665 protein-coding genes, 10 tRNA genes, 6 pseudogenes, 2 CRISPR repeat arrays and 1 riboswitch (2 of these 684 only partly in view) are annotated in these 922,746 nt (G+C 72.4%); of the genes and pseudogenes, 324 read left to right on the top strand and 357 right to left on the bottom strand.

Translation table 11 applies throughout. The annotated features are described in order from the left end of the window. Positions 1 to 4,954: the 3' portion of a toxin TcdB middle/N-terminal domain-containing protein gene (locus WMF33_RS05140; protein ID WP_437336084.1), read on the top strand. The gene continues 1,457 nt to the left of window position 1, outside the view; 4,954 of the gene's 6,411 nt are visible here — the last part of the coding sequence; its start codon lies beyond the left edge, outside the window; it ends in the stop codon at positions 4,952 to 4,954. Positions 4,955 to 5,040: 86 nt separating this feature from the next. On the opposite strand, the gene WMF33_RS05135 is transcribed toward WMF33_RS05140, so the two are convergent. Next, positions 5,041 to 5,940 carry a LysR family transcriptional regulator gene (locus WMF33_RS05135; RefSeq protein WP_437336083.1) on the bottom strand — a complete coding sequence of 300 codons (900 nt, stop codon included), beginning with the start codon at positions 5,938 to 5,940 and terminating at the stop codon, positions 5,041 to 5,043. 146 nt (positions 5,941 to 6,086) lie between these two features. Here WMF33_RS05135 and WMF33_RS05130 point away from each other — a divergent pair, with 146 nt between their 5' ends. Next, positions 6,087 to 6,662, top strand: a complete 576-nt coding sequence (locus tag WMF33_RS05130) for a YceI family protein (protein WP_437336082.1) — start codon at positions 6,087 to 6,089, stop codon at positions 6,660 to 6,662. Between the two features lie 160 nt (positions 6,663 to 6,822). Here the strand turns inward: WMF33_RS05130 and WMF33_RS05125 are convergent, their stop codons facing one another. The 4 genes from WMF33_RS05125 to WMF33_RS05110 form a co-directional block, all read right to left on the bottom strand. Beyond that, positions 6,823 to 7,908, bottom strand: a complete 1,086-nt coding sequence (locus tag WMF33_RS05125; RefSeq protein ID WP_437336081.1) for a transposase — start codon at positions 7,906 to 7,908, stop codon at positions 6,823 to 6,825. Positions 7,909 to 8,280: 372 nt separating this feature from the next. After that, positions 8,281 to 8,892, bottom strand: coding sequence for a type II toxin-antitoxin system PemK/MazF family toxin (locus tag WMF33_RS05120; RefSeq protein ID WP_437336080.1), 612 nt, complete (start codon positions 8,890 to 8,892; stop codon positions 8,281 to 8,283). After that, positions 8,885 to 9,709 carry a tetratricopeptide repeat protein gene (locus tag WMF33_RS05115; RefSeq protein ID WP_437336079.1) on the bottom strand — a complete coding sequence of 275 codons (825 nt, stop codon included), beginning with the start codon at positions 9,707 to 9,709 and terminating at the stop codon, positions 8,885 to 8,887. The genes WMF33_RS05120 and WMF33_RS05115 overlap by 8 nt, the downstream gene beginning before the upstream one ends. Positions 9,710 to 10,072: 363 nt before the next feature. Next, the gene (locus tag WMF33_RS05110) at positions 10,073 to 10,639 is read right to left on the bottom strand and encodes an RNA polymerase sigma factor (protein ID WP_437336078.1); all 567 of its coding nucleotides are present in this window, start codon (positions 10,637 to 10,639) and stop codon (positions 10,073 to 10,075) included. 609 nt (positions 10,640 to 11,248) lie between these two features. Here WMF33_RS05110 and WMF33_RS05105 point away from each other — a divergent pair. Further along, positions 11,249 to 12,892, top strand: a complete 1,644-nt coding sequence (locus WMF33_RS05105) for an alpha/beta hydrolase family protein (RefSeq protein ID WP_437336077.1) — start codon at positions 11,249 to 11,251, stop codon at positions 12,890 to 12,892. A gap of 130 nt (positions 12,893 to 13,022) precedes the next feature. Here the strand turns inward: WMF33_RS05105 and WMF33_RS05100 are convergent, their stop codons facing one another. Next, a complete protein-coding gene (locus WMF33_RS05100) occupies positions 13,023 to 13,910 on the bottom strand; it encodes an NmrA family NAD(P)-binding protein (protein WP_437336076.1) in 888 nt (295 codons plus the stop codon). A 145-nt stretch (positions 13,911 to 14,055) separates the two neighbouring features. Between WMF33_RS05100 and WMF33_RS05095 the strand changes: the two genes are divergently transcribed. Continuing rightward, the gene (locus tag WMF33_RS05095; protein ID WP_437336075.1) at positions 14,056 to 14,988 is read left to right on the top strand and encodes an AraC family transcriptional regulator; all 933 of its coding nucleotides are present in this window, start codon (positions 14,056 to 14,058) and stop codon (positions 14,986 to 14,988) included. A gap of 73 nt (positions 14,989 to 15,061) precedes the next feature. On the opposite strand, the gene WMF33_RS05090 is transcribed toward WMF33_RS05095, so the two are convergent. Next, complete coding sequence (locus WMF33_RS05090) at positions 15,062 to 15,673, bottom strand: hypothetical protein (protein WP_437336074.1); 612 nt, start codon at positions 15,671 to 15,673, stop codon at positions 15,062 to 15,064. 709 nt (positions 15,674 to 16,382) lie between these two features. Here WMF33_RS05090 and WMF33_RS05085 point away from each other — a divergent pair. The 3 genes from WMF33_RS05085 (at position 16,383) to WMF33_RS05075 (ending at position 19,832) form a co-directional block, all read left to right on the top strand. Next, positions 16,383 to 17,420, top strand: coding sequence for a fatty acid desaturase family protein (locus WMF33_RS05085; RefSeq protein WP_437336073.1), 1,038 nt, complete (start codon positions 16,383 to 16,385; stop codon positions 17,418 to 17,420). Positions 17,421 to 17,533: 113 nt separating this feature from the next. Next, on the top strand, positions 17,534 to 18,592 hold the full coding sequence (locus WMF33_RS05080) for an inosamine-phosphate amidinotransferase 1 (RefSeq protein WP_437336072.1): 1,059 nt from the start codon (positions 17,534 to 17,536) through the stop codon (positions 18,590 to 18,592). Positions 18,593 to 18,656: 64 nt separating this feature from the next. Then, positions 18,657 to 19,832 (top strand): trans-sulfuration enzyme family protein, encoded by a 1,176-nt coding sequence (locus tag WMF33_RS05075; RefSeq protein ID WP_437336071.1) that lies wholly within the window; start codon positions 18,657 to 18,659, stop codon positions 19,830 to 19,832. 20 nt (positions 19,833 to 19,852) lie between these two features. On the opposite strand, the gene WMF33_RS05070 is transcribed toward WMF33_RS05075, so the two are convergent. The 3 genes from WMF33_RS05070 to WMF33_RS05060 form a co-directional block, all read right to left on the bottom strand. Next, positions 19,853 to 21,172: a pyridoxal phosphate-dependent decarboxylase family protein gene (locus WMF33_RS05070; protein WP_437336070.1), complete on the bottom strand. Its 1,320-nt coding sequence runs from the start codon at positions 21,170 to 21,172 to the stop codon at positions 19,853 to 19,855. 270 nt (positions 21,173 to 21,442) lie between these two features. Continuing rightward, positions 21,443 to 21,967, bottom strand: coding sequence for an SRPBCC family protein (locus WMF33_RS05065; RefSeq protein ID WP_437336069.1), 525 nt, complete (start codon positions 21,965 to 21,967; stop codon positions 21,443 to 21,445). After that, on the bottom strand, positions 21,954 to 22,310 hold the full coding sequence (locus tag WMF33_RS05060) for an ArsR/SmtB family transcription factor (protein WP_437336068.1): 357 nt from the start codon (positions 22,308 to 22,310) through the stop codon (positions 21,954 to 21,956). Before WMF33_RS05060 ends, WMF33_RS05065 begins: the two co-directional genes overlap by 14 nt. A gap of 660 nt (positions 22,311 to 22,970) precedes the next feature. On the opposite strand from WMF33_RS05060, the gene WMF33_RS05055 reads away from it, so the two are divergent. Then, positions 22,971 to 24,314, top strand: a complete 1,344-nt coding sequence (locus WMF33_RS05055; RefSeq protein ID WP_437336067.1) for a cellulose binding domain-containing protein — start codon at positions 22,971 to 22,973, stop codon at positions 24,312 to 24,314. 92 nt (positions 24,315 to 24,406) lie between these two features. Here the strand turns inward: WMF33_RS05055 and WMF33_RS05050 are convergent. Both WMF33_RS05050 and WMF33_RS05045 read right to left on the bottom strand, forming a co-directional pair. Next, positions 24,407 to 24,640 (bottom strand): annotated as a pseudogene (locus tag WMF33_RS05050) (ATP-binding cassette domain-containing protein); the annotation flags it as partial. Positions 24,641 to 24,706: 66 nt separating this feature from the next. Beyond that, positions 24,707 to 25,798, bottom strand: coding sequence for a hypothetical protein (locus WMF33_RS05045; RefSeq protein WP_437336066.1), 1,092 nt, complete (start codon positions 25,796 to 25,798; stop codon positions 24,707 to 24,709). 384 nt (positions 25,799 to 26,182) lie between these two features. On the opposite strand from WMF33_RS05045, the gene WMF33_RS05040 reads away from it, so the two are divergent. From WMF33_RS05040 to WMF33_RS05030, 3 genes are read left to right on the top strand one after another with little or no spacing between them, the layout of a single operon-like run. Next, entirely contained in the window at positions 26,183 to 26,425 is a 243-nt protein-coding gene (locus tag WMF33_RS05040) for a hypothetical protein (RefSeq protein ID WP_437318137.1), read from the top strand. 7 nt (positions 26,426 to 26,432) lie between these two features. Further along, complete coding sequence (locus WMF33_RS05035; protein ID WP_437336065.1) at positions 26,433 to 27,482, top strand: hypothetical protein; 1,050 nt, start codon at positions 26,433 to 26,435, stop codon at positions 27,480 to 27,482. Beyond that, the gene (locus WMF33_RS05030; RefSeq protein WP_437336064.1) at positions 27,479 to 28,933 is read left to right on the top strand and encodes a hypothetical protein; all 1,455 of its coding nucleotides are present in this window, start codon (positions 27,479 to 27,481) and stop codon (positions 28,931 to 28,933) included. The genes WMF33_RS05035 and WMF33_RS05030 overlap by 4 nt, the downstream gene beginning before the upstream one ends. A 45-nt stretch (positions 28,934 to 28,978) precedes the next feature. Here the strand turns inward: WMF33_RS05030 and WMF33_RS05025 are convergent, their stop codons facing one another. Continuing rightward, positions 28,979 to 32,839: a protein kinase domain-containing protein gene (locus tag WMF33_RS05025; protein ID WP_437336063.1), complete on the bottom strand. Its 3,861-nt coding sequence runs from the start codon at positions 32,837 to 32,839 to the stop codon at positions 28,979 to 28,981. A gap of 454 nt (positions 32,840 to 33,293) precedes the next feature. Here WMF33_RS05025 and WMF33_RS05020 point away from each other — a divergent pair, with 454 nt between their 5' ends. After that, positions 33,294 to 34,937 carry a cell wall anchor protein gene (locus WMF33_RS05020; protein WP_437336062.1) on the top strand — a complete coding sequence of 548 codons (1,644 nt, stop codon included), beginning with the start codon at positions 33,294 to 33,296 and terminating at the stop codon, positions 34,935 to 34,937. 73 nt (positions 34,938 to 35,010) lie between these two features. On the opposite strand, the gene WMF33_RS05015 is transcribed toward WMF33_RS05020, so the two are convergent. Both WMF33_RS05015 and WMF33_RS05010 read right to left on the bottom strand, forming a co-directional pair. Beyond that, positions 35,011 to 35,526, bottom strand: coding sequence for a hypothetical protein (locus WMF33_RS05015; RefSeq protein ID WP_437336061.1), 516 nt, complete (start codon positions 35,524 to 35,526; stop codon positions 35,011 to 35,013). A gap of 32 nt (positions 35,527 to 35,558) precedes the next feature. Continuing rightward, complete coding sequence (locus tag WMF33_RS05010; protein ID WP_061626411.1) at positions 35,559 to 36,053, bottom strand: hypothetical protein; 495 nt, start codon at positions 36,051 to 36,053, stop codon at positions 35,559 to 35,561. A gap of 345 nt (positions 36,054 to 36,398) precedes the next feature. Here WMF33_RS05010 and WMF33_RS05005 point away from each other — a divergent pair, with 345 nt between their 5' ends. Then, the gene (locus WMF33_RS05005) at positions 36,399 to 36,740 is read left to right on the top strand and encodes a hypothetical protein (protein ID WP_437336060.1); all 342 of its coding nucleotides are present in this window, start codon (positions 36,399 to 36,401) and stop codon (positions 36,738 to 36,740) included. Then, positions 36,737 to 38,062: a hypothetical protein gene (locus tag WMF33_RS05000; protein ID WP_437336059.1), complete on the top strand. Its 1,326-nt coding sequence runs from the start codon at positions 36,737 to 36,739 to the stop codon at positions 38,060 to 38,062. Before WMF33_RS05005 ends, WMF33_RS05000 begins: the two co-directional genes overlap by 4 nt. On the opposite strand, the gene WMF33_RS04995 is transcribed toward WMF33_RS05000, so the two are convergent. Both WMF33_RS04995 and WMF33_RS04990 read right to left on the bottom strand, forming a co-directional pair. Further along, positions 38,028 to 38,735, bottom strand: a complete 708-nt coding sequence (locus WMF33_RS04995) for a flavodoxin family protein (protein ID WP_437336058.1) — start codon at positions 38,733 to 38,735, stop codon at positions 38,028 to 38,030. The two genes, WMF33_RS05000 and WMF33_RS04995, sit on opposite strands and share 35 nt — an antisense overlap. A 129-nt stretch (positions 38,736 to 38,864) precedes the next feature. Beyond that, positions 38,865 to 39,758 carry a sigma-70 family RNA polymerase sigma factor gene (locus tag WMF33_RS04990; RefSeq protein WP_437336057.1) on the bottom strand — a complete coding sequence of 298 codons (894 nt, stop codon included), beginning with the start codon at positions 39,756 to 39,758 and terminating at the stop codon, positions 38,865 to 38,867. Between the two features lie 683 nt (positions 39,759 to 40,441). Between WMF33_RS04990 and WMF33_RS04985 the strand changes: the two genes are divergently transcribed. Next, positions 40,442 to 41,860, top strand: a complete 1,419-nt coding sequence (locus WMF33_RS04985) for an endo-1,4-beta-xylanase (protein WP_437336056.1) — start codon at positions 40,442 to 40,444, stop codon at positions 41,858 to 41,860. Between the two features lie 89 nt (positions 41,861 to 41,949). On the opposite strand, the gene WMF33_RS04980 is transcribed toward WMF33_RS04985, so the two are convergent. The 6 genes from WMF33_RS04980 to WMF33_RS04955 form a co-directional block, all read right to left on the bottom strand. Further along, positions 41,950 to 42,855 carry an NAD-dependent epimerase/dehydratase family protein gene (locus WMF33_RS04980; protein ID WP_437336055.1) on the bottom strand — a complete coding sequence of 302 codons (906 nt, stop codon included), beginning with the start codon at positions 42,853 to 42,855 and terminating at the stop codon, positions 41,950 to 41,952. Then, positions 42,852 to 43,772 (bottom strand): NAD(P)/FAD-dependent oxidoreductase, encoded by a 921-nt coding sequence (locus WMF33_RS04975; protein ID WP_437336054.1) that lies wholly within the window; start codon positions 43,770 to 43,772, stop codon positions 42,852 to 42,854. Before WMF33_RS04975 ends, WMF33_RS04980 begins: the two co-directional genes overlap by 4 nt. Before the next feature lie 271 nt (positions 43,773 to 44,043). Further along, positions 44,044 to 45,219, bottom strand: coding sequence for a CmlA/FloR family chloramphenicol efflux MFS transporter (gene cml / locus WMF33_RS04970; RefSeq protein ID WP_437336053.1), 1,176 nt, complete (start codon positions 45,217 to 45,219; stop codon positions 44,044 to 44,046). A 327-nt stretch (positions 45,220 to 45,546) separates the two neighbouring features. Continuing rightward, a complete protein-coding gene (locus WMF33_RS04965; RefSeq protein ID WP_437336052.1) occupies positions 45,547 to 47,232 on the bottom strand; it encodes a right-handed parallel beta-helix repeat-containing protein in 1,686 nt (561 codons plus the stop codon). Positions 47,233 to 47,498: 266 nt separating this feature from the next. Continuing rightward, positions 47,499 to 48,728 carry a leucine-rich repeat domain-containing protein gene (locus tag WMF33_RS04960; protein ID WP_437336051.1) on the bottom strand — a complete coding sequence of 410 codons (1,230 nt, stop codon included), beginning with the start codon at positions 48,726 to 48,728 and terminating at the stop codon, positions 47,499 to 47,501. 344 nt (positions 48,729 to 49,072) lie between these two features. After that, the gene (locus tag WMF33_RS04955) at positions 49,073 to 50,011 is read right to left on the bottom strand and encodes a helix-turn-helix domain-containing protein (RefSeq protein WP_437336050.1); all 939 of its coding nucleotides are present in this window, start codon (positions 50,009 to 50,011) and stop codon (positions 49,073 to 49,075) included. A gap of 135 nt (positions 50,012 to 50,146) precedes the next feature. Between WMF33_RS04955 and WMF33_RS04950 the strand changes: the two genes are divergently transcribed. The 3 genes from WMF33_RS04950 to WMF33_RS04940 all read left to right on the top strand — a co-directional run bounded on the left by WMF33_RS04950 (position 50,147) and on the right by WMF33_RS04940 (position 52,065). After that, positions 50,147 to 50,599: a nuclear transport factor 2 family protein gene (locus WMF33_RS04950; protein ID WP_437336049.1), complete on the top strand. Its 453-nt coding sequence runs from the start codon at positions 50,147 to 50,149 to the stop codon at positions 50,597 to 50,599. Beyond that, the gene (locus tag WMF33_RS04945; protein ID WP_437336048.1) at positions 50,596 to 51,504 is read left to right on the top strand and encodes an NmrA family NAD(P)-binding protein; all 909 of its coding nucleotides are present in this window, start codon (positions 50,596 to 50,598) and stop codon (positions 51,502 to 51,504) included. Before WMF33_RS04950 ends, WMF33_RS04945 begins: the two co-directional genes overlap by 4 nt. Before the next feature lie 138 nt (positions 51,505 to 51,642). Beyond that, on the top strand, positions 51,643 to 52,065 hold the full coding sequence (locus tag WMF33_RS04940; protein WP_437336047.1) for a PAS domain-containing protein: 423 nt from the start codon (positions 51,643 to 51,645) through the stop codon (positions 52,063 to 52,065). Positions 52,066 to 52,090: 25 nt separating this feature from the next. Here WMF33_RS04940 and WMF33_RS04935 read toward each other — a convergent pair whose 3' ends face one another. The 4 genes from WMF33_RS04935 to WMF33_RS04920 all read right to left on the bottom strand — a co-directional run bounded on the left by WMF33_RS04935 (position 52,091) and on the right by WMF33_RS04920 (position 58,995). Then, complete coding sequence (locus tag WMF33_RS04935) at positions 52,091 to 52,723, bottom strand: MarC family protein (protein WP_437336046.1); 633 nt, start codon at positions 52,721 to 52,723, stop codon at positions 52,091 to 52,093. 90 nt (positions 52,724 to 52,813) lie between these two features. Continuing rightward, positions 52,814 to 55,099 carry a multiheme c-type cytochrome gene (locus WMF33_RS04930; RefSeq protein ID WP_437336045.1) on the bottom strand — a complete coding sequence of 762 codons (2,286 nt, stop codon included), beginning with the start codon at positions 55,097 to 55,099 and terminating at the stop codon, positions 52,814 to 52,816. An 80-nt stretch (positions 55,100 to 55,179) separates the two neighbouring features. Beyond that, positions 55,180 to 57,294, bottom strand: a complete 2,115-nt coding sequence (locus WMF33_RS04925; RefSeq protein ID WP_437336044.1) for an arylsulfatase — start codon at positions 57,292 to 57,294, stop codon at positions 55,180 to 55,182. A 462-nt stretch (positions 57,295 to 57,756) separates the two neighbouring features. Continuing rightward, positions 57,757 to 58,995, bottom strand: coding sequence for a YncE family protein (locus tag WMF33_RS04920; protein WP_437336043.1), 1,239 nt, complete (start codon positions 58,993 to 58,995; stop codon positions 57,757 to 57,759). 228 nt (positions 58,996 to 59,223) lie between these two features. On the opposite strand from WMF33_RS04920, the gene WMF33_RS04915 reads away from it, so the two are divergent. Then, entirely contained in the window at positions 59,224 to 60,564 is a 1,341-nt protein-coding gene (locus WMF33_RS04915; RefSeq protein ID WP_437336042.1) for an MFS transporter, read from the top strand. Between the two features lie 61 nt (positions 60,565 to 60,625). On the opposite strand, the gene WMF33_RS04910 is transcribed toward WMF33_RS04915, so the two are convergent. The 15 genes from WMF33_RS04910 to WMF33_RS04840 form a co-directional block, all read right to left on the bottom strand. Beyond that, a complete protein-coding gene (locus WMF33_RS04910) occupies positions 60,626 to 61,891 on the bottom strand; it encodes an FG-GAP repeat domain-containing protein (RefSeq protein ID WP_437336041.1) in 1,266 nt (421 codons plus the stop codon). Positions 61,892 to 62,158: 267 nt separating this feature from the next. Further along, positions 62,159 to 64,957 carry a phage head spike fiber domain-containing protein gene (locus WMF33_RS04905; protein WP_437336040.1) on the bottom strand — a complete coding sequence of 933 codons (2,799 nt, stop codon included), beginning with the start codon at positions 64,955 to 64,957 and terminating at the stop codon, positions 62,159 to 62,161. Positions 64,958 to 65,269: 312 nt separating this feature from the next. Further along, positions 65,270 to 66,142 (bottom strand): NAD(P)-dependent oxidoreductase, encoded by an 873-nt coding sequence (locus tag WMF33_RS04900; protein WP_437336039.1) that lies wholly within the window; start codon positions 66,140 to 66,142, stop codon positions 65,270 to 65,272. A 294-nt stretch (positions 66,143 to 66,436) separates the two neighbouring features. After that, complete coding sequence (locus tag WMF33_RS04895) at positions 66,437 to 68,713, bottom strand: hypothetical protein (RefSeq protein WP_437336038.1); 2,277 nt, start codon at positions 68,711 to 68,713, stop codon at positions 66,437 to 66,439. A 71-nt stretch (positions 68,714 to 68,784) separates the two neighbouring features. Beyond that, a complete protein-coding gene (locus WMF33_RS04890) occupies positions 68,785 to 69,690 on the bottom strand; it encodes a TauD/TfdA dioxygenase family protein (protein ID WP_437336037.1) in 906 nt (301 codons plus the stop codon). 56 nt (positions 69,691 to 69,746) lie between these two features. Next, positions 69,747 to 70,727: a quinone oxidoreductase family protein gene (locus WMF33_RS04885; RefSeq protein ID WP_437336036.1), complete on the bottom strand. Its 981-nt coding sequence runs from the start codon at positions 70,725 to 70,727 to the stop codon at positions 69,747 to 69,749. Positions 70,728 to 70,756: 29 nt separating this feature from the next. Next, positions 70,757 to 71,821, bottom strand: coding sequence for a 3-keto-5-aminohexanoate cleavage protein (locus tag WMF33_RS04880; RefSeq protein ID WP_437336035.1), 1,065 nt, complete (start codon positions 71,819 to 71,821; stop codon positions 70,757 to 70,759). 128 nt (positions 71,822 to 71,949) lie between these two features. Then, positions 71,950 to 72,903, bottom strand: a complete 954-nt coding sequence (locus WMF33_RS04875) for a hypothetical protein (RefSeq protein WP_437336034.1) — start codon at positions 72,901 to 72,903, stop codon at positions 71,950 to 71,952. 58 nt (positions 72,904 to 72,961) lie between these two features. Beyond that, entirely contained in the window at positions 72,962 to 73,891 is a 930-nt protein-coding gene (locus WMF33_RS04870) for a hypothetical protein (RefSeq protein WP_437336033.1), read from the bottom strand. A gap of 92 nt (positions 73,892 to 73,983) precedes the next feature. After that, positions 73,984 to 75,771, bottom strand: a complete 1,788-nt coding sequence (locus WMF33_RS04865; protein ID WP_437336032.1) for a M23 family metallopeptidase — start codon at positions 75,769 to 75,771, stop codon at positions 73,984 to 73,986. A gap of 192 nt (positions 75,772 to 75,963) precedes the next feature. Then, the gene (locus WMF33_RS04860; RefSeq protein ID WP_437336031.1) at positions 75,964 to 77,670 is read right to left on the bottom strand and encodes a TolB family protein; all 1,707 of its coding nucleotides are present in this window, start codon (positions 77,668 to 77,670) and stop codon (positions 75,964 to 75,966) included. A gap of 25 nt (positions 77,671 to 77,695) precedes the next feature. Next, positions 77,696 to 78,445 (bottom strand): hypothetical protein, encoded by a 750-nt coding sequence (locus WMF33_RS04855; RefSeq protein ID WP_437336030.1) that lies wholly within the window; start codon positions 78,443 to 78,445, stop codon positions 77,696 to 77,698. Continuing rightward, a complete protein-coding gene (locus WMF33_RS04850) occupies positions 78,442 to 79,137 on the bottom strand; it encodes a hypothetical protein (RefSeq protein ID WP_437336029.1) in 696 nt (231 codons plus the stop codon). The genes WMF33_RS04855 and WMF33_RS04850 overlap by 4 nt, the downstream gene beginning before the upstream one ends. A gap of 224 nt (positions 79,138 to 79,361) precedes the next feature. Further along, positions 79,362 to 79,928: an RNA polymerase sigma factor gene (locus tag WMF33_RS04845; protein ID WP_437336028.1), complete on the bottom strand. Its 567-nt coding sequence runs from the start codon at positions 79,926 to 79,928 to the stop codon at positions 79,362 to 79,364. A 36-nt stretch (positions 79,929 to 79,964) separates the two neighbouring features. Further along, positions 79,965 to 80,858, bottom strand: a complete 894-nt coding sequence (locus tag WMF33_RS04840) for a hypothetical protein (protein ID WP_437336027.1) — start codon at positions 80,856 to 80,858, stop codon at positions 79,965 to 79,967. 440 nt (positions 80,859 to 81,298) lie between these two features. On the opposite strand from WMF33_RS04840, the gene WMF33_RS04835 reads away from it, so the two are divergent. The 7 genes from WMF33_RS04835 to WMF33_RS04805 all read left to right on the top strand — a co-directional run bounded on the left by WMF33_RS04835 (position 81,299) and on the right by WMF33_RS04805 (position 90,462). Continuing rightward, positions 81,299 to 82,429, top strand: coding sequence for a beta-ketoacyl-ACP synthase III (locus WMF33_RS04835; RefSeq protein ID WP_437336026.1), 1,131 nt, complete (start codon positions 81,299 to 81,301; stop codon positions 82,427 to 82,429). A gap of 28 nt (positions 82,430 to 82,457) precedes the next feature. Beyond that, entirely contained in the window at positions 82,458 to 83,156 is a 699-nt protein-coding gene (locus tag WMF33_RS04830) for an iron-containing redox enzyme family protein (protein WP_437336025.1), read from the top strand. A 1-nt stretch (position 83,157) separates the two neighbouring features. Continuing rightward, entirely contained in the window at positions 83,158 to 84,063 is a 906-nt protein-coding gene (locus WMF33_RS04825) for a DUF6999 family protein (RefSeq protein WP_437336024.1), read from the top strand. A gap of 409 nt (positions 84,064 to 84,472) precedes the next feature. Continuing rightward, positions 84,473 to 87,346 carry a PAS domain-containing protein gene (locus tag WMF33_RS04820; protein ID WP_437336023.1) on the top strand — a complete coding sequence of 958 codons (2,874 nt, stop codon included), beginning with the start codon at positions 84,473 to 84,475 and terminating at the stop codon, positions 87,344 to 87,346. A gap of 561 nt (positions 87,347 to 87,907) precedes the next feature. Continuing rightward, complete coding sequence (locus WMF33_RS04815) at positions 87,908 to 88,675, top strand: hypothetical protein (protein ID WP_437336022.1); 768 nt, start codon at positions 87,908 to 87,910, stop codon at positions 88,673 to 88,675. 77 nt (positions 88,676 to 88,752) lie between these two features. Beyond that, a complete protein-coding gene (locus tag WMF33_RS04810) occupies positions 88,753 to 89,343 on the top strand; it encodes a hypothetical protein (RefSeq protein WP_437336021.1) in 591 nt (196 codons plus the stop codon). Between the two features lie 12 nt (positions 89,344 to 89,355). Then, complete coding sequence (locus WMF33_RS04805; protein WP_020732958.1) at positions 89,356 to 90,462, top strand: hypothetical protein; 1,107 nt, start codon at positions 89,356 to 89,358, stop codon at positions 90,460 to 90,462. 294 nt (positions 90,463 to 90,756) lie between these two features. Here WMF33_RS04805 and WMF33_RS04800 read toward each other — a convergent pair whose 3' ends face one another. Beyond that, the gene (locus WMF33_RS04800; protein ID WP_437336020.1) at positions 90,757 to 92,283 is read right to left on the bottom strand and encodes a dipeptidase; all 1,527 of its coding nucleotides are present in this window, start codon (positions 92,281 to 92,283) and stop codon (positions 90,757 to 90,759) included. A gap of 271 nt (positions 92,284 to 92,554) precedes the next feature. Here WMF33_RS04800 and WMF33_RS04795 point away from each other — a divergent pair, with 271 nt between their 5' ends. The 3 genes from WMF33_RS04795 (at position 92,555) to WMF33_RS04785 (ending at position 95,661) form a co-directional block, all read left to right on the top strand. Beyond that, on the top strand, positions 92,555 to 93,019 hold the full coding sequence (locus tag WMF33_RS04795; protein WP_437336019.1) for a DUF3565 domain-containing protein: 465 nt from the start codon (positions 92,555 to 92,557) through the stop codon (positions 93,017 to 93,019). A 22-nt stretch (positions 93,020 to 93,041) separates the two neighbouring features. Further along, entirely contained in the window at positions 93,042 to 93,488 is a 447-nt protein-coding gene (locus WMF33_RS04790; protein WP_061623688.1) for a hypothetical protein, read from the top strand. Positions 93,489 to 93,549: 61 nt separating this feature from the next. Beyond that, the gene (locus WMF33_RS04785; RefSeq protein WP_437336018.1) at positions 93,550 to 95,661 is read left to right on the top strand and encodes a DEAD/DEAH box helicase; all 2,112 of its coding nucleotides are present in this window, start codon (positions 93,550 to 93,552) and stop codon (positions 95,659 to 95,661) included. Positions 95,662 to 95,776: 115 nt separating this feature from the next. Here the strand turns inward: WMF33_RS04785 and WMF33_RS04780 are convergent, their stop codons facing one another. Continuing rightward, positions 95,777 to 96,613, bottom strand: a complete 837-nt coding sequence (locus tag WMF33_RS04780; RefSeq protein ID WP_437336017.1) for an acyl-CoA desaturase — start codon at positions 96,611 to 96,613, stop codon at positions 95,777 to 95,779. Continuing rightward, positions 96,610 to 98,121 carry a B12-binding domain-containing radical SAM protein gene (locus tag WMF33_RS04775; RefSeq protein WP_437336016.1) on the bottom strand — a complete coding sequence of 504 codons (1,512 nt, stop codon included), beginning with the start codon at positions 98,119 to 98,121 and terminating at the stop codon, positions 96,610 to 96,612. Before WMF33_RS04775 ends, WMF33_RS04780 begins: the two co-directional genes overlap by 4 nt. A gap of 251 nt (positions 98,122 to 98,372) precedes the next feature. Between WMF33_RS04775 and rph the strand changes: the two genes are divergently transcribed. After that, positions 98,373 to 100,991, top strand: a complete 2,619-nt coding sequence (gene rph / locus WMF33_RS04770) for a rifamycin-inactivating phosphotransferase (protein WP_437336015.1) — start codon at positions 98,373 to 98,375, stop codon at positions 100,989 to 100,991. A gap of 488 nt (positions 100,992 to 101,479) precedes the next feature. Then, on the top strand, positions 101,480 to 103,033 hold the full coding sequence (locus tag WMF33_RS04765; RefSeq protein ID WP_437336014.1) for a serine/threonine-protein kinase: 1,554 nt from the start codon (positions 101,480 to 101,482) through the stop codon (positions 103,031 to 103,033). Positions 103,034 to 103,036: 3 nt separating this feature from the next. Here the strand turns inward: WMF33_RS04765 and WMF33_RS04760 are convergent, their stop codons facing one another. Beyond that, positions 103,037 to 103,975, bottom strand: a complete 939-nt coding sequence (locus WMF33_RS04760) for a PEGA domain-containing protein (protein WP_437336013.1) — start codon at positions 103,973 to 103,975, stop codon at positions 103,037 to 103,039. 278 nt (positions 103,976 to 104,253) lie between these two features. On the opposite strand from WMF33_RS04760, the gene WMF33_RS04755 reads away from it, so the two are divergent. After that, positions 104,254 to 107,406 (top strand): hypothetical protein, encoded by a 3,153-nt coding sequence (locus tag WMF33_RS04755; protein WP_437336012.1) that lies wholly within the window; start codon positions 104,254 to 104,256, stop codon positions 107,404 to 107,406. A 103-nt stretch (positions 107,407 to 107,509) separates the two neighbouring features. Here the strand turns inward: WMF33_RS04755 and WMF33_RS04750 are convergent, their stop codons facing one another. Further along, positions 107,510 to 108,460 (bottom strand): LysR family transcriptional regulator, encoded by a 951-nt coding sequence (locus WMF33_RS04750; RefSeq protein ID WP_437336011.1) that lies wholly within the window; start codon positions 108,458 to 108,460, stop codon positions 107,510 to 107,512. Between the two features lie 123 nt (positions 108,461 to 108,583). On the opposite strand from WMF33_RS04750, the gene WMF33_RS04745 reads away from it, so the two are divergent. The 3 genes from WMF33_RS04745 to WMF33_RS04735 all read left to right on the top strand — a co-directional run bounded on the left by WMF33_RS04745 (position 108,584) and on the right by WMF33_RS04735 (position 110,697). Beyond that, the gene (locus tag WMF33_RS04745) at positions 108,584 to 109,432 is read left to right on the top strand and encodes an oxidoreductase (RefSeq protein ID WP_437336010.1); all 849 of its coding nucleotides are present in this window, start codon (positions 108,584 to 108,586) and stop codon (positions 109,430 to 109,432) included. A 126-nt stretch (positions 109,433 to 109,558) separates the two neighbouring features. Continuing rightward, a complete protein-coding gene (locus WMF33_RS04740) occupies positions 109,559 to 110,263 on the top strand; it encodes a hypothetical protein (RefSeq protein WP_437336009.1) in 705 nt (234 codons plus the stop codon). Further along, a complete protein-coding gene (locus WMF33_RS04735) occupies positions 110,260 to 110,697 on the top strand; it encodes a hypothetical protein (protein ID WP_437336008.1) in 438 nt (145 codons plus the stop codon). Before WMF33_RS04740 ends, WMF33_RS04735 begins: the two co-directional genes overlap by 4 nt. On the opposite strand, the gene WMF33_RS04730 is transcribed toward WMF33_RS04735, so the two are convergent. The 3 genes from WMF33_RS04730 to WMF33_RS04720 all read right to left on the bottom strand — a co-directional run bounded on the left by WMF33_RS04730 (position 110,694) and on the right by WMF33_RS04720 (position 113,801). Further along, positions 110,694 to 111,623, bottom strand: coding sequence for a helix-turn-helix domain-containing protein (locus tag WMF33_RS04730; protein WP_437336007.1), 930 nt, complete (start codon positions 111,621 to 111,623; stop codon positions 110,694 to 110,696). The genes WMF33_RS04735 and WMF33_RS04730 overlap by 4 nt on opposite strands. A gap of 1,406 nt (positions 111,624 to 113,029) precedes the next feature. Further along, complete coding sequence (locus tag WMF33_RS04725; RefSeq protein WP_437336006.1) at positions 113,030 to 113,206, bottom strand: hypothetical protein; 177 nt, start codon at positions 113,204 to 113,206, stop codon at positions 113,030 to 113,032. Positions 113,207 to 113,285: 79 nt separating this feature from the next. Then, positions 113,286 to 113,801, bottom strand: coding sequence for a putative immunity protein (locus WMF33_RS04720; protein ID WP_437336005.1), 516 nt, complete (start codon positions 113,799 to 113,801; stop codon positions 113,286 to 113,288). 179 nt (positions 113,802 to 113,980) lie between these two features. Between WMF33_RS04720 and WMF33_RS04715 the strand changes: the two genes are divergently transcribed. After that, positions 113,981 to 114,583 (top strand): hypothetical protein, encoded by a 603-nt coding sequence (locus WMF33_RS04715; RefSeq protein ID WP_437336004.1) that lies wholly within the window; start codon positions 113,981 to 113,983, stop codon positions 114,581 to 114,583. Beyond that, on the top strand, positions 114,562 to 115,941 hold the full coding sequence (locus tag WMF33_RS04710) for a hypothetical protein (protein WP_437336003.1): 1,380 nt from the start codon (positions 114,562 to 114,564) through the stop codon (positions 115,939 to 115,941). Before WMF33_RS04715 ends, WMF33_RS04710 begins: the two co-directional genes overlap by 22 nt. Here the strand turns inward: WMF33_RS04710 and WMF33_RS04705 are convergent. From WMF33_RS04705 to WMF33_RS04695, 3 genes are all read right to left on the bottom strand, one after another. Next, entirely contained in the window at positions 115,938 to 116,180 is a 243-nt protein-coding gene (locus WMF33_RS04705) for an anti-sigma factor family protein (RefSeq protein WP_061622586.1), read from the bottom strand. The two genes, WMF33_RS04710 and WMF33_RS04705, sit on opposite strands and share 4 nt — an antisense overlap. Positions 116,181 to 116,186: 6 nt before the next feature. After that, positions 116,187 to 116,924 carry an RNA polymerase sigma factor gene (locus WMF33_RS04700; protein WP_437336002.1) on the bottom strand — a complete coding sequence of 246 codons (738 nt, stop codon included), beginning with the start codon at positions 116,922 to 116,924 and terminating at the stop codon, positions 116,187 to 116,189. 91 nt (positions 116,925 to 117,015) lie between these two features. Further along, the gene (locus tag WMF33_RS04695) at positions 117,016 to 117,867 is read right to left on the bottom strand and encodes an alpha/beta fold hydrolase (protein WP_437336001.1); all 852 of its coding nucleotides are present in this window, start codon (positions 117,865 to 117,867) and stop codon (positions 117,016 to 117,018) included. A 426-nt stretch (positions 117,868 to 118,293) separates the two neighbouring features. Between WMF33_RS04695 and bioA the strand changes: the two genes are divergently transcribed. Then, a complete protein-coding gene (gene bioA / locus WMF33_RS04690; RefSeq protein WP_437336000.1) occupies positions 118,294 to 119,577 on the top strand; it encodes an adenosylmethionine--8-amino-7-oxononanoate transaminase in 1,284 nt (427 codons plus the stop codon). Between the two features lie 303 nt (positions 119,578 to 119,880). On the opposite strand, the gene WMF33_RS04685 is transcribed toward bioA, so the two are convergent. Beyond that, positions 119,881 to 120,549, bottom strand: a complete 669-nt coding sequence (locus WMF33_RS04685) for a hypothetical protein (RefSeq protein ID WP_437335999.1) — start codon at positions 120,547 to 120,549, stop codon at positions 119,881 to 119,883. A gap of 275 nt (positions 120,550 to 120,824) precedes the next feature. On the opposite strand from WMF33_RS04685, the gene WMF33_RS04680 reads away from it, so the two are divergent. Further along, positions 120,825 to 121,670, top strand: coding sequence for a GFA family protein (locus WMF33_RS04680; protein WP_437335998.1), 846 nt, complete (start codon positions 120,825 to 120,827; stop codon positions 121,668 to 121,670). Between the two features lie 65 nt (positions 121,671 to 121,735). Here the strand turns inward: WMF33_RS04680 and WMF33_RS04675 are convergent, their stop codons facing one another. The 3 genes from WMF33_RS04675 to WMF33_RS04665 form a co-directional block, all read right to left on the bottom strand. After that, a complete protein-coding gene (locus WMF33_RS04675; protein ID WP_437335997.1) occupies positions 121,736 to 122,170 on the bottom strand; it encodes an STAS/SEC14 domain-containing protein in 435 nt (144 codons plus the stop codon). 87 nt (positions 122,171 to 122,257) lie between these two features. Next, complete coding sequence (locus tag WMF33_RS04670) at positions 122,258 to 122,461, bottom strand: hypothetical protein (RefSeq protein WP_437335996.1); 204 nt, start codon at positions 122,459 to 122,461, stop codon at positions 122,258 to 122,260. Between the two features lie 417 nt (positions 122,462 to 122,878). After that, entirely contained in the window at positions 122,879 to 123,346 is a 468-nt protein-coding gene (locus WMF33_RS04665; RefSeq protein ID WP_437335995.1) for a hypothetical protein, read from the bottom strand. 315 nt (positions 123,347 to 123,661) lie between these two features. On the opposite strand from WMF33_RS04665, the gene WMF33_RS04660 reads away from it, so the two are divergent. The 4 genes from WMF33_RS04660 (at position 123,662) to WMF33_RS04645 (ending at position 127,802) form a co-directional block, all read left to right on the top strand. After that, entirely contained in the window at positions 123,662 to 124,579 is a 918-nt protein-coding gene (locus tag WMF33_RS04660) for an alpha/beta fold hydrolase (RefSeq protein WP_437335994.1), read from the top strand. Positions 124,580 to 125,521: 942 nt separating this feature from the next. Further along, positions 125,522 to 125,914, top strand: coding sequence for a hypothetical protein (locus tag WMF33_RS04655; RefSeq protein WP_061629487.1), 393 nt, complete (start codon positions 125,522 to 125,524; stop codon positions 125,912 to 125,914). Between the two features lie 108 nt (positions 125,915 to 126,022). Then, positions 126,023 to 126,811 (top strand): DUF5819 family protein, encoded by a 789-nt coding sequence (locus WMF33_RS04650; RefSeq protein ID WP_437335993.1) that lies wholly within the window; start codon positions 126,023 to 126,025, stop codon positions 126,809 to 126,811. A gap of 4 nt (positions 126,812 to 126,815) precedes the next feature. Beyond that, the gene (locus tag WMF33_RS04645; protein WP_061629489.1) at positions 126,816 to 127,802 is read left to right on the top strand and encodes an HTTM domain-containing protein; all 987 of its coding nucleotides are present in this window, start codon (positions 126,816 to 126,818) and stop codon (positions 127,800 to 127,802) included. A gap of 89 nt (positions 127,803 to 127,891) precedes the next feature. Here WMF33_RS04645 and WMF33_RS04640 read toward each other — a convergent pair whose 3' ends face one another. Next, positions 127,892 to 128,470: a hypothetical protein gene (locus WMF33_RS04640; protein WP_437335992.1), complete on the bottom strand. Its 579-nt coding sequence runs from the start codon at positions 128,468 to 128,470 to the stop codon at positions 127,892 to 127,894. Positions 128,471 to 128,943: 473 nt separating this feature from the next. Between WMF33_RS04640 and WMF33_RS04635 the strand changes: the two genes are divergently transcribed. Beyond that, the gene (locus WMF33_RS04635) at positions 128,944 to 131,013 is read left to right on the top strand and encodes a hypothetical protein (RefSeq protein WP_437335991.1); all 2,070 of its coding nucleotides are present in this window, start codon (positions 128,944 to 128,946) and stop codon (positions 131,011 to 131,013) included. A 46-nt stretch (positions 131,014 to 131,059) separates the two neighbouring features. On the opposite strand, the gene WMF33_RS04630 is transcribed toward WMF33_RS04635, so the two are convergent. The 3 genes from WMF33_RS04630 to WMF33_RS04620 all read right to left on the bottom strand — a co-directional run bounded on the left by WMF33_RS04630 (position 131,060) and on the right by WMF33_RS04620 (position 134,454). Beyond that, positions 131,060 to 132,583 (bottom strand): B12-binding domain-containing radical SAM protein, encoded by a 1,524-nt coding sequence (locus tag WMF33_RS04630; RefSeq protein WP_437335990.1) that lies wholly within the window; start codon positions 132,581 to 132,583, stop codon positions 131,060 to 131,062. Positions 132,584 to 132,600: 17 nt separating this feature from the next. Then, positions 132,601 to 133,272 (bottom strand): CPBP family intramembrane glutamic endopeptidase, encoded by a 672-nt coding sequence (locus tag WMF33_RS04625; protein WP_437335989.1) that lies wholly within the window; start codon positions 133,270 to 133,272, stop codon positions 132,601 to 132,603. A 351-nt stretch (positions 133,273 to 133,623) separates the two neighbouring features. Continuing rightward, positions 133,624 to 134,454 (bottom strand): class I SAM-dependent methyltransferase, encoded by an 831-nt coding sequence (locus tag WMF33_RS04620; protein ID WP_437335988.1) that lies wholly within the window; start codon positions 134,452 to 134,454, stop codon positions 133,624 to 133,626. A 688-nt stretch (positions 134,455 to 135,142) separates the two neighbouring features. Here WMF33_RS04620 and WMF33_RS04615 point away from each other — a divergent pair. Beyond that, positions 135,143 to 136,648 (top strand): sigma 54-interacting transcriptional regulator, encoded by a 1,506-nt coding sequence (locus WMF33_RS04615; protein ID WP_437335987.1) that lies wholly within the window; start codon positions 135,143 to 135,145, stop codon positions 136,646 to 136,648. 87 nt (positions 136,649 to 136,735) lie between these two features. On the opposite strand, the gene WMF33_RS04610 is transcribed toward WMF33_RS04615, so the two are convergent. Beyond that, on the bottom strand, positions 136,736 to 137,272 hold the full coding sequence (locus WMF33_RS04610) for a hypothetical protein (RefSeq protein WP_437335986.1): 537 nt from the start codon (positions 137,270 to 137,272) through the stop codon (positions 136,736 to 136,738). A gap of 205 nt (positions 137,273 to 137,477) precedes the next feature. Continuing rightward, the gene (locus WMF33_RS04605; protein WP_437335985.1) at positions 137,478 to 141,377 is read right to left on the bottom strand and encodes a serine/threonine-protein kinase; all 3,900 of its coding nucleotides are present in this window, start codon (positions 141,375 to 141,377) and stop codon (positions 137,478 to 137,480) included. A gap of 309 nt (positions 141,378 to 141,686) precedes the next feature. On the opposite strand from WMF33_RS04605, the gene WMF33_RS04600 reads away from it, so the two are divergent. Beyond that, positions 141,687 to 142,259 carry a hypothetical protein gene (locus WMF33_RS04600; RefSeq protein WP_437335984.1) on the top strand — a complete coding sequence of 191 codons (573 nt, stop codon included), beginning with the start codon at positions 141,687 to 141,689 and terminating at the stop codon, positions 142,257 to 142,259. A gap of 113 nt (positions 142,260 to 142,372) precedes the next feature. Next, positions 142,373 to 143,044 (top strand): hypothetical protein, encoded by a 672-nt coding sequence (locus tag WMF33_RS04595; RefSeq protein WP_437335983.1) that lies wholly within the window; start codon positions 142,373 to 142,375, stop codon positions 143,042 to 143,044. An 81-nt stretch (positions 143,045 to 143,125) separates the two neighbouring features. Here the strand turns inward: WMF33_RS04595 and WMF33_RS04590 are convergent, their stop codons facing one another. The 4 genes from WMF33_RS04590 to WMF33_RS04575 all read right to left on the bottom strand — a co-directional run bounded on the left by WMF33_RS04590 (position 143,126) and on the right by WMF33_RS04575 (position 149,815). Continuing rightward, positions 143,126 to 145,711, bottom strand: a complete 2,586-nt coding sequence (locus tag WMF33_RS04590) for a bifunctional serine/threonine-protein kinase/formylglycine-generating enzyme family protein (protein ID WP_437335982.1) — start codon at positions 145,709 to 145,711, stop codon at positions 143,126 to 143,128. 132 nt (positions 145,712 to 145,843) lie between these two features. After that, positions 145,844 to 146,635, bottom strand: a complete 792-nt coding sequence (locus WMF33_RS04585; RefSeq protein WP_437335981.1) for a hypothetical protein — start codon at positions 146,633 to 146,635, stop codon at positions 145,844 to 145,846. A gap of 282 nt (positions 146,636 to 146,917) precedes the next feature. Beyond that, the gene (locus WMF33_RS04580; RefSeq protein WP_437335980.1) at positions 146,918 to 148,018 is read right to left on the bottom strand and encodes a PAS domain-containing sensor histidine kinase; all 1,101 of its coding nucleotides are present in this window, start codon (positions 148,016 to 148,018) and stop codon (positions 146,918 to 146,920) included. 264 nt (positions 148,019 to 148,282) lie between these two features. Further along, on the bottom strand, positions 148,283 to 149,815 hold the full coding sequence (locus WMF33_RS04575; RefSeq protein WP_437335979.1) for a hypothetical protein: 1,533 nt from the start codon (positions 149,813 to 149,815) through the stop codon (positions 148,283 to 148,285). Positions 149,816 to 150,360: 545 nt separating this feature from the next. Here WMF33_RS04575 and astD point away from each other — a divergent pair. Next, positions 150,361 to 151,830, top strand: a complete 1,470-nt coding sequence (gene astD, locus WMF33_RS04570) for a succinylglutamate-semialdehyde dehydrogenase (protein ID WP_437335978.1) — start codon at positions 150,361 to 150,363, stop codon at positions 151,828 to 151,830. Positions 151,831 to 152,118: 288 nt separating this feature from the next. On the opposite strand, the gene WMF33_RS04565 is transcribed toward astD, so the two are convergent. Further along, positions 152,119 to 153,408, bottom strand: coding sequence for a cytochrome P450 (locus WMF33_RS04565; protein ID WP_437335977.1), 1,290 nt, complete (start codon positions 153,406 to 153,408; stop codon positions 152,119 to 152,121). A 151-nt stretch (positions 153,409 to 153,559) separates the two neighbouring features. After that, complete coding sequence (locus WMF33_RS04560; protein ID WP_437335976.1) at positions 153,560 to 154,252, bottom strand: ROK family protein; 693 nt, start codon at positions 154,250 to 154,252, stop codon at positions 153,560 to 153,562. A 1,175-nt stretch (positions 154,253 to 155,427) separates the two neighbouring features. Between WMF33_RS04560 and WMF33_RS04555 the strand changes: the two genes are divergently transcribed. Continuing rightward, positions 155,428 to 156,957: a DUF1592 domain-containing protein gene (locus WMF33_RS04555; RefSeq protein ID WP_437335975.1), complete on the top strand. Its 1,530-nt coding sequence runs from the start codon at positions 155,428 to 155,430 to the stop codon at positions 156,955 to 156,957. 35 nt (positions 156,958 to 156,992) lie between these two features. After that, positions 156,993 to 158,339, top strand: coding sequence for a DUF1552 domain-containing protein (locus WMF33_RS04550; RefSeq protein ID WP_437339444.1), 1,347 nt, complete (start codon positions 156,993 to 156,995; stop codon positions 158,337 to 158,339). A 71-nt stretch (positions 158,340 to 158,410) separates the two neighbouring features. On the opposite strand, the gene WMF33_RS04545 is transcribed toward WMF33_RS04550, so the two are convergent. The 3 genes from WMF33_RS04545 to WMF33_RS04535 form a co-directional block, all read right to left on the bottom strand. Further along, positions 158,411 to 159,508 carry a pectin acetylesterase-family hydrolase gene (locus tag WMF33_RS04545; RefSeq protein WP_437335974.1) on the bottom strand — a complete coding sequence of 366 codons (1,098 nt, stop codon included), beginning with the start codon at positions 159,506 to 159,508 and terminating at the stop codon, positions 158,411 to 158,413. 89 nt (positions 159,509 to 159,597) lie between these two features. After that, the gene (locus WMF33_RS04540; RefSeq protein WP_437335973.1) at positions 159,598 to 160,101 is read right to left on the bottom strand and encodes a hypothetical protein; all 504 of its coding nucleotides are present in this window, start codon (positions 160,099 to 160,101) and stop codon (positions 159,598 to 159,600) included. A gap of 507 nt (positions 160,102 to 160,608) precedes the next feature. Further along, the gene (locus WMF33_RS04535) at positions 160,609 to 163,662 is read right to left on the bottom strand and encodes a DNRLRE domain-containing protein (RefSeq protein ID WP_437335972.1); all 3,054 of its coding nucleotides are present in this window, start codon (positions 163,660 to 163,662) and stop codon (positions 160,609 to 160,611) included. Positions 163,663 to 164,009: 347 nt separating this feature from the next. Between WMF33_RS04535 and WMF33_RS04530 the strand changes: the two genes are divergently transcribed. The 9 genes from WMF33_RS04530 (at position 164,010) to WMF33_RS04490 (ending at position 178,329) form a co-directional block, all read left to right on the top strand. Next, positions 164,010 to 167,693: a kelch repeat-containing protein gene (locus WMF33_RS04530; RefSeq protein WP_437335971.1), complete on the top strand. Its 3,684-nt coding sequence runs from the start codon at positions 164,010 to 164,012 to the stop codon at positions 167,691 to 167,693. Further along, positions 167,690 to 168,631, top strand: coding sequence for an aldo/keto reductase (locus tag WMF33_RS04525; RefSeq protein WP_437335970.1), 942 nt, complete (start codon positions 167,690 to 167,692; stop codon positions 168,629 to 168,631). The genes WMF33_RS04530 and WMF33_RS04525 overlap by 4 nt, the downstream gene beginning before the upstream one ends. A gap of 5 nt (positions 168,632 to 168,636) precedes the next feature. Beyond that, positions 168,637 to 169,473 (top strand): 3'(2'),5'-bisphosphate nucleotidase CysQ family protein, encoded by an 837-nt coding sequence (locus WMF33_RS04520; RefSeq protein ID WP_437335969.1) that lies wholly within the window; start codon positions 168,637 to 168,639, stop codon positions 169,471 to 169,473. A gap of 6 nt (positions 169,474 to 169,479) precedes the next feature. After that, positions 169,480 to 170,628 carry an NAD(P)/FAD-dependent oxidoreductase gene (locus tag WMF33_RS04515; protein WP_061626458.1) on the top strand — a complete coding sequence of 383 codons (1,149 nt, stop codon included), beginning with the start codon at positions 169,480 to 169,482 and terminating at the stop codon, positions 170,626 to 170,628. Positions 170,629 to 171,185: 557 nt separating this feature from the next. After that, on the top strand, positions 171,186 to 172,028 hold the full coding sequence (locus WMF33_RS04510; protein WP_061626462.1) for an SDR family oxidoreductase: 843 nt from the start codon (positions 171,186 to 171,188) through the stop codon (positions 172,026 to 172,028). A 219-nt stretch (positions 172,029 to 172,247) separates the two neighbouring features. Beyond that, positions 172,248 to 174,002, top strand: a complete 1,755-nt coding sequence (locus tag WMF33_RS04505; RefSeq protein ID WP_437335968.1) for a hypothetical protein — start codon at positions 172,248 to 172,250, stop codon at positions 174,000 to 174,002. 212 nt (positions 174,003 to 174,214) lie between these two features. Continuing rightward, the gene (locus WMF33_RS04500; protein ID WP_437335967.1) at positions 174,215 to 176,155 is read left to right on the top strand and encodes a sigma 54-interacting transcriptional regulator; all 1,941 of its coding nucleotides are present in this window, start codon (positions 174,215 to 174,217) and stop codon (positions 176,153 to 176,155) included. A gap of 645 nt (positions 176,156 to 176,800) precedes the next feature. Next, positions 176,801 to 177,202 (top strand): DUF7793 family protein, encoded by a 402-nt coding sequence (locus WMF33_RS04495; RefSeq protein WP_061626465.1) that lies wholly within the window; start codon positions 176,801 to 176,803, stop codon positions 177,200 to 177,202. Positions 177,203 to 177,231: 29 nt separating this feature from the next. Further along, complete coding sequence (locus tag WMF33_RS04490) at positions 177,232 to 178,329, top strand: PAS domain S-box protein (RefSeq protein WP_437335966.1); 1,098 nt, start codon at positions 177,232 to 177,234, stop codon at positions 178,327 to 178,329. Positions 178,330 to 178,407: 78 nt separating this feature from the next. Here WMF33_RS04490 and WMF33_RS04485 read toward each other — a convergent pair whose 3' ends face one another. From WMF33_RS04485 to rsgA, 3 genes are read right to left on the bottom strand one after another with little or no spacing between them, the layout of a single operon-like run. Beyond that, the gene (locus tag WMF33_RS04485; protein ID WP_437335965.1) at positions 178,408 to 180,945 is read right to left on the bottom strand and encodes a hypothetical protein; all 2,538 of its coding nucleotides are present in this window, start codon (positions 180,943 to 180,945) and stop codon (positions 178,408 to 178,410) included. A gap of 26 nt (positions 180,946 to 180,971) precedes the next feature. Then, a complete protein-coding gene (locus WMF33_RS04480; RefSeq protein ID WP_437335964.1) occupies positions 180,972 to 184,949 on the bottom strand; it encodes an RHS repeat-associated core domain-containing protein in 3,978 nt (1,325 codons plus the stop codon). A 52-nt stretch (positions 184,950 to 185,001) separates the two neighbouring features. Beyond that, the gene (gene rsgA, locus WMF33_RS04475; protein ID WP_437335963.1) at positions 185,002 to 186,114 is read right to left on the bottom strand and encodes a ribosome small subunit-dependent GTPase A; all 1,113 of its coding nucleotides are present in this window, start codon (positions 186,112 to 186,114) and stop codon (positions 185,002 to 185,004) included. Positions 186,115 to 186,776: 662 nt separating this feature from the next. On the opposite strand from rsgA, the gene uvrB reads away from it, so the two are divergent. From uvrB to WMF33_RS04455, 4 genes are all read left to right on the top strand, one after another. Next, positions 186,777 to 188,981, top strand: coding sequence for an excinuclease ABC subunit UvrB (gene uvrB, locus WMF33_RS04470; RefSeq protein WP_437335962.1), 2,205 nt, complete (start codon positions 186,777 to 186,779; stop codon positions 188,979 to 188,981). A gap of 105 nt (positions 188,982 to 189,086) precedes the next feature. Continuing rightward, positions 189,087 to 190,268, top strand: coding sequence for a phosphoserine phosphatase SerB (gene serB / locus WMF33_RS04465; RefSeq protein ID WP_437335961.1), 1,182 nt, complete (start codon positions 189,087 to 189,089; stop codon positions 190,266 to 190,268). A gap of 338 nt (positions 190,269 to 190,606) precedes the next feature. Continuing rightward, positions 190,607 to 191,626, top strand: coding sequence for a LacI family DNA-binding transcriptional regulator (locus WMF33_RS04460; RefSeq protein WP_020732885.1), 1,020 nt, complete (start codon positions 190,607 to 190,609; stop codon positions 191,624 to 191,626). A gap of 86 nt (positions 191,627 to 191,712) precedes the next feature. Then, on the top strand, positions 191,713 to 193,641 hold the full coding sequence (locus WMF33_RS04455) for a glycoside hydrolase 5 family protein (protein ID WP_437335960.1): 1,929 nt from the start codon (positions 191,713 to 191,715) through the stop codon (positions 193,639 to 193,641). A gap of 215 nt (positions 193,642 to 193,856) precedes the next feature. Here WMF33_RS04455 and WMF33_RS04450 read toward each other — a convergent pair whose 3' ends face one another. The 3 genes from WMF33_RS04450 to WMF33_RS04440 all read right to left on the bottom strand — a co-directional run bounded on the left by WMF33_RS04450 (position 193,857) and on the right by WMF33_RS04440 (position 197,931). Beyond that, entirely contained in the window at positions 193,857 to 194,801 is a 945-nt protein-coding gene (locus WMF33_RS04450) for an extensin-like domain-containing protein (RefSeq protein ID WP_437335959.1), read from the bottom strand. A gap of 194 nt (positions 194,802 to 194,995) precedes the next feature. Next, entirely contained in the window at positions 194,996 to 197,140 is a 2,145-nt protein-coding gene (locus WMF33_RS04445) for an ABC transporter permease subunit/CPBP intramembrane protease (RefSeq protein WP_437335958.1), read from the bottom strand. Beyond that, on the bottom strand, positions 197,137 to 197,931 hold the full coding sequence (locus WMF33_RS04440; protein WP_437335957.1) for an ABC transporter ATP-binding protein: 795 nt from the start codon (positions 197,929 to 197,931) through the stop codon (positions 197,137 to 197,139). Before WMF33_RS04440 ends, WMF33_RS04445 begins: the two co-directional genes overlap by 4 nt. A 204-nt stretch (positions 197,932 to 198,135) precedes the next feature. Between WMF33_RS04440 and WMF33_RS04435 the strand changes: the two genes are divergently transcribed. The 3 genes from WMF33_RS04435 (at position 198,136) to WMF33_RS04425 (ending at position 201,272) form a co-directional block, all read left to right on the top strand. Further along, positions 198,136 to 198,360 (top strand): hypothetical protein, encoded by a 225-nt coding sequence (locus WMF33_RS04435; protein WP_020732880.1) that lies wholly within the window; start codon positions 198,136 to 198,138, stop codon positions 198,358 to 198,360. Positions 198,361 to 198,423: 63 nt separating this feature from the next. Continuing rightward, entirely contained in the window at positions 198,424 to 199,251 is an 828-nt protein-coding gene (gene thiD, locus WMF33_RS04430; protein ID WP_061621842.1) for a bifunctional hydroxymethylpyrimidine kinase/phosphomethylpyrimidine kinase, read from the top strand. 335 nt (positions 199,252 to 199,586) lie between these two features. Then, complete coding sequence (locus tag WMF33_RS04425; RefSeq protein WP_437335956.1) at positions 199,587 to 201,272, top strand: protein kinase domain-containing protein; 1,686 nt, start codon at positions 199,587 to 199,589, stop codon at positions 201,270 to 201,272. A 247-nt stretch (positions 201,273 to 201,519) separates the two neighbouring features. Here WMF33_RS04425 and WMF33_RS04420 read toward each other — a convergent pair whose 3' ends face one another. The 7 genes from WMF33_RS04420 to WMF33_RS04390 all read right to left on the bottom strand — a co-directional run bounded on the left by WMF33_RS04420 (position 201,520) and on the right by WMF33_RS04390 (position 207,617). Continuing rightward, entirely contained in the window at positions 201,520 to 201,969 is a 450-nt protein-coding gene (locus WMF33_RS04420) for a hypothetical protein (protein ID WP_437335955.1), read from the bottom strand. Positions 201,970 to 202,442: 473 nt separating this feature from the next. Beyond that, positions 202,443 to 203,027, bottom strand: coding sequence for a hypothetical protein (locus WMF33_RS04415; RefSeq protein WP_437335954.1), 585 nt, complete (start codon positions 203,025 to 203,027; stop codon positions 202,443 to 202,445). Between the two features lie 458 nt (positions 203,028 to 203,485). Next, on the bottom strand, positions 203,486 to 204,817 hold the full coding sequence (locus WMF33_RS04410; protein ID WP_061623472.1) for a PD40 domain-containing protein: 1,332 nt from the start codon (positions 204,815 to 204,817) through the stop codon (positions 203,486 to 203,488). Continuing rightward, positions 204,808 to 205,668, bottom strand: a complete 861-nt coding sequence (locus WMF33_RS04405; protein ID WP_061623473.1) for a TonB C-terminal domain-containing protein — start codon at positions 205,666 to 205,668, stop codon at positions 204,808 to 204,810. Before WMF33_RS04405 ends, WMF33_RS04410 begins: the two co-directional genes overlap by 10 nt. Then, a complete protein-coding gene (locus WMF33_RS04400) occupies positions 205,665 to 206,165 on the bottom strand; it encodes a biopolymer transporter ExbD (protein ID WP_020732874.1) in 501 nt (166 codons plus the stop codon). The genes WMF33_RS04405 and WMF33_RS04400 overlap by 4 nt, the downstream gene beginning before the upstream one ends. 15 nt (positions 206,166 to 206,180) lie before the next feature. Next, positions 206,181 to 206,921, bottom strand: a complete 741-nt coding sequence (locus WMF33_RS04395) for a MotA/TolQ/ExbB proton channel family protein (protein WP_061621835.1) — start codon at positions 206,919 to 206,921, stop codon at positions 206,181 to 206,183. A gap of 150 nt (positions 206,922 to 207,071) precedes the next feature. Then, a complete protein-coding gene (locus WMF33_RS04390; protein ID WP_437335953.1) occupies positions 207,072 to 207,617 on the bottom strand; it encodes an OmpA family protein in 546 nt (181 codons plus the stop codon). 260 nt (positions 207,618 to 207,877) lie between these two features. Here WMF33_RS04390 and WMF33_RS04385 point away from each other — a divergent pair, with 260 nt between their 5' ends. After that, positions 207,878 to 210,475, top strand: a complete 2,598-nt coding sequence (locus tag WMF33_RS04385) for a glycoside hydrolase family 15 protein (RefSeq protein WP_437335952.1) — start codon at positions 207,878 to 207,880, stop codon at positions 210,473 to 210,475. Between the two features lie 92 nt (positions 210,476 to 210,567). Here WMF33_RS04385 and WMF33_RS04380 read toward each other — a convergent pair whose 3' ends face one another. Further along, a complete protein-coding gene (locus WMF33_RS04380; protein ID WP_437335951.1) occupies positions 210,568 to 211,605 on the bottom strand; it encodes a hypothetical protein in 1,038 nt (345 codons plus the stop codon). 376 nt (positions 211,606 to 211,981) lie between these two features. Between WMF33_RS04380 and WMF33_RS04375 the strand changes: the two genes are divergently transcribed. Next, positions 211,982 to 212,416, top strand: coding sequence for a DUF6918 family protein (locus tag WMF33_RS04375; RefSeq protein ID WP_020732871.1), 435 nt, complete (start codon positions 211,982 to 211,984; stop codon positions 212,414 to 212,416). A gap of 168 nt (positions 212,417 to 212,584) precedes the next feature. On the opposite strand, the gene WMF33_RS04370 is transcribed toward WMF33_RS04375, so the two are convergent. The 3 genes from WMF33_RS04370 to WMF33_RS04360 form a co-directional block, all read right to left on the bottom strand. Further along, positions 212,585 to 213,901, bottom strand: a complete 1,317-nt coding sequence (locus WMF33_RS04370) for a hypothetical protein (RefSeq protein ID WP_437335950.1) — start codon at positions 213,899 to 213,901, stop codon at positions 212,585 to 212,587. 11 nt (positions 213,902 to 213,912) lie between these two features. Beyond that, entirely contained in the window at positions 213,913 to 216,000 is a 2,088-nt protein-coding gene (fusA, locus tag WMF33_RS04365) for an elongation factor G (RefSeq protein ID WP_437335949.1), read from the bottom strand. A gap of 176 nt (positions 216,001 to 216,176) precedes the next feature. Continuing rightward, complete coding sequence (locus WMF33_RS04360) at positions 216,177 to 216,644, bottom strand: Tudor-knot domain-containing protein (RefSeq protein WP_129573121.1); 468 nt, start codon at positions 216,642 to 216,644, stop codon at positions 216,177 to 216,179. A gap of 174 nt (positions 216,645 to 216,818) precedes the next feature. On the opposite strand from WMF33_RS04360, the gene WMF33_RS04355 reads away from it, so the two are divergent. Then, positions 216,819 to 217,319, top strand: a complete 501-nt coding sequence (locus WMF33_RS04355) for a YchJ family protein (protein WP_061626685.1) — start codon at positions 216,819 to 216,821, stop codon at positions 217,317 to 217,319. A gap of 97 nt (positions 217,320 to 217,416) precedes the next feature. Here the strand turns inward: WMF33_RS04355 and WMF33_RS04350 are convergent, their stop codons facing one another. The 15 genes and pseudogenes from WMF33_RS04350 to WMF33_RS04280 all read right to left on the bottom strand — a co-directional run bounded on the left by WMF33_RS04350 (position 217,417) and on the right by WMF33_RS04280 (position 238,578). Further along, on the bottom strand, positions 217,417 to 218,493 hold the full coding sequence (locus tag WMF33_RS04350) for a patatin-like phospholipase family protein (protein ID WP_437335948.1): 1,077 nt from the start codon (positions 218,491 to 218,493) through the stop codon (positions 217,417 to 217,419). A gap of 143 nt (positions 218,494 to 218,636) precedes the next feature. Further along, positions 218,637 to 219,509 (bottom strand): CPBP family intramembrane glutamic endopeptidase, encoded by an 873-nt coding sequence (locus WMF33_RS04345; protein WP_437335947.1) that lies wholly within the window; start codon positions 219,507 to 219,509, stop codon positions 218,637 to 218,639. A gap of 83 nt (positions 219,510 to 219,592) precedes the next feature. Beyond that, complete coding sequence (locus WMF33_RS04340) at positions 219,593 to 221,272, bottom strand: L-aspartate oxidase (RefSeq protein WP_437335946.1); 1,680 nt, start codon at positions 221,270 to 221,272, stop codon at positions 219,593 to 219,595. A 214-nt stretch (positions 221,273 to 221,486) separates the two neighbouring features. Further along, the gene (locus tag WMF33_RS04335; protein WP_437335945.1) at positions 221,487 to 221,627 is read right to left on the bottom strand and encodes a hypothetical protein; all 141 of its coding nucleotides are present in this window, start codon (positions 221,625 to 221,627) and stop codon (positions 221,487 to 221,489) included. A gap of 1,622 nt (positions 221,628 to 223,249) precedes the next feature. After that, on the bottom strand, positions 223,250 to 224,071 hold the full coding sequence (locus tag WMF33_RS04330) for a PP2C family protein-serine/threonine phosphatase (RefSeq protein ID WP_437335944.1): 822 nt from the start codon (positions 224,069 to 224,071) through the stop codon (positions 223,250 to 223,252). A gap of 172 nt (positions 224,072 to 224,243) precedes the next feature. Continuing rightward, on the bottom strand, positions 224,244 to 224,495 hold the full coding sequence (locus WMF33_RS04325; RefSeq protein ID WP_437335943.1) for a hypothetical protein: 252 nt from the start codon (positions 224,493 to 224,495) through the stop codon (positions 224,244 to 224,246). Between the two features lie 426 nt (positions 224,496 to 224,921). Beyond that, positions 224,922 to 226,484: a PGRS family protein gene (locus WMF33_RS04320; RefSeq protein WP_437335942.1), complete on the bottom strand. Its 1,563-nt coding sequence runs from the start codon at positions 226,482 to 226,484 to the stop codon at positions 224,922 to 224,924. 20 nt (positions 226,485 to 226,504) lie between these two features. Further along, entirely contained in the window at positions 226,505 to 227,416 is a 912-nt protein-coding gene (locus WMF33_RS04315) for a PEGA domain-containing protein (RefSeq protein WP_437335941.1), read from the bottom strand. Between the two features lie 607 nt (positions 227,417 to 228,023). Beyond that, entirely contained in the window at positions 228,024 to 229,631 is a 1,608-nt protein-coding gene (locus WMF33_RS04310; RefSeq protein WP_437335940.1) for a hypothetical protein, read from the bottom strand. 28 nt (positions 229,632 to 229,659) lie between these two features. Next, positions 229,660 to 230,613 carry a PEGA domain-containing protein gene (locus WMF33_RS04305; RefSeq protein WP_437335939.1) on the bottom strand — a complete coding sequence of 318 codons (954 nt, stop codon included), beginning with the start codon at positions 230,611 to 230,613 and terminating at the stop codon, positions 229,660 to 229,662. A 574-nt stretch (positions 230,614 to 231,187) separates the two neighbouring features. Further along, on the bottom strand, positions 231,188 to 232,774 hold the full coding sequence (locus WMF33_RS04300; RefSeq protein ID WP_437335938.1) for a hypothetical protein: 1,587 nt from the start codon (positions 232,772 to 232,774) through the stop codon (positions 231,188 to 231,190). Positions 232,775 to 232,806: 32 nt separating this feature from the next. Further along, entirely contained in the window at positions 232,807 to 233,799 is a 993-nt protein-coding gene (locus WMF33_RS04295; protein ID WP_437335937.1) for a PEGA domain-containing protein, read from the bottom strand. Between the two features lie 134 nt (positions 233,800 to 233,933). Next, a complete protein-coding gene (locus WMF33_RS04290; RefSeq protein ID WP_437335936.1) occupies positions 233,934 to 235,004 on the bottom strand; it encodes a hypothetical protein in 1,071 nt (356 codons plus the stop codon). Between the two features lie 24 nt (positions 235,005 to 235,028). Beyond that, the gene (locus WMF33_RS04285) at positions 235,029 to 237,401 is read right to left on the bottom strand and encodes a protein kinase domain-containing protein (protein WP_437335935.1); all 2,373 of its coding nucleotides are present in this window, start codon (positions 237,399 to 237,401) and stop codon (positions 235,029 to 235,031) included. Beyond that, positions 237,401 to 238,578: pseudogene (locus WMF33_RS04280) on the bottom strand (serine/threonine-protein kinase). The gene WMF33_RS04285 and the pseudogene WMF33_RS04280 overlap by 1 nt, the downstream one beginning before the upstream one ends. 395 nt (positions 238,579 to 238,973) lie before the next feature. Here WMF33_RS04280 and WMF33_RS04275 point away from each other — a divergent pair. The 6 genes from WMF33_RS04275 (at position 238,974) to WMF33_RS04250 (ending at position 246,782) form a co-directional block, all read left to right on the top strand. Next, entirely contained in the window at positions 238,974 to 239,294 is a 321-nt protein-coding gene (locus tag WMF33_RS04275; protein ID WP_437335934.1) for a hypothetical protein, read from the top strand. A gap of 44 nt (positions 239,295 to 239,338) precedes the next feature. Continuing rightward, positions 239,339 to 239,980: a sigma-70 family RNA polymerase sigma factor gene (locus tag WMF33_RS04270; protein WP_437335933.1), complete on the top strand. Its 642-nt coding sequence runs from the start codon at positions 239,339 to 239,341 to the stop codon at positions 239,978 to 239,980. Between the two features lie 347 nt (positions 239,981 to 240,327). Beyond that, the gene (locus WMF33_RS04265; protein ID WP_437335932.1) at positions 240,328 to 241,179 is read left to right on the top strand and encodes a hypothetical protein; all 852 of its coding nucleotides are present in this window, start codon (positions 240,328 to 240,330) and stop codon (positions 241,177 to 241,179) included. Between the two features lie 746 nt (positions 241,180 to 241,925). Beyond that, the gene (locus WMF33_RS04260; protein ID WP_061622359.1) at positions 241,926 to 242,753 is read left to right on the top strand and encodes an electron transfer flavoprotein subunit beta/FixA family protein; all 828 of its coding nucleotides are present in this window, start codon (positions 241,926 to 241,928) and stop codon (positions 242,751 to 242,753) included. Positions 242,754 to 242,825: 72 nt separating this feature from the next. Further along, positions 242,826 to 243,797, top strand: coding sequence for an electron transfer flavoprotein subunit alpha/FixB family protein (locus WMF33_RS04255; protein ID WP_437335931.1), 972 nt, complete (start codon positions 242,826 to 242,828; stop codon positions 243,795 to 243,797). Between the two features lie 237 nt (positions 243,798 to 244,034). Continuing rightward, the gene (locus tag WMF33_RS04250; protein WP_437335930.1) at positions 244,035 to 246,782 is read left to right on the top strand and encodes an ATP-binding protein; all 2,748 of its coding nucleotides are present in this window, start codon (positions 244,035 to 244,037) and stop codon (positions 246,780 to 246,782) included. 409 nt (positions 246,783 to 247,191) lie between these two features. Here the strand turns inward: WMF33_RS04250 and WMF33_RS04245 are convergent. Next, positions 247,192 to 247,268 (bottom strand) — tRNA-Pro (locus WMF33_RS04245). 525 nt (positions 247,269 to 247,793) lie between these two features. Between WMF33_RS04245 and WMF33_RS04240 the strand changes: the two genes are divergently transcribed. After that, positions 247,794 to 248,402, top strand: a complete 609-nt coding sequence (locus tag WMF33_RS04240) for a response regulator (protein ID WP_020732843.1) — start codon at positions 247,794 to 247,796, stop codon at positions 248,400 to 248,402. Between the two features lie 47 nt (positions 248,403 to 248,449). Here the strand turns inward: WMF33_RS04240 and WMF33_RS04235 are convergent, their stop codons facing one another. After that, complete coding sequence (locus tag WMF33_RS04235; RefSeq protein ID WP_437335929.1) at positions 248,450 to 249,124, bottom strand: TlpA family protein disulfide reductase; 675 nt, start codon at positions 249,122 to 249,124, stop codon at positions 248,450 to 248,452. 64 nt (positions 249,125 to 249,188) lie between these two features. Here WMF33_RS04235 and WMF33_RS04230 point away from each other — a divergent pair, with 64 nt between their 5' ends. Further along, positions 249,189 to 250,421 (top strand): chorismate-binding protein, encoded by a 1,233-nt coding sequence (locus tag WMF33_RS04230; protein ID WP_437335928.1) that lies wholly within the window; start codon positions 249,189 to 249,191, stop codon positions 250,419 to 250,421. Between the two features lie 50 nt (positions 250,422 to 250,471). On the opposite strand, the gene WMF33_RS04225 is transcribed toward WMF33_RS04230, so the two are convergent. From WMF33_RS04225 to WMF33_RS04215, 3 genes are all read right to left on the bottom strand, one after another. Further along, positions 250,472 to 251,905 carry a serine/threonine-protein kinase gene (locus WMF33_RS04225; RefSeq protein WP_437335927.1) on the bottom strand — a complete coding sequence of 478 codons (1,434 nt, stop codon included), beginning with the start codon at positions 251,903 to 251,905 and terminating at the stop codon, positions 250,472 to 250,474. A gap of 160 nt (positions 251,906 to 252,065) precedes the next feature. Continuing rightward, positions 252,066 to 253,190, bottom strand: coding sequence for an AgmX/PglI C-terminal domain-containing protein (locus WMF33_RS04220; protein ID WP_437335926.1), 1,125 nt, complete (start codon positions 253,188 to 253,190; stop codon positions 252,066 to 252,068). Positions 253,191 to 253,275: 85 nt separating this feature from the next. Beyond that, positions 253,276 to 254,238, bottom strand: a complete 963-nt coding sequence (locus tag WMF33_RS04215) for a DnaJ C-terminal domain-containing protein (RefSeq protein WP_061623533.1) — start codon at positions 254,236 to 254,238, stop codon at positions 253,276 to 253,278. A 280-nt stretch (positions 254,239 to 254,518) separates the two neighbouring features. Here WMF33_RS04215 and WMF33_RS04210 point away from each other — a divergent pair, with 280 nt between their 5' ends. The 5 genes from WMF33_RS04210 (at position 254,519) to WMF33_RS04190 (ending at position 259,082) form a co-directional block, all read left to right on the top strand. Continuing rightward, positions 254,519 to 255,301, top strand: a complete 783-nt coding sequence (locus tag WMF33_RS04210) for a rhomboid family intramembrane serine protease (protein ID WP_437335925.1) — start codon at positions 254,519 to 254,521, stop codon at positions 255,299 to 255,301. Positions 255,302 to 255,369: 68 nt separating this feature from the next. Next, entirely contained in the window at positions 255,370 to 255,930 is a 561-nt protein-coding gene (locus tag WMF33_RS04205) for a hypothetical protein (RefSeq protein ID WP_437335924.1), read from the top strand. Beyond that, on the top strand, positions 255,920 to 256,852 hold the full coding sequence (locus tag WMF33_RS04200) for an MlaE family ABC transporter permease (RefSeq protein ID WP_437335923.1): 933 nt from the start codon (positions 255,920 to 255,922) through the stop codon (positions 256,850 to 256,852). The genes WMF33_RS04205 and WMF33_RS04200 overlap by 11 nt, the downstream gene beginning before the upstream one ends. Positions 256,853 to 256,878: 26 nt before the next feature. Continuing rightward, positions 256,879 to 257,367 (top strand): hypothetical protein, encoded by a 489-nt coding sequence (locus WMF33_RS04195; RefSeq protein ID WP_437335922.1) that lies wholly within the window; start codon positions 256,879 to 256,881, stop codon positions 257,365 to 257,367. A gap of 62 nt (positions 257,368 to 257,429) precedes the next feature. Continuing rightward, positions 257,430 to 259,082 carry a phytoene desaturase family protein gene (locus tag WMF33_RS04190; protein WP_437335921.1) on the top strand — a complete coding sequence of 551 codons (1,653 nt, stop codon included), beginning with the start codon at positions 257,430 to 257,432 and terminating at the stop codon, positions 259,080 to 259,082. Between the two features lie 18 nt (positions 259,083 to 259,100). Here the strand turns inward: WMF33_RS04190 and WMF33_RS04185 are convergent, their stop codons facing one another. The 3 genes from WMF33_RS04185 to WMF33_RS04175 all read right to left on the bottom strand — a co-directional run bounded on the left by WMF33_RS04185 (position 259,101) and on the right by WMF33_RS04175 (position 270,206). After that, complete coding sequence (locus tag WMF33_RS04185; RefSeq protein ID WP_061623527.1) at positions 259,101 to 259,517, bottom strand: YkgJ family cysteine cluster protein; 417 nt, start codon at positions 259,515 to 259,517, stop codon at positions 259,101 to 259,103. 169 nt (positions 259,518 to 259,686) lie between these two features. Continuing rightward, the gene (locus tag WMF33_RS04180; protein WP_437335920.1) at positions 259,687 to 265,434 is read right to left on the bottom strand and encodes a hypothetical protein; all 5,748 of its coding nucleotides are present in this window, start codon (positions 265,432 to 265,434) and stop codon (positions 259,687 to 259,689) included. Next, positions 265,431 to 270,206 (bottom strand): hypothetical protein, encoded by a 4,776-nt coding sequence (locus WMF33_RS04175; RefSeq protein ID WP_437335919.1) that lies wholly within the window; start codon positions 270,204 to 270,206, stop codon positions 265,431 to 265,433. The genes WMF33_RS04180 and WMF33_RS04175 overlap by 4 nt, the downstream gene beginning before the upstream one ends. Positions 270,207 to 270,310: 104 nt before the next feature. On the opposite strand from WMF33_RS04175, the gene WMF33_RS04170 reads away from it, so the two are divergent. Next, a complete protein-coding gene (locus WMF33_RS04170; RefSeq protein ID WP_437335918.1) occupies positions 270,311 to 270,640 on the top strand; it encodes a hypothetical protein in 330 nt (109 codons plus the stop codon). Here WMF33_RS04170 and WMF33_RS04165 read toward each other — a convergent pair. Together WMF33_RS04165 and WMF33_RS04160 are read right to left on the bottom strand one after the other, a co-directional pair. Beyond that, on the bottom strand, positions 270,637 to 270,933 hold the full coding sequence (locus WMF33_RS04165; RefSeq protein ID WP_437335917.1) for a polyhydroxyalkanoic acid system family protein: 297 nt from the start codon (positions 270,931 to 270,933) through the stop codon (positions 270,637 to 270,639). The two genes, WMF33_RS04170 and WMF33_RS04165, sit on opposite strands and share 4 nt — an antisense overlap. A 54-nt stretch (positions 270,934 to 270,987) precedes the next feature. Beyond that, a complete protein-coding gene (locus tag WMF33_RS04160; protein WP_437335916.1) occupies positions 270,988 to 271,587 on the bottom strand; it encodes a peptidyl-prolyl cis-trans isomerase in 600 nt (199 codons plus the stop codon). Positions 271,588 to 271,873: 286 nt separating this feature from the next. On the opposite strand from WMF33_RS04160, the gene WMF33_RS04155 reads away from it, so the two are divergent. From WMF33_RS04155 to WMF33_RS04140, 4 genes are all read left to right on the top strand, one after another. Then, entirely contained in the window at positions 271,874 to 276,271 is a 4,398-nt protein-coding gene (locus WMF33_RS04155) for a tetratricopeptide repeat protein (RefSeq protein ID WP_437335915.1), read from the top strand. A 351-nt stretch (positions 276,272 to 276,622) separates the two neighbouring features. Further along, positions 276,623 to 283,138: an AAA family ATPase gene (locus tag WMF33_RS04150; RefSeq protein WP_437335914.1), complete on the top strand. Its 6,516-nt coding sequence runs from the start codon at positions 276,623 to 276,625 to the stop codon at positions 283,136 to 283,138. Beyond that, positions 283,135 to 285,258 (top strand): ATP-binding protein, encoded by a 2,124-nt coding sequence (locus WMF33_RS04145; RefSeq protein ID WP_437335913.1) that lies wholly within the window; start codon positions 283,135 to 283,137, stop codon positions 285,256 to 285,258. The genes WMF33_RS04150 and WMF33_RS04145 overlap by 4 nt, the downstream gene beginning before the upstream one ends. Continuing rightward, positions 285,255 to 285,734, top strand: coding sequence for a tetratricopeptide repeat protein (locus WMF33_RS04140; RefSeq protein ID WP_437335912.1), 480 nt, complete (start codon positions 285,255 to 285,257; stop codon positions 285,732 to 285,734). Before WMF33_RS04145 ends, WMF33_RS04140 begins: the two co-directional genes overlap by 4 nt. 130 nt (positions 285,735 to 285,864) lie before the next feature. Here the strand turns inward: WMF33_RS04140 and WMF33_RS04135 are convergent, their stop codons facing one another. Both WMF33_RS04135 and WMF33_RS04130 read right to left on the bottom strand, forming a co-directional pair. Beyond that, positions 285,865 to 287,454 carry a serine/threonine-protein kinase gene (locus WMF33_RS04135; RefSeq protein WP_437335911.1) on the bottom strand — a complete coding sequence of 530 codons (1,590 nt, stop codon included), beginning with the start codon at positions 287,452 to 287,454 and terminating at the stop codon, positions 285,865 to 285,867. A 187-nt stretch (positions 287,455 to 287,641) separates the two neighbouring features. After that, on the bottom strand, positions 287,642 to 288,823 hold the full coding sequence (locus WMF33_RS04130) for a tetratricopeptide repeat protein (protein WP_437335910.1): 1,182 nt from the start codon (positions 288,821 to 288,823) through the stop codon (positions 287,642 to 287,644). 473 nt (positions 288,824 to 289,296) lie between these two features. On the opposite strand from WMF33_RS04130, the gene WMF33_RS04125 reads away from it, so the two are divergent. Next, positions 289,297 to 289,785 (top strand): N-acetyltransferase family protein, encoded by a 489-nt coding sequence (locus WMF33_RS04125; RefSeq protein ID WP_437335909.1) that lies wholly within the window; start codon positions 289,297 to 289,299, stop codon positions 289,783 to 289,785. A 77-nt stretch (positions 289,786 to 289,862) separates the two neighbouring features. On the opposite strand, the gene WMF33_RS04120 is transcribed toward WMF33_RS04125, so the two are convergent. Beyond that, the gene (locus WMF33_RS04120) at positions 289,863 to 290,438 is read right to left on the bottom strand and encodes a GNAT family N-acetyltransferase (RefSeq protein ID WP_437335908.1); all 576 of its coding nucleotides are present in this window, start codon (positions 290,436 to 290,438) and stop codon (positions 289,863 to 289,865) included. An 873-nt stretch (positions 290,439 to 291,311) separates the two neighbouring features. On the opposite strand from WMF33_RS04120, the gene WMF33_RS04115 reads away from it, so the two are divergent. From WMF33_RS04115 to WMF33_RS04095, 5 genes are all read left to right on the top strand, one after another. Next, positions 291,312 to 292,145 (top strand): ABC transporter permease, encoded by an 834-nt coding sequence (locus WMF33_RS04115; RefSeq protein WP_437335907.1) that lies wholly within the window; start codon positions 291,312 to 291,314, stop codon positions 292,143 to 292,145. 40 nt (positions 292,146 to 292,185) lie between these two features. Beyond that, on the top strand, positions 292,186 to 293,025 hold the full coding sequence (locus WMF33_RS04110; RefSeq protein WP_437335906.1) for an ABC transporter ATP-binding protein: 840 nt from the start codon (positions 292,186 to 292,188) through the stop codon (positions 293,023 to 293,025). A gap of 10 nt (positions 293,026 to 293,035) precedes the next feature. Continuing rightward, positions 293,036 to 294,058, top strand: a complete 1,023-nt coding sequence (locus tag WMF33_RS04105; protein WP_437335905.1) for an ABC transporter substrate-binding protein — start codon at positions 293,036 to 293,038, stop codon at positions 294,056 to 294,058. Between the two features lie 65 nt (positions 294,059 to 294,123). After that, positions 294,124 to 294,798, top strand: coding sequence for a glutathione S-transferase family protein (locus tag WMF33_RS04100; RefSeq protein ID WP_437335904.1), 675 nt, complete (start codon positions 294,124 to 294,126; stop codon positions 294,796 to 294,798). 25 nt (positions 294,799 to 294,823) lie between these two features. Beyond that, a complete protein-coding gene (locus WMF33_RS04095) occupies positions 294,824 to 295,444 on the top strand; it encodes a glutathione S-transferase family protein (RefSeq protein ID WP_437335903.1) in 621 nt (206 codons plus the stop codon). 21 nt (positions 295,445 to 295,465) lie between these two features. Here the strand turns inward: WMF33_RS04095 and WMF33_RS04090 are convergent, their stop codons facing one another. The 10 genes from WMF33_RS04090 to WMF33_RS04045 all read right to left on the bottom strand — a co-directional run bounded on the left by WMF33_RS04090 (position 295,466) and on the right by WMF33_RS04045 (position 306,610). Then, a complete protein-coding gene (locus tag WMF33_RS04090) occupies positions 295,466 to 297,598 on the bottom strand; it encodes a DUF4082 domain-containing protein (protein ID WP_437335902.1) in 2,133 nt (710 codons plus the stop codon). A gap of 113 nt (positions 297,599 to 297,711) precedes the next feature. Next, positions 297,712 to 298,746 carry a glycoside hydrolase family 26 protein gene (locus tag WMF33_RS04085; RefSeq protein WP_437335901.1) on the bottom strand — a complete coding sequence of 345 codons (1,035 nt, stop codon included), beginning with the start codon at positions 298,744 to 298,746 and terminating at the stop codon, positions 297,712 to 297,714. Further along, positions 298,743 to 299,630, bottom strand: a complete 888-nt coding sequence (locus WMF33_RS04080) for a hypothetical protein (protein ID WP_437335900.1) — start codon at positions 299,628 to 299,630, stop codon at positions 298,743 to 298,745. The genes WMF33_RS04085 and WMF33_RS04080 overlap by 4 nt, the downstream gene beginning before the upstream one ends. Beyond that, complete coding sequence (locus WMF33_RS04075) at positions 299,627 to 300,217, bottom strand: RNA polymerase sigma factor (RefSeq protein ID WP_437335899.1); 591 nt, start codon at positions 300,215 to 300,217, stop codon at positions 299,627 to 299,629. Before WMF33_RS04075 ends, WMF33_RS04080 begins: the two co-directional genes overlap by 4 nt. A gap of 161 nt (positions 300,218 to 300,378) precedes the next feature. Beyond that, positions 300,379 to 301,434, bottom strand: a complete 1,056-nt coding sequence (locus tag WMF33_RS04070) for a hypothetical protein (RefSeq protein WP_437335898.1) — start codon at positions 301,432 to 301,434, stop codon at positions 300,379 to 300,381. 109 nt (positions 301,435 to 301,543) lie between these two features. Further along, positions 301,544 to 302,743, bottom strand: a complete 1,200-nt coding sequence (locus WMF33_RS04065) for an acyl-CoA dehydrogenase family protein (protein WP_437335897.1) — start codon at positions 302,741 to 302,743, stop codon at positions 301,544 to 301,546. A gap of 4 nt (positions 302,744 to 302,747) precedes the next feature. Then, a complete protein-coding gene (locus tag WMF33_RS04060; RefSeq protein ID WP_437335896.1) occupies positions 302,748 to 303,620 on the bottom strand; it encodes an isocitrate lyase/PEP mutase family protein in 873 nt (290 codons plus the stop codon). A gap of 185 nt (positions 303,621 to 303,805) precedes the next feature. Beyond that, complete coding sequence (locus tag WMF33_RS04055; protein ID WP_437335895.1) at positions 303,806 to 305,158, bottom strand: erythromycin esterase family protein; 1,353 nt, start codon at positions 305,156 to 305,158, stop codon at positions 303,806 to 303,808. Positions 305,159 to 305,458: 300 nt separating this feature from the next. Continuing rightward, complete coding sequence (locus WMF33_RS04050) at positions 305,459 to 305,698, bottom strand: DUF378 domain-containing protein (protein WP_044985492.1); 240 nt, start codon at positions 305,696 to 305,698, stop codon at positions 305,459 to 305,461. A 96-nt stretch (positions 305,699 to 305,794) separates the two neighbouring features. Then, positions 305,795 to 306,610: an SIR2 family NAD-dependent protein deacylase gene (locus WMF33_RS04045; RefSeq protein WP_437335894.1), complete on the bottom strand. Its 816-nt coding sequence runs from the start codon at positions 306,608 to 306,610 to the stop codon at positions 305,795 to 305,797. Positions 306,611 to 307,122: 512 nt separating this feature from the next. On the opposite strand from WMF33_RS04045, the gene WMF33_RS04040 reads away from it, so the two are divergent. From WMF33_RS04040 to WMF33_RS04030, 3 genes are all read left to right on the top strand, one after another. Beyond that, positions 307,123 to 308,961 carry a vWA domain-containing protein gene (locus tag WMF33_RS04040; protein WP_437335893.1) on the top strand — a complete coding sequence of 613 codons (1,839 nt, stop codon included), beginning with the start codon at positions 307,123 to 307,125 and terminating at the stop codon, positions 308,959 to 308,961. 669 nt (positions 308,962 to 309,630) lie between these two features. Beyond that, positions 309,631 to 311,334 carry a hypothetical protein gene (locus WMF33_RS04035; RefSeq protein ID WP_437335892.1) on the top strand — a complete coding sequence of 568 codons (1,704 nt, stop codon included), beginning with the start codon at positions 309,631 to 309,633 and terminating at the stop codon, positions 311,332 to 311,334. Between the two features lie 88 nt (positions 311,335 to 311,422). Next, positions 311,423 to 312,268: a ribokinase gene (locus WMF33_RS04030; protein WP_437335891.1), complete on the top strand. Its 846-nt coding sequence runs from the start codon at positions 311,423 to 311,425 to the stop codon at positions 312,266 to 312,268. A 40-nt stretch (positions 312,269 to 312,308) separates the two neighbouring features. On the opposite strand, the gene WMF33_RS04025 is transcribed toward WMF33_RS04030, so the two are convergent. Beyond that, entirely contained in the window at positions 312,309 to 312,842 is a 534-nt protein-coding gene (locus tag WMF33_RS04025; RefSeq protein WP_437335890.1) for a DUF2505 domain-containing protein, read from the bottom strand. A 394-nt stretch (positions 312,843 to 313,236) separates the two neighbouring features. Here WMF33_RS04025 and WMF33_RS04020 point away from each other — a divergent pair, with 394 nt between their 5' ends. Then, the gene (locus WMF33_RS04020; protein ID WP_437335889.1) at positions 313,237 to 314,298 is read left to right on the top strand and encodes a pepsin/retropepsin-like aspartic protease family protein; all 1,062 of its coding nucleotides are present in this window, start codon (positions 313,237 to 313,239) and stop codon (positions 314,296 to 314,298) included. A 195-nt stretch (positions 314,299 to 314,493) separates the two neighbouring features. Then, complete coding sequence (locus WMF33_RS04015) at positions 314,494 to 315,951, top strand: cyclic nucleotide-binding domain-containing protein (RefSeq protein ID WP_061621590.1); 1,458 nt, start codon at positions 314,494 to 314,496, stop codon at positions 315,949 to 315,951. 57 nt (positions 315,952 to 316,008) lie between these two features. Here the strand turns inward: WMF33_RS04015 and WMF33_RS04010 are convergent, their stop codons facing one another. The 5 genes from WMF33_RS04010 to WMF33_RS03990 form a co-directional block, all read right to left on the bottom strand. After that, the gene (locus WMF33_RS04010; RefSeq protein ID WP_148313296.1) at positions 316,009 to 316,554 is read right to left on the bottom strand and encodes a hypothetical protein; all 546 of its coding nucleotides are present in this window, start codon (positions 316,552 to 316,554) and stop codon (positions 316,009 to 316,011) included. A 190-nt stretch (positions 316,555 to 316,744) separates the two neighbouring features. Continuing rightward, positions 316,745 to 318,865 carry an ATP-binding protein gene (locus WMF33_RS04005; protein WP_437335888.1) on the bottom strand — a complete coding sequence of 707 codons (2,121 nt, stop codon included), beginning with the start codon at positions 318,863 to 318,865 and terminating at the stop codon, positions 316,745 to 316,747. A gap of 120 nt (positions 318,866 to 318,985) precedes the next feature. Then, on the bottom strand, positions 318,986 to 320,074 hold the full coding sequence (locus tag WMF33_RS04000) for a MaoC family dehydratase (RefSeq protein ID WP_437335887.1): 1,089 nt from the start codon (positions 320,072 to 320,074) through the stop codon (positions 318,986 to 318,988). A 129-nt stretch (positions 320,075 to 320,203) separates the two neighbouring features. Then, positions 320,204 to 321,970: an acyl-CoA dehydrogenase family protein gene (locus tag WMF33_RS03995; RefSeq protein ID WP_437335886.1), complete on the bottom strand. Its 1,767-nt coding sequence runs from the start codon at positions 321,968 to 321,970 to the stop codon at positions 320,204 to 320,206. Positions 321,971 to 322,282: 312 nt separating this feature from the next. After that, positions 322,283 to 323,191 carry a polyprenyl synthetase family protein gene (locus WMF33_RS03990; protein WP_437339443.1) on the bottom strand — a complete coding sequence of 303 codons (909 nt, stop codon included), beginning with the start codon at positions 323,189 to 323,191 and terminating at the stop codon, positions 322,283 to 322,285. A gap of 101 nt (positions 323,192 to 323,292) precedes the next feature. Between WMF33_RS03990 and crtD the strand changes: the two genes are divergently transcribed. Genes crtD through WMF33_RS03975 form a run of 3 tightly spaced genes read left to right on the top strand, consistent with a single transcriptional unit; the run spans position 323,293 to position 326,236 of the window. Then, positions 323,293 to 324,861: a 1-hydroxycarotenoid 3,4-desaturase CrtD gene (crtD, locus tag WMF33_RS03985; protein ID WP_437335885.1), complete on the top strand. Its 1,569-nt coding sequence runs from the start codon at positions 323,293 to 323,295 to the stop codon at positions 324,859 to 324,861. Further along, positions 324,858 to 325,742, top strand: a complete 885-nt coding sequence (locus WMF33_RS03980) for a carotenoid 1,2-hydratase (RefSeq protein WP_437335884.1) — start codon at positions 324,858 to 324,860, stop codon at positions 325,740 to 325,742. The genes crtD and WMF33_RS03980 overlap by 4 nt, the downstream gene beginning before the upstream one ends. Next, a complete protein-coding gene (locus WMF33_RS03975) occupies positions 325,739 to 326,236 on the top strand; it encodes a beta-carotene hydroxylase (protein ID WP_437335883.1) in 498 nt (165 codons plus the stop codon). Before WMF33_RS03980 ends, WMF33_RS03975 begins: the two co-directional genes overlap by 4 nt. On the opposite strand, the gene WMF33_RS03970 is transcribed toward WMF33_RS03975, so the two are convergent. Genes WMF33_RS03970 through WMF33_RS03960 form a run of 3 tightly spaced genes read right to left on the bottom strand, consistent with a single transcriptional unit; the run spans position 326,221 to position 330,210 of the window. After that, a complete protein-coding gene (locus WMF33_RS03970) occupies positions 326,221 to 327,684 on the bottom strand; it encodes a lycopene cyclase (protein ID WP_437335882.1) in 1,464 nt (487 codons plus the stop codon). The genes WMF33_RS03975 and WMF33_RS03970 overlap by 16 nt on opposite strands. Beyond that, on the bottom strand, positions 327,681 to 328,637 hold the full coding sequence (locus tag WMF33_RS03965) for a phytoene/squalene synthase family protein (RefSeq protein ID WP_437335881.1): 957 nt from the start codon (positions 328,635 to 328,637) through the stop codon (positions 327,681 to 327,683). The genes WMF33_RS03970 and WMF33_RS03965 overlap by 4 nt, the downstream gene beginning before the upstream one ends. Beyond that, positions 328,618 to 330,210 (bottom strand): phytoene desaturase, encoded by a 1,593-nt coding sequence (locus tag WMF33_RS03960; protein WP_061626664.1) that lies wholly within the window; start codon positions 330,208 to 330,210, stop codon positions 328,618 to 328,620. The genes WMF33_RS03965 and WMF33_RS03960 overlap by 20 nt, the downstream gene beginning before the upstream one ends. Positions 330,211 to 330,357: 147 nt before the next feature. On the opposite strand from WMF33_RS03960, the gene WMF33_RS03955 reads away from it, so the two are divergent. Then, entirely contained in the window at positions 330,358 to 331,272 is a 915-nt protein-coding gene (locus WMF33_RS03955; protein WP_437335880.1) for a MerR family transcriptional regulator, read from the top strand. 46 nt (positions 331,273 to 331,318) lie between these two features. Here the strand turns inward: WMF33_RS03955 and WMF33_RS03950 are convergent, their stop codons facing one another. Then, positions 331,319 to 331,900: a YtfJ family protein gene (locus tag WMF33_RS03950; protein WP_437335879.1), complete on the bottom strand. Its 582-nt coding sequence runs from the start codon at positions 331,898 to 331,900 to the stop codon at positions 331,319 to 331,321. 366 nt (positions 331,901 to 332,266) lie between these two features. Between WMF33_RS03950 and WMF33_RS03945 the strand changes: the two genes are divergently transcribed. From WMF33_RS03945 to WMF33_RS03935, 3 genes are all read left to right on the top strand, one after another. Beyond that, complete coding sequence (locus WMF33_RS03945; protein WP_061626667.1) at positions 332,267 to 332,731, top strand: Hsp20/alpha crystallin family protein; 465 nt, start codon at positions 332,267 to 332,269, stop codon at positions 332,729 to 332,731. Between the two features lie 105 nt (positions 332,732 to 332,836). Next, positions 332,837 to 333,217, top strand: coding sequence for an Hsp20/alpha crystallin family protein (locus WMF33_RS03940; RefSeq protein WP_437335878.1), 381 nt, complete (start codon positions 332,837 to 332,839; stop codon positions 333,215 to 333,217). A 191-nt stretch (positions 333,218 to 333,408) separates the two neighbouring features. After that, positions 333,409 to 335,061 (top strand): hypothetical protein, encoded by a 1,653-nt coding sequence (locus WMF33_RS03935; RefSeq protein WP_437335877.1) that lies wholly within the window; start codon positions 333,409 to 333,411, stop codon positions 335,059 to 335,061. An 85-nt stretch (positions 335,062 to 335,146) separates the two neighbouring features. Here WMF33_RS03935 and WMF33_RS03930 read toward each other — a convergent pair whose 3' ends face one another. Further along, positions 335,147 to 336,493 (bottom strand): hypothetical protein, encoded by a 1,347-nt coding sequence (locus tag WMF33_RS03930; protein ID WP_437335876.1) that lies wholly within the window; start codon positions 336,491 to 336,493, stop codon positions 335,147 to 335,149. Here WMF33_RS03930 and WMF33_RS03925 point away from each other — a divergent pair. The 3 genes from WMF33_RS03925 to WMF33_RS03915 all read left to right on the top strand — a co-directional run bounded on the left by WMF33_RS03925 (position 336,492) and on the right by WMF33_RS03915 (position 341,102). After that, the gene (locus tag WMF33_RS03925) at positions 336,492 to 338,141 is read left to right on the top strand and encodes an adenylate/guanylate cyclase domain-containing protein (protein ID WP_437335875.1); all 1,650 of its coding nucleotides are present in this window, start codon (positions 336,492 to 336,494) and stop codon (positions 338,139 to 338,141) included. The two genes, WMF33_RS03930 and WMF33_RS03925, sit on opposite strands and share 2 nt — an antisense overlap. A 161-nt stretch (positions 338,142 to 338,302) precedes the next feature. Continuing rightward, a complete protein-coding gene (locus WMF33_RS03920) occupies positions 338,303 to 340,102 on the top strand; it encodes a glutamate--tRNA ligase (RefSeq protein WP_437335874.1) in 1,800 nt (599 codons plus the stop codon). 82 nt (positions 340,103 to 340,184) lie between these two features. After that, entirely contained in the window at positions 340,185 to 341,102 is a 918-nt protein-coding gene (locus tag WMF33_RS03915) for a glutamate--tRNA ligase family protein (protein WP_437335873.1), read from the top strand. 61 nt (positions 341,103 to 341,163) lie between these two features. Here WMF33_RS03915 and WMF33_RS03910 read toward each other — a convergent pair whose 3' ends face one another. Then, positions 341,164 to 341,301, bottom strand: a complete 138-nt coding sequence (locus tag WMF33_RS03910; protein ID WP_437335872.1) for a hypothetical protein — start codon at positions 341,299 to 341,301, stop codon at positions 341,164 to 341,166. 296 nt (positions 341,302 to 341,597) lie between these two features. Here WMF33_RS03910 and WMF33_RS03905 point away from each other — a divergent pair, with 296 nt between their 5' ends. From WMF33_RS03905 to WMF33_RS03895, 3 genes are all read left to right on the top strand, one after another. After that, complete coding sequence (locus WMF33_RS03905) at positions 341,598 to 342,881, top strand: MFS transporter (RefSeq protein WP_437335871.1); 1,284 nt, start codon at positions 341,598 to 341,600, stop codon at positions 342,879 to 342,881. 363 nt (positions 342,882 to 343,244) lie between these two features. After that, the gene (locus WMF33_RS03900) at positions 343,245 to 343,880 is read left to right on the top strand and encodes a hypothetical protein (protein ID WP_437335870.1); all 636 of its coding nucleotides are present in this window, start codon (positions 343,245 to 343,247) and stop codon (positions 343,878 to 343,880) included. A gap of 152 nt (positions 343,881 to 344,032) precedes the next feature. Then, on the top strand, positions 344,033 to 344,710 hold the full coding sequence (locus tag WMF33_RS03895) for a glutathione S-transferase family protein (protein ID WP_437335869.1): 678 nt from the start codon (positions 344,033 to 344,035) through the stop codon (positions 344,708 to 344,710). Between the two features lie 75 nt (positions 344,711 to 344,785). Here the strand turns inward: WMF33_RS03895 and WMF33_RS03890 are convergent, their stop codons facing one another. The 6 genes from WMF33_RS03890 to WMF33_RS03865 all read right to left on the bottom strand — a co-directional run bounded on the left by WMF33_RS03890 (position 344,786) and on the right by WMF33_RS03865 (position 354,537). After that, a complete protein-coding gene (locus tag WMF33_RS03890) occupies positions 344,786 to 346,651 on the bottom strand; it encodes a protein kinase domain-containing protein (RefSeq protein WP_437335868.1) in 1,866 nt (621 codons plus the stop codon). Positions 346,652 to 346,760: 109 nt separating this feature from the next. Next, on the bottom strand, positions 346,761 to 348,758 hold the full coding sequence (locus tag WMF33_RS03885; protein ID WP_437335867.1) for a globin family protein: 1,998 nt from the start codon (positions 348,756 to 348,758) through the stop codon (positions 346,761 to 346,763). 981 nt (positions 348,759 to 349,739) lie between these two features. Next, positions 349,740 to 349,813, bottom strand: a tRNA-Met gene (locus tag WMF33_RS03880). A gap of 264 nt (positions 349,814 to 350,077) precedes the next feature. After that, positions 350,078 to 351,598, bottom strand: a complete 1,521-nt coding sequence (locus WMF33_RS03875; RefSeq protein WP_437335866.1) for a pectate lyase family protein — start codon at positions 351,596 to 351,598, stop codon at positions 350,078 to 350,080. Between the two features lie 408 nt (positions 351,599 to 352,006). Then, positions 352,007 to 352,083 (bottom strand) — tRNA-Met (locus WMF33_RS03870). Positions 352,084 to 352,221: 138 nt separating this feature from the next. Continuing rightward, a complete protein-coding gene (locus WMF33_RS03865) occupies positions 352,222 to 354,537 on the bottom strand; it encodes an ATP-binding domain-containing protein (protein WP_437335865.1) in 2,316 nt (771 codons plus the stop codon). A 286-nt stretch (positions 354,538 to 354,823) separates the two neighbouring features. Between WMF33_RS03865 and WMF33_RS03860 the strand changes: the two genes are divergently transcribed. Beyond that, positions 354,824 to 355,330, top strand: a complete 507-nt coding sequence (locus tag WMF33_RS03860) for a hypothetical protein (RefSeq protein ID WP_061624997.1) — start codon at positions 354,824 to 354,826, stop codon at positions 355,328 to 355,330. A gap of 291 nt (positions 355,331 to 355,621) precedes the next feature. Continuing rightward, positions 355,622 to 356,719, top strand: a complete 1,098-nt coding sequence (locus WMF33_RS03855; RefSeq protein ID WP_437335864.1) for a GHMP family kinase ATP-binding protein — start codon at positions 355,622 to 355,624, stop codon at positions 356,717 to 356,719. A 214-nt stretch (positions 356,720 to 356,933) separates the two neighbouring features. On the opposite strand, the gene WMF33_RS03850 is transcribed toward WMF33_RS03855, so the two are convergent. From WMF33_RS03850 to WMF33_RS03840, 3 genes are all read right to left on the bottom strand, one after another. Continuing rightward, positions 356,934 to 357,743, bottom strand: coding sequence for an aminoglycoside phosphotransferase family protein (locus WMF33_RS03850; RefSeq protein WP_437335863.1), 810 nt, complete (start codon positions 357,741 to 357,743; stop codon positions 356,934 to 356,936). A gap of 47 nt (positions 357,744 to 357,790) precedes the next feature. Continuing rightward, positions 357,791 to 358,939, bottom strand: coding sequence for a D-alanine--D-alanine ligase family protein (locus WMF33_RS03845; RefSeq protein WP_437335862.1), 1,149 nt, complete (start codon positions 358,937 to 358,939; stop codon positions 357,791 to 357,793). Between the two features lie 72 nt (positions 358,940 to 359,011). Further along, positions 359,012 to 359,335, bottom strand: coding sequence for a hypothetical protein (locus WMF33_RS03840; protein ID WP_437335861.1), 324 nt, complete (start codon positions 359,333 to 359,335; stop codon positions 359,012 to 359,014). Between the two features lie 282 nt (positions 359,336 to 359,617). On the opposite strand from WMF33_RS03840, the gene WMF33_RS03835 reads away from it, so the two are divergent. After that, entirely contained in the window at positions 359,618 to 359,878 is a 261-nt protein-coding gene (locus WMF33_RS03835; RefSeq protein WP_437335860.1) for a hypothetical protein, read from the top strand. Positions 359,879 to 360,033: 155 nt separating this feature from the next. Here WMF33_RS03835 and WMF33_RS03830 read toward each other — a convergent pair whose 3' ends face one another. Beyond that, positions 360,034 to 361,080, bottom strand: a complete 1,047-nt coding sequence (locus tag WMF33_RS03830; protein ID WP_437335859.1) for a hypothetical protein — start codon at positions 361,078 to 361,080, stop codon at positions 360,034 to 360,036. 208 nt (positions 361,081 to 361,288) lie between these two features. Between WMF33_RS03830 and WMF33_RS03825 the strand changes: the two genes are divergently transcribed. The 14 genes from WMF33_RS03825 to cas2e all read left to right on the top strand — a co-directional run bounded on the left by WMF33_RS03825 (position 361,289) and on the right by cas2e (position 377,375). Next, positions 361,289 to 361,834 carry an RNA polymerase sigma factor gene (locus WMF33_RS03825; RefSeq protein WP_061624147.1) on the top strand — a complete coding sequence of 182 codons (546 nt, stop codon included), beginning with the start codon at positions 361,289 to 361,291 and terminating at the stop codon, positions 361,832 to 361,834. After that, entirely contained in the window at positions 361,834 to 362,670 is an 837-nt protein-coding gene (gene bamD, locus WMF33_RS03820) for an outer membrane protein assembly factor BamD (protein ID WP_437335858.1), read from the top strand. Before WMF33_RS03825 ends, bamD begins: the two co-directional genes overlap by 1 nt. Further along, positions 362,667 to 363,374: a hypothetical protein gene (locus WMF33_RS03815; RefSeq protein ID WP_437335857.1), complete on the top strand. Its 708-nt coding sequence runs from the start codon at positions 362,667 to 362,669 to the stop codon at positions 363,372 to 363,374. The genes bamD and WMF33_RS03815 overlap by 4 nt, the downstream gene beginning before the upstream one ends. Positions 363,375 to 363,536: 162 nt before the next feature. Next, the gene (locus WMF33_RS03810; RefSeq protein WP_437335856.1) at positions 363,537 to 365,276 is read left to right on the top strand and encodes a DUF1592 domain-containing protein; all 1,740 of its coding nucleotides are present in this window, start codon (positions 363,537 to 363,539) and stop codon (positions 365,274 to 365,276) included. Beyond that, entirely contained in the window at positions 365,273 to 366,664 is a 1,392-nt protein-coding gene (locus WMF33_RS03805; protein ID WP_437335855.1) for a DUF1552 domain-containing protein, read from the top strand. The genes WMF33_RS03810 and WMF33_RS03805 overlap by 4 nt, the downstream gene beginning before the upstream one ends. Positions 366,665 to 367,237: 573 nt before the next feature. Beyond that, on the top strand, positions 367,238 to 368,284 hold the full coding sequence (locus tag WMF33_RS03800; protein WP_437335854.1) for a helix-turn-helix transcriptional regulator: 1,047 nt from the start codon (positions 367,238 to 367,240) through the stop codon (positions 368,282 to 368,284). Continuing rightward, positions 368,281 to 371,061, top strand: coding sequence for a CRISPR-associated helicase Cas3' (cas3, locus tag WMF33_RS03795; protein WP_437335853.1), 2,781 nt, complete (start codon positions 368,281 to 368,283; stop codon positions 371,059 to 371,061). Before WMF33_RS03800 ends, cas3 begins: the two co-directional genes overlap by 4 nt. A gap of 11 nt (positions 371,062 to 371,072) precedes the next feature. Continuing rightward, complete coding sequence (casA, locus tag WMF33_RS03790; RefSeq protein ID WP_437335852.1) at positions 371,073 to 372,674, top strand: type I-E CRISPR-associated protein Cse1/CasA; 1,602 nt, start codon at positions 371,073 to 371,075, stop codon at positions 372,672 to 372,674. Beyond that, complete coding sequence (gene casB, locus WMF33_RS03785) at positions 372,671 to 373,231, top strand: type I-E CRISPR-associated protein Cse2/CasB (protein ID WP_437335851.1); 561 nt, start codon at positions 372,671 to 372,673, stop codon at positions 373,229 to 373,231. Before casA ends, casB begins: the two co-directional genes overlap by 4 nt. Beyond that, entirely contained in the window at positions 373,228 to 374,478 is a 1,251-nt protein-coding gene (gene cas7e, locus WMF33_RS03780; RefSeq protein ID WP_437335850.1) for a type I-E CRISPR-associated protein Cas7/Cse4/CasC, read from the top strand. Before casB ends, cas7e begins: the two co-directional genes overlap by 4 nt. Beyond that, positions 374,475 to 375,206: a type I-E CRISPR-associated protein Cas5/CasD gene (cas5e, locus tag WMF33_RS03775; protein WP_437335849.1), complete on the top strand. Its 732-nt coding sequence runs from the start codon at positions 374,475 to 374,477 to the stop codon at positions 375,204 to 375,206. The genes cas7e and cas5e overlap by 4 nt, the downstream gene beginning before the upstream one ends. 18 nt (positions 375,207 to 375,224) lie before the next feature. After that, positions 375,225 to 375,950, top strand: coding sequence for a type I-E CRISPR-associated protein Cas6/Cse3/CasE (gene cas6e / locus WMF33_RS03770; protein ID WP_437335848.1), 726 nt, complete (start codon positions 375,225 to 375,227; stop codon positions 375,948 to 375,950). Between the two features lie 124 nt (positions 375,951 to 376,074). Beyond that, on the top strand, positions 376,075 to 377,106 hold the full coding sequence (cas1e, locus tag WMF33_RS03765; RefSeq protein WP_437335847.1) for a type I-E CRISPR-associated endonuclease Cas1e: 1,032 nt from the start codon (positions 376,075 to 376,077) through the stop codon (positions 377,104 to 377,106). Positions 377,107 to 377,108: 2 nt separating this feature from the next. After that, positions 377,109 to 377,375: a type I-E CRISPR-associated endoribonuclease Cas2e gene (gene cas2e, locus WMF33_RS03760; protein ID WP_437335846.1), complete on the top strand. Its 267-nt coding sequence runs from the start codon at positions 377,109 to 377,111 to the stop codon at positions 377,373 to 377,375. Between the two features lie 19 nt (positions 377,376 to 377,394). Further along, positions 377,395 to 378,294: a CRISPR direct-repeat array (repeat unit 29 nt; unit sequence GTCGTCCCCGCGCACGCGGGGGTGAACCG). A gap of 92 nt (positions 378,295 to 378,386) precedes the next feature. Further along, positions 378,387 to 386,094: a CRISPR direct-repeat array (repeat unit 29 nt; unit sequence GTCGTCCCCGCGCACGCGGGGGTGAACCG). Between the two features lie 100 nt (positions 386,095 to 386,194). Here the strand turns inward: cas2e and WMF33_RS03755 are convergent. After that, positions 386,195 to 386,791 carry a hypothetical protein gene (locus WMF33_RS03755; RefSeq protein ID WP_437335845.1) on the bottom strand — a complete coding sequence of 199 codons (597 nt, stop codon included), beginning with the start codon at positions 386,789 to 386,791 and terminating at the stop codon, positions 386,195 to 386,197. Positions 386,792 to 386,963: 172 nt separating this feature from the next. After that, a complete protein-coding gene (locus tag WMF33_RS03750) occupies positions 386,964 to 387,242 on the bottom strand; it encodes a hypothetical protein (protein ID WP_437335844.1) in 279 nt (92 codons plus the stop codon). 281 nt (positions 387,243 to 387,523) lie between these two features. Here WMF33_RS03750 and WMF33_RS03745 point away from each other — a divergent pair, with 281 nt between their 5' ends. The 4 genes from WMF33_RS03745 to WMF33_RS03730 all read left to right on the top strand — a co-directional run bounded on the left by WMF33_RS03745 (position 387,524) and on the right by WMF33_RS03730 (position 390,777). Continuing rightward, positions 387,524 to 387,670: a hypothetical protein gene (locus WMF33_RS03745; protein WP_437335843.1), complete on the top strand. Its 147-nt coding sequence runs from the start codon at positions 387,524 to 387,526 to the stop codon at positions 387,668 to 387,670. 162 nt (positions 387,671 to 387,832) lie between these two features. After that, on the top strand, positions 387,833 to 389,128 hold the full coding sequence (locus tag WMF33_RS03740; RefSeq protein ID WP_437335842.1) for an AAA family ATPase: 1,296 nt from the start codon (positions 387,833 to 387,835) through the stop codon (positions 389,126 to 389,128). 657 nt (positions 389,129 to 389,785) lie between these two features. Beyond that, positions 389,786 to 389,962 carry a hypothetical protein gene (locus tag WMF33_RS03735; protein ID WP_165373773.1) on the top strand — a complete coding sequence of 59 codons (177 nt, stop codon included), beginning with the start codon at positions 389,786 to 389,788 and terminating at the stop codon, positions 389,960 to 389,962. Between the two features lie 110 nt (positions 389,963 to 390,072). Next, entirely contained in the window at positions 390,073 to 390,777 is a 705-nt protein-coding gene (locus WMF33_RS03730; RefSeq protein ID WP_437335841.1) for a DUF6968 family protein, read from the top strand. A 103-nt stretch (positions 390,778 to 390,880) separates the two neighbouring features. On the opposite strand, the gene WMF33_RS03725 is transcribed toward WMF33_RS03730, so the two are convergent. Genes WMF33_RS03725 through WMF33_RS03715 form a run of 3 tightly spaced genes read right to left on the bottom strand, consistent with a single transcriptional unit; the run spans position 390,881 to position 394,163 of the window. Beyond that, complete coding sequence (locus WMF33_RS03725) at positions 390,881 to 391,966, bottom strand: hypothetical protein (RefSeq protein WP_437335840.1); 1,086 nt, start codon at positions 391,964 to 391,966, stop codon at positions 390,881 to 390,883. Continuing rightward, positions 391,948 to 393,033 (bottom strand): hypothetical protein, encoded by a 1,086-nt coding sequence (locus tag WMF33_RS03720; protein WP_437335839.1) that lies wholly within the window; start codon positions 393,031 to 393,033, stop codon positions 391,948 to 391,950. The genes WMF33_RS03725 and WMF33_RS03720 overlap by 19 nt, the downstream gene beginning before the upstream one ends. Before the next feature lie 26 nt (positions 393,034 to 393,059). Next, the gene (locus WMF33_RS03715) at positions 393,060 to 394,163 is read right to left on the bottom strand and encodes a hypothetical protein (protein WP_437335838.1); all 1,104 of its coding nucleotides are present in this window, start codon (positions 394,161 to 394,163) and stop codon (positions 393,060 to 393,062) included. Between the two features lie 267 nt (positions 394,164 to 394,430). On the opposite strand from WMF33_RS03715, the gene WMF33_RS03710 reads away from it, so the two are divergent. Together WMF33_RS03710 and WMF33_RS03705 are read left to right on the top strand one after the other, a co-directional pair. Next, positions 394,431 to 395,612 (top strand): sigma-70 family RNA polymerase sigma factor, encoded by a 1,182-nt coding sequence (locus WMF33_RS03710; RefSeq protein WP_437335837.1) that lies wholly within the window; start codon positions 394,431 to 394,433, stop codon positions 395,610 to 395,612. 221 nt (positions 395,613 to 395,833) lie between these two features. Then, positions 395,834 to 396,256 carry a hypothetical protein gene (locus WMF33_RS03705; RefSeq protein WP_437335836.1) on the top strand — a complete coding sequence of 141 codons (423 nt, stop codon included), beginning with the start codon at positions 395,834 to 395,836 and terminating at the stop codon, positions 396,254 to 396,256. Here WMF33_RS03705 and WMF33_RS03700 read toward each other — a convergent pair. The 3 genes from WMF33_RS03700 to WMF33_RS03690 all read right to left on the bottom strand — a co-directional run bounded on the left by WMF33_RS03700 (position 396,195) and on the right by WMF33_RS03690 (position 405,605). Further along, on the bottom strand, positions 396,195 to 400,772 hold the full coding sequence (locus WMF33_RS03700; protein ID WP_437335835.1) for an AAA family ATPase: 4,578 nt from the start codon (positions 400,770 to 400,772) through the stop codon (positions 396,195 to 396,197). The genes WMF33_RS03705 and WMF33_RS03700 overlap by 62 nt on opposite strands. 194 nt (positions 400,773 to 400,966) lie before the next feature. Next, complete coding sequence (locus WMF33_RS03695) at positions 400,967 to 403,774, bottom strand: YncE family protein (protein ID WP_437335834.1); 2,808 nt, start codon at positions 403,772 to 403,774, stop codon at positions 400,967 to 400,969. Between the two features lie 343 nt (positions 403,775 to 404,117). Continuing rightward, positions 404,118 to 405,605 carry a PLP-dependent aminotransferase family protein gene (locus tag WMF33_RS03690; RefSeq protein WP_437335833.1) on the bottom strand — a complete coding sequence of 496 codons (1,488 nt, stop codon included), beginning with the start codon at positions 405,603 to 405,605 and terminating at the stop codon, positions 404,118 to 404,120. A 64-nt stretch (positions 405,606 to 405,669) separates the two neighbouring features. Between WMF33_RS03690 and WMF33_RS03685 the strand changes: the two genes are divergently transcribed. The 5 genes from WMF33_RS03685 to WMF33_RS03665 all read left to right on the top strand — a co-directional run bounded on the left by WMF33_RS03685 (position 405,670) and on the right by WMF33_RS03665 (position 413,507). Next, positions 405,670 to 406,167, top strand: coding sequence for a cupin domain-containing protein (locus tag WMF33_RS03685; RefSeq protein ID WP_061628827.1), 498 nt, complete (start codon positions 405,670 to 405,672; stop codon positions 406,165 to 406,167). Further along, positions 406,164 to 407,057: a dihydrodipicolinate synthase family protein gene (locus WMF33_RS03680; protein WP_437335832.1), complete on the top strand. Its 894-nt coding sequence runs from the start codon at positions 406,164 to 406,166 to the stop codon at positions 407,055 to 407,057. The genes WMF33_RS03685 and WMF33_RS03680 overlap by 4 nt, the downstream gene beginning before the upstream one ends. Before the next feature lie 215 nt (positions 407,058 to 407,272). Continuing rightward, positions 407,273 to 409,060: a thiamine pyrophosphate-requiring protein gene (locus tag WMF33_RS03675; RefSeq protein WP_437335831.1), complete on the top strand. Its 1,788-nt coding sequence runs from the start codon at positions 407,273 to 407,275 to the stop codon at positions 409,058 to 409,060. A 2-nt stretch (positions 409,061 to 409,062) separates the two neighbouring features. Next, complete coding sequence (locus WMF33_RS03670; RefSeq protein WP_437335830.1) at positions 409,063 to 410,169, top strand: enolase C-terminal domain-like protein; 1,107 nt, start codon at positions 409,063 to 409,065, stop codon at positions 410,167 to 410,169. A gap of 11 nt (positions 410,170 to 410,180) precedes the next feature. Next, positions 410,181 to 413,507 carry an FAD-binding and (Fe-S)-binding domain-containing protein gene (locus tag WMF33_RS03665; protein ID WP_437335829.1) on the top strand — a complete coding sequence of 1,109 codons (3,327 nt, stop codon included), beginning with the start codon at positions 410,181 to 410,183 and terminating at the stop codon, positions 413,505 to 413,507. Here WMF33_RS03665 and WMF33_RS03660 read toward each other — a convergent pair. From WMF33_RS03660 to WMF33_RS03565, 20 genes are all read right to left on the bottom strand, one after another. Next, a complete protein-coding gene (locus WMF33_RS03660; RefSeq protein WP_437335828.1) occupies positions 413,473 to 415,776 on the bottom strand; it encodes a glycoside hydrolase family 15 protein in 2,304 nt (767 codons plus the stop codon). The genes WMF33_RS03665 and WMF33_RS03660 overlap by 35 nt on opposite strands. A gap of 270 nt (positions 415,777 to 416,046) precedes the next feature. Continuing rightward, the gene (locus WMF33_RS03655) at positions 416,047 to 419,448 is read right to left on the bottom strand and encodes a GAF domain-containing protein (protein ID WP_437335827.1); all 3,402 of its coding nucleotides are present in this window, start codon (positions 419,446 to 419,448) and stop codon (positions 416,047 to 416,049) included. Between the two features lie 107 nt (positions 419,449 to 419,555). Next, positions 419,556 to 420,407, bottom strand: coding sequence for a lysophospholipid acyltransferase family protein (locus tag WMF33_RS03650; RefSeq protein ID WP_437335826.1), 852 nt, complete (start codon positions 420,405 to 420,407; stop codon positions 419,556 to 419,558). Between the two features lie 207 nt (positions 420,408 to 420,614). After that, a complete protein-coding gene (gene gatB / locus WMF33_RS03645) occupies positions 420,615 to 422,072 on the bottom strand; it encodes an Asp-tRNA(Asn)/Glu-tRNA(Gln) amidotransferase subunit GatB (protein ID WP_437335825.1) in 1,458 nt (485 codons plus the stop codon). Between the two features lie 132 nt (positions 422,073 to 422,204). Beyond that, the gene (locus tag WMF33_RS03640) at positions 422,205 to 422,879 is read right to left on the bottom strand and encodes a NuoI/complex I 23 kDa subunit family protein (protein ID WP_061623964.1); all 675 of its coding nucleotides are present in this window, start codon (positions 422,877 to 422,879) and stop codon (positions 422,205 to 422,207) included. An 11-nt stretch (positions 422,880 to 422,890) separates the two neighbouring features. Further along, positions 422,891 to 424,657 carry a complex I subunit 1/NuoH family protein gene (locus WMF33_RS03635; RefSeq protein WP_437335824.1) on the bottom strand — a complete coding sequence of 589 codons (1,767 nt, stop codon included), beginning with the start codon at positions 424,655 to 424,657 and terminating at the stop codon, positions 422,891 to 422,893. Next, the gene (locus tag WMF33_RS03630) at positions 424,654 to 426,348 is read right to left on the bottom strand and encodes a 2Fe-2S iron-sulfur cluster-binding protein (RefSeq protein ID WP_437335823.1); all 1,695 of its coding nucleotides are present in this window, start codon (positions 426,346 to 426,348) and stop codon (positions 424,654 to 424,656) included. Before WMF33_RS03630 ends, WMF33_RS03635 begins: the two co-directional genes overlap by 4 nt. A 69-nt stretch (positions 426,349 to 426,417) precedes the next feature. Beyond that, the gene (locus WMF33_RS03625; RefSeq protein ID WP_061625325.1) at positions 426,418 to 427,632 is read right to left on the bottom strand and encodes an NADH-quinone oxidoreductase subunit D; all 1,215 of its coding nucleotides are present in this window, start codon (positions 427,630 to 427,632) and stop codon (positions 426,418 to 426,420) included. 3 nt (positions 427,633 to 427,635) lie between these two features. Then, on the bottom strand, positions 427,636 to 428,316 hold the full coding sequence (locus tag WMF33_RS03620; protein WP_437335822.1) for an NADH-quinone oxidoreductase subunit C: 681 nt from the start codon (positions 428,314 to 428,316) through the stop codon (positions 427,636 to 427,638). Further along, positions 428,313 to 428,897 carry an NADH-quinone oxidoreductase subunit B gene (locus WMF33_RS03615; protein ID WP_129573004.1) on the bottom strand — a complete coding sequence of 195 codons (585 nt, stop codon included), beginning with the start codon at positions 428,895 to 428,897 and terminating at the stop codon, positions 428,313 to 428,315. The genes WMF33_RS03620 and WMF33_RS03615 overlap by 4 nt, the downstream gene beginning before the upstream one ends. Beyond that, complete coding sequence (locus tag WMF33_RS03610; RefSeq protein ID WP_020732728.1) at positions 428,885 to 429,241, bottom strand: NADH-quinone oxidoreductase subunit A; 357 nt, start codon at positions 429,239 to 429,241, stop codon at positions 428,885 to 428,887. The genes WMF33_RS03615 and WMF33_RS03610 overlap by 13 nt, the downstream gene beginning before the upstream one ends. Before the next feature lie 253 nt (positions 429,242 to 429,494). Then, positions 429,495 to 430,616 (bottom strand): hypothetical protein, encoded by a 1,122-nt coding sequence (locus tag WMF33_RS03605; RefSeq protein WP_061625327.1) that lies wholly within the window; start codon positions 430,614 to 430,616, stop codon positions 429,495 to 429,497. A 96-nt stretch (positions 430,617 to 430,712) separates the two neighbouring features. Continuing rightward, positions 430,713 to 430,928, bottom strand: a complete 216-nt coding sequence (locus tag WMF33_RS03600; RefSeq protein WP_437335821.1) for a hypothetical protein — start codon at positions 430,926 to 430,928, stop codon at positions 430,713 to 430,715. 187 nt (positions 430,929 to 431,115) lie between these two features. After that, on the bottom strand, positions 431,116 to 433,797 hold the full coding sequence (locus tag WMF33_RS03595; RefSeq protein WP_437335820.1) for an MXAN_6577-like cysteine-rich protein: 2,682 nt from the start codon (positions 433,795 to 433,797) through the stop codon (positions 431,116 to 431,118). A gap of 232 nt (positions 433,798 to 434,029) precedes the next feature. Then, a complete protein-coding gene (locus WMF33_RS03590; RefSeq protein WP_437335819.1) occupies positions 434,030 to 436,981 on the bottom strand; it encodes an MXAN_6577-like cysteine-rich protein in 2,952 nt (983 codons plus the stop codon). A 236-nt stretch (positions 436,982 to 437,217) separates the two neighbouring features. Further along, the gene (locus WMF33_RS03585; RefSeq protein WP_437335818.1) at positions 437,218 to 438,417 is read right to left on the bottom strand and encodes an alpha/beta fold hydrolase; all 1,200 of its coding nucleotides are present in this window, start codon (positions 438,415 to 438,417) and stop codon (positions 437,218 to 437,220) included. 813 nt (positions 438,418 to 439,230) lie between these two features. Beyond that, a complete protein-coding gene (locus WMF33_RS03580; protein WP_437335817.1) occupies positions 439,231 to 440,061 on the bottom strand; it encodes a TIGR02757 family protein in 831 nt (276 codons plus the stop codon). A 128-nt stretch (positions 440,062 to 440,189) separates the two neighbouring features. After that, on the bottom strand, positions 440,190 to 441,881 hold the full coding sequence (locus tag WMF33_RS03575) for a sensor histidine kinase (RefSeq protein WP_437335816.1): 1,692 nt from the start codon (positions 441,879 to 441,881) through the stop codon (positions 440,190 to 440,192). 12 nt (positions 441,882 to 441,893) lie between these two features. Then, positions 441,894 to 443,939: a GAF domain-containing protein gene (locus tag WMF33_RS03570; RefSeq protein ID WP_437335815.1), complete on the bottom strand. Its 2,046-nt coding sequence runs from the start codon at positions 443,937 to 443,939 to the stop codon at positions 441,894 to 441,896. A gap of 494 nt (positions 443,940 to 444,433) precedes the next feature. After that, positions 444,434 to 444,703, bottom strand: a complete 270-nt coding sequence (locus WMF33_RS03565) for a hypothetical protein (protein WP_063823907.1) — start codon at positions 444,701 to 444,703, stop codon at positions 444,434 to 444,436. A 648-nt stretch (positions 444,704 to 445,351) separates the two neighbouring features. Here WMF33_RS03565 and WMF33_RS03560 point away from each other — a divergent pair. The 7 genes from WMF33_RS03560 to WMF33_RS03530 all read left to right on the top strand — a co-directional run bounded on the left by WMF33_RS03560 (position 445,352) and on the right by WMF33_RS03530 (position 456,542). Next, positions 445,352 to 447,646: a hypothetical protein gene (locus tag WMF33_RS03560; protein WP_437335814.1), complete on the top strand. Its 2,295-nt coding sequence runs from the start codon at positions 445,352 to 445,354 to the stop codon at positions 447,644 to 447,646. A 1-nt stretch (position 447,647) separates the two neighbouring features. After that, on the top strand, positions 447,648 to 450,155 hold the full coding sequence (locus WMF33_RS03555; RefSeq protein WP_437335813.1) for a hypothetical protein: 2,508 nt from the start codon (positions 447,648 to 447,650) through the stop codon (positions 450,153 to 450,155). Between the two features lie 135 nt (positions 450,156 to 450,290). Further along, positions 450,291 to 450,635: an HU family DNA-binding protein gene (locus WMF33_RS03550; RefSeq protein WP_437335812.1), complete on the top strand. Its 345-nt coding sequence runs from the start codon at positions 450,291 to 450,293 to the stop codon at positions 450,633 to 450,635. Between the two features lie 121 nt (positions 450,636 to 450,756). Then, complete coding sequence (gene tyrS / locus WMF33_RS03545; protein ID WP_061623275.1) at positions 450,757 to 451,986, top strand: tyrosine--tRNA ligase; 1,230 nt, start codon at positions 450,757 to 450,759, stop codon at positions 451,984 to 451,986. After that, the gene (locus WMF33_RS03540; RefSeq protein ID WP_437335811.1) at positions 451,979 to 453,019 is read left to right on the top strand and encodes a hypothetical protein; all 1,041 of its coding nucleotides are present in this window, start codon (positions 451,979 to 451,981) and stop codon (positions 453,017 to 453,019) included. The genes tyrS and WMF33_RS03540 overlap by 8 nt, the downstream gene beginning before the upstream one ends. 37 nt (positions 453,020 to 453,056) lie before the next feature. Then, the gene (locus tag WMF33_RS03535) at positions 453,057 to 455,060 is read left to right on the top strand and encodes an alpha/beta hydrolase (protein ID WP_437335810.1); all 2,004 of its coding nucleotides are present in this window, start codon (positions 453,057 to 453,059) and stop codon (positions 455,058 to 455,060) included. A gap of 120 nt (positions 455,061 to 455,180) precedes the next feature. Then, positions 455,181 to 456,542: a metallophosphoesterase gene (locus WMF33_RS03530; protein WP_437335809.1), complete on the top strand. Its 1,362-nt coding sequence runs from the start codon at positions 455,181 to 455,183 to the stop codon at positions 456,540 to 456,542. Positions 456,543 to 456,588: 46 nt separating this feature from the next. Here the strand turns inward: WMF33_RS03530 and WMF33_RS03525 are convergent, their stop codons facing one another. From WMF33_RS03525 to WMF33_RS03500, 6 genes are all read right to left on the bottom strand, one after another. Next, on the bottom strand, positions 456,589 to 457,173 hold the full coding sequence (locus WMF33_RS03525) for a DUF2914 domain-containing protein (RefSeq protein WP_437335808.1): 585 nt from the start codon (positions 457,171 to 457,173) through the stop codon (positions 456,589 to 456,591). 204 nt (positions 457,174 to 457,377) lie between these two features. Further along, positions 457,378 to 458,706 carry a multicopper oxidase family protein gene (locus tag WMF33_RS03520; RefSeq protein ID WP_437335807.1) on the bottom strand — a complete coding sequence of 443 codons (1,329 nt, stop codon included), beginning with the start codon at positions 458,704 to 458,706 and terminating at the stop codon, positions 457,378 to 457,380. 1 nt (position 458,707) lies between these two features. Continuing rightward, complete coding sequence (locus WMF33_RS03515) at positions 458,708 to 460,189, bottom strand: TolC family protein (RefSeq protein WP_437335806.1); 1,482 nt, start codon at positions 460,187 to 460,189, stop codon at positions 458,708 to 458,710. Continuing rightward, complete coding sequence (locus WMF33_RS03510; RefSeq protein WP_437335805.1) at positions 460,179 to 460,679, bottom strand: hypothetical protein; 501 nt, start codon at positions 460,677 to 460,679, stop codon at positions 460,179 to 460,181. Before WMF33_RS03510 ends, WMF33_RS03515 begins: the two co-directional genes overlap by 11 nt. A 29-nt stretch (positions 460,680 to 460,708) precedes the next feature. After that, the gene (locus tag WMF33_RS03505; RefSeq protein WP_437335804.1) at positions 460,709 to 461,089 is read right to left on the bottom strand and encodes a cupredoxin domain-containing protein; all 381 of its coding nucleotides are present in this window, start codon (positions 461,087 to 461,089) and stop codon (positions 460,709 to 460,711) included. A gap of 213 nt (positions 461,090 to 461,302) precedes the next feature. Then, positions 461,303 to 462,880 carry a L,D-transpeptidase gene (locus tag WMF33_RS03500; RefSeq protein WP_437335803.1) on the bottom strand — a complete coding sequence of 526 codons (1,578 nt, stop codon included), beginning with the start codon at positions 462,878 to 462,880 and terminating at the stop codon, positions 461,303 to 461,305. A gap of 824 nt (positions 462,881 to 463,704) precedes the next feature. On the opposite strand from WMF33_RS03500, the gene WMF33_RS03495 reads away from it, so the two are divergent. Then, positions 463,705 to 466,236, top strand: coding sequence for a glycoside hydrolase family 31 protein (locus WMF33_RS03495; RefSeq protein ID WP_437335802.1), 2,532 nt, complete (start codon positions 463,705 to 463,707; stop codon positions 466,234 to 466,236). 76 nt (positions 466,237 to 466,312) lie between these two features. Here WMF33_RS03495 and WMF33_RS03490 read toward each other — a convergent pair whose 3' ends face one another. The 3 genes from WMF33_RS03490 to WMF33_RS03480 all read right to left on the bottom strand — a co-directional run bounded on the left by WMF33_RS03490 (position 466,313) and on the right by WMF33_RS03480 (position 469,616). Then, on the bottom strand, positions 466,313 to 467,251 hold the full coding sequence (locus WMF33_RS03490) for a hypothetical protein (RefSeq protein WP_437335801.1): 939 nt from the start codon (positions 467,249 to 467,251) through the stop codon (positions 466,313 to 466,315). Between the two features lie 89 nt (positions 467,252 to 467,340). Continuing rightward, positions 467,341 to 468,960 (bottom strand): S53 family peptidase, encoded by a 1,620-nt coding sequence (locus WMF33_RS03485; protein WP_437335800.1) that lies wholly within the window; start codon positions 468,958 to 468,960, stop codon positions 467,341 to 467,343. A gap of 47 nt (positions 468,961 to 469,007) precedes the next feature. After that, positions 469,008 to 469,616, bottom strand: coding sequence for a hypothetical protein (locus WMF33_RS03480; RefSeq protein WP_437335799.1), 609 nt, complete (start codon positions 469,614 to 469,616; stop codon positions 469,008 to 469,010). 405 nt (positions 469,617 to 470,021) lie between these two features. Between WMF33_RS03480 and WMF33_RS03475 the strand changes: the two genes are divergently transcribed. The 3 genes from WMF33_RS03475 to WMF33_RS03465 all read left to right on the top strand — a co-directional run bounded on the left by WMF33_RS03475 (position 470,022) and on the right by WMF33_RS03465 (position 472,773). Beyond that, entirely contained in the window at positions 470,022 to 470,882 is an 861-nt protein-coding gene (locus WMF33_RS03475) for a homocysteine S-methyltransferase family protein (RefSeq protein WP_437335798.1), read from the top strand. Between the two features lie 149 nt (positions 470,883 to 471,031). Further along, a complete protein-coding gene (locus WMF33_RS03470) occupies positions 471,032 to 471,724 on the top strand; it encodes a glutathione S-transferase N-terminal domain-containing protein (protein ID WP_437339442.1) in 693 nt (230 codons plus the stop codon). Between the two features lie 425 nt (positions 471,725 to 472,149). After that, complete coding sequence (locus WMF33_RS03465) at positions 472,150 to 472,773, top strand: hypothetical protein (RefSeq protein WP_437335797.1); 624 nt, start codon at positions 472,150 to 472,152, stop codon at positions 472,771 to 472,773. A 224-nt stretch (positions 472,774 to 472,997) separates the two neighbouring features. Here WMF33_RS03465 and purU read toward each other — a convergent pair whose 3' ends face one another. The 3 genes from purU to WMF33_RS03450 form a co-directional block, all read right to left on the bottom strand. After that, positions 472,998 to 473,894, bottom strand: coding sequence for a formyltetrahydrofolate deformylase (gene purU / locus WMF33_RS03460; protein ID WP_061628066.1), 897 nt, complete (start codon positions 473,892 to 473,894; stop codon positions 472,998 to 473,000). A 65-nt stretch (positions 473,895 to 473,959) separates the two neighbouring features. Beyond that, complete coding sequence (locus tag WMF33_RS03455) at positions 473,960 to 474,697, bottom strand: histidine phosphatase family protein (RefSeq protein WP_437335796.1); 738 nt, start codon at positions 474,695 to 474,697, stop codon at positions 473,960 to 473,962. Between the two features lie 123 nt (positions 474,698 to 474,820). After that, positions 474,821 to 475,126: a hypothetical protein gene (locus tag WMF33_RS03450; RefSeq protein ID WP_061628064.1), complete on the bottom strand. Its 306-nt coding sequence runs from the start codon at positions 475,124 to 475,126 to the stop codon at positions 474,821 to 474,823. 323 nt (positions 475,127 to 475,449) lie between these two features. On the opposite strand from WMF33_RS03450, the gene WMF33_RS03445 reads away from it, so the two are divergent. Further along, positions 475,450 to 476,055 (top strand): hypothetical protein, encoded by a 606-nt coding sequence (locus WMF33_RS03445; RefSeq protein WP_437335795.1) that lies wholly within the window; start codon positions 475,450 to 475,452, stop codon positions 476,053 to 476,055. 27 nt (positions 476,056 to 476,082) lie between these two features. On the opposite strand, the gene mgtE is transcribed toward WMF33_RS03445, so the two are convergent. After that, positions 476,083 to 477,417, bottom strand: a complete 1,335-nt coding sequence (gene mgtE / locus WMF33_RS03440) for a magnesium transporter (RefSeq protein ID WP_437335794.1) — start codon at positions 477,415 to 477,417, stop codon at positions 476,083 to 476,085. Positions 477,418 to 477,786: 369 nt separating this feature from the next. On the opposite strand from mgtE, the gene WMF33_RS03435 reads away from it, so the two are divergent. Beyond that, positions 477,787 to 478,803, top strand: a complete 1,017-nt coding sequence (locus WMF33_RS03435) for a LacI family DNA-binding transcriptional regulator (RefSeq protein WP_437335793.1) — start codon at positions 477,787 to 477,789, stop codon at positions 478,801 to 478,803. Positions 478,804 to 478,860: 57 nt separating this feature from the next. Here WMF33_RS03435 and WMF33_RS03430 read toward each other — a convergent pair whose 3' ends face one another. Then, positions 478,861 to 479,478, bottom strand: coding sequence for a Maf family protein (locus WMF33_RS03430; protein ID WP_437335792.1), 618 nt, complete (start codon positions 479,476 to 479,478; stop codon positions 478,861 to 478,863). Positions 479,479 to 479,804: 326 nt separating this feature from the next. On the opposite strand from WMF33_RS03430, the gene WMF33_RS03425 reads away from it, so the two are divergent. After that, a complete protein-coding gene (locus tag WMF33_RS03425; protein ID WP_437335791.1) occupies positions 479,805 to 481,352 on the top strand; it encodes a right-handed parallel beta-helix repeat-containing protein in 1,548 nt (515 codons plus the stop codon). A gap of 16 nt (positions 481,353 to 481,368) precedes the next feature. Here the strand turns inward: WMF33_RS03425 and WMF33_RS03420 are convergent, their stop codons facing one another. Together WMF33_RS03420 and WMF33_RS03415 are read right to left on the bottom strand one after the other, a co-directional pair. Continuing rightward, positions 481,369 to 483,558 carry a bifunctional alpha,alpha-trehalose-phosphate synthase (UDP-forming)/trehalose-phosphatase gene (locus WMF33_RS03420; RefSeq protein WP_437335790.1) on the bottom strand — a complete coding sequence of 730 codons (2,190 nt, stop codon included), beginning with the start codon at positions 483,556 to 483,558 and terminating at the stop codon, positions 481,369 to 481,371. 99 nt (positions 483,559 to 483,657) lie between these two features. After that, positions 483,658 to 485,343, bottom strand: coding sequence for a serine/threonine protein kinase (locus tag WMF33_RS03415; RefSeq protein WP_437335789.1), 1,686 nt, complete (start codon positions 485,341 to 485,343; stop codon positions 483,658 to 483,660). A 467-nt stretch (positions 485,344 to 485,810) separates the two neighbouring features. On the opposite strand from WMF33_RS03415, the gene WMF33_RS03410 reads away from it, so the two are divergent. Beyond that, a complete protein-coding gene (locus WMF33_RS03410; protein ID WP_437335788.1) occupies positions 485,811 to 486,782 on the top strand; it encodes a tetratricopeptide repeat protein in 972 nt (323 codons plus the stop codon). 15 nt (positions 486,783 to 486,797) lie between these two features. Here WMF33_RS03410 and WMF33_RS03405 read toward each other — a convergent pair whose 3' ends face one another. After that, on the bottom strand, positions 486,798 to 488,189 hold the full coding sequence (locus tag WMF33_RS03405; protein ID WP_437335787.1) for a hypothetical protein: 1,392 nt from the start codon (positions 488,187 to 488,189) through the stop codon (positions 486,798 to 486,800). Between the two features lie 397 nt (positions 488,190 to 488,586). Between WMF33_RS03405 and WMF33_RS03400 the strand changes: the two genes are divergently transcribed. Further along, positions 488,587 to 489,543: a hypothetical protein gene (locus WMF33_RS03400; RefSeq protein ID WP_437335786.1), complete on the top strand. Its 957-nt coding sequence runs from the start codon at positions 488,587 to 488,589 to the stop codon at positions 489,541 to 489,543. Positions 489,544 to 489,586: 43 nt separating this feature from the next. Here WMF33_RS03400 and WMF33_RS03395 read toward each other — a convergent pair whose 3' ends face one another. Then, positions 489,587 to 490,378 carry a hypothetical protein gene (locus WMF33_RS03395; protein WP_437335785.1) on the bottom strand — a complete coding sequence of 264 codons (792 nt, stop codon included), beginning with the start codon at positions 490,376 to 490,378 and terminating at the stop codon, positions 489,587 to 489,589. A gap of 47 nt (positions 490,379 to 490,425) precedes the next feature. Continuing rightward, complete coding sequence (locus WMF33_RS03390; RefSeq protein ID WP_437335784.1) at positions 490,426 to 493,140, bottom strand: hypothetical protein; 2,715 nt, start codon at positions 493,138 to 493,140, stop codon at positions 490,426 to 490,428. A gap of 84 nt (positions 493,141 to 493,224) precedes the next feature. On the opposite strand from WMF33_RS03390, the gene WMF33_RS03385 reads away from it, so the two are divergent. Continuing rightward, positions 493,225 to 494,688, top strand: coding sequence for a WD40/YVTN/BNR-like repeat-containing protein (locus tag WMF33_RS03385; protein WP_437335783.1), 1,464 nt, complete (start codon positions 493,225 to 493,227; stop codon positions 494,686 to 494,688). On the opposite strand, the gene WMF33_RS03380 is transcribed toward WMF33_RS03385, so the two are convergent. The 6 genes from WMF33_RS03380 to WMF33_RS03355 all read right to left on the bottom strand — a co-directional run bounded on the left by WMF33_RS03380 (position 494,685) and on the right by WMF33_RS03355 (position 502,402). After that, complete coding sequence (locus WMF33_RS03380) at positions 494,685 to 495,383, bottom strand: DUF2382 domain-containing protein (protein ID WP_437335782.1); 699 nt, start codon at positions 495,381 to 495,383, stop codon at positions 494,685 to 494,687. The two genes, WMF33_RS03385 and WMF33_RS03380, sit on opposite strands and share 4 nt — an antisense overlap. Before the next feature lie 313 nt (positions 495,384 to 495,696). After that, positions 495,697 to 496,596 (bottom strand): hypothetical protein, encoded by a 900-nt coding sequence (locus WMF33_RS03375; protein WP_437335781.1) that lies wholly within the window; start codon positions 496,594 to 496,596, stop codon positions 495,697 to 495,699. 16 nt (positions 496,597 to 496,612) lie between these two features. Beyond that, positions 496,613 to 497,461, bottom strand: coding sequence for a hypothetical protein (locus WMF33_RS03370; protein WP_437335780.1), 849 nt, complete (start codon positions 497,459 to 497,461; stop codon positions 496,613 to 496,615). 285 nt (positions 497,462 to 497,746) lie between these two features. Then, the gene (locus tag WMF33_RS03365) at positions 497,747 to 499,324 is read right to left on the bottom strand and encodes a vWA domain-containing protein (protein WP_437335779.1); all 1,578 of its coding nucleotides are present in this window, start codon (positions 499,322 to 499,324) and stop codon (positions 497,747 to 497,749) included. 11 nt (positions 499,325 to 499,335) lie between these two features. After that, entirely contained in the window at positions 499,336 to 500,913 is a 1,578-nt protein-coding gene (locus WMF33_RS03360; RefSeq protein WP_437335778.1) for a hypothetical protein, read from the bottom strand. Between the two features lie 331 nt (positions 500,914 to 501,244). Next, a complete protein-coding gene (locus tag WMF33_RS03355; RefSeq protein WP_061625122.1) occupies positions 501,245 to 502,402 on the bottom strand; it encodes a zinc-dependent alcohol dehydrogenase in 1,158 nt (385 codons plus the stop codon). Positions 502,403 to 502,721: 319 nt separating this feature from the next. Between WMF33_RS03355 and WMF33_RS03350 the strand changes: the two genes are divergently transcribed. Beyond that, positions 502,722 to 503,642, top strand: a complete 921-nt coding sequence (locus WMF33_RS03350) for a DUF58 domain-containing protein (protein ID WP_437335777.1) — start codon at positions 502,722 to 502,724, stop codon at positions 503,640 to 503,642. A 1-nt stretch (position 503,643) separates the two neighbouring features. After that, entirely contained in the window at positions 503,644 to 505,689 is a 2,046-nt protein-coding gene (locus tag WMF33_RS03345; RefSeq protein ID WP_437335776.1) for a VWA domain-containing protein, read from the top strand. A gap of 34 nt (positions 505,690 to 505,723) precedes the next feature. Here the strand turns inward: WMF33_RS03345 and WMF33_RS03340 are convergent, their stop codons facing one another. Together WMF33_RS03340 and WMF33_RS03335 are read right to left on the bottom strand one after the other, a co-directional pair. Beyond that, positions 505,724 to 506,317, bottom strand: coding sequence for a Uma2 family endonuclease (locus WMF33_RS03340; RefSeq protein ID WP_437335775.1), 594 nt, complete (start codon positions 506,315 to 506,317; stop codon positions 505,724 to 505,726). Between the two features lie 68 nt (positions 506,318 to 506,385). Further along, positions 506,386 to 507,531, bottom strand: coding sequence for a serine/threonine-protein kinase (locus tag WMF33_RS03335; RefSeq protein WP_437335774.1), 1,146 nt, complete (start codon positions 507,529 to 507,531; stop codon positions 506,386 to 506,388). Between the two features lie 385 nt (positions 507,532 to 507,916). Between WMF33_RS03335 and WMF33_RS03330 the strand changes: the two genes are divergently transcribed. From WMF33_RS03330 to WMF33_RS03315, 4 genes are all read left to right on the top strand, one after another. Further along, positions 507,917 to 511,060 (top strand): VWA domain-containing protein, encoded by a 3,144-nt coding sequence (locus WMF33_RS03330; RefSeq protein WP_437335773.1) that lies wholly within the window; start codon positions 507,917 to 507,919, stop codon positions 511,058 to 511,060. Positions 511,061 to 511,134: 74 nt separating this feature from the next. Beyond that, on the top strand, positions 511,135 to 512,217 hold the full coding sequence (locus WMF33_RS03325; protein WP_437335772.1) for an AraC family transcriptional regulator: 1,083 nt from the start codon (positions 511,135 to 511,137) through the stop codon (positions 512,215 to 512,217). 75 nt (positions 512,218 to 512,292) lie between these two features. After that, positions 512,293 to 513,276 carry an alpha/beta fold hydrolase gene (locus tag WMF33_RS03320; RefSeq protein ID WP_437335771.1) on the top strand — a complete coding sequence of 328 codons (984 nt, stop codon included), beginning with the start codon at positions 512,293 to 512,295 and terminating at the stop codon, positions 513,274 to 513,276. Next, on the top strand, positions 513,273 to 513,986 hold the full coding sequence (locus WMF33_RS03315; RefSeq protein ID WP_437335770.1) for a hypothetical protein: 714 nt from the start codon (positions 513,273 to 513,275) through the stop codon (positions 513,984 to 513,986). The genes WMF33_RS03320 and WMF33_RS03315 overlap by 4 nt, the downstream gene beginning before the upstream one ends. Before the next feature lie 653 nt (positions 513,987 to 514,639). On the opposite strand, the gene WMF33_RS03310 is transcribed toward WMF33_RS03315, so the two are convergent. Continuing rightward, complete coding sequence (locus WMF33_RS03310; protein ID WP_061623200.1) at positions 514,640 to 516,034, bottom strand: styrene monooxygenase/indole monooxygenase family protein; 1,395 nt, start codon at positions 516,032 to 516,034, stop codon at positions 514,640 to 514,642. A gap of 636 nt (positions 516,035 to 516,670) precedes the next feature. On the opposite strand from WMF33_RS03310, the gene WMF33_RS03305 reads away from it, so the two are divergent. From WMF33_RS03305 to pyrE, 4 genes are read left to right on the top strand one after another with little or no spacing between them, the layout of a single operon-like run. Beyond that, positions 516,671 to 517,096 (top strand): bactofilin family protein, encoded by a 426-nt coding sequence (locus WMF33_RS03305; protein WP_061623199.1) that lies wholly within the window; start codon positions 516,671 to 516,673, stop codon positions 517,094 to 517,096. Between the two features lie 54 nt (positions 517,097 to 517,150). After that, entirely contained in the window at positions 517,151 to 517,465 is a 315-nt protein-coding gene (locus WMF33_RS03300) for a bactofilin family protein (protein ID WP_020732660.1), read from the top strand. 3 nt (positions 517,466 to 517,468) lie between these two features. Beyond that, complete coding sequence (locus tag WMF33_RS03295) at positions 517,469 to 518,179, top strand: bactofilin family protein (RefSeq protein ID WP_437335769.1); 711 nt, start codon at positions 517,469 to 517,471, stop codon at positions 518,177 to 518,179. Further along, complete coding sequence (pyrE, locus tag WMF33_RS03290; protein ID WP_437335768.1) at positions 518,176 to 518,754, top strand: orotate phosphoribosyltransferase; 579 nt, start codon at positions 518,176 to 518,178, stop codon at positions 518,752 to 518,754. The genes WMF33_RS03295 and pyrE overlap by 4 nt, the downstream gene beginning before the upstream one ends. Before the next feature lie 108 nt (positions 518,755 to 518,862). On the opposite strand, the gene glyQ is transcribed toward pyrE, so the two are convergent. Further along, positions 518,863 to 519,810 (bottom strand): glycine--tRNA ligase subunit alpha, encoded by a 948-nt coding sequence (glyQ, locus tag WMF33_RS03285; protein ID WP_061628501.1) that lies wholly within the window; start codon positions 519,808 to 519,810, stop codon positions 518,863 to 518,865. 303 nt (positions 519,811 to 520,113) lie between these two features. On the opposite strand from glyQ, the gene WMF33_RS03280 reads away from it, so the two are divergent. Further along, entirely contained in the window at positions 520,114 to 520,674 is a 561-nt protein-coding gene (locus tag WMF33_RS03280) for a MarR family winged helix-turn-helix transcriptional regulator (protein ID WP_437335767.1), read from the top strand. 1 nt (position 520,675) lies between these two features. Then, positions 520,676 to 522,577: a chloride channel protein gene (locus tag WMF33_RS03275; RefSeq protein WP_437335766.1), complete on the top strand. Its 1,902-nt coding sequence runs from the start codon at positions 520,676 to 520,678 to the stop codon at positions 522,575 to 522,577. A 27-nt stretch (positions 522,578 to 522,604) separates the two neighbouring features. Here the strand turns inward: WMF33_RS03275 and WMF33_RS03270 are convergent, their stop codons facing one another. Next, a complete protein-coding gene (locus WMF33_RS03270) occupies positions 522,605 to 523,819 on the bottom strand; it encodes a pyridoxal-phosphate-dependent aminotransferase family protein (protein WP_044987460.1) in 1,215 nt (404 codons plus the stop codon). Positions 523,820 to 524,403: 584 nt separating this feature from the next. Continuing rightward, the gene (locus tag WMF33_RS03265; RefSeq protein WP_020732654.1) at positions 524,404 to 524,661 is read right to left on the bottom strand and encodes a GlsB/YeaQ/YmgE family stress response membrane protein; all 258 of its coding nucleotides are present in this window, start codon (positions 524,659 to 524,661) and stop codon (positions 524,404 to 524,406) included. A gap of 411 nt (positions 524,662 to 525,072) precedes the next feature. Here WMF33_RS03265 and WMF33_RS03260 point away from each other — a divergent pair, with 411 nt between their 5' ends. After that, entirely contained in the window at positions 525,073 to 525,372 is a 300-nt protein-coding gene (locus WMF33_RS03260) for a CsbD family protein (protein WP_061629791.1), read from the top strand. A 97-nt stretch (positions 525,373 to 525,469) separates the two neighbouring features. Here the strand turns inward: WMF33_RS03260 and WMF33_RS03255 are convergent, their stop codons facing one another. Beyond that, positions 525,470 to 526,834 carry a sigma 54-interacting transcriptional regulator gene (locus tag WMF33_RS03255; protein ID WP_020732652.1) on the bottom strand — a complete coding sequence of 455 codons (1,365 nt, stop codon included), beginning with the start codon at positions 526,832 to 526,834 and terminating at the stop codon, positions 525,470 to 525,472. 128 nt (positions 526,835 to 526,962) lie between these two features. Between WMF33_RS03255 and WMF33_RS03250 the strand changes: the two genes are divergently transcribed. Further along, positions 526,963 to 528,495, top strand: coding sequence for a phytoene desaturase family protein (locus WMF33_RS03250; protein ID WP_437335765.1), 1,533 nt, complete (start codon positions 526,963 to 526,965; stop codon positions 528,493 to 528,495). A 58-nt stretch (positions 528,496 to 528,553) separates the two neighbouring features. On the opposite strand, the gene WMF33_RS03245 is transcribed toward WMF33_RS03250, so the two are convergent. After that, the gene (locus WMF33_RS03245) at positions 528,554 to 528,988 is read right to left on the bottom strand and encodes a VOC family protein (protein ID WP_437335764.1); all 435 of its coding nucleotides are present in this window, start codon (positions 528,986 to 528,988) and stop codon (positions 528,554 to 528,556) included. A 100-nt stretch (positions 528,989 to 529,088) separates the two neighbouring features. Further along, positions 529,089 to 529,718 (bottom strand): hypothetical protein, encoded by a 630-nt coding sequence (locus tag WMF33_RS03240; protein ID WP_437335763.1) that lies wholly within the window; start codon positions 529,716 to 529,718, stop codon positions 529,089 to 529,091. Positions 529,719 to 529,869: 151 nt separating this feature from the next. Here WMF33_RS03240 and WMF33_RS03235 point away from each other — a divergent pair, with 151 nt between their 5' ends. Genes WMF33_RS03235 through WMF33_RS03225 form a run of 3 tightly spaced genes read left to right on the top strand, consistent with a single transcriptional unit; the run spans position 529,870 to position 533,103 of the window. Beyond that, complete coding sequence (locus tag WMF33_RS03235) at positions 529,870 to 531,255, top strand: cystathionine beta-synthase (RefSeq protein ID WP_437335762.1); 1,386 nt, start codon at positions 529,870 to 529,872, stop codon at positions 531,253 to 531,255. A gap of 32 nt (positions 531,256 to 531,287) precedes the next feature. Beyond that, positions 531,288 to 531,557 (top strand): acyl carrier protein, encoded by a 270-nt coding sequence (locus tag WMF33_RS03230; RefSeq protein WP_437335761.1) that lies wholly within the window; start codon positions 531,288 to 531,290, stop codon positions 531,555 to 531,557. 10 nt (positions 531,558 to 531,567) lie between these two features. Continuing rightward, on the top strand, positions 531,568 to 533,103 hold the full coding sequence (locus WMF33_RS03225; RefSeq protein WP_437335760.1) for an AMP-binding protein: 1,536 nt from the start codon (positions 531,568 to 531,570) through the stop codon (positions 533,101 to 533,103). A 99-nt stretch (positions 533,104 to 533,202) separates the two neighbouring features. On the opposite strand, the gene WMF33_RS03220 is transcribed toward WMF33_RS03225, so the two are convergent. The 4 genes from WMF33_RS03220 to WMF33_RS03205 all read right to left on the bottom strand — a co-directional run bounded on the left by WMF33_RS03220 (position 533,203) and on the right by WMF33_RS03205 (position 537,535). Beyond that, positions 533,203 to 533,670: a carboxymuconolactone decarboxylase family protein gene (locus tag WMF33_RS03220; protein ID WP_061623676.1), complete on the bottom strand. Its 468-nt coding sequence runs from the start codon at positions 533,668 to 533,670 to the stop codon at positions 533,203 to 533,205. 265 nt (positions 533,671 to 533,935) lie between these two features. Beyond that, a complete protein-coding gene (locus WMF33_RS03215; protein WP_437335759.1) occupies positions 533,936 to 535,480 on the bottom strand; it encodes a PLP-dependent aminotransferase family protein in 1,545 nt (514 codons plus the stop codon). 100 nt (positions 535,481 to 535,580) lie between these two features. Further along, positions 535,581 to 536,714 carry a hypothetical protein gene (locus tag WMF33_RS03210; RefSeq protein ID WP_437335758.1) on the bottom strand — a complete coding sequence of 378 codons (1,134 nt, stop codon included), beginning with the start codon at positions 536,712 to 536,714 and terminating at the stop codon, positions 535,581 to 535,583. Positions 536,715 to 537,010: 296 nt separating this feature from the next. After that, entirely contained in the window at positions 537,011 to 537,535 is a 525-nt protein-coding gene (locus WMF33_RS03205; RefSeq protein ID WP_437335757.1) for a hypothetical protein, read from the bottom strand. A gap of 495 nt (positions 537,536 to 538,030) precedes the next feature. On the opposite strand from WMF33_RS03205, the gene WMF33_RS03200 reads away from it, so the two are divergent. Next, positions 538,031 to 541,966 (top strand): serine/threonine-protein kinase, encoded by a 3,936-nt coding sequence (locus tag WMF33_RS03200; RefSeq protein ID WP_437335756.1) that lies wholly within the window; start codon positions 538,031 to 538,033, stop codon positions 541,964 to 541,966. Between the two features lie 820 nt (positions 541,967 to 542,786). Further along, a complete protein-coding gene (locus WMF33_RS03195) occupies positions 542,787 to 543,812 on the top strand; it encodes a squalene/phytoene synthase family protein (protein WP_437335755.1) in 1,026 nt (341 codons plus the stop codon). Here the strand turns inward: WMF33_RS03195 and WMF33_RS03190 are convergent. The 3 genes from WMF33_RS03190 to WMF33_RS03180 form a co-directional block, all read right to left on the bottom strand. After that, a complete protein-coding gene (locus tag WMF33_RS03190) occupies positions 543,800 to 544,168 on the bottom strand; it encodes a response regulator (RefSeq protein WP_437335754.1) in 369 nt (122 codons plus the stop codon). The two genes, WMF33_RS03195 and WMF33_RS03190, sit on opposite strands and share 13 nt — an antisense overlap. Continuing rightward, entirely contained in the window at positions 544,165 to 546,303 is a 2,139-nt protein-coding gene (locus WMF33_RS03185; RefSeq protein ID WP_437335753.1) for a HAMP domain-containing sensor histidine kinase, read from the bottom strand. The genes WMF33_RS03190 and WMF33_RS03185 overlap by 4 nt, the downstream gene beginning before the upstream one ends. Positions 546,304 to 546,519: 216 nt before the next feature. After that, the gene (locus tag WMF33_RS03180; protein ID WP_437335752.1) at positions 546,520 to 547,299 is read right to left on the bottom strand and encodes a glycosyltransferase; all 780 of its coding nucleotides are present in this window, start codon (positions 547,297 to 547,299) and stop codon (positions 546,520 to 546,522) included. A 122-nt stretch (positions 547,300 to 547,421) separates the two neighbouring features. On the opposite strand from WMF33_RS03180, the gene WMF33_RS03175 reads away from it, so the two are divergent. Next, positions 547,422 to 547,997 (top strand): hypothetical protein, encoded by a 576-nt coding sequence (locus tag WMF33_RS03175; protein WP_437335751.1) that lies wholly within the window; start codon positions 547,422 to 547,424, stop codon positions 547,995 to 547,997. 64 nt (positions 547,998 to 548,061) lie between these two features. Here the strand turns inward: WMF33_RS03175 and WMF33_RS03170 are convergent, their stop codons facing one another. Together WMF33_RS03170 and WMF33_RS03165 are read right to left on the bottom strand one after the other, a co-directional pair. Continuing rightward, positions 548,062 to 548,499 carry a rhodanese-like domain-containing protein gene (locus tag WMF33_RS03170; protein WP_437335750.1) on the bottom strand — a complete coding sequence of 146 codons (438 nt, stop codon included), beginning with the start codon at positions 548,497 to 548,499 and terminating at the stop codon, positions 548,062 to 548,064. A 32-nt stretch (positions 548,500 to 548,531) separates the two neighbouring features. Then, positions 548,532 to 549,755 (bottom strand): DUF1015 domain-containing protein, encoded by a 1,224-nt coding sequence (locus tag WMF33_RS03165; RefSeq protein WP_437335749.1) that lies wholly within the window; start codon positions 549,753 to 549,755, stop codon positions 548,532 to 548,534. Between the two features lie 206 nt (positions 549,756 to 549,961). Between WMF33_RS03165 and WMF33_RS03160 the strand changes: the two genes are divergently transcribed. The 3 genes from WMF33_RS03160 (at position 549,962) to WMF33_RS03150 (ending at position 554,177) form a co-directional block, all read left to right on the top strand. Then, positions 549,962 to 551,620: a helix-turn-helix domain-containing protein gene (locus WMF33_RS03160; RefSeq protein ID WP_437335748.1), complete on the top strand. Its 1,659-nt coding sequence runs from the start codon at positions 549,962 to 549,964 to the stop codon at positions 551,618 to 551,620. Further along, positions 551,613 to 553,154 carry a glycosyltransferase family 39 protein gene (locus tag WMF33_RS03155; RefSeq protein WP_437335747.1) on the top strand — a complete coding sequence of 514 codons (1,542 nt, stop codon included), beginning with the start codon at positions 551,613 to 551,615 and terminating at the stop codon, positions 553,152 to 553,154. The genes WMF33_RS03160 and WMF33_RS03155 overlap by 8 nt, the downstream gene beginning before the upstream one ends. Before the next feature lie 150 nt (positions 553,155 to 553,304). After that, the gene (locus WMF33_RS03150; RefSeq protein WP_437335746.1) at positions 553,305 to 554,177 is read left to right on the top strand and encodes a hypothetical protein; all 873 of its coding nucleotides are present in this window, start codon (positions 553,305 to 553,307) and stop codon (positions 554,175 to 554,177) included. A 108-nt stretch (positions 554,178 to 554,285) separates the two neighbouring features. Here the strand turns inward: WMF33_RS03150 and WMF33_RS03145 are convergent, their stop codons facing one another. Beyond that, positions 554,286 to 555,284 carry an OmpA family protein gene (locus WMF33_RS03145; RefSeq protein ID WP_437335745.1) on the bottom strand — a complete coding sequence of 333 codons (999 nt, stop codon included), beginning with the start codon at positions 555,282 to 555,284 and terminating at the stop codon, positions 554,286 to 554,288. Positions 555,285 to 555,400: 116 nt separating this feature from the next. Between WMF33_RS03145 and WMF33_RS03140 the strand changes: the two genes are divergently transcribed. The 3 genes from WMF33_RS03140 to WMF33_RS03130 all read left to right on the top strand — a co-directional run bounded on the left by WMF33_RS03140 (position 555,401) and on the right by WMF33_RS03130 (position 559,112). Continuing rightward, positions 555,401 to 556,381: a LysM peptidoglycan-binding domain-containing protein gene (locus WMF33_RS03140; RefSeq protein ID WP_437335744.1), complete on the top strand. Its 981-nt coding sequence runs from the start codon at positions 555,401 to 555,403 to the stop codon at positions 556,379 to 556,381. Then, positions 556,378 to 557,625, top strand: coding sequence for a serine/threonine-protein kinase (locus tag WMF33_RS03135; protein ID WP_437335743.1), 1,248 nt, complete (start codon positions 556,378 to 556,380; stop codon positions 557,623 to 557,625). The genes WMF33_RS03140 and WMF33_RS03135 overlap by 4 nt, the downstream gene beginning before the upstream one ends. A gap of 62 nt (positions 557,626 to 557,687) precedes the next feature. Next, complete coding sequence (locus WMF33_RS03130) at positions 557,688 to 559,112, top strand: choice-of-anchor D domain-containing protein (RefSeq protein ID WP_437335742.1); 1,425 nt, start codon at positions 557,688 to 557,690, stop codon at positions 559,110 to 559,112. Between the two features lie 30 nt (positions 559,113 to 559,142). Here WMF33_RS03130 and ftsH read toward each other — a convergent pair whose 3' ends face one another. Next, the gene (ftsH, locus tag WMF33_RS03125; protein WP_437335741.1) at positions 559,143 to 561,002 is read right to left on the bottom strand and encodes an ATP-dependent zinc metalloprotease FtsH; all 1,860 of its coding nucleotides are present in this window, start codon (positions 561,000 to 561,002) and stop codon (positions 559,143 to 559,145) included. A gap of 265 nt (positions 561,003 to 561,267) precedes the next feature. On the opposite strand from ftsH, the gene WMF33_RS03120 reads away from it, so the two are divergent. Continuing rightward, entirely contained in the window at positions 561,268 to 562,212 is a 945-nt protein-coding gene (locus tag WMF33_RS03120; protein WP_061621654.1) for a DUF58 domain-containing protein, read from the top strand. Then, entirely contained in the window at positions 562,209 to 564,320 is a 2,112-nt protein-coding gene (locus tag WMF33_RS03115) for a VWA domain-containing protein (protein ID WP_437335740.1), read from the top strand. The genes WMF33_RS03120 and WMF33_RS03115 overlap by 4 nt, the downstream gene beginning before the upstream one ends. Before the next feature lie 79 nt (positions 564,321 to 564,399). Here WMF33_RS03115 and panB read toward each other — a convergent pair whose 3' ends face one another. The 18 genes from panB to WMF33_RS03025 all read right to left on the bottom strand — a co-directional run bounded on the left by panB (position 564,400) and on the right by WMF33_RS03025 (position 583,544). Next, on the bottom strand, positions 564,400 to 565,347 hold the full coding sequence (gene panB, locus WMF33_RS03110; protein ID WP_061621593.1) for a 3-methyl-2-oxobutanoate hydroxymethyltransferase: 948 nt from the start codon (positions 565,345 to 565,347) through the stop codon (positions 564,400 to 564,402). Between the two features lie 192 nt (positions 565,348 to 565,539). Next, positions 565,540 to 566,169, bottom strand: a complete 630-nt coding sequence (locus WMF33_RS03105) for a GNAT family N-acetyltransferase (protein WP_437335739.1) — start codon at positions 566,167 to 566,169, stop codon at positions 565,540 to 565,542. A 21-nt stretch (positions 566,170 to 566,190) separates the two neighbouring features. Continuing rightward, positions 566,191 to 568,488: an HD domain-containing phosphohydrolase gene (locus tag WMF33_RS03100; protein WP_437335738.1), complete on the bottom strand. Its 2,298-nt coding sequence runs from the start codon at positions 568,486 to 568,488 to the stop codon at positions 566,191 to 566,193. Between the two features lie 426 nt (positions 568,489 to 568,914). Beyond that, the gene (rpoC, locus tag WMF33_RS03095) at positions 568,915 to 573,204 is read right to left on the bottom strand and encodes a DNA-directed RNA polymerase subunit beta' (protein WP_437335737.1); all 4,290 of its coding nucleotides are present in this window, start codon (positions 573,202 to 573,204) and stop codon (positions 568,915 to 568,917) included. 141 nt (positions 573,205 to 573,345) lie between these two features. Then, positions 573,346 to 577,482 (bottom strand): DNA-directed RNA polymerase subunit beta, encoded by a 4,137-nt coding sequence (gene rpoB, locus WMF33_RS03090; RefSeq protein ID WP_437335736.1) that lies wholly within the window; start codon positions 577,480 to 577,482, stop codon positions 573,346 to 573,348. A gap of 366 nt (positions 577,483 to 577,848) precedes the next feature. Beyond that, positions 577,849 to 578,241: a 50S ribosomal protein L7/L12 gene (rplL, locus tag WMF33_RS03085; RefSeq protein ID WP_061628733.1), complete on the bottom strand. Its 393-nt coding sequence runs from the start codon at positions 578,239 to 578,241 to the stop codon at positions 577,849 to 577,851. A gap of 98 nt (positions 578,242 to 578,339) precedes the next feature. Further along, on the bottom strand, positions 578,340 to 578,870 hold the full coding sequence (gene rplJ, locus WMF33_RS03080) for a 50S ribosomal protein L10 (protein WP_061628734.1): 531 nt from the start codon (positions 578,868 to 578,870) through the stop codon (positions 578,340 to 578,342). Between the two features lie 3 nt (positions 578,871 to 578,873). Continuing rightward, the gene (rplA, locus tag WMF33_RS03075; RefSeq protein ID WP_020732611.1) at positions 578,874 to 579,584 is read right to left on the bottom strand and encodes a 50S ribosomal protein L1; all 711 of its coding nucleotides are present in this window, start codon (positions 579,582 to 579,584) and stop codon (positions 578,874 to 578,876) included. A 145-nt stretch (positions 579,585 to 579,729) separates the two neighbouring features. Further along, on the bottom strand, positions 579,730 to 580,173 hold the full coding sequence (gene rplK / locus WMF33_RS03070; RefSeq protein WP_061618350.1) for a 50S ribosomal protein L11: 444 nt from the start codon (positions 580,171 to 580,173) through the stop codon (positions 579,730 to 579,732). 117 nt (positions 580,174 to 580,290) lie between these two features. Next, positions 580,291 to 580,821, bottom strand: coding sequence for a transcription termination/antitermination protein NusG (gene nusG, locus WMF33_RS03065; protein ID WP_020732609.1), 531 nt, complete (start codon positions 580,819 to 580,821; stop codon positions 580,291 to 580,293). Between the two features lie 30 nt (positions 580,822 to 580,851). Next, positions 580,852 to 581,358, bottom strand: coding sequence for a preprotein translocase subunit SecE (gene secE, locus WMF33_RS03060; RefSeq protein WP_437335735.1), 507 nt, complete (start codon positions 581,356 to 581,358; stop codon positions 580,852 to 580,854). A gap of 186 nt (positions 581,359 to 581,544) precedes the next feature. Then, positions 581,545 to 581,617, bottom strand: a tRNA-Trp gene (locus tag WMF33_RS03055). A 29-nt stretch (positions 581,618 to 581,646) separates the two neighbouring features. Further along, on the bottom strand, positions 581,647 to 581,817 hold the full coding sequence (rpmG, locus tag WMF33_RS03050; protein ID WP_020732607.1) for a 50S ribosomal protein L33: 171 nt from the start codon (positions 581,815 to 581,817) through the stop codon (positions 581,647 to 581,649). Between the two features lie 9 nt (positions 581,818 to 581,826). After that, positions 581,827 to 583,017 carry an elongation factor Tu gene (gene tuf, locus WMF33_RS03045; RefSeq protein WP_020733175.1) on the bottom strand — a complete coding sequence of 397 codons (1,191 nt, stop codon included), beginning with the start codon at positions 583,015 to 583,017 and terminating at the stop codon, positions 581,827 to 581,829. 52 nt (positions 583,018 to 583,069) lie between these two features. Continuing rightward, positions 583,070 to 583,145, bottom strand: a tRNA-Thr gene (locus tag WMF33_RS03040). A gap of 16 nt (positions 583,146 to 583,161) precedes the next feature. After that, a tRNA-Gly gene (locus WMF33_RS03035) sits at positions 583,162 to 583,234 on the bottom strand. Positions 583,235 to 583,308: 74 nt separating this feature from the next. Beyond that, positions 583,309 to 583,390: transfer RNA gene (locus tag WMF33_RS03030), tRNA-Tyr, on the bottom strand. An 81-nt stretch (positions 583,391 to 583,471) separates the two neighbouring features. Beyond that, a tRNA-Thr gene (locus WMF33_RS03025) sits at positions 583,472 to 583,544 on the bottom strand. Positions 583,545 to 584,414: 870 nt separating this feature from the next. On the opposite strand from WMF33_RS03025, the gene WMF33_RS03020 reads away from it, so the two are divergent. Continuing rightward, entirely contained in the window at positions 584,415 to 586,214 is a 1,800-nt protein-coding gene (locus WMF33_RS03020; RefSeq protein WP_437335734.1) for a protein kinase domain-containing protein, read from the top strand. A 391-nt stretch (positions 586,215 to 586,605) separates the two neighbouring features. After that, positions 586,606 to 586,758: a hypothetical protein gene (locus WMF33_RS03015; RefSeq protein ID WP_187345854.1), complete on the top strand. Its 153-nt coding sequence runs from the start codon at positions 586,606 to 586,608 to the stop codon at positions 586,756 to 586,758. A 207-nt stretch (positions 586,759 to 586,965) separates the two neighbouring features. On the opposite strand, the gene WMF33_RS03010 is transcribed toward WMF33_RS03015, so the two are convergent. Together WMF33_RS03010 and WMF33_RS03005 are read right to left on the bottom strand one after the other, a co-directional pair. Then, positions 586,966 to 588,555 (bottom strand): MXAN_5187 C-terminal domain-containing protein, encoded by a 1,590-nt coding sequence (locus tag WMF33_RS03010; RefSeq protein ID WP_437335733.1) that lies wholly within the window; start codon positions 588,553 to 588,555, stop codon positions 586,966 to 586,968. A gap of 5 nt (positions 588,556 to 588,560) precedes the next feature. Next, entirely contained in the window at positions 588,561 to 589,316 is a 756-nt protein-coding gene (locus WMF33_RS03005; protein ID WP_437335732.1) for a hypothetical protein, read from the bottom strand. A 213-nt stretch (positions 589,317 to 589,529) separates the two neighbouring features. On the opposite strand from WMF33_RS03005, the gene WMF33_RS03000 reads away from it, so the two are divergent. The 8 genes from WMF33_RS03000 to WMF33_RS02965 all read left to right on the top strand — a co-directional run bounded on the left by WMF33_RS03000 (position 589,530) and on the right by WMF33_RS02965 (position 598,343). After that, positions 589,530 to 591,011, top strand: a complete 1,482-nt coding sequence (locus tag WMF33_RS03000) for a prolipoprotein diacylglyceryl transferase (protein WP_437335731.1) — start codon at positions 589,530 to 589,532, stop codon at positions 591,009 to 591,011. A gap of 3 nt (positions 591,012 to 591,014) precedes the next feature. Further along, positions 591,015 to 591,704: a bifunctional phosphoribosyl-AMP cyclohydrolase/phosphoribosyl-ATP diphosphatase HisIE gene (gene hisIE / locus WMF33_RS02995; RefSeq protein WP_437335730.1), complete on the top strand. Its 690-nt coding sequence runs from the start codon at positions 591,015 to 591,017 to the stop codon at positions 591,702 to 591,704. A 158-nt stretch (positions 591,705 to 591,862) separates the two neighbouring features. After that, positions 591,863 to 592,765 (top strand): hypothetical protein, encoded by a 903-nt coding sequence (locus WMF33_RS02990; protein ID WP_437335729.1) that lies wholly within the window; start codon positions 591,863 to 591,865, stop codon positions 592,763 to 592,765. 81 nt (positions 592,766 to 592,846) lie between these two features. Further along, positions 592,847 to 594,463, top strand: coding sequence for a BamA/TamA family outer membrane protein (locus WMF33_RS02985; protein ID WP_437335728.1), 1,617 nt, complete (start codon positions 592,847 to 592,849; stop codon positions 594,461 to 594,463). Then, positions 594,460 to 595,251, top strand: a complete 792-nt coding sequence (locus WMF33_RS02980) for a hypothetical protein (protein ID WP_437335727.1) — start codon at positions 594,460 to 594,462, stop codon at positions 595,249 to 595,251. Before WMF33_RS02985 ends, WMF33_RS02980 begins: the two co-directional genes overlap by 4 nt. Before the next feature lie 85 nt (positions 595,252 to 595,336). Beyond that, positions 595,337 to 595,945, top strand: coding sequence for a precorrin-2 dehydrogenase/sirohydrochlorin ferrochelatase family protein (locus WMF33_RS02975; protein ID WP_437335726.1), 609 nt, complete (start codon positions 595,337 to 595,339; stop codon positions 595,943 to 595,945). Positions 595,946 to 596,093: 148 nt separating this feature from the next. Next, positions 596,094 to 597,368 carry a PEGA domain-containing protein gene (locus WMF33_RS02970; RefSeq protein ID WP_437335725.1) on the top strand — a complete coding sequence of 425 codons (1,275 nt, stop codon included), beginning with the start codon at positions 596,094 to 596,096 and terminating at the stop codon, positions 597,366 to 597,368. Between the two features lie 12 nt (positions 597,369 to 597,380). Further along, on the top strand, positions 597,381 to 598,343 hold the full coding sequence (locus WMF33_RS02965) for a hypothetical protein (protein ID WP_437335724.1): 963 nt from the start codon (positions 597,381 to 597,383) through the stop codon (positions 598,341 to 598,343). A gap of 45 nt (positions 598,344 to 598,388) precedes the next feature. Here the strand turns inward: WMF33_RS02965 and hflX are convergent, their stop codons facing one another. After that, a complete protein-coding gene (gene hflX, locus WMF33_RS02960; RefSeq protein WP_437335723.1) occupies positions 598,389 to 600,254 on the bottom strand; it encodes a GTPase HflX in 1,866 nt (621 codons plus the stop codon). Positions 600,255 to 600,552: 298 nt separating this feature from the next. Here hflX and WMF33_RS02955 point away from each other — a divergent pair, with 298 nt between their 5' ends. The 6 genes from WMF33_RS02955 (at position 600,553) to thiL (ending at position 607,970) form a co-directional block, all read left to right on the top strand. After that, on the top strand, positions 600,553 to 601,590 hold the full coding sequence (locus WMF33_RS02955; RefSeq protein WP_437335722.1) for a homoserine kinase: 1,038 nt from the start codon (positions 600,553 to 600,555) through the stop codon (positions 601,588 to 601,590). A 152-nt stretch (positions 601,591 to 601,742) separates the two neighbouring features. Continuing rightward, on the top strand, positions 601,743 to 602,636 hold the full coding sequence (locus tag WMF33_RS02950; RefSeq protein ID WP_437335721.1) for a M48 family metallopeptidase: 894 nt from the start codon (positions 601,743 to 601,745) through the stop codon (positions 602,634 to 602,636). Between the two features lie 47 nt (positions 602,637 to 602,683). Further along, positions 602,684 to 604,501: a dynamin family protein gene (locus tag WMF33_RS02945; protein ID WP_437335720.1), complete on the top strand. Its 1,818-nt coding sequence runs from the start codon at positions 602,684 to 602,686 to the stop codon at positions 604,499 to 604,501. 136 nt (positions 604,502 to 604,637) lie between these two features. Beyond that, positions 604,638 to 605,366 carry a GTP-binding protein gene (locus tag WMF33_RS02940; protein ID WP_020732588.1) on the top strand — a complete coding sequence of 243 codons (729 nt, stop codon included), beginning with the start codon at positions 604,638 to 604,640 and terminating at the stop codon, positions 605,364 to 605,366. Continuing rightward, entirely contained in the window at positions 605,363 to 606,970 is a 1,608-nt protein-coding gene (locus WMF33_RS02935; protein WP_437335719.1) for an ATP-binding protein, read from the top strand. Before WMF33_RS02940 ends, WMF33_RS02935 begins: the two co-directional genes overlap by 4 nt. Before the next feature lie 10 nt (positions 606,971 to 606,980). After that, positions 606,981 to 607,970, top strand: coding sequence for a thiamine-phosphate kinase (gene thiL / locus WMF33_RS02930; RefSeq protein WP_437335718.1), 990 nt, complete (start codon positions 606,981 to 606,983; stop codon positions 607,968 to 607,970). 139 nt (positions 607,971 to 608,109) lie between these two features. Here the strand turns inward: thiL and WMF33_RS02925 are convergent, their stop codons facing one another. From WMF33_RS02925 to sppA, 3 genes are all read right to left on the bottom strand, one after another. After that, positions 608,110 to 608,613, bottom strand: coding sequence for a hypothetical protein (locus tag WMF33_RS02925; protein ID WP_437335717.1), 504 nt, complete (start codon positions 608,611 to 608,613; stop codon positions 608,110 to 608,112). A 479-nt stretch (positions 608,614 to 609,092) separates the two neighbouring features. Further along, entirely contained in the window at positions 609,093 to 612,515 is a 3,423-nt protein-coding gene (locus WMF33_RS02920) for a vitamin B12-dependent ribonucleotide reductase (RefSeq protein ID WP_437335716.1), read from the bottom strand. A 508-nt stretch (positions 612,516 to 613,023) separates the two neighbouring features. Then, positions 613,024 to 614,811, bottom strand: coding sequence for a signal peptide peptidase SppA (gene sppA, locus WMF33_RS02915; RefSeq protein ID WP_437335715.1), 1,788 nt, complete (start codon positions 614,809 to 614,811; stop codon positions 613,024 to 613,026). Between the two features lie 435 nt (positions 614,812 to 615,246). On the opposite strand from sppA, the gene WMF33_RS02910 reads away from it, so the two are divergent. The 3 genes from WMF33_RS02910 (at position 615,247) to WMF33_RS02900 (ending at position 619,200) form a co-directional block, all read left to right on the top strand. Beyond that, positions 615,247 to 616,839 carry a ribonuclease J gene (locus WMF33_RS02910; RefSeq protein WP_437335714.1) on the top strand — a complete coding sequence of 531 codons (1,593 nt, stop codon included), beginning with the start codon at positions 615,247 to 615,249 and terminating at the stop codon, positions 616,837 to 616,839. Then, a complete protein-coding gene (locus tag WMF33_RS02905; protein WP_437335713.1) occupies positions 616,836 to 617,963 on the top strand; it encodes a CHAD domain-containing protein in 1,128 nt (375 codons plus the stop codon). Before WMF33_RS02910 ends, WMF33_RS02905 begins: the two co-directional genes overlap by 4 nt. A 163-nt stretch (positions 617,964 to 618,126) precedes the next feature. Beyond that, positions 618,127 to 619,200, top strand: coding sequence for a hypothetical protein (locus WMF33_RS02900; RefSeq protein WP_437335712.1), 1,074 nt, complete (start codon positions 618,127 to 618,129; stop codon positions 619,198 to 619,200). 68 nt (positions 619,201 to 619,268) lie between these two features. Here the strand turns inward: WMF33_RS02900 and WMF33_RS02895 are convergent, their stop codons facing one another. The 4 genes from WMF33_RS02895 to WMF33_RS02880 all read right to left on the bottom strand — a co-directional run bounded on the left by WMF33_RS02895 (position 619,269) and on the right by WMF33_RS02880 (position 622,772). Beyond that, the gene (locus WMF33_RS02895; protein WP_437335711.1) at positions 619,269 to 619,838 is read right to left on the bottom strand and encodes a peptidylprolyl isomerase; all 570 of its coding nucleotides are present in this window, start codon (positions 619,836 to 619,838) and stop codon (positions 619,269 to 619,271) included. Between the two features lie 131 nt (positions 619,839 to 619,969). Then, on the bottom strand, positions 619,970 to 621,181 hold the full coding sequence (locus WMF33_RS02890) for a thiolase family protein (protein WP_061627985.1): 1,212 nt from the start codon (positions 621,179 to 621,181) through the stop codon (positions 619,970 to 619,972). 237 nt (positions 621,182 to 621,418) lie between these two features. Then, a complete protein-coding gene (locus WMF33_RS02885; RefSeq protein ID WP_437335710.1) occupies positions 621,419 to 622,207 on the bottom strand; it encodes a TPM domain-containing protein in 789 nt (262 codons plus the stop codon). Between the two features lie 13 nt (positions 622,208 to 622,220). Continuing rightward, positions 622,221 to 622,772: a LemA family protein gene (locus tag WMF33_RS02880; protein ID WP_237244973.1), complete on the bottom strand. Its 552-nt coding sequence runs from the start codon at positions 622,770 to 622,772 to the stop codon at positions 622,221 to 622,223. Between the two features lie 280 nt (positions 622,773 to 623,052). Here WMF33_RS02880 and WMF33_RS02875 point away from each other — a divergent pair, with 280 nt between their 5' ends. From WMF33_RS02875 to WMF33_RS02855, 5 genes are all read left to right on the top strand, one after another. Further along, the gene (locus WMF33_RS02875) at positions 623,053 to 623,580 is read left to right on the top strand and encodes an ureidoglycolate lyase (RefSeq protein WP_063823896.1); all 528 of its coding nucleotides are present in this window, start codon (positions 623,053 to 623,055) and stop codon (positions 623,578 to 623,580) included. A 151-nt stretch (positions 623,581 to 623,731) separates the two neighbouring features. Next, complete coding sequence (locus WMF33_RS02870; RefSeq protein WP_437335709.1) at positions 623,732 to 624,568, top strand: TrmH family RNA methyltransferase; 837 nt, start codon at positions 623,732 to 623,734, stop codon at positions 624,566 to 624,568. Between the two features lie 13 nt (positions 624,569 to 624,581). Beyond that, positions 624,582 to 625,280 (top strand): hypothetical protein, encoded by a 699-nt coding sequence (locus WMF33_RS02865; RefSeq protein WP_437335708.1) that lies wholly within the window; start codon positions 624,582 to 624,584, stop codon positions 625,278 to 625,280. A 198-nt stretch (positions 625,281 to 625,478) separates the two neighbouring features. Further along, positions 625,479 to 627,845, top strand: a complete 2,367-nt coding sequence (locus WMF33_RS02860; protein WP_437335707.1) for a (Fe-S)-binding protein — start codon at positions 625,479 to 625,481, stop codon at positions 627,843 to 627,845. A 275-nt stretch (positions 627,846 to 628,120) separates the two neighbouring features. Next, on the top strand, positions 628,121 to 628,381 hold the full coding sequence (locus tag WMF33_RS02855) for a hypothetical protein (RefSeq protein ID WP_061628108.1): 261 nt from the start codon (positions 628,121 to 628,123) through the stop codon (positions 628,379 to 628,381). 81 nt (positions 628,382 to 628,462) lie between these two features. On the opposite strand, the gene WMF33_RS02850 is transcribed toward WMF33_RS02855, so the two are convergent. Then, entirely contained in the window at positions 628,463 to 630,769 is a 2,307-nt protein-coding gene (locus tag WMF33_RS02850; protein WP_437339441.1) for an autotransporter assembly complex protein TamA, read from the bottom strand. Positions 630,770 to 631,083: 314 nt separating this feature from the next. On the opposite strand from WMF33_RS02850, the gene WMF33_RS02845 reads away from it, so the two are divergent. The 3 genes from WMF33_RS02845 to gspC all read left to right on the top strand — a co-directional run bounded on the left by WMF33_RS02845 (position 631,084) and on the right by gspC (position 634,652). Further along, complete coding sequence (locus WMF33_RS02845; protein ID WP_061628106.1) at positions 631,084 to 631,641, top strand: ubiquinol-cytochrome c reductase iron-sulfur subunit; 558 nt, start codon at positions 631,084 to 631,086, stop codon at positions 631,639 to 631,641. Further along, complete coding sequence (locus tag WMF33_RS02840; protein WP_437335706.1) at positions 631,638 to 633,425, top strand: cytochrome b N-terminal domain-containing protein; 1,788 nt, start codon at positions 631,638 to 631,640, stop codon at positions 633,423 to 633,425. The genes WMF33_RS02845 and WMF33_RS02840 overlap by 4 nt, the downstream gene beginning before the upstream one ends. 270 nt (positions 633,426 to 633,695) lie before the next feature. Further along, positions 633,696 to 634,652 carry a type II secretion system protein GspC gene (gene gspC / locus WMF33_RS02835; protein ID WP_437335705.1) on the top strand — a complete coding sequence of 319 codons (957 nt, stop codon included), beginning with the start codon at positions 633,696 to 633,698 and terminating at the stop codon, positions 634,650 to 634,652. Between the two features lie 30 nt (positions 634,653 to 634,682). On the opposite strand, the gene WMF33_RS02830 is transcribed toward gspC, so the two are convergent. Beyond that, the gene (locus WMF33_RS02830; protein WP_437335704.1) at positions 634,683 to 636,284 is read right to left on the bottom strand and encodes a protein kinase domain-containing protein; all 1,602 of its coding nucleotides are present in this window, start codon (positions 636,282 to 636,284) and stop codon (positions 634,683 to 634,685) included. 104 nt (positions 636,285 to 636,388) lie between these two features. Beyond that, on the bottom strand, positions 636,389 to 636,988 hold the full coding sequence (locus WMF33_RS02825) for a hypothetical protein (protein WP_061629390.1): 600 nt from the start codon (positions 636,986 to 636,988) through the stop codon (positions 636,389 to 636,391). 420 nt (positions 636,989 to 637,408) lie between these two features. Between WMF33_RS02825 and treS the strand changes: the two genes are divergently transcribed. From treS to WMF33_RS02805, 4 genes are all read left to right on the top strand, one after another. Further along, positions 637,409 to 640,804, top strand: a complete 3,396-nt coding sequence (gene treS, locus WMF33_RS02820; protein WP_437335703.1) for a maltose alpha-D-glucosyltransferase — start codon at positions 637,409 to 637,411, stop codon at positions 640,802 to 640,804. 578 nt (positions 640,805 to 641,382) lie between these two features. After that, complete coding sequence (locus WMF33_RS02815) at positions 641,383 to 642,261, top strand: hypothetical protein (protein ID WP_437335702.1); 879 nt, start codon at positions 641,383 to 641,385, stop codon at positions 642,259 to 642,261. Positions 642,262 to 642,337: 76 nt separating this feature from the next. Beyond that, positions 642,338 to 642,913, top strand: a complete 576-nt coding sequence (locus WMF33_RS02810; RefSeq protein WP_437335701.1) for a hypothetical protein — start codon at positions 642,338 to 642,340, stop codon at positions 642,911 to 642,913. A gap of 213 nt (positions 642,914 to 643,126) precedes the next feature. Further along, positions 643,127 to 643,795, top strand: coding sequence for a superoxide dismutase family protein (locus WMF33_RS02805; RefSeq protein WP_437335700.1), 669 nt, complete (start codon positions 643,127 to 643,129; stop codon positions 643,793 to 643,795). A gap of 210 nt (positions 643,796 to 644,005) precedes the next feature. Here WMF33_RS02805 and WMF33_RS02800 read toward each other — a convergent pair whose 3' ends face one another. The 14 genes from WMF33_RS02800 to WMF33_RS02735 form a co-directional block, all read right to left on the bottom strand. Continuing rightward, positions 644,006 to 645,640, bottom strand: coding sequence for a serine/threonine protein kinase (locus tag WMF33_RS02800; RefSeq protein ID WP_437335699.1), 1,635 nt, complete (start codon positions 645,638 to 645,640; stop codon positions 644,006 to 644,008). 548 nt (positions 645,641 to 646,188) lie between these two features. Then, on the bottom strand, positions 646,189 to 647,136 hold the full coding sequence (locus WMF33_RS02795; RefSeq protein WP_437335698.1) for an alpha/beta fold hydrolase: 948 nt from the start codon (positions 647,134 to 647,136) through the stop codon (positions 646,189 to 646,191). Further along, on the bottom strand, positions 647,136 to 647,459 hold the full coding sequence (locus WMF33_RS02790; protein ID WP_437335697.1) for a hypothetical protein: 324 nt from the start codon (positions 647,457 to 647,459) through the stop codon (positions 647,136 to 647,138). Before WMF33_RS02790 ends, WMF33_RS02795 begins: the two co-directional genes overlap by 1 nt. Positions 647,460 to 647,826: 367 nt before the next feature. Beyond that, complete coding sequence (locus tag WMF33_RS02785; protein WP_437335696.1) at positions 647,827 to 649,473, bottom strand: fumarate hydratase; 1,647 nt, start codon at positions 649,471 to 649,473, stop codon at positions 647,827 to 647,829. A gap of 90 nt (positions 649,474 to 649,563) precedes the next feature. Continuing rightward, the gene (locus tag WMF33_RS02780) at positions 649,564 to 650,334 is read right to left on the bottom strand and encodes a thioesterase II family protein (protein WP_437335695.1); all 771 of its coding nucleotides are present in this window, start codon (positions 650,332 to 650,334) and stop codon (positions 649,564 to 649,566) included. Positions 650,335 to 650,376: 42 nt separating this feature from the next. Continuing rightward, positions 650,377 to 651,336 carry a hypothetical protein gene (locus tag WMF33_RS02775; protein ID WP_437335694.1) on the bottom strand — a complete coding sequence of 320 codons (960 nt, stop codon included), beginning with the start codon at positions 651,334 to 651,336 and terminating at the stop codon, positions 650,377 to 650,379. Positions 651,337 to 651,606: 270 nt separating this feature from the next. After that, entirely contained in the window at positions 651,607 to 652,800 is a 1,194-nt protein-coding gene (locus WMF33_RS02770) for a hypothetical protein (protein ID WP_437335693.1), read from the bottom strand. A gap of 40 nt (positions 652,801 to 652,840) precedes the next feature. Next, positions 652,841 to 653,263, bottom strand: coding sequence for a hypothetical protein (locus tag WMF33_RS02765; RefSeq protein ID WP_437335692.1), 423 nt, complete (start codon positions 653,261 to 653,263; stop codon positions 652,841 to 652,843). 13 nt (positions 653,264 to 653,276) lie between these two features. Then, complete coding sequence (locus WMF33_RS02760; protein WP_437335691.1) at positions 653,277 to 654,275, bottom strand: hypothetical protein; 999 nt, start codon at positions 654,273 to 654,275, stop codon at positions 653,277 to 653,279. Then, positions 654,272 to 655,984, bottom strand: coding sequence for a serine/threonine protein kinase (locus tag WMF33_RS02755; RefSeq protein WP_437335690.1), 1,713 nt, complete (start codon positions 655,982 to 655,984; stop codon positions 654,272 to 654,274). Before WMF33_RS02755 ends, WMF33_RS02760 begins: the two co-directional genes overlap by 4 nt. A gap of 178 nt (positions 655,985 to 656,162) precedes the next feature. Continuing rightward, positions 656,163 to 658,124: a 4-alpha-glucanotransferase gene (locus tag WMF33_RS02750; protein WP_437335689.1), complete on the bottom strand. Its 1,962-nt coding sequence runs from the start codon at positions 658,122 to 658,124 to the stop codon at positions 656,163 to 656,165. Positions 658,125 to 658,234: 110 nt separating this feature from the next. Next, on the bottom strand, positions 658,235 to 660,103 hold the full coding sequence (locus WMF33_RS02745; protein ID WP_437335688.1) for a GAF domain-containing sensor histidine kinase: 1,869 nt from the start codon (positions 660,101 to 660,103) through the stop codon (positions 658,235 to 658,237). Positions 660,104 to 660,128: 25 nt separating this feature from the next. Then, the gene (locus tag WMF33_RS02740; RefSeq protein ID WP_437335687.1) at positions 660,129 to 661,331 is read right to left on the bottom strand and encodes an FIST signal transduction protein; all 1,203 of its coding nucleotides are present in this window, start codon (positions 661,329 to 661,331) and stop codon (positions 660,129 to 660,131) included. A 515-nt stretch (positions 661,332 to 661,846) separates the two neighbouring features. Continuing rightward, entirely contained in the window at positions 661,847 to 662,926 is a 1,080-nt protein-coding gene (locus tag WMF33_RS02735; RefSeq protein WP_437335686.1) for a hypothetical protein, read from the bottom strand. A 30-nt stretch (positions 662,927 to 662,956) separates the two neighbouring features. On the opposite strand from WMF33_RS02735, the gene WMF33_RS02730 reads away from it, so the two are divergent. Further along, a complete protein-coding gene (locus tag WMF33_RS02730; RefSeq protein ID WP_437335685.1) occupies positions 662,957 to 664,204 on the top strand; it encodes a class I SAM-dependent rRNA methyltransferase in 1,248 nt (415 codons plus the stop codon). Positions 664,205 to 664,387: 183 nt separating this feature from the next. Here the strand turns inward: WMF33_RS02730 and WMF33_RS02725 are convergent, their stop codons facing one another. Further along, positions 664,388 to 665,560: a M20 family metallopeptidase gene (locus tag WMF33_RS02725; RefSeq protein WP_437335684.1), complete on the bottom strand. Its 1,173-nt coding sequence runs from the start codon at positions 665,558 to 665,560 to the stop codon at positions 664,388 to 664,390. Positions 665,561 to 665,751: 191 nt separating this feature from the next. On the opposite strand from WMF33_RS02725, the gene argB reads away from it, so the two are divergent. Both argB and WMF33_RS02715 read left to right on the top strand, forming a co-directional pair. Further along, positions 665,752 to 666,579: an acetylglutamate kinase gene (argB, locus tag WMF33_RS02720; protein ID WP_061627643.1), complete on the top strand. Its 828-nt coding sequence runs from the start codon at positions 665,752 to 665,754 to the stop codon at positions 666,577 to 666,579. Between the two features lie 58 nt (positions 666,580 to 666,637). Continuing rightward, on the top strand, positions 666,638 to 667,105 hold the full coding sequence (locus tag WMF33_RS02715) for a hypothetical protein (RefSeq protein WP_437335683.1): 468 nt from the start codon (positions 666,638 to 666,640) through the stop codon (positions 667,103 to 667,105). Here the strand turns inward: WMF33_RS02715 and WMF33_RS02710 are convergent. After that, on the bottom strand, positions 667,066 to 667,410 hold the full coding sequence (locus tag WMF33_RS02710) for a hypothetical protein (protein ID WP_437335682.1): 345 nt from the start codon (positions 667,408 to 667,410) through the stop codon (positions 667,066 to 667,068). The two genes, WMF33_RS02715 and WMF33_RS02710, sit on opposite strands and share 40 nt — an antisense overlap. 227 nt (positions 667,411 to 667,637) lie before the next feature. Between WMF33_RS02710 and WMF33_RS02705 the strand changes: the two genes are divergently transcribed. Together WMF33_RS02705 and WMF33_RS02700 are read left to right on the top strand one after the other, a co-directional pair. Beyond that, a complete protein-coding gene (locus WMF33_RS02705) occupies positions 667,638 to 669,815 on the top strand; it encodes a hypothetical protein (protein WP_437335681.1) in 2,178 nt (725 codons plus the stop codon). Between the two features lie 235 nt (positions 669,816 to 670,050). After that, positions 670,051 to 670,123, top strand: a tRNA-Ala gene (locus WMF33_RS02700). A 424-nt stretch (positions 670,124 to 670,547) separates the two neighbouring features. Here WMF33_RS02700 and rd read toward each other — a convergent pair. Next, entirely contained in the window at positions 670,548 to 670,712 is a 165-nt protein-coding gene (rd, locus tag WMF33_RS02695) for a rubredoxin (RefSeq protein WP_020732538.1), read from the bottom strand. 166 nt (positions 670,713 to 670,878) lie between these two features. Next, a complete protein-coding gene (locus tag WMF33_RS02690; RefSeq protein WP_437335680.1) occupies positions 670,879 to 671,718 on the bottom strand; it encodes an SDR family NAD(P)-dependent oxidoreductase in 840 nt (279 codons plus the stop codon). A 389-nt stretch (positions 671,719 to 672,107) separates the two neighbouring features. On the opposite strand from WMF33_RS02690, the gene WMF33_RS02685 reads away from it, so the two are divergent. From WMF33_RS02685 to WMF33_RS02665, 5 genes are all read left to right on the top strand, one after another. Then, a complete protein-coding gene (locus WMF33_RS02685) occupies positions 672,108 to 673,214 on the top strand; it encodes a cytochrome-c peroxidase (protein ID WP_437335679.1) in 1,107 nt (368 codons plus the stop codon). A gap of 178 nt (positions 673,215 to 673,392) precedes the next feature. After that, complete coding sequence (locus WMF33_RS02680; RefSeq protein WP_437335678.1) at positions 673,393 to 673,719, top strand: hypothetical protein; 327 nt, start codon at positions 673,393 to 673,395, stop codon at positions 673,717 to 673,719. Positions 673,720 to 674,270: 551 nt separating this feature from the next. Continuing rightward, positions 674,271 to 675,227 carry a hypothetical protein gene (locus WMF33_RS02675; protein WP_437335677.1) on the top strand — a complete coding sequence of 319 codons (957 nt, stop codon included), beginning with the start codon at positions 674,271 to 674,273 and terminating at the stop codon, positions 675,225 to 675,227. Positions 675,228 to 675,633: 406 nt separating this feature from the next. Beyond that, on the top strand, positions 675,634 to 676,701 hold the full coding sequence (locus WMF33_RS02670) for a metalloregulator ArsR/SmtB family transcription factor (protein WP_437335676.1): 1,068 nt from the start codon (positions 675,634 to 675,636) through the stop codon (positions 676,699 to 676,701). 80 nt (positions 676,702 to 676,781) lie between these two features. Beyond that, the gene (locus WMF33_RS02665) at positions 676,782 to 677,279 is read left to right on the top strand and encodes an SRPBCC family protein (RefSeq protein ID WP_437335675.1); all 498 of its coding nucleotides are present in this window, start codon (positions 676,782 to 676,784) and stop codon (positions 677,277 to 677,279) included. A 9-nt stretch (positions 677,280 to 677,288) separates the two neighbouring features. Here the strand turns inward: WMF33_RS02665 and WMF33_RS02660 are convergent, their stop codons facing one another. The 4 genes from WMF33_RS02660 to WMF33_RS02645 all read right to left on the bottom strand — a co-directional run bounded on the left by WMF33_RS02660 (position 677,289) and on the right by WMF33_RS02645 (position 682,629). Further along, positions 677,289 to 677,753: a hypothetical protein gene (locus WMF33_RS02660; protein ID WP_437335674.1), complete on the bottom strand. Its 465-nt coding sequence runs from the start codon at positions 677,751 to 677,753 to the stop codon at positions 677,289 to 677,291. After that, positions 677,750 to 678,109 (bottom strand): c-type cytochrome, encoded by a 360-nt coding sequence (locus tag WMF33_RS02655; RefSeq protein WP_061625582.1) that lies wholly within the window; start codon positions 678,107 to 678,109, stop codon positions 677,750 to 677,752. The genes WMF33_RS02660 and WMF33_RS02655 overlap by 4 nt, the downstream gene beginning before the upstream one ends. A gap of 108 nt (positions 678,110 to 678,217) precedes the next feature. Then, entirely contained in the window at positions 678,218 to 680,836 is a 2,619-nt protein-coding gene (locus tag WMF33_RS02650; protein ID WP_437335673.1) for a penicillin-binding protein 1A, read from the bottom strand. Positions 680,837 to 680,964: 128 nt separating this feature from the next. Beyond that, positions 680,965 to 682,629, bottom strand: a complete 1,665-nt coding sequence (locus WMF33_RS02645; RefSeq protein ID WP_437335672.1) for a hypothetical protein — start codon at positions 682,627 to 682,629, stop codon at positions 680,965 to 680,967. Between the two features lie 285 nt (positions 682,630 to 682,914). On the opposite strand from WMF33_RS02645, the gene WMF33_RS02640 reads away from it, so the two are divergent. Further along, positions 682,915 to 683,325 (top strand): SET domain-containing protein, encoded by a 411-nt coding sequence (locus WMF33_RS02640; protein WP_437335671.1) that lies wholly within the window; start codon positions 682,915 to 682,917, stop codon positions 683,323 to 683,325. On the opposite strand, the gene WMF33_RS02635 is transcribed toward WMF33_RS02640, so the two are convergent. The 11 genes from WMF33_RS02635 to WMF33_RS02585 all read right to left on the bottom strand — a co-directional run bounded on the left by WMF33_RS02635 (position 683,295) and on the right by WMF33_RS02585 (position 693,503). Continuing rightward, entirely contained in the window at positions 683,295 to 683,798 is a 504-nt protein-coding gene (locus WMF33_RS02635) for an N-acetyltransferase family protein (RefSeq protein ID WP_437335670.1), read from the bottom strand. The genes WMF33_RS02640 and WMF33_RS02635 overlap by 31 nt on opposite strands. Before the next feature lie 96 nt (positions 683,799 to 683,894). Further along, positions 683,895 to 683,966: transfer RNA gene (locus WMF33_RS02630), tRNA-Cys, on the bottom strand. A 222-nt stretch (positions 683,967 to 684,188) separates the two neighbouring features. Further along, positions 684,189 to 684,926, bottom strand: coding sequence for a hypothetical protein (locus WMF33_RS02625; RefSeq protein WP_437335669.1), 738 nt, complete (start codon positions 684,924 to 684,926; stop codon positions 684,189 to 684,191). Between the two features lie 150 nt (positions 684,927 to 685,076). Further along, positions 685,077 to 685,982: a sulfate ABC transporter permease subunit CysW gene (gene cysW / locus WMF33_RS02620; RefSeq protein WP_437335668.1), complete on the bottom strand. Its 906-nt coding sequence runs from the start codon at positions 685,980 to 685,982 to the stop codon at positions 685,077 to 685,079. Continuing rightward, positions 685,982 to 686,887, bottom strand: coding sequence for a sulfate ABC transporter permease subunit CysT (gene cysT, locus WMF33_RS02615; RefSeq protein ID WP_437335667.1), 906 nt, complete (start codon positions 686,885 to 686,887; stop codon positions 685,982 to 685,984). The genes cysW and cysT overlap by 1 nt, the downstream gene beginning before the upstream one ends. A gap of 6 nt (positions 686,888 to 686,893) precedes the next feature. Beyond that, positions 686,894 to 687,922 carry a sulfate ABC transporter substrate-binding protein gene (locus tag WMF33_RS02610; RefSeq protein ID WP_437335666.1) on the bottom strand — a complete coding sequence of 343 codons (1,029 nt, stop codon included), beginning with the start codon at positions 687,920 to 687,922 and terminating at the stop codon, positions 686,894 to 686,896. 17 nt (positions 687,923 to 687,939) lie between these two features. After that, positions 687,940 to 688,263, bottom strand: a complete 324-nt coding sequence (locus WMF33_RS02605) for a DUF2325 domain-containing protein (protein ID WP_437317733.1) — start codon at positions 688,261 to 688,263, stop codon at positions 687,940 to 687,942. Positions 688,264 to 688,424: 161 nt separating this feature from the next. Beyond that, on the bottom strand, positions 688,425 to 689,117 hold the full coding sequence (locus tag WMF33_RS02600) for a helix-turn-helix domain-containing protein (protein WP_437335665.1): 693 nt from the start codon (positions 689,115 to 689,117) through the stop codon (positions 688,425 to 688,427). A 40-nt stretch (positions 689,118 to 689,157) separates the two neighbouring features. After that, positions 689,158 to 690,513 carry an NAD(P)/FAD-dependent oxidoreductase gene (locus WMF33_RS02595; RefSeq protein WP_437335664.1) on the bottom strand — a complete coding sequence of 452 codons (1,356 nt, stop codon included), beginning with the start codon at positions 690,511 to 690,513 and terminating at the stop codon, positions 689,158 to 689,160. Between the two features lie 98 nt (positions 690,514 to 690,611). Next, entirely contained in the window at positions 690,612 to 691,298 is a 687-nt protein-coding gene (locus WMF33_RS02590) for an RNA polymerase sigma factor (RefSeq protein ID WP_437335663.1), read from the bottom strand. Between the two features lie 306 nt (positions 691,299 to 691,604). Next, positions 691,605 to 693,503 carry a c-type cytochrome gene (locus WMF33_RS02585; protein ID WP_437335662.1) on the bottom strand — a complete coding sequence of 633 codons (1,899 nt, stop codon included), beginning with the start codon at positions 693,501 to 693,503 and terminating at the stop codon, positions 691,605 to 691,607. A 107-nt stretch (positions 693,504 to 693,610) separates the two neighbouring features. Here WMF33_RS02585 and WMF33_RS02580 point away from each other — a divergent pair, with 107 nt between their 5' ends. Beyond that, entirely contained in the window at positions 693,611 to 694,258 is a 648-nt protein-coding gene (locus WMF33_RS02580; RefSeq protein WP_437335661.1) for an NADPH-dependent F420 reductase, read from the top strand. A 422-nt stretch (positions 694,259 to 694,680) separates the two neighbouring features. Here the strand turns inward: WMF33_RS02580 and WMF33_RS02575 are convergent, their stop codons facing one another. The 3 genes from WMF33_RS02575 to WMF33_RS02565 are packed head-to-tail and all read right to left on the bottom strand — an operon-like array spanning position 694,681 to position 697,129. Then, on the bottom strand, positions 694,681 to 696,486 hold the full coding sequence (locus WMF33_RS02575; RefSeq protein WP_437335660.1) for an NAD(P)H-hydrate dehydratase: 1,806 nt from the start codon (positions 696,484 to 696,486) through the stop codon (positions 694,681 to 694,683). Further along, positions 696,483 to 697,010, bottom strand: coding sequence for a holo-ACP synthase (locus WMF33_RS02570; RefSeq protein WP_437335659.1), 528 nt, complete (start codon positions 697,008 to 697,010; stop codon positions 696,483 to 696,485). The genes WMF33_RS02575 and WMF33_RS02570 overlap by 4 nt, the downstream gene beginning before the upstream one ends. Further along, the gene (locus WMF33_RS02565; protein ID WP_437335658.1) at positions 697,007 to 697,129 is read right to left on the bottom strand and encodes a hypothetical protein; all 123 of its coding nucleotides are present in this window, start codon (positions 697,127 to 697,129) and stop codon (positions 697,007 to 697,009) included. Before WMF33_RS02565 ends, WMF33_RS02570 begins: the two co-directional genes overlap by 4 nt. A gap of 193 nt (positions 697,130 to 697,322) precedes the next feature. Between WMF33_RS02565 and WMF33_RS02560 the strand changes: the two genes are divergently transcribed. The 8 genes from WMF33_RS02560 to WMF33_RS02525 all read left to right on the top strand — a co-directional run bounded on the left by WMF33_RS02560 (position 697,323) and on the right by WMF33_RS02525 (position 710,217). Further along, entirely contained in the window at positions 697,323 to 699,014 is a 1,692-nt protein-coding gene (locus WMF33_RS02560) for an Eco57I restriction-modification methylase domain-containing protein (RefSeq protein ID WP_437335657.1), read from the top strand. 74 nt (positions 699,015 to 699,088) lie between these two features. Beyond that, entirely contained in the window at positions 699,089 to 701,392 is a 2,304-nt protein-coding gene (locus WMF33_RS02555; protein WP_437335656.1) for a DUF4139 domain-containing protein, read from the top strand. A 19-nt stretch (positions 701,393 to 701,411) separates the two neighbouring features. Further along, complete coding sequence (locus WMF33_RS02550) at positions 701,412 to 703,199, top strand: DUF4139 domain-containing protein (RefSeq protein WP_437335655.1); 1,788 nt, start codon at positions 701,412 to 701,414, stop codon at positions 703,197 to 703,199. A gap of 113 nt (positions 703,200 to 703,312) precedes the next feature. Beyond that, complete coding sequence (locus WMF33_RS02545) at positions 703,313 to 703,669, top strand: cupin domain-containing protein (RefSeq protein WP_437335654.1); 357 nt, start codon at positions 703,313 to 703,315, stop codon at positions 703,667 to 703,669. Positions 703,670 to 703,685: 16 nt separating this feature from the next. After that, the gene (locus WMF33_RS02540) at positions 703,686 to 704,717 is read left to right on the top strand and encodes a phosphatase PAP2 family protein (protein ID WP_437335653.1); all 1,032 of its coding nucleotides are present in this window, start codon (positions 703,686 to 703,688) and stop codon (positions 704,715 to 704,717) included. A 2-nt stretch (positions 704,718 to 704,719) separates the two neighbouring features. After that, positions 704,720 to 705,616, top strand: a complete 897-nt coding sequence (locus WMF33_RS02535; protein ID WP_437335652.1) for a hypothetical protein — start codon at positions 704,720 to 704,722, stop codon at positions 705,614 to 705,616. A gap of 38 nt (positions 705,617 to 705,654) precedes the next feature. After that, positions 705,655 to 706,353, top strand: a complete 699-nt coding sequence (locus tag WMF33_RS02530; protein ID WP_437335651.1) for a thioredoxin family protein — start codon at positions 705,655 to 705,657, stop codon at positions 706,351 to 706,353. A 543-nt stretch (positions 706,354 to 706,896) separates the two neighbouring features. Then, entirely contained in the window at positions 706,897 to 710,217 is a 3,321-nt protein-coding gene (locus tag WMF33_RS02525) for a protein kinase domain-containing protein (protein ID WP_437335650.1), read from the top strand. A gap of 164 nt (positions 710,218 to 710,381) precedes the next feature. On the opposite strand, the gene WMF33_RS02520 is transcribed toward WMF33_RS02525, so the two are convergent. The 3 genes from WMF33_RS02520 to WMF33_RS02510 all read right to left on the bottom strand — a co-directional run bounded on the left by WMF33_RS02520 (position 710,382) and on the right by WMF33_RS02510 (position 713,374). After that, a complete protein-coding gene (locus tag WMF33_RS02520; protein WP_437317717.1) occupies positions 710,382 to 710,906 on the bottom strand; it encodes a J domain-containing protein in 525 nt (174 codons plus the stop codon). 13 nt (positions 710,907 to 710,919) lie between these two features. Continuing rightward, positions 710,920 to 712,140 carry a GNAT family N-acetyltransferase gene (locus WMF33_RS02515; RefSeq protein WP_437335649.1) on the bottom strand — a complete coding sequence of 407 codons (1,221 nt, stop codon included), beginning with the start codon at positions 712,138 to 712,140 and terminating at the stop codon, positions 710,920 to 710,922. A 70-nt stretch (positions 712,141 to 712,210) separates the two neighbouring features. After that, positions 712,211 to 713,374, bottom strand: coding sequence for an alpha/beta hydrolase (locus WMF33_RS02510; protein WP_437335648.1), 1,164 nt, complete (start codon positions 713,372 to 713,374; stop codon positions 712,211 to 712,213). Between the two features lie 334 nt (positions 713,375 to 713,708). Between WMF33_RS02510 and WMF33_RS02505 the strand changes: the two genes are divergently transcribed. The 5 genes from WMF33_RS02505 (at position 713,709) to WMF33_RS02485 (ending at position 726,032) form a co-directional block, all read left to right on the top strand. Further along, entirely contained in the window at positions 713,709 to 714,662 is a 954-nt protein-coding gene (locus WMF33_RS02505) for a hypothetical protein (RefSeq protein ID WP_437335647.1), read from the top strand. 12 nt (positions 714,663 to 714,674) lie between these two features. After that, positions 714,675 to 719,405, top strand: a complete 4,731-nt coding sequence (locus WMF33_RS02500) for a sigma 54-interacting transcriptional regulator (RefSeq protein WP_437335646.1) — start codon at positions 714,675 to 714,677, stop codon at positions 719,403 to 719,405. 145 nt (positions 719,406 to 719,550) lie between these two features. Further along, entirely contained in the window at positions 719,551 to 719,901 is a 351-nt protein-coding gene (locus WMF33_RS02495; protein WP_437335645.1) for a hypothetical protein, read from the top strand. A gap of 522 nt (positions 719,902 to 720,423) precedes the next feature. Then, the gene (locus tag WMF33_RS02490) at positions 720,424 to 724,434 is read left to right on the top strand and encodes an RHS repeat-associated core domain-containing protein (protein ID WP_437335644.1); all 4,011 of its coding nucleotides are present in this window, start codon (positions 720,424 to 720,426) and stop codon (positions 724,432 to 724,434) included. A 1,094-nt stretch (positions 724,435 to 725,528) separates the two neighbouring features. Next, positions 725,529 to 726,032, top strand: a complete 504-nt coding sequence (locus WMF33_RS02485) for a hypothetical protein (RefSeq protein WP_437335643.1) — start codon at positions 725,529 to 725,531, stop codon at positions 726,030 to 726,032. 20 nt (positions 726,033 to 726,052) lie between these two features. On the opposite strand, the gene WMF33_RS02480 is transcribed toward WMF33_RS02485, so the two are convergent. The 3 genes from WMF33_RS02480 to WMF33_RS02470 form a co-directional block, all read right to left on the bottom strand. Then, positions 726,053 to 727,699 carry a tetratricopeptide repeat protein gene (locus WMF33_RS02480; protein ID WP_437335642.1) on the bottom strand — a complete coding sequence of 549 codons (1,647 nt, stop codon included), beginning with the start codon at positions 727,697 to 727,699 and terminating at the stop codon, positions 726,053 to 726,055. A gap of 316 nt (positions 727,700 to 728,015) precedes the next feature. Continuing rightward, positions 728,016 to 729,344, bottom strand: a complete 1,329-nt coding sequence (locus tag WMF33_RS02475) for a LysM peptidoglycan-binding domain-containing protein (protein ID WP_437335641.1) — start codon at positions 729,342 to 729,344, stop codon at positions 728,016 to 728,018. Beyond that, positions 729,341 to 729,748: a hypothetical protein gene (locus WMF33_RS02470; protein WP_437317709.1), complete on the bottom strand. Its 408-nt coding sequence runs from the start codon at positions 729,746 to 729,748 to the stop codon at positions 729,341 to 729,343. The genes WMF33_RS02475 and WMF33_RS02470 overlap by 4 nt, the downstream gene beginning before the upstream one ends. A gap of 215 nt (positions 729,749 to 729,963) precedes the next feature. Here WMF33_RS02470 and WMF33_RS02465 point away from each other — a divergent pair, with 215 nt between their 5' ends. The 4 genes from WMF33_RS02465 (at position 729,964) to WMF33_RS02450 (ending at position 732,897) form a co-directional block, all read left to right on the top strand. Then, the gene (locus tag WMF33_RS02465) at positions 729,964 to 730,485 is read left to right on the top strand and encodes a hypothetical protein (RefSeq protein ID WP_437335640.1); all 522 of its coding nucleotides are present in this window, start codon (positions 729,964 to 729,966) and stop codon (positions 730,483 to 730,485) included. Further along, positions 730,482 to 731,102, top strand: a complete 621-nt coding sequence (ruvA, locus tag WMF33_RS02460) for a Holliday junction branch migration protein RuvA (protein ID WP_061627722.1) — start codon at positions 730,482 to 730,484, stop codon at positions 731,100 to 731,102. Before WMF33_RS02465 ends, ruvA begins: the two co-directional genes overlap by 4 nt. A 196-nt stretch (positions 731,103 to 731,298) precedes the next feature. Further along, complete coding sequence (locus WMF33_RS02455) at positions 731,299 to 732,408, top strand: FHA domain-containing protein (RefSeq protein ID WP_437335639.1); 1,110 nt, start codon at positions 731,299 to 731,301, stop codon at positions 732,406 to 732,408. Positions 732,409 to 732,498: 90 nt separating this feature from the next. Beyond that, positions 732,499 to 732,897, top strand: a complete 399-nt coding sequence (locus tag WMF33_RS02450; RefSeq protein ID WP_437317705.1) for a (deoxy)nucleoside triphosphate pyrophosphohydrolase — start codon at positions 732,499 to 732,501, stop codon at positions 732,895 to 732,897. A 51-nt stretch (positions 732,898 to 732,948) separates the two neighbouring features. Here the strand turns inward: WMF33_RS02450 and WMF33_RS02445 are convergent, their stop codons facing one another. From WMF33_RS02445 to WMF33_RS02435, 3 genes are all read right to left on the bottom strand, one after another. Then, positions 732,949 to 734,031: a FecCD family ABC transporter permease gene (locus WMF33_RS02445; RefSeq protein ID WP_437335638.1), complete on the bottom strand. Its 1,083-nt coding sequence runs from the start codon at positions 734,029 to 734,031 to the stop codon at positions 732,949 to 732,951. Further along, the gene (locus tag WMF33_RS02440) at positions 734,028 to 734,903 is read right to left on the bottom strand and encodes a type III pantothenate kinase (RefSeq protein WP_437335637.1); all 876 of its coding nucleotides are present in this window, start codon (positions 734,901 to 734,903) and stop codon (positions 734,028 to 734,030) included. The genes WMF33_RS02445 and WMF33_RS02440 overlap by 4 nt, the downstream gene beginning before the upstream one ends. Before the next feature lie 93 nt (positions 734,904 to 734,996). Next, positions 734,997 to 735,638, bottom strand: a complete 642-nt coding sequence (locus tag WMF33_RS02435; RefSeq protein ID WP_437335636.1) for an O-methyltransferase — start codon at positions 735,636 to 735,638, stop codon at positions 734,997 to 734,999. A gap of 86 nt (positions 735,639 to 735,724) precedes the next feature. Between WMF33_RS02435 and WMF33_RS02430 the strand changes: the two genes are divergently transcribed. Both WMF33_RS02430 and WMF33_RS02425 read left to right on the top strand, forming a co-directional pair. Beyond that, positions 735,725 to 736,420, top strand: a complete 696-nt coding sequence (locus WMF33_RS02430; RefSeq protein ID WP_437335635.1) for a hypothetical protein — start codon at positions 735,725 to 735,727, stop codon at positions 736,418 to 736,420. Positions 736,421 to 736,476: 56 nt separating this feature from the next. After that, a complete protein-coding gene (locus WMF33_RS02425; protein ID WP_437335634.1) occupies positions 736,477 to 736,911 on the top strand; it encodes a hypothetical protein in 435 nt (144 codons plus the stop codon). 69 nt (positions 736,912 to 736,980) lie between these two features. Here the strand turns inward: WMF33_RS02425 and WMF33_RS02420 are convergent, their stop codons facing one another. Next, the gene (locus WMF33_RS02420; RefSeq protein ID WP_437335633.1) at positions 736,981 to 737,385 is read right to left on the bottom strand and encodes a GFA family protein; all 405 of its coding nucleotides are present in this window, start codon (positions 737,383 to 737,385) and stop codon (positions 736,981 to 736,983) included. Positions 737,386 to 737,470: 85 nt separating this feature from the next. Here WMF33_RS02420 and WMF33_RS02415 point away from each other — a divergent pair, with 85 nt between their 5' ends. From WMF33_RS02415 to WMF33_RS02395, 5 genes are all read left to right on the top strand, one after another. Continuing rightward, positions 737,471 to 737,677: a hypothetical protein gene (locus WMF33_RS02415; RefSeq protein ID WP_437335632.1), complete on the top strand. Its 207-nt coding sequence runs from the start codon at positions 737,471 to 737,473 to the stop codon at positions 737,675 to 737,677. 40 nt (positions 737,678 to 737,717) lie between these two features. Further along, positions 737,718 to 737,864 carry a hypothetical protein gene (locus WMF33_RS02410; RefSeq protein ID WP_437335631.1) on the top strand — a complete coding sequence of 49 codons (147 nt, stop codon included), beginning with the start codon at positions 737,718 to 737,720 and terminating at the stop codon, positions 737,862 to 737,864. Continuing rightward, positions 737,858 to 738,223, top strand: coding sequence for a hypothetical protein (locus WMF33_RS02405; RefSeq protein ID WP_437335630.1), 366 nt, complete (start codon positions 737,858 to 737,860; stop codon positions 738,221 to 738,223). The genes WMF33_RS02410 and WMF33_RS02405 overlap by 7 nt, the downstream gene beginning before the upstream one ends. 199 nt (positions 738,224 to 738,422) lie before the next feature. Further along, positions 738,423 to 741,218 (top strand): kelch repeat-containing protein, encoded by a 2,796-nt coding sequence (locus WMF33_RS02400; RefSeq protein ID WP_437335629.1) that lies wholly within the window; start codon positions 738,423 to 738,425, stop codon positions 741,216 to 741,218. 41 nt (positions 741,219 to 741,259) lie between these two features. Then, positions 741,260 to 741,616: a hypothetical protein gene (locus WMF33_RS02395; protein ID WP_061622189.1), complete on the top strand. Its 357-nt coding sequence runs from the start codon at positions 741,260 to 741,262 to the stop codon at positions 741,614 to 741,616. 70 nt (positions 741,617 to 741,686) lie between these two features. Here WMF33_RS02395 and WMF33_RS02390 read toward each other — a convergent pair whose 3' ends face one another. Continuing rightward, complete coding sequence (locus WMF33_RS02390) at positions 741,687 to 742,469, bottom strand: alpha/beta fold hydrolase (RefSeq protein ID WP_437335628.1); 783 nt, start codon at positions 742,467 to 742,469, stop codon at positions 741,687 to 741,689. Positions 742,470 to 742,688: 219 nt separating this feature from the next. Further along, positions 742,689 to 743,579 carry an SDR family oxidoreductase gene (locus WMF33_RS02385; protein ID WP_061622187.1) on the bottom strand — a complete coding sequence of 297 codons (891 nt, stop codon included), beginning with the start codon at positions 743,577 to 743,579 and terminating at the stop codon, positions 742,689 to 742,691. Positions 743,580 to 743,946: 367 nt separating this feature from the next. Here WMF33_RS02385 and WMF33_RS02380 point away from each other — a divergent pair, with 367 nt between their 5' ends. Both WMF33_RS02380 and WMF33_RS02375 read left to right on the top strand, forming a co-directional pair. Further along, the gene (locus WMF33_RS02380) at positions 743,947 to 744,525 is read left to right on the top strand and encodes a protoglobin family protein (protein ID WP_437335627.1); all 579 of its coding nucleotides are present in this window, start codon (positions 743,947 to 743,949) and stop codon (positions 744,523 to 744,525) included. Between the two features lie 283 nt (positions 744,526 to 744,808). Next, positions 744,809 to 746,164, top strand: coding sequence for a hypothetical protein (locus tag WMF33_RS02375; RefSeq protein ID WP_437335626.1), 1,356 nt, complete (start codon positions 744,809 to 744,811; stop codon positions 746,162 to 746,164). Between the two features lie 237 nt (positions 746,165 to 746,401). On the opposite strand, the gene WMF33_RS02370 is transcribed toward WMF33_RS02375, so the two are convergent. After that, positions 746,402 to 746,620 (bottom strand): hypothetical protein, encoded by a 219-nt coding sequence (locus WMF33_RS02370; protein ID WP_437335625.1) that lies wholly within the window; start codon positions 746,618 to 746,620, stop codon positions 746,402 to 746,404. 307 nt (positions 746,621 to 746,927) lie between these two features. Further along, positions 746,928 to 750,422: a DUF2126 domain-containing protein gene (locus WMF33_RS02365; protein WP_437335624.1), complete on the bottom strand. Its 3,495-nt coding sequence runs from the start codon at positions 750,420 to 750,422 to the stop codon at positions 746,928 to 746,930. Positions 750,423 to 750,802: 380 nt separating this feature from the next. Here WMF33_RS02365 and WMF33_RS02360 point away from each other — a divergent pair, with 380 nt between their 5' ends. Together WMF33_RS02360 and WMF33_RS02355 are read left to right on the top strand one after the other, a co-directional pair. Continuing rightward, entirely contained in the window at positions 750,803 to 752,704 is a 1,902-nt protein-coding gene (locus WMF33_RS02360; RefSeq protein WP_437335623.1) for a serine/threonine-protein kinase, read from the top strand. Between the two features lie 10 nt (positions 752,705 to 752,714). Continuing rightward, entirely contained in the window at positions 752,715 to 753,809 is a 1,095-nt protein-coding gene (locus WMF33_RS02355; protein ID WP_437335622.1) for a hypothetical protein, read from the top strand. Positions 753,810 to 753,975: 166 nt separating this feature from the next. Here the strand turns inward: WMF33_RS02355 and WMF33_RS02350 are convergent, their stop codons facing one another. Together WMF33_RS02350 and WMF33_RS02345 are read right to left on the bottom strand one after the other, a co-directional pair. Next, on the bottom strand, positions 753,976 to 755,517 hold the full coding sequence (locus WMF33_RS02350) for a hypothetical protein (protein WP_437335621.1): 1,542 nt from the start codon (positions 755,515 to 755,517) through the stop codon (positions 753,976 to 753,978). Next, positions 755,514 to 756,176 carry a fused MFS/spermidine synthase gene (locus tag WMF33_RS02345; RefSeq protein WP_437335620.1) on the bottom strand — a complete coding sequence of 221 codons (663 nt, stop codon included), beginning with the start codon at positions 756,174 to 756,176 and terminating at the stop codon, positions 755,514 to 755,516. Before WMF33_RS02345 ends, WMF33_RS02350 begins: the two co-directional genes overlap by 4 nt. A gap of 27 nt (positions 756,177 to 756,203) precedes the next feature. Between WMF33_RS02345 and WMF33_RS02340 the strand changes: the two genes are divergently transcribed. The 3 genes from WMF33_RS02340 (at position 756,204) to WMF33_RS02330 (ending at position 758,788) form a co-directional block, all read left to right on the top strand. After that, positions 756,204 to 756,374: a hypothetical protein gene (locus tag WMF33_RS02340; RefSeq protein WP_437335619.1), complete on the top strand. Its 171-nt coding sequence runs from the start codon at positions 756,204 to 756,206 to the stop codon at positions 756,372 to 756,374. Beyond that, entirely contained in the window at positions 756,371 to 756,499 is a 129-nt protein-coding gene (locus WMF33_RS02335; protein ID WP_437335618.1) for a hypothetical protein, read from the top strand. Before WMF33_RS02340 ends, WMF33_RS02335 begins: the two co-directional genes overlap by 4 nt. 222 nt (positions 756,500 to 756,721) lie before the next feature. Next, the gene (locus WMF33_RS02330; RefSeq protein ID WP_437335617.1) at positions 756,722 to 758,788 is read left to right on the top strand and encodes a hypothetical protein; all 2,067 of its coding nucleotides are present in this window, start codon (positions 756,722 to 756,724) and stop codon (positions 758,786 to 758,788) included. Here WMF33_RS02330 and WMF33_RS02325 read toward each other — a convergent pair. Then, complete coding sequence (locus WMF33_RS02325; RefSeq protein WP_437335616.1) at positions 758,749 to 759,921, bottom strand: hypothetical protein; 1,173 nt, start codon at positions 759,919 to 759,921, stop codon at positions 758,749 to 758,751. The two genes, WMF33_RS02330 and WMF33_RS02325, sit on opposite strands and share 40 nt — an antisense overlap. A gap of 641 nt (positions 759,922 to 760,562) precedes the next feature. On the opposite strand from WMF33_RS02325, the gene WMF33_RS02320 reads away from it, so the two are divergent. Beyond that, the gene (locus tag WMF33_RS02320) at positions 760,563 to 761,675 is read left to right on the top strand and encodes a M23 family metallopeptidase (protein WP_437335615.1); all 1,113 of its coding nucleotides are present in this window, start codon (positions 760,563 to 760,565) and stop codon (positions 761,673 to 761,675) included. A 148-nt stretch (positions 761,676 to 761,823) separates the two neighbouring features. Then, positions 761,824 to 762,513, top strand: a complete 690-nt coding sequence (locus tag WMF33_RS02315) for an MgtC/SapB family protein (protein ID WP_437335614.1) — start codon at positions 761,824 to 761,826, stop codon at positions 762,511 to 762,513. A gap of 106 nt (positions 762,514 to 762,619) precedes the next feature. Here WMF33_RS02315 and WMF33_RS02310 read toward each other — a convergent pair whose 3' ends face one another. Further along, positions 762,620 to 767,548: an AAA family ATPase gene (locus WMF33_RS02310; RefSeq protein WP_437335613.1), complete on the bottom strand. Its 4,929-nt coding sequence runs from the start codon at positions 767,546 to 767,548 to the stop codon at positions 762,620 to 762,622. Positions 767,549 to 767,780: 232 nt separating this feature from the next. Continuing rightward, positions 767,781 to 768,359: a 2-oxo acid dehydrogenase subunit E2 gene (locus WMF33_RS02305; protein ID WP_437335612.1), complete on the bottom strand. Its 579-nt coding sequence runs from the start codon at positions 768,357 to 768,359 to the stop codon at positions 767,781 to 767,783. A 586-nt stretch (positions 768,360 to 768,945) separates the two neighbouring features. Between WMF33_RS02305 and WMF33_RS02300 the strand changes: the two genes are divergently transcribed. From WMF33_RS02300 to WMF33_RS02290, 3 genes are all read left to right on the top strand, one after another. After that, positions 768,946 to 770,505, top strand: coding sequence for an ATP-binding protein (locus WMF33_RS02300; protein WP_437335611.1), 1,560 nt, complete (start codon positions 768,946 to 768,948; stop codon positions 770,503 to 770,505). Positions 770,506 to 770,939: 434 nt separating this feature from the next. Further along, positions 770,940 to 771,107 carry a hypothetical protein gene (locus WMF33_RS02295; RefSeq protein WP_437335610.1) on the top strand — a complete coding sequence of 56 codons (168 nt, stop codon included), beginning with the start codon at positions 770,940 to 770,942 and terminating at the stop codon, positions 771,105 to 771,107. 3 nt (positions 771,108 to 771,110) lie between these two features. Further along, the gene (locus WMF33_RS02290; protein WP_437335609.1) at positions 771,111 to 771,710 is read left to right on the top strand and encodes a DNRLRE domain-containing protein; all 600 of its coding nucleotides are present in this window, start codon (positions 771,111 to 771,113) and stop codon (positions 771,708 to 771,710) included. Positions 771,711 to 771,756: 46 nt separating this feature from the next. On the opposite strand, the gene WMF33_RS02285 is transcribed toward WMF33_RS02290, so the two are convergent. Further along, positions 771,757 to 771,990: a hypothetical protein gene (locus WMF33_RS02285; protein ID WP_437335608.1), complete on the bottom strand. Its 234-nt coding sequence runs from the start codon at positions 771,988 to 771,990 to the stop codon at positions 771,757 to 771,759. Between the two features lie 139 nt (positions 771,991 to 772,129). Between WMF33_RS02285 and WMF33_RS02280 the strand changes: the two genes are divergently transcribed. The 5 genes from WMF33_RS02280 to WMF33_RS02260 are packed head-to-tail and all read left to right on the top strand — an operon-like array spanning position 772,130 to position 776,212. Continuing rightward, complete coding sequence (locus WMF33_RS02280) at positions 772,130 to 772,876, top strand: radical SAM protein (RefSeq protein WP_437335607.1); 747 nt, start codon at positions 772,130 to 772,132, stop codon at positions 772,874 to 772,876. Further along, positions 772,873 to 773,949, top strand: coding sequence for a radical SAM protein (locus WMF33_RS02275; RefSeq protein WP_437335606.1), 1,077 nt, complete (start codon positions 772,873 to 772,875; stop codon positions 773,947 to 773,949). Before WMF33_RS02280 ends, WMF33_RS02275 begins: the two co-directional genes overlap by 4 nt. Beyond that, positions 773,946 to 774,938, top strand: a complete 993-nt coding sequence (locus WMF33_RS02270) for a class I SAM-dependent methyltransferase (RefSeq protein WP_437335605.1) — start codon at positions 773,946 to 773,948, stop codon at positions 774,936 to 774,938. Before WMF33_RS02275 ends, WMF33_RS02270 begins: the two co-directional genes overlap by 4 nt. Beyond that, positions 774,935 to 775,558 (top strand): ATP/GTP-binding protein, encoded by a 624-nt coding sequence (locus WMF33_RS02265; protein WP_437335604.1) that lies wholly within the window; start codon positions 774,935 to 774,937, stop codon positions 775,556 to 775,558. The genes WMF33_RS02270 and WMF33_RS02265 overlap by 4 nt, the downstream gene beginning before the upstream one ends. A gap of 45 nt (positions 775,559 to 775,603) precedes the next feature. Then, positions 775,604 to 776,212 (top strand): Uma2 family endonuclease, encoded by a 609-nt coding sequence (locus tag WMF33_RS02260; RefSeq protein ID WP_437335603.1) that lies wholly within the window; start codon positions 775,604 to 775,606, stop codon positions 776,210 to 776,212. 27 nt (positions 776,213 to 776,239) lie between these two features. On the opposite strand, the gene dnaX is transcribed toward WMF33_RS02260, so the two are convergent. After that, entirely contained in the window at positions 776,240 to 778,555 is a 2,316-nt protein-coding gene (gene dnaX, locus WMF33_RS02255; protein WP_437335602.1) for a DNA polymerase III subunit gamma/tau, read from the bottom strand. Between the two features lie 303 nt (positions 778,556 to 778,858). Here dnaX and WMF33_RS02250 point away from each other — a divergent pair, with 303 nt between their 5' ends. The 4 genes from WMF33_RS02250 (at position 778,859) to WMF33_RS02235 (ending at position 782,685) form a co-directional block, all read left to right on the top strand. Further along, positions 778,859 to 779,182 carry a YbaB/EbfC family nucleoid-associated protein gene (locus WMF33_RS02250; RefSeq protein ID WP_044985452.1) on the top strand — a complete coding sequence of 108 codons (324 nt, stop codon included), beginning with the start codon at positions 778,859 to 778,861 and terminating at the stop codon, positions 779,180 to 779,182. Positions 779,183 to 779,187: 5 nt separating this feature from the next. Next, the gene (gene recR / locus WMF33_RS02245) at positions 779,188 to 779,883 is read left to right on the top strand and encodes a recombination mediator RecR (RefSeq protein WP_437335601.1); all 696 of its coding nucleotides are present in this window, start codon (positions 779,188 to 779,190) and stop codon (positions 779,881 to 779,883) included. Between the two features lie 96 nt (positions 779,884 to 779,979). Next, entirely contained in the window at positions 779,980 to 780,366 is a 387-nt protein-coding gene (locus WMF33_RS02240; protein ID WP_061621620.1) for a RidA family protein, read from the top strand. 54 nt (positions 780,367 to 780,420) lie between these two features. Then, positions 780,421 to 782,685, top strand: a complete 2,265-nt coding sequence (locus WMF33_RS02235) for a hypothetical protein (protein WP_437335600.1) — start codon at positions 780,421 to 780,423, stop codon at positions 782,683 to 782,685. Between the two features lie 127 nt (positions 782,686 to 782,812). Here WMF33_RS02235 and WMF33_RS02230 read toward each other — a convergent pair whose 3' ends face one another. The 3 genes from WMF33_RS02230 to WMF33_RS02220 form a co-directional block, all read right to left on the bottom strand. Beyond that, positions 782,813 to 783,622: a hypothetical protein gene (locus tag WMF33_RS02230; protein ID WP_437335599.1), complete on the bottom strand. Its 810-nt coding sequence runs from the start codon at positions 783,620 to 783,622 to the stop codon at positions 782,813 to 782,815. Positions 783,623 to 783,774: 152 nt separating this feature from the next. After that, the gene (locus WMF33_RS02225; RefSeq protein WP_437335598.1) at positions 783,775 to 784,767 is read right to left on the bottom strand and encodes an aminotransferase class IV; all 993 of its coding nucleotides are present in this window, start codon (positions 784,765 to 784,767) and stop codon (positions 783,775 to 783,777) included. A gap of 14 nt (positions 784,768 to 784,781) precedes the next feature. Continuing rightward, positions 784,782 to 796,022 (bottom strand): tetratricopeptide repeat protein, encoded by an 11,241-nt coding sequence (locus WMF33_RS02220; protein ID WP_437335597.1) that lies wholly within the window; start codon positions 796,020 to 796,022, stop codon positions 784,782 to 784,784. 213 nt (positions 796,023 to 796,235) lie between these two features. Between WMF33_RS02220 and WMF33_RS02215 the strand changes: the two genes are divergently transcribed. Next, complete coding sequence (locus WMF33_RS02215) at positions 796,236 to 797,126, top strand: 3-hydroxyacyl-CoA dehydrogenase family protein (RefSeq protein WP_437335596.1); 891 nt, start codon at positions 796,236 to 796,238, stop codon at positions 797,124 to 797,126. Positions 797,127 to 797,399: 273 nt separating this feature from the next. Here WMF33_RS02215 and WMF33_RS02210 read toward each other — a convergent pair whose 3' ends face one another. The 4 genes from WMF33_RS02210 to WMF33_RS02195 are packed head-to-tail and all read right to left on the bottom strand — an operon-like array spanning position 797,400 to position 801,441. Continuing rightward, positions 797,400 to 798,029 (bottom strand): hypothetical protein, encoded by a 630-nt coding sequence (locus WMF33_RS02210; protein ID WP_437335595.1) that lies wholly within the window; start codon positions 798,027 to 798,029, stop codon positions 797,400 to 797,402. After that, a complete protein-coding gene (locus tag WMF33_RS02205; protein ID WP_437335594.1) occupies positions 798,029 to 799,558 on the bottom strand; it encodes a hypothetical protein in 1,530 nt (509 codons plus the stop codon). The genes WMF33_RS02210 and WMF33_RS02205 overlap by 1 nt, the downstream gene beginning before the upstream one ends. Continuing rightward, positions 799,555 to 800,823 carry a peptidoglycan-binding protein gene (locus WMF33_RS02200; RefSeq protein ID WP_437335593.1) on the bottom strand — a complete coding sequence of 423 codons (1,269 nt, stop codon included), beginning with the start codon at positions 800,821 to 800,823 and terminating at the stop codon, positions 799,555 to 799,557. Before WMF33_RS02200 ends, WMF33_RS02205 begins: the two co-directional genes overlap by 4 nt. Before the next feature lie 48 nt (positions 800,824 to 800,871). Next, the gene (locus WMF33_RS02195; RefSeq protein ID WP_437335592.1) at positions 800,872 to 801,441 is read right to left on the bottom strand and encodes a hypothetical protein; all 570 of its coding nucleotides are present in this window, start codon (positions 801,439 to 801,441) and stop codon (positions 800,872 to 800,874) included. Between the two features lie 195 nt (positions 801,442 to 801,636). Between WMF33_RS02195 and WMF33_RS02190 the strand changes: the two genes are divergently transcribed. The 6 genes from WMF33_RS02190 to WMF33_RS02165 all read left to right on the top strand — a co-directional run bounded on the left by WMF33_RS02190 (position 801,637) and on the right by WMF33_RS02165 (position 807,743). Next, on the top strand, positions 801,637 to 802,464 hold the full coding sequence (locus WMF33_RS02190) for an enoyl-CoA hydratase/isomerase family protein (protein WP_437335591.1): 828 nt from the start codon (positions 801,637 to 801,639) through the stop codon (positions 802,462 to 802,464). Positions 802,465 to 803,639: 1,175 nt separating this feature from the next. Further along, positions 803,640 to 803,843, top strand: a riboswitch (cobalamin riboswitch). A gap of 77 nt (positions 803,844 to 803,920) precedes the next feature. Beyond that, a complete protein-coding gene (locus WMF33_RS02185; protein WP_061621266.1) occupies positions 803,921 to 804,655 on the top strand; it encodes an energy-coupling factor ABC transporter permease in 735 nt (244 codons plus the stop codon). Beyond that, entirely contained in the window at positions 804,652 to 805,008 is a 357-nt protein-coding gene (locus tag WMF33_RS02180; RefSeq protein ID WP_437335590.1) for a hypothetical protein, read from the top strand. The genes WMF33_RS02185 and WMF33_RS02180 overlap by 4 nt, the downstream gene beginning before the upstream one ends. Then, complete coding sequence (locus WMF33_RS02175) at positions 804,998 to 805,747, top strand: CbiQ family ECF transporter T component (protein ID WP_437335589.1); 750 nt, start codon at positions 804,998 to 805,000, stop codon at positions 805,745 to 805,747. Before WMF33_RS02180 ends, WMF33_RS02175 begins: the two co-directional genes overlap by 11 nt. Next, entirely contained in the window at positions 805,744 to 806,580 is an 837-nt protein-coding gene (locus WMF33_RS02170) for an energy-coupling factor ABC transporter ATP-binding protein (RefSeq protein WP_061626885.1), read from the top strand. Before WMF33_RS02175 ends, WMF33_RS02170 begins: the two co-directional genes overlap by 4 nt. Then, positions 806,556 to 807,743 (top strand): CbiX/SirB N-terminal domain-containing protein, encoded by a 1,188-nt coding sequence (locus WMF33_RS02165; protein WP_437335588.1) that lies wholly within the window; start codon positions 806,556 to 806,558, stop codon positions 807,741 to 807,743. The genes WMF33_RS02170 and WMF33_RS02165 overlap by 25 nt, the downstream gene beginning before the upstream one ends. A 44-nt stretch (positions 807,744 to 807,787) precedes the next feature. Here WMF33_RS02165 and WMF33_RS02160 read toward each other — a convergent pair whose 3' ends face one another. Continuing rightward, a complete protein-coding gene (locus tag WMF33_RS02160) occupies positions 807,788 to 809,692 on the bottom strand; it encodes a CASTOR/POLLUX-related putative ion channel (RefSeq protein WP_437335587.1) in 1,905 nt (634 codons plus the stop codon). Between the two features lie 154 nt (positions 809,693 to 809,846). On the opposite strand from WMF33_RS02160, the gene WMF33_RS02155 reads away from it, so the two are divergent. From WMF33_RS02155 to cobJ, 9 genes and pseudogenes are all read left to right on the top strand, one after another. Further along, entirely contained in the window at positions 809,847 to 810,221 is a 375-nt protein-coding gene (locus tag WMF33_RS02155; protein WP_061626878.1) for a DUF3209 family protein, read from the top strand. Positions 810,222 to 810,431: 210 nt separating this feature from the next. Next, a pseudogene (locus WMF33_RS02150) lies at positions 810,432 to 810,506 on the top strand (FAD-dependent oxidoreductase); the annotation flags it as partial. Next, positions 810,507 to 810,986 (top strand): hypothetical protein, encoded by a 480-nt coding sequence (locus WMF33_RS02145; protein ID WP_437335586.1) that lies wholly within the window; start codon positions 810,507 to 810,509, stop codon positions 810,984 to 810,986. 16 nt (positions 810,987 to 811,002) lie between these two features. Then, positions 811,003 to 812,130, top strand: a complete 1,128-nt coding sequence (locus WMF33_RS02140; protein WP_437335585.1) for a cobalt-precorrin-5B (C(1))-methyltransferase — start codon at positions 811,003 to 811,005, stop codon at positions 812,128 to 812,130. After that, entirely contained in the window at positions 812,127 to 812,834 is a 708-nt protein-coding gene (locus WMF33_RS02135) for a precorrin-8X methylmutase (RefSeq protein ID WP_437317652.1), read from the top strand. The genes WMF33_RS02140 and WMF33_RS02135 overlap by 4 nt, the downstream gene beginning before the upstream one ends. After that, positions 812,831 to 814,090 carry a precorrin-6y C5,15-methyltransferase (decarboxylating) subunit CbiE gene (cbiE, locus tag WMF33_RS02130; protein ID WP_437335584.1) on the top strand — a complete coding sequence of 420 codons (1,260 nt, stop codon included), beginning with the start codon at positions 812,831 to 812,833 and terminating at the stop codon, positions 814,088 to 814,090. Before WMF33_RS02135 ends, cbiE begins: the two co-directional genes overlap by 4 nt. Further along, positions 814,087 to 814,890: a precorrin-2 C(20)-methyltransferase gene (gene cobI, locus WMF33_RS02125; protein ID WP_437335583.1), complete on the top strand. Its 804-nt coding sequence runs from the start codon at positions 814,087 to 814,089 to the stop codon at positions 814,888 to 814,890. The genes cbiE and cobI overlap by 4 nt, the downstream gene beginning before the upstream one ends. Then, positions 814,887 to 816,026 (top strand): cobalt-precorrin 5A hydrolase, encoded by a 1,140-nt coding sequence (locus tag WMF33_RS02120; protein WP_437335582.1) that lies wholly within the window; start codon positions 814,887 to 814,889, stop codon positions 816,024 to 816,026. Before cobI ends, WMF33_RS02120 begins: the two co-directional genes overlap by 4 nt. Then, positions 816,019 to 817,281, top strand: a pseudogene (cobJ, locus tag WMF33_RS02115) (precorrin-3B C(17)-methyltransferase). Before WMF33_RS02120 ends, cobJ begins: the two are co-directional and overlap by 8 nt. Positions 817,282 to 817,408: 127 nt before the next feature. Here the strand turns inward: cobJ and WMF33_RS02110 are convergent. The 9 genes from WMF33_RS02110 to WMF33_RS02070 all read right to left on the bottom strand — a co-directional run bounded on the left by WMF33_RS02110 (position 817,409) and on the right by WMF33_RS02070 (position 834,431). Then, entirely contained in the window at positions 817,409 to 817,867 is a 459-nt protein-coding gene (locus tag WMF33_RS02110; RefSeq protein ID WP_437335581.1) for a hypothetical protein, read from the bottom strand. 495 nt (positions 817,868 to 818,362) lie between these two features. Further along, the gene (locus WMF33_RS02105; protein ID WP_437335580.1) at positions 818,363 to 819,541 is read right to left on the bottom strand and encodes an amidohydrolase family protein; all 1,179 of its coding nucleotides are present in this window, start codon (positions 819,539 to 819,541) and stop codon (positions 818,363 to 818,365) included. A 26-nt stretch (positions 819,542 to 819,567) separates the two neighbouring features. Further along, complete coding sequence (locus WMF33_RS02100; protein WP_437335579.1) at positions 819,568 to 821,793, bottom strand: TOMM precursor leader peptide-binding protein; 2,226 nt, start codon at positions 821,791 to 821,793, stop codon at positions 819,568 to 819,570. 116 nt (positions 821,794 to 821,909) lie between these two features. Then, a complete protein-coding gene (locus WMF33_RS02095; RefSeq protein WP_437335578.1) occupies positions 821,910 to 822,758 on the bottom strand; it encodes a BMA_0021/BMA_0022 family TOMM bacteriocin in 849 nt (282 codons plus the stop codon). Beyond that, positions 822,755 to 826,834: a TOMM system kinase/cyclase fusion protein gene (locus WMF33_RS02090; protein WP_437335577.1), complete on the bottom strand. Its 4,080-nt coding sequence runs from the start codon at positions 826,832 to 826,834 to the stop codon at positions 822,755 to 822,757. The genes WMF33_RS02095 and WMF33_RS02090 overlap by 4 nt, the downstream gene beginning before the upstream one ends. Positions 826,835 to 826,885: 51 nt before the next feature. Beyond that, positions 826,886 to 828,643, bottom strand: coding sequence for a sigma 54-interacting transcriptional regulator (locus tag WMF33_RS02085; protein ID WP_437335576.1), 1,758 nt, complete (start codon positions 828,641 to 828,643; stop codon positions 826,886 to 826,888). Between the two features lie 116 nt (positions 828,644 to 828,759). After that, positions 828,760 to 830,478, bottom strand: coding sequence for an ATP-binding protein (locus tag WMF33_RS02080; RefSeq protein ID WP_437335575.1), 1,719 nt, complete (start codon positions 830,476 to 830,478; stop codon positions 828,760 to 828,762). Positions 830,479 to 830,486: 8 nt separating this feature from the next. After that, positions 830,487 to 832,442, bottom strand: coding sequence for a protein kinase domain-containing protein (locus WMF33_RS02075; RefSeq protein WP_437335574.1), 1,956 nt, complete (start codon positions 832,440 to 832,442; stop codon positions 830,487 to 830,489). An 87-nt stretch (positions 832,443 to 832,529) separates the two neighbouring features. Next, the gene (locus tag WMF33_RS02070; protein WP_437335573.1) at positions 832,530 to 834,431 is read right to left on the bottom strand and encodes a sigma 54-interacting transcriptional regulator; all 1,902 of its coding nucleotides are present in this window, start codon (positions 834,429 to 834,431) and stop codon (positions 832,530 to 832,532) included. A 289-nt stretch (positions 834,432 to 834,720) separates the two neighbouring features. Between WMF33_RS02070 and WMF33_RS02065 the strand changes: the two genes are divergently transcribed. Beyond that, positions 834,721 to 835,551 carry a hypothetical protein gene (locus WMF33_RS02065; RefSeq protein ID WP_437335572.1) on the top strand — a complete coding sequence of 277 codons (831 nt, stop codon included), beginning with the start codon at positions 834,721 to 834,723 and terminating at the stop codon, positions 835,549 to 835,551. A 54-nt stretch (positions 835,552 to 835,605) separates the two neighbouring features. On the opposite strand, the gene WMF33_RS02060 is transcribed toward WMF33_RS02065, so the two are convergent. The 3 genes from WMF33_RS02060 to WMF33_RS02050 all read right to left on the bottom strand — a co-directional run bounded on the left by WMF33_RS02060 (position 835,606) and on the right by WMF33_RS02050 (position 837,655). Continuing rightward, a complete protein-coding gene (locus tag WMF33_RS02060) occupies positions 835,606 to 836,439 on the bottom strand; it encodes a hypothetical protein (RefSeq protein WP_437335571.1) in 834 nt (277 codons plus the stop codon). Position 836,440: 1 nt separating this feature from the next. Further along, a complete protein-coding gene (locus WMF33_RS02055) occupies positions 836,441 to 836,905 on the bottom strand; it encodes an ABA4-like family protein (protein ID WP_437335570.1) in 465 nt (154 codons plus the stop codon). A 78-nt stretch (positions 836,906 to 836,983) separates the two neighbouring features. Further along, complete coding sequence (locus WMF33_RS02050; RefSeq protein WP_437335569.1) at positions 836,984 to 837,655, bottom strand: TetR/AcrR family transcriptional regulator; 672 nt, start codon at positions 837,653 to 837,655, stop codon at positions 836,984 to 836,986. A 276-nt stretch (positions 837,656 to 837,931) separates the two neighbouring features. On the opposite strand from WMF33_RS02050, the gene cobM reads away from it, so the two are divergent. From cobM to WMF33_RS02020, 6 genes are read left to right on the top strand one after another with little or no spacing between them, the layout of a single operon-like run. After that, positions 837,932 to 838,723: a precorrin-4 C(11)-methyltransferase gene (gene cobM / locus WMF33_RS02045; RefSeq protein ID WP_020465100.1), complete on the top strand. Its 792-nt coding sequence runs from the start codon at positions 837,932 to 837,934 to the stop codon at positions 838,721 to 838,723. Beyond that, the gene (cobO, locus tag WMF33_RS02040; RefSeq protein ID WP_437335568.1) at positions 838,720 to 839,280 is read left to right on the top strand and encodes a cob(I)yrinic acid a,c-diamide adenosyltransferase; all 561 of its coding nucleotides are present in this window, start codon (positions 838,720 to 838,722) and stop codon (positions 839,278 to 839,280) included. Before cobM ends, cobO begins: the two co-directional genes overlap by 4 nt. Further along, complete coding sequence (locus tag WMF33_RS02035; RefSeq protein ID WP_437335567.1) at positions 839,280 to 840,815, top strand: cobyrinate a,c-diamide synthase; 1,536 nt, start codon at positions 839,280 to 839,282, stop codon at positions 840,813 to 840,815. The genes cobO and WMF33_RS02035 overlap by 1 nt, the downstream gene beginning before the upstream one ends. Further along, the gene (gene cobU, locus WMF33_RS02030; RefSeq protein ID WP_437335566.1) at positions 840,812 to 841,399 is read left to right on the top strand and encodes a bifunctional adenosylcobinamide kinase/adenosylcobinamide-phosphate guanylyltransferase; all 588 of its coding nucleotides are present in this window, start codon (positions 840,812 to 840,814) and stop codon (positions 841,397 to 841,399) included. The genes WMF33_RS02035 and cobU overlap by 4 nt, the downstream gene beginning before the upstream one ends. Continuing rightward, positions 841,396 to 842,334, top strand: a complete 939-nt coding sequence (gene cbiB / locus WMF33_RS02025; protein ID WP_437335565.1) for an adenosylcobinamide-phosphate synthase CbiB — start codon at positions 841,396 to 841,398, stop codon at positions 842,332 to 842,334. The genes cobU and cbiB overlap by 4 nt, the downstream gene beginning before the upstream one ends. Then, a complete protein-coding gene (locus WMF33_RS02020; protein WP_437335564.1) occupies positions 842,331 to 843,914 on the top strand; it encodes a cobyric acid synthase in 1,584 nt (527 codons plus the stop codon). The genes cbiB and WMF33_RS02020 overlap by 4 nt, the downstream gene beginning before the upstream one ends. A 20-nt stretch (positions 843,915 to 843,934) precedes the next feature. Here the strand turns inward: WMF33_RS02020 and WMF33_RS02015 are convergent, their stop codons facing one another. Next, a complete protein-coding gene (locus WMF33_RS02015; protein WP_437335563.1) occupies positions 843,935 to 847,237 on the bottom strand; it encodes a cadherin-like beta sandwich domain-containing protein in 3,303 nt (1,100 codons plus the stop codon). A gap of 501 nt (positions 847,238 to 847,738) precedes the next feature. Here WMF33_RS02015 and WMF33_RS02010 point away from each other — a divergent pair. Further along, on the top strand, positions 847,739 to 848,683 hold the full coding sequence (locus WMF33_RS02010) for a hypothetical protein (RefSeq protein ID WP_437335562.1): 945 nt from the start codon (positions 847,739 to 847,741) through the stop codon (positions 848,681 to 848,683). Positions 848,684 to 848,730: 47 nt separating this feature from the next. Here the strand turns inward: WMF33_RS02010 and WMF33_RS02005 are convergent, their stop codons facing one another. Then, entirely contained in the window at positions 848,731 to 849,357 is a 627-nt protein-coding gene (locus tag WMF33_RS02005) for a hypothetical protein (protein WP_437335561.1), read from the bottom strand. Positions 849,358 to 849,738: 381 nt separating this feature from the next. On the opposite strand from WMF33_RS02005, the gene WMF33_RS02000 reads away from it, so the two are divergent. The 8 genes from WMF33_RS02000 (at position 849,739) to WMF33_RS01965 (ending at position 863,954) form a co-directional block, all read left to right on the top strand. After that, positions 849,739 to 851,967, top strand: coding sequence for a DUF362 domain-containing protein (locus WMF33_RS02000; RefSeq protein WP_437335560.1), 2,229 nt, complete (start codon positions 849,739 to 849,741; stop codon positions 851,965 to 851,967). Between the two features lie 142 nt (positions 851,968 to 852,109). Continuing rightward, entirely contained in the window at positions 852,110 to 852,775 is a 666-nt protein-coding gene (locus tag WMF33_RS01995; protein ID WP_437335559.1) for a regulatory protein RecX, read from the top strand. A 98-nt stretch (positions 852,776 to 852,873) separates the two neighbouring features. Then, positions 852,874 to 856,275: an ATP-binding protein gene (locus WMF33_RS01990; protein WP_437335558.1), complete on the top strand. Its 3,402-nt coding sequence runs from the start codon at positions 852,874 to 852,876 to the stop codon at positions 856,273 to 856,275. A 309-nt stretch (positions 856,276 to 856,584) separates the two neighbouring features. Beyond that, positions 856,585 to 857,001: a GAF domain-containing protein gene (locus tag WMF33_RS01985; protein ID WP_437335557.1), complete on the top strand. Its 417-nt coding sequence runs from the start codon at positions 856,585 to 856,587 to the stop codon at positions 856,999 to 857,001. Between the two features lie 222 nt (positions 857,002 to 857,223). Further along, the gene (locus WMF33_RS01980) at positions 857,224 to 858,168 is read left to right on the top strand and encodes an extracellular catalytic domain type 1 short-chain-length polyhydroxyalkanoate depolymerase (RefSeq protein WP_437335556.1); all 945 of its coding nucleotides are present in this window, start codon (positions 857,224 to 857,226) and stop codon (positions 858,166 to 858,168) included. A gap of 348 nt (positions 858,169 to 858,516) precedes the next feature. Continuing rightward, a complete protein-coding gene (locus tag WMF33_RS01975) occupies positions 858,517 to 859,773 on the top strand; it encodes a radical SAM protein (protein WP_437335555.1) in 1,257 nt (418 codons plus the stop codon). Positions 859,774 to 860,134: 361 nt separating this feature from the next. Next, positions 860,135 to 860,761: a hypothetical protein gene (locus tag WMF33_RS01970; protein WP_437335554.1), complete on the top strand. Its 627-nt coding sequence runs from the start codon at positions 860,135 to 860,137 to the stop codon at positions 860,759 to 860,761. Positions 860,762 to 861,137: 376 nt separating this feature from the next. Beyond that, positions 861,138 to 863,954 (top strand): YncE family protein, encoded by a 2,817-nt coding sequence (locus WMF33_RS01965; protein WP_437335553.1) that lies wholly within the window; start codon positions 861,138 to 861,140, stop codon positions 863,952 to 863,954. Here the strand turns inward: WMF33_RS01965 and WMF33_RS01960 are convergent, their stop codons facing one another. From WMF33_RS01960 to WMF33_RS01940, 5 genes are all read right to left on the bottom strand, one after another. Continuing rightward, entirely contained in the window at positions 863,955 to 864,908 is a 954-nt protein-coding gene (locus WMF33_RS01960; protein ID WP_437335552.1) for a S1 family peptidase, read from the bottom strand. It abuts the gene before it with no gap. Between the two features lie 394 nt (positions 864,909 to 865,302). Continuing rightward, entirely contained in the window at positions 865,303 to 865,779 is a 477-nt protein-coding gene (gene ribD, locus WMF33_RS01955) for a bifunctional diaminohydroxyphosphoribosylaminopyrimidine deaminase/5-amino-6-(5-phosphoribosylamino)uracil reductase RibD (RefSeq protein WP_437335551.1), read from the bottom strand. 678 nt (positions 865,780 to 866,457) lie between these two features. Further along, a complete protein-coding gene (locus tag WMF33_RS01950) occupies positions 866,458 to 866,691 on the bottom strand; it encodes a hypothetical protein (protein WP_437335550.1) in 234 nt (77 codons plus the stop codon). A 287-nt stretch (positions 866,692 to 866,978) separates the two neighbouring features. Then, the gene (locus WMF33_RS01945; protein ID WP_437335549.1) at positions 866,979 to 867,410 is read right to left on the bottom strand and encodes a helix-turn-helix domain-containing protein; all 432 of its coding nucleotides are present in this window, start codon (positions 867,408 to 867,410) and stop codon (positions 866,979 to 866,981) included. A gap of 10 nt (positions 867,411 to 867,420) precedes the next feature. Beyond that, positions 867,421 to 867,717: a type II toxin-antitoxin system HigB family toxin gene (locus tag WMF33_RS01940; protein ID WP_437335548.1), complete on the bottom strand. Its 297-nt coding sequence runs from the start codon at positions 867,715 to 867,717 to the stop codon at positions 867,421 to 867,423. 532 nt (positions 867,718 to 868,249) lie between these two features. Here WMF33_RS01940 and WMF33_RS01935 point away from each other — a divergent pair. Next, a complete protein-coding gene (locus WMF33_RS01935; RefSeq protein WP_437335547.1) occupies positions 868,250 to 871,786 on the top strand; it encodes a PD-(D/E)XK nuclease family protein in 3,537 nt (1,178 codons plus the stop codon). 39 nt (positions 871,787 to 871,825) lie between these two features. Here WMF33_RS01935 and WMF33_RS01930 read toward each other — a convergent pair whose 3' ends face one another. Further along, a complete protein-coding gene (locus tag WMF33_RS01930; RefSeq protein WP_437335546.1) occupies positions 871,826 to 872,299 on the bottom strand; it encodes a GFA family protein in 474 nt (157 codons plus the stop codon). A 38-nt stretch (positions 872,300 to 872,337) separates the two neighbouring features. Here WMF33_RS01930 and WMF33_RS01925 point away from each other — a divergent pair, with 38 nt between their 5' ends. Beyond that, a complete protein-coding gene (locus WMF33_RS01925) occupies positions 872,338 to 873,528 on the top strand; it encodes an ABC transporter permease (protein ID WP_437335545.1) in 1,191 nt (396 codons plus the stop codon). Between the two features lie 122 nt (positions 873,529 to 873,650). Here the strand turns inward: WMF33_RS01925 and WMF33_RS01920 are convergent, their stop codons facing one another. Further along, positions 873,651 to 877,271 carry a GAF domain-containing protein gene (locus WMF33_RS01920; protein ID WP_437335544.1) on the bottom strand — a complete coding sequence of 1,207 codons (3,621 nt, stop codon included), beginning with the start codon at positions 877,269 to 877,271 and terminating at the stop codon, positions 873,651 to 873,653. Positions 877,272 to 877,493: 222 nt separating this feature from the next. Next, positions 877,494 to 878,282: a CPBP family intramembrane glutamic endopeptidase gene (locus WMF33_RS01915; RefSeq protein ID WP_437335543.1), complete on the bottom strand. Its 789-nt coding sequence runs from the start codon at positions 878,280 to 878,282 to the stop codon at positions 877,494 to 877,496. Positions 878,283 to 878,573: 291 nt separating this feature from the next. Between WMF33_RS01915 and WMF33_RS01910 the strand changes: the two genes are divergently transcribed. The 3 genes from WMF33_RS01910 to WMF33_RS01900 all read left to right on the top strand — a co-directional run bounded on the left by WMF33_RS01910 (position 878,574) and on the right by WMF33_RS01900 (position 881,590). Then, on the top strand, positions 878,574 to 880,118 hold the full coding sequence (locus tag WMF33_RS01910) for a DUF4142 domain-containing protein (RefSeq protein ID WP_437335542.1): 1,545 nt from the start codon (positions 878,574 to 878,576) through the stop codon (positions 880,116 to 880,118). A gap of 171 nt (positions 880,119 to 880,289) precedes the next feature. Beyond that, positions 880,290 to 880,766, top strand: a complete 477-nt coding sequence (locus WMF33_RS01905) for a hypothetical protein (RefSeq protein WP_437335541.1) — start codon at positions 880,290 to 880,292, stop codon at positions 880,764 to 880,766. A gap of 107 nt (positions 880,767 to 880,873) precedes the next feature. Next, positions 880,874 to 881,590, top strand: a complete 717-nt coding sequence (locus WMF33_RS01900) for an SDR family NAD(P)-dependent oxidoreductase (RefSeq protein ID WP_437335540.1) — start codon at positions 880,874 to 880,876, stop codon at positions 881,588 to 881,590. Positions 881,591 to 881,651: 61 nt separating this feature from the next. Here the strand turns inward: WMF33_RS01900 and WMF33_RS01895 are convergent, their stop codons facing one another. Further along, on the bottom strand, positions 881,652 to 882,077 hold the full coding sequence (locus tag WMF33_RS01895) for a hypothetical protein (RefSeq protein WP_061623499.1): 426 nt from the start codon (positions 882,075 to 882,077) through the stop codon (positions 881,652 to 881,654). 159 nt (positions 882,078 to 882,236) lie between these two features. Here WMF33_RS01895 and WMF33_RS01890 point away from each other — a divergent pair, with 159 nt between their 5' ends. The 3 genes from WMF33_RS01890 to WMF33_RS01880 all read left to right on the top strand — a co-directional run bounded on the left by WMF33_RS01890 (position 882,237) and on the right by WMF33_RS01880 (position 885,910). Next, positions 882,237 to 882,905 carry a hypothetical protein gene (locus WMF33_RS01890; RefSeq protein ID WP_437335539.1) on the top strand — a complete coding sequence of 223 codons (669 nt, stop codon included), beginning with the start codon at positions 882,237 to 882,239 and terminating at the stop codon, positions 882,903 to 882,905. A gap of 891 nt (positions 882,906 to 883,796) precedes the next feature. After that, a complete protein-coding gene (locus tag WMF33_RS01885) occupies positions 883,797 to 883,949 on the top strand; it encodes a hypothetical protein (RefSeq protein WP_437335538.1) in 153 nt (50 codons plus the stop codon). Between the two features lie 320 nt (positions 883,950 to 884,269). After that, a complete protein-coding gene (locus tag WMF33_RS01880) occupies positions 884,270 to 885,910 on the top strand; it encodes a sigma 54-interacting transcriptional regulator (protein WP_437335537.1) in 1,641 nt (546 codons plus the stop codon). A 50-nt stretch (positions 885,911 to 885,960) separates the two neighbouring features. Here the strand turns inward: WMF33_RS01880 and WMF33_RS01875 are convergent, their stop codons facing one another. Together WMF33_RS01875 and WMF33_RS01870 are read right to left on the bottom strand one after the other, a co-directional pair. Continuing rightward, positions 885,961 to 886,320 carry an arsenate reductase family protein gene (locus WMF33_RS01875; RefSeq protein ID WP_437335536.1) on the bottom strand — a complete coding sequence of 120 codons (360 nt, stop codon included), beginning with the start codon at positions 886,318 to 886,320 and terminating at the stop codon, positions 885,961 to 885,963. Positions 886,321 to 886,583: 263 nt separating this feature from the next. Then, complete coding sequence (locus tag WMF33_RS01870) at positions 886,584 to 886,946, bottom strand: hypothetical protein (RefSeq protein ID WP_437335535.1); 363 nt, start codon at positions 886,944 to 886,946, stop codon at positions 886,584 to 886,586. Positions 886,947 to 888,907: 1,961 nt separating this feature from the next. Between WMF33_RS01870 and WMF33_RS01865 the strand changes: the two genes are divergently transcribed. Together WMF33_RS01865 and WMF33_RS01860 are read left to right on the top strand one after the other, a co-directional pair. Then, positions 888,908 to 890,248, top strand: a complete 1,341-nt coding sequence (locus tag WMF33_RS01865) for a sigma-70 family RNA polymerase sigma factor (RefSeq protein ID WP_437335534.1) — start codon at positions 888,908 to 888,910, stop codon at positions 890,246 to 890,248. Positions 890,249 to 890,902: 654 nt separating this feature from the next. Further along, the gene (locus WMF33_RS01860; RefSeq protein ID WP_437335533.1) at positions 890,903 to 891,388 is read left to right on the top strand and encodes an SRPBCC family protein; all 486 of its coding nucleotides are present in this window, start codon (positions 890,903 to 890,905) and stop codon (positions 891,386 to 891,388) included. A 711-nt stretch (positions 891,389 to 892,099) separates the two neighbouring features. Here WMF33_RS01860 and WMF33_RS01855 read toward each other — a convergent pair. Both WMF33_RS01855 and WMF33_RS01850 read right to left on the bottom strand, forming a co-directional pair. Then, positions 892,100 to 893,020 carry a transposase gene (locus WMF33_RS01855; RefSeq protein WP_437335532.1) on the bottom strand — a complete coding sequence of 307 codons (921 nt, stop codon included), beginning with the start codon at positions 893,018 to 893,020 and terminating at the stop codon, positions 892,100 to 892,102. 507 nt (positions 893,021 to 893,527) lie between these two features. Continuing rightward, positions 893,528 to 894,652 (bottom strand): Gfo/Idh/MocA family protein, encoded by a 1,125-nt coding sequence (locus tag WMF33_RS01850; protein ID WP_437335531.1) that lies wholly within the window; start codon positions 894,650 to 894,652, stop codon positions 893,528 to 893,530. Between the two features lie 47 nt (positions 894,653 to 894,699). Between WMF33_RS01850 and WMF33_RS01845 the strand changes: the two are divergent. From WMF33_RS01845 to WMF33_RS01830, 4 genes and pseudogenes are all read left to right on the top strand, one after another. Further along, positions 894,700 to 894,984: pseudogene (locus WMF33_RS01845) on the top strand (LysR family transcriptional regulator); the annotation flags it as partial. A gap of 104 nt (positions 894,985 to 895,088) precedes the next feature. Next, positions 895,089 to 895,493: a LysR substrate-binding domain-containing protein gene (locus WMF33_RS01840; protein WP_437335530.1), complete on the top strand. Its 405-nt coding sequence runs from the start codon at positions 895,089 to 895,091 to the stop codon at positions 895,491 to 895,493. A gap of 196 nt (positions 895,494 to 895,689) precedes the next feature. After that, positions 895,690 to 896,194 (top strand): annotated as a pseudogene (locus WMF33_RS01835) (catalase); the annotation flags it as partial. Positions 896,195 to 896,629: 435 nt separating this feature from the next. Further along, entirely contained in the window at positions 896,630 to 899,065 is a 2,436-nt protein-coding gene (locus WMF33_RS01830; protein ID WP_437335529.1) for a PAS domain-containing protein, read from the top strand. A gap of 18 nt (positions 899,066 to 899,083) precedes the next feature. Here WMF33_RS01830 and WMF33_RS01825 read toward each other — a convergent pair whose 3' ends face one another. The 3 genes from WMF33_RS01825 to WMF33_RS01815 form a co-directional block, all read right to left on the bottom strand. Then, positions 899,084 to 899,998, bottom strand: coding sequence for an MBL fold metallo-hydrolase (locus WMF33_RS01825; protein ID WP_437335528.1), 915 nt, complete (start codon positions 899,996 to 899,998; stop codon positions 899,084 to 899,086). 356 nt (positions 899,999 to 900,354) lie between these two features. Beyond that, positions 900,355 to 901,626 (bottom strand): cytochrome P450 family protein, encoded by a 1,272-nt coding sequence (locus tag WMF33_RS01820; protein WP_437335527.1) that lies wholly within the window; start codon positions 901,624 to 901,626, stop codon positions 900,355 to 900,357. Further along, positions 901,623 to 902,240, bottom strand: coding sequence for a TetR/AcrR family transcriptional regulator (locus tag WMF33_RS01815; RefSeq protein WP_437335526.1), 618 nt, complete (start codon positions 902,238 to 902,240; stop codon positions 901,623 to 901,625). The genes WMF33_RS01820 and WMF33_RS01815 overlap by 4 nt, the downstream gene beginning before the upstream one ends. Positions 902,241 to 902,407: 167 nt before the next feature. Here WMF33_RS01815 and WMF33_RS01810 point away from each other — a divergent pair, with 167 nt between their 5' ends. The 4 genes from WMF33_RS01810 (at position 902,408) to WMF33_RS01795 (ending at position 907,663) form a co-directional block, all read left to right on the top strand. Beyond that, entirely contained in the window at positions 902,408 to 903,160 is a 753-nt protein-coding gene (locus WMF33_RS01810) for an AzlC family ABC transporter permease (protein ID WP_437335525.1), read from the top strand. Continuing rightward, positions 903,157 to 903,486, top strand: coding sequence for an AzlD domain-containing protein (locus tag WMF33_RS01805; RefSeq protein WP_437335524.1), 330 nt, complete (start codon positions 903,157 to 903,159; stop codon positions 903,484 to 903,486). Before WMF33_RS01810 ends, WMF33_RS01805 begins: the two co-directional genes overlap by 4 nt. Before the next feature lie 90 nt (positions 903,487 to 903,576). After that, positions 903,577 to 906,798 carry a P-loop ATPase, Sll1717 family gene (locus WMF33_RS01800; protein WP_437335523.1) on the top strand — a complete coding sequence of 1,074 codons (3,222 nt, stop codon included), beginning with the start codon at positions 903,577 to 903,579 and terminating at the stop codon, positions 906,796 to 906,798. 100 nt (positions 906,799 to 906,898) lie between these two features. Beyond that, positions 906,899 to 907,663, top strand: coding sequence for a glutathione S-transferase (locus tag WMF33_RS01795; protein ID WP_437335522.1), 765 nt, complete (start codon positions 906,899 to 906,901; stop codon positions 907,661 to 907,663). Positions 907,664 to 907,720: 57 nt separating this feature from the next. Here the strand turns inward: WMF33_RS01795 and WMF33_RS01790 are convergent, their stop codons facing one another. The 6 genes from WMF33_RS01790 to WMF33_RS01765 all read right to left on the bottom strand — a co-directional run bounded on the left by WMF33_RS01790 (position 907,721) and on the right by WMF33_RS01765 (position 915,816). After that, positions 907,721 to 908,401: a DJ-1/PfpI family protein gene (locus WMF33_RS01790; protein ID WP_437335521.1), complete on the bottom strand. Its 681-nt coding sequence runs from the start codon at positions 908,399 to 908,401 to the stop codon at positions 907,721 to 907,723. 260 nt (positions 908,402 to 908,661) lie between these two features. Further along, positions 908,662 to 909,603 (bottom strand): hypothetical protein, encoded by a 942-nt coding sequence (locus WMF33_RS01785; RefSeq protein ID WP_437335520.1) that lies wholly within the window; start codon positions 909,601 to 909,603, stop codon positions 908,662 to 908,664. A 51-nt stretch (positions 909,604 to 909,654) separates the two neighbouring features. Next, positions 909,655 to 910,995: a hypothetical protein gene (locus tag WMF33_RS01780; protein ID WP_437335519.1), complete on the bottom strand. Its 1,341-nt coding sequence runs from the start codon at positions 910,993 to 910,995 to the stop codon at positions 909,655 to 909,657. A 2-nt stretch (positions 910,996 to 910,997) separates the two neighbouring features. Beyond that, positions 910,998 to 913,160 carry a hypothetical protein gene (locus WMF33_RS01775; protein WP_437335518.1) on the bottom strand — a complete coding sequence of 721 codons (2,163 nt, stop codon included), beginning with the start codon at positions 913,158 to 913,160 and terminating at the stop codon, positions 910,998 to 911,000. A 14-nt stretch (positions 913,161 to 913,174) separates the two neighbouring features. Further along, positions 913,175 to 914,728 carry a DUF1501 domain-containing protein gene (locus WMF33_RS01770; RefSeq protein WP_437335517.1) on the bottom strand — a complete coding sequence of 518 codons (1,554 nt, stop codon included), beginning with the start codon at positions 914,726 to 914,728 and terminating at the stop codon, positions 913,175 to 913,177. Positions 914,729 to 915,150: 422 nt separating this feature from the next. Next, the gene (locus tag WMF33_RS01765; protein WP_437335516.1) at positions 915,151 to 915,816 is read right to left on the bottom strand and encodes a TetR/AcrR family transcriptional regulator; all 666 of its coding nucleotides are present in this window, start codon (positions 915,814 to 915,816) and stop codon (positions 915,151 to 915,153) included. Between the two features lie 131 nt (positions 915,817 to 915,947). On the opposite strand from WMF33_RS01765, the gene WMF33_RS01760 reads away from it, so the two are divergent. Continuing rightward, complete coding sequence (locus tag WMF33_RS01760; RefSeq protein WP_437335515.1) at positions 915,948 to 916,556, top strand: VOC family protein; 609 nt, start codon at positions 915,948 to 915,950, stop codon at positions 916,554 to 916,556. A 157-nt stretch (positions 916,557 to 916,713) separates the two neighbouring features. Next, on the top strand, positions 916,714 to 917,139 hold the full coding sequence (locus WMF33_RS01755; protein ID WP_061624513.1) for an organic hydroperoxide resistance protein: 426 nt from the start codon (positions 916,714 to 916,716) through the stop codon (positions 917,137 to 917,139). A 58-nt stretch (positions 917,140 to 917,197) separates the two neighbouring features. On the opposite strand, the gene WMF33_RS01750 is transcribed toward WMF33_RS01755, so the two are convergent. The 3 genes from WMF33_RS01750 to WMF33_RS01740 form a co-directional block, all read right to left on the bottom strand. Beyond that, entirely contained in the window at positions 917,198 to 919,072 is a 1,875-nt protein-coding gene (locus WMF33_RS01750; protein ID WP_437335514.1) for an ABC transporter ATP-binding protein, read from the bottom strand. Beyond that, positions 919,069 to 921,018, bottom strand: coding sequence for an ABC transporter ATP-binding protein (locus tag WMF33_RS01745; RefSeq protein ID WP_437335513.1), 1,950 nt, complete (start codon positions 921,016 to 921,018; stop codon positions 919,069 to 919,071). Before WMF33_RS01745 ends, WMF33_RS01750 begins: the two co-directional genes overlap by 4 nt. A gap of 218 nt (positions 921,019 to 921,236) precedes the next feature. Continuing rightward, positions 921,237 to 922,746, bottom strand: partial view of a hypothetical protein gene (locus WMF33_RS01740; RefSeq protein WP_437335512.1) — the 3' portion only. The gene runs 56 nt beyond the window's last position; the window shows 1,510 of its 1,566 coding nt (coding positions 57–1,566); its start codon lies off the right edge, out of view — the gene reads right to left on this strand; its stop codon occupies positions 921,237 to 921,239.

Here is a 922,746-nt window from a genome sequence, read left to right as displayed (position 1 = left end):
GGGCGACTTCGACGGCGACGGTCGGACGGACCTCGTGCAGGCCACGGCGTCGGGGACGCGAACGGAGCTCGCGCACTATGCGGGCCGCGCGGACCGGACCCGACCGTTCGCGGCCGCGGCGAGCGCGACGGTGGTCGATGTCGAGTTCTCGCGGTTCGCGCGCGGCCGGACCCAGGCCGTGGACCTGAACGCCGACGGCAAGGCAGACCTGCTCACGACGGTGGCCGGGTCGACGGACAGCACGTGGACGGCCTTCGTCAACGTGACCGAGCCCGGCGCCAGCGCGCTGTCGTTCAAGCCGCTCGTGGGGCTGACCTTCCCGTTCCGGCAGGGGGCAGGGACGGAGCTCGACAACCCGGCCTATCGCTTCCTGGACGCGAACGGCGACGGACTGACCGACTTCGCGGTCATCCGGTCGAGCGGCGCCGGCGAGAAGGGCATCTGCGTCTACGAGAACCAGGGCAAGGTGGTGGCGTACCCGGCAGGCTCGTCCTCGGTGGCGAAGCTGACAGGAGGGCTGCTGTTCGGGGACTCGAGCGCGAACGACCCGGTGTGCGGGCAGGGCCGATTCGTGTCGGTGCCCGGGCTCGCGGCGAGCCAAAACATCAACGCGATGTGGCTGATCGACGTCAACGGCGACGGGGACATGGACCTGGTCAACGTGACGGCGGCGGCCAACGAGCTCGGCGTCTGGCTCGGACGAGGGGAGAAGGGCTTCGCCGCCGAGCGGCGGATGCCGCTCGACGAAGGGGTGTCCGTCGATCCGGACAACAAGTGGAACACCCGGGTCCTGGACATCGACGCCGACGGCGCGGAGGAGATCCTCGTCTACGAGTCGAACGCGGGCGGCGGCCGGATCAAGGTCATCGACTTCAACCGAGACGGGGTGAAGAACCTGATCGGCCCTGACCTCTTGTCGGAGGCGGAGGAGGGCCCGGGGCTCAGGCACGCCGTGCAGTACGCGACCAGCACGGACGAGTTGATCCGCGACGCGCGCCGCTTCGGCCGCGACGACGCGCGGGTGCGGGCGCTGCCGTATCCGGTGACGGTGGTGAAGCGACACCTGACCGCCGTGGGCGCCGAGGCGCCGCGGGTGCGGGAGTTTCAGTACCACGCGCCGTGCTTCAACGAGCGAGAGCGTGACTTCGCGGGCTTCGGGCAGAGCGAAGAGCTCGATGCGGGAGACGACAGCGCGGCGAGCATCGTTCGCCGGCGCGTCTACCAGGTGGCGTCGGCGGCTGCGCCGGTGAGGCGCTTCTTGGCCGGCAAGCTGCGCACCGAGGAGTCGTTCCACCCGAGGCTCTCGGGCGCGCAGGCCGGGCGGATCGCGGCGGGCGCGAGCCTCGGGCCGCGCGGCATCGAGGCGGTGTCGCAGACGGCGGAGACCTGGGACGAGGAGCCCTACGAGGTGGAGGCGCTGCTCGCGGTGCACGAGGAGCGGTGGGCCTTGGTGCCGGCGGCGCCCGGGCCGAAGACGCCGGCGTTCCTGCAGCAGGCGAGCATTCGGGACACGCAGTGTGGCGCGGCTGGCTGCCCGCCCGCGTGCGCTGCGGGGCCGTGCGCGGAGGCGGCGACCGTGACGCAGACCTTCTCGTACGACACGGCCTACAACCGGCTCGTCCGCCAGGAGGAGTCGGCGTCCGCGGTCGCCGGGCCGAACGGGACGGAGCTGCCGGCGCGGAGCCATGTGAGCACCTTCGCGTATGACGCGGGTTGGGAGGCGCGCGGCGTGCTCACGGCGCTCCGGGAGCGGTCGCTGCTCGCGGGGCCCTCGGGGCGGGTGCTGCACCAGACATCCTACGAATATAGCTCTGATCTTCCGCTGCCGGTCCGCGCGAGCCAGCCTCTCCTCATCGACGCGGAAGCGCTCGCCGCGTTGCCCGCCGCGGTGCGCGCGCCGCTGCTGGCGCCGCGCACCCAGGTCGTGACGGTTCGCTACGACGCCTTCGGTAATGTGGTGGAGACCTCGGACGCGCTCGGGCCCCTGGACACGAGCGTCTACGACGCGACCGGCGTCTTGCTGATCGAGACGCGAAACGCCCTCGGCCACGCCACGCAGTACTGCTACGGCACGGAGGGCTGCGCGCTGACGACGCTCGCCCCGCGGGCCGAGGGGGTCGTCCCGGCGCGGAGCCTCCTGCCCACGCACGTCCGGACGCCGCAGGGCGACGTGGCGCTCACCGAGCGCGACGCCCTCCATCGCGCTGTGCGCGTGGCGCGCTCCAGCGGTGCAGAGGTCCGGCATGCGTACCGGGATGCGCGCGACCGGGGCCCCGCGCTCGTTCGCCTCACGGAGCGGCGCGCGGCGGCGGAGGCAGACGGCGCGCTCGTCGAGCGCCTCGTCGCCTTCCGCGCCGACGGCCTCCTCCTCGGCGAGGCGGTGGCGCACGAGGCGGGGGGCGCACGCATCGCCTCGTTCGCCCGCTACGGGCGCCGCGGCGAGCGCGTCTTCGAAGCGCTCCCGTATTCCAGCGAGAAGCGCATCGACACGGCTTTTGACGAGGGGCGCTTCCCCTCGCCGCCCGACGGCGCGGCGCGCGGGACGAGCACCGTGGTCGACGGCCTCGGGCGCGTCGTGGCCAGCACAGACGCGGCGCGCCTCGTGACGCGCACCGCCCACGAGCCGTGGGGCCAGCGCGTCGAGAGGGACCTCGGCGCAGGATCGGGGGCCGCCGTCGAGACGCGCCTCACGATCGCGCGCGGCGAGGACGAGGTCTACGCGATCGTCGACGAGCTCGGACACGTGCATCGCTACGAGCGGGACGAGCGCGGGGGCCTGCGCGCGATCGAGCTCGCGGGCTCCGAGGCGCCGCGCCGCGTGGCCTACGACTCGGCTGGCGACATCGCGATGGCGTCGCTTCCGGGCGGCATCACGCGCCTGTGGATCCGCGACGCGCGCGGGCGCGTGATCGAGCAGCGCACCTGGGATCGCGCGTTCACCGCCTCGGAGAGCATCGAGGCGACCTACGACGCGCTCGACCGCACGAGCACCCTGTTCGCGTCGTCCTCCTCGCGCCCGGACGGCTGGGACGAGATCACGCTCGCCTACGATGCGCGCGACGGCGAGCCGCACGAGGCCGCGCTCGTGGGGCGCCTCGTCGGCGCGACGGTGTTCGATCGCGTGGGCGGGCACCGCCTGGACACGGCGTTCGAGTACGGTCGCGACGGCCGCGTCACGGGCCGGCGCACGTCCTTCGAGGCCGACGATGCGCGCCGCGAGTACGACGAGCGGCTCTCGTACGGCCTCGACGGCACGCTCGCCTCGTACCGCGACCCGTTCGGCAACACGCTCGAGTTCGCGCGAACGCCGGGCGGCGCCCCCTCGTCGATCGCGTGGTCGGCCGGCGGGCGCGCGGCCGTCACGCTCCTCGCGGACATCGCTCATGACGCCCGCGGCGAGCTCGCGGGCTACCGCGTCCCGCCCGCCCGCCTGCACCGTCACATCGGCCATGACCCGAGCTCGGGGCAGCTCACGCATCTCCGCGCGTGCGCGGGCGACGGCCCGGCTCCGTGCGATCGTGGGGCCCTGCAGGACGTGACCTTCGACCGCCGCGCGGACGGGCGCATCGTCGCGGCGCGGGATGCCGCCCCCGGCGCGGGCGACGTCGGCGGCCAGGCCCTCCGCGTCACCTCGTACACGTACAGCGCGCGCGGCGAGCTCCTCGGGGCGGCCGCGTCAGGCGTGGCCCACGCGTACGCGTACACACCGTCCGGCCAGGTCGACGCGTTCGGCGAGGGGACGGAGGCGCACCCCTTCGTCGGTGAGGCAGGCCGCGACGCGCTGCCGCTGCCGGACGGGGGCGATGGTGAGCTAGACGAGCTCGGCCGGCTCGTCTCCTTCGGGCCGTTCCGCCGCGCCGCGTACGACCCCTGGGGGCGGCTCAGGCGCGTCGAGGTCGACGGCGGGGCCGTCGTTTACGGGTATGACGCGTTCGGCGAGCGGATCTCCAGGCGCGCGCTCCGTCGCGAAGGGGACCGCGAGGTCCCCGTGTCGCTCGTCGTGTATCCCACGCGGACCACGCGCGACGACGGGGTGGAGCGCCAGAGCCTCGTACGCCTCGAGGATCGGCGCGTCGCGCTCCTCGTCAACGAGACACGCGTCTTCGGGCTCGTCGACGACCAGCTCGGGGTGGTGCGCCGCGTGGTCGACGAGCGGGGCGACGCGGTCCTCTCGGCCGATCCGACGCCGTTCGGCGCGCTCGCCCGGGGCATCGAGGACAGGTCGTCCGGGCTCGACAGCACCGAGATGGTGTTCGGGTTCACGGGGCAGCTGCGCGATCCCGACACGGGGCTCGTGCACATGGGGGCGCGCGAGTACGTCCCGTCGCTCGCGAGCTTCGCGACCCCGGACCCGTATGTGCTCGTGGAGCCCGAGCTCTGCGTGACGCGCTTGCTCGAGTGCCACGCGTACGCCTACGCGGCGCACGACCCCCTGAGCTTCATCGACGAGTCGGGCCTCGCGACGAGCTCGCCGGCGGGCTCCTCGGCGGTGGCGCGGCGCCAGACCTTGAGCAAGCCCAGACAAGCGCCCCGCGGGCGCAGCAAGGTCGGCTCATTCCTGAGGAGGTGGCTTCAGAACTACATCGACCACGCGGTCTTCGAGCTCAAGCACGGCACCGATCCCACGAACTGGGCGATGAACAGGCCGGAGGCTGCGATGAATCGCGCGACCGAGGCTCTCGCGTCGTCGACGCGAGCGCAGCTGCAGTTGTCGACGCAAGCGCGGCCTCCGCGGAACCCGGGTGAGGCCACGGAGAGGAGCGCCCGCGCGGCATCCGGCCCGCTGCGCTGGATCGAGCGGACCTGGCGCGTCGCGAGGAGGTTCGCGTCGCTCAGGCAGCGCAACCGAGGGGTCGACGACGAGTTGCTCGCCGCCAGCGTCGATCCGCGACCGAACGGCGGCCGGAGCTGGGCCGACATCCTCAGGGCGGCCACCAGCACGAACGGCAGATAGCGCCCCTCCGGGTCCGCTTCGACGCAGCCGGTCTCCGGGCGCCCTCGCTGCCGGACCAGTCGCTCGCGTCGCGATAGAAGCGGCGGTCACGGCGAGCGCTGGAATCGCCGCGTGAGCGATTCGACGAGGAAGTCGCGGAACACCGCGACGCGATGAGGCAGGTATCGCGCGGACGGGTACACGAGGTGCAAGGGGGCGTCCGAGGCCATGTGCGACGGCAGCACGCGCACGAGGCGGCCCCGCGCGACCTCGCGGGCGCAGAGGATCATCGGGAGGAGGCCGACGCCGACGCCCGCCAGCACCGCGCGGCGCGCGAAGCTGAGCTCGTCGACGGCGAGCGGCCCCTCGACCTCCACCGTCTCCTCCCCCGCGGGCCCCGTGAGCGTCCACGCGGCGCGGTTCCGCGTCGCGCGGAAGAGGACGCACCGGTGCGCCGCCAGGTCGGCGAGGCTGCCGGGGACCCCGGCGCGCTCGAGGTACCGCGGCGAGGCGTACAGCGCGTCCTCCACCTGCCCGATCTTCCGCGCGATGATCGAGCCGTCGCGGAGCGGCCCGGCCCGCAGCGCCAGGTCGAAGCCCTCCTCCACGAGATCCACGACGCGCCCCGTGAGGACGACGTCGACGCGGACCGCCGGGTGGCGCCGCACGAACCGGGCGACCGCCGGCTCGAGCATGGCGACGCCGACGTCGACGGGCGCGGTGATGCGGATCGGGCCGCGCACCACCGACTGGAGGTCGGCCACCATCGCGGCGGCCTCCTCGAGGCTCGCGACGCCGCGCGACGCCCGCTCGTAGAACGCCGCGCCGGCCTCCGTGAGCCGCACGCTGCGCGTCGAGCGGTGCAGGAGGCGCGCCCCGAGCGCCTCCTCGAGCAGCGCGACCGAGCGGCTGATCGACGACTTCGGCAGCCCGAGGACCCTGGCCGCCGCGGTGAAGCCCTGCTCATCGACGACGCGCACGAAGACGGCGATGCGGTTGAGGTCCATTGTTCGTCCCAGGAGAACAACCCGTTCTCGAACGCCTGTCTAGTGCATCCTCGAGCAACGACGCATGGTGGGTCCTGTGACGCACGGCGCGCGCGCCCCGGATGAGCCGGGCGCGGCGGGCCCCTCTTCACGAAGGACGACGAGCCATGGACAACACGACCATCACCAGCACCCCGAGCGCGATTTCCTCCCAGGCCGCCCGGTGGACGATCGACGCGAGCCACTCGAGCGTCTCGTTCTCCGTACGCCACATGATGATCTCGAACGTGCGCGGCGGGTTCGCGGGCGTCGCCGGGGAGGTCACCTACGATCCGCGGCGCCCCGAGGCGTCGAGGGTCTCGGCCACGATCGACGCGGCGTCGATCCACACGCGCGAGGACAAGCGCGACGAGCACCTCCGGAGCGCCGACTTCTTCGACGTCGAGGCGCACCCGACGATCACCTTCGTGTCCAGGAGCGTCCGCCGCCGCGGCGAGGGGCTCGACGTCGTCGGCGACCTGACGATCCGCGGCGTCTCGCGCGAGGTGACGCTCGCGGTGAGCGAGCTCTCGGGCGAGCACGACGATCCGTACGGCAACCGCCGGCTGGGCGCGGCCGCCACGACGAAGATCCGCCGCAGCGATTTCGGGATGAGCTTCAACGCGGTCCTCGAGACCGGCGGCGTCCTCGTGGGGGATGAGATCTCGATCACGCTCGATATCCAGCTGATCAAGCAGGCGTGAGCGCGGGAGGGCCGCCGCCCGGCCCCGCGCGGTCCTCGGCAGCCTCCGGTCTGAATTTCAATTCTACCAGGGGGTTGCTGGCAGGGTGGTGCTGCACTTTGCCCCGAAGTGCAGCACTCGCGCTCAAAGTACAGCACTCTGCGGAAGCGAAGTGCAGCACTCACGACCCCTCCGGGGGATCGAACAGGGACAGCTGGACCGGGCCGCGAGCCGGCTCGGGAGGAGGCGGAGGAACGGCCTGGACCGGGGATGCCGGCGGAGGTGGCGGTGGCTCGCTCTTGCGGCGCTGCTTCAACGCGGGCGTCGGCTCCGTCACGAGGCGCAGGAAGCCCCGGTTGTTCGGGAGCGGCCTCGCAGGCGCGGAGGGCTCGCGATGAGTGAGCGGCTTCGCCTCGGGGGCGGCACCCTCCTCTTCGGCCAGGAGCGTCTCCAGGAGCTCGTCCAGCGTCCACACGTGGTCGGTGATGCCGGCCTGCATCGCGGGCGTGACGCGCAGCGTGCGGATGACGCGGGTCAGGTTGTAGGCCACGTAGTTGAGCGCCACGGCGGCGCGGTGGTGGTCGGCCTTCTTCCAGAAGGCCAGACACAGGCGACGCATGCGGCCGTTGGTGTGGCGCGTGGAGCCGTTCAGGCGCTCCACGTAGGCCGTCGAGGCCTTGGCCGGGTCGGGCGCGCCGTAGACCACCGACTTCGTGATGAACGGGTCGCGGGGCGGCTCGTACCGGTGGTCGTCGCGCCGGCCACGGCTGCCGGAGTTGTAGTTCTTGACCGTCTGCATGTAGTCGATGCTCGTCCCGAAGGACGCGCCGACGGCGGGGATGTACGGCGCGAAGCCGTCGCTGGTCAGCTGCGGCATGACCAGCATGCGGGCCCGCAGGTCGGCGATGAAGGCGTCCGTCGTGGCCTGGTCACGCTTGCCGACACGCCAGGAGATGACCATGCGGCTGGTCGCGTCGATGGCGACGAAGGTGTACGCCTCGCCCACGTCGGGCGGGTCGGCCTCGGTCACGCGCGCCTGCTTCTTCTGGACGAAGGACCAGATCTCGTCGACCTGGACCAGGCTGCACTGCACGTCGCGCACGAGGCGGTCGTGCAGCCGCACCGCGCCGGCACCCAGCTCCAGCAGGAGGCGCGTGATGGTGCGGTGGTTGACCTCGGTCATGCGCTCGACCGCCCGGATGCTGTTGCCATCCAGCAGGGCGGCCAGAACGCGGACGCGCTTCTCCGCCGGGAGCACGTTCGCCACGGGACCCTTGCCTTTCTCCGGCGGAGGGCCCACCGATCCGGTCTGCCAGGACGTCGGGCGGGTCGCTCCGCGCGGCTTCTGCCGCCCTGCCTTCGGGTTCCAGCCGGAGGCGGGGCGTTTTCGTCTAAGGTCCTTCTGATTATAGCGTTTTTGCCCAGGAAAACCGCTCGCAAGCGCGCGGAAGAGGGGGCGCTAGGACAGCGGATGTCATAGCCGAGGTGCCGCGATGCGCGGGGCTCGATGATGCGGCAGGGCGTGGTTGCCAACGAGTTTAGCGCCAAAACAGAAACTAACGCCAAACGATGCCGACACTCACTCCGGCGTTACAAGAACGAGTCATAAGAAAGTGTGCCGCACCGGAGCGCACACTCCCTACTTCGGTGGCTCGCCATTCGGCGACCGAAAAAATGCTACACTTTCGATAGTCGCCGCCGTAGGCGTCACAGGCGTCGCAGCCGCCACGTTCGGCTGTGGGGAAGCATCGACTGCGGCATCGGCAGGCACGCCATCGCCTTCATCGCTATGTGCAGGTGGCCTGTCAGGAAGCTTAATCGGCATCCTCTGTATCGACAGAACAAGTTGCGCGCGCGCCTTGATTTCAGTCAACGTGCTCTTCGACACTTGGCCAAGATATTGATTCAGATCGGTTTTTAAAATCGGCTGAACCAGACTGGTGTAGGCAACGACACGAGGCTTATCGAAGCCGCTCTCGCCTTCAGGCAGAACAAAGTCCCACGGCGCAGCCGCACCAACGCCTGTCGATGAACACGGTACGACCATGATGGTGGCTGGACCTCTGTTCGGCCTACACAGTTCCTCATCCTGGAGCAGGATCACACGGTGGTGCTTGTGCCCCCTCGGCTTGTCGCGGCTATCCGGCCAGTTGAGGACCTCGTCCAAGATAAGATATACGGCCCCCGGCCGCGTACGTGATTGAACCGCGCTGGCCCGCTCCGCTGCGGCCTTCAGGTCGAGCTTACCCATGGTCGCCACCATGCATCACGGCTCGATTGGCACGTAGTCGCAACGGGGTCATCGAGTCAAATACCTCCTGGGCATCGCTGATTGTTTCTGGCAGCGGTTCGACATCATGCGCAAGCTTTGCCAAGATTCGATGGTAGGCAAGTAGCTCGTCCGCACCGTCCATCATTTTTTGGATGGACGCCTGAAGACTGCGTGCACCATGGTACCGAAGGCACCCTTTCAGTTCATCAGGCGCACCTATAATAAAATCAATCGCCCTGGCATCACCCAGAGGCTTGCGCATATCGATAGCTATAGCTCGAGCAAACATCTCGCAGGCTTCGACATGAAGCCCCATGTCGGCGGCGACTGTTGCTACCCGGAAGTGGTCAAACGCTGTGCTTGCCTGCTCAGCGGCATCCTCCAAGGCGTTACGAGCATCATTTATCTGCCCCATACTGGCAAAAATTCCTGACAGGCGCAGCAGAACCATGAAGTCTAAGCCGTCGTTTGCGACCTTCATCACTCGGGCAAGTGCATCGTGCGCGCGACCGAGGTCGGTCAGCGCGGATACGGCGTTCAAATAGGATATCTTGCTCGACATGATCGCATAGGCAGCATTGAAATGTCGCAGCGCCTCGTCGAAAATGCCACGCTCCGCGTAGCAGATCCCGAGAATATGATGAAGAGGCCCTTGCTCAGTCGTCGGCACCTTGGGGATTGTGGCCAGGCAGTCCTTCGCGATCTGGCGAAGCCTGAACGTAGTCGGCGGCCCTGCAAGGCTCGGAGTAAGCTCCGAATTATAGGCACTGGCCTTGGTGGCGGGGGTTGGGCCCATTTGTTCGTTAGACTAGCACGGGTCGGAGCCGAACGATCGCGGATTTTTGTCCGGACAGTACGCGGGCCAACGTGCGAAGAAACTGTTGAATTTCGATGGTTTAGGGTACGAGCTTGCGAAGGATGACAGCGAGCTGCGAACCTGTTCGGATGCGCCGTGCTTCGTGCAGTCAGCTACAGCATCGGGGGTTCTAGTAGTTCTAAATTCATGGAATGAAGGAGTCCTTGTTACTGGCTGCGCCCTAGGGTGGCACCTGATCCAAATGCGACGCAGCCCCGGACGGCATGGCAGCCTTGGCTACCTGGAATGTTCCGTAAAAGGCATGAGGCGAGGCGCGTCAGAAGCAGTTCGTCGGGTGGTCGTTCATCGTCGCCACCTGAGGAGCTTCAGCGCGAGCGCCTCCCTGGCGATCCTGAGCCGCGACGCCGCTGTGCCCGGCTTCATGCCGCGCCGCCGGGCGTACGCCGAGACGCTCTCTGGGTCGTCCACGGAGAGGAGCGCGTCGACCTGCCAGCCCGGCAGGCTCGCCATGGCGTCGAGTACCTCACGCGCCTCGATCTGGGCGTGGAGGTCGATGCCGACGGGCTCGCGGAGCCTGCCGAGAGGCTGCGCATGAAGCACTGCCCGCCGCACCCACGCGCTGCCGAGGTAGTGCCCGGTCTTGCGCCACGCGATGCCGTAGAGCCACGCGCGGAGCGCGTTGCGCGGCTCGGCCTTCGGGTCAGGTCGGTACATGCCGCGCTTCACCGAGCGCCACGCGCCGAGGAGGATGTCCTGCGCAACGTCGTCGCGGTCGCGCTGCGGCACGCCGCTGGAGATGAGCACGGCGACGATGACGCCGCGCTCGGCGAGGATCGCCTGCATCGTCGGCTTCTTCCGGGGATGTTGTGCGGCAGGCGGGCGTCCGGCCCCCTTCCGCGGGCGCCTCATCCGCTCCTCCCGCAGTGGGCGCAGCGGTCCGCCGCCACGGGTGGGCTCAGCAGGCGCTCAACGGTCGTCTCAGCGACGCGAGCGGCCAGCAGGACGAGCGCGGGCGAGCCGCGCCCGATGCCGCAGGCGACGCCGGCCAGCGTGCGCGTGTGCACGCCGCCCATCGCGGCGGAGACGGCGCGCCAGCTGCCCAGGCGAGCCTTGAGCCCGCGCAGGGCAGCGCGGAGACGTCGCGTCTCGTCGGGGGTAAGGGAGAGGGATCGGCTTCGATGGTACGGGCGACGTGTAGGTACACGTCCGCCTTGCCCACCGTCGGGTGGGATCAGGTACAACTGCATCGTCGGACCTCGTTCGTGCGGGGTTCGGCCACGCAGCCCGGAGCGCGCCAACGCTCGCGGGCTGCACTACTTCCGGCCGAACTTAGCCCGTCACGGCGAGTCCGGAGTCAAAGTGCAGCACTCAGATCCAAAGTGCAGCACTACCTCCCGGCAGCCTCCGGTCTGAATTTCAATTCTCCCGGGAGGCTCCCGAAGAGTCGTGTACCATGGCGACGGCCAGCGAGGCGCCGTCCCCGCGCTCCAGCGGGGCGCGCTCACGCTGGAATGACCCATGGAGAAGCGACGCATGCACCACCGCGGAGCGGCGCCCGATGCGGTCGGCGGGGAGCCGACGCCGCGCGCCGGGGAGAACGCGCAGAAGAGCACCCCTCCGGACCTCGCGCGGGACGAGCGCCCGAAGCGCGCCGAGAGCGCCCGCGCGAACGCCCCCGCCGCGCGCTCCCCGCGCCTCCGCTCCTGGATCGCCGCCGCAATCCTGCTGGCCGGTTGCGACCGGACGCCGGACGCGAGCCATGCCGCAGCGCCGAGACAGGGGCCTGTCTCGCGCGCCGTCCCGGGGTGCGGGGCGGCGATCGACGCTCCGGATGCATTTCGGACCGAAGCGACGGAGCGCCAGCAAGAGCACCTGCGCTTGCTCGGCCCCGACGGAGTGACACTCTCGGTCTCCTGTCTGCCCAAGCGCAGCTCGGGGCCGATGACGCTTGTCGAGCTCGCGCAGTGGGTGCTGAGCGACATCGTGAAGCTCGACCGCGCGAACGGCGCCGGGCGGACGAGGCGAACGGACGAGCCGCCGATCGACGGGCGCCCCGTCCTCGCGCTGGAGACCGATACGGACGCCGGCGGCAGGCGCTCCACGCTGCTGTTCACCGAACGGGCGCAGGTATTCTACTGGGTCGAGTACACCGCGCCCGCCTCCTCCTGGGACAAGGGCGCAGAGGGACGGACGACGCTGCTCCGGTCCTTTCGCGTCACCGATCCTGGTGCCGACCGCGGGCCGACACGCTGGTGGCACCCCGAGGTCAAGGAAGATCCCCGGACGCTGGCCGAGGCGCGGGCGGCCTTTCGCACCAAGGTCCGGAAGGGCAGGCCGGAGAAGGCGTTCGATGGGCTGCCCGCGCCCACGCCTCCGCGAGGGACGTTCGAGAAGGTGCACGTCAAGGGGCCGGTCGGGCGCCTGACGGCGTACATCACCCCGGACCCGAAGGACTCGCGGAAACACCCGGCCGTCGTCTGGGCGCACGGCGGGTTCGGCGGCATCGACCGCTGGTTCTGGGAGGCCGCTCCCCGGAGCAATGACCAGTCGGCGCGCGCGTTCCGGGAGGCGGGTATCGTGCTCGCCGTCGGCTCCTGGCGCGCCGAGAACGACAACCCCGGCGACTACGAGCTGTACTACGGCGAGGTCGACGACCTCCTCGCGCTGCGAGATCACGTGGCCAAGCGCCCGTATGTGGACCCGGATCGCATCTACCTCGCCGGCCGTAGCTCCGGGGGCACCCTCGTGCTGCTGGCCGCCGAGAGGAGCGACGGCTTTCGCGCGGCGTTCTCGATCGGCGGGAGCCCGCTCTTCCGGGATCCAGCGAGCTACGATCCATACGGCGGGGTGCCGTTCGATCCGACGGACGCCACCGAGATCCTCCTCCGCTCGGCCGCGCCGTTCGTCCGGTCCATCCGGCGTCCAACCTTCTACTTCGAGGGGAGCGGCTCAAGCCATGTAGGGCTCGCGCAGTGGATGGCCGACCGAGCGGCTCAGGCAGGCGTCCCGTTCCAGGCCTTCACCGCGATGCAGGCCGATCATTTCTCCATCCTCGCCCCGCTCACGGAGCTGCTCGCGAAGAAGATCGTCGCCGACACCGGCGCTGCGGCGAATATCGGCTTCACCCAGGAGGAGATCGATCGTCTTCGCGTGGCGGAGTGAGGGCGTGCGCGGGCAAACCGCCAGGATCCGCCGTCGTGGTGACGTATAGGGGTGCGGCGGCCCTCGGCTGGGCGAGCGCGCTGGGACGTCGGTGGGCTCGCCGCGCGGCGAGCGCCGCCGCGGGCGGCCTTCAGCGCGACGCGACGGGGATGCGCGCGGCGCCCCCTGCGTCGAGCCACGCCGCGAGCGTCTTCAGCCCCGGGTGAAGCGCGCGGAGCGAGGGGATGTCGACGTCGACGCGGAGCTTGATCGCGGCCTCGACGACGCGCTCGATCAAGGGGTTCTGGCGCAGCGCCTCGGCCGGAACGGTCGCATACGCGAGCGGCCGCCCCGTCGCGCGCCCGAGCGCGGCCGCCACCTCCTCGCCCGTGAGCACGTCGCCCGCGAGCTCGAGCGTCTGGCCCGCGAAGGCGTCCGGCGCCGCGAAGACCGCGGCCGCGATCGCGCCGATGTCGTCGGCCGCGATGAAGGGGATACGATGCCGCGGCGGGTAGAGGAACGTGAACGCGCCCGGCGTCGCGTAGAACTGCGGCTGGGTGAGCAGCTCGAAGAAGGCGCCGGGGCGCAGGAGGGTGAACGGCACGTCGAGCGAGCGGACGTACGCCTCGATCTGCCACTTGCTCTCGAAGTGGCCGACGCCCGTGCCCGGCACGAGGCCGGCCATCGAGGTGTAGACGAGGTGCCGGACCCCCGCCGCGCGCGCGGCGTCGGCGACGTTCTTGCCGAAGCGCAGCTCGTCGTCCGAGGTGACGCCGTACTGTGGCTGCCCCTCGCTCGGCTGCACGCTGAAGACGGCATCGGCCCCGCGGGCCGCGGCCTCGAGCGAGGCGCGATCGCCGAGGTCGCCGCCCACGACGTCGGCCCCGAGCCGGCGCAGCGCCGCGGCGGGCTCGCCGCTCGGGTCCCTGACGAGCGCCCGGACGCGAACGCCGCGCGAGAGCAGCGCTCGCGCGGCGCCGCCGCCCTGCTGTCCCGTGGCGCCCGTGACGAGGACGAGCCTCTCCTTGTTCGTTGTCATGACGAGCTCTCCCTTCGCAGGTGGGTCGCGGGCCCGCGGCGCCCCGGCGCCGGCCGCCCGCGCACGTCACGATAAGGGCTCGATAACGGACGGACAGCGCTGTAGCGTCCATAAAAATGGTTCGATCGTCCAGCAGAGAGGACGCATGGACATCCTGACGGAGACGCTGCGCAGCGTGCAGCTGCGGAGCCAGATCTACGGGCGGCTCGAGATGAAGGCGCCCTGGGGCATGCGGGTCGACGGGCACGACGTGACGACCTTTTACGCGCTCTCGCGGGGCGGGTGCGTGCTCGACGTGGGCGGGCGCCGGCTGACGCTGGCGCCCGGCGATGTCGTCTTCCTGCGCGCCCGGCTCGCGCACGCGCTGCGCGATCGCCCCGGCTCGCGCGCCGTCTCGGCCGAGGAGGTGTACGCCCAGCGCGGGGGCCGCTGCGGCGGCACCGTGCACTACGGCGGCGAGGGGGCGCCGACGACGATCGTCGCCGGCGGCCTCCACTTCACCGACGCGCGCCTGAACCCGCTCGTCGCGAGCCTCCCCGAGCTGATTCACGTGAAGGGCGACGGCGGCGTCGCGACTCGATGGCTGGAGTCCACGCTGCAGTTCGTCGCCGCCGAGATGGACGCGGAGCTGCCCGGCTACGAGCTGGTCGCGGGCCGCCTGGCCGACGTGCTGTTCGTGCAGGCGCTGCGCACCCACGTCGCGGGCGTCACGTGCGAGGAGGCGGGGTGGCTGCGGGCCCTCTGGGATCCGACGCTCGGCGTCGCCTTGCAGCGGATGCACGAGCGGCCCGCCGACCCGTGGACCGTCGAGGCGCTCGCGCGCGCCGCGGGCGTGTCGCGCTCGGCGTTCGCCGCCCGCTTCAAAGGGGTGCTCGGCCTCGCGCCGCTCGAGTACCTGACGCGCTGGCGCATGCACCGCGCCGCCGACATGCTCGCCGACGAGGCCGCGAGCACCGCGGCGGTGGCGACCGCGGTGGGCTACGACACCGACGGCGCGTTCGTGAAGGCGTTCAAGCGCCACATGGGCGAGACCCCGGGCGCCTACCGGCGCAAGGCGCGCGCCCGGGAGAGCCGCTAGCGCTGCCCGCCAGGCGTCCGGCCAGGGGCGTTCAAGGCGCCCGCCCGGCGGCCGCGCCGGGTGCGCCCGCGCCTCAGCTGCCGTCGAGGTGCCACGCGAGGCGAGGATCCGCCGCGCATGCGGACTGGACGAAATCCGCCATGAAGGCCGCGCTCTGAGCAGGCCAGACCGTGCCGAGCTCGTAGGGGACGCCGCCAATCTCGATCGCCAGTCCACTTCCGTGAAAGAGGCCGCTCAGCAACACGACCTTGGATGCTGCGTTCGTGATGACGGCGATTACCGGATAGCCCCGGCGGTGGGCATGGAGGACGCACGCGGCCATCAGGAGCCGGGTGAGCTGCTTGGCCCGGTGGGGCTTCTCCAGGTAGAGCCAATCGACCTCGACGAGATCCTCGCGCCGGAGGTCGGTCCGCCCCGTCAGAGCGCGCACGTCGATACGCTGCCACACGTCACGGATCACCCTCTCGAAGACGAAGGGGGCGCTGGAGGCGTGCATGATGCTCATCATCCCGACGGCGCGCCTCGAGCTCCCATCCACCGCCTCGACGAGGATGAAGTCGCTGCGGTCGTAGTCGGACTCGACGAGCTCCAGAGGATCCTCGATCTCCGCCATGAACTGTCCCTGCAAGCAACGAATGGCCGGCTTGTCGGACTGGACTGCCAGCCGGATGATGTACTGTGTCATGTTGCCCCTTGTGCGACGAGAAAATCCAAACAGCAAGTCGGTCGGACAGGTTCACAGCAAGAGCTGTGCCCGCGGGATCCGTGGCGACTTACCAGAGCGGCCGGACCGGGATCGTTGGCCTCCGGGACGGGTAGTGGACAACTTTGCCCAGAGCGAGTCCACATGAAGGCGGGAAGGCGGGAAGGCGGGAAGATCATCAAGGTTTTCTTCCCGCCTTCCCGCCTTCATGTTCGAATTCGACCACGACTCCGGGACGGGTCGCGATCGGCTGCGGGGCGGTCGCCCTCCCCGGGCGCGAGCGCGGAAATGGATGAGCGCGCAGCTACGCCTGCTCGGCGATAGCGCGCAGCCAGGGCTCCTCGCCGGGCACGTGTAACATGAGACATGGCACGCGGCGCGTGGCACGTGACCTGTGCCACGTCTCATGTTACACGTGCCCTCCCCTCGCCGCCGCGTCGAGATCGGGCCGTTGCTCGATCGGCGGCATCACGGCGCGGCACGAGGTGAGGCCGCCCTCCCTCGAACGCCTCGGCGTGCGCGCTGAGCGGCGATGTTCGCCGCGCGCTGCGGGGCGCGAGCGGTCTCTCCAGCGAAGATACGCCCCGTCCCTATCCGCATGTCCGGCCCAGCTGGGGGCGTCACGCAGGCGACGAGATGGGCCCTCCCCCAGACGGCACGGCCTGGCACATGCATTGCAAATCCTACGTCGATGACCGTCGATGACCGCCAGGAGAATGCAGCCTTGGGAACAACGGCGAGCTCGATCAAGAGACACAAGTTCTCGAAAGACATCCTCAAAGACGTCAGGGCCTGCTACACGGCGGACAACTGGCATGGCCCCCTGGAGATCGTCAGGCACTGGCTGTTCATTTCATTGTGGGTTTGGTTTTCATGCTGGTCGTGGCGGCATCTCCCTCTGGCGGCGGGCGCCGCGTCGTACCTCGTCGCGATCTTCTTCATAGGCGGGCGGCAGCGCGCGCTCGCGGGCGTGCTCCATCAGGCCTGCCACGGCACGCTCATGTCGAACACCAAGATAGGCTCCATCATCGGAGCGGCGCTCGCGGGACATCCTGTGCTTCAGAGCTACACTGGATACCGCCTTTCCCACGTGGTCAACCATCACGGTCGTTTCGGCGATCCCCGGCGAGATCCCGACTACCTCCAGTACCAGCGCGTCGGGCTGTGCGGGCCAAACCTCCAGCGAGCAAAGCTGCGCGACTATTTGATGAGCCTGGCTGGCCCACGCTCGACGTTGTCGTACATCGCGTACCTGATTCGACACAGGATCTTGCACAGGGAAGAAGCGAGCTGGGAGCGCTACGTCAGGCTCGTCGGCCTCCTGACCATCGTCGCCGCCGCCGCGGCCACGGGGTGGCTCGGGGCGCTCGCGGCGTACTGGATAGTCCCGCTCGTCACCACGCAGGTCTGGATAGGGGCTGTCGCAGAGCTGCTGGAGCATTATCCGCTGATCGAGACCGCGTCGCGCGTCGATATATGCATGACGTGGAACCGAGATTACGGACCAGCCGAGCGGCTCCTGCTCGGAGAGGAGGAGGGCGAAGGATACCATCTGGTCCATCACCTCTTCCCCAGGGTCCCCCTCTGGCGCTTGAAGGAAGCGCACACCATCTTGAGGAGGGATCCTGCGTACGCCGAGCTGAAGCGTCCGAAGGGCCTGGCCGCGCTCTCCACGGTCTTCGCGTCGCTGCCCGGGCCGGAGATGGAGAGATCCGTCGCGAGCGCCTGACCAGGCGGGCGACCGGGCGCTCGGCTCGAGCCGGCGACGCGAGGACGCGCAGGCAGCGCGGCCGGCGAGCGCTCAACAACGATGACAACCTTTACAGGATCGAGAGCAGGAACATGCTTACGAACACGAGAATCAGCGTTGAAGTGCACAACGAGTGGGATCCGCTGGAAGAGGTGATCGTCGGCAGCGCGAAGTTCGCACAGCTGCCCTATTTCGACCACGGGATGAACGCGATCGAGCCCAGCACGCGGCACATCCTCGAGTCGGCCCAGGACCGAAGGTTCCCGGCCAGGGTGATCGAGGAGACAGAAGATGATCTCGAGCGCTTCATCGAGATCCTGGACAGGCTGGGCATCGTCGTCCAGAGGCCGAAGCCGATCGACTTCCCTGGCCTCGTCCGAACGCCGTTCTGGGAATCCGAATACTACTTTCCGTACTGCCCGCGAGACGTCCTGCTCGCGATCGGCGACACGGTCATCGAGTCACCGAACCCGTTCCGATCGCGGTACTTCGAGTCCATGGCCTACCGTGACATCATCGTCGGCTACTTGAGGCACGGCTCTCGCTGGCTCTCGGCGCCGAAGCCGTCGCTGAGGGATGAGCTCTACGAGACCAGCAACCCCGCTCAGCCGACCCTGCGAGAGATAGAGCCCGCCTTCGACGCTGCCAACGTGCTCCGCCTCGGGCGCGACATCATCTACCTCGTGTCATCCACCGGCAACGAGCTGGGCGCACGGTGGCTGCAGAGCGCGCTCGGGCCGGAGTACCGCGTCCATCCCTGCCGCGATCTCTATTGCGGCTCGCATATCGACACCACCCTGGCCCCCATACGTCCTGGCCTCGTGCTGATCAATCCAGAGCGCGTCAACAAGGACAACCTCCCGGCTCCGCTCAGGGGGTGGGAGGTCATCGAAGCTCCCGAGATGGAGGTCGTTCGCTACTCGGATCTCGCGCCGAGCGCGTCGATCTGGCTGGGGATCAACCTGCTGATGCTCAGCCCGCACCTGGCCGTCGTGGACGCAGATCAGACGCGCCTGATCCGCCTGCTCGAACGGCACCGCGTGGAGGTGATCCCGCTGCGGCTGCGCCACGGCCGCACCCTCGGCGGGGGCTTCCACTGCGTCACGCTGGACGTCCGACGTCGAGGGAAGCTGGAATCGTATTGCGAATGAAGCACCTCATCTATCGACCAGGGAGCGCCGAGCGGCGATCGCCGCGGGCTCCTACGAGGTTCTGGTGAAAAGCAGCTCTAGGCTCCTCCTTACGAAGCCGGTCGCCGCGGAGAATGTGCCGGTAGTTCAGCCGATCTATCAGACCACGCTCTTCCGCATGCCGAGCTACGATGCCGCTGTCGGCGCGGAGCATGCGACGCGGCCGAGCTCTTACTACACGCGCTGGGGCAACCCGACGGTCAGCTTCCTGGAGAAGCAGCTGGCGTCGCTCGCCGAGACGGAGACCGCGATCGCCTTCCCTTCGGGCATGTCGGCGATCACGACCGCGCTGCTCGCCCTCAACGACCCTGGCGACACGCTCGCGGTGTCGACCCGCATCTACGGCGACAGCCTCAGGTTCTGCGCCGAAGAGATGCGACGCTTCGGCTACGAGGTTCGCTTCTTCGTGCCCGAGGAGACGGAGCAGCTCGAGGAGCTGCTCCGACACGGCTGCCGATCGGTGTACTTCGAGACGCTGAGCAATCCAGAGCTCATCTTGCCGGACTGCAAGCAGATTTGCCGGCTGGCCTCTCGGTACGGGGCGACGAGCATCTGCGACGCGACGTTCACCCCTCCCGGGGTCCTGGAGACCTCGACCCTGGGAGCCGATGTCGTGGTCCATAGCCTGACGAAGTACTTGAGCGGCCACTTCGCCGTCCACGGCGGCGCCGCTATGTGCTCGGACGCGCTCGCCGAGAAGATCTGGCGCAAGCAGACGCTGTATGGCTCTTGTATGGATCCGCACGCGGCCTGGCTCGTCTCCGAGGGTCTCAAGACGATTCATGTGCGCGTGGCGCAACAAAACGCGAGCGCCGCCCGCATCGCCGAGTTCCTGGAGATGCATCCCCGGGTCACGTCGGTTCGGTATCCGCGCCTGCCGTCGCATCCGCAGCACGACCGGGCGCGCGAGCTCCTCGGCGGCGGCGGGGGCGTCATCTCCTTCTCCGTGGCGGGTCCTGCGAGCAACATCGCGCGGCTCCTGGAGGCGCCCCAGCTCATCGGGCTCTCGGTGAGCCTGGGAGGGATCTATAGCGTCATCGAGCACGCCCAATCGATGTCGCACTCGATGGTCCAGGATGCCGGTGGGGAGGCCTCGGAAGGGAGCAGGCCGGCCGACGATCTCTTCCGCCTGTCGGTCGGGCTGGAAGACGCGGACGACCTGATCGCGGATCTCGCGCAAGCCCTCGCGAGGCTGAGCTGAGGCGCGGCCGTCAGGCCCGGTCAGCGAGGAGCGTCCTTCATCGCGTCGAGCACCCTCTCGATGTCGGCATGCGTCTTCCGCGGGTCGATGATGACGATCCGCACGGCCGGTTCGCCCTGGAACGTCGTGGGGACGACGAACCCCGCGCCGGAGGCGATCAGGTGGGCCGACCAGGCATCGTAGTCCGCCGCGGACCAGCCGCGGCGGCGGAACACGAGGACGCTCAGCTCGGGTTCGATGAGCAGCTCCAGGAACGGCCTCGCGCGGATCGCCTCTGCCGCCTGCTGCGTCAGCGCCAGCGTCGTCTCGATCGCCTCGGAGTACGCGTCCGTCCCGTGAACGGCGAGCGAGAACCAGAACGGCAGCCCGCGAGCGCGCCGGCTCAGCTGCAACGCGTAGTCCGCGGGATTCCAATCGGCGCCGTCGTTGATGGGATCCAGGTAGGCCGCCGATTGGTTGTGCGCCGCCCTCGCCTGGGCCGGGTCGCGGTAGATGAGCGCGCAGCAGTCGTAGGGCGCGAAGAGCCATTTGTGTGGATTGACGGTGAAGCTGTCGGCCATCTCGATCCCGGCGAAGGCCGCTCGCTTGCTCGGCGCGGCCAGCGCCGCGAGCCCGTAGGCTCCGTCGACGTGCAGCCATGCGCCCCGTTCGCGGCAGACCTGCGCGACACCGGAGAGATCATCGATCAGGCCCAGGTTCGTTCCTCCTGCCGACGCGACCACCGCGAAGAGCCCATCGTCCCCCTGCGCCTCGAGCGCTCCCCGGAGGGTCGTGCTCGTCATGCGGTGGCGGCCATCGACGGGGACCTCGATCAGATCGACGTCCATGATGCGCGCCGCCTGCTTGATCGACGAGTGGCCGTCGGTCGACGCCGCCAGCTTCCAGCGGGCCGGCCGTGCCCCATGGCGCCGCACGAGCGCTGCATGTCGCGCCGCATGGAGCGCCGAGAGGGTGCCCAGCGTCCCGCCGGGCACGAAGGTGCCCCCGGCCGCCGCGGGGAAGCCGGCGAGGTCGGCGATCCAGCGCAAGGCCTCGTTCTCGGCGTAGACGGCGCCCGCAGCTTCGAGCCAGCTGGCCGCGCAGAGCCCGGCTCCGCTCACGACGAGGTCGAAGAGCACCGACGCCTCCGTCGGCGCATGGGGGATGAACGCGAAGTACCGGGGGTGATCGGCCGCGACCGTCGCCGGCGCCAGCTCGTCGACCCAGCGCCGCAGCGCCTCCTTTCCCCCGAGGCCCGCTCTCGTGATCGTCTCCCCGGCCCGCTGCGCCAGCACCTCCGGCGCCACCGGGCCGCCGAGCGGCCAAGCGTCCCGATTGCGGCGCAATACGAGGTCGATCACTTGACGCGCCAAGTGCTCCGATTCGTCCGTCGAGCCATGCAAGGTCTTCGTCATTGCGATAGAAAGCAGGTGAACCCCAGCGGCGCTGGAGAATTCCATAGTTCTTATCCATCGGGAGATGGATGCCGTACGAGATCATCCTCGAACGGGCGCCTCGTTCCCGCTCCGAAGGTGATCTTTGCGATGCCACGAGAGGCTAGAGCGCTGCAAATCGAGACGCAAGCGCCGCGCAGGATTTATCCCTAAGCATCTCAGGACGAATGCGTGGCTTCAGGACGATCGCGCCGTCGTACCGAGCGTGACGAGGAGCTCATCGAGCTGCTCGAACGTCTCGCCCATCCCGCTGTACGCGCCCGAGGCCAGGGCGGCGTCGCGCGCTTGCTTCGATCGATAGAGCTCGTGCAGCACCTGCAGCGTCTTGCCGCCTCTCTCCTCGAGGGTCACGGTCGTGACGGCGCCATCGTCGCCCGCTTCGTCGTTCGTCCACACGATGCGCGAATGCGGTGTCACTTCGAGGTACGTGCCGAAGAACGCCATCGGCTGCGCGGCATCGTGACCAAAGACCAGGCGGTAGCTGCCGCCGGCGCGAATATCCGCTTCGTAGGAAAGTAGAGGCACGGGCATCGACTTCGGTATCCACCACCGCCTGAACAGCTCCGGCGTGGTCCACGCCTGGAACACGATGCGCGCCGGGGCATCGAAGGTCCGTGTGACGACGATCTCGCGATCGGACTTCGGTTCCACCGTCGTGCGATTGCTCGTCAATTTGGGCTCACTCTCTTTACTTGCGTCCATCGACGTTCTCCTTTCGCTTCAGCTCCTCGATGACCTTGTCCAGCTCGTCGAAGCGCGCGGCCCAGATCTGGCGGTACCTCTCGATCCACGCCGTCTCTTCGTCGAGCCCCCGCGGGCCGAGCTTGCAGGTACGCACGCGGCCGACCTTCTCGGTGGTGACGAGCCCGGCCCGCTCGAGGACGCCGACGTGCTTCTTCATGCCCGTGAGGGTCATGTGAAACGTCTCGGCGAGGTCCGTGATCGAAGCGTCGGCTCGTCCGAGCTGCTCCAGAACGCCGCGCCGGGTCGCGTCGGAAAGCGCGGCGAAGGACGCATCGAGGCGGGCACTCGAAAACTGAACCATGTGGTTCAGTATCTAACGCGCGAGTCGGCGTCGTGCAAGAGGAGATCGAGCGCGTGCTCCGTCGCGAGCCGACTTTGCTTCAGAGATTTGCGACCAGTTGCAGTGACAGCGGAATGCGGCTCGGCGCCGCCACCCCGCCCCGCCGGGCCAACGCGCCCCCCGCCGCGGGGGTACGGGGCCAGCAGGCGGTTGGACTACCTGATCCCCCCTGCATCCGACGCCACAGAGCCAGGTGCGCTACGACCTCATCATTTTCCCGCTGTAGTTTCGTAGGGCCCCTCGTTCGCGCTGCAGCCGCTTTGGCTTTGACTCCGTTCCGTGGAATAGCGGCTACCGACTGCGGGCGCGCCGGGGGCGCGCCGCCGCGGCACGTTCCGGGTCGCTCATGGCGAGATGAATCCATTGCATGGGGTCTATGATGCCATTTCATTAGAATCACGCCCTCCGGTGAGCCATGAATATGGAGCATACGAGCCGCTCGCGGCCTCACCCTTTCGCCTTGCCGCGCTACGCTTCCTCGCGCTGCGATCCGGCTCGATTTGCCTACGCGTCGAGACTCGAATGGCGCTGAGAGTCTGAAACGAAGAACCCGGGTTCGGTCGGCCTGCTCACTGCGCGTGAGCTCACCAAAAGTGTGTGTCGACCGAAGTAGGAGCGACGATGCAACGAGTCACGGTTTCGATGATGTCGGCCTTCTCTTCTTCATTGTACCTCGCGGCACCGCTGGTTCTCCTCGCGTGCGGTGCGGACGCATCCGGCGAGGCGGACGTCGTCTCGGAGGCGCATGCGCTCGCAGACGGCGGGCATTGCGCAGCCGGTTTGCTGCAGAATCCGGAGACGCAGCGGTGCGCGCCGATCGCCGATCGCCGCGCTGAAGCGCAGCGTGCCGCCGCGCGGAGGCCGGAGCGGCTGCCGCCGAATCTCAAGGCGATGCGCGGTACGGCGGACGGCGCGCCGCGCGCGGCGCGCTCGCGCGAGATCGTCCCCGACCACGTGCCGGGCGGGCTCGGCGCGGGCGTGAGTTACAAGAGCGGCGCGCTGCCCGTAACCGAATCATCGACGCTCTACACGCACATGATCGTGTATCCGGAGGGTCTCGGCTTCGACGTACCGGCGGACTTGTTCACGACGGCCACGAATCGCACGGAGAAAACCGTCGAGGTCGTCGGCTGGTACCGCGAGGCCAGCGTGCATCACATCGGCGTTTTCGACTGGTCGTGCTCGGCGACCGATCCGTGCGCGGGCGGTCAGACCGTGCCCTCCTGGATCTGGACGCGACCATTCAGCGACAACACCTGCCAGCTCACGCAAATGGCGGACGGCGCCGGCGTGAACCACGAGACGCTGTACTACGCCAATACCACCGTCTCCACCGCGAGCGGCTGGGAGAACCGCGTTTTGTTCTGGAATTATTGCACGAGTCAGTGGGATCTCGAGTACGTGCACGCGTTCACGGGTCCGCAACAAGACTGCAGCGTGACCGGTTGCGGCTGGTGGGGCCCGATCGTCGAAAACTTTTCTCCGCTCGAGGATCAGCCGTTCCCGCAGCTCGGCTTCATCGACACGAGCCTCGTTCACGACGGCGTGACGAGCCTTTTGCCGCCGAGCGAGACGGACTTCAACGGCCCGCCTTCGAATTGGGACCTGTGTTTCATCGATCCGAATACGTCCTGGACGACGAGCCAGATCCCGTGCGGCGCGAGCACGACGCCGTGGACCGCGACGCTCACCGTGACCAGCAATTGGAACACGGGCTATTGCGCGAGTGTCGCGGTTCACAACGGCGGCACGACCGCGATCTCCACTTGGTCCGTGTCGCTCGCGATGAACCAATCCACGCTAACGAGCAGCCACAGCGCGAACTTTCAGGCGGCTTCCGCCGGTCAGTATCAGGTCACTCCGCTGAGTTGGAATGCGAACCTCGCGCCCGGAGCCACGACCTCGTTCGGCTTCTGCGCGAACAAGACCGGCACAAACTACACGCCAACCGCCACCACGCCCTGAGCGCCGTGAAGCATCTCCGCTCGGCGCAGCGGAATCCTCGATGATCACTCGTCCCGGCACGGACCGGCGCAGCCTCCGGCGGCGAGTTTGCCGGCCCGGAGCCGGGACCGCGGGCCGAGCGCCAGCATGTCCCGCCCGTCGACCTGCACCTGCCCCGCGGTGGGCCGCTCGAGCAGGTTGACGCAGCGGATGAGGGTGGATTTGCCCGCGCCGCTATGCCCCAGCACCCCGAACACCTCGCCCGGGGCCACGCGCAAGGAGACGCCGTCGAGCGCGATCACCTCGCGCTCGCCCTGCCGGTACACCTTGCTGACGCCCCGCAGCAGCGCGCTCCCCCGGATTCAGCGGATTGAGGAGATGTCGAGTCGCTCGGTGCCTGATCCGGGGCGGCCCTACGGCGTGCAGTAAGCGACGGTGCGCCCGCCCTGCTCGGCCGTGGCGCAGCCGGTGTATCCCGCGGCGCGGCAGTCGAGCGCCGCGGGCTCTCCCCAGCTGCAGTACCGGAGGACGGCGCCGTCGCACGCCTCGTCGCTGCCGAGATCGCACGCGCCGCCGACCAGCCCGCAGGAGGCCGCGCCGGCGAACGGCCCGCTCTGGACGAAGCCGCAGCCCTGGCCGGCCGGCTCCAGCGCGGCGCAGTCGCGGCGGCCCAGCTTGCCGCCCGCGCAGGTCTCGAGCACCGCGCCGTCGCACCGCTGCGAGAAGAAGGAGCACGCCTCGCCCGTGCCCACGCACCCGAGCGCGCCGCGCTGCTCGTCGAAGCCGCAGGTCTCCCCCGCGATCGAGAAGACCTGCTCCCCGTCACGGCCGTTCACGTGGACCAGGTTGTACTGGCTCGGACAGTGGACCCGCGTCAGGAAGCCAGCAGGGCTGCACTCGACGAGCACGTCCCCGTCCTCGGGATCGCACGCCGCCGGCGTGGTGGCGTAATCGCACGGCTCGGCGCCGCACCCGGCGTTGAAATCGGACATGCAGGAGAGCCCGGCGGCCGCGCAGTCCATCGCGGCGAGCGGCGCGCCCAGGTCGTCGCAAATCACCCAGGTATCGCCCTCGCACAGATCGGCGCCGGCCCGCTCGCTGCACGCCGCGCCGAGCTCCTCGACGGCCGGCGTGCACGCGCGGACGCCGGCGCAGTCGGCCGCCGCGAGCTTGCAGTCCATGGCCGCGAGGCCGAGGCGCCTCGCCCCGGTGGTGGCCCAGGCCCACCGCTGATCGAGCTCGTGGCCGAGGCAGGCCTGGAGTCCCACCGGCGCGCCGCCGTCGGCGTCACATGCGTTGATCCGCAGGCACGCCTCGACGCGCGGGTCGAGCTCCGACGGGCCGCCTCCGCCGCCGCCTTCACCGCCGCTGCCCCCTCCCCCGCCGGCGCCGCTGCTCGTGCCGCCGGGGCCGCCGCCACCCTTGCCGTCGTCGTCGCCGCAGGCCAGGAGCGAGAGGCCCAGCAACATCATCATCACGCAACGTGAGGTGCAGATTACAGTCATGGCGTATCTTATCACGGCCGCGGGCGCGGGGGACGAGACACTGAGCGAGGCGCGCCGCGCGCCATCGCTCCCTTGACGACATCGAGGTCGGCTCTCTCGGACACGGCACATCGCGCGTGCGCGTGGCCCGGCGAGCCCCGATGCGCTCGCGCGCGAGCGCGTCGTCGGATTGCTGCTCTCCACGCGCCGCCTCTTGTGGTGGAGCACACTTTCACATAGAGGTGAGGACGTACGGCTCCGCTGGTCCGAGCGCGGGCCGCGCTGGGGGGAGGACAACGGATCTGCTTGAACGACTCTGGCTCTTGATGGCCGGAGCGCGCCTCCCCGACAGCCGGTCGTCGGCCCTCGCCGGCGCGGCCGTTCTGCCAACAAGAGGAGATGGATATGGTCCAAACCACGAGTTTTCCCCCGGGCGCGCTCTCTCTGCTGTATCACCTGGCGAACACCGAGGATGTCCGGGCTCGCTTCAAGGCGGATCCCTCCTCGGTGCTCCACGAGTTCGCGCTCTCACCGCAAGCGCAGCAGGCGATCAGGGCGGCTGGTGACGACCTGACGCCGGAGAACTGCGCCGCTGTCCTCGCCTTCGTCCAGAGCGAGGTCGAGCAGCGGCGCGAGCTCATGTGGTAGCAGCGCCATGACCTGGGCACCCTGCGAGACCGTGGCGCGGGTGGCTCCTCACGTACCCGGGGAGCTGGTCTCCCCGGGTGCGCTCGAGAGGATCCTCTCGCTGAGCCAGCGCCTGCCCCACGGGTGGGGCTCTTACTACATCGAGTGCCGCCTCGATCCGGGCGAGCAGCAGGTCGATTTCCTGGCCGGCGTGGGCGGGGAAGGTCGCGAAGAGCTGCACCGGAGCCTGGCCCTCCTGCTGCGTGAGGGGGAGCTCGACGCGCCGTCCTCGTGGCAGCGGTTCGCCGAGCTCTGCGCGGCCTGGCGCGAGCCCGGCTCCGAGCTGCACGCGCAGGTGCCCGCCCTCTGGCTGGAGCTCGACGGCGCGGGTCACCCGGCCCCCGCCTCCCCATCGCCCAGCTTCTGCGTGTGTGTCGCCCAGGAGTACCGCTCTCCTCGCACGCTGGCCGCGGACCCCGAACGCGCCTGGTCCGCGCTGGTCCGGTCGCTGCGCTGCCTGCTGCCTGGCGTGGAGAGCGCCACGCTGCGGCGCCTCGAGCGCACGGTCGCCGCGCTGCCGCCGGGCGGGCAGCTGATCCACCTGTCGGTGATGCTCGGGAGGTCTCCCGCCGCGGCCAAGCTGTACGTGGCCGTGCCCCGGCGCGAGCTGTCAGCGTACCTGCACGAGATCGGGTACCCCGGCGCGCTCGAGGACGTGGCGGCGCTGACGCGCGAGCCGTTCCCGGAGGTGGAGCCGCTCTATCTCGATCTGACGATCTCCGACGCGGTGAGCTCCCGGATCGGGATCGCGTTCTCCCAGCTCCACTTGCGCGGTCCGGGCCAAGCGACGCGCGACTGGGGTGGGCTCCTGGATCTCTGCGTCGAGCGGGGCGCGTGTTGTCCCGAGAAGCGCGCGGCGCTCGGCGCCTGGACAGGGAGCGAGCGCGTCTGTTTCGATGGCGAGCGCTGGCCTGTCCGGCTGCACCGCTACTTGGACGTCAAGCTCGTCGTGGCCGAGGGGAAGCCGCTCCTCGCGAAGGCTTACCTCGGGTTCCAGCCGCGGGCGGCGTTCCTGTGAGCGCTCCCCGCGCCGAGGAGGCGTGGCTCTCCGCCGCACTGCCCCACGACGTCGACGTCGATCGCCTGCGGCCGCACGTCGATCCGGCCGAGATCGACCGCATGTTCGATGCGCTGTCCTGGCAGACGTTCGTGGCGTTGATCTGGCCGGTCGACCCGCTCGAGCGGCCAGCCCCCTCCCTGGCCGACGCGCGCGGCGTCCCGCGCTGGCGGACCTTCCGCAGCGGGCGTGAGCTCGCGCCGCCGCACGGGCTGCGGCCCCTCCCCTGGTCCGCCGCCCGCGACGCGAGCGGCGTCCCGGCGCGGAACCCCGACGTCTCGGATGCGCGGTTCCGCTTCGTCCCCGGGCCGACCCAGGCCGACGGCAATGTCCTCTGGGACCAGAATGGCCACAGGGTCATGTACGAGGTCCTCGTCAACCGCGTGCTGTTCGAGTTCATCGTGAAGCACGGGCTCTACAGCGTCGAGGGACAGCGCGCCTTCGCGCCGAGCCCCGTGTACATGCCCCCGGGGCTCCACTGGAACAAGTTCCCCCAGGGCGGGCAGGTGCTCGAGCGGGACCACGAGCGGTCGGGCGCGATCGCGCTGAAGCTCGCGTGGAAGATCCTGGGAAGCGGCGACGACCCGCGCCGCTTCTACACGCAATCGATCCCTGTCGAGGGCGACGACGGGCGAGTCCGGCGCGCGGACGCCGGGCTCGTGGGCGTGCATGTGGCGCACAAGACGCAATCGAGCGCCAGCTGGGTCTGGTCGACGTTCGAGCACGTGGACGCCCTCTCGGCCGACGACGCGCTGACCGGGGCCGTGGCGCGGCCGATGTTCCGGGATCCAGGCGCGAGAAAGCCGGCCAACACCGTCCCCGAGCCTGACGCGGACGGCCGGCGCCGGACGCAGGTCGAGCGGATCGTCCCCGTCTCCGAGATGACGGAGTCGCTCAACCGGCAGTTCAGGGCGCGGCTCTCGGAGGTGGGCTCGGTGTGGCGCCATTATCGCCTGCTCGGGACGCAGCGGATGGCGCGGACCTCTTACTACCGTGAGCTCCACCCCATCCCTCGCTACCTGGCGAATCCGTTGTTCGAGACCTATGTGCCGCTCGAGCGCTCGAGCGCGCTGTGCGCCCACCGCGCCGCGACGCTCGCGGTGTCGCCCGGGGGGGCCGCTCAGGACGCCGACTTCGTATTCCTGCTCAGGCGGGCTGCGGCCGCCTGGCAGAGCCTCCTCGAGCTCTCCGCCGAGGAGTCGGAGCAGCTGCGTCGAGAGCCGGTTGCGAGCCGCGCGCTGCCGCGCTGGCTCGCGGCGCGGCTGTCGGGGCGAGGGATCGCCTTCGGCGAGCGCGCGCAGCTGCAGTGCGTGGTGCCGGAGCTGGAGTGGCTGATCGCGGACGGCGCGCGAACCCTGGTCGTCCGGTCGGACACCGGCGGCGGGACGGCGGTCTACGCGCCGCCGCCGTGAAGCCGGGCGCGCCCGACGCGCGCGAGCGCCTCGCCGCGCGGCCACCTACGCCCATGCGCTCGCCAGCCGGCGGGCGCGCGCGATCTCAGGCACACACGCCGTGTACCGCGCGCGCCAGGCGGCGTCGGGGATCGCCTCGGCCCGCGCCGCGATCCCGCGAATCGCTTCGCCGAGCGCCGCCCGCGCCTCGTCTTGCCTGCCGCCGGTCCAATACGCCTCCGCCAGCGCCACCCGCGCGTCGATCTCGACGTAGCCGCCTCCGCCCAGACACGCGAGCCCGGGCTCGATGCGGCTGGCCACGCGCGCCGCCTCATCGCGGTCACCCAGCTGGATCAGCCCGCGGACGAGCAACGCCGTCACCCAGAGCCGCCGCAGCGGGATGCGGGCGCACAGCGCATCTGCCTCGCGCGCCTGCCGCACGGCATCGTCGTACGAGCCACGCTGGAGGAGAACCTCTGCGCAGATCCCGTGGGCCCAGCCTCGGTATCCCACGCTCACCCCCGCAGCGCCGAGCAACGATCCGGCCATGTCGCTCGCTTCTCCCCACTTCGACGGATCCGAGCCGCGCGAGAGCAGCGCCGCCAGGTGCAATGCGGATTGGCGTTGCGCAAACGGGATCGCGATGCGCTGCGCCAGCGCCACCGCCCGCCGCAGCGTGGCCTCGCCCGCCGCCGGATCGCCGAGCTCGGCCTCGGCCTGGCCGAGCCGGTTCAAGGCCGTGATCTGGTTCCGGAGATCCTCGATCGCCTGGAACGCCTCCACCGCCTGTCGCGTCAGCTGGAGCTGCCGCCACGGATCCCGCTCGAAGGCGCGGACGTAATCGCTGCGCCCGATGGCGAGCGCGCCCCTGAGATCGAGATCCAGGGCGGGCAGCGCGGCCGCCAGCGCGTCAGCGCGATCGAGCAAGGCTTTGCAGAGCTCGCGGCGCCCGTAGGTCTGGAGCAGCGACGCGGCGAGCGGCGCCCAGAGCATGTACTCCCGGCCCGCTTCCGCGTCCGGTTGAAACTGGACGAAGCGGTCCGCCGTCTCCATGAAATCGTCCTCTGCGTCGAGGACGAGCGACGCCCACGCGCGGTGGAACAGCGCGATGCACGCCCACCGGCTCCCGCGCCCCGTGAGCGGCAGCGCAGCGGCGCTCGCCTGCTTCGCCGCATCGAACTCCGAGCGCCAGCAATGCGCCATCGCCCGCAGCGCCATCAGGTCGCCGAGGGTCTCGCCCTGCACGCCGCAGTCGACGCCGCGCTGCGCGCGCGCGAGGGCGCTGGCGAAGTCGCCGCGATCGCACGACTGGCGGCCCGCGCGCAGGTAATGGCACGCGGCCTGATCGAGCGCTCGCCCGCGCTGGAGATGCTCGGCCAGCACCACGGGATCCGGCTCCCCCGCCCGCTCCAGCCATTCCCCTGCCAGCCGGTGGCCGAGCACCCGATCCCCCTCGGTCAGCATGGCATACGCGCCCTCGCGCAGGAGCGCGTGCCGGAACGAGAGCTCCTCCTCCGCCGGAAAGCGGCTCTCGCGGCGGCGCACCAGGATCTCGAGCGCCACCAGCGCCTCGAGCCCGGCGGCGACCCGGCTCCGGCGCGCCTCGCCGCCGACGAGCGCCGCCACCCCTCCAGCCCAGCAGACCTCTCCGAAGACGCTCGCCGCGCGCAGGAGCCGCCGGGCCTCGTCGTCCAGCGCCCCGAGGCGCGACTCCACCATGGCGACCACCGTCCCCGGCACGTCCGGGCCTCGGCCCTCCGCGGTCCAGCGGATCAGCTCTTCCAGGTAAAACGCGTTGCCCTCCGACAGGCGCACGATCCGCGCGATTGCGTCGGCGTCCGCGCGTTCGCCCAGCACGTGCCGCGCGAGCCGCTCGCCCGCGCGCCGGCTCAGCTCGTTGAGCCGCAGCTCGTGCAGCCGCCGCCCCTCCCAGAGCTTCGGGAACAGCTCGCGCACCTCCGGCCGCGCCAGGGCGAGCACGAACAGCGGCCGATCCGAGAGGTCGCGCAGCGCCGCGTCGAGGAGCGACACCGTGGGTCGGTCGCCCCAGTGCAGATCCTCCAGCACGACGATCAGCGGGCCGCCGGCGACGATCGCGGCGAGGTAATCGAGGAAGGCGGCGCGCACCTGGTCCGCCATGCGCTGCGCGTCGCGGCGCGCGGCCCGGAGCGGCATGCTGTCCTCGTCCGGGAAGGCAGCGCCCACGATCTCGCCGAGGAACTCCTCGACGCGCCGCCGGTGGCCGGGCGGCACCCGCGCCTCGATCTCTGCCGAGAGCTTCCGGCGCCGGACCTCGACCGGCTCGCCCTCGTGAATCCCGCACGCGCTCCGCAGCGCCTGGCCCAGCATGCCGAGGGGCGAGCCGGCCCGCAGCGCGTCGCCGCGCACGGCCCACACCGACACCCCCGCGCCCTGCCCCCGGATCTCCTGCAGGAACTCCTGCGCCAGGCGCGACTTGCCCACGCCGGGCGGCGCCGTCACCAGCGCCGCCTGCGCCGTGCTCTCCTCGATGCTCTCGATCACGAGCGCCCGGAGCATGCCGAGCTCGAGCTCTCGCCCCACGCACGGCGTGACCCTGCCGAGGAGCAGGCGCGTCCCCTCCGCCAGCGGGCGCTCGCCGCGCAGCGTGATGACCCCCTCGCCCTCCCGCACCTCGAAGCGCGCGTCGAGCAGGCCTGCGACGACCTCGTCGACGATCACCGCGCCCTCCGGGGCAACGTGGCGCGCCGTGGTGCTCGCGAGCCGCGCCGCCCGGTCGATCGCCGGCCCCATCGACCGCGCCGTCCGCTCCCCCCGCCCCATGGCCAGCGCCACGCGCCGGCCCGCGGCGCACCGGCGCAGCGCGAGCGCGCACCGCGCCGCTTGCGCGCACAGATCCGTCGCCGTCTCGGTGCCCGCCAGCATCACCACGACCGACCCGTCGAGCAAACGCTCGCTCCGGCCGCCATGCGCCTCGGCCTCGCGCAGGACGGCCTCGTCGCCGGGCGAGAGGATCAGGGTCGTGTCCCCGCCGAACGCCCTCACCTCGGCGTCCGCCGCCGCGCTCACCACGATCACCGCCACGGCGCGCTGCTCGCTGCTCGTGAGCGAGGGCGAGCGGACCGAGCTCACGGCCGGCGACCGCGATGCATCCTCGAGCGCGCGCAGCGCCGCCGCCGCCGCGTGCCCGCCGAGAGGCCGCTCCTCCCGGCGCTTCGACAGCATGCTCCGGAGCAGATCGTCGAGCGCCTCGGGCACCCCGGTCCGCAGGGTTTGCAGGCGCGGCGTCTCCTCGAACAGCACCTTGGTCAGGATCGCCGCCACGTGTTGACCGCCGAACGCAGGCCTGCCCGTCAGACACTCGAACAGCACGCAGCCGAGGGAAAACACGTCCGCGCGAGCGTCGATGCCCGCCTCGCCCCGCGCCTGCTCGGGCGCCATGTACCCTGGCGTCCCGATCAGCACGCCCGGGCGCGTCATCCGCGTCGCCTGCCCGAGCCGCGCGATGCCGAAATCGAGCACCTTCACGCCGTCGAGGCGCCCCCCTGGCAAGAACAGATTGCTTGGCTTCAGGTCGCGGTGCACGACGCCGCGCTCGTGCGCAAAACCGAGGATGTCCGCGACCGTGGTCGCCAGCGCCACGCTCTCGTCGATCTCGAGCGGACCACGCGCGAGCCGCGCCGCGAGGTCCTCGCCCTCGAGCCACTCCATGACCAAGTAGGGCATACCGTCGGCGCACGCCCCGTGCGCCACGTACCGGACCACGTGGGGATGCGACATGCCCGCGAGGATCTGCGCCTCTCGCTCGAACCTCGCCGCCTCCTCTGCGTCGCGCTGGGGCGAGAGCTTCACCGCCACCGCCTCGCGCGTCTCCTGGTCGTGCGCCTTCCACACCTCGCCCATGCCCCCCGCGTCCGCGCGGTGCTCAAGGCGGTAGCGTCCGGCCAAGACCGCTCCTTGCTCCACGATGGCAATTATCCGTCGATGCGGCGAGGGATGTAAAGAGGCTCGCCTCGGCGCGCTCCGCGCGGCCGCGGCGGCGCCGGCCGGCCGCGGCTGGACGCAGGACGTCGTGGGCGCAGTCGGGGATTCGAGCCCGCGCACCGCCGCTCGTCGGCGCCGCTCGTCCGACAGATTGCGAGAGCCGGTGTCGCTCGTGCGCCCCCCCGACCGCTGCCCGGCAGTCGAGCGCTGCCGGCTCTCCAGCGCCCCGATCTCTCCGGGATCGCCGACCCGCGCAGATGCCAGTGACACCATACGAATCCAGGGTACATGCACCCTCTCGAGCTCCCCCAGCTCCCCATCAGGTCATCTGCAGCCGCCTCCGGCCGGGTTGCATCGCATGCTTTTTGTGGTTTAGTTCCGCCTCCTAAAAAACTTGCTTACCCGAAAGGAAACAACATTGATCTCGAGGAATCTCAGCGCCAGAGCTCTTCTCGTCGCCTCGATTTCGCTGCTCGGATGGGCTGGCTGCATCTCCGTCGATCACCAGGACACGGACTTCGACGGTGACGACGCCGATGAAACAGGCGCGGCCGATCAGCCGCTCTCGACGGTGACCTTCCGCTCCAGCTCGACGGCGACCGGGAAGAGCCTGACCGCGTTGACCCTCGCGAAGCCGGCGGGCGTCGCGCAAGGCGACGTCCTGCTCGCGCGCATCGCCATCCGGAACCAGGTGGGCGCGGTGATCGCTCCGCCGGCGGGATGGACGCTCCTCCGCTCGGATCAGAGCGCGTCCGCCCTCAAGTCGTGGGTCCTCTGGAAGGTGGCGAGCGGCGCGGAGCCCGCGAGCTACTCCTTCGGCTTCGACGTCTCGGCCTACCTGGCGGGCAGCATCGTGGCGTTCAGCGGCGCCGATCCCGCGAGCCCGATCGACGCGGCGAGCGGCCAGAAGAACGGCAACTCCGCGACCCTGGCCGCGCCCCCGGTCACCACCACGGCGGCGAACGGCGTCGCGGTCTGGTTCGGCACGCAGGTCTGGACGGGCTCGTCCTGCCCGGCGAGCCCGATCGTGCCGCCGTCGGGCTTCACCGAGCCGCTCGACACGTGCCTGCTCTCGTCGTCGACGGGTCTCCTGTTCGACGCGGCGTACAAGCAGCTCGGCGCTGCGGGCTCGCAGCCCGCGTGGAGCGGCGCCTCTCCCTTCGCCAACACGAACACCGCGCAGGTCGTCGCGCTGAGGCCCGCCGGCGCTCCGAGCTGCTCCGCGGGCGAACCGTTCGCGAGCAGCTACACGACGGTCGGGAGCCTGACCTCGACGGCCATCGTGGAGATCTCCGGGCTCGCCGCGAGCCGCGTCAACCCCGGCATCCTGTACGCGCACAGCGAGAACAACGCGAACTTCGTCGCCATCCAGAAGACGAACGCGGCGGTCGTGGGGAGCTACGTTGCCGGCGTGTTCCCCTGGGACTGGGAGGACATCGCGACCGGTCCGTGCCCGGCGGGGAGCTGCATCTTCATGGGGGACATCGGCCGCATCAGCGGACACCCGCTGCCCTACCCGACGACCTTCGCCGTGGTCCGCATGAAGGAGCCGAACCTCGCCGCGGGGGAGACGAGCGGCACGGTGTCCGGCGATCGGTTCCCCTTCCAGTACCCGGACACGCCGCAGAACGCCGAGGCGCTGATGGTGCACCCGACGACGGGGGACATCTACGTCGTCACGAAGGAGGGCACGACCGGGCTCAGCAAGGTGTACAAGTTCCCGAGCCCGCTGCCGGCGCCTGACACCCTGTCCACGCTGATTCACGTGGCCGACCTCCAGATGCCCCTCGGCCCGGACGAGAACTTCCGGTCGGTCACCGCCGGGACGATCCACCCGTGCGCCGACCGGTTTCTGCTGCGCACCTACCGGGCGGTCTACGAGTACCGAGCGCCGGCCGGCGCGGGCTTCGAGGCGGCCTTCGCGGCGCCGCCCGTCGCGCTCACGGACACGGTCGAGGGTCAGGGCGAGTCGATCGAGTACGAGGCGGACGGCTCTGGGTATTTCACGATGACCGAACGGGAAGCCGCGCCCTACCCGCTCAAGCGCGTGGCGCGCCAGTAGGCTCCGCGTCGAAGCGCCCGTCGACCAGCCGCGGTCGACGGGCCCGCGGACCGCGCGAAGCCGCGGGGCGGTTCTACGTTCTTTCGAACGAGTCCTCGTGGGACATCTTCACGTCGTCCACGGTCAAGGAGGACATGACGCTCTCGTAGCTCCGGAGCAGCATGCGGCACGAGACGGCGTCTGCGGGATCTCCCACCAGGAGATCCTTGCTGGCGTCGTCCCAGATGTCCGGACCGCGATCCGAGCTCACGGGGATGGGCCTGTCCCGGCGGTTGTACTTGATCCGCTCCAGCTTCGTGTTCGGCACCCGGACCCGCTCGAGATCGGCCTTCAGGTGCGATATCGCTCTGGCGAAGCGCTCCGAGAAGCACCGGCTCGCCTGACACATCGTCCTGACCACCTCGTAGGCGCCCAGCGTCCACAGCCACATGAGATCCGAGGCGCGCGCCCTCGCCTCGTGGGGAAAGGCCCCCTCGCTGGAGGCGCACGCGTCGAGGCCCTCGAGGATCTCCTTGGAGATCGACAGCAGGACCTGGTGCCGGCCGGACAGGTAGAACGAGAATGCCGCCAGCGGATGCGGGGTGGACATCTCTTCGCTTCGCGTGAGCAGGTGGGGTGCCGTCACGGCTCCGGCGGAGACGCGCGCAGCTCGTCGACGAGCTCCCGGAGCGCGCCCTCCAGCGCCGCCGGGTCGCTCGCGTCGATCTCCCAGTCCTTCCGGCTGTAGTACTTCGCCGCGCCCCGCGGGGCGCCGCTCAGATCGAGGCAGTAGTCGAAGCCCTTCGCGTCGCACGGCCGCGCGTCGAAGGCGACCTCGTGCTTCGACTTGTTCTGCGGGAAGAGCAGCTGCAGCTTGTCGCTACCGCGCAGCTCGTAACGGAACAGGGCATACGAGCCCTCGAACTGGGACGTGCGCCGGAAGATGCCGATCGGCTCGTCGGCGAGCATCACCATGAGCTCGATCTGGTCGGTGTCGTCCCTCGGGATCCGCTCGATCCAGAGGCGGCCGACCAGCGTCTTCGCGTCGGACCCGCGCGAGCTCAGGAGCCCGTAGCCGCCCGCGGCCGCCGCGAGGGCGATCGCCGCCGCCGTCATCATCTTGGAAACGCGGTTCATGGACGGCATCCTACCCCTTTCCGGCGCCGCGCGGGGCCCGGGCTCGAGGCCCCGCCGCGATCTTTCCTGCCGCGCCGCCGCGCTCCGCCTCGTTTCAGCGTCGTGGTCCGGCGGGCGGAGCCTCCTGTCGCTCGAGCTCCGCGGTGTATCGGCTGCGCCGAAGGCGCTTCGGCTTGGGCGCGCGGCTGGAGCGGTGTCCAGTTTTCTGGATATCGCGTACACCGGAATGGACACGGTCGCGAGGCGAACACGGCTGAAGCCCCGTGGCACGGATGTTGAACACGCAGGAACGGTCGTCGCCGCGAGCGCCGCCCCGGAGGGCGGCCGCGTGAAGAGGAGCGTTCCATGCCGAAGCTGCACTTCAAATTCGTCCTCGCGAAGCACATGGGGTTTCCGCCGCCGGAGGTCTTCGCCGCTGTCGATCTGAACTCGGACGGCCAGGCGCAGAACAACGAGAAGTTCGACCTGAAGCGAGACAAGCTCACATGGACCGGCGGAATCGAGTTCGCGTCGCCGCCGAAGGTGGACCGGCTCGTGGTGATGGTTGCATTCATCGCCCCGCCCGGCGTGAAGTTCTCGATGGAGGTCCGGAAAGAAGGCCCGGAGGGAGCCATCCTGGCCAAGGGGGAGGACATCGTGCAGATGTTCCCCGAGGCGCGCTTCCTCATGCTGAAGGACGAGACATGAATCTCTCGTTCCGCCTCGCCCTGGGCTTGCAGGTCCTCTGCGTCGCCGGTCTCTCGTCCGCGCAGGAGCAGCCGCCGCAGCCACAGGTCGCGCAGGCGCCGCAGCCACAGGTCGCGCAGCCGCCGCAGCCCGTGGCCGCGACGCCGCCGGCCGCCGTGCCAGATCCGCCGCCGGTGGATGCCGCAGCGGCCGCGCTCCAGAAGGCAGCGGAAAAGCTGGACGCCGCCAGCAAGAAGCTCGACGCCGCCGCGGGCAAGCTGGCGCCGGCGTCCGCGGACGCGACGGAGCTCTTCTCGGGCAGGGCCCCCTGGAACGGCTTCGCGCTCAAGCTCGCCGAGAAGGACAAGAAGGCCATCGTGGGCGCTTCGGGTCCTCTGGACGACGGGCGCTTCACGCTCACGGGAGAGCTCACCGTTCCCCTCGACGAGGAGACACGGCGTGCACCGCTGCTCGACGCCCGCGGGCGACCGTCGCCGTTCCAGCTCAAGCTGTCCCTGGAGCGCAACTTCGTCGCGGAGGAGCTCCAGGACTTCCTGAACACCAATCCGAGCGCTCAGGCGCTGCAGGAGGCCTGCAGGCTTTACTTGGGTCAACCTGGAAAGCCAGGCTCGATGTGCCCGTCCGACGACTTCTGGCGATGGATGCGCGACGAGCCGGAGCTGGCGCGCCAGCTGTTCCCGGATCTCGCGCCGCATGCGCCCGAGGGCGTCTTCTCTCGCAGGGTTCCGATGGGCATGCGGTTCTCGTTCGGCCTCGAGCTAGCCGGCTCGTTCGACCGGCAGGACGTCTACGAGAGCGACGTCGCCGCGGAGGCGGTGGCAAAGAGCAAGTGGGAGTTCACCCCGAACCTCGTCGGCCGATATTACCCCACGATGTCCGTGGCCATCCCCGTTCGCGTGGGCGCCACGGTCGGCGACGGGTACAAGGCCAAGGAGTTCGATCGCTGCAAGACTCTGACGAGCTCGGACACGGCCGTCACCGGGAAGCAATGCGCCAAGGCGCTGATGCTCGAGTCCGACGACTCCGTCGAGCTCACGGCGTTCATCGACGCTGCCGTCGTCTATGTGCCTCAGGCCTCGGACTCCTGGGATTTGCAGCCGGGCGTCGAGGCGCGCGCGCGCCTCGACGGCCTGGGCGCGACGAAGCTGGCCCATGTTTACGGCACCCTGTTCGTGGCGCCGACGGATCGACCCATCGCGCTGCGGCTGGGCGCTGGGTTCGAATACGTCTACGCCATCGACGGCGACACGGGGTCCTCGCCGAGCTTCGGTGCGGGCGACACGTGGGTCATCCCCTTCGTGCTGGCGGGCGGCAGCCTCTGACGCCGCCACCCCCGAGGACGACGCGGCCGCACACGAGCTGACGCGCGACCTCGGCGACGCGGCGGCCGAGGTGCTCGGCCGTGCGCAGATCCGCCTCCGGCGGGGCGACGTCGGGGCCCTGGTCGACGTTCGACTGCGCGCCGGCGCCGAGCCAGAAGCCGAGTCGATTCAGGTCTTCCTCCGATCCCTTCGTGGAGTTGTTCGCGGGCGGCAGGCCGAGGTTGACCCAGTGCATGCCGTGCTGGGCGGCGAAGAGGGCGATCTGGATCAGCGTCGCCAGCTTGTCGCCGGAGCGGGAGCCCGAGTTGGTGAAGCCGGCCGCGACTTTGTCTTTCCAGCCGAAGCCCCTGGCCATGACCGCGCGGGAGCTCGCCTCCTGGAAGGCCTTGAACGCCGCCGAGGCGCTCGCCATGTAGGTCGGCGCGCCGAAGACGATCGCGTCGGCGGAGGCGAGATCGCCCCAGCGCGCCTGCGCTTCCTCGACGGTCAGCAGCAGGACCTCGGCGCCCTCGACCTGCTGCACGCCGGCTCGGACGGCCTCGGCCTGCCGCCCGGTGTGGCCGTGGCCGCTGTGGTAGACGACCGCGACGCGGACCCCCGGCGAGGGCGCTTCTCCGCTCGCCGCCGGCCGCGCGCCCTGCTGCGCCCTGCGCTGCACCGTGTGCACACTCAACGTACTTCCTCCTTGGCTATCGCCGCCGGTCGCGGGCGCGTCCGGCGCGTCACCGCTCTGACGACGCGCGGCGAGGAAAGGTGACCGGCACGGGCGCGCGACCGCTAGCCGCCCCGCCTGCTCGGCCCGTCAGGGCGGCGCGGCGTCGACGACCGCGAGCCGGAGCTGGCGGAGGCGGGCCGGGTCGCCGATCGCGTCGATCGCGGCGATGCGGTCGCCCTCGATGGCGACCGCGAGGACGAGCTGCAGCCGCCCGCGCGGGGCGACGACGACGCCGACGGCGCCGTTCACGAGGGCGGGCCGGGCGAAGCGCGCCCGACCGGCGTTGGTGGCCGTCTCCTCGGCGACGCGCCGGGCGCCGCGCACCTCGGCCTCCGCGCCTCCCCGCAGCGCGGCGCGATCGGCGCGCCGGACGACGTCCGGGGCCAGCACCGCGAGCAGCGCACCCAGATCGCCGGTGCGCGAGGCGGCGAGGAACGCCTCCACGACCTCCCGCTGCCTGGCGAGCGCGGCGGCGGGCGCGGCGGCCCCGCCGCGCACGCGATGGCGGGCGCGGCTCGCCAGCTTCTTCGCGGCGGCCGGCGACCGGTCGACGATCGCGGCGATCTCGTCGAACGGCACGGCGAACAGGTCATGGAGCACGAAGGCGACGCGCTCGGCGGGCCCGAGCGTGTCGAGGACCACGAGCAGCGCGAGCCCGACGGCGTCGGCCAGCGCCGCCTCGTCCTCGGGGCCGGAGGGCCCCTCGCGGTCGACCGCCTGATCCAGCTCGCCGATCTCGGTGAGCTCCTCGCCCCGGCGCCGGCGCGCGCGCAGCATGTCGAGGCAGACGCGGCCGAGGATCGTGGTCAGCCACCCCGTCACATTGGCGACGGCGCTGACGTCGGCGCGGCTGGCGCGCAGCCAGACCTCCTGCACCGCGTCCTCCGCCTCGTCCACCGAGCCGAGCATGCGGAACGCGACCGCCCGCAGGTGGCTGCGGGCCCGGTCGAGCTGCTCGGCCAGCTCGGCTTGACTGATCATCGGTCACCTTTCGTCGTCGCGGCTCGTCATACACCTCGTGAGAGGACGGCGCAACGTCGAGGGCTGTCGTCGCGAGGGGATGTCGGGAGCCCATCACGAGGCGACGAGCCGTGGAGATCACACCCGTCGTTCTCGCGCTCCCCCCGCCGCGCGGAGCCCTCGGCGCGCCCGAGCGCACAATGGGCGTCCTCCGCGCGGACGATTGGATGTTCGAGCCATCATCGCTTTTCCGGGAGGGCGGACGGCGTGCTCCTCGTTCCGTCGAGAGCCCGTCAATGCAACATGGCTGTACGGCAAAATCGGCTGCATGTGTCGACTGGCGCTCCTTCCACCAAAACACACGTGACTGCAACATGGCTGTACGACAAATCGTTGAAAGGCGCTTGACTCCGGCGCGCGCTTGCGTGCTTTATTCTCATGACATGCTCGGGCCCATCTCGCACCGGGCATGTCCGCGCAAGACTCACCTCGACAGCCACGGTGTGACCGGGCATACGACCCGTGCAAATGGGTGCACGCGGTCGTGATGAACAAGCTTTGGCCGGGAATCATGCTGCCCCGGCCCATGGGCGGCGGGGCTCGCAGGCGCTTCTGGTTTACTTGTCCATCTTGAACAGAAGCCTGAGACCCGTCCGTCCGGATCATGGAGAACCTTGATGCGTATCGATCGCTTGCTTGGCCCTGTGTCCCTCTCCTTCGCGTGCGGCCTGCTCGCCTGCGCCGTCGAGCCAGCTGACCTGGAGGACAGCGAGGCGTACGAGTCCGCCGCGAGCAGCGCGGACAACACGATGAAGGCGGATCTCGCGCTCCAGTCGCAGTGGGGCAGCGGCTACTGCGCGAGCGTGACGGTGACGAACACGAGCACCGGCGGGTCTACCTCCTGGGGCCTGGTCGTCGGGCTCAACGGCTCGACGTTGGCCAACCTGTGGAACGGGCGCTCCTCGGCCTCGGGCGGGCAGCTGACCGTCACCAACGAGAGCTACAACGGGGCGCTGCGCGCGGGCGAGTCGACGTCGTTCGGGTTCTGCGCGAACGGCACCGGGAGGCCTACGATCGTCTCGGTCAACGGCAACGGGGGCACGGGCACCGGCACGACCACCTCGTCGTCGAGCAGCAGCTCGAGCTCGTCGTCGAGCAGCTCGTCCAGCAGCGGCGCGGGCGGCTCCGGCGGCGCCGGCGGCTCGGGTGGCGCCGGCGGCTCGGGCGGCTCCGGCGGCTCCGGCGGCTCCGGCGGCGGCACCACCGGGAAGTTCGTCGGCAACATCACGACGAGCGGCTCCGTGCGCAACGGCTTCGCGAACTACTGGAACCAGATCACGCCCGAGAACGAGGGCAAGTGGGGCGAGGTCGAGCGGTCGCGCGGCGTGCGCGACTGGAGCAGGCTCGACGCGATCTACAAGTACGCGAAGGACAACAAGATCATCTTCAAGCACCACGTATTCGTGTGGGGTGCCCAGCAACCCAGCTGGCTCGGGGGCCTGTCCGGCTCGGATCAGCAGGCGGCCGTGAGGGACTGGATGCGGTCGTTCTGCGCGCGCTACCCCGACACGAAGTACATCGACGTGGTCAACGAGCCGCCGCCCCACACCACGCCTTCCTACAAGAACGGCATCGGCGGCGACGGCGCCAGCGGCTACGACTGGATCGTCAACTCGTTCAAGTGGGCCCGCGAGTTCTGCCCGGGCGCGGTCCTGATCCTCAACGACTACAACAACATCGAGTACGAGAACGATCACCAGAACTTCATGCGGATCGCGCGGGCGGTGATCAACGCGGGCGCCCCCGTCGACGCGCTCGGCGCGCAGGCCCACGACGCCTACAAGATCAACACGAACACCGTGAAGGGGTACATCGACAAGCTCGCCTCGCTGGGCAAGCCCGTGTACATCACCGAGTACGACATCGGCATCGCGGACGACAACCAGCAGAAGCGGGTGATGGAAGAGCAGTTCACGATGTTCTGGAACCACCCGTCCGTGAAGGGCATCACGCTGTGGGGTTACATCGTCGGCGCCACCTGGCGGGACAACACGGGCATCCAGCACTCGAACGGCACCATGCGGCCGGCCATGAGCTGGCTCATGAACTTCCTCGGCCGCTGACGAGCCGCCGCCCCGGCCGCCGAGCCCGGTGATCCGTGGCTCGGCGGCGCGGCTCTCGGAGCCCCCGCCCTTCGCGCGGCGCGGGAGGCCTACGCCGCCAGCTCGGCCGAGATCCACGCCAGGAGCGACTGGCATTGCGGAGCCCATCCGAGCTCACGACGGGCGCGAACGGCCCGAACACGACTGTTCGAGCCCAAGAGGTAACGCGCCGGGATCTCGCCCCACAGGGCCGTCGCTTGCTGGAGGCTGCAGTTCCGGATCGGACTGAGACGCAAGCGCGCGGCGATGGCCGCTGCGATCTCCTCGAACGAGGCTTCGCCGGCCTCGACGAAGTAGAACGCGCCGGCGGGAGCACCGCGGAGCGCCAGCGCATAGAGCGACGACATGTCGCGTACGTGCACGTTCGACCATCGATTGACGCCCCTGCCAACGACGCACACCGCGCCGACCTCGCGGGCCGCCCTGACGAGCATCGGGACCTGGACGCTCTCCGCGCGCAGGCCGAGGCCGATGCCGTAGACCATCGCGTTGGACAGGACGATGCCGCGCACGCCCACCCGTGCTGCATGGAGGACCTGGACCTCCACCTCACGCAAGGCTCTCTGCATGGGATGCCCCCCCTCGACGATCGGCTCGTCATCGCTGGAGATTCGCTCGCTGACGACGTCGCCGCACGCGTCCTCCGACACGAGGCCGATCCCGCTGCTGTGAATCAGCGCCTTACCAGAACCTTCCAGTCCGCGCAGAAGCGCCGTCACCACGTCGCCGCGGAGGCTGTCTGCGGCGTTGACCACGGCGTCCGCTCGGCGCGCCTCGGCCTCGAGCAGCCCATGGTCGCTCAAGTCGCCGAGCACCGCGCCGATGCCCTGCGCCTCGAGCGATGCCGCCAGCTCGCGGCGCCGGACCAAGCCTCGAACCGAGTGTCCGTGCTCGGTGAGGTGCTTGGCAACAGAGCCGCCGATGTACCCCGTTGCTCCCGTGAGGAAGATCTTCATTCCGGTCCTCCGGACCCGCCACGGGTCGCCAGCTCCGCCGTGAGCTCGTGGTTGAGCATCGCCGCGGCCTGCATCCCGGACGCTGCCGCGAGGACCGCACCTTGCATTCGTGACACGAGATCCCCGCCCGCATACACACCGGGTACGGACGTCTCGCGGCTCACCGGGTCGACCTGCACGAAGCCATCGTCGTCGAGGGCCACGCCCAGCGCCCGGACCAGGCCCACCTGGCGTTGCGGGGGATGGGCGAACAGCACCTCGCAGGGGATCGTCGCGCCGTCCGAGAGCTCGACGCTCTCCAGCCGATCCTCGCGCGCCACGAGGCGCGCGACGGGCCGCGCCTCCACGCGGATCCCCGCGGCGCCGAGGCGGGCGCGGGTGTCCGCCGGGACGTCGAACGCTCCGCTCGTGAAGACCACGACGTCTCGCGTCCATCCACGCAAGAGGAGTGGGAAATGGAGCGACTGTACCCCTCGCGCCAGGTAGCCCCACCTCCGGTCCTGGACCTCCCATCCGTGGCAGTAGGGGCATTGAAGGATCGAACGCCCCCACAGCTCGCGGAACCCCTCGATGGGGAGCGGCTCGTCGATCAACCCGGTGCAGAGGAGGACCCGGCGGGCCTCGACGGCGCCCGCCGCCGAGGTGATCTGGAATGCGCCTCGCGCTCCCGCGATGGCCTCTATCCGGAGATCGCGCGCCTCCACGCTCGGGTACGCCGCGAGCTCTCGGCGGCCGATCGCCCGGAGCTCCTCCGGCGGCGTCCCGTCGCGCGTGACGAAGTTGTGGATGTGCTCCGCGGCCGCGTTCCTGCGGGCCCCCGCATCGCAGAGCAGGACACGCTTGCGCGCGCGGCCGAGGGCCAGCGCGGCGGAGAGCCCGGCGGGGCCGCCTCCCACGATGACGACGTCGTATGACATGTTGGCTTTCCTCGCAGAGGGTGATGGTCGCGAAGCTCCGCGACCCGATGCGCAGCCCGGGACGGCCAGGGCGGTGCCGAGCGCCCCGCTCGCCCGAAGCCACGCGCGTCGCGTGAGCCGCGGGTCGTCGGTCTCGCTCGCCATGTCCCCGTCGTAGCTCGGCGCGCCGAGCCCCTGAAGGGCGGGGCTTTCGGTCCGATCGACGAGGTTTTCGATGGGGTCCGGCTGGAGCGGGAGGAGGAGAGGCTCCTCCTCCCGCTGGCGAAGCACCTTACGTCTCGCGAGCGCGCGCCGGATCCGGCGAGACGGCGGTCGCCGGGGACCTCTCCACGCGCCGGACGAGGCCCAGCACGATCACGGCCATGAGCGTGCAATAGGCCGAGAGCGGCCATGCCGTGTCCCCAGGCAGCAGGACGACCAGCGTCGTTCCGACGATCCCCACGACGAGGCTCTCGATGCAGTAGTAGAGCGCGGTCGCGGTGCCCGCGACGTGACCGAAGCGCTGGAGCGCGCCGTTGGCCGCCACCGAATTCGCGAAGACGATGCCGATCGCGATGATCCACATGGGCGGGACGAAGGTCCAGAACGACGGGGCGGCGATCCCCTGTCCGACGGCCAGCAGCGCGGCTCCCAGGAGCAGCATCCCCATCCCGCGGACGAGGCTCCCGGACCTCCCCCACCGCGCCACGAACCGCTTCGCGAACCGGGTCGTCGCGATCATGACGAGCGCGACCGTGGCAAACAGGAGGCTGAAGGCGAGCTGCGAGAAGCCTGCCCGATCGATCAGGACGCGCGACGCCGTCGAGAAGAAGACGAAGAACGCGCCCATGGCCGCGCTGAAGCCGAGCGTGTAGGTCCAGAACGAGGCGTCCGTCAGGATCTCGCCGAACGCGGCGCGCGGCTTCGACGCGTGCACGGGCCGGGTCTCGTGCCACCTCGGCGCCGCGTTCAGCGCAGCCGCGGTGGCGGCGGCGCCGAGCGCGACGAAGATCGCCCGCCAGCCGAGGTGGTCCGCGAGCAGCGCGCCGATCACGGGCCCGAGCGCGGGCACGAACGCCAGCATCGAGCCGAACAGGCTGTAGATCACGGCCCCCTCGGCGCGCTCCGCGTAGACGTCGCGCACCGTCGCGAAGGTCGCGACGAGCGCCGCGGCCGCGCCCAGCGCCTGGAGGACGCGGAGGGCGACGAACGCCGCGGCGGACCCGGCGCCCGCGAGCAGAAACGACGCGGCGGTGAACAAGGCAGCACCGCCGAGCAGGACTGGCCTCCGGCCCATCCTGTCCGAGATGGGCCCGAACACGAGCTGTCCGGCGCCCAGGACGACCATGTAGAGGCTCAACGTCAGCTGAACGACCGACGGCGACGTGCCGAGGATGCCTGGCATCCTCGGCACCACCGGCAGATAGACATCCATGGCCAGCGAGGCCAGGAGGTCGAACGGGGCCATCAGCAGCAGCGCTGCAGACAGCGAGAGATTCCAATGGGTTGGCAGTTTTCGAGGCACGACGATACACCCGCGCAAATGGTGGACATTCGGCGGCGATCTGCCTCCAGGACGGCGCTCGTCGGACGATCGAGAGCAGATAGCCGCAGCAACGAACTCAGGGGTTGCTGCGGCTCACTCGTCTGACTGGGCTGTATCCATCCTTACACCTCGGCCTGCGTTCCTCGCAGACGGCGAGAGAATAGCGGTGTTCGAGCGGCTCGTCGAGGGATCGCGCGAGCTCGACACCGGCCGCTCTCGGCGGCCATGCGGCGATGACCCGCGCTCGCCTCAGGGGGGCGGCCAGCGGACGCCGAGGCCCTGGTGCGGCGAGCCGGCGCGCAGGCGGACGTCGTCCGCGGGGGGCGGGAGGGCGCGCCACGCGCCGGGGTGCTGGTCGGGCTGCTTGCCCTGGCTCTCCTCGAGCGCCTCGTAGAGCGCGCCCTGGTGGAGGACGTAGGCGCCCTTCGGGTACACAACGGCGCGCTCGTCGGGGCTGAGCGTCGCGCGGTCGGTCCACCACTCCAGGCGGCGGTAGTCCTCGTCGATGGCGCCCACCATGAAGTCGCGGAAGCGCGCCCGGGGCACCGCGACCGTGGGGTTGTCCTCGGCCGTCACGCTGTCGAAGAGCCACTTGATGAACGGATAGGGCCCGTCCACCCGGTTGTCCCGGAGGATGTGCGGATTGGGCGCGTTGCTCCCCACGCCGAAGACCTGCACCGGCTCCTCCGTGTCGGGGTACACCTCGCCGTAGTTGAAGTGGAACCCCAGGAACACGTTGCGCTCGAACCGTATCGTGGCCCCGGTGTCCACCGCGTGCGTGTACACGCCGCTGAGCGAGGTGTCGGCGAAGTAGTTGTCCGTGAACGAGATCGTGTCTCCGGGCGAGCGCGGGTCCTGGTCCACGCGGGTCGGGAACAGCTCGACGAAGAGGTCGCCCGTCCCGATCACGATGTTGTGGTGGAAGGTCGAGCTGCCGTAGCGCTGGCCGAACTGCACGTTGCCGTCCTGGTAATGGTCGAACGCCGACCGCCACCGGACCGCCCCGGGCCCGAGGACGTTGTGGTGGATCTCGCAGTCCGACCCGAGCTGGCCGACCTGCAGCGCCTCGGTGCCGGTGCGGAGGAGCCGGTTGTCGTACACCTCGAGGCGCTCGAACGCGTGCTGCGGCTGCGCCTGCGTGCTGCCGAAATAGATGCCCTCGGACCCGACGTCGTGCACGTAGAGGTCGTGGACCTTCACGTTGCGCATCGTGGCCTGCCCGTCGTCGTCGGTCTTGGCGATGACCCCGGCGAACTCGACGCGCGCGACCTCGATGACCTCCAGCTCGAAGTCCGACGCGCCGCCGCCGATGGCCAGCCCGGACAGGCCCTCCTTGCTGAACGCGTCGTCGACGAAGATGCCGTAGGTGCCCTGGCTGTGGGCGAAGCCGCCCTCGGCGTGCCCGCGGAACCCCGCGTCGCCGGTCTTCGAGACGGGATCGTGGCGGCCGGTCAGGATCCAGCCCTTTCCGCCCTTCAGCACGAACAGGTGATTGGCGGCGTCGCCGCCGACCTTGACCTGACCGCCGAGGTTCGTGATGACGAGCGGGCGCTCGGCGCTGCGCTCGGGCAGGCCGCCGAGCAGGATGCTCCGGTACTCGCCGGCCGGGATGTAGAGCCGATCGAGCGCGCTCCAGTCGACCTCCGGGAACGCCTCGGCCAGGTCGGGGACCGCGATCGCGGGGCGCTCGCCCTCCTTCGGGGCCGGCGCCGGCAGCGTGAAGGTGGTCCTGGGCTCGCCGAAGCGGCCGTAGGACGGGACGCCCGGCGCCTCGCCGCCGGCCCCGGCGCCGCTCGCCCCGCCGGGCCCGGCGGCCCCGCCGGCGCTGCCCGCGCCCGCCGAGGCGCCTCCGGCGCCGGCCGCGGGCATCGCCTCCTCGCCGCCGCACGCCGCCATCGCGACGAGCAGGGCCCCTATCCTCGCGCTTTGCTTCATGCGATGGAGAATACGCTCGAGGCCGCGCCGCGGAACGCGGTCCCTCCGAGGCAGGCTTGAAATTCCGGGTCACCGTCGCCCTGCGATGAGGGCGCCGGCCCAGGCTCGCTCCGAGGATCATGCAACAGAGCGGGTGTCATGGGCGACCAGCACATCGCGGGATGTGGTCGCGCCTCTCACGAGCGCTTGCCGGGTTCTCGCTGGGGGATACCGAGGTCGCCTTCAGCGCGAGCAGGAGCGCGCGGCGCGGGAGCGCGTCGGTCGCGTCACGGACAGTCCGAGGTGACGTACACGCCGCGCGCCTTGAGCGCCGCGATGTTGCTCGCCTGGGCGGCGCAGTCGATCGGGTTGTAGACCACGGTCACGGAGCTGCCGCGGCCGATGGCCGGGTTCGCGACGAGGGGCGACAGGTCGGATACGGCGTTGATCGGGAGCTCGATGGCGGACAGGCGAGGAAGGCTCGACATCGGAGACAGGTCCGAGATCTGGTTCTGGGCGAGGAGCACCTGATTCAGGTTGGTCATGGCCGACATGGCCGAGATGTCGCTGAGCTCCGCGTCGACCGCCACGAGGAGCTCCAGCGCCTCCAGGCCTGAGAGCGGCGCGAGCGTCGAGACGGGAATGTAGCTGAGATACAGCGCCACGAGGTTGACCAGCGAGCCGACCGGTCCGATGTCGCTGATCGGGTTCGAGGCGAGCCACAGGGAGCGCAGGTTCGTCAGGGAGCCGAGGGCGGTGACGTCCGAAATCTCGTTGTTGGCCAGATGCAGCGAGTCCAGCTGGAGCAACGAGGACAGCGGCGCGACGTCCGCGATCAGGTTGGATCCCGCACCCAGCGCGTACAGCCTCGGGAGCGAGGCCAGCGGCGTGAGATCCGTCAGGAGATTGCTGCCGACGTTCAGCACGGTCAGGGAACGGATGCACTCGATGCCCGAAAGCGACTGGATGTCCCGGAAGGAGGCGTCGAGGGTTTCGAGCGACGCGACGTCGGCCGGGAGGAGCGGGCCGTCCGGCTTCCGCACGGCCTCGCGCACGGCCGCCTCCAGCCCCGGGTCGGCGAACGCGAGCGGTCCGGCGCACGCATCGCCGCCGCCAGCTCCACCGCCGCCGACGCCGCCCACGCCACCAGCGCCGCCCACGCCACTGCCGTCGGCGGCGCCACCGCCGCCGACACCGCTTCCACCAACGCCACCCGTGCCGACGACCCCGCCACCGCCGCTGCCGGCCGTCGCAGGCTCCTCCCCGGGGCCCGTTGAACCGCCCGCGCCGGTCGTGACGCCACCGCCGGTCGTGACGCCACCGCCGGTCGTGACGTCACCGCCGGTCGTGACGCCACCGCCGGTCGTGACGTCACCGCCGGTCGTGACGCCAGGAGGATCCCCCGTGCCGGTCGCGCCGGGCACCGGATCAACGGCGACCCACCCGCACCCGATACCGGCCGCTCCGGTCAAGAGCGCGATACCCAACCATCGACCGATGCTGTCTACATCGTACATATCCCCTCGTTCTGTAACAAAGCCAGACGGAGCGATGCCTCGTCGAGCACGGGGCATCGGCAAGCAAGCTGCATGGAAGGAAGCGCGCCTCTCGAAGCACGAGGGGTGCCACCGATGCCGGCGCGCCGCTCCGGCCCGGAGGAGCGATGCGCGCCGCGACCTGCGGATCGCCCCGGCTCGCGAGCGCTCGCGAGCCACGCGCGCGGACGCATGTGCCAGCGTGCCAGCGTGCCAGCGTGCCAGCGTGCCAGCGTGCCGCCGCGCCCCAGCCGGCGCGCGCGCGGGTGTCCGGAGCCGGCTCGGCGCGAGGCCGGCCGCGCCGCGCGCCGGCGCTCCCGCGCCGGTCACCCCGCGCGGCGGACCTCGCTCGCGCCGTCCTCTCGCCGCCTCGCCTGCCGGTAGCCGATGGGGCTCACGCCGTGGGCCCGCGCGAAGGCCCGCGCGAACGCGGGCTCGCTGTCGTAGCCGACGCGCGCGGCGACGAGCTTCACGGGGAGCGTCGTCTCCCCGAGCAGCACCGCGGCGCGCTGGAGCCGCAGCCGGCGCACGTGGTGGCCGAGCGGCTCGCCGAGGAGCGCCGTCGCGCGCGCCGCGAACGCCGAGCGCGAGAGCCCGGCCTGCCGCGCGAGCTCCCCGAGCTCCCACGCGCGCTCGGGCGAGGCGCGCACCCGCGCGAGCGCGGCCACGACCGGCTCGTCCCGGAGCGCGTCGGCCCGCGGCAGCGACGCCCCGGGGTCGCGCAGCGCGCTCGCGAACAGCGCGTGCGCCCACGTCTCGCCGATCGACCGGCGCAGCGCCGGCGACAGGTCCCGCGCGCCCGCGAGCAGCGCGAGCGTCTCGCCCAGCCAGCGCGCGAGGCCCGGCGTCGCGCCCGTGACGTGCACGGCCGGCGGCAGCAGCGCGAGCCACGGGGCGCCCGCCGCGTCGAGGTGCAGGTCGACGATGACGAGGTGCGCCTCCGGCGGGGCCTCCGTCGCCAGGGCGCGGTCGGCCACGGTGTGCATCCCGCGGCAGAGGGCCTCCGGCTGCTCGAGCGACGTCGTCGGCCGATCGCGGATGGCGTGCGCGTCGGCCCGCGGCAGGAACACGAGCTCTCCCGCGCCGAACGCGAGCCGCCGCCGCGCGACATCGATCCACCCGCCGCCGCGCTCCGCCGCGTACACCCGGGCGGACGCGCGCCGCGCCGGCTGCCGCTTGCCCCAGCGATCGCCGAGCGCGAAGCGCATCACCTCGGCCTCGCGGAGCGCGATGCTCCGGGCCATTTCATCGAGCGCGGCAGACATGGCGCGATCGATTGTACCGCACGCGCGGGGCCCCGCCAGAGGCGCCGTCCGTGGACGCGCGGATCGGAGAGCCGGACGCGCGGCAATCGCCGCCTGGCTACGTTTTCCCCGTCACCCATCACGAAAGGGACTTGTATGACTCACCCGCTGCCGCATCCTCGCCCGCTCGACGCCGCGCAGGCGCTCGACGCCCTCCTCGACCTCGTCGTCCGCGACATCGAGGGATGGCTCGCCCTCTTCGCCGACGACGCCATCGTGGAGTTCCCGTATGCGACCGCGCTCGGCGTGCCCGGCCGATTCGAGGGCAAAGAGGCCATCCGGCGCCACTTCCAGGGCACCATCGAGCGCTTTCGCGACCTGTCGCTCCGGGACGTGCGGCGGTATCCGACGACCGATCCGGACGTCGCGCTCGCCGAGGTGCACGGCTCGGCGATCATCCTGCCGTCGGGCAAGCGCTATGAGCAGGACTACGTGATGGTCGTCGCCACGCGCGACGGCAAGGTCGTGCGGTACCGCGAGTACTGGAACCCGGCGCCCGTCGCCGAGGCGTTCGGCGAGCTCGCCACGCCCCGCGGGGGGGCGTCGTGAGCGCGCGCGCAGGGGGCGGCGGGCCGCGCGTCCTCGTCATCGGCGGGACGGGCACCACCGGGCGGGCGCTCGCCGCGCGGCTCGAGGCCGCCGGCGCGCGCGTCCGCGTCGCGAGCCGGACGGCGCCCGCCGGCCGCGAGGGCGTGGAGCACGCGCGCTTCGACTGGGCCGACCCGGCGACGCACGAGGAGGCGCTCCGCGGCGTCGATCGCGCCTACCTCCTTTCGCCCGCGCTGGTCGAGGACCCCTCGACGCTCATGCTTCCCTTCGTCGAGCGCGCGCTCGCGGGCGGCGTGCGCCGCCTCGTGCTGCTCAGCGCGTCGGTCGTGCCGGAGGGGAGCGCCGGCCTCGGCGTCGTCCACCGCGCGCTCCGCGAGCGCGCGCCGGAGTGGACCGTGCTCCAGCCGTCGTGGTTCATGCAGAACTTCGTCGATCCGCGCCACGCGCGCTGGGCCGGGATCGTCGGGCCCGGCGAGATCACGACCGCGACCGGCGGCGGCCGCGTCGGCTTCGTCGACGCCGAGGACATCGCGGAGGTCGCCGCGCGCGCGCTGCTCGACGAGGCGCCCCACGACGCCGCGCACGTCATCACCGGTCCGGAGGCGCTCAGCCACGATGACGTGGCGGCCATCCTGTCCGAGGTCGCCGGCCGGCCGATACGCCACGTCCGCGCCGACGAGGACGCCGCCCGCGCGCACCTCGTGAACGCGGGGATGCCCGCGCCGTACGCCGCGTTCCTCGCGCGGCTCGACCTCGCCATCCGCGACGGGGCCGAGGACCGCGTCACCGACACGGTGCGGCGCGTGACCGGCCGCGCGCCGCGCGCCTTCCGCGACCTCGCGCGCGCCCACGCGCACGTCTTCCGCGGGGCGCCCGCCGCGCGCCGCGACGCCCCGGCCGCGTAGCCGCCCGCCGGCCGGGCCGAGCCGCGGAGCGCGCGCCCCGGCTCGGCCGACCGCCCCCGCGGCACGGACTCCACCGCTCGCCCACCGGCCGATCCCCTTGTCGACCGTGCTGTGACTGGCAGACTGCCCCGCTGGATCATGCATGCAGCGAGCCGTTTCGAGGACTGGCAAGATTTCTTGGACAACGCCTCTCTGGGCGTCCACCTGGTCGACGCGGGCGGGAAGATCCTGTGGGCGAACAAGCTCGAGCTCGAGCTCCTCGGCTACGCGCCTCACGAGTACATCGGCCGGCAGTTCGCGGAGTTCTACGTCGACAGGGAGGCGATCGACCACATCCTGGCCGCCCTCGCCGGGTCCGGCCGGCTGCTCTCCTATCCGGCCCGCCTGCGCGCCAAGGACGGCAGCGTGAAGCACGTGCTGATCAACTCCAACGTCTTCCGGCGCGACGGGCGGTTCGTCCACACGCGCTGCTTCACGACCTGCATCTCGGAGGCCGCCTACGCGCAGCTGACGGGCGAGCTGGCCCGGGGCCCCCGCTCCACGGGGGAGCCCTCGACGTGATCGGCGGCGCCGCGCGGCGCGGCCGTCACCCGCGCCAGAGCTCCTTCACGCCGTCGGCCATGAACTGCACGGCGATGGCGGCCAGGATGAGGCCCATGACGCGCTCGAGCACGGCCACGCCGGACGCCTTGAGCGCCCGCTGCACGAGCCCGGCGCCGCGCAGCACGAGGTAGGAGGCCGCGAAGGTGATGGCCACGCTGGCGAGCACCAGCGCCATGGCCACGGGGTCGTTGCCGCCGCGCGCCATCAGCACCAGCACCGTGGCGATGGCGCCCGGCCCGGCCAGGAGCGGCATGGCGAGCGGCACGAGCGCCACGTCCTCCTTCTCGATGCCCTCCTGCTGCTCGGACGGGGTGGTGCGCGTCGCCGAGGCGCGGGCGCGCAGCATGTCGAGCGCCGTGATGAGCAGCAGGAGGCCGCCCGCGACGCGGAACGCGGCCAGCGAGACGCCGAAGACCTTGAAGATGACGCCGCCGAAGAGCGCGAAGAAGAGCATGAGCCCGCCGGCGACGGCGCACGCGCGCCGCGCCGTGCGCCGCACCTTCTCCGGGGGATCGCCGGCGGTCATCGTCAGGAACAGCGGCACGATGCCGATGGGATCCACGACGAAGAAGATCGCCGACAGCGACACGAGGAAGACCGAGACGTAATTGGCCATGCTCACCGGACGCGTCGCGGATCCCGCGGGCCCGACGCTCTCCCACATCGCCGACGGCCGCGCTAGCGGCGCAGGCCAGCGACGGAGAGCTCACGGCCGCCGCCCGAGCGGGGTCCGGGCGTGAGGCGCCGGGCCGGAGGGCCGCAAGGCGGTCAGCGCGGCCTGGTAGACGGTCTGGAAGCGCGCCTGCTCGGGCGCGAGCTCGGCGGCGCGCTTCAGCGGCTCGAGCGCCTCGTCTCGGTGGCCTTGCCGGACCAGGGCGAGGCCGAGCGCGTGGAGCAGCTCGGCCTGCTCGGGGAGGCGGGCGACGCCGCGCCGGAGCAGCGCGACGCCGTCCGCGTCGCGGCCGAGCTCGCGATAGAGGTCGGCGAGGTTCACGTAGGTGGGGACGTAGCCGGGCTCGATGCGGAGCGCGGCGAGGTAGGCCTGCTCGGCGTCGCGCGGCTTGCCGGTCCGGGAGAAGACGAGCCCCAGGTTGTTCTGGGCCTCGGCGCGATCGGCGTGGAGGGTCTGCGTGGCGATGTACTCGCGCAGCGCTCCGTCCAGCTGCTGCGCGGCGGGCCCGGGCAAGGCGCCGAGGTCGACGCCCGCGAGCACGCGCGCGGCTTCGACGCGCACGCCGCGCACCGGATCGGCGAGGAGCGGCGCGGCGACGGCCGCGATGCGGCGAGGGTCGTAGCCCTCCAGCGCGCCGAGCGCGGCGCGCCGGAGCAGCGGGTCGGGATCGGCGAGCGCGGCGCGGAGGACGGCGAGCGACGCGGCCGTCGGGGCGGCGCGCAGCGAGGCGAGCGCGGTGGCGCGCGCGATGGCGGGCGCGGCGCGGTCTTCCGCGATCCGCTGGAGCTCGGCGGCGACGGCCGGGTCGCCGGGCGCGGCGCGCGCGCGCGCGAAGACCTCGGCGTACCCCTGGTAGCCCTGCGCCGGGCGGCCGAGCCAGGATCGCACCGCGTCGGCGGACCAGCTCGCGGGCTTCTGCGCGTGGCAGTCGGTGCATGGATTCGGGATCCCGAGGGAGACCGAGAGATCCGGCCGAGGCACGCGGAAGCCGTGATCGTGACGGACGTCGACGCCCATGTACGTGCGCGCCGGCATGTGGCAATCGACGCAGCGCGGGGCGGCGGGCGCGCCGGGCGCGGCGGCGGCGTCCGCGGCGCGGTGGTGGTGGTGCTCGGGGACATCGAAGCGCGCCGGATCGTGGCAGGACGCGCACACGGCGTTGCCCTCGGCGCGCAGGCGGCCGGCGTGCGGATCGTGGCAATCGCTGCACGTCACGCCGGCGTTCGCCATCTTGCTCTGCTGGAACGAGCCGTAGGTGAAGACCTCGTCGCTCATCACGCCGTCGGGCGTGGTGAAGGGCGCGGTCAGCAGCTCGAGCGCGGCGCTGTCGAGCAGCGGGGCGCCGTGCCGGAACGGCTGCGAGAGGCTCTCGCGGCGGCTGTGGCAGAGCGCGCACGTGGCGCTCTCGGTGCCGCTCGAGAGGCCCTTGTCGCGCCGCGCGGTGCCGCTGGGGAGCCGCGTCCACGTGGCGTTCTGGCGCTCGTCGAAGCGCACGTCGAGGCCCTTCGCGGGGTCCGGCGTCCGCGCCTCGGCCCAGTCGAGGTGGCGCGCGCCGCCGCCGTGGCAGCCTTCGCACCCGACGCTGATCTCGGACCAGGTGGTGGCGAAGCGATCCGCGGCCGCGTCGTACCCTTTCGTGACGTGCGTCGAGTGGCACTCGGCGCACATGTGGTTCCAGTTCTGGCTGGCGGCGGTCCAGTGCAGCACGTCGCCCGCGCGCACGCCGTCGCGCTCGTGCAGGTGGTACCAGCGCTGCCCGCCGCGCGCGCGGGGGCGCGCGTCCCACGCGAACGGCAGCGCCTGCAGGCGTCCGCCCGGGCCGGCGACGAGGTACTGCTGGAGCGGCTCGACGCCGAAGGTGTACAGCACCTCGTAACGGTGCAGCTGGCCATCGGGGCCGTCGGTGGTGACCCAGTATTTGCCGTCCTGGCGATCGAAGCGGTGGACCTGCCCGGCGTAACGCAGGCGCGCCCCCTCGAAGTCCCCGAGCACGGTGGCGGCGCTCGCGTGCTGCATGGCCCGCGCGTGCTGCGAGCCCCGCCACGCGGCGTGCTCTCCGGCGTGGCAGGGCGCGCAGCGGTCGCTGCCGACGAAGCCGGCCGCTGAGCGCTCCGGCTGCGCGGGAGCCGACGGGGCCGGCGAGGCCTCCGCGGCGTCGCCGTGCGCCGCCCCGGGCCTCGCGCCCGGAGCGCTCGCCGTGGAGGCGTCGGCTGGCGTGAGCGAGGATGCGCCCGTGGGCGCGCGAAAGACCACGATCCCGGCGAGCGCCAGGGTCAGGGCGGCGATGGGCCACCAGCGAACGGGACGGGGATGAGCCATGGGCGGGGCAGAGGCAGGCGCCGCCGCGAGACCCGGGTCGCGCAGGGGCGCCCGGGTCTCGCGCGCGGCGCGGTGCGCGGTTACTCGGTGAGGATGACGCCGCGTTCGGTGGCGTACTGCGTCCATGCGGCGGCGAGCTCGGCCGCCAGCTCGGGATGCGCCGCGGACACGTCGTTGATCTCGCCGCGGTCGGTGGCCAGATCGTACAGCGTCCAGGCGCGCGGCGTCGGGCCGTAGGGCGCGCCGAGCCACAAGAGCTTCCAGTTGTCGCGGATCACGTAGCGGTGATTGCCGTGCTCCCAGATCAACGTCTCACCGGGCGCGCGCACGGCGGTCGCCCGATCGTCGAGCACCGGCAGGATCGAGTGCCCGCTGATCGGCTCGACGTCCCTGCCCTTGTAGGTGCTCCCCGGATTGGGCACGCCGGCCAGCTCGAGCACGGTCGGCAGGAAATCGACCACGTGCGTGGTCCCGTCGAACTGCGGCTTGGCGTGGTGCTGTCCCGGCAGGCGTGCGATCGCCGGAACGGCGACGCCGCCTTCGGTCGTGTAGCTCTTCCACAGCCGGAACGGCGTGGCGCTCACCTCGGCCCAGCGGGGTCCGACGCCGATGTACGAGCCCGGTCGACCCAGGTTCTCGAGCGTGTTCACCACCTCTCCGGAGCGGCTCGGGTCGTTCGCGGCGAAGCCCTCGCGATTGCCGCCTTCCGCGCCGTTGTCGGACTGGAAGAAGATGAAGGTGTTCTCGTACTCGCCCACGCGCTTGAGGTACTGGATCAACCTGCCGATGTTGGCGTCGAGGTTCTCGACCATGGCGGCGTAGATCTCCATGCGCCGCGCCTCGTAGATCCTCTCCTCCGGCGTCAGCTGCTCCCAGGTCTTCGGGTTCGTGCCGTCGCTCGGCAAGCGCGGGTTCGGCGTGAACGATTCGGGGATGATGCCGCGGCTCTTGAGCCGCGCGAGGCGCTGCTCGCGGATGGCGTCGTAGCCCGCGTCGTAGCGGCCGCGGTACCTGTCGATGTACTCGGGCGGAGCCTGGAGCGGCCAGTGCGGCGCGGTGTACGTCGCGAACGCGAAGAACGGCTTGCCGTCGGCGCGGTTGCTCTCGATGTACTGGATGAGCTTGTCCGTGTAGAGCTCGGTCGCGTAGAAGCCGCGCGGCGGCTGCGTGTACACGCCGTCCTCGCGGTAGAGCCGAGTCTGCGCGGTCGTCGGCGGGTCGGCGTACTCGTTGAAGAACGCCGCCACGCCGCCGAGCAGGACGTACGATCTCTCGAAGCCGCGCGCCGGCGGGCTCTGGTCCTCGTCGTCGCCGAGGTGCCACTTGCCGGCGATGTACGTGTGGTAACCGGCGTCTTTCAGGATCTCGGCGACGGACAGCGCGTTGTCGGTCAGGTAGCCCTCGTAGCCGGGCTGCCCTGCTTGCGGGCCGGTGCCACCGCCCATGCGACCCAGCCCGACCGAGTGGCTGTCGGTGCCGGAGACCAGCATCGCGCGGGTCGGCGCGCACAGCGATCCGGAGCGGTGCCCGGTGAGGATGCGGCCTTCGGCGGCGAGCGTATCGAGGTTCGGGGTGCTGATCTCGCCGCCGAACGCGCCGAGGTCCGAGAAGCCCAGGTCGTCGGCCACGATGGTGACGATGTTGGGCAGCTCGGCGCCCGTGCCGCCGCCGCCCGCGGCGCCTCCTTCCCCGCCAGCGCCGCCCGAGCCCGCGGCGGCGCCGCCGCCTTCGCCCGCCGCGCCAGCTTCACCCGAGCTGCCGCCGCCGCCGGCGCCGCCGGTCCCGCCGCCCGCGCCGCCCGCGCCGCCGGCGCCGCCGGTCCCGCCGCCCGCGCCGCCGGTCCCGCCGCCCGCGCCGCCCGTCTCGCCGCCCGCACCGCCGGCGCCGCCGGTCCCGCCGCCCGTCCCGCCGCCCGCGCCGCCCGTCCCGCCGCCCGCGCCGCCGGCGCCGCCCGCGCCGCCCGTCCCGCCGCCCGTCCCGCCGCCCGCGCCGCCCGCGCCGCCCGTCCCACCGCCCGTCGCGCTGCCGGTGCCACCCGATCCGCTGCTCGAGCTGCTGGCCTGACTGGCGCTGCCGCCGTTGCCCGCGTCGTCGTCGCTCCCGCAGCCGATCGGGCCGACCAGCATCGCGAGCAACCAGGGCCCGCTCGCGAGCGCCGAACCAATCCATCCATGACGTCCGAAGAACCGCTTCATACCTGTCTCCTCAGGAGTGCTGAAAGCGCCGCATGCCGGAGCCGATCGCCGTCGGAAGCGAGCCCCCGCCGTCGTCCCGAAGGGACGCCTCGCACCGCGCGCCGGCGAAAGCTCGGCCGGCGCGCCACGAGAAGGGCGGACGCTGACGGTGATGAGCCGCGTGGCTCGGCCGTCACGACGAACGACAGCGTGGCGCGTCGCCGTGGACACGGGTGCGCTGCCTCGCTGTTCTCCTCACCGCAGCTCGCGCCACGGCGTATGCGGCTAACTACAGCACGAAGAACAACCGCTCGTTCGACGGCGCGCGCCTCTGGCCCCTAGGTGAGAACCGAACGTCCGCGCGGCGACGAGGCAAGGAGACATTCGTCCGTTATAACGGAAGACAGGACGCTATACAAGACGATTTTCACGTCCCGAGCCGATCGGCCAGCGACCCGGGTTGCCGGTGGCGCCGTCGGGCCCTCATCGCGCCCCCGCCGCGACGCGCGCGAACGCGTCGGGGAAGAGGCCCACCTCGGCCTCGCTGCGCGTCTCCAGCGTCTCGGGATCGAGCCGGAGCACCTTGCCCGGCGTCACGGTCTGGTCGCCCTCGCAGACGATGAAGAGCCCGTGCTCCTCGTCGAGCGCCGCGAGGTGCGGCCTGAAGCACTCCTCGCTGATGTTCCGGGAGACGGCGCCGCGGGCGTCCGCGGTCATCCCGATCCGCGCGATCGTGTCGGGCACCTGCGTCGGCACGTAGATGGCGCTCCCGTCAGGGGTCCACGCGGCGAAATAGGGCGCGCCGATCGTGAGGATCGTCTTTTCCTCGTCGAACGTCCCCGACGCGACATCGAAGAAGCGCACTTCCCTGCTGTCCGTGTTGCTCACGGCGATGGTCTTCTGATCGGGCGACATGACGGCGGCGTAGGGCCCGTAGGACGACGCGTGGGCGTCGGACGAGAGCGGCGGCCCGACCGGGACGAGCTTCACCTCGGCGTCCGGGTCCGTCAGGTCGACGATCGCGAGGGCGTCGTCGCCATAACAGGCCACATAGGCCCGGGCGCCGTCCGGCCGCGAGAGGGCGATCCCGTTCGCGGCCTTGCAGACCGGGATGCGCGTCGGCGCGGCAGAGCCATGAGGCAAGATCGCGTCCGGATCCACGACCGCGAGCGAGGAGCGCGCCGCCTCGAGGTCGTCCGGGTTGTCGAGCGCGCGCTTGAGATCGAAATGAGAGACCACCACGCGCCGGCCGTCCTCCGAGATCGCGATGTCGCCCGGGTTGGCCTCGACGCGCACCTGCCCGAGGATGCGCAGATCGTCGAGCGCGAGCTTCTGGACATAGCCGGCCACCGCGCTCCCGCCGTGCACCGCGTGGGGGCCGCTCGATCCGGCGGTGTCGGGGTACGACAGCGCGATGTAGAGCGCGCCGCCCGCGGCGTCCACGGCCACGCGGTGAGGCCCATCGATCGTCACGGGCTCGCGGCCCACGGGGCGGACGCCGAACCGCTCCCCGGTCTCGAGCGCGATGAGGGAGATCGTATCGGAGAGGCTATCGGTCACCACGCCCATCCCGCCCTCCGGGATCGCGATCTCCGGACGCCGGTTCGGATAGGGGTCGCCCTCGTAAGCACCGTAGCGAACTTCGATGATGGGATCGGGGTCGCTGCAGCTCGCCAGCGCCGCCGCCGCGAGCGCGCAACCCAGGAATCGCGCGATGACCATGGATGACCTCGAGACGAGCGCCGCCAGCCCGGCCCCGCCGCATCCTAGCAGCCGCCCGCGCTGGACGCGGCTCGCCGTACCACGGATCCGCCCGCCCGTGCGCGCCGTGGCGCTGGGCGACCGGCGGCCGCGAGGTGCTGCACCCGGGGAACCAAATTGCGCTGCCACGGGCGCCCGCGGCCGCCCGGGCCGGCGCCGCGCCGCGCCCCGGTGCTAGGCTCACGCCTCGTGGATTCACCCGCTCGCACGGCTCCCAACGACTCGACGCTCGCCGTGATGGGGCGCGCGCTCCGGCACCGCAACTACCGCCTCTTCTTCTTCGGTCAGGGCGCGTCGCTCATCGGCACATGGCTGACGCGCGTCGCCACGAGCTGGCTCGTCTACCGCCTCACGAACTCCGCGCTGCTCCTCGGCGTCGTCGGGTTCGCCGGCCAGATACCCACGTTCCTCATCGCCCCGATCGCCGGCGTCCTCGTCGATCGCTGGGATCGCCACCGCGTCCTCGTGATCACGCAGGTGCTGGCGATGGTGCAATCGGCGCTGCTCGCCGCCTTCGCGCTCACGGGCACCATCACCGTGTGGCACGTCCTCGTCCTGGCCGCGTTCCAGGGGGTGATCAACGCCTTCGACACCCCGGCGCGGCAGGCGTTCGTCGTCCAGATGGTCGAGGCGCGCGAGGACCTCTCCAACGCCATCGCGCTGAACTCCTCGATGGTCAACGGCGCTCGGCTGCTCGGCCCCTCGATCGCCGGCGTGCTCATCGCCGCCGTGGGCGAAGGCTGGTGCTTCGCCATCGACTCCATCAGCTACCTCGCCGTCATCGCCTCGCTCCTCGCGATGCGCATCGCCCGCCCGGAGCGGCGCGCGGCCAAGCGCGGCGACGTCCTCGCCGACCTGCGCGAGGGGTTCCGTTACGTGTCCTCGTTCGCGCCCATCCGCGCGATCCTGCTGCTGCTCGCCGTGGTGAGCCTGACCGGCATGCCCTACACGATCCTCATGCCCGTGTTCGCGGGCGAGGTGCTGCACGGGGGCGCGTACACGCTCGGGCTACTGATGGCGGCGTCGGGGGTCGGCGCGGTCGCCGGGGCGCTCTGGCTCGCCTCGCGGCGGAGCGTCCTCGGGCTCGGGCGCGCGCTGTGGATCGCCGGCGCGCTGTTCGGCCTGGGCCTCGTGGGGTTCTCGTTCTCGCGCTCGGTGTGGCTGTCGGCGCCGCTGCTGGCGCTCATCGGCGGCGGCATGATGGTGCAGATGGCGGCCAGCAACACGCTCCTCCAGACGATCGTCGAGGAGGACAAGCGCGGCCGCGTCATGAGCTTCTACACGATGGCCTTCTTCGGCATGGCCCCGTTCGGCAGCCTGATCGCCGGCTGGCTGGGCGGCCGCATCGGCGCGCCGGCGACCGTGCTGTGGGGCGGCGTCGCGACGCTCGCCGCGATCGGCGTGTTCGTGCGCAAGCTGCCGGAGCTGCGGCGGCTCACCCGGCCGATCTACGTGCGGCTCGGCATCCTGCCCGAGATCGCCGAGGCCCTGGGCCAGACCACCGAGATGACGTCGCCGGCCAAGGAGTGAGAGGAGCGCGAGAGGTCGAAGCGAGCCTCGGGTCAGCGCTCGAGGGCGCCACGCCGGGCGATCAGGGAGCCCAGAGCAGGACAGCCAGATCGCCGGTCTCGCCCCGGGTGACCAGGAGGTCGGGGCGAGCGTCGCCGTTCATGTCGGCCACGGCGAGCGAGAGCAGCTCGGAGCCGACCTGGATCGCGGGCGCGGGGCCGAACGTGTCGCCCTCGCCGATCAACACGTTCACGCTGTCTCCCTGGAGGACCAGCACGTCGTCGCGCTCCCCATCGCCGTCGAAGTCGGTCACCACCGGCGACAGGAGGGGCGCCTCGAACATCCACTCTTCCTGGGAAAAGGTCGCCGCGTCGCCCGCGCCGAGCAGCAGCGAGAGCGACGCGTAGTTCACCGCGACAAGGTCCTGGTTGCCGTCCGCGTTCAGATCGCCTGTCGCGATGGCGGAGGCCCCGGTGTTCGCCACCGACACGGGCGTGGGGAACGACCCGTCCCCCTCGTTGCGGATCACCACGGTAGAGGACAGATCCGCGTCCACCGCCCCGCCCGCCAGGTCGAGCTCGCCGTCGCCGTCGAGGTCGACGAGCGCCGGCGCGTCGAGCGCGCGCACGCTCTCGCTGGTGAAGCTGCCGTCTTCGCCCCGCCGGATCAGCCAGGCGGACAGCTCGGAGCTCTGGGAGGCGTAGATCTCGGCGCGCCCGTCGCCGTCGAGATCGCCCAGCGCCGCGTGCGCCATCATCGGCTCGTGGAGCCCGTCGTCGGGCACCTCCAGCGCCACGACCGGGGCGTCGAACGTCCCGTCGCCCAGCCCCGGGTAGACCTCCACCGCGGCGCACGGAAAGGCGTCGCAGCCCCGGATGGTCACCAGGTCGAGGGCGGGGTCGGCGTCGATCGCGGCCAGGAAGACGCCCGAGGGGGCGCCGCCGAGCTCGATGGTGTCGACGGGCTCGAGCGCGCCGTCGCCCTTGTTGCGCAGCGCCACGGCGGACGCGCCCTCGACGCCCGCGAGGACCACGTCGTTCGCGCCGTCGCCGTCGAGGTCGCCGACGGCCACGAGGCGCGCCTTGTCCCCGCCGCTCGCAGGGTAAGCGCCCGCCAGCTCGTATCCCCCCTCTCCCCCGCCCGCGCCGCCTCCCTCGCCCGCATCCCCTCCCGCGCCTGCGCCGCCCTCCGCGCCTGCGCCGCCTTCCGCGCCTGCGCCGCCTTCCGCGCCTGCGCCGCCTCCCGCGCCGCCGGCATCCGCGGGCGACGTCGCCTCGTCGCTGCACCCGCCCAGGATCGAGCCCAGCGCCACGAGAGCTCCCCAGATCATCCCCATTCTCTTCGGCATCGTCGGCATCCCTCCTCGGTACTCTACCCGCGCGCGTCCGTTCGATCGACCGTGCGCCGCGGGCCATCCACAACATCATCGGCGGCCGCGTCCACGAGCAGCGGCGCCTTCGCGGCGCTCGCTGCTCGTGGACGCGTGGCGCAGCCCACGCCTCGCTCCCGCTGGCGGGACGCCCCTCGGCTGCCTGGAGGCGAAAGGCGCTGTTCGGCGCACTTCGCCCCTCACCCCCTGGTGGACGTGAGGAGGCGAGCGGGAGACCTCAAGTCGTCACGCGAGCACGTGGTAGTTGATCCTGTATTTCTTGCCGGCCGCGAGCGCCGCCCCGTTCGTCGACCAGGCCACCGTGAAGTCCGTGCTGCTCGACGCGCTGAGGCGCGCCTGCGCCGTCCCCGCCCAGGCCTGGTTCCCGTCGGCGAGCGTCGCGATGACGACGGGCGCGTTGCCCGTCGCGTAGTCGCTCCCCACGAAGGCGACGGTGACCGAGCCCGCGCTCGACGCGCCGGCAGAGCCGGCCGTCAGCTCGATGGTCCCGGACACCTGGGTAGAGCCGACCACCAGGGCGGCGCTCCCGCCCGTGCCGAGCCCCGACGGGGTCCCCTGAATGCTCGGCGCGCTCGTGCCGGCGCGGCGGCTCGTCTTGATCGCCGTGAAGATGGCCGCCTGTTCGAACCGGCTCCCGGCGGTCTTGTCGTACGCCGACTGCGTGCCCGGGTTCGGGAGGTAATCCGCGTCGAGCTCGGACACCTGGGGCCCGAACAGGGTCACCTCGCCCTGGAGCCGGTCGAAATAGCCGGGATAGAAATGCAGCCTGTACGTGTGCCCGGCGACGATGCCGTTGGTCACGAGCTTGTATTTCTTCCACTGATTGCCCAGGTTGACCGTGAACATGTCGCCCGCGGTCGTCGAGTCCGTGAGATCGCGCATCGACACCACCATGGTCGCGGCGTCCGCCGTCGACCCGGCCGGGATCCTCGCCCAGAACGTGATGAACAGCCGCGTGCCGGTCGCCAGCGCGCTCGACGGGTTGACGATATCGACGACGCTGGCGATGTACTGGCTGCTCGTCGTTCCTCCCAGCGTGACCTTGAACGCGCGGGCGCCGCCGAACGGATCGGCCTCCCCCGACGCGACGACGATGCTCCCGTTCTTGGTCCACCCGTCGAGCTGCTCGGATTTGTGCAGCCGGTTGATGAGGTATCTCGTCTCCACCTGGCGCGCCTCGCCGTCGACGCGCTCGAGCGCGGACCCGGCGCTCGGCCGGACGACCGAGAACTCTCGGCCCTCGTTGACGAACTCCCTGTACCCGCCGCCCCGCGGCGCGATGACGTGGTTGTTCGCGAAGATCGACCCGCCGTAGGAGCCATCGACCCGGCTCTGGGCGTCCTTGATGAGGGTCGCGTAGTTCGCGAAGATGTTCTGGCTGATGTCGTGCATGAACCCGGGGTTATCGAGCTCGATCGCGAACGTCTCCGCCGAGCTGACGCCGCCGCCCGTCCCCGAGGTCGCCGTCGTCGCCAGCGCGTACTGGAACGTCGTCGGGGTCACCGCCGTGACGGTGAACTCGCCGTTGAACTCCGCCGGGGTCACGTCGGTGATCGTCACCCGGTCCCCGACGGCGAGGCCCTGGGTGGGCACGGAGCTGAAGGTCGTCGTGTTGAGCGTGACGGTGACGACGTTCGACGACGCCGAGACCGACACGATCGGCGCCGCGTTGCCCAGGAACAGGTTCCCGCGGACCATGAGGGGCCCGCCCACGGTCGCCAGATCCTCGGCTCCTTCCGACCTTCCACGGACCTTGATGCGCACGCGCGCCTTGTTGAAATTCTCTCGCTCGCTCGCGAATCGATTGTCCAGGATCCAGGCGTACCCGCCGGCCTGGCGGTTCCCCCGCTTGTCCTGGCTGGGGACGAGGAGGATGTCCGGCTCCGCGACGGTGTCGTAGATCGGCGCTCGCAGGAAGTAGTTGTTGACGACGCGCACCGCGGGCCCGAGCACCGTGAGCGTCGGGCCGCTGCTCGGGCCTTGCAGCGCCTGCCAGAACCAGTTCTCCTTGATGGACCCGTCCGCGAAGAGCCCGATGTGGATGGATGCCGCGTTGGATTTGAACTGGTTGCCGTTGATCCGGTAGACGTAGACCGAGTCGTCGATGTGGACGGCGGTGCCGCCGAAGTTCTGGATCGCGTTGTGCTCGATGCGGATCAGCCCGTCCTGGAAGTCGAGCGTCGGATACGGGTGGGTCTTGAGCATCATGCTGCCGCTGACGACGGTGCTCCCCGAGTTTCCGCCGTCGAGCGTCATCTGCTCGACCGCGAAATACTCTCTGCCTCGACCGACGGTGTTCGTGAAGTCGCCCGACAGCTCGAAGAGGACGCCGTCCTCGAGGGTCGTCTTGAACGTCGAGGCGTACGGGTCCAGGCCGACGACCGCGAAGTTCGGCCTCGAGGCGCCGCACACCGTCGTGTTCGGCTGGATGTCGAACATCGGGTTGGCGGCCGTCGCGGCCGGGGTGCTCGCCTTGGCCGTGTAGGTCGCCGCGCCGATCAGCAGCGTGACCGGCCGATCCACGATGATCGGCGCGGTGACCTCGACGTTCCCGGTGATCCCGCGCGCGTCGACGACGCCGCCGGTGCACGGGAGCGCGAGGATCGCGTTCCGGATCTGCTCGCCCGCGTTCGCGCCCGGCTGCTCGCTCGCGTGCACCGTCGGCGCGCGGGCGGGGCCGAACATGCGCTGCTTGAAGGTGAGGCTCGTCGTCCCGAGGGTGATCGGGCCGGTCGCCGTGAGCACCCATTCGGTGTTTGCGTACAGCGTCCCTTCGGGGCCCACGCAGACGCTCATCCCGGGGGTGAAATCGCTCGACGCGTCGGCGTCGGGCGCCCGCGCGAGCGTGACGTTCGGCGCCGAGACGGACTGCACGTAATAGATACCGTTCTGCGGCGCATGCGACTGCCCGACCAGCAAGACACGGTCGTCCAACGCGAGCGTCACGCCGTTCTGCACCTGGGATGTCGTGGCGTTGATGTTCGTGGGGATGCAGATCCTGACCGGCTCTTTCCAAGCGCTCATGAAAGGTCCTCTCTGTCGGCTCAACCGCCCTCGCGGCAGATCGCGGCACGAGCGACAGCCCGCCCACCCCTCGATCCAGCCGTCCCGGTTGAAGCGTTGTAAGCATGACCACGCGGAGCGCGCGGCGCAAAGCACCTGAGGACGTACTCCGTCACACCGCACTCCAGCGATCGCTCGCGCACGGCAGCCGGGATGCATCGATGGCGTCGTTCGAAGCGCAGGATAACGACGGACGCGCCGTCAACAGGCGGATCGGCGCTGAACCGCTGTTCGTCAGCGTGACGAATCGAACCGTCGAGCCGCTCCAGCGCGTCAGGCGCCCGCGCGCAGCACCTTGATGAGCGCGGCCGGCGCCTCGCTCCCGTAGCCTGCCGCCATTCCCCTCCTGAAGAGCCCCGCGACGAACGCCGGCAGCTCGTCGTTGATCCCCGCCGCCTTCGCCTGGCGCAGGAGCAGGTCCATGCTCTTCGCGCAGATCTCCAGCGATGCCTCGGGGTTCTCGTAGTCTCCGGCGTGAATGGCGTCGCCACCTCGCCTGACCATCCCGCCGATGGCCGGAGCGGCGCCGGCCATCATGGATCCGAAATGGTCCACGCGGAGCCCCTCGGCCTCGCAGATGCGAGCGCCGTGATAGAAGCCCACGAGTCCCGCGAACAGGTACGAGAGGAACGCGAGGTCCAGCGCGGACGCCCCGCCGACCTGCCCCCCGAGGTACGTCACGGTCCCGACCATGCTCTCGAGGAGCGCCTTGCTCTTCCGGTACGCCGCCTCCGCCCCCGAGACGAGGATGGCGCTCTCGGGCTTCCCTATCTGGTTCGGGATCGCCAGGATGGCTCCGTCGAGGTACTCGATTCCCCGCTGCTTCGCCCATGCCTCGCCCTCGCGGGCATCGTCCGGGCTCCCCGTGCTCAGCTGGATGAGCACCTTGCCGGCGAGGGCGGAGGTCACGTCCGTCGACGCCAGCGCGCGGTACGTCGCCTGGTAGTCGGTGACGCAGACGATGACGACCGCGCTCGCCTGGACCGCAGCTGCGACGCTCGACGCGAGCGCCGCTCCCTCCGCGACGAGCGGCTCAGCCTTCGCGCTCGTCCGGTTCCAGACGGTGACCCGGAAGCCGCCGCGGAGCAGCGCCCGAGCGAGCTCGCAACCCATGAGACCCAGACCGATGACCGAAACGTCGCGCATACGATGTCCTCCATTGGCGCACCCGCAGTCGACGGCGGGCGCCGCTTGCCAGCGGGCCCGCGCGGATGCTCGCCATGAGTGCGTCCTGCGCGAGCCGCCGTCGCGCACGAATGGGTGCTCGGAGAGCACGTTCGGACGATCGTCGCCGAAACGAAGAACGGCGCGTAATCCCGCCGGATCTCGCGGGAACACGTCACCTCGTCGGAATGGGCGGATGACCCGGACGCCGCGCCGGCTCGGCCGAGGTGGGCTATGGCCGCTCGGGTCACAGCCACGCTGCGCCGCCCGCGCCGCTCAGTCGAGCGGCACCGGCCAGGCCGCCGCGTCGACGAGGTAATCGCGCGCGTCGACACCCCGCTCGCGCGCGAGGGTGAGCGGGACGGGCCGGTAGAGCAGCGTGGCCGTGACGTTCGCCGTCCCCGAGCAGCCCGCGGGGACCGCGAAGCCGTGCGAGGTCACCGCGACGTGCCCCGGCGGAATGCGGTTGTCGCTGGCGATGTCGACGGCGCGGTGCTGCGGCGCGTGCCGCGCGCCCGCCGGATCGACGAGCACCTTGGCGAACGTGTAGCCCGCCGCGCCGGCGAACGCGGCCGCCGGTCGCTCGACGTCGACCGGCGGCGCGGGCGCCGGCGCGCCGAGGTAAACGATGTCCCCGTCCTGCGCCGGGATCGCGCCGCTCAGCGCGATCGCGCCGCCGCCCGCCTCGACCACCCGCGCCTCGCCGACCGGCGCGCGGATCTCGAGCCCCTTGTCGGCCGCGTCGAGCGACGGATCCGCGAAGCGGCCGACGCCGGTGTAATCGTCGTACGCGCCGGTGGGGCGGACGACCCGCACCACGTCCCCTGCCCTCGCGCGCGCCGCGCCCTCCGGCCAGGCGAGCGCCGCGCCCGAGAGCCGCGCGCCCTGGCCCACGCGCGCCTCGGCGAGCGCGCCGCCCGTGTCGTGCACCGTCATCCCGCTCGACGGCGCCATGGGCGCGCCGCAGGCCTCCGCGGCGACGAGGAGCACGAGCGCGCGCATCGGCTCCCCGGTCGGGACTGCGTGGCCCGCGAGCTCGCTCGTCAGGGCGACCGTGACCTCGAGCTCGCCCGACGCGACCGAGGCGGCGGCGACGCGGACCTCGACCGAGCCCCGGAGGAGCGGCGGCTCGCCCTGCAGCGGGCCGAGGAAGACGTGCGAGAGGACCGACCCCGGCGGGCGGACGAAGCCGAGCGAGACGCTCGCGTTCGCCTCGGTCGTCACGTCGACGCTGCTCTTCAGCGAGGGGGTCTCCGGCATGTGGCAGGCCTGGCACTGCGACGTGGGGCGGTTCCACGCGCTCCCGGCCCACTCCGAGAACGTCTCGTGGATCGGCAGCCCATCGGGCCAGCGCGCCGGGTCGAGCGCCGCGCCCGGCAGGAGCGCCGCCTGCTTCTGCTCGTGGCAGCCGCCGCAGTACGCCGAGGTCGAGTACTTCGGCTGGTAGCTCCCGCCCATGAACCTGTTCGGCACGTCGGGCCGCGGGCCGAACATCACGTCGAGCAGCTTCGATGCAGGATCGGCGGAGCTCCGCTCCCGCGGGCGCTGGATCATCAGGGCGCCGGCGACCCCGGGCGGCTTGCTCAGATCGACGTCGCGGACCTTGTGGCACGCGTCGCAGTGGTCGCCCTTCTCGAAGGCGATGCCGGTGGCGTCGAGCAGGTCGCGCCCGCCCGCGGGGCCGTCGATCCCCGCGGCGTGGCAGTCGGCGCACGCGCCGAAGGCCGCCGGCCGCTCCGCCGCGGGCAGCGCGGGGTCGTCGCACGACGGCCGCCCCGCGCCGCCGCAGGACGGGTTCAGATCCGGCAGCACGCCGCTCCCGAGGTAGCACCGCATCGCGACGCCGGCCTCGGTCCCCGGGACGCGGCCGGCCTTCCAGCGCCCGCCCGCGGCCGCGCACGACGCCTCGTCGCCGTGCGCCAGCGAGACCCCGGCGTAGACGGCCTGGAGGAGCGGGCGCTTCGCCGACCGCGCGTGCCCCGACTCGAGGAACTGGGCCACGAGCGTCGTGTGGCAGTGATCGCAGAACCGCGTCGAATTGTGGGGATCGCCCTCGCCCGGGTCTCCGTAGGTGTAGCCGAGCGCGTTGTCCGGCGGCGACACGCCGCGCAGGGCGATCTCCACCGGCCCGTCGGGGACAGCCTCGAATTCGATGCCGTCGGTCCGATACCCGATCTTCGCCGCGACCACGGTCGGCTGGCCCGGGATGTCGCGCGTGATCTCGACGGAGAACGCGCCGTCCGGGCCGGTGACCAGGGCCGGCTCGCCGCCGGCCTGCATCACGATGGCGCCCTCGAGCGGCGCCGCGCCGTCCGTGACCACGCCGGTCACAACGAACGAGCGCGGCAACTCCTCCGGGGCGCCGCCGAAGCCGGCGCCGACGCTCACGTAGGTGGTCGTCGCGGACGTCGCGCCGGCGCTGCCCGGCCCGGCGCCGCCCTGGCCGGCCGGAGGCGGCGGCGCCTCCGAGCAAGCGCCGCCGAGCACGCAGGCGGCGAGCGCCGCCGGGAGCGCGGGCGCTCGTCGCCGGGTCAGGGGTCGCGCCGTTCGCATCGCGGGAGATCGGTACGGTAGACCCGGCCAGGCGGCCTGTCGACCGGGCGGCGCTTGCGGGCGCGACGCGGTCAGCAGGGCGGGTCGCCGATGATGGCCGTGCGCTCCATCCTGCGCACCGCAGGCCAGTAATCCTGGACGGCATAATGCTGGGTGCAGCGGTTGTCCCAGATCGCGACGCTGTTCTTCCTCCAGCGAAAGCGGACCTGGTACTCGGGGATCGCCGCCTGGCTGATCAGGTAGCTCAAGAGGTGGCTCGCCCCGGGCGTGAAATCCTGGCCGACGCGCACGTTGTCCGGCGTGTGGAAGTTGACGAAATGCGTGGTGAAGGCGTTGACGAACAGGACCTTCTCGCCGGTCTCCGGATGGGTGCGCACGACCGGGTGCTCGGCGTCGGGGTACCTGTCCCTGAGCGCGTGGCGCTTCTCCATCGCCATCGCGCCGCCGAAGGTGGCCTCGAGGCTGTGCCTCGCGCGGAGCCCGGCGATCCGCTGCTTGATGCGCTCGGGCAAGCGGTTGTACGCCTCGACCATGTTGACCCAGATGGTATCGCCGCCGACCTCCGGCGTCTCGACGCAGCGCAGGACGCAGGCCATCGGCGGCGCCTCGCGCCAGGTCGCGTCGCAGTGATACGAGTTCTCGTAGTGATCCGGCGGGCTGTTCGCGTCCCTGTAGATGCGCACCAGCCCCGGATGATCGGGATCGCTGCCGGCGATGGGGTGGTCCTCGAGCTCGCCCCAGCGCCTCGCGAAGGCGACGTGATCCGCGCGCGTGATGTCCTGGTCGTGCAGGAACAGGACCCGGTGCTTCAACAAGAGCGCCCTGATCTCCGCGAAGAGCGCGTCGTCGCGCGCGGCGTCGGCCAGGCTGACGCCGCCGAGCTCGGCGCCGATGGTGCAGGTGAGCGGTTTGACCTGGATGGAGTCGCGCGCCGGCGCGCGAGCGGCGGCCGATCGGGCAGATACTGAGCTGGTCATTCTCGTCCTCCGGGTTCAGCGTGCGCGGGCACGCGCCCAACAGGCAATCTCATGCGTCAAACGACGAAGATCGAGGATCCGGTCGTCCTGCGCGACTCCAGATCGCGGTGCGCCCGAGCCGCGTCCTCCAGGCTGTAGCGCTGGTTGATCTCGATCCGGATCCGCCCCGCGGCGACGTGGCCGAACAGCTCGCCCGCGAGCTCGCCCTTCTCGACGGGATCGGCGATGTAATCGGCGAGCGCCGGGCGCGTGACGAACACCGACCCCTTGGCCGCGAGCTGGGCCACGTCGAGCGGCGGGACCGGGCCCGAGGCCGTGCCAAAGCACACGAGCAGCCCGCGCCGCCTCAGCGAGGCGAGCGAGCCGGCGAACGTGTCCTTGCCGATGCCGTCGTAGACGACCGACACGCCGGCCCCGCCCGTCAGCTCGCGCGCCCGCGTCGCCACGTCCTCGCGGCCGGAATGGATGACGTGATCGCAGCCGTGGGCGCGCGCGAACTCCCCCTTGGCGTCGCTCGACACCGTGCCGATCACCAGGAGGCCGAGGAGCTTCGCCCACTGCGAGACGATCAGGCCCACGCCGCCCGCCGCCGCGTGCAGCAGGATGCTGTCGCCGGCCTTGAGCGGCCAGATGCGGCGCATCAGGTAAGCCGACGTGAGGCCCCGCATGGTCATCGCCGCGGCGGTCTCGCAGCCGATGCCGTCCGGCAGCCGGATCAGCGGCGCCGCAGGCAGGATCCGCTCGGTGCAGTACGCCCCGAGCGTGTCGAGGAAGCCGGTGTACGTCACCCGGTCGCCCGGCGCGACGTTCATGACGCCCTCACCGACCGCCTCCACCACGCCGGCGGCCTCCACCCCGATGCCGCTGGGGAGCGGCACGGGATAGAGCCCGCTGCGAAAATAGGCGTCGGCGAAGTTGAGCCCCACGGCGACGTGCCGCACGCGAGCCTGGCCGGGACCCGGGCTGCCGACGGCGGCCTCCTCCCAGCAGAGGACCTCCGGCCCGCCGGTCTTGTGAAAGCGGACTGCGTGTTCCATCGAGTCCCCCCAAGGACGCCGCCGCGGCGCTAGGCCGCCACGCGCAGCGGCACCCCTCGCTCGCCCACCTTGCGGTTGGGCGCATAGCCGAGCTTCGCGAGCGTCTCGTCGGCGCTCCGGTACGTCTCGCCGATCTTGTAGATGCGGCGGGCCTCCTTGCCGTCCGCGAGCTCGCGGCCGAGCTCGCGCGCGATGCGGACCGTCTGCTCGATCTGCCGCACGGAGGTCATGCGCTGCCCCTTGCGTCCCCAGAGCGTGTCCTCGATGCCGCAGCGGGCGTGCAGCCCCATCGCGATCGCCATCGTGTTGATCGGCAACACGTTCCGCATGAGGGTCTCCAGCGTCAGGCAGGCGCCGTCGGGCACGCGTCGGATGAACTCCATCATGTTGTAAGGGTTCGGCCCGTCGAACCCGCCGCCGATGGCGACCCACGTGACGTTGAGCGGCCCGGTGTAGACGCCACGGCGGATCAGGCGCTCCACGGTCTCGAGCTGGGGGATGTTGGCGAGCTGAAAGTGAGGCTGGATGCCCGCCCCCGAGAGCCGCCTCAGGTGCTCCTCGACCCAGGCCGGGCCGGCCGGCACGGTCATCTCGCGGTACGCCTCGTGGACGTCCGGCCGCGCGAACGAGCTGCCGGCGACGTCGTCCTCGCTCATCAGCTCGACGACGTTCATCTGGGTCGTGTTGATCGCGATCGTGACCTGATCGGGCTTCGGCGAGAGCTCGGCCAGCCTGTGGCGCGTGTCATCGCTCAGCCATTTCGCCTGCTCCCCTTCGCTCTCCGGGGAGAAGGAGATCGATCCGCCGACCTGCAGGATCATGTCGGGCACCGCGTCGCGCAGGCGCGCCAGCAGCTCGTTGAACATCGACAGCCGCTTCGAGCCCTTGCCGTCCGCGTCGCGCGCGTGCACGTGCACGTGCACCACGGTCGCGCCCGCGTTGTAACAGTCCACCGCTTTCTGGACCTGTTCGGCCATCGTCACCGCGATGTCCTCCGGAAAATCGGCCGGCTCCCACTCCGGCCCGTACGGTGCCACCGTGATGACGAGCTTCTCTTGATTCTCGGGAAACAGGGAATCATCCATAAAATTCATAGGGATCCCTCGCTTCAGGTCGCCGTCGAACCGAGGTGCGGAGGTCGTACGCGTCGGCGCGCCGGAGCACGCCGGTGAGGTCCTCCCTGGTCTCTGGCCTTTGCGAACGCAAGGGCGCCGCTGTCCTGTCAGGGACAGCTCGGCCGCCATGCGTCGTCGGCGAAGTACCTGGCGATGAGATCGTAAAGCGGGCGATCGTACTCGCGCAGCTCCGCGCGGGTGTTGATCTCGTTGTGGATCCCGTTCCCCGGGATCGACTCGATGTTTGTGTCGAACCAGTCCTGGACCCCCTCGGCCCAGTACTCGTCCTTGTTCGTCGCGGCGTAGGTGTTCGCCCATTTTCCGGCCGCCAGCGCGCCCTCGAACGCCTCTTCGAGCTCTCGGTTGAACGTCGGCTCGGCGAAGGCGATGCCCATGATCGCGATGGCGTGCGAGAACTCGTGCACCAGGATGTCCTCGCCCGTGTACCGATCGCTCGGATAACACAGGACGTTCTCCTCGGCGCAGGAGCTCGCCGGGCGCGCGGGGGTCGCGCCGAGGCCGCGGGCCCGTGTGTCCCAGTCCGTCCCCGGGAACGCCTCGTAGAGGTCGCTGTGCTCGGGGATATCGGTCGTCACCTCCGTCTCCGCCATCACGGCGACCCGCGTGCGGTTCTCGATCATCGCCAGACGCACGTCGTCGCGCAGGCCGAGCATGCGGACGACGACCGAGCACGCGCGCAGCAGCGCCGCGTCCGGCGGCCTCTCGGAGCTCACGACGGGGATCCCCGAGGCGTCGACGTACTTCTTGTAGAAAGGGTCGAGCCCCAGCTCGGGTGGCACCTCCGAGACGCTCGCGCACGCGCCCTCGAGCGCGCCTCCGCCTCCCCCGGTCCCGCCTCCCCCACCCTCGGCCGCGGTGCCGGTCGCGGTGCTGGAGGTCGTGCCCTCCGCCGCGCTCGAGCTGGTCTCCGCGGTGCTGCCGGCGCCGCCGCTGCCGGCGGGACCCGCGCCGCCGCCGCCCGCGCTGGCGTCGGGCGGCGACTCCGAACAGGCCGCCAGGGCACAGGCGATCACCGCGACCAACGCGCATCGTCCACGCATGCTCGCGATGGTACACGAGCTCGTGCTAGCGTCCAGGTTGCTCGCGCGCTGGCCGGGGTCATTTCCCGGAGTAGAACGCGATCGCGTGCGGAACGGGCCGGTCGGCCGCGATCCGGGTCGCGCCGTCGACGATCAGCGACGTGCTGCCGCTGCCATCGAGCATAGCCATCTCGCGCGCTCCGAACGCGCTGAGCCTGCTGGCGGCCACGGCCTGCGTGGCCCGCCTCGTCGACAGCACGAGGATGGTCTCGAGGTCGCCGTCGCCGTTGTCATCGCGCACGCCGACCATGGTGCGCTGGATGCTCGCGTATTTGTTCTTGTCCGCGGCGACGTCCAGCGCGCCTACCACGTCCGGCGAGCCGAACGAGGAGCGATCGTACGCGCCGATCCAGGCGCGGCTCATCGGGTTGTTGAACGTGAACAGCTTGACGTTGAAGCGCTCGGGCGCTGGCCCTCCGGGCGCGGCGTATCCATACGAGATATGGGTGCCGTCCTTCTTCAACCCGAAGGCGATCCCCGTGGGGTAGGTGAACGCTCCGAAGGTGCCGCTGACGACCACCCGGAGCTTCCGGGTCGAGGTCTCGTGGCTCCTCGCGTCGGTCCAGTACGCCGTGTACGAGCTCCTCTGGACCAGCCGGTAGTCGGGATCTCCCCCGCTCACCGCGCCGGTGATGTTCCGCGCCGTCGCCTGCCGGAGATCCACGATCGTCACCCATTCGTCTGCGTCGTTCCTCTTGTAGACGCGCACCCCGGAGCTCGGAGCGCTCAGGGCGACCTCGCTGTAGCCCGCGGGGATAGGGACGAGCGCCTCTGATGCCGCGCCGATCTCACCCCCCGCGCCCGCCGCCTCGCCCACCCCGACGGCGCCGTCGTCGGCCGCACCGCAGCCGGCCAGCACGCCGGACAGCCAGGCGAGCCCTGCGAAGATCCGGACCAGAATCGACGCGCGACCGTAGCTGTCTAGCTCGCGCACACCATCGTTGTTCATCGTCTTATCCTCCGTCCAAATTTGAATTAAAATCCGCGTTCGGCGCGTTGCCGCGGCGTCGAGGGTCGAGCGGTCTCAACCCGCCTGTCGCTCTAGAGGCCGACGATCAGGAAATCGTCCACGGCGACCTTCCGGCCGCTCTCGCCGGTGTTGCTCGCGACCTCCAGGGAGTACGCGGCGCCTGCCGCGAGCGCCGCGGTGCCGACGAGCACCCAGGCGTCGTAGCGGATGTTCTGGTTGACCGCGCCGCTGATGACCGCGACGTTCGACGGGTTGTACAGCTTGACAGGCGCCCGCGCGCTGGTCGCGTGGTTCCAGGGGACGAAGGCCCAGAGCTGGTAGATCCGCGAGGAAGAGGGGATGACGGTGTACCGCGCGTAGCTCGTCTTCGATGACGTCGGGGTGGTGACCGCATAGCGGAGATCGTCTTCGTCCCCGACGCCCGGCACGCTGGTCCACGACCCGGAGAACGTGAATGCGTCCTCGTCCACCCGCGTCAAGGCCGCGTAGGACCGGTGCGCGGCGATGAACGGGAAAGGGTCCTGGTACCAGTCGCCGACGTTCGCTTGCGACGACGTGTTGTAGTGGTCGGCGCTGGTCGCGTTCGGGTGATCTTGCTCTCGAATCTCGAAATGCAGGTGACACGACTTCGCCCCGACCCGACCGACGTACCCGAGCGAGGCGCCCTTCGCCACGGCAGCGCCGGTGGAGTAGAAGATGGCCGACGCGTGGCCATACTGGTGCGTCCATGTGCGCAGCGCATAAGCGCTCTGGACGGTGGCCGAGCCCCAGTTCGCAGGGCTCGAATCGGTCACGCATCCGCTCGCCGATGCGACGAAGGGCAGGTCGCAATCGGCGTCCCCGCCGCCGGGGCCGTTGATGTCGAGCCCCGGGTGGTAACCGCCGGTCGAGTCCGGGGACTCCATGAAGGTGTACCCGGAGTGATCGTTCGCCAAGGGGATCATGAAGCCATCCGACGCCACCGGGACCACGCACGCGGCCGCGGATGCCTCGCGCTCGACCGCCGTGCGCTCGCGCTCACCTCGCAGGAGCGTCGCGCGCCGGACCGACCGAGCGAGAGCGTCGTCCTCCGCGCTCAGCGCGAAGCGGAGCCCCGAGAGGCCAGCGAGCTCGGTGGCGACGGAAGCGGCCCTCGGCGGCGGAAGGCCCCGGCTGGCCAGGGCGCAGGGCGCTCCCTCGACGCAGCCGCCCTCGTGCAGCAGCTCGGGGAGCGAGCTCGTGGGCAGCGCGCCGTCGGCCATCGCGTCGAACGCGATCGCGCTCGCGAGGGCGAGCTCCGCGTCTCGGTGGTCCGGGTACCGCCGGACCAGCTCGCGCTGCGCGGCGGCGGCGGCGGCAGGGTCGCCAGCGCCGAGGTGCACGCGGGAGATCTGCCGCAGCGCCACGAGCCCGATGGGGCGCTGCTGCCCGGCGACCTGCACCCCGTGCTCGTCGAGCGCCGCGCCGTACGCGGCGAGGGCGCGCGCGGTGTCCCCCTCGATGGCCGCGGTGTCGCCGTCCCACACGTGCATCAGGCCTGCGCGTTCGGGTTGCTCCGCCCGAACGCGCGCGGTCACGGCGCGCGCGGCGTCGAAATCGCCGAGCATGCGGTGGAGGGCGGTGAGGCCCGACACGCCGGCCCAAGCGTACCAGGTGCTGGGAGAGCGCCCGAGAGCCTCGTAGCAGCGGAGGGCCAGCTCGGTATCGCCGTGCTCCTCAGCGTCGACGGCGGCGGCGAGCAGGGCGTCGTCGGACAGCGACGAACGGGCGCTGTCCGGCGACCCCTCGGAGCTATCGAGCAGATCCGGCCCCCCGGCGCCGCAGCCCGTGATGACGAACAGCAACGAGAGAGAGAGCGAGCGAGCGGGGATCGATTTCATGGCCTGAGCTCCTTCCATTCCGGCGCTCGAGCCCGTGCCCGCTGCGGGCATCGGGTTCACCGGATCGGAACAGCGGAGAGCGTCGCCGCGCACGCGGGGGGCATCCCCGCCATCAGCGCGTCGCTCCTGCCATGAATGCCACGGACGTCGATATCCCTCACGCGATCTTCAGGTCTCGCGCGGGACGAGAGGTCAGCGCAGCTCGACGTCTTCCGGCAGCAGCTCGGCGAGCTGGTCCCAGGAAGGCATGATGTTGCGCGCTTGGTCCGGCTGCCCCGGCAGACGCAACGCTCCGTGCAGCGAGAGGCCGCCGTCGCGGACGACCAGGCCGGTAACGTAGATCTGCTGGAAGGGATCGTGTCTCGGTTGTCCGCGCCGGCCAGAGCTGAATACTATCCAGTAATACGTCTTTCCCTGGTGCCGTCGAGCTTCTTTCGCGAAACGGGCCCAGCTGTTCCTGACTCCCGGGCTCAGGTAGCCCGAGCACGCCGGGGGGTCATTGGCGGAGAGCCGCACGGGCGCGCCACCTCCGGCCGGGATGACGTAGATCTCTGCGTCGAGCGGGCTGTGCGTGCTGTGTGGGCTCGCCGTGCGGGTGAAGGCGATGAGCTCGTCTTCAGGAGAGAAAGCGGGATAGTACTCGTTGAAGGCCGGCTCCGAGGCCCCCGGGACCGGCGTCGCCCGGGGCGACCGCGGGTCGCGGTAGGGGATAGAGTACAGGTCGGTATGGACTACCTCCTCGACGTCGCTCTCGGGATCGTCGCGCCATGACGCATACACGATCCGCGCGCCGTCGTGGCTGAACGCCGGCATCACGGCGGCCGGCGCGGGATCGCCGGTGCGCGCGAGCTGTTCGTAAGCGATACCTGGGCTCCTGGAGACCGCGTCGAGGTTGAACCAGGCGAGCTGGCGCAGCGCCCGGTCGTTCCTGTCGACCCCTGCGCCGATGACGCCGATCGCGACGCGGTCCCCGCCGGCCCAGTGCGCCGGAGAGAAGGCCAGGAAATCGCCGGCGAGGCGGGTGACGATGCTGGCGCCGGGCAAAGAGGGGAAGCTCCCTCCGGGCTCACCGGAGCTCGTGCTCGGCAGGGCGAGGATCTCGTTCCGCCACGGCTCGTCCCGGGCAGCGAAGGACGCGTTGCCCGGCGGGATGGCGTAGCGCACGACCATGGCGCCGATGCCACGACCATCGGGGGTGACCTCATGGCAGCCGATGCACCGGATGGCGGACGAGGTGGCGCCTCCGCGCTCGGACCCGGGGATCAGCTCGACGGACGGAATCCCTCCAGATGCGACCGCCACGCCGTGGATCGCGGCGTTCTGCCGATCCGGATCGGAGCTCGTGAAGAGGACGCGACCGCCGGCCTCGACCGGAGCGATCGTGAACGTGGCGGTCGAGCCGCGCGCCGGCGGCCCCGCGAGGCGCTCTCCATCGAAGATGGCGCCGCGGACCGAGACCACGACGGGGTGATCGCGGAGCATCGCGGTCATCCTCGTCCATAGGTCGCGAGGCACGCTCGGGCGAGGGCTCGGGGTGTACAGGACGAGCTCGTTTGCAGCGGCCTCCGCGTGTAGCCGGATCTCGAAGAGGTTCTGCGACGCCGGAGCGACGAGCTCGATCTCGAGCGGTGCCCAGTCGAGCGGCACCAGCGCATCGGGCTCGGGGCTCAGCAGGCAGGGGCCGCCGTCCGGGAGCCCGCTGTCCGGTGGACCGAACAGGTCCGGCGCGCTGCCCGGGGCGCCGGGGAGGAGCACCGGTGCGGGAGGGAACACGCCCGCAGGATCCGCGGGAGGACCGCCGGGGCTCGCGGGATCCAGCGTGGAGCCCTCGGCGCAGCCGGCGGCGACCGGGGGCAGCGCGGCGAGCGTCAAGGCCACGCGCAAGCGGGAAGCGTGCATGGACAGAGCTCCTCGTTGCTTGGGGTCACGGGCATGGGAACTCGGGTGGACAGGTGCCGACCTCGGGACAGGCGCCCGTCTCGGGGATGCAGTTGCGCAGGAGGGGGATCGCCGACGAGGCTCGGAGCGACTCGTAACCTGGAACAGACTCGGCGACCCAGAAGATCTTCTCCAGGCCCTCGCACCAGCAAGGGTCATAAGGACAGATGGACAGGTCGAGGTGATGCGTCTTTGCGTCGAGGACGCCGTGCTGCACCTCCTTGGGGACATTGGCGACATCGGCTTGGCACTGGGAATCGCCCTCGACGGCAGAGCCGACGTACAACGTGAGCTGCACGCCGGGATCCAGCTCCGCGCCGTCGGCTCGCCGGACGTAGACCCGGAGCAGGTTGCCGAGCCGCTGCGACGCGATGGACAGGCCTACCGGGTCGCCGGGATCGCCGCTGCATCCCGCAGGGCCGAACCCCTCTCCTGGGGCCGCCGGGTCATACTCGTGTGCCAGGATGGAGAACTGGGACTCCTCCGTGCACGCGCCAGCAGGACCGGAGAGCGCCCCGCCCTGACCGCCCGCGCCGTCGTCCAACGCCTGCCCTGCCCCCGTCCCTGACGCAGACCCGCCAGCGCCGCCCTGCCCTGGTTGAGCCGGCCCGGGCAAGATGCCGAGCGTCTGAGGCCCGTCGCACGAGAGGACGGCGAGCAGCAGGGCAGCCTCCGCCGCGCAGCCGCGCCGCCCCCCTCCCCGCTCCTGAATCCGTCGGTGGTCGGTAGCTCTCATGGTTTCCCCCTGACGTCGCGTCCGGCGATCCTCCGGATATCCGCCGCAGAATGGCTGTCCGGATAGCGACGCAAAAATCGCTTGGCGCGGAGCCTGGCGTCGTCCTCCAGGCCGATCTCGACGAGCGCGTGGATTGCAATCACCTCCCGCTCTTCGGCGAGCGCACCGTTCGGGAAGCGTTGCTGGCCCTCCTCCACCATGAACAACGCTTGCTCCGGGTCCCGCGCCAGGAGCGCGTGAGCTCGCGCAAGGTGGGCGATCTCCTCCGAGAGGGGGTTCGGAGCCGGCCGCGATGCCGTCGCGGTGGCCTCGGGCGGCGACGCGGCGGGCTCCGGCGCAGCGGGCTGTCGCGCGGCGGCGGCGACCCCGGGCGAAGCGGCGGATGCCGCTACGTCCGACGAGCCCGCGGCGGGCGCCCTCGGCACGGCGCGGCGCACGGGAGGACGCGCAGGGGCAGCCGCGGCAAGGCCGGGCAAACCGAGCCGACCGTCTCCGAGCGCCACGCCATCCTTCATCACGAGGCGAGGCCCCGCTGCCGGCGAGGTCGGCGTGGAGCTGGCCGCAGCGCGCGCTTCCAGCGCCGCGGCGTACGCGGCCAGCCCGTTCCTCGCGGCCGGCGGACGCGCGTCGTCCCGCCCGAGCCAGAATGCGGCGCCGCCGAGGCACGCCGCCGTCACGGCGGCGAGCAGCATCTTCGCGCCGGCGCCCAGGACCACCTTGGCCGGCGCGCCGCCCGCCGCAGCCGCGCTGGGCGCCGGCGGCGCGCCGGGCGGCCCTGCCTTGATGGCAGCTTGCAGCTTCGCGAGCCCGATCTGGACGTCGTAGTTCACCCAGGGCGCGGACACCGCGCGTTCCATGGCGCTTCGCAAGGCATCGGGCGTGGACGGATCGTCCACCAACCGGGTGGGCTCGCTCGTCATCCCGCCCTCCTCTCGAGCGCCGAAAGCGGCCGGGGCGCGTGCGGCTTCGTCTCCGCGCGCTCGAAGGCCTCCTTCACCTTGCGCCGGGCCGAGTGGAGCCGCGAGTCCACAGTGCCCACGGGGATGTCCAGCGCCTGAGCGATGGCCTCCCGGGGCTCGCCCTCCAGCTCGTACATCACGAAGACGACGCGATGCGCGAAGTCGAGCACGTCCAGGGCAGCCGCGAGTCGCCGCAGATCCTGGACGGTCACGGCGGCTTCGAGCGGGGTCGCGTCATCGGAGATCGCCGACGCGATGACGGTCTCGCTGCCGGTGACACCGCCGCGCCGGCGCGCCTTACGGGCGCCTTGCGCGACCCTCACCGCGATGGTGCCCAGCCAGGTGGTCGGGCGCGCCGGGCCCGGTCTGTACCCACCGTGCGCATGGACCACGAGAAAAACTTCCTGGACGAGGTCTGCGATGTCCTGAGGATCGGCCCCGAGTCGCGCAAGGAAGCGCGCCACGAAGTAGGCGTGCTCCTGGAAGAGCGCCTCGGTGCTGATGGGTACCTCCGGTTGTTCCATCGAACCGGACATGGATGGCGGGTCGATCCCAAACCTTCACCAGAAATTGACCGAAGCCCCCAGGTTGACGGCCAGCCCGGCCACGCCGGCTCGCCATTCCAGCGGTGGCGTTTGGGGATCCCGTTGCTGCACACGGAAATACGGGGAGTCGATGCTGGCGAGCCCATCTACAGAGGCATCCATGTTGAGCGGACCGAGCAGTTGCACCTGCGCTCCAATGCGAGCGGCGAGAGCGATCCAGCTGTGGTTCACCGGTCGGTGCTCTTGCAATCCGCGGCTCTCAGCGTGGACTCGCCCGGCCACGCCGCCGACGCACCCTCGGAGGCGGACAGCGGACACCGAACGACCGAGGCAGCCATCGACGCGGCCGGCGACGAGCTGGAGCGCCGAGGGCCCCGCCGAGGGATCAGCGAACAAGGAAGCGAACGTCGTCGGGGTCCACATCCCCGAGATCCGGACGGAATAGGCCGCCGCCCATGTGAGATCGACGGCGGGCGACAGCACGAACGCCGCCCGCGATAGCGGGCCGAGGAGCATGCCGCCCTCCAGCGACGCTCCAGCGTCGACAGGCGGTCGCCTGTCCGGGGCGGATGACGGGCCGGAGGCATCCCTCGGGGGAGCCGGCCGCTGCGCGGGCGCTGCTTCGCCGGGCGGGAGCCTCCTCAGGTGGACGGCCATGGGCGCCACCACGGCCTCGATGCGCTCTTCACAAGGCGCTTCACGGTCCACGTGAAGCGCGCGCGGCTGTCGCGGCCCCCGGCCGCCCTGCGAGACGAAGAAGCTCACGCTCTCTTCCGTCTCGGTCACCTCGATGAGAATCCGGCCATCCACTTCCGACCTGCCGAGATGCGCCCTGAGCCGGGCAGCGATGGCCTGGCGCTCGAGGCACCGGCCGCTCGTCACATCGAGGACGTCCTCGATGGGCCGCATCGGTGCTGGTGCAGCATGCGCCACCGGGGACGCGACAACGGACGTCATCAGCGCCGCAGCCGCGCATCTGCCGCGAACCGCAGAGCTCGGTCGCATTTTCATCGTCCATGGCGTCGTCATCGAAACCACTCCTCGGCAATCGGCGTGCACCGACGCGGTTGTCGATAAGGCCGCTCCATACCCGATCGCTCCCCGATTCGCATCCAACCTGCACAGGAGGGCGCCTCGCGCCACGTCCTCGGCCCGGCGGCACGGAAACACCGAGGGGTCTCGGGAGGCGCCCGGGCTGCTCCCGCAGGTTCCGGCCAAGACGGACGTACGAGAGCGCAAGGACGCTACCGACGGGACATCGTTGGAACTCGGCCCGCCAAGGGCGACTGAGGTAGTGTTGCTGGCCGCCGTGACGAGCTCCCAGCCCATCGCTGCCGCGAAGAGGGATCATGGATCGTTCCGTCTACATCACCAGCACTGGCGCTTTCTTGCCTGGCAAGCCGGTCCCCAACGACGAGATGGAGCAGTACATCGGCAAGATCGACGACAGGCGCTCCAGGCTCGGGCGCTTCGTCCTCCGGCAGAACGGCATCAAGACACGTCATTACGCGGTGACGCCGGACGGGGCGCACCTCCACACCAGCGCGGACATGGCGGCTCGCGCGATCCGGGACGCGCTCTCCCGCAGCGAGATCGCCGCGGAGAGGCTCTCCTTCCTGGCGGCGGCCACCACGCAGGGCGACCTCCTCGTCCCCGGCTTTGCCAGCGCGGTCCACGGCGAGCTCGGCCTGCGGCCCATGGAGATCGCCAGCTTCCAGAGCGTCTGTGCCAGCAGCATGATGGCGTTCAAGTCCGCCTACCTCCAGCTCAAGGCGGGCGAGCACGACTGCGGCGTGGCCTGCGCCGCCGAGCTCTCCAGCCGCTTCTTCCGGCCCGGCTTCTACGCCGGTCGGGCGCAGGAAGGCGAGGGCTCCTCCGCCCTGATGGAGACCGAGTTCCTCCGCTGGACCCTCTCCGACGGGGCCGGCGCCTGGCTCCTGGAGACCCGGCCGAACGAAGGGCGCCGCTCCCTGAGGGTGGACTGGATCGATCTCTGCTCCTACGCCGACCGCTTCGACCCCTGCATGTACGCGGGGACCTCCAGGAACCGAGCGGGCGAGAGGAAGCCCTGGAGTCACTACGACAGCCCCGCGCTCGCGGCGCAGGAGGGCGCCGTCGTCCTCAAGCAGGACTTCGAGCTGCTTTACCGCATGTTCCCCGTCTGGGCGAAGCACTACCTCGAGCTCGTGGATCGGCGGCGGCTGAGGCCCGGGGCCATCGACCACTTCCTCGCGCACTACTCGTCCCACTCTCTCCGCGGAGAGATGGTCAAGCTGCTCGCGAAGACCGGCGCGATGGTGCCCGAAGCTCGCTGGTTCACGAACCTCTATTCCCAGGGGAACACGGGGGCCGCATCCATCCTCCTCATGCTGCACCAGCTGATCGAGGAGCGGGATCTGCAGCCGGGCCAGCAGGTCCTCGGCTTCGTCCCGGAGAGCGGCCGCTGCGTCATCGCCTTCATGCTGCTCACCGTCGTCTGACCCGCCGTCATCCCCAGGGAGGTTCAGGATGCTTCCGGAACGTACGTCGCCTCGAGACGAAGATTCACCGCAGGCCGTCCTGCGCGGGCTGTCGTCCATCTGGCTGGATTTCGAGTCCCAGGTGCATCACATCCCGATCGTGCGGCGCGTGCTCGAGCGTCGGATTCGCCTGGCCGATTACCACGAGCTCCTCTTGAACCACCGGGCGCAGGTCATGAACGGGGCGCTCTGGATCGCGCGCGCCGCCTCCAACATCGGCCACGAGTTCGCCGAGCTGCGCTCGCGCTTCATCCGCCACGCGGCCGCGGAGCACCGCGATTACCTGATGCTGGAGCAGGACTACCTGGAGAGCGGCGGCGACCCGGCCGGGCTCGCGCGGCACGAGCTGAACATCGGAAGCGAGGCCCTGTCTGCCTGGATCTTCCATCGGGCCGATCAGCCGAACCCGTTCGATCTCCTCGGCGCCATGTACATCATCGAGGGCCTCGGCAAGCGGGTCGCGGCCCAGTGGGCCGAGCACGTGCGGTCCGCGCTTCGCCTGGAGGCGCAGGCCGTCAGCTTCTACCTCTATCACGCGAAGGCCGACGAAGATCACCTGGGCGAGCTGGAGGAGGCGCTCCGCTCTGGCATCTTGAACCTCCCGCGGATGGCGCCGAGGATCCTCAAGACCGCCCGGGTCACCGCGCGGCTCTACCGCCTCCAGCTCGAGGAGATCGGGAGTTACTGACATGGATTTTCAGGACTTTTTCAGGAAGATGAAGCACGACCCCGGCGATCCCGATCCGTGGCTGGCCTTGTACCTGGACCGGTCGTTGCCGATCGACGAGAAGGCCAAGGCCGCCCTCCTGAAGAGCCAGCGCAGCTTCACGCGCAGGGTCGTGATGCCGATCGTCAGGCCGTTCGCCCGCCTGTCGATCTCCGGGATCAAGCTCATGAAGATCCTCGCCCCGGCGAGCTGGCAATCTCCGTGGCTCTTGCATCGGTCCATTTACTGGGGCCTGAGGCTCTTCGTCGCCCCGGAGGCCAATTACCTCATCCTGCGCCACTTCACGATCGGCACGGAGATCTTGAGGTTCATCGAGGACAACGTCCCGGGCATCGACATCGAGACGACCACGCCGCTGAGGACCAGGAAGCTGGAGGACCTCTTGGACAACACGTTCACGGTCCATGACCTGACGTTCTACAACTTCATCATCGAGCTGAACGAGAAGCTCCGCGCAGCGGGGCGTGAGATCGAGCCCCGGAGCGAGATCGACTACTCTGCCATCACCGATGACGACGCGAGCCTGGACGACCTCCCGAACACCTGGCTGAACGTCGTCGACCTGCAGACCGCCATCGAGATCTACACGCCGCTCTACGCGCTGTTCCTGTCTGACCACCATTTCTGGCGGGCGAGCAACTCGCTGCAGCTGGACGAGATCATCGCGCTCTACGTCGGCAGGATCCTGAACGACCCGCTGCCTGTCGCCTTGGTCCACAACCATCATCCCATGGTGCCCAGATCGACGCTGGAGGCTGGCTTTCGGTTGACGCTGCATGGCCTCGACTCGGAGACCCTGCACGGACACCTGAAGAAGCTGAAGGCAGGAGCGAAGAGCGCGGCGGCCCGGGGATCCGCCGCGCCGTGACGCTCTCCTGAACCCTCCTCCTGGAGCCGGTCCGCCCTGCTGGCGGGCCAGGGACCATCCCGCGCAGTCCGGCCGGCGGCAGCCGCCCGCCGCCGCCGCGACCCGTGCCGCCGCCGCCCCGCCGCCGCCGCGCGCTGCGCTCGCCAGCCCAGCGGCTGGGAGGCTGGGAGTCTGGACGGCTCCTCCTCCATGCGTAAGAAAAAGAGCGCACGCAGGTCCGAGAGACGTTTATCCATAAAATGCCCCCTCGCCATTCAATTCGCTCTGGCGCCTCGGAGACGCATCGCCGAGGAGGTTTTCGCCTGCGTCTCGGGCCCCGCGAGCGAGGTGATCCGCGAGGTGCCGAAGCCGCCGACCGAGCGACAGCCGGCCCGCGCGCCCCGCGCATCGCGGCGGAAGGAGGTGCGTCGTGAAAACAGGCGGACACGCTGGCGGGTCACGTCGCCTTCGCCCTGCCGCCGCGTTGTTGACGAGCTACTTCCTCCTGGCTTTGTTGGGTCTCCAGTGGGCGACGGTCCGCGGCGCCGCCTCCCCGGTGTTTCCCGCCGCGGGGGTCGCGCTCGCCGGGCTCCTCCTCGGGGGCTCGCGGCTGTGGCCGGCGGTGTTCGTCGGGACGATGGCCGCGTTCCTCCTGGAAGCGCCGTCCCTCCCGCTGTGGGCCAAGGCCGCCCTTGCGTCCGGGAACACGCTGGCAGCCCTGGGCGGCGCATGGGCGCTGCGCCGCGCTCGCCTGCGGCCGGCGCTCACGCGCCTGACCGACGTGCTCGTCGTCAGCGCCGTCGCCCTGGGCAGCTCGGCCATCGCCGCCACTGCGGGGACGTTCGCGCTCGCCGGCGCGTTCGACCAGGGCTCCGGGCAGGCGCTCGCGACATGGCTCAACTGGTGGGTCGGCGACGTGACGGGGGTGATCGTGGTGACGCCCCTCGTGCTGAGCTGGGCGCGTGGCGAGCCGGTCGGCCAGGACCGGGCGCGGTGGCTGCACCTCGCGCTGTGCACGGCGGCTGCCTGGGCCCTGGCCTTGCTGAGCTTCGGGCCTGGATCCTCCCGCATGGTCCGCCCATGGCTGACCTTTCCCGCCCTGACCTGGGCCGCATTGACGTGGGGCGTTCGTGGCGCGGCGACGGCGATGCTCCCGGTCGCGGTCGTCGCGATCCAGGCCACGACCGACGGGCACGGGCCGTTCGGCACCCCCGAGGGGCTCCAGTTCGCGCTGCTCCAGCAGTTCATCGGCGCTACCACCATGACCACGCTGGTGCTGGCCGTCGTCGCCGACGAGCGACGTAACAGCGAGGCGTTGCGCAGGAACGAGGAGCGGCTGCGGCGAGCCAGCCGCGCCGGCCGGATCGGCCTGTGGGAATTCAACATCGACAGCGGAGCCGCAGCCTGGACGCCCGAGGCGCGGGCGCTCTTCGAGGGGCACCGTCCGGGGAGCGGCCGGGTGGACTACGCGCGCTGGCTCGAGACCATCCATCCCGAGGACCGCGCGGCCGTCGTCCGCACGGTCGAGCAGGCGATAGAGCAGGCGCGATCCAGGCTGTCCGAAGCCCATTACGAGGATGAGTACCGCGTCCTGCACGCCGACGGCACCGTCCTGTGGGTGGCGTCGACCGGCGCCTTCGAGCGCGCGGGGAACGAGCTCGTGATGCTCGGGGTCGCCCGGGATATCACCGAGCGCAAGCACGCCGAGGAGGCGCTGCGGGAGAACGAGGAGCGGCTGCGGCTGGCGCTGCGCGCCGGGCAGACCGGCGTGTGGGACTGGGATCTCGTCACCGGCCGCATCGTCTGGTCCGACGAGGTGTGCGGCATCTTCGGCATCCCGCCTGGCACGTTCGAGGGGACGCTCGAGGCGTTCGAGCGGAGGATTTACCCCGACGACCGGACGCGGGTCCGGGCGGAGGCGCAAACGGCCATGAGGGGGCGGACCGGCTATGCGATCGAGTTCCGCATCGTCCGCCCCGACGGGCAGATCCGCTGGGTCACGGACTTCGGCACCGTCGAGCGCGACGAGGCCGGACAGCCTCGTTCCATGATCGGCATGGTCACCGACATCACGGAGAAGCGAGCGGCCGCGGACGCGATCCGCGAGAGCGAGGAGCGATTCCGCAACATCGCCGACAGCTCCCCCGTGATGATCTGGGTGACCGGGCCCGACGCCGGGTGCACCTACCTCAACAAGGTCTGGTCCGACTTCACGGGGCAGGCTCCAGCCGCCGGCCTCGGGTTCGGTTGGCTCGACCTGCTTCATCCGGAGGACGCCGAGCGCGCGGCGAGCATCTTCCGCGCCGCCAATGCCAGGCGGGAGCCGTTCCGCCTCGACTACCGCCTCCGCCGCCGTGACGGACAGTACCGGTGGTGCATCGACGCGGCGGCCCCGCGGTTCAGCTCGAGCGGCGAGTTTCTTGGTTATATCGGCTCGGTGATCGATATCACCGACCGCAAGCAGGCCGAGGAGGAGCGGACGCGCCTGCTCGAGGTGGAGCAGGCCGCGCGCAGCGAGGCGGAGCGGGCGAACCGGCTGAAGGACGAGTTCCTCTCGACGGTCAGCCACGAGCTGCGCACCCCGCTCACCTCCATCCTCGGCTGGTCGCACCTCCTGCGCCGTCGGTCGAGCTGCGAGGACGAGGACCTCTGCAAGGGGCTCGCGGTCATCGACCGCAACGCCCGCGCGCAGGCCCAGCTCATCGAGGACCTGCTCGACATGGGCCGCATCACGTCTGGCAAGCTCCGTCTGGACGTGCAGCCTCTCGACCTGCACGACGTGGTCAGCGCGGCCGTCTCGTCCGCCGCGCCCTCGGCGGAGGCGAAGCGGATCCAGCTCGAGCAGATCTCGAGCCCCGCCGTGGGCGTGACGCGCGGCGATCCGAGCCGGCTGCAACAGGTGGTGTGGAACCTCCTGAGCAATGCCATCAAGTTCACCCCGGAGGGCGGGAGTGTGCGGGTGAAGGTCTCCCGCGCCGGCGATCACGTCGAAATCACCGTCTCGGACACCGGGGAAGGCATCAAGCCCGAGTTCCTCCCCCACGTCTTCGAGCGCTTCCGCCAGGCCGACGCCTCGACGACTCGGCGGCACGGCGGGCTGGGCCTGGGGCTCGCCATCGTGAAGCACCTGGTCGAGCTCCACGGCGGCGCCGTGCGGGCGACGAGCGCTGGCGTGGGAAAGGGCGCGACCATCACCGTGGAGCTCCCGCTCGGCGTCGCCCACGCCCCGGCGGAAGGCGCCACGGACGGGCGGGAGGTCGATGCCGGGCGAGCGTCGATGACCTCTGCGAGCTCTCCGACCTGAGCGGCATCTCGGTGCTCTTCGTGGACGATGCCCGAGCCCACGAGCAGACCGCGCCGCCTCAGCTCCTCACGCTGCGACCCGTGACTTGTCACGGTGCGACCCGTGACAAGTCACGGTGCAACCCGTGACTTGTCACGGTGCAACCCGTGACTTGTCACGGTGCAACCCGTGACAGGTCACGGCGAATCGGCCTGCATTTCCATCTCGTCCGTGCCTTTTCCGCACGGAGCGTGATGTCCGGACGACCCAGGCCATTGCTGAAGCTGGCACGAGACGTGCGACGACCTCCGGGCAGCGCTCGAGGACGACCGTCGTTCCCAACGACCACGACGCCTCGGGCCTCCGCGCATCGGGCCTCCGGACGATGAGCGCCCCGGCAGAGCTGGCAGCCAGCGCGCAGGCGACACGGCTGCCACGAGCCCGCGCCGCGCCGATCGCTCGTCCACGTTCTTGCGGATCTTCGAAGCCGAGCTCGAACCGATACAAAGAACTCGCCAGCTCCGGCCATGGGGGCCCGAGCGGCACGGTCCAGGCTGCATAAGTAAGGATGGAATTGACGGGATGAGTCAGCTGGTCAAGCATGAACCTGGGACAGGAACGGGGCTGCCTTCGAACCCACGGGATTCGAGCTCTCCGGGGCTGCCGGCGGAGCGCTCCAAGGACCGATTGATAAGGAGGCTGCTCGCTGGCTGCGCGGTGATCGGGGCGCTGTTCTTCGCCTATGAGCTCGGCGCCCGGGCGACGCTTCCAGAGCGCGAGCGGCGGCACGAAGACGCTCCGAACGCCGCGCCGGGAGCGGAGGATCTCGCGCAGCACGCCCGCGCGGATGAGCGCGCCGCCGGCGCTGCCTCGCCGCCCGTCCGGCCCGTCGAGCCGGGGCCGCCTTCGAGCGAGCCCGCCGCGCCGCCCAGGGAGCCATCGCCGCGCGAGCATCGAGATCGTGTCTTGCGTGAGCTGCGGGCTTCGGGCCCGGACCACCGCTTGTTCGCGCCTGCGTCGGCCGTCGTCGGCGCGTGGACGAGCAAGCTCGCGCAGCTGGGGGCCGCGGGGACGTTCGAGCCGCTGGAGTGCTACGCGAAAGGCTGCTCCGTGACGGTCGTCCACGCATCCGCGGTGAAGGCGGAGGAGGCCACCGAGGTCATCACCCGGACCGGCGAGTTCCACGGCTGGCAAGCTGGCAAGATGCGCAGCGGCTTGATCGAGCGCGACGGCGATCGGGTGGAGGTCACCTGGATCCTCGACGCGCCGCCGCCGGACAGCCCCGTACTTCCGGAGGAGCTGCCTCGGGACGGCCTCGAAGAGCCCGTGGAGCGCGGCTCTCGGCAATGAGAGCTGCGCTGCCGCGGCGCGGCGTGGAGCCTTGATCGGCTCGACGTCGAAGTGAACGGAGAACAGAGGAGAACGGTATGAGACACAAGGTACGAATAGGGGCGCTGGCCTTCTGCGCGATCGGCCTGGTCACGGTCGGGGCGCACGCGCAGTACGTTTACACTCGAGGTCCGAACCACGTCAACATGAGCGGCACCCGCTGCCGCGCTGCGTTCAGTGGTGCTCAAGACGACCTGATGCACTCGGTGCAGAGGACCTCGGTCAGGTTCGACGTTTCTGCGCCCGTGTTTGTCGTTTGCCCGATCACGAGGCGCGCGACCGCCTACTACGGGGATTCGCTCTCATCAAGCATGGCGACCGAAGTGACCGCGACCGGGATGAAGGCCGAGGTCAAGGACTATAATCCGGGAGATTCGGTGCGCTGCACACCGTTCACGCAATCGATCGGCGGCAGCATCGTCTGGGGCACCTCCCGCTACGCGTGCTCCACCGCCGGGGGTTGCGCCAGCGCGCCGGCGGGGTCCTACATTACTCCTGTCAGTGATTTCAACACCATCTCCTGGAGCAACCCTTTCACGTCGCAGACCTCGGTTGAGTGGGGTCTGGCCTGCGAAATGCCAGCTAGCTCCATCATAGGCTCCTACGAAGCAACGGTCTCGTCGAATTGACAGGTGAACGGCATGAAGAAGATCACAATCGTGGCGCTCGTCGCCGCAGCTCTCTCGTTGAGCCATTCGGCGCTCGCGACGCACAAAGCCTGGCTGATGAAGAACGGGGGGGCAGAGTGTACATTCGCGTACCCGGAGGCCACCGATCGGATGGATTCGAGCGGCGCGATTTACAACTCCGGCACCTCGGAGCGCGACGTCATCTGCCCGATCGCCTTGTCGGGCCGCTGGGGCTCGAACGGGACGACGGCGTTCAACGCCAAGCGCTGGGGGGATGCGCTCTCGGCGATCGTCTACTTCGATCGCAGAGGAGCGGGGACGCGGACCGTGAGCTGCTACGCCGCGATGCGCGCCTCCGATAGCTTTGTTTACTACAGCGCCTCGGTCTCGAACACCGGCGGCTCCGGCGTCGGTCGGCTCGACGTGGCGGGGTCGACGAGCGGCGGTGGCCAGTGGGCGGGCGGTACGGGCAACGGCACCACGCTGGAGGCCCAAGAGGATACCGTCGTGAAGGGCCTGGAGTTCGTGTGCTCGGTGCCCGAACGAACGGCGATTCTCGGTTACAAGGCCAAGCTCTGCCAGCTCACGGGTGACTGCACCCACGGAAGCGGCGATCCAGAGGACGACACCACGATATCGACGAGCGGCTGGAACTACGTTCAGACGAGCGGCATCGAATGTTCGGCGGCGGGCACGGAAGGTGCGATCGCGAGCGTCTATCGGCACGGGTATGGGGCCACGAACCTCGGGAGCTCTCCCGTCGATATCTTCTGCCCGATCGCTCCACCCTCGGACGACAGTCGGGAGCATAATCGCAGCGTCACAGACACGACGGTCTACTACTCGGATCTCTACAACACAAGTAGCTCGAACTTGAACTCCTGCGTGGGCGGCGCGACTTGCCCGAGCTGCCGGCTCATGTGGTACGATAGGGATGGGATCATGCAAGACACCGGCGCACTCTCGAAGATCGCCGGCGTTCGTAAGTTGCACCAGGCCGGCACGGAGCTCATCGGTAAAGAGCTACAGTTCGGGGTGATGTGCCGGACGCCGCCGGGGTTGACGATCGAAGGGATCACCTCTCTCGTGACCGTGAGCGATATCTCAGGCGGAATTTGATCGTCGTGGGTCCTGCTGTCGAAGAGGAAGCCGGAGACGAGCCCCGAGCCTACGGTTCGCTCGAAAGGAGAGGTCGTAGCTTCATCGTCAGGAGGGGGATGATCTCCCGGACCTTGGGGAGCATGGGACCGACGTCGGTGAACTCGATGCCGGCCCGCTTCCTCAACATGACGATTTGAGATTGCCCCAGGCCGTTCGGATGGCCCGAGGCGTCGCGACGCGGCGCCGGCGGTCGCTCAGCTCCCGCGCCGAGCGCCCGGCCCGCCGAGCGCCCGGCCGGCCCGCCGCGAGACGCTACCGCGACGGCGCGAGCTCCGGCGGCGGGGGCGGCGGCGCCGCGCCCTTCGCGGGCCGCGGGGCCGGCGCGGGCGGCGGCGGAGCCATCCACCACTGCGGCCCCCGCGACGACGGCGGCGGCGGCGGTGCGTCCAGCAGCTGCAGCTCGCGCAGCTCGGCCGCGGTGAGCTGCCGCGTGCTGCCGTGCCCTGACAGCGTGGTCGACGTGGCGGCCGCGTAGGCCTCGGCTTGCTCGAGCGCCCGCACGAAGTTCCCGCCCAGCAGGCTGAGGATGTCGCCCTCCGAGTAGCCGCGGCGGAGGAGCTCCAGCGTGACGCCGGTGAGCCCGTCGGCGCCGGCGCTCCCCGCCTGGAGCGCCTCGCCCTCGCCGAAGACCGAGCCGACGGCGACGTGATCGATCCCCGCGATCTTCACCAGGTAATCGATATGGTCCGCGATCCGCGAGGGCGGCGGCGGCGTCATCGGCGCTTCCTGGGCCTTGAGCTTCTCGAGCTCCTCGCGGAGCGCCTGCGCGTCGCCCTGGAGCCGCTCGCCGAGCTCCTTGAGGTGCGCCCCGTGCTTCTGCACGAAGCGCTCGGACTGCTCCGCGTAGGTCGCGTCGAGGAAGAGCGCCCAGACGTTCACCAGGACGACGCCGCCGTTCTCCGCGACCGCGCGCAGCATGTAGTCGTCGAGGTTGCGCCGGAGATAGCCGGCGGCGGGCATCGTGGACGAGGTGATGACCGGCGCCTTGGCCACCTTCATGACGTCCTGGAACGTGTCGTCCGACGCGTGCGAGAGGTCGACGAGCATGCCGATCCGTTGCATCTCGCGGACCACGGTCTCGCCGAAGGAGGAGAGGCCGCGGTGGCGGGCGAGCCCGGGCTCGAGGGGTCCTCCCGCGGAGTCCGCCCAGCTGTTCGTGGTGGTGTGCGTGAGCGCCATGCTGCGGACGCCGAGCCGGTAGAGCGAGCGCAGCGCCGGCAGGGAGTTCTCGATCGCGTGCCCGCCGTCGACGCTGAGGAACGCGGCGATCCTGCCCTCGCGCTTGGCGCGGCGCACGTCCCGCGCGCTCCGCGCGAGCACCAGCGCGTCGCGGTGGCGCTCGATCTGCCGGTGGGTCGCGTCGATGAGATCGAGCGCGCGGCGCGCGGCGCCGGCGCCGAACGCGGCCTGCGCCGAGGACACGCCGACGTGGATCGAGAAGAACGCGCCGGCGACGCCTGACGCCTTCATCCTGGCGAGCTCCTCGACCGTCGCCTCGTGGTCCGGGCTCGCCCGGCGGGGCGCGCCGCCGAGGAGCGGCGAGGGCACGCTGCTGTGGCCGTCCACGAGGGTCGCCTTGGCGAGCAACCGCGCGACCCGCTGCTCCGGCGTCTCGGGCCCCACCGGGCTCTCCGCGATCTCGGGCGCGGGCTCGGTCCACGGCGCGATCTCGCGCTCGGCCGTCGCGAAGGGATCGGGCGAGTCCGCGGTCGCCTGGGGAGGAACACAGGCCGCGAGCGACGCGGCGGCGAGGAGCGCGAAAGAAATGCGTGTGCGCATGATCCGAGCGTATCACGCGGTCTCAGCGGTGGGACGGCCCGCGCGACGGCCGGATCGTGCCCCCGGCCGTCGATATCGCGGCGCCCAGCGGCGTCGTGGTGCGGCGTACGAGTGGGCTCCTATGCCCCTTCGACCCACGAAGAAGCACCTGACGGCGGAGGATTGCGTCCCTGCCAGCCGGCGCCGCGAGCCTCGCTTGACGTCCTCGAGTCGCTCTGCTCTTCCTTCTCCCGCGCTGGCATGCAGCCAGCCCTCGGGGGGAGAAGCCGGCATGCTCCGACCGATCACGGGCTACCACAAGGATGACGCGGGGGACTGGGTGGCCGAGCTGAGCTGCGGTCACGGTCAGCACGTCCGGCACAAGCCCCCTTTCCTCCTGCGCCCGTGGGTGCTCACCGCCGAGGGCCGCGCCTCGATGCTCGGCACCGCGCTCGATTGCGCGCGCTGCGATCGGCTCGACATGCCGGGCGGGCTCTGCGCCTACAAGCGGACCGCGGAGTTCGACGAGGGCACGATCCCCGGCGGGCTCCGGAAGAACCATGCGACGAAGCCCGGCGTTTGGGGGGTGATCCACGTGGTCTCGGGGCAGCTCCGCTACCGCATCGAGGGGCCCGCGGGGCGAGAGCTCCTCTTGACCCCGGAGACCGCCGGGATCGTCGCGCCGGAGGTGCTGCACCACGTCGAGCCGGACGGTCCTGTCAGGTTCTTCGTGGAGTTTCACAAGAAGGGCGCGTGACCAGGATCGTTCAGGAGACCCCATGTCGCTCAGGCAGCGCGATTACCTCCTCCGCATGATCGAGCAGCTCGCCGAGGCCATCGGCCGGATCGCCGGGCTCCGGCGCGCCGGCCAGCTCGACGAGGCGGAGCTGCTCGTCCGCACCACCGCGGACGGCCTCTTCGGCCCGATGCGGGACATGCTCGACCGGGTCGACGCCGCGGGCGCAGCCACGCTGCTCGGCGACCCCGAGAAGATCGGCGCGTACGCGGCGCTCTGCGCGGAGCAGGCCGAGATCCTCGAGCTCCGGGGTCGGGCCGCGCAGGCGCTCGCGGAGCAGAGGCGCGCGCTCGAGCTCCACCTCGAGGCGATGAGCCGCGCGCCCCAGGGCAGCCCCCGCGCCGAGGAGGCCGCGCGCGCGCTCCTCGGCCGGGTGGACGCCGCGCGCCTGTCCGAGCGGTACCGCGCCCTCGCCGCGAGGCTCGGCTGACCGGGACGCGGGCGCGCGCGCCGCGCCGCCTGCCGGCTTGCCATGACGCCGGCGCGAGGCCATGAGACGCGGAGCCGCCGTGGAACCGACCACCTCGTCCGCCAGCTTCGCCGCGCTCGGCATCGGGCCTGCCCTCCTCGACGAGCTCGCCGAGCTCGGCTACGAAGAGCCCACCCCGATCCAGCGCGAGGCGATCCCGCACCTCCTCGACGGGCGCGACCTGCTCGGGCAGGCCGCCACCGGCACCGGGAAGACGGCCGCGTTCGCGCTGCCGCTGCTCCAGCGGATGGAGATCGGCGGCGCGCCGCCCGGCCGCCCCGTGGCCCTCGTGCTCGTGCCGACGCGCGAGCTCGCCATGCAGGTGGCCGAGGCGATGCACCGCTACGGCCGCCGGCTGGGCGTGCAGGTGCTGTCGGTCTACGGCGGCCAGCCGTTCGGGCAGCAGCTGCGCGCGCTGCGGCGCGGGGTCCACGTCGTCGTGGCGACGCCGGGCCGGGCGCTCGACCACATCGGCCGCGGCACGCTCGCCCTCGACGGCATCCGCACCGTCGTGCTCGACGAGGCGGACGAGATGCTCGACATGGGGTTCGCCGAGGCGCTCGAGGAGATCCTCGCGGCCACGCCGGGCGAGCGGCAGACGGTGCTCTTCTCGGCGACGCTGCCCGCGCGGATCGCCGCGATCGCCGGCCGGCACCTGCGCGAGCCGGTGCGGGTCAAGATCGCGGTCGAGAAGGCGGCGCCGGGCGAGCTCCCGCGCGTGCGCCAGACGGCGTACATCGTGCCGCGGGCGCACAAGCCGGCGGCCCTGACGCGGGTGCTCGACATGGAGGACCCGTCGTCGGCGATCCTCTTCTGCCGCACGCGCAACGAGGTGGACGAGCTGACCGAGGCGCTGCGCGCCCGCGGCTACGAGGCCCAGGCGCTCCACGGCGGCTTCTCGCAGGAGCACCGGGATCGCGTGATGGCGCGCTTCCGCGCCGGCGCGGCCGACCTGCTCGTCGCGACCGACGTGGCGGCGCGGGGGCTCGACATCGAGCACGTGTCGCACGTCATCAACTACGACGTCCCCTGCGCCGCCGAGGTGTACGTCCACCGCATCGGCCGCACGGGGCGCGCCGGCCGGGAGGGGGCGGCGATCACGCTGATCGAGCCGCGCGAGCACTACCTGCTCCGCAACGTCGAGCGGCTCACGGGCCAGCGCATCGAGGCCGCCACCCTGCCGACGGTGGCCGATCTGCGCGCCCGTCGCCTCGAGCTGACGCGGGCGTCGCTCCGGGAGGCGCTGCTCCAGGGCGGCGCCGAGCGGTTCCGGGTCGTTGTCGAGGGGCTCGCCGACGAGTTCGACGTCATGGACATCGCCGCGGCGGCGGTGCAGCTCGCGCACCGCGCGACGGAGGGGGATCGGGAGGAGGAGGAGGCGGAGATCCCGTCGTTCCGGCCGCCGCCGCCCGCGCCGGAGCGCGCGCGGCGCGGCCCGCCGGGGGCGCGCGGGCGGCCGGGGGAGGCGCCGGGGCGGCCGAGGGAGGCGCCGGGGTGGCCGGGGGACGCGCCGGGGTGGCCGGGGGACGCGCCGGGGCGGCCGCGGCGCGGGGGGCGCGAGGAGCGGGAGGCCGACGGCACCGTCGCGCGGCTCTACATCGGCGCGGGGCGCGCCGCGGGCATCCGGCCGGCCGATCTGGTCGGCGCGATCGCGAACGAGGCGTCGCTGAGCTCTCGCGACATCGGGGCCATCCAGATCGCGGACGGCTTCTCCGTGGTCGAGGTGCCGGCCGACGCGGCGGACAGCGTCATCGAGGCGCTGCGCGCCACCCGGCTGAAGGGGCGCAAGGTGCAGGTCCGCCGCGACCACCACGACGCTCCCGGCGACGCCCGGAGCGACGAGGCCGGCGCGCGCGGCGGCGCGGCCGACGAGGACAGGCCCCGGAGCAGCGCGGCCGGCGCCCGGGCGCGGGCGCGGAGCGGCGCGGCCGACGAGGGCGGGCCCCGGAGCAGCGCGGCCGGCGAGGACAGGCCGCGGGGCAGCGCGGCCGACGAGGACAGGCCGCGGGGCAGCGCGGCCGGCGCCCGGGCGCGGGCCAACGCGCCCGACGAGGCAAAGCCGCCGGGCCGCGCGGCCGCGGCCCGGGACCGCGCGGGGGGCATGGCGCCCCCGCGCCGTCGCCCCCGGGACTGAGCCCTGCGGCGCTCCGCTCCGCTCCGCGGCCACCCGCGCGCGACGGCGGGTCCGCCGCGCTGGCGCTCCCGCGCGCCGAGCCGCGGGATCGGCGGCCGGTGCTCGGCGCTCGGGCCTATCCGCCCCCCGCCGCCCGGGCCCGCGCGCCCTCACGCCCCTCCGGCCCGGGCTGGATGTCCGACGCGAGCCCCAGCGCCGCGAGCGCGCGGATGAACAGGAACGCGAGATCGTGCTGCCCCGGCGCCATCCCGTAGCGGGCGGCGCGCGGGAAGGCGTGGTGGTTGTTGTGCCAGCCCTCGCCGAAGGTCAGGACCGCCACCCAGCCCACGTTGCGGCTCCCGTCGCGGGTCTCGAACGCGCGGCGGCCGAAGCGGGGCGCGTGGCAGACCGAGTTCACCAGGTAGGTCGCGTGCATCCAGCACACGAGCGGCAGGAAGAACACGAACGGCACCGCGCCCCAGCCCAGCGCGAGCCCCGCGAGCAGCACCGCCGCCGCCTGCGGCGCGAACCGCCACCGGAGGAGCCACCGGTAGTAGGGATCGCCGGCCAGATCGCGGCAGTACCGCTCCGGATCGCGGGGATCGGTCGAGCCGTCGTCGACGATCCACCCGAGGTGCGCGTACCAGAGGCCTCGCCGCGGCGAGTGGACGTCGCCCTCGCGATCGGTGTGCGCGTGGTGCCGCCGGTGCGTCGCCACCCACGCGATCGGGCTGCCCTGGCCGCTGATCATCGCCGCCGACACGAGCGCGTACTCGACCCACCGCGGGCAGCGGAACGCGCGGTGCGAGAGCAGCCGGTGCAGGCCGACGATGGTGGACAGGTGGAGCGCCGCGTACAGCCCGGCCGCGAGGGCGACGTAGCTCGCCCGGATCGGCAGGAGCAGCCCGACGACGGCCAGCGCGTGGACCAGGGCGAAGTAGGCGATCGCCGCGCCGCTCGCGCGGCCCCTCACGACGGCTCCCCTCCCCGCGCGACCGCCGCCGGGCCGCTCCCCCGCCGCGGCCGGATCCGGGCGAGCCCCCGCGGATCCGCCCGGCAGGACGCGGCGTCGATGCGCTGCGGCTCGAGCCCGAGCTCCCGCATCCTCGCCGCGTCCCACGCCTCGATCGGATCGCGCCCGGCGATGTAGCTGCGCGCGGGGTTGGCGAGCGGCGCGCGCAGGCTCATCACCTCGGGCGCCGACATCAGAACGCACGTCTTGTAGCGGGGCAGATCGCTCGTCATCAGCCGGCTCCACAGGTGGCGGCCCACGCTGGTCAGGCCCCCCAGGGTGCGGCTCAGGCGCTGGAAGTGCTCGATCGCCTCGGAGGGGTGCAGCCGGTCCGGCCGGTGGCACAGGGTGTACCCGTCGAGGTCCCGGCTGGTCACCCCGGGCAGGAGCCGCCCCTCGGCCGCCACCTGCGCGAAGAACGGCGTCTCCGGGTACGGGCAGACGATCCCGAGGAACGTCGGGCACTGATCCCCGAGATCGTGCAGGTACGCGGGCAGCCGCTCCAGGTACTCGTTGGTGTCCCCGTCCGCGCCCACGAGGAGCCCGAACGAGAGCACGATCCCGCTCGCCGAGGCCCGCTTCAGGACCTCGCGGACCTCGCTCAGCTTGTTCTGCCCCTTGTTCATGGCGCTGATCGACTCGGGGTTCAGCGACTCCAGCCCGGTGTAGACGTACCGGCACCCCGCGCGCCCCATGAGGCGCACCAGCTCCGGATCGCGCAGCACGTTGAAGGTGAGCGCGCAGCCCCAGATCTTCTTGAGCGGCATCAGCGCCTCGCAGAGCTCCCGCAGGTAGCGGGGAGAGCCGCCCAGGTTGTTGTCGAGGAAGCTGAACGTGTCGCCGGTCACCCCCGGAATGCGCCGGTTGAAGATCATCCGATCGCGGATGTCCCGGATCACGTGGTCGATCGGGCGATAGCGGTACTGCTCGTGCCCCGTGAGCACGCAGAAGTTGCAGGAGAAGGGGCAGCCGCGCGACGCCTCGATGCCCGGCAGGCGAACGAGGTTGTTCCGGTAATCGATCAGATCGTAGCGGTAGGTGGGGATCTGCTCCGGGGGCACCGGCGGGAGCGCGTAGACGGGCTGGAGCTCGCGCCGCTGGAAGTCGGCGACGAGGGCCGGGACGTTCGACTCCGGGTCGCCCGCGATCACCGCGTCGAAGTGCTGGAGCGCGTCCGCGCGGAAATGGCTCGCGTGCCGGCCGCCGGCCACCGTGGTGACGCCGCGCCGCCGGAGCAGCGCGGAGAGCACCTTGGTGTGCTCGTAATAGGCGTGCAGGTACGAGAAGAACACGAGGTCCCAGGGGCGATCGAGGGGGACGTCCGTCTCCTTCTCGTTGTAGAGCTCGATCTCCGCGTCCGGCGGGCACAGGGCGGCGATGAGCTCGGGGACGGAGGACTGCATGATCGAGCGCTCCTTGCGGTGCAGGCGGCTCGGGTGCGTGTACGTCGAGAGGATCGCGATGCGCATCGAGGGGGGCTCCTGGTTCAGCTCAGGCCGACGGCGACGAGGAGGGTGAGCAGAAGCCACCAAGAATAGGCCATGCTTCGCGCCGCGAGCAGCCCCGGGATCGCTGTCCGCTGGACCACCCAAGTCGCCCTCGATCTTCCCCGCGTCCCTGGCGGCCCTCTCCGTCGGTCGTTATAGTGGCGCGCTTCGACGGGGGGGCGTGACGATCCATCGCAGCGAACGAGCTGCCAACGTCGGATGGAGGTGAACGGATGCGGACCTATGTGCTCGATCTCCAGGAGGTCGATCGAACGAAGGCCAAGGTGGTCGGCGGGAAGGGCGCGAACCTGGGGGAGGTCTCCAGGATCGAGGGGATCCGCGTGCCCGCTGGCTTTTGCGTCACCACCGGAGCCTTCCAGCGGATCATGGGAGGAGCGCCGTCGATCGCCGGGTTGCTCGATCGGCTGTCGTCGCTCGAGGCGGGAGACCGGGACGGGATCCGCGAGCTCAGCGGCGAGCTGCGCCGGATCATCGAAGGGACGGCCATCCCCGAGGACCTGCAAGAGGCGCTCACCCAGGCTCTCTCCAGGTTCGGCGCGGGCGACGCCTACGCGGTACGGTCCAGCGCGACGGCGGAGGATTTGCCGGGGGCCTCCTTCGCGGGCCAGCAGGATACGTACCTGAACGTCATCGAGACGCAGGCGGTCCTGCAGCACGTCCGCCGGTGCTGGGCATCGCTCTTCACCGAGCGGGCGGTGACCTACCGCGTCCAGCACGGCTTCGACCACCGCAAGGTCCACATGGCGGTGGTGGTGCAGAAGATGGTCTTCGCGCAGGCGGCCGGGATCTTGTTCACGGCCGATCCCGTCACGTCGAACCGGAAGGTGTCGTCGATCGAGGCCGGCTTCGGCCTGGGGGAGGCCCTGGTCTCCGGCCTGGCGAGCGCCGATCGCTACAAGGTGCGGAACGGCCAGATCGTCGAGAAGGCGATCGCCAAGAAGACGCTGGCCACGCGCGCCCTGGAGGAGGGCGGCACCGAAGAGCGGGCGATCGAGCCCGAGCGGCAGGGCGGGCAGGTGCTGACGGACGCGCAGATCCTGCGGCTCGAGCGCGTGGGCCGGCAGATCGAAGGGCATTTCGGCCACCCCCAGGACATCGAGTGGTGCCTGGTCGGCGATGAGCTCCACGTCGTCCAGAGCCGGCCGATCACGACCCTGTATCCCATCCCCGAGGCAGGGGATCGAGGCAACCGCGTCTACATCTCGGTCGGCCATCAACAGATGATGACCGACCCCATGAAGCCCCTCGGGCTGTCCTTCTTCCAGCTGGCCGCGGCTGGCCACATGGTCGCGGCGGGCGGCAGGCTGTTCGTCGATCCCACGAAGCAGCTGGCCTCACCGGCCAGCCGGGACGCCCTCCTGAAACTCGTGGGGCGCTCCGATCCGCTCATCAAGGACGCCCTCTCGACCATCATCGCGCGGGGAGACTTCATCGAGCCCTCGCCCGTCGATCCGGCGGCCTCGCGTCCCGGCCAGGGCGAGCAAGGGGCGGCGCCCTCGCGCTTCGACGCGCAGGTCGAAGACGACCCGGCGATCGTCACCGCGCTGATCGAGCGCGCCCAGGCCGGGCTCGAGGAGCTGAAGCGCGACATCCGAGGCAAGACCGGAACGGCGCTGTTCGACTTCATCCTGGAGGACGTCCAGCGAATGAAGAAGTCCATGTTCGGTCCACAGAACATGGGCGCGATCATGGCGGCCATGAACGCTTCATGGTGGCTCAACGACAAGATGATGGAGTGGCTCGGCGAGAGGAACGCCGCGGACACGCTCTCCCAGTCCGTGTCGAACAACGTCACGTCGGAGATGGGCCTGGAGCTCCTGGACGTCGCCGACGTGATCCGTCCTTATCCGGACGTGGTCGCTTATCTGCAGGACGTGAAGCACGACGGCTTCCTGGAGGAGCTGGCCGAGCTCGAAGGTGGGCAGCAGGCCCGGGACGCCATCCTGGCGTACCTTCAGAAATACGGCATGCGATGTGCCGGGGAAATCGACATCACGAGGGCCCGCTGGAGCGAGGAGCCGACGACCCTGGTCCCCTTGATCCTGAGCAACATCAAGAACTTCGAGCCTCACGCCGGCAAGCGGAGGTTCGAGCAGGGGCGGCAGGAGGCCTTGCAGCGAGCGCAGGAGCTGCTCGACCGGTTGAGGCAGCTGCCGGATGGGGAGCAGAAGGCCAGCGAAGCCCAGCGGATGATCGGCCGGCTCCGGAATTTCCTTGGGTACCGCGAGTATCCGAAGTACGCCATCGTGAGCCGCTATTTCGTTTACAAGCAGGCCTTGCTGCAAGAGGCCGAGCGGCTCGTGCAGGCCGACGTGATCCACGACCTCGAAGACATCTACTATCTCACGTTCGACGAGCTCCGCGAGGTCGTGCGCACGCATCGGCTGGACGACCAGCTCGTCAGCCGACGGAAGGCCGAACACGAGCTCCACAAGAAGATGACGCCCCCGCGCGTCATGACGTCCGACGGGGAAATCGTGTCGGGTGCGTACAAGCGAGCCGATCTCCCCGCCGGCGCCATCGTCGGCCTACCGGTCTCCTCCGGCGTCGTCGAGGGACGCGCCCGCGTCCTCCTGGACATGGCCCATGCGGATCTGGAGGCCGGGGACATCCTTGTCACCGCCTTCACCGACCCGAGCTGGACGCCTTTGTTCGTGTCCGTCAAGGGCCTGGTGACCGAGGTGGGGGGCATGATGACCCATGGCGCGGTGATCGCCCGGGAATACGGCTTGCCGGCCGTCGTCAGCGTGGAAAATGCGACCAAGTTGATCCGGGACGGGCAACGCATCCGCGTGAATGGAACGGACGGGGTTGTCGAGATCCTGACCTGAGGCCGCGGCCAGGGAGACTCTGGGGTCCCGCGCCTGCGGAGCCGTGCCGGCAGAGAGGCGAGACAGGGCGGGCGCCCGGGGGGTGAGAAGTCCAAACGCGATCCGAAAGTCAAGCTCCTCGTCGAGGCCGTCCCACCCACCGTCCAGTCGCGCTGCATGCGCTGGTGGACATAAGGCACCTTCCGCGATCCACCTCTTTCGTGGAAAAGTGGCGCCGTATCAACAACCTCTCTGCGATCCAGCTCTCCGGGAAAACAACGCTCTATCTACAATCCATCCATGCTCCAGACGGGCGCCCTCACGCCACCGCCTGCGGGAGCGGCAATTCACCCGCGAAGCGGCCCCATCGGCTGCCGGCAGATGTAAGGGAGTGGGGGTGTTGGTACGACAATTGCGGCCTGTCTCCGTCGTGTTTCTTGCGCTATGCCCTTGCTTGGTTTCGCCGCCCACTCGTACAGTGAGGGGCCGTAGTTAACCTTGCGAGTAGCGTGAATCCTGCGCCGAACGTCTTAGCGACCAACGCGGCCGAGCTCGGGCCCGGGTCCGTGTTGGGTCGTTACGAGCTGCTGCTGCCGATCGCAGCGGGCGGCATGGCCATGGTGTGGGCGGCGCGGCTGAAGGGGACGCGCGGCTTCCAGAAGATCGTCGCCGTCAAGACGATGCTGCCGAAGCTGTCCGAGGACGACCAGTTCGAGCGCATGTTCCTCCTGGAGGCGTCGCTCGCGTCCCAGATCCGCCACCCGCACGCCGTCGAGATCCTCGATCTCGGCGAGCAGGACGGCGTGCTGTTCCTGGCGATGGAGTGGATCGACGGCGTCCCGCTCAGCCAGGTGATGAAGGTCGCGAAGCGGCGGACCGGCGTGCCGATCCCGATCGCCGTGCGCATCGTGGCGCAGGCCTGCGCCGGCCTGCACGCCGCGCACGAGCTCAAGGACAACGGCGGCAAGCTCGTCGGCCTGGTGCACCGCGACATCTCCCCGCAGAACATCCTGGTCACGTACAACGGCATGGCCAAGGTGGTGGACTTCGGCGTCGCCAAGGCCACCGCGTTCAACGACAGCACCACGAAGGCCGGCCAGCTCAAGGGCAAGGTGAGCTACACGGCGCCGGAGCAGGTGCGCGGCGACCCGATCGACCGGCGCGTGGACGTGTTCGCGATGGGCATCGTGCTCTACGCGCTCACCACCGGCAAACACCCGTTCCGCAGGGAATCCGAGGGCGCGACGCTGTTCGCCATCTCGTCGCCGGACCCGGTGGTGGAGCCGCGCACGTTCCTGCCGAGCTACCCGCCGTCGCTCGAGGCCGTGCTGATGCGCGCGCTCGAAAAAGAGCGCGACCGGCGCTACGCCACCGCCAACGAGCTGCTGCGCGCGCTCGACAAGGCGCTGCCGCCCAACCAGCGCGCCACCGAGGACGACGTCGCCGCCTTCATCCGCGAGCTGTTCGAGGAGGAGCACCAGCAAACGCGCGCGGCCCTCGCCGAAGCGCTGGAGCGCGCCGACCGCAATCCGCCGAGCGGCAACCTCGGCATCTCCGACGTGACCGGCATGAGCCACTCGGTGGTGAGCGCCTTCAACCCGGTCGACATCCGCCGCGCGGCCCCGGGCGACGCCGGAAGGGGCGCGCTCGACGACGATATCCCCCCGTTCGCGCGCTCCAACAGCCGCGCGCCGATCGCCATCGCGATCCTCTGTCTCTTCGCCGCCGTCGCGTTCGCCGTGCTGACGCTCCGGAGCGACGACCCACCAGCCCCTTCTCCGTCCATCGCCGCGACCGCCGCGCCTGCGCCGGCGCTCCCCAAGGAGGAGGCGTCGTCGCCCGCGCCTTCTCAGGCGGAGGCGCCCCTTGCGACCGAGCTCGGCGCGCCCGCGGGCGAGCCCTCTGCCTCCGCGTCGGCCAGCGCAGCGCCGGCGCCGCGCCCGGCGTCACACGGGAGCCCAGGGCCCCGCCGTCGGGACAAGCCCGCCGAGCAGGTCAAGCCGGCGAGCCCGACGCCGACGGCCGCGCCGCCCAAGTCGTGGAAGCACGATCCGGGGTTCTGACGCTCAGAACGCGCCCGAGAGACTCGCGCCTATCTCGGATGCGCCCGCGACGGGCACGAGCGCGAGCGAGGTCTTCGCGGGCTCTTTGGGCTTCTTCTGGAGGAGCAAGATCGCGGTCGCCGTGCCGACCGCGGCGACGCCGACGCCGAGCGCCACCTGCGCGCCGTAGTGATAGAACTTGAGGTCGTCGTAACGCGACTGCATGGAGGGCGGGCACGACTTGCCGCCCGGACCGCAGGCGTCCTCCAGATCCGTGAGCGCTCCCTGGCGGAGCACGAACAGCACCCCGGAGCCGATCAGGCTCGCCGCGCCGACGCCCCCGACGACGAACGGCACCACCTTGGAGGGCGGCTTGTCCGGCAAGGCGCCCGCCCGGATCAGCAGCTCTTGCGGCAACGCCTCGAGCGTCACCTCGACGCGCGTCACCCCCCCCTCCTTCAGCTCCACCGTCTTTTGAAACGGCTTGTGATTGGGCGCCTTGGCGGTGAGCGCGTGAGGCCCGGGATCGAGCGGCACCTCGGCGCCGATCGACGCGCCCCCGAGGGCGACGCCGTCGAGCGCCATGGCCGCGGAGGCCGCCCCCTTGCCGCGCACGATGACGAGCTTCGGGATCCGGGCGCGCAGCCGGCCGATCGACTGCTCGACCTCGCCCCGGAAATCGGGCCCGACGGCGTCGGCCTCGGCGAGCGCCAGCTCGTAGCCGCCGAGCGCGGCCACGAGCCGCCCCAGGTTCTCCTCGCACACCGCGATGTGGAAGCGCACCTGCGGCGTCATCCGCACCTGGCCGACCTCGCGGAACTGCTGCAGGGCCGCGGCCCAGTTGCCAGCCTGCTCGAGCTCGGTCGCCTGCTGGAACTGCGCGCGAGCTCGCTTGAGCGCGTCGTCGTCCTGCGCGAGCGCGGGCGCCTCGAGCAGCAGCAGCACCGCCGCGACGCGGAACATTCGTGGAAAATTCCTCACCGCTGCGACGCGGAACATTCGTAGAAAATTCCTCACCGCTGCGACGCGGAACATTCGTAGAAGATGCCTCATGCGAGGCTTACCATAGTGGCTTGCCGTCTCCGCTCCTGTCAACGTGGCGGCGCGGCCTTCGCGGCGCGCGACGCCGCGCCGCGTCGTCGTCGGAGGTGCGAGCGCGCCGGCAGAGCTCGGCGAGGATCCTGGCGCTGTCTCGATTTGTGGCCGCGAAATCCGCCAGAGGATGGTACTTTTGCCGGTGGATGTCGACCCCGAGCTTTCTACGTTGCTTCGCGCTGCTCCGCGCGTTTTCGGCCGCCGCGCTGACGGCGGGGATCTCCGCCGTTTCGTGCAGCGTGCCGGACTTCGAGTTCCCGCCGGCAGGCGGCGCCGCCCCCCCGCCGCACTGTACCGATGGCACGCAGTCCGACGGCGAGACGGGCCTGGACTGCGGCGGCGAGTGCGATCCGTGCCCGCTCGGCGCCGGCTGCGCCGCGAGCCGCGACTGCGCCGAGGGCGAGTGCATCGACGGCATTTGCCAGGAAGCGGGTTGCATGAACGACGCCCGCGACGGCTCGGAGTCGGACATCGATTGCGGCGGCAGCTGCGACAGGAAGTGCGCGACCGGCCAGGACTGCAACCAGGGCAGCGACTGCGAGAGCCGCGTGTGCCAGGAGGGCCTGTGCGTCGCGCCGACCTGCACCGACGGCGTGCACAACGGCACCGAGAGCGACGTGGACTGCGGCGCCGACTGCGGGGGCTGCGAGGACCGAAAAAACTGCCGCTCGAGCAGGGACTGCCTCAGCAGCGATTGCATCGACGGGGTGTGCGGCCCCACCTGCGCGGACGGGTACGCCAACTGCGATCGCCAGGTCGAGGGCGAATGCGAGGTGAACCTGCGCGGCGACGTGGACAACTGCGGCGACTGCGGCCAGAAATGCGCGCTGCCGCGCGCGACGGCCGAGTGCCAGGGCGGCGCTTGCAAGGTCAAGGAGTGCGAAGCGCCGTACGCCGACTGCGACGGCGACCCCGAGAACGGCTGCGAGGTGAACACCGCGATCGACTCGACCCATTGCGGCGCGTGCGACGAGCTGTGCCCGGCCGTGAACGGCGACGCGTATTGCGAGGCGTCGGAGTGCAAGGTCGAGTGCGACGAGGGCTTCACCGACTGCAACGGCCTGGTCGGCGACGGCTGCGAGAGGGCGGTCACCCGCGACGTGTTGAACTGCGGCGGGTGCGGCATCGAGTGCAAGCCCACGGCGGGCGGCAGGCCCTGGTGCCGCGACGGCGAGTGCGGAGAGACGGTGTGCCCGGCCGGCAGGGGCGACTGCAACGGCGACCCCGAAGACAGCTGCGAGGTGAACCTGGCCGCCGATCCGGAGAACTGCGGTACGTGCGGCAGCCTGTGCACGGTCGCCAACGGCACCGGCAAGTGCACGGCCACCGGCTGCGCCGTCGGCACCTGCGCGCCGGGCTTCGCGGACTGCGACGGCCGCTACGACAACGGCTGCGAGACCAACACGGAGACGAGCCTCAGCCACTGCGGCGGCTGCGGCGAGACCTGCACCATCGCCGGCGGCGACCCCAAATGCGAGGGCGGCGAATGCAAGGTGAGGACCTGCAACAGCGGGATGGGCGACTGCGACGGCGACCCGGACAACGGCTGCGAGACGAACGTCAACGCCAACCAGACCCACTGCGGCGCCTGCGCGGCCGCCGGCGGCGTCGACTGCAACACCATCTACGCGAACGCCACCGCGACGTGCCAGAGCGGCGCCTGCGCCTTCGTCGGCTGCAAGGCGGACTACGCCAACTGCAACAGCTCGCTGAGCGACGGCTGCGAGGCCAACGTCAGGACCGACGAGGCGCACTGCGGCGACTGCAGCACCCAGTGCAACACCCTCCACACCACCAGCAACCAGTGCGTCGACGGCGTCTGCAACCCGGTGTGCACGACCGCGCAGTACGACGACTGCGGGGTACCGAAGAACGGCTGCAACATCGATCTGTGGAACGACGAGAGCAACTGCCTCGGCTGCAACCTCGTTTGCCAGAGCGGGTCGAGCGCCCACGTCGTCAGCAACACCTGCAGCTCGTCGGGCTGCAACCCCGTGTGCGCCGGAGCCTACGAGAGCTGCGACGGCAACGCGAACAACGGGTGTGAGACGGACACCGCCACGAGCCCGAGCCACTGCGGCGATTGCAACCAGGTGTGCAGCACCGCCGCCGGCGCGCACGTGACCAGCAACGGCTGCAGCGGCGGCGAGTGCCGGCCGGTGTGCAGCGGCGCGTGGCGCAACTGCGACGGCGACGGCATGAACGGCTGCGAGAAGAACACCGCCAGCGACATCAACGCTTGCGGCGGTTGCGACACCCGGTGCCTTACAGCGCACGCGAGCGCCACCACCTGCACGGCCGGCGCCTGCGTGCCCACCTGCAGCGCGGGCTGGAAGGCGTGCGCGAACCCGGAGGCCGGCTGCACCACCCAGCTCGGCACGGTCAGCAACTGCGCCGATTGCGGCGACGTGTGCAGCAACGCGCACGCGAGCGCCGTCGCCTGCACCGCCGGCACCTGCGTGCCCACCTGCAACGCGGGCTGGAAGGCGTGCGGCGACCCGAGCGACGGCTGCACCACCCAGCTCGGCACCTCGAGCAACTGCGGCGACTGCGGCCACGTGTGCTCGGGAGCGAGGCCCATCTGCTCGAACGGCAGCTGCGTCGTCACGCCGGACATCGTCGTCGTCAACTCGACCACCGGCAGCGTGAGCGCCAGCGGGTCGACGACGCCCATCATCACCGTGAACCACGCGCTGCAGTCGCCGTCGGGCAACGATCGCATGGTCCTGGTCGGGGTCGTCGCCTCCGAGAACGCGCTCGTGCCGGTGAGCGTCACCTACGACGGCACGCCGATGACGCTCTTCAACGGGGTGACGACCGAGAACAACGCCACGGCGCGCATCTACTACCTCCTGGACAGCCAGCTGCCGACCACCACCGGCACCAGGCCCGTGGTGGTGCAGATGGCGAGCTCGGCCAGCTGGGGCATGTACTTCGCCAACGTGGTGGAGCTGAAGGGCGTGCATCAGTCGAACCCGTTCGCGAGCACCACCTCGACTGGCCTCCTCAACAACGGAGCGGACTGCAACGGCACGGCCCGAGGGGTCACCACCAACTTCAGCGGGACCAACTCGTTCGTGTACACGGTGATGGCGGCGCGCAACGCCGGCGCCAGCCCCAGCATCATCCCCACCTCGGCCACCTCGACGATGAACCTGCGCCAGACCTCGCCGGCGACCATGGTCGCGCTGGCCGGCTATCTCGTGGCCAACTCCAACACCACCATCTCCTGGAATGTGAGCAACTGCTGGAGCACCGCCGGCGTCGGCGTCGCCGTGCGGCGCGCCGGCGGCGGCTGAACCGAGGCAGCGCGGCCGTCGCCGTGAGGGGACAGCGCCGGCGCCGAGGTCGGCGGCGTGGCGCCGCGGCCGCGGCCGCGCCGAGCCGCGGGTGGGTCCGGGCTCACGCGGGGCCCTCGCCACCGGAGGCGCCGGTCCGACCCGAGCGACGCTTGGCCTTCTGCCCGCGAGCGCTCGTGACGCCCTCGATCAGCGCGCGGAGCTTCGGCTGCTCCTGGGTGCGCGCCGGAAAGTACAGGTAGAAGCCAGGTCCCTTCGTGATGAACGCCTCGAGCACGCGCTCCAGCCGGCCCTCGGCGAGGTCGCGCTCGATGGCCTGGTCGGGGACGTACGCGAGGCCCGACCCCGCGCACGCGAGCGCGACCATGAGCGCGATGTCGTCGACGACGATGCCGCCGGGGACATCGACCGTGATCGTCTTGCCCCGGCGTTCGAGCTCCCAGCGATAGACGGTGCCGCTCGCGATGAGGCGCTGGCGGATGGCGTGATGGCGGACGAGGTCCTCCGGCGCGCGCGGCCGCCCCGCCTTCGCGAGGTAGGCCGGCGAGCCGACGATCGACCACGACGAGTCGCTCGTGATCGGGACCCGCACCATGTCCTTCTCGACCGCGTCGCCGAGCCGGATGCCCGCGTCGAAGCCTGCTGCCACGAGGTCGACGAAGGCATCGTCGAGCGAGACCTCGATGGACAGCTCCGGGTACGCCTCCCGCATCTGCGCCACGAGCGGGGCGAGGAGCCATGCGCCGCTCATGCGCGGCGCGGTGATGCGGAGGTTCCCGGAGGGGCGCCCGCGGTAGTCGCCGAGCGCGGCGAGCGCCCCCTCGACGTCGGCGATCGCGGGCTGAAGGCGCCGAAAGAGGCTCTCGCCCGGCTCGGTGAGCGCGACGCGCCTCGTGGTCCGCTGAAACAGCACCACGCCGTACCGTCGCTCGAGGAGCTTGATCTTCTGGCTCACGGCGGTGGGGGTGACGCCGAGCGCGGCGGCGGCGGCGGTGAAGCTCTTGCAGCGGCCCACGGCGAGGAACGTCGTGAGCCCGTCGAGCGCGTCGATCATGCCCGATTATGAAGCGTACGTTCATAGAGCTTCAAGCGTTCTGCGCATTTTCTTCAAGGTCGGGATGCTGCATGTTCACTCGTGCGAGGGGGGCAGAGCCCCCGGACACGAAGAGGAGATCCCATGGAAACGAGCGAGAACAAGCGTGTGTGGTTCATCACGGGAGCGTCGCGCGGGATCGGCGCGGAGATCGCGAACGCGGCGCTCGCCGCCGGCGACCGGGTGGTCGCCACCGCGCGCGATCCGAGGAGCATCACGGACCGGTTCGGGCGGCAGGAGGCGCTCCTCCCCGTGGCGCTGGACGTGACGGACGAGGCGTCCGTCGCCGCCGCGGTCGAGGCTGCCGTCGCGCGGTTCGGCCGGATCGACGTGCTTGTGAACAACGCCGGCTACGGCGTCGTCGGCGCGATCGAGGAGACCCAGGGCGACGAGGTGCGGCGCGTCTACGAGACGAACGTGTTCGGCCTGCTCGCGGTGACGCGGGCCGTGCTCCCGCAGCTCCGGAAGCAGCGCGCCGGCCTGATCTTGAACCTCTCGTCGGTGGGCGGCTACCGGTCGGGGCCCGGGTTCGGCATCTACTGCTCGACGAAGTTCGCCGTCGAGGGGATCTCGGAGGCGCTGCACGCGGAGCTCGCGCCGCTCGGCATCTCGGTGACGATCCTCGAGCCGGGCTACTTCCGCACGGAGTTCCTGGAGGCGAAGTCCGTCGTGGCGACGGGAAAGGTCATCGACGATTATGCGGAGACCGCGGGCAAGGTCCGGAGCTACGCGAAGGAGGTCAGCCTCCAGCAGCCTGGCGACCCGGTGCGGCTCGCCCGCGTGGTCGTCGAGCTCGCCCGCGCGAAGAACCCGCCGCTGCGTCTGCCGCTCGGCACCGACGCCGTCGCCGCGATCGAGGCGAAGAACGCGCTCGTGGCGCAGGAGCTCGCCGCGTGGCGCGCGGTCTCGGCGTCGACCGACTTTCCGACGTGAAGCTCGCGCGCCCGGGCGGCGCTGGCCGTTCCACCTCGGGCAAGTCTTCACTTCCACGTCGAGCAAACATCCGAGCTCCGCCTGCCGCATGCTTCGACGACCCGTTGCGGGGTAAGGAGCTTTGCCATGAAGGAGGGTGCGAGAATCTCGACGATCCCGGCGCGCGACGACGGCAGACCCACGCGCCGCGACGTCCTGACGGCCGGCCTCGGCGGCCTCGGGCTCACGGCGCTCGGTTTCGCCGGGTTTGCATCGAAGCAGCTCGTCCCGCAGCCCCTCGTCTATGACCTGTCGGCGCCGGCGCCGCCCGTCGTCGCGCTCGCGCCCACGCCCGCGTGCGCCGACCAGCCCGCGACGGACCGCGCGGAGGAGGGGCCCTTCTACGCCCCGAACACGCCGCTCAAGAGGGACTTCCGGCGCCCAGACCACCGCGGCCGCGAGCTCGTGCTGCGGGGTCGCGTGCTCGACGTGCGCTGCCGCCCCATCCCGGGGGCCGTGATCGACCTCTGGCAAACCGACGAGGACGCGTTGTACGATAACGTCGATTACGGATACCGTGGCCACCAGTTCACCGGCCCAGGCGGCGAGTTCGAGGTGAGCACGGTCTTACCGAAAAGATACGCGATCCTCGGCATGGTCCGATCGCCTCATGTCCACGTCAAGGCGCAGGGGGCGAAGACGAAGCTCCTGACGACGCAGATCTTCTTTCCGGAGGACGCGGAGAGCCATGCGCGCGACCCCCTGTTCAATCCGAGGCTCGTCGTCGACCTCCGACAGACCGCCTCGGGGCCCCCGGTCGCGACCTTCGACTTCGTCCTGGAGGACGCATGACGCCCGCGCGGGCCCCCGCCTGGATCCGCGTCGTGATCGGCGCGCTCGGCGCGGCGAGCTTCGCGCTCGGTCTCGCGTGCTTCGTGATGCCGGCGCGGCTCTTCGGGCCCGACGCCTATCGAACGCTGGCGCGCGTCCCGATCGGGCTCCTCGGCGCCATGGCGCTCGGCGTCGCGCTCGGGGCGGCGCGGGCCTTGCGCCACGCGACCGTGGACGCCGTACGGACCGTGGCGGTGACGATGTTCGGCGCGGCCGTCCTCGTGCCGCCGGTCGTCACGTTCAACATCGGCGCTTTCGGCAACCTCACGTCGGCGGCTCGCGCCTTCGCGATAGCCGCCCTCGTCGTCGCCTTCGTCAGCGTCCCGCTGCTCTTGAGCCTTCGCGTCCTGAAGAGGATGTACCGCGCCAGAGACCCGCGCGCGAGCCGCCCTTAGCGCCAGGGCTCGTCGTCGCCGAGCTTCGCCGCGGCGACGGCGAGCGAGGTGCGTTTGCGCCACTGGCTGGGCGTCATGCCGAAGCGACGGGCGAACGCGCGCGAGAAGTGGCTCTGGCTGGAGAACCCGCTTTCGACCGCGACCGCGAGGAGCTTCGTGTCCGGGCTGCCGAGCTTCAGCGCCTCCGCGGCGCGCTGTAGTCGCCGCTCTCGGATCCAGGCCTCGACGCTCGATCCGCTCGCGGCGAACAGCCCATCGAGGTACCGTCGGCTGACGCCTTGCGCGGAGGCCACCCGCTCGGCCGTCAGGTCGGGATCCGCCAGCTCACGCTCGATGAGCGCGATGGCGCGCTCGACCCGGACATGGACGCGCGCGGTCCGTCGCGCGTCCTGCGCCGCGGACGACATCCTCGCCGAGGCGTCGAGCGCCGCCAGACCGGCCTCCTGCTGCGCGCCGTCGATGTGGGGCGCCGAGGACCAGAGGTTCAACAGGAGGTCGTGCAGCAGCCGATCGACGGCGTTGTCCTTCGTCATGACGCGGAGCGGCGCGCGCTCGAACATGCCGCCTCCGAAGGTGCGCGATGGAACGCGCGCGAAGAGCCACCGCTGCGCGTCGCTGCTGCCGTTCGCCGTGCGCACCGTCGGTTTCGAGTCGTCGAGGATCACCATCGAGCCGGGCGTGAGCTCGCAGGCGCCCGCCGGCTGCTCGATGACGCAGCCTCCCTCGAGCTGAAGCAGGACGGCGTGCCCTCCGCCGGTCTCGGAACGCGGCGCGTGCACGGACCGCAGCGGTCCGCCGTCGATCATCATCATCTCGCCTGCGCCGAGCGGGTGGGACGAGGCCGCCGCGCGGGGCGACCGCCCTGGCGTCGCGGCGTCCACGCCCCGGCGCAGCTGCTCGCACGGCGAGGGTTCCTCGCGGCCCATGCGGGTAGAGGAGCAAAGCGAGCCAGGTCTGTCAATCCGGGCGGACGGAGCCAGGAGGCCGGGCAGAGCGCCGGAGAGCGCGTTCGAAAGGCGCAAAGGAACAAAGGCGCTTCCGGAGCATCACCATCGCCTCGGTGAGCATGCCCAAGCTTACCATGCCGCCATATTCGCCCGGCAATATTCGCTCCCGCATCGTCGCGGCCTCGCCGAAATTTTGCACCAAGGGCGAACGTCGCAATCTGCCGCGGCGGCGGGATCAGCGCGATTTGCGCCTGGCGCGCTCGACGCGCCAGCTCGGTCGAGGAGGTCGGGGGCGTTATGCCGGCGGGAATGTTTTCTGGAGCGCCGGAGGGCGCCGAACCACACGAACGGGCCCCGGGGCCTGGGAGCCCCCAACACTGTTCGGTGAGGGAGTACGACATGCATGCAGGGGAACATGGCTCCGGCCGAGTACTTGGCACGTGGAAGGGCTCAACGCCCAGACGATAAGGCGGCTACTTCGTTGAATGGGACCTAGTTGGCGCTATCGCGCAGCGGGCTGCAGAGCTTTAGGGGCAGATTCGCGCCCGCGCGGCCAACATATTCTTAAGCCTCTCCGGGTGCTCGCGAAGATCTTGCGCGCAAACCCGATTGGCCTCGAGATAGTCGTCGTATCCTTTTCGGCACGCGTTCCCGATTTCCGCGACGATCCCGGTCCCGCTGAATCCCCCAAATGCCCCAGGTCCGCCCCTGCAGCCGTTCTCTGCAGCATTCCAGCCAATATCATACGACGCCTTTTCCAGCGGAGTCAGCGGTTCCGACGCCGCGGCTCCGCTGACGCACGCCAATGTTGCGCACAGGATTCCGAGGGCTAGCTTTGCTCTCATTTTTGGCTCCATGAATAAACGTCGACTGGCCATAGTGCATGCTCATCATGCGCTGGCTGGTCGCATTTCGATTACGGAGCAAAGACTGTGCCGCGACCGCGCCGCTTGGTGTTCTGAGTCAGAGGACACGCCATGCGTTCGACCAGGATTTCTTCCCGCTCCCGAACCCCTCAGCAATCGGGAGCGGGCCTAAGCTACCACTGCCGTGGATGCTGACGAACCGAGTGTGGCCTTGTTGAGATCAGGGGTATCGTAGCTGACGTCCCCTGCGCAGGCATCCAGCAGCCCAGAGTAAGGAGCGGAGCCTGTCCCGGATGACCTCCGGGCCATTGGCACCCGCTCCAGATCCAGGACGGCGCACCTGCGGGACGGAGGCATCGGGTTCCGTAGGCGAGAGCCGGAGTGCGTCCTCTCCGGTACGGCGTGGAATTTCTCTTGCGCACTTCAGCGAAAGGAGAGCGATGCCCACGATGTGACACATGGCGTGGCCCGACGCCAAACTACGCGCTCGGCGGTCCGTCGCCGCGTCGCCCTGGTACATTACCCCTTCCCGGCGTCCCCGGCCTCGACCGTCTTCTTCCTGAGCGCCCGGATGAGCTTCTGCAGGCCGGCCTGGAGCTTCGCGTCGTCCCCGTTTGCTCCCTCGAAGTCGGCCACCACGCGGTCGCGCACGGCCTGGGCGACGTCCGCGTTCGGCGGCTTCCAGCCGGTGAACACGTCGTCGTCGAGCCATCCGGGGATCCGCCCATCGTTGACGTCGGAGTGGCCATCATCTCCCTCGCGGCGGCGCGTCGGATCAGTCGACGAACACGTTCCAACAGAGCGCGTTTCGCAGCTTTTGATCGTCGAGGACGAGGTCGCGTATCTCGTCGGTCAGCTGCTCCCACTGCCACGCGCGTTCGGCTCGCGCGGCCGCGTCCCCTTGGCCCGGCGGCGCGGCCTCCCTGGCAGCCCTGATGGCGTACGCCGCGGCCCCCAGCTCATGGGCGGCGACGTGCGCCACGGCCACCGCCTGACCCGCCGCGAGGGCGGCGAACCGGGCGGCGGGAGGCGCGTCGCGACCAGCGGCGTTGGAGGCGAACGCCGCGTTGTGACACTCTCTCATCGTAGCCTCGCCCCGGGTCCACGCCCGCACGAGCGCGATCGCCCTGCGCGGCCGGTCATCGTCTGGCCTGCAGTCATCGAAGAACCTCATGACGTGCTCCGCGCAATCTGCGGCCCAGATCGCCAGCGCGTGATGGGTGCCGTCCTCCAGGAGCCCTCCGCGGCGGATGGTGATGAACCGTGGGTCACGTTTTTTGGGGAGAATCATGTGCTGTTTGCTCTAGAACACTTCGTCGGCGGGATTCCTGACCCGCGGCGCTAGCACCAAACGCCCCCAATCCCTTCGGAGCGTTCACCGACGACTTCCGCCTCAACGCATGATCGTCGCCTGAGCCTGGCTGCTGCAGGCTTTCGTCGCTGTGGGATGCTCGTCGTAGGGAGGGCATCATGACGACGGACACGGCGACGACACAGGCGAGCGAGGCACCGCAGCAGGCGTGGGTACGCTGGCAGCGCGAGCATGCGGACGTGCTGGAGGGGTCGACACGGTCGGAGCAAGTGCTGCTGGAGGCGGCGGTGCGGTTTGGGGCCGCCATCGCGGCCCAGCCGATCCTGCTGCGCGTCGCAGCCTATTTCCTCCTGCATGCGGACATGGGCCTGACCGCAGCGCAAGTGGGCGCGGCGGTCGGTCGCACCGACCGGGCCATGCGCACCGTGCGCACGCTCTCGGCCCACCAGATGCTCGAATCGATCTGGGCGGAGCTCGGGCGGCACCGGCAACCGCGGCTGCGCCCGGAGCATGCCGGTCCGATCGCGAAGTACCTCGTCGACCATCCGCGATGCACTCAGCCCGAGGTGGTCGCGTTCATCGCGCGCGAGCTCGGTGTCGAGATCGAGCAGCAGACGCTCCGCCGGTTTCTCGACGCCTACGGCCTGTACGTCTTTCGCCCGGATCACGATCGCGCGGAGGCGCATGTCGCGCGCCCCACCTCATCGGGCGCACCCATTTCGGGGGCGCCTTCCTCCTGTTGCCGGCCGCGCTCGCCCTGAGCCGCGTCGCGGAGCGCACGCTGGCCAGGGCGCTGGGAAGCGCGGACAAGGCGCGGCGCCTTGCGCTGTCGCTGTTCTTCCGCGCGGCCTTGGGCATCGAGCGCATCTTTCACTTCGAGACCCTCGACGATCCGGGCTTCGCGATCCTGTCCGGCGGCAAGAAGGTCATCTCTCGGTCTCGCCTCGGTGGGCTGGTGCGCGCGGTGACGACCGAAGGGGTCAAGAAGCTCACGCGCGCCACCGAGGCGTGGGGCGCGCTGCGAAACCGCAGGGTGACACTGAGTCTCGACGAGCACGTCGTCGCCCGCTTCACGCGCAAGTTCAAGATCCCGAAGGGCTTCCATACCCTCCGCAACAAGAAGATGCGCGCCGAGAAGCTCTTCTTCCTGCACTGGCCCCAGGCGCGCCGTTTCCTCGGGCTCGTTGTTACCCGCGGCAACGGCAAGCTGATCGATCGGACCCTCGGCTTCCTCCGCGCTGTGCGTCGGTGCGTCCGAGTCCGTCAGCTGCGCTTGATCATCGACGCAGGCGCATCCGCCACCAACGAAGGCCTCCGGCGCCTCGACCGCTTCGGCAAGACCGTGTTCTTGATCCGCGCGCCTCGTCGGCCGGGCTACGTCGATGCCTGGAAGCGATTGCCGCGAACGCGCTTCACCCCCTACGAGGAGCCCGGCCGGTACAAGGGCGCCAAGCTCAAGAGGATCGAGCTCGCCGAGACGACCACCACGATCCGCGGCATCGCTCGGCCCCTGCGTACCGTGGTCGTGCGCGAGCACGCGATGAAGGGCAAGGACCGCTGGCACGCGCTCTTCATCTTGCACGACACCACGACGCCGGCCCTGGAGCTGCTGCACGAGTACCGCACTCGCCAGCACCACGAGCAGGGCCACCGCATCGGCGTGCACGACCTCTGGCTCGACACGTCGGCGAGCGGTTATCCCAAGCGCGGCCGTCCCGACCGCCCCGGATTTCGCCAAGGACCGCTCGCGCTCTGCGCCTGGCTCGCCGCGCTCGCCTGGGACGCGCTCCGCGCCTTGGGCGACGCTCTGCCCCCCCGCTTCCACTTCGCCCACCCGCGCACGCTGCGGCGCTGGGTCCTGATGCGCGACGCCGACCTGATCCTCACGCCCTCGCACCTGCTCGTCGTGCTGGCCTTCCTGCCGCATCGAGCCTGGCTCCGCCCGCTGGTCCAACGCTTCAATGCGGCAGGGGTCGGCTTGCCGTGGCTCGGCGGGCGCCGCGTCGTGATGGGGTTCGATGCCAGGGGCCGCACGCCGTCAGACGCACGGCCTGTGCTGCCAAATGCCGCGGAAGTGGGTTCTGGCAGCGCGAAGAGCTGTGGGAGCGTTTGGTGCTAGTCGGCGGTCGTCTTCCGCCGCTGGAACTGCGCGAACAGCGCGGCGCGGACCTCGTCGTGCAGCGGCTCGCCCGGGATCCCCCGGAGCGCGTCGATCGTCAGCTCCATCTGCCGCAGGTAGGTCCGGCACCGATCGCACCACGCGAGGTGCCGTGCGCAGCCCTCCTCCTGCTCCGAGGACAGCTTTCCCTCGCTCCGGTCGGTGATCATCTCCGTCAGCTGACAGCACGTGACGACCATGCGCGCTCACCCCCTCGTCAGGTATCGCTCCAGCGCGGCCCGGAGCTTCGATCTGCCACGGTGCAACAGGACCCGCTGGTTCGCCTCGCTGATGCCCAGGATCTCGCAGACCTCGTCGGAGGGACACCCCTCCACGTCGCGCAGCAGGACCACCGCGCGCTGGCCAGGCACCAGCGCCTCGATCTCCCGCTGGAGCACGGCGCCGATCTCCTTGCGCAGCAAGAGCCCCTCCGGGCTCTGCTCCGTCCAGGGGACAGGCGGGCTCACCCAGTCGCCCGTGCTGTCGAATCGCGCCGGCTCGACCGCGGGCTCGCCGCCCCGATCCCCGTCCTCCAGCCACGAGACGGGGACCGTGCGCTTCTCCCGCGCGCCCCACGTCCTGGCGCGGTTCGTGAGGATCCGGAACACCCAGGTCTTCAGCGCGGAGCGCCCCTCGAAGCGGACGAGCCCGTCGAAGACCGCCGCCCAGGTCTCCTGGACGACCTCCTGCGCGCATGCGGGGCCGGCGATGGCCCGGGCGAGCCGGAGCATGGGCGTGTGGAGCTGGGTCACGAGCCGCTCGAAGGCCTGCTCGTCGCCCGCGAGGAGCCGGCGGACGAGCGCGAGGTCGTCCGCCGACGCCGCGGAGCCGGCCGCGCCGTCCGTCGCGGGGAGCGGGCCTATCTCGGCCGATGCGCGCTGCGCCGGTGCGGCCGCAGTGCCGTCGGCGTCGGCGCCGGCGCCGGCCAGAGCGTCGTGGGACACGCGGAGGACGGTACCACGCCGCCGAGCCCCCCAGCAATCGACGCCGATCCGTGGCGGCTCGCCCCGGGGAGGACGGCGGCCGCCGCCGGGGTCACAGCGACGTCAGCGCGTCCGCGACCTCCTTCGGCTTCGTCAGGAAGGGGGCGTGGCCCGCGTCGATCGAGATCACCTTCTCGCAGGGCAACGCCGTGTACTGCTGCCTCTGCTCCGCAGGGCTGATGGCGAGATCCTGGAGCGCCTCGATGTAGACCCGCGGGACCCTCCCCCACCGCTCCTCGGTGACGTGGATGGGCTCGTCGAACGGCTTGGCGGGCTCCTCGCGCAGGTGGCTCTCGAGCGCCTCGATGTCCTCCGGAGAGCAATCCTGGCAGAAGGCGTCCTCGGCCCACCCCTCCTTGAAGCTCAGCGAGGTGCCGTCGCTCGACGGGGCCGCGTACGCCTTGATCTCCGCCCCCGCGTCGTCGGCCCACTCCTGGTTCAGCGACTGGCCGTCCTTCATCAGGAACGCGGTCAGGTAGACAAGCGTCTTCACCTTGTCGGGCCGCTGCTCGGCCGCCTGGCTCACCACGATGCCGCCCATGCTGTGGCCCACGAGGATCACGGGGCGCGAGGCGCTGTCGATGACCTCCACCACGGCGTCGGCATAGGCCTGCAGGCTGGCGCTCGCGAGGGGCGTCCGGTCCTCGCCGTGCGCGGGGAGATCGAGGGCGATCACCTCGTTGCCGCCGGCCTCGAGGAGCGGCACCACCTTGTCCCAAGCCCAGGCGCCCACGAAGGCGCCGTGGACCAGGACATACGTATTCTTCTCCGATCCCTCGGGGCCGCCGGCGCCGGTCGCGCCGTCGCCGTCCCCGCCGCCGCAGGCGGGGAGCGCGGACGACATGAGCGCCGCGGCCGAGATCATGGTGCCAAACCGCAGGACCTTGCGAAGCAGACCGTTCATGGATGTCTCCTCATCGTCGCCTGGCTCTCCTCGAGCGCGACGTCATCAGGTGTCTCGACGTGCGATGAATGCGCGCGCCCCTGCGCCCGGGCGTGTCCCCGGCGCGACGGCGGCTCATCCCGCTACGAGCACAGTCTCGGAGAGGGCCCGAACGTTACAGCCCGCTCGAGGAATCGTACGAAGGGGGTCGCGCCCTCGCGCCTCGGCGGCGGCGGCGCCGGTCCGGGGCCGCCGGGGCGCGGCGGCGCTGGGCAGGGAGGCCCGTGCCCGGCGGACCCTGGTGGCGCTGCGCGTTCTGGGCTAGACGCGCCGCGATGCCCTGGCGAACGGTCGAGCCCCGAGGAACCCGCGCGCTCGCGCGCCGCAGCCCGCTTCGACGCGAAGAGGACGGCACGCCGTCGGCTCGGCAGGCCGGAGGAGGGCGCCGTGGCTAGCGGGGACGACCTCGTCGCGCGCGACCGCCGCTGCGTGATGCACCCCTACGCCGCGCCCATCTCGAGCGCGCCGCTCTTCGCCGTCGAGCGCGCGGAGGGCGTGCGCCTCACCCTCACCGACGGCCGCGAGCTCGTCGACGGCATGTCGTCCTGGTGGGCCGCCATCCACGGCTACGGGCACCCGGCGCTGACCGCGGCGATCAGCGCCCAGCTCGGGCGGATGAGCCACGTCATGTTCGGGGGCCTCACCCACGCGCCCGCGGTCGAGCTGTGCGAGGCGCTCGTGGCGCTCACGCCCGAGCCGCTGACGCGCGTCTTCCTCGCCGACTCCGGATCCGTGTCGGTCGAGGTGGCGATCAAGCTCGCCTTGCAGTTCTTCATCGCGCGGGGGCAGCCGGAGAAGCGCCGCCTGGTCAGCGTGCTCGGCGGCTACCACGGCGACACGTTCGGCGCGATGGCGGTCACCGACCCCGTGAACGGCATGCACCACCTGTTTCGCGGCGCGCTCGCCCAGCACCTGTTCGCCCCGGCGCCCGGCCCGGCCTTCGGCGCGCCCTGGTCGCCGGAAGCGCTGGGCAGCATGGCCGCCCTGCTCGAGCGGCACGCGCACGAGGTGGCGGCCGTCATCCTCGAGCCCGTCGTGCAGGGCGCCGGCGGGATGCGCTTCTACCACCCGGGCTACCTGCGCGAGCTGCGCGCCCTCTGCGACCGCCACGACGTGCTGCTCGTCCTCGACGAGATCGCGACCGGCTTCGGCCGCAGCGGGGAGATGTTCGGCTGCGAGCACGCGGGCATCGCGCCGGACATCCTGTGCCTGGGCAAGGCCCTCACCGGCGGCACCATGACCCTGGCCGCCACGCTCTTCACGGAGCGGGTGGCCGAGACCATCGCCGGGAGCGATCCGCGCGTGTTCATGCACGGCCCCACGTTCATGGGCAATCCGCTCGCGTGCAGCGCCGCGCTGGCCAGCGTCCGGCTGCTGCTCGACTCGCCCTGGCGCGCGCGCGTCGCGGCCATCGAGGCGCAGCTGAAGCGCGAGCTCGCCCCCTGCCGCGCCCTCGACGCGGTGGCCGACGTGCGCGTGCTCGGCGCCATCGGCGTGGTCGAGCTCGAGCGGCCCGTCGACATGGCGCGCGTGCAGCCGGCGTTCGTGGAGCGCGGCGTCTGGCTACGGCCGTTCGGGAAGCTGGTCTATACGATGCCGCCTTACATCATCGCGCCGGAGGATCTGTCGCGCATCACCGGGGCCATCGTGAGCGTGGCGTCCGAGCTCTGATCCGCACGCGCAGGTCCCGCTGCTCGAGCGCGACCACAGCGTAAGCACGAGCGACCACGGCCTTGGCGCGCTTGCCCTTCGGCGGAGCCTGGCGGCGAGGGAGGCGCGGCGGGGGTGCACGCCGAGGCAAGGAGGAGCAACGGAACGAGGGCTCGCATGCCGACCGCATAGCATGTGCGCATTGATGCGCGCGGCGTCCGTACCGCAGGGGGGCGTCGTGTCGCCGACCTCGCGCGTCGGCAAGCTCGACCTCCCGCACCGCCACCGGGACGGCCGGCGGGCCGAGCGCACGCCTCCGCCGCGTCACTGCGGCGCCTGGAACGTCACCTTGCCCTGTGCGTCGAGCATCTGGATGCGCGCCTGCCCGTCGCGGTCGACGCCCAGGATGATGCGCTCGCGGCCCTGCGGGTCGGAGAGGACGATCTGCGCGTCCTCGTTGTGGTTCTCGATGGCGATGCGGCGCTGCGCGACCTTGCCGGCGGCGATCACGTCCAGGTCCTGCGGCGGACGCGAGTTGATGAGGAAGCCGGCCAGCGCGTCGGCGCCGTCCGGGCTGATGCGCGTCACCAGCCCCATCGCGTCGTAGTTGGGATAGTCGAGCGCCAGCGCGCCGACCTTGCCCGTGCCCGCGTCGGTGATGGCCAGCCCGCCGACCTCGTTGCCCCTGGCGTCGTAGAACACCATACCGGCCGGATGCACCGCGCGCGGGTATTCCTTGCCGGCGAGCCTGGGTAACGGGAAGCGCTCGGCGTTGGCGATCACCAGCCGCGTCGCCCCGTTGGGATCGACCACATTGATGCGCTCGGCGGTGAGCTCCTCGCCCGTGCCCAGCGATCGGGCCGCGGTCAGCGCGACCGCGCACATGGCCAGCGTGGACAGCGCGGCGTAGACCTTGAGCCAGCGCACGTCGCGGCGGAGCCGGTGCAGCTGCGAGGCGAGAACGGAGATGTCTTCGGCGTGTTGCGGTTCCATGCGGGCTCCGGGCGATGGAGGGGGATGCGCGGCGCGGCTCGGGCCGCGGCGGCCGTCGCCCGCGGTTCCAACCATGCGCGCAACGGCGCGTCCAGCGCAGCGCCCCTGACGCCCTTCCCTTCATCCTCGCGGCGCGCGCCGGGCCGGAGCGCGCGCACGCGAGGACCGCGCTCGCGCCGGCGAGGACGAGCAAGGAGCCGCCGCCGTGCTACCGTGCGCGCCCCGGTCATCGCGCCGGCGCACACGGTTCACGCACGACCACGGGAGGTACGACCATGACCAAGGGCGCGTGTCTATGCGGAACGGTCCGCTACGAGATCGACGGTACGTTCCAGATCATGCTGAACTGTCATTGCTCGTTGTGCCGCAAGTTCCACGGCTCGGCGTTCGCCACGGCCGCGGTCGCGCCGCTGGCAGGCTTTCGCTGGCTCGCCGGCGAGCAAGCCGTCCGCGCGTCGAGCGCGAGCCCTCATCGCTTCTTCTGCGGCACCTGCGGTGCGGCCGCGCCGCTGCTCTCCCACGAGCGGCAGTTCGCGCTGGTCCATGCCGGCAACCTCGAGGGCGATCTCGGCATCGAGCCGCAGTTTCACCAGTTCGTCGGCTCCAAGGCCCCCTGGTACACGATCACGGACTCCCTGCCTCAGTTCGAGCAGTGGCCGCCCGGGACCCAGGCGCCGGTCGTGGAGCGCCCCGCGGTCGAGGCCAGAGAGGGAGTCACCCAGGGCAGCTGCCTGTGCGGCGACGTGGCGTTCGAGTTCGACGGTACGCCCCTGCGCATGATGTACTGCCACTGCACGCGCTGCCGCCGCGGGCGCAGCGCCGCGCACGCGGCCAACGTCTTCGTGGCCCTGGACAGGTTCCGCTGGGTCCGCGGCGAGGCGCAGGTCGCGAGCTACAAGCTGCCCGAGGCGCGGTTCTTCAGCGTGGCCTTCTGCACGGGTTGCGGCGGCGCGGCGCCGCGCCTGTCGCCCGAGCGCGGCTTCGCCGTGGTGCCCGCGGGCACGCTCGACACCGATCCTGGCATCCGGCCGGCGGCGCACATCTTCGTCGGCTCCAAGGCGAGCTGGTTCCGGATCACGGGCGACGTGCCGCAGTTCGACGAGCTGCCGCCCCAGGCCTGAGGACGGCATCGAGGGCTCGGCCGCGGCGCCGTCGCCGGACGCCGCGAAGCACGCGGCAGGCGGCGTCAGGTGACCTGGCGCCGGGCGGCCCGGAGCGCGTCTCGCTGAGCGAACAGCCACGCGCGCGCCTCGTCCTCCGTCGCGAAGAACTGCTGCGGGTAGGGCCGTCCTGTGATCATGTGGATGCCCTTCGCGAGGAGCGCCACGATGACGCGCACCGAGAAGCTCGCTCCGACGAGCGCGACCGCATCGATGCGCGCGCTCCGCACCTCTTCGGTCAACACCTTGCGCGCCAGCGGCGGGATGATCCCCATGTGATGCGCGTCGGCGAGCACCAGGACATCGCGGCCGCTCTCCGCCACCCGCCGGAGGACAGTGAAGACCGCGCGCGCTCGGTCCTCGGTGAGCTCGCCGCGCATGGTCAAGCGCAGGAGGCCGTCGGGCTCTTCATGAACCTCGGGGCTCGCGTCCTCGGGGCCGAGATCGCTCATGCTGAGCATGCTAGCGCCTCTCGGGCGCATTGTGCGCGCCCGCACGGGCGTGGGCGTCGACCGCCGCGAGCTCGCCGACCTGCGCCCTGCTGGGCGTCATGCGCTCGAGCCCGCCCTGAGCCGGAGCGCGTCTCGCTGGGCGAGCAACCACGCGCGCGCCTCGCCCTCGGTGTCGAAGAACTGCTGCGGGTAGGGCCGTCCCGTGAGCATCTGCACGCCTTTCGCGAGGAGCCCCAGGACGACGCGCAGGGAAAAGCTCGCTCCGAGGATCGCGACCGCATCGACGCGCGTGCTCCGCACCTCCTCCGTCGTCGCCTTGCGCGCCGGCGCCGTGAGCCGGCGCCGTGAGAAGGCCCGCCTGACGCATGTCGGCGAGCACCAGCACCTCGCGGCCGCTCTCCGCCACCCGCCGAAACACGCCAAAGATGGCGCGCAGTCGCTCTTCCCTGAACTCGCCGTCGATCGTCACATGCAGGATGCCGTCGGGCTCGTCACGTACATCGGGGCTCGCTCCCTTGAGGCCGAGATCGCTCATGCGGACCATGCTAGCTCCTCTGCGGCGAGGCGCGGTGCGCGCCCTCACGCTCAATGCCGCTGGCGATGGGGCGACGCGAGCGAGCGAGCGCATCGGTCGAGGCGGCGGACGGCGCCGCCCGCGCGCGCGCGGCGGTCACCGTCCCCCTCGGCAGCGCGCCGGCGCGACGCCGCTCCCGTCCATCACTTCGCGCCCGCCAGCCGCAGCACCTCGGCCCGTTCGGCGTCGGTCGGCTCGCGCTGGCAGTCCTTGCCGGCGCCCTGCAAGGCGTCGAGCTGACGGACGAGATCGCCGGGATCGACGCTCATGCAACCCTCCTCGAACTGCGAGCACTCGGCGACCGAGAGCGCGGTCCCCGCGACGTAGCGGCAGTCGGGATCCCCGGGCGGGTACCTCAGGAACATGGAGGCCTGGGTGAGCAGACATGCGGCGTCCGACGGCGTGCTCGCCTTCTTGCAGCGCGCGGCGGCGATGCGCGCCATCCGTTCCAGGTCGGCCGCCGCGTACATCGGGACCCGAGGGCGCGCAGGCTGCGCGCTCGCGGCGCCGGCGGTCCGCGGGCCCGCCGCCGGCCGCGGCGTCTCCGAGCACGCGCACGCGAAGCCGACGCACGCGCCGACGAGGGCGAGCAAGGATCCCCCAGACCTCATGGTTGCGACAAGTACCACGCTCGCTTCATCGCCCGCAACCGACGCAACCGACGCAACCGACGCAACCGACGCAACCGACGCAGCCACGCGCGCCTCCCCCGGCTCTCCTCGCGCCTCCACTCACCTCCATCGAGCCAGCCCCGGCGCGCAGGTCCCCGCTGGCCGTACCTCGGCGGCCCGCCAGGCCGGGCCGCGCCGCCGCGCCAGCCCTCGAGCGGCGGCTCGCGCTCTTCCATTACCTGGCAGGTAATCGACCCCCGCCCGCGGCGTGGTTCAACTCCTCCTCACAACGCGCGACGAGGAAGGAGAACCGCAATGACGGAACAGCATATCGACACGCCGGCCGCACCCGTGGATCCCGAAGCCGGCCCGGCGGCGAGCCCGGGAGAGCCGCGGCCGGCGCGGAGCAGGCCGCGGCCCGCCGCCGGCCCGTTCATCGAGGCGCAGGACGGCGCGCGCCTGTTCCACCGCGACTGGGGCGCGGGCAAACCCGTGCTGTTCCTCTCCGGATGGGCGCTGAGCAGCGAGATGTGGGGCTACCAGATGGCCGACCTCGTCGATCACGGGCTGCGCGGCGTCGCCTACGACCGGCGCGGGCACGGCCGCTCGAGCGATCCGGGGCGGGGCTACGATTACGACACGCTCGCCGACGACCTCGCCGCGGTGCTGGAGCGGCTCGATCTGCGGGACGTCACGCTGGTGGGCCATTCGATGAGCGGCGGCGAGATCGCGCGCTACCTCTCGCGCCACGGCGACGGCCGGATCGCCCGCGCCGTGTTCCTGGCGCCCACCACGCCGATGCTCCTCAGGGCGGCGGACAACCCGGACGGGCTCGATCGGCGCCTCGTCGAGCAGGCGCGCGCGGCGATGCGCGCCGACTACCCGAGATGGCTGGCGGACAACGCGCCGCCGTTCTTCGTGCCCGAGACGTCGCAGGCCATGAGGGACTGGGTGCAGCACCTCATGCTCCAGTGCTCGATGAAGGCGCTGCTCGACTGCAACCGCGCGTCGGTCGAGGCCGACTTCCGCGACGAGCTGCGCCGGATCGCGGTGCCGACCCTCGTCATCCACGGCGACCGCGACGCGTCGGCGCCGCTCGCGCTCACCGGCGAGAAGACGGCGGCGCTCATCCCGGGCAGCCGCCTGCTCGTGATCGAGGGCGCGCCGCACGGGCTGTTCGTCACCCACCGCGAGCGCGTCAGCCGCGCCCTGCTCGCCTTCGCGCGCGCCTGAGCGGCCGCGCCCGCGCGGCGGCGCGGCCCTCGTCGCGGCGCGGCGGCGCTCCCCCGAGGGCCGCGCCGCCGCGCCGATCCGCCGGTCAACCACACTTGCAGACCGGCTCGCCGCCCGCGTCACAGTAGCATTGACACACTCCATCAGGGCACGAGATCTCTCGATCACCCCTCGGGCAGCTGACGACGCACGAAGCCACCGAGTCCGCCTCGACCGCCGCCGCGGCGTCAGCTCCGCTGGCGCGCGAGGGACCACGGTCGCCTGCGCCGGTCGACCCCCGTGATTCGCCGTCCGCGGCCCCCGCGCTCGCGCTCGTCCGGAGCGTCGTGGGGGCGGGCAGGATTGACATCATCACCACCGATAGCAGCGTAGCGCGCATCTTCACTCCTCCTGTCCAGCGATGGTTCCACGGCTGGACATCGTGGATGGTCGAGGAGCGAGGCACGCGGCGTGCCGATCCGCGCGGCGCGCGGCCGAGATCGCGGCGCCTGGGCCGTCCAAGGGGCGCTGTCCCGCGCGCGCCCGCCGAGCTCGGGCGGCGGAGCCAGGTCGGCTGCGCGGGTCGAGCTCGCCTGTCGCGCCGCCTCACCGCCGCTCGGGGCGACCTCGCGGCTCCGCGCGCGACGCGCCGAGCAAGCCGCTGCGCGTGGTGGTTTGCTCGACCGCGCAAGCCGCCCGGCAGCCCGAGCGCGCGGCCCAGCGGGCGCGGCCTGCAGGTGGGCTCGGCCAGCGGGCGGAGCGCGCGCTGCGCCCGCGGAGAGGGCGTCCGGCACGGCGCGTGCTCTTGGTCAGAGACAGAGAGCCTACCATGAGCTGCGAGTTGGCTTGACGCGCAGAGCCCGCGGAGCACCGCAGTCACGCGGGGCTCCGCGGGGCTCGACCATCGCAGCTGGCATGTCGGGCCGCTGCAACCATCACATGATTGAACGGAAAGGGAAGAGCATGACACGCAAGATCATCACGGCGCTCGCGGGGTTGTCTTTGTTCGTCGGCATGGCGCTGGCGCACGCGTCGACGCCCGCGGCCTCGAGCATGAAGGCTCGCCCCGTCCTCGGCGCGGAGGCGAGCGCCGCGACGCCGGAGAGGGTGGCGTACTACGGGTACCCCGCGGCCAACGTGGCCACCACGACGCAGGTGGGCCTCGCGGGCATCGCGATCGGGACCTCGGGGGTCGTCTCCCAGGCGGCGGTCGCCCAGGCCGGCGGGATCGGCAACGTCGGTGTCTCGACGGCCAACGCGCAGGGCTTCGGGGGCCGCGGCATCGGAGGCTGGCGGAGGATCGCGATGAACGACGCGCCCGCGTGCGGTCGAGCGGACGTCCTCTTCGACAACTAGCTATCTCGGCCGGCCCGCCGGGGCCGCCGCCGTTCACGGGCCGCGCGCGGGCGGAGCGCCGCGCGCGGCCTCCTCTCCGACGACCCCGAACCCGGAATGGACGAACCCATGCGCCGAACCCTCCGCGTGCTCTCGACGTCCGCGCCCGCGCTGCTCGCCGCGGCGCTCGCATTTCATTTCGCGATGACGCTCTCGTACCTGACGCCGCAGAACCCGCTCAAGCTCCGCTTCGCGCGGCTCATCGACGGATACATGCACCCGCTCCTCCAGCAGAACTGGCACCTCTTCGCCCCGGACCCCATCACCGACACGCGCGTCCTCATGGTCGCCTGCCGCCTGCGCCAGCCGGACGGCGGCGCGACCGAGACCGGGTGGATCGACATCACGACCCCCTACTGGGAAGCCCACCTGGACGACCGGCTCGGCCCCGCGGCGCGCCTCGGGCGATCGGTGACCGGCGCGGCGCGCCTGATCTACAGCGCCGATCCGACGTCGCTGCAGATGGCGAAGAAGCTCGAGGAGCATCGCGCCCGCGCGCAGGCGGGCGGAGGCGGCGCGGAGGCCCCCGAGGAGCAGGTGGTCGACAGGCTCCGGGACGAGGTGAAGAAAGAGCAGGACGCCGGCTTTCAGCTCGGGAAGCTCGTCCTGGAGCGCGCCGGCTCCGCGCACTGCGACAGCCTGTTCGGTCCGAACCGCACCGCCGCCGTGCGGATGCGCATGGCGGTGCTGAAATTCCCGCGCTTCTCCCGGCGCGACCTGCCCGACTCGAGAGGTGCGATGACGTACTACGATTTCGACTGGGCCCCAGTCCAGGCGGTGGCGCCGCTGGGGGCGGCGGCGGGGGACGATCGAAGGCCGCCGGTGGCCCTCCGGGCGGCCGCGCTGGAGGAGAGGTGACGCCATGCCGAGCAAGCCGAGCGCGCGCTGGCATCGCGTCGTGGAGCTCGCGAGCCGCGAGCGCTGCCTGATCGGGGCCAGCCTCTTCCGGATCGTCGCCGGGCTGACCATCCTCCACCTCTACCTCGCCAACTACTACCAGCGCCATTACCTCTACGGCCCCGAGGGGGTATGGCCGTTCGCGAGGTCGCTCGAGGAGGCCCGCAGCGCCGGCGCGTTCTCGATCTACGTGCTCAGCCGATCGCCGCTCTACTTCGAGGTCGTCTTCCACCTCGGCGTCCTGTTCGCGGCGCTGTGGGTGGTCGGCTTCCGCACGCGGCTCATGTCGCTGCTCACGTACGTCGGGCTCTGGTCCTTGCACCAGCGGAACCCCGTCCTGCTCGACGGCGGCGACAACGTCGTCCGGCTCGCCCTCCTGTATGGCATCTTCGCCGAGCTCGGCGCCCATTTCTCGCTCGACGCCGACCGCCTCCGCGCGCAGCGGGAGCGCGGCGGGGAAGTCCAGCGCCTCAAGGCGATGGTGCACAACGCGGCGATCCTCGCCTGCGCCGTCCAGGTGTGCCTGGTCTACGGGGTCGCCGGGCTGTACAAGGTGCAAGGGGAGCTGTGGCAGAACGGGACGGCCCTCTACTACATCACCCGCGTCGGCGAGTTCACGTGGCCCGGCCACAGCGAGGGCCTCTATCACAGCGTGGCGCTGGTGACGGCGCTGACCTACGCGACGGTCGCGTTCCAGCTCGGCTTCCCGTTCCTGTTCGCCCTGAACCGGCACACACGGAGGCTCGCGCTCGCCGGCGCATTCCTGTTCCACGCCGGCATCGCGGTCATGATGGGCCTCGGGACGTTCGCCGCGTTCATGATCAGCGTCGAGCTGGCGCTCGTCTCGGACGCGGAGTATCGGGCGATCGGCGCCCTCTCCAGGCGGCTTTTGTCCTTCGAGGTGCCCTCGCTCCGGCGCCTCCTGTCCGGGCGCCGGGTCCGAGCGAGGTAGCGCCGGGAGCTACATGCCGGCGCGCGACGGCTGCGCGCGACCGCGGAGATCGCCGCGCCGGAGGGCCGGGCTCGGGCGAGCGCCTGCGCTCAGATGGCCTGACAGTAATAGAACGCCATGTTGTCGCAGTGATCTCCGCTGCACTTCGCGCCTGCGATGTAGTAGCCCGGCGGGAAATAGATCGACCCACCGTTCTCCTCGGAGATGAACCCGCTCCAGTAGCAGCTGCCCCAGGTCTTCCCGTTGAGGTGGGAGCACTGGAGCGACACGTTGTCGCAGTAGCTGCCCGTGCACGCGAGCCCCGTGACGAAATCCCCGTAGTTGCACCTCCGGTAGTTCGTGTTCTCCTCGGAGAAGTAGGAGGTCCAGTACGTGGACGTGTTGTAGGTCCCGAGGGAAGAGCAATAGCCCCTGATGTTGTCACAGTCGGAGCCGGCGCAATGGAACGCGCTCATGGCGTTGCCGCTGTCGCACGCGACGGGCGCCCAGCCGTCGGAGGTGTCGGCCGTCCATCCATTCGTGATGGCGTCGGCCGCCGTTCCGACTTCCTCGTCCATCTCGATGTCGGCGTCGCTCGCGCTCTCGACCGACTCAGCCATGCAGCCGGGCACCGTCAACAGGGTCGATCCGAGCAGCGAGAGAAGCGACAGCGTCGATGTAATCTTCATGATGAACCTCGTGGCGCGACCGTGCGCGAGTCGGCTTCGCGTCGGTGGCACGGTCGTGCCTTGTGGAATTGGAGTTGTTAGACCTGGCGCGGGCATCGAGGCTTCGAGGTCCGCGCCGCCGGTATGAGCAGGGCGCGTACCATCGCCCTCCGGTCCGGTCCCGCCCCGACATTTGCGTCGGAAAGGCCCGAATTCAGGCGGGCACCACGGGCGTCGCCCTGGCGAGCGGGGCGGCGTTGCGCAGAGGCTCGCTCAACCGTTGAGCGAAACCTCGTCCAGTTGCGCAGAACGTGGTGTCGGGAGGAGCGTCACGGCGCGCACCCGGTGCGGCCGTCCGCGCGCGGGGGCGCGCGCAGGGCTCGGGACCGACGCAAACCGCCGAAAGCGGGCCGCGGCATGGCCCCCGGAGCGCTCGATGAGCGTGAGCGCTGCCCTCCAAGGTGTCGTATCGTCCGCGCGAGGCACCGAACACCATGCGAAAAGAGCGGCTGGCCCTCTCTCTCCTGCAGATCGCCCTGCTCGCGGCGTGCGCGCAGCGCCCTGACGCGGACGGCCCTGACCCGGACGACGGCGCGGAGACGGGCGCCGGGCCCACGTTCCCGTGCCCGCCGGGCTCGGTGGAGACCGGCGCGGGCTGCGAGCCGGCGGGGGTCCCGCCCGGACGGTGCGGGAGCGGCTTCGCCCCCGACGGGGCGCAGGGCTGCGTGCCCGTCCTGCCGAAGGAGGCGGGCCCGCCAGGGCAGATGGCCGTCCCCGGCGAGACGGCGTGGCGTGAGGTCGCTCCGTGCGGGGCGGGCCCGTGGGGCAGCGCGCCGGTCGACGAGACGACCGAGTTCGTCGACGCCGCCTACGCCGGGGCGGACAGCGACGGCACGGAAGCCAGGCCGTGGACGACGATCCAGGACGCGGTGGACCACGCGCGCGAGGGCGCCCTGATCGCGATCGCGGAGGGCAGCTACGTCGAGGAGCTGCTCATCTGGGGGCAGCCGGTGCGGCTCTGGGGCCGGTGCCCCGCGCGCGTCGAGATCGTCGGGCCGCCCGGCGCGGAGATCGCCGTCCAGATCGACAGGGGCGCGAGCGCCGCGGAGATCCACGACCTCGCTGTCCGCGGACAGGGCATCGGCCTCGGCGTGAGGAACGCGCGCGACGTCGTGGTCGAGCGGGTCTGGATCCACGACACGAGCGACGTCGGCCTCCTCGCCACAGGCCCGGAGACCGGGACGAGCGTGACCGTGCGCGGGGCGCTCGTGGAGCACGCCACGGGCGCAGGCATGGTCGTGGCGGACGCCGCCGTGACGCTGGAGGGCACGGTCCTGCGCGACGTCGATCTCGCCGCCGGGGATCCGGAGCACCCGTTCGACGGCCATGCGATGGCGATGCAGGTCGAGTCGTCCGAGCGCCGCGCGAGCGTGACGGCGCGATCCGTGGTCATCGAGCGCGTCGGGGGGCTCGGGATCAGGCTCTCCGGGGCGGACGGCGTCGTCGAGGACAGCGTCGTCCGCGACGTCGCCTGGCTCGCGGCGGAGCTGCCGGGCACCGGGCTCGCGTCGACCCACATCCCGGGCTCGGATCCGGGGACCCTCACGGTCCGGGGCAGCGCCCTGGAGCGGAACCACACCGCCGCGATCGCGATGATCGGCGCCGAGGCGACCATCGAGGCGACGGTCGTGTGCGACACGGGCGCGGGGTCGGCCGAGGGCGATCCGGGCGGCGCGGGCATCTACGCCGAGCCGAGCCGCGTCGACGGGCGCCCCGCGCGCGTGGCGCTCCGGCACGTCCTCGTCGAGCGGAGCCGCGAGAGGGGGGTCGTCGTCAACGGCTCCGATGTCGAGATCGATGGCCTCCTCGTGCGGGAGCTCGTGCCTGGCGCGTCGGACTACGGCGCGGGGATCGAGATCGCGCACGACCAGCGACGCGCGAACGTCCGGGTGGGCGGCAGCGCGGTGGAAGGCAGCTACGGGACCGGGATCGCCGTCTTCGGGGCCGACGCGGCCCTGGACTCGACCGTGGTGCGCGACACGAGGCCGCTGCCGTCGAGCCAGGATCTCGGCCGGGGCGTCAATGTCCAGGCGCTGCCCGACCTCGGCGAGCGCGGGAGCGCGCGCGTGCGCAACGTCCTGATCGAGCGAAACAGGGATGTCGGCCTCTTCCTCAGCGACTCGGACGCGACCGTCGAGTCGACGACGATCGCGGACACCCTGGGGCGCGCGCTCGACGGCGGGAACGGCTACGGCATCATCGCCCACAACGACGAGACGGGTCTGGCGAACGTCCTCGTCCGGGACAGCGTGATGGCGCGGAGCGCCGGGGCGGGTATCTACAACCACGGCGCGACGGTGCAGATCGCGTCGACGACCTTCACGTGCGAGCCGCTCGACATCGTGAGGGACGTCGATGAGCTCTCCCCGGCGGTCTACGAGGATCTGGGCGGGAACGTCTGTGGCTGCGAGGGCCGCACCATCGACTGCAAGGCGGAGCCGACGCGCCTCGAGCCCCCCCGTGCGCTGCCGCCGCCCCCGCCTTTGCCCACAGGCGAGGGCTGAGACTCCCGCGCGTCCGCCGCCCTCGCGTCTTCGCGCCGGTTGCGGCTCAACCCGGGTCGGGGAGCTCAACCCGGGTCGGGGAGCTCAACCCGGACCGACCCGCCCGCCGCGGCCGGATCCGGGCGAGCCCCCGCGGATCCGCCCGGCAGGACGCGGCGTCGATGCGCTGCGGCTCGAGCCCGAGCTCCCGCATCCTCGCCGCGTCCCACGCCTCGATCGGATCGCGCCCGGCGATGTAGCTGCGCGCGGGGTTGGCGAGCGGCGCGCGCAGGCTCATCACCTCGGGCGCCGACATCAGAACGCACGTCTTGTAGCGGGGCAGATCGCTCGCCATCAGCCGGCTCCACAGGTGGCGACCCACGTTGCCTACGCTGCCCAGGGTGCGGCTCAGGCGCTGGAAGTGCTCGATCGCGTCGGAGGGGTGCAGCCGGGCCGGCCGGTGACACAGGGTGTACCCGTCGAGGTCCCGGCTGGTCACCCCGGGCAGGAGCCGCCCCTCGGCCGCCACCTGCGCGAAGAACGGCGTCTCCGGGTACGGGCAGACGATCCCCAGGAACGTCGGGCACTGATCCCCGAGGTCGTGCAGGTACTCCGGCACCCGCTCCAGGTACTCGTTGGTGTCCCCGTCCGCGCCCACGAGGAGCCCGAACGAGAGCACGATCCCGCTCGACGAGGCCCGCTGCATCACCTCGCGGACCTCGCTCAGCTTGTTCTGCCCCTTGTTCATGGCGCTGATCGACTCGGGGTTCAGCGACTCCAGCCCGGTGTAGACGTACCGGCACCCCGCGCGCCCCATGAGGCGGACCAGCTCCGGGTCGCGCAGCACGTTGAAGGTGAGCGCGCAGCCCCAGATCTTCTTGAGCGGGATCAGCGCCTCGCAGAGCTCTCGCAGGTAGCGGGGAGAGCCGCCCAGGTTGTTGTCGAGGAATCCGAACACATCGCCGGTCACCCCCGGAATGCGCCGGTTGAAGATCATCCGATCGCGGATGTCCCGGATCACGTGGCCGATCGGGCGATAGCGGTACTGCTCGTGCCCGGTCAGCACGCAGAAGTTGCAGGAGAAGGGGCAGCCGCGCGACGCCTCGATGCCCGGCATCCGGACGAGGTTGTTGCGGTAGTCGACGAGGTCGTAACGGTAGGTGGGGATCCGCTCCGGGGGCACCGGCGGGAGCGCATAGACGGGCTGGAGCTCATTCCGCTGAAAATCGGCGATGAGGGCCGGGACGTTCGACTCCGGATCGCCCGTCACCACCGCGTCGAAATGCTGGAGCGCGTCCGCGCGGAAATGGCCCGCGTGCCGGCCGCCGGCCACCGTGGTGACGCCGCGCCGCCGGAGCAGCGCGGAGAGCACCTTGGTGTGCTCGTAATAGGCGTGCAGGTACGAGAAGAACACGAGGTCCCAGGGGCGATCGAGGGGGATGTCCGTCTCCTTCTCGTTGTAGAGCTCGATCTCCGCGTCCGGCGGGCACAGGGCGGCGATGAGCTCGGGGACGGAGGACTGCATGACCGAGCGCTCCTTGCGGTGCAGGCGGCTCGGGTGCGTGTAGGTCGAGAGGATGGCGATGCGCATCGAAGGGGGCTCCTGGTTCAGTTCAGGCCGACGGCGACGCTCGCGAGGCCGAGGGCGGCGTGCGCGAGGGTCACCCCGGCGAGGGTGCGGTGCCGCGCATAGAGCGCGCCGAAGAGCATGCCGATGGCGAACGTGAGGAAAGCGAATCCAAGCGAGACATGAAGGTGGTAGACCCCGAAGAACGCCGAGGTGAGCGCGAGCGGGACGGCCCGGCCGGACCGGGGGAGGAAGCGCTCCAGGGAGGTCTGGATCACGCCGCGCGCCACGAACTCCTGGAGCAGGCAGTGGGGCGCGTAGAGGGCGAAGAAGAGCGCCCGCGAGGTCGCGTCGTAATCGGCGATCGATCCCCAGGTGACGAGGGGCTCGCCGCGCGTCCACGCGCCGAGCCGCAGCGCGAAGCAGGCGGCCGCGAGGGCGAGCGCGACGGCCAGCGACTCCGCCAGGCTGCTGCGCAGGCCGGCCGTGGTCACGCCCATCCGCGAGAGCGGCAGCGACTGGCGGCGCACGTACCACGCGACCGGGACGAGGAGGGCGAGCAGAAGCCCCCAAGAATAGGCCATGTGCTGGGCGGGGGGCAGCCCGGGGGTCACCGTTCGCTGGACCACCCGCGCCATGAGGAGGAGCGCCGCGGCGAGGGCGAGGAAGGAGGTGATCTCGCGGCGGAGCTTTCGCGCAGGGGCCCCACACACGGGTTCGAGGCTGCGTTCGCGCAGCCCGGGAGCGATGGTTGCCGGAGCGTCGATGGCCATGCCGGCTCGCTGAGCAGCGGATGTGCCACGCGGGGATCCGCGGCGAAGGACGCTGTCGGCCGGCGGGCGAGGTGCGTGAAGGCGGCGCGAATTGAGCCGATACGGCACAACGACAGGACGCCTTCGCCCTGGTGGGTCCCGGTCGGCTCCGGGCGCCGGGCGCACGGGCGAGTGTCCGAGATCACCAGAGCCGCTTGTGGCGCGCACCGGAACCGCCCTCGGCGCGGCCGTCGCCGGGTGCCTGGCGGCGAGCGCGCAGCGCCGGCGCGCTTCGCTGGCTAGAGCGCTGGCTCAGCCCTTCACGGCCTGCAAGGTGTAGCTCGCGGCCAGCCGCTCCGGCCTCTCGCGGAGCCGCCATTCGCCGCGCTCGTCTTGCACCATCCCGTCTCCGAGCGGGTTCCAGGGGACCGAATCGTGCTCGGTGAGCGCGGAGAGCCGCAGGTTCGCCGCGAAGAGCGCGGTGACGATCTCGCCGAGGCCGTGGTTGAAGCTGATGCTGTCCGGCGCGGCGAGCTCCCCCTCGTGGGACACGTAGGTCTGCTTCTCGTGGAACAGCGTCCCGCCCTCGACCTTGAAGTAGGGATACTCGACGACGAGGAGGCCGTCCGGGCGCGGATCGGCGAGCGCCCACAGCATCGGATGGCCCTCGCGCAGGAACAGGCGGCCGCCGGGCTTCAGCAGCGCCGCGACCGTGGCGGCCCAGCGCTGGATGTCGTCCAGCCAGCACAGCGCGCCGACGCCCGTGTACACGACGTCGAAGCGCTCGGCGCCCAGCGCCGCCACCGCGTCGTAGACGGTGCTGCACACATACGCGATCTCGGCGCCGCACTCCGCGGCGAGCCGCCTCGCCACCGAAAGCGCCGGCTCGGAGAAATCGAGCCCGGTCACGCGCGCCCCCAGCCGCGCGAGCGACAGCGTGTCCGTGCCGATGTGGCACTGCAAATGGACGACGTCGAGGCCGCGCACGTCGCCGAGCCGCTCGCGATCGAACTCGACGACGCCCGAGAGTTGCCGCGGATCTTCGCGGAACCGGTGGAGCTCGTAGCCTTGCTCGTGGTGCGGCACGCGGCTGTTCCAGTTCGCGAGGTTGATCGCCACGTAATCGCGATTGGGTGAGCTCATGGCGAGAGGATACACCGCGCTTCGTCTCTCGTCCCCGTCTCTCGTCCCCGTCTCTCGTCCCCGTCTCTCGTCCCCGTCTCTCGTCCCCGTCTCTCGTCCCCGTCTCTCGTGCGCGTCTGCGTGCTCGTGCGCGTGCGCGCTGACTCCGGGGAATCGCGCACGCGCACGCGCACGAAGGACGAGCACGGAAGACGGGAGACGAAGCACGGAAGACGGGAGACGAAGCACGGAAGACGGGAGACGAAGCACGGAAGACGGGAGACGAAGCACGGAAGACGGGAGACGAAGCACGGAAGCGGTCTGCATTGAACCCGAGCGAACCCCGCTCCAGCCCCCGTCCGGCAACCCCGTCGAGCCTGGGGAGACCGCCTCAGGCCAGCAAGGCTCCCCCGCCCTCATGTAGTGACAGGTATCACCCCCGCTGGCTCGCCCCCCTCCAGCTCCCGCGGCCCAGCGAGACGCGCTGGCTTCGGCTATCCTGGCGTCCAATGCGCGCACGCCCGTCGCTGCCCCTCGTCCTGCCCGCCGTCGCCGCGGCCGCGCGCGAGGTGCCGCGCTCTTCCGGCGCCGTGGCCGCCCTCGATCGGGCCTCGCGGCGACGCCCGCGGGCTCCCGGCCCTGGCCGAGGGCGGCCGCGAGGCGCTTCGGCTCGCCCCGCGGGCGGCGCGGCGCGGTAGAACGAGCGGAAGTGAGCAAGGAGAGAGACGTGGCCGGCGCGATGTCCCCCCGGAAGGATGCGCACAACGACGCGCAGCATGCCCTGGAGCTCGCGGTGTTCGCCGGGGGCCGCGTGACCCGGCACCCGCTGCCGGCCGAAGGCCGGGTGTCGCTCGGCCGATCGAAGGAGAACGACGTCCAGATCGACGAGAGCTCCGTCTCGCGCCGCCACGCGATCATCCACCTCGGCGCCCGGCTCGCGATCGAGGACCTCGGCAGCGCGAACGGGACCCGCCTCCGGCGCGAGCGCAGCGCCGGGCCCACGACCAAGCTGCTCGAGCTCCAGCTCGAGCCAGGCAAGACGACGGAGCTCGCGGTCGGGGACGCGGTCAACCTGGGCTCGACCCTGATCGTGATCCTGCCGCGCGAGGGCGCCGCGAGCGCCGCCGCCGGCCACGCGCCGGGCGAGCCCATCATCCGCGACCCGGCCATGCAGCGGCTCTACGCGCTCGCCGAGCGCGTGGCCGCGTCGCCCCTCAGCGTGCTCCTGCTCGGCGAGACCGGCGCCGGCAAGGAGGTGCTCGCCGAGCACATCCACCGGCGATCGCCGCGCGCGCACGGGCCGTTCCTGCGCCTCAACTGCGCGGCGCTCGCCGAGTCGCTCCTCGAGAGCGAGCTCTTCGGCCACGAGAAAGGCGCCTTCACGAGCGCCGGCCAGGCGAAGCCCGGGCTGCTCGAGACCGCCGAAAAAGGCACCGTGATGCTCGACGAGGTCGGCGAGCTCCCCCCCGGCATCCAGGTGAAGCTGCTGCGCGTGCTCGAGGACCGGAAGGTGATGCGCGTCGGGGGGCTGAGCCCGCGGCCCATCGACGTCCGCTTCATCTCGGCCACGAACCGCGACCTGGCCGCCGAGGTGAAGCGCGGCGCCTTCCGCGAAGATCTCTTCTTCCGGCTCAACGGCATCGCGCTGACGATCCCGCCGCTCCGCGCGCGCGCCTCCGAGATCGCGCCGCTCGCGCGCGCGATGGCCGAGCGGACCGCCAGCGCGCTCGGGCGCCGGGCGCCGGCGCTCGCCCCCGAGACGCTCGCCGCGCTGGAGGCGCACCCGTGGCCCGGCAACATCCGCGAGCTGCGCAACGTCATCGAGCGCGCGGTCGTGCTCGCCGGCGGGGACACGCTCCTGCCGGAGCACCTCCTGCTCGACGCCTCCGCGCCGCCGCCGCTCGTCGACGCGCGCACCCCGGCGTCCATCGAGGCGCCCCCCGCCGAGGTCGCCGCGCTCGCCGGTCCCCTCCCCGCCGGTCCCCGCCCCCCAAGCCCCCTTCCGCCGGGCCCTCCCCGATCGGCCGAGGCCGCGGGCGGCCTGCGCGGCGAGCTCGACGCGATCGAGCGGCGCCGCATCGTCGACGCGCTCGAGCAGTGCGCCGGCAACCAGACGCAGGCCGCGGCGCTCCTCGGCATGCCCCGTCGCACCTTCGTCGCCCGGCTGAGCGCCTACGGCATCCCGCGGCCGCGCAAGGGCAAGGCCAAGGGCTGACGCGGCCGGCGCGGCCCGCCGGCGAGGGCCCGCGTCCAATGGCGCAGGCGCCGCGCCAGGGGGCGCATCATCCCGCCGGACAACGCCTCACTGCGAGCCAGCGAGCTTCAGCACCTCGGCCCGCTCGATCTCGGTCGGCTCGCGGTTGCAATCCTTGCCGGCGGTCTCCAGGGCGGCGAGCTGGTGGTCGAGATCCTTGGGATCCACGCTCTGGCAGCCCTCCGAGAAATCGGAGCACTCGGCCACCGACAGCGCCGTCCCCGACACATAACGGCAATCCGGATCCTCGGGCCGGTATTTCAGGAACGGCGTGGCCTCCGCCAAGAGGCACGCCGAATCCGACGGCGCATTCGCCTTCTTGCAGCGCGCGGACGCGACGCGGGCCACCCGGCGCAGCTCTTCTGCCGGATAGACGCGGCCCCGGGGCCCCGCGGAGCGCGCCGCCGCGTCGTTCTGCGCCGGCGCCGGCGCCGGCGCCGGCGCGCCCGCCGCCGGCACGCCGTCCGCCGGCGCGTGCGCGCCGTCCGCGCCGTCCGGCAGCGACGGAGACAGCGGCGACGAGGAAGCGCACCCGCAGGCGACGAGCACGGCAATGGTATTGAAAAGAATTCCCCCAACCTTCATGGGCGTCTCATATCACACCTTGTCGCTCGCTCGCAATGCAGAGTTCTTGCCCATCACGCCGACGCCGTGGCATCGGACCTCGTTTCCGCCGCAATTCCGCCGGCAATGCGCCTCTGATTGAAGAATTGCAGCGCGAGCGCGGTGCTCCCCGCGCGCGGGGCAGCGCTGTCGCGATGTTCAGCGATTGCGCCGTTCGCCCTCGCCGTCACCCGCGCTCGGGCGCGTCGCCGAGCCGCTCCCGCGCGAGCGCGAGCGTCGTCCGGTTCTCCGGGACCGCCTCGAGGAAGCTCACCCGGTAGGCCGGATCCGGGATCGTCCCGGCGATGCGGAGCAGGCGATCCCGCGCCGCGGCGAGCGCCGCCTCGGCCGCGCCGCGGCGCCCCACCGCGTCGAGGCACGCGACGTGCGCGAGCCGGATCCGGACGCCCCCGAAGAGCCCGCAGGCGCCGCCCATCGCCTCGGCCCGCGCGAGCGCCTCCTCGACCGCCGCGAGCGCCTCGGCGGCGCGGCCCTGCCGCAGGCGCAGCTCCGCGCGCGCCGCGATCGCGCCCGGCCGATCGATGCGGTCCGCCCCCGAGAGCAGCCCGAGCGCGGCGCCGAGCTCGCGGTCGGCGCGCTCGAGCTCCCCCGCGCGGCCGAGGACCTCGGCGAGCAGCCAGCGGCCGCGCGCCTCGTGCGGAGAATGGGACCGCGCGCGCCCGGACGCGATCAGCGCCTCGGCCAGGCGGCGCGCGCCGTCGACATCCCCCCGCTCGAGCGCGACGCGGACGCGGACGAAGGGCCGGTACGACGACCAGGCCCCGTACTCCTCGTCCGGGCCCGGCACGCAGCCCAGCACCTCCTCCGCGCGCGCCGTCGCGCCCAGGGTCCACAGCACCGTCCCGAGCAGGATCCGGATCGCGCCGGCGCCGCGCGCGTGGTCGACCCGGAGGGCCGCGTCGAGCGCCGCCTGGGCGCGCTGGAGCGCGCCCCACGGGTCCTCCAGGGCGAGCAGATGGTCGAACATGAGCGCGGTATGGAGGAGCGCGGCGGCCCACGGCTCGCGCTCGCCGTGGCGCTCGAGCATCGCGCGCGCCCGCTCGACCAGCTGCCCCCGCTTCGCGACGCCGCCGACGTGGAGCGCGCTGTACAGCCCCGCGAGCAGCGCGAACGCCCCGCTCGCGATCGCGTCCTCCGCCGGCTCCACGGCCACGATCGCGCTCAGGATCGCCTCGAGATCGCCCTCCATGCCGAGCAGGGTCGCGTGCAGCGCCGTCGCCGACGCGCCCTGCATCCACGGCAGGCTGCCCGGCGCCGCCTCGCGCATCACCCGCGTGCCCGCCTGCCTGAGCGCCGCGAGGCCGGCCCTCGGGAGGCGCCACATGGCGAGCTCGCAGCGCAGCCCGAGCAGCGCGAGCTCGACGTCGGCCGGCGCGTCGCCCGCGAGCCCCCGGTCGAGGCGCGCGAGCGCCGCATCGACGTCGCCGCCACGGTGGGCGCTCTCGGCGGCGCGCAGCCAGTAGCGCGACGCCCGCGCGCGCTCGCCGCCCCTGTCGAGGTGCTCGGCCAGGACGAGCGGGTCCGCCTCGCCGCGCTCCTCCAGCCAGCGCCCGGCCAGCCGGTGCCCGAGCGCGCGATCCTCGTCGCCGAGCATGGCGTACGCCCCCTGCCGCAGGAGCGCGTGCCGGAACCCGAACTCCTCCTCGCCGGGAAACCGGCTCGCCGGCCGCCGCACGAGCAGCTCCGCGCCGGCGAGGAGCGCGAGCCCGTCGCTCACCGGGCCCCCCACGAGCGCCTCGACGCCCGAGGCCCAGCACGCCTCGCCGAACACGCTCGCCGCCCGGAGGAGCAGCCGCGCCGCGGGGCCCAGCCCGTCGAGCCGCGACTGCACCATCGCCACCACGGTGTCGGGCAGCGCCTCGCCGCGGCCCTCCGCAGCCGCGCGGATGAGCTCCTCGAGGTAGAACCCGTTGCCGTCGGCGAGCGCCACGATCCGGTCGAGGGTCTCCTGGGGCGCGCCCTCGCCGAGCAGGAGCCGCGCGAGCCGCTCGCACGCCTTCTTGCCGAGGTCCTTCAGCCGGAGCTCGTGCACGCTCCGCTCCGCCCACAGCCGGGGGAACACGACCGTGACCTCCGGCCGCGCGAGCGCGAGGACGAACAGCGGCTCGTCGGCGAGCTGCCGCAGCGCCGCGTCGACGAGGCGCGTGGTCGCGGGGTCGCCCCAGTGCAGGTCCTCGAGCACCAGCACGACCGGCCCCTCCGCGCACGCCGCCCGGACGAGCGCGACGAAGGCGCGCTGCACCTGCTCGCCCAGGATCTGCGCGTCGCGCCGCGCCGCCCGGAGCAAAGGGCTCTCGCCGTCCGGGAACGGCGCGCCGATGAGCTCCCCGACGAACTCCGCGGTCCGGGGCCGCTCCGCCTCCGGCACCCGCCGCGCGACCTGCGCGAGCACCTTGTCCCGCCGCGCCGCGAGCGCCTCGCCCTCCACGATGCCGCACGCGCCCTCGATCGCCCCGGCGAGCAGCCCGTACGGCGCGTCCGCCCGCAGCGGGTCGCCGCGGCCGGTCCAGATCGACGCCCGCGGGGCGCGCTCGGCCGCCCGCCGCAGGAACTCCTGCGCGAGGCGCGACTTGCCCACGCCGGGCGGCGCGATCACGAGGACCGCCCGCGCCGACGGCTCGTCGACGCACGCCGCGAACGCCGCCTCGAGCATGCGGAGCTCGCCGTCGCGCCCGACGCACGGGGTCGGCTTGCCGAGCAGCGCCCGCCCGCCGCCGGCGCTCGAGCGCTCGCCGACCAGGAAGAAGCGCTCCTCGTGCTCGCGCACGTCGAACCGCGCGTCGATGAGCCCCACGAGGCCCTCGTCGATCGCGATCGGCCGCGCGTCGCCAGGGCCGGCCGGGCCGCGCGCCGAGATGAGCCGCGCCGCGCGGTCGATCGCGTCGCGCAGGAGGCGCATCCGCCCCGCGGCGGCGCTCCACCCGAGCGCGAGCGCCATGGGCCGGTCGGGGGTCTGCCGGCGCAGCGCGAGCGCCACCCGCGCGGCCTGCCACGCCAGGTCCGTCGCCGCGCCCTGCCCGGCCATGGTCAGCACCGCCGCCCCGCCCGGCAGCGGCTCGACGCGCGCGCCCCACGCCGACGCCTCCTCGACGAGCTGGCTCGGCACGGTCGCGATCTCGGTCGCGACGTTCGCGAAGGCGGACGCGTCGATGGCGCCGATGAGGAGCACCGCGACGGACCGGCGCTCCGTCGCGGTCAGCGCCCCGGGCCGGGACGGCGCCGGGCCGTGCGCGCTCGCGGGGGCGTGCTCGCCGCGCTGGATCGCGAGCAGCGCCTCCGCGGCCTCCCGGCCGTCCCGCGGCCGGGCGTCCGGTCGCTTCGAGAGCATCCGCGCGCACAGCGCCGCGATCGGCTCGGGCACGTCGCCCCGCACGTCCCGCAGCCGCGGCGGATCGGCGAAGAGGACCTTGGCCAGGATCGACATGAAGTGATCCCCGCCGAACGCGGGCTCGCCGGTCAGGCACTCGAAGAGGAGGCAGCCGAGCGCGAACACGTCCGCGCGCGCGTCCACCACGTCCCCGCCGCGCGCCTGCTCCGGCGCCATGTACGCGGGCGTCCCGATCACGACGCCGCTCTGGGTCATGCGCGTCCCGCCGGCCCAGGCGACGCCGAAGTCGAGCAGCCGCACGTCGCGGGAGCCCTCCCCGACCAGGAACACGTTGCTCGGCTTGAGATCGCGGTGGACGACCCCGCGGGCGTGCGCCGCGCCGAGCGCGTCCGCCACGCGGCGCGCGATCTCCACGCTCTCGTCCACGCCGAGCGGCCCGCGCCCGAGCCGGCGCGAGAGGTCCTCGCCCTCGAGCCACTCCATCGCGAGGTACAGGGCGCCCGACGGGAGCGCGCCGTGCGCCACGTGCCGCACGATCCCGGGGTGCTCGAGGCCCTCGAGCAGCCGCGCCTCGCGCAGGAACCGCGGCGCGTCGGCGCCGCTCGCGGCGCGCAGGAGCTTGACGGCGACGGCGGCCCCGCGCTGGAGATCCGTGGCGCGGTAGACCTCTCCCATCCCGCCGGTGCCCGCCTGGGCCTCGAGCACGAAACGCCCCGCCACGAGGTCGCCAGGCCGCATCGGGCGACGAGGGTACGTCCGCGCTCCGGGGCTGTCGAGCGCGCGCGCGGCGCCGGGCGGGGCTCGCGCCGGCGCCGCTTGCGCGAGGCCTGCTCAAGTCGAGCGGGGGTGACGCGATCTGCGGCGCCGGGGCGCGAGGGCTCCCCGGATGCGGCCCGGATGCGGCCCGGATGCGGCCCGGATGCGGCCCGGATCGCCGCGTCCTCGCCGTGGCACGACGCATGCTCATGCTCCGAAGCGAATCGCCGCGCACGGAGCCGATGTCCCGGCAGAGGGGCGCGCAGGCAACCCTAAACAAGGAGCTTCATCATGATACGTGCATTGTTTGCTTCGCTGGCCGTCGTGTCGTTCGCTGGTTGCGCCGCAGCGCCCGCAGAGGACGCGGCGGAGGAGGATCTCTCCCCGATGGCTGCGACGGCCGCGGAGGACGAGGTGGACGTCGCCGTGGCCGCCCTCTCCTCGTCGGTCACGTTTCATTCGGAGACGCCGTTCTACATCCCCCCGCACGTCGGCGGCGACGCCGATTTCGGCGGCCACGGGCCGCGCGTCAACCTCGAAGTAGAGCTCCACGTCTTCAATGGCAACGAGGTCTGGGCCTCCGTCCACATCGACGCCATCGAGACCAAGAGCGACTGGACGCGCGCCGAGGGGACCGGCTGGTTCCACCTCTACACCGCGTCGAGCAACATCGCCGAGATCCTCAGCCCCACGTACTTCGAGCACGAGTACACCGACACCGACCACGCCCGCGATCTCTACGCCTTCTCGCCCGGAAGCCTCGTGTCCCTGCTCGACTACGTCGGCGATACCAAGGGCAACGAGGCCGGCTCCAGGACCGGCGTCCAGGTCTTCTTCCAGCCCATCACCGTGGGCCTCCTCTGAGCCCTCCCGGCGCGAGCGGGCCCGGGAGGGCCCGCCGCGCCGGGGGCGCGCCCGACGAGCGAAGCGGATAGGATTCGGACGTTCCACCCACGAGACGAGGAGATCATCGAACCATGAGCACTGGATCGGGCACGGGCGAGCTGGATGTCAAGAGGGGAGACCTCTTGCCGAAGGAGCCGGAGGAGACGGAGCAGCCGGACCAAACGCAGATCCCCATCGACTCGAAGCTCCGCTTCATCGAGGCGGTCACCGAGAGCCCGCTCCTCCAGGTGGCCGTGACGGGGTCGAACCCTCCCCCCGGATACACGGCGAAGACCGAGTACTGGTCGAGGCGCGGCCCCCTGAAGACGAGCGCGATGATCCTGGAGTCGATCGGGTTCGCGAACCGCTCGGGATCGGCCGGGTACCCGAAGGAGTTCCATGACTGGCTCGCCGGGGGCAGCGTCCTCGCGACCGCTCAGGAGGTGTCGGCGCAGCAGTGGGTCCAGGGCGTCCACCAGCCGGCCTCTCCGAACAGCGCGCTCTACTGGGCCGCCGATCCGGACGCGCCGAGCACGCGCCGGATCGGCCTCCTCCTGGAGCTCGGGAGCGCCGGCGAGCTGCTCAACGTGGTCTGGTACAAGACGAGGCAGCCCACGGGCGGCCTGATCTTCCAGAAGGCCCCGAGCAGGCTGACCTTCACGCTGCTGGTCGTGGGCGAGCAGAGAAAGCAGTCGACCGATCCGTACGACATCGACGCTCAGTGCACCTGGTACTACTACCGTGGCGAGATGAGATCCGCGTGAGCGGCCCGCGCGCCCCCCGCCGCGCTCCGGCCGCGGCGGCGCGCCCGGACAGGCCTCCTGCGCAGGGCGGCGGCGGGCCGCTCACCGCGGCGCCGAGCGCGCCAGCCTGAACCCGATCCCCCCGAAGCGATCCCCGGGCTTGCCCGCGAAGCGCCCGGCCGCGCGGCAGAGGTTCGGCGACGTCGACCACGCGCCGCCCCGCGCCGCGCGGAAATCCGGGTCGCCGTCGTCGGCCGGATCGAGCAGCACGATCCCCTCGTCGGTCCGCGTCCCCTCGCGCTTCCACGCGTTGACGCACCAGTCCCGCACGTTGCCCGCCGCGCCGCGCAGGCCATAAGGGCTCTCGTCCAGCGGGAAGTCGTCGACCGGGCGGCGGCCGGCGACGCCCTCGTGGCTGCCCAGCATGCACCCCCAGGTCGGCTCCAGGAAATCCCCCCAGGGCATGCAGCGGCCGTCGACGCCCCGCGCGGCCTTCTCCCATTCGAGCTCGTTCAGGAGTCGCCACGGCGCGCCGGTCTCGGCGGCGTACCACGCGGCGTAGCGCATCGCCGCCCGCCAGTGGACGAAGGCGACCGGCATCCGCGGCTCCTCCTGGACGTCGGTCGGGATGAGCCCGAGCCGGAAGCGGCCGTCGTCGCCCCGCTCGAACCGGAGCGAGTCCGGGCCCGCGTCCGAGGCGGCGCGGCCCAGCGAGAGGCGCGGGCAGCACTCGAGCGCCTCGGCCTCACGCCCGCTCGCCACGAGCGCGTTGAGGAAGGCGAGGTACTCGGCGTTGGTGACCGGGTGCCTCCGGACGATGAAGCCGTCGCACCAGAGCCGGCGCCGAGGGAGGCTGTCGCCCGCGTCGGGATCGCCGCCGGAGACGAACCAGCCGGGCGGCACGTAGAGGTCGTCATCGCCGAGCTCGCCGAGCCGGAGGAGGCGGACCGGGTGCGGCGCTCTCCCGCCGGGCCGGACGCCGTCCCAGGGCCGCCCGCGCTCGATGAGCACGGGATAGCGGGCCTCGTGGTGCCCCGGCGCGCGCAGCTTGAGGAGGTAGCTCCCGCGCGGGAGCGCCACCCCGCGGAGCGGCGTGGGGCCGAGCTCGCGCGCGTGCTCCGGCACGAGCCGGCGGTCGCGCTCGACATAGCGGTAGAGCGATGCCTCCGCCCCCTCCGGCTCGGTCGACAGCGAGAGCGCCCCGTCGCCGGCGAGCAGCACCGCGTGGCGGCCGCGGTCGTGCTGCCGGAGGAGCGCCTCGGCGCGCGCCGCGCCCCGGGCGTCCCGCGCCTGCTCGGCCTCGATGAGCTCCTCGGCGTGGTGGTCGGCCAGCGCCTCGTGCGCCTCGCGGAGATCCGGCGCCTCGTTCAGCGCCGCGCGGAGCAGCTGCATCCACTCGACCTGGCCGAGCGACGCCTCCCGCTCGAGGTGCTCCGCCTCGTCCTCGAGCCGCCACCCGCGCGCCTTCAGCTCGGCGGGATCGAACGAGCTCAGGCCGTCGAGCAGGGCCCGCGCCTCGGCGCGCAGCGCCCGCGCGCGCGCCCGGATGGCCGCGATCTCCGGCTGGATCGCGCGCGCCTTGTCCACGATCGCGAGCGCGCGCTCGCGCCGCCGCGCGCCGTCGAGCCAGCTCCGGACGTCGGCGGCGAGCGCGCCCGCGTCGGGGTGGCGGGCCTCCGGGGCGAGCGCCATCGCGCGGGCGCAGATGGCCGCGAGCTCCGCGGGCACCTCGTGCGGGGCGCGCTCTTCGACCGGCGTGAGCCCGCCGGTGAGGAGCGCGCTCCAGACCGCGGCGAGCTGGCCGCCGTACGGGTGGCGCCCGGCGAGGATCTCGTACAGCACGACGCCGAGCGCGTAGACGTCGCTCGCCGCGCCGAGGCGATCGCCCTCGCCGCGCGCCTGCTCCGGGGCCATGTAGAGGAGCGTGCCCAGCACCTCGCCGGGCTGCGTGAGCGGGGCCGCTTCGAGGGCGTCCGCCGCGCCGGCGGCCCCGGGCGACGCGCGCAGCGGCGCGGCGGGCCGCGCGAGGCCCCAGTCCATCACGAGGACCTCGCCGAACTCGCCGATCATCACGTTGGCCGGCTTGAGATCGCGGTGCATCACGCCGCGGCTGTGCGCGTAGGCCACGGCCTCGCAGACGCGGAGGAACGTGTCGACCGCCCGCCGCAGCGCCGCCGGCGAGAGGCTCCCGCCGCCGGCCGCGTACAGCTCGTCGAGCACCTCGCCCAGGGTGCGCCCGCGCACCTCCTTCATCGTGAACCACAGCCGCCCATCGGCGAGCGCGCCGCAGTCGTGCACGGGCACGATCCCCGGGTGCTGGAGCTCCGCGGTCAGCCGCGCCTCGGCGAGGAAGCGGGCGCGATCGAGCGTCGCGTCGCGCGCCTCGGACGACTGGATCTTCATCGCGAGCACGCGCCCCATGATCCGGTCGCGCACGCGGCGCACCTCGCCCATGCCCCCGCGCCCGATGCAGCCGAGGTCCTCGTAGCGCTCCTCCGCGGAGAGGGGCTCGGGCGCCGCGACGGGGACGGGCGGCCGCTCGGGCGCCGGCGAGGCCGGGGACACGCGCAGCCGGAACGTGACGTCCGACGCAGCGCCGGCCGGCGGTACGTCGCCCGACTCGTCCGGGCTCGCCGCTCCGTACGCGGGCAGCGTCATCTCCATCTGCTCGCGCTCGCTGCGGTTCATGATCCGTGCACTCCGCGCATCCCGCCCGGGAAGCGCTCCGGGCCGAGGTCCGCGCCGACCCTATCGTCGAGGCGCGCAGGCCTCAAGCCGAGAGGGGCTGTCGGCGCGCGGCGGCCCGGATCCGGCGTCGCCTCACGAGCCCAGCAGGACGCCGATCCCGCCGGTGAAGCCGAGCTCGAGCGAGGCGCTGCTCTGGAGAGCCCCGCCTCGTGAGCTCTCGAGGCGGGTGAGCCGGAGCACCAGCTCCGGGGCCATGTGCAGATAGATGTGCTCCCAAGGCTGGTAGACGAGCCCGACGTCGGCGACGCCGATCCACGCGTTCATCACGGAAGCGTCGCCTGCCGACCGGACCGGGTCGGCGCGGGTGCCGGCGTACCCGAACCCCGCGCGCGGCCACAACGAGAACTGCTCGTTCAGCGCGAACACGTACCCGACGCGCGGCACGACGGAGAGCGTGAAGGCCTCGGCCTCCATCGAGGTCGTCCCCCCGCCCGCCACGGACAGGCGGGCGTCGTAGCTGGCGTACGAGAAGCCGATCGTGCCCCCGATGGAGACCCCGTCGGCCACGAACACGTCGACCGAGGGCGAGACCCAGGCCGTGCGGGAGGTGGCGGCGAACCCGTCCTCGTCGGCGCTGCGGTCGTCCGAGAACGTAAAGCCGATGAGCCCCGTGTACCCCGTGGCTCCCCAGACGGTGTCGGAAGGCCCCCCGGCGACCATGTTCGGTCCGAGGTGGCCGCCTTCGGTGGTCACCCCGACGACGTTGTCGAAGGCGACCTGCCCGCGCCCCCCGAAGCGGCGCTCCGCGGGGGCGCCCGCGCGCGCGCCGGCGTCCTCGGCGCGGGCGGCGCCGGCCGCGGGGAACGTCGCGAGCACGAACATCAGAGCGACAAGCCGGATGCGACGGATACGGTGGCTCTCCATCATGATTCCCTCTCGATGGTCGAGGCCAGCGGCCTTGGACCACCCTGGATTGACGAGCGCAGCTCGGCGCGCCCCGCCGGAGACCGCTCGGGCGACGGCGCTGCGCCTCCCCCGGTCCGCCGCAGTCAACGCCGGACAGCCGGGCTGACTTTCTGCCATGTTGTCAATCGCTCTCGAGGGCTCGAATCCGACGCACGCGCGATACCGCTCCTCCCAAGGCGCCTCCGCCGCTCGCCAGGGGGCCTCATTTCCGCGCGCGGCGCGGCGGGCGGCGGCCCCTGGTCAGCCCGGGTCCTGCGGATCTTGGTACGGGCTCGCGTCGAGGGGCAGCTCCAGGGCGAACGTGGTCCCGCGCTCGGCGTCGCTCTCCAGCCTCACCCTCCCGCCGTGCGCCTCGGCGCACCCGCGCAGGAACGCGAGGCCGAGCCCCCACCCGCGCGGCACCGCCTCGGACGCGCCGGCCCGGAAGAACGGCGCGAACACGCGCGCCTGGTCGTCGGGCGGGATCGCCGGGCCCTCGTTGTGGACCGCCATGACGGCGAGCCCCGCCGCCGCCTCGACCGTGATCGCGACCGGCGCTCCCTGCGCCCCGTGCTGGAGCGCGTTGCTCACCAGGATCCCGATCGCGCGGCGCAGCTCCTCCGCGCCCCACACCCCCCGGACGCACGCCTCCCCCTGGACCACGAGGCGCTGGTCGTGAAAGGCCGAGAGGTCGTCGGCGACCTCGCGGGCGATCGCGGCGAGATCGCACGCGCCGAGCGAGAGCGGCAGCCTGTGGCCGGCCTGGAGCCGCTGCACCTCCCGGAGAACGCGGATCATCTCGTCCATGCGCCTCAGGCTGCGGACGATCCGGCCGGCGAGCCGCTTCGTGTCGTGCTCCGCCCGGGCCAGCTCGAGGCTCTCCGCGTAGAACATCGCCGCGGTCAGCGGGCTCCGCAGGTCGTGGGTGACGCGCGACAGGACCTGCTCGCGCCGGCGCTCGAGCTCGGCCTCCTGGGCGCGCGCCGCGGCCTGCTCGGTGGTGTCGAGGATCTGCACGAGCAGCCCCCGCGGGCGCGCCTGCTCGTCGAGGAGCGGCGCCGCGATCGCGGTGCCGTGGAACGCGCTCCCCCCGGAGGACGCGAACGCGATGTCCGCCGCGACGTCGGTGACGCCGTCCCGGATCACGCGATCGAGCAGCGCCGCCAGGCCTTCTGCCTGCCGAAACAGATCGGTGAGGGGAACCCCCGAGAGCTCGCCGAGCGGCACGGCGGAGAGCCCGCAGAACGCCGGGTTCGCGTAGAGCACGAGGTGCTGTGCCGTCGTGGTCAAGACCGCGGGGAGCCTGGACCGCTCGACCGCGGGCCGGTGCTGGCGAGCGAGGTCCACGTCGGCGTCAGCCATCGGCGTCCCCTCCCGCCGCGCAGCGCGCGCCGGGCGTATCGCCCGCGCGGGGGATGGCCGCGTCGAGGGCTGGCGTCGCGTTGCTCGTCATCTCCACGTCAGCACATCTACTACGGAAGTGCGCGACGGGAAGCGTGGCGCGAGCCCGGACGAACGCTCGTCCGGACTCGAGGATGGCAGTCTCGGCAACCGTGATCTGCCGAGCTCGCCGGAGGGCGCCGGGCGCGCGGGCCAGCGTGCGTTGGCGTCGGAGATGGGAGGAAATCAGCCGCGCATCGCGGCGGTCGCCTGGGGCCGCAGCGCCGGGCGCGGCCGCTTGGCGACCTCGGCCTTCCGGGGCACCGAGGGCCGGGCGTCGGCCCTCCAGGGCTGGAAGCGCTCGTCTTTCCACATCAGGAGGCCGCCCGACAGGGGCGCGTCGGGGGCCGCGCCGTCCTCGGAGCGCAGCCAGACGAGCGGGCGCGCCTCGAAGACCGGCTTCGTGCACGCGATGTCCTCGAACGCCGCCGACCAGGAGCCGGTGTTCCCGAAGAACACCCCGTCTTCCCAGCTGCCCTCCGGGTTGTGGGTGTGCCCGAAGACCACGGCCTTCGCGCGGTGCGCCCGGGCCACGAGCCGCGCCGCCCGGTTCACGCCCTGCCAGACCGCATCGAGCGTGGGCTTCGGGATCGCGCACTCGTAGGCGACGAGGAGCGTCGGGGCGAGCAGGACCGCCGGCGCGAGCCCTTCCGGCATCCACCACAGGCACGCGAGCGCCGCGACGAGCCCGACGAGCACGAGGCCGAGCCGATCGAGCCAGAGCTCGCGGGCCACCCGGCCGAGGCAGTCCTCGGCGGGCCGCGCGAACAGCCGCGCGTGCTTCACCACCGCGGGGAACGGCGCGCCCGTCTCGCGGGCGGCGGCGGCCAGATCGGCGCGCCGGAGCGCGCGGCGGCACGGGTCGCGGCGGCGCACGAGCTCGAGCATCGTGCGCAGCGCGCCCACGGCGAACGCCAGCACGAGCGACCTGCCCGAGAACAGGTAGTACCGCGCCCAGTGGGAGAGGTACCCGAAGCCGGAGAGCATGAACGACGAGTCGACGTGCGGGTTGAAGTACCCCATGCGCGACACGAGCAGGCGGCTCACGAGCGAGCCCATGGTCGGCTGGATCTCCCCCCGCTTGCGGCCGAACGGCGCCATCGGGTAGCGGTAAGAGCAGTACGAGTCGTACTGATTGCCGTGCTCGACGACGACGCCGTCGCGCGTACGGTGGAACCAGGCGCGGAAGACCACCCGCGCCTCGAGCGCCGCGCGGCGCTCTCGCGCGGCGCGTGCCGCGGGGGCGCCGTCGCGGGCGGCGAGCGCGTGCAGGGCGGCGTCGACGACGCGCCGCCTCACCGCGTCGCGCACCTCGGGGAGCGTGAGCTGGATGTCGTGGTTGCCCGCCACGAACACCACCGTGTGCCCGTCCGCGACGACCCGGCCGACGGCCGCGACGAACACGGGGTGGTCGCGGAGGATGGCCTCCATCGCCGGCACGGCGTGCTCGGCGGTGCGCGGCAGGTCGTGGACCACGCTCTCGTTGTCGATCACGCGCGGCGCGTCCAGGTCGAAGATGTCGCCGTTCAGGACCAGCGTGAGCTCGTCGCGCTGCGTGTGGAGCCCCCCGGAGCCGCCCGTCCCCTTCCGGATCTCTCCTCGGAGGGCGTCGAGCATCGCCGCGATCTCCCCGTCCGGGGAGTACGGCGCCTGCCGATAGCGCATCCAGAGACCGGCGGTCGGCTCGAGCTCACATAGATGGATGTCTGATATAGCCACCGTGTGATGCATCGGCGGGGAAACTGACATATCCACATTTCCACGCCAGCCACGGGACCGTCAAGACTTGGTGTCATGGGCCGTGAGGCGCGCCCGGGCGGCGTTCGCCCGGAGCGTGATTTCACGGTTCGATCGCGCTCTGCACACCTGTTCGCCACGGTGCATCCCTGTGAATGTCGCGAGCTCGCCACATGCGCTGTCGGGGCGCGGTGGCGCAACGTGCATTAAGGACCACCTTCAGGAATTCTCATCGGGCGAGCGGATACCATCGGTTGTGGGTCCATCGGGCCGGCACCCCCTCCGTTGGGGTCGCCCCCGGGACGCGCGCGGATCCGGCGCGCGCGGCGAGCGGCCGCGGCCCTGGGCGGGGCGGGCGGGCAGATCGGCGGCGGCGCCGGCGATCTGCCCGCGCCCGCCCGCCGGCGTGGGCGGGCTCGCTGCGCGGGCGGCTGGTACGGTGCACACTGGCGGGGCAAGGTGGACGCTCGCCAGCCTGGCTGGACGGACTGCTGAGCTCGCGGGGCGTTCCGCGTGGAGAGGTGACCATGTCGACCCATTTCATCGACGGCTGCTGGGTGTCCGGCACGGGGGAGCCGTTCGCGAGCCGGAACCCCGTGACGCAGGCGCTCGTCTTCGAGGGGCGCGCCGCGGCCGAGGGGCAGGTGGACGCGGCCGTGCAGGCGGCGCGCGGCGCGTTCAAGGCGTGGCGCGACGGCGGCGCGGAGGCGCGGGTGTCGCTGGTGAAGCGGTTCGCCGGGCTGCTGGGCGAGCACAAGGCCCGGCTCGCCGACCTGATCGGGCTCGAGACCGGCAAGCCGCGCTGGGAGGCGCTCACCGAGGTCCAGACGATGATCGGCAAGGTCGACGTGTCGCTCATGGCCTTCCGGGAGCGGACGGGCGAGCGGCAGGCCGAGGCGGGCGACGCGACGGCGGTGGTGCGGCACCGGCCGCACGGGGTGGTCGCGGTGTTCGGGCCCTACAACTTCCCGGGCCACCTGCCGAACGGCCACATCGTGCCGGCCCTGATCGCGGGCAACTGCGTGGTCTACAAGCCGTCGGAGCTCACGCCGAAGGTCGCGGAGGAGACCGTGCGGCTGTGGCAGGAGGCGGGCGTTCCGGCCGGGGTGCTCAACCTGGTTCAGGGGGGGAAGAGCACCGGGATCGCGCTCGCGGGTCACCCGGGCATCGACGGCCTCTTCTTCACGGGCAGCTCCGCGACGGGCAGCGCGCTGCACCGGCAGCTGGCGGGGCAGCCGGAGAAGATCCTCGCCCTGGAGATGGGGGGCAACAACCCGCTGATCGTCGAGGACGTCGCCAACACCGAGGCGGCGATTCACCACATCCTGCAATCGTCCTTCATCTCGGCGGGCCAGCGGTGCACGTGCGCGCGGCGGCTGCTCGTGCCGGCGACGCCGGAGGGCGACGCGCTCGTGGAGCGCCTTGTCGACGCGGCGGGGCGGCTCAAGGTGGGCAGGTACGACGACGCGGAGCAGCCGTTCATGGGCGCGGTGATCTCGCTCGCGGCCGCGGATCGGCTGCTCGAGGCGCAGGCGCGGCTAATCTCGCTCGGCGGGGAGGCGCTGCTGGAGATGCGCCGGCTCGAGGAGGGGACAGCGCTGCTCTCGCCCGGGATCATCGATGTGACCGCGATCGAGGAGCTGCCGGACGAGGAGCATTTCGGGCCGCTCTTGCAGGTGCAGCGCTACGAGAGCTTCGACGAGGCGCTCTCGCTGGCGAACCGCACGCGCTACGGGCTCGCCGCGGGGCTGATCTCGGATCGCAGGGAGCTCTACGAGAAGTTCTGGCGGGAAGCGCGGGCGGGGATCGTCAACTGGAACAAGCCGCTCACGGGGGCGTCGAGCGCGGCGCCGTTCGGCGGGATCGGCAGCAGCGGGAACCATCGGCCGAGCGCGTACTACGCGGCGGACTACTGCGCTTATCCGGTCGCGGGGCTGGAGGCGGCGAGCGTGGCGCTGCCGGCACAGCTGGCGCCAGGGATGCGGGGGACTAACTAGAGGGCAACGGCCGCCGGCGGGAGGGGAGGGGGCGCGCGGGGGGCGAGGGGGGCCCTTCCCGCGGACTCGCGCCTTGTGGTGGCTATGGCCATGAGAACCGGAGATGACGATCTGGGAGGGAGTCGCTCCGATGCGGGCCGGCGCTCGGATCCGCGGGGCCCTTCCCCCTCGCCCCCCGCGCGCCCCCTCCCCTCCCGCCAGCGGCTCGAGGCGCTCTGTTGGAGGGGAGAGGTCGAGTTGGCCGGAGGCGGGGGGCTCCGGGGTGCTGTGTCGAAGAATGTGTTGAAGTCAGGAGGCGGAGCTCTGCGCGCCCAGCTCGACCGGCATGGCGGTGAGGCTGCGGATGCCGGGGCTCTGGCGGTAGGTCAGCGGGGCGGAGGAGAGCGCGGCGTCCGGGAAACGGCGGAGGAACGTGGAGATCGCGGCCTGGGCCTCCACCCGAGCCAGCGCGGCGCCGGCGCAGTAATGCACACCGAGACCGAACGAGATGTGACGGATGTCCGTGCGGCGGAAGTCGAGCCGGTCGGGATCGGGGAACTGCGAGGGATCGCGGTTCGCCGCGCCGAGCACCAGGAAGGCGCGATCGCCCTTCGCGATGCGCGCGCCGTCGAGCTCGATGTCGTCGAGGGCGACGCGGCTCATCCACTGGACCGGAGAGTCGTAACGGAGCAGCTCCTCCACCGCCGGGCCGATCAGCGCGGGCGCCTCGCGGAGCGCGTCGCGCTCGGCCGGGTGCAGGAGCAGCGCGAGCAGGCCATTGCCGATCAGGTTCTTCGTGGTCTCGTGGCCGCCGAAGAGCAGCATGCAGCACGTCGAGAGCAGCTCCTGCTCGCCGAGGATCATCCCCTGCTCCTCCGCGACGAGGAGCTGGCTGAGCAGGTCGCTCCCGGGGTTCTGCCGCCGGGCCGCGATCACGCCGCGGAAATAGTCCTCCATCTCGGCGACGGCGCTCAGCGCCCCGCCCGCGATCTCCAGCGTCGGCCGGCCCGAGCCGAGGAACCCGCCGAGCGCGTTCGACCAGCCCTTCAGCCGGTGCCGATCCTGCGTGGGCACGCCGAGCACCTCGCCGATCACGAGCAGCGGCAGGACGTCGCCGAGGTCGCGGAGGACGTCGATGCGGCCCGTGGGCGCGACCGCGTCGAGCAGCTCGTTGACCAGCGCCTCCACCCGGGAGCGCATCCCCTCGACGAGCCGCGGCACGAACGCCTTGTTGATGAGCGAGCGGATGCGCGTGTGCTCCGGCGGGTCGAGCAGCAAGGCCCAGGACGCCAGGTTGCGGCGCAACGGCTCGAGCCGCTGACGCACCTCCTCCGGCAGCTTCGTCACGAAGGCGCCGGAGCGCTTCGCCGAGAGGCGCGGGTCGCGGAAGCCCGCGGCGACCTGGTCGTAGCGGGTGATGAGCCAGCCGTTGTAGGCCGCGCTGAAGTACACCGGCGCTTGCTCGCGCAGCTTCGCGTACACGGGGTACGGGTTCGCGAAGGTCTCCGGCGATTGAAGGCGAAACGGGTCGAGATCAGCGTCCGCCGCTGGAGGGGCCGCAGGCGTCGCGTCGGGCTTCGGTGCGTCGGGCGAGTTCATTCGCCCAGGGTACGCCGGCCGCGCCCGCTTGGGAACCGGCGCGGCCCGCGCCCGCTCGGGGACCGGCGCGGCCTTCGCTCGCCGAGCGCCCGCCCCGGCCGGCGCGCCGCGGGCGAGGCGGCCGGGCCTGCCCGCGGCGCGGGGCGCTTTGCTAGGCCCAGAGCTTGATTCCGCCGAGCAGGCCGGCGACGTTGTCGACGACGACGACGTTCTCGGGCAGCCGCGAGACGTCGAGCAGGCGCGCGTTGCCGCCGCCGAGGTAGAGCTTGCGGTAATTGAAGATCGGCTCGAGCTGCGCGATCATCTGGCGCACGCGCTTGTTCCAGCGCTTCGGGCCGATGCGCTTGCACTCGGCGTCGAACACGCGATCCTCGTACTTCAGGTCCCGCTTTCCGTAAGGGTGATGTCCGAGCTCGAGGTTCGGCACGTAGTGGCCGTCGATGTACAGGGCGCAGCCGAGCCCCGTGCCGAAGGTGAGCACCATCTCGAGCCCCCTGCCCTCGATGACGGCGAGCCCCTGGATGCCGGCGTCGTTGGCCACGCGCACGGGCTTCGCGAGGCGGCGCTCGACCGCCTCGGCGAGCGGGTAGCCCTTCCACTTCTCGTTGTCGAGGTGCGGCGCCGTCTTGGTCACGTTGTCCATCACCACGCCGGGGAAGCCGATCGAGACGCGATCGAACTCCCCCAGCGCGCGGGCCATCTCCTCGATGACGTCGAGCATGGGGTCCGGCGAGGCCGGCTGCGGCGTCGGCACGCGCATGGGATCCGCCATCGGAGTCCCCTGCCCGTCGAGGATGGTGCCCTTGATCCCCGTTCCGCCGATATCGATGCAAAGCGTGCGCATGGATTCCTCTGTCTCCTCCCGGAGCTCTTCCTCCGAGGCTGCCGCGGGCACGTCGGCGCGCCCGCGATCGCGGCGGACATCATCTGGAGCGCCGGCCGTGTGTCAACTGGAGCCGCAACATGACCGCCCCAGCGGCACGGGCGCGCGCTGGCTCGATGCGATGTTAACGCTAACAGGTGGCCAGCATCGGCCATCTGAAGGAGGGAGCGGAGCACGCCGAGCGCCGCTGGGCCGTTGGCCACGAGCAGGGCGGAAACGTCCAGCGAGCGCAAAAGCGGCGGGATTCGGCGCCCGATTCGGCGCCCATTTCTTCTGACGCGGCGCTCCGGCGGAGCCCCGCCAGCCAGGTGCCGCCCCCGGCCCGAGGAGCCCGCGGGCCGTCCGGTTTGGCGTTGACATGGGCCATGTGATCGTTCACATTTGGTCCGAGCCGCATCCTTCTGCTTCGCCTTGGAGGGGTCGTCTTGCGCGCCGAGAGCTTTGCCATCGATGGTCTCGGCACCGATTCCGCTAGCTCGGTCGTTGCGGGCGCGATTGCGGATCGAGGATGGGTAGCGTTTCACCAAGGGTGTCTCTCGCCAGAGAACACGATCCACCTCGCTGATTCGGCGAAGGTCCTGTGAGCCTGGGTGCGCCCACGGGGGATGTTGTTTCGAAGATCCGGCGAAACGGCCGAATGGCGAGCGTGGGGACGGCGTGAGCTACGTGGTGGCAGATCGCGACGACGTCCTCCTCGGGGGCACCGTTTGATGGATGAGGCCCCTCCGGGAATTTTACTGAGTCACGCGAGAGGCGATGCGTTCACCGTCTCATTGCACTTCTTCGTTATAGCTGCCGACTGCTTCTCGCGAGGTCCAGAGTGCCCCTCTGAGGGCTGCACCATGATAATCTGACGATGTCGTCAGGGAAGCCAGCGGTTCGACAATTACCTTCAGCGTGCCCACAGCGGGCGAAGAGGGATGTTCATGTCTAGGCCCTCCCATCATGACCAGGCGCGTCCTATCAGGGGCTCTCGGTCGGCGATCCTGGCCGCGTTGCTCCTGGCCAGCGGCTGCATCGGAAACGTGGGTGGTTCCGGTTCCGGTTCCGGTTCCGGTTCCGGCGCCGAGCCCGGCGACGAGCCTGACGTCACGGATCCCACCACCGGGGCCCCGCTCGCGTGCAAGGACGGCGCGGTGTACCCCGGGCGAGCGCCGCTGCGGCGGCTCACGCGCGTCGAGTACAACAACACCGTCCGCGATCTCCTGGGCGACACGACCAACCCCGCCTTTTCGCTGCCCAGCGAGGATGTCGGGAACGGCTTCGGCAATGACGCGGACACGCTGTCGGTCTCGAGCCTGCTTGCCGAGCAGCTGAGCACCGTCGCGGAGGGCGTCGCCCAGCGCGCGACCGCCACCCCGGAGGCGCTCGCGAAGCTCGCCCCTTGCGCGCGCAACGTGGCGGCGGCGGACGAGGAGGCGTGCGCGAGCACGATCATCGAGAAGCTCGCCCCGCTCGCGTACCGCAGGCCCCTCGCCGACGGCGAGGCGAACGAGCTCCTCGCGCTGTACCGAGTCGGCAGGACCGACGCGACGTTCGCCACCGGCGTCGCGACGGTGATCGAGGCGCTGCTCCAATCGCCGGACTTCCTCTACCGCATCGAGCGCGGCATGCCCGACCCGGAGCGCCCCGAGCTCCGCCGGCCCACGGGCGACGAGATGGCGACGCGGCTCTCGTACATGCTCTGGGGCACGACGCCCGACGAGCAGCTGCGCACGGCCGCGCAGGCGGGTGAGCTCTCGACGAAGGAAGGCGTGCGCAAGCACGCCGAGCGCATGCTCGAAGACCCTCGGTCTCGGCCCACCATCCGGTTCTTCTTCGACAACCTGCTCCCCATCAGCAGCCTCGCGGATCTCGAGCGGAACGCGGAGGCGTTCCCCACCTTCTCTCGCACCATCGGCTCGCTGATGCGCGAGGAGACACAGCGGCTCATCGAGCACGAGGTCTTCGAGGGGGGCGGGACATGGCCGTCCATCTTGACGGCCCCGTACTCGTTCATGAACGAGCAGCTCGCGGCGTTCTACGGCGTCTCCGGCGTGACGGGCGACGAGTTCCAGAAGGTGGAGCTCGACACGACCCAGCGCCTCGGGATCCTCACCCAGGCGGGCATGATGGCCGGAACGACGCACTCGAACAACACGAACCCCGTGACCCGCGGCTCGTTCGTGCTGCAGAAGCTCATGTGCATCATCATCCCGCTCCCCACCGGCGACATCCTGGAGCAGGTGAAGCCGCCGGATCCGTACTCCGGCAAGACGGCGCGGGAGCGCTTCAGCCAGCACAGCCAGGACAAGGCGTGCGCGGGGTGCCACCAGTTCATGGATCCGGTCGGCTTCGCGTTCGAGAACTACGACGCGGTCGGGCTGTACCGCACCACCGAGAACGACGTCGTGATCGACCCGAGCGGCACGGTCCCGGGGACGCTGGGGGATGTGAGCGGGCCGATCGAGCTGGTGCAGAAGCTCGCCGCGTCGGAAGAGGTGCAGGACTGCTTCGCCAAGCGCTGGAGCGAGTTCGCCTACGGCCTCACCCTGCGCAAAGAGGACAAGTGCACCGAAGAGGCTGTCACGACCGCCTTCAAGGCGTCCGGGTACAACGTGAAACAGCTCCTGATCGATCTCACGCAGACGGACGCTTTCCACTATTTGGCTTCAGGACAGGAGTGAAGGTCATGTCGAAATTTCGCTTGAGCCGACGTGCCATGCTGCGGGGCGCCGGCGCCATCGCGGTCTCGCTCCCCTGGCTGGAGATCATGGGCACCGAGCGCCCGGCGCACGCGGCCCCCGCCCCCGCCAAGCGCTTCCTCGCCGTCTACACGCCCGGCGGCACCGTGCTGAACCGCTGGAGGCCGACCGGCTCGGAGACGAGCTTCACCTTGAGCCCCATCCTGGCGCCGCTCGCGCCGGTGCAGAACCGGCTGATCGTCGTCGACGGCCTCGACATGAAGAGCGCGCGCGGCGAGCAGCACCAGGCCGGGATCATCGCCTGGCTCACGGGCACGTCGCAGGAGGGCTCCAACAACGGCGGCTACGGGAAGGGGCCGTCCATCGATCAGGTGATCGCCGCCCGGATCTCCGCCGGTCAGAAGGCGAAGGCCAGCATCCAGATCGCGTTGCGCTGGGCCACGGGCAAGTCTCACGGCCTGCTGTCGCCGATGAACGCCGCGAATTTCGAGAACGACGCGCCGCACAAGCCGATCCCGCCGCGCCTCGATCCGGTGGAGATCTTCACCGAGCTGTTCGGCACGCTGAACCCGAACGACAGCAACGACGCTGCCCGTCGCCTCGCGCGGAAGCAATCGATCCTCGACTTCCTCGACCGGCGCTACGCCACCCTGTCCGGGCAGCTCGGCGCCGCCGATAGGCAGAAGATCGACCAGCACCTCACGAAGATCCGCGAGATCGAGCAGAGCCTCAGCAACGTTCCGGTCGAGACGAGCGCGTGCAAGGTGCCGACGAGGGTCGACACGTCCGACTACAACCCGCGCACGGGGCTCAACTCGTCCGACAACGGCTCGATCAAGGACACCTCGACCGACGCGGCGATCCCCAAGGTCGGCAAGCTGTTGACGGACATGATGGTGATGGCGTTCGCCTGCGACATCACCGGGGTCGGCACCCTGCAGTGGAGCGACACCGAGGCGAAGCACACCTTCCCCTGGCTCAACCTGACCGAGCACCACCATTTCTACCAGCACGACGGCGGCTTCAGGCCGAACGAGTGCGAGGCCATCTGCACCTGGTACTCGAAGCAGCACCTCTATCTCCTGCAGGAGATGGAGAAGATCGACATGGGCGGGCACTCGCTGCTCGACGAGAGCGTCGTCTTCTTCGGCTCGGAGCTCTCGGATCCGCCGTCGCACAAGAAGAACGACATGCCGTTCCTGCTGGCCGGCGGCGGCGGAGGCCTGCGCACCGGGCGCTGGCTCCGGTACCCGAACCTCCCGCACAACAACCTGCTCGTCTCGATCTTGAACCTGTTCGGCGACACCCGGACCACGTTCGGCGACCCGCGGGACTGCACCGGGCCGCTCACCAACCTGACCTAGCCGCTCCCGAGGCGGGACGCCCCCTCGCTCGAACGCGACAGGGCGGCGCCCGCCCCTCGCCCGCGCGCCCGCTACGGTGAGCCGCAGTCGTCGCAGGCGACGCTGGGCGGCGGCTCGCCGTTCACGAGCGCGTCGAGCCACCGGACGAGGCGCGTCCCGCCCGACTCCAACGTGTAGAACTCCGGCCGCCAGAGGATGCAATGAGCGCTTCCGGCGGCGAGGTACGCGCTGAAGTTCGGCGTCGACGCCTCGATGTGGTCGACGGACGCCCTCATCGCCTCCGACCACGCCTCCGCGCCGCCGCCGCCGCCCATCGCGCTGTAAAAGAAGATCTGGTCCTCGTCGTGGACCGTGTTGTACTGCGACAGGCGCATGTCGGGGTAGTGCGCGCCGATCTTCTCGTAGAGCACGTACAGGTTCACGAGCTCGGCCGGATCGAGCCCGGGGATCCACGTCGGATAGGCGCCCTCCGGCTTCCAGGAGGGGAGGCTGTCGTTGAAGAAGGCGTCGGTGATGACCCCCGCGCCGCTGTCGGCGAACTGGACCACGGACGCGTTCTTGTAGTGCTCCCGCAGGTGGGCAGACCACAGGATCGAGCCATACGCGCCCGCGCTGCAGCCGGTCACGAAGATCTTCTCGGGCGCGGGGACGTTCGCGTAGACCCAGTCGAGCGCGGCGCGGACGTTGACGGCGCCTTTGTGCCGGACGGTGACGGCGCTGCTGCCCTGTCCGTACGTGGCTACGTTGTCGCCCCAGTGGATGTCCCCGGTGCAGTAGGGAATGTAGACATGGTGCCAGTCCCTGAACGGGTTGTCCGGGTTGTCATGGTCGTAGATCCCGGTCGTCAGGGGATCGTCGCCGACGGTCTCCTGGAAGATGTCGGCGCCGGCGGAGCAGGTGGCGGCGCTCCAGCACGCGCCGCCGCCGCGGAACTCGACGATGAGGCGATTGACGGTGCCCGGGCGCACGAGGTACTTGAACGGATCGCCGCGCGCGCAGGTGGTCTCGCCGCCCGGCTCGATGGTGTTCCATCCGGAGGGCAAGCTCAGGATTCCCGCCCGTGGCGGGCTGTTCGGGCCTTCGTCCTTGGCGGACGAGCCGCCACAGCCAACGATGGCGAGCAGACACAGCGGGATGTGGAATCGAGGGAATGCGGGGTTGAAGCGCATGACGGGCGTGAGGATAGCATTCCACGACTCCCAGGCTTGTCCGCCGGCGACGGCGCGGGCCGCCGGCGACGGCGCGGGGGTGGAGCGCGCTACGGCGGCGGGGCGTGCTCTGCCCAGATCTGCGCGGCGGCGGCGCTGACCGCGCGGCGAATCGAGCCCTCGTCGAGGCGCGCACGGTCGCGCGGCGCGAGGGCGGCGCAGATGCCGAGCGCGACGAGGTAGAGGGCGCCGATGAGCCCGATCCACCGCAGACCGGACGCGCCCAGCCGGGAGATGATCTCGATGGGCACGATCTGCGCGCGGATCTGGACCGCGCCGATCACGAGGACGGCGCGGTCCCCTTCCTGGAGCTCGATGTCGGCGGGGCCCGTCAGCAGGCGCCCGAGCCCGTCGGCGCCGTGGACGCGCGCCCGCGTCCGCCGCGGTACGTGCAGCACGTAGCGCGCGCCGGTCACCTCCGCGATGACGGGGGCCGCCCTGTCCAGCTCTATCGACGGCACGCGCGCGATGGATGCGGGCGTGTCGCCGATGTGCGCCCGGCCCTCGGCGAGCAGGTGGCGGACGCCGATCACGTCCTTGCCTCGGACGGCCACGAGCTCCAGCGCGCGCCGCGCGGAGGCGCTCGCCGCGGGCGGCCGTGATCTCCGGTCGCTGACGGGTGCGGCCCTCGATGCCTCATTAGGACCTTTCGCCATACTCTACAGCCCCCTTCGTCGGCCGCGGGCAGGGGTGGACTCCGCATGTCCCCTGGTCACCTGCCCTCGGCGCGCCGCCCCGCTCGCCGCCACATCACTCCCCTTCCCCGGCTCCTCTGGCATGGATCGTTCCGCGGCCAAGCGCGCAGGGACGTGGCGCCCCGGCGGCCCCTGCCAGCGCGCCTCGTCCGCCGGAGAAGGAGGGAGAAGGCGACGGAGAGGACGACCGCGGCGGCGCCCGCGGCGCGGCGGTGGGCGGCCGTCGTCGCTGACGGACCGGAGCGCGGGCTCGACCTCGACGTCCGGCGCTTGGTCAGGGAATCCGGCCACACGGGGGCGATCCGCGGCGGAGGGGGCGCCGAGCGTCCTCTCCGCCGCGGGTGACGGCGATGCGGGCCTGGTCTGTCAGGGCGTCACGTAGCAGAGGTCGAGGCGCGGCCGCTCGGCGGCGTTCGCCTCCTCGCTCGACCGGAGGGTCCGCTTGCCCGTGCCGAGCTCGCGCAGGAGCACGCCGTGGTTGGCGAGCGCGCCCGAGACCCAGTCCTGGACGAGCGCGGTCACGTCGCACGACACGGTGGTGGTCAGGTTGGCCGGCACGGCGAGCGACGCCTCGACGGCGGGGTCGAAGGCGCCGTTCAGCGTGTTGTACGTGACGGTGGCCTCGGTCCACGGCGCCGTGATCGCGTGGACATCGAGCGTCGCGGCCGTCGGGGCGTAGAGCGCTCTCACCGAGAACGTCGCGCCCTCGATGGTGGCGTCCCCGGGGATCCCGGAGAGATCGAAGGCGACAAGGGCCATCTTCTGTCCGGAGCCGGAGACGCCGGTGAAGAGGCCAGGATACGAGCCCGAGGTCGTGTTCGGCTCGGAGCTGGAGATGAAGGCGTCGGCGGCCCCGCCGGCGCCGCCGCGGCGGACGGCGACGCAGATCGGATCGCAGGCGTTGCCCACGCCGTCGGCGTCGTTGTCGCCCTGCCCCGGGTTGGCGTCGCCCGGGCAGTTGTCGCACGCGTCGCCCACGCCGTCGGCGTCCGCGTCCGCCTGGCTCGCGTTCGCCGCGAGCGCGCAGTTGTCGCACGCGTCGCCCACGCCGTCGGCGTCCGCGTCGGCCTGGTCCGGGTTCGCGGCGAGCGGGCAGTTGTCGAAGGTGTCGCTCACGGCGTCAGCGTCGGAGTCGACCCACTCGGGGACGCTCACGTCGAAGGAGGCGCTCGCCGCGTTGCCCGCCGCGTCGGTCGCGCCGCAGGTGACGGTGGAGACGCCGACGGGCAGGACGGTGCCCGGCGCGGGGGAGCAGGTCACGGGGACCGCGCCGTCGACGACGTCGAGCGCGACGGCGACGAACGCGAGCTCGGCGCCCCACGGCCCGGTCGGCTCCAGGGTGGTCGGGCCGGGGACGGTGAGGACCGGAGCGCTCGTGTCCTCGACGATGACGGCGAAGGTGCCGTAATCGAGGTTGCCTGTGGCGTCGAGCGCATAGCAGTGGACGACGGTGACGCCGATCGGGACGGTGCTGCCCGGGGGCGTCGTGCAGATCACGGGGACGGCGCCGTCGACGTCGTCGATCGCGGAGACCGTGAACGTGGCCGGGGCGCCGCTCGCGCCCGTCGCCTCGAGCACGAGGTCGTCGGGCACGGAGAGCGTCGGCGCCGTCGTGTCGCCGACCGCGCCGGTGCCGCAGTCGAGGCGCAGGTCCAGGTCGAAGACCGGCGGCGGGATGTGCATGATATGGCTCTCGACGTACGGCTGCGCGGCGTCGTCGGGCGCGTGGCAGCCCGGCTTCTCGGCGCGGACCTTGTAATAGCCGGTGACGACATCCCAGCCGAAGTGCCCCTCTCCGTCGGAGATGCTCGGGTTGGCGCGGTTCATGGGCGACATGATGGCGCTGCCATCCGGCACCACGGTGAAGGAGCCCGGCGCCCCGCTGTCCGAGCGGAAGAGGGTGACCGTGGCGCCGTCGATGGGAGCGCCGCCCACGGTCCGGACCCACCCGCTCGGGTCGATGTAGATCGGAAACGCGATGCTCGTGACCGTCGGGCCGCACTGCGTCTGGATGAGGACCGTGGCCGCGCCGTGGTTCGGGTAGAAGGGCGGAATGACGGCGGTGAACTGGCCGTTGCCGTCGAGCTGCATCGCGCCTGACGCGAAGGTGACGGCGCCGAACTTCACATCATAGGTCGCCGTGCCGCCGGCGCAGCCGGGCGTGGTCAGGGTGGTGGGGTCGTGCCAGTAGACGACGGGCACGTCGCCGCCGCCCTGGAACGAGGGCTCGAGGCCGGTGCCTGGGGGCGGCGCGACCGGCGCGCCGAGGGTGATCGGCGGCGCCTGTTGCGAGATGCCCTCCAAGGCACCCACGGACACCTCGCTCTGGATCAAGACGCTCCCCGCCGGCGGGAACGCCGTGATCGTGTACTGGCCCTCGGCGAGCGCGTTCGCCGTGAACCCACCGCTCTCATTGGTCGTCCCGTACCACGGGCAATCCGGCGCCGCTGCGGCCACCGTGCGGCAGATCTGCACCGGCGCGCCGGCCACCCCCTCCATCTGGCCCTGAGCGTTGAGGGCCTGGACGGTGCCCACGACGACGCTCGAGCCCAGCCCCCCCGTATTTTCGTCTATCTTGATTTTGTAGCGCCCTTTTTTGCTGCTCCCCATCTCGTTGTCGATGAGCCTGTAAGATACATCGTAGTCCGTGAAGATGTCCCCGGGCTCCAGATCCGTTTGAAGCTGCGGCTTCGGCAGCTCGAAGGCCCCCACCCCCGTGCCGGAGGCGAAGCCGACGCGGGCCGTCTCGCCGCCGATCCCGCCGAGGCCGCCGCTCGCAGACCCGGAGTTCCACAGGATCTGATCATAATTGAACCAGATGTCGAAATCCCCGGCCGGCCTGTAATCCTGGCTCGACGGGTCGCAGTTCGCGTCGGGGTCTCCCGCGACGCACGTCTGCGCGTCGACGAGGAGGAGCTGAAAGATGTTCAGCTTGTCGGTGCTCTGCGGGTAATAGCCGACCCCCGCGAACCCGTTCGGCGGGGCGACGGGGTCCGCCCACAGCACGCAGAAGGCCTTCCGGGGCCGTTGATAGCCCGGGAGTATCCCCTGAAGCTCGCCCCAGTGCACGACGCCCGAGCCGGCGCCCGTGGTGTCGACGTCCGCGAAGAACGGCGCGATGATGGCGCGGTTCGTGGTCTCGAGCGGGAACGGCGTGTAGACGTTGAGCGGGCCGTCGAAGGTGATGTTGCCGTTGTTGTTGACGTAGACCGTGTTGTAGTGCCGATTGTAGAAGTTGACCTCGAAGGGGAGCGGCACGACGCCGCTCGATCCGTCGTCGTTCGGCGCCAGCGAACCTCCCGCAAGGCAACCTGGGTCGTAGATCACGGCGTCCGGCCCAGCCGCGAGCACCTCGCTCGACAGCCCCCCCGTGAGCGCCACGATGCCGGCGGTCATCACCCGATGAACATTGCGTCTCATCCTGCCCTCGCTTCGCCTCCACACAAAGAGGCGCCATGATAATGCATGTGCCCGCGCCTCGATGGAAGCTTTTTCTTACGCGCAACCGCCTGTCGGGCTGTCGGGCTGTCGGGTTGTCGGTGCTTTGCCCGTAACGCTCGGGCGGCGCGTGCGGCGCGTGCCACGCGTGAGTTGTCCTGGTCGTCGGACGCCTCGCGCGTATTTCATCAGAATGACGATAAAAACCTGCGTACCCGGGCCGCGGCGCGCGGATCCCGTCGCATCGCAGAGAGCAGCGCCTCATTCAACCACAACAGAAATGCAGTCACGTACTTCCGGCTTGACGACGTTCCAGGCGCCTGGTTCTCATGGCTGCAATGTTGCGGGGCTTCAGATCGCTCGGAGAACGCTCGACGGTCCGCCATCCCCTGCGGGCTGGGTCGCTGCTCGCGGCGCTCGCGGCCTCTGCAGGCTGCAGCGATACGACGGCGCCGGCGGCGGCCGAGGCGCTCTCGGAGCGGTTCCCCGCGGTGGCGGCGCGCGTGCTCGACGGGGGCGAGGCGCTCGTCGAGCGGGGCGCTGGCTTCGCTCTCCCTGAAGCCCCTGCTCCGGGGCTCCTCACGGTGGAGCTCCCCGGCGACGCGGGACAGGCGATCCGCTTCCGCCTCCCTGGAGCCGGAGGGTGCGACGGCCCCGCGGCCGCGTGCCCTGGCGCCCTGGACATCCGGGTGCGCGAGGCGGGCGCCCGGGGAAAGGGGGCGCGGGCAGGCCGCGCGATCGCCTATCCGCTGCCCGGGGGAACATCGTTCTGGACCGCCGCGTCCGGCGTCGCGGAGGAGTGGCTGCTGCTCGAGCCCGGGGCGGTCCAGCGCGGCGCCCCCGTGGCCACATGGCAAATCGAAGGAGCCTCGCTGCGCAAGGCGGGCGAGGTGGTGCTCGTCGTGGACGACACGGGCGCTCCGCGGCTGCGCGTGACGGCGCCGGAGGCGTTCGCCGACGGCGGCAAGCGCCCTGTCGGGGCGCGGCTCTCGGTCGAGGGCGCGACGCTCGCGCTGCACGTGGACGCCGAGGGGGAGGCGGTGCTCGTCGATCCGGTCTGGGAACAGGTGCCCACCGGGATGAGCGCGGCGCGCCGGGAGCACACCGCGACCCTGATCACGAGCGGATCGCGCGCCGGCCAGGTCCTCGTCACGGGCGGGTACAACGGGGCCATCGCCCTCAGCAGCGCGGAGCTGTACGACCCCGAGACGAACTCGTGGTCGCCCGCAGCCGCCATGAGCACGGCGCGATACCAGCACACGGCGACCTTGCTGAACGACGGGCGCCGCGTGCTCGTGGTCGGCGGCCGCGTCGACACAACGTATCTGGGCACGGCGCAGATCTACGATCCCGACACGAACACCTGGACGAACGCCGAGAGCATCACCAGTCGAGCGCTCCATACGGCGACGCTGCTCGCGGACGGCGACGTGCTCGTGGCGGGCGGCTACGATGGCACCGCGGCGAGCGGCGACGCCCGCCGCTACGATCCCGAGACGGGCAGATGGTCGTTCGCGGGGACGATGAGCGGCCGTTACTCGCACAGCGCGGTGCGGCTGCTCAACGGCACCGTGCTCGTCGCGGGCGGCTACGGCACCGCCTACCTCGCAACCGCGGAGACCTACGACCCCGCCGGCAATGCGTGGTCGGCGGCCGGCAACCTGGGGACGGCGCGGCGGCTGCACAGCGCGACGCTCCTCCCGAACGGCGATGTCCTCGTCGCCGGCGGCACGAACGGGACGCACCTGGCGAGCGCCGAGCGGTACAGCCCGACGGCGAGGACCTGGGCATCGGCTGGCACCATGCCGGGTACGCGCAGCAGCCACGCCGCGTTGCTGCTCCCCTCGATCGGCCAGGTCCTCGTCACCGGCGGCTTCAACGCGAGCGCCTACCTCGAGACGACCGCGCGGTACGATCCCAATGCGGCGCCATCCGCGGCCTGGACCGCGGACGATGTCATGGCCACCGCCCGCGGGTCTCACACGCTCGTGGCGCTCGCCAACGGCCAGCTCCTCGCGGCGGGCGGGCGCAACACCGCGGTCGCCCTGTCGAGCGCCGAGCTCTATCGCATCGAGTCCCCGAACGGCGCGTCCTGCCTCGCCGATGGCGAGTGTCTGAGCGGCCATTGCGTCGACGGGGTCTGCTGCAACACCGCGTGCGGCGGCGGCTCTCCCGGGGACTGTCAGGCCTGCAGCGCCGCGGCCGGCGCTTCGACGAACGGCGTGTGCGGGCCGCGCGGCTCGGGCAGCCTCTGCCGCGGCTCGGCCGGCCTCTGCGACGTCGAGGAGCGCTGCGACGGCAGCTCCGTCGACTGCCCTGCCGACGCCCTCGCCTCCGCCACCACGGTCTGCCGCGCGGCGGCGGACCTGTGCGACGTGGCCGAGACCTGCACCGGTCGCTCCGTCGACTGCCCTGCCAACGCATTCGCCTCCCCCACCACGGTCTGCCGCGCGGCGGCGGACCTGTGCGACGTGGCCGAGACCTGCACCGGCGCTTCCGCCGCCTGCCCCGCCAACGCCCTCGCGCCTGCCACCACCGTCTGCAGGCCCGCGACGGACCTGTGCGACGTGGCCGAGACCTGCACCGGCGCTTCCGCCGCCTGCCCCGCCAACACCTTCGCGCCTGCCGCCACCGTCTGCCGCGCGGCGGGGGACGTGTGCGACGTGGCCGAGACCTGCACCGGCTCCGCCGCCGCCTGCCCCCTCAACGCCTTCGCGCCTGCCACCACGGTCTGCCGTCCCGCGGCGGACGTGTGCGACGCGGCCGAGCGCTGCACCGGCTCTTCCGCCGCCTGCCCCGCCAACGCCTTCGCGCCTGCCACCACCGTCTGCCGGACGGCCGCCGGCCCCTGCGACCTCGCCGAGACCTGCACCGGCGCCGCCGCCGCCTGCCCCGCCGACGCCCTCGCGGCGCCGGACACGGTGTGCGCCCCCGGCGCCTGCGTCGACGCGACCTCCAGCGCCCCGCCGAGCCGCTGCGCTGCCGACGGCGCGTGCGTCGAGCGCGCCGCCGTCGCGTGCGGCCTCTACGTCTGCGCGGACGACGCGTGCCTGACCCGCTGCTCCGCGCACGACGACTGCGCCGCAGGCGCCTACTGCGCCCCGCCGACCTGCGCGGCGAAGAAGCCGCTCGGTGCGCCCTGCGGGGCGACGGTCGAGTGCGCCGAGGGCGCCTGCATCGGCGGCACCTGCTCGCTCGATCGCGACGGCGACGGCATCGGCGACGCAGGGGACACGTGCCCCGACACGCCGAACACCGCAGACGTCGACATCGATGACGACGGCAAGGGGAACGCGTGCGACGAGGACGACGACGGCGACGGCAAGCCGGACGTCGAGGACGCCTGCCCCACGATCGCGGACCCGGGCACCACCTCCGATCGGGCATGCAGCTGCGAGCCCCCCAAGCAGGACGGCGACCCCTGCGACGACGGCGATCCCTGCACCCTTGCCGACGCCTGCCAGGCGGGGCGATGCGCCGGCACCGAGCGCTACGTGTGCCCCCAGCCCGATCCGGGCCCTTGCAAGAGCTTCGTCTGCGTGGCGCCGAACGGCGCCTGCATCGAGCGCAGCAAGCTCGAGGGGACCCCGTGCCCCGGCGGCGAATGCCGCGCCGGCGGCTGCCTGCTCGACGAGCCGCCCGGCAGCGGAGGCGCTGGCGGCGGACCGAGCGGGAGCGGCGGCGGCATCGGCGGCACCGGCGGCGGAGCGGGCGGGGCCGAGCCGGGCTCGGGCGGGGCCGCCGGCGGCTCCGGCGGGGCGGGCGCGGCGGCGGGCGGCGCGGCCGCGGGCGGCGACGCCGGCGGCGCCGTCGCCGGCGGCGAAGAGCCCCCCGGCGACGCCCAGCGAGGGGAGCTCCGGCTCCACGGCAACGGCTGCGCGGCGAGCGCGCCCCCCGGCGGCGCCCCGGGTGATGCCGGCCACGGTCCGCTCTGGCTCCTCGCGGCGCTGCTCCTCGGGCGCCTGCCTATTTCGTGGCGCGCTCCCCGCGCTGGTGTAGATCGCCGCCCGTGAGGAAACGCCCCCTCGGCAAGACCACCCTCCAGGTCTCGGAGCTCGCCCTAGGCACCTGGGGTCTCTCAGGCGACGGCTACGGCCCGGTCTCCGAGCTCGAAGTCGATCGCGTCATCGATCGCGCGCTCGCGGTCGGCATCGACCTCTTCGACACGGCCGACGTCTACGGCCGCGGCGAGATGGAACGCCGCCTCGGCAAGCGGCTCAAGGACGCCGGCGCCACGTTCGTGGTCACCAAGATCGGCACCGATCTCGAGGGCCTCCCGCCGACCAAGCGCTTCGACCCCGCCTACCTCCGCACCGCGTTCGAGCGCTCCCAGGAGCGGCTCGCCCGCGACGTCGTCGACGTCGTCCTGCTCCACAACCCCACCGTGGCCGCGATGCAGGCGAAGGAGCCCCTCGCCTACCTCAAGGAGCTCAAGCAGGCCGGGAAGATCCGCGCCTTCGGCGTGAGCGCCGGCTCCGCGGACGTCGCCCGCTCCGCGCTGCGCGACGAGGTCGACGTCATCGAGCTCGCCTACAACGCCTTCCTCCCCGGCGACCTCCACGAGGTCGCCGGCGACGTCTCCGAGAGCGGGGCCGGCGTCCTCGCCCGCTCGGTGCTCGCGCACGGGCTGCTCGCCGGCCAGTGGAGCGCCGACCGCGAGTTCTTCCCCGACGATCACCGCATGCACCGGTGGACCCGCGACGAGCTCCGGACCCGCCTCGGCCAGCTCGACGCCCTCAGGCCGTTCGTCTCGGGCGCCGTCGTCTCGCTCCGCTCCGTGGCGCTGCGCTTCGTCCTCGCGAACCGCCTCATCTCGTCCGCCGTGCTCGGCCCCCGCTCGGTCGCCCAGCTCGACCAGCTCGTCCGCGAGGCCGGCATGCCCCCCTACCTCCGCGACACGGCGCTCGCGGAGCTCGCAGGTCGCCTGAACCAGGTCGGGATCGAGGGGTGAGCAGGATGAGCCAGAGCGACAGGGAGCTCGACGAGATCGTCCGCATCGCGCGCGCGGCGGCGGCGATCGTGATGGACGTGTACGCGACGCCGTTCGCCGTCGAGATGAAGGGCCCGGGCGATCCGGTGACGCGCGCCGATCGCGAGGCGAACGCGCTCATCTGCGGCGCCCTCGAGGCCGCGTTCCCCGGGGAGGCGATCCTCGCCGAGGAGAGCGTCCCGGCCGGCGACGAGCTCGCCGCGCGCTTCGGCCGGGAGCGGGTGTTCTTCGTCGATCCGCTCGACGGCACGCGCGAGTTCGCCGACCGGAACGGCGAGTTCGCCGTGATGATCGGCCTCGCGGTCCGCGGCAGGGCGGCGCTCGGCGTCGTGGTGATGCCCACGACGGGCGAGGCGCTGGCCGGCCGCGCCGACGACGGCGGGTGCTTCGCCTTCCTCGAGGCGCGGGACGGCAGCCGCCGCCCGCTCCAGGTCTCGGCGGTGGCCTCGCCGGCCGACGCCACGCTCATCGTCTCGCGGTCGCACCGGCCGAAGGAGATCGAGCCGCTCCTCTCGCGGCTCGGCATCGCCAAGGTCGTCCCGTGCGGCTCGGTCGGCGTGAAGATCGCCCGGATCGCGACGGGCGAGGTCGACCTCTACGTGCACGGCGGCGGCGGCGCCAAGCTCTGGGACAGCTGCGCGCCCGAGGCCGTGCTCCGCGGCGCCGGCGGGCGCTTCACCGACCTCGCCGGCGCGCCCATCGACTACACCGGCCCCGGGCTCAAGCTCGCCCGCGGCATCATCGCCTCGAACGGCGCGCTCCAGGACGCCGTCGTCGCCGCGGCGAGGTCGGAGCTCGGCTGAGGCGCGATGCGGGCGCAGGCGGAGATCGTCATCATCGGCGCGGGGATCATGGGCCTCGCGATCGCCTACAACCTCGCGCGGCACCACGGCATCACGGACGTCGTCGTCGTCGACCGGGGCTACCTCTGCGGCGGCGCCAGCGGCCGCAACGGCGGCGGGGTGCGGGCGCAGTTCTCGAGCGAGGGGAACATCCGGCTGATGCAGGAGAGCATCCGCATCTGCCGCGATTTCGCCCGCGAGATGAAGATCAACATCTGGTTCCGGCAGGGCGGCTACCTCTTCCTCGTGCGGAGCGAGGCCGGCCGTCGGACGCTCGAGAAGAGCGTCGCCGTGCAGAACGACTGCGGCCTCGGGACGCGGATGCTCACGGCGAACGAGGCGCGCGCGCTCGTGCCGGAGCTCTCCACCGAGGGCGTCGTCGCGGCGAGCTACAACCCCGACGACGGCGTCGTGTTCCCGTGGCCGTTCGTCTGGGGCTACGCCGAGCGCGCCCAGAAGCTCGGCGTCGACATCGCCACCTTCACGGACGTCCTCGGCTTCCGCACGCAGGGCGCGCGCATCGACGCCGTGGTCACGGATCGCGGCGAGATCCGGACGCACCGGGTGGTCAACGCCGCCGGCGCGTGGAGCCCGGAGATCGCGCGCATGCTCGGCGTGGATCTGCCGAACCGCCCGCACCGCCACGAGATCTGCTCGACCGAGCCGCTCAAGCCCTGGCTCGGCCCGCTCGTCGCCGACCTGTCGAACGGCCTTTATTTCTCCCAGTCGATGCGCGGCGAGATCGTGGGCGGCATCTCCAACGAGGATGTCCCCGAGGGCCTCGACATGGGGTCGAGCCACAAGTTCCTCGCGCTGTACGCGCGGGCGCTCGTCACGGCGTGCCCGGTCCTCGGCAGCGTGAAGGTGCTGCGGCAGTGGGCTGGCTGTTACGACCTCACCCCCGATCAGAACCCCATCGTGGGCGGGGTCGACGAGGTGGAGCACTTTTACCAGGCGTCCGGGTTCATGGGGCACGGGTTCATGATCGCGCCGGTGATGGGCAAGCTCATCGCGCAGCACATCGCCGAGGGCACGGCCCTGCCGCTGTTCGATCGCTGGAACCTGCGCCGCTTCAAGGAGGGCCGGCTCCTCAGCGAGGCGATGATCATCGGGTGATCCCGGCCGCGGCTGTGTGCTGCGATGTCCGTGTATCCGGTCGGTATTCTTCTAGCGATACGCTACACGGACAGGGGTGCTGGCCGCCCGGACAGGGGGGCCGGCTGCCCGGACAAGGGTGCCGGCCGCACGGACAGGGATGCCGGCCGCACGGACAGGGATGCCGGCCGCACGGACAGGGGTGACGGCCGCACGGACAGGGGTGACGGCCGCACGGACAGGGGTCTAGAGCGGTTTTCAGCTGGGATTGGCACACCGGCTCTCGTCTTCGTCCTCCGTCCTCCCTCTCCCGTCTCACGTCTCACGTCTTGCCTCTCTCGTGCGCGTGCGCGTGCGCGCTGATTCTGGGGAATCGCGCACGCGCACGCGCACGAAGGACGCGCACGGAAGACGGGAGACGGAAGACGGAAGACGGGAGACGAGCACCGGAAACGAGCACCGGAGACGAGCACGGAAGGCGGCTGACGCGGTTCGAATTTCTGCTCTTTCGAGCGGTTTCACCCCGTTTGTCGCTCTAGTGAACCCACGCACCTCGTCTATACTCGCCCCCCTCCCCCATGGGTCACCTCATCCTCATCACCGGATCCTCGAGCGGCATCGGCCTCGCGACCGCGGTCGCCTGCGCGGCCGCGGGCCACCGGGTCGTCGCCACGATGCGCCGCCCCGACAAGGCCGGCGCGCTCCTCGCCGCGGCCGCGGCGGCGGGCGCCTCGCTCGAGGTCGAGCAGCTCGACGTCGCCGCGGCGAGCGCCCCCGACCGGGTCCGGGAAATCCTCCAGAAGCACGGCCCCGCCTACGCCCTCGTCAACAACGCCGGCATCGCCGTCGGCGGCGCCTTCGAGGAGCAGGCGGACGACGACGTCCGCGCGCAGTTCGAGACCAACGTCTTCGGGCTCATGACCGTGACGCGCGCCGTCCTCCCGGCCATGCGCGGCGCCGGGCGCGGTCGCATCGTCAACGTCTCGAGCGTCTCCGGGCTCGTCGGCCTCCCCGGCGTGAGCGCCTACGCGGCCACGAAGCACGCCGTCGAGGGCTTCAGCGAGGCGCTGCGCTGGGAGGTCGCCCCGTTCGGCGTCCACGTCTGCCTCGTCGAGCCCGGCACGTTCAAGACCGAAATTTTCTTCGAGAACCAGCGTCGCGGCGCCCACATCTCGCCCGACGGGCCCTACGCCGCCATGACCCGGACGATCGAGCAGCTCGTCCTCCAGGACGCCGCCAAGGCCCCGCCACCCGCCCCGGTCGCGGCGGCGATCCTCCGCCTCATCGAGGCGCCCTCGCCGCCGTTCCGCACGCTCATCGGCCGGGACGCTCGGGCGCTCGTCGCGCTGCGCCGTGTCATCCCCGACCGGCTGTTCGCCACGGGGATCCGCCGGCTCGTGTCCGTGCCGCGCTCGCGTTGACACGTCCCCGGGCGCCGAATAGTTTCGGCTCCGCCGTTTCCATGGCGGAGCGGCGCCACGTCGTGGCCGAAGGGGGGCCGCGCCCCCTGCCGCGCGCTGTTTTTGTCCACTTTCGTCCCCTCAGGCTAACGAAGGCTAGCCGCTGACCGCCTCTCCTTCTCGCGCCTCGCGACGGCGAGGTCAGGCCGGCAGCATCACCGAGGTCCCGGAGGAAACACCATGTCCCGCTCAGCACGCAGCATCCTGCCGCTCCTTCGCTCGCTCCTCCTGGGGGCCGCCACCGCGTCGTCGATGGCGCTCTCCGCAGGGATCGTCGCCGGGTGCGCCGACGAGAACGACCCCGAGACGCACGTCAAGCGGCTCGACGACCCGGCGACGGTTACCCCCTCGGTCAACCGGCTCGTCCAGTTCTTCGAGGACGCGATGACGCGCGACAACAAGGACCGGAACGGCCCGACCGTGAAGCCGCTCCTCGACAAGATCATCGAGCCGATGACGCAGCGGTGCGTGGCCGGCGACCTCGACGAGCGCACGAACTCGAAGCTCATCAAGTTCATCTCCGACACGCGCGACCCGCGCGGCGACGCCTGCCTCATCAAGGCGCTCAAGGACTACAAGCCCGAGTCGACCGAGGAGGACGTCCGCTGGGCCGTGCGCGGCCTCGGGGCGATGAAGTCGGAGAAGGCCGCCGAGCCGCTCATGGCCGTCTTCACGAAGCTCCAGCACGGCAAGCCGAAGGGCTCCACGATCTCGCGCGACGTGCACGACGCGATGATCGAGATCAACAGCAAGTCGTGGGAGGACGGGCTCATCACGATGCTCGGGCGTCCGATCAACGATCCGAAGGACGTCGCCACGATGCGGAACGAGCTGTTCTGGCAGATCACCGCGGCCGAGCTGCTCGGCTGGCAGCGCAGCGAGAAGGCGGTCGTGCCGCTGCTCAAGGTGGTGCTGTCGCCGCTCAAGGCGGACGCCGCCGCGACGGCGATCCTCGCGCTCACGAAGATCGGCAAGCCCGCGATCGAGCCGGCGATCCAGCTGCTCAAGGGCGAGCACAAGGAGCTCGTCGAGTACTCGAAGGTCGAGAACCTGAAGGCCGCCGGCGACAAGCCGAGCGCGGAGCAGAAGAAGGCGGCGGAGACCGCCCACGTGGCGGCCGCCGCGCTCGTCCTGGCGACGATCGGCCGGCAGGAGTCGGTGCAGCCGCTGCTCTCCGCGCTCGAGAAGGCCGAGGACGTGCCGCGCGCCATCATCGCGCGCGAGCTCACCAAGGTGCCCAAGACGCCGGAGACCCTCGCCGCCTTCCAGGCGGCCTACGAGAAGACGCCCGCGAGCCTCGAGATGCCGCCGGCCGGCATCAACGCGCGGGTCATGCTCGCCGAGGCGGCGGGCAACTTCTTCGACGCGAGCCTCGTGCCGTGGATCGTGAAGACGGGGCTCGAGGCGCGGGGCGAGGAGGACGACGTCGCGCAGATCCGCGACGTCTCGCTCCAGACGGCGCTCAAGCTGATGAAGCCCGACCAGGTCGCCGACGTCGACCGGCTCGCGAACACCCGCACGAGCGGCGGCGGCACGGTCGGCAAGTCGATGGAGAAGGAGATCAAGCTCGCGAAGGACCTGCTGAACGGCTGCGGGACCAAGGTCGACTGCTACATCGGCAAGCTCGGGGACCCGGCGTCGCAGGCCAAGGAGACGCAGTTCCAGGGGATCAAGGCCGCCTACATGACGGGCGTCCTCGGCTCCCCCGACGTCCGGCAGCAGATCATCGACGCGCTGCCGAAGGTCTCGAACGCGGCCGTGCGCTTCGTGTCGGTCTCGGTCATCGACGCCCTGTCGCCGAAGGGCGACGCCGAGGTCGCGACCAAGCTGCAGAAGATCGTCGACGAGGGCGAGGCGTCGAAGGATCCGGAGAAGATCTCCGGCAACGCGCCCTTCAAGACGGTCATCTACCGCCTGACCGCCCGCGCCCAGTAAACGCCGCCTTCCCGCGCGCGACCCCGGGGTCGCGCGCGGGCGCGGGTAAGGAAGGTCGACGCGACCTCCTGATCCCAGATTTTCTTTGCCGAGCGCCTTCCGGGTGCGATGTTTCGCCGAAGCGCAGGGCTCCCCGATTTTTCCTGGCATCTCCTCCGTCTTGACGGTTTACTCCGGGCCTTCCCCACGGGGCCTTCCTGGCTGAACGAACCATGATCGTGCTCGAGGTAACCCAGGGTCTCGCTGCCGGGCGCGCCTTCGAGCTCCAGGGCGAGCTCATCACGCTCGGGCGCTCTCCGGACAACCGGGTCGTGCTCGACGATCGCCACGTCTCCGGGGCGCACGCGCGCATCGTGAACGGCGCCGACGGGGTGATCCTCGAGGACCTGCGCTCCACGAACGGGACGAGCGTGGTGCGCCGGGGCGAGCGGCTCGAGCTCGGGCCCGGGCGCAGCGCGGTCGCCCTCCAGACGGAGGACGTCATCGAGCTCGGCTCGGGCGACGCGGTCACCCGGATGGTGGTGAAGATCCCGGAGGAGGCCGACGACGCGCGGGTCGTCTCGATCCGGCGCCTCGACGAGATCGAGCCCGCCGAGGCGAAGATCGAGCGCGACCCGAGCGCGCTCTCGGCCATGTACGCGGCGCAGAAGCGCATCGGCGCCGCAAACGATCTCGACGAGGTGCTCGCCGAGATCGCCGACGCGGTGCTCGCCCTCGTGCCGAGCGCGACGCACGTCACGGTGGTGCTGCGCGACGACGACCAGGAGCCGGGCGCGGCGCCGGCGGCGTTCGTCCCGGTGCTGACGCGCGTCCGCTCGCCGTCGGGCCGCGGGGCGCCGCCGGCGGGGCCGGTGCCGATCACGCGCAGCGTGTACCGCAAGGTGATCAAGGAGCGGGCGGCGGTGCTCGCGGCCGACGCGCCGATCGAGGTGGGGCAGACCGAGTCGCTGATGGGCGCCTCGATCCGCAGCACGCTGGCCGTGCCGCTCTGGAAGGGCGAGGAGATCATCGGGGTGCTCCAGGCCGACAACCGGAGCGCGCCCGGGATGCTGAACGCGGGCGATCTGGAGACGCTGCTCGTGCTGGCGGCGAACGCGTCGCTCGCGGTGGCGAACGCCCGGCTGATCAAGCGGCTCGTGCTCGCCGAGGAGCGGCTCCAGAAGGAGAACAGCTTCCTCAAGGGGCGCGAGGAGAAGCGCCGGGGCGGGGGCGCGGTCGACATCATCGGCAACAGCGAGGCGATGCGCCGGGTCATCGGCCAGCTCGACAAGGTGGTCGACACGCGCGTCACGGTGCTGATCGAGGGCGAGACGGGCACGGGCAAGGAGCTCATCGCCGCCGCCGTGCACTACCGCTCCCGCCGCCGCGACAAGCTCTTCGTCGCGCAGAACTGCGCGGCGCTGGCCGAGAGCCTCCTGGAGAGCGAGCTCTTCGGCCACAAGAAGGGGTCGTTCACGGGCGCCACCGAGGAGAAGAAGGGCCTGTTCGAGATCGCCGACGGCGGCACGCTCTTCCTCGACGAGATCACCGAGACCCCGCTGTCGCTCCAGTCGAAGCTGCTCCGGGCGCTCCAGGAGGGCGAGATCCGCCCCGTGGGGGCGACGAGCCCGAAGCACGTCAACGTGCGCATCGTCGCGGCGACGAACCGGAACCTCGAGGACGAGGTGGCCAAGGGGCGGTTCCGCGAGGACCTCTACTACCGGCTCAAGGTGTTCCCGATCCGCCTGCCGCCGCTGCGCGAGCGGCGGGACGACATCCCGCTGCTCGCGGCGCACTTCCTGGAGCGCTACGCGGACGAGATCGGCAAGCCGTGCGGCGGGTTCAGCCAGCAGGCGATGGAGCTCATGGTCGCCTACGACTGGCCGGGAAACGTCCGGGAGCTCCAGAACGAGGTGCAGCGGCTCGTCATCCAGCTGGATCCGGGGGCGTTCGCGACGCCGGAGCTCTTGTCGCCGCGGATCCGGCAGGTCGAGGGGCTCGTGGCGCGGGCGGGGACGCCCAAGGGGTCGCTCAAGGAGATGATGGACGCGGTCGAGAAGTTCTTCCTCCTGGAAGCGCTGCGCGGGCACAACAACAACAAGACCAACGCGGCGAAATCGCTCGGGATCACGCGCGAGGGGCTCCACAAGAAGCTGCGGCAATACGGGATCTGACGGGGACGGGGGCGGGGGGGAGAGAGCCGGGTCGCGAGGGAGCCATCGGGAGGGGGTGGCGCGCGCGGGGGTGGCGGGGGGCCCTTCCCACGAACTCGCGCCTCGTGGTGGCTATGGCCCGCTGAACGGGTGAGGAAGGACCAGGAGCGACTCGCTTCGATGCAGGCCGGCGCTCGGGTTCGTGGGGCCCTTCCCCCGCCACCCCCGCGCGCGCCACCCCCTCCCGATGGCTCTTCCCGAGGCGCGGCGGGGGGAGAGAGTGAGGGCGGGGCGATGGTCGTGAGATCGAGCCTCGATATCGGCGTGGGCCGCGCGAAGCGCAAGACATCGGTCCACGATGGTCCGAGGTATGGCCCTTTGTACCTCCCCGGAGCATCGCCCCTACCCCGGAGCACGCGGGATGTCTCCTCGTCGTACGCCTGCCACCTCTGCGCCACGTCGCGTTCGACGGGGCGCCGGCCTGCACGGACTTTGTAAAGAGCTTGGACATTCCGAGCAAGTTGGTGTTACAACCGAATCTCAGGGGGGTGCGATGAGCGCATCGTCGGCGGCAGGGGTGGACCGGCGATCGACGCGGGTGGGGCGCGGCTACGGGCCTGCGCGCCGCATCCGGCCCGCCCGAGCGAACCGGCGAGAGGGGGGGACGTGAACGAGCTCGGAGACGAGCGTCTGAAGACGCGGACCGGGGAGTTCTCCTTCGACAGGGAGAACGGGATCATCCGCTTCGATGTCGACGAGGGCGCGGTCCAGACGCTCGCCGACGCGAAGGAGAACATCGCCGCGAACAAGCGATTCAGCAGGGGCAAGCCGTACCCGGTCCTGTGCGATCTCACGCGGTGCAAGGCCACCGACCTGGACGCGCGCAACTACTTCGCATCCGAGGAGGCGACGCAGGCGTACCGCGCGATGGCGCTCCTCGGCGGGCGTCCGGTCGCGCGGATGATCGGCAACATCTTCCTCACCGTCTACGGGAAGCGCGCCAAGCCCGTTCGGCTCTTCACCGAGGAGAGGGAGGCGATTCAATGGCTGAAAGGCTTCGCTGACTGATGGGCACAGGCCCACTGGACGATCCACGCGTGGCCGAGCTCTGCGAGCTCGTGCTGCGCCTGCTCCCGGCCGAGCGGCGCGGCGCCCTGCCGCCGGCCTTCGGGGCGGATCCGCTCGATCAGGCCCTCTCCGCGCTGCGATCGCTCGCGGCGCCGCTCGCGGCGCCGCGCCCGGCCGAGGACGAGCTGAGCCAGCGGCTGGAAGAGCTCATGGAGGTCATCGTCGCGCTCGTCGGGTTCAATTACGCCAGGAAGGCGCCTGTCAGCGACAGGAACGATCTGATCGACGGCATGGCGGCCGGGCTGAACATGCTCGGCGAGGAGCTCGCGGGCTCGACGGTCTCCAAGACGTACGTGACGGGCGTCATCGAATCGATGCTCGACCTCCTCGTCGTGGCCGACGGCGACAGCGGGATCCGGAGCGTCAATCAGGCCGCCTGCGACCTCTCGGGGTATACCCGGGAAGAGCTCGTCGGCAGGCCGCTCGACGTCGTGTTCCCCGGGCTCTCGGCCGGCGCGCTCATCGACGCCGGCGGCGCGCGCGACGAGAGGGTCTGTCTGCGCAAGGACGGGCGCGCCGTCGCCGTGTCGTTCCTCGCCTCGGTCATGCGGACCGACGGCGGGCAGGTCCACGGGCTCGTCTGCGTGGCGCGGGACCTCACCGAGAGCAAGCGGGCGGACGAGGAGCGCTGGCGGCTCCGCGAGGCGGTCCACCGGCAGACGATCCTCGTCGAGGAGCTCTCGACGCCGATCATCCCCATCACCGGCGGGATCATGGTGGTCCCGCTCGTCGGCTCGCTCGACGAGCAGCGGCTGTCGCGGATGACCGAGTCGCTGCTGCAGGCGCTCTCCGAGCGGGCCGCCAGCATGGTCATCCTCGACATCACCGGGGTGCGCACCGTGGATCAGCAGGCCGTGCACGGGCTCATCCGCTCGGTCGGCGCGGCGCGGCTCCTCGGGGCGCGGGTGCTGCTCAGCGGCATCCGCCCGGACGTGGCGAGGGCGCTCGTCGAGATCGGGGCCGATCTCGACGGGGTCGCGACGTTCGGGTCGCTGCAAGACGGGATCGTCCACGCGCTGCGGGGGGCCGCGAAGGGCCGGCCTGCCGCGGGCGCGCGCTCCGCGTAGCGACGGTGCGGGCGGCGCCTCGCGCGGCGAGGGCGCGGGCGGCACGCCGAAGAGGGCAGGCCGCGCTGTCCGGCCGATTCACGTGTAGAGGGCGGAGATCTCCGCCACATGCTCGCCCGCGTCGACGAGCAGCGCGTCGCCGCCGATCCGCTGGAGCAGCGGGGCGACCTGTCGCAGATCGTTGCCGTCCCCGGTCCAGAGCATCTCGGACCGCAGCGGAGCGCCGGTGACGGCATCCAGCACCCATCCGAGCACCTGCGCCGCTCGTTCGAGCGAGAGCACGCCTCCGAGCTGCGCGAGCAGGAAGTAGCCCCAGCTGTCCCCGGGTGGATGCTCCTCGGCCGCGACCACGGCGAGCTCCGCGAGCGCCGCGGCGCGCTCCGGCGGGAGCGCGAGCGCCGCCTGGGCGAGGGCCGCCATGCGATCCGGCCCCTGGACGGCGAGCGCCTCCGCCTCCCGCGCCGCGAGGGCCTCCGCCGTCCCCGCTGCCCCCTTGCTGCCCGCGGCCCCGGCGGCGAGCTCGGGCGCCGCGGCTTGCGAGGAGCTCGCGCGCGTTGCCCGAGCGCCTTTCCTGGCCTGTGCTCCCTGGCGCGCGCCGCTCGCTGCCGCGTCGTCCACGGGAGCCCCGAGCGACCGGAGCCGCTCGAGCAGCGCGGGCATCACGCGCCGCGACCCCGGCGCGTCCATGAGCCCCCGCTGCGCGTTCGCTTCGAGCGCGACCTCGAGGGAGACGAACGGCGCCGCGCGCCGCAGGTCCTCGTAGACCAACGCGTCCCACGCGTTGCCAGACGCGAGCGCCGCGAGGGCGTCGCGCGCGACCCAATCCGCCGCTGCCGAGCGGACCTGCTCATCCAACCTGGGCGAGAGCAGCGCGAGCACCGCGCGCCGCGATGGGTGCTCCGGGCCGGTCGCGGCGACTGCGCGGGCGCAGAGCGCCGCCGGCCAGGACGCCGTGGCGCGCTGGAAAGACCCGAGGAGCTCCCTCGAGAGGAGCGCGAGCGCCTGCGCGAGGACGTCGTCGAGCGCGGCGCCCGCGGCCGGGCCCGCCGCGGCGAGGCCATCGCTCGCCGAGGAGCGCGCCCCCGGCGCGGGCACCTCGCTGGCGGACGGACCCGCCGCCTGCTCGATGGCTCTCGACGCCTCGCCTCCGAGCACGCCCGCCGCGGCGCACAGCACCTCCAGCCGCTCCGCACGGTCCTCGGGCAGGTAGCGCAGCGCCTCATCGATCAGCGCTGCCCGCTCCCCGCTCGGGCTCACCGCCGCCGCCGCGAGCAGCGCTCGAGCCGAGCAGGGCTCGAGCCGCGCCACCTCGCGCGAGAGCGCCGCCAGGCGCTCGTGTGCATCGCCGCGAACGCGCTCGGCCCAGCTGGCGAGGAGCTGCGCCGCGGCCGCGCTGTCCGCGAGAAGCCCTTCGTCCGCCCAGAGCCGCGACCGCAGGGACGACTCGACAAGCGCCGCGCGGACCGCGAACGCCGCCGCGCGCGCCCGCTCGCCCGGCTCCACCTCCTCGCGCCTCGCGACGACGACCCCCGCGGGCGTCGCGGGCTGCTCGACCACCGCGGCGGCCGCGCGCTGCGCCGCGCGCCGCGCCAGCCTCGCGTCCTCGACGCGGCCGCGCGGCGGCGCCTGGGCCGCCGCGCAAAACGCCTCCCACGGCGGCTCGACGAGCTCGGTGAACGCGGTCCACGGCGCTCCCGAGAGCACCAGATGGCCCGCGCGGCACCCCGCCCAGTAGGCCCTCTCGTCGCTGCCCGGAGCCTCGCCGCGCGCGGCGCGACGCGCCGCCTCCGCGAACCTCGCGTGCATTCGCGCGAGCTCCGCCGGCGCGAGCGATGCCTCCACGCCGGCCCGCCATCCGCTGTCGCGGTAGGTCACTCTCCCGCTCTCGACGAGCAGCGGCCCGCCCGGTCCCGCCGCCTCGGCGAGCCCCGCGGCGGCCGCCGTCGGATCGACGCCCGCCACCGCGGCGAGCACCGGGATCGGCGCCGGGGCGAGGGCGAGGGCGACCGCAGCGGTGAGCCCCTCCATGCCGCCGATTCCAGGGAGCGGCTTTACGGCGCCTCGCCCCGGCAATCGGATTTCTGCCGAGCCGCCGGCTCCTTCGCGGACGCTGCGCAGCACCCGGACACCGTTCTCCGGCCCGTCGTCCAGGATCGCGCCCGGCGAGAACCCCACCGCGTCCTCGGGCGCGTCCACAACGAGCACCGTCCCGAGGGCCTGGAGCGCCTCGCTCGAGACCCGGAGGCGCGCCTCGTGGGCGATGTCCTCGCTCGTGGCCGGCCGCTGACCGCTGTCGAACGCTGGATCCACGGCCGCAAGCGCAGCGACCAGCGCCTCGGCGCTCGCGAGCGGCAGCGCCGTGCCCCACCTTCGCCCGATCGGCCACAGCACCGCGGTCGCGCCTCGATCCCGCAGCGCCGCGATCACCCCGCCGAGCACGGCCCACCGATCCGCGTCGTCGTCCGCGACGAGGGTGGCCGTCGTCCCGCCGGAGAGGCGCTCCAGCGCGGCGGCGATCGCAGCGAGGACCTCGGGATCTCCACCGCGCGCTGCCGCGGCCTCCTCGAGCGCGGTCCGGAACGTGTCCTCCACCGTTCGTCCAGCGGTCCCGCTCATGCTAGCTCCGCCATCTCAGGCTCCGCTCAGGTCCCGGTGAAAGGAGGCGTCCTCGACGGCTGGGTTGCCCCGATCAACCCGTTCGCAGCGTCGTTCTCCTGGCGCGAAGTGTTGTCGTTCCGGTTGTTGCGCCAGATCGACTGCCCGTCCCACAACCCCCGATTGTTGCCCCTCCCCGGATTCGGCGCGGCGACCCCGCCTGTCGCGTTGGCCGCGGCGCCCTGGTTGATGTTGCCCGGGTGAAGCCCCAGCTCGCGGAAGGTCTGCGCGCACATGTGGCAAGGGCACATCGCGGGCCCGCCCCCGTTCATCCCGTTGTTCGTCGAGATGCGGGCGCCGTTCCGGAAGCGCCGTTGCATCTCCCGCCGCACCTCGGCCCGGCTCATCCGGCGGTTCGGGTTATCCGCTCGGATCTGCTGCGCCATCTGGTGCAAGGCGGAGATCTCGGCGCACCCCTCGTTGCCCGCCTGGCGACCGGGCCCGCCCCCGAGCGCGACGCGGGCGTTGTAGTGCGCATAGCCGACCGCAGGATCGAAGCCGGGATCGCCCCGCTGGGGCACCTGGCCGCTACGCCCGACGATGTCCTGGCGGCCCGGCTGCGTGATGACCGCCATCGGGAGCAGGCCGTCGGGGTCGACGTGCGTCGACGGGTCGTTGTCGGCGTAGGAGAAGACGTTCAGGCCGCCATGGACGCCGAGCGGATCAGGGCTCAGATAGCGCCCGATCCTAGGGTCGTAATAGCGATAGCGATTGTAGAAGAGCCCCGTCTCCTCGTCTGCAATCTGCCCCAGGAAGCCCAGCGGCGCCTCCGCGTCCCCCTCGCGCCGCTCCACGCCCCCCCAGGGATCGCGCAACGTGGATCCAGCCAGCTGCCCGTCGCCCCGCACCAGGTGGTGGACCGCGCCGAGCTCGTCGGCCACGCAGAAGAACCATTCCTTCCCCTCGGCCTGAGCCAGCGGAGCCCCGCTGTCGTCGTCGGTCAGGAAGACGCGGATCCGCTCCCCCGCCGCCGTCCGTCGGCGCTCCTCGAGCACGCGCGCGCCATCCCAGACGTAACGCGTGGAGGAGAGCGTGCGCCCCGCCGGATCGATCACCCGCTTGGCGAGCCGGCGAGCGAGGGTGTCATAGGCGAACTCCACCCGGGTGCCGTCGGGCCGCTCGACGGCCTCGAGGAGGCCGGTCGCATCCCACACGAAGCGCGTGGCGAGCCGATGGTCTGCCTCGCCCTCGGTGATCGCGATCACCCGGCCGGCGGCGTCCGTCGCGACCTCCCGGCCCCCGACCCGCTTGAGCCGGTTGCCCGGGCCGAACTCCGCCGGCTCACCCGCCGGTCCACGCAGCAGATTACCGGTCGGATCGAAGAAGTAGTGTCTCGTCCTGGTCCCGTCGCCCTCGTGGTCGCCGACCAGCGCGGCGAGCCGGCCGAGCGCATCCCGGTCGAGCCGAAAGGCGCCGAGCAAGCTGTCATCGACACGGAGCAGCTCGCCGTCAGCGTCGCGGTCGTACCGCCGAGCCACCGTGAGCCCCGCGTCGATCTCGCCGACCCACGCCGGCTCGCCCGGCCGCACGGACGCGGTCGTCATGTTGCGGCGCACGCGCTGCGCGCGGAGGAGCCCCTCAGGGCCGAGCTCCACCTCGATGCGCCCGCCGCCCGGGAGCACCCGCGCGCGCTCGCGCCCGCCCTCATCCTGCTCGAAGGTGATGCGCTGCCCCGCGCCGAGGATCACGGCGCTCGCGCCGCCCTTGAGGTCGCGCTCCCAGGCCACCCCGCGCCCTCGCTCCGTCCAACGTCGCACGGGTCTACCCATCGCGTCGTAGTCGACGTGCACCGTCATCGTCTCGGCGCCCACGGTCTGACGTTCCTCGACGAGCCAGCCCACCGCATTGTAGCGCAGCTCCACCCGCACCGGCCCCCGGGTCGCCTCGACGAGGCGACCGGCCTCGTCGTGCGTGAACTCGTCCTTCGAGCCGTCGTCGTAGAGGCGGGCGACGAGCTGGCCGGCGAGGTCGTAAAGAAGCTCCGTGCGCTCGCCGCGCTCATCCACCAGCGAGGTGAGCCGACCCGCGAGATCGTAGCCGTAGCGGCGCTGAGCGCCGTCGAAGCTGCGCTCGGAGAGCACGAGTCCCCGGGCGTCGTGCTCGAAGGTGTGCCGCGCGCCCGCGGCGTCGACGATCGCGACCAGGCGCCCCTCGCGGTCGTAGAGCTGGGTCGCGGTCACCGCGCCGCCGATCTCCACCTGATGCAGCCAGCCGAGACCTCCCCAGCGATAGCGCTCCGTCCGGCCGTTCGCGTACGTCACGGCGGTGACGTTCCCGAGCCCGTCGTACGTCATCTGCACAGCGCGCCCCTCGGCGTCCGTGATCGCGAGCAGATCGCCGCGCGCTGAGTACGAGTACCAGGTCACCGCGCCCGCCGGATCGATCGCGGAGCGCCGCCTGCCCCAGAAATCGTACGAGAATCGCCATGTTCGGCCGAGCGCGTCGGTGCGCTCGATCAGGTTGCCTGGCCGGTCGTAGCGATAGCGCGTTCGCCCCCCGTTCGGGGCCACCGTCTCGGTCGTGAGGCCCCGCTCGTCGACCTCCACCTCGAAGACCGCCCCGATCGGATCTCTCCAGACGAGCCGCCGGCCGATGCGCTCCACCGTCGTCGTGGCGCCGGAAGGGTCCGTGAAGCTCCGGATGTGACCGTCCGTGTCCCGCTCGACCGCCAATGTCCGGCCGATCGGATCGGTGATCTTCAAGGGCCGCCCGCACTCATCGCGCTCCCAGCGGATCGTGGCCCCCAGCGGATCGGTGTAAGAAGCCACGTGGCCGCGCTCGTCGTAGGTGCGCGTCACGACGCTCGCGTTATGGACCACCCTGTCGAGCCGACCGTCGCCGTCGGGGCTGTAGCGCTGCACCAGCGCGGCGTCGACGACCTCGCAGTAGCCGTCGGGTCCGTACTCGAAGACGCAATGGAGAATGCCCTTCGCGGGCGTTCTCCTGTCCGCCAGCGTCGCAGGTAGATCGGGATCCAGGCACGGATCCACGCCCGTCTCCGGTGCTCCCCAGGTCTCGACACAGCGGCCCTGGGCGTCATAGCGATAGTGGAACACCATCCCGCCCGGATAGCGGTGCTTCGTGATCCGGTGTTCTTCGTAGTCGAACGAGGTGACGAATCCGTCGGGGTCGACGACCTCGGCGAGATCGCCCGCGGTCGTGTAGGAGTAACGCACGACCAGCGAGCCGGACGAGAAGCCGTCCCGGCTGGGTACCTCGAGGGCTGCGATGCGGCCTCTCCCGTCCCGGCGCACGAGGATCGCTCGCCCGGCGCTGTCCTCGAACGCGACGAGGATGCCGCGCTCGTAGATCAGCGAGATCCGGTTACTGTAACGGTCGAGCACCGCGGAGAGCCCGAGCTTTCCGTCGCCCAGCGGGGCGTCGAGGACGAGCCGGAGCCCGTCCTCCCGGACCAGCTCCAGCCGCTCTTCGGCCGCGCGCCGTACGACCCACCCCTCCGCGCCGAGCAGCGCCTCGCCGATCCCGGGCAGGGGCAGCAGCAGCTGCGCCCCCTCGGCGTCGGTCACCTCGACGGCCCTGCGCCCGACGCGCGCCGACCAGGCAAAAGAGTGCGACCAGCCGTGCCCGAAGCCGACGTCGACCGTCGCGCGATCGCTGGAGTACGAGCGCGCGAGCACGAACGGCAATGGACCCGGGAGCGCGAGGTCCGGCTCGGCGTCGACGAACGTCCGGCCGCCCATGACGTCGACCGGATCGCCGCGCGAGGCCGGCCCTCGGTGGCCGGGGTGGGTCGGCACGCAGCTCCCGCGCCGGCTGCATGCGTTGCGGCCCCCGCCTTCCGCGCCGCGCCCGCCGTTGCGACCGCGTCCGCCCTGTCGACCGCCGCGGCCATTGCCCCTCCGGCCGCCCGCGCCCCCACCCCCGGCGCCTCCGCCCATGACGAAGACGCCGGGGTTCATGCCGGGAATGGCCGGGATGTTGGGGACCGGTGCCGTGCGCGCCATGACTTCGTGATTAACGGCGCGGCCTCCGAGCGTCAATCGAACGCCCGGCGGGCTATTGCTTCGGATTCGCGCGCATCCGCTTCGAGATCTGCTTCCAGCGCCGCTTCTCCTCGAGCTTCGCGCGCACGTCCTGCTGCCGGGCGAGGTAGCGCCGCTCCGCCCCGAGCTTCTGGTACGCGCCGAGGCGCTCCGGATCGAGCTCGCCCTCCTCGATGGCGCGCAGCACCGCGCACCCGGGCTCGCCGTCATGGCTGCAGTCCCGGAAGCGGCAGGCCGCGGCGTGGGCCTCGACGTCGTCGAAGCCCGCGGGGGCCGCGCCGTCGTCGGACCAGAGGCCGAGCTCCCGCACGCCCGGCGTGTCGATGAGGAGGCCGCCGCCGGGCATCACGAAGAGCTCCCGGTGGGCGGTCGTGTGGCGGCCGCGCTCGTCCGACGCCCGGATCGCCCCCTCGCGCTGCACCTCCACGCCGAGCAGGCGGTTGCTGAGCGCCGACTTCCCCACGCCGGACGAGCCGACGAGGGCGATGGTCTCCCCGGCCCCGATCTCGGCGCGGAGCGCGTCGAGGCCGGCGCCGGACAGGGCGCTGACCAGCGCGACCGGCGCGGCGGGCGCGACCTCCCGCGCGGCGTCGATGAACCGCCCCGGATCGGGGCAGACATCCGCCTTGTTGAGGACGAGCACCGGGCGGGCGCCGCTGTCGATGACCGCCTCGATGTACCGCTCCAGGCGGCGCACGTTGAAGTCGGCGTTCAGCGACGTGACGATGAACACCTTGTCGACGTTCGCCGCGAGCACCTGCGCCTCCATCGCGGGGCCCGCGGCCTTGCGCCGCAGGCACGTATTCCGCGCGAACGTGTGCACGATGTAGGCGGGCCCGGCGCCGTCGCCGGGCCTGAGCCCCACCCAGTCGCCGACGGTGGGCAGCGCCGCGCGGCCCGCGGCCTCGTGCGCGAGGCGCCCGCTGACGACCGCGAGGCGCGGGCCGTCCGCGGTCTGCACGTGGTGCCGCGAGGCGGAGGCGAGGAGGACGCGCGCCGGCTGCACGGCCTCCTCCAGGGACGCGAGCTGGCTCGCGAAGAAGGGAGTCCATCCGAGCCCGATCAGATCGGGACGCGGTTCGTTCTGCGATGACGGATCAACGGAAAAATCGGAGTCGAATTGCATGACGGACGAGCGCTCCATGGCGTTCGGCCGCGCGGCGCGAGCTGCGGCGCGCGGCGATCGACGGACAAGGGCGCGGCGGCGCGCAAGCGCGCCCGCGCCGGCCATTCCACGCGCGGGGCCGCCGCGGGGCGGAGCTCGTCGACCGTCAGGACGTCACGCCGGAGGGCGCGCCCGGCCAGGGCGGATGCCCTGCGAGGCGCGCGCAGCGCAAGACGAACGCGCGCCGATCAGGGCGCGCGCACGCCTTCACGAAGGCGTGGAGACGAGCTCAGCTGGCCGCGGCGGAGACGACGGCGGCGGCGCAATGGGTCTGCTGTGTATTCCCACTCATGACCTGACCTCCGTGTTCGGCTCACGTCACAACGACGCGGCAGCGCCTAGAATCCGCCAGCCCCGCCCCGCCGTCAAGCGCCTCCTGCTCTGCCCGGCCGCATCGCCCCAGGCACTTCACCTCGCCACCGCCGCCGCCACCACCACCACCCCGCGCGCGTGCGGCCGTGGTCGGTGTCCGACCACGGCCGACGGCTGGCCGACAATTTTCGGTCGGCCGGTGGTTGGTGCACCGACGAGGCCGGACCTCTGGGGCCTCTGGGGCGTGGAGCGGGCCGTGACCGCGCCGGAGGTTGCGAGGAGGCCCTCGCCGCACTAGGGTCCTCCGCTCCATGCCCACAAACTTCGAGCTCGTCTCCGATTTCAAGCCGTGCGGTGACCAGCCTCGCGCGCTCCAGGAGATCTGCTCCGCTTTCGAGCAGGGCGAGACCTTCCAGGTCCTCCTCGGCGTCACGGGCAGCGGCAAGACGTTCACCGCCGCCAAGGTGATCGAGAAGCTGCAAAAGCCGACCCTCATCATGGCGCCGAACAAGACGCTGGCGGCCCAGCTCTACGGTGAGATGAGGGAGCTCTTCCCCAACAACGCCGTCCACTATTTCGTCAGCTACTACGACTACTACCAGCCCGAGGCCTACGTCCCGACGAGCGACACGTACATCGAGAAGGACGCGATCATCAACGACGCGATCGACCGCATGCGCCACGCGGCGACGCACGCGCTGCTCTCGCGCCCGGACGTGATCATCGTCGCCTCGGTGAGCTGCATCTACGGCATCGGCTCGGCCGAGAGCTACCACGGGCTCCTGATCAAGCTCGAGCGCGGCACCGAGATCCGCCGCGACGAGCTCCTGCGGCGGCTCGTCGACATCCAGTACACGCGCAACGACGTCGACTTCCACCGCGGCACGTTCCGCGTCCGCGGGGACGTCGTCGAGATCTTCCCCGCCTACGAGGAGTCGCTCGCGATCCGGGTCGAGTTCTTCGGCGACGAGATCGAGGCGATCAAGGAGGTCGACCCCGTCCGCGGCAAGGTGGTGGGCCAGCTCGACCGCTACGCGGTCTTCCCCGGCTCCCACTACGTCACCGAGCAGCAGCAGCTCCGGATCGCGATCCAGGCGATCCGGGAGGAGCTGCGCGAGCGCATCGACTTCTACGACAAGGCCGTGCGCTTCCTCGAGAAGCAGCGGATCGAGCAGCGCACGATGTACGATCTCGAGATGCTGGAGCAGATGGGGTTCTGCAACGGCATCGAGAACTACTCGCGCCACCTCTCGGGCCGGAAGCCCGGCGAGCCCCCGCCCACGCTGATCGACTATTTCCCGAAGGATTTCCTCCTCATCATCGACGAGTCGCACCAGACCGTCCCGCAGGTCGGGGCGATGTTCCGGGGGGACCGGGCGCGGAAGGAGACGCTCGTCGAGTACGGGTTCCGGCTCCCGAGCGCGCTCGACAACCGGCCGCTCAAGTTCGAGGAGTTCGAGCAGCACTACGCCCAGGTCCTCTTCGTGAGCGCGACGCCCGGCGAGTACGAGCTGCAGAAGTCGGCCGGCGCGGTCGTCGAGCAGATCATCCGGCCGACCGGGCTCATCGATCCGCAGATCCACATCCGGCCGGTGTCCGGGCAGGTCGACGACCTGCTCGCGCGCATCCGGGATCGGGTGAGCCGCGGCGACCGCGTGCTCGTCACGACGCTGACCAAGCGGATGGCCGAGGATCTGACCGAGTACTACACCGAGCTCGGCATCCGGGTCCGGTACCTGCACTCGGACGTCGACACGCTCCAGCGCGTGGAGATCCTCCGCGATCTCCGGCGCGGCGAGTTCGACGTGCTGGTCGGCATCAACCTCCTGCGCGAGGGGCTCGATCTGCCGGAGGTGTCGCTGGTCGCGATCCTCGACGCCGACAAGGAGGGCTTCCTCCGGAGCCCGCGCTCGCTCATCCAGACGATCGGCCGCGCCGCCCGCAACGTGCACGGCGAGGTCGTGATGTACGCCGATCGCATCACCGACGCGATGAAGCGCGCGATGGACGAGACGAACCGGCGGCGCGCGATCCAGGAGGCGTACAACAAGGAGCACGGCATCACGCCGGCCACGGTGAAGAAGGCGATCCTCGACCTGTCGCCCACGTCGGGCACGCGCGACTACTACGCCGTGCCGAAGGGCCCGGCGAGGCCCGCGGCCGAGGCGGCGCGCGCCGCGGTGGACCTTGTCGACCAGATTGACGCGCTCCGGCAGGAGATGTTCGCGGCGGCGGAGAACCTCGAGTTCGAGAAGGCGGCGCGGCTGCGCGACCAGCTCCGCCAGCTCAAGGCCCAGCAGGGCGACGGGGAGGCCGGCATCGCGCGCGAGGCGGCCGAGGAGAAGCCGGCGCGCTCCGGGCGAACGGCGAGCCGGCGGGGCGCGGCGGCGGGCGCCAAGGCGAACGGCGGGCGCGCGGGCGCGGGGGCCAGCGGCGGCGGGCGCGCGGGCGCGGGCGCGGGGGCCAGCGGCGGCGGGCGCGCGGCGGCGGCGCGGGGACGCGGGCGATACCGGTGACGGCGACGGAGCCCGGCTCCGCGGCGACAGGCGCTCTTCCGGGCTTCCGGACGTCGCGGGGGATCGGCGTCGACCCTGCGGCGCGGCCCTGATAAGGGGCGCGCGATGGCCGCCTCCGATCCCATCCTCGTCACCGTCACCGGCAGGGACCTCCCGGGCATCACCGCCCGGCTCACCGGCGTCCTCAGCGACGTCGGCGCCACGCTGCTCGACATCGAGCAGGTGGTGGTGCACGGCAACCTGAACCTCGCGCTGCTCGCGCTCTTCCCGGAGACGCGCAGCGGGCTCAAGGAGCTCCTGTTCGCGGCGAAGGAGCTCGGCGTGGCGCTCGACTTCAAGCCGCTCGACGGCGGCGCGCCGCCGCGCGCCCCGGGGAGCCGCTACGTGGTGACGGCCATCGGGCGGGAGCTCGGCGCGAAGCAGCTGCACGACGTGGCCTCCACGCTCGCGCGCCACGGCGCGAACATCGAGAAGATCGCGCGCCTGTCGGTCGAGCGCCTGTCGTCGGTGGAGATCCAGGTGCTGCTCCAGCGCGAGGAGGAGGCCGACGCGCTCAAGCGGGCCCTCCTGGCGCTCGCCATGCAGAACAGCTTCGACCTCGCCCTGCAGCGCGAGGGCCTCTTCCGCCGGAGCAAGCGGCTCGTCGTGATGGACATGGACTCGACGCTCATCCGCATCGAGGTCATCGACGAGCTCGCGCGCGAAAAGGGCGTGGCGGAGCAGGTCGCGAAGATCACCGAGCGGGCGATGCAGGGGGAGATGGATTACGACGAGTCGCTCCGCCAGCGGCTCTCGCTGCTCCGCGGCCTCGACGTCGGCGTGCTCCGGAAGCTCGCCGCCGAGCTCCCCATCACCGAGGGCGCCGAGACGCTCGTCCGCGTGCTGAGGCGGCTCGGCTACCGGACCGCGGTGATCTCCGGCGGCTTCTCGATCGCGGCGGAGGCGCTCAAGGCCCGGCTCGGGATCGACTACGCCTACTCGAACTCGCTGGAGGTCGAGGGCGGGAAGCTCACCGGCCGGGTGACCGGGCCCATCGTCAACGCGCAACGCAAGGCGGAGCTGCTCGAGACCATCGCGCAGGCCGAAGGCGTGCTGCTCGATCAGACCATCGCCGTGGGCGACGGCGCCAACGACCTCCTGATGCTCCAGCGCGCCGGGCTCGGCGTCGCGTTCCGCGCGAAGCCCAAGCTGCGGGAGGCCGCGGACACGTCGCTGTCCGCGAGCGGCCTCGACGCCATCCTCTTCCTGCTCGGCATCACCGAGCGCGAGCTCCTGGAAGTGGCGTGAGCGGCGCCTGCCGCGACCAACGAACCGGCCCGCCGGACTGAACCGATTCAGCGGACACGGCGTCCGCCGGGGGCGGAGGCGGCTCCCCCTTCCGCCGCGCGGCGGATCTCGGCGCGCCTGAGCGGGGCGCCGCGCGAGGCAGCGAGGCCCCTCGCCCGCGGCGCCTGCGCTGGGAGGGGGTGTGGGAGCGGCTGCGCAGGCCCCCGCTACCTCGCGCGGCGCGCGGCCCTGCGCGGCGCGAGGCTCGCCCGCGGGCCGTCGTGCTATCCAAGCGGGGCCATGCGGCGGAGCAGGTCCACACGAGAGGCGCGCTCCACCGGCTGGAGCGGAGGTGAGGCGTGAAGCGTCCGACGATCACGGACATCGCGTGGCGTGCGGGGGTGTCCAAGGGAGCGGTGTCCTATGCGCTGAACGGCAGGCCCGGCGTGTCGGAGCCGACGCGCGAGCGGATCCTCGCCATCGCGGCGGAGCTCGGCTGGCAGCCGAGCAACGCGGCGCGCGCGCTCTCCGACGGCCGGGCCAGCGCCGTCGGCCTGGTCATCGATCGGCCCGCGCACACGCTCGGCATCGAGCCGTTCTTCATGCAGCTCATCTCGGGCATCGAGGCGGAGCTGTCCGAGAAGGCGGAGGCGCTGCTGCTCAAGGTGACCGACGATCGCGCGGCCGAGCTGGAGACGTACCGCCGCTGGTGGGCGGAGCGGCGGGTGGACGGGGTGATCCTGGTCGATCTCTGCGAGGGCGATCCGCGCGTGAAGCTGGTCGAGGAGCTGAAGCTCCCGGCGGTGGTGGTCGGCGGGCCGACGGGCAAGGGGCGGCTCTCCGGCGTGTGGAGCGACGACGCGAGCGCGATGCGCGCGGTCGTCGACTACCTGGCCGCGCTGGGGCACCGGTCGATCGCGCGGGTCGCCGGCCCCGCGGAGTTCATGCACACCGCGCTGCGCACGAAGGCGTTCAGCGCGGCCGCCCGCCAGCGACGGATCGAGCGCGTGCAGACGGTCCACGCGGACTACACGGGCGAGGCGGGGGGTCAGGCCACGCGGCGGCTGCTCGCGGGGGCCACGCCGCCCACGGCCATCGTCTTCGACAACGACGTGATGGCCGTGGCCGCGCTCGCCGTCGCCCAGGAGATGCGGGTCCCCGTGCCCGAGCGCCTCTCGATCGTGGCCTGGGACGACTCGGCGCTGTGCCAGCTCGTGCACCCCGCCCTGACCGCGGTGCGCCGCAACATCGCCGAGCACGGCTCCCGCGCCGCCGCGCTGCTCCTCCGCCTGGTGGCCGGCGAGCCGATCGACGACGTCGAGTGCAGCGCGCCGACGCTCGCGACCCGGGGCAGCACCGCGCCGCCCCCCCGCGCCTGATCCGGCCCGGCGCCGCCGCCGGTGCGTTCCTCCCTTGCGGAGCGCATACTGAACCGATTAAGTAGCGTGATCGGGACGTGAGGACTATGCATCGCAATTTCGCCAAAGTCGCTGTTCGTCAACAGGCCGTCGCCTGGCTCGGGGCCAATTTCTGGTCGAGGCGCGGCGGCCCGCTCATGTGGCAGAGCTACGATCCGGCCCTGGTCCGCGAGGAGCTCCGGGTGCTCGCCGAGCACGGCCTCACGATGACGCGGTCGTTCTTCTACTGGCCCCACTTCATGCCGGAGCCCGACCGGATCGACGAGGGCTGCGCGGAGCGCTACGGCGATTTCCTCGAGGCGCACGTGGAGGCGGGGATGACCACCATTCCGACCCTCCTCGTCGGCCACATGTCCGGCGAGAACTGGGATCCGGTCTGGCGGCGCGGGCGCGATCTCTACGGGGACGTGTGGATGGTGGCCCGGCAAGCGTGGTTCGCCGAGCAGATGGCGCGGCGCTTCGCGGGCCACCCGGCGGTGACCGGCTGGCTCGTCTCCAACGAGATGCCGATCTACGGCGAGCGCGAGCGCTCGGTCCGCGAGACGGTCACGAGCTGGGCGAGCCTGGTCGTGCAGGGATTGCGGGCCGGCGGGGCGAGCGAGCCGATCTCGATCGGCGACGGCGCGTGGGGCATCGAGGTCACCGGCAACGACAACGGGTTCTCGGTGCGCGACCTCGGGGCGCTCGTCGATTTCCTCGGCCCGCACGTGTACCGGATGGAGAACGACCTGGTCCGCCAGCACTACGGGGCGGCGTTCATCTGCGAGCTCACGGGCTTCCTCGGCAAGCCGGTCGTGCTGGAGGAGTTCGGGGTGTCCTCGAGCTTCGTCTCCGACGAGAACGCCGCGCACTACTACCGGCAGGTCCTCCACAACACCCTGCTCGCCGGCGCCACCGGCTGGATCGGCTGGAACAACACCGATTTCGACCTCATCGACCAGGATCCCTACCGGCATCACCCGTTCGAGCTCCATTTCGGGCTGACGACGACCGAGGGCCGCCCCAAGCCGCAGCTCGAGGAGATGGCGCGCTTCGCCCGGGTGCTCGCCGACATCGACGTCCTCGGCTGCGAGCGCGAGCCGGCCGACGCGGCGCTGATCGTGCCGTCGTACCTGGAGGGCGCGTTTCCGTTCACCGAGGCCGAGGATCGCAGCTACCTGTTCACGACGCTGCGGCAGGCCTACATCGCGGCGAAGGAGGCGGATCTGCCGGTCGGGCTGACCCGCGAGCGGGACGGGATCGCCGAGGACTGCCGGCTGTATCTCCTGCCGTCGGCCAAGCAGCTGACGGCGCCCAGCTGGCATCTCCTGGAGCGGCTGGCCGCGGGCGGCGCGGTGGTCTACGCGTCGTACTCCCACGGCACGCACGGGTCGCAGCGCGGGCCGTGGTACGCGCACCTCAACGCGATGTTCGGCGTCGAGCACCAGCTGCGCTACGGGATGGTCGATCCGATCGAGGACGATCGCGTGCAGCTCACCTTCGAGCGCGGGTTCGGCACGATCGCGGAGGGCACAACGCTCGCGTTCCCGGTCGCCGGCACCGAGCACAGCCGCGCTTACCTGCCGGTGCGGCCTCGCGGCGCGGAGGTCGTCGCGGTCGACCAGCGCGGCCGGCCGGCGCTGCTGCGGCGCCAGGTCGGCAGCGGCAGCGTCGTGCTCTGCACCTACCCGATCGAGCACTTCGCCGCGGCGACCCCGCGGGTCAACCCGGAGCCGACCTACCGCCTTTACGACGCGCTCGCCGCGCTCGCCGGCGTGCGTCGGCCGGTGACCGTGGACGACCCGCGCGTCGCGGCCGACACCCTGCGCCACCGGGACGGCCGGCGCTTCGTGTTCCTGGTCAGCCAGGCCGACGCGCCGATCTCGGCCAAGCCCGTCGCGGCCTCGGGCCACCTGACCGAGCTGGGCGGCAAGGCCACGGTCCACGCCGTGGAGCTCGCGCCGTACGACGTGCGGGTCCTCGAGCTGCGGGCCTGAACCGGGTGAGCGCGGGGCCGCCTGCCCTCGTCTCGCGCTGACCCATCGAGAGGTCCACTCCACGCCAGAGCCGCTCTCCTGCGGGCCGACGTCGCTATCGCGCCCAGCCCAACCATTGAGGCGTCCTGCATGGCATTCACTCCATCCGTTGGTGATGGCCGCAAAGTAGGCCGGCGCCGCGAGGCCGCGGCAGCCCTGAGGCGCGCGCCCGCGGCTCAGTACCAGCGCGGCGTGCCGCAATCGACGTGCAGGTGGTCCCGGTGGCTCGCGTCGAAGTCCGGCCCGAGGACGCGCGCGGCCGCCCCCTCGGCGCGGAGGCGGCGGGTCACGCCCCGGAGAAAGCGCCCCTCGCGGGTGGTCGGGTCGCTCCCGTAGAGCACGTAATCGCGGAGCACGCTGATCGCGCGCCCGCGCTTCGGCGAGAAGCGCGAGATATCGAATGCATTGCCGAACGAGTGCTCGCTCAGCCCCTCGCTCCACCTTCGCATCCTGCCGACGACTTCCCTGCAGGCGTAGCTCCCCAGGGTGCTGATGCGGGCGATCGGCGAGCCCAGGTGCGTCTCTGCCTCTTCCTGGATCACGCGCTCGATATCGGCCAGCCGGAGGGCGAGCGAGCAATCGACCTGCAGCGGCGGCGAGTAAACGATGCCGGTCGGGCCGCGCGTCAGCAGCACGCCGTGCGGGATGCCGCACCCCTTCTTGTTGGGCTTCGCGACGTCCGGCAGCGCCTGGAACCGCGCGCCGGATTGCTTGAGCGCGTCGCGGCAATCCGCGCCTGCGGCCGCGGCGATGTGGTTCCACTGGCGCTGCGCCCGCGGCGGCCGCTCGCGCAGGCCGGCGGCGTCGGCGAGCTGCTCGACCCAGGGGCCGGCCCATCCCGGCGACGCCGCGGGAGCTCCGCCGGCGATGGCGGGCGCTGGCTCCGCCAGGGTCGGCGGCCCACCGGCGTCCACCGGCGCTGCGCCCGCGAGGGCCGGCCCTCCGCCCGCGAGGGCCGGCGCCGCTCCCGCAAGGGCCGGCCCTCCGCCCGCGAGGGCCGGCGCCGGGGGCGCCATCAGCGCGGTTCCACCGAGGTCCGCGAGCGTGGGGCCGCCGGGCGAGCAGGACAGCGCGGAGATCACCGCCGCCGCAACGAGCCCCGCAAGAGAGCGTGCGTGCACATCGATGTCCATACCCCAGCGGGCGAGCGGCGCAAGACACGCGATTCATCCACCTCGGCGCGACGGCCCACACCACCGCCGCACCCGCCAGTCTCGCTCCTCCCCCGCGCCGGTCGCGCTCGCCCTCGCCGAGAGCGTCCCCACGGAGGCAGCAAGATATTGTTTAGTTCAGATTTTCTCCCTGCTTCCCGCCCTCAGGGCCCCCTCGGCTCCCCATCCCCGAGGTGCTCGCCCTCTTCCGGCGCTCCCGGCGATGCCGACCGGAGCAGGAGCAGCCCGGCCAGCGAGACGACCGCCGCTGCGGCCGTCACGCTCCACGGCAGCAGCTCTCCCTCGACGATCCCTTGCGCCGACGGCGGCTTGAAATAGAGCAGCGACACCGCGAGCCCGTTGTTCAAGGCGTGCAGCAGGGCGCCGGGCAGCACCGAGCCGGTGCGGTGGCGCGCGTAGCCGAGCACGAGCCCGAGCGAGAGCGTCGGCAGGAGCCGGTACACCGAGCCGTGCGCGAGCCCGAAGAGGAGCGCCGAGACGCCGATCGCCACGGCGGGCCCGGCGCGGCGCAGCCCGGCGTAGACGAGGCCGCGGAACAAGAGCTCCTCGCAGACGGCCGGCGTCACCGCGACGAGCAGCAGCACGACCAGGTACGGCTGCCCGCCGAGGAGCACGAGCTCGCCGAGCTCGCGGACGAACGGCTCGGGCGGGGGGAACCACCGGAGGACGGTGCCGCCGATCGCGGCCCACGCCGACGCCCCGAGGAGCAGCGCCCCGGCGAGGCCCCGGACCGAGGGCCGCCGCAGGCCGAGCGTCGCCCGCGGCGAGTAGCCGAAGCCGGCGACCAGCGCGAGCGTCGGGGCGAGGAAGAAGCCGACCTGCGAGACCGCGAGCTGGACCGCCACGCTGGCGCGGGCGATGAGCAGGCTGCCGTAGAAGAAGAGCACCTGGACGCCCGCGAACGCCGCGAGCGAGAACCCGGCCGACGGCGCCCCGCCGGCCCGGCGCCGGAGGCCCAGCACCGCGCGCGCCGACTCCTGGCCGCCGAGCAGCACGTTCTCGCGCTCGAAGACGCGCGCCGCGAAGAGGAGCGCGAGGCAGGCGTAGAGCGCCGAGGAGAGGAGCGCCGTGAACAGGAGATCGACCGGCGCCTCCCCGACGAACAGCGCCTTGATCAGCACCGCGATGTTGAGGACCGGGGCGTAAGCCGTCCACGGGTTGAGCTCGACCACCGGCAGGGCCGTGATGCCGGCGAGCAGGGAGAGCGGCAGGTACGCCGGCATGAGCGCGTTCTGGCCGTCCTTGAAGTCCTTCGCGAACACGGCGAGGGCGAGGAACAGCGCCGAGAACAGGAGCGTGACCGGCACGAGCAGCGCGAACGTCAGCGCGAAGATCCAGGGATCGACGACCATCACGTCCGGCAGCATCCGGCTCACCGTGAGCGACAGGCTCACCACGTTGCCGAGCGCCGTGAGCAGCGAGATGATCCACACGGCCAGGAACTTCCCCGAGATGATCTCGATGGATCGCACCGGCGCGCAGAGCAGCGTCTGCATCGTGCCGCGCTCCTTCTCGCCCGCCGTGAGGTCGATCGCCGGAAGGAAGCTGCCGAGGAGCGACATCAAGATCAGCATCATCGGCATCATCGAGCCGAGGATCTGGCCGACCTTGCGGCTGTCCTCCGCGACGTCGCGCGGCACGACGTCGTAGGCGATCGAGAACCCCTCGGGCAGTCCGCGCGCGGCCTCGCGCTCGGCGACGATGGCGCCGCGGGCGCGCCGCAGCGCGGCCGCGAGGCGCGCCTCCGCCGTGGCCGAGTCGGCGCGCACCGAGTCGAAATAGATCGCGACGGCGCCCTTCCCGCCGCGCCCGAGCTCGGCCCCCAGCGACGGCCACGGGACGAGCACCGCGTCGACCTCGCGCGCGCTCACCGCGGCGCGCGCCGCGGCCAGCACGGGGTTGTCCGGCTCGATCCACCTCGGCCGCGGGTCCTCGGCCCCGGGCGCCCCCTCCTCGGCTCGCGGTGGAGGGTCCGCCGGCGGCGCGAGCGCCCCGGAGAGGAGCCCCTCGCGCACCTCCGGCGGCGCGCCGGCCCACGGCACGAGCTCGAGCTTCGCCGCCGACGAGAGCCGCGTCGAGAGGCCCTCGGCCAGCTCGCCCCACACCGCGATCCGCGACGAGCGCGCCTCGCGCGCCGCCGCCTCCGAGCCGACGAGCTTGCTCATCGCGAGCGCGAAGAGCGGATAGAGGAGGATCGGCACGAGGACGAGGCGCACGAGGGTGCGCCGGTCCCGCAGCGACTCGACGAGCTCCTTGCGCAGGATGGTCCAGACGATGGCGAGCCTCACCGCGCGGGCCCTCCCGGAGCAGGCGCGCCGGCGCTCCCCGGCCCGTCGCGCGCCCCGCGCGGGCGGCTCCGCTCCACGTGGTACAGGAAGGCGTCGGTCAGGTTCGCGGTGGCGGTGCGCTCGAGGAGCTCCGGCAGCGCGCCGCTGTCCGCGATGCGCCCCTCGTGCAAGAGGGCGATCCGGTCGCACAGGTACTCGGCCTCGCCCATGATGTGCGTCGAGAAGAGGACCGCCCTGCCCGCGGCGCGCTCGCGCCGGATCGACTCGACGATGAAGCGGCCGCTGATCACGTCGAGCGCGGTCGTCGGCTCGTCGAGGATGAGCACCTCGGGCTCGTGGAGGAAGGCGCGCGCGATGTTGGCGCGCTGCTTCTGCCCCGCCGACAGCGTGCTGCACGGCCGCGAGGCGAACGCGTCCATCTCGAGGTCGGCCACGAGCGCGTCGATGCGGCGCGAGAGCGCTGCCTCGCCCATGCCGTACAGCCGGCCGAAGTAGCGGAGCACCTCGCGCGGCGTGAGCCGCTGGTAGAGCTGGGTGTCGCCCGAGAGGAAGCCGATCCGCTGCTTCGCCTCGAGCGGCCTCGCGGCGAGGTCGACGCCGCCGACGAGGACGCGCCCAGCGGTCGGCGACAGGATGCCGGCGAGCATCCGCAGGGTCGTCGTCTTGCCCGCGCCGTTCGGCCCGAGCAGACCGACGATCTCCCCGGGGTGCACGGCGAGGTCGATCCCGTCCACGGCCGTGAAGTCGCCGTACCGCTTCACCAGCTGCTCGGCGCGGAGTGCGGCGCGCATGGCGGCACGTCCTATTCGGTCCGCGGCGGGGCGCAAAGCGCCGGTCTCTCGATGGGGCCGCCGCGCAAGGCGGCGCCGGCACGCGCGAGCGCCCTGCTCACGCCGCCCGCCCCCCGCCTGCCCCGTTCCGCGGCGCCGCCCCTCGACGTCCGCCGCGGACCCCCTAGACTACCCTGAAAACGCATGTCGCCAAGCACACCTTCCATGCCCTACCGCAACCGCACGACGTCCGAGCCGGTGCAGTGCCCCTGCGGACACGGCCGTGATCACTACATGGTGAGCGCCGAGGCGGAATACCGCGTCGTGGGGTACATCCAGCTCGCGTTCGGGATCTCGGCGCGGCCGACGAAGGTGAAATACCGGTGCCGTCGCTGCGACACGGTGTTCTCGACAACGACCGATCCGGCGGTCCTCGACAAGCACTATTGACGCGCGGCGGCGGGTGCTCATGAACGACACATGGCTGGCCGCCCCCCGCGGCCCGGGGGCTCCATGAAGGGCCGCGTCCTCATCGTCGCCGGATCCGACTCGGGCGGCGGCGCCGGCATCCAGGCGGATCTCAAGGCGGTCACGGCGCTCGACGCGTACGGCGCGACCGCGATCACCGCGCTCACCGCGCAGAACACCCGCGGCGTCGCCGGCGTGTTCCCGGTGCCGCCCGACTTCATCGGCCGCCAGATGGAGCTCGTGCTCGACGACATCGGCGCCGACGCGATCAAGACCGGCATGCTCCACTCGGCCGAGGTCATCGACGAGGTCGCGCGCGTCTACGAGCGCCTCGGCCGCGGCGCGCCGCTCGTGGTCGACCCCGTGATGGTCGCCAAGGGGGGCGCGCGCCTCTTGAAGCCCGACGCCGAGGGCGCCCTGCGCGGCCGGCTTTTGCCGCTCGCCGCGCTGCTCACGCCGAACATCCCCGAGGCCGAGGCGCTGACCGGCACGGTCATCGACAGCGTGGACGCGATGCGCCGCGCCGCCGCGCAGCTGCTCTCCATGGGCCCGCGCGCCGTGCTGCTGAAGGGGGGCCACCTCCCTGGCGCCGTCGTCGTCGACGTCCTCCGGACCGCGCCCGAGCCCGGCGCCTCCGGGCACCCCGGGGGGGAGCAGCTGTTCGAGGACGCGCGCATCGAGACGCGCGCGACCCACGGCACGGGCTGCACGCTCGCCTCGGCCATCGCCGCCGGCCTCGCCCAGGGCCTCGCCCTCGTCCCGGCGATCGCGCGTGCGCGCCGCTACCTCCGCGAGGCGATGCGCGCCGCGCCGGGGCTCGGCCACGGCCACGGCCCGCTGAACCACGCCCACACGGCGCGGCCGTTCTCCTGAACAGCGCGCCGGGCGGCGCCCTCCTGTGAACAACGCGCCGGGCGGCGCCCTCCCGCGGGCGGGCGCCGCGGGCGGCCACGCGCAGCTGGCCGCCGCGCGCGGTCGGCCGCGCCGGCGGGCCCGCGGCGGCGGCCGTGGCGGCCGTGGCGGCCGCGCGCCGGCGGCCTGACAGCGCTCCGCGCCGCGCCGAACGGGCAAGCCGCAGCGCATGTGCAACGACTCGTTGCGCCCGGGGCTCGAATGGACGACCCTGCGCGCAGTCCGTATCGGCGTGCCGGCGGTTCAGCTTCGGCGCCGGCGCGGAGCTCTTCCTCACCCTTCGTGCGCCCGTGGCCGTGACCAAAGATCCCCTCCCTCCCATCGACGTCGGAACGGTCATCAACGACCGGTACGAGGTCCTGAAGAGCATCGGCAAAGGCGGCATGGGCGAGGTGTTCTTGGCCTTCGATCGCCTGACCCAGCAGCAGGTGGCGCTCAAGGTGGTGCCCGAGGCCTCCGCCATGCCGGGCGACGACGAGGCGCTGCGGCAGGAGGTGATCCTCGCCCAGAAGGCGCGCCACCCGAACGTCTGCCGCGTGCACGACCTCGCGCCGAGCCCGTGGGGGCCCATCCTCGTGATGGAGTACATCCCCGGGCAGACGCTCCACAACCACATCCGCAAGCGCAAGACGTCCGGCGGCTTCAGCGCCGACGAGTTCCGCAAGATCTCGACCGACGTCTGCGCGGGGCTCGCCGCGATCCACCAGCAGGGGCTCGTGCACGGCGATCTGAAGCCCGGCAACGTGATGGTCGCCGACGATCGCGCCGTCATCCTCGACTTCGGCTTCGCGAAGGAGCGCGCGCGCGCGGCCGTGCGCAAGCCGGGGGCGCCGCCGGACGGCGGCACGCCTCACTACATGTCGCCGGAGCGGCTGCGCAGCGGCGGCGCGAGCCCCGAGGACGACGTCTACGCCGCGGCGCTGACGCTCTGGGAGATGTGGACCTGCCGCGTCCCCGAGCCCGGCTACAAGCCGCGGCTCAAGACGATGAAGCAGCAGATCACGTTCGACGTGCCCGCCGCGCTGACGAACGACGAGATCAGGCAGATCTTCCGCGCGCTCAACCCGGATCCGCAGATGCGCCCGCAGGCGCGGCACATGCGGTTCTTCAACCCGACGCAGACCACGACCGCGCCGATCCAGCTGCCGCGCGAGCGCATCGATCCCGGACCTGCGCCCGGGCGGGCCATCAAGACGCAGTTCACCCCCGGCGCGCAGTCGCTGCTCATCACGTACGCCACGAACGCGCCCGACAGCGTCGCCACGCTGTTCCCGCTGCAGAAGCCGGTGCTCTCGATCGGCCGCCGCAGCGATCAGGATCTCGTCCTGGCCGAGGCGACCGTCTCCGGGTCGCACGCGCTCCTCCGCTGGCAGACGGGCTCGTGGCTGGTCGAGGATCTGAACAGCACGAACGGCACGTACGCGGACTTCCCGTTCGAGCGCAAGGCGCAGGTCTCGCTGCTCCACGGGGCCGAGGTGCAGCTCGGGGAGTGCCGCCTCATGGTGGTCACGTTCGGACCGGACTCGCCGCACCACGACAAGGCGAAGCGCTACCTCGCGCGGCGCGACGGCCTCACGGGGCTCCTCGTGCGCGAGTACCTGATGAAGGCCATCGACGAGGACGGCTTCTTCGCCGAGTGGGCCGAGGTGCCGATGCAGATCGCGCGCTTCGAGCTCCGCGGCCAGAACGGCCTCGTGAGCCTGCGGCCGACGATCCTCGAGATGCTCGCGCTGCGCAAGGCGGCGCTCCAGGTCGTCGACCTGACCCAGACGCTGCTGCTCAGCCTGACGCCGGCCGCGGCCGGGCGCACCGGCCCGCTCACGTTCGTCGTCTCGATCGTGGGTCCCAACCTGGACGAGGCCCAGCACGTGGTCGAGCAGGTCGTCGCGCAGGTGCAGGGCACGCTCCCCGAGACGCTCGAGCTGACCGCGACGCTCGTGAAGTGCGAGCCGGGTCGCCCCGCCCGCACGCTGATCGACTGACGGCGGACGGCCGCGCCGCCGAGCCGTTCGATCGCGTGGAGGGCGCTCTCGGCGTCGCCGACGCCGTCGCGGTCGCCGCAGGATCGCGGCCGCCTAGCCGTCCTCTGCGCCGCGGGGCCGTCCCGCGGCCGCGCGCTCCGTCGGAGATGCGGCGCTCGTCACGCAGCCGCGCAGCCGCCGGCGCGAGCGCACGCTCGCCGGCAGCTCGCGCGCGACTGGACCGCTCCGGCGCCGGAGCGGCGAGCGATCACAGGGACGAGTCGCTGCAGGACTCGCCCGGAGCGGCGGCGTGGTCGAGCACCACCTCGCCGGACAGCTTCCGGGCGTCGATCTCCCCCTGCCAGATGAGCTCCGCGCTGCCCTGCGCGTCGACGACGTCGCGCAGCAGCCGCACGTAGACCTTGCGCGGGGCGACCTCGGGGATCGAAACCGCGAAGTCGAACGCGCAGACCGAGTCGCACCGCGGGTTCGCCGCATCGGGCTCATCCCTCTCGGTGATCTCGTAGATGCTGTCGATCCGGTCCACGTGCATCGCACGCTGGCCGCAACAGTTGAGCAAGAGCCGGCTGTCCGCGACCTTCAGGGAGCCGGTCGACGGATCGTAGCGCCAGCGCAGCACCTCGGCGCCGCAGTAGCTCTCCTCCCCATCGAGGGCGAGCCTCCGCTCCGGATCCACGAATCCGCCGGCCTCGCTCACGGTCCCAACCTGCGCGGGCTCCGTCTCCAGACACGCGCTTAGAAGAACCAGCGATCCAACCGTTGCAAGCGCCCTGCAGGCCCCCACGTACTTCATGCCCCGACGTCCTTGGTTATCCCGCCCCACTGTTAAAATACGCCCAAAATGAAGAAGCAGGGGGCTTCGATAAGAATTCGCAATCCGTTTCCGCGGCACATGCCCCGGATTCAGTCGCAGGCAGACGTGGGTAGGTGGCGCATGCACGCTGCACCCCGGAGCAGCTGCACGCACATTCGGGTGTGATCTACGCGTTCTTGGAATAAGAGTCCAGGTGAAAGTGGCAGAGTACGCTCGGTCGTCTGACCTTGGCCGTCATGGTCGGTCGACGTACTCCACCATCCCACCTTCGTCCGGTCTGTCGAGGTACGCCCCCGACCCGCCGCCGGCCGCGATCCCGGAATCCCGGCCGCGGCGGGGCGACGCGGGCGCCGTCGTCACCTCGCGGCGACGGTCGTGCTGCGCGGACGCGGCGAGCTCTGTTCCTGGCAACCGGCGTCCGCGGGGGCATCATCGAGGACGACCGCGCCCGCGGCGACCTCCAGATCGAGGGTGCCGCTCCAGACCACGGCCGGGCTGCCCTGCCGATCGACGACGTCGCGCAGCAGCTTCACGTAGATCTCGCCCCGCGGGACGTCCTGCACGCCCACCGACAGGTCGAAGGCGCACTGATCGCTGCAGCGCCCCTCGGCGTCGTCCGGCTCGTCGCGCTCGGTGACCTCGTAGAGGCTGTCGATCCTCTCGACGTGGATCGCGCGCTTGCCGCAGCAATCGAGCATCAACCGGGCATCCGCGAGCCGGAGCGTCGCCGACGGCTCATCGTACTGCCAGCGGAGCACCTCGGCGCTGCAGTAGCCCCCGTCCTCTCCCGGCGCGAGCCGCTCCTCCGGATTCCGGAAGCCCCCCTGCTCGCTGATCTTCGCCTCCTGGACCGCCTCCACCGAGCTGCAGCCACCGGCGCAGAAGGTCCAGACGATCGCGATGGCGGTCCAGATGCGGCTCGACACCATGCTCTTCTCCATGTTCGTCTCGCTGGCTGACCAGGGCGGTCTACGGCCAGTCCCGTGCAACTTTCCAGCCAACTCACCCCTGAGCAGTCCGGAGGCTAACCGCGGCCGACGCAGCGGGCCAAAGAAGCGGTGACCCAGGGGCGCGGTCTCATGGCGCTCCGCTCGCTGCGGAGACGCGCGCGCTCGCGCAGGAACGACCTGCGTAAGACGCGCTTGGGCCGAAGAAGTTGCCGGACGGAGAGCCCCTGGATCCAGCCGCGACGAGGCGCCCGCCGATCCCGCGCGCCGGACGTCCTGGCCGCGCCCGCCGCGGCGCGACGCGCGGCGTGCCGTCCGCTGGAGCGGGAGGCCGACCGTGCGGGACGCCTTGCCACAGCGTGTGCAGCGTCCGCACGCTGCGCGCCCGGTCTACACGCCGCCGCCGGGCTCGGCTCCGTGGAGCTCGTCCCGGGACGGCGCCGGCGATCGGGTCAGTTCTTCGCCTCGACGGCCTTGCCGGGAGGAAGGGGATCCCAGCGCAGCGAGTCCCCGAGCAGGTTGGAGATGCGCTTCGGGCGCTGCCCGTCGACGCGCATGATGTAGAGCCCGGGGCCCTCGCCGGACGTGCGCGTGGAGAAGAAGGCCACGAGCCGCCCGTCGGGGCTGCAGGCCGGGTACCCGTTCCTGCCCTGGTTCTGGGTCAACCGCGCGAGGCCGCCGCCCGTCTCGCCGGAGACGACGAGGTCGGTGTTCTTGCCGACCCCGACGGCGTAGATCGCCTTCACCCCATCGGGGTGGTTGCAGAACGTGGGCGCCGACGCGAAGAGCCCCTCCGGCGAGATCGCCTTGCCGCCCACGTAGATGCGCTGCCCGTACCTGCCCTCGCCGGAGAAGGCGAGCTTGCCGGTCGGCGTGAACGCCGGGTGCAGCGCCATCCCCACCTCGGACGCCGGCTTGATGCCCTGGAAGTCGGGCCCGGAGAACAGCTTGATGGTCGAGCCGACGCCGATGCTGAGCGCGACCTGCGAGCGATCCTTGGAGAAGGCGATCCCGTAGACCGAGCCCTTCACGGGCAGCGCCTGCGGGCCGCCCGCCGGCGTGAAAATCTTGTACTCGTCGCCCTTCACGCTCGCCGCGTAGTAGAGTTGCTCGTTCTTCCCGAACGCGGGGGCGATGGCGGTCTGATCCGGCGGGGAGACGGCCTTGGCGTCGTGCCCGTCGGCGTCGATCGTGAAGACGCGGCGCAGCGAGCCCGAGCCCGAGGCGAACGTCATGTGGCTGGCGAAGCCGCCGTTCTGGCCGGTGAGGGCGCCGATGAGCTGGTCGGCCACCCGGTGCGACTCGAACCGGACGTCGCGGAGCGGCACGATGAACTTCTTGTCGAACACGGGGGCCTGCCCGCGGTTCACCAGGAACGCCTGGCCGACGAGCTCGGCCTTGTCCGCGCCGAGCTTCTTGCCGCGCACGCTGACGACCGCCTCGACCCCCTTCGCGGACCACGCCTTCACGTCCACCGGGCTGTCGGAGAGGTACAGGCCGTCGGGCGCGGCGCTGTCGGGCAGCACCTCGAACTCGCCGCAGAGCTCGAGGTCGCGCCGGACCACGCTGTGGAGCGTCACGTCCTCGGGGTCGGAGACGAGCGACGGCAGGACGCCGATCTTCGGGAGCGGGCGCGACGCGCCGGCGACGACCGTGATGTGGCCGAGGATCTCCTCGGCGTCGGGGGGCGCGGTCGAGGCCGGCGCCTGCGCCGGAGCAGGGGGGGCAGCGAGCGCGGCGGCGGCGAGCGCCAGCGCGCCGAGGGCGTATTGAGCTAGTCGCATGTGTTCTCCCGACAGACGAAGGTGACGCTGACCTGCTTCTGACCGAGGTCGGGATAGTTCTCGGGCGGCGGCGGCAGCGATTGCCCCTTCGCGCCCTCGAGCGTCGCCCGCGCGGCCGCGTCGAAGACGGGATTCCCGCTCGGCGTCAGCGTGTAGCTCACCATCTGCCCGTCCGACAAAACGATCACCGCGCGCGGCTTGTGCTTCGTGAGCTCCTCCGGCGGGAGCCCCGAGCCGTTCACGCGGAACCTGCTCGAGAACCAGCCCGCGATGCGGGCCAGGTACAGATCGACCGCGCGCGCCTTGAGGGGATCGGTCTCCGTCCCCTCCTTCACGCCGTCCGCGTGCCCCTCCTGGTCGACGTTGGGGGCCTCGCCCGCGTCGGTGGTCTTCGGATCGAGCTCGATGTCGACCTGCTTCGCGATCGCGGCGTCGGGCGGCGGCGGCGCGGTGCCCGCGTCGGCGACCTTGATCTCCGGCGGCGGGATGTCCTTCTCCGTCTTGCCCGCGCTCGGCGAGACGAACGCCTTCTGCTCGACGCGCGGCTTGGGCGTCTGGCGCACCCACCGGTCGGGCAGCTTCATCTTGTCGCGCTTGCCGCCCAGCTTGAGCAGCGGCGTGTCCATGTCGAGCACCGGGATGACCTTCACCGGGACGCTCGGCCCCTTGTCGATCTCGGGCGCGGCGGCCGGCACCGAGAGGTCCGCCAAGGTGATCGCCACGGCGGCGCCCGCCTGCACGCCCATCGCCACCGCGACGGCGAGGGCGACGTCCCGCGGGCGGAAGTCGCTCCTCGGCCGGCGCTGTCCCGGCGGCGTCGGTCGCGGCGCGCGCGCCGCGGCCGTGCTCAAGGCGCCGCTCCCCCGGGCCGTGGCGCCGCTCCCCCGGGCCGCGGCGCCGCGCCGCCGGGCGGAGGCGCCGCGCCCTCGGGCTCGAGCTCCGGCTGGACGAGGAGGTTCAGCCCCTCGACCCCGGCGGCCCGGGCGGCGGCCACGACCCGCGCCACCGCGCCGTAGCGGGCGTCCTTGTCGGCACGGATGTAGAGCTCCTTCTCCTTCTGCACGCGCCCGTTCGACGCGAGCACGCCCTCGATGTCGGCGGTCGCGTCGTCCTCGCCGAAGAGGATCTTCTCCTCCTTCGTGACGGTCACGACGAGCTTCGTGTCCTTGGTCGGCGCCTCCTCGGCGGAGACGTTGGGCAGCTCGACCCGGAGCCCGGCCGTGAGCAGCGGGGCGGTGACCATGAACACCACGAGGAGCACCAGCATCACGTCCACGAGCGGCGTGACGTTGATCTCGCTGAACCCGCCGCCCCGCCGCCTGCGCCCGCCGCCGACCGACATCGCCATGACCGGCCCCGCCCCTCAGCCCTTCGGCATCACCGGCGTCGGCCGGTCGCTCGTCCGCTGGAGCGCCAGCGGGATGGACTCCTGGATCCCCCGCGCCGACAGCGACGCGATCTCCACCCAGCCCTCGCTCGCCGCCTCGAGCGCGGCGAGCAGGTCGTCGATGCGCTTGTTGATCGCGTTGTAGGCGATGACCGCGGGGATCGCGGCGAACAGCCCGATCGCGGTCGCGATGAGCGCCTCGCCGATGGCCGGGGCGACGACCGGGAGCGACGCGCTCTTCTGCTGACCGATGCGGAGGAACGCGTCCATGATCCCGTAGACGGTGCCGAACAGGCCGATGAACGGCGACGCCGCCGCGATCGACGAGAGCGTCGGCATGAGCGAGCTCGCCCGCTGCGTCTCGGTCACGATCGCGCGCTTCGCGATCGAGTCGAGGAGCTTGCCCGTCCCGGTGCGGCGGCTGAGCTCAAGCACCACGCGGGCGCCCGGCGCGTCCGCGTGCCGCTGCGCGAGCGCGAACAGCTGATCGGGCGAGTGGGCGTGCGCCGACTCCTGCTCGAACCGCGCCTGCTGCGCCGAGAGCCGGGCCAGCTGGAGGACCTTGAGGACGGCGATCACCCAGACGAGGATCGCCGCGAGGATCAGCAGCCAGACGACCAGGAAGACGGGACCGGAGGCGTGGAGGATCAGGGAGACGGGATCGAGCTTGATCGGGACCGCCGTCGCCGCCTCGGGGGCGCTTTGCAGGAAGGCCATTTCGATCTCTTCGGGTCAGGGAATCGGCTCGTCGGGGATGCGCGCGCGCGGCCCCGTCCAGTGCAGTTTGCGGCCGCGGCCCCCTCTCTCACCTGGAAGCGCGGCCGTGGCCCTCTTCACATCGTCGAGCGCCGGCGCGCGGCGCGGCGCTCAGTCCGCCAGCAGGATGTCGACCTTCCGGTCGCGCGCCCAGCCCTCTTCGTCCGTGCCGGTCGCCTCGAACTCGCCCTTCGACGAGGTCGCGATGCGGCCCTGCTCGAGGCCCTTCTTGGCGAGGTACTCCGCGACGCTGCCGGCGCGCTTCTGACCGAGGCCCAGGTTGTACTCCGTCTCCCCGCGGGGGTCGGCGTGGCCGATGAGCTTCATCCCCTTGCCCTTGAGCGGACCCGAGACGAAGCAGCGCGCGAGCGCGTCGAGCGCGCCCGCCGCCTCGCCCTCGATGGCCGTCGAGTCGAACGCGAAGCGGGCCGTCGGCAGATCGCCGCAGGCCTTGAGGATCTTGTCGTCGATGCGGATGGACCCGCTCGTCGGCTTGGCGGTGTCCTGCTTCGGCGCGGGCGCCGCGGCGCTCGCCACCGGAGGGGGCGCGACGGTGCCGCCGACATTCGCCGGCGGCTGCGGATCGGAGCCGCAACCGGCCGCGAAGGCCGCGAGGGGCGCCGAGACCACGAGGATCAACGCAGGCAGTTTTGTCATGGGCATGCCGTTACCACGCCGGGGGGCGCGTTGCAGCATTTTGAGCGGCCGCCGGCGAGCCGGCGCGCCGGGACGACGGCCATTCCTGTAAAGTGCCGCGGATGCATCGCCGGCCCCCGGCACGGGAATATTTTGGGCACCAACGAAGCGCCCCGCCTCGCGCCGCCCGTGGCGCCCTCCATGCGCTCGGCGCCGCGCTCCTCTCGCTCGGCGCCGCGGCGGCGGTCGCGGCCCCCGGCGCGGCGCAGGCCGAGGCGCCGGTGCGGCGCACGTTCTTCCGGCTGCCCTCGTCGAACGGGTTCGGCGCGGTGCTCCTCGATCTGGGCGCGGCGAGGCTCACCCACTTCCGCGAGCACCTGTTCGCCACCGAGGAGCCGCTCCTCGACGAGCGCGGCGCGGAGGTCTGGGTCGGCAACCAGCCGCAGGCCGTGGCCACGCGCGACCTGCTCTACGACGCGTACTTCGGGCTGCGCTCCGATGGCAGGCAGCGCTGGCTGACCGACGTCCCGGTCGATCTCGACGCGAGCGGCTATGCCGGCTGGACTGGCGGGGAGCGCGGCGGCACGGGCGTCGTCACGATGGTCCAGCGGGTCGGCAACCTCGAGTGCGCGCAGTTCTTCTTCGCGCCGCAGGGCCTCGCGCAGGCGGGGTTCGTGATGGCGATGCGCGTCGAGAACCGGGGCGACGCGCCGGCGGAGGGCGTGTCGGCGTTCTCGCTGCACAACTTCCACCTCGGCTTCGGGCGCCCGGGCGTCATGGCCGACATCGGCGAGTCGGGCGAGACCGTCGCCTACGACGCGAGCGACGGCCGGCGCGACTTCCTCGAGCGCGCCTTCGCCGGCGTTGTCGCCGCCCGCGCGCTCGAGCCCGTCGCGCGCCACGGCGCGTCGAGCGCGAGCAGCCCGGCGGACCTCAACGTCTACCGGATCGTCGCGAGCGGCGCCGTCGCCGACCTCCCGGACCTCGAGGGGGTCGCGCCGACCTCGGACGGATCGGTGAGCGCGTTCCAGTGGGACCTCGGCAGCATCGCGCCCGGCGAGGCGCGGTGGGTCGGCGTGGCGTTCGCGCACCACGGCGACCCCTCGGGCGCGGCGGATCCGCTCGTGCAGGGCGCCCTCGACGCGTACGTCGGCGACAAGGGCGCGGCCGAGGTGGTCGCGGGCGAGATCGCCGCGTACCGCGCGTTCCAGGGCTCGGTGAAGGTGCCGCCCACGGCGACGCCCGAGGAGACGGCGTTGCTCCGGCAGTCGGCCGTGATGCTCCGGATGGCGCAGTCGCGCGAGAGCCACGCCTTCCTGCGCGAGCACCTGACGCGCGACCAGGAGCGGCGCGCCACGCGCTTCGGCACGACGCTCGGCGGCGAGCCCGCGGCGCTGCCGGCGACGGTCGCCCACCGCGGCCGCGGCGCGGTGCTCGCGAGCCTCCCGCCGGGCGAGTGGACGGTCGCCTGGATCCGCGACGGCGCCTACGCCACGGTGGCGATGGCGGCCCTCGGCATGCAGGCCGAGGCGCGCGACGCGCTGAGCTACTACCTCGACGCGGAGGCGGGGCGCTTCCAGCGCTGGAACGAGCTCGCGTCGTACGACATGCCGCCCTACCAGATCAGCCTGGTGCGCTATCACGGCTTCGGGGTCGAGGAGACCGACGTCAACGACTTCGGCCCGAACCTCGAGTTCGACGGGTTCGGCCTGTTCCTCTGGGCGCTGCGCCGCTACGAGGAGCTCACCGGCGACACGGCGTTCGTGGACGAGCGCTGGGCCGAAGCGTCGGCGAAGGTCGCGGACGCGCTCGTCGCGCTGATCGACCCGGACACCGGCCTCGTCCGGAAGGACTCGTCGATCTGGGAGACCCACTGGAACGGGCGCGAGCGCTCCTTCGCGTACACGAGCATCACCGCGGCGCGCGGCCTGTGCGACGCGGCGGACATCGCGGCGCGGCGCGGCGAGGCGGGGCGGGCCGCGGGGTACCGCGACGCCGCGAACCGGCTGCGCGCCGCGATCGCCGCGCGGCTCACGGACGCCTCGGGCGCGCTCGCCGCGAGCCTGGAGGAGCTCGAGGCGGGCGCGGGCTACTGGGACGCGGCGGTGCTCGAGGGGATCGCGATGGGCCTGTTCGATCCGCGGGGCCGCATCGCCGCCGCCACGCTCGCCGGGCTCGACGAGCACCTGCGCGTCCCCGCGGGCGCCGGGTGGTCCCGGAACGACGATCGCTTCGATCACGCGGGCGCGACCGACCTGAGCCCCTGGGGCAGCGAGTACGACAGCGCCGAGTGGGTCGTGACCGATCTGCGCGGCGCGGTCGCCGCGCGGCTCATGGGGGACGAGGCGCGCTCGGACCGGCTGCTCCGGTGGGTGCTCGACCAGTCGTCCGCGAACTACCTCGCGATCGCGGAGACGTATGACGAGACGAGCGGCGCCTACAAGTTCAACGCGCCGATGATCGGGTTCGGCGCGGGCGTCTACGCGCTCGCGCTCGCGGCGCGCGACGGGCTGGTCGCCGGGCCGGCGTGCGGCGCGTACTTCGACGAGGGCCCCACCGACGTGACCGGGGCCGGGGGCGGCCCCTCGAGCGGCAGCGCCGGCTACGGCGGGGCGGGCGCTGCGGGCGCCGGAGGCGCCGGCGCTGCGGGCGTCGGAGGCGGTGACGGCGGAGGCGGCGGCAACGGCGGAGGCGGCGGCAACGGCGGAGGCGGCAACGGCGGAGGCGGCAACGGCGGCGGCGGCGGCGGCATCCAGGACGACGCCGGCTGCGGCTGCCGCCTCGCGACCACGGAGGGCGCGGCGCGCTGGCCGCTGCTCGCGTCGGCCGTGGCCGCGGCCGCCCTCGCGCGACGGCGGCGCGGGAGGGCGCGACGCTGACGCCCGCCGCGCGCAACGCTGACGCCCGCCGCGCGCAACGCTGACGCCCGCCGCGCGCGCGGCGATGACGCTCGCCCAAAGCGCCTCGCGGGTTACTCCTCGCTCTGGTCCTCCTGGCGCTCCGGCTGCGCGGCCGCGGGCGGCGGGGTGCCGGCGACGGCGGCGGCCATCGCGTCGGTGAGCGACACGGGCGGCGCCGGCCGCGGCGCCTCTTCGGACGCGGGCGGCGCGGGCGGCGGCGCCGGCGGGCGCGCAGGCCGGGCGCGAGCTCCCGACGCGGACGCCGCGCGCGCGCCGGCCGCGGCGAGGGCGCGGACGCCTGCGCTGGAGGCCGTGCGGGCGTCCGCGCCGGAGGCCGCGCTCGCCCCGGCCCTGGCCGCGGCGGCCGGCGCCGCAGCCGCGCCGCGCTCCGCTGCGCCGGCCTCGCCGGACGCAGGCGCCAGCGCCTCGCTCCCGCGCGACGCTGCGCCGGGCTGCCCGGGCGCATCGGCCGGCGCGCTCACCTCGCGCGCGATCTCCCCAGCCCGGGAGACGCCGCGCTGCGCGGCGGGCAGCAGAGCGTCCTCGGGCGCGCGGGGCCGCTGGCGGACGACGACCAGCGCGACCAGCACGGCGATCGCCAGCGCGCCGGCCGCCGACGCCGCCACGAGCGCGCGCACGCGGGCCCGGCGCCGCGCCTCCGAGGGCGCCGCGACCGGCGCGAGCGCGCCGTAAACCCGCAGCACATCCGTCACGCTCGGCGGCGCATCGACCGCGACCGGCGTCGACGCCGCGACCCGCCCCGCCGCCAACCCCGTCAGGCCCCCCGGCGGCGGCGAGTTCTCCGCCGGCGCCGCCGCCGTCCGGGGGGCGGGATCGGTCGCGAGGAACGACTTCAGGGCGAGCGACCGGAGATCCATCATCGTGGGGTCGTCGTCGTGCCGCGGCACCGGCGGCGCGCTCGACCGCCGGAGCGGGGGGGGAGGCCGGCTCGAGCGCGCCCCGGCGCCCGCCGCCGGCATCCCGGCCGTGCCCCTCCCCCGCGCGCCGACCATCGCGCCGCCGCAGATGCGGCACTCGATCGCAGCCCCGCCGCGCGCGCCGCCCGAGACCGTGGTGACGATTCCGCAGACTTCGCAGTAGACGTCCATGAGCCCCCCGCAGGCCTCGCACCGTGACGGCGCCGAGAGCCCGCCACGTCGTACTTTGTGATCTAAATTACATCGAGAGTATGGCGTGCTCGGGCCGGCCGTGCATGGGGTCTGCCCGGGAATCGAGCGCGGGACGCGCGATGGGTTGTCATCCTGGACGGTCGAGGAGGTGCGCGAACCGTCCTGGACCGAAGGATTCCCGGGTGGGCGCTTGCGATCCCTGCCTCTGAGCCGCTGTGGTAAGAGCCGCGCTTCGATGTGGTCGGGAGCGGGCCGGAGGTCCGCTCGACGGGGTCGGGGCTCCCTGCCGGGGGTCACGCTGACATGGGTCTGGGGGGCCACGTCCGGCCTCCGAAGCGCCCGGAGGAGTTCGAGAATGGGTCTCAGCGAAACGCTGCTCGATGCGAACAAGAAATCACAGGTCATCGCCGACTGCTGCACGCTGGTCGACGAGGAGGTGGCTTCGAAGGGCGGGCTCTCCGGCCTGGCGGTCAAGGCTGGCTACGCGGCCGTGAAGGGCATCAAGCCCGGCTTCATCGCCCAGGTGGTCGAGAAGCTCCTGCCCGAGTTCGCCGCGAAGCTCGATCCCCTCTGGGCCGAGGCCACGCGCAGCGGCAATGCGAGCTCGTACCTGACCACGAACCGCTCGCGGGTCGCCGACGCGCTCCTCAGCGTCACCGATGAGAAGGCGAAGACGTCGACGAGCGGCGTGGTGCGCGGCACCTACGAGAAGCTGCGCGGCTCGGCGAAGAAGAACGTCGAGGACGCCGTCCCCCGCCTGTCCCAGCTGATCCAGAAGCACGCGTCCTGAGCGGCCCGGCGCAGCAGGCCCGCGCAGGCCTGCTGCGCGCCGCAGCGCCGCCGGCGCGCCTCGTGAGAGCGGAAGATGTCGGAGGGGGGACGGTGGAGCGCTCCGCGCGCCGGCTGAGCCGGCGCGCCGAAGCGCGCGCGGGAGGTCGGGGAGCGCTCCGCGCGCGTCTCAGTCGGGCGCGCCGAAGCTCCGCGCGAAGAGATCGCGGATGGCCTCGCGGCCGGCGTCGTTGAGATCCTGCGTGCCGATGCCGGCGAAGTTCTCGCTGGTGATGCTCGGCTGCCGCGCGATCTCCCAGGCCGTGCCGCTCCAGCGGAACCAGCCGCGCTTCTCCTGATCGTAGACGAACAGCGGCTTCTTCCAGAGCCGCGCGAGCTCCGCGCCCCAGCCGGTGCCGCCGCGCACCGTGCCGTCGTCCTGGAGCGTCCCCACGACGAAGACCTGGCTGGCCGCGTTGATCTGGTGCCAGATCGTCTGGAGGATGTTGCGCACGAGCGGGATCTCGCTGAGCACGCGGCCGAGGCGCCGCGACACGTAGACGAGGCTGAAGTCGCCCTTACGCAGCTCGTCGTCGCCGAGCACGACGACGCCCCGCTGGCGCTCGAGGAGCCGGTGGCCCTCGAAGCTGTAGTTCAGCTCCTGCACCCCGTACCGCTCGGCGCACTCGCCGAACTCGGCCTCGGCCCCCTTGGCCCCGCCCGAGTGCAGGCGGAACTTCCGCGGGTCCTTCGGCCGCTCCGAGGGGGGGCGCACGTCCTCGTCGATGACCCGCATCGAGTGGGGATCGAGGCGCAGGTGGAGATCGGCGAGGTCCTTGTTGCCGTGGTCCTTGAGCAGCCGCAGGCGGACGACGTCGCGCTCCGGCTGCAGGTAGACGACGACGCTGAGGTGGCGCTCGATCTTCTCGAGCGCCGCCGGCAGCTTGCCCGGGGCGCCCGCCTCGTCGACCTGCGCCGCGATCCAGACCTCGGCGGAGCGCTCCTTGGCGAGGCGGCCGAGCGCCTCCATCGCCTGCTCGGACGCGACCGCCACGTCGAAGCCGTCGACGATGATCACGTCGGGCTCGAAGTGGGCGACGCCGCGCGCGAACGCCACCGTCTCGAGCATCTTCTCGACCCACAGCCGCGCCGCCTGCTCGGGCGAGTCGGGCGGCGCCTTCACGTGACCGAGGTGCGAGTAGATCTGCCGGTGCCGCTCGACCTCGAGCCGGACGGCCTCGGGCTCCTCGAGCCGCATCGACTGCGCGAGGTCGTGGAAGATCTCGTCGTAGTACGCGCGGACGTGGTCGACCGCGTTCTCGTGCGAGATGTGCAGGACCCTGCGATCCCGGAGCAGATCGTCGAGCGCGATCTGCACGAGCAACGCCGTCTTGCCCACGCCGGGCCGAGAGACGATGACGCCGACGTTGCCGCGGCCGAGACCGCCGTGCATCGACCCCTCGAAGACCCGCATCGGGCTCCGCTCGTTCACCTCTTTGCGGTACATGCCGACCCCCCTCACTTGGCCTTCTTGGCCTGCTCCTCCCGGTACTTCTTGATGAGCTCCTCCGAGAGCGCCGCCGGAAGAGGAGCATAGCGCGAGAACTCCATCGTGAACTCGGCTTTGCCCTGGGTCGCAGAACGAAGGATGGTCGAGAAGCCGAACATGTCGGAGAGGGGCACCTCCGCCTCGACGCGGCAGAAGCCGTCCGCCTCGGTCGAACCGACGATGATGCCGCGCCGCTGCATGAGGATGCCGACGATGCCGCCCTGGAACTCGCTCGGCCCCTCGACGGCGACCTTCATCAGCGGCTCCAGGATCTGCGGGCCGGCCTTGGGGTACGTCTCGCGCCAGGCGCCGCGCGCGGCCTCCTGGAAGGCGATGTCCGACGAGTCGACCGAGTGGGCCGCGCCGTCGTTCAGCGTGACCGACACGCCCGTGACCGGCGCGCCGATGAGCTGCCCCTTCGGGAGCATCGACTGGAAGCCCTTGTCGACCGCCGGGATGAACTCGCGCGGGATCGCGCCGCCGACGACCTGATCGTCGAACCGGTACGGCGCCTCGGTCCACGGCTCGATGTAGCCGCCGACCTTGCCGTACTGGCCCGAGCCGCCGGTCTGCTTCTTGTGCGTGTAGTTGAAGTCGACCTTGCGCGTGATCGTCTCGCGGTAGGCGACGCGCGGCGGGCTCGTGATGACCTCGGCCGAGTACTCGCGCTTCATGCGCTCGATGTACACGTCCAGGTGGAGCTCGCCCATGCCCTCGATGATCGTCTCGCCGCTCTCCGGATCCGCCCCGACGCGGAAGGTCGGGTCCTCCTTCGTGAAGCGGCGCAGCGCCTTCGACATGTTCGCCTGGGACTTGTTGTCCTTGGGCGTCACGGTCAGCGAGATGACCGGGGCGGGCACGTGCATCGACGTCATCGCGACGCTCACGCTCCCGTCCGTGAAGGTGTCCCCGGAGTTGCAGTCGATGCCGAACATCGCGACGATGTCGCCCGCGCTCGCGCCCTCGATGTCCTCCATCTCGTCCGCGTGCATGCGGACGAGCCGGCCGACCTTGTGGCGCTTGCCCGTGCGGGTGTTCGTGATCTCGACCCCGCGGGAGACGCTGCCCTGGTAGATCCGGAGGTACGTGAGCTGGCCGAAGCGGCCGTCCTCGAGCTTGAACGCGAGCATCACGAGCGGCTTGTCCGAGTCGCTCGCCAGCGTGACCACGGCCTCGTCCTTGTCGAGGTCGACGGCCTTGTTCGTGATGTCGCCGGGGTTCGGCAGGAAGCGGGTCACGGCGTCGAGCAGGACCTGCACGGCCTTGTTCTTGTAGGCCGACCCCATCATCACCGGGACGATCTGGAGCTTCACGGTCGACTCGCGGATCGTCTTGTACAGGAGCTCCTCGGTGACGCGCTCCTCGAGGATCGCCTCGGTGAGCTCGTCGGAGTACATCGAGAGCGCGTCGAGCATCTCCTCGCGCGCCGCCTTCACCTCGTCCGCCATGTCGGCCGGGACGTCGCCGGTGATGATCTTCTCGCCGTTCGAGCCCTCGAACCGGTAGGACTTCAGCGTGACGAGGTCGACGACGCCCTCGAACTTGTCCTCGAGCCCGATCGGCAGCTGCAGGAGGACCGGGTTCAGGTTGAGCTTCTCGCGCAGCTGCGCGCGGACCCGCAGCGGGTTCGCGCCGGCGCGGTCGCACTTGTTCACGAACGCGATGCGCGGCACGCCGTAGCGGCGCATCTGGCGATCGACGGTGAGCGACTGGCTCTGCACGCCGGCGACGGCGCAGAGCACCAGGATCGCCCCGTCGAGCACGCGCATCGCGCGCTCGACCTCGATCGTGAAGTCCACGTGCCCGGGCGTGTCGATCACGTTGATCTGGTGCCCGTTCCAGAAGCAGTGCGTCGCCGCGGACTGGATGGTGATCCCGCGCTCGCGCTCGAGGTCCATCGAGTCCATCTTCGCGCCGACGCCGTCCTTGCCCTTGACGTCGTGGATGGCGTGGATCCGCTTGGTGTAGAACAGGATGCGCTCGGTCAGCGTCGTCTTGCCCGAATCGATGTGGGCGCTGATCCCGATGTTGCGCAGCTTCGACAGATCGCTGATCACAGAAGGCTCCCCGCCGCGCACCCGTGAGGGCGTGCCCGTGGAGGGCGTGCGGCACGCAATGAACCTCAGCCGGGCGGGCGCACTCTTGCGATCGCCCAGTCAGAAATTCGGCGCGGCTCTTAATTCGGCCCCATCCCAAGCGCCAGGGGGAAAATGATCCTTCGCGATCATTTCAACTACTTGGCCTGGATCCTGGAAAGTCCGACGGTCTCGTCCCACTCCGGTCCGTAGCCGTCGTAGTGGATGCGGTAGCGCTCCTGCCCCACGATGCCGGTGACGACGGCCGGGTACATCTGCCCGTGCCACTCGACGCGCACCCTGTCGCCGATCTTGTAGAGGTTGGTCTGCGAAGCCTGCAGCCCCTTGCTCCGGACCTTCGGCGGCGGCGGAGGGTGGACGACGTCCCGGTCGACGAAGCCGCGGATCCGCTCTCGCGGTACAACTTCATCCCAGATGTCATCGTACCCCTGGTAGTGGACCTTGAACTTCGTCGGCCCCACGACCTCGATGACCTTGGCCGGGTAGTCGTTCCCCTCCCACGACACGAGGACGTCGTCGCCGATAGCGTATTGGCGCTTACAGCCCCCCAGAACCAGGGCAAAGGCCAGGAGGAGGGCCGCAGCGTGAGCGCGCGCTGCGGGCATACGTCTCGCCCGCCTTACCGCCCTCCCCGGCGCCCTGCAAGGGGGTTCGCGCCCGGGGGCGGCGACGCCCCGCGAAGGGGGGCCGGCCCGAGGGCGCCGGCGTCGCCCTGCTGCGCGCCGCGCCGGTGACGCCGGGCGCTGCCGCGCGGAGCGAACCCGTGTAGAGGGACGCCCATGGCCCGAGATGTTCGTCCTGGCACGGGGAGCCTCTCCCGCCCGTGCCCGTGCGGCTCGGGGCGCGCGTACCGCGAGTGCTGCGCCCCCTGCCACCTGGGGGATCGCGAGGCGCCGGACGCCGTGGCGCTGATGCGCTCGAGGTACGCCGCCTTCGCGGTCGGAGACGCCGCCTACCTCTGGCGGACGCTGCACATGGGCCACATCGACCGAGGGCGCGACAGGGACGAGGTGCTCCGCGAGCTCAAGGCGACGACCCACCACCACCGGTACCGGGGCCTGAAGATCCTCGACAGCCTGCAGGGCGGCGACTCCGCGTCGGTGCTGTTCCTCGCCAAGATCTTCGAGGCGGGCGCGGACCGCTCGTTCATCGAGCTCTCCGATTTCCTCCACGACGGCGAGGGCTGGCGCTACCTCCATGGCGTGGCCATCCCGCGGGCCCGCATCAGCGTCCCGCCCGACGAGCTGACGATCGCCCGCTTCTCGTCGCTGGTCGCCTGACCGCGCTCCCGGCCGGGCGCGCCCCGGTCGGCTGCCGCGCCGGCAGCTGGCCGCCGCGCCGGCAGCCGGCCGTCGCGCCTCAGCCAGCCGCCGTGCCCTAGGCGCGCGCCTCGTGCCACCCCACCGCCTCGACCACCGCGCGGTTCTTCTCCATCCACACCGCGATGCGCTCGCGCGTCGTGCGGTAGGCGTATTCGAGGATGGCGCGCCGCGCGCGCAGGTTGGCCGGGTTGTGGAGGAACAAGAGCGCGTCGTTCGGCGCGGGCTCGAGCACCAGGACCTGCATCTTGCCCTCGGCGAGCGTCCGTCCCACCGCCTGGTGGAGCCGCGCGTGCGCGCCGATCCGCATCGCCTGGTTGAAGATCCACAGCATGCCCTTGTCGCGCACGCTCTCGCGCACGCCGTGGCCGGTCGGGACCGGGCGGTGCGCCGTGGAGACCGGCACGAGCGGGCTCACGATGATCGTGAGCTCCGCCCCGGCGGCCTGCGCGAAGTCGAGGTGCGCCACGTGGCCGAGCCCGCCGTCGAGGTAGTGCCGGTGGTCGATGCGCACCGGCGAGAAGAACAGCGGCAGCGCGATCGACGCGGCGCAGGCGAGCGACACGGGGACGTCGTCGAACCCCTCGGCGCCGAAGATCACCCGCTCGCCCGAGTCGAGGTCGTACGTCGGGATGCGCAGCGTCCGCGGCATCGCGCGGAACGAGTTCGGGATGCCGCGCCGCAGGAAGAACTCGGCGAGGAACCGCTCGTAGCGATCGAGCTGGAACAGGCCCGCGGGGAGCGAGTCGTTGAAGCGATCGAGCTGCTCGAAGAGGTACTGCTGCGCCGGCGCGTTCGGGGTCGCGTCGCCCCGGGTCGAGAGCCGGACGATCGCGTGGCGGAGCGCGACCAGGCTGGTGGTGAGCGCGCGGCGCCACTCGCCGACGTCGAGGTGCAGGAGGTGGCCGCGCTCCAGCGGGAAGAAGTTGTCGACCGGATCGAGCAGGGCGCGGTAGAGCCGCTCGGTCGGGATGCCGCCGGCGAGGGCCGCGGCCACCGCGGCGCCGCTGCCGTGCCCGAGGTAGAGCGAGAAGCTCTGGTTGTCGATCCCCTCGACCCCGTCCTCGAGGGCCGCCAGCGCCCCGATCTGGTAGAGCGCGCCCGTCAGGCCGCCCCCCGGGAGGCAGAGGCTCACGCGGGCCCGCCTCCCCTCGCGGCGAGGGGCCGCGCGGCCCCCGCCGTTCGCTTCCACGGTCGCGGGGGCGCGGCCTTCGCCGTCCCCCGCTGCGATCTGCGCGGTTCGGCTCGCGCCGCCGCCTTGGCTCTCGAACGCCGGCATCATCGGAGGTCCTCTTCCCTCGCGCGGGCCGCCCCCTCGGCGCGGTTGCCGAGGGCGCAGGCGAGCGCGGTCAACACAAGCGCACTGGCGGAGCTCGCCGCCACGAGCCACCCCGGGAGCGACGCGGTCTCCGGCAGCGCCGCGCCGGCAGCGGCGGGCACCTCGTCGACGGGGCCCGCGCCCCCGGCGGAGAGGAGCGCGAAGCACTGGATCGCGTTGTAGGTCCCGTGCATCAGGATGGGCGGCAGCAGCGAGCCGCTCGCGACCCGGACGACGCCGAGGGCCACACCGAAGAGCGCGATCGGCAAGAGCTTCTGCCACTCGCCGTGGGCCGCCCCGAAGAGCGCGGCCGTGGTCGCGACCACGACCGGGGCGCCGTGCGCGAGGCGCATCGGGCGGGCGAGCGCCCCGCGGAAGAAGGCCTCCTCCAGGGCGGGGCCGAGCGCGATGAAGATGAGGCCGAACGCGATCCGATCGAGCGCGCTCGCCTCCACGAACGTCTGGACGAGCCGGGCGTCGCTGATCCCCGACGGGAAGCGCCGCTCGATCGCCTCGTAGAGGGCGGTGATGGGCGGCTCGAGCGCGAAGCCGAGCGCGACCGCGAGCGGGTAGAACGCCGCGTGCGTCCCGCGCACCCCGAGGAGCTCGCGGGCCTTCGCGCGCGGCGCGTGGACGCGGCGCACGCCGAGGAGCCCGAGGAGGTACGCGGCGGCCTGGCACGCGAAGCTGCCGACCACGTCGAGCCTCGGCGCCGGCGGGGGCGAGCCGGCCGCGCCGCCCGGCGCCGGCCGGAGCAGGGCGAGCGCGCCGAGCAGGCACACGAAGACGAAGGTGACGGCCGCCGTCCAGCCGGCCGCCGCGAGGACCGACATCGATCGCTCCCCGCGGCCGCGATGGACGAGCGGGCCCTCCGCTCCGCCGCTGGGCGGAGGCTGGGCGGCGCTGCGCGGATCGCTCATCGACCTCGCAGATGAGGCAGCACACCCCGCTTCACGACCGTGTCCGTGGAGAGGCGATCGTTCGTCTCCGGGTAGTCGATGGTCGAGTGCAGCCCCCGGCTCTCGTGCCGGGCGGCGGCGCAGCCGACGATGAGCTCCGCCACGGTGGCGATGTTGCGCAGCTCGAGCAGATCCCGCGTGACGAGGTGCTTCCAGTAGTACTCGCGGATCTCCTCCTGGAGCAGGGCGATCCGCCGGGCGGCGCGGCGGAGGCGGGCGTCGGACCGGACGATGCCGACGTAGTTCCACATGGTCCGGCGCAGCTCGTCCCAGTTGTGGGCGACGACGACCTCCTCGTCGCTCGCGACCGCGTTGCCGGCCTGCCACTCGGGGACCGACGGGAACGGGCTCTGCCGGAGCTCGTCGATCTGCGTGGAGAGGCGCGCGGCCGCGCGGTGGCCGAAGACGAGCCCCTCGAGCAGCGAGTTCGAGGCGAGCCGGTTCGCGCCGTGGAGGCCGGTGCACGTGCACTCGCCGATCGCCCAGAGGCCGGGGATCGTGGTCCTGCCGTAGAGGTCGGTGGTGACGCCGCCGCACATGTAGTGGGCGGCCGGCACGACGGGGATCGGCTGCGCGGTGATGTCGATGCCGTAGCGGAGGCACTGCGCGTAGATGGTGGGGAAGTGCTCGCGGACGAAGCTGGCCGGCCGGTGGGTGATGTCGAGCAGCACGTAGTCCGAGCCGGTCCGCTTCATCTCGAAGTCGATCGCGCGCGCCACGATGTCGCGCGGCGCGAGGTCCTTGCGCGGGTCGTGGCTCGCCATGAAGGCCGTGCCGTCCGGCAGGCGGAGGATGGCGCCCTCGCCGCGCAGCGCCTCGCTGACGAGGAAGCTCTTCGCTTCCGGGTGGAACAGGCACGTCGGATGGAACTGGTAGAACTCCATGTTCGCGATCTCGGCGCCGGCGCGGTAGGCCATGGCGACGCCGTCGCCCGTCGCGACGTCGGGGTTCGTCGTGTAGAGGTAGACCTTGCCCGCGCCGCCGGTGGCGAGCACGGTCGCCCGCGCGAGGTAGGTCTCGACGACGTGCGGCTTCGAGGCGGGGCGGTGGCGGGGCGCGGGCCGCTCCGAGTCGCGCGGCCGCGGCGCCGGGTTGAGGGCGGCGTCGGTCTCGTCGAGCACGTAGGCGCCGGCGCAGACGTCCGGCCCGCCGAAGCGGGAGAGCGGGATCAGGTCGATCGCCGTGTGGTGCTCGGCGAAGCGGATGTTCGGGTTCTGCCGGGCCTGCTCGAGGAGCGCGCGCTCGATCTCCTGGCCGGTGGCGTCGGCGGCGTGCACGATCCGCCGCGCGGAGTGCCCGCCCTCGCGCCCGAGGCGCACCTGACCGTTCTCGTGGTCGAACTGGGCGCCCCGCGCGATGAGCTCGCGCACCCGCTCGGGGCCTTCGCGCGCGCAGATCTCGACGACCACGTCGTGGCAGAGGCCCGCGCCCGCCTCGAGGGTGTCGGCGATGTGCGCCTCGGCGGAGTCGTCCGGCGCGAAGACCGCGGCGATGCCTCCCTGAGCGTATTTCGTGTTGGACTCGTCGCGCGAGCGCTTGGTGACGACGATCACCTCGCCGTGCTCGGCCGCCTCGAGCGCAAATGTAAGCCCGGCCACACCACTGCCGATGACGAGGAAATCGGTCGTAATCGCCACGGCCCGGCAGGGTAGCAGGAGCGGGGCGTCCGAAGGTAGGCCGTGGTGCGCGTCCTGCACGTGACGGCGCTGCGGCCGGATGCCGGGCGGGCGCCGGGGGCCGGGCGGGCGCCGGGGGCCGGGCGGGCGCCGCACCGAGGGAGCCGTGCTGAGGGGAGCGCCGGCGACGGGCAGGCGGGGGACGGCGCACGATCGCCGCCTTGCAGCCGAGCGCTCATGTCGCCGCAGTTGCATGCTGGATCAACATGGCCATCACATCCGGCGAGATGACTTCATCCGACACACCACCGTCGGGCGCCGCGAGACCACGCGTTCGCTCCTCCAGTTTGTCGCAAAGCAATCGGTAGACGCGCATATCGCCAGCATATGCCATGTACGCCGCCCCCGGCGCGAGCAGCAGACCGGCGAGCTCGCCGGCGCGCTGTATCGCTCCCGCCCCGGGCAATCTGCCTCTAATTCGTAGCCAGCGCACAGTGCAGCCGTCGCCGTGGTGGTCAACGCGCCTGGGTTGTCAGCGTCTGCTCGCTCGAACCGGCGCCCTCATGAAGGGGCCGTCCGTTCAAGCCCTCAAGAATCCTTGTGCTCGATACGCATCGAGCGCACGAGCCTCAGCTTGCCTCGGCGCTTGCTCCGCCCCTTCGGCCCCCCCGTCCGGGGAGGGGCCTTCGCCCAGCCAACGCCCAGCAGCGGCTTCGGTCGGCTCCCCGATGGCGGAGCAACCTCCTCCACCGCCTCTCCGCGAGCTGTTCGCTCTGCGAGGCAGTGCTCGCAGCATTGCTCCGGATCCCACGGGATGTCGTCGAGGCCCATCTTCCGTACCCACCTCCGCTCCCACTCCCCCAGCCCGCTCAGGCTCGGGCGCCTGCGGGAGGGAGGCAGGTCGTCTCGGCTGGACTTCCGGCGCATCGACATGGCGGCTCCTTCGGCAGCGCCGATTCTGCCGAGATCGGAAGAGCCCGCCAAGGGGTTTCTTCCAGAAATCGATGCTCTTTCGATGGTTTACGTTCAACCATGTCGATTTATCACGAAATCGTACGGCAGGATCGCTTTCCGCGGTTCTCCGGCAGCGTAGTTCCCGCGGATCCCTCGCGATACCTCGCCACACCTCGGAACGTACCTTCCCTCCGACGCTCCTCATGCGCTCACCACCAACCTCTCCCTGCCCCCTCCACCGCGGCTCGGGCGGTGCTCCGACGCCGCCTGCTATCTCATCGCTCGCTCAACGAAACTCCTGCTCCACTGCCCTTACGGCTTCGGCGCCTGCGTTCTCCGCGACGTTGCTCCTTCCTGCCGGCCTCCTGTGCCCGCGCGCGCTCCGCCCTCCCACGCCCCGCGCTGCGCTGCGCGCGCGACGGGAGGAGTTCCCGGAGCGACGGCGACCCTCGCGTCAGCGCTGCGGCGCATCCGCCCGGCCGCAGCCATGGCCGATGGCTCTCGCAGAACACGAAAGCGATCTGCTGCCGGGCTGCCTTCAGCGACCGTCGGATAACATCCGCTCTCGCGGCCCGACGCAGAAGGGTTCAGCAGATCTTCGGTCCGTCCGCCCGCGCCCTGGGCATTCCACGCTGTGGTGGAGAAGTTGTAAGCGCCGAGCAGCCCACCGTGCCGCGTTTCCGCGACAAAGCAGTCCGTACCACCCCTGCGCAGGGTGCGTCCACTCATTTCTTGGTGTCCTCCTTCAGCTCAGCAGCTCACGGACCGCAGCTCTCGTTGCTCGATCGCGCGCATTCCGTCGAGCCCACGGATTTTCCACGCATGAGATCGTTCTTCTCGCTCCGCGCAGCTCTTGCTCTCACGCTCACCAAAGCTCCAGCACACGCCGCTCTTGCCTGGGCTGATGGGGTTCGGGATGGTTGGCAGAACTGCCCTGCCTTCGCTCGCCTCCGCCTCCTCCCCCTTGACCTCGACTCCCGGGTGCGCCGTCGCCTCCGTCGCCACCCGCGATACCGGCCGCCGGCAGTTCCAGGCGCGCCGGGCTCAGCCCCGCCGCCCTCCCGTGCTGGCGTACCGCTCCTCCTCGTGAGTTCCCCCTCGGCTATCGCCGACGCGCGCCAAGAGGCACGTCACGTGCTCGGGCTCGCCGTGCTCATGAGCGCACTCCATCAGCAGGCTCGCCGCGAGGCGCAGCTCATGGTGCGCTCCAAGGATGCCGGCGATGCGGTGCTCGGGCACCGAGCCCCACAATCCGCCCGAGCACACCAGGAAGATGTCGCCCGGCTCCGTGCGCTCGACCAGGGTCTTCATTTCCACCGCCGCGTCGCAGCCAAGCGCACGTGTCGCGGTATCCGCGTGTTGGCTCAACATGGCGAGCGCATCCTGCGAGATGGTTCCATCCGACGCGCCATCGTCGGATGTAGCGTGCTCACGCGTTCGCTCCTCCAGCTTTCCGCCACGAAATCGGTAGACGCGCATCTCGCCGGCGTAGGCCATATACGCGGCCACCGGCGCGAGCAACACACCGGCGAAGCTCGCCGGCACGCTGTACCTCGTCGGCTCCGAGCAATCGCGCTCCGCGCGACAGCCGCTCGGCCGATGCGGGCTCATGATGAGCCGAACCTCGTCCCGGAACTGCCGCGCAGCCATCCCATCGGCACGAACTTCGCCCACACAGTCTGCGTCGACAGCTGCGTGCACCAGCTCAATGGCCGTGCGCGAAGCGACTTCGCTGCCGACCCCACCCGCGACCAGGAACAGCCCCAAGCAAGGCAATGCACCATAGCTCTCCTCGTTGCTCGTACGACGCGTCGACACAGGGGCTTCCGCTCCTGCCTCGATGGCGAGCGTTGGGCACACCATCATCCACCTCGCACGCTCGTCACAGCGACGAGCCGAGTCAGGGCGCACCGCGCCCGCGGTGCGCCGAATCCTAATCCGTAGCCCTGCGCCCAGCGCGGCTGCCGTCCGCGGTCAGCGCTCTTGGCTCGTCAACGTCGAGTCGCTCGAACCGACCCCTCGTGACGGTGTCTTCCGCTCAGGGATCCTCTCGCTCGATGCGAGGCGAGCGCACGAGCTTCAGCAGCGTCAGCTTGCCGCCGCCCTTGCTCCGCCCCTTTGGACCGCCCGCCCCGGGCGGGGTCTTCGCCCAGCCAAGTCCCAGCAGCAGCTTCGGTCGGCTCCCCGACGGCGGCGCAACCTCCTCCACCGCCTCGCCGCGAGCCGCTCGCTCCGCGATGCAGTGCTCGCAGCATCGCTCCGGATCCCACGGGATGTCCTCGAGACCCATCTTCCGTACCCACTTCCGCTCCCACTCTCCCAGCCCATTCAGGCAGGGACGCGTACCCGAGGGAGGGGCGTCGTCTCCGCGGGGCTTTCGGCGCATCGGCATGGCTGCTCTTTCGGATCGGGCAGCACTGATTCTGCCGATGTCGGAAGAGCTCGCCAAGCAGTTTCTTCCAAAGATCAGTGCCCTTTCGCTGGTTTACGACAAACACTTTCGATTTATCATAAAATCCGACGGCAGCGTTCACTTTCCGCGATTCTCGCTGGAACGAGCTTCCTCCGGCGCACGCTCGACATATCGCCCACACCTCGGGATATACCTCTCTCCTGCGATCGCTCCTCGCGCGACCACCAGCACCTTCTGCCCCCCTCACGCCGCGGCCGTGCGAGCGGCGCTCTCCACGACGCCGCCCGCTACCTCACCGCTCGCTCACGGAAACTTCTGCTCTGCTGCACTTACGCCATCGGTGCCCGCGTTCTCCGCAACGTTGCTGCTTCCGCCCGGCCCCCCAGCACTCGCCGTGCCGGGCATCAGCATCGTCTGCCCTTCCTGCCTCACCGCCTCCCGCCGGTATGCGATCGCCAGCGACGGCCCGCCGCGACCTCCTCCTCCGGGACCGCCGGGGCCGCCTTGACCTCCCTGACCGCCAGCGCACGCGTTTTTGGAGATGCCGACTCCCATGCCGCCGACGCCGCCGACCCCGCCGGCTCCGCCCGGCTGCAGGTCGCCGCCCGCGCCTCCCTTGCCTCCGTTGCCCGCCTTCAGCACGCAGTCCTTCAGCGTCACCTTTCCCTCCACGCTCGCCAGCGCGATGCTCGCTCCGCCGGCTCCACCGCCCTGCCCGGGCAGCCCGCCGCAGCCGCCGGCTCCACCGCTGCCTCCGCTCGCGCCGGCTCCCCGCACGCCGCCGGGGCAGATCGCTGCGCCGCCCTTCGCGCCCCCGCCCCCGCCTCCGCCCTGCCCTGGCTTGCCAGCTCCACCGGCACCACCGCTCACGCCCACGTAGCCCGACGAGCTCAACGTGCCGAGGCCGCTCGCGGCGAGCCCGACTTGACCAGGCATGCCGTTGTCGCCGCCCTGGCCGGTGCCACCGGCGGCGCAGCTCCAGTCGCCTGCCGCGGGCTCCCCAGATCCTGCTGCTCCGAGCGCGCCGGGCTCTCCGATCTGTCCACTGCCACCGTTGTTCACCCTGCCAGCGCCACCTTCGCCGCCGATGGACAGCGCATCTCCGCCGCACGCGTTTTCTACCTGCGCTCCTCCCAGCAGCGCCTCATCGGGTGCCCCTGATGTGTCCAGATCGCTGCACGCATTGGTTCCGGCGTTCCCCGGCGACGCCTGCGCCGGCACCTCGCTCGGCGCATCCTCACCCTCCGCGCCATCCGCTCCGTTCCCGGCGACCAGCTCGCACCGCACCAGCTCCGCCTCCGCGCCATCCACCAGCACCGCGATCGACGACGCTCCCGGCGTCCGCGCATCCGCCGCGTGCACCGACACGTCCTCGACCCTCACCGAGCCCGCGCCCCGCCTCACCTTCAGCGCGATACATTCGTCGCCCGGCGCCACGGTCGTCTTCTTCTCCTCGCCGATCCAGCTCCACCCGTTCGCGCAGTCGAGGCCACCGAAGAGCCTGACGCCTGCTGGCAGCTCGACCGCTTCCTCGAACGTTTCGGCGCACGCGTAGGCCCCCATGCGCTTGTCGGCAGCCCTCCGCAGCGCTTCGGCGAGCGTCGCGACCGGCTCGGCACGGGTACCTGCATTGCTGTCCTTGCCTGTCGAAGCCACGAACACGCCGCACGCGTCATCCACAGCGCCGTCGATCTCGCTCGGCACGCATCCTGACGGCACGACCTCGCTGCCCCTGCCCCGGTACTTCTCGCACGTGAGCATCAGCTCGCAGTCGTCCTCGATGTGATACCAAAGCCCATCGCAACCGCTGGAGATCAACGCAACAGCGACAGTTGACCCCAGCAGGACTTGCCTAATTGTTCTCATCGGTCGCTCTCCTGCTCGGCTCACCATGCGCTCACCATCACAACGCCGACGCCATCCACGCGCGGCTCCGGAAGCACGAGCAGTGCGGTCGCCTTCTCCGCGCCTCTCCCTGGCCACAGCGCGTACGTCAACGCGGCCGTGGCGAGCACGCCCGACGCTATGTAGCTCGCCAGCGCGATGTCCCCCAGGCGACCGGCGCGCTCACCTGCGTTATGAAGCTCAGCGCATTGTCCTGCGAACGACGGTGACGCCAAGCATCCGCCACCTGCGGTGAAGATCTTGTCCTGTTGAGCGCGCGCTTCCGAGTTCGTGCTGTTCGACGCGACCGTCATCCCCACCCCCACGCCGAGTCCCACCGCGCTCGCGGCTCCCAGCGCGATCACCGGCCACCAGCTCCTCTCTTGGGGCCGCTGTTCCGGCGCAGCAGGCGTCTTCTTCTCCACGGGCCCATCGGCCCCCGCCCCCGGCGCGCTCCCGCCCACCGCCTCCGTTCCGCTCGGCGTCGATGCCTGCACCTCACTCTTCGCCAGCGTCATCGCCAGCTCCACCTTCGCCGTCCCTCCGTTGCCCACGCGCACCGTCTGGCTCGCCGTCTCGTACCCCGAGAGCCGCGCCTCTACCCGGTGCTCGCCTGGCTCGACGAACACCTCTCCCTCGAGCGGCGCTCTGCCCGTGACCTTGCCGTCCACCAGCACTTCCGCTCCCGCCATGGTCACGGGCACCCCCACCGCGCCCACCTGCGCCCGCGACTCCGACAGCCACTTCTCGGCGTTCGGCTTCAGCGTCGCCACCCCCTTCAGCAGCGGCCAGTGTCTCAGCGCAAACGACAGGTACTGCGCTGCTTCTCGGTGCTTCTTCAGCTGGAACTCGGTGTTCCCCAGGTTGTACGCCACGTCGAACGTCGGGTTCAGCTCCCACGCCGACAGCAGCAACGCTTCCGCCTCTTGGTGCTTCCGCGGCGGCATGGCGGACGACGGACCCAGCTCCGCACACCACGCAGCTCGCGCTGGTGTGCAGAAAAGGAGAGAGAGCACTACGACGATGCCCACCCCCGGCCCGTGCTCGGCCCTTCGGGCCTGCGCGCGGTCCGCCCCTCCCAAGTCCCGCGCTATGCGCGGGACGGGAGGGGTCTCCGGAGCGCCGATGGCTCTCGATGCTGCACTGCGACGCCTCCACCCGGCCATGGCCACGGCTCGCGAGCGTCTCGCCGCGGAAGAGCGATCTGCTGCTGGGCTGCCTTCAGCGACCGTCGGATGACATCCGCGCTCGCGGCCCGACGCAGAAGGATTCAGCAGATCTCCGGTCCGTCCGCCCGCGCCTTGGGCATTCCACTCTTCGGTGGCGAGGTTGTCAGCGCCGGGCAGCCCACCGTGCCGCGTCTCCGCGACAAACCAGTCCCTACCACCCCGGCTCGGGGTGCGTCCAATCATTTCTTGTTGTCTCCTTCAGCTCAGCTGCTCATCAGTCGCAGCTCTCGTTCTCCGACCGATTGCATTCCGTTGCGCTCTTCGGAATTGCCACACGGCGACACCGCGCTTCTCACTGCCCGCAGCTCGCATTGGTGGTGAAGTTCCAACATTCTCCGCTCTCGCCGGCCTTGCCGGCGTTCCCGCCCGGCGCCGTGGTGCCGCCGTCGCCGGCAGTGCCCGGCATGAAGCTCGCCAGCTCGACAGCTCCGCCTGGCGCAGCGGCGTAGGCGATGCCCACCGCGTGACCGCCTCGGCCGCCCGCACCGGGACCGCCCATTCCGCCTTGACCGCCTCTTCCACCATCGCAGCCGATGGATCCACCGAGAGACGAAGCAGCCCCCCCAGCTGCACCGCTGCCTCCAGCGGCGCCCCCTCTTCCGCCAGCGCCGTCCCCACCCTTCCCTGCCTTGCCCACCGCAACGGTCACCTCCGTCAGCACCAGCTTCGTCCCCAGGCTCACGATCCCGATGCTCGACCCGCCGGCCCTCCCGCCACCGCCTCCCTTGCCGCCGCAACCGCCGGCGCCACCTCCGCCGCCGCTCGCGCCGGGACCATCGATGGGGTTCGGGATGGCCTGGCAGAACTGCCCCGCCTTCGCTCCGCCTCCGCCTCCTCCCCCTTGACCTCGACTCCCGGGTGCGCCGTTGCCTCCGTCGCCCCCGGCGATGCCGGCCAGCGTCAGCTGCGTGTCGCTGCCCCCGTCGCCAGGGTCGCCGGCAGTTCCAGGCGCGCCGGGCTGTCCCGGTCGGCAATTGCCACCACTCTGCCCTGCGCCGCCGAGACCATCCTGCTCCGGGTTTGGCTCCGGCGGCGGCGCGCCATCCGTCCCGTTCTGCCCCTTGCCGTCATCGGTACCCGTGATCCCGCCTGGCCCGCCGGCTCCGCCGCGTGTCAGGCCGTCTTCGCAGGTCGTCTCGCCGGGGTCACCGCCGTGCACCGCTGCATCCCTTACACACGCCGCCGACGCGTTCATCGCCGGCGCGCTCGCGCCGATCTGCGGCGCCTCCGTCGGCGTGGCTCCGTTCGACCCGTCGAGCCCGTCCCTCGCCGTCACGTCGACCTGCGCGAGTTCCGCCTCGATGTCCGCCACCACCACGCCGATCGACGACCTTCCCGCCTCCGTCGCGTGCGCCTCGGCGGTCGCGTCCTTCGCGTCCGCCGCGCGGATCGCGAAGCTCCGCACCTTCGCCCCGCTCGCGGTCTCCGTCAGCGTCAGCGCCGCCGCCCCCGCACGCCCCTCGATCGTGCTCCGCGCCTGCTCGCTCCACGTCCACCCCGCCTTGCAGTCGAAGCCCCCGATCACCTCGACCCCGGCCTCGATCCTCACGCTCTCCTCGAACGCTCCGCTCGCGCACGCAAGCACCCGCTTGCCCTTCGCGTTCGCTACAGCATCGCTGAGCGACGCGTACGGATTCGCTTTCGTCCCATCGCCGCCCGACCCCGCGACCGCGCTCGCGAACACCGCACACTCGTCGCTCACCGTGCTCGCATTCTCGGTCGGATCCGCTTCGCACGGCGGGTTCGGCGGACCGCCTCCCTCTCCCTGGCGCCAGTCGTGATGCGGGTTCTCCAGCGTGTACTCACGGTCGTCGGTCAGGTCGATCGATAACGCATCGCACCCGACCGCTGCGAGCACCGCGCAGATGGCGCCAGCCGTGAAGCCGTTATGTCCTCTCACGTTCGCGTCCTTTCCTTCCCGCTGCCGCTCACCACACACCAACGACACCGACCATCGTCTCGCTCGTCGCCAGCGAGACGATCGGTCGAATGCCGACCGAGCTGCCCGTCGTGGCCGACCGAGGCCAGAGCGCGTACGTTACTGCTCCGGCGGCCAGCGCACCGGACGCGACATAGGCCACGAGCGCGCCGGTGCCGAACGCCTCGGCGCTACCCGCCGTGTCCTTGAAGGCGTTGCATGCGCTCGCCACGTCACTCGGTGCATTCACGCACCCGGGTCCCCTCGACAAGATTGCAGCGCGTTGTGCATCGGCATCGCTCCGCGCGTTGCGAGACGCGACCGTCATCCCGATGCCCACGCCGAGCCCCACCACGCTCGCCGCCCCCAGCGCGATCACCGGCACCCAGCTCCTTGGCTGCGGCGGCGATGCCGGCTCCGCCGGCGCCCCAGGCGCCAGCCCTGCCGCAGGCGCACCGGCCTCCGCGCCCGGTGTGCTCGCGCCCTCCGCCGCCTTTGCTCCCGGCGTCGCCTCCTGCGCCTCGCTCTTCGCCAGCACCATCGCCAGCGTCACTTCCGCCGTCCCTCCCTTCGCGACCTTCACCATCTGGCTCGCCGGCGCGTATCCCAAGAGCCGCGCTTCGACCCGGTGCTCACCCGGCTCGACGAACACCTCCCCCTCGAGCGGCGCCTTGCCCACGGTTTTGCCGTCCACCAGCACCTCCGCCCCCGGCGCGCCCGCCGTCACGACCAGCGCTCCCGCCTGCGCTCGCGACTCCGCCAGCCGTTTCTCCGCCGTCGTCTTCAGCTTCGCCGCCGCTTTCATCAGCGGCCAGTGCTTCAGCGCATGCGACAGGTACTGCGCTGCTTCCTTGTGCTTCTTCAGCTGGTACTTCGTATTCCCGAGGTTGTACGCCACGTCGAACGTCGGGTTCAGCTCCCACGCCGACTGAAGCTCCGCCTCTTGGTGCTTCCGCGGCGGCATGGCGGACGACGGACCCAGCTCCGCACACCACGCAGCTCGCACTGGTGTGCAGAGAAGGAGAGAGAGCAATACAACGATGCCCACCCCTGGCCCGTGCTCGGCCCTTCGGGCCTGCGCGCGGTCCGCCCCTCCCAAATCCCGCGCTACGCGCGGAACGGGAGGGGTCCCCGGAGCGCCGACGGCTCTCGATGCTGCACTGCGACGCCTCCACCCGGCCATGGCCACGGCTCGCGGGCGTCCCGCCGCGTAAGAGCGATCTGCTGCTGGGCTGCCTTCAGCGACCGTCGGATGACATCCGCGCTCGCGGCCCGACGCAGAAGGATTCAGCAGATCGACGGTCCGTCCGCCCGCGCCTTGGGCATTCCACTCTTGGGTGGCGAGGTTGTCAGCGCCGGGCAGCCCACCGTGCCGCGTTTCCGCGACAAACCAGTCCCTACCACCCCGGCTCGGGGTGCGTCCACTCATTTCTTGTTCGCTCCTTCAGCTCAGCAGCTCACGAGCCGCAGCCCTCATTATTCGACCAAGTGAATTCCGTTGAGCTCCACGAAATTACCACGCGACAACACCGCATCTCTCACTGCCCGCAGCTCGCATTGGCGGTGAAGTCCCAACATTCTCCACTCTCACCCGCTTCGCCGCCCTTCCCGCCCGGCGCCGTGCTGCCTCCGTCGCCGGCAGTGCCCCCCATGAAGCTCTTCAGCGCAACCGCCGCGCTCGGCGCCGCGGCGTAGGCGACACCCACCGCGTAGCCGCCTCGACCGCCTCCGCCCGGGCCGCCAGGTCCGCCTCGACCGCCTTTTCCGCCGTCGCAGCCGGGGATTGAGGGCGGGTTCTGCGACGCTGCGCCGCCCATAGCACCAGCGCCGCCGTCGGCCCCGTTCTGCCCGATCACGCCATCTCCGCCCTTGCCCGCCGTACCCACCTCGACCGTCACCTCCGTCAGCACAAGCTTCGTCCCCAGGCTCACGATCCCGATGCTCGAACCGCCGGCCTTCCCGCCGCCGCCTCCCTTGCCCCCGCAGCCTCCGGCGCCGCCCCCGCCGCCGCTCGCGCCGGGCCCATCCATCGGGTTCGCTGCGGGTCCACAGAACCGCCCTGCTTTCGCCCCACCGCCACCGCCTCCCCCTTGCCCCTTCTTCCCCGTCATCCCGTTGCCTCCGTCGCCGCCCTCGATTCCGGCGAGCGTCAGCTGCGTCTCGCTACCGGCGGCACCGGGGTCGCCAGAGTCACCTGGCGCGCCTGGCTGTCCGAGCCTGCAGTTCGCTCCGGTTTGCCCTGCGCCGCCTACCCCGTACTCCTCAGGGTTCGGCTCCGGCAGCGGCGCACCGTCTGCCCCGTTCTGCCCGTTGCCTTCGTCAGAGTCGGTGATCCCACCGAGCCCACCGGCACCGCCGCGCGTCTCGCCGTCCTCACACGTCGTCACACCGGGCCCGCCGCCGTAGACGACGGTCTCGCACGCTTTCGACACCTCCGCCGACGCGCTCGCCCCCACCTGCGGCGCCTCCGTCGGCGGCTCGCCCTTCGCGCCGTCTATCCCATCGCCCGCGGTCACGTCCACCTGCGCCAGTTCCGCCTCGATGTCCGCCACCACCACGCCGATCGACGACCTTCCCGCCTCCGTCTCGTGCGCCTCGGCGGTCGCGTCCTTCGCGTCCGCCGCGCGGATCGCGAAGCTCCGCACCTTCGCCCCGCTCGCGGTCTCCGTCAGCGTCAGCGCCGCCGCCCCCGCACGCCCCTCGATCGTGCTCCGCGCCTGCTCGCTCCACGTCCACCCCGCCTTGCAGTCGAAGCCCCCGATCACCTCGACCCCGGCCTCGATCCTCACGCTCTCCTCGAACGCTCCGCTCGCGCACGCAAGCACCCGCTTGCCCTTCGCGTTCGCTACAGCATCGCTGAGCGACGCGTACGGATTCGCTTTCGTACCGTCGCCGCCCGACCCCGCATTCGCGCTCACGAACACCGCACACTCGTCGCTCACGGCGCTCGCGTCCTGCGTCGGGTCCCCCGCGCACGCGGGGTTCGGCGTGCTACCGCCTGTGCCTGACGGATAGAAATGGTCGCAGGTGACCAGGAGCTCGCAGTCTTCCGCCAGATGGCTCCAGAAGCTATCGCAACCGCCGACCGCCAAGACGAACGCCAGCCCGCCGAATGTTCTGCGCATGTTCCGCATGTGCCTTGCCTTCCGGAACTCCATCACCAAGCCCCCATCACTGCGACGCCCGCGCCATCCGAGTGCACCACGGGCAGCGCAACGGCAGACTCGGAGCGCTTCGGCCTCGGCCAGAGAACGTACGTTGCCGCGGCGATCGCGAATGCGCCCGACGCGATGAACGCCACGCGTGCGACGTTCCCCAGCGTGTCGGCACGCGATGCATCGTTCCGGACCTGTTCGCATGGCCCGGCCCACGATGACTCCGGCTTCACGCACTGTCCGCGACCCTGAATGATCGCAGCGCTCTGCTTGTGGGCGTCATCGCTCGCAGCGTTCGACGCGACCGTCGTCCCGATCCCCACGCCGAGCCCCACCACGCTCGCCGCCCCGAGGGCGATCACCGGCACCCAGCTCCTTGGCTGCGGCGGCGATGCCGGCTCCACCGGCGCTCCAGGCGCCAGCGCTGCCGCAGGCGCGCCGGCCCCCGCGCCCGGCGCGCTCGCACCCTCCGCCGCCTTTGCGCCCGGCGCCGCCGCCTGCGGCTCGCTCTTCGCCGGCGCCATCGCCAGCGTCACCTCCGCCGTCCCTCCCTTCGCAACGCTCACCGTCTGGCTCGCCGTCTCGTATCCCAAGAGCCGCGCCTCCACCCGGTGCTCGCCGGGGTCGACGAACACGGCGCCTTCGAGCGGCGTCTTCCCCACGGCCGTGCCGTCCACCAGCACCTCCGCTCCAGCCACGCTGACCATCACGTTCACCGCCCCCACGAGCGCTCGCGACACCGCCAGCCGCCGCTCCGCCTCCGGTCTCTTCTCGGCCGCCGCCTTCATCAGCGGCCAGTGCCTCAGCGCGAACGACAGGTGCTGCGCCGCCTCCTTGTGCTTCTTCAGCTGGTACTTCGTGAGCCCGAGGTTGTACGCCACGTCATACGTCGGGTTCAGCTCCCACGCCGACTGGAGCTCCGCCTCCGCCTCGGCGTACTTGCCGTCCGTATAAAGACGCAGGCCTTTCCGGTACGACGCATCGGCGCGCTTCACCTCATCGGCACCTCGAGCAGTTTCCTGCGATGACGCGGGCTGTGCGGCAGCGGTCTCAGGGGCGGCGATCACGGTCGCTACAGTGAGCAAGACGGCAAATGTTCGACAGATCATCATCGTGGCTCCACGCGGTTTCACTCCATCAACTCCTTCGCGAGCGGCTTCTCGGTAGATGCCGGCGCGGCCGGCGCCTGCGGGCGACGCGGAACCGCACTCGCCGACCGCGCTGGCGCCGACGGGGCTGGCGCTCGCGGTTCGCTCTCGGTCGCGCCATCGTCCAGGCTTGGCTCAACGGCCTCCGACGGCGCGGGCGGCTCGCCCTCGGCAGCGACTTGCTCACGTCCCGGCGCGCTCACCGCCGGCAGCGCGCTCCGCGCCGGCGCCGCGCTCAACGGCGGCGCTGGCTGCCGCTCCTTCGGCGGCGTCTCTCGCAGCAGCAGCGCCGCCAGCACGAACGGCATGCTCACCGCGAACACCGCAAGCACGACCATCAGCCACGTCGGCATCCACGGCCGGCGCTTCGCGGTCGCCGGCGCGCTGGCCGGCGTCTTCGGCGTCGCCACCGGCGGCGGTGTGATCGGCAGCAACGACGACGGCAGCAGCGACTTGTCGATCGGCGGCAGCGTACGATCCGCCCACTGGCTCGGCGCCATCGCCCCCTGCTGCGCAACCGTGCTCCGTGGAACCACGGCACCGGGCATCGCCGCTCCCAGCGGCGCTGCCGCGCCACCGTACAGCGGCACCGCCGATCTGTGATGCGCCGCCGCTGGTGCGTGATGCGCCGCCGCTGCGCCCTGCTGCGCCGCCGCTGGTACGTGGTGCGCCGCCGCTGGTCCGTGATGCGCTACCGCCGCTCCTCGATGCGCTACCGCTGCGCCCTGCTGCGCCGCCGCCCCCGGCAGCGGCGGCGGCCCCACCGCGCCGTGCTGCGCCCCCGCCCCCGGCAGCGGCGGCGACCCCGGCCGCACCGCCGCCCCCGACGGCGCCGCGTGCCCGTGGGGCACCGCCGGCACCACCGGGAACTGGAACAGCGGCTGCCCCGTCGGCTTCTGCTCCTGCATCTCGGACAGCGCCCGGTCCAGCTCCGGGTTGTTCAGCGCCTGCTGCAGCTTCCGCTCCGCTACCGCCGGATCCGCCTCGCGCCGGATGCTCTCTAGGTCCGGCAGGTACTGCCGGACGTCGTCGCTGTCCTTGTTGCTGCTCATCTCGAAGACCTCTCTCCTCAGCGACTAGAACGGCCTGCACCCCGCCGACTCGCACGGGCCTTTTGGCTTCGCGCCACCTGCATCCGCAGGCGCTGCCTTCTGCCCCGGCGCCGCCTTCTTCTTCTCCTCCGATAGCACCCGCAGAAACGACGGCTTCTGCCGCTTCGGCATCGGGTAGACGTCGTCCTCATCCTCCGCCGGCGCCGTCCTCACCGGCGCCGCCTTCTCCAGCGACGGCTCTCTCACCGGCGGTTGCTCCTTGGAAGGGGGTGGCTCCGCTTCCGCAACCGCCTCGGCCTTCGCGGGCACCCCGACATCCGCAGCCCCCTCGGCCGTGCTCACCGCCCCCGCGCTCGCTGTCGCCTTCGGCGCGGGTGCGGCGGGAACCGGCTCCGGCACCGGCGCAACGGCGCTCGCCGCCGCCGCGCTCGCCGACACGCTCTCGGCCGGCGTCGCCGTGACCGCCGGCGCTCCTGTCGCCCCCTCTGGCGCGGCGCCCCTCATCGCTCGGAGCCCCACCGCCGCTCCCACGCCCACGACCGTCATCACCAGCGCCAAAAGCGGCGCCAGCACGTACACACGCGTCGCTCGCCGCGGCTGCACGAGCATCGCCGCCGGCATCCTCGGCGCCTCTCTCTGCAATGACCCAGGCGCTTGCGCGCTCGGCGCCGTCACCGAGCTCGGCGCCGCAGGCGGTCCCGCGACCAGCGGCGGCGCCGATGCCGCTCGCTGCATCTCGGTCATCGGCAACGGCGGCGTCGCGTACTGCATCTCGGTCATCGGCAACGGCGGCGTCGCGTACTGCGCCGCGACCTCCCGCTGCTGCGGCGTCCCGTACTGCGCCGCAACCTCCCGCTGCTGCGGCATCATCTGCGCCGACGCGATCTCCGACGGCGGCACCGCTCGCTGCGCTTCCCTCCACGGCGACTGCAGCGGCGCCGCGTGCAGCGTCTCCATCACCGGCACCGGCGTCGGCACCGCCCGCTGCGCTCCCACGTCGAGCGGCGGCGCAGACGGATACTGCGCCGCGGCTCCCGGCGGCCCTCCTCGCGCCGCCGCCCTCTCCGCCCACGCCCCCGGCAGCACCGCCGTCGCCTCTCGCGGCGCCGCGTTCCCGCGCCCCCCCGCGCTCCCGCGCACCGGCAGCGGCGCCAGCGTCGGCGGCAGCGGCTCCGTATACCCCACCCCCCGCCCGCGCGGCACCCGTGCCGGCTCCCGCGACGCCGGCGCGAACGGCAGCGGGCTCGCCGGCGCCACGAATTGCTCCAGCGGCGCCGTCTCCCCGTGCACCACCCGCCGCGCCCTCTTCTTCTCTTCTTCTCCCTCGCTCCCCCGCACCATCCCACCCCCCTCTCTCCCGCTCTCGCCGCGCGCCTCCCCCGCCTCTCCCGCCACCGGCGCGCTGTCCTCCAGCTCCACCCCGGCGAACGCCGCCTGCCGCTCCGCCCTCATCCGCTCCTGCGCCAGCCGCTGCGCCAGCACGTGCCCCGCCGGCACCGTGTCCCTCAAGAGCCCCCGCAGGTCCCGCGCCACCTCGTCGAACCTCGGATACCGCTCCTCTCGGTCGATCGCGATGCAACGCGCCACCACCGGCCACACGAACTCGGGGCAATCCGGCACCAGCTCGTGCACAGGCTCCGGCGCCGCCACGAGGTGCCCCGTCAGCGTCTCCTCCGCTGTCGCCGCCTCGCTGTCGTCCAAGAACAGGTGCTTGCCCGTCAGCACCTCGTAAAAGATCGCCCCGAACGCGTAAATATCCGTCCGACCGTCCGGCCTCGCCCCCTCCCCGCGCTCCGCCTTCTTCGACGCCGCGTACAGCATCTTCACCTGCTCCGGTGAGATGTACCTCACCGTGCCCACGTCCGGCAGGTCGTCCGTGTTCATCCCCCCATCGGCGAACTTCGCTATCCCGAAGTCGAGCAGCCACACGTGACCCTTCGCGTCACCCTTCGCCCCCACCATGATGTTCTCGGGCTTCAGGTCGCGGTGCCATATCCCCTTCGAGTGCACGAACGTCATCGCGTCCGCCACCTGCAGCATCACGTGCATCGCGCTCAAAAAATCCAGGCGGTAGATCTTGTTCAGCACCTTCCTCAGCGTCCGACCCTCGAGGTAGTCCATTACGATATACGCCACCTCGTCCGCCGACACCCCGGCCTTCCTCATCCTCACGATGTTCGGGTGCTTCAGCTTCGGATAGAACTTGCACTCCTGCCGGAACCGCCTCGCGAAGTCCTCTCTCCTCACGTGCCGCGGCGACATGCACTTGATCGCCACGACATCCTCCGAGTAGTCCTCCACCGCCTTGTACACTTCTCCCATCCCACCCGCGTCGATCACCTCCGTGATCCGGTAGTCCAGGAACACGTCCCCGGCCTTCAGCGCCTCACGCGCCATCACCACACCCCCAGGCCGCGCAGCAGCAGCGCCGCGATCAGCGAGAACACCACCGTGCTCCCCGCCGTGAGCGCCGCGAACAGCCGCGCGTCCACCGGCGCCGCCCCCTCCCCCGCGTCCGCCGCCACGCACGCGCGAGCCCCTGCCCCGCCGGCACCGTCCGGCATCGCCTCGAACCACGCCCCGATCTCCGGCGTCCACGCTGCCTCCGCCTCCCCTCCGCCAGCCATCGCCCCCTTCGATGCTCGCTCTGCCGCCGCCGACGACGCCGCCCGCTCCGCTCCCCCCGTCCCCGCCACCCCCGCCCCCCGCGCGCTCCCTCCCGCCTCCCCCAGCTCCGCCGCGATCCTCCCCAGCTCCTCCGCGAACGCCTCGGCGCTCTGAAACCGGTCCTCCGGCCGCTTCGCCAGCGCCTTCAGCACGGCCCGGTCCAGCGCCGGCGGGATGGGCTGCGCGGCGCGCCGCGACGGAGCCGCCGGCGCTTCCAGCACGTGCGCGCGGAGCACCTCCAGCGCGTCGTCCAGGTGAGCGAACGGCCCGTGCCCCACCAGGAGCGTATACATCAGCAGCCCAACGGCATACACGTCCGCCCGCGCGTCGACCGGCTGGCATCGCGCCTGCTCCGGCGAGGCCGTTCGCGGGGTCCCGACGAGCAACCCGGCCTCGGTCGGATACGCCGGCCCCTCCAGGGCAAAGGGCCGCTCCGCGCCCGCCGCGCCCGGCGCGATGCCCCCGTCGAGCACCTTCGCGACCCCGAAGTCGAGCAGCTTTGCGACGCGGCCGCCGCCCGGCGCCGCCGACCCCGGCGCGCACAGGAACACGTTGTCGAGCTTCACGTCGCGGTGCACGAGCCCGACCCGATGCGCCGCCGCGAGCCCCGCCAGCACCTGCCGCACCAGCTCGATCGCCTCGGCCACCGGCAACGCCCCCGCTGCACGAGCTCCTCCCCCAGCGTCCTGCCCTCGAGCCGCTCCATCACGAGGTAGGGCCGCCCCGCCGGCGTCCGTCCCAGGTCGAGGACCGCCACGACGTGCGGCGACGAGACCGCCGCCAGCGCCTGCGCCTCGACCCGCAGCCGGTCGGCGAACCGCGGATCCCCGGCGAGCGCGCGGCGGACCAGCTTCACCACGACCCGCTTCCGGAGCGCGCGGTGCTCCGCCTCGATCGCCTCCCCCATGCCCCCGCGCCCGAGCCGCCGGAGCGCCCGGTAGGGCGTTCCTTCCAGCTCGTCCCTCCCGCCGTGGGGAGGCCCTGCGCTGCCTGACGTGAGGCGTGCCACCGGCGTGCTCTCCTGAAGGGGAAATCACGAGCACGGGGCCGGTTCCGACAGAGAAAATGCACCGGCGCGGTCGATTGTTGAAAAGCAGCGTCGATTCACGTACTTGCCTGGCCACGAACGCCCGCGCATCCGCCCCCGGCCCGCGCCCGCCGCCGCCGCGCCCGCCCGGGCGGCGCAGAAAAACGACGGGGGCGTCGCTTTCCCTGTCCGAACCGGTCCACCGATGGTGATTTGAGAAGAGGAAGGACGAAGGGGCGCCGCGCCGCACGCGGGGTCCCGCCACGCGAGGCCCCATGACGCACGAAGCTCCCGAGCACGACGACCTGGACACGACGGGCGACGTCGATCCCCTCGTCGAAGCCTGTGTCGCCGACGCGCTGAGCCCCTACCTCGGGGCGCTCTCGCCCGAGGAGATCGAGGACTACCGCAGGCTCCTCGAGATCTTCATCACGACGCACCCGGCGTCGATGCCGCTCTACGATCGCTTGCGGGCGAGGCCTCCTGTCCTGTCCGAGAGCGGCGAGGTGGCCCGCGAGGGCGCGGGGACGGAAGGGTCGATGGCGACCCCGGCGGCGCCGGAGCGTGGCGACGGGACCTTCGGTGGGCGGCGGTGACGGGCAGCCAGCGTCCGCCCCCATCTCCTCCGGATCATGAGCGCGTGCTGGAGGCGCTCCCGATGGCGCGCCACGTCGCGCGGACGACCGCGCGGGTCTACGGCGTGCGGACGCGACAGGGCCTGGAGGACTGCGAGCAGACGGCCTATCAAGCGCTCCTCGAGGCGAGCCCCGGATACGACGCGGCGCGCGGCGTCCCGTTCGGCGTTTATGCCTGGAAGCGGGTGGCCGGCGCCGTCATCCGGCTGCTCACCCGCGAGGCGTCGTTCCGTCGCGCCGGCCTCGACGCCGCGCTCGACGCGGCCGAGTCGATGCGCGACGCGAGCGATCCGTTCGGCGACGACGACGCCGACGCCTTGAGCCAGCTCAAGGACCAGTGTCGCGCGCTCGTCTTCGCGCGCTTCGTCGCAAGCGCCGGCGAGCGGCTCCGGGCGCACCCCGAGGACACGATGGCGCGCACCCAGGCCCTCGAGGCGCTCCGAACGGCGCTCCGCGGCCTCGACGAGCGGGAGGCGCGGCTCATCGAGCTCCGGTACTGGCAGGACCTCTCCTGGGCCAAGGTCGCCGCGGCGCTCGGCGTGCACGAGAAGTACGCGACGCGCATGGACGAACAGCTGCGGCGGCGGCTCCGGGGCGATCTGCGGGCCAGCGAGGTGGACGAGCCGCCGCCGAGCGAGCGGCTTTAAGGAAATCACCGCGTCGGGCCGCCCTCGAGCACCGGCACCAGGCTCGAGAGTCTCCTCATCATACTTGGTCCTGAAGGTCCATCACCGCATGCCGTTTTGAAGCTCCGGACCAGGGCGTCAATCGGCGAGGGCGCGGCCCCTCGGCGCCTCGCCCGCGAGGCGAGACGGCCGCAGGAAGCCGGCGCCGCGCGGCTCCGGTTCACGCCGGCGGAAAAACTGCCGCCGTGATGGTGGCCAGGGCACGTTCGCGTCGCGCGAGCGTCCTTCCCAGACAGCGCTCGACCTGGGAGCCTGCCCGATGGTGCGTTCCCCGGCGATCGCCGCCGGAGGAAAGCCAAGGAGGCACCATGGCGCTCAAAGACCTCTCTCCTCGTCAGATGGTTCAGATCACGGCCGCGTGGCTCGACCCGGAGCGCGAAAGGCCGCTCCTCGTGTCGCTGAAGCGGTGCGCCCCGCTCATCGACGATATCGAGGCCGCGCACGACGGTATCTTGAAGTCGCACCGCCCGCCGAAGAAGGCGAACGACGAGCTCGCCGCGATCCAGCAAAAGCAGGTCGCGACCGACCAGGTTCACGACCGCAAAGCCCGCGGCGCGCACGCGGTGCTCACCGGGTTCGCCGATCTCGCCGACGATCCCGAGGACGCGGCGATCTATCTCGAGATTCGAGATCAGCTCTTCGCGGATGGGCTGAAGTTCATCTCGGCGAGCTACAGCGATGAGGCGGGCGAGGTGAAGCTCGCGCGCGACCGGCTGACGCCGGAGTCGAAGGCGGCGCTCAAGGCGCTGCCGACGCCGGGGGGCAACCTGCTCAAGGCGGTGCAAGCGTGGTTCGCCGCGGGCGACGACCTGGGCAAGCTCGACGCGCGGCGCGTCCACCTGGAGGCGCAGGACAGGCCGGGCGCGGCGGATCCGCGCGGCGGGCAGCTCCGGGCGCGCAACCGCTGGATCAAGGTGATGCGCAGCGTGCTCCAGATGCTGGAGCTCGAGGAGGCCGACGCGGAGACGACGCGCCGGCTGCTCGCGCCGCTCGAGCGCGAGACGGCCAAGGCCGAGCGCCGGCGCGCGAGCGGCAAGGAGAACGACGCGGAGGACGTCGCTCCGCCGGCCGCCGGCGGCACAGGCGAGCCCGCGACCGATGGGGAAGCGCCCGCCGCCGGGGTGGATCGACGCGCCGGCCCTGACGGCAGGCCTTCCTGACAGACTCCGTCCATCAAGGCCCCCTGCGCGCGGGGCCTCCTGACAAACTCGATCCGTCGAGCCCCCCTGCGCGCGGGGCCTCCTGACAAACTCGATCCGTCGAGCCCCCCTGCGCGCGGGGCCTCCTGACAAACTCGATCCGTCGAGCCCCCCCTGCGCGCGGGCCCTCCTGATAAACGCGATCCGTTGAGCCCCTCCTGCACGCGCGGCCGACCGACGGACTCAATCCGTTGAGCCCCCCTGCGCGCAGGCCCTCCTGACCGACTCGATCCAAGGAGAGCCCTTCCCGGCAGGCTCTCGCAACGGACTCGATCCGTTATCGCCCCCCGCCGCCAGCCCCTCTCAACGGATCGCCTCCGCCTCGCCCCCCGCCGCCACCCCCTCTCCAACGGATCACCTCCGTCACGCTCCCCCGCCGCCGGCCCCCTCTCCGCCGCTCACACCCCCGCTCCCTCCCCTCCCCGCCGCGAGCTCCCTCACGCCCTCACACCGGCTCACCCCGGGCGCCCTTCCCCTCCGCGAGATTCCTCACAACGAGTCGTCTCCATCCCACAAGAACCGCCGCGTCTGCTTGACGCACCACGTCGGCGCTGCCATGACCGCTTTCCTCCGCCTCGGGCGCGCTATTTCAGTCGGGCTCGCCGGATCCACGCTCGGGTCCGCCGGCCCGTCTGTCGTGTGGCGCGCCCCTGCCCGGGCGGACTACGCTCTGCGTTACCCCCACAGCCACAGGAGCCAACCGAGCCGTGAAGATCCTCGTTCCGCTCAAGCGCGTCGCCGATCCGGATAACGCGAACAAGGTGAAGATCCCTGCGTCAGGGGACAAAATCGAGACGACCGGGCTCGAGTGGAAACCGAACCCGTTCGACGAATACGCGCTCGAAGCAGCGCTGCGCCTGACCGAGGACGGCAAGGCGCCGAAGACGCGGGCGGGCGAGGTCATCGTCGTCACCTTCGGGCCCAAGGAGACCGAGCAGACCCTCCGCGCCGCCCTCGCCACCGGCGCCGACCGCGCCATCCGCGTCGACGTCACCGACGACAAGCTCGACGGCGACCTCGTCGCCCGCGCGCTCAAGACGCTCGTCGAGCGCGAGAAGCCCGACGCCGTGGTCATGGGCAAGCAGGCCGTCGACGGCGACTCGAACCAGGTCGGCCAGATCCTCGCCGAGCTGCTCGACTGGCCGCTCGCCACCTTCGCCGCGACCCTCAAGGAAGAGAAGGGCGCCCTGCTCGTCGGCCGCGAGGTCGACGGCGGCGTCGCCACCCTCCGCGTGCGCCTGCCGGCCGTCGTCACGGTCGACCTCCGCATCGTCGCGCCGACCAGCGTCTACTCGATGAAGACCGCGCCCGCCTTCAAGTACAACGACGGCGTGCGCTTCGCGGCGCTCCCCGCCATCATGGCCGCCAAGAAGAAGCCCCTCGCCGAGGTGAAGCTCGCCGACCTCGCCGCCGACCAGGCGCTCAAGGTCCAGTACCACGCGTTCCAGCCGCCCCCGGCGCGCAAGGCGGGCATCAAGGTGAAGGACGTCGGTGAGCTCGTCACCCGCCTCAAGAACGAGGCGAAGGTCCTCTGACGGGACCCGAAGGGCACATCCCCGCCCGCGCGGGGGTGAACCGACACCATTTGAGGAGGTGCAGGAGGGATCATGGCTGACGTTCTCGTGGTGGCCGAGGCCGCCGAAGGAAAGCTGAAGAAGACGACGCACTCCGCGGTCACGTTCGCCAGGCAGGCGGCGGCGGCGCTCGGCGGGACGTACGCGATCCTCGTGATCGGCGACGCCCTCGGCGATGCAGCCGCCGAGGCGGCGACGCTCGGCGCGGCCAAGGTGCTCGTCGCCGAGTCGAGCGCGCTCAAGGACTACGTGGCCGAGCGCTACGTGCCGACCGTCGCGGCGGCCGCGAAGGGCTACGCGGTCGTCGTGGGCACCGCGAGCGCCTACGGCAAGGACCTGCTCCCGCGCGTGGCCGCGCGGCTCTCGGCCGGGTTCGCGAGCGACATCTCCGAGCTCGTGGCCGAAGGCGCGACGCTCAAGTACAAGCGCCCGATGTACGCCGGCAACGCGTACGGGATCTGCTCCGTCGCGACCCCGATCCAGGTCGTGAGCGTGCGGCAGAGCGCGTTCGCCCCCGCCGAGCCCGCCGGGTCGAAGTCGCCCGTCGAGCAGGTCGCGGTCGTCGCGCCGAGCGCCGCCGCGGAGCGCGTGGAGTTCGTCTCCTTCGACCAGGTGAAGAGCGAGCGCCCCGAGCTCACCGAGGCCAAGGTCGTCGTCTCCGGCGGCCGCGCGCTGAAGGAGCGGTTCAACGAGGTCCTCGACCCGCTCGCCGATGTCCTCGGCGCCGCGGTCGGCGCGAGCCGCGCCGCGTGCGACGCCGGCTACGCCGCCAGCGACCTGCAGGTCGGCCAGACGGGCAAGGTCGTCGCGCCGTCGCTCTACGTCGCCGTCGGCATCTCCGGCGCCATCCAGCACCTCGCCGGGATGAAGGGCTCGAAGGTCATCGTGGCCATCAACAAGGACGCCGACGCGCCGATCTTCCAGGTCGCCGACTACGGCCTGGTCGCCGACCTCTTCACGACCGTGCCCGAGCTCGTGAAGCAGATCCAGGCCGCGCGCGGCTGATCCAGGCGGCGCGCGCGGCGCGAAGCCGACGGCCGCGCCCGGCCCCGCCGGGGCGCGCCGCGACCGGCCCCGCCGGGGCGCGCCGCCCCGCTCCCTACAAAGCAGGCCCCGGCCGTGCCCCGGCCTACCGGAAGAGTCCGTCCAGCGAGAAGTCCACGTACGGCAACGTAAATTCCGTGTCAGGTCGCTCGCATAGCATCTTGTTCGCGTCCGGCGGCCGTGGGATCCCTTGAAGCCATGCCCGAACGTTCGGACATCCCGATCGTCACGGCCCTTGCGCAGGCGCGGGCATCGCTCCTCGAGGCCGCCGCGACCGCCGAGCAGCGCCGGCTCATCGGCCCGGCGGTCATGGAGATCGATCGCGCGATCGTGAGCCTCGACCCGGCCGCGAGCGCCTCGTTCGAGCTCACGCCGCTCGCCGCGTCGGTGCCGCCCATCGACACGGAGATCGAGACGCTGCGCCGCGAGGTCGAGCGGCTGCGCGCCATCACCCGGCACGAGCGCGGGCTGCTCGACGCGCTGCTCAGCGAGAGCCCGCACGGCATCATCGTCTCCGACGCGCAGGGCAAGCTGATCCTCCAGAACCGGGCGTCCGAGCGCATCTGGGCCGGCAGCACCACCGCCAACACCGTCGAGGGGTGGGGGCGCTACCGCGCGTTCCACCCAGACGGCCGGCCGTTCGAGGGCGGGGACTGGTCGATGGCGCGGTGCCTCTCCAGCCGGGAGAGCGTGCCCGCCGAGGAGCTCCACTTCCAGCGCTTCGACGGCACCCACGGGATGATGCTCGGGAGCTGCGCGCCGCTCTTCTCGCCGGAGGGCGAGCTGCTCGGCGCCGTCTCGATCTTCGCCGACATCACCCAGTTCAAGCAGCTCGAGGCGGACCTGCGCGTCAGCAGGACCAAGTTCTCGACGACGCTGAAGAGCATCGGCGACGCGGTGATCTCGACCGACGGCTCGGGCCGGATCGACTTCATGAACGCCGTGGCCGAGAAGCTGACCGGGTGGACGCTCGACGAGGCGCGGGATCGCCGGCTGTCCGAGGTCTTCCGCGTCATCTCCGAGCAGACGCGCGACGACCTCGACAACCCGGTCACCGAGGTGCTGCGCCACGGCGGCATCATCGGGCTCGACGACACCACGCTGCTCCTGCGCAGGGACGGCTCGGAGCTCGCGATCGACTCGAGCGGGGCGCCGATCCGGAGCGACGACGGCGATCTCGTCGGGCTCGTGCTGGTCTTCCGCGACGTGACGGAGAAGCGGCTCGCCGACAAGCGGCGCTACTTCATCGGCGAGGCGAGCCGGCAGCTCGCGCTGTCCGGCCTCGAGTATGACACGACCCTGTCCAACGTCGCGCGCCTCGCGGTGCCGCACATCGCCGACGCGGCGGTGGTGGACATCGTCGAGCCCGACGGCTCGCTGAGCCGGCTCGCGGCCGTGCACGCGAGCACCGCGAAGCAGGCGCTCGGCAAGGAGCTGTCGGCCCGCTACCCGAGCGACCCCGAGGTGCCGCGCGCGGTGCACGCGGTGCTCCGGTGCGGCGAGTCGCTGCTGCTCCCGGAGGTCGACGGCATGGCGTGGCAGCGGGCCTCGTCGCCAGAGCCCGGCGACGAGGCCTTGTCCGGCGCGCACGATCCGGTCTACCCCGCGCTGCTCCGGGAGCTCGGCGTCCGCTCGGCGATGGTCGTCCCGCTGCGCGCGCGCGGCCGGACGCGCGGCGCGATCACGCTGTTCTCGACCGAGTCGAGCCGGCGCTACGGCGTCGACGATCTCGCGCTCGCCGAGGAGCTCTGCAACTTCGCGGCGCTCGCGCTCGACAACGCGCAGCTCTACCGCGAGTCGCAGCAGGTCAACCGGGCGAAGGACGAGTTCCTCGCCACGCTCTCCCACGAGCTCAGGACGCCGCTCACCGCGATCCTCGGCTGGGCGCGCATGCTCCGGCAGGGCTCGCTGAAGCCGGACACGCACGTCCGCGCGCTCGAGGCGATCGAGCGCAACGGCACGCTCCAGGCGCAGCTCGTCGAGGATCTGCTCGACGCCTCCCGCATCATCACCGGCAAGCTGCGGCTCGACGTGATGCTCGTGGATCTGCCGCCGATCATCAACGCGGCCATCGACGCGGTCCGCCACGGCGCGGACGCGAAGGGGATCGAGCTCGCGGTGCAGCTCGACGCGGGCGCGGGGCCGATCTCGGGCGACCAGACGCGGCTGCAGCAGGTGGTGTGGAACCTCCTGTCGAACGCGATCAAGTTCACGCCGCGCGGCGGCAAGGTGTCGATCCAGCTCGGCAGGGTCGAGGGCCTGGCGCGCATCCAGGTGAGCGACACCGGCCAGGGCATCGTGCCGGAGTTCCTGCCGTACGTGTTCGACCGCTTCCGGCAGGCCGACAGCACGAGCACGCGGCCGCACAGCGGGCTCGGGCTCGGCCTCGCGATCGCGCGCCACCTGGTCGAGCTGCACGGCGGCACGGTGAAGGCGGAGAGCGGCGGCGAGGGCAAGGGCGCGACGTTCACGGTGGACATCCCGCTCGCGCCGCGGGGCGCGATCGCGGCGCTCCGGAAGGCCGAGGGGCTGAGCAACCTGGCCGCCGATGCGGAGCCGACGCTGCAGGGCGTGCGCGTGCTGATGGTCGACGACGAGCCGGACGCGCGGGAGCTCGTGACGACGGTGCTGGAGCGCAAGGGGGCGACCATCACGGCGGTGGCGACGGTCGACGAGGCGCTGTCGGCGATCGCGCGCGAGAAGCCCGACGTCATCCTGAGCGATCTCGGGATGCCCGGGGAGGACGGCTACAGCCTGATCCGGCGGCTGCGCGCGCAGAGCCCCGAGCACGGCGGGCGCATCCCGGCGGCGGCGCTGACGGCGTACGCGAGCGCGCAGGACCGGACGCGGGCGCTGCTGGCGGGGTTCCAGTCGCATGTCCCCAAGCCGATCGAGGCGTCGGAGCTCGCGGCGGTGATCGCCAACCTGGCGGGGCGCACGGGATAGCCGGGGCCCGGCCCTCGGCGGGGGTGGTCGCCGCGCGGCGCACGGAGGGCTGAACTCGCCTGTGACGTCGCTCCTCAGGCTTCGCCGGAGGAGCGACGTCACACAGGCTCAAACATCAGCCCTCCGTGCACCGCGCGGCGACCACCCCCGCCGAGGGCCTACCGCCTTCCTAGGAGCGCCTTCCCACGCGGGTGGGGAGCCCGCAGCGGCAGCTCGTAAAGCGCGCTCAGTGGCGGCGCGCAGGGGCCGCAGCGAGCGGCTGCGCAAGGGGCCCAGCGGCGGCTCGCAGGACCACAGCGGCGGCTCAGCGCCTCGATGAGGCCATCGAGCATCGCTCGCGGGCGACAGGGATACCAGCGAGGGCGACGGACGCCCTCGCTGCGATCGACCTGTCCCTCTGTCGAAGAGATGGTCGGGGCGAGAGGATTTGAACCTCCGACTCCTCGGTCCCGAACCGAGTGCGCTACCAGGCTGCGCTACGCCCCGTACGCTGCCGCAAGAGCAACGCCCGCTGAACAGCGGGCGCGCAACATCGCTAAGAGCGGGGCGATTGTCAAGACGAAATGAGCCAGGGCACCCCGGCACCAACCCGCGCCCCCAGAAACACCCGCCCGCCGCAACACGGACGAACGGCGGAAAGTGCCCAGAAACACTCCTGTTTCCCGCCTCACCCGGCGCCCCGGACGTTTCACGAAGCCAAGAATTGGGGGAGCGCAAGAAAAAACTCCCGTCTACGACTTGCTCAGACCGTGTTAAAGTGTCACTGGAATCCCGATGTTGCCGAGAGCAAGCAAAGCGCGAGGGGCCTGTGGCGCCGGTCAGGGCCTCGCCCCCTGCTCGCGCAGCGTTGGGCAGGGGACCGCCGGTGCGGCCCCTTCCAGAACAGACCAGGGCGACCGGTTTCGGCGGTCGTGCGGGTGCATGACACACGGGCGACCGGCTTCGGCCGACCGTGAGACAAAGGCGACCGGCTTCGGCGGTCCTACGACGGGTACGTGAGAGGAGGAACAGGTGGCAATTGAGCTTCCCGCTGTGCGCATTCTGATCGTCGACGACGACCGGGCGATCTGTGACTACATGCAGACGCTGCTCGAGCGCGACGGCTATCAGGTCAAGACGCTGGGCGATCCCACGACGGTGGAAGAGGAGGTCCGCGCGGGCGGCTACCACCTCATCATCCTCGACCTCATGATGCCGAAGCTCGACGGCATCGAGGTGCTCAAGCGCATCCGCAAGGTCGACAACGACATCGCCGTCGTCATCTTCACCGGCTTCCCCAACCTCGAGAGCGCCGTCGCGTCCATGAAGCTCGACGCGGTCGACTACATCAAGAAGCCGTTCAACGTCGACGAGTTCCGCGAGGTGCTCGCCCGCGTCATGCGCAAGAAGGGCCTCGCGCGGACGCCCGAAGAGCAGCTCCACCGCGTCATCGGCGACACGATCAGGAACCTCCGCAAGGACAAGGACCTGACGCTCAAGCAGATGGCCCGCCGCACGGGGCTCAGCGTGTCGCTGCTCTCGCAGATCGAGCGCGCCGAGTCGTCGGCGTCCATCTCGTCGCTCTACAAGATCGCGGTCGCCCTCGAGTCGCGCATCCAGGACCTCTTCGGCCACTACTGAGCCGCGGGCCGGCGCCGCCGCGCGCGAGCGACCGGGCGGGCGCCGGCTCAGCGCCGCGCGCCGCGCTCGATCGCCGCGTCGAGCTTGTCGAGCTCGAGGCCCGCGATCGCGTCCAGGTGCGCGCCGGTCGCGTCGTAGACGATCACGTAGGGCAGCTTCGAGACGTGCTTCAGGTAACGCTGGGCGAGCGGTGTGCCCCAGTCGCCGATGTCGAGCTTGCGGTAGGCGACGTCCCGACGAGCCTGGAGCACCTTGGCCATGTGCGCGTCCAGCTTGCGGCACGGCAAGCACCAGCTCGCCGCGAAATCGATGACCGTGACCTTGCCCGGGACGACGTGGGCGCCGAGATCGGGGATGTCCGCGCCGCCCTCGGAGATCGTCCGAGCGTCCGCCCCCTCGGGGAAGGTCGCCCAGCCGAGGTACTGCCCCTTGCCGCCGCCGAGCACCGCCTCGAACCCCTCGTCGGCGGCGAGCTGCTTCACGGCGTCCGCGACGTCGAACGAGCTCGACGCGGTGACGGCGATCTCGGCGCGGCGCTTGTCGAACGTGGCCGCGTAGACGCCGGGGCGCTCGCGCAGATCGGCGACGAGCTCGGCGCCGCACGCCTCGCAGTCGATGTTCCGCAGCGAGACGACGGTGGTGCGGGCATCGGACGGGGCGGGCTGGGCGCCGCCGCAGGCAGCCAGGCAGAGGACCGACGAGAGGACGATCGCGCTTCGCACGGTGTTCCCGGGCAACCTTGGCCTCCTTCGCCGGACGGCGCAACGTCGTGTAGGCTCGGCGGCGATGAGCTCCGTCGTGACCCGCACCCTCCCGGCCGATCACATCACGCCGGTCCGCGCCTACGCCGCGCTCCGCGCCCACGCGCCGGGCCGATCGTCGTTCATGTTCGAGTCCGCCGTCTCCGGCGAGCGCTGGGGCCGCTACGCGATCCTGGGGTACCGGGCGCGCGCCGAGAGCCTCCTCCCGAGCGGGTTCGACCCGTTCGAGGCGCTGGCGGAGGGGCTCGCGGAGCCGGGGGCGCCGGGCTCGCCGCGCGACCTGGCCGCGCGCGTCTGCCGGTCGTGGGTCGGCTTCCTCTCGTACGATACGCTGCACCAGCTCATGGGCATCGAGCCGTGGCCCGAGGAGATGTACCTCGGGCGCGTGCTGAAGGACGCGACCGTCGTCGTGTTCGACAGCGTGGCGCAGACGATGACCATCGCCGGCCGATCGCAGGGAGCGGTGAACCGCTGCGCCTGGGAGATGACGCACGGGCCGGAGCAGCCGGGCCTGCCCGCGCTCGATCCGGAGGCGCTGCCGGAGCACCTGGAGACGCCGGTGACCGACGACGGCTACGCGGCGAAGGTGGCGGCCGCGCGCGAGCGGATCGCGGCCGGCGAGGCGACGGAGGTGGTGCTCGCGCGGAGGTTCCGGTCACCGCTCCGCGGCGCGGATCCGTTCGACGTGTACCGCGCGCTGCGGCTGCTCGCGCCGTCGACGCACCTCTACTTCCTCGACTTCGCCGAGTCGCCGTTCGCGCCGGGGCTCGCCATCGCGGGGACGTCGGGCGAGACGCTCGTGCGCGCCGAGCGCGATGCGTCGGCCGAGCCGGGCGCCGGGGACGCGTCGTTCGTCGAGGCGATGCGCGCCGCCCTCGCGGGCGGCAGCGCCGTCGGCCAGCCGGCAGCGCGCGCGAGCGCCATCAGCCGCAGCCTGGAGGCCGGCCCGCGGTGGGTCTACGGCGGCGCGGTGGGGTACTTCGGGCCGGAGGGCTCCGAGATCGCGCACACACTCGGCGCCGTCTGGAGCGCGTTCGGGTACTTCGAGGTGATGACCGGCGCGCGCATCGGGAACGGAAGCGAGCCCCGCGCGGAAGCCGAGCGGACGCGGCGCGACGCGCGCGGCCCGCTGTCGGCCATCCGCGCGGCGCACGAGGCGCGCAAGGCGCACGACCTCGCCGAGGAGAAGAGGGCCGCCGCCGAGAAGGCCGCCGCCGAGAAGGATGCCGCTGGGGACGACGCGTCCCGGAGCGACTAGCGCGATCCGCCAGGGCCAGCGCCGCCCTCGGGCCAGCGCGCGCCGCTCGCTCAGTCCGGCGCGAAGCCGTGGCGCACGCGCGCGGGCGCGGGCCCCGCCGAGGAGCCCGGCCGCGCCGGGCGCGGCGGCGCGGCGTGCGGCGGCGCGGCCGTGGCGGCGTGGGCGCTGCGCTGGGGAGAGGCGTGAGGGGCTCGGCGGAAGAGCGCGGACGAGGCCGCCTCGGGCGCGGCGGGCAGCGGCGCGGCGCGGCGGACCGCGAGGGAGGCCGAGAGCACCGCCGCCCTGGCGCCGCTGACGGCCATCGCCGGCGCAGGGCGATCCAGCCGAGCGCTCGTCACGAGCGCCACCGCGCCGAGCAGCGCCACGAGGCCCGCCGGCAGGAGCCACGCGCCGCGCGCGGGCGGGCCGTCGAGCCCGCGCAGGACGTCGGCGCTCTCCGCGCTGAGCAGCGTGTCCGGGGCCGCACGCTGGCCGGCGCTCGGCGGCTCAGGGTCGGGATCCGCCCGCGCAGCAGCGCTGGACGCCACCTCCGCGGACAGCGCGGCCAGCGGCCGCGCCGCGGCCGCCCACGGAGGGACGCGCGCAGGCGGGGGCGGACGCAGCACGCCGGACGAGGGAGGCGGCGCGAGCTCCGCGATGCCGACGAGCGACTCCACCATCTCCTCGATCGATCGAAAGCGCCGCGCCAGATCGCGCGCGAACGCCTTCTCGAAGAAGCCGTCCAGCGCAGCAGGCAAGCTCGGCACGAGCTGCGTCGCCGCAGGCGGCGGCGCGAGCAGGATCTTCGAGGCCACGACGCTGGCGATGTCGCCCGGAAACGGGAGCTGGCCGGTCACCGCACGGAACAGGACCGCGGCCAGCGACCAGAGATCGGTCTGCGCATCGAGGGTACGTTCCGATCGGATCTGCTCGGGGCTGAGGTAGTGGAGCGCGCTCGCGCTCACCTCGGCCGCGACGTCGCTCACGAGCCGCGGAGCGACCGCCCTCGGGAGCCCGAGATCGAGCACCTTCACGATCTCCTCGCCGCCGTCCAGCGCGAGGAAGAGGCTCTCCGGCCGGAGGCCCTGGTGGAGGAGATCCTCCGCGTGAGCGCACCGGAGGGCCTCGCCGGCCTGCGCGGCGATGCGCGCCGCCTCCTGCAGCGAGAGGCGGCTGCGCCGGAGCAGGCGCGCCGCGAGATCCTCGCCGGAGAGCAGGTCCATGGCCAGGTAGACCCTGTCTCCCTCGGCGCCGTGGTCGTGCACGCGCACCACGTGCCGCGACGAGAGCCCGGCGGCAGCGCGGACACAACGATCGATCCGGAGGAGCTCTCCCGTCGCGCCAGCGTCGGGGTGGAAGAGCTTCAGCGCGACGCGCCCCCCGAGCCGCAGCTCGCGCGCGACCCAGACCGAGCCTCGGTCGCGCGCCAGCCGCGCGCCAGGCCGCACGAGCTGCCTCTCCAGCAGATATTTCCCCCCAACGATGGTGCCCGGTGTGATGTCCATATACCTGAGCCTCCTCCCCCACGGTAAAGTTGCACATCGACCTCGGGGCGCAATTTGTAGCAGCGCGAATCGCTTGAGAAATCGCCTCGGCGGGGGATGCGCTGTGAGCGTTCGCACGGGGGGAGCGCACGGGGAAGGCCGCCCACGTCGGGCGGGGCCGTCAGGGGCTCTGCGGGTCGGGCGAAAATCGGAGCGGCACGACGAAGCGCAGGTCGCCGCCCTCCGGCGCCGGGAACGTGAGCGCGCGCGCGCGCCGGAGCACGCAGCGGGCGAGCCGTTCGTCCGGGAAGCGCGACTCGACCTCGAAGGCCTCGTCGACGGCGCCGCTGTCGGTCACGTGAAAGCGGATGGCGAGGCGGCCCCAGAGCGCCGGCGCGCCGGCGAGGGCCGCGTCGTAGCAGCTCCGAAACGCGGGCATGGCCTCGGCCACCGCGGCCTCGATCGCGTCGGGCCGGAGCTCCCCCGGGCCGGGAGCGAGGACGGACGGCGGAGGCTCGACCGGATCGTCGCCCGGGTAGACCTGCAGCGTGGCGACGACGGTCGAGCCGGCCTTGGCCCTGGGCAGCGGGAGCGACCGCGCGCGCGCGGCGAGGCATGAGACGACGTCCGGCGCGGAGAGCGTGGACGAGGTCGCGCGCGCGCCCGTCACCTTGCCGGCGCGGCTCACCGTGAGCCGCACGGTGGTCTTGCCGTGCAGCGACGGATCCCTGTACGCGCGCAGCCGGTAGCACGCGTAGACGTGGATCCAGAGGTGCCGCCGGGCGATGCGCTCGACCTCGCGCGCCTTGAGCGGTCCGTTCACCTTGTCGATGTCCACGATGATCCGCGGCAGCGGGTGCCCCTCGGCCGGCGGCGGCGGCGCGGGCGGCTCTCCCCTGCCCCCGGCGTTCCAGCGATCCCGCTCCGCCGCCTCGGCCTGGCCGCGGGGCACCGGGTGCTGGCCGAGCTTGTAGGGCGGCTCGATCGCGATCGAGGGCCCCTGCGGCGCGGCCGCGCCAGGGGCCCCGCCGGCGCCGGACGCGGCCGCGTCGGCGGCGCTCGGCGCCACGGGCGGGGGCGCCGAGGGCGCGGGCGGCGAGGACGGCGCGGCCGCGCCGGACGCGGCGGTGGAAGCGACGGAGGGCGCCGGCGCGCCCGCGGGCCGCGGGGGGCGCGCAGGCTGGACGGCGGCGGGCGTCGGGAGGCCGGCGGCGGGCGGCGCCGGGCGCGGCGGCGCCGCGCACGCGGCGAGCGCGACGGCCGCCGCGAGGAGGGGCCGGGGATCGATGGCGAGCGGCTGCTTCATGGGAGGTCGACCTGGGAGCCGCGACCGCGCCGGGCGACGCGCGCGCGACCGCGGAGGCGGATCGCCGCGCGGCGGGGCGCCGCGCTCAGAACCGGAGATCGCCGCGAGGCGCCTCCACCTTGCCGTCGAGCAGATCGATCGCCTTCGCCACCTCGGGGTCGTCGACGGTCGGGACGTGCACCACGAACTTCACGTAGAGGTCCCCCGGCTCCTTCCCCTTGCGGCCGATGCCCTTGCCGCGCAGCCGGATGACCTGGCCGGTCTGGGTGCGCGCCGGGATCTTGAGCGTCACCTCGCCGTCGGGCGTGGGGATGCGGATCTTCTCGCCCCGGTACGCCTCGCCGAGGGTGACGGGCACGTCGAGGTGGAGATCGTCGCCCTCGCGCTTGAAGAACGGGTGGGGCGTGACGTGGATGTTGAGCAGCAGATCGCCCGGCTCGCCGCCGCCCATCCCCGGGCCGCCCTGGCCGCGGATGCGCAGGCGGCTCCCCTCGGCGGCCCCGGGCGGGACGCGCACGGTCACGGGCTCGGGCTCGCCTTCGCGCTGGAGCTGGAGCGTCGTGCCCCGCACCGCCGAGACGAAGTCGATGGTGAGGTCCTGCTCGACGTCGCTGCCGCGGCTGCGCGTGGGCGGCCCGCGCCGGCCCGCGCCGCCGCGGCCGCGGCCGAAGAGATCGCCGAGGATGTCGCTGAGGTCGCCGGCGCCGCCGCCGGCGTTGCCGAAGATCTCCTGCACGTCGAAGTTGCCGGGCCCGCCGCGGCCCCCGCCCGCGGCCCGGGCGTTCGCGTAGCGACGGTAGGCGCGCGCGCGCTCGGCATCGAAGTTCTGCGACAGGCTCTCCTCGCCGAACTCGTCGTAGAGCGCGCGCTTCGCCTTGTCGCTCAGCACCTCGTGCGCCTGGTTGATCTCCTTGAACTTCTGCTCGTTGGCCTTCCCCGGGCTCTTGTCCGGGTGGTACTTCATCGCGAGCTTGCGGAACGCCTTCTTGATGGTGTCCTCGTCCGCATCGCGCGAGACGCCGAGCACGGAGTAGAGATCACGAGCCATGGTCGTCCGTCGTCATTCTGGGCTGCAGGAGATGCAGGCGATGCGGGCCGCGAGGGGCCCGCATCGGGCGGAAACCTAGATCTGCCTGCCGTTTTCGTCCACTGGTGCTGAGGACGGCCGCGGCCGGGGAGCGCGCGCGGCGGACCTCGCCACGCAGCGGCGAGCCGAGCGGGGCGGGCGCCTCGGCCAGCGTGTCGCGGAGCCGCACCTCGGGCATGGCCCCCGGGTCTATCAAGGCCGGCGGATGCTGTCACCGGTCCGCGTGCTTAAGTAAATCGCGATGCTGCCCGTCCGAGACCAACTGCCCACCCGCAAGGCGCCGGTCGTCAACTACCTGCTGATCGCGGCCAACGTCCTCGGCTTCTTCTGGATGCGGTCGATGATCGCGGCCGGGTTCCCGCCCGACCGGCTGCTCTCGCTGTGGGGCCTCGTCCCGGTGCAGCTGCTGACGGAGCCGACCGACACCTGGTGGACCGTCTTCAGCAGCATGTTCATGCACGACCCGACGGGGTGGGCCCACCTCGGCGGGAACATGCTGTTCCTCTGGATCTTCGGCGACAACGTCGAGGATGCGCTGGGCAGCCTCCGCTACGCGGCGTTCTATGTGCTGTCGGGGATCGCCGCCGCGGGCGCGCAGATCCTGATCGATCCCGGATCGATGATCCCCATGGTGGGCGCCTCGGGCGCGATCTCGGGCGTGCTGGCCGCGTACGCGTCGCTCTACCCGCGCTCGCCGATCACGGTGCTGAACCCGATCTTTCTCCTGTGGTTCATCTTCGGCCTGTTCCTGGAGCTCCCGGCGTGGCTGGTCATCCTCGAGTACTTCGTGGTGAACCTGCTGAACGGGCTCGGCTCCATCGGCATGCGCAGCGGCGGCGTCGCGTTCTTCGCGCACCTCGGGGGGTTCGTCGCCGGGCTCTTCCTCGTCCGCCTCTTCATGGTGGGGCGCTCCCCGCGCGAGCACGAGCGCTGGCAGCACTGGCGCACCACGCCCCGGCGCCCGACAGCCCGCCGCCCCGCGTCGTGGGGCGCGCCGCGGCGGCGCGACCCCTGGGGCTGGTAGCGCGGCGCGATCGCGGCGCTCGTGGTTCGCCCAGGATGCAAAAGCGTGATAGCGTCCCGGCCGCAGCGATGCGACGACCCCTTCGAAGGCGCCCCACCGCCGGCGGTTCTGCGGCAGAGGCAGCGAACCCCCGGGCCAGGCTGCTGGCGCTCACGGTCGCGCTCGCCGGCTGCGGAGGCCCGTCGTTCGACGGAACGATCTACCGTGGCTCGGAGGTCGCCTTCCGCGTGCCCCCGGCGCCGGCGAGCTGGAGACCGCTCTCGGTGTCGGACGCCGCCGTGGCGTACCGCGACGAGGCGAACGGGGCGACCATCGCCCTGAACGGACGCTGCCGGAACGAGGACGACGTCCCGCTCGTCTCGCTGACCAACCACCTCTTCCTGCACTTCACGGAGCGCGAGGTGCTGAAGCAAGAGGTCGTCCCGTTCGACGGCCGCGAGGCGATGCACACGGTCCTCTCGGCGAAGCTCGACGGGGTGCCGAAGGTGTTCGACGTCTGGGTGCTCAAGAAGAACGGCTGCGTGTACGACATGCTCCTCATCGCCGACCCCGCCCGCTACGCCGCCGGCGAGCCGGCGTTCACGCGAATGGTCCGCGGCTTCTCGACCCTGCCCGCCGATGACGACTGAGCGCAAACGGCCCCTGGAGGCGGCGCCGCCCTCCGCGAACAGCCCGGCCCCGCCCAGCGCGGGCCCGAGCAGCCTGCCGCCGAGCAGCCTGGCCCCCGGGAGCCGGGGGCCGGCCAGCATCGCCCCGCCGCCGCTCCCCCCGCTCGTCGCGAGGGTCAACGACACGGCCGTCGGGTTCGTCGAGCACCTCGGGCAGTTCGGGCGGATGACCTGGGGGGCGATCAGGGCCATCTTCGATCGGCCGCTCGAGCTGCGCTCGACCCTCTACCAGATGGAGGCGCTCGGCGTGCGCTCGGCCGCGATCGCGTCGGTGACGGCGCTGTTCGTCGGGATGGTCATGGCGGTGCAGTTCGCCATCGGCCTGCAGAAGTTCGGGGGCATGGAGTACACGGGCCGCATCATCGGCCTGTCGTTCTCGCGCGAGCTCGCGCCGACGCTGACGGCGGTCATCGTGGGCGGCCGCATCGGCGCCGGCATCGCGGCGGAGGTCGGGTCGATGGCCGTCACCGAGCAGATCGACGCGATCCGCGCCCTCGGCGCCAACCCGGTGAAGAAGCTCGTCCTGCCCCGGCTGCTCGCGAGCATCGTGGTGATGCCGGTGCTCGGCGCGTTCGCGCTCGTGCTGGGCTTCAGCGGCGCGATGCTGATCTGCGCGACCGAGTTCGGCATCCCGGCCGGCTTCTTCCTGAGGACGGCGCTCAGCTCGGTCACGTTCATGGATTACTTCAGCGGGATGTACAAGACGCCCTTCTTCGGGGCGATCATCGCGCTGGTCGGATGTCACTTCGGGCTGATCACGCGCGGCGGAACGGAGGGCGTCGGCCACGCGACCACGCGCACCGTGGTGGTGACGTCGATCGCCATCCTGATCGCCGACTTCTTCCTGACCAAGATGTCCATCCTGTTCTTCCCGAGCCGGTGATCCCGCCCGGTCCGGAAGGCGCCCCGATGCCGTCATCGACGTCGCCGCGCCGGGGGATCGGGTTCGTCGCCCGGGTCCTGCCCGCGCTGCTCGCCGGGGTCGCGGCGTGCCAGGGAGACGCGGGGCGGGAGGGCGCGGCGGCGCCGGCGCTCGACGGCGGGGACGCGCTCGCGGCCGAGGGCAGCCCGGCGCCGCGGCGCCCGACGCGGCACTACCACCTGCGGCGGACGGACGACGGCTGCGAGCTCTTCTGGATCGACGGGGACCTCGTCTCCGCGTCCCAGACGGTCGTGTGCCCGCCCGACCTGGAGGTGGGCGAGCGCGTTCGCCTGACCGGCAAGACGTGCATGCGCGAGTCGGCGCAGACCCCGAGCCGCGCCGTGCCCGTCGTCTGTCCGCTGGTGCTCATGAACCTGGAGAAGGCGGACAGGGCGCCGCCCGACGCCGGAGCGCCGCCGGACGGCGGCCGAGACGGCGGCAAGCCGGGCGGCCGCAAGCCGGACGGCGGCAGATAGACGAGCGGCAGAAGCGCGCAGCCAAGCTCCTCCTCGGAGCATCGGAGTCCGAGGGGGGACGCATGAGGGACGCGGATACCGTCGTCATCGGATCGGGCGCCGGCGGGCTCACGGCGGCGCTCGCGCTCGCGCGCGCGGGACAGAAGGTGATCGTCGTCGAGCAACACTACCTCCCCGGCGGGTGGACCCACAGCTTCTCGCTGGGCGGCTATCTGTTCAGCCCGGGAGTCCACTACATCGGCGAGCTCGGCCCGGGAGGCGCCGTGAGGCGGCTTTATGAGGGGCTCGGCCTCTCGGAGGATCTCGAGTTCTGCGAGCTCAACCCGGACGGGCTCGATCACCTGATCGTCGGCGAAGAGCGGTTCGACGTGCCCAAGGGGTTCGAGCGGCTCGTCGCCCGGCTCACGGCGCGCTTCCCGCACGAGGCGGCGGGGATCGCGCGGTACTTCCGCGTCCTCCGCGGGCTGAGCGACGATCTCGGCCGCGTCGACGAGATGCTCGAGTTCCCGAAGGTGCTGCTCTTGCCGTTCAAGGCGCCGGACCTCGTGCGCTGGGGCCTCCGCACCCAGGAGGATCTGCTGGACGCGACGATCCGCGACCCGCTGCTGCGCGCGTTCCTCGCGGCGCAGGGGGGCGATCACGGCCTCTCGCCGTCGCGCGTCGCGCTGCCGATCCACGCGAGCATCATTGGCCATTACCTCGACGGCGGGTATTACCCGCGCGGCGGGGCGAGGCGCATCCCGCTCGCGATGATCCGGGCGCTGCGCCGGCTCGGGGGGCAGGTGCGGATGCGCGCTCGGGTGAGGCGCATCCTCGTCGAGCGCGGGCGCGCGGCCGGCGTCGAGCTGGAAGGGGGCGAGATCGTGCGGTCGGCGAGCGTCGTCTCGAACGCGGACCCGGCGATCACCTACGGCGAGCTGCTCCCGCCCGAGCTGACCGCCCGCGAGCGCCGCAAGGTTCAGCGGATGGAGTATTCCGTGAGCCTGCTCAGCGTGTTCTGCGCCGTGGACATGGATCTGCGGTCGATGGGCTATGACTCGGGCAATTACTGGTGGTACCGCGGGCGCGACGTGGGCCGCATCTACGAGCGCGCGGAGCGCCAGATGCCGCGCGGCGCGGTGGACGGGCTGTTCCTGACCATCACGACGCTGAAGGACCCCGGCCACCCGACGCGGGGCAATCACCACACCATCGAGATGTTCACGTTCGTGCCCCACGGCCCCTTCGCGCGCTGGGAGAAGACCCGCACGGGCAAGCGAGGCGCCGAGTACGAGGCGCTCAAGGAGTCGCTCGGAGATCAGATGATCGCCGCGGCGGAGAACGTCATTCCCGGCATCTCCCGGGCGCTCGTGTTTCGCTCGGTGGCGACGCCGCTGACCAACGATTACTACTGCGCCTCGCACCGCGGCGCCGCCTACGGCACCGCCAAGACGCCCTGGCAGCTCGGCCCGCTGTCGTTCTCCGTCAAGACGAGGATCCCGGGGCTGTACCAGTGCGGCGCGAGCACGCTGAGCCACGGGGTGGCCGGCGCCGCGATGTCGGGCCTCATGGCCGCGCAGCGCATCACGGGCGCGGCGCGCGCGGGGGACCTGCTCGGGCCGGCGGACGGCTCGCTGCGGGTGTATCCCGCCGACCGGCCCGAGGAGTGGCTGCACGAGAAGAGAAGAGCCGCCGAGGCGCAGGCCGACGCGGACGAGCGCAACGAGACGACGTGAGCCCTGCGACGCAGGGCGCTAGCCAGCAGGCGTCCTGGACCGGAACGTGATCTGCACGAGCGGCATCACGTTGGGATCGTCCTGCGTCTCCCGCTCGAACTGGAGCACGTCGTAGTACCCGCACCGCGGCCTGCCGGGGTAGTCGCGGCAGACCTCCGGCCGCGCCTCGTAGATGGTGCAGCCGCGCGTCGTGAGATCGAGGAACCGGCAGACACGGCCGAGCAGCGGATCCGACTGCCGTCGGAGGATGCGCTCGCCGTTGTAGCGCTTCGTGAAGCGCTCCTCGGCGGCCTCGAGCGTGAGGCCGAAATGACGGGCGAGCCGCCGCAGGTCGCGCGGCGTCACCTCGACCCGCTCGTAGATGGAGCAGCAGTAGGCCGGGCACTTCGAGCAGTCGTAAGAGACGCGGCGCTTCGCCTTGAGGGTCGTGGTCATGGATCGTGAGGGACGTGCGGCCGATGCCGGCGAGGAGAGGCGGCACGCTCGCTGACAGGCAGCGGAGCATACGCGGCCGCGCGAACCTCCGCGACGGCGAAGTGCTCGCGACGGCGCGCTCAACATAGCGCGGCGGCGCGCGACGACGAGCGCGCGGGCGCCCGCGCGCTCACTCGGTGAACCCGAGCTGCTCCCGCGCCTCGGCCAGGCCGTCGCTCACGGCGAAGACGATGAGGTCGCGCGCTTCGGCGTTGCGCCCGATCCAGGTGACGCGGTCCTTGCCCCCGGCGGGCGGCGCGTTCGTGTGGCCGCCCGACCAGGCGATGCCCGTGAGGGCAATGCTGAGGTCGCCCACCGCGAGGAACGCAGCCCGGTTCCCCCAGCCGTTGATCGCCGTGTTCAGCGTCGACGCCCGGTTGCCGATCGAGCCGATGACGTCGGCGGCGAGCACGCCGAGCTTCGGATCCAACCCGCCCGTCGTCACCCGCTCGATCCGGCCCTGGTACTCGCGCAGGCGACCGGCGTCGGCGCCCTGCGGCGTCCACGAGGGCGTGAGCGCCTTCAAATAGGCCGCGAGCAACGGCCAGAGGTCGATCGGCGCCGTCCGCGAGAAGGCCGAGGCGTTGGTCTGGAGGATCTTGACGGCGCGGTGGATGAGGAAGAGCCGGACGTCGTCGCGCGGCGAGGCGACCAGGGGCTGCCCGAGGACGATCTTCGGCGGGCTCGAGGAGGCCGGGACGCAGACGGCGCCGAGCGCGGCCGTCACGTAGACCTGCAGGTTGGGCAGGCCGTACGCCGCCCCGACGCCGCGGGCCAGGTCGGTGATGTCGGCGTGCTGCGGCGGCAGCGGGGTCGCGCGGATCGAGTCGAGATCGAACGGCACCGCGGCGTCGAGCAGCGGGCCGGTCTTGAGCAGGAGCTCGCGGAACGCCGCGGTCATGAGCTCCGGCGCGAGGTGGACGTCGAGGCGGGCCGCGCCCGCGGCGTTGCCGGCGCCGCCCATCGCCGCGTCGCGGCCGTCGAGCGCGGCCACCGTCGCGCGCGCGATCCTCGAGGCGCCGGCGCGGCCGCGGAGCTCCGCGACCGTCGCGACCGTCGAGAACAGGTACGGCTCGAAGCGGCCGGTGTTCAGCGCGCGGCGGGCGTCGGCGAGGGCGCGATCGAGCAGGACGCCCGCCGCGGAGGCCTGATCGGTGCGCTGGTAGTAGCGGGCCAGCGCGCCGAGCGCGAAGTCGTCCTTGGGCCACGTCTTGCGCGCCGTGAGCAGCGTGGCCTCGGCCTTCTTCATGTCCCCCATCGACTCGTAGATCTCGGCGAGCTCCGCCGTGCGGCGGCACTTCTGCTCGGGCGTCTCCGCGGCGTTGATGAGGAGGTTCTGCTGCTCGAGCGCGCGGGCGCCGTCGCCGGCGCGCTTGTAGAGCGCGACCAGGCGCTCGCGCGCGCTCACGTCGCCCGGCGCGCGCTTCAGGATCTCCTGGTAGGCGAGCTCGGCGCGCTCCGCGTTCGGGAGGTGCTCGTCGTAGAGCTCGCCGAGGCGGAGGTAGATCGCGATCTGCTTGTCGGGATCGGGCACGAGGCGCGCGAGCCGGATCCAGGCCTGCTCGGCGCCGGCCCAGTCGCCCTCGCCGGCGCAGACGTCCGCGAACGCGGACAGGGCCTCGACGTGGTCGGGGTTCGCGTCGAGCGCGGCGGCGAGCGCCCGCTTCGCCGCCGCCACGTCGCCGACGTCGGCGAGCGCCCGGCCGCGGAGGACCTCCATCTCGACCCGCTCCTCCGGATCCGTCACCGCGTCGAGGCGGCGCTCGAGGAGGGCGGCGAGCTCGGCGCGCGCGCCCTCGGCGACGTAGATCGCCCTGAGCCGCGAGAAGACGTCGGCGTACGACGGGTCGACCGTGGCGACCGCCTCGAGGACGTCGCGGGCCCGCGCGGCGTTCTGGACCTTGTCCTGCCAGAGCACCGCCGCGGCGTAGAGCGAGTGCGCGCGCCCCTCGGAGCCGACGCTGGCGCCCGCCGCGGACTCCAGCGCGGCCGCGGCGGCGGCGGCGTCGCCGCCGCGCTCGAGCGCGTCAGCGAGATCGAGGTGCGCGACGAGGTAGTGCGGGACGAGCGTGATCGCGTGCCGGAAGAAGGCGACGGCGTCCTCGATCGAGCCGGCGAGGAGGGCGTCCTTGGCGGCCCGCACCGAGAGGGCGGCGGCCTCGGACGGGCGATCGGTGCGCTCGATGAGCTGGCGATCCGCCTCGATCGCGAGGGCGTGATCCGCCTTCGCGCGGGCGTGCGCGGCCATCTGGCGCAGCGCCCAGATGCCCCGGGGCTCGTTCCTGTACGCGATCTGGACCGGCTCGAGCGTCTCCTCCCACGGGAGCACGCGCAGGCGCAGCCGCGCCGACAGGAGCGCGTGCGCGATCGCCTCGGGGCCGTCGAGGACGCGCGCGATCTCGAGCGCGATGGGCTCGAGCTCCTCGTCGCGCCCCTCGCCGATGAGGTAGGAGGCGACCCGGCGGAGCGTCGGCAGGTGGTGCGGCGTCTCCTCCAGGATGGAGCGGCGCCAGAGCAGGGCGTTGCCGGGGTCGCCGCGCCCGAGCTCGTCGAGCTCCGCGAGGCGCTCGTAGATCTCGAGGCGCTCCGCCGCGTCCGCCGCCTCGCGGGCGCGCGGGATCAGGGCGTCGACGAGCTCGCCGGCGCCGTGGCCGGCGACGGCCGCGCGGTAGAGGGCGATCGGCGCGAGCGCGTCGTCGCCCGCGGCGATCGCCTGGCGGGCCGACGCGGCGGCCTGCCCGAGATCGCCGGCGCGCTCGAACTCGAGGGCGGCCTCGAGGGCGAGGCGCGCGGCCTCGACGCTCGTGGCGGCGCGGTCGTCGCCCTCGGCCGGCGCTTCGCCGCCCGGGTGGAGGGCGCGCATCAGCTCGGTGGCGCGCTCGGCGCGCCAGGAGGCGCGGTCGGCCGGAGGCTCGGGCGCGAGCCGCTCGAAGAGCTCGCGCAGGCCGATGTCCTGCGGGCGCGAGCGGTGCGCCGTCTCGAGGAGCGACGCGGCCGACGCGGGGTCGGCCTCGGCGACGAGGAGCGCCTCGCGGACGAGGTCGTGGGCGCGCTCCAGCGGGTCGGTCGCGCTCTCGCGGCGGGTCCGGAGCCACTCGAGGAGGCCGTCGCGGTCCACGCGGGCGCGCGCGCTCCGCTCGCCGAGGTGGAGCGCGACGGGGAGCTTCGGATCGATCTGCGCGGCGCGCGAGAGCAGGCGCTCGCCCTCCTCGTTGTCGCCGGCGTCGAGCAGGCGGATCGCCGCCTCGGTGACGAGCACCGCGGCGCGCGGCCCCTCCTCGAGCGTGAGCGCGTGCTCCGCGAGGATGCGGGCCGCGCCGACGCCGCTCTCCTGCGCGGCGCGGGCGCGCGCGGCGCCCTCGTGCTGCGGATCCGCGCCGCGGGCGCGATCGAGATCGCTCATGGCCGCCCGCTGATCCCCGGCGATCTCCGCGATCACGGCGGCGGCGAGCGCGCTGTCTCGCTCGGACGCGACCTCGCGGAGCGCCGCCACGGCCCTGGCGACGCGGGCGCCGCGATCGCCGTCGAGGTCGAGCTCGAGCGAGAGGGCCCGGAAGAGCGGGCTCTCGGGCGCGGTGTCGCCGTAGGTGACGACGGCGCGGGAGAAGGCGTCGCTCGCGTCGATGCCGCCCTCGGCCGGGACGGCCTCGCGGGAGAGCGCGCGGCCGAGGACCGCGGCGGCGCGGGCGCTCGGGCCGCCGGGGGCGCGCACGCCCCGCGGCGCGGGCGCCTGGGCCGCCGAGCCGCCGGCGTCGCTCAGGGCGGCGCTCGCCGCGGCGGAGAGCGGCGCGAAGTCCGGATCGTCGGCGAGGGCGTCGAGCCACGGCTCGATCTCGCCCGCGGAGCCGCCGGCGAGCGCCGACAGGACGATGCGGTCGGCCGGCGAGAACGCGTCGCCGTCGTCGAGCGTCGCCTCGCGCGCGGCGGCGGCGTCGCCGAGCTCGATCGCCTGCGCGGCGAGGGCGCGCCGCGCCTGGCCGGCGTGCGAGCCTGCGGCGACGGCGCGGAGCGCGCCGAGCGCCGCCGGGCGGGTCTCCTTGCGCGCGGCGCTGAGCGCGGCGGTGAGCCACGCGACGCCGGGCGCGAGCGAGGTGCCGCGCAGGGGCTCGAGGCTCGCGAGGCCCTCGGAGAGGTCGCCGGCGCGGAGGTGGGCGCGGGCGCGCAGCAGCGCCTCGTACGGCGTGGCGGGGGCGGCGCGGCCGCGCGCCGGCCGCAGCGCGCCGCGGTGCGCGGCGACCTGCGCGCAGGCCGCGGCGAGCGGCGCGAGCTCGGGCGCGTCGGGGAGGCGGAACTTCGCGATGGCCGAGCCCTGGGCGTCCGAGTCCGGCGCGGCGAGCGCCTCGCAGAAGCGCTGGACGTGCGGGCGCGGATCGGCGGGGTGCATCCGGGCCGCGAGCTCCAGGCGCTTGTGCGCGCCGTCGGGATCGGCGAGCGAGATGCGGGAGAGCTCGGCGCCGAGCACCAGGTTGTGGCAGCGCGCGGCCGGCGTCCCGAGGATGCGGGTCTCGGCCTCCAGCGCGTCGAGGGCGGCGGGCAGGTCCCCCTCGCGCATGAGGAGCCCGCGGAGCTGCCGGTGGGCGAAGATCAGGCTCGGGGCGAGCTCGCGCGCCTCGGCGGCGATGGCGCGGGCGGTCGCGTCCTCCCCGGCCATCACGTAGAGCTCGGCGACGGGGAGCAGCGCGCGCGCCCGGGACGTCGGGTCCTCGATGAGCTCCGCCTCGGCGCGGAGCCAGGCGGCGCGCGCCGCCCAGACGTCGCGCTGCTGCGACTGGACGAGGATCGCGCTCGCGTCCTGCTCGGCGTCGAACACGGACGCGGGCGGCGGGATCGACGGCAGCGGCGGGAGGCTCTCGGGCGCGCGGGCGGGCGCGGACGAGCGCGGCGGACCGAACGCCGCGCCGACCTCCGGCCTCCGGCTCGCGACGCGCGTCTGGGCGAGATCGTCCTCGTCGGCCGGCCCGTCGAGGAGGCTGGACTCGTCCACGAGCTCGCCGGGATCGCTCTCGATCGCGGCCTGGTCCCAGTGGCTCGCCGGGGCGGGCGGCTGGCCGGCGTACGGCCGGGTCGTGGGCCCGGGCTCGTCGAGGGCCTTCGTCTCCTCGTCGTCGAAGCCGGTCGTGTCCTCGTCGTCGAAGTCCGGCGCCGCGGCGCGCCGGCTGCTGTTCACGAGGCTCGGCGGCGCGAACTCGAACGGGGAGTCGCCGCCGTCGGGGATGGGCGTCGCGCGGTCGCCCGGCTCGGCGGTGTCCTCGTCCTGCACCGGCTCAAGGCGCCTTTGCTGCGGCTGCGGCGGCAGCGGGGGCGGCGCCGCGGCGGCGGGCTGCGGGCGCGGCGGGGCGGGCCTCGAGGACGCGGACGGCGCCGGGATCTTCGGCGTCCGATCGCTCGGCGCGAGCTCGGCGGCGGGCGCCTTCACGTCGCTCGGCCTGCCCGAGCGCGGCGGGGCCGCGGGGCGGGGCAGCGACGGGGGCCGCGGCGGCGGGATGGGGGGCGAGGCGCCCCGGCGCGCGCCGGGCAGCGCGGGCGCCGAGGTCACGACCCCGTCGTCGGCGTCCTCGCCGCGCTGGTCCTCGAAGAGCATGTCGAGGAGCGCGTCGCTCTCCCCGGCGCTCTGCGCCGGCCGCGCGGGCACGGGCACCGGCTCGCGCGAGAACAGCTGCTTCAGGCCGCCCTCGCCGACGCGCTCGCCCTCCTCGGCGCGGATCGACTTGATGAGCTCGTCGGGGATCTTCGCGAGGAGCGTGGCCTCCTCGACGTCGCCCTCCGAGACCGCCGCGCCGTACATCGCCGGCGGCGGGACGGTGATCTTCTCCTGCGACGGGGTGCCCTCCTCGCCGCCGTTGCCAGAGGAGCTCTTGGATTGCGGATTCTTGCTCACCGGACCCCCATCCCGAGCTTCTTCCGGAGCTCGAGGTAGCTCTGCGACAGGACGAACGCGACCAGCTGGCGCGCCCGCTCGCTCTCGGCGACGACGCCGCCGAGCTGCTCGCGCGGGGTGTTGAGGATGTCCGAGAGGACCAGCGACACGTCGCCGGCGGCGATGACGGCCATGCGATCGATGCTCCTGCGGGCGGCCTGCGCCCAGCGGTGCGGATCCTGCTGGCTCGAGACGATGCGCTGGCACACCTCGGCGATGGCCTTCCGGGTCGCGCGCGACATCTCCTTGTGGATGGCGCGCGAGACCTCGCCGAAGACGGCGTACGGCGGCTGGGGGACCGCGAGGCCCGCCTCGATGCACGCCGCCGCGACGAGCGAGGCGACGGTGTTGTCGTCCCGGGTCCTGAGCGACGTGATGCCCCGGCGCAGGGCGAACGCCTCGCGCGCGATCGCCGAGCGCGAGGCGGCGTCGAGCGGCGCCGTGATCTCGGGGCCGAGGACGAGCGCCGGCAGCTGGCCGTAGACGCCCGTCGCGCCGCGGGGGCTCGGGCCGCCGACGTAGAGCTCGAAGTCGGTCTCGAAGCTGAGCGCGCCCATCCACTCGGCGACCGCGACGCGGAGCGGGTGGCCGCCGCGCGCCTCGATGCGGTCCTTCTTGCCGACGCCGAGCGACACGAGCGAGGGGCCGAGCGCCATGGAGATGGTCTCGGCCATCTTCGCGAACAGCTCGCCGACCGGCCCGGCGTCGAGCGGATCGGCGATGTCGGCCATGGCCTTGGCGTCGAGGGCGATCTGCGGCCGCGCCGGGACGCGGGCGTCGATCTTCCTGAGCTCCGCGGAGATGCCGTCGTCGATCCGGCCGAGCGCGACCAGCGCGCCGAGCGTGGCCTGCCGGAGCGGCGCGTCCTGCCCGGCGCCGGCGATCTTCGCGAGGAGCGCGACCCGGTCCGCGTCGATCGGGTCCGACGCGAGCGCCTGGATCAGCGTCGCCTTGGCGCGGCCGAGCACGCGGGTGCGGAACGCCGGGTCGTAGTCCGTCGTGAGGACGAGATCGATCGCCTCCCCGTCGTCCGGGGCCTCCTCGAGGAGCTTCGCCACCGCCCGCTCCGCGCGGCGGGGCGCGCGGAGCTGGTCCCGGTAGATGGCCATCGCGAGCCGCGCCGCCTCGATGCGCCCGTCGGGGGCGTCGCGCTCGACCATGAGCTCCTCGAGCAGGCGCGTGGCCTCCTCCCAGGCGCCGACCCGGGCGGCGACCCGCACGAGGCGCTCGCGGACCACGAGCGTCGACAGCCCGGCGCGGTGCAGGCCGACCAGCACCTCGAGCGCCCTGTCGTGCTCGCCGAGCTTCTCGTACGCGTCGACGGCCGTGATCCCCGACATGAGGCGCTGCTCCCCGGGCGCCTTCGCGACCCGCGAGAGCTCGGCGTAGAACGCCGCCGCCTGGCCGAGGTCGCCCTGCGCCTTGGAGATGTCGGCCGAGAGCGCCAGCGCGCCGATGTGATCCGGCTCGAGCAGCGTCACGTTCTCGAGCGCGGCGAGCGCCTCGTCGAGCTTGCCCTTCTTGCGGAGCACGCGCGCGCGCTCCCAGAACAGCTTGCAGATCTCGAGGTCGTTGTCGGCCACGCCGAGCCGCCGCTCGATGATGTCGAGCAGCCGATCGTCCTCGTTGCGCGCGCGGACCCGGCGGAACAGCCGGTCGAAGGCGACGCCGCGCCGCGGGTCGCGCGCGAAGGCGCGATCGAAGGCGATCTCGGCGTCGTCGTGCGCCTCGGTGTGCTGGAGCAGCAGGAGCCCCGCGCTCTCCCAGAAGCCCGCGCCGCGCGCGTCGTCCTTGCAGAGCGCGCCGAGCTGGGCCGAGGCGAGCGCCGTCGACACCGGGTCGCGCAGCGCCTCGGACGTGGCGCGGACGCCCTCCCAGGCGGCGACGTCGTCGGGCCTCCGCTCGACCACCGCGCGGAACGCGCCGAGCGCGCGCTCGTGATCGCCGGCCGCGAAGTCCGACCAGCCCGCGAGGGAGAGCGCGGTGAGCTGCGCGTCCTCGCCGAGCGCGTCGCCGAGCCCGTGCAGCGCGGCGGCGCGGCGGCGCGGATCGCAGCCCGGGAGCGCGAGCTCCAGGTTGGCGAGCTGCGCGGGCGCGTGCTCGCCCGACAGGAACGGGCGCGGCAGGTTCGGCTGGTCGAGCGCGCCGACGATCGCGGCCGAGGCCTCCATCGCCGCGCGGGCCTCGCCCTCCATGTGGCGCGCGAGGGCGCTCCGGGCGGCGACCTCGGCCTCGCGGTCCTCGGCGCCGAGCGCCGCGCCGAGCCACTCGAGCTCGGCGTGCGGGCTCGGGTCGGCCGCGGCCCACGCCGCCGCGCGCGCCGCGGTGCGCGCGCGGTCGTGGTCGAGCGTGCGCGCGAGGCGGAAGCGCTCGGCGTGCGCGATGGACGTGGCGCCGTCGCCGCGCTCCTCGATGTAGTCGAGCGCGCGCTCGACGGCGCTCCGCTGCTCGAGCGCCGGCTGCCAGAGCAGCCGCCCGAGCGCGGCGGCGAGGGCGAGGTCGTCGCTCGCCTGCGACTCGAGCGCCTCGAGCGTCGCGAGCGCCTCGTCGGCGTCGCCGCCCTCGGCCGCGCCGATCTCGAGGCCGAACCGCGACAGCGCGAGCGCCGCCGGGTCCTCGCCCGCCTCGCCCGCCACCTCGAGGGCGCGGCGCCGGCTGAGCAGATCGCTCGCCTCGTGGCCGCGGAGCGCCCAGGTGAGCGCCGTCGCGCCCGACCGCGGCGCCTTGCCCCGCGCCGCCTCGAGCTCCTCGACGGCGCGCCCGCGCTCGCCGGCGCGCCAGAGCAGGATGGCCGCCTCGATGTGCAGCGCCGCCGACAGATCGGCGTCGTCGATCGCCGCGGCGCAGGTCGAGAGCGTCGCCGCCGCGGAGGCGGGGCTCCCCGCGCGCCGCTCCAGCTCGGCCAGGAACACGGCGACGACCTCGTCGTCCGCGGACTGCTCGAAGAGCGCGCGGAGCCGGCTCCGCGCGCGATCGAGCTCGCCGCTGCGCGCGCTGCGCAGGGCCGCGACGAGCCACAGCCCGCGCGCGGTCTCCGGGCCCTCGACCTCCGCGAGCGCCTCGATCACCGTCGGCGAGCGCCGCGGGCCGGGGGCGCCGGGCTCGTCGCCGCGCTCGCGCCGGCTGCGGACGAGATCGACCGCGAAGGCGCCGAGCGCCCGCCCGAGCCACGCGTTCGGCGCGGCGCCGCCGTCGTCCGCGCCTGCGGCGGCGAGCTCGGCGAAGGCGCCCTCGGCGCCGTCCGCGTCGCCCCGGAGCAGGCGGCTCCTGCCGATCTCGAACCACAGGCTCGCCTTCTCGGCCGGGTCGACGCCGGTCGAGAGCAGCCGCTTCGTCGACTCCTCGTACCAGGCCGCGTCACCGCGGAGCGCCGCGAACGACCGCCCGAAGCGCGCGAGCACGCCCGGGTGCACGCCGGCCATGCCGGCCTGCGACAGGGCGTCCTTCGCGGCGCCGACGTCGTCGGTCCGCACCGCCCAGACGTAGGCCGCGAGGAGCAGCGCGCGCCCCCTCGCCTCGTCGCTGCCGTACGACGCCGCCGTCGCCTCGAGCGAGGCCGCGAACGCGGACGGGTCCTGGCCGTCGCCGAGCAGATCGATCTCCAGCGCGCGCGCCGGGATGCACTGCGGGTCGGCCGTGAGCGCGCTCCGGAGCGCCGCGAGGGCGGCCTCGCGGTCGCTGGCCAGCGCCGCGGCCTCGGCGATGCGGAGCCACAGCGCCGCGGCGCCGGGCCCGCTCGCGCCGCGCGCGATCTCCTGCTTGGCCAGGCCGGCGGCGGCCTCGGCCTCGCCGGCGGCCTCGAGGGCGGCGATGCGCGCCCGCCCGAGCAGCGCCGACTGGGGCAGCCGCTCCGCGGCGCGCTCGAGGAGCGACGCGAAGCCGCCCGTCCCCGCGCGCTGCGTCAGCTCGGCGGCGCGGAGCCACGCGTCGGCCGCGTACTCCGGCTTGCGCATGGTCCGCGGGACGCCGTTGGCCTCGCCGCTCGCCTCGTCGTCGAGCGCGTCGGCGATGAGCTCCGCCTGGCCCTCGAGGGCGCGCGCGAGCGCGCCGAGGTCCTCCTCGCGCCGCGCGATCGCCTCGAGCGCGAGCTGCGACCGGAAGCGCGCCCGCCCCTCCAGGGCGGCGGCCGCGTCGAGCAGCTCGTAGGCGCGCTCCACGTTCTCGGTCGCGGCGGCGAGGTCGGCGAGCTCGATGAAGAGCAGCCCCTTCCACGTCGCGTCGGTCGCGAGCTCGGCGCGGGCCTCGATCGCGCGCATGCGGCCGGCGAGGTCCCCCTCCTTGGCCGCGATGAGCTCGAGCTCGAGCCACGGCGTCGCGTCCTCCGGGTTGCTGAGCGCCGCCTCCTCGAGCGCCTCCTTGGACGCCGCGAGGTTCTGCTCGTGGTCCTGGAGGTACGCCGCGCGCTCCCAGAACGCGCGCGCCCGCTCCTCGGGCGTGGCCGCGGCGCGCGTGAGCGCGTCGAGCAGCTTGCCGAGGTTCTTGATCGACTTGCGGCGGGTGAGGATGCGGACCAGCGCCTCGAGCGGCTCGCGGAACTGGGGGTCGGCGTTGAACGCGGCGAGGTAGTCGCGCGCGGCCGTGGGCTCTTCGCCGAGCGCCTCCTCGAGCGCGCCGAGCTCGTGCAACAGGAGCGCCTGGAGCTGTCGCTCCGGTTGGTCGCCTTGCTCTGCGCGGAGCCGCGCGATCAGGGCCGTCATGCTCTCCACGTGCCCCTCGGGTACCTGAACCGTCATCTCGCTCGCGTCGCCTCCGCAGGGGGTCTCATGTGTGCGCAACGCATGACGATGGCGGAGAGTAGCGAACCGAACGTCGCGGAGTAAAGCTCGCTGGGCAGGGGGTGGGTTCGGTTGGCGCGGCGCGCGCGCCGCGCACGCCGCGCGGCCGCGCCTCGGGCATGGCCGCGCCGCGCGCGACCGCGACCGCCGCGCGCGCGCCCCTGGAAAGCGAGGTGCTCGCGGGCGCTGCCACGCGCGACCTGCGCGGCGCTTCGGGTGGAGGTCGCTCGCCGGCGCGGGCCTGCGCGGGCGATGGAGCTGGAGAGGAGGAGGCGAGGACGGCGGAGCGCGGGGCGACGATGCGCCTCGGGCAGCCGCGCGGCCCGCTCGGCGCGGCGGGCGATCGAGGCGCCGGGGCCGCCCTCCGGGTCGAGCCCGGCCGCCGCGGCTAGGCCTTGGAGAGCACGGCGTCGAGCTTCTCGTTGACCTTCGACTCGACCATGCCCTTCATCGCCTTCAGCAGGAACGGGAGATCGATGTCCACCTGGACGGCGGAGGCCTCGACGCGCACGAGGCCCGTCGTGCCCTTCGCGGCGCCGCCCGGGGCGTCGAACCGGATGAGATCGCCGTCCCATTGCCACCGGATGCCGAGCTTGTCCTCCATGCCCCGCGCGAGCTCTTCCGCGCGCTTCTTGGCCTCGTCCTTGGTGAGCGCGTGCTGCCGGCGGATCTCGATGGTCGCCATACGGTATCTCCACTCGTTCGCGCGCGCGGCGACGCGCCGCGCGGTAGGCCCTACTTACTCGATCCGCCGCGCGATCCAAAAGCCGCGCGGCGTGTCGACCGGGCCGCTCACGCCCCCCTTGGGGAGGCTGAACAGCTCGTACTCCGGGGCGGGCTCGAGCACGCCGCGCGGGATGTAGCCGAGATCGTCGGTCGAGCCCTTGTCCCCCTTGTCGATGGCGGCCTTGAAGTCCGTCTTGGCGACCTCGGCGAGCTCCCTGGCGAGCGCCAGCGCGGCGTCCTTGGAGCGCGCGCTCTGCGGCGCGCCCTGCGCCCCGCGGTACTGGACCAGCACCACGCCGAAGCGCACCTTCTTCGGCGCCTCGGCCGACAGCGCGGGCGGCGCCTCGCCCGAGAGGAGCGTGACGCCCGCGTCGGATCGCACGGCCAGCTCCGGGCCGCTCTCCTGGACGGGCCCCTCTGCGCCGGCGTCGGTCCCGGCGTCGCCGTCGCCGGCCGCCGTCGCCGCGGGCGAGCCCGCGTCGGCGTCGGCGTCGGCGCCCGCGTCGGCGGGAGCGCTGGCCGCGCCGCGCGCCTTCGGACCGCCGTTCGCGATGACGAACGCCAGCGCGCCCGCAAAGAAGAGCGTGTAGAGGACCGCCGTCGAGCGCTGCATGGGCGGCAGCGCGTTAGCACAGGTGGAGGACGCTTGGCGAGGCCTTCACGCCGGTGCCGTCCCGGGTCCACGACGGCGCCGTCCCGGCTTCACGCCGGAGACAAGCACGCGATATGCCCGAGGAAATCGCCGATTTGAGGACGGCCCGTAGAAGAGGCGATCCAAGGACCACAAGCCCTGCTAGTAAGGAGAGCGGATGTCGGGGCATCCCGGCCTTTCGCAGGCCGAATGAGCGTGATGGCGCGCCTGCGGAAGCCCTCGCAGCGCCGGCATTGGGTCGGGGAGCATGATCAAGGTCGAGTGCGACGGATGCAAATCGCCGTACCAGGTCGACGAAAAGCGCGTTCCCCCTGCGGGGCTCAGGATGCGCTGTCCGAAGTGCGGTACGAGCCTGCTGGTGACCAAGGGGGGCGCGACCGCTGCGCCGACGCCCGCGCCTGCGCCGCCGCCTGCGCCTGCGCCTGCGCCGCGGGCTGGAGCGGGAGGCTTGCAGCTCTCGGAGCGGAGCGCGCCGACGCCGCACGACGACGCCGATCTGCCCGTGGCGGCCCCGGACGACGTCGCGTTCCCCGCGGTCGCACCGCCTCGGCGTCCGGCGCCGGTGGCCACGCCGCCGCGCCGCACGGCGACCACGGTCCCCCAGCGGCCCGCGCCGCCGGCGCCGCCCGCGCCGGCTCCTGAGCCGCCGGGCCCCGAGGTCTTCGGCGAGATCGGCCTGCCCGACGTCCCCGATCGCCCGGCCCCGTCCGATCGGCGCAACGCCAAGACCGTGCCGCAGCGGCGCGGCTTCGGCGAGATCGACCTCATGGTCGAGCTCCCGAGCCCGACGGACGCCGAGGTGCAGGGGCTCGATCCCGACGACCTGCCGGTCGTCTACGGCAACGCGCCCGCCGCGCCGGCGCCGCTCTCGGCGCGGTCGCGCGCGCAGTCGCGCACCGCACCGGCGACGCCCACCGCGTTCGCCGACGCCGACCTGCCGGCGCGGGTCGATCCGCTTCCTCCGAGCAGCCGGCGCACCCTCGGGTTCGGCCTGCGGGACTCGCGGCCGAGCGCTCCTTCAGCGCCCGGCGCGCCCAGCGCGCGCGACGCCGGGGCCGCCTCGCAGCCGCTCGGCCGCGGGCGCACCCGCGGGATGGGCGACGTCGCGCCCCCGCGCGTGGCCCCGGAGTACGACTTCGGAGACCTCGACGACGACGCGCCCCCGGCGCCTCCGGCGCGCTCCAGCGGCGGCTCCATGTCGTTCGGCTTCGGCGAGCTCGAGCTGCCGCTCGAGGGCGACGGCGAGGCCGAGCTGCCCTCGCCCTCGTCGGGCGACCTTCCCATCGTCGCCGGCGATCTGCCGAGCTCGGTCCCGGGCGTCATCGGCATGCCCGCCCCGTTCCCGGACGCGGGCCTGCCCACGCCGGCCTCTGCCCCGCTCCCCTCCCCGGTCCGCGCGGGGCTCCCGGCCACGGCGTCCGCGGGCTACCCCGCCCCGGCGCACGCAGGCTTCCCCGCCCCGGCGCACGCGGGCTACCCCGCCCCCGCGCACGCAGGCTTCCCCGCCCCGGCGCCGGCGGGCTTCCCGGCCGCGGCCCCCGCGGGCTTCCCCACGAAGGCCACCGGCCCCGCCCTCCCCACGAAGGCCACCGGCCCCGGCTTGCCCGCCGGACCGGGCACCATCGTCGGCGCCGAGCTCTTCGACGAGGCCCCGCCGGACTACGACGACTCGCGCGTCGGCGCCGCGTTCCAGGCGCCCGGCCCGCGCCCGCTCCCGCCGGCGCCGCCCGAGCCCCCGAGCAGCGGCGCGATGCCCCCGGCCGACTTCGGCCCGAGCAGCGGCGCGATGCCGCCGGCCGACTTCGGCCGGAGCACCGGCGCGATGCCCCCGGCCGACTTCGGCCGGAGCACCGGCGCGATGCCCCCGGCCGACTTCGGCCGGAGCACCGGCGCGATGCCGCCGGCCGGCTTCGGCCGGAGCACCGGCGCGATGCCGCCGGCCGACTTCGGCGACGAGATCGCGCTCGGCGAGGGCGCGACGCACCTCGCCGCCGGCGCCGCGCCCACCGCCTACGATCCGTCCGATCGCTCCGCGAACTTCACGCAGACGCCGATGGACGCCGACGATCGGGGCATCGAGCTCAGCGCGCCGCACCCCAGCGTCGGCGACGAGGTCGATCTCACGGGCGCGGGCACCGAGATCGGCGACCTGAGCGCCGGGACGGAGGCGCAGGTCGAGAAGCCCGCGCCGGCCCAGGAAGCCCCGCAGCAGAAGTCGAAGGTCAAGCGCTACGTCGTCGCGGCGCTCGCCGTCGCCGCCGTCGGCGGCGGCGCGCTCGCGCTCGTCCCGGATGTCGGCGCCTTCGGCGTGAACCTCATCAGCGATCGGCTCAACGCCTTCGCGTACGAGGGGGCGCTCGCCGATCTCCGGCAGCGGACCCAGTCCGCCCTCGCCAAGGACACCGCCTCGGCCGCGAACGGCGCGCTGAGCGACGCGAAGTCCACGCGCGCGAACGCGCCGCGCCACCGGCCGACCATGGCCTACGCCGCGTACGTCGCCTTCGCGCGCAGCATCCGCTTCGGGCACCGGACCGTCGACGACGCCTTCGGCAAGGAGATGGTCGCGCTCGCGAGCTCCCGCCCGAGCGACCTGCTCACCCTCGCCGTCGCGGCGCAGGACGCGGCCACGGGCCAGCTCCCTCGCGCGCGACAGGCCGCGCAGGCGCTCGGCGCCCAGCTCAAGGACGACATCGACGTCGCCGTCCTCGCCGCCGAGATCGAGCTGCTCGCCAAGGACGCGCCCAAGGCGGCCGCCGCGTGGCAGCGCGCGCGCGAGCTGCAGAAGAGCGCGCGCACGCTGTTCGGCACGGCCCGGGCGCAGCTGCTCGCCGGCGACGCGTCCGGCGCCGAGGCAAGCGCCAGGGGCGCGCTCGAGGCGTCGCCGGACCACGTGGGGGCCCGCACCCTCATCGCGTCGCTCGTCTGGCAGACGCCGGGCCGCGACCAGGAGGCGCTCGACCTGCTCGGCAAGGTCACCGGCGACGGCCCGGTCCGGGCCGCCGCGAGCGACCCCGAGATCGTCGAGGCGTACACGCTGCTCGGCACCATCCACCTCGCGCGGTCGCGCATGAGCGCGGCCGAGCAGGCCTTCGCCGCCGCGGTGAAGATCGACCCGCAGGCGGTGCGCGCGCTCATCGGCAACGGCGAGGTCCTCTACCGGTCCGGCCGCTACTCCGAGGCGCAGGCGCGCTTCGAGGCCGCGGCCCGCGCCGACGCGCAGAACCTCGCCGCGCACATCGGCAAGGCGAAGACGTGGCTCGCGCAGGAGCGCATGAAGGAGGCGAAGGACCTCCTGAAGGGGCTGCAGAAGACCCACGCCGCGGATCCGCAGATCGCCTACTGGCTCGGGCGCACCGAGCTCGCGCTCGGCAACAAGAAGGAGGCGGAGCAGGCGTACCTCGACGCGGTGAAGTCGACCGAGAACCGCCCGGAGGTGGTCGACGCTTACGTGGCGTTGTCGTCGCTCCTGTCGAGCCTGGGCCGCAACGAGGCGGCGGCGGCGAAGCTGTCGGAGGCGACGGCGAAGTTCCCGGACCTGCCCGCGCTCCACAAGGCGAAGGCCGAGGTCGCGCTCCAGACCGGGAGGAACGAGGAGGCGCGGCAGGAGCTCGAGCTCGCGCTCGCCAAGGAGGACGACCTCGGCAGCCAGTTCAAGCTGGGGGTGGCCTACCGCCGCCTGCGCCGGTTCGAGGACGCGGCGCGGCTCTTCGACAAGGTCACGGCGGCGGACAAGGACTACCCCGGCCTGGCGCTGGAGCGAGGGCTCCTGTTCGAGGAGACCGGGCAGAGCGAGCGCGCGCTGGAGATGTACGCCGACGCGCTCCGCAAGGCGCCGAACGACGTCGATCTGAAGCTGCGCGTCGGCTCGACCCAGGTGATGGCGGGGCACGCGAGCCAGGCCGAGCCCATCCTGCGCGAGGTGATCCAGAACCGCCCGAACTCCGCGGAGGCGAACCATTTCCTCGGCCGCGCGCTCCTCGGGCGCGGCACGAACATGGCCGAGGCGCTGCGGTTCCTGGAGCGCGCCGCGGAGATCGACCCGAACCGCGCCGAGTACCACCTCTACGTCGGCTGGGGCGCCAACGAGACGGGCCAGACCGCGCGCGCGGAGATAGCGCTCAAGCGGGCGCTGGAGCTCGACGCGGAGCTCGGCGACGCGTACTGGCAGCGCGGCGTCCTCTTGCAGAAGCAGGGGGCGAGCCGCGACGCGCTGGCGGATCTGCAGATCGCGCTCGAGAAGCGGCCGTCGCGCTACGAGGCCTACGCCACGATGGCGCTCTGCTACCAGGATCAGGGCAACTGGGCGGCCGCGGAGGAGGCGTGGCGCAAGGCGATCGCGGCCAACGACAAGGTCCCCGAGTGGCACTACCGGCTCGGCAAGATCTACGCGTCACGCGGCAACCGGGCCGGGGCCGCGGCCGAGATGGAGCGGGCGGTCACGCTGGCCGAGGCGCCGGAGCGCTCGACCCCGCCGTGGCTGTTCGACGCGCACTTCCTCCTGGCCGAGGCGCTCCGCGCGACGAACGACCGCGAGAAGGCCATCCGCCACTACCAGCGCTTCCTGGAGACGGCGCCGACCGACAACGCCTACCGGCGCGACGCGCAGCAGGCGCTGGAGAGCCTGGGCGCGGGCAAGGGGCGGTGAGCGAGGGAGACCTGGGCGCCTGCGCCGCGGGTCGGGCCCCCAGGCAAGTCGGCCAGGGGCAGCTGCCTCGCGCGTCACGCCCCCGGGGATGTCGCGACATGCGCAGGTGCGTCGCCGAGCAGGCGGCGGGCATGTCGCGACATGGGCGGCAGCCTCGCCGAGCAGGCGGCGGGCATGTCGCGACATGGGCGGCAGCCTCGCCGCGCAGGCGGCGGGCATGTCGCGACATGGGCGGCAGCCTCGCCGAGCAGGCGGCGGGCATGTCGCGACATGGGCGGCAGCCTCGCCGCGCAGGCGGCGGCCATCTTGAGATAGGGTGTAGCTCTCCTACTGACAGCCGAATCACCTCCGGTGGTCGCTGAGCGCGACGTCGAGCGCCACCACCTTTCCAAGCGCAGCCGCCGCGACTTCGCGGGCCCTCAGTCCGTCTACTCCGCAAAATCATACTTCTCCTATCCCGGCATGCGAGCAGGCGGGTGGCGCGGGCAGCGCCAGGCCGCAGTGGTACGACCAACTTCCGGTGCCGAGCCTCCACCTCTGACTATAATCGAATTCGCTGGTTTCACGGGCGAGCGAGCAAGGTGGTCGATGATCCTCGGGAAAGGCTATTCGATCCTTGAGAAGGCCGAGGAAACTGTCGATTTCAGTCTGATCCGCGCGTGCCGCAAAGGTGACGACGTCCCGATCTTGCTGAAGGTCCTGCGTGCGGAAGAAGCGACTCGCGCCGAGGTCGCGCGCTTCAAGCACCAGTGCGAGCGCATCGCGCAGCTCGCCTCGCCCCGCCTCGTCGCGCTGCACGGCGTCGAGGAGCTCGCCGGCGCCCTCATCGTCGTTCTCGAGGACTTCCCGGGCCGCGATCTCGCGCGCACGCTCGCCGAGCGTCCGCCGCACAGAATGCCCCTCAGCGAGGCGCTCGATCTCGCGGTTGCGATCGCCGAAGGCCTCGCCGCCGTGCACGCGGCGGGGCTCATCCACCGCGATCTGCGCCCGCACAACGTGCTCGTCGGCGCGTGCGGCGCGGTCAAGCTCACGAGCTTCGGCGTCGACGCCGAGATCACCCGCGCGCACGAACGGCTCTACGCGCCGGCGGTGATCGCCGACGTGCTGCCCTACGTCTCCCCCGAGCAGACAGGCCGCATGAACCGCGGCGTCGACTACCGGACGGACCTCTACGCGCTCGGCGTCATCCTTTACCAGATGCTCACGGGGGAGCGCCCCTTCGAGGCCCTGGACCCGATGGAGCTCATCCACGCGCACCTCGCCCTCGCTCCCGCGCCGCCGTCCCGCGTCGACCCGACGATCCCCGAGGCCGTCTCCGGCGTGGTGCTCAAGCTGCTCGCGAAGAACGCCGAGGACCGCTACCAGAGCGCCGAGGGCCTGCTCGCCGACCTCGACCGCTGTCGCGAGGCCCTGCGCGGCACGGGGACGATCGAGCCCTTCGTCGCGGGCCAGCGCGATCGCCAGCACCTGTTCCGGATCCACCAGAAGCTCTACGGCCGCGAGCAGGACATAGAGGCGCTGACTGCCGCGTTCGGGCGCGCGCTCGAGGGCAGCCGCGAGATCGTCCTCGTCTCCGGCTACTCGGGCATCGGCAAGTCCTCGCTCGTGCACGAGATCTTGAAGCCGCTCGCGCGGCAGAAGGGCTATTTCACGAGCGGCAAGTACGACCAGTACAACCGCGACGCGCCCTACAGCGCGGTGATCCAGGCGTTCGACGGCCTCGTGCGGCAGATCCTCACCGAGAGCGAGGCGCGCATCCACCGCTTTCGGAGCGCGATCCTCGAGGCGCTCGGGCCGAACGCGCAGGTCGTCTGCGACGTCATCCCCTCGCTCTGCCATGTGCTCGGCGCGCAGCCGCCCGTGCCGGCGCTCGACCCGCTCGAGGCGCAGAACCGCCTGAACCGGTGCTTCTTGCTGTTCGTCTCGGTGTTCGCGCGCGGCGCGCACCCGCTCGTCCTGTTCCTCGACGATCTTCAGTGGATCGACCCCGCGAGCCTGGGGCTGCTCCGCGCGCTGCTCGCCGACGACTCGCTCGAGGCGCTCTTCTTCTGCGGCGCCTACCGCGACAACGAGGTGTCGCCCGGGCACCCGCTCGTCCGTGCCATCGAGGAGCTCAAGCACGCGGGGCTCGTCGTGCGCGACATCGTCCTCGCCCCGCTCGCGCGCCGGCACCTGCTCCAGATGCTCTCGGACAGCCTCACGTGCGACGACTGCGGGCCGCTCGTCGATGCGGTGCAGAAGAAGGCCGGTGGGAACCCGTTCTTCGTCAAGGAGTTCGTCCGGTCGCTGCACGACCACGGCGCGCTCACGTTCGCAGCCGGGTCAGGCTGGAGATGGGACCTCGCCAGGATCGACGCGCTCGCGTACACGGACAATGTCGTCGACCTCATGGTGCGCACCATTGCGCGCCTGCCGCCGGAGGCGGTGGAGGCGCTCAAGCTCGCCGCGGCGATCGGCAACCGGTTCGACCTCGACGTGCTCGCCACGGTGAGCGAGTGTTCGCTGGAAGAAGCGTACAGCCGCCTCGATCCCGCCGTGCGCGAGGGGCTCGTGACGCCCGGGCGCGAGGTATACCGCTTCGCTCACGACAAGATCCAGGAGGGCGCCTACGCGATGATCCCGGCGGCGGACCGGCCGGCCTTCCACCTCCGGATCGGCCGTCTGCTCGCGGGCAAGGTGGACCTGTCCGAGAGCCAGAGCCTCTTCGACGTCGTCGGCCACCTGAACAGCGCGGGCGACCTCGTGTCGCACCCCGCGGAGCGCCTGCGCCTCGCCCACATGAGCCTCGAGGCCGCCTGCCGCGCCGAGGACGCGGCCGCCTTCGGTGCCGCCCTGCGCTACCTGGAGCTCGGCCTCCTGCGCCTTCCAGAGGACGCATGGACGTCGCAGTACCCGCTTCGCCTCAGGTACGCGATGAAGACCGCCCTCATGCTCTCGCTCTGCGGCCGGCACGACGACGCCCTCGCGCTCCTCTCCGATTGCCTGGAGCGGGCCGCGAGCCGGCTCGATCGCACCGAGGTGCTGCGGCTCAAGCTGAGCGTGCAGGTGCTGAGGAACGACCTGCCCGCCGCGCTCGCGGAGGGGCTCGCGGCCCTGCGCCCGTTCGGGCTCGACCTGCCCGCGTTCCCCGACGAAGCCATGGCCGACGCCCAGATCCGAGCGACGATGGACCTCGTCCGGGAAAAGACGATCGAGGCGCTGCCGGCGCTGCCGCAGCTCGAGGACCCGGAGATCCGTGCCATGCAGGACGTGCTCGTGGAGCTCTTCCTCCCCTGCTGGTTCTTGAGCCTCAACAATCTCAGCATCACGCTCGCGAAGCTCGTCGAGAACACGCTGCGCCACGGGGTGTCGAAGCACGCGATCTTCGGTTACATCCAATTCGGGGCGTTCCTCTGCGGCCGTGGCGACATCGCGCTCGGCTACCGCTTCGGCCGCGCCGCCATCGACCTCTCGGAGCGCTTCACGGACAAGAAGTCCGAAGCGGTGCTCCGCGACATGTGGGGCACCTTCGTGCAGCACTGGAGAGAGGGCTATCCCGCCTGCAAGGATTCGTTGCTCGCGGGGATGCACGCCGGGCTCGAGACGGGCCAGTACATCTGGGCGTTCTACAGCGCGGTAAATGGCATGACCAACAGCGTCCTCCGCGGCCTCCCGCTCTCCGACCTCCTCGCCGAGGCGCAGAGCTACCAGCCGATACGGAAGCTCGACAAGTTCAACGCCATCACCTGGATCATCGCCGCGGCCGGGCAGCTCGCGCACCAGCTGTCGGTCGAGACCGCGTGCCCGGCCAAGCTCGCGGGCGCGTGGATCGACATCGACGAGGTGATCGAGGAGGCACGCCGGATCGACAGCCAGGGCTCGCTCGTCTTCGCCAACTTCTACGTCGTTCTCCTCGGCGTCTTCCAGGGCGCGTTCGAGGAAGCGGCGCGCGCGGCTCTCCCGCTGAACGTCGAGACCCCGACCGTGGCGGCCTGGCACGGCATCCCCGCGTTCCATTTCTACGCCGGTGTCGCGTTCACGCGGGCGGCGGACGTGGTCTCCCCGGACGAGCGCGCGCTCTTCCTCGAACGCGCGGAAATCTTTGCTGAAAAACTCTCGCGCTGGGCGGACCTCTTCCCGGAGAACCTGGCACACCGCAGCGCCCTGCTCTGCGCCGAGCTCGCGCGCGTCCGCGGTGACGCTCGCGCCGCGGCGGGAGATCGCTACGACGAGGCGATCGCCCTCGCGCAGCGCGGCGGCTACCTCCACGACGAGGCGCTCGCCAACGAGCTCGCCGGCCTCTTCTTCCGCGCGCTCGGCAAGACCACCATCGCCCGCGCCTACCTCTCCGAGGCGCACAGGGCCTACGGCCGATGGGGCGCGACGGAGGCGATGCGGCGCCTCGAGCGCGCGTACCCCGACCTCGTCCCCAGCGAGATCCTCCGCGGCGCGAGGTGCCCGGAGGCCGCCGCGCCCGCCAGCGCCGCGCTCGACCTCGGCTCGGTGCTCAAGGCCTCCCAGGCCATCTCGGGCGAGATCGTCCTCGACCGCCTGCTCGACGCGCTCATGCGGATCCTGGTCGAGAACGCCGGCGCGAGGCGGGGCTGCCTGCTCCTCGCCCGCGCCGAGACCCTGTTCTTGGCTGCCGAGGCGAGGGCGGAGGGGCCCGAGATCGAGGTGCGTATTCCTCACGAGCCCGAAGCCTCCCCTTCGGATCTGCCGGCGTCCCTGCTCAACTACGTCCGGCGCAGCCGGGAGAAGGTGATCCTGGACGACGGGACGGCACGGAACCCCATCATCGCCGGCGACGACCTCTCTCGGTACGCCAGATCCGCCCTCTGCCTGCCCATCCTGCGGCAGGCGGAGCTCGTGGGGTTGCTCTACCTCGAAAACGACCTCATCGCCGGCGCGTTCACCCCGGACCGGCTTTCGGTGCTGGAGCTGCTCTCGGCCCAGGCCGCCATCTCTATCGCCAATGCCACGCTCTACGCCGACCTGCTCCAGGAGAACAGCGAACGCCGGCGAGCGGAGCAGGCCGTGCGGGACAGCAAGGAGCTGCTGCAGTCGATCGTCGACAACTCGACAGCGGTCATCTACCTCAAGGATGTCGAGGGGCGCTACCTGATGGTCAACCGGCGCTACGCCGAGCAGTTCCGCGTCGGTGAGCAAGCGATCGTCGGCCGGACCGACTACGATGTCTTCCCCAGGGAGCGGGCCGATGCCTTCCGCGCCCTCGACCAAGAGGTGCTGGCCACCGGAACGGCGCTGCAAGTCGAGGAAGAGGCTCCCCAGGACGATGGGCTGCACACCTACATCGCCCTCAAATACCCCCTGTGCAATGCGGCGGGGCAGCCCTATGCCCTCTGCGGCATTTCCACCGACATCACCGAGCGCAAGCAGGCCGAAGCGGAACGCCAGGCCCGCAAGACGGCCGAAGCCGAGAGCCGTGCGAAGACCGAGTTCCTCAGGAACATGAGTCACGAGCTGCGCACGCCGCTCAATGCCATCCTTGGCTACGCCCAGATCCTCAAGCGCTCCCCGGGGCTCGACGACCGCCAGGCGACGGGACTGAACACCATCCAGCAGAGCGGTCAGCACCTCTTGACCCTCATCAACGACCTGTTGGACCTGGCCAAGATCGAGGCGGGCAAGCTCGATCTCTACCCCGAGCCGGTCCACCTCTCGACCTTCCTGAGGGGCGTCGCCGACATCATCCGCGTCAGGGCGGAGCAGAAGAGCCTTTACTTCGACTACGAGGTCACGCCCCACCTGCCCCAGGCGGTGCTGGCCGACGAGAAGCGCCTGCGCCAGGTGCTGCTCAACCTGCTTGGCAACGCGGTGAAATTCACCGACCGGGGGCGGGTGAGCTTCGGGGTGCAGCCTCTTTCCCAGGACGGGGCCTCGGCGCGGCTGCGCTTCGAGGTGGAGGATACCGGCGTGGGAATGGCGCCGGAGCAGCTGGCCAAGCTCTTCCAGCCTTTCGGGCGGGTGGGGGACGTGCGGCGCCGCGCGGGCAGCGGCCTGGGGCTCATGATAAGCCACCAGCTGGTGCACCTCATGGGCAGCGAGATCCAGGTGGAGAGCCGGCCCGACGAGGGCAGCCGGTTCTGGTTCGAGGTGATCCTGCCGATGACCGAGCTCGCAGCCCCCCTCCGGCCCTCTCAGCGGGCCCCCATCGGCTACGAGGGGCCGCGCCGGAAGGTGCTGGTGGCCGACGACGTGGTGGGCAATCGGGCGGTGCTCTTGGACCTGCTGAGCGGCCTGGGCTTCGAAGTGTGCGAAGCGGCCAATGGCCAGGAGGCCGTCGAGCAGGAGATGGCGGCGTCGCCGGATCTGGCGGTGATGGATCTGGTCATGCCGGTGATGGACGGCCTGGAGGCCATCCATTGCATTCGTCGCAATCGCCGGGCTCGGGGGCTCGCGCGGCTGCCGTCCATCACGGTCTCCGCGAGCGCCAACGAGGAAGACCAGGCTGGGAGCATGGCGGTCGGTGCCGACGCCTTCCTCGCCAAGCCGATCGACCAGGAGAGCCTGCTGCGGATCATCGGGGCCCAGCTGGGGCTCACCTGGGTCTATGCCAGATCGGCCGAGGAGCGAGCCGGGGACGGGGAGGCCGCGGAGCTCGTGGCGCCGCCCCCAGAGGAGATGGACGTCCTGCATGCCCTGGCCCTGGAGGGCAACATGCGCGACATCCGAAAGCGGGCGGACTATCTCATCACGCTCGACGAACGCTATCGTCCCTTCGCCGACCGCCTGCATCGCCTGGCGCAGGACTATCAGTCCCAGGCGATCCTCAGCCTGGTCGAGGAGCACCTGCAGGGGGTCGAGCCGAGGGCGATGGTGGCGCTGGAGCCGCCGCGGCGCAGGGAGGGCGGTCAGCGACCATGAGCGGAGCCACAGCAGCCGGTGCGTGCACCGGCACCATCCTGATCGTGGATGACATGCCAGCCAATCTCGGCGTGCTGGTGGATAGTCTGGAATGCATAGGTCATCGAGTGCTCGTCGCTCAGGGCGGTGAAGAGGCTTTGAAGCGGGCCAGCTTCACGAGACCCGACCTGATCCTGCTGGACGTGGTGATGCCTGGCATCGACGGGTTCGAGACGTGCCGGCGCCTGAAAGCGGATGAAAGAACCCGAGACACCCCAGTGCTCTTCATGACCTGTGTGACCGATGCGGCTGACAAGCTCGCGGGGTTCAAGCTGGGGGGCGTCGATTACATCACCAAACCATTCGACACTGGAGAGGTGATAGCGCGCGTCACGACGCACCTGAGCCTGCGCGAGGCGCAAAAGGAGCTCGAAGCGAGGAACGCGCAGCTGCAGCGCGAGATGGCGATACGCCAGCAAAAAGAGGCGGCGCTGCAGCGTGCTCATCAAGAGCTGGAACAGCGGGTGCGAGAACGCACGGCCGAGCTGGGCAGCTCGAACGCCGCTCTCCGCGAGAGCCAGCGGCTGCTTCAAGCCATCGTCGACAATACGGCCGCCGTCATCTTCGCCAAGGACCTCGAGGGGCGCTACATGCTCGTCAACCGCGGGTTCGAAGAGCTCTTCCACCTGGATCGCGAGCAGGTCGTCGGCAAGACCGACCACGACGTCTTTCCACGCGAGCAGGCCGACGGGTACCGCGCCAACGATTTGCTCGTCCTGCAGCAGAATCGGGCCATCGAGCGCGACGAGCTGGCGCCCCAGAGCAGCGGCGTGCGCACGTACATGTCCCTCAAGTTCCCGCTCCGCGGTCCCGCCGGAAGACCTGAGGGCATTTGCGGCATCTCGACCGAGATCACCTCCCGCAAGCACGCCGAGGACGTGCTGCGCCATTCCTACTCGCTCCTCGAGGCCACGCTCGAATCGACAGCGGACGGCATCGTGGTCGTCGACGGCGCGAGGCGCGTCGTGCGCCATAACCACAAGCTCGCGCAGATGTGGCGCATCCCCGAGGACGTCCTCGCCAGCAGATCGGCCGACGCCCTCTTCGCGTTCGCCGGCGGCCGGCTCCGCGAGCCCGACCTCTTCCTGCGAAGCGTCGATGAGCTCTATGCCAAGCCCGAGGCGAGCGCCGTCGATACGTTCCCGCTCCTGGACGGGCGGGTCTTCGAGCGTTATTCGCAGCCCCAGCGCCTCGGCGGGCGCGTGGTCGGTCGGGTCTTCAGCTTCCGCGACATCACCGCGCGCGTGGACGCCGAACAGCAACGCAATCGGGTCCTCCTGGAGGAGCGGCGCGCGCGCGCGGCGGCGGAGGAGGCCATCGGTCTGAGGGACGAGTTCCTCCTCGTCGCATCGCACGAGCTCCGCACCCCGCTCACCAGCCTGCAGCTCTCCATTCAAGCGCTGGGGCGAAGGCTCTCGCAGGGCATGGACGTCGGGCGCGTGCGATCCGCGGTCGCCGTCTCCGGCCGCCAGATCACGCGCCTCGCCACCCTCATCGATATGCTCCTCGACGCCTCCCGGATCCAGGCGGGGAGGCTCGATCTGAACAGGGCGTCCGTCGATCTACGCGAGCTGGTCGCCGAGATCGTCGCCCACCTCGGCGACCAGGTCGCGCAGTCGGGCAGCACGCTCGCCGTGCGCACGGAGCAGCCCGTCATCGGCTGGTGGGACCCGTACCGCCTGGAGCAGGTCGTGACCAACCTCCTCACCAATGCGATCAAGTTCGGGGGAGGCTCACCGATCGAGATCGCCATCACCGGGGAAGATCGGGTCGCACGGCTCTCGGTGACGGACCACGGGATCGGGATCCCGGCCGAGGTGCAGGAGCAGCTCTTCGAGCGGTTTCGCCGCGGCGTCTCGTCGCGGAATTACGGGGGGCTCGGGCTCGGCCTCTATATCACGCGCACCATCGTCGAGGCGCACGGCGGGCGAATCCGCGTATCGAGCGAGGTCGGCCGGGGCTCGACCTTCTTTGTCGAGCTGCCGCTCTCGACCGAGAGCGCGGCGCGCCACCACGGCGAGCCAAGGCAGCCGGAGCCCGCAGGCCGTGGAGTCGAGGTGGCCCGTTCGACGGGCAGATGAGTCGTGGACAGGGCGTCGACGAGCGAAGGCTCCGCGACGCGCTGGCGGATCTGCAGATCGCGCTCGAGAAGCGGCCGTCGCGCTACGAGGCCTACGCCACGATGGCGCTCTGCTACCAGGATCAGGGCAACTGGGCGGCCGCGGAGGAGGCGTGGCGCAAGGCGATCGCGGCCAACGACAAGGTCCCCGAGTGGCACTACCGGCTCGGTAGGATCTACGCGTCGCGCGGCAACCGGGCTGGGGCCGCGGCCGAGATGGAGCGGGCGGTCACGCTGGCCGAGGCGCCGGAGCGCTCGACCCCGCCGTGGCTGTTCGACGCGCACTTCCTCCTGGCCGAGTCGCTCCGCGCGACGAACGACCGCGAGAAGGCCATTCGCCACTACCAGCGCTTCCTGGAGACGGCGCCGACCGACAACGCCTACCGGCGCGACACGCAGCAGGCGCTGGAGAGCCTGGGCGCGGGCAAGGGGCGGTGAGGGCGCGACTCGGCTGCGTCGGGTACAGCGAGCTGGACAAGAGGCCCGCGGAGACGCCACGTGAAAAGGCGCTTGTCTTGGCGCGCAGGCGTCTCGTATCCGCGCATCCCCCAAAATCGCTATCGGGGAGCTAGAAGAGGCTCCTCTGTTTACGCACGACCGTCGCAGATGGCGCCGGCGTAGGCGCAGGCTGCGGCCGTGAGGCGTTGGCCGGAGTTGCGGCAGCGGCCGATGCTGTTCTGGACGGTGCTGCTACCGAGGCCGCGACAGGCTTCGTGCCATTCGAGGAGACTGGCGGAGGAGCGGCAGCGGCGGGTTTCGCGCCATTCGAGGAGCCTGGCGGAGCAGCGGCATCGGCGGGCTTCGCGCCGTTCGAGGAGACTGGCGAAAGGGCGGCGGCGGGCACTGTGGGGAGAGGCTCCGGGGGCAGCGGTGACGGTGCTGGGGGGCCCGAGGATGACAAGGTGCTTGCTGATCCCGCAACTGCCTGCGCGCTCGAGGCTTCGTCGATCTGATAAGGCGAAGTGTCTACCGCGCGGCTCTCGTCGTGCTTAGGGCTCATGCGCCATACCACGAACCCAAGGAAACCGACGAGGAGCAGCCCGAGAGGAGCGATCGCCAACGGTAGCAGTCTGCGACGCCGCCTCCAGACACGTGTGGTGAGCGTGGTGGGAGCCCCCGTCGCGTTGCCAGCTGGAACCTGTAGACCACTTCCGTGACCATTCAGAGGATCCTGCGCCTGTATCGCCCGAGCTACGGCGCCCCCGATCGGTATCGTCGTCTCGGGATGCACGCGTGGATGCGATGGCAGACTGGCGCGTGGGCTCGACAGTCCCAGCGCCTCGGCCAGAGCGCCGACCGCGGCACGAGCCCCCTCGAACCGGTACTCGGGGCGCAGGGCTGTGGCGCGCACGAACCAGGCATCAAAGGCCGGGGGCAGGACCACGCCGCGCCACGCCGCGCGAACGCTCGGAGGCTCGACTGGTCCAGCAAGGATTTTCGATAGCGCGGGGAAGATGGAAGGTGCCGCCTTCATCTCTGCAGTCCAGTAGGCCTCCCCAGAGAGCACCGCGTGTGCGATATGACCAAGCGCATACAGATCGGCCCGCGGTCCGATATCACCATCTCCGCGGATCTGCTCGGGGGACATGTAGAGGGGCGTCCCGATGGGCACGGTCCCCTTCGCTTGGCTGCTCTGCGCAGCCACCTTGGCGATACCGAAATCAAGGATCTTGATGCAGGGCGTCCCGTCATCGCGCGACGTAACGAACAGGTTCTCCGGCTTGAGGTCGCGGTGCACGATGCCCGCCGCGTGGGTCTTCTCGAGGGCGAGGGCGACCTGGAAGAGGTAGGTCACGACCTCTACCGGCGGGAGCGGCCCGCGTCGCCTCAACATGCTGCCCAGCTCCTCGCCACGGAGCAGGTCCATCACGAGAAAAGGCATCCTGGAGGACGCATCGATGCCGGCGTCGGAGACCCGGACGATGTGGTCGCTCTCCACGCCGCCGGTGATCTTCGCTTCCTGGGCGAAGCGGAGGCGCAGGTCGGGATCGTCGACGATACTCGGAAGCATCACCTTGAGGGCCCTGCGGCTGTGCGTGACCGTGTCCAGCACCTCGTAGACCGCGCCCATCGCGCCTGCCTTGATGCAGCGGACGACCTCGTATCTTCCGCAGAAGATGACGCCGGGGTGCAGGACGGAGAAGTGCGGGGGCTCCATAGGTGCTCCAGGAGACAAGATATCAACCGATACGAGCGGCGCCCTGACCAGAGTCATCAGCCTGTCGCACGCTGGCCACGTGCGACGGAGGCGAAGGCAGCCGAGTACCGGGGGCGGCCGGACCGAGGTGAGACAACGGCGGCGTGCAGGTGCTTGATGCGAGACAGCAGCGGACGTGGAGCATCGGTCACCACCTCAGCTGCGCCGAGACACCCTGCGGGTTGAGCACGATGCTGGAGCTTGAGCTGCTGGGACCGGATGTGAGGATCAGAGCGCCACCAGCAGCCAGCAGTGCACCGCTGGTCGCCAAGGTGATCAGCGACGCAGTACCTAGCGCGTTCCCCTTGTCCTCGACCCTGAGCGCGATCGTGCCCAGGACCGTTCCCACGAAAGCGCCCGCGCCCCCGAAGCCCAGGGCAAGGGTGCCCAGTGCACGCCGGCGCGGATCGCTTCCATCCTCACTATCGCGGTCTGTAGCGCCCACACGCTTGATCGGAGGAGCGCCTGCCACCTGCTGTGCCTCGCTCTGTCCGGCGGTGCCATGGAGCTTAGCTTGTCGCGGCGTGCTTTGGCGCACTGTGCCCTGCTGCGCCGCGCGTTCGGGTGATGCACCTTGACGCGCGGTGCCCTGCGAATGTGCGCCCTGCTGCGCCGTGCTCGCTGAAGGGTTCACTGCTTGCGAGCTCTGAGACGGCACTCCTGGAGTGCCAGCGTTGGTGCCCGCCGATGCTCCGCCATCGCTGCTCCCGGAGCTTGGGGGAGCGGCAGCTTTCGGAGCTTCCACATCGATCGGCTGCGGGGCACCACCTTGCTGTACCGAGACGCTTTTGCGCCAGGGCAGCGTTCCTTGTGCAGTCGCCGCCACGACGTGCGCTCCCCGCACGACGGCGATCGGTGCTCCCCAGCGCGATGGATCCACGCGAGCACCGTCGAGTGTGATATCCAAGTTGGGTAACGAACGCACAGCAGCGGACACGTTCAGCATCACCTTCGGGACGCTCGGATCGAGGCGGTTCATGCAATCCCGCGCCTCCTGCATCCGAGCCGTGTTTGATTGCTGTGCTGCCAGGCGCTCCGTCTCATAGCACATCTGCCATGCATTCTCGAGATTGCCTAAACCCTCGTAGCATTCGGCGAGCTCCAGGCGCGCGCCGAGCGCGTTTGGCAGATGCTTCACCACCTGCTCCAGCTTCGGGCGGGCGTCCTGGAACTTCCCCGCGGCCATCGCTTTTCCAGCTTGTTGGTAGAGACCATTGATTTGTGGCGGGACGTTCGGGGCCGCTGATTGGGCGCGCGCGTGAACCGCGATGAGCAGCAAAGGCACAGCACACGCGGCCGTGGAAAGTAGAGCTGCGACGGTGGATCGCACGGGCGATTCTTTCCTCCTCCAGACGAGCCGGAGATGACGCGATGCGCCCAGGAGGCGCCTGCGCCGAGGCTACCACGATCACGCAGGCCGCGGGCGGGAGAGTGCGCCTCGTCACGTCAGGCTGGTGAGTGCTCCTCGACCCTGGCAACCCGGCTGCTGCCGGTCCGTCGGTTGCTTCCCTGAAGCCAGCGATCGGCCGCTCTGCTTCGAATGAGCACCACGATGCCGAGGCGCACGGCGCGCCAGAGTTCCGTCAGTGCAGAATTCCTCCGGCGGCGAAATTTCCGCGTGCCGTGCTATTGACTGAAACGCAAAGCACGCTTCACATGCATCACGAGGCGTTCTCCTGACCCACGTTCGTCGCAGTACGGTTACACGATCCCCGGGAGCACACACGACTGCAGAGGGCGATGCAGTCGACATCCATGCCGACACCCTCCGGTATCTCGTTCCGCGCGCGCTATGCTGGCCGAATGACCCCTTTCATCACGGTCCGCCCCGCGAAGCGCGCGGACATGCCCGAGGTGGCGCGCTTCGCGGCGCAGCTCGTCCGCCTCCACCACGCCCTGGATCCGCACCGCTTCCTGTGCCTGGAGCCGCTCGAGCCGGGCTACCAGCGATGGCTCACCAGCGAGCTCGAAAACCCCGGCGCCGCCATCGTCGTCGCCGAGCAAGGCGGCGCCGAGCCGGCGCTGGTCGGCTACGCCTACGGCCGCCGGGAGCCGCGCGACTGGAACAGCCTCCTCGACGCGTACGGCGCGCTCCACGACGTCTACGTCGCCGAGCCAGCGCGCCGGCTCGGCGCGGGCGCCCTCCTGCTCGAGGCCGTGATCGGGCGCCTCCGCGCCCTCGGCGCGCCGCGCGTCGTGCTCCACACCGCGACGCAGAACGCCGCCGCGCAGCGCCTGTTCGAGCGGTTCGGCTTCCGCCGCACGATGATCGAGATGACGCTCGAGCTCTGATCGCCGCCAGCGCGCCCCGGGCTCCGCCAGGACGACCGGATGCTGCTCTCGGCTCTTGCCGAAGAGCAACTTCGGCGTCAGCGGCCTTCCCCCGCGAGCTCCGCGGCGGTCTGCTCCCACACCATGGTGTCGCGCGGCTCGCCCGCCGGCGTCAGGGCGTTCGCCTCGAGCGTCGTCACGTGCCGATACCCGAGCCGCCGGGGCACGGCGGCGCTCGCGGTGTTCCGCGGATCGCAGCGGATCTCGACGCGGCTCCACCCGACCTCCTCGAGCGCGACCCGGGTCAGCCGCGCCACGGCCTCGGTCGCATAGCCGCGGCCCGTCGCGGCCTCGCGGAGCCAATAGCCGATCTCGATCGCGCCCGGACCGATCCGCGGGTGTAGCCCCGTACCCCCGAGCACCTCGCGCTCGTCGCGCGTGAAGATGCCGTAATGAAAGTCGCGTCCTGCCGTGAAGTCGTCCCGGAACTTCTCCAGCAGCGCGGTCGTCGCCTCCAGGGAGGCCGGCTCGTTCACGGCCCACGGCATCCAGGGACGCAGGTGCGCAAGGCTTGAGTCGATCGCTGCCCTGATCGACGGGGCATCCTCGGGACGCCACGCGCGCAGCGTCAGCCGCGCGGTCAGGATGCACGCCGGCGGGCGCTCACCGGCCATCGCCCCGCTCCGTACCCGCGCTCATCGCGCCCCCGACGCCGGTGGCTCCCCCCTGTCGAGCGCAGCAGGCCCCGCGAAGGACAGGTCCCCCACCGCAGATCGCTCCAGCAGGGAGGCGAGCCGTCATCATGCCACGGAGCTTACAACGAAGACCTCCCCCGCACAGCCCAGCACGTCCGCGCCTGCCTCCCCGCGGCGCCATTCCCGCCGCAAACCGTCCCCGGGCGCTTTCGACGGGCGCATCGACCCCCTGACGGGCGCATCGACCTCCTGACGGGCGCATCGAGCCCCTCGCGGCGCGGCTTGACACTTCCGTTATAGCGGACTAACTTCCGTCCCAGAAGAGTAAGGCGGAAAACAGCAACGCTCCCTCCGTTGCGCCGGTGAGGAGGTCCTGCGTCCATGCCCGCGCGTGGATGACCCGCTCGAGCAGAGGCGCCACCCGACGCGGTGGCGTCGACTGCGCCTCTCTCTGTGTCGCATCCGCGACCAGCAAGACACGAGGAGGAAGGATGAAGATCTGAACCTGCGCCCCCCGAGAGGCCCAGCGCCTCCCGGGCGTTTGACGTCATTCGCCCCTTCCCTCACGGCGATCCATCCCTGCGCCCGGCGCTCCGCGGAGCGCCGGACGAGCAAGCCGACCCCGAACCACCTCGAACGCGCGCCGACCAGGCGGGCCATGCATCCCTCTCGGCATCCCACGATGCCGCCAGCACAACCCCCGCCGCGCGCCGGCGCGATTGCTGCCGTAGCAGCACATCATCAGCATCGCCTTGCTCCTGTCGCAGCAAGTCCATGTCCACCATGACGGATTGCGATCCGTTCCTGCGACAGCGCTCTGGCACGTTACCTGCTCTTCCGCCGGCTCGTGAGATGACGCGCACGCAATCGACGATCGCCGCCGACGCCGGCACGCGCTCCGAGCGTGGAGCCGCGCGGCGCACCTGGAAGGAGGTCCGATGGGCCAGGATCCTGGTGCTCCTGTTCCTGCTCTTCGCATGGCAGGCCGTGACGTCGCTCGGCCTCGTGTCGCCGCGCGTGCTCGCGTCGCCGACCACGGTGGCGCAGACGGGGCTCGCGCTCCTCGCCAGCGGGGAGCTGCCGCGCCACCTCTGGGTGTCGCTCGGCCGGGTCAGCCGGGGGCTCGCCCTCGGCGTGAGCGCCGGCGTGACGCTCGCGCTCGTCGCGGGGCTGTTCCGGCTCGGCGAAGACCTGCTCGACGCTCCCATCCAGATGCTCAGGACCCTCCCCGTCCTGGCGCTCGTGCCGCTCTTCATCCTCTGGTTCGGTATCGGCGAGACACCCAAGATCGCGCTGGTCTCGCTGGGCACGTTCTTCCCCGTGTACCTGAACACGTACGCGGGCATCCGCAGCGTCGACAACAAGCTCGTCGAGACCGCAACCACGCTCGGGCTCGGCCGCATCGGGCTCGTCGCCCACGTGGTGCTCCCCGGCGCCCTCCCGAACGCCCTCGTCGGGCTGCGCCATTCGATGGGCGTCGCCTGGCTCGTGCTGGTCATCAGCGAGCAGATCAACGCCACGGCCGGCATCGGTTACCTCATGACGAACGCGCGAGAGTTCCTGCGGACCGACATCATCGTCCTCGGCCTCGCGATCTACGCCCTGCTCGGGCTCAGCACCGATCTTTTCGTCCGATGGCTCGAGCGCAACGTCCTCGCCTGGCGCGCGGCGTTCGCCGGCCGGTGAGGACGAGAATCCCATGGAGCGCAGCGTGGAGGCTTCTCGGATGAGCACGATCCCTGGTCCCGCCGTGCGCCTCCGCGACGTCCGGCGGGCGTTCGGAGCCCGCCCGGTGCTCGGCGGCGTCGACCTCACCGTCCGCGCCGGCGAGTTCGTCGCGCTGCTCGGCGCGAGCGGCTCCGGGAAGAGCACGCTGCTGCGGGTGCTCGCCGGGCTCGACGCGCACGCGAGCGGCGACGTCGCGGTCCCGGACCGGCGCGCGGTCGTCTTCCAGGAGCCGCGGCTCTTCCCGTGGAAGCGGGTCTGGCGGAACGTCGCGCTGGGGCTCCCCTGCCCGCCCGACGAGGCGAAGCGGCGCGCGCTCCTCGCGCTCGCCGAGGTGGGGCTCTCGGCCCACGCGGACGCCTGGCCGCTCACGCTCTCGGGCGGAGAGGCTCAGCGCGCGGCGCTGGCCCGCTCGCTCGTGCGCGCGCCGGAGCTCCTGCTCCTCGACGAGCCGTTCGGCGCGCTCGACGCGCTCACGCGGCTCCGCATGCACGGCCTCCTGGCCGAGCTCTGCGCCCGGCACCGGCCCGCCGTGCTGCTCGTCACGCACGACGTCGACGAGGCGCTCCTCCTGGCCGATCGCGCGCTCGTCCTCGCCAGGCCGTCGCCCGAGGCCGGCAGCGTGATCACCGCGGACCTCGCCCTCGATCTTCCGGCGCCGCGGCGGCGCAGCGGCCCCCGGTTCGCGGCGCTGCGCGGCGCGCTCCTCGGCCACCTCGGCGTCGAGGGCGACGAGCCGGACGACGCTCCCGTCCCCCGATCGGCCCCGCGCGCCCAGCGAGCGGCCTCGCCACCCCCTGCTCCCGCCGAAGCGCGGGCCCTACCGTCTGTCGTCTCCTGAAGGAAGGCCCATGTCCATCGCCGCTCTCCTCGACGCGCTCGCCCCGCTCCGCCACGCCGCGGCGGCGCTGCTCGCCCTGTCCGTCGCCGCGTGCTCGAAGGCGGGGGACGCGCCCGCTCCCCCCGCGGCGGGCGAGCCGGCCGCGGTCGACCTCGCGACGGTGACGCTCCGGATCGGCGAGCAGACGGGCATCGTGAAGAGCGGGCTGGAGGCCGCGGGCCAGCTCGAAGGGCTCCCCTACACGATCGAGTGGGCGACGTTCACCGCCGGCCCTCCGCTGCTCGAGGCCATCAACGCCGACGCGGTGGACATCGGCGCCGTCGGGGATACGCCGCCCATCTTCGCGCAGGCCGCCGGGGCCCCGATCCGGATCGTCGCGGTCACCCGCAATCGCCCCGAATACAAGGCGATCCTCGTCCCGAAGGGGTCGAGCGTCCGGGCCCTCCGCGAGCTCAAGGGCAAGAAGGTGGCGGTGGCCAAGGGCTCCTCGGCCCACTACCTGCTGCTGGCGGCGCTCCGCCGGGACGGCCTCGGCATCGCGGACATCGTGCCCGTGTACATGAACCCGAACGACGCCCAGCCGGCCTTCGCCAGCGGAGACGTCGACGCCTGGGCGGTCTGGGAGCCCTATGTGGCGAGCAACGTGCGACAAGGGGCGGTGAAGCTCCTCGACGGCGCCGGGCTCACCGACGCGCTCTCGTTCCAGGTGAGCAGCGACAAGGCCCTCGCCGATCCGGGCAAGGCCGCCGCGATCGCGGACTACCTGGCCCGCTCGCACAAGGCCCACGAGTGGTCGAACGGCCACAAGGACGTGTGGGCGCGCAAGTTCGCCGAGATCACCAAGCTGCCGCTCGAGGTGGCTCAGGACATGTTCGAGCACCACGAGCCGAGGTACGTCCCGCTCGACGACGAGATCGCGAGAGCGCAGCAAACGATGGCGGACGCCTTCTTCCAGGAGGGTCTCTTGCCGCAGAAGATCGAGGTCTCGCGGGTGTTCGACGGGCGATTCAACGACCGCGTCCCGCCCCGTTGAGGGCGCCCGCGGGCCCGGACGACAGGAGCGCTTTTCGCGTGGCAGACGCCACGAAGGAGAACAGGATGACGAAGCTGCGACTCTACAGCGCGAAGGCGTGCCCCTTCGCCCACCGCACCCGGCTCGTGCTCAAGGAGAAGGCGATCGACGCCGAGCTGATCGAGGTCGATCTGCAGAACAAGCCGCGGGCGTTCGTCGACGCCTCGCTCTACGGAAAGGTCCCGGCGATCGAGCACGAGGGCCACCGCATCTGGGAATCGGCGATCATCAACGAGTACCTCGACGAGGCGTTCCCCGATCCGCCGCTCCTGCCGAGGGAGCCGGGCAGGCGCGCCCTGGCGAGGATCTGGATCGATTATGCGAACACGCGCCTCGTGCCGGCGTTCGCCCAGCTGCTCCGGGCCGAGACGCCGGACCAGGAGGCCGAGGGGCGCAAGGCGCTCGGCGACGTGCTCGCGTTCATCGAGCGGGAGGCGCTTTCGAGGTCGTCGGGCCCCGGGCCCTACTGGCTCGGCGCCGACGTCAGCCTCGTCGATCTCGCGTTCTATCCGTGGTTCGAGCGGCTGCCCGCGGTGGATCGGCTCCGCGGGTTCTCCATCCCGGCAGAGCTCACGCGGCTCCGGGCGTGGATCGACGCCGTGGCGGCCCGCGACGCGGTCCGCGCCGCCGCGAGCCCGGTCGATTTCTACGTGGAGCGCTACGCGAAGTTCGTGAAGCCGGCGAAGGCGACGGCCGCCTGAGCGGCGCCGGGAGACAGGAGACATCATGTTGAAGCTCTGGGGTCACAAGAATTCTTCGAACGTGCAGAAGGTCCTCTGGGCGCTCGACGAGCTGAGGCTCGATTTCGAGCGCATCGACGCCGGCGGGCCGTTCGGCCGCGTGAAGGACGCCGACTACCTCACCCTCAACCCCAACGGGCTGGTGCCGACGCTCGAGGACGGGCCGCTGGTGCTCTGGGAGTCGCACGCGATCGTGCGTTACCTGTTCTCGCGGTACGGCTCGCCGCCCCTCCAGCCGAGCGATCTCGCGGACAGGGCGCGCGCCGACGCGTGGACGGACTGGCAGTTCGGGACCCTGTGGCCCCCGGTGCGGACGCTCCTCGTGCAGCTCCTGCGCACGCCGGAGGAGCGCCGCGATCAGGGCGCGATCGACGGCGCGCGCAAGGCGGCGCTCGCCGCCCTCGGGATCCTCGATCGGCAGCTGTCGAAGCAACCGTGGGTCGCCGGAGAGTACTTCACGTTCGCCGACATCCCCCTCGGGGTGGCGGCGCAGCGGTGGTACAACCTGCCGACCGAGCGGCCCGCGCTCCAGCACGTCGACGCGTGGTACGGCCGCATCAAGCGCCGGCCGGGCTTCGAGCGCTGGGTGGATCTCCCGCTCACGTGAGGCGCGCGCCGCCCGTCTGGATCACGGCGTGATCTTGTAGATGTGGTACGTATGCTCCGCCGCGAACGAGTCCGTGAACGCGCCGCCGTTGACGGCGATGGTGCGGTTCTCGTACAGCACCTGGACGGTGGAGCCCGTGAGGCCGGGCGGCAGCGTCAGCGCGTAGCTCCCGGTCGGCTTCGCGCGCCCGAGCATCGCGAAGATGTAATAGGAGCCGCCGTGCTCCTTGAGCATCGTGTCGAGGCTCGCGTTGAAAGCGTACGCGTACGACTGCGTGTTGAGCACGGGCGCGAGCTCCTTGATGCGCAGGTTGGTCTCCTTGACCTTGGCGCGCTGCGTGGCGTAGCAGGGCTCGCGCAGCGCGTGCTGGGTCTCGCACGGGCCCCCGAAGCTGTGGTTGAAGTAGATGATCCCGCGGGCCTCGTGGATCAGGGACGACATCACCGCGCCGGCGATCTGCTCCGGCGTGATGCTCGGCGCCCAGTCCTCCGTGAAGGGGTGGCCGACCTCGATGAACGCCCAGATCGGCTGGCGCTGGCCGTCCATCCCGTCAAGGTGTCGCATCCTGTCCATGGTCACCCCGTAGTTCGCGGCGAGCCGGCACGTGGACGACGGGAGGCCGAGGAACGTCTGCATCTCGCCGCAGATGTTGGGATCGGTGTACCAGTAAAGGTCATTGGAAACGACATGCGTATACGCGTTGACGAACTGCTGCGCCTCGCTGTCGCTCTCCCAGAGCATCACGCCCTTGCCGTAGTTCGCGTAACGCACGCGCCCGTCCGACGGCGTGTCGTTCACCAGCGTCTGCATGACGGTGTAACCGCACGACGCGCTCGAGGGGCTGCAGATGGCGCCCTCACCAGGATAGTTGCCCGTCCACGCGGCGGAGCCCGGCCCGGCCCACATGTCCGCCTCGTCCGTCAGCATGTGGCCGATCGTCTCGCTGCTCTTGCCGCTGACCCCCGCGATGGCAAACATACCGTTCTGCTTGATCAGCGGCATGTTGCTCCCGCTGGTCAGCTCGACATAGGTGTTGATCCCGGCGTCCTTGTCGAGATCGATGTCGCCCTGGCCGTAGACGCCCTCGAACCAGACGCCGATCGGGAAGAACACCGGGTTGTCCCAGGCCGCGGCGTCGGTGTGCGAATACGCGCTGTAGTAGGAGGGCCCGCCCTCCCACGCCACGCGCGGCAGGTTCAGGCTCCCGCCCCCGCTCGAGGGGTTGTCGACCGTCACGGCGCGCGAAGCGCTCGTGGTGTTGCCTGACGTGTCCGTGGCGCGCACGGTCAGCGTGTGGCTCCCGTTGGTCAGCGGCAGGGTGTTCAGCGCGTACGTCCAGCTGCTCGTGCCGGTGACCGTGGTGAAGCTCCCGGCGTCCACCTGGAGCTCGACCTTCGAGAGCCCCGCGTCGTCGGAGGCGGTGCCCGTGACCTGCGCCGTGCCGGTGAGCGCGGCGTTCGCGGCCGGGGAGGAGATGGCGACGGCCGGCGGCGTCGCGTCGCCCGTGGACCGGAAGAGCACGTCGACCCAGTAGTTCGAGCCTCGCCACGTGCTCGTCGGGAACCCGGAGGCGCCGTACTTGTAGACCCCGTTGCCGCCGGACTCGCCGTCCCTGAAGGCGTAGAGCGGGCCGTTCGCGCGGCCGGCGCTGGAGAAGTAGCCGTTGCTCGCCGAGTACCGCCCGTTCGGCGCGTGATAGCTCACGACGTAGGTCTGGTTCGCCTGGATCGGGACGGGCGCGGAGAAATAGGCCACCTGCCAGCCGCTCGCGCTCTCGTTCCTGAACGTGACGGACGAGAGCTCCTGCCCCGCTGCGCTCCAGAGGCGCCCGGTGTGCGTCCCGGTGTTGCTGCTGCTCTTGTAGAAGCGAACGCCGGTGACCTGACCGGCGACGCTCGATCGGAACTTCACGCCGAGCTCGACGGCCTGGGTGTCGGTGTCCGCCAGGATCGCCGGCACGTCCGCGCCCGACCACAGGCTGACCTCCGGGCCGAGCACCTGCGCGGCGGCCGTGGTGTCGGCTGAATCGAGCGTGGTCTCGGCGAGGTCATCCCCGGGGACGCAGCCGCCGGACATCGAGAGCACCGCCATCATCGAGGCTGCCAGTGCGGTGGTCAGCCTCGTTCGCGAGAACAGATCGATACGTCGAGCCATGATAAGCCCCTTTCGGTGTGGTTGCGAGGTCTCGCCCTGGCAGGCAGAGCTCCGCCTGGAGCGCAGCGCCGGAGCTGTGCCGTTACTTCACGAGCTCGGGGCCGACCTCGAGGTCAGGGCCCCCAGAGCTTCTGGTAGAGGGCCGAAGCCTCGGGCGCTTCGACCGGATCGTGCAGAGACGTGCAGAACTCGCCCGCGTTCGGGTCGTTGTAGTACGTCTCGTACGCCATCACGTCGGCGTTGGCCGCGAACGTGTCGTGCATCTTCTGAATGAAGAATGGATTGTCGCCGCCGGCGTCGCCGAAGCCGTTGCACGTGACGACCGCCCACTGGCCCACGCCCACGCGCTTGCCGCGAGCGCGCGCGAACTCGATGACCGCGCACAGCCCGTCAGGGCCGTCGCACTGCCGGATCCATGCGGCCTCGTCGGGAGACGAGGGCGTCATGTCGAAGGTGTCGATGCCGATGACGTCGACGTACGCGTCGCCCGGGTACGCCTCGGAGGCGTCGCCGCTCGCGGGGTTCCGCGTGCCGTGCGCGCCCCTCGACCAGTCGAAGAGCGCCTCGGGGGCCGCCTCGCGGACGGCCGTGACCACGTGCCGATAGCAGGACACCCACGCGGCCGGGTCGCTCGCGCTCCACTCGACGTCGTTGCCGTTGAACTGCCAGCCCAGGCGGATGATCGAGCCAGCGCGATCATGAGCGACGAGCGTCGTTCCAAAAACGCGCCAGTGCTCGTCGTACTCGCCTCGCGCACACGCCGCGAGGCTCCCGCCGGTGCCGACTGGCCAGAAGGGGAGCGCGATGACGAGCTCGCCCGTGAAGCCCGCGAGCCCCTCGAGGACGCCGTCCGGCTGGGTGATGCCCGGCCAGCTCGTGTAATCGGTGAGCGCGAGCGCGACGTCCGCGGGGCGACCTCGGTACGATGCCCACGAGGCGATCCGATCGAGGTCTTGCGCGTTGGTGCCCGAGGGCCAGGGCAAGCCGGAGAGCGCGCCTCCCGGCTGCGCGCCACCCAGGCCCGCGCCATCGCTGCCGAGCGACGAGTACCCTCCCGCTTGACACCCGCGGCCGAGCAAGAGCGACGCCGCTGCCCCGAACAGGGGGCGATGGTCGGCGGGCCGCGCGGAAGCTCGCCGCCGGCTCATTCGCGCCTCCCCTTGGCTCGCGCCGGGCCCGGCGGGGCATCCGCCGCGCACGCGCGCCGGATCCGTTCGCCGAGCGGGGAGCGCGGGTGCTGGCGCAGGAAGCGCTCGGACGCGGTCCGCGCCTCGGCCGTGCGGCCGAGCCGGCACAGGGTGAGGATGTGCGCCGCCGCCCGCTCCTGGCCGAGGACGCCCTCGGTAGGGTTCACGCGGCGCGCCTCGAGCATCTTGAGGGCCTCCTCGCCCTTGCCCGCTCCCAGCGCGGCGCGCACGTCGCGCAGGAGCTTCGCGTCCTCCTGGAAGCTGCTGTCCAGCGCTCCGGAGGCCGGGCTCGCGCTCCTCGACGGCGCGGCCGCCCTCGGCGAGGGCGCCGGCCGCTCCGCGCGCTCCTCCGCGGGCCCGGGCGCGACGGGCGTTTCACGCGTCGCGCTCTCGGCCTCGGCGAGCGAGCCCTTCGTCCGCGCGACGATCGCGGCGCTCGTGGTCGCGACAGCGCTCCTGGACAGGCGCGCCTCCAGCGTGTCGCGCTGCGCGGAGCCGCGCGTGACGAGGTGCGCTGTCGCGGCGACGGCCGCGATGGTCACCCCCATCGCGAGCTTGCCGCCGAGCGTCCCTAGCCCGAAGCTCACGCCCGCCTTCACCGCGGGCGCGGCCGCGGTCGCAGGGATCGCGGGCGCGGCCGTCCCTGCGCTGGCCGAGGCCGCGGCGGCGTCCGCCGTCGCGGCGGCCTTGGCCGGGGCCAGCGAAGCGGCGCCCGCGACCCCCACGGCGATGCCCAGCCGCTCGAGGAGCTGCGCGCGGTATCGCGCGTGCTCTTCCGGGGTGAGGCCCTCCTCGCGACGGGCCGACGCGATCAACGAACGCGCCTCGCGGCTCAACTCGCTCATCGGGGGCTCCCCATGTTCTGCTGCGCCCGGCGGCGCGAGAGGGCACGCTCGAAGGCCTGGCGCGCGGCGCGCAGGCGCGAATAGACCGTGTTCACGTTCAGCGAGAGCGTGTCGGCGATCTCCGGCACGCTCATCTGCTCGAGCTCGGCGAGCACGAAGACCTCGCGCTTGTCGTCGTCGAGCGTCTCGAGCAGGGAGTAGAAGAGGCGGATCTCCTCGGCTTGCGCCGCGCGCTCGAACGGCCCGTCGCAGCGCGCGGCGGCGAGGCTGTCCGGATCGACGCCCGCCGCGAGGGCCTCGCGCTCCGGCCTCCTGCGGACGAGCGTGCGCCGGTAGTTCCGGGCGATGCGGAGCGCGATCACGAAGAGCCACTGCTTGACGTACGCATCCGCGTGAAACTCACCGAGCCGCCGGTGGACGACGACGAAGACCTCTTGCAGCGCGTCGGGGAGGTTCGCCTCGACGACGCCGAGGCGGCGCAGCGACCGGTACACGTAGTCGGCGTAAGCGTCGTAGAGCGCCTCGACCGTGAGCTCGCCCGCGGCCCTCTCGCTCACCGGCGGCGGGCTCGATGGGGCGCGAGACACGGGCGTCTCCGCGGCTTGACCGGCAGCGAACGAGAAGACCACGTGAAGCTAACTGTCCGCCTCCGTCCGGATCCGTCACGAAAAAGCGAGGAGGAGGGGAACATCGTTCGGTCGCTCTCGTGCTGTCGCAAGAATGCAGCGAGCGTGAGAGTTTGTTCGGCTCAGAAGGAAAGTTCCAGCCCCAGGCTCGCGCGCCCTGCGACCGCCGAGGGTCGGTGCACGAGGCCCACGCCATCGATGCCGAAGCGCTCTCGCCGCGTCGGGATCAGGAGCGCGGCGTGGGCGGCCGCGCCGAGCGGGCCGAGGATCGAGAAGCGCGCGTCGAGCCCCGCGGTGAGGGACAGCCACGTCGCCGATGCGCTCGCGGGGAAGCGCACGCCGAGCCCGGTGCCCGTCAGGTGATCGAGCTCGAGGCCGCCGCAGAGCGCGATGGGGAGCGCGGCTGGCTCGCCGCAGCCTTCGACGCCGACGACGGCGAGCGCGAAGGAGCCCCCGATGGACGTGCCCTCGGGGCCCGACGCGATCGTCGTCGAGCGACCCGGCCAGAGCGCTCCCTGGAGGCCGAGGCGCACGCGGCGATGACCGAGCGCGACGCGGGCGCCCACGCCGAGCGACGCGCCGGGCAACGTGCCCAGGTCGCCGGCGGCCGCGAGGCGCGCCATGAGGGTGATGCGATCGCCGGGGTCCGCCGCGCTTCGCTGCCTGGAAGGCGCCGGGACGGGGACAGGCGAGGCGCTGGCCTCGGCTGCGTCGGGGGCCCGCGGCGGAGGAGGTGGTCCGGGCGTCGCGGGGCCGGCGCCCGTCGCGCCCTCGCGCGCGGCCATGGCTTCGGGGTCGATCATCCACGCGAGGATCACCACGGTCGCCTCCGCCATCGCGCGGCACGATCGCTCCTCGATGACACGGACGCCCTGGGAGGAGCCCATCCAGGTGACGAGCTCGACACGAAAGCGCCCGTCCGCGTCGCGATGAACCTCGGCGCTCGCGCGCACGGGCGCTTGCTCGCGCGTGGGGGCGGGCCCCACGAGGCGCTGCACCTGCTCGATCACCTCGTCCCTGGACGGGCAGTCGCTGCCCTCCGGCGTGCGCCAGACCAGCGACACGCGCGCGCCGTCGTCCCCGGCGCTCGCCGCTCTCGGCGCGGCGAGCGCGGCGAGCACGGCGAGCACGGCGAGGGCGATGCAGGGGTGCGCCACACGGCTCCACGAGCGGATCATCGTGGCGGCTAGGCTTCGATCGGGGCTCGGGCTCGTCCAGCGCATTCTGTGCGTCATGCGCGCCTCGACGGCGCTGTCCGCGCTTCCGAGGAGCGCGCGGCCCGGGAGCTCAGAACATCGGCAGATCGGTGTCCAGCCCGAGGAGCACGCGGCCCTGGACCTCGCGCGTCTGCGGGGCGACGAGGGCGTGCTGCGTGACGGCGTGAACGTCGCGGAAGCAGCGCTGGAGAGGGCTCTTCTCGTAGAGCGCCGTGGCGCCGCCCGCCGTGAAGGCGAGATCGACGACGCGGGCCGCGCTGAGCGCGGCGTTCGTCGCCGCGAGCCGGACGCGCGCTCGCTCCTGGATCGAGATCGACGCGCCGGCGACCGCGGCGCCCCAGACGGCGCCGACCGCCTCGACGAGGTACGCCCTGGCCGCGCCCAGCGTGGCTTCGGCCTCGGCCACGACGGGCGCGGTCGACGGCCGCATCGCGAGCGACGTCGTCATCCCGGCCGGCCTCTTCGTCGCCGCGAGCGCCCTCAGCTCATCGAGGGCTGCCCGCGCCATCCCGAGCGCGGTCGACGCGACCGCGCTCGCGAGGAAGCCGAAGATGGGGAACGCGAAGAGGCGGCCCGGATAGGTCGGCGCCGTCAGCGGGAGACGGATGCACCGGCTGCTCGGCACGAAGACGTCCATGACCTCGAAATCGTGGCTCCCGGTGCCGGCGAGGCCGGCCACGCTCCACGTATCCAGGATCTTGCACTCGGAGGCGCGGAACATCGGCACGACGGCCGCGGGTACGCCCGCCGGCGACATGCGCGGGGCCGCGCCGTCGAAGATCACCGCGGTGCCGCCCAGCCAGTCGCAGTGCTCGCAGGCGCTCGCCATCGCCCACCGCCCGGTGACCCGAACACCTCCGTCGACCTCGACGGCGCGCCCGCTCGGCGTGAAGACCCCGCCGCTGACGACATCCGAGCTCGCGTACATCTCTCGACCTCCCTCCGCCGGGATGTACGCCTCGAACGCGCCGGTCGTTCCGCAGATCATCGCGCACCACCCCGCCGCGCCGTCGGCGCGCGAGAGCTCCTCGATCACGTGGAGGGCCGTGAGCGGGTCGGCCTCGAGCCCGCCGACCGCGCGCGGACGGCACATGCGGAAGATCCCCGATTCCCTGAACGCCTTCGCCACGGGATCGGGCAGACGGCGCTCGCGCTCCCCCTGCTGCGCGTGCTCCTTGATGAGCGGAACGAGGCCGCGCGCCGCGTCGAGGAGCGACGCGGGCTCGGCGGAGGACATCGTGGCCATGGTGAGCTCCAGGTCGCGGCCCATGCGTTCACCCCTTCTCCGGCGGCGGCGGCGCGTACCGCGCCTCTTCCGCGTAGTACCCGGGGAATCCGACGATCTCCTGGAGCGCCTCGAAGCGCATCCGGGGGTCCGGGTGACGGCCGGCGCGCAACGCGGCGAGCGCCTCGCGCATGGCGGCGGCGGCGACCGAGAGCAGGGTGAGCGGATACGCCGCGATCTTGTAGCCGATCGCCTCGAGCTCGGCCGGCGGCAGCACCGGAGTCCTGCCGTGATCCACCATGTTCGCCATGGCCGGCGCGCGCACTTCCCGGCAGAACGTGCGCATCTCCTCGACGCTCTCGGGCGCCTCCAGGAACACGATGTCGGCCCCGAGATCGGCGAACGCCTGGGCGCGGGCCAGCGCCTCGTCGAAGCCGTGCGTCTGCCGGGCGTCGGTGCGCGCCAGGATGAGCACCCCGGCGCCCTCGTCGCGCGCGTCCACGGCGGCCTGGATGCGGGTGAGCGCCTCGTCGCGGGGCACGACCTGCTTGCCGCGCGTGTGGCCGCAGCGCTTCGGAGCGACCTGGTCCTCGATCATGACGCACGCGAGCCCGGCCTGCGCGTAGCCGCGCACCGTGCGCTTCACGTTCATCGCGTTGCCGTAGCCCGTGTCGCCGTCGCCGAGCACCGGGATCGACACCGCGGCGCAGATCGCCCGCGCCTGGTCGACCATCTCGCCATACGAGATGAGCCCCGTGTCCGGGGCGCCGAGGCGCGCGGCCGAGACCGCGAAGCCGCTCATGAACGTGAGCGGGAAGCCCGCCTGCTCGATGAGCCGCGCCGACAGCGCGTCGAAGCAGCAAGGCATCACGAGGAGGCCGGGCGTCGCGAGGAGCTCGCGGAGCGTGTGAGCGGAGGACACGGCGCAGACGATACCGCGCCCGGCGGCCCTCCGGGCAAGCGCGATCGCCCCCGAGGCGCGCCGGCGCGGAGGGCGCGCTGGCGGCGCTCGCCGCAGCAGGCCGCGCCGGGGTTTCTATCGTCGGCGCGCGCCGCGGAGAGGCGACTCGCCTCTTGTCAGATCGCCAGAGCGCCTGATCCCGGCGCTCACACCCCTGTCGGGTATGTCTCCGCCTCGGGCTCGCGCCGCTCGGCGGTCCACTCCAGCGGCCTCACCGCGGTCGTCTCGTCGACGTGGATGACCGCGTCGAACTGCTCGCTGAGCCTCGCGTGGAAGTAATGGCTCGCCCGCTCGGTCTCCGGGAGATAGAGCACGCCGATCGCGCGCTCGAGCGAACGCTCGCGCAGCGCCTCGACGAGCTCGCGGCGCGCGCCCGCCTCGGGCCGCAGGTCGAGCCAGAAGCGCGAGAGCTCCGTGTCGTGGAAGAGCCGCTCGTAGCTGTTCGGCAGCGACGGCCGGACGCGCTTGATCTCCGCGGGATCGCCCCACTCGGAGGCGGCCATCACGGTGCCGGTGTGCGTCGAGAAGCCGACGAGGAACGTGGCTTCGCCGAAGCGCTCGCGCAGGAGCTGGCCGACGTTCCACTCGCCCGCCTCGCCCATCTGCGTCGCGCGCGCGTCGCCCAGGTGCGAGTTGTGCGCCCAGAGGACGGCCCGCGTCGGCGCGTGGAACCGGTCGAGGTGCGCGACGAGCGCCTCGACGGTCTCGGCCATGTACCGGTCGCGGAGGTTCCACGACGACACGGGGCCGCGGAACATGGTGCGATAATACTCCTCGGCGCTCTGCACGAGCCGCGCGTTCTGCTCGACCTGGAAGTACTCGTCCTCGGCGACACGCCCGTCGAGCCTCGCGTACTCGGCCTGCTTCTTCATCAGCTCCGTCAGCTGCTCGACGACCTCGCGCTCGCACGACCCGCTGAGCTCGAAGCCGGCCGCGTACCCGTACACCTGCGGATCCTCGCTGAACCGGTCGAAACAGCCGTAGCGGCGCCGCGCCCGCTCGGCGGCCTCCGGATCGACGCGGTCGAGGTACTGGAGGACGGCCTCCATCGAGGCGTGCAGGCTGTAGAGGTCCATGCCGTAGAAGCCCGCCTTCGCCCGCCCGCGCGGCACGCCGGCGTTGTGCTCGCGGAGCCAGCGGACGAGGCCGAGGACGTCCTCGTTGCGCCACATCCACTGCGGGAACCGCTTGAAGCCGGAGAGCGCCTCCTCGGCGCTGCCGTCGTCGTCCGTCCCGCGGACATAGCGGTTCACGCGGTACGCGTCCGGCCAGTCGGCCTCGACGATGACCGCGGTGAAGCCCTTCTCGGCGATGAGCCGCCGCGTGATCTGGGCGCGCGCCTGGTAGAACTCGTGGGTGCCGTGCGTGGCCTCGCCGAGCAGGACGAAGCGGCGATCGCCGATCGCGTCGAGCAGCGCGTCGTAGTCGCGCGCGCCGCCGCGCAGCGGCCGGGCGGCGTCGCGGACGAGGGCGGTCACGGGTTCTCGAGAGCTGGGCATGGTGTCACTCCTTGGTCCGTTGCGGCCGCGGCGGCCTCGGGACACGGCAGCTCCTCTCCAGCCCGCCGGATCGACGCCTCCGGCGAACGGCAGAGGATGCCCGTGGATTGCCGCTGTGCTCGCTGTTCCGTGGATCCGATTCGGTGTCTGGACAGGCGCCATGATTTGCAAAACCCGCGCCGAGACAGACCACGACCTCAGGAGCCGCCCGACTCCCAGAGACTCCGGAGCTCGGCTCGGCGCGCCAGCCCCGCGCCGGTGCGCCCGATCGAGCCGATACCGCTCACGGCAGGGTGTCGCTCACGGCATGGTGGAGACGCGCGCGCGCTTTCCGAGCTGGACCGAGGCGTAGAGGAGATAGAGGCCGGCGAGCCCGACGAGCACGTAGACGATGCGGCTGATCGTGCTGAGCCTGCCGAAGATCGCCGCGACCAGGTCGAACTCGAACAGCCCAACGAGCCCCCAGTTGACGGCGCCGATCACGGCCAGCACGATCGCGGCCCACGTTAGCCCTGAAATCCCACGGTTGACCTGTTCCATGCCCCCGGGAGAAGCACGAGCCGCGCCGCGCGCGACGTGCACCGCGCGCCCGCTGCGGCGCTGACGCCGCCGGTTCGCTCGGCGGGCGCTGGGCGGTCATGCGTGCGCCGGCGCGACGTCGAGCAGCGAGGGGAGGATCTCTCCCGCGCCGCCGGTGAACACGAAATCGCAGAGGCTGGTGACCGCGCTGGGCTCGACGTTGACCTCGGCGATGAGGGCGCCGTGGCGCTTGGCGAGGGGGACGAACCCCGCGGCCGGGTACACCACGGCCGAGGTGCCGACCACGAGCAGGAGATCGCAGCCGTCGACGCCGGCGGCCGCCGCGGCGAGGTCGCTCTCCTTCAGCGCTTCGCCGAACCAGACGACGTGCGGGCGCTGCACGCCGCCGCAGGGGCAGTGGGGCAGCTCCGCGGCGGTGAAGCGGCGAGCGCGGGTCTCCGGATCGGGGGAGCCGCTCCCCGCGAAGGCGGGGGTGATGGGCACGTCGCGGTTCTCGCTCACGCTCCCGCACGAGAGGCAGCGCACCTGCCACAGCGAGCCGTGGAGCCGCACCGGATCCTGCGAGCCCGCCTGCTCGTGCAGGCCGTCGATGTTCTGGGTGATCAGGGTGAAGGCGCCGCCGGCCTCCCGGAACCGCGCCTCCAGCCGCGCCAGCGCGTGGTGGCCCGGGTTCGGCAGGCAGCCGCGCGCGCGCTCGCGCCGGTGGTTGTAGAACTCCCACACGAGGCCCGGATCGCGCTGCCACGCCTCCGGCGAGGCGAGGCTCGTCGCCTCGTAGCGCCGCCACAGCCCCCCGGCGCCGCGGAACGTGGGGATGCCCGACTCCGCCGAGACGCCGGCGCCGGTCAGGACGGCGATCTTCCTGGCGCGGCGCAGGCTGGACTGGAAACGCTCGCGGCTCGTTGCGCTCATGGCGGACCTCCTGAGAATCGAGCAGGGAGGCGGGAAGGCGGGAGGGCGATCGCGCCTGCCGGTGCTCCCCGCGTTCCAGCGCACTCTAGCGCACGTTGCGGGGCGACGTCTGCGCCGCGGCCGGCGCGCGCCGCCCCGCGGTCGCGGCCCTGATTGCCGGCCGCGCCCCCGATTGCCGGCCGCGCCCCCGATCCAGGCCGCGGCGGACGCGCCGTCGACGCGCCCTCGATTTCGGGTGTAAGCCGCCGGAGGCGATCGCGTTTCCCTGGCACTCGGACGCGCCGGGGCCCGCCACCGCGAGCCCCGGCCGCGCCGGTCCCTCCGTCGACCGCCGGACGACCAGCGGCTCGCGGCTCTCGCGCGGCGAGAGCGGCGGAGGGATCCGTCTCGCCCCTGAACGGGGGCCGCGCGTGCGGCCCTCGCGAGGACGTGTGTCGGGGTCGGCGATGGCCGCCCCGCGAGAACGCACTGCGGGGATCCGCGCTCGCGATCCCCTTCAAGGAGGACACCTCATGCGCATCCGGCCCCTCGATCTCGTCGCCCCTGCTCTCCTCGCCGCGCTGCTCGTCGGCTGCGGCGGCGCCGCGCCTGTCGCCAGGGAGCCGGCAGCGCCGGCGGGGGCGGCAGCGCCGGTGGACACCGCCACCGCGCCGTCGATGCAGCCGGAGTTCGACGCTCCGCGAGAGGAGGGCCGCGCGTCCGCCGCCGCGGAGAAGGCCGAGGAGGCGGACGCCTCCGGCGCCCCGGCCGTCGCGGCGGCGCCGCCCCCGCCTGCCTCGCCGTCGCCGGCGGCCCCGTCGGCCGGCGTGACCGCGGCTGGCAAGCCGGAGGCGCGCCGCAGCGTGACGGGCGCCGCGCCGGCGCCGAAGAAGGTCTCCGCCCCGGCGCCGGCCGCCGCGCCGCGTCCCGCCGCCCCGCCCGCGGCGGTCGCCGTGACGGCGCCCGAGCCCCAGGGCAGCGAGTCGTACCGGGACTACGGCGTCAACCCGGTGGAGGACCCCGCGAAGGACAGGCTCTCGACGTTCGCGATCGACGTGGACACGGCCTCTTACGCGATCGCGCGCCGCAAGATCCTGGACGGCGCGCTGCCTCCTTATCAGGCCGTGCGCGCCGAGGAGTTCCTCAACTACTTCGATTATGGCTATGCGTCTCCGACGGCGGGCCCGTTCGCGGTGCACCTCGCGGCCGCGCCCTCGCCGTTCACGGTGGGCCATCACCTCGTGCGCGTGGCGGTCCAGGGCAAGCGCGTGCCGGCCAAGGAGCGGACGCCGGTGCACCTCGTGTACCTCGTCGACACGAGCGGCTCGATGCACGCGCCGGACCGGATCGAGCTCGCGAAGAAGAGCTTGAGGATGCTCACCGAGTCGCTCAAGCCGGGGGATACGGTCGCGCTCTGCACCTATGCGGGCAGCGTGCGGGAGGTGCTGGCGCCGACCAGCATCGAGAGCAAGGGGAAGATCCTCGCGGCGATCGCGGACCTCACGGCGGGCGGCTCCACCGCCATGGCGAGCGGGATCGATCTCGCCTACAGCCTGGCGGAGCGGACGCTCGTGAAGGGGCACATCAACCGTGTCGTCGTGCTCTCCGACGGCGACGCGAACGTCGGTCCGACCTCTCACGAGGAGATCCTGAAGACCATCAAGCGCGCGCGGGACAAGGGGATCACGCTGTCCACGGTCGGCTTCGGCCAGGGCAACTACAAGGATGTCATGATGGAGCAGCTCGCCAACCAGGGCGACGGGAATTACGCGTACATCGACAGCGAGGCGCAGGCGCGGCGGGTCTTCTCCGAGCAGGTGGGCGGGATGCTCCAGGTCATTGCGCGCGACGTGAAGATCCAGGTCGAGTTCGATCCGAGCTTCGTGAAGAGCTATCGGCTGATTGGCTACGAGAACCGCAACGTGGCCGACCGGGATTTCCGGAACGACAAGGTGGACGCGGGCGAGATCGGCGCCGGTCACAGCGTGACGGCCATCTACGATGTCGAGCTCAAGGACGCCGCGTCGAGGGGCGCGGGCGCGGCGCCGCTCGTCGTGCGCCTCCGCCACAAGGCGCCGCTCGGCTCGGACGTGGCCGAGGAGACGCTGGTCAAGATGGCTCCGGGCGCCATCGCCCCTACCTTCGACGCGGCGCCGGCCGATCTTCGCTTTGCGTCCGCGGTGGCCGGCTTCTCCGAGATCTTGCGCCACAGCCCGCATGCGCGCTCCTGGAGGCTCTCCGACGTCGAGAAGATCGCGAGGGCGTCGGCCTCCAGCAAGGGAGATCAGCAGGAGTTCATCGGCATCGTCCGCCGCGCCGGCGCGCTCGCCGGCGGCAAGACGGACGCGGTGGCTGCGAGGGGCGCCGACTGACCTGCCGGGGAGGCGGCGGTGCTTGCCGGGGGGGACGCCATCGCTGAAGCAGCGGTGGCTCGAAGGGCGAGCTGTCTGGATGCCAGGAGAGGGAGATAGAGAGAAGAGAATTTAACGCAAAGGCGCAAAGGCGCAAGGAGAGAGAAAGAGAGAGAGCTCGCACCTTCTCTCTCTTTCTTTTTTGCGCCTTTGCGCCTTCGCCTTTGCGTTAAATTCTTCGAATCTTTACCTGCCTCCGGAGCATCCAGGCACGCCGCAGTACGCAGGCGATCCCTCGTCGGCAACCGGCACACCGAGCCGTGACAGGAAAGGACACGCCAGAGCTCGGCCGTATTTCGAAGCGCACTCTATTGTACACGCGCTCACCGCAGATCACAGCGCCGGCTCCCCCCAGTGGCCCCCTCGCGGCACCGAAACCGCGATATCGCAGACCCGCGCCGCGTGGAAGCGCAACGCACGCCACCCGCGACGAATGCCGACGAAAACCGACGAAAACCGACCGACGAGAGCAACCGGCAGACTGGATTCCAGCGCGGCGCAGATCCAATGCAGTTTCTCGACTGGAATCCGCGGAACTGTGACTTGACATCTCGTCACCGATGTCGCTTTTATCATTCACCGTCCTCGGGCGTGTCGCGCGGGACGAAGGCGGGAAGCGAGGACGCTGCCGTGGAAGCGCTGTGCGTAACGATGCGGGGGCGGTGCCAGTATTGCCAGGCGATGCTGCCCATCAACCGGGTCGACACGAAGATCTTCTGCTCGGGGTGCGGCACGTTCACCGAGATCGCCAACCGCGTGTGGCATCGCATGCTACGCGAGCCGCTCTACCGCGCTCCGCGCCTGCTGCCAGGCGAGGTGCAGCGCGTGCAGGAAATGTCGCTGTCACTCGAATTTTCTCGGTCGAAGCCCGCGTGCCGCTCTTGCCGGACGCCGCTCGCCGTGGATTCGAGCGCGCTCACCCCCCTCTCGTGCTCGAGCTGCGGGGCGCAGCACGCCCGCCGCCGCTGGCCGGCGGACATCCCGATCGCCGGGCTCGATCCCGAGGCGGTCCTCGTCGGAGAGGAGCCCGAAATCGCGCCCCCGGACGAGCGCCCGGACGCCCCAGGGCTCGATCCGACGCCTTGCGCCCTTTGCGGCGGCGCGCGCGACTCCAGCGCTCCCGCGGAGGGCTGCGAGCGCTGCGCCGCGGCCCCGCACGTTCCCGAAACATCCTCGCGACGACCCCGTGACCGCGCGCCGATAACGTGGCTCATCGCGTCCGAGCGGTTCGCCCCGATCAGCGGGCACGCCGCGCCCGTGCAAGAAGGGCTCTTCGACTGGAGAGAGGCGCCCAGGGTCGCTCCGCTCGACGACGGAGGGTTCGTCCTGCTCTCGCTCTCCAGCGGAGAGTGGACCGGGCCGCGGCGGAGCCTCGACGAGGTGCACGAGCGCGTCGTCATGGCGCTCGACCCGGACCTCCGGGTGCGGTGGCTCCGGCGCGAGCGCGTCCCCGGCAGGCTCGGCAAGCAGGCGCTCGGCCTCGCGTCCGACGGCGAGCGCATCGTCCTCTATTCCTCCCGAGAAGGGCACGAGGTGCTCGACGGTAGGACGGGCGCCTCGCTCGGAAAACATGCGACGAGCGACGCGATGATCGCGTCGCTCCACGGGCGGGAGGCGCGCGCCCTCGGCCTCCACCTGCGGATCGACAGGGGACGCCTCGCCGTGGTGCACGGCGACGCCGCCGCGCTCCCCGGAGCGGTCCTCGGCCGGCGCGGCGTGAAGGTCATCCGGCGCCTGCCCGGCGGCGGGCTCGGCGTCCTCTCCCGCCACCGAGGGGTGCGGCTCGACGTCGTCGATCCGCGCGGCGGGCTCAGGACGTTCCTTGTCAATCCGAAGGACGGCTCGCTCGACGGGCTCTCGTTCTCGGTCAGCCGGAGCGGGCTCGTCGGCGTGCTCAACCACCGCCGCCTCTGGGTGGCCCGGCCCGGGGACGAGGAGCTCCGCACCTGCCTCGACGGCCCGGCCGATCGCGTGTGGCGCGACTCCGTGCTCCTCGCCGCCGACGACGGCGTCTGGCTCTTCGAGAACGGCTCGGGCGCGCGCCGCTACGCCCCAGACGGCGCCTTGCTCTTCGACGCCGAGATCTGCCCGCGGCCCAAGGCGCGCGCGCCGGCGCAGCTCGCCAGCGAGTCGACGCAGAAGCGGATGGAGAGGGCCCGGAGACACCGGCTCTCGCGCGCCGGCAAGGCGGAGCACGAGCTCGGCGAGGGCACGCGGAGCGAGGCGGCGCGCCAGACGAAATGGCCGCTGCGCGCGCTCGCGTGGCTGCTCGGCCGCACGACGCTGCTCGCCCTCGGGCTCGCGCTGGGCCCCAGCAGCGCGCTCGGCGGCTGATCTCGAGCGAGCGGTCGCCTCATCGGCGCAAGGGCCCGCCCCGCGCCGCCGCGCCGCCGCGCCGCCGCGTTCGTGGTATGCGGCGGACATGGGGTTGCTCGCGATCTGCGGCTCGATCACCGCCGATCTCCTCGGTTACGGCCCGCGGCTGCCGCGCCCGGGCGAGTCGGTGCTGGGCCGCCGCTTCCTCGTCGCGCCGGGCGGCAAGGGCGCGAACCAGGCGGTCGCGGCGGCGCGCTCCGGCGCCCGCGTGCGGCTCGCGGGCGCGCGCGGCGACGACGCCCACGGCGAGCTCTGCGCCGCCGCGCTCGCCGCCGACGGCGTGGACCTCTCCGCCGTGGCGATCCACCGCGGCGCGACGACCGGCGTGGCCCTCATCTGCGTCGATGACGCCGGGGAGAACCAGATCCTCGCGATCCCCGGCGCCAACGCGCTCGTCGCGCCGCCCGCGCCGTGCGGGGCCTCCGTCTGGCTGTGCCAGGGCGAGATCCCGGCCGAGGCCATCGCCGGCGTGCTGTCGGCCGCGCGGGCGGACGGCGCGCTGTCGATCTGCAATCCATCGCCCGTCAACGCCATCGACCCCGCGCTCGTCGGCCGGTTCGATCTCGCCGTGGTCAACGAGCTCGAGCACGAGGCGCTGCGAGGCCACCTGCCGGAGCGCGTGGTGCTCACCCGCGGCGCCCGCGGCGCCGTGCTGCTGCCCTCGGGCGAGGAGCTCCCCGCCCTCCCCGCGCGCGCCGTCGACACGACCGGCGCAGGGGACGCGCTCGCGGGCGTCCTCGCCGGCGGGCTCGCCTCCGGGATGGCCATCGAGGCCGCGCTGCGCCTCGCGATCGCGGCGGCGGGCATCTCGGTCGAGCGCGAGGGGTGCCAGCCCTCCTATCCGACGCGCGCCGAGGTGGAGCGCCGCCTCGGCGCTTCCCCGGGCCCGTGATCGCCGCTCCGCCCGACCTCCCCGGCGGGGGGCGCCCCCCTCACGCCGGCTGAACGCTCGCCTCCGCCCGGGCCGGGTGCTCCGCGATCCATCGATTCAGGAACGCCGCGCTGTCGTCCCAGCCCGCGCGCATCTCCTTCTCCATGAGGCCCTCGAGCATCCTGCCGAACCCGAAGATCTTCGCCTCGATCGTGGCCCTCGCCACGCGCGTCACCTGGCCGGGGCCCGACGGCTCGATCCGCAAGGTGCCCGAGTTGCGCAGCCGATCGGAGAGCAGGCTCGGCGCCATGGTCCAGCTCCACGTCCGCGCGGCCTTGTCGAAGACGCTCTCCTCGACGTAGCGGAAGTTCGGCCCGAGCATCGATTGAATGGCGGCGGGCAGCGCGTGGATACGGGGCTGCCCGACGGCCTTGCGCACCCGCGTGCGCTCGTCCTCCCGCTGCTCCAGCACCTCGAACGAGGGGAATTTGAGGACGTCGCGGTACATCTGTTCGTTGACCTCACCGCTGAAGAACAGCTCCCAGAAGGTGTCCTCGTCGCAGCGGATCACGTGCCTCGCCTCGATGTGGATCATGCGTTTTCCCTCTCCTGCGCACACCTTGGAGCCGGACGAGCCGACTGACAACCGGCGCGAGGAAGCTCGGCGCAGATGTTTTGACGCCGCCCGCGCGCGGACGCCGCGTGCGCGCGGATGCCCGAGCGCCGCGAGAGAGGCAGAGGACACGAGGGCACGCCGTCGATCCGCCGAGGTGCGGTTTCTGCTGGCGACACATCTCAAGGCCGCCTGCGCTCAGCGGCGCGGCGCTCCGGGCTCATCGGTAGAGGCCGCTTGACCGAGGTCGGGCGCAGGCCAATGATGGATTGATGATGATGCGAGAGAGGCTCTCCTCCTCTGCGAGCTCTGCGAGGAGAGGCGAGCGCGGCGAGGCCCGGCGCCGCCCTTCACCGCGGCAGGTCGAGCGCTGGTGATGCGGGTGAAGCGCGCTCGTGGGGGTGCCGCCCTCGCGCTCTCGATCTCCCTCTCCCTCGCCGCAGGCGCGCTCGCGGCGGCCGGCTGCGCCGAGCCCGCCGCCGTCCGCGCGGCGCCGGCCTCGGCCCACGGCGCGGCGCCGGCCGGAGGCGCCGCCGGCGGGCCTTCGCCCGCGGAGCCGGCTCGCCCGGCGGCGCCGGTGCCGGCGAGCGCCGGGGGGCGCCGGGCGAGCCTCCAGTTCGAGCTCAACGAACGCCCGTTCCCCTCGCCGCTCATCGATGCCGTCGTCGCCGGCCAGCCGACCGCGCTGCTCGTCGACACCGGCGCCTCCCACCACGTGCTCGCCCGCTGGCTGGCCGACGAGCTCGCGCTGCCGCTCTCGACGGCCGGCGACGTCGCGGTCGATCACGCGGGCAGGCCCCTGCCGGTCTCCCGCATCGAACGCGCGACCATCGCGCTCGCCGGGTGGGGCTCGGTGGACGCGCCCGCGCTGCTCGTCGTCCCCGTCCCCGATGCGCTGCAGCGGCTCGGGATCGGCGGCGTCCTCGCGCCGCAGGCGCTGGCCGGGCCGGGCCGCGCGGTCGTGCTCGACCTGCGCGAGGGCCGGATGACCGAGGCGCCCCGCGGCGAGGCCGCCCGCGCGCTCCGGGCGCGGTTCGGCGAGGCCGCGGTTGCGGAGCTCGGCCACTGCGGCGGCCCGAACCAGGGCCACGAGATCACCGCCGCGGCGACGGTCGACGGGATCGCCGTGACGCTGAAGGTCGACTCGGGCGCGTCGCAGACCTCCCTCTTCGCCGCCTCGCCCGCGGGGAGGCGGCTGTCGCACCGGGCGGCCGGCGGCCGGAGCGCCTACGCTGCCTCCGGCAAGCACACCGTTCCCGTGCTGTCAGGCGCTCGCCTCCACCTGGCGGGGTTCGACGCCGCCGCGGAACTCGATCTCTTGCCCGGCGAGCGGCGGGGGGCCTGCCCATCGGACGGATTTGCCGGCATGGATGTGCTCCGCAGCTGTGTGCTGCTGCTCGCCGAGGACGGCGGCCTCGCGGCCTGCGCCCCGCGGTGAGCGGAGCGCGCGCGCTGCCGCGTTGAGGGCCGCGGCCCTGGCCGGGGCCGAGCCGCCGAGGGGCGCGCCATGCCCCAGCGAGGTCGCGATGCGTCGTGGTAGAAGAGGCGCACGCGTGGACGTCCGGTCGCCGCGGCGGGGGAGGGATCCAGCTCGCCGCGGCGCGGAGGCGTCGCGCGGTGGTCGGGAGGCATCATGTCGACAGGTTTCGAGTTCTTGACCCAGGATGACGAGCGGCTGCTGCTGGAGAAGTCGACCTGCGTCACCTACCGACCGGGCGAGCAGATCCTCGAGGAGGGCTCGCGCAGGCAGGGCATCTTCATCGTGCGCAGCGGCCTGGTCGGCGTCGAGGTCGCCCACCTCGGGCGCGGCGTGGCCCTCCGCCAGCTCGGCCCCGGCGCGATCTTCGGCGAGATGTCGTTCCTCGAGAGCGCCGCCGCGAGCGCCTCCGTCGTCGCCCGCGAGGAGTGCACCCTCGACGTGATCGAGGGCCCGTATGTCCACTCGCTGCTTGCCTCCGTCCCCGGCCTCGCGGCGCGCTTCTACCAGTCGCTCGCGATCATGCTCGCCCAGCGCCTCCGCGAGAACACCGCGATGCTCCCCCCGCTCCTCGTCGAGGACGTGCCCCAGGTCAACCGCTTTCACGCGGCGAGGACGGGCCAGGCCGGCACCAACAACATCCCTCCGAAGCTCATCGACACGGTCGAACAGTTCAAGTTCGAGATGATGATCGCCGACAGGATGGTCAAGGAGGCCAAGCACCCCGAGGCGGAGATCCAGGAGAAGGTGAGCGCCGCGTGCCAGACGATCGTGTCCGCGCTGCGCGAGCACATCGAGCGCGAGCGCCACCTCGAGAAGGGCATCGGCGCCTACGTCTTCCGCGAGACCTTCTCGCTCTTCATGCTGAGCCGCACCGTCGACCGCTGCTACACGAAGCCGCGCGGCTACGCGGGCGATTTCTATACGATCGAGATGATGTACAACGACGAGCCCGCGGGCGACGGCCGCCTCGGCCGCTTCATCGACCATTGGGGGCTCGAGCTCGAGGCCTGCCGCGCCGTCAAGAACAGGCGCGGCGTGCTGAGCCGCGCGCTCCGGGAGGCCTGCCGCGTCCACGGGCCCGGCCAGGTCCTCGTGACCAGCCTGGCGAGCGGCCCCGCCCGCGAGCTGTTCGACCTCTTCGCCGAGGGGGGCGAGCCGCCCGACATCAAGGCGACGTGCATCGATATCGACAACCAGGCCCTCGCCTACGCCGCCGGCATCGCCGAGGAGCTCGGCGTCATGGACCGCTTCAGCTTCGCCCAGGACAACGTGGTGCGGCTCGCCCACGGCCGCGGCAGGACGGTGCTCAAGCCCCAGCACATGATCTACAGCATCGGGCTCACCGACTACCTCCGCGACGACCTCGTCGTGAGCCTCCTCAACTGCATGCACGACAAGCTCCTCCCCGGGGGCATCGCGGTCGTGGGCAACTTCGGGGTGAACAACCCGAGCAAGGCCTTCATGGACCACGTCCTCGAGTGGGAGCTCATCCATCGCAGCGCCGATGATCTCAAGACGCTGTTCACCCGCTCGAAGTTCGGCAGCACCCCCGTCGAGGTGCGCGCCGAGGAGGCGCAGGTCAACCTGTTCGCGTTCTGCACCAAGACGTGACGCGCCCGCGGCGGCGCAGCGCGCCTCGCGCGGCGGCGCGCCCGCGCCGCCGCGGCCTCAGCGGAGCCAGCGCACCTCGTACTCGCAGGTGGGGTGTCCCTCGAAACGGCACCTCGTGTGGAGGCTCTGCCCGCCCCGCGCGCCCGAGAGCCGGAGCGCGTTCTCCTGCCACGCCGGCACGGCGTCTCTGCAGATCTGGCGCCCCGGGTCGGACTGAGGATCGACGCCGAGGTAGAGGATCAGGCGGAAGAACCGCTCGCCCTCCGCGAGCGGGGCGAGCCGGCCCCCGTTGAAATACATGCCCCACATCACGCCGGCCTGCCGCATGACGAGCGCGGGCGTGCCGAGCTTGATGAGCACCTTGTGCGCCAGCGTCAGGTCCTGCTCGGCGACGTAGGCCGCGAGATCGCGGATGACACCGGTCTTGTTGGGCCACCTCGAGATCTCGTCCGCGATGGCGTTCCAGACCGCGACAGGGTACCAGCTGTGCGCCACGAGATCGGGCGAGGAGAAGACCGCGCGGGCGGCGGCGGGCAGCTTGGCGTCGAGGACCGACATGGCCTGGCTCCCCCACCGCGTCTGCAGGTAGGTCCTCGTATGCATGAGCGCTGAGCCCCGGATCTTCATCGAGACGGCCGCCCGTCCAGGATAGATGCTCCCCGGCCGCTCGGGCCAGCGCGGAGCGGTGGCGCCGGAGCGCGTCGCGGCGCGCGCGCGGACACACGCGCGCACACGCGGCGCGCTCCGGCGCCGCCGCTCCGCCGTGTGTGCGCGTGTGTCCGCGCGCGCGCGCTCACTGCAGGCGCTCGGCGGCCGCCGGCGGCGGCGCGTCGCCCGGGCCCTTCGCCCGCCGCGCCTGCGCGGACGCGTCGAGCACGGCGCGCACCGCCTTCGCGAGCTGCGTGGGCGTGTACGGCTTGGAGAGGAAGTGGACGGACCCGTCGAGCAGATCGCCCGGGAAGAGGGAGTCCTCGGTGTAGCCCGACGCGTACAGGACGGGCAGCGGCGCGCGCGCGCGGGCGAGCGCCGCCGCGAGCGCGGGGCCGCGCGCGTCGGGCAGGACCACGTCGCTCACGAGCAGGTGGATGGCGCCCGCGTACGTGGCCGCGAGCGCTACCGCCTCCTTGCCGTTCCGCGCCGCGAGGACCGAGTAGCCGAACGAGCGCAGCGCGGTGACGCAGAGGTCGCGCACCTGCGCCTCGTCCTCCACGACGAGCACCGTCTCCCCGCCCCCCGAGACGGCGCAGGGCGCCCTCGCGGGCTGCTCGGACGGCGCGCCGCGCACGCGCGGGAAGCAGATCGTGAAGCGCGTCCCCTGGCCGGGGGCGCTCGAGAACCAGATGTGGCCGCCGTGCTGCTTCACGATGCCGTGGCACGTCGCGAGCCCGAGCCCCGACCCCTTGCCCGGCTCCTTCGTCGTGAAGAACGGCTCGAACACGTAGTGCCGGATGGCGTCGTCGATGCCCTGCCCGGTGTCCGTGACCGTGAGCTCCACGTAGTCGCCGGGCTCGATCTCGGGCCGCGACGCCGCGTCGCCCGCCTCGATCGTCGTGTTCGCGGTCTCGATGGTCAGGCGCCCCCCGGCGGGCATCGCGTCGCGCGCGTTCACGGCGAGGTTCATGAGCAGCTGCTCGAACTGGCCGCGATCGATGTGGATCGGCCAGATTTCGCTCCCCGGCAGCACGGCGAGCTCCACGTCCTCGCCGACGAGCGGGCGGAGGAGCGGCTCGACGCCGAGGATGAGCGCGTTCGGGTCGACCACGGTCGGCTGGATGAGCTGCTTGCGCGCGAACGCGAGCAGCTGCCGCGTGAGCGCCGCGGCGCGCTCCGCGGCCGTGCCGATCTGCGTGAGGTGATCGAGCACGGGCGACGACGGCGGCACCTTGCGCACCGCGAGCTCCCTGTGCCCGAAGATCGCGGTGAGCATGTTGTTGAAGTCGTGCGCGACCCCGCCGGCGAGGCGCCCGATCGCCTCGAGCTTCTGGCTGTGCAGGAGCTGCTCCTCGAGGCGCCGGCGCTCGGTGATGTCGAGGCTCGTGCCGACGAGCCCCGTGATCGCCCCGGCGTCGTCCGTGAGCAGCTGCGCCGCCATCTGCACGTGCCGCAGCTCCCCGGTCGACGGGCGCACGACGCGGCACTCGACGGGGCTCGCGATGCCGAGCGGCGACGCGCTCTCCGCGCCGCCGAAGACGCGGTGGCGGTCCTCCGGGTGGATGAGGCTCGCGAAGAGCTCGAACGTCGGGCGCACCGACGGGTCGACGCCGAGGATGTGGAAGAGCTCCTCGGACCAGCGGACGGTCCGCGACGCGAGGTCGTAGGACCAGCTGCCCACGTGCGCGATGCGCTGCGCCTCGTTGAGCATGCGCTCGCTGCGGCGGAGCTCCTGCTCGGCGCGGCGGCGCTCGGTGAGGTCGACGACCGCGCCGAAGAACCGGGTGGGCGGGCCCGCTCCCTCGACGACGGGCAGGCTGCTCAGGAGGCACTCCCGCACCGCGCCGTCCCGGTGGCGCACGCGGAACGCGCTCGCGCCCGATCCCTCGCCGGTCTCGATCGCCAGCTCCAGGCCGGCGCGCATCTGCTCCCGGTCGTCGGGGTGGACGGCCGCGAGGAACGCCTCCGTCGACGGCTTGTCCGTCGCGGGATCGCAGCCCAGGATCCGGAACAGCTGCCGCGACCACGTGACGTGGTTCGAGCCGATGTCCCAGAGCCAGTTGCCCATCTGGGCCGCCTGCTCGGCCTCGTCGAGCTGCGCCTCACCCCCGATGGCGACGGTGCCCCGCGCGCTGCCCGGCTCCGCGGGCCGGTCCGGGCTGGAGCCGCGCTGGCGTGACGCCTCGGCGCGGGACAGCGCCCGCTCCAGCTCGGCGACGCGCGCGCGGAGCGCGTCGAGCTCACGGCTCGCAGCCGCGCTCATGGCCGTTCTGTCCCTCGTCGCGGAGCGCCGGTGCTCATGACGCGCATTGTATGCCGCGGCGCGCCCCGCGGGGGATCCCTCTTCTGCGGCGCGCCCCGCGGTCGCGGCGCGCGAGCGCGCCTAGCCCCTTCGCCGCACGAGCAGCGTTCGCGTGATCTCCACGACCTTTTCCTTGACCCTGCCGTCGGCCTTGCCGAGCTCGGGGGTGAACAGATCGGCCCCCTGCTCGAGCAGCGCGCGCGGCGGCGTGTTCTTCACGCCGACGATCCGGAACGTGACGCTCCCCGCGCCCGCGCCGGCCTCTTCCCGGGCGATCACCTTGGACGCGGCGAAGAGCGTGTCGCCCGCGAGGACGCCGCTCGGGTGGGCGCCGTCGTCGAGGCCGAGGTCCCACACGCCGCACCCGGCCGTGTCCCGGCTCGAGAGCGCGAGCACCCACGACAGCACGAGCCCGCCGTGGACGACGCGCGTCTTCGCGAAGGAGCTCGCCCTGCAGTACTGCTCGTCGAGGTGCAGCGGGTGGGAGTTGCGCAGGAGGGTCGCGAGCTGCATGTGCTCGCTGTCGCCGACCGTCCGGCCGACCTCGTGGGTGAGCACGTCGCCCACCTCGAAGTCTTCCCAGGAGCAGGCGAAGCCGCCGTGGCGCGCCGGCGGCGCGAGCGGGCCGCCGAGCTCTCTCGGCAGGCGCCCCGGGGGCTCGTCCGGCTGCACGACCGCGTGCGGCGCGTCCGCGGGGCGCTCCGCGACGCGGCCGGGGGGCACGAGCGCCTTGCGCTCGAACGAGCAGACGAGCTGCCCGTCCTGGTTCACCACCTGCGTCCGGACGTGCACGACGCCCTTGTCGCCCGTCGACACCGGCTTCTTGCCGATGACCATCGAGCTCGCGCGCAGCGTGTCCCCTGGGTAGCAGGCCTCCGGGAACCGCACGTCGATGTACGCGAGGTGCGCGATCGCCTGCTCGCTCACATCGTGGACGCTGAAGGAGATCCCGAGGTTGAGGAGCAGCAGCGGGCTCACCGGCCTGTCCCTGAGCCCCACCGCGCGGGCGGCGACGCGGCTCGAGTAGGTCGGGATCGCGTCCTGGAACGAGGCCGCGAAGAGCGCGAGCATCCCCTCGTCGACGGTGACGTCCCAGGGGTGGGCGTACACCGCGCCGACCGTGAAATCGTCGAGCTTACGGCCGTAGCGGGGAGAGCGGACGCGGGCCATCGGTCCGCGCGATCATGGCACAGGCGCGCACCGCTGACGACGGCGCCGCCCGCGCGCGCTGGCCCGGCGGGGCGCGCGCGCCCACGGCCGCGTGCGCCCGCGCGCTCCGCCGCGCCGGAGCGGGCCCGCTCAGGGCAGCGATCCTTCGAGCAGGGCGCGCGCGATGCCCTGCGCGAGCACCTCGCGCGTGCCGAGGTGGAACGCGAGGCTGCGCGCGTCGAGCAGGAGCCGCGCCGGGACCGAGCTCTCGGCATAGCCGTTCGCCCCGTGGATCTGCATGCAGGCGTCGGCCGCGTCCCACGCGGCGCGGCTCGAGAACAGCTTCGCCATGGCGGACGTGAGCTCGCACGGCTGCCCCGTGTCCGCGGCCTGCGCCGCGGCGCGCGTGAGCTGGCGCGCGGCCGCGACGCGCGCGATGAGCCCGCCGATCCGGTGCGCCACGCGCGGGAAGGAGATGAGCTGCGACCCGAACTGCACGCGCGTCCTGGCCCGCTCGAGCGCGAGCTCCAGCGCGGCCTGCGCCACGCCCACGCCGCACGCCGCCGCGTAGACGCGGCCGATCGCGAGCGACCGCTGGACCTGGGCGATGCCCTCGCCCTCGCGCTCGCCGAGCAGCGCCTCGCGGCCCACCTGGAGCCCCTCGATCCGGAGCTCGTAGTGGCCCATGCCGCGCTGCCCGAGCGCCCGCAGCTCGGCCCCGGCGATCCCCGCGTCCGGGAAGTCGGCGCCGGGCGCGCCGCGCCGCTTGGCGATGGCGAAGAGGCTCGGCCCGAGCGGCTGCTGCCCCTGTCCGCCGGGCGCCGTCGTCCTCGCGAGGGTGAGCACGAGGTCGGCGCGCGACGCGCCGGTGACCCAGGTCTTCTTGCCGGTGATGAGGTAGCTGCCGTCGGCCTGGCGCTCGGCGCGCGTGGCGACGCGCGCGAGGTCCGACCCGTAGGCGGGCTCCGAGAGCGCGAGGGCGCAGCGCGCCTCGCCGCCCGCGATGCGCGGCAGCCAGGTCCTGCGCTGGAGGTCCGTGCCGGATCGGGCGAGGAGATCCGCCGCGATGGAGGCGGTCATGGTGAGCACGCCGAAGCCGAGCGACCCGCGCGCGAGCTCCTCGACGGCGGCGGCCATGGCGGCCGCGCCGAGCCCATCGCCGCCGTGCTCCGGCGCGGTGGCCAGCCGGAACACCCCGAACTCCCCCATGCGGCGGACGATCGACTCCGGGATGAGCCCGTTGCGCCGGTGGATCTCCGGGGCGAGCGGCTCGACGAGGCGCTCCACGAAGTCGCGCATGTTGTGCCGTATCCAGCCGACGCGCTCGTCCTCGGCGCCGCCGCAGCCGGGGATCCCTTGCTCCGCGGCCGTGCGCGCGAGCGCCGCCACGGCCGCGCCCGACCCCGCGTCGCGCGCCCACGCCGTGACCGCGGGGTGCCCGATCGCCTTGGCGACCTCGTCGTCGCGGAGCTCGAGCTCGCCGAGCGGCGCGATCTCTCCGCCTCCCAGATCGACGCCACCGCGCAGCGAGAGCAGCAGCGCTCCGGCGTGCGCCTCGGCGACGGCCCTGGCCTCGCCGCCCGCCTCGCACGCCCAGCTGGCGAGCGATCTGCATGCCTCGATCTCCGCGTAGAGGTGGGCGAGCGCGTGGGCTGCGAGCTGGTGTCGATCGAGCAGCATGCGCGACACGTGCAGCGGCACGGCGGCGCTCGGCCGGACGAAGCTCGCGCTCCTCGGCGCGCCCCGGAGGCCTGCGTTGGTCGGGCTCCCGACGTCCACCACCCGGTCCCGGAGCCGCCCTCGCGCGACGCGCGCGAGCTGCTCGACGGAGGTGATCGCCTCGCGCATGCCCCCTGGGCTGTCGGCCTCGAGCTTGCGAGAAACGATGGTGGCGTGCTGCTCCCGAATCGCCCTCATCCCCAATCCCCCCGATCGCGGACTACGACCCACCCCTTGCTTCACGAGGCGCAGGGCATACCCCCTCTGCGCCGCCCCACGCTCATGCCCGCCGCGGCAGGCGCGGAAAGGCCTGCCGAGGATGGCACTCCAAACACCGTTCGTCGAGCTGGCCCGCACGCCCTCTGTCTCGGATCGACGTCGCATTAAGGCCTTTCCCGAAGCCCGTTGTTCGCTTCCGTCCGGCGACGCGCAGACAGCCCTGTTCCCCCGCAACCCCTAAGTCTCGGACGGCCCGCGAGCTCCCTCTTTCAAACAGCCGGTCGAGGCCGGCTACGCCGAGCTCACGTTCGGGACTGCCGCCCGCACCGCGCACGCCCTGAGGAGCCTGTCCCCCAGCTCGACCGCCCACGACCGCACGTCGTCGGCCCGCGGGCACTGCGGCACCGACTCGACCGCGTCCTGGATGAGCCGCTGGAGCAGCCGCGTCGTCCCCGAGAGCCCGAGCTCCAGCGCCGTGTTCGGCCGCCCCAGCGCCCCGTCCCGCCCCGCCGGCTTGCCCATGTCCTCCGGCTGGCCGATCAGGTCGAGCACGTCGTCCGCGACCTGGTACGCCTCGCCGATGCGCTGCCCGAGGTCCCGCCAGGCGGCCCCGTCCTGGCCCGCCGAGAGCGCGCCCAGCGTCGCCGCCGCCTCGAACAGCGCCCCCGTCTTCGCGCGCCGGTACGCCGAGAGCGGGACCTTCGCCTCCGACTCCCACGCCTGCCCGGCGATGATCCCCTGGGGCATCCCGACGCCGCCCGCGAGCACCTCGAAGAACCGGACCGCCCGCCGCGCGTCCGACACGCCGCTCGCCACCGCGTGGAAGGCGCCGCGCGCCAGCGCCTCGAAGGCGAGCACGATCAGCTGATCGCCGGCGAGCACCGCGATCGGCTCGCCGAAGGCCCGGTGGACCGAGGGCTGGCCGCGCCGGATCGGCGCGTCGTCGAAGCAGGGGAGGTCGTCATGGACCAGCGACGCGCAGTGGATGAGCTCGACCGCAGCCGCCGCCGCGTCGGCGACCTCCGGCGCAGGATCGCCGTACGCCGAGGCGACCGCCAGGCAGAGCCTTGGCCGGATGCGGGCGCCCCCAGGGAAGACGGCGTGGTGCGTCGCCGCGAGGAGCCCGGGCGGCGACGCGGGCGAGGAGAGCGACTCGATGGCGACGAGAAGGACGCGCTCGATCCGGCGATCGAAATCCATATCGGCCGAGTTTTGGGCGATGATCAAGGGATTGTCAATAGTTTGAACACTAGTTAAACAAAGTATAGACAAACCACCCGCGCCGGGTACACTGCGGTTCCATGGTGGACAAGAGACATCGCGTCGTGGTGATCGGCGGGGGCATCGGCGGGCTGACCGCGGCCGCGCTCCTGGCGTCGAACGGGCTCGACGTCGTGCTACTCGAGCGGGCGCCGCGCGTCGGCGGAAAGATGCGCGAGCTGGCCATCGGCGATCGCCGCCTCGACGTCGGCCCGACGACGCTCACGATGCGGTGGGTCTTCGACGAGATCTTCGCGTCGCTCGGGCTCCGCTTCGGGGACTGCGTGCCGCTCCGCCGGGTCGAGACGCTCGCGCGCCACGCCTGGCAGAACGGCTCGACGCTCGATCTCTTCGCGGACCTCGAGCGCAGCGCGGACGCGATCGGCGCGCTCGCGGGGGCGCGGGAGGCGGACGGGTACCGCCGGTTCTGCCGGTACGCGCGCGAGATCTTCGACGTGGTGGAGGCGCCGTTCCTGCGCGCGGAGCGGCCCACGCTCAAGACGATCCTGAGCACGGCGGGCAGCCTGGGCCTCGGCGGGATGATGAGGATCGACGGGCACCGCACCCTCCACCGCGCGCTCACCGACTTCTTCGCGGACGCGCGCCTGCTCCAGCTGTTCGGGCGGTACGCCACCTACTGCGGCTCGTCGCCGTACCTCGCGCCGGCCACGCTGAGCTTGATCGCGCACGTGGAGCGCGAGGGCGTCTGGTCCCCCGAGGGCGGGATGTACCGGGTGGCCGAGGCGCTCGCCGCGGCCGCGACCCGCGCCGGGGCGACCCTGCGCTGCGGCGCGCACGTCGCCGCCATCGAGGACGGCCGCGGCCGCGCGACGGGCGTCGTGCTCGAGGGCGGCGAGCGCATCGAGGCCGACGCGATCGTGATGAACGCCGACCCGGCGGCGCTCCGGAGCGGCCTCTTCGGCCAGCGCGCCGCCCGCAAGGCCCCGGCCGAGGCGCCGCGGTCGCTCTCGGCGGTCACCTTGGCGCTCGTCGCCGAGGTGAGCGGCTTTCCCCTGCTCCGGCACAACGTCTTCTTCTCGAGGGACTACGAGGCCGAGTTCCGCGACCTCTTCGATCGCGCCGAGACCCCGCGCGACCCCACCATCTACATCTGCGCCGAGGACCGCTGGAACCAGCCGTCCCCCGAGCACGACGCGGCGCCCGCGCCTGCGCGCGCACCTGCAGGAGAGCGCCTGTTTTTCATCGTCAACGCCCCTGCGACCGGTGATATGCACACCCCCTCATCCACGGAGATCCACGAATGGGAACAGCGCGTGTTCCAGCAACTGCAGCGGTTCGGCCTCTCGCTGAGGAGCACCAGCCCCTCCCCGGTGTCGACGACGCCGGCGGACTTCGAGCGCATGTTCCCGGCGACGGGGGGCGCGCTGTACGGGCCGGTGTCCCACGGGTGGAACTCCACCTTCGCGCGCCCGGCCTCGCGCTCGAAGCTCCCGGGCCTGTACTTCGCCGGCGGGAGCGCGCACCCGGGGGCGGGCGTGCCGATGGCGGCGCTGAGCGGCCATCTCGCGGCGCGGAGCGTGATGGAGGACCTCGCTTCGACCTCGAGATCCCGAGCGGCGGCTACGCCTGGTGGTACCTGGACGCGGTGAGCGACGACGGCCGGAGCGCGATCACGATCATCGCGATGCTCGGGAGCGTCTTCTCGCCGTACTACGCCAGGGCCCGCGCGCGCGGCGCCGCGGACCCGCTCATGCACTGCGCGATGAACGTCGCGCTGTACGGCCCGCGCGCCGATCGCTGGGCGCTGACCGAACGGCCGCGGGGCGCCGTCGTCAGGGCGCCGCGGTCGCTCGCCATCGGCCCGAGCGTGATGGAGTGGTCCGGGGGCGAGCTCCGCGTCGCCTTCGACGAGGTCACGGCGCCGGTCCCCTCGCGCCTCGCCGGGACGGTGCGCCTCCGCCCGTCCGTGCCCGAGCCCGCGGCGCTGGGCGCGCGCGCCGGGGTCGCGCTGGACCGGTGGGGGCGGCACCGCTGGTCGCCGCTCGCGCCGATCGCGCGCGCCGAGGTCGAGCTCGCGCACCCGTCGCTGCGCTTCTCCGGCAGCGCCTACCTCGACACGAACGCCGGCGACGAGCCGCTCGACCACGCCTTCGAGCGCTGGACCTGGTCGCGCGCGGTCGGCTCGGACGGCATCGCCCTCACCTACGACGTCCGGCGCCGCGACGGCACGCGCATGCTCCTCTCGCCCGCGTTCGACGCGAGGGGCGGCGCGCGCGAGCTCCCGCCGCTCGCCCCGCGGCCGCTCGGCGACACGCGCTGGGGCATGGCGCGGGACATCGCCGCCGACCCGGGCTCCGCGCCGCGGCTCCTCCGCACCTACGAGGACACGCCGTTCTACGCGCGTTCCCTCGCGGCCGCGACGTTCGGCGGCAAGCCGGCGACGGTCGTCCACGAGGCCCTCTCGCTCGACCGCTTCGTCAGCCCCTGGGTGCAGCTCCTCCTGCCGTTCCGCATGCGGAGGGCGCGATGACGCTCTCGCTCGCGATCTGGATCGCCACGGCGCTCGTCGCCTTCGCGATCATGGAGGTGTGGGCCGCGCTCCTCCACGGCAGGGTCTGGCATCACGCCCTCTGGAGCATCCACCGCTCCCACCATACGAAGCGGCGCGGCGCCTTCGAGCAGAACGACGCGCTCGCGTTCCTCCACGCCCCGATCGCCGCCGGGCTCATCATCTACGGCGTCGACGGCGCGCCTGGGCCGCTGCGCGAGGCCGCGTTCGGCTTCGGCCTCGGCATGACCGCCTTCGGCCTCGCGTACGTCCTCGTCCACGACGGCCTCGTCCACCGGCGGCTCCCGGTCTCGGGCCTCGCGCGCATCCCCTACCTCGCGCGCGTCCGCGACGCGCACCGCGTCCACCACAGCACCGGCGGCCCGCCCTACGGCCTGTTCCTCGGCCCCCTCGTCCTCGCGCGCCGGGCAGCGGCGGGCGCCGCGGAGGACGCGCCCCCTCAGCGCGCGCGGTAGAGCTCCCGCGCGAGCCCCGCGCCCCAGCGGCCGATGGCCCGGAGCGGCAGCGCGCTCACGACCTCGCGGTACACCTCGGGCCGCCGCGCCGCCGTCTCCCTCAAAAATCGAACGAAATCGGTCGGTTGCATCTCGTCGCGCAGCAGCGCCGCGTAGGCGTCGTCGCCCATCGCGTGGAGCACGGCGAACGCCGTGTTGAGGAGCGCGTTCATCTCCCCTGCCCTCGCCCCGCCGGCCGGCTTCGCCATGAGGGCCGCGAGCGCGCCCGTGCCCGAGTGCACCGGCGCGTCGCGCGCCGCGCTCGGCGCGCTCGGGTCCGCCACCGCGCGCGCCAGGTCGGCCGCCGTGGTCGCGAGCTCGCGGACGTTCGCGCCGAAGCCGCAGAACGTCAGCGGCGAGTGCCGCGCCGCCGCGTCCCCCACGAGCCGCACCCGCCGCCCCGGCGCGCGCGGCGCGGGCGACAGCCGCGACCAGCCGGGGATGAACCCGAACGTCGGCCGGACGAGCCGCGCGTCGCCCTCCTTGTACCGCGAGAGGAGCCGGAAGAACCGCGCGTACAGCGACAGCAGCGCGCCCGGCCCGACGTCCTCGGAGCGCGCGTAATAGAAGAGGTAGACCGTCGTCTCGCCCGGCCGCCCCGGGAACGCCTCCCAGAGGTGCTGCCGGCCCTCCTCGACGTCCTCCGTGGTGGCGAGGATCTCGCCGACGTCCGGCCGGATCCGCCGCTCGCCGTCGCCCTCGGCCAGCCCCGCGAGCACGCCGCCCACCGTCGGACAGACGAGGTCCGCGGTCGCGTAGGGGCTCGCCGCGCCGCGCGCGTCGACGAGGAGCCGCGCGGACAGGGCGCGCGGCGCGGCGCCCGGCCGCGCCTCGGCCACCGCGAGCGCGACCGCGTCCGGCCCCTCCGCGTGCCCGAGCAGCGCGTGCCCGTCGAGCAGCGTCACCCCGAGCGCCTCGGCCCGGGCCCGCGCCGCGGCGAGCAGGCCGCCCGCGTCGATGGCGTGATCGAGCACGCCGCGCACCGGGTACGTCCCGCCGCCGTGCCAGCGGCACAGCCCCTCGACGTAGCGGGCGATCACGAGCCGCTCCACCTCGCCCGGCGCGAAGATCCCCGACGCCTGGAGCGCGGCCACCTCGGCCGTCCCGGCGTTCCACTCGCGGTGCGCCGCGCCGATCCGCGCCCGGTCGAGCACCGCGACCCGCAGCCCGGCCGACGCGAGCATCGGCGCGAGCAGGAGCGACAGCCCGCCGCCCGCGATGACGACGTCGAAATCGACGGCGGCGCCCCGGCCCGGCGGCCGCGGCGCCGCCGCGGGCCGCGAGGGCTCGGCCCGCGCCGCGTCGAGGTGCTCGAGGCGCGCGAGCAGCGCCTCGCCGCCCGCCTCGCGCACGCGCGCCCGCGCCGCGTCGAGCTCCCGCGCCGCCGCGCCGCCAGCCCCGGCGCTCATCGCGCCGCCTCCAGGAGGAAGCGGACCTCGTCGAGCGGCGGCGCCGCGCCGTGCTCGCGCTCCTCCGCCGGCGCGACCGGCCTGCGGACGAGCGCCTGCAGCACGAGCCACAGCTTGCGGCCGGGCGACACCACGGCCCGCGCCGACACCGAGTCGAAGCCGCGGCGCGCGATGGCGCGCCCGATGTCCGCGTAGATCAGCCGCGCCGCCTGGATCGCGGCGCGGCAATCGCGCGGCAGCATCGGGATCCCGGCGCCCGCGCGGCGGTAGAGCACCTCCGCCTCGTCGAGCAGCCGCGCGACGATCCGCCCCAGCCGGTCGTCGAAGGCGGGCCGCAGGAGCCACGCGTCCGGCTCGATCCCGGCCTCCCGCATCCACGCGAGCGGCAGGTAGATCCGCCCGCGCCGGGCGTCCTCTCCCACGTCGCGCGCGATGTTCGTGAGCTGCATGGCGACGCCCAGATCGCACGCCCGCGCGAGCGCGTCGGGCCCGCGCGCCCCCATGAGCGTCGACATCGTCGCGCCCACGGCGCCCGCCACGCGCGCCGCGTAGGCGTTCAGCTCCGAGAGCGTCTCGTAGCGGCGCCCCTCCGCGTCCCACGCGAACCCCTCGAGCAGCGCCTCGATGAACGCGCGCGGCAGCGCGTGCGCCGCCATGACGTGGGCGAGCGCCCGGTCGACGGGGCCGTCGTCGGGGTTGCCCATCGCCGCGCGCGCGAGCCGCTCGCGCAGGGCCGCGACCGCCGCCGCGGCCGCGGACGGCGGGGCGTGCTCGCCGAGCTCGTCGACCGCGTCGTCGGCGACGCGGCAGAACGCGTAGAACGCCGCCGCCGGCTCCCTCACCCGCGCGGGCAGGAGGAGCGCCGCGGCGGCGAAGCTCTTCGACCCCTTGCGCAGGAGCGCCCTGCACGCGGCGAAGTCCGCCGCCGACGCCTCAACCGAAGGTCGATGCATCCGGCACCACCCGATCCAGCACGCGCGCCGACGAGAGCACCCCGGGCAGGCCGGCCCCCGGGTGCGTCCCTGCCCCGACGAGGTAGAGGTGCTCGACGTCCTCGCTCGCGTTGTGGGGCCGGAAGAAGGCGCTCTGCGTGAGCACCGGCTCCGGCCCGAACGCCGCGCCCCGGAACGACAGCAGCCGGTCCTGAAAATCCTGCGGCGTGAGCAGCCGCGAGCTCGCGAGCGCCCCCTCGAGCCCCGGCAGGAGCGTCGCCTCGAGCAGCGCCGCGATCGAGCGCCGGTAGCGCTCCTGGGTCGCGGGCCAGTCCGTGCCGCTGAGCAGGTTCGGCACCGGCGACAGCACGTAGAACGCGTCGCACCCGGGCGGCGCGAGGGCCGGGTCCGTGGCGGTCGGCCGGTGCAGGTACAGGCTGAAGTCGTCTGCGAGCACGTGCCTCTGGAAGATGTCCTCGAGCAGCGGCTTGTACCGCGGGCCGAGGAGGATGGTGTGGTGCGCGACGTCCGGGTACTGCCGGCGCGTGCCGAAGTACCACACGAAGAGGCTCATCGAGTAGCGCTGCCGCTCGATGCGGCGGTCGGTCCAGCGCCGCCGCGCCTCGGGCGCCACGAGGTGCCGGTACGTCCACGCCGAGTCCGCGTTCGAGACCACGACGTCGGCCGCGAGCCGCTCCCCCGACGCGAGCTCGACGCCCCGCGCGCGGCCGCCCTCGACCGAGATGCGCCGCACCTCGGCGCCGCACCGCACCGACCCGCCGAGCCCCTCGATGAGGGACACGAGCCCGCGCACGAGGGCGCCCGTGCCGCCGATCGGGAAGTGCACGCCCCAGTTGCGCTCGAGGAACGCGATCAGGCTGTAGATCGAGGTCGTCGAGAACGGGTTCCCGCCGACGAGCAGCGGGTGGAAGCTCAGCACCTGGCGCAGGCGGTCGTCCTTCACGTGCTTCGCGACGAGCCCGTAGACCGTGCGGTAGCTCTCGAGCCGCATCATGTCGGGCACGATGCGCGCCATGTCCGTCCACGACCCGAACGGCACGTGGGCGAGCTCCTCGAACCCGACGCGGAAGATCGCCTCGCTCGTCTTGACGAAGCGCTCGTAGCCCGCGACGTCGCCGGGTGACAGGCGCGCGACCTCGGCGCGCATCGCGGCGGCGTCGCCCGTGTAGTCGAAGGTCACGCCGTCGTGGAAGCGGATCCGGTAGAACGGCGTCACCGGCCTGAGATCGATGTCGTCGGCCATCTTCCGGCCGCAGAGCTGCCAGAGCTCCTCGAAGAGGAACGGCGCCGTGATGACGGTCGGCCCCGCGTCGAAGGTGAAGCCGTCCTGCCGGTGCACGTACGCGCGCCCGCCCGGCGCGTCGAGCTTCTCGACGACCGTGACCTCGTAGCCCCGCACGCCGAGCCGCACGGCCGCCGCGAGCCCCCCGAAGCCGCTGCCGATCACGACGGCGCGCGGCCTCGGACCCCGGCGGCCCGCCGCGCGCGGCGCCCGCGCCGGTGCAGCCCCGTCCTCGCCCGGCGAGGCGCCAGGCCGCTCTTCCTGCGCCGACGAAGCGCTGGTGTTTTGCATGGCGGCGAGTATAATGTTTGTCCCAGCCTTTGACAAAGGCGAAAACATCTGCACAAGATGGCCTTCCTGGGCCTCGCTGCCCGCCGGCTCGGCGCGTCGAGCCGGCGCTGGCGGCTGGGGTCCGGCGGGTTGACCAGGGTTGTCCACGTGAGCCGCTACAGAATCCATGCCGTCTCCAAGATGTGTGGCGTGTCGTCGGCGACGCTGCGCGCGTGGGAGCGCCGGTACGGCGTGCCGTCCCCTGCGCGCACGGCGTCGGCGTACCGCCTGTACAGCGATGACGACGTCGCGGTGGTCAAGAAGATGCGCGACTACGTGAACGGCGGGATGGCGGCCGCCGAGGCGGCGCGCATGGTGCTCGAGACGGAGGCGCCGCGCGCGCCGGCGCCCTCGAACGGCGGCGACGCGTTCGCGGGCGCGAGCGAGCGCATCGTCGACGCCGCGATCCGGTTCGATCCCGACGGCCTCGAGGCCGAGGTGAACCGGGCCCTCTCGCTCGGCCCTGCGGTGACGATCTTCGAGCGCGCGCTCGGCCCTGCGCTCGAGCGCATCGGCGATCTCTGGCACGAGGGGAAGATCACGGTCGCGCAGGAGCACCTCGCCTCGCAGGTCCTCGGCGCGACGCTGCTGCACCTCCTGCGGCTCGCGCAGCCGGGCGAGAGCGGGCGGCGCGTGCTGCTCGCCGCCTTCGCCGACGAGGATCACGTGCTCGGGCTGTTCGGCATCGGCCTGCGCTTCTGCGCGTGGGGTTTCCGCTCGATCGTGCTGGGCCCGCGGACGCCGCCCGCCGCGATCGCGCGCGCGGTCGAGTCGCTCGCGCCGGACATGGTCGCGCTGACGGTCGCGATCCCGCCGCCGCCGCCGACCGCGCGCGAGCTCATCGACGCCTACGCCGACGCCTGCCGGGACGCGGCGTGGATCGTGGGCGGCGCGGGCTCCGAGGCGCTCCGGCCGTTCATCGAGGCGCGCGGCGGCATCGTGGCGGCCCCGGACATCGGGGAGATCCGCGCGCAGGTCGAGTCCGCGCTGCTCTCGCGCCGGCGCCGCAAGGACGCGAGCTGAAGGCGCGCCGCGGCCGGCCCTCGATCTGACGGAGCGCGCGCCGCGGTCAGCCCTCGACCTCTTTGCGGAGCAGGTCGAGGAGCTTCGCCTGCGCCTCGGGCTTGAGCTTGCCCTCGGCCGCGAAGAGCACCTGGCCGTTCTTGCCGACGAGGATGACGTTGCTGATGCCGCGGCGGAGGCGGTAGGCCTCGCGGAAGGTGCCGTCCCAGTCGCAGTAGATGGTCGCGCCGACCTTCCGCGACTCCTCGCGGATGGCGTCCTTCACGAACCCCTTCGCCGGCCAGAAGTCGTAGGAGCTCACGTCGGCGACCGCGGCGACGGCGATGGCTCGCCGGTAGCGGTCGCCCTTCGCGAGCTTCGCCACCGCGTCCTTGAGCGCCTGGTTCTGCGTCGCCGAGTCCTTGTCCTCGTACATGATGAGGACCGGCTTGCCCCACAGCGCCTTGAGCTGGAGCTCGCGGCCGTCGGCGTCCTCGACGCGCGCGTTCGGCGCCCGGTCGCCCACGGGCGGCAGCGCCAGCGCGGCGCCCGCGATCAGCGCGAGGGCCAGCGCCGCGGCGGACGCGGCCGAGAGGAGGCGGGCGGTCCGCGAGCGGCGAGCGGCGAGCGGGCGGTTCGGCATGTCCATGGTTCGTAACATTTCCGGGAACGTGCTCCCAGGGTTGTTCAAGCTGGTCGATTTGCCGGGCGGGCGCGGCAGGAGCGTCGTGCTGGAGCTTGCCGGAGGCGTCTTGCGGGTGTCCTGGAGGTCCTTTGCCGGGAGGCGGGCCGGGGCTGTTGTGTCCGCTTTTCCTGCCGGTCTGGCGCGGGCACGGGCGGCTGGCCCGGCTCTTGACACCCCCGGCGGCGTGCAAAGATTGGGCGGTGCGAAGAGACCGGCTCTCGGAGCCAAGGTCCCGTAACGCTACAACAAAACGGCCGTCGCGAGCAGGGTGACGGCGCCGCGGGCGAGGCCCCGGCGCGCGCCGCGCGCGGGGGTCACGGAGGAGTCGTCATGCTGAACCGTTACACGGATTTCGATCGCACGTTTGCCATGATGGATGAGCTTCGCCGGCGGATGGATCGGGTGTTCGAGGAGTACGACGCGCCCCGCTCGTCGCTCCGCGGCGAGTTCGACCAGTCGCCCCGGTACACGCCTGGCCCGCGCATCCACCTCTACGACACGGGCAGCGCGCTGGTCGTCAAGGCGGACCTTCCTGGGCTGACGGAGAAGGACGTGCAGATCTCGCTCAACCAGGACGTCTTGACGGTGAGCGGCGAGCGCAAGCCGGACGCGCCCGAGGGTTATCTGGTCCACCGCAAGGAGCGGGGCGGGGTGCGCTTCAGCCGGAGCTTCACGCTGCCGAGCAAGGTCGATCCCGAGAAGACGACGGCGGTGCTGAGGAACGGCGTGCTGACGCTGACGCTGAACAAGGCCGCCGAGGCGCAGCCGCGGCAGATCACGGTGACGGCGCGCTGAGGCGGGCGGGAGCCGACGGAGCGGGAGCCGACGGAGAGGGAGGCTCCCGCGAGCAGCGGATTTGGAATGCGTTGAAGGAGAGAAAGCGAGGAAGGAGTGAAGAAGATGAGCACCGATCGCAACTTGACGAACCGCGCTGAGACCAGCCCTGAGAAGATCCAGCAGCGCCCTGCGGTGGCCCCGGCGGTGGACATCTACGAGAACGCCGAGGAGCTCCTGGTCGTGGCGGATCTTCCGGGTGTGACGCAGGATCATCTGGCCATCCGCCTGGAGAAGGGGGAGCTGAGCTTCGAGGGCCGGCGGACCGACGCGGCCGAGCGCGAGCAGAGCGCGGACAACCTGCCGGACTTTCGTCGCAGCTTCGTGGTCCCGCAGGGCATCGACTCGGACAAGATCTCCGCGGAGCTTCAGGCGGGCGTCCTGCGGATTCACCTGCCGAAGAGCGCGTCGCTCAAGCCCCGTCAGATCCCGATCAGCGCGAGCTGATGTGGCGTGTGAGCGGTCGAGGCACCGCGTCGCCGGCGACTGGTGGGCCCCTCGGGGCGCGTCGGGGCGGCGCGCGGTGCCTTTCGCGCGTTCGGGGTGCCCTCTGTCGAGGTGCCCCCTGTCCTGGAGGGGCCGGTCTCGGCTACTGTTTCCGCGTGCCTCCTCTGCGTCGTGTGCTGCCATCCTTTGCCTTGACCGCGCTGCTCGTCTCCGGCTGCGGCGCGCTGCTCGGCCTCGACGAGTTCACCGATGCGCCCGCCGGGGGGACCGGGGGCGGCGACGCGACGCCCTGCGCGCGGGGCGACACACGGGCGTGCTACGGGGGCGCGAGCGAGACCGAGGGGGTCGGCATCTGCGCGCCCGGCAGGCAGACCTGCGGCGCGGACGGGAGCTGGGGGGCTTGCGAGGGGCAGGTGCTCCCGGGGGAAGAGGACTGCAACGAGAGGGGCGATGAGGACTGCGACGGCGTGGGGTGCAGCGACGTCGCGTGGGCGAGGATGGTGGGCGCGGGGCCTGGATACTGGGTAATGTCGATGGCGATCAGCCCCAAGGGAGATCGCATCGCGCTCGCAGGTCTCTATCAAGGCGAGCTCAACTTCGGTCCGGATACCACGACGGTCCTGCCGGAGCATTCTCACGGCAGTGCTTTCATGGCCATGTTCGATGGCGAGGGTAATCACGTGTACAGCATCGGGCTGCCGCTCCCGGGAGACAGCGCTGCCGCGGTGGCTCTGGACGCAGACAGCAATGCGCTGTTCACGACGAAGTACACGGGGACCGTGGACCTTGGCGGCGGCGATCTTTCGGCGAATGGCACCAGTGACATGCTGGTCGTCAAGCTCGACGCGAATGGAAAGCACAAGTGGAGCAAGCAGTTCGGCGGTCCGGAAGGTCAAACTATACCGATCGACATCGCCGTGACGCCCGACGGCGATGCGGTGATCACCGGGGCGTTCAGCAGGACCGTGACCTTCGGCGGCCTCACGCTTGAGACCGGGGAAGCGTCGGACATGGACGGCTTTCTGGTCCGACTGAGTGGTGAAGACGGCAGCCACGTATACAGCGCTCAAATCGGGGACCTCACAGGAGATATCCCGGGAGACCAGTACTGCAGAGGCGTCGGGGTCGATGCAACGGGCCGTGCGGTGGTCGTCGGTACATTCACAAACTCGATCGACTTCGGTTCTGATTACACGCTCGATGACGCCGACAACACAGGAGTAGTCAGCTGGGTGGCCCAGTTCGACGCGAAGGGAATGCCGCTCTGGAGTACCACTTTCGGCCATGGCAATGACGGAAGCACGGTGGAGATCAGCGGTATCGACGTCGATCCTGAGGGCAACATAGGCATCGTGGGGCTATTCTCCGGCACGGTCAAATTCCCGAGCACGAACAACTTGCGCGTGACGCGCGAGACCAAGGGCGCGGACGACGTCGACCTGTTCGTCGTCCGCCTATCAAAGACCGGCACCCATTCGTGGTCGAAGCAGCTCGGAGATCAGACCGATCAGAGCTGGAGCCTACCCCTTCAGGGCGTCGCGCTCGACAGCGAGGGTGAGCTCATCTTCGCAGGGGGTTTCCGCGGGAAGGTGGATTTCGGCGGCGGGGAGCTGATCGCCAACGACACAGACTGGTTCATCGCCAAGTTTGATGCTTTGGGGACTCACAAGTGGAGTCATCGTTACGGAAGCGGCGCGGCCTTTCAGGGAGCGACATCCGCAGCGGTCCATTCTGCGTCGCGCGAGATCGTCGTGGCAGGCCTCACCGACGGCGCGATCGATCTGCTGGATCCGCCGCTGACGACAGATAACGCCAGCCTAGTGTTGGCGCGACTGTCACCCTGAAAACGATCGCGAAGAAGAAGCGCTGTTCCGCGCGACGCACGTAGGATCAGCCCGAGCGGCAGCAGGCATGTCGGGACGTGCAGGCTCAAGGCAACGCTGCATTGTTGCCGCTGACCGTCAGCGTCCACGCCGCATCGTCGCCGCAGGTGGTCCCGTCCACGTGCCGCACCTCGAGGCTGAACCAGCGGTGGTCGTCAAGAATCGGGAAGTCATCCCATGTCGCATAGAACGACTCGGGTGTACCCTGCCCCCTCACGCCGGAGGCAAAGCAGTCCGGCGCGTCGAGCCCCCCCTCATAGACGATCAAATCGAAGTTCATGCCCGGTGGGGACCTGAGCGTAGCGCGAAAATGCTCGGAGCTAGCCTCGTCGTCCAAGTCGACTATCTTGATCTTGAACCACTTCGACGTAGTCCCTGTCACTGTCAGCTCGTCGCCGCCATCGTCGCCCGAGATCTCACCGAGGTCCTCTGCCCCCGCGCACGTGTTCGGCGAGCCATAGTCGCATTCGCCCGTCGCCCCGCCCTCGCCCCCGCCTCCATCGCTGCTCCCGCCCTCGCCTCCGGCGCCGCCGACCCCGGCGGAGCTAGAGCTGACGCTTGAGCTCGCTCTCGAGCTCGAGGACGCGTCCACCCCTCCGGCGCCGCCCTCGCCTCCCCCGCCGCCGCTTCCGCCTCCGCCGGCTTGCTCCTCGTAGTACCCGGGCATCAACTCATCGGTGCCGTTGGCGCACGCAGCGAGGATGATGAGGAGCGCAGGAACGACCAGCTGCCGGTGGGGCGTGAGCATTGAGAGCATTCTATCTGCTCTCGCGAGAGCGGTCCAAGGAAGCCACCCGGTGGAATGCGATACCGTGACGATGCGCACCACGGGCCCGTAACGCTCGCGACCCGCCGAGTTGCATCCGTTACCATAGACCTGAATTTCCCAGGACATGACGAAGGCGCACCGCACCGCAGCACGGACGGCCGCAGCAACGTCCTCGAACCACACCTGGAACTCGGCACCTGGCACGCTGCACGGGACCGCCGCCTGGCGCACTGCGTGGGCCGGGAGGACATCGCCCCCTCCCGCCCCGTCCAGCGTCGAGTAGGCCCGCCCATACGAGCGCCAGATCCCCGGAACCCCGCTCCCTTCCCGGCCCCCCGTCGCGCCGCGCCCCGCCCGGCGTCCCCCCCGGCTTGCTTCCACCTCGGCCCTCAGCATCGGCCCAGCCCGCCTCCGCCCCGTCCGCCGCTCCATCCGCCGCTCCGTCCGCCGCGCTTCCGCGCCGGCGCGCATTTCGATAGGCTCGGCGTCGCTGACGCTGAAGCCCGCCCTCGACGCCCTGCTCTCGCTGCGCGCGAAGACGCTGCTGGCGATCGCCGCCACGCTGCTCGGGCTCAGCTTTGCCCTGTACGGCGTCTCGTCGCGGGCGCTCCTCGCCAACTCCATGGCCGCCGAGGCGCAGGACACGCGCCGCACCGTCCAGGTCGCCCTCAACCTGATGAGCCAGGCCGTCCACGACTTCAACGCCCGCTGGACCGACTGGAGCCAGTGGGACGACGCCCACGGGTTCGTGCAGGACGGCAATCAAGAGTTCGTCCGCTCGAACCTGGTCGCCGAGCTCTTCGACATCGCCCGCATCGATCTCGCCGTCTTCGCCGACGCGGACGGAATCCCCGTCTACAGCACCGGTTACGATCGCGCCGGGAAGCGCTGGGCCCCGCTCCCTCGAGGCATCGCCGAGCGGCTCCGCGTCGGCGATCTCCTGTTCGGACCCGATGCGCCGCCGAGCGCGGTCCGGGGCGGCATCGTCCTCCTGCCGGACGGGCCCATGCTCGTCTGCTCCCAGCCGAGCGTCGGCAGCTCGGGCCGCGGGCCCGTCGCCGGCACCGTCACGTTCGGCCGCTTCCTCACCGACGCCGAGATCAAGCGCCTCACCCAGCCCGCCGGCCTCTCGCTCGCCGTGCGCCGCCTCGACGACCCCGACCTGCCCGCCGACTTCCGCGAGGCCAGCGCCGCCATGGCCGGCCCCGAGGCGATCCTCGTCCACCCGCTCGGCGAGGACCGGATCGCCGGGTACACCGTCCTCGACGACATCGACGGCCGGCCGGCGCTGCTCCTGCGCGTGGACAACGACCGGGCGATCCTCAGGATGGGCCACGACACCCTGCGCTACCTCGTCCTGGTGACGGTGCTCGTCGGCCTCGTCTTCGGCGGCGTCACCCTGCTGCTCCTGGAGAGGCTCGTCCTCTCCCGGCTCGCCCGGCTCAGCCGGGAGGTCACCGACATCGGCGGCGTCGGCGACCTCTCGGCGCGGGTCGCCATGCCGGGCACCGACGAGCTGTCGCGCCTCACCGGCTCGATCAACGGCATGCTCTCGGCCCTCGACGCGAACGCCCGGCGGCAGAGCCAGCAGAAGACCGCGCTCGAGCAGGCGAAGGCGGCGGCGGAGCGGGCCCACGAGCGCTCGGACCGGCTCCTCCTCAACATCCTGCCGCGATCGATCGCCGAGCAGCTCAAGGAGCACGAGCAGCTCATCGCCGAGCACTTCGAGGACGTGACCATCCTCTTCGCGGACATCGCCGGCTTCACCTCCCTCGCCGCGCGGCAGAGCCCGACCGAGCTCGTCGGCCTCCTCAACCGCATGTTCTCGTCGTTCGATCAGCTCGCCGACCAGCATGGCCTGGAGAAGATCAAGACCATCGGAGACGCCTACATGGTCGTCGGCGGCCTGCCCGCGCAGCGCCCCGACCACGCGAGGGCGATAGCGCGGATGGCCCTCGCGATGACGCGCGCCATGAGCCAGTTCCCGGCCGACGACGGCGAGCCGTTCCGGCTCCGGATCGGCATCAACACCGGGCCTGTCATCGCCGGCGTGATCGGCAAGAAGAAGTTCAGCTACGATCTCTGGGGCGACGCGGTGAACGTGGCGAGCCGCATGGAGTCGAGCGGAGAGCCCGGGCGCGTCCAGGTGAGCGAGGCGAGCTATGCCCTGCTCCGGGGGGACTTCCTCCTCGAGGAGCGTGGCCTCGTGGCGATCAAGGGCAAGGGCGCGATGAAGACCTATTGGCTCCTCGGCGAGAAGACACCGCAGTAGCGCGGCGGCCGCGCGGCGCGCGACACGCGATGCGGGGCGCGCTTCGCCCGGCGCGGCCGCGCGGACCGCCGCGTCCGCGCCCGAGGCCGCGATTGACAAGGCCTGGCGGGCGTGCAATGGCTGCCCCCCGCCCGATGTCAGACCTGGAGCGACGCGCCCTCATGGACAAGCAGGCACTGAACGAGACGACGCTTCCCGTCACCGTCCGCGAGCCGGGCCCCGGAGAGGACCGCGACGAGCTCGTGCGCCTCCTGTTCGGCGACGCCGCCGCGTCGGCCAAGCGGCCCGAGGAGTACGAGGCGCGCTATCCCCGCCGCCCCCTGCCCAAGGGCGCGATGGTCACCCGCTACGCGCCGAGCCCGACCGGGTTCATGCACATTGGCGGCATCTTCGTGTCGCTCATCAACAAGCGGCTCTCGCTCCAGAGCGAGGGAGTCTTCTTCCTCCGCCTCGAGGACACCGACGTGAAGCGCGCCATCCCCGGCGCGCTCGACACCATCGTCGACTCGCTCGCGCGCTTCGATCTCTCGCCCCAGGAGGGCGTGCTCCGCGCGCCGGCGAAGGAGGGCGGCGGGCCGGAGGCGCGGGGCGAGTTCATCCAGCAGGGCAGCTACGGCCCCTACATCCAGACGGAGCGGGTCGGGATCTACCGGGATTACGCGATCGACCTCATCCGCCGCGGCTTCGCCTACCCCTGCTTCTGCACGGTCGAGGAGCTCGACGCCATCCGGCAGGAGCAGATGGCGCTCACGGTGAAGCCCGGATACCACGGCCGGTGGGCGAAGTGGCGCGACGCGCCGCTCGCCCGGGTGAAGGAGGCGCTCGCGAGCGGCACCCCGTTCGTGCTCCGGCTGCGCGCCCCGGACGACGTCTCGGGCCGGGTCGAGTGGAAGGACGGCGTGAAGGGCGTCATCTCGATGCCGGTCAACGATCTCGACACCATCCTCCTCAAGTCGGACGGCATCCCGACCTACCACTTCGCCCACGCCGTCGACGATCACCTGATGCGGACCACGCACGTGATCCGCGGCGACGAGTGGATCTCGTCGATGCCCCTCCACCTGCAGCTCTTCCGCGTGCTCGGGTTCAAGCCGGTCGAGTACGCCCACGTCCCGCCGATCCAGAAGCTCGATCGCGTGGAGGAGACCGACCCGGAGACGGGCGAGCAGAAGGTCTCGGACGCGCGGCGCAAGCTGAGCAAGCGCAAGGACCCCGAGGCGAACATCGAGTATTACCGGGAGATCGGCGTCCCGGAGACGGCCACGATCGAGTACCTGCTCAACATCGCCAACTCCGCGTTCGAGGACTGGCGCAAGGCGAACCCCGACAAGCCCTATTCCGCCTTCCCCCTCAAGCTGAACAAGCTCGCCCCCGGCGGCGCCCTGAGCGACCTGGTCAAGCTGAAGAGCGTCAGCCAGGCGGTCGTGAGCCGGATGAGCGCCGAGGACGTCTATGCCCAGGGGCTCGACTGGGCGAGGACGTACGACAAGGAGCTCGCGGCCCTGATGGAGCGAGATCCGGAGTACACGAGGCGCGCGCTCGGCATCGAGCGCGGCGGCAAGAAGTCGAACAAGCGCATCGTCACCTGGCCCGATCTGCGCCCTCAGCTCTCCTTCTTCTACGACGAGCTCTATGACGGCCTGACGTCGTTCGATTTCCCCGAGAACGTCCCGGAGGCAGACCGCTCGGCGGTGCTCAAGCAGATGCTCGACGCCTTCGATCCGGCCGACTCGAAGGAGGCGTGGTTCGAGAAGGTCCGGCAGATCGGCGTGACCCTGGGCTACGCCGGCGAGGTGAAGCAGTACAAGGCCTCTCCCGAGTCGTGGAAGGGCCATGTCGGCGACGTCTCGATGGTGATCCGGGTCGCGATCTGCGGGACGCGCAACAGCCCCGATCTGGCCGAGGTCATGGCGGTGCTGGGCGAGCAGCGCGTGCGGGCGCGCATCGCGCGCTTCCTCTGAGGCGCGGGGTGGCGAGCCCGTGGGCGGCGCGCCCTGGGCGCGGGCGGCCGCTGCGCCGCGGGCGGCGGCGGCAGGAGGAACGATGAGCGAGGTGTGCCGGTTCGCCCCGTCGACCACCGGGCCGGCCCACCTCGGGACGCTCGCCGCGGCGCTGCTCGCGTGGCTCGACGCGCGGTCGCGGGGCGCGCGGCTGCTGCTCCGGCTGGAGGACCTCGATCCCGACCGATGCCGGGCCGAGTTCGCGCGCTCCCTGGAGGAGGATCTCGCGTGGCTGGGGCTCGATTTCGACGAGCGCGTCGAGCAGCACACCCGGCGGGCGCACCACGAGGCGGCGATGGACCGGCTGGAGGCGCTCGGCGCGCTGTACCCCTGCTCCGCGACGCGCGAGGAGGTGCGCGCGATCGGCCGGCGCGCGCCCGACGGCGGCTGGGCCTACGACAACCGCAGCCGCGGACGCGCGCTGCCGCCCGGCGGGTGGCGCGCGAGCGCGGAGCCGATCCGGGCACGGCTGCCGGACGGGGTGTTCCGGCCCGTCGACGAGGGCGGGCTCGATCTGTCGCAGGAGCCCGCGCTGGCGATGGGCGATCCGGTGGTGCGCCGGCGCGACGGCGCGTTCTCGTACCAGCTCGCGGTGGTGGTCGACGACGGGTCGGCGGGCGTGACGCGCGTCGTCCGGGGGCGCGACATCGCGCCGAGCACCGCGACGCAGGCGGCGCTCCAGGCGCTGCTCGGGCTGCCGGCGCCGGTCTACCGCCACCACCTGCTCCTCCTGGAGGAGCGCGGCGGCAAGCTGGCCAAGACGCACGGCGCGGCGCGCGGCGCGGCGCTCGCCCGGAGCGCGCCCGCGCTCTCTGGCGCGCTCGCGTGGTGCATCGGCCTGCGAGATCGGCCGGAGCCGTGCACGCCGGCGGAGCTGCTGCGGGAGTTCAGCTGGGCGAGGGTCGCGACCGCGGACCGGGTCGTGGCGTGGCGGGACGGGGAGCTCGAGGTGCGTTCCTGACGAGGTCGCGTCGAGGAACGGCGCCGCCGTCTCAGGCGCTCGATGGACGGACGGGCGGAGGTCAGGCCGGCAGCGGCGAGACGGCGAGGCTCAGCAGCGGAAACAGGGCGACGATCGCGTTCGGACGCGGCAGATCGTCGTCGTCGTCGTCATCGCGCCGGCCATCGCGCCCGCGGCGGGAACGGCTCCCGAACAGCATCCAGGCACGCCGCGCCTGCGCGGCGAGGTCGCGCGCTAGTCCCGACGAGGTGTCGTCTCCATGGGGCATCATGTCGGGCAGCCGCTTACCACGATTCCGGGCCGACGCGCCAGCTTTCTGCGCGCAGGCTCGACCGCTGCGCCCTCCGAACGGCGGGCCGCCCCGAACCGAGGATCGCCGAGACAGAACGCGCTCTCCGTTGAGGAGAACAGCTGCACTGATTTTTGATGAGGTGGGCGCAGGGCGTCCCTGGCGGCACGTGCTCGAATGCGCCATGAACGTCGCCCGGACTTTTCATGGCCGCCGATGTCACCGCCCTGAAGCCTTCGTCGCCTTTCGCCGCCTTCGAATCGCACGATTTCCGCGTGTACGCGGCGGCTCGCCTGCTCGCCACCATGGCTTACCAGATGCAGTCGGTGGCCGTGGGGTTTCAGATTTACGACCTCACGCGCGATCCGCTCGCGCTCGGCTACGTGGGTCTCGCCCAGTTCCTCCCCATCGCGGGGTTGTCCCTCGCCTCCGGGCACGCGGCGGATCGCTTCGATCGGCGAGGGATCCTCCTCCTTTGCTACCTCACCTCGTCGCTCGCGGCGCTCGCGCTCTTCGTCCTCGCGCGCTCGCCGACCCCGAACGTGTCGGCCATCTATGCCGTCCTCGTGCTCCTCGGCACGGTGCGCGCCTTCCAGGGGCCGGCCGGCGCGTCGCTCCTGCCGTCCCTCGTGCCCGCGGCGCACTTCCAGAACGCCGCGACGTGGCAGTCGACGCTCTGGCAGGTCGGGGCCATCGGCGGACCGAGCGTGGGCGGGGTGCTCTACGGCGTCTGGAAGGCGCCCGCGCCCGTCTACCTGACCGCGAGCCTCGCGCTCGGCGCGGCGTCCGCGGGCCTCCTGGCCGTGCGGGCGCGCACGGGGCGCATGGAGAAGAAGCCGCCGTCGCTCGCCACGGCGCTCGCCGGGCTGCGCTACGTCTACCGGAGGAAGGTCCTGCTCGCGTCGATCTCGCTCGACTTCGTGGCGGTCTTCCTGGGCGGCGCGGTCGCGCTCCTGCCCATCTTCGCGACCGACGTGCTCCGCGTCGGCCCTCAGGGGTTCGGCCTGCTGCGCGCCGCGCCCGCGGTGGGGGCCGGGCTCATGGCCGTGCTCCTCGCGTTCCGGCCGATCCGGCGCCACGCCGGGACGAAGATGCTCCTCTGCGTGGGGGTGTTCGGGCTCGCCACGGTCGTGTTCGGCCTGTCGCACAGCTTCCTGCTCTCGCTCGTCGCGCTGACCGTGATCGGCGCCGCCGACATGGTGAGCGTCGTCGTGCGGATGACCCTGGAGCAGCTCGCGACGCCGCCCGAGATGCGCGGCCGCGTGAGCGCGGTCAACATGGTGTTCGTCGGCGCCTCGAACGAGCTCGGAGAGCTCGAGTCGGGCACGCTCGCGAGGCTCATCGGGACCGTCCCTACCGTGATCGTCGGCGGCCTTGGGACGATCGCCGTCGTGCTGCTCTGGGGATGGCTGTTCCCCGAGCTGCGCGCGGTGGACAGGCTCGAGGACACGCGCGCGACCTCCGAAGAAGACGCCGCCGCGAAGGCGTGATGAGCGCCGCGCGCGACGTGCGCCGCGCGCCCGCGCGGGCTCACGTTCGGCAGAGCGCAGCGCACCGCCGATGCCGCGCTCGCGCCGCTCGATGAAAGATGAACGATGAACGATGGGCGCGAGTCGCCCTCGCGGAGGACCGAAGGGAGCCAATCCACGCTTCGGCCCCGCGATAAACGCGCGGAATGACTCTGCTGCGAAAACACTTGCGCACCGCGTACTGCCGTCCGCACGATTGGCAATTTGACAAGGACGGTACAAATGCACGCTGGGCGGCACGCAATCATACAATGCCTGGCGATAATCCCAGCCAGGCTGTCCTAATTGCTTGACACAGAGGGACAACAGGACCTTACATATGTCATGGACTCGATTATCGCGTGGGCGGTCGGTATCATGATCGCATGGGCCCCGCCCGGGACGAGCCACATCAAGGACGCGGTCGAGACGCCCGAGGACGGCCGCGCGCGCTATCACGAGATCGCGCGCGCGGCGGCGAAGGTGGCGTATGATCCCGAGTTGAAGCCGCTCTTCGGCGGCCCGCGCGGGCGAGCCGATACGATGGCGCTGCTCCTGTCGATCGCATATTTCGAGAGCGGCTACCGCCGGGACGTGGATCTCGGCCTCGGGAAGCTCGCGCGCGGCTCGGGGGTCGACTCCTGTCTGCTCCAGATCCGCGTCGGCGCCGGCAAGACCCGGGAGGGGTGGTCGCACGAGGACCTCGTGTCGGATCGCGAGAAGTGCTTTCGCTCGGGGCTCGCGCTGATCCGGAGGTCCTTCGGGGCGTGCCGCAAACAGGAGGCGCTCGACCGGCTCAGCGCATACACGCGCGGCAGGTGTATCGCCAACGACAAACACTCGAGAGCACGTATCGGACGCGCGCAGCACGTGCCGCGCGCTCCGATGACGGACGAGGCGGTGCTCGCCTCCATGCTGGGGGGCAAGGCCAAACCCGCTCCGCGGCCGGCGCCGGCGGCGGCGGCCGGAAACGATAGCTAGCTCGGAAGATCGGCAGATCGATCGATCCTCGTCCAAGCAACGTGCGATGCCGACGCTGCGTGGAGCAGAGTCGGGCTCGGGCCGGTCCGATGCCCGTTGGCTCGAGGAGCCGAGTTGCTGTAGAGTCCCCTGCCCAACACAGGAGGACGAGGATGAAGCTCACCTATTTTGCAGTGCGCGGACGCGTGGAAGTCGCCAGGCTCATGATGGAGCTGCGCGGCGTACCTTACGAGAACGAGCTCGTCCCTCTGGAGCGATGGATGCAGCCAGACACCAAGGAGCGATTCCAGAGCTGTACCCCGTTCGGGCAGCTGCCCGTGCTGCAGGACGGGCGGCTCACCCTCTGCCAGTCCCAGGCGATCAACCGCTATCTGGCGCGCAAGCTGGGGCTCTACGGCGACACGCTCGAGGAGAGCGCGCGCGTCGACGAGGTGACCGAGACCGCGCTCGAGGTGGTCCTGGACGTCGGCGCGCTCCTCTGGAACCCGCGCTTCCATGAGGTCCGCGCCGATCACCGCGCCGCCACCGGGAAGAAGCTCGAGCAGCTGGAGGACTATTTCGTGCGCACGCGCGCCGACGCCGAGCACTGGATCCAGCCGGGCCGCACCACCCTGGCCGACGTCGCCATGGCCTTCGCCGTGGAGACCATCATGCCCGTCCATACCGGCCTCGTGAAGGAGTTCCCGGAGCTGCTCCGCGCGACGACCGCCTTCTTCTCGGCAGACCGCGTCCGCGAGTACGTGCGCAGCGATCGACGGCCCCGCACGTGGACCATCCCCATGGCCACCTTCGGCGGGAAGCCGGAAGAGACCCACCAGTGGACCGACTGAGGTCCGGCGGGGCCGGAGACGCCGCCGGCGCCCTCGACCAGCCCGGCAGCGACGGCTCTCGCCGCGGCGCGCGGCTCAGCCGCGGACCAGGGCCATGGCCGCGTCGGCGGTGAGGTAGCTCTTGCTCTTCATGCCGAGGCGGATCGACGACAGGCTCACCTCGGACTCGCCCTGGAGCGCCGCGAGCGTCAGCGCGTTGTGGCAATAGATGTTGATGAGCTTCGGGCTGCCGCCGCTCCTCGCGTGCAAGAGCTGCTGCGACGCGAGGTCCAGCTTGAGCCCCCGCCCGCTCCCGCCGACCGACCGCATCCTGAAGTCGATGTACTCGATCATCTCCTGCTGCGTCATGCCGGGCAAAAGGAGCGATTGCGCGCCGGTGTAGAGCTCGCGCGGCACGCCGTTCGACGCGAGCGTCGCAGGCAGATCGGGGGCGCCCACCAGGATCATCGACAGCCGGCCCAGGGGGGCGCAGCGGAGGATGTCGTGGAGCTCCATCAGGAGGTCGTGATCCTCCGGATCGACGCCGTCGATGACCAGGACCGCGATCGCGTCCGGCCCGGCGCGGAGGAGCGCCTGACCGAGGAACGCGTCGACAAGGAACTGCTGGCTCAGGGTCGGAGAGATGGCCGTCGCCCCCACCTGCCTGCACAGCGACACGAGAGGCCGCGTCCCGAAGAGCAGCTGCGGCTCGATCGTGAAGACCTGGATGCGAGGGACCTTGTTCTTGATCATCTCGCACACGAACGTCCGGCCGCTCCCGGGCTCGCCCACGAGGATCGCAGGGCGCTGCCCGGCCACGATCTGCGACGCCAGGGTCCTCAGGATCCAGGCATACGGGCCCGCATCCCAGAAGAAGCTCGGCTGCCGGATGTCGCTGAACGGATACCCGGTCAGCCCGAAATGGTCGCGGTAGCTGTACTGGCCGGTGAAATGCCCGAGCGCGGTCGAGCTGTTCACCAGGATCGTGCCCGTCGGCGTCGCGACCGAGCCCTTGGGCGCCGGCGGCAGCTCGCTCACCCGCGTGTCGGAGAGCTCCATCGTGGAGAGCAGGCTCGGGCGCTTGGGCTCCGGCAGCTCCCGCGGCCGCACGCTGCTGCGCCGGAGCATCAGCATGTCCTCGAGGAACGCCACGATGTGCCCGGCGGACGGCCGCTCCTGGGGCCGCTTCGCCATGCAGCGGCGCAGGAGCTCCGCGAGGAGCGGATCGATGTCCGGCATCGACAGCTTCGGATCCGGGACCGGAGCGTGGCAGTGCGCCTGGAAGCAGCCGGCGAGATCCCGCGCCGAGTACGGCGTCCGGCCGACCAGCAGATGGTAAAAGGTGCAGCCGAGGCTGTAGATGTCGGACGGGGGCGCGATCTCCTGCCCGGTCCACTGCTCCGGGCTCATGTAGAACGGCGTGCCCTCCAGCGTGCGGGAGGCGCTGGCGCTGCCGAGCGGGCCGCTCTCCGGGTGCGACGCGAGGCCGAAGTCCGCGATCTTGAGCGTCCCCGACGCGTTGAGGAGGAGGTTCGCGGGCTTGATGTCGCGGTGGGAGATGCCGAACGAGGCCGCGAGCTCGAGCGCCGCCGCGGCCTCGCGCATCTTCTCGATCCCGAACTGCTCCGGCAAGCGTCCGCCTTGCTGCTTGGCCGCCTGCGCCATGGTCAGGCCGTGGACGTACTCCATGGCGATGTAACGGACGTCCTCGTCCTCGCCGACCTGGAAGATCTGCACCACGTTCGGGTGGAGGAGGCGCGCCGCCGCCCGCGCCTCGCGCAGGAAGCGGTCGCGCCGGTCGGGATCCGTGTCCGCGCTCCCCTTCGCGATGATCTTCACCGCCACGTCGCGCTGGAGGACGGTGTCCCGGGCCAGGTAGACGGCGCCCATCGCGCCGATGCCGAGCAGCTGGATCAGCTGGAAGGGGCCCAGCCACTGTCCCGCCAGTTGGGTCAGCGTCATCGCAGGATCCGCGATCATCGGAGAGTTATTCCCATCTTGACATCAAACCCCTGCGCTCGCCCGGCGCATGCGTCGGCCCGAGGTCACCGGTGATCACCCGCGCGCGGGCTCACAGCCGGCCCCCGCCCGGCCCCGCGTCGCTCCGCGCCCGGCCCCGCCCCAGGAGGTGGCCCATCGTGAAGGCGGAGAGGACCAGGACCGTGACGATGATCGGCACGGCGTAGGTCGCGAGGGACGCGACGGTGGTCGACGCCCGGTCCGCCGCGGCGCCCGCGCCGGCCGCGGCCCGGTCGGGCCCGCCCACCGTGAGCAGGATGGCCGTGGCCATCGAGGCGGCGATCGAGAGCAACCCGATCGCGAGGCCGGCGACGAGGCCGCTCGGCCCGGTCTGCTCCTGCACTACCGGCGCGGCGGGGGCCACGACCGGCGCAGCGGCGGGGACCGTCACGAGCGGGCCGTCCAGCTTGACCTGGACGTGGAGGACCATGTCCTGCCCCGACAACGGGACGACGAGCCCCTGCGGGCTCGCCGGCACGCCGGCGGCGGGCCTCGGGCCCCGGGGCGCCTCGTGGTCGATACCGCTGCTGGCCAGGGCCTCGTGGGCCGGGTTCGTCTGGTAGTGCAGCGTGTCGGCGTCCTCGTCGATCGGGCTCCTCGGGCGCTTCTTCTGCGGCATCACCTCCGTCACGCTCTGCGGCGCGGGCGCCCGCGGCTCCGACATCGGCGGCCGCTGCGGGCGCTCGCGGGCCGGCGCCGCGTCGGCCCTGCCCGGGGCCCCGCCGCCGGCGACGTGCTCGGCGGCCGCCTTCTTCATGACGTCGGCGATGACACCGTAGACGTCCTTCCACGCCGTCTCGACGTCGCGCGTGAAGCCGTCGCCGAGCCCCTCGCGCAGCGTCCAGAGCAGCGCCTCGCCCACCAGGTCGTAGTGGCGATCGACGACCATGTACCCGTGGTGCCGGACGCCGAGCGCCTGGAGCACGGGCACGAGCCTGTTGAGGTTGCTCAGCCCGTCGACGGCCACCGCGAGCGTCTGCATGAGCTTTTTCTTCTGCTCGGCCATGTCGTTCTTGAAGAGCGGCCGCACCGACGGATCGAGCTCGAAGAGGCGGTCGTAGAAGAGCGCCGACGCCGCGTCCGAGATCGGCATCACCTTCGCCCACGAGCGCTGCACGAGCTCGATGGTGCGCGGGGTGATCGGCGCGCCCGCGCTCGGGCCCGCTGCCGCCGGCGCCGCTGCCGGCGCGGCGGCCGGTGGAACCGGGGGCGGCTCGCCCTGCCACGGCGGGACGACCCCGACCAGCGTCCGCGCGGCCTGGGCCGACGAGGGCGGCGGCACCGACTTCGGCCGATGCACCGGGTCCGCGGCGCCCAGGCGCGCCGCGGGGCCCGGCGCCGGCGGGGCGTTGCCCCGGGCGGCGTCCCTCCCGCCCGGCGCGGGCGTCGGCGGGAGCGCCTGCGTGGTGCCCACGGCCGCGTGCGCCGCGGCGGCCTTCTTCATGACGTCGGCGACAACGCCGTAGACGTCTTTCCACGCCGCCTCGACGTCGCTCGAGAAGGCGTCGCCGAGCCCCTCGCGCAGCGTCCAGAGCAGCGCCTCGCCCACGACATCGTAATGGCGCTCGGCCACCATATAGCCCTGGTGGCGGACGCCGAGCGCCTGGAGCACGGTCACGAGCTTCGGCAGGTTGTTCAGCCCGTCCACGGCCACCGCGAGCATCTGCATGAGCTTCTTCTTCTGCTCGGCCATGTCGTTCTTGAAGAGCGGCCGCACGGACGGATCCAGCGTGAACAGCCGCTCATAGAACAGGGACGCCGCGGCATCGGAGATGGGCATCACCTTCGCCCAGGACCACTGCACGAGCTCGATGGTGCGCGCGCTCAGGAGCTCGGCTGGCGGCGCGGTGCGGGCGGCCTTGTTCAGGAAATCCGGGGCGCCGTAGGCCCCCGGCCCTCGCTGGGTGGCGGGCCCGGCCGACGCTGCGGGCAACGCGCGCGCCGCGGGCGCGGGCGCGCTGACCCCGCGTTGCGGCTTCGCGGCATCCCCCGGCGTCGCGGAGCCGCGCGTGTTGGTCGGGGGTGCGAAGGGATCGTTCGGTTTGGCCATCGTGAGTTGTCCGCTGGGGGGTTACCGGGATTGCATCGGTGGGTTGCGCGCTGTGGCGCGCGCATTCAGAGCGCAGGAGCTGCCGCTACCGCCATCCTACATCAGGGAGCCGGCGCCTGCCTACGGCGCGACGAGGACCGCGGGGCGACGAGGACGGGGCGCGACGAGACCGCGGCGCAACGGCGGCGCGGCGCCGGCGGGTGCGCGACGCGGCGCCCGGTCCGCGCGCGTCGCGCCGACGAGGGGAGCGGAGGTGACGTGCCGCCCGGCGGCCAGCGCGCCGCAGTCCCGCCGTCCCGGCGCAGGACCGCGGTGGACTGCCGGCCGGGCCTGCCGGCGGCGGACGGAACGTCGCCGGCGGCGCCGCTGGGCCCTCGCGCGACGGTGCCGCACCTCACGCGGGCCGTTGCCGCGTGCTGGACCAGAGGCGAGCTCGGACCTGGCGAGCAGGGCGACGGCCTGCAACCGCTCGCCGGCGAGGCCTGGGCTCCAGAAGGCGCGAGGTGCTGCGCGGCGCCCGAGAGCACCCGTGCGGGCGCGAACAACGCCTCGAGTTGCGCCCGACGGGCGATAACGAATGAGGAGAGAAAACCCTGGCCGACACGCAGGTGGCCGATGAAAAGCTACCCCATCGCCTGGTGCGGCGCGCGAGCGCGCATACGACACGTCGTGGGCGCTGAGGGAGAGCTGACCTGGGAACCGAGCTCATTGCGAGCAGCGTGTGGTCGCGCATCACCACGCTCGCGCGGCGCGCGCCGGGAGATGTCGCCGTCGCCTGAGGTGACGGCTCTCAAGCCCGATCTCGAAGCCGATGCCCTGGGCGAGCGGTCCTCCCCCGCTTCCGCGGACCGTTTCACGATGCCGCGGCCGCAGTCACGGGTGCTCTCGACGGCAGCGTCCCAGAAACGGCGAAGCCCCAGTCTTTCGACCGAGGCTCCGTTCCATCGCTTCGCGAGGTATCGCGTGGTTCACGCGAACCAGTTGCGCGGGCGGGATTTGAACCCACGACCTTCGGGTTATGAGCCCGACGAGCTACCAGGCTGCTCCACCGCGCGGGAGGGAATGTACTCACGGCCCTGCGCAGGTCAAGGATTCTCTCACGGCACACGTCGCGGCCCCTGCCGTGGCGATCGCGCCGCAGCCCCTCAGGCTGGCTGACGGTGCGCCGAGCAGGCTCATCGTTGGGGTATCGCGGGCACCGCGGGCGTGCTCGACGCCGACGAAGCGCTCGCCTGGACGCGTGGAACGCGCCCGGGTCGTGGGACGAGAGGCCGATCCCGACGGCTCCTGCTGGCCGGACGCGCCCTCGCAGGCCGGGCTCACGGCACGAGCGAGCTCAGATACTCCTCGAGGTTCGTGTAGCCGTCGCCGTCGCGGTCTCCGTTCCGATCGTCCGCGTTCGCCGGGTCGAGATCTCGTGCGCTCTCCCAGGCGTCTGGCATGCCGTCCCGGTCGGCGTCGCTCGGAGCGCTGCCGCCGGGCAGGGCGCCGACACCGTTCGCGAAGCCGAGGCTCGATTCGTTGCTGATCGTCGCGCCCCGCTCGCCGAGCGACGCCAGCTCGTCGAGCACGTAGCGATCCGCGTCGTCGCGGTGGATCGATGCTCCGGCGTGCGCGCTGACGTACGCGTACGCCTCTTGCGCGGTCATGGCGGGCACGTCGGGGAACTCGACGGAAGGCGCGTCGAGCCAGGTGACCGTGCCGAAGTCGCCCTTGCCGAGGAGCCTGCCGTCGAGCGTGCCGTCCTTGTCGCTGTCGTAGTAATTGCCGTCGGCGTGGAGATTGTACGCGGGAGTGGGGCTATCCAGCGTGCCGCCTCTCGTCTCCGGGCCGGCGATGAAGTAGTTGCCCAGCATCGAGCCGTCCGAGCGGCCGCTGGTGTCGCCCAGGATGTAGCCGGACACGACCCAGTTGTAGACCACGTTGTTGACGAACTGCAGCGTGCCGCGCGCCTTCGGGTTGCGCGAGTTGTTGTCGATGTAGAGCGACCGGATGATCGACGTGCCGGCGGTGTTCACCAGGCCGCCGGTGCTGTGCGACTGGAGCCCTTGCGCGACGATCGAGTCCTGAAGGGTCAAGTTGTAGAGCTCGGCGCCGCTCTCCTGGTTGAGATCGAACGTGCCGTCGCGCCCCCAGCTGAGCGAGCAGTGGTCCCAGATCACGTCGTGCCCGTTCGCCATGGTCACGGTGTCCTTGCCCGAATCGCCCCCGGCGCCCATGCGGAAGCGGACGAAGCGTACGACGGTGTTCGACGCGCCGGAGAACGAGGTGCCATTGCCGTAGATGGTGATACCGCCGCCCGGGGCCGTTTGACCCGCGATCGTCTGGTTGCTCTTGAACACGAGGCGCGACGAGATCTCGATCACGCCGCCGACGTCGAACACGACCGTTCGGTTCGGCTGGCTGATCGCGTCGCGCAGCGAGCCCGCGCCGGAGTCGTTCAGGTTCGTGACGTGCACGACGTCGCCGCCGCGCCCGCCGACCGCGTGTCGCCCGAACCCCTGAGCCCCCGGAAACGCGAGCACTTCGCCGCTCGGCGGCGCCCCGCCGCTGCCGGCACCGGAAGCCGCAGGGCTCCCGCCGGCAGAGGCGCCGTCGCCTGACGATCCGCCGCTGCCGGCGACGGTCGCCCCGCCACCCCCCGCGGCACCACCGCCCGACGCGACGCCCGCGATCGCGCTCGATCCGCCTCCGCCGCCCACGGATCCTGCACCGCCGTCCCCCGGCGCTCCAGCCGCGCCCGAGCCCGGGGGGCTGCCACCGCTGTCGCCGCACGCGGGCGTGACGAGCGCCGCGAGCACGAGGAGAACAGCTGGAGTCGTGCTCGAGGCACGGAGCATGACCCCACGCGAACGATCGCTGAGTCGCTTCATCGGCACCCTCCACGTGTCAGAGCCACGGGCCCGCCGCCGGTCGCTCGTGGTGAGAACGGGTCGCCCCCGGCCAGCGCACCAGACGGCACGGGGGTGAGGAGCGTGCGGGCAGCGGCAGAGGCGCCGTGGTCCATGTCGGACCCAGTTGCGCGAGGGAGCGTGCACCCGTCACGAATCGTCAGGTCTCAAGGACGATTGACGCGCCGCCGCGCCACGACGGCGGCAACCGCAAGGTGGGCCAGCGCGGTACGAGGCGACCTCGCGCCGAGCCCCTGACCCCTTCGACGCGAGCGTGCGAAGAATCGCGGAGCGCGGACAGCAAAAAGCCCCGGGGGATAACCACCGGGGCTGCTTGGGTTGGTCCTCGGGACCGTTTGGTTGCGCGGGCGGGATTTGAACCCACGACCTTCGGGTTATGAGCCCGACGAGCTACCAGGCTGCTCCACCGCGCGAGAGGGAATCTACTCGCGGCCCCCTGAAGGTCAAGGATTCTCTCACGGCGCCATGTCGATTGTGTCGAGCTCGCCTCCGAGCCGGTTAGTCCCGGCTCCGCGGCGCCGGCCGGCCCGGCTCCGCGGCGCCGGCCGGCCTCAGCCCAGCCAGTCCGGCAGGAGCGGCGACGGCGCCGTCGTCGACACCACCCAGAGCTGGTGCGCCGCGCGCGTCGCGCCGATGTGGAGCAGGTGCCGCGACTCGTCGTCCGCCGGGTAGGTCGACGCGTTCACGTCGACGAGCACCACGTAGTCGTACTCCAGCCCCTTCACCTGCCGGATCTCCGTCACCTCGACGCCGGGGCGGAACGCGAACTCGTAGGCGCGCACGCGCCGGAGGTTCGGGATCTCCGCCATCTTCAGGGCGTCGTAGTAGACGTCCGCCTGCTCGGGGTGGCGCGCCAGGATCGCCAGCGTCGCGCGGGGCTCGCGGGCGAACAGCGGGCGGATCGCGTCGGCCAGGAACGCGACGGCGGCGCCGGCGCTCGGGAAATGGTGGTGCTCGACCGGCGCGCCGCTGCGCGGCGCGAGCGGCGGCGTCGGATCCGCGAGCGGGCCGAGCACCGCGCGGGCGAACGCGAGCACCTCGCGCGTGGAGCGGTACGCGATGCGCAGCGGCTCGACGTCGACCCGCGACAGGCCGAGGTCGTCGAGCGTCGCGCGCCAGTCGCGGAAGCCCGAGTCCATGAAGAGCCGCTGCGCCGTGTCGCCCGCCAGCGTCACGCTGCGCGGCTCGGCCACCACGCCGAGCAGCACCGCGAGGTCGATCGGCGCGAGATCCTGCGCCTCGTCCACGAAGAGGTGCTCGTAGGTGAGCACGTTCTTGCCCTTGCGGAGCTCGCCCCGGAGCAGCTGGTACGCCCGCAGGAGGAGCGCGTCGTCCTCGGGGTCGAGCACCGCGCGGTCGTCGCTCGAGACCTCGCGCGCGTCGGCGCCGCGCTCGTCGTCGCCGTCGTCCGCGGGCTCGTCGGCCATCGCCGCCTTGCGCTCGGCGCGATCGCCGGGGTCGAGATCGAGCACGGCAGGGCAGCGATCCGCGCACCAGCGCCATGCGCGCTTCACCTGCTCCGGGCCGAACTCCGGGTCCCCCGCCGCCTCGAAGGCGGCCAGCGCCCGGTCGAGATCGGTGAGCAGGTCCGCCCAGAACGCGAGGGTGCCGCGCGAGTCGCGGCGCGCCCGCGCGTCGTCCTTGAGCTCCGACGCGCGCTGCTCGAGGAGGTGCAGCATCGCCGGGTGGGTCTTGTACCGGGTCACGACCGAGGGCGTGTTCTCCTCGACCGGCGCCTCGAGCCACGGGAACGCGCGCTTCCTGGCCGCGCGCGCCCACTCGGAGAACGTCTCCACCGCGATGCCGCCCAGGCCGAGCGCGGGGAGCGCCTCGCTGATGTACGCGCGGAGCGCCGGGCTGCCGACGATGACGAGCATCTTGTCGGCGGTGAAGCGGCGGCCGCCGTTGTACGCGAGGAAGGCGAGGCGGTGGACGCCGATCGTCGTCTTGCCGCTGCCGGCGCCGCCCTGGATGACCACGATGCCGCCGTCCGGCTTCGAGATGAGCTCGAACTGCCGCGGGTCGAGGAGCGCGGCGATCTCGGGCAGGTGCCGGTCCTCGCGCGCGTGGAACGCCGCCCCGGTCCCGAGCCCGCCGCGCGCGCCGGCCGCGAGCGCGATGTCGCGCATGTCCTCGGGGCGCACCGCGCTGCCCTGGCCGCCGGCGAGCTCGGTCGCCCGCGTCGCGATCTCGCGGAAGCCCGAGGGCCCCCGCACGAACGTCCCCTGCGGCGCCGCGATGCGGTAGAGCTCGCCGTCGTCGATGGTCACGGTGCGCCGCACGAGCACAGTGCCCTCGACCTCGCGCTCGCCGAAGGTCTCCTCGTACTCCGCGCCCTCCTCGTAGCGGTAGTAGATCTGGCTGACCGGGGCGTGGCGCCAGTCGACGATCCGCACGCCCGCGCTCGCGTCGACGAGCGTCGTGCGCCCGATGAGCACGTCGCGCTCGGGACGGCCCTTCTCCCGCAGGCGCAGGTGGCCGAAGTAGGGCGACTTCGGATCGACGGGCTCGACGACGTTCTCGTTCCGCCGCGCGGCGATCCCTTGCAGGCGCTCCATCTGCTGCACCAGCGCCGGCACGTCCTCGAGCCGCGCCGCCGCGATCTGATCGCGCAGCGAGAGGAGCTGCTCCTCGTAGTTCTCGACGGGCGGCGGCCGCGACGGCTTGGCCGCGGCGGTGGCGAGGTGCGCGGTCACGCGGGCGAGCAGGGCCTCCTCCTCGCGCACGATCGCCTCGCCCTTCGCGCTCAGCCCGGCGCCGGGCGCGCCGGCTGCGGGCTGGGCGGACGTGGTCACGACGGTGGCCGAGGTCGGCGCGGTGGACTGCTCTTCGGTGGGCGTGGGGCTCGTAGAACGATTCGCGGTCACGGGAATGCCGGTGCGGTGAGGATCAGGTGACAGGCTGAGCGACAGCGGCAGCGCGCCGGACATCCGTCGAGGCCCGCTGGCGCAGGAGGGTCGGACCTATTGACCGATCCGGCAGAGCTCCGCAACCGCCGCGTGGGGCCCCCCACCTGGGCGGCGCTCCGGCGCGCCGGCGGCGGCCGTGCAAGCGCCTTCGCGGCGTAACGCGCCCTGCGTCCACGGGTGGATCCGCCGAGGGCGGTGGCGTTCTGGATTGAGGTCGCGTGGGTGAACACCGTAAAAGGCAGCGATGCAAAACTGCGCGACCCGGTCCGACCGGCTCCTCGAGCTGATCCTCTTCTCGCTGCGCGATCGCGGGGCACTCTGCGCGCTGGTCCTCGCCGCCTACCGCGCCGAGCTGACCAGCCTGCTCGATCGCGTCTCCGCGAGCTCGATCGGGGACGACGAGGAGCGGGACGTCGCGTCGTCGTTCGTCCAGAAGGGTCGCGCAGGCGGCGCCGGGGCGCGCGGGCGCGCCGGGGCGCGCCGCGCGGAGCCCCGGATCAGCGAGGAGGACGCGTTCCTCGTCTACGATCTCGCCGGGTGCATCGCCGAGGCGGCGTCCGCGGCCCGCCTCCCGGTCGTCCGCCGCGACGCGCTCGCGCTGCGCGAGAAGGCGGCCGAGGTGCACGCCGGGGGCGAGCGCGCTGAGCGGGAGATGTTCGCGGCCGGCCTCAGGGTCATCGAGCGGATCCTCGACGCGGCGCGCGCGCAGCCCGCGCCCCGGGACGAGCCGGCGAGCAAGGACCTGAACTGAGCGCGGCCGGCGGGCGGCGGCGCGCCGCTCCGCGATCTCCGTCCACGACCGAGCCGCACCGGGGCCGCGCGGGCGCGTGCCCCGCTGGACGACGGCGCTCGAGGGCCGCGGCTCGCTCCCTGCTCGGGCGCGGGCGTGCGTGCACGCCGGGCGCTCCATCGCTGGCTCGCTCCCTGCACCGGGAGCCGCCGCGGGGCGCTCCACCTCGGTCCCTGGGCTCCTCTCGCGTCCCGTCGGGTCGCTCCCGCGCCGAGGCGTTGCGCGTTGAAGCGTTGAAGCGTTGAAGACGACATGAGCACCCCCTGCGCCGGCTCCCTCCTCGCGCCGCGAGCGCTGCGAACCCCGCTCTGGCGCGCGGCCGCGAGCGCCCCGATGCGCGTCTCCTTCGCCGGAGGCGGCAGCGATCTGCCCGGCGTCGCCCTGCTGGACGGCGGGCGCGTCGTGGGCGCGGCGATCGAGCTGCGCGTCCGCGTGGTCGTGGAGCCGTTCGATCGGGGCTGGGTGCGGATGGAGCTCGCCTCGCGCGGCCAGAGGCCGCCTGGCTGGGGCGTCGAGGCCGCCGAGGCCGGCGCGCCGCGCGTGCTCACGCGGCGCCGCACGGATCCTCCGCGCGACGATCTCGCGTTCCGGCTGATCGAGGCGACGCTCGCCGCGACGGGCGTGGGCGACGGGGTCGCGCTCCGGGTCGAGACCGAGATGTCGCCCGGCGCCGGGCTCGGAGGCAGCGCGTCCGCGGCGGTGGCGGCGCTGTTCGCGCTGCGCGCCTCGGTGGGCGAGGTCGCCTCGCCGGAGGAGCTCTCGCGCGAGGCGGTCGCGATCGAGCGCGAGCGCCTGGGCAACGCGTGCGGCGCGCAGGATCAGGTGTTCGCGGCGTTCGGCGGGCTGCTCGATCTCGCCTTCGACGCCCGGGGCTGCTCGGGGGTGCGGCGGCTCGCGATCGGCAGCCCGGAGCTCGTGCCGGCGCTCTCGGCCGGGCTCTTGCTGGTGGACACGGCGGTGCGGCGCGTGTCCGGCGAGGTGCTGGATCGGGTGGACGCCGGCGCGGCGTGCGGGGCCAAGGGCGAGCTCGTCGCGGCGGCCGGCGACGTCGCGCGCGGGTTCGAGATCGGCTCGCTCGCGCTGGTGCTCTCGGGCATGCGCCGCGGGGCGGCGGCCAAGGTGCGGCTGTCGGAGGCGGCGAGCGCCATCGCGGTCGCCATGAAGCAGCGGCTCGACGGGCTGGGGGTCGAGGTGCTCCGGATGTGCGGCGCGGGCGGGGGCGGGCACATCCTGATCTGGGCGCCGGCGGAGCGGCACGCGCGGATCCTGGAGGAGCTCGGGCCGTGTCTGGTGCGGCGGCCTGCGCTGGGGGCGGCGGGGGTGCGGCTCGATCCCGAACCCGCGGCGTGAGCTGCCGAGCTGCCCGGCCGCTCGCGCGTTTGCGTCGAGTACCGCGGGGCAGAGCTCCCGCCAGGGATCTGCCTCGCGAGCGAGGAGAAATTCAACGCAAAGGCGCAAAGGCGCAAAGGCGCAAAAAAGATTTGTAGTTTTGCGTCTTTGCGCCTTTGCGCCTTTGCGTTGAACTCTCCATCCGGATCCGTGGCCGGGCTCCTGGTGGGTGGAACTAGCGGCCGAGCTCCGCGGCCGAGAGCTCCGCCACGCGCAGGTCGATGTCGGGCGAGTCGCCGTCCCCCAGGAACCACGTCGCGGACAGGCCGGTCCACGCGAGGATCCAGCGCAGCAGGCGCGTCCGTTCGAGGCCGGCCGCATGGGCCACGATCTCCAGCCGTCGGGCGAACCGGCCGGGCTCCGTCGCGACCGGGCGGGTGGGATCGGCCAGGTCCGGATTGGTGAAGATGTTGGCGAAGTCGAAGCTTCGTTCGCCCACGAGGTGCTTGGGGTCGATCGCCAGGAAGCCGCGGTCGCCGAAGTCCAGCACGTTGTCGTGGTGCAGATCGCCGTGCAGCACGACGACCTCGCGAGGCTCCGCGAGCAGGGCGCGGGCAGCTTCCAGGGAGCGCACCAGGATGCCGCCGTGGGCCGCGGCGGCGGGCGCGAGCGCCTGGAACCAGCGCGTGAGCGGGACCAGCTCCGGGAGGGGCCGGGCCCTCGGCGCGTGCAGCCGAGCCGCCACGGCGCACAGGATCCGGCATGCCTCGTCGTCCTCTCCGTTGCGCGACATCTCGGCCAGGGACCTCGGCCCCTCGGCGCGCTCGAGCAGGATGGCGTCGCCCTCGCGGGCCAGCACGCGGGCGGCGCCGTCGCCGTCCCACCACTCCATCACGAGGCCCCCGCGGCGCTCTTCCTCGTGCACGGCCAGCTTGAGCATGGCCGGCTCGCCCGCGCGCCGGACCGGCAGCAAGCGTGCGTTCCGGGTGACGATGGGCTCGCCGTCGGGGATGAGGCTCCATCGGCGCAGGTGCGTGTCGAACATCCGCCTCCGTGTGCGCACGAGCGGGCCGCCGCCTCAAGGACGCGGTGCTAGGCGCTCGTCCTCAGGCGGGCCTTCCGCGCGCCGCGCTCGAGCGCGAGCGCGATGAGGCGCTCGATCAGCGCGCGCGGCGGGATGCCGCTCGCCTCCCAGAGCTTCGGGTACATCGAGATCGCCGTGAAGCCGGGGATGGTGTTGATCTCGTTCACGTAGAGCGAGCGGTCCGGGGCGAGGAAGAGGTCGACGCGGGCCATGCCCGACGCCTCCAGCGCGCGGAAGGTGCGGAGCGCCAGCAGCTGGACGGCGTTGGCCTCGGCCGGCGAGAGGTCGGCCGGGATGCGGATCGTGGCGCCGTCGGCGTCGATGTACTTCGCGGCGTAGGAGTAGAAGCCATCGGCGTGGCCGACGACGATCTCGCCGGGCACCGAGGCGATCGGGTCGTCGTCGCCGAGCACGGAGCACTCGACCTCGCGCACGCCCTCGATGCCCCGCTCGCAGACGATCTTCAGGTCGAACTCGAAGGCGTGCTCGACGGCCGCCTCGAGCTCGGCGCGCGCCGTGACGCGCCGGACCCCGACGGACGACCCGAGGTTCGCCGGCTTGACGAAGATCGGCCCGAAGCCGCCGCTCCCGGCGGGGGACAGGCCGGCGATCTGCTCGAGGCACGCGCCGCGATCGCGCTCCCACGCGGCGCGGCGGAGCGCGACGTGAGGCACGATCGGGATCTCGGCGTCGCGGAGCAGGCGCTTCATCACGTCCTTGTCCATCCCCACGGCGGAGCCGAGCACGCCGGAGCCGACGTACGGGACGCCGGCGAGCTCGAGGAGGCCCTGGACGCATCCGTCCTCGCCCGTGGGACCGTGCAGGACGGGGAAGACCACGTCGATCGGCGAGCGCCCGCCGCCCGGCACGGCCAGCGTCGCCTCGCCGGCGGGCCCCGGGTGGGCGGCGAGCGCGATCTCCGGCATCGCCTCGTTCAGCCGGGCGAGGCGGGGGTCGCGCGCGGCGCGCGTGTCGAGGAGCAGCGCCTCGTCCTGGAGCAGCCAGCGGCCGGACTTGTCGATGCCGACGAGCACCGGCTCGAAGCGTTCGCGGTCGAGCGCCTCGACGACGAAGCGGGCAGACAGGAGGGAGATCTCGTGCTCGGCCGAGCGGCCGCCGAACAGGACGGCGACGCGCACCTTGGCGGGGTTCCGCATGGCGGCACCCTAGCCGCGATCGGGCGCGGGGGTGAAGAAGGCGGGGTCGGGGTGGCCCGGGGGGCGCGGCCGCTACTCGGAGAGGACGCGGAACGACGCGCGGACCGTCGCCATCGCCACGCGCGCGATGTGGCCGTCGGCGAGCTCGACGTCGACCGCGGTGAGCTGCCCCTGACGCTCGATGAGCCTGGCCACGCTCACCCTGGAGCCCCGGGCGACCTCGGCGCGCGCGACCTTGACGTCCGCGAGCGCCTCCAGCTGCACGCCGACGGCGATGCCGCTCGCCACCTTGGCCGGCGCCTCCTCGCCCGCGCCCGCCGCTCCGCCGGGGACGACCGCGGCGAGCGCCGCGACGATGAGGCTGCCCGCCACGCTCCTTCGACCGCGGATGAGCATCGGGGGTGATTCTACGCGGAAGGTGGGCGATGTCACCTGCGATGTCGCCGGATCCGGCGCTCCGTCCAGGGGCGCATCGCGACGACACCGAGCGCGGCTGTCGGCACAGGACCACAGCGGCGCATCGCCCACGGGGGGCGCGGCCGCCGAGCGGACGCCTGAGCGAGGAGATCCGCGGCGGCGGCATGGCCGCCGGCGTGCCTCGCGGCGCGACATCGAGCTCGGCCAAAAGGGTCCCAATCCGCGGTCGTCGCTCGTGTCCGATAGAAGCAAGGAGTCATGATGAAGCCGCGATCGCTCTTTTCGGCCACAGCCGCGCTGTTGTTTCTCTGCGCCTCGATCCCCGAAGCCGCCGCGCAGGACAAGGCGCCGACCAAGCAAGAGAATTACAGCTACACATTCACGGACGACCTTCTCGATGCCTCGAACAGCGCCGCGACAGGCGCCATGCTCCAGGTCCGGCAGCCCGGGCGCCGCGACAGGCTGCTCCGGCCGAGGCTCCACTTCATCCCGGAGATGCTCAAGTCGGTCGAATCGATGTGACGCTCTCGAGGCAAGTCGCCCAAGGCAGCGAACGGGTTGACTCCGTCTGAAACGAGGACAATTTCGAGCCGCCAAGGCGCCAAGAAGAATACAACACCTTGGCGTTCTTCGTGCCTTGGCGGTTCATCTTTCGCTCGATCAACGTGATCGGTGTTCTAAAGGACCCAGACCCCGACGCCGCGGAGCGACACCAGCGCGCCGACCGGCGGCGAGCTGTACGCGACGCCCACGCCATCCACCGAGAAATCGTTGCGCCGGAGCGGCAGCAGCGCGGCGGCGCCGATGTCGAAGCCGAGCGGACCTGAGAGGCGCGAGAGCGACAGCTCGAGCGGCACCGCCAGCCACGCCTTCTCCGCGACGTCGTTCCGCGTATAGCCGCTCGCCGCCGCCTGGAGCCGGCCGGCGTGAACGCCGGAGCAGACATCGAAGCGCAGCGCGGCCGAGCCGGCGGCCGTGAGGCAGGCGCGCGCGGCGCCGCCGAGCAGCGTTTCGCGGAGCTCGCCCGGTCCGTGTCTCAGCGTCTGCGGGACGAGCCAGAGCGCGCCCATCGTCGCTCGCCATCGCGCGCCGCCGATGCCGGCCTCCGCGGAGAGCGCCGGCGCGAAGGGGCGCACCACGCCGAACAGGCCGGCGGCGCCGGCCGCCAGGGTGAGCCGCGTCGCGCCGCGCTCCGGGCTCGTGGCCTCGGCTCCCCGCTCGCCGCGGTCGGCTGGCGTGGGCTCGGGCCGAGCGGGCGGCGGCGTCACGGCCGGTGCCGCGGACGCAGGCGCCGGCGCTCCAGCGGCTGCCGCCGGCGCTCCAGGGGCTGGCGCCGACGCTCCGGGGGCGGGCCCGGGATCGCCGCCCCCGTCGGCGTCGGGCTCTCGCAACGACGGCTCCCGCGCGTCGGAGTCGAGCAGCAGCGCGAGCGTCACCGCCGTCGCCTGCTCGAGCGCCGCGCAGCTGCCGCCGCGATCGCGCAGCTCGCGCGCGCCGCTCTCGCTCCGGATGGCCGCGCGGAAGCCGTCGTCGCCGCGGGTGAAGCTGACGGCGTAGGCCCCGCTCGCCCCCGTCTCCGGTCGCCCCCGGAGCTGCTCGACGCGCGCGACGAGGCGCGCCGCGTCCGGACAGCTCTCGGCGCCGGCACCGCGCGTCACGCTCAGAAACGGCTCGGCGCGCGCCCTGGCGGTCCCCGCGGCGGCCAGCATCGCACAAAAACCCACGCAAAGAGCGCGAATCCTCCGCATCGGGACGACGCGAGCGTAGCCGCAGCGCGGAACACGCGCGATTTTTTGTGATCGGGTCGGGCCCGTCTCCCCACAAGGGGGCCGAGTGGTATCGTTTCCGTTCGATTCTCCGTACAATTCCGCGCCCGAGCTCGCGGGCTCGGCTGATTGCGCTCGCTGAGCAGGTCACCCGGACGTCACGGGCATGAGCACACCGGACCCCAGCTTTCGAGCCCTCTATGACGCGCACTTCAATTTCGTCTGGTGCTCGCTCAGGCGCCTCGGCGTGCGCGAGGCGGACGTGCTCGATCTGGCGCAAAAGGTGTTCTTGACCGCGCACCTCAAGCTCCCCGAGTTCGAGGGCCGGTCGCTCGTCACGACCTGGCTCTTCGCCATCTGCCAGCGGGTGGCGAGCGACTACCGACGCTCGGCGCGTTTCCGGCGCGAGGTCACGACGGACGCCGCGGCGATGGACCTCTACGGCGGCGCGTCCGAGGAGCTCGCGCAGAGCGCGGAGTCGCGGCAGCGCGCGCAGGCGGCAGAGGCCCTCTTGAACAAGCTGCCGGAGCCGCAGCGCCTCGTGTTCGTCCTGTTCGAGCTCGAGGAGATGTCCGGCCAGGACATCGCAGATCTGCTGGGGATCTCGGTCGGCACCGTACGCTCGCGCCTGCGCCTGGCGCGCGAAGCGTTCTCGCGCGAGGTCAAGCGCCTCGCCGTCGCACAGGGCACGGGCCGAAAGGAGGCGGTGTGATGGGGGATCCGGAACGGTTGCTGAGCCAGAAGAGCGGCGCGGATCCGCTCGAGCGGGAGCTCCTCGGGAGCGTGCGCCACGTGGGTCCGCCCGAGGGCGCGAAGGAGCGCGCGTGGAGCGGCATCGCGAGCGAGCTCGCGGCGGCGGCGGCCGTCGGCGTCACGGCGGGCTCCGGCGCGGCGGCCGCCAAGAAGGCGGCCGCCGGTTCGCTCCTGTCGTCGGCGCTGTCGATCAAGGCAGCGGCGGTGCTCGTGGGCGGCGGCCTGGCGCTGGGCGCGGGGTACTGGGCGCTCTCGTCGTCGGCCGAGCCGCCGCCGAGCCGCTCGGCGGGCCCGGAGCAGGCGCAGGCGGTGGCGCCGCAAGCGTCGGCGGCAGCGCCGCAAGCGCCGCAGGAGCCGCAAGCGCCGCAGGAGCCGCAAGCGCCGCAGGAGCCGCAAGCGCCGCAGGAGCCGCAGGCGCCGGTCGCGACGGCGGCCGAGCCGGCGCCGCGCCCCGGGCCGCGACCGGAGGCTCCGATCGAGGGGGAGCCGAGCCGGAGGCCGAGCGGACCGAAGCCGACCGAGACCGATCTGCTGCGCGCGGAGAGCGCGCTGCTCACGGAAGCGCGCGCCAGGCTGCGCTCCGGGGACGCGGCGGCGGCCGCGGCGATCCTCGAGCGCTTGCGCGCGCAGTTCCCGAACGGCGTGCTCCGGCAGGAGCGCGAGGTGCTCGCCATCGACGTGCTGGCCTCGCGCGGCAAACTGCCGGAAGCGAAGCGGCGCGCTCAGGCCTTCGTCAAACAGTATCCCGGGAGCCCCCACAGCGCGAGGCTCAAGCGGCTCCTGGACCCGCCGTGAAGCGCTGGTCGGCCGCTCGCATGGCGGCGCTCGGCTGCCTCGCCGCCTCCGGGTGCGACGCGGAGATCACCTCGGTCGGCGCCTGGGCGCCTGTCGTCTCCGGATCTTCGTACGTCGAGGCGGAGCTCGGCGAGCTGACCGGCGGCTTCACCGTGGGCGAGGACAGCCGCGCTTCCGGGGGCCGTTTCCTCTCGCCCCCCGGCGGGATGAGCTCGGGCGAGGCGCCGGGGCCCGCGCGCGCTCGCTACCGCTTCGAGGCGCCGAGCGCGGCAGAATACGTGATCTGGGGGCGGATCTACGCGCCGAACGCGATCGACAACCGCTTCTGGTTCCAGGTGGACGGCGGCGCGTGGACCCTCTGGCGCATCAGCGTCGGCGAGATCTGGTTCTGGGACGATCTCCACGACGACACCCGCTACGGCGAGCCGCTCCGCTTCTCCCTCGCGGCCGGGGCTCACGAGCTCGTCCTCGCGAACGCCGCCGGCGGCGTCCGGCTGGATCGGCTCTACTTCACGCCGGACGGCGATGAGCCGCCGGGCAACGACACGCCGTGCGATCCCCCGCATTCGATCGAGGTCGGCGGCGAATGCCTCCCGAGCTGCGGCGCCTTGCAGGGCACCGAATGCGGCGAAGCCCAGTGCGCCGGGCGCGAATTGCTCGACGCCTACGACTGCGGGGTGTGCTGTCGCCTCGAAGGACCGTGAGCCGAGCCGCTCCCCGGGATCGGGTCGGAGCTCGTCGACCGAAGACACACCTCTTCGCACCCAATCGAGGCGTCTCCACGCCTCGATGACGAAAAAGGTGATCGCTCCCGCGCTGGACTGCCACCCACCCGGAGTCGCCAGCAGCCCCGAGCGGAGCCCTGAATGACTACGTTATCCATCGATAAATCCACGGCCCACGGAAGCGTGGGAGTGCTCGCCCTGGCGTTCGCGCTGTCGGCGTGCCTCGGCAATCTGGGCGGCGTCGACGGCGCGCCGCCCGGGGAAGGCACCAACGGCACGAGCGGTAGCTCGAGCGGCGGCGGCCCGGGGACGGTGACCCCCGGCGAGGCGCTCGAGTGCGACGCGAGCGTCGTCGATCCGGGGCCGTCGCCGATGCGCCTGCTCTCGCGGGAGCAGTACCTGAATACCGTGCGCGACCTCGTCGGCGACGTGCCCGGCCTGGAGGCGGCGCTCGGCCCCGCGAACGAGGCGTCGGCGTTCGGCCTCGTGCAGCCCGACGTGACGCAGGTCGAGCTCGAGCATTTCCAGGCCGCGGCGGACGTCATCGCCGCGGCGATCGCCTCCGACCCGGCGCGGCTCGGCGACATCGCGCCTTGCGAGGCCGGCGCCGAGCCGCGCGCGTGCGCGCGCCAGGTGGTCGTGCGCTTCGGCGCCCGCGCCTACCGCGCGCCGATCACGGACGAGGCGGACATCGAGCGACACCTCGGGCTCTTCGGCGTCGGCGCGGAGACGAGCTACGAGCACGGGATCGAGATGCTCCTCCGCGGCATGCTGCAATCGCCGCGCTTCCTGTACCGTGTCGAGATCGGCACCTCGGAGAAGGTGAGCGAGCGCGCCGTGAGGCTCTCTCCGCACGAGGTGGCCGCGCGCCTCTCCTACACGCTGTGGGGCACGCTGCCGGACGCCCGGCTGAACGAGGCCATCGAGGACGGCGGCCTGACCACCCGGGAGGGCGTCGCGGCGCAGGTCGGCTGGATGCTTGAGGACGAGCGCGGCAAAAAGCTCCTCCATCGCTTCCTCGGCAGCTGGACGCACCTGAACGGCCTTTACGGCGTGGTGAAGGACGAGAGCGCCTTCCCCGAGTGGCAATCGCGGTCGTTCCGCGAGTCGCTGCGCGGGCAGGCCGACGCCTTCTTCGACCACGTGCTCCACGAGCAGGGCGGCGCGCTGCGCGCGCTCTTCACCTCGACGACGGTCTTCTACAACAAGGACCTGGGCGGGTATTACGGCGTCACCGGCGGCGACGCCTTCCAGGCGCTGGAGCGCGCGGACGGCACCGCGTCTGGCATCCTGACGCTCCCGGCGCTGCTCGCGGTCCAGGCGAAGCCCGCCGAGAGCTCGCCGATCTACCGCGGGAGGTTCGTGCGCGAGGCCCTGCTATGCCAGCAGCTGCCGGCCCCGCCGGCCAACATCCCCAAGCCGCCCGAGGTCGACGCGAGCAGCTCGACCCGCGACCGGCTGGCGCAGCACGAGGTGGACCCGAGCTGCTCCGGCTGTCACCAGCTGCTCGACCCGCTCGGCTTCGGCTTCGAGCACTACGACGCGCTCGGCCGCTACCGCGAGCTCGACGGCGGCAAGCCGGTCGACGCGAGCGGCAAGGTGGTCGCCACCCGCGACATGAACGGCGAATTCGTGGGTGTGGCGGAGCTCGGCGAGAGGCTCGCGGGCAGCGCCGAGGTGGAAGAGTGCGTGGCGCGCCAGTGGTTCCGCTTCGCGATCGCCCGCTTCGAGCAGGACATGGATGGCTGCTCGATGGAGCGGTTGCTCGAGACCTTCAGGGCCGCCGGTCAGGACCTGAACGCGCTGCCCCGCGCCGTCGTGGAGACGGACGCTTTCCTCTACCGCCGCCCGATCGACGAGCACGCGAAGGAGATGCCATGAACCGCAAAGGCCCGATCGACCTCCGGACCCAGATCAGCCGCCGCAAGCTGCTCGGCGGGCTGGGCGCCCTGACCGTCGCGCTGACGAGCCCCATCTGGCGGAGCGCCACCGTGTTCGGACAGGACGCGAACCAGCCGGGCGCAAAGCGCTTCATCGGCATCTTCTCGGCGAACGGCACGGTGCCGTCGGCGTTCTTCCCGCCGGGGGACGCGCACGACGCGCCGCTGTCGCTCGGCCCGATCCTCCAGCCCCTCGAGGCGCACAAGCAGAAGATGCTGGTGCTCAAGGGCGTGCACATGAACTCGACGGTCGAGGACGAGCTCGGCGTGCCGAGCGCGAACAAGCCCGGCGGCCCGCACATGAAGGGCCCCGGCGCGATGCTGACGGGCGGCTCGCTGCTCGCCGGCAGCTTCACCGGCGCGGGCGGCCCTGCCGGCTGGGCGGATCGCATCTCGGTGGATCAATACATCGCCAGTCGGATCGGCGGAAGCAGCCAGTTCCCGTCGCTCGAGTTCGGCGTGCGCATCGAGGGGCAGGAGCCGCTCCGCGTCATCTCGTACCGCGGCGCGAACCAGCCGAACATCGCGGTCGACGACCCGTTCCAGATGTACGCGCGGATCTTCGCCAACGCGGACCTGTCCGACACGGAGCTCCAGCGGCTGATGGCCGAGCGCCAGAGCGTGCTGGACTTTTTGAAGGACGATATCGGCCGGCTGCAGGCGCGCGTCAGCGCCGAGGACAAGGCGCGGCTCGAGGCGCACCTCGGCGGGATTCGCAACATCGAGCAGCGGCTGCAGAGCTCCGGGGTCTCGTGCACGCCGCTCGAGATGCCGGAGAAGTTCGACACGCGCGCGATGGAGAGCTATCCGAAGGTCGGCCGGCTGCAGATGGATCTCATGCTTCTCGCGCACATCTGCGGGATGACCCGCGTGTCCACGTTCATGTGGGCCAACGCCGATAGCTGGCAATACTATCCCTGGATCGGCGTGAACGAGGAGCACCACGAGCTGTCCCACGCCGGCGATGACGACGCGGTCGCGAACGAGAAGCTCGTGAAGATCAACCGGTGGCACAGCGAGCAGGTGAACTACGTGCTGGACCAGCTGGCGCTCGCCAAGGAGGTGGACGGCAGCTCGATGCTCGACAGCACGCTGCTCCTTTGGGGGAACGAGCTCGGCGTCGGCAATACGCATACGTACAGGGACATCCCGTGGGTGCTCGCGGGCGGCGCGGGCGGGTACTTCAAGATGGGGCGCTACATGAAGTATGCGGACCTGCCGCACAACAACCTGCTCGTGTCGGTGTGCAATGCGATGGGGCTGGAGGACGTGACGACGTTCGGGATCCCCGGCGTGTGCACCGGGGCGCTGCCGGGGCTGGTGGCGTGAGCGGCGGTGGCGGCGGGACGTGAGGGGGCGGGGCGCGGCGCTCGTGAGGTGCGTCGCGCGCGTGTGGAGCCGCGCAAAACAGGGCGAATGGACATGCGCCGCCGGCAATCTGCGCCTTCTCGCAGGCCCAAGCGCCCCATAAGGAGCCTGCCGGCCGCTTGGCCGCTGCCCTGAACCGACTCGACGCTGCCCCAAACCGCCTCGACACTGCCCTGAGCCGCCACCTCGCTGCCCCGAACCGCCACCTCGCTGCCCCGAACCGCCACCTCGCTGCCCCGAACCGCCACGCACCCCCGGGTCCCCCCCACCTCGGAACCGCGAAATATTCGCGTGCGAGGTAAAGTATGGGCACCTGAGGGAATGCCACTGGGGGACGACGCTCCCGACGGTGCTGCGCCAGAGGTGCCCGCCTCGCGCCCCATCATTCCGTCAAGGACGTTGAGTTCGATGGCCGCAGCGACCGCGGTGGGCACGGAGCCCCATACACGGGATCGATGAGCAGCGAGAAGATCGCCCCTCTGCTCCAGGAACGCGGTATTAGCTTGCGCGCGTAGGCATGGCGGCGGAGGGCGTGTGCGGAACCGTGAGATCCTGAGCCGGCAGTTCCGTGTGGTGCTGGAGCTGCACCGGCACCCACAAGGATTGAGCTCAGAAAAGCTGGCACTGCGTCTCGGCGTCAGTCGAGCGACGATCAACCGTGATCTGGAGCTCTTGCGGCAGCGGATTGGTCTCCCCATCGAGCGAGTTCGGCGCACAGGGGAGATCTGGCATCGGCTGCGTGAGCTGCCGCTTTCGTCCGTCGCGGCAACGCCGCTCCAGGTGGCTGCTCTACGCCTCGCGCGCGACGCGCTGGCGCCGCTCGGAGGAACGGCGCTTACCGGCCAGCTCGACGCCCTGCTCGCACTGTTGCCCGGGGAACCAGCTCCCCTGCGCGGCCTCAACGTCGCCGGCAAGCCGCAGCGGTCCACCGCACCGGTCGTGCGCGCCATCGACCTCGCGATGCAGGAGGGGAAGCGACTCGAGATCCTGGTACGCGTCGCCGCACGCGGTGGCGAGGAGCGGCGGTACGTCCTCGATCCACTCCTCTTGAGGGTCGTCAACGACGATCTTTACTTGTTCGCGTGGTCGCATGAGCGAAAGGAGACCCGCACGTTCAAGGTCACTCGCATCCGCGAAGCGTGCGTGCGGGAGGAGCCTGCCGACCCGCACGCCGACCTGGTGCCCGAGGAGGCGTTCCGCGGCGCCGTGAAGGCGTGGAGCGGTTCGCTCACGCAGGTGCGTGTCCGAATTCGCCCGGGCGTCGCGTGGCTGGTGGACGAGTACCCGCTCGTCGTCGGTCAGGAAATTCTGCACGAGCCGGACGGCAGCGCCATCGTCACGGCCCAGGTTGCCGGGCTCGTGGAGCCGTTGCGCTGGGTGCTCTCCTGGGGCCGCAATGCCGAGGCGATCGAACCCATGGAGCTGCGCCAAGCGGTGGCCGACGAGCTCGCCTCGGCCTTGAGCATCTACGGCGACCTGGAGGTCCGCTCAAGTAAGGTGAGCGAACCTCACGAGCACAGCCCTTCCCGAGCACGGCGCCCAGGGCCACAGTCTGCGCGCCGCATCGAGAAATCACCATGACTGGTATGTCTTCATGTTCCGCGCTCCCGTCGCCCCTCGGGTTCGACCCCCGAGCCTGGCAGCTCTGGGGTAAAGCGGATCCTGCGCGCGCCGTCGGGGGAGGCCCGGATTGGCACCCCCTCCTGTGCCATGTGCTCGACGTCGTTGCGTGCGCCGAGCGCCTATTGCTCCACGTGCGTCCCGATCGGCTCGACGCGCTGGCTGCATCCGTCGTGCTGCCGAGAGAGGCGGCGCTGCCGTGGATTCTGTTCTTCGTGGCGCTCCACGATCTCGGCAAGGCCACGCCGCCGTTCCAGATCAAGGTACCTGGCCGCGTCAACGCGCTCCATGCCCTGGGTCTCGACTTCCCGGAGCGCGATGAGCCTCACGGCAGCCTCTCGGCCGTCCTGACGACGAGGGCCCTGGCCGAGCAGGGCGTACCTCCCCGGCTCGCGCGCTGGGTCGCGCGTTCCGTCGGCGCGCATCACGGAGAGTTCGCCTCGCTCGGAAAGCTGGGCCACCTCGAGCAGCAAAAGGGAATCCTGCTCCCGGTGTACGCGGGCAAGGAGCCGCTCTGGGACCTGCTCCGGACGCACCTGGTCCAGGCGCTCGCAGGCGCTTGCAGCATCAGCTCTTCGGTGCCGCGCCCCGCCCTACCTCCATCGACCGCGATGCGACACGCTTTCGCCGCCGACCTGGCCGGGCTGACGACGGTGGCGGACTGGCTCGGCTCGAACGCCGAAGTGTTCAAGTACGTCGAGCCCCCGGCCTCCCCCGCGGATTACCTGGCTCTCGCCCGGGCTCGCGCCGCGCAAGCGCTCGACGATGCAGGCTGGCGCCGCCCGCCGCAGCCGCCAATCCGAACCTTCCGAGAGCTCTTCGGCAAAGATCCATGGCCGCTGCACGAGGCTGTAGAAACGATCATCCCGGCGCTCCGCGGCCCGTCGCTCGTCGTCATCGAGGCCCCGATGGGCGAGGGCAAGACCGAGGCAGCGCTCGCGATCTTCGACGCGCTCGCGGCGCGCGGCGGCACCGGCCTCTACTTCGCGCTCCCGACCCAGGCCACGAGCAACCAGATCTTCGGACGGGTCGAGCGGTTTATCCGCGCCGCGTTCCCTGGAGAAACTCACGGCCTCCACCTCGTGCACGGCGACGCGGGCCTCTCCGAGCGCTACGACGGGCTCAAGCAGCGCGCCTTCACGATGCGCTCCATCAACGGCGTCGCACGTGGAAAAGACGGCCCGGTCGCCGATGCGTGGTTCGCACGGAGCAAGCGGGCGCTCCTCGCCCCGCTCGCGGTTGGTACCGTGGACCAGGCGCTGCTCGGCGTCCTCGGTGTCCGGCACGGCTTCCTGCGCCTGCACGGCCTCGCGGGCAAGGTCGTCGTCGTCGACGAGGTCCACGCCTACGACACCTATACGTCGGAGCTACTCGACCGGCTCCTGTCGTGGCTCGGCGCGCTCGGCGCCACCGTCGTCCTCCTCTCCGCGACCCTCCCCGCAGCGCGACGTGACGCGCTCGTCCGGGCCTTCGGAGCAACTCCGGCCGCCCCCGCGACCTACCCGCGCATCACCGTCGCCACGGAGGGCGCTTCCTCCAGCACCTCGTTCCCTGCACGACGGGCGCCGATCCCGGTCTCGCTCATCTGGCAGTCCGCATCGGCGGTCCCGGAGCGCCTCGTCGAGGCGTTCGCCGGCGGCGGGTGCGCCGTCTGGATCGTGAACACCGTCCGACGTGCACAACAGACGTACCTCGCCCTCCGCGCCCTCCGCGACCGCGGGCTGCTCCCACCGGACCTCGATCTCGGCCTCCTGCACGCGCGCTTCCCGTTCGACACCCGCGCCGCGCGCGAGCGGGCGGCGGAGGAGTCCTTCGGCCCCGGCGAGGCGAAACGCCCGCGCGCGGCCCTCCTCATCGGCACGCAAGTCCTCGAGCAGAGCCTGGACCTCGACTTCGATCTCATGATCACTGAGCTCGCGCCCATCGACCTCGTGCTCCAACGTGCTGGCCGGCTGCACCGGCATGAGCGCAAGAACCAGCGCCCGCCCGCTGTCCAGCGACCTGCGCTCTGGATCGTTCGTCCCGACAGCGACGAGCGCCCGGAAGGGCCGGCATTCGGCGCGAGCGCTCTTATCTACGCCGAGTCAATTCTGCTGCGGAGCTGGCTCGCGTTGCGCAACACTACGGAGATCGTGCTGCCCAGCGACATCGAGCCGCTCATCGAGTCCGTGTACGGGAGAACCGCGCCGGTGGCCTCGCCGGAGCTGGCCACGCGCCTCACCCAGCTGGATCGCGATAGCAAAGAGCGAGAACACGACGAGGGCAACCAGGCCCGCGCTCTCGAGCTCGCCGCCCCGGACGCGGACGACCCGTTCGACGGCCTCGCGCGCGTGGTCGAGGACGAAGATCCGTCGCTTCATCGATCCCTGCGCGCGAAGACCCGGCTCGGCGAACCCAGCATCGACGTCGTCCCGGTGCTCGATCGCGGCGGGCGGGTCATCCTGGCCGGTGCTCCCGACGTGGAGATCGACCTCGCAACCAGGGATCCACTGCCTCGCCGGATCGTCGTAGCCGCAGCACGGCAGGCCGTGGGCATCACCCATCGCGGTGTGGTCGCCGCGCTCCTTCATGAGCGCGTGCCCCCGAGCTTCGAGGCCAGCGGTCACCTGCGCTTTCATCGCGTCCTCCGCCTCGACGACGCCGGCCGTGCCATGGTTGCTGGCACGCTCCTCACGTTGGATCCCGAGCTCGGGCTTGTCGTCGGCTCGCTCGACACGCCCGACGACTCCGCGCCCTAGGAGACCTCTGCATGCCCCCGTCCGAACGCCCCCGCTTCGATCTGACTCGAGAGCCCTGGATCCCCTGCGAGACGCTCGCTGGAGCGCGCGTCGAGCTCGGGTTCGAGGACGTCCTCGTGCGCGCGCACGAGCTCGCCGGTGTGCACGACGAATCGCCGCTCGCGACCGCCATGATCTACCGTCTTTTGCTCGCGATCCTGCATCGCGCCGTCGACGGTCCGCGGTCGATCGACGCCTGGGAGACCCTCTGGACCGAGCCGCGCTTCGACCCCGTCCGCATACGTGCGTACCTCGATCGCTGGCGCCACCGCTTCGACCTGTTCGACCCCGAGCGACCGTTCTTGCAGGTGCCGCGGCTCGCCGAGGTGCTCTTCGCCGAGCGACAGGGGAAAGAGGCCGAGACCACGCCGGTACGGCGGCTCGCGCTGGAGCGATCCGGTTACTCCGGTGCCGTGCAGCTGCTCGAGCACGGCGGAGACGGCGTGGGGCTGCCCCCCGCGGAGGCCGCCCGCGCGATGCTCGGATTCCTGGGGTTCGGCCCTGGGGGCCGGATCTTGAACGACTCCGGATACCCGAGGGCATGCCCGCTGCGTGCGGGCGCGGTCGTGCTCGCACGGGGAGAGACTCTCCACCGTACGCTCCTCCTCAACCTCCTCGTTCTCGACCGGGACCGACCGCTCCCGGGCGCCGGCGGCTCCGGCGACGTGCCCGCGTGGGAGCAGGAGACGACGGCCTCACGCACGAAGCGCGCGGTGCGAGGGTGGCTCGATGCCCTCACGTGGCAAGCGCGGCGCGTGGAGCTCGCACCGCATGTCACGGAGGCAGGGCTCCTCGTTCGCGACGTGGTCACCAGCGCAGGCGTCGAGCCCGAAGGCGACTGGATCGAGCCGATGCATGCGCTCCTGGTCCGCGATCCGAAGCGCGGTTCGGAACCGCTCCGGTTTGATCCGGACCGGAGCCTGTGGCGTGACTCAACCGCTCTCTTCGAGGCAACGAGCGCGAGCGAGGGGCACCGTCGCCCCGCGGTGTGCACGCAGATCGCAAAGCTCGTGGACGAGGACATCCTCGATCGGGCCGCTGGGCTCGCGCTCGACGTGTACGGCCTGGCGAGCAGCCAGGCGGCGATCGAGCTCTGGCGTGCGGAGCGCATGCCGATGCCGGTCCGGCTCCTCACCGATGCGGCGCGGGTCGAGGTCCTGCGTGAAGCCCTTGGCGCAGCCCACGCGGTGGCGAGCGCGCTGCGGGGCAGCGTCTGGCGCCTGGCCAGCGCGACGCTGGCCTCGGGAGAGCGGAGTCCCGACAAGAAGGATGTCGGCGCGCTCGTCGAGCGCCTCGCGACGGAGCCTCGTTACTGGAGCTCGATGGGCGCCACGTTCGATGAGCTGGCACGTCGGCTTGGAACGGACGAGGACACGGAAGCGACGCTGCGCTGGTGGAAGGAGATCGCGCGCAAGGCCGCCTGGCGCGCCCTGGACGACGGGGCGCGCCAGCTCGGCACGAACGCCCGCGCCTTCCGGGCCCGCGCCCTCGCCGAACGCACGCTCGCCTACGAGCTCGCCAAGCTGTCTCCCGCGACCACCTCCACGCCGACCCAGGAAGGAGCCACCGCATGACCGATGTCCGCAAGACCCAGGACGATCACGTCGCCCGCTTCATCTCGCGCCTGCGCAAGCTCGCCGAGGACGAGGACCGAGGCGCCCTCGCCGCCCTCCGCAGGAGCCTCCAGGATCGCACCGGGATGGCCGCGGCCGCGTGCCCTTATGTCGTCCCCTCCCTCCCGCCGAGCGAGGACCTCTACCGCGACCGCGCCTTCTTCCTCATCGGCGCGCTGTTCGCGCTCCACCCCGATCCTGGCGGCGAGGGCGTGAGCCTCGGCGACGCGTTCCGCGCGATCAACGCCGATCAGGAGGGCCCCGGGACCGGCGACAACGAGAGCTTGCGCCGGCGGTTCGTCGCGCTCCTGGACGCCGACGCCGAGGACCTGCCGAACCACCTCCGCCACGCCGTCTCGCTCGCGCGCAGCAAGGGAAAACCCCTCGATTGGGATCGCATGCTCCGCGACGTGCTCATGTGGCGCGGCGAGTCACGCCGCGTCCAGCGCCAGCTAGCGCGTGAATTCTGGAACGGACGTCACGAAGCCCTCGACAACGAAGGAGAGATCTCTCGATGAAGCTCGAGATCCACATTGTGCAGAACTTCGCCCCCTCGAACCTGAACCGCGACGACACCGGCTCGCCCAAGGATTGCGAGCTCGGCGGCGTGCGCCGAGCGCGCATCTCGAGCCAGTGCTACAAGCGCGCGATCCGCGACGCATTCGCCCGCCACGAGCTCCTCGACGAGGCCGATCAGGCAACGCGCACGAAGCGCCTCGTCGAGGCCGTCGCCGAGCGCGTAGTCGCGGCGAAGAAGAAGGTCGACCCGGAGAGCGCCAAGCGCGCCGCCGTCCGCGCGCTCGGCGGCGGCGGGCTGAAGGCGGACGAAGGCGACACCTGGAAGACGCAGTATCTCCTGTTTTTGCCCACGCGCACCATCGAGCGCCTCGCCGCGCTGATCGCCGAGAACCTCGAAGCGCTGACGCCGCCTCAGGCCGAGACCGCCGCCGAGACGCAGGGCGACAAGGCCGCGAAGGGCAAGGCGGCGAAGTCCAAGAAGCAAGAGAAGTCCGAGGCGAAGGACCAGGTGCCGAGCGAGCTGCGCGAGCAAATTGAGAGTCTGCTGGCGGACGGCTCGCGCACGCCGGAGCTAGGGCTCTTCGGCCGCATGATCGCGGACAAGCCTGCATGGAACATCGACGCCGCCTGCCAGGTCGCCCATGCGATCTCTACCCACCGAGTCTCGATGGAGTTCGACTTCTACACGGCCATCGACGACCTCCGCCGCGACGACAGCTCGGGCAGCGACATGATGGGGACCATCCCGTTCAACTCCGCGTGCTTCTACCGTTACCTCGTCGTCGATGTGGACGACCTCATCCGTAACCTCGGCGCGGATGAAGCTGCCAGGGCGCAGGCGAAGAAGACGCTGGCGGCGCTCGTGCGCGCAGCCGTCCTCGCCATCCCGAGCGGCAAGCAGAACTCGATGGCGGCGCACAATCCGCCGTCGTTCATCCTGACCGATGTGCGGGAGCGCGGCGCGCCGCGCTCGCTGGCCAACGCCTTCGTCGAGCCGGTGCGCCCCAGGAGCAACGAGCACAGCGACCTTGTGGAAGGGTCGGTGTTGAGGCTCGGTGAGCTGCTCGCCGCGCTCGATGGCGTCTACGGGACCGACGGGCGCAAGGACCTCTCGTTCTGCGTGGTCGATCCAAGCGAGACGCTCGCGAAGAGCTTCGGCCAGAAGGTGCCGTCGGCCCACCACCGCGCCTCGCTTCAAGCGCTCGTCGATGCCGCGACGGCGGCGGCGTTCGGAGGCGCAGCGTGAGGAGCGTTCTCCTTCGCCTCGAGGGCCCGCTCCAGTCGTGGGGCACGCGGAGCCGCTTCCCGGAGCGCGACTCCGAGCGTGAGCCCTCGAAGAGCGGCGTCTTGGGGCTCGTCGGCGCGGCGCTCGGCATGCCGCGCGACGACGACGCGCGCCTCTCGACGCTCGCCGCGGCGCGGATGGCCGTGCGCGTCGATCGCGAGGGGGGAACGCTCCTCGACTACCACACCGCGGGCGCGGGGCGCTTTGCCGGAAACGAGCACCGCGTGTACGGCACGAGCAATCCCGTCATCACGCGGCGCGCCTACCTCAGCGACGCGAGCTTCCTCGTGGCGCTCGGCTACGAGGACGACGCGCTCGCCGCGGCGATCGACGAGGCCCTGCAGTCGCCTCGGTGGCCGCTCTTCCTCGGACGCCGAGCGTGCCCGCCGTCTCTTCCCGTGCGTGCGGGTCTCGTCGCGGACGAGCCCGAGGCCGCGCTCCGCGCCGCGCTCTGGCCCGGCCCTGTGCGGCCGGCCGAGCGGATACGCCTCGTCGTGGAGTGCGCCCCAGACAAGGGGCAACCCCGGCAGGATCAACCGCTGTCATTTCGCCTCCACGCGCGACACTTTGCGCGGCGCTTCGTCCGCACCGACTGGATCGCGCCCGAGGAGCTCGCGCTCTCGCCCGAGGACGCGCCGCTGACCTCGCTGGTTGCGCGGCGTCCCGAGCTGCGCCCCCCTCACCTCTAGCCCGCAAAGGAGCCTCGGATGTACTTGTCCCGAGCATTGCTGAACCCCATCTCGCGCGCAGTGCGCGCCGATCTCGCCGATGTCGAGAGCCTCCACCGCACGCTCATGCGTGCATTTCCCGATGATGCCGGACCTCATCCGCGCGAAGCGCACGGCGTTCTGTTTCGTGTGGATGAAGACGCCCGGCATGGCCGGTTCGTTCTCCTCGTTCAGAGCGGGACGCGTCCCGACTTCGCGCGGTTGCCCGATGGGTATTTCCTGGATTTGCAAGACGTTCTGGGCTTCGCCGAGTCGAGCGCGCTCGAGAACCCGGCGATCCGGGAGGTCGGCAGCGAGCGCGCACGCATCGGAGCCGGGGATTCGTTCCGCTTCCGCCTGCGCGCCAATCCGACACGCCGTATCGACACGAAGAGCGGCGACGACGGCAAGCGCCGCAATGGAAGGCGCGTGGAGCTGCGCGACGATGCGTCGCGGCTCGAATGGTTGCAGCGCAAGGCAGCGCAAGGCGGCTTCGAGCTCCAGGGCACAGAGCACGGCGTGTCGATGTCCAAGGAGCGGAAGCTTGCCGGTCGCAGGCCGGACGCGAGCGGCAAGCAGCAGGAGCTCACGCTCGCGCCGGTGCTCTTCGAGGGCTGGTTGCGGGTGACCGACGCCGATCGGTTCCGCGCCGCGCTCGCCTCCGGCATCGGACCGGGGAAGGCGTACGGTTTCGGCTTGCTGTCGATCGCTCCCGCACACAGCTGAGCGACTTCTGCCGGCGCGCGAGAAAACAAAAGAGCTAGACGGAACGCGTCGCTGTTTGCCCTGCAGCTCGCGGGGAGCTGCCTTCTGTTCCGCTCGTGTGCAGGAATGATGTAGAAGGGCAGACGTGAGTCGAGGGGGGAGCCTGCTCCGCGATCTGCAGCAGCTGCCGCGCTTCAGCGACGGCTGGACGTTTCTCTACACGGACAAGGTCCGTATCGAGCGTGACGACAGCGCGATCGTGCTGATCGACGCCGAGGGGCAGGTGCCGGTGCCTGTCGCGGCGCTCTCGGTGCTGATGCTCGGCCCTGGAGTGTCGATCACGCACGCGGCGATGCTGGCGTTGTCGGAGGCTGGTTGCTCGGTCGTGTGGTGCGGCGAGGAGGGCACGCGGTTCTACGCGTCAGGGGTCGGCGAGACGCGGCGCGCGTCGAACCTGATGGCGCAGGCGGAGGCGTGGGCGAGCGCCAAGCGTCGAGCGGAGGTGGTCGCCCGCATGTACCGGATGCGCTTCGCGGAGCGCCTCGATCCGGACCTGACGCTGGAGCAGATCCGGGGCATGGAGGGTGTGCGCGTGCGCGAGGCGTACGCGAAGGCGAGCCGCGAGACCGGCCTGCCCTGGAGCGGCCGGGCGTACAGGCGGGGCGACTGGGGCGCGGCGGATCCGGTGAACCGGGCGCTGTCGACGGCGAACGCGTGCCTGTATGGCCTGTGCCATGCGGCGATCGTATCGACGGGCTTCTCGCCGGCGCTGGGGTTCGTGCACACGGGCAAGATGCTGAGCTTCGTCTACGACGTCTCCGATCTCTACAAGGTGGAGGTCACGGTGCCGATCGCGTTCAAGGCCGCGGCGATGGGCACGGCGTCGCTCGAGTCGAACGTGCGGCGCCTCTGCCGCACGGCCTTCCATGACGAGCGGCTGCTCCAGCGGATCGTGCCGGACATGCAGCGGGCGCTGGGGCTGAAGGCGGACGCGACGCTGCTGGTGACGCATGCGCCGGACGACGATGCGCCCGGAGCGCTGTGGGATCCAGCGCGGGGGAGCGTGCCCGGAGGGAAGAACTTCGCGGAGGTCGAGCAGGCCGGGGAGATGCGCGAGGGGCGTGAGGGGCACGAGGGGGAGGTTCCGCCTGACTCGGAGGGGGGTGTGCCATTCTGACAGTGCTGGTGGTGGAGCGGGCATCGCCGTCGCTGCGGGGGCACATCACGCGCTGGATGCTTGAGGTGCGGGCGGGGGTGTTCGTCGGGACGCTTTCGCCGCGCGTACGCGAGCTCTTGTGGCAGGCGGTGTGCGCGCGTAACGCTGGGGGAGGTTGTGTGCTGGTCCACGCGGCACAGAATGAGCAAGGATTTGCCATCCTGGCGCACGGCGACACCAGCCGCACGGTCATTGACATCGAGGGACTTACGCTGGTCCGGAAGGCGTAAGTATGCGAAAAGAGAAAGTGTCGTCCCCGCGCACGCGGGGGTGAACCGCCGTGTTCCAGAAGCGGAACCGTGAGCGCGGACGTCGTCCCCGCGCACGCGGGGGTGAACCGTTGCGGTGCTCGACGGGCACGACCGGCGCGACGTCGTCCCCGCGCACGCGGGGGTGAACCGTACGTTAGCTCCAGCCGACGCTTCCGCAGGGTCGTCGTCCCCGCGCACGCGGGGGTGAACCGCCGAGCGACGACGAGGCGATCGTGCAGATCGTCGTCGTCCCCGCGCACGCGGGGGTGAACCGGCGGCGGAGCTTGTGAAGCGGTGGACCGAAGATGTCGTCCCCGCGCACGCGGGGGTGAACCCCGTTTCTCCCGGCGCCGTAGCGCTGGTCTAGCCGTCGTCCCCGCGCACGCGGGGGTGAACCGCTCGACCTGTCGTCGCTCGCGCTGGGCGCGCCCGTCGTCCCCGCGCACGCGGGGGTGAACCGTATCTCCAGGTTCCGGCGCATGAATTGACAGAGTCGTCCCCGCGCACGCGGGGGTGAACCGAACGATTGGGAGCCCGTCGACGGACCAAAGTCGGTCGTCCCCGCGCACGCGGGGGTGAACCAGCTCACGACATGCCCGCCGCCCGCCGCCCGCCGCCCGACGTCGTCCCCGCGCACGCGGGGGTGAACCGTACCCGCACTTCGAGCAGCTGCTCGAAGCGGAGGTCGTCCCCGCGCACGCGGGGGTGAACCGCAACAGCGCGGCGAGCGCGCAGACGACAATTCGTCGTCCCCGCGCACGCGGGGGTGAACCGATCGGCCGCGCCGGTGGCATGGCGTCGCGGAAGGTCGTCCCCGCGCACGCGGGGGTGAACCGGGACAGCCACCCGTCAAGCGGACGGCTGCGAAGGTCGTCCCCGCGCACGCGGGGGTGAACCGGTAATGTACTCGCCGACGCCGTTGTCGGTCGCATCGTCCCCGCGCACGCGGGGTGAACCGCGCGGACGCTGCGGCGGCGCCGAGCACGGTACCGTCGTCCCCGCGCACGCGGGGGTGAACCGGCGGCGCCAGCTCCGGCGATGCCTGCGGCATCGTCGTCCCCGCGCACGCGGGGGTGAACCGAGGGCGCCGAGGAACCCGGCCGCGGACGTGCGAGTCGTCCCCGCGCACGCGGGGGTGAACCGCCGCCGCCGCGGCGCTCGACGGGGGGTGGCGCGTCGTCCCCGCGCACGCGGGGGTGAACCGCCGCCGCCGCGGCGCTCGACGGGGGGTGGCGCGTCGTCCCCGCGCACGCGGGGGTGAACCGACCACCGTGCGGCAGACCGCCTGGAGGCCGTCGTCGTCCCCGCGCACGCGGGGGTGAACCGAGCGACCCCCTCACCCTGATCGACTACCCCCGCGTCGTCCCCGCGCACGCGGGGGTGAACCGACGGCCGGCGCGCCATCGCTCTCGTCGTCCTCGTCGTCCCCGCGCACGCGGGGGTGAACCGAAGACCGAGCCCGTGATCTTGGTCATCGGGATGGTCGTCCCCGCGCACGCGGGGGTGAACCGACAGAGAGGGACGTGCGCCAGGAGTTCCTGGAGTCGTCCCCGCGCACGCGGGGGTGAACCGACGGATGACGCGACCTCGGCCCACTACTTCTTCGTCGTCCCCGCGCACGCGGGGGTGAACCGGATGGAACTCGGCCGGAGCAGTCGAAGCCGGACGTCGTCCCCGCGCACGCGGGGGTGAACCGTTCCCGCAGATCTGCGCGCTCCTGTACGTCACGTCGTCCCCGCGCACGCGGGGGTGAACCGTTCGCGTATTGCGCCGAGGCGTCGAGTTCGATCGTCGTCCCCGCGCACGCGGGGGTGAACCGCTGTGCTCCACCGCGAGCGCGGCGATGCTCGCGTCGTCCCCGCGCACGCGGGGGTGAACCGCATCCGGCCGCATCTCCGCCTCCGCCCGCGCACGTCGTCCCCGCGCACGCGGGGGTGAACCGGTGGTCGCCCACTTCGGTTGCTGGCCGGATGCGTCGTCCCCGCGCACGCGGGGGTGAACCGCAACTGGGCGGAGTCGACGGAGGAGCCGCCGCGTCGTCCCCGCGCACGCGGGGGTGAACCGGGCATAGGTGTACGTCGGCGCGGTGAGGCGCCAGTCGTCCCCGCGCACGCGGGGGTGAACCGCACCGGGACGGTCACGCGCGCGAGGGGAAGACGTCGTCCCCGCGCACGCGGGGGTGAACCGGTCCCCTTGACCAGCAGCGGCGGCAGGCCGGCGTCGTCCCCGCGCACGCGGGGGTGAACCCCGATCGTGTTACGCTCGACCACGTCGTGGAGGGTCGTCCCCGCGCACGCGGGGGTGAACCGAAGCGCAAGGGCGCCGTCTACAAGCGCAAGGAGTCGTCCCCGCGCACGCGGGGGTGAACCGACGGCCTGCATCCCGCTGGAGTCGATCACCGGGTCGTCCCCGCGCACGCGGGGGTGAACCGGCGCTCATCGCCCTGCAACAGCTCTGGCGCCAGTCGTCCCCGCGCACGCGGGGGTGAACCGGCCTTCGTCGTCATCGCTTCTCCTCCGCCGCGAGTCGTCCCCGCGCACGCGGGGGTGAACCGGCGGCCACGCGCCCGGCGAGCCGCACCAGAACGTCGTCCCCGCGCACGCGGGGGTGAACCGTTATCCGCGGATCGAGCACCGGAATCGCTCGCAGTCGTCCCCGCGCACGCGGGGGTGAACCGACGACTGGCGCCCCGCCGAGCCCGTCGAGCACGTCGTCCCCGCGCACGCGGGGGTGAACCGATCCCGTGGCTCTGGCCCTTGGCCTCGAGCAGGTCGTCCCCGCGCACGCGGGGGTGAACCGCAGTAGATCGCGTCCCTGCTGTCGAGCTGCCCGGTCGTCCCCGCGCACGCGGGGGTGAACCGGCCGGCGTGGTGCTGCTCGGGCACGAGGTGCCGGTCGTCCCCGCGCACGCGGGGGTGAACCGTGGCGAGTTACTGCGGCGGTTCACGCGTCCAAGTCGTCCCCGCGCACGCGGGGGTGAACCGGCAGCGGCGAGCTCTTTCGGTGGGGCCAGCGGCGTCGTCCCCGCGCACGCGGGGGTGAACCGATCGTGCGCGAGGGGCGGGTCGGCCCGTACTCGGTCGTCCCCGCGCACGCGGGGGTGAACCGAGCCCGAACACGGCGGTCGAGGCGCCGATTGCGTCGTCCCCGCGCACGCGGGGGTGAACCGCCCACCCGGTCGAATCCTGAGGCCCGCACGCAGTCGTCCCCGCGCACGCGGGGGTGAACCGGTGAACGGAAACCGGTTCCTCGTGAACTGGATCGTCGTCCCCGCGCACGCGGGGGTGAACCGGACGGTAGCACCTGGCGCACCCTCGGGACGTTCGTCGTCCCCGCGCACGCGGGGGTGAACCGCACCCCGGGTCCGATTCGAAGCTGACCAGGTACGTCGTCCCCGCGCACGCGGGGGTGAACCGTAGACGGGTACCATGTCGACCTCCTCAGACCGGGTCGTCCCCGCGCACGCGGGGGTGAACCGTAGGTCATAAGTCTAGCTCCGCCGACGGTAGACCGTCGTCCCCGCGCACGCGGGGGTGAACCGCGCCCGAACGACATGCCCAGGGAGATGTGGGAGTCGTCCCCGCGCACGCGGGGGTGAACCGTTCTCGCGTCTGCCAGGAGCCTGTGCCTGGCGTCGTCCCCGCGCACGCGGGGGTGAACCGTCGAGCGTGACGAGCATCTCCTGGGTGGAGATCGTCGTCCCCGCGCACGCGGGGGTGAACCGGTGAGGGCGTACATCACGCGCGCCTCCCGGCCGTCGTCCCCGCGCACGCGGGGGTGAACCGGCCGAGCACGTCGCCGCGCTCCGCGGCTGGGGCGTCGTCCCCGCGCACGCGGGGGTGAACCGCCGAAGCGCCCGAAGGGGATGCAGCCGGAGATGTCGTCCCCGCGCACGCGGGGGTGAACCGAGATTCCCTGCCGGCCTGGAGCGCCTCGCGGCGGTCGTCCCCGCGCACGCGGGGGTGAACCGTAGACGGGCACCATGGCGTCCTCCTCAAACCGGTCGTCCCCGCGCACGCGGGGGTGAACCGATCCGCGACGGGTCCTCGGCGGCCACGGCGCGCGTCGTCCCCGCGCACGCGGGGGTGAACCGACGAGGACCGCGGCAGCGCCCACGGCGTCGAGGGTCGTCCCCGCGCACGCGGGGGTGAACCGCACCCAGGCCGCCCGCCTCGTCTCCGCGCTCAAGTCGTCCCCGCGCACGCGGGGGTGAACCGCGCAGCGCAGCCGGCGAGGGGGAAGGTGGTGGCGTCGTCCCCGCGCACGCGGGGGTGAACCGCTCGCGAAGCGCGGGCAGATCCTGCCAGGCGACGTCGTCCCCGCGCACGCGGGGGTGAACCGAAGATCGAGGAGACGCTCTCCGGCGCGATCAAGGTCGTCCCCGCGCACGCGGGGGTGAACCGCGCGAGGAGGCGGATCTCTTCCGGCGGGCGTTGTCGTCCCCGCGCACGCGGGGGTGAACCGACGACCCACCACGTGCTCTTCGATGGGCGCGGGTCGTCCCCGCGCACGCGGGGGTGAACCGGCGACGACCGCGGGCGTGCTCCCGGAGAACTCGTCGTTCCCGCGCACGCGGGGGTGAACCGTTCCGCCTGATCGGCGAGGTGGTTGACGGGGTGGTCGTCCCCGCGCACGCGGGGGTGAACCGCCGCGGCGGGCGTGCTCGCGGTACCACGTCGTCGTCGTCCCCGCGCACGCGGGGGTGAACCGAAGCCGGTGTCGTACGGTGCGATGAGCGACCGGGGCGTCCCCGCGCACGCGGGGGTGAACCTACGCCGCGCCCGCTCCGGCCTCCGGATGCGGGCGTCGTCCCCGCGCACGCGGGGGTGAACCGCCGTCGCCGCCGCGCGCACGAGCAGTTCGACCGTCGTCCCCGCGCACGCGGGGGTGAACCGGGGTTACGCTTGCTTGTTGGAGTGCTGGTGCAGTCGTCCCCGCGCACGCGGGGGTGAACCGGGCGCGCCGGAGGTCGCGACGGCGAACGAGTACGTCGTCCCCGCGCACGCGGGGGTGAACCGGCACCGCGCTGGCCACCGAGGGCACGCGCGATGGTCGTCCCCGCGCACGCGGGGGTGAACCGCTCCGCCAGCTCGATGATCCAGTTAGAGGCCGCGTCGTCCCCGCGCACGCGGGGGTGAACCGTTCCTCTCGGAGCTCGAGAACCTGGGGAAGACGTCGTCCCCGCGCACGCGGGGGTGAACCGGCGACCGAGGACGAGGAGACGCTCGGTCGGTGGGTCGTCCCCGCGCACGCGGGGGTAAACCGTACCTGACCAAGGGCAGCAAGGTGCTCGTGGAAGTCGTCCCCGCGCACGCGGGGGTGAACCGCATCGCCAGGCTCGGGCGGCCACGCGCGGCGCGTCGTCCCCGCGCACGCGGGGGTGAACCCCGGCCCTCGCGGGCGCTCGGGCGGGTGTCGACGTCGTCCCCGCGCACGCGGGGGTGAACCGTGCTCCGGGTACCAGTCCGACTGGTGCCGCAGCCGTCGTCCCCGCGCACGCGGGGGTGAACCGCAGGGAGCGTCCGCCACGAGATTCACTACGACGTCGTCCCCGCGCACACGGGGGTGAACCGGAAACCGCGCAGAGCAAGGCGACGCTGGCCAAGTCGTCCCCGCGCACGCGGGGGTGAACCGCACGCGCTCCAGGTCGTCGACCTGCGCGGCGTGGTCGTCCCCGCGCACGCGGGGGTGAACCGTAGGGCACCTGGACGGTGTCCCCGCCCTTGATGTCGTCCCCGCGCACGCGGGGGTGAACCGCCAGGGCCGCCTGACCCGGCGCAGATCGACAGCGTCGTCCCCGCGCACGCGGGGGTGAACCGTCCGTACGCCCGCCGCGCCCGGCCCGCAGATCCGTCGTCCCCGCGCACGCGGGGGTGAACCGACGCCGTCCCGCGGCAGATCGAGCGCGGGCGCGTCGTCCCCGCGCACGCGGGGGTGAACCGTCTTCCACGTCGCCTTGCCGAAGGAGCCCTCGAGTCGTCCCCGCGCACGCGGGGGTGAACCGCACGGACTCCGCGATCTCATCTCGGCGCACAACGTCGTCCCCGCGCACGCGGGGGTGAACCGAACTGCCCCGTGAACCACCACGCCAGCCGATGCGTCGTCCCCGCGCACGCGGGGGTGAACCGTAGGCGGCCCAGCAGAGCTCCTTTCCGATGAAGTCGTCCCCGCGCACGCGGGGGTGAACCCCGACGGCGGCCGCCGACGGGGAGCCGCCGACCGTCGTCCCCGCGCACGCGGGGGTGAACCGGAGGTCGACCGGGGCCTCGGCGGCATCACCGTCCGTCGTCCCCGCGCACGCGGGGGTGAACCGTCGCTCGACCTCGCGATGCGCCTCACGCTGCACGTCGTCCCCGCGCACGCGGGGGTGAACCGCTCCGGGCGCTCACGGGCAACACGCTGAACGAGTCGTCCCCGCGCACGCGGGGGTGAACCGGTGCGGGAGACGGGCATGGCGTTCGGCTCCTCCGTCGTCCCCGCGCACGCGGGGGTGAACCGCGGCGGCGCTGCGGGAGGAGCTCGACCGACTCGTCGTCCCCGCGCACGCCGGGGTGAACCGCAAGTCCCGGAGCTCACCGGCGAAGGCGCAGTCGTCCCAGCGCACGCGGGGGTGAACCGAGCTCCGGCCCCGCGACGCCGGTCGCCTCGCGCGTCGTCCCCGCGCACGCGGGGGTGAACCGCCGGCGCACATCGCCGCGGGGATCGCCTCCGGCCTCGTCCCCGCGCACGCGGGGGTGAACCGCCGGGCGCTCCAGCAGGATCCCAGGTCTCCGTGGTCGTCCCCGCGCACGCGGGGGTGAACCGTAGGCGACCGCATCGCGGTGGCCCGGGATCGCGTCGTCCCCGCGCACGCGGGGGTGAACCGGAGCCGCGGTGACGCGGGCGCTCGCCATCCTCGTCGTCCCCGCGCACGCGGGGGTGAACCGCCGAGCATGCCGCGACCGGCCTGGAGGTAGTCGTCGTCCCCGCGCACGCGGGGGTGAACCGCCATCCCGTATCCGGACCGCGCAGGGACGTCGGAGTCGGCCCCCGCGCACGCGGGGGTGAACCGGTGACGCCCGCGCCGTCGCACGCCGAGCACCCGGCGTCCCCGCGCACGCGGGGGTGAACCGGTGGACGACGACGCCGTAACGAAGGACGGCAGCGTCCCCGCGCACGCGGGGGTGAACCGAGCTCCCTCCGCCACGCGCAGCGTACCTGACCGTCGTCCCCGCGCACGCGGGGGTGAACCGGATGCGGAACAGTTTGGCCGGGACCTGATCCAGTCGTCCCCGCGCACGCGGGGGTGAACCGCTCCAGCCTTCCGCCTCGAGCGCGGCCCGGAGGTCGTCCCCGCGCACGCGGGGGTGAACCGTCTGACGGCGCGGTCGCGTTGCAGCGCCCGGCCGTCGTCCCCGCGCACGCGGGGGTGAACCGGGGGACGCCAGGGCCGCAACAGCGCCGCGCCGCGTCGTCCCCGCGCACGCGGGGGTGAACCGGGGAAGACCGTCGAGGACCTCGCGATCATCGAGGTCGTCCCCGCGCACGCGGGGGTGAACCGATCTTTCCGCAATCTCAGCGTGATCGCACGTTCGTCGTCCCCGCGCACGCGGGGGTGAACCGATGGAAGGCGACCGGGGATCGGCTGGCCGCCGAGTCGTACCCGCGCACGCGGGGGTGAACCGTACTCGGGCAGCAGCCCGAGCGCCTCCACTTCGGTCGTCCCCGCGCACGCGGGGGTGAACCGCGCTCATCAGGTACCGTGACCCGTCGCTGTTCGTCGTCCCCGCGCACGCGGGGGTGAACCGCATGCGCCGCTCGCCGCGGCGCACGTGATGGTGTCGTCCCCGCGCACGCGGGCGTGAACCAGGCCCGGCATTCTCCGTCGGAGAGGAGGCCGGAGTCGTCCCCGCGCATGCGGGGGTGAACCGCTGGGGGAGACCACCGCCCGCCTCGGGACGCTCGGTCGTCCCCGCGCACACGGGGGTGAACCGGCTGCGCACGCGGACGGGTCGCCGTTCTCGTGGTCGTCCCCGCGCACGCGGGGGTGAACCGGAAGCGTATCGACCCACATGCCGCTCGCCTCAAGTCGTCCCCGCGCACGCGGGGGTGAACCGAAGATGCGCGAGGTGTTCAAGCGCCAGACGAAGTCGTCCCCGCGCACGCGGGGGGTGAACCGGCCCGGCACAAGACGACCGTCAAGCAGGCCATGGTCGTCCCCGCGCACGCGGGGGTGAACCGCCCAGCTCCACGGAGCTCGACGAGGCGCGCGACGTCGTCCCCGCGCACGCGGGGGTGAACCGCGGTAGCGGACCCGCTGATGTTGCTCATCAAGGTCGTCCCCGCGCACGCGGGGGTGAACCGAACGGCAGCGCGGCGGCGTAGCTCTTCTCCATCGTCGTCCCCGCGCACGCGGGGGTGAACCGACGGGCAAGGGCTTCCTTGCGGGCGGGATCGCGTCGTCCCTGCGCACGCGGGGGTGAACCGGTCCACGTCTCGTCGAGCAACCCGGGGGGCCGTCGTCCCCGCGCACGCGGGGGTGAACCGATGAGCTCCGTGGAGCCGTGGTTCTCGAAGGCGTCGTCCCCGCGCACGCGGGGGCGACCCGTCGTACCGCGACAGGAACGCGTCGTCCCCGCGCACGCGGGGCTGAACCCCCATCCCCCGCGCCGTGCCGCGCGCCGTGCTCCGTCGTCCCCGCGCACGCGGGGCTGAACCGTCATCGGTCGAGTCGATGGCACGGACAGCCTCGCCTCCTCGACCGCGAACTGGCCGAGGAGGCGAGGCGCGCGCGGCGGGCTCCCCCGCCCCCTTCGAGGCTACGCGTCATCCGCGACGGCGATCGTGCTCGTAGCCGGCGCCGGCTTGCGATTCTTCTTCGTCGCGGCCGCCGCGACGACGTTCTTCCGCATGAAATCGATGACGGGCGCCAGGACGTCCATCACCTTTCGATCCGTCTGCGCGTGCGTCTTCGCGATCCGGTAGGCTGCATAGAGCGTCTCGCGGAACTTAATGGCGGTGTAAAGCGTCGAGTCGCCGAGCTCCCCGCCGACCGGCGCGAGGCTCTCCGCGACCTTGCTGAAGAGCAGGTGCTTCTCGATGCGGTCGCGCAGCAGCGCGGTCTCGAAGCGGCTCGGGTCCATCCCTTCGTCCTGATCCGCGAGCGACTCGAACAGCGCGGGCTTCATGTCCACCACGTCGAGCACCTTGTTCAGCATCACGTGCTCGCCGTCACGCAGCCGCGGCGCCATCTGCCGCTGCTCCTTCGTCAGCGTCACGAGCCCCGGGAAGAGGCTGTCGAGCCGCTCGCCGAACTCGGCGGCCAGGGCCCTGGCCTTCTCGGCGCGCGCCCGGAACTCCTCGATCGGCATGTCTTCCCACGTGGTCCAATTCGAATCCTTCTTCTTCGATGGCATTGGTTTCTCCTCCCGTGCTGCGGTTGCAAGCGCGTACCGTAAGTTGGCATATCTGGGCCCGCAAGCATGGCAGACCACCGGAGCACGAACTCCACGCAGGGACGATAGCGGAGATGGCTCTCCTGACAGCAGCATCGGCCGCAGCCGCAGATCAACCGCAGGAGGAGCAGGGTCACTGCAACTCTTTACCATCGATGATGCGCTCGGCTCCGGCAGCGCTCCGGGGTCTCTCCGCGCTCGTTAACGAGCCGTGCGCGCACGGAATAGGCCTGAGTACTTCGTGAGGAGCGTGCTGGCCCTCCAGAGCCGTCCCCATCCATCCCACTGTCGCCCTGAACCGCTCCACGGTCGCCCTGAACCGCTCCACGGTCGCCCTGAACCGCTCCACGGTCGCCCTGAACCGCTCCACGGTCGCCCTGAACCGCTCCACGGTCGCCCTGAACCGCTCCACGGTCGCCCTGAACCGCTTCGCTCAGCCCATTTTCGCCTCGCACCCCCGGTGGCCCCCCGGCTCGCAGCCCCGAGCGCTGCGCGACGGGGGCTCGCCCGCGATCGCCTCGGCACGCTCATGTTGCGCCGCTCCGAAGACCACGGCTGCCGCGGTCGCTCGGTCGCGCCGCTGTGCGAAGGCGGGGAAGCGTTTTTTCGCCGGACACCGGCCCGGGTTGTTACATCTAGCCGCCGGCGCGCCGTTCGGTCCCGCGGCCAGCGGCGACGAGCGACCCGCAGGATGTGAGCCTCGACCATGAGCGAACCGGCCGGCGACCCCCGGGCTGGTATGTTGGCGACGCGCGCGCCAGGGAGCTCCAGCCCGTGGCCGCCCGACTCGGCGACCACTTCCTGCCCTGGCAGCTCGAGCAGGGCGTCAAGGAGTCGTAGGAGGCCCGAGGAAGCGCCGTTGACGCGCCGGCGGACGCCTGAGCCCGTACGCAGGGGTGCGTCCGGCGAGAGGCAACCCCTGCTGTTCACCGCCGAGCCGGTGCAGAAGGATCGGTTCGGCAACGCCGTGGAACCGGCGGCGCGGAAGGGGAAGAAGAAGCGATGACGAAGACAACCCGGGACCCGGGGCGACGGGCGCCGCCAACCGACCCGCAGCCCCGCGCCCCCAACCAGGCGAGCGTGCCACGGATCGAGTCGCTCCACGTCGAGAACTACCGTGCGCTGAGGCAGCTCGATCTGGACGCGATCACCCCGCTCACCGTGCTCCTCGGGCCGAACGGGAGCGGCAAATCGACCGTCTTCGACGTGCTCGCCTTCCTCTCCGAAGCCTTCTCGCTGGGCCTCCGCAAGGCCTGGGACCGGCGCGACCGGTTCAAGGAGCTCCGCACCCGGGGCGCCGAGGGGCCCATCGTCCTCGAGCTCCAGTACCGAGAGAAGCCCGGAACCCCGCTCATCACCTACCACCTCGAGATCGACGAGGAGCCCCGCGGCCCCGTGATCGGCAGCGAGTGGCTGCGCTGGCGGCGCGGGGAACGCGGCCGGCCGTGGCGCTTCCTGGACTTCAAGCGGGGTGAGGGCCAGGTCGTCTCCGGCGAGGATCCCGACGAGACGGCCGAGCGCATCGAGGAGCGCCTCGACTCGCCCGAGCTCCTCGCGGTGAACACCCTCGGCCAGCTCGCCAAGCATCCACGCGTCGGCGCGCTGCGGCGGTTCATCACGAGCTGGTACATGACCTACCTCTCCGCGGACAGCGCCCGCAGCACGCCGGAGGCTGGACCCCAGGAGCGGCTCTCCCAGACGGGCGACAACCTGCCCAACGTCATCCAGTACCTCAAGGAGCAGCACGAGGAGCGCCTCGATACGATCCTGCGGGTGCTCGCGCGCCGTGTCCCCAAGCTCGAGAAGGTCACCGCAGAGGCGATGCAGGACGGGCGCTTGCTGCTCCAGATCAAGGACGCGCCGTTCGAGAGGCCCGTCCTCGCCAAGTACGCATCGGACGGGACGCTCAAGCTCCTGGCCTACCTCACGGTCCTCTACGATCCTTCCCCTCCGCAGCTCATCGGGATCGGGGAGCCCGAGAACTACCTCCACCCGCGCCTCCTCCCCGAGCTCGCGGAGGAGTGCCGCAACGCCTCGGAGAGGACCCAGCTCCTCGTGACCTCGCACTCGCCGTTCTTCGTCTCGGATCCCCGTCCCGAGGAGCTCCGCGTGCTCTACCGAGACGAGCACGGCTACACGCAGGCCCGCCGCGTCGCCGACATGGAGCGTGCCCGCGCGATGTACGAGGCCGGCGGCAAGCTCGGTCACCTCTGGATGGAAGGGTACTTCGACGTCGGCGACCCGCTGGTCCGCGCCGGAGGCCCCGTCGAGCCCCGCGCCAAGGGCAGGCGGCGATGAGCGGCGTCACGTGGGTCGAGATCCTCGTCGAAGGAGGTGTAGCCCCTCGGCGACGTGCAAAATGAGCGCGTCGAGGCGGCTGTGCCCGAGCTCGGGGGCCCCTCGAGGGCGGCCCTGGGCTGTCCATCCTGAGTGCCCTGTCCGTGAGCTCGACGCCGCTTCGCGGTGAACCAATGCCGCGCCCAGCGGCCTTCCGCTTCCAACGGACGCGGCACCAGTACCTCACCGACAGACGCTCATGGGTTCCACGTGGACGAACCGCTGCGCAACCATGAGCGTCATACGACGCCACTTATGAACCACCGATAGCGCACTATAGAGCACGCTGAGGTTCCGACGCTCGCCGCAGGAGGACACATGAACATCGCTGGCTCCATCACGCCCGCATTCATCGCTTTGTGCGCCGGTTGCATGGTGAGCCCAGCCGAGCATACTGACCATGAATCGTCACGACGGGACACTCAGGAGACCAACGACACCGGTTCGCCTCCCGCTCCGCCCCCAACGCTTGCGTCGATGGAGATCGCTGCTCAAGCGAATCACGAGCCCGCTTCGCGAGGCACCTGCGAAGACGCGTGCGAGCTGTACCATCGTCATTGGAGCCAGCTATGCAGCCGTATCCCAAGAGCCGCTCGACGACAGTGCCACGCTGAATCCATGGAAGGATACGGACTCTGCCAGAAGAACTGTCGCGACGGGTGCGACGCTGCCGGCTCGGCCCTGTACGACAGATGGGAGCTGTACTGCGACGAGCGCTGCCCGTGGCACTACAAAGGCGAATGCAACCTGCGCAACAGGCTGGGACGAGTCGTGTTTCGCCGCGTGTGCGGCTGAGCACCGCGCGCGGGGTCGGGCACGATCGGATGCGGTAGCGCCCCTCGCCTCAGCCCGAGCGGGCGCACCTCCCGCTTGACCGGGCGCCAGGAGCGTGTATCGGACGACACATGAACAAAATCCTCGGAGAGCGGAAGCTGGTCTTCAAGCCTTCCGACGGCTCACCGCCTCGGACGGTGGTCGCCCGGTTCGGCCATCCAGAACCAGGAAGCAACGGCATTTGGTGTGTGGACGTCGAAGTGGAGGAAACAGGGAAAGACAGTACAACGAACCGAGCCCACGGCATGGACCGGGCTCAGGCCATCTTGCACGCATTCCTGCTCCTCGATGCCCAGATCGAGGCCATGGCGGAGGGCGGAGCCATCGAGCTATCCGAAAGCAACGCACCCGTAGAGCGAGCGTCTCCAGAGGAGCCGGAAACCTGGCGCTTCGCGCCGCGAATCGCGTCAGAATATGATTCCAGCCTCGGCAGCGAGATGATGCTCGCGAAGGTGGACGTCCTCGGCGAGCGAGAGCTGACGCTGACGGGGAAGGATGGCACCGAGGAAAGCGTGATCGTACGCCTCGGGCACCCATACATGTCCAGAGGGTACTGGCGCGCTCCGTGCGAGATCATCGGCCCGAAAGGCGCGGTGCAGCGTCGCTTCGGAACGGGAGAAGACTCGATTCAAGCGCTGACGCACCTGCTCTATCTCATCCCGATCCTTCTGGACAGCCTCGCGGACGATGGGGATTTTCATACGCGGGAAGGCGCAGCAGGCCACTGGTTCGCGCGGATCCTGATCGAGGAACAACCGGACACAGCATCAAAATGAGGCACAGCCCCGCCTACGGCAGCGCCGGCTTGCCGAGATCGATCACGAGCTCGTTGTCTGCGCCGTTCCAAGCGCTTTCGCGGAGGAGCTGGAACCCGCCGTGTCACGCGGGCGGCCCGCAGCAGAAGCTCACCACGTCGCCCGGCACGAGCTCGCCCTCCTGCTCACCGCCGACGGCCTCACAAGCGGCAATCCTCTCGACGGTCAGCGTCGCGGTGACGCCTCGCGGAAGAGCGCCGGACGGCAGGTTGAAGCATCGATCGATGATGTTGGTGGTGGGAAGGGGCTGCGTACACTGCTCATCCGCGTAGAAGGTGAGGGTCGACGTCGTCTCCCGCCAATTCATGTCGTCGATCGGGTCCTCGGCCCCGCACCTGGAGCACCCCTTCACGCCGGTGTAGGCCTGCACGAGCTCGGGATGAGAGTCCGGGCACACCGGGCGCTCTTCGTCACCGTGATACTCAAGACAGTCACGGAACCCCGGCCCCAGCTCCGGAGCACAGGTGGTGCTGAGCCTCCAGCAAATCTCGTCAAATTCCCAGCGGCGCTCGCACACCCGGACGAGGCTTCTCCAGGTCGCCTCCACGTCCGCCGGCGAGAGCGAGGCCGCGCAGGGGGGCCCGTCGTCCTCGGTGTCTCCCACGCCGACGTCCGCGTCCTGCACGTCGGGATCCAGGGCCACCACGTCGGAGATGCAGCTCCCATCCCACGCGACCGGGATCATGAACGCGCGGATTTTGGTCCCGCCGATCGTCTCGCCATGGGCACACCGAGCGCCTTTCCTGAGCTCGACACTATAGTAGCGGTCTTCCCTCAGCGGCTCGGCGACACAGCGTGGACAGCGGTCGATGGACTTCGGATCTCTATAAAAGTCTCTCCAATGGTGGGCGTTGAACGACGTGCAGTCTGGCGCATCGCGCGGGTCCCCTCTCCAGACCATGAGCGATTTACGGGGATTGAAATGCTCGGTGAAGTAGTCGTACTGGGGGGACAGAAGCCGCGAGCAGCGCCAAGGGCAGGTGTGGCTCAGGGGATCCGTGCAGTCTCCGTCGCCGCACGGCAAGCCGGTGCACGACGCCCCGACCAGCGCCGCGCCGGCGCCGAGCGAGAGGAGCGCCGCCGCTATCGATATCGCCCGCGCCCCCGCCCTTCCTGTCGCACGCCGCATGTTCACTCCGGCATACAGCAAAGCGTCCTCCGTTCTATGATCAGCTCGCCGACGAGCTCCCCACCGCTCGGCGCGCAGCTCCCGGGCGCGTTGACCCGCCATTCCGCGCGCATGCTCCCCAGCGCCGAGCCGGAATCGGCGTCATGACAGACGCGCTGCCGGATCACGGCGGAGGCCAGCAGGTCGGTGCACGCGTCGTCCTCGAACGTCGACACGAGCGCCTCGCACGTGCTCGGCGCGGTCTCGGTGCACGCGCACCGCGTGCAGCGGCGGGTATCGAGGCGCACGTTCCAGAAGGTGAACCTCTCGGAGAACGTGCGGCCCGCGGCGCCGTCGCGGGGGGCGCACTTCGCGTAGTCTCCCGCCAGCGGCGAGACGACGCAGCGGCGAAAGCCCGGCCGGAGGCGCGACGCGCCGATCACGCACACCTTCTCGTCCGGGCACAGATCTTCCTCAGCGCCCCCTTTGCACACGACCGCGCTCTGCGCTTCGTCCGGCAGATCGCCGTCGCGCGGCACCGGCGACAGCACGACCTCGCAGGGGCGCGCGGTGACCGGCGCGATCTCGAACGAGCCGAACGCCTCCGGCGCCACCGCGGGGGGCGCGACGCACGCGCCGTCCCAGCCGGGCGGCGCGCGGAACGGGGTCACCGTCTCATCGGGGCTGTCGTCGCACATCCAGCCGGAGGTCACGGTGAGGCCGGCCGGCAACACGCACGCGGGCTCGGTGCACGCGCACGGATCGCAGCGGACATCGCGCTCCGGCTCAGCAACGAGGCGCTCGTGCTCCGCCAACGCCGGACCGTCGCCGTCCCGCTCGTCCAGCAAGGCGTCCGCGCACGAGGGCTGCTCCGAAGCGGGCCCGATCCAGACGATGCGCGGCGTCGTTTCAAAGTCAGCGAGGTCGGGGTCGACGCACGTGCCCAAGCAGGCACCATTGTTGGTGCCGTCTTCGTTGATGATATCGCACGCCAGCAGCTCGTGGCAGTCATACCCGTCGACAACCCCGCAGCCGCTCGCCACCGCGACCGCTGCACCGCCCATGCCGGCCAGCACCGTCAGGATCCGCACCGCACCTCCCTGCCCCATCGCTGCTCCTCCTCGACGCCGAGCCATCACCAGGCCCCTTCGATCCGGACGCCGCCGCCGTGCGCCGTCGCCTGCGGGACCACGCGGACGCTGCCGCGGTCCGGCGAGGGCGCCCACCAGAACGACGAGAGCGCCGCCGCGCCAACCACGCCGCTCGCCACGAAGCTCGCGATCGCGACGAGGCCCAGGGCATCGCGAGCATGGACCGCGTCCAGAAGCAGGGCGCATTTCGGCTCCTCGCTCGCCGTCTTTTCGTGGCACGTATGGTCCGTGGTGTCCCTGTGCGCGCTAAGCACCTGCTCGCGCAACGTCGCGGCCTCGCCGTCCTTGACCGCCCACGCGAGCGCGAACCCCGCACCGACCACGACGCCCGCCGACGCGAGCGCTAGCCCCCCGATCCGGATCGCCGGTCCGACCGCCGTCCCCTCGCCCGCAGGCCGCATCGCCGCCGGCCCCGGCGCGGCCGCCGCGACGCGCGGTGCCGCCGCCGGCGGCTTCGGCTTCTCCTTTAAAGCCAGGCCGATCGCCGGCGTGTCCCCGCGCTGCGCCTCGAAGCGCCCCACGCCATCCTCGTGGCCTGCGAGCGTCGCCCGCGCCTCGTGGCTGCCGGGCTCGACATAGACCACATACGTGGCGAGCCCCTGGCCGACGCGCCGGCCGTCGATAAAGACCTCGGCCTCGGGCTTGCCCACCACGATCGCGACCGCGGCGACCTCCAGCGCGGCCCGCCGGAGCCCTTGCTGGACCCGAGCCTTCCTGTCGGGCGCGAGCGCGCCCTCCGCCTCGAGCGCCCGGCGCAGGTGCTCCGCGGCGTCCCGGTAGCGCCGCAGCGACAGCTCCGCCAGCCCGAGCTCGCCGGCCCAGCGAGGGTCGCCGGTCGACGCCCAGGCGATTCGGTACGCCGCCGCGGCCTCTTCCCATCGCCCGGCGCGCCGCGCCTGCTCCGCGCGGCGGAGCGTCTCCGCGGTCGCCTCGGGCGCGAGCCCCGCGGGCGAAGCCGTCTCAGGCGAGGTTCCTGACGGCGCGACCGCCGAGGGCGCATCCCCCACCCCCGAGCCAGCCGATTGCGGCCCCTCGGCCAGCGCACCGCGGCTGTAGCCTGCGGCGACCAACAGCACCGCAAGCCCCACGCACCTCGCCAAGCGCATGGGCGCCGAGCCTATTCAGCCCCCTGTTCGCCCGCAAGCACGCGCCGCAGGCGCCGAACGAGCAAGCGCTCGAATGAGAAATCAACCGACGTCCGCGTAAAGTGTCATCACCCGGCGTGCCCCACGCCTCGCCACGTCGGCTCAGCGTCGGCCTGGGGTCCAGAATCCAATGACAGCGCAACACCGCCAGCACCGGAAGCGCGAACGATTTCGAGCGCCAGGGGGTAACCGGCGGATAATGGATCGGGCATGGATGCAAAGGATCCGCGCGGCGCGCCCCCCGGAGCGCCGCCGCCCACCTGGGAGACCGTCGTCCGCGAGCACCTCCGCTACCTCCGCGGCTGCGTGGCGTCGGAGCGGATCCCGGCGGCCGACAGGGAGGATGTGCTGCAAGAGGTGCTACACGGTATCTCGCGGGCCCTCGCCACGTTCGATCCGGCCCGGGGCGAGCTGCGCGCCTGGCTGAAGGCCATCGTCCACAACCATGCATCCATGTACCGGCGCCGCGCCTCTCGGCGGCGCGAGGCGCCGTGGCCGGACGAGCCGCTGGAGGTCGCCGATGAGGCGCCGAGCTCCGAGGAGCGCCAGATGGAGCGCGAGCGGCGGCAGCTCCTGTCGAAGCTGCTGCTCGAGCTGCCGCCGGAGCGGCGCGAGGCGGTGATCGCCCACGAGCTCGACGAGGCGGGCATCGGCCATGTCGCGGAGCGGCTCTCGATACCCGCCACCACCGCGAAGAGCCGAGTCCGCCACGGGCGCGAGGAGCTCAAGGCGGCGGCGCGCCGCTGGCAGGCGCGCCATCACCGCCGCCTCGCCGCCCTGCTGCCGATGCGCGCGGCAGGTTGCTCGGGGGAGCGCGCGCGGCGCGCGGCGTCGCGGGAGCACCCGCTGCATCGCGCCGGGCGCGCGCTCCGCCATGCGGTGTCCGGCGCAACGGCACCGCAGCCACGAACGGTCGCCCTCACCCGCCCCTCGCTCGCCGTAGGCGCCTTCGGCGTCGTCCTGACAGCAGGGCTCCTGCTGGTCGGGCACAGCGGCGCTCTCCCCGGAGGCGCGGCATCGCCGGCTCCCTCCATCGCAGCGCATCCGCGCGTGGCGTCGACGACTGCGCCGGCAGACGAGAAAGCCCGCGAGCCCTCGTATGTGGCGCTCAACGACAATGCACCGTCGCGAGAGGCGATGTTCTCCGCGAGGACCGGCGACAGCGTGTCAGCTCGCCCGGGTCCCCTGCCCCGGCAGCCGCAGCGCCGGCCCGGCGCGCAGGACGACGACCGGGAGCGCCTGCGGATGGCCGCCGCGGCGCGCGCCATCGGGCACGACGCTCTGGCGCGCGCGCTGGTGCAGGAGCGCCGCCACGACCTGCCGGGAATCGCGCACGCGCCCGGCCGCGGCGTGCCTCTGGCTTCCTCGCCGCCCACGGCGCGCTCTCGCTGAGCTATCGCTGAAGAAGAGCGCTTCCGCGAAGAGCGCCTCCGCACAAGGAATCGCGAGCTCCGGCGCCCGAGGTCCTCTACGTGGGCCGACTCGGCCGGCGAGCCCCGATGTCGCCCCGCGCGCACGAGCGGCGCGAGGGCGCGAGGGCGCGAGGGCGCGAGGGCGCGAGGGCGCGGGGGCGCGAGGGGCTTCTCTACAGACACCGATTGCCGAGATCCGGTATGCAGACTCGACGCCGCAAAACAGCCGCTGTCCCCGAGCGCAGCACGCCCAAGCACCCCGCCATCCGCATCCCCGTCGAGCGCATCCTCGCCGAGCGCCGCTGGATCGCCGCGCGCGTCACCTCCGGCGGCGTCCCCCGCCGCGACCGCGACGACGTGGAGCAGGCCGTGATCGTGGCCGCGTGGATGGCCGTCGAGGCGGGCCGATACCGCCCGGACCCGTCCGTCGCCCCGCGGCGCGCGCTCCTCGGCTGGCTGTCTGGCATCGTCTGGCGCAAGGTAGGGCACCACGTCAATCGCGCCTGGGTCCGCCGCGAGATCCCGATGGCAGACCCATGGAGCGCCGAGCCGCCCGGGCGCCTCAGCGCCTCGACGCCCGCATGCAGACCTGGAGCGCCTGCCGGAGGTTCCCGAGCGTCTTGATGCGCGTCAGATCCACGCCGGCCGACACGATCGTCTGAGCCACCTCGGCCCGGAGCCCGACCACCATGCCTCGGGCGCCCAGCAGCTCGACCGCGCGGATCACCGAGATCACATGGTGCGCCGTGACCGTGTCGACGACCTCGACGCCGGTGAGATCCAAAATCGCAAACCTGCACCGCTTGCGCGTGATCGTCGTCAGCAGCACATCCATGATCTGCGCCGCGCGCTGCCCGTCGATGGCCCCGAAGATCGGCATCGTCACGACGCCGTCCCACACCTCGATGATCGGCGTCGACAGCGCCCGTATCGCGTCCTCCTGGCGCACGACGATCTCGAGCTGCTCGCGCAGCTCCTCCTCCACCCGCTTCCGCTCGCCGTTCTCGCGGGCGAGCCCCTCGTAAAGGAGCGCGTTCTCCACGGAGATGGCCGCCTGCTTCGCCACGAGATCCAGCAGCGCGAGCCGGTCCGCCTTGAACGCGCCGCTCGTGAGATCGTTCTCCAGATAAAGGATGCCTGTCAGCGCCTTCTGCCGCGTGATCGGCACGCAGCACGCCGATTTGGTCCGGCGGCGCGCGACGTACTCGTCGGTCGCGAAATGGCCGCCCTCGGACGCGTCGTCCAGGATCACGTGCTCTCCCGTCCGTTTCACGTAGCTGACGATGGACATCGGCACGCAGCCCGCGGGCAGCGAGCTCCCCTCCGCGAGGCGCTGGATCTGCACCGGCTGCTCGGCGCAGGCGCTCGCGAGCAGCGTGAACTGGCCATCCTGGACGAGGAGCAGGCGGCAGCGCTCCGCCGCCGCGTGCTCGATGACGACGCGGAGCAGGTTCGAGAGGAGCTTGTCGAGGACGATCTCGCTGGAGATGGCCTGAAGCGCCCTGACGACGGCGAGCGTGTCCAGCTGCCGGCTGCGGTCGCCCGCGGCGCGCTGGGGCGCGCCGATCGCCGCCTGACGGAGCTCCGGGTACCGCGCATCGAGCCGATCGACGAGGAGCGCCGCGCCCCAGCGCGCGTAACACGACCGCGCCACGCCGAGGTAGCCGAGCCCCGCGGTCGTGGCCCCGCGGGCCATGTAAAAGCGCGCGGCGATCTCCGCGCAGAGGCCCTCGTCGTGCACGAAGCCGCCCTCCCGGGCCGCGCCGATGGCGCGCTCGTAAAGCCCCATCGCGTCGAGCGCGCGGTCCTCGATCCTGGCGATCTCGGCCTGGATCAGCGCATGTTTGTGCGCGAAGTTCTCGGGGCAATTCTCCGCGAAGCCGCGGAGGCGCGCCTCGTGCGTCGCGAGGGCCTCGCGCCTCCTCCGCGGGTCCTCGGGATCGGCGGGGCTCGCCGCGAGGGTGAGGGCGGCATAGCAGTGATAATCCGGCACCAGGATCTGGAGCACGCTCGCCCAGTACATCTCCTGCGCCGCCGCCGCGGCCCGGGAAGCCTCGTCCAGCTCGCCGACGAGGAAGCGGGCCTCTAGCCGCGCGACATGATACCAGAGCGCCGCGAGCGGCGAGCTCCCGTCGGCGAGCCGCTCCACGAACTCCGCCTCGTCGAAGCCGTCGCCGCTGAACGTCAGCGGGCCGCTCGTCTGGCCCATCATGTTCTTGATGAAGCGCTGGAGGACGACGAGGCAGCGCTCGGCCATGGCGAAGTTCGCCGCTCGCACGGTCTCCATCCGCGCCTCGCTCGCGCGATAGAGCTCCTCCAGCGGCTCCCCTCGCGCGAGGCCGTGCGTCACCGTGCCGAGGGCGAGGAAGGCCGAGAAGATGAGGTTTCCGGACTCGATGGCCGCGCCAAGGCCCCTCCGGATGACCTCGAGGCTCACCGGCAACGGGCGGACCCAGGGCGAGATCATGACCCCGTGGAGGTCCGCCGCGACGCCCAGGAAATAGATCGATCCGCGGCGCTCGGCGAAGTCGTAGGCGAGCTCGCTGAAGCGAACCGCGTTCTTGTAGTCGCCGAACCGCTGCACGAGCGACATCCCGAAGCCGCCGTACGCGAGCGCCGACGCGTCCGCGTTGCCGCGCGTCATGCTGAGGTGCACCATCCAGCTGGCCGTCAGGTGCGCGACGTTCTCGTCCATGAACCACGTCGCGACGTAGGTCACGGCCAGCGTGCTCATCACCGCCTGGCTCTCCGGGTCGGCCATCGGCGGCAGCTCGATCAGCGACGCGACGGGGCGATCCCCGAGGGCGCGCCACACCTTGTCGAACGCGGCCTGGACGTCGGCGTCGCTCGGGCGCTCGGGCACGCCCACGCCAAAGGCGCTCAGGCACTCGAGGATGCAAGGCATCGTGTCGGGGCTGAACCGGCTCGTGCAGATCTCGATCTTCAGCCGATAGACGGGCGCCTTGTGCAGGAGCGTCTTCGCGTGCGAGAGGAGCAGGGCGCAGAGCCGCTCCGCCTCGTCGAGGTCGCCGTTCTGCTGCGCGCACTCCGCACGCTCGAGGTGCAGGGCGAAGGCGAGCTCGTGCTGCGTCTCCCAGCAATCCTCGGCGAGCATGGCAATCCCGGCGGCGAGGTAGTCCGCGGCCGGCCGGTAGGCGGCGGAGGACTTGGCCTTTCGCCCCGCGTCGAGGTTCAGCGCGGCGACCCGCGCCCGCTCGCCCCGCTCGCGGATCAGGGCCGCGCCCAGGTTCATCTGGCTGGCGACGGCGAAGACGCTCTGTCCGGGCGCCTCCGCCGAGAGGAGGAGCCGCCCGATGCGGAGGTGCTCCGCCGCGCGCATCTCCTCGGGGATCAGCGCGTAGGCCGCCTGCCTCACCCGATCGTGCACGAACGCGCACGTGCGCTGTCCGAGCGTCACGAGCTCCTCCCGGGCCGCCTCCCGGAGGTGCTCCCGGAGCGCCTCCTCCGGCGCCCCGGCGAGCAGCGCCAGCGTGGCGATCTCGAACTCGTCGCCAATGCACGCGCCGAGCCGCAGCGCTGCCCTCGCCTCGTTCGACAGCCGCTCGAGCGCGCTCTCCGACAGGTCCGAGGCGCCGCCGAGCTGCCCCTCCGCGTCGATCTCGGCGAGGTCCCACCGCCACGCGCCCTCGCCGCCGTCGAACCGCACGAGCCCGCGCTTGTGCAGCGCGGTGAGCGCCTGCGCCGAGAGGAACGGGTTGCCGCCCGACGCGAGGTGTACGCGCTCGGCGAGGGGCTCGGCGGCCTCCGGATCGCAGGAGAGCGTGGCCGCCACCAGCTCGCGCACGTCGACGGCGGCGAGCGGCCCCAGGGGGACGCGGCGCACCGGCGCGCCCGCGGCGGTCAGCTCCTCCACGATCGCCGTCAGGGGGTGCGAGCGGCCGACCTCGCCGTCGCGGTAGGCGCCGAGGATGAGCAGGGGGCGCGACGGCGCCGGATCGAGCAGGCGCCGCAGCAGCCGGAGGCTCGCGGCGTCCGCCCATTGCAGGTCGTCCAGGAACAGGACGAACGGGTGATCGGGGGCGGCGAAGACGCCGACGAACTGCTGGAACGTCCTGACGAAGCGGTTCTCCGCCTCGCTCATCGGCAGCCGCTCCACGGGCGGCTGTGGCCCGAGGATGAGCTCGACCCGGGGGATGACGTCGATGATGAGCTGACCGTGCCGGCCGAGCGCCTCGAGCAAGCGCGCCCTCCACGCGTCGAGGCGAGCCTCGCTCTCGGTCAGGAGGCCGCGGACGAGCTCTCCGAACGCCTGCGTGAACGTGGAATAAGGGATACCCCGCTTGTACTGATCGAATTTGCCGGAAGCGAACGCCCCGTGGGCCCTCACGACGTGGTGGAGCAGCTCGCGCACGAGCGATGATTTGCCGATCCCCGAAGGGCCGGTGACCAGCGCGAGCGCCGGCGTTCCCGTCGAGACGACGTGTTCGAACGCGCCTGTCAGCGCGGCGATCTCGCGATCGCGCCCGAGGAGGGTCCTCGGGATCTGGAACCGATCCGGCGTGTCGCGCGCGCCGAGCGCGAACGGCGCGACGTCGCCCGCCTCGCGCAGGGCGGCGGCGCACCGCTCGAGATCGTGCGCGAGCCCGCGCGCCGTCCTGTAACGCTCGTCGGGCATCTTGGCCAGGAGCTTCAAGACGATCTCGGACACGAGAGGCGGTGTCGCCGGCGCCACCTCCGTGAGCGGGCGTGGCCGCCGGGCGACGTGGCAATGGGTCCACTCGAGCAGGTCGCCGGCCTGAAAAGGCGGTGCGCCCGAGATCATCTCGTAGAAGAGGGCCCCCAGCGAATACAGGTCGGCGCGGTGATCGATCGGCCGGTTGATCCGCCCCGTGATCTCGGGCGATATGTACGGAAATAGCTCCGGCTGGGCGAGCACGTAGGCCACGAGCTGCTCTCGCTCGTGAGCGCCGGCCGGAGGGGCGGCGATGCGGAGCGGGTCGCCGCCCTCCCCGACGAGCAGGCTGCGAGGCGACAGCCGTCCATGGATCGAGCCGTCCTTGTGCAGCTCCGCGAGCGACAGGGACAGGCGCACCGCCGCGGCGAGGAAGCGCGGCATGTCCATCGGCGCGGCCAGCAAGGTGCCGGCCGGGGGGGCTTGCGAGTCCAGGAACGGCTGCATGGCGCGACTCTCCAGATGAGTCTGCCTTCTATCGCAGGACGGCCGTCGGTGGCCACGCTTACGTCACGGACGTGGTCGATCTCCGTCGCATCGAGGTGTGCGCAGCGATTCAGGAGATGGGCCGGAGCCCCCGGCGGCGCGGGTGATGGGCCGGTAGGCGGCGAGAGGCGACGATGTGCGCGTCCCCGTGCGGGTCAGGGCGTGTCCGAGGGATCGGCGGGATCGCTGCCGGCGTCTTCTTCGTCGCCGTCGAGGAAGCCGTCGAGATCGCGGTCGATCCCCGCGCGCTCTCCGGAGCCGGGCGGCATGCAGGTATACGTCAGCTCCCGGCCGGTCACGACGGCCAGATACCGGAGCAGCGGTTCGCTGAGCGGCGGGGCGGCGCTGCGATTGGCGGAGAAGTAGCCGCCGCCCAGGTAATGATAGCCGAGCGATCGGCCGAGCAGGGTTGTCCTCGCGACGAGGTCGCACTCGCCGGCGTCGGCGCGCGAGCGCAGCAGGTGGATGCGCGGCGCCGCGACGTGCGCGTTGTGGCGGGTCAGCGTGATCTGCTGGCCCACGATGGGCGCCATGTTGGTCGGGAACGCGAGGATGAGCGACTCGAGCCCGCGGCGGAGCGCGTCGCCCTCCGGCGTGACCGGGATACCCGTCGGGTTCTCGGCGAACGGCGTCACGAACTCATCCGAGAAATCCGAGACCCGGAGGAACCTGAAGATCGTATCGAACGTCCCGTCGTGGATGTAGCCGAACCCCCGCACCTGGTCTCCCATGAACGGGAACTCGTCGAAGGTGTTCGAGAGCGGGAGCTCCGCGCCGAACATCCCCACCTTCTGGTAAGCGTTGCGCAGGTGCGGGATCTTGAGCACCATCGGCTGGAACTCGAAGGTCGTGAACGCCGTCGTGCCGAAGAACCCCGGGGCGTCGGACTCCGGGTTTGCGGCGGGGTCGACGGCGTGGCAGTCGCCGCACCGCTCGGTGATGTCGACGACGACGTTGTTGAAGAAATCCTCGGCTTGCTGCTGGGCAGGGGTCAGCGAGTTGTCGAGGTTCCGGACGGGGTTCGGCGGGTAGGTCACCTTGAGGATGAAATCGGTGAAGGCCTCCATGTCGGCCTCCGGGATGAGCTCGTGCCGCCCGAGCAGGTCTATGAAGGAGGGCCGGAACTTCTTGAAGGCCGCGCGCTCGTCGAACGTGCCGGTGTCGGGCTGCGCCGAGGGCGCGTCGGGGGTGCCGCCCGTCCGATCGCCGCGCCAGTGCATGGGCCCGTGGTTGGCCATGCCGCGCAGGCTCTGCGTCGTCATGGGCCCCTTCATGGGGTGGAAGTCGGTCGGCATCGGCTCGCCGGTGAAGAAATTCGTGATGTTCCCGAACGGACCGGGGTTCGGCTCCACGGGGGCGTCCGGGTTGCCGAGGTCCCACGCCAGGCTGTCGAAATCGCCGAAGATATGGCAGCTCGCGCACGACGAGTCGCCGTGGCTCGAGGAGAACGCCGCGTCGTAGAGGAAACGCCGGCCGTTCACGATGGCGGGGGGCTCGGGGGTGAACATCGTGACGTGCGCCACCTCCTTGCGCTTCTTGGTGTCGAGGATCGAGATGCCGTTGTCGAACCGGGTCATCACGTAGAGCTGGCGCCGCGCGTGGTCGAGCACGAGCCCCGTCGGGCCGCCGCCGCTCACCGGGATGTGGCTCTTCGCGTCGGGGACGAACGTGTCGTCCTCGAGCTCTTCCGTGCTGAAGACGCCGACCTTGCTCGAGCCCAGCGCCGCCACATAGAGCGTCTCGCCGTCGGGGGAGACGGCCATGCCCGTGGGCTGGGCGAGGCTCTTCTTGCTCTCCGCGTTGGGCGCCGGCGCGCAGCAGCTCGCGTAGTCGATGTGCTTGTTCAGGTGCCGCGGCGCGACCGAGCCGCCCCCGAGGACGGTGATCCGGCTCTCGTGGAGGTGCCCGCGCAGGCTGCTGCCGGCGAAGATGCCGGGCCCCTCGAAGCGCTGCAGGTTGAGCGCCTCGGTGTTCGAGACGTAGACCTTCCCGTTCACGGGGTTCACCGCCATGTTGAACAGGATGGTGCCGACGCCGGTGAAGAAGCCGGCGGGGCCGCTGACCTGCTTTGGCGGGCTCGCCATCGCGTCGATCGCGAACACGTCCTTGTCGGGCAGCGAGAGCTTGATGACGTCGTCCCAGTGGCGCCCGGCCTCGTCCTTCCAGTGCGCGCCGTCGTGCTGGACGATGAGGGAGACCTCCGGCGCCTGGAAGCCTTGCGCGTTGGTCGCCGGGCCGAGCGTCCCGCCGGGCCCGAAGCCGTCCGGGATGACCTGCTCGTTGACGACGGTCGTCCGGTTGCCTGAATGGAAGCCCGCCGCGTAGACGCGCTTGCCGTCCGGCGTCGCGACGAGCGCCCTCGGGGTGTCGGTGAACAGGGTGACGATGGTGAGCGGGTCGCCGCCGAGCGACGCGCCGAGGTGGTTCGCGTCGAAGACCCACACGTCGGCGCGGCCGATGCCGGGCGTCGTGAGCTGCGGGTCGAAGGGGACGTTCTGGCCGCGATGCGCCGTGGTGATGAAGGCGCGGCGCCGCCCCGGCCCGGCAAAGACGATATCGCGCGGCTCGTCGCCGACGAGCAGCGTGCGCACCACGCGCCCGCCGGCGCCCCCGGGGTCGAGCTCGACGACGCTCACGCTATCGGAGAGGTGATTGACGACCCACACCTCGTCGTTGGTCCGGGCGGCGACCGCGACCGGCTCGACGCCCACCGGGATCGACGCGCGATGGGAGAGGCCGCCCTGGTGGGCCCGGAAGACCTCGAGGCGGCCGTCTGGCGTGTTGAGCGCGAGGAGCAATTTGCCGTCGGGCGACATGGCGAGGGGGCGGACCTGGCCGCTCTCGAAGAGGGTGTACGACGGCGCGCCGCGCGCGAGATCGCTCGTCGCGAGCGCGCCCAGGGAAGCGGCCGCAGCGACGGCGAGGCGCGCATGGAAGCGCGCGAGCTTGACATTCGATTGCATGATTCCTCCCTCCCGTTCGTGGGATCCGGGGTGATGGCGGACGACGCTTTCAGGCTAACAGCATTTTCGAATCAATGGCTATCTCTGATCACGACCGACGCGCGCGGGCGGCCGACGCCGCGCGGCGAAGGGCGTCGAGTCGAGGACGCGGGGCGCCACGCATTGGCGCGGATCGCTGTGCGTGCGTGTCGGGAAGGAGTGCGGCGTGTGGGGGAGAATGGATCTCGCCCTGCATGCGCCTCAGCCCCGTCGCAGGTGGGCGGTCGCCGGCGTCGCTCCGCCGGCCAGGAGCTTCGATTGCATGAGGTCTAGATGGAGCGCGCCGCGCGCGCCCCCGCGCGGCTCATCGGCGCTTCGCGCCGGCGTCGGGCTTGAGGCACGCCTCCAGCGTGTCGCAGATCGCCGACAGCTCCTCGGTGGTGTGCGCCGCGAAGCCGAAGCGAAACGCGGGCAACGACCCGTCGGCGACGTGCGCAGACCCCGGCGTGAGGGTCAGGTCGCGCGCGTGCGCGCGTCGGGCCAGCTCTTCCGAGGTCACGCCGCGGAGGCGCAGCCAGAGCGCCAGCCCCCCGCCGGGCGGATCGCACGCGAGCGCGGCGCAGAGGGGCGGCCGCGACGCGAGCTGCTCCAGCAGGTGGTCACGGCGCTCGCGGTAGAGCTGCCGGGCGCGCCGCGCGTGGCGCTGGACCTCGCCGTCCTCGATGAGCTCGGCCACGGCGCGCTCGAGGACGACGTCTCCCTGACGATCGAGCAGCTCACGGACCGAGCTCAATCGCGCGACCACGGACCTGTCCGCGATGATGTATCCGAGCCGCAGGGCGGGGGCGATGAGCTTCGACAGCGAAGCGATGTAGACGCAGCGCGACGAGAGGTCCTTGGTCGCGGAGAGGGGCAAGAGCGGCGCGCCCTCGAAGTGGTACTCGTAGTCGTAGTCGTCCTCCACGATGTAGAGCCGGTAAGTCTCGCAGATTCGCCGCAGGTGCATCCGGCGCTCCGCGGACATCGCCACGGTCGTGGGGTACTGGTGGTGCGGTGTCACGTACACGGCCTTGAGGCGCCCCTTGAGCCGCTTGGCGTGCGCCTCCAGCTCGTCCGTGCGGAGGCCCTCGGCGTCGACGGGCACATGGACGACCTCGGCCCGGGCGAGCCGGAAGGCGCGCCACGCCGGCGCGTAGCCGGGGTGCTCGACGGCGACGACCTCCCCGGGCTCCAGCATCGCCAGCGCGAACAGGCTCAGCGCGCCCTGGCTGCCGCGCGTCAGGACGACCTCCTCCGATGAGCACGAGAGGCCGCGAGCGTGGTTGACGAAGCCCGCAAGGACATCCCTGAGCACGGGATCGCCCGCGGCGTCGCCGTAGCCGAGGCCCGTCCGGGTCAGCGCTCGGAGGGCGCGCCGCTGGGCGCGGGCGAGCTGGTCCACGGGCGCGATGCGGGCGTCCGGGACTCCGTCGCTCACCGCGATCACGGCGGCGCGCCTCTGGGCGGGCGCCGACCCGACGGAGCGGCGGCCCTCGGCGTCGGCGACCGCGAGCGTCGGCAGGTTGAGCGCCACCCGGGTGCCGCGGGCGGGGAGCGCCTCGAGCCACCCTTGGGCCACCAGCTCGCCCACGGCGGCGACGACGACCTTCCTGTTGACCTCGAGCTGGGCCGCGAGCGTCCGGCTGCCCGGGAGCGTCGCCCCGGGCAGGAGCCGCCCGCGCTGAATCTCCTGGATGATCGCGCGGCTCAGCTGGGTTTGGCGCGGCACGGACGCGCCGCCGTCGAGCGCCAGGTCGAAGCGCCAGGGGCGACCAGCTGGACCCGTCGATATGTTGGTTCTGGAGCCTCCCATGGGTCCAGCATCGCGCTATTCCTGCTCCTGCGCAAGGCGCTCTTCGCGCCGACAAGGAGCAGATATGGGCGAACGGTTCCATTCAGCAGACTTCGACAAGACGCCGCCGCGGCCCCGCGTGGTGATGCCCGAGAGGCTCGCGCACCCCGCGGTCGAGTCGGACGGGCATCGCGACGCCTACTCGAGGGCAAGGAAGCACCCGGTCTTCTTCGTGGATCTCCCGTCACACGCGATCAGCGTGACCATCGGCTGGCTCGAACCGGGGCAATCCTCGAATCGGCACCGGCATACCTACGAGACCATCCTCTACGTCCTGGAGGGAGAGGGTTACTCGTACGTGGGCGGGAAGCGCGTCGACTGGAAGCAGGGGGACGCGATCTACGTCCCGGTGTGGGCCTGGCACAACCACGTCAACACCGGAGAGGGGCGGGCGCGCTACCTCGCCTGCGAGAACGCGCCGGCGCTGCAGAACATGGGCGGGGTCGCGCTGCGCGAGGAGGTGCCAGGCCGGGCCGACCTGCTCTTCGACAAGCACCACGAGGCGGAAGGAGGCGCGCGATGACATCCCCTCTCCGTGGAATCGTCGCTTACCCCATCACGCCGTTCACCGAGGCCGGGCGCGTCGATGAGCAGCTCCTCGGGCGCATCGTCGACGACATGCTCGCCGCGGGCGTGCACGCGATCGCGCCGCTGGGCAGCACCGGGGTGCTGCCGTACCTCTCGGACGAGGAGCGCGAGGCCGTCACCGACCTCGTGGTCAAGCGCGTGGCCGGCCGGGCGCCGACCCTGGTCGGCGTGTCGAGCCTCACCACCGAGCGGACCGTGCGCCACGCGAAGTACGCGGAGCGGGCCGGCGCCACCGCGGTGATGATCATCCCGATGAGCTACTGGAAGCTCTCGGACAGGGAGATCGTGGCGCACTTCGAGGCCGTCGCGAAGGCCATATCGATCCCGATCGCGGTGTACAACAACCCGGCGACGGGCGGCATCGACCTGAGCCCCGACACGATCGCGCGGCTGCTGCGCATCCCGAACGTCACGATGGTGAAGGAGAGCACCGGGGACGTGAACCGGATGCATCGGCTCGTGCAGCTCTGCGGCGACCAGGTGGCCTTCTACAACGGTAGCAATCCGCTCGCGCTCGCCGCGTTCGTGGCCGGGGCCCGCGGCTGGTGCACGGCGGCCCCGCACGTGATCCCGCGCCTCACCGTCGAGCTCTACGACGCGGTGACGCGCGGCGACCTCGACGCCGCCCGGAGATGCTTTTACCGCCAGCTGCCTTTCCTTCAGTTCATCGTCGCGCACGGCCTGCCGCGCGCCATCTCGGCGGCCCTCGAGCTGATGGGCACTCGGGTCGGGCCGCTCCGGGCCCCGCTGCAGCCGCTCGAGAAAGAGCGGGTCGAGGAGCTCCGACGGATCCTGGTCGATCTCGCCGTGCTCCCGGCCGCGTGACGCGCTCTTCGCGTCGGCGCCGCGCGCCGGGGCGCGGCGCGCGGGCCCCTCCGCGGCGCGCTCGCTGCACGCGCGCGGCCGCTCGGCGGCGCCGCATGCGCAGCGCCCGTCCGCACGCGCAGCCGCGGCACGCAGCGCGCAGCGCGGCGAGGCGGCACGGAGTTCGCACGCCTCGCAGGGTCGAGCTCACGTTCCTGGCTCAGGGGGGAAGACTCATGGCGCAGACCGTCGGCGAGTTCCTGCTGAGGCGCCTCGTCGCGTGGGGTGTCCGGCGCGTGTACGCCTACCCAGGCGACGGCATCAACGGCATCGTGGGCGCGTTCCACCGCGTTCCGGACCTGCGGTTCATCCAGGTGCGGCACGAGGAGATGGGCGCGTTCATGGCGTGCGCTCACGCGAAGTTCGCCGGCGAGGTCGGCGTGTGCCTGGCGACCTCGGGGCCGGGCGCGATCCACCTCCTGAACGGGCTCTACGACGCGAAGCTGGACCACCAGCCGGTCGTGGCCATCGTCGGCCAGCAGGACCGCGCCGCGCTCGGCGGGCACTACCAGCAGGAGGTCGATCTCGTCTCGCTCTTCAAGGACGTCGCGCAGGAATACGTGCAGATGGCGTCCTCGCCCGCGCAGATCCGGCACCTCATCGACCGCGCGATGCGCATCGCGCGGGCGGAGCGCACCGTCACGTGCGTCATCGTCCCGAAGGACGTCCAGGAGATGGACGCCGTGGAGGAGCCCCCGCACAAGCATGGCACCGTGCACACCGGCCTCGGCTACTGCTCGCCGCGCGTGGTGCCGAAGGAGGAGGACCTGCGGCGCGCGGCCGACGTGCTCAACGCCGGCAAGCGCGTCGCCATGCTCATCGGCCAGGGCGCCCTCGGGGCCGCGCCGGAGGTCGCGCGCGTCGCCGAGATCCTCGGGTGCGGCGTGGCCAAGGCGCTGCTCGGCAAGGCGGCGCTCCCCGACGACCTGCCCTGGGTCACCGGCGCGATCGGCCTGCTCGGCACCAAGCCGAGCTGGGAGATGATGGTGAATTGCGACACCCTCTTCATGGTCGGCTCGAGCTTCCCCTACCCGGAGTTCCTGCCGGAGGAGGGCCAGGCGCGCGGCGTCCAGATCGACATCGACGGCCGGATGCTCGGCCTGCGCTACCCGATGGAGGTCAACCTGATCGGCGACAGCGCCGAGACGCTGCGGGCGCTCATCCCCTACCTCAAGCTCAAGACCGACCGCTCGTGGCGGCGCCGGCTCGAGGAGAGCGTCGCCGACTGGTGGAAGGTGCTCGAGGCGCGGGCGATGAACGACGCCAATCCGCTGAACCCACAGCGCGTCTACTGGGAGCTGTCGCCCAGGCTGCCCGACCGGTGCATCCTGACCGCCGACTCCGGCTCGTCGGCCAACTGGTACGCGCGCGACATCAAGATCCGGGAGGGCATGATGGCCTCGCTCTCGGGGACGCTGGCGACGATGGGGCCCGGGATGCCGTATGCGGTCGCGGCCAAGTTCGCCTACCCCGACCGCCCGGTCGTCGCGCTGGTCGGCGACGGCGCGATGCAGATGAACGGCATCAACACGCTCATCACCGTCGCGAAGTACTGGCGCGAGTGGAAGGACCCGCGCCTCGTCGTGCTGGTGCTCAACAACCGCGACCTCAACCAGGTCACCTGGGAGCTCCGCGTGATGAGCGGCGACCCCAAGCTCGAGGCGTCCCAGGCGCTGCCGGACTTCCCGTACGCGGCCTACGCCGAGGCGCTCGGGCTCTCGGGCGTGCGGATCGACCGCCCGGACCAGGTCGCGCGCACCTGGGACGAGGCGTTCCGGGTCGACCGGCCGGTGGTGGTCGAGGCGGTCACCGACCCGGAGGTCCCGCCGCTGCCGCCGCACATCACGGTGAAGCAGGCCAGGATGCTCACGACGGCGCTGCTGCGGGGCGACCCGGGCGCGCGCGGGATCATCCGCCAGGCGTACCGGGACATGATCGAGAGCTGGATCCCGCACCGGGGGTGATCATGGCCGGCGAGAGGCACCCCGCGTCGGCCCCGGTCGAGCGGGTCGAGGTGGCCGCGTACACCATCCCGACCGACCGGCCGGAGTCCGACGGCACGCTCGAGTGGCGCGAGACGACGCTGGTCGTCGTGCACGCGTCCGCCGGCGGCGAGCGCGGGCTCGGCTACACCTATGCCGACGTCGCGGCGGCGCGGCTCGTGGCCGACAAGCTCGCCGGCGTCGTGCGCGGGCGCGACGCGATGGCGGTGCCGGGCGCGTGGGCCGCGATGGTGCGCAGCATCCGCAACCTCGGCCGGCCCGGGATCGCGCAGATGGCCATCGCCGCCGTCGACGCGGCGCTCTGGGACCTGAAGGCCCGCCTGCTCGCGCTTCCGCTCGCGACGCTGCTCGGCATGGCGCGCGACCGCGTGCCGATCTACGGCAGCGGCGGGTTCACCTCGTACACCGAGGTCGAGCTCGCCGAGCAGCTCGGCGGCTGGGTCGCCGCGGGCATCCCGCGCGTGAAGATGAAGGTGGGGCGCGACCCCGCGGCCGACCTCGCGCGCGTGCGCGCGGCGCGCCGCGCCGTCGGCCCGGACGCCGCGCTGTTCGTCGACGCGAACGGCGCCTACGCGCGCAAGCAGGCGCTCGCCTTCGCCGAGCGGTTCGCCGGCGAGGGCGTCCGCTGGTTCGAGGAGCCCGTGAGCTCGGACGATCTCGACGGGCTGCGGCTCCTGCGCGACCGGGCGCCCGCCGGCATGGACGTCGCGGCGGGCGAGTACGGCTACGACCTCGTCTATTTCCGCCGCATGCTCGACGCCGGCGCCGTGGACGTCCTGCAGGCGGACGCGAGCCGCTGCGGGATCACCGGCTTCCTCGCCGCGGCGGCGCTGTGCGAGGCGCGCTCGCTCGACCTGTCGGGCCACTGCGCGCCGTCGTTGCACCTGCACCCGGCGTGCGCGGTCCAGCGGCTCGCGCACCTCGAGTTCTTTCACGATCACGCCCGCATCGAGCGGATGCTCTTCGAGGGCGCGGCGGCGCCCGCGGGCGGCGCGCTCGCGCCGGATCTGGGGCGCCCCGGGATGGGGCTGTCGCTCCGGCGCGCCGACGCCGAGCGCTTCGCGGTGTGAAGGGGGGAATCATGCAGCACATCGAGCAGCAGAGGGAGCGCGCGGCGGCGGAGGACAGGCCCTCCGAGCCCGTCCAGCGCGAGATCGACCGCGGCGTGATCCGCCTGCCCGGCGAGCGGCGCGTGCGGCTCGCGCCCGCGGCCGGGCCCGAGGTGGAGGCGCTCGCCGACGAGCTCTCGCGCGCGGTCGAGGGCGAGGTCCGCTTCACCGCGGGCGACCGCGCGCTCTACGCGACCGACGGGTCGAACTACCGGCAGCTGCCCATCGGCGTCGTCGTGCCGCGCCACAAGGACGACGTGATCGCCGCCGTGGCCGCGTGCCGCCGCCACGGCGCGCCCATCCTCGCGCGCGGGGGCGGCACGAGCCTCGCCGGGCAGACGTGCAACGTCGCCGTCGTCCTCGATTTCTCGAAGTACCTGCGCGGCGTCCTCTCGCTCGACGGGGCGAGCAAGCGCGCCCGGGTGCTGCCGGGCACCGTGCTCGACACCCTGCGCGACGCCGCGAACGAGCTCGACCTGACGTTCGCGCCGGATCCCTCGACCCACGAGTACTGCACGCTCGGCGGGATGATCGGCAACAACTCCTGCGGCACGCACTCGGTCCTCGGCGGGCGCACCGCCGACAACGTGCACGAGCTCGAGGTGCTGACCTACGACGGCCTGCGGCTGCGCGTGGGGCCGACGAGCGAGGAGGAGCTCGACGCCATCGTCCGCGAGGGGGGCCGGCGCGGTCGGCTGTACGCCGAGCTGCGGGCCATCCGCGACCGGTACGCGGATCTCATCCGCGCCCGCTACCCGCGCATCCCGCGCCGCGTGTCCGGCTACAACCTCGACGAGCTGCTGCCGGAGAACGGCTTCCACGTGGCGCGCGCCCTGGTCGGCACCGAGGGGACGTGCGTCACCGTGCTCGAGGCCACCCTGCGCCTCGTCGACTGGCCCAGGTTCCGCACGCTCCTCGTGCTCGGCTACCCGGACGTGTTCTCCGCGGGCGATCACGTCCCCGAGGTGATGCGCCTCGGGCCGATCGCGCTCGAGGGGATCGACGACCGGCTCATCGAGGACATGCACAAGAAGGGGCTCCACGAGCGTCACCTGCGCTACCTCCCGGCGGGCCGCGGCTTCTTGCTCGTCGAGTTCGGGGGCGGCAGCCGGGAGGAGGCCGACGCGCGGGCGCTCGACGCCATGAGCGCCCTCGCGCGCGGGCCGAACCCGCCGACGATGAAGCTGTACGACGACCCCGAGCAGGAGCGCGCGCTCTGGGACGTGCGCAAGTCCGGGCTCGGGGCGACCTCGCGCGTCCCGGGGGAGCCCGACACGTGGCCCGGCTGGGAGGACTCGGCCGTGCACCCGGACAACCTGGGCGGCTACCTGCGCGACCTGCGCGCGCTCTTCGATCGCCACGGCTACAAGCCCGCGCTCTACGGCCACTTCGGGCAGGCGTGCGTGCACTGCCGCGTGGACTTCGACGTGGTGACGGCCGAGGGCATCCGCAACTGGAAGCGCTTCCTCGACGAGGCGACCGACCTCGTGGTCCGCTACGGCGGCTCGTTCTCCGGCGAGCACGGCGACGGCCAGGCGCGCGCGCAGTACTTGCCGAAGATGTACGGCGAGGAGCTCATCGAGGCGTTCCGGCGCTTCAAGGCCGCCTGGGACCCGGACTTTCGCATGAACCCGGGCAAGGTCGTCGACCCGTACCGCGTCGACGAGAACCTCCGCCTCGGCGCCGGCTTCCGCTCCGCCGCCGTGGAGACGCACTTCCGCTTCCCGGACGACGACGGCGACTTCACGCGCGCCACCCTGCGCTGCGTGGGCGTCGGCAGGTGTCGGCGCCACGACGGCGGCACGATGTGCCCGAGCTACAGGGTGACGCACGAGGAGGAGCACACGACGCGCGGGCGGGCGCGCCTGCTCTTCGAGATGCTGGAGGGGAGCGAGCTCCGCGGCTTCCGCGACCGCGAGGTGCGCGAGTCGCTCGACCTGTGCCTCGCCTGCAAAGGGTGCAAGGGCGAGTGCCCGGTCCACGTCGACATGGCCACCTACAAGGCGGAGTTCCTGTCGCACCACTACGCGGGTCGGCTGCGGCCGCGCGCCGCATATGCGATGGGGCTCATCCACTGGTGGGCGCGCCTCGCGCAGCGCGCGCCGGGGCTCGCGAACCTCGTGACGCAGACGCCGGCCCTCGCCGCGATCGCCAAGAAGCTCGCCGGCATCGCGCCCGAGCGGAGCATCCCGCCGTTCGCGCGGACGTCGTTCCGGCAGTGGTTCCACGGCCGGCCGCGGCGCAACGCCGGCGCGCCCCAGGTGCTGCTGTGGCCGGACACGTTCAACGATCACTTCTTCCCGGACACGGCGATCGCCGCGACCGAGGTGCTCGAGTGGGCGGGCTACGAGGTGATCGTCCCGGAGCAGGCGCTCTGCTGCGGCCGGCCGCTCTACGATTTCGGCTTCCTCACGACGGCCCGTCGCCTGCTGCGCGACGTGATGAGCGCGCTGCGCGACCCGATCGAGCGCGGCGTGCCGGTGGTCGGCCTCGAGCCGAGCTGCGTCTCGGTCTTCCGCGACGAGCTCTACGGGCTCTTCCCCGACGACCCGGTGGCGTCGAAGCTCCGTCAGCAGACGCACATGTTCGGCGACTTCCTGAAGGGGGCGCCGGACGGCGATCCCGGCCGGCTCGTGCTCGGCCCGCGCGGGCGCGAGCTGCCGAGGCTCGACCGGCGCGCCGTGGTGCACGGCCACTGCCACCACAAGGCGATCCTGGGCATGGACGGCGAGCGCGACGCGCTCCGCGGCATGGGCCTCGACGCCGAGATCCTCGACGCGGGCTGCTGCGGCATGGCGGGCGCCTTCGGCTTCGAGGCGGGGGACAAGTACGAGGTCTCGATCCGGTGCGGCGAGCGCGCGCTGCTGCCCGCGGTCCGGTCGGCGCCGAAGGACGCGCTCGTCGTGGCCGACGGCTTCAGCTGCCGCGAGCAGATCCAGCAGACGACGGACCGGCGGGCGCTGCACCTGGCCGAGGTCGTGCGCATGGCGACGCTGCACGGCCCCGAGGGGCCGGCGGGCGATTACCCCGAGCGCGCCTACCTGCCCGGGCCCGAGGAGGTGTACGTGATGCCGCGCGCGAAGGCGGCGGCGCTCGCGGCGGCGCCGGCGGGCGTGGTGGCGCTCCTCTGGGCGGGTGGTCAGCGGCTCGCGCGGCTCGCGGCGGAGCGGCGGCGGGCGCGGCGCGGCCGGTGGCTCCAGGCGGCGGGCGCGGCCGCCGTGGCGCTCGCCGCGGTGGGGCTGCTCGGGCGGAGGAAGCCGGGGCTCATCGCCGTCGGGCGCCCGTGCGCCCTCCGGTGACGCGGATCGGCAGGCGGAAGAGCCTCCCGTCCTCGTGCTCGCGCAGGGCCGTGACGAACTCGGCGTGCGCCCACCCGAGGGGCGCCGCCGCGCCGGTCGGCTGGCCGGCGCGAGGCCCGCGATCGAAGACCTGCTCCGGCAGCATCTGGGTCGCGCTCGCGAAGCGCGCCATCGCGTCGAGGTAGGGCCGCATCCGCTTCCGCGCCGCCGCCGAGGAGCCGGACGCCTCGAGCGCCCGCGCGAGCTCGTACTCGGCCCTCTCGCCCGAGAGGATCGGCCACAACATGCCTCGCGTCCGCTCTCCCGTGCGCGGATCGAAGCCATACGCATCGCCGACGTAGCGGCGGAACCCTGGGCCGAGCCCCGGGATATCGACGCGCAGCGCGGCGTCGCAGGCCGCCACCGAATCGACGATGTCCGCCGCGAGCGCCGGGCGCACGCCGAGCGCGACGAGCCTGAGAAAGCCGCAATCGACGACGTCGCGCTCCAGCCAGAAGCGCCCTCGCAAGACGTAGCCTCGATCGTCGTTCGGATCCCTCGGGGCGTCCGGGCCACCGGCCCCGTCGACGCGCTCGTAATACCGCCCCTTGCCGATGCTCCCTCGGGTCGTGAACGTCCAGCCGTCGACCTGCCTGGCCCACCGCTCGGCGGTCTCTCTGTATCGGATCTGACGGTCGGGGTGGCCCGTCGCGCCGGCGATCTCCGCCGCGTGGACGAGGGCGGCGCAGAGGAAGGCCAGGGTCGACGGCGAGACGCCCGACACCTCCTCCCATCGATCGAGCGGGGTCCAGGGACCGAAGGCCACGAGGAAGTCGGCGGCGCGGCGCACGAGGTCCCAGCATGCGTCAGCCGCGACGAGCTGCTCTTGATGGACGTGATAACAGAGGTCGATCGGCTGCGCGACCTGATCGAGCTCAAGGCCTTTCCAGTACGGCGCTCCGTCGGACCAGGTGTTCTGGTAAAATGACCCCTCCTTCGATACATGGAGTGATCCGAAATCCCAGGCGCCGTCGGACGCGGAGAGCTGGATGCCGCTCAGGAACCGCGTCGCCGCGAGGGGGGAGCGCGCGTCGCCGGCGGCGAGCAGCGCGAGCGCGATCTGGACGAGATCGCGCGGCCACACGAGGTGATAACCGCCCGTGATCCTGTCCGCGGTCCGCGGCGAGATCGCGCTCGCCCGGTCGAGCCTGACGTCGCCCCAGGGCACGGACGGCGACGCGATGAAGGCCCCTGGATGCGCCCGGTCCTCCAGGGACTTCATGACCGCCACGGAGCTGCGGTAAAGGCGCGCGAGGCCGGGCGAAGCGCTCCCGAGCGGGCGGAGGGACGCCTGATAGGCGCGCCACTGGGCGCGGTACCTGTCGAGGAGGGCGCCGGGCCCCGCGCGGAGCGACGCCCGGGCGGCGCGGTAGGCCTCGTCGATGTCGCGCCCGAACCCGAGCGCCAGCGTGAGCTCGGTGGCCCCGGGGGAGAGCGGGAGCTCCAGCTCCCCGGTGAGCACGACGTCCCCGTCCCGCGCGTCGCGGTAATGCGCGGTCAGCCTGCGATGTTTCGTCAGGTCTCGATAGCCGTCGCTCGCGGTCCCTGAAAAGCCGGCCGTGGCGTCGCGCCATGGGACGGAGGCCACGAGGGCCTGCGCAAAGGGGCCTTGCCAGGCGAACAACCCGGCGCCCGGCGCGTCTCCGGTGCTCGCCATGGCGCTGTCGCCGAGCGGCGTGTTCCCCGCGCCGGGGTTGTGAAGGACGAAGAACCTGAGCCCCGGGACATTCCGGGTGATCTTCAGCCGCTGAAGGACCACGTCGCGATCGGGATCGGCGAAGATCGTCTTTTCGATCCTGAACCTGCCGCCCGGGTCTTCCGAGATCACCCGGAAGGCCGGCACGCCCTCCTCGATCCAGGAGATGCTCCGCCGCGCGTCTCGCCGCTCCTCGAAGAGGCCTCGACCGCCGCCCGTGACCAGGAGCTGGCTGTCCCGTGTTTGCGGGGTGTCGTTCGTCGGCCAGTACACCTCGGTCAGGATGCCGCTCGCTCCCGTGAACCACACGTTGCTGATCGGGGCCGTATCGGAGCGCGCCGAGACCTTCAGGTCATCATCGTAGCTCTCGTACGCGGCGCCGAAGAGGTCCTTGGAGCCGTGAGACCAGCTCCCGGAGGACGAGGACCCGGGCGCCGCGCCGGTGGGCGCCGCGGCCCTCGCCGCGGCGGAGAGCGGGAGCGAGGCGCCCAGGATTGCCGCCAGCGCCGTTTTTCCGAGGATCCGCATAGGCATGCTCCGCGCCGCGGCCATTGCACAGGCCGTCGGCTGCGAGGTGTGCAATGCATGGTCCATGGACTGGGCGCGACGGCGCGCCGCGCTGGGCATGGGTCGCCCGTCCCCTCAGCGAGCGAGGTCGCGTCACCACCGGCGCCGGTCCCGCGGCGCCCGCCGAGCAGATCGAGCACAGCGAGGCGCGGCTCGCGCGCGACCTGGGGGTGACGCGGCGTCGCTCCCGGGGAGCCCGCCCTTCCGCTCAGCAGCCGCGGGCCTGGACTCCCCGGGTCACTCGTCTCGTGACCACGGCAGGAGCCCGGTCGCCAGGCTCTTCACCGCCGCCGCCAGCTCGATCGGCTCGATCGGCTTGGGCACGTGCATCTGGTAGCCGGCCGCGAGCGCCCGCACCCGGTCCTCGGTCCGCGCGTACGGCGTCAGCGCCAGCGCCGGCGTCCGCCCCACCTTGCGCGGCAGGAGGTCGCGCACCTTCCGGATCAGCGAGTACCCGTCCTCGCCCGGCATCCCGATGTCGACGACGAGCAGCGCCGGCTCCGACGTCTCCAGCAGCTTGAGCGCCTCGGCGCTCGACGTCGCCGTGCTGACCTCGGCCCCGCAGCGCCGCAGCACCGACGTCAGCATCGCGAGCGTGTCGGGATCGTCGTCCGCGATGAGCACGCGCACGCCCGAGAGCCGCGGGAACGGGTTGCGCGGGTCGGGCGCGATGCCGGCGCTCGTCAGCGCCGTCGCCGTGGCGCCCGTCGACAGCGGCAGCTGCACCGTGCACGTCGTCCCGCGCCCGGGGCCGGCGCTCGTGATGCGCACCGTGCCGCCGTGCAGCCCCACGACGTGCCGCACGATCGACAGCCCCAGGCCGAGGCCGCCGTGGCGGCGCGCGCCGCTGTTGTCCTCCTGCCGGAACCGCTCGAAGACGTGCGGCAGCGAGTCCGCCGAGATGCCCTCCCCGTCGTCGCTCACCCTGATCTCGGCGTTGCGCTCGTCCTGCGAGAGCTGCACCTGGACCAGCCCCCCGGGCCGCGCGAACTTCACCGCGTTCGACAGGAGGTGCCACACGACCTGCTGGAGCCGCGCCGGATCGCCCTCCACGAACACGCCCTCGGGATCGAGCCTGGTCTCGATCGCCACGCCCTTGCCGGCGGCCGAGGGGAGGATCGACTCGACCGCCGTCTGCACCGGCAGCGTCAGCTCCACCGCGAGCCGCTCGATCTTCAGCGTGCCCGTCACGACCTGCGACGCGTCGAGCAGCTCGTCGATGAGCGTCACCTGGTGCTCGGCGTTGCGCTCGATCGCCGACAGGGCCCGCGTCTCCGCCACCCGATCGAGCGAGCCCGCCTGCATCATCCGCGCCCAGCCGAGGATCGCGTTGAGCGGCGTACGCAGCTCGTGCGACACCGTCCCGAGGAACTCGTCCTTCAGCCGGTTCGCGTCCTGCACCTCGCGGTACAGCCGCGCGTTGTCGAGCGCGAGCGCGGCGCGGTGCGCGACCTCCTCGGCGAAGGCGACGTCGGACCGCTCGAAGAACCGGCCGGACTCCGACGACACGAGCGAGATCGCGCCGAGGATCCGCCCGCGCGCCCGGAGCGCCACCACGAGGTACGAGAGCGGCGCGAGCGCCCGGTTCGCCGCGGCCTCCTCGCTCGTCATCGCGTCGTGCAGCAGCACGTCCCCGCGCACGTCGGCGTAGAGCTCCGACCGGCCCGTGCGCAGCACGCGCGCCACCGGGCCCGGCTCGCCGTCGACGCGGCTCGGGTGGAAGTACCGGAGGAGCGGCTCCTTCAGCGGGCTCACGTGCGCGACCGCGACGTGGCGCAGGCCGAGGCCGTCGTCGATGTCCACCAGGCAGAAATCGGCGAGCACCGGGAGGGCGAGCCGCGCGAGCGACTGGAGCGTGGCCGTGAAGTCGAGCGACGCGGCGAGCGCCGTGCTGAGCTCCGCCAGGAAGGCGAAGCGCCGCGCCGCCTCCTCGGCCTCGGCGCGCGCCGCCTGCACCCGGATGAGCCGCGCGCGCTCCTCCTCGGACCGCTTCCGATCGGTGATGTCGCGGTGGATGCCGACCAGGAACAGCGGGCGGCCCTCCTGGTCGTGCACCGCGTACGCCGTCACCTCGATCGGCACCTCGGAGCCGTCGCGCCGCACGCACGGGACCTCGCCGACGAAGGTGCGCGCGTCCTCGATCTGCTGGAGGATCCTCCGCGTGGTCTCGTCGCGGACGTCGTCGCGGTGCAGGAGCGCCATGCTCTTGCCGACGATCTCCTCGGAGAGGTAGCCGAAGATCGACTCGGCCTCGCCCATCCAGTACCGGATGTTGCCCTCGACGTCGGTCACGAGGATCGCCTCGGGCATCTGCTTGAGCACCTCGTGCGAGAGGTGCATCGCCTCCTCCGTCTGCAGCGCGGAGAGGCGCGCCCGCTCGAGCGCCTGCGCGCTCTGCTGGACCAGCGCGAGCATGAACGCCCGGTCGTCCTCGGAGAACGACTGCGGCGCCGAGAAGCCGAAGCCCACGGCGCCGAGCACGCGCCCCTCGAGGAAGAGCGGGATCGCGGCGTACGCGCGCTCGCCCGTGGCGGCGCAGCAGGACACGAAGCCCGGCTCGAACTCGACGAAGCGCTCGTCCGACTCGAGGAAGATCGGCTGCCGCTCGCGGACCGCCCGCGCGAGCGGCAGCTCCGCGCTCAGCTCGAACGTCTTGAAGCGCGCGATCTGCGCCTCCAGGTACCCCGTCGAGCGCACCGTCTCGAGCTCGCCGCCGAGCCCGGCGCGCAGCGCCACCATGCCCGTCACCGCGCCGGCGGCCGCGACGACGTCGCTCGCGAGCACGCGGAGCACCGCGGGCGGCGTGATCGCGTCGGACAGCGCGGCCGTGACCGCGAAGAGCCAGGCGGCGCGGTCCGCGCTCCGCTCCGCGGACTGGCGCGCCTCCTCGGCCTTCCGGTAGAGGTAGGCGTTGTCGAGCGCCAGCGCCACGCGGTGCGCGAGCTCTGCCGCGAGCACGAGGTCGTCCGCGGAGTAGATGCGGTTCGACTCGGAGACGCCGAACGAGAGCACGCCGAGCTTGCGGCCGCGCGCGATGAGCGGCACCGCCATGGCCGAGCGCGTGCCGAGCTGCTCCAGCGCGGCGGCGCGCTCGGCGGCCTCCTCGCCCTGCTCGCCGTCGAGCTCGTGCAGGAGCTCGGACTCGCCGCTGTGCAGCACCTTGGCGATGCCGAGGCGCTCCTCGGCGTCGGGCGAGATCGCGCGGAGGAGCCCCTCGCGCTCGGGGTTCACGTGCTTGGCCGCGACCCGGCAGAACCGGTGCTTCGGGGCGCCCGCCTGCCCGGCGCGCCCTTCGCCCGCCGCCTCGGCCGCGGCGCGCTGGCGGCGCTGCGCGTAGATCCCCGGCGCGGGCGTGACGTCGAGCGCGCTCACCCCCGGCGCGAACGGCGGCCCGTCGGCCTCGGAGACCGGCGACGGCGGCGGCACGGAGCTGACCAGGCCCATCGCGTCGGCGGCGCCGCGCTCGATCAGATCGACCGTGCACCAGTCCGCGAGGAAGGGGACCGACAGACGCGCGAGACGCTCCAGGATCGTGTGCGGATCTAGCGATCCGGTGAGCTGCTCGCTCGCGTCCGCCAGGAACATCAGCTCATTATGGATCGCCCCGCCGCGGGGCTGCTTGAGGACCTGCCACGCCATGGCGGTCTCGGTGGGGTGGCCTTCACGCTCCATGATGGTCGCCGGCGGCCCGCATCGTAGCGAGGGCCGATCGCAGAAGCCAGCGGCGCAGGAGCGGGGCCAGGCGCCTATACGTCGGCGCTGAGCCGCGCGCGGGCGCGGTGGACGAGCGCCTGGACGGCCCGGTGCGACTCGTCGCGGACCGCGCCGACGTCCTGGCCTGCCGTGGCGATGGGCGCGCCGACCTCGATCGCCGCGGGGATACGTCGCGTACGGCTTACCCGGGCCATGTGCGCCGCGAACGACTCGTCGGCGTAGGACGATTCCGCGCCGCCGTACGCGAGCCCGACAGGGACGATCTCGGCGCCGACGCGGCAGGCCGCGGTGAAGCCGCCCGCGCGGAACGGCCGCACCTCATCCCCGGAGAACGTGGTCCCCTCGGGGTAAACCATCACACCACGGCCGCCCTTGAGCGCGGTGCACATGGCATGCACGACCGCGGAGCCGCTGCGCTTGCTCGATCGGTCGACGAAGAGCGTTCCGACGCGGCGCGCCGCCATGCCGATGACCGGCCAGCCGGCGAGGTCGGCGCGGCTCACGACGGTCGCCTCGAAGAACGCGAGCGTGACCATGATGTCGAGCGCGGAGCGGTGGTTCATCACGAACAGCCGCCCGACGCCCCGCGGATCGCGCCCGGGGTAGTACGCCCCGCTCGCCACGGCCGGGTCGGCCGCGCCGCCGGCGGGGCCGCGCGTGGGCTCCGCCTGGACGAGACCCCCGGCGCGCACGTCGAGGCCGTACAACTTCAGGAGCGCGCGCCCGTAACGGCGCATCCATGTATGGAGGACCACCTCGCGATCGGCGTCGCTGGAGAGCGCGGTGTCGATCTCCAGCAGGCCGTACATGCCGAAGGTGAGGCCGACGAAGCCGGCGGTGCGGAGCGGAAAGCGGAGGGCGTCGAGGGGCAGAGCGCTGACCATGGTTCGGGTGTCCTGGTCGTCGGGCGGTTCAGGTGGCGCGGCGATCCTTGGCGCGGAGCTGCACGGAGAGGAAGCCTCGGCGCGCCCGGGCGCCGCAGGCGACCGCATACGGGATGCAGATGACCGCGGCGAGACCGCCGCTCGCCAAGTTCGTGGCGAGCGCCCGGCGGGACGACGGCCCGCGCGACGCCCGCGGCGGCAGCGCCCTCACGCGCCGGCGGCGGGGGCGCCCTCGAGCAGCCGCTTGAGGACGTCGTTCACGACGGCCGGGTTCGCGCTGCCCCCCGTCTTCTTCATGATCTGCCCGACGAAGAAGCCGAGCAGCGCGGTCTTGCCGGCGCGGTACGCCGCCGCCTGCTTCTCGTTCGCGGCGATGATCGCGGCGGCGATCGCCTCGATCGCGCCGGCGTCGCTCATCACGGCCATCCCTTTGTCGCGGACGATGTCGCCGGGCGCCCGGTCGGTGCCGGCCATCTCCATGTACACCTCCTTGGCCTGCTTGCCGCTGATCGCGCCCTCGTCCACGAGGCGGAGCAGCCCGGCCACCTGCGCCGGGGAGACCGGGAACGTCGCCGACAGGCCCGCCGTGCGGGTGTCGCGCAGCACCTCGCCCTGGACGAAGTTCGCGACCTTGACCGCGTCGCCGTGGAGGCGCGCCGCCTCCTCGAAGAACGCCGCGATCTGCGGGTGGCCGGTCAGCACCTGCGCCGCGTACGGCGTCAGCCCGAGCGACTCGGTCAAGCGGCGGCGCTTGTCGGCCGGCGGCTCCGGGAGCGCGGCGCGCACGTCGGCGAGGAACGCCTCGTCCACGACGAGCGGCGGCAGGTCCGGCTCGGGGAAGTAGCGGTAGCCGGACTCGTTCTCCTTGTCGCGGAGGAGGTACGTCTCCTTCTTCTCGGCGTTGTACCCGCGGGTCTGCTGCCGCACCCGGCCGCCCTGCTCGATGAGCGCGATCTGCCGCCGGATCTCGAGGTCGATCGCCTCGGCGACGAAGCGGAACGAGTTGATGTTCTTGAGCTCGGTCCGCGTGCCGAGCTTCGCCTCCCCGGCCGGGCGGACCGAGACGTTGGCGTCGCAGCGGAAGCTGCCCTGCTCGAGGTTGCCGTCGTTGACGCCGATGAACATCAGGATCTCGCGCAGCCGCTTCAGGTACTCGGCGGCCTCGGCGCCCGAGCGGAGGTCGGGCTCGCCGACGATCTCGATGAGCGGCGTGCCGGCGCGGTTGAGATCGACGACCGACAGGCCGCCGATGCCGTGGAGGTTCTTGCCGGCGTCCTCCTCCATGTGGACGCGCGTGATCCCCGCCCGCCGCTTGCCGGCCTCGGTCTCGATCTCGAGGGCGCCGCGCAGCGCGAGCGGCCGATCGTACTGGCTGAGCTGAAAGCCCTTCGGGAGGTCCGGGTAGAAGTAGTTCTTCCTCGCGAAGATGCTGCTCTCCTGGATCTCGCAGCCGAGCGCGAGCGCCGCGCTCACCGCCATCCGGACCGCCTCGCGGTTCAGCACCGGGAGCGCGCCCGGGAGGCCGAGGCAGACCGGGCACGTGTGCGTGTTCGGCGGGTCGCCGAAGCTGGTCGCGCAGCCGCAGAACGCCTTGGTGCGGGTGAGGAGCTGCGCGTGGACCTCGAGCCCGATGACCGCCTCGAAGGAGCCGTACGTCGTCGCCATGGCTCGCCGTTCTAGCAGAACCTCGCGCGGGCGAGGGGCCTCCGGCTCTACCTGTCGTGGTTCATCGCCCGCCGGGCAGGACGCCCGCCGGTTCATCGCCCGGCGGGCAGGAGCCCGCCGGGTGGGCGCGGCTCAGTGATCCGCGGCTTCGCGCGTGAGGCCGGGGTGCGTCGGGTCGCCCGGCTCGTGGCGCTTGTTCGCCGTCAGCCGCGAGCCCGAGCGATCGGTGAGGCTCATGAGGAGATCGCGCCGGTAGATGAACTGCTCGCGCGAGTCGTAGGGCACCGCGTGGAGGCCGGTGTCCATGCGGATGGCGTCGACGGGGCACGCCTCGACGCAGTAGCCGCAGAAGACGCAGCGGAGCTCGTCGATGACGAAGCTGCTCGGGTAGCGCTCGTAGCCGTGCCGCCGATCCCCCTCGGGGTACTCGGCCGGATCGATCGCGATGCACTGCGCCGGGCACGCGGTCGAGCAGCAGAGGCACGCGACGCAGCGGGGCGAGCCGTCCTCGCGCAGCGTGAGCCGGTGGATGCCCCGGAAGCGCTCCGGGTAGGGGCGCTTCTCCTCGGGGTAGCTGATCGTCGTGACCCCCGGCTCGAGCGCGTTGAGCACCGGGTCCGGCTTCTGGCCGAGCACCATCTCCTTCGTGTTCTTGAAGAAGTGCTTCATCGTGAGCCCCAGCCCCTTCACCATCTCGGGGATGTAGGCCTGCACGTCGGCGCTCCGGGAGGGGCGCGGGATCGGCTTGCCGGCGACGGGCCTGCCGGCCGGCTTCGTCCAGGGGTTGCTCGGGGTAGCCTTCGCCATGGGATCCTCCTCTACGCCTGCTGCGGCGTCGCCTTGGTGCCCCCCGCCGCGGCGGCGAACCGGGCCGAGGTGGAGACGATGATGCGCTGGCGCTCGACCGGCTCGAGGAGGCCGGCGATCATCGCCACGACCGCCGCGAAGCCGCCCACGGCGACGAGCGCGTGGGTGATGTCGGCGGCGACCTGGAGGCCGCCGCGGAGCCCCGCCGGCGCCGAGTCGACGGCCAGGATCACGATGCCCGTCACCATCATGTTGACGAGCGTGAGCGGCAGGAGCTTCGTCCACCCGAGCCGCATCACCTGGTCGTAACGGAAGCGCGGCAGCGTCCAGCGGAAGAAGACCTGGACCCACGACATCAGGATCGTCTTGCCGAAGAAGGCGATGACGTACGTCAGGCTCACGGCCCAGTGGGTCATCTTGTACTGGAACAGCGTCGCGTCGCCGAGGACGACGTTGATGCCGTCGCGGTCCAGGAACGGCAGGTGGTAGCCGCCGAAGAAGAGCGTGACGAGGAGCGCGCTCGACGTGATGAGCTCCACGTACTCGCCCGTCATGAACATGCCGAACTTCATCCCGGAGTACTCGACGAAGTAGCCGGCGACGATCTCGCTCTCGCCCTCGGGCTGGTCGAACGGGATGCGCTTCGTCTCGGCCGCGAGGGCCGCGAGGAACAGGATGAACGCGAACGGCTGGACGAAGATCCCCCACGCGTGCTCGGCCTGCCACTGCACCATGTCGCCGAGCCGGACGCTGCCGTAGATCATGAAGAGCCCGACGACGCTGAGGCCCATGGCGACCTCGTAGCTGACCATCTGGCTCGCCGCGCGCAGGCCGCCGAGCAGCGAGAACTTGTTGTCGCTCGCCCAGCCGGCGAGCGCGGCGCCGATGATGCCGGTGCCCGCCATCGCGAAGATGTAGAGGATGCCGACGTTGAGGTCGGCGACCTGGAGGTTCACGACGTGGCCGGAGCACGTGAACGACTGGTCGACGGTCCGCTGGAGGAGCGGGAGGTCCGCGAAGCCGAAGATCCCGTCGCCGTTGTCCGCGAAGCAGAGCTTGTCGCCGAAGGGGATGACCGCGAACGTCACCAGCGCCGGGAACATCGCCAGCAGCGGCGCGAGCGAGTGGAGGAGCCGGTCGGCGTTCTTCGGGATGAAGTCCTCCTTCCAGATCATCTTGATCGCGTCGGCGGCCGCGTGGAGCGTGCCGAGCAGGCGCAGGGGCACCTTGCCCTCGGGCACGCGCAGCGCCGTGTACGCGCCCGTCACGACGAGCAGCGCGCCGAGCAGCACGCACACGACCCGCGCGGCGGTGGGCGCCGCCGCGACCGGGATCGCCTGCGTGACGAAGAAGGCCAGCACGTGGCCCAGGACGCCGGCGTAGAAGATGTTGCGCGGGTCGACGCGGGCGAGCGCCTCCTCGGCCCCGTTGATCGGGCCGCCCCGGCGGGCCGACGCGCAGAACACGAGCAGGCCGAGCCAGGTCACGAGCACCGCGAGCTGCGCGCCGATCACCAGCGTCTCGACGGCGGCCGGCCCGGTCATCTCGCGCGTCGCCGTGAACACGGCGAGCGCCCCGAGCAGCGCCGGCGGGAAGAACACGATGCCGCGCACGAGCATCGACGGCAGGTAGACGACCGCGCGGTTCGGGCCGACGCGGTCCTGCACCATCGCGCCCTGGCGCCGGTCGGCCCAGGTGGCGATCGCCGCCATGTTCAGCAGGAACAGGACGACGATGAGAATCTTCACGATCGCGAGAACGACCTCGACGAGAGTCATGCCGTGGCCTCCGTCTTCTTCGGCTCAACCCGCGCGCCGTCGGCGACGGCGGTCGCCGCCGCGGTGTGCGCGGGGGGCGCCGCGCCGAGCACCGCGGCCGGCGCGCCCGCCCCCGCGACCGCGCCGGGCGGCATGGCGCGGCGCAGCTCGGCGAGGGTCTTCCACCCGGTCTCGTACCCGAGCGCGCGCCCGAGCCGGCCGATGAGCTCCCAGGCCGGGCGCGCGTCGCCGTGCGGGAGCAGCGCCCGCTCGCTCCGCTGCGCCAGGCCCTTCCGGTTCACGTACGTCCCCTCGGCCTCGGCCCAGGAGCACGCCGGCAGCGCGACGCGCGCCGCCTTCGCCAGCGGCCCCTCGTGGGCGGCGATCGTCACCACCCCCTTGAGCCGCGAGAGCGCCCGCTGCGCCTCGCCCGCGTCGACCTCGAGGTCCGACCCGAGGGCGACGACGTACGCGTACTGCCCCGACGCGATCCCCTGGAGCAGCTCCGCGACCGGGCGCGGCGGGGTCGCCGCCGCGATCTGCACGGCGCCGCGGGTGTTCGGGTTCTTGTCCTCGCTGATCAGGATGTCGTCGCCCTGGCCGAGCGGCCTGCCCGACACGAAGAAGTCGGTCGCGCCGAGGTACGTCGTGGCGAGGTGGTAGAGCGCGAAGTTGTCCTCGTTCGAGTGCTGGGCCGACAGGACGATCGCGACCCGCGACGGGTCGTCGGCGTGGCCGCTGAGCTGCTCCTTGGCCGCGGCCAGGGCGTCCTCGACGCTCGCGTCGTCGTTGCCGACGAGCGCCGTGAGCAGCCGCCCCTCGACCGCGTGCCGGTACGACAGCATGCCGTCGTCGCACATCCAGTACGTGTTGACCGCCATGTTCTCGCGCGGGCGGTGCCGGTACGGCGTGTTGTTGCGCGGATCGTAGTCGAGGTAGGCGTTGCAGCCCGTCGCGCAGCCCTGGCAGACGGTCCGGGCGCTGCGGAGGAACCAGACCCGCGCCTTGAACCGGAAGTCGCGCGACGTGAGGGCGCCGACCGGGCAGACGTGCTCGGTCATCAGCGTGTAGTTGTGGTCGAGCTCGCGCCCCGGCGAGACCGTGATCTCCCCGAGGTTGCCGCGCTCGCGGACCGAGAGCACCGGATCGCGGGCGAGCTCGTTGCAGACGCGGATGCACCGCGTGCAGACGATGCAGCGCTCGGCGTCGTAGACGATGGTCGGCCCGAAGGTCACCGCCTTCGGCTTGTGCACCGGCTCCTGGTGCATCCGCTTGCCCTTGCGCTGGTGCTCGAGCCAGTAGTCCTGGAGGCGGCACTCGCCGGCCTGATCGCAGATCGGACAGTCGACCGGGTGGTTCAGGAGCAGGAGCTCCTGCACCGCCGAGCGCGCCTCGGCCACGTGATCGCTGCCCTCGGACAGGACCTCCATGCCGTTCGCGCAGGCCATCTGGCAGGCCGGCTGGAGCTTCGGCTTCGCGGCCGGCACGTAGTCCTGCTTGGCCGGGTCCCAGCGGAGGATGTCGAGGCTCATCGCCGGGCGCCCGGGCGGCGGCAGCACCTCGACGAGGCACATCCGGCAGTTGGCGGCGACGCTGAGGCCCGGGTGCCAGCAGTAATGGGGGATGTCGATCCCGGCGCGGTGCGCCGCCCGGATGATCGTGTCACCGCTCTCGAAGGGGATCTCCCTTCCGTCGATCTTGATCGTAGGCATCGTGCTCTCGGTTCCCGGCGGGGCCGCGCGGGCCCCAGCTTCCTTAGGTCGATGACGGGAGCGCCGTCGCTAGTGGTCGCACTCCCCGCCGATCATGTTGAGCGAGCCGAAGGTCGGCACGACGTCCGGGATCATCAGCCCCGTGATGAGCTGCGAGAGCCCCTGCGTCGTGGCGAAGCACGGCGGCCGGATGCGGACGCGGTAGGGCGTGCCGCTGCCGTCGGACACCAGGTAGAAGCCGAGCTCGCCGTTGCCGGCCTCGGTGTACGAGTAGCACTCGCCGGCGGGCACCTTGATGCCCTCCATGACGATCTTGAAGTGCTGGATGGTCGCCTCGATGGTCGTGTAGACCTCCTCCTTCGGCGGCAGCACGATGCGCGGATCGTCGATGTTGACCGGCCCCTCGTCGGGCATCTGGTCGAGCGCCTGCTCGATGATCCGCGCCGACTGGCGGATCTCCTCCTGGCGGCACATGAACCGGTCGTAGTTGTCGCCCCGCGTGCCGACCGGCACGTCGAACTCGAAGCGGTCGTAGACCATGTACGGGTTCGCGCGGCGCACGTCGTACGCCAGGCCGGTCGCCCGGAGCACGACGCCCGTCCAGCCGAGCGCGAGCGCGTCCTCCTGCGAGATCTGCCCGACGCCGTCGAGGCGATCGAGGAAGATGCGGTTCTTCAGGATGAGCTTCTCGGCGTCGTTGATGAGCGCGAGCACGCGCTCGAGCCCCACCCGCACCATCGACTTGAAGTCGGGCGTGGGCGGCCGCGCCATGCCGCCGACGCGGCCGAAGCTGTGCGTCAGGCGCGCCCCCGTCTCCTCCTCGAAGATCTCCCAGAAGATCTCGCGCGCGCGGCACAGGTAGAGGAACGGCGTGAAGGCGCCGAGCTCCATGCTCATGGCGCCGCTGCAGATCATGTGATCGCAGATGCGCGCCATCTCGCCGAGGATCACGCGGTAGTACTGGCAGCGCTCGGGCACCGTGACGCCGAGCATCTTCTCGACCGCCAGCGCGAAGCCGACGTTGTTGAGCATCGGCGAGACGTAGTTGAGCCGGTCGACGTACGGGAAGACCTGCGTCCACGTGCCGCGCTCGCACATCTTCTCGAAGCCGCGGTGCAGGTAGCCGATCTGCACGTCGGCCTTGTTGATCGTCTCGCCCGAGAGCTCGAGCACGATCCGCACCGTGCCGTGCATCGCCGGGTGGGACGGCCCCATGTTGAGGAGCATCGGCTCGCTCGGGAGATCGAGGTGGGCCTCGTCCAGGTCGCGATCCAGGGGTTCCATCGTTCAGCTTCGCTCCTGCAGCGCACCCACGCCGATGCCCTGCGGTTTGCCCTTGTCCGAGGCCTCGTCCCCGCCGGTCGACTCGAGCGACGCGCCCGCGCCCGCGCTCTGCAGCGCGAAGTCGTGCGTCTGGCGGCCGAAGCTCATGCCCTCGTCGGGGCCGAACGGCGGCAGCTTGCCGATGTTCGGCACCTCCCGGAACGGGATGAGCGGCTGGATGCGGTTGGCCGGGTAGTCCTTGCGCAGCGGGTGCCCCTCGAACTCCGGGTACATCAGGATGCGCCGGAGGTCGGGGTGCCCGCGGAAGACGATGCCGAGCAGGTCGTAGCACTCGCGCTCGAACCAGTTCGCGCCCTTCCACACCGGCACGATCGAGTCGATCTCGGCGCCGTTGCCCTCCTCGTCGCCCACGCGCGCCTTGATCCGGATGCGGTGGTTCTTCTCGAAGGAGCGCAGGTGGCAGACCACCTCGAAGCGGGGCACGTCGCCGCGCCAGAGGTAGTCGACCGCCGTGAGGTCGACGAACATGTTCATCAGCGTCCGCGGGTCGTTGCGGAGGAAGAGCGCGACGTCGCGCCACACCGCCGGGTCGACCACCGCGGTGTCGTCGCCGAACTGCGAGTGCGTCTCCAGGACGGCGCCCGGGAACTGGGCCGTCAGGATCTCGAGGACCTTCTTGCTCACTGCTGGCTCCTCTCCTTGCGCTGGAGGGTGACGAGGCGCTCCGCGGTCTGGGCCGGGTCCTCGCGCGGCTTCACGATCGCCGGCGTGCGGTCGCCCCGCGCGATTTTGTCCTGGAGGAGCATGAGGCCGTCGAGCACCGCCTCGGGGCGCGGCGGGCACCCGGGCACGTAGACGTCGCAGGGGATGATCTTGTCGATGCCGGCGACGGTCGTGTAGTTGTCGTAGAAGCCGCCGCACGAGGCGCACGTGCCGAAGGCGAGCACCCACTTCGGGTCGGCCATCTGCTCGTAGATGCGCCGGAGCGCGGGCGCCTGGCGCTGGCTGATGGTCCCCACCACCCAGAGCAGGTCCGCCTGGCGCGGCGAGAAGCGCGGCACCTCGGCGCCGAACCGCGCCATGTCGTAGCGCGGGCTCGCCATCGCCATGTACTCCATCCCGCAGCACGCGGTCACGAACGGGTACTGGAACAGGGAGTACTTCTTCGCCCAGTTGAGCAGCGCGTCCACGCGCGTCGTCGCGAACCCGTGCTCGGAGCCCTCCATCACCCGCGTCGAGGGCCCTCCACCCTTCATTTCTCCCATTCCAGAGCTCCCTTCTTCCACACGTACACGAGCACGACGACGAGCATCGCGATGAACGAGCTCATCGTTGCGAGGCCCGTCCACCCCAGGGAGCGGAACTGGACCGTCCACGGGTAGATGAGCACCGCCTCGATGTCGAACACGACAAAGAGGATCGCCGTCAGGTAGAACTTCACGCTCGGCTTGACGAATCGCCCGCCCGTCGAGTCGCTGCCGCACTCGTACGGGATCATCTTCTCGGGCGTCGGGTTCTTCGGGCCGAGGAGCGACGTCAGCGTGAACATCGCGAGCGCGATGACCGCGGCGACGAGAAACAGCAGGAACAAGGGGATGTAGGTGGCCATCGAGAGAGCACTCCTACGGGTCGGTCCCGGGAGGGTCGACCGCCTCGCCGCAGCGCGCGGCGCCTCGGGCGAGACCTCAGGGCCCGCGGCCCCGAACCATGCAGTCCAAAAGGTGAGAGCGACGCGGCGATTGCTGCCTGAAACAGCAAAAATCCGAGCGATCCCGGCTTAATCCGCGCCGGATCTAGTCGGCCGCCGCGGGGGTGTCAATGGAGGCGGCGGTCAACCTGCCCAGAGCCGGCGGGCCGCAATCCTAGGAGCGGCTCGCCACGAGGACCAGCCCTCTCCATGCGGTCAGGGCCGTTCCCAGGGTCGCCTCGATCTCCCGGATCTCCTCGACCATCTCGGCGTCCGGCACGCCGACGCTCCGCGCCTCGCGGACGCAGGCGAGGGCGGCGACGAACTTCTTGCGCTGCACGAACGCCCGCGCGAGGAGCGGCCAGATCTGCTTCGGCGGGGCGCCGAGGTTCGCGGCGCGCCGGAGGGGGCCGATGGCCTCGCCCGCCCGGCCGTCGTCGAGCATGGCCTCGCCCAGCCGGCGGAAGATGTCGCCGGCCGCGGCCCCGTCGTGCGCGTACTGGACCGCGAGGCGCATGACCTCCTCGCCCTGGTGCTCCTCGCCGAGCTTGACGCACGCGGTGCCGAGCAGGCCGAGCCCCTTGGCGATCAGGCTGCGGGCGTCCGGGGTGAGCATCTGCCCCTCGGGCGTGCGCAGGAAGATCGCGAGCGGCGCCGGCCAGGTGCCGAGCAGCTGGATCACCTTCGGGTAGTCGCCGCGCTGGGACGCGACCTCGGCCTCCGCGACCTTGGTGAGGTCGATGGCGGAGCGCGCGCCGGCCGAGGCGCGCTCGAGCTCGTCGCGCACGTGCGAGCGGATGCGGGCGCGGAACTCGTTCAGCTCGTGCGTCTCCTCGATGCCGTCGCGCAGGAGGAGGAGGCGCGAGGTCTTCCCCTCGACGGACAGCTTGCGGAGGCTGTAGCCGTAGAGGGGGGCGAGGAGCAGGTAGCGGACGCCGATGTGGAGCTGGATGCCCTCGAGGTCGGTGTCCCGCTCGGGGGCCTGCGGCGTCGTGTCCTCCGTGAGGAGGGCGCCGACGAGGCGGTGGCGGAAGTCGGCGAGCGTGAGCCGCTGGACGTCGCCGTCGATCTCCTCCTCGCCCGGCGGCGCGATCACGAAATCGACCAGCGTGTTGTCCGGGTTGCGGCGGTCGACGGTGAGCGCCGTGATGCGGGCGCCCGTAATCATCGAGAAGGCAAAGAACGCCTCGCCCACGATCTCGCAGAGCGCCTGGAAGCTGCCGATGCCGTCGCCTATGCGCTCGAACCAGCCGTCGGTCCGAACGGCATCGAGGGAGAACACGCGTTCCTTTGGCATGGTTCGACCCGGATCCGAAGGGCGCGTCCCGGATGGCGGACGCAAATCCCAGGGGGGCGAGACTCGCACGGTCGCGCGCGGCTCTCAAGAAAACTCCTAGGGATCGCGCGCATCGCCGTCGGCCTCGAGCGCGCCGCCGCCGTTCGCCATCGCCATCCATCGCGGCACGCCGGGCCACCTGCCCCCACCGCGCTCCGAGGGCCGCCCTTGCCCGCTCGTCCCCCCGCCGACGAGGCGCAGCGGCCGGCCCGACCCAGCCCCGTGCCTCACGCCCCGCGCGAGCCGTCCGAGGGCGCCGCTGCCGTCGCCCATCGCACGAGCCTCCCCCCTGGCTCTACGCCACGCGGGCCAGAAGCGGCTCTCCGAGGCGAGGAAAAACAAACCGCCAAGGCATCGAGGACGCCATGAAGAGAATTTTTTGGCTCTCTTGCTTCCTGGCGTCCTTGGCGCCTTGGCGGCGTCTCCTTCGGGTCGACGCAGGCGGCCTGCCGGGCCTGGTCTACGGCTCGGGATCGGTCCCCGCATCCGGATCGGTCCCCGGGTCCGGATCGGTCCCCGCATCCGGATCGGTCCCCGGGTCCGGATCGGTCCCCGCATCCGGATCGGTCCCCGCATCCGGATCGGGATCGGGCGCGGGCGCGGGGCTGATGTGCAGCACGAGGTTGCCAGAGGAGGAGGGCCGGCTGTCGCCGACGATCGTGATCACCTGGCCCGCGGTGAGGGTGACCTCCACCCGCGAAGCGACCCCGCTCGCGTTGTCGTTGCACGCGAGCTCGGCGCCGGTGCAGCTGTCGCCGTCGTGCACGTGAAGGATGGTGTCGAAGGTCGAGGTCAGCGTGTCGATGATGTAGGTCCCGGCCACCGGCGCGGTGAAGCGGTAGACCCGGTCGTTGCCGCTCGACGTCGTGCAGCCCGGCGCGGCCGAGTTCGGCTGCAGCAAGGTCGAGCCATTCACCCGCTGCGGGACCGTCGAGCCGAGGTTGATCGGGTTCGCGCAGGTGCCCTCGCCGTTCGACAGGGAGACGTTGAGCTTGAACGCCCCCGTGGCGGACGGCCCGGAGCCGTCGACCACGACGACCGTCGCCTGCCCGGCGACGAGCGGCACCGCGACCCGCGACTGGGGGCCGGCCGTGTTGTCGTTGCAGCCGAGCGACGGGCCGCCGCACGCGCCGTCGTGCACGTGGAGGACCGTGTCGAAGCTCGAGCCGAACGTGTCGAAGACATAGACGCCATCCTCCGGGGCGACGAACGCGTACGTCGCCTCGGCGCCGCCGGGCGCGCCGCACGGCGCGCTCACGAAGTCGCCGAGGCCGACGGTCGTCCCGTTCACGGTCTGCGGGACGGCCGACTCCAGCTCGTTCGCCGGGCACGGGGGCGCCGGGATGCCGCTCACGTTGAGCTTGTAGGCGCCGGCGTCGTCGTACGCGCCGTCGACGACCACGTACGCGGTCTGTCCCGCCGAGAGCGGCGTGGACACCACCGAGTGCGACGAGGAGGACGACGCGTCGTTGTTGCAGCCCAGCGTGGGGCCCGCGCAGCTGCCTTCGTGGACGTGCAGCACCGTGTCGAGGCTCGACCCGATCGTATCGAAGGTATAGCGCCCGTCGACGGGCGCCGTGAAGCTGTACGTCGCCTCGGGGCTGTCGCTCGAGGCGCAGGGCGACTCGAGGACGTGGTCGAGGCCCGACGTGTTGCCCGTGACCGACTGCGGGTAGGTCGAGCCGAGATCCATCATGGGGCACGAGGGCGGCGCCCACGCGGCGACGTTCAGCGTATAGGGCCCGCCCGCGGCCTCGAATCCATCGACGACCGCCACGATCGTCTGACCGGCCTCGAGCTCCACGACGGCGCGCGACTGCGACCCTCCTCGCGAGTCGTCGTTGCAGACGAGCACCTCACCGTCGCACTCGCCGTCCTGCAGCTCCAGGATGGTGTTGAACTCGGAGCCGAACGTATCGAATACATACTTCCCGTCCGCCGGCGCCGTGAAGGTATAGCTCACGTCGGGGCCGCCCGGGTGGCCGCAGGTCGGCGTGATGGCGTCGCCGAGCAGCTCGGTGTCGCCGGTGAACGTCTTCGGGAGCGTGTCGCCGACGTCCTCTGAAGGGCAGATCGGCGGGCCTGCCTTCGACAGGTGAAGCCTGAACTCGCCCTCCGATCCGTCGAAGCCGGTCACGACGATCAAGACCGGCTCGCCCGCGCCGATGACCGCGCGGACCTTGGACTGGAAGATGGTAGGGCTGATGTCATCGTTGCACGCGAGCTGAGCGCAGCTGGTCGCCGACACCACGCCAAGGGCCGTATCGAAGCTGGACCCCGAAGTGTCCAGCGTGTACGTCCCGGCCTCGGCGGGCGTGAAGAGGTAGACCCGCTCCGACGAGCCGGCCGCCACGCACGCGAGCCCGTAGTTCGTCTCTCCCGCGATGGTGGTCCCCGTCACCGTCTGCGGGAACGTGTCTCCGATCACATCGTAGGTGCCGACGGCGCAGGTGCACGCGCCCTCCTGGCAGATGGCCCCGCGCTCGCACGCGACCTCGCAGGAGCCGCAGTGCAGCTCGCTCGTCTGCAGGTCGGCGCACGAGCCGTCGCAGTCCGTGAGGCCTTCGGAGCAGGAGCAGGCGCCCTCGATGCACAGCTGGGTCGGCGAGCAGCGGGTCTCGCAGCCGCCGCAGTGGGTCCCGTCGGTCAGCGCGTTCACGCAGGCGCCGTCGCACGCCGTGAGGCCCTCGGGGCAGGCGCACTCGCCGTCCGCGCAGACCTGCCCCTCCTCGCACGCGACGTCGCAATCGCCGCAGTTCCGCGGGTCGGTCTGGAGGTTCACGCAGCGGCCGTCGCACTCGGTATGCTCTTCGCTGCACGCGCCGTCGGCCCCCCCTTGGCCCGGAGCGTCGATGCCGCCCTCGCCGCCCTCGCCGCCCCCGCCCTCACCGGGGTCTTCGCCATCGACGCAGGTGCCCGCCGCGCAGCGACGCCCCGCCGCGCAGGCGTTGCCGCATTCGCCGCAATGGTCGACGCTCGCCTGGGTATCGACGCATTCGCCGCCGCACTGCGACTGCCCGTCCGTGCACGAGTTCAGCGAGTTGGCGCTCTCGGCGCAGGACGACGCGAGGACAACCCCGGCGACCAGGAGCAACGCAGCGGACGAGAGGGTGGGCCTGAGGCGCAATCCGGATCGTTTCATATGCATCCTTGGGGGTACCTGGCCGTTGGGGCGGAGCGGATAACACGATACGCCCACGCCCGAGGTATCCGCAACCGGCGGGGGCGCTCATGGAGCGAGAAGTTCGCCTGGCCACGCGCGGCGCGAGCCGCGACCTGGACCGTGCTCGCGGCGCCTCGCGGAGGCGCCGCGGCGAGCTCAGCGCGGCGGGCGTCGGCGCCGCCGGATCGGCGAGAGGGCGAGCGCGGCGTCCTCACGGAGCGGGGTTGATGTTCAGCGTGAAGCTGCCCGACAACGAGCCGTATCCGTCGACGACCACGGTGATGACCTCACCGGCGGTGAGCGTCAGCCTCACCCTCGACCTCGAGGTGCCGCCCCAATCGTCGTTGCACTTGAGCGTCTCGCCGCCGCAGCCGTCGCTGTGCACGTGAAGCACGGTATCGTACGACGATCCGATCGTGTCGATGACGTAGTCGCCGTCGGCCGGCGCGGTGTAGGTGAACACCATGTCCGCGGCGGTCGAGCTGTACGTGCAGGAGGAGGCTGGCGTCGCCGAGTTGGGCTGGCCCGACGTGGTGCCGGTCCTCGTGAGCGGCAGCTCCGAGCCGAGGTCGATCGCCGTCGAGCAGGTCCCCGGGCCGGTGAAGCGGTCCACCTGGAGCACGTAGTCGCCGGCGCTGGTGCCGCGGCCGTCGACGACGATGACGACGGTCTGACCCGCGACCAGTACGGTGGAGACGCGCGACTGTCGGCCGCCCGAAGAGTCGTCGTTGCACCCGAGCGACGCGCCCCTGCAGCTTCCATTCAAGATCTGGAGGACCGTGTCGAGGCTCGAGCCGAGCGTATCGAAGATGTAGGTCCCGTTCTCCGGCGCGGTGAAGCTGTAGACCACGTCCGGAGCGGTCGAGGAGCCGCAGCTCGGGGTGACCGACCTGGGCTGATCCACGGTGCTCCCCGTGACGACCTGCGGGTAGCTGGACCCGAGCTCGATGGGCGTCGAGCAGGTGCCGCCGCCGTCGAACCGCTCGATATTGAGCGTGAAATCGCCCGACGCGCCCGCCGAATCGCCGTCGATGAGCAGGATGATCGTCTGCCCCTCCTCGAGATCCAGCGTGAGCTGCGACTGCTGGCTCCCTGCCGCGTCGGCGTTGCACGCGATCGTGGTCCCGGAGCAGGAGCCGTCGAGCGCGGCGAGGGTCGTGTTGAAGCTCGATCCGAACGTATCGATGAGGTACGTCCCGGCCTCGGGCGCGGTGAAGCTGTAGGTCGTCTCGCGGCCGCCGGCGCCGCCGCAGGTCGGGCGCAGCAGGTCCACCGCGTCCGCGGTCGTCCCGGTCACCGTCTGAGGCACCGTCGTCCCGAGATCGATCAGCGGGCACGGGGGGACGAAGGTCTGGCTCACGTTGAGCGTGTAGGCGCCGGAGGCCGAGCTGCTGTAGCCGTCCACGACGACGATGACCGTCTGCCCCTCGTCGAGCAGCACCTTCACCTGCGATTGGAGGACGCCGGTGGCCACGTCGTCGTTGCACCCGAGGCTCGGCCCGCTGCACGTGCCGTCGTGGATGTGGAGGGCCGTGTCGAAGCCGGTGCCGATGGTGTCGAAGGTGTAGAGCGCGTCCGCCGGCGCGGTGAACGCATAGGTGGCCTCGGGGCCGGCGCCGGTGCCGCAGGGCGCCGAGAGGGCGCTCTCGCGATCCACGATCGCGGTGGTGCCCGTCACCCGCTGCGGAAACGTGGTGGCGTCGAGGACGAACTCCGGGCACGGCGGCGGCACGTACTCGCTGACGTTGAGCGTGAACGGCCCGTACTCTCCCTCGGCGCCGTCGACGATCGCCACCACCGTCTGGCCCGCGGTGAGGTTCGCGACGACGCGCGACGTCTTCTCCGATGCGTTGTTGTTGTTGCAGGAGATCATCGAGCCTGTGCAGGTCCCGCTGCGCAGCTCGAGGACGGTGTCGAACGAGGAGCCGGTCGTGTCGAAGATGAACCTCCCGGCGTGGGGCGCGGTGAACGCGTAGCTCGCGTCGGGGGTGTCGAGCGAGCCGCAGCTCGCCACGAGGGCGTCGCCGAGCGCCCAGGTGTCGCCGTGGACCGACTGAGGGAGGGTCGGCTCGAGGGTGCCCACCGGGCAGGCCGGCGGCGCCGCCCGGTCGATGCGGAGCACGAAGTCGCCTTGCGCGCCGTTGTACCCCGAGACGACGACGAGGACCTCCTCCCCTCCCTCGAGGATCACCGAGGCGGCCGCCTCGGGCCCCGCGCGATCGTCGTTGCACGCGAGCTCGCCGCAGACCGCGCGATCGAGCACGGCGATCGCGGTGTCGTAGCTCGACCCGGCCGTATCGAACCTGTACGTGCCGGGCTCGTCCGCCGTGAATGCGTAGACGACCTCGGACGAGCCGGCGGCCACGCAGTCCAGCCCGAAATAGGTGTCTGCGCCGAGCGTACTGCCCCTCACGACCTGCGGGGTCGTCGAGCCGAGGACCTCGTGCTCGCCGACGATGCAGGTGCACGTGCCCGCCTGGCAGACCAGCCCCCCGCCGCACGCCGCGCCGCACGCGCCGCAGTGCTGCGGGTGGCTCGCGAGATCGACGCACTTGCCGTCGCAGGCCGTGAGGCCCTCGTCGCAGGCGCACTCCCCGTCCACGCACGTCGCGTTGAGCCCGCACCGGACGTCGCAGCCCCCGCAATGCAGCGGATCTTTCGTCAGATCCGCGCAGCCGCCGCCGCACTCCGCGAGGCCGCCGTCGCAGCGGCAGGCGCCGCCCTCGCACAGCTGCCCGGCCGGGCATTCCTGGCCGCAGCCCCCGCAGTGATGCGGGTTGATGTCGAGATCGACGCAGCCGCCGCTGCACGGCTCGAGGCCGGGCGCGCAGAGCGCGCCGCCGGTCCCGTCCGACTCCCCTGGGGCCTCCACGCCCCCCTGGTCCCCGCCGCCCCCGCCGTTCCCCTTGTCCTCGCCGACGCACTCGCCCGCCTCGCACCGCTGCCCGCTCGCGCAGACGCCGTCGCAGCCGCCGCAGTGGTCGGGATCGACCTGCGTGTCGACGCACGCGCCGCCGCCGCACATCGCGAGGCCGTCATCGCACGTGATGCTCGAGGTGTCTCCCCGCGCGCAGGACGCAGAGCAGACGAGGAGGGCAGCTGCCGTCAGCCAGAGCGCTGTGAACGACAGCTCGAACCTGGAGCGCAATCCGGGTTGACTCATGAACTTCCTTTGGCGGATACGCCGGCCGCCTCGCGGCTCTTGGAGATTTCGCCGTTGAGGATACGCCTCTTCGCTTTCGCTCCGCAATCACGGATCACCGCGCATCGACTCGAGATCGTTCGACCTCCACGCACTCGGACACGCACTCGTGAGCGCGATCGTGAGATGGAGCGCAGGGACCAGCACGGAGGGGCGGTCCGGCGGAATGCGCGATACGGCCGCGCGGGGCGCACGCGTCACACGGCCGGGTGATCCGGCAGCGGATCGGCCTGGTCGGAGGTGGGTTGACGCGCCTGGACGGCCTCCAGCGCCGGAGCGCCCGTCTCGGGCCCCGGCGCGTCTTCGGGCTGCCGCTCCGGGCCGAGGAAGCGGGCGATCGGCTCGAAGAGCTCGACGCCGGTATAGGCGCCCACGGCGAGGTCGCCGTGGCCGTAATCTTCCCGCGCCCCGAAGTCACGACCGAGCACGAGAAACCGCTTCGGCGTCTCCGGGTGATCGCGCCCCCACGCGTCGAACGCGGCGCGCACCGACGGGACCGGGGCAATCCTGTCGGCGCTGCCCGCGATGAAGAGGGCCGGCGCCGCGACGGACGCGAGGCCGTCGAGGACACGCTCGCCGTCCACGCGGATCTCTCCGTCGCTCGCCAGCCAGGCGGCGAAGTCCGCGTTCAGCGCAGCGGGGATGTCCTCGATGCAGTTGACGAGCGCGAGCCGCGTGACGCCGGGAGGCACGTTGCGCGGATTGGCCACGGCGTGGTGAATCGGCGTCGGCAGCCACTCCGAGGCGAAGGCGACGCTGCGCGCCATGAAGCGGAGCGGCACGCCCGGGAGCAGCCGCCCCGGCAGAAAGCGCATGAGCCGCGCCGGCGTGGCGAGGCGGCCCGGAGAGCCGACGATGACGACGCGGCGCACCCGATCCTCCGGCACGCTGCGGCCGAGCGCGGCATAGAGGAGCATGCCGCCCATCGAGAAGCCGACATAATCGAGCGAGCGGGCGCCGGTGCGCTTCAGGATGGCGTCGAAGGCGCAGGGCAGGTCGTACTGGACCATGGCCGAGAAGCGGACGCTGCGGCGCTCGAGGCGGGTGAGGAGGCGGCCGCTCCGCAACGTCAGCAGCCACACGTCGCGTCCGAGCGTGGCGAGGTGGCGGGCCAGCGAGTAATCGGGGTGGATGTCCTGATTTCTATGGTTCGCGGCGATCCCGTGGACCAGGAGGATCGGTGGCAGATCCGGCTGCGCCTCCGCGCCGGGCGGGACCGGGACGCGGCGGATCTCGATCGGGGCGCCGTCCTCGGTCCGCAGGACCTCTTCGACGCTGTACTCGAGCGGCAGGGTCAGCCGCTTGACCCAGTAGAAGAGGTGCGCCCACAGCCCGATCGCGGCCAGCGCCACGAGAGCCAGCGCGACCAGGAGGGTTGCTCCGAATGTCCAGACCATACGCCCAATCTACCTGCTGGCGCCGTTTCCGCATGCGAGCGCCCTCGGCAATAGTGGCGCACGGACGGAGCGCGGGCCAGCCGCTCGCTGAGCTCGCTTACCGGCGCTCGGCGCCCGATGATCATGAATCCATGGGAACACGATGTTTCATGATCATTTCTACCAGCGCGCGAGAAAGTCACACAGCGCTGGCCGGTCGACTCCACCGCTTCCATCCCACAGCGCGCTTCCGCGACTGCTCTCGACGGAAACGGACGTCGCGACGGCTCGCTTTGAGCCACGTCGCATCGCGCGGTGGTGGCGGCGGGTGTCCGGGGCCACAGGGCTCGACGCGAAACCTTCGCTGCATGCGTGCACAAAGGTTCCATCGTGACCGGCCCGGGACGTGGCATGCGGGTCGCATCACGTCGGGGAGAGGAGAGACGTGGAAAGGGTCCCGTAAGCACCCCGGTGCACGGGGGCACACATCAAGGCGCCGCAGCGGAGCTCGGGGGGGCTCCGCTGCGGCGCGCTTCGTGTCACGCCGGTGGCAGCGCCGGGCGGGCGCCCTCTGGCGACCGTTGAAACAAAATGAAAAAAGCGCCTCGCGGACCTGGGGGGGGAAGGTCTCCGCGACGGCGCTCGCCCACCGATAGAGCAGGCTCTGTGCCGGCCTGCCTACCACCACGTTTCAGGCAGTTATCACGCAGCCCCCTCGTCATCGTTGCATCCTTGCAAAACAAAATTGAAATCCGGTGCAAATTCGAAGGATTTCAAGGCGTTCCGCGGCACCACCTGCAGCTGTCCTGGACGAAACGACTGTGCACGGCGTGCTCACTCGTCCCAGTGGCGGCAGACGGGTTTCACGCCGCACCCCTGGCAGCGGACCGGATCGCGTCGCGACGGACACTGCTGGAGCATGCCGAGGTGGCAGAGGGCGAAGTCGTACTTGACCGGGTCGGCGGGATCGAAGCCGCGGAGGGCGGCGGTGATCTCCTCGGCCGTCTTCCAGGTGGCGCCCCTGCGGTCGGTGAGGCCGATGTTGTAGCCGAGCTTCTGGATGTGGGTGTCGACGGGGATCAGGAGAGCGGACGGCGGTATCGGCCACAGGCCGAGATCCACGCCGTCGGCGGGGCGGATCATCCACCGCAAGAGGAGCATGAGCCGCTTTGTGGCGCTGCCCTTCTCGGGGTCGGGGAGGATGTGCGCCGCACCCCGGTCATCCGGGCGGCGGTCGAGCCCGCCGGCGCGCCGGATCGCCCGCACCCACGCGCCGAGGGCCTGGCGCAGGTCGCGGCTGCGCGAGAGCTCGGCCGCGAAGGCGGCGCCGAGCGAGCCCGAGGCGCGCTGCACCCGACGCGCGCCGACGAGGAGCGCCGCGAGGTCGCGGTCGCGGTAGACGCGGTGCCGGAAGCCGCGGAGGCGCGCCGAGACGGCCCGGGCGTCGTCCGCGGTGAGGGCGATCTGCGGGCCTAGCCGGTCGAGCGCCTCGCCGATCTTGGCGCGCAGCGCCTTCACGTTGCCGAAGGCGAGCGACGCGGCGAGGAGCGCGACGAGCTCCTGATCGGCCGGATCGGTGTAGCGATGGACGAAGGAGACCGGGTCCTGCGCGCGGCGCTCCTCGATGGCGCACCGCGCGCGCACCTCGTCCAGCGCCGCCTTCAAGGCAGCGCTCCGCGCAGCGTCCCGCCGGGAGGTCGCATCGCTCCGCCGGGGCGCCGCATCGCTCCGCCGGGGGGCCGCATCGCTCCGCCGGGGCGCCGTCTCACCGCGCCCGTCACGCGTGCGCGCCGTCACGTCGCCCCCGCGCCGGGCGCCGCGTCGGCCGCGAGCGGCTCGGCCCGCGCGGTCCGCTCCGGCGCCTCGCGGTCGTGCTCGAGCGCGGGGAGCGACACGACGAAGGCGCTGCCCCGCCCGTCCTCGGTGACCGGGCTCTCGACCCGCACGGCGCCGCCGTGGCTCTCGGCGATGTGCTTCACGAGCGCGAGCCCGATGCCGCTGCCGCGCACCTGCCGCTCGCTCGCCCGCCGGCCGCGCGCGAAGCGCTCGAAGATGTGCTTCTGCTCGTCAGGATCGATGCCGGGCCCCCGGTCGCTCACCCGGATGGCGACGCGCCTCGCCGCGTGCGTCAGCGCGGAGAGGCGCCCCCGGCCCCCGCCCTCGACCTCGACCGCGACGGCGACGCGGCCGCCGTCCTTCGCGTACTTGAGCGCGTTGTCGAGCAGGTTCACGATGGCGAGCTCGAGCGCGCGCGCGTCGATGAGCGCCTCGGGCAGCCCGTCGGCGACCGTCAGCTCGACGGTCATCTCCTCGCGCTCGGCGCGGTAGCGGTACATGTCCACGGCGCGCGCGGCCACCTCGGCGACGCTCCCGCGCGCGAACTCGTAGGCGGCCTTGCCCCGCTCGACCCGGGCAAAATCGAGGACGTTCTCGATGAGCGCGGTGAGCCGCTCGCTCTCGCTCACGATGATCTGCAGGTACTGGCGGCGCTTCTCGTCGTTGGGCACCCGGTCGCCGAGGAGGAGCTCGCCGAACATGCGGACCAGCGAGAGCGGCGTCTTGAGCTCGTGGGACACGTTCGCGACGAAGTCGCTCTTCAGCGCCGCGAGCCGCCGCTCGTTCACGGAGGCGAGCACCACGATCGCGAGCCCGGCCAGGGCGACCAGGGCCGAGAAGCCGACCATCAGGATCTCGATGAGGCGCTGCCGCTCCACCTTCTCGCCGAGCTCCTCGGCGGTGGTGAGCGCCATTTGGAGGCGCCAGTTGTAGAGCGTGGTGGGGAACGGGCGCCCGACCGTGAACTCGCCGCCGATGATGGGCGGGCCGAACACGATGCGGCCCTCCTCGTCGATGACGTTCATCCGGCTCTTCTCTCGATCGAGGTCGCGGAAGAGCCGGGGCATCACCTCGTGGACCAGGCGCGGCACCTCGTGCCAGGCGACCACGAGGAACCGGCGCCCCTGGTGCTCGCGCTGCCAGTAGCTCACGAGCAGGCTCTGCTGGTCGATGACGTGGTGGAGGTGGCGCAGCTCGGCCGCGTCGCCGTCGAAGTTCATCTGGGGCAGGAGGCGGGCGAGCAGGAGCTTGCGGAAGGCGTCGTCCTCCCGGCCGGAGGCGCCGCGCGAGGCGAACGCGAGCACGTCGTGGGCCTCGTGGTCCATGTCGAGGACGAGGATGGCGCGCACCGTCGGCGTCTCGCGCGCCGCGGTGGGGAGCCACCTCCGCGCGATGACCGAGAGGTTCGCCACGTCGACGTGCGCGGCGACGACGTTGTCCTGCGCGATGATCAGCTTGTCGAGGCGGTCGACGCGCTCGTCGGCGAGGGTGAGGGTCGCGTCGAAGACGGTCTGCTGGCGGGCCTTCTCGATCTGCAGCGTGGTGCGCAGGGCGATCCCGCCGAGGACGAGCACGGCGACGACGATGGCGGGGACGAGGGCGAAGTACGGGACGCGATGGCGCTTCCCGACCGAGGGGAGGAGGTCCATCGCTGAGCTCCGCTAGCGGGCGGCCCTCTTCGCCCCCGCGGTCACGAGGCCGGGGTCGAGGACCACGCCGCGGGCCCCGACGAACTCCGCGAACTGCTGGCCGATGTAGGTGAGCGCGTTGCCGTCGCTCTCGGAGAACGGCTTGCCGTCGAGGGGGTTGCCGATCTCGAGGAGGCCGAGGTAGCGGCCCGCGAGCTCCACCGGCGCGCAGATGACGCTCCGGAGCTCGACGCCGATCGCCTTCCACCGATCGTCCACGACGCGCTCGTCCCTGGACGCGTCGGGCACCACGACGGCGCGCCTGGACCGCATGGCGGCGAGGGCGAGCGGCGCACGCTCGGACAGCCTGGCGAGGAGCGCGCTCTTGCCGCCGTACTGCCGGACGACGACGAACTCGCGCCGGTTGATGTCGAACAGCGACACGAGCCCGAGGGCGCACGGGATCTTGTCGAGCGTGAGCGCGAGGATGAAGTCGGCGCCCGCGAGCGTGTCCTGGAGGAAGTGCAGGTCGCTGCACGCCTCGAACAGCTCGGCGATGAGGTCGTCGCCGGAGAGGCGCCCGTTCCTCGGCGGGAAGGAGGAGCGCCGCCGCGGCGGCTGGCTCGGCCTGGGCGCGGGGATCTCGCCCGATGCAAGAGCGCCTTCGGGCCGAGGCAGCGCGCTCGGCGCGCCGGGCGGCGCGGCGGCAGAGGGCGATGCGTCGGCCGGCGGCGCGGCGGCCGAGGGCGATGCGTCGGCCGGCGGCGCGGCGGCCGAGGGCGATGCGTCGGCCGGCGGCGCGGCGGCCGAGGGCGATGCGTCGGCCGGCGGCGCGGCGGCCGAGGGCGATGCGTCGGCCGGCGGCGCGGCGGCCGAGGGCGATGCGTCGGCGGGCTGCGCCGCGGCCGGCGCGGAACCGTCGACCGACGGCGTGGCGGCCGGCGGCGCGGCGGCGGGCGACGCATCGGCCGGCGACGCATCGGCCGGCGGTGCAGCGACCGGCGGCGCGGCGGCGGTGGGCGACGTATCGGCCGGCGGTGCAGCGACCGGCGGCGCGGCGGCGGTGGGCGACGCATCGGCCGGCGGTGCAGCGGCCGCCGATGCGACGTCGGCCGCAGGCGACCCTTCGGCGGGCGGCGCGACGAGCAGGAGAGCCCCCTCGGCCGGCAGCGCGGCGGCCAGAAGAGCTCCCCCGGTCGGCAGCGCGGCGGCCGGCGGCGCGGCGGCCGGCGGCGGCGAGGTGGCGCCGGTGCGCGGGCGAAACTGAATCTCGGGCTCCGCCGAGCGCCAGTCCTTCCAGGCGAGGGTCGCGAGGGGGCCGCGCTGAGGCCGGCCGCGGAAGACGTGATCGAACACCGCGATATGGATGAACTTGCCCGGGCGCGCGTCGTCGATGAGCTGCCGTGCCTTCTCGAGCCGGTCGAGCAGCAACGCGCTGACGAGATCGCGCGGGGTGCCCGTCGGGACCGCATAGACGAGCTCTCGGTACGTGAGCGGCGAGCGCTCGGACGGGTTCTCCTCGCGCTGCGACACGAGCTCGAACGGCGGCAGCGCGCTCGGCTCAGGCGCGGCGCCCCGCTCCGCCGCGGCGCCCCGCTCCGGCGTGGCGTCCCGCTCCGGCGTGGCGTCCCGCTCCGGCGTGGCGCCCCGCTCCGCCGCGGCGCCGCCCTTGGCCGCCTGCGCGGCGGCGGCGGGCTCCGGCACGAGGAGCGCCGTCCCCATCGAGATGAACGGGACCGTGGCCGCCACCGGCCGTTTCCCCGGCAGACGAGCCCCCGGGTCGGCGGGCCTGGGAGACGCTGCGCCGGCCGGCGGCGCGCCCGCCGGAGGGTCCGCCCCGTCCGTCAGCGCCGCGTCGTCCGGCGCGCGCTGCACGACGTACCGCACGCGCGTCGCCGGATCGATCGCTCGGTAGCCGCTCTCGAGCAGGTCCACGGAGAAATTGTTGAGCGGCCCGCCATCGCCGCGGAGCGCCCGGGCCTTCTGCAGCGCGGGCTGCCACTGCGGGGCCTCGACGCACACCTTCCTGGTCGGCGGCGCGTTCTGGCCCAATGACGAGATCTCGACGAACCAACGCATCGTTTGCGGTTCCAATCCGCGCTGGCGCTGACTGGGTCGCGCGCTCTGGCGCGAACATCGTTCTACTCGACGCGCGCGAGAGGGGTCAACGCGCAGACCGCACGGAGCGCGCGCGGGCTCCTTTGGCGCAGGGCCCGAAATATTCTCAACCGCGGACCGGAAGGGAAACTCCGCCCTGTCCTGAAGTCGCGCCGCGCGCGGCGAGGCGCCGCAGCCAAATCCGCTCGGTCACTGAACGGCCGCCGGGTATTCCTGTAGAGGCGGGAGATCCCGGCTGTCGCGCCGCCGGAGGTGTCGTGCGATGGGTCGCGCCGCCGGCGGTGTCGTGCGATGGAAGGGGCCACTCGGCCCGGTCGCCTCCAGGTCATCCGCCGCGCTGTCCGGTCACCCGCTGTGCTGTCCGGCAGCGAGAACCGCGTCGCGCATCCGCTCGCGAGAGGCGGAGCGCGGCGCCGGCCGCGCCGCGCCGGCGCCGGCGGCCCCTCGGGGCGGGCTCAGGCCGTCCAGCCGAGCAGCCGTTCGCCGAGGGTGAGCAGGCCGAGCCACACGGCCGCCGAAATCAACGGGGTCGCCGCTGTCAGCCACGGTCGGCTGCGCCGCACCCGAATGGCCATCACGAGCAGCGCAATCCAGATCGCCCAGAGCGTCGCGACCGCCCAAGGCGGCGCGAGGAGACCGGCGAACGCGTAAGCCGGACCGATCACGAGGTGGACGGCGATCCCGACCCAGGGGACGATCGGTGATGCTCGACGCTGCAACTTCACTCGTGCGCTGATCTACCCCGGAGGGCCCGCCGCTCGCTATCGCGTCCGCAGGATGATGTGGAAGCCGAACGCCGTCTCCACGACCCCGCTCAGCGAGCCGGCAGCTCCCCTGGTCCCCCGGGAGGCCGGTGGTGGCCCAATTTGCCCCGGAGTGGTTCACATGAAGGCGGGAAGGCAGGAAGATCATTGATCTTTTCTTCCCGCCTTCCCGCCTTCATGTTCAAATCTGGCCACCACCGGGAGGCTGGGCCGCAGCAGGCTGGGCCACCGCCATCGGCCCGCGCTGCAACCCCGATCCGGCGCATCGGTCCGCGTCGCGCCGGGGGTCACCAGCACAAAAAAACAGAGCGCCCATTCGACGGCGGGGGGGGGAGACCGTCACGGGCGCTCTGGCCTCTGTCCTGAGCAGGAGTCGGGCCAAGGTACATCTTTCTCGCTTTCGGGCACTTTCCCTACGAAAACGGCGTACGCCTTTCAATCCTGAAGCGGCCGCTTGCAAACGTGCTGGACAGAGCCGTCGGCCGCGGGCGTTCACCCGTCTGCCGGCCCCTCCCCCGCGCCGGCGCCCCTCGCGGACCGGGCTCCGCGGGCTCGGGCCGCGCGAAAGTCGTGTAAAAGAGCCGCGTGTCACCGTCCAGCGCCGAACCCGTGTCCTCCGCGCCGCCCGGAGGAGCTGCGCCTCCGTCTCGGCCGAGCATCATCTCCCCTGGCGACACGGACGCCGCGGCCTCGCAGGGCGCCGGTCCGGCAGCGCCCCCCGGCCGGCTCGATCGCGTCGTCGCCGCATGGCCGCGCCTCGATCCGTTCCTGTTCGCCGTCTACGCGGGCGCGTGCGTGCTCTACGCCGCCGCCGCGTTCTACCGCGCAATGCACGAGCAGACGGGCGGCATGTGGTCGGCGCCGCTCGATGACGTGTTCATCCACTTCGACTACGCCCGCGCCACGGCGCGCGGATACCCGTTCGAGTGGTCCGAGGGCAACGGCTTCTCGAGCGGGAACACCAGCCTGAGCTACCCGTTCGTCCTCGCGCTCGGCTACCTCGTCGGCTTCCGCGGCCTCCTGCTGATGCAGTGGGCGGCGATCGTCGCCTGCGCCTCGACGCTGGGCTTCCTGCTCGTCGGCGCGCGGCTCCTCGAGCCGATCGGGCGCTGGGCGAAGTACCTGCTGCCGCCCGTGGCGCTCTCCATCGGCGCGCTCGACTGGTCGCTGTTCAGCGGGATGGAGAACGCCTTCCACCTCGGCGTCTGGGCCCTCGCCACCCTCGCCGCGCTCTCGGTCGCCGGCGCGGCCGGCGCGCCGCCGGAGCGCCTCGCCCGCCTCGGTTGGCTCGCCGGCCTCGCCGGGGCGCTCCTCTACGCCACCCGGCCGGAGTCGGTCGTCTGCGTCGCGGCCCTGAGCGTGTACGCGGCCGCCGCCGTGGGGCGGGCCCGCGGCGCGCGCGCCGCGATCGCGACCCTGCTCCGGACGTCGGTGCCCGGCGCGATCGCGTGCGTCGCCCAGGCGGTCGCCAACCGCGTGTTCACCGGGGAGTGGTCCGCGAGCGGCGCCATCGCCAAGCTCGCGCTGAACAACCCGTACATGACGTCGCAGGAAAAGTGGGACACCTACGAGTTCCTCGTCCGCTACGTCATCGCCCGCAACGCCAACCACCACTTCTCGGACGCCCTCCCCTGGGGTTGGCTCGTCCCCGCCCTCGCGCTCGTCCCCCTCGCCTCGCGCAGGACGCGCGGGATCGCGGCGATGCTCTGGGTCCAGGTCGTCGGCTGGCTCGCGCTCGTCGCCCTGAACGGCCAGGTGCGCTGGCAGAACGAACGCTACACCATGCCCGCGGTCGCCTGGCTGCTGGTGCTCGCGGCGATGGGGCTCGCGCTGCTCGTCGCGCGCGCCGCGTGGGCCGCGCCGGACGGCGGCGCTCCCGGCGGCCTCGCGGCCCGCTTCGGCCTCGCGGGCCGCTTCGGCCTCGCGGGCCGCGGCCTCTGGGCCGCCCGCGTCGCGCTCGCCCTCGCCCTCGCCGCGCTCTTCTGGGTCCACCAGCTGCCCAGGATGCGCGACCAGATCTGGTTCTTCGGCCGCGCGAGCCGCAACATCCGCGATCAGCACCTCGTCGCCGGCAAGGTCCTCGCGCAGCTCGACGTGCGCCGCGTCCTCGTCGGCGACGCGGGCGCGCTCCTCTACGCCTCGGACCGGCCCGGGCTCGACCTCATCGGGCTCGGCGGCTACCACGACCTCCCGTTCGCGCGCGCGGGCGTCCACGGCCTCGGCGCCTCGCTGGAGCTCATCGAGCGCATCCCCGCCGACGAGCGGCCCGACGCGCTGGCCATCTATCCGACCTGGTGGGGCGAGCTCCCGGCCATCTTCGGCAAGCGGATCGTCGGGATCCCCGTCGTCGGGAACGTCATCTGCGGCGGCGCCGAGAAGGTCATCTACCAGGCCGACTGGAGCCCGCTCGCGCACGGCGAGCCGCCCGCGTCGATGCGCGCCGGCGAGCAGGTGCTCGACGAGCTCGACGTCGCCGACCTCGTGAGCGAGCGGGCGCACGGCTACGCCTTCCCGCGGCCGCAGGCCGGCTTCGTCAGCTTCAGCGTGCTGCCGGACCCGCGCGGGTCCGGGCGCGATCGGTTCGACGCGGGTCGCGTCATCCCGGGCGGCAAGAGCGAGACGGCCCGCCTGCGGGCCCCGCGCTCGGGCCCGGGCCGGCTCGTGGTCCGCACCGCCGCGACCCGCCCCGCCAGGATCCGCGTGACCGCGGACGGCCGTGAGCTCGGCCACCTCGCCATCCGCGAGAGCAGCGGCTGGACCGAGGCGTCGATCGACCTGCCCGGAGGGCTGCCCGAGACGTTCACGCTCGCGCTCACGCCGGTCGAGGGCGAGTGGGTGGATCACCACGTCTGGGTCCTCGAGCGCGCCGCGCGCTTCGAGGCGCGGCCGCTCGCCGGGCCGTGACGTGCGCGCCGGCCTGCCCCGCGACCCCGCGCAGTGGATCGCGCTCGCGCTCTCCCTCGCCGCGCTGCTCGCCGGCGCCTGGCTCCTCCGCCGCGGCCGCTCGCCCGCTGCCGCGCGGCCCGGCCCAGCGCCCCGGCGCCCCGGCGCCGCGGGCCTCGATCCCGCGCCGCGCTCCGGCGCGCCCCGCGGCGTCGCCGTGGCGGCGGCCCTCGGGCTCGCCGCGGCGCTGATCTCGGCCGCGTACGTCGCGGTCTACCTGCGGGGCGGCCCCCGGATCATCGACGCGACGAGCTACTGGCTCGAGGCCCGCGCCATGGCCGCCGGGCACCTCGCGTGGCCCCTCGGCGAGCCCGAGGCCTCCGTGCTCGGCCGCTTCCTCGTCCGCAGCGACGCCGCAGGCGACGCGGCGCGGCGCGGCGCGGCCGAGGTCGCGGTCATCTTCCCCCCGGGCTACCCCGCCCTCCTCGCGCTCGGCTTCCTCGCGGGCGCGCCGCTCGCGGTCGGTCCCCTGCTCGCCGCGGCGCTGACCGTCGCCACGTACGACCTCGCCGCGCGGTTCGCGGAAGGAGCCCCGGCCTCCGCCGGGAGCGGCGCGCGGATCCCCCTCGCGCCGCTCCTCGCCGCGCTCTTCTCGGCGCTCTGCGCCGCGCTCCGCTACCACACGGCCGACACGATGTCGCACGGGCTCGCGGCCCTCTGCTTCACCGTCGCGCTCGCGTCGGCGCGCCGCGCGCTCGACGAGGCCCCCGCCGCCGCGGCGGGCGCGCCGCGCTGGTGGCGCGATCCCGCCGTCCGCGCCGCCGCGCTCGCGGGCGTCGCGGCCGGCTGGCTTGCGGCCACGCGCCCGCCGAGCGCGCTCGCCCTCGCCGCGGCGCTCCTCGTGGCGCTGCGGCCAGAGCGCCCGCCGGGCACCGCCGCGGCCGGCCCTCGCGACGGCGACGCCGCGCCGCGCCCCTCGCCGCGGCTCGGGCGGCTCGCCGCGGCGCTCGCGATCGGCGCCGTCCCCGGCCTCGCGCTGCTCGCCGCGCACCAGCGCGCCGCGACCGGCGCCTTCGCGTCGTCGCAGAGCGCCTACTACGCCGTCTCCGACGGCCCGCCCGGCTGCTTCCGCTACGGCTTCGGCGAAGGCGTCGGCTGCCTCTTCGAGCACGGCGACTTCGTCCGGCATAACCTCGCGGAAGGATACGGTTTTCTTGCCGCCGCCGGCACGACGCTGCGCCGCCTGAAGCTCCACCTGGTCGACGCGCTCAACGCCGAGCCGCTCGCGCTGCTCGTGATCGCCGGCGCCGCGCTCGCCTTCCGGCGGCCGCGCTCGCGCGCCCTCGCGCTCGCGCCGCTCCTCCAGATCGCCGCCTACGCCCCCTTCTATTTCGACGGCAACTACCCCGGCGGCGGCGCTCGCTTCTTCGCCGACGTGCTGCCGGTGGAGCACGCCCTCGCCGCCTTGACCTGCGCCGCGATCGCGGAACGCGCGGGATCGCCGGCCGCGCGCGGCGGCCTCGCGGGACGGCTCCGCGCGCTCTTCCCGGCGCCGCTCTTCCCGGCGCCGCTCGTCCCGGCGGCGCTCTTCGCGGCGGCGCTCCCCCTCGCCGGCTTCGCCTTCCGCGCGGGCTTCGACCACGCCGCGCTCCGCGATCGCGAGGGCGGCCTGCCGATGTTCGATCCCGCCGCCGTCGCGCGCGCGGGCGTCGCGCGCGGCCTCGTGTTCGTCGACACGGACCACGGCTTCAACCTCGGCTTCGACCCCGCTGCGGGCGACGTCGCGGTGCTGCGCTACCGCGGCGACGCGATCGACCGGATGGCGTGGGAGGCCCGCGGCCGCCCCCCCGCCTACCGCTACGGCTTCGCGATCCCGGACGGCGGCGGCCTGGCCTCGGTCTCGATCGCGCCGCTCGCCTTCGACGCCGCGCCGCCCCGCGAGGCGCTCATCGAGGGCGAGTCGCTGTGGCCGCCGCGCGCCCAGCGCGGCGGCTGGGCAGCGCCCGAGCACGCCGGCGGCACGTGCGCGTCCGGGGGGCGCCTCCTCGCGGTGCACGCGGCGGCGAGCGGCGAGGCCGTCGTCCGGGTCGGCCTGCCCGCCCCGTGGCTCCGCGGCGCCCGGATCAGCCCGCGCGTGGCGGTCTCGGGCGACGGCGCGGGCGAGGTGGTCCTCGCCGTCGACGGCGCCCCCGTCCACGTCTGGCGGGTCGAGCCCGCCGCGTCGGGCGCCCCCGGCGCGCCGCTCACCTGCGTCGAGCTCCCGCCCCACCCCATCCCCGAGGACGCCGTCGGAATCGAGCTCTCCATCGCGCGCGCGAATGCGCGCCAGCACGGAAAGTTGCGGCGAGACGCGCGCGACGGCCCGCGCGACGAGGCCCGCGCCGCCACGCCGACGGCCGCGAATGCCGCCGGGATCCGCGTCGAAGCCGCCGCCGAGAGCGCTCCGGGAGGCCCGGGCGACCCCGCGGCCGGAGGCCTCTTTGCGCTCGACGCGGTCGCGGTCGCTGGCGGGAATTCGGTTGACCGCTAGTCCCGTAACATGCGAGCTTTTCATAGGATTCTGTTGTCATGCGGCTCCTGGACCGGCGCATCTCCCGGGGCTCTGCGGTGGAAAGCGGCAAGTCGGGCGCCGGCGGCGGTCCGCTCGGGTGGGGGAGGTGGACCAATGACGAAAAGCGAGCTCATCGACGCGATCGCGGGACGGGGGGAGCTCACCAAGGCTCGAGCCGAGCTCGTGGTGAACTGCGTCTTCGACGCGATGACGCAGGCGCTCCAGCGCAACGAGGGCATCGAGATCCGCGGGTTCGGCAGCTTCACGGTCAGGCCGTACAAGCCGTACAGCGGCAGGAACCCCCGCACGGGCCAGCCGGTGCCCGTGCCCGCCAAGCGGCTCCCGTTCTTCAAGGTCGGCAAGGAGCTCAAGGAGCTCGTCAACGCGAGCCGCGCGTACGCGATCTCGGGCGATGACGACGACGATGACGATGAGGACGAGGACACCGACGACGAATGAGGCGACGCGCCAGCGCACGCCCATGACGTCGCCGTCGTCGACGGCGCGACGCGCCCGCGCGCCTCGAGGCGCGCTCGCCCCCCTGGCGGGCAGTTCCGCTGCGCGGTAGAAGCGGGGCCCCATGGTCCCCGCCGAACGTCAGCTCGAGATTCTCTGCAAGGGTGCCGTCGACCTCCATGTGCGCGCCGAGCTCGAGGAGCGGCTCCGCGAGGGCAAGCCGCTGCGCGTCAAGGCCGGCTTCGACCCGACCCGCCCCGACCTCCACCTCGGCCACACCGTGGTCATGCAGAAGATGCGGGAGTTCCAGGACTTCGGGCACACCGTCATCTTCGTGGTCGGCGACTTCACGGCGATGGTCGGCGATCCGACCGGCAAGAACGAGCTGCGCCCGCGGCTCTCGCGCGAGGAGGTCGTCGCCGCGGCCGAGACCTACCAGGCGCAGGCGTTCAAGGTCCTCGACCGGAACAAGACCGAGGTCCGCTACAACTCCGAGTGGCTGAACAAGCTCGATCCGGCGCAGATGATCGAGCTCTGCGCGAAGTACACCGTGGCCCGCATGCTCGAGCGCGACGATTTCAAGAAGCGCTACGAGGAGGCGCGGCCCATCTACGTGCACGAGTTCATGTACCCGCTCCTCCAGGCCTACGACTCGGTCGAGCTCGAGGCCGACATCGAGCTCGGCGGCACCGATCAGCTCTTCAACCTGCTCGTGGCGCGCGACCTCATGCCCCGCTACGGCAAGCGCGCCCAGATGGTGATGACGATGCCGCTCCTCGAGGGCACGAACGCGCGAATCGAGGACGGCAAGGTCGTGGGCCCGAAGATGTCGAAGAGCGCGGACAACTACGTCGGCATCACCGAGCCGCCGTTCGACATGCTGCAGAAGCTGATGCTGGTCGATGACGGAGTCATCTGGCGCTACATGGAGCTCCTGTCGTCCCGCCCGCCCGAGGAGGTCGCCCGGCTGCGGGAGGCGGTCCTGCGCGGCGAGGAGAGCGTCATCGCGGTGAAGGAGCTCTTCGCGCAGGAGATCGTCACCCGCTTCCACTCGGCCGACGACGCGCGCGCCGCCCTCGAGCGGCGCCGCAGCGTCGCGGCCGGCGGCCTGCCCGAGGTCATCGAGGAGCTCCACGTCGCGAGCGACCGCGACGCGATCCCCATCGGCAAGGCGCTCGCGCTGGCCGGGCTCGCCAAGTCGACCTCCGAGGCGCTCCGCCTCGTGAAGGGCGGCGCGGTGCACCTCGACGGCGAGGTGATCAAGGACGACCAGCTCAAGCTCGAGCGTGGGAAGCGATTTCTGGTCCGCGTCGGCTCGAAGAACCGCCGCTTCGCCTACCTCGTCGTTGGCTGACGCGCCCGGGCGGGGGCTCCGCCGCCGCGGCGCGCTCGGCGGCGTCGTGGGCTGCGTCCTCGGCCTCGCGCTGCCGTCGTGCGGCGGCGCGCCGCGGCCGCCCGCTCGGCCGGGCCCGCCGCTGCCGCCGCTCGACACGGCGGACCTCACGCGCCTGTTGCCGCAGGCGGGGCTCCGGTGGCTCGTCCTGGTCCGGCCCCGCGAGATCGCGACCGTACCGTGGCTCATCCCCCCGATCGCGCTCGTGGCGCCCGAGGAGAACCTGGCCCGGCACGCGCGCGCGACCGGCGTCGACCTGCGGCAGGTGCGCGAGGCCGCGATCGCGTCGTACGCGGGGGCGTCGGGCGAGGCCAGGTTCTACGTGGCGCGTCACAGCGGCGACCCCCGCACCATCGAGCGCCTCTTCCGGCGGCGGCTCACGGGCAAGGAGCGGCGGGCGCTCGATCGCCCGGACGTCGTGCGCGTGATGGGCGACATCGGCACGGCGCCGCACGCGCTGGTGCTCCTCGGCGAGGACGTGGTCGGCGTGCAGGACGGCGGCAGCCCGCAGCGCGGGCCGGCGCGGGTGGCGTCGCTGTACGCGCTCGGCCGCCTCAAGCGCTCGCCGACGGCGCTGTCGGAGGGCCCGCTCGCGGCGCTCGCGGCCCGCTTCGGCCCGGCGCCCGCGCGCGCGTTCGCGCCGGGCCCGTTCGACGGGGAGCTCGCCCGCGGCGCGCGCGGCCTGCTCGCGGCGGCGACGGCCGTGGGCGCGGCCGCGAGGCCGAGCGCGCGCGAGGGCATCGCGCTCGCGATCGCGGTGGCGGGCGATTTCTCGACGAGCGGCGCGGCCGCCTCGGAGGAGCTGCTCGCGGCGTGGGAGGAGCTCGCGCACGGCTCGTTCGGCCACCTGCTCGGGCTCGACGCGCCGGTCGAGCCGCCGCTCGCGACGCACGCGGAGGACGCGGTGGCCGTCGCCGTCGAGCTGGACCCGCGCGCGCTCGCCCGGGGGCTCGCCGCGGCGACGGGCGAGAGGGTCGAGGAGATGCTTCGGTAGGCGCGGCCGCGCCGCGCCGGTAAACCTCATCGGAGCCATGCCCACCACGACCAGCGGCTACTTCCTGCAATGCGCCTCGCGCGGCACGCTCGAGCTCGTCGTGCCCGCCGCCGGGGCGCCGTTCGGCGTCGAGCACCACCGCCGCGAGGACGCCGCCGGGCCGTGGCGCCACGCGGCGACGTTCGCCGCGGACCTCGGCCCGGTCGGCGCGGCGGCGCTCATCCAGAGCAACTTCGGCGATCCGGGCCACCTCGAGGCGGTGGTGCGCGCCGGGGATCGGCTGGCCGCGTTCTGGTGCGCGCCCGCCCGCGAGCCGTCGTGGAGCGCGCCGCGCTTCTTCGCGGAGGGCGTGGCGGGCGACCCCGCGCTGATCCAGGGCGCCTTCGGCGGCCGGGGCAACTTCGAGCTCGTGGTGCCGCACGCGGGCGGCGGGATCGCGCACTACCACCGCGACAACGACACCGCGGAGCTCGGATGGCACGGCCCGGCGATCTTCGGCGCGGAGCTCGGGCGGTTCGAGGCGGTCGCGATGGTCCAGCGCGGCGCGGACGCGCCCGGCGCGCCGGGCGATCTCGAGGTGGTCGCGCGCGCCGGCGATCGCCTGGTGATGTTCCGGCGCCCTGCCGGGGCCGCGTGGCAAAGCCCGGAGGAGGTGGTCTCCGGGGTCCGGGGGACGCCGGCGCTCTTCCGGAGCGCGTCCGGCGGAGAGGGCGCGCTCGAGCTGTTCGCGCCGCTCGCGGGCGTGGGGCTCGCGTGGTGGCGTCGCGGCGACGGCGCCCGGGGCGCGCGCTTCCGCGGGCCGACGGTGTTCGCCACCGCGCTGGGCCGGTGTGAGGCGGTGTCCGTCATCGAGAGCCGCCCGCTCGCGCGGATCGAGCTCGCCGTGCGCGCCGAGGGGCAGGTCGTCCACCTGGCGCGCGACGGCGAGCTCTGGTCGCGGCGCGCGGTGCTCCGCAGCGGGCTCGCTGCGGCGGACGCGGCCTCTCCGGCTGGGCCGCAGCCGCCCGCGTCCGCGGCGCAGCAGCCGCCCGCGTCCGCGGCGCAGCAGCCGCCCCCGACCGCGCCGCGCCCCGCCAGCGCTGCGCTGCAGCTGCGCGCCGGACCGCACCGAGCGGGGTTCCGGCGCATCGACGCGCTCTCGCTGTCGGAGGACGCCCGCTACCCCGATACCTGGCCGTTCCAGGGCACCCTCTACCGCTGCCCCGCGCAGGGCGCCGCGCTGCTCTACTACCCGGCGTCGGCGGACGGCGAGGAGGCGCCGCTCTCGCCGGGAGGCCCGTTCCCGGTCATCGCGATCGCCCACGATCGACGCCTCCTCACGAGCGCCGTCACCGGTGGGTCGCCCGCCGGCATCGGCCAGGACTATCGCCAGCTCGCGGGCGTCATGGCGCACCTCGCGCGCTGGGGCTTCGCCGTCATCGCGCCCGATCTCTCGTGGCTCGCCCCGGACGACGCGCCGCTGCGCCGCGCCGCGGTCCTCCGGGACGCGCTCTCTTACCTCAGGGCCGGCTCGCGGGGCCCGCTCCTGGCCGACTTCGATCGCGTGGGCGCCCTCGGCCACGGGCTCGGCGCGCAGGCCGCCCTCGCCCTGGCGCTCGATCCCGCCGGCCCGTTCCACGTCCGCGCCCTCGCGCTGCTCGCGCCGGCGGGCGAGCCGGATCGAGCCCCGCCCATCGACGCGCTCGAGCCTCGCCCGGTGCTCGTCGTCCGCGGCACCGCGGACCCGATCTCCGCCTCGGTCCCGGCGGCGCTCTACGGCCGTGCGCGCGCGCCCAAGCACCTCGTGACCCTGCCGGGCGCGAGCCACTTCGGCTACACGACGTCGCTCGGCCTCGCCGAGCCGCTCGACGGCCCTGCCGAGCTCCCGCGCCGCGAGCAGCAGGCGATCGCGATGGGCTACCTCGCCGCGTTCTTCAACGGCTATCTCCGGGACGCCCACAGGTGCCTCGGCGCGCTCTCCGGCAAGGAGTCGCTCGAGGGGCTCGAAGCGAGGGAGATCCCGGTGAGCGCGGAGACGGCTGGCCGCGGCGCTGGGCTCTAGTCTCGACCTGGGCTGGCCGCGCGGCGCGCCGCCGGCGCCGCCGCTCCTCGTGGAGGCGCCGCTCGCTCGTCAGGCGCCGGCGGCCGGACGAGCGAGCGGCGCGATGCTACTTTCGAGCGCGTGTTCCAGCTCGGCGGCCTCGTCGTCACGCTCGTCAACGCGCTCCTCGGCCTGCTCGTCTGGCGGCGGCTCCGCGCGGCGTTCCCGCGGCGCGCAGCGCTGATCGACGGGCTGTGCGCCGCGGGGCTGCTGCTTGTCGCGCACCCGGCGCTGCTCATGACCGTGGCGAGCTGGTCGGGGCTGCGCGCGATCCAGCGCCACGTGCCCGAGCCGGTGTCGCTGGTCGCCATGGGCGCTCAGGTGGCCCTGCTGATGTACGGGCTGCTCCTCGGCATCACCGCGACCGCGACCGCGGCCGTCCGGGCGCTTCGCCGCGATCGGACGGCCCCGAACGCCGGGGCGGTCACGGGCGCTCGGGTCGACACGGACGCTCGGGCCGGTTCTGCCGCTCGAGCTGATTCAGCCGCTCACGCCGCCGACGCTCCACCCGCTCAGGCCAACAACGCTCCAGAAGAAGCCGAGACCGCGCCGGAGCCCGTCGACAAGATCCGCCGCCGGCTCGTCGTCGGCGCGTCGTGGGCGCTGCCGGCGGCGGCCGTCGCGGTCTCGATGGGCGGCGTGCTCGCCTCGCGACAGCGGCCGGTCGTGGTGAGGGTCGTGCTGCCCGTGCGGCGCGAGCTGACGAGCCTCCACGGCGTCACCATCGCGCAGCTCAGCGACGTGCACGTCGGCAGCTTCATGGACGCGGAGCGGCTCGACGAGCTCCGCGACGCCATCAACGCGGTCCGCGCCGACATCCACGTCGTCACGGGCGACCTGCTCGATCACCACGTCTCCCAGCTCGAGCTGTCCGCGCGGCTGCTCCGGGGCCTGCGCCCCGCCCGGGGGCAGCTCTTCTTCTGCATGGGCAACCACGAGTACATCGCCGCGCGCTCCGCCAGCATCCCGGCGATCGTGAAGGGCCTCGAAGAAGCGGGCGCCCAGGTGCTCGTCGACGAGGCGCGCGAGGTCCGCCTCGGCGGCGATCGCCTGTGGATGGGCGCGATCGACTACCCGAGCCGCGCGCGCCCTGGAGAGCCCGCCCGGCGCCCGACGGCCGACGGGCTGGCCCGCGCGCTCGGGCAAATGCGGGACGACGGCGCGCCGCGCGTCCTGCTCAGCCACCACCCGGGCACGTTCCGCGCGGCGCGCGAGCTGCCGTTCGACCTGATGCTGTCCGGCCACACGCACGGCGGGCAGATCTCGCTGGGCCGGATCGGCGATTACGCCCTCACGCCGATGCTGCCGGCCGGGCTCTATCACAATGGCCTTTACGAGCACCGCGGCCGGCGCCTCCACGTCAACGCGGGCGCCGGCGGCTGGCTGCCGGTGCGCATCAACTGCCCGCCGGAGATCACGCTCGTCGAGCTCGTGCCCGCCTGACGCGTCGGAGCTCGCGCGGAGCGCCCTCCGCGCGCCGCCGCGCCGGCTACAGCGTCACCTCGAACGGCGCGCGCGCGAGCTCCTCGCCCGTCTCCGACCGCACGACGGCCGTCCACTCCCCCGCCTTGCGCACCCCGCGCGTGAATGCCCACGTCCGCCACCGCGGCGACGGCCCGACCCCGAGCGTCACGTTGCCGACCGGCGCCCCGCCGTCCGGCGGAACGAACGCCACCGTCACCTCGCCCTCCGCGTCGCCGCGATTCTCGATCTCCAGGAAGGCATAGAGCCGCTCCGTCTCCGGCGCGCGGAACGTCGTCCCCGGCGCCACCGGCTCGCGGTCCTTCACCCCCTCCGCGAGCACGAGCCGCTTCACCTTCAGCTCCGCCGCGCCCCTCCCCTTCTCCCTGCCCGCTTTGCCGCCCTTGTCCGCCGCGGCGCTCGCCTCAGGCGCCGGCGCCGGCGCCGTCATCGCCGCAGCCGGCGGGCTCGCGGGCGGCGCCGCCAGGGCGACCGCCGGCTCGGGGCACTGCGTCGCCGCGGCGCTCGCGGCGGCGGCCGCCGCCGGAGGCCGCGCGTCGTGACGCTCACCGCAGCCAGCGAGCGAAACCGCGCAAAGGGCCAGAAACGTCATCCGTCGAGCCATCCTCGTAGCCATCGAAGCACTCCTCCGTGTTCCGGGGCGTCCCCGTCTCGCCCTCGATATGGCAAGCCGCGGACCGCTGCTGATCCATCGGAATCATTGAGGATTTCTCCGACCCTGTGGGCGCCGGGCCGCGCCCTGTGTGTCCGGCGCGGCGGCGGGGCCGCGCCGCCGCCGGAGCCTACGTCGAGGAGCTCACCCGCCCGACTTTCCCCCTCCGGCCGGGTCGATCCCGTCGGCCCGCATCCTCTCCGCGCTCGCCGGCCCCGCCACGGTGCCGGCGGGGTGCGCGTACCAGCCGGAAGGATCCGCCGTGTCCGGCGCGTCGCGGACCTTCAGGATGGTGAACATCCCGCCCATGTCGACGTACGAGAACGGCCCGGCCCCGCCGCGCATCGGCAGGCTGTTCGCGGGCACCGGCATGGGCATCTCGCCCATGCCGCCCATCCCCGTGGTCCCCATCGTCATGTAGTCGGGCATCACGCGGCTCATCCGGCGATCGAGCGCGCGGGTGTCGGCGCCGACCATGTTCGGGAGGCCGTGGCCCATCTGCATCATCGTGTGATGGGTCATGTGGCAGTGCACCGCCCAGTCGCCCGGCTCCTCGGGGACGAACTCGATGACCCGCGTGCTGCCGACCGGGACGAGGACCGTGGTCTCCGGGTACTGGGCGGACTCGGGGACATACCCGCCGTCGGTCGCCGTGACCTGGAACCACAGGCCGTGCAGGTGGATCGGGTGGTGATCCATGGGGCCGAGGTTCCCGAGGCGGATGCGCACGCGCTCGCCGCGGCCGACGAGGAGCGGCGCCGTCGCGGGGAACGCCTTGCCGTTGAACGTGAGGACGTTGAAGTCGTTCATCGCGTTCGGATCGGGCCGGCGCGCCCCGGCGTTGATCTTCCACTCCTGCGTCATCAGCACGAAGTCCCTGTCCACGCGCGGGCCGCGGGGCCTCCGCGGGTGCACGACGAACATCCCCACCGCGCCCAGCGCGATCTGGGTCATCTCGTCGAAATGCGAGTGATACATGTACGTCCCCGGATGCCGCGCGACGAACTCGTAAACGTACGTCTCCCCGGGCGGGATCGGCCTCTGGTTGAGCCCGGCGACTCCATCCATGCCGTTCGGCACCACGAGCCCGTGCCAGTGGACCGTGGTGGGCTCGGGCAGCCTGTTCGTGACATAGATGCGCAGGCGATCGCCCTCGACCGCCTCGATGGTCGGGCCGGGCGTGCCGCCGTTGTAGCCCCACACCTCGCTCTTCAGGCCAGGCGCGAACTCGTGCTCGAGGGGGCCCACGACGAGGTGGCCGACCTTCACGCCGTCCACCGCCCGCAGCGGGAGCGTGCTGCCGTTCGGCGTCACCACGGCGGGCTGCCCCCCGGGCGCCGCGATCCGGCGGGGCGCCGGCGCCGCGGCGCCGGGCGGCGCGGCCGGGCGCTCCTGCGCGTGCGCGAGCCCGCGCGTGAGCAAGGCGGCGCCGGCGGCCAAGCCGCCCGCGTGAATGAACGAACGTCGATCCATGTCAGTGCCCTCCTTCGCCCGTGCCCGTGGCCCTCGGCATCGCGGCGGGCGCCTCCGCCCCCGCCGCCTCGACGCGGCGCCCCGAGAGGAGCGCGTCGAACGCCGCCTTCGCCGTCCAGTGCTCGCGCAGCGCCTCGACCGCCGCGAGCTCGGCGTCGAGCTGCTCGCGGTGCGCCGAGAGCAGCTGGAAGACGCCGACCTGCATCGCGTTGTACTGGAGCAGCGTCTGCTCCAGGACCCGCTTGCGCGCGGGGAGGACGACGCGCTCGTAGTGCCGCGCCCGCGCGTGCGCGGACGCGAGCCGGTTCCGGGCGTCGCGGACCGCCGAGCGGACGTCGACGGCGCGCCCGTGGTAGCGCTCGAGCAGGCTGTCGAACTCCGCCGTCTGCGCGGCCTCGGCGCCGCCCCGCCGGTTGAAGATCGGGAGCGCGACGCGGAGCCCGGCGCCGAGGACCCACGGGTGCTCGTCGACCTCGCCGCGCTCGGGGAGCTCCCGCTCGCCGCGCACGCTGATCGACATGTCCGGCACCCAGCCCTCGGCGCGCAGGGCGCCGGCACGGCCGGCCGCGGCGTCGAGCCGGCTGCGCAGCTCCGCGAGCTCGAGGCTCGCCCGCACGGCCTGCGTCTCGGCGCGCGCGGGCGTCGCGACCACCTCGGGCGCCGGCGGGAGCGGGCCGGCGATCGTCCACGCGGTCGCCGCGCCGGAGAGGCCGAGCAGCCGGTGGAGCCGCTCGCGCTGCGTGAGGAGCTCGAGCTCGATCTGCGCCGCCGTGACGCGCGCCTCCTCGTACCCGGCTTCCTGCGTCGCCACGTCGAGCTCCGGGACGTTGCCCGCCGCGAAGAGCGCGCGGGCGGCGTCGCGGGCGGCGGCGAACGCGTCGAGCGCGCGGTTCGCGATGCCGAGGCGCTGCTCCGCCGCCTGCGCGGCGTAGAACGCGGCGCGGACCTGGTAGCCGAGCTCGATGACGGCGCCGGCGGCGCGGAAGCGCGCCGCCTCGTGCTCCGAGCGCGCCGCCCGCGCGCGGAGCGGCGACAGGAGCGCCGAGGTCAGATCGATCTCGACCGCGAGCTCGACGTGCGTGTGCTCGAGCCCCTCCTGCCGCGGCATGACCTCGACCTCGATCTCCGGGTTCGGCAGCGCGCCGGCCTGCTCGAGCTGGCCCCGGGCGACGCCGACCTCCTTGAGCGCGGCGCGCAGCTCGCGGTTGTTGAGCAGGGCGAGCCGCACCGCGGCATCCGCGGTGAGCGGCCGTCGGGGCGCCTGGCCGGGGGAGCGCGCGTCGCCGGCGGGCTCCGGGTCGACGGCGTCGGACGTCGCGCTCGGCGGGAGCTCCGCGCCGGAGAGCGCGCGGATCCGCGCGATGTCGGCGGTGGCCGAGGGGGCGCCGCAGCCGGCCGCGGCCGCGGCGAGGAGGGCGATGACCGCCGCGCGCGGCGCGAGGCGCGCGGCGAGCGGGCGCGAACGACGGGGTTCAGTGCGCATGGGCGGGCTCCTTGGGCCTGGGCGGGCCGGCCGGCGGCGTCGGCGCCGGCGCGGCGCCGTGGTCGTGGTGCTGGTGCCCCCCCGGCGGCGTTGGAGCCGGCGCAGGACCGCTCGGCGGCGTCGGAGCCCGCGCAGGACCGCTCGGCGGCGTCGAGGCCGGCGCGGCGCCGTGGTCGTGGTGCTGGTGACCGCCCGGCGGCGCCGGGGCCGGTGCGGCGCCGTGGTGATGGTGGTGATGGTGATGCTGATGAGGATCGGCGCCTGGCGCCGACGCCGGCTCGAGTCCGACCCAGCCAGCGGTGGGCTCTCCGGGCAGCGGAGGGTCCTCCGAGAGGGCGACGCCGATCCGCGGCGCGGGCGCCTCCGCCGCCTGCGGTGAGGCGGCAGACGATGCGGGGAAGCTCGCGGGAACGCCGCGCGGCGCGCAGCCGGCGAGCGCAACGACGAGGATCAGCAGGGCGTTCGGCCCGGCGAGGTGACGTGGTTTCATGGAAGCCGCTCCAGCATCGGCGACCGCGATCACTTGCGGCGCTCGACGACGATGACGCCCCGTAGCATGTTCATGCCGCATTTGAACTCGATCTCTCCCGGGCTCAGCGCGGGAAGATCGATCACCACCGGCACGTTCGTCGGCAGCTCGCGCCGGATCCCGAGGGAAGCGAAAACGACCTCGCGCGAGCAAGGCGAGTAGTCCCGCCGGACCAGCTTCAGGCGGACCCGCTCGCCCTCGGTGACGACGATGCGGCTCGGCTTGTAACCGCCGTCCACCACGATCTCGATCTCGCGGACGGCCTGCGGCGATGGGGCGGGCGCCTCCTCCGCCGCGGCGCTCGACGGGCGCAGCGAGGGGGCGAGGAGCGAGGCAGCGAACAAACCGGAGACGACGAGGAGACGCGTCATGACCATGGGTACCTTCGTTCGGGGTTGTGCCTGGCGGACGCGCGCGCCCCGGCGGCATTACACGGTGTTCGATCGAATCCCTTGGCTGTCGTGCGGGAGGCATGGCTCAGCCTGCCCGGCGGCGTGTTCGGGTGTCCCGTCCGTCGTCGGGCTGGCCAGCGTCGACATGGGCGCTCTCCGCGCGGTGACCCCGGGGGACTGCCCACGTCGAGGCTAGGCGTGGATGTACACGAGCGTCCCGCCCTTGTCGTTGAACGCGGCGTGCCAGCCCTCGGGGACGGGGGGATCGGTCCACGCGAACAGCCACGCGGCGTCGGCGGGCGCGAGGTTCACGCAACCGCTGCTCCGCACCTTGCCGAACGCGTCGTGCCAGTAGACGCCGTGCAGCGCATAGCTGTTGTGGAAGTACTGGACATAGGGCACGTCGCGCAGATCGACCGACGTCTCGCTGAGATCGTCGCCGTCCATCGTCGCCGTGACGTGCTTCTCGCGGACGAAGAACGTGCCCTGCACGGTCGCGCTCGTGGTCGCCGGGTCGGCGAGCTCGCCCTTGCCCGTCGACACCAGGGTCGCGAAGACGGGGCGCACGCCCTCGTAGGCGACGAGCATCTGGAGCTCGATCGAGATGTCGATCCACTTCCGGCCGCGCGCCGCCTGCCCCCAGAAGTCGCGGCCCAGCCGCGCGACGCGCAGCGCGGACGCGGGGATCCACGCGCCCGCGTCGGTCTCGGCATAGGCGCCGCCGGCGGCCGTCTTGCCCGTGAGCACCCAGCCGGAGCGGTACGGCGCCCAGGCGTCCGGCTTGAGCTCGCCCGAGGCGTCCGGCTTCAGCGTGCGCACCCCGTGGTGCATGACGAACGCCGGGGTCCCCTCGGTCTTCACCTCGACGCCGCGCATCGCCGTGGGGACGACGGCCGAGGTGCGGTCGATCGGGATGAGATCGAGCTCGGTCGTCAGGCCGAAGCGCCGCCCGGTCCACGCGAAGGTCGAGATCAGGCCGAAGGCCGAGTCGGCCCGCGCGCGCCCGCGGTGCGCGGGGAAGCGGACCTTCTCGGCGGCGCCGAACGGCTTGGGCAGGTCGCGGCGGCTCGCGAAGAAGGGCGTGAGCGGCTCCGGCTCGCCGAGGAGCGCCTCGTCGCGGAGCGACCACGCCGGGGTGCCCTGGCTGCGCGAGCGCCCCTCGACGCGCCGCTGCTCCGCCTCGCTCGGCAGGTGGACATAGAGGTGCGGCGGCGGCTTCCGCGACACGACGTAGCGGTAGGGATACGGCTGCCCGCGGCGCGGGCCGGCCGGCGTTGCGGCGACGATCTCGTGGTTCAGGTCGAGCGAGGCGCCCTTGCCGACGCACACGAAGCCGCGGGGGTGCACGGCGTACCACCCGCCGGGGCACCCCGCGTCGCCCGACGGCGCCGCCGCGCGCTCGACGACCGCGCCGGCCCGCAGGTACCCCAGCTTGGCGGCGCCGCGCTCGGGCGACGCGTACACGAACGTGCGCATCGCGATGCTCGCGAGCTTGTCGCCGCGCCCGGGGCGCAACGCCTCCCGGGTCGCCGCGGGCTCGCCCTCGCCGCCGGCGCCGGCGTCGAGGGCGGCGAGCAGCTCGGAGGGGCCGGAGGCGGCCGGCGGCTGCTCGGGGGCGGCCTGCAGCGCGGCGGCCGAGCGCCCCGGCGGCTCCTCGCCCGGGCCGCAGGCGGCCGCGAGGGCGGACGCCGCGAGCGCCACGGCGCGGAGCGACCGACCCGGGCCACCGCGATGCCGCGCGCGCGTCTCCACGAAAGAGCAAGCCATCATCGACGAAGGGCCTCGTCTAGCTCAGAGGCCGCCCGCCGGCCAGAGGGCGTCGCCACACGGCGCGCCGCGCGTGCGCCGGAGGAGGAGCGGACCGAGCAGCTCAGTGTCTGGCTCGGCTGCCAGCCCGTGTCTCCCATCGCGTGCTGGAGGGTGGAGGCCCGACAGCATGCGATCGAGCCGATCCTCGACCCACGAACTCGGAGGAGCCCTGGCGAGCTCGTAGCCGACCTCTCCGTTGACATCCACCAACTTAACCGGTACAGCGATCCGAGCAACGGAGCGCGCGCGAGGCAGCCGCGCCGATGGGACCATATCTCGGCGTACGCGACCTCAGCATTGAGCCGGGCGGGACCGCGACGCCGGCGGTCCGGCGCCGGCTCTTCTTGATGCGGCGCTCCCGTTAACGCGGCGTTCCAGACAGGACCCGCCAGCCTTGTCCGTCGGTTTGAGGATAGTCGCCGGCCGGCCGATTCGGATTGACGCCTCCAAATGTTAACGTTAACAATATGGTGCTTCGGGTTCCCCTGTCGTGAAGGGAGAAGGAATTCCAAGCGCATGGAAACGTCAGTCCCCGACTGACGGCGCTGCCCCCTGGCCGGCAGAGCATTCTCGTGCGCTCCGAGGTTCCTCCTGCCGGTCCACCCTGCAGGAGCGACGCTATCTCAACAGGTCATCCATGCATCCAAGGCGCCGCCCTCACGCCGCCGCCTGCGGGAGCTCGTCCACAGTTGCGCCGCGAAGGAGCATTCCTGGCGAGGTCAGGGCCGCCGCAAACCGCCGAAATCGCTGATATCCGCTGTCCAATCTGTTGTCCGCGAGGAGCCATGCGAAACTTAATCCATCGATATCTTTACGTGGCGCTGATCGGCCTCACGCCGCTCGGCGGCGCATGCTCGGACGGGACCGACCCCGCCCCCGATCCGGGTACCGGCGGCACGGCGACCGACGCCGCCAGCACGACCGGCGTGGGAGGCGGCGCGGGCGGCGCCGGCGCTGCGGGCGGCGCCGGCGCTGCGGGGGGCGCCGGCGGCGGGACCGGTGGCCAGGGAGGCGACGACCAGCTCGTTTGCCCACCTGCGCCAGCAGAGACCGGGGCTTATGCGATCGACGCGACCGGCGTCACCTTCACCGTGGGAACCGGTCTGCTGAAGCTGGAGGTTTGCAACGAGAGCATCATCCGCGTCCAGTACACCAACGCCGCTTCGCTCCCCGACAAGACCTCTCTGTCCGTCAACAACAAGTGGGACACACGGAGCTTTTGCGTCGAGGAAAATTCGGGGGTCGTGACCATCACCACCACGCGCCTGAAGGCCAGCGTCGACACGGCCAGCGGCTTGGTCACCTACGCCGACTTGGACGGCAACGTCATCTTGTCGGAAGACAGCAAGACCGTGACCCCCGCGACCGTCGAGGGGGTCAGCACGAACCGCGTCGAGACCGTGTTCAAATCGCCCTCTGACGAAGCCCTGTTCGGCCTCGGCCAGCACCAGGACAACGTGATGAACCGCAAGGGCACGAAACGACGCATCGTCAACGTCAATACAGAGATCAACATTCCGGTACTGGTGTCCAACAAGGGTTACGGGATCTTCTGGGACAACTACTCCGTCTCGGAGTTCGACGGAACCGAGTCCAACAACACGAAGTACAGCTACTCGTCCGAAGCGGGCGAGATGGTGGACTACTATTTCTTCTATGGTCCAAGCATCGACCAGGTCGTCGCCGGCTACCGCACCGCGACCGGCGCAGCCCCGATGTTCCCCAAATGGGCCTACGGGCTCTTCCACTCGAAGGACAAATACGGCAGCCAGTCCGAGCTGCTGAGGGTCAAGGACGGCTACCGCGACAACAACATTCCGCTCGACTGCATCGTTCAAGATTGGGACTACTGGACCCCGTACGCGTGGGGCTCCCATCTCATGGATGAGAGCCGCTATCCCAATCCAGCGTCTCTGATCGCTCAGATGCACGACGATAACGTCCATACGGTGATATCGATCTGGCCATTGTATCAACGCGTGAACACGGAGAGGAAGCCGGGAGAGCTGGACAACTATCGCGCGCTCGATGAAATCGGGGCGCTGTACGCCAGCGGCGGCTCACACCACTTCTATGACACCTTCAACCCCGCCGCCAGGGCCCTGGTGTACCAGCAGATCCATGATCGCCTGCTGGGGCCGCACGGCTGGGACGGCATCTGGGCCGACAACACCGAGCCGCAGGGCTATCCGGACGCCGTCAACGTGCGGGCGGCAAATACCGCGATCGGCAAGGGGGCGCTGTACGTGAACGCTTATCCCCTGCAACACTCCGCGGGGCTGTACGAGCATTGGCGCAGCATCGGCCCGAAAGGGAAGCGAGTCTACAACCTCACCCGCAGCGCCTTCGCCGGCCAGCAGCGATACTCCACGACGTGCTGGTCGGGAGACATCAACAGCGACTTTCCGACCTATGTCAAGCAGATCCCCGCGGGGCTCAACTTCTCGCTGGCGGGGATGCCCTACTGGACCACGGACATCGGCGGGTACTGGGGCCACAACGTGAACTGGAGCACCAGCGCGAACAACGAGCTCTTCACCCGCTGGTTCCAGTATGGCGCGTTCTCGCCGATCTTCCGGATCCACGGAGGCGGGTCGAGGGAGCTGTACGGCAACAGCTGGAGCGCCGCCACCAAGGCCAACCTCCTCAAGATCGACAACCTGCGCTATCGGCTGATGCCTTACATCTACTCATTGGCATGGAAGGTGACCAGCGAAGGCTACACCATCATGCGTCACCTGGTCTTCGACTATCCCAACGACGAGAAGGTGTTCGATATCAAGGATCAGTTCCTGTTCGGGCCATCCTTCCTGGTCAATCCGGTGACCGCCGCGGGCGCTACCAGCCGCTCCGTCTATCTCCCCGCGGGGACCTGGTACGATTTCTGGACAGGCGCGACGATGAACGGCGGGAGCACGATCACGGCCCCCGCGCCGCTGAGCGAGCTGCCGCTCTTCGTCAAAGCGGGCTCGATCGTCCCCATGGGTCCCAACATCCAGTATGCAACGCAGAGCATCGACCCGCTGGAGATCCGGATTTATAAAGGCAAAAACGGGTCCTTCACTCTGTACGAGGACGAGGGCGACAGCTATGACTACGAGGACGGTCAGCACTCGCAAATCCCGCTCACGTGGGACGAGGCCACCCAGGACTTGACCATCGGCGCGAGGGAGGGGAGCTATGACGGGATGCCGTCCACCAGGACGTTCAAGATCGTGTGGGTAGGCGAACGTCATGGCGCCGGCGTCGACGTCACCGCCGCCGCGGATCAAACGGTCACGTACAATGGCTCGAAGGTGGTCGTGAGCGCAGACTGAGCGACGCCCCGCACCTCCACGACACCCCGCGGCCTTGCGTCGACGCGCGGGCAGACGGAGGCTCGGCCACGCGAAGCTAGGGCGCGCTCCACCGCGCGTCGCCCTCGAGCGCCCAGCCGAGCGCCCGCCGCGTCTCCTCGGCGACCGGCCCGTCGTACCGGTGCCCGGCCTCCTCGCTGCGCACCACGCGCGTGAGCACGCCCGCCTTCTCGAGGCGCGCGGCCGCCGCCTTCGCCGCGGCGCCGCACCCGGCCTGCGCGCAGACGAAGAGGACGCGCTGCCCGCCGCCGTCCGCGAACGCCCTGGCCGCCTTCGGCGTCCACTTGTCGTGTCCGCCCTCGACCAGCACGAGCCGCGGGAAGAGCGCCGCCCGCCGCGCGGCGATCGCGGAGCCCATGATCGCGCCCAGCGAGAAGCCGGTGTAGAGCACCGCGCCGGGGTCGACGTGCTCGGGAAAGCGCGCGCGCAACGCCGCGAGCCCCGCGTCGATCTCCTGCTCCAGGCGGACGTTGCTCTCGTACGTGAAGCGGACGTCGCTCGCCGACGGCGAGTCGGACCGCGCGACGCCGCGCGGGCACAGGATGAAGGCGTCGCCCCCCGCGATGTCGCGCCACACCTGGCACTGCCACTCGGGCCGGTCGTAGTTGCCGTGCGAGGCGATGAGCACCGGGCGCCGCGCCGTGGCGTCGATCGGCACCGACACCACCGCGCTCGCGAACCCGTCGACCGGGAGCTCCACGAACGGCGCGTCCGCGCGGAGCGGCGCGACCGGCGCAGCAGCCGGCGCGGCGCCCTCCGCCGCGGAGGCGGGCGCGGCGGCGTCCCCCGCGGGCGCCGGCGTCGCCCCGGCGTCCGCGGCGGGCGCCGCGCCCTCCGGCGCCGCGGCGGGCGCGGCGCTCGGCGGCGCGGGCGAAGGCCCGGCGGCCCGGCCCGCGCGGTCGCACCCCGGCGCCGCCGCCGCGAGGAGCGCACAGCAGATGAACGGGCGGGAGAGCAAGGCGGCGGTGGGCGTCATCCGACCCAGGATGACGCATCGTCGCCGCGGAGACGACGCGCAGGCCGGCGGAAGCTCGAGCAGACGAGGCGCGGCGACCTACGGCAGCGCTACGGCAGCGCGTCGGCGAGCTTGTCCGCGAGCGGAGCGCCCCAGCCGGTCGGATAATCCCAGCCGCGCCCCGCGCTGAACCCCTCGCCGTTCCCGTCGTCGGTCTTGCCCTCGGTGATGTCGCGGAAGGACGCCTGCACCTTCGCGTCGGTGTAGAGCGCCCGGTTCAGCCACCCCACGACGGGCTTGTCCTGCGCGAGCCGCCGGCTGTTCACCGTCGCCATCAGCCCGGCGAACACCGGGGCGGCGAACGACGTGCCGCTGCGCCGCTCCCACTCGCCCAGGTAGTAGAGCCAGTACGTGGAGTCCCCCGAGGCGTTCAGCGCGACATCGGAGACGGCGCGCCGCCCCTGCGCGTCCAGGACGACGCCCTCCTGCCACCACGGGGTCTCGAACTGGCGCGATCGCCCCGACCCCGAGCCGCTCCACGCGACCTCGCGCGCGACCTCGCCGTCGCCGCCGAACTCGAGCCGGGTCCCGCCGACGCACGTCACGTACGGGCTCGACGACGGCACGTCCGGCTTCGCCGAGTCGCCGCCCGCGACGACGATCGTCATCCCGAGCGCCGCGCCCATCCGCGCCGCCTCGTGGTACTGGTGCCGGATCGGCGCCGCCTCGGTCTCCTCGCGGTGCGCGAACGACGTCGAGAGCACCGACACCTCGCCGGCCGCGATCGCCTCGTTCCACGCGTAGAGGATCGAGAGGGTGCGCGCGTCCGGCCCCTCGTACGCGATGAGCTCCGCCTCGGGCGCCATCGCGCCCGCCCACTCCGTGTCGAGCGTCGTCTCGAGGTAGCGGGTCGAGACCGGATCCGCCGTGGCCACGACCTCCGGGTTGTCGCGCGACGTGATGCCGAACGATTGCCAGAACGACTGGAGATCGCGGGTCTTGAACGTCGCCCCGACCACGATGCCGAGCTTCACGCCCTGCCCGCGGTGCCCCTCGTCGTGGAGCTTGTCGACCGCGTAGGCGCGCGCGATCTGCGCGGGCGTGACCCCCTGCTCTTGCCCCTCCGGCGGCGTCTTCTCGATCGAGCCCGTCTCGCCGGGGAGCGGATCGGTGTCCGCCGGGACGTCGACCGCGATGACGCCCGACGTGAGGTCGATGATCTTCTGCGGCGGCCTGAGCGGATCGAGCGCGCCGAACGTGCGCAGCGGCTTGCCGCCCTTCGAGGGGTTCTCGCGCTCGAAGTCGCGCAGCTCGGTGTCGAAGGCGGTGTTGAACTGCTCCACCGTGCCCGCGAACTCGAGCAGGAGCCGGTTCTTGGACCGGCGCCGGATCTCCATCTTGTGCTGGGTGAGCCAGGCCTCGACGGCCGCGATATCGCTCTCGGACGGGGCGTGGCGCTCCATCCAGGTGTCGACCGACATGTACTTCCGGAACGTCTCCGGCTTCCCGGGGTCGTACATGTCCTCGATCGCGCTCTCGAGCCCGGGGACGTCCCGGGTCGGGAACCCGATCAGCGCGCGGAAGCGGTCCTCCTCCGGCGCCGGGCCGAAGTCGAGGTAGACCCCCGCGAGCGGCCGCGGGAGGCCGCTCGGGAGCACCGGTCCATCATCCCCGCACCCCACCGCGGCGAGGGCGAGCGGCGCGACGCACCAAACCGAGAGCGAACGCATCAACGAGGGCCTTGCGAGCGAGGGGGGAGGAGGTCGTCAGGCGAGGCTCAGCACCAGACGTGCTCGACGAGGTAGCAGGTGTACGTCCCCGGATACCAGGTCTCCGGGCGCCCGCCGGTGACGTTGTCGGTGCAGATCTCGCAGTACGCGTGGATGCACTCGGGGTCGGTGGTCTGCGGGCTCGCCCCCGGGGACTTCACGGGCTTCTCCGAGTAGAAGAACCCGTCGGCCTTCAGCTGGTCGAGCTCGCTCTCCGACAGCTTGCCGAAGGCGGCCGCGTCCGAGGCGATGCTGAACCTGTCGTCCGAGCTCTCCGTCAGCACGGGCGCCGGGTAGTCACCGTAGTCGGCGCTCTCCACCGCGGCCATCTGCTCCGAGAGCAGGATCTCCTTGCCGTCGCCGGTGGAGAGCTTGATGCGCGCGTAGTCGATCGGCGCCGCCGAGTAGTCGAAAGCATAGACCGTCTTCTGGTCCATCTCGAGGCTCAGGAACCCCGCCTCCGGGAGGTCGGCCTGCGTGATCCGCTCGTGCGTCACCGCGTCATCGACGACCGGCTCCTCCGACGCGCCGCATCCGGTAAAACCGGCCGCCGCGATGACGCCGAGCGCAACACTGAGAGCGAGCGATTTGGAAGAACGGATGGACTGTCGGATCATGTTGGGCGTTCCTTTCTTGAGGCTCACTGACGGAGGTCACCTGGCCTAGCGCTGACCAGAGGGAGCTCCACCCCTGTCGGTCCTTCGAGCGATGGCTGCCTGTTGGACCCCACGACTCCCGCGAGTCGAGCCGAATGAGGGGAAGATGATTTCAAACGGTGCCGCAGCCCCCCCATACCTGGCAAGCAAATTCCCGGCGCGAAAGAGAATTCCATCGTTCTTTCTGCGGCATAGTGGTCGGGACGGTGCGCTGTGCGGGCCCGGCGTACCTGCCGCAGTACAGCGGGCGCACTGCGGGAATCAGGGGTTGCCTTGAGAGCCGGTCACGGACATACCGGAGCCTACATGGTGGACGAGCAGCGCGCGCGGTCCAGGCGAGTCGAAACCACGGCTGAGGCCGACATCGTGGTGCTTGACGGCCCGCTCGGGACCGAGCTCGCCGCGCGGGGGGTCGCGACGCCGGCGCCGCTCTGGAGCGCGGCGGCCCTGCTCGACGCGCGCGGCTGCGACGTCGTGCGCGCGATCCACCGGGACTACGCGCGCGCGGGCGCCACGGTGCACACGGCGAACACGTTCCGCACGAAGCGCAGGCAGGCGGGCGCCGCGTGGGCCGAGCTCCTCGCGCGCGCGGTCTCGCTCGCGCGCGAGGCCGTCCGCGAGGTGGACCCGCGGCACCGGATCGCCGGCAGCATCGCGCCGCTCGAGGACTGCTACCGGCCGGATCTCAGCCCGGCCACCAGTGCGCGGCAGGAGCACCGCGAGCTCGCGCAGGCGCTCGCGGCGGCGCGCGTCGACGTCCTGCTCTGCGAGACGTTCCCGCACGTCGGCGAGGCGCTCGTGGCGCTCGAGGAGGCCGTCGCCACGGGCGTCGAAGCGTGGGTGTCGTTCACGGCGGGGCCGGGCGCGGATCTCCTCTCGCCCGAGGACATCGGCGCCGCCGCGCGGGAGGCGGCCGCCCGCGGCGCGCGGGCCGTCCTGGTCAACTGCACCCCGGCGACGCGCACGCTCGAGCACGTCGAGCGGCTCGCGGCGTGCGGCGTCCCGTTCGGGGCCTACGCGAACGCCGGCGCCGCGGCCGAGGGGCTCGGCTGGGCCGAGGGGCAGGGCCGCCCTTCGGCCGCGCGCTACGCCGACCTCGCGCGCGGCTGGATCGAGGCGGGCGCCACGATCGTGGGCGGCTGCTGCGGGACGGGGCCCGCGCACGTCGCGGCGCTGCGCGCGCTCGCCGACGAGGCGGCGCGCCGCCCCGCGGGGCCTCTGCCCTGAGGCGCCGATCGCCGGTTGCTCTTCCTGGGTCGACGTGCCACCGATGCCCGAGGCGCAGGGCGGCGCCGGCGCGGCGCCCTGCAGACGATCCAGGTCCCGAGATGACACGCAGTCGCGATCGGCGACACACCACGGAGACGGAGCGCACGATGATCGACCTCTATTACTGGCCCACCCCGAACGGCTGGAAGATCAGCATCATGCTCGAGGAGACGGGCCTCCCGTACAAGCTCATCCCGGTCAACATCGGGCGGGGCGATCAGTTCAAGCCGGAGTTCCTCGCGATCAGCCCCAACAACCGGATGCCCGCGATCGTCGATCACGATCCGCCGGGCGGCGGGGCGCCGATCTCGGTGTTCGAGTCGGGCGCGATCCTGCTCTACCTCGCGGAGAAGACGGGCCAGCTCATCCCCTCGGACGTCCGGGGTCGTTATGAGGTGACCCAGTGGCTCATGTGGCAGATGGGCGGCCTCGGCCCGATGAGCGGTCAGGCGGGGCACTTCGGCCAGTATGCGCCGGAGAAGATCCCGTACGCGATCGAGCGCTACACGAACGAGGTCCGCCGGCTCTACGGCGTGATGGACAAGCGGCTCGCGGATCGGCCCTACCTGGCGGGCGAGTACTCGATCGCCGACGTCGCGAGCTTCCCCTGGGCGATGCTGTACGATCGGTACGGGGTCTCCGCCGACGAGCTCCCGAACTTCAAGCGATGGATCGACGCGGTGCGCGCGCGGCCGGCCGTCGCGCGGGGGCTCGCGGCGGGGAGCGAGCTGCGGAACCAGAGCCAGTCGATCGACGACGAGGCGAAGCGCTGGCTGTTCGGCAAGAAGCCCCAGGCGTGAGCCGCCCGTCCGCGGCGCGCGTGAGGCGCGGCCTCCGCGCCCCGCGGCGGTGCGCTCGAGCGTCGCGGGCGCGCAACGCCTCGTGAACGTGGCTGCGGCCTGGGCGGACGGGTCGACCTCGGACGAACCGTCCCGTCCCGGCGCCCCGGCGATGCACACGCGGCCCGAGCGACGCGCTTCCGAGCAGGGCGAGGCCGTCGCGCGACGCGCCTCGCGGGCGGATCATCGCCCTGCGCACCGGAGGAGCGGTGCGCCCTGGCTGGACCGGGACGCCGGTCGCGCGCGCTGCATCTTCCGCCGCGCCAACGTCAAGCATGCCGGGAGCGGAAACGTATGCACACGTCGAACAGGCACACACTCTGCTCTGCGGTGAGCCGAGATGTCTGGGCCTGCTGGGCCCTCGCGGACATCGGGGGGAACCGATCATGTCGATGCATAGCAAGATGCTGGTGCCTGCAGTTCTTTTCGCTGCCCTCGCCGCCGGTTGCGCGGTGAGCGCCGAGGAGGCCGATCTCGATCAAGCCGAGCTCGACGAGGCCTCGATCGCGTCGGCCGAGCAAGCGCTCGAAGGGGCGCGGGGCGGATACGTGGGAATGGGCACGTCCCAGCTCGGTCCCAGCCAGGCGGGGCTCATCCCTAGTCAGGCGGGGCTCGTCCCCAGCCAGGCGGGGCTCGTCCCCAGCCAGGCGGGGCTCGTCCCGAGCAAGGGCTCTTTCGGTCCGAGCAAGGGCTCTTTCGGCCCGAGCAAGGGCTCTTTCGGTCCGAGCAAGGGCTCTTACGGTCCGAGCAAGGGCTCTTACGGTCCGAGCAAGGGCGAGATCCCGTCGAAGGCTGGGTTCGGCTACGGCGCCCAGCAATCCGGCCAGGCGATGCTGGGCCAGATGGGCCAGTACGCCGGCGTTGGCCAGACCGCCGCCCTCGGCCAGACGGCCATCGGTCAATCGGGCGCTTACGGCCATATCGGCCAGCTGGGCGTCGGCCAGCAGTCGGCCTTCGCGCCCGGCGCCACGGGCCAGACCGGCGGGTTCGGCCAGCAGCGCAACCCCTGATCTCCCCGCGCGCGAGCCCCTCCGGCTCACCGGAGCCGTCATGGGCCGCGCCCCGCACGGCGATCCGGAGCGCGAGGCCGCCGAGACGCCAGGACCCGAGGAGACCGTTCGCGGTCTCCCCGGTGCCCGCGGCGTCTCGGCGGTCCGATCCCCTCTCGTCCGAGCCCCGGGGGGAGCCGCGCGCAGGGCAGGATCCGCCCTTGGATCCTCCGCGCCTCGGGCTGTCAGAACACGACGGTCCGGCGGCCCTCGACGATGACCCGCCGCTCCAGGTGCGCCCGGACGGCGCGGGAGAGGACGAGGCGCTCCACGTCGCGCCCCACCCGGGTCATCTCTTCCGGACCCAGCTGGTGATTCACGCGCGCGACGTCCTGCTCGATGATCGGCCCCTGGTCCAGGTCCCGCGTGGCGTAGTGCGCCGTCGCGCCGATGAGCTTCACGCCGCGCGCGTGCGCCTGATGGTACGGCTTCGCGCCCTGGAACGCGGGCAGGAACCCGTGGTGAATGTTGATGACGGGCGGCCCTTCATCGAGGATCTGCTCGGACAGGATTTGCATGTACCGCGCCAGGACGACGAGATCGACATGGTGCCTCTTCAGCAGGTGGAGCACCTGGCGCTCCTGCTCGCGCTTCGTCTCCGGGGTGATCGGGAGACAGAAGAAGGGGATTCGGAAGCTCTCGGCCACCGCCTCGAGCGTGGGGTGATTGGAGATGACGAGCGGGATCTCGCAGCGGAGCTCGCCCGCGCGCTGCCGGAGCACGAGATCGTAGAGGCACGCTGGATCTTTGGTCACGAGGATCGCCATCTTCGGGACGTGATCGCTGTAGTCGACCGACCAGCGCGCCGAGAGCGACGTGGCGAGCTCGCGAAAGGCGGCCTCGATCGCGCTGCGGGTGGCCGAGCCGCCCAGGGCGGTGACCGCGGCCGGCGACGAGAGACCGGACAGATCGACGACGAGGCGCATGAAGAAGCGCGGTCCCTCGTCCGTGAACGCATCCGTGTGATTGCTCGCGTCGATGATGTTCAGGCCGATGTTGTAGAAGAAGCCCGCGAGTCGCGCGACGAGCCCGGGCTGGTCGGGCGCGGCGACGAGGAAGGTTGCGTGGACAGGACCCGTCATGCGGGCCATGGTGCTCGCCCCGAGGCAGCGGCGCAAGCGCGGGGCGCGGCGGGCCGGCGGGGGCGCTAGCGCCCCTCGCCGCTCTCCGAGGACGGCGGCCCCGACGGATCCTCCGCGCCCCTGGGCGCCAGCGTGGAGAGCTCCGCCCAGGGGATGCGCACGGTGCGCTCGACGTCGCGCAGGTGGGCGCTGTCGTTGTAATAGAGGAGGTGCCAGGCCTCCGCGCGACCCCAGCGCCGCCGGCGCTGCCAGTGGGTGAGCGACGTGTGGCGGGTGGCGAAGTGCGCCACCGGAAACGCGAGCGCGTTCATCTTGAAGAAGTGGAGGAACGCGACGTCGATGAAGCCGCCGTGCGTGACGATCGCGATCGTCCGCCCCTCGTGCTCGCGGGTGATGCGATCGAGGGCGACGGAGACCCGCAGCATGAACTGAGCCCAGCTCTCCCCGCCGGGGCTCGCCGGGCGGTAGGGCTCGCGCTCGAAATCGATCGCATAGCGCACCATCGCCTCTCCGACGGGCATCCCGTCCGCCTCGCCGGGGCGGAGCTCCTGGACGTCGTCGTCGAGCGTGACGGGCAGCCCCAGGGCGGGGGCGACGATCTCGGCGGTCTGCTGCGCCCGGCGAAAGGAGCTCGCGATCAGGACGTCGGCGGCGAGCTCGCGCGTCGCGGCCAGGCGATCGCGCAGCCGCTCCGCCTGGAGGATCCCGAGCGACGTCAGCCCGGTGTCCCCGCGCATCCCGCCCACGATATGGTTCACGTTGACGAGCGCTTCTCCGTGCCGGATGAGATAGAGGTTCGTCACGATCTGAGCCTCCGAGGCGCGCGACCTGGCGAGGGGGACGGCCGCGCGGGGCGGTCCGCGCCCGCTAGGAAGAGCAAGGCCCCCCTCGAATGTCAAGGGTTTGTGCCGCGGCCGCGCGGGCGCTCAGGGGCAGCCGTGGAGGAGCGCGAAGAAGGCCGCGCTCTCCGAGCAGACCTGCTCGCCGCGCAGGGCGCTGCAGAAATCGTCGGCCGTGCGGAAGGCCTTCTCTCCCGTGCTGCCCTCGATGCAGGAGATCGAGTAGACGAACCGCGGGCCGCTCTCTCCAAGCTCGCCGGGGCTCCCCGGCTCGGACGCGCCGCCCACCTGGGCGCCGCTGCCGCCGGCGTCCTCCGGCGGATCGACGCCGAACGCCGGGAATACCACGATGGGCAAGAGGCCGAAGAGGCCTGCTACGAAATGCGGGACCATGAGCTCACCTCCAACGTCGATGAAAATGCATCCGCGTACGAGGTAGCGAGTGCATCTGTCGTATCGACATGCATTCGACAGGCCAGCTCGGCTCATGTCCGCCCATTGCACACGGCCGCGGCGAGCGCGCTCCCGAGCGAGGGAGCCGGCCCGTCCGGGCCGGAGGAGGCGCCGGGGCCGATCGCCGGGGCCCCGCCGCGCCGCCGCCCGGGGCCCCGCGCGCCGGCAAACGCGGCCCGCGGGCGGCGTTTGCCGGCGCGCGGGGCCGCGCTTGCCAGCGCGCTCGGACATGGCCTACAAGGCGGGCCCCTGAAGGAGATCTCATGTACCGTCGCAGCTTCATCGCGGCCGCGCTGCTCGGCGCCGCGGCCCTCGTCGGGTGCGCGCCGAGCTGGCGCGTCGTGACCCAGGCGAGCCCCGCTCCGTTCGTGGGCCAGCGGTATTTCGCCCTGATGCCCATCGACTTCGTGGGCCTCCAGATCATCGACCAGTCCGAGGACCGGTACCTCGCCGGCAAGGACGGGGACGACTACCAGCGCTTCATGGCCGACAAGGACTCCATCAACGAGGAGTTCGCGAAGGCCCTGGTCGAAGACGCCAAGGAGGAGGGTATCGAGGTCGCGGAGGCCGCCGGCACGACCTCGGCGCCGTTCGTGCTCAAGCCCTATGTCGGCTACATGAACCCCGGCTTCTACGCGGTCGTCTCCTCGGCTCCCAGCCAGATCCGGCTGACCTTGCGGATCACGACGCGGGACGGCAAGGTGCTCGACGAGGTCCAGTTCTCGAGCCGCACGCCGTCGCCGATCCCGAACACGGCCCTGAGCGCGGCCGACGCGGACAAGCTGACGATGGGCGGCCGCTGGCGCGAAGACGCGCGCGTGATCGGCGCCTACGCGGCCCGCTACCTCGCGTCGCGCGTCGACCCCTAGCGCGCGCCGCGGCGGCCGCCGCCCGCTTCACAGCAGGATCCCGCGGAGCAGGAGCTCGGCCACGCTGAAGTAGATCACGAGCCCGGAGACGTCGACGAGGGTCGCGACGAACGGCGCCGAGGCGCTCGCCGGGTCGAAGCGGAGCGCCCGGAGCGCGAACGGCAGGAGCGCGCCCGCCAGCGTGCCCCACGTCACGACGCCGACCAGGCTGATGGCCACGGTCAGCGCGAGCAGCACGTAGTGCCGCCCGTAGGCCCCGAAGAGCTGCTCCCAGGCGAGGACGCGCAGGAAGCCGATCCCGCCGAGGATGCCGCCGAGCAGGAGGCCCGACGCGAGCTCCCGGCGGCTGACGCGGAAGAAATCGCCGATCCGGATCTCGCCGAGCGCCATCGCCCGGATGACCAGCGTCGTCGCCTGAGATCCGGAGTTGCCCCCGCTCGAGATGATGAGCGGCACGAAGAGGGCCAGCACGACCGCGCGGGCGATCTCGTCCTCGTAGTGCCCCATCGCGGTGGCGGTGAGGAGCTCGCCCACGAACAGCGCGGAGAGCCAGCCCGCGCGCTTGCCGAGCATCTTGAAGAGCGGGGTCCGGAGGTACGGCGCGTCGAGCGCCTGCATGCCGCCGAGCTTCTGGATGTCCTCGGTCGCCTCCTCCTCCACGACGTCCACGATGTCGTCGGCGGTGACGATCCCCTTCATGCGGCCCTCGCCGTCGACGACGGGGATCGCCACGAGATCGTGCTCCGCGAAGCGCCGCGCGACCGCCTCCTGGTCGGCGTCCTCGTTGACCGAGACGACGTCGGTCTTCATGACGTCGCTGATCCGGAGGTGGCCGGGCGCGATCATGAGCTGCCTCAGCGACACCACGCCGCGCAGCCGCTGCTCGGCGTCGAGCACATAACCGTAGTAGACGGTCTCGAGGTGATCCCGGGCCTGCCGCTTGAGGTAGCTGATCGCCTCGTCGACCGTCGCCTCCGGCCGCACGCGCGCGAACCACGGGCTCATGAGCCCGCCGGCCTCGTCCTCCGCGTAGGCGAGGAGGGCGCTCACCTCCCGGCGCGTCGGCTCGTCGAGCAGCGAGAGGAGCTCTTCCTGCGCGGCCGGGCACACCTCGAGGAGGATGTCCGCCACGTCGTCGGGCGCGAGCAGGCGGAGCCACAGCCTCCGCTCGCCCTTGGTGAGGGCGGCGAGGAGCGCGGCCTGGTCGGCGGTGGGGAGGCCCTGGAAGAAATCCTCCGCCTCCTCGCGCCGCAGGCGGCGATAGGCCTGCACCCGCTCCTCGTTCTCCAGGGCCGGCCACGACACGGACAGCTCGGCGGCCGAGAGCGTCTCGTTCGCCTGGATGGGCGGGCGTTCCATCATCGCCTCACCTCGTCGAGCGCCTGGCCCGCCCCGTCGGCGTCGCCCGGCAGAAGGTGCTCAGTCAGAGGGGCTGAGCGGCAAGCTCGACCCTCGATCCACGGTGATCAGCCGGTTAGCAACGCGCGCGCCACGGCCGCGCTGGCCGCGCCGCCCGCCTGCGCCAGCGGCCAGCGCTACGCGTCAGCGCTCCGCCTGGGGCGGCCCAATCGCCCTCCGGCGCATTCCGATATCCTCGAATTTTTCCTCGGCCAATCAAACCGTGTCGACACGCGGAGTTCGGTTTGACAGAAGCCCGCCGCGACGACTAGGATGGAAGCGCTTTCCTTCGGCTTGTCTTGCAATATGAAATCTTCGCCTGAGGCTGTCACGATGAACTCCGGCGCTCGGCCGACGGTGCGCATGGAGGAGGTGGCCCGGCACGCCGGGGTGTCGCCGGCGACGGTCAGCCGGGTCCTGAACGATCGGGGCAAGTGCAGCGCGAAGACGCGCGAGCGGGTGCTCGCCGCGATACGCGATCTCGGCTACGTGGCGAACGCGGCCGCGAGGAGCCTCGCGCAGGGCCGGACAGGCTCGCTCGGCTTTCTCCTGCCCACCATCGGCACCGAGTTCATGTCGAGCTTCCTCCAGGTCGTCGCGAGCGCGGCCACCGAGGAGGGGTATGATCTCCTCATCGCGTTGCGCTCGGAGAGCTCGCTGCGTCGGATGCTCGGCCGGCACAACACCGATGGCGTCCTGATCTTCGGCTCCGCGATGGGCGAGGCGAGCCTGAGGCGGCTCGCGGCCGAGGGGTTCCCGGCGCTCCTCGTCTATCGAACGCCGCCGCCGGGCCTCTCGTTGCCGAGCATCGCCATCGACAACGAGGCGGGCGTGCGGGAGTCGGTCGAGCACCTGATCCAGGCGCACGGCCGGCGTCGCGTCGCGTTCCTGCGGGGCCCCGCGGGGAACGAGGACGCGGGGCGGCGCGAGGAGGCGTATCGGGCGACCCTCGTGCGCCACGGCCTCCCGGTCGATCCGCGCCTCTGCCGCAGCGGGCTCAGCGCCGAGGAGGCGCGCGCCTCGACGATGGCGTGGCTCCGCGAGCAGGCGCCGTTCGACGCGGTCGTCGGCTGGTGCGACGCCGCCGCGATCGGCGCGATGGATGCGCTGCGGAGCGAGGGTCGGAGCGTCCCCGCCGACGTGTCGGTGGTGGGGTTCGACGACATCGGCCCCGCGCGGCACCTCGATCCGGCGCTCACCACGGTCCGCCCGCCGACGGAGCTCGTCGCGAGGCTCGCCGTCCGGGAGCTCGTGCGGCTCGTCCAGAGCGGCCAGCGCGGCGCCGAGGAGCCGCAGCCGCGGCTGGCCGTCGAGCTCGTCCTCCGTCGCTCCTGCGGCTGCTCGCGCTGACGAGCGCCGCTCCCGCGGCGGCTCGCGCCGGCGCGCGCCGCTCCCGCGGCTCTGCGCTCACGCGGGCGCGGGCAGGCCGAGCGGATCGACCCCGAAGCGGCGCAGGAGGCGGCAGAGCGGGACGAGCGGCAGCCCCACGATGGCGGTCTCGTCGGCGTGGCGCACGTCGTCGAACAGCCACGGCCCGTGCTTCTCGAAGAGGTACCCGCCCGCGCTGCCGATCGGCCGATCCAGCGCGACGTAGCGCTGGATCTGCGCGCGGTCGAGCGGCCGGACGCGGAGCTCCACCGTGACGACCTCGGTCAGCGTCCGCGGCTCCCCGGGCGCGAGCGGCAGCCCCGGCGGCGCGTGCACCGCGACGGCGGTGTGGAGGGCGTGGACGCGCCCGGCGAGCCGACCGAGCTGGTCCGCCGCCTCGTCGAGCGACGCCGGCTTGCGGAGGAGCTCGCCGTCGAGATCGAGCGCCTGGTCGGCGCCGATGATGAGGGCGCCCTCGTGCGCGGCCGCGAGGCTCAGCGCCTTCCCCTCCGCGAAAGCGCGGGCGCAGGCGACGGGCGGCAGCCCCTCGGGCGCGATCTCGTCGAACGCCGGCCGGGCGGCCTCGTACGCGAGCCCGAGGCGATCGAGGAGCGCCCTCCGGAAAGGAGACGTGGAGGCGAGGACAATCCGGAACATGGCCGGATCCATGGCACGGAACGACGCCCGTGCCGAGGGGGACCGGCTCCCCTGCCCCGCGCGCCGCTCGAACGTCGCCGACTGCATTCATTCCATCGAATCTGCCTGCGGACACGGAGAGTCAGCAATGGCCAAAACCCCGGGGATCCGCGAAAGAACGGCGTACATTGACCGCCGTAAGGTGTCGCCTGAATTACCCATCATGCATTTCATTAAAAAGCAGCTTGCAATTCGACTCCTCAGGACGTGAGATTGCGGCGATGCAGCAACTCAATACAAGACACCTCGTCACGCTCTCTCTCGTCGCGCCGGGCATCGGGCTCTCGGTGCTGCTCGCGGCCTCGCCGGCGAGCGGAGCGACGTACGAGGTGGGTCGAGGCAAGCCGTATTCGAGCCTCGCGGAGATCGCCCCTCGCCTCGCTGCCGGGGATGTGGTCGAGGTCCAGGGCGACGCGACCTATCCAGGGGACGTGATCTTCAAGAAATCCGGCACCGAAGCGCAGAAGATCACCATCCGCGGCGTCCGCGTGAACGGCCGCCGCCCCGTCCTGTCCGGAGGGACGAACACGGTGGTCTTCGGTGGCAATCATTACACCTTCGAAGGATTCGAGATCACCGGCGGCGCGAGCCGCTGCGTGTTCAACCGCGCGCACGACGTCACCGTCCGCGACGCGGTGGTGCACGATTGCCCTGGCCACGGCATCCTGGGCGCCGACTCCGAGTCGGGCTCGTTCACGCTGGAGTACGTCGAGGTCTACGCGTGCGGCTCCGGCGACACCAGGCACCCCATCTACATCGCGACCGACGAGGAGACGCGCCTCGGCTCGGTGTTCCGCATGCGGCATTGCTATGTCCACGACGGCAACGGCGGCAACAACGTGAAGAGCCGCGCCGAGCGGAACGAGATCTATTACAACTGGATCGAGGGCGCGAAATACCACGAGATCGAGCTCATCGGGCCCGACGGCCAGGACGAGGGGCTCGCGCGCGAGGACTCGGACGTGGTCGGCAACGTCTTCGTCAAGACGGGACAGCACTTCGTCGCGCGCGTCGGGGGCGACGGGACGGGGCAGACGTTCGGCCGCTTCCGGTTCGTCAACAACACGTTCCTGCTCGCCCCCGGCTCGAGGCCGGCGATCCGGATGTACGACGGCATCGAGAGCGTCGAGATGAGCAACAACGTGTTTTATCGGCGCGGCGGCGGCGGCGTGGAGGTCTACGTCGACAGGTCGGCGAGCTGGGTGACGGGGGCGGCGCTCATCGCGGGCGCGAACAACTGGGTCCCGTCCGGCTCTTCGGCCATCCCCGCGGCGTGGACAGGCACGCTGCAGGGCGCCGATCCCGGGTTCGCCGACGTCGGCTCGATGGACCTCCGCCCGTCGGCGGGCAGCCCGCTCGTCGACGCCGGCGCCCGGTGGACGCCGAGCCCGGCCGGGCACCCGTTCCCGAGCCCGCTCGCCGCGCCGCGGTTCGCCCCCGCCAGGGGCGTGCGCGCGGCCAGCGGAGCGCCGCAGCGGCCGACCGCGGGCGCGATCGACATCGGCGCCTACGAGTTCGGGCCCGGCCTCGCCGACGCGACGATCGCCATGAGGGCTGCCGCCGCCGACAGCGGCGCCGCGGCCGAGAGCGACGGCGCGGACAGCGATGACACCGGCGGCGACGGCGCGGAGATCGACAGCGGCGCCGCGGACGGCGCGGACGCCGAAGACCGCGCCGCGGCCGCCGACGAGGAGGCCCTCGAGCGCGCCGGCGCGTGCAGCGTCAGCGGCGCGCTCGCAGGCGCCCCGCTCGCCGGCTCGGGCGCGGCCGCCGCCGCGGCGACCGCGCTCCTCGGCGCCGCCCTCCGGCGCCGCGGCCGCCGCCAGAGGGCGTGACCCGCAGCGCGGGCGCTCACGCCACGAGCGCGCGCAGGAAGCGCCGCGCCGCGGCCGGATCGGGCAGCTGAAACGCCGCGGAGCTCTCCCCGCCGCCCACGTGGACGGTCAGGGCCGTCGGGGGGAGCGCCGCGAACAGATCCTCGTCCGTCCGGTCGTCGCCGAGCGCGACGACCATCGCCTCGGGCGGCACCGTCGCCAGCACCCGCGGCACGATCGCCCCCTTGTTCACGCCGCGCAGCCGCACCTCCAGCACCTTCCGGCCGGGGATCAGCTCGAGATCGCGCTCGCGCAGCACCTCCTCGAGCTTCGCGGGCACCTCGCGCGCCATCTGGCTGGCGAGCTCCGGGTCGGCCGACCGGTAGTGCCACGCGATCGACGCCACCTTCTCCTCGATGAAGCTGCCCGCCGTGCGGTCGACGAACCCCTGGAGGATGTCGCGGACCCGCGGCTTCCAGTCGAGCGACGCCTCGCGGAGCGCGACCCAGGGCTCGCCGGGGGCCGCGCGGGAGAAGAACCCGTGCTCCGCGTGCAGGCTGATGGGCAGCTCGCCCAGCCAGCGCTCGAGATCCTCGCGCGGCCGGCCGCTCACCACGTGCACCTGCGTCCGCGGGCGCGCCGCGAGCTCGCGCAGATCCGCGATGAGCTCCTCGTCCGGCGGCGCGAGCTCGGGCATCGCCGCGAGCGGGACGAGCGTGCCGTCGTAGTCGAGCATCACGACCAGCGAGGGGGCGCTGCGGGCGCTCGCGATCGTGTTCAGCTGGGGCGCGTCGGTGCGCCGCCGGACCGCCCCGACCTCCGGCGCCGCGCTGCACGCGCGCTCGAGTTCGTTCAGGAAGCCGTGCGCCCAGCGGTGCACGTCGTGCGTGACGACGCGGCGCCGGAGCGCCTGCATCCGGACGCGCTGCTCGGACGGCGGCATGACGAGCGCCCGCTTGATCGTCGCGGCCACCGAGTCGATGTCGTACGGGTTGATCGGGAGCGCCTCGATCAGCTCGGCGGCCGCGCCCGCGAACTCGCTCAGCACGAGGGCGCCGGTGTCGTCGATCCGCGAGGCCACGTACTCCTTGCAGACCAGGTTCATCCCGTCGCGCAGCGGCGTCACCATCATCACGTCGGCCGCGAGGTAGAGCGCGACGACCTCGGACATGGGCATCGACCGGTGCAGGAAGTGGATCGGGACGTCGTCGAGCGTCGCGTAGCTGCCGTTGATGCGGCCGACGAGCTCGTTCACGGTGCGCCGGAAGTCGGCGTAGGCGTCCACCTTCTCGCGCGTCGGCACCGCGAGCTGGATGAACCGGACCTTGCTCCGGAGCTCGGGCTCGCGCTCGAGGAAGCGCTCGATCGCGAGCATGCGCCGCGGGATCCCCTTCGTGTAGTCGAGCCGATCGATGCCGAGCACGATCTTCCGCCCCTGGGCGCGCTCGCGGATGCGCCGCGCCTCGGCGCGGACCTCCTCGTCCCGGGCGAGCCGCACGAACTCGTCGACGTCGATGCTGATCGGGTGGACGCCGAGCCGCACCTTGCGCCCCTCGACCGCGAGCGTCTCGAGGTCGGGATCGAGGCCGAGCACGCGCGCGGCGGAGTAGACGAAGTGGTACCGATACGACGCCGTGTGAAACCCGACGACGTCCGCGCCGAGCATGCCGCGCAGCACCTGCTCGCGCCACGGCAGGCTCCGGAAGACCTCGGCCGCGGGGAACGGGATGTGCAGGAAGAAGCCGATCCGCGCGTCCGGGATGCGCTGGCGCAGCATCGCCGGCACGAGCGTGAGCTGGTAGTCGTGGATCCAGACGCGGTCGCCGGGCCTGTGCTGCGCGACGATCGCCTCGGTGAAGCGCTCGTTCACCTCGCGGTAGGTCTCCCAGTCGCGCCGGGCGTCGAGGTGGACCTTCTCGGTCAGGTAGTGGAACAGCGGCCACAGCACGCCGTTCGAGAAGCCGTCGTAATAGCGCCTCACCTCGGCCGGCGTGAGGTGCACCGGGACGGTGCCGAGCTGCCGGAGCTGCTCCTCGAGCGCCGCGCGCTGCGCCGCGCCGAGGCGCGAGACGTCGCCCGGCCAGCCCAGCCACAGGCCGCCGTGGCGCTCGTGGGGGCTCCGCATCGCGGTGACCAGGCCGCCCGCCGACGGGACGACGGAGACGTCGCCCTGATCGACGTGGACGGTCACGGGGAGGCGGTTCGAGACGATGAGCAGGCGGGACATGCGCGAGCGAAAAAGCTAGCGCATGGCGACGGCACCGCGCCCTCGCGGCGGCGCGAATCCAGGACGAGCCGATACGGATCGTAGGGCTCGTCCTGAACGTCAGCGGTCGATCCGGATCGGGGGCGCCGTGTTCTCGGGGGTGGAGGGCTTCGTCGTGGGCGGAGGCGCGGCCGGGCGAACGGTGCGGCCCCAGTTCCTCTTGCTGCCCGAGGTGGAGGGCTCCTCCGTCTTCGCCGGCGCCGCCACTTGCGCGAGCCTCGCGACGGTCTGGACGGACATCTCGGACGGCCCCTGCACGATGGAGTAGGGCTGGAAGCCTTCCTTCTGCAGCGTCAGCCGGCGCGGCGCCGCGCGCACCTGCTCGTTCTCGATCGAGAGCTGGAGCGGCGTGAGCCCGAGCGACTTGCCGTCCTCGAGGACCTCGGCGCCCGGCGGGATCGACTCGATGATGAGCATGAACGACGGCGCGCCCTTGTGATCGGTCGGCGTAGTCGCCGGCGGGGGCGCGGCGGCGGGCGGGGGATCGGTCGTGGCCTCGCTCTGCGCGGGGCTGCGGGTCAGCACGAACACGACCGCCGCCACGACGACGGCGCCGATGGCGGCGAGGATCGCCGCCTTGCGTCCGCCGCCGGGGCGCGCCTCCTGCGCGCCCGCGGCGCCCTTCGACGCGTCCGCCGTGGTCGCCGCCGAGACGCCCGTGCCGACGCCGGAGGTGCGGCCGCTCGCCTCGTCGTCGGTCGACGGCGCCGGGAGCGTCACGGCCTCCTTGAGCGCCTGCACGGTCGACGAGCGCGACGAGATCTGCACGCCGGGCAGCGACTCGAACGAGGTGATCTGCGTGCCGCCGAAGGCGGTCGTCACGCCCATGCCGCGGGCGCACTCGCCGAGGCCCTGGATGAGCGCGTCCATCGTCGCGGGCCGCCCGTCCGGATCCTTCGCCAGACAGCGCATCACGAGCGCCTCGAGCGGCTCCGGGATGTCGACGTCCGGGTTCCGATCCTTCATGCGCGGCACCGGCTGCTGGAGGTGCGCCATCAGGATCTGGATCGACTTCTCGGACTCGAACGGGACCTTCCCGCAGAGCATCTGGTAGAGGATCACGCCCAGCGAGTAGATGTCGGTCCTGAGATCGACCTTGCCGTGCGAGATCTGCTCGGGCGACATGAAGCGGGGCGATCCGAGGAACGCGCCCTGCTGCGTGAGCTCCTCCGAGTCGTCGCCGAGCTGCTTCACCAGGCCGAAGTCGAGGATCTTGACCGCCTCCTCCGAGTCCTCGTTGGAGACGAGCATGACGTTCGACGGCTTGAGGTCGCGGTGGACGACGCCGTGCTTGTGCGCCTCGCGCAGCCCGCGCGCGATCTGCCGCGCGATGCGCATCGCCTCGGGCGGCGGCAGGCGCCCCTGCCGGCGCACGCGCCGGAAGAGCGTCTCGCCCTCGAGGAACTCCATCGCCATGAAGAACCGGTCCTGATCGTCGGCCTCGATGCGGCCGTAGTCGAAGACGGTGACGATGTTCGGGTGCTGGAGGCGCGCGAGGATGCTCGCTTCGAGGAAGAAGCGCTTGTGGAAGTTCGGGTCGAGCTGCCGCGACGCCTGGTTTGGGATCAGGACCTTGATCGCCACCGGGCGCCCGAGCGGGATCTGCTCGCCGCGATAGATCGTGCCCATGCCGCCGGTCGCGAGCATGGACAGGATCTTGAACTTGCCGTTGAGCACCTTTCCGAGCAACGGATCGATCGGCTCGCTGCGCGCTACTTCATCGACGACGTTTTCGTTGGCACTCATATGAACTCCGTCGCCTTCCCCGTGCGGGCGCGGGCGAGCCCTCCCCTCGGTAACGATGCCTCGCGATGCGTGAGCTTGGACCTCATGATCGTGGGGGGCGTCGGTGCGTGGGGCCGTCGGGGCAGTCTAAACGGAAGAAAAGTCCTTGGCGACCTTTCCTCGATCGCCCCGTCCGCGAGGCCGAGTGTCCCCTGCCGGGGGCCCTTCCGGAAGCCCTGCCCGAGGCCGGGCGGGAGGCGCTGCACCATGCGCCGAGCGCCATAGCCCCGATCGACGAGGACCGCCAGTTGCTGGCACCGAGCGTCTGCATCCCACCTGCGCACCACGAGACCCTGCGAGCAGATTACACTGCTCCGCGCCGGCGCAACGCTCTTCCGATCGTCCCCGCCTCGCGGCGCCGCCGCGGGCGCCGGACGTCCCTGCCGGCCCTCTCGCCCCGGCGGGTGGGGACGAGGTAGTAGAGAAGGATGCGACCCGATCGCGCCCTGCGGCGCTGGTGGAGGGGGAGAGAGTACCGGCGCCTACTCGACCAGGCGGCGTCCGAGCTGGCCGGCTCCCGCCACGCCGAGGCGGAGGCGACGTGCGCCCGGGCGATCGCCATCGCCGAGGAGATCTACGGCCCCGGGGACGCCGAGCTCACGGGGCCGCTCTACGCGCTGAGCTCGGCGCAGCTCGCGCAGGGGCGGCTCTCCGAGGCGCGCGCGAGCTCCGCCAGGGCGATCGCCATCGCCGAGGCGGCGGGGGCGGGCGCGGACCCGCCGCTGCCGAGGCTGCTCGAGCAGCTCGCCGCCATCCTGGAGCGCGAGGGGGCGGCCGAGGACGTCGAGGCGCTGTTCCGCCGGATGCTGGCGGGCTACGACCGGATGCGCGACCCCGATCCGCTCGAGCTGTCCGCGCTGCTCAACCGGCTCGGCCTGCTGCTCGGCCGGAAGGGGGCGCGCGCCGAGGCGGCGCCGCTCTTCCAGCGGGCGGTCGCGCTGCGCGAGGGGGCGCTCGGCGCCCGCCACCCGCTCGTCGCGGAGGCGCTTTACAACGCGGCCACGTTCTTCGAGGAGGACCGCCCGGCGGCCGAGCGGGAGGCGATGCTCCGGAGGGCGCTCGAGATCGCCGAGGCGGACCCCGCCGTGGAGGGGGCGCTGCGCGCGTCGATCCTCCACAACCTGGGCGCCGCGCGGGAGGCGCTCGGGGACGCGGCCGAGGCGGCGGCGCTGTACGAGCGCGCGCTCGCCGCGCGGGAGGCGAGCGTCGGGGACGCCCACCCGTCGCTCCGGCCGACGCTGGTCCGGCTCGCGCAGGTCCACCACGCCGCCGGGCGGCCCTCCGCGGCGCTGCCGCTCTACGAGCGGGCGCTCCGGCTGGCCGAGGCGGAGCTCGGGTCGGATCACCCGGTGGCCGGGGCGATCAATGCCTGGATGGACGAGGCGCGGAGCCGGAGCTGACGGGGGTGGCCGCGCTCAGGGCGAGGGCGGCGCGGGGTCGCCGCCCTCGCGCCAGCGCTCGACGAGCTCGGGGAGGACGGTCGAGGCCATCTGGAGCAGGTGCGCCATGTGGTGCTCCGGCGTGTTGCCGCGGAACCCGCGGACGCGGAGCTCGCCCACGGTCGCCTCGGTGGTCGGGATCATCTGCTTCTCGAGCTTCTTCGAGACGGCGCCCTCGGCCGCGCGCAGGCGCAGGTGCGGCGGGGCAGAGAGCGCGGGCGACCGCTCGACGGGGTGCCCGGCCGCGGCGCCGAGCAGGTAGTTGGCCGTCGCGCTGGAGCTGGCGTACGCGATCGGGTCGATCTCCGAGTGCGTGATCGTGAACAGCACCTGCCCCGCGGCGGCGAGCTGCGCGGCGCGCGCGAACGAGGCGAGCTGGAGGGTGTTGAGCCCGCTCGGGTGGTCCGGGACGAAGCCGCAGTGGATGCCGTCCGTGACGAGGATCGCGTCGAGCGCGTCGATGCCGCGGCGGAGCTCCAGGATCTTCGCGATCGCGCCGTAGCCCGCGCTCCACGAGGAGAGCGCGAGCCGGCGGAGGCGCGGGGTCGGCAGGCCGCGCTGCGCGAGCGCCCGGTCGATGTCCGCGAGCAGGCTCTCGTAGACGCCCGGCTGCGCGTAGAGCTCCTCGTAGGCGCCCGAGCCGATGCCCAGGTTGATGACGGCGACCGCGGCGTTCAGCCCGGCGACCTCGGCGCTCTCGCGGACGAGCTGGGTGTTGCCGTGGAAATGGATCACGAGATCGTAGCTCGATCCGGTGGGCCTGAACGTCTCGGGCGTGAAGAGCACGCCGCCGCGGATCGACGCGTAGCCGTCGTGCCGGATCTCGGGCGGCGGCGTCGCCCCCTGCCAGCGCGCGAACACCTCGGGCGCGACGAGCACCCTGGCCGCGGCGCCCTCGGCCACGGAGCGCGAGGCGAGGAGCAGGGCGCGGCTGACGGGCGTCATGGCGCGGAAGGCCTCGCCGTTGACCGGCATCCTCGCGGCGATCCCGCGCGCGGTGAGGAAGACGACGGCGATCACGGTCGCCGCCGCGAGGACGAACGCGCCGAGCGCGCGCCACGTGCGGGCGCGGCGCTCGCGCGGCGACGGCGCGGAGAAGGAGCCGTACGGCCCGACCCCGGCGAGGTGGAGCGGCGCCCCCGACGGCGCGGGATCGACGAGGCCGGGCGCGAACCCCGGCGGGAGCGGGCCGGGCTCGGCGCCGAGGGGCGGCGGATCGAAGAGCAGCCCTTGCTCCAGCGGACCGGACGCCGCGCCGAGGAGCGGCGTGTCGAGGGGGAGACCGCGATCCGGGGAACCCTGGACCACGGTGACGGGCGGCGGCGTGGGCGTCGTCGAGAGGTCCGCAGGCGACCTGCCAGCGCTCACGTTTCCCTTCATTTTGATACGCCTCCTCACATCGGGGACGTAGCGCTCGGCCTTCGTTGCCAGGCGCTGCTTCTGTTCGGTGAGCGCGTTGCACGTGCGGCGCCGCGCTGCGTTTCTGCTCCTGCCATGAGCCTGGAAGGCGCCGTGGCAGCGGGAGGATCGACCAGCACGGCCACAAGCTCAAGCGGCAACCGTGCCGTGCGCGCAGATTTAAGCGTGACCGTAATACGATGTGCCCTGCTGGATCACGCATGGGTGAGCCCGCCGGGCGGCGAAGCGGGGGAGCGAGAGCGATGTGCTCGCGGCGGCGCGGGTGAGGTGCGCGCCGTGAACAGAGCACGGCGGCGATGAAACGCGCACTTGCACCCCTTCCCGTCAGCCAGCAAGGTGCTCGCGCTTGTTCCCCCGTGAGGCCCGTTTTCTGCTCGCAGCGACGCTGCTCCACGCTGCCATCCCGTGGCTCTCGCGGATCGCGGACCGCCCGGCGCCGGCGCTCGTGGCCCGATCGAGCGGCGCTTACCCCGAGGTGGAAATCGAGGTGGAGCCCGTCGCGCCGCTCGCTCCGCGGCAGGACGAGCCGCGCGCTCCGGACGGGGCGCGGCCGCGCGAGGACGCGGCGCCGGCCCTCGCGCGGACGGCGCGCCGCGATCGCCGCGGGCCGGAGGCGCCCGCGCCGCCGGAGGCGCCGGTCGAGCCGCGGGAGGGCCCCGCCGCGGCCCCGGCGCCGGCGCCGCCTTCCGAGTACGACGGTCCGCCGAGCGCCGAGGCGCCACCGGGCGTGGCGGGGCTCGGCGGCGTGCCGGTGTGGCAGCTGCCCGGCGTGCTGCCGGACCGCGCGCCGCCGCCGCCGGCGCCGACCGCGCCCCCCGCGCAGCGCGAGGTGCCGATGGACAGGGGCGGCGAGGTGCTGCGCGAGGCGATGCGCGATCGGGACAAGACGCTGGGGCTGGATCTGCCCGCCGCCGGCACGGTCGCTTCCGTGGTGGCGGACGCGGTGCGCGCCGCCGAGACGCCCGAGACGGCGCGCGCGGTGTTCGAGGTGCAGCTGAGCGGCGCCGGCGCGGTGCTCGGGGTGCGCGCGCTGTCGTCGACGGCCGGAGCCGCCGCGCTCTGGGCGCGGGTGGCACGCGAGGCGGCGGCGCAGCTCGCCGGGCGCGTCCTCGCGATGACCGCCGCGTTCGCCAAGGGCGCGAAGGTCTACGTGACGGTGAGCTCGTCGGTGAAGATGCCGAGCGGCGCCACGGCGGGCGGGATCCACCACCAGGGCGCGGGCTTCGGGTTCGACGTGGCCGACATCGGCGCGGGGCGCCACCGCCTGGTCCAGTCGAGCTTCCGCGTCGAGGCGATCGACTGAGGCGCGCGGGGGGGCGGGCGCTCGGCGGCCGGCGCGCGGGCGATCAGCGGCCCCGCCGCGCGGTCCAGCGCCGGTAGCGCGCGGCGCTCGCGGCAAGGCCGATCCCGAGCAGCCCGAGCAGGCTCAGCGCCGCGGGGACGCCGGTGAGCCACACGAGCGCCGGCGGCGAGGGGCGCGTCGGGCAGGCGCGCCGCGTGGCGAAGCGGCAGGCGTGGTGCTGCTCGAGCGCCTCGGCGGCGGCGCGGACCTCGGGCGCGTCCTCGGGCAGGCCGCGCAGGGCCGCCGAGGCCATCATGTAGGCGGCGGAGGCCGAGCGGTCGTGCGCCGGATCCGGCGGCACGCGGTCGCGCACGAGCTCGAGCAGCCGGGCGGCGCGCCGCGCGGGCGCCTGCTCGGCCAGCGCGCCGGCGAGGTGGCGGGCGAGCGCCTCGTCGAACTGCAGGGCGCAGGCGACGGCGCGGTCTTCGCCGGGCGTGAGGTGGACCGTCTCGCCCGACGCCGTCTGGCGGGGCTCCGTGCCGGACACCGCGACCGGCCTGCGCAACGCGACCCGCGCCCCACGGACGCAGCGGGGGACCTTCGGGAGCTCGCGCAGGTGCACCGCGGCGTAGCGCTGGTACGCGACGCCGGCGATCGCGCCGAGCGAGAGCGCGAGCGCGAGGAGCGCGGCGATCCAGCGCGCGCCGACGCCGGGACGCGCGGCGCGCCCCTCGCGCGCGGCGCGCTTCTCGCTCGCATCCGCCGCGGCGCGCTCGTCGCTCGCATCCGCCGCGGCGCGCTCCTCGCCGGTCCCCGGCGCGGAGGAAGGCTCGCCGGAGGGCTCTCGAGACGACATGGCCGCGGGTATGGCCAGCCGCGACGACGCTGTCAATCGATGCGCCGTCAGGCAGGGGGCGCCGCGCCGGCGAGGCGCGCCACCTGCGTCCACGTGCGGGCCGCCTCCTCGTGCCCGGTCGCGGCCGCGAGCCTCGCCAGGAACTGCGCGCACGCCTGCTCGCCGCGGCGATCCGCGGCCTCGCGGGCCCGCGCCAGGGCGCTGAGCGCCTCGAGCAGGGCGCCCTCCGTGCGGCCCGCGGCGGCGAGCGCGATCCCGTAGGCGAGCAGCGCCCTCGCCTTCTGCGCGGGCGACGCCTCGGCCTCCGCCGCGCTCCGGAAGCGCCGCAGCGCCTCGTCCTTGGCGCCGCGCCCGAGCGAGATCAGCCCGGTCATGCGCTCCACCAGCTCCGGGTGCTCGCCGGTGCGGCGGAGCTCGTCCACGAGCCGCTCCAGCGTGCGGAGCTCGCCCTGGACGAGCGCCTGCTTGGCCAGCTCGGCGAGGCGGACCGCGATGTCGTTCATCGACAGGACGGGCGACTCCGAGGTCTTCGCGAGCGGATCGCCCGAGGCGTCGGCGAGCGGAAAGTCCTCCTCCAGCGGCGCCACGTCAGGGAAGCCCGCGGGCGCCACGTCCCGGGGCGCCGCCGCGCCCTCCGGCCGCGACGCGCGGGGAGCGCCGTCGCGCGCGCCGCCGCTCTCGACCGGCATCGTGGAGCCCCGCCGGCGCGCGGCGCTGTCGGCCGCCGCGCGCGACGCGTCGTCGGCGGCGCGATCCGAGCCGGGCGCGCCGCGCTGCGGATCCGGCGCGTCGCCGACCACCTCGATCGGCGTGCGGAAGGTGGGCGGCTGGCTCGAGGTGCTGTCCGGCGCCGCGTCGAGCCGGTGCTCCCTCGCGGTCTCCTGCTCGTCGGCGAACGCGAGCAGCTCGGCGGCCGACGACTCGAGCAGCGCGTCGCCGGCGGCGCGCGCGGCGCGCCCGGCGAGATCGGCCGCGGAGCGCCGGTCGCCCGCCTTCGCGGCGTGCCACGCGGCGTCGGCGAGGCCGAGCACCCCCGCGTGGTCCTCGACGACGCGCGCCGCGGCGAGGTGCCACGCGGAGCGCTCGCCCGGCGGGACGGCCGCGAGCAGGACGTCGCGCAGCGTGCGCGAGGAGAGCTTCAGCCAGCCCGGCTCCGGCCGGACGACCCAGCCGGCGCCGAGCAGCGCCGCCTGGACCGCGGCGACCTTCGGCGCGCCCGTGCCGTCGCACAGGGCCTCGATCGCCGACTCCGACGCGTCGCCGCCGAGCGTCGCCAGCGCGGTGAGGACCGTGCGCGGGCCGATCGGGAGCAGGCGCAGGCGGCCCTCGATCGCGCGGGACGCGGGCGGCGCCGCGAGCTCGGCCCCGGTCATGGTGCGCGCGGGCCCGCCCCGCCCGGCGCTGCGCCGGCGCGGCGCGACGCTCCTGCCGATCCAGCGCAGCGCGCCGCTCTCCAGCGCCTCGCAGATGAGCTCGCGCAGGGCCAGCGGGAAGGCCGGCGCGCGCGCGGCCCACCTCCGCGCGCCCGCGTCGTCGATGCAGCCGTCGAGGAGGCGGCGGACGAGCTCCTGAGCGCCCGCGGCGGAGAGCGGCCCCAGCGCGGCCGTCGCGGAGACGGTCATCGCGTTGAGCGGCGCGGGGAGCGGCTCCGAGCGCCCGAGCCGGACGACGGCGCGCAGGCCGCCGCCCATCTCGAGCGCGATCGCGAGCGCCTCGAGGCTCGCGGCGTCGACCTCGCCGGTGTCGTCGACCAGGATGAGGCCGGAGCGGGCGCCCTCCGGGGCGAGCCACGAGGCGACGACCTCGGCGGCGGTCCACGGCTCGACGCCCTCGCCGGCGATGAGCCGCGCGAGCGCGGGGCTCAGCCGATCCGGGAGCGAGGGCGCGCGGGCGCGGCCCTTCTCGGCGCGGGCCGCCGCGCGCGCGAGGGCGCGGCGGAGCGCGCCGAACGGCTCGCGCGAGGCCCCGATCGGCGCGACGAACAGGCTCCGCGACGGGGCGAGGACGCGGCTCAGCTCGAGGAGCAGCCGCGAGCCGCCGGCGCCGGGCTCGGCGCGGACGAGCGCGAGGGAGCCGGGGGGCACGGCGAGCGCGGCGAGCTCGCCGTCGCGGCCGATCAGCGGCGGCCGAGAGAGGCGCGCGACGCTCTCGGCGACCTGCCGGCGCAGCGGCTGCTGCGCGTCGAGGCGCAGGCCGCGCACCCGGCGCGCGCCGTCGACGCCGCGGTGGGCGCCGAGGGTCATGAGCTCGCCCGCGAGGACGGCGGACAGCGCGGGGTCGAGGAGCACGTCGCCCGGGAGGGCGATGCGGGCGAGCATGACGGCGACGAGCAGCGGCTGCCCCCACGAGAGCGCGGTGAAGCGCCCGGCCTCTCCGACGTACGTCATCTCCCCCTGCGCGATGCCGACCGCGAAGCGCGCGTCGGGGTGCACGGACGCGTCCTCCGCGGCGAGCGCGGCGAGCAGCACCGCCTCCTCGATGTCGTCCGGCGTGAACTCGAAGGAGAAGGTCTGCGCGCTCCAGGCGCACAGGGTGGCGCCGAGCGCCTCGGCGCGCTTCTTCAGCGCGAGCGCCCGCGCGAGGTAGCTCTCCTCGCCGCGCGCCGCGGCGCCCGCGTCGCGCGGCGCGCCCCGGTGGCGCGAGGGCGGCGCGGCCGCGCGCGCGGCGCCGCGGCGGCCGAGCGACGGCAGGACCGCGTCCGTGCTGTCCGGTCGCGAGAGGGCCGCAGTACCTCGAAAGGACACGACGATGCGCTCCGGCATTGGCGGCGAGTGTAGCGGGGCGCGGAGAGCGCGTGGGCGGTTCTTGGCGTGCGCGCGCCCGCCCCGCGGTACGATGGATCCTCGATGCGATCGCCCCCCGTGCGCGCTGCAAAGGCGCGCTCCCGCCGCGCGCGCGCCGCCGCGCTCGCCGCCGCGGCGCTCTCGGCGCTGACCTCCCCTGCCGCCGCGAACGGCGTCTTTCCCTCCGCGGACCAGATCGTCTTCGACCCGGCGGACCCGGCGCGCGCCGTGGCCCGGATGACGTACGGCCTGCTGACCACGCGGGACGGGGGCGCGAGCTGGCATTGGATCTGCGAGGGCGCGGTCGGGTACGACGACACGGGCGGCGTCGCTCCGCCCATCGCGGCGGCGGAGGGCGGCAGGGTGCTCGCGGCGCTGAGCGACGGGATCGCGATCGGCGTCGAGGGCGGCTGCGCCTTCGCGCGCGCCGCCGAGATCGAGGGGAAGGCGGTGCTCGATCTCTCGGTCCGGCAGGGCGACCCGTCGCACGTCGTCGCCGTCGTCGCGGGGCAAAGGCACGGCCTGTGGGCGTCGCGCGACGGCGGCGCGCGCTGGGCCAGCGCGGGGGCGCCCCTCCCGGCGGGCTTCCAGGCGCGGACCGTCGACGTCGCGCCCTCGGATCCGCGGCGCATCTACGTGAGCGGCCTCGCGACCGGAGGCGGCCCCGTCAAGGGGGAGCTCGCGCGCTCGACCGACGGCGGAGAGACGTGGGAGACCTCGGTGGTGCCGGGGAGCACGACGTCGCGCGAGCCGTACATCGCGGGGGTCGATCCGCGCGACGCCGACGTGCTGTACGTGCGGATCGCGAGCGCGCCGGGGCGCCTGTTCGTCTCGAGGGACGGCGGCGCGACGTTCGAGCCGGTGTTCGACACGCAGGGGTTCGTGCGCGCGTTCGCGATCTCGCCGGACGGCGCGGAGGTGGCGGTGGGCAGCGACATCGACGGCGTCTTCCGCGCGCCCTCGTCGACGCTCTCGTTCGAGCGCGTCTCGAGCGTCGCGCCGCGCTGCTTCGCCTGGACGGAGGCGGGACTCTACGCGTGCGCGAGCGAGTTCCTGGACGACTTCACGATCGGCCGCTCGCTCGACGGCGGCGCGACGTTCGAGCCGCTGCTCCGGCAGGCGTGCATCCGCGGCCCGCTCGACTGCGCGGCGAGCACCTCGGTCGGGGCGCTCTGCCCGCTCGACTGGCCGCGCATCGCGATGATGACGGGCCACGAGGGCTGCGCGCCGGACGCCGGCTCCCCCGCGGCCAGCAGCGGCGCGAGCGCCAGCGCGACCGGCGCCGGCGGAGCGACGGCGGCGAGCGGCGGGGGCGCGGCGAGCGGCGGGGGCGGCGCGGCGAGCGGCGCCGGGGGCACGGGCGGAGCGCCGGAGGTGTCCACCGGCGGGGCGCAGCCTGCCGGCGGGGCGAGGCCGAGCGACGGCGGCTGCGGCTGCCGCGCGGGCGGCGGGAGCGCGGGCTGGGCCGGCGCGCTCGCCGCGGCGTGCCTGGCGGCGGCCGCGGCGGCGCGGCGGCGGCGCGCTTAGCGCCGCCTGCCCCCTGTCCCGGTCGCCAGCTCCGGCGGCATCGGCTCGGTCGCCGCGTCCGGCGCGTCCTCGCGCCGCACCTGCCCTTCGGTCCGGACCTCGGCCTCCTCGCGGCGCACGGTCGTCCTCGCCTGCTCCTGCTCGCGGACGACCTCCTTGCTGATCCGCAGCTCTTCCTTCACCACGGGCCGCTTCGAGATCTCCACCTGCTCCTCGCGGACAGGGATGCTGATCGACCCCTCCTCGATCGTCGTGCCGGACGCGATCGGACGCGCCTCGCTCGCGGGGACGCGCTCGACGTGCACGACCTCGCGCGCCACGGGCACGGTGACCTGCTTCTCCTCGGTCACGACCTCTTTCCTGACCTGGACCCGACCGACCTCCTGCACCGTCTTCCCGGCCGTGATCTCCTCCTCCACGAGCGGCACGCGGATCTCGTCGCCCGCCGCGATCGCGCCGTCGGCCCCGCGCTCCTGGTCGCGCGCACCGGCGAGCTGGTCGCGGGCGTGCGCGAGGATGATGTCCCCGTCCCGGATGCCGAGCACTTCGTCGTAGCGCACGGCGTACTCCTTCGGGAAGAAGAAGCCCTTTTCGATCTCGAACGCGTCCACGTCGATCCGCGTCACCTTGCCCAGCTTCTCGCCGTCCGAGCTCCGGACGACCATTCCACGCGCGATCTCCTGTTGCTTCACCATGGTCTACCCCCAACCCCGGAATCCTCCGGACCTGCATCGCCAGCGGGCGCCGCCGGCGCAAGCCGCTCGGCTCCCCGCTGCGCGGCGCCCGCTCGGCCCATCGATCTCGGGCGGCCGCTCGCTCGCCCCGTCGCGGGTCGCGGCGCCCTCCGTTGTCCTTCCGCGCCATGCAATCGCCATGCAATCGCAGCGTCGGCAGAGCGTCGGTGGTCCTGGCCTCGCCGTCGCTCCCGAGACCGACGTCGCGGGGAGCGCGCCGCCGCGCCCGTTCGGCTCCGTGCGTCGCGGTGACAGCGGCGCGAGGCGCCAGGTGTCAGGGAGCGATGACGACCCGCCGCGCCGCCGTCGCCGCGTCGCCGTTCGGGTCCTCCAGGGCGACCTCGACGTCGAGCGCTCGACCCCGGACGGCCTCGACCGAGAGGCCGCGATCCACCTGGAAGCGGATGCCGTAGATCTCGCAGCGGCCTTCGCCTGCGCGGCGCAGCGTGACGAGCGCGGTGAAGGGGAGCAGCTCGCGCTCGAGCTCGGGGAAGTAGCCCCCCACCCGCAGGCGCGAGCCCATCTGCCTGAGCCCGGTCACGCGCAGCGCGAGCCACACGTGGTGCCCCCCTTGAGGGCCCGCCTCGATCGGCACCACCTCGCCCTCGTCCAGGGGGGCGAACGCGCTCTCCCCCTGCCCGATCACGATCGCCGGCTCGCCCGACGACGGCGTCTTGCACGCGTCCTTCGCCGAGGCGATCCACATCGGATCGTGGTCGTCGAGGGCGGACGGGGCGACGAAGGGATCGACGCATGCCCCCGCCGCGCAGGTCGCGCCGGCGGCGCAGGCCAGCCCGGAGCACGCCGCGTCGATCGAGACGGGCAGGAGCAAGCTTCGCCCGAAGGCGGCGCGGGTCGCCGTCGTCCGCGTCACGATGGGCGCCGCCTCGCCGTCGCGGAACGCCGCGATGGACAGCTCGATCTCGGCGCCGTCTCGCGCGCTCGCGATCGGGAGCTCCGCCGGGAGCGACAGATCGCCGCTGCCGTACGAGAGGCGCTCGGCGCGCGTGATGACGCCATCCACCTTCGTGGTGCTCTCGATCGCGTGGATCTCGAAGCCGATCGCCATGTCCGTCGTCAGGCCGGCCACCACGCGCGCGTCGGCCTCCTCGCCCCCGCAGGCCGAGGGGACGAGGGCGAGCAGCGCGAGCAGCGCCTGGGGGGCCGGTCGCATGACCACGCGGGGCCGATCAGCGCGACGCGCGCCTGCGCCGCCGCGCGAGCCAGCCTGCCGCCGCGGCGAGCGCGGCGAACGGCGCGGCCAGGGGGGCCTTGCTCCCCGGGCTCACGGCGCACATGCCGGCGGACAGATCCCCGGTCACGCCGTCGGGACCGATGGAGACCTCGGCCTTGGCCTCGACGGAGATGCCCTGCGCGAGCAGCGCTCGCACGCACGCCGGGACCTGCGATCCGGAGATGATGTACTTCCCCCCGCAGAAGAGCGCCCCGTCCCCGCTGCAGGAAGCATCGCAGTTCGCGCGGAACTCGTGCTCGCAGTCCTCGAAGATCTCGTCCTGGCAGGTGGTCTGGCAATCCATGTTGGCGTCGGCGGTGCACGAGCCGCCGCAGCACTCGATACAGTGCTGATAGCAGCCTCCATCCACCGTCACGCACTGGGCGTCGCACTCGCTGTCGCAGTTCGCGTCCCACGTCGCGGAGCACCTCCCGGCGTCGGCGGCGGCGGCGCACTCGGCGTCCCGCTCGGTGGTGCACTCGACGAAGCAGTTGTGGGAGCAGATGACGTTGACGCCCCTGTCGCAGTCCGTCTGGCACTGTGTGGTGCAGCTGTCCGTGCAGGTCGCCTCCGCCGACAGGGAGCACTCCGTCTTGCAGACCGGCACGAGCTTCGTGGCGCACGCGGTCTCGTAGATACCGAGCTCGCTGCAGCTCGCGTCGCACTCGGCCGAGACGCGCACCTCGCAGCCCGAGAGCTCGTCGAAGCGGATGTTGCCGCACTCCTCGATCCCCGCGCGCGCGGGGAGAGCGGCCGAAAGACCCACGGCGATGCTCGCCAACCCAAGAATTCTGGATGCTCTCACGATGAACTCTCCTCCTCGAACGGCCGCAAACACAGGATGGTACACAGGGCAAATCTCGTCAGGGAAGCGCTATTTGCGCGGCTCGGTCCCGCGGCGTGGGGAGCGTCTCAGGGCGCGTCGGTGCGCCTCGGTGCGCGTCCGTTTCAGGACGCCTTCAGGACGTCGGGCGCGCCTGTGAACGCCAGTCGATGGGCTCCGTGTGAAGGCCGGGCGACGGTTCGGCCGTCCCGCGAGGCCGCCGCGGCGCGTTCTCCGACGCGGCGGCCTCGCGGGAGGAGCGCGGAATCAATCCGCGGGCCAGGGGTTCGGCGGCTCGGCCGGCGTGTAGGGCTGCACGCTCGCCTCCGCCGTGATGAGGTTCTCGATGAACAGCTCGACGTAGCGCAGGTCGTCCTCGACGTCCGGGTCCGGGTGCTCCTCGAGCCACGCCTCGACGTTCGGGCGCAGCGCCTCGAGCGTGCGCCGCGCGGTGCGGGGGTCGGCGTCGGCGGCGAGCTGGGCGGCGAGCTTGAAGCCGGCGTAGAGGTTCAGCATCACGAAGCCCTTCTCGACGGTATCGCCGGAGAAATAGCCGCCCTCGGGCGGCGCGTCGGGCGTGCTCGGCGCCTCGATCTCCACCTCTTGCGCGTGGATCTCGCCGGTCAGCGGGTGCCTCCACGACAGCGCGAGGGAGCCCACCGCGTGCGGGTCTTCGACGCCTTGCTGGTCGGGGTTCGGCACGAGCTCGATCAGGATGGCGCCGCCGCCGCCGCGCCGGCCGGAGCCGACGGGCTCCGCGGCGCTGGTCCGGCCGGCGAGGAAGAGGCTCGGGATGTTCACGGCCCCGCCGCGCTCGCCGCCCTGCCAGCCGTTCGTGCCGTAGGCGCCGCGCACGACGTAGCCGTCGCCCACGGCGACGTCGAGCTCGACGTCGAGCGCCAGGGGCACGAGGAACGTCTTCACCTCCTCCGTGAAGACCTCCTCCACCGCCGTCGGGTCCTCGAGGAAGTAGAAGTTGCCCGCGCCGACCTGGCTGATCCCGCGCATCGCGTCGACGTCGAACTCGGCGCCGACGCCGACGGCCGTGACGCCGATCCCCATCTCCGCGTACCCGCGCGCGAGCGAGACGAGCCGCTCCGGGGAGGTGAGCCCCGCGGTGGCCACGCCGTCGGACAGGAAGATCACGCGGTTCTGCCAGCCCGGATCGAGGTGCCGCTCCGCGACCGCGAACGCGGTGAAGAGCCCCTCGTACAGGTTGGTCGACCCGGCCGCGACGAGCCCCTCGAACGCCTCGGCGAGCGCTTCCCGGTCCGAGCCCTCCGCGTGCTCCAGGACGACCTCGGCGGTGTTCGAGTAGCGGACGAGCGAGATCCGGTCGGTCGGCCCGAGCGCGTCGATCATCTCGACGAGCCCCGCCTTCAGGTAGTCGATCGGGTCGCCCGTCATCGAGGCGCTCGTGTCGACCGCGATGACGAGGTGCAGCGGCGGCCGCTCGAGCGCGCCGAGATCCACGGGCGAGTTCATCCCGACCTGGATGAGCGTGCAGGGCGACCCGCTGATCATGTTGCCCATGATCCCGAGCAGGCCGTGCATGCACACGTCGTCGCCGCAGGTCGCGGCGGGGTAGTCGAGCTTGTGCTCGGCGAAGAAGCCGACGTCGTCGAGCGTGTCCGGCCCGGGGATCTCGCCGTCCTCCAGGATCTGGCGGAACAGGCCGAAGTCCTGCGAGCCGCCCTGGGAGACGCCCACGCTGCCCGGCGGGGTCCCCGGCACGCTCGGATCGGCGAAGCCGCCGGAGTCGCTCGCGTCGTCGTTGCCGCAGCCGAGCGCGCCGAGCGCCGCGGCGGCGCAGAGCGCGAGGAGAGGATGGATTCGAAGCTTCATGGCGTGACCTCCTAGGGCGCCGGCGCGGCGGCGATCCAGATCGACTCGAGCAGGCGGGGTTGATCGATGGGGGCGGTGAAGCACTCCGCGTTGCGGACGGGCATGTCCTCGGCGCGCACGACGAGGAGCGTCTCGGCGCCCTCCGCCAGCTCGGCGCGCTCTCCGGCGCGCAGCGAGACGACGCCGGAGACGCCGTCGCCGAGGAGCGACACCTCGAGCGGCTCGACGAGGCTGCCGCACGCGTCGTGGAACCCGCGGCAGCCCTTGAGCGGGGTGAGCTCGGCCCGGAAATCGACCGACGGCTGCCGGCCGATCATCGATCCGCGGGCGAGCACGTTGCCGCGCAGCACAAGCACGGCGTGCGTCTCGCTCTCGATGTGGATGCCGCGCGCGAACGCCCGCTCGTTCTCGGGGCGCTCCGGGTAGACGCCGCCGTCGATCTCGACCGGGCTCAGGTGGAGGAGGTCGCCCGCGCTGAACGGGATCGCCTCGGCGGGAGCGCAGAGGAAGAAGATCTCGCCGCGATCGAGCGCGAGGGCGTGGCACCCGTCCGGGGACGACATGATGCCGGTGAGGACCGCCGCCTCGGAGACGGGCACGGTCCAGTCGAGCCGGCTCCCTTTCACCGAGACGCCGCACGCCTCCGCGGGGGGCCGGCGCTCCACGGGGGGCGCGTCGAACACCGCCGGGTGCTCGGCGAGCGCGAGCCTGGCCCCGTCGCGCCGCAGCGCGATCATCCGGCCGGGCAGCGAGTTGTCCGTCGTGGTGACGAGGAATTGCTCCGGGAACTGCTCCGCCGACCACGCGAGCAGCGTGAGCGGCAGCCCGTCGGCGTCGATCAGGTAGGCGTCGCACCCCGCGTTCTCGAGCGGGAGCGCGCGGCCGGGCGCGATGAGCCAGGTCTCGGCGTTCTCGAACAGATCGCGCGAGAGGGCCCCCTCCGGATCGGCGAGCATGACGCTGCAGTCGACCCGCGCCGACGCGCGGAGCCGGCGCACGCGGAGGAGCTGCTCGGCCTCGGTCGCGTTGCCGATCAGGAGCGACGCGACCTCCTGCGGCGGCGGCGGCGCCCACGGATCGCACCCCGGGTCCTCGTCGCCGCACGGATCGTGCGGGGAGCTCGTGGCCACGCACGCGAGGCTGCCCGCCATCAGCGCGAGCCTTCGCGCGATCGGGCGCTGCGCGGGCTCGGGCCGCCGCGCGGCCTCGCCGAGCACGCGGTACGACACGACGAGCATCGGGAGGGCGATGAGGTCGGTCGGGTCGACGGTGATGCGCCACGGGAGCGGCGTGAGCGCCATGAGCGCCTCGACCGCGCGGGCGGCGTCCGGAGCGACCTTGATGGCCGAGAAGACAGCGCCCGTGGCGACGTGCGCCCCGAGGAAGCCGCGGCGCGAGGTGAGGCGGAGCAGCGAGGCGAGGACCGCGGGCGCGACCAGGAGACCCGCGAAGTCGCTGAGCTTTCCGGTCGCCCACCCGGGGAGCAGGCCAGACCCCTTGAGGGCGTGATCGTTCAGGACGAGGAGCGCCAGGGCTCCTATCCATAAAGGGTGAAGGAGCGATCGATACGAGCGCAGATCTCGAGGCATCGGGGCTGTCCTTCCGTGCGATGAGGGCCAGCACGGTGGCCAAGCAAGCGAACGAGGGGCTTGCCGAGGACCGGCCCCAAGCAAGGGCCATACCCCACAAAAATATTCACGAAATCAATCACTTATGCGTCTACTCCCCGGCGCGCCCCCTGACGCGGATGTCAGGCAGCCGGGCTGCGCGCCGCGCGGCGCGGGCGCCGGGGCGCCCGGGGTCGCGGCCTCGGGTCGCGCCGACGGGCGAGCGTCGTCGGGGTGAGCTCGGGGAGCGACCGCGCCGGCGGCGGGGCGGCGGCGCGGCGCGGCGGGCGCGCGGAGAGCGGGGGAGTCCGGGTCAGGGCTTGAGGACGACCTTGACGCAGTCTTCGAGCTTCTTGTTGAAGACCTCGTAGCCGTGCGGGGCGCGCGAGAGCGGCAGGCGGTGGGTGATGATGTCGTCCCCGCGGAGGCGGCCCTCCTGGATGTGCCGCAGGATCTGATCGACGAAGTTGTGCGCCGGGGCCTGGCCCGCCCTCATCCTGAGGCCCTTGTCGAAGAACTGGCCCAGCGGGAAGTTGTCGTACGGCACGCCGTAGACGCCCACGATCGGCACGACCCCGCCGCGGCGCACGGCGCTGAAGGCGAGCTTCAGGGTCGATATCGTCCCGACCTGGCCGTGAAGCACGTTGGCGGCCTTCTCGAGGACGGTGCGATGCGCCTCCATCCCGACCGCGTCGACGCACACGTCCGCGCCGCGCCCGTCCGTCATCGAGCGGATCGCCTCGACGACGTCGACCTTGTCGATGTTGATCGTCTCGGCCTGGGCGACGTCGCGGGCCTTCTTCAGGCGGTACTCCTCGCGATCGACGCCGATGACGCGCCCGGCGCCGCGCAGCCAGGCGATCTTCATGGTCGCGAGCCCGACCGGCCCGCACCCGAACACCGCGACCGTCTCTCCGCCCTTGAGCTCGGCCCACTCGATCGCCGTCCACCCGGTGGGCAGGACGTCGGTCGTGAAGAGGACCTGCTCGTCGGTGAGCCCCTCGGGCACCTTCCGCGGCCCGAAATCGGCGTACGGGACGCGCACGAGCTCGGCCTGCCCGCCGTCGTAACCGCCGTAGATATCCGTATACCCGAACAGGGCGCCGCCCTTGCTCTCGATCACGCCGCCCTCGGGGCCATAGTGCTTGGGGTTCGATCGCTCGCAGTGGCCCGGGAGCTCCGCCTGACAGAAGAAGCAGTGTCCGCACGCGATGGGGAACGGGACGATGACGCGATCACCCTTCTTCAGCTTCGTGACCTGCGGGCCGGTCTCCTCGACGACGCCCATGAACTCGTGGCCGAGCACCATGGGCCGCGCCTGCGGAAAGAAGCCGTTGTAGATATGGAGATCGGAGCCGCAGATCGCGGTCGCGGTGACGCGCACGATGGCGTCGGTGGGCTCTTTGATGCTGGGATCTGGAACGTCTTCGACGCGGACGTCGGAAGGTTTGTGGAAAACAAGCGCCTTCACGATGCCTCCTCCTCTGGTGAACCCTCGGTACAGGGCGATCGACGGCTCTACCCGGTCGAGCCCACGCACGAACAGCTGGACACGAGCGCGGGGTCGCATAAAGCGAGCCACGGCGGGAACGCGCGCCCGAGGACGGAATCTGGAGGGCTGCGGAGAATCCGAATGTGGCGCGGTGCCCCAGGGTGGCGCTTTGTCTCGGAGCCGCCCGGCGGCAGCGGGCCGGGCCCGCCCGCCGCCCTCGTCGACGCCGCGCGCGCGGGCGGCCGTTCGTCGCGACGCCGCTGGCCCCTTCGCCGACGACGAGGTCTACTCGTCTCCGATGCTCCCCTCGTCTCCTTCCGGTTCCGGTTCCGGTCCCGGTCCCGGTTCCGCGCCGCTCCTCGGCGCGAGCTTCGTCCGCGAGCTCGAGGTCCTGCAGCGGCGGCTCGAGATCCGCGCCCGCTCCGGGGGCGCCGGCGAGCACCTCGCGCGGCGCCGCGGCGGGTCGGCCGAGTTCAAGGAGCACCGCGCCTACGCGCCCGGCGACGACCTGCGGCGCATCGACTGGGCCGCTTACGCCCGCACCGGCGAGCCGGTGCTCAAGCTGTTCCGCGCCGAGGAGGACGTCATCGCCCGGCTCGTGTGCGACGCCTCGGCGTCGCTCGACTTCGGGGAGCCCACGAAGCTCGACGCCGCCCGGCGGCTCGCGGCCGCGGTCGGCTACATGTCGCTCGCGCGCTCCGAGCGCGCGCAGCTCTTCGTGGCGGGCGACGGCATCGCCCGCGAGCACGCGCCCGTGCGCGGGCGCGCCGGGCTGGCCGCGCTCCTCCGCGCGCTCGATGGCGTGAAGGCGGCCGGCGGGACGCACCTCGCCCGGGCCATCGACGCCGTCGTGCGGCGGAGCGCCCGGCCGGGCCTGCTCTGCGTCGTCTCCGATTTCTTCGATCCCGGCCCGGTCACCGCCGCGCTCGGCCGCGCGGCGCAGGCCGGCCACGACGTCGCGCTCCTCCAGGTCGTCGCCGCCGAGGAGCTCGCGCCGAGCTTCGAGGGGGACCTGACGCTCGAGGACGCCGAGACCGGGGCGCTCATCGACGTCACCATGGACGCCGCGGCCCTCTCCGCCTACGCGGCGCGCTTCGCCGGGCTCTGCGAGGCGCTGCGCGGCTGGGCTCGCCGGCACGGGGCGACGTACGTGCGGGCGCGGAGCGACGAGCCGCTCGAGGGCGCCGTCCGCCGCTTCGTCGCGAGGAGCGTCGACTGACGTGGCCGCGCCGCTCGCCCAGGCCTCCGCGGGGGCCCCGCTCGCGCTGCTCTCCCCGAGCGGCCTGTGGCTGCTCGCGCTGCTCGGCCCGCTCGTCCTCCTCTACATCCTCAAGATCAAGCGGAGCCGCCGCCGCGTCCCCTCGACGTGGCTCTGGGCCGCCGCGCAGCGCGACCTCATGGCGCGCGCGCCCTTCCGGAGGCTCCTCGCCCAGCTGCCGCTCCTTCTGCAGGCGCTCGCGCTCGCGCTGCTCGCGCTCGCCCTCGCGCGCCCCGCCTCGCGCGGGCGCGAGCTCACCGGCGATCACGTGGCGATCATCCTCGACGCGAGCGCCTCGATGTCCGCGGCCGCGCGGGGCCCGTCGGGCGAGGCGACGACGCGCATCGAGCTCGCCAAGCAGCTCGCCAGGGATCTCCTCTCCGGCCTCGCCCCGGGCAGCGACGCGCTGATCCTCGAGGCGGGGCGCGACGCGCGGCTCGTCGCGGCGCTCGATCGCGATCTCGTCCGGCTCAGGGCGGCGATCGATCCCGTCGCAGCGCGCGACGTCGAGGGCGATCTCGGCGCCGCGGTCGCGCTCGCGGTCGACCGGCTCCGCCAGCTCGGCGGCGCCCGCCGGATCGTGGTGATCACCGACGGCAACCTGGCCCGCCCCGGCGCGCTGCGCGGGGTGTCGCTCCCGCTCGACGTCATCACCGTCGGCGACCCGATCGACAACGCCGCCATCGTCCGCGTCGACGTGCGCTCCGGCAGCGCGGGCAGCGCGGGCGGCGAGCCGCCGGAGGCCAGCGAGGAGGTGCAGGCCTTCCTCGTGGTCGCGAACTTCGGGGCGCAGCCGCGCGACGTCTACGTGACGATGCGGCAGGACAGCGCGCTCGACGTGCTCGGCTCGCGGCGCGTGCTGGTGAAGCCGGGCGAGCGCATGCCGGTCGTGCTCACGTTCCGCCCGTCGCCCGGCGACTACCGCAAGGGGCTCGTCTTCGAGCTCTCGCCGCGCGACGCGATGCCGCTCGACGACGTCGCCTACGGCCGCGTGCCGGCCGGCGACAGGCTCCCGGTCTTCCTCGCGTCGGCCGGCGCGGGCCGGGGCGATCCGGGCGCGGGCGCGCAGCCGGGGGCGGCCTCCGGCGGCGCCGCCTGGCTCGAGCGGGCGCTCGCGTCCGACCCGATGACCTCGGTCACCTCGGGCGGGCTCGCGGATCTCCTGGGCGCGCCCGGGCTCGATCCCGACACGTTCGTGGTGATCGACGGCGCCTGCCCGCCCGACCCGCCGGGCGGCGATCTGCTGATCGTGAACCCGCCGCCCGGGCGCTGCTTCGGCACGGTGGTCGGGCCGGCGCTCGAGCGCCCCACCCTCACGTCATGGGACACGGCCGATCCGCGGCTGCGCTTCCTCACGCTGGACGGCGTGCACCTCCGCGCCGCCTCGTCCCTCACCCCGGAGGCGGCGGCGCAGGCGCTGATCCGCGCGCAGGAGGGCACGATCGCGACCGACATCTCCACGTCGTCGCGGACGGGCACGCTGCTCGGCTTCGACGTGGGCGAGAGCGACTGGCCGCTCAAGGCGTCCTTCGTGCTCTTCGTGCGCAACCTGCTCGAGCAGGCGCGGGCCCACCGCGCGCACGGCATCACCGGCCCGGCGCGCACCGGCGAGCCGCTGCGCGTGAGCGTCCCGGCCACGGCGCGGGATCTCCAGGCGATCGGCCCCGCCGGCGAGCGGCTCGACGTGGCGCAGCGGGCCGGCGTCGCGGTGGTCGCCGAGACGCCGCGCGCGGGCCTGTACCGCCTCGCCTGGCAGGGGCCGCAGGCGGGGTCGGTCGTCGTGCCGGCGAACCTCACGAGCGTCGCCGAGAGCGATCTCACGCCGAGGCCGATCCTCGCGGAGGGCGGCGGTGAGGTCGCGGTCTCCAGCGCGGCGGGGGAGCCGGACGCCCACACCGAGTGGACGTGGCTCGTGGCGCTCGCGGCGCTCGCGTTCGTGGTCGTCGACGTCTGGTATTTCACGCGCGTGCCCCGGCCGCTGCGAGGCGACGGCAGCCCTGCGGGCTAGGGCGCTGCCGGGGCGCGGCTTCGGGAATGCGGGCTCAGGTTGCCTCGTCCTCGTCGAGCCCTTCCCACCACTCGGCCAGGTCGATCTCGATGTCCTCGAACGGCGCGGCGCGCACCTTCTCGTCTCGCCCGTGGAGACCCAGCTCGACCCACCGTCCGTGCTCGAGCTGGCTGACCAGCAACGTCCGCCGGGCGGGATCCACGTACCAGAGGTGAGGCACGCCGATCTCGGCGTAGAAGCGGCGCTTCACGAGGTTGTCGTAGCCCGCCGTGCGCGGCGAGAGGATCTCGCAGCACCAGTCGGGAACGAGGGCGATCGGCTCCTTGGGCGGCGGCGGCACGGGCATGCGCGCGCGGCGCCAGCCTGCGACGTCAGGCGAGATCTCGGGCGCGCGCTCGAGCTGGATGCCGGGCTCGGAGAGGATCCACCACCCCCCCGGACCGCCCCTGCCCCGCTGGTAGGGGTTCTTGAGGTCGGCCGTGATCAGGTCCTCGATGTTCGCGTGAGCGAAGCGTGGACGCGGAAAGGCGTACAGCGTGCCGTCGATGATCTCGCCCCGCCAGCCGGGCGGCAGCTCGTCGAGATCGGCAAGCGTGGCGGGCCGGACGAGCTTCTCGGCGAGGTTCATGCGCGACCTGCGCGAGCATACACCGCCGCGGGCTCCGGGACCGGGGGCTCAGCGGCTCGTCCCCGCCCTCACGGGCAAGCCGCCTGCTCCGCATGCGGCCGCCCCCGGTGCAGCCGGTGCCCCCGGCGGCGCGACGACCACCGGCGGCTTGGCCGGCCGCGCTCTTCCAACCATGAAAGGCGTGGCGTTACGCCACAACTCACGGGCGCGCAGGCCTCCTCGCGCGGGAGCCACTCGCCCTCGAGCGACACGCCCCGCACGTCCTCCCGGACGCCCCGCGCCCTCAGCCACACGGCGAGCGCCTCGCCAAGCTCCCGCATGCTCGACCAGCGCAGCGACGGCTCCTTCTGCAGCCCGCGCGCCACGATCGCCCAGAGATCCGCGTCGAGGCCGCACGCGTCGACCAGCGACGGCACCGCGTCCTGCAGGACCGCGCGCAGGCCGTCCAGCGCGTTCTTCGACGAGAACGGCGTCCGCCCCGAGAGCAGCTCGTACAACATCGCGCAGAACGACCAGACGTCGGCCCGGCGATCGACGTCGGGGACGGCGAGCGCCTGCTCCGGCGGCATGTAGTCCGGGGTCCCGAACACCTCGAAGGCCCCCGTCGCCTGCCCCTCCTCGCGCTCGGCGACGAGCTTCGCCACGCCGAAATCGACGACCTTCGGCTGCAGCCGGCCGCCGCCGCGGCGCACCAGCATCACGTTGTCCGGCTTGAGATCGCGGTGGACGACCCCCTTCTCGTGCACCGCGTGCATCGCGGCCGCGACCGGCAACAAGAGCGCGATCGCCCGCTCCGGCGCCATCCCCCCCTCGCGCGCCAGCACGCTCCTCAGCGACTCGCCCTCGATGAGCTCCATCACCAGGTACGGATCGCCCTCGGCCGTCTCGCCGAGGTCGAAGATCCGGACGATCTCCGCGTGGTTCAGCCTTCCCGCGGCGCGCGCCTCGCGGAGGAAATACTCGTTCAGCTCCGCCGACCGGAGCTCGGGCCGCATCAGCTTGATCGCGACCTCCGATCCGACCACGACGTTGGTCGCGACCCAGACCGTGCCCATCGCCCCCTCGCCGATCTTGCGCACCAGCCGGTACTTGCCCGCAACGAGATCCCCCTCCTGGTAATGCACGCTGCACGGGGCCTCACCGAACCCCTCGTCGAGGTCCCATGAGCTGTCGTCCGAGGTGCTCCAGGCGTCCGTGGTCTCGATGCGCGACATGATCTCTCCTGCCCCCTGCTGCGCGGCCTCGCCGCACCGTGCCCGCGCTGAAGCAGACAACGTGCCATCTTTGACAAACATGGAAATGTGAACAGGCGGGGCCAAGGCACCGCCTTGGGCCCGCTCGAAACCGACAGAGACGCCGCACGGCTGCCCCGATGAGGCACTCGGCCACACCCGCCGAAGCGGCATCCCCGGAGCGCCGCAAAGATGATTTACTGCGGCACGACCGCATGCGGACCGAACGGAGGCCTCCCTGATCCCGGCGGCCGCGCTGCGCGCCCTGCCCCATGTCGCCACGCTGGCCGGCGCGCTCCTCTTCGCCGCCCTGCTCCGCCTCGCCCTCCGACAGGGTGCGCTCCGCCGCCCGATCCTGCTCGCCTGGATGCTCGCGGGCGCGCTTCCGGCGCTCTACGTGGGGCTTGTCTGGTGCGGGCTGCTCTCGGGCGCGCAGCTCCGGCTCGCGCGGCCCTGGGGCGCGCTGCTCGCGGCGGGCGCCACGTCGTTCGTCGCGCTCCGGTACCTCGCGCTCGCGCTCGCGTCGCCGTACGCCCGCAGGCAGGGGGCGTGGCGCACGCGGCTCGGGGATCTCCTTACGCCCTTCGCGGCGTTCGCCGCGGCCATGGCCGTGGCCGGCCCAGAGATCGGCCGGCCACTCGACCGGCTCACCGTCCTGCTCGCGATCGATCGCAGCCGCTCGATCGACCTCGTGCCGAACGCCGACAAGCGCGTCGCGCAGGAGCTCTCCGTCGCCGAGCTCGGCATGCGCGACGACGACCGGATCGCCACCATCGCGTTCGCCGCCGGCGCCGCCACCGAGGATCCGCCGCGGCCGCGCTCGCAGCTCCCCGCCCCGCAGCGGGTCGCGCTCGGCCGCGACGGGACGGACCTCGCCGCGGGCATCCGGCGCGCCCTCGCCGAGGTGCCGCCGGACTCCGCGGCGCGCGTCGTGCTGCTGACCGACGGGGTCGCCACCCGGGGCGACACGATGGCCGCGGCCGCGGCCGCCGTCGCCGCCGGCCTGCCGATCGACGTGCTCCCGCTGGAGCAGCGCCTGGTCCCCGACGTCCGCGTGGTCGCCCTCCGCGCGCCCGCGCGGGCCGACGAGGGCGAGGCGCTCGATCTGCGGCTCGTCACCTCGTCGCCGTCGCCGGCCGAGGTCGAGATCCGCCTGCGCCGCGACGGCGAGCTCATCGCCCGCGCCGACGCCTCGATCGCCGCCGGGGAGGACGTGCTGCGCATCCGCGAGAAGGCGCCGGGGCCGGGGCTGCACCGCTACGACGTCGAGGTCACCGCGAAGGATCCGCGGCTCGACGAGGCCGCCGAGGACAACGCGGCGAGCGCGTTCCTGCGCGTGCGCGGGGCGGCGGCCGCGCTCGTGCTGGAGGGCGACGCCGGGCAGGGCGCGTTCATCGCGCGGGCGCTCGCGGACGGCGCGTTCCGGGTGGACGAGGGGGGCCTCGACCGCGTCCCGACCGACCTCGGGGAGCTCGCCGGCTACGACGTGGTGGTGCTCAGCGACCTCCGCGCGGCGGACCTGTCGCCGAACCAGATCGAGGCGCTCGCGAGCTACGTGCGCGACCTCGGCGGCGGCCTGATCCTGATGGGCGGCGACCGGAGCATGGGGCCGGGCGGCTACGCGCGGACGCCGCTCGAGGAGGTCTCGCCCGTCTCGTTCGACCTGAAGCAGGAGCGCCGGCGGGCGAGCCTGGCCGAGGTGATCGGCATCGACATCTCCGGCTCGATGGCGGCGAGCGCCGGCGCGCACACGAAGCTCGAGCTCGCCAACGAGGCCGCCGCGCGGTCGGCGTCGCTGCTCGGCCCCGGCGACCGGCTCGGCGTCGCGCACGTCGACACGGCGGTGCGGTGGAGCGTGCCGCTCGGGCCGGTGGCGGACAAGGCGGCGATCGACAGGGCGATCCGCGCGGTGGGGCCGGGCGGCGGCGGGATCTACGTCGACATCACGCTCGACGCGGCGTACCGGGCGCTCGACCGGGAGGCCACGAACCTGAAGCACGTGCTGCTCTTCGCCGACGGGTCGGACGCGGAGAACATGGGGCCGTGCCGCGCGATGGTGGGGGCGGCGATGCGCCGCGGGATCACGACGAGCGTCGTGGCGCTGGGCCAGGGCGGCGACGTGCCGGAGCTGGAGACGCTGTCGCGCCTCGGCGGCGGCCGGTTCTACCTGGTGGAGGACGCGGGGCGGCTGCCGGCGGTGTTCACGCAGGAGACGATCCTCGCGGCGCGGAGCGCGATCGTGGAGGAGCCGTTCCAGGTGGCGCTGGGCGCGCCGTCGTCGATCACGGCCGGCGTGCCGTTCGGCGAGGCGCCGCCGCTCGCGGGCTACGTGGTGACGGTCCCGAAGGGCCGGTCGACGGTGCTGCTGTCCGGGCCGGAGGGGGATCCGGTGCTCGCGGCGTGGTCGGCGGGGCTCGGCCGGGCCGCGGCGTTCACGAGCGATCTGAAGGGCCGCTGGGGGGCGGCGTGGACGCGCTGGCCGGGCGCGGCGCGGATGATCGCGCAGGCGGCGCGCGACGTGGCGCGCAAGGCGGAGGATCCGCGCGTGCGGCTCGAGGCGGACGCGTCGGGGGGCGAGCTGTCGGTGCGGGCGAGCGTGATCGGCGACGACGGGCGGGCGCAGTCGTTCCGCCGGCTGGTCGTGCACGTGGCGGGGCCGGACGGCTTCGCGCGGGAGCTCCCGCTCGAGGCGACGGGCGCGGGGTCGTACACGGCGACGCTGCCGCTGTCGCGGCCGGGCACCTACGTGGCGGTGGCGCGGGACGAGCTGACGGGGGAGGCCGTGGGGACGACGGGGGCGGCGATGACCGCGGGCGAGGAGCTGCGCCCGACGGGCAGCGATCTGTCGCTGCTCGGGCGGATCGCGGAGTTCACCGGGGGCAAGCGGCGCGACACGCTGGCGGGCATCTTCGAGGACCGGGCGGCGAGGCGGTTCGCGTACCGGGACGCGACGGCGGGGCTGGTCGGCCTGGCGGCGCTCGCGCTGCTGCTCGCGGTGGCGGCGCGGCGGCTCGCACTGCCGGAGGCGGCGTGGGCGTGGGCCGCGCGGGCCGGGGAGCGGCTGCGGGCGCGGCGGTCGGGAGCGGCGGAGGAGGAGGCCAGCGCGGGCGAGACGGTGGGGGCGCTGCTGTCGGCGCGGGAGCGGGCGAGGGCGGCGCGAGAGGGGGGGCAGGCGCGGGCGGCCGGGAGGGCGGCGGCGATGTGGACGGCGCAACCTGGGTCGGCGGCGCAACCTGGGTCGGCGACGCAACCTGGGTCGGCCGCCCAACCTGGGTCGGCCGCCCAACCTGGGTCGGCCGCCCAACCTGGGTCGGCCGCCCAACCTGGGTCGGCCGCCCAACCTGGGTCGGCCGCCCAACCTGGGTCGGCCGCCCAACCTGGGTCGGCCGCGGCGCCTCGCGCCGCGCCGTCACAGGGAGCGCACCAGGCTCGGGCGCCAGGAGCGACGCCCGAAGGACGGCCGCTCACCGCCGCGGAGAAGATCCTGGCGCGCCGCCGCGGGCGCCAGTGACATGGCCTGTGCTTCGGGCGCGCGATCGACACGTCTGGAACGCCGATGACGTTACAATCCCGCAACATCGATCCATGGGAAGCGTCGCGCAGACCCGCGTCGTGAGCCCTCGTCGGGGGCTCGACCCGCTCGTGAAGGCGGAGGGCGAGCGCACGCTCAGCGTCGGCGTGAAGGCGCTGCGGAGCGTGCTCGGAGCCGCAGAGGCTGCCGGGATCGACGCGAGCTCGATCGCCCGAGCGCACGGGCTCGCGCCGGAGGAGCTGCGCAACCCCGACTTCCGGCTCTCCTATCGCCGGTGGATCGCGCTCTGGGACGATGTCGTCGAGAGGGCCGGCGATCCGGGCGTCGGGCTCCGCGCCGCGGAGGCGCTCTCGATCGGCCACTGGGACGTGATGGACTTCGTCGTCGCGTCGAGCGACACGGTGGGCGACGCCTTCCAGAGGTTCTCGCGGCACTTCGCCGTCATCAGCACGGCCGTGCGCCATGTCCTTCAGGTCGATCGCAAGGAGGCCCGGCTCGTTCGGGAGCACGTCCCCGGCGCGGCCCCGCACCGGGTCGCGACCGAGTTCGGCTTCGCGAACATCGTCCTGCGCTTCCGCGCGCTCGCCGCCACACCGTGGTCGCCTTCCTCGATCCAGTTCCGTCACCCGCGCTGCGCAGAGCTCGAGACGTACACCCGGATCTTCGCTTGTCCGATCCGATTTCGAGCGCCCGGCGACGCGATCGTCCTCCCGCGCGCGGCGCTCGCGACGCCGATGAAAGGGGCCGCCCCCGAGCTCTGCGCCGTCCTCGATCGCCACGCCGCCCTCCTCGTGCAAAAGCTCCCCCCCGCCCAGGCGAGCCTCGTGGAGCGCGCGCGGCACGCGCTCGCCCTCGAGCTGCACGGCGGCGCTCCCAGGCTGGCGACCGTGGCGAAGCGGCTCGGGCTGAGCGCGCGCACGCTGCAACGACGCCTCTCGGAGGACGGCTTTCCCTTCCGAGCGCTCGTCGAGAAGACCCGCGAAGAGCTCGCGCTGCGCTATCTGGAGGATCCCGCCATCGGGCTCGCGGAGATCGGCGCGCTGGTGGGCTTCTCCGATGTGAGCGCGTTCTACAAGGCGTTCCGGCGGTGGACGGGGAGCACGCCGGGCCAGCTCCGCGACCGCTCCGTGGCATAGCCGGAGGCGCCGCCGGACAATCGATTGGCGTGACGGCACAATGCCGAGGGCGGCCCGGGTCCGTACGCTCCGGTCATGCGCTCCTTCGCCCGCCGCTCTTTCCTTGCGTGCCTCGTGCTCGCCTCGGGCTGTCTGGATCCGGACGCGCCTGGAAACCTCGTCCCGAGGACGGTCGCGGAGGACGACGCGCTCCCTCGCTTCACCCTCCGCGACGGCGCCCGCATTCACCTTCGCACGCAAGGGGACCCGAAGAACCCCACCCTCATCACGCTGCACGGCGGCCCTGGCGGCGACATGCGCGGCATGCTCGGCCTCGGCGCGCTCTCCGAGCGGTACTTCGTCGTCCACTGGGATCAGCGAGGCACCGGTCTCTCGGAGCGTGTCCCTTCATCGGACTTCACCGTCGAGACGTACGCGGCGGATCTCCACGAGCTCGTCCAGCGCTTCTCCCCCGACGCGCCGGTCACGCTGTTCGGGCATTCGTGGGGCGCCATGTACGCGGCCCTCTATATCCAGCGGCACCCCGACCGCGTCGGAGAGGCCGTCCTCAGCGAGCCGGGCTTCCTGAACGCGTCGATCGCGAACGAGACCGAGCTCTTCACGTTCGGCCTCACCGCCGAGGGGCTGAACGATCTCGGTTGGTCGGAATGGGCCATGAGCCCCGACGGAGACGCGCGCGCAGACTTCCTCCTGTCCTTGGGGCAGGGCTGGTCACAGCCAGGGTATTACGAAGACCCGGACGACCCCGACAACTCCAAGGCGTTCCGCCTGGGCGCGCGCGCGATGCGGGACCTGCAGGGCTCGGCGAAGACGGACGGAGCGTGGGACTTCGATTTCTCTTCGGGCCTCGATCGATTCTGCAAGCCGGTGACCCTGATCGGAACGACGATCAACACCGTCATCGGGTTCGAGCAACAAGAGCGCCGCCACGCCCCTCTGTTTTGCGACGTCGAGCTCGTCCGCGTCGAAGGCGAAGACCACGGCTGGGTGAACAAGCACCCCGATCGTGTCATGGAGGTCCTGCGCGCCCATCTCGGCGCCTACAAGGGGGCGAGATGAGGGCCGTCGCCCTCGCCGCGGCGATCGCCGCGACGGCGGTCTCCGCGGTCGCGTCGGCCGCGCCCATCAGCGGGTATCAAGGGGAGCGAGAGAACGCGACGCACGTCAATCTCGGCTGGAACTCCGCGCCCGCCCTGGAGCTCGCCTACGGGCGAACGATCCCGATGGAACGGCTCGTGCGCCGCCTCGACCTCGAGATCGGGCTGACGCTGCCGGTCTTCCTCGTGACGGAGCTCGACTCCTTCCGCCTGGAGCCGGCGGCGCGCGCGATGCTCGTGCAGCGCGGCGGCTGGGGGCTCGCCGGGCGCCTGGGGCTGCCGGTGCAGACGGGCGACAACCAGACGTTCCAGTTCGTGAGCGTGGGCGCGCACCCCGGGCTCGCGGGCGGGTATTTCGAGCGCGGCTGGTTCATCGCGCTGGAGGTGGAGTACACGGCGATCCTGAGCACGTACATCGCGGCGAGCGATCGCGCGCGCGCGACCTACGCGGGCATTCGCGACGGCTTTTATGCGCCCGCGGGGGGCTACCTCGACGCGAGCCTCGCGTTCGGGTTGTCGATCGGCTCGAGCGTCGAGCTCGGGCTGCGCGCGGGTTATCGCTCCACCCACGGCCTCGAGCCGCCCCCGCTCGTCCCCTTCCGCGCCGAAGTGGGCGTGTCCTACGCGTTCGGAGCGCCGGCAGCGGCGCCGCCCCGAGCGATCGAGCCGTAGCGAAGGCTATCTCGCGCCTCGGCCAGGTCGGCTGCCAGCAACGCCCCGAACGCCGCCAGCACCTCCCGGCGATTCCCCAGCAGCCCCGGGAGGCCTGCCGGCACCCGCTGGTACGGCTCCTCGGACCTGCTGGTGCGGCTCCTCCGACCTGCTGGCGCGGCTCCTCGGACCTGCTGGTACGGCTCCTCGGACCTGCTGGTACGGCTCCTCGGACCTGCTGGTACGGCTCCTCGGACCTGCTGGTACGGCTCCTCGGACCTGCTGGTGCGGCTTCTCGGACCTGCTGGTGCGGCTCCTCCGACCTGCTGGTGCGGCTTCTCGGACCTGCTGGTGCGGCTCCTCCGACCTGCTGACACGATTCCTGGCCGACTCGCCGCGTGCTGGCCGCGTCCCGCGGCCCGCTGGGTTCGCGCTCCGGCCCGCTGAGTTCGCGCTCCGGCCCGCTGGGACGCGTCCCGGGCGCGCTGGCGCAGCCCCACGGCGACACGACCGTGCTCTCCGGATCGCCGGAGCCTGCCTGAACGGGCGTCCTCCGCCGGGAGCGCGGTCTCCGCCGGGGCGCTGCGCGATGGCGATGGGCTGCTCACCGCGTCGCCTGGAACCTCCGGATTCGCCGGCGCGCGTAGCCCGCTCCGGGCTGGCCGGCGCGGGCATTATGCGAATGCTCCCCCGGTGTGCGCCGGCGCCCTCGGGTGCCCGGGCGGGAGCCCGAGGCGCTGCCGCACCTGCGCGATGCCGACGCCCACGCCCCCGGCCGCGAGCGCGACCGGCCACGGCTTCCCGGTCGTCTGCCCGATGAACGCGCGCACCCGCCCCACGTCCTCGAGGACCGGCGTGAGCTGCGCCGGATCGTTGAAGTTGTTCACGAAGGCGTTCGCGAGCGCCTGCGGTCGGCTCGCGTTGTCCGCCCGCCCGTCGCTGCCGTACTGGGCGAAGAGGAGGTGGAATATCCCCGCGGACGCTCCGGAGAGGAGGAGGTTGTTGAACCGGTCGGTGGGCCCGCCGTGCCGCGCGTAGAAGCGATCGAAGGTGCGCGTCATCCATTCGGCGTCGAAGGGGCGATCGCCGTGCTGCACGACGCACTCGATCAGGTTGCGCGCCATCTTGTTGCCGCTGTTGGCGCCCTGGCCGCCGATCGGGTCGAGCGACATCGCCGTGTCGCCCAGCGGCGTCACGATGCGGCCGGAGGGCAGCCGCCCCACGGGCTTGCGCACCGCCGGGACGACTCGACCTTTCTGCCAGCCATGCTTGTCCGACAGCTCGGCTGTCCTGAACCATTCGTAGTCCCAGGGGATGAGCTCCTTCACCAGCTCCTTCGTGATCGCGACGATCTCCTCGCCCGTCGTCGCGCCCTGGAACCGGTCGAACGCCCCTCCGGGCACCGCCTCGACGATGCAGTTCCAGCTCGGGCCCACGTCCTTGTGGTAGTAGGGCACCCAGAACGCCTCCCCGAGGCCCGCGAACAGGTTGAACTTGACGGGAATCAGCGGGACGCCGTCGAACCCGAGCTTCGGGCCCGTCACGCAGATCATGACGAGGTTGCGCTGCGCTTCCGTGTGGACGCTGCGCGCCGGGTCGCGCTCGAACAGGTTGCACAGGTCGCCTCGTCCCGCTGCGACGATGGTGAGATCGTTCTCCGCCGCAATGGCGTCGAGCCGCGGGATGGTGACCGGCTCGATCGCGATCTTGCCCCCGCGCCGCTCGAGCTCGAGCATCCACCGGTGGCTCTGGAGCCGGAGATCGATCGCCCTGAAGGGCCGCTCCAGGCGCCCTGCCAGGGTCAGGAGGCGGTTGCCCGGCGCGGGGCACGCGGTCAGCTGGACGCCCTCGCCCGGGGGCGCGGCGTCCTCCCAGAAGGCGAGGCCGAGCTCGCGCTCGAGCTGGAGCGCCCTGTCGAACCGGGCGGCGCTGCCGGTCGGCTTCGATTCGTGGAGCCACTGCTCGGGTGTCCGATCCGAGTAGAGCGTCACGCCGTAGCCGGCCTTTACCAGGCCGTGCGCCGCGAGCAAGCCAGCCTGTCCAGACCCCACGATAGCGATCTTGCGCATGAGGAAACCCCCGGGTTGGGTTGGTCTGCGCTCGCCTCACGGCGACGCGCGCCGAGCCGTCCGAGTCGGTTCGCCGTCAGGGGCACCGGAGGCGTCGCGAGCAAGGGAAGCCCAGTCAAAGGAGACCGTATCACCTCGGCCAGGAGCGCTGGAAGCCTTCCACGAGGTGCTGGACGACCGACGACCGCAGAGGCCCCCCTCCCTCCGAGAGAGCCCTCGGGGGGAGGGGGTGTCGCGCGGGGGGCCGAGGGGGAGGGCCCCACGAACCCGAGCGCCGGCCCGCATCGCAGCGAGTCGCCCATGGACTCGGCACCTCCGTACAGGAGGCCATAGCCACCACGAGGCGCGAGTTCGTGGGAGGGCCCCCCTCGGCCCCCCGCGCGACACCCCCTCCCCCCGAGGGCTCCGTTGCAGCCCGAGGGCTCCGTTGCAGCGCGCGGAGGCCGCCCTGGACCGAGCCCGCCCTGGACCGAGCCCGCCCGCCGGTTGCGAGGCGCAGCGCCTTGGAGTAGCGTCCGCGCCGCCGCAGGGCCGGGCGACGCCGATCGCCCCGCCCGAGCGGACGAGCCGGGCCTCGAGTGCGCGCCCCGGCTCGCGCGGCCCCCCTCGCGCACTGGACGCGCACTGGAGACGAGAATGGCCCGAGGCTCGACAACCACGCACCGCGAATCGGACGCCGCCGAGTCGCTCATCGGAAGGGGCTCCCGCATCCGCGGGCGCGTCCACGGCGACGGCTCGCTCCGGGTCGAGGGCAGCGTCGAGGGGAACATCCAGCTGACCGGCGATCTCGAGATCGAGGACGGAGCGTCGGTCACCGGGGACGTCGAGGCGAGCTCGCTCGTCGTCGCCGGACAGCTCACGGGAGACGTGACATCGCGCGGCCCCGTCACCATCCGGGCGACCGCGCAGTACGCCGGGAACGTGGGCGGCAGCGAGGTGATCCTCGAGGAAGGCGCGGCGTTCGCCGGCCGCATCGAGGCGGAGTTCGACCTGCCGGCCGAGCTCTCGGAGCGGACCGGCGGGCGCGCGCAGAGCCCCCGCCGCGAGCCGGCGGGGCGGTAGCGCGCGTTGACGGACGGAGAACCGCGCCGCGACGGCGCGACGAGGAGCACGAACGTGGCGGGTACGATCATCGGAAACGGGCTCACGATCGAGGGCGAGATCACCTCCGACGACGAGGTGATCGTCGCCGGGACGGTGCGCGGCAAGCTCACCGTCGAGGGGCCTCTCACCATCGACGCAGGGGCGCTGGTCGAAGCGGACATCGGGGCGGCGTCGCTCCAGGTGGGCGGCAACGTGACCGGCAACGTCACGGCGGCCGACCGCGTGGACCTCCTCGCGGGCGGTCGCCTCGTCGGCGACGTGAAGGCGTCGCGGCTGACCATCGCGGACGGAGCCTCGTTCAAGGGCAACGTCGACATGGACGTGTAGCCGATGGCCGCCCAGTCCTCGATCGGGCCGACGACGGCCATCCGCGGCAACGTGCAGGGCGACGGGGATCTCGAGATCCTCGGCCGCGTCGAGGGGAGCGTCGTCATGACCGGCGACGTGACCATCGGCGAAGGCGCGCTCATCCAGAGCGACGTGCGGGGGCGGCGCGTGGTCGTCCGCGGCGCGGTCGCCGGGAACATCTCCGGCGAGGAGGCCGTGATCCTCGAGCCCGGCGCGCGCGTCGTCGGCGACCTCGGCGCGCCGCAGATCGGCATCCACGCCGGCGCGCTGGTGCGCGGCAACGTCACCACCGGCGCGCCGCTCGCCGCGGCGCCCGCCCCGGTCCGGGCCGCCGCCCCGGCAGCTGCGCCGCGCGCCGCGGCCGCCCCCGCGGCGGCGCGGCCGGCGCGGGCGCCCGCGGAGCGCGCGCCGGCGCCTGCCGCGCGGCCCGCGGCCCGCCCCGCGCCGGCGCCCGCGCGCCCCGCGCCCGCGGCCCGCCCGGCCCCGGTCGAGGCGAGGCCCGCGCCCGCGCCCGAGCCGCGCCTCGCGGCGGCGCAGGACGAGGAGGAGGCCGATCTGTCGGCCGCCTCCGCGAACGGCGATGGCGACGAGGCCGACGCGGCCGAGGGCGCCGGCGGCCCGCCGCCGCCCGTCGTCCCCGCGCTCCGGAAGGGGGCCGCGAAGGCGTCGCTCCGCAAGCGGGGCGGGCGGTGAGCGCCGCCGGCACGTCCGAGCGGGAGCGGCTCGTCGCGCTGCTGCGCGAGCGATCGTTCGAGCAGAAGCGCGTCGTCCTCGCGTCCGGCCGCGAGAGCGACTTCTTCATCGACTGCAAGCAGTCGGTGCTGACGGCCGAGGGCCACGCCCTCGTCGGCGCGCTGATGTTCGAGGCGCTCGACGCGCTCCCGCGGTGCGAGGCCGTCGCCGGCGTCGAGCTCGGCGGCTGCCCCCTCGCGAGCGCGGTGTCGCTCACGAGCTTCCTGCGCGGCCGCCCCCTCCCCGCGCTGTACGTGCGCAAGGAGGTCAAGGACCACGGCTCGCGCCGCCTGGTCGAGGGCGATCGCGGGCTCGCGCCCGGGATGCCCGTCGCGATCCTCGAGGACGTGATCACGACGGGCGGCTCGACGCTGAAGGCGGTCGAGAAGCTGCGCACCGCGGGCGCCTCGGTGGTCGGCGTGATCGCCCTGGTCGACCGCCTCGAGGGCGGCGCCGAGGCGATCCGCGCGGCGGGGCTGCCGCTCGTCGCGATCTGCACGCGCCGCGATTTCATCCCCGACACCCCGCTCGGCTGAAGCGGGCGGCCCGCCCGGCGAGGCGGCGCGCAGCGGCGCCGCCTGCGCCTGCGGCGCTGCTCCGCCGCCTGCGCCTGCGGCGCTGTTCCGCCGCCTCGGCCTGCGGCGCTACTCCGCCGCCTTCGCCTGCGGCTCGCCGAGGAGCGGGTAGCCGAGCGCCTCGCGCTGCGCGAGGTACGTCTCGGCGACCGCCCGCGCCAGCGCGCGGACCCGGCCGATGTAGCGCTGCCGCTCGGTCACGCTGATCGCGCCGCGCGCGTCGAGCACGTTGAAGCGGTGCGCCGCCTTCACCACGAAATCGTACGCCGGAAGCACGAGCGCCTTCTTCGGATCGATCGCCGCCCCCTTCGCCGCCGGATCCGCGCCCCGGGTGAGCAGCCGCTTCACCTCGGCCTCGCACACGTCGAACGCCGCGAAGTGCTCGGGGATGTCGGCCTCCTCGAAGTTGTAGGTCGACCACTCCCACTCGGCGCGCTGGTAGAGGTCGCCGTAGCGCACGATCTTCCCGCCGCTGTCCGAGTAGACGACGTCGTAGATGCTGTCCTTGTCCTGCAGGTACATCGCGATCCGCTCGAGGCCGTACGTGAGCTCGCCGGACACGGGGCGGCAGTCGATCCCGCCGATCTGCTGGAAGTAGGTGAACTGCGAGATCTCGAGCCCGTCGATCCACACCTGCCAGCCGAGCCCCCACGCCCCGAGGGTCGGCGACTCCCAGTCGTCCTCGAGGAACCGGACGTCGTGCTCGAGCGGGTTCGTGCCGATCGCCCGCAGCGACTCCAGGTAGAGCTCCTGGATGTCGATCGGGCTCGGCTTGAGGATCACCTGGAACTGGTGAAACTGCTGCATCCGGTTCGGGTTCTCCCCGTAGCGACCGTCCGCGGGCCGCCGGGAAGGCTCGACGAAGGCCACATTCCAGGGCTCGGGGCCGAGCGCGCGCAGGAACGTCGCCGGGTTGAAGGTGCCAGCGCCGACCTCCGAGTTGTACGGCTGCACGACGAGACAGCCGCGATCGGCCCAGAACTTCTGCAGGGTGAGAATGAGGTCTTGGAAGGTCATGGTGGGAGGGCCGGTTCTTAGCCTGGATCGCCCGCGCAGGCGACGCCCCGCGAAGGATCGCCCGCACCGTCCCGCCGCGGGGCGGCGCTCGGTCCGCCGGCGCGGCGCGCCGAACGCCGCGCCGGCGGACCGCCGCCGCCGGTCGCCCCTCCGGGAGTAACCCCGTCGAGGACGGCCCCGCCTCGGGCCACGCCGGCCCGCCCCGGCCCGCCTCGACCCGCGCCGATCCGCGAGGCGCCGCCCGCGCGGTCCTGCCGGCCGCTTGCGCTTGCCCGGCGCGTGGCGTAGCTTCCGGCGCGTTGTATGGGGTCCCATGCATCTCCAGCGGCGCGGCGGAAGGCCGCCGCGCGGCAGGCCCAGGGCGGGCCGGACGCGCAGCGGGTCATGGACGCGATCCGCGCCATCGTGCAGCGCCTGCGCGTCTCCTCGCGCGCCTGCGAGCGGCAGCTCGGCCTGAGCAGCGCGCAGCTGTTCGTGCTGCAGCAGCTCGATCAGGCGGCCGCCGCGTCGGTCGCCGAGCTCGCGCAGCGCACGCTCACCCACCAGAGCTCGGTCTCGGTCGTGGTGACGCGCCTCGCCGAGCGCGGGCTGGTCGCCCGGCGCGCCTCGCCGGAGGACGCGCGCCGGACCGAGATCTCGCTCACCCCCGCCGGCCGCGCGCTGCTCCGCCGCGCGCCGCGCACCGTGCAGGCCGAGCTCGTCGCCGCCGTGGACCGCCTGCCGGAGGACGAGCGCCGCGGGCTCGCGCAGAGCCTCACCACCCTCGCCCGGGCGCTCGGCGCCGGCGACGAGGCCCCACCCCTGTTCTTCGAGGGCGAAGACGCCCTCGCCGGCGCCGCGGCGGCAGACCGCGAGGAGAGCTGACATGTCCAGCGTGCACGCCCCAAATACCGCGGCCGGCGAGAGCATCCCGGTCGCCCCCTCCATGAGCCCGACCCTCGAGGACCTCCGCGTCCCCGCCCCGGGCGCCGCCGTCGACCGGCGGGTCGTCCTCGTGAGCGGCCTCGCGATCGCGATCGCCGGCGCCGCGTTCCTCGCGGCGGAGCTGCTCACCGCGCTCATCGCCGTCATCACGAACCTCGCGTTCTTCGGCCGGCTCTCCGCCGCGCCCGCCTCCCCCGCCGATCACCACGCGGGCGCGCTCGTGCTCGTCATCCCGATCGCCGGCGCGCTCGTCGTCGGCCTCATGGCGCGCTTCGGCTCCCAGGCGATCCGCGGCCACGGGATCCCGGAGGCGATGGAGCAGGTGCTCTTCAACCAGAGCCGCATCCCGCCGCGGATGACGCTGCTCAAGCCGCTCTCCGCGGCGATCGCGATCGGCACCGGCGGGCCGTTCGGCGCGGAGGGGCCGATCATCGCGACCGGCGGGGCGCTCGGCTCGCTGGTCGGGCAGCTGCTCCGGATCACCGCGGACGAGCGCAAGACGCTGCTCGCCGCGGGCGCGGCGGCGGGCATGTCGGCGACGTTCGGCAGCCCGGTGGCGGCGGTGCTGCTCGCGATCGAGCTCCTGCTCTTCGAGTACCGCCCGCGCTCGGTGATCCCCGTCGCCCTCGCCGCCGCCACGGCGGCCGCCGCGCGCCTCGCCGCCGGCGCGACCGCGCCGGCGTTCGAGATGGCGGCCGTGGCGCCCTCGACCGGCCCCGCGCTCGCCTTCTACATCGCGCTCGGCGCGGCGCTCGGCGTCGCGGCGATGGGCGCGACCCGCGCCATCTACGCGATCGAGGAGGCGTTCGAGCGGCTGCCGCTGCACTGGATGTGGTGGCCCGCGATCGGCGCCGTCGCGATCGGCGCGGTGGGCTACGTCGCGCCGCAGACGCTCGGCGTGGGCTACGACAACATCGACGACATCCTGAGCGGCCGCCTCGCGCTCGCCGCGCTCGTGTCGCTCTCGGTGCTGAAGTTCGTCTCCTGGTCGATCGCGCTCGGCAGCGGCACCTCGGGCGGGACGCTCGCGCCGCTCTTCACCATCGGCGGCGGGCTCGGCGCGATCCTCGGCCTCTCCGCCGCCGCGCTCTTCCCCTGGCTCGGCGTGGACGCGCGCGTCGCCGCGCTCGTCGGGATGGCGGCGATCTTCGCGGGCGCCTCCCGGGCGCTCCTCGCCTCGGTCGTCTTCGCCTTCGAGACGACCCGGCAGCCGATGGGGCTCCTCCCGCTGCTCGGCGGCTGCAGCGCGGCGTTCCTCGTCTCGAGCCTGCTGATGCGGCACTCCATCATGACCGAGAAGCTCGCCCGCCGCGGCGCGCGCGTGATGGTCGAGTACGCGGCCGACCACCTGGCGCAGATCCTCGTGCGCGACGTCGCCTCCCGCCCGGCCGTGACGCTCGCCGCCGACGACACGGTCGAGGCCGCCCGCGCCTTCCTGCTGTCGCGGGCCGAGGGCTCGCGCCACCAGGGCTTCCCCGTCGTGGACCGCGGCGGCGAGCTCGTCGGCGTGGTCACCCAGCGCGATCTGCTCACCGAGCAGCCCGGCGCGCTCTCGGTCCGCGACCTCCTCCGGCGCCCGCCCGCGGTGGTGTTCGAGGACAGCTCCCTCCGCGAGGCCGCCGATCACATGGTCACCGAGGGGGTGGGCAGGCTCCCGGTCGTGTCCAGGGAGGCGCCGCGCAAGGTGATCGGGGTGCTGACGCGCAGCGACCTGCTCGACGCGCACCGGAGCCGGATCGAGGCCGGGCAGCGCCGCGAGCTGGCGTTCGCCGCCGCGAGGCGGTTCGGCGACCGCGCCGCCGTCGCCGGCCTGACGGCCGACGGCTCTGCCGGGCGCGGCTAGCGGCGAGGGCCGGCGGCGAGGGCGGAGCTAGTCGACGAAGTACTCGCGGTCGCCCGCGAGGCCCTGCTCGAGCGCGGCCATGCCCTTCGAGACGTCGAGCTTCACGCCCTCGCGCTGGAAGCTCATGCCCATCGCGTAGAGCGTCTTGAACAGGTTGTGCGAGCGGCACTGCTCGCCCATCTGCCCGACGCGCACGATGTTGAGGCCGAAGGCGCCGGAGATCTCGACGCGGAAGGCCTTGGTCATGTACTCGCGGATCCGGGCGCTGTCGACGCCGCTCGGCAGCTTGATGGCGAGCACGCTGTTGAGCCGCACGTCCTTCGACGCGAACAGCTCGAGCCCCATCGCCTCGAGGCCCGCCTGCATCGCCAGCGAGCTCATCTCGTGGCGGCGGAACCGCCGCTCGAGCGTCTCCTCGCAGACGAGGCGCAGCGCCTCGTGCAGCGCGAGCACGCCGGGCACCGGCGCGGTGTAGTGGTATTGCTGGTAGCCCCAGAACCGCTGCGCGCGCGTGGCGTCGTAGCACCAGTGCGGGCGCGGCGAGGGGCGCTCCTCGACCGTCTTCCACGCGTCCTGCGAGAACGCGCAGGCCGACACGCCCGGGATCGACGACAGCGCCTTCTGCCCGCCGACGATGCCGACGTCGATGCCCCACTCGTCCATGTGCACCGGCATGGCCGTGAGCGTGACCACCGCGTCGACGATCGTGAGCGCGCCCTGCGACTTCGCGAGCTTGCAGATCTCCGGCAGCTCCACCATGCGGACGCCGCAGGACGTCTCGCCGTGCGCCATCGTGACCACGTCGTAGCGCTGCTTCTTCATCGCCTCGCGCGCGTCGGCGAGCGTCACGGGCCGGCCGGGGGGCCCCTCGAGGAAGGTCACGTCGGCGCCCACGCCGAGCGCCATCTCGCCGAGGCGGCCGCTGAACGTCCCCACCTTCAGGCAGAGGACCTTGCGCCCGGGCCAGCACAGGTTCGAGACGGCCATCTCCATCGCCGCGGACGCGGGCCCGGCGATGCCGATGATCTTGTCGCTGCGCGTCTGGAACGCGTAGGCCGCCATGTACTTCACGTTCTGGATGACGCGGTCCATGGTCGGGCCGAGGTGATTGATGATGACCCCGTTCGCCTGCGCCACCGCCTGCGGGATCGGCACCGGACCGGCGCCCATGAGGAGCAGCGGCTCGGACGGCAGGATCGCGGCGAGGGGCGTGATCGGCGGGGGCAGGATGGAGAACGACATGGCCAGGACCTTGGGCGAGAGCGCGGAGCGCGCTAGCAAGCCCAATGCATCCTGCGGCGTCAAGCGCTACCGGGCAAGCCGGAGGGGCCCGCGGCGGCCCCGGGCATGGCGCCGGACGGCCTGAGAGCGCGCCGGAGCGCGCCGGACGCCGGGTCGACGCGCCATCTCGCGCCATCTCGCGCCATCTTCATTCCGTTCCGTCCCGGGTCTCCCGGGGGCCGGTTCGCGGGCTGCCGGCCCGAAGGGACCCGGCTCGTCGCACGGCCCTGGGGGGGCGAGCCATGCGACGAGCGAGGCCCCCTCCAGCCTGCCGAGGAGGCCCTGTTCGTCGCACGGCCCTGGGGGGGCGAGCCATGCGACGAACAGGGCCCCCTCTGGCCTGCCGCGAGGAGGGAGGAGAGCGCCGCGGCGCTCGAGCCCGAGATCGAGCTCATGCACAGCGGCGCCTCATCCCCCGCTCCTCGTGCGGTCGGCCAAGGCGATCCCCGACGTCACGGGGCGCGGCAGCGGAGCGAGAGCTCCTCCTCGTCGCGCCCTGAGACGGTATCGGGCGTAGCGCCTCACGAGAGGGTCAATCGACCCTTTCATACCACCGAGCGGCGGCGCGAGATCGCCTGATAGGCGGCCGTGAGCAGGATGGCGCCGATCAGGGACATGAAGAACCCGGCCGGCTCACCCTCGCGGTACATGAAGAGCATGCGGCCGAGCAGCCCGCCGACGAACGAGCCGACGACGCCGATGATCATCGAGACGACCCACCCGCCAGGCTCACGCCCCGGGACGATAAGGCGCGCCAGAGCACCGACGACGAGGCCAAACAGGAGAAAGAGAATGAACGACATGATGAACCTCCCAGAGTGGAGCGAAGCGCTCCTGGTTGCTATGCAGTCTGTTCAGCAAGCGCCGCGCCATGCCGTGGAGTCCGGCCTCTCCACAGGCCGGCAGGCGAGCTGAACGGCCTGGACAGCGGCGCCGGGTCACCTTTCCATCGCGAAATCCGACCGCGGCGGGGAATGCGCCCTGGAGAGCCGGGACGGTCGGATCAGGTCGTGAGATCGCTCGCGTCGCGGAGTCGTGGCGGATTGCCTCAGACGGGCTGAAAAGCAGAGAGCGGGCGAGGTAGCCTGCCCCAATCGCCGCCACGACCTCGACGATGCGCCTCGGCGCGGGGGGTGGCGCAGCGGTTGCTATCTCCAGAGGGCAATGGCGCGCCGCAGAAAGGCTCTGCGGGCGTTCACCCTGAGGAGGGTACGATGAGCAACGAGAGCGATCGGAACGAAGGGGCCGCCGAGGAGATGGGCGGCAAGCTCAAGAAGGGCCTCGGCAAGCTGCTCGGCGACGAGCAGATGGAAGCGGAGGGCCGCGCCAAGGAGCTCAAAGGAAGGGTCCAGCAAGAGGACGCCAAGGCGGATGAGCGCGCGCGGGGCGCGCTCGAGGAGGCCGCCGGCGCCATCAAGAACCGGGTCGGGAAGCTCGTCGACAACGAGCAGATGGCAGCCGAAGGAAAGGCCAAGGAGCTCCGGGGAGAGAACCGGCAGAAGGCCAATCAGTAGGGTGCGCGCCCCGCTCGCCCGCGTGAGAAGGCGCGAAAGCGCCCGCTCGACGGGAGCCCGGCCCTCCCCGGCCGGGCTCCTGCGCGGCCTCGCGCCGTCACACCTCGTTCGCCGAGACGCCGTGCCGCTGGAGGAGCTCGCGCAGGTGGCTCCGGTCCATCCGCGCCGCGCGCGCGGCGCGCGAGAGGTTGCCGCCGTTCGCGCGCACCAGGGCCGCGAGGTACGTCCGCTCCCAGCGCGCCACGGCGCGCTCCTTCGCCTCGCGGAACGACAGGCTGAGATCGTCGTCCCGGAGCGCCTCCACCGCCGGGGCGCCGCCTTCCTTCTCCCCCGCCATCACCGCCTCGCGGAACAGCGCCGGATCGATCATCAGCACCGCGCGCTCCACCGCGCCGCGCAGCTCGCGGACGTTGCCCGGCCAGTCCTGGCGCATGAACGCCTCCAGCAGCTCGCCCGGCGGGCTCTGGTCCGGCCCCTGCGCGAGCTGCCGGTAGAAGTGCGCCGTGAGCAGCGCGATGTCGTCCGGGCGCTCGCGCAGCGCCGGGACGCGGAGGCGGACGATGTTCAGCCGGTAATAGAGATCCGACCGGAAATTCCCGCGGTTCACCTCCTGGCGGAGGTCGCGGTTGGTCGTCGCGATGACCCGGATGTCGAGCTTGATCGGCTCGATCGTGCCGATGCGCCGGATCTGCCGCTCCTCGAGCACGCGCAGGAGCTTCGGCTGCATGTCGAGCGGGAGCTCGCCCATCTCGTCGAGCAGCACGGTGCCGCCCCGCGCCGCCTCGAAGGCGCCGGCGCGCGCCGCCTGCGCGCCCGTGAACGCGCCCTTCGCGTGGCCGAAGAGCTCCGCCTCGATCAGGGTCGGCGGGATGGATCCGCAGTCGATCACGACGAACGGCCCGCCCGCGCGCGGGCTGTTCTCGTGGATCGCCTCGGCGAGCAGGCCCTTGCCCGTGCCCGTCTCGCCCTCGATGAGCACCGTCGAGTCCGACGCGGCGATCCGCGGCAGCGCCGCGAAGATGCGGCGCATCCCGGTGCTCTGCCCGAGCACCCGGCCGTACCGGTCCTCGTCGCCGAGCGGCTCGCGGATCTCCTCGGCGAGCGGCTCGAAGCGGAGCGTCGACTGCCCGAGGCCGAGCGTGGCGCCCGGCTGGAGGTAGGCCGCCTCGACGCGGAAGCCGGAGAGGGTCGTGCCGTTCTTGCTGCCGAGATCGCGGAGCAAGAAGCCCCGCGGGGTGACGGTGATCACGCAATGGTGCCGCGAGACGGCCCGGTCGCTCAGGATGAGCTGATTGCCGGGCGCCGTGCCGATCACGAACTCCGTGGCGTCCGACACCTGGGACGACCCGGCGTCGGGGCCGTTCGTCACCTGCACGCGGAAGCGGCTGAACGCGATCTCTTTGGAGCGGACCTTGAGGAGCGCCGTCTCGGCGCTCGGGTGAACCTTCGGCTCGGAGCCCATCGCGCGAGCCTACCACGACGGTGCCGCGCATGGCCGGGGCTGGCCGGCTCTCTCCCCTCTCTCCCCTATCGCCCCTCCATGTTCCCTCCATCTTGCCCCCATTGCGCGGCGCCCTACACGGGTGCGGCGTGAGCCCGGCCAGCCCAGGCGCGCCGCGCGGCGCGGGCGCGGACGTCCTCGTCGTCGGCGCCGGCTTCGGCGGCCTCGGGGCGGCGCTCTCGCTCGCCGAGCGGGGGGCGAAGGTGGTCCTGTGCGAGGCGCTCCGGTACCCCGGCGGCTGCGCCAGCACCTTCGAGCGCGGCGGCTACCGCTTCGAGGCGGGGGCGACGCTGTTCTCCGGGCTCGCCCCGGAGCAGCTGTTCGGCCGGTGGATCGCGCGCCACGGCCTCGACGTCGCGGTCGACTGGATCGACCCGCTCGTCGAGCTGCGGACGCCCTCGCTCCGCCTCCCGATCGGCCGCGACCGCGAGGCGCTGGTCGCCGCCCTCGCGGGCCTGCCGGGCGCCCCGGCGGCCGGCGTCCGCGCCTTCTTCGCCTACCAGGCGCGCATCGCCGACACGCTCTGGGCGCTCTTCGACGACCCCGCCCTGCTGCCGCCGCTCGGCGCGGGCGCGCTCGTGCGCCACGCGGCCACCGCCCCGCGCTACGCCGCGCTGCTGCCGGCGGTCGGCCGGCCGCTCGAGGGCGTGCTCGCGCGGTTCGGCGTCGCGGGCTTCGCCCCGCTCCGGCACTACCTCGACGGGCTCTGCCAGATCACGGTGCAGTGCGGGGTCGCCGAGGCCGAGGCGCCGTTCGCGATGGCGGCGATGGACTACTACTTTCGCGGCACGGGCCATGTCCGCGGCGGCATCGGCGCGCTCGCGTGGGCGCTCGTCCGGGCGGTCGAGCGGCTCGGCGGCGAGGTGCGCATGGCGACCCGGGTGCGCTCGCTCGAGCCGGGCCCCGAGGGGTTCCGCGCCGGGACGCGCTCGGGCGAGATCCGCGCGCGCCACGTCATCGCGAACCTGCTCCCGCAGGATCTCCGCGCGCTGCTCGGCGCCGCCCCGGGCGCGCTGCCGCGGCTCGATCGGCTCGCGCGCGACGTCGACGAGGGCGGCTGGGGCGCGGCGATGCTCTACCTCGTGGCGCGCGCGCCCGAGGGCGCCTCGCCCGCGGCGCACCACCTCGAGCTGGTGCAGGACCCGGGCGCGCCGTTCGTCGAGGGCAACCACCTGTTCGTGTCCGCGAGCGGCGCCGCCGACGAGGGCCGCGCGCCGCCGGGGCACCGCACGATCACGGTGTCGACGCACGTCCCGCTCGCGAAGCTCCGCGCGCTCCCGCCCGGTCGGCAGGGCGAGTACATCGGCGCGATCCAGGCGCGGATGCGCGAGGGGCTCGCGGCGCTCGCGCCCGAGTGGAGCGCGAACATCGTGCACGCGCTGACGGCGTCGCCGCGGACGTTCGCGCGCTTCACCGGGCGCGCGGGCGGCGCCGTCGGCGGCGTGCCGCGGCGCGCGGGGCTCGGGCACTACCTGTCGGTGTGGCCGCGCCCGGTGCAGGACGGGCTCTGGATGGTGGGCGACTCGGTGTTTCCCGGGCAGAGCACCCTGGCGGCGGCGATCGGCGGCGCGCGCACCGCGGAGAGCGTCGCGCGCCGCCTCGGGCGCGCGGGCGGGGGCTGAGCGGCGCCGGGCACACGAGGGCTCCGGCGCGCGCGCGGGGGACCGCGCCCTGGCTCGCTCAGCGCGAGGCCGCCAAGAGCTCCGCGTCGCGCGCCTCGGCGCCGGGCCCGAGCGGCTGGCCGTACGAGAACTCGACGTAGTTGCCGTCCGGGTCCTTGAGCGCGCAGAAATACGCCACCGGATAGGGCAGCTCCTTGGGCGGCCAGACGAGGTGCTCCCGGCCGCGGCGCGCGATCTCGTCCACGGCGTCGCGGCTCTCGAGCGCAAACCCGAAATGGCTCATGTCCTCCGGCGCCTGCGGCGCGCGCCGGCCGCCCTCGATCATCACCAGGACGAACGCCCGCTCCTTCCCCGCCTCGGCGAGCCAGGCGACGCGCGTGCCGGTGTCGTTGCGCTCGTGAACCACCTTGAGCCCGCAGAACTCGCGATAAAAGGCGATCGTCGCGTCGAGATCGCTCACGTGGAGCGCGACGTGGGTCATCAGCGGTTTCATGGTAAACTCTCCTGCTTTTCTCTCCCGACAGATTACCAGACGAACGGATACGGCAGCAGCAGAGGCCGCTCCCCCGATCGCTCGATGAGGGGTTCCCGCCCTAGGCGGGCTCGAACGCCTTGCTCGCCGCGTACCCGCGCGCGGCGGACCGGATCTTCTCGATCTGCGCCGGGTCGAAGGAGACGGGCGCCCCGGTGCGCGTGTAGCTCATCACGTTGTCGTCGACGCCGCTGTGCCCGAGCCCGAAGAAGTGCCCGAGCTCGTGGGCGAGGACGGTGGGCCGCGCGTTCGCCGCGACGATGACGCAGCGGCGCTCCGGCGTCGCCCGGTTCCGCCAGTGCACGCCCATCCGGAAGCGCCGCGGATCATCGACGTCGCGCAGCGACGCGACCACCATCACGTTGATCCGGCGCGCCTCGATGGCCGCGGCGAGCGCGTCCCGGTCGGCGCGCGTCTCGAGCCGCGAAAAGCGCGGGGCGAGCGCGCGCGAGCCCACCTTGCGCAGCGCCACGCCGGCGGGCTCGAACAGCCGGACCGCCTCGGCGATCTGCGCGTCGATCCAGGCGTCGTCACGCACCGGCTGTCCCGCCGCCTCCTCCGCCACGGCGATCGACAGGGGAAATGCCGGGAGCGGCGCGGGCGCGCGCCCCGCGGCGCGGGCCAGGCCCGGGGCGAGCGCGCCGGCGAAGGATAGACCGGCTGCGGCGAGCACGACGCGGCGGGAGATCATGGATAATACCCTATCTCATCGACCGTCCGACGATCGCGAAAACGCTTGTGAGCCGCCGCGCTGCGCCGGCACGCGAGGCGATGGTGCGCGGCCCGCCGCGGCCGCTTGCTCCCCTTGTCGCTGCGGCGCGCGGCGGGTAAGAGGTCTCCCCATGATGCGAGGCGCGCTCAGCGATATCACGAGGGCCGTCGGCCACACGCCGATCGTCAAGCTGAACCGGGTGACCGAGGGGCTCCAGAGCGACATCTACGTCAAGTGCGAGTACCTGAACCCGGGCGGCAGCCACAAGGATCGGGTCGCGCTGAACATGATCCGCGACGCCGAGGCGAGCGGGCTCAAGCCGGGCGGGACGATCGTCGAGGCGACCAGCGGCAACACGGGCGCCGCCCTCGCCATGGTCGCCGCCATCCGCGGATACAAGTGCGTCTTCGTCATGCCAGACAAGATGTCGCAGGAGAAGATCGCGACCCTGCGCGCCTACGGCGCCCGCGTCGTGGTCTGTCCCACCGCCGTCGAGCCCGACGATCCGCGCAGCTATTACCAGGTCGCGAAGCGCATCGCCGACGAGACGCCGAACTGCTTTTACGCGAACCAGTACCACAACCCGTCGAACCCCGAGGCCCACGTCGGCTCCACCGGCCCCGAGATCTGGGAGCAGTGCGGGGACGAGCTCGACGTCTTCGTCGCCGGCATGGGGACGGGCGGCACCATCAGCGGTGTCGGCAAGGTCCTCAAGCAGCGGAGGCCGGACATCAAGATGGTCGGCGTCGATCCGGTCGGCTCGCTCTATTACGACTACGTGAAGACCCAGCGGATCACGAAGCCTTTCGCCTACAAGGTCGAGGGGATCGGCGAGGATTTCTTCCCGAGCACGATGAACCTCGAGATCATCGACGAGATCGTCCGGGTCGACGACAAGGAATGCTTCCTCATGACCCGGGATCTCGTGCGGCTCGAGGGCCTCTTCGTGGGCGGCTCCGCGGGCGCGGCGGTCGCCGGCGCGATCAAGTATGCGCGGCAGAGCGGGAAGAAGGAGAACATCCTCGTCCTCTTGCCCGACGGCGCGTCCAAGTACATCTCGAAGATCTTCAACGACGACTGGATGCGCGAGAACGGCTTCCTCGAGGAGGACAAGGGGCTCGGGACGGTGCGCGATCTGCTCGCCGTCAAGCCGAGCGGCGCGGTGGTCACCGCCGACGCGAACGCGCGGGTCCGCGAGGTCATCGACATGATGAAATCGCACGGGATAAGCCAGCTCCCGGTCACCGAGCGCGGCAAGCTGCGCGGGATGGTCCACGAGATCGACCTCTTGCGGCACCTCGTGGAGGGGAGCGGCACGCTCGACTCGAGCATCGGCGGGCTCGTCGAGAGCGACTATGCGACCGTGACGCCGGCGACGAAGGTCGAGCTCCTGAAGGGCGTCCTGAGCGACGCGAAGATCGCGCTCGTCGTCGGCGAGGAGACGGTGCTCGGCGTCGTGTCCAAGATCGACCTCATCGATTATCTTGCCCGCAAGGCGACGCCGGCGCTCGGCTGAGCGGCTTTACAGGACAGGAAAGGGACACCGCGGTGACACACGACCTCGAGACGGTGCGGCGCGCGCTGCACGACCATATCGCGAACGAGATCCTGCTGCGCAAGGCGCCGCTCGCCCTGGACGAGGATCTCTTCGAGGGCGGGTCGGGGTTCGACTCCATGTCGCTGACGCGGGTGCTCGTGTTCATCGAGCAGCGCTTCGGCGTGAAGATCCCGGACGAGGAGGTGGACCTCGACGCGGTGTCGACCGTGGACCGCATGGCGCGCTTCGTCGCCGGCCGCATCGCGGCCGCGCGGGGCTAGCGGGGCCGCGGTGGCCGCCCCCTACCGGCTGCGCGCCGAGGACCTCTCGGCGCGCGGCGGCGCCGTGGCGCTCGCGTCGCGCGGCGCCGCGGTGACCTACGCCGAGCTCGCGGCGCGCGCGGCGGCCGTCGGCGCGGCGCTCGCCGGGGCGGGCGTGCGCCCGGGCGACCGGGTGGCGCTGCTCTCCTCGGGGCGCGCGCACGACGAGCCGGTGGCGCTCGTCGGGGTGCTCACGGCCGGCGCGGTGGCGGTCCCGCTCGACGCGACCGCGCCGCCCGCGCGGCTCGGGCGGATCGCGCGCGCCCGGGGGTGCCGGGCGCTCGTGCTCGACGCCGCGGCCGGGGGCCTCGCGGACGGGATCGACGCGGCGCTCGGCGGCGGCCTCGCGCGGGTGGAGCTCGACGCCGAGGGCGGGGTGCTGCGCGGGGCGGCGCCCGCCCGTGCGGGTGGCGACGATGGCGCGGGCGGCGAGGGCGGCGCCGGAGGTGCGGGCGACGGCGGCGCCGAGGCGCAGGAGCTCGCGTGCATCCTGCACACCTCCGGCAGCACGGGCGAGCCGAAGCCGGTGCCGATCACGTGGGCCGGGCTCGACGCGTTCACCGCCTTCTGCATCGATCTCGTCGGCCTCGCGCCGGCGGATCGGGTGCTCCGGGTGGCCGAGCTGGTCTTCGATCTCGCGTGGTTCGACCACCTCGCGACGCTCCGCGCCGGCGCGACGCTCGCGACCATGGCGCGGCGCGATCTCGCCTCGGGCCGCGCGCTGCGCGACGCGGTCGCCGCGCTCGCGCCGACGGTCATCTACGGCGTGCCGTCGATGTTCATGAAGCTCGTCGCGGCGCTCCCCGCGGCGGGCCCGGGCGCGCCGGCCGGGGCGCTCTCGCCGCCGGTGCGCGCCATCCTCTTCGCCGGCGAGGTGTTCCCGCCGCGCGAGCTCGCGGCGCTCGCGGCGCGCGCCCCCGGCGCGGCGCTCTACAACCTGTACGGCCCGACCGAGACGAACGTCTGCACGTTCCACCGCGTCGATCGCGCGGCGCTGGACGGGGTGAGCGAGGTCCCGATCGGCGTCGCGTGCCCCTACGCGGCCTGCGCCTTGCTGGCGCTGGACGCCGACGAGGAGGGCGGCCGTGCCATCGAGGGCCCCGGCACGGGCGAGCTCGTGGTCTCGGGGCCGACGACCGTGGGCGGCGGCCCGTACCGGACGCGCGACCGGGTGGAGCGCAAGGCCGACGGGCTCTTCTACTTCCGCGGCCGCATCGACCGGATGGTGAAGATCCGGGGCTACCGGGTCGAGCCGGGCGAGGTCGAGGCCGCGCTCGCGGCGCACCCCGCCGTGCGCCAGGCCGCCGTGATCGCCGTCGAGGACGCGCGGTTCGGCAAGACGCTCCGGGGCTTCGTCGCCCTGGCGGGCGACGCGGACGAGCGCGCGCTCCGGATGCACCTCGCGGAGCGGCTGCCTCCGTACATGGTCCCGGAGACGATCGTCACGATGGACGAGCTGCCGCGGACCCCGACGGGGAAGATCGATTATCGCGCGCTGCCCGGTTGAGCGCGCGCGGCGTTCCGGGGACAGGCATGCTCGCGCGGACCCCATGGCGCGCCGCGCACGCGGCCCTGAGCGTCGCGAGCCGCCCGGCCTCGCGCCGCCTCAGGCGTTCGACCGCGCCGGGCGCTCGTACGAGCCCGGCTCTTTCCGGAACGCGATCGCCATCCGATTCCAGGCGTTGATCGTCGCCACGAGCCAGGTCAGATCCGTGAGCTCCCGCTCCGAGAAGTGCTGGCGCGCCGCATTGTACGCGTGATCGGGCACGTGCTCCTGGGCCACGAGGGTCACCGCCTCCGTCCAGGCCAGCGCCGCCCGCTCGCGCTCGCTGTAGTAGGGGGCCTCATGCCACGCGCTGAGCCCGTAGAGCCGCTGCTCGCCCTCCCCGGCCGCCCGCGCGTCCTTCCAGTGCATGTCGATGCAGAACGCGCAGCCGTTGATCTGCGAGGCGCGGAGGAGCACGAGGTGCTTGAGCGGCTCCTCCAGCGCGCTGCGCTTCACACAGGCGCTCAGCGCCAGCATCGCTCTGTAGGCCTCGGGGTTGACGCTCGCGTAATCGATGCGTGATTGCATGCTCGTCCTCGTGGGCATCCCTTCTGCGCCGGCCACGCCGCGCGCGACAGCCCACCCTCTAGTCGGCGCGCGGCGCCGCGACGAGGGCCACTTCGCCACGATCGACGGGATCCACCGCGCGCGGCGCGCTCGTGCGCGCGCCGGGGGTCACGCAAAGACGCAAATGCATCATCTTTGTTGTTTTGCGCCTTTGCGCCTTTGCGCCTTTGCGCCTTTGCGTTGAGCTCTCCCTCCGGCTCTCTGGCCGGGCCCCTGGCGGGTGGAGCTAGCGCAGAGCCACCCGGAGCCGACGCGCGCCCTCATCGATCTCGTCCTCCCCCGCCGCGGCATAGCCGAGCACCAGCGCCCCCGGCCCGGCCGAGCGCACGCGGAGCTCGGACAGCGCGACGCACCGCACACCGTTCGCGGCCGCCCGCTCGGCCGCCGCGCCGTCCGCGCGCCCTGCCGGCAGCCAGCCGAGCAGGTGCATGCCGGCGGGCGCCGCGCGCACCTCGAGCAGCCCCCGGAGCTCCCGCGCCGCCGCCGCCACCAGCGCGGCCTGGCGCCGCTCGTACAGCACGCGCATGCGGCGCACGTGGCGCGCGAAATGGCCCTCGGCCATGAAGTCCGCCAAGACCGCCTGCTCCAGCGAGGGCGACGACACGTCGGCCAGCGCCTTGGCCGCGACGAACGCGTCGACGAGCCCCTCCGGCACCACCAGGTATCCGAGCCGCAGCGACGGCGACAGCACCTTGCTGAACGTGCCCGCGTAGATCACCCGCGCGCCCGGCGATTGGCCCTGAAGGGCGGCGAGCGGCCGGCCCGCGTAGCGGAACTCGCTGTCGTAATCGTCCTCGAAGACCCAGCCGCCCGACGACCTCGCCCAGTCGAGCAGCGCGAGCCGGCGCCCGAGGCTCATCGTCACGCCCAGCGGGAACTGATGCGACGGCGTCACCACGGCGAGCCGCGCCGGCGGCCCCCGCAGGGCGGCCGCCACGTCGAGCCCCTCCTCGTCCACCGGCACCGGGACCGGCGCCGCTCCGGCCGCCACGAGGGCGCTCCGCGCCGCGGTGTAGCCCGGATCCTCGACCCAGACCGGATCGCCCGGATCGAGCAGCACCTCGGCCGCGAGCGAGATCGCCTGCTGGGCGCCGCCGACAACGATGACCTGCTCCGGCGTGCACCGCACGCCCCGCGCGGTGACGAGGTAGTCGGCGATCGCCCGGCGCAGCGGCGCGTACCCCTGCGGCTCGCAGCGCGGCACGAGCGCCCGCCACGAGCGATCCCAGCGCCGGCTCATCAGCCGGCCCCACACGGCGGCGGGGAAGGCGTCGAACGCGGGCACGCCCACCTGGAACGCCCAGCCGGCAGGCCCGAGCGGCGCGGCCGCGCGCCGGAACGGCGACGCGGCGCCCGCCACGAGGGCGCCGCGCCTCGACAGGGCCCCGGCGCCCGGCGAGGGCGAAGGCCGCGGCTCGGGCCTCGGCCGGGCGAGCAGCAGGCGCTCCGGCAAGGCGTCGGCGACGTACGTCCCGGAGCCGATCCGGCCGCGCAGGTACCCCTCCGAGAGGAGCTGCGCGTACGCGCCGAGCACCGTGTTGCGCGACAGGCCGAGGTGGGCCGCGAGCGCCCGCGTCGACGGCAGCTTGCTCCCGGATCGCAGCCGCCCGACGAGGATCGCGCCGCGCACCGCTTCGTAGACCTGCCGGTGGAGCGGCGCGCTCGACGCCGGGTCGAGCGCCACGGCCGTCACGGCGCCGGCGGGCGGAGAGGCCCGCCGCGGCCGCTTCGTCGAGGTCGTCCGCGCCTTCGTCGAGGTCGTCCGCGTCAACGAGGCGAGCTCCGGCGCCGCTGAAGAAACCGGTGGGAAGAACGGGAGGGAGCGCCCGCCGGACGGCCCGCGCCGCGCGCCGCTCCCCCCGGGGCGCCCGTCAGCGCGTCCCGACCTTCGCGCCCGCGCTGGCGCGCGCCGACGCCGACGCCTTGAAGCTCGGCTTGGGGATCGAGATGCTGGGCGCCTTGATCTGCACGTTCACGCTCGGCGGCGTCACGCGGACGCTCGGCGCCTTGACGTTCACGTTCGCCTTCGCGTGGGCCTTCGCGCCGGCCCCGGTGTGGACGTGGACCTTCGGGTCGAGATCGGCCTTCGCCTTCAGGTCGGCGTGCGCGTGCGCGTGCGCGTGCCAGTCGGTCTTCATGCGCACCTTCACGCGCGGGGCGCGCGCGTGGACGGCGAACGCCGCCCCGGCCCGGTAGCCGCAGAGGGCCACCGCCGAGCGGCCCGCGTTCCGCACGGCGACCGTCACCTTCAGCGGATCGGCCGCGAGCGCGAGCTTGCCGGTCAGGTACGCCCCCGCGGCGACCCCCGCGGTCGCGGCCACCGGGGCGAGGACGACCACCTGCGGCGCCTCGGCCACCACGCCGAGCGTGACCTTGCGCTCGCCGATGTCGATGGGCTTCAGATCGGCGTCGAGCACGTAGACGCGGACCTCGCCGGTCACCTCATCGACCAGGAGCTCGAGGCGGTCGTCGCCGACGATCTCGATGCGCCCGCCGTGCGGGCCGAGCTTGCCCTCCGGCAGCCCGAGGTCCGCCGACCCCTTGGCGTTGGCGTAGAGCTCGGCGGTGCCGCCGGCGGGGACGTGCAGGGTGCCGTTCCACGGCTTGCCCGCGACGTTGAGCGTGTAGCCGATCTCCGTGAGATCCGCCTCGAGCTTGGGGCCGGCGGCGACCAGGAGCCCGGTCTTCGCGTCGAGCGTCAGGGGCAAGGTCTTCTCCCCGGACGCGTCCTTCCACAGCAGCGTGCCGCTCACGTCCTCGCGGATCGGCTTGCCGTCCGGACCGCTGACCACGGCCTTGACGTTCCCGTCCGCGGCGACGTTGAAGGCGGCCTTGCCGCTCTCGTGCTCCTCGACGTAGGCGCCTTCGCCGATCGCCGACTCGGCGGTGGCGGTCACCTCGACCGTCGCGTTCGCCTCGGCCGGCTGCTCTTCCTTGCCGCACGCGGGCGCGGCAAGGGCGAGCAGCAGCAGGGCGAACACTCCGGAAAGCTTGGTGATCTTCATGAAATCCTCCTCGGTGCGAGCGAGCCCCCGGCGGTGAGCCGCGGCCTCGCTCGGGCCGGCGCGCCGGAGCCGAAAGCTCCCCGGACGCGCCGACGTCGGGACGCATCATACGACGAGATGCCCCGGAAGGCGCGGACGAGCGCGAATATCGGTGGGAATCAAAAGATCCACGAGAACGGAGGTGGGACAACGGGGCTCACGGCCGCTGAGCGGCCGTGTCGGGCCTACCCGCAATTCGTTCAGGCAGCGGTCCGCGCGTCGACCGATTCCCGATCACGCGCGCTGCGGCGCCGCGATCAGGGGCCCTCGGAGCCCTGGCCTTCGGTCGCCTGCGTCGCGATGAGCTGCGGGCACTTGCGCTTCACCGCGTCACAATCCGCGGGAACGGTGTCCAGCGCGCTCAAGGAAGAGTCGCACGTGAGCGCCCGGACCTGCTGCGTCTGGGCGACCAAGCAGACCTCGTACTCGGCCACGGTGGCGGTGCAGCCCGCGCGCTGATCGGTCGGAGGCATGCAGTCCGGGTGGGGGCCCTCCCCCTCGGCCGGCTCCTCCGCGGAGACGCACTCGTCCCTCAGCGTGCCGCACGGCTTGCCGAGGGCGGAGGCCGCGAGGAGCCCCATATATTCACAGGCATCTTCCTTGGTGAGCTTCACCCTCGCCTCGAGCGAATCGCAGGTGGACTGGACGTCATCGGCCGTCAGGTCCTTGAGCTGCTTGCTGCTCATGGCGGTGTCCGTCGGGGCCGAATCTGCACCTTCGCCGCCGCACGCGGCGAGGGAGAGGACGGTCAGAAATGCCCCGAGATGAGTCGTTCGCTTCATTCGCTATCTTCCTTTCTAAGTGCGGCCGCGGGCGCGACCGTGAGTCACCCCGAGAGCAAGCCATGTACCTCGTTCTCAGTTGTGCACGATTGAGCCGCTCGACGGGGCGGCGGCCCCGCAAAACAGGACATCGGCCGCGGAGATGCGGAATCCAGCGAGCGAGAAAAGAGAACCATTCTCGACAACCCGAGCGCCCCGAGAGCGCCGAGACGTCCTTGGCCGAGCGCCGCGCCGAGCGCCGCGCCGGGAGGTGCTCCGCGGCGCCGGCGCCTGGGCGCGGGCGTGTAGTCGCCTGTCGGTGCGGTGACCTCACCGCGCGGCGCTCGTGCGGTGATCGGGGCCCGACACGGACTTGTTGTAGGATCGGCCGCCCCGTGACATCATCGCAGCCCCTCGGGTGGATGTACTCAGTCCCAGCGGCGATGTGGGGAGACCGCCTTTGGCCTACCACCTGGAGCGAATCCCAGCCCAGGCCCGGGGGGCCGCGGTCCCCAGATGATCACGACGCCAAGCTCGGGCCAGGCCAGGCACGCCCCGGATCTCCCCGTATCCATCGGGCCGTGGCGGGTGCTCGCGCAGCTCGGCCGCGGCGGCATGGGGGTCGTCTATCGCGCCCAGCACAGCGGGACCGGCGCGCTCGCGGCGCTGAAGACCGTCTGCGTCGGCGACGCGAGCCTCGTCTCCAGCATCCGCCGCGAGATCCACGCGCTCCGGGGCGTCCAGCACCCGGGCGTCGTGCGGATCCTCGACGAGGGCGTCCAGGGCGGCATCCCGTGGTACGCGATGGAGCTGCTCGAGGGGCGCACGCTCCGGGATCACAACCAGGAGCGCTGGCGCCCCGCGACCTCGAACAGCGAGGTGACCGTGAGCGTGTCCGCGATCCTCGACGCGGAGACGAGCACCGCCACGGCCGAGATCGCGCCAGACTCGATCATCCCGCGCTCGTACCAGCCGTTCGCGCCGCGCCCGTTCCACCGCGCGGCGGGCGGCGCGCTCCGGCAGGCGCTGACGCTCCTCCGCGCCATCTGCCGGCCGCTCGCGTACGTGCACGGCCGGGGCGTCGTCCACCGCGATCTCAAGCCGGACAACGTCTTCATCCGCGACGACGGGGCGCCGGTGCTCTTCGACTTCGGCCTCGCCTTCCGGTTCGAGGGCCACAAGGGGCGCGACGAGCTCCAGGCCGGCGGCCGGCTCATGGGCAGCCCGGACTACATGTCCCCCGAGCAGATCCGCGGCGATCTCGTCGACGCGCGCGCGGACCTCTACGCGCTCGGCTGCATGCTCTACGAGGCCGTCACCGGGGCGGTCCCGTTCCTCGGCGACTCGAGCGCGGTCGTGCTGTCCATGCACCTCTACGCCGAGCCGCTCCCGGCCTCCGAGCTCGTCGCCGACGTGCCCCCCGAGCTCGACGCCCTCATCGCGCGGCTCCTCAAGAAGCGCCCCGAGGACCGGCTGGGCTACGCCGACGACGTCGCGAACGCGCTCGCCGCGCTCGGCGCCGACGACGCGCCGCCGCGCGACGAGGCGCCCGCGCCGCCGGCGCAGCCGTACCTGTACCGGCCGCGCCTCGCCGGGCGCGGGGAGGCGCTCGGGCGGATCAACGAGGCGATCGAGCGCGCGAACGAGCGCCGCCAGGGCAGCCTCGTCCTCGTCGGCGGCGAGAGCGGCGTCGGCAAGACGCGCCTCGCGGTCGAGGCGGTGCACCAGGCGGCGCTCGTCCACATGGCCGTGGTCACGGGCGCGTGCGCGGCCGTGTCCGCCGAGGGCGAGCGCGAGGGCGCGGTCAGGGCCGCGCCGCTGCACCCGTTCCGCCCCCTCCTGCTCGCGGTGGCCGACCGGTGCAACGAGCTCGGGCCCGGCGGCTACGACGCGCTGCTCGGCCCGCGCGGCCGGGTCCTCGCGCCGTACGAGCCGTCGCTCGCCCAGCTCCGCGGCCACGAGCGCACCCCGGAGCCGCCCGAGCTCTCGCCGGACGCGGCCCGCTACCGGCTGCGGACCGCGCTCGCCGACACGCTCGCCGCGTTCGCGGCGACGAGGCCCGTCCTGCTCGTGCTCGACGACCTCCAGTGGGCCGACGAGAGCTCGCGCGACGTCCTCGAGCACCTCGACGCCGCCTACTTCGCCGCCCACCCCGTGGTCCTGCTCGGCGCCTACCGGACCGACGAGGCGGCGCCCGCGCTCGCCCCGCTGCTCGGCGCGCCCTGGGCGTCGCTCATCGAGCTCGGGCGGCTCGATCGCGCGTCGGTCGGGCGGATGGTGCGGGACATGCTCGCGCTGGACGAGCCGCCCGAGGCGCTCGTGCGCTACCTCTTCGAGCAGTCGGAGGGCAACCCGTTCTTCATCGCCGAGTACCTCCGGGCCGCGATCCAGGAGCGGATGATCTACCGGGACGAGGCCTACGTGTGGCGCATCCGCGCGAGCGCCGAGGGCGCCGCGGCGCAGGCGCTCGCCCGCGCCGCGCGCGCGAGCCAGCCGCCCCCGTCGCTGCCGCTGCCGGGCTCGCTGCGGGAGCTCGTGGCGCGCCGGCTGTCGGGCCTGAGCCCGGGGGCGCTCGCGCTCGCGCGGCTCGCCTCGGTGCTCGGCCGCGAGCTCGAGGAGCGCCTGCTCCTCGGCGCCGCCGGCCTCGCCGACGTCGAGGCGATGGACGCGCTCGCGGAGCTCGCCGGCCGCCACGTGCTCGAGGAGGCCGAGCCGGGGCAGCTCCGCTTCGTGCACGACAAGCTGCGCGAGGTCGTCTACGCCGGCATCCCCGAGCGGGGGCGGCGGGCCCTGCACGCCGCGGCGGCGCGCGCGATCGAGCAGCGGCACCGCGACGCGCCGGACCTCGCCCTGTCGTACCCGCTCCTCGCCCACCACTACGCGACCGCGGGCGTCGTCCAGAAGACGCTCGAGTACCTCGACAAGGCGGGCGCCCAGGCGCTCGCGACCGGCGCGTCCGGCGACGCCGTCGATTTTTACCGGAGGGCGCTCGATCTGGACGGCGCGCTCTCGCCGGAGGAGCGCGCGGCGCCGCTGCGGCGCGCGCGCTGGGAGCGGCGGCTCGGCCAGGCGCACTACAACATGGGCGACCTGATCGGCGCGGAGCGGCACTGCGCCGCGGCGCTGGAGCTGCTCTCGCAGGGCGGCGCGGGGTGGCTGCGCGGCGCGCCGCGTGGGGAGCGCGGCGGCGCGCCGCTCGGGGCGCGGCTCCGCGCCGCGGCGGCCTCGATGAAGCAGCTCGGGCTGCAGCTCGCGCACGTCGCGGGCCTGCCGATCCCGGTCGTGGGCGAAGCGGCCGAGCGCGAGCGCTTCACGGAGGCGTCGCTCGCGGCAGAGAAGCTGTCGGAGACGTACCTGTTCCGCAACGAGCCGGCGCTCGCCTTCCTGGCCGCGCTGGCGGCGACGAACGCCGCGGCGCGGCTCGGGCCGTCGCTCGCGCTCGCGCGCGGCTACGCGACCCTGAGCGTCGCGTTCGGGTATGTCCCGTGGAAGGCCGTGGTGGACGCCTACGCCGCGCGCGCGGCCGAGGCCGCCGCGGCGCTCGACGACCCGCGGGGCGTCGCGTCGGTGTCGCTCCTGCGCGGGCTGACGGCGCTCGGCGAGGGCCGGTGCCGGGACGCGCGGGCCCTGCTGACCGAGGCGGAGCGGCTCGCGGAGGCGCTGCAGGACCGCCGCCGCAAGGAGGAGTGCCTCGCGCTGCTCGCCGGGGTGGCGCACACCGAGGGCCGCTGGGCGGAGGCGCTCGAGCGGTACGGGGCGCTCGCGGACGCGGCGCGCGCGAGCGACAACGCGCAGGGGCACCTCTGGGCGGAGAGCGGCCGCGCGCAGTGCCGGCTGCTGCTCGGCGACGGCGAGGGCGCGACGGCCATCTTCGACGCGCTGTCGGCCGAGGTGCAGCGGATCGGCGACCGCACGCAGCAGATCACGCACGGGCAGGTGGCGCTGGGGCACCTGCTCCGCGGCGCGCGCGACGACGCGCGCGCGGCCGCCGAGCGGACGCTCCCGATGATCCGCGACGGGCAGCCGGCCGGCTTCCACTGCCTGTACGGCTACGCCGCGACGTGCGAGGTGCTGCTCGCGCTGCTCGAGGAGGCCCGCGCCCCGTCGGAGCGGCTCGAGCTCGGGCGGCTCTCGGCGGAGGCGTGCCGCGCGCTCGGCCGGTACGCGCGCGTCTTCCCGCTCGGGCGCTCGACCTCGCTCCGCCTGCGGGGGCTCGCCGCGTGGCTCGCGGGCGGCCGCGCGCGCGCGCGGCGGCTCTGGGTCGCGGCGATCGGCGAGGCGCTGCGGCGCGGCCTGCCCGTGGACGAGGCGCGCGCGCGGTTCGAGCTCGCGCGGCACCTCGAGCGCGGGGATCCGCGGCGCGAGCGGCAGATCGCGCGCGCGGTCGGGCTCTTCTCGGCGCTCGATCTGCAGTACTGGCGGGACCGTGTGGCGCGGCTGCGAGAGCGGTAATCGAGGAGGCCCGGCCGCCCTCCATGGCTTCTCGCTCGGACGTTGGGCCCATCCCCCGCGCCGCACGACCTGCTCCCTCGACGGGGATGTGTCGTCTTCCTATGTCTGGAGCGGATGACCGCGCAGACACGGACGATGGCATCGGGTCGTAACCACAACCACAGAGTCGCCGCGTTCACCGCTGCACGAGCTGTGTGGCAACAAACGCTGAATCATCCAGCTCACGAGTGCGTCTAGCACCGCGCCGGATCGCGCTCGGATCGAGCGGATCGCGCCGCGCGGCACAGCGGGCTGAGCGACGAGGAAAAGGGGGCTCGGCGCGCGACGCCCGCGTGCCGCCCCGCATGACGTCATGTAGGCAGAGCAGCCATCCACCCGGAACTCCGGAAAGGCCATCTGCCCTGGACGACTGAGAGACCGCCGCGACGGACAACCAAGAAGCGAAAACGTCGAGCCAATCCCGGTCTTATCCGTTGGACAACGTATGAGCCCAGGGTATACACCGACGATCATTGCCGGCGCGCTCCCAACACATGGGCAAAACACACAGGGAATCCGCGCATTATCTGCGGAGCCCGTGCCCTGGACGACGAATTTCCGCGTCGACTGGGAGACTATAAGGTCTCATAAAGGAAGGCGAGCAGGCGTCACCCCGCATCCGGCGGAGGAGCGGAAAGTTCTACAAGACAGAGGGCCACAAGCATCATCAACACAGGTGATCCCAAGTAGCCAGATTGGGCCATGCCCATAATCACCGACGCTCACGCGCGAGCCCGGGGACACCGGAAACAGGCAACATCAACGTTCGGCACTCGACCTCGTGAAACCTATTCAACCCATCTCCCCCCGACCGCCTTGCCTGCCCCCCGCGGCGCCGGCGTCGGAGCGGACTGCCTACCAGACCATCTCCGCGGTCGTCGGCTCATCGCACTATCGCGCGCTGTCCGACGACGCCTTGAAGGATGAGGACAACGCCGCCTGGGTGCTCGGCCTCGAGCCGGACGTGAAGCAGGCGTGGCTCGACCGCATCCGCTGGATCCGCATCGTCGACCGCCTCGCCGAGAACGAGCGCATCGAGCCCCACCAACGGCGCTTCAGCCGGTTCATGGAGGCCTGGAGGCTGCTCCGTTCACGCGGCTTCGTCGATCCGAGCTGCCCCTTCGCGAGCGAGCTCTCGGCCATCCGCGCGCTGTGGCTCCGGGACGCGAGCGGCCCAGGGCACGACCCCCCCGCGCGCGCGGGGCGCGACCAGGACGACATGCAAGCGCGCGCGCTCGCCGCCTGGGACGCCTACCTGCGCGCCCTCGCCGACTACCACGCTCCCGGGCTCCTCATCCGCACGATGAAGGAGCACGACACCATGCTGGCGCGGCTGTCAGGGCATATCTTCCAGCTGGTTCCGTTCCTGACGAAGGAGCACTGGGACGCAGCCGGGGAGTTCGGCCGGCTCGACCAGTTCTTCAACAACCTCCGGGACATGCAGGAAGACGCCGATCGCGGCCTCTGCTACCTGCCCGAGGAGGAGCTCGCGCGTCACGGCGTCACGCGCGCTCAGGTGATCTCCGGACGGTGCGTCGAGCTGCCCGGATACCAGCGCCTGATGCGGTCCTGGCTCGAGGAGGTCATGCCGTCGCTCTACGCGCGGGCGGCGCCGTTCATCGACGCGCGCGGCCTCCACCCCTCGCTCGAGCTCATGAGAGACTGGAGCCTGCGCCGTTATGCCCGCATCGCTCGGGTGTTCCGGGCGACCGGCTTCGATCACCGCCGGTTCCCCGCGCGGTACTGGGCCGAGGTGCGGCGCGACCTCGCCGAGCGGCGGCAGCTCCCCCGCGCTCACCCCGTGTAACGCCTCACCGTCGAGAGGAGCGCGTCCGGGTCGAACGGCTTGCCCAGCCACGCGTCCGCGCCGACCTCGGCCGCCCGCCGGTGCGCGTCGGCCGCGGCGGTGAGCACGATGATGGGCGCCTGCCGACCGTGACGGACCTCGAGCTCGCGCGCGAACTCCGGGCCGTTCATCACCGGCATCTTCATGTCGAGCAGGATGAGATCCGGGAGATCGTGCTCCAGCTTGGCCAGCGCCTCGCGGCCGTTGCAGGCGATCTTGACCCGGTAGCCGTCCTCCTGGAGCACGAGGGAGACGAGCGCCACGAGGTCCGCGTCGTCCTCCACCAAGAGCACCGTCTTTGCATGTCTTTCGCTCATCGTCGGTCCACCGCGGGGGCCTCGCTGCTGAGTGGGACGGTGAAATAGAACGTGCTGCCCTTGTCCTCCTCGCTCTCGAACCAGATGCGACCACCGTGACGGGTGATCATGTCCTTCGCAAGGAACAGCCCGATGCCCATCCCGCCGTAGTCGTGTCGGGTGTCCGTGTGGGCGCGGAAGAAGCGCTCGAAGATCCGCTCCTGCTTGTGCGCCGGGATGCCGACGCCCCGGTCGCGCACCGACACGACCGCCTCCAGGCCGGGGATCGAGCCGTGGCGCTGCGAGAAGAGCGCGGCGTCGCAGCGCGGCGGCGAGGACGCCGGCGCGCGCTCGGCCACGGCGACGCTGACGTCGATGTCGCCGCCGTCCGGCGAGTACTTCACCGCGTTGTCGAGCAGGCTCGCGAGCACCTGGCGCAGCCGCTCCGGATCGGCGCGCACGACGGGCGGCCGCTCGGCGCCGAGCGAGAGCCGCACGCGGTGGCGGCTCGCCGACTTGGCCACGCGGTCGACCGTCTCCTCCAGGAGCTCCTTCAGATCGACGTCCTCCTCCGAGACCTGGAGCACGTCGAGCGTGACCTGCGAGATCGCCAGGAGATCGTCGACGATGCGGTTGATCCTGTCCGCGCCGCGGTCGATGGCCTCGAGCATCTTGCGGCGGGGCGCCGGCAGGTCGCTCGTGTTGCGCAGGAGCGCGAGCGCGTAGCCCTTCATGATCGCGACCGGCGTCTTGAGCTCGTGCGCGCCGACCCGGATGAACTGGTCCTTGACGAGATCGAGCTCCATGAGCTCCGTCACGTCGCGGGCGACCGTGACCGCGCCGAGGATCGCCCCGCCCTCGCTGCGGATCGGCGCCGCGCTGGTGCGCAGGAAGACGTCCCGGCCCGCGCGGCCGTTCGCGAGCACCTGCTCCTCCTGCACGATGGTCTCGCCGGCGAGCGCCCGCACCATCGGCAGCTCGTCGCGCGTGAAGGCGCGGCCGTCGGGGTGGCGCATCCGGCTGAGGTCCATCACCTCCTCGACCGTCCGGCCGGCCTCCTCCGAGCGGCCCGAGAGGCCGAGCAGCCTGAGCCCCGAGGCGTTGATCATCGTCAGCCGGCCCTGGCGGTCGCACGCGAACACCCCCTCGACGAGGTTGTCCAGCACGGCCCCGAGCTGCGCCGCGCGCTGCGCCGCGTCCTGCAAGAGGCGCTCGCGCTCGGCCAGGTAGCTGCGCATGCGCCGGGACGACTCCTCCAGGCGATCGACCATGGCGTTGACGCCGCCCGCCAGGGCGCCGATCTCGTCCTTGAAGTAGACCGGGATCCGCTCCAGCCGGTCGACCTCGCCGCGCTGGACGATCTTCTGGATGACCGCGGCGACCTGTTGGAACGGGCCCGCCAGGGCGCCCGCGAGGAAGCCGGCGCAGACGGGCGCCCAGGTGACCGCGACCATCGAGAAGATGGCCAGCGTGAGCTTCAGGCCGGGCTTGGCGGGCCCCGCCGTCTCGCCGAGCACCATCGCCGCCATCCAGCTCGTCGGCGCGATGGCGAGGCAGGCGCCGAGGATCACGAGGCGGACGGCGAGCGAGTAGCCCTTGCCGGGCACGGACAGGCCGCGCTCGCGGGCGATGAGCGAGATGACGCCGGCGGCGGGCGAGAGCAGGCGGCCGAGGATGCTGTAGGCGAGCGGCAGCGCGGCCGCGAAGAGCGCCAGCGCGAACAGGGCCAGCGCGACGCCGCGCTGGACGTCGAGCGGGCGCTGGTCCGGCGCGATGTAGTAGAGCGCCACGGTGACCGGCAGGTACAGGAGCGCCCAGGAGACGGCCCAGACCGTCGCGAACGAAAGCGGCGTGTCATAGGCGGCGTTCGCCGCGGCGAGGATGAGCTCCTCCGGAGGCGCCGCGCCGCCGCCCAGCTCCTCGACGCTCGCGCCGCTCCGGAGGGGGTGGCCCACGGCGTACCGCCGGAGGTGCTCGATCGGACGGAGCATGTGGACGAGCAGCGCGACGAGGCCCGCCGTCTTCACGACATACATGAGCCCGATCATCCCGAGCATGCGCGCCTGGACCCCTGAATCCACGACGCCGAGGAGCCGCAAGTGAGCGACCGGGACGAGCAGGCTATACGGCAGCTCGATGCCGAACGCATAGGCCACGACCCGGGGTGTGAACGATGGAGTCCGCGCCCTCCCCGGATTCCAGATTCTAGACCAGGCGGCTCGGCTGATCGCCACGTCCGTCACCCCCCATGTTGAAGCATGGCTGCGGCGTCCGCGCCTGTGGGGTCCGCCGCGCCAAGCCGATGAGTCAGGTCGCCAGGCCGCTTTGCTATGGAACCTATGCGCGGATTGTCGACCTATTTGAGCGATGGCTCATGTCGATTCGACGAACTCCGACTCACGCGTTCCGTCCTGGCCTGGGCGATCTTTCGGCTCCCCCGATGAGCTCAGGCGGTGCCTTATGGCGTTCCTGGCGATCAGGAGAAGGATGGTGATCACGTGGCGCGCGCGCAGGCCGCTCGCCTCGCCGCGGTAGACGGGGCGCACGCTGACCTCGCGGACGCGGAGGCGGCGCGCCGCGAGCGCGGCGAGCAGGTCGTTCGGGTAGCCGTAGCGGGGCCAGAGGCCGTCGAGGTCGAGCGCGTCGATCGCGCGGGACGAGATCGCGGTGTACCCGCACTGGCTGTCGGAGAGGGCGTCGAGCCCCGCCGCGCGGCGGGTGAGCGCGGCGAGCGCCGCCGTGGCCGCGAGCCGCGGGAGGGGCATGACGCGGAAGACGTCGGGGTGCCGCAGCCGATCGCCCTTCACATAATCGGCTTCTCCCGAGACGATCGGGGCGACGACGCGCGGGAGGTCGCGCGGGTCCATCTGCCCGTCGCCGGCCATGACGGCGACGGCGGCGGCCCCGAGGGCGCGAGCGCGCCGGTAGCCGGAGACGATCGCCGCGCCGACGCCGCGGCACTCGGCGTGCACGACCACCTCGAGGCGCTCGTCCCCGGCCCCGCGCGCGAGCTCGGCCGTGCTGTCTCGGCTGGCATCGTCCACGACGATCACGTGGTCGACGAAGGCGGGGACGGCCCCCACCGCCTCGGCGATCCACCGGGCCTCGTCCCGCGCGGGGATGACCACTGCGACGCGCGCACCGTGGAGCACGCGGGTTCCTAGCGGAAGGCGCGGCCCTCGGCAACGCCGCTCGGCGCCGCGTCGCGCGCGGCGAGCCCGTGCGCGCCCGGGCGTGGTAGAGGGAGCGCGCTCCGCTCCACGCCGCTCCTGCCATGCACCGTCGCACCGCCATCGCCCTGGGGATCGCCGCCGCCGCGTGCGGGCTCACGGGCTTCACCGTCATGCGCCACCCCGGCGACACCACCCCCGAGGGGGCGTATCTCCGCCTCGCGAGCGCGCTCGGCCGCGGCGACGTCCGCCCCGCCTTCAGCGCCCTCGACGATGAGGCGCAGCGCGCCTGCCACGAAATCCGCGACCATCGACAGAAGGCGAGCGACCGGGTTCAGGCCAGCTATCCGGAGCCGGAGCGCTCGAAGCTGCTCGCGCTGTACAGGGCGCACGCCGAGGCGCCCGACGGCGCGGACGTCTGGGTCGAGATGGCGACGCGGCTCGGCTGGATCGCCCGCCTCCGCCGGGATCTCTCCGGCGTCGCGCGGGTCGAGGTCGACGGCGATCGCGCCGTCGTCGAGACCGCGCGGGGGACGCGCTACGTGTTCCGGCGGCGCGAGGGCGGCCTCTGGGGGCTGTCGATGTTCACCGCGGAGCTGCTCGCCGAGGCGGAGCGGGCCGCCCGCGACTGGGACGTCGTGGAGCGCGCGGCGCTCGATTACGATGGATTGCGGCGATGACGACCGCGCGCGGCCGTGATCGCCGCGCGCGGTCGTCATCGCCTGCGGCGGCCCGGTGGGGCCGTCACCGGCCGGCCTTCTGCCGGAGCTCGGCGTACGACGCGCCGGGCGTGGTCGTCGCGACGGGCAGCCCGGCGGGCCCCCACCCCTTCTCGGTGAGCGCGCCGAACGCGTCGCGCGGCCCCTCGAAGCCGGCGCGCTGATCGATGACGGCCGTGTAGCCGGCCGACACCATGGCCTCGGCCGCGCGCAGCGAGCGCTGTCCGGACCGGCAGCCCACGATGATCTTCGCGTCCTTGGGATAGAGGGAGCAGACAACGTCGAGGAAGTCCGGGTTGGGCTTCATGCCGCCGGCGGCGGCGTGCATGAGCGGCACGTTGTGCGCGCCGCTCGGGTGCCCGGCCGCATATTCCGGCTCGCTCCGGACATCGAGGTAGAGATACCCCTCCTCGTCGATGAGCTTCTTTGCCTGTTCGGGTGATACGCGCTGGATGTCCGCCATGGGCGCAGTCTACCCCTCGGGCGGCGCTGTCGTCAGAACGTATGGATGAAGAGCCCGCTGCGGAGCTTCGGCTCGAACCACGTGCTCTTCGGCGGCATGAGCAGCCCCGCGTCGCTGACCGCGAACAGCTCGCCGATCTGCGTCGGATAGAGGCGGATCGCCATCGTGAACGCGCCCGAGTCGACGCGCCGCTCGAGCTCGGCGACGCCGCGGATGCCGCCGACGAAATCGACGTGCTTGTCCCGGCGGGGGTCGCTGACGCCGAAGATCGGGCCGAGGATCTGGTCCTGGCAGATGGAGCAATCGAGCGAGGCCACCGGGTCGTTCGCGTCGAACGACCCCGGGCGGACCTTCGCGGTGAACCAGCGGCCGCCGAGGTAGAGCCCGAAGGCCCGCGGGCCGGCGGGGGCCGCGGCCGCGCCGTCCTGCGCCGGCGCCACGTCGAGCCGCTCGCCGAGGGCGGCGAGGATCGCCTCCGCGCTGCGGCCGGCGAGGTCTCGCACGACGCGGTTGTACGGCATGATGTTCATCTGGTCGTGCGGGAAGACCACGGCGAGGAAGACGTCGTGCTCGCCGCCGTCGCCGCGCAGCTTCCTGTGGACGCGCGCCGCCGCGGCGCTGCGGTGGTGGCCGTCGGCGACGTAGAGCGTCGGGATCGCCTGGAAGCGCTCCTCGAGGTCGGCGGTCGCCTCGCGGCCGAGGACCCAGAGCTTGTGCTCGACCCCGTCGGCGGTCGTGAAATCGTAGATGGGCGGCGACTGCGTGGCCGCCGCGACGGCGCGGTCGATGCCCGCGTCGGCGCGGTACGTGAGGAACACCGGCTCGTCGTGGGCGCCGAGCTCCTCGATGTGGCGGGTGCGGTCGTCCTCCTTGTCGGGCCGCGTCTTCTCGTGCTTCTTGATGACGTCCTGCTCGTACTCCGCGACCGAGGCGCAGCCGACGACGCCGATCTGCCGGTGATCGCCCATCTTCTGGGCGTAGAGGTAGAGGTGCGGCTCCGGGTCCTGCGCGAGATCGCCGCTGGCGATGAGGTCGGCGAGGTTCTGCGCGCCGCGGGCGTAGACGGCGTCGTCGTGCTCGTCCGTCCCTTCGGGCAGGTCGATCTCGGGCCGGGAGACGCGGAGGAAGCTGTGCAGGCCCCCGGCCGCGAGCGCGCGCGCCTCGGCGGTGGAGATGACGTCGTACGGCGGGCTGGCGACGCGGGCCGCGTGCGCCTGGGGAGGTCGGTAAGCGCGGAAGGGTCGGACGGTGGACACGGCGAGCGACTAGCCCAACGGCCGGGGCGCGTCGAGACGGCTCACGCGTCGGACGCCGGCGCGGCGAACAGACGTGCGCGCCCGCAGTGGCCCGGCGACGTCGGCGCTGATGGCGGCGCGCGGCGCGTGCTAGGAGGGGACACGCGCGTCCCGCGAGCAGCCGCAGCCGCCCGACATCGCCCCCGCACGCCGCACGAAGAGGAACCTTGTCCAGCTCCGGTGAGTCCTACCCTCCGTCGCGCTTCTCGACCCTCCCGCCCGGCTCGTCGGACGACGACCTCGCCCTGCCGGGCGAGCTCCCCTCGTTCTCCAGCTCGCGATCCCGCCGGGTGATCGCCGTCGGCGGCGGCCGCGGGGGCGTCGGGAAGGCGACGCTCGCGGTCAACCTGGGCGTGTACTTCGCGCAGCTCGGGCGCGACGTGATCATCATCGACACCGACGCCTACAGCCCGGGGTTGCACGCGGCGCTCGGGATCGAGGCGCCGCCGCTCGTCACGCGCGAGGACATCGAGGAGGGCAAGGCCGAGCCGATCGCGACCACGGTGCCCGGGCTCCGGCTCGTCCCGACCGCGTACGACCCGATGACGGCCACGCCGCTCCGGCCGAGCCGCGCCGCCTACTGGATGAAGATGATCCAGGAGCTCGACGTCGACTACGTCATCGTCAGCCTCGGCGCGGCGACCGGCTCCTCGACGCTCGACCTCTTCCTGCACGCCGACGTCGGCATCTGCGTCACCACGCCCGAGCCGCTCGCGGTCGAGCACTCCTACCGCTTCTGCCGCGCGCTCTACCAGCGCACCCTGCGCCGCGCGCTCATGAAGGAGCGCTTCAAGATCCGGCTCGTCGAGAAGGTGGCCTCGTCGCTCCCGGCGCTGGCGACGCCGCGCGACTTCATCATGGAGGTGAAGCGGTTCGACGAGGGGGTCGCGTCGCTCGCCGCCGCGCAGCTGCCGCGGGTGAAGCCGCACCTCGTCGTCAGCCAGACGCGGCACCGCTCGGACCTGGAGCTCGGCCCGGCGATGAGCGCCGTCTCGGATCGATTCCTCGGCATCTCCCTCGATTACCTCGGGCACATCGAGCACGACGACGCGGTGTGGCTGACCGCGCGGCGCCGCCAGCCGCTCCTCATCGACAGCCCGACCTCGAAGAGCGCGCGCAACCTCGAGCGCGTGGCCCGGCGCATCCTCGCGCTGCTCGCCGCGCGCGACTCGCGCCCGGCCGAGGCGCACGCGCGCGCCCTGGCCGCCGCCTCGAAGAGCGCCGCGCCGGCCACCCTGTACGAGGCGCTCGGCCTGGCCCGGACGGCCGCCGACGACGAGATCCGGCGCGCCTACAAGCGGCAGCGCGACATCTACCGCGAGGGGAGCCTGCCGGTGGTCAGCGTGCTGAGCCCCGCGGTGCTTCAGAAGGAGCAGGCGCGCATCGAGGAGGCGCACGACACCCTGCTCGATCCCGTGCGCCGCCGCGCCTACGACCTCTCGACCTACCCGGACGACCCGCGCACGCCGCTCGGCCCGGCGCGCGCCGAGAACGCCGCCGCCGCGGCCGAGCTCGCGATGCTCCAGGCCGAGCTCGCGCGCGAGATCAACGCCGAGACGCAGTTCAGCGGCGCGCTCTTGCGCAAGGTGCGCGAGTCGCAGGGGGTCGAGCTCACCGACATCTCGCAGCGGACGAAGATCTCGCTCGCGCACCTCCAGGCGATCGAGAACGAGGCGATGGGCGACCTGCCGGCGCCCGTCTACGTCCAGGGATTCGTTCAGGAAATCGCCAAGTTCCTGCGGCTCGATCCGGCCCAGGTGGCGAAGACCTACATGCGCCGCCTGCGCGAGATCTCCGCCGGAACACGCGCCAGGCAGCATGGCTGAGGCGGCGCGCGCCGGCGTCGAGGCCGCGCGCGCTGGCGCCGAGGCGGCGCGACCGGGCCGGGCGGCCTCGACGCCCCCGCGCGTGGGCGGGGAGGCGCCGGGCGCCGGCGGGGATCTCGCCTTCTCGGCGCTCGCGTTCGTGCTCGCGCTCCTGCCGCGGCTCTACGTGGCGATCGCGTGGGCGCGCGAGCCGGTGTGGGACGGCCATTACTACGACTTCGGCGCGCGCCGGATCGCCGCCGGCCTCGGCTACTCGGACGATCTCATCGTCGGCGGCCAGGCGGTGTGGCACCCGTGGTGCCATTACCCGGTCGGCTACAGCGGCTTCCTGGGCCTCATTTACAGGCTGTTCGGCGCCGGGCCGCACGTGGCGACCGTCGCGAACGCGGTGACCGGCGCGCTGCTCGTCGTCGTGGTCCATCGCCTCGCCCGGTACGCGACCACGCCGGCGCGCGCCCGCGCGGCGGCGCTCCTCGCGGCGCTCTCGCCGGGGCTCGTCCTCTACGCGGCGCTCGTGATGACCGAGCCGCTCGCGGCGCTCGGCCTGGTGACGGCGCCGTGGCTGCTCGCGCGCGACGCGGCCCGCGGGCGGCCGGTCCGCGGCGCGATCCTCGCGGGCGCGGCGCTCGGGCTGGCGACGCTGGTGCGGCCGCAGAGCCTGCTCTGCGCGCCGGCGTTCGCGCTGCTGGCGCGCGGCGGCGCCGCCGGGGCGCGGGCCGCGTGGCGGCGCGGCGCGCTCGCGGCGGCGCTCGCGACCGCGACGGCGCTCGCCGTGGTGGCGCCGTGGACGATCCGGAACTGCCGCGTGATGGACGGCTGCGCGCTCGTCTCCACGAACGGCGGCTGGAACCTCGCCATCGGCGCGTTCCCGCGCGCGACGGGCCGCTTCGAGACGCTGCGCGCCGGCGACGGCTGCCCGATCGCGCGCGGGCAGGTGGCGCAGGACCGCTGCTGGATGGCCGAGGGGCTACGGTGGATCAAGAATGATCCAGCTCGCTGGCTGGGCCTGATCCCGCAGAAGCTGAGCTTCACGTTCGATCACGAGTCGTTCCCGGTCGGGTACCTGGGCGAGGCGAACCCGGCGGCGTGGCCCGAGGGGCGGCGCGCGGCGTGGCGCCGCGTGCTCACGACGTCGCACCTCGCCTTGCTCTCGGTCGCGGGACTCGGGGTGGTGGCGCTGCCGCGGCCGAGGCCGTGGCGGGCGCTCGTCGCGCAGCTGCTTTCGCTCGCGGCGGTGCTGGGGCTCGTGGCGTGGGGGGTGGTCGGGGACGAGCACGCATTCTGGCCGCTCGCGGTGGCGATCCCGCTCCTCGCGGCGCTGCCGCTGCCGGGCCGGCCCGCGAACGGGGGCGTCGTCGGCTACCTCGCGTTCGCGGTCGCCTCGGTGGCGCTGACGCACGCGGTGTTCTTCGGCGAGGATCGGTATCACATGGTCGTGACCCCGGCGCTGTGCATCCTGGCGGCGTGCGCGCTGCGGCGCGGGGAGGCGACGCGCGAAGCAGGGCAGCCGGCGGCAGACCGCAAGATGGGTTGAGGCTCGCGGCAAGCCCGATGCATTGAATACGGGCTTCGCCGCGCGCTCGTTCTGGAATCGCACGGAGGCCTTGCCGGGCGCCCCCCGGCGTCATCGTCGCACGCCGGCTGGTTGGCCCTCTGTCCGGGCCTGTGCGAAGGCGCTTCACCCATGGTCTCCATGCGCCACGAGGTCCTCGTGGATCTCTTCAGAAACCGACCTTCCCTCGCCGCCGAGATCCTCGTCGAGGTCCTCGGTGTCGCGCTCCCGACCTACAGCGAGGCCCGAGTCGCCTCCATCGATCTGACCGAGACGACGCCTGCCGAGTACCGGGCCGATGTCGTCGTCGTGCTCCTCGATGCGGGCAAGCCGGTGCGCGTCATCATCGTCGAGGTCCAGCTCAGGAAGGACGACAACAAGCCGTTTAGCTGGCCCGCCTATCTGACCGTCTCGCGCGATCAGCACCGCTGTCAGGCGGGCCTGCTCGTCGTCGCGCCCGACCCCCTCGTCGCGGACTGGTGCGCGCAGCCGATCGAGATCGGCGTGCCCGGCTTCGTCCTGCGTCCGCCCGTGCTCCGTCGCAGCAGCGTTCCGGTCGTGACGGACCCGGCGGAAGCGGTCCGTCGACCGGAGCTGGGGGTGCTCTCCGCGATGGCCCACGGCGAGACGGAGCAAGGCGCAACGATCGCCAGCGCCGTGCTGCCCGCGATCGAGGGGCTCGATGACGAACGCGCCCGGCTCTACTACGATCTCCTGTACAATTCCCTGAACGAGGCGGCCCGCCGGGCACTGGAGGCCATGATGAAGGGCTACGAGTACCAGAGCGATTTCGCGAAGAAGTACGTCGCGCAGGGCCGTGACGAGGGGCGCATCGAGGGAGCGGTGCGCGCCCTGTTGAGCGTGCTCCGGGCTCGCGGCATCGCCGTGCCAGACGCCGCACGCGAGCGCATCGTCGCCCAGAAGGACCCGGAACGCCTCGAGCGCTGGATCGAGAAAGCCGTCACCGCGGCCGCGCTCGCCGACGTGCTCGACGATCCGAGTTGAGGACGGCCAGGCACCGGCCTCCCACCCCGCCGCCGGCTCCGACGACGCGCACAGCCTCGACGCGGTGCGCGCCGGGACGCCGGCCACAGAGCGAAATTCTCGCGCCCCTCAGGGCGCCGCCGCCGCCCCCGCCTCGCCGGGCGCCTTCCCTGCCCCTTCCGGCTCGGCCTGCAGGACGATCTCGATGCGCCGGTTCTTCGCCCGCCCGTCCTCCGAGGCGTTCGGCGCCACCGGGGCGAACTCCCCGCCCCCGGCCGCGGACAGGCGCTGAGGCGACACCCCGCCCTCGATGAGCACCTCGACGACCGCCACCGCGCGCGCCGTCGAGACGTCCCAGCTCGACGCGCGCTTCGCGCCCCTCGCCTTCCGGTCGTCCGTGTGCCCCACGACCTGGAACCGGTGATCCGTCATCGTCCGGAGCGCCCCCGCGACCTCGGCCAGGAGCTTCCGCCCGGCCGGCTTGACCTCGGTCTTCGCGCCGTCGAACAGCGCGTCGCTCGAGATCTCGAGCAGCGGCAGCCCGCCGCGGATCCCGACGCGGACCTTCCCGCCGTCCACCGTCGCCTGGAGCCGGCTCGCGACGTCGCGCATCCGCGCCGCGCGCGCCTCGGCCGCCGCCTGGTGGCGGCGCAGATCGTCGACCTTGGCCCGCGCCTCGGCGAGCTCCGCCGACAGGCTGCCGCGCTCGTTCGCGAGCTGGCCCACGCTCTGCCCGGCGCTCCGGAGCCGCGCCGACAGCTCCTCGTTCATCGCGGCCAGCTCGTCCAGCCGCCGCGCGAGACCGGCCTCGGTCGTCGTCACCTCGGACAGCCGGAGATCGCGCGCACGGAGATCGTCCGCGAGCCGCGACAGCTCCGCCTCGATCGCGGCGGCCTGCGCCGACCGCTGCGCCGCCTCGGCGCGGGCGAGCTCGGCATCGGCGCGCGCCCGCGCTCCCGCCTCGCGCTCTCTCTGGATCTCCGCGCGCGCCTGGTCGTACAGGTCCTGCCGGACGAGGCAGCCCGGCGTCGCCAGACCGAGCAGGGCGGCCGTGAGGAGCCTCGCCGCGGCGGGCAAGCGCCGCGACAGCCACGCCGGGAGTTTACCGGCCGTCGTCGTGGTGTTCATGCGTCGCGCGCACTCTGGCACGAAACCGTCGGCGCGACGAAATCGCGGCGAACGTCCCGCGGCCGCCCCCGAACGAGCCGTCCCACCCCGGGCGATCCCCTGGTACCCTCGCCGGCGTGAGCTCTCGGCGAACTTGGTTTTCCGCGGGCGCCCTGGCCGCGACGACGCTGGTAGCCAGCGCCGCGGCGGCGTTCCCGCACGTCGTCCGCGAGGGAGAGACCCTCGCGCAGATCGCGGAGCGCACCTACGGGCGCGTGCAGATGGAGCAGGTGCTCGTCGCCGCCAACGCGCTCGACGCCGGCGCCGGCGTGCCGATCATGCCCGGCCTGCGGCTCGAGGTGCCCGCGCTCGGCCACCACCGCGTCACCGCCGGCGAGACCTGGGCGATCCTCGCGGAGCGCCTGCTCGGCGCCGCCGACCGCAGCGACGTCCTCGCCCTCTCGAACGACACGATGCCCTGGATCGAGCCGACCGACGGGCAGGAGATCATCGTGCCGTACAACCTCCGGTACGTCGTCGGACAGCACGACACGCTGCTCACCATCGCCTATCGCTTCCTCGGCAAGCGGGACAAGGCGTGGATGCTCCACAAGTACAACCACTTCAAGAAGGACACGCTGCACCGCGGCATGGTGATCCTCGTGCCGCTCACGGATCTGCCGCTCACGACCCAGGGCAAGGCCGAGGCCGCGAGCGCCGGCGCGCTCGTGCGCTCCGAGGGGGCGGGCCGCGCGCGCGAGGCCCAGCGACGGGTCGACGCCGAGCTGCCGCAGCTCGCGAGCGACGTGCGGAGCGGCCGCTACATCGACGCGGTGGCGCGGGCGAGCCGGCTGCTCGGCTACGGCGATCTCGCCCGGATGCAGATCGCCACGCTGCACCGCCACCTGCTCGAGGCCTACGTCGCGCTCGACGCGACCGGGCTCGCCGAGACCGCCTGCGCCGCGTGGCGCGAGCACGATCCGACCGCGCGGCTCGACCCCATCGAGCTCAGCCCGAAGATCGTGCGCGCCTGCACCACCTTCACCGAGCAGCACCTCAGGCTGCCTCCGCCGGACCCCGCGCCGGCGGACGCCGTGGACGCGGGTGGTGCGCGGTGACCTCGCCGCCGCCGGCGCCCGATCGCCTGGCCCCCGGGCACCGAATCGCGTCGCGGTACACCGTGGAGTCGGTCGTCGGCGAGGGCTCCTCCGGCGTCGTCTACCGCGCCGCCCGCGACGATGACGGCCAGCGCGTCGCGCTCAAGGTGATCCACCGGCACCTCTCCGGCGCGCCGCAGATCTTCCGGCGCTACCACCGGGAAGCCGCCATCCTGAAGCGCCTCGAGGGCCCGCACGTCGTCCGGATGCTCGACTTCGTCGAGGAGGGCGGGCTGCTCATGATCGCGCTGGAGCACATCGACGGCAGCCCGCTGGAGGAGCTCCTGCGGGAGCACGCGCCGATCGAGGTCGACCGGGCGATCGAGATCGCCCTCCAGATCTGCGCCGCGCTGGAGACCGCGCACGCGGCGGGCGTGGTGCATCGCGACCTGAAGCCGGCCAACGTGCTCATCGAGCGCCCGGGCGCGCCGCCTTCGTCCACGCCCGGCGGCGGCGCGCCGTCGCCGCTCGCGGGCCGCGTCCGCGTTGTCGACTTCGGGCTCGCGAAGGTGGTGCACGGCGACCTGATGACGACCGGGCTCACCGAGCAGGGCATGATCTTCGGGACGCCGGAGTACATGGCGCCGGAGCAGGTGCGCGGCGAGGACGTCGATCCGCGCTGCGACATCTACGCGCTCGGCTGCATCCTCTACGAGATGGTGGTCGGCGCCGTGCCGTTCAGCAAACGGACGCCCATCGCCGTCATGACGGCGCATATCACCGAGCAGCCGCTCCCGCCGCGCTCCGGCAAGCGCGACGGGCTCATCTCGGCCGGCCTGGAGGCCGTCATCCTGAGGGCCCTCGCCAAGGACCCGGCCGCGCGGCACCCGAGCGCCCGGGCCTTCGCCGACGCCCTGCGCGCCTGCCGCGAGCGGCGCGTCGTGGGCCACACCCCCACGAGCCTCGCGGACGCCATCTCGATCACCGAGCTCGGGCTCGAGCGCACCGGCCTGGACTACGCCGCGACGCCCCAGAACGACGCTTCCACCGCGGACGTCGCTCCCGCGGTTCCGCCCCGGGAGCGCCAGGGGATCGGCGCGCTGCCCCCGGGCCGAGCCGCGGCGCGCGGCGACGCGCTCGGCGGCCGCGCGGCGGCCGCGGCGACGCCGGAGCGCGCCTCGCGCGAGCGACTCCTCTGGACCGTGGTGGCCATTCTCTGCGCGGCCGCTGGCATCGTGGTCGGCACGCTGTTCGGGGCACGTTAGCGACGCTGTCCCCCTGGAATACCGCTATGGCGTGGAGCGCGCGGATCGTGGTAATCGCTATCATGCGTTCTCTGCTGTCCGGCGACGCTGCTCTCGAGGCCTCCCGCCCCGCCCGGCCCCGGCGCGCGCTCCCCTGCGCCGCCGCCGCGCTCACCCTCCTCGCCCCCGCGGCCGCGTCGGCCTACGACTCGCTCGCTGCGCCGTGCGCCGACGACCCGTTCTATTGCGAGCGGGGCGCGGTCACCTTCCAGCGCAGAGACGGAATCCCGCTCGAGCTCGATTTCGATACGGGCTGGGTCCCTCCGGGCTCGCCGTTGCAAGTGAACCTCCGGGCCGCGGTGTACGCGAACACGCAGGTCTCGCTGAGCGGGGCGCTCGAGGCGTCGTGGCCAGAGGCGCTCGCGCTCGCGGCCCCCGGCGACCAGGGCGGAGGCACGTTCAGCTGCGACTACGGGCTCGATGTCAGCGCGGAGGGGCGCGTCAGCATCTCCGTCCTCGGCCAGGACTTCGAGTGGACGGGCGATATCCCTTATGTGCCCCAGATCGACTTCCAGGTGCACGAGAGCGAATCGTTCGACGCCTGGGGCTGGGAGCCGGGCGTCGCGATGGCCAGCTCGACCGCGCCGCAGCGGCTCGCGGCCGTCTCCCTCGGCGACCTCATCGGCGGCTCGATCCCCGGCATCGAGGGGAGGTTCGAGCTCGACGTCGCCATGGATGTCGACGCTCGCTACGTGACCCACCGCGTGGCCGTCGAGACGCTCGATCAGGCGACGGTGAGCGGGGGCGACATCACGAAGGAGCGCAGCACCTCGTTCACGGAGTACCTGGGCGGCCCGTCGGTCGAGCTCAACGTGCGCCCTGAGGGCTCGGTGCGCTACGAGGGCACGCTCCACCTCATCCCCGCGTTCAGCGTCAGCCTGCTCGGCCGCGAGTGGTCGATCCCGATCGCCGACATCCCGCTCGACTTCCCGCTCACCGAGCGGGCGTGGATCTTCGAGAGCGAGCGCGTCCACGTGCCGCTCCCGGATCTCGCGCTGGACAAGCGGGAGATCGACTTCGGCCCGGTCGAGGTCGGGCAGGCCAACGTGGAGATCGTCCAGCTGTCGAACGCAGGCGAGGCGCTGCTCGACGTCGCCGTGGAGACCGACGATCCGGAGAGCTTCGAGCTCGCCGACGAGGCGCTCGAGATCGACCCCGAGACGGCGGTCGACTTCGCGATCCGCTTCGCGCCGAAGGCGGGCGGCGCGTTCGCGGCGACCGTCCGCGTCGCGTCGAACGACCCGAACGATCCGGTGCAGGAGATCACGGTGCGCGGGATCGGCGTCGCGCCGCCGGACGACGGTCCGGACGGCGGCGAGCTCGCGGAAGAGGACGGCGGCTGCGGCTGCCGCGCCGCCGGGGGCGCGGGCGACCGGGCGTGGGCGGCCGCCGGGCTGTCGCTCGCCGCGCTCGCGGGCGGCCTCAGGCGACGGCGCCGCGCGGCCTGAGCCGCGGATCCCGGCGCCGCGGGGCGCGCCTCAGGCCGCGCTCGGCGACCCCACGGAGATCTTCCGGCGCGTCGACACGGTCGCGATCTGCTCCAGCTCCTCGCCGCGCAGGGTCTCCTTGAGCACGAGCGCCTCCGCGGCGGCCTCGAGGCCCTCGCGGCGATCGACGAGCAGCTGCTTGGCCTTCAGGTACATCTCGCCGAGCCGCTCCCTCACCTCCTCGTCGACCTCGCGCGCGGTCTCCTCGCTGCACGTGCGCTCCTCCTGGATCACGCCGAGCATGGGCGCGCCGACGTTGCGCGACAGCGCGGGCAGCCCGAGGCGCCGGCTCATCCCGAGGCGGGTCACCATCTCGCGGACGAGCGCCGTGGCCCGCCCGAGATCGTCGTGCGCGCCGCTCGAGACCTGGCCCAGCGCGATCTCCTCCGCCGCCCTGCCGCCGAGCATCACCGTGACGCGCGACTCGAGCTCCTGCTCGGTGACGAGCTGGCGCTCGCCGCGCGGCACCTGGATCGTGACGCCGAGCGCGCCGATCGTGCGCGCCACGATCGACACCCGCTCCACCGGATCGGCGGCCGGCAGCGCGAGCGCGACGAGCGCGTGCCCGGCCTCGTGGTAGGCCACGCGCCGCCGCTCCTCCGCGGTCATGATCTGCCCGCGGCGCCGGAGGCCGAGCTGCGACCGGTCGAGCGCCTCGTCGACGTCGGCCTGGCCGATCTCGCTCGCGCCGCGCCGCGCCCCGGCGAGCGCCGCCTCGTTGACGATCTTGGCGAGGTCGGCCCCGACCATGCCCGGCGTGCGGCGCGCCACGAGCCCGAGGTCGACGTCCTTCGCGAGCGGCACCCGCCGCGCGTGCACGGCGAGGATCGCCTCGCGCCCCTGCAGATCGGGGCGATCCACGATGACCTGGCGGTCGAAGCGCCCGGGCCGCAAGAGGGCCGGATCGAGCACCTCGGGCCGGTTTGTGGCGGCCATCAGGATCACGGTGGTGCGCGCGTCGAAGCCGTCCAGCTCGGCGAGGAGCTGGTGGAGCGTCTGCTCGCGCTCGTCGTGGGTCGACAGGGCGCTGAGGCCGCCCCGGGTCCTGCCGACGGCGTCGATCTCGTCGATGAACACGATGCTGGGCGCGCTCTTGCGCGCCTCCTCGAAGAGCTCGCGCACGCGCGCGGCCCCGAGCCCGACGAACATCTCGACGAACTCGCTCGCGTTCAGCGAGAAGAACGGCACGTCCGCCTCGCCCGCCACGGCGCGCGCGAGCAGCGTCTTGCCGGTGCCGGGCGGCCCGACGAGCAACAGGCCGCGCGGGATCCGGCCGCCGAGCGACCGGTACCGCGACGGCTCCTTCAGGAAGTCGACGACCTCGACGAGCTCGTCCTTGGCCTCGTCGACCCCCGCGACGTCGGAGAAGCGCACCGGCTCCTGCTTGGACCGGTCGTAGACCTTCGCCTTGCTGCGCAGGAACCCGAGCGGCCCGCCGGCCCCCTGCCCCGCCCGGCGCAGCATCATGAAGAACGCCGCGTTGAGGAGCAGGAGCGGCAGGAGCCAGATCGCCGCCTGCGCCCACGCCCCGGACCGGGCGCTCTGCGCCTCGATGCGGACCTGCTGCTCGAGCAGCGCCCGCACGAGCGGCTCGTCCTCGACGCCGGGCAGCCGCGTCGCGCGGACGTGCTCCTCGGTCCGCTGCGCGCCGGCGTGGCGGACGAGCTCGATCTCGTCGGGCTTCACGACCGCCGCGCCGACCTCCCCGCGCCGCACCGCGGCGACCGCCTCGTCGTAGGGCACGAGCGGGGGCCCCGGCGGCTTGACGATCCCGGAAAAGACCAGGATCGCGGCGGCGATCAGCAGGTACCCGAGCCACGTGCGCGACACCGGCCTTTTCTCGTCAGCCATTCCATGGAGCTGATGTGTGGCGGGCGTCGCCACGGCAAGCCCCGGGCCCCGGAAGAACGGGAAATCACACGGTAAAGCGGCGCGGGAGGGGAGCCCGACCGGGACCCGCCTGGCCGCGCCTCACGGCGGCTCTGCCGCGCCTCCACTGCGCCTCCACCGCGCTTCTGCCGCCGGCCTCACCGCTCGGCCACCGCTCGCCGCCGCTCGCCACCGTACGATTGCCGCCGGGTGATCGCCCCCGGGATCCAGGCTAAGAAGCGCCCTTGTGCCGCTCGCTTCCGACCGCGCCTCGCTCGCCGCGTTCCCCATCGACTGGGGCGGGCTCGCCCCGCTCCGCCTCAAGTCGCGCGCCGTCGCCGAGGGCGTCTACGCCGGCATGCACCGGAGCATCCGCAAGGGCGCCGGCGTCGAGTTCGGCGGGCAGCGGCCCTACGTGCCCGGCGACGATCTCCGCTTCTTCGATCGGCGCGCCCTGCTCCGCCACGATCGGCTCATGGTGCGCGAGTTCGAGACCGAGACCGACCGCGCCCTCTGGCTGTGCGTCGACGCGACCGCCTCGATGTCCTACCGCGGCCGGCGCGCGCCCGGCGCCAAGCTCGCCTACGCGGCGCTCATCGCCGCGGCCATGGCCCGCGTCGCGCTCGCCACCGGCGACCCGGTGGGGCTCGCGTGGCTCGGCGGCGCCGGCACCCACGGCCTGCCCGCCATGGCGGGGCGCGAGGCGTTCGAGCGGATCGTGGGCGCCCTCGAGGCCACCTCCGCCGCCCAGGACTGGAGCGGCGACGCGGGCGCCATCGAGCGCGCGCTCGCGCCCGTCGCGAAGAAGGCCCGCCGCGGCGCCGTCGTCCTGCTCATCTCGGATCTGCTCGATCTCGCTCATGAATCGGGCGCGGAGCGCGCCCTCTCCGCGTTCACGCCGCTCAGCACCGGCGGCCGCACGCTGATCGCCCTCCAGGTCCTCGACCCGAGCGAGGCCGAGCTCGACTTCGAGGGCAACGTGCGCCTCCGCGCGCTCGAGGGCGGCGCCGTCGTGGAGGCCGACGCGGGCGCGGTCCGCGCGCAGTACAAGGCGCGCCTCGCCGCCCTCGCCGACGGCTGGGCGCGCGCGCTCGCGTCGCGCGGCGGCCGCCTGCTCCGCGCGACCAGCGCCGATCCCCCGACCGACGTCGTCCGCGCCCTGGTGCAGGCGATCGCCGAGGTGCGGCGATGAGCTTCGTCACGCTCGGCGCGCTGCTCGTCGCGCTCCTCGTCGGCGCGCCGATCGCCGCGCACCTCCTGCGCCGCCGCCGCGCCGAGGAGCGGCCGTTCCCGCCCGCGCGCCTGGTCCCGCCCACGCCGCCGACGGCGCGGCGACGGAGCCTCCTCGAGGACCGCGCCCTCTTCGCCACCCGGGCCGTGTCGGTGCTCGCGCTCGCGGTGCTCGGCGCCACGCCGCTCCTGCGCTGCACGCACCTGTCGCTCAGCCGCAGGGCCGGCGCGTCGGTCGCGCTCGCCATCGTCGTCGACGACTCGCTCAGCATGCGCGCGCGCCCGGGCGGCGACGGCGCGGAGCGCGCCGGCCCCTCGCGCTTCGAGCGCGCGCTCACGGCCGCGCGCGAGCTCGCCGGCGGGCTCGCGCCCGGCGACGCCGCGGCGCTCGTCCTCGCGGGCGCCCCGGCCCGCGTCGCCCTCGCGTCGACGACCAACCTCGCCGCCGTCGCCGACGCGCTCGACGCGGTGACGCCGTCGGACCGCGCCACGGACCTCGACGGCGCCCTCGATCTCGCGCGCGATCTGCTCCGGGGGCTGCCCCAGAGCGACAAGCGCATCGTGCTCCTCAGCGATCTCGCGGACGGCGCGCCCGGCGCGCCGCCCATCGCGGGCACCCCCGACATCGCCACGTGGGTGCCGCTCGAGGAGCTGGAGGCGGCGGGGCAGGACTGCGGGATCGTGCGCGCGGATCGATCCAGCCAGAAGGCGCGCATCCGCGTCGTCTGCACCGCCGCGCAGGCCGCCGCGCCCGGGCCCGACCTGCCCGCCGCGGAGCGCGACGGCGGCGCGGCGTCGCCGGCCGCCTCCGCCGCTCCTCCCGCCCCGACCGCGGGCGCGTCCGCCGCCGCGGGGCGGTCTCTCGAGGTGCGCGCCGGCGACGCGGTGATCGGCAAGGTCGCGCTCGATCCGGCGCTGCGCGCCGAGGAGCTCACGATCGACCTGCCCTCCGGGACGCCCGAGTTCTTGATCGCCGCGCTCACCGGCGGCGACGCGATCGCCGAGGACGACCGCGCGCCGATCATCTCCGCCGGCGGCCCGCTGTCGATCGCCGTCGTGGTCGACCCCGCGACCACGCACGTCGAGACGGGCGGCCCGCCGCCGCTGGAGCAGGCGCTCTCGGCGCTCGATCTCGACGCGCAGATCAGGCCGCTGCCCTCGGTCCCGGAGCACGCGGACGAGCTGGCCGCGCACGCGGGGCTCATCGTCGACGACGCGCCCGGCTTCACGCCCGAGGTGCGCCGCTCGCTCGCCGCGTGGGTCGAGCGCGGCGGCGTCGCGCTCCTCACGCTCGGCCAGCGCGCCGCCGCCGCGCCGCTCGGCGCCGGGTTCGAGCCGCTGGTGCCCGGCGTCGTCCGCTGGTCGGCGTCCCCGGCGCGCGGGGTGGATCCGGCCACGGCGGGCTGGCTCGGCCCGTCCGCGGCCAGCCTCGCCGACGTGGCCCCGCGCGGCCGGGCCACGCTCGGCGCCGAGGCGTCGGAGGGTGCCGAGGTGCTCGCGCGGTGGTCGGACGGCGCCCCGTTCCTCGTGCGCCGCCCGCTCGGGCGCGGCGTCGTGCTGTTCATGACGCTGCCGCTCAGCACGGAGGAGAGCGACGTCGCGCTGCGGCCGGCGTTCCTCTCGCTGCTCGACGGGTTCGTAGGCGCCGCGCGCGCCCGCGGCGGCGCGCGGCGGCTCGCCGCGGGCGAGACGTGGACGTTCGACGGCTACCGCGACGTCAAGGTCGAGCGCGTGAAGGTCGACCGCGCCGAGGGGTCCGCGGGGCGCGAGGCGCTCCCCGTCGTGGAGGTCGAGCGGCGGCTGCGCGTCTCGCCCCCGCTCGCCGGGCTCTACGAGCTCACCCTCGACGGCGAGCGCTCGACGCGCGTCGTCTCGGTCCCGGAGCGCGAGATCGATCTCCGCCCGCGGCGCGTCGCCGAGAGCGCCCGCGCGGCCGAGCTGGGCGGCATGTCGGCCTCGATCGACGGGTCGCCGTATGTCGCGCTGCTGCTGCTCGCGCTGCTCGCGGCCGAGCTCCTGCTGCGCGCCCTCGGCGGGCGGCGGGAGGCGGCGGAGCTCCGGGCGGGCTGAGGCCGGCGGCCGCCTTCGGCGCGGCCTGCCCGCGGCGCGGCCGGCGCGCGTCAAACGCCGCGCCGCCGCACCGCCGCGCTCAGTGCGTCTGCCAGTGCGGGGGGATCTCGTCCGCCGGCGCGAACTCGGGCTTGGCCGGCGCAGCGGGCACGACGGCCGCTCGGCGGGGCCCGTTCGGCTTGAAGCTGTGCTCTGCGGCCGGGAACGTGCGCGATTGCACCTCGTCCACGTAGGCGCGCGTCGCCTCCACGATCTGATCGCCGACCTCGGCGAAGCGCTTCGCGAACTTCGGCGTCAGCTCGCGGAACATCCCGAGCAGGTCGTAGCAGACCAGCACCTGCCCATCGCAGCCCGCCCCGGCGCCGATGCCGATCGTCGGCACGGAGACCGCCGCCGTCACCTCCTGCGCGAGATCCGGCGGGATGGCCTCGAGCACGATCGCGTAGGCGCCCGCCTCGTCGAGGATGCGCGCGTCGGCGATGAGGCGCTCGGCCGCCTCGTCGCCCTTGCCCTGCACCTTGAAGCCGCCCATCGCGTGCACCGACTGCGGCGTGAGCCCGAGGTGGCCCATCACCGGGATGCCCGCGGCGACGATCCGGCGCACGTGCTCCGCGATCTCGGCGCCCCCCTCGAGCTTGATGCTCTCGAAGCTGCCCTCCTTCATCATCCGCCCGGCGTTCTCGAGCGCGTGCATCGGAGAGAGCTGGAAGCTCATGAACGGCATGTCGCCCACGACGTGGGCGCGCCGCGCGCCGCGCGCCACCGCGCGCCCGTGATAACAGATCTCCTCGACCGTCACGGGGAGGGTCGTCGCGTGCCCTTGCACGACCATCCCGAGCGAGTCGCCGACGAGCAGCAGATCGGCGCCGCCCTCGTCGAGCAGCCGCGCCATCGTGAAGTCGTAGGCCGTCACCATCGCGATCGGCGAGACCCCTTTGCGGGCGCGGATCTCGGGGACCGTGACCTTCGTCGAGCGCTGCGCGGGCCTGCGCGCGCCGCCCCCACCATTGCCTTGCGGACCGTACATGTTCCTCCGGGTCGCGGCCGCACCTGCGGTCCACGCCTCCGGAGAGGCTAGGGCCGCGCCCGTTCCCGGGCAAGACGCGGCGCGCGCCGGCCGCGGCCTACCAGGTCACAATCCCCAAGCATCCTGGACACTTATCCACGACAGCAGCCGCGGCGGGCGCAGGCGCGGCGCGCCCGCTCTTGCGCCGGCCGCTCACCCGCGGCGGTGCCCGGCGCCGCCGGAGGGGAGCGCCGCTGCCGGCGCCCGCGACGCGCCCGGCGGCGCGGACCTCGGGTTCGTCAGCGCGGTCAGGACGTGGTCGCGCCACGCGCCGTCGATGAACAGGTAATCGCGGGCGTACCCCTCGACGACGAAGCCGAGGCGCCGGAGCAGCCGCCCGCTGCGCTCGTTGTGCGGCAGGTAGTTCGCCATCACCCGGTGGAAGCCGAGCGCGTCGAACATGTACGCGATCGCCGCCTCGAGCGCCTCGAACATCACGCCCGCGCCCACGGCGCGCTGGTCCAGCGAGTAGCCGAGCGTCGCGGCCTGGAAGGCGCCGCGCACGAACTGGGTGAAGTTGCAGACCCCGATCACCTCGCCGTCGGGGGCGCCGCGCCACTGCAGCGCGAGCCGGAGCGCCCGATCGGCGGCGAAGTCGTCGTGATCGCGGAGGAGGCGCTCGCGCCAGAACGCCTCGGTGTAGAAGCCCTCGGGGCGCGGCGGATCCCACCGGGCGAGGTGCTCGCGGTTGCGCTCGAAATAGGCGAGGTAGCGGCCGGCGAAGTCGAGGGGCGGGAGGAGGAGGCGCAGCCGCGGGGTCTCGATGCAGACGGAGCTCTTCAACCCGGCCTCCGCGCGGCGCGCCTACGACAGGGTCCCCTCGTCGAGGCGGCGCATCCCTTCGAGGAGCAGCGCCTCGGGCGAGGCGGTGATGCTGCGCGTGCTGGGCGAGAAGGTCGGGTCGAGGCGGAAGTCGCCCTCGCGCAGCGTGAGCATCCTGTAGAACGCGTCCTCGCCCTGCGCGCCGGCCCAGAGCGCGTGGACGACCTGCCCGTCGGCGAAGTGGATCTCGCCGGCCATGGAGTTCGCCTGGATCTTGAGCGCGCACGTCTTCCGGCCGTGCCAGAGGATCTGGATCATGTCCGGCAGGCCCATCTCGGCGAGCGAGCCGGACACGCCGCGCGGGGCGGCGGTCGAGGAGCGCCGCTCGATGAGCTGGCGGAGCTTGGCGGCCATGACGTCGGTCGACGCCGGCTTCGAGACGAAGTCGTCGACGCCGAGATCGAAGGCGCGCTGGGCGGTCTGCCGGTCGGTCTTCGCGGTGAGGATGACCCACGTCTTGTCGCGGCCGAAGCCGAGCTTCAGCGCGTCGGCGCGGAGCGCGAGGCCGGCGTCGGGCTCCTCGAGATCGATCTCGCTGACGACCACCTCGATGTCCTTCGTCTCGAGCTCGCGCCGCGCCTGCGCCACGTTGCGCGCGATCGAGACCTCGAACCCCTGCTCGAGGAGCCGCAGCTCGAGCACCGTCGTCTCCTCGGGATCCGGGTCGACGATGAGCGCCTGGTGCCGGTCGGAGAGGAGCTTCGCGCGCATGTCGTCGCCGGTCATGACCTGGCGGAAGAGGTCGACGATGTTCGGATCGAAGATGGTGCCGCGGTACTGGGCGAGCACGTCGCACGCCTCGGGCGGGCGGAGCGCCTTGCGGTAGGGGTTGCGCGGGTTCTGGGTGAGGTCGGCGTAGGTGTCCGCGACCGCGAGGATGCGCGCGCCGAGCGGGATCTCCTTGCCGGACAGGCCGTCGGGGAAGCCGCTGCCGTCGTAGCGCTCGTACATCAGGCTGATCGCGGAGACGACCTCCTGCGGCAGCCCCACCGACTCCATGAGGTGCGCGGGGAGGTCGACGCTCTTCGTCGCGGCGAGGCGGTGCCCCTCGTACTCGGCCACGTTGAGCGCGGTGAGGTGGTACGGGCCGTTCTTGCCGAGGTCGTGCAGGTACGCCGAGGCCACATAGCTCGCGACCGTCGTCGGCGGCAGGCCGATGCGCTCGCAGAGCTTGCGGACGATGCGCGCGACCGTGGAGGAGTGGCCCCGGAGGTCCTGGCGCGCGTTCTCGAGCAGGCTCACGAGGACGTTCAGCGTCTCGACGTACGCGTGGCTCGTGGTCGGGTGCGGCGGCGGCGGGGGCGCCGCGACCGGCACGGAGACCGGGGCGACCTGCGGCTGAGGGGGCGGCGAGGGCGGCACCGGCGTGGGCGGGGGGCCAGCCGGGGCCGCGCGCGGCGGCGCGGCGGGCGCGGCGGGCCCCCGCATCACCGCCGGAGGTTGCGGCGTCGCGGCGAGCGGCGCAGGGATGGAGGCGAGCGCCGGCGGGCCGTGCATCGGCTGCGCGTGCGCCGGCTGCCCGTGCATCGTCGCCTGCCCGTGCATCGGCTGCCCGTGCATCGTCGCCTGCCCGTGCATCGTCGCCTGCCCGTGCATCGTCGCCTGCGGATGCGCGGGCGTCGCGTGCGCCGGCTGGCCGTGCATCGTCGCCTGCGGGTGCATCGGCTGCGCAGCCGGCACGTGCGTCATCGACGTGCGATCGGGGATCGACGCGCGCTCGTACGTCATCGACGTACGCTCGAACGGATTGCTGTTGTTGTTGTAGAGGATCTCGTCGAACGAGCTGACCGGCCGCAGCAGCGAATTGAAGGCGGTCGTGTCGCCCCGGTAATGGTAGGCGATGGCCGCGCGCACCGCCGCCGGCCGGGCGACGATGGCGCGTACGTCCCGCACGCCCGCGGCCAGCCGGATCTCGTGCAGCGCGGCGTCGTTGTCGGGATCCGCGGTCGCGACCGACAGCGTCGTGTTCCGCTCGTCGAGCAGGACCGGAAAGACGCCGTGCAACGTCGCGGTGATCGCCGAGACCTTGGCGAGCACGCGGGGCTCGATGATCGCCTTCGAGAGCTTCTCGGTCGAGACGAAGCGGGTGTTGTGGACGGTCGCGATGAACTTCAGGAGCTCGGCCTCGTTGACGATATCGAGCTCGATGATGGCGTCCTCGATGCGGCCGCGGGTCCGCATCGCGTACTCCACCGCGCGACGATGGTCGTCCGGGGTGATGCGCCCCTCGAGGACGAGGCGATCGGCAATCCGCTGGTTCAATCCTTGAACGGAAGCCATCGAAACCCTGATTCTACTCAGAAATTGGAGGTAGGCGCGCGCCCAAGAACCCTCGCGGAACGAAAGCACGCGGGGAAAGCTGGCCAGCCGCTCGCGGCGTATCCGCCATGGGGTGCGCTCGATGAATGAGAGCAGAGCTCGGAGCGGTGCGCGAGCCCCGTGAACATCCCGGCCAGCGCCGGTTGGCCCCCGAGGTCCCGCTCGACCCGACGCGCTGCTACGTGGCGATGAAGACTGACCCCGGGTAGGCGCTCACGCCACGTCCGGCGCGTTCCGCCAGGCCGGCAAGCTCAGGGCTGGGAGAGGAAAGCGGCCCCGGGGCGGCGCGCCCGGTGACTGGGGTGCCGGGCGGCGCGCTCGGGAACTGGGTGCCGGGCGGCGCGCCCGGAGGCGGGGGTAGGCCCCGCCCGGGCGCGCCGGCGGTCGTCACTCCTCGTTCACCGCCGTGAGCGGCGCCGTCTCCTCGGGGCGCGGCCGCGGGGCGACGTACGGCGCCTGCACCACCGGCTCGCCCTCGACCACGACCTGGAGGCGCTTGTAGGCGGGCAGACCCGTCCCTGCCGGGATCAGGCGACCCATGATGACGTTCTCCTTCAGACCGCGGAGATCGTCCGTCTTGCCGTTGATCGCGGCCTCGGTGAGCACCTTGGTCGTCTCCTGGAACGACGAGGCGCTGATGAACGACTCGGTCGACAGGCTGGCCTTGGTGATGCCGAGGAGGAGCGCCTCGGCGATGGCGGGCTTGCCGCCGCGCTCGATGACGTTCTCGTTCTCCTTCTCGAAGATGTGCTTCTCCACCTGCTCGTCGACCAGGAAGTTCGTATCGCCGACCTCGCGCACGCGGACGCGCCGGAGCATCTGCCGGACGATGACCTCGATGTGCTTGTCGTTGATGCCGACGCCCTGGAGCCGGTAGACCTGCTGGATCTCGTTCACGAGCCAGGCCGACAGCTCCTTCTCGCCCTTCACCCGGAGGATGTCGTGCGGGTTCGGCGGGCCGTCCTGGAGCGGATCACCCGCGCGCACCCGGTCGCCCGGCTGCACCTGAATGTGCTTGCCCTTGGGGATCAGGTACTCGCGCGCCTGATCGCCGAGCGCATGCCCGTCCGGCGAGTACGGCGTGATGATGACCTTCCGCTTGCCCTTCGTGTCCTTGCCGAACGTGACCTCGCCGTCGATCTCGCTGATGATGGCGTGATCCTTGGGCTTCCGGGCCTCGAACAGCTCGGCGACGCGGGGCAGACCGCCGGTGATGTCCTGCACCTTCGTCGTGTCGCGCGGGATCTTCGCGATGACCTCGCCGGCCTCGATGAGATCCCCCTCCTGCGCGACGATGTGCGCGCCGACGGGGAGCAGGTAGCGCGCCTCGAGCTCGCTGTTCGGGAGCTTCAGCGTCCTGCCGGACTCGGGGTCCTTCAGCGAGATGCGCGGGCGGACGTCGGCCGCCTTCGACTCGATGACGACCTTTCGCGAGAGGCCCGTCACCTCGTCGAGGCGATCCTGCACGCTGACGCCCTCGATGAGGTCGCCGAACTTCACCACGCCGGAGACCTCGGTGAGGATCGGCGTCGCGAACTGGTCCCACTCGGCGAGCAGCTCGCCGGGCTTGGTGCGCTCGCCGTCGGCCTTCTTGAGGATGGCGCCGTAGACGAGGCGGTTGTGCTCGCGCTCGCGCCCCGTCTCGTCGACGACCACGATCTCGCCGTGGCGGTTCATGACCACCATGGTGCCGTCCTTCTTCTTCTGGACGACCGCGCGGCGGAGGCGGACGGTGCCCTCGGTGCGGGCCTCGAGGTAGCTCGCCTCGATCTTGCCGCGCGCCGCGGTGCCGCCGATGTGGAAGGTGCGCATCGTGAGCTGCGTGCCCGGCTCGCCGATCGACTGGGCGGCGATGATGCCCACCGCCTCGCCGATGTTGACCCGGTAGCCGCGCGCGAGGTCGCGGCCGTAGCACAGCGCGCACACCCCGCGGCGGAGCTGGCACGTGAGCACCGAGCGGATGACGACCTCCTCGATGCCGGCGTCCTCGATGGACCGCACCGCCTGCTCGTCGAGCTCGGTGTTCGCCGTGATGAGCACCTCGCCGGTGAGCGGGTCGACCACGTCCTCCAGCGCGACGCGGCCGAGGATGCGGTCGCCGAGCGGCTGGATGACCTCGCCGGCCTCCTCGAGCTTCGCCACGCGGATGCCGTCGAGCGTGCCGCAGTCGAACTCGGAGATGACCGCGTCCTGCGCCACGTCGACGAGCCGGCGGGTGAGGTAACCCGAGTTCGCCGTCTTGAGCGCGGTGTCGGCGAGGCCCTTACGCGCGCCGTGCGTCGAGATGAAGTACTGGAGCACGCTGAGACCCTCGCGGAAGTTCGCGGTGATCGGCGTCTCGATGATCTCGCCGGACGGCTTGGCCATCAGGCCGCGCATCGCGGCCAGCTGCCGGATCTGCTGCGTGGAGCCGCGCGCGCCGGAGTCGGCCATGATGTAGATCGGGTTGAAGCTCGGCTCGATCGACTCCTTGCCCGTCTCGTGGTCGACGACCGTCTCCTTGCCGATGCCGGCCATCATCTCGGTCGTGACCTGGTCGGCGATGCTCGCCCAGATGTCGACGATCTTGTTGTACCGCTCGCCGTCGGTGATGAGCCCCTCCTGATACTGCTCGACGACGCGCTCGACCTCCTTCTGCGCCTCGCCGAGGAGGACCTTCTTGGCCGGCGGGATCACCATGTGATCCATGCAGATGGAGATGCCCGCCCGCATCGCGTGGTCGAAGCCGAGCGTGCGGAGCCGGTCCGCGAGGAGGACGGTCTCCTTGTTGCGGTGGATGCGGTAGCAGACGTCGATGAGCGCCGAGAGCGCCTTCTTGTCGAGGGTCTTGTTCGCGTACTCGAACGCGACCCCCTTCGGGAGGACCTCGGAGATGATGACGCGGCCCACCGTGGTCTCGACGATGCGGCGCTTCACGTGGCCGAACTCGTCGAGCTGCGGGTTGCCGTCGTCGTCGATGATCGGCACGCGGACGCGGATGCCGGCGTGCAGCGCGACCTCGCCGTTGTCGTACGCCATCCGCACCTCCTCGGGGGAGGCGTAGATGCCCCGCAGGTAGCCCTGCGCCACGCCGTCCTCGCCGAAGGAGAGGGTGTCGGCGCGGAACGACCCCTTCTCGAACTTGCGCTCGCGGGTCGCGTAATAGAGCCCGAGCACGATGTCCTGCGTCGGGTTGATGATCGGCTTGCCGCTCGCGGGCGAGAGGATGTTGTTCGTGCTCATCATGAGCACGCGCGCCTCCATCTGCGCCTCGACCGACAGCGGCACGTGGACCGCCATCTGGTCGCCGTCGAAGTCGGCGTTGAACGCCGCGCAGACGAGCGGGTGCAGCTGGATCGCCTTGCCCTCGATGAGGACCGGCTCGAACGCCTGGATGCCGAGGCGGTGGAGCGTCGGGGCGCGGTTCAGGAGCACCGGGTGCTCGCTGATGACCTCCTCGAGGATGTCCCAGACCTCCGGCCGCTCCTTCTCCACCATCTTCTTCGCGCTCTTGATGGTGTTGACGTAGCCGCGCTCTTCCAGCTTGTTGTAGATGAACGGCTTGAAGAGCTCGAGCGCCATCTTCTTGGGCAGGCCGCACTGGTGCAGGCGCAGCGTCGGGCCCACGACGATGACCGAGCGGCCCGAGTAGTCGACGCGCTTGCCGAGCAGGTTCTGGCGGAACCGGCCCTGCTTGCCCTTCAGCATGTCGGAGAGCGACTTGAGCGGGCGCTTGTTCGGGCCGGTGATCGTCTTGCCGCGGCGGCCGTTGTCGAACAGCGCGTCGACGGCCTCCTGCAGCATCCGGCGCTCGTTCCGGATGATGATCTCCGGCGCGTTCAGCTCGAGGAGCCGCTTCAGGCGGTTGTTGCGGTTGATGACGCGGCGGTAGAGGTCGTTGAGATCGCTGGTCGCGAAGCGGCCGCCGTCCAGGGGGACGAGCGGGCGCAGATCCGGCGGCAGCACCGGGATCACGGTCAGCATCATCCACTCCGGCCGATTGCCGCTCTCGCGGAAGGCCTCGACGACCTTGAGCCGCTTCGCGAGCTTCTTCCGCTTGGCCTCGCTGGTCGCGGCGCGCATCTCCGTCCTGAGCAGCTCGGCCAGGCCGTGCACGTCGACCTGCTTGAGCATCTCGAGGATCGCCTCGCCGCCCATGCCGGCGCTGAACTTGTCGTCACCGTACTCGTCGAGCAGCTGCAGGTAGCGCTCCTCGCTCAGGAGATCGCCCCTCATGAGGCCGGTCTCCTTCGGATCGATGACGATGTAGGCCTCGCAATAGAGCACCTTCTCCAGGTCCTTGAGCGTGATGTCGAGCATGTTGCCGATGCGCGACGGCAGGCTCTTCAGGAACCAGATGTGGGCGACCGGCGTGGCCAGCGAGATGTGCCCGAGCCGCTCGCGGCGGACCTTCGACTGGATGACCTCGACGCCGCACTTCTCGCACACGATGCCACGGTGCTTCATGCGCTTGTACTTGCCGCAGTTGCACTCGTAGTCCTTCACCGGCCCGAAGATCTTGGCGCAGAACAGACCATCGCGCTCCGGCTTGAACGTCCGGTAGTTGATGGTCTCCGGCTTCTTCACCTCGCCGTGCGACCACTCGCGGATCTTCTCCGGGCTCGCGAGCGAGATGCGGATGGCGCTGAACGAGAGCGGGTCTTTGGGCTTCTCGAAGAAGCTGAAGATGTCACGCATGGAGACCTCCGGAGACGGAAACGATACCGATGAACCTGCCAGCGCCCACCGAGTCGGCCTTCGGGGGCGCGCCGCCCGCGCGGCGCGCCTCCCCCGCCATCACCGACCGGGCGCGCGGCGCTCGCGACGTGACGAACTGCATCACTCCTCTTCCTCCGCGGCCGAGGCCTCCACGCCTCCGCTCGTCTCGACCAGCTCCACGTTCAGGCACAGCGACTGGAGCTCCTTGATGAGCACGTTGAAGCTCTCCGGCAGCCCCGCCTCCAGGGTGTAATCCCCCTTCACGATGGCCTCGTACATCCGGGTGCGGCCCATCACGTCGTCGCTCTTCACGGTGAGGAACTCCTGCAGCGCGTAGGCCGCGCCGTAGGCCTCCATCGCCCAGACCTCCATCTCGCCGAGCCGCTGCCCGCCGAACTGCGCCTTGCCGCCGAGGGGCTGCTGCGTGACGAGCGAGTAAGGCCCGATCGAGCGCGCGTGGATCTTGTCGTCGACGAGGTGGTGGAGCTTCAGCATGTACATGATGCCCACCGTGACGTTCTGATCGAACGCCTCGCCCGTGCGCCCGTCGAAGAGGATCGCCTGGCCCGAGGTCGGGAGGCCCGCGAGCTCGAGCGCGCCCTTGATGTCCGACTCGTGCGCGCCGTCGAACACCGGCGATCCCATGAAGACGCCCTCGTCGACCGTCTTGACGAAGCGCTTGACGTCGCCGTCCTCGAGGTCGTCGAAGAAGCCGCTCATCGACTCGTCGCCCGCGTAGATGGCCTTGAGGTGCTCCTTGATCTCGGCGCTCGACCGCTGCTGCTCGAGCATCCGCTGGAGCTGGTTGCCGAGCTCGAAGGCGCCCCACCCGAGGTGGATCTCGAGGATCTGACCGACGTTCATGCGGCTCGGCACGCCGAGCGGGTTGAGCACGAGATCGACCGGCCTGCCGTCCTGCAGGTACGGCATGTCCTCCTCGGGGAGGATGCGGCTGATGACGCCCTTGTTGCCGTGGCGGCCCGCCATCTTGTCGCCGACCTGGAGCTTGCGCTTGATGGCGATATAGACCTTCACCATCTTGATGACGCCCGGCGGCAGCTCGTCGCCCTTGGACAGGCGATCGATCTTGTCCCGGAAGTGCTCCTCGCGCGTGCGGACGAGCTCCTCGAGGTCCCGCAGGATCTGCTGGACCCGCTCGGCGTCGTCGACGGGGATCTCGCCCCAGTACTTGCGGGGGATCTCGGCGAGGGAGGCCTCGTCGATGATGGCGCCCTTCTGGAAGAGCACCTTGCCCTTGTCGTCGACGAGCTTGCCCGTCGCCTCCTTGCCGAGGAGGAGCTCGCGGATGCGGCGGAAGAACGAGTCGCGGAGGATCTTGATCTCCTCGTCGCGCGTCCGCTCGATCCGGGCCCGCTCCTGGTCCTCGATGTCCCGCGCGCGGTCGTCCTTCTCGGTCCCCTTGCGCGAGAACACGCGGGCGTTGATGACGATCCCGCCGACGCCGGGCGGCACCTTGAGCGAGCTGTCGCGCACGTCGCCGGCCTTCTCGCCGAAGATCGCCCGGAGCAGCTTCTCCTCGGGCGAGAGCTGGGTCTCGCCCTTCGGGGTGATCTTGCCGACCAGGATGTCGCCCGGGCGCACCTCGGCCCCGATGCGGACGATGCCGGAGTCGTCGAGGTCCTTGAGCGCCTCCTCGCCGACGTTCGGGATGTCGCGGGTGATCTCCTCCTTGCCGAGCTTCGTGTCGCGGGCGACGCACTCGAACTCCTCGATGTGAATCGAGGTGAACACGTCGTCCTTGGCGATGCGCTCGGACACGAGGATGGAGTCCTCGAAGTTGTAGCCCTGCCACGGCATGAACGCGACGAGCACGTTCTGGCCGAGCGCGAGCTCGCCCATGTCCGTCGACGGGCCGTCGGCGAGCACGTCGCCCTTCTTCACCACCTCGCCCGTCCGGACGACCGGCTTCTGCGTGTAGCAGGTCGACTGGTTCGAGCGCTGGAACTTCATGAGGTGGTAGATGTCCGGCACCTCGGCGCCCTCGCCCTCGGCCCGGACGACGATGCGCGTCGCGTCGACGCTCTCGACGACGCCGGGGCGCCGCGCGATCACGCAGACGCCGGAGTCGCGGGCGAGCCGCTCCTCCATGCCGGTGCCCACGAGCGGCGCGTGCGACTGGACGAGCGGCACGGCCTGGCGCTGCATGTTGGCGCCCATGAGCGCGCGGTTCGCGTCGTCGTGCTCGAGGAAGGGCACGAGCGCGGCGGCGACCGACACCATCTGGTTCGGCGCGACGTCCATGAGCTCCACCATCTCGGGCGTGACGATCTTGAACTCGCCGTTGTAGCGGGCCGAGACGAGCGACTCCTTGAAGCGCCCGCTCTCGTCGAGGTTCACCGTCGCCTGCGCGATGTACTTGCCCTCTTCCTCGAGCGCGGAGAGCCAGATCACGTCCTCGGTCACGCGGCCGTTCTCGACCTTGCGGTACGGCGTCTCGACGAAGCCGAACTCGTTCACGCGGGCGAACGTCGACAGCGACGCGATGAGGCCGATGTTCGGGCCTTCCGGCGTCTCGATCGGGCAGATGCGCCCGTAGTGGGTCGCGTGGACGTCGCGCACCTCGAACCCGGCCCGCTCGCGGGTGAGGCCGCCCGGCCCGAGCGCCGAGAGCCGGCGCTTGTGGGTGACCTCGGAGAGCGGGTTGGTCTGGTCCATGAACTGCGAGAGCTGCGAGCTCCCGAAGTACTCCTTCACGACCGCGCTGACGGGCTTCGCGTTGATCAGGTCGTGGGGCATGAGCGTGTCGATCTCCTGCGACATGCTCATGCGCTCCTTGATCGCGCGCTCCATGCGGACGAGGCCGATGCGATACTGATTCTCCATCAGCTCGCCGACCGCGCGGACGCGGCGGTTGCCGAGGTGGTCGATGTCGTCGACCGAGCCGCGCCCGTTCTTCAGCTCGATCAGGTGGCGCACCGTCTCCAGGATGTCCTGCGGCGTGAGCACGGTGAGATCGAGCCCCGGCCGCTCGTCCTCGGGGACGTCCCGGTAGAACTTGTAGTTCAGCTTCAGCCGGCCGACCTTCGAGAGGTCGTAGCGCTCGGCGTTGAAGAACAGGTTGTGGAACAGGGTCTTCGCGGTCTCGAGCGTCGGAGGATCGCCCGGCCGCAGCCGGCGGTAGATCTCGAGGATCGCGTCCTCCATCGTCTTCACCTTGTCGGTGAGGAGCGTGTCGCGGAGGTACGAGCCCACGTTCAGGCCATCGATGAAGAGGATGCGGAACTGCTCGATGTTCGCGTCGCGCAGCCGCTCGAGCTTCGCCTCGGTGAGCTCCTCGTTGACCTCGACCACGACCTCGCCCGTCTCCGGGTCGACGATGTCGTGCGCGGCGACCTTCCCGACGAGCTCCTCCGGCTCGAGGCTGAGCCGCTCGAGCTTCGCCTCCTTCATCTTCCGGATGGCGGCGCGGGTGAACTTCGTGTTCTTCTTGACGATGACGTCGTTGCCAATCTTGATGTCGCGCGTCGTCCGCTGACCGGCCAGGAGATCGTACTCGATGCTCTTCGAGTACTTGCCCCCCTTCTCCAGGTACACGGTCTCGGTCGAATAGAAGTAGTTCAGCAGGTCCTGCGTCGAGTACCCGAGCGCGCGCAGCAGCACGGTCGCGTGCATCTTCCGCCGCCGATCGATGCGCACGTAGATGATGTCCTTCGGGTCGAACTCGAAGTCGAGCCACGAGCCGCGGTACGGGATGACGCGCGCGGAGTAGAGCAGCTTGCCGCTCGAGTGCGTCTTGCCCTTGTCGTGGTCGAAGAAGACGCCGGGGCTGCGGTGCAGCTGGCTGACGACGACGCGCTCGGTCCCGTTGATGATGAACGTGCCCGTCTCGGTCATCAGCGGGAGCTCGCCGAAGTAGACCTCCTGCTCCTTGATGTCGCGCACGATCCGCTCCCCGCCGTCGCGGGTGTCGTAGATCATCAGCTGGTTCGTGACCTTGATCGGGGCCGAGTAGGTCATGCCGCGCTGGCGACACTCGTCGACGTCGTACTTCGGCGGCTCGAGGTTGTACGAGACGAAGACGAGCTCGCTCGTGCCGTTGAAGTCCTTGATCGGGAAGACCGAGCGGAACACCGCCTGAAGCCCGACCTCCTCCCGCTCGTTCGGCGGAACGGACATCTGGAGGAATTTGTCGTAGCTCGACTTCTGGATGTCGATCAGGTTGGGGACGTCGATGATGCGACGAACGCGACCCAGGTTCTTACGGACGCGGAAGTTGGATTGGACGACCGACGGCATCGATTTCCTCCGGCTCACACGAGCCGCGCGGGGCGGGCGCACGGCTCGAACCGAGCAACGAACACGAAGCTACGCACCAATGGCGAGCGAGCGTCCCCAGCATGTGGGGACCCAAAACATCTTGGTTGTGGGGGCAGAGCGGACCGCGTGGCGACCCATTGAGCTCCGGCATTGGTCGAGGACCCGCACCCGCGGTCCTCTTCAGAATTGACCGAGGACCCGTACCCGCGGTCCTCTTCAGCGTTGCGCGAGGGCCCGCACGCGCGGCCCCTTTCTTCAGACAAAAGCGGGACGTGCGGCAGGGACGATCGCCCTGCCGCCGTCCTCCGGCGGATCCCGATTTCCCCTGGCAGGGAGCGGTGATCGTTACTTGAGCTCGACGGTAGCACCTGCCTCGACGAGCTTCTTCTTCATCTCCTCCGCGTCCGCCTTGGAAACCTGCTCCTTGACGGTCTTCGGCGCGGCCTCGACCAGGTCCTTCGCCTCCTTCAGGCCCAGACCCGTGATCTCGCGGATCGCCTTGATCACGCCGATCTTGTTGCTGCCGGCGTTCGCGAGGATGACGTCGAACTCGGTCTGCTCCGGCGGCTTCTCGGCCGGAGCAGCGCCGGGGGCAGCGCCGCCGGCCGCGACGGCGACCGCCGCCGGGGCGGCCTTGACGCCCCACTTGTTCTCGAGGTCCTTGATGAGCTCGGCGATCTGGATGACAGGGAGGTTGGAGAGGTAATCGACGACCTGCTCGCGCGTGATCTCAGCCATTGCAAGACTCCTTCAAACTCTTCTGCGCGCCCCGGGGAGGGGGCCATGTAAACCAAAACCAGACGGGCGCAAGGCCCATTTTTACGAAAGGGGCCGCCTCAGCCCGATGTGCCCGCCGCGTCTTCCTTCGCCTTCAGGAGATAGGCGAAATTCTGGAGAGGCGCGTTGAGCTGCTGCACGAACTGCTGGAGCGGCGCCTGGAGCGTCGCGAGCAGCGTGGCGCGGAGCTCATCCTTGCCGGGCATCGTCGCGAGCTGCGTCTCGACGGCGTCGCCGGAGAGGATCTGCCCCTCGATGAGCCCGGCCTTGATCTGGAGCTTCTGGTTGTCCTTGCGGAACGCCTTGACGACCTTGGCTGCCGCGCTCGGATCCTCGTAGCTCCAGGCCACGCCGGTCATGCCGGTCAGGCTCTTCGCCAGCGTGTTCGCCCAGGGGTGCTCCTTGATGGCGTGGCGGACGAGCGTGTTCTTCACGACCCGGTACTCCACGCCGGACTTCCGGAACTCATCGCGAAGCTTGGTGACCGCCTCGACGTTCATCCCCTTGAAGTCCAGGAAGACCGCGGAAGACATCCGCTCGAACTTCTGCCGGACGGAGCCGACGACCTCTTCCTTTTGGGACCGTTCCATGGGCTACGCCTCCTCTGCCTTGCCGATGAAGTGGACCGGGTCGATGCGAACCCCCGGGCCCATCGTCGAGGACATCGTGATGCTCCGGAGGTAGATGCCCTTGGCCGTCGCCGGCTTGGCCCGGACGAGCGCCTGGATCAGCGCGTCCGCGTTGACCTGGAGCGCGCCCTCCGCGAAGGAGACCTTGCCGATCCGGGCGTGCACGATGCCCGCCTTCTCGACGCGGTACTCGACCTTGCCGGCCTTGGCCTCGGTGATGGCCGTCTTCACGTCGAACGTGACCGTCCCGACCTTGGGGTTCGGCATCAGGCCGCGCGGACCGAGAATACGGCCGAGCTTGCCCACCAGGCCCATCATGTCGGGCGTCGCGATCACGCGGTCAAAGTCCATGAAGCCTTCCTGGACCTTGTTCACGAGATCCGCCTCGCCGACAAAATCGGCCCCGGCAGCCTCGGCCTCCCTGGCCTTCTCGCCCTTGGCGAACACCAGCACCCGGAGCGACTGCCCCGTACCATGCGGGAGCACCACGGCGCCGCGGACCATCTGGTCTGCGTGCCGTGGGTTGACCCCCAGCCGGACCGCGAGGTCCACCGTCTCGTCGAACTTGGCAGGCGCGGCTTGCTTCACGAGCGCGCAGGCCTCCTGCAACGTGTACTTTCGAGCGCGGTCGACGACTGCCCGCGCTGCGAGTTTCTTCTTGGCGACTTTCGGCACATGCCCTCCTTCTTAACGGCTCTCGCCTCCCACGGTGCGCCTTAAACTACCGTGGTAAGTCTTCTATCCCGTCCGCCGGGGCGCCCTCCTCGGAGCGCCGCCAGGCGGCGCGCATCCCCGACCGCGGGGAGCGCTGCGACGCACCTCAGTCGACGATGTCGATGCCCATCGAGCGGGCGGTGCCCGCCATGCTGCGCATCGCGGACTCGAGGTTCGTCGTGTTCATGTCCTGCATCTTGAGCTGGGCGAGCTCCTGCAGCTGCTTCTGCGTGACCTTGCCCACCTTGACCTTGTTGGGCTCCTTGGAGCCCGCGCCCGGCTTCTTCTTGGTCTCGAGCCCCGCCGCCTTCTTGAGGAGGACGGAGGCCGGCGGCGTCTTCAGGATGAACGTGAACGAGCGATCCGAGTAGACCGTGATCACCACCGGGATGATCATGTCTCCCTGCGCTGCCGTCCGCGAGTTGAAGTCCTTGCAGAACGCCATGATGTTGACGCCGTGCTGGCCGAGCGCCGGACCGACGGGGGGCGACGGGTTGGCCTTGCCCGCCGGAAGCTGCAGCTTCACGTACCCAGTGACTTTCTTCGCCATGATGAATCTCGCACCCTATCGAACCGCCGCCCGACGGGCGGTCTACTTTTCAGAGAAACAGCGGAGCGCCGCGGAGGCGCGGCGCTCGCCCGCAGGTTTGCAGCCGTTCGCCCCCGGCTAGCGCTTCTCCACGGCTGAGAAGTCGAGCTCCACGCTGGTGGGTCGGCCGAAAATGCTGACCTTCACCTTGAGCTTCTGCTTGTCCATCTTCACGTCGTCGACCGTGCCGGTGAAGTTCGCGAACGCCCCGTCCAGGACCCGCACCTCCTCACCAACCTCGAACGTGAGCCGCGGCTTCGGCTTGACCGACCCCTCGACGATGCCCCGCCGGAGGTTGTCGATCTGCACCAGCGGGACTTCCTGCGGCGTCTGGTTGCCGATGAAGCCGGTCACCTTGGGCGTGTCCTTGACCAGGTGCCAGACCTGCTCGTTCATCTCCATCTCGACGAAGATGTAGCCGGGCAAGCTGAGCTTCTGACGGACGCGCGTCTTGCCGCCGGGGCGGTTCTCCGTGACCGTCTCGCTCGGGATGAGGATCTCACCGAACCGATCTTCCAGTCCGTACTGCTTCACGCGCTGCTGGAGCGCGTCGCGCACCTTCGCCTCGTATCCCGAGTAGGTATGGATGACGTACCACTTCTTGGCCATGGCGCTTGATTCCCTCAGGATCCCCCTGCTTCAGCTTCCATCGCCATAAACGATGTTGGTCACGAACGCCCAGAAGCGGTCGAGCAGCGCCAGGTAGAGGGTCGCCACGGTGGTCGTCGCGATGACGACGAACGTCGCGTTCGTGACCTCTTTCTTGGTCGGCCACTTCACCTTCGCCAGCTCGGCGGCGACCTCGTCGCTCCAGGTGCGGAGCTCCGCGTTGCGGAACGCACGCAGGACGACGATGACCGCGATGACGCCGCCGACGACCATGCCGTAGGTCGTCTTGTCGTCGTCACCCACCGCGGAGACCGCCGGCAGCGTTCGGCTGAACCAGTCCTTGTTGGAGAGGGTCGCCCAGACGCCGTGGATGACCTTGCCGAGCAGGTAAGCGAGCAGCATCCCGGAGGCGAAGAAGCCGGCGAGCACATAGCGCTCGGTCCCGAGCTGCGTGGCCGCGACCTCTTCCTCGGCTTCCTCGGCGTCCTCGCGCTGCGCCTCGGCGTCAGCGGTCCCCGGCTCCTCGCCTTGCGTCACGAGGGACGACGCTTCAGCGGGCGCGGGCGCTCCAGATTCGTCCGGCTCCCCATCCTCCGCGACCTTCGGCGTTTGCTTGTCTTCTTGACTCTTCGCCATAACCACACCAAACGCGCCGGCCCGCGGCAGACAGAAGCCTGCTCGATGGGGCTCCGAGGGCGCCCCCTGGGCGCCCACATTCCCCGGCAGGGGCAGAGAGGCTCGAACTCCCGACCTGCGGATTTGGAATCCGCTGCTCTACCAACTGAGCTATACCCCTAGAATCGCTGCGCCTTCCTGAGCACCCGTTCACTTCGTCTCGTTGTGAACCGTGTGCTTCTTGCACTGCTTGCAGAACTTCTTGAGCGAAACCACCTGGTCGGGCGCCTTCGTGGTCTTGTAGTTCCGCGACTTGCACTCGCAGCAGGCCAGTGAGACGGCGATGCGCGCCGCACGCCACCCACCGGCCTGCTCGCCCACGTCGGCCTCCTACGCGAGGATCTTGGTGACGACGCCGGCGCCCACCGTCTTGCCGCCCTCGCGGATGGCGAAGCGCATCTGCTCCTCCAGCGCGACCGGGGCGATGAGCTCGATCGTCATCGTGATGTTGTCGCCCGGCATCACCATCTTCACCCCCTCGGGGAGGTTCACCGTGCCGGTCACGTCCGTCGTCCGGATGTAGAACTGCGGCCGGTAGTTGGTGAAGAACGGCGTGTGGCGCCCGCCCTCCTCCTTCTTGAGGACGTACACCTCACCGGTGAACTTCGTGTGCGGCGTGATCGACCCGGGCTTCGCGAGCACCTGGCCGCGCTCGATCTCTTCCTTCTCCACGCCGCGGAGCAGACACCCGACGTTGTCGCCCGCCTGCCCCTGGTCGAGCAGCTTCCGGAACATCTCGACGCCGGTCACGACCGACTTCTTCGTGTCCTTGAAGCCGATGATCTGCACCTCGTCGCCGACCTTGATCACGCCGCGCTCGATGCGGCCCGTGGCCACCGTGCCGCGGCCCTTGATCGAGAACACGTCCTCGATCGCCATCAGGAACGGCTTGTCGATGTCGCGCACCGGCTCGGGGATGTAGCTGTCGAGCGCGTTGAGCAGCTGCTGGATCGTCTCCTCCCACTTCGGGTCGCCCTGCAGCGCCGGCAGCGACGCGCCCCGGACGACCGGCGCGTTGTCGCCGTCGAACTTGTACTTCGAGAGGAGCTCGCGGACCTCCATCTCGACCAGGTCCAGCATCTCCGGGTCGTCCACGGCGTCGCACTTGTTCAGGAACACGACGATGTGGTTCAGGCCGACCTGCCGGGCGAGCAGCACGTGCTCGCGCGTCTGCGGCATCACGCTGTCGAGCGACGACACGACGAGGATCGCCCCGTCCATCTGCGCCGCGCCCGTGATCATGTTCTTGATGTAGTCGGCGTGCCCGGGGCAGTCGACGTGCGCGTAGTGGCGCTTCTCGGACTCGTACTCGACGTGCGCCGCCGCGATGGTCACCGTCTTGGTCTCGTCACGGACCGTCCCGCCCTTCGCGATGTCGGCGTACGAGATCGCCTTCGCCAGCTGGCGCTTCGACTGCACCTTGACGAGCGCGGCCGTGAGCGTGGTCTTGCCGTGGTCGATGTGGCCGATGGTGCCCACGTTCACGTGCGGCTTCGTACGAGTGAATTTCTCCTTGGCCATCGAGATGTCTCCTGCCGAAATGAAGTTCGCGACTGCGTTGCGCTGTCCTCGTTGGAGCCCACCATCGGGATTGAACCGACGACCTCGTCCTTACCAAGGACGTGCTCTGCCAACTGAGCTAGGTGGGCAAACGACCGACCACGGAGCGGGCGACCGGGTTCGAACCGGCGACGTTCAGCTTGGAAGGCTGACGCTCTACCAACTGAGCTACACCCGCGGGGCTCCGCCGGGAGTGATCCCAGCGGATCTACATCTTGGTCGGACCGCTGTCGGAGCGAACGACCGCTCCGGTGGAGGGTGATGGATTCGAACCATCGTAGGCATTGCCGGCAGATTTACAGTCTGCTCCCTTTGGCCGCTCGGGCAACCCTCCAGATTTTCTATCTTTTCTCTACCGTACCGTGTTCGTCCGTCCCGTGGCCTCCCGAACCGTCGACCTGCTGCCTTGCATCGGAGCTGGCGAGGGGACTTGAACCCCTAACCCCCTGCTTACAAGGCAGGTGCTCTACCGATTGAGCTACGCCAGCGACATCGACCCGCTGCTCGCCCCCGGGGCTCCGGGAGGCGTGCGTGCTGACCTAGCGACATGTCCCAAGATCGATCACTTCTATACGAGCAATCAACTCCCGGCCCTGCTGGACCGTCTGCCTGCGCGGCTCGGGGCATCCCGAGCCGGCCTGGACCGCAGCGAGGTGAAGCGGCTGGTGCTGCTCACGTCGCTCCGAAGGTAGACGAGTCCCGCGAAGGGAGGAGGCTCTTAGCCCCCTGCAAGAGACGTGTCAAGCGGTGTGCATCGTTTTCGTCCCGTTCTCGTCCGTTTCGCTGGAATCGGCTGCGGAAGCGCGGGTCGAGCGCGCCGTCGAGCTGCGGCGGGCAGGAGCTCCCGCCTCGTCCGGCAGCGCCGATCTCGCTCGAGTGACGACCGTTTTCAAGGCGGACGTCGCGCCCAGCGCGCGAAGCGGCGCGGCGCGGGCTCGAGCCGCACCGTCCGCCGGGGCACGGCGGCGGGCCCACGCCGCACGATGGCGCCGCGCGGGCACGGCGCGAGCCCGCATCGCACCGTCGTCGCACGGGGCGCTCCGCAGCACGACGCCGTCGCGACGCGCCCCGCGCGACGGCGGCGCGCCCCGCACCACGACGCCGTCGCGACGCGCGGCGCGCCCCGCACCACGACGCCGTCGCGACGCGCGCGCTCGCGGGGAGCCACGGGAGGCGAGCGAAGTCACGGGAAGCGACGGGAGACTCGCCGTGGCCGCGCCTCGGGCGAGCAAGAGCTCCCTTGCGCTCGGCGCGCGGCTGCTGCGATCCTGCCCGGCGCACGTTCGCTCGGGCGCGCAGCGGAGCAGCGCCGAGCGTCGTCGCGGTTCATCACGCTTCGGGGGTAGAGGTTCGATCGCATGGACTGTCCCGCTTGCCATCAGCCAAACATCGATGGGGCGCGCTTCTGCGCCACGTGCGGCGCGCTCCTCCCTGTCGCGCCGGTGGAGGCAGACCCGCTCATCGGCACGATCGTGGGCGGCCGGTTCCGGATCGTCGGGGTGCTCGGCGAGGGCGGGATGGGCCGCGTCTACAACGGCGAGCAGCCGATGGGGACCTCGGTGCGGAAGGTCGCCATCAAGACGCTCCTCTCGCAGCACGCGAAGGACCCGCAGGTGGTCGCGCGCTTCATGCGGGAGTGCGGCACGGTCAGCGAGCTCGAGCACCCGAACACGATCAAGGTCTACGACTTCGGGCAGACGAACACCGGGGAGCTCTACATCGCGATGGAGCTGCTCACCGGGCAGTCGCTGGAGACGGCGCTCGAGCGAGGCGGCGCGCTCGCGCCCGAGCGGGTCGATCGCATCCTCGCGCAGGTGTGCGGGTCGCTCCAGGAGGCCCACGAGAAGGGGATCGTCCACCGCGACCTGAAGCCCGCCAACATCTTCCTGACCAGGCGCGCCGGCGAAGAGGACTACGTCAAGGTCCTCGACTTCGGCATCGCGAAGCGCGACGAGCGCAGCGCCAAGGCCGAGCAGAAGCTGACGCAGCAGGGGACGGTGCTCGGGACGCCGCCGTACATGAGCCCCGAGCAGTTCACGGGCAAGGAGCTCGACGCGCGGAGCGACATCTACTCGCTCGGCGTGCTGACCTACGAGATGCTCACCGGGCGCCTGCCGTTCGAGGCCGACACCCCGTGGGCGTGGGCGACGCAGCACATGACGGCGCAGCCGTTCCCGTTCGAGGCCGTGCCGATGGGCGCCGCGGCCCCGCCGAAGATGAAGGCGGCCGTCATGAGGGCCCTCAGCAAGAACCGCGAGGAGCGCCAGCAGTCGGCGCGGGAGTTCTACGAGGAGCTCACCATCGGCGCCGGGCCTCGCCTCTCGGTGCTCGGGACGCCGCCCCGCACCCAGGTCGGGCTCGAGGCCCCGACCAGCGGGACGGCGCTGATGCCGTCGCGCTCAGGTCAGACGCAGATCGGCGAGCCGCTGTTCGTCGCGGGGCCGCCCACGGGACCGGGCAAGACCGTCGTCCCCCACCACGCCGCCACCGTCATGGACCAGGCGGCGATGCCCGGGGGCGCGGTGGCGGCCCACCCGCCCGTGAACACGGGCAGCGGTCAGGTCTTCCCCGCGCCGCCGCCGCCGCCAGTGCAGAAAAACAAGACAGCCCCGATCCTCGCCGCGGTCGCGGCCGTCGCGGTGCTCGGCGTCGTGGGCGTCGTCATGATGACGAAGGGGGGCAGCGGGGGCGCGACCGAGGAGAGCACGTCGACCGCGATCCCCCTGCCCTCGGGCGCGTCGTCCGTCGCGCCGCCCGTCTCCGTCGCGTCGGACCCGACCGTGCCCCCGCCGACGAGCGAGCCCTCCACCCCGGAGCCCCCGCCCGAGCAGGCGGGTCAGGTCAAGACGCCCGCCGACCCCGCGAAGACCACGCCGACCCCGACCGCCGGGCCCAAGGCCCCACCCCCCGGCAACGAGAAGGCCGAGCAGGAGTGCAGGGCCGCGATCAACCTGGCGAACGGCGGCAACACGGATCTCGCGGTGAAGCGCTTCGCGGCCTGCGACGGCCCCAGGAAGGCCGAGGCGAGGGCCGCGATCAGCGCGAGCGCCAAGCGAGCCGTCGCCTCCAAGGGGTGCGCGGCCAAGTCCCACGCCATGGCCGCCGCGCGCATCGGGGCCGGCGAGGCGATGTCCCAGCTGCCGGCGAAGTGTCAGTGACCATGCCGCGCGGACGTGGCCAACGTGACGAACGCGACGAGGCGGACGGAGCGGCGCGGTTGCGACGGCTGTGGACGATCGGGCTCAACGCCGGGCGGGCCCGGTCTGTTCCAGGCTTGCCTTGACGCGCGATTTTGACCGATGCTAGATCCTGCCTCGACGGGTTCTGAAAGTTCAGTGAACGCCATGACCTGGCTTGGTAGGTCGGCGCTTGACTTTGGAACATGGGGGAGAAGGTCGCTCACGGGAAATGGGCAGTAAGATTCGTTTGGCCGCGCCTCGAATGACCTGGCGCGACATATGTCGATCCGAAGAGTTTGCTGGGCGATGGATCGCCCTTGACAACGTCCGATACGTTACGGGCGGCTGTCAGCCGGCCGAGGCCGACGTCGTGGACGCCGACGACGACCTGGCCGACTTATGCGCGCGGATGCGCGAAGCCGACCGTACGGCCTGTGCGATCCTCTTCGTCGAGGAGGAGGCCGGGGTTCCGGCGCAGGTCCAGCGACTGCCGCAGCTGTGGCGCCGCGTCGCGCACCACTGATCGGCCACAACCACCTCATCCACCCCGCCACCTGATGTAGCGAGCGCTTCCGGAGCGACACGGCGCGCCGGGCACGGCCCGGCGCGCTCAAGGTCCTGGAGCCGCCGCGGTGGCATTTCGCGCGCGCCAGCGCCCGCCTTGGCGGCCCGCGCCCTCGGGGCCGCCTGGACCCGCGCCGGCGGAGCCCGGCTGGGCGACGGCGACCGGCTACTTCAGGATCGGCTTCAGCAGCGTCTTGCCATCCTTGACGACGACGTCGTAGTCCACCGACTTGGCCGGGTTCGTCGCGCGCAGCTTCGCCGCCTGCGCGCGGAGGCTCTCGGCGAGGCGTTCGTAGGTGACGCCGGCCGTCGACTCCCGCGCGGCGCGCTTGGTCTCGACGTACTTCGCGTAGATCTGGCGCAGCCGTTGCTCCGGGAGCTCGTCGTCGCGCGCGGCCGACCGCTGCGGGGGCGGCCCGGGCCGAGGGCGCGTCGCGGCGTCCAGGCCGGCGCGCGCGGCTTCCGGCGGGCGCGAGGAGGCGCGCGGCGCCGCGTGCCGCGCTCCGCCGCTCGCCGTACCCGTGTCCGCCGCGGGCGGCGCGGTGGAGCGGCGGCGCCGGCTCGGCGGCGGTCGCTCCGAGTGCACGCGGTCCTGCCGCCTCGCTCCAGCGCCCTTTGCCTCGCCAGCTGCCGCCGCGGTGGCCGCCGGCGCTGCGGCTGGCGGCGCTGCGGCTGCCGGCGCCTTCGCGGCGCCCGGAGCCGATGCGGCCGGCGGCGCTGCGGCTGCCGGCGAGGCCGCGGCGCTCGGCGGAGATCGAACGGGGAGCGGAGGCGGCGGTCGCTTCGGCGGAGCAGGCGGCGGCTCGGGCGCGACGTCCGTCAGGGCCCCGGGAGACCCGGCCGCGGCCGCCGCCGCGTCGCCGGTCTTGGCGCTCTGCGCGCGCTGAGCGCGCATCTCCGCCGCGAGCTCGGCCAGCCGCTGGCGGTTGGCGGTGCCCCCCGCGGCCGGGGCGCGGTCGGCGGCAGGGCGCGCGGAGGTCCTCACCCCCGCTGGAGCTGCCTCGGTCGTCTTTGCTTCGGCCGGCTTCGCCTCGGCCGGCTTGATCTCCGGCGGCTTCTGCTGGGGCCTGGTCAGGCCGAGCCCCCGGGGCAAGCCGCCCAGCGGAGCCGGCTTCACGGCCGCCGCCGCCTGCGGCGTGGCGGGCGGCACCAGGGCGGGGCGCACCTGCGGGCCGGCGGGCGCCGCGGCCTCCGGCGGTGCGATCGGCGGCGCGGCGGGCTCGCGCGGCGGGGCCTCCTCGGCGGCCAGCTCGACCGGCGGCTGCTTGCGCGACGGCGACGCGGCGGGCAGCGGCGGGGGCGCCAGCGTGACCGCCTCGTCGTCGACGTCGATCTCCTCGTGGTCGCCGGTGTCGTCGCGGCGGGCTGTCTCGCGCGCCGCCTGCTGCTCGGCGAGCTCCGCGTAGCGCTCCGCCCGCTTCCGGCCGACGATCGTGAGCGCCTCCTTCGTTCCGACCCGCTTCGCTGCGCGGATGACGTCGCGACGGTACGTCCCGTTCTCGATCTCGCGCGCGATCCGGCCCCAGTACTGCTGGAACGTGTTGTAGCGCTGGAACAGCATCTGGAACTTGAACCGGAGCCCGGTGTTCCTGATCTGCTCCCGCCGCATCACCCAGATGCGGCGCTCCACGTCCTTGCGCGGGATGAGCGGCTCGAGCCGCTCGATCCCCATGAAGTACTGCTCGTACAGCGCGCGCAGCCGCTCGATGCGCGTCTCCAGCTCCTCAAGCTCCCGTTCGACCTCGCTCGATTCCATCGCGGCTAGAGGGGCGTGATGCGCAGGTTGTCGAAGCAGACTGGCGCATCCCAGTCGTTGAAGCCCAGGTGCTCGTGCCCAGGGCCGGCGAGCGGCGCGGGATCGCTGAGCTCCAAGTAGTCGACGCCGTCGACCGACCAGGAGAGCGTCCTGCCGTCGCGGCGCTCGATCCTGAAGCGGTACGGCTGCCCCGGCGCGACCGGGCGCGCGCGCTCGTCGTCGCTGTCCGGATCCACGTCGATCTCGAGGCGATCTGCGCCGTGCTCGTCGAGCCGGGCGAGCACGTGCTTCGTGTTCTTCCATCCGCCGAGGATCACGAGGTAGCTCGTCGCGTTCGTGTAGCTCGCCGCCGTCGCTCCGCTCCGTCCATCGCCCCAGAGCTCCACCTTGAGATCGCCGTCGGGGGCCTCGGCGATGGCGTCGAACTCGATCCGGGCGTTCTCGGGCAGCGGCCGTCTCAACCACGCGCCGCGGTTCCTCGCGCCGCGGACGCAGAGCCGCCCCTCCTCGATCTTCCACTTGGGGCTGAGGGCGTTCCAGTCGGGGCCGAGCGCCGCCCGATCGAAATCGTCCTCGAACACCCCCGCGCGCTGCGCTCCCTGAACGCCGCCCGCGGCGACCGACGCGGAGGCCGAGGCAGCGACCGTCCCGGCTGGCCGCGCGCTCGTGTCGCCGGTGGCCGGCCCCTCGGGCACGCACGACGCGCTCACGAGCAGCGAAGGCACGGCGAACACGCTGACGGTGGCACGGCCAGAGAGCACGGAATCGATGCTAGCAGCGGTGCGCGCGGACTTCGAGGCCGCTGGCGGACGCCATCGCCGGAAGGGAGTCGAGCCTCCGCCGCGCTGCCAGCCCGGGCGCACGGCGAGCGCCCGACGCGGCCGGACCAGCAACGGAAAGCGCCTTGGCTCGCCGCGTCATACCCGAGAGACGGCGCTTGATGGGCTCCAATCCCGGGCGTAAGGAGAGGCGCCATGCATCCCATCCTGTTCCGCGTCCCGCTGCCCGTCTGGACCGTGCCCCTGCTCTGGGTCTTCCTGATCGCTGCGGGCATCGCCTTCGCGGGCGCGATCGGGCTGCTCATCGGCAAGAACAAGCCAGGCGCCGCTGCGGCGGGCGTCGCGGGCGTCGTGCTCGCCGTGCTCGCGTCCCAGTTCAAGGAGCAGACCTACACGCTGGGTCCGATCCCCATCTACAGCTACGGGGTCATGCTCGGCCTCTCGCTCGTCGTCGGCTGGTACCTGACGCTCGGGCTCGCGGAGCGCGACGGCCTGCCGAAGGAGACGATGGCGAACTGCTACGTCGTCACCGCCCTCGCCGCGGTCCTCGGCTCGCGCGTGCTCTACATCCTCACGAACCTCGACGAGTTCGACTCGTTCGGCGCGATGTTCGACATCCGCCGCGGCGGGCTCGTGGCGTACGGCGGGTTCCTGGGCGGCTTCCTGGGCTCGTACCTGTTCCTGCGGTCCCACCGGCTCCCGCTGCTCCCCTGGGCCGACGTCGCCGTCCCGAGCCTCGCCTCGGGCCTCATGATCACGCGCATCGGCTGCTACCTCTTCGGCTGCGACTTCGGCCGGCCGCTCAGCGAGACGGCGCCCGCCTGGCTGAAGAAGCTCGGCACCTTCCCCCACTGGGCCGAGGGCACGCTGGACCACGGCAGCGGGTCCCCGGCGTGGGTGCAGCACGTCAAGGAGCGCGGGCTGGATCCGACCTCCGAGGCGTCGCTCGCCGTGCACCCGACGCAGATCTACGAGTCCCTCGTCGGCGCGGGGCTGCTCGCGCTCCTGCTCCTCGCGCGACGGCGGCAGAGGTTTCGCGGCGAGATCTTCCTGCTCTTCACGTTCTCCTACGGCGTCTGCCGCTACCTGCTCGAGCTCCTGCGGGACGACGCGGAGCGCGGCTCGATCCCGCCGACGCTCCCGGAGCACGTGCTGCTCCCCGCCGGCCTGCTCGTCTTCGCCGTGGGGTACGCGATCGGGTTCTCCCGCGTCGTCCGCAACGACGTGGCGCGCAAGGTGACGCAGGCGCTCGCCTTCGTCCCCGCGGTCGCCCTGTACCTCGCCCTCAAGCCCGAGACGTTCGGCGCGTCCACGGCGCTCCAGTACTCGACCTCCCAGGCGGTCGCGCTGGCGACCGGGCTCGCCGCGTCGATCGCGTTCGCGATCTACTACAAGGCCGCCCTCGACCACCCGGAGCAGGCGATGGCGCTCAACCTCCCGCAGAGCCAGCCCGCCGCCGACGACGAGGGCGAAGACGACGACGACGAGGACGAGGAGGACGCGCCGGGCGACGGAGACGACGAGGAGGGCGCGCCGAGCGAGAAGCGCGGCGCGAAGGCGAAGGCCGGCGACGAGCCGTCGCGGGGGAAGCGCGGCAGCGCGAAGGACGGAGGCCGGGCGACGGCCCGCGAACGCGGCGCCGCTGCCGAGGCGCCCGACACCACCGGAGAGGCATAGGCTGTGAAGATCGCATTCGGAGAGGGCAAGCTCATTCCGGCCGTCGTGCAGGATCGGCTGACTGGACAGGTCCGGATGCTCGCGTACATGACGCGCGAGTCGCTCGCCCGGACGCTGGAGACGGGGCGCGCCACCTTCTTCAGCCGATCGCGCGGCGAGCTCTGGGAGAAGGGGGCGACGAGCGGCAATACGCTCGCGGTCACGAGCATTCACGCCGATTGCGACGGGGATGCGCTCCTCGTGCTCGCGGAGCCGCGCGGCCCGACGTGCCACACGGGCAGCGCGAGCTGCTTCTTCCGGCAGGTCGAGGCCCGCGGCGACGAAGAGCCGGAGGCCGCCGACGAGGGGCAGGACGCGTCCGCGGTGCTCGAGTCGATCGAGCGGGAGATCGAGGCGCGCAAGGCGTCGTCGGCGACGAAGAGCTACACCCGCAAGCTGCTCGACGGCGGCGCGCCGCTCATCGGCGCGAAGCTGCGCGAGGAGGCCGGCGAGCTCGCGCAGGCGATCGCCGGGGAGAGCGACGATCGCGTCGCGTCGGAAGCGGCAGACGTCATCTACCACCTGCTGGTCGGCGTCGCGTCGCGCGGCGTCCCGCTGCGCGCGGTCCTCGCCGCGCTCGCGGCGCGCATGGGCACGAGCGGCCTCGTCGAGAAGGCGCAGCGGGCGCAGAAGGACCGGACGGGAGCGCCGTGACGGGCCGCCGCCTCAGGGCGGCGGCGGCGGCGAGGCTGCAGGCGGCGATGCTCTTCGCGCGCCGAGCGTATAGGCCGTGAAAAGCGGGCGCAATCCGCCGTCGCCGCTGCGCCGCGGCGCGCCCTCCGCGCCGGCGAGGGATGGGCTATCCTGGAGGCGTGAGCCCGTTCCGTGAGCCGCCCGGCGTCGAGCTCGGCCCGCTGGAGGTCGGCCTCGGGCGCGCGGCGCGGCGAGCGATGGTGGGCCTCATCCCGAGCGGCGGGAGGCTCATCGCGCCGGACGGCTACGCGCGGCTGATCCAGGGCGAGGGCGGCTCCTTCCGCTGGCGGTCGCACGCGGCAGGCGCGCTGGGCTCGCTGGGGCTCTTGCTGGTGGCCGCCTGCGCCTTCGTCGCGGCGACCGGCGGCTTCAGGCTGAGCGGCGTCGGTGCGACCGCCGCGACGGTGGCGCTCGTGATCGCGGGAGGCCTCTCGCTGGCCGCGGTGCTGCGCGCCCTCGATGCGCCGCGCGAGCGGCTCACCGTGCGCGGCGCCGTGGTCGGCAGGGCGGCGAGGCGCGCGCTCCGCAGCGCATTGCGCCTCGCGCGCCAGGCGGCGCGCGCGCCGGACCGGTTCGGCCCCCGCCGCGTCACCGCGCTGCGCAGGACGCTCTCCATGCTCGCCGATCCGCTCATCGCCGACTGGATCCCCGCGGACGTGCGCGGCCGCGCGGAGCTCCTCCTGGCCCGCGCCATCGCCGCGAGCGCCGGCGCGCGCTGGACGCGCGACGCCGGCGTCCGGGACGAGGTCCGGTCGCTGCTGCGCTCCGCGGCCGATCACCTGATCGAGCCGACGCCGGCCCGGCTGGATCTGCTCACGCTGGCGGAGCGCACCGAGGCCGCCCCGATCTCGCGCGAGCCGCGGCGGCAGCAGCGCGCGCCCGCCGCGGCGCGGATCCGCCGCGGTGCGCCGTCGCCCGAGGCCCCTCCCGGCGACGACGCCGCGGACGCCGCGTCGCTCGCCGAGCTCGACGCGGCCGATCCCGCCGGCGGAGCAGGAGGCCGTGCTATGGTGCGCCGTTGAACGGTGCCCCGCTGAGCGATGCGTCGTCGAAGGGTGCGTCGCTGACGTCGCAGCTGGCTCCGGCGGTGTCGCAGCGCTCCTGTGAACCCTCCTCGATTCCGGGGCACGTCACGCACCCCGGCCATCCCCCTGCCCCCTGTGCTCCGCCGCGCGCTCCTCGCGCTCTGTAGCGCGCTGCTCGTGGCGTCGCGCTCGGGCCCTGCGCTCGGCCAGGGCGCGGAGGCGGCCGCCGGCGCGCGGCCCGCGGCGCCCGAGCCGGCGCCTCGCGCGGCGCGCCACCGCGCGGCAGGGCTGTCCGCCGGCGCGACGCCGCAGGAGCGGCACCGGGTCCGGTACACCCTCGACGGCATCGAGATCCGGGGCAACGTGCGGACCGCCGCGCGCGTGATCCTCCGCTACGTCAGGTTTCGCGCGGGCGGCGTGCTCGACGTCGAGGATCCGGAGATCGAGCTCACGCGCTACCGCCTCCTCGGGACCGGGTTCTTCGCCTCGGTCGGGCTGTCGCTCCGCAAAGGGGCCGAGCGCGGGAGCGCGACGCTCGTGATCGACGTGGTCGAGCGCAACACGTTCGTCGTGCAGGACCTCTGGCTCGGCATCGCGGCCGACGAGGACACGGCGGGCAACGCGCGGCCGCTCTCCGCGTTCACCGGCGTACAGGCCGCCGAGACCAACCTCGCGGGGACCGGGATCACGCTCGGCGCCGGCGTCGGCCTCGCGGCGGACCAGCTCGCCCTGAGGACCCGCTTCGTCGATCCCGCGTTCGTCGGGACCCGCTGGTCGGCCGCGGTGACGGTGCTCTACAACGACGCGCGCGACTTCTTTGGCAACCGGGACGTCTCGTTCGAGTCCCCGCTGCTCGAGCAGCGGGAGGTCACGGGCTACGCGGTCGTCGCCTACAAGCGGTTCGGCGCGACGCTCGGCACGGGCCACGACGTCTCCTCCTCCTCGCAGCTGTCGCTCGACTACCACCTCGAGCAGATCGACGCGACGGTGCCCACGGTCGCCTCGCACATGCGCGGAGACCGCCGCGAGCCCATCGATTTCGACATCCTGGGCGGCAGGACGGTGCTCTCGTCGCTGCGCGCCGCGATCGACTACGACACGCGCGACGCGCCGTTCCTGACGACGCAGGGCACGCTCGCCTCCGTCGCGGTCACGGTGGGCGTCCCGCCGTTCGGCAGCGACTACGGCTACCAGAAGTTCGAGTTCGCCGCGCAACGCTGGTTCCGCCTCCCGATGCGGCACGTGCTCCGCGTCGAGGCGTTCGCCGGCGCCGTCGCCGGGGACGCCCCCTTCTTCGAGAAATTCTACGTGGGCGACCTCACCGACCTCCTGCCGGATCGGCTGCTCGACCTCGCCCCCGATCGCAGGCAGCCGCCGAACTTCCTCAGCACGGACATCATCGAGGTCCGGTACGGGGACTTCGCCGCGAAGCTCGAGGCGGAGTACCGGATCCCGGTCTACGCCGGCCGCGGCTCGATCTACGGCGTCGACTTCTTCGGCGCCGCAGGCCTGTACGGGCTCGCGACCCGCCGCGAGTTCACCGACCCGCCGACCGGGTACGAGGGCCTCGCCCGCGTGCCCGTGGACATCACGTACAACCTCGGTCTGCGGGTCGACACGGCGGTCGGCGGCGTGACGCTCGCCTTCTCGAACCTGCTCGGGCTGATCCCGGCGCGGCGCGGTGAGCGGAAATGACCTGCCCGGGCGCAGGCCGCGGCGCGGCGCGCTGGCGCTCGATCGCGCTGCTCGCCGCGCTCTCCCTGGGCGCGGGTCGGGCGGCGGCCCAGGAGCGGCCCGGCGGCGCGGGCGGCCGGCAGGAGACGAAGGAGATCGACGACGCGGACGCGCAGCAGGCGCTCGGCACGCCGGCCGCGCTGCCCACGCGCGTGGCGAGCCTCTCGCTCGACAAGACGATCGTGCAGCTCACCGTCGGCTTCCGCGACGTGGTCGACGGCGAGATCTCGAAGAAGCTGCTCAGCGGGCTGCCGACCGTCATCACGATGCGCGGCTATCTCTTCCACGAGAGCGGGGGCAACCCGGTCGCGCTCGCCGCCAAGAGCTGCCGGATCGTCTACGACCTCTGGGACGAGGTGTTCCGGATCCAGCTGATCCAGGCCGGAGGTCAGTCGAGCACGGTCGCGGTCAACGTGGAGGGCGTGCTCCGCAACTGCGCCGAGGCCCGGAGGCTGCCGCTCGTGGAGCGGTCGCTCGTCCGCGACGGCAATCGCTATTTCGTGGCCGTGCTCGTCGAGGTGAACCCCATGAGCGCCGAGATGCTCGATCGCATCAAGCGGTGGGTCACGCGCCCGCCTGGCTCCACCGCGATCGGGCCCGGCGACTCGCTGTTCGGCTCCTTCGTCGGCCTGTTCGTGACGCGCATCGGCAACGCCGACCGGAGGCTCGCGTTCCGCACGCAGGCCTTCCTCCCGCCGGCTCCGCCGCCGAGCCCGCCCCCGCCGCCCCAGAGCCCTCCGAGCCGCTGAGGCGCGGCGAGCTCGCCCGCCGCCGCGACGTCCGGCGCTCGACAATCGCTGCGCGGCCGCCCCCGGTTCGTGTCTACTCCACCCCATGCGCCTCTTCCCCATCGCGCTCGACCTCAACGGCCGGCGGGCCCTCGTCATCGGCGCCGACGGCGAGGTCCCCTACACCGTGGAGCGGCTCCTCTCGGCGGGCGCCCGCGTCTCCGTCGTGGCGCCGGGGCAGGTCGACGCGTCGATCGAACGCGCCGGCGAGGAAGGGCGGATCGAGCTGCACCGGCGGCCGTTCGCGGACGGCGACCTCGCCGGCGCTGCGATCGTGTTCCTCGCGCCGGGCGACGACGCGCTCTCGCGGCGACTCCATCGCGAGCTCGCGGACGCCGGACGACTCGTCTGCACGCTGGATCGCCCGGAGGTGTCGAACTTCGTCAACCCTTCGGTGGTCTCCGCCTCCGGACTGACCATGAGCTTCAGCAGCCACGGCGTCAGCCCAGGGACGATACGGCGCATCCGGGAGGATCTCGGCGCGCTCTTCTCGGATCCCCGGTTCGCGCGCTACATCGAGGCGCTGCGGCGGCTCCGCGAGAGCCTCCCGCGGGGCGCCGAACGGGCAGCGCGCATGCGGAAGGCCACCTCGGGCTTCGGCCTGGAGGCGAGGCTGCGGTTCCCTGCGTGGCTGGAGCGAGGCGACGAGCCTTGATGTCCGGAGATGCCGCAGGCAGAGCGGGGGGCGCCGCGAATGAGGGGGCGCGCGCGACCCCGACGGACGCGAAAACCCTTGTGTAGAGCGGCCTTCAAGGCTTAAGTGGGCGCCCACGCGACACTATCCGCGGAGGAGGGCTTACGGTATGCGTTCACGATCGGGCCGGCTGACGATGTTGACCTCGGCGGCGATGGTCTCTGGGCTCCTGACGCTGACGAACGTCAGTCCGGTATCTGCGCAGACGGCGCCGCCCCCGGCGGGCAAGCCGGCCGCGCAGGCGCCCGCCGCGGCCGCGCCGACGCCGGGTCCTGCGAAGCCCGCCGCCGCGGCGCAGGCGCCTGCCAGCGCCACGCCGCCCGCCGCCGGCGGCGCCACGCCGCCCGCCGCTGGCGCCACGCCGCCCGCCGCCGGTACGCCCGCGACGGCAGCGCCCGGAAAGACCGCCGAGCCCGCGGCGAAGGTGACCACCACCAAGCCGAAGAAGCCGCTGACGGAGAAGCAGAAGAAGGACGAGGCGAAGAAGCTCTACAAGGAGGCCGAGGCCAGGTTCGAGAAGGGCGAGTACGCCGTCGCGGCCGACCTGTACCGCCAGGCGGACGAGCACGTGCCGGGCGCCGCGCCGAAGTACAAGCTCGCCCTCTCGCTCGACAAGCAGGGGCTCGCGACCGAGGCGGTCGCGGCGTGGCAGGCGTTCCTCGACTCGAAGCCGGACGCGGAGAAGTTCAAGGACAAGATCACCGAGGCGCAGGGGCGCGTCGAGGCCCTGAAGAAGACGCCGGCCAAGGTGAAGGTCGCGACCGCTCCGGAGGCGCCGCCGGGCCTCAAGATCGCGATCGACGGCGTGGCCCAGACCGGCACCGAGCTCTCGGTCCCGCCCGGCAAGCACACCCTCACCGTCTCGGCCGAGGGGTTCATCGACTCGAGCCAGGAGCTCGAGGTCACCTTCGCCGAGGCGCGCGAGGTCAGCGTGACGCTGACGCCCAAGCCGCAGGAGCCGGTCGCCGCGACGCCGGCGCAGCCCCCGGCCCCGCCGCCGGCCGCCGAGGTGCCCCCGGCGCAGCCGCCGCCGCCCGCGCCGGCGACCGAGCCGCGCTCCCCGGTGCCGGCCTACGTGACGCTCGGGCTCGCCGGCGCCGGCGTCGTGGTCGGGACGATCTTCGGCATCCAGGCGCTCGGCGCGAAGGGCGACTTCGACGAGCAGCCGACGACGAAGAACGCGGATCGCGTCGACCGCTTCGCGCTCATCTCGGACATGTCCTTCGCGGTGGCGCTCACGTTCGGCGTCACCGGCGCGGTCCTGCTCCTCACCGATGACGCGCCGGCCGAGAAGGCCGCTGCTTCGAGCGTGACGAAGAAGGCGTTCGTCACTCCGTACGTCAGCCCGACAGGCGGCGGCGCCGCCGCGCGGTTTACCTTCTAAGGGGACTACACCATGTGGAAGAACCAGTACCTTCTCGCGATCGCGCTCTGCGCCGGCGCGCTCTCGACGCTCGGGATGGGCTGTGAGCTCATCGCCACGGTCGACCGCTCGCGCATTCCCGGGGACGACGGCGTCACCGACGGGTGTGCTGACGGCACGAAGAACGGCGACGAGACCGACATCGACTGCGGCGGCTCCACCTGCCCGCAGTGCGAGCTCGCCAAGGCGTGCACGGCGAAAGAGGACTGCGCGAGCGGCTTCTGCGCCGACGGCGTCTGCTGCAACACCGCGTGCGACGCGGAGTGCGATGCCTGCACCGCCGATCTCAAGGAGTCGGGTGAAGAGGACGGCTCGTGCGGCGCCTCGAAGGCCGAGTCCGAGTGCGGCGAGGCGACGTGCTCCGAGGGCGTCCAGACGACCCGCGGCACCTGCGACGGGACGAGCGTGGAGTGCGCGCCCGGCGAGGAGACGTCGTGCGAGACGTTCGCCTGCGATCCGGACGAGAACGCGTGCTTCGCCGAGTGCTCGGAGGACACGCAGTGCGCCAAGTGCCACGTCTGCGATGCGGGCGAGGGGACCTGCTCGCTGGCTCCGGCGGGCGCGACGGGCCTCGGCTGCGAGGACGACCAGGCGTGCGACGCCGCGGGCGAGTGCAAGGCCGCGAACGGTCAGGAATGCACGGACGCGACCGACTGCGGCAGCGGGAGCTGCGTCGACGGCGTCTGCTGCGACACCGCCTGCGACTCGCCCTGCCAGGCCTGCAACATCGAGGGCTCGGCGGGCAAGTGCTCGAACGTCCCGCTCGGCGCCGAGGACGGGATGGACTGCAGCGACGTCAACGTCTGCGACGGCGAGGGCGCCTGCAAGCTGGCCGAAGGCCAGCGGTGCGCCTCGGACGAGGAGTGCGCGAGCGGCAACTGCATCACCATCAGCGCCGTCAGGGCCTGCGACGAGATCGAGACCCCGGATCCCTGAGCTCTCTCCGGCTCCCGCCGGGCTCCCCGCGGAGCCCGGCGGAGCTCACGCCCCGAACGTCCCTCGCGCGCGCGCGCTGATCGCCTCGGCCTCGGCGCCGGAGGGCGGGCCGAGCACCGTCATCGACTCGGCTTCCCCGTCGAACAGGCCGCCGTCCTCCTCCAGCTCGCCGCGCTCGGCCTCCACGTCGTAGGCGGGCACCGTCGCGGCGTCCTCCCAGCGGCTCTTGAGCCGATCCGCCAGCTTCGCGAGCAGCTCCCGCGTCGTCTCCCGGTCCGTGGCGGACAGGAGCACCGCGTCCGGGTGCCCGAGCAGCAGCCGCCGCCCCTCCTCCGGGGCGATCAGGTCCGCCTTGTTGAACACCAGGATGCGGGGGATGCCGATGAGATCGAGCTCGGTCAAGAGCGCCTCGGTCGTCTCGATGTGCTGATCGCGCGCGGGATCGCTCGCGTCGACGACGTGGAGCAGGAGATCGGCGTCGGCGGCCTCCTCGAACGTCGCCCGGAAGGCGGCGAACAGGTCCTTCGGGAGCTCCCGGATGAAGCCGACCGTGTCGGTGATCACCACCTCGCGCTCCTCGGGGAAGCGCAGCCGCCTCGAGCGGGTGTCGAGCGTCGCGAACAGCTTGTTCTCGGCGAGCACGTCGGCGCCGGTCAGCGTGTTCAGCAGCGTGCTCTTGCCGGCGTTCGTGTAGCCCACGATCGAGACCACCGGCACGCCGAGCCGGGCGCGGCGCCGGCGCCGCTGCTCGCGCTGCCGGGAGAGCCGCTTCAGCTGCGCCTCCAGGAAGCTGACGCGCTCCTTCGCGCGGCGGCGCCCGATCTCGAGCTTCGTCTCGCCGGGACCGCGCCCCCCGATGCCGCCGGTCAAGCGGGACAGGGAGTCGTCCTTCTGCCCGAGGCGCGGGAGCGTGTACTTCAGCTGGGCGAGCTCGACCTGGAGCTTGCCGTCCGACGACTCCGCGCGCTGGGCGAAGATGTCGAGGATGAGCTGCGTCCGGTCGAGCACCTTGAGGTCCGTGTGCTTCGCGATCGCCGACGCCTGCGACGGGGTGAGATCCCGGTCGAAGACCAGCGTCTCCGCGTCGAGCTCCGAGGCGCGCAGCACGACCTCGTCGAGCTTCCCCTTGCCGAGCACGAGCCGCGGATCGATGCGGTCGCGCAGCTGGAGGACCGTGTCCGCGACGTCGACGCCGGCGGTCCCGGCGAGGTCGGTCAGCTCGCGCAGGCTCTCCTCGGCCCGCGCGAGCGCGCCCGCCTTGGCCTTCTCGGCGACGTGCACGAGGATCGCCCGGCCGTCCTTGGCCGCGACCGATCGCGTGCGCGATCGCTTCGCGAACTCGTCCTCGAGCGCCTGGATGAGCGCGCCGAAATCGACGTCGAGGCGGCCGACCGCGACGGGGCCCACGGTCCGGTACGGCAGCTCCGCCTTCCCGCGCTCGTCGCCGCCCTCGTCGTCCACGGTCACCGTGACCGCTTCCTTCCCGTGGACCGGCACGTTGTACGCGTACTGGAGGGTCCGCGGCTCTCCCTGCGGGGAGAGCTGCACGGCCGCGACCAGATCGAGCCGGAGGCGGACCAGGTCGACGAGGTCGTCCCGCGTGAGCGGCTCGTTGAAGAGGTGCGTGTGGACGAGCCGGAGCGCCCTGAAGCGCCCCTGCGCGGCGCGGAGGCGTCCGATGTCGGGCAGCATCAGCCGGGTCGCGTCGCCGACGACGACATAGTCGATCTCACCCGAGCGGTGGACCAGGGCGCCGACCTGGCGCCCCGTCTCGTGCGACGCCTCGGCGAGCGCCTTGATGAGCTCGGGCGTGGCGATGCTGCCGAGCGGGACCTTGCGGCGGTAGATGCGCTCTAAGGTCTTGGTGGCGAGGGGGCTGAGTCCGGTGGTGTTTCCGTAGAGGGTGGGCATTCGATAATTGAAGGGAGTGGTGCTCCCGCTCATTCATAACGCACGCAGGGCCGGTCCGCACCGGGGCCACCGCGGATCTCACGCGGGTCGAGCAATTTCTTTTCTTCTCATCGCTCGTCGCCGTCAGGTCCTCTTCCCCCGTCTCCCCCTCGCTCTTCCGCTCCCCGCGCGTTCCCCGCGTTGCCCCTTCTTCCCCTTCGTCGCTCGCCTCGATCTCCCCTTCCAGCGTCCCGTTCCGGCGCTTCGCGTCTCCCGCCTGCGCGCGGCTCCACGTTCCTGTAGAGGCCGCGGCCGAGCCGTGGCAACGCTGCCCACGATGGCCATCCTGACCCCCCTCTCGCTCGCAGATGCCCGCCGCATCGGCGCGCTCTACGGCCTCGAGGTCGCCGACGTGCGCGGCCTCCTCGCCGGGAGCGTGAACTCGAACTTCGCGCTGACGCTCGCCGACGGTCGCGGGCAGGTCTTCCTGCGCATCTACGAGGAGCAGCAGCGCGGCGCGGCCTCGCGCGAGGCGCGCATGCTGGCGCACCTCGCGGCCGGCGGCGTGGCCACGCCGCAGCCGCTCCGCCGTCAGGATGGAATGTCCGGGTCGGAGGACACCGCGTTCATTGCCGAGCACGCTGGCAAGCCGGTCGCGCTGTTCCCGTGGGTCGCGGGCGACTCGCTCTGCCAGGCGCGCGTCACGCCGGACGCGGCCCGACGCGTCGGCGCGGCCCTGGCGCGGGTCCACCTCGTCGGCGCGTCGTTCGAGGGGGCGAACGTGAGCCGGTTCGACCTCGACAGCCTCGACCAGCGGCTCCAGGGCCTCCGCGCGCCCGCGCGCCCCACCGGCGAGGCCGCCGCGGCCCTCCCGCCCGACGTGGCCGCCGCGGTGGACGAGCTCACCGGCCGGCTCCAGCGGATCCGCGCCGCGGCGCCGCGGGCGCCCGGGCCCGAGACGCTGATCCACGGCGATCTCTTCCGCGACAACGTGCTCTGGCAGGGCGGCGAGATCTCGGCGCTGCTCGACTTCGAGAGCGCCTCGCGCGGCAGCGCCGCCTTCGATCTCGCCGTCACGATGCTGGCGTGGTGCTACGGCGACGACCTCGACCCGGACCTCGCGGCCGGGCTCGCCGCCGGCTACACGTCGGTGCGGCCGCTCTCAACCGAGGAGCGCGGCCGTCTATTCCACGAGAGCCTGGTCGCGGCGCTGCGGTTCTCCATCACGCGGATCACCGACTTCGAGCTCCGCCCGAAGGGCAGCGGCGTCTACAAGGATTTCCGGCGCTTCCTCGCGCGGCAGCGGACGCTCGAGCGCCTCGGCCCGGAGGGGCTCCTCGCGCTGCTCCGCGTCTGATCGCGCCCGCCATCGCCTGCGTTGCGTCCGCTCTCGTCCGCTCTCGTCCGATTCGACTGTGCGCGAAGGTCGCCTCGTGATTTTGCGTGAAGTTCGCGGCACCGGGCGAGGGCGGCGTTGCGCGCCCGCGGCCCGACCGTTACCTTCGCCGGATGGCACAGGTCGGAACGCTCGATTTCAAGGGCTTCATCGAGAGACGGAAGGGCCAGCGCGCGGGCGGCGGGGACGGCGCTGGCAACGCGTACGCCTACGTGTCCGATAAGAACACGCGGCTCGCGTTCGAGAAGATGCGTCCGGTCGAGCTCGCCGTGACCGCCGCGGTCCGGCTGTTCAAGACGGTCGGCAAGAACGAGCTCCTCGGCCACGCCGTGAAGGTCGGCCCCACGCAGTTCCCGCGCGTCCACAAGCTCGCGGTCCACTGCGCCGAGACGCTCGGGATCGCGACCCCGACGCTCTACATCGTCAACAGCCCCACCCTCAACGCGGCCACCTACGGCACGAACGACGACTCGTTCATCATGGTGCACTCGGCGCTCGTCGACCATTTCACCGACGACGAGCTGCTCAGCGTCATCGGCCACGAGTGCGGCCACATCCACAACAGCCACGTCGTCTATCTGACCGCGATGCACTACCTGACGCGGATGGCGTCGGTCTTCGTGAAGTGGATCGTCGGCCCGGCGATGCTCGCGCTCTCCGGCTGGTCGCGCCGGGCCGAGGTCACCTGCGACCGCGCCGGGCTGCTCTGCGCGAAGAGCCTCGACGTCTCGACGCGCGCGCTCACCAAGCTCGCGCTCGGCTCGACCAAGCTCTACGAGGAGCTGAACCTCGAGGCGTTCATCGCCCAGCACGACGAGGGCAAGGGCGGCATCGGCCGGTTCGCCGAGTTCACGGCCAGCCACCCGTGGCTGCCGAAGCGCGTCCTGGCGCTCCGGGCCTTCGCCGAGAGCGAGCTTTACCAGCGCCACGCCGGGCTCGGCTCGGGCGGCCTCTCCATGGAGGAGGTCGACGAGAAGGTGCACGAAGTCATCAAGATCTGGGGCTGAGGGGCTCGCTCCTCCTGGCTACCGACCCAAGGCCGAGGTCAACGCACATGCTCGAATCCTTCCACAGCCGCAAAGACGACGTGACCGGGGCGCTCCGGGAGCTCTCGGAGTTCGCCGAGAGCCTCGGCGCGAAGAGCGTCGCGACGCGCATCACGAACGATCTCGTGAAGAAGCTCGAGGCCGATCGGTTCCACCTCGTCGTGGTCGGCGAGTTCAACCACGGCAAGACGACCTTCGTGAACGCCCTGCTCGGCGCCTCGATCCTGCCCGTCGGCGTGACGCCCACGACGGCGGTGATCCACCACCTCGAGTACGCGGCCGATCCGCGCGCCGAGGTGGTCTACGCGTCGGGAGAGCGCGCGGGCCTGCCGTTCGAGGACGTGCGGGCCTTCACCGTCGGCGGGGAGCGCTCGTCGAGCGCCGGCGAGGTGAAGTTCCTCGAGGTGGGGTACCCGGCCGAGCTCCTGCGCGAGCGCGTCGTCCTCGTCGACACCCCCGGGGTGAACGACCTCTCGCTGCAGCGCGCGGACATCACCTACAGCTACATCCCGCGGTCGGACGCCGTGCTGTTCCTCATCGACGCCGGCCAGCCGCTCAAGGAGAGCGAGCGCGTCTTCCTCCAGGACAAGCTGCTCGGGCAGTCCCGCGACAAGATCCTCTTCGTCGTGACGAAGCGCGACATCTGGAGCCAGGACGAGGAGGCCGAGGCGCTCGCCTACATCCGGGGCGAGCTCGGCAAGCTCGTGAAATCGCCGGTGGTGTTCCCGATCTCCAGCGAGCGGGCGCTGGAGGGCGACCGGGCCGGCAGCGGCATGCCGGAGCTGCTCGATCACCTGACCCGGTTCCTCGCCGAGGAGCGCGGGCGCATCCTCCTCGACAACGCGCTCGGCGAGGGCCTGGAGTCCGCGCGGCTGCTCGGCAAGGGCGTGGACGCGCGGCGGCGGGCGACCGCGATGTCGCGCGACGAGCTCAGCCGCCGCATCGAGATGATCGAGAAGGACCTGGCCGGCCAGTCGCGCACCATCGAGGAGCGGCGCGCCGGCATCCGCGAGGAGGTGAGCGCCATCCGGGCGTGGGTGCGCCGCGATCTGGACCGCTTCGTCGACGACGTGCTCCGGCAGCTGCCGGCGATCATCGACGAGGCCCACACCGACGAGATCAAGGTCTACCTCGGCGCGTTCCTGGAGCGCACCTTCGCCGAGTGGGCGCAGGCCGAGACGAAGGAGATCGCCACGGCGCTCGAGGCGCTCGCCGAGAAGACGATCGCGCTCGTCCGCGAGGACGCGCACGACGTGGCCAAGCGGGTCAGCGAGGCGCTCGGGGGCGACGTGAAGACGCCGAACGTCGAGGTCGACACGTTCGGCTACGACGTCGGGGTCTTCGCGCTCTTCACGATCGGCCTCGGCGTCATGTTCACGAACGCCCTGCTCGGCGGGATCCTGGCGCTCGCGGCGCCGGTCCTGGCCGTGTACGTGAAGGACAAGGTCGAGGCCGAGACCCGCAAGAAGGCGAAGGAGATGGCGCCGATCGCCCTGCGCGAGGCCGCCACCCGGATCGGGCCGAAGCTCGACGAGATGATCCAGGAGTTCGCGAGCCGCCTCGACGCGTGGGTGGTCACGGCCGGCCAGGAGCTCCACCGGGAGGTCATCGAGGTGCTCAAGGCGGCCCGCGAGGAGCGGGTCCGCGCCGAGCCGAGCAGCGAGAGCCAGCTCAAGGCGTGCGACGACCAGGCGGAGGCGCTCAAGGCCCTGACGGCCCGCCTCGAGGGGCTGCGCAGCGCGCTCTGGACCGTCGAGAACGGCGAGAGCAAGCCGATCCCCCCGCCCGTGTCCAGCGTGCCCAACGCGCCCGGCGGCTCGGCCTGAACTCGGCTTGAGCGAGCGCACGCCTCCTGACACGGGGGGAGGCGCTGCCCTGCCCGGCCTCCTCGGCCGGGCGCCGTGGCCATGCCGGGCGCCGTGGCCATATCCAATCGTCCGGCGCTCATGCGAGAATGCGGCCGTGCAGCTCGACTTCGCAGCCCGTGAAGTGACGATCAAGCTCGTCTATTACGGCCCGGCGCTCAGCGGCAAGACGACGAACCTCGTCTCGCTGCACGGGCTCGCCGGGTCGGACGCTCGCGGACGCCTGATGACGCTCGAAACGCAGGACGATCGCACGCTGTTCTTCGATCTCCTGCCGCTCACCTTCCGCGCGAAGGACGGCGACGTCTCGCTCCGCATCAAGCTGTTCACCGTGCCCGGCCAGCCGATGCACGCCGCCACGCGGCGGCTCGTGCTCCAGGGCGCGGACGGGGTCGCGCTGATCGCCGACTCGCAGATCACGGAGACGCAGCGCAACGCCGAGGCGTTCTTCGACCTCCGCCAGAACCTGCGGGAGAACGGCCTGGATCTCGCGCGGATGCCGCTCGTCATCCAGTTCAACAAGCGCGACCTCCCCGACATCCGGAGCGACGAGGAGCTGGCGCGGCTCGCCGCGCGGGGCAAGGAGCCGGTGTACCGGGCCATCGCGACCCGCGGCATGGGCACGGTGGAGACGTTCATGGGCCTGCTCCACCTCACGTGGGAGACGCTCGATCAGACGCACCAGCTCTCGAAGCGGCTGTCGATCAGCGGCGAGGAGCTCCTGAACAGCGCGGCGCGCCAGCTCGGGGTGACGAGCTCGGTGGGCGAACTCCTGGCGAGGCGTATGGGCGGCAGCTTCGAGAAGAGCTCCCGGATCGTTCCATGAGGCCCGACGCCCACAAGGGGACGCCGGCTGACTTCGGCCTCGACGACGAGGACCTCCTCCATGTGCCGAGCTCCGCGCCGATGCCGTCGGCGCGCGTCGCGGACGCACCCAGCTCCTCGAAGCGCGATGGCGCGGCGAGCGCGCCCGAGCCCTCGACGCTGCCGCCCCCCGCGGCCGCGCCGGTCGTCGATCTGGTCGGCATCGGCCCGCTCTCGCTCGAGGATCTCGTCGATCGTCAGGCCCTCGGCGAGATGGCGGCGTCGTTCCACGAGCTGTTCGGGCTGCCCATCCGCATCCAGTCGATCGGCGGCGCGACGCTCGCGGAGGCCGGCGCGCCCGCGCCGCTCGCGTCTCCGCGCGACCCTGCCGGCGACGCGCAGGAGACCCAGCGGACCGGCGCGGCGCCTCCCGATCGGGCGCAGGGGCGCGGCCCGGCGGCCGGCGGCGAGCTCGCGGATCCCCGCTCCCCCGGCGCGCTCTACCAGGTGTTCCCGATCGAGTACGACGGTCGCGCGATCGGCCGGTCGATCCTCGGCCCGTACCTGCCCGAGGGCCTCGACGAGCCTCCCGCGGCAGAGCTCGCGGCGGCGGCGCAGCTCGAGCAGGCGCGCGCGGCGGAGGGGCTGCCGCCGCTGCCGCGGCTCCGGCCGGAGCGGCTCGGCCAGATCGCGGCTCACCTCCGCGCCGTCCTCGATCTCATCCTGTTCAGCGGGCACAAGTCGCTCCTCACGTCGACAATGCACGTCGCGTCGATCCGCGAGAGCTTCCGAGAGCTCTCGCAGAAGAACGCCGAGCTGGAGCAGGCGTACGAGCGGCTGAAGGAGCTCGACCGGCTCAAGTCGAACTTCCTCGCCACGGTGTCGCACGAGCTCCGGACCCCGCTCACGTCGATCATGGGCTACAGCGAGATGCTCGCCGAGGGCATCGGCGGGCCGCTGACGGGCGAGCAGCGCGAGTTCATCGACACGATCCGGTCGAAGAGCGAGCAGCTGCTCGGGCTCATCATGAGCCTCCTGGATCTCTCGAAGCTGGAGAGCGGCACGCTGATCGTGCACCGCACCGAGGTGGCGGTCGGCCCGGTGCTCGTGGAGGCGGCGTCGACGATGGCGCCGGCCGCCTCGAAGAAGGGCGTCGAGCTCCGGATCCACGCCGAGAGCGATCTCCCGCCGGTGCTCGGGGACAGCGACCGGCTGCGCCAGGTCTTCGTCAACCTCGTCGAGAACGCGGTGAAGTTCACCGAGCCGGGGGGCGAGGTGCAGCTCGTCGCCCGCGCCGTGAGCGAGGACACGGACGATCTCCCCGGGCTGGTGCTGGTCGCGCCGCTCCAGCAGGCGGTCGAGATCCGCGTCGTGGACACGGGCATCGGCATTCCTCCTGGCGAGCGGCTGAAGGTGTTCGATCCGTTCTACCAGATCGATCAGAGCTCGACCCGGGAGCACGGCGGCACGGGCCTCGGCCTCTCGATCGTCAAGCGGCTGGTCGAGGCGCACAGCGGCACGGTCCGCATCGAGCCGAACGAGCCGCGCGGGACCGTGTTCGTGGTCAAGCTGCCCACGGTCGCCGGCTCGTCGTCGAACAGCCTCGTGCCGCCCATCTTCCAATGAGCGGGCCTCGATGAGCGGGCGCTCCGAGTGGACGCGCATCGCGCTGCTGCGCGCCGTGCTCGGCGGCGCGGCCGGCGAGCACGTGCTCTGCGGCATCGGCGACGACGCCGCGATCCTCGCGCCCGTGGCTCCGGAGGGCGGGGCGCTCCCTGGCGGCGCGGCGCCGCTCGTCTGGACGGTCGACAGCGCCGTCGAGGGCGTGCATTTCCGGCGCGATCTCCTGAGCTTCGAGGACCTCGGCTACCGGGCGACGATGGCTGCGGCGAGCGATCTCGCCGCGATGGGGGCGCGCCCGCTCGGCCTGCTCGCCGCGCTGGTGTTGCCTCCGGACGTGAGCGACGACGATCTCGGCGCCATCGCCGCGGGCCAGCGCGCCGCGTGCGACGAGATCGGCGCGGCGGTCGTCGGCGGCAACCTCTCGCGGGGCGGAGAGATCTCGATCACCACGACGGCGCTCGGCGTCGCGGCCGCGCCGCTCCGGCGCGACGGCGCGCGCCCTGGCGACGCGCTCGCGCTGGCGGGGCCGGTCGGCCTCGCCGCGGCTGGGTTCGCGCTGCTCGATCGGCGCGTCTCGCTGGCCGGCGCGGCGGCCGCCCCGGCGATCCGGGCGTTCCGCCGGCCGGTGGCGCGCATCGAGGCGGGCCTCCGCGCGGCCGCGGCCGCCCGCGCGGCGATCGACATCTCCGACGGCCTCGCCGCGGATCTCGCGCACCTCGCGGCCGCGAGCGGCGTGCGCGTGCTGCTCGACCCCGGGGCGCTCGTGAGCGCCGAGCTCCGCGAGGCCGCCGCGCTGCTCGGCGCCGATGCGCTGGAGCTCGCGCTGTATGGCGGCGAGGACTACGCGGTGGCGGTCGCGGGCCCGGACGTCGGGGCGCTCCCCGGCTTCGTGGCGATCGGCCGCTGCGCGCCGCGGGAGGAGGGCGCGAGCGACGTGGCGCTGCTCGGCCCGGACGGGCAGCTCACGAGCCTCGTGGCGCGGGGGTACGACCACTTCGCCTGAGCCGCGCGGCGGAGGGTGCTCCGCGGCGCGGATGATCCGGACTGGTGGACTGTTCCGAGCGGCTCGCGGCGCTCGCGAGCGCGCCTCGGGCTCTTCACATCGCGTCCGCGGCGCTCGCGAGCGCGCTGACCGCCCTGGCTCAGTTGCACTCGGCAGGCGGCGTGGTTCCGCCGAGGCTCGCTCGGATCTGGGTGAGCGCCTTGGCGCGCGGGGTCTTCCCGCTCTTCACGAGCTTCTCGATCCCGGCGCAGAGATGGGATGCCGTCGCCGCCTTCGACTTGGCCTCCGACGACTTGCCCGACTTGGTGGCGACGGCGTGGAGCGCCGTGCAGCACGCCTGGATGGAGGCGCCTCCCCCGCGGGATGCCCCCGCCGCCGCCGGCTCGGCCTCGGCCGTCGCCGTCCCCGCGTCTGCGTCTGCGGCCGCGGGCTCGGCGGAGGCCGCTGCGGAGGGCTCCTGGGTTGCAGCGGGCGTCGGCGTCGGATCCGGCGTCGCAGCGGGCACCGGATCGGCGGCCACCGGCGCGACCGTTTGCGCGGGCGCGGGGATGGTCTCCGGCGCTGCTTCTTCTTTCTGGCAGGCGCTGGACAGGATGCCGCAGGCGAGGACGACGAAGGCCATGGACGAACGCGACCGGATCATGCGTCGTCTTCTACAAAGCTTCGCGGAGCACAGCCATCGGGCTGACAAAGTAGAACCGCGTCCGGACGCCCCCGCAGACCTCCCGCGCAGCACGACCTCCGCCACGGCTCGGCGCTCATCGTGAGCCGTCGACGAGCGCCGCCGGTGATCATCGTCACCGTCAGCGGTCAACGGGCACCATCACCGTCCACGAATCAGCGATCCCCCAGCGGTCCATATTGACCGCCCACCGTCAGCGATCGTCCCGGCGATCGCTCCTCGCCCCCCTTCCCCCCTCGGGTCGGCGGGGGTGGGGGTGATGCGGGAGGGGCTGGCGGGGGTAGGGCCCCACGAATCCGAGCGCCGGCCTTCAGCGCAGCGAGGCGTTCCAGCTCCCATCTCACCGGTTCAGGAGGCCATAGCCGCCAAGAGGCGCGAGTTCGTGGGAGGGGCCCCCCGCCAGCCCCTCCCGCATCACCCCCACCCCCGCCCGTCGCTCTTCAGCTGCAACCCATGCTGTTGCCGCAGTTGAGGCACTTGTAGCAGGCCCCGTTGCGCACGGTGATGTGCCCGCAGCCGTCGCAGACCGGCGCGTCGCCCATCATGTCCTCGAGCTGCGCGTCGAGCGCGCTCGCCGCCCGTCCCCCGCCGTCGAGCACCGCCGACGCCGAGGCGCCCTGCGTGAACGACGCCACGCCGCTCTCCTGGGCCCGCGACTCGACCGGATCCTCCATGGCCGAGGTGACCGGCTGCACGTGGGCGAGATCGTAGCGGTTCAGGTACTCGACCCCGAGCACGCGGAAGAGGTAGTCCACGATCGAGGTCGAGAACTTCACGTAGTCGTGCCCCTCGACCACGCCCTGCGGCTCGAACCGGGTGAAGGTGTACTGCTCGACGAACGTCTCGAGCGGCACGCCGTACTGGAGCCCGATCGACACCGCCATCGCGAAGCAGTTCATCATCGAGCGGAACGCGGCCCCCTCCTTGTGGAGGTCGATGAAGATCTCGCCGAGCGTCCCGTCGTCGTACTCGCCGGTGCGGAGGTAGATCTTGTGCCCGCCGACGCGCGCCTCCTGCGTGAAGCCCTTGCGCTTCCTGGGCAGGCGGAACCGCTCGGGCGCCGCCGCCGAGGGCGAGCGCGGGCGCGCCAGCGCCGTCGCCGCCTGGAGCACGGGCCCGGCGATCTCGGCCTTGTCCGCCTTGTCCGCCTTGCCTTTGGCGTCCGCCTTGCCGTCGCTCGAGCTCGAGGTCGACGAGAGCGGCTGCGACGCCTTGCAGCCGTCGCGGTAGAGCGCGACCGCCTTGAGCCCGAGGCGCCACCCCTCCTCGTAGATCCGCTGCACGTCCTCGATCGTCGCGTCGTTCGGCAGGTTCACCGTCTTCGAGATCGCGCCGGACAGGAACGGCTGCGCTGCGGCCATCATCCGGACGTGCGCCATCGGCGCGAGGTAGCGCCGGCCCTTCTTGCCGCAGCGGTTGGCGCAGTCGAACACCGCGTAGTGCTCCTCGCGCAGGTGCGGCGCCCCCTCCACCGTCATGCGGCCGATGATCGTCTCGTTCGCCTCCTCGATCTCCGCGGGCGAGAAGCCGAGGTGCTGGAGCAGCGAGAAGCCGAAGCGCGCCCGCGACTCCTTGGAGACGCCGAGCCGGTCGTAGGTCTCCTCGCCGAGGATCCACGGGCCGAAGGCGAGATCCAGATCGAAGACGCCGGGGATGGCGGCCTCGACCTTCGCGAGGTCGTCGTTCGTGAGCCCCCGCGCCTTGAGCGAGGCTCGGTTCACGTGCGGCGCCGCCAGGAGGGTGTTCGTGCCGGAGACGTAGGCGACGATCTCCTGCACCTCGGCCTCGGGGTAGCCGAGCCGCCGGAGCGCCTCGGGCACGGACTGGTTCACGATCTTGAAGTAGCCGCCGCCGGCGAGCTTCTTGAACTTCACGAGCGAGAAGTCGGGCTCGATGCCCGTCGTGTCGCAGTCCATCAGCAGGCCGATGGTGCCGGTCGGGGCGAGCACGGTCGCCTGGGCGTTGCGGTAGCCGTGCTCCTGCCCGAGCCGCACCGCCTCGTCCCAGTCGGCGCACGCCGCCCGCCAGAGCGACTCCGGGCAGCGGTCGCGATCGATCGCGTAGGCGGCGTCGCGGTGCATGCCCATCACCCGGAGCATCGGCTCGCGGTTCCTCGCGAACCCGGCGAACGGCCCCTTCGCCGCGGCCATCTCGGCCGAGACCCGGTACGCGTGGCCGCACAGGATCGCGGTGAGCGCGCCCGCGACCGCGCGGCCCTGGTCGGAGTCGTACGGGATGCCCTGCAGCATGAGCAGCGTGCCGAGGTTCGCGTAACCGAGCCCGAGCGGGCGGTAGTCGTGCGAGTTCTTCGCGATGCTCCGGGTGGGGTACGCCGAGAAGTCGACGAGGATCTCCTGCGCGACGAAGAACACCCGCACCGCGTGGCGGTAGCCCTCGATGTCGAACGAGCCGTCCTCGCGGAGGAACCGGGTGAGGTTGAGGCTCGACAGGTTGCAGGCCGAGTCGTCGAGGAACATGTACTCGGAGCACGGGTTCGAGGCGTTGATGCGCGCCGTGTTCGGGCACGTGTGCCAGCGGTTGATGGTCGTGTCGTACTGCACCCCCGGGTCGGCGCAGCCCCACGCCGCCTCGGCGATCTGGCGCCAGAGGTCCTTGGCGCTCAGGGTGTCGACGACCTCGCCGGTCGTCCGGGACCGCGTCTCCCAAGGCGCGCCCGTCGCCGCCGCGCGCATGAAGTCGTCGCTCACGCGCACGGAGTTGTTCGAGTTCTGCCCGCTCACCGTGTGGTACGCCTCGCCGTTGAAGTCGGAGGGGTACCCCGAGGCGATGAGGGCCATCGCCTTCTTCTCCTCGCGGACCTTCCACTGGATGAAGTCGACGATCTCCGGGTGGTCCATGTCGAGGCAGACCATCTTGGCGGCGCGCCGCGTCGTGCCGCCGCTCTTGGTGGCGCCGGCGGCGCGGTCGAACACCTCGAGGAAGCTCATGAGCCCCGAGCTCGTCCCGCCGCCCGAGAGCTTCTCCTGCTTCCCGCGGATCGCGCTGAAGTTCGTCCCCGTCCCCGACCCGTACTTGAACAGCCGGGCCTCGGCCTTGACGAGGTCGTAGATGCTCATCAGGTCGTCCTGGACCGCCTGGATGAAGCACGCGGAGCACTGCGGCCGCTCGTACGCGTTCCGGGTCTCGATGATCTCGTCGACCGCGCCCGCCCCGTTCGCCCGGCTCGTGGACGCGCCCTTCGCGACGGCGCCCCCGTTCCCCGCGTCGGCCGAGGCCTCGTTCCAGGCGTAGTTGCCGCCCGACCCCTCGATGCCGTAGCGGTGGAAGAGCCCGCAGTTGAACCACACGGGCGAGTTGAACGCGCCGTACTGGTGGACGAGCAGGTACGCGAGCTCGGCCTCGAAGGTGTCCGCGTCCTTCGTGGAGGAGAAGTAGCCGCCGAAGTGCTCGCCCGCCTCGCGGATGGTGCGCGCGAGCCGGTGGACGACCTGGCGGACGCTCGTCTCGCCGAGCTCCTTCTTGCCGTGGATCCCCGCCTTGCGGAAGTACTTGGAGACGACGATGTCGGTCGCGAGCTGCGACCAGCCGGCGGGGATCTCGGCCCCTTCCATCTTGAAGACGACCGAGCCGTCGGGGTTGGTGATGACGCTCGAGCGGCGCTCCCAGGTGACCTCGTCGAGCGGGTCGACGCCGCGGTGCGTGAACCGCCGCTCGAACCCGAGCCCGCGCGGGCGCGAGGCCCCCTTCTTCGCGGCCTTCGTCGCAGCCGCGCCGTTGACCTGCGCCCTGGCAGCCCCGCCGGTCACCGGACGGGCCCCCGCATCTTCCTTCGTCCGCGCCGTCATCTTGCCGTTCCCGGCGGGTAGCTTACCGCCGTCACCCACAACTGCCGACTGGGCCATCTCCAAGTCCTCCTGTAAGCCACCGCACCGGTCGGTGACTCGGATCGTACCGAAAGCACAAATAGTTCCCGGGAGAACACCGGAGGCTTGTTCGCCTCGGATCTCCACAGGTCCGGTTTGCTTCTCCCCTGCTACCTGCTCAAACGTTCCGTCTTCCGGCCAGTGAGCATAGGTCCAGGTGCCATGCCTGAAAGGCGTGCGCCGACATTCGGGAGCGCCTGACCGCCAGCTAGTCAAACCCGCGAAGGGCCCGTGCGTCAAGGAGAACCGCTACATCTTGGGATCCCGGGCCGAACAGGGCCCACATATAGCGTCTCGTCCGTTCGGCGCGGGATTCGTCGCGATCTCTGAGCAGTTCTGAACAGGTGCTACCCACCGGGCGCACAGATTACGCACAGCTTTCCCCCGCAAAAATCCGACCCCGTCCGGAAGGGGATTCAATGAATCCGGAGAGCCGGGCCAGGTGTGGGAGCGCGGGCGCGCCCACACCTCCGCAGCCGTCGGTGCTCTAGTCGAGCTCCGTCGCTTCCGCGCAGTACGCGAGCACCCGCTCCCCCTGGCAGTGGATCGCGAGCGTCACCTCCTCGGCGACCCCGTGCAGCCCGACGAGGTCGAGCAGCGTCGGCACCGGCGCCGGCAGCAGCGGCGGCGGCGGGATGTACCGCGACGCGCGCACGATCGCCGGCTCGATGGCCGCCGCCTTCGGCCCGATCATCTGGCGCAGCTCGTGGAGCGCCCGCTCGAACCCGCCGAGCATGTCGACGAGCCCGCGCGCCTGCGCCTCGGCGCCGCTGTAGACGCGCCCCTGCGCGAGCGGCTCGATCTCCTCGACCGGGCGCCGCCGCCCGCGCGCGACCACCCGGAGGAACGTCGCGTAGATCGCGTCGAGCTCGCGCTCCATCACCGCCCGCTCCCCCGCGTCGAGCTTGCGCGACGGGGAGAACAGGTCGGCCCGCGCGCCGCGCTTCACGACGTCGGTCGAGACGCCGAGCCGCTCGAGCAGCGGGCCGAGCGCGAAGCGCGCCGACACCACGCCGATGCTCCCCGTGATCGTCTGCGGCTGCGCGACGATCGCGTGCGCCGCCGCCGCGACGTAGTAGCCGCCGCTCGCCGCCACGTTCGACATGCACGCCACGACCGGCTTGACCTCGGCGAGCCGCGTGACCTCGTGGTGGATCCGGTCGGACGCGAGCGCGGACCCGCCCGGCGAGTCGATGTGGAGGATGACCCCCCGGATGCGCGGGTTCTGCCGCGCCGCGCGCAGGCTCGCGACGAGCCGCTCCTCGCTGGCGAGCGAGGCGCCCCGGAAGTGGGCGCGGCTGACGATCGCGCCGTGCACCTCGACGACGCCGATGATGGGCCGCGGCAGCATCGGCCGCAGCGACAGCGCGCGCCGCGCGCGCAGGTAACGGCCCGCCGCCACGAGGCGGGCCCTCCCGTGCCGGCCGGACGCGAGCGCCCCCTCGCCCGCGGAGCCCGAGGCGCCGACCTGGGCGCGGCGCGGCGCGGTCGTGCCCGGGAGCAGCCCCGTCGCGAGCATGTGCTCGAGCTCGTCCTCGTACGCGACCGCGTCGATGATGCCCCGCGCCACGGCCTGCTCCGCGCCGTAGGGCGCCTCGTCGATCCACCGCGCGGCCGTCTCGCGATCGACGCGGCGCCCCTGGGCGAGCGCCGCGACGAGGTCGCCGAGGCGCGCGTCGAGCAGGGCGCCGACCTGCTCGCGCTGCGCGGCGCTCATCGTGTCGCGCACGAGCACCTCGCCGGCGTTCTTGTACATGCCCTTCGCGAACACCTCGGGCTCGACGCCGGCCTGCTCCAGCGCGCGGCGCACGTAGCGGCCCTCCACCGCGAACCCGAGCGGCGACACCAGCGTCTCGGGCCCGACGACGACGGCGCGCGCCGCCGAGGCGAGCAGGAGCGTCGCGTTGTCGGCGCCCATCGGCAGGTACGCCACGATGTCCTTGCCCCCCGCGCGGATCTCGAGGAGCGCGTCCCGCAGCGAGGCGAGCACCGCGGGCCCCGCGTGGACCGATCGCATCCGGAGCAGCAGCCCCGCCGGGCGCGGGTCCTTCATCAGGTGCTTGCCGAGCTCCCGGACGCGCTCCACCGAGAGCGGGGCCCTCTTCCGAGGACGCCACCAGAGGGCGAGGCGGACCCGGGGCGGCTGGAGATCGACCACGCGGCCGTCGATTTCGAGGACGACATACCCGCCCCGTGGTGCAGCAAACGCCCAGCGAAGCGCGCTCGCCGGGAGCAGCAGCAGGCGGAGGAGATTGACGAGCAGGGCAGCGATCACCGGTGGCTCCTCGGAACGTTCAGGGGAAAGGCGGCTCGGGGTCCGGCATCGGGCGGCGGTGAGACGGCGGAGAAGGCAAGGTGCGCTGGGACCGGGCCGCGCGGCGCGAGCCCGGCGAGGCCGGCGGCCCCGGGCCTCGCGCCGCCACGGGAAAGAGAGAGCGTGACGCAAGGGGCCACCCTGTGGCTACACTGTCGCTCGAAGTTTCGAAGGGGACGGCGAGCCGATGTCGGTTAGGTCTTGAAGAAGTCGTCCTCTCTCTTACAGACCAGCTCAGCAAGCCGTGGGCCGTAGGCCTCCGGCGCCCTGGGTGGCAGACCCCCCCCTTCACCGAACGTGCATCCCGAGCAGAGCGCCCCCGCCCCGAGCCAGCTCCCCCCGCCAGCCCCGTCCACCCTGCGGCTCGTGCCTCTCGGAGGGCTCGGCGAGGTCGGCATGAACTGTCTCGCGCTCGAGCAGGCCGACGGCATTCTGCTCATCGACTGCGGGGTGACGTTCCCGAGCTCGGACCTCGGCGTCGACGTGTACCACCCGCGCTTCGATCACGTGCTCGCGCTGCGCGAGCGGGTGCGCGGCGTCGTGCTGACGCACGGCCACGAGGACCACATCGGCGGGCTGCCCTTCCTCCTGCGCCACCTCGACGTCCCCGTCTGGGGCCCGCCGCACGCGCTGGAGCTCGTGCGCTACCGGCTCGCCGAGCACGCGCTCGAAGACAAGGTGCGGCTCCTGCCGACGCAGGTCGGGCGCGAGGTCGCGATCGGCGGCTTCGTCGTGGAGCCGCTCCGGGTGACGCACTCCATCGTCGATGCCACGGCGCTGGCGATCCACACGGCCGCGGGGCTCGTCATCCACACCGGGGACTTCAAGCTGGACCCGACGCCGCTCGACAACGAGCCGACCGACGAGGCCCGCTTCCGCGCGCTCGGCGACGCCGGGGTCCGGCTGCTCCTGTCCGACAGCACGAACGTGGACTCGCCCGGCGAGGCGGGGAGCGAGCGCGACGTCGCCCACGCGCTCGCGGAGCTCGTCGAGACCGCGCCGGCGCGCGTCGTGGTCGGCGTCTTCGCCTCCAACGTCCAGCGCCTGCTCGCCCTCGGTCAGGCCGCGGTCCGCGCGCGCCGCAAGATCTGCCTCCTCGGCCGCAGCGTGCAGACGCACGTGCGCGCCGCGCAGGCCGTGGGGCGGCTCCCGTGGCCGAGCGACCTGCTCGTCCCGCCCGAGGTCGCCTCCTCCATGCCGCGCGAGCGGCTCCTCGTGGTCGCGAGCGGCACCCAGGCAGAGCGGGCCTCCACCCTGACGCGCTTTGCGTCGGGGACGCACCCGCTGCTGCGCCTCGAAGAGGGCGATCGGGTCGTGCTCTCGAGCCGCGTCATCCCTGGCAACGATCGACCGGTGGTCGATATGATGGCCGGGCTGCTCCGCCTCGGCGTCGAGCTCGTGACGTGGTCGACGGATCGGCGCGTGCACGCGAGCGGGCACGCGCACCGGACAGAGCAGGAGCGCATGATCGATCTCACCCAGCCGCGCAGCTTCCTCCCCGTGCACGGCGCGCTGCACCACCTGACGCGGCACGCGGCGCTCGCGCGGGAGCGCGGCGTGGCCGAGGTGCTCGTCGCCGAGAACGGCCACGTCGTGGAGATCGGCAAGACGCAGCCGCTCGGCCGGAGCGGCCGGGCCGTGACCGGTCGGGTGGCGACGGCGGGGGGCGAGGAGCTCGGCGAGGAGATCCTCCGGGAGCGCGCGAACCTCGGTCGCTCCGGGGTGGCGTTCGTGTCGCTGGTCGTCGACGTGCACGGCGCCCTCGCGGCGCCGCCGCAGGTCGTCGCCCGCGGGGTCACCGGGGAGCTCGAGGGCAGCGCGCTGAGGGCCGCGGCGCGCGCGGTCGCGCAGGCGGTGAACGACTGCGATCCGCGCGCGCGGCGCCGGGACAACGACATCATCGAGGTCGCCCGGCTCGCGGCGCGCCGGACGATCGAGGCGAAGCTCGGGAGGCGACCGCTGGTGACGGTGGCGCTCACGCGGCTGTGACGCCGCTCGAGGGGAGCGCGCCGCCGGAAGGCGGCGGCGAGGGGAGCGCGCCTCCGGCGGGCGGCGGCGCCGGGGCGAAGCTCTCGGCGCGGGGCTTCCTCGGTCCGGTGCTGCTCACCCACATCGAGAGCGTGCGCGCCGATGCGCGGCGCGTCGTCGCCACGAGCGCGCACGGCGCCGAGCCGGACGAGGAAGCCGTGCACGACTTCCGGGTGTCGCTCCGCCGGCTCCGGACGCTGCTCAAGCCGGCGCGACGCATCTACGGCAAGAAGCGGATCCGCCCCATCGCCGACGGGCTGCGGGAGTTCGCGCGGGCGACCGGGACGCTGCGCGACGAGGAGGTGCTGCGCGAGACGCTCACCGCGCTCGAGCTGGGCGAGGCGCCGCGGGCGGCCGTCGCCGCCTGGGTCGCGCAGCGCTCGCGCCGCGAGCACGAGGCGAGGGCCCATATCGTCGAGCTGCTCCGGCGGGATCATCCGGGCGACAAAGGCGCGCCGCGGGCCGATGGGCCGGCGGGCGACGCGGATGAGCCGCGGGCCGACGCGCCGCCGGCGGGCGAGGCGGACGAGCCGCGGGCCGGCACGCCCGTGGCGGTGGGCGAGGCGGACGAGCCGCGGGCGGGCGCGCCCGTGGTGGGCGAGCGGCTCCGGCTGGAGCCGTACCTCGCGCGCCTCGAGCGGCGCATCTCGCGCAAGAAGGCGAAGAAGCGCGGCGCCGAGGCGCTCGCGCGGCGGGCCATCCGCGATGCCTTACAGGACGTGCGCGCGCTCGCGGCGAGCGATCCGAGCGACGGCGCGGCCATGCACGCGCTCCGGATCCGCTTCAAGCGGCTGCGCTACTCCGCGGAGACGTTCTCGCCGCTCTTCGGAGAGCGCGCCGAGCGCACCGCCAAATCGGCGTCACGCCTGCAGCGCCGCCTCGGCCAGCTGCACGACGTCGACGAGGCGCTCGCGCAGATGACGAGGGCCGAGGAGCTGTCCCCCGACGATCGCGCCGCCGTCGTCGAGGCGCTCGGCGCCGAGCGGGCGCGGCTCGCAGGCAAGGCGACGGAAGAGCTCGCGCAGGAGATCGAGACGCTCGCGTCGCTCTGGTCCGACGCGCCGCCGGCGCCCCCGCCGGGGTGACGCGGCGCGCGGGCGCGGTGCAGCAAGGAGCGCCGCAGCAAGACAGCCGCGGAAGGGGGCCGAGCCTCGCCGACCGCGGAGCTCGCCATGGCGGCAGGCGGTCGTGATACCGTCGCCATGGCTGCATCCATCCAGGCGAAGCTCGCCGATCCAGGAGGTCGTGTTGCGCCGCTCTGCCGTCCAAAGCGTCACCGCGATCGTCGCTCTCCTCGCGGCGAGCGCCTGCACCCAGGACTTCGATCAGTTCGAGCCCGAGCTCTTCCCGCAGTCGTCCGGGAGCGGCTCCGGCGGCAGCGGCGGCGGCCAGACGACGACCGCGAGCACCACGAGCAGCGGCGGAGGCGGCGGCGAGCAGTGCTCGAACGGCGACGACGACGACGGCGACGGCGCGGTCGACTGCGCCGACGACGACTGCGGCGGGTTCGCCTGCGTCGCCGTGCCCGCGGACTGGCAGGGGCCCGGCCTGCTGTACGAGGGCCCCGAGGCCGCGGACGTCGCCTGTCCCGAGGGCTTCTCCACGCGGGTGGACGTGGGCGGCCGCGATCCCGTCGACACGCCCGCGACCTGCAGCCCGTGCTCGTGCGGCGCGCCGGACGTGGAGTGCGAGCGTCCGGCGGTCACCGTGTATGGGGACGAGGGGTGTGACGGGGCGAGCGTGACGCTGCCGGTCGAGTCGGAGAACTGCATCAACCTCCGCGACTTCCAGCCCGGCAGCTACAGCGCCGAAGCGCCCGACGTGGATTCGGCGACGTGCGCCGCGTCGGGCGGCGAGGCGACGTTGCCGCCGCCGCGCTTCGGCGTCGAGGGGCTCGTGTGCGCCCCCGGGCCGGACGCCGGCGGATGCGACGCGGGCGAGGCCTGCGCCCCGCGAGAGGTCGACGCGCCGTTCGAGCAGGGCGTCTGCATCTGGCGCGAGGGGGAGCGGCGCTGCCCCGAGGGGTTCGGCGAGCGACACCTGTTCGCGAGCTCGATGGTCGACAACCGCGGCTGCACGCGGTGCACGTGCGACGCGGACGGCGTGCGCTGCGCGGCGACGCTGGCGCTCTTCGGGGAGACCCGCTGTCGGGAGCCCATCGAGACCGTGCCGTTCAACGGGGCCTGCGTCGGCGAGCCGCCCCCCGCCGCCTCGGTGTCGATCGAGGTGACCGGAGCCGGCAGCTGCCAGCCGCGCGGCGGCGACCCCCGAGGCGAGGTCGAGGAAGGCGACGACAAGATCACCGTCTGCTGCGCCCGCTGAACGAGCGCGGCGCTGGCCGCGACGCGCGACGCGCGACGCTGGGCGCGATCGCGCGTCGCTGGACGCGGCTACTGCCGGAAGATCTCGACGCGCTCGAGGACGACGTCCTGGTTCGGCCGGTCGCGCGTGGTCGCCACGTTGGCGATGCGGTTCACGACGTCCAGCCCGCTCACGACCTTGCCGAACACCGAGTGCCGGTTGTCGAGGTGCGGCGTCGGCCCCTCGGTGATGAACCACTGCGCGCCGTTCGTGTTCTTGCCGGAGTTCGCCATCGAGAGCACGCCGGGGCCGTCGTGCCGCAGCTCGGGGTTGAACTCGTCGGCGAACTTGTAGCCCGGGCCGCCCGTGCCCCAGAGCGGCGCCTTCTCCGGGTAGCGCGAGAGCGGATCGCCGCACTGGATCATGAACCCCGAGATGACGCGGTGAAAGCGGACGCCGTCGTAACAGGGCGTCCCCTGCATCCCCTTGCCCGTCGTCGGATCGATCCAGTTGATCGCGCCCGTGGCGAGGCCGACGAAGTTCTTGACGGTGTTCGGGGCGCGCTGCTCCTCGAGGCGGATGGTGATCTCACCGAGCGAGGTCTTCAGTCGGGCGTGAAGCTGGCCGCTGCCGGGCACATTGATCGGGGGGAACTCCATCGGGCCTTCTCCTGTTCTTTGCCGCCGAGGCGGCGCCGTCAGCCGAGGGAGGAGAGCCGCGAGCCCCCCTCCTGCGTCCTGGTACGGCGGTCTTATCGCATCTGGCGCCGCGGACGAGCGGCGAAATCGCCTCAGGCGCGCTCGAACAGCGTCGCGATGCCCTGGCCCACGCCGATGCACAGCGAAGCGACCCCGACCTTGGCGCCGCGCGCGCGCATGGCATGCACGAGCGTGCACGCGATGCGCGCGCCCGAGCAGCCGATCGGGTGACCGAGCGCGATCGCGCCGCCCCGGACATTGACGCGCGCCGGATCGAGCTCCAGCGCGCGCGAGCACGCGAGCGCCTGCGCCGCGAACGCCTCGTTGAGCTCGAAGACGTCCACGTTGGGCACGCGCAGCCCGGTCCGCTGGAGCAGCTTCTTCACGGCGGGGATCGGCCCCTCGCCCATGAGGTTGGGATCGACCCCCGCGGTCGCGGTCGCGACGACGCGCGCGAGCGGCGCCGCCCCGGCGGACTGCACGGCGTCGCCCGAGGCGAGCAGGAGCGCAGCGGCGCCGTCGTTGAGGGGCGAGGCGTTGCCCGCCGTCACCGTCCCGCCCTCGCGGAAGGCGGGCTTCAGCTTCGACAGCGCCTCGAGCGAGGCGTCGGCGCGCACGGACTCGTCGCGCTCGAACAGGACGGGCGCGCCCTTCTTCTGGGGGACGGGGACCGGGACGACCTCGGCGGCGAACCCGCCCGACTCCCACGCGAGCGTGGCGCGCTCGTGGGACGAGAGCGCGAACCGATCCTGATCCTCGCGGCTGACGCCGTGCTTCTTGGCCACGTTCTCGGCGGTCTCGCCCATCGACTGGAGCTCGAACCGCGCGGCCATCCTCGGGTTCGGGTAGCGCCAGCCGAGCGTCGTGTCGTAGACCGTCGGCGCGCTCCGATCGAAGCGCTCGGCCTGCTTGGGCATCGTGAACGGCGCGCGCGTCATGCTCTCGACGCCGCCGGCGATCACGCAGTCGGCCTCGCCGGTGGCGATCATGCGCGCGGCGTCGGCCACCGCTTCGAGCCCCGAGCCGCAGAGGCGGTTCACCGTGACGCCCGGGACCTCGTAGGGGAGGCCGGCGAGCAGGGCGGCCATGCGCGCGACGTTGCGGTTGTCCTCTCCGGCCTGGTTCGTCGCGCCGAGGACGACCTGGTCGAGGCGCGGCGCGAGCGAGGGCTGGCGGCGCACGAGCGCCTCGAGGACGTGCGCCGCGAGGTCGTCCGGGCGGACCGTCGCCAGCGCGCCGGCGTAACGTGCGATCGGGGTGCGGACGGCGTCGACGACGAAGACAGGGCGCAGGGCAGCAGCCATCAGGAGAGCGTAGCTTCGCCCGGTCGCGGCGCCGCTCCGAGATCGCGCGCGGTCGACCCCTCGTCCGCGCCGGGCGGCGGCGAGGTCGCGCCCGCCCGCCGGGTCACGGCCAGTGCAGCACAGCGCCGCGGGCCGACGTCGCGACGGACGAGCGATCCGATCCGTTTCCCGACGGAGCGCTGGCGTGCCGCAAGCGAGCTGGCGCGGCGCGGCATGGCGCTGGCGCGCCGCAGCGGCTCAGTAGCTGTCGCTGGATCCGCCGCCGCCGGAGCGACCGCCGCCGCCGCCGCCGAAGCCGGATCCACCGCCGCCGCGACCGCCGCCGCCGCCGCCGCCGCGGAAGAGGAGCGCTTGCAGGACGATCCACAGGAACCAGCGGAAGGAGGGCGAGATGACCGCGAGCAGCAGCGCCGCCACGATGGCGACGAGCGTGACGCCGATCTTGATGGGCGAGACCGGGGTGGGCGCCGGCCCTGGCGCCGGGCGCCGCTCCTGCTCGGGCGTCCCGGCGATGAGCGCCCGGGCGATCTCGGTCGTCCCCTGATCGATGGCGTCGCGGAACCGATCCTGCCGGAGCAGCGGGTTGATCGTCTGCCGGATGATGTCGTTCGACTGGAGATCCGTGAGCGCCCCGCCCACGCCCTTGCCCGTCTCGATGCGGACGCGCCGCTCGGACGGGGCGATCACCAGCAGGACGCCGTTGTCGGCCCCCCGCTGGCCGAGCTGCCACGCGTTGAAGGCCTCGTACGCGACGTCCTCGATCGTCTCGCCCTCGAGCGATCCCGCCACGAAGGCGACGATCTCGAAGCCGGTCTGGCGGCGGAGGCGATCGAGCTTCTGGTCGAGATAGAGGAGGTCGGACGGGCCGAGCCGCCCGGCGGTGTCGACGACGTGCCCCGTGAGCTTCGGCGGCGTGAACTCGGCGAGGGCGGGCCGAGCGACGAGCGCGCACACCAGCGCGATCGCGGCGGCGACCGCCCTGGCCACGGCCCGCAGCCGCGCTCCGCCCGAGACTGCCTGGCGCATCGCCGCCCCCTCCTCAGAACGCGACCTTGGGCGCCGACTGGACCTCGGGGGAGGCGGTGAAGTACACGCGCGGCTTGAACGGCTGGCCCGTCGCCTTGTTCACCACCTGGCCCCGGATCTTCAGGAGCTCCGCGTTGTACTCGCGCGCCGCTTGGTTGTACTCCTCGCGCGCTCGCAGGATGCGGTTCTCGATGCCCTCCAGCTGGACCTGCAGGCTGTGGAAGCTCTGGTTGGCCTTGAGATCGGGGTACTGCTCCTGCACCACGAGGAGCCGCGAGAGCGAGCCGCTGAGCTGCTCCTGCGCCTTCTGGAAGGCCTGCACCTTCTCGGGGTCGGTCAGGTCCTCGGCCTTCAGCTGGACGCTGGTGGCGCGGGCGCGCGCCTCGGCGACGCTCGCGAGCGTCTGCTCTTCGTGCTTGGCCGACGCCTTCACCACCGCCACGAGGTTCGGGACGAGGTCGTAACGCCGCTGGAGGTTCGCCTCGAGATCCGACCACTTCTGGGCCGCGATCTGATCCTTCTCGACGAGCACGTCGTAGCGCTGGCAGCCGACGACAGACGTCATGAGGGCGAGCACCGCCAAGAAAATGGAAAACACCGCGAGGCGCTTCCGAAATGTCGATTTGTGAACAATCCGCATGACTGACTCCAGGGTCGCTCGCGTTACCCGACGGGTAAGGCGTCGCGCCGTGTCATGCAAAACCTCGGCCTCGTGGCGGTCGCGGGGTGTCCCGCCGGCCGCCCCGGCGGCGTGGTACCCTTCGATTGCGCGATCGCGCCCGCGGCCTGGGCGCTCGCCGCAGGAGGGCCACACGCGTGGCGCACCGCCACAGCCGCCCGTTCCGATGAGCCACCGCCCGCGCATCGCAGCCCATTCGCTCAGCCCTGCGGCCTATGCGCCGTACGGCGACATCCTCATGGCCTCGCCGCACGGCCAGCCCGGCAGGCCGGCCAACCAGGGGACCGCCCGCCGCTTCGATCACCTCGCCGCGATCGAGAACCTCCGCCCCGGGCAGGCGGCGCTGAACGTCTCGGTCTTCCGCTGCGCTCCGCGCTCGAGCTTCCCGCTGCCGCTCGCGCTGCTCGAGAAGCACCCCGGCTCGACGCAGGCGTTCGTGCCGATGAACGCGCGGCGCTACCTCGTCGTCGTCGCCCTGGGCGGCGACCGGCCCGACCTCACGACGCTCGCCGCCTTCATCGCCCACGGCGCCCAGGGCATCACCTATCGCCCCGGCGTGTGGCACCACCCCATGATCGCGCTCGACGCCGAGGCCGACTTCGTCTGTCTGGTCTGGGAAGACGGCTCCCCCGGCGACTGCGCCGTCGTCGAGTACGCCGAGGGCGAGCGGGTCGCGATCGCGATCGAGCCCTGACCGCCGCCCCGCCCCGCCGCCCGCCGGCCCGGCGAGGCGCCACGGCCCGCGCCGGCGCAGGCGGGGCCGCGGCGGAGGCGGTCCCTCCGGGCCGCGATGGGCCGCAGCCTCCGGGGGCGCGCCGCGCTATAGAGGCGCCCCCGACCCAGCCATGCGCCGCTCGACCCCCAATTGCTCGTTCGTCGCGCAGGAGCAGCGAAGGCTGCTCGCCGCGCTCGATTCCCTCGACGTCGCCGCCGTCGCCCGCATCCTCGAGGAGTTCGTCACCGACGAGCGCAAGGCCCGGCTGCGCGGCGTCATCGCGGCGCGGCTCGACGCCGTCACCGTCGCCATGGACGCGCCGCACGACCCGCACAACGGGGCCGCCGTGCTCCGGTCGTGCGACGCGTTCGGCCTGCAGCGGCTGCACATCATCGAGCGCGCCGAGCAGTTCCTCGTGTCGAACACCGTCTCGCGCGGCTCCGAGCGCTGGGTCGACGTGCGCACGCACGCGACCACCGAGGCCGCGGTCGCGGCGCTCCGCGCCTCGGGGCACGAGCTCGTCGCGACCCGCCCGGACGGCGAGCTGACCCCGCGCGATCTCGCGGGCATCCCCCGCCTCGCGCTGGTGCTGGGCAACGAGCGCGACGGGATCCGCCCCGACCTCGCCGCCGCCTGCGCCCGCGCCGTGCGCGTCCCGATGCGGGGCTTCGCGGAGAGCCTCAACGTGAGCGTCACCGCGGCGATCCTGCTCGAGCAGGCGACCAGCGGCCGGCCCGGCGATCTGCCCGAGCCCTACCAGACGAGCCTCTACGCCCGCGCGCTGGTGCTCACCGTCCCCCACGCGGCGGAGATCCTGGCCGCGCGGGGCATGCGCCTGCCGCCGCCGCTCGGAGGAACGCCGCCCCCTCCGCCGCAGCCGCGCGGCCCCAAGCCGCGGAGGCCGGCGGCGGCCCCCGCGCGGGAAGAGCGCGGCGCCGGCGCCCCGCAGGAGCCGGAAGGCGGCTAGCATGCAGCCCCCCATGCGAAGCCCCGGTCCCCCGCGGCGCGAGCGCCGAGCCCGCGGCGCCATCCCGAAAGCGACCCCCGGCCCCGGCGCGCGCCTCGCCGGCGTGCGCGGGGCGCGCGCTGGGGCGAGGCGCGCGCTCGGCGCGGCGCTCGCGGCCCTGCTCCTCGCCGGCTGCATCGAGGTGCCGCCGCCCCCGCCCAGGCCGCCCCTCGAGCCGAAGGACCTCAAGGTCCCCGAGGGCGTCGGGCTCGAGATGGCGTGCACGCCGACGGGGGTCGAGCTCTGCTTCGACGCCCGCGACAACAACTGCAACGGCGTCATCGACGAGGGGTGCGGGCTCCACACCGGGATCCTCCAGTTCACGATCGCCTGGGAAGAGGCCGAGGCCGACGTCGACCTCAACGTCTACGATCCGGCGGGAGAGCTCGCCCGCGTCGGGGAGCCGACGGCGAGCGGCCTCATGAAGGATCGCGACTGCCCGCGCGTGAGCGGCGAGTGCCAGGAGCAGAACGTGGAGAACGTCTTCCTCACCGAGGGCGAGCCGGCCCGGGGCCGCTACCGCGTCGTCGTGCGGCTCGACAAGCTGAACGACGCGACGGCGCCCGTCCGCGTCCGCCTGAGCGCGCGGGTCGGCCAGCGCTCGTACAGCATGGCGCTCGACCTGTCTCCCTCGCCCGCGAGCGAGGAGAAGAGCGTCGAGTTCACGCTCTGAGCCCCGGCGGGCGCGCCTCCGGCCCGAGCGCGATCCGCGAACGCGCACACCAGCGACTCCGCCCTTGCAGGAACGGGATCCAGCGACAGCGATCCGCGCGCTTCACCGCCGCCGCGCGGTTGACGTCCGCCATCCCCCCACCTTAAAAGATGTGGCCATTTTGCACCCGGAGACGTCCCGCGAATGAATCCCATTTGGATGCTCACATTGCTCGTCGGCCTCTTCGCCGCCTTCGCGTGGAGCGCCAACCGGCGTTGGCAGCTCCTCAAGGTCGGGCGCGGGGAAAACCGGCTCGATCGGCTCGCCGAGCGCCTCAAAGGCACCTGGGAGTACGCCTTCCGCCAGCGAAAGATGGGTTACTACCCGCTCGCCGGGCTGGCGCATAAGCTCATCTTCTTCGGATTCCTGGTTCTCCTGCTCCGCACGCTGATCCTGTGGGGGCGCGGCTTCGACCCGGCGTTCGACCTGTGGATCCTGGGGCACGACCCGGTGCGGCTGCCGGGCATCGGCGCGGTGCCGCTCGGCGGCATCTACGAGTTCGTGAAGGACGTCATGGCCTCGCTGGTCGTCGCCGGCGCGCTCGTGTTCATCTACTACCGGGCGATCAAGCGCGAGCGGCGCATGACCCTGTCCGGCGAGGGGCTGCTCATCCTCGGCATCATCGTCACGATGATGCTGAGCGACATGCTCTATGACGGCGCCTCGCTGGTGCTGCACCACCGCTGGTCGACCGCGGCGTGCGCCTCCGGCGACGCGGCGCTCTGCGAGCGCGTCGCCACCGTGACCGCCCCGTTCGCGGGCGTCCCCGCGGACCCGGCGGCGCTCCGGTGGCACCTGTTCCCCGCCCCGGCGGGCTCGCTGTTCGCCGTGCTGCTGAGCGGCGCGAGCCCCGGGGCCCTCGTCGTCCTCGCGCACGTCGGGTTCTGGACGCACGTCACGCTGGTGCTCGTGTTCCTGAACCTGCTCCCGTACTCGAAGCACTTCCACATCATCACGTCGATCCCGAACGTCTTCGCGCGCAACCTCGACCCGCGCGGCCGGCTGCCGCTCGTCGCGGGCAGCGCCGAGGCGATCGGCGAGATGGTCATGAAGGCCGCCGAGGAGCCCGAGAAGGCCGAGCCGGTCGGCATCGGGCGCATCGAGGACTTCACCTGGAAGGCGATCCTCGACTTCTACACGTGCACCGAGTGCGGCCGCTGCAGCGACAACTGTCCGGCCCACAAGACGGGCAAGATCCTGAGCCCCAAGCAGCTCACGCTCGACCTGCGCGACCACCTGTACGGCCGCGACGTCGAGTTCCTCAACCGGCCCGGCGGCCCGCGGGGCGAGAGCAACGGCCACGCGGCGCAGGCGAACGGCCACGCCGGCGACGGGGCGGCGGCGCAGGACGGCCAGGGCGCGGAGGCGCAGGAGGGCGCCGGCCACGCGGAGCAGGCGGCGCCGGAGAACCCGGTCCCGACCCCGGAGGCCGGGTACAAGCCGGTCGACCTCGTGGCGAACGTCGTCCACCCGGACGTGCTCTGGGCCTGCACCACGTGCCGGGCCTGCGAGGAGCAGTGCCCGGTGATGATCAGCTACGTCGACAAGATCGTCTCGATGCGCCGCCACCTGGTCATGGTGAAGGGCGAGTTCCCCGCCGAGCTCGGCAATCCGTTCAACGCGATCGAGGTCAACGGCAACCCGTGGAACCTCGCGCGCATCGATCGCGCAAACTGGGCCGAGGGGCTCGAGATCCCGACGATGGCCGACAAGCCGCAGGCGCCGGTGCTCTACTGGGTCGGCTGCGCGGCGAGCTACGACGACCGCGCGAAGAAGATCGCGCGCGCGACCGCGCGGCTCCTGAAGGCGGCCGGCGTCGACTTCGCGATCCTCGGCCAGGAGGAGACCTGCACCGGCGATCCGGCGCGGCGCGCGGGCAACGAGTACCTCTTCGCGATGCTGGCCGAGCAGAACGCCGCGACCCTGAACGGCTACAAGGAGCAGGGCGGCATCCGGAAGATCGTCACGACCTGCCCCCACTGCTTCAACACGCTCGCCAACGAGTACCCGGACTTCGGCGCGAAGTTCGAGGTCGTGCACCACACGGACTTCCTGCTCGGCCTGGTCGCCGAGAAGAAGCTCGTCCCCAAGAAGCCGGTCGAGGGGAAGGTGGTCTTCCACGACTCCTGCTACCTCGGCCGCTACAACGACGTGTACGAGCAGCCGCGCGACATCCTGAAGCGCATCCCCGGCGTGCAGCTCGTCGAGGCCGAGGGGTGGAACCGGCAGAAGGGGCTCTGCTGCGGCGCCGGCGGCGCGCAGATGTGGATGGAGGAGCAGAACAAGGATCGCGTGAACGTCAAGCGGACGCTGCAGCTGCTCCAGACCGAGGCGAAGACGATCGCGACCGCCTGCCCGTTCTGCCAGACGATGATCACCGACGGGCTCAAGGATCAGTCCAAGGAGGACTCGATCCGCCAGCTCGACGTCGTCGAGCTGCTCGAAGAGAGCTGCGCCCTCGACCGCCCGGCCAGCAGCCGCGCCGCCCAGGAGCCCGCCGGCTCCGAGACGGCCGCCAGCGCCTAGCGTCCCCTAGATTTCCGTTGTGAACGCACGCGGGATCGCCGCGCCGTGGGGCCCATGGCGCACGATCCCGCGTATTCGCCTACATTTGCGCCCTGGAGCAGGCCTGACGAGGATCAGGCGCAGCCTTCTCGTGCGTCCCGTCTCGGCCTGAGCTAGATTCGGCCGTGCCGCCGGAGGTGGATGTGATTGAAGGCGCTCTGAAGGGGACCGCGAACCTGGACCCCCGCCCTACGCTGGAGGGAGCCGCGAATGCGGAGCACCGGCTGAGGGGGACATTGACTCACCCGATCTGCATCTCGGTCGACGCGGTCGCCGACAGCGCGCTGCGCGCGCGCCAAGCAGCCTCGGGCGTGACCGAGCTCCGCTGCGATGTGTGCGACGCGGCCATCGAGGGCGAGCCCGCCGGGCGCGGCCTCTACGTGTGGTCGCGCGGCGATGAGCTCCGGATCGAGGAGCCCGCCCTGTGCGGCGGCTGCGCCGTCGCCATCGGAATGACCGCGCTGTCCGCCTGGAACGTCGAGGAAGAAGAGGGCTGAGCCCGCCTCCCCCGCCGCTCCGAGGGGCGACGCGCGCGGGCCGCGCCGCCGCCCGGCGGCTCGCTCCCCCTCAGCATCCCCTCAGAACGCCTCGCCGATCGCCAGGTTCACGGCGATGGGCAGCACGCCGAACAGCGCGTCCGGCGTCCGCTCGTCCGGGGGCCAGCCATCCTCCCCGGGCGTGCACTCGCCGAACACCTGCATGCACGGGACGCGGTAGCCGACGTCGAAGCGCAGCGGGCCGACCGGCGTGGTGTAGCGCAGCCCGACGCCGGCCGAGAGGTGCGGCCGCTGCGCCCCCGAGCGGAACAGGCTGAGCTCCCGGGTGACGTCGCCCGCGTCGGCGAAGATCACGGTGCCGAAGCTCTCGCCGAGCGGTATCCGGAGCTCCAGGCTCGCCTCCCAGAGCAACCGGCCGCCGATGGGGACCAGCGGGGCCTCATCGCCCTGGGTATCCCCCTGGCCGGTCAGGCTCGGCACGCGGGCGTGGGGGCCGACCTCGTTGAACCCGTAGCCGCGGTTGCTCGTCGCGCCGCCGCTGAAGAACCCGCGGAACTGCATGAGCTGGACGTCGGCCCCCACGTCCGCCCGGCAGCCCGCCCGGGCCGGATCGCCCTCCGCGAGGGTGTCGCACCGGGTCAGATCCGCCGACGACGAGTCGCCGTAGCCGCTCGGGAACAGCCACCCGGTCGTCATGCGAAAGCCGAGGGTCCATTTCCGCGAGACGGGGAGGTAGGCGCGAAACTCGGGCTGGAGGCGGAGGTCGCGCGCGGCGCGGACCTCGTGCCCGACGATGGCGTTCGCCAGCGCGGTGTCGAACCGCAAGTACCCGGCGAGCTGCGCGTCCAGCGCGACGTAGTAGCCATGGTGAGGGGTCAGCCGGTCCGGCTTGCCCGCCCGGTTCAGGCGGCGATCGTAGGACACGAGCGCTTGCAAATAAGGGATGAAGATGGACTGGAACCCCAGCGGCAGCGGCACGTCGTTGTAGGTGAACGGGCTGTTGAGCTGAACGTTGTAGAGGAGGGCCGCGTTCAGGTCCGATTTCAGGAACGGCCGCTCCAGACCGATGGAACCGACGTACTCGCGGTAGCCGACGATCGCGTGTTCCGGCGGCTCCTGAGGAGGGTTTGCTGCACTTCCTGGCTCCCCCTCTTCTGGTTTCTTTGCCGTATCGGGCTTGGTGCAGAACTCACCGGTCCGCGGGCAATAGAGCTTGAACGAGCCGCGCAGCACCGCGGCCGTGCGCCGCTCGAACGCCCCCGGCTGGCGGAGCTCGGACCGCAGCTGGATCTCCGGCAGGAGGCGGAAGGTGTCCCCGAGGTCCTCGCCGAACAGGGTCGAGAACTCGACCGGATAGAAGACCAGCCCGGGCCGGGCCTCGATGTTGAAGCGGCGCAGGCCGCCGAGGAAGTTGCGATCTTCCCACCCGGCGACGAGGTGCGCCTCGACGCGCGAGCCGACCTCGGCGCCGCCGCCGAGCTTCACGGCGCGCAGCGCGGCCGGCTCCACGGAGAACGTCACGGGGACGACCGGGCTCCTCGGCTGCCCGGCCGGCGCGAGCTCGGGCTTCACGGCGACGGCGCCGAACACGCCGAAGTCGGCCAGCGCCTGCTCCGCCTCCGCGAGCACCGCGGTCGAGAAGCGCTCGCCCTCCTCGATGCCGATCGCCGTCCTGACCGGCCCCTCCGGCAGCTCGCCGAGCCCCTCCAGCTTCACCTTGCCGAACGTGCACTCGGGGCCGAGCTCGATCGTGTAGCGGACCCGCGCCTCGTTCTTCACGAGGTCGACGTCGACGTGCCCCTCGACCGTCGCGTAGGCAAAGCCGCGATCGGTGAGCACCCGGAGCAGCGCCTTCTTCAGCTCCTCGTACTGCTCCTCGTCCAGGCGCTCGCCGACCCGGAGCCGGGCCTTCGCGTCGGTCACCGGCCGGACGACGTCCTTGCCCTTCTCCAGGGTCCAGTCCCGCCACTGCAGATCCACCGAGGCGATCTTCACCGGCTGCCCCTCGGAGACGACGATGCGCACCCGCACGCGCCCCTCCTTGCCGGGGCCGCCGGTCCGCTGCACCCGCGCCGCGCGCGCCCGCGCGTTGTAGAACCCGCGCGCCCGGTAATACCGCTCGATGCGGGCCATGTCCCGCTCGAGGACGAACCGGTCGAACCGCTCGTACTCGACCGTGAGCGCGTCCCAGATGCTCAGGATCGGCACGGGCTCGAGCGCGCCGCCGAGCAGATGCGAGCTCTCCGCCGTCGCGATCCGGTCGGCGAGCTCGTCGCCGCTGATCACCTCGTCGCCGTCGAACGAGACCTCCTCGATGGCGCACCCGCTGAGGTCCGGGCGCGTGCACGCCGGCGGTTGACGCGAGGCGGCACAGGCGGAGACCCCCAGCGCTGCGAGCGCCGTGAGCGCTGCGGCGACGGATCGCGACGGCGGGACCTGAACACCTGAAAGAGAACTTTCGGTTGAGCCGGCGACGATGCGATCGCCCCGGCGTGCGCGATGGCGAGGATTCAACGTTAGGCCCGTGTTTTCGATATGCTGCCGTCCACTTCGGCCGCCGGATGCCCGCTCCGAGTCTGAGCGGGCCCTCGGAGCGGCGCGAGCGAGGGAGAGCCTACGAGATGGCAGAGCCGACGCAAAAGGAACCTGGTGCCGGTGGGTACCCGGGATATGGATTGCCGCATGAACCTGGTGCCCCCGGGGTGCCCGCGAGCGCAGGCGCGCCGTTCGGAGCCCCGCCCCCCGAGGAGCGGCGCGGCGCCCTGAAGGCGCTCGTCGCGATCGGCGGCCTGGCCTACGCCGGCGCGATCGCCGTGCCGGCGGCGACCTTCATCGCCGGTCCTGCCGGCAACGCCGGCGCGTCAAGCGGGCGTGAGCGCTGGGTGCGGGTCGGGCGGCTCGCGGATCTGCCGCCGGGAGAGCCCCGACGCCTCAAGGTGATCGGCGAGGAGCGCGACGCCTTCACGGTCGCGAAGGATCAGATGCTCGGCGCCATCTGGGTCATCCGCGAGGGCGAGAAGCTCCGCGCGATGAGCGCCACGTGCCCGCACCTCGGCTGCGGCATCGAGCTCAACGACGACAAGAAGAGCTTCAACTGCCCGTGCCACGCGTCGCGCTTCGCCCTGTCGGGCGCGCCGGAGACGGGGCCGTCCCCGCGCCCGATGGATGCGCTCGCGACGCGCGTCGTGGACGGCTGGGTCGAGGTGGACTTCCGGCGCTACCGTGACGGGACCGCCGAGCTCCAGGAGATCGCAGGATGAGCTTCGGCGACTGGCTGAACGAGCGCGTCGGCTACCGCGAGCCCCTCCGCCGCCTGCTCGACGAGCCCATCCCCGGCGGCGCGCGCATCGGCTACGTCTGGGGCGGCGCGCTCGCGCTGCTGCTGCTCGTCGAGGCCGTCACGGGCGCGCTGCTCATGTCGGCGTACGCACCGAGCGCGACCACGGCGTGGGCGAGCGTCGCGCACATCAATTTCACCCTGCGCGCCGGGTGGCTCATCCGGGGCCTCCACTACTTCGGAGCGCAGGCGCTCGTCATCCTGATCGGGATCCACGTGGCGCAGCTCGCGATCCACGGCGCGTACCGCGCGCCGCGCGAGGTCGGCTGGTTCCTCAAGCTCGGCCTGCTGCTGATGGTCCTCGGCTTCGCCTTCACCGGCAACCCGCTCCCGTGGGACCAGGACGGCTACTGGGGCACGCGCGTCGAGACGGGCATCATGGGCGCGGTCCCCGTCGTCGGGCCGCTCACGCAAGAGCTCGTGGTCGGCGGCAGCTCGCTCGGCCACCTGACGCTGACGCGGCTCTACGCGCTGCACGTGTTCGTGCTGCCGGCGGCCACGGCCCTGCTGCTCGCCGGGAGCTTCGCGCAGTTCCGCAAGCACGGCTTCGGCGCGCCCCACGGCGCGAACCTCTCGAAGGCGGACCGGTTCTTCCCGAAGCAGCTCGGCATGATCCTCCTCGCCGCCGCGGTCGTGCTCGTCGTGCTCTTCGACCTCGCGGCCATCGAGCACGGCGCGCCGCTCGAGGCGCCCGCGGACCCGGTCAGCGACTACACCGCCCGTCCGGCGTGGTACTTCCGCCCGCTCTTCGAGCTGCGCAAGTTCTTCCCCGGCTCGCTGGAGCTCATCGCGACCGTCGGCTTGCCGGGCGTGATCGGGCTGTACCTCGCCCTGCTCCCGTTCATCGACCGGAAGCCCGGCCCGCTCCGCGCGCGCCTGCCGGCGCTCGCGCCGCTGTTCCTGGTCGGCCTCGGGGCCGCCGGCCTCCTGGCGAAATCGTTCGCGTCCGACGCGAAGGACGAGGGCTATCAGCGCTCGCAGGCGCAGAACGCCCAGCGCACCGCGCGCGCGATCGCGCTGTTCAAGCAGGGCGTCCCGCCCGAGGGCGCGCTCGCGATGCTGCGCAACGATCCGGAGACGCGCGGCGAGGACCTCTACAAGAAGGAGTGCGCGAGCTGCCACCGGCTGAACGATCTCGGCCCGCCCAAGGACAAGCAGACGGCGCCGGACCTCACCGGGTTCGGGACGAAGGCCTGGGCGCTCGAGGTGCTGAGGGATCCCGACGCCGACCACCTCTTCGGCAAGACGCCGTTCAAGGAGATGATGCCGTCGGTGGTCAAGCCGCCCGCGGATCCCGAGGCGGCGAAGGTGTTCACGCCGATGAGCGCGGCCGACCAGGAGACGATCGCCGCGTTCCTCGAGGCGCAGGCGCGCGGGGAGCCGAGCGCCGGGACCCAGGGAGAGAAGCTGGTCCGGCAGCGGTGCACGAGCTGCCACCGGCTCGACGGCAAGACCGACGACGAGGAGTCGGCCGCGCCCGAGCTCCGCGGCTGGGCCTCGGTCGCGTGGATCGAGGCGCAGATCGCGAACCCCGGCAGCGGCAAGGCCTACCCGCCGGCGGCCATGGCGAAGGATCTCGAGGGCCACATGCCGGCGTTCGAGGAGAAGATCTCCGCGAACGACCGGAAGATCCTCGCCGCCTGGGTGTACCGCCGCGGCCGCGGCGAGGCCGCGGCCGGCGCCCAGGCGCCCGAGAAGAAGCCCTGAGCGCGCCGCGCTCGGGCCCCCGCCGTCCCAGACCTCCCTCCGCTCGCTCCTCCTCTCGATGAACGCCGGCGCGCGCTGATCCGTTCGGGTCGCGGCGCGCTGGCCGGCGCTCGCGCGCGCCCCGGCGCGCGCGCCGGCATGCGCGGTGCTGTGCGTCCCCGAGGGCGGGGGCCGGTGGCGACATCGTGCACGGTCGCCTCCCACGCCGGCGTGCGCGCGGCGCTCGCATCGGCGGCGGCGGCGCGCGCGCGCCCAGAAAGAGCAGGATCCGTGGACCTGGATGCGGCCGTGAAGCATCACTTCCCGTGGATCGCGGGCACGCTGATCGCGTCCGCCGCCTATTTCCAGGCAGCGGGGGTCTCGCACCTGCTCGGGAGGACGATCATCCCGGACAGAGCCGCGGGGGTCGCGTCCCTGCCGCGCGCCTCCGGCCGCGCGCAGCGGAACGACCTGCACGCGACGAACGCCGACGCGATCCTGCAGCGCAACCCGTTCGACGCGGCGACGGGGCCGCTCCTGCCGGCGCCGGGCGGCGCCCCCGAGGCGCGCGCGGCCGCGGCGGGCGGCGATCCGTGGCGCGATCCGATCTGCGACGCCGGGCGCGTGGTGCTCATCGCGGCCTCGCAGGACGACGCGTGGTCGTTCGCGGCCATCGAGGGCCCCGACGGACGGACGCAGCTCCGGCGGCTCGGCGGCGACGCGCCGGGGGGCACGCTCGCGCGCATCGCCTGGGACCGCGTCTGGATCGCCGCGGGCGGCGCGCGCTGCCAGCTGCAGCTCGGGAAGAGCGCGCGCGCGGCCGCGCCGGAGCCGCCGCCGCCGCCGCGGCCTGAGGCGAGGCCGGTCGGCGGCGAGGGCGGCATGAGCTCGATCCCGCCGGAGATCGCCGCCCGCATCCGGCGGGTGAGCGCCACGGAGTTCAACGTCGACCGGTCGGCGGTCGACCAGATCCTCGAGCAGCAGGCGCTCCTCATGCGCTCCGCTCGGGTGATCCCGGAGCGGCAAGGGGGCCGCGTCGTCGGGCTGAAGCTCAGGATCAAGCGGGGCTCGCTGCTCGAGTCGCTCGGGCTGGAGAGCGGCGACTCGCTGCGGTCGATCAACGGCTTCGACGTCACCGATCCGCAGAAGGCGCTGGAGGCCTACGCGCGGCTCCGGACCGCGAACCACCTGTCCGTGGCGATCGAGCGCGGCGGCCAGCTGATGACCGTCGACTTCAACATCCGCTGAAGGTGTCGGCGCCTCGGAGCCCCGCGCGGCTCAGCCGAGGGCGTCGAGCGTCGCCTTGGCCGCCCGGCCCGTCAGCGACGGCGGCGCGACCGACTCCCACCACGCCGCCGCGTGCTGCTCGGTCCACTCGGCGTCCAGGCGGAGCGCGGCGAGCCGCTCGGACAGCTCGCGCGCGGACTGCGGCCGCTTCGCCGGGTCCTTCTCCAGGCAGTCGAGCACGAGGCGATCGAGCGCCGGCGGGATCGGGCGCCCCGCGCGCTTCGACGGCGCGACGGGCGCCTCGGTGGCGTGGAGCAGCACCATCTTCATCGCGGTCTCGGCCTCGAACACGAGCGCGCCGGTGAGCAGCCAGTAGGCGACGCACCCGAGCGCGTAGATGTCCGTCCGGCCGTCGATGGGGCGATCGCCGACCACCACCTCCGGCGCCATGAACGCGGGCGTCCCGGTGATCGCGTTGTCCGCCGTCAGCGTGGAGGGGGCCGCGTCCTTCTTGCGCACGGCGACCAGCCCGAAATCGAGCACCTTCAAGAAATCGAGATCCGCGCCGTAGCGGCACAGGAACAGGTTGGCCGGCTTGATGTCGCGGTGCACCAGGAAGGCCCTGTGCGCCTCGTGCAGCGAGTGGCAGGCCTGCCGCAGCAGGTGGACCACCCGCGCGGGCGGCTGCGGGCCGTCCAGCTTGACGAGCGTGTCGAGGTCCATGCCGTCGAGCAGCTCCATCACGTAGTAGAACGACCCGTCGCGGGCGACGCCGAAGTCGAAGATGCCGATCGTGTGCGGCGACCTCAGCGCCGCGGTCGCCTGCGCCTCGCGCTCGAACCGCGCCTTCGCGTTGCCGCCGCTCGCCGCCTCGCCCTGGAACGCCTCCGGGCGGATCAGCTTCACGGCCGCGGGGCGCGCGAGCATGCGGTGCCTCGCCCGCCACACCTCGCCCATGCCGCCGCCGCCGAGCCGCTCGACGAGGCGGTAGCTGCCGAGCTCCCGCGCCGCGTCGAGCTTGCGCCCGAGGCCGAAGACCACGCGCGACACGAACACGGAGAGCGCGAGCGCGATGACGCTCGGGAAGAAGCGGCGGAACATCGCCTCGCGCGCGGGCATCTCCATGAAGCCCCACCGGACGAGCACCCAGAGGCACGCCGGGTCGGTGAGGATCGCCAGCGTCGAGGTGAGCAGGGTGCGAACGCTCGGGGCGGGGATGATGATGGGGAACACCAGCACCCAGACGGCCACCGGCGGCCAGCCCGGCAGCATCGGCCCCTCGGGCCACGGCTGCGCGTTGGTGATGACGGAGATCGAGGCGGCGCCCAGGACCTTGTAGGCGAACGAGAGGTCGACGATGCGCGGCGGCGAGAGCAGCCGCCGCCGCGCGACGACGAAGAGCGCGGCCGAGACGAGCACGAACGGCAGGAAGACCGCGAAGCGGATCGGGCGGGGGCCGAGCGCGACGCCCGGGAAGAGCTCCGACACGATGAAGCCGGCGGCGCCCGCGACGATCGTGAAGAGCGCCACCCACGCGATGCGCCGCACCGCCTCCTCCTCGAGGTCCGGGGGGAGCCGCGGCGACAGCCACTCCCAGCGCGCCCTCGCGCAGGGATTGCTGGCGTCGGGGCCGAGGAAGATGGTCTCGCTCATGCGTCGCGCGCGGCGCACGGCCGCGCCCGCCAGCTCTAGGGGAGCACGCAGACGGGGGGAATAGAAGAGGAGCGCGGCGCCCCCCGCCGCGCGCTCCGGCGGCGTTACTTGGAGAAGACCTGCGCGGCCGCGAGCCCGGTGCCCTTCGTCGCCTTGAGGATCACCTTGCCCGGGCCGCCGACCGGCAGCGGGTTCTTCCAGCAGCCGGAGGCCTTGCCGCCGAGCGTCGCCGCGGCGCCGGTCGTGCTGTCCTGCGCGAGGACGACGGGCGGCAGCCCGGGCGCCGGCTGCGACACGAGCTGGATATCGAGCTCCTGGACGCCGATGCCGATGCCGACGACCGTGTAGCACTTGCCGGCCGAGATGGTGATGTCCTGCTCGAGCGTCTGGCCCTCCTGGAACTGCCCCGCGAACGGCCCGCCGTCCGCCTTCATGCCCGGCGCCTCCGTCGTGCCCATCCCCTGCAGGACGGGCGTCGCGGCCACCGCGGCGACCGGCGGGATCGGCGTGGCGGCCGTGCCCGCGGGCGCGGCCGTGGCCGTCGTCGTGGGCACCGTGGTCGCGGTCGTCGGCACGGCCGACGCGCACCACTGGCCCGGCGGGCACGGGTTGCTCGGGTCGATCGTCGGCTCAGGCGTCGACGAGCACGCGAGCGCTCCGAGCGCGGCCAGGGAGAGCGGGAGTACGTGGAAGACACGCATCATGAGAATGCTCCTTCGATGGGCATGAGCTCGCCCGATCACTGAACGAGGTGCCGGGGCTTCTTACACCGGCTGCGGTTCGACGTGTGGGCCGAGCGCGCGACGCAGCGGCCTCGACAGCGCGGCGGCAACGGAAGGCGACGGACGGCGCCCGCCGCCGCCGCGCCGCTTTGCGCCCAGCGCACGGCGTGCTATCCGAGGTTGGCCTGCGCGGTCTTGCAATTCCAAGTAGTTAAACTATACACGTGATTCGCGTCACCTGCGTGGGACGGCAGTGCGCGCCCAGTGGTGGACCTCCCCAGCGTGCCTTGCCTCCTGGCCTCCTCCGGCCCAGGCGGCGTGCTCACGCCGCGGGGGGCCGTCCCGCTGTGTCCTGAGCGCCCGGCGTCGTCGCGCGGATAACGCGCATCCGTCGGAGCAGCCATGAGCCAGGATCAAAAGCCCCCTCCCGCCGAAGGCAGCGCCCTCTGGTACAAGGACGCGATCATTTACGAGCTCCATGTCCGGGCGTTCAGCGACTCGAACGCCGACGGCATCGGTGACTTCGAGGGGCTCGTCGACAAGCTCGACTACCTCCAGGATCTCGGCGTCACTGCGATCTGGCTCCTGCCGTTTTACCCGTCGCCGCTGCGCGACGGCGGATACGACATCGCGGACTACGCGAACATCAACCCGTCTTACGGGACGCGGCGCGAGTTCGCCCGCCTCCTGCGCGAGGCGCACCGCCGCGACATCCGCGTCATCACCGAGCTCGTCCTGAACCACACCTCGAACGAGCATGAGTGGTTCCAGCGGGCGCGGACCTCGCCGAAGGGCTCGCGCTGGCGCGACTTCTACGTCTGGAGCGACACGCCCCACCGCTACAAGGACGCCCGGATCATCTTCAAGGACTTCGAGACGTCGAACTGGGCGTGGGATCCGGTGGCCAACGCCTATTACTGGCACCGCTTCTACTCCCACCAGCCCGACCTCAACTTCGAGAACCCGGAGGTGCACGCCGCCGTCTTCAAGGTGGTCGACTTCTGGCTCGAGATGGGCGTCGACGGGCTGCGGCTCGACGCCGTGCCGTACCTCTACGAGCGCGACGGCACGAACTGCGAGAACCTGCCGGAGACGCACGAGTTCTTGCGGAAGCTCCGGCGGCACATCGACGCGAACTTCTCCGATCGCATGCTCCTCGCCGAGGCCAACCAGTGGCCCGCCGACGCCGCGGCGTACTTCGGCAACGGCGACGAGTGCCACATGAACTTCCACTTCCCGCTCATGCCCAGGATGTTCATGGCGGTGGAGCTCGAGGACAGCTTCCCGATCGTCAACATCCTGAAGCAGACGCCCGTGGTCCACGAGACCTGCCAGTGGGCGACGTTCCTCCGGAACCACGACGAGCTCACGCTCGAGATGGTGACCGACGAGGACCGGGACTACATGTACCGCGTCTACGCGCAGGAGCACACCGCGCGGATCAACCTGGGCATCCGGCGGCGGCTCGCCCCGCTGATGAAGACGCGGCGCCGGATCGAGCTGATGAACGCGCTGCTCTTCTCGCTGCCGGGGACGCCCGTCCTCTATTACGGCGACGAGATCGGGATGGGCGACAACATCTATCTCGGCGACCGCGACGGCGTGCGCACGCCGATGCAGTGGAGCGCCGACCGGAACGCCGGCTTCTCCCGGGCGAACCCGCAGAAGCTCTACCTGCCGATCATCATCGACCCCGAGTACCACTACGAGGCGATCAACGTCGAGGCGCAGCAGCAGAACCCCGCCTCGCTCCTCTGGTGGATGAAGCGGCTCATCACCCTGCGCAAGCAGAACAAGGTGCTTGGCCGCGGCACGATCGAGTTCCTGCACCCGGACAACAGCAAGGTGCTCGCGTTCATCCGCGCGTACGGGGACGAGCGGCTGCTCATCGTGGCGAACCTGTCGCGGTACGCGCAGCACGTCGAGCTCGACCTCGCGCGCTTCGAGGGCATGGTGCCCGTCGAGCTGTTCGGCAGGAGCCGCTTCCCGGAGATCACGAGCCGCTCCTACCCGCTGTCGCTCGGGCCGCACGACTTCTTCTGGTTCGCGCTGGAGCCGGCGACGCCGACGGCGTCCGTGGGCGAGGCCCAGGCGGTGCCCGCGATCTCGACGAAGGGCTCGTGGCGGGCGCTCCTCTCGCCCGAGGGGCGCAGGGCGCTCGAGCCGGCGCTCGGGAAGTTCATCGCGGCGCGGCGCTGGTTCCGCGGCAAGGCGCGCACCCGGCGCGCGACGACGCTCGCGGACGTCATCCCGATCCTGCGCAGCGAGCAGACGGTGGCGGAGCACTACCTCCTGCTCGTGCGCATCGAGTACACGGACGGCTCGCCGGAGACGTACGTCGTGCCGATCGGCTTCGCCACGGGCGATTACGCGCGGACGCTCGCCACGCGGACGCGCCACGCGGTGATCGCCGACGTCACGGTGCGCGATCCGGAGCCGGACGCCGCGGCGGCGCCGGAGGGCGTCCTGTACGACGCGCTGACGACCCCGGAGTTCGCCGCGCTCGTCCTCGCCGCGATCCGCGCGCAGGGCGTCGCGACCGGCGCCGCGGGCGAGCTCCAGGCGCTGCCGTTCGGCGCGACGCTCGAGGCGCTCGGCGTGGAGGGAGAGCTCCCGGCGCGCGTCGCCGAGAGCGAGCAGAGCAACACCACGATCATTTACGGCGACAAGCTGCTCCTCAAGATCTTCCGGCAGGTCGAGGAGGGCATCAACCCGGAGCTCGAGATCGGCAGGTTCCTGACCGACCACCAGTTCCCCGCGACGCCGCGGCTCGCCGGGGCGATCGAGTACAAGGGCCGCGGCCGCGAGCCGACCACGGTGGCGATGCTCCAGGAGTACGTGCAGAGCCAGAGCGACGCGTGGACGAGCACGCTCGAGTCGCTGAACCGCTTCTTCGAGCGGGTGCTCACCGACGAGGGGTCGGTGAAGGGGAGCGTGCCGCCGATGCCGACCGGCACGCTCGTCGACGCGTCGCGCGCGGCGCCGCCTCCGGTCGTGAACCAGCTCATGGGCACCGAGCTCGTGAGGATGCGGCTGCTCGGCGAGCGCACCGCGCAGCTCCACCTCACGCTCGGCGGGGAGAGCAAGGACCCCGCGTTCGGGCAGCAGCCGTTCACGACGCTGCACCAGCAGTCGATCTTCCAGTCGGCGCACGGCATGCTCTCGCGCACCTTCGCGCTGCTCCGGAAGCGCGAGCGCTCGCTCCCCGAGAACGTGCGCGAGCAGGTGTCGGCGATGCTGCAGCGCGAGGCCGAGATCAACGCCAAGCTCCAGCAGATCGTGTCGAGGAAGTTCGACGTCGCCCGCATCCGGACGCACGGCGACTTCCACCTCGGCCAGGTGCTCTCGACGGGCGACGACTTCATCTTGATCGATTTCGAGGGGGAGCCGGCGAGGCCGCTGAGCGAGCGCCGCTACAAGCGCGGCCCGCTCCGGGACGTGGGCGGGATGGTGCGCTCGTTCGACTACGCCGGCGCGTCGGCGCTCCGGGACGCTCGTCTCCGGCCCGAGGACGTCGCCGTCCTCAAGCCGTGGACCGACGCCTGGGTGGCGTGGATCTCCGCGAGCTACCTCGCGGGATACCTGGAGACGATCGCGCGCGCTCAGGCGAGCGCCGAGCCGCGGGCGGACGAGACGGCGCCGTACGTGCCCGCGAGCGACGCGGATACGGTGCTCCTGCTCGACTTCTACCAGCTCGAGAAGTGCATCTACGAGGTCGGCTACGAGCTCAACAACCGGCCCGACTGGCTGGACATCCCGCTGCGCGGGCTGGAGCGCCTGATTACGCCCGGGACGTAATCATCTCCCGGCGCGTCTCCTCTCCCCTTCCCTTCCCCTCCAGCCGATCAGGCCGCATCGGGCGCCGCCCAGCCGGGCGCGGATGGTGGCCCAATTTGCCCCGGAGTGATTCACATGAAGGCGGGAAGGCCGGAAGATCATTGATCTTTTCTTCCCGCCTTCCCGCCTTCATGTTCACATCCGGCCACCCTCCGGGCGCGCCCGATGCACGGCGCGCGCGGAGACCCGGCTCGCGCGCGGGCTGCAGCTCGTTGCCCGCGCGGGCCGCGCCCACCGCGACCGCGATGGCCTGTCCGGCGGCGCGCGTCGGCTCTCCCGAGGAGAAGGTGCTTTGGCGTGGGACGACTGGCTTGCTCGGCAGGCGAAGAGTCGAGTCGCACGGCGGGCATCTCTGCTAGGCTGGCGGCCTGCGCGGCTGACGGACAGCACCAGGAGCGCGGTTGGCCTGAACCTCGGGCCAGGAGGTCCTACCAGTGAGCAGGAGTTCGCAACTCGGTCTGGGACTACGCATTGCCGCCACGCTTCTGATTTTCTCATTCAATGTGCGCGCCGAGCCCGCAAATTCCGCCAGCGACGCGGTGACCCGCTTGCGTGCGCAGGCGAACGCCGCCCAGGCGGAGGGGCGTTTCGCCGAGTCCCGGGAGATCTGGGAGGCGATCTGGACGATGGAGCGCTCCCAGGTCGCCGCCTGCAATATCGGGGCGCTCGCCTACCGGATCGGCGACGCGCCCGCGGCCGTGCGCTGGTTGTCGCTGTGCAAGGAGATCATGCGGCCGCCGCGCACGCCGGAGGAGCGCGAGCTGTACGAGTCGCGGCTCTTCGACCTGGCGCGCGCGCGCCAGCTCGTCGGCGAGCTCCGCATCGCCATCCCCGCCGGGGCGACCTGCACCGTCGACGGCGAGCAGGTCACGATCGAGCGCGACAAGCCGATCCCCGTCACCCCGGGGCGCCACGCCGTGGTGGCGACGCTGAACGGCGCCGCCGTCCGGGTCGACGTCGATGTCCGCCGCGGGGAGCTCCGCGACGTCCGGCTCGATGTGCCGGCTCCGGCGCTCAGGCCCACGGCGACGCGGGCCCCCGCGCTCGCGAGCGCGCCGCCCGCCTCCAGGCTGCGGACCGGCCTCATCCTCGGGGGCGCCGCGGCCTCGACGCTCTTCCTGGCGCTCGGCGGCGGGCTGATGATCGTGGCGCACGAGGCGGAGATGAGCCGGAACGAGACCGCGCGCAGCGCCGGCGGCAACAACTGCCTTCGCCTCATCGCGCCGGAGTGCAAGCGGGCCGCCAGGTACGAGGACACCATGTTCACGGCGCGCGAGTTCGGCGCCGCCAGCTTCATCACCGGCGGCGTGCTGGCGGCCGGCACGCTCGGGATTGCGCTCTTCACCGAGTCGTCGCCGAGCCCGCGCGCCGAGGTCACCGCGTCGGCCAGCGGCATCTCGCTCCGCGGCGTGTGGTGAGCCACCCCCTCCGCTGAGCCCGCCGGCGCGCTGGACGACGCGGGCGATGCCGTTATCCTCGAGCGCTGGTGGGGCGATGATCCGGCTGGAGCTCGCAGGCGCGCATACGCGGGTGCACGCGACGCTGTGCGGCGCCTGCCCGCAGGGGCCGACCGGCTGCTGCGCCAGCCCGCCGGGGGTCGAGTGGTCGGACATCGGGCGGATCGTGTCGCTCGGCGGCGCAGGCTGGCTGCTCGATCAGATGACCGCGGGCAAGCTGCGCCCCGGTCGCCGCGGCCTGCTCATCCTGCGCGTCGAGCCCCAGGGCGGCGACGGCCACGCGCTGCCGAAGCGGTGCGCGTTCCACGGCCCCGAGGGGTGCACCATCCCTCCCGACCGGCGGGCCGCGACATGCAATTACTACGTCTGCGACGACGCCTTCGCGCACGGGGGCGAGGGTCGCGGCGACCCTGAAGCGCGGGCCGGGCGCAGGGCCCAGGACGCGCTCGTGGACCTCTACGGCCGCTGGGATCTAGAGCTCGCCGCGCTCGTCCTTAAGGGCTGGCCAGACGGCCCTACGTGGAATCAGGATTTTCTCGACTGGCTCGGCCGAGAGTACGATCGCCTCGCTGCCACCGCAGCGTCCGCAACTCGAGCGCTCCGGGCCCGATAGCCCATCACGCGGTCGAAGCGCTGCAGCCGGCGAGCAGGGCCACACCTTTCTATTATCAGCGCAATTTCTTGGCCAAAGGCGATCATTGCATGATTTTTGTGGCGTAGCTGCTTGGACGTTCGCCATGTTGGGACATACTCGTGCCCTCGATGGCTTGGCCGAATCCGGGGGCAATGGTGTGCCCGCTCGGGTCGCGCCGAGGAAAGGAGACTTATGTCACGGTGGTTGAAGCTCTCGTTGCTTGCCTTTGGTGCCAGCGCTCTCTTGGCCGCGTGTGGAGACGACGGAGAATCGCCCGCTGGGTCCAGCAGCACGTCGAGCGGCGCGAGCACGTCGGCCACGACCGGCTCGGGCGGCGACGGCGGGAACGGCGGCGGCGACGGCGGGAACGGCGGTGACGGCGGGAGCGGCGGCGACGGCGGGAGCGGCGGCGACGGCGGGAGCGGCGGCGACGGCGGGAGCGGCGGCGACGGCGGGAGCGGCGGTGGGTCCCTGCAGGCCGAGGCGGAGCTCGTGGAGCTCAACTCGAGCGGCCTGAGCGGGACTGCGACGTTCGCGCAGTCCGGAGAGGACGTGACGCTCACCATCACGGTGTCCGGCTGCCCCGCCGGCGAGCACTCCGCGCACATCCACGAGAACAAGAGCTGTGAGGACAACGGTAACGCCGCGGGCGCCCACTGGATTCCGAACGGCGAAGGACTCGGCAGCTTCACGTGCGATGACGCTGGCCAGGGCACGCACACGGTCAAGCGCGGCACCGACGTCTGGACCGTCGGCGGCGACCCGGCCACCGACGTGACGAAGTACTCGATCGTCGTCCACGCCGCGGCAGATCCGAACGCCGGCGGCCGCATCGGCTGCGGCCTCATCGAGCTGGAGTAACCCCTCCGCGGAGCTCTTCTGTGGAGCTCTTCTGTCCGGGCCCGTCGAGGGGCGCGCCGCTTCCCGGCAGGCGCGCCCTCTCCGGGCCCGGGCCGCTCGCGGCGCCCGTCGGGCGCGCCAGCGTGCGACTCGGCCGCGCCGGGGGCGGCGACCCGGATACGAGGAGCGCCACGACGCCAAGGACACCAAGCGAGCCGAGGCTCGGAGTCTCTACTTCGGAGGCATCCCCGTGACCTCTTGACGGCGGAGGGTCACGGTGCGCTCGACGACGTCGGACGCGGAGAGCTGCAGGAAGATCGACTCGTCGAACCAGCCGGACCTGGACACCACGACGACCTGCATCCCCCGAGGGAGCTCGATGCTGAGCGGCGTCGTGCCGAGCATGCTGCCGTTCCAGCTCACGTTCGCGTCCGCGGGCTCGCTCCGGATCGTGACCTTGGCCTTCGCCACGTTGGGCTCGACCACCTGCTCGACCGGGGAATCGGGAGGAGGCTGCGTCGACACGACAGGATCCACCGGCTCCGCCGGTCTCCCGCGGAGCATCGCGACGGCCCCCACGGCCAGCAACGCCGCCACGCCGAGCGCGGAGGCGAGATACCCGCGCTGCCGCCACGACGAGACGCGCCCCACCGTCGCGCCCAGGCTGTCGGGGTCGACGGCCGCAGGCTCGTACTGGTGGTTCGCGGGGCTGCTGTGATCGGTGAGCACGGGCAGCGACGCCGCGGTCGCGGAGGGCCACATGGAGCGGTTCATCCCCATGACCATCGACGCGCGCGGGAACTCGCCGACCATCGAGGCGCGCTGGATGTCGCCCGCGACGTCCAGCGAGGTCAGGTACTCGAACTGCGCGGTGACCTGCTGGCGCACGAGCGCCCTGCTCTCCGCGAACATCTGGAGCACGTGCGCGCCGAGCTGCTCGGTGCGGACGTCCTCGCCCGAGGCCCGCAGGTGGCTCTCCAGCGCGTCGCCCATCTCCTGCGCGGTGGAGAACCGTTGCGCCGGGTCCCGCTGGAGCGCCCGGGCCACGATCTCGTCGAGCGCCGGATCGATGTCCGGAACGACGGCGGAGAGCCGAGGGATCTCCCGCGTGAGCAGCTGGTGCATCACGGCGACATGGTCGCCATCGAAGAGCCGCCGCATCGCCAGGAGCTCCCAGAGCACGATGCCGATCGCGAAGATGTCGGCCCGCCGGTCGACGTCGGAGCTCGCCATCGCCTGCTCGGGCGCGGCGTACGCCATCTTGCCCTTGAACGTCCCACTCTCGGTGTGCGCAGCGTTCAGGGACGCCTTCGCGACGCCGAAATCGACGATCTTTACCGCGCCGTCGTACGTGATGAAGATGTTGTGCGGCGAGACGTCGCGGTGCACGACGCCGAGCAGGCGGCCGTCGAAATCCGTGAGCTCATGCGCGTAGTGCAGCCCGCGCAGCGCCTCGGCGATGATCCTGACCCACACCGCGCGCGAGAAGCTCGCGGCGCCGGGACAGCCGCTGACCACCGCCCTCACGATGTCCTTGAGCGGCTGCCCCTCGAGGTACTCCATCACGATGAAGTACCCGCCGCTCTCGCCCCCGATCTCGTAGGTCTGGACGACGTTCGGGTGGTTGAGCCGGGCCGAGAGCTTGGCCTCGTCCAGGAACATCAGGACGTAGCGCGGGTCCTCCGCCATCCCGACGCGGAGACACTTCACAACAACGAGCTTGTTGAACGACCCGGGCCCGCGGGAAACGGCGAGGAACACATCCGCCATTCCCCCACGGCCTAATTTTGCAACCAGGCGGTATCGACCAAGCAAGCTATTGCCCGCTTGCTTGTTCGTCGAGATGGTTTGGCCGCCTGCATTCACGACATCCCCCGCTATAAGAGCTTAATTACCCCGTTGACCCCGAGTTTGCAAAGACTTTTATGTTTGGAAACACTCCGCGCACCTCCCGGAACACCTCCCGGACGCGTGGCGCGCCGCTCCATCGTTCGCCGCCACACCGTGGCATTCTTGCGCAGCGCTCCATCGCGGCCGCGGGCAGACCCGGTCGAGGCAGCGGATGTCAGGGTCCTAACGAAGTGGATCGAATGTGAGCGGCTCATGTGTGGGCGTGCACACAGTGCGGCTATGTCATCTCGCCCGCCGCTCGGCAACGGCTTCGTTGTACAACAGCAGCATCACGACCCGGAACGCAAGGGGCCTGGTCGCTCCTCGGCCCGATCGGCTGCCGCCGGCGGGGCGCCGGCGAGCCCGGAGAGCGCATCTCCGTAATCCAGCCTACGTGCTCTCGCTCGATCGCCTGGGACACCGGCAGTCTCGTCGCTCGCCGACGCCCACGCGCTGAGCGAGCGCACAACATCCGCCCAGCGCGGAGTCGCCTCCGCGCTGTCCCGGTCGTTCGTGGGAGGGCTTTACCAGGGGTCCTGCGCCCAAAACCTGCGCACGACGTCGAGCGTGGCGTCGAGCTGCTCGAAGTGGGGGAGGCCCCGCGTGGGCGCGACGCGGGCGACCTCGACGCGCGCGTTCCGCTGCTGGAGGTCGCCGAGGCGCTCGAAGCGCGAATACGGGTCTTGATCGTGGACGATCAGGGTGGGGACGGGGAGGCGCGCATACAGGCGCTCGAACGCGTCCTCCGTGAACAGGGCGCCCGAGATGAACGCGAGGGGCGCGCGGTGGGCGCCAGGCTCCTTCGACGTGCGGACGGCGTAGTCGACGAGGCCCGGATCCGGGGCGCCGACGAAGCTCTTCTTCAGGAACCAGCGAATGCTCGGCGGCGATGCCAGCATGCGATAAAGCGCCCCGGCGACCGGAGGGACGTGCGCGATCGTCCGGAGGACGGCGCTCGCGCCGGGCGCCTCGCGGCCGAGCCCCGTCGGCGAGACGAGCACGAGGCTGTGCACGAGGCTCATCTCCTCGCAGGCGACGGCGGCGACGAACTCCGACGAGAGGGAGAGCGCGATGACGTCGGCGCCGCCAGGCTCGCGGACCACGTCCGTGAGGAAGCGGCGCACCGCGGCGCGATAGAGCTCGCGATCGTAGGCGCGGTCCGCGCGCTCCGAGAGGCCGAAGCCCGGGAGATCGAGCGCGTAGACCGGCCGCTCTCCGCGGAGCGCATCGAACAGGGGAGCCATCTCCTTGGACGAGGCGGCCGCGTCGACGCCGTGCAGCAGCACCACGGGGCGCCCCGTTGCGCGCGTGTCCACGTAATAGGCGAGGCGCCCGGCGCTCCACGTGTCGACGTGCCGGATCTCCGCGTCGAGCGCCGCCGCGAGGGGCGCGCGCTCCAGCCGGCGGAGCGCGGTCGGCACGAAGCGGAATCGATCGACGACCCCGTCGAGGCTCATCGCGCGCGCTGCCATCACGTCACCTCCACGGGGGGCATCCCCTCGTCGTCCGCGCGCTCGATATCGGCGATGCTCGCGGTCCTCGGAGCCGGCCGCGCCTCGGCGCCGCCAGCGGCGGCCTGTCGATGCTGGCCAGCCTGGCCAGCATCCCGGCGCCCGTCGCGCTCTCCGCGCTCGGCCTGGTCCGAGACCTCCTGCGCGGCGCGCACCAGCCGCTCCAGGCGCTCTTCCTCCAGGTGATGGCGAGCCCCGTCCGGACCACCGTGACGATCCTCGAAGCGGTGGTGCCCGTTCCCGGCATGGCCATGGGACACCGTGCGATCAGGTCGAACTGTCATGCTCAGCTCCTTCCGCACAGGGTCAAAGCACGGACCGTGCCCCTGCGAAGCGCAGATCCAGAGATGATCGTGGGGCAGAGAGCGGGCTGAGCAGGGGCAAAGACGCCCCGAGTGTGACCTTTTGCCTCGTTCGCTCCCGGCCAAGCGCGGGTCAAGGGCCTTGTCACGAACGGATGAAACAGGGGTTTTCCACGATCGGTCCGGCGGACAAGATCGCCAGTCGAACTCGTTATTTCAGGTCCGCCGGCGCGGAACGTCCGCACGTCCTGGAAGGTCTGGCGCGCGCAGCGTGGGGCGGCCGATCGGCGGCCGCGCCGCGCTGGAGGTCGCGGGGAGCTGCCCAGCCGCGATCCCCGGGCGCCGGAGCTCAGCCCGCGACGTCGAGCTTCCGGCCGGCGGGCTTATTGATGTCGGCGAAGAAATCGTTGCCCTTGTCGTCCACCACGATGAAGGCGGGGAAATCTTCGACCTCGATCTTCCAGACCGCCTCCATGCCGAGCTCGGGGTACTCGAGCACCTCGACCTTCTTGATGCAGTCCTTGGCGAGGCGCGCGGCCGGACCGCCGATCGAGCCGAGGTAGAAGCCGCCGTGCTTCTTGCACGCCGCGGTGACCGCGGGCGAGCGGTTGCCCTTGGCGAGCATGACGTAGCTGCCGCCGTGCGCCTGGAAGAGGTCGACGTACGCGTCCATCCGGCCGGCGGTGGTGGGCCCGAACGAGCCGGAGGCATAGCCCGCCGGCGTCTTCGCGGGCCCCGCGTAGTAGACCATGAACTCCTGCATGTAGCTCGGCATGCCCTCGCCGCGATCGAGGCGCTCCTTGATCTTCGCGTGCGCGATGTCGCGCGCGACGATCATCGGCCCGGTCAGCGAGAGCCGCGTCCGGATCGGGTACTTCGCGAGCTCGGCGCGGATCTCGCGCATGGGGCGGCGGAGGTCGATCTTCACGACCTCGCCCTCGAGATCCGCGTCCGTGGTGTCGGGCAGGTACTTCGCGGGATCGGCCTCGAGCTGCTCGAGGAAGATGCCCTCGCGCGTGATCTTGCCGAGCGCCTGCCGGTCCGCGGAGCACGAGACCGCGATGCCCACCGGGCACGAGGCGCCGTGCCGCGGCAGGCGGATGACCCGCACGTCATGGCAGAAGTACTTGCCCCCGAACTGGGCGCCGATCCCGGTCCGCTGCGCGATCTCGAGGACCTTCTGCTCGAGATCGCGGTCGCGGAAGCCGCGGCCGCGCGCGTTGCCCTCGGCCGGGAGCGTGTCGAGGTAGCGCGCCGAGGCGAGCTTCGCGACCTTGAGCGTGTGCTCGGCCGAGGTGCCGCCGACGACGATGGCGAGGTGGTACGGCGGGCACGCCGCCGTGCCGAGCGCGCGGATCTTGGCCTCGACGAAGGAGAGCAGGCTCTCGGGGTTCAAGAGCGCCTTGGTCTCCTGGTAGAGATAGCTCTTGTTCGCGGAGCCGCCGCCCTTCGCCATGAACAGGAATTTGTAAGCGTCGCCGTCCGTCGCGAAGATCTCGATCTGCGCAGGGAGGTTGTCGTTCGTGTTGACCTCCTTGTACATGTCGAGCGGCGCGAGCTGCGAGTAGCGGAGGTTCTGCGCGCGGTAGGTCTCGAAGACGCCGCGCGCGATGGCCGCCTCGTCGCCGCCGCCCGTGAAGACGAGCTGGCCCTTCTTGCCCATGACGATCGCCGTGCCGGTGTCCTGGCACGACGGGAGCACGCCCCCCGCGGCGATGCTCGCGTTCTTGAGGAGCTCGAGCGCGACGAAGCGATCGTTCGACGAGGCCTCGGGATCGTCGAGGATGCGCGCGAGCTGCGCGAGGTGGCCGGGCCGGAGGAGGTGGGCGATGTCGCGCATGGCCTCGCGCGCGAGCAGGGTGAGCCCCTCCGGCTCGACCTTGAGGAAGGTCGAGCCGGCGGCCTCGAAGGTGGAGACATGGTCGCGGCTGACGAGGCGGTACGGCGTCTCGTCATGGCCGATGGGCAGCATGTCCTGGTACTGGAATTCGGTCATCGTTCGGGTCTCCGGGGGCGGGAGGCTGCGGGTCCCCCTTCTTTGCATGGCTCCGGCCCCGGGCTCAACACCCACCCAGCGCCGGCCGCCTCACGCGGGCAGCGAGCGCTCCACGCCGTCGAGGAGGGCCGAGATCGACCGCAGGAGCGGCGCCCGGGCGCTCCGCAGGAAGAAGTGCCCGCCGGGGAACATCTCGACCCGGAAGGCCCCGCTCGTGTGCTCGCGCCAGGCTTCCAGGTCGGCGCGGCTCGCGCGCTCGTCGTCGACGCCGCCGAAGGCGGAGATCGGGCAGTCGAGCGGGCGCTCGGGGACGAACGGCTCGACCTCGTTGACCGCCACGTCCGCGCGGAGGGTGGGCAGGAAGAGCGCCAGGAGCTCCGGCTCGCGCAGCACCTCGTCGGGCGTGCCGCCCATGCGGCGGATCTGCTCCAGAAACTCGGGATCGGACAGGCCGTGGAGCGGCGCCGGGCCGGGCAGGTGGGGCGCGCGCCTGCCCGACAGGAAGAGGTGGCGCGGCAGGGGGGCGCCCCTCCGGCGCAGCTCGCGCGCGAGCTCGAAGCTCACCAGCGCGCCGAGGCTGTGGCCGTAGAAGGCGAACGGCCTCTCGAGCCAGCGCTCGATCCCGGTGGCGAGGGCCTGGACGAGCGGGGTGAGGCGATCGAAGGGCGGCTCGCTCAGGCGCGCCTCCCGGCCGGGGAGCTTGATCGCGCAGAGCTCGGTGTGCGCGGGGAGCTCGCGCCACCAGGCGCTGTATACCGATGAGCCGCCGCCCGCGTAGGGGAAGCAGAAGAGGCGAAGCCGGGCGCCGGGGTTCGGCCGCGGGCAGCCGGCCCACGTGTCGGAGATTGAGCTCGTGGTCATCGTGCGGCGCTCAGCGTAGCTCGCCGCCGCCGCGCCCGCCCCCTACCATTTGCTGCCGAGGGCGACGCGGATGGTGGCGACCTTCCCCTGGTTCAGGCCGAAGCCGAGATCGTCGTCCAGCGCGACCAGCGCGCCGACCCGGGCGAAGGAGCCCTTCACGAGCGGCTCCCAGTCGATGAACGGCTCCGCCGCCAGCTGGGCGGAGTTGCTCGAGGAGAGGGGGAACGCGGCCTGGAGGCGCATGCCTATGCCGAAGTTGCCGAACGGGCGAAACGCGATCTCGTTGCCCTGCTCGATGACGGTCTTCGTGAAATCCCCTTCACGGGTCGGCAGGAAGAACTGAGTCGCGACGTCGTGGGTGAGGAACAGGATCTTCCCGAAGTGGATCTCGGTCCCCACGCGCGCCCGGAGGGCCCAGTGTCCGAGCAGCACGCGCTGCGCGTCGAAGTAGGCCCGCGCGGGGAAATTCGCCACCGCCGCGACCTCGAGGCGCGAGCCCGGGTGCGGATGGAGCGGGATCGTCAGGCTCATGCCGCCGAACAGCGCGAGGTTCGGCAGCGCGTTGCCAGCGTAATGCAGGCCGAACGTCGGGTTGCCGAAGAAGAAATGGCTGTGCTCGCCTTCGCTCCAGAATCGCTTGCCGAACAGGTCCGTGTCCTGGCGGCCCGAGACGTCGCCGTAGACGAACGGTATCTCCGCGTCGAGGTGGAGCCCCGCGACGATCTTGTACTGCGCGGCGGCGGTGATGGCGATGCCGAGCCGATCGGACTCCTCGAGCCTGACCTCGTCCGGGCCCGGGAGCACGTCGACGACCTGCTCCTGGTACGATGAGCTGAGGACGTCGACCTCGAACCCGAACCGGCCTCCCTGGCTCTTCGCCCAACGCTCCTTCGTCTTGTCCGTGACGGGCTGCCGCGACGCCGGCGGCTCCTGCGCCAGCGCGGGCGTGGCCAGGGAGAGCATGAGGAACAGGGTGCCAAGAGAGGCTTTGGTCGTGCTCACCTGGTGTCTCCCATCTCGTTCTCGACGCGCGGGCGCTGAACCACCTTGTCGCACTGTGCCGCCGCACCGCACGGGCGAGGCCCCATGACCGCGGCGCTCGCTCGGATCAATGCAGCCCGAGCGCCCTGGATGCAAGCTTTTTGACCGCCGCGACCCTGCGACGCCCTGCGTCGCGCGGCCCCGCCGGAGCGCGCGCGACGCGGCGCCGGCGGGGCGCCGCGGGTCGCCGCCAGCGCGGCGTCGCGCGGCCGCCGGCGCGGGGCGCCCGGATCACTGCGGCTCGCAGTAGCCGAAGTTGCACTTCGGCGCGTCGGACGGGCAGTCCGCGTCGCTGTCGCAAGGCGCGCAGTCGGCGTCGCCGCCGGCGACGGCGTCGAAGTAACACCAGCACGAGCGCGTCGGCATGAACGACGCGAGCGGCCCCATCTCCTCCGTGCGCCGCACCCGCATGGCGCACTCGGGGACGACGTCGTGCTGCGCCTCGAGCTTGATGAGATCGAGCCCCGCGGGCGGCTGCTTCCTGCCGGTGAGATAGTCGATCACCAGCGCCGCGCCGTCGCTCAACGGAGCTCCGGTGTTGATGCTCACGCGGGTGAGGAAGTGGAGAGGCCCCCAGATCGCGTAATGGCCGTCTCTGACATTGCGCTTGTCGCGCTTCAGAGGATCGGAGTCGGGGTAATAGCCGCAGCGCTGGTCGTAGTGCTGGTAAGCGAGCACCTTGAGCAGCGAGGCGCTCTCGCTCGCCACGTTGGCGCCGAGGACGCCGATCGTGCGCTCCGCGTCCGTCGAGAACGCGACGCTGCTCCTCATGTCGTCGCTCGACGCCGTGGGCGCCCCCAGCCAGCGCGACGCCGGGACGCGGATCGCCGCCGCCATCATCTGCTGCGTGCCGGAGCCGGCGTTGCGCTGGAAGATGAACCGCTCGTCGACCCAGGGCGCGACGCCGGAGCCCTGGCCGAAGCCGTACACGAAGTACGCGGCCTCGGCGCTGATCGACGCCTGCGTCGACGCGTTGGGGACGACGAAGGTCATCGGCTGGATGGGGCCGGTGAAGTCGCTGATCGTGCTCGAGGTCGTGAAGGCGGCGTCGCAGGTCGTCGCGAACACGTCGGAGACCGCGACGTCGATCGGGCTCCCGTCCGGATCGGCGTCGCAGAGGCGCTCGGTGTCCGCGTCCCAGGTGCTCAGGCCGGCGCCCGTGAGCGGCGCGCCCCCGAAGAAGGCGGCGACCCCGGAGCACGAGCCCTGCCCCTGATAGACGATCGAGATGGGGGGCGTCGACGCGCTGAGCACCTTCGCGAGCTCGGCGAGGAACGGCTTCACCGCGCTCGATCCGGTGACGTAGACCGGGAAGGGCAGCGAGGAGCACGGCACGGCCTGCTGCGCCGCCGAGGGCGACGCGACGGCCAAGGCGGCGCCGAACAGCGCCGCAGCAGGCAAGAGGATCGGGCAAGACCGGAACATCCCGTCGCGCATCATCGTCGATTCGCGTCCGCGGGGTGGGTCAGCGACCCCCGCCCGCGCCTCGCTCCGGCAGCGGGGGGAGCCCGCCGTCGCGGAGGTTCGTGAGCCTCGCCTCGTCGAACGGCCGGCACGCCGCGTCGGTGCACGCGTTGAGGAGCTGCTCGTTCGTCGTCGGCGCGCAGCTGTAACAGCCGTCGTCGCCGTCGCACCCGGCCGGCGGGGCGCCGTCCGCGGGCACGCAGACGCGCCCGCCCGGGTCGCAGCGGGCGCCGGGGAACCGCGCGCAGTCGGCGTCCGTCGCGCACTGCCGATCCCGCCGCTCGACGAGCACCGAGCACGAGGCGAGCGCGGCGAGCGCGAGCGAGAGCGAGAGCGAGAGCGCCGCGCAGAGGCGGGCGCGGAGCGCGCGCGAAGGCGGCTGCGTGAGGCTCCGCTTTCGCGCGCTGGAGGGCTGCCGTTGCATGGCGCGCGCGGCCCTAGAAGGCGCCGAGGAGCCGGAGGGACGACGGAGCGACCGCGGCCCGGATCGAGGGCGACGCGGCGCGGGCTCCGCCGGGGCGCTCCGGGCCGCCGGCGACGGTGAGGTAGAGCGCGACCCCGCCGACGACCACCGCGGCGCCCGCGAGCAGATCGGCGGTGAGCGCGAGCGTCGCGGTCCGGGTGCGCGCGCGCTCGATCGCGCGGGGGTCGCCCGGGAAGGCGCCGAGCTCGGCGTCGAGATCGCTCGACGCGCCGAGCGCGAGGACCCCGGTGACCGCCGCGCCCGCGGCGAGGGCGCCGGTCGCGATCCAGGGCAGGACGGGCGCGGCCCGCTCCCGGCGAGGAGCGCGGTCGGCCAGGGCACTGCGCCGCCCCGGCGGCGGGGGCGCGGCGACGCGGGGGCCGGCGCTCGCGGCCGGATGGGCCGGCGCGTCGGGGATCTCGATCCGGAGCTCGACGTGATCGCCGCCGGCCACGTCGATGATCCGCGTGACGGCCGGGCGGCCCGCCGCCGTGGCGACGATGCGCCGCCGCCCGGCGCTCAGCAGCACCGGCTCGGCGAGCGGGGTCCTGCCCACCGCGACGTCGTCGACGGCGATCTCCACGTCGGGCGCCGAGGTCGAGAGCGCGACGGTCGCGACGCGGCCCCGCAGCACGGCGATGTCCCGCTCGACCGCGGCCCGCCGGTCGGCCGCGATCTGCGCGCCGCCGTCGGCCAGGTACCGCTCGAAGGCGCGCAGCGCGCAGGCGTAGTCCCTGAGCTGGTAACACGCCCCCGCGACGTTGTAGAGCACCTGGTACGCGGGCGCGAGCGCGTAGGCGCGGCGGAACTCCATGAGCGCGGCGCCGTAGTCGGCCTCCTTGTAGAGCTCGACGCCGCGCCGGAAGCGCGCGTCGGCCTCGGCGGTCTCGTCGGCGGGCCGGGCGAGCGCGCCGCCCGGAAGGCCGGAGACGATCGCCGCGGCGGCGAGGGCGAGGGCGCGCGAGGTCGTCATGGGGCGTAGGGGCTCTCCAGGTCGATGCCGCGCCCCGGCTTCTCGCCGCCGCGCGGCGCGGCGGGCGGCGGCGTCGCGGCCGGCGCGGGGGTCGAGGCGGGCGCGATCGCCGGCGTGCTCCGGGCGATCGGCGCCGGCTTTCCTCGAGGCGCGCCCGGATCGCGCTCCAGCGCGAGCTTCACGACGAGATCGCTCTTCGCCGCGATCGTCTCCTCCTGCGGCAGGAAACCCGGCGCCTCGGCGCGGACGACGTGCTCGCGCCCGTCCTTGACGAGCTGGCCCTGGTGATCGCCGCGCGACAGCGGCGCTCCGTCGAGGAACAGCCGTGCCTCCGCGGGAGAGACGCGGACCACGAGGCGCACCTCCTCGTGCGGCGGGGCCGGCTGCGGAGGAGGCGCGTCCGCGGGAGGAGCGGTGAGCGCCTCGAGGGGCCCGGCCGGCGCCGTGCGAGGCGGCGGACGCAGGATGCCAGCCGTCACGACGCCCGCGGCGAGGAGGAAGGCGATCGCGATCGCGGCGAGCCGCCGGCCCGAGCGCGCGGCGCGCTCGCCGCGCGCGGTTTGCCCGGTTCGCCGGGTCTGCCCCGTCTCGGTCGAGCTCACCGCGGGCGGCGTCGAGATCGCGTCCGAGGGGCTGAACGCCGCGGGGGCCGTCAAGGTCGGCGTCATCGACACCGGACCGGCGCCGATCTTCGGCAGGTCCGAGAGCGCGACCTTCCCGTAGCTGCCCGACCAGCGCACGTCGCGCAGCTGCTCCTCGACGAGCTGCTGGATCCGCGCGCGGTCGTCCGCGAACCGGCTCGCCACGAACGCGCCGACCTCGCGCGCGCTCATCCCGTGGTGATGCTCGCGCAGCCAGCGCTCGAGCTCCGCGTGCAGCTCGGCCGCGGTGGCGTAGCGGTCGCCGGGCGCGTGCGCGAGCGCCTTGTGGCAGATCCGCTCGAGCTCTGGATCGACGTCCGGCGCGGCCACGCGCAGGTCCGGGAGCTCGCCAAGGCCGAGCCGCCCGAGGATGGCGAGGTCGTTGTAGCCCTTCCACATGCGCCGCCGCGCGATCGCCTCCCAGAGGATCACGCCGACGGAGAAGACGTCGGAGCGCCGGTCCACGCGCTCGCCGCGCGATTGCTCCGGCGACATGTAGGCGACCTTGCCCTTGAGCATGCCGGCGCGCGTCTCGGACAGCGAGTCGGCCGCCTTCGCGATCCCGAAGTCGACCACCTTGATGACGCCGTCGTAGGTGACGAAGATGTTTTGCGGGCTCGCGTCGCGGTGGACCACGTGAATGGGCGTGCCGTCGAAATCGCGCAGCTCGTGCGCGTAATGGAGCCCGGCGAGCGCGTCGGTCAGGATCCGCACCTGGACGGGGAGCGACAGATCGGCCAGCCCCACGCGGACGCGGAGCTGGCTGAGCGGCTGGCCGTCGAGGTACTCCATGGCGATGAAGAGCCGCTCGCCGTCCTCGCCCACCTCGTACGTCTGCACGACGTTGGGGTGATTGAGCCGGGCCGCGAGCCGCGCCTCGTCGAGGAACATGGCGAGGATCTCGGGGTCCTCGCACAGCTCGGCCCGCGCCCGCTTGAGGACGACCAGCTTGTTGAAGCCGGCCGGCCCCCGGGCGACCGCGAGGCAGACGTCGGCCATCCCGCCCCTGCCAATCTCGGCGATCGGGCGGTACTTGCGCCAACCTTGGGGATCGCTGGGAGCGCTCATTCGACCTAGGCCGGCTCCATCCCCGAGGGGAAAGCCAGGCCCGAGGATGCGCTCAGCCTGTTACTTGCACGCAAACGGCGGGTGACGTTCGCGCGAACGCCGCCGCGCGAGGCGCGGGCTCGCCTCGCCGCGCTCGCGGGCGGTCAGCGCTGGCCGCGCGCCGGGCCGGACCGGCGCTCTAGCCGCGCGTCGCGCCGGACCGGCGCTCTAGCCGCGCGGCGAGGTCGCGGCGCTCCTGCGACTCCGCGCCTCCCCGCGCGCGCAGCGCGAGCGCGAGCACGCGCGGGAGGTCGAGCGCCTCGCCGCGCGCGCGCATCTCCGAATACGATCGCTCGTAATCGCGGGGCACCCGCAGCGACCAGTTGTGATCGCCGATCGTCCCGGGAGCATTGTAGATGTCCTTCACCCCGAGCAGATCGGAGAAGAAGACCATCACGTTCGACGCCTGGCTCGCGAAGAGGTCGGCGAACTTGGCCTGCGCGAGCGCGCGCGGATCGGACGCGAGCGCGCGCGCCATCGCGCCCTCCTCGGCCGGCGAGGGCGCGAGCCGGCCGGCGAGGTACGCGGCCTGCCGCTCGAGCGCGGAGGAGCGCGCCCACGCGTCGAGGAGCCGCCAGAGCGGCGGCGTGTCGTGCGTGCCCACCATGATCCAGTCGGAGGGCGCGGCGTTCTCGCTGCGATAGACGTCCTTCGGGTTGTCGAGATCGGCCTTCTGCGTGACCAGGAAGCGCCCGAGCCCGTGCCGCTCGAGGACCGCCTTGAGCGGGTACGGGAGCGTGCTCAGGACCTCGCACACGATGTCGGTGGTGGCGCGGCCGCGCGCCTCCGCGCAGCTCGCGATGGTGTCGAAGATCACGCTGTATCGCCCCACCTGCTCCGGCGTCAGCGCGGAGACCCAGTCGTCCGCGTACCGGGGCACGGCGCGGTTCAGCTGGGCGGGGGAGACGATCGCATAGCGGGCGAGCAGCGGGTGGTCCGGCAGGTCGGGCGACGAGAAGAGGCGCGCCCCGCCCTGGACCGCGCGCAGCGGATCGGGGGCGTCGGCGGCGTAGACCCACGGGCAGACGAGGCCGTGCGGGTGATCGAGGCGCACCCCGTCGAACTCGTCGAACATCTTCTCCATCCGCGCGCGCACGAGGGCGAGCGCGCCGGAGGAGCCGTCCGCGTACTGCACCGGATCCAGGACAGGGTAGTTCCACACCTGACCTTCCGGGTTGGTGCGGCTCGGCGGCGCCCCCATCAGATAGCCCTTCAGGAAGACCGATTGATGCGCCCAGGCGTCCTGAGGCGAATAGCCGATCTGCAGATCGCCATAGAGCTTGAGCCCGAGCTCGCCCGTCACCGCCCGGAGCGCCGCGTGCTGCTCGTGCGCGAGGAGCTGGCAGAAGGCGTAGAGCTCGAGCTCGTCGCGGTACCGATCGAGGAGCTCTCGCCTGCGCTCCTCGCAGGCGACCACCTCGCCAGGGCCGGGCGCAAAGAGGCGGCGATCCACCGCTGGCTCGCCCGACCAGCCGTGAAACCAGCCGCTCTGGTGCTCCTCGCAGAGGGGGCCGTAGAGCCCGTCGCGCTCGAGCCACGCCGCGTTCCGCTTCCTGAACGCGTCGAGCCGCTCGGCGAGGGCGCCGAGCTCGCCGCGCCTCCGCCGGTCGACGAACGACGCGTACGCCTCGCGCAGCGCGGCGCGCTGCGCGCGGTAGGCATAGCGGTGCAGCGCGCGCCCCTCGCTGCCGGCCGGCCTCTCCGCCACGATCCTCCGCACCGACTCGGGGCGCAGGAGCGCGCCGAAGGGGCCGTCCTCCGCGAGCCGGGCGAGCGCGATCGACAGCGTGCTCCGCGAGAAGATGGTGCCGTCGTACGGGGACGCGTTGTCGGCCGAGGTCTCCCCCTGCGGCCCGAGCTGGATGCCGTTGAACCCGAGATCGCGCGCGAACCGGAGGAATCGGCGCCCGCCCTCGCTGTACGGGGACCCGCGCCCCGTGTCCTCGTCGTCGTCCGACGGAAAGCTCGGATCGTGGATCGCGAGCACCAGGTTGCGGATGCCCAAGAGCTGCAATGCGGCCCTGACGAGCCCCCGCTCGTCCTCGTCCGCGCGAGCCTGGGCCCCTGCCACGTCGCCCCTGTCGTTCCCGGCGTCCTTCATCGCGGTAGGTATAGCGATGAAGGGATCGGCCCGCCAAGACGCGAAATCATGGACAGATCGGCCTCGGTGGTTGGATGAAATCGATGTCCGGCGAAACCCGAGGACGGCTGTCAGGCCCCGAGCCGCGTGCCCGCCGCGACTCCCGTGGTCGCGCCCGCGGCCTCCGCCGCCGGGAGCGTGAAGAAGAACGTGCTCCCCTCGCCCACCTTGCTCTCGACCCAGATCCGCCCGCCGTGCACCTCGACGAGCGCCTTCGCGATCGAGAGGCCGAGCCCCGTGCCCTTGTGCGCGGTCTCCTTCGCCTGCCAGTAACGCTCGAAGATCCTCGCCCGCTGGTCCTCCGGGATGCCCGGGCCGGTGTCGCGCACCGACACGCGCACCTCCCTGCCCCACGGCTCGGCGCGGATCGCGACCTCGCCGCCGGCGGGCGTGAACTTGATCGCGTTGCCGACGAGGTTCGCGATCACCTGCAGGATCCGCTCGCGATCGCAGAGCGCCCGTTCGACGCCGAGCTCGACGCCGAGCTCCAGGCGCAGCGACTTCTCCGCCGCCTCCTCGCGCAGGAGCTCCAGGGCGTCGCCCAGGAGGACGGCGACGTCGTGCGGCACCGGCTGGACCGAGATGTGGCCGCCTTCGAGCCTCGCCAGGTCGAGCAGATCGCGGATGAGGCGGTTCATGCGATCGGCCGACTTCTGGATGCGCTCGACCGGACGACGCAGCTCGGCCGCCTCGTCCGAGCTCGGCAGCTTCCGGCGCAGGAGGCTCGTGTTCATGACGATGGTCGCGAGCGGGCTCTTGAGATCGTGCGACACCACCGCGACGAGCTCCTCCCGCGCCCGGATCGCCCGCTGCGCGCTCTCGTAGAGCCGCGCGTTGTCGATCGCCAGCGCGGCCCGCCGCCCGAGATCCTCCGCGAGCGCGCGGTCCTCCACGCCGTAGGGCAGGTCGTCGCGGCCCGAGGCGATGGTGAGCACGCCGAGCATCGTGCCGCGCGTGACGAGCGGCACGGAGATGTAGCGCTGGAGGCCGAGCTCCCGGAGGAGCGCCTCGCTGGCGGACACCGGCGGCTCGCCGTCGTACGCGGCGCGCTCGCCATCGGGGGCGGGCGCGCCCGCCATCTCGCAGAGCACCGCCTCGCCCGTCTGCAACACGCGCGAGACGCCGGCCGGGAGGACCGAGTCCATCGGCGTCTGGCCCTGCAAGAGGCGCGCGAGCTCGCTCTTCTGGGGGTCGGCGTGGACGACGACCGCGCGCCGGAGCATCGCCTCGCGCTCGATGATGTCGACCATGCACCAGTCCGCGACGAACGGGACCGGCAGCCGCGCGACGCGGACCAGCGTGGCCTCGTAGTTGAGCGAGCTGGAGAGCAGCCGGCTCGCCTCCGAGAGGAACGCGGCGCGCCGCTGCGCCGCCTCCGCCGCCGCGCGCCCCGCCTCCGCGGCGGCGAGGTGCCGCGCCCGCTCGCGCTCGTTCTCGATCATGCGCGCGTAGAGCAGGCGGTGCACGAGCGCCGTGCGGAAGGTCGACGCGAGCCTGCGCATCATGCCCCGGTACCGCGGCGCGAACGGGGGCTCGCCCTCGAAGCACAGGATGAGGCCAGAGGCGCCGCTGTCGTCCTGCCCCTCCAGCGAGAAGTGCCACGTGACGAGCCCGGGCCGCGCGAGCTCCGGGTACGGCAAGCGGAGGCCCGCGCCCTCGCCCAGCGGCGCGCCGGCCGCGGCCGGCGAGCGCGGCGGGATGGGCAGCGCGCGCGAGCTCGCCGAGAGCCCCGCGGCGTCGAGGAGCCGCGGGGCGAGGGGCGTCGGCTCGACGAGCACGAGCACCGCGATGCAGCTCAGCCGCTCGGCGAGCCGCTCCAGGAAGATCGCCATCGACTGGCGGGGATCGAAGAGGTCGAGCGCGGCGACCGTGAGCTCCTGGAGGACGCTGAGCAGCGCCAGCCGCTCCTCCTGGATCTCGTGATCTTCGCCGCTCGCCATGACGGGGCTCCTGCCGCTCCGGGGCTCAGGCCCCCAGAGCGAGCACGACGGCGGTTTTGTTGTGGAACTGCGGCACCCCCCGGCCCAGCGTGCCCACCTCCCCGAACGTCAAGCAGCCCATCACCGGGACGCTCTGGCCGAGCTCGCTCTCGAAGGTGGTCAGCTCGTCGCGCACCGTGTCGCCGAGCATCATGCACCGCGAGATGCAGTCGAACACGAAGGCGCCGGCGATCGGCCCGGAGACCGCGTCGCGGGCCGTGATCGCGGCCTCGCGCGCGGCGCCGACGAGGCCGATGGGGTCGCCCTCCATGACGCGGATGAGGCACCCGTCCGGGACCTCGCCGACGCAGTAGAGCCCGCCGGGCGAGATCACGCGCAGCGGGTCGCGGATGACGTGCTCGCCGTCGGCCTGCGGGATGCCGAGCGGGTGGGTCATGGCGAAGGTGGCGAAGCCGTCGAGGTTGACCTGGTGGCCCTTCGCCCGGGCGGTGCGCTGGTAGACCGAGAAGGCGCCCTCGTACTCGAGCTCCGCGAGGACCGTGCCCTCGGCGCGGGTGACCATCGTCGGCGGGCCATAGGGGCGGAAGCCGTGGCGGATGCCGGTCGCCATGCGCGCCGGCGAGTCGATCGCGACCACGACCACGCTGTCCGAGTAGGCGCGGCCGCCCGCGAACTGCGCGGTGCGCACGAAGCGGAGGTTGTCGCCCGCGCCGCCGCCGGCCCAGACGACGCCCGTGCCGCCGACCTCGACCGCGCCGCGCACGACGTCGGCCGCGTTGCCCGTGAGCGCGTCCGGCAGCACGATGAGCGCGCGGCTCCACCCCGCCGGAACGGACGGCGGGAACCCCTCGAGCGCCCGCGAGGCGGCGAGCACGCCGGCGCGCCGCCCGTCCTGGCTCACCGGCTGCGCGACCCCGATGCCGACGCGCACGGTCTCCGAGACGACGAGCCCCACGACGAGCCCCTGCCGGAGAAGGCGGCTGCCCGCGAAGACCCCGGCCGTACAGCACCCCGCCCACGGGACGCCGGGCAGCTCGCTCGTCGTGGCCGCGGCGAGCGCGTCAGCGTCGTATTGATCCGTCGACAGGACGAGCGCAAACGCGGGTCGCGCCGCCGAACCCCCGTGATCGAAGCGCGCCGACTCGCGGAGCGCCGCAGCCACGGCCTCCGAGGCAGCCTTCTTTGGATCCGCCGTGGAGCTCGCGCCGACAAATACCTGTGTCGCCATGTTCTCTTCCCCCCTCGGAATGTAGGCACTCGCGTTATACTGGAGATTCATCCGAACGTCACGGCGCGCATTCTCCTGTGATGTCGTCCGTACAGGGCGCTCCCGCTCGTCGAGCGACTCGCGATTTTCCCGGCGTGACAACCTCGAATGAAGCGCCGGGCAGAGCCACGGCGGGCCCGCGAGGAGGAGACCTGCTGGGGAGACAGTGGTGCCCGAGACCGAGGGAGCAGAATCCTTATCCTTCAATACGACCACGTCCCCTGCAAGCTCGTCGGGCACGGCGGACACACCCGAGTCGATTGCACACAAGCAACCGAGGTCGCACCGCGCGCGCCGGACAACGCAGCGCACCACGCGGGCAACGTGGATTGCAGACCACGCTCGACGTCGCCTTGATGCCCAAGGCGGAATCGCGGCACCTCCGTAGGCACGGCAGAGCGACCGGGCGAGGTGTGCCCGCCCCCCGGCGGGGGACGGTCAGCGCGGGATATCGGAGATAGGATGATCGGGACGGCTCAGGGATCCGCCCACAACAGCGCGTAGGTCAGGGGGCGCCAGAACCCGCCGCGTTCCGTCCCCGGAGCAGCCCCGATGGCCACGAGCACGAGCCCTTGACCGTCGGAGACGTCGTCCGCCGGCACATCGCTGTTCGCCAGAATCTCGCGCATCGACACCGAGGACGTCACCGTCGCCGAGAGCGGCTCGTAGGTCTCGATCTCGACCTCCTCGAGCGCGCCGAGGTCGCCGCGCGAGAGGCCGACGAACGGAGGGAACGGCGAGATCGCGCCGTACGAGAGGTCCTGCGCGACGGGCACCGCGCTCACGTCCGCGCGGCCGGGCGCGAGCCGCACGTTGACCGGCGGCGCCGCCGCGCTCGCATGGGCGACCTGCAAGCTCAGCCTGCCGAAGCTCGTCTGCCGCGACATGGCGACCGCCACGAGGCCGGCGGTCGGCGTGTCGGCCGTGTAGGCGTCGCCGCAGCCCTGCTTCTCCCTGGCGTGCGTGTGTCCCTCGCCGCCGAGGCAGCCGGTGGCGACGAGGAGGAGGCTCTTCTCCTCGGCGAACACCGGCGCTGGCACCACGGGGAGCCCCGCGGCGACGATCGGGGCGGCGGGCTCCGCGGCGAGCGCGAGGATCTCGGCGCAGTCGAGCCCCTCCGTCGCGCCGAGGTCGCCGGCGATCACGTGCGCGCGCACGCTCGCCCCCTCGGGGATCGCCGCGCCGAGCGGCTCGATCGCCCGGGAACGAGCGAAGCCGAGGCCCGCGCCTTCGCTCGGCCAGGGCGCCACGCCGGCGCCGGTGCCGTCGGGGTAGGCGAGGAAGCAGAAGCGGACCGCGTCGTGGTCGGCGACGCCGTTCACCACGGTGAGCCTGGTCGGCCCCGGCGGCTCGACGGCGCCGCCGCCGCCCGTCCCCGTGGTGGTCGCGCTGCTCGAGGCCGATCCCGGGCCGCCGCCGGCGCCGGACGTGCTCGCCGCGCTCGGCGGATCCCGGCCGAGGAGGTCGTGGTCCTGCGTGCAGCCGGGTCCGCCGAGCGCGGCGAGCAGGATCCCCCCGAAGCAGGCACAGCCGATCGAGACAACACGGTGCAGCACGCTGGGAGCTTACCGTGCTAGGCGGGGTCGATGCGGGTCCATCTCACCGCGACAGCCGCCGCCGCCGTCCGCCGCGGCCACCCGTGGGTGTACCGAGACGGCATCGCGGGCGGCGGCGGGCGCGCGACCGGCGCCGGGGATCGCCGGCGCGGGGAGCGCGCGCCTCGAGGTGGCGGCGGCGCCGCCGCGACGGGCGACGTGGTCGAGCTGTCGGCCGAGGGCGCGCAGTTCCTCGGGCGGGGGCTCTGGGACGCCGACTCGCCGATCGCCGTCCGCGTCTTCCAGCGCGCGCAGGCGCCGGCGCTCGACGAGCGCGCCATCGCGGAGCGGCTCGAGCGCGCCTTCGCCCTGCGCGACGGCTGGTTCGCCGGCCGCGACACGACGGCCTACCGCCTGTGCAACGGCGAGGGGGACCGGGTGCCCTCGCTGGTCATCGATCGGTACGACCGCGTCGCGGTGGTCCGCCTCGACGGCGGCATGCTCGCGCCGTGGCTCGACCGCCTGCTCCCGCACCTCGCCCGCGCGCTCGGCGCCCGCGGCGTGCGCTCGATCGGCCTGCGCGCGCGCGGGGAGGCCGCGGGCGGGGACGCGGACGGCAAGAAGCTCGCGCACGTGCACGGGCCGCCGCTGCCGGATCGCCTCTTCGTGCGGGAGACGGGGGTCGCGATGGAGGTCGATCTCGCGCGCGGGCAGAAGACGGGGGCGTTCCTCGACCAGCGCGACAACCGCGCGCGGGTGCGCGCGCTCGCGGCCGGTCGCCGGCGCGTGCTCAACCTGTTCAGCTACGCGGGCGGCTTCTCGGTGGCCGCGGCGCTCGGCGGCGCGGGGCGGGTCACCTCGGTGGACTCGGCGCCGGCCGCGCACGCGACCGCGCAGCGCACGTTCCGCGAGAACGGCGTCGATCCCGCGGCGCACGACTTCGTGACGGCGGACGCGTTCGACTTCCTCGAGAAGGCCCGCGCCCGCGGCGACCGGTACGATCTCGTCATCTCCGACCCGCCGAGCTTCGCGCCGAGCGAGCGCGCCAAGCCGCGCGCGCTCGGCGCCTACCGGCGGCTGCACGCCGCGGTCGCGCGCGTGCTCGATCGCGGCGGCGTGCTGTGCGCGGCGTCGTGCTCGAGCCACATCACGGCGGAGGACTTCCTGGCGACGCTCGACGACGCCACCCTGGAGCGGGACGATCTGCGGGTGCGGGCGATCCACGGCCAGCCCGAGGATCACCCGACGCTGCCGGCGTGGTGGGAGGGGCGGTACCTCAAGTTCGTGGTGCTGGAGTGAGCGTCGAGGAGCGCCGGAGCGCCGGAAGCGGCGGAGACTTTCACGACCGGCAAGAGCTGCGGTCTTACCGTGATCCTGTGTTGCGAATCCATCGAAGGAGAGATCCGGAGTCGTTCAGATAGGGAATCTCGGGGAGCCCCCACACGAGGTGCCTCGCTCCCTGCTCGCCCGCGCGCCCTCGCGCTACCTCATCGCCGAGGCGCGCCGCCCCAGCAGGAAGGCCGCCAGCGCCTCCGCCTTGGGCACGAGCGTCCCCACCTCGATGAGCTCGTCCTTCGTGTGAAAGCCGCTGCCCCGCGGCCCCAGGCCGTCGATGGACGGGATCCCGATCTCGGCCGTCGAGCTCGCGTCGGAGCCGCCGCCGATGAGCGGCGCCTCGGCGTCGCCGAGCCCCGCCGCCCGCGCGCAGGCCGCGTACTCCCGGTAAAGCGCCGCGCTCGCCTCGGTCCGCACGAGCGGCGACCGCGCGACATCGCCGTCCACGCGGGCCGACGTGCCAGGCACCTCGAGCGCCGCCTCGCGCGCCGCAGCGGCGAGCGCAGACAGGATCGCCTCGCCGTCCGCGAGGCTCACGAAGCGGAAATCGACCGCCGCCTCCGCCGCGTCGGGCACCGTGTTCCTCCCCTGCCCGCCGCTCACCTTGCCGACGTTGACCGTGACCCCACGCGCGTAGTCGGTGAGCCGCTGCGCGCGGTCGATGAAGCGGGCGAGCGCCCAGATGGCGTTCGCGCCCTGCTCGTGCGCGTTGCCGGCGTGCGCCGCCTTGCCCGTCGCCCGCACCGTCGCTCCACCCGTGCCCCTGCGCGCGGTGATGATCCTGTCCCCCTCGCGCCCCGCCTCGAACACGAGCGCGCACGCCGCGCCCGCGAGCTCGCGCTGCAGCAACGGGCGCCCCTCGGGCGACCCGACCTCCTCGTCCGACACGATCGCGAGCCGCACCGGGATCTCCGCCAGCGCGCCGAGCCGCTCGAGCGCCCGGAGCGCCTCGATCGCCACCACCAGCCCGCCCTTCATGTCGAGCACGCCGGGCCCGCGCGCGAGCTCCCCGTCCAGGCGGAAGCCCTCGAAGACGCCCGGGGGAAACACCGTGTCGAGGTGCCCGACGAGGGCGACGTGCCCCGCCGGCGACGCCTTCGCCGCCTCGCTCTCCACCACCCAGTGCGCCGCGAACCGCGCGCTCGGGAACCGGCGCACGGACAGGCCGGGGATCGTCGCGAGCTCGTCGGCGAGGACCTCGCCCACCGCGTCGCCGCCGCGCGGGTTGTCCGTGAACGAGTTGAGGTTCACCAGCCGCTCGAGGAGCGCGAGCATCGGCGCCGCGCGGCTGGACAGCGCCTGTCGAAGGGCCTGGATCACCGCGCCAGCATGCCACGGAAGCCCGGGCGCCGCCGCGCCGCGGAGGCCAGGGCGCCGCAGCGCCGCGGAGGCCAGGCGCCGCAGCGCCGCGGAAGCCAGGGCGCGCAGGGGACCGGCGACCTCTGCCCTGCCCGCTGCAGAAGTGATACGTGTCCGCCCATGAACCGTCCCAGAGCAACGCGGAGGCACCCGTGACAGCGTCGGAAGGCCCGCTCGTCATCAAGCTCGGCGGCGAGGTCGTGGGCAGCCCGGCCCTCGCCGTCCTCGCCAGCGATCTCGCGGCGCTCACCCGCGCCGGCGCGCGCGCGGTCGTCGTCCACGGCGGCGGAGCGCAGGCGACCCGGCTGCAGGAGCGCCTCGGCATCCCCGTCCGGCAGGTCGCCGGCCAGCGCGTCACCGACGCGGACACGCTCGACGTCATGAAGATGGTCGTCGCCGGCAAGCTCAACGTCGACCTCTGCGCCGCGCTCGTCGCCGCGGGCGCGCGGCCCGTCGGGCTCCACGGCGCGAGCGGGCCCGCCCTCTCGGCGGTCAAGCGCCCGCCCCAAGTCTACCGGAGCGCCGGCCCCGATCCGGTCGACCTCGGCCTCGTCGGCGACATCACGGGCGTCGACCGCGGGCTCCTCGAGCTGCTCGGGCGCGGCGGCTACGTGCCCGTGCTCGCCTGCCTCGGCGCCGGCGCGGACGGACAGGTCTACAACATCAACGCCGACACGGTCGCCAACCGCGTCGCCATCGAGCTCGGCGCCGCTGGGCTCTTCCTCGTGAGCGACGTGCCGGGCGTGCTGCGCGACGTCGCGGACCCCGCATCGCGCATCCCGAGCCTCACCGTCGCCGAGGGGCGCGCGCTCATCGCGAGCGGCGCCGTCACCCGCGGGATGATCCCGAAGCTCGAGGAGTCGTTCGCCGCGCTCGCGGAGGGCGTCCGCCGCATCCACATCCTCGGGCGGCTCCGCCCGGGCGATCTCGAGCGCGAGGCGAGCGCGCCCGGGTCGATCGGCACCGTGCTCGTGCCCTGAGGACCGCGGCCGGCCTCGCCCCGACCGGCCGCGCGCCGTATGCTCCTGGCCATCCTCGATGATGGACGCCGTCCGCTCCGCGATCTCGTTCGTGCATGCGCATCGCGAGCAGATCGCGATCGGGGCGGGCGTGGGCGCCGTCAGCTTCGTCGCGGGCACGGCGCTCGTCGCGTTCGTGCTCGTCCGTCTGCCCGAGGACTACCTGCAGAAGCAGGAGGACGAGCCGTTCCTGCAAGGGCGCCCCGCCTGGATGCGCGCGTCGGCGCGCGTCGGGAAGAACCTGCTCGGCGTCGTCGCCGTGGCGCTCGGGATCCTGCTCTCGCTGCCCGGCATTCCCGGCCCGGGCGCGCTGGTGATCCTGATCGGCGTGATGCTCCTCGACATCCCTGGCAAGCGGCGGCTGGAGCGGCGTTTCCTCGGGGCGCCGAAGATGCGGTCGGTCGCCGATCGCGTGCGCGCCCGCTTCGGCCGCCCGCCGCTGCGCGTTCAGCCGGACTCCCGCCGCTCCTCGCCCGGCAAGGCCTGAGCGCCCGCTTCGCCCGGCGAGCCCTGGGCTGCGGCCGCCGGCAGGCCCGGAGCGGCCGGCAGGCCCGCGGCGGCCGACAAGCCCGGAGCGGCCGCCTCGACCGGCGCGGCCGACGCGACCGGAGCGCCCGCGGCCGCCGGCCCGCCCCGACGGGCCCCCGCGCGCAGCCGGAAGTGCCAGGCGAAGAGCGCCGCCGCGAGCGCGAGCGCGAGCCCCGCCGAGACCCACTCGCGCGGCGCGAGCAGGAGGCAACCGGCCAGGAAGGCGCAGGCCGCGAGCGCAAGGCGCTCTTCCGCGTCGGGCATCGGGGGCACCTCCCCTCCCGTTACCGCCCCGCGCCGCGCGCATCAAGCGCGCCGCGCCGCCGCCGCGTGAGCCCGGGCGCATCGAGCGCGCCGCGCGAGGCGACCAGGGCCCCGGCGCGCCCGCGCGTCGCGACCTTGGTCGCCTCGTGCGGCGCCCGCGCGGTTGCGGTAGGTAGGAACCGACAGCGGCGAGCGCTCCGCTCGCGCAGCACCGATCTCGACGCCTTATGAACGCAAACGACGAGCGCGACGAGCGCGGGCCCGAGGGCGCGCTCCGGGACGAGGACCCCAGCGGGAGCCACGCGGCCGGCCGGAAGGCCGACGCCGAGGGGAGCTCCGGCGCAGGCGAGGGCGCGCCCGCGGGCGGCGCCGCGCGCGACGAGGAGCAGGGCGGCGCCGCGGCGGACGACGGCGCCGCGGCGGACGACGGCGCCGCGGCGGACGACGACGACGCCGAGGGCGAGCCGGAGGCGGCTCCCCCGCCGCGCGGGCCATCGATGTGGGACATCCTCCGGGACAGCTTCTTCACGTTCGATCGGCGGACGCTCGGCTTCACGCGCATCCTGCTCGGCTTCTTCCTGATCGGCGACCTGTTCCGCCGCACGTGGGCGTGGAACGACATGTTCGCGGACATCGGCGTCCTGCCGAACCACGTGAACCTCTGGCGCCCGCAGGGCAGCGGGAACTTCTCGCTCGTCAACGCCTTCTCCACGCCGGGCGAGCTCGCGGTCCTCTGGGTCGTGATCTTCGCGACCTACGTCTGCCTGCTCATCGGCTGGAAGACGAAGCTCATGCAGGTGCTCTCGCTCGTGTTCGTCACGAGCATGAACGGGCGCGTCCTGCTCATCGAGAACGGCGGCTACGTCGTCCACAACCTGCTCCTGCTCTGGACGTGCTTCCTGCCGCTCGGCGATCGCTTCTCGCTCGACGCGCTCCTCGCGTCGATGAAGCGGAGCCGCGAGCGGACCGCCGACGATCTCAACGACCGCACCGCCGTCGACGACCCGCTCAAGCCGAACGACTTCGTGACCCTCGTCGGGCCCATCCTGCTGATCCAGATCGCGGCGATCTACTTCTTCAACGTGGTGCACAAGACCGGCCCCGCCTGGAAGAACGGGACCGCGATCCACTACGTGCTCTACGTCGACCGGATGGTGACGCCGATCGTGGCGGACATCCGCGACTACGCGCCGAACTTTGTCATCCTGTTCATGACGAAGATGGTGATCGCGTTCGAGGCGGCCATGCCGGTGTGCCTCCTCTCGCCGCTCGGCCGCGTGTGGGCCCGGCGGCTCGCGCTCGTGATGATGAACGTGCTCCACGTCGGCTTCGGCACGACGTTCGTGCTGGGGCCGTTCGCGTGGGCGCTCTGCGTGTTCTCGACGCTCCTCTTCGGCCGCGAGGACTGGGAGATCGCCGCGCGCACGATGCGTCGCGCGCACCGGGCCCGCGTCGTGCTGTTCGACCCGCGGTCGCCGGGCGCCGTCCTCGCCTGCCGCGTGCTGAAGCGGATGGACCGGTTCGGGCTGCTGACGTTCGAGGCGTCGAGCTCCGCGGCGCACGGGCTCGCGGCGCGTCGCCCCGACGGCAACGGGGTCGAGGGCGCCCTGGCGCTCGCGGACCTCGTCGCGGCGATCCCGCTCGGCCCCGCGGTCGCGTGGGCGTTCCGCCTGCCGCTCGTGCGCGACGCGGTCACGGCGGCGATGGCGGCGGCGCACCGCCGCAGCCTGGGCCGGGCGCTCGGCGTGCGGGTCCCGGAGCGCTCGGAGGTCGCGCCCCCGCCGGCGCCGCTCCGGCTCGCCGGCCGGAAGGGGCTCGTCGCGCTGCGCGAGATCGGCGCGCTCGTGATGTTCGTCGGCGCCGTGAACCAGGCGGCGGTCGAGCTCTGGGTCATCAAGAACCGCTGGAAGGTGCCGCACCCCGAGGAGACGCGCGTCCTCGCGCAGAAGCTCCGGTTCCTCCAGGGCTGGTTCATGTTCTCGCCCAACCCGGTGATGGACGACGGGACGATCGTGGTCGACGCCGTCACGGTCGACGGCCGCCACATCGATCCTTTCACGGGCGAGCCGCCGAACTTCGACCTCCTGAACGCGAAGAGCTTCGCGTACACCCAGATCTGGTGCGACTACTTCGCCCGCATCAAGCTGCCGGCGAACACCTCGTACCGCGACGCGATGAAGGAGTACATGTACCGCTACCCCGAGCGCACGGGGCGGCCCGAGGACGCGATCGTCTCGGGGGACGTGTACTGGGTGAAGGACTGGAACCCGAAGTGGGGGAGCACCCAGAGCTACGGGGAGGAGCGCGAGCGGCTCTTCTCCTTCCAGAACCCGAAGGCCCAGGCGCGCGCGCAGGCCGAGCCGCCCGGCGAGCCCGCGCAGACGGACCAGAGCCCGGCCAACTAGGCGTCGCTCGCGACGCAGGCCCCGCGAGGGTTGCGCGAGAGGTGGTGCCGAGCTCCCCCGCCGAGGGCCTCCCCTCCTCCGGAACCAGAAACGAGCCCGGACGACGAGGAGGAAGAGGCCGGAGAAGGCGCACGGGGTCGCCGCTCAGGCAAGGCGCGGCGACCCCGGACAGAAAACCGCTTTCTTCGCTTGACAGCCGCGCCCAGGCGGGTAGAGTCCGCGCTCTCGAAAGCGAGGGCCTGTAGCTCAGTTGGGAGAGCGCTAGAATCGCACTCTAGAGGTCGCAGGTTCGATCCCTGTCAGGTCCACCCTCGAATTCGCTCGATTCTCTTTCTTAGCAGTTCTTCTTTCCACCCTCGGTATCGTCGCTAGCGGGCGCGCACCGAGCTTGCGCCGCGGTTGGCTCCACGGCACCGCGCTGCGCCGTCCTCACGCACGGCGGCGTGCCTCTCGGCCGCCGCAGGACGCATCTCGCTCGCCGCGGCGTACTTCGGTCACCGCGGAGCGCTCCCGCGCGCTGCTTGCCGCGCTCGCCGCGGCGTGCCGAGCGCACCGCGAGAGCGCTGCGGCTGGCCCATCCGAGGCGCCGAGCTCGCCCGACCCGAGATCGATCACGCGGCCGCGCGCGGACGGTGTCGCGACAACACGGGGGCACGGCGGGCGGACCATCGATGTGCCCGCCCGCGCCTCCGTGTCACCCGCCCCGCCGCGGCACCGGGCGGGGCAGCGCGCTCAGTCCTCGATCGGCTCGAAGTCCGCCTTGGTCGCGCCGCACTCCGGGCAAGCCCAGCTGTCGGGCAGGTGCTCGAACAGAGTCCCCGGCGCAATGCCGCTGTCGGGGTCGCCGACCGCCGGGTCGTAGATGAAATCGCAGACCAGGCACCGATATTTCTTCATCCGTGGTTCTCCTCAGGGGCTTGGCGAGCCGCGCACGACGCTACCACAAGGGCTATCGCCCCGGAGATGAACCTGGCGCGCCGCGCCGCGCGGCGCGACGGCCGGCCCAGCGGCGCTCCGTTCTGCGTCCTGCGTCTTCCGCGCGCGGACGCGGCGGCGATCCGCCTCAGGGAGGCGCCGGAGCGCCGCGCACGGCGAGCTGCTTCTTGCGCAGCATGCGCGCGATCGGCCGGTAGACGAGCCGCAGCAGCCAGCGGGGGCAGAGGACGCCGAGGTAGACGACGAACCACGCCACCACCCCGGGCACGACGAGCGCGCGACCGCGGTCCACCGCGCGGACGAGGGAGCGCGCGCAGCGCTCCGGGGAGATCGACAGGAGCAGAGGGGGCTCGAGGCCGGTGAAATTGCCGGCCATCTCCGTGAACTCGGTCTGCACCGGCCCGGGACAGACCTGCGTCACCCGCACGCCGGTGCCGGCCAGATCGAGGCGGAGGCCCTCGGTAAAGCTCGTGACGAAGTGCTTCGTGCCGATGTACGCGGCCATCCCCGGCCCGAACGTGAGCCCGAAGCCGGAGCTCACGTTCGCGATCACGCCGCGCCCGCGCGACACCATCGGGCCGACGAGCCGGTGCGTGAGGTACGCGAGGCTCGTCACGTTCAGCGCGATCATCTGCTCGGTGCGCGACCACGCCGAGAGATCGAACAGGCTGAGATCGCCGAAGCCGGCGTTGTTGACGAGGACGTCGACCCCCCCGACCTCGGCCGCGACGGCGAGGAGCATCGCGTCGACCGCCGCCCGATCGGTGACGTCGCAGCCGAAGACGAGCACGGCGAGCCCTGGACGCGCCGCGGCGAGCTCGGCGCGCAGCGCCTCCAGGCGATCCCTGCGGCGCGCCACCAGCACGAGCGCCCGGGCGCGGCCGGCGACCTCCCGCGCCAGCGCGCGGCCGATGCCCGACGACGCGCCGGTGATGAGCACGACCCCGCTGTCGATCGGCGATTGCACGGCCGCAAGGGTTGCCCAGCGCGCCCGGGCCGCGCAAGGGCCCCGAGGCCGAGCGCCGTCGCCACCTCCCCCGGATCGCCCGCCGCGGCCCGCGTCCGCTGCGCCGCGCCGGCGGGCGCGCCCCGCGATCGCCTGGATAAATCGGATGAAACGGAAATGCGCACCTCGGGGGAGATGGACGCGAAGGCAGCACCTCAGCGCCCATTGCGCTACCCTCGAGACCCGGAGTCGCAACCTGGCGGTAACACGCACCGCGTCGCCGGGCGCCCCGCGCGACCGCGCAGCGCGCCTCGGCCGACGGTCGCGGCGGCGGCGCGGCTGAGGCGCGCGTTGACGTGGCAGGCGGCTCTATCTACCGTGGACTTCGTCCTCACGAGCCAGGAGACATCATGCGTTCGCCCTCATCTCTCGTCTGTGTGCTCCTCGTCGCCGCCGGCCTCGGCGCCTGCGAACGATCCGCGGAGTACGAGTATCAGGCCCCCCCGGCCTCGACCACGGCAAAGCCCTCGACGACGGGCGACGTGAAGCCGCTCGTCTTCAATCCGGACGACGTCAAGTCCTTCAAGGTCCTGCCCGCCAAATTCGAGTACGACAAGAACCCGATCACCGATGAGAAGGTGACCCTGGGCAGGATGCTCTGGTACGAGACACGCCTCTCGAAGAACCACGATATCTCCTGCAACTCATGTCATGACCTGTCCAACTACGGCGTGGACAACAAGAACTTCTCCTCCGGGCACAAGGGCCAGCTCGGCGGCCGCAACTCGCCTTCGGCCTACAACGCGGGCCACCACATCGCCCAGTTCTGGGACGGCCGCGCGGCCACCCTCGAGGACCAGGCCAAGGGGCCTATCCTGAACCCCGTCGAGATGGCCATGCCCGACGAGAAGCGGGTCATCACGACGCTCAAGTCGATCCCCGAGTACGTGAAGCTCTTCAAGTCGGCCTTCCCCGACGACAAGGAGCCGATCACCTACGACAACATGGCCAAGGCGATCGGCGCGTTCGAGCGCGGCCTGGTCACGCCGTCGCGCTTCGACAAGTACCTCGACGGCGACGACAAGGCCCTCACCGCCGAGGAGAAGGCCGGGTTCCACAAGTTCATCTCGCTCGGCTGCCCGACCTGCCACACGGGCGTCGCCGTCGGCGGCTCGACGTTCCAGAAGCTCGGCCTCGTGAAGGAGTACGCCGGCCTCAAGGACAACGGGCGCTTCGACGCCACGAAGGACGAGAAGGACAAGTTCTTCTTCCGCGTCCCGAGCCTCAGGAACATCGAGAAGACCTTCCCCTATTTCCACGACGGCTCGATCGCGACGCTCGACGAGACCGTGACCAAGATGGCGTGGCACCAGCTCGGCGTGGAGGCCAAGCCCGAGGAGGTGAAGGCGATCGTCTCCTTCCTCAAGGCGCTCACCGGCGAGCTCCCGACCGAGTACATCAAGAAGCCCGAGCTGCCCGCGAGCACGCCCGCGACGCCCAAGGCCGACCCGTCGTGAGCGGCGCGCCGATCCGGTAGCGCCGACCGGGCCGATCGGGTCGGCTCCGCCCCCTCGGCTGAGCACGGGCGCCGGCGACGAGGGGTGATCCGCGCCCGCTCCTGAGAACGGAGCGGGCGCCTCCGCGGACGGCGCTCCCGAGGCGCGCGAGAGGCGCGACGCGCGGGCGCTCGTCGTCGTGCGCGAGCGCTTCGACGGCGCGGGCGTCGCCTTCCCCGTCGCGGCGCCCGACGCCGCGAGCTTCGGCCGCGACGAGGACGTCCTCGTCGCGCAGCAGCTCTTCCTGCGCGAGCATGCGGCGCGCGCCCAGCCCGAGGCGCTCTCCCGGCTCTCGTTCCCGGAGGGGACCGAGCTCCTGTCCGTGGAGATCCCCGTCTGGCGCGACGATCTGCTGCGCGAGCTGCGGAGCGAGACGCCAGTGAGCTCCCCGTGCGTCGTGGTGTCCGCCGGCGAGCGGGCGGCGCGCGGTGCGCCCCAGAGCGCGCAGGCGGCGCGCGACGCGTGAGCGCTCGTGCCGAGCCTCGGCCACGCGTTCTACGTCGAGGCCGGCGAGCCGATCGCGCCGGCGATCCGGCACGAGGTGCGCCGGCTGCTCGCCTCGCAGGCGCTGTCGACGTGGGAGCACCTGGGGCTCCTGCCCGGGAGCGCGCACCGCTTGGAGATCGAGCGAGGGCGCGGCCGATCGCCTGATCCGCGGGATCGACGGCGCGGGCGACCTGCTCACACAGCGCGTGCGCGAGCAGCCGCTCTGCGTGCGCCTGCTCGACGAGATCGAGAAGGCCCACCGGGCCGTATTCGCTCTCTTGCCCGCCTGACGGCGCAGCGCCTGAGCCGGCGTCGCGGGCTCTCCGAGGCGGGCCATCCACCTTTACGGGCATCACCACTCGTTCGTTCGAGAATCCGCTGCTGCCTTCACCGATTTCTCCGATAGAAATCGCTCGCTACCTCCACGATTTCTCGTGCAGCGCTCTGTAGACCAATGCATGAGCCGCGCTGGCCGCGCGTCGCGCACACCAGCGCGTGCGATGGCCTGCATCGAGAGGGGATGTTGGTCCCATGCGCGAACGCTCCGACCAGTTCATCAAGAGTCTGCTGCGCGACGCGCTCCGGCGCATGGCGGAGTCGGACACCGAGGTCGAGGTCGCCGCGGCCACCCAGCGGATCGACGTCTGGTGTGTGCCCGATCCGGCGCGCGAGGCGGTGCGGCGCGAGCTTGGAGTGCTGGGCGAGCTGGCGGCCGGGCCATGTATGTTCGAGGTCTTCCGCAACACCCCGGGCCTGCGGCACATGCGCGATTGCCTGCGCAAGCAGCTCGCGTGGCATCACGAGCTGGAGCGGCGGGCGCGGACCGCGCCCGATCGGATCGAGGCCCCGCCGGCATCTCGCAACGAGGTGCCTTTCCCGTGGCTCATCGTCGTCAGCACGGGACGGCCGGAGACGGTGCTCGACGGGTTCGGCTGCCAGGCGCTGAGCCCGGGTGTGTACGGTCCGGCGCCAGCGCTGCACGTGCGCGTCGTGGTGCTCTCCGAGCTGCCGCGCACGCGCAGCACGCTCATCCTGCGGCTGATGGGAGCACGCTGGGTGCTGCGCGAGGCGCTGCAGGACCTGATGGCGCTGCCGGAGGACGCCTGGGAGCGGAGCGTCGCCCTGCCGCTTTTGGTACACTTCGGCTACGAGATCCCCGGGCAGCTCCCGGAAGACGTGGAGGATGACGTCATCATGGAGATCCAGGAGTGGTTCAAGAGCTACCAGGCGGAGCAGCGGCAGCTCGGCCTGGACGAGGGCAAGCGGCTCGGCCTGGACGAGGGCAAGCGGCTCGGCCTGGACGAGGGCAAGCGGCTGGCGCTGGAGCGGCTGTTCGAGAAGCGGCTCGGCAGGGCGATGACGGACGACGAGCGCAGCACCCTGGCCGAGAGGTTGGCGCGGCTCGGGGAAGAGCGTCTGGATGAGGTGGTCTTGACCCTGGACGGCGAGACTCTCGCGGCATGGCTCGCGAACCCAGAGGGGCGCTGACGCTCCGCCGCCTTCGGAAGAACGCCTCCGCGGTGGCCGGTTGCGCAGCCCGCTGCACTCGCCGCCGTGCACTTCACGATCCCGCTCTTCGAACGCCGCACCACGAACGTCGAGGGCGTGACGCTCGGCTTCGGCCCGAGCACGCGATCGCGGGCGGGGCTTCGCCGACGCGTCGCTCGCGCGGAGCCTGTCGCAGGCGCTCGCGCCGCTGTGGCTGCTCAGGATGAGCCGGGAAGACGTGGCGTGAGCGTGGCGTGACGCGCAGCGCCCGCGGGGCCCGCCCGCCGGCGGCGAGCCCGCCGGCGTCCGCCGGCGTGGCGCGACCGCGCCCGTCGCGCCCAGCGAGACTGATTCGACATCCGTCGAAACAGATTGACCAGGCGCGGGCGCTCGCTATTCTGATTCGATGACTGTCGAACCAGATCCTGCGGGGCCCACGCCGGGTGCTGCGGGCGCTGCGGGCGCCCTGAGCGTCGAGGAGCGCATCGGCGTGCTCAAGGCGCTCGCCGACGCCTCGCGGCTCCAGGTGGTGAGCGCCCTGATCGAGCGGCCTCACTGCGCCGAGGAGCTGGCCGAGCGGCTGGGGCGCGCGCCGTCCACCGTGTCGTTCCACCTGCGGAAGCTCGACGAGGCGGGCCTCGTGACGAAGCGCAAGACCCAGTATTACCTGGTCTATGCCCTGCGCGCCGATCTGCTCGATCTGCGGCTGAGGGAGCTCGCCGCGCTGCCGCGCGCCGAGGGCGGCCCGGAGCAGCGCCGCGTGGAGCGATCGCGGAACAAGGTGACGCGCGCCTACTTCCGCGACGGCGCGCTGGTCCAGCTGCCGAAGCAATGGCGCAAGCGGCGCATCGTGCTCGAGCAGTTCGTCGGCAAGTTCCAGGCGGGCCGGCGCTACCGCGAGCGCGAGGTGAACGAGATCATCCAGACCCTGTATCCCGACCACTGCACCATCCGGCGCCTGCTCGTGGACGAGGGGTACATGGCGCGCGACGGCCAGCGCTACTGGCTGATCGAGCAGGAAGCGAAGGCGCCCGAGACACGGAGCGAGGCCCCGGAGCCGGGGAAGGAGCCCCCCGCGACCGGCAAGCCCATCCAGGGAGCGAGCAGGATGGAAACGCGCAAGGAGCTGAAGCGGAAGTACCTCGAGACCCCCAAGCAGGCGGGCATCTTCCAGGTGAAGAACACGGCGAACGGCAAGGTCTTGCTCGGCAGCAGCACGAACCTCCACGGGCCGCTCAACAAGCACCGTTTCATGCTGTCGATCGGCGCTCACACGAACCAGGAGCTCCAGCGCGACTGGAAGGAGCACGGCGCCGAGGCCTTCACGTTCGAGGTGCTCGAGGTCGTGCAGACCAAGGACGATCCAAGCTTCTCGTTGACCGACGAGCTCACCTTGCTGGAGCAGATCTGGCTGGAGAAGCTGTCGCCGCTCCACCCGCGCGGCTACAACAGGGACACGAAGATCCGCGAGTGACGACGGCCGCGGCGCTTTCGGCCGCTCCCGCCGTGCTACGGTGACCGCGCCGGTTTCCCCGGGAGAAAGCGAGGGTCCCCGTGCTGTACATCCAGGAGAGCATCCGCATCGAGGCGCCGATCGAGGTGGCGTGGGCGTGGATGAGCGATCTCGAGCGCCTCATGCAGGTGAACGAGTTCCACGTCGCGGTGCGCTTCGAGACCGACGTGCGCCGGGGCAAGGGGACGCGCGTGCTCATCGATCACTCGTTCTTCGGCAGCGCCCCCGAGGCGCGCGGCGCGCGGGTGACCCACTGGGAAGAGGGCGCGGGGATCGGCTGGGTCGAGACGGATCTCAAGGCGCCGAAGAGCGCCTTCCCGCACTCCTCGCAGTACCGGCTGAAGCCGCTGCCCGGCGGCGCCACGCTCGTCACGGACGAGCTGCGCGGCTCGCTCAACCTCCCCGTCCTGGGGAAGGTCGCCGACCGGCTGCTGCGGGACGTGTTCGCGTCGAGGATCGTCCGGCGCGAGTGCGCGACCCTGAAGGCGCGCATCGAGGAGTTCGCGGCCGGCTGGAAGGCCGGGAGAGCGGCGGCGTAGCGCTGCGGCTCAGAACCGGAACAGCGGGCGGCCGTAGGGCAGGAACGGCCAGGGGATGGCGGCGAGCACGAGGAGCAGCGAGAACAGGACGCCGAGCGCGATGCGCCGGTGCCGCACCGTGGGGTCCTCGGCCCGCTTCGCCCGGGCCGAGGCGACGTGGGCGACCGCCACCGCCACGATCATCAGGAAGACGTGCTCGACGGCGAAGAAGCGCAGCGCGGCGACGGGCATCGCGGCCTTCAGCGCGGCCAGCGAGGTGGGCCGCAGCGGGCTGAGCACGACGTAGAGCAGGAGGCCGAGGAGGAGCTGGGCGTCGAGCGCGCCGACGAACGCGGCGCTCGCCTTGCGATCCGCCGGGGTCCACGGCTTCCGCTGGGTCCAGCCCTGGACCGATCGCACGAGCGCGAGGAGCCCGAGCAGCAGGACGGCCCAGCGCAGCCACGAGTGCACGACGAGGACGAACGAATAGATCATGGAGCCTGCTTTCCGGCCGCGGTGCCGGCCTCGATGATGTACTGCGCCACGTCGGCGAGGTCCGACTCGCGGACCCCGCGGAAGCTGGGCATCGGCGGGACGTCGGCGCGCTTGCGGCCCGGGGCCACGGCCCATCGGACGATGCCCGCGGGATCGGTCGCGTAGAGGGCCGCCATCTCGCTGAGCGGCGGGCCGACCAGCTTGGCCGCGGGGGCGTGGCAGGACGCGCAGAGCGTGGAGAAGAGGGCCTTGCCCTTCGCGGCCTGCGGCGAGAGCGCGACCCCCTCGTCGGGAGCCGGCCCCTTGCACGCGGCCACGAGCAAGAGCAGGGCGGCGAGGATCGGCGACCGTGTCATGCGGCGAGCGGGAACATAGCGCGACCGCGCGCCGAAGGAACGCGACGTCGTGACGCAGGGCTCGCCGGGGCGCCGGGCGGCTGGCCAGCCCGGCGGCGCGGGCGACGGTCACTGCGGTTTGAACAGGTCCAGGATCCCCTGCCCGATCGCGGACGGGTCGGGCAGGGCCACCCCGGTCGGCTCGGTGCCCTCGAGGAACACCTCCTCGACGGCGTTCTCCTGGCCGGGCATCGCGAGCGCGCCCGTCTCCGGGTCGATGGGGAGGCGCACGATCCCGAGCGGCTCCGGGAAGTCGGTCGCCGGCCGCCCCGCGTGCGCCTTGTCCATGAACGCGATGAACGCCGGCAGGGCGGCGCTGCTGCCCACCTCGCCGCCGCCGAGCGGCGTGGCGTCGTCGAAGCCGGTCCACACGGCGCACGCGATGTCGGTCGAGTAGCCGACGAACCAGGCGTCCTTCGCGTCGTTCGTCGTGCCCGTCTTGCCCGCGATCGGCCGGCGCAGCGAGAGCGCCTGCTTCGCCGTGCCGACCTTCACGACCGACGTGAGCAGGTCCGTCGTGACGTACGCCTCCGCCGCGGTCATCGCCGGCCGCGGCGGCGGGCGCGCCGGCAAGGGCAGCGCCTCGCCGCGCGGGCCCATGATCTTCGTCACGAGGACGGGCTCCTGGACCACGCCGCCCGCCGCGAACGTCGCGTAGGCGCCCGCCATCTCGCGCGGCGTCACCTCGTAGGCGCCGAGCGCGAGCGACAGGTCGGCGCCGAGCTTCGACGCGATCCCGAGCTCGCGCGCCCACGCGACCACGGCCTCGGGGCCCAGGTCCCGGAGCGCCGCCACCGCGGCGACGTTCACGCTGTGGGCGAGCGCCTCGCGCAGGCGCTTCGGGCTCTGCCCCTCGCTCTCGTCGTAGTTGCCGGGCTTGTAGCCCTCGAGCGCCGCCGGGTTCGTCTCGAGCATCGACGCGGCCGTGAGCTTCCGCGCGTGGATGCCGTAGCCGTAGACGATGGCCTTGAACGTCGACCCCGGCTGCCGGTGCGCGTGGCTCGCCCGATCGAGCCCGCCGCGCGCGCCCTCGTAGCCGCCGACGAGCGCGACGATCTCGCGCGTGCGCGCGTCGAGCGCGACGAGCGCGCCCTGCGGGCCGAGGTCGAGCCGCAGCTTGCCGGCGTCGGGCTCGCCCGCGAAGCGCACGCGCAGCACCTTGCCGACCTCGGCGAAGCGGCTCGGCGGGAGCCCGCGCGGGTTGTACCGGCGCTCGCTCCGCAGGTCGACGGTCCCCTGCGCCGCGCCCACGCGGATCGCGAGCGTGCCGCGCGCGTCGTCGGCGCCCGTCACCACGCCGAGGTAGGCGCGGTTCTGATCCCTGGGGGCGCCCTGGAACGGCGCCGGATCGCCCTTCTTTCGGGCGAACGGCGCGACGAGGCCGTGGCGCGCGGCGTAGGCGTCGAGGTTCTGGCGCACGGCCGCGCGCGCCGCGGCCTGCATCTTCGGGTCGATCGACGTCACGACCGTGTAGCCGCCGTACCTGGCCTCGGGCCCGACCGCCTTGCGCAGCGCGCGCTCGGCCTCGGCCAGGACCTCGGGCGCGAGCTCGTCCGAGTGCTCCGGCTCGGGGGCGAGGCGGATCGGCTCGGCGAGGGCGGCGTCGACCTGGGCGGCCGGCACGAAGCGCTTCTCGCGCATCTGGCCGAGCACGAAGGCGCGGCGCTTCTCGGCGCGCTCCTTGTTCACGCGCGGCGAGTAGATGGAGGGCCCCTTCACGATGCCCGCGAGGAGCGCCGCCTCGGCGAGCGTCACCTGGCGGACGCTCTTGCCGAAGTAGAACCGCGCCGCCTCCTCGACCCCGTATCGCCCGTGGCCGAAGTAGATGTGGTTCAGGTAGAGCTCGAGGATCTGGTCCTTCGTGAGCTCCTGCTCGATGCGGCGGGCGAGGAGGAGCTCGCGCATCTTGCGGTCCAGCGTGCGCTCGTGCGTGAGCAGCACATTCTTCACGACCTGCTGGGTGATGGTGCTGCCGCCCTGGCGCGCCTCCGCGGAGCGCAGGTTGACGAGCAGCGCGCGGAGCATGCCGAGGTAGTTGAGCCCGTCGTGCTTGTAGAACCTGGCGTCCTCGGCCGCGAGCGCCGCGAGGCTCATCACCGGCGGGATCTCGGTGACGGGCACGAGCGTCCGGCGCTCGACGAAGAGCTCGCCGAGCACCGTGCCGTCGCGCGCGAGGAACCGCGTCACCTGCGGCGGGTTGTAATTTTTCAGCTCCGCTGTGGTCGGCAGGTCGGCTTCGTAGCGCCGGACGACGAGGAAGAACGCGATCACCGCGGCGGCGAGGAGGCCGGCGAAGGCGATCGCGAGCCGCTTGCCCCAGCGGAGAAGCTGCGGCCGGAGCGGCGGCCTGGGACCGGCGCCGCGGGGCTTCCGCTGGAGGATCCTGCCGAGCGCCGCGACGGCCGCGCGAAGCGCCGCGGCGACCCGCGCCGGCGGCGGAGGCACGGCCGGCGGCGGAGGCACGGCCGGCGGCGGAGGCACGCCCAGGGGCGGCGACGGCGGTGGAGGCACGGCCAGGGGCGGCGACGGCGGCGGCGCGGGGCGCTGCGGCGACCAGAGCCGCGTCGGCGCGCGCTCGCTCGGCGTCGGATCGGAGCTCGCCGCGCCTGCGTCGTACGGCAGCGTGGGCTCCAGCGGCGCCGACGGGGCGCTCGGCCCTGGTCGGGGGCCTTGCGCCTCGGGCAGCACGGCGGGTCGTCGCGGGGGATCCGAGGCCATGCGTCAGCGCGCCGGAGCCCGCAGCGCGCTCGCGTCGCGGGTGAGGTGTTCCGGCCGAGCCACGGTATCACGGGCCCGGGCGCCGCGAGCGCCGACGATCACTGGATGTTCCACTTGTAGCTCGTCCGCTTGCCCTCGATGGACGTGCCGGCGAGCAGCGCCGTGTCGATCGCCACGAACGTGTCCGAAGGCACGGTGTTCCGCAGCCACGGGCCGAGCCCCTCGTTCTTGATGGGGCCGCGCTGCCGGTAGACGATCGAGTACCCCTTGCGCTCGAGGATCGCCTCCACCCCACGGCCGCTGTGGTCGAACACGATGTCCGGACGGCGGGTGCCGCAGCGCTGGTCGATCATCGCCTGCTTGTCGAAGTAGGTGCGGAAGTTGAGCACCATCCCGATGCGGCGTCGGCTGAGGATGCCGGGCGGCAGGCAGGTCAGGAAATCGCGCGTCGCGAGGGAGCACGTGTCGATGAACTCCGCTGATCCGTAATGCTCCTTGAAGACGTGGTAGGCCGTCATGCCCGCCTGCGACGACATCACCACGAAGCGGTGATCCGGCTTCTTGGCCTTGATCTCCCGCATGGCGTCCAGGACGACATCGGTGATGGTCGTGTCGCGGAGGTGCGGTTTGTTCGCGAGCTCGAACCAGGAGTAGTCGCGGTCCCCGACGCGCGCCTTGAGCGCCTCGCGCAGGCCGAAGGTCGACCAGATCGGCCGGCCGGACGACCTCGAGTCGGCGAGCGCGACGACGCCGACCAGGTTCACCGCGACGAGCGGCACGAGCGCGATGTGCACGCGGCGCGCGCTGCCCAGGGTCGCGGAGAGGCCGACCATGGTGACGACGACCAGGAGGGGGAGCGCGTGCGAGAGGAAGCGCCCGCCGGTCATCCAGTCGCCGCCCGTCAGGACGATGAAGGCCACGTAGGCGACGGCGAACGCCGCCGACAGGACGGCGGCGTAACACGGCTCTTCGCGGAGCGCCGCCCGCGCGATCTGGACGATGCCCACGGCGACGCCCGCGATGAGCCAGAGCCCGGTCGGATAGAGGTTGGCCCAGAGGTAGGACAGGCCATCGGCGACGTCGATCCCGGCGGCCTTGGAGTAGACCGGGTTCGGGAAGAAGGCGCCGAAGTAGAGCCGCCGCGCGCCGAAGAGGAGCGCGACCTCGGCGCCCGCGACCGCGCAGGCGACGAGCGCCGTCCGCGCCTCGCGCAGGCGGCCTGCGGCGCGATCGGCCCAGCGCGCCCGGAGGAGGGCGTAGGCGAGCGCGGCGGCGAGGACGCACGCGAGCACGAGGGGGCTCTCGGGGCGCGCGCACAGGAAGAGGAGCGCGGCGCCGGCGAAGCGGAGCAGGGCGCGCCGACCGGGCGCCGCGAGGTAGCCGTCGAGCTCGAGGACGAGCCACACCGCCGCGGCGGCGACGAGCGTGCTCTCGAGGCCGCCGAAGCCCCAGTAGATGAACCACGAGGCCGTCGCGACGAGCAGCTCGGCGCCGCGCGGGGCCGCCGGGACGGCCGCGCGCGCGAGCCGCGCGGTGAGCGCGATCGCGGCGGCGCCGGCCGCGATCGACGTGAGCGGGCCGAGGGTCGGCAGCGACACGCGCGTGACGGCGCCGAGCAGCGCGAGCAGGAGCACGTGGGCCAGGCTGGAGCTCTGCTCCACGCGCTCGCCGTTGTAATTGAGGATCTGGCCGTGCTCCTTGAGGGTGTGCGCGGCCCAGTAGGTGATGTGGCTGTCGTCGTGTCCCGGCGCGGAGAAGAGCACGAATCCAAGCAGTACGAAGGCGGCGATCGCGGCGATCACCACGGCGGAACCGCGCGGCAGGCGTCTCATGCGGCGCCGAGTGTAGTTCAGCGCGTGAGAAATCCCGCCAGGGATCGCTGACGTACCGAGCTAGCGGCGGCCGGGCATCCGGCGGGCGGGACCAGCGCGGCGCGCCGCCGGAGATCCTGCCCGATGTGCGCGCCGGCACAGCGCGGCTCGCCGGCGCCCTCGCGGCGGGGCGATGTCCCGCCGCGGCGGGGCGTGGTAGCGTCCGCGGCGCCCGCCATGACCGATCAGGAAATCGACGCCCTCATCGCCGAGAACCAGTTCCATCCGAACGTCGTCTGGCGCCGCATCCCCGGCAAGGGCCGCGGGGTCTTCGCTCGCCGGTTCTTGCCGAAGGGCGCCGTCGTCGAGTGGGCCGCCGTCAGCTGCTTCCCGGCGTCGGATCTGAAGACCGAGGAGCACCGCGACTGTCAGGCGCTCCATCACGTGTTCACGTGGGGACAGGAGCCCGGGCGGGAGAAGGCGTATGCGTGGGGGCTGCTCGCGCTGTACAACCACTCGTCGACGCCCAACATCGAGATGAACGACGGTCCGGTGCCGGACTCGATGGCTGCCATCGCGCTCCGCGACATCCACGAGGGCGAGGAGCTCTGCTTCGACTACGGGTACACCTGGTTCGAGCCTCGCTGATCCGCGAGCGTGAGCACCATGGTGAGCGACGCGCCGTTCCGGCCCACCTCGACGAACCCGAGGCGCCGGTACAGCCGCAGCGCGGGGTTGTCCGGCGAGACGCTGAGCGAGATGGCCGGGTAGCGGTTCCGAGCCTCCTCCAGCAGGGAGGTCAGCAGCCGGGTGCCCAGCCCTCGCCCCCGGTGATGGGGCAGGAGCGCGATGGAGAGCTCCGGGGTCTCGTCGTCGACATGGCCGTACCCTCGCAGCGCGCCGGTGAGCCGCCGGAGCCAGGCGGCGCCAGCGACCTCGCCTTCCTGGAGCGCCACGACGCCCAGATCGTCCCGCTGTCCCCAGCCTTGCACGTACCTGGAGAGCTCGGGCCGGTGCACGATGTCCCGCGGGGGCGGCGGGCTGCCTTCCGGGACGTGGATGGCCTGGTAGAGCATCTCCCAGAGCAAGGGCTCGTCGGCCGGGGTCAGGAGACGGATCATGAGCCTTCCGAGGATACCGGCGCTCGCGCTCCAGCGTGGCCCATCGCTCTCCCCTGGGGCCGTTTCAGCGCTCGGGCCGGACTTTCGTCCTTGCGGAGGTGAGGACGGGATTCGAACCCGCGTATAACGGTTTTGCAAACCGTTGCCTAACCACTTGGCTACCTCACCGACTGTTCGAAGCGGCGGGAGGTCATGCCTCACTTCTGCCCAGCTGTCAACGCCTTTACCGCGCCCCACCAGCATTTACGTATGCGTCCGAGCCGCCTCGACGGGAGTCCCGCCGCGGGGCGGGGGCCCAGCGCGCGCCGTGCGCTCCCCGCCCCGCTCCGCCCTCCCTCCGCCCTCCCCCCTCCGCCGGCCGCTGCGCCGCTGCGTTCCGGAGAGCGCCCCTTACTCCTCCTGCCCCCTCCGCCGCGCTCTCCGTGCCGCTCGCGCCGCTCGCGCGCTCGCCCGCTTCGCCCGTACCCGCGCCCCGAGCACCCGCCCGAGGTAGCTGCCCCAGTAGGTCCAAAGCCGCGTCGACTGGAGCAACCCGGTCGGCACGATCCCCTTCCCCGCCTGGAACGGGTTGAAGCGCAGGGTGTTCTGGTCGATGTCCACCGGCTCGTACAGCTCGATATCGGCCACCGCCATCCAGCGCGCCCGCGCTCCTCTGCGACGGACCTCGAGCCGCAGCAGCGCGAGCCCCACCGCAGCCGAACGCTCCAGCCTCTCCAGGCGATTGCCCTTCACGGTCGACGGGCGCAGCGGTATCAGCCGGAACTCCGCGCGACCGAAGCCCTCCACGTCGAACGGCAGCTGCGCGTAATAGTGGTTGTCCAGGAAATCACGCGTCTTCGTCGTGAAGACCGCGATCGGAAGCAGCCACAGGCGCCGCGCGCTCAAGAAGATGAGATCCTGATCGCCGGCGCTCGCCGCCGGCGTCACCTCCTGGCTGTCCCGGAAGCGCACCGCGATCCCCAGGACGTCCGGACGGCGCTCGACCTTCGCGCTCCGCCATCGCCAGATCCCGCCCGACAGCCGCACGAGCGCCGGCCCCCCGAGCCGCTGCGCCAGCGCGCCGACCTCGCCCTCCACCGCGAGCGGCTTCACCCCCGCGCAGTAGACCACGCCGTCCGGGTGGAACAACCTCGCTCCCCGGAGAAGGCTGCCTTGCCAGGCGATGGGAGACAGGACTCCCCCGATCGCACGCCCAATCGTTTCCAAGAACCGCATCGTGCCCCCCTCGCTCGAACCTGGAGCGCCAGGGGGGCCCATCGCAAGCCGGGCGCAGCCCCGTCAGCCCGCGCCGGCCTTCGCCGTCTCGTCCAGCTCCGGGCCGGTCTCGCGCTGCGCCCGGTGCTCGATCAGGCGCTTCACCACGAGCGTGAAGAGCGCGAGCAGGACGAGCAGCGAGGCGACGGCGAACGCCGCCGAGAAGTGGAACTCGTTGTAGAGCACCTCGACGTGCAGCGGCATCGTGTTGGTCTGACCCCGGATATGGCCGGAGACGACCGACACCGCGCCGAACTCGCCCATCGCCCTCGCGTTGCAGAGCACCACCCCGTAGAGCAGACCCCACTTCGCGTTGGGCAGGGTGATGCGGAAGAACATGCTCCACCCGCTCGCGCCCAGCGACAGCGCCGCGTGCTCCTCGTCCGCCCCCTGGCTCTCCAGGAACGGGATGAGCTCGCGCGCGACGAAGGGGAACGTCACGAACGTCGTCGCCAGGATGATCCCGGGGCGATCGAAGATCACCTGGATGTCGTGATCGAGGAGCCAGGGGCCGATCACCCCTTGCGCCCCGAACAGGAGCACGAAGATCATGCCGGAGATCACCGGCGAGACCGCGAACGGCAGGTCGATCAGCGTGACCAGCAGGCTCTTGCCGGTGAACTCGAAGCGCGCGATCGCCCAGGCCGCGGCCACGCCGAAGACCAGGTTGAGCGGCACCGCGATGAGCGCGGTCGTGAGCGTCAGCTGGATCGCGGCCACGGCGTCCGGCGCGGTGATCGCCCGCCAGTAGCCCGAGAGGCCGTCCTTCAGCGCCTCGATGAACACCGCCACGACCGGCAGGAAGAGGAAGAACCCGAGGAACGCGAGCGCCGCCGCCGTGAGCGCCCAGCGCACCGGCGCGGGCTCGGAGGTCGCGCCGCGCACCGCCCCGCGCGTCCTCACCCGCAGCTTGCCCGCCGCGCCCGCCATTACGGCGCGACCCCGGGCGCGCCGGCCCCCGCGGCCCCGGCGGGCGCCGCGCGCGGCGCCTCGACCGGGCTCCGCGACGAGACGCGCGAGCCGCTCCAGCGCTGGAGTCGGTTGATCACGAACAGGAGCACGAAGGAGCAGATCAGCATCAGGAGCGCGAGCGCCGTCGCCCCCGCATAGTCGTACTGCTCGAGCTTCGTCATGATGACGAGCGGCATGATCTCGGTCTTGAGCGGCATGTTCCCCGAGATGAACACGACCGAGCCGTACTCGCCGAACGCCCTCGCGAACGACATCGCGAACCCGGTGAGGATCGAGGGCCAGAGCGCCGGCAGGAGGATCCGGCGGAAGATCTCGAAGCGGCCCGCGCCGAGCGACGCCGCCGCCTCTTCCTGATCGACCTCGAGCTCCTCCATCACCGGCTGGACCGTCCGCACGACGAACGGGAGCCCCACGAAGGTGAGCGCGATGACCACGCCGAGGCGGCTGAACGCGCTCTGGATCCCGAGCGGGTAGAGGAACTGGCCGACCCACCCCTGCTGCGCGTAGATGGCCGTGAGCGCGATGCCCCCGACCGCCGTCGGCAACGCGAACGGCAGATCGACGAGCGCGTCGACGATCGACTTGCCCGGGAAGCTGTAGCGCACGAGCACCCACGCCACGAGCACGCCGAAGACCGCGTTGATGCCCGCCGCGATGAGCGACGCGGAGAAGCTGATCTTCAAGGAGGCGATGGCGCGCGGAGACGTCACCACATCCCAGATCTCGCCGGGCCCCAGCGTCGCTGTCTTGAGGAAGATCATCGACAGCGGGACGAGCACGAGCAGCGACAGGTACGTTACCGTAATCCCCATCGCGAGCCCGAAGCCGGGCAGAACGCTCTGTCGCCGCCAGAGGAGAGCCACAGAAATTTACTTGCCGGCCTGGTAGATCTGGTCGAAGACGCCGCCGTCGGAGAAGTGCGCCTTCTGGGCTTTCTGCCACCCGCCGAACACCTCGTCAATCGAGAAGAGCGCGACCTTCTGGAAGACGCCCTCCGACTCGGCCGCCGCGAGGACCGCCGGATGACGCGGACGGTAGAAGTGCTTCACCGCGATGCGCTGCCCCTCCTCCGTGTAGAGGAAGTTGAGGTAAGCCTCCGCCGCCGCCCGCGTCCCGCGCTTGTCGACGACCTTGTCGACCACCGCGACAGGAGGCTCGGCGAGGATGCTGATCGACGGCACGACCACCTCGAACTTCTCCTTACCGTTCTGCCCGCTCTGCTTCACCGCGAGCAGCGCCTCGTTCTCCCAGGCGATCAGGACGTCGCCGAGCCCGCGCTCGACGAACGTCGTGGTCGAGCCGCGCGCGCCGGTGTCGAGGACGGGCACGTTCTTGAACAGGCGGCCGACGAACTCCTTCGCCTTGGCCTCGTCGCCGCCCGTCCGCTTCAGCTCGTACCCCCACGCGGCGAGGTAGTTCCACCGCGCGCCGCCGGAGGTCTTCGGGTTCGGCGTGATGACCGCGACGCCCTCCTTCACGAGATCGTCCCAGTCCTTGATGCCCTTCGGGTTGCCCGCGCGCACCAGGAAGACGATGGTCGAGGTGTAAGGAGCGCTGTTGTCCTTGAGGCGCGCCTGCCACCCCTCCTTGAGGCGACCGCTCGGCACGAGCGCGTCGACGTCATAGGCCAGCGCGAGCGTGACCACGTCCGCCTCGAGCCCGTCGATCACCGACCGGGCCTGCTTGCCCGAGCCGCCGTGCGACTGCTTGATGGTGATGTCCTGCCCGCCCTGCTCCTTCCAGCGCTTCGCGAAGGCGGCGTTCACCTCCTCGTAGAGCTCGCGCGTGGGGTCATACGAGACGTTCAGCAGCTGCACCGGGCCCGATTTGCTCGCCTCGCTCTTCGAGCACCCGGCCAGCGCAAGCACGCAGCAGAGCACCATGATCAAGCATCGCATCGCTCGTCCTTACTCCCTCATCCGGTCGCCAGATACCGCGCTTCCCGCTGCGCGAGCGCGTCGAGGAGCTGCTGGAAGCGCGACGCGCCGACGCGGCGGGCCATGAAGGCTGCCCGGCCGAGCTTCTGGCAGAGCTTCTTGGCGAGCAGCACGCCGCCGTGGCTGTTCACGTCGGTCAGCACGATGACGAGGTCGGCCCGCTCGATGGCCGCCCGCATCTCGGCCGCCCCGCGGCCCCCCGTGTTGCCCGTGTGAAACTCCAGACGGTGCCCGGCCTGCAACGCCATCCGCTCCAGCTGCGCCTGGTTGCGATCCAACCCCCCGATCCAGGTGATCCGCATCGCGCCGACTCCTTGCTACCAGCAGCGGGCTCCCGCCGCTATAACGGACATATCTCACGCTACAGCAGAGGGCGCAAGCGGAATCTGACAATATAACGGAGGACACGTCTTGGATACCGGAGGGACACGTGGCGGCCGGGGTCCGGAAACGGTGGGGGGGGCTACCCGCGCGAGCCGTAGGTCATGACGAGGTACATGACGGCCTCGGTGCCGCCCAGGTTGCGGTAGCTGTGGGGGCTGTCGGCCTCGAACAGGATGGCGTCGCCGGTCTCGAGGACGCGCCGCTCGCCGGACACGGTGATCTCCACCGAGCCCTCCGTGACGATCAGGTTCTCCGAGGTGCCGGGGGCGTGCGCGTCGGCGTGCTCCACGGAGCGCGGCGCGAGGCGGAGCTCGTAGAACTCCACGTTGCGCGGCCGATCCATCGGGAAGAGCGCCCGGGAGGAGAAGTCGCCGTTGCGCGAGCGGAGGATGCGCGCGTGCGAGGCCTGCATCACGGTCGTGACCGGCGAGGTCGCCTGGCTCATCAGCGCCGAGAACGGGACCCCGAGGGCGCGCGCGATCTTCCAGAGGACGTTGATGGTCGGCGTGCTCTGGCCCAGCTCGATCTGCCCGAGCATCGCCCGGCTCACCCCGGACGCCTTGGCCAGGCGCTCGAGCGACAGGCCGCGCTCGGCCCGGAACCGCTTCAGGTTGGTGGCGACGACCGGCGTGAGGTCCGAGGACTCGTCGAGCGCGAGGTCGTCCCCGCCCGGCTCGCTCGCCGGGGGCGGGGGCGGCGGCGGCGGCTCGGCGGTCGCCGCTCGCGCGGATGGCTGGGCTCTGCGTGCCTTCACTGGAAGCGTATCCGCCATGGTGGAGGCCGCGCGTCAAGCAAGCGAGCGCGGACGTCGCTCAGGCGCCGCCGGAGACGGCGTCCGCCACGGCGCTCCTGGCCGACGGGCGGGGCGCCGGGGGGACGGCCGCGGGCGCCGCCGCGGGGAGCGCGGCGGGGGTGGTGTGGCCGGTGATGAGCCGGGCGCCGCGCTTGAAGGTGACGTACTGCCACATCCACGCGAACATGACGGCGAAGCGGTTCTTGAAGCCGATGAGGAACAGCACGTGGACGCCGAGCCACGCGAGCCACGCGATCGTGCCGGACATCTGCAGGTGCCCGACCTTGGCGATGGCGCGCGAGCGGCCGATGGTCGCCATCGTCCCCTTGTCGCGGTAGGCGAACTGCCCGCGCGGGCGGCCGGCGAGGTCGCCGAGGATGCTGCGCGCGACGAAGCGCCCCTCCTGGATCGCCGCGGGGCTGAGGCCAGGCACCTCGACGCCGTTCCGGTCGCGGAGCATGGCCATGTCGCCGATCGCGAAGGCGTTCGGGTGGCCGGGCAGGGAACAGTCCGGCTCGACCTTCACGCGGCCGATGCGATCGAGCTCGACCCCGAGGGCGCGCGCGAGCGGGGTGCCGCGGACGCCCGCCGCCCAGATGACCGTCGCGGCGGGGAGGCGCTCGCCGTCCTCGAACTCGACCCCCTGCTCGTCGATGGTCCGGAAGCGGCGGCCCTTGATGACCTCGACCCCGAGCGACGTGAGCTGCTCCTCGGCGCTCGCCGAGAGGCTCTCGGGGAAGGCCTGGAGGATGCGCTGGCCGATCTCGACGAGCAGCACGCGCGAGAGCGAGGCGTCGAGGGAGCGGAAATCGCGCTCGAGGATGTAGCGCGCGAGCTCGGCGAAGGCGCCGGCCATCTCGACGCCGGTGGCGCCGCCGCCGATGACGACGAACGTGAGCAGCCGCCGCCGCGCGACGGGGTCCGCCTCGCGCTCGGCGGCCTCGAAGGCGAGCAGCATGCGCTCGCGGATGGTGAGCGCCTCGTCGAGGTTCTTGAGCGCCGGCGCGAAGCGGGCCCACTCCTCGTGGCCAAAGTAGTTGTTCGCCGCGCCGACCGCGAGGATGAGGTAATCGTACTTCATCGTGTCGGCGTCGACGGTGATGCGCCGCCCGGCGAGATCGACGCTCGTGACCTCGCCGAGCAGGACCCGCACGTTGCGCTGGCGCGACAGGACCGAGCGGATCGGGACCGCGATGTCGGCCGGCGAGAGGCTTGCGGTCGCCACCTGGTAGAGCAGCGGCTGGAACAGGTGGTGATTGGTCCTGTCGATGAGCGTGACCCGGACGGGCGCGTTGCGAAGCGCCTTTGCCGCGTTCAGGCCGCCGAAGCCTCCGCCGACGATCACGACGTGGGGCTCTTTCGCCGTCGTTGCCATGGTGCCTCCTGGCGAGGAACGCCTCCTCGGTGGCACGCCGATGGTAGGGGCCGCCGATCAGGGGGGCAAGCCGGGCGCGCGCAGGGCGCGGCCGCCGATCACGCGGCGGCCTGCACGTCCGTGGGCGCGTCGGTCTTCAGGTCGATCTTCGGGCCTTGGGCTTCGCCGCGCAGCGCCTCGGCGAGCAGCTTCCGGCCGCGGTGCAGGCGGCTCATGACGGTGCCGACCGGGACGCCCAGCTGCGTCGCTGCGTCCTTGTAGGAAAGCTCCTCGAGGTCCACGAGCACCACGGTGTCGCGGAAGCTCGGCGGGAGCGTCGCGAGCGCGCGCCGCACGCCGGGCGACAGGGCGTGCATGTCGGCGCGGCGCTCGGGCGCGGTCCACGCGCACGGGTCGGTCGCGAGCACGTCGAGGGCGTTGCGCTCGCGGCGGCTGCGCCGGCAGCGGGTGATGAAGACGCTGAAGAGGATCTGGTGCACCCACGCCCGCAGGTTGGTCCCGGGCTCATAGCTCGCCGCGAACCGGATGGCGCGCTCCACCGTGTCCTGCACGAGGTCCTCCGCCGTCGCGGGCGATCGGGAGAGCCGCAGCGCGCGGCCGAAGAGCTCCGGTGTCATTTCGACAAGGCCCCGGAGCAGCTCGTCGACCGCCGCCCGCGCGCCCGCGCCCGGCGCCGTCCGGGCCGCGCCGAGCGACGGCCCGCGCCCGACCGCGCGTGTCACGCCGGGCGACAACGGCGCTGGATTCGGGGACCGGGCGGGGGCATGGGCGGGGTGGACGAGCATGGCGGGACCTCCTGCGATGAGCGCTGGCAAGGCAGGTGCCACCGGGGGGATCGCGCGAAGGGCGCGAAAGGCGCTGGATGGCGCGGGCGGAGGCACGCGGGCGCGTGTCAAATCGACAGCAGGTCGCCGCGGCCCGTCAGAGTGGCGAAGAGGCCCGCGGCGCGCGCCGGACTGGCGGCCGGGCCGGCGGGGGCGCCGCGCAGGCGTTCAGCGGCGCGCCCGCGGGCCCGGCGCGCCCGCGGGACCTGCGCAGGCGAGCGCGAAGCCCGGCGCGCCCCCCTGCGCTGCCCCGGGTGGCTCCGGTCGTCAGAGCGTCTCGAGGTAGGCGACGAGGTCGTCGATCTGGGCCGGCGCGAGCGTCGACGTGACGCCGTGCTTGTCCCCCCCGCCGCAGGGCCCGAAGCGATCGCGGAGCGTCGCGGCGCAGCCGTCGTGCATGTACGGGGCGCGCGCGGCGAGCCCGCGCAGCGAGGGCACCTGGAAGGCCTTGCCCGTGCCCACGTCGACGGTCTGACCGTTCGTGAGCTTCTCGCCCGAGTGGCACGAGGCGCAGCCCACGGCGGCGTCGTTGAAGAGCGCCTCGCCGCGCTGGACGGCGGCCGGATCCGCCGGCTCCGACACGGGCACGGGCTTGATCGTATCGAGCCACGACGCGAAGGCCGCGACGCGCTCGGGGCGCTGGCGCATGCCCCCCATCCGCTGCTCGAAGACCTCGCTCATGATGGCGTCGAGGTCGGTCATGTCGCCGTCCCAGTGCAGCGGCGCCGTCTCGAGGATGCCGCCCGCGAGCGATTGCGTGCGGCGCGCTCCGATGGGCTCGAAGGACCAGGTCCGGCCGTCGTCCTGCCCCTCCGGATGGCACGACGCGCACGCGATCGCCATCTGCACGTGTGCGTCTTGGGTGCCATGGAAGATGGCGTGGCCCGAGTCGAGCCGGCTCTCGCCGGGGAGCAGGAAGGTGGCGACGTGGGCGCCGCTCACGGCCCCGAAGCGGAGGACGCTCGGCGGCTCGCGCAGCTGCACGAGCAGGTTGCTCGCCTCGTCGTAACCGACGGCGATGGGCTCGCCGGGCACCGCGAGGGCGCGCTGGTCGATGAAGGACGCGCAGTCGTCGATGGACTCGGTCTCCTCGGCCTCGGCCCCCTCGAGGACGTCGAGCGGCGTCTCGATCACCGTGCGGCTGCCCGCCATCACGATGGCGCCGCGGAACCCGTCGGGCGATATGGCCATGTCGACGGGGAGCAGGCCAAAGGGGAGGCTGCCCGCGCCCGGCGCGGGCGACGCGGGCGTCGGGTTGGCCTCGCTGGGCAGCGGTCGCAGGAAGGTCACCGCCGGCTGGATCACGGTCGTGCTGCAGTCGAACCCCGAGTACCCGCCCTCCGTCGAACCGTCGATGTCGATCGGGTCCACGAGGCCGCGCTGGTGCACCATGGCCACGCCGCCCCCGGGCAGCGGGATCGTCCTCCAGGCCACCGCCGGCTCGAACGTGCGCCCGAACCGCTCCTGGACGTGGCCCGGCGGCTTCACGCGCTCCGTCACGGCGCCGTCCTCCGCGACGACGAGGAGCTCGGACGACCGGAACCGGCTCACGAGGAGCGCGTCCCCCTCGATCACCACGTCGCGCAGGTCGCGCTCGAGGCGCAGCACGCGGACGGGCGGGGCCTCGAGGTCCGAAGAGAGCGTGACGAGCTCCCCGCCCGCGCACGCCACGTGGAGCAGGTCGGCCGCGGCGTCGTAGGCGACGCCGCGCGGCGCTGGGCAAACGGGCCTGCGGTGCATCTGCCGGGTCGCGAGATCGATCGTGACGACGGCGCCGCCGCGGCGGAGCGCGACGTGGGCCGTGCCGGGCGGGCCCTCGGTCACGCGCCCCGGCTCGTCGCCCTCGTCCAGGGGGAGGACGGCCTCCACCTCGAGGGTGCCGAGGTTGATGATGGAGATCCTGTCGCGATCCGGGTCCGCGGCGACGGCGAGGTTCTTGTCGGCCGTGACGAGGAGCGTGCCGCCGCTGATGGGCGGCGGCGGTACGGCGGACACGTCGACGCGCTGCTCGGCGGACCCGTCTCCGCCCGCCCCCCCGACGCCCGTCGTGAAGCCCCCCGTCGCCGTGGGGCTGCCGGGATAGGGAAACCATTCCTCGTCGTCATCACATCCGGCGACGGCCACAGCGGCGAGCGCGACGAGCCACGTTGCGACGCGAGCTTTCATCATGCCTCCTCCGCCCGGCGCCGCCCCGCGAACGCGGCCCGAGCGTGCCTCGAATTTCGGACAACAGCGCTGGAGCTCGGCTCCGCGGGCGTGCGATGATCCACGCCATGAAAAACGTCGCGGTCCTCGGATCCGGGATTGTCGGGCAGGTGCTGGCCGACGGGTTCCTCAAGCACGGTTACGACGTGATGCGCGCCACGCGCGAGCCATCGAAGCTCGCGAGCTGGCAGTCGGACGCGGGGCCGAACGCTCGCGTGGGGACGTTCGCGGAGGCGGCGCAGTTCGGGAGCATCGTCGTGCTCGCCGTGAAGGGGACGGCGGCGGAGCAGGCGGTGGATCTCGCGGGCCCCGCGGCGCTCGCGGGGAAGACGGTCATCGACGCGACGAACCCCATCGCGGACGAGCCGCCCGTCAACGGGGTGCTCAAGTTCTTCACGGGGCCGAACGAGTCGCTGCTCGAGAGGCTCGCGCGGCGCGCGCCGGACGCGCATTTCGTGAAGGCCTTCTCGAGCGTCGGCAGCGTGTGGATGGTCAATCCGGACTTCGATGGCGTCCGGCCGACGATGTTCATCTGCGGCGACAGCGCCGGCGCGAAGAAGGAGGTGGAGGGCATCCTTGACGCGTTCGGGTGGGAGACCGAGGACATGGGGGGCGTCGAGGCGGCGCGCGCGATCGAGCCTCTCTGTATGCTCTGGTGCATCCCCGGCCTGCTGAACAACCGGTGGACGCACGCGTTCAAGCTGCTGAAGAAGTGACGGGACGAGTGAGGGGTTTCTCGTAAACGTTTGTGGCTTGGATCGTGGGGGAGCGTTGTCCCTTCCACGTCCCCCGTCCCCCGTCTCCCGTGTCCCCTCTCCCGTCTCCCGTCTCCCGTCTCCCGTCTCCCGTCTCCCGTCTCCCGTCTGGCCTCCGCGTGCGCGTGCGCGTGCGCGATATGTGATTGAGAAGAGCCATGCTCCCGAATCCTCGCAGGGGAAGGCCCTGCCGTTGAGAGGACAGAGACAGCGCTCATTCGAGTAAAATCGAAGAGAACCGCGCACGCGCACGCGCACGGGAGACGGAAGAGGGGAGACGGGGGACGGAAGACGGAAGACGGAAGACGGGGGACGGAAGCTGCCGAGATCCGAGCCGTGAACGGTTGCTTATCCTCGTCGCGGCTCGTCCCCCGACACCCCGTCTAGACCTGGCCGGACAGCGGATCGACTCCGGCGGCCAGGGCCGCGATCAGGCCGGGGACGAGCTCCGCGATCTCGCTCGCGAGCAGCCCCCGATCGCTGCCCGTCTGCGCGCGCCACACGTCCCCGGCGAGCGCGTGGATCAGCACCCCCGCGCTCGCGGCGGCGGATGGCCCCATCGAGCACAGGAGCGCCGCGATCAGCCCGGTCAGGACGTCGCCCGATCCGGCGGTGGCGAGCGCCGGGTTGCCCGCCATGCAGATGAGCATGCGGCCGTCCGGGAGCGCGATGACCGTGCGCGCCCCCTTCAGCAGGACGATCGCCCCGGTGCGGGCCACCGCCTCGCGCACGGCGCCGAAGCGGTCCTCCTCGACGGCGCGCGCGCTGCGGCCGAGCAGCCGGCCGAGCTCGCCGGAGTGCGGCGTCAGGATGAGGCGCCCGCGCGCGGTCGCGAGCGCCTCGGGGCGGCCGGCGAAGTGCGTCAGGGCGTCCGCGTCGACCACCTTCAGGCCGTCCCAGCCGAGCACGACGTGATCCACCGCGGCCCGCGCCCGCTCGTCGAGGCCGAGGCCAGGGCCGATCGCGACCGCCCGCCGCCCGGCGAGCGCGCCGTCGAGCGACGCGGCGATGCGGTCCGGATCGATCGAGGTCGTCATCAGCTCCACGACGCGCGACTCCATCGCGGGCGCGGCGTCGGCCCAGGTGCAGATCGTCACGAGGCCCGCGCCCGTGCGCATCGCCGCGCGCGCCGTCAGCAGCGCGGCGCCGAGCTTGCCGGACGACCCGGCGATCACGAGCACGTTGCCCGCCTGGTGCTTGTAGACGCTCGCCTCGCGCGGGCGGAACGACGCGCCGACCGTCTCCTTGCGGATGACCTCCGCGACGTGGCCCACCTCGGCGAGGATCGGCCGGTCCGGGACGCCGAGATCGACCACATGGACGTTGCCGGCGAGCCGCGCGCCCTCGGGCGTGAGCAGGCCGATCTTGAGGTGGCCGAACGTGACGGTCTCGTCGGCCTGCACCGCGGCGCCGAGCGGCGCGCCGCTGTCGGCGTCGAGGCCCGAGGGCACGTCGAGCGCGATGCAGAGGCAGGTCGCCGTGTTGAGGACGCCGATGACGTCGGCGAGGTGGCCCTCGATCGGGCGGTCGAGGCCCGTGCCGAAGAGGGCGTCGACCACGAGATCGGCCTCCGCGAGCGCGGCCTCGAGCGGGGCGAGCGGCGCGCCCGGCGGGAGCTCGGTCAGCGCGCCGCCGAGATCGACGTACGCGTCGTGGTTGATGCGGCTGTCGCCGGTGACCTTCTCGGACGAGGCCGCCAGGAAGACCTGGACCTCCGCGCCGCGGGCGAGGAGGTGGCGCGCCACGACGAAGCCGTCGCCGCCGTTGTTGCCGGCGCCGCAGACGACGACGACGCGGGCGTGGAGCGGGTACGTCGCGGGCTGGCCGGGGCTCGGGACGTGCCGCACCGGGAAGGCGCGCACCCGCGCGGCGCGGGCGTCGTCGGCGTCGCGGCGGCCGTTCGGCGGCGGCGGGACGCTCCCGGAGCGAGGGCCGCCCCCGGAGGCCAGCGTCGCGGGCCAGAGCGCCTTGGCGGGCGCAGCCAGGTGCGGCGGCGCAGGGCGCGCGGCGTGGCCGGGGAGCGCGGCGTCGCCGGACGGCGCGGCGCTGCGCGCCTCGATGATCGCCGAGATCACGTCGGCGGCGCCGCGGCCCGCGTTCTCCATGAGGACCACGCCGGGGACGTGACAATGGTGGATCGCGTGCTTGTCGAAGGCGCGCATCTGCGCGCGCGAGAGGACCGGAATCACGAGCGCTCTTTCCCTTCGTCGTCCAGGTGGGGTCGGCCTACGCCGCCCGCGTCATCCGTCTTCGGGGATCGGCCTTCGCCGTCCTCATCATCCGTCTTCGGGGATCGGCCTTCGCCGCCCGCGTCATCCGTCGTCGGGGATCGGCCTTCGCCGTCCCCTTCCAGGATCACCACCGCCGCCGCCACCCCGGCGTCGTGCGTGATCGACAGGTGCACCCGCGTGACGCCCAGGCGGTCCGCGAGCGCGCGCGCCGGTCCGTGGAGCGCCATCGTCGGCGGCGTGCGCGGCGCGCCGCGGACCTCCAGGTGGTGCCAGCCGACCCCCGGCGCCCCGGCCAGCGCCTTCACCACCGCCTCCTTCGCGGCGAAGCGGCCCGCGAGCGCCGTCGCCCGGTCGACACGGTGCGCGAGCGAGCGCCGCTCGGGCTCGGACAGCACGCGCTCCCAGAACCGATCCCCCCACCGCGCGAGCGCCTCCTCCATGCGTCCGATGCCGCAGACGTCGATGCCGATGCCGAGGATCACGCGGCCACCTCGACCGGCCGGCGGCCCGGCACGGGCGCGGCGGCCGGCGGCGGGGCGCCCTCGCTGGCGGCGCTCGCCGCGGCGCGATCGCCGGAACAGAGACACAGGGGGAAGGCCATGGGGGCGACTCTACCCTATTCAATGGCGACGCCCCGTGAAACGCGATCCGCGTCTCCCCCGATCGCGGAGAAACGCCCTCGCGGCGGCGCGCGGCAGGCGGCCGCGGCCTCCGACGCCGGCGCAGCGCGGCGAGCGCGGCGGCGGGCATCGCCGGAGGGCGCCGATCGCGGCTAGCATCTCCACGCGGCGCCCATGCAGACAGCCCTCGATCTGACGGTCATGCTCCCGCCGAGCGCCTACGACTACGGCGAGCGCTCGTCGGGCGAGACCCACGGCGTGGTGCTGACCAAACCCCACGTCGTCAATCTCATCCTCGATCTCGCGGGCTACACGGCGGACCGGGATCTCGCGTCGCTGTCGCTGCTCGAGCCGGCCTGCGGCCACGGCGCGTTCCTCGTCCCGGCCGCCGAGCGCCTGATCCAGTCGGCGCGGCGCCACGACCGCGACCTCCTGCAAATCGCGTCCGCGATCCGGTCGTACGACGTCGCGCGCGATCACGTCGACCGCTCGCGCCTCGCCGTCGCCGGCGCGCTCGCCCGGCTCGGGCTGCCCCACGGCGACGCAGAGCGCCTCGCGGAGGCCTGGATCGCCCACGGCGACTTCCTGCTCACAAGCCAGGGCCGCCGCTTCGACGCGGTGGTCGGAAACCCGCCCTACGTCCGGATCGAGCAGCTCTCGCCCGAGCTCCAGGAGGAGTATCGCCAGCGGTACAGGTCGCTCTACGACCGCGCCGATCTCTACGTCGCGTTCATCGAGCGCGGCCTCGATCTCCTCGCGCCCGGCGGGGTCCTCTCGTTCATCTGCGCCGACCGGTGGACCCTCAACCGGTACGGCGCCCCGCTCCGCCGCATGCTCTCGACGTGGTTCCGGGTGCAGTGCTACGTCGACCTGCACCGCGCCTCCCCGTTCGAGTCGGACGTCGTCGCCTATCCTTCGATCTTCGCCGTGTCGCCCGGCAAGACAGGGAGCGTCCCGGTCGCGACGCTGCACACCGCCTCTCCGGAGGAGTGCGAGGCCGCGTCCGCGGCCCTGCGGGGCGCGCCGGAGCGCGGCGCCGGCGTCGCCGTGGCGGAGTACCCCTCCTGGTTCGAGGGGGACGACCCGTGGGTGCTCAGCTCCCCGGAGCACCTCGAGGCCCTGCGCGCCCTCGAGGCGCGGTTCGCGCCGATCGAGGAGGTGGGCGGGACCCGCGTCGGCATCGGCGTCGCCACCGGAAGCGACCGGATCTACATCGTCGGCGACGAGGTCGATATCGAGCGCGACCGCCTCGTGCCGCTCGTCATGCGAGACCAGCTCGACGGCGGCCGCGTCCGGGACGCCGGGCGGTTCGTCATCAACACGTTCGGCGACGACGGCAAGGTGGTCAATCTGGAAGAATATCCGAAGCTCGCCGGATACCTGCGCGCCCACGAGGCCGAGATCAGGAAACGCTACATCGCCCAGAGGAGCGCCGCGAGCTGGTTTCGCACCATCGATCGCGTGGTCCCCGAGCTCGCCTCCGCCCCGAAGCTCCTCATCCCCGACATCGCAGGATCCAACGAGGTGGTCTACGAGGGGGGCAGGTTCCTCCCGCACCACAACCTCTACTTCGTCACGTCGGAGGCCTGGGACATGGAGGCGCTGGGCGGGCTGCTCAGCTCCAGGGTCGCCCTCTTCTTCGTGTGGTCGTACGCGGTCAAGATGCGCGGCGGCTACCTGCGCTTCCAGGCCCAGTACCTGCGGCGGATCCGCCTGCCTCCGCCGGCGAGCGTCCCCGAGGAGCTGATCGGCGATCTCCGCGGCTCGTTCCGGGAGCGCGATTTCCACCGGCTCGACGCGCTCGCGCTCCGCGCGTACGGCATCGACGCGCTCCCGGGGTTCAGCTTCCTCGACAGGAGGAGATAGCCCGCTATCGGGCGCCGGGCGCGGCGTGATACCGTCGCGCCTCCACACAACGTTCGCGGGCGAGGGACGAACGGATGACGGCGGAGAAGATCGCGTGCGATAGCCGTATCGAGTCGGTCGTCGTGTACGCGCGCGGGGCGATCGTCACCCGCCGCGTCGAGCTCGCGGCGCCCCTGCCCCGCGGGGCGCTCGAGATCTCGGTGCCGGGGGTCACGCCCCTCGCCGAGCCGGGGAGCTTCCGCGCGCTCGTGGCGGTCGCGGGCGGCCCGCCGGAGGCGGCGGCGGCGGCGCCGCGCGAGGTCGTCGGCGTGCGCGCGCGGCTCGTCGTGCCCCCGGCGCCCGTCTCGCGGGGCGCGCTCTCGGCGCAGCTCCGCGCGCTCGAGCTCGCGATCGAGCGCCTGTCGGCCGAGCACGACCACCTCCGCCGCTGGCGCGACCAGCTCGGGGCCGTCGCGCTCCACCCGGAGCTCGCGCGGCGCTTCCGGCCGGGCGACCCCGCGGCCCGGATCCGCGACGCCCTCGCGGTGAGCGGCCTGATCTCGGGCGAGCTCGCCGCGCTCGACGCCCGCCTGGCCGCGCTCGAGGACGAGCTCGAGCGCGCCCGCGAGGAGCTCCGCTCCGCGCAGCTCGACGCCGCCCAGGCGACCAGCGGCGAGATCGAGGAGCGCGCGCCGGCGCGCCTCGACGTGGTCGTGCGGCTCGCGCCGGCGCGCGACGGGTCGGGCGGCGCGCCGGCGCTCCGGCTCGAGTACGCGGTCGGCGCCGCGCGGTGGTGGCCCGCCTACGCGGCGCGGTTCTCGCGCGGCGCGACCGAGGTCGCGCTGCAGCTCGACGCCCTCGTCGCGCAGGCGTCCGGCGAGGACTGGAAGGGCGTGCGCGTCGCGCTCGCCACCGCCGACCTCGTGCAGGACACGCGGCTGCCGGAGCTCGCCTCGCTCCGGCTGGGCCGCGCGCAGCGCCCCCCGCGCCGCGGCTACCGCCCCGCGCCGGAGGGCCTCGACGCCATGTTCGAGGGGTTCGACCGCTTCGTCGCCGCCCTCCCCCCGCCGGCCGCGAGGACCACGGCCGCCCCGGCGGAGCTCCCGCCCCCCGCGCCCGACGACGACGACGAGCCCACGCTGAGCCGGGCCGCGCCGGGCCAGACCAGCGACGATCTGCGGGAGGCGATGGCCCGGACAGCGCCGCCAGCCGGCGGGGCCGCGCTGCCGCCGCCTCCTCGCGCCGGAGCCGCCCCGCCGCCGATGCGGCGGGAGCGCACCGCGGCCCCGAGGCCGCCCCCGCCCCCGGCGCCGGCCGCCGCGCCGATGCCGCTCGCCGCGCCCATGCCGGCCGCCGCGGCGCGCAAGTCGCGCGGGCTGTCGCTCCCCTCGTTCGGCGGCGGCTACGGCGGCCCGCCCCCGCCGCAGGCGCTCCAGGCGAGCGCGCCCGAGGCGCCCATGGCCGCCTTCGCCCACGACGCGAGCGTCGAGCGCTGGGCCGGCGCGGCCGACGAGCTGCTCGACCCTGGCGGCGAGCTCGAGGGCGCCGGCGCGGCCCCGGCGCCGGTCGAGCCCGCGCAGGTCGAAGGGTGGCTCGACTTCGACGCGCTGCACCTCCCCGGAACGGGCCCGCAGCGCGGCCGGCTCGCGCGCGACGAGCCCGGGCCCTCGAGGCGCGCCGCGCGGCGGGCGCAGATGGCCATCGACGACCTCGGACCGCCGCCCCGGGCCGTGGACCCGCGCGACTCGCGCGGGCAGTTCGACCACCTCTACGCGGGCGAGAGCGCCGCCGACGTGCCGTCGAACGGCAGGCTCCACCGCGTCGCGCTGAGCGCCGCGCGCGCCCCGGCGGCGCCGCGGTTCGTCGCCGTGCCGCGCGAGGCCGCCGAGGTCTACCGCGAGGCGCGCGTCGAGAACCCGTTCGACGCCCCGCTGCTCGCCGGGCCGGTCGAGATCTTCGTCGACGGCGCCCTCGCCGCGCAGTCCTCGCTCGGGCACGTCGATCGGGGCGGCCTCCTCCGCGCCGGCCTCGGCGTCGAGGAGCGGATCCGGGTCGCGAGGAACGCCCGCGTCGAGGAGTCGAGCGCCGGCCTGCTCGGCGGCTCGCTCTCCGTCGAGCACGCGATCACCATCGATCTCTCCTCGTCGCTCGGCGTGGGCGTCGAGGTCGAGGTCCTCGACCGCATCCCGGTGACCGACGACAAGGACGTCGAGATCAAGCTGGTCTCGTCGCACCCGAGGGCCGAGCCGTACACCCAGGAGGACCTCGGCGAGCCCGTGCGCGGCGGGCTCCGCTGGCGCGTGCCGATCGCGCCCGGCGGCAAGGCCTCGGTCGCCTTCACCTACCGCGTGGCGCTCTCCTCCAAGAACGAGATCGTCGGCGGCAACCGTCGAGAATAACAGGAGAAATAGGCGCGCCATGGCGACGGTGACGAGTGCGAGCGGTTCGGACCGGGCGGAGCGGAGCGCCGGCGGAGGGGACGCCGGCGGCGGGGCCGAGGGCGGCGCGAGCGCCGGCGCAGCGGGCGCCGGCGGCGCGAGCGCAGGCGGCGCGAGCGCCGCCGAGGGGGCGCCTCACCCGAGCGCCGCGCGCGTGGTGACGCTGTTCGAGGATCGCGCCGAGGTCGTGCGCGCCGCGCGCGTCGAGGTCGGGGCCGGGGCGCAGTGGATCGCGATCGGCGGGGTGTCGGTGTTCGTCGACGAGCGCACCGTGCAGGCGCGCGTCGCGGGCGCGGGCGCCGAGGGCGCGGTCCGGGTGACGGCGGCGCGCGTGCGGTGGAGGGCGCACCGGGAGGCGGCGCTCGGGCGCGAGGCGATCGACGCGCTTTCGCGCGAGCAGCGCGAGGCGTCCCGCCGGGCCGGCGCCGCCGAGCGGGCGCGGGACCGGGCGTCGCGCCGCGAGGCGCACCTCGACCAGCTGCTGGCGAAGTGGTCGCAGGCGATGAGCGAGGTCCCGAAGGACGCCGGCGAGCCCGCGCGGCTCGCCTCGTGGCGCGCCGGCGTCGAGGCCCTGCACGCGGCGCTGGCCGAGGCCCTCGGCGCGTCGGCCGACGCGCGCGCGGCGCGGGCGCACGCCGAGGACGACGCCCGGCGCGCCGCGGCGCGGCTGCGCGAGGGGTCGATCGAGCAGCCGCGCTACGAGGCGGTGGTCGAGGTCGAGGTGCACGCGCCCGCGCCGCAGCCCGTCGAGATCGAGCTGACGTACCGCGTCGCGTGCGCGATCTGGCGCCCCGAGCACCTGGCGCGGCTCTCGGTCGCTCCCGCGGGCGCCGCTGCGGCCAGCGCGGCCGGCGCGGGCGGCGCCGGGGCGCAGGGCGCCGGCGGCTCGGTCGAGCTCACCACCTGGGCCGCGGCGTGGCAGGCGACGGGCGAGGCCTGGGAGAACGTCACCGCGCGCTTCTCGACCGCGCGGCCGTCGCGGAGCGCCGAGGCGCCGCTGCTCGCGGACGACGTCCTCCGCGCGCGGCGCAGGGCGGAGGTCGACCGCCGCCGCGTCGTCGTCGAGGCGCGCGACCAGGCCATCGCCACGGCCGGGCTCGGCCGCGGGGCGCGGGCGGTCGACGAGATGCCTGGGGTGGACGACGGGGGCGAGCCGCTGATCTTCGAGGCGGCGGAGCCGGTGACCCTGCCCTCCGACGGCCGCCCGACGCGCATCGAGATCGCGCGGCGCGCGCTGCCGGCCGAGCTCGCGCTCGTGCTGTACCCCGAGGCCCACCCCGCGGCGCACCTGCGCGCGACCGTGACGCTGGACGGCGGCGGCGCCGGCGGGCGGCCGCGCCCGCTGCTCGCGGGCCCGGTGAAGGTCGCGCGCGGCGGCAGCCTCATCGGCCGCGCCCGGCTCGACTTCGTCGGCGCCGGGGAGCCGTTCGAGCTCGGCTTCGGCGTGGACGACGCGGTGCGCGTGCGGCGCACCGTGGACGAGGAGCAGGACACCTCGGCGATCACCGGCAGCCGCAAGATCCGCCGACGCGTGAAGCTCTCGCTCTCCAACCTCTCCAGCGACGTGAAGCGGGTGCTGGTCACCGAGCGGATCCCGGTCAGCGAGGTGGCCGACGTCGAGATCGCGCTCGGCGAGGCCCCCGGCTGGACGCTCGACGAGGAGGACGGCTTCCTCCGCGGCCGCGTCGAGCTGCCGCCGAAGGGGCTGAAGACGATGTCGTTCAGCTACGAGCTCCGCGCCGCCGCGAGCGTGGTGTTGCCGTTCTGAAATGCCACCGTCACGGTCGCGATCCTCGCGCGGAGCGCCGTTGACAGGACGCCGTGCGCTTCTGTAACTGATGGATTCTCCAGCAGCTTCACCCGCCGAGGAGGAGGATCGCCATGAGGCAGCAGATCGACGGGGCCGTGGTGCTGACCGCGGCCGACGAAGACGCCACCGAGTATTTGCCCAACAGAGGCGTCTTCTTCGCGCAGCTGCTGGGGAAGGGGCTCGGGCAGGCCTTCGGCTTCTACAAGGGCACGATGGACCCCGGCTGCGAGATCTCGCGCGAGCTCCACACCGAGACCACCGAGACCATCTACATTCTGTCCGGCAAGGCGCTCGGCATCGTCGGCGACCGCGAGGTGCCGCTCGGCCCCGGCCAGATGATGCACGTCGACAAGAACGTGCACCACGGGCTGCGCAACGCGGGCGCCGGGCCGCTGGAGTTCCTCGTCATCGGCCACCCCGACTTCTGATCGCGCGGTCCGCCCCTTGAGGTGCACCGCTGCCCTACGGTCCGCCGCCGGCGCGCTCGCCGCGGCGGCGACGCTCGGCGCGGCGGCGGCGCAGGCCGAGCCGGCCCCGGCGACGCCCGGCGCGGCGCAGGCCGAGCCGGCCCCGGCGACGCCCGGCGCGGCGCAGGCCGAGCCGGCCCCGGCGACGCCCGGCGCGGCGGCGGCCGCATGGACGACCGCGGCGCCGCCGGAGCGCGCGCGGCGCGAGGTCGCGTGGGACCCGCGCTGGCCGCGCTTCCGCGTGAGCGAGTACGTGGCCACGGGCCTCCTGGCCGCGACCGCCTTCGGGACGCTGGCCATCCCGCCCTCGGAGGGCCGGTGGACGACCGTGAACGGCTTCGACGGCTCGGCGCGAGAGGCGCTCCGCATCCGGAGCGATCGCCAGCGCGAGACGGCGCGGGACGCGAGCGATCTCCTGCTCACGCTGATGACCAACCACCTCGCGGTGGACGCCCTGCTGGTGACCTGGTGGGGGCACGGGCGCGGCAGCGTCGCGTGGGAGATCGCGATGATCGACATCGAGGCGCTCGCGTTCAACGCGGCGCTGAACGGCGTCGTCGCGGGGCTCACGAGCCGCGAGCGCCCCTACCGCGCCGGCTGCACCGGGCCGGAGGAGCAGCAGGACCACGACTGCCGGGGGAGCAAGCGCTACCGGAGCTTCTTCAGCGGCCACAGCTCGACCGCGTTCACGGCGGCGGGCCTCGTGTGCTCGCACCACGCGCACCTGCCCCTGTACGGCGGCGGCGCGCCCGACGCGCTCGCGTGCGCCGCGTCGCTCGGCACCGCGACCGCCGTGGCGACGCTGCGGGTCGTCTCGGACCAGCATTTCGCGACCGACGCGCTCACCGGCGCGGCCGTCGGCGCCCTGACGGGCCTCGGGCTCCCGTGGCTCCTGCACTACCGCGGCGGCGCCCCGGGCTCGACGTCGGCGCGCGCGCCGCGCGGGGACGGCGTCTCGATCCGCTTCGTGCCCGCGCCGCTCGGCGGGTACCTCGTGGGCAGGTTCTAGCGATGGCGCTGCGCCGCACGCTCGCCGCCGCCGCCGCCGCGCTCGCCGCGCTCGCCCTCGCGCCCGCCGGGGCCCGCGCCCAGGACCCGGCCGACCTGCCGCCGCCCGCCGCCGATGCGCCGCCGGTGTCCTCGGGGGTCGACCTGCTCCAGAAGCGCTCGTACTGGGCGCGGAGCGCGGGCGCGCGCCCGTTCGTCTCCGCGGTGCTGGAGCTCGGCGTCATCTATTACCGGCCGAGCCTCGCGCTCGGCTACGGCAAGCCGCACTGGTCCTGGCTCGGGATCGAGGGCTACGCGAGCGTGTCGCCGAGCGGCGGCGCGGAGTACGTCGGCCTCCGCGCGGCGCTGCCCAGCGTGGAGATCCGCGGCGGCGCGCGATACGCCTTCTCGACGAGCCAGTATTTCCTCGAGCCCCGGGCGTCGTACACGCGCAGGGAGACCGAGCTCATGCAGGGTCCCCTGTCGCGCTACGTCGCGGGGGAGATCGAGGTGTCGGGCTCGATACCCCTGCTCGGAGGCAGCCTGTTCGGCGTGGCCACGGGCTACGCGGTGCTCGGCGCGCCCGAGGGGTTCTACCTCTACGAAGAGGCGCTCCACACGGTGATGAAGCCGCCGTACCTCTACCGCGCGCGGCTCGGGTTCATGGGGGAGATGGACAAGTTCGGCGAGCTCCGGTTCGGCGCCGCCGCCGAGGTGATCGGCAACCCCGGCCGCGGCAGCGTCGTCGTGCGCGTCGGCCCGATGCTGGCCATCGCGCTGACACACCACCTGGACGCGGTGGCGACGGCGATGGTGGTGGCGGCGACGCCGGATCGGCTCGGCTTGCTGGGCGCGGATCTCGGGCAGCTCGGCTTGCGGTACCGGTGGGCGACGGGAGATCGCTGGCCGGAGTTCCCCTGACGCATGCGCTCCTCTTGGGGCGTGGTAAGCGTCTCGGCATGCACAAGCTCATTCCCCTGACCTTCCTCGCCGCGGCGCTCGCGGCGTGCACTCAGCCCGGCGAGCCCAGCGCGCCGGCGGCGAACGGCGCCGCGGCGGCGCAGCCCGCCAAGGCCACCGAGGCGAAGCCCGCGGAGGCGAAGGCGGCCCAGGCGCCGGCGACCCAGGCGAAGATCGGCCAGCCCGCGCCCGATTTCACGCTGCCGGACCTCGACGGGAAGCCCGTCAAGCTGGCCGACTACAAGGGCAAGACGGTCGTGCTCGAGTGGTTCAACCCCGGTTGCCCGTTCGTGCAGCTCTCCCACAGGAAGGGCGGCCTGAAGGGCGTGCCAGCGCAGCACATCCAGAAGGGCGTCGTGTGGCTCGCCATCAACTCGGGCGCTCCGGGCAAGCAGGGCACCACCCGGGAGGAGAACGTGAAAGCAAAGCAGGAGTTCGGGATGAGCTACCCGCTCCTCATCGACGAGAAGGGCGATGTCGGGCGCGCGTACGGCGCCCAGCGCACACCGCATATGTACGTCATCGACCCGCAGGGCACGCTCGTCTACGCGGGCGCCATCGACAGCACGAAGGGCGGTGAGCCCGAGCCGGACGAGCAGGTCACCAACTACGTCGATGCGGCGCTCGCCGAGCTCACCGCCGGAAAGCCGGTCTCCACGAAAGAGACCGAGGCGTTCGGCTGCACCGTCAAGTATTGAGCGCCCCGGAAGCGGGCCCATCCGCAGCATCGCATCTGGACCCACCCCGGCGTCACGTCGTGCGCCTCACCAAAATCGCCACGGACGTTGTCGCTCGCGTCAACCTCCTGCGTCCGCCCTGAGCAGCGCGCCCCCCGCACCTGCGCGCCCGCCGCGCGGACATCGCCCCGCGGCTAGCATCGCACCTCGGCGCCGTCCTGAACGACAGCACGATACCGGGGCTCGGGCCGCCCGGGTGTTGACATGGACATAAACTACAGCTTACCGTTGCACGACAGTTCTGTAACGACATCGCTCGTAGCTCACGCCCAGGCGAGACGCTCACTGGCTGGCGACCAGGCGTTCGGGAGATGGCGAGTCGAGGCCATCGCGCTGGGAGCTGCCGAGGCAGGTGCGGAGGCGAAGGTTCATGTCGGTGCGCTCGCGGGCGATGAGCTATGAATCGTGCAGCGGCTCGCGCGCGGTCGTCGCGCCCCTCCTCGGGCGGGATCGGCGCCCAGAGCCCGGGGGGCTCCGCCTTCGATGTTGAAGAGGGTCCGGATCATGAGCCGAGCGGGGAGAGCGAGCCAGGAGAGCGCGAACGTCGCGCGTCCGGCGGACCCGGAGCCCACGTCGAGGCCCGTCCCGCTCGCGCCCGAGAGCGGGCCGTCGCGCTCCGCGGCGCCGGGAGGCTCGGGCGCCACGCAGGACACCGTGTTCGCGTGCGTCGATCCGCCGTCGTCGCGCGTGCCGAGCCGGTTTCCCATCCGCGACTGGGACCGCTACGAGTGCGTGTCGCTCATCGGCAGGGGCGGCATGGGCACGGTCTACAAGGCCAAGGACCCGCGGCTCCAGCGGTACGTGGCGCTCAAGCTCATCCGGGGCAACGACCCGGATCTCGCCCAGCGCTTCATCTGGGAAGCGCAGGCCCAGGCCCGGGTCGAGCACCCGAACGTCTGCAAGGTGTACGAGGTCGGCGAGGCGCAGGGTCAGCCGTTCATCGCCATGCAGTACATCGACGGCCTGCCGCTCCACCGCGTGGCGCAGCAGACGTCGCTCGAGCAGCGGGTGAAGATCGTGGCCGACGTGGCGGACGGCCTCCACGCCGCCCACCGGCTCGGGCTGATCCACCGCGACATCAAGCCGGCGAACATCCTCGTCGAGCGGACGGCCGACGGCGCCTTCCGCCCCTACCTCCTCGATTTCGGGCTCGCGCGGGACATCGCCGCGGACGGCCGGGCGACGACCAGCAGCGAGGGGACGCCGGCGTACATGGCGCCCGAGCAGGTGTCCGGCGGCCAGCGCCAGCTCGACCGCCGCACCGACGTCTACTCCCTCGGCGCCACGCTCTACGAGATCCTCGCCGGGCGCCCGCCGTTCGTCGACCCGTCGGTGACGAGCCTCGTCGCCCGGGTGGCGAACGAGCTGCCCGTACCGGTGCGCCAGATCGACAGGCGCATCCCGCTCGACCTCGAGACCATCGTGATGAAGTGCCTCGAGAAGGAGCCCCAGCGGCGGTACGACTCCGCGAAGATGCTCGCGCTCGATCTCGGGCGCTACCTCGCGGGCGAGCCGATCGACGCGCGGCCCGCGAGCCTCGCTTACCGCGCGCTGAAGCGGGCGCAGAAGCACAAGCTCGCGGTCGCGGCGGCCGCGGCGGCCCTCCTCGTGCTCGCCCTCTCGGGCGCCGTCGCCCTGCGCGCGAAGCTCGCCGCCGCGCGCCAGGCCGAGCGCTCGGCGCACATGGCGTCGCTGGCCCAGGGCTTCGGGCAGGACGTGAAGGAGATGGAGCTCTTCATGCGCTACGCGTACGCGCTCCCCCTCCACGAGGTGTCGCGCGAAAAGGAGGTCATCCGCGCGCGCATGGGCGAGATCGACCGGAAGATGCAGGCCATGCGCGACGCCGGGGGCGATCTCGTCGAGGGCCCGGGCCACTACGCGCTCGGGCGCGGGCACCTCGCGCTGCACGAGCCCGAGGAGGCGCTCTCGCACCTCGAGGCCGCGCTCGCGAGCGGGTACGCCGCGCGGGAGGCGAAGCTCGCGGCGGGCCTCGTGCACGGGATGCTCTACAGAAAAGGGCTCGACCGGGCGCGGCGCCTCGCCGACAAGGGGGAGCGGTCCGCGCATCAGCTCGAGCTCGAGGAGCGGCACAGGCTCCCGGCGCTCAAGCACCTCCGGGACAGCGCGCGCTCGGCCGCCGAGCCGTCCTCGTACACCGCGGCGCTCATCGGGCTCTACGAGGGGCGCTTCGACGAGGCGCTCGCCGACGCGCGGCGCGCGTTCGCGCGATCGCCCTGGGAGTACGAGGCGAAGATGCTCGAGGGCGACATCCTGCTCGCGAAGGGGGCGGCGGCGCGCGACCTCGGGGAGCCCGAGGCGGCGCTCGTCGAGTTCCGGGACGCCGTCGCCTCGTACGAGGTCGCGGCGGAGATGGCCGAGAGCGATCCCGACGTCCACGAGGCGGCCGCGCGCGCCCTGAGCGAGATCATGCTGATCGAGGCGCAGCGCGGCGGCGGCGCCGACGAGCTCTTCGCGCAGATCATCGCCCGCTGCGACAAGGCGCTCCGCGCGAACCCGCGCGCGAGCGGCGCCCACGCGAAGAAGGCCTGGGCCCTCGTGCACCGGGCCAGGCGCGACCTCGCGCGCGGCGCGGATCCGCGGCCGGACCTCGTGCAGGCGATCGCCGAGAGCGAGCAGGCGGTGCTGGGCGACCCGTCGGACGCGACCGCGCACGGCGCGATGGGGGCGAGCATCTTCCTGCTCGCGTCGCACGAGAGCTCCCTCGGGCTCGACGTGCGGCCCTCGCTCGGGCGCGCGGTCGAGAGCATGGAGCGGTCGCTCGCGCTCGACCCGAGCTCCTTCTGGGCGTGGAACGACGCCGGCATCGCCTACGGCATGATGGCCGAGGACAGCGCGTCCCGCGGCGCCGACCCCCTCCCCCTCTTCGAGCTCAGCGCGTCGCACACCGCGCGGGCGATCGAGATCGCGCCGAACGACGCGCCGCTGCACCTCAACCAGGGCTGGTTCTACGCGCAGCGGGCGCAGTACGAGCTCGATCACGGGACGCCGCCCGAGGAGTCGCTCGAGCTCGCCAAGGACAACCTCGAGGCGGCGCTCCGGCTGCGCCCGGACAGCCACCCGGCCCACGGCGCCCTGGCCCTCGCCTACCTGATCCAGGGCCGGTACGAGCGGCTCGCCGGCGAGAGCCCCGAGGTCTCGCTCGCGCGGTCGCTCGACGGGTACGGCGCGGCGATGCGCCTCCGCCCGGGAAATCTCGAGGCGCAGCAGGGGGCCGGCCTCGCGCGCCTCGAGGCGGCGCGGTGGGCGCTCGACCGCGGCGAGGATCCGGCGGCCGCGCTCCGCGCGGCGCGGGGCGCGGTCGAGCGCGTCCTCTCCGCGAGGCCCGCGAGCGCGGGGGCGCTCCTCGCGCTCGGCCAGGTCGACCTGCTCGCGGCGCGGTGGTTCGCGTCCCGGGGCCGGAGCCCGGCGCCGCCGCTCGACGCCGCGGAGCGCGCGCTGCTCCGGGCCCTCGGGTCGAGCGACCGGAACGCGCGGATCTTCGGCGCCCTGGCCGAGGTCCACCGGCTGCGCGCGACCTCGGCCGCGCCGAGCCTCGTCGACGCGCGCGCGGAGGTCGAGGCCGGGCTCGCGATGATCGATCGCGCGCTGGCCATCGACCCGGCCCTCCCCGCGGCGATCGCCGAGCAGGGCGCGCTGCTCCTGCTGAAGGCGAAGGCGGAGCCCGAGCCGGCGCCGCGCCGGGAGCTCTCGCTGCGCGCCGGGTCCGCGCTGGAGCGGGCGCTCCGCCAAAACCCCCTCCTCGGCCGCGAGTACGCGCCCCTCCTCGACGAGGCGGGAAAGGTCGCGGAGGCGGTGAAACGCTAGTCTAGAGCCGTCTTCGCCCGTCTCTAGTACATGCGTTACAGAGCGGCGGTCACCCGCACAGGAGACGGGTCCAGCTCGGCGTTTTCGGCGCGGAAGCGCACTCCGGTGCGCTGAGCACCGAAAACGTCGAGATGGGCCCGTATCCGAAGCGGGTGACCGCCGCTCTACGCCCGGCGCTTCGGGCGCGAGACCCTGGACATGGCCTCGTCGTGGGCCCACTTGACGCGCATGAACTCGCCGGCGTCGCCGCCGCGATCGGGGTGCGTGACCAGCGCGAGCCGGCGGAACGCCCGGCGGACCTCGGCCGCGCCGGCCGCCTCCGGGAGGCCGAGCACCGCGAACGGCGACACGCCGCGCGCGGACGCGGGCCGCGACGGGGCGCGCCGCGACGGCTCGGACGCGGGCGGCGGGGGCGCCTCCCGCCGCGCGCGCGGCTTGGGCCACGGGGGCTCGCCGCGCAGGATGCGCGTCCAGGCCGTCGCCCACGCCGGCTCGATCTCGACGAGCGGGCGCCCGGCGGCGCGCTCGGCCTGCGCCCTCGCCTCCTCCACGGTCCGCGCGCCGCCCTGGCTCGCGTCCGGCGGGCGGAACGGCTCGCGCGCGGGCTCGGCCGTCCACCAGGCGGCCCACAGGAAGCGGCGGCGGCGCGTCGGGGTCACCGCGTAGACGCCGCGGAGCGGGAGCGTCATCGGGGGCGGGCCCTCAGAAGATCTCGGGGCACCACGGCGCGCGCGCGGCGCGGAACAGCCGGTCCGCGCGCTCGACGGCGCCCTCGGAGAGCGCCTCGACCTGGCCGGCGTCGGCGAGGCACCGGAACGAGATGCCGCCGAGGTACGCCGAGCCGAGCGCCGCGACGTCGAGGCGGAGGTCCGGCGCCGCGCCGGTCCGCGCCGCGCGCCGCTCGCCGCCGTCGAGCCGGAACCGGCCGGCGTTCCAGGGGCAATCGCGGTCGGCGATCTCGAGCGTGAGCGCCTCGGCGCTGCCGTAGGCGCGCGCCGCGAGCGCGGCCTCGACGTCCACGATGCGCACCCAGATCCCGTCGCTCGCCGTGAGGCGCAGGCGCCGCGGCTCGACGAGGAGCAGGCCGAGCGGGTGATCCGGCGGCAGGAGGCTCGCCTCGATCCGCTGCGCCAGGTCGATGTCGAAGAGGTAGCGCCAGATGAGCCGGGTCCCGAGCGGCGTCGCGCCGATCGCCTCGATCACGCGGAGCGAGCCGACCGGAATGCTGGAAGCGTCCCACTTGTGGTGCATGCAGTAGAGCGCGTACGCCTCCGCGCGCCCGTCGACCTCGATGACGACGCGCTGGAGCGGGCCGCCCCCCTGGCGGGTGAAGTCGTTGTCGGCGAGCCGGCGGACCTGCCACCACACCTTCGAGCGCGCGAGCATCCCGGGGGCGAACGCGCGGGCGCGCTCCCAGACCGGCGCGAACGCCTCGATCGCCGCCGCCTCGTCGAGCAGCCGCGCCCGCCCCTCTGCGCCCGCCTCGTGGCGGAACGCGGCGCGATCCCGCTCGATCGAGATGGAGCACGCCTGGGACGCGATGCCGTAGCCGAAGCGGCCGTAGATGCCGCCCTCCGTGGCCCAGAGCGAGGAGATCGGCCGCCCCTCGGCCCGCGCGTCGTCGAGGTGCCGGCGGATGAGGCGCGTGAGGATGCCGCGGCGGCGGTGCGTCGGGTTCACCGCGACCATGGTGAGCCCGGCGACGGGCACCGCGCCGCCCGGGGTGGTCATCGTGAGCGCGAACGAGCCGGCGGCCCCGACGACCGACGCGCCCTCGTAGGCGCCGATGCGCGACGTGAGCTCCGGGAGGCGCTTCACGCCCTCGAGGCGCTCGGGGGTCGTGGGCATGCCGAACGCGGTGAGGATGGGCTGACGGAACTCGGCGTGCTGCTCGGCCGCCATCTGCCGGAGCTCGATATCCATGCGGGCACGATAGCAAAGGAGCCGCGCGCGCTGGCGCAGAAGCAAAGGAGCGGCGCGCGCCCGCGGCGGCCTACGCGCTCAGCCGCTCCCGCTCCCGCGCCGCCGCGCGCCGGATGCGCGTCTTCAGCCACGCCTCGATGAGCGGCCACACCGTGAGCGGCGCGTCCCTCCCGACCACGATGTCGAGATGTCCGCGCGGGAACTCGCGGTACGTTTTGTCCGAGGACCGGCTGAAATCGTAGGCCGGCTTCACGGACGCCGGCGGCGCGAGGTCGTCGTGCGCGCCGGCGACGACGAGGAGCGGCAGATCCAGGCCCTCGAACGCCTTGGCGTAGCCGAAGAGGCTCCCCATGTGCTGGCCGCTCTTCCGCGACGCCGCCGCGTCCAGGAACATGTTCCGCAGCACCGTGATGCTGCCGCTGTCCATCGCGAGCGACATGTGCTGCGTGAGCACGCGGGTCTCCATCGAGCCCGGGACGAACCCGCGGATCGGCAGCGGGAAGATCGGGCTCTCGATGAACGCGCGCACGAACCGGAACGGCTCCCCCCACGCCGACAGCGGCAGCGCCCCCTGCCCGAGCGGGACCCGCTGATCGACCGTCAGCATCAGCCGGCCGACCAGCTCGAGCACCCGCGACCCGTGCGTGAACAGGTAAGGGCTCCCGAGGGTGATGATCCCGCCGACCGCGTCGCCCATCGTCGGCGCCGTCGCGTAGCTGATGAGCCCCCCGAGCGAGTGCCCGATCAGGTACACCGGCCGCGGGCCCGAGATGCGCCGGACCTCCTCGATCGCCGCCGGCACGTCCTCGCGGACGAAATCGGTCACGTGACCCGGCCGCCGCGCGCCGAGGTGCCGCGACCGCCCGTGCCCGCGCAGATCCAGGTTGAAGACATCGAAGCCCGCCCGCGCCAGGTAGTTCGAGAAGCTGCGCGACGGCAGGTGCCAGATGTACCGGTTCTGGCCGTACCCGTGGATCAGCAGCACGCTCGCCACCGTGCTCCGCAGCCGCGCGCTGCGCTTCCGGATCATCGCGAGCGGCACGTCGTGCACCACCGGCTCCCGGTCGACCGTCGGGTCCTCCCCGCCCGGCGCGCGCGCCCCCTCGATCCCGCGGCTCGCCGGCGCGACCTCGACCGCCGTGCTGCGGACCCGCACCACCACGAGCTCCTTGATGAACCTGTCCCGCTCATCGCGGTCGACCGTCTGCTCGACCTGAGACTGATGCAGGATCATCCTTTCCGTCTATTGCGGATTATTTTGCCGTGCGCAACCTCGGGCCGACGCGCTTCGCGCGCCGGGGACGCCGGCACGGCGGCGTCGCCAGCGCCGGTGTCGCACGGCCGCCCAGGCCAGGGCGCGAGCGAGCGCGCTCGGGCACGCCCGGGTGGAAAAAGCTCTGCCTTGGGCGGTCCGCAGGCGTCACACCGCGCGGCGTCTCGTGTACCCTCCCCCTCGGCTGGTCCCCGGTGTACCGGGGCGCGCGGAGAACCGGAGCTTGGCCTCGGCGCGTTCGTTCCGTGCGTGCCCGGATCCGGCCTTGACCTTACGCATCGCTAGGTGACCTACAATGTACCACTTGAAGATGGGTCGGCTGCTCGCGGTCGGGGTGCCTGCCAGGGCCGCCGCGCTCGCCGCGTTGCTCGGCGCCGTGTGCTTCGCCGGGACGGCCCGCGCGCAGTCGAAGGACGGCGGCGGCAGCAATCCGGACGACGCCGTCGCCGCGGACGAGCAGGCCAAGGACGAGCAGGCCAAGGATGAGCAGGCCAAGGACGACAAGGCGCCCGCCGCGAAGGACGACGTGCCGGAAGCGCCGCCCGAGGTCGCGGACGACAACAGCCCGTTCGAGAAGGACGGCAAGGCCCACAAGTTCATCGGCCTCCGGCTCCGGAACGTCATCGTCCCGAAGTTCATGATCAACCTGTTCGCCGACGGCGGCGCGACGGTGAACGTGTTCATGATCGGCCCGGAGTTCACCTCGCGCAAGAACGGGCTCGAGATCGATCTCGCGCTGTCCTACGCCGATTACTCGATGGATCCCTTCCTCTTCAAGGGGAAGAACGACGACCAGTTCGCCTGGGAAATGGTGTCGAGCGACATGAAGCTCCTCTATTTCACGAGCGACCTCCTCTTCGACGTCCCCATCGACGACAAGGGCCGCTTCTCGCTCCTCGTCGGCGGCGGCGTCGGGCTCGGCCTCGTGTTCGGCGATCTCCACCGCGCCCAGGCGTACCCGGGCGCATCGGGGTCGAACCCGAGCCCCGACGACGTGAGCGCGTGGCGGAAGTGCTCCGGCGTGGGCGGCCCGGGCGGCGCCTACTGCGACGGCTCCAACAACCATTACGGCGATTACAGCGAGCCGAGCTGGGTCAACGGGGGCTCGAAGCCGTCGGTGTTCCCGTGGATCTCGTTCCCGCAGGTGAGCTTCCGGTACAAGCCGATCAAGCAGCTGCAGACGCGGCTCGACGCCGGATTCTCCATCACGGGCTTCTTCTTCGGGCTGTCCGCCGGATATGGCCTCTGATCGAGGGATCGCGTGACGTCACACCCGCTGTTCCCCCCGCGATATGAGCCGATCGGGACGCTCGGAAAGGGCGGCGGCGGCGAGGTGTGGGCGGTGCGCGACCGGATCACCGGCAAGGCGGTCGCGCTGAAGACGCTCGGCGAGGACGCGGACGAGCCGGAGGTGCTCGCGCTCGTCCGCGAGGCGGCGGCGCTGTCGGGCGTCGAGGGCCTGGGCGTGCCGCGCGTGCTTCGCTTCGGCCGGCTGCCCGCGTCGGGGCGGCCCTTCATGGTGCGCGAGCTCGTCGAGGGGACGAGCCTCGCCGACCTGCTCGCGCGCAAGGGCGACCTGGCCAGGCACCTCGCGGCCATCGCCGACGCGGCCGACCAGCTCACGCGCCTGCACCGCGCGCTCCTGCTGCACGGCGACGTGAAGCCCGCGAACATCATCGTCGGCGAAGGCGGGCGCGCCACGCTGGTCGACCTCGGCCTCGCCGCGCCGTTCCGCGACGACGGCTCGCGGCCCGTGGGCCTCACGCCCCGCTACGCCGCCCCCGAGCTCTTCAAGGGCGACCCGCTCACCGTCCGCGCCGAGGTGTTCGCGCTCGGCGCGACCCTCGCCGAGGCGCTCCGCCAGAGCGAGGGCGAGGGCGCGCGCGATCCGAAGGTCATAGGCGCGCTCCAGGAGGTCGTCGACCGGGCCACCGCCAAGGAGCCGAACGCGCGCTACCCGAGCGCGGATGAGCTCGCGAACGCGCTCCGGCGCGCCGCGCGGCTCCCCTGCGGGCCGAGCGAGGAGCCCGCCGGGCCCGCCGAGCCGGGCGCGCGGCCCGACGCCGGCGCGGGCGCGGTGGTCTGGCCGATCGTGGGGCTGGACGCGCCGTCCGGCCGGCTGCTCGCGCAGATCATGGCGCTGCCCGCGGGCTCCGGGCTCTCGATCGCCGGGCCGCCCGGGTCCGGGCGGAGCGCGCTGCTCCGGCGCATCGCGTGGTCGCTCGAGGTCGGCGGGTACGCCGTCGCGTGGGTCGAGGCAGCCCGCGTGGCCGACCCGCGCGGGGCGCTCGCGATCGAGCTGTCGGCGCACGATCTCGGCCGGGTGACGGCGCTCGTCGACGACGCCGATCGGCTCGGCGACGCGGAGATCGAGCGGCTCGACGAGGTCCGGAGGGCCGGCGGCAAGCTCGTGCTCGTGCTCGGGGACCCGCGGGAGCGCGCCGCCGACGGCGCCCCGGCGGCCGGCGCGCCCTCGCCCGGCCGCGCCGCCGACTTCGCCCGCGGGTTCCAGCGCTTCGAGATGGCGCCGCTCGACGAGCAGGTCGCCCGCGAGCTCGTGCAGCGCACCATCCTGTCGCTGAGCGACGCGGTGGCCGCGCACGTCGTCGCGCGCGCGGGCCGGTGGCCCGCGCGCATCCGGGAGATCGTCGCGCGCATCGCGCGCGCGCCCGTCGCGTCGACCGAGGACGTCGATCGGCTGCTCGAGGCGCCCCCCGCCTCGGGGGCGGCGGCGTCCGGGCCGGGCGGCGCCGGCGCCGAGGGCGCGGCGCTGCCGCCCGCGGAGATCCACCGGCTGCTCGACCGCGGCCACTTCGACGCGGCCGCGGAGGCGCTCGGCCGGCTCCAGGGCGACGGCTCGCCCGTCGTGGTGATCGCGCGCGCGCGGCTCGCCGTGAACCGCGGCGACACCGCGCGGGCGCTCGCGGAGCTCGCGCGCGCGAAGGACCAGGTCGAGGCCTCGGGCGATCGCGCGCAGGCGGCGTTCTGGTCGCTGCAGATGGCCCGGGCGCTGCTCCGCACCGGCGACTACGGCGAGGCGGAGCGCCGCGCGGGCGAGGCCGTCGAGCGGGTGGGCCCGGTCAAGCTCGAGGCGGAGCTCCCCGGCGAGCCGCGCCCCGAGCTCGCGACGGCCGCCGCGTTCGGCGCCTCGCCCGAGGCGATCGTCGCCGAGGCGGTGGCGACGCGCGGGCTCGCGCAGAGCTTCGCCTCGCGGCACGAGGACGCGAAGCGCACGCTGGAGCACGCGGTGCGGCTCGCGCGGCTCACGGGCGAGCCGCGGATCCTCTCGGTCGCGCTCGTCTCGCTCGCGTTCGCGCTCCAGCGGGACGACCGCCTCAGCGAGGCGAAGACCGTCTACGAGGAGGCGCTCACGGCGGCGGAGCAGGCCGGCGACGCGGGCACGCTCGCGACGACCCGCCTGAACCTCGCCGCGCTCACGAAGCTCCAGGGCGACCTCGGCGCGGCCATCCGCCACCTCGAGGCGGCCGTCGACCTGGGCCGGCGCTCGGGCCGCGTGACGACGATCCGGCAGGCGCTCCTCAACCTCGCGAACCTCGACCTCTACCTCGGGCGGCTCGCGCGCGCCCGGGTGTCGCTCGACGCGCTCGCGGCGCAGCGCGCGGATCTCGCGCCGCAGCAGCACGCCCAGCTGCTCGCGCTCGAGGCGGAGCACGCGGCGCGCTCCGGCGACCTCGAGCAGGCCGAGCGGCTCTGCCTGGAGTGCGCCGAGGCGTACGAGGCGATGGGCCGGCGGATCGACGGGGTCGAGGCGCGGCTCGAGCGCGTGCTCTTCGCGGTGGCGCGCGCCGGCGCGGACCCGCTTGCGCTCGGCGAGGAGATCGACGTGGCGGCGGAGCGCCTCGGGACGACCGGCGCCCACCGGGCGCTGCTCGCGCTCGCGCGCGGGCGCGTCGCGGCGCTCGCGCGCGACGAGCGGCGGGCCCGGGCGGCGTACGACGAGGCGCTCGAGGCGGCGCGCGCGGCGGGCCAGCGCGACTGGATCTGGCGCGCGCTCGAGGCGCGGGCGCAGCTCGAGACGGAGCGCGGGCACCTCATCCGGGCGCGCCACGACCGCGAGGAGGCGCTGATCACGCTGGAGGAGATCGCCTCCAAGCTGCCGCGCGACCTCCGGGAGGTCTTCTGGAACGACGCGCGCCGCAAGGAGATCCGGGCGGCGGCGATGCTCGAGCTGATGAGCAGCCGCACGGTGCCGTTCGCCCAGCCGGGCGCGGCGCCGGCGCCCGGCGCGGCGCCCGCGCAGGGCGCGGCGTCCCAGGCCGCCACGCCGCCGCCGGGCGAGGACCGGCTGGCGCGGGTGCTCGAGATCAACCGGGAGATCGCGGGCGAGCACGACCTCACGCGCCTGCTCGCGAAGGTGACCGATCACGCGATCGCGCTGCTCCAGGCGGAGCGCGGGTTCATCATCCTGCAGCGGCCGCCGCGCGGCGAGCCGCCGCCCGCCGCGGGCGAGGGCGCGGTCGATCTCTCGATCCACGCCTCGCGCGACCAGGCCGGGGACGATCCGCACGCGCGCTTCTCCAGCTCGATCGCCGAGCGGGTGATCTCCACGGGCGAGCCGGTCGTGACCGCGAGCGCGCGGGACGACGCGCGCATGAGCGATTACGTCTCGGTCCACCAGCTCATGCTGCAGTCGGTCGCCTGCGTGCCGATCCGGCAGCGGAGCGGGCAGGTGATCGGCGCGCTCTACCTGGAGACGCGCCTGAGCGCGGCGGCGAAGTTCGAGGCCGAGCTCCCCACGCTGACGGCGCTGGCCGACCAGGTGGCGATCGCGATCGAGACCGCGCGCCTCGTCGGCGAGAACGAGCGCCGCGCCCGGGAGCTGGAGCGCGCGAACGAGGAGCTGCGCGCCGCGCGCGCGAAGCTGGAGGAGCTCCTCGGCCACCGCACCGCGCAGCTCGCCGCGACGCGGCGGGATCTGCGCTCGGCGCGCGCGGTGATCCGCGGCCATTTCGGCTACGAGGGCCTGGTCGGCACGAGCGAGGCGATGCGCCGCGTGTACGCGCTGATCGACCGGGTGAAGGACACGGACATCCCGATCCTCATCACGGGCGAGAGCGGGACGGGCAAGGAGGTCGTCGCGCGGACGATCCACAACGCGAGCCCGCGGGCGAAGAAGCCGTTCGTCGGCGTCAACTGCGGCGCGATCCCGGAGCACCTCTTGGAGAGCGAGCTCTTCGGGCACATGCGCGGCGCGTTCACGGGCGCCGATCGCGACCGCAAGGGGCTCTTCCGCGAGGTGACCGGCGGGACGATCCTCCTCGACGAGATCGGGGAGATGCCGCAGAAGATGCAGGCCGGCCTGCTGCGGGTGCTGCAGGAGAAGGTCGTCCGCCCGGTCGGCGGCGCGCGCGAGGAGCCGGTGGACGCGCGGGTCATCGCGGCGACGCACCGGGATCTCGCCGACATGGTCTCGCGCGGCACGTTCCGCGAGGACCTCTATTACCGGCTGCACGTCGTCGAGGTGCGGGTCCCGTCGCTGCGCCAGCGGATCGAGGACATCCCGCTGCTCATCGACTACTTCCTCGGGATCTTCGCCGCGCGCTACGGCCGGGATCGCCGCAGCGTCTCGCGCGCCGCGCTGAAGCGGCTGTCGGCGTACAGCTGGCCCGGCAACGTGCGGCAGCTCGAGAACGTGCTGCTCAACGCGTGGGTCTTGTCAGACCGCCCCGAGCTGGAGAGCGACGACTTCGAGCTCCCCGACGCGGCGCCGCGGTCGCTCCGTGGCGCCGAGGCCCCGCCCCCGTCGCGCGCGCCGCTCGGCGGCGGGGCTCCAGCGAGCGCCGGCCGGGCCCCGCCGTCGAGCGAGCCTCTCCGCGTCGAGACGTCGCTCGACGCGCACAAGGCGAGCGAGCGCGAGCGGATCCTGGTGGCGCTGTCGAGCTGCAACTGGAACCGGGTGAAGGCGGCGCAGGTCGTTGGCTTGCCGCGCCGGACGTTCTACCGGCGCCTGAAGGAGTACGGGATCCAGTGAGCGCTCGCCGCCGCGCCCCGGGCGCCGGCGGGGTGGGGCGGCGCGCGCTGCGGTCTTGCCGGGCCGCGCGCGCGAGGGCACGCTTGTGCCGCGCGGAGCGGGCGCGCCCTGCCGGCGCGCCACCCCGAGACGCGCGCAGGATCCCGTGAGCGATCGATCGAACCTCGCAGCCTCCATCGACGGTGCGCCCCTCCCGGACGAGGAGGCGCGCGATCTCTGGACGCGCTTCAGCCGGTACATGGATGAGCATCGCGGCGACATGGCGGGCTTCGCGCGCGAGAACGGCTACGTCAGCGTGACGCCGACCTTCGATCGCGGGCGCGCGCTGCTCGTGGTCCGGACGACGGAGGCGCCGCCGGAGAAGCCCGCGCCGCGCGGAGGTGGCGGGGGCGAGCCGGGGCCGCGCGGCGGCGGCAAGCCGGGGCCGCGCGGTGGCGGGGGCAGGCCGGGGCCGCGCGGCGGCGGCAAGCCGGCGCGCGGCAGGCGACGGCGCTGAGCGCTCTCCGGGCGCGCCCGCCGTGCGATGCGTCGAATCGCGGCAGGCGGGGCTCGGCCCCTGCGTCGGCGAGCGCTCGCGGGGGCCCGGTGCAGGTAAGGGGGACCGCCGCCGGCGTGCAGCGCCCGGTGGGGGGACCGCCGCCGGCGTGCAGCGCCCGGTGGGGGGACCGCCGCCGGCGTGCAGCGCCCGGTGGGGGGACCGCCGCCGGCGTGCAGCGCCCGGTGGGGGGACCGCCGCCGGCGTGCAGCGCCGCGTGGGGGGACCGCCGCCGACGTGCAGCGCCGCGTGGGGGGACCGCCGCCGACGTGCAGCGCCGCGTGGGGGCCCGATTTGAACATCAAGGCGGGAAGAAAAGATCAATGTTCTTCCTACCTTCCCGCCTTCATGGGAATCACTCCGGGGCAAATTGGGCCCCCACCCAGCAGCCGCGTGGGGGACGCGCTGCGGAACCGCCGCCGAGGACCGTGGAGGAGCTGCGCGCGGCTTGCCGTAAGCGCGCCTGCCGCCGAGCATGCCCTCATGGCACGAACGGCCCCCTTTCCGAACGCAATGGTGATCCCCGGCATGAACCCCGGCGTCTTCATCCTGGGCGGCGGCGGGGCCGGCGGCGGGGGCAACGGCCGCGGGGGCAATGGCCGCGGCGATGGGCAGGGCGACGGCGGCAAGAACGGAGGCACCGGCGCGCGCGGCGGCGGCAAGGACGCGGGGAGCTGCGGGCCGGGCAGCGGCGGCGGCTGCCCCAACCCCGCGCACGGCAGCGGAGGCGGCACGCACGCCGGCGATCCGGTCGATCCGATCACCGGGCGCGTCTACACGGTCGCGGACGCCGACCTGGCGCTGCCCGGCACGATCCCGCTCGTGATCAGGCGGAGCTACAGCTCCGCGCTCGTCGAGGAAGACGTCGGCCTCGGCTTCGGCTGGACGCACTCCCTGGCCTGGCAGGTCGAGGAACGGCGCCGTGGGCTGCGGGTGCTCGAGCCGCACGCGGCGCCGACGGAGCTGCCGAGAAAGCTCGATCCGGGCGCATCGGCGCGGCTGCCGTGCGGCGTGCTGACCCGGTACCCGTGGGGCTACGCGCTCGCCGCGGGCGGGCTGGCGTACCTCCTCGCCGAAGCGCGGGGCAGCCGGTGGCTGCTGAGCCGGATCGTCGATCTGCACGACAACCTGATCGAGCTGTCGTACGAGGACGGCCGGCTCGCGCACGTGATCGACAGCGTGGGCCGCGTCGTGCGCGCGCGGCGGCACAAGGACGGCCGCATCGCCGCCTTCGAGGTCAAGAACGCCACGGCGCAAGGGCGCTGGGAAGCGCGGCGGCGCTACGCGTTCGACGCGCGCGGAGACCTCGTCGCGGCCGAGGACGCCGCGGGGCACGCGCACCGCTTCGCCTACGACGAGGACCACCGCCTGCTGCGGCGCGAGGAGCCGGGCGGGCTCGTCGCGGAGTTCCGCTACAAGGACGGGCGATGCGTCGAGGCATGGTGCCATCGCGACGGCAACGACGCGCTCGACGAGGAGGTGCCGGCGGTCTTGCGCGACGGGTCGCCGGCGAGGGGGTTCCTGCACGTCAAGATCGACCGCCACGACGGCGCGCTCACCGAGGTGATCACGTCGCGCGCCGTCCGGCGCATCGACGGCAACGTCTTCGGCAAGCTCGACAGGATGGTCTGGGGCGGCGGCAGCGGCGTGCACACGTTCCGCTACGACGGCGCGGGTGCGCTGCTCGAGTACGAAGACGCGCTGGGGCAGGTGTTCCGCTGGGAGCGGGACGCCGACGGGCGGCTCCTGGCCGAGGTCGACCCGATGGGCAACACGACCCACGTCGAGCACGACGCGCGCGGCTTCGTCTCGGCCGTGACCGACGCGCTCGGCGGCACCGCGCGCTACGAGCGCGACGCGCGCGGCAGCGTGGTCGCCGTCCACGACGACGCGGGCTTCGTGGTGGGCTTCGCGTACGACAGCCGCGGCCTGCTCGTCGGCGCCACCCTGCCGAACGGCGGCGAGACGCGCATGGAGGTCGACGCGCTCGCGAACCGCGTACGCGTGGTCGAGCCCGACGGCGCCGAGCGGCGCATCCGCTACGATTTCCTCGGCCGCGTCGTGGGCTTCACCGACGAGGCCGGCCACGAGACGCGCTATGCCTACGACGCGTGCGGCCGGCTCTGCGCCGTGTTCGGGCCCGGCGGCGCGGTGACGCGCCACGACTTCGACGCCGATGGCAATCTGGCGAAGATCACCGACGCCGACGGGCGCACCACGACGCTGCGCTGGGGCGGCTTCCATGTCGTCACCGAGCTCGTACGGCCCGACGGAACCAGGGTGCTCTACCGCTACGACCGCGAGCAGGACCTGGTGCGCATCGTCAACGAGGCGGGCGACGAGCACCGGATCCAGCGCGACGGCGAGGGGCGCATCACCGGCGAGCGGACCTTCGATGGCCGGGAGATCGCCTACCGGCTCGACCTGCTGGGCAGGATCGCGCAGATGCGGTGCGGCCCCGCCACGGTCGATTTCGAGTACGACGCCGTCGGGAGGCTCGTCAAGCGCGCCACCTCCGACGGACGAGAGGATGTGTTCGACTACGATCCGCTCGGCAGGCTCGAGCGCGCCGCGAGCGGCGATGTGGAGTGCGTGTACTCCTACGATCGGCGCGGGCGGGTGCTCACGGAGGTGACGAGGCGGGGCGGCGAGGAGCTCGCGGCGTTCGCGTGGACCTACGACGCCATGGGCAAGGCCATCGGCGTGCGCGGGCCGGGCGGCGAGGTGGCCGTGCAGCGCGACGTCGTGGGTCGGCCCGTCGCCGCGCTTGTGGGCGATGAGCGCGAGCCGCTGCGGCTCGCCTACGATGCTCGGGGCTTCGAGGTCGAGCGGGTCCTGCCCGGCGGCGGCACGATCGCGACCGAGGTGAACGCCGACCGGCTGCTCGCGCGGCAGACCGTGCTCGGCAAGCCCGCCACGCCGCGGATCCGGCCCGGCGAGCCGCCGTGGGTCGGGCCGCTCGTGTCGCCCGCGACGTGGCGCAGGACGTACGCGTGGTCGCCCGCGGGGCTGCTGCGCGCGGCTCAGGACCGCGGCGGCGCGGCGGGGGAGCTGTTCCGCGACGCGAACGGCCGCGTCGTCGAGCGGCGCAGGGCGGGCAAGGCGGCGGAGCGGTTCCGGTTCACGACGACGGGCGACGTGGAGCGAGCGGGCGAGCGGCGGACGTATGGGCCGGGGGGGCGGTTGACGGCGCGCGCGGCGGGACGAGAGACCGTGCGGTACGAGCATGGCGAGCGGGGCGACGTGGTGCGGAAGCGCGTGACCGGATCGGGCGCCGCCGGCGAGCAGGAACGCGAGCGCGTGTGGGCCTATGCATGGAGCGGCGACGGACGGCTGATGGAGGCACGGACGCCGGAGGGGCGCACGATCGCGTTCGCGTACGACGCGTTCGGCCGCAGAATCGAGAAGCGCGTGGCGCGGATGGGAGAGGTGGAGAGCGTGACGCGCTACGCGTGGCGCGGCGACGCGCTGGTGCACGAGCGCCTCGAGCGGCCGGACGGCACGGGCGCGCGCATCGTCGAGGAGCGCAGCTACGTCACGCTGCCGGAGAGCGCGCTGCCGCTCGCGCAGCGGGACGGCGCGGCGGGGGCGCTCCGGTACTTCGTCCACGGGGTGAACGGGTTTCCGGAGGCGCTGGTCGAGGGGGACGGCAGCGTGGCGGCGGAGCTCGGGGCGGGGCTCTACGGCGAGGTGCCGGCGGAGCACGCGGCGCTCACGCCGCTCAGGTTTCCGGGACAGTACGCCGATGAGGAGACCGGGCTCTACTACAACGGGCACAGGTACTACGACCCGGAGACGGGCACGTACCTGAGCCCGGAGCCGATCGGGCTCGAGGGGAGCCTCAAGGCGTATGCTTACGTCGATAACTGGCCGACAGAGCTGGTCGATCCGGATGCATTGGCAAAGATGCATACGGAGGTGGCTGGAACCTACACCGGCAAGAACGGCAAAGCAGGCTCCCTGACGCGCGAAGCGCACTCCGGCCAAGCCCAACGCGAGAGGCTGCACCCTGCGGTGCAAGCAGCGGTACCTCCCACGCCAGCACGACCGCCGGGGAGCGCGGGCAACCCCGAGGATTGTTCAGAGCCGAAGGCGCTCAGTGATTATCTTAATCGCTGGGAGGAGAAAACGGGAAAAAGCTGCCATCCAGACGACCCAAACTGGCAGAACCATCTCCAGGAGGCTCTGGGCGGCATCGAGAGCATAAAATCCTACAAGGGAAGCGACAAGGACAGCCTCGAGCAAGCTTGCCCCAATTGCACGCAAACCATCGCTCGTTTATGGAGTCTGGCTGGGCTACCGCCCCCTGGCAGCAAAGTACCCGGAGGAGGAACGAGATTTGCGCCGGCGGATCCCAAGTGGAACCCCGCATGGTCACCCGGCAAGAGCGATGCCCAGTCTCCTACCACCAAGGGGACATACAAAGACAAGGATGGAAACGTTGTTCAGCCGGGAGCCTGGCATCATGATGGCAGCGGGTGGGTGAAGCTGTGACCCGTGAGTGGTCCTCCTTTGTGCGCGACGCCCTCGCGCGGGCGTCTGTCGTTGCCGACGTCAGCCCGCATGATGATTCACCCACGCATGCGATGGATCGCGAGCTCATCGAGCTCACCGGACATCGCGGCTTCCCCATTGTCCGCGGTGTGGCGCTCGGGCAGCCGGCTGCGCTAAAATCAGGCGGCACAGGTGTCGTCCGTTCTCGGAACGACGGCTACTTTCAGCTATCGGCGTGGTGCGACCGCCTCGGCCCAGTGTACCTGAGCGCCGAGGATTGGCGGGGCTACTTGGAGTTTATTGTACGGGCGGACGGCTACGAATCCTGGTGGCCGATTCTGCGCGTGAACGGGCCCGAACGAGCCCTCGCAGCGCGTCTTGGCCTCGCACCCCTGGTCCCGTCCGGCGACGGGTATGCGGGAGCAGGTGTGACTCTCTTCCGTGGTCTGCTCGTAGCACGCTCAGTGGATGCTCTCCGCAGCGCAGCAGCGTCATGCGGAGAGTGTGGGTTGTGCGTACGGGTCGAGGTTGGCCCAGAGCTAAGAACGAGCTTCACACACACCATCGACGCACCTCAAGCGTCACATCATCCCGTGTACACATGGGAAAACACGATGTGCTCTTCTCGACTATGGATCGGCCAGTCCCGCGTCTCTCAGATGACCTCGGCCATTGGGAGCGACATCGAGGCGATCGAATTCACTCAAGATACGAGGACGCGGCATCGCCTTCCTATCCCTCAAATCGGCTCACCTCGGCTGCATTGGTATTTAAGCAAGCACAGCGCGGTGCGAGCTCCGGTCGCGATCGCATCCGTTCACCAGACGGCGACGAGCGGACCAGACTCGGCCCTCGGCGATCTGAACAGCCTGTTCCTGTATCCCAATGAATCCGCCTCGACCCCGTACCTCTGGCTTGGGCTCCTCGAGCGATCGTCCCTCGATCCTGGCACCGCACGCCAGCTCGACTTCGAGGGGAGGAGAGGGTTTCCGACCAGCTCCAGCAGCCGATCGACTATCGAGCTGCGTCACTGGCCCCATTGGTCTTGGCGAGGGCTCGACCTGATCTCAGTGGGAGGCTGGAGCGATTGGAGGATGGTCTTCTGGGGAAGCGCCGCTGGCGTCTGGACGTACGCGTACCTGCCTGAGCGAATGAGCTTCGAGGCGGGGGAAGTCCTCACCTGGCTCGAGACACTGGCGTTCGAAGAACAGCTGGAGGAGAGCGGACAGCTCCGTGAAGAATTCGCCTTCCCGTTGCGATCTAGAAGATACGCAGATGCACTCGTTCGTCAGCTCCATCTGCGACGTATGGACGAGTGCAGCGATCACCGCGTCACGAGCTACGTAGGTGATGGGCTCTGGCTGCGGCAGCTCTCACCGCCACTTGGAAGATCATTTCTAGTCCTGAGGAGCGACAGCGTCGCGCGAGCCGTTGACATCATCAACGGAGCGAAAGAGTACATTGCAAAGCCTCCGACGATCTCGGTCAGCAATTGGAGCCCCAACCGAGAGAGCCTTATCGAAGCCCTGCGCACGTACGGGCTTCGTACCGCGACATCAGCACGCTTGTGGTGGTCAGACTTTCGCCACGTGAAGTAGAACCTCTGCCCTTCGGCCTCTCAAAACCTCTCTCGCTCGAACCGCCCCGGGCTGATGGGCACCCGGGAGTCGCGCGTGGCGCCCTCCTCCGGGCGCGCCGTGATCCGGCCGGAGAGGACCGCCTCCGCCAGCTCGCGGACCTCGGGGCTCGTCGCGCGATCGGCGCGCGCGAGCGCCTGCTCGGCTGCGGCGCGGGCCTCGGCCGCGCGGCCCGCGAGCGCGTGCGTCCGCGCGATCTCGGCGAGCGTCGCGGAGAGCTCCGCGGCGTTGCCCGAGACGTCCAGGAGCCGCTTCGCGCTCAGGTACAGCGCCAGCGCCGCGCCGAGATCCCCCTGGATGCGCGAGAGATCGCCGCGCGCCCGGAGCACCCCCGCCTGCCCCGCGCCGTCCTCGAGCACCTCGAACAGCGCGAGCGCCTGCTCGTAGTCCGAGAGCGCGTCCTCCAGATCCGACGCGTCGGCCGCCGCGACGCCCACGAGCTCGGCCACCAGCTCGAACTGCTTGCGGCGGAGATCGCCCCGCGCCTTGAGCGTCGCGGCCTGGCCGCGGCGCTCGAAGCCGGTGCGGAACAGCGCGAGCGCCCGGTCGTAGTCGCGCACCGCGTCCACGAGGTCCTCCTGCAGCGAGCGCATGTCCCCGCGCGCCTTCAGCACGGCGGCCTGCCCCAGCACGTCGCGCGTCGCCGTGAACAGCTCGAGCGCCTGATCGTAATCCCGCTCGGCGCCCGCGAGGTCCTCCTGCCGGGTCCGCAGATCGCCGCGCGCCTTGAGCACGCCGGCATGGCCGAGGTGGTCCTCGGTGGCCTGGTACAGCGTGAGCGCCCAGTCGTAGTCGCGCGCCGCGCCCGTCATGTTGTCCTGGCCGAGCCGCATGTCGCCGCGCGCCTTCAGCACGCTGGCCTGCCCGCTCCGATCCCCCGCGCCCTGGAACAGCGCGAGCGCGGTGCTGTAGTCGCGCGCCGCGCCCGGCAGGTTGCGGAGGCGGACGCGCAGATCGCCGCGCGACTTGAGCGCCCGCGCGTGCGCCGGGCCGTGCGGGCGGGCGCGGGGCGACTCCGTCGGCCCCGCGCCGTCGGCGTCGGGGGCGGCCGCCCCGGCGCGCGGCTTGAGCGGCTCGCGATCGCCGAGCTGCAGGAAGAGCTGGATGGCCAGATCGTAGTCGCAGACCGCGCCGCCGAGATCGCCCTCCTCGGCGCGCGCGAAGCCCCGCGCCCGCAACGCCTCCCCCTCCCCCGCGCGGTCGCCCGCGGCCTGGAACAGCGCGAGCGCCTCGTCGTAGTCGCGCGCCGCCTGCACGGGGACGCCCTCCCGCAGGCGCAGCGCGCCGCGATCCATGAGCACCTGGGCCTGGCCGAGCCCGTCGCCCGCGGCCTGGAACAGCGCGATCGCCTCGTCGTAATCGCGCGCGGCGCTCGCGTAGTCGTTGCGCCGGAGCAGCAGGTTGCCGCGCTCGCGCAGCGCGTGGCCGCGCGCCTCCGGCGCCGTGCCGGCGAGGCTCGGGGGCGCGCCGCTCGATCGGGGGGCCCGCACCGCGCCCTCGCCGAGCACCTCGGACAGCGATCCGCTCTTCGGGGCGCAGCGATCCGACGCGCTCTCGAACGAGCGCTGCGTGGCAGGCTCTCCATCCACGCCCTTCAGCTCGGACTGGGCTTCTGCGCGGCGACGCATGATAGACGGAACATCATACCGCGACCGCGCCCCCCTCGTGGAGACATTGCGCCGACGCCCGCGCGTCGATGCACATTCCGACTCCGCGCCTTCCTCGCCCTCCACGCCTCCACGTACACGCGTCCGCGCGTCGCCGTACATTTCCGCGATGGCGCTTTTCGTCGCGGTCAGCGCGGCCCTCGACCCCGCCGTCCGGGTCGCGAGCCGCAGCGCGGCGACGCCCCGACTGTGCCGCCGCGCACCGCCGCGGTTCGCTCGCCCACGCAGGCGACGGCGACGCGGCGGCCCGACCTCGCCAGGCCCCGCGCCGCGGCGGTCAGAGGCCCTTGCGCGAGACGAGCACCGCGTCCCGCTCGACCTCGTACATCGCGCTCGTCACGAGCGCCGCGGCCGTGCGCTCGCGCACGTTGAGCACGCGCAGCTCGGCGTAGGTCTCGTCCGGGAGCAGCTCCTCATCGACGCCGAACTTCGGCGCGTCGACCTGCGCCGGCCGCTCGTCCTGCACCCGCGGCCGGAGCGTCGCCAGCTTGCCGGCGCCCCCGAGCTGCTGCACCCAGCGATCGCCGCGCCGGACCGCGAAGAAGCGCTGCCCCGGCTTCACCCCGTCCTTCTCGCCCTTGTCGATGAACACCACCTGGTGCTGCCCGAACAGCTGGTAGGGATAGATCGCCGCGATGATCCGCGCCTCGAGGTCCGCGTCGGCGCTCGCCGGCGGCACCACGTCGAAGCGGCGCGCCACCGAGCCGACCCGGTCCCCGCGCTCGACCACGTCGAGCGACTCGATGAGCCGCGCGCGCACCATGTGCGTCTTCGGGTTGTAGCGATCGACGCGCGCGGTGCCGCGCACGGTCACGAGCTCGCCCTTGTCGTCGCCGCCGCTCTTCACCTTCTTGATCTCGCGGAAGATCGTGAGCTCCTGGCCGATCGCGACCTCGTGGTCGCCCGAGAGGCGGAGGTAGACGTCGTCGCCCTCGCTGAGGAGCATCTGGTCGTCGGGGCTGGCGACGAGCTCCCCCCACGTGTCCTTCTTCACGTCGTCGACCCAGCCGAGGTCGCGCAGGAAGATCGTCTTCGCCGGCACCCGCCCCCCGCGGCCCGCCTTGGTCAAGCCGAGCCCGATGCTGCCGCGGGTCGGGGCCTCGTTCGGGTCGCGGAGCCGGATCCGGTCGCCCGGGTAGATCCAGTGCGGGTTCTGGAGCTGCGGGTTCAGCGCCCAGACCTGCGGCCAGGCGTAAGGGTTCGTGTAGTACCTGCCCGAGATGTCCCAGAGCGTGTCGCCGCGCCGCACCGAGTGCGACTCGGGCACGAACTGCCCCTCGACGACGTAGCTCCCGTTCGCGCCGCCCCGCACCGAGGCGGGGCCCTCGCTGCGGCGGCCCAGATCGAAGCCGTCCGACGCGCGGGACGTGTCCGTGGTGCCGCGCGAGCTCGAGGGCAGGTGGGCGTTCGGATCGAACCCCGGCTGCGGGTAGCCCGGCACCACGACCTGCGTCTCGACGGTCGGCTGGGCCGGCGGGAGCTGGACCACGGTGACGCCCGGCCCGGCGCCCTCCTCGCCCCCCTGCTCCTGAGCGAGCGCCAGCGGCGCCGCCGCGGCGAGCGCCAGGGAGACCGGGACCAGCGTTGCCTTCGGGTGGAACTTCATCGCTTGCGCCTCGACGGGGTGGAGGGTGGCGGGCTCGGCGGCGGCGAGCCGCCCGGCGGCTCGTCGATCACGACGCCGTTCGCGGTCGAGCGGAGCACCGGCGGCCGCGCGCCGTCGTCCTCCGGCGCGAGCCGCACGACCTCGAGGTCGGGCCTGTCCAGCTCCTCCGGGGAGGCGGCGCGCGGCTCGGCCTCGTCCGGGCGCGCGGCGACGCGCGGGGCGACCCGCGCGCGCTCCAGCGAGCCCACCCGGTCCGCGAGCACGGCGTTGTCCGCGCGCACCCGGACGAGCTCCGCGCGCAGCTCGGCGAGCTGCTGTTCGACCGCGTCCCGCCCCCCGCCGCACCCGGCGGCGAGCGCGGCGAGCGCGAGCCCCATCGAGCCGATGCCCAGGCCAATCCTCATGCAGCGCCCAGCCTACCCGCCGCCGCGCCGGCCGGCCAAACGCACGGCGATCTCCGCGCGGCGCGCGGCCGCCTCGACGCTTCCCGCCCGCCGCGCCCGGGCGACGCGCGCTCCGTAACGCGCTCCAGCGCGCTCCAACGCCCTGCGCGACGTCGCGCGTTACGGAGCGCGCGCAGTTCTGCTAGGGTCGCGCCCCGAGGATCGAGCTGCGAGGGGTGAACGTGCGGAAATTCTTCTTGATTTTCCTGATCGCGGCGGCGAGCGCCGCGTGCGGCGGCGGCGACGACGGCCCGGGGCCCGCGGAGACCGCGTGCTTCGACTACAGCAAGTTCGACGGGGCGACCCCCGAGGTGAGCTTCGCGACCGACGTCCTCCCCGTCTTCCAGCGGTCCTGCTCGTTCAGCTCGACCTGCCACGGCGCCGAGGCCGGCTCGGCCGGGTTCGCCTACCTCGGCCCGGCGGTGAGCGAGCAGGCCACGCCGGCGCAGATCGACGCGATCGTGGCCCAGAACGTCGGCGTCGCGTCGCGCGCGCCGTCCGGGATGCCGCGGATCGCGGCCGGCGACCCCGCGCACAGCTTCCTCATGCACAAGCTCGACGACACCCTGAGCTGCGGGGACCTCGAGTGCGCCCCCGACCAGTGCGGCGCCCCGATGCCCTACACCGGCGACACCCTGCCCGCGGCGGAGCGCGACGCCATCCGCCGGTGGATCCAGCAAGGGGCCAAGGTCAATTGATCGGCCGGCTCTCCGGCCACGTCGTGGAAGAGGGCGACGAGGGCACGGTGGTGCTCGACGTCGCCGGGGTCGGCTACGAGGTGACGGTCCCGCTCGGCGCCGTGGGGCGCGCGCGCGGCCTCGCCGCGCCATCCGGCTCGGACGCGATCACCCTGTTCGTCCACACCCACGTGCGCGAGGACGCGCTCCTCCTCTACGGCTTCGCGACCCGCGAGGACCGGGCGGCGTTCCGCGTGCTCATCGGCATCTCCAGCATCGGCCCGAAGATCGCGGTGGCCATCCTCAGCGCGCTCGGCGCGGGGGAGCTCGCCGCGGTCATCGCCCGCCGGGAGACCGCGCGCCTCACCGCCATCCCCGGCGTCGGCAAGAAGACCGCCGAGCGGCTCGTCCTCGAGCTGAAGGACAAGCTCGTCAACCTCCCCTCGGCCGCGCCCTCCGCCGCGGCCCCGCCGCCCGCGGCCGCCGGCGCGAAGCAGGACCTCCTGCACAGCGCGCTCACCCGCATGGGCTACCGGCCGGCCGAGGCCGAACGGGCCGTCGCCGCCCTCGGCGCGCGCGTCGACAGCGCCCCGCTCGGAGATCTCGTGCGCGACGCGCTCGCGCTCCTGTCCAAGTGAGCGCCGCGCAGGGGCGCGCCGCCGGCGAGGCGAGCCGGCGGCCCCGCCGGGCCCAGCCGCCCGCCGCCCGCGCGCGCCGCCGGCCGCCCGCGCATGAAGGAGCGACAGACTGTCGACAGAGGGCGGCCGCGGCGAATATGCTCCCGCCGCCGTTCGCCTTGAGACCCTGTCCGGTCGCTCGTTGTGAGGAGGCCTGGTGATCACCTGTCCGAAGTGCTCCAAGGAAAATCAGGACCATTACAAGTTCTGCCTCGGCTGCGGCGCCGAGTTGCCTCGCGACGTTGCGCCGAAGAAGTTCGCGGCGGGCACCCCGCCCCACGGCGTGCCGGCGGCCTCGCGTTCGAACCAGCCCTACGGCGATGAGCCGACCGCCATCGGCACCGGCGCCCAGAAGGGCCCCGCGGTCGCGCCCCCGCCGCCCGCGCTCATCGATCCGGCGGCGTTCGCCACGCCCGTCCGCGGCGAGGACACCGGCACGAGCAGGAAGGCCGCGGCCGCCGCCGCGCAGCCGGCTTCGCCCGCGGCGTCGGCCGGCGCGGGGACGGTCGTCTGCCCGCAGTGCCAGGAGCCCAACCCGCCGTCGAACAAGTTCTGCGCGCTCTGCGGCTTCAAGCTCGTCAAGCCGGCGGGCGCCTCGGTGCAGCCGCCCGCGCCGGTCGTGTCCACGTCGGGCGCCGCGAACGTCGTGCTGACCGCGCTCCGCGCCGACGGCACCGAGGCCGGCTCGTACACCCTGCCCGCGAACCCCACGACCGTGGGGCGCGACGCGGGCGCGATCTTCGGCGGCGACAGCTACCTCTCCCCGCGCCACGCGACGTTCTCGATCAAGGGCGGGCGCCTCTTCGTCAAGGACGAGAGCTCGCTGAACGGCGTCTACCGCAGGCTGCGCAGGGACACGCCGGTGCAGCTCGAGAACGGCGACGTCTTCCGCATCGGCCAGGAGATCGTCCGCGTCGAGTCGCTCACCCCCGCGCCCGCGACGCCCGACGGGGTCGAGCGGCTCGGCAGCCCCTCGAAGGGCTACGTCGCGCGCCTGGCGCTGATCATCGGCAGGGACGCGACCGGCAACGCGTTCCCCGTCCCCGACACCGGCCTGCACCTCGGGCGCGAGCGCGGCGACATCCTCTTCCCCGAGGACGGCTACGTCTCCGGGCTCCACTGCCAGATCTCGCTCCAGGGCGGCCGGCTGTTCCTCACGGACCTCGGCAGCTCGAACGGCACCTTCCTCCGCGTCCTCGGCGAGACCGAGATCTCCGGGGGCGACATCCTGCTCATGGGCCAGCAGCTGTTCCGCGTGAGCGTGTGAGGCCACGCGGCCCGAGCTCCCAGGACACGCCCGTCCCGCTCGCACAACCCCACGCCCCGTCGTACGCTGGGCATCCCTGAGGCACTCGCCATGGAAATGGTCCGCACCATCCGCGTGGTCGCCGCCGTGATCGAACAGGACGGCCGATACCTCATCACCCAGCGCCGCCCGACCGCCGTGCTGCCGATGCTCTGGGAGTTCCCCGGCGGGCGCGTGGAAGAGTCCGAGACCGACGCGGCCGCGCTGAAGCGCGAGGTCCGGCACCGGCTCGGCGTCGAGATCGAGGTGGGCCAGCTGATCTCGTTCGTGAGCCACCCGTACGAGCGCTACATCGTCGACCTGTACCTCTACGAGTGTCACATCAAGAGCGGCGAGCTCGCCTCGCTGGCGGTGAACGCGTTCCGGTGGGTCACGAGCGCCGAGTTCGATCGCTACCCGTTCACGCCGGCCGACGAGGCCAGCATGAACAAGCTCCTCGGCATGGCCTGACGCGCCCGCGGCGGCCGAGCGTCGCGCTCGCGGCGGCCCGGCGCGCCGCCCTCACAGGCGCGGCGAGCGCCGGAGGAGCGCGAGGAACAGCGGCCCGCCGAGGACCGCGGTCACCGCGCCGACGGGCGGCTCCGTGCCGAGCCACCGGAACGAGAGGCGCGCGAGGAGGTCGCACGTCGTCAGCAGCACCGCGCCGGCGACCAGCGACAGCGGCAGCAGCCGCCGGTGATCCGCGCCGGCCAGCCGGCGGACCGCGTGCGGGACGATGAGCCCGACGAAGCCGATGAGGCCGGTCCGGCTGACGATCGCGCCGACCACGCACGAGGACGCGAAGAAGATCCGGCGCTCGACGGCGCGCACGTCGACGCCCAGGGTCCCGGCCGACTCGTCGCCGAGCGAGAGGAGGTTCAGGCGCGCGGCGTCGGCGAGGAGCACCGCGCAGCCGACGGCGACGTAGGCGGCGACGCCGAGGAGCACCGAGGCGGTGGGCAGCTCGACGAAGCCGATGAGCCACCGGAGCAGCTGCTGGGAGCGCGAGGGGGAGACGATCGTCTTGAGGAACGTGATGAGGCCGGCGGCGATGGAGTTCACGATCACGCCGGCGAGGAGCATCGAGGCGCCGGAGGTGCCCTCGGCCGCGCCGCGGGCGATGGCGTAGACGAGCACCGTCGCGACGAGGCCGCCGGCGAGCGCCGCCGCGGGCAGGAGCGTGGCGCCGAGGACGGTCGCCGAGCCGACGCCGAGCGCGATCGCGAGCGCGGCGCCGAGCGCGGCGCCGCCGGAGACGCCGAGCACGTACGGCTCGGCGAGCGGGTTGCGGAGCAGCGCCTGGAACGCGGCGCCCACGGCCGCGAGGCCGGCGCCGGAGATGGCCGCGAGGAGCACGCGCGGCAGGCGCACGTCGAGGAGGAGCGTCCGGTCGAGGCCCGGGCCCGCGAGGGCGCGCTCGACCGAGACGGGCTCGGCGCCGAGCAGAACGGCGAGGAGGAGCGCGAGGGCGAGCGCCGCGGGCGCCGCGGCGAGGGCGAGCGCGCGCGCGGGCCGAGATGCGCGGCCGGGCGCGGGCGCCGCGGCGGGGGCGAGCGCGGGCGCGCCCGCGGGCCGAGAAGCGCGGCCGGGCGCGGGCGCCGTCAACCCTGGCCGCCTCCGCCCGCCGCGGTCGGGTGCGGGGACGGCCCGCCGCCGCGCTCGGCGTTCCGCTCGTAGATGAGGCGCAGCCCGGTGAGCGTCAGGTCGTCGTCGACCACCTCGATGGTCTCGGTCTGCGGCGCGATGAGCCGCGCCAGGCCGCCCGTGGCGATGACCCGGCACGGGTAGCCGAGCTCCCGCCGGAGGCGGTTCACGAGCCCGTCGACGAGCCCCGCGTAGCCGTACACGATGCCCGACTGCATCGAGTGGACGGGGTTGCGGCCGACGACCCGGGGCGGGAGCGCGATCTCCACGCGGGACAGCCGCGCGGCGCGGGAGAAGAGCGCCTCGGCGCTGATCTGGATGCCCGGCGCGATGACGCCGCCCAGGTACTCGCCCTTCGGGGTCACGCAGTCGAAGGTCGTCGCCGTGCCGAAGTCGACGACGATGACGCCGGAGGCGGCGTGATCGCCCCGGCCGGGCTCGGGCGGCGGCGCGGGCTCGGGCGACCGCTTCATCCACTCGTGCGCCGCGACCGCGTTGACGATCCGGTCGGCGCCGACCTCGCGCGGGTTCTCGTAGAGGATGGCCATGCCGGTCTTGATGCCCGGGCCCACGACGAGCGGCTCGATGCCGAAGGCCCGCTCGACGAGCCCCACCATCGTGTCGGTCAGCGTCGGCACGACGCTCGCGATGATCGCGCTGTCGATGCGGGCGAGGTCGACGCGGCGGAGGTCGAGCATCTGCCGGACGAGCACCGCGTACTCGTCCGCGGTGCGCGAGCGCGCGCTCTCGCAGCGGAGGTGGTGCCGCAGCGCCTCGCCCTCCAGCACCCCGAAGCTGATGTTCGTGTTCCCGACGTCGATGGCGAGCAGCATGCTGGCTGGACTCTAGCGCCGCGCGCTGGAAATCACGGAGGGATTTCGGAAGCGCGCGGCGGCCTGCGGGCGGTGCGGTCCCCTCGGTTCTCCTCAGCGCTTGCGCGCGAGCGTCACCCCGTCGCGCACCGAGAGCATGACCTTCTCGACCCGGGGATCGCGGGCCACGAGGTCGTTGAAGGCGGCGATGGCGCGGCCGTCCGCGGTCGCCGGGGCGACGACCTCGCCGCCCCAGAGGGTGTTGTCGGCGACGATCAGCCCGCCGCGGCGGACGCGCGGGAGGGCCTCCTCGAAGTAGGCCGAATACCGCTCCTTGTCGGCGTCGATGAACACGAGATCGAACGCCGGGCTCGCCGGCAGGGCGCGGATCGTCTCGAGCGCGTCGCCGAGCGCGATCCGGATCTTCTTGCCGTGCTCGCTGCGGTCGAAGAACGACCTGGCGACGCGGGTCACGTCGGGGTCGCGGTCGCAGGTGATGAGCTCACCGTCGGGCGGGAGCGCCTCGGCCATGCTGAGGGCCGAGTAGCCGGTGAAGGTGCCGATCTCGAGGACGCGGCGCGCCTGCATGAGGGCGCAGAGCAGCTTGAGCAGGGCGCCCTCGACGCGCCCCACCTGCATGCCTGCGCGCGGCTCGCTGGCGAGGGTGTGCTCGCGCAGCTCGTCGAGGAGCGCGGGAGGCGGCTCGGTGTGGTCGTGGACGTAGCGCTCCAGGTCTCGATCGAGGAGGGGGGCCATCGTGGAGGTTCCTTGTGGGGCCACGGTAGCACGCGGGCCCGTCACCCCACCTTGAGCTGCCGGCGATCTTCGGGGTAGCGTCGACCATGAACTGTTCTTCCTGGAAGACGTGTGCTGTTGTGGCGCTCCTCGCAGCGGCCTGCAGCTCGGCGCCGGACAGCCCCCGGACGGGCGGATCCGGCGGCGCGGGCGGCGCCGGAGCGAGCGGGTCGGGCGGCGCCGGCGCGGGGGGAGCGGGCGGCGCCGGGGGAACCGGCGGGGCGAGCTCCGCGGCGACCGGCGGCGGGGCGGGCGGAGAGGCGGAGTACGCGTGCGCTTCGCTCGGCGATCCCTGCACGACGTGCCTCGCGCTCCGCTGCCAGGAGCGCTATTGCGCGTGCCAGCGGAGCGCGGAGTGCGCCGCCCTGGCCAACTGCCTCCTCGGGTGCGCTCCGGGAGAGGAGCCCTGTCAGCAGACGTGCATGACCGCGCACCGGGAGGGCATCTCCGGCGTCTCGCTCGAAGGCGGCTGTGCGGCGGAGCGGTGCGCCGTGCAGTGCCCGTCGCGCGCTGCGCTGTCCCGGTGCGATTCCTGCCGGTACGCGCGGTGCGCCGCCGAGATGAACGCGTGCGCCGCCGACCCGTCGTGTCGAGCGCTCGTCGCGTGCACCGACACGTGCGCCGCGGGCGACGCCGCGTGCCGGGAGCTGTGCGCGATGCTGTACGAGAGCGGCGCGCCGGCGGCAGCGGAGGTGTTGGCGTGCGGAGGGGCGCAGTGCGGCGCCGATTGTGAGGGTGGATGAGCCGCCGCGGCGCCGCGGGGGTCGACGTGGGGCGGCGATCCGCCTAACATCTGCGCGTGCCTCTCCACGGATTGCGCGAGATCGAGCGGGACCCGTACACGGCGGTCCGTCACGATCCGACCCAGCAGCTCGTGTTCATCCGTCGGTCGTCGCTGCCCTATCCGAGCATCGAGGAGCTCGAGCAGAGCTTCCGGCGCATCGAGCAGGCGATCCGGATCATCTCCCGACCGCGCTCTCTCCTGCTCGTGGACGCCCGGGACGCGCCGATGCGCAATGACGATGGGTTCGAGGTGACGTTCGGGCAGGCGCACGCGCGGTTGTTCCAGGGGTTCAAGCGGGCGGCGGTCATCCTGAGGAGCGCGATCGGGGTGCTCCAGGTGGGGCGGCTCTCGAGGGGGTATGTCACGCCCGTGAGCACCTTCACCCGCCCCGAGGACGCGCTCCTCCACCTGGGCGTCCGCGTCGACCTGACGCAGCTCAAGAGCCCTTAGGGGCGCTGGCGGCGCGGGACGCCTCGCCGGGCTGCCCACCTCATCCACCGCGGGGAGCGGCGGCGATGCTCACAGGTGCCGGGTCTCTTCCGGTGGAGCTTGCCAGTTGTTGTTGCGCCCGTCGGCGTACCAGATCGGCGCGGCGAGGAGCTCGCCGGGATCGACGTCGTCGAGCGAGGCGAGCTGAACCGCCACGTAGTCGCCGCCGATCTCCTTCACGTGCCCGCGCCCGAACGAGCGCACGCCGCAGTGCCGGCAGAACAGGTGGTGCCCGACCTTCATGCCGAACTGGTAATCGCTCAGCGCGTCCTCTCCCGCGAGCAGCCGGAACGCGTCCGGCTTGATGATCGCGTTCCAATTTCTCGTCTTGGTGCAGATGGAACAGTTGCACTTGTTGGTCCCGGCGCTCAGGTCGATATCGGCCTCGAAGCGGACCGCGCCACAGTGGCAGCTCCCTGCATACGTTTTCTTCATCGATGGACCTCCCGGCAGGATGGGCGCTCACGTCGGAACGCTCGACGGACTGGAGGCCTGACTGTACTCCATCTCGGGGCTCCTCGTGCAGCCGTTCTACCCGGAGATCCCGCGCGGCGGCGAGCGGTCGCTCCAGTCCTTCGGAGGTGTGTTCAGCCATGCGCCCCTGAAGGTGCCGAGCTGCGGCGACTTCCGCTCTCCAACGACCTTCGGCGCGATGGCGGCGGCCGAGGAGCCAGCGCCGGCGCTCCTCGTTGAACCTGCGCGCGCGCCGTGCGACAACGATCCGTGAGCGTCGGCGCGGCGCGCCGGCGGAGAGGACCGGGACAGCGATGATTCACCGTGAGATCCTGGGCGACGGCTCGATCCGCCTCGCGAAGGACGGCTGCTCCTTCGTCTTCCGCCGGCTCCGCCCCGGCGCGGTGCTCGTGACCATCGCCGGGCGCGACACCGGCGGCTCCGTCCGGGCGTGGTGCTGATCGCGATCGCGGGGCGCGACGGCGGTGAATTCGGCGAGCTGCCGCTCGACGAGATCCGCAAGGAGATCGCGCGCTTCGGCCCGGCCGCGCTCTTCGTGGACGTCCGCGCGGTGACCGTGGCGGCGCCGAGCGTCAGCGACGCGTGGACCGCGTTCTTCGCCGCGAACCGCGCGACGATCTCCCGCGTCCGGATCCTCGTGGGCTCGAAGCTCCTGCAGCTCGTCGTCGCCCTGAGCAAGGAGGCTTCGCGGACCGGCGACATGATCCAGATCGACGACGAGCCCGAGCGCTTCCAGGCGGCGCTCGCCCGCGAGGCGGCCCCCGAGCGGCCGGCGCCGCGCGGGCCGTCGCGCCCGTGACGATCCGGACGCGCCTGCGGCGAGAGCACCTTCGGCCCACCCGCGCGGCGGATCGAGCCGACGGGCACGATTCCGCCGCGATCTCCTGAATCCCCGCGACGCGCGCTGCACCCCACGAGTGCCGGCCGCGCGGGGCGGCCCGGCCGATGCGTTCGTGGGAGACGCGTTCTCGAGGATCGAGGAGGGTATGGGCTCACGCGTGGTTTCCTGGGCTGGGTGGCGCTTCGCGCGATGGGTGGCGCTGCTCTGGACAATCCAACTGACATGCGGGCTCGGCTGCGCGGCGCCCTCGGGCGAGGCGCTCGACGTCGAGGCGACGGGCTCGCCGCTCCTCGTGAACCCGTCATGGACCGTCATGGCGGCCTCTGAGGCGACGATCCGCGCGCAGCACACCGCGACCTTGCTGCCCGACGGCAGGGTGCTCGTCGCGGGCGGGTGGCGAAGGCAGGGCTCGTCGACACAGGTCCACCTCGCCAGCGCGGCCATCTATGATCCCGCGCTCGGTGCGTGGTTGCCCGCTGCTCCGATGAGCGGGCCGCGGTCGGGTCACACGGCGACCTTGCTCGCCGACGGCAGGGTGCTGGTCACGGGCGGCGCCACGGACAGCGCCGAGTGGGTCGCCACGGCGGAGCTCTACGATCCGACGACCGACGCGTGGACCCCCGCCGCGACGATGACCTCGGAGCGCTCGTCGCACACCGCGACCTTGCTCGAGGACGGGCGGGTGCTCGCCGCCGGGGGCGCTCCGGCTGGCGCCGCTCCGTCTACCGCCGCCGAGCTCTACGACCCCCTGTCGGACACCTGGTCGCCGACGCCTGCGGCGTCGAGCGTGCGCAGGGATCACGCGGCGGCGCGCTTGCAGGACGGCCGCGTGCTGCTCGCGGGAGGCAGGGTCATCGGGGGCGACACCCTGTCCAGCGTCGAGTTCTACGACCCCGCGACGGGCGCGTGGACCGCGGGGCCGGCCATGCTCCGCGCCAGGCACCTGCCCACGGCGACGTTGCTGGAGGACGGCGACGTGCTGGTGACGGGCTGGGAGGCCGAGGCCGAGATCTACGATCCCGAGGCCAACGCATGGTCTGTCGCGAGCACGATGAGCGTGCGGCGCGGCTCGCACACGGCGACGCGGCTGTGCAATGGACGCGTCTTCATCTCTGGGACCCAGCCGCCCGAGCTCTACGATCCGAGCACGCGAACGTTCTCGACGGCGCCCAGGAGCGAGGTGGGCCACAGCGGCGCCACGGCGACGCTGCTCTCGGATGGACGGGTCCTCTTCGTCGGCGGCAATTCGAGCGCGCCGGGCGCCGCGATCTATGACCCGTCGGTGCCGCCCTCGGGGACGCAGCTCGGCCCCCTGAACATCAACCGGAATTACGCGAAGGCCGTGGCGCTGGAGGACGGGAAGATCCTTATCGCAGGCGGCAGCGGCACCACGAAGACGACCGAGCTCTACGATCCATCGAGCATGACGTTTTCCCTGGCGGCGCCCTTGAGCTTCGCGCGGTATTTTCCCGACCTGACACGCCTCGCCGACGGCAGGGTGCTGCTCAGCGGGGGCCCGCTCGATGGCTTCGAGACGGATCTCTACAACGAGATCTACGATCCGGCGGCGGACGCCTGGACGCTGGCCGCCCCCGACGACGAGCGTCGAACCAATCACACGGCGACCTTGCTCGGGAGCGGCGAGGTGCTCATCGCGGGAGGCGCGGTGTTGGACTACCCGATGGAGCCGTACCTCGTCCGCAGGACCGGATCGGCTGCGCTGTATCGTCCAGCCGACGACACCTGGCTCACCGTCGCGCCGATGAACGCAGGCCGGGCGGAGCACGCGGCGACGTTGCTGAACGACGGCAGGGTGCTGGTCGTCGGCGGGATGCAGGGATACGACGACTACGAGATCTCGACCGCGGAGCCGCTCGCCAGCGCCGAGATCTACGATCCCGCGACCCAGAGCTGGTCTCTGGTGGCGCCCATGAGCGAGCCTCGGGGCAAGCCCACGGCGACGCGGCTCCTGGACGGTCGCGTGCTCGTCGTCGGTGGAGCCGCAGAGGTCTACGACCCGGTGACGAACGCCTGGGCGCCCACGGGGCCCATGAGCCCGGTGTCGAGCTTCGGTCATGTTGCCATGCTGCTGCCGACAGGCGAGGTGCTCGTCATCGAAGGCACGACAGCGCAGGTGTATGGCCCCGCGACGAACTCCTGGACACCTGCCCCGTCGACCTTGCTCTCTCACTTCGCTTCCGCGTCCGTGCTCCTGCCGAGCGGCCATGTCCTCATCCTCGGCCCCAACAAGGACGCGGAGCTGTACGATCCTCGATGGCACGGCCCGGGGGACAACGGCTGCAGCACGGGCGCTGGCGGCGCGGGAGGCGCTGGCGGGGCTGAGCCCGGCGCTGGCGGGGCTGAGCCCGGAGCTGGCGGCGCTGGCGGCGGTGGCGGGGCTGAGCCCGGCGCTGGCGGGGCTGAGCCCGGAGCTGGCGGTGGTGGTGGCGGGGAGCCCGTGACCGGCGGCGCTGGCAGTGGCGGATCGGGGACTGGCAGCGTCGGCAGCGCCGGTGGCGGTGAGTCCGGCGCTGGCGGCATGGGCGGCGCTGGCGGCGAAGACGCTGGTGCAGGCGGCAGCGGCGGCGATGGCGGCGGAGCCGCCGGCGCCGGAGGCGATGGCGGCGGCTCGGCGAGCGGAAGCTCGACGAGCACCACCGCCGGCGCTGGCGGCGATGGCGGCGCTGGCGGATCGGGGACGGCGACCGCATCCAGCGGCGCTGGCGGCCCTGGGACGGCGACCGCATCCAGCGGCGCCGCGGGCGCGGGCGGCGATGGAGGCCCGGGTCCGACGAGCACTTCGAGCGGCCCCGGAGCGGGCGAGCCGGTGGACGCTGGCTGCGCCGTGGGGCCAACGGCGCCCGGCGGCCGGGCCAGCGCCATCTACCTCGCTGTGGTCGGGGTCGCTCTCCGGCGGAGGCTCCGCCGCTCGAGGGCGGCAATCCCGCGGTGAATTCCGATCGCCGGCTGCTCCCGCTGAACTAGACTCCCGGGATGCAGCTACGGATCGAAGAGGATCGACTGACCCTCACCCTTGAGGGCGCCGAGCGGCTCTGGGCCGTGAAGCTCGCTCCCATCGTGGTGCCCCGCGCGCACGTGGTGCGGGCGGAAGCGGCGCTTCCGCCCGCCACATGGCGGCAGATCCGCGCGCCGGGGACGTCGCTGCCCGGGGTGATCAAGGCGGGGACGTATTATACCGATCGCGGCAAGGAGTTCTGGTACACGCTGCAGAGCCGCAAGGACAATCCGCTGACCATCGAGCTGGAGGGCGAGCCGTATCGACGGCTCGTCCTCACCCCCGATGGCCCCCCTGGCTGGGCAGAGCGAATCAACGCCTGGGTCAGGGGCTGAGCCGCCCCGCTTCCGAGCCCGGGCCGGCCCCCTCTCGCCGCCGGCGAGCCGATGGGGACCCCTCCCCGGATTATTGCTTGAGAAAACGCGAGAGCACGGGCAGCAGAGCCTTCGCGCTGACCATGTGGTCTTGGCCTGCGAGCCGTTCGAACCTCGCGTTCGGGATCGCTTTCGTCAGCTGGCGCGCGACGTCGTGGATACCGGCCGGGCTCTTTTCGCCGACGATGATCTGCGTCGGCACGGCGACCTGGGCGGCCCGCTCGACCGGCGGGAGGTCCTTGGTCAAGGCGATGTCGTACGCGAGGGTCGGCGCGAGCGCGACCATCGTTTTCCAACCAGGGAACAGGGGCAGCAGCCAGACGAAGACGCCAGGCATGCCGATGCCCTTCAAAAAGACGCGCATCGCCTCCTTGTTGTTGCCGTTATCGAGCAGCCTTTGCACCTCTTGGCTCAGCCGACCGTACGTGACCTTCTCTGCCTCGTCGTGCACATAGGAAGGGTCGTACATCGCCACTTTGTCGACCTTGTCGCCCAGGCGCAGGGCAGCCTCGAGGGCCAGCACGGCACCGGAGGAGTGGCCATACAGGTTGGCCTTGCCGCCGGCTGCGTCGATCATGGCCTCGATGTCCTCGACCTCGCGCTCTATCGAGTACGGCGGCGTGTCGCCGCTGTCGCCGCGCCCTCGGCGGTCGTAGTTGTAGACGGTGAACTCCTTGGCAAATTCCTTGGCATCTTGCAGGATGGGCTTGAAGGAGCGGAAGCAGCTGGCTCCAGTGATGTAAATGAGCGCGGGCCCGCTGCCATGGACATCGTACGCTAGCCCCGTGCCGTCTTTCGATTTGGCGATCTTCATGCTCGTTCTCTTCGGGTGGCTGGCGTCTATTGGCATGGGTCGAGCCCGGCGGCGAGGCTCTCGTCGTCGTGTGCCCGGCGTGCGCAGCACGGCGGGCACACGACGTCCCAGGCGAGCTCTGCCCGTGCCCACCCCGCGCGACGAACACCCTCGCCGGGGCCGGGCGGCTCGGCGAGCCCACCTGCGGGTCCAGGACGAGCTTGATCGGCCGAGCCAGCGCTAGGCGAGCGGCTTGCCGCCCGTGACCCCGAGCACCTCGCCGTTGATGTAGGTGGCCTCGTTCGAGGCCAGGAACACGAACGCCGGAGCGAGCTCGGCCGGCTGCGCGGGCCGCTGCATCGGCGAGTCTTTCCCGAAGCTGGCCACCTTCTCCTCCGGGAACGACTGCTGGATGAGCGGCGTCCACACCGGGCCGGGCGCGACGGTGTTCACCCGGATGCCGCGCTTGATGAGGTCCTGCGCCAGACCCTTGCTGAAGGTGACGATCGCCCCCTTGGTCGACGCATAGTCGAGGATGTTCGGGCTCGGCTGGTAGGCCTGGATCGAGGCCACGTTGATGATCGCGCTCCCTTCCTTCATGTGCGGCAGCGCGTGCCGGACGAGGTGGAACATCGCCATGATGTTGACGCGGAAGGTGCGCTCGACGCGCGCGGCGTCGATCTCCTCGAACCGCTCGGCGGACTTGCCCTGCTCCGCCGCGTTGTTCACCAGGATGTCGATCCGCCCGAACTTGCGCGCCGTCTCCTCGATCACCTTCCGGCAATGCGCCTCGTCGGCCAGATCGCCGGGGATCGTGATCGCCTCGCGCCCCGCCTCCTTGACGACCCGCACGGTCTCCTTCGCGTCCTCGTGCTCGCTCAGGTACGCGATCGCCACGTGGGCGCCCTCCCGGGCGAACGCGAGCGCGACGGCGCGGCCAATGCCGCTGTCCCCGCCGGTGATCAGCGCGACGCGGTCCTTCAGCCGGCCGAGGCCCTTGTACGACGACTCGCCGTAATCGGGCCTCGGATCCATCTTGGCCTCGATGCCCGGCCGGTCCTGGCTCTTGCCCTCGAAAGGCGGCTTCGGGCCCGCGCCCTTCGGATCCTCGCTCGGTCCAGTGTTCTGCATGCCTCCTCCTTCCCGCTGTCCTGTGGTGGGAAGCCGATCACGCTCCCAGCGGTACCTGGCCATAAGGACGCCACGCCGGCCGGGCCATCGGTCGCAGCCTGCACTCCGGATCGGAGCTCCCCCTACCCGGCTGCGCGCTTCGTGATCTCCGCCGCCGTCGCCGCGCGTCCGGCGGCGCAGGCGTCTCTCCGCGCTCGATCGCGCGACGCGACGGCATCCAGCGCGCGCAGCGCGCGACGCGACGTCCTGATGAGCCCGCGGCGGCCCGCCAGTCAAGGCTTGACAGCGGACAGCTGCTCCGGTGTCGTCGCCCAGCGTTGTCCCGCAGCACGCCGCGCGCGGCAAGGCGGAGAGGAGCACCGTTGCCATGAAACACATCGACGAGAAGCTGCTAGAGTCGGATCTCGAATATCGCTTCGGGTATCTCATCGAGTTCGTCGGCTTTGGAGAGGCGGACATCGCCGCGATCCACGGCGCCGCGCTGCACCTCGCCCCGAAGGTCCAGGCGCTCGTCGACGCGGTGTACGAGAAGCTGTTCCTCTACGACGCCACGAAGCGCCACTTCGTGCCGAAGCAGCACGGCTACGAGGGGCAAGGGCCGGCGGACCTCCTGTCGCTCACCCTGAGCCACGAGCAGATCCAGTTCCGCAAGAAGCACCTCGCCGACTACCTCGTCCGGCTCGTGACCCACCCGTACGACCCGAGGATGGTCGCCTACCTCGACATGGTGGGGCGGATCCACACGGCCAAGGCCGGCAATCCAGAGATCGTCGTCCCGCTCGTGCAGATCAACGCGCTCATGGGCTTCGTCTCCGACGCCCTGCTCCAGACGATCCTGTCCCTCGGCCTGGACCGGGAGACCGAGGTGCGCACGCTGCGCGCCTTCAACAAGCTGCTCTGGATCCAGAACGATCTCCTCTCGCGCCACTACGTCCAGACGGCCTGAGCCGCGCTGGCCCCCTGAACGAGGCTGCCGCCTCTGGCCACGATCGCGGCGCGCCCGCCGGCGACCACGCGGCGGCCCGGGGCGCAGCGCGGCCCGGGTCGCGCCCGGCCACGGCACCCCGGACGTGCGCGCGAGCGCCCCCCCGTGAGAATCGTGCGATGCGGGCGCGGCGCTGGAACGCGCCGTCGGGTCGGGCGATGATCGCCGCTTGCCAAGAGCGTGGAGGCCGAAAGCGGAAGCCTCCACGGACCCGGCTCCACGCGAGACTGCGAGGTGAAAGGCCATGCGTCGATTCTTCCGACAACCAGCGCTCGTCCTCCTGATGTCGTCCCTCCCCGCGGCCGCCGGCTGCGGCGACGAGGATGACCCCGAGGCCAGCCGCTTCGCCTGGCTCGCCACGCGCGCCGAAGAGGTGCGCGAGCTGTCGTTCGAGCGCGAGGTGCCGGTCCGCACCATCTCGCGGGCCGAGGTCGACGCCGAGGCGGAGCAGGCCGCGGACGCGATCGACGAGGAGGCGCTCGCCACGCTCGCCGCCACCTACGGCCGACTCGGGTTCTTCCCGCCGGACACCGACCTTCAGGCCGCCTTCGGCCAGTCGATGGACGTGTTCGCCGCCTGGTACTCGACCGAGAGCAAGGCGATCTCGCTCATCGGCGAGGTGGAGGACAACGTGCTCGTCCACGAGTACGTCCACGGGCTCCAGGACCAGCACTTCGACGTCGGAGCGCTCCTCAGCGCCTCGCTGACGAGCGACGCGCACCTCGCGCTGAGGGCGGCCATCGAGGGCGACGCGATGCTCGGCGAGGTGCGCTTCCTCATGCAGGAGACCAACGACGTCGATCTGGACCAGCTCAACTGGGCCGTCATCATCGACGCCGCCCAGGCCGCCGGAGAGCAGATCCTCGAGGAGAACGAGCTGCCTGCCCTGTTCGTCGACTATCCGTCGTTCGCCTACGGGTTCGGGTTCGAGTATTGCGCCCACAACCTGACCGGCGCGAGCGCGGCGTCGCCCACGCCCGACCGGGCCTTCCCGTTCGACTGGTCACGGCAAGACGCGCTCTTCTCCGACCGGATCCCCGCGACCACCCAGCAGATCCTCACCCTCGACGGCCAGGATCCCGTGGCGCGGGTCGGCCTGGAGGAGGTGCCGCCCGAGCTCGCCGATCGGCTGGAGGCGCTCGACTGGGACTCGCTCGGCGAGTGGCTCTCCTACCTGCTCCTGCGCCCGCTCGAGGGCGCGCTGGAGCTCGGGGAGATGCGCGCGCTCGCCGCGACCTGGGACGGCGATCGCGCCCTGTTCGTGCGCGACCGGAAGACGGGCGCGACCGGCACCGCGTGGGCGTCCGCGTGGGACGACGAGGGCGCCGCGGCGGGCGTCGAGGCCGCGATGTGGCAGCTCTACGGCGGCGCCGCGCTCGACGAGGGCGAGCCGCGCCTCGGGCAGGCCGAGGACGGCGAGCTCGTCTGGATCGAGCGGCGGGAAGAGCGCGTGGTCGCCCTCAAGAACATCGACGAGGCGCTCCTGCCCGCGCTCGCCGAGGCGGCCTTCGCCTCCGGGATCAAGCCGATGCGCCTCACGCTCCGGAAGCGCCCCTCGCTCTCGGCGTGGCTCTCGCGGCGCCTGCCCGGGCCGCGCTGAGCCGAGCACGCCGCCCGGCCGACCGCGGGCCCCGGACCGCCGGCCCCGAAATGGAGCGCTCCCGCCTCCGGGCCATCCAGCCTGGAAGCGGGAGCCAGTAGCCATCAGCCATCGGCCATCGGCCATCTACGCACGGCGCCGCGCGCCGACAGAACTCCAGCGGAGCGCGCCGCGCGTCAGCACGGCGCGCTCCGGACCATCAAGGCGCGCTCCGCGCCCTGGACGCGCGCTCGTCGCTCAGACGCACAGAGAATCGCAGTCGTGATCCTCTTCGCACGCCGAGACGCAATCGCCGTCGTCATCGCACGCCGAGATGCAGTCGTCGCGCTCGGTCGAGCACGTGGTGATACAGCTGTCGTCGCCGTCGCCCGGCGTGTCGTCGTCCGCGTCGACGAAGCAGCCCGCCGCCAGGGGAACCGTGGAGACCAGAAGCATAGCCAACATCTTGCGAATCATGGGTTGTCCTCCTTCGTGGTGTACTGTCCGCATGCGATGCAGGGGACATCGACTCACCAAGCAGGGGACGTACCAACCGCCCTTCCGGCGCGGCTCACGCGCTCTCGCGAGCCGCGGAGACGCGCGGCGCCGCGCGACGCCGCGCGCGGCGGGCCCGGCGGCGGACATCGAGCCGCCGCGGCCGGCAGGCGCAGCACGTCACTCCAAGGCAAATCGCCACAGGGGCGCGGGCCAAGGCTGGGCTCGGCCCCTCGATGTCCGGGATTTCCGCGGCTTCAGCGCGGCTCGGGCGCGGTGAGATCGAATGTCACACCCGCCTCGACCGTGAGCGCCCGACATCCGTCCAGGCGCTCACCTCGTCTCCCACGTGGTCCGATCCCCCCTCGTCCTCCGGCTTCGGCGGCTTCGGCGGCGGCCGGTCCATCGGGTAGCGCCGCAGATCCAGCGTGTACGGCGCGTCGCCGTGGGGGGCCGCCGGCTTCCCCGTCACCGGCCAGGGCGTCTGTCCCTCGATCGTGAACCGCTGCGCCCGCCGCGCCGCCGCCTCGAACCGCGTGAGCGGCGGCGCGTGGAAGGCGCGGCCCTCCGGGTGCCACACGTGATAGGCGCACGCGCCGATCGAGCGCTTGCCCCACGTGTCCACGATGTCGAGATGGATCGGGTGGTGGATGCCGAGGTGCGCGTGCAGGCTGTGCGGCGGCGCCCAGGCGCGGAACCGCACGCCGCCCACGTACTCCGCCGCCGTCCCCGTCGGCCGGAGCGGCAGCACGTGGCCGTTCACGAGCACCGTGTGGCGCTCCGGCGTGAGCCCCTTCACCCGCACCTCGATGCGCTCCATCGACGAGTCCACGTAGCGCGACGTGCCCGACGTGGTCAGCTCCTCGCCGAGCACGTGCCACGGCTCGATCGCGTTGCGCACCTCCAGCATCACGTCGCCGGCGTGCAGCGTGCCCACCACCGGGCAGCGCAGCTCGATGAACGGGCGGTACGCGTCGGCGGGCAGGGCGAGCCCGCGCTGCTTCAGGTGATCGAGCACGTCCTCGAAGTCGCGCCACAGGTAGTACGGCAGGAGGAAGCGGTCGTGCAGCGCCTGGCCCCAGCGCACGAGCTGGCCGGTGTACGGCTCCTCGGCGAACGAGGCGAGGAGCGTCCGGACGAGCAGCGCCTGCGCGACCGCCATCCGGAAGTGCGGCGGCATCTCGAAGGCGCGCAGCTCGATGAGCCCCTGCCGGCCGTGCGCCGTCTGCGGATCGAACAGCTTGTCGATGCTCACCTCGGCGCGGTGCGTGTTGCCCGTCATGTCCACGAGCAGGTGGCGGAACAGGAGATCCGAGAGCCACGGCGGCTCGTCCTCGCGGCGCTCGAACGCGCGCGCGAGCGCGATCTCCAGCTCGTAGAGGTTCTCGTGGCGCGCCTCGTCCACGCGCGGCGCCTGCGACGTCGGGCCGACGAACAGGCCCGCGAACATGTACGAGAGCGACGGGTGGTGCTGGTTGAAGGTGAGCAGGCTGGCCAGGAGATCCGGCCGGCGCAGGAAGGGGCTCGAGAGCGGCGTCGGGCCGCCGAACGTGAGGTGGTGGCCGCCCCCGCTCCCCGCCATGCGCCCGTCGATCAGGTACTTCTCGCAGTGCAGCCCGCTGTGCAGCGACGCGTCGAACACCGTCTCCACGAGCGACGCGTACGTGCGCACCCCGTCGGTCGGCGGGAGGTTCACCTCGAGCACGCCCGGGTCCGGCGTCACCGAGAAGCGGAGCACGTCGGCGCCGGGCGGCGGCGGGTAGCCCTCGAGCAGCACGTCGATGCGCGTGTCCTGCCGGGTCGCGTCGATCGCGGCGATGAGCTCGAAGAAGTCGGCCGGCGAGAGGAGCGGCGGCAAGAAGACGTGGACGGCGCCGTCGCGCGTCTCGACGCAGAGCGCCGTGCGCACCCCGTAGCCCGATCGCCCGGCGGCCGGCGCGGCGCGCTGGGCGTGCGCGGCGCGCTCGCCGTCGTGGGCGTGGCGCTGCGCCCCGCGCGCGCGCGCCGTCTCGGCGTGCTCCGGGCCGCCGTCGCCCTCCACGAGCTCGACGCGGCGTTGCTGCTCCGCCGCCTCGTCGGCCTCGGGATCGCCGCGCCGCGGGTCGGGCGGCGACACGAGCTCCTCGAGCGGCGGCGGCGGGGCCACCGCGACGAGCGAGCGGAGCGGCAGCCGCAGGCCGATGGCGCTGTCGCCCTGGAGCAGGAAGAGGTGCCCGCGCCGGAAGCTCCAGCGCTCGCTGATCCACGCGCCCGACTGGCGCGCGAGGGGCAGGACGAAGCCGGCCTCGCTGCCGAGCCCCCGGTCGAGCACGCGCGCGAGGCGCCGCCGCTCCTCCGGGTCGTCGAGGTTCGCCTGGAGCGGGTCGACGTCGACGGGCAGGCTCGCCTCGTCCTGGAGGTGGCGCCAGGGGTCCTCGTAGGCCGGCAGCAGGAACTCGGAGAGGCCGAGCCGCGCCGCGAGCGCCTCGGCGAACCTCCGCGAGAGCGCGGCGTTCTTCGCGCGCGGCGAGCGGCCCGTCGAGGTCGCGGGGTCCGCGTGGCGCGCCCCGGACATCTCGGTCCAGAGACGGACGCCGTCGCGCCGGTCGATGATCTCGAGGGCCCAGCGCGGCAGGCTCTCGCCGGGGTAGTGCTTGCCGGCGCGGAGCAGCACGACGCCGCCCGGCGCCATCCGGCGGCGGAGCTCGTGCGCGAGCCGGAGCCCCTGCGACCACTTGGTCGGCCCGAGCGCGCCCTCGCGCCACTCCGGCGCGTCCGGGTACTCGCGCGAGTTGAACGTCGGCTCGCCGCCCATGGTCAGGGTGAGGCCCGCGGCGGCGAGCCGCTCGTCCGCGCGGTCGGCCACGGCCAGGAGCTCCTGCCACACGGGCTCCTCGTAGGGCGTCGTCGGCCGCGGCTCGTGGCCGAGCCGGCCGACCTTCATCTCGAAGAACATGTCGGTCGCGCGCGTGTCGCTCGTGCCCTCGACCGGCGCCGCGAGCGCGGGCGAGGCCGTGCAGGCGAGCGGGATGTGGCCTTCGCCGCAGAGCAGGCCGCTCGTCGCGTCGAGGCCGATCCAGCCGGCGCCGTGCAGGAAGACCTCGGCCCACGCGTGCAGGTCGACGACGTCGCGGCTGACGCCGCGCGGCTGGTCGGGGATCATCCCCTCGTCGGTCAGCTGCACGAGGTAGCCGCTCACGAAGCGCGCGGCGAGGCCGCGCGACCTCAGGGCGGCGATGAGCAGCACGGCCGAGTCGCGGCAGCTGCCGCGGCCGTGCGCGAGCGTCTCCTCCGGCGTCCAGATGCCGGGCTCCTCGCGGATGACGTACTTGATGCGCCGGTTCACGGCGGCGTTCAGCGCGACGATGAGCGACACGGTGTCGCCCTTCGAGGGCAGCCCGGCGAGGAACGCGTCGAGCTGCGGCCCGCGGGCGATCGACGGATCGGCGCTGTCGAGGAAAGGGGCGAGGTCCTGCTCGAGCTCGGCCGGATACGCGAACGGGACCTGCTTGACGCGCTCGTCGAGGTAGAAGTCGAACGGGTTGACGGGGCGGACGTCGACAGCGAGCTCGACGAGGATGTCGAAGTGCGGGACGCGCTCGCCCGCGGGCAGGAGCACCCGGGCGACGTGGTTGCCGTACGGGTCCTGCTGCCAGTGGGCCGCGATGGGCGGGTCGATCTTGAGGCTGTACGACTCGATCTTCGCCTTCGCGTGCGTCGCGGGCCGCAGCCGGATGAGGTGCGGGCCGAGCGAGGCGGGGCGGGGGTACGTATAACGGGTCCGGTGCTGGATGAGCAGGCGCACGGTGTTTGTCTCCGGGGGTGGTCCTATCCAACCAGAAGTGCCCCCGTTCCGTCTCGCCCTCCGCGACGCGCTCCGGACGTACGACGCCTTCGTTTCGTGGAGGATTCGGCCGGAAGACGGCGGTGTAGCGGCGCGAGGCGCTGCGGTGTGGCGGGCGCGGCGGTGCCTCCGCGCGGCCGTGCCCCGCGCGCGACGAGCGCGACGAGCGCGGCGCGACGAGCGACGGCGAGCGAGCAACGCCGCAACCGTGCTGCGGCGCGGGCGCGCGGCGGCCCGCGTTGCTGCATCTTTCGCGTTGTTCTGCCTGCCGTGCGGCGCGGCGCCCCGCGCGGGCGCCGCGCGCTTGCCGTCCGAGGGCGAAGCGGTGATCATCGCGCGCTGTGTCGGGTTCCGAGACGAAACAGCCCTCGCTGGCCCCTGTCGAGCTGGGCACCGTGCTCGCCGGCAAGTACCGCGTGGAGCGGATCATCGGCCAGGGCGGCATGGGGGTGGTCGTCGAGGCGCGGCACATCGTGCTCGACGAGCACGTCGCGCTGAAGTTCCTGCTGCCCGCGTTCACCGAGCACCCGGAGGGGTCGGCCCGCTTCCTGCGCGAGGCGAAGGCGGGCATGAGGATCAAGAGCGAGCATGTCGCCCGGGTTTCGGACGTCGGCACGCTCGAGAACGGCGCGCCGTACATGGTCATGGAGCTCCTGACCGGGAGCGATCTCGCGCGCCTGCTCCGGGACCAGGGCGTGCTCGGCCTGGAGGACGCGGTCGACTACATCGTCCAGGGCAGCGAGGCGATCGCCGAGGCCCACGGGCTCGGCATCGTGCACCGCGATCTCAAGCCGGCGAACCTGTTCCTGACGGCGCGCGCCGACGGCTCGCCGCTCGTCAAGGTGCTCGACTTCGGCATCTCGAAGATGACGACCGCCGTCGACGTCCTGACGGGCACGGACGCGGCGCTGGGCTCGGCGCTGTACATGTCCCCTGAGCAGATGCGGCAGACGCGCTCGGTGGACCACCGCACCGACATCTACGCGCTCGGCGTCTCGCTCTACGAGCTGCTCGCCGGCCGGCAGCCGTACTACGCGGAGACGCTGCCGCAGCTCTGCTCGGAGGTGCTGACGGGCACCCCGACGCCGCTCCGGGACCTGCGCCCCGACGTGCCCGCCCCGCTCGCGACCGTGCTCGAGAAGGCCTACGCCCGCGATCGCGAGCAGCGGTACGCGTCGGTCGCCGAGCTCGTCGTGGCGCTCGCCCCGTTCGCGCCCGCGCGCACGTACCCGACGCTCGTCCGCGTCGCGCGCATGGGCGGCCTGTCGCTGCACGCCGCGGCCGCCGGCGGGCACCGGGCGTCGCAGCCCTCGTTCTCCTCCGTGGACCCGCGGGCCTCGGCGCCGGCGCTGCGCGAGCCGTCGTGGCCGGGGCTCCCCTCGCCCGGGGCCGACGCCGCGCCGTCGCCGCGGAACGGCACGTTGCCTGGCGCGGGGTCGCCGCTCTCGCGGCCGCCGCCGGTCGCCCAGGCGACGACGCCCTTCCCGCACCCGCCGTCGCCGTTCTCCCGGCCGCCGTCGCCGTTCTCCCGGCCGCCGTCGCCGGTCGCCCAGGCGACGACGCCCTTCCCGCACCCGCAGTCGCCGTTCTCCCGGGGGTCGTCGCCGGGCGTGCCGCCGGGCGACGGTGGGCCGAGCCCGGCGCCCCCCGGCGACGGCGGCAGGCCGAGCCCGGTGCCGCCGGACGGCTTCTCGCCGCATCAGCAGATCGTCCCCGGCCCGTACAGCGCGCCGATGAGCTCGCGCGCCGCGGCGACCTTCGCCTCGTCGACGCACCTCGGGATCTCCTCGGACGGGCGCCGGCTCCCCGGCTTGCCCGCGTCCCCTGCCGTGGTCATCGCGATCGCGCTGCTCTCGGCGACGCTCGTGCTCGGAGCGCTCGCCGTCGGCGTGTTCATGCTCCGCGGGCGCGACGCGGACGACGCGGGCGGCGCGGCGGCGAGCGCGACGGAGGCCGCGAGCGCGACGGCCGCGCCGGCGCCGGCCCCGGAGCCGCCTGTGCCCGGCGCCGGGGCGGCGACGCCGGAGGAGCCGACGATCCTGCCGACCGGAGCGGCGACCGCCGCCGCCGCGGCGAGCGCCTCGGCGTCGGCGAGCGCTTCCGCGTCGGCGCCTGCATCGGTGCCGACGAGGGCTGCGCCCCCGCGGGCGCCTGCGGGGCGCGGCGGGTCGGCCGCCCGCACCTCGCCAGCGTCATCGACCCAGCGTCCTCCCCGAGGCATCGACCTCAACGACCCGCACTGAGCCCACCGCCATGATCCTCTCGAGATTGCCTGCGCCCCCCGCGATCCGTCGCGCTCGACTCGCCGTCGCCTCCGTCGTCCTCGCCTCGGCCGCGCTGCTCGCGCCCGCGGGCGCTCTGGCGCAGGGGATGAGCAGCGACCCGACGCTCGCCCAGACGCTGTTCGAAGAAGGGCGCCGCCTGATGGAGGCGAAGGCGTACGCGGAGGCGTGCCCCAAGCTGGCGGAGAGCCAGCGGCTGCGGCCTGGCACGGGCACGCTGCTCAACCTGGCGCTGTGCAACGAGGCGCTCGGCAAGACGGCGACCGCGTGGGGGCAGTTCAAGGAGGCGCTCTTCGCCTCGAAGAAGGAGGGCAACGCCGCGCGCGAGGCGTTCGCGCAGGAGCACATCGGCGCGCTGGAGCCGAGGCTCTCGAAGATCGTGCTCAAGGCGGAGGGCACGCCTGGCCTCCTGGTGCGCGTCGACGGCCACGACATCCCCGCGGCCGCGCTGGGCACGCCGATCCCGATCGATCCGGGGGCGCACGAGGTCGAGGCGACCGCGAGCGGCTACTCGGTGTGGTCGACGACCGTGCAGGTCGGCGAGAGCGCGGATCTGAAGACGATCGCGGTCCCGAAGCTCCAGCCCGCGCCGCCCGCGCAGACGGCCGCGGCGCAGCCGGGGCCGGCGGCGAGCGGCGCCGGGATCGCCGCCGGTAGCAGCGCCGGCGGGGGCGGCGGCGAAGGGCTGCGCACCGCGGGCTTCGTGATCGGGGGCGCGGGCGCGGCGGTGCTCGGCGTGGGTGCGGTGTTCGGGATCCTCGCCGCGGGGCAGGCCAGCGACGCGGAGAAGGACCCGGCGCTGTGTCCGGCCAAGCAGTGCACTCCCCTGGGCCGCAAGGAGATCGACGCGGCGGAGACCAAGGCGCTCGTGTCGACGATCGGCATCGGCGTGGGCGTCGCCGCGCTCGGCGCGGGGGCGATCCTGGTGCTGACGTCGGGCCGGTCGGGCGCCGAGGGCGCGAGCGCCGCCGGCGCGAGGCCGGGCGCGCCGGGGCGGGTGCACGCGCGCGTGGTGCCGCTCCTCGGCCCGGAGGGCGGCGGGGTCGGCGTGGTGGGGGCGTTCTAGCGTCTAGAGCCGTATTCGCCCGTCTCTGGTACATGCGTTACAGAGCGGCGGTCCCCCGCACAGGAGACGGGTCCAGCTCGGCGTTTTCGGCGCGGAAGCGCACTCCGGTGCGCTGAGCACCGAAAACGTCGAGATGGGCCCGTATCCGAAGCGGGTGACCGCCGCTCTAAGGGTACGTGTCGAACGCCCACCATTCGGTCGCCATGTTGTCGTCGGTGATGATCGGGTCGTCCTGCGTCCGCTGCAGGATCGACTCCCGGCCTTCCCAGGTGGGCCCGCCGCGCCAGTCCTGTTCTTTCAGCAGATCGAGCTGCGCGGCGCGGCTGCCGGCGGGCAGCACGGGACGGCCGTCGATACGCCAGGCGTCGAGCTTCCTCTCGAAGCGCGCGCGGTCGATGGTGATCGGACCGTCGCTCGCGATCAGCATGTTCTGGTAGCGCACGGCGTAGGGGAACACGGTCGCCCCGGTCTTCTGAGCCGCGGTGGACATGGTGGTGTTGTAGTAGAGCGCGCCGCCCGGCTTCAGGCGCCGGCGGGACAGCTCCATCATCTCTCGGGAGAGCAACATCGAGGCATACGAGCGCCAGTACACGATTGTGTTCTCGACGATGACGTCGAAGCGCCGCGAGGTCCTCCCCAGGTAGCGCCGGCCGTCGTCGATGAGCAGCTCCACTTTGGGGTTCTCCAGCGCGCTCGCGACGACAGGCGCGCGCCGCGCCGCCTCGACGAACCCGGGGTTGATCTCGACCACGGTGAGGTGCTCGACGTCGGGGTCGTTCGCCAGCACCTGGAGCCAGGAGCCGGATCCGAGGCCGATCATGAGGATGTCGCGCGGCTCGGGGTGGAACGCGGACACCAGGTAGGCCCGCAGCACCCGGTTCTCGTCCTGTTCCGGCAGCGGGCTGACGTTGGCGATGCCCTCGTAGGATCCGCCGCCGTACACGGTGCCCGACCGGGAGACCGTGACGACGCCTTCGCGACGCTCGATGACGTGGGCGAAGCGACCGTGTTCGCGGTGCTCCTCCCCGTAAAGGAGCTTCTCGTAGAGGTCGCCGTAGAGCGCTTTCGCCGACCCCACGAAGGACCCGATGGCGGCCGCCAGGAGCGCGCCGCTGAGCACGCGCGAGCGCGCCGTCCTCGACGCGGACAGCATCAGCATCACGCCGAGCGCGGCGCCCGCGATCGCGAGGGCCACGTTGAGCTCGCGCAGGGGCAAGACATCCAGCAGCACGAGGCCGGTGACCAGGCTGCCCAGCGTCGAGCCCGCGATGTTGCCGACGTAGACGTAGGACAGCCGCGCGCCGGCCAGCTCGTCCGCGGGGATCGCGAAGTGGCACAGGAGCGGAAACCCCGCGCCGAGGCAGGTGCTCGCGAGCGCGAAGACGGGCAGCGTCGAGGCCGGATCCACGCCGCGGCCGACGAGGTGCGCGACGGCGGGGGCTACGAGGAAGGCCGCGAGCGCCCCGGCGACGATCACCCCGCCCACGCGGTAGAGCTGCCCGGAGCGCTCCGCCGCGGCGCTCCGGCAGTAGCGACCGGCGAGGAGCGATCCGCCGGACAGACCGGCGAGGTAGGCCGCGAGCAGAGAGCCGAAGGCCTCCGGCGCGCCTTCGGTCGCAAAGCTGTAGACCCGGACCCAGAGGACCTCGTGCGAGAGCGCGAGATAACCGCCGAGCGTGGCGACGAGGACGGCGACGAGGAGCCTCATGGCTCGCCGCGACGCCGCCGGCGCAGGGCCATCACGAGCACACCGAGGAGGACGTTGAGCGTCGCGGCGACCTCCGCGGTGGCCCGGAGGCCCAGCCCGCCCAGCAGGTAGCGCGCCGCCAGGAACGCGCCGAACGCCGCGCCCAGCGTGTTGGCGAAGTAGAGGTTACCCAGCGAGCGACCGACGTTATGCGATCGCGACGTGGCGTGCCCGACCAGGAGGGGAAGTGTGGCCCCCATCAGCATGACCGGGGGCACCACGAGCAGGAAGGCCACCCCACCGGCGGCGACATGGCCAATGCCGTGCGTGACGCCTGCAATCAGGGCGAAGAGGCGGAGGCTGAGCGCGCCGTAGAGGCCGATCCCGAGCTCGGCGATCGCGAACAGCGTCACCGCGGCTCGCGGGTGCCGGCGCGAGAGCGCCCCACCCGCGAGGCTCCCGAGGCCGAGACCCAGCATGAACGCGGTGACGACGACCGTGACCGACAGGATGTCGACACCGTAGATCGCGTAGAGGGCGCGCTGCCAGACGACCTGATACACCAGCGCTGCCGAGCCCGAGAGGAAGAACACCGGGAAGAGCCAGGGCTCCGTGGCTCGGGCCTTCTGCTGCTCGGCGTCCGGCGCGGCGAGCTTGGTCGCGAGGGTCTGCGAGGGCATGCTTGCGGCCCCTGGGGGGTCCTGGCCATGATGCCCTCACAGAGCGGCCTGGCAAGCGCATTCTTCGGTATCCGGAGCACCGCCGGCGGCCTCGCCTCACCCGAGGACCAGCACGTCATCGTCGACGTCTCTCGGTCACGGGCGAAGGAGACGGAGGTGCCGGCGCGCGTGGGGCCGCGGTGGAAGATCGCGGCGTGATCACCGCCTCGGCCATGGCGCCGCTCGACTTCGCACGCGTGATCCTGGCCCGCCTGAAGGTGTTCTCGCCGGCCGCCCTCGACGCCTGGTACGGGCGATACAAGACGCGGGAGCCGTCCGGATGAGGCGGCGCGGATCCCCATCGACCGCTTGAATGGGGCGCTCCGGGCCGGCATCAAAGCCGGGCGCAACCATGGATCCATGGAGGACGCATGAACATGCACCGCGCGCTCATCGGTTTGGCCGTTCTGGGTTTGACGTCCCTCTCGTCCACGGCGGCTCTTGCGCGAGTTTCCGTGAGTCAATTGACCACCGATCCGAACGAATCGTCAGACAGCTCGGTCGGGGTGACCCGACTGAATTCGATGCGGGTGAGCGTCCGGGCGACACCGCCCGAGGAGGTCTACGCCGTCGAGGCGGAGTACGCCGGGGTGACGATCCCGCTCACGCGCAACCAGGTCAACGGCATGCATACCGGGACGTTCGACCTGACCCCGATCCCGTACGGTCCGTACACCCTCAAGGTCACCGCGTACGATAGGTACGGGGACGCTTCGACGGTTCAGCGACTCGTGCACCGGTACGCGCCCCCGACCATGTGGGTGGTCAGCCCACGCCCCTACACCCCGATCACCAGGGGTACCCCCATCGTCGCGAGGTGTGTCGGAACTCCCCCCTACTCGTGCCTCAATTTCAGGGCGGTCGTGTTCAGCCAGATGCGCAAGGCTGAGACGGTGACAGGGGGGCCGTCGACGCTGCCAGGTGCGATGGAGATCATCTTGCCCCCGTTGTCGCCTCCGCTCCAGTCGGGCGAAGTGCTCACGATCAGGCTCCAGTCCGAGAACCCCGGCGGCGGCACGTTGACGATGCCGGCCAGCTACGGCATGTACGCCCCCGCCTATTACGTCGAGGAGAGCCCGAAGCTCTCCGTGGTGCAGCGCGCCCCCGGCGCCATCATCGATTTCGACGCGACGCGCATCCTGTTCCTCGATCACAACTACCTGCTCGGCGTCGTCGACCGCGCGACCGAGCTGGTCACCTACATCGGGGAGCTCCAGCCGCCCACCCCCCACACCACGACCGAGGATTACGGCGCCCTCACGCCGTCAGGGGTCGTGATGCAGTCGTGGAACGGGTACCTCTTCGCGTGGGCGAACGGCCTCTTCAGCAGGACCGAGAGGCGAGGATGGATCGACGCGGTGAACGGCGACTCGCTCCTCTGGATGACGCCCGACGAGGACCGGATCAACCTGCTCACGCTGACCACGGACGTCGATACGACGTTCCATCTCAGGCCAGGCACCACCACACCGTTTCAAGCCGACATCGCGGATTCCGGCGACATCTACTACAGTACATACGAGGAACCGTCGATCCGCGGCCCGGGCGAGCTCCGGCTCGGGAACCATCCCGGCTACCTGCAGCGGCCGATCACGGACGGCACGAACGTCGCCGGCCGGTGGTGGAACGGGGCCGTGTGCTCGAGCTACCTCTATACAGCGGACGGCCAGGAGGTGTTCCTCGGCGACTCGAGGCAAGGCAACGCCGCGGGGCTGCTCCTGCATGCGGGGTATACCGCTTTCCTGAAGAGCGACGGCGCCGTCAATCAGGTCTGGGTGCGGACCCCGGCGGGTGATCTGCACCAGCTCAGCGACCTCCCGACGTCGAGCCGGTTCGACCAGCAGAGGCTCCGCATCGGGCACGACGGCATCAGCGATACGGGGGATGTCGTGTTCCTGAACGACGGGAAACGTTACATCGGGCGCCCGGGGGAAGAGCCTGAAGAGATCGGCTCCGATCTCGGTCATGCGCGCTGGTTCGACGGGGGCTGGTACGTGACGCTCGGCAACACGCTGTTCGAGGTAGCGACCGGCGACGGGATGACGGGAGATGGCGCGGTCGCGACGGAGGGGATGGCCGGGCGCCCCGTCATGGAACGACCGGAGAAGGGGCTTGAGCTCATGTACACGGCGCCGCTCGCCGCCGACACCGCCGAACCGCCGGCGCCGGATCCCGGCGAACCCGAAGCCGCCCCGGACACCTTCGACGACGTCGAGGCGGCGCCGCTCTCCGGCGATCTCGCCAGCGCCGGCGCGCTCGGCGATCCGCCGCCGGCCGCCATGGGCTGCAGCGCCGGCCGGAGCGCCGCCGGCCAGAACGCAGGTTTGCAAGGTGCCGCCGCGCTCGCCTCGGCGCTCGTGGGGCTCACGCTCGCGCGACGCGGCCGCAGGCGCTGCTCATCGACGGCTCCTCGGGCGGCTCTCGCCACCGGGCCTGAGCGAGAGCGTTTGGATGAGCTGCTCAACGATCACGGCCGAGCTCGGCGTGACCCAATCGCTCGGCGTCGTTTGACACCGAGATCGGTCGATCGCGCTCAGAAAGATCCCTCATCGGGATCGACGTCGGGAGCATAGCAGTCCGAGAAGCCGTCTCTGCTCGTCTTGCACACCTCGCCCGGGAAGCACCAGTAATAGCTCACGCCGGTCGTCGTGCCGCAGTACCGGACCCCGTGTGCCCCGTCCTCGACGACGCACGCTTGCTCACCGAGCTCGGAGCAGTCGGTGACGACAGGGTCCGGCTGGAACCAGCACCTCGGTCGGGCCCCGGGGCCGGTCTGGCACGCGAACGGGCGCGCTGCTTCCTGGCTCGCAGCGCTATACTCGCCGTACGGCGGCACGAACCCCGGGATCTCCGTCCCCGTGGCCTTCACGCTGCACACGGCTCCCGCCACCAGCGTGTCGAGGCGGCACTGGGACTCAGGATGGCCCTCCTTGGTCACCGCGACCTCGGTCGTGTCCGGCGTGTCGAACCGCGGGTAGACGAGCTCCCTGGGGGCCTGCAGCACGGCCTGCTCCTCGTACAGCCGCCCCGTCTGCAGGCTGGCGCGCAGGATCCGGCCGCAGAGCTGCTGGCTCGCCAGGTCGCTGTAGGCCGTCGTGCAACGCTCGCGCGCGGAAGGGTCGAGCTCGGCGAACGCCGCGGCGTTGGCGTCGGTTTCATTCGCCCACAGCCGCGGCAAGCAATCCTTGGTGGCAAAGTAGTCGGCCTGTCCCTCGGAGGAGACCGACGTGCCCAGCGCGCCGGTGCTGTCCCGGCCGGAGGTCTTGAACGGGAACCCGCCGATGAAGTGCCCCATCTCGTGGCACATCGTGAGCGCGAACACCTCCGTCGTCATGCTCGGGGCCGTGAGCCATCCCTTGCTCACCTCGATGGTCCAGTCCTCCCCCCGTTTGAGCAGCACATGGGCGCTGACCGCATCGCTGTCCCAGTCGATCCTCCACGAGATTTTGTGGGTACCCGCCGGATTCGCGGCCGCTGCGTGGTCCTGGTAGAGCGCGACCACGCGATCGAGGATCGCCTCCGCCTCCTCGCGCGTCGGCGGGTGCGCCCCCGAGGGCGGCGCGCCCGCGCCATCGGCAGGAGCATCGACCGTGCCTCCGAGGATGGCGGCGGAATCGCCGTCCGTCCCATGGGCGGAGACGCCGTCCACCTCTCCCGTGCACGCCGAAAGGAGAGCTGAAGAAGCAAGAATGACGTAAAATTTCACGTTAGACTCCGTCGAATTGGATCAGGAGGATGGTCAACGTCCGTTCGAGGGGCGTCGCCCGACGTCGCCGAGAGATGGCTCACCGGCCGCATCTCTGCGCCTCACCGGGCTTCATGCCGTCACGGGGAGCGATCCTTCAGATTTTGTTCGTCACGGACTGGCCCCGTCCGCTCGCTCTGCCACGTGGTCATGGTGGCGGATTTTTTCCGATGCGCCGACGCGCCGGGCTCGCGGCGCATCGAGGTGCAGAGGGCGAGTCGCTCGTCGCGACGTTATCCGCTTGCCAGCCCAGCAAACACGACAATCCTGAAGACCTGAGAGCAGCGCTGACATCGCATTTCGACTGCATCAGCAAGAAGGACTTCACGGGAACAAAATCCCTAACAACCCCTAGCTTCGTCCTCTACGAGGACGGGAAGGTGACAAACCACGACGGCCCGATCGGATCGCGCAAAAGGATGTTCTGTCGACCCAGGGCAGGCCCCAGCGCCAGCGATGCGGCCGCGAAGGGGGCCTTCCGTGCGGCCGGGCCGGGGTTGACGCGAGCGACGCTCGCGCATAGCGTGCGCGCCGTCCGCATGTCTCGTGCCCCTGTCACTGCCGCCAAGGCGCGTCGATGCCATAGCGCAAGGTGATCTCGGATGCCCGGTGGAAGCCCCAAGCGACCCGAGTCCACGCCTGACGGCTGGTCGCCCCGCACCGAAGCCTCGGTGTGGCTCGGGCTCGGGCTGCTCGGCGTCGTGGTCGTGTGGTTCACGGTGCGCGCCGTCGAGATCGACAGGTCGCTCGATGCGGCGAGCCGGCAGCTCGCGAGCGCCCGACCGCTGGACGCGCCGCCGCCGCCTGCGCCGGCTCCCGACGCGGGCGCAGAACCGCATCTCGCGCTGGCCTGGACCGCGGGAGCCCCGGGCGAGCCGGCGGAGCCGCAGGCGAGCGTGCGGCGGGCAGCCGAGGAGCTGCTCGCGCGGCGCCTCCCTCACGGGCTCCGTCGCGGGGCGGTGGTCCGCGCCGTCGCCGACGCCGCCAGGGCGCCGGAGGAGCCTCGTGTCCTGGCGCTCGACGTGCGGGCGGCCGGGCAGCCGGAAGCCCGCTTCTACCGGTTCGACGGCGGCGCCACGGGGCGGCTCGTCGACGAAGACGGACGCGAGCCGGTGCCGAGCCCGTGGCAGGCGCCGCTCCCCACGCTGCGTCGGACGTCGCCGTTCAACCCCAAGCGGATGCACCCCATCCTGCACCGCGTGGTGCCGCACGAGGGCACGGACTACGGCGCGCCGTCGGGGACCCCGGTCTATGCCGCGCTCGAGGGCACCGTCTCCTGGGTGGGGCCGCATGGCGGTCATGGCAAGTGGGTCGCGATCCAGCACGACAACGGCGTCGAGACAGGCTACGCGCACCTCTCGAGGTACGCGGCGGGCCTGAAGCGCGGGGACCACGTGGCGACCCATCAGCTCGTCGGCTACGTGGGCTCGACCGGGCGGTCGACGGGGCCGCACCTGCACTTCAGCGCGAGCCGCAACGGCGTCTACTTCGACGCGGAGACGCTGCTCGCGACGCGCCTGCGGGAGCTCCCCGCCGATCAGCGCGACGCGTTCCGCACCGAGAAGGGCGAGCTCGACCGCGAGCTCGACGGCATCGGGGATCCCCTCCCCGCCGCGCCGCGGCCCGGCGGCGAGGACGAGCCGGCGTCGCCGGCGAGCGATTCGGCGTCGCAGCCGCGCGCGGCCGCGTCGGGCGCCCGGCGCCAGCGGCGATGACGCCGGCGAAGCCGTCCGGCGGCCTCGTCTCCCCCTGCGCGTCGGCGAGCCCTACGTACGGGGACGCGTCGCCACGGCGTCCGGCGAGGACGCGCGGGGGCGCAAGCGCGCCGCGAGCCTCGGCCGCCCACGGGAGGTGGAAGCACAGATGGACACCATGCACGTCGACCTGTTGATCCGGATCGCCGCGGGCGCGGCGCTCGGGGGCGTCATCGGGTACGAGCGCGATCGCCACGGCCGCCAGGTCGGGCTCCGGACGCACCTGCTCGTCGCGATGGCCGCGGCGACGTTCATGGTCATCTCGGTGAAGTTCGTCTACTTCCAGCATTACGGAAAGGACGATCTGGTCGTCGTCGACTCCTCGCGCATCGCCGCGTCGATCGTCGCCGGCATCGGCTTCCTCGCCGGCGGCTCCATCCTGCGCACCGGGACCACGGTCCAGGGCATCACGACCGCGGCGGGCCTGTGGCTCGTGACGGCGATCGGCATGTGCTCGGGCGCGGCGATGTACGTCGAGGCCGTCGTCGTCACGCTCCTCGGCGTGCTCGCGCTCACGGCGCTCCGCCGCTTCGAGGACAAGGACGACCGCAGCACCCGGCGCCGGATCGCCCTCGTCCTGGGCGAGGAGTCGGCCGGCGTGGCCGACATCATGAAGGTGCTCGAAGCGCTCGGGGCCGTCGTCTCGGACATGGATTACGAGCGCCGCCTCGACGACAAGCGGCGCGTCAACGTGACGCTCGACGCGAGGATCCCGAACGCGATCGGCGTGGAGACGCTGATTGACCAGCTCGCGAAGCAGCCCGGGGTCCGGCGCGTCCACGTCCAGGCGCCCTCGTGATGGAAGCCGATCTGCGCACGATCGGCGGGATCTCTGACGCACGGGACGAGCCGCCCCACGGCGGCTTCGCCGCGGCGGACCGGCGCGACCGGCGGGCTTCAGCCCCTCAGCTCCGCTGTGCCATGCACATCCGCAGGCCGTCGCGCAGCTTCGCGCGCGTCGTCACGCGGCTCAGGTCGAGCCCGTGCGAGATCATGGTCCGGGCGACCTCGGGCTGAATGCCCGTGATGATGCTCCGCGAGCCCAGGAGCTGCACGGATCGGATGATGCGCACGAGGCGCTCGGCCGTGCCGGGATCGATCGCGCTCACCCCGGTGAGATCGAGGATCGTGGACCTCGACTGGGTGTGGACCACCCGTTCGAGCAGATCCTGCATGATCGTCGCGGCCCGGTCGTCGTCGAGCCCGCCCACCACCGGGATGGTGAGCACACCGTCCCACACCTCGAGGATGGGCGTGGAGAGGGTGCGGATGAGCTCTTTTTGCCGAGCGATGAGCGCGAGCTTCTCCGAGAGCTCGATCTCGATCCGCGCGTGGGCGACCTCGAGCTCGGCGGTGCGCGTCCTGACCTTCTCCTCGAGGCTCGCATACAGGAGCGCGTTCTCCATGGAGATGGCCACCTGGGCGGCGAGCAGCCGGGTCACCTCCAGCCGGTCCGGCGTGAACGCTCCGGCGGCCAGATCGTTCTCGAGGTAGATGACGCCCACGAGGCGCCCCTGCCGGAGGATGGGCGCCGCGAGGATCGAGCGGGCCTGGGTCCTCGCGATGTACGGGTCGCTCGCGAACAGATCGCTGCTGGCGGCGTCGCAGAGGACGACGCTCTCCGCGGTCCGCGTGACGTAGTGCACGACGCTCGCGGCGACATCCCCGCACGCCTCCAGCGGCACGGGCGACAGCACCTTGATCTCCCGCGCCTCGACGTGACCTTCCGCCTGGACCACGAGCCTGTCGTTGTCCCTGAGGATCACGAGCCCCTTCCTGGCGCCCGCGCTCTCGAGGATGCTCTGCATGAGCTTCTTGAGGAGCGAGGGGAACAGGATCTCGCCCGAGATCGCCTGCGAGGCCTTGATGACGGCGAGCGTGTCGAGCTTCGCCTTGCCGTGGTCCACCTCCGCGGCGTGCTCGAGGGAGGCGCTCTGGGCGGCCCCGGCGTGGTCGCCCGGGCCCGCCTGGCGCGGCGCCTCCCGCCCCAGCGCCTGCGCGAACTCCCGCTCGAGGCGCTCCGTCACGCGCGCGGCGCCCCAGCGCGCGTAGAGCCGGTGCGCCTCGGCGATGTAGGCGTGCGCGAGGAACTCCCTACCCATGTCGCGGTAATGGAGCGCGCAGAGCTCGTTCGCGAGCGCCTCGTCGTGGAGGAGCCGCGCCTCCCGCGCGGCGGAGATCGCCTGATCGTAGAGGGCGCCCGCGCCCTCGCGCCGCTCGATCCGCGCGAGCTCGGCCCGCAAGATCAGGCTGCGGTGGCGGAAGATCTGCGGGTTGAGCCCTGCCCAGAGATCGAGCTTGCCCGCGAACGCCCTGAGCCGCTCGACGTACGCGCTCCCGAGCTCCGGGGCGGCCGCGATCGAGGCCCGCGAGGACGCCACGCCGCCATAGAAGTAATAGCAAGGGCTCGCGTGCCAGGCCCCGAGCATCACGTCGGCGCCAGGGTCGGTCTCGCCCCAGACCGCGGCCACCCGCTCGTATTCGCCCTTGAAGACGCCGCCGATGACCGTGAAGATGTTGGTGAAGTAGAGGCTCGCGGTGTTGTTGATCCGCCTGGCCTCCGCGATGATGGCGTCGAGATGGACCCGGCGCGCGCGCGGCCTGTGGCCGTCCCCCTCGGCCGGCGTGCTGAGCTCTTCGCCGAGATCGGCGGCGGCGGCGACGATCCAGGTGATCGCGTTGAACCTGTCGAGCTTGCAGATGTGCTCGCTGTCCTTCGCCTCCTGGACGAGCTCGTGGAGGTTCTTCCCCAGGAGCAGGCTGCTCAGCTGCGAGTTGCACGCATTGTAAAAGGCCCAGATGTACTGGCCCGTCTCGAGGCCGACGTGCATGCCCTTGCGCAGCGACGCCTTGTAGGTCGCGTAGCTCTCTTTCCAGTGCTGCACCCACGCGCCCCACATGTTGCACAGCATGGCCTCGGACTTCTTGTCCGGATTGAGCTCGTTGAGGCGGACGGCCGCCCTGCCGAACTCGTAGCCCCGCTCGACGTCGAGCCGGGCGCACAGGATCGTCCCGAAGTTGACGTACGCGTAGATCGAGTTCCTCGAGATCCCGTGCGTGAGCGAGTTCTGCAGCATCTTCATCACGGTGATGCCGAAGTTGTTCGTCCCCAGCTGGTAGGTGGGCGAGAACATCTCCTGCAATAGGTCCTGCAGGGCGGCGATCTCGGGATCGGTCAGGGCGGGAAGATCGATGAGCGACGCGATGGGCCGATCTCCGATCATGGCCATGGTTCGCTCGATCTCGGCGGTGAGCATGCCGTCGTCCGGGTACGGCGGAAGGTCGATGTCGAACGCGCGCAGCGCGGCGAGCCCCTCGTCCAGCGCGGCGGGCAGATCGTTCTTCAGGATCTGCACGTTGATCTTCAGGCGCCGGACCTCGGTCTCGTGCACCCGCCCCCGCGCCTTGTCGAGGCAGCCCGAGAGCGTCGCGAGCGCGTCGTCGTGCCGCTCGCAGAGCGACTCCAGCACGCCCTTCTTCGTGTGGTAGGCGAACGTCAGCTCGTACTCGGAGGCCCACGCGTCGGCGGGCAGCAGGGAGATGCCGTGCTCCAGGTACTTCAGCGACGCGGAGAAGGCGCTCGACTCCTCGGCGCGCGCGGCTGCACGGAGGTTGAGCCTGGCCGCGGTGAGCCGCTCCTCCGGCGCCTGGATCAGATCGCCGGCGCTGTTCAGGTGATTGACGACATCGAACACGCTCTGCCCCTCGTCGGGGTCGAGCTTGCCGAGGAGCAGCCTCCCGATCCGGTGGTGGAACCCCGGCCGGTCCCGCGCGGGGATGAGGGAGTAGGCCGCCTCCTGGATCTTGTCGTGCGCGAAGCGGTAGCCCTCGCCGGCGCTCACGATCAGCCCATCGTCGATGGCCCTGGCGAGGCTACCGTAGGTGGCGTCGGGTGCCTCTGCGCTGACGGTGTTCAGGATCTCCAGCTCGAAGCAGTTGCCGATCGCCGCGGCGAGCCGGAGCACCTCTTGCGTGTCCTCCGGGAGGCGCCGGATGGTCTGCGCCATCAGGCTCAGGACGTTGTCGGTGTGCTCGAGCTCCTTGATCGTCGAGAGGTCCCAGCGCCACCCCGCCGCGGGGTCGAGGACCAGGGCCCTGACCTCCACCAGGTGCCTGAGGAACTGCTTGACGAAAAACGGGTTTCCGCCGGTCTTCTTCAGCACCGCGCGCGCGAGCGCGTCCGTGCCGCCGGTCTGCAGGCTGTCGCTCAGGAGCTCGCTCAGGTGGGCGAGCCGGAGCGGCTCGAGGACGATGTCGACGACCCCGAGGCGCGCCGCCTGGAGCTCCTCGAGCGCGACGAGGAAGGGGTGGGTCGGGCTCACCTCGTTGTCGCGGTAGGCGCCGCAGAAGAAGAGCGACTCCATCCCCTCGTCGGCGAGGAGGGACTTGAGCAGGCTGAGGCTGGCCGAGTCGACCCACTGCAGGTCGTCGATGAAGACGGCGAGCGGGTGGGCTGGGCGGGCGAACACCGCGACGAACTTCTTGAAATAGAGGTTCAGGCGGTTCTGGGCCTCGACCGGGCCGAGCGCCGGCACGGCCGGCTGCGCGCCGATGAGGTGCCCGAGCGACGGCAGGACGTCGCAGATGACCTGCGCGTTGCTCCCGAGGGCGTCGAGGATGGCCCTCCGCCATCGCTGGACGCGCTCCTCGCTCTCGGACAGGAGCTGCTTGACGAGCGCGTCGAACGCATGGACGACGGCGCTGTAGGGCGTGTCGCGGTTGTACTGGTCGAACTTGCCGCTGACGTAATAGCCACGCTCGCGCGCCAGCGGCTTGAGGATCTCCTGGACGAGGGACGATTTGCCGATCCCCGAGTAGCCCGAGACCAGCACGATCGCGCGCCTGCCCCGGAGCACGTCGTCGAACGACTCGATGAGCCGCCGGATATCGCCTTCGCGGCCGTAGAGCTTCTGGTGGATCTGGAAGAGATCGGTCCTGTCGTGCTGGCCCGGGGTGAAATCGTCGATGGATCCGCGCTCTTCCCAGCGCCGCCGGCACTCCTCCAGGTCGTCCCTCAGGCCTTCGGTGCTCTGGTAGCGATCCTCGGCGTTCTTGCCGAGCAGCTTCATGGTGATGGCCGAGAGCGCCGGGGGCACCTTCGGGCTCAGCTCCGAGGGCGGGGTCGGCCGCACGGCGATGTGGGCGTGGATCAGCTCGAGCGGGTCCGCGGCCTCGAACGGCCTTCGTCCGACGAGGATCTCGTAGAACACGACCCCGAGCGAGTACAGGTCGGCGCGGTAATCGACGCTGCGGTTCATGCGGCCCGTCTGCTCGGGGGAGGTGTACGGGAGCACCTCCGAGAGGACCTCGCGGCCGTAGATGGCCTCCCGCTCGCGCGTCACGATGGATTCGACGCCGAAGCCGGTGAGCTTGATCTGCTCGCCCTCCCCGAGCAGGATGTTCCGGGGCCTGATGTCGCCGTGGAGGAGGCCGCGCCGGTGGATGTCGGCCAGGGCCTCGGTCATCCGGATGGCGCCGCTCAGGAACCCGCCGACGTCGAGCTCGCCCCGATCCTTCAGGAGCTCGGACAGCGCGGCGCCCGGGAAATACTCGGTCACGAGCAAGAGCCCGTCCGCGTGCTCCTCGACGCCGTGGACCTTGACGATCCGCTCCGAGTCGATGCGCCGGATGGCGCTACAGGCATGCTTGAAGCGCGTGACATCGGCGATCCGCGAGAGATCGGCGTGGAGCATCCTCACCGCCACCTCCCTACCATCGCCCTCTCGGCGGGCTCGGTACGTGACCGAGGCCGCCGTCTCGCCCGTCTTCGCGGTGATTTGATATCCGTTGATTCGCGCCGTCCCTCGCTCAACCCCCGGGCGTCTTGTTGTCATGGTCGGTAGAAGGAGAGCGCCAAAGATTCGATGATGTCAAGGACGAATCTCCGCGTTCCTCTCAGAGGATCGACGTTGGATGACGATCCGCTCATCTTCTCGAAAATAGATGAGCAATCAACGGTTTATCCACGCACCAGAGCGTCTGTCTTCACTGTACGGCCTGCGCGCCACAACGGATGAAGAGCCAGCAAGCTCATGAGCGGTCGCCGACGGCGTCGCTGACGGGCCATCACCAGCTTGGGTGAAAGGGGGGGCCGGCGGGACGGGGGCGGCTTCCATTCACGCTGGCCCGGCGGAGCGCGCTGCTCCAATGCAGCATCGTTCCACCGACGCCCGCGATGAAGAGCACCTCTGGGCAGGATGAAAGAAATGGTTGCAGCAACGCCGCAGCAGTGTCCGTTCCGCTCACCGTATCCCCCTCCGGTGCCCAGCCCTTGAGCCCACGCGCCCGCTCGGCGAGCTCGCGGGCGAGCTCGACGGCGCTCTTGCGATCGGCAGACGCGATCTTCACGCCGGAGAGATCCCTGTCGCCCTCGACCGTCGTGATGAAGAAGATGTCGATGGATCGGCGGGGCACCGCGCGACCCGCGGCGATGCGGGTGTTCAGATCGGGCACTTCGAAGAGCGCGTGCGCCACGGCGCGGCCGACGAGGTGGGTCGGCGTGACGTGGTGGCCCGCCGCCCGCGCCGCCTCGATGAACGTCGAGAGCGGGCCGGCGTCGCAGTCGAACGCGCCGAAGATCTGCGGGTTCTCCGGCGCGCGCCAGATGGCCGACGCCACCCTTCGCCACCCGGTGATCTTTGCCATCGGTCCGCGGACCTCCAGAAGCGCGCGAGCAGCAGGGCCAGGCTTCCTGCCTGGCGCCCGAGACCGGTGTGTCTCCCCGGCAGCGCCGTCACTCCATGGTGACGCTTGATCGCTGCCGGAAGGCGCGATGCTCGGGCCGCAATCGCAAGTCGTGGTCAATTTTGAACATGAAGGCGGGAAGGCGGGAAGAAAATCTTGATGTTCTTCCCGCCTTCCCGCCTTCATGTGGACTCTCTCTGGGCAAAGTCGACCACGACCCAATCGCAATGACAAAGCGCTGATGCGAGGATCTCCTAGCTCTCTTGACCATGGCGGCTTTCGCTTTTCTCTCCTCTGGCGTCCTGGCTCCGCGGCGAGGTTGTCTCTCTCTGCTCTCCTCATCGGCGCCCTTGGCTCCTCGGCGGCTCGTCCCCCTCTCTCTTCTTTTCTCCTGTTGGTCCCTGGCGTCCCGTCTCCTCGCTGTCGCGTCCTCCTTGTCCGTGAGCGCGCTCGGCGCCGGCGCGAGCTCGTATGACGGCCACCGACGCGCCAATCAGGGGGTCCCCTCACGTGACATCCGCGGTGGTGCGCGCTCGCTTTTGTGGCGATGGATGACGCCGGTCCGCCCCTCGAGACCTCCCTCGCCGCCAGGCTGCGCAGCTGCAAGCGCGACGTGATCGAGCGCTGGACGCGCCGGGTGCTCGACGATCCGAGGGCGGCGGCGAAGCGGCACGGGGGTCCGTTGCTGGCGGACGAGGTCCCCAGGCTGTTCGATGATCTCATCGAGGCGCTCGCGGCGAGCCGGCGCGCCGAGCTCCGCGCCGGCGAGGACGGGGAGCCGACGAGCGCCCACGAGCGCATCGAGGACCAGGCGCGCCTCCACGCCGCGCAGGTCCGCTGCGTCGCGGCGACCCTGCGCGAGCTGTCGCACCTCCGGGCGGCGCTGATCGAGGTGTGCGCCGCGCAGGGGATCTCCCTCGGCGTGCGGGAGGCGCACGTCCTCCACGCGGTGGTGGACGCGAGCATGTGGACGAGCGCCCGCGAGATCGAGACGGCGACGCGCGCCGCGCTCGAGGACAGCGCCGCGCGCCTGCGGCTCGCCACGGAGGCCGGCGGCGTCGGGGTCTGGGATTACGACACCGTGACCGGCGCGCTGCGCTGGGACGACCGCTGCCGGCAGGTGTCCGGGGTGGGTCCGGAGCAGGACGTCGATTACGAGCTCTTCGTCTCGGCGATCCACCCGGACGACCGCGCGCGCGTGCAGGAGGCCGTGCTGCGCTCGCAGGACCCGGCGAGCGGCGGTGAGTACAACATCGAGTACCGCCTCGTGGGGCTCTGCGACGGGATCGAGCGCTGGGTCTGCGTACAGGGGCGCGCCTGCTTCGACGCCGCGGGGCGGAGCGTCCGGATGATCGGCACGGTGATCGACATCTCGGATCGCAAGCGGGCGGAGGCCGCGCGGCGCGAGGAGCTCGCGTTTCGGGATCGGTTCCTGGGCGCGCTCGGCCATTACCTGCGCACGCCGCTCACGTCCGTCACGCTGGCGACGAGCGTGCTGATGCACCACGGCAACCTGACGCCGGGCCAGGCGAAGAGCGTCGAGCGGATCGCGGCGAGCGCGCGCCGCATGGGGCGGACGATCGAGGATCTGCTCGATCTGACGCGGAGCCGCTTCGGCGGCAGCATCCCGATCGCGCCGAGCCCGGGGGACCTCCATCTCATCTGCAAGGGGGCGATCGACGAGCTCGGGGCCATGCACGCGGGGGTGCCGATCCGGCTCGATCTGCGCGGGAGCGGCGCCGGGCGGTGGGATCCGGAGCGGGTGGCGCAGATGGTGACGAACCTCGTGCAGAACGCGGTCGACTACGCCGCGCCGGGGAGCGCCGTCCGGGTGGCGATCCGGCCGCGCGGGGAGGACGTGCTGATCGAGGTGCACAACGACGGGCCGGCGATCGCGCCCGAGCTCCTGGCGACGCTGTTCGACCCGTTCCACCAGGCGATGGTCGGCGGGAAGGCGAGCATGGGGCGGGGGCTCGGGCTCGGGCTGTTCATCGCGCACCAGATCGCGAGGGCGCACGGCGGGGGGATCGAGGTCGAGAGCGAGGCGGAGCGGGGGACGACGTTCACCGCGCGGCTGGCGCGGGGTGCGCCGGTGGCGCGGTGTTGAGGTCGCGTGAGGCGATGCAAGAGAACGTGGACAGCGCCGCGCGGGCTCGCGGGGTGGACCGGCGGCCGAGAGAGTGGGAGAGAGCTGGGGAAAGCGCCGCAGGGCCGGCGACACCGCTCCTCGACCGAAGACACGAGAGCACAGGAGCGCCATGAGAGCCGCGGGGTAGAGTCGGATTTTCCGTCGCTCGTCGAAATGGCTGGACAGGACGCATCGACACGCATAGATCGGATACTGGCACTCTGCGCATCCGCCCTCGAATCGAGGCGAGCGCTCCCGTGTTGCCGGTTTGGAGACCGAGCAGCCGCGGGGGCGCTGCTCGAGGAGAGCTCGACAAACAACGATCGAGCCTGACCCCTGCGTCACGGCGCCTGCACCTCGGATGACGCTCCAGCAGTGGTTCGACCCCGACGAGGAACCAGAAGGAGCAACCCATGAAACATGGCCGTCATCGTCTCATCCGCCGCGCTCGCGGCGCTGTTCGCGACCTCCACCAGCGCCGCCAGCCTACCGATCCGCCGACGCCCGTCTACGACGTCATCCAGCGGGGCGCGCTCGGCGACGTGCGCGACGCGGAGATCTGGAGTCTCAACCCGGGCTAGCACGTGCCCGACTCCTACGAGGTGAACACCGGGTACTCGAGCGCCTACGGCGAGAAGCGGGCCCTGTTCGGGTTCGAGCTCGGCTCGATCCCCGAGGGCGCGCTCATCTCGTCGGCCAAGTTCCATGTCTCCACCTACAGCAGCACCAACCAGACCGTGCGCGTGCACCGGGTGCTCGCCCCCTGGAGCGAGGCCGACGTCATCTGGGACAGCGTCGGGGGCGTCGACCCCGCCGTGGTCGCGTCGTTCGAGTCCAGCGGCGGCGCGTGGCGCGAGATCGTCCTCACGGGGCTCGTGCAGGACTGCGTGAGCGGCGTCGTGCCCAACCACGGTATCCTCCTCGAGGAGGACCTCCCCGGGAGGACCTCGTACAAGAGCAGCGATCACCCGAACCCGGACAATCACCCGTTCATCCAGGTGTGTTATCTGCTGCCGAGGGGCTCGATCGGCGGCGCGGTGTGGGTCGACGGCGACGCGGACGGGCTCTACGATCCGGAGCTCGGCGTGGACGGCGTCGTCGTCGATCTGTTCGACGGCGACACGCTCATCCCGGGCATGAGCCGACGGTCGACCACGACGGCGGCGGCCACGGGGTGGCCGTGATCTCGCTCGCGCCAGGCGAGGAGCTGCACGACGCGGGCTTCGGCTATCAGCTCTCCTGCGGCAACGGCGTGTGCGGCGGCGGCGAGAGCTGTTCGACCTGCTCCGCCGGCTGCGGGACATGCGCGCACGTCTGTGGCGACGGCGTGTGCGGCGGCGAGAGCTGTTCGACCAGCGCCGCCGACTGCGGGACCTGCGCGCCCGTCTGCGGCGATGGCGTCTGCTCCGCGGGGGCCGAGGACTGCTCGAGCTGCGCGTCGGATTGCGGCGTGTGCGAGTGCACGTCCCCTGGCACGGCCCGATTGCCCTCGGCTACGCCTCGCACTTCGGCCTGGGCGCGATGGCCCCGGCGCCGTGATCCGCGCCCCCGGATCTCCTTCATCCCCGCCCCACCCCGCCGTATCCTCCTCGCTGGAGGCCCCATGCCGACCGCGACGAGACCCCAGAACGCCACGCTCACCGGCGCGCTCCCGCTCGACCGCCCCACGGCGGAGCGCCCGCACCGCCTCTACGTCGCCACCACGAACCACTGCAACCGCGCGTGCCCCTGGTGCTGCACTTGCTCGTCGCCTCGCGGCCGGACCTTCCTCGCCCTCGACCGCTACCGCGAGAGCTTCCCGGCCGAGGGCCCCTTCGAGGTGCAGCTCGAGGGCGGCGAGCCCACCATCCACCCGCACTTCGACGAGATGGTGCGCCTCGCCCGCGCCGAGCCCCGCTGCGCGCGCGTCGTCGTCGTGACCAACGGCGTCGAGATCCCGCGCGATCCGGCCGGGCTCGACGCCTGGCTCCAGAAGCTCGGCGAGCCCACCACCCTCAAGCTCTCGATCAACCACCACCTCCTCGAGCACGACAGCGGCCTCCTCCCCCTCGCGCGCGCCATTCGCGAGCGGCTCTCCGCGCTTGGCGGCGACCGCCAGCTCGTCCTCAACGTCCGGCTGCGCAAGACGGAGGCCGACGGCGACGCGTGGGTCGTGGAGGCGGTGCGCGACGCGGGGCTCCTCGCGCTCGCCAACGTGTTCCACCTCCAGCGCTACGGCTTCGCGCAGAAGCGCGAGGACTGGGACGAGCCGTTCCTCGTCGGCACCCATTTCACGATGCTCAACCCGGACGGCCGCGCCTTCGGCCCCGACCTCGTGGCGCGCTCCGACGCCATGCGGGGCCTGCCGTGAGCGCGCGCCCCTTCCGCGACGAATGGCGCCGCCTGAAGAGCCGCGCATTCGACCTCACGGGCAACAGCACCGCCGGCGAGACGGTGCGCTTCGACCTGTGGGGCCGTCCGGTCGAGATCTACCGCAACGCGAACTTCTCCATCTACAGCCGGCAGCCGTGCAATGCCAAATGCCACTTCTGCGTCGAGGAGCTCAGGCCGGCGTCGCGCGGGCGGAGCCTCTCGCTGCAGAAGACCGTCGAGGAGGACGACGCTCGCTATTTCGACGCCATGGCCGAGTCCCTCGACGCGCTGAGGCCGCTCGATCCGACGGTATCCATCACCGGCGGCGAGCCGAGCCGCGATCCGCGGCTGCCCCGCATCCTCGCCCTCGGACAGGCCCGCCGAGGGCGCAAGCGGACGCTCACCACGAACGGCTCGGGGCTGCTCCAGCGGCGCGACGGAAAGCGGGTGATCGACTGGATCGCCGACACCGGCGTGCAGCACCTCAACATCAGCCGCGCCCACCCCGATCACGACACGAACGCCAGACTGATGGTGATGAAAGACGGCCTGAGCGTCGACGAGCTGCGCAGCGTCGTCTCGGCGGCAGCGGCGGGCGGCACCCGGGTGCGCCTCTCCTGCGTGCTCCTCTCGGGGCAGATCGACTCGGTCGATGCCATCGTGGCCTATCTGCGGTTCGCCCGGTCCCTCGGCGTGGACAACGTGATCTTCCGGCAGCTGATGAAGACCGACCCGACCGCGGTGGTCGAGAACCACGTCGTGAAGTACAGCGATCGCAGCCGCGTCCGGCTCGAGCCGATCCTCGACGCGCTCAGCGCCGACGCGCGGTTCTCGTTCGAGCGGCAGATCGTGGGCTATTATTACTATGTCGAGGTGTTCCGCTTCGAGGACATCGATGTGGTCTTCGAGGAGGCCGACCTCGCCCAGCTCGAGGAGACGAAGCGCTCGGGCCCGGGCATCGTCCACGAGCTCATCTTCCACCCGAACGCGCGGCTCGCGTCCACCTGGCAGCCCTGGGACGGCATCCTGGGCCCGCCCCCGGCGGCGCGCGCGTCCCTCGACCCGTCATGACGCCGCCCGTCATCCCCGTTCCGTACATCGGCCGGAACCTGCTCTTCCTCGAGGAGGTGCTGGACGAGCTCGACGCGCGCGGCGTCACAGGCCCTCTCCTGTTCCGCGCGAGCGAGGCGGACAAGCTGGCTCGCCTCCTCGAGTACGGCACCGACCGCGCCGGATATCCGGGAGAGCGGCCGTGGACCGACGGCCCGGACCAGGGGCGCCCGATCCGGCACGAGGACGTGATCTTCGCGACCACCGCCGAGGAGATCCGGCGCGGAGAGCGGGAGCCCGAGCGGTCCACGTCGCTCAAGAAATTCGCCGCAATCAAGCGACCGCTGTTCGTCGCGCACGACGCCCGCGGCTTCGTCAAGCTCTGCGACCGGCAGTACGAATACCGCGATCCAGCGCGGAAGCAGGCGGCGCTCCTCGCGCTGTTCCCGGTGACGCGGGTCGACCCCATCCAGGGCTGGTTCTCCGAGGAAGACGGCCTCGCGTACCGCGCGCTGGTGCGCTCGCTCCGGGGCGGCGCGATGGTCGAGGTGGGCTCCTGGAAGGGGCTCTCCACGGCGTACGTCGGGCGGCTCGCGGCGAGGAACGGCGTCGCGCTCCATTGCGTCGACACGTGGGACGGCTCCAGCGACGGGTACGACGCGCGGTATCGCGCCCTCCTGGCCGCGGAGGACGTGCCGGGCGCGTTCCGGGCGAACATGGAGGCGCTCGGGATAAGACCCCACGTCCTCCGGATGCCGTCCACGGAGGCGGCGGCGCGCTTCGCCGACGCGAGCCTGGATCTCGTGTTTCTCGACGGCTCGCACGACCGCGCGGCCGTGCTCGCCGATCTCGAGGCCTGGTGGCCGAAGCTCAAGCCGGGCGGCGTCCTCGGGGGCCACGATCACAACGAGGAGCACGCGGGCGTCGTGGACGCGACAGCGCACTTCATGTCCCTGGCCGGGCGGACGATCGAGCGCGGCGCCGGCTCGGTGTGGTGGGCGCGGCGATGAGGGCGTCGGAGACGAGCAAGCGCCTCTTCGTCGCGACCGGCGCCTATTCGTGCGGCAAGACCACGACGCTCCGCCACCTCGCGACCACGCGGGGCTACCGCGTGCACGGCGAGGCGCACCGTCGCGTGCTCGACGAGCTCGGGGCGCGCACCCACGGGCACCCGCCCGACGCGCCGTTTCGCCCCATCGATGCGCCGGACCACGTCTGTCCCCTGTGCCGCAAGCGGGAGTTCGCCGCGCGGGTGCTGGAGACGCAAAAGGCGATCGAGGCGGAGGCAAGTGATGGGGACTGGCTGGAGCGCGGGTATCTCGATCCGGTCGAGTACTACCTGCGCACGAGCGGAGAGACGGCGTATCCCTGGCCGCCAGGCGAGCCCGCGTTCGAGCGCTATGCGCTTGTGTTCCTGTTCGCCGTGATGCCGGCGCTGCAGTCGCCGCGCTGGGGCAGGAGCAGCGAGGCGCGGGCCGCCGAGGCGGAGCGGATCAACCAGCGGCTCGGCGCGCTGTACCGCGCGGCCGGCTTCGAGGTGGTCGACGTCGGCCCGGGCACCGTGGAAGAGCGGGCGGAGCTCCTGGCGGCGCGGCGCGACGCGCTTGAGGTGGCCTGTCGCGGCGTGTGAGGACGGCGACGCGCGGGGCGAGCGTGCTATCCTGCGTGAGCGCCCATGGTAGCCGCCGTGCACATGCCGCTTCCGTCCCCGACCGCTCCCGCGGGAGAGCAGCGGTTCGTGCTCCACGGCGTCCCCTGGCAGACCTACGTGAGGCTGCGGGACGAGCTGGACCGGCCCGGCCTGCGGATGACCTTCTGCGAGGGAACGCTGGAGCTGATGAGCCCGTCCATCGATCACGAATTGGCGAAGAAGAGCATCGCCCGCCTGATCGAGCTCTTCGCGGTGGAGCGGGATGTGCCGCTCTACGGCTACGGCTCGACCACGTTCCGCCTCGAGGCCAAGGCACGCGGCCTCGAGCCCGACGAGTGCTATTGCGTCGGCGAGGCGATCAAGGAATTCCCCGATATCGCGATCGAGGTGGCGCTGACGAGCGGCGGAATCGACAAGCTGTCCGTCTACAGCGGTCTCGGCGTCCGCGAGGTCTGGTTCTGGGAGAACGACGCCTTCCACCTCCACGCGCTGCGCGGCGAGGCGTACGAGGCCATCGCGGCCAGCGAGCTGCTCCCGGATCTGGATCTCGTCACGCTCGCGCGCTTCGTCCGCTGGCCGGACCAGCACGCGGCGGTCAAGGCGTACCGCGGCTGGCTGCGGAACGCCGGCTGAGCCCGCTCGGGCGGCGGCGCCCGACGCTCATCCGTCGGCGAACTCCTGAGAGAGCCGCACGTCCTTGAGCTCCGCGCCGAGCAGCTCGATCGCGGCCGTGACGAGGGGGTGGTCGGCCACGGCCCGCCGGGCGGCCTCGACGCGCGCCTTGCGCTCGGCCGTCTCGACCTGCGCGAGCGACGGGCCGGCGCTGCCGCGGGTGACCGTCTCGAAGACGAGCTCGGCGGGGCCGCCGAAATGGGCATGCAGCACGCGGGCGAGCATGTCGCGGGCCGCCGGCTCGGTGGCCTGGCCCGACAGGAACGAGTTCGCCTCGTAGCCGAGGACGACGCGCGTCGGCGAGAGCTCCAGCACGGCCGCGTGCTCGAGCACCGAGGCGAGCGCCGGCCGCTGCGCCCGGACCGCGGTGATCACCGCGCGCCAGGTGGCGAGGTCGCTGGCGCTCATCGCCGGGGGCGGCGCGCTGCTCGTCCTTGACACCGGGCCCGACGGCGCGGGGGCCGCCGGGGCGCTCTGCGGAACGGAGTACAGCGCGCCGCGCGGCGACGGAGGCGGGGCGCTGTCGGGGCGGTACGCCGGCGCGGCCGCGCCGTTCGCGTACGGCGCCTTCGCGAACGCCGGCGCGGCCGCGCCCGCGAACGCCGGCGCGGCGCTGCCCGCGAAGGACGCCGCCGCGCCGTTCACGCCCGGCGCGCCGTTCACGAGGGAGACGACGTTCGCCGCCGCGCCGTTCGCCGCCACGCCGCCGCTCGGGCGCGCCACCACGCCCGCCGCCGGCGCGCCGTAGGCAGCAGCCACCGCGCCGCCCGCAGCCACCGCGCCGCTCGCCCGCGCCCCCCCGCCCCCGCCCGGCGCGCCGCTCGCGAACGCGACGCCGTTCGCCGCCGCGCCGTTCGCCCTCGCCGGTGGGCCGTACGCCGCCGCGCCGTTCGCCGCCGCGCCGTTCGCCGCCGCGCCGTTCGCCGCCGCGCCGTTCGCCGCCGCGCCGTTCGCCCTCGCCGCCCCGCTCGCCGCCCCGCCGTACGCCGGCGCCGCGCCCGCGCCGCGCGCCTCCGCCCGCGCGTCCTCCGGCGCAGCCTCCGCCGCGCCGCGCCGGGGCGCAGCCGCGCCGCCGGACGGCGCGCCGGGCCGCTGCGGCGCGCGCTCCGGCGCACCGCCGCCTCCGCCGCCTCCGCCGTTGCCGCCGCCGTTCAGGCGCCGCTCGAGATCGCCGAGGCGGCGCAGCAGCTCGTCGATCGGCAAGAGCGGCGGCCGCCTCGCGAGCCGCACGAGCGCCATCTCCAGCGACGCCCGCGGCTGGCCGCTCCGGACGATGTCGTCGAACGCGCGCGAGAAGCCCTGGTGCAGCCGCGTGAGATCGTCCGCGTCCGCGCGCGCCGCGAGCGCCCGCGCGTCGGCGACCTCCTCGTCGGCCAGATCGAGCAGCGGCGCCGGATCGTCGCAGACCTTCGCCACCACGAGATCGCGCAGGTGCGCGAGGAAGTCGCGGGCCACGTGCGGCAGGTCGTACCCCTGCTGCGCCAGCTCGCCGACGATGCGCACGCACGCCGCAGGATCGCCGTCCACGAGCGCCTCCGCGAGCCGGTGCAGCACCACGCGATCGGCGACGCCGAGCACCTTCGCCACGCCCTCGGCCGTGATGCGATCGCCGCTCGTCCCCACCCACGCGATCACCTGGTCGAGCAGGCTCATCGCGTCGCGCATGCTCCCCGCCGCCTCCCGCGCGAGCGCGCTGAGCGCAGGATCGTCGGCGGGGATCTTCTCCTGATCGAGCACCCAGCGGAGCCGCGCCGCGATCTGCTGCGCCCCGATGAGCTTGAAGTCGTAGCGCTGGCACCGGCTCAGGATCGTGACCGGGACCTTGTGCACCTCCGTCGTCGCGAAGATGAACTTCACGTGCGGCGGCGGCTCCTCCAGCGTCTTCAGGAACGCGTTCCACGCCGCGTTCGAGAGCATGTGGACCTCGTCCACGATGAAGATCTTGAACCGGTCGCGCGCCGGCCGGTACGGCAGGCTCTCCTGGAGCTTGCGCACCTCGTCGACGCCGTTGTAGCTCGCGCCGTCGATCTCCTGGACGTCGACGTCCGCGCCGACGGTGATCTCGGCGCACGCCGGGCACGCCTGGCACGGCTTCGCCGTGGGGCCGTGCACGCAGTTCAGCGCCTTGGCGAGGATGCGCGCGCTCGTCGTCTTGCCGACCCCGCGGACGCCCGTGAACAGGAAGGCGTGCGCGACGCGATCCCGCGCGATGGCGTTGCCGAGCGTCGTGGATACGTGCTCCTGGCCGACGAGATCCTCGAAGGACTGCGGGCGCCATTTCCGCGCGAGGACGACGTAGCTCATACGCTGCTCGACTAGCACCTTCTCGCGGGCGCGTCGCCGCAGCTGTGACCGGCACGGACGGCGCCCCGCATTCCGGTCAGTTTGCCAGAGTTGCCGCTCGAAACGCACCCCCGCTCCGCAGGGGCCGGGGCGGCCGGCGCGCGCCGGGGAGTTCCCTGGAGCCGACGCGCGCCGGGGAGTCCCTGGAGAGGCGGAAGCGCCCGCTCGCGGCGAGACGGACCGGACGGGGGGCCGGCCGGGCTCTCCGCGTCCCCTTCCCGGTTGCGGCGCGGCGCGGTTCACGGCATAGACGGCCGTCTGACCATGCAATTTCGCGGCGGAATGAATGAGCTGGTTCGCCAGGCGGCGCGCATGCAGCGCAAGATCGACCAGGTGAAGGGCGAGCTGAAGGACCGCGAGGTGAGCGCGACCGCCGCCGGCGACAAGGTCACCGTCGTGGTCTCCTGCGAGGGAAAGGTGCGCAGGATCGACGTCGACCCCGCCTTCCTCGCCAGCGAGGGCCTCGAGATGGCGCTCGACGCCATCGTCGCCGCGTCGAACTCGGCGCTCGAGACGGCCGACAAGCTCGTCGAGAGCGAGATCGCCAAGGTGACCGGCGGCGTGAAGCTCCCCGGCATGCACACTTGATCGCGTTGCGTCCCCCGGCCTCGCTCCCCGGCTCCTCGAAGCTCCCGAACGGCGGCCCCGCCGGCTTCCGCAGCGCGCCCGGCGGCCTGCCCGGCCGGCTGTCGCGCGTCGCCCAGCTGCTCGCCCGCCTGCCGGGCGTCGGCGAGAAGACGGCGCAGCGCTTCGCCCTCTTCCTCGTGACCGCCGGCGAGGACACCGCGCGCGACCTCGGCAGCGAGCTCGCGGAGCTCTGCGACCACATCCGGCCGTGCACCCGGTGCGGCCACATCGCCGAGCTCGACGACGACGGCCGGGCGCTCTGCGCCATCTGCCAGGACTCGCGGCGCGACGGCGCCCTCCTCTGCGTGGTCGCGCGCGTCCAGGACCTGCTCGCGATCGAGCGGAGCGGGGCGATGCGCGGGCGCTACTTCGTGCTCGGCCGGCTCCTCTCGCCGCTCGAGGGGGTCGGGGCCGAGGAGCTGCCCCTCGAGGCGCTCCGGGCGCGCGTGCGCGACCCCGAGCAGCCGGTGCGGGAGGTGCTCGTCGCTACGCCGCCCTCGGTCGACGGGGAGGCGACCGCGCTGCTCCTCGCGCGCGAGCTCGGCGCCATGGGGATCCAGGTCACGCGGATTGCCAGCGGCGTGCCGCACGGGGGAGATCTGGAGTTCGCCGACCAGGTGACGCTGGGGCGAGCCATCGAAGGCCGGAAGAGCTTCGGCTAGCGAAAACCGCGCAGCTCGGCCCCCGACCCACGCGAGCGAGGGCCGGGGCCGGCGGGCCTTCCGTACGCCGGGGCGCTCCACGATTCAGAGGTCGACATGTCCAAAACCGCAATCACATCCGACCGGGCACCGCGCGCCATCGGGCCCTACTCGCAGGCCGTCAGGGCCGGCGACCTCGTGTTCTGCAGCGGCCAGATCCCGATCGATCCCGCGACGGGCGAGCTCGTCGGAGGGGGGATCGAGGCGCAGACGGCCCAGGTGATCAAGAACCTGACCGAGGTGCTGTCCGCGGCCGGCGCGGGCTGGGACGACGTGGTGAAGACCACGATCTACCTGACGAACCTCGCCGATTTCGCCGTCGTCAACCAGGTGTACGGGGCGGCCGTCGGCGGCGCGCCGCCCGCACGGGCGACGGTGCAGGTGGCGGCGCTGCCCAAGGGCGCCGCCGTCGAGATCGAAGCTGTTGCCCATCTATCGCGATAATCGGGGAGCCGCGGCCGCGGCCCCCATCTCCAAAATGTCCCCGGGAGCCTCGACATGAGCACAAAGAACGAGAGCGAGAGCACGGAGCGGACCGCCAGCGCAGTTCCCGAACCTGCGCACGAGGGCGCCCCCGATGCAGAGAGCGGAGACAAGCCGCGCGCGCGCAGGGTCGTCCGCTCGGCGAGCACGGCGGCCTCCGCGAAGCGGGCCGACGAGCCGTCCGAGGGCGCCTCGGCGCAGCCCGCAGGCGAAGCGCCGCGCCCCTCGGCGAAGGCCGCCGCAAAGGAGCCGCAGGGCTCGCTGCTGGACCTGATCGCGCCCCGCAAGCGGCCGGCGCTGGCGGACGCGCCGCCTCCGGCCACGACGCCGCCCACGACGCCGCCCACGACAGAAGACGCCGCGCCGCCGCCCACGGCCGCGCCGCGCGTCGTGCGCGACTACCGCGCGCCCAGGCCCGAGCGATCCGCCGCGCCCTCCGGCGCGCCGCGGTTCGACCGGGGGCCGAGGCCCGACCGCGGCCCGCGCCCCGACCGGGGGCCCAGGCCCGACCGCGGCCCGCGCCCCGACCGGGGGCCGAGGCCCGACCGCGGCCCCAGGCCGGAGCAGGGACCTGGCGCGGCGCAGGGGGCCGGCGCGGAGCAGGGCGCGAGGCCCGACCGGGGGCCCAGGCTCGACCGGGGGCCGCGGCCCGACCGCGGCCCGAGGCCCGACCGCGGCCCGCGCCCCGACCGGGGGCCGAGGCCCGACCGCGGGCTGTCGGCGCGGCCGGTCGCGGAAGGCGGACGGGCGGAAGGCGGGGGCGCGCGGCCCTCGGGGGCCGAGGGACGAGCGCCCGCGGCGGCGAAGCAGCAGCAGAGCGACCGGATGGTGACCGTGGTCGGCCAGGGCGCGGCCGCGACGGTGGTGACGGGCAAGGGCGGCCGGCCGCAGGGCCCGGCCAAGCCGGCGCACCTCCTGTTCGCGCTGCCGGCGGCCAAGGCGAAGCAGGTCGCGGCGGCGGACAAGCCGGCGCTCACGGCGCGCGAGGCGCTCGCCGCGAAGGCGAAGGCGAAGCAGGCGACCTCGGCCGCGAAGAGCAAGGCCGACGGCGGGGCGCGGCCCGAGGGCAGCGCGGGCGCCGAGGCGGCCAAGGTCGAGTTCGACGCCGAGGTGCTCGCGGCGGGCTGGGACCGGGCGATCGAGGCGCTGCGGTCGGCGGGCGACGCCGCGCCGGCGCTCGTCGACGCCTGGCTCGGCGCCTCCAACGCGGAGGCGATCGCGGCGGCCGCCGAGTCGGAGGAGGCCTCCGGCGCGGCGCGGAAGGCGGCGCGGCGCGCGCTCAACGTGCTGAAGTCGCGCGGGGCGGCGATCCCGACGCGGCCGCGCGTGGTGCGGCTCGCCGAGGAGCGCGCCGAGGTGGTCGAGGCGACGCTGATCCCGCCGGACTCGAGCGGCACCGAGGCGATCGCGATCACGAGCCGCGACACCAGCGGCCGCTACCGGATCGCGGAGGTGATCGTGCGCGAGGGGGTCGGCGTGGTGCACGCCGGCGCGGGGTGGCTCAGCGGCTCGCAGCTCAAGGAGGGCCGGGCGCGCGCGCAGGACAACCTGGGCACGGCGCCCGTGCCCGTCTCCCTGGAGTGGGCCCGCCACCGGATCGCGCTCGCGAAGCGGCAGAACGCCGCGTCGGGGCAGGTCCTGCCGCTCGGGCTGGAGGGGTGTCGCGATCTCGTCGAGCCCGCGCCCGAGGCCGAGCCGCGGCACCCGGTGGCCGACCTCGAGGAGAGCCTGACGGACGAGCAGGTGGCGTCGCACATCGCCGGCTCCGCCTCGCTGCACGACGAGCCGGAGTTCCGGCACTGGCTGCCCGCGCGGCAGGCGCTCGACGAGCTCCTGCAGAAGGTCGGCCAGCGGCTCGGGACCGCCGGGATGCGCGATCCCGCGCTGGTGAACACGGCGCTGCGGGAGGAGCTCGAGCTCGCGACCGACCGGTTCTTCTCGCCCGAGGTGCGCGGGCAGCTCGCGACGCGGATCCGGAGCAGCGCGGTCTCGCTGCGCGCGCGCAAGGGCGACGCGGCGGCCACCGCCGCCCTCGCCGTGGCGCGCGCCATCAAGGAGGCGGGGCTGATCACCTCGCCGCCGCGCGAGATCCCCTTCCTGGCGGCGTTCTTCCAGAAGGCGCTCGGCGTGCTCGCGCAGCAGGGAGGCGGGCAGCTGCGGGTGCCGGTCCCGGCGGGCGCGGCCGCGCCGGCCGGGGGCGGCGAGGCGCCTGCCGAGGGCGCGGGCGGCGAGGCGCCGAGCGGCGAGGGCGCCGAGGCGCAGCAGGCGGCCGGCGGGTGATCGAGGGCGCCGGCGACACCGGCGCGTGATCGAGCGCGCCGGCGACACCGGCGCGCTCGACACAAAGGCCCGAGAGGCGAGCCCGGATCCTTCCGGCGCTCGCCTCTCGGCTTTTGTCCTGGCGGAGCTACTTCACGTCGATGGTGATGTCGCCGTTCTCGGTGAAGAGCTCGAGGAGGCCGCCGTCGCCGTCGCCCATCGTGTACGACGTCGCGCTGCCCTCCCCGGCGGTCGCCCACGTCGAGGGGATGCCCTGCTCCACGACGTCGCCGTTGAGCGTCTGCGCGGTCATCGTCCCGTCGACCCCCGCCGGCACCGAGAGCTCGATCGCGCCGTTGCCGGAGGAGATCGCGCCGTCCGAGCTGCTCCACGCGTCGAGGTCGACGAAGACGCTGCCGTTCTTGGTGGCCACGTCGATCGCGCCGCGCGCGCCGACCAGATCGATGCTGCCGTTGTTGCTCACGATGGTCGTGCCGCGGGACGGGACGCGGTCGAGGTCGACGTCGACGCTACCGTTGTCCTGCTCGATGCGGAGCCCGCCGTCGAACTCGTTCGGCAGGACGACCTCGATGTCGGCGCCGAGGTACCCCGAGGCGTTGCGCTTGGTACCGGTCGTGATGACGATGTCGCGGTCGGTCTTCGCGACGAGATCGAGGTCCTCCTCGATCTCCTGCACCGCGAGCTGGTTCTCGTCCTTCTTGCGCATCGTGAACGGGGAGAAGGTGACCACGACGTCGCTCACGTCCCCGATGCGGACCTCGACGTCGCCGTTGTCGCTCACGATGCGGATGCTCTGGGTCGGGAGGTAGTCGACGCGCACGCTCTCGTCGTTGCCTTCGTAGCGCACGAGCGTCTCGGCGGTGATGACACACCCGGCCGTCGCTGCGGCAGAGGCCGCGCAGATCAAGAAGCAGGCGATTCGAAGCGAGCGATTCATCATGGATTCCTCTCGAGCAAATTGTACGGCGGGCGAGGCCCGAGCCCCGTCCGGCCGCGCACGGAGCGCGCTGGCCCGCTTCTTGGACGTGGTCCCCGAGCGGCACATCCTGGATCGCAAGATTTCGACGCGGTCCGGCCGGCCGCCGCGGCTCAGGGCGCCTCCCACGGGAGAGGCGCCTCACCGAGACCCACCTTCTTGCGGAATGCGGCGTGCAGCGCCCGGGTCTTCGGCCCGGGGACGCCCGCGCCGATCGCGTGCCCGTCCACGCGCACGACCGGGACGATCTCGCGGAGGCTCGAGGTGATGAACGCCTCCTCGGCAGCAAGGAGGCGGGCCATCGTGACCGGCTCGCAGCACACGGGGATGCCGAGCTCGCCCGCGACGTCGATGACGTTGGCCCGGGTGATGCCGACCAGGATCCCGGCCTCCTTGGGCGGCGTGATCAAGAGGTGCCCCGCGTCCTCCGCGCCCTCGTGCGCGGGCGGCCGCCGCTCCACCAGGAAGACGTTGGACGTCGTGCCCTCGACGACGTGGCCGGACGGGTCGAGGATCAGCGCCTCGTGGGCCCCGGCGGCCCGCGCCTGGCGCAGGGCGAGGAGGCTCTCGAGGTAGTTCGAGACCTTGGCGCCCGGCGCCGCGTCGCCGGCCCGCTGGGTGGGGGTCGTGATGGCCGAGATCCCGTCGCGGTAGAGCGCGCCCGGCAGCGGCTTGAGCGGCTCGACGACGATGACGCGGAGGGGCGCGCCCGCGAGCGCGGGATCGAGCCCGAGCGGGCCGCTGCCGCGGGTGAGCATCACGCGGACGTAGCTCTCGAGCGGCGCGGCTGCGCCCGCGGCGCCAGCCGAGCCCGCGGCGCCAGCCGAGCCCGCCGCCGCTCCGGCGCCCTCCGCCGCGGTCGCGGCCCGGAGCAGCGCGCGCACCTCGCGGCCGAGCTCGTCGCGGGGGATCGGCAGCGCGATCGCGATCCGCTCGGCCGAGCGCTCCAGGCGGGCGAGGTGCTCCTCCAGCGCGAACGGCTCGCCGCCGTAGGTGCGGATGGTCTCGAAGACGCTGTCGCCGTAGAGGAAGCCGCGGTCGTAGACCGAGACCTTGGCCTCCTCCGGCCGATGGATGACACCGTCGATGCTGACGAGCCGCGTCACACGGCGAGATTACGTCACTTCTTGAGCTGCGCCAGGAGCTCCTTCGCCGGGGCGAAGTCCTTCTCGTTGTCGAGGGCGCGCTCCAGCATCTGGATCGCCTTCTTGTCGTCGTTCTGACGGTGGCTGATCACGCCGAGGTAATAGAAGACCTCGCCCTTGCTGATCGGCGCGCCCTCGTCGAGCTTCTGGAGGAGCAGCGCGCGGAAGGTCTTCTGCGCGCGGTCGATGTGCGCCGCCTTCGCCGCGTCGTCGCCCGACTCCGACAGCTCCAGCGCCAGCACGCCGAGGTCGCGGAGGATGGCGATCGAGCCCGGGTCGATCTTGAACGCGGTGTCGAGCTCGGCGAGCGCGCGCTCCCGCTGCCCCTCGGCCAGGTAGGCCTTGGCGAGGCGGTGGTGGATCGCGGCGAGATCCTTCGAGCGGCGGCCGCCGTAGGACTCGACGATCTGCTGGAGCGCCTCGGCCGCCTTCTGGCCGCGGCCCGAGGCGCTGTACGCGTCGCACAGCGCGAGCAGGAGCTCGCGATCGCCCGGCACGAGCTCCGTGGCCTTGACGAGGAGGTCCGCGGCGCGGCCGGGGTCGTTCCGCTTCGTCAGGTGGATGCCCGCCGCCTTGCGGTAGAGCGCCACCTTCTCGGCCGGCTGCGCCGCCGTCTCCGCGTCGCCGGTGATGAGATCGGCGAGCTCGGTGAAGGCCTGCTGCTTCTCGTAGAGGGCGAGGAGCTGCTTGCGGATGTCCTGCGCCGACGCGTCCGCCGCGAGGCCCCGCTCGAGCACGCGCCGGACCGCGCCCTCGTCGCCGAGGGACCGGTGCAGATCCGCGAGCCGGAGCGACGTGCTCACCGCGTCGGGGCCGCTCGCGTCCTCGAGGATCACCTCGAGCCGCTGCGCCGCCTCGGCCTTCTCCCCGCGCTGCTCGTGCAGGCGCGCCAGCGCGAGGAGCGCGCCGGGGTGGCGCGGCTCGCGCTCGAGGACCGCGCGGTAGGTCTCGATCGCCCGGGCCGTGTCGTTCAGCCGGGTCTCGTAGACCTCGCCGAGGCGGACGCTGTACGAGAGCTCCGCCGCGACGTCGCCGCGGTCCTTCGCGCGCTCGATCTGCGTGACGAACAGATCCGACAGCTCCTGATCGCGGCCGGTCTTCTCGAGCAGCTGCGCGAGCAGGACCGTCGCCTTCTCGTTGTCGGGCTGCTCGTCGAGGACCGCGCGCAGGTGCTCGGTCGCCTCGCTCACCGCGTCGAGCCGCGAGAGGCAGATCTCCGCGCTCTCGAGCCGCAGCGCCGAGCGGGCCTCGGGGGACTCGGCCAGGTCGGTGAGCCGCTCGAGGAGCGAGAGCAGCTCCTTGTGCTTGCCGGCCTTCGCGTAGAGCTCGCGCAGCGCGGTCGCGGCGCGCTCGTCGCCCGGGTCGGCCTCGAACAGCGTCTCGTAGAGCTCGATCGCCGCCGCGTCGTCGCCGAGCTTCTCGCGCGCGACCGCCGCGGCGGCGTGCCGCGCGTCGCGGATGCGATCGGCCTCGGCGTAGAGCTCGGACTGGCGCACGAGCAGCCGGAAGACCTCCTTGTGGTCGCCCGCCTCCTCGCGCACCTTCGTGAGCTCGGCGAGCGCCCAGGTGTCGCCCTCGTCCGCGGCGATCATCTCGCGCAGGATCGCCTCGACGAGCTCCCGGTCGGCGAGCGCGCGCTCGGCCAGCTCCTTCGCCTCGCGGCGGAGCTCAGCCGCGGTCCCCTCCATGCCGTCGAGGGCCGCGATCCGGCGGAGCGTGCCGATGAGGTCGCGCTCGCGCCCGGGGGCCCGCTGCAGCTCCTCGATCGAGCGCAGGATGTGCTCGCTCGTGGGGTCGTGCGTGAGCGCCGCCTCGTACGCCGCCTCGGCGGCCTTCGGGTCGCCCACCTTGTTCTTCTGCCACTCGGCGATGCGCATCCAGAGGTCGCGCGCCGTGTCGCCGTCGAGGTCGGCCCCGGCCCGCACCGCCCGCTCCAGCGCGGCCGCGGCGCTCGCCCAGCCGCCCGTCAGCGGGGCGAGGCGCTCGATCTCGCCGAGCACGTCGGGGTCCGACGGGTCGTCGGCGAGCGCCTTCTCGAGGGTGTCGAGCGCCGCCCGCGGGTCGTTCGAGCGCACCTCGAGCACCTTGGCGAGGTCGAGGCGCATCCGGATCCGCTCCACGCCGGTCGGCGCGAAGCGGATGCGCTTCTCGTAGAGGCGCGCCAGCGCGGCGTTGTCGCCCCGCGTGCGGTAGACGCCCTCGAGCGCCTCGGCCGCCTCGTCGAACAGCGCCGGATCCTCGGTGAGCGCCTCGATCGCGGCGCTCGCCCGCTCGTGATCGACCGCGCGATCGAGCGCCTGCCGCAGGGTGTTCAGGCCCTGGGCCTTGTCGCCGAACGACTCGATCTGGATCACCGCGAGCCGGTAGAAGAGATCCGCCTGGTCGCGATCGCCGCTCGTCACCGCGACGCGCCGCTCGAGCACGTCCGCGAGCGCCTTCTCGTCGCCGAGGCGGCCGTAGAGCCGATCGAGCGCCTCGAGGAGCTCCGGCGTGTCGCCGGCGTGCTCGACGGCCTTGGCGTAGGCCTGGGCGCTGCGCCGGTCGTCCTTGAGCTTCTCCTCGGCGATGCGGCCGATCCGGAGGAACAGGTCCTTCGCGATCGTCGCGTCGAAGGTCGACGCGGCCCGCTGCGCGAGCGCGTCGCAGTAGCGGCCGAAGCCGTCGGTGCGCTCCGCGAGCCGCTCGATCTCGCCGTGCAGCGACGCGTCGTCCGGCGCGTCCTCCAGGGCGCGGAGCAGCGCCTGCTCCGCCTCGAGCGGGCGACCGAGCTGCACGTCCTGCACCGCCGCGATCGCCCGCAGCGTCTCGGCCCGGTCGGACGGCTCGGTCTGCGCGCGCAGGCGCAGCTCGAGCGCGGCCGCGAGCTCCTCGTGGCGGCCGGCCGCGCGGAGGACGGGCTCGAGGACCTGGGCCGCGTCGAGGCGCAGCTCCTCGCGGCCCTCGCCGATGGCCCGGACCGCCTGGATCGCGTGATCGTTCGCCGGATCCTCGTCGAGGACGAGCCGGTACTGCTCGATCGCGTCGCTCGGGCTCTCGAGCTCCCGCGCGTAGAGGTCGCCGATCGCCGTCCGCAGCTTGACGCGCGCGTCCCGGTCCGCGGCGGCGCTCGCCTGGAGCATGAGGTTCGACAGGAGCTCGTCCCACATCCGCTCGGCCCGGTAGAGCCGCTCGAGCGAGGAGAGCACCGCCGGGTCGCCCGGCTTCGCGTCGAGCGCCGCGGTGAGCGCCGTGATCGCGTCGCGCGGGCTCGAGAGGTCCTTCTCGTAGCGCTCGGCGGCGCGGACGTTGAGGTCGTAGCGCAGCTCCTCCTCGTCGGGGCCCGCGAGCTCGACGCGGCGGCCGTAGAGCTCCACCAGCCGGCTCGCGGCGCCGCGGGGCTCGTGCAGCTCGATGAGCGCGTCGATCGTCATCGCGCTCTCGGGGTCGAGCTCGAGCGCCCGCTCGTACGCCTGGATGGCGCCCTCGGTGTCCTCGAGCATCTCGAGCTTCGTCTCGGCGATGCGCCGGCAGATCGAGGCGTTCTCCTCGTCCGACGCCATCTCGCTCTTCTTCTCGAGGACGGCGATCAGCGTGTCCCAGTCGCTGAGCAGCACGGCCAGGGTGTCCATCTGCTCGAGCGGCTCGGGGTCGCTCGGGTCGAGCGCGGACAGGCGCGCGTAGGCGCGGAGCGCCCGGCGCGGGTCGTCGATGCGCGTGTCGTAGACCTTGGCCAGCGACGAGAGCAGCTCGCGCTTCGTGAGCTCGTCGGACGTGATCGTCACGCCCTGCTCGAGGCTCTCCGCGAGCTCCTCCCAGGCGCCGAGCTGCTCGGCGAGCCGCTCGAGCTCGCCGCGCGTCTCGCCGTCGTCCGGATCGAGGCTGAACGCCGTCCGGATCGCGTCGAACGCGCGCAGCTCGTCGCTCCCCCGCGTCTCCCAGAGCTTCGCCGTCTCGCGCAGCACGGCGACCTTGTCGCGCGCGTCCGACGCGAGGCCGAACCGCTCCTCGTTGAGCCGGATGAGCTGCCGCCAGTCGTCCGCCCCCTCGTAGAGCGGCCGCAGGATCTCGACGATCCGCGCCTTGTGCTGCGGGTCCTGGATCAGCGCCTCGAGCGCCCGGATCGCCTCGGCGTGCGTCGGCACCTCGCCGACGATCGCCTCGAGCTGATCGATCGCGCCCGCGGTGTCCTCGAGGCGCGTGCGGAGCAGCTCCGCCAGCGCCAGCCGGTAGGGCGCCGCCCGCTCGCCGTCCGGCGCCGCCTCGGCGCGGCGCAGGTAGAGGTCGGCGAGGTCGCGCGGCCGGTCGAGCTCGCGGTAGAGCTCGGTCAGCGCGTCGAGCGCCCGGGCGTCGTCCTCGTCGACGTCGAGCGCCGCGCGGTACGTCTCGATCGCGAGCGCGGGCTCGCGGAGCTCCGTCCGCTCCAGGCGCGCGATCGTGTGCAGGGCGTCGAGCCGGTCCTCGTCCTTCCGGTAATCGAGCGCGGCGCGGTAGAGCTGGATGCGCTCGGCGTGGCGGCCCTCCTTGATGAGCAGCCCGTCGATCGCGTCGAACAGCTCGCGCGAGTCCGGCTCGAACTCGTGCGCGCGCCGGTACCACTTCAGCGCGTCGGCCACGTCGCCGAGCTCGGCGTAGAGCTCGCCGGTGCGCCGGCTGAGCTTCGCGCTCGACGCGTCGTCCGAGGTGAGCTCGCCGAGCTCCGCCGCGTAGATCTCCGCGAGCCGCCGCTCGGCGCTCGCGACCTTGGCGAGCCGCTCGAGCTCCGCCCAGACCCCCTCGTCGGTGAGGTCCTCGTGGAGGAGCTTCGCCACCGTCTCCAGGGCCGCGCGGTAGTCCTCGAGCTGCTCCTCGTGCAGCGTCGCGAGCCGCTGCAGGAGGTCGCGGCGCTCGACCGGGTCCTGGCTCGCGGCGAGGCGCGCCTCGAGCGCGACCCGCACCCGGTTCCAGTCCGCCCGGCGCAGGTACACCGGCTCGAGCATCTCGCCGGCGCGCGCCCGGTGCTCGGCCTCGGCCGAGCCCGCGAGGATCGTCTCGAGCAGCGAGACGGCGCCCTCGTGCGCCGGATCGATGAGCAGCGCCTCGGACAGCTCGTCGAACGCGCGCTCCAGGTCCTCCGTGTGCCGGTGCGCGACGAGCGCGATCTTGACGTGCAGCTCGGCGAGATCGCCGGCGCGCACGTCGAGCTGCCGCTCGTAGAGCCGGATGAGGTCCTGGAAGCGCCCCGCCTCGCGGTAGAGGCTGTCGAGCGCCGCGATCGCGTCCGGGTGGAGCGCGATGTCGAGGATCGTCTCGTAGGTCGCGATCGCGCCCGCCTGGTCCGCGAGCGGGCCCCGCTCGAGCTCGGCGATCCGGAAGAGCAGCCCCGTCTTCTCCTCGTCGCTCTCGGCGTTCTCGACCCGGAGCTTCAGGATCTCGAGCAGCCGCCCGGCGTCGTTCGCCTCGCCGTAGAGCTCCTCCAGCGCGATCATCGCCCGCCGGTCGTCGCCGTGGGCCTCGAGCGCCTTCTTGTACTGCTCGACCGCGAGCTCGCGGTTGTCGAGCTTGTGCCGCGCGAGCTCGCCGACCCGGAGCCGGACGTTCTGCTGCACGTCGCCGTCGAGGATGTCCGGCGCGATGCGCTGGAACAGCTCGCACACCTCGGCCCAGCGCCCGGTGGCCTCGCCCAGCCGCTCGACCGTCTCGATCCAGGTCGTCACGTCGGGCTCGCCCGCCGCCTCGCGCACGCCGCGGAGCGCGTAGCCGAACGCCCGCGACGTGTCGCCGAGCGGCCCCTCGGCCGTGCGGAGCGCCTTCTGCAGCGTGGCGAGCCGCTCGCTCGGCAGATCCGAGGTCTCGACCTTGATCTCGAGGACCCGGAGCAGGCGCTCGGCGTCGCCGTCCGCCTCGTAGAGCGGCTCGAGCGTCTCGGCCGCGTCCCGGCGCGCGTCGTCGCGCTCGAGCATCGCCTCGAGCGCCGCGCGGCAGCGCGCGTTCGACGGGTCGAGCGAGAGCGCCTGGCGGTACGCCTCGAGCGCCCCCGCCGCGTCGCCCTGGTGCAGCCGCCGCACGTCGCCGAGCCGCGCGAGCAGGTCGAGCCGCGCGGGCGTCTCCACCGCGAGCGACAGGTCCGTCTCCAGCGTCTCGGCGAGGTCGACCCAGCGCTCGTCGAGCTCGTAGAGCGCCTCGAGGGCCGCGAGGGTCGAGCGCTCGGGCCCGAACTCGTCGAGCACCGCGCGCCACGCGTTGATCGCCTCGGGCACGTCGGCGAGCCGCTGCGCGAGCGTCTCGGCCGCCTTGGTCATGGCGCGCCGCCGCTCCTCCGGCTCGGTGGTCGACTGCTCCCGCGCCCGGAGCACGGAGACGAGCTCGCGCCACTGCGAGGTCCGCTCGTAGAGCCGCTCGAGCGCCGCGAGCGCCGCCGCGTCGGCGCTGTCGTCGCCGAGCCGCGCCTGCCACGCATCGATCGCCTTGGTCGGGTCGTCGAGCACCGTCTCGTACAGCGTGCCGATGCGCTCGTAGAGCGACCGCCGCGTGTCGGCGTCCTCCTCGAGGCGCACCTCGATCGCGAGCACGCCCGCGAGCGCCTGGTGCTCCTCCTTCGCCGCGTAGATGCGGCCGAGCGCCTGCGCCGCCGGGATCACCAGCGAGGGGTCGGTCGGATCGATGGAGAGCACGCGCCGGTAGACCTTCTCGGCCCGGTCGGCGTCGCCGAGGAGGTCCTCGCAGATCCGCGCGACTTCCATGAGGATCTCGCCGCGGATGGAGGCCGTCCCGCACGCGTCGGCGGCCGCCGTGAGCACCTCGGCCACCTGCTCGTGCTCGCCGAGGCGCCGGCCGATCTCGATGAGCCGCTCGCGCGCCGCGAGGTCCTCCGGCTCGAGCGGCAGGAGCTCCGACAGGCTGGCGAACGCGCCCGCGTCGTCCTTGAGCCGCTCGTCCTGGAGCACGCTCACGCGGCGGAGCAGCTCGCGCTGCTCCGACTCGGTCTCCGCGCCCTGGCGCCGGATCTCGAGGACCCGCACGAGCTGCCGGATCTCGTCCCGCGCCTCGTACACCGCCTCGAGCACGCGCGCCGCCCGGAGCCGGAGCGCCCCGATGTCGAGCAGCCGCTCGACGAGCTCGCGCGCCTTCGGGTCGTTCTGCCGGATGCGGAGCACGTCCTCGAGGTGGCCGAGCGACCCCTCCGGCTCGTGCAGCCGGTCGAGGTAGATGCTGCCGAGCGACAGCTTCATCTCCACGCTCTCGGCCTCGGTCGCCGTCTTCAGGCGCTGCTCGAGGAGCGCCGCGAGGTCGCGGAAGCGCCCCTCGCGCTCGTAGAGCTTCTCCAGCGAGTCGAGCGCCGCCGTGTAGAACGGATCGAGCTCGAGGATGCGCTCGTAGTAGCCGATCGCCTTGGCCGCGTCGCCGATGATCTCCTCGGCGATCAGCGCCACCTCGTTGAGCAGCTCGATGCGCTCGCTCTGGTCGGTCGTGCCCTTGGCGGCGCGGTCGTAGAGCTCCTCGAGCTCCCCCCAGCGCTCGGCCGCGGTCAGGATCTGCTTCAGCCGCTCGAAGGCGAGGTGGCTGTTCGGGTCGAGGCTCAGCACCCGCTCCAGGTAGGGCTTCGCGCCCTCCGGGTCGCCGAGCTGCTCGTCGTGCAGGCTCGCCGCGCGCTCGCAGAGCTCGACCTCCACGGAGCTGCCGAGCACCTTGTCGCCCTCGGTGCGCCCCGCGACGAGGTGCACGCGGTAGGCCTCCGCGAGATCGGTCGGGCGGCCGGCGCGGCGCGACAGCTCCGCGGCGCGGTCCCAGAGCTCGATGTCGTCCGAGAACTCGTGCAGCGCCCGGAGCAGCGCGTCGAACGCCGTCCCCGCCGCGTGCAGCTTCGTCTCCTCGACGTTCGCGAGCGTGAGGTAGAGCTCGCGCCGGCGCTCCGGATCCCGCTCCGCCTCGAGGATCACCCGCAGGGCCATGGCCTCGCGCCGGTGGTTGCCCGTCTCGGCGTACTCGACCGCGAGCACCCGGGCCGCGCGCACGCGCGTCTCCGGGCGCTCGACGAGCCGCGAGAGCACCGCGATCGCGTCCGGGTCGTGCGCCGTCAGCTCGAGCGCGCGCACCGCCGCCTCGAACGCGTCCGTGGGCCGGTCCAGCCGGTCGAGGTAGAGCGTCGCGAGCTCGATCTCGCGCCGCGCCCGCTCGTCGCCCTCGCTGACGTCGCGGTGCGTGGCCACGATCTCGGCCGCCGCCTCGTACTCGCCCGCGGCGTTCAGGAGGCGCGAGAGCACCCGGAGCGCGTTGATGCGCCCGGGCGCGAGCGCGATGACCTTGCGCAAAAGCTCGATCGCCTTCGCCGGGTCGCCGAAGACCTCCTCCTCGAGCGTCGCCCACTCCTCGAGGATCTCGGCGCGGTCCTCGCCCCCGACCTGGCTCGCCCGGAGCTCGAACAACCACCGGAGGTCGGCCTGCCGCTCGTTCGCGCGGAGGAGCGCGTCGAGCGCCCTCACCGTGGCGTCGTCGGACGGGTCGTCCTCGACGAGGCCGCGGTAGACCGTCACCGCCTCGTCGAGCTTGCCCATCTCGCGCGCGTAGACCTCGGCGAGCTTCAGCCGGAGCGTGCGCTGGACGTCGGTCGTGAGGTCGGTCGCCGTCCGGAGCCGGCCCTCGACCGCCTCGACGAACGGCCCCCAGGAGCCCGCCGCCCGCGACCAGGCCTCGAGCAGGTCGAGCCCCTCCTCGTCGGGCTTGAGCTCGTAGGCGCGGCGCGCGTAGCCGAGCGCGCTCGCCTTGTCCGAGAGCGGGCCGCCCGTCACCGCCGCGAGCTTGCGCAGCATGCCGACCTGCGCCTCGGCGTCGTCGGTCGCGTCGAGGAGGATCTCGTAGAGCGCCGGCAGCCGGGCCCACTTCTCCTCCTCCTCGTAGATCGGCACGAGCGCCGCCGCGGCGCGCGCGTCCCGCGGCGAGACGCTGAGCACGCGCTCGTACGAGCGCGCGGCGCGCTCGGGCGCCTTGAGCTGCTCCTCGAAGATCCGCGCCGCGCGGAAGGAGATGTCGAGCTTCGTCGCGGGGTCGGTCGCCTTGTCCGCCGCGCCCGAGAGGAAGTCGACGAGGCCCTCCCAGTCGTTCTGCGAGGCGTAGAGCTCCTCGAGCCCGTCCCAGTCGCCCGCGGCGAAGTACGCGTCGCGCAGGACGCGGAGCGCGCGCGCGTGCCCCGGCGAGAGCGTGAGCACCCGCCGCCACGTCCGCGCCGCCTGGGCCGGGTCCTTGAGGCGCTCGGCGTACACGGCCCCGAGCTTCTGCAGCGAGACGAGGCGCGCGGCGTCGTCGGCCGCGAGGTCGACGCGCCGCTCGAGCACCTCGGCGACCGTGGCGAAGTCCTTCTCGCGCTCGGCCTGCTTCTCCAGCGCGTCGAGCACCCCGGGGGCGCTCGGGTCGAGCTCGAGGATCCGCTTCTGGAGCGCGATCGCGTCGGCGCCGCGATCGAGCCGCTCGGCCGCGAGCTTGGCCATCTCGCCGAGGAGCTCGATCTTCGCGGCGCCCTCGGCGCTCTCGAGCTTGCGCTCGTAGAGCGAGTAGAGCTGCGGCCACGCGCGCCGCTTCAGGTACAGCTCGCGGAGCTTCTGCTGCGCCTCCTCGTCGATCGGCTCGACGGTGAGCAGCGCCTCGTACGCCGCGATGGCGTTCTGCACGTTCGAGAACTGGTCGAACCAGCGCCGCGCGACCGCGCGGTAGAGCCCCGCCTTCTCGGCGCGGCTCTCGGTCAGCTCGGCGAGGCGCTGCTGGTACGAGAGCAGGTCGCGCCAGCGGCCGAGCGCCTCGTAGATGCGGGTGAGCTCCCGCACGGCGTCCACGTCCTTGTCGTCGAGCTGGACGATCTGGGTGAGGACCGTGACGAGCGCCGCGTCGTTCTTGGCGCGGTCGCGGTAGATCCCGGCGATCTCGCGGAGCACGGCGACCCTGCCGGCGACGTCGTCGGCGGGCGTGCGCTCGAGGTCCTGCCGGTAGAGCTCGACGAGGGCGTTGTACCCCTCGGTCTGCAGGTAGAGGCGCTTCAGGGCGTCGCGCGCCTGGCGGTTCTCCGGGTCGGTCCGGAGCACGGACTTGTACTGCTCGATCGCCTTGGCGGCGTTCTCCTGCGACTCGGCGAGCCGCGCGAGCTCGGTGGCGATGGCGCGCTTCTCGGGGCCGTCGGGCAGGGCGCGCTGCGCGTCCGTGAGGATGGTCGTGAGCCGCGGCTTGTCGCCGCGCTGCTCCAGGACCTCGCGGTAGAAGTTGAGCATCCCGGCGTGCGCCGCGTCGGCGCGCCGCACGCGGTCGAAATAGGGCTCGGCCGCCTGGGGCTGGCCGCGCATGCGCCAGTGGACCATGGCGATCTGCACGAGCATGCCGAGCTCCTCGCCGGGCTTCACGCCGCCGCTGCGGAGCTGGTCCTCGTACAGCGCGACCAGGCGATCCCAGTCGCCCGCGGCGGAGTACGCCTCGGCCAGGAACGAGAGCGCCTCGGGCTGGCCCGGCGAGAGGTCGAGCACCTCCTCGTAGGCCGCGACCGCGCGGGCCGGGTCGCTCAGGTGGGTCTTGATCGTGCGCGCCGCGCGGAGGCCCGCCGCGACGCGGTCCTCCTTGGCCTGGGCCTCGGCCTTGACGAGCGACTGGACGCGGACGACGGCCTCCCAGTCGCTGGCGGCGGCGAAGGCGATCTCCGCGAGGTTGGCGGCGCGGCGGTTCTTCGGGTCGAGCTTGAGGGCGAGATCGATGAGCTCGGTCACCTTCTCGCCGAGCTCGGCGCGGCCGTAGCGGTAGGCGATGTCGGCCGCGCTCGTGGTGAGCGCGCTCTTGAAGGCGCCGTCCGTGGCGGCCTCGGCCTCGGCCACGTAGCGGTCCACGAGGTCGCGCCACCGCTCGCGCTTCGAGGCGTCGGTCTCGAGGGCCTCGGCGGCGTCGTCGTCGTCGGGGCGCAGCTCGAGCAGCCGCTTGTAGGCGGCCGTCGCGCGGTCCACGTCGATGAGCTCCTCGTGGTAGACGCGGGCGAGCTCCGCCTGCATCGCGCCCTCGACCGGGCTGCCGGCGGCGAGCGCGATCTCCAGCTCGAGCAGGCGGGCGACGGCCTGCCACTCGCGCCGCTGCTCGTGCCGCGCGCGGGCGGCGCCGAGCAGGCGCTCGACGTCCCCGGCGCCCGCGCCGTTGTTCGGAGCGGTCACGGCCTCCGCGAGCTCGTTCCAGGCCGCCTCGTTTTCGGGCTCATCCTGCAGGCGCCCAAGGGCCATCCGAATCGTCTCAACGCTCATCGTCTCTCCGCGGACCTCGCGAGATCGGTCCGGTCCGTTCACGGGCCGGGCGAAGATAGCCGGGCGGCCGCCGCGGTTTCAAGGTTCCTCGCCCCCGCGGGTCGGGAAGCGCGGGCGGAGCTTTCGCGTGCTTCTGCTGCGGGGACGGCCAGCGGGCGGGCCGTCGGCATGGGCGGTTCACCGCGCCCTCGGCTTCGGGTATCAACCGCGGCCATGGAAGCTACGACGATCAAGCGCTTCGGGGTGATCGGCGCGGGCCAGATGGGGCGAGGCATCGCCCAGGTCGCCGCGGCCGCGGGCCTCGAGGTGGTCCTGTGCGACGTCTCGAGGGCGCTGGCGGAGTCGGGCAAGGCCCAGATCGCCGCCATCCTCGCGAAGCTGGTGGAGAAGGGCAAGATGGCCGCCGAGGCGCGGGAGGCGCTCCTCGGCCGCGTGGCGGTCGCGGACGGCATCGCCGGCCTGTCGGGGGTCGACCTGGCCGTCGAGGCGGTGACCGAGAACTTCGAGGTGAAGAGCGGGATCTTCAAGCTCGCGGACGCGGCGATGCCGAAGGGGGCGATCCTGGCGTCGAACACGTCGTCGATCTCGATCACGCGGCTCGCGGCGGTGACCGGCCGGCCTGAGCTGGTCATCGGTATGCACTTCATGAACCCGGTGCCGCTGATGAAGCTTGTCGAGCTCGTCCGGGGGGTGCAGACGTCGGACGCGACGTACGAGGCCGTCCGGGCGCTCGCGGTGGGGCTCGGCAAGACGGTGATCACCTCGAAGGACCAGCCGGGGTTCATCGTGAACCGGATGCTGATCCCGTTCCTGAACGAGGCGTGCTTCGCGCTCCAGGAGGGGCTGTCCACGCCGGAGGACATCGACGCGGGGGCGCGGCTCGGGCTGAACCACCCGATGGGGCCGCTGGAGCTCGCGGACCTGATCGGGCTGGACACGGTGCTCTCGATCGCGGAGGTGCTGCACCGGGAGTTCGGGGACTCGAAGTACCGGGCGCCCACGCTGCTGCGGAACCTGGTGGCGGCAGGGTGGTACGGGAAGAAGAGCGGGCGGGGGTTCTACGTGTACGACGAAAAGGGGCAGAAGACGGGGCGGGCGGTGTAGCGGAGGGGGCGCGGCTGCAGCGGAGCCAGCGGAGGAGGGGGTGCCGCGCGGGGGGCCGGCGGGGGCCCCTCCCACAAACTCGCGCCTTTTGCGGGGCTATTGCCGTGGGAATGGGTGGGTCGGTCCCGGAGGGCGTCGCGAGGAGCACGCCGGCGCTCGGGTTTGTGGGGCCCTACCCCGCCGGCCCCCCGCGCGGCACCCCCTCCTCCGCTGGCTCTCTCCAGGGGGATGAGGGGGGAATGATGGGGGAGAGGGAGGGGGCGTGACGGCGGATCACGGCTTCGGGAAGGCCTCGGCCTCGAGGCGGCGAGCGGCGTCCAGCACCCTCCTCGCCGCCGGGAGCTTCTCCCATCGGCTGTCAGGCAGCTCGACCCAGCAGGCGACGTCGGGAAAGGCCGCCTCCATGACCGTGTAGCTGGGCGCGCTCTCGCGCTGCTTCGGGGCGAGGGAGCAGAAGCGCGCCTCGCGCAAGACACGGCGAAACGCCTCGACGCTCGCCGGCGTGACGTGGCCGCGCTCGGGCGTATCGCCGCGAAAGCTCCTCGTCACCACGCGCTCGGCGCGCCCGCCCGCCGTGACGGTCAGGACCTTGCCGATGAACAGCCTGGACAGCTTGAACACCGTCGGGTCCGGCTCGGCCGGCAGGGCGCCCCCCGCGTCCGGCGCGTCGGCGGCCGCCGACGGCGCGGCCTCGGCGGAAGGAGCGGCCGGCGGCGCGGTCTGGGCGGATGGCGCGGCCTCGGCGGAGGGAGCGGCCGGCGGCGCGGTCCCCGCAGGCGGGGCAGCGGCGCCGGGCGAGCTCGCCGCCGGAGCGGGCGCGACGGGCGCCGTCGGCGCGGCGTCCGGGCGGCCGCAGGCGGCGAGGAGCAACGCGGCGGCGAGCGGGAGCGCGCGGACCCTCATCAACCGTAGTATCCGATGCCGCGGGTCTTCATGTCGAGCCGCACGTCCGCCATGCCCTTTCCCGTCAGGTGGATCCGCGGCCAGAGATAGGAATGATGCGCCGCGAGCCCGCTCGCGCGGAGGCGCTCCTCGGTCGTGGCGGTGAAGGTGATCTCCACCGCGCCCGTCTGGGCGGCGGCGTAGTCGGCCACCACGACCTTCGGGTCCTTCCGGCTCACGGTCACCCCCGAACCGCTCGCGACGATTTGAGCGAAGAGCCTGGCGAGGTCGAACTGCTGAAAGGTGTCCCGGATGTGAATCCACTGGACCTTCACCCGGGTGATGTCGCCCCCGGCGGGAGGAGTGATCACGACCCGATACTCGTCATCCGCGATCAGGAACGCCGTGTAGCTGTCGAGCACGTCGGGCGTGATCTCGGCCCCGCTGCTGCCGCTCCGGTGGAAGACCCTCACCCCATAAGGCGGCGGCGGGTCGTCGATCTTCACCTGCGCGGGCGCCCTCGAGGCAGAGCCGAGGTAATCGGAGAGCGCGTTGCCCGAGAGCGGCGGCCTGTTCGCCCACCCGGCGAGCGTGTCGCCCATCGCGTCCTTGTGCACGATGGCGGCCCAGTTCTGTCCCCGATTGGCGGCCTTCCACGCTTCGTAGAAGGGCATCTTCGCCTTCAGGTTGTTGAAGAACGAATCCGCGATGGAGATGGACGCCACGGCCGCGGGCGAGGCCTCTTCATAGCCGAGGATGCCGCGCACCTGCGGGCTGCTGCGCGCCATCACGCGCGCCCACGGCGCCCACGTGGTGTTGTTGAGCGTCGAGCACTGAGCGAGGATGATCCACTCCGGCCCCGAGAAGCCCTTGCCCGACGCGTCGATCTTGCCAATCACGAAGTACGCCGCCATCGGGACGTACGCCGACCTGGGATCGTCGGTGACGCCTGGCGCGGAGGCGGGCGACGCCGCCGGGTAGGGCTGCAGCTCGTCGCCCTTGGCGAAGCCGCCGAGCCATCCATGAGAGCTCAGGTAAAGCAGGCTCGCGCGGAAGAGCGTGCCCTTCGTGGACGTCGCGTCGCTGGCGATGTGCCTCTTCGCCCCGTCGACCTCGATCGCCGGGTTGACCACGAACGACGCGATGAACTTGGCGGAGAGCTCCGCCGCCGCGTGGCGGCCGAGCAGCTGCACGCGGCGGCCGCCCGTCAGGGGGAACGCGACGGGCGTGCCGCCGCGGAAGTCCTGCCACATCGCGTCCTTGCCCTCCCCGTTGAGCCCGCCAGGGCAGATGACGGAGATGCCCTTCGGATCGCCCGCGGCCATCGCGCCCGCGCGCTTCAGCTTGTAGATGGGCAGAAAATCGTGGCTCGGATCGACGAGCCGCGCGCCGTCCGCGGGATCGGCCGCGAGCAGATCGAGCAGGTTGCGCCACCCCGTCGACCCGCCCCTGGCGTCGAGATCCTTGCCGAAAGCGACGCTGTCGACGGCCGAGGTGCCGTCGACCATGGCGTAGTAAAAGAAGCTCGGAGCGGCCTTCGTGTCGCTCATGCGGCGTCCTCCCGCAGGCATTCGCGCATCGAGCCGTCATCTCCCTCGACGATCTGCCGAATGGCGGCTCGGGTCGGGTCGTCGATCTCGCCGGTGAGCTCCAGGCCCTTCGCCGCCTGGAAGCGGAGGATCATCCCCCGATCGGAGCCGTCGTCGTGGGCGAACCCGAAATTGAAGAGGTGGCAGAGCATCGCGTCGTCCGAGGCGGGGTCGGCGTCGGTCAGCCGCACGCGCAGGCTGATCTCGTGATCGTACCCCTCGGGCGTGTACGTCACGAGGACCACCTGCCTGCCCTTCGGGACGGCGTTGCGGAGCCAGCCGCTCGCGTCGGCCTCACCGTGGATGACGCTGCCCGACGGCAGCGTGAGCCGGTACGCGACGCCGCCGCAGGGGGCGTAGATCTCGTCGTGGAGCTGCACGCGGAACGACATGAGCTCGGTGCCCGGCCCGCAAGGGCAGCGCTCGGCGATGCCCCGGTAGACATTGCAGCGGAAGTGCGGTGTCTTGTCGGCCGGGGCCGGAGGGGCGTCCTTGCCCCGGAGGTTGGGCTGACAAGGCCCCGTATCGCCGATCGCGCAGGGCAGGCCGCTCGGAACGGTCGCGGGGCTGAAGAGGATGACCACGACACGGCGGCTGGCGTCGTCGGCGCTCCTCTCGGTGAAGGGGTTGTACTCGCCGCACCCCATGTACTTGGCGCCCCCGATGTCGACCAGCTGCCCCGGGTCCACGGGCTCCTCGATGGAGCGCTTCATGTACGCGAGGAACAGCTCCTTCCGCGTGGCAGGGCCGGCGTCGCCGTCCTGGTCGACGCCCGCGCGCTCCTGGAAGCGCTGGATCGACGCCCGGGTGAGCGGGCCAGAGACGCCGTCCTCGGCGAGCCGTGGGCTCCGGTCCTCGCGCGGCTGAACGTCGTTCAGCATGGCCTGCACGACACGGACGCCCCAGCGCTCGGCCTGGTAACGGTCTTCCCACGGCGCCGGGTCGTGCGTGAGCGCGGCGAGCACGACCCGCGCGCGCTCCTCGCTCAGCTTCTTGTTATAGGTCTCGTCGCCGACCGTGTCGGTGTGGCCGAAGATCGCGGCGCGCTTGTCGCGCTTGCGGCGCAGCGTGTCGGCGATCGCTCCGAGCGCGGCCATGCCGTCGGGCCGGATGAACGTGGTGTCGAAATCGAAGTGGGGGCCCGGCAGCTCGCTGCACTCGAGCTTGGGCGCGAGGATGAACCGATGTTGCTTGCCTGTCGCGACCGAGACCTGTTTGTCCGTCATGCCATCGCCAGTCGAAGAGCCTCGCAGCAGCTCGTGTCGTCTCTGCGCCTAAGCAGGACGCCAGTCGTCGTCATGGAGCTCCGGGAACGAGATCCTGCACGCCCCTGGGTCGATATCCTCGACGAAGATGCGGCCATTTTGATCGAGCATGCCCTCGCGGGGCAGCTGGCCTGGCAGCTCGAGCCGGTATTTCTTGAACGGGACGGGCTGCGGCGGGTCTCCATCGTCCATGAGCTGAATCGCGACCCAGGTCTTTTCGTCCCGGGCAGGGGGCTCAGGCCCGCTGGCCTCGGGGCGCTCCGGGGACACGACGGGCGCGCCGGAGGAGACGCTCCGCATGCGGTACGCCACCAGGCGGCCGTCGAGGAGCGCCTCCTGCACCCGCGCTCGGAGCCTGCTCGGATCGAGCGACGGTCCCGTGGAGAGGGTGTGGCCGAGCGCATCACAGAGGTCGGCGAGGACCAGCGGGCCGTAGATCGGGTCGGCGGACCGCGCGCTCAGCCACCACGTCGCCTCTGTCGCCGAGAGCCGCTGCGCGCCTGCGTGCGCCGGCGCGTCGGAGCCGCGCGCGATCCACACGACATCCGGGAAGCAGTCGATACGCCAGCGGTAGCTCATTGGTTGATCGGCGCGCCCAGGGTAGAGGACCACGCTGCGGCTCACCCGTCAACATCGCCGGCGCGCGCCGGGGGCCGGGCCTCTCGCGTCCTCATGAGGAGGCTCGGCGCCGCGCGCTCCGGCGCCGGCCGGGCGCTCGCCGCTCGGGCGCGGGGCTCGCTTCCCCCCGGCGCGGCGCGCTGCTAACCACCGGTCATGACCGCTCAAGAACAGCAGCCGGGGAGCCCTGCTCGCGGTGCGCTCCAGCTCGTCGCCGTCGAGCGCGCGGGCCACGTCGCCACCGTGACCATCCAGCGGCCCGACAAGCTCAACGCCCTGAACCCCGCCGTCCTCGGCGAGCTCACCGCGGCCTTCCACGACCTCCTCGCGCCCGCCGAGGGCAGCGAGGTGCGCGCGGCCGTGCTCACCGGCGCTGGCAAGGCGTTCGTCGCCGGCGCCGATATCGCGGAGATGGCCGCCATGAACAGCATCGCCGCGAAGCGGTTCGCCGAGGCAGGCCACCGCCTGGCCGACCTCATCGAGACCGCCCCGTTCCCCGTGATCGCCGCGGTCAACGGCTTCGCGCTGGGCGGCGGCTGCGAGCTCGCCCTCGCCTGCGACTTCATCTACGCCGCGGAAGGCGCCAAGCTCGGCCAGCCCGAGGTGAACCTGGGCGTCATCCCCGGGTTCGGCGGCACCCAGCGGCTGCTGCGGCGGGTCGGCCCCGGCCGCGCGCGCGAGCTCATCTATTCAGGCGACATGATCACCGCCGAACAGGCGCTCTCGATCGGCCTCGTCAACGCCGTCTTCCCGGCGGCCGAGCTCCTCGCGCGCGCCCGCGACACCGCCCTCAAGATCGCCTCGCGCGGGCCGCTCGCCGTCGCCGCCGCCAAGCGCGTCCTGCTGCGCGGCGAGAGCCTCGACCTCACCGCCGCCAACGAGCTGGAAGCGCAGGCATTCGCCGCGCTCTTCGGCAGCGAGGACCAACAGCTCGGAATGAAAGCGTTCCTGGCGAAATCGCAGGCGGCGTTCACAGGAAAGTGAGTTGCCGAACAGCGCGCCAGGAGAGCCAAAAAAAGACCGCGTGTCATGCTGGAGGGGGGCCAGACATGACCGCGGTAGGGAAACCGCAGCGGCGCGGAGAACGTCCGCTGCGGTGCTCGAGATAGCCCGCACGCGCTCCGGGCCGGGGGGGGGAAACCGCGCCGGTGCGCATGCGGTGATCGGAGTGTGGCACCCGGAAGCAGGTTGTCGATAACAAAGTGCAACCGCTGCACGCGGATGAGCGAATTGCTCCCGCACGATGACAGCCAGGTGACAGCGCAGCGCGCACATCGCCGATTTTCGCGAATGCGCGTTCGAGCCGGGCATACCCGCGCCGGAGCAGCGTCCGGCGGAGTCGCTCGCCGCGCCCTCGAAAAGAGAACACGAGAGCCCGCCGCCGTTCACGCCAGGCTCCGCGACGAAGCGAGCCTGGCACGGAACACTTGCTCACAAGTAAAGAGCCAGGACGAACAAAGCACACTGCGGCGAGAAAATCACCGGAACGTGCGCCGCACGCGCGGGGCGGCGCACGCTCCGAGCGGGCCCCGGGGAGCGAGCGGCGATCCCGGGATGAACAAGTAAAGAGACTTTAACCACAGAAGCACATCGCTTGCAGCTTTTTCGAGGAAGCTTGTCCGCGTGCGTCTCGGTCAATTTCGCGGAAGCCACGTTGCCCCCGGAGGGCGCGAGCGCGCGCAGCGCAGCCTGTCGGCTCGACAGGACGGCACCACACGCGGTGGACACCGCGGCAGCGGCTGACCGGCCGCTCGCAATGCCGTGAGGCCGGGCGCGGTACAGCGCGCCCCTCCGCCGCGCCGGACCTCCGGACGCCGGGAGCGCTCGGCGGCCCGCGACGCGCTGGACGGCCCACGGCGGAAGCCCGCGCGCGCGGCTCATCACGGAGCTCGTTCCGGCGTGAGACGCGCCAGCGCGCGCCGCCAGACGGCCGCCGCGAACGCGCCCGCGCGCGCCGCCAGACGGCCGCCGCGAACGCGCCCGCGCGCGCCGCCAGACGGCCGCCGCGAACGCGCCAGCGCGCGCCGCCAGACGGCCGCCGCGAACGCGCCTGCGCGCGCCGCGGTCGCGGGGCAGCCGCCGCAGGGCGAGCGCCTGCCCCGCGGCCGCGGCGCGACGTCCTTGACGCCGGGCGCGAAACGGGACTACCGAGCATCCATCTGACAATCCACACCTCGGGTGCCCTCTGGGCATAACAGGGAAGCCGGTGCGAAACCGGCGCGGTACCGCCACCGTGAGTGGGGAGCCGCCTCCAAAGACCACTGGGCCTCTGAAGAGGCCTGGGAAGGTGGACGCGGCGCTGGGAGCCAGAAAGGCCCCCTGAACCCATCAGCCGGGAGACCTACCCGAGCCCCCCACGAGGTGCAGCTTGCGCATGTCTTCGTGGCGTTCGGGTGCGGACTTCACCCGGAGCGCCGAAATCGGTCTTCACGGCCGCGCTGTGTCCATCGCCGCCGTGCTCCTCGCGACGCTGCTCGCGCCCCGGCCCGCGGCCGCGATGCACCTCGCGGAAGGCGTCCTGCCGCTCGGCTGGTGCGCCGTCTGGAACGCGCTCGCCCTGCCCTTCGTCGCCGTCGCCCTCCACCTGCTCCGGCGCCGCACCCGGGACGACGCCTTCTACAAGCCGTTCGTCGGCCTCGTCGCCGCCGCCGTCTTCGCGATCTCGTGCATGCCCGTGCCGGTGCCGACCGCAGGGACCTGCTCCCACCCGTGCGGCACCGGGCTCGCCGCGGTGCTCATCGGCCCCTGGATGACCGTCCTCGTCACCGTGGTGGCGCTCCTCATCCAGGCCCTCTTCCTCGCGCACGGCGGGCTCACCACGCTCGGCGCCGACGTCGCGTCGATGGGCATCGCGGGCGCGTTCACCGGATACCTCGTCTTCCGGCTCGCGCGGCGCTGCGGCGCGAGCCTCTGGGTCGCGGGGTTCCTGGCCGGCGTGACGTCCGACTGGGCCACGTACGCGACCACGGCCCTCGAGCTCGCGCTCGGGCTCGCGGGCGACGGGTCGGTGGGATCCATGTTCACCGGCGTCGCCCTGGCCTTCGTCCCCACCCAGCTGCCGCTCGGTTTGCTCGAGGGCGCCATGACCGCGGGAGCGCTCGTCTTCCTGCGCGCCCGGCGGCCCGACATCCTCGAGCGGCTCCAGGTCGTCCCGCTCCCCGCGGGGGCGTCGTGACGCGGCGGGCCGCGCAGCGCGCGCTGCCGGCGCTCGCGGGGGGCGCGCGCGCCGCGGCGCTGCGGCTCGCCAGCGCGCTGCGGCTCGCCGCCGCGCTCTGGCTCGCCGCGTGCGGCGACGCCTCGTGGGACGGGGTCGACGAGGCGGTCGTCCGCCGCGTCGCCGAGGACGCCGGCCGCCACGACACGGGGCCGCTGTTCGCGGGCCTCGAGGGCGACCTCCTGCTCTTCGCCTTCCTCTGGGCAGGGCTCCTCGCCGGCTTCGCCATCGGCTACTTCTCGCGCGTGCTCTTCGTGGAGCGCGCCGGCCAGCCCGCCGGCAAGCCCGGCGGCGACGGGCTCCGTGCGGATTGACCCCCCCGCGCGGCTCCGCGACGTGGATCCCCGGCTCCGCCTCGGGGCCGCCGTGGCCGCGTGCTGCGTCGCCGCGGGCGCGCGCTCGCCCTGGACGCCGGCCGCGCTGCTCGCCGTCGCGAGCGCGGCCCTCGCCCTCCAGGGCGTGACCGCCGGCGCCATCCTGCGCGCCTTCGCGCCCGCCGCGTGGCTCGGAGGGGTCGCCGCGGCCCTCGCGCTCGCGCTCACCCCGGGCGAGCCGCTCCTCGCGGGCGCGCCGTTCCCGCTCGACGCGATCGCGCGCGACGGCGCCCGCCGCGCCGCGGCCATCGCCGCGCGCGTCCTCGCGGCCGCCGCGGTGCTCCGGTGGCTCTCGAGCGCCGCCGCGCCGGCCGAGATCGAGGCGGCGCTCGCCGGGCTCGGCGCGCCCGCGGCCCTCGTCGAGCTGCTCGCGCTCGCGCGGCGCTTCGCCGGCGTGCTCCAGCGCGCCGCCGACAGCGCGTGGAGCGCCGCCGCGCTCCGCGGCGGGTTCGCGCGCCCGGGCGCCGCCGCGCGCTCGGCCGGCGCCGTCGCGGGCGTCGTGGCGCTCAGGACCCTGGAGCGCTCCGAGCACGCCGCCGTCGCCATGCAGCTCCGCGGCTACCGGGGGGAGCTCCCCATCGCCGACCGCCGGCCGAGCGCGCCCGCCGCGAACCTCGCGTTCGCCGCCCTCGCCCTCGCGGCCCTCGGCCTCAGCGTCGCCGCCGGAGCGGCGGGATGAGCGCGATCGCCCTCCGCGCGCCCAGGGTGGGCTACCGCGGCGCCGAGCCCGCGCTGCGCGACGTGCGCCTCGACGTCGCCGAGGGTGAGTCCGTGGCGGTGCTCGGCGGCAACGGCGCCGGCAAGACCGCGCTGCTCAGGACGCTCGTCGGGCTCCTCCCCGCGCCCGGCGGCAGCGTCGAGATCTCCGGTCGCCGCGTGGGCTCGCCCTCGGACGCCGTGGCCGCGGGCGCCGCGCTCGTGCTCCAGGACCCGGACGACCAGCTGCTCGGCGCGACGCTCCTCGACGACGTCCTGTTCGGCCCGCGGAACCTGGGCCTGCCCGCGCCCGAGGCGCGGCGCCGCGCCGAGGCGGCGCTCTCGGCCGTGCAGATCGCGCACCTCGCCGGCCGCGCGATCGAGGCGCTGAGCTTCGGCGAGCGCAAGCGCGCGTGCATCGCCGGGATGCTCGCGATGCAGCCGCGCGTGCTGCTGCTCGACGAGCCGACCGCGGGGCTCGACCCGGAGGGCGAGCTCTCCCTGTGCCGGACGCTGCGCGCGCTCTCGGAGCAGCAGGGGACCACGCTGGTCGCCGCGACGCACGCGGTCGACCTCGTGCCGCTGTTCGCGACGCGCGCGGTGCTGCTCGGCGACGGGCAGGTGCTCGCGGACGGGCCGCCGCGGGAGGTGTTCGCGGCCGGCGAGCTCCTCGCGCGAGCGCGGCTCAGGCGGCCGTGGGTCGCGGAGCTCTGGACCCGGCTGGGCCCGGCCGAGCCGCTCGACCCGCGCGGCCGCGCAATGCTCCCGCTCACCCTGGAGGAGGCGCTCGCATGCATGACGAAGGGCTCCTGCTGATCGGCCACGGCAGCCGCGACGCCGCGTCGAACGCCGAGTTCGAGGCGCTCGTCGCCGATTACGGCGCGTCGCGGCCCGGGCTCGTGGTGCAGCACGGCTACATCGAGCTCGCGACGCCGTACCTCGCCGACGCGCTCGCCGCGCTCGCGGCGCGGGTGTCGCGGGTGGCGGTCGTGCCGCTGTTCCTGTTCGCGGCCGGGCACGTGAAGAACGACATCCCCCTGGCGCTCGAGCAGGCGCGGGCGGCGCACCCGGGCGTGCGCTTCTCGGCGGCGCGGCACCTCGGCGTGCACCCGGCGCTCGCGGAGCTCGCGTTCGAGCGCGCCGCGTCCGCGCTGCCGGACGACCCGGCGGCGCGCGCCCGGACGGCGCTCGTCGTGGTGGGGCGCGGGTCCAGCGACCCGGACGCGAACGGCGATTTCTGCAAGATGACGCGCCTCATCGGCGAGGGCCGGGGGCTGCTCCTGGTCGAGCCGACCTTCATCGGCGTCACGCGGCCCTCGGTCGAGGAGACGCTGGAGCGCGTCGCGCGCCAGCGGCCCGAGCGCGTCGTCGTCCTCCCCTACTTCCTCTTCGCCGGCCGGCTCATGACGAAGCTCGCCGAGCAGGTCGACCGCTTCGCGTCGACGTACCCGTGGATCCGCGCGTCGCTCGCGCCCCACCTCGGCCGGTCGAGCGCGCTGTCGGGGCTGATCGACGAGCGCGCGCGCCAGGCGCTCGCCGGCGAGGCTCCCCTCCCCTGCGACACGTGCATGTACCGCACGGCCCTGCCGGGGCTCGCCCGGGAGGTCGGCGGGCTCAAGGCGATGCTCTACAGCGTGCGCCACACGCTCACGCACACGCAGGCGTCGAACCACCCGCACGCCCACCGCCCGCTGCGCAAGCACGTGCTCGTCTGCGGCAACGCCGACTGCGTGGACCGCGGCAGCCTGGCGCTGCTCGAGTCGCTGCGCCGCGGCGTGAAGCAGGCCGGCCAGCAGCAGCAGATCCGCGTGACGAGGACGTCGTGCATGGGGCGCTGCGGCGAGGGGCCGACGGTCGCCGTCTACCCGGACGGCGTGTGGTACCGCGGCGTCCGCGAGGAGGACGCGAAGGACCTCGTGGAGGAGCACCTGCTCGGCGACCGGCTGGTGGCGCGGCTCGTCGACGACATCATGCAGTGAGGCGCGGAGCGGCCTCGGCCCCGCGCGCTTGGGCCCCGCCCGCGCTACTGCTCGGCCAGGACGATGATCCTGTCGCCCTCGCCGAGCGTCACCGGCGCGCGCTTCCTCGGGTTCACCTTCACGCCGTAGGCCTGCGCCGCGTCGTCGGCCTGCGCCGCGAGGCGGTAGCCGACCGCGACCTCGCCGCGGCGCCGCGCCGACTCGACGATCGTGGCGAACGTCACCGGGCGGGCGAGGCGCACGTAGTCGCGCGCGGGCTTCAGGTACAGCTCGGACCCCTCCGGATCGAACAGGTCCTCGAAGACCGCGGCGAGGTCCCGGTTCTCGGAGATCTGCGCGAGCATCAGGCTGACGAGCTTGTCGCTCACGATGAAGTCGTCCGCGTGCGCGACCTCGGCGAGCTCGCGGTTCCGGAGATCGAGCATCTCGCTCACGATGCTGAAGCTCTGGCCGCGCTTCGCCTCGATGTCGCGCAGGTGGAGCAGCGTGACCAGCGTGCGCGCGTCGGCCTCCTGCGGATCGAGCGCGTCGGAGTAGCTCAGCGTCACCACGTGATCGTAGGCGCCCACCACGCGGTCGAGCGTGCGCCGGTCCGTCGTGTCGCCCCGCTCGATCCTGACGGCGAGGTTCCGGAGCTCGCCGCATTCGGCCTCGAGCTGCTCCCTGGCGTCGGGGACGTCGGCGACGACGGTGACCTCGGAGCCCTCCGCGACGTAGTGATCGAGCTCGTTGATGAACGCCGCGGCCCGGCGGTTCCAGCCGAGGAGGAGCGTGCGCTCGGGCCGCGGCGCGGCGGGCTTGCCGTCCCGGATCGCCCGCTCGTCGACCTTCGGCGGCTTCTTCGAGGGCGCGCCGATCGCGCTGTCGTCCTCGGCGATGAGGATGACGGCGTCGCCCGGCTCGATCCGCCCGTCCATGGGCGGGTTGAGCAGCACCTCGCCGCCCCGCCGCCGGATCCCGATCACCGCGCAGTCGTCGTACGCGAAGAGCGCCTCGCCGAACGACCTGCCCACGAGCGCGGGCTCGTCGCGCGTGTAGATCTCGTGGCCCTTGAAGTCGAGCAGCTCGCCGTAGACCACGCTCAGGCCCTCGCTGCGGCAGGTCTGCACGGTGATGCGCGAGAGCACGTCCTCCGTGGGGATGAGCGCCGCCTCGTCGCGCGCCACGAGCCGCGCGGCGTCGAGGTTCCGCCGGTCGCGGATCTGCGTGACGATCGGGTAGCGCCCCTTCTTGCGCCCCGCCTTGTTGGTGAGCGCCAGGATCGACTTGATCACCTGCGAGTCCGGGTTCCCCTCCTCGGGCGAGAGCAGGATGATCGACCGCGCCGCGTCCGGGTTCACGATGGCGATGTCCGCGGGATCGCACGGGTTTCCGGTGCGGCAGACCACGCGCGTCTTGCCGGTCGGCCCGACGCGCGCGCGGATCTCGTCCTCCATGTCGACCTTGTCCTTCTCGGCGAGCACGGCGATGGCCGCGCGCGGGCGGCTCTCGTTGGCGATCGCGAGCTCCTGGATCATCGAGAAGATCTGCGGCGACCAGCCGAGGATGACGGTGTGCCCCTCCTCGCAGACGAGGGAGCGGCCCTTGCGGAGCTCGGTCACGCGGTCCTCGATCCCGCTCGTGATGATGCCGATGAGGATGCTGACCATGAAGATGCCGCCGAGCGTGACGGCGAACATCGCGGCGAGGTAGCCGCGGCTGCCCGTGTCGCCGGCGACGGTGCCGGCGTCGAGGGCGCGCATCAGCGTGATCCAGAGGGCGGAGGGGAACGACACCGGCGCGCCCTCCTCCCCGTCGGGGGCGAGCCCGAGGAGCACGACGATCGCCGCGAACACGACCACCATCGCGGTCGAGAGCACGAACAGCCAGGCGATGAGCGCGGGCGCGCCCTTCGCCATGGTGAGATCGAAGCGGTAGCGGAGGCGATCGAGGAGGGTGATCTTCTGCATGGGCGCGCGGGCGCCGCGCTCGCTGGGCGCGCGGCGGCGGGCCCACCTAGCACGGACCGAGCGCCCGTCGAAGCGCGCGCACGGGCCGCCCCGCCTGCTCCTTCCCGCCCTGTTCTCTAGCTGGTAGGAGGGGGCGGATTAGGAGGGAGCCGACATGGCCTGTCACGAAATCGCCGCGCTTCGCCTGGGGCTCATGAACATCCTCGGCATCGACGATCCCGCCGAGCGCGCGCACGAGCTCGCCGAGCTCGGCCCCGCGGCCGAGGCGCCCGGCCCGATCTCGGCGATGCTGCGCGCCGGGGATCTCAAGAGCCTCTCGCGGCTGTTCGAGGGGTCGCTCGCGGAGCTCCAGGAGAAGGTCGCGAAGACGCCCGCGGGCGACGAGAAGATCGCCTACCTGCGCTCGCTCCTCATCCTCACGAAGCAGGTCGAGCTCGACCTCCGCGCCCAGGTCGACGGGCTCGGCCGGCTCTACCGCGAGCTCGAGGAGATGCACGACTTCGTGCACGAGGTCTACCCGGCGGAGTAATCACGGCAGGAGCAGGAGCAGGAGCGGACCGATGGCTCAAGGCAGCGCCAAGATCAGGATCGTCCACGCCGAGCCGCTCGGCCACGGGGCGCGGCTGCTCCGCGTCGAGCGCGTCGACGGCGCGGAGCTCGGCTTCGCCGGCGGGCAGTACGTGATCATCAACACCGGGGTCACCCTGCCCGCGGCAAGCTCGCGAAGCGCGCCTACTCGCTGCTCTCGAGCGACGCCGAGCAGCGCAGCGTCGAGATCGCGGTCAAGCGCATCGGCGCCGGCCCGGGGTCGAACGTGCTCAACGACATCGCCGTCGGGGCGGAGCTCGAGTGGAGCGGCCCCTGGGGCAAGCTGCGGCTCCCGGACGGCTTCTCCGGCCGCGCGCTCGTCGTCGCCACCGACACCGGCATCACCGCCGCGCTCGGGATCGCGCGGGGCGCGGCCGCGGCCGGCGCGGCGCAGCTCGACCTCGTCTGGCTCGTCGAGTCCGACGACACCTTCGTGTCCGAGCGGTTCGTCCGGGAGCGCCTCCCCGAGCGCGCCCGCCTGACGGTCCTCGGCGGCTTCCTCCCGGTCGGCCACCCCGAGCGTCCGGCGCGCGCGTGCGCGCTCGTCGGCGATCACCTCGCGGCCGGGCCCTACGACGCCGCGCTCTGCGCCGGCGACGGCGCCGTCATCTACCCGCTCCGCGAGCGGCTGGCCGCGCTCGGCGCGCCGGAGGGCAGCGTGCTCCTCGAGAGCTTCTTCAACAACCCGCTGAAGAAGTCCGCGTAATCGTTCAGGATCCTGGATGGCAGAGGTCCGGCCGAGAGACCCGAAAGGGCAGCGCGAGGGGTTCACGACGGGCGCGTGCGCGGCCGCCGCGGCCAAGGCGGCGGCGCGCGTGCTCGCGCGCGGCGCGGCCGTCGACGCCATCGAGACGACCCTGCCGAACGGGCAGCGGGTGACCTTCCCGCTGAAGCGCTGCGACCGCGAGGGGCCGCGCGCCACGTGCAGCGTCATCAAGGACGCCGGCGACGATCCGGACTGCACCCACGGCGCCGAGCTCGTCGCCGAGGTCGAGCTCCGCCGCGAGCCGGGCGTCGAGATCCGCGGGGGCGACGGGGTCGCCGTCGTCACCAAGCCCGGGCTCGGGCTGCCGGTCGGCGCGCCGGCCGTGAACCCCGTGCCGCGCCGGAACATCACCGAGATGGTGCTCGAGGAGCTCGAGGGCTCGGGCTTCGCCGGCGCCACGGTCACGATCAGCGTCCCCCAGGGCGAGGAGATGGCGAAGCAGACCATCAACGCGCGCCTCGGGCTCATCGGCGGGATCTCCATCCTCGGGACGAGCGGGATCGTGAAGCCGTACTCGACCGCCGCCTTCCGCGCGAGCGTGGTGCAGGCGATCGACGTCGCCGCCGAGCGCGGCATCGCGACGCTCGCGCTGACGACCGGCGGCAAGTCCGAGGCGTACGCGATGAAGCTCTACCCGGAGCTGCCGGAGGAGGCGTTCATCCAGGTGGGCGACTTCATCGGCACCGGCGTCCGCCACGCGGCGCGGCGGCGGATCGCCCGCGCGGTCATCGTCGGCATGATCGGCAAGCTCTCGAAGATGGCCGACGGCAAGATGATGACGCACGCCGCCGGCTCGGAGGTGAGCATGGAGCTGCTCGCGCAGATCGCGGAGGAGCTCGGCGCGCGGCCGGAGATCGCGGCCGAGATCCGGCAGGCCAACACCGCGCGGCACGTGCTCGAGCTGTGCCAGCGCGAGGGGCTCACCGGCGTGGCCGGGGGGATCTGCAGGCGCGTCGTCGAGCACACCTCGCGCCACGCGGGCGGCGGCCTCGAGGTGCACGCCTGCCTTGTCGATTTCAACGGGGCGCTGCTCGGCCGGTACCCGGCCGAAGGCGCCGGCAGAGACAGAGCGGAGGAGCCATGAGCGGTGAGGAGGCGCGCGCGGTGAACGACATGCGGCAGATGACCGCGCTCGGGCGGCGCATCGAGGACAAGAGCTTCGCGATCATCGACGAGGAGGCGGGCGCGCACGGCTTCCCGGACGCGGAGTGGCAGGTCGTCCGCCGGGTGATCCACGCGACCGCGGACTTCGAGTTCTCGTCGCTGATGCGGCTCCACCCCGAGGCGATCGCGCGCGGGATCGAGGCGCTCCGGGGCGGCGCGCCGGTGCTCGTCGACGTGAAGATGATCGGCGTCGGCCTGAACGAGCAGCGGCTCGCGTCCTACGGCTGCAAGATCCACTGCTTCATCTCGGACGACGACGTCATCCAGGCCGCGTCGGCGGCCGGCTCGACCCGCGCGATCGAGTCGATGCGCAAGGCGCACCGGCTCGGGCTCCTCGACGGGGCGATCGTCGCGATCGGCAACGCGCCGACCGCGCTGCTCGAGGTGGTGCGCCTCGCCCGCGAGGAGGGGGCGCGGCCGGCGCTCGTGATCGGCGTGCCGGTCGGGTTCGTGTCGGCGGCGGAGTCCAAGGAGGCGCTGCTCGAGTCCGGGCTCCCGTCGATCGTCGCGCGCGGCCGCAAGGGCGGCAGCCCGATCGCCGTGGCGATCGTCCACGCGCTGCTGCTCCTCTCGGCCGAGGCGGCGCCCGCTCCGGCGGGCGAGCCCGCGCAGGGGGCGCGGTGAGCGCCCGCCGCGCCGTGACCGTCGTCGGCATCGGCGACGACGGCTGCGCCAGCCTGTCGAGCCGCGCCGCGTCCGCGGTCGCCCGGGCCGAGGTGCTCGTGGGGGGCGAGCGGCACCTCGAGTTCTTCCCGCAGTTCCGCGGCGAGAAGATCGCCCTGAAGGGCGGGCTCTCCGCGGCGCTCGAGCGCGTGGAGGCGCTCTCGGCCGAGCAGAACGTGTGCATCCTCGCCTCGGGCGATCCGCTGTTCTTCGGCGTCGGCGCGCTCGTCGTCCGGAAGCTCGGCGGCGAGCACGTCGAGATCATCCCGAGCCTGAGCTCGGTCCAGTGGGCGTTCGCGCGCACGGGCATCGCCTGGGACGACGCCGCGTTCGTCTCGGTCCACGGGCGCTCGCCCGAGGGGTTCGCGACGCGCCTCCGCCGGCTCTCGAAGGTCGCGGTGCTGACCGACGGCGAGAACGGCCCGGCCCGGCTCGCGGCGCGGCTCCTCGAGCACGGCGACGCCGGCTGGAAGGCGTGGGTCTGCGAGAGCCTCGCGGGCGCCGGCGAGCGCGTGCGCGCGTTCGACCTCGCCGCGCTCGCGGCCTGCGAGGACATCGGGCCGCTGAACGTGCTCCTGCTCCTCCGGAGCGATCCGGCGTGGCGGCCGCCGCCCGCGGTCCCGTACCTGCACGAGGACGCGTTCGCGAAGCGGATGCCGAAGAACGGCCTCATCACGAAGCGCGAGGTGCGCCTGCTCTCGATCGCGTCGATGGCGATCCGCCCCGACGCGGTCGTCTGGGACGTCGGCGCCGGCTCGGGGTCGGTCTCGATCGAGGCGGCGATGCTCTGCCCCCTCGGGCGCGTCTATGCGATCGAGGTCGACCCGGAGGGCGTGGAGATCTGCCGGGACAACGTCCGCACGCACGGGGTCGACAACGTGCGCGTGATCGCGGGCCGCGCGCCCGAGGCGCTCGCGGGGCTCGAGGATCCGGACGCGGTGTTCGTCGGCGGGAGCAAGGGGAGCATGGAGGAGATCATCACGGCGGCGCTCGATCGGCTGCGGCCGGGCGGCCGGCTCGTGGTCAACGCGATCACGATGGAGAACGTGGCCGAGACGTACCGGGCGCTGCGGGCGCGGGGGCTCGACCCCGAGGTCACGCTGCTCTCGGTCTCGCGCGGCGTCCCGCTCGCGCGGTACATGCGGTACGAGGCGCTGAACCCGATCCACGTCTTCGCCGCGACGAAGCCCGCGGCGAGCGCCTCGGAGGCGTCATGAGCGGCCTCGGCAAGCTCTACGGCGTCGGCGTCGGCCCCGGCGCGCCGGACCTGCTCACGCTGCGCGCCGTGCGCGTGCTCGAGGGCGCGGACGTGCTCGCGCTCCCCCGCAGCTCGGACTTCGGCGCGTCGATGGCGTACCGGATCCTCGAGCCCGTCGTCGGCAAGCAGCGGGACAAGGAGCGGCTGCTCCTCACCTTCCCCATGAGCAAGGACCCGGATCGCGTGCGCCCCTACGTCGACGCGGCCGTCGACAAGATCGGCGAGCGGCTCTCGCGGGGCCTGTCCGTCGCGTTCGCCACCGAGGGCGATCCGTCGCTGTTCAGCACGTTCGTCTACGTGCGCCGCGAGGCGCTCCGCCGCTACCCCGGGCTCGAGGTCGAGGTCGTCCCCGGCGTCACCTCGGTCACGGCGGTCCCGGCCGTGAGCGGGCTGTCGCTCGCCGACGGGCAGGAGCGGATCGCCATCCTCCCCGCCACGTACGGCGTCGACGACCTGACCGACGTGCTCCGGCGCTTCGACACCGTGGTCCTGATGAAGATCGGCGCGGAGATGCCCAAGGTGACCGAGGCGCTCACGCGGGCGGGCCTCCTCGACCGGGCGGTGTTCGTCTCCAAGGCGACGATGCCCGAGCAGCGGATCGTGCGGGACCTCAGGGCCGCGCAGGGCGAGCGGGGCGACTGCTTCGCCATGGTGGTGGTCACGCGCGGGGAGCGCCGCGGGCTGCTCGTCGGCGAGGCCGAGGCGTCGCTGCCGGGCAGCTTCGGAAGCAGCTTGAACGAAGAGCCGGAGGCCCCGTGACGCCCGAGCGCAAGCCCTACGCCGTCTACGCCATCACGCGCCACGGGATCGACATCGCGCGCCGGCTCGTCCCGGGCCTGCCGGGCGCGGATCTCTACGTGTCGCAGAAGCTCTTCGACGGGGCGCCGGAGGGCGCGAAGCCGCTGCCGCTGCCGATGGGGCCGCTCCTGACCGAGGCGTTCACGGCCTACGACTGCCACGTGTTCGTGATCAGCGTCGGCGCCGTGGTGCGCATGGTCGCGCCGCTGCTCAAGAACAAGAAGGTCGATCCGGCGGTCGTGTGCGTCGACGACGCGGCCCGGTTCTCGATCTGCGTGCTGTCCGGCCACGTCGGCCGGGGCAACGCGTTCACCGAGAAGGTGGCCGCGCTCCTCGGCGCGCAGCCGGTGGTGACCACGGCGTCGGACGCGATCGGGACGCTGACGGTCGACATCCTCGGCCGCGAGCTCGGGTGGACGCTCGACGACCCCGATCGCAACGTGACGCGCGGCTGCGCCGCGGTCGTGAACGCCGCGCCGGTGCTGTTCGTCCAGGAGACGGGCGAGCCCTCGTTCTGGCCCGAGGGGACGCCGCTCCCGCCGGGCGTGCGCTACGCGACGTCGCTCGACGGCGTGGATCCGGGCGCGTGGGAGATCCTGCTCGTCGCGAGCGACCGCGATCTCGGGCGCTCGCACCCCGAGATCGTCGAGCGCGCCGTCGTCTACCGGCCGAAGAGCCTGGTGCTCGGCGTCGGCTGCGACCGCGGCGCGCCGCTCGACATGGTGGAGCGCGGCGTGGACCGGCTGCTCGAGGAGCACGGGCTGTCGGCGAAGTCGGTGAAGGCGCTGGCGACGATCGACAAGAAGGCCGACGAGGAGGCGCTGCTCGCGCTGTCGGCGCGGCGGGGATGGCCGCTCGTCACGTTCACGGCCGAGGAGCTCGACGCGACCGAGGGGATCGAGAACCCGTCGGAGACGGTGAAGAAGCACGTCGGCGCCCGGGGCGTCGCCGAGCCGGCCGCCCTGCGCGCGGCGGGGGCTGCGAAGCTGCTCGTGCCGAAGCGGGCCTACACCGAGCCGGGCGTGGGCCGGTCGATGACGCTCGCCGTGGCGCGCGTCCCGTTCGCGAAGCGCAACGTCGAGGAGAGCCATGGGTGAAAGCAAAGGAGTCCTGTCGATCGTCGGGATCGGCCCCGGCGCCGAGGAGCACGCGACCCGCGCCGCCCTCGAGGCGATCGCCGCGTCGGATCTCATCGTGGGGTACACGACGTACATCCGGCTGGTGAAGCACCTCATCGAGGGCAAGGAGGTGATCAAGACCGGCATGACCGAGGAGATCGGCCGGGCGCGGGCCGCGGTGGAGCGGGCGCGGGACGGCGCGCGCGTGGCGATCATCTCGTCGGGCGACGCGGGGGTGTACGGCATGGCCGGGCTCGTCTTCCAGGTGCTGGAGGAGATCGGCTGGAAGCGGGGCGAGTCGCCGGAGCTCCGCCTGGTGCCCGGGATGACCGCGCTCAACGCGTGCGGGTCGCTCGTCGGCGCGCCGCTCGGGCACGACTTCTGCGCCATCTCCCTGTCCGACCTGCTGACCCCTTGGCCGGTCATCGAGCGGCGGCTCGAGGCGGCGGCGTCCGCCGACTTCGTGATCGGCCTTTACAATCCGGCGAGCGGGCGGCGGACGCGCCAGATCGTGCGGGCCCAGGAGATCATCCGCCAGCACCGCGCGGGCACGACGCCGGTGGCGCTCGTGAAGAGCGCGTATCGCAAGCTGGAGAGCGCGGTGCTCACCGATGTCGATCACTTCCTCGACTACGAGATCGGGATGCTGACCACGGTGCTCGTGGGGTCGACAAACACCTTCGTCTTCGAGGGGTACATGGTCACGCCGCGCGGATATACGAACAAGTACACATGGGATGGGGAAGCGCTCCCGGGCCAGACGCCGGGGCGCACGCTCGTGCTCTCGGACGAGAGCGTCACCGCGGAGGAGGTCTAGATGGCACGCGTAGGGAGGCTGGGCGGCGCGATCCTCGCCGAGACCCAGGGAGAGTATTACCTCGTCGGCAACACAAAGGCTCCGGTCGACTTCCGGGAGGCGGGGTTCGAGCCGCCGGACGAGGCGGAGCTCGTGAAGGGGGCGTACCTGCGCCTCAAGCCGCTGCGCGAGGTGAAGGTGGCGGCGCCGGTGTTGCTGCTCGACGTCGAGGGCGAGGCGCTCGCGAAGAAGCTCGTGCAGCGCTTCGTGATCGATCGGAACGGCTCGGTGAGCGAGCGGCTCTGGCGGCTCGTCTACAGCCCCGATGACCCGCTCGACGACGCCGAGGCGCCGGTCGAGCGGGACGCGCGGTGGCTCGGGGATATCCCCGAGACCATCTGGCAGCTCGTGCGCGACAACGTGCTGCGCTGCCTCTGAGCTCGGGCTCTCTTCCTCCGCTGCCGCCCTCGTCCCGCCCGGCCGACCGTCGCGCTCGCTCGAGGGGCAGAGCCACTTCGGCCCCTCTGGGCGACCTCTTGGCGAGGGAGCGATGGGCGTGCTCGCGCTACCCCCTCGTGGTGACCGTCCAGCCGTCCGACGTGGACTGGCCGCCTGTATCGGACTTCACGTCATAAATGATCTTGTCGCTCTCGATGACGACCGTGATGGTGCCGTCGAGATAGCTGAGCGCCTGCGGCGCCAAGGGCGTCACGAAGAAGCCCTGCGGCTTGCACTGCCCGGAAGAGACCACGCTGGGGAAGATCACCTTGCCTCCCTGCGTGAAGGTAACCGCGAAAGCGGACGTCACATCCTGCGACTTGTTGCTGCCTCTGGGCGTGTACAGGACGTGAACATCCGCCTGGTCCAGGGTGACGTTTTGCAGCTCGTAGCCGCTGCTGTTGGCCACCGCGACCTGCAGGGTATTCGGGACGTTCACGATGAGGTTGCTCTGGCCGTTGACCTGCGTGAAATTGATCGAGACCGTCTTCGGGTCCACCGTGAGAACTTGCTGGCTCTTGCTCATGATTAGCTCCTGCTCATTGGTTAGAATTGCCGTTTGATCGGCGACCTCGGGTCGAGGCCACCTTGGCCTCGACCGGGACACGAGGAGTCGGCCTTCTCCGCGGCGAGCAGCGCAAACGTCGCGTCCATCGCCGGCGGTTCCTCGAACGGTCGATAAAGCCGGGTCGCCTCGATCTCCTGTCCTTGTCCTGTCCTCGCCTATTGCAGCGCGCATGCCAGGCGCGCGAACCGCCGCGCGCGAGCCGCCGACGCGGCGATCGGCGCCGCCTGCGTGGGCGGGCAGGGCCCCCGGCAGCCGGCGACGACCGAGGCTGCTTCACCTGGAGACGCTGCGCTTCACCTGGAGACACGCGCGGTCGCCCCCGGCGTCGGCGGGACACGCGGGCAGACCAATCCCACCCCGGGCGGCCGGCTGCGCCCCCAGGTCGCGGCGAGCAATGCTGAGCGCATCGCCGCGCGCGCAATGCCCACGCGCGCTCCGTCCAGCGCCGGATACCTACGCGCTCGTCGATACGCCGGGATTCACGCCCATCAGGCCGCACGGGCTGTCCCAGAGGATCGCCCGCAGCGCCTCGTCCCCGAGCTCGCCCCGCAGCGCCATCACCTCATCGACCATCCCGGGCCCGTGATCGATGTGCGGGAAATCGGTCCCGAACACCATCCGCGTCGCGCCGATCTCCCGCACCACCCGGTCGAGCATCGCCTCGCCGGGCTCGAGCGCGATCCAGCACTGCCGCTGGAAGTACTCCGAGGGCGGCCGGCGCACCCGGCCGCGCACCTCGCCGCGCATCTGCGCGTATTCGACCTGATCGAGCCGCCAGAGCCAGTAAGGCAGAAAGCCGCACCCGGCCTCGAGCAGGCCCACCCGCAGCGTCGGGTGGGCCTCGAGCACGCCGCCCTCGACGAGCGAGAGCAGCGCCATCATCGCCTCCATCGGGTGAGAGCACGCGTGCTGGCCGAACCGCGTCTCGAAGCGATCGGCCCCCGCCGTGGCGACGCGCGCGTGCGTGCCCTCGTGGAGGAGCACGGCGATCCCGTGGTGCGCGCACGCCGCCCAGAACCGCGCGTGGGCGGGCGCGCTCAGCGTGCGGCCCTGCACCGGGTTGGGCCGGAGCACCACGGCGCGCGCGCCGTCGCGCGCCGCCTGCTCCAGATCGACCGCCATCGCCTCCGGATCGTGGCGCGAGAGCAGCGCCGGGCCGAGGAGCCTGTCCGGCGCGCTCGCGCAGAAGTCGCCCAGCCATCGGTTGTAGGCGCGGGCGTAGGCGCGCGCGCGCTCGGCGCCGATGCCGTCGTCGTGGACGAGATAGGATGCGTACGTCGGGAGCAGGACGGCGACGTCGACGCCGGTCGCGTCCATCTCGGCGAGGTGCCCCTCGGGCCTCTCCGAAGCGGCGAGGAGCTCGCGGCGGCGCGCGGCGGCGAGCCCGAGCTCGATGTAGGCCGCCTCGGGGACGCGCAGGATCGGCTCGCCGTCCACGCAGAGGATGGGGGGCGTGGGCAAGAGCGCGTGCTCGCCGAGGCGGCGCATCCGCGCGGCCAGCGGCTCGGGCGGCCCGAAGGGCGCGAGCCGAGGCGCATACGCCCGCATCGCTGCCGGCAGGTACTCCGCCCACAGGGCGACAGGCTCGGAGACGTGACGGTCGATATCGAGGATCCGGAAGCCATCTCGCATGCGCAGCTCCTCGGCGGCTATCGGGGCTAGACGAACAGAGGGACCGGGTTGAGCTCGCCCTCCTCGAGCGGGCGAGGGAGCCACCCCAGCGCGCACGGCACCTGGTACAGCCTCCCCGGGCCGAACCGGGGCCAGAAATGGCGCAGCCCCGGGACGATCACCTGGACCACGGGCAAGCCGATGTCGGGGCGGGTCTTGTCCACCGCGACGAGCTCCAGGCCCGCCTCGTCGAGGCGCCTCAGGCATCCTTCGATGTCGGCGCGCAGATCGGCCCCGCCGATCCGGGGCAGGCGCTCGGCCGCGACCCGGGGGAGATCCGGGCTCGGGAAGAGATGCGCGCGGCCCTGCAGCCGCTCGTGATCCCACGGCGCACGGCGCGCGCCCCCGGGATCGAAGAGCTGGTTCAGCTCGGTGAGCGAGCGCTGCACGGCGAGACGCGGGTCGAGGTGACAGCCGAACCCGATGGTGAACCGATCCTCCCGGGCCTCGTGGGCGAGCGCGACGCAGGTGGGGATACCGAGGTCGTGCGTCAGGTCGAGCACCCAGACGGCCCAGCCGAGGCGAGCGTAGTCCGCCTGGAGGGCCTCGAAGTACGGATCCCCGAAGCTGTCGAGCTCTATGGCCGGGCGCGCGAGCCGGTTGTACCACCAGATCGCGGCGGCATCGCGCTCCACGAGCTCGAGCAAGGCCTGCAATACGGCCTCTTCGAGGCAGGTGCCGGCCGCCACGCCGTTGCTGCAGGGGCCGCAGAACGCGGTGCCGCTCTCGGCCGGGGCCTCGGCGTAGCAGTAGGCCAGCGGGACGTAGCGCCGCTCGCGCTTGCTCAGCGACCACGCCGGGGTCCAGTCGATCCGGGTGCCCGCATCGAGCGGCTCCGGCACCCACTGCCGGCGATCCGCCGCCCGCGCGTTGAGGCCCGCGCGCTCGCGATACTGAGCCTCGCTGAAATTCAGCAGGTCCCCGAGCGCGAGCGCCGCCGCGCCGAGCTCGTCCTTGCTGCCGCGGACGCGCGCCTCGTCCCCCTGGTACACGCCGCTGTAGCGCTCGAGGGCCTCGCAGAGCGCGCTCACCCGGGCCTGGTCCGCGCTGCGCCCCTTGCCGGCGCAGCCCTTGTCGAAGACGTTGGTGCTCGGAACGCCCTCTCGAGGGCAGACGAGATAACCGGACGCGTACACGGCGCGGAGCTCGGTGTCGCGCCCCGGCATCGGGACGAGGTGCGTCACGGCGCCCGTGATCGGGCTGACGAGGTGCTGATAGCGCTCGTAGGTCCGCCGCGGGTTCTGCCGGCGATATCCGCCGTCCTCGAAATGCGCCTTCTCGACCGGCTGCAATTCGATCGGGCGCTCGCCGACGGCCGCCATCCGCGCCGGATCTCCGCACGCCGGGCACTGCGGCCTCCGGACCACCGCGTGGGCGGTGAGCTGGAACGTGGCCAGATCCAGGGCGAGCACCCGAGCGCTGAGCGCGTGGGGGGAGCTCGACTCGTTTTGGGCGAGCGCGCGGGCGATCGCCGAGGCGCCGAGCCCGCAGGCGGTCCTGACGCTCGCCTCGGTGGCCGCCCCGGGGGGAGCGACGTGGCCCTCGTGCCCCCGGCGCCGGCGAACGAGCTCCTCGACCGGGCGGTTCTGCCGCATCCAGAACGCCAGGCAATCCCAGCAGGGGCCGGCGCCGGGCTCGAAGGCGGGCCCGAGGAGCGGCTGGACGCCGGCTGGCTTGATCAGGAACCAGCGCGCGCCTTCGCGCAGCGCGCGGCGGTTGATCGAGGCGAGCTCGGGCCGCAGGTAGTCGTCGGTCACCACCACCTGCACGGCCGCCTCGCCGTCGATCCGCGCGCCTGCCTGTTCGAGCGCCTCGGTCATCCACCCGGCGAAAGCGGCCTCGCCCAGGGCCAGGACCGACACCGGCGTGCGGCTCAGGGCCTCGGCGGCCGCCCTGCCGTCGAGACCCACCCCGCGCCAGAACGCCGCGCTCTCGGACGGGAGCTCCGGTGTCGCGGGGACCAGGTAGCCGCGCGCCGCGAGCCGGCCCAGGGTGTACAGGGCCTCGGGCTCGGAGAGCCGGCCGGCCGCGGCGCGCAGGATCTCGCCCACCGTGCGGCGGCCGTCGACGAGCGCCGCCACCTCGGCGGTGCAGGCGCCGGAGAGGACGAAGCGCTCGCGCTCGCCGATCAGGAAGATCGCCCCGGTCTCCATGCGCTCGACGCGCAGGGTGGGCTTGAACGCCAGCACCTGGCTCAGCTCGAGAGGCTCCATCGTCGGTCCCGGTCCCAGCCATCAACGAGCGCGGGTGAACGGGGTCGCTCTGGCCGCGGCGCTGCGCCTCGGCCAGAGCTCACCCCATCGTTCCTCCGCCGCCGTCGTCGCCTCCATCAGCAGCAGCACGTGAAGGGGTACTCCGCTCCCGTGGCGTTGTACACGGCGAGCGCGACGGGCTCGGCGTTCTCGTCGCTCGGCGCCGTGGGCAGGTAGAGCGTGAGCGCGTGCGGCCGAGAAAACGTCCAGTATGACTGGCCCTTCGACGGCGGGTCGCTCGACGCGTCGGGCTTGATCCACTGGGCCCCATCGTCGTTCATGACACAGATGTTCATGTTCCAGGGCAGCCTGTAGCCGCGGATGGTCCTCAGCGCCGCGACGCAGTCGATCAGGAGCATCTGCTTGAAGTCCTCGCTGGCCCAGGCCTTGGCGATCGCCGCGAGCAGCACGACCTTGAACGCCTCGAACCCCTGGTCGGACGGGACGAAACCGCCGATCGGGGTGCCGCTCTGAGGGCCGAGGGCCGGCGTGATGAGGACCGGTTTCTTCCCGCCCGGACCGTACTCCGCCCCCCAGTCGTCGTCGAACAGCGACGCGCGCTGGCTGTAGTAGTCCGCGAGCGCCATGGCGCGTTCGGCGGCGCCCGTGGACGGGGCCGTGAGCGGCAGGTACATCGTCAAGGTGTCGAGCAGGTTCTTGGACCAGACCCACTCGTCGCCGATCCACTCGAATCGCCCCGGGGGGAGCCCGTCGCCCGCGATGTCGCCGCGCGGCGCCGGCCGCCCGGCGCTCACGATGTGGAGGGTGCATGCGTTCTGCCACGACCCCCAGTCGAAGCCGAAATAATCGAGCAGCGCACGGGCGGGGTCCTTGGTGAGCTTGTCCTCGAAAGCGGGCTCGGCCCACGCCTTCGCGATCGCGCGCAGGTAGGTCGTGCGAAACTCCATCAACTTGTTCATGCTCATCCATCGCCTCCTTCGTGGCTGTCGGCCTGGATCGCTCGCAGGCCAGGGTGAAGACGGAGCAGCTCGTCGAGCCGCGCTCGTCGTGGCTCGTCGCCCCCGGAGCGCTGGAGCAGCTCCAGCGTCGCCAGCGCCTCGACCCTCGGCACGGCGAAGCGCCGCGCGAGGAGGGCCGCTCGCTCCAGCGAGGTCCGCACGCCTTCGGCCGCAGGGTCTCGCCGCGCCGCGACCATCGCGCGGCGGAGGTGGAGCTCGGGCTCGTAGAAGTGCTCGTCGTTCTCACGGCACATGGCGAGACAGCGGTCGATGCGCTCGATGGCCGCGGTGAGCTCGCCGCGCGCCGCCTGGGTATCGGCGACCAGAGAGGCGTAGTACGAGAGGCCGAGCTTGCACCCGAGGTCCAGGAGGACGCCCACCATGGCCCGGGGGCGCTCCTCGTCGCCAGCCGCCCAGCCGTGGAGGATCACCCCGTATCCTTCGTAGGCGGGCAACCCGTATTTCCCGCTCAGGGCGAGGAGCTCTCCGGCCATGGCGGCGACCTCGCGCCGATCGCCGGCGAGCTGGCGGACCATGGCGCCGTACATCAGACAGAGGGCGATCGAGGGCACGTGGCCGACCTCTCGAGCCCACTCGAGGGCGCTCGCGATGAGCGCGAAGGCAGCTGTGGTGTCGCCCGAGAACCAGCAGAGCAGGGCCACGAACGACCTCGCCAGGACGAGCGAGTCCAGCCCGAAGCGCGCCCCGTGATCCCGATGCAGGTCGGGATCGTAGAGCTCGACGGCGCGCTCGACGGCGCGCCTCGCGTCCGCGTGGTCGCCATCCATGAACAGGGCGATGCCGTGGAGCGCCGAGGCGGCGGCGCGGAGCCCCTGATCGCCGGAGCGCTCGGCGAGGGCGACCAGCCCTTCGGCCAGCGCGCGCGCCGCGCCGCGGTTGCTGGCCACGTGATGGTAGGTGAACAGGAACCACAGCGTCGGCACCCGGTGCTCGCTGTCCTGATCGAGCCGCTCCAGGAGGCTGGCCGAGCGATCGGCGGTCGCCTTGACCCGCGGGTCGGCCCAGCCTCGAGTCGCCATGAGGGCCTGGGTCAAGACGCCGTTCGCGGCCAGCTCCGCCTCGACCGCTTCGGCGCCCGGCAGGGCGCCGGCCCACGCCGCGGCGCTGGACGCGTGCGCGATGGCCTCGGCGTAGGCCGAGCGCTGCAGCGCCTGCTCCGCGGCCCGCCGCGCGTACCCGACCGCCCGCCCCTCCTGCTCCGCCGCCGCGTGATGGTGCGCGAGCAGATCCGGCCGCGTCCGGACCACCTCCGGAAACCCCTCCTCCAGCGTCTGCGCGATGCGCGCGTGGATCCGCTGCCGCGCGCCGGTCGACAGCGACTCGTACGCCGCGTCCCGCATGAGCGCGTGCTTGAACATCCCCACCGCCTCCTTGCCCCGCCGCCTGCGCAGCGCGAGCCCCGCGTTCATCAGGCGCTCCAGGTCCTCCGCCACCGCCTCCGGGCCGAGCGGGCTCGCGGCCGAGAGCACCTTGAGGCTGAACTCCCGGCCCAGCGCCGCCGCGAGCTGGGCCGTCTGCTTGGCGCGCGCGAGCCGATCCAGGCGCGCCGTGAGCAGCGCCCGCAGCGTCCCCGGGATCGCCGCGCCCGAGAGCGGCCGGGTGAGCTCGTAGCGATCGTCCCGCTCCACCAGGAGCAGCGCGTCGAGCATCATCCGGAGCAGCTCCTCCGCGAAGAGCGGCACCCCGTCCGCGCGGTCCGTCACCTGCTCGATCACGGCGGGAGGCAGCGCCTTGTCGCCCACCAGCCCGGCGAGCATCTCCTCCATCGGCGCGCGCTCGAGGCGGCTCAGCGGGAGCAGCAGCACGTCGGCCGTCGAGAACGACGGCGAGAACTCGGGGCGCGCCGTCATGACGGCGCACAGCGGGACCGCGGGCGCCTCGCGAACGAGCTGCTCGAGAAACTCCATCGTGGTGGGGTCGGCCCAGTGCAAGTCTTCGGCCAACAGGAGGACCGGCCGCCTGTCGGCCATCGCGAGGAGCAGCGACGTGACCGCCTTGAGCGTCAGCGCCTTCTGCCGCTGCGCCGAGACGTCGAGCGGGGCGTACGGCTCGCCGAGGGGCAGGGAGAAGAGCGGCACGAAGAGCGGCATCGACTCGGCGAGCGCGAGGCCGTGGCCGGTGAGCTCCCCCTCGAGCCGCGCGATCTTGCTGCCCGCGTCGGGCTCCTGGTCGAGCCCGAGCGCGCGCTCGAGGAGCTCGATCACCGGGCGGAGGGGGCTGTTCTGCGTGTCGGGCGAGCACCGCGCCTCCAGGAAGGTGGGGTCGTCGCGCACGATCCGATGGCGCAGCGCGCGCGCCAGACAGCTCTTGCCGATGCCGGCCTCGCCGGTGATGAGGCTCGACTGGCCCGCCCCCTCGCACGCGCGGCGCCACCGCTCCACGAGGAGCCCGAGCTCTTGATCTCGGCCGCAGAGCGGCGCCCTCGAGCCCTCGGGGGTCGGCCACCTCGCCGCGTCGCCGTGCTCCTGCCGGAGACGGAAGGTCTCCACCGGCGCCACGATCCCCTCCAGGGAGCGGATCCCCTCGCTCTCGAGGTCGAAGGAGGCGCGCAGCAGCGCTTGCGACGCGGCGCTGACCGTCACGGCGCCCGGAGGCGCCAGCGCGGCGAGCCGCGCGGCGAGCCGCGGGGTGGCGCCGGTGACGAGGCACGCGCCGTCGAGGTCTCCCAGGTTCCCGTCGACCACCAGGCCGGTGTGGAGGCCGACGCTCGCCGCGATCCGGACGCCCCGCGCGGCGCTCGGCGGGCCGTCGGTCTGCTCGGTAGGCACGGCGCTGGCCATCGCCAGCGCCGCGCGGGCAGCGCGCTTGGCGTCGTCCTCCGCCGCGCTGGGGTAGCCGAAGTAGACGAGCAGATCGTCGCCGAGCGCCGCGGCCACGTACCCCCCGTGCCGGCGCCCGACGTCGGCGCAGAGGGCGAGCGCCGAGCGCAGCGGATCGTCCAGCGCCTCGGCGTCGGCGGCCTGCCCGGCGGCGGCGCGGGCCCTCAGGTGACAGCAGAGCGCCGTCAGCTGCCGGCGCTCGCCGTCGAGCGCGGGCGCCCTCCGTCGGTCGAGCGACCCGGCGACCGTCGCGGCCGAGGCGAGCGACCGCGTGTCCGCGCCGGACGAGGGGCCGCCGGCGCCGCCGAGCATCGCCTCGCGCGACAGGCCGCGCAGGCTGCAGGCCTCGAGCGCCTCGAAGAGCCCGCGGGCGGTGACGTCGCGCGCGCCTTCGTCCTTGCGGAGCGCGCGGGCGAGCAGGTCGCCGAGCGGGTGGCGCTCGAGCGCGGCGGGGAGCGGGACGGGCTCGGGGCCGAGCAGCCGATAGAAGATCTCGGCCTCCGTGCCGCCGTACGCCGGCGCGCCCGTCAGGCACTCGAGGAACACGAGGCCCCACGAGAACAGATCCGCGCGCGGCGAAGGCTCGGCGCCGCGCCACTGCTCCGGCGCCCCGTAGCCCGGCGTGCCCAGCGCGTCGTGGCTGCCGGTCAGGCGCATGGATCGTCCGTCGTCGAGCGCGGCGCCGATCCCGAAGTCGAGCACCAGCGCGTTGCGGCGGGCGCCCGTGGGGATCACCATGATGTTGCTGGGCTTGAGGTCGCGGTGGACCACGCCCGCCGCGTGGGCGCAGGCGAGGGCGTCGAGCACCTGGAGCATCAGGTGCCGCGCCTCGGACGGCGCGAGCGCGCCCTCTCGCTCGAGCAGCGCGGCGAGGTCGTCGCCGGGCGCGAAGGCGAACGCGGTGTAGAGGGTCCCGTCCTCGATCTGCCCCGAGTCGACGAGCTGGACGATGTTGGGGTGGTGAAGCTGGGCGCAGAGCCGCGTCTCGCGCAGGAAGCGCGCGGCCCGCCTGTCGGCCTGCGCGGCGCCGCCCTGCTCGGCGAGGCGCAGGATCTTCAAGGCGATCGGCTGCCCGGTGGTGAGCTGGCGGGCCTTGTGCACCACGCCGAAGCCGCCTTCGCCGAGCTTGGTCAGGACCTCGTAGCGCCCCGCGAACGTGGTGCCCGGCGCGATTGCGGCTTCGTTGGCGACGTGGCGCTGCATGCTCGAGCTCTTCGTCGACGGAGGCGCGCGGAGCGCGCCGGCACCTCTCCGTCAGGGCTCCCTGTCGGCGTCGAGCACCGCCAGGAGATCCGGATCGACCTCGCCCCCGAGCAGGTCCAGGACCTCTCGCACCCGCGAGAGCTCGCGGCGCAGCGCCCGGTGGTGGTTGCGGTTCTTGAGCAGCGGCTCCTGGCCGAGCAGCGTGAAGGCGTCGTCGCGGTTGCCCGTCCGCTGCACCGCCGCGCCCAGGACCATGCCCCGGAAGGCGTCGGTCAGCTCGAGCGGGAGCGGGGCGCCGCCGCCGCGGCGTCGCTCGGCCTCGCTCACGAAGCTGAGCGCCGCCCGCCAGAGCAGCTTGGCCAGCGCGCTCGGCTCGGCGTCGCCGTCGAAGGTGAGCGCGCGCTCGACGTGGCGCCGCTGGATCACGAGATCGCCCCCCAGGCCGCTCTGCCCCGCGAGCTGGAGCGCGTAGGCGCGACGGACGATGTTGTCGAGCTGGCGCAGGTTGCCCGGCCACGGCGCGGACACGAGGAGCTTCATGGCCTCGGGCTCGAAGCGCGCCGCGCCCTTGCCGTCGGCCTCCTGGTGGCGCCGGTTCAGCATGTACTCGGCCCAGCGCGGGAGCTCGTCGAGCCGCTCGGCGAGCGGGAGCAGCCGCACCGGCAGGACGTTGATGCGGTAATACAGGTCCTCGCGGAAGCGGCCGGCGCGCACGGCGGCGCGCAGATCGGCGTTGGTGCCGACGAGGAGGCGCGCGTCGGCGCGGCGCTCCCCCGCCCCGTCGTCGCCCAGCATCCGGTAGGCGCGCTCCTCGATGAAGCGCAGGAGGCCGGCCTGGGCCTTGAGCGAGAGCTTGTCGATCTCGTCGAGGAAGAGCGTGCCCTTCGCGGCGCGGGCGACCGCGCCCGGGTTGTCCTTGACCGCGCCGGTGAAGGCGCCGCGCTTCCAGCCGAACAGCTCGGCCATCTGCAGGTCCTCGGGCACGCCGAGGAGGTCCAGCGACTCGAAGGGCTGGCCCCGTCGCTGCGAGTGCTCGTGGCACCAGCGCGCGAGCCTGGATTTGCCGGCGCCGGTCGGGCCGGTGATGAGAATGGTGTCGTCCCGCGGGGCGAAGGCCCGGAGCAGCTCGACGAGGTGCGCGGTGCTCTGACCGACGACCGGCAGGAACTCGTCCGGGCTCGCCGGCTCGTCCGAGCGGAGCGGCAGCGCGCGGGCGGCGATGAACGCCCCGGCGATGCTGGCGAGGATCTCCAGCCCCTCGTAGCACTCCGCCCAGGGGAGCTCCCGTCCGACGGTCCCCCTGCAGCTCGCCTCGAGGGTGATCATGCCGTCGACGCTGCCGCCGGGCGCGCGCAGCGGGACGACATGCACGTGGGTCGCGTCGCGATCGAGCATGCGCTTGCGCGTGGCGTCGCCGGGCATGCCGGCCGCCTCCGGCGGGTCGCGGAGCTCGACCGCCCCGTCGCGCATCCAGGAGCGGATCGAGGCGCGCTGGACGTCGATCGAGACCGAACAGCGGTGCTGCTCGATCCAGCTCCAGACGCTGCCGGAGGTGAGATAGCCGGTGCCCTCGATGCGCGCGCCGCTCGCGCGGTCGATGCCGAAGAGGCGCTGGTAGCTGCCCTCGGGGCGGAGGTGGACGACGCCGCGCAGGACCCGAGCGCGGCTGGCGAGCGGGGTGTCGGCGAGCGCCTCCTCGACGCAGGCGAACATGGCCTGGAGGACCGCCGTGGCAGCGTCCTCGAAGTACGTGGCCGACACGAGGCGGGGGACGAGCGCGGTGAAGATCTCGTCACGGGATACGGTCACGGTAGGCAGCAGGTAAGCAGGATAACGGTGGCGGGTCCAGGTGGAACGACCTGGCTGGCGTCCCCCGCGGACGCAGCGCGTCCGGGCGGGACGCGAGCCCCCTCCTGGCTCGGAGGTCAGCTCCGAGGCGGCGCGCCGGCGGCCTTCGGCAGCGCGATCACCAGCTCGGTATACTCCCCCTCCTCGCTGTCCACCCGCATCGTCCCCTGGTGCCCCTGCGCCACGATTTCGCGGCTCAACGACAGCCCCAGCCCCGTTCCGTCTCCGGGCGCCTTCGTCGTGAAGAACGGCTCGAACACCCGCGCTTCGACGTTCTTGGGTATCCCCATCCCGTTGTCCCGAATGCGCACCTCGACGCGATCGCCCCGATCCGCGGTGCGGACGCGGAGCTCCGGCGCATAGCCGGCCCCGCGCTCGCGCTTCTTCTGCCGCATCGCATAGAGCGCGTTGTCGACGACGTTGAGGAACACCCGCCCCATGTCGAGCGTCGCCATCTCCACCGGCGCGAGCCCCGGATCGTAGGCCGCGACGACGCGCACGTCGAGGTCGCCGCCCTGCGCCCCGGCGAGCGCGAGCCGCACGCTCTCGTCCACCACCGCGTTCAGATCGGCCAGCGCGCGTTCGCCCGACGGGCGCCGGGCGTGCTGGAGCATCCGCCGGATGATCGCGTCCGCGCGCCGGCCGTGCTCGGTGACCCGGGCCATGCTGTCGCGCAGCTGGGTCAGGTTCTCCTCGATCCGCGCGCGCCCCCCGGGATCGAGCCGCGCCTCCTGCGCGCGCAGGCCCTCGGTCACATCCTGGGCGAGATCGGCGGCGATGTCGGCGAAGTTGTTCATGAAATTCAGCGGATTGCGGATCTCGTGGGCGATCCCCACGACCACCCCGCTGAGCGACGCGAGCTTCGCGTCCAGCACGAGCTGCATGCGCTCCACCGTCTCGCGCTCGAGGCGCCGGTACAGCGACGCGTTCTTCACGGCGACGGCGGCCTGGCTCGCGAACGCGACGAGGAAGTCCAGATCCGGCTCGGTGAAGACATGCGACGCGCTGAGGTTGTCGACGTAAAGCACCCCGATGATGTCGTCCTTGGGCTTGAGCGGGACGCACATCGAGGCTCGGACCGACGGGGCGACCACGGAGCGCGCCGCGCCGAGGCGCGGGTCGAGCACGGCGTCGGCGAACAGCGCCGCCACGCTGTTGCGCAGCACGTAGTCGACGATGTTCTGGCTGAAGATCGGCTCGTCGTCCGGCGAGGGCCGCGACGTCCTCACCGCGCGCCGCTCGAGCTGCCCCGTCGCCTCGCTGACGAGCAGGATGACCCCGCGGTCCACGTCGAGGATCTGAACGATGAGATCGAGGACCTTGTGGAGCAGGGTGTCGATGTCGTCGGAGACCGGGAGCAGCTTGGCAATCTCGATCAGGATCTGTAGCCGCGCCTCCGCGCTCGGCCGCCCGGCGCGGCCGGGCTTGGTGTCCCCCACGAGCTCGCTGATCGAGGTGTGCGTCAGGCGCCGGATCGCCTGCGGCCGGAGCGACGACTCCGTCGACGCACCGTCCACCGTGAACAAGAAGTCCAGATCGCCCAGCGTGATGGTGTCGCCGCTCCGGATCTCCCCGCGCTGGATCCGCGCGCCGTTCACGAACGTGCCGTTCTTGCTCTGCAGATCGACGATGAAGAACTTGCCCTCGGACAGCTCGATCCGCGCCTGGCAGCGCGACAGGCTCCTGTGCGGGATGCAGATCGCCTGATCCTCCGCGCGGCCGATGGTGACGGAGGCGCCTCCGATGAAGAAGACCTGCTCCTCAGGACCGCCGGGATTGTGGATGAGCGTCGGCACGGCTCGACCTATCGCATGGTGGTAGTCGTGGCGACCCGCACGGTCGCCTCGCTGTTCGCGGGGAGGGCGGCCCGATCGCGTCGCACCACGTTGAAGACGCTCACGGGAGGAGCGTCCGGCAGGAGGCTCCTCGCGCCGACCTCGTCGAAGTCGAACAGCTCCGGCGCCGCGTCGCGGACCGCCGCGTCGACGAGGATCTCTCCCGGCAGCGCCGCCCTGGCGAGGTGCGCGGCGGCGTTGACCGCCTCGCCGAGCACCGTGTAGTCGAGCCGGCCGTACGCCTGAGAGCCCACGCTGCCGGCGAGCACCTGCCCCGTGGACAGGCCGATGCAAATACCCTGCGCGTAGGGCGAGCTCTCTCCGGCGCGGCGCGCCACCGCCGCCATCTGCGCGCGGACGGACACGCACGCGCTGAGCGCCCTCGACAGGTGCTCGGGGCCCTGGAACACCGTCATCACGGCGTCGCCGAGGAACTTGTCCACGACTCCCCCTTTCGCCACGAGCTCCGGGACGATCACCTCGAAGTTGGCCCTGAGCAGCCTCATGGCCTCTGCAGGCAGCTTCTCCTTGATCACGGGCGTGAACTGGAAGACGCCGATGAAGGCCACCGTGGACATGACCGCCTCGCTCGCGAGCGCGATGGCAGGCCCCATCGCCCGGATCCGCTCGACCAGCGCCGCGCTCGTGTACTGGCGGAGGATCTTGTTCTCCTCGTCCGAGCGGGCGTTCCTCCGCAGCTCCGCCACGTGCTTGACCGTCTTGTCGATGGTCGCCTCGAGATCGGAGCGATGGAGCGGCTTGAGCAGGAAGTCGAAGGCCCCCTGGTTCATCGCGCTCCGGATGTTGCCCATGTCGCCATAGGCTGACATCATCACCGTCTTCGCGAACGGGTTCACCTCCGGGACGCGACCGAGGAACGTGAGTCCATCCATCCCAGGCATCTTGATGTCGGTCAAGATGACGTCGATATCGGGGTGGCGCCGGAGCTCGTCGAGCGCGACCTGACCGTTCTCGGCGAAGATGAACTCGTAGACCCCGTCGCGGATCTTCTGCCGGAAATGCAGCTTCATCATGAGCTGCATATCCGGCTCGTCGTCGGCGACGAGGACCTTGGTGGGGCCGCTGCTGGACTCGGTCACGGCCGCGAACGCCGCGACGAACTCGCGCGCGGACTGGAACCGCTGCGCCGGATCCTTCGCCAGCGCGCGCTCGAAGAAGCCGTCGAAGCCGGGGAGCAGGCCGGGGACGAGGCTCGACGGCGGCGGGAACCGATCGGTGCAGATGCTGATGAACAGCTCCCCGATCCCGCTCGCCGCGAAGGGGAGCCGGCCGGTGAGGGCCCGGTAGGCGATGACGCCGAGCGACCAGAGATCGCTGAGGTGGTTCGGCACGACGGCGCGGACCTGCTCGGGGCTCATGTACGACGGCGTCCCGATGGTCTTGCCGGCCGCGCCCTGAGGCTCTTCGTCCGACCGCTCGAAGACCGTCCACACCACGCCGAAATCGAGGAGCTTCACGCACTCCCCGGGCTCCTTCCGGGCCATGAAGACGTTCGCCGGCTTCAGATCGCGGTGCACGATCCCCGCGGAGCTCGCCGCCTGGAGGCCGACGGCGATCTGCCGGAGCAGCGCGAGCGTGGCCGACGGCGAGAGCTGCCGCTCCCGGACGAGCCTGCCCTCGAGGTCCTCTCCTTCGAGGAGCTCCATGACGATGTAGGGGCAATCCTCGTCGATACCGTACTCATGTATCTGTACGATGTGCTCGTTCCGGAGCCGGGCGATCGCCATCGCCTCTTGCTCGAAGCGGTGCCGCGCCGTGCTGGAGGTGACGTGCTCGGGCGTCATCACCTTGAGCGCCACGGGCCGGCGGAGCGCCTGGTCGAGCGCCTCCCAGATGACGCCCATCCCACCGCGGCCGATCTCACGTATCAGCGTGTACTTCCGCGCAATCGTACGGTTCGACATGTTCATCGCGAGGTGGCGCGCTCCCGGCGGCGCGCGTCCGCCGGGGTGCATCGAACATTGGCAAGAGTAGCAATCAGCACTCAGGAATCAGCAAGAAGAGGGCCGTTTCACGCCCAGCACCTTCATGCGGTACGACAGGGTCCGCACCGGCATCCCGAGCTGCCGCGCGGCTTCGGCCCGGCTCCAGCCCGCGGCTTCCAGCGTGTCGTGGAGGAGCTTGGCCTCGTACTGCTGCACTTTCCCGCGGACCGGCCGCCCCGCTTCGGCCGGCGCCTCCTCCGGAGGGGGCGGCGCCGAGGAGCGTGACCCCGAGTCCAGCGGCGCCGCGAGGCCGCCGGGCTCTGAAGCGCGGCCCGCGTGCGATGCGCGCTCCGGCTCTGCCGCGCGCTCCGCCGCGCGCACCCGCGGCGGCAGGTCCTCCGGCTCGATGATCGCGCCGCGCGCCACCACGACCGCGCGTTCGATCACATTCCGCAGCTCGCGCACGTTGCCAGGCCACGCGTAGGCGCCGAGCAGCGCGAGCGCCTCCGGGGCGACGCCCTCGACGTGTCGGCCGTTGGCCTCGCCGGCCGCGCGCAGGAAGTGCCGCGCGAGCGGCTCGATCTCGTCCCTCCGCTCGCGCAGCGGCGGGATGTCGACGACGACGCCGCTCAGACGGTAATACAGATCTTCCCGGAATGCGCCGGACGCGGCCATCGCCTCCAGATCCCGGTGCGTCGCCGCGACGACGCGCACGTCGACCTCGATCTCGCGGCTCGAGCCGACGCGGCTGAACGCCCCCACCTCGAGCACGCGGAGGAGCGCGGCCTGCGCCGCCGGCGGCAGCTCGCCGATCTCGTCCAGGAACACGGTGCCGCCGTCGGCCTCCTCGAAGACGCCCTTCTGCTGCTGCAGGGCGCCCGTGAAGGCCCCGCGCTCGTGGCCAAAGAGGGTGCTCTCGACGAGGTCCTTCGGGATCGCCCCGCAGTTGACGCGCACCATGCGCATCCCCTTGCGCGGCCCGCTCTCATGGATCATCCGCGCGAGGACCTCTTTGCCTGTCCCGGTCTCGCCGTGCAGGACGACCGGGATGCGCGAGGCCGCCACGCGCTTCACGGCCTCGATCAGCGCGCGCATCCGCTGGCCGGCGATGAACCCTCCCACGGCCGGGACGGCCGGGTCCTCCCCCGCGAGCACCGTGGCCGCAGCCGCGGAGGGGCCGCGCGCGACCGGGTGCTCGGGCGAGGCGCGGCGGGCGGCCTCGTGCGCGGCCGCGAAGAGCTCGTTCGCGCTGCTGCCGGCGTCGGGGTAGACGATGCAGCCCACGAGCAGCCGGGCGTCGCCGCCGATGGACGAGGCCGCGATGGCCTGGGCGATGCGGTTCGCCTCCTCGGCGCCGGTCTCGGGCAGCAGCACTTGGGCCGCGCCGGTGCCGTAGAGCGCCACGCGGTGCACCGGCTGCAGGCACGCGCGCACGACCTTGATCCAGCCCTCGGCCGTGACCGCCGCGCCGATACGCACATGGAGCAGCGCGAACGGGCGACGAAAATGTCGCGCGCGCGTGAGCTCGTCCTCCACGCGGCGCAAGAGCCTCTCCTCTCCCTCGAGATCGAGCGACTCTCCGCCGGCGCCGAGCGCCTGCACCCGCAGCGCGACGTTGCCGAGCACGATTTCATCCCCGACCGCGATCCCGGCGCGCGAGACGCGGCGGCCGTCGAGGAATGTCCCATTCTTGGATCCCAGATCGTCGACCCACACCCGCCCGCCGGAGAGGACGAAGCGGGCGTGCTCCCGCGAGAGGGTGCGATCGTCGATCCAGAGCGCTGCAGGCACGCTGCGCCCCACGACGAGCGGCGTGTCCGGCGAAAGCAAGCGTGTCTCGATTTTCCCGGCGTGGCGCCACATGAGGGCGATGCGCAGCGCCGCGCTTTGCTGCAGCGCCGAAGGCACCCCCGCCTCCAAGGTCCAGGTCGTCCCCGCGTCGTCCCGAACCGGTTCGCTTGACTGCATGTAACGCCCCTCGCCGCTCTCCATACCAGGTTCGTTCGACCGGTCCAAGCGACGCCGCCCGAGGCCGTCGCGAGATGTGGACAAAGGTAGGCACCGTGACAGTCACGACAGCCGACCTGCGGCCTGAGCGGATGTGACCGCTGGGACTCGATTGCCGAGCTCTGGACATTGGGACCCACGGTTTGCGCACCGCGCGAGCGGAGCGAGGGGGACGCGTGCGGCAGCAGGGCGCCGCCGGCGGTCCAGCGCGCCGGTGGACCGCGCCCGCGCGGCGGTGGTAGGAGGAGATATGGCGAAGAGGCGCGCAGCATGGATGTGGGCGGCGTGGACGCTCACAGCCGGCGGGTGCACCGCCCTCGTGGGGCTGGATGAGCGCTACCACCTGGTGGACGGGGCGGGCGGCGCGTCCAGCGCGACGGGCGGCGGGTCGTCGGCCTCGGCCACGGGCGGCGCGGGGGCCGGCGGGGGCGACGTCGACGTCCCGACGGACGTCGAGCTGATCGACGACATGGAAGATGGCGACAGCGCCATCACAGAGACCGGTGGCAGGCTCGGCCACTGGTACAGCTACAATGATGGAACAGGCACGCAATCTCCCCCGGTCTACACGGAGGAGATGCCCGTCGGGTTCGTCCCCGAGGCGCTCATGCCGCCGCGCGGCCAGAGCACGCTGGCGATGCACACGTTCGGGTCCGGCTTCACGGAGTGGGGCGCCGGGGTCGGCTTCGCGCTGAACGGCGAGGACATGCAGGTGTTCCCTTATGACGCGTCTGCGTTCGCCGGTATCATCTTCTGGGCCAAGCTCGGCGACGCGGGCGCCGAGGCGACCATGAAGGTCAACGTCTCGGACAAGGTCTCGGAGCCCGCGGGCGGGATCTGCGATGAAGCCGCGGGCTCGGGCGAGCCCAACCGGTGCTTCGATCACTGGTTCTACACCGCGCACCTCGGCACGGAGTGGGCCGAGGTCGTCATCCCCTTCGACGAGCTCACGCGCGAGGGCTGGGGCGCCGCGCCCGAGGCCCAAGCCCTCGACCGCGCAGGGCTCTACGTGATCGAGTTCCGGTTCGCGCAGGACGAGGATTTCGACGTCTACGTCGACGATGTCGCCTTCTACAGGTGATCGCCGGCGTCGGCGCCTCGAAGCGCGGGACCGCCGTCGTCCTTGGCGCGCGCGCTACATGCGAATCAGCGGCTGCCCCGCGAGCGCCATGAGGAAGAGCCCCAGCGCGACGACGCCATAGACGACGCCGAACGCGATGACCCACCGCACCGCCCGCCGCGTGCGCGACGCCGACCCCGACGCCCGCGCCGACAGCCAGGCTCCGAACAGCGGGACGGCCTGCAGCGCGTGCATCCCGAAGAAGTGCGCCGCGCGCAGGTCGCCGCCTCGCGTGCTCCAGTTGACGATGGGGAGCCCGGGCCCGCCGTCCGCGACGCCGACGCTGTGCGCGTTCTGCTCCGACATGAAGCCGCCTTCCGCGCACGCCAGCATGAACAGGAGAAAGCCCAGCCGGATGCCCCAGAGATAGGGCGCGGGCAGCGGAGGTCGCGTCGTCCAGAACCTGGACGCGAGGTACCCCGCGAGCCCCGTGTTCACCAGGATGGCGATGCCCATGAGCGCGAACACCGCCCCGTCGAACAGCGACGATTGGTTGAAATGCGACGCCACGCCCCGCGCCGCCTGCATGACGATCGCGAGCATCTCGAAGCTCACCATCGCCACCGTGCCCCAGACGACGGCCCGCCGGCCTCTCGGCGGGAGCGCGACGTCGCCGACGAGCCAGTTGATCGTCAGCAGGTAGATGGCGATCGAGGCGGCGAATTTCGCCGGCTTGATCCACGGGTTCAACCCCGTCACGAGGCGCGCGTCGAGCGGGGCGACGCCGAGCAGCAGGACGAGCAGCGCGACGTGGACGGCGGCCGCCGCGAACAAGACCGGGCTTCGCCGGAGGAGCTCCTCGATCGGGCGAGGGAGCTGGAGAGAGGTGTGCAGCGATCGCGCGCTCATCTCAGGCCTCCTCGGCGCGGAGGCTCGCCGCGATCCCGCCGCGGGCGCGCGCCGACCGCTCGGCCACGGCGCGCACGGCGAGGTAGAGCGCGAACCCCATCGGGCCGAGCATGAGCGTCAGGTAGAGCACGGGGGCCATGATCCAGGGCGAGATCTCGCGATCGCGGCTGTCGAGGTACACCCACCGGCCCACGAAGAGATCGAAGGCGAGGAAGTGGACCCAGCCGATGGTGGCGCCGGCCGGCGAGCCGAGCAGCGAGGCGACCGCCGCGAGGCTCGGTCGGTTGACGATCGGCAGCACCTCGCCGACGACCGGGAGGACGAGCGCCGTATAGAGCAGCGCGGGCGCGACGATCACGAGCGGCGACTCCATGATCCGCCGCGTCCAGCGAGAGCGCGGCAGAAAGATCATCAAGGCCCAGAACGGTAGTACGAGGAAGCCACTCAGACCAAAGACTCGATCCATCACACCCTCCATCGACGAAAAAGTAACGTCGAAATCATTCGTAACAGTGTTAACTTTGCGAAAAAAAAAAGAGAGCGGTCAGGGGCGCAGGCCTCGAACCATCATCTTCATGGCGATCCCCATGGTCCGATCGACGTCATCGGGGCCGAAGCGGCCGCCGTTGGCCAGGGCGAGGGAGGTGATCCCGTGGACCAGGGCCCAGACCACCTGGCTGTGGCGCTCGACGTCGCCGCGCTCTATCGCGCCGGCATCCATCGCGGACGCGACCGCTTTTTGCAGCACGTCGAACGACCCGACCATCGGCTGCTGCTGCTCCTTCCGCTGGTCGAAGACGAAGTCGAACCGCTGCATGAACATCAGCCGGTAGTGCACCGGGTTCTGCATGCCGAACCGAACGTACGCGGCGCCGAGCGCCACCATCCGCTCGGTCGGGTCCGCCGCGCTCTCGGCCGCCGCGACGAGCTTTCGTTGGAACTCGGTGAAGCCCTCGTGGACGATGGCGAACAGGAGATCGTCCTTGTTCTCGTAATAGCGGTAGATCGTCGTCGCCGAGTAGCCGATGCGCTCGGCCACCTGGCGCATCGAGAACGCCTCGTACCCCTGCTCCAGAAACAGCTCGCCCGCCGCCGCCAGGATCGCGCCCCGCAGGTTCTCTTTCTGCTGCTCGCGGCGCTGCAAGCTCGACGCCTGCAGGCGCTCCGCCTGGGTCGCGCCGCCGGTCTTCGTGGTCTTCACGCGCGTGCTCGCCATGTCCGTGTCGTGTGGCCGCTGGGCGGCGGCGCAGGCCCCCGCGCCGCCAGTTCGTAACAGTGTTACTTTGTATAACAGTGAGCCAACCGCGGTCAAGGATCTTTCTCGGCGACGCGGCCGGAGCCGCGCCCGCGGCGGCGCGACCGGAGCTGCGCCCGCGGCGGCGCGACCGGAGGCTCCACGATGAGCCCTGGCGTTCGCCGCGCGTTCGCTCTAGCTTCGCGCGCCCGCAGTCCCCGGCGCGACCGCCGGCGCACGACACGAGGAGAGAACCCCATGCGCGTCTACATCATCGGCGCGGGCCCGGGCGATCCCGGGCTCATCACGGTCCGCGGCGCCGAGCTCGTCGCCCGCTGCCCGGTCGTCATGTACACGGGCTCCCTCGTCCCGCGGGAGATCGTGGCGTCCGCGCGGCCGGACGCCCGGGTCATCGACTCGTCGGGCATGACCCTCGACCAGATCGTGGAGGTCTTCGTCGAGGCCAGGGACGCGGGGCACGACGTGGCGCGCGTGCACACGGGCGATCCGGTCCTGTTCGGGTCGACGGCCGAGCAGATGCGCCGGATGGAGGCGCTCGGGATCCCCTACGAGATCGTCCCCGGCGTCTCGTCGTTCACCGCGGCCGCCGCGGCGCTCGGGCGCGAGCTCACGCTGCCCGAGCTCTCGCAGACCGTGATCCTGACGCGCGCCGAGGGGCGCACGCCGGTGCCGCCCGCCGAGCGGCTCGAGGAGCTCGCGCGCCACCAGGCGACGCTCTGCCTGTTCCTCAGCATCACCCTGCTCAAGGACGTGACCGCGGCGCTCATCCCGTCCTACGGCGCCGACTGCCCGGTCGCCGTGGTGCACAAGGCGAGCTGCCCCGATCAGAAGATCGTGACGGGCACGCTCGCCGACATCCGGGAGAAGGTGCGGGCCGAGGGGATCAAGAGCCAGTCGATGATCCTCGTGGGCCGGGTGCTCACGTCCACGGATTTCGCCGACTCGCGGCTCTACGATCCGGAGTTCAGCCACCGCTTCCGCAAGGCCGAGAAGGCGCGCGCGCCCCGCCCGGCGGAGGAGGGCTCGTGAGCGCGGAGCAAGGGGCCGGGGCGGGCGCGACGGCGGCGGGCCGACGAGGGCTCGTCATCGTCTATACCGGCCACGGCAAGGGCAAGACGACGGCCGCGCTCGGGATGGTGTTCCGGGCGCTCGGCCGGGGCATGCGCGTCGCCGTGGTGCAGTTCATCAAGGGGAAATGGAAGACGGGAGAGCGCCTGTTCGCCGAGACGCTCCCCGGGCTGACCTTCCTCGTGATGGGGCGCGGCTTCACCTGGGAGAGCGACGACCTCTCGCGCGACAAGGCGGCGGCGCGCGCGGCCTTCCAGGAGGCCGCGGCGCTCATCGGGGGCGGCGAGCAGGACATCGTGGTGCTCGACGAGATCACGTACGCGCTGCACTACGGCTTCATCGCGGAGGACGAGCTCCTCGCGGCGCTGCGCGCGAGGCCCCCGCACGTGCACGTCGTGATCACCGGCAGGAACGCCCCCGACGCGCTGGTGGCGCTCGCCGATCTGGTGACCGAGATGCGGCCGGTGAAGCACCCGTTCGAGCAGGGGATGAAGGCCCAGATCGGAGTCGATTTCTGATGTCCCCGGCCATCCCCCGGCTCGTCGTCGCCGGCACGGCGAGCGGCGTCGGGAAGACGACCGCGACCGTGGCGATCGCGCGCGCTCTCCGCGCACGCGGCCTCCGGGTCGCCCTGTTCAAGTGCGGGCCCGACTACCTCGATCCCACGTACCACGGCCGCGCCGTCGCCGGGACGTCGCACAACCTCGACGGCTGGATGATGGGCCGGGACGCGGTCCTGTCGACGTTCGCGGCGGAGGCCGCGGGCGCCGACGTGGCGCTGATCGAGGGGGTGATGGGGCTGTTCGACGGGGCGAGCCCGACCGGGGAGGAGGGCTCGACGGCGGAGATCGCGAAATGGCTCGAGGCGCCGGTCGCGCTCGTGGTCGACGCGTCCGGGATGGCCCGCAGCGTCGCGGCGCTGGTGCAGGGCTTCGCGGGCTTCGATCCGGCGCTCCGCGTGGCGGCGGTCGTGTGCAACCAGGTCGGCAGCCGGGGGCACCTCGACATCCTCCGACAGGCGCAGGCGCAGCGCTCGCCGCCGGTGATCGGCGGCCTGCCGCGCGACCAGGCGCAGCGCTTCCCCGAGCGGCACCTCGGCCTGCGGACGGCCGACGAGGCCGCGATCCCCGAGGGGCGCTTCGATCACTGGGGCGCGCAGGCCGAGGCGTGGATCGGGCTCGACGCGCTGCTGGAGATCGCGCGCGGGGCTCCGGCCTTGCCGGTGGCCTCCGATGCGGCGACGTCGGCGGCCGCGCCGGCCGCATCCGACGCGACGGCGGCGCCGGCCGGCGCTGCTGCCGCCGCAGGGGCAGCGCCGCGCCGGGCGCGCATCGGCGTGGCGTTCGACGAGGCGTTCCACTTCTACTACGCGGACAACCTGCGCCGCCTGGAGGCGGCGGGGGCGGAGCTCGTGCGGTTCTCGCCGATCCGCGACGCGCGCTTGCCCGACGTGGACGCGCTCTACCTCGGCGGCGGCTACCCCGAGGTGCACGCGGAGCGCCTGACCGAGAATGCCGCCCTGCGCGCCGAGATCCGCGCCTTCGCCGGCGGCGGGGGCCCGATCTACGCCGAGTGCGGCGGGCTCATGTACCTGACCGAGGCGATCCGCACGCTCGACGGCCGCGCGCACCCCATGGTCGGGCTCGTGCCGGCCGAGGCCGTGATGTGCGAGAAGCTGCAGGCGCTCGGCTACGTCGAGGTCGAGACGCAGGCGCGCACGATCCTCGGCGGCGCGGGGCTGCGCTTCCGCGGGCACCAGTTCCGCTACTCGGAGCTCCGCCCCGCGGCGCCCGCGCACGCCGCGCAGGCGCCCTCGCCCGCGTCGCCGCCCTCGCCCGCGGCGCCGCCGCCCTCGCCCGCCGCTGAGGCGCCCTTGCCGATCGAGCACGCCTACTCGGTGCGGCGCCGGCGCGGTGGCCAGGTCGCGCGCGAGGGGTACCGGGCGCAGAACGTCCTCGCCTCCTACGTGCACGCGCACTGGGCCTCGAACCCGCGCGTCCCCGAGGGGCTCGTGGCGAGCGCCGCCGCGCACCGGAAGGAGCGGGCGCGATGACCCGGCACGGCGCGGCGCCGCGGCGGGTCGCGCTCGTCGGCGGCGGCGTGCGCTCCGGCAAGAGCGCGTTCGCGCTGGCGCTCGGGCGCTCGCTCGGGGAGCGCCGCGCCTTCGTCGCGACCGCCGAGCCGTTCGACGACGAGATGCGCGCGCGCATCGACGCCCACGCCCGCGAGCGCGGCGACGCGTTCGTCACCGTCGAGGAGCCGGTCGCGCTCCCGGAGCGCATCGCCTCGCTCACCGACGTCGACGTGATCGTCGTCGACTGCCTCACCCTCTGGCTCTCGAACCTGCTGCTCCGCGACGAGACCGAGGGCCGCGCGCCCGAGCGGATCGAGGCGCGCATCGAGGCGCTCGCGGCCGCCGTCGAGTCGGCGGCGCCCCACGTCGTCCTCGTCTCGAACGAGGTGGGCATGGGCGTGGTCCCCGAGAGCCGGCTCGGCCGGGTCTTCCGCGACCTCGCCGGCCGCGCGCACCAGCGGCTCGGCCGCTCGGCGAGCGAGCTCTACGTGGCCGTGATGGGCGCGATCCTGCGCCTGCGCCCCGGGCCGGTCGCGCTCGTCGGCGGCGAGGACGGGCGATGACGGCCGCCGCGGCGCTGCTCCTCGCGGTCGCGCTCGACCTCGCCTGCGGCGAGCCGCCCGCCGCCGTCCACCCGGTCGTGTGGATGGGCTCCGCCATCGGCGCGCTGAAGCGCCGCGCGCCGCGGGGCGGCCGCGCGGCCGAGCTCCTCTTCGGCGCGCTCATGGCCCTCGCCGTGCCCTGCCTCTTCGCGGCGCTGGGCGCCTTCGCCGCCGCGCTGATCGCCCCGCACCCGGTCCTCGGCGTCGCTTTGGCAGGGCTCCTTCTGAAGCCCACCTTCGCCCTCCGCGCGCTCCGCGACGCGGCCTTCGGCGTGCGCGACGCCCTCGCGGCCGGCGACGTCCCGGCGGCGCGCGGCGCCCTGCGCAGCCTCTGCAGCCGCGACCCGTCGGAGCTCGACGAGCCCGCGCTGGTCGCCGCGTCGGTCGAGTCGGTCGCGGAGAACGCGTCGGACAGCTTCGTCGCGCCGCTCTTCTATTTCGCCCTCTTCGGGCTGCCAGGCGCGCTCTTCTACCGCGCCGTGAACACCCTCGACGCGATGATCGGCTACCACGGCCGCTACGAGTACCTCGGCAAGGCGTCGGCGCGGCTCGACGACGCGCTGAACTTCGTGCCGGCGCGGCTCACCGCGCTCCTGCTCCTCGCGGCCGGCTGGCTCCGCGGCGCCGACGCGCGCCGCGGCCTCCTGGTGCTCCGGCGCGACGGCGGCCGCACCGAGAGCCCGAACGCGGGCCGGCCGATGGCGGCCATGGCGGGGCTGCTCCGGGTCGAGCTCGAGAAGCGCGGCCACTACCGGCTCGGCGACGCGATCGAGCCGCTCCGGCGGGAGCTCATCGACGAGGCCTGCCGGATCGTGGCGCTCGCGGCGCTGCTCTTCGCCGGGCTCGCGGCGGCCGCGCTCGCGGCGACCTCCCTCGGACAGGAGCTTTGGCGATGACAGCGCTCACGGTGATGGTGCAGGGCACGGCGTCCTCGGTCGGCAAGAGCCTGCTCTGCACGGCGCTCTGCCGGATGTTCCAGCGGCGGGGGCTCCGGGTGGCGCCGTTCAAGTCGCAGAACATGGCGCTGAACTCGTTCGCGACGGTGGACGGCGGCGAGATCGGCCGGGCGCAGGCGGTGCAGGCCGAGGCGGCGCGCGTGCCGCCGACGGTCGACATGAACCCGGTGCTGCTCAAGCCGGAGGGGGACTCGCGCTCGCAGGTGGTCGTCCTCGGCAAGCCGATCGGGAGCCTGCACGCGCGCGACTACTTCGCGTACCGGGGGGAGCTCAAGGAGATCATCGCCCGGTCGCTCGGGCGGCTCCGGGAGGCGCACGACGTCGTGGTGATCGAGGGGGCGGGCAGCCCGGCGGAGATCAACCTGAAGGACCGCGACATCGTGAACATGCACGTCGCGCGCGTCGCCGACGCGCCGGTGCTCCTCGCGGGCGACATCGATCGCGGCGGGGTGTTCGCGGCGCTGGTCGGGACGATGGCGCTGCTCGAGCCCGACGAGCGGGCGCGCGTCGCGGCGTTCGTGATCAACAAGTTCCGCGGCGACATCAAGCTGCTCGAGCCGGGGCTCGAGATGCTCACGGCGCGGACGGGCGTCCCGGTGCTCGGGGTGGTGCCGTACCTGAAGCAGCTGCGGATCGCGGACGAGGACTCGGTGTCGCTGGAGGGCCGGCGGCGGCGGGCGCCGGCGGGCCCGGGGGAGCTCGACATCGCGGTGGTCCGGCTGCCGCGGATCTCGAATTACGACGACGTGGAGCCGCTGGAGCACGAGCGGGGCGTGGTGGTGCGGTTCATCGAGCGGCCGGACGAGCTCGGCGCGGCGGATCTCGTGGTGCTCCCCGGGACGAAGAGCACGATGGCCGATCTCGCGTGGCTGCGCGAGAGCGGCCTGGCCGAGGCGGTGGCGGCGCGCGCGCGGCGGGGCGGGTGGACGCTCGGGATCTGCGGCGGCTGTCAGATGCTCGGCGGGGCGATCGAGGATCCGGAGGGCGTCGAGTCGGCCGAGCCGTCGGCGCGGGGGCTGGGGCTGCTCGACGTGTGGACGCGGTTCGAGCGGACCAAGACGACGGCGCAGGTGCGGGCGCGGATCGCGGGAAGGTCGTTCCTCGGCGTGGTGAGCGATGGAGAGGGAGCGGGCGGAGAGGGAGCGAGCGGAGAGGGAGCGAGCGGGGGGGCGGGAGAGCTGACCGGCTACGAGATCCACATGGGGCAGGTGGAGCGGGTGGGCGGCGCGCGCGCGGCGTTCGCGATCCGGTCGAGGAGCGGCCGGGCCGAGGCGGCGCTCGACGGGGCGGTGTCGGCGGACGGCGCGGTGGTGGGCACGATGATCCATGGGCTGTTCGAGAACGACGGGCTCCGGCGGTCGCTCCTCGCGGCCCTGCGCGCGCGGCGGGGGCTCGCCGCGCCCGCGGGGGAGCCGGCGATCCCGAGCCGGCACGAGGAGTACGACCGGCTCGCCACGGCGGTGGAGTCGAGCCTCGACCGGGGGCTGCTCGACCGGATCGTGGGGCTGGATCGGCGCTGAGCGGCGGTGGTGCGGAGCCGCTACCAGCTCGCCGTGTAGCAGGCGCCGCTGCCGTCGGCCGCGTCGTTCGCCCCGTCGCCGTCGACGCCCGTGGCGCTGCTGTCCTCCGAGGCCGCGGCGACGAGGAGCGTCGTGCCGGACAGGGCGAGGCGCGCCCCGAAGGCGTCCAATGCCCCGGTGTTCGACGCCTTGATGTACGCGTCCTGAGACCACACGCCGCCGGAGCGCTCGAACAGGTACGCCGCCCCGCTCCCGGGAGCGCCGTTGTCCGACTCGAGCCAGCCCCACGCCGCGGAGCTGCTGTCCTCGCCAGGCGCGCCCACCGCGAGGAAATCGTTGTCGATCGAGACCGAGGCCCCGAACGCGTCGCCGCTCTCCGCGTTGGAGGCCTTGAGATAGGTGTGCTGCGACCAGCTCGTCCCGCTGCGCGTGAACACGTAGACGGCGCCGCTCCCGGGGGCGCTGTCGTCGGCCTGCGCGCCGTTCGCGCCGCTCGCCTCGCCGGTCGCGCCCACCGCGAGGGCGTGCGCGGAGATCGCGACGCTCGCGCCGAACATGTCGCCCGCGCCGGTGTTCGACGCCTTCAGGTACGCCTGCTGGGTCCAGGTCGTCCCGGCGCGCGCGAACACGTAGACGGCGCCGCTCCCGGGAGCCGCGTTGTCCGTCTGCACGCCGTTCACGCCCGTCGCGGCGCTCGCCTCGCCGATCGCGCCCACCGCGATCGTGTCCCCGGAGATCGCGACGCTGGTGCCGAACGCGTCGCCGGCCCCGGTGTTCGACGCCTTCAGGTACGCCTGCTGGGTCCATGTCGCCCCGGCGCGCGTGAACACGTAGGCAGCCCCGGTCTGCGATACCACGGCGCCCCCCTGTCCGCCGTTCACGCCGGTGGAGCCGCTATCCTCGCCCGGCGCGCCCACCACCAGGGTGTCTCCCGCGAGCGCCACCGCGTGGCCGAACTGATCCTGCGCATCCGTGTTGGAGGCCTTGAGATAAGCCTCCTGAGACCACGTCCCTCCGCTGCGCCGGAAGACGTACACGGCACCGGAGCCCGGCGCACCGTTGTTCGCCTGATTGCCGTTCACGCCGGTGGCGTTGCTGTCCTCGCCCCGCGCGGAGACCGCCAGGGTGTCCCCGGACAGGGAGAGGCTGTACCCGAAGTCGTCGTTCACGTCGGCGGTGCTCGGCTTCAGGTACGCCTGCTGGATCCAGGAGCCGCCGTCCCGCACGAACACGTACACGGCGCCGGAGTTCTTCGTGTTGTCGTTCTGGTCTCCATCGACCCCGGTCGCGGCGCTGTCCTCCCCGAGCGCGGACACGGCGAGCGTGTTGCCGTCGAGCGCGACCGCGAAGCCGAACTGATCTCCCGCGTCGGTGTTGGAGGCCTTGAGGTACGCCGAGGCGACCCCGCCGCGGAGGACCACCACGCCGTAGGTCGTCACGTCCCCGCTCGGCGCGGTCACCTCGATGGTGATCGCCGTGCTCCCGCCCTCGATCAGCGGTATCGGCGGCGAGGCGCTCCCGGAGGCGACGGCGATCCCGTTGACCGCGATCGTGGCCCCCTCGGCCGACGCCGTCGGCGTCACCTCGATCGAGGCGATTTGATCCTCGACGGACACGACATAGAGCTTCGACCCCGGATCGAAGGCCGGGCTCAGCGCTCCGCTGGAGACCGCGAGCCCGGAGAGGCTCGCGTCCGCGCTCGCGCAGGCCCCCGCGACGCACGCCTCGCCCGCGCTGCACGTCGCGCCCGCGCTGGCCCCCGCGCAGTCGCCGGTGGCGCCGCAGTAGGTCTCATCGGTCGACGGGTCGACGCACGCCCCGCCGCACGCGACGAGCGGCGGCGCGCACGACGCCTCGCATGCGCCGTGGGTGCAGATCTCGCCCGCGCCGCAGATCGCGCCCGCGTCGCTCCCGGTGCAATCGCCGCTCGCCCCGCAATGGTCGCGGTCCGTGTCCGGGTCGACGCACGTCCCGCCGCACGCCACGAGCCCGCTCTGGCACGACAGCTCGCACCGCCCCGCGCCATTGCAGATCTCCCCGGCCGCGCACGCCTCCCCCGCGTCGCTCCCGGTGCAATCGCCGCTCGCACCGCAGTGGTCGCGGTCCGTGTCCGGGTCGATGCACGTCCCGCCGCACGCCACGAGCCCGCTCTGGCACGACAGCTCGCACCGCCCCGCGCCACTACAGATCTCCCCGGCCGCGCACGCCACCCCCGCGTCGCTCCCGGTGCAATCGCCGCTCGCACCGCAGTGGTCGCGGTCCGTGTCCGGGTCGATGCACGTCCCGCCGCACGCCACGAGCCCGCTCTGGCACGACAGCTCGCACCGACCCGCGCCGCTACAGATCTCCCCGGCCGCGCACGCCACCCCCGCGCCGCTCCCGGTGCAATCGCCGCTCGCACCGCAGTGGTCGCGGTCCGTGTCCGGGTCGATGCACGTCCCGTCGCACGCCACGAGCCCGCTCTGGCACGACAGCTCGCACCGACCCGCGCCACTACAGATCTCCCCGTCGGCGCACGCCTCCCCCGCGTCGCTCCCGGTGCAATCGCCGCTCGCACCGCAGTGGTCGCGGTCCGTGTCCGGGTCGATGCACGTCCCGTCGCACGCCACGAGCCCGCTCTGGCACGACAGCTCGCACCGACCCGCGCCATTGCAGATCTCCCCGGCCGCGCACGCCTCCCCCGCGTCGCTTCCGCGGCAATCGCCGCTCGCCCCGCAATGGTCGCGATCCGTGTCCGGGTCGATGCACGTCCCGCCGCACGCCACGAGCCCGCTCTGGCACGACAGCTCGCACCGACCCGCGCCATTGCAGATCTCCCCGTCGGCGCACGCCACGCCCGCGTCGCTCCCGGTGCAATCGCCGCTCGCACCGCAGTGGTCGCGGTCCGTGTCCGGGTCGATGCACGTCCCGCCGCACGCCACGAGCCCGCTCTGGCACGACAGCTCGCACCGCCCCGCGCCGCTACAGATCTCCCCGGCCGCGCACGTCACGCCCGCGTCGCTCCCGGTGCAATCGCCGCTCGCACCGCAGTGGTCGCGGTCCGTGTCCGGATCGATGCACGTCCCGTCGCACGCGACCAGCCCGCGCTGGCACGACACCGCGCACTCCCCCGCCCCATCGCAGAGCTGCCCCTCCTCACACGAGACGTCGCACGCCCCGCAGTGGGCCGCGTCGGTGGCGAGGTCGACACACACATCGCCGCACAATGTCTGCCCCGTCCCGCACAGGGGTGCTCCGCCGCTGGTATCCCCGGGGGAGTCGCTCGAGCAAGCTGCGAGGAAGAAGGTGAGACCGAGGAGGAAGAAAATCCGCACGTGGGGCATGGTCAACCTCGATGGGGAGCCACGGCTCCGCCGGTCGAATCAAGGTCGGAACGGACGATTTCGCTGGACGAGGACCCGTGATTCGACGTGATGCCTGGCTGGTGCGCTCCGTCGCCGGATCGAACGCGGCATGAGGCGGCGCAGCGCCGCGCGCGCTCGGAGAGGAGCGAGCGTCGAGACTAGACGATTCACGCCCGGCGAGGTCAACAGGAACGACGCCGCTCGTCCCGGCGCGACCGGCCCGCTCCCGCCGCCGCGGCGCGGCCGGCGCCCACGCCGGGCGCCTCCGGGGCCGCCGAGCCCGACGGAGCACGCAGCGGAGCAGACGAACGCGGCGGACGGCATTCCGTCGGCGCGGCCGGCGATCGTCCCACGGGCCTTCGCGCCCCGGCGCGGCAAAGGAGCTCCCGGGCAGCCCCGCGGGGCTCAGCAGCCGACAGCATGGAATAAAATCGCGGCGACCCCGATGCCGGTGATTCGTGGACGACACACCCTGTCGCCATGATTCGACTCGGCTACGTCTGTCAGTCGCTCGGAATGCCGGAGCCCTCGCTGAAGACCGCCCAGCTCGGGCGCTATCTGAAGGGCCTGGTCGATCTCACGCCGATCTACCGGTACAACGCCGAGTACGTCCGGCGGTCCGTGGCGCACTCGACCGGCCTCGGCTTCACGGCGCACCGCGTCTCCAGCGACCTCTTCCCGCTGCTCGACATCGCGCCGGGGGCGCGCATGCTGGTGCCGGATCTGCGCTCCGTCCGGCGCGTCGCGGAGCGGGGCGGCGTGCACCTGTCGAATCATCCGAGCCAGTTCGTGGTGCTCTCCTCACCGCACGAGGAGGTGCTGATGAACTCGCTCGCGGTCATGAACGACCAGGGCTGGGTGATGGATCTGCTCGGCGCGCAGGGCTCGATCACCCTGCACGGCGGCGGCGTCCACGGCGATCGCGAGCGCACCGCCGCCCGGCTGCGGGCGGGCATCGCCCGGCTCGCGCCGCCGGCGCTCGCGCGGCTCGCGCTCGAGAACGACGAGCGCTGCTGGACGGTGCCCGAGCTGCTCGAGGCCACCGGGGGCGAGGTGCCCATCGTGTTCGACAACCTGCACTGGGCCGCGAACCCGCGGAGCGCGCCCTTCGAGGTGGAGCTCGAGCGCGCCGTCCGCACCTGGCCGGCCGATCGGGTGCCCGAGCTCCATTACAGCGAGCAGTGCAACGGCAAGCTGGCCGGGGCGCACGCCGAGCACATCACCGGGCGCGGGCTGCTCCGCTTCTGCGAGGAGGTCGCGGCGGCGTCGGGCGGCCGCGAGGTGGCGATCCTCGTGGAGGCGAAGCAAAAGGATCTCGCCCTCATCCGCGCCCTCGGCGAGCTGACGAGACGGCAGCGAGCCCGCATCGAGGCGCTCGTCCCGGGGCTCTCCGTCGCGCGGCCGCTGCAGGCGTGCTCCGCGTGATCGCGGGCCAGCAGCCGGCCAGGAGCGGCTCCCGCGCGCGCCGCGGCTCACTGCTTCGTGAGCCGCATGTAGCTCTTCGCCGTCCCCGGAGCGCCGCCTTCCTCCCCGGCCTGGATGGCCATCGTCAGCGAGGATCCCTCCACGCAGAACGGCACCTCCTGCGCCGCCTCGCCGTCGGCCTGGACCGTCAAGCTCGAGCCGGAGACCGACCAGGTGCCCGCCCCCGTCGTGGTGGTCTCCTCGAGGACCAGGGTGCACGCGCAGCCCGCGCCCGCGGCTACGCACGACGCCGAGGAGAAGGACGCGACGCCTTGCGCCAGGAGCTCCTGCATGGTCGCGTCGAGCTGCGCGCACGTGATCGTGACGCCCTCCATGGTCAGGCACGACGGCGGGTACACGATCTTCATCGGCCCCTCCATCGTGGATGTCGTGACATAGGTGCTGTCGGGCTTGAACTCGGCCGTTCCGACCATCTCGACGCCGCTGATATCGATCGTCGCGTCGCAGCTCTCGGTGAGCTCCGCGAACATCGAGGGGTCGAGGCACGTCTCCTCGATGGTCCACGATCCGGTCGGGTCCCCGCCGCACGCCGCGAACTCTCCGCAGGCGGCGCCCCCGCCATCGCTGTCGCCGCCGTCGCCGCCGCACGCGGACAGCGAGAGCAAGGATGCCACGAGCAGGATTGAGCACGTAGGAAAACGGGATTTCATCGGTTCCTCCAGGAAGGATCATCAAGAGAGCCCCAGGCCCCTCCGCGCGCGGCGCGGCGGCTGTCATGGCATGGGAAGCCGCGCCTCCGATCGCGCCGTCACGGCAGCGCGGCTTCCGGACGACAAGGAATCGAGGCTCGTCCTCTGTACGCATCCGGGCGGCGGATCCCTTCCCGCCTTGCACGTCGCCCCGCCGGGTCGGTCGCCGGAGCGGGCGTCATCGTTCATCCATCCCGCGCGCGCCGTTCCAGGCACGCACCCGGCGACCGCGCGTCACGCAAGGCGCGAGCCCCTCGACGTTCTGCCTTCACCCGGGCGCCGTTTCGCTCCATCGTGCTCGCGAGGATGAACCGGATACCGACGTTCCACGGCCGCCGAGCACGACGGTCTTCCCGCGCGATCGCGGCGCTCCCGGCGCTGCTCGCCCTGCTCGCGGGCTGCGAGGACCCGCAGCCCCAGCCGGCCGGCGGCCCCGGCGACGGCGGGCCCGCCGCCGCGCAGCCGGCGCCCGACCCGCCGTCGCCGGCGCCGCCGGCCTCGGTCGCCGCGCCCGCGCCGGCGGCGAGCGCCTCCTCGTTCGCCGCCGCCTCCGCGCACCCGGCCGTGCCCACGGCCGTGCCCGCCGCGTCGAGCGACGTCGTCGCGGGCGCCTCGCAGCGGTACGACCCCGGCCCCTCGGTCATCGCGTCGGACAGCATCGACGGCGCCGCTCTCCGGAAGCGGCACGTCGAGCGCCTCAAGGCCAACGGCTCGCCCGTCACCGTGCTCCGCGGCCAGGGACCCCTGGAGCTCGGCAAGCGCATCTGCGAGGCGGTGGTGCCCCGCCGGCCCCCGGCGACTCCCGTGCTCCTCAAGCCGAACCTCTGCGGGTTCGACAGCGTGAAGGACCCGGCCAAATCGAAGGGCGACGACGGCGTGACCGGCCGCATCACGCAGCCGGAGTTCGTCCGCGGCGTCGTCCAGTGCCTCAAGGCGCGCGGGCACACGAAGATCACCATCGCCGAGGGATGCGGCCACTCCCACAAGTTCTGGAAGGATCTCGTCCAGCGGACCGGCTACGAGGCGATGGCCGCCGAGGAGGGCGCCGCGCTCGTCGCCATGGACGACGACGGGGTCTTCGACGTCGCCGGCGACAGGCCCGGAAAGCCCCTCGCGATCCGCGGCATCGAGGCGAGCCACGTCCCGACGCTGCTCATGCCCAAGGTGCTCGCCGAGCACCTCGATCGCGGGCTGTTCCTGTCGCTCCCGCGGCTCAAGATGCACCGGTATTCGGTCATCTCGGCCGGCATCAAGGGCATGCAGGGCACGGTCATGCTGTCGGACAGCGCGCCGGCCTACAAGCAGAAGTGGCGAATGCACCGCGAGCTCAAGCCCTACCTGGACGCGAAGGCCGCCGGCCAGGAGGACCGCGCGCTCTACCTGTCGTCGCTCCGCGTCTTCGCCGAGCGGATGGTCGACGTGCTCGAGATCTCGACGCCGGACGCCGTGCTCGGCGACGGCGCGCCGGCGATGGGCGGCGACGGCTTCCAGGTCCTGCGCCCCACCGCGGAGATGGTGGCGGTCGGCGGCACGAACCCGGTGCGGGTCGACCGGGTGGTGGCCGAGCTCCTCGGCGTGTGGAACAGCCCGGCGCTCGCGCGCGAGCTCGGCGGCCACCGGACATCGCCGCTCATCGACGCGGCGGCGAAGCGCTTCGGGCTGGATCTCAAGACGACGCCGATCACGGGAGACGGCGCCGACCTCCTGAAGGCCCCGAGGCCGGTCCACTACAAGGCGATGGCGCCCTTCCGGCTCGACTGGGAGCCCGGGCAAGCGCCCTTGCCGGGCGGCGGGCCCGCCAGGGGGTCGGAGCCCGCGCCGCCGCCCCCGCGAGCGGCGCCCGGGGGCGCGCCAGACGGCGGGACCGCCGCGCCAGACGGCGGGACCGCCGCGGGCCCGGCGAAGCCGGAGGCGCGCGCGGCTCGGCTCCCGCCCGGAGAGCGGGTCGTGCTCGACGGCAAGGCGGACGACCCGGCCTGGGGCCGCGCGAAGGCCGTCGCGTGGGACACCGATTACGCCGGCGAGCGCACCGGGTTCCCCACGCGGGCGCGCTTCCTCTGGTCCGAGGCGGGGCTCCACGCCCTCTTCGAGCTCTCGAACGCGGGGCTCAACACGGATCGATCGAAGCCGGTCGGCGAGGAGCGGAAGGGGCTTTACAGGGAAGACTGCATCGAGCTGTTCCTGACGCCGGATCCGGGCGCGCCGAAGCGGTATTTCGAGGTGGAGATAGGGCCGTTCGGTCACTTCTTCGATATCGCCGTCGACCGCGGCGCGCGCCTGGAAGACACGGCGTGGTCGAGCGGCGCGACGATCGCGGCGCGCCAGAGCGCGGAGGAGCGCACGGCGGTCATCGAGGCGCTGCTCACGGCGCCGGAGATCGTGAAGGCGCTCGCCCCGAACGCGCGGCTGCCCATGAATCTCTACCGGATGGAGGGCAAGGAGCCGCGGCGCTACCTCGCGTGGAGCCCGCCCCGCACGAGCAAGCCGAACTTCCATGTCCCCGAGGCGTTCGGCGTGCTCGTGCTCGACCCCTGACGCGACCGCCGAGCGACCGATCACCGGGCGGCTGGCCGCGGCGGTCGCCGGGCCTACCGGACCGCGGCGGTCTCCGGGCCCACCGGGCGCTGGGCGAAGCGCGCTTGCGGCCCGCGCGGGCTGCGCCATCGTGCTCCCGCGCATGCCGATCATCACGGGGATCGTCCCCTCGCCGGACAAGCCAGGCCACGTCGTCATCCTTGTCGACGGGGTCGCCTTCGCCACCGTCCCCGAGGCGAGCGCCGCGGGCCTCGCGCCCGGGCAGGACAGCGCCGCCGCCGCGGCGGAGCCGCCCCGGAAGGCCGCCGCGGGCGAGCAGAAGACCTACGACCGGGCGCTGCGGCTCCTGTCGTTCCGGGCGCGGTCGGCCAGGGAGCTGGAGAAGCGCCTGATCGAGAAGGGCGAGCCCCGGGAGCACGTGGCGACCGCGATCGCGCGGCTCTCGGCGAACGGGCTCCTCGACGACGCGCGCTTCGCCGAGGCGAAGGCCCGCTCCGGCATCGTGGGCAAGCCGCGCTCGCGCCGCAGGATCGAGCAGGACCTGGCCCGCAAGGGCGTCGCGCGCGACGTGGCCGAGGCGGCGATCCGGCGGGTCATGACCGACGAGGGGACGGATGAGCTCGCCGTCGCCGAGCGGGCGGCGCGCAAGAAGCTTCGCTCCCTCTCTGGCCTCGATCCGATGGAACAGCGGCAGAAGCTCTACGCGTTCCTGGCGCGGCAAGGCTACGCGCCCGACGTCGTGCGCCGGGCGCTCCGCGGGGTGCTCGACGCGCCGCACGCGCCGCCGCCCGAGGACGAGGGCGCGTAGCGCGGCTGCCCCGTTCGCCGCACTGGGCCGCCGTTTCACCCGGAGCGCACCGGTCTTTCTGCCCTTCTCCGGCCACCTTCCCCACGCTACAAGGAGCCATGTCGCTCAAGCAGGAGGGCCCGCCGCCCGATCGCGCCGACGCCGTGCTCGCCGGCGGAGGAGAGATGGGCGCGCGCATGCGCGCGATCGACTGGTCGAAGACGCCGCTCGGCCCGGTCGCGTCGTGGCCGCAGAGCCTGAAGACGTGCGTGCGCATCATCCTGACCTCGCGCCAGCCGATGTTCGTCTGGTGGGGCGACGCGCTCATCAACCTCTACAACGACGCTTACAAGTCGATCGTCGGCGGCAAGCACCCCGAGGCGCTCGGGCAGCCCGCGTCCGTGGTCTGGCGCGAGATCTGGGGCCAGGTCGGGCCGCGCGCCGCGTCGGCGATGCGCCGCGACGAGGGCACCTACGACGAGGCGCTCCTCCTCATCATGGAGCGGCACGGCTACCAGGAGGAGACGTATTACACGTTCTCCTACAGCCCGGTGCCAAACGATCAGGGCGGGACCGGCGGGATCATCTGCGCCAACACCGACGACACGCAGCGCATCATCGGGGAGCGGCAGCTGGCGCTCCTCCGCGACCTCGCGGCGCAGACCGCGAACGCGCGCACGTGGGAGGACGCGTGCGCGCACAGCGCGCGCTCGCTCGCGACCGACGCCAAGGATATCCCGTTCGCGCTCATCTACGTCGTCGACCCCGACAAGCAGCGCATGCAGCTCGCCGGGACCACCGGGATCGCGCGCGGCCACGCCGCGGCCCCGGAGACGATCGCGCTCGCGGAGGGGTCGCTCTGGCCGGTGGCCGAGGTGCTGCGCGAGCACGAGGCCTGCCGGGTCGTCGATCTGCCGCCGGACCTCCGGGATCTCCCGACCGGCGCGTGGCCGAGGCCGCCGGCGAAGGCCGCCCTGCTCACGATCTCCCCGTCGGGCGAGACCGGGCGCGCGGGGGTCCTGATCGTCGGGTTGAATCCGTTCCGCCTCCTCGACGACAACTACCGCGGCTTCCTCCACCTCGCGGCCGGCCAGATCTCGGCCGGCATCGCCAACGCGCAGGCCTACGAGGAAGAGAGGCGGCGGGCGGAGGCCCTCGCCGAGCTCGATCGCGCGAAGACGACCTTCTTCAGCAACGTGAGCCACGAGTTCCGCACGCCCCTCACGCTGATGCTCGGGCCGCTCGAGGACGCGCTCGCGTCCTCGAAACGGAGCCTGTCGGGCGCCGATCTCGACACCGCCTACCGCAACGCGGTCCGCCTCCTCAAGCTGGTGAACGCGCTGCTCGACTTCTCGCGCATCGAGGCGGGCCGGATCCAGGCGTCTTACGAGCCGACCGACCTGTCCGCGCTCACCGCGGACCTCGCCAGCGCCTTCCGCTCCGCGATGGAGCGGGCGGGCCTCGCGTTCGAGGTCGACTGCCCGCCGCTGTCCGAGCCCGTCTATGTCGATCACGACATGTGGGAGAAGATCGTGCTCAACCTCCTCTCGAACGCGCTCAAGTTCACGTTCGAGGGCACGATCGCGCTCTCGCTCCGCGCTCACGGCGGTCGCGTCGACCTCACCGTGAGGGACACGGGGACCGGCATCCCGGATCACGAGCTCTCGCACCTGTTCAGGCGGTTCCATCGCGTCCAGGGGGCGCGGTCCCGCACCCACGAAGGGTCCGGGATCGGGCTCGCGCTCGTCCACGAGCTCGTCCGGCTGCACGGCGGGACGATCCAGGTCGCGAGCAAGGTCGCCGAGGGCACGTCGTTCACGATCTCCATTCCCCTCGGGACCGCGCACCTCCCGCAGGACCGCGTGAACGCCCGGCGGACGCTCGTGTCGACGGCGACGGGCGCGGCGCCCTTCGTGCACGAGGCGCTGCGCTGGCTGCCCGGGGCGGGGCCCGACAACGACGTCGCTCCCCTCGCGCCGGCGGGGCTGACCTCGCCGGTGGACGCCGCGCTCGCGGCGGGCCCGGCGGCGCGGATCCTCCTCGCGGACGACAACGCCGACATGCGCGACTACGTCGGGCGCGTGCTGCGCGAGCGGTGGACGGTCGAGGCGGTCGCCGACGGCGTCGCGGCGCTCGAGTCGGCGCGCGCGTGCCCGCCGGATCTCGTGCTCACCGACGTGATGATGCCGAACCTCGACGGGTTCGGCCTGCTGCGCGCGCTGCGCGCCGACGAGCGCACGAGGAGCGTCCCGGTGATCATGCTCTCCGCCCGGGCGGGCGAGGAGTCGCGCGTCGAGGGGCTCGAGGCGGGCGCGGACGACTACCTCGCGAAGCCGTTCTCCGCGCGCGAGCTCGTCGCCCGGGTGGCGACGCACCTCCATATCGCGCGCCTGCGGGCGGCGGCCGAGCGCGAGCGCGAGAAGCTGTACGACCTCTTCATGCAGGCGCCGGTCCCCATCGCGGTGTTCGTCGGCCCCGAGCACGTCTACGAGGTCGCGAACCCGCCGTACTGCGAGATGGTCGGCCGGGCGGAGATCGTCGGCAAGAGCGTGCGCGACGTGTTCCCGGAGCTCGGCGAGCACGAGGTGATCGCGACCCTGGATCGTGCGCTGAAGAGCGGTCAGCCGCTGCACATCATCGAGCTGAACATCCCTATCGTGCGCGGGGGCGTGGCGAGCGACGCCTTCTTCAACTACGTCGCGCAGCCGATCCGCGACCCGTCCGGCGCCGTCACGGGCGTCATGGTGGTCGCCTTCGAGGTGACCGATCAGGTGCTCGCGCGGCGCCGCATCGAGCAGCTGAGCCAGCACCGCGAGGAGCTCATCGCCGCGCTCGCGAAGACGAACCAGGAGCTCGACCAGTTCGCCTACGTCGCCTCGCACGACCTCAAGGCGCCTCTCCGGGGGATCGCGAACCTGTCGGAGTGGATCGAGGAGTCGCTCACGGGAAAGATGGATGACGAGACGCAGGAGCAGATTCACCTCCTGCGCGGGCGGGTGCGCCGCCTGGAGGCGCTCATCGACGGGATCCTCCACTACTCGCGGGCGGGGCGCGTGCGCGGCGACACGGTCAGCGTCGATACCGGCCAGCTACTCGCCGAGGTCGTCGAGCTGCTCTCGCCGCCGGCGGGCGCCCGGATCGAGATCGCCCCCGGGATGCCGACGATCCTCACGGAGCGCGTCCCGATGCAGCAGGTGTTTCAGAACCTCATCAGCAACGCCCTGAAGCACGCGCGCCGGAGCGACCCGCGGGTCGAGGTGACCTGCAAGGACGCCGGGGCCTTTTACGAGTTCGCCGTCACGGACAACGGGCCCGGCATCGCGCCCGAGTACCATGGTCGCATCTGGGACCTGTTTCAGACGCTCGAGTCGCGCGACAAGGTGGAGGGCACCGGGATCGGGCTCTCGGTCGTGAAGAAGGCCGTGGAGAGCCGCGGCGGGAGCGTGGGTGTCACGTCGCGCCCCGGCGAGGGAGCGACGTTCTTCGTGCGCTGGCCGAAGCGCGCGAAGGAGGAGGCGTGAGCGCGCGCTAGAGCGGTTTTCGCTCGGGTTTCGTGCAGGCGTCTCTCGTCTTCCGTCTTCCGCCCCCCCTCTCTCGTCTTCCGTCTTCCGTCCCCCCTTTCCCGTCTCTCGTCTTCCGTGCCCGTCCTTCGTGCGCGTGCGCGTGCGCGCTGACTCCGAAGAATCGCGCACGCGCACGCGCACGCGCACGAAGGACGAAGGACGAAGGACGAAAGACGAAGGACGAAGGACGAAAGACGAAAGACGGATGACGGGGGCGAGCGAATCCTCGCGATTGACGCGCGCGCCGCGCCGGTCGAGGGTGCGGGCATGCATGCGCGCCAAGCATCGTTCGAGCCGTGGCTGCGGAGCTTCGTCGCCGAGAACGGGGGCATCGCCGGGACGGTGCACCTCGTCGAGGGCGACGCGCTCGCGCTGGCCGCGGCCGTGAACATCCCGGAGAAGGTGCAGGAGATCACGCGCCGCGTCCCGCGCGGCAAGGGCATGGCCGGGCTCGCCTGGGAGCGCGGCCAGCCCGTGCAGACGTGCAACCTGCAGACGGACACGTCCGGCGACGTCCGGCCGGGCGCCAGGGCGGTCGCGGCGCAGGCCGCGGTGGCCCTGCCGGTGCGCGACGCCTCGGCGAGCGTGCGCGCCGTCGTGGGCATCGCGTTCGCCGGCGAGCGCGAGCTCGGCGAGGACGAGCTCGCCAGGCTCGCCGAGGGCGCGGGCGCGCTGCCGGCCTGAACGCTCGCCTCGCGCGGCCGTGGCCGCCGCGCTCGCCAGCGCCCTGAGCCGCGCCGTCGGCTTTGCGGGGCGTGTGAAGCGCTATTTGCGCACAGCGCACGTCCGGATCGCACGCGCGATCGTGAGAAGGGAGGCGCTGGCCATGCCTGACGCGCATTGTACTGTTCCCTCTCTCGGGAGGTGTGCATGGATATCGTCAGCCATGGAAGAGGTATGTTCCTGATGATCGCTGCCGCCGTCCTTGCTGGCTGCGGCTCACCGGAGCCGCTGGGGACGGCGGCGGAGCGTGTCATGGCGGGCGAGCCGGGTTGTTCCGGCGGGGAGAGCCCCGCGGGAGACCGCTGGATCCATGTGACGAGCGGCGGCCGGGAGCGCTCGGCCCTGCTGCACGTCCCGAGATCTCTTCACAAGAAGAGGGGGCGTGTCCCGCTCGTGTTCGACTTTCACCACTTCAATGGGACGCCCGAGGCGGAGGCCGCCCTCACGGGGCTCAGCGCGCTTGCGGACGAGCGGGGTCTCCTGGTCGCCTATCCCGCGGGCATCGGCGGGAGCTGGAACGCAGGCCTGTGTTGCGGCCAGGCGTGGCAAGAGGGGGTCGACGACGTGGATTTCACGCGTGACCTGATCGACGCCATCTCGGAGGAGTACCGCGTCGACCCGCGGCGGATCTTCGTGACCGGCATGTCCAACGGCGCGCTCATGGCGCACCGCCTCGGCTGCGAGCTCGCGGACAGGATCGCGGCGATCGCTCCGGTCGCCGGCGTCCTGCACGTGCCGCCGGCGACCTGCGAGCCGGCGCGCCCGATCTCCGTCCTGCATGTGCACGGGACCGCGGACATCGTGATCCCTTACAACGGAGGCACGGGGGTAGTCCCGGTGCCCGTGCCGGGGAGCCTCGAGTTCATCTCCGTGGCCGAGAGCCTCGCGATCTGGCGCGAGCGCGACGGCTGCGCCCGCGTCTCGCACGTCACCTACGCGCACGGCGACACGACGTGTAGGGCGTGGTCGCGCTGCGCTGAGGAGGCCGAGGTCGAGCACTGCGCGGTCGAGGGGGGCGGGCACACGTGGCCGGGCGGAGGAGATCTGCCGCCGGTGTTCGGGCCGAAGAGCGAGACGTTCGACGCGAGCGAGCGGCTGCTCGACTTCTTCGAGGAGCACCCGATGTGAGAGCATGGACGAGCGGACGCATCCCCGCTGCATGCGCTACGGCCTGACCTTCCTCGTCCCGAGCGCCTCGGTTGCCTCGCTCGCCGCCCTCGCCGGCGGGGCCGCGCTCGTCCTTCGCTGGCCGGCGCTGAGCTTCGGCCTGGTCGGCGCCGCGTACGTGGCGCGCCGGCCCGCGATGGCTCCTGCGCCGGGCGCGGTCGGGTCTCGGCACCTGACGGGTCGAGCGTCGCGACGGGTCACGAGCCGTCCCACCGGTGCTCGCGTCGGCGATCGAGGGCCCTCGGCCTCCTGGTTCCGGGCGCCGGCCCTTGTCTTTCGCGGCGCCGATGCGAGGATGGGCGCCTCCCCATGGAGACGAACGGCCAGAGCGCCCCGGAAGCAGCGACGGGCGATCCGCTCGACCCGGGCTGCCGCCCGCACGTCCGCGTCGAGGACCTCGTGCGCGGCGCGGCGCCCGCAGGCGAGCGTGCCCCCGCCGACGCGGGCGCCGGCTGCGCCGGCGGCGAGCGCGCCCCCGCCGAGCCCGTCGCGGGCGGCGCGCCCGGCGAGCCGCTCACGGCGAAGCTCGCCCGCCGCACGGTGCCCGGCGAGCTCTACGAGCGAGGGCCCGAAGAGGGGTATCTCCGGTGCACCGCGTGCGCGCACCGCTGCGTCCTCTCGCCGGGGCGCGCGGGCGCGTGCGGGATCCGCTTCGAGCAGGGCGGCGAGCTCCGCGTCCCGTTCGGCTACGTCGCTCGCCACTACGTGCGATCGGTCGAGACGAACACGATCTTCCACGTGCGCCCCGGCGCGCGGTCGCTCACCTTCGGGATGTTCGGGTGCGACCTGCGGTGTCCTTATTGCCAGAACTGGAAGGTCTCGCAGGCGCTGCGCGAGCCCGAGGGCGACGGCGAGCCGATCGACATCAGCGCCGCGGATCTGGTCGAGACGGCCGTCGCCGCCGGCTGCGGGGTCCTCGCCAGCGCCTACAACGAGCCGATGATCACGGCCGAGTGGGCGCGCGCGGTGTTCACCGAGGCGCGGCGGCGGGGGCTCGTCACGGCGCTCATCTCGGACGGCAACACGACGCCCGAGGCGCTCGCGTACATGCGCCCGGTCACCGACGTGTTCCGCGTCGACCTGAAGGGGTGGAGCGCCGACCAGTACCGGACGCTCGGCGGCCGCGTGGAGCCCGTGCTCGCGGCGATCGGCGAAGCCCGCCGCCTCGGCTACTGGGTGGAGGTCGTGACGCTCGTCGTCCCGGGCTTCAACGACAAGGCGGACGGCCTCCGCGCCCTCGGCGCCGAGATCGCCCGCGTCGATCGCGACATCCCCTGGCACCTCAACGCCTTTTACCCGCGCTACAAGATGCGCGATCGCCTGACGACCGACCCGGCGTTCCTCGTGGACGTGGCCGGCGTCGCGTACGCGCGCGGCATGCGGTACGTCTACGTCAGCAACGTGGCCGACCGCGTGCGCGAGCTCTCGCACACCCGCTGCCCGAGCTGTTACGAGGTCGTGGTGCGGCGGTTCAACTACGAGACGCAGGAGGTCCTCCTCTCCGGCGGCGCGTGCCCGGCGTGCGGGACGCGCGTGCCCGGCCTGTGGGGGCCGGCGGCCGCGTAGCGCTGCCCCGCCGGCCGCGCTCCACCGGTGGGGCGCGGCCCGGAGCCGTCCCGGCGTATTGCCGAACGATTTCCGTCTCGTTCCACCAGAGGCCCAGTCCGGAGACCCGGGACTCCGCAGCGCATGTTGCGTCCGGGCGGAACTCCTCCGATCGCGCTGGGCTCGATGCCGGTCTGGCAGCGCGGACGGCTGACGCGTAGTCCGGCTGACCCGCCGAGTCCGCCGCCCCGGCTGGCCGGACTGGCCGGCCATTTCAAGGGCCCATTGGCCGGCCAGTCCGGCCAGCGCGAGTGCCCGTCTCCGCCGGGAAAAATTCGAAGGATGGTTCTCGCCGCTTCGCCGCGTGTGGTAATTTATGAGCATGTCGTCGCCGTCCGAACGTCTTGCTCAGATCCTCAGGGAAGGCCGATTCGTCGCGACTCGCGAGCTCGGCGAAGAGTGCGCTGCGGAGCTCCACACGCACGCCAAGGAGAGGTATCTCGCGCTGGAGGCGACGATACCTGAGCTCCAGAGCAGCATGAGCCGCAAGCTCTTCGAGCTCGGCCCGCCGGTGCTCGCGATTTACCAGGCGCTCCTGCACGACCTCGGCGTGGACCGGGGGCCGGCCCTGCGCCTCGCCGAGGACATGCTGCTCGCGTTCTACCGCAAGCAGCTGGACCGGAGCCCGCTCCTCGACGCCGCGATGGATATGGTGTTCCGGCTGGAGCCCGCGCGGCGCCTGATCATGAAGAGCATGGCCCCGGGCTCGCCGGGCGGCTCCCGCTTCGCCAAGGTCAGCGACGCCGGCGCGCGCCTCGCCTCCGGCGCGCGCGAGTGCCCGCTCGTGGCCTTTGCGAGGCGGCACGGCGCGCCGGAGATCGTCGCCATGATCGGCCAGCTCGACGGCCTCAGGGCGAACGCGCCCCGCGGCATCGCGCTCCGCCGCACCGGCGCGCTCGATATGGGCGCCGAGCGCGGCGGCATCCGGTACGTGACGGGAAAGAAGTAGCGCCTCCCGCCCGCGCACCCCGCTCAGGCGTCGTCGACCCCTCCGGCGCCGACCGCCTCTCCCTCGTCCTTCCAGCCCCCCTCCTGCGCCCGCCAGCGCTCCGGCGCCGGCGCCCGTCACGCCGCGCCGTCTTGTCGAACGCTGGCCCGCCGAGCCCACCGCCGCGCACGCCGCGCTCCGCGGCGCAGGGATTCGACGTTTGCCCCGTGACGCGCCGCGACCTCGAAGGCCGGAACGCGCGTGGGACGGCGCACACATTTCAACATTGAAACATTCGCGCCGATTCGTGGATCTCAAGGGAGCGTGGTTGTGTTAATCGATCGATGATCGCCCGATCTCCGATCGCTCCCTGAAGTCGCTTGCTCGAGGAGGCCCCATGAAGTCACCGTTCGCTCTGCGAAGGGTCGCCGCCGGACTTTTGTCCGCCGCGGCGGCCACGACCGTCTTCGCGTCCAGCGCTCCTTCGCTGGCCGGCTCAACCACGCTCTTCGAGAGCGGGCAGGTGCGCCCGCTCGCGCTGTCTCCCAGCGGAAATCTGCTGTTCGCGCTCAACACGCCGGACGGCCGCCTCGAGGTCTTCCGCGTGCGCGACGGCGCGCTCGTCCACCGGAGCTCGATCCCGGTCGGGCTCGAGCCGGTCGCCGTGGCGGCGCGGAGCGACACGGAGGTATGGGTCGTGAACCACCTGTCGGACAGCGTGAGCGTCGTCCAGCTCTCCCCCGGCGGTCACGGCGGCCGCGTCGAGCGCACGCTGCTCGTGGGCGACGAGCCGCGAGACATCGTGTTTGCCGGCCCGGGGCGGCGCCGCGCCTTCATCACGGCCGCGCACCGCGGCCAGAACAACCCGAACGACCCGCAGCTCACCACGCCCGGCGTGGGCCGGGCCGACGTCTGGGTGTTCGACGCGAACCACCTCGGCACGTCGCTCGGGGGCGCGCCGCTCACCATCCTCACCCTCTTCACGGACACGCCGCGCGCGCTCGCCGCCACGCCCGACGGCGCCCGCGTCTACGCCGCCGGCTTCCATTCGGGCAACCAGACCACCGTCATCACCGAGCTGCTCGTGCCCGACCAGAGCGCGCCGGGCCCGGCCACCAACGCGGACGGCGACCCGGCGCCCCCGGTCAGCCTCATCGTCAAGTTCGACGGCGCGCACTGGGTCGACGAGCTCGGCAACCCCTGGGACTACCGGGTGAAGCTCTCGCTGCCCGACAAGGACGTGTTCGCCATCGACGCGATGGCGAGCCCCCCGCGGCCCGTCGCCGGGCCCTCGGGGGTCTTCACCGGCGTCGGGACGATCCTCTTCAACATGGTCGTCAACCCGGCGAACGGGAAGGTCTACGTCTCCAACACCGACGCGAGGAACGAGCAGCGGTTCGAGGGCCCGGGCGCCTTCGCCGGGCAGAGCCTGCGGGGCCACCTGCACGAGAGCCGGATCACGGTGCTCCGCCAGAGCGGCGCGCCCCGCGTCGCCCCGCGGCACCTCAACAAGCACATCGACTACTCGGTCTGCTGCGCCCCGACGCCGAACGCGGAGAGCGAGGCGAGCCTGGCCCAGCCGGTCGGCATGGCCGTCACGAGCGACGGCGCGACGCTCTATGTGGCCGCGCTCGGCTCGAGCAAGGTCGGCGTGTTCAGCACGGCCGCGCTCGAGGCCGACACGTTCGTGCCCGACGCGGCCGACCACATCGAGGTGAGCGGCGGCGGCCCGTCGGGCCTCGCGCTCGACGAGGCGCGCGGCCAGCTGTTCGTGCTGACCCGCTTCGACAACGCCATCTCGATCATCGACACCGCCACCGGCGCCGAGACGGCGCACGTCGCGATGTACAGCCCCGAGCCGCCGAGCGTCACGCTCGGGCGGAGGTTCCTCTACGACGCGCGATCGAGCTCGGCGCACGGCGACTCGTCGTGCGCGAGCTGCCATATCTTCGGCGACTTCGACAGCCTCGGGTGGGATCTCGGCAATCCGGACGCGGCGGTCACGGCCAACCCGGGCCCGTTCGTCGGCCCGCTGCTCAACCTGTTCACGCAGCAGCCGATGCCGAAGGAGTTCCACCCGATGAAGGGCCCGACCACGACCCAGAGCCTGCGCGGCATGGCGAACCACGGGCCCATGCACTGGCGCGGCGACCGCACGGGCGGCAACGACGCCCCGACCGCCCAGCCGGACAGCGGCTCGTACGACGAGCGCGCCGCATTCCTGAAGTTCCAGGCCGGCTTCACCGACCTGCTCGGCCGGAGCGGCCCGATCCCGGCCGCCGACATGGAGGCGTTCGCGGACTTCATCCTCCAGGTGACGTATCCGCCCAACCCGATCCGCCGCCTGGACAACGCGCTCACGCCGGATCAGCAGGCCGGGCGCGACACCTTCTTCGACAGCAACCTGGACGGGACGGCCATCTGCAACGGCTGCCACGTCCTCGACCCGGACAGCAACCCCGGCACGGACAGGCCCGGCTTCTTCGGCACCGACGGCAACATGACGTTCGACTTCCAGCCGCAGCTCATGAAGACGCCGCACCTGCGCAACCTGTACCAGAAGGTCGGGATGTTCGGGATGGAAGCCCCGGATTTCGGCATCCTGCCGGGCGACAACGCGCACAAGGGAGATCAGGTGCGGGGGTTCGGCTTCCTGCACGACGGGAGCTTCGATACGCTGTTCCGGTTCTTCCGCGGGATGGGGTTCTCGCCGTTCACGGGCTTCACGAACCAGTTTGGCACCTTCCCCGACAACCCCGACGGCCTGCCGGACTCGCCGGCGGGCGACGCGGTCCGCCGGCAGCTCGAGGCGTTCCTCCTCGCCTTCGACTCGAACCTGGCGCCGATCGTCGGCCAGCAGGTGACCCTGAGCTGGGACAACCAGGCCGCCGCCGGGCCGCGCGTCGATCTCCTGATCCAGCGGGCCAATGCGGGCGAGTGCGACCTCATCGCGAAGAGCCACGTGATCTTGCAGGAGATCGGCTTTCTCTACACCGGCGCTGGGAAGTTCGCCGCCGACCGGCTGGCGCTGCCGCCGATCCCGGACGCCGTGCTCCGCCAGATCGCGGCCGCGACGGGGCGCCCGCTGACGTACACGTGCACGCCGCCGGGCTCGGGCTACCGCGCCGGCATCGATCGCGACGAGGACGGCTTCCTCGACGGCGACGAGCGGGGCGCCGGCAGCGACCCGGCGGACCCCTCGGACACGCCCTGATCACTCCTCCGCCCCATCGTCGCCGAGCGCGCAATCCGGGTCGGGCGGGGACACGCAGGCGAGCGCGCACACCCCGTCTGCGCCGCAGTGGCGGTCGGCGCAGTCCGGGTCGACGAGATCGGGGCCGACATCGCAAGATGCGTCGCAGAGGCCGTCCGCGCGGCATGGGTTGTCCGCCTCGAACTCGTCGATCGTCGGCTGGATGAACCGGGAGATCTGGTCGTAATCGGTGCGCGCCTGCACCCCGTCGAGGGTGCAGGGGTCGTCGCCGAACGACGTCACGCCGGCGTGGCGCTCGACGCCCCGCCGCACGAGGAACGCCGGACCTCCGGAGTCGCCGGCGCACGTGTTCATGGCGGGGACCTGGTAATAGAACTGGGTCTCGTCGATCGTCCCCGGCGTCCCGCCGACCTGGGCAGGGCCGATCGCCAGGATGGGAAACGCCACGGCGCGTCGCATGCCGAACCCCGTCCCGGCGACCCCGTCGGAGACGCCATAGCCGACGAAGGTGTAGTCCGGCCCGATGTACCAGCCGCTGTTGTCCATCGACTCGCGCAGGAGCGGCGCAGGCTGCACGGGCGCGTCGCTCTCCAGCTTGAGGAGGGTGAGATCGTTCTTGAGGGTGCCCGGGTCGTACTCGGGGTGGCGCAGCGACGTTTCGACCTGCACGCTCGCCGAGCGCCGCCCGAGGTTCGTGCCGAAGAAGACCCGCGTGAGCCCGCCGTGGCAGTGTCCCGCCGTGATCACGGTGCGCCGGGAGATCACGGTCCCGCTGCAGTACGCCCGGCCGCGATTGCCCACGCCCACGACATAGGCGTGCGCTGTGTCCACAGCGCCTCCGACGATGCGCTGTCGGGACGTGAGCAACGGTTGCTCGCCCTCATCCCCAGCTTGCGTATCTGCGCAGCCGAGCCCGCCGAGGCACAGGATCGCGATCAGGATAGCATTCTTCATACTGCCACCTTTCCGTCTACAAATGATGTCTACAACGGCCATGGCGTGAGGACGCACACAGTCTTTGCGCTGCCCGGGCCCACGGGTGGGCGGAGGGCATAACAAGCGTGGTGCCAGCGCGGTGCTCGGCGCGCCTCCGAGCCTCCGAGCCGGATCCACGCGCGGCGGGGGCCTGGAAATGGCGCGCGAGCGGGGGATCTCGCCGGGTCGCGTCCTGGAATGGCGCGCGAGGGGCGAGATTCGCCGGGCGCCTGGCCGCGGCGTGTACGGCCGTGGGGTTCATGGGGGGAGAGGTCGCGGCGCCGCGCTCGTCAGGGGGGCACGCGGGCGCTGGACGCGTGGGGTACGCGACCGCCGCCGCTCGCGGGGGTGTCGGCGGTGCCGGAGCGCGGCGTCAGGACGTCGGCGTCGCTCGAGCGGGCGCGGCGCTGCGCTCGGCGATGCGCGCGATGTAGGCGCGGTTGAGCTCGCGGCACGCGAGCTCGCGGACGCCGATCGTGACCTCGATCCCGGCGCTCTCGAGCAGGGCCACGCCCTTGCCGGAGACGAGGGGGTTCGGGTCGATCATCCCGATCACGACGCGCCGGACGCCGGATCGGAGGAGGGCGTCGGTGCAGGGCGGCGTGCGGCCGTGGTGGCAGCACGGCTCGAGGTTGACGTAGAGCGTGGCGCCCTCGGCGCGGCCGGCGAGCTTGCGGAGGGCGTCGACCTCAGCGTGGGCCAGCCCGGCTCGCTCGTGGAACCCCTCGGCGAGGACCTCGCCGCCGCGCACGATGACCGAGCCGACCATCGGGTTCGGGGCGGTGCGGCCGGCGGCGCGCCCTGCGAGCTCCAGGCAGCGGTCCATCCAGCGGAGGTCGACGTCGCTCATGCCGGCCCCGGGGCACGGCGGTCCATGAGAGGGCGGAGGGGTGGCCCCGCCGCGGCAGCGCACAGCATGACGCGGTGAGTATAGCGGAGGGCCGCGGTTGAGGTAGGACCGCGAGCGAGATCGCCCGCTCGTCGGGTCCGCGGCTGCCGTACCGGCGTCTCGGCGGGCAACCGGCTCGCGCTGGGGCGCGTCACGCCGGGAGGGCGGCCCCGGGGCGCCGGCGAGAGGGGGCGCGAGGGGCTGGCGGAGGATCGCGGGGGTCGGCGGAGGGGGGCATGTCCAGCGCGGAGATGGGTGAAACCCATGTTTTGGTGGCGGCACGTCCACCGGGAGACGGGTGCCACCCATGTTTTTGTGGAGGCACGTCCACCGCGGAGATGGGTGCCACCCATGTTTTTGTGGAGGCACGTCCACCGCGGAGATGGGTGCGACCCATGTTTTTGTGGAGGCACGTCCACCGGGAGACGAGCGCCACCCATGTTTTTGTGGAGGCACGTCCACCGGGAGACGAGCGCCACCCATGTCCGGCGCGGACGAGCCGGCTCACCCGGACGGGTTCACGGCGTGCCGCGCGCCCCGGGCGGGGGCGCCCGGACGGCTCCGGCCCGCCTGGCGGGGGCTCGCCGACGGGGCCTCGCGAGGTCGTCAGCCATCTCGACGCAGGCCTCGGGTTGGCGTTCAGCGGCGGCGCGAAGCGCTGCCCGCCGCAATGCCTTGTTGGGCGGTCTCTTCGGCCAACGTGGAGTCGTTTGAACCGGGCGATTTTCGGGCAGGTGGAGTGACGTGGGGTCTTCGGCTGGTCTCTCCCATGCGTCGAAACGCCTCGAAGATCGCGTCGATGTCATAGCCGTGCTCCCGTGCGATGGCCTCGCGGATTGCACGGACCTCTTCCACAATCGGGTCGGGGGTCATGTCTCCTCCTCGAGCGCGAGTTGCTCCGGTGTACAGATGATAGGCGGACGAAAGCCGCTCTGGCGGCACACGGCCTCGATATGGTCGCGCATCACGGCGTTGGCGAGATGAGCGCAGTTGGGCGTCTGCAACGCCGAGCGCGAACGTCCGGGCGCTCGATCCCACCTCGCGGACGACCATCGACCCGTCCCGTCGGCCCAACGATCTGCCGGTCTGCCGCGGCGCGAAGCGCCGTCGGCAGCATGGGCTTGCTCGGCAGCTGATTCGAGGCAGATGGAAGGCGCCGTTCACGCGGCGCGTTTCGCGCCTTTGCCATGAGTGCTCCGTCCCGACGTTCGCCGCGGCGGCGGCTTTCCACGCGAACGAGGCGGATGCGCGATCAGCACTTCGGCTGGGATCTGCATCGATGCGTGGAGCTTTCGGATCATCGGGAGCGTGAGCGCCCGTTTGCGGCCCAAGACCTCCGAGACCCGTGCCCTGGAACCGATCAGCGGTTCGAGCTGCTTGCGAGTCCACCCGAGTTGCTCGCAGCGCGCCTCGATCGCTGCGATCGGGTCTGGCGGAGCAATGGGGAACTGCTTGCGCTCGTACGCGTCGACTAGCGTCGCGAGCGCATCGAGCTCTTGCGCCTCGGGCGAGCCTGGCTCGGCGTCCCAGAGCTCTTCGATTCTGCGAAGCGCCCGACCGTGACTCTCCTTATCCACAACAGGCTTGATCATCGCGGTGCCCTCATACGCTCGTCGCATCAATTCTGTCGTATTCGGCATGGGTGCCGATGAATCGGATGTAAACCAGATACAATGGACCGTACTTGACTTGAGCGATCAAGCGGTAGTTGTTGCCCTTGATGTCGAACACGACCCGGTTATTCGGGAGGAAGTCGACGCTTCCGAAGGCGGTTTTGATGTCAGCGGGCCCCGTCCAGGAGGCACTCTGGACGATGGAGAACCAGAGCCGCAGCGGAGTCTCGGCATCGGCGTGCCGAGTCCAGAACTCAACGAGAGTGCTGCGGCTGAAGATCCTCACGGAGTGGAAAGCGTATCATGCTCCCGCGGTGGGAGCAAACCCTTCGAGTGCAGCCTACAGTGGCGGCTAAACCAGGCTCTCCGCTGTCGCCCGCCGAACGCACTGGCGCTCGCCCCGTCGGGTGCAGCGCCGGGCTCGGCGGCCCATTGCCACGGTACGGGGCCCGCCAGCCGCGCCGAGCGCCGGCCGTCGAGACCCGCGCAGGCAGCCAGCTCAGCGTGTTCGCGCCACGGCCACGACCGCGACGATCGCTATGAGCGCAACCATCGCGAGGAAGGCAAGCGCGGCGATCTGGACAGCCACGTCAGGTAGCGTACGCGTAGCCGTCGTCGGGGCCGAGCGGCGCGCGGGCCTCCGCCCGGTGGCCTCGACGGCCCCGAAGCCGGCGGCCTCGACCGGCCCCGCGCCAGCGCCGTCCCGCTCGGCGGCGGGTTTCCTCCACCGCCGTTCTGCTTCACACTCCCGGCCTGCACCGTCGTGCAGCGGCCTCCCCCGGTCCCCCGCGGCCTCCGCCGCATCCCTCATCGCCCTCGTGCCCCACGCCGTCATCACCTCGCCCAGCGCCGCCGCCCGCCTCGATCGCGCCGTGGGCTGGCTGCGCCGCCGGCGCCCCGCGGAGCGCGTGCTCCTCGTCGGCGCGTCGGTCGAGGCCGCGAGCGAGCTCGCCCGCGCGTCGATCCGCGGCCGGCGCGCCACCTTCGGCTGGCACCGGCTCACCCTGGGGCGCGTCGCCGCCGCGCTCGCGATGCCGGCGCTCGCCGCGCGCGGCCTCGTCCCGGCCAGCGCCCTCGCGATCGAGGCGCTGTGCGCGCGCGCCATCGGCGGGCTCGCGCAGGACGGGCTGCTCGGCCGCTTCGCCCGCGTCGCGGATCGGCCCGGACTGCCGCGCGCCGTGGCGCGGACGCTCGACGAGGTGCGGCTCGCCGGCGTCGATCCGGACGCGCTCGCCCCGGCCGATCTCGACGGCATCGCCCGCGCCTTCGACGCCGCCCTGGACGCGGCCGGGCTCGCCGATCGCGCGCTCGTCCTGCGCCTCGCGGCCGAGCGCGCCCGGGCCGACGACGGGGGCGACCCGCGCGCGAGGCACCCGCTGCTCGGGCTGCCGATGCTCCTGCTCGACCTGCCGGTGCGGTTCGCGCTGGAGCGCGAGCTGATCGAGGCGCTTGCCGCGCGCTCGCCCGACGCGCTCGCCACCGTGCCCGCCGGCGACGCCGCGTCGCTGCGCCACCTCGAGGCCGCGCTCCGGTCGCCGGCGCGGCGGATCTCGCTGACCGCGGTCTCGGCCGCGCACGACGGCGCCGGCGCGGCCAGCGACGCGGGCGGCGACGCGGACGACGCGGACGACGGGCCGCCGCCGGGCGCGCCCAGCACCTCGCTCGCGCGCCTGCAGGAGCACCTGTTCGATCCGCTCACCGACGAGGCGCCGGGGCTCGGCGACGAGGTGGAGATCCTCTCCGCGCCCGGGGAGAGCCGGGAGTGCGTGGAGCTCGCCCGCATCGCGCTGCGCGAGGCCGGCCGCGGCGTGCCGTTCGAGCGCATGGCGATCCTCCTGCGCGCGCCCGAGCAGTACCGCGCCCACCTCGTCGAGGCGCTGCGCCGGGCCGGGATCCCCGCGTACTTCGCGCAGGGCTCGGTCCAGCCCGATCCGGCCGGCCGGGCGCTGCTCGCGCTGCTCGCGTGCGCGGCCGAGCACCTCTCGGCGTCGCGCTTCGCCGAGTACCTCTCGCTCGGGCAGGTGCCCGACGCCACGCCCGCGGGCGAGCCGCCCCCGGCCGCGTCCGAGGCCGATCGGTGGGTGCCGCCGGACGACGACCTCTTCCCCGCGCTCCTGCGCGGCGAGCTCGACGAGGGCGCGGAGGAGCTCGGGGACGCGCTGGCGATCGGAGATGAAGAGGAGGCGCTCTCCCGCGGCGGCGCGCTGCCCCGCGCAGGCGCGCCGGGCGCGCTGGAACCGCCGGGCGCTCCGGAACCGCCGGCCGCGCCGGCCGCGCCGGGCGCGCCCGAATCGCAGGCCGCGCCGGGCGCACCGAGCGGCGACCGCGACGCCCCCGTGCAGGACGGCACCCTGCGCGCCCCGCGGCGCTGGGAGCGGATCCTCGTCGACGCGGCGGTGATCGGCGGGCTCGACCGGTGGAAGGCGCGGCTCTCCGGCTTCGAGCGGGAGCTCCGGCAAGAGCTCGCGCGCGCCCCGGAGGAGCGCGACGCCGCGCGCATCGCGCGGACGCTCGCCGACCTCGCGGCGCTGCGCGACTTCGCGCTGCCGCTCCTCTCGGCGCTGCCGAGCCCGGGCGAGCGGGCGACGTGGGGCGCCTGGCGCGACCGGCTCTCGGCGCTCGCGACGCGCGCGCTCCGGCGCCCCGAGCGGGTGCTCGCGGTGCTCGCCGAGCTCGCGCCGATGGCCGACGTGGGCCCCGTCGACCTCGGCGAGGTGCGCCTCTGCCTCGCGCACCGGCTCACCGACCTCGTGCTGCCCCCGGCCGCCCGCCGCGACGGGCGCCTCTTCGTCGCGCCGATCGAGGCCGCCCGCGGGCGCTCGTTCGACGTGGTCTTCGTGCCCGGGCTCGCCGAGCGGATCTTCCCGCAAAAGGTCGTCGAGGACCCGATCCTCCGCGACGCGCTCCGCCGGGCGATCGCCGGGGGCGCCTCGGGCCTCGACACGAGCGACGACCGGGTGGCGCGCGAGCGCCTCGCGCTCCGGCTCGCGGTCGGCGCGGCCCGCCGCAAGCTCGTCGTGTCGTACCCGCGCGTCGACATGGACCAGTCGCGGCCGCGGGTGCCGTCGTTCTACGGGCTCGAGCTCCTGCGCGCGGCCGAGGGCAGGCTGCCCGGCTTCGGCGAGCTCGAGCGCCGCGCCGAGCAGGGCGGCGCCGCGCGCATCGGCTGGCCCGCGCCCGCGCGGCCCGAGGACGCCATCGACGCGGCGGAGCACGACCTCGCGCTCCTGGAGACGCTCTTCAGCCTCCCGGAGGACCGGACCATCGGCACGGCGCGCTACCTGCTCGGCGCGAACCCGCACCTCGCGCGGGCGCTCCGGTTCCGGGCGCGGCGCTGGATCCCGGCGTGGACGAGCGCGGACGGGCTGTTCAAGCCGGTCGCGGAGGCGCGCGAGGCGCTCGCGAAGCACGCGTTCGGGCGCCGGTCGTTCTCGCCGACCGCGCTCCAGCACTTCGCCGCGTGCCCCTACCGGTTCTTCCTCTACGCCGTGCACAAGCTCGCGCCGCGCCCGGCGCCGGAGGCGATCGAGGAGCTCGACCCGCTCCAGCGCGGCCGGCTCGTGCACGACGTGCTCTACGAGGTGCTCGTCGCGCTGCGCGACGCGGGCAAGCTGCCGGTGAGCGTGGCCTCGCTCGACGAGGCGCGGGCCGAGCTCGATCGGGCGCTCGACCGCGTGGCCGCGCGCTACGCCGACGAGCTCGCGCCGGCGATCCAGCGCGTCTGGGACGACGGGATCGCGTCGGTGCGGGCCGATCTCCGCGAGTGGCTGCGGCGCGCCGCGGAGGACCGCGACTGGGAGCCGATCCATTTCGAGCTGTCGTTCGGGCTGCCGCGCCGCTTCGCCACCCGGGATCCGGGGAGCTCGGACCAGCCGGTGGAGCTCGACTGCGGGGTCAAGCTCCGGGGGTCGATCGACCTCGTCGAGCGGAGCGTGTGGGGCGCGATGCGGGCGACCGACTACAAGACGGGCAAGGCGCGGGCGCCGCGCGACGCGGTCGTGAGCGGCGGGGGCACGCTCCAGCCGGTCCTCTACGCGCTCGCGCTGGAGAAGCTCATGCCGCCGGGGACGCAGGTCGAGTCGGGGCGGCTCTATTACTGCACGTCCGCCGGCGGCTTCACCGAGGTGCCGATCTACCTGGACGCGCGGGCCCGCGAGGCGGCCGCGCAGGTGGCGGGGATCATCGGCGACGCGATCGACAGGGCGGCGCTCCTGCCGATGCCGGCGGAGGGGGCGTGCGCGCAGTGCGATTACCGGCCCGTGTGCGGGCCGTACGAGGAGCTCAGGACCGGGAAGATCAAGCGGCGCGACCTCGACCAGCGCCGGCGGCTGGAGCAGCTCCGCAGGCTGGCGTGAGCGCGGGTGTCGCGCCCGGGCGCGCGCGGAGGGTGCCAGTCACCCGGGCTCGCCGGGAGCCGGCGGCGCGCTCGCGGCCCCGGCGACCCACGGCGGATCTTCCGCGTGCTGCTCCGTGCCCGAGAGCGGCGTCAGCCACGGCTCGCGGCGCTTGATCCAGATCTCGTAGCTCGGCGCGAGATCCGTCGGAGCGTCGTCCAGACATCCCAGCTTGATCTCGACCTCGCCCTCCGCCTCCCGCAGCGAGAACAGCCGCGACCCGCACGTCGTGCAGAAGCTGCGTCCCTCCCAGGACCTCGTCTCGCCCGTCGACTCGAAGCTCGACCACGGCCACACCGCGTACGGCATGAAGACGCCGCCGGTCTCCTTCCTGCACGACGTGCAGTGGCAGAGCCCCACGCGCACAGGCTCGCCACGAAGCTGAAACCTCACGGCGCCGCAGGCGCAGCCGCCGCTCCGGACACGCTCGAATCCAGCTCGCAGTTCGTCTCCCATCGCGCGCTCTCGGCCCATCGTAGCCAGCGCCGCGCTCGCGTTCTATACACTTCGTCATGGTCAAGGAAATCGCTCTGCCCTGCGCCCTGCTCGCGCTCGGAGCGGCGGGCAGCGGTTGCAACCTCATCTTCGGCATCGAGCCCGGCACGGACGCGACCCCCGCCTCGTCCTCGACGACGGCCTCCGCGGCGACGGCGACCACGGGCCCCGGAGATGGCGGCTCGGCGCAGGCCACGTCGGGCGCCGGTGGCGCCGGTGGCGCCGATGGGGCGGGCGGGCGCGCGCCCTCGTGCCCTCCATCGAGCTGCGCCGCGGGAGAGTGCCCCGTGACGCAGATGCCAGGGGTGCTCGGGTCCAACCCGAAGGGCATGGCGGTCACCCCGGATGCCGTGCTGATGGCCAACGACGAGGCCATCGTCGCCATCCCGAAGGACGGCGGGGCCGCGCGCACGCTCCCGGGCACCCTCGGATTCGGCGACACCACCTGGGTCACCTACTCGGGCGGGCAGCTCTCGTGGATGAACTGGAGCAACGGAGACGTGCTGGGGATCTCCGTCGATCCGCCGAGCTCCAGCCCGATCCGGATCGCGGAGGTCCCTCGGCAGGAGGACGAGGACGTCATTCCGGGCTTCGGCCGGATCGCCTCGTTCGGCGACAGCGTCTACTGGGCGACGCAGACGCCCCCGGCCGTGTGGCGGGCCAAGGCGGACGGCAGCCAGCCCGTCGCCGAGCAGGTCGCCACCAGCGACCACCCGATCGGCGTCGCCGTCGACGCGACGCACGTCTACTGGTCGGATTACTGGGCAAGCCAGATCCTGCGCAAGACGAAGGAGCCGCTCGGCGAGACCGCCGAGGTCTTCGCGGAGACGAACGGCAACCCGACCGAGATCGTGCTCGCGGGCGGCGTCGTGTACTGGGTGACCGACAACACCGGTGCAGTCCAGTCCAAGGCGACGGACGCGGCGCCGGGCGCCCCGCCCTTCACCACCACGGTCGACGCCCAGGCCGTCGCCAAGTCGCTCGCGGTGGACGACGAGTTCGTCTACTGGACCGTTTACGAGAACAGCGAGGGGCAAGGCGAGGTGCGCAGGGCGCACATCGGCAAGGGGGACACGATCACCCTCACGACCGGACAGCCGTACTTCTTCGAGATCGCCGTCGACTGCGGGTTCATCTATTGGAACGTCAACGACCTGGAAGCCGAAGAGGACGCCGTGGTGTTCCAGATGCCGAAGCCCTCGAACTGAGCGCGGCCCCGCGCCTCCCCGGGTCGCCGCGATCGCGGATCGACCACGGCCCGCCTGGCCGAGGCGGGGTCTCCAATCCCGAGTCCTCCGTGTCCAAGAGCGAGCGCCCCAGGCGCCGTGCGCTACGCCGCGCCCTGCGCCTCTTCCCTCTTCGGCCACGTGAACCGGAAGGTCGCGCCGTTCTTGCCGTCCGACTCCACCCACGCCCGCCCGCCGCGGCTCTCCACGATCTTCCGCACGATGGCAAGGCCGATCCCGGTGCTCTCCACCTTGTCCCGCGCCTGCAGCGTCTGGAACATCCCCCACACCTTCTCCTGATAAGCAGGCGCGATGCCAGGCCCGTTGTCCAACACCGAGAACTCGTACTGATCGCCCTGCTCGCGGGCGGACACGGACACCGCCGCATCCTCGCGGCCAGCGTGCTTGAGCGCGTTCGTGATCAGGTTCATCAAGACCTGTTGCAGCGGCACCCGGTACGTCCGCAAGCTCGCGGGCGGCACGTCGAGCGTGACCCGCGCAGGCGGCTTGGGGGCGATGAGCTCGACCACCTCCCGCGAGAGCTTCTCGATGTCCACGCTCTCCGGCTTCTCGCGGAACCTCGTGGCGCGGGAGTAGGCCAGGATCCCCTCGATCAGGGCCTCCATGCGGCGCACGCGGCCGCGCAGCATCTCCATCTGCCGGCGCGTGTCGGCGGTGAGCTTGTCCGACAGGTCCTCCTCGATCCACTGGGCGAGGCTCGCGATGCCGCGGAGCGGCGCCTTCAGATCATGGCTCGTCACGTACGCGAACTGGTCGAGCTCGGCGTTGGTGCGCTCCAGCGCGCGGATGAGCGACTGCGCCTCCCGGAACAGCCGGGCGTTGTCCATCGCCACCGCCGCCTGGGCGGCGAGGCCGACGGTGATGCGCTCGGAGCGCTCGGTGAAGACCCCCGGCTTCGGGTGCCCGAAGAACATCGCGCCGATGACCTTGCCGCTCCGCGAGACCACGGGGACGGCCAGGTAGCTCGCCACGGGGAGGTGCCCCTCCGGCGGGCCTCGATGAGGAGAGCTCTTTCCGTAGCGCGGATCCCGGGTCACGTCGTCGAGGCGGATCACGCCCTCTCCGCGGAACGTCGGCGCGAACAGCGCCGTGTTGCGCGGCATCGGGAAGCGCGAGAAGGCCTCCCTCGGCGCCCCCGAGAGCGCATACAGCATGTAGCTGCCGCTCTGCGCGTCGTTCACGTTGTAGAAGAACGCGCCGAACTCCGCGCCGGAGAGCTTCGTCCCCGCGTCCGTGACCGACTGGACGAGCGCGTCGAGCTCGAGCTCCGCCGACAGCACCTGCCCCACCTCGTGGAGCGTCTCGAGCACCTCGGCGTGCTCTCGCGTGAGCCGCTCGGCCTCGCGCTGCTGGCTGATATCCATGTTGCAGCCCACGTACTCGCGCACGCTGCCGTCCGTGGCGCGGACCGGCGCCGCGCGCGCCATCGTGTAGGCATACGAGCCGTCTTTCCGGCGGAGCCTGTACTCGGCTTCATACACGCCGCCGCGCGCCGTCGCGTCCGACCAGGCCCGCATCATCGCCTCCCGATCATCGGGGTGGATCGCTCGCAGGAAGCCCCCCTGCAGGTACTCGGCCTCTTCCTGCCCCGTGAACTCGAGCCAGCTCGGCGAGCTCTCGATGATCGTCCCCTCCGGCGTGGCCGTCCACACGACGGCCGTGGTCGCCTGGACCAGCGTCCGGAGGCGCGCCTCGCTCGTGGCGAGCTCGATCGCGAGCTGCTCGACGTGGCGGCGCGCCAGCACCTGGTCGGTCACCTCGAACGCGAACGCCATGACGCCCTCGGTGCTGCCGTCCGGCGCGCGCATCGCCTGATAGACGAAGTTGAAGAAGCGCTCTTCCTCCGGTCCGGCGGCGCCGCGGCGCAGGCGGAGGGGCACGGACGTGCCGACGTAGGGTTGACCGCTCCGGTAGACCCCGTCCAGGAGCTCGAAGATGCCTTGGCCGTCGAGCTCGGGGAGCGCGCCCCGGATCGGCCTGCCCAGCACCTCTCGTCCGCCGAGGATGTCTCGATACGTCGGATTCACCAGCTCGAAGACGTGCTCGGGGCCCCGCATGATGCAGATGCCGGCCGGCGCCTGGTTGAACAGGCCCGCGAGCTGCTGGCGAGACGCGTCGACCTGCTGGAACAGCCTCGCGTTGTCGATCTGCAAGGCCACGCGGTTCGCGAGCTCCTCGGCGAGCGCGACGTCCGCCTCGCAGAAGCGCCGGCCCGACTCGGCGTGGACCAGCGTGAGCGCCCCGATGTTCCGCTCGCGCCCCCGGAGCGGGACGACGACATAGGACCTGAGGCCCAGCGACCGGATCAGGCGCAGGTGCTCGGGGTTCATCGCGGCGGACTCGAGCATCGAGTCCGGGATGTCGGCCATCCACTCGGGGCGACCGGTGCGGATGACCGCGGGCACGCCCGTCGGGGCGTCGTGCCGGGGCGGGGACATCGCCCGCAGGCGCTCGCTCAGCTCGATCTTCGCCGGATCGCAGTGGTGAACGGCCACGCGCTCGACGGTGTCGCCGTTCAGCATGTCGACGGCGCACCAGTCCGCCAGCGTGGGCACGGCGAGGTGGGTCAGGTGCGCGAGCCGCGCCCCGACGTCGAGCGAGTTCGAGAGCACGGCGCCCGCCTCGCTCAGCAGGCGCAAGGTCGCCTGCTGCCGCTCGAGCTCGGCCGCGAGCATCTCCGCGCGCGCCCGGGCCTGTCGCTCCTGCTCGAGCAGGCGCGCCCGGTCGAGCGCCGACGCGCACTGCGCGGCCACGCTGAGCAAGAACTCGCGCTCTTCGTCGGTCCACGCCCGCTCGGCCGCGAACGAGAACGAGAGCGCGCCGAGCAGCTCTCCATGGGCGACGATCGGCAGGACGGCGAGCGCCTGGATGTCGTCGCGAGCAGGCCTGAGCGCCGCGAGCTCGGGGTACGCCGCGTGCAAGCTCCTCTGGGTGCCCACCCAGATCGGGCGGCGCTGCCGGAGCGCCTCCGAGAGCGGCAGTCGGGCGTCGAGCGGCACGATCGCGTAAGGGCTCGCGCGCTGCTCCTCCAGCCCCGATTGGGCGATCAGCGTCGCGGCCCCGGCCGCCGCGTCCGCCGCGTACATCATCGTGGTCGAGGCGCCGAGCACGCGGTGGACGTCGCAGACGACGGCGGAGGCCATCTGTTCGATCGTCATCGCGCCGCTCAGCGCGGAGCTGATCGCGAGCAGCGCCTGCGTGAGCCGGGCGCTGCGATCGAGCTCCTCGAGGCGCCGCGAGAGCTGCGCCGCGAGCTCGCCGCGCTCCGCCTCGACCTGCTTCAGGCGGGAGATGTCGGCGAACACCGAGATCCCCCCCTCGAGCTCGCCTCCGGGCCCGACGATCGGCGCGGCGCTCCCGAGGACCATGCCCCGCGTCCCGTCGAAGCGCTGGATGCGGGTCTCCTCGCTCTCGATGACCTGCCTCGCGGACATCGCGCGCGCCATCGCCCAGTCGGCGGCCTCGTACGGGCGGCCGTCCTCGTGGAAGGCGCGATACAGCGTCCAGTCCTGCATCGACTCGGTCGAGGCGCTGCCGGCCCAGATGCGCTCGGCCGACCGGTTGTGCAGGACGAGCTTCCCGGAGGCGTCGCAGATGATGACGCCGTGCGGGCTGTGCTCGAGCACCGCGTTGAGCCACCCGCGATCGCGGGAAGCCACGGCGCGGAGCCGCTCGAGCTCGCGCTTCAGGGCTTCGATGTCCATGGCGTCGACGCTGGTCGAGGGCCCGGAGGACGGGCGGGGGTGCGCGGAGGTTCCCATAGAGTGACCGCAACCGGAGGCTCGGGGCGGGGCCGAGGCGTCGCTCGGGCGGCTATCGCCCGGAGCTTACGCTCATCGGCGGCGCTGCGAAAGGCGGCGCAGCGAGGGGCGGCGCGGGCCGGATCGCGCGCGGCCGCGGCCGGAGCTGGCTCACGCCGCGCGCGATCAAAGCTGCGCCGCCGCGGCCTTCGCCCACGCCTGCCGGGTCTGCATGCGCCGCGCCGCGACCGCGGCGGCGGCGATCGCGGCGATCGTCGTCACGAGGAGCGGCGTCGCGCCGTCGCCGGACAGGTGCGCGCGCGAGACGTTGTCGAGGTGGATGCCGAGGTGCGCCGCGCACGCGACGAGCATGCTGCCGCCGGAGGCGAGGTGCAGCGCCGTCATCAGCACGCTCAGCGAGGTGATGAAGAGCGCGCTCAGCGGGAGCGACCACCACGGGACGCCCGGCAGGCACATCATGGGAAGGTGCCAGAGGGTCCACGCAGCGCCGATGATGAGGCTGGCGCGAACGGGCCCGTGCGCCGGCAGGAGCCGCGGGAGGGCATAGCCGCGCCAGCCGAGCTCCTCGCCGAGGGGCGCGAGCACGGCGATGCCGCGCTGCTCCGGGGTGACCGGGGCGTAGAGGAGCGTCGCCGGCGCGCTCCCGCCGGCGAGCGCGAGCAGCGCGAGGCCGAGGAGGTGCAGTAGCGCCGGCATGCACAGCGCGAGCGGCGCGTAGGCCCAGCCCGCGGGGGCGCGGCGCGGTGAGAGCAGCCCGGAGAGCCCGGCGCGGCCGCGCTCCTTCCAGGCGCACACCGCTGCTGCGATCGAGGGGCCGACGGCGCCGAGCGCGAGCGGCGCCATGGCGGCCTCCGGCGGGATGGGCGCGCCCCACTGCTGGAGGAGGAGCGGCAGCTGGCACAACCAGGTGATGGCATAAGCGAGGACGAAGAACCGGACGACGGTCGGCGGCATGGTCCCGTGTGACAGCCGCGCGCGCCGGAGGGTTCCCGCCGGCGCGCGGCGAGCAGGTTCTTGGGGGCGCGCACGGCGGCTCGGCTGTCAGGCGGCCTGTCCGGCCCGCGCCGGCGCGGACGGGGGCGAGCGGCGGCTCCGGGGCGGGCGCATGCGCGGAGAGGTCAATGAGCGTGAGAGAGAGCCGCGGCTGGGGGCAGGCGGATTTGCGACGGGCAGGGTCGACGTTGAGCGGGACTACGATTCTCGCGCAGATCGCGCCGGAGGCGTGGTGCTCTCGGGGAAAAGACGATGCCGGCTTCGGGCTCCCCCTCGCTCACCATCCCCGCGGCGCGAACCCAGATGTTGGGGGCCGATAACCGGCAGGTGAGCGCGACAGCGCGCCGATATCGAGCAAGGAGCAAGCAGATGTTGGGCAATCGTTCAGGTCGCCTCATGGCGATCATGTTCGCGGGGAGCTTTGTCCTCGCGGGGGCTGGCGGCTGCATCGGCGGCGACGAGGATGCCGAGGCGGGCCGCGAGGGGACGGCCGGCGACCAGGGGACCGGCAGGGGCACCACGGACGCAGACAGGAGCGGCGGCCAGACAGGCAGAGACGGCGCGAGGGGCGGTGGCAGGGGCGGCGGCGGGCACCGCGGCGGGCAGGCCGGCCAGCAAGGCGGGCACCGCGGCGGGCAGGCCGGCCAGCAAGGCGGGCAGCGCGTCGGCGGGCAGGCCGGCCAGCAAGGCGGGCAGCGCGTCGGCGGGCAGGCCGGCCAGCAAGGCGGGCAGCGCGTCGGCGGGCAGGCCGGCGGCCAGCGCGTCGGCGGCGCGCACGAGTGCGGCGAGCAGGCCGGCTATCAAGGCGGCAGGCAGGGAGGCCGCGGCGAGATCGGCAGTCGAGTCGACAGGCAAGGCGACCGCGGGCAGGGCGGCCGGCAAGGCGCGATGCAGCAGGGGTCGGAGGCGGAGATCACGCTGCTGGTCTCGCTCATTCACCAGAAGGAGGTCCAGCTGTCGGAGATCGCCCGAGACAAGGCCGAGTCCCCGGAGGTGCAGCGCTACGCCGAGCAGATCATCGAGGAGCACTCGCAGGCGGGGCAGCGCGGGGCGGAGCTGTCGAAGGGCGGCAGGGCCAGCATCGAGGCCTGCTCGCGCTGCGAACAGCTCGAGGCCAGCTCGACCGAGCTGAGCGAGTCGCTGGAAGAGCAGGAAGGCGCCGAGTTCGACATCGCCTACATCTGGGCGCAGGTCTCCTTCCATCGCCGCGCCCTCGAGCTCCTCGACATGCCGTTCGTCGCGAGCGCGGACAACGCGAGGCTGCGCGCTCAGGTGAAGGCGATGCGAGCGGACGTCGAGCAGCACCTGAGAGAGGCCGAGCAGCTCTTCTGCACGCTGCTGCAGGAGCAGCAGCAAGGCGGCCAGCAGCAAGGCGCCCAGTACGGGCAGCAAGGCGGCCAGTACGGGCAGCAAGGCGGCCAGCAGCAAGGCGGTCAGTACGGGCAGCACGGCGTCCAGCAGCAGGGCCCGCAGAAGCAAGCGCAGCAGCAGCGCGGCCAGCAGCAGGGCGCCCAGTTCGGGCAGCAAGGCGTCCAGCAGCGAGGACAGCAGGGCGCGCAGTCGGGGCAGCGGGGCGCCCAGTTCGGACAGCAGGGTGCCCAGCTCGTCCAGCAGCAACGCGGCCAGCAGCAGGGCGCCCAGCTCGGCCAGCAGCAACGCGGCCAGCAGCAGGGTTCCCAGCTCGGCCAGCAGCAACGCGGCCAGCAGCAGGGTTCCCAGTTCGGCCAACAGCAACGCGGCCAGCAGCAGGGCGCCCAGCTCGGCCAGCAGCAACGCGGCCAGCAGCAGGGCGTCTAGCTCGGCCAGCAGCAACGCGGCCAGCAGCAAGGCCCGCAGGCGTACGCGCAGCAGCAAGGCAGTCAGCAGGATCAGCGGTAAGGGGAATCCCTCCCCGATCGTGGCCGCGTTCTTCAGGTTCGCGCGGGCCGCGGATATATTGGCCCTCACGCCCGACGCCTCAGAGGCCCCATGATCCCCCGCCGCCGACTGCACCGCGCCGTCTTCTCGCTCGCCGCCCTCTACAACGCCTGCTGGGGGCTTTACGCGGCGCTCGACCCGCAATGGCTGTTTCGCTTCTCGGGCATGCCGCCCCTCAACCACCCCGCGATCTTCGCCTGCCTCGGGATGGTGGTCGGGGTCTACGCCATCCTCTATGCGGAGGTCGCGCGCGCCCCGGAACGCGGCTTCCTCCTCGCCGCCGTCGGCCTGCTCGGCAAGCTCCTCGGGCCGATCGGCCTCGCGGCCCTGCTCGCGACCGGGCAGTGGCCGCCCCGGTCCGCCGTTCTCTGCCTGACGAACGACCTCATCTGGTGGGTCCCGTTCGGCGTGTATCTCCACGACGCGTGGCCCTTCTTCGTGCGTCAGTGGAGGGCCCCACCGGAGGGCGACCTCGCCGAGCTTCGAGGCGGATCCCCGTCACAGTGCGGGGCGCATCACGCGCCTTGACGAGGATCTGCTCCAGGCGGGTGCGACGCGCGCGGCTGGGAGCCCCGGGCGAGGGTAATCTGCCAGCGTTCGCCGGGCGCGAGGCCCGGCAGGAAGGTGGTCAACGCATGAGCTCGAACAGGGTAGCTGTCGTCGTCGGTGTGGGCCCCGGCCTGGGAGCCGCGGTGTCCAGGCGTTTTGCGAGCGCGGGATTCTCCATCGGGCTCGTGGCCCGGACGGCCGCCACCTGCGAGGCCGTACAGCGGGAGATCGAGCAGGCCGGCGGGCGCGCCCTGAGCGTCCCCGCGGACGCCGCCGATCCGGCCTCGGTCGCGGCGGCCTTCGCGCGGGTGAAGGAGGCCCTCGGCCCGGCGGAGGCGATGATCTACAACGCCGGTGTATTTCGCATGGCCGGCGCCCTGGAGCTCACGCCGCGAGAGCTCGAGGACGCCTGGAAGATCAACTGCCTCGGCGGCTTCCTGAGCGCGCAGGCCGCGCTGCCCGACATGCTCGCGCGCGGCCGGGGAACGCTCCTCTTCACCGGCGCCACGGCGTCGCTCCGCGGCGGCGCGCGCTTCGCGGCCCTGGCGGTGGGCAAGTTCGGCCTCCGCGCCCTCGCCCAGTCGCTCGCGCGCGAGCTCGGCCCGCGCGGCATCCATGTGGCGCACGTGATCGTCGACGGGCTGATCGACACGCCCCGCGTGCGCGGCATGGCGCCGGACCGAGACGCCGCCACGCTGCTCGCCCCGGAGGCGCTGGCGGAGACGTACTTCCAGCTCCACGCCCAGCCGCCGAGCGCCTGGACCCACGAGCTCGACGTGCGCCCGTCGGTGGAGAAGTTCTGAGCGGCGCGAGCGATCGCCGACGGCACGGCCTACGCGCCGCCGCTCGGGCGAGCCGCGCGCCTCACGAATCGATCCACGTCCAGGGGAAATCGACGTCCACGATCGTCTCGTGGCCGTCGAGCACGTCGACGCCCTCGACGCGCACGATATCGCTGATGGTGTACCCGTCGAAATCCACGAGCCAGACATCGACGTCGTAGTAACCGTCGGAGAGGCCGCCGATCGTGAGCGCGAAATCCTCGCAGTCCACGACACCGTCCGCGACGAGGAAGCCTGCCTCGTCCTCGACGCTGACCGCGAGCCCGCTCACGTCGTGATCGAAGCACTCCCACGAGTCGTCGCTGCCGTCGATGGTCATCGCGACGGTGAGCGAGCCGCTCGCGACGTGAACGTGGTCATCGTCATCAGCGACGATGATGCACCCCGTGAGCGAGGCAGTGGAGAGGACGCAGCCAGCGAGGCCCGAGAGCACCTTCGAGAGTTTCATGGGATCGTCTTCCTTTATCCAAGTCTGGCGCGGTCGCGCCGATGCGCGGAGGGTCAGCAAGCGCTATACCAGGAGCAGGCGCGCTGCCAGGCGCCGGCGGCTGCCTCCGGGCTGCCGGGTGGCATCGCAGTTGCTCCTGTGAACCCCATGGAGATGAACGTGCCAGTCCTCGAACACTCGTCCCCCACAGCCACGGCGCATTCCCCGCAGCGCAGCAAGCTCGCCGCGCTGGCCGCGCTCGTCGCGCTCGCGTTCCTCGGCGCGACCGGATGCGCGGCGGAGGTCCACACCAGGGCCGCCGCGCCCGCGACGGTCACGTACCACGAGTTCGCGGTGTACGAGGAGCCAGTCGTTCACATCGCAGCGCCGCCGGTCCACGTCGAGACCTACCCGCGCGTCTACTACCGCGGGAGCTACGTCTACTACGTGGACGGCCGCTGGTACTATCCGTCGCGCCACGGCTGGGTCTACTACCGCGACGAGCCGCGCGCGCTGGTCCACTACCGCGTCGACTTCGAGCGCCGCCGCGCGCACCACCACCACCACCATCCCCAGGTGCACCACGACCGCGGGCACCACGTGCACCGCGGCCACGTGCAGCACCGCGACCACGTGCAGCACCGTGACCACGGGCGCCACGCGGCCACGGTCCGGCCGGCGGCGCCGGCGAGGCCAGCGGTCACGGTCCGGGCAGGCGCGACGGTCAGGGCGGGCGCGACGGTCAAGGCGGGGGCGGAGGCCAGGCCGGCGACCCCGGCCCGGCCGGCGAAGAAGCCTCGCGCGGAGCGTCGACGGCACCACGTCGAGGAGCGGCACCGCGAGCGGTGATCGCGGGAGCGCGCTCCGGCCCGTCGCTGCCTACACCTACAGGCCCCGCCGAGCGCCAGGGGCGCGCCCGGACGACAGGCGCCAGGAGCGCGCTCGGACGACGGGACGACCCCGACCGACGCCGCGGCGGGCCGGCCCGCGCCGAGCCGGGGGCAGCGTGGTGGACGGAGCCAGATGAGCAGCGTCGCAGCGCTCGCCGCCCCGCCAGCGGCGAGCGAGTGGGCGGCAATGCGAAACCGGGTACGCACCGGCTTCCCTGCGCGTCGTGGCAGAATGACGCGCGGCGCGCGTGGAGCGCCCTGCGCTCGGCCATGCTGGCTGCGCCGAGCCCGACGAACATCCCGGTGGCCACGAGCGTCGACCCGCCGAGCACGTAGAACCCCGCGTGCCGAGGTTGATGACGCCAGTCCCCGTCCGGTGATCGGACCGCCGATCGAGATTGGGAATGCAAGGGGCGAGGGTCTTCACGTACCCGTCACCCACGCAGCGCACGCGGGCGCGCATCAGGGAGACAAGCGGGGTCGACCTCGCGCGCTGTAGGCGTCCATCCGCAATCCGGGTGATCGCTGCCGGAGCCGCGACATGCGCTCGATGCACGAGAGGCCTGCTCCCCCGTGAGGGCTCGTCTCGCCGAGATCAACCTTGGCGCCCGAGACGTACTTCGGTACACTTCTCACGGCTAGCCTCCGGGCGCCCCGAGGGCGGGCGAGGCGGCACGCTCAGCGGCCTTTCGGCGCACCCCCTGAGGTACAGATGTCGGCGACGAGGCGGGATTCATTTTACCCGGAAACGCTCGATGGTCCGAAGAGCACGGCCCCTGCGTCGGGTCACACGACGAGAGAGCCGCCGGACAGCGAGCAGCGCGTCGCGCAGAAGTGCGTGGATTGCGGTATGCCTGCACCGAAGACGGAGACGAACTACACGCTCATCAGCTCTCGTTATGGCTGGCGGCTGACGCGGACCGCCGACGCGAACGGGCGGAGGATGATGGAGTGGCGCTGCCCGGGTTGCTATGCGCGCTACCGCGCGAAAAAGCCGCTCTGATCTCGACGCGGCGCACCAGGAAGGTCGGACGCCTCTGACGCGCAGGCCCCGGGCGTGTCGGCATCACAGCTCTCGTGGCGATTCAGGCAGCTACGCATAAAGCGCCTCTCGACCGGACCGTTCATGTCGCAGGCGCATCACGACGTCATCCAGGACTACCACGCTCGGCTGTGACGCGCGCTCGCCGGGGTGTTTCGTGGAGCAGCGGTCGGGCGGGCGCCGCGCCGCTCGATCCCGGCCGGGCGCCGAGCGGCGCGTCCGAGCCTTCCGCGCGCCCGGCGAGCCACCTATGCTCCGGTCACGCCGACCCGGCAGGCAGCATGCGCGCAGCGGATCTCGATCTCTCGGAGCTCCTCACGGTCGATCCGCAGGCCGGCGAGCTCCGCTTCTCCGGGGCGCGAGCGATCCTGCTCGATACTGTCGCGATGGGCCTCCTGCGCAAGCAGCTCATCGACGCGCTGGGGGCGGCGGCCGCCCGCGCGATCCTCACCCGCTTCGGCTTCGCGCACGGCTTCCGCACGGCCGAGGCGGCGCGCGCCGAGCTGCCGCTGGAGAGCGACGAGGAGTGGCGCAACGCTGGCGGGCGCATCCACACGCTTCAGGGGATGATCCGCCTCGCGCCGGGCGCGGACGGCCCGCTGTCGCCCGAGGGAGCGACGGTGGAGGCCTCGTACGAGGCGGAGCAGCACCTGTTGCACCTCGGCCGCGCGGAGTCGCCGGTGTGCTGGACGCTCGCGGGCTTCGCGAGCGGCTACCTGAGCTGCGTCGAGGGCCGGGACATCTACGTGATCGAGCGTCGCTGCCTCGGCCGTGGCGACGCGAGCTGCCTGTTCGCCGGTCGCACGGCCGAGGCCTGGGGCGCCGAGCTCGATCCGCACCTGCCGTTCTTCCAGGAGGATCGCCTCGACGCCTCGCTGCGCCGCGCCGCCGAGGCGCTGGGGCGCGCCGAGCGCAGGCTGAAGGCGCGCGCGGAGACGCTCCTGCGGACCGCGGCGGCGGCGGAGCCGGGCGGCATCGTCGCGTCGAGCCTAGCCATGCAGCGCGTGCTGGAGCTCGCGCGGCGGGTGGCCCAGGTGGACGCCACGGTGCTGATCACGGGCGAGAGCGGCACCGGGAAGGAGCGGGTGGCGCGGCTCGTCCACGACGCTTCGCCCCGCGCGCGAGCGTCGATGCTCGCGATCAACTGCGCGGCGATCCCGGAGCCGCTGCTCGAGAGCGAGCTCTTCGGGCACGCGCGCGGCGCCTTCACGGGCGCGACGCGGGACCGCGCGGGGATCTTCGAGGCGGCGGCCGGAGGGACGCTGTTCCTCGACGAGGTGGGCGAGCTGACGGCGGGGGTGCAGGTGAAGCTGCTCCGGGCGCTGCAGGCGCGCGAGGTGCGGCGGGTGGGCGAGAACCGCAGCCGCCCGGTCGACGTGCGGGTGGTGGCGGCGACCAACCGCGAGCTCGCCGCGGAGGTGGCGTCCGGCCGATTCAGGAAGGACCTTTACTATCGGCTGAAGGTGGTCGAGCTCCGGCTCCCGCCGCTGCGCGAGCGCCGGGAGGACATCCTGCCGCTCGCGCGGGCGCTGCTCGCGCAGGCGGCCGCGCGCATGCGGCGGCCGGCGCCGCGCCTCAGCCCCGGCGCGGCCGATCGCCTGGTCCGGTACGCGTGGCCCGGCAACGTGCGGGAGCTGGAGAACGCCATGGAGCGCGCCGTGGCGCTCGCCGAGGCCCGGCGGGTCGAGGCCGACGATCTGCCCGAGGAGGTGCGCTCGGCGCTGCAGCCGCCGGACGCCGGCCCGCGCGCGCCGGCGCCCGGAGAGCGCGCGCGAACGCTCGGCGAGGTCGAGAAGGAGCACATCCTGGCCGCGCTGGCGCGCAACGGCGGCAACCAGACGCGGACCGCGGCCGAGCTCGGGATCGGCGTGTCAACGCTGTACCGCAAGCTCAAGGAGTACGGGCGCGCGCCTGGGGGGTGACGGCGTGACGGCGCGCCGTCGGGGGCTCCCGCGGCGGTCGCGTGAGCGCCTCAGCCGGACTTGGCGGCCTCCGCGAAGGCCTTCCACGTCGCCTCGGCCTGGCCGACGCACGCGCGCGCGCCGTCGCGCACGATGGGCGTGCGGAGCAGGAGCGGATCGTCCAGCAGGAGCTCGGCGATCCGCGCCTCGCTCGGGCCGAGGTGATGCAGGCCGCGCTCCTTCACCCGCGCGCCCTCCGCGTCGTAGAGCGCGCGCATGCCGCCCACGGCGCGCGCCACGCTCGCGAGCTCCCCCTTGGAGAGGCCCTTCTCGCGCACGTCGACGAGCTGCACCTTGATGCCGCGGTCGGCGAAGAAGCGCTGCGCCGCCCGCGTGGCCTTGCACTTGGCGGTGCCGAAAATCTGGATCATGCGCGTCGCTCCTGCGTGGCGTGGCCCGCTTCGCGCCCCGAGGGCAGCGCGGGCGTGAAGCATAGGCGCGGACGCGGCAGCCGACCAGGCGGCAACGAGGCGGGACGCCGGTGGATCGCGCGCCGCGCGAGGATGGGACCCGGGGGACCGGACCAGGAGCAGGCCGACCGCCGGAGCGAGCGGGCGGGGGCGGTGAAGAGCGCCGGTCTGGCGCCGGTGCGGCCGCTGTGCAGCAGCGCTCGATCGTGGGCGGAGGCTGATGATCACCCGTCAGGTGCCGGGGCGGTCGCCGCGCCGCAGCGGTCGACCGTGTAGTCTCCGTCGAGCGAGAGATCCTCGTTGGCGGGGCCGCGCAGCTTCACGAAGAGAGAGGCGTCGTCGCTGCTGACGATCTCGAGCGTGCCCCGGAACCGTGAGCCGCCTGCGCCCGTGCCCCAGCAACCGGGGTAGGCCAGCTCTTCGCGATGGCTGATCCGCGAAGCCGACAGATCGATGACGCCGTCCGTGAAGAGCTCGGACGGCACGACCTGGACGATGACATCGGGGTCCGCGGCGCTGCGGCCGGAGCAGGAGGGGGCGTCGGCGTGGCCCCATCCGCCCTGGAACGGGGGAGGTGATCTCGTCACAACCGCGGATCAACATGGCCACGGCTCCGAGAGCCATCATCCGTCGGTTCATGCGCTCATGCTCCGGATCAGGTTCCTGAGATGGAGCCCCCGGAGGGCGCGAAGACGGCTCATCCGAGCTGACGAGCGTCGCCGCCGTCGCGCCGACCGAGGTTGCGCCGCCGGCGCTGACTGAGGTTGGGCCGCCGGCGCTGACTGAGGTTGCGGCCGCCGACCGAGGTTGCGGCCGCCGAGGTTGCGGCCGCCGCCGCCGACCGAGGTTGCGGCCGGCAGCGTCGGTCAACGTTGTCGCGTCGATCGGCCCCACCTCGAGCGAGTTTGTCGCGGGCGAAACCACGAGCCGCTCGCCGGCGCGGACGGCACGAGCATCGCCCATGACCAGCCCGTGGGCAGAGAACGCCCCCTCGCGCAGGGCCACCCCGAACTGCTCGGTCTGCGGATCCCATCGGATTTCGAAGCGCTTCCCGATCACGTGCACCTGGAACGGACCCACCCACATCGTCCAGCGCGAGCGCTCCCGATGGACGACCGACAGGTCGAGCGCCCCCTCGACGGCAATCTCTGCGCCATCCGCATCCACCGTGGCAACGCGGGCGCACCGACCCGGCGTGCGGCGGAGCAGCCATCCGTCGGAGGACCGGATCCAAAGCTCCGCCGCAGAGGCGCCGCGATCCACGTCCCGACCCCCTCGGCTCTGCCATCCCGAGCTCGAAGCCGTGGGCGTGCCGGGGCGCCACGAGCAGCAACGCGGTCCCAGCGAGGAGCAGCGCCGCCGCGCACCAAGAGTGTGTCGAGGCCGCGTAGGTCGCCCGCAAGGCGTCCAGCACCTCACCCGACGCAACGCCGTACTCGACCTCCAGCAGGTCGTCGCTCGGCAGGAACCAGAGCCAGCTGCACTGTTTCATGCAGCCGATCGACGAGCACGCCTCGTGCACCGCGATCATCGTGAGCCGTCCCTCGGGCGCGCTCGGGTCCTCGAGCTTCGACAGCTACCCGAGCGTGCGCACGAAGACGTCGTGGTGCAGGTCCGCGAGGTTGCGATGAAAGCCGAGCAGCCGGTAGAGCCCCCCGGCGGACGTGCTCGGCACGCCGGTCGTACAGGGCGGAGCACGCCGCGGGATCGCTCCGCCGAAACCCATGCACGAGCGCCACGTCGTCCCCCGCGAAGGCGAATCCGGGTGGGGCCACCGGCAGCGCACCCACGAGCGCCACGTCGTCCCCCGCGAAGGCGAACCTGGGTGGGGCGGGAAGGCGAACCTGGGTGAGGCGGCACCGGCACCGGCACCGCGAAGGCGAACCTGGGTGGGGCCGCCGGGTGGGACCGCCGGCAGCGATCGGACGAGCTTCAGGGGGGTCGGCTCTGACGAGGCTCGTCCCCCTATGTCCCCGGAAGCACAGCCTCGGGGGAGGCGCACGGTTCGCCGGGTCGCTACGCGGACGCCGGACCCCCGGCGCCACGCGCGGAGCACGGGCCCTCGACCGTGCGCCGAGCGAAGCCTCTGGAGCGCTCACCCATGAGCCCGCTCCGTCCGCTTCCAACGCCCCATTTGCCTCGATAAATCGCTCAGCTCGGGAGCGCATCGAGCCGCCTCGGCCTTGACGTCCGCGACGAACACGGCCCGGCGACTCGCTCCGCCGTGCGCGTCGGGCGCCGGCTTGGTCACGTCCAGCGACAGTACCCGACGACCAAACCGCACCGGCATGCACCGCCGACGGCCCAGCACGCCCTGCCCGCTCGTCCGGCGGCCCGCGCCCGCGCGCTCCCGCGCCGGGGGAGGAAGCCGCCGCTCCGAGCGGCGGCAGACCCAAGAAAAACGCCTTGAAAATACGCCAAATCGGCGCGCGATTCGTTTTCCTATTTACGTCCTCGGCGGTTAGGATATCGAGGCGCCTCGATGATCGTGCCCCCTCACGCCCTTCGTGGTCAGGCACGACGCAGCGGCAACCCTGGAGCGCATTGAATGAGGTTCCGTTCCTCGCTGTCGGCGAGCGAGTCCGAATCGAGTTTTCCCGTTTCCATCGATTCCGCGGCCGAGCGCGGGGGCGAGCGCGCTCCTGCGCGCCGTGCGAAGGCCGCAGGCACGCACGCGACGCTCGGGGCGACCGAGCTCTACTTCCGGTCGCTCGCCGGCAGCCAGCCGCTCACCCGCGAGGGCGAGGTCGCGATCGGCCGTCGCATCGAGGCGGGCGCGCTCGCGTGCTTCGAGGCGTGGGTCCGCTCGCCGATCGCCCTTCGCGAGCTGGCCTTCACGGCGGAGGACGTCGAGAACGGGGCGCTCAGCCTCCGGGACCTCTTGTGCGAGGCCGACGCGAACGATCCCGAGGCGGACGCGTGCGCGACGCGGCTCGCGGGCCTGCTCGATGTCGCCCGAGCGCTCGCCGCCCGCAAGCAGGACGACGATGGCGTGGAGATCGCCCTCGCGGGCCTGGCCGCAGGCCTCGCCGAGCTGCGCCTCGATCCGGCCTTCGAGGAGCGCATCGAGCGGAGCCTACGCGCGGCGGCGGCCGCCGCCGACAAGGCGGACCGCGCGTCCATCGAGGCGACGCTCGCGGCGATCGCCCGGGGGCGCCGCGCGGTCGCCCAGGCGAAATCCGAGCTCGTCCAGGCGAACCTCAGGCTCGCGGTCGCCATCGCGCGGGAGCACCAGCGCTTCGGCGTCCCGCTGCTCGACCTCGTGCAGGAAGGCAACCTCGGCCTGATCCGCGCCGCCGACAAGTTCGAGTACCGCCGCGGCCACCGCTTCGGCACCTACGCTGCGTGGTGGATCAAGCAGGCCATCAAGCGGACGATCCTCAACCAGGGCAAGCCCGTCCGCATGCCGGTCCACCTCACCGCGATCCGGAGCCAGGTGGTGCGCGCCCGGCGCGACCTGGTGCAGGAGCGCGGGCGCGAGCCCTCGGTCGAGGAGGTCGCGGAGCGCAGCGGGCTCTCCGTGGAGAAGGTGCGCGTGATCGGCGAGCTCGCCCTCGAGCCGCTCAGCCTCGACGCCCCGGTCGGCGAGGAAGGCGACACCCGGTTCGGTGATCTGCTGGCCAACGAGGAGCCGACGCCCGCCGACATGCTGGCCCGGCGCCGCTTGATCGAGCAGACGCGCGAGCTGCTCGACTCGCTGCAGCCGCGCGAGCGCGAGCTCCTGCGGCGCCGCTTCGGCCTCGACGGCAACGAGGACGAGACGCTCGAGGAGATCGGGCAGTCGTTCTCGTTGACGCGGGAGCGCATCCGCCAGATCGAGGCGAAGCTGCTCGAGAAGCTCCGGATGCGCTCGCGGCAACGAGAGCTCGGCTCGTACCTCGAAGGGTGACCGCGGGGCCGAGGCGCGCGCGAGGGCGCGTGGAGCCGCGCCAGCGCTCGGTCGAGCGACCATCGACCGGGGGGCGCGGTGAGGACGCGCTCGCGCAGCCTTCGATCTGGCCGGCGTCGGCGGCGCGGACGCGTCGCGATCGGCTCAGGGAGCTCGCCGATGCGCAGCTCCAACCACGGAGCGACGTGGTTCGCTGCTCGGCGATGCGCAGGATCCCGCCACACGCGCGAGCCCGCACCCCGGCGCCGGGCGCGCGACGCACCTGCGGGACCAGATCGCTCCAGCCCGGTAGGCGTGCGACCGGCTCCTCGGGTGACGGGCATGCCTGAAGCGCCGGAGCACGACGCGCCAGCGCCGTCGTCGCCCGCGCCAGCAGCGCCTTGCGCGTGCCGGCGCTGATGTCGTCCAGCGCGACGCGAAAGTGCGGCACGCGTCCCCGAAAACGAGGGGCGACCGATGAGTTTCGGAGCGCCGGTCTGTCCAACACTTCGAAGACCGAACGAGCACGAGCCAAGGAAGCCGAGGACCGGAACGACGGTGCCGAGCTCGCGTCCTTCAAGACGCAGAGCGCCACGCGCATCCAGCCGTCTGAGGCGGCGCCTGCCCAGGGCTCTCTCGAACGTCCCACACCCATCGCCGACAAGGAGACGACGCATGACCACCAAGCCCGACGCCACCTCGACTTCCGACCGCGACCTCGTGTTGACGCGCATCATCGACGCGCCGCGCGAGAAGGTGTTCAAGGCCTGGACTGACCCTGAGCTCCTCAAGAAGTGGTTCGCCCCTCAGCCGTTCACCACGCCCTTCGCCGAGCTCGACGTGCGGCCTGGCGGCGCCAGCCTGATCGTGATGCGCGACCCACAAGGGAACGAATACCCGAACAAGGGCGTCTTCCTCGAGGTTGTCGAGAACGAGCGGCTCGTATTCACCGACGCGTACACCACGGCATGGGAGCCGTCGGAGAAGCCGTTCATGACGGTGATCCTGACGTTCGAGGATCAAGGCGGCAAGACGAAGTACACCGCCCGCGCCCGCCACTGGACGGTCGCCGACCGCGAGGCGCACGAGAAGATGGGGTTCCACGAAGGCTGGGGCCAGTGCGCTGCCCAGCTCGAGGCCGTCGTCAGGGCCAACGGGTAAGCCGGCCCGGACCCGACGCTGAGTGGGCGGACCTAACCCCCATTGAGTCGGCCCCGGGGCGAACCTGACTCCGGACCCAATCCCCATTGAGTCGGCCCCGGGGCGAACCTGACCCCCATTGAGTGGCGGCGGACCGACCCGACCCGGGTTGCTCACCCCGGCTTACCCTACTCGGGTTGCTCACCCCGGCTTACCCGACTCGGGTTGCTCACCCGGGCTTGCTCACCCGGGCTTACCCGACCCGGGTTGCCCACCCGCGGGGTTGCCCACCCGCGGGCTCCCCAGGGGCGGCTTACCCGACCCGGATGGCTCACCCGCGAGCTACCCGGGTGGATGTCGACCGCTCGCCATCCACAAATCTGTACAGAGCGCCTCGCGCTTGCACACACACGCTTCGCAAACAGCTTCAAGCGGACCCGTGAAGAGCGACTCAACTCGGGTTGCTACCTGCATTGCCGCCTGCGACCTACCCACCCGAGCCAACCCAGGTTGTGTTCGATCCGATCCGACCAAGCAGCGCCTATAGCGATCTCACCCCGGCACCGCATCGTGGTCGCTCGGCCCGCAACTCCATCCCACGTCGCCATGCGCACGGCTCATGGGCGTCTTGAGTCGCCTCGCTCCGCCATCTTGAGACGCACGTGCCCTCCGGCGACGTGTCGCCCCCGGTGGCCTCTCCGACCGACTCACCGTGCGCCGCCGGCGCAGCAACTACACCGTGAGCACGGCGTCCGTCACGGCGACCCCGTGAAACGCGCGCATCCACCACGTCCCCGCGGGGAATACGGCGCTGCGCACCCCGCTGCGCCACCGTTCGAGCGCCGCGCGGTACGACGCACGAAACGCGCGCACGGCGGCAGCAGCGATTCGCCATGCATCACCCTGCTCGCGGCCGACCGCAAACGTCGGACTGCAGCCGCGCAGCGGCTCGAAGCTCGTGGCACGCTCGTAGGGGGACACCCGGCTGGCGCCCTCCGCGCCAAGGACGTGTTGCCCTCGCCGCCCCACCTCCTCACGGGCCTGCGCTTCCTGTCGCTCCAGCTCAGCGGCGACCTCGCCGCGAAAGCCGTCGCCGCCATCCTGTTCGATGACAGGCGGCAGCGCGAGCGCGAGCGTTACTTCTTCTGGCCACTGCGGATTTTTCGGATCGAGATATGCCGCGGGTCGCGTCGCGCGCAGCACGCCGCAGCCGAGCTCGTTCACATCCACCTTGGCGCCCGGCCACTCGCGCGCATGTCGGACCAGGCCGGCGGCCACAGGATTCGCGAGCACGTAGGCGATCTTCTCCACCACCGCCGTCCGCGTCAGCAGCCGCACCACGCTCGTAGCTTCGTGGTCCCACACTGGCCCTTCCCACGTGCGGAGCACCTTGGTCCCGAGCGCGACGATGCGATGGAAGAATTGCAAAAAACGCGGCAGGACGCCCATCGTATCGGTCACGACGAGGTGCAGGTGCGACGACATCGCGCAGAGCGCGTGGACCTCGATGCCGAAGCGGCGCGTCGAGACGGTGAGGGTGTAGACCAAGAGCTGGGTGATGGCAGCGTCAGGGCGGAAGAGCAGATGCCTGCGCAGGACGCGACGGGTGATGAGGTAGGTGGCGCCTGCGGCAATTTCGCGGGGCTGGCTCATGGCTGGCGTGCAATGGCAAACGCCGTGCCGGCTGGTGGGGTGAATGATTTCAAGGCATTGGCTCGCTCCTTGGGGTGGCGCCGCCAGGGGCGCCAGGTGGTCCGCCACCTGGATAGTCCTTGCGGCTGCTCGCCCAACCTGCGGCGGCTCCTCTGGCCTGGGCTGCCCTTTCCCCGACGTGGGTTCTCCCTCCTCCCCTCTCCCGACCTGGGTTGGTCGAGAACGGAGAGCGGGGTCGGGTCGTCACCAATCTGGTCGTACCAACCCCGGTCGGTCGTTGAACCTGGGTCGGCTGGTCCGCAACCTGGGTCGGGTGGTCCGCAACCTGGGTCGGGTGGTCCGGTGGTCCGCAACCTGGGTCGGGTGGTCCGGGTGATCCGCAACCTGGGTCGGGTGATGCTGAGTCGGGTGACGCTGGTCGGTGATCCGCAACCTGGGTCGGGTGGTTGGGTCGGGTGGTTCCCACTTTCTCTTGCCAACCCGGGTTGGCGTCGTCCGGGTCCTCCCTCACTGCTCCGACGGTGACGGCGCCTTCACCGGCTCCGGCGCGGTAACCGCGGGCTTCTTGATGTTCTGGCCCATATCAGGCCGCTGCTCCAGCTTGAGCGGCGGGACCGCCTCGACCCTCCCGCTCGCCGCGGAGCTCTGGATCGCCAGCATCACCCGGACGTCCGCGAGCCCCTCGAGTCCCGACGGCTCCGGCTCCCTGTCCTCAAGGATGCAGCGCGAGAAATAGACGAGCTCGGGGGCGAACTGGTCGCGCTTCTTGAACGTCTTCTCCTCCGCCTTCCCGCCCACCGTCAGGTAATGCCTGATGTCGGCCGTGTAATCGAAGGCCGGCTCCACGCGCAGGTCCCCCTCGGTGCCCGCGAGACGGAACGACGACACGCTCGCGAGCCCCTGGCTGACCGTGAACTGCGCCACGGCGCCGCTCGGGAAACGCAGGATGGCCGCCGTGGTCTCGTCGACATCCTTGGCGCGCCTCTCGTCGATCCGCAGGCTCGTGGCGAGCACCTCGCTCGGCTCCTCGCGGAACAGGTACCGGGCGGCATTCACGCAGTACACGCCCAGATCGAACAGCACGCCGCCGCCCGCGTCGCTCCGGGTGCGAATGTCGCCGGGGCGCACCACCTGCGTGAACAGCGACGTGAAGGCGCGCACCTCACCGAGCTTGCCCGAGCGCGCGATCTCGACCGCCTGCAGGTTCGCCTCCTCGAAATGCAGGCGATAGGCGATCATCAACTTCACGCCGCGGTCCTTCGTGGCGCGGATCATCGCCTCGCAGTCCTCCTCGGTCATGGCCATGGGCTTCTCGCAGAGCACGTGAACGCCCGCCGCCGCGGCCCGCTCCGTGTACTCGCGGTGCATCGCGTTGGGCAGCGCGATGTACACCGCGTCCGCCCGCGCGCGCCTCAGGACGTCCTCGAGCTCGTCATACCCGCCGCGCTCGGTGACCCCGTAGCGCTCGCCCAGCGCGGCGAGCTTATCGGGGTCGCCCGAGACCAGCGCCACGAGCTCCGAGTTCTCGGCGGCGTTCTTGAACGCCGGCAGCACGGCGACCTGCGCGATGTTGCCCGCCCCGACGACGGCGTAGCGGATCTTCCTGGTCTCGTTCGACGCTGTCTTGGACATGGTTCCTCCGTGCGCGGACAACCCGCGTTCGCGGGGAACATGGAGAGATGACCGCAGGCGTCAACCGCCGGGCATGTCGCCCAGGGCGCCCGCCCCCCAAGGCCCCCCAAGGCCCCCCACCCCCCCGCCCGCGGCCGCCCCCTCGACCCCAGAGCCCCCCCCCGCGCGCCGCGTACTACCCCGCGCCCGTGCGCTGGTCACCGCATCCCCTCACGCTCCGCCAGCTCCAGTACGCGCTCGCGGTCGCCGAGCACCGCAGCTTCCGGCGCGCCGCGGCCGCCTGCCGCGGCGCGCAGCCGTCGCTCTCGGCCCAGATCGCGCAGCTCGAGGAGGCCCTCGGCGTGAACCTCTTCGAGCGCGATCGCCGCCGCGTCCTCGTCACCTCGGCGGGCCCCCTGCTCGAGCGCATGCGGCGGAGCCGAGCCGCCTCGCCAGGATGGACGAGCTCGCGGCGGCCAAGGTCCTCCTCCTCGTCAACGGCCACGGCTTCCGCGACCAGGCGCTCGCCCTCTGCCAGCGCGTCGGCGCCGACGAGGCGAGCGTCCGCGCCACAAACCCCTCCACCCTCGTCCAGAGGGTCGCCGAGGGCGACAGCGTGCCCCTCCTGCTCGCGCGCGCCGTCCCCATCGAGAACCGCAGCGGCGCCCTCTCGCTGCGCCGCTTCGCCCCGCGCGCCCCGTACCGCACCCTCGCGCTCGCCTTCCGCCGCGGCTCCCCCATCGAGAGCACCCTCCAGCGCCTCGCCGCGACCCTCCGGGACGCCTACCAGCGCGCCACCGCGCGGCCGAGCCGACAGCTCCAGGCTATCACTTCAGCAGCAACGATGTATTGGGACCGATGAGGGCCCGCGGCCACATTGCCCCCAAGGACGGCGGCTTCGCCGGCCCGGGAGGATGGAGCGATGAGGAGCGGCGCCACGAAGGATACGGTTCACGAGAGCAACCCCACCCTCACCACGCGGCAGAGACACCCGGTGACGGACGACGAGGACAACCGCACCGTCGGCGATCGCGGACCGGCCGTCCTCGAGAACCCGGGAGGGCGAGGCGGTCCTCGTGAAGTACCATTTCCTCCCCAGGCAAGGAGAGGTCAACCTCACCAGCGATCACGCCTCGACCATCCAGGCCAAGAATTTCAACCACGCGACGCAGGTCCTCCACGACGCCATCACGCGCGGCGGCGCGCCGGAGTGGGAGGTCTGCGCGCAGCTCATGGAAGACGGCGAGCACCCGGAGCCCGACGTCGATCCGCTCGACGCGACGAAGATCTGGCGCCGGAGAAGTTCCCGCTCCGCCCGATCGGCGCATGGCGCTCGACAGCAACCCGACGAACGACTTCGCCGAGGTCGAGCAGGCCGCCTTCGGCACAGGCGTCCTCGTCTACGGCATGGACTTGTTGGACGACAAGCTGCTCCAGGGCCGGACGTTCTCGTACTCGGACACGCAGCGCTAGCGGGTCGGCCCGAACTACCTCCAGCTGCCGCTCAACCAGCCGCGGGTGAAGACATCGACGAACCAGCGCGACGGACAGAGGCGCCGAAGGGCTCTCTTCGAGGATCGACGGATCCAGCAAGGCCTCGGGCCAACGCCGACTCCGCAGCGCGAGGATCGCCGTCCTCCCCGCGAAGGCGAGCTCGACGGCAGAGATCGCGACGCTCACACTGTAACGACGTGCGCTGTCTCCTGCCGTCGAACGTCGCGCAGCCGGAGAGCACCCAAGGCTCCTCCGGCGCCCTGCGCCGGGCTCGAGGCGAGCGCCGCCGGCGCGCTGCCCCGAGCCCGGCGCACGGCTGCTGAGCGGACCGAGGTGCCTACCGAGCGCTCGTGATAATCTCAGCTCGCGTCTGCCAGAATCCTGGTAGAAGGCGCGAGGGGTGGAGTGAACAGCGACGACGAAGGACGTGGGACCGGACGGGGTGGACCGTCCGGGGCGGGACGTCACGGGGAGCCGCCGGCGTCGGGCGCGCTGGCCCGCGCCGTGGCCGACGCGTCGCTGGCCCTATTGCGCGCCGCCGAGGGCGGCACGCCGCGGGCGCTCGTCGCGGCGGCGTCGCGCCTCCTGCAGGCCGACATCGCCTGTCTCTACGAGCTCGCCGGGGAGCCGCGGGCGCTCATGCTCGTCGCCTCCGAGGGCGGCGACGGCTCGCTGGACGCGCTCCAGCGCCTGCCGCTCGACGCGCCGAGCCTCGCGGCCGAGGCCGCCCGCGCCGGGGTCGTGCAGGGCGCGCCCGACGGCGAGGGCGCCGCGGCGCTGCTCGACGCCGTCCACCTGCGCGACCGCTGCGGCTGCGCCCACGCGGTCGCGATCCCGCTCGCCTTCGCCGGCGACCTGCGCGCGGTGCTGCTCTGCGCCGCCGCGCAGCCGACCCTGCCGCAGGCCGAGGCGGTCGAGGTCGCGAGCGCCCTGTCGAGCCTCTTCGGGATGGCGCTCGCCGCCGCCGAGCCCCGCGCGCTGCGCGCGCGGATCGAGGAGCTCGAGCAGGAGAAGCGCGCGCTGGAGCGCACGCGCGAGCAGCTGAACACGGCGATCGCGGAGGCCAGGAAGACCGAAGCCGCGCTCCGGCTGAGCGAGGACAGCCTCGCCCGGGCGCAGAAGATCGCCAGGCTGGGCAACTGGGACTGGCACATTCCGACCGACGAGCTCTTTTGGTCCGACGAGTGCTATCCGATGCTGGGGCTGTCCCGCGACGCCGGCGCGCTCACGTACGAGCGCTTCCTCGCCTGCGTCCACCCGGAGGACCGCGAGGGCCTCATGCGCGCCGTCGACCTCGCGCTCCAGGGGGAGAGGCCGTACTGCATGGAGTACCGGATCCTCCGCCCGAGCGGCGAAGAGCGCCTCATCCACACCGAGGCGGACGTGGCCCGCGCCGACGACGGAACCCCGCTCCGGCTCATCGGCACGGCCCTCGACGTCACCGAGCAGCGGCGCGCCGAGCAGGCCTTGCGGCTCAGCGAGGAGCGCCTGCGGCTGATCGCCGAGCACGCGAGCGACGTCATCTTCCGCATGCGGCTCGGCCCGGAAGGGGGATACGAGTACATCAGCCCCGCCGTCCTCGAGCACACCGGTCATCCGCCCGAGGCCTGGTACGAGGACCCGCAGCTGTTCCTCACGCTGATCCATCCCGAGGACAAGGGGCGTTATCACGAGTTCGTCGAGCAGATGGCCGCGGCCGGCGGGCGGCTCACGTTCCGGATCATCGACAAGAGCGGCCGCACGCGCTGGATATCGACCCACATCACGATCCAGCGCGACGAGCACGGCAACCCGGTCGCCGGGATCGGCATCTCGCGCGACGTCACGGCGGAGAAGCTCGCCGACGAGGAGCGCGAGCAGCTCCTCCGGCAGCTCTCGGCCGAGCGGAGCTGGCTCAACGCGGTCATCGAGCGCTCGCCGGTCGGCATCCTCCTCCTCGACCAGTCCGGCGCGCAGATCGCCTGGAATCATCGCGCCCAGGAGCTCGCCGGGATCGGCGCGCCGCCCGGGCAGGCGGGCGCGTGGGGCCTCTACTCCCTGGACGGGCGGCCGCTCCCGGACGGCGAGCAGCCCTCGGCGAGCGCGCTGCGCGGCGAGGTCACGAGCTCGAGGGAGCTCGCGCTGCGGCGCGCCGACGGCGGCACGCTGGCGGTGCTCGTGAGCGCCGGGCCGATCGTCGACGGGAGCGGGAAGCCGCTCGGGGCGGTCGTCGTGTTCGACGACATCACGCGGCTCAAGGAGCTCGAGCGGCTCAAGGAAGAGTGGACGTCGGTGGTGGCGCACGATCTGAAGCAGCCGGTGACGACGATCATCGGCTATGCGGCCCAGATCGAGCGCAAGCCCCAGGTGGCGGCCGCGGTGAAGACGAGGGCGGGGCATATCCTGGCGAGCGCCAAGCGGCTCGGGCGGATGGTGTCCGATCTGACGGACATCTCCCAGATCGAGTCGCGGCGGCTCACGATCGAGAGCGCTCCCGTCGACCTGCCGGCGCTCCTTCAGGCGGTCGTGGAGCGGATGGCGGGCGAGACGGAGGGGCACGCGGTCGAGGTCGAGATCCGGGGCGAGATCCCGGTCGTGTGCGCGGACGCGGGGCGCGTCGAGCAGGTGCTCAGCAACCTCCTCTCCAACGCCGTGAAATACGGTGATCCGGAGACGCCGATCCGGGCGTCGCTGGAGCGGCGCGGCGACGATGTGCAGATCTCCATCCGGAACAGCGGCCGCGAGATCCCTGCCGAGGATCTCCCGCTGCTGTTCGAGCGGTTCTTCCGGGGGAGGGCGAGGGAGGAACGCGCGGTCGGGCTCGGGCTCGGGCTGTACATCGCGAAGGGGCTGGTCGAGGCGCACCACGGCAGGATCTGGGTCGAGAGCCCCAAAGGGGGGTGCACGACGTTCTATTTCACGCTGCCGGTGGGGGCGGCGCCGCGGCGGGACGCGGCGTAGCCCGAGGCCCTCTGCGGCTCAGATCCGCTGCGCTCCGGCCGCGGCGGGGACCCACAGCGGTGGCTCGGGCGCGCCCTTCTCCCGGGCGCCCGCCGGTACGGCGTGGCTTCGCCCGGTGAGGCGCTCGAACTCCACGACGTCATGAGAGCACACGACGGTCACCTCGTGGCCGTGCTCCCGGCGAAGCGCGCGCAGCCGGCGCTGGTTCTCGAGCCGCGCGCCGCGGTCCTTCTCCATCATGAGCTGATAGGCGCGCAGGCCGGGCGTGCAGGTGGGCCGCACCAGGTCCATCTCGCGGTGATAAAAGTACGCGTCGCCGGCGAGCAGCAGCCAGCGGCCATCGCTCCGGATCGCCACGCCCGAGTGGCCGAGCGTGTGACCGATGAGCGGGATGAAGAGCACCTCGTCCTTCAAACCACCCACCGGCCGCGCCCCCTCGAAGCCGAACCAGCGCTCGCCGCCGTCCGAGGGATAGGCGATCCAGTTCGGCTGCGTGGACCACTGGGCCGGCCGGTAACGCATCCGGTCGAGCAGCGTCCGCCGGGCGACCGCGGCGTCGCGCTCGTCCGCGAGCAGGTGGACCTCCGCGCCAGGAAAGTCGTCGAGGCCCCCCGCATGGTCGAAATCGAGGTGGGTCAGCACGATGTGACGGACGTCCTCGGGCCGAAAGCCGAGGCGCTGGATCTGCCGGTACGCCGTCATCTCGGCGCGGAACTCCGGTCGTACCAGGAACAGGAAGAACCGGCTGAGCCGCCTCCTCGCCATCGAGACGTCCAGCAAGCCGAGCCCGGTGTCCACGAGGACCAGACCGCTGTCCGTCTCCAGGAGCAAGCAGTGGCACGTCAGCCTCCCGCGGAGCCCCAGCGTCTGGCCATCCATCAGCGCGCCGCCGATCGGACAGGTCGAGATGCAGTTGAGATGATGGATTCGCACGGACGCCTCTCCTTTCGCCGCTACCCTGCCCCGGGGACGGCCGCGCGATGGCCCGGTGTCGAGGCGGGCACACCGCACGTCGCGCGCTCGTCGCGCTCCCGGCGACCCGCTCGCCGACGATCGCGAGGACAAAGCCTGGGCTCCCCGGAGCGCATGAGGCACGGTGAGTGCATGGAGCATGCCGGTCGCCGGGCTCCCGATCGCGTGAACGGAGGACGGCAAAGGCCCATCCACGGACAGAAACACGTGGGTCCTCCCCCGGCTTTCCCGGCTGCGCAGCGGAAAAGACGACCTTTCTGCCACACCGGGACACTGCGCGACATGGGCGCACGAACGCCCGGCGCGAAGAGCGTGCTCTACAGCGGCGCGCCCGCCTCAGGCGGTCGCGTCGCCCGGGGGACGGAGTAGACCGGCGCCGCCGCGCACTTCACCGGCAGCCGGTCGAGCCCGCGCAGGATGGATGACGGCTTCCACGTCAGGGAAGAACGCGGCACGGCGAGCCGCAAGCCGGGGAGATCCTGGACGATCGCGGGAAACGCGATCTGCGCCTCGAGGCGCGCCAGCGGCGCGCCGAGGCAGTAGTGCACGCCGCTGCCGAAGGCGAGGTGCCGGTTGGGATCGCGGTCGAGCACCAGCCGCTCGGGGCTCGCGAAGACCTCCTCGTCGTGGTTCGCCGAGCCGAGCACCGCGAAGAGCCGCTGTCCCCGCGGGACCACGCGCTCGCCGAACGCGACGTCCTCCGTCGTGTACCGCTCGGTCGCGAGCTCGACCGGGGTCGTGAAGCGCAGGAGCTCCTCGACCGCCGGCTTGATCAGCGCAGGCTCGCGCCGCAGGCGGTCGAGCGCCTCCGGATCGTCGAGCAGGGCGAGCGTCCCGCTGGCGATCAGGTTCACCGTCGTCTCGTGGCCCGCCACGACCAGCAGCATGACCATCGCGAGCAGCTCCTCCTCGCTGAGCCGGCTGCCCGCCTCCTCGGCGCGCACGAGCGCCGCGATGAGATCGTCCCCGCCCGTGCGGCGGCGCCGCTCCAACAGCGCGCGCAGGTAGCGCAGGAACATGTAGAGAGACGGCATCGCGAGCACCATGTCCACGCTCGTGGCGATCCCGATCATGCGGTTCGTCCAGGCCCGGAAGCGCGGCCAGTCCGCCTCGGGAATGCCGAGCAGCTCGCAGATCACCGTCATCGGCAGCGGCAGCGCGATCTCCTCCAGGAGGTCGATCGCGCCACGCGCCCGCGCCCGCGCGATGAGGCGCTGGGTGATCGCCTCGACGCGCCCGCGCAGCTCCTCCACCCGCCGCGGCGTGAAGACCTGATGCACCAGGGCGCGCAAGCGGGTGTGATCCGGCGGGTCCTGATCGAGCATGTTCTTCGTGAACGGGCGGAAAAACCCGGGCGTCCACGGCACCTGCCTCGCCCGCTCCTCCGGGCTGAGCGCGCGGTACGGGTCCTTGCCCAGGCGCGGGTCCTTCAGCGCGGACGCCACGTCGGCGTAGCGCGTCACGAGCCACGCGGGCTTCCCGTCCTTGAGCACGGTGCGCACGACCGGCGCCTCGGCGCGCAGCCGCGCGTACACGGGATAAGGGTTTGCTTTGTGCTTCGCGCTGGAGATATCGGGGACAGACATCATGCTGGACCGCCTTTCTTGGAAGCTCGTGGCCGCCTGGGCCGGCGCCCCGCGCCCGCCTCGGGCTGCGCGAGCGCGAGGAGCGCGTCGCGCAGCGCCCGCAGCTCGCCTTCGCTGAACGCCACCGCGCCGAGCGCCTGGGAGAGCCAGAAACCGTCGAGCGCAAACTGGATCGCGATGGCCCGCCCCACCGGGATGTCCTCGGCCGCGTCGCGCGCGACCGCCTCGGCGGTCAGCTTGCTGCCGTGGCGCGCCAGCGCGGGCTGAGCGCTCGCCGCCTCGATCATCGCGAGGAGCAAAGCGCGAGGCGCCGCGGTCTCGCGCTTGTCCTCGTCGAAGGTCAGCGCGATCTGCGCCCGCAGCCGGGCGCCCCGGGGCTCCGGGTCCTGCGCCGCGCGCTTCGCGGCGTCGTCGTTCACCCGCGCCGTCAGCCGATCGACGATCGCCGTGAGGAGCGCGTCCTTCGTCGCGAAGTGGTGAAAGAAGCCCCCTTTGCTGATCCCCGCCTCGGTGATCACCGCCTCGACGGTCAGCTGGTTCACCCCGCGCGAGACGATGAGCCGCTCGGCCGCGTCGAGGATGCGCTCTCGCGCGCTGGAGTAGGTCCGCGCCGGCATCTAGGAGGTATACCGACCAGTCGGTCGGTATGCAAGGCGATCGCTCCCCGCCGGCGCCGGGCGCCGGAGGATCCGGGAGCAGCCGCCCTGGGCGGGCGGCGGCGCCGGGCTGGCGGCCTTGACTTTTGCAGCCCGTCTGGACAGTTCCTACCCCCTCGAGCGACCGCATGTCCTTCGCCGCCTTCGCCCGCGCCACCGCGCTCCACCCCGAGTTCCGCCGCGGCGCGCGCGAGATGCTGCACGTGTCGCTCGGCGTCGCCGCCTGGGGGCTCGTGACCGGCGTCGCGATGGTCAAGAGCGGGCTCACGGCGCCGCTCGCGGTGCTGATGTCGCTCGCGGTCTTCGCCGGCAGCGCGCAGCTCGCCGCGATGCCGCTCATCGCGTCCGGCGCGCCGATCTGGGTCGTCTGGGCCACCGCCGCCTGCGTGAACCTGCGGTTCGTGATCTTCAGCGCGATGTGGCGGCCTTACTTCGCGCCGCTCCCGCGCTGGCGGCGGTGCCTGTGCGGCTACTTCAGCGGCGACCTGAACTACGTGATCTTCATGAAGCGCTTCCCCGTGCCCGGCCCGACGCCCGAGCAGGAACCCTATTTCTGGGGCGGCGTCGCGACGAACTGGTCGGCATGGCAAGCCTCGTCGCTGGGCGGCATCGCGCTGGCCAACGTCATCCCGGTCGAATGGGGCCTCGGCTTCGCGGGCGTGCTCGCGCTCCTCGGCGTGACGTGCTCGCTGCTCCAGGACAGGGCCACCTGGCTCGCCGGCGGCACCGCCGCGAGCGCCGCGGTGGCCGCCTACGCGCTGCCGCTGAAGCTCAACATCCTCGTCGCCATCGCCGCCGCGGTCGCGGTCGGCCTGGGCATCGAGGCGGCCGAAGGGGCGCACCGACGCGCACGCCAGGGGGCCGAGGAGGCCCGGCGATGAGCCCCTGGGAGATCTTCGTCGCCATCCTCGGCCTCGCGCTGATCACGGCGTTCACCCGCGCCTTCTTCCTGTACCCCGACCAGGATCTGCCGCTGCCCGGCTGGCTCCGGCGCGGGCTGCGCTACGCGCCGCTGGCCGCGCTTGCGGCCGTGATCGTGCCCGAGGTGGTGATGACGGACGGGCACCTGATCGCGACCATGCAGGACGCGCGGCTGCCCGCGAGCCTCGCGGCGAGCGTCTACTACTTCTCTCGCCGCGACATCCTGGGCACCATCGTGACCGGGATGGCGGTGTTCCTGCCGCTGCGCATCGGACTCGGCTGGTAGCCGCGGGCACACCGGTTCTCCTGAAGCGCCGGGGCTGGTACGCTGCGCGACATGTCGGATGAGAGTGCCCACCGACCGGAAGGAGCCACGGTGTCCTCCGCGGGTCAGAGCGACCTGTCGCGGAAGCGCCTCGGCCCGGGGGACGTCGTTGGCGAGCGCTGGCGGCTCGAGGAGTTCCTCAAGAAAGGGGGCATGGGCCGGGTCTTCCGGGCGGCCGACCTTCACCTCGGCGGTCCGGCGGCGCTGAAGCTGATGGATCCGGGGGTCGTCGGGACCGAGAAGGCGCGCGCCCGCTTCCTCCGCGAGGCGCAGACCGCGGCGAAGCTGCGGGGCACGAACGTGGTGCAGGTCCTCGACTTCAACGTCGATGCCGCGACGCAGGTGCCCTACATCGCCATGGAGCTCCTCCGCGGCGAGGACCTGGCCGAGCGGATCGCCCGCGGGCCGCTCTCCTACGAGGAGACGGTGGCGGTCCTCGGCGACGTCTGCAGCGCGCTCGGCAAGGCCCACCGCCTCGGCGTCGTCCACCGCGACATCAAGCCGGCCAACATCTTCCTCGTCGACGACGATCGCCCGCTCTGCAAGGTCCTCGACTTCGGGATCGTCAAGCTCGAGGACCTCGGGCTCGATCGCCAGGGGACGCCGCAGACCGACGCGGGCGCGACCCTGGGCACCGTGAGCTACATGAGCCCGGAGCAGATCGCCAACGCCCGCGGCGTCGATCACCGCGCGGACCTGTGGTCGCTCGGCGTGATCGCCTACGAGTGCATGACCGGGCGCCGGCCCTTCCGCGGCGAGTCGCTGTACGAGCTGGTCCACAAGATCTGCTTCGATGTCCCGCCGGCGCCGTCGCGGCTGGCCGAGGTCCCGAGCGGCTTCGACGCCTGGTTCGCCCGGGCGACCCACCGCGACCGCGACCGCCGGTTCGCCTCCGCCGGCGAGCTCCTCGAGGCGCTCCGGGCGCTCGCCGGCCGCCCGCCGGACAAGCCCGCGCCGAGGCCGCCCCCCGGCGGCGCGCCCGACACCCCGAAAGACCACAGCTGGATCTCGGACGCCAACCAGATCGACATCGGCGCCCTGAAGGACCTGACCTTCAAGAACGCCGTGGTCCGCGAGTTCCTCGACAGCGCCAAGAAGCACTTCGTCTCGGGGAGCAAGGGGCTCGGCAAGACCCTCCTCCTCACGTACAAGCGCTCGGTCCTCAGCGAGATCTACCTGGCGACCGGCCGCGAGCGCCGCCACGCCGCCGTGCAGTTCATCCCGGAGGGGCGGCCGTACCTCGATCTGATGGGCGACCTGCCCAGCGTCGACCAGCCCCAGCGCGATCTCATGTCGCGGCTCCACGACTGCAAGCGGCTCTGGAGCTTCAGCCTCCGCCTGTCGATCGTCTCCTACCAGTCCGGCGCCGGCGCCGGCGATCCCGAGGACCTCTCGCCGCTCCCCCGGAACCTGCGCGGGCTCCTCGAAGGCCGGCCGGTCGAGCCGACGATGGTGCTGAAGGAGCTCCTCTCGATGACCGTCCGCCAGATCAACCAGGTCGTCGACGCGATGGAGCGCCCGCTCGAGCGGCGGCTCCGCGCGCTCCACAGCGGCGTCTTCATCTTCATCGACAAGCTCGATCAGGCGCTCCGCGGGCTGCCGCGGGACGCGTGGATCCACATGCAAGCCGGGATGATCGAGGCCGCGTGGGACCTGATGAACGCGAACCCGCACGTCAAGATCTTCGCCACGATCCGGGAGGAGGCGTTCTCGGCCTACGAGTCCGACATCAAGAACAACCTCTTCGGCGCGACCGCGAGGCTCCGCTACGAAAAGCACGAGCTCTTCGAGCTGCTCGAGAAGCTCACGTATTATTACGAGAGGCTGCCGCTCCGCGAGTTCATCCTCCTCGACGAGGTGCGCGCGGGGCGCTCGTCCCGCGGCGAGTCGACCTTCGACTTCCTCTGCCGGCACACCCTCGGGCGGCCGCGCGATCTCGTGATCCTCGCCTCGGAGATCTCGCGCAACCGGCAGGCCCTCGACGAGCGCACCTTCACGCGGATCGTGCAGAGCACCAGCGCCGGCCTCCTCGTCGCCAACATCTTCGACGAGATGCGGGTCTTCCTCGAGGTGCTCCGCCACCGCGACAAGCGGGCCGAGTTCCTCGCCCTGCTCCCCAGCGACGTCCTCACCCACGACGAGCTCGTCGAGGTGTGGTGCAAGTTTCACCAGGTCGACCGCGCGTACTTCGATGCTCACGGCCGGGACGCCGACGACGTCTACCACCCTTTCCGCGAGCTCTTCGAGTGCGGCCTGCTCGGCGTGCTCGGCGCCGAGCCCGGGGCCGAGCGCCAGGTCCAGCGCTTCCGCCAGCCGCACGACGCCGTGGTCGGCTCGCGCCACGCGCTGCCGCGCTCGCGGTATTACCTGCTCCACCCTTCCCTGCGCGCGCTGATCGAGCCGCTCCCCGGCGGCGGCCAGTTCAACGCGATCCGCAACGTCGTCATCGGCCACGGGGAGCCCTGGCCCCGCCACTGGGACCTCGTGGTCGACGTGCAGCGCGAGCTCTTCCGGCGCCCGGACGCCGACGAGGAGATCGCCGACGCGGTGTTCTCCCTCCTCGACCGCCTCTCGGCCGATCTCGCCGACGGCGAGGGCGAAGGCGCCGCGCGCCGGGCGATCGCCGCCTCCCCCACCTTCGCCCGCCTCAGCGCGCACCTGGAGCGCATCCACTGGGACGAGCTCCACATCGCGCTCCTCGAGCTCTTCCCGGCCGCGCGCCGGGAGGAGGAGCCCGAGCTGACCGACCGGGTGGAGGTGGCGATGCTGCTCATCGATATCGTCCGATCGACCCGCCTGCTCCAGGACATCGGCGATACGAGCTTCGTCGACCACCTCCACCGGCTGCGCGGCGCCCTGCGCGGGTCGACGAGCCCGCGCCTCCTCAAGGGGACCGGCGACGGGTACCTCGCGGTCTATTCCACGGTGGCCCGCGCGGTCGAGGCGGCCCGCGTGCTCCGCGGCGCCGTCGGCGACGCTGCCGAGCTCCGGCTCATCGTCCACTGGGGCCGGGTGCGGATGAGCGATCACGACGTCCTCGGCGCGGAGGTGCACCGGCTCTTCCGGATCGAGGCGGTCACCGAAGAGGATCGCGCGGACGAGCCGAGCTCCGGGGTCGCCCTGCCGCGCCCCGGCCGGGTGACGCTCTCGCGCGCGGCGGCCGCCGCGCTCCCCGACGCGGCGCGCGCGGACTTCCGCCGGGCGGGCGCGTTCCGGCTCAAGGGGTTCGACGCGCCCGAGTCGATCTGGGTCGAGCTCGACGCCGGCGCGTGAGATCGCCCGGGGTGGGCCCGAGGGCCGCCGGCGACGAGCCGCGCCCTCGACGGGCGATCGGCCGAGGGCGCGCGGGCGCGTGTGGTAGGCTGCCGGCGCCATGACGGAGCTCCTGGGCCTCGTGTTCTCGCCGTGGACCGAGAAGGCGCGCTGGGCGCTCGACGTCCGCGGCGTGCCGTACACCTTCCGGCACTACCAGCCGCTCCTCGGCGAGCCGGCGCTCCGGTTGAAGCTCCGCCGGCTCACCGGCCGCGTCTCCGTGCCGGTGCTCACCGCCGACGACGGGCGCGTGCTCGCGGACTCGGCCGACATCGCGCGCTGGGCCGACGGGCGCGGCGCAGGTCCGACGCTGTTCCCGGCCGAGCACGAGGCCGAGATCGCGCGGATCGTCGACCTGTCGGAGCGCGCGCTCGCCGCCGGGCGCGCCCGCGCGCTGTCGCGCATGCTGGCCGACGACGAGGCGCTCGCCGAGATGGCCCCGCCGCCGATCCGCCGCGCGCACGCCCCCCTCGCCGCGCGGCTCGGCGGGCTGGGCGTCCGCCGCACCCTGCGCAAGTACGGCGGCCACGAGGACGGCGCCGAGGCGCACCTGCGGACGATGGTCGCGGCGCTGGACGAGCTCCGCGCGACGCTCGCGCGGAGCTCGCCGTCGGGCCCGTCGGACGACGCGCCGAGGACGCTCCTCGGCCGCTTCACGTTCGCCGACATCGCGATGAGCCAGGTGCTCGTGAACGTGGCGCCGCCCGCCGCGCTGAAGCTCGGCGCCGCAAGCCGCCGGAGCTTCTCCGACCCCGAGCTGCGCGATCGCTACGCCGACCTCGTCGCGTGGCGCGACGAGCTCTACCACGCCTTCCGGACGGCCTGACGGGCCCCGTCCGGCGCGCGAGGCATCAGCGGGCCCTCGGGGTCGACGCGCCGCGCCTCACCAGCGCACCGCGGCCTGCTCCGCGGCCTCTTTGGCCTGCGCGAGCGCCGGCGCGATGCGGCCGCGCAGCCCCTCCACCACGGCCGCGGGCGCGGACTCGGGCGAGCCCGCCTGGAACGGCGGATCCGGGTCGTACTCCAGCACGAGCTGCGCCGTCTGCGCGGCCTCCTCGCCTCGCATCTTGGCGGCGATCCGGAGGCCGAAATCGATGCCTGACGTCACGCCGCCGCCCGTGATGCGGTTCTGGTCCTCGACGTAGCGCGCGTCGACGCGCTCGGCCTCGAGGAGGGGCAAGACCTCGCGGAACGCCCAGTGCGTGGTCGCGCGGTAGCCGCGGAGCAGCCCCGCCGCGCCGAGCACGAGCGACCCCGTGCAAACGCTCGTCACGTAGCTCGCCTGCTCCGCGCGCGCCGCGAGGAAATCGAGGACCGCGCCGTCCTTCATCACGGCGATCGTGCCCGCGACGCCGCCCGGAACGAAGAGGATCTCGAGCTCCTCGGGACAGGTGTCGAAGGTCGCCGTGGGGGAGAGGGTGATGCCCGAATCCGTCGTGATGGGGTCGAGCGTCTTCCACACGAGGTGTATTTTCGTATCCTCGAGGATGCTGAACGCGGCCTGGGGACCGATGAGATCCAGCGCGGTGAAGCCCGGGTAAATCAGCATGGCGATGTGCTGCATGGGGGAGCTCTCTCCTTCGGGGGTTGTGGGCGACTGCCCGGGAGCGCCGTCGTCCTGCGCGCATCCGCCGAGCGTTTGCAGGGTGGCGAGCGCGGCGCTCACGGCAGCGAGGTCCAAGATTTGTCGGCGTCTCATGAGGCCTGTGTACGCGCTGTCCTGCGGCGCGCCTATGCGACACGTTGTCCTGCGGCGCCGTGTCGCACGCGGGAACGCCGGGAGGAGCAGGCTCGCTCGATTCCGGAGGAGCGAAGGAGCTTGTCCTAAGGGCGCGGTTCGCCGCCTGCCGCGCCGCCGGCGCCCGCATCTCGGCCTCCGGCGCCGCCTCCTCCTGACCACCCGCCCTCTCCGAAGCCGCCCTCGCCCAGCCAGCCACCTTCGCCGAACCCACCTTCGCCCGACCAACCACCTTCCCCGGACCAACCGCCTTCCCCCGACCAGCCGCCCTCGCCGAACCAGCCCCCGACGCCGGCGCCGGGGTCCGGCGGGCGCAAGTCGCTCAGGTGCGCGAACGCGTCGGATCGCTGGGCCTGGCAGATGCCGAACGGCAAAGGCGGCTGCAGCACGCACGCCGCGCCCTCCCCGCAATCGCCGTCATCGCAGCAGTATCGCTGGCACGCGTAGAGACCGCCCCTGCACGTGAAGCCCGGGCCGCAGGTCTCGAACGCTATGGAGCAGGTCTCGCAGCTCTCCGCGTCGCCCGTCTGCCAGAGACACTGGAAGAGGCCGGCGAAGGCATCGTAACCGCAGTGCCCCACCTGCCCTTCGCACCCCTCGTTGGTGATGGGATTGCAGGTGACCATGGCCCCGTCGACCACGACGCAGCTCCCGTTGCTCGCGGCCGGGTCGGGCGGCGCATCGATGCACGCCGGGAGGAAGCCGCTGCCGGACAGGTCGACCTCCGCGTCGATGAGGTCGCCGTCGTCCGAGGTCTGCACCGCAACGCACTCGCCCGCCACCGGCGTGGTCCCTGGCCCGCACCGCACCGCGGGCGGCGTGCCCTCCGGCTCGGCCACGCACTCGTTCCCTCGCTGCACCGTCCGGTCGCCGCATACGAGCGACGGCGCCGCGGCCGCGGGAGGGGCCCCGCCGCCGTCGCCCTTGCAGGACGGGAGGATCAGCGCGCACAGCAGCGCGCCGAGCAGCGCCGGCCCCGCCGCGCCGCCGGGCGCAAGGCGCGCCCCAGGCCATCGCTTCCCAGACATGCTTCCGCTCTCCATCGCTCGGGTGGGTGCCATCGCTTCGGTGTCTCCGGCTCAGTCCAGCTTCGCCCCGGCCTCGATCCACGCGCGGATCGCCGCCCGCTCCTCGGCGCCGAGCGCCCCCCCGACGGGCATCGGCGCGGTGCCCTGGGCCCGCTCGGCGCAGCCGGGCTCGATCTTGCAAACCAGGTAGCTCTCGTCCGCCGCGCCCGGCGCGATCAGCGCCCGGCCCGGCACCTCGCGGGACGGCGCGCCGATGACCTCTCCCCCGGCGAGCGCGGCCCGCCGCAGGTCGAGCCCCGACGCGCGCTCGGCGCCGTGGCACGGGCCCGACGCGCAGCGCTGGTCGAAGATCGCCTGCACCGCCTCGTAGTCCGACGCCGCAGGGCCGCCGTCCTCCGGGTCGCTCGGACACCCCGCGTACGCGATGGGCTCGTCGGCGACGCGCGTGTCCGGCTGCCAGCCCTCCGGCAGCCCGCGCACGAAGCAGTAGAGCGCCCGCGTCGCCTCCTCGGACCAGCCGCCCTCGACGAGCGGCATGCGCGGCCCGAGCTCGTCGCCGAGGAGCCGCAGGTAGAGGAAGGTCCGCTCGGGCTTCCCGGGGACGAGCTGCCTCAGCCCGGCGCCGGCGGCGTCACGGCCGTTGCCGTTCGCGTCCCCGACGACAACGTCGGCGCCCCGCCGCGGCCAGCGCCGCAGGTCGAACGCCCGCGCCACGTCCTCGCCCGCCCGGCTCAGGTCGAGCCGCAGCCGCGACGCGGGCTCGAGCGGCGTGAACACGACGCCGCGGAGCTCCTGCCGGAGCTCGGCCTGGCCCTCCACGACCGGCGCGCGCACCCGCGCCACCGCGCTCACGTCGCCCGCGGGGCCGTCCAGCGCCACCGTCACCTCGGCGGGGACCCGCGGCGCGCCCTCGGGGACGATCACGCGCAGCAGCGCGCGCTCGACGCCGTCCGCGAACACCAGGCGGTCGCCCGGGCGCTCGCAGCCGTCGACGATCGCGCGCGGATCGCCGACGCCGGTCTGGCAGAACGCGCCCGCGGTCGCGATGAACGCCTCGAACGACGACAGCTCGGGCTGCGCCCAGCCGTGGTGGCAGCTGCCCTCGGCGCCCGCGCACGACGGCGCCACCGCGCCCTCGTAGAGGGCCCGCGGCGTCGGGAAGCGCGCCGCGGCCGGGTCGTAGCCGCTCGACGCGGAGGCGCTCGAGCCGGTCGGCGCGGAGGCGCCCTGGCCGCTCGACGGCGGGCCGCCGCCGTCGCCGCTCGCCGGCGGGCCGCCGCCGTCGCCGCTCGCCGGCGGGCCGCCGCCGCCGCCGTCGGAGCACGACGCGAGCAGGATCGCGCCGAGGAGCAGGCAAGGACGTCCCGGTGCACGGCGCCGCGAGGTGGCCATGGTCATTCCCTCCGCAGCCGGACGCCGCCCGGGGCGCACTCGACCTGGAAGCCGTCGATGGGCGGCTCGGCCGCGAGCCGCGCGCAGACCGCGCCGTAGGCGGCGTCGGGCGGCGTGAGCTTCGGGGTCGCCTCGACCCCGCGCGGCACCAGCGTACCCAGCATGAACTGCGGCGACTCGAGCAGCGCCCCGCACACGCCGCGCACCCGGCGCTCGATCTCCTCGGGATCGAGCGCCGCCACCTCGGCGTCGAGCGAGGCCCCGAGGACCTGCTCGAGCGCCTCGCGCTCGCCCGCGTCGCCGAGCCCGGGGTCGCCGACGATGCGGTCCTTGAGCGCCGCGATCAGGTCGGCCACGGTGGCGTCCGGCTGCTCCGACGCCGCCTTGAGGAGCCGCGCCACGAGGTCGCCCTCCGGGGCGATATCGCACGCGGCGAACCGGTCCTCCCAGACGAGGCGCGCCTGGAAGTCCAGCCCCCGGTGCCCGGGCTGGCCGTCGTCCACGAACACGCCGATCGCGCCGAGGAACGCCGCGTCGGCGATGGGCACGGCGATCGGCGCAGGCCAGTCGAGCGCGCCGTGGGCCGCGCTCAGCAGCGTCCGGCCCGACAGCGGCGCGATCGCGTCTCCGACGCTGTTCCTGCGGCGGGCGGGGTCCTCCTCGGCGATGATCCACGGGTCGAACAGGGGGGCGAACGCATACGGCTCGTCCGCGCAGCCGTCCTCCGGCGCCTGCAGGTTGAACCCGGGGCTCCGGAGCACCTCGAGGAGCAGGCGGACGTGCGAGAAGCCCGAGGCCACGAACGCCTCGGTGACGCGCAGCAGCTCGCCGCGCGACGCGGCGCTGCGCGGGTAGTAGTGCGCGACGGTGAGCGGCGTGCCGATGACCTCGCGCCACACCTCCTCGGCGATGTGCGCCGACACGAGGTACGCGAGCGCCTCGTCCGGGTTCGGGATCTCGCCGCGCTCGCCGCGCGAGAGGCCGTGCTGGCGCAGCCCGACGAAGCCCCGCTGCAGCGCGGCGGACAGGTCCCACATCGACGTGCGCGCGCCGCGCACGCTGCCGAGCAGCGCGTCGACCCCCGCCGGATCGTCGCTGATCTCCGAGAAGAACTCGCCGCACGCCGCGGTCCAGCCCCAGGGCCGCACCACCGCGTTCGGGAGCACGACGGGCAGCGGCTCGGCGTCGGCCATCGACGCGACCGAGAACCCGCCGAAGCGGAACACGCCGTAGGCCCGCGCGATGCCGTCGTGGCCGTCCTTCTCCGGGGGGCCGCTCGAGTCCGTGAACAGGCTCTTCTCCAAGAGGCCCGGCAGCGGGAAGAACCGGTTCTTGCTCGGCTCCGGGTCGAAGGTGACCGACGCCTCGCCGTTGTGGCAGCGCAGGCACACGATGTCCCGGTGCAGGTAGGCGCCGCTGAACCGCGCTCCGAAGTTCTGCCGGCGCGCGAGCTCGAGCTTCACCGGGTCCGCGTTCGCGCCCTCGAAGCTCTGCGACACGATGCTGAACAGGTTCGCGACGTAGATCGAGGAGACATCGTCGCTCTCGAGCGAGCCGAGCATCAGATCCAGCATCGAGAACTCGTCGCCCTGGGCGCGCGCCGGCTCGCGCCGCACGCGCTCGGCGGCCTTCCGGCGGGCTTCGCCGTCGGCGCTGAGCAGCGTCGAGAAGCACTTCGCGGAGCTCTCCGAGGCGCGCACGACGCGCAGGCTGTCCAGGTAGAAGTCCGTCCAGCGGCGGAGGTAGTCGAGCTGCGACGCCTTAATCATGGCGAGCACCGCGTAGCGCCGCCCCGCGCTGAGCGGCGCGCCCTCGGCGAGCGGCGCGCCGCCGTCGACCTGCCGGATGAGGTCGGTGTAGAAGCGCACCTCGTCCTGGCTGCGCGGCCTCCGCCCCAGCGTCGCCAGGTGGGCGCGGCGCACGAACGCCGCGTCGGAGTCCTGGCAGCGCGCGAGCGGATCCCTCGCCTCCTCCGCCGGCCGGTCCACGCCGGCGTCGGGGAGCTCGGGCGTCGGGGGCGCGCCCGCGTCGTCCTCGATGGCCGGCGTCTCGGGCGCCCCCGGCGCGCCGGGCGCGGGGTCGGGGCCGCAGGCGCCCGCGCCGAGCAGGGCGCCGGCGAGGCCTGTCGCAAGGAGCAGCGTGGAGCTCAGCGTCGCGCGTCTCATCGTGGTCGCCCCGTTCATCCGTGCCCGAGCACCCTCGCGAGCGCCGCCTCCGCCGACTCGCCCTCGTTGCGCGTCCCCTCGACGTCGCTCACGCCGAAGCCCTCCTGGGCGAACGGCCAGATCCCGAGCGCGAGCAGCGCGGCGATCCGCTGCTCCGGCGGCTTCACGAACGTCGTGGCGCGCCCGTCCGGCCCGATGGCCCCGTAGATGCCGCGCTGCTTCTCGCGGATGGGGCCGCCGAGGTACACCGTGACGTAGCCGTAGGGCCAGTGGTTGCGGCCGAGCTCGTTCTGCGCGCCCGGAGAGCGGCCGAACTCCATGTTGAGGATGACGAGGGTCCGGTCGAGGTCGAGCTTCCCCTCGGCCTCGGGCCCCTGCTCGTCCGGGCGCCGGACGTGCGACAGGAGCTCGGTGAGCGTGTTGCCGAGGTTCACCGCCTGCGTGCGGCACGTCTCGGCGTGGGTGTCGTAGCCGCCGCCGCCGTCGGCCATGACCAGCCCCGGATCGATGAAGCAGCAGTAGCGCGCCGGCGTCGCCGGGTGCGTGAGCAGGTGCGCGATGACCCGCAGGCAGATGGCCGGGGCGTTGATGTTCTCCAGGCCGCAGAGGGCGGTCACCGTCTGCTCGAACAGCGCGCTGTCGAGCACCGCGTCGAGCTCGTGCGCGCTCGCGACGGCGCGGATCGTCTGGCTCAGCTCGGACAGCCGCGAGGCGCGGAGCGGATCGCCCTCGCGCCTGTACCTCACCCGGTCGCGGTACTGGTCCACGTAGCGCGACAGGAGGCCGTCGAACGCCGCCCGCTCGGGCGCCGCGCCGACCTTCGGCCGCTTCAAAAGCCCCAGGAACTCCTCGCTGCTCGCGCGGAGGAGCAGCGGCCGCGCCGCCGCCGGGTGGAGCCCGGTCGCGAGCGACGCCTGCAGGTTGTCGCCGGGGATGCCGAGGTCCGTGAAGGTGTAGGCGTAGGGGGCGGCGCGCCCCGGATCGCCGTGCTCCATCGCGTGGCGCTGCACGTGGGCGCCGAGGCACGCCATCTGCGGCGAGCCGAGCGCGCGGCCGCACAGCGCGTAGGGAATGGCGGCCTCGTGCGGCTCCAGATCGTGCCGGGTCACGACGACGCGCATGCGATCGAGGACGTCCTTGCGGGCGATCAGCGGGGCGAGGAGCGGCCCGAGGCTCACGTTCATCCCGAGCGCGTCGCGGGCGAAGGGGACCAGCCCGAGGTCGCCCGCCGCGAGCCCGCACTCCGTGAGCACCGAGGAGAGCAGCGAGCTCTCCGGCGCGGCGGGGTTGTAGAAGGTGTGGAGCTGCGTGCCCCGCAGGTCCGGGTTCGGATCGTCGGGGCGCCCGTACGCCTCGACTCCATAGAACGTCTCCCAGGTGGTCAGCCCGCCGTACAGGAAGACTTCCAGGATGTTCTCGGCGCGGAGCTCGGGCGGGAGCCCGATCTGTCGGTACGGCTCCGGGGTCTCTCCGAAGGCCGCTCCGGCCCTCGAGCTCCGGAAGAGCGTGCCCGCCGCGGCCATCGCGCCGAGCGCCGCCCCGGACTGAAGAAAACGACGACGTTTCATCGCCCCAGCACCTGTCACCCTCGACCCACCCTCGGCGCGGGGCGCGACGCGCCCCTCAGAGAATTGCCGTTCGCCATCGACATCTATGGTTTCGAGCGCGTTCGATCGCGCGCGACCCGCGGAACGTGCCGAGTCGTCGCTCGTGTCGCGACCTCATGAATGATGACGGGCCCGTCGATCCTTCACGCGATCGCGCGTGGCTCGTCGTTTTTCACGGTGCGCCCCCAAGGCACAGCGCACCTGTCCGATGGAGAGATTCGAGAGGGTCGGCGCAGGCGAGGCCTGAGCGCTCGATCTCCCCGATTCCTCTCCAACGAGACTTCTGCAGAATGCCCCCATCGCGCGCCGGGTGGTATCGCGGCGCACGATCGCGACGTGCGTTCGCCGCGCCGGGGCGGCGGATCGAGGCTCCTGCGCGGCGATCAGGCCTTCCGGCCGCGCGCCGGTTTGCCGGGCGCGGTGGCGAGCCACCGATCGATCTCGCCTGACACGTGGTGGAAGTCGAACGCGCCGGCGTCGATCCCGAGCTGGAGCATGGCGCCCATGATGAAGGACGTGATCGCCGCGGCGGCCGCGCGCGGATCCAGGTCGGAGCGCAGCTGTCCGGCGCGCGCGCCTTGGCGCACGAGGTGCTCGACCCCGAGGTTCCACTCCTTGTGGATGGCGCGAAACGCCGTTCGCGCGGCCGCGTCCCGATGCGCGCGCAGGGACAGCTCTTGAAGGACGGTCGCCAGGTGCGGATGGTCCTGGAAGCTGCGCCATGCGCGCTCCAAGTGCGCTCTCAGGCTCTCGGGCGGCTCCGCCGCGCCCGCGGCGCCCGGGCCGCCGGCGGGCTTTCGCTCCTGTCCGAACTTGTCGGTCACGTGCTCGACGATGGCGACGAGCAGCGCGTCCTTCGTCCCGAAGTAGTAGTGCAGCGTCGAGATGTTGACGCCTGCGCGCGCCGCGATGTCGCGCGTCCGCAGCCCCTCCAGCCCCTTCTCGGCGATGAGCGTGTACGCCGCCTCGAGCAGGTCGCGCCGCCGCGCTGCACCGAGCTCCGAGGTCGAGGCCTTGCCGGCCGCGGCGGCGCGTCTCGTCTTCGCCAAGCCCGCGCAACGCTACAGGTTTCCTCCGGGTCCATCAAGCGCCCCCGGCGCCCGCCTTGACCGCTCGCCCGCCGTGGCGTAATGTCAATCAACTGATTGATTGACGCTCATCATCGGGATGGAGGAAACGCATGACGTCCTTGGGGTTCACGGCCGCGCCGCTGGCTGCGCGGGTTCAGCGAAAGGCGATCGGCGTGGGAATGCGCCTCTTCTTCGCCTGGTCTCACCTTGCTTATCGCCTGCGTCCGCCGTGGGGCGGCAAGCTGCGCGCGGTCGATCATCTCACCGTGCCGTGCGCCGATCTGGCGGTGGCGGAGCGGTTCTATGTCGGGCTGCTCGGCGCGCGCGTGCTGATGCGCGTCGACGCCCCGTTCCTCGAGCGGATGGGGCGGCCGGCGGACGAGGTGGCGCGCGGCGTTCATCTCTCGATCGCCTTCGCGGGCGGGCCGCGGTTCGATCTGTTCGAATCGGCGGTCGGGCAGCCGCCCCGCCACGCGGATCACCCTCACTGCGCGCTCTGGGTCGCGCCGGGCGGGCTGCTCGCGTGGAAGGAGCGCCTGAACCGCGCTGGCGTCCCGACGTACGGCCCCACGCGGCTCGGGCCGCCGGGGCAGGCGTCGCTCTATTTCAACGATCCGTTCGGCAATCGTCTCGAGCTCGTCACGCTCGGATTCACGGGGGAGATCCCCGTCGGCGCGCCGGACGTCTCCGCGCTGGAGTACGCCTGGACGGGCCCCTGAGCCGCGCGCCGCGCGGCCGAGCGATCGCCTCCTTCGTTGCGCACGGTGAGGTTGAGCAGTATGGGGAGCGTATCCGAACGGCGGTCTTGGCCGGGCCCTGCCCCGCGGGGGGAGGCTCTTCCGTGCCCGGGTCTGTCGTCACGAAAGGAGCGCTCCGATGCCTGTTGACGTGAAGTACACGACCCAAGCCACTGCCCAGGGCGGCCGCGACGGCCGGGCCAAGACCGCGGACGGTGCCCTTGACGTGAAGCTCTCGACGCCGAAGGAGCTCGGCGGCGCCGGCGGCGAGGGGAACAACCCGGAGCAGCTCTTCGCGGCGGGTTACGCCGCCTGCTTCCTTGGTGCGCTGAAGTTCGTGGCCGCGCAGGAGAAGGCGCGGATCCCCGCCGAGGCCACCGTGACGGCGACGGTCGGCATCGGCCCCCGCTCCGAGGGCGGCTTTGGCCTCGACATCGGCCTGCGGATCTCGCTGCCGGGCATCGAGCGTCCGCAGGCAGAGCAGCTGGTCGAGAAGGCGCACCAGGTTTGCCCCTACTCGAACGCCACCCGCAACAACGTCGCCGTCCGCCTGGAAGTCGCCTGATCGCCCCCCGTCGCCCTCCCACGTCGGAGCGACATCCCCTGCATCTCTAGACCACCTCTCAGGGGCCCGTCCCCTCGCGGTGAAGCGCCGCGAACACCCCTCCTCGGGCGAGCAGCTCCGCGTGCGTCCCCTGCTCCACGACCCGCCCGTGGTCGAGCACCACGACCCGATCCGCGTGCCGGATCGTGCTCAGCCGGTGCGCCACCACGAAGCTCGTCCGCCCGCGCAGGAGCCGCCCGAGCGCCGCCTGCAGCCGGGCCTCGGTCAGCGCGTCCACCGAGCTCGTCGCCTCGTCGAGCAGCACGATGCGCGGGCGCGCGACCATCGCCCGCAGGAAGCACACGATCTGCCGCTGCCCCAGCGACAGCCCCGTCCCCCGCTCGCCCACCTCGGTGCGGAGGCCCTCCGGCAGCGCGTCCAGCAGGTCGAGCACGTCGAGGTCCCGCGCCGCGTCGCGGATCTCGGCGTCGGTCGCCGCCGGGTTCCCCATGCGCACGTTGTCGAGCACCGTGCCGCTGAAGAGGAAGTTGCTCTGCAAGACCAGCCCGAGTTGCGCGCGCAGCGACGCCGACGACGTCGCCGCCAGATCGTGCCCGTCGACGGTGATCGACCCCTCCGTCGGCAGGTACAGCTTCGCCAGCAGGTTCAGGATCGAGGTCTTGCCGCTGCCCGTGTGCCCGACCAGCGCGATCATCTGGCCCGGCTCGGCGACGAGATCGACCCCGTGGAGCACCGGCTTGCCCGGCTCGTACGCGAAGCTCACCCCCTGGAAGACGACCCGGCCGCGCGCGGGCGGCAGCGCCGGTAGGCCGCCCTCGTCGGGCCAGTCAGGCTCGGTGTCGAGCACGCGGAAGAGCCGCTCGGCGCCCGCCATCGCCGTCAGGGCCTGGTTGTACTGGTTGCCCAGGACCGGGATCGGGTTGAACAGGAGGTTCGCGAGGAAGAAGAACTCCACGAGCACGCTGAGCTCGATCGCGCCGTGCAGGGCCTGATAACCGCCGACGACCACGAGCACGGCCAGGAACAGCTGCCCGTTGAACTCGAGGAGCGGGAGGAAAGCGGCCGAGTGGCGCGCCGCATCCATGTTGTAGCGCGAGTGATCGAAGATCAGCGCCCGGAAGAGCCCTCCGTTGATGTCCTGCCGCACGAAGCCCTGCGTCACGCGCACCCCCGTGACCGACTCGGCGAGCGTCGCCGTGACCCGGGTGAAGCTCTCCTGCGCGCGCTGGTGCGCCGCCCCGAGGCGCTTGTGGAAATAGACGATCAGCCCCCAGAAGACGGGGACCATCGCCGCCACCACGAGGAAGAGCGGCCAGTGCGCGCGGGCCATCAGCGCCATCGCCACCGCCATCGTGCCGAGCTGCACCGTGCTCACGAACACGACGTCCTGCACCGCCACCCGGATGGCGTCGATGTCGGAGGTCATGCGGCCGATGAGGCGCCCCACCTTCGTCTTCACGAAGAAGCTCATCGGCATCCGCAAAAGGTGCCTTTCCAGCCGATCGCGCATGTCGAACACCACGGCCTCCCCGAGCTCGAGCGCGAGGCGCGAGCGGAAGTGGAAGACCACCGCCGTGAGCAGCGCGAACGCCCCGAAGCCGAGGACGGAGAGCAGCGTGGCGCGCGCGTCGCGCCGGGCCACCGGGCCGCTGATGATGGCGCCGACCGCCCACGTGAGGAGCGGGAGCTGGATCGACCGCACCACGACGAGCGCGAAGAGCGCGTTGCGCTTCCTCGCGTACGGGTGTGTGAACGTGAACACGCGCCGCACGAGCCCGAGATCGAGCCGGCCGTGGGCGTGGTCCCGCTCGTCGTCGACCGCGGCGCGCGACAGGCCGAGGCGCACGTCGATCGGCGCCGGCTCGGCCGCGGCGCGCGCCGTCCCCGCCGCCGCCTTCGTGGCGCGGCGCGTCGCCTCGCCGGCGCGGCTCACGCCGGCTCCTCGGCCGGGCCCGACGCCGCGGGGCGCGCGCCGCGCCACGAAGGCGGCGGCGGGCTCTCGTCCGCGCGCGCGGCGGCGGCGTGCGCGTCGTGCAGCGAGAGCGCGCTCGCGTAGTGGCCGCGCCGCCGGAGCAGCTCCTCGTGGGTCCCCCGCTCGACGACGCGGCCCCGGTCGAGCACGATCACCTGGTCCGCGCGGCGGAGCAGGTGGGCCCGGTGCGTGGCCATGATCGTCGTCCGCCCCCGGGTCGCGCTGAGGATCGCGTCGAGGATCTCGCGCTCGGTGCGCGCGTCCACCGCGGCCGTCGGGTCGTCGAGCAGGAGCAGCGGCGGGTCGAGCAGCACGGCGCGCGCGATGGCGAGCCGCTGCCGCTGGCCGCCCGAGAGGTTGACCGCCGACTCGCTGAGCTCGGTGTCGTAGCCCTCGGGCAGCTCCCGGATGAACTCGTGGGCGCGGGCGACGACCGCGGCGCGCTCGATCTGCTCCCGCGTCGCGTGCGGGGCGCCGAACGCGATGTTGGCCGCCACCGTGTTGCTGAAGAGGAAGTTGTCCTGGAAGACGACCCCCATGCGCCGGCGGATCAGGTCGAGGTCGTGCCGCCGGAGGTCGACGCCGTCGAGCAGGACGCGCCCGGAGGTCGGATCGTAGAAGCGCGGGATCAGGCTGAGCAGCGTGCTCTTGCCCGCGCCGGTCGGGCCGATCACGGCGACGAACTGCCCGGGCGCGACGTCGAGGTCGACGCCGTGGAGCACGGGCCTCCCCGGGTCGTACCCGAACGTGACGCGCTCGAACACGAGGCGCCCCTCCGCGCGGGCGGGGCGCTCGGGCGCCTCGGGGCTCGCGATCTCGACGGGGGTGTCGAGCACCTCGAAGACGCGCCGCGCGCCGATGAAGCTCTGCTGCGCGGTGTTGACGATCGTCGCCATGCTCGCGATCTGCCCGGAGAACTGCTGCAGGATGCCGGCGAACACCACGAGCTGCCCGAGCGTGATCCGGTCGCGCGTGACGAGCAGCCCGCCCATGCCGAGCAGGAGGACGAGGCTCAGCTGCCCGAGCAGGTCGATGGTCGGGCTGAGAACGCTCACCTTCCGGAACGTGCCCTGCTGCTGCTCGCGCACCTCGCGGTTCCGCTCGTCGAAGCGGCGGTGGGCCTCGCGCTCTCGCCCGAGCCCCTTGATGACCTGGATCCCCTGCAGCCCCTCGCTGAAGCTCAGGACCATGCGGTCGACGAGCTCGCGGTTCACCAGGTAGGCGGGCCGCACCCAGCGGGCGAAGAGCGTGCTCGCGATCCAGAGCAGCGGCGTCGGCGCGAGGCACACGACCGTCAGCAGGGCGTGCGTGCGGAGCATGTACGCGACGTACACGCCGAGCGACAGGACCATGATGACGCTCTGCAGCAGCACGCCGTCCACGAACGAGCGCACGAGCTGGACGTCGCCGGTGACGCGGTTGATGAGCGAGCCGCTCGTGTTGGCGTCGAAGAACCGGAAGCTCAGCCGCTGGAGCTTGTCGTACACCCGCGCGCGGAGATCCGGGACGATCTCCATGTGGACGAGGTGGCCCACGGAGAGCGCGTACCCGTAGTTGAGCACCGCGCGGGCGGCCGCCATGGCGAGGATGGCGCCGCCGATCGAGAGGACCGCGGTCATGGGCTCCCGCTCCACGTCGACCAGCCGGCCGACGCCGAGCGGCAGCGCGGGCGCGCGGATCGACGGATCGAGCCGGTGGCGGAGGATGTCGATGGCGAGCCCGGTCAGGCCGAGCCCCGCGAGCCCCAGCGAGAGCAGGACGATCTGGTAGCCGAGCACGCGCGCGACCCGCCCCCGGTACGCCCAGCTCAGCCCGAGGAGCCGCAGGAGGAGCGAGCGCCCGCCGCGGGGGCGCGCCGCTTCGGGCGCGGGGAGCGCGCCGCGATCAGAACGTGAACCGGACGACATCAGAGCAGGACACCTGGCAGACCGGCCACGCCGGGGCCCGTAACCTACCGGCTCGCGCGGCGTTGGCCAGCGGCTGGCGCGCGCGGGGCGGCGGCGCTTGTGCAGCGACGCACGGGGGAGGATCGCCAGGCTGCCGAGGACGCCAAGATGTCCGAGAGATCTCGCCTCTTGGCAGCCTCGGCAGCCTGGCGGTCGTGGTCTCCTTCGCCGGGGCGCCGCTAGTACATGAGGTTGCCCTGGCCGAGCCGGTAGGTGATGTTCGAGCCGAACTCGTCGCGCGCGTTCTGGACGCGCAGGAGCGCGATCGAGATCCGGCTCTCGCGCGCCGACCAGGAGGCCGCCGAGAGGCCCGCCGCGATCTCGGTCTTCGCCTGCCGAAGGCGGTACCGCGAGACCGGGTGCAGCGGCGTGCCGGCGACGCTGAGGACCTGCACCGCGTCGTCGATCTCGACCTCGGCCAGCTCCATCAGGCGCTTCTGGACGTCGTCGCGGGTGTCGTGGAACTGGCGCGCGAGCGTCCGGGCGGCCTGCAGGCGCTGCTTCGCGAGGTCGAGGTTGAACGCGGCGTTCAGGACGCGGAGCAAGCGCCCCATCGTGACGATGTCGGCGTCGGGGAACTGGATCGGGGTGCCGAACCGCGCCTCCAGCTCCCGGCCAGCCGGCGAGACCTTGAAGTCCTCCCTGATGTAGAAAGAGACCGCGGCCTCGATGTCGTTCCCGAAGGCGTTCGAGTGGAAGAACGGCGGCGTGTCCACGGCCTCGATGATGGGCGGGGTATTGAACGTGCCGTCGCCGTACCCGTCGAGGATATTGCGGCCGAGGACGTCGATGTTGGGCGCCGGAAGCCCGGCGCCCCCGAACCCGCCGTCGAACGCCCCCGGGGCGCTGGCGGTCCCCGGCGCCTTCCGGGCCCCCGTGTCCAGGTTGCGGTTCCGCCCCGTGTCCAGGTGGTTCGCGCCCGCGTTGGAGTGGCACACGTTGCAGCGGCCCCGCTGCGGATCCAGGAACGCCAGCCGCCCCTCGTTCGCCTCGGGGTCGGTGAGCTTCACCCGCGTGAGGTCGAGCTCGTTCGTCCGTCCCAGGCTCAGCTGGTAGGCCAGCGTGAGGTCGAGCTCCTGCTCGGTGGGGAGCCGGAACGAGACCCCCGGCTCCCGGCTGAGATCCTTCGGCAGGTGCTGCGTGACCGCCCCGGTGAGGAAGTCGCGCAGCGAGCCGCTGCCCGGGGCGCCGTCGCCCGACCACCCCGTGCGCTGGAGCGGCATGCCCTCCCCCTCCTGCGCCGGGTCCGGCGCGATGGTCGTCGCCAGCGAGAGCGTGTGCTGGACCCCGCGCATCACGTACTTGCCGTCGAGATCGTCGAAGCCGTCGATGTTCTCGCGAATCAGGCCGTTCGTCTTCAGCTCGTACGTCTCGAGGTCGGTCAGCGCGGCGTCTTCCTCGTAGACGAACAGCGGGTCAAAAGGGTTGATGTCGAGGAGAGCGTCGATGAAGGGAATGTCAATCGTGAAGTTGTTTTCGACAGGATGACAGGATCCGCAAGTCCGGCCGTTGCCCTCGAAAGTTTCGCGAAAGAAGATGTCAGCGCCTGCGCAAATTTCCCTGGTCACGAGCCCGGAGACCACGCGGGGATCCTGTTCGCAAGCAGCGATCCTGTCCGCGGCGGTGAGCGCGCTCGACAGGGCGGCGTGACGCTCGTCCTGCGGCGCGGAAGGGGCGCACGAGGCGAGG

The organism is Sorangium sp. So ce394 (assembly GCF_051474665.1).
Classification (GTDB): domain Bacteria; phylum Myxococcota_A; class Polyangia; order Polyangiales; family Polyangiaceae; genus Sorangium; species Sorangium cellulosum_D.
Note: the sequence above shows the minus strand (reverse complement) of the source record. Positions and strands in the feature narration are given on the sequence as shown.

Coding starts and splice junctions, on each gene's coding strand:
- WMF33_RS05135 (WP_437336083.1), bottom strand. CDS start 5,940: ATGGACCTCAACCGCATCGCCGTCTTCGTGCGCGTCGTCGATGAGCAG.
- WMF33_RS05130 (WP_437336082.1), top strand. CDS start 6,087: ATGGACAACACGACCATCACCAGCACCCCGAGCGCGATTTCCTCCCAG.
- WMF33_RS05120 (WP_437336080.1), bottom strand. CDS start 8,892: ATGGGTAAGCTCGACCTGAAGGCCGCAGCGGAGCGGGCCAGCGCGGTT.
- WMF33_RS05115 (WP_437336079.1), bottom strand. CDS start 9,709: ATGGGCCCAACCCCCGCCACCAAGGCCAGTGCCTATAATTCGGAGCTT.
- WMF33_RS05110 (WP_437336078.1), bottom strand. CDS start 10,639: ATGAGGCGCCCGCGGAAGGGGGCCGGACGCCCGCCTGCCGCACAACAT.
- WMF33_RS05105 (WP_437336077.1), top strand. CDS start 11,249: ATGGAGAAGCGACGCATGCACCACCGCGGAGCGGCGCCCGATGCGGTC.
- WMF33_RS05100 (WP_437336076.1), bottom strand. CDS start 13,910: ATGACAACGAACAAGGAGAGGCTCGTCCTCGTCACGGGCGCCACGGGA.
- WMF33_RS05095 (WP_437336075.1), top strand. CDS start 14,056: ATGGACATCCTGACGGAGACGCTGCGCAGCGTGCAGCTGCGGAGCCAG.
- WMF33_RS05090 (WP_437336074.1), bottom strand. CDS start 15,673: ATGACACAGTACATCATCCGGCTGGCAGTCCAGTCCGACAAGCCGGCC.
- WMF33_RS05085 (WP_437336073.1), top strand. CDS start 16,383: ATGACCGTCGATGACCGCCAGGAGAATGCAGCCTTGGGAACAACGGCG.
- WMF33_RS05080 (WP_437336072.1), top strand. CDS start 17,534: ATGCTTACGAACACGAGAATCAGCGTTGAAGTGCACAACGAGTGGGAT.
- WMF33_RS05065 (WP_437336069.1), bottom strand. CDS start 21,967: ATGGACGCAAGTAAAGAGAGTGAGCCCAAATTGACGAGCAATCGCACG.
- WMF33_RS05060 (WP_437336068.1), bottom strand. CDS start 22,310: ATGGTTCAGTTTTCGAGTGCCCGCCTCGATGCGTCCTTCGCCGCGCTT.
- WMF33_RS05055 (WP_437336067.1), top strand. CDS start 22,971: ATGCAACGAGTCACGGTTTCGATGATGTCGGCCTTCTCTTCTTCATTG.
- WMF33_RS05045 (WP_437336066.1), bottom strand. CDS start 25,798: ATGACTGTAATCTGCACCTCACGTTGCGTGATGATGATGTTGCTGGGC.
- WMF33_RS05040 (WP_437318137.1), top strand. CDS start 26,183: ATGGTCCAAACCACGAGTTTTCCCCCGGGCGCGCTCTCTCTGCTGTAT.
- WMF33_RS05035 (WP_437336065.1), top strand. CDS start 26,433: ATGACCTGGGCACCCTGCGAGACCGTGGCGCGGGTGGCTCCTCACGTA.
- WMF33_RS05015 (WP_437336061.1), bottom strand. CDS start 35,526: ATGTCCACCCCGCATCCGCTGGCGGCATTCTCGTTCTACCTGTCCGGC.
- WMF33_RS05010 (WP_061626411.1), bottom strand. CDS start 36,053: ATGAACCGCGTTTCCAAGATGATGACGGCGGCGGCGATCGCCCTCGCG.
- WMF33_RS05005 (WP_437336060.1), top strand. CDS start 36,399: ATGCCGAAGCTGCACTTCAAATTCGTCCTCGCGAAGCACATGGGGTTT.
- WMF33_RS05000 (WP_437336059.1), top strand. CDS start 36,737: ATGAATCTCTCGTTCCGCCTCGCCCTGGGCTTGCAGGTCCTCTGCGTC.
- WMF33_RS04990 (WP_437336057.1), bottom strand. CDS start 39,758: ATGATCAGTCAAGCCGAGCTGGCCGAGCAGCTCGACCGGGCCCGCAGC.
- WMF33_RS04980 (WP_437336055.1), bottom strand. CDS start 42,855: ATGAAGATCTTCCTCACGGGAGCAACGGGGTACATCGGCGGCTCTGTT.
- WMF33_RS04975 (WP_437336054.1), bottom strand. CDS start 43,772: ATGTCATACGACGTCGTCATCGTGGGAGGCGGCCCCGCCGGGCTCTCC.
- cml (WP_437336053.1), bottom strand. CDS start 45,219: ATGGCCCCGTTCGACCTCCTGGCCTCGCTGGCCATGGATGTCTATCTG.
- WMF33_RS04965 (WP_437336052.1), bottom strand. CDS start 47,232: ATGAAGCAAAGCGCGAGGATAGGGGCCCTGCTCGTCGCGATGGCGGCG.
- WMF33_RS04960 (WP_437336051.1), bottom strand. CDS start 48,728: ATGTACGATGTAGACAGCATCGGTCGATGGTTGGGTATCGCGCTCTTG.
- WMF33_RS04955 (WP_437336050.1), bottom strand. CDS start 50,011: ATGTCTGCCGCGCTCGATGAAATGGCCCGGAGCATCGCGCTCCGCGAG.
- WMF33_RS04950 (WP_437336049.1), top strand. CDS start 50,147: ATGACTCACCCGCTGCCGCATCCTCGCCCGCTCGACGCCGCGCAGGCG.
- WMF33_RS04940 (WP_437336047.1), top strand. CDS start 51,643: ATGCATGCAGCGAGCCGTTTCGAGGACTGGCAAGATTTCTTGGACAAC.
- WMF33_RS04935 (WP_437336046.1), bottom strand. CDS start 52,723: ATGGCCAATTACGTCTCGGTCTTCCTCGTGTCGCTGTCGGCGATCTTC.
- WMF33_RS04930 (WP_437336045.1), bottom strand. CDS start 55,099: ATGGCTCATCCCCGTCCCGTTCGCTGGTGGCCCATCGCCGCCCTGACC.
- WMF33_RS04925 (WP_437336044.1), bottom strand. CDS start 57,294: ATGAAGCGGTTCTTCGGACGTCATGGATGGATTGGTTCGGCGCTCGCG.
- WMF33_RS04920 (WP_437336043.1), bottom strand. CDS start 58,995: ATGGTCATCGCGCGATTCCTGGGTTGCGCGCTCGCGGCGGCGGCGCTG.
- WMF33_RS04910 (WP_437336041.1), bottom strand. CDS start 61,891: ATGCCGAAGAGAATGGGGATGATCTGGGGAGCTCTCGTGGCGCTGGGC.
- WMF33_RS04905 (WP_437336040.1), bottom strand. CDS start 64,957: ATGAGCGCTTGGAAAGAGCCGGTCAGGATCTGCATCCCCACGAACATC.
- WMF33_RS04900 (WP_437336039.1), bottom strand. CDS start 66,142: ATGCGCGACGTTTCGGTCATCGGTCTGGGTCTCATGGGTTGCGAGCTC.
- WMF33_RS04895 (WP_437336038.1), bottom strand. CDS start 68,713: ATGCGAACGGCGCGACCCCTGACCCGGCGACGAGCGCCCGCGCTCCCG.
- WMF33_RS04890 (WP_437336037.1), bottom strand. CDS start 69,690: ATGACCAGCTCAGTATCTGCCCGATCGGCCGCCGCTCGCGCGCCGGCG.
- WMF33_RS04885 (WP_437336036.1), bottom strand. CDS start 70,727: ATGGAACACGCAGTCCGCTTTCACAAGACCGGCGGGCCGGAGGTCCTC.
- WMF33_RS04880 (WP_437336035.1), bottom strand. CDS start 71,821: ATGAATTTTATGGATGATTCCCTGTTTCCCGAGAATCAAGAGAAGCTC.
- WMF33_RS04875 (WP_437336034.1), bottom strand. CDS start 72,903: ATGCGTGGACGATGCGCGTTGGTCGCGGTGATCGCCTGTGCCCTGGCG.
- WMF33_RS04870 (WP_437336033.1), bottom strand. CDS start 73,891: ATGAACAACGATGGTGTGCGCGAGCTAGACAGCTACGGTCGCGCGTCG.
- WMF33_RS04865 (WP_437336032.1), bottom strand. CDS start 75,771: ATGAAATCGATCCCCGCTCGCTCGCTCTCTCTCTCGTTGCTGTTCGTC.
- WMF33_RS04860 (WP_437336031.1), bottom strand. CDS start 77,670: ATGCACGCTTCCCGCTTGCGCGTGGCCTTGACGCTCGCCGCGCTGCCC.
- WMF33_RS04855 (WP_437336030.1), bottom strand. CDS start 78,445: ATGAGAGCTACCGACCACCGACGGATTCAGGAGCGGGGAGGGGGGCGG.
- WMF33_RS04850 (WP_437336029.1), bottom strand. CDS start 79,137: ATGCTGCTCGCCGCCGTGACGGCGGCGTGCCTCGGCGGCGCCGCATTC.
- WMF33_RS04845 (WP_437336028.1), bottom strand. CDS start 79,928: ATGGAACAACCGGAGGTACCCATCAGCACCGAGGCGCTCTTCCAGGAG.
- WMF33_RS04840 (WP_437336027.1), bottom strand. CDS start 80,858: ATGCGGCCCATCGAGGACGTCCTCGATGTGACGAGCGGCCGGTGCCTC.
- WMF33_RS04835 (WP_437336026.1), top strand. CDS start 81,299: ATGGATCGTTCCGTCTACATCACCAGCACTGGCGCTTTCTTGCCTGGC.
- WMF33_RS04830 (WP_437336025.1), top strand. CDS start 82,458: ATGCTTCCGGAACGTACGTCGCCTCGAGACGAAGATTCACCGCAGGCC.
- WMF33_RS04825 (WP_437336024.1), top strand. CDS start 83,158: ATGGATTTTCAGGACTTTTTCAGGAAGATGAAGCACGACCCCGGCGAT.
- WMF33_RS04815 (WP_437336022.1), top strand. CDS start 87,908: ATGAGTCAGCTGGTCAAGCATGAACCTGGGACAGGAACGGGGCTGCCT.
- WMF33_RS04810 (WP_437336021.1), top strand. CDS start 88,753: ATGAGACACAAGGTACGAATAGGGGCGCTGGCCTTCTGCGCGATCGGC.
- WMF33_RS04805 (WP_020732958.1), top strand. CDS start 89,356: ATGAAGAAGATCACAATCGTGGCGCTCGTCGCCGCAGCTCTCTCGTTG.
- WMF33_RS04800 (WP_437336020.1), bottom strand. CDS start 92,283: ATGCGCACACGCATTTCTTTCGCGCTCCTCGCCGCCGCGTCGCTCGCG.
- WMF33_RS04795 (WP_437336019.1), top strand. CDS start 92,555: ATGCTCCGACCGATCACGGGCTACCACAAGGATGACGCGGGGGACTGG.
- WMF33_RS04790 (WP_061623688.1), top strand. CDS start 93,042: ATGTCGCTCAGGCAGCGCGATTACCTCCTCCGCATGATCGAGCAGCTC.
- WMF33_RS04785 (WP_437336018.1), top strand. CDS start 93,550: ATGAGACGCGGAGCCGCCGTGGAACCGACCACCTCGTCCGCCAGCTTC.
- WMF33_RS04775 (WP_437336016.1), bottom strand. CDS start 98,121: ATGCGCATCGCGATCCTCTCGACGTACACGCACCCGAGCCGCCTGCAC.
- rph (WP_437336015.1), top strand. CDS start 98,373: ATGCGGACCTATGTGCTCGATCTCCAGGAGGTCGATCGAACGAAGGCC.
- WMF33_RS04760 (WP_437336013.1), bottom strand. CDS start 103,975: ATGTTCCGCGTCGCGGCGGTGCTGCTGCTGCTCGAGGCGCCCGCGCTC.
- WMF33_RS04755 (WP_437336012.1), top strand. CDS start 104,254: ATGTCGACCCCGAGCTTTCTACGTTGCTTCGCGCTGCTCCGCGCGTTT.
- WMF33_RS04750 (WP_437336011.1), bottom strand. CDS start 108,460: ATGATCGACGCGCTCGACGGGCTCACGACGTTCCTCGCCGTGGGCCGC.
- WMF33_RS04745 (WP_437336010.1), top strand. CDS start 108,584: ATGGAAACGAGCGAGAACAAGCGTGTGTGGTTCATCACGGGAGCGTCG.
- WMF33_RS04740 (WP_437336009.1), top strand. CDS start 109,559: ATGAAGGAGGGTGCGAGAATCTCGACGATCCCGGCGCGCGACGACGGC.
- WMF33_RS04735 (WP_437336008.1), top strand. CDS start 110,260: ATGACGCCCGCGCGGGCCCCCGCCTGGATCCGCGTCGTGATCGGCGCG.
- WMF33_RS04730 (WP_437336007.1), bottom strand. CDS start 111,623: ATGGGCCGCGAGGAACCCTCGCCGTGCGAGCAGCTGCGCCGGGGCGTG.
- WMF33_RS04720 (WP_437336005.1), bottom strand. CDS start 113,801: ATGATTCTCCCCAAAAAACGTGACCCACGGTTCATCACCATCCGCCGC.
- WMF33_RS04715 (WP_437336004.1), top strand. CDS start 113,981: ATGACGACGGACACGGCGACGACACAGGCGAGCGAGGCACCGCAGCAG.
- WMF33_RS04705 (WP_061622586.1), bottom strand. CDS start 116,180: ATGGTCGTCACGTGCTGTCAGCTGACGGAGATGATCACCGACCGGAGC.
- WMF33_RS04695 (WP_437336001.1), bottom strand. CDS start 117,867: ATGAACGGTCTGCTTCGCAAGGTCCTGCGGTTTGGCACCATGATCTCG.
- WMF33_RS04685 (WP_437335999.1), bottom strand. CDS start 120,549: ATGGAACCGCAACACGCCGAAGACATCTCCGTTCTCGCCTCGCAGCTG.
- WMF33_RS04680 (WP_437335998.1), top strand. CDS start 120,825: ATGACCAAGGGCGCGTGTCTATGCGGAACGGTCCGCTACGAGATCGAC.
- WMF33_RS04675 (WP_437335997.1), bottom strand. CDS start 122,170: ATGCTCAGCATGAGCGATCTCGGCCCCGAGGACGCGAGCCCCGAGGTT.
- WMF33_RS04665 (WP_437335995.1), bottom strand. CDS start 123,346: ATGAGGTCTGGGGGATCCTTGCTCGCCCTCGTCGGCGCGTGCGTCGGC.
- WMF33_RS04660 (WP_437335994.1), top strand. CDS start 123,662: ATGACGGAACAGCATATCGACACGCCGGCCGCACCCGTGGATCCCGAA.
- WMF33_RS04655 (WP_061629487.1), top strand. CDS start 125,522: ATGACACGCAAGATCATCACGGCGCTCGCGGGGTTGTCTTTGTTCGTC.
- WMF33_RS04650 (WP_437335993.1), top strand. CDS start 126,023: ATGCGCCGAACCCTCCGCGTGCTCTCGACGTCCGCGCCCGCGCTGCTC.
- WMF33_RS04645 (WP_061629489.1), top strand. CDS start 126,816: ATGCCGAGCAAGCCGAGCGCGCGCTGGCATCGCGTCGTGGAGCTCGCG.
- WMF33_RS04640 (WP_437335992.1), bottom strand. CDS start 128,470: ATGAAGATTACATCGACGCTGTCGCTTCTCTCGCTGCTCGGATCGACC.
- WMF33_RS04635 (WP_437335991.1), top strand. CDS start 128,944: ATGCGAAAAGAGCGGCTGGCCCTCTCTCTCCTGCAGATCGCCCTGCTC.
- WMF33_RS04630 (WP_437335990.1), bottom strand. CDS start 132,583: ATGCGCATCGCCATCCTCTCGACCTACACGCACCCGAGCCGCCTGCAC.
- WMF33_RS04620 (WP_437335988.1), bottom strand. CDS start 134,454: ATGAGCTCACCCAATCGCGATTACGTGGCGATCAACCTCGCGAACTGG.
- WMF33_RS04610 (WP_437335986.1), bottom strand. CDS start 137,272: ATGAAGGTTGGGGGAATTCTTTTCAATACCATTGCCGTGCTCGTCGCC.
- WMF33_RS04605 (WP_437335985.1), bottom strand. CDS start 141,377: ATGCGGCCTGGCGACCTCGTGGCGGGGCGTTTCGTGCTCGAGGCCCAG.
- WMF33_RS04600 (WP_437335984.1), top strand. CDS start 141,687: ATGATACGTGCATTGTTTGCTTCGCTGGCCGTCGTGTCGTTCGCTGGT.
- WMF33_RS04595 (WP_437335983.1), top strand. CDS start 142,373: ATGAGCACTGGATCGGGCACGGGCGAGCTGGATGTCAAGAGGGGAGAC.
- WMF33_RS04590 (WP_437335982.1), bottom strand. CDS start 145,711: ATGAACCGCAGCGAGCGCGAGCAGATGGAGATGACGCTGCCCGCGTAC.
- WMF33_RS04585 (WP_437335981.1), bottom strand. CDS start 146,635: ATGGAGAGCCACCGTATCCGTCGCATCCGGCTTGTCGCTCTGATGTTC.
- WMF33_RS04580 (WP_437335980.1), bottom strand. CDS start 148,018: ATGGCTGACGCCGACGTGGACCTCGCTCGCCAGCACCGGCCCGCGGTC.
- astD (WP_437335978.1), top strand. CDS start 150,361: ATGTCGACCCATTTCATCGACGGCTGCTGGGTGTCCGGCACGGGGGAG.
- WMF33_RS04565 (WP_437335977.1), bottom strand. CDS start 153,408: ATGAACTCGCCCGACGCACCGAAGCCCGACGCGACGCCTGCGGCCCCT.
- WMF33_RS04560 (WP_437335976.1), bottom strand. CDS start 154,252: ATGCGCACGCTTTGCATCGATATCGGCGGAACGGGGATCAAGGGCACC.
- WMF33_RS04550 (WP_437339444.1), top strand. CDS start 156,993: ATGCTGCGGGGCGCCGGCGCCATCGCGGTCTCGCTCCCCTGGCTGGAG.
- WMF33_RS04545 (WP_437335974.1), bottom strand. CDS start 159,508: ATGCGCTTCAACCCCGCATTCCCTCGATTCCACATCCCGCTGTGTCTG.
- WMF33_RS04535 (WP_437335972.1), bottom strand. CDS start 163,662: ATGAGACGCAATGTTCATCGGGTGATGACCGCCGGCATCGTGGCGCTC.
- WMF33_RS04530 (WP_437335971.1), top strand. CDS start 164,010: ATGGCTGCAATGTTGCGGGGCTTCAGATCGCTCGGAGAACGCTCGACG.
- WMF33_RS04520 (WP_437335969.1), top strand. CDS start 168,637: ATGAGCCAGAGCGACAGGGAGCTCGACGAGATCGTCCGCATCGCGCGC.
- WMF33_RS04515 (WP_061626458.1), top strand. CDS start 169,480: ATGCGGGCGCAGGCGGAGATCGTCATCATCGGCGCGGGGATCATGGGC.
- WMF33_RS04510 (WP_061626462.1), top strand. CDS start 171,186: ATGGGTCACCTCATCCTCATCACCGGATCCTCGAGCGGCATCGGCCTC.
- WMF33_RS04505 (WP_437335968.1), top strand. CDS start 172,248: ATGTCCCGCTCAGCACGCAGCATCCTGCCGCTCCTTCGCTCGCTCCTC.
- WMF33_RS04500 (WP_437335967.1), top strand. CDS start 174,215: ATGATCGTGCTCGAGGTAACCCAGGGTCTCGCTGCCGGGCGCGCCTTC.
- WMF33_RS04485 (WP_437335965.1), bottom strand. CDS start 180,945: ATGAGCGGGACCGCTGGACGAACGGTGGAGGACACGTTCCGGACCGCG.
- WMF33_RS04480 (WP_437335964.1), bottom strand. CDS start 184,949: ATGGCGCGCACGGCACCGGTCCCCAACATCCCGGCCATTCCCGGCATG.
- rsgA (WP_437335963.1), bottom strand. CDS start 186,114: ATGCAATTCGACTCCGATTTTTCCGTTGATCCGTCATCGCAGAACGAA.
- uvrB (WP_437335962.1), top strand. CDS start 186,777: ATGCCCACAAACTTCGAGCTCGTCTCCGATTTCAAGCCGTGCGGTGAC.
- serB (WP_437335961.1), top strand. CDS start 189,087: ATGGCCGCCTCCGATCCCATCCTCGTCACCGTCACCGGCAGGGACCTC.
- WMF33_RS04455 (WP_437335960.1), top strand. CDS start 191,713: ATGCATCGCAATTTCGCCAAAGTCGCTGTTCGTCAACAGGCCGTCGCC.
- WMF33_RS04440 (WP_437335957.1), bottom strand. CDS start 197,931: ATGCGCGCCGCACTCCGCGCCGAGCAGCTGGTGAAGCGGTACGGCGAC.
- WMF33_RS04435 (WP_020732880.1), top strand. CDS start 198,136: ATGCCCTACCGCAACCGCACGACGTCCGAGCCGGTGCAGTGCCCCTGC.
- thiD (WP_061621842.1), top strand. CDS start 198,424: ATGAAGGGCCGCGTCCTCATCGTCGCCGGATCCGACTCGGGCGGCGGC.
- WMF33_RS04415 (WP_437335954.1), bottom strand. CDS start 203,027: ATGGAGAAGAGCATGGTGTCGAGCCGCATCTGGACCGCCATCGCGATC.
- WMF33_RS04410 (WP_061623472.1), bottom strand. CDS start 204,817: ATGCGACTAGCTCAATACGCCCTCGGCGCGCTGGCGCTCGCCGCCGCC.
- WMF33_RS04400 (WP_020732874.1), bottom strand. CDS start 206,165: ATGGCGATGTCGGTCGGCGGCGGGCGCAGGCGGCGGGGCGGCGGGTTC.
- WMF33_RS04395 (WP_061621835.1), bottom strand. CDS start 206,921: ATGGCCTTCCTGCAAAGCGCCCCCGAGGCGGCGACGGCGGTCCCGATC.
- WMF33_RS04390 (WP_437335953.1), bottom strand. CDS start 207,617: ATGACAAAACTGCCTGCGTTGATCCTCGTGGTCTCGGCGCCCCTCGCG.
- WMF33_RS04380 (WP_437335951.1), bottom strand. CDS start 211,605: ATGGACGTCTACTGCGAAGTCTGCGGAATCGTCACCACGGTCTCGGGC.
- WMF33_RS04375 (WP_020732871.1), top strand. CDS start 211,982: ATGGGTCTCAGCGAAACGCTGCTCGATGCGAACAAGAAATCACAGGTC.
- WMF33_RS04370 (WP_437335950.1), bottom strand. CDS start 213,901: ATGTACCGCAAAGAGGTGAACGAGCGGAGCCCGATGCGGGTCTTCGAG.
- WMF33_RS04360 (WP_129573121.1), bottom strand. CDS start 216,644: ATGCCCGCAGCGCGCGCTCACGCTGCGGCCCTCCTCCTGGCCTTTGCC.
- WMF33_RS04355 (WP_061626685.1), top strand. CDS start 216,819: ATGGCCCGAGATGTTCGTCCTGGCACGGGGAGCCTCTCCCGCCCGTGC.
- WMF33_RS04345 (WP_437335947.1), bottom strand. CDS start 219,509: ATGTCGGTCCTCGCGGCGGCCGGCTGGACGGCGGCCGTCACCTTCGTC.
- WMF33_RS04335 (WP_437335945.1), bottom strand. CDS start 221,627: ATGCGCGTCTACCGATTGCTTTGCGACAAACTGGAGGAGCGAACGCGT.
- WMF33_RS04330 (WP_437335944.1), bottom strand. CDS start 224,071: ATGATGGTGTGCCCAACGCTCGCCATCGAGGCAGGAGCGGAAGCCCCT.
- WMF33_RS04325 (WP_437335943.1), bottom strand. CDS start 224,495: ATGGGTCTCGAGGACATCCCGTGGGATCCGGAGCGATGCTGCGAGCAC.
- WMF33_RS04320 (WP_437335942.1), bottom strand. CDS start 226,484: ATGAGAACAATTAGGCAAGTCCTGCTGGGGTCAACTGTCGCTGTTGCG.
- WMF33_RS04305 (WP_437335939.1), bottom strand. CDS start 230,613: ATGCCGCCGCGGAAGCACCAAGAGGCGGAGCTTCAGTCGGCGTGGGAG.
- WMF33_RS04300 (WP_437335938.1), bottom strand. CDS start 232,774: ATGCGCAGAACATTCGGCGGGCTGGCGTTCGTCTTGGCGGTCGGCGGT.
- WMF33_RS04290 (WP_437335936.1), bottom strand. CDS start 235,004: ATGAGCAGCAACAAGGACAGCGACGACGTCCGGCAGTACCTGCCGGAC.
- WMF33_RS04285 (WP_437335935.1), bottom strand. CDS start 237,401: ATGGCGCGTGAGGCGCTGAAGGCCGGGGACGTGTTCCTGGACTACCGG.
- WMF33_RS04275 (WP_437335934.1), top strand. CDS start 238,974: ATGACGCACGAAGCTCCCGAGCACGACGACCTGGACACGACGGGCGAC.
- WMF33_RS04265 (WP_437335932.1), top strand. CDS start 240,328: ATGGCGCTCAAAGACCTCTCTCCTCGTCAGATGGTTCAGATCACGGCC.
- WMF33_RS04255 (WP_437335931.1), top strand. CDS start 242,826: ATGGCTGACGTTCTCGTGGTGGCCGAGGCCGCCGAAGGAAAGCTGAAG.
- WMF33_RS04250 (WP_437335930.1), top strand. CDS start 244,035: ATGCCCGAACGTTCGGACATCCCGATCGTCACGGCCCTTGCGCAGGCG.
- WMF33_RS04230 (WP_437335928.1), top strand. CDS start 249,189: ATGAGCTCCGTCGTGACCCGCACCCTCCCGGCCGATCACATCACGCCG.
- WMF33_RS04225 (WP_437335927.1), bottom strand. CDS start 251,905: ATGGACATCACACCGGGCACCATCGTTGGGGGGAAATATCTGCTGGAG.
- WMF33_RS04220 (WP_437335926.1), bottom strand. CDS start 253,190: ATGAAGCAGCCGCTCGCCATCGATCCCCGGCCCCTCCTCGCGGCGGCC.
- WMF33_RS04215 (WP_061623533.1), bottom strand. CDS start 254,238: ATGGCTCGTGATCTCTACTCCGTGCTCGGCGTCTCGCGCGATGCGGAC.
- WMF33_RS04210 (WP_437335925.1), top strand. CDS start 254,519: ATGCTGCCCGTCCGAGACCAACTGCCCACCCGCAAGGCGCCGGTCGTC.
- WMF33_RS04205 (WP_437335924.1), top strand. CDS start 255,370: ATGCGACGACCCCTTCGAAGGCGCCCCACCGCCGGCGGTTCTGCGGCA.
- WMF33_RS04200 (WP_437335923.1), top strand. CDS start 255,920: ATGACGACTGAGCGCAAACGGCCCCTGGAGGCGGCGCCGCCCTCCGCG.
- WMF33_RS04195 (WP_437335922.1), top strand. CDS start 256,879: ATGCCGTCATCGACGTCGCCGCGCCGGGGGATCGGGTTCGTCGCCCGG.
- WMF33_RS04190 (WP_437335921.1), top strand. CDS start 257,430: ATGAGGGACGCGGATACCGTCGTCATCGGATCGGGCGCCGGCGGGCTC.
- WMF33_RS04185 (WP_061623527.1), bottom strand. CDS start 259,517: ATGACCACGACCCTCAAGGCGAAGCGCCGCGTCTCTTACGACTGCTCG.
- WMF33_RS04175 (WP_437335919.1), bottom strand. CDS start 270,206: ATGACGGTTCAGGTACCCGAGGGGCACGTGGAGAGCATGACGGCCCTG.
- WMF33_RS04165 (WP_437335917.1), bottom strand. CDS start 270,933: ATGGCGACCATCGAGATCCGCCGGCAGCACGCGCTCACCAAGGACGAG.
- WMF33_RS04160 (WP_437335916.1), bottom strand. CDS start 271,587: ATGCAGCGCTCGACGGCGGTCCTCTACACGCTCTTCTTTGCGGGCGCG.
- WMF33_RS04155 (WP_437335915.1), top strand. CDS start 271,874: ATGATCAAGGTCGAGTGCGACGGATGCAAATCGCCGTACCAGGTCGAC.
- WMF33_RS04145 (WP_437335913.1), top strand. CDS start 283,135: ATGAGCGGAGCCACAGCAGCCGGTGCGTGCACCGGCACCATCCTGATC.
- WMF33_RS04140 (WP_437335912.1), top strand. CDS start 285,255: ATGAGTCGTGGACAGGGCGTCGACGAGCGAAGGCTCCGCGACGCGCTG.
- WMF33_RS04135 (WP_437335911.1), bottom strand. CDS start 287,454: ATGGAGCCCCCGCACTTCTCCGTCCTGCACCCCGGCGTCATCTTCTGC.
- WMF33_RS04125 (WP_437335909.1), top strand. CDS start 289,297: ATGACCCCTTTCATCACGGTCCGCCCCGCGAAGCGCGCGGACATGCCC.
- WMF33_RS04120 (WP_437335908.1), bottom strand. CDS start 290,438: ATGGCCGGTGAGCGCCCGCCGGCGTGCATCCTGACCGCGCGGCTGACG.
- WMF33_RS04115 (WP_437335907.1), top strand. CDS start 291,312: ATGACGCGCACGCAATCGACGATCGCCGCCGACGCCGGCACGCGCTCC.
- WMF33_RS04110 (WP_437335906.1), top strand. CDS start 292,186: ATGAGCACGATCCCTGGTCCCGCCGTGCGCCTCCGCGACGTCCGGCGG.
- WMF33_RS04105 (WP_437335905.1), top strand. CDS start 293,036: ATGTCCATCGCCGCTCTCCTCGACGCGCTCGCCCCGCTCCGCCACGCC.
- WMF33_RS04100 (WP_437335904.1), top strand. CDS start 294,124: ATGACGAAGCTGCGACTCTACAGCGCGAAGGCGTGCCCCTTCGCCCAC.
- WMF33_RS04095 (WP_437335903.1), top strand. CDS start 294,824: ATGTTGAAGCTCTGGGGTCACAAGAATTCTTCGAACGTGCAGAAGGTC.
- WMF33_RS04090 (WP_437335902.1), bottom strand. CDS start 297,598: ATGGCTCGACGTATCGATCTGTTCTCGCGAACGAGGCTGACCACCGCA.
- WMF33_RS04085 (WP_437335901.1), bottom strand. CDS start 298,746: ATGAGCCGGCGGCGAGCTTCCGCGCGGCCCGCCGACCATCGCCCCCTG.
- WMF33_RS04080 (WP_437335900.1), bottom strand. CDS start 299,630: ATGAGCGAGTTGAGCCGCGAGGCGCGTTCGTTGATCGCGTCGGCCCGT.
- WMF33_RS04070 (WP_437335898.1), bottom strand. CDS start 301,434: ATGATCCGCTCGTGGAGCCGTGTGGCGCACCCCTGCATCGCCCTCGCC.
- WMF33_RS04065 (WP_437335897.1), bottom strand. CDS start 302,743: ATGGGCCGCGACCTGGAGCTCACCATGGCCACGATGTCCTCCGCCGAG.
- WMF33_RS04055 (WP_437335895.1), bottom strand. CDS start 305,158: ATGCCCAGCTCTCGAGAACCCGTGACCGCCCTCGTCCGCGACGCCGCC.
- WMF33_RS04050 (WP_044985492.1), bottom strand. CDS start 305,698: ATGGAACAGGTCAACCGTGGGATTTCAGGGCTAACGTGGGCCGCGATC.
- WMF33_RS04045 (WP_437335894.1), bottom strand. CDS start 306,610: ATGAGCGCAACGAGCCGCGAGCGTTTCCAGTCCAGCCTGCGCCGCGCC.
- WMF33_RS04040 (WP_437335893.1), top strand. CDS start 307,123: ATGCGCATCCGGCCCCTCGATCTCGTCGCCCCTGCTCTCCTCGCCGCG.
- WMF33_RS04030 (WP_437335891.1), top strand. CDS start 311,423: ATGGGGTTGCTCGCGATCTGCGGCTCGATCACCGCCGATCTCCTCGGT.
- WMF33_RS04025 (WP_437335890.1), bottom strand. CDS start 312,842: ATGATCCACATCGAGGCGAGGCACGTGATCCGCTGCGACGAGGACACC.
- WMF33_RS04020 (WP_437335889.1), top strand. CDS start 313,237: ATGCGGGTGAAGCGCGCTCGTGGGGGTGCCGCCCTCGCGCTCTCGATC.
- WMF33_RS04015 (WP_061621590.1), top strand. CDS start 314,494: ATGTCGACAGGTTTCGAGTTCTTGACCCAGGATGACGAGCGGCTGCTG.
- WMF33_RS04010 (WP_148313296.1), bottom strand. CDS start 316,554: ATGCATACGAGGACCTACCTGCAGACGCGGTGGGGGAGCCAGGCCATG.
- WMF33_RS04005 (WP_437335888.1), bottom strand. CDS start 318,865: ATGAGCGCGGCTGCGAGCCGTGAGCTCGACGCGCTCCGCGCGCGCGTC.
- WMF33_RS04000 (WP_437335887.1), bottom strand. CDS start 320,074: ATGGCCCGCGTCCGCTCTCCCCGCTACGGCCGTAAGCTCGACGATTTC.
- WMF33_RS03995 (WP_437335886.1), bottom strand. CDS start 321,970: ATGAGGGCGATTCGGGAGCAGCACGCCACCATCGTTTCTCGCAAGCTC.
- WMF33_RS03990 (WP_437339443.1), bottom strand. CDS start 323,191: ATGGATTTCGATCGCCGGATCGAGCGCGTCCTTCTCGTCGCCATCGAG.
- crtD (WP_437335885.1), top strand. CDS start 323,293: ATGGTGGACAAGAGACATCGCGTCGTGGTGATCGGCGGGGGCATCGGC.
- WMF33_RS03975 (WP_437335883.1), top strand. CDS start 325,739: ATGACGCTCTCGCTCGCGATCTGGATCGCCACGGCGCTCGTCGCCTTC.
- WMF33_RS03970 (WP_437335882.1), bottom strand. CDS start 327,684: ATGAGCGCCGGGGCTGGCGGCGCGGCGGCGCGGGAGCTCGACGCGGCG.
- WMF33_RS03965 (WP_437335881.1), bottom strand. CDS start 328,637: ATGCATCGACCTTCGGTTGAGGCGTCGGCGGCGGACTTCGCCGCGTGC.
- WMF33_RS03960 (WP_061626664.1), bottom strand. CDS start 330,210: ATGCAAAACACCAGCGCTTCGTCGGCGCAGGAAGAGCGGCCTGGCGCC.
- WMF33_RS03950 (WP_437335879.1), bottom strand. CDS start 331,900: ATGGACATGCCGAACCGCCCGCTCGCCGCTCGCCGCTCGCGGACCGCC.
- WMF33_RS03945 (WP_061626667.1), top strand. CDS start 332,267: ATGCTGAACCGTTACACGGATTTCGATCGCACGTTTGCCATGATGGAT.
- WMF33_RS03940 (WP_437335878.1), top strand. CDS start 332,837: ATGAGCACCGATCGCAACTTGACGAACCGCGCTGAGACCAGCCCTGAG.
- WMF33_RS03925 (WP_437335875.1), top strand. CDS start 336,492: ATGGCCGCCGAGGCGCAGGACACGCGCCGCACCGTCCAGGTCGCCCTC.
- WMF33_RS03930 (WP_437335876.1), bottom strand. CDS start 336,493: ATGGAGTTGGCGAGGAGCGCCCGCGACGAGACGCCGTACAGGGCAAAG.
- WMF33_RS03920 (WP_437335874.1), top strand. CDS start 338,303: ATGGACAAGCAGGCACTGAACGAGACGACGCTTCCCGTCACCGTCCGC.
- WMF33_RS03915 (WP_437335873.1), top strand. CDS start 340,185: ATGAGCGAGGTGTGCCGGTTCGCCCCGTCGACCACCGGGCCGGCCCAC.
- WMF33_RS03910 (WP_437335872.1), bottom strand. CDS start 341,301: ATGCTGTTCGGGAGCCGTTCCCGCCGCGGGCGCGATGGCCGGCGCGAT.
- WMF33_RS03905 (WP_437335871.1), top strand. CDS start 341,598: ATGGCCGCCGATGTCACCGCCCTGAAGCCTTCGTCGCCTTTCGCCGCC.
- WMF33_RS03900 (WP_437335870.1), top strand. CDS start 343,245: ATGGACTCGATTATCGCGTGGGCGGTCGGTATCATGATCGCATGGGCC.
- WMF33_RS03895 (WP_437335869.1), top strand. CDS start 344,033: ATGAAGCTCACCTATTTTGCAGTGCGCGGACGCGTGGAAGTCGCCAGG.
- WMF33_RS03890 (WP_437335868.1), bottom strand. CDS start 346,651: ATGACGCTGACCCAACTGGCGGGACAGTGGCTGGGCCCCTTCCAGCTG.
- WMF33_RS03885 (WP_437335867.1), bottom strand. CDS start 348,758: ATGGCCAAACCGAACGATCCCTTCGCACCCCCGACCAACACGCGCGGC.
- WMF33_RS03875 (WP_437335866.1), bottom strand. CDS start 351,598: ATGCTCCGTGCCTCGAGCACGACTCCAGCTGTTCTCCTCGTGCTCGCG.
- WMF33_RS03860 (WP_061624997.1), top strand. CDS start 354,824: ATGCAAAACTGCGCGACCCGGTCCGACCGGCTCCTCGAGCTGATCCTC.
- WMF33_RS03855 (WP_437335864.1), top strand. CDS start 355,622: ATGAGCACCCCCTGCGCCGGCTCCCTCCTCGCGCCGCGAGCGCTGCGA.
- WMF33_RS03850 (WP_437335863.1), bottom strand. CDS start 357,743: ATGTTCGACACGCACCTGCGCCGATGGAGCCTCATCCCCGACGGCGAG.
- WMF33_RS03845 (WP_437335862.1), bottom strand. CDS start 358,939: ATGCGGAACCCCGCCAAGGTGCGCGTCGCCGTCCTGTTCGGCGGCCGC.
- WMF33_RS03840 (WP_437335861.1), bottom strand. CDS start 359,335: ATGCTCATCCGCGGTCGAAGGAGCGTGGCGGGCAGCCTCATCGTCGCG.
- WMF33_RS03835 (WP_437335860.1), top strand. CDS start 359,618: ATGAAGCCGCGATCGCTCTTTTCGGCCACAGCCGCGCTGTTGTTTCTC.
- WMF33_RS03825 (WP_061624147.1), top strand. CDS start 361,289: ATGAGCACACCGGACCCCAGCTTTCGAGCCCTCTATGACGCGCACTTC.
- bamD (WP_437335858.1), top strand. CDS start 361,834: ATGGGGGATCCGGAACGGTTGCTGAGCCAGAAGAGCGGCGCGGATCCG.
- WMF33_RS03810 (WP_437335856.1), top strand. CDS start 363,537: ATGACTACGTTATCCATCGATAAATCCACGGCCCACGGAAGCGTGGGA.
- WMF33_RS03805 (WP_437335855.1), top strand. CDS start 365,273: ATGAACCGCAAAGGCCCGATCGACCTCCGGACCCAGATCAGCCGCCGC.
- cas3 (WP_437335853.1), top strand. CDS start 368,281: ATGACTGGTATGTCTTCATGTTCCGCGCTCCCGTCGCCCCTCGGGTTC.
- casA (WP_437335852.1), top strand. CDS start 371,073: ATGCCCCCGTCCGAACGCCCCCGCTTCGATCTGACTCGAGAGCCCTGG.
- casB (WP_437335851.1), top strand. CDS start 372,671: ATGACCGATGTCCGCAAGACCCAGGACGATCACGTCGCCCGCTTCATC.
- cas7e (WP_437335850.1), top strand. CDS start 373,228: ATGAAGCTCGAGATCCACATTGTGCAGAACTTCGCCCCCTCGAACCTG.
- cas6e (WP_437335848.1), top strand. CDS start 375,225: ATGTACTTGTCCCGAGCATTGCTGAACCCCATCTCGCGCGCAGTGCGC.
- WMF33_RS03755 (WP_437335845.1), bottom strand. CDS start 386,791: ATGCCATCGAAGAAGAAGGATTCGAATTGGACCACGTGGGAAGACATG.
- WMF33_RS03740 (WP_437335842.1), top strand. CDS start 387,833: ATGACGAAGACAACCCGGGACCCGGGGCGACGGGCGCCGCCAACCGAC.
- WMF33_RS03735 (WP_165373773.1), top strand. CDS start 389,786: ATGGAAGGATACGGACTCTGCCAGAAGAACTGTCGCGACGGGTGCGAC.
- WMF33_RS03730 (WP_437335841.1), top strand. CDS start 390,073: ATGAACAAAATCCTCGGAGAGCGGAAGCTGGTCTTCAAGCCTTCCGAC.
- WMF33_RS03720 (WP_437335839.1), bottom strand. CDS start 393,033: ATGGGGCAGGGAGGTGCGGTGCGGATCCTGACGGTGCTGGCCGGCATG.
- WMF33_RS03710 (WP_437335837.1), top strand. CDS start 394,431: ATGGATGCAAAGGATCCGCGCGGCGCGCCCCCCGGAGCGCCGCCGCCC.
- WMF33_RS03705 (WP_437335836.1), top strand. CDS start 395,834: ATGCAGACTCGACGCCGCAAAACAGCCGCTGTCCCCGAGCGCAGCACG.
- WMF33_RS03700 (WP_437335835.1), bottom strand. CDS start 400,772: ATGCAGCCGTTCCTGGACTCGCAAGCCCCCCCGGCCGGCACCTTGCTG.
- WMF33_RS03695 (WP_437335834.1), bottom strand. CDS start 403,774: ATGCAATCGAATGTCAAGCTCGCGCGCTTCCATGCGCGCCTCGCCGTC.
- WMF33_RS03690 (WP_437335833.1), bottom strand. CDS start 405,605: ATGGGAGGCTCCAGAACCAACATATCGACGGGTCCAGCTGGTCGCCCC.
- WMF33_RS03685 (WP_061628827.1), top strand. CDS start 405,670: ATGGGCGAACGGTTCCATTCAGCAGACTTCGACAAGACGCCGCCGCGG.
- WMF33_RS03680 (WP_437335832.1), top strand. CDS start 406,164: ATGACATCCCCTCTCCGTGGAATCGTCGCTTACCCCATCACGCCGTTC.
- WMF33_RS03675 (WP_437335831.1), top strand. CDS start 407,273: ATGGCGCAGACCGTCGGCGAGTTCCTGCTGAGGCGCCTCGTCGCGTGG.
- WMF33_RS03670 (WP_437335830.1), top strand. CDS start 409,063: ATGGCCGGCGAGAGGCACCCCGCGTCGGCCCCGGTCGAGCGGGTCGAG.
- WMF33_RS03665 (WP_437335829.1), top strand. CDS start 410,181: ATGCAGCACATCGAGCAGCAGAGGGAGCGCGCGGCGGCGGAGGACAGG.
- WMF33_RS03660 (WP_437335828.1), bottom strand. CDS start 415,776: ATGCCTATGCGGATCCTCGGAAAAACGGCGCTGGCGGCAATCCTGGGC.
- WMF33_RS03655 (WP_437335827.1), bottom strand. CDS start 419,448: ATGGCGTGGCAGGTCCTCAAGCAGCCCCGCGGCGGGGCGATCCATAAT.
- WMF33_RS03650 (WP_437335826.1), bottom strand. CDS start 420,407: ATGGTCAGCGCTCTGCCCCTCGACGCCCTCCGCTTTCCGCTCCGCACC.
- gatB (WP_437335825.1), bottom strand. CDS start 422,072: ATGGCGACGACGTACGGCTCCTTCGAGGCGGTCATCGGGCTCGAGGTC.
- WMF33_RS03640 (WP_061623964.1), bottom strand. CDS start 422,879: ATGGCGAAGGCTACCCCGAGCAACCCCTGGACGAAGCCGGCCGGCAGG.
- WMF33_RS03635 (WP_437335824.1), bottom strand. CDS start 424,657: ATGACTCTCGTCGAGGTCGTTCTCGCGATCGTGAAGATTCTCATCGTC.
- WMF33_RS03630 (WP_437335823.1), bottom strand. CDS start 426,348: ATGCCTACGATCAAGATCGACGGAAGGGAGATCCCCTTCGAGAGCGGT.
- WMF33_RS03625 (WP_061625325.1), bottom strand. CDS start 427,632: ATGGAACCCCTGGATCGCGACCTGGACGAGGCCCACCTCGATCTCCCG.
- WMF33_RS03615 (WP_129573004.1), bottom strand. CDS start 428,897: ATGGGAGAAATGAAGGGTGGAGGGCCCTCGACGCGGGTGATGGAGGGC.
- WMF33_RS03610 (WP_020732728.1), bottom strand. CDS start 429,241: ATGGCCACCTACATCCCCTTGTTCCTGCTGTTTCTCGTCGCCGCGGTC.
- WMF33_RS03605 (WP_061625327.1), bottom strand. CDS start 430,616: ATGCCAAAGGAACGCGTGTTCTCCCTCGATGCCGTTCGGACCGACGGC.
- WMF33_RS03600 (WP_437335821.1), bottom strand. CDS start 430,928: ATGGGCGACGGCAGCGGCGCCCTCGGACGGCTCGCGCGGGGCGTGAGG.
- WMF33_RS03595 (WP_437335820.1), bottom strand. CDS start 433,797: ATGAAACGATCCGGATTGCGCCTCAGGCCCACCCTCTCGTCCGCTGCG.
- WMF33_RS03590 (WP_437335819.1), bottom strand. CDS start 436,981: ATGAGTCAACCCGGATTGCGCTCCAGGTTCGAGCTGTCGTTCACAGCG.
- WMF33_RS03585 (WP_437335818.1), bottom strand. CDS start 438,417: ATGGTCTGGACATTCGGAGCAACCCTCCTGGTCGCGCTGGCTCTCGTG.
- WMF33_RS03575 (WP_437335816.1), bottom strand. CDS start 441,881: ATGGACCTCCTCCCCTCGGTCGGGAAGCGCCATCGCGTCCCGTACTTC.
- WMF33_RS03570 (WP_437335815.1), bottom strand. CDS start 443,939: ATGCGTTGGTTCGTCGAGATCTCGTCATTGGGCCAGAACGCGCCGCCG.
- WMF33_RS03550 (WP_437335812.1), top strand. CDS start 450,291: ATGACGAAAAGCGAGCTCATCGACGCGATCGCGGGACGGGGGGAGCTC.
- tyrS (WP_061623275.1), top strand. CDS start 450,757: ATGGTCCCCGCCGAACGTCAGCTCGAGATTCTCTGCAAGGGTGCCGTC.
- WMF33_RS03535 (WP_437335810.1), top strand. CDS start 453,057: ATGCCCACCACGACCAGCGGCTACTTCCTGCAATGCGCCTCGCGCGGC.
- WMF33_RS03525 (WP_437335808.1), bottom strand. CDS start 457,173: ATGACGTTTCTGGCCCTTTGCGCGGTTTCGCTCGCTGGCTGCGGTGAG.
- WMF33_RS03520 (WP_437335807.1), bottom strand. CDS start 458,706: ATGGATCGACGTTCGTTCATTCACGCGGGCGGCTTGGCCGCCGGCGCC.
- WMF33_RS03515 (WP_437335806.1), bottom strand. CDS start 460,189: ATGCGCACTGAACCCCGTCGTTCGCGCCCGCTCGCCGCGCGCCTCGCG.
- WMF33_RS03510 (WP_437335805.1), bottom strand. CDS start 460,679: ATGAAACCACGTCACCTCGCCGGGCCGAACGCCCTGCTGATCCTCGTC.
- WMF33_RS03505 (WP_437335804.1), bottom strand. CDS start 461,089: ATGACGCGTCTCCTCGTCGTCTCCGGTTTGTTCGCTGCCTCGCTCCTC.
- WMF33_RS03500 (WP_437335803.1), bottom strand. CDS start 462,880: ATGATGGCTTGCTCTTTCGTGGAGACGCGCGCGCGGCATCGCGGTGGC.
- WMF33_RS03495 (WP_437335802.1), top strand. CDS start 463,705: ATGCGAAACTTAATCCATCGATATCTTTACGTGGCGCTGATCGGCCTC.
- WMF33_RS03490 (WP_437335801.1), bottom strand. CDS start 467,251: ATGACGCCCACCGCCGCCTTGCTCTCCCGCCCGTTCATCTGCTGTGCG.
- WMF33_RS03485 (WP_437335800.1), bottom strand. CDS start 468,960: ATGCGTTCGCTCTCGGTTTGGTGCGTCGCGCCGCTCGCCCTCGCCGCG.
- WMF33_RS03480 (WP_437335799.1), bottom strand. CDS start 469,616: ATGATCCGACAGTCCATCCGTTCTTCCAAATCGCTCGCTCTCAGTGTT.
- WMF33_RS03470 (WP_437339442.1), top strand. CDS start 471,032: ATGATCGACCTCTATTACTGGCCCACCCCGAACGGCTGGAAGATCAGC.
- WMF33_RS03465 (WP_437335797.1), top strand. CDS start 472,150: ATGTCGATGCATAGCAAGATGCTGGTGCCTGCAGTTCTTTTCGCTGCC.
- purU (WP_061628066.1), bottom strand. CDS start 473,894: ATGACGGGTCCTGTCCACGCAACCTTCCTCGTCGCCGCGCCCGACCAG.
- WMF33_RS03450 (WP_061628064.1), bottom strand. CDS start 475,126: ATGGTCCCGCATTTCGTAGCAGGCCTCTTCGGCCTCTTGCCCATCGTG.
- WMF33_RS03445 (WP_437335795.1), top strand. CDS start 475,450: ATGTACCGTCGCAGCTTCATCGCGGCCGCGCTGCTCGGCGCCGCGGCC.
- mgtE (WP_437335794.1), bottom strand. CDS start 477,417: ATGATGGAACGCCCGCCCATCCAGGCGAACGAGACGCTCTCGGCCGCC.
- WMF33_RS03435 (WP_437335793.1), top strand. CDS start 477,787: ATGAACTCCGGCGCTCGGCCGACGGTGCGCATGGAGGAGGTGGCCCGG.
- WMF33_RS03430 (WP_437335792.1), bottom strand. CDS start 479,478: ATGTTCCGGATTGTCCTCGCCTCCACGTCTCCTTTCCGGAGGGCGCTC.
- WMF33_RS03420 (WP_437335790.1), bottom strand. CDS start 483,558: ATGTCCCGCCTGCTCATCGTCTCGAACCGCCTCCCCGTGACCGTCCAC.
- WMF33_RS03415 (WP_437335789.1), bottom strand. CDS start 485,343: ATGAGTGCCAACGAAAACGTCGTCGATGAAGTAGCGCGCAGCGAGCCG.
- WMF33_RS03410 (WP_437335788.1), top strand. CDS start 485,811: ATGCGACCCGATCGCGCCCTGCGGCGCTGGTGGAGGGGGAGAGAGTAC.
- WMF33_RS03395 (WP_437335785.1), bottom strand. CDS start 490,378: ATGTCGTCTCGAGAGCCCTCCGGCGAGCCTTCCTCCGCGCCGGGGACC.
- WMF33_RS03390 (WP_437335784.1), bottom strand. CDS start 493,140: ATGCCGGAGCGCATCGTCGTGTCCTTTCGAGGTACTGCGGCCCTCTCG.
- WMF33_RS03385 (WP_437335783.1), top strand. CDS start 493,225: ATGCGATCGCCCCCCGTGCGCGCTGCAAAGGCGCGCTCCCGCCGCGCG.
- WMF33_RS03380 (WP_437335782.1), bottom strand. CDS start 495,383: ATGGTGAAGCAACAGGAGATCGCGCGTGGAATGGTCGTCCGGAGCTCG.
- WMF33_RS03375 (WP_437335781.1), bottom strand. CDS start 496,596: ATGCGACCGGCCCCCCAGGCGCTGCTCGCGCTGCTCGCCCTCGTCCCC.
- WMF33_RS03365 (WP_437335779.1), bottom strand. CDS start 499,324: ATGAAGCTTCGAATCCATCCTCTCCTCGCGCTCTGCGCCGCCGCGGCG.
- WMF33_RS03360 (WP_437335778.1), bottom strand. CDS start 500,913: ATGCCTCGAGATCTGCGCTCGTATCGATCGCTCCTTCACCCTTTATGG.
- WMF33_RS03350 (WP_437335777.1), top strand. CDS start 502,722: ATGCTCCCCTCGTCTCCTTCCGGTTCCGGTTCCGGTCCCGGTCCCGGT.
- WMF33_RS03340 (WP_437335775.1), bottom strand. CDS start 506,317: ATGAACCTCGCCGAGAAGCTCGTCCGGCCCGCCACGCTTGCCGATCTC.
- WMF33_RS03335 (WP_437335774.1), bottom strand. CDS start 507,531: ATGTCGCGCATCGAGACCACGGACGCCTGGAGCACCTCGGACGACAGC.
- WMF33_RS03330 (WP_437335773.1), top strand. CDS start 507,917: ATGCTCGCGGGCGCGCTTCCGGCGCTCTACGTGGGGCTTGTCTGGTGC.
- WMF33_RS03325 (WP_437335772.1), top strand. CDS start 511,135: ATGGGAAGCGTCGCGCAGACCCGCGTCGTGAGCCCTCGTCGGGGGCTC.
- WMF33_RS03320 (WP_437335771.1), top strand. CDS start 512,293: ATGCGCTCCTTCGCCCGCCGCTCTTTCCTTGCGTGCCTCGTGCTCGCC.
- WMF33_RS03315 (WP_437335770.1), top strand. CDS start 513,273: ATGAGGGCCGTCGCCCTCGCCGCGGCGATCGCCGCGACGGCGGTCTCC.
- WMF33_RS03310 (WP_061623200.1), bottom strand. CDS start 516,034: ATGCGCAAGATCGCTATCGTGGGGTCTGGACAGGCTGGCTTGCTCGCG.
- WMF33_RS03305 (WP_061623199.1), top strand. CDS start 516,671: ATGGCCCGAGGCTCGACAACCACGCACCGCGAATCGGACGCCGCCGAG.
- WMF33_RS03295 (WP_437335769.1), top strand. CDS start 517,469: ATGGCCGCCCAGTCCTCGATCGGGCCGACGACGGCCATCCGCGGCAAC.
- glyQ (WP_061628501.1), bottom strand. CDS start 519,810: ATGACCTTCCAAGACCTCATTCTCACCCTGCAGAAGTTCTGGGCCGAT.
- WMF33_RS03280 (WP_437335767.1), top strand. CDS start 520,114: ATGGGGTCCCATGCATCTCCAGCGGCGCGGCGGAAGGCCGCCGCGCGG.
- WMF33_RS03275 (WP_437335766.1), top strand. CDS start 520,676: ATGTCCAGCGTGCACGCCCCAAATACCGCGGCCGGCGAGAGCATCCCG.
- WMF33_RS03270 (WP_044987460.1), bottom strand. CDS start 523,819: ATGTCGTTCTCCATCCTGCCCCCGCCGATCACGCCCCTCGCCGCGATC.
- WMF33_RS03265 (WP_020732654.1), bottom strand. CDS start 524,661: ATGTCGTTCATTCTCTTTCTCCTGTTTGGCCTCGTCGTCGGTGCTCTG.
- WMF33_RS03260 (WP_061629791.1), top strand. CDS start 525,073: ATGAGCAACGAGAGCGATCGGAACGAAGGGGCCGCCGAGGAGATGGGC.
- WMF33_RS03255 (WP_020732652.1), bottom strand. CDS start 526,834: ATGGGCTCCGAGCCGAAGGTTCACCCGAGCGCCGAGACGGCGCTCCTC.
- WMF33_RS03245 (WP_437335764.1), bottom strand. CDS start 528,988: ATGAAACCGCTGATGACCCACGTCGCGCTCCACGTGAGCGATCTCGAC.
- WMF33_RS03240 (WP_437335763.1), bottom strand. CDS start 529,718: ATGATCTCCCGCCGCGTCGTGCTCGCCGCAGCCGGTCTATCCTTCGCC.
- WMF33_RS03235 (WP_437335762.1), top strand. CDS start 529,870: ATGATGCGAGGCGCGCTCAGCGATATCACGAGGGCCGTCGGCCACACG.
- WMF33_RS03220 (WP_061623676.1), bottom strand. CDS start 533,670: ATGCAATCACGCATCGATTACGCGAGCGTCAACCCCGAGGCCTACAGA.
- WMF33_RS03210 (WP_437335758.1), bottom strand. CDS start 536,714: ATGAAGATCACCAAGCTTTCCGGAGTGTTCGCCCTGCTGCTGCTCGCC.
- WMF33_RS03205 (WP_437335757.1), bottom strand. CDS start 537,535: ATGAAGCGAACGACTCATCTCGGGGCATTTCTGACCGTCCTCTCCCTC.
- WMF33_RS03200 (WP_437335756.1), top strand. CDS start 538,031: ATGATCACGACGCCAAGCTCGGGCCAGGCCAGGCACGCCCCGGATCTC.
- WMF33_RS03190 (WP_437335754.1), bottom strand. CDS start 544,168: ATGAGCGAAAGACATGCAAAGACGGTGCTCTTGGTGGAGGACGACGCG.
- WMF33_RS03175 (WP_437335751.1), top strand. CDS start 547,422: ATGCACCGTCGCACCGCCATCGCCCTGGGGATCGCCGCCGCCGCGTGC.
- WMF33_RS03170 (WP_437335750.1), bottom strand. CDS start 548,499: ATGGCGGACATCCAGCGCGTATCACCCGAACAGGCAAAGAAGCTCATC.
- WMF33_RS03155 (WP_437335747.1), top strand. CDS start 551,613: ATGGCTGAGGCGGCGCGCGCCGGCGTCGAGGCCGCGCGCGCTGGCGCC.
- WMF33_RS03150 (WP_437335746.1), top strand. CDS start 553,305: ATGGTCTCCATGCGCCACGAGGTCCTCGTGGATCTCTTCAGAAACCGA.
- WMF33_RS03145 (WP_437335745.1), bottom strand. CDS start 555,284: ATGAACACCACGACGACGGCCGGTAAACTCCCGGCGTGGCTGTCGCGG.
- WMF33_RS03130 (WP_437335742.1), top strand. CDS start 557,688: ATGCGTTCTCTGCTGTCCGGCGACGCTGCTCTCGAGGCCTCCCGCCCC.
- ftsH (WP_437335741.1), bottom strand. CDS start 561,002: ATGGCTGACGAGAAAAGGCCGGTGTCGCGCACGTGGCTCGGGTACCTG.
- WMF33_RS03115 (WP_437335740.1), top strand. CDS start 562,209: ATGAGCTTCGTCACGCTCGGCGCGCTGCTCGTCGCGCTCCTCGTCGGC.
- panB (WP_061621593.1), bottom strand. CDS start 565,347: ATGTACGGTCCGCAAGGCAATGGTGGGGGCGGCGCGCGCAGGCCCGCG.
- WMF33_RS03100 (WP_437335738.1), bottom strand. CDS start 568,488: ATGGCTTCCGTTCAAGGATTGAACCAGCGGATTGCCGATCGCCTCGTC.
- rpoC (WP_437335737.1), bottom strand. CDS start 573,204: ATGCGTGACATCTTCAGCTTCTTCGAGAAGCCCAAAGACCCGCTCTCG.
- rpoB (WP_437335736.1), bottom strand. CDS start 577,482: ATGCCGTCGGTCGTCCAATCCAACTTCCGCGTCCGTAAGAACCTGGGT.
- rplL (WP_061628733.1), bottom strand. CDS start 578,241: ATGGCTGAGATCACGCGCGAGCAGGTCGTCGATTACCTCTCCAACCTC.
- rplJ (WP_061628734.1), bottom strand. CDS start 578,870: ATGGAACGGTCCCAAAAGGAAGAGGTCGTCGGCTCCGTCCGGCAGAAG.
- rplK (WP_061618350.1), bottom strand. CDS start 580,173: ATGGCGAAGAAAGTCACTGGGTACGTGAAGCTGCAGCTTCCGGCGGGC.
- nusG (WP_020732609.1), bottom strand. CDS start 580,821: ATGGCCAAGAAGTGGTACGTCATCCATACCTACTCGGGATACGAGGCG.
- tuf (WP_020733175.1), bottom strand. CDS start 583,017: ATGGCCAAGGAGAAATTCACTCGTACGAAGCCGCACGTGAACGTGGGC.
- WMF33_RS03020 (WP_437335734.1), top strand. CDS start 584,415: ATGGACTGTCCCGCTTGCCATCAGCCAAACATCGATGGGGCGCGCTTC.
- WMF33_RS03010 (WP_437335733.1), bottom strand. CDS start 588,555: ATGGAATCGAGCGAGGTCGAACGGGAGCTTGAGGAGCTGGAGACGCGC.
- WMF33_RS03000 (WP_437335731.1), top strand. CDS start 589,530: ATGCATCCCATCCTGTTCCGCGTCCCGCTGCCCGTCTGGACCGTGCCC.
- WMF33_RS02980 (WP_437335727.1), top strand. CDS start 594,460: ATGACCTGCCCGGGCGCAGGCCGCGGCGCGGCGCGCTGGCGCTCGATC.
- WMF33_RS02975 (WP_437335726.1), top strand. CDS start 595,337: ATGCGCCTCTTCCCCATCGCGCTCGACCTCAACGGCCGGCGGGCCCTC.
- WMF33_RS02970 (WP_437335725.1), top strand. CDS start 596,094: ATGCGTTCACGATCGGGCCGGCTGACGATGTTGACCTCGGCGGCGATG.
- WMF33_RS02965 (WP_437335724.1), top strand. CDS start 597,381: ATGTGGAAGAACCAGTACCTTCTCGCGATCGCGCTCTGCGCCGGCGCG.
- hflX (WP_437335723.1), bottom strand. CDS start 600,254: ATGCCCACCCTCTACGGAAACACCACCGGACTCAGCCCCCTCGCCACC.
- WMF33_RS02950 (WP_437335721.1), top strand. CDS start 601,743: ATGGCACAGGTCGGAACGCTCGATTTCAAGGGCTTCATCGAGAGACGG.
- WMF33_RS02945 (WP_437335720.1), top strand. CDS start 602,684: ATGCTCGAATCCTTCCACAGCCGCAAAGACGACGTGACCGGGGCGCTC.
- WMF33_RS02935 (WP_437335719.1), top strand. CDS start 605,363: ATGAGGCCCGACGCCCACAAGGGGACGCCGGCTGACTTCGGCCTCGAC.
- thiL (WP_437335718.1), top strand. CDS start 606,981: ATGAGCGGGCGCTCCGAGTGGACGCGCATCGCGCTGCTGCGCGCCGTG.
- WMF33_RS02925 (WP_437335717.1), bottom strand. CDS start 608,613: ATGATCCGGTCGCGTTCGTCCATGGCCTTCGTCGTCCTCGCCTGCGGC.
- WMF33_RS02920 (WP_437335716.1), bottom strand. CDS start 612,515: ATGGCCCAGTCGGCAGTTGTGGGTGACGGCGGTAAGCTACCCGCCGGG.
- WMF33_RS02910 (WP_437335714.1), top strand. CDS start 615,247: ATGAACTGTCTCGCGCTCGAGCAGGCCGACGGCATTCTGCTCATCGAC.
- WMF33_RS02895 (WP_437335711.1), bottom strand. CDS start 619,838: ATGGAGTTCCCCCCGATCAATGTGCCCGGCAGCGGCCAGCTTCACGCC.
- WMF33_RS02890 (WP_061627985.1), bottom strand. CDS start 621,181: ATGGCTGCTGCCCTGCGCCCTGTCTTCGTCGTCGACGCCGTCCGCACC.
- WMF33_RS02885 (WP_437335710.1), bottom strand. CDS start 622,207: ATGCGCCAGGCAGTCTCGGGCGGAGCGCGGCTGCGGGCCGTGGCCAGG.
- WMF33_RS02880 (WP_237244973.1), bottom strand. CDS start 622,772: ATGACGTCTGTCGTCGGCTGCCAGCGCTACGACGTGCTCGTCGAGAAG.
- WMF33_RS02875 (WP_063823896.1), top strand. CDS start 623,053: ATGAGCCACCGCCCGCGCATCGCAGCCCATTCGCTCAGCCCTGCGGCC.
- WMF33_RS02870 (WP_437335709.1), top strand. CDS start 623,732: ATGCGCCGCTCGACCCCCAATTGCTCGTTCGTCGCGCAGGAGCAGCGA.
- WMF33_RS02865 (WP_437335708.1), top strand. CDS start 624,582: ATGCGAAGCCCCGGTCCCCCGCGGCGCGAGCGCCGAGCCCGCGGCGCC.
- WMF33_RS02860 (WP_437335707.1), top strand. CDS start 625,479: ATGCTCACATTGCTCGTCGGCCTCTTCGCCGCCTTCGCGTGGAGCGCC.
- WMF33_RS02840 (WP_437335706.1), top strand. CDS start 631,638: ATGAGCTTCGGCGACTGGCTGAACGAGCGCGTCGGCTACCGCGAGCCC.
- WMF33_RS02830 (WP_437335704.1), bottom strand. CDS start 636,284: ATGAGCGAGACCATCTTCCTCGGCCCCGACGCCAGCAATCCCTGCGCG.
- WMF33_RS02825 (WP_061629390.1), bottom strand. CDS start 636,988: ATGATGCGTGTCTTCCACGTACTCCCGCTCTCCCTGGCCGCGCTCGGA.
- treS (WP_437335703.1), top strand. CDS start 637,409: ATGAGCCAGGATCAAAAGCCCCCTCCCGCCGAAGGCAGCGCCCTCTGG.
- WMF33_RS02810 (WP_437335701.1), top strand. CDS start 642,338: ATGATCCGGCTGGAGCTCGCAGGCGCGCATACGCGGGTGCACGCGACG.
- WMF33_RS02805 (WP_437335700.1), top strand. CDS start 643,127: ATGTCACGGTGGTTGAAGCTCTCGTTGCTTGCCTTTGGTGCCAGCGCT.
- WMF33_RS02795 (WP_437335698.1), bottom strand. CDS start 647,136: ATGGCAGCGCGCGCGATGAGCCTCGACGGGGTCGTCGATCGATTCCGC.
- WMF33_RS02790 (WP_437335697.1), bottom strand. CDS start 647,459: ATGACAGTTCGACCTGATCGCACGGTGTCCCATGGCCATGCCGGGAAC.
- WMF33_RS02785 (WP_437335696.1), bottom strand. CDS start 649,473: ATGACCGAATTCCAGTACCAGGACATGCTGCCCATCGGCCATGACGAG.
- WMF33_RS02780 (WP_437335695.1), bottom strand. CDS start 650,334: ATGACCACGAGCTCAATCTCCGACACGTGGGCCGGCTGCCCGCGGCCG.
- WMF33_RS02770 (WP_437335693.1), bottom strand. CDS start 652,800: ATGTTCCGGTCTTGCCCGATCCTCTTGCCTGCTGCGGCGCTGTTCGGC.
- WMF33_RS02765 (WP_437335692.1), bottom strand. CDS start 653,263: ATGCAACGGCAGCCCTCCAGCGCGCGAAAGCGGAGCCTCACGCAGCCG.
- WMF33_RS02760 (WP_437335691.1), bottom strand. CDS start 654,275: ATGACGACCTCGCGCGCCCTCGCCCTCGCCGCCGCGGCGATCGTCTCC.
- WMF33_RS02755 (WP_437335690.1), bottom strand. CDS start 655,984: ATGAGCGCTCCCAGCGATCCCCAAGGTTGGCGCAAGTACCGCCCGATC.
- WMF33_RS02750 (WP_437335689.1), bottom strand. CDS start 658,124: ATGAAGGACGCCGGGAACGACAGGGGCGACGTGGCAGGGGCCCAGGCT.
- WMF33_RS02745 (WP_437335688.1), bottom strand. CDS start 660,103: ATGGCGAGCGGCGAAGATCACGAGATCCAGGAGGAGCGGCTGGCGCTG.
- WMF33_RS02740 (WP_437335687.1), bottom strand. CDS start 661,331: ATGGCGACACAGGTATTTGTCGGCGCGAGCTCCACGGCGGATCCAAAG.
- WMF33_RS02730 (WP_437335685.1), top strand. CDS start 662,957: ATGCGGGTCCATCTCACCGCGACAGCCGCCGCCGCCGTCCGCCGCGGC.
- WMF33_RS02715 (WP_437335683.1), top strand. CDS start 666,638: ATGATGGACGCCGTCCGCTCCGCGATCTCGTTCGTGCATGCGCATCGC.
- WMF33_RS02710 (WP_437335682.1), bottom strand. CDS start 667,410: ATGCCCGACGCGGAAGAGCGCCTTGCGCTCGCGGCCTGCGCCTTCCTG.
- WMF33_RS02705 (WP_437335681.1), top strand. CDS start 667,638: ATGAACGCAAACGACGAGCGCGACGAGCGCGGGCCCGAGGGCGCGCTC.
- rd (WP_020732538.1), bottom strand. CDS start 670,712: ATGAAGAAATATCGGTGCCTGGTCTGCGATTTCATCTACGACCCGGCG.
- WMF33_RS02685 (WP_437335679.1), top strand. CDS start 672,108: ATGCGTTCGCCCTCATCTCTCGTCTGTGTGCTCCTCGTCGCCGCCGGC.
- WMF33_RS02675 (WP_437335677.1), top strand. CDS start 674,271: ATGCGCGAACGCTCCGACCAGTTCATCAAGAGTCTGCTGCGCGACGCG.
- WMF33_RS02670 (WP_437335676.1), top strand. CDS start 675,634: ATGACTGTCGAACCAGATCCTGCGGGGCCCACGCCGGGTGCTGCGGGC.
- WMF33_RS02660 (WP_437335674.1), bottom strand. CDS start 677,753: ATGATCTATTCGTTCGTCCTCGTCGTGCACTCGTGGCTGCGCTGGGCC.
- WMF33_RS02655 (WP_061625582.1), bottom strand. CDS start 678,109: ATGACACGGTCGCCGATCCTCGCCGCCCTGCTCTTGCTCGTGGCCGCG.
- WMF33_RS02640 (WP_437335671.1), top strand. CDS start 682,915: ATGACCGATCAGGAAATCGACGCCCTCATCGCCGAGAACCAGTTCCAT.
- WMF33_RS02635 (WP_437335670.1), bottom strand. CDS start 683,798: ATGATCCGTCTCCTGACCCCGGCCGACGAGCCCTTGCTCTGGGAGATG.
- cysW (WP_437335668.1), bottom strand. CDS start 685,982: ATGGCGGGCGCGGCGGGCAAGCTGCGGGTGAGGACGCGCGGGGCGGTG.
- WMF33_RS02610 (WP_437335666.1), bottom strand. CDS start 687,922: ATGCGATGCTTGATCATGGTGCTCTGCTGCGTGCTTGCGCTGGCCGGG.
- WMF33_RS02605 (WP_437317733.1), bottom strand. CDS start 688,263: ATGCGGATCACCTGGATCGGGGGGTTGGATCGCAACCAGGCGCAGCTG.
- WMF33_RS02600 (WP_437335665.1), bottom strand. CDS start 689,117: ATGGCGGATACGCTTCCAGTGAAGGCACGCAGAGCCCAGCCATCCGCG.
- WMF33_RS02595 (WP_437335664.1), bottom strand. CDS start 690,513: ATGGCAACGACGGCGAAAGAGCCCCACGTCGTGATCGTCGGCGGAGGC.
- WMF33_RS02590 (WP_437335663.1), bottom strand. CDS start 691,298: ATGCTCGTCCACCCCGCCCATGCCCCCGCCCGGTCCCCGAATCCAGCG.
- WMF33_RS02585 (WP_437335662.1), bottom strand. CDS start 693,503: ATGAAAGCTCGCGTCGCAACGTGGCTCGTCGCGCTCGCCGCTGTGGCC.
- WMF33_RS02580 (WP_437335661.1), top strand. CDS start 693,611: ATGAAAAACGTCGCGGTCCTCGGATCCGGGATTGTCGGGCAGGTGCTG.
- WMF33_RS02565 (WP_437335658.1), bottom strand. CDS start 697,129: ATGGCCTTCCCCCTGTGTCTCTGTTCCGGCGATCGCGCCGCGGCGAGC.
- WMF33_RS02560 (WP_437335657.1), top strand. CDS start 697,323: ATGCAGACAGCCCTCGATCTGACGGTCATGCTCCCGCCGAGCGCCTAC.
- WMF33_RS02555 (WP_437335656.1), top strand. CDS start 699,089: ATGACGGCGGAGAAGATCGCGTGCGATAGCCGTATCGAGTCGGTCGTC.
- WMF33_RS02550 (WP_437335655.1), top strand. CDS start 701,412: ATGGCGACGGTGACGAGTGCGAGCGGTTCGGACCGGGCGGAGCGGAGC.
- WMF33_RS02545 (WP_437335654.1), top strand. CDS start 703,313: ATGAGGCAGCAGATCGACGGGGCCGTGGTGCTGACCGCGGCCGACGAA.
- WMF33_RS02535 (WP_437335652.1), top strand. CDS start 704,720: ATGGCGCTGCGCCGCACGCTCGCCGCCGCCGCCGCCGCGCTCGCCGCG.
- WMF33_RS02530 (WP_437335651.1), top strand. CDS start 705,655: ATGCACAAGCTCATTCCCCTGACCTTCCTCGCCGCGGCGCTCGCGGCG.
- WMF33_RS02525 (WP_437335650.1), top strand. CDS start 706,897: ATGAGCCGAGCGGGGAGAGCGAGCCAGGAGAGCGCGAACGTCGCGCGT.
- WMF33_RS02520 (WP_437317717.1), bottom strand. CDS start 710,906: ATGACGCTCCCGCTCCGCGGCGTCTACGCGGTGACCCCGACGCGCCGC.
- WMF33_RS02515 (WP_437335649.1), bottom strand. CDS start 712,140: ATGGATATCGAGCTCCGGCAGATGGCGGCCGAGCAGCACGCCGAGTTC.
- WMF33_RS02510 (WP_437335648.1), bottom strand. CDS start 713,374: ATGATCCTGCATCAGTCTCAGGTCGAGCAGACGGTCGACCGCGATGAG.
- WMF33_RS02505 (WP_437335647.1), top strand. CDS start 713,709: ATGTACCACTTGAAGATGGGTCGGCTGCTCGCGGTCGGGGTGCCTGCC.
- WMF33_RS02490 (WP_437335644.1), top strand. CDS start 720,424: ATGGCACGAACGGCCCCCTTTCCGAACGCAATGGTGATCCCCGGCATG.
- WMF33_RS02485 (WP_437335643.1), top strand. CDS start 725,529: ATGGTCTTCTGGGGAAGCGCCGCTGGCGTCTGGACGTACGCGTACCTG.
- WMF33_RS02480 (WP_437335642.1), bottom strand. CDS start 727,699: ATGCGTCGCCGCGCAGAAGCCCAGTCCGAGCTGAAGGGCGTGGATGGA.
- WMF33_RS02475 (WP_437335641.1), bottom strand. CDS start 729,344: ATGAAGTTCCACCCGAAGGCAACGCTGGTCCCGGTCTCCCTGGCGCTC.
- WMF33_RS02470 (WP_437317709.1), bottom strand. CDS start 729,748: ATGAGGATTGGCCTGGGCATCGGCTCGATGGGGCTCGCGCTCGCCGCG.
- WMF33_RS02450 (WP_437317705.1), top strand. CDS start 732,499: ATGGAAATGGTCCGCACCATCCGCGTGGTCGCCGCCGTGATCGAACAG.
- WMF33_RS02440 (WP_437335637.1), bottom strand. CDS start 734,903: ATGCTGCTCGCCATCGACGTCGGGAACACGAACATCAGCTTCGGGGTG.
- WMF33_RS02435 (WP_437335636.1), bottom strand. CDS start 735,638: ATGGCCCCCCTCCTCGATCGAGACCTGGAGCGCTACGTCCACGACCAC.
- WMF33_RS02430 (WP_437335635.1), top strand. CDS start 735,725: ATGAACTGTTCTTCCTGGAAGACGTGTGCTGTTGTGGCGCTCCTCGCA.
- WMF33_RS02420 (WP_437335633.1), bottom strand. CDS start 737,385: ATGAAGAAAACGTATGCAGGGAGCTGCCACTGTGGCGCGGTCCGCTTC.
- WMF33_RS02410 (WP_437335631.1), top strand. CDS start 737,718: ATGATTCACCGTGAGATCCTGGGCGACGGCTCGATCCGCCTCGCGAAG.
- WMF33_RS02395 (WP_061622189.1), top strand. CDS start 741,260: ATGCAGCTACGGATCGAAGAGGATCGACTGACCCTCACCCTTGAGGGC.
- WMF33_RS02390 (WP_437335628.1), bottom strand. CDS start 742,469: ATGAAGATCGCCAAATCGAAAGACGGCACGGGGCTAGCGTACGATGTC.
- WMF33_RS02385 (WP_061622187.1), bottom strand. CDS start 743,579: ATGCAGAACACTGGACCGAGCGAGGATCCGAAGGGCGCGGGCCCGAAG.
- WMF33_RS02380 (WP_437335627.1), top strand. CDS start 743,947: ATGAAACACATCGACGAGAAGCTGCTAGAGTCGGATCTCGAATATCGC.
- WMF33_RS02375 (WP_437335626.1), top strand. CDS start 744,809: ATGCGTCGATTCTTCCGACAACCAGCGCTCGTCCTCCTGATGTCGTCC.
- WMF33_RS02370 (WP_437335625.1), bottom strand. CDS start 746,620: ATGATTCGCAAGATGTTGGCTATGCTTCTGGTCTCCACGGTTCCCCTG.
- WMF33_RS02355 (WP_437335622.1), top strand. CDS start 752,715: ATGATCCTCTCGAGATTGCCTGCGCCCCCCGCGATCCGTCGCGCTCGA.
- WMF33_RS02350 (WP_437335621.1), bottom strand. CDS start 755,517: ATGAGGCTCCTCGTCGCCGTCCTCGTCGCCACGCTCGGCGGTTATCTC.
- WMF33_RS02345 (WP_437335620.1), bottom strand. CDS start 756,176: ATGCCCTCGCAGACCCTCGCGACCAAGCTCGCCGCGCCGGACGCCGAG.
- WMF33_RS02340 (WP_437335619.1), top strand. CDS start 756,204: ATGATGCCCTCACAGAGCGGCCTGGCAAGCGCATTCTTCGGTATCCGG.
- WMF33_RS02320 (WP_437335615.1), top strand. CDS start 760,563: ATGCCCGGTGGAAGCCCCAAGCGACCCGAGTCCACGCCTGACGGCTGG.
- WMF33_RS02315 (WP_437335614.1), top strand. CDS start 761,824: ATGGACACCATGCACGTCGACCTGTTGATCCGGATCGCCGCGGGCGCG.
- WMF33_RS02310 (WP_437335613.1), bottom strand. CDS start 767,548: ATGACAACAAGACGCCCGGGGGTTGAGCGAGGGACGGCGCGAATCAAC.
- WMF33_RS02305 (WP_437335612.1), bottom strand. CDS start 768,359: ATGGCAAAGATCACCGGGTGGCGAAGGGTGGCGTCGGCCATCTGGCGC.
- WMF33_RS02300 (WP_437335611.1), top strand. CDS start 768,946: ATGGATGACGCCGGTCCGCCCCTCGAGACCTCCCTCGCCGCCAGGCTG.
- WMF33_RS02295 (WP_437335610.1), top strand. CDS start 770,940: ATGAAACATGGCCGTCATCGTCTCATCCGCCGCGCTCGCGGCGCTGTT.
- WMF33_RS02280 (WP_437335607.1), top strand. CDS start 772,130: ATGCCGACCGCGACGAGACCCCAGAACGCCACGCTCACCGGCGCGCTC.
- WMF33_RS02270 (WP_437335605.1), top strand. CDS start 773,946: ATGACGCCGCCCGTCATCCCCGTTCCGTACATCGGCCGGAACCTGCTC.
- WMF33_RS02265 (WP_437335604.1), top strand. CDS start 774,935: ATGAGGGCGTCGGAGACGAGCAAGCGCCTCTTCGTCGCGACCGGCGCC.
- WMF33_RS02260 (WP_437335603.1), top strand. CDS start 775,604: ATGGTAGCCGCCGTGCACATGCCGCTTCCGTCCCCGACCGCTCCCGCG.
- dnaX (WP_437335602.1), bottom strand. CDS start 778,555: ATGAGCTACGTCGTCCTCGCGCGGAAATGGCGCCCGCAGTCCTTCGAG.
- WMF33_RS02250 (WP_044985452.1), top strand. CDS start 778,859: ATGCAATTTCGCGGCGGAATGAATGAGCTGGTTCGCCAGGCGGCGCGC.
- WMF33_RS02240 (WP_061621620.1), top strand. CDS start 779,980: ATGTCCAAAACCGCAATCACATCCGACCGGGCACCGCGCGCCATCGGG.
- WMF33_RS02235 (WP_437335600.1), top strand. CDS start 780,421: ATGAGCACAAAGAACGAGAGCGAGAGCACGGAGCGGACCGCCAGCGCA.
- WMF33_RS02230 (WP_437335599.1), bottom strand. CDS start 783,622: ATGAATCGCTCGCTTCGAATCGCCTGCTTCTTGATCTGCGCGGCCTCT.
- WMF33_RS02220 (WP_437335597.1), bottom strand. CDS start 796,022: ATGAGCGTTGAGACGATTCGGATGGCCCTTGGGCGCCTGCAGGATGAG.
- WMF33_RS02215 (WP_437335596.1), top strand. CDS start 796,236: ATGGAAGCTACGACGATCAAGCGCTTCGGGGTGATCGGCGCGGGCCAG.
- WMF33_RS02210 (WP_437335595.1), bottom strand. CDS start 798,029: ATGAGGGTCCGCGCGCTCCCGCTCGCCGCCGCGTTGCTCCTCGCCGCC.
- WMF33_RS02205 (WP_437335594.1), bottom strand. CDS start 799,558: ATGAGCGACACGAAGGCCGCTCCGAGCTTCTTTTACTACGCCATGGTC.
- WMF33_RS02200 (WP_437335593.1), bottom strand. CDS start 800,823: ATGACGGACAAACAGGTCTCGGTCGCGACAGGCAAGCAACATCGGTTC.
- WMF33_RS02195 (WP_437335592.1), bottom strand. CDS start 801,441: ATGAGCTACCGCTGGCGTATCGACTGCTTCCCGGATGTCGTGTGGATC.
- WMF33_RS02190 (WP_437335591.1), top strand. CDS start 801,637: ATGACCGCTCAAGAACAGCAGCCGGGGAGCCCTGCTCGCGGTGCGCTC.
- WMF33_RS02170 (WP_061626885.1), top strand. CDS start 805,744: ATGAGCGCGATCGCCCTCCGCGCGCCCAGGGTGGGCTACCGCGGCGCC.
- WMF33_RS02165 (WP_437335588.1), top strand. CDS start 806,556: ATGCATGACGAAGGGCTCCTGCTGATCGGCCACGGCAGCCGCGACGCC.
- WMF33_RS02160 (WP_437335587.1), bottom strand. CDS start 809,692: ATGCAGAAGATCACCCTCCTCGATCGCCTCCGCTACCGCTTCGATCTC.
- WMF33_RS02155 (WP_061626878.1), top strand. CDS start 809,847: ATGGCCTGTCACGAAATCGCCGCGCTTCGCCTGGGGCTCATGAACATC.
- WMF33_RS02140 (WP_437335585.1), top strand. CDS start 811,003: ATGGCAGAGGTCCGGCCGAGAGACCCGAAAGGGCAGCGCGAGGGGTTC.
- WMF33_RS02135 (WP_437317652.1), top strand. CDS start 812,127: ATGAGCGGTGAGGAGGCGCGCGCGGTGAACGACATGCGGCAGATGACC.
- cobI (WP_437335583.1), top strand. CDS start 814,087: ATGAGCGGCCTCGGCAAGCTCTACGGCGTCGGCGTCGGCCCCGGCGCG.
- WMF33_RS02110 (WP_437335581.1), bottom strand. CDS start 817,867: ATGAGCAAGAGCCAGCAAGTTCTCACGGTGGACCCGAAGACGGTCTCG.
- WMF33_RS02105 (WP_437335580.1), bottom strand. CDS start 819,541: ATGCGAGATGGCTTCCGGATCCTCGATATCGACCGTCACGTCTCCGAG.
- WMF33_RS02100 (WP_437335579.1), bottom strand. CDS start 821,793: ATGGAGCCTCTCGAGCTGAGCCAGGTGCTGGCGTTCAAGCCCACCCTG.
- WMF33_RS02095 (WP_437335578.1), bottom strand. CDS start 822,758: ATGAGCATGAACAAGTTGATGGAGTTTCGCACGACCTACCTGCGCGCG.
- WMF33_RS02090 (WP_437335577.1), bottom strand. CDS start 826,834: ATGCAGCGCCACGTCGCCAACGAAGCCGCAATCGCGCCGGGCACCACG.
- WMF33_RS02075 (WP_437335574.1), bottom strand. CDS start 832,442: ATGTCGAACCGTACGATTGCGCGGAAGTACACGCTGATACGTGAGATC.
- WMF33_RS02070 (WP_437335573.1), bottom strand. CDS start 834,431: ATGCAGTCAAGCGAACCGGTTCGGGACGACGCGGGGACGACCTGGACC.
- WMF33_RS02065 (WP_437335572.1), top strand. CDS start 834,721: ATGGCGAAGAGGCGCGCAGCATGGATGTGGGCGGCGTGGACGCTCACA.
- WMF33_RS02060 (WP_437335571.1), bottom strand. CDS start 836,439: ATGAGCGCGCGATCGCTGCACACCTCTCTCCAGCTCCCTCGCCCGATC.
- WMF33_RS02055 (WP_437335570.1), bottom strand. CDS start 836,905: ATGGATCGAGTCTTTGGTCTGAGTGGCTTCCTCGTACTACCGTTCTGG.
- WMF33_RS02050 (WP_437335569.1), bottom strand. CDS start 837,655: ATGGCGAGCACGCGCGTGAAGACCACGAAGACCGGCGGCGCGACCCAG.
- cobM (WP_020465100.1), top strand. CDS start 837,932: ATGCGCGTCTACATCATCGGCGCGGGCCCGGGCGATCCCGGGCTCATC.
- WMF33_RS02035 (WP_437335567.1), top strand. CDS start 839,280: ATGTCCCCGGCCATCCCCCGGCTCGTCGTCGCCGGCACGGCGAGCGGC.
- cobU (WP_437335566.1), top strand. CDS start 840,812: ATGACCCGGCACGGCGCGGCGCCGCGGCGGGTCGCGCTCGTCGGCGGC.
- cbiB (WP_437335565.1), top strand. CDS start 841,396: ATGACGGCCGCCGCGGCGCTGCTCCTCGCGGTCGCGCTCGACCTCGCC.
- WMF33_RS02020 (WP_437335564.1), top strand. CDS start 842,331: ATGACAGCGCTCACGGTGATGGTGCAGGGCACGGCGTCCTCGGTCGGC.
- WMF33_RS02015 (WP_437335563.1), bottom strand. CDS start 847,237: ATGCCCCACGTGCGGATTTTCTTCCTCCTCGGTCTCACCTTCTTCCTC.
- WMF33_RS02010 (WP_437335562.1), top strand. CDS start 847,739: ATGATTCGACTCGGCTACGTCTGTCAGTCGCTCGGAATGCCGGAGCCC.
- WMF33_RS02000 (WP_437335560.1), top strand. CDS start 849,739: ATGAACCGGATACCGACGTTCCACGGCCGCCGAGCACGACGGTCTTCC.
- WMF33_RS01995 (WP_437335559.1), top strand. CDS start 852,110: ATGCCGATCATCACGGGGATCGTCCCCTCGCCGGACAAGCCAGGCCAC.
- WMF33_RS01990 (WP_437335558.1), top strand. CDS start 852,874: ATGTCGCTCAAGCAGGAGGGCCCGCCGCCCGATCGCGCCGACGCCGTG.
- WMF33_RS01985 (WP_437335557.1), top strand. CDS start 856,585: ATGCATGCGCGCCAAGCATCGTTCGAGCCGTGGCTGCGGAGCTTCGTC.
- WMF33_RS01980 (WP_437335556.1), top strand. CDS start 857,224: ATGATCGCTGCCGCCGTCCTTGCTGGCTGCGGCTCACCGGAGCCGCTG.
- WMF33_RS01975 (WP_437335555.1), top strand. CDS start 858,517: ATGGAGACGAACGGCCAGAGCGCCCCGGAAGCAGCGACGGGCGATCCG.
- WMF33_RS01970 (WP_437335554.1), top strand. CDS start 860,135: ATGTCGTCGCCGTCCGAACGTCTTGCTCAGATCCTCAGGGAAGGCCGA.
- WMF33_RS01965 (WP_437335553.1), top strand. CDS start 861,138: ATGAAGTCACCGTTCGCTCTGCGAAGGGTCGCCGCCGGACTTTTGTCC.
- WMF33_RS01960 (WP_437335552.1), bottom strand. CDS start 864,908: ATGAAGAATGCTATCCTGATCGCGATCCTGTGCCTCGGCGGGCTCGGC.
- ribD (WP_437335551.1), bottom strand. CDS start 865,779: ATGAGCGACGTCGACCTCCGCTGGATGGACCGCTGCCTGGAGCTCGCA.
- WMF33_RS01950 (WP_437335550.1), bottom strand. CDS start 866,691: ATGACCCCCGACCCGATTGTGGAAGAGGTCCGTGCAATCCGCGAGGCC.
- WMF33_RS01945 (WP_437335549.1), bottom strand. CDS start 867,410: ATGATCAAGCCTGTTGTGGATAAGGAGAGTCACGGTCGGGCGCTTCGC.
- WMF33_RS01930 (WP_437335546.1), bottom strand. CDS start 872,299: ATGGGCCGAGAGCGCGCGATGGGAGACGAACTGCGAGCTGGATTCGAG.
- WMF33_RS01925 (WP_437335545.1), top strand. CDS start 872,338: ATGGTCAAGGAAATCGCTCTGCCCTGCGCCCTGCTCGCGCTCGGAGCG.
- WMF33_RS01920 (WP_437335544.1), bottom strand. CDS start 877,271: ATGGACATCGAAGCCCTGAAGCGCGAGCTCGAGCGGCTCCGCGCCGTG.
- WMF33_RS01915 (WP_437335543.1), bottom strand. CDS start 878,282: ATGCCGCCGACCGTCGTCCGGTTCTTCGTCCTCGCTTATGCCATCACC.
- WMF33_RS01910 (WP_437335542.1), top strand. CDS start 878,574: ATGCCGGCTTCGGGCTCCCCCTCGCTCACCATCCCCGCGGCGCGAACC.
- WMF33_RS01905 (WP_437335541.1), top strand. CDS start 880,290: ATGATCCCCCGCCGCCGACTGCACCGCGCCGTCTTCTCGCTCGCCGCC.
- WMF33_RS01900 (WP_437335540.1), top strand. CDS start 880,874: ATGAGCTCGAACAGGGTAGCTGTCGTCGTCGGTGTGGGCCCCGGCCTG.
- WMF33_RS01895 (WP_061623499.1), bottom strand. CDS start 882,077: ATGAAACTCTCGAAGGTGCTCTCGGGCCTCGCTGGCTGCGTCCTCTCC.
- WMF33_RS01885 (WP_437335538.1), top strand. CDS start 883,797: ATGCCTGCACCGAAGACGGAGACGAACTACACGCTCATCAGCTCTCGT.
- WMF33_RS01880 (WP_437335537.1), top strand. CDS start 884,270: ATGCGCGCAGCGGATCTCGATCTCTCGGAGCTCCTCACGGTCGATCCG.
- WMF33_RS01875 (WP_437335536.1), bottom strand. CDS start 886,320: ATGATCCAGATTTTCGGCACCGCCAAGTGCAAGGCCACGCGGGCGGCG.
- WMF33_RS01865 (WP_437335534.1), top strand. CDS start 888,908: ATGAGGTTCCGTTCCTCGCTGTCGGCGAGCGAGTCCGAATCGAGTTTT.
- WMF33_RS01860 (WP_437335533.1), top strand. CDS start 890,903: ATGACCACCAAGCCCGACGCCACCTCGACTTCCGACCGCGACCTCGTG.
- WMF33_RS01855 (WP_437335532.1), bottom strand. CDS start 893,020: ATGAGCCAGCCCCGCGAAATTGCCGCAGGCGCCACCTACCTCATCACC.
- WMF33_RS01850 (WP_437335531.1), bottom strand. CDS start 894,652: ATGTCCAAGACAGCGTCGAACGAGACCAGGAAGATCCGCTACGCCGTC.
- WMF33_RS01840 (WP_437335530.1), top strand. CDS start 895,089: ATGGACGAGCTCGCGGCGGCCAAGGTCCTCCTCCTCGTCAACGGCCAC.
- WMF33_RS01820 (WP_437335527.1), bottom strand. CDS start 901,626: ATGATGTCTGTCCCCGATATCTCCAGCGCGAAGCACAAAGCAAACCCT.
- WMF33_RS01815 (WP_437335526.1), bottom strand. CDS start 902,240: ATGCCGGCGCGGACCTACTCCAGCGCGCGAGAGCGCATCCTCGACGCG.
- WMF33_RS01810 (WP_437335525.1), top strand. CDS start 902,408: ATGTCCTTCGCCGCCTTCGCCCGCGCCACCGCGCTCCACCCCGAGTTC.
- WMF33_RS01805 (WP_437335524.1), top strand. CDS start 903,157: ATGAGCCCCTGGGAGATCTTCGTCGCCATCCTCGGCCTCGCGCTGATC.
- WMF33_RS01795 (WP_437335522.1), top strand. CDS start 906,899: ATGACGGAGCTCCTGGGCCTCGTGTTCTCGCCGTGGACCGAGAAGGCG.
- WMF33_RS01790 (WP_437335521.1), bottom strand. CDS start 908,401: ATGCAGCACATCGCCATGCTGATTTACCCGGGCTTCACCGCGCTGGAT.
- WMF33_RS01785 (WP_437335520.1), bottom strand. CDS start 909,603: ATGTCTGGGAAGCGATGGCCTGGGGCGCGCCTTGCGCCCGGCGGCGCG.
- WMF33_RS01780 (WP_437335519.1), bottom strand. CDS start 910,995: ATGGCCACCTCGCGGCGCCGTGCACCGGGACGTCCTTGCCTGCTCCTC.
- WMF33_RS01775 (WP_437335518.1), bottom strand. CDS start 913,160: ATGAGACGCGCGACGCTGAGCTCCACGCTGCTCCTTGCGACAGGCCTC.
- WMF33_RS01770 (WP_437335517.1), bottom strand. CDS start 914,728: ATGAAACGTCGTCGTTTTCTTCAGTCCGGGGCGGCGCTCGGCGCGATG.
- WMF33_RS01760 (WP_437335515.1), top strand. CDS start 915,948: ATGACGTCCTTGGGGTTCACGGCCGCGCCGCTGGCTGCGCGGGTTCAG.
- WMF33_RS01755 (WP_061624513.1), top strand. CDS start 916,714: ATGCCTGTTGACGTGAAGTACACGACCCAAGCCACTGCCCAGGGCGGC.
- WMF33_RS01745 (WP_437335513.1), bottom strand. CDS start 921,018: ATGTCGTCCGGTTCACGTTCTGATCGCGGCGCGCTCCCCGCGCCCGAA.